The sequence below is a fragment of the Burkholderia sp. MSMB617WGS genome, assembly GCF_001532025.2.
Classification (GTDB): Bacteria; Pseudomonadota; Gammaproteobacteria; order Burkholderiales; family Burkholderiaceae; genus Burkholderia; species Burkholderia savannae.
Genome location: NZ_CP013457.1, coordinates 57,672 through 977,008, shown reverse-complemented (window position 1 = coordinate 977,008; position 919,337 = coordinate 57,672). Strand labels below are relative to the sequence as shown.

Annotated in this window: 813 protein-coding genes, 13 tRNA genes, 6 rRNA genes, 1 other RNA gene, 24 pseudogenes and 4 riboswitches (2 of these 861 cut by a window edge); of the genes and pseudogenes, 324 read left to right on the top strand and 533 right to left on the bottom strand. The window is 65.7% G+C overall.

Annotated features, from left to right (window positions below):
- From tolQ to WT60_RS04855, 7 genes are all read left to right on the top strand, one after another.
- Positions 1–592 carry the 3' portion of a protein TolQ gene (gene tolQ, locus WT60_RS04885; protein ID WP_006025431.1) on the top strand. 86 nt of this gene lie to the left of the window's left edge, so only the last 592 of its 678 coding nucleotides appear in the window; the start codon falls outside the window, past its left edge; the stop codon is at positions 590–592.
- Between the two features lie 10 nt (positions 593–602).
- Entirely contained in the window at positions 603–1,052 is a 450-nt protein-coding gene (gene tolR, locus WT60_RS04880; protein WP_038753384.1) for a protein TolR, read from the top strand.
- Positions 1,049–2,047, top strand: a complete 999-nt coding sequence (gene tolA / locus WT60_RS04875; RefSeq protein WP_038753383.1) for a cell envelope integrity protein TolA — start codon at positions 1,049–1,051, stop codon at positions 2,045–2,047. The genes tolR and tolA overlap by 4 nt, the downstream gene beginning before the upstream one ends.
- A gap of 96 nt (positions 2,048–2,143) precedes the next feature.
- The gene (gene tolB / locus WT60_RS04870; protein WP_038753382.1) at positions 2,144–3,445 is read left to right on the top strand and encodes a Tol-Pal system beta propeller repeat protein TolB; all 1,302 of its coding nucleotides are present in this window, start codon (positions 2,144–2,146) and stop codon (positions 3,443–3,445) included.
- A gap of 17 nt (positions 3,446–3,462) precedes the next feature.
- Positions 3,463–3,975: a peptidoglycan-associated lipoprotein Pal gene (gene pal, locus WT60_RS04865; RefSeq protein ID WP_038753381.1), complete on the top strand. Its 513-nt coding sequence runs from the start codon at positions 3,463–3,465 to the stop codon at positions 3,973–3,975.
- A 19-nt stretch (positions 3,976–3,994) separates the two neighbouring features.
- A complete protein-coding gene (gene ybgF / locus WT60_RS04860; RefSeq protein WP_038753380.1) occupies positions 3,995–4,744 on the top strand; it encodes a tol-pal system protein YbgF in 750 nt (249 codons plus the stop codon).
- A 69-nt stretch (positions 4,745–4,813) separates the two neighbouring features.
- Positions 4,814–4,889: transfer RNA gene (locus WT60_RS04855), tRNA-Lys, on the top strand.
- Positions 4,890–5,598: 709 nt separating this feature from the next.
- Here the strand turns inward: WT60_RS04855 and WT60_RS04850 are convergent.
- From WT60_RS04850 to WT60_RS04830, 5 genes are all read right to left on the bottom strand, one after another.
- Positions 5,599–6,516 (bottom strand): EamA family transporter, encoded by a 918-nt coding sequence (locus WT60_RS04850; RefSeq protein ID WP_038753379.1) that lies wholly within the window; start codon positions 6,514–6,516, stop codon positions 5,599–5,601.
- 100 nt (positions 6,517–6,616) lie between these two features.
- Positions 6,617–7,687: an aminotransferase class V-fold PLP-dependent enzyme gene (locus WT60_RS04845; protein ID WP_236860860.1), complete on the bottom strand. Its 1,071-nt coding sequence runs from the start codon at positions 7,685–7,687 to the stop codon at positions 6,617–6,619.
- Between the two features lie 64 nt (positions 7,688–7,751).
- Entirely contained in the window at positions 7,752–8,717 is a 966-nt protein-coding gene (locus WT60_RS04840; protein WP_060355519.1) for a proline dehydrogenase family protein, read from the bottom strand.
- Positions 8,718–9,710 (bottom strand): guanitoxin biosynthesis L-arginine gamma (S) hydroxylase, encoded by a 993-nt coding sequence (gntB, locus tag WT60_RS04835; RefSeq protein WP_060355518.1) that lies wholly within the window; start codon positions 9,708–9,710, stop codon positions 8,718–8,720. It lies immediately after the preceding gene.
- Between the two features lie 728 nt (positions 9,711–10,438).
- The gene (locus WT60_RS04830; protein WP_059583497.1) at positions 10,439–10,672 is read right to left on the bottom strand and encodes a flagellar transcriptional regulator FlhD; all 234 of its coding nucleotides are present in this window, start codon (positions 10,670–10,672) and stop codon (positions 10,439–10,441) included.
- Between the two features lie 745 nt (positions 10,673–11,417).
- On the opposite strand from WT60_RS04830, the gene galU reads away from it, so the two are divergent.
- Complete coding sequence (gene galU / locus WT60_RS04820; protein WP_059583494.1) at positions 11,418–12,302, top strand: UTP--glucose-1-phosphate uridylyltransferase GalU; 885 nt, start codon at positions 11,418–11,420, stop codon at positions 12,300–12,302.
- A 247-nt stretch (positions 12,303–12,549) separates the two neighbouring features.
- Here galU and WT60_RS04815 read toward each other — a convergent pair whose 3' ends face one another.
- From WT60_RS04815 to WT60_RS04755, 13 genes are all read right to left on the bottom strand, one after another.
- Positions 12,550–13,485 (bottom strand): KpsF/GutQ family sugar-phosphate isomerase, encoded by a 936-nt coding sequence (locus WT60_RS04815; RefSeq protein ID WP_059646184.1) that lies wholly within the window; start codon positions 13,483–13,485, stop codon positions 12,550–12,552.
- 107 nt (positions 13,486–13,592) lie between these two features.
- Complete coding sequence (locus tag WT60_RS04810; RefSeq protein WP_038753372.1) at positions 13,593–14,144, bottom strand: HAD hydrolase family protein; 552 nt, start codon at positions 14,142–14,144, stop codon at positions 13,593–13,595.
- Positions 14,141–14,983: a 3-deoxy-8-phosphooctulonate synthase gene (gene kdsA, locus WT60_RS04805; RefSeq protein WP_059671265.1), complete on the bottom strand. Its 843-nt coding sequence runs from the start codon at positions 14,981–14,983 to the stop codon at positions 14,141–14,143. The genes WT60_RS04810 and kdsA overlap by 4 nt, the downstream gene beginning before the upstream one ends.
- 85 nt (positions 14,984–15,068) lie before the next feature.
- On the bottom strand, positions 15,069–16,154 hold the full coding sequence (locus WT60_RS04800) for a glycosyltransferase (protein WP_161788699.1): 1,086 nt from the start codon (positions 16,152–16,154) through the stop codon (positions 15,069–15,071).
- A 74-nt stretch (positions 16,155–16,228) separates the two neighbouring features.
- Positions 16,229–17,173 (bottom strand): glycosyltransferase, encoded by a 945-nt coding sequence (locus WT60_RS04795; RefSeq protein WP_059646178.1) that lies wholly within the window; start codon positions 17,171–17,173, stop codon positions 16,229–16,231.
- On the bottom strand, positions 17,170–17,700 hold the full coding sequence (locus WT60_RS04790; RefSeq protein WP_038753368.1) for a serine acetyltransferase: 531 nt from the start codon (positions 17,698–17,700) through the stop codon (positions 17,170–17,172). The genes WT60_RS04795 and WT60_RS04790 overlap by 4 nt, the downstream gene beginning before the upstream one ends.
- A gap of 1 nt (position 17,701) precedes the next feature.
- A complete protein-coding gene (locus WT60_RS04785; protein ID WP_060355516.1) occupies positions 17,702–18,898 on the bottom strand; it encodes a capsular biosynthesis protein in 1,197 nt (398 codons plus the stop codon).
- A gap of 32 nt (positions 18,899–18,930) precedes the next feature.
- The gene (locus WT60_RS04780; protein ID WP_038753453.1) at positions 18,931–20,163 is read right to left on the bottom strand and encodes an oligosaccharide flippase family protein; all 1,233 of its coding nucleotides are present in this window, start codon (positions 20,161–20,163) and stop codon (positions 18,931–18,933) included.
- 81 nt (positions 20,164–20,244) lie between these two features.
- Positions 20,245–22,485, bottom strand: coding sequence for a polysaccharide biosynthesis tyrosine autokinase (locus WT60_RS04775; RefSeq protein ID WP_059583486.1), 2,241 nt, complete (start codon positions 22,483–22,485; stop codon positions 20,245–20,247).
- A 45-nt stretch (positions 22,486–22,530) separates the two neighbouring features.
- Positions 22,531–22,965, bottom strand: coding sequence for a low molecular weight protein-tyrosine-phosphatase (locus tag WT60_RS04770; RefSeq protein ID WP_059583484.1), 435 nt, complete (start codon positions 22,963–22,965; stop codon positions 22,531–22,533).
- Entirely contained in the window at positions 22,962–24,155 is a 1,194-nt protein-coding gene (locus WT60_RS04765) for a polysaccharide biosynthesis/export family protein (RefSeq protein ID WP_038753364.1), read from the bottom strand. Before WT60_RS04765 ends, WT60_RS04770 begins: the two co-directional genes overlap by 4 nt.
- Before the next feature lie 64 nt (positions 24,156–24,219).
- Positions 24,220–25,287 (bottom strand): sugar transferase, encoded by a 1,068-nt coding sequence (locus WT60_RS04760; RefSeq protein ID WP_060355515.1) that lies wholly within the window; start codon positions 25,285–25,287, stop codon positions 24,220–24,222.
- A gap of 223 nt (positions 25,288–25,510) precedes the next feature.
- Positions 25,511–26,443 (bottom strand): helix-turn-helix domain-containing protein, encoded by a 933-nt coding sequence (locus tag WT60_RS04755; protein ID WP_059646199.1) that lies wholly within the window; start codon positions 26,441–26,443, stop codon positions 25,511–25,513.
- A gap of 439 nt (positions 26,444–26,882) precedes the next feature.
- On the opposite strand from WT60_RS04755, the gene WT60_RS33405 reads away from it, so the two are divergent.
- The 4 genes from WT60_RS33405 to WT60_RS04740 all read left to right on the top strand — a co-directional run bounded on the left by WT60_RS33405 (position 26,883) and on the right by WT60_RS04740 (position 30,717).
- Positions 26,883–27,125 (top strand): hypothetical protein, encoded by a 243-nt coding sequence (locus WT60_RS33405; RefSeq protein ID WP_145986730.1) that lies wholly within the window; start codon positions 26,883–26,885, stop codon positions 27,123–27,125.
- 230 nt (positions 27,126–27,355) lie between these two features.
- Complete coding sequence (locus WT60_RS04750; RefSeq protein WP_038753448.1) at positions 27,356–27,928, top strand: phosphatase PAP2 family protein; 573 nt, start codon at positions 27,356–27,358, stop codon at positions 27,926–27,928.
- A 358-nt stretch (positions 27,929–28,286) separates the two neighbouring features.
- Entirely contained in the window at positions 28,287–29,501 is a 1,215-nt protein-coding gene (locus WT60_RS04745) for a hypothetical protein (protein WP_059671298.1), read from the top strand.
- A gap of 58 nt (positions 29,502–29,559) precedes the next feature.
- Complete coding sequence (locus tag WT60_RS04740; protein WP_186448580.1) at positions 29,560–30,717, top strand: sialidase family protein; 1,158 nt, start codon at positions 29,560–29,562, stop codon at positions 30,715–30,717.
- A gap of 258 nt (positions 30,718–30,975) precedes the next feature.
- Here WT60_RS04740 and WT60_RS04735 read toward each other — a convergent pair whose 3' ends face one another.
- The 7 genes and pseudogenes from WT60_RS04735 to WT60_RS04705 form a co-directional block, all read right to left on the bottom strand.
- Complete coding sequence (locus WT60_RS04735) at positions 30,976–31,710, bottom strand: GNAT family N-acetyltransferase (RefSeq protein ID WP_060355514.1); 735 nt, start codon at positions 31,708–31,710, stop codon at positions 30,976–30,978.
- Between the two features lie 17 nt (positions 31,711–31,727).
- A complete protein-coding gene (locus WT60_RS04730) occupies positions 31,728–33,047 on the bottom strand; it encodes an aminotransferase class I/II-fold pyridoxal phosphate-dependent enzyme (protein WP_060355513.1) in 1,320 nt (439 codons plus the stop codon).
- 64 nt (positions 33,048–33,111) lie between these two features.
- Positions 33,112–34,029 carry a UDP-3-O-acyl N-acetylglycosamine deacetylase gene (locus WT60_RS04725; RefSeq protein ID WP_060355512.1) on the bottom strand — a complete coding sequence of 306 codons (918 nt, stop codon included), beginning with the start codon at positions 34,027–34,029 and terminating at the stop codon, positions 33,112–33,114.
- Positions 34,026–41,663, bottom strand: coding sequence for a type I polyketide synthase (locus WT60_RS04720; RefSeq protein WP_060355511.1), 7,638 nt, complete (start codon positions 41,661–41,663; stop codon positions 34,026–34,028). Before WT60_RS04720 ends, WT60_RS04725 begins: the two co-directional genes overlap by 4 nt.
- 2 nt (positions 41,664–41,665) lie before the next feature.
- Positions 41,666–43,180 carry an LTA synthase family protein gene (locus WT60_RS04715; RefSeq protein WP_060355510.1) on the bottom strand — a complete coding sequence of 505 codons (1,515 nt, stop codon included), beginning with the start codon at positions 43,178–43,180 and terminating at the stop codon, positions 41,666–41,668.
- 17 nt (positions 43,181–43,197) lie between these two features.
- Positions 43,198–43,989, bottom strand: a complete 792-nt coding sequence (locus WT60_RS04710) for an SDR family NAD(P)-dependent oxidoreductase (protein WP_060355509.1) — start codon at positions 43,987–43,989, stop codon at positions 43,198–43,200.
- Positions 43,982–44,206 (bottom strand): annotated as a pseudogene (locus WT60_RS04705) (capsular biosynthesis protein); the annotation flags it as partial. The gene WT60_RS04710 and the pseudogene WT60_RS04705, both read right to left, overlap by 8 nt.
- Before the next feature lie 85 nt (positions 44,207–44,291).
- Here WT60_RS04705 and WT60_RS04700 point away from each other — a divergent pair.
- Positions 44,292–45,108, top strand: a pseudogene (locus WT60_RS04700) (IS5 family transposase).
- A gap of 6 nt (positions 45,109–45,114) precedes the next feature.
- Here WT60_RS04700 and WT60_RS04695 read toward each other — a convergent pair.
- From WT60_RS04695 to WT60_RS04605, 19 genes and pseudogenes are all read right to left on the bottom strand, one after another.
- A pseudogene (locus WT60_RS04695) lies at positions 45,115–45,492 on the bottom strand (capsular biosynthesis protein); the annotation flags it as partial.
- Positions 45,488–45,697: pseudogene (locus WT60_RS04690) on the bottom strand (LTA synthase family protein); the annotation flags it as partial. The pseudogenes WT60_RS04690 and WT60_RS04695, both read right to left, overlap by 5 nt.
- Position 45,698: 1 nt before the next feature.
- Complete coding sequence (locus WT60_RS04685; RefSeq protein ID WP_060355506.1) at positions 45,699–46,487, bottom strand: SDR family NAD(P)-dependent oxidoreductase; 789 nt, start codon at positions 46,485–46,487, stop codon at positions 45,699–45,701.
- Complete coding sequence (locus WT60_RS04680; protein ID WP_060355505.1) at positions 46,484–47,686, bottom strand: capsular biosynthesis protein; 1,203 nt, start codon at positions 47,684–47,686, stop codon at positions 46,484–46,486. The genes WT60_RS04685 and WT60_RS04680 overlap by 4 nt, the downstream gene beginning before the upstream one ends.
- A gap of 267 nt (positions 47,687–47,953) precedes the next feature.
- Positions 47,954–48,523, bottom strand: coding sequence for a D-glycero-alpha-D-manno-heptose-1,7-bisphosphate 7-phosphatase (gmhB, locus tag WT60_RS04675; RefSeq protein WP_060355504.1), 570 nt, complete (start codon positions 48,521–48,523; stop codon positions 47,954–47,956).
- Positions 48,520–49,212 carry a nucleotidyltransferase family protein gene (locus WT60_RS04670; RefSeq protein WP_060355503.1) on the bottom strand — a complete coding sequence of 231 codons (693 nt, stop codon included), beginning with the start codon at positions 49,210–49,212 and terminating at the stop codon, positions 48,520–48,522. Before WT60_RS04670 ends, gmhB begins: the two co-directional genes overlap by 4 nt.
- A 1-nt stretch (position 49,213) precedes the next feature.
- Positions 49,214–49,807 (bottom strand): D-sedoheptulose 7-phosphate isomerase, encoded by a 594-nt coding sequence (locus tag WT60_RS04665; RefSeq protein WP_082759253.1) that lies wholly within the window; start codon positions 49,805–49,807, stop codon positions 49,214–49,216.
- Positions 49,789–50,829 (bottom strand): dehydrogenase, encoded by a 1,041-nt coding sequence (locus tag WT60_RS04660; RefSeq protein ID WP_060355501.1) that lies wholly within the window; start codon positions 50,827–50,829, stop codon positions 49,789–49,791. Before WT60_RS04660 ends, WT60_RS04665 begins: the two co-directional genes overlap by 19 nt.
- A gap of 15 nt (positions 50,830–50,844) precedes the next feature.
- Positions 50,845–51,858: a GDP-mannose 4,6-dehydratase gene (locus tag WT60_RS04655; RefSeq protein WP_060355500.1), complete on the bottom strand. Its 1,014-nt coding sequence runs from the start codon at positions 51,856–51,858 to the stop codon at positions 50,845–50,847.
- A 9-nt stretch (positions 51,859–51,867) separates the two neighbouring features.
- Positions 51,868–52,710 carry a sugar nucleotide-binding protein gene (locus WT60_RS04650; protein WP_060355499.1) on the bottom strand — a complete coding sequence of 281 codons (843 nt, stop codon included), beginning with the start codon at positions 52,708–52,710 and terminating at the stop codon, positions 51,868–51,870.
- Positions 52,707–53,642 carry a WcbI family polysaccharide biosynthesis putative acetyltransferase gene (locus WT60_RS04645; RefSeq protein ID WP_186448565.1) on the bottom strand — a complete coding sequence of 312 codons (936 nt, stop codon included), beginning with the start codon at positions 53,640–53,642 and terminating at the stop codon, positions 52,707–52,709. Before WT60_RS04645 ends, WT60_RS04650 begins: the two co-directional genes overlap by 4 nt.
- A gap of 17 nt (positions 53,643–53,659) precedes the next feature.
- Complete coding sequence (locus WT60_RS04640; protein ID WP_060355497.1) at positions 53,660–55,456, bottom strand: DUF4214 domain-containing protein; 1,797 nt, start codon at positions 55,454–55,456, stop codon at positions 53,660–53,662.
- Positions 55,453–56,304 carry a hypothetical protein gene (locus WT60_RS04635; RefSeq protein WP_060355558.1) on the bottom strand — a complete coding sequence of 284 codons (852 nt, stop codon included), beginning with the start codon at positions 56,302–56,304 and terminating at the stop codon, positions 55,453–55,455. Before WT60_RS04635 ends, WT60_RS04640 begins: the two co-directional genes overlap by 4 nt.
- Before the next feature lie 99 nt (positions 56,305–56,403).
- Complete coding sequence (locus tag WT60_RS04630; protein WP_060355496.1) at positions 56,404–57,726, bottom strand: sulfotransferase family 2 domain-containing protein; 1,323 nt, start codon at positions 57,724–57,726, stop codon at positions 56,404–56,406.
- A gap of 21 nt (positions 57,727–57,747) precedes the next feature.
- Entirely contained in the window at positions 57,748–59,271 is a 1,524-nt protein-coding gene (locus WT60_RS04625) for a glycosyltransferase family 1 protein (RefSeq protein WP_060355495.1), read from the bottom strand.
- A 32-nt stretch (positions 59,272–59,303) separates the two neighbouring features.
- Positions 59,304–59,960, bottom strand: a complete 657-nt coding sequence (locus WT60_RS04620; RefSeq protein ID WP_082759246.1) for an ABC transporter ATP-binding protein — start codon at positions 59,958–59,960, stop codon at positions 59,304–59,306.
- On the bottom strand, positions 59,957–60,739 hold the full coding sequence (locus WT60_RS04615) for an ABC transporter permease (RefSeq protein ID WP_060355494.1): 783 nt from the start codon (positions 60,737–60,739) through the stop codon (positions 59,957–59,959). Before WT60_RS04615 ends, WT60_RS04620 begins: the two co-directional genes overlap by 4 nt.
- A gap of 6 nt (positions 60,740–60,745) precedes the next feature.
- Positions 60,746–62,293 (bottom strand): capsule biosynthesis protein, encoded by a 1,548-nt coding sequence (locus tag WT60_RS04610; RefSeq protein ID WP_060355493.1) that lies wholly within the window; start codon positions 62,291–62,293, stop codon positions 60,746–60,748.
- A gap of 81 nt (positions 62,294–62,374) precedes the next feature.
- Complete coding sequence (locus WT60_RS04605; RefSeq protein ID WP_060355492.1) at positions 62,375–63,538, bottom strand: polysaccharide biosynthesis/export family protein; 1,164 nt, start codon at positions 63,536–63,538, stop codon at positions 62,375–62,377.
- A 176-nt stretch (positions 63,539–63,714) separates the two neighbouring features.
- Here WT60_RS04605 and WT60_RS04600 point away from each other — a divergent pair, with 176 nt between their 5' ends.
- From WT60_RS04600 to WT60_RS04565, 7 genes and pseudogenes are all read left to right on the top strand, one after another.
- Complete coding sequence (locus tag WT60_RS04600; RefSeq protein WP_060355491.1) at positions 63,715–64,866, top strand: glycosyltransferase family 1 protein; 1,152 nt, start codon at positions 63,715–63,717, stop codon at positions 64,864–64,866.
- The gene (locus WT60_RS04595; RefSeq protein WP_082759244.1) at positions 64,867–66,882 is read left to right on the top strand and encodes a capsular biosynthesis protein; all 2,016 of its coding nucleotides are present in this window, start codon (positions 64,867–64,869) and stop codon (positions 66,880–66,882) included.
- 396 nt (positions 66,883–67,278) lie between these two features.
- Positions 67,279–68,706 carry a mannose-1-phosphate guanylyltransferase/mannose-6-phosphate isomerase gene (locus WT60_RS04590; RefSeq protein WP_060355489.1) on the top strand — a complete coding sequence of 476 codons (1,428 nt, stop codon included), beginning with the start codon at positions 67,279–67,281 and terminating at the stop codon, positions 68,704–68,706.
- 197 nt (positions 68,707–68,903) lie between these two features.
- Complete coding sequence (tnpB, locus tag WT60_RS35645) at positions 68,904–69,680, top strand: IS66 family insertion sequence element accessory protein TnpB (RefSeq protein ID WP_348982042.1); 777 nt, start codon at positions 68,904–68,906, stop codon at positions 69,678–69,680.
- Positions 69,681–69,772: 92 nt separating this feature from the next.
- Positions 69,773–71,271, top strand: a pseudogene (locus tag WT60_RS35535) (IS66 family transposase).
- A 1-nt stretch (position 71,272) separates the two neighbouring features.
- Positions 71,273–71,851 (top strand): plasmid pRiA4b ORF-3 family protein, encoded by a 579-nt coding sequence (locus WT60_RS04570; RefSeq protein WP_060355486.1) that lies wholly within the window; start codon positions 71,273–71,275, stop codon positions 71,849–71,851.
- A 129-nt stretch (positions 71,852–71,980) separates the two neighbouring features.
- Positions 71,981–72,793 carry a mechanosensitive ion channel family protein gene (locus tag WT60_RS04565; RefSeq protein WP_060355485.1) on the top strand — a complete coding sequence of 271 codons (813 nt, stop codon included), beginning with the start codon at positions 71,981–71,983 and terminating at the stop codon, positions 72,791–72,793.
- An 83-nt stretch (positions 72,794–72,876) separates the two neighbouring features.
- Here the strand turns inward: WT60_RS04565 and WT60_RS04560 are convergent, their stop codons facing one another.
- Positions 72,877–73,557 carry a DedA family protein gene (locus WT60_RS04560; RefSeq protein WP_060355484.1) on the bottom strand — a complete coding sequence of 227 codons (681 nt, stop codon included), beginning with the start codon at positions 73,555–73,557 and terminating at the stop codon, positions 72,877–72,879.
- 194 nt (positions 73,558–73,751) lie between these two features.
- On the opposite strand from WT60_RS04560, the gene mutL reads away from it, so the two are divergent.
- Both mutL and miaA read left to right on the top strand, forming a co-directional pair.
- Positions 73,752–75,791 (top strand): DNA mismatch repair endonuclease MutL, encoded by a 2,040-nt coding sequence (mutL, locus tag WT60_RS04555; protein WP_060355483.1) that lies wholly within the window; start codon positions 73,752–73,754, stop codon positions 75,789–75,791.
- Positions 75,788–76,762 carry a tRNA (adenosine(37)-N6)-dimethylallyltransferase MiaA gene (gene miaA, locus WT60_RS04550; RefSeq protein WP_038753339.1) on the top strand — a complete coding sequence of 325 codons (975 nt, stop codon included), beginning with the start codon at positions 75,788–75,790 and terminating at the stop codon, positions 76,760–76,762. Before mutL ends, miaA begins: the two co-directional genes overlap by 4 nt.
- Before the next feature lie 54 nt (positions 76,763–76,816).
- Here miaA and WT60_RS04545 read toward each other — a convergent pair whose 3' ends face one another.
- The 3 genes from WT60_RS04545 to WT60_RS34325 form a co-directional block, all read right to left on the bottom strand.
- Entirely contained in the window at positions 76,817–77,209 is a 393-nt protein-coding gene (locus WT60_RS04545; protein ID WP_038753338.1) for an SgcJ/EcaC family oxidoreductase, read from the bottom strand.
- A 229-nt stretch (positions 77,210–77,438) separates the two neighbouring features.
- Complete coding sequence (purM, locus tag WT60_RS04540) at positions 77,439–78,494, bottom strand: phosphoribosylformylglycinamidine cyclo-ligase (RefSeq protein ID WP_059583448.1); 1,056 nt, start codon at positions 78,492–78,494, stop codon at positions 77,439–77,441.
- Entirely contained in the window at positions 78,469–78,738 is a 270-nt protein-coding gene (locus WT60_RS34325) for a hypothetical protein (protein WP_156437401.1), read from the bottom strand. Before WT60_RS34325 ends, purM begins: the two co-directional genes overlap by 26 nt.
- A gap of 45 nt (positions 78,739–78,783) precedes the next feature.
- On the opposite strand from WT60_RS34325, the gene hda reads away from it, so the two are divergent.
- From hda to panB, 6 genes are all read left to right on the top strand, one after another.
- The gene (gene hda / locus WT60_RS04530; RefSeq protein WP_038753435.1) at positions 78,784–79,509 is read left to right on the top strand and encodes a DnaA regulatory inactivator Hda; all 726 of its coding nucleotides are present in this window, start codon (positions 78,784–78,786) and stop codon (positions 79,507–79,509) included.
- Positions 79,510–79,530: 21 nt separating this feature from the next.
- Positions 79,531–80,217 (top strand): HAD family hydrolase, encoded by a 687-nt coding sequence (locus tag WT60_RS04525; protein WP_059583445.1) that lies wholly within the window; start codon positions 79,531–79,533, stop codon positions 80,215–80,217.
- The gene (gene pcnB / locus WT60_RS04520) at positions 80,214–81,776 is read left to right on the top strand and encodes a polynucleotide adenylyltransferase PcnB (protein ID WP_038753335.1); all 1,563 of its coding nucleotides are present in this window, start codon (positions 80,214–80,216) and stop codon (positions 81,774–81,776) included. The genes WT60_RS04525 and pcnB overlap by 4 nt, the downstream gene beginning before the upstream one ends.
- 35 nt (positions 81,777–81,811) lie before the next feature.
- Entirely contained in the window at positions 81,812–82,339 is a 528-nt protein-coding gene (gene folK, locus WT60_RS04515; RefSeq protein WP_060355482.1) for a 2-amino-4-hydroxy-6-hydroxymethyldihydropteridine diphosphokinase, read from the top strand.
- Positions 82,336–83,019 carry a deoxynucleoside kinase gene (locus WT60_RS04510; RefSeq protein WP_060355481.1) on the top strand — a complete coding sequence of 228 codons (684 nt, stop codon included), beginning with the start codon at positions 82,336–82,338 and terminating at the stop codon, positions 83,017–83,019. Before folK ends, WT60_RS04510 begins: the two co-directional genes overlap by 4 nt.
- A 62-nt stretch (positions 83,020–83,081) precedes the next feature.
- The gene (gene panB, locus WT60_RS04505) at positions 83,082–83,897 is read left to right on the top strand and encodes a 3-methyl-2-oxobutanoate hydroxymethyltransferase (protein WP_059646131.1); all 816 of its coding nucleotides are present in this window, start codon (positions 83,082–83,084) and stop codon (positions 83,895–83,897) included.
- Positions 83,898–84,454: 557 nt separating this feature from the next.
- Here panB and WT60_RS04500 read toward each other — a convergent pair.
- From WT60_RS04500 to grpE, 5 genes and pseudogenes are all read right to left on the bottom strand, one after another.
- Complete coding sequence (locus WT60_RS04500) at positions 84,455–86,491, bottom strand: bifunctional anthranilate synthase component I family protein/class IV aminotransferase (protein WP_060355480.1); 2,037 nt, start codon at positions 86,489–86,491, stop codon at positions 84,455–84,457.
- Between the two features lie 31 nt (positions 86,492–86,522).
- Complete coding sequence (dnaJ, locus tag WT60_RS04495) at positions 86,523–87,653, bottom strand: molecular chaperone DnaJ (protein ID WP_038753330.1); 1,131 nt, start codon at positions 87,651–87,653, stop codon at positions 86,523–86,525.
- A gap of 263 nt (positions 87,654–87,916) precedes the next feature.
- On the bottom strand, positions 87,917–89,866 hold the full coding sequence (gene dnaK, locus WT60_RS04490) for a molecular chaperone DnaK (RefSeq protein WP_038753329.1): 1,950 nt from the start codon (positions 89,864–89,866) through the stop codon (positions 87,917–87,919).
- Positions 89,867–90,008: 142 nt separating this feature from the next.
- A pseudogene (locus WT60_RS04485) lies at positions 90,009–90,442 on the bottom strand (thioredoxin).
- Between the two features lie 9 nt (positions 90,443–90,451).
- Positions 90,452–90,988 carry a nucleotide exchange factor GrpE gene (gene grpE / locus WT60_RS04480; protein ID WP_059583436.1) on the bottom strand — a complete coding sequence of 179 codons (537 nt, stop codon included), beginning with the start codon at positions 90,986–90,988 and terminating at the stop codon, positions 90,452–90,454.
- A gap of 366 nt (positions 90,989–91,354) precedes the next feature.
- On the opposite strand from grpE, the gene WT60_RS34320 reads away from it, so the two are divergent.
- Positions 91,355–91,516 (top strand): hypothetical protein, encoded by a 162-nt coding sequence (locus tag WT60_RS34320; protein ID WP_162836178.1) that lies wholly within the window; start codon positions 91,355–91,357, stop codon positions 91,514–91,516.
- On the opposite strand, the gene WT60_RS04475 is transcribed toward WT60_RS34320, so the two are convergent.
- From WT60_RS04475 to hrcA, 3 genes and pseudogenes are all read right to left on the bottom strand, one after another.
- On the bottom strand, positions 91,488–91,895 hold the full coding sequence (locus WT60_RS04475) for an RNA-binding S4 domain-containing protein (protein WP_038753327.1): 408 nt from the start codon (positions 91,893–91,895) through the stop codon (positions 91,488–91,490). The genes WT60_RS34320 and WT60_RS04475 overlap by 29 nt on opposite strands.
- A gap of 5 nt (positions 91,896–91,900) precedes the next feature.
- Positions 91,901–92,968 carry a ferrochelatase gene (hemH, locus tag WT60_RS04470; RefSeq protein ID WP_059583433.1) on the bottom strand — a complete coding sequence of 356 codons (1,068 nt, stop codon included), beginning with the start codon at positions 92,966–92,968 and terminating at the stop codon, positions 91,901–91,903.
- Between the two features lie 198 nt (positions 92,969–93,166).
- A pseudogene (gene hrcA / locus WT60_RS04465) lies at positions 93,167–94,460 on the bottom strand (heat-inducible transcriptional repressor HrcA).
- On the opposite strand from hrcA, the gene WT60_RS04460 reads away from it, so the two are divergent.
- Together WT60_RS04460 and recN are read left to right on the top strand one after the other, a co-directional pair.
- Positions 94,399–95,304, top strand: a complete 906-nt coding sequence (locus WT60_RS04460; protein WP_059646122.1) for an NAD kinase — start codon at positions 94,399–94,401, stop codon at positions 95,302–95,304. The pseudogene hrcA and the gene WT60_RS04460 overlap by 62 nt on opposite strands.
- 28 nt (positions 95,305–95,332) lie before the next feature.
- The gene (gene recN, locus WT60_RS04455; protein ID WP_060355479.1) at positions 95,333–96,982 is read left to right on the top strand and encodes a DNA repair protein RecN; all 1,650 of its coding nucleotides are present in this window, start codon (positions 95,333–95,335) and stop codon (positions 96,980–96,982) included.
- A gap of 582 nt (positions 96,983–97,564) precedes the next feature.
- Here the strand turns inward: recN and glnE are convergent.
- Entirely contained in the window at positions 97,565–100,345 is a 2,781-nt protein-coding gene (gene glnE / locus WT60_RS04440) for a bifunctional [glutamate--ammonia ligase]-adenylyl-L-tyrosine phosphorylase/[glutamate--ammonia-ligase] adenylyltransferase (RefSeq protein WP_038753322.1), read from the bottom strand.
- A gap of 183 nt (positions 100,346–100,528) precedes the next feature.
- Between glnE and WT60_RS04435 the strand changes: the two genes are divergently transcribed.
- The 4 genes from WT60_RS04435 to aroG all read left to right on the top strand — a co-directional run bounded on the left by WT60_RS04435 (position 100,529) and on the right by aroG (position 108,659).
- Positions 100,529–104,722: a YhdP family protein gene (locus WT60_RS04435; protein WP_060355478.1), complete on the top strand. Its 4,194-nt coding sequence runs from the start codon at positions 100,529–100,531 to the stop codon at positions 104,720–104,722.
- A 45-nt stretch (positions 104,723–104,767) separates the two neighbouring features.
- Positions 104,768–105,595 carry a carbon-nitrogen hydrolase family protein gene (locus WT60_RS04430; RefSeq protein ID WP_059646111.1) on the top strand — a complete coding sequence of 276 codons (828 nt, stop codon included), beginning with the start codon at positions 104,768–104,770 and terminating at the stop codon, positions 105,593–105,595.
- Positions 105,596–105,704: 109 nt separating this feature from the next.
- Positions 105,705–107,174, top strand: coding sequence for a metalloprotease TldD (gene tldD / locus WT60_RS04425; protein WP_038753319.1), 1,470 nt, complete (start codon positions 105,705–105,707; stop codon positions 107,172–107,174).
- Positions 107,175–107,585: 411 nt separating this feature from the next.
- A complete protein-coding gene (gene aroG, locus WT60_RS04415) occupies positions 107,586–108,659 on the top strand; it encodes a 3-deoxy-7-phosphoheptulonate synthase AroG (protein ID WP_059583419.1) in 1,074 nt (357 codons plus the stop codon).
- A gap of 571 nt (positions 108,660–109,230) precedes the next feature.
- Here aroG and hmpA read toward each other — a convergent pair.
- Together hmpA and WT60_RS04400 are read right to left on the bottom strand one after the other, a co-directional pair.
- On the bottom strand, positions 109,231–110,439 hold the full coding sequence (gene hmpA, locus WT60_RS04405) for an NO-inducible flavohemoprotein (RefSeq protein ID WP_038753317.1): 1,209 nt from the start codon (positions 110,437–110,439) through the stop codon (positions 109,231–109,233).
- A 120-nt stretch (positions 110,440–110,559) separates the two neighbouring features.
- On the bottom strand, positions 110,560–111,105 hold the full coding sequence (locus tag WT60_RS04400; protein WP_060355476.1) for a cob(I)yrinic acid a,c-diamide adenosyltransferase: 546 nt from the start codon (positions 111,103–111,105) through the stop codon (positions 110,560–110,562).
- A 156-nt stretch (positions 111,106–111,261) separates the two neighbouring features.
- Here WT60_RS04400 and WT60_RS04395 point away from each other — a divergent pair, with 156 nt between their 5' ends.
- From WT60_RS04395 to WT60_RS34305, 14 genes and pseudogenes are all read left to right on the top strand, one after another.
- Complete coding sequence (locus WT60_RS04395) at positions 111,262–112,668, top strand: FAD-linked oxidase C-terminal domain-containing protein (protein ID WP_038753315.1); 1,407 nt, start codon at positions 111,262–111,264, stop codon at positions 112,666–112,668.
- Between the two features lie 67 nt (positions 112,669–112,735).
- Positions 112,736–114,229, top strand: a complete 1,494-nt coding sequence (locus WT60_RS04390) for an FAD-linked oxidase C-terminal domain-containing protein (protein WP_038753314.1) — start codon at positions 112,736–112,738, stop codon at positions 114,227–114,229.
- 89 nt (positions 114,230–114,318) lie between these two features.
- Positions 114,319–115,407, top strand: coding sequence for a glycolate oxidase subunit GlcE (gene glcE, locus WT60_RS04385; RefSeq protein WP_038753313.1), 1,089 nt, complete (start codon positions 114,319–114,321; stop codon positions 115,405–115,407).
- Positions 115,408–115,413: 6 nt separating this feature from the next.
- Complete coding sequence (gene glcF, locus WT60_RS04380; RefSeq protein WP_038753312.1) at positions 115,414–116,640, top strand: glycolate oxidase subunit GlcF; 1,227 nt, start codon at positions 115,414–115,416, stop codon at positions 116,638–116,640.
- Positions 116,641–116,789: 149 nt separating this feature from the next.
- The gene (locus WT60_RS04375; RefSeq protein ID WP_038753311.1) at positions 116,790–117,488 is read left to right on the top strand and encodes a YggS family pyridoxal phosphate-dependent enzyme; all 699 of its coding nucleotides are present in this window, start codon (positions 116,790–116,792) and stop codon (positions 117,486–117,488) included.
- A 34-nt stretch (positions 117,489–117,522) separates the two neighbouring features.
- Complete coding sequence (proC, locus tag WT60_RS04370) at positions 117,523–118,335, top strand: pyrroline-5-carboxylate reductase (RefSeq protein ID WP_038753310.1); 813 nt, start codon at positions 117,523–117,525, stop codon at positions 118,333–118,335.
- A 978-nt stretch (positions 118,336–119,313) separates the two neighbouring features.
- Positions 119,314–120,138: pseudogene (aepX, locus tag WT60_RS04360) on the top strand (phosphoenolpyruvate mutase); the annotation flags it as partial.
- Between the two features lie 417 nt (positions 120,139–120,555).
- Positions 120,556–121,797: a pyridoxal phosphate-dependent aminotransferase gene (locus WT60_RS04355; RefSeq protein WP_059583411.1), complete on the top strand. Its 1,242-nt coding sequence runs from the start codon at positions 120,556–120,558 to the stop codon at positions 121,795–121,797.
- A 65-nt stretch (positions 121,798–121,862) separates the two neighbouring features.
- On the top strand, positions 121,863–122,699 hold the full coding sequence (locus WT60_RS04350) for a phytanoyl-CoA dioxygenase family protein (RefSeq protein ID WP_059646105.1): 837 nt from the start codon (positions 121,863–121,865) through the stop codon (positions 122,697–122,699).
- Entirely contained in the window at positions 122,696–123,880 is a 1,185-nt protein-coding gene (locus WT60_RS04345; RefSeq protein ID WP_038753305.1) for a 2-aminoethylphosphonate aminotransferase, read from the top strand. Before WT60_RS04350 ends, WT60_RS04345 begins: the two co-directional genes overlap by 4 nt.
- A gap of 71 nt (positions 123,881–123,951) precedes the next feature.
- Positions 123,952–124,683, top strand: a complete 732-nt coding sequence (locus tag WT60_RS04340) for a LuxR family transcriptional regulator (protein ID WP_226377195.1) — start codon at positions 123,952–123,954, stop codon at positions 124,681–124,683.
- Between the two features lie 123 nt (positions 124,684–124,806).
- Positions 124,807–125,634 (top strand): DMT family transporter, encoded by an 828-nt coding sequence (locus WT60_RS04335; RefSeq protein ID WP_038753432.1) that lies wholly within the window; start codon positions 124,807–124,809, stop codon positions 125,632–125,634.
- Positions 125,635–125,645: 11 nt separating this feature from the next.
- The gene (locus tag WT60_RS04330; RefSeq protein WP_231752097.1) at positions 125,646–126,626 is read left to right on the top strand and encodes an NAD(P)-dependent oxidoreductase; all 981 of its coding nucleotides are present in this window, start codon (positions 125,646–125,648) and stop codon (positions 126,624–126,626) included.
- Positions 126,627–126,763: 137 nt separating this feature from the next.
- A complete protein-coding gene (locus WT60_RS34305; RefSeq protein WP_186448564.1) occupies positions 126,764–127,054 on the top strand; it encodes a hypothetical protein in 291 nt (96 codons plus the stop codon).
- A 70-nt stretch (positions 127,055–127,124) separates the two neighbouring features.
- Here the strand turns inward: WT60_RS34305 and ubiA are convergent, their stop codons facing one another.
- The 8 genes from ubiA to recG form a co-directional block, all read right to left on the bottom strand.
- The gene (ubiA, locus tag WT60_RS04320; protein ID WP_038753301.1) at positions 127,125–127,988 is read right to left on the bottom strand and encodes a 4-hydroxybenzoate octaprenyltransferase; all 864 of its coding nucleotides are present in this window, start codon (positions 127,986–127,988) and stop codon (positions 127,125–127,127) included.
- Between the two features lie 329 nt (positions 127,989–128,317).
- A complete protein-coding gene (locus tag WT60_RS04315; RefSeq protein ID WP_059671287.1) occupies positions 128,318–128,779 on the bottom strand; it encodes a helix-turn-helix domain-containing protein in 462 nt (153 codons plus the stop codon).
- A gap of 293 nt (positions 128,780–129,072) precedes the next feature.
- On the bottom strand, positions 129,073–129,561 hold the full coding sequence (dpsA, locus tag WT60_RS04310) for a non-specific DNA-binding protein DpsA (protein ID WP_038753298.1): 489 nt from the start codon (positions 129,559–129,561) through the stop codon (positions 129,073–129,075).
- A 262-nt stretch (positions 129,562–129,823) separates the two neighbouring features.
- Positions 129,824–129,979: a hypothetical protein gene (locus WT60_RS04300; RefSeq protein ID WP_038753294.1), complete on the bottom strand. Its 156-nt coding sequence runs from the start codon at positions 129,977–129,979 to the stop codon at positions 129,824–129,826.
- Positions 129,980–130,083: 104 nt separating this feature from the next.
- Positions 130,084–132,270, bottom strand: a complete 2,187-nt coding sequence (katG, locus tag WT60_RS04295) for a catalase/peroxidase HPI (RefSeq protein WP_060355471.1) — start codon at positions 132,268–132,270, stop codon at positions 130,084–130,086.
- Between the two features lie 157 nt (positions 132,271–132,427).
- Positions 132,428–132,565 (bottom strand): hypothetical protein, encoded by a 138-nt coding sequence (locus tag WT60_RS34300; protein WP_186448563.1) that lies wholly within the window; start codon positions 132,563–132,565, stop codon positions 132,428–132,430.
- 207 nt (positions 132,566–132,772) lie between these two features.
- Positions 132,773–133,732: a hydrogen peroxide-inducible genes activator gene (locus WT60_RS04285; protein ID WP_038753288.1), complete on the bottom strand. Its 960-nt coding sequence runs from the start codon at positions 133,730–133,732 to the stop codon at positions 132,773–132,775.
- Between the two features lie 124 nt (positions 133,733–133,856).
- Positions 133,857–136,580, bottom strand: coding sequence for an ATP-dependent DNA helicase RecG (gene recG / locus WT60_RS04280; RefSeq protein WP_060355470.1), 2,724 nt, complete (start codon positions 136,578–136,580; stop codon positions 133,857–133,859).
- A gap of 148 nt (positions 136,581–136,728) precedes the next feature.
- On the opposite strand from recG, the gene queA reads away from it, so the two are divergent.
- From queA to secF, 5 genes are all read left to right on the top strand, one after another.
- A complete protein-coding gene (gene queA / locus WT60_RS04275; protein WP_038753286.1) occupies positions 136,729–137,814 on the top strand; it encodes a tRNA preQ1(34) S-adenosylmethionine ribosyltransferase-isomerase QueA in 1,086 nt (361 codons plus the stop codon).
- A gap of 279 nt (positions 137,815–138,093) precedes the next feature.
- On the top strand, positions 138,094–139,281 hold the full coding sequence (tgt, locus tag WT60_RS04270) for a tRNA guanosine(34) transglycosylase Tgt (RefSeq protein WP_038753284.1): 1,188 nt from the start codon (positions 138,094–138,096) through the stop codon (positions 139,279–139,281).
- 376 nt (positions 139,282–139,657) lie between these two features.
- A complete protein-coding gene (gene yajC / locus WT60_RS04260; RefSeq protein ID WP_009913541.1) occupies positions 139,658–139,984 on the top strand; it encodes a preprotein translocase subunit YajC in 327 nt (108 codons plus the stop codon).
- Positions 139,985–140,090: 106 nt separating this feature from the next.
- On the top strand, positions 140,091–142,121 hold the full coding sequence (gene secD, locus WT60_RS04255) for a protein translocase subunit SecD (RefSeq protein ID WP_038753282.1): 2,031 nt from the start codon (positions 140,091–140,093) through the stop codon (positions 142,119–142,121).
- A gap of 15 nt (positions 142,122–142,136) precedes the next feature.
- Complete coding sequence (gene secF, locus WT60_RS04250; protein WP_038753280.1) at positions 142,137–143,087, top strand: protein translocase subunit SecF; 951 nt, start codon at positions 142,137–142,139, stop codon at positions 143,085–143,087.
- Between the two features lie 358 nt (positions 143,088–143,445).
- On the opposite strand, the gene WT60_RS04245 is transcribed toward secF, so the two are convergent.
- The 3 genes from WT60_RS04245 to WT60_RS04235 form a co-directional block, all read right to left on the bottom strand.
- Positions 143,446–144,024, bottom strand: a complete 579-nt coding sequence (locus tag WT60_RS04245) for a YceI family protein (RefSeq protein WP_038753426.1) — start codon at positions 144,022–144,024, stop codon at positions 143,446–143,448.
- A gap of 66 nt (positions 144,025–144,090) precedes the next feature.
- Positions 144,091–144,651: a YceI family protein gene (locus WT60_RS04240; protein ID WP_038753278.1), complete on the bottom strand. Its 561-nt coding sequence runs from the start codon at positions 144,649–144,651 to the stop codon at positions 144,091–144,093.
- A gap of 11 nt (positions 144,652–144,662) precedes the next feature.
- A complete protein-coding gene (locus WT60_RS04235; RefSeq protein WP_038753276.1) occupies positions 144,663–145,223 on the bottom strand; it encodes a cytochrome b in 561 nt (186 codons plus the stop codon).
- A gap of 262 nt (positions 145,224–145,485) precedes the next feature.
- Here WT60_RS04235 and WT60_RS04225 point away from each other — a divergent pair, with 262 nt between their 5' ends.
- The 7 genes from WT60_RS04225 to WT60_RS04195 all read left to right on the top strand — a co-directional run bounded on the left by WT60_RS04225 (position 145,486) and on the right by WT60_RS04195 (position 154,420).
- Positions 145,486–146,169 (top strand): paraquat-inducible protein A, encoded by a 684-nt coding sequence (locus tag WT60_RS04225; protein WP_038753272.1) that lies wholly within the window; start codon positions 145,486–145,488, stop codon positions 146,167–146,169.
- Entirely contained in the window at positions 146,166–146,828 is a 663-nt protein-coding gene (locus WT60_RS04220; RefSeq protein ID WP_038753269.1) for a paraquat-inducible protein A, read from the top strand. Before WT60_RS04225 ends, WT60_RS04220 begins: the two co-directional genes overlap by 4 nt.
- Complete coding sequence (locus tag WT60_RS04215; protein WP_038753267.1) at positions 146,821–148,476, top strand: MlaD family protein; 1,656 nt, start codon at positions 146,821–146,823, stop codon at positions 148,474–148,476. Before WT60_RS04220 ends, WT60_RS04215 begins: the two co-directional genes overlap by 8 nt.
- Positions 148,473–149,267 carry a PqiC family protein gene (locus WT60_RS04210; protein WP_059583392.1) on the top strand — a complete coding sequence of 265 codons (795 nt, stop codon included), beginning with the start codon at positions 148,473–148,475 and terminating at the stop codon, positions 149,265–149,267. The genes WT60_RS04215 and WT60_RS04210 overlap by 4 nt, the downstream gene beginning before the upstream one ends.
- A 437-nt stretch (positions 149,268–149,704) precedes the next feature.
- Positions 149,705–149,968 (top strand): hypothetical protein, encoded by a 264-nt coding sequence (locus WT60_RS34295; RefSeq protein ID WP_186448562.1) that lies wholly within the window; start codon positions 149,705–149,707, stop codon positions 149,966–149,968.
- A gap of 677 nt (positions 149,969–150,645) precedes the next feature.
- The gene (locus tag WT60_RS04200; RefSeq protein WP_038744354.1) at positions 150,646–152,757 is read left to right on the top strand and encodes a site-specific recombinase; all 2,112 of its coding nucleotides are present in this window, start codon (positions 150,646–150,648) and stop codon (positions 152,755–152,757) included.
- A 364-nt stretch (positions 152,758–153,121) separates the two neighbouring features.
- A complete protein-coding gene (locus WT60_RS04195) occupies positions 153,122–154,420 on the top strand; it encodes a class I SAM-dependent RNA methyltransferase (protein WP_038744356.1) in 1,299 nt (432 codons plus the stop codon).
- A 492-nt stretch (positions 154,421–154,912) separates the two neighbouring features.
- On the opposite strand, the gene WT60_RS04190 is transcribed toward WT60_RS04195, so the two are convergent.
- Entirely contained in the window at positions 154,913–155,383 is a 471-nt protein-coding gene (locus tag WT60_RS04190; protein WP_038744358.1) for an SRPBCC family protein, read from the bottom strand.
- A gap of 291 nt (positions 155,384–155,674) precedes the next feature.
- Positions 155,675–156,085 (bottom strand): hypothetical protein, encoded by a 411-nt coding sequence (locus tag WT60_RS04185; RefSeq protein ID WP_145986727.1) that lies wholly within the window; start codon positions 156,083–156,085, stop codon positions 155,675–155,677.
- 212 nt (positions 156,086–156,297) lie between these two features.
- On the opposite strand from WT60_RS04185, the gene WT60_RS04180 reads away from it, so the two are divergent.
- Positions 156,298–156,690 (top strand): VOC family protein, encoded by a 393-nt coding sequence (locus WT60_RS04180; RefSeq protein WP_038755488.1) that lies wholly within the window; start codon positions 156,298–156,300, stop codon positions 156,688–156,690.
- On the opposite strand, the gene WT60_RS35550 is transcribed toward WT60_RS04180, so the two are convergent.
- Positions 156,677–157,180 (bottom strand): hypothetical protein, encoded by a 504-nt coding sequence (locus tag WT60_RS35550; protein WP_060356312.1) that lies wholly within the window; start codon positions 157,178–157,180, stop codon positions 156,677–156,679. The two genes, WT60_RS04180 and WT60_RS35550, sit on opposite strands and share 14 nt — an antisense overlap.
- A 93-nt stretch (positions 157,181–157,273) precedes the next feature.
- Here WT60_RS35550 and WT60_RS04170 point away from each other — a divergent pair, with 93 nt between their 5' ends.
- Positions 157,274–157,960 carry a YafY family protein gene (locus WT60_RS04170; RefSeq protein WP_060356313.1) on the top strand — a complete coding sequence of 229 codons (687 nt, stop codon included), beginning with the start codon at positions 157,274–157,276 and terminating at the stop codon, positions 157,958–157,960.
- Positions 157,961–158,305: 345 nt separating this feature from the next.
- On the opposite strand, the gene WT60_RS04165 is transcribed toward WT60_RS04170, so the two are convergent.
- From WT60_RS04165 to WT60_RS04155, 3 genes are read right to left on the bottom strand one after another with little or no spacing between them, the layout of a single operon-like run.
- Entirely contained in the window at positions 158,306–159,760 is a 1,455-nt protein-coding gene (locus WT60_RS04165; protein WP_038755482.1) for an NAD(P)(+) transhydrogenase (Re/Si-specific) subunit beta, read from the bottom strand.
- Entirely contained in the window at positions 159,757–160,086 is a 330-nt protein-coding gene (locus tag WT60_RS04160; RefSeq protein ID WP_038755481.1) for an NAD(P) transhydrogenase subunit alpha, read from the bottom strand. The genes WT60_RS04165 and WT60_RS04160 overlap by 4 nt, the downstream gene beginning before the upstream one ends.
- A 12-nt stretch (positions 160,087–160,098) precedes the next feature.
- Positions 160,099–161,238: a Re/Si-specific NAD(P)(+) transhydrogenase subunit alpha gene (locus WT60_RS04155; protein ID WP_060356314.1), complete on the bottom strand. Its 1,140-nt coding sequence runs from the start codon at positions 161,236–161,238 to the stop codon at positions 160,099–160,101.
- Positions 161,239–161,480: 242 nt separating this feature from the next.
- Here WT60_RS04155 and WT60_RS04150 point away from each other — a divergent pair, with 242 nt between their 5' ends.
- From WT60_RS04150 to WT60_RS04140, 3 genes are all read left to right on the top strand, one after another.
- On the top strand, positions 161,481–161,990 hold the full coding sequence (locus tag WT60_RS04150) for an NUDIX hydrolase (RefSeq protein ID WP_059583377.1): 510 nt from the start codon (positions 161,481–161,483) through the stop codon (positions 161,988–161,990).
- Positions 161,987–163,216, top strand: a complete 1,230-nt coding sequence (gene mnmA, locus WT60_RS04145) for a tRNA 2-thiouridine(34) synthase MnmA (protein WP_060356315.1) — start codon at positions 161,987–161,989, stop codon at positions 163,214–163,216. The genes WT60_RS04150 and mnmA overlap by 4 nt, the downstream gene beginning before the upstream one ends.
- A gap of 121 nt (positions 163,217–163,337) precedes the next feature.
- Entirely contained in the window at positions 163,338–164,978 is a 1,641-nt protein-coding gene (locus WT60_RS04140; RefSeq protein ID WP_038755473.1) for an FMN-binding glutamate synthase family protein, read from the top strand.
- Positions 164,979–165,343: 365 nt separating this feature from the next.
- Here the strand turns inward: WT60_RS04140 and WT60_RS04130 are convergent, their stop codons facing one another.
- Positions 165,344–165,955 carry a glutathione S-transferase N-terminal domain-containing protein gene (locus WT60_RS04130; protein WP_038754142.1) on the bottom strand — a complete coding sequence of 204 codons (612 nt, stop codon included), beginning with the start codon at positions 165,953–165,955 and terminating at the stop codon, positions 165,344–165,346.
- A gap of 410 nt (positions 165,956–166,365) precedes the next feature.
- On the opposite strand from WT60_RS04130, the gene WT60_RS04125 reads away from it, so the two are divergent.
- The 11 genes from WT60_RS04125 (at position 166,366) to WT60_RS04075 (ending at position 178,114) form a co-directional block, all read left to right on the top strand.
- Positions 166,366–167,775, top strand: coding sequence for an aminopeptidase P N-terminal domain-containing protein (locus WT60_RS04125; RefSeq protein WP_060356316.1), 1,410 nt, complete (start codon positions 166,366–166,368; stop codon positions 167,773–167,775).
- A 43-nt stretch (positions 167,776–167,818) separates the two neighbouring features.
- Complete coding sequence (locus WT60_RS04120; protein WP_038754148.1) at positions 167,819–169,012, top strand: UbiH/UbiF/VisC/COQ6 family ubiquinone biosynthesis hydroxylase; 1,194 nt, start codon at positions 167,819–167,821, stop codon at positions 169,010–169,012.
- 141 nt (positions 169,013–169,153) lie between these two features.
- Entirely contained in the window at positions 169,154–169,531 is a 378-nt protein-coding gene (locus WT60_RS33380; RefSeq protein ID WP_145986725.1) for a hypothetical protein, read from the top strand.
- Positions 169,532–169,639: 108 nt separating this feature from the next.
- Positions 169,640–170,704 (top strand): tRNA dihydrouridine synthase DusB, encoded by a 1,065-nt coding sequence (dusB, locus tag WT60_RS04115; protein WP_059646222.1) that lies wholly within the window; start codon positions 169,640–169,642, stop codon positions 170,702–170,704.
- Complete coding sequence (locus WT60_RS04110) at positions 170,701–170,934, top strand: Fis family transcriptional regulator (RefSeq protein ID WP_004194052.1); 234 nt, start codon at positions 170,701–170,703, stop codon at positions 170,932–170,934. The genes dusB and WT60_RS04110 overlap by 4 nt, the downstream gene beginning before the upstream one ends.
- 44 nt (positions 170,935–170,978) lie before the next feature.
- A complete protein-coding gene (purH, locus tag WT60_RS04105; protein WP_038754153.1) occupies positions 170,979–172,544 on the top strand; it encodes a bifunctional phosphoribosylaminoimidazolecarboxamide formyltransferase/IMP cyclohydrolase in 1,566 nt (521 codons plus the stop codon).
- Positions 172,545–173,278: 734 nt separating this feature from the next.
- A complete protein-coding gene (gene ruvC, locus WT60_RS04095) occupies positions 173,279–173,821 on the top strand; it encodes a crossover junction endodeoxyribonuclease RuvC (protein ID WP_038754156.1) in 543 nt (180 codons plus the stop codon).
- Positions 173,822–174,104: 283 nt separating this feature from the next.
- On the top strand, positions 174,105–174,686 hold the full coding sequence (gene ruvA, locus WT60_RS04090; protein ID WP_038754159.1) for a Holliday junction branch migration protein RuvA: 582 nt from the start codon (positions 174,105–174,107) through the stop codon (positions 174,684–174,686).
- Positions 174,687–174,794: 108 nt separating this feature from the next.
- Positions 174,795–175,865 (top strand): Holliday junction branch migration DNA helicase RuvB, encoded by a 1,071-nt coding sequence (ruvB, locus tag WT60_RS04085; protein ID WP_038754162.1) that lies wholly within the window; start codon positions 174,795–174,797, stop codon positions 175,863–175,865.
- Positions 175,866–175,891: 26 nt separating this feature from the next.
- Positions 175,892–176,845, top strand: coding sequence for an oxygenase MpaB family protein (locus WT60_RS04080; protein ID WP_060356317.1), 954 nt, complete (start codon positions 175,892–175,894; stop codon positions 176,843–176,845).
- A 120-nt stretch (positions 176,846–176,965) separates the two neighbouring features.
- On the top strand, positions 176,966–178,114 hold the full coding sequence (locus WT60_RS04075) for a ParB/Srx family N-terminal domain-containing protein (RefSeq protein WP_060356318.1): 1,149 nt from the start codon (positions 176,966–176,968) through the stop codon (positions 178,112–178,114).
- Positions 178,115–178,216: 102 nt separating this feature from the next.
- On the opposite strand, the gene WT60_RS04070 is transcribed toward WT60_RS04075, so the two are convergent.
- The 4 genes from WT60_RS04070 to WT60_RS35640 all read right to left on the bottom strand — a co-directional run bounded on the left by WT60_RS04070 (position 178,217) and on the right by WT60_RS35640 (position 180,877).
- A complete protein-coding gene (locus tag WT60_RS04070; protein WP_038754171.1) occupies positions 178,217–178,879 on the bottom strand; it encodes a histidine phosphatase family protein in 663 nt (220 codons plus the stop codon).
- 34 nt (positions 178,880–178,913) lie between these two features.
- Positions 178,914–179,372: a D-aminoacyl-tRNA deacylase gene (gene dtd, locus WT60_RS04065; RefSeq protein ID WP_059583364.1), complete on the bottom strand. Its 459-nt coding sequence runs from the start codon at positions 179,370–179,372 to the stop codon at positions 178,914–178,916.
- Between the two features lie 79 nt (positions 179,373–179,451).
- Positions 179,452–180,693, bottom strand: a complete 1,242-nt coding sequence (gene tyrS / locus WT60_RS04060) for a tyrosine--tRNA ligase (protein ID WP_038754173.1) — start codon at positions 180,691–180,693, stop codon at positions 179,452–179,454.
- Positions 180,647–180,877 (bottom strand): hypothetical protein, encoded by a 231-nt coding sequence (locus WT60_RS35640; RefSeq protein ID WP_081990061.1) that lies wholly within the window; start codon positions 180,875–180,877, stop codon positions 180,647–180,649. Before WT60_RS35640 ends, tyrS begins: the two co-directional genes overlap by 47 nt.
- Here WT60_RS35640 and WT60_RS04050 point away from each other — a divergent pair.
- Entirely contained in the window at positions 180,848–182,017 is a 1,170-nt protein-coding gene (locus tag WT60_RS04050) for an anhydro-N-acetylmuramic acid kinase (RefSeq protein WP_060356340.1), read from the top strand. The two genes, WT60_RS35640 and WT60_RS04050, sit on opposite strands and share 30 nt — an antisense overlap.
- 103 nt (positions 182,018–182,120) lie before the next feature.
- Here the strand turns inward: WT60_RS04050 and WT60_RS04045 are convergent, their stop codons facing one another.
- Both WT60_RS04045 and WT60_RS04040 read right to left on the bottom strand, forming a co-directional pair.
- Positions 182,121–182,819 carry a glutathione S-transferase N-terminal domain-containing protein gene (locus WT60_RS04045; RefSeq protein WP_038754176.1) on the bottom strand — a complete coding sequence of 233 codons (699 nt, stop codon included), beginning with the start codon at positions 182,817–182,819 and terminating at the stop codon, positions 182,121–182,123.
- 4 nt (positions 182,820–182,823) lie between these two features.
- Positions 182,824–183,528, bottom strand: coding sequence for a glutathione S-transferase N-terminal domain-containing protein (locus WT60_RS04040; protein WP_038754179.1), 705 nt, complete (start codon positions 183,526–183,528; stop codon positions 182,824–182,826).
- Positions 183,529–183,635: 107 nt separating this feature from the next.
- Between WT60_RS04040 and WT60_RS04035 the strand changes: the two genes are divergently transcribed.
- Entirely contained in the window at positions 183,636–184,514 is an 879-nt protein-coding gene (locus WT60_RS04035) for an AraC family transcriptional regulator (protein WP_038754182.1), read from the top strand.
- Between the two features lie 116 nt (positions 184,515–184,630).
- Here the strand turns inward: WT60_RS04035 and erpA are convergent, their stop codons facing one another.
- The 3 genes from erpA to rplM all read right to left on the bottom strand — a co-directional run bounded on the left by erpA (position 184,631) and on the right by rplM (position 186,038).
- Positions 184,631–184,999 (bottom strand): iron-sulfur cluster insertion protein ErpA, encoded by a 369-nt coding sequence (gene erpA / locus WT60_RS04030; protein WP_010106366.1) that lies wholly within the window; start codon positions 184,997–184,999, stop codon positions 184,631–184,633.
- A 206-nt stretch (positions 185,000–185,205) separates the two neighbouring features.
- Positions 185,206–185,598, bottom strand: a complete 393-nt coding sequence (rpsI, locus tag WT60_RS04025) for a 30S ribosomal protein S9 (protein WP_038754186.1) — start codon at positions 185,596–185,598, stop codon at positions 185,206–185,208.
- An 11-nt stretch (positions 185,599–185,609) separates the two neighbouring features.
- Positions 185,610–186,038 carry a 50S ribosomal protein L13 gene (gene rplM / locus WT60_RS04020; RefSeq protein WP_004522094.1) on the bottom strand — a complete coding sequence of 143 codons (429 nt, stop codon included), beginning with the start codon at positions 186,036–186,038 and terminating at the stop codon, positions 185,610–185,612.
- Here rplM and WT60_RS33375 point away from each other — a divergent pair.
- Positions 186,037–186,255, top strand: a complete 219-nt coding sequence (locus WT60_RS33375) for a hypothetical protein (protein ID WP_145986723.1) — start codon at positions 186,037–186,039, stop codon at positions 186,253–186,255. The genes rplM and WT60_RS33375 overlap by 2 nt on opposite strands.
- 452 nt (positions 186,256–186,707) lie before the next feature.
- Positions 186,708–187,130 carry an OsmC family protein gene (locus WT60_RS04015; RefSeq protein ID WP_060356319.1) on the top strand — a complete coding sequence of 141 codons (423 nt, stop codon included), beginning with the start codon at positions 186,708–186,710 and terminating at the stop codon, positions 187,128–187,130.
- A 96-nt stretch (positions 187,131–187,226) separates the two neighbouring features.
- Here the strand turns inward: WT60_RS04015 and rnpB are convergent.
- The 3 genes from rnpB to pyrC form a co-directional block, all read right to left on the bottom strand.
- Positions 187,227–187,638, bottom strand: an RNA gene (gene rnpB / locus WT60_RS04010) — RNase P RNA component class A.
- A gap of 503 nt (positions 187,639–188,141) precedes the next feature.
- Positions 188,142–188,933: a DUF3025 domain-containing protein gene (locus WT60_RS04000; RefSeq protein ID WP_082759445.1), complete on the bottom strand. Its 792-nt coding sequence runs from the start codon at positions 188,931–188,933 to the stop codon at positions 188,142–188,144.
- Between the two features lie 409 nt (positions 188,934–189,342).
- Positions 189,343–190,401, bottom strand: coding sequence for a dihydroorotase (gene pyrC, locus WT60_RS03995; protein WP_059670733.1), 1,059 nt, complete (start codon positions 190,399–190,401; stop codon positions 189,343–189,345).
- A 203-nt stretch (positions 190,402–190,604) separates the two neighbouring features.
- On the opposite strand from pyrC, the gene WT60_RS03985 reads away from it, so the two are divergent.
- Complete coding sequence (locus WT60_RS03985) at positions 190,605–191,528, top strand: class II glutamine amidotransferase (protein ID WP_059583356.1); 924 nt, start codon at positions 190,605–190,607, stop codon at positions 191,526–191,528.
- A gap of 255 nt (positions 191,529–191,783) precedes the next feature.
- On the opposite strand, the gene WT60_RS03980 is transcribed toward WT60_RS03985, so the two are convergent.
- The 6 genes from WT60_RS03980 to WT60_RS03955 form a co-directional block, all read right to left on the bottom strand.
- Positions 191,784–192,509 (bottom strand): amino acid ABC transporter ATP-binding protein, encoded by a 726-nt coding sequence (locus WT60_RS03980; protein WP_038754197.1) that lies wholly within the window; start codon positions 192,507–192,509, stop codon positions 191,784–191,786.
- Complete coding sequence (gltK, locus tag WT60_RS03975; protein WP_038754200.1) at positions 192,506–193,183, bottom strand: glutamate/aspartate ABC transporter permease GltK; 678 nt, start codon at positions 193,181–193,183, stop codon at positions 192,506–192,508. The genes WT60_RS03980 and gltK overlap by 4 nt, the downstream gene beginning before the upstream one ends.
- On the bottom strand, positions 193,183–193,923 hold the full coding sequence (locus WT60_RS03970) for an amino acid ABC transporter permease (protein WP_038754203.1): 741 nt from the start codon (positions 193,921–193,923) through the stop codon (positions 193,183–193,185). The genes gltK and WT60_RS03970 overlap by 1 nt, the downstream gene beginning before the upstream one ends.
- Before the next feature lie 82 nt (positions 193,924–194,005).
- Positions 194,006–194,899 (bottom strand): glutamate/aspartate ABC transporter substrate-binding protein, encoded by an 894-nt coding sequence (locus tag WT60_RS03965; RefSeq protein WP_038754206.1) that lies wholly within the window; start codon positions 194,897–194,899, stop codon positions 194,006–194,008.
- Between the two features lie 218 nt (positions 194,900–195,117).
- The gene (locus WT60_RS03960) at positions 195,118–196,422 is read right to left on the bottom strand and encodes a Glu/Leu/Phe/Val dehydrogenase (RefSeq protein WP_059583354.1); all 1,305 of its coding nucleotides are present in this window, start codon (positions 196,420–196,422) and stop codon (positions 195,118–195,120) included.
- Between the two features lie 289 nt (positions 196,423–196,711).
- Positions 196,712–197,662 (bottom strand): LysR substrate-binding domain-containing protein, encoded by a 951-nt coding sequence (locus WT60_RS03955; protein ID WP_060356320.1) that lies wholly within the window; start codon positions 197,660–197,662, stop codon positions 196,712–196,714.
- Between the two features lie 479 nt (positions 197,663–198,141).
- Here WT60_RS03955 and WT60_RS03950 point away from each other — a divergent pair, with 479 nt between their 5' ends.
- A complete protein-coding gene (locus WT60_RS03950) occupies positions 198,142–199,551 on the top strand; it encodes an MFS transporter (protein ID WP_060356321.1) in 1,410 nt (469 codons plus the stop codon).
- Between the two features lie 106 nt (positions 199,552–199,657).
- Positions 199,658–201,046 carry an adenylosuccinate lyase gene (purB, locus tag WT60_RS03945; RefSeq protein WP_038754525.1) on the top strand — a complete coding sequence of 463 codons (1,389 nt, stop codon included), beginning with the start codon at positions 199,658–199,660 and terminating at the stop codon, positions 201,044–201,046.
- Between the two features lie 105 nt (positions 201,047–201,151).
- Here purB and WT60_RS03940 read toward each other — a convergent pair whose 3' ends face one another.
- The 4 genes from WT60_RS03940 to edd all read right to left on the bottom strand — a co-directional run bounded on the left by WT60_RS03940 (position 201,152) and on the right by edd (position 205,775).
- Positions 201,152–201,682, bottom strand: a complete 531-nt coding sequence (locus WT60_RS03940; RefSeq protein ID WP_060356322.1) for a gluconokinase — start codon at positions 201,680–201,682, stop codon at positions 201,152–201,154.
- A gap of 12 nt (positions 201,683–201,694) precedes the next feature.
- The gene (locus WT60_RS03935; protein WP_059583347.1) at positions 201,695–203,056 is read right to left on the bottom strand and encodes a gluconate:H+ symporter; all 1,362 of its coding nucleotides are present in this window, start codon (positions 203,054–203,056) and stop codon (positions 201,695–201,697) included.
- A 219-nt stretch (positions 203,057–203,275) separates the two neighbouring features.
- A complete protein-coding gene (gene eda, locus WT60_RS03930; RefSeq protein WP_038754224.1) occupies positions 203,276–203,902 on the bottom strand; it encodes a bifunctional 4-hydroxy-2-oxoglutarate aldolase/2-dehydro-3-deoxy-phosphogluconate aldolase in 627 nt (208 codons plus the stop codon).
- A gap of 19 nt (positions 203,903–203,921) precedes the next feature.
- Positions 203,922–205,775, bottom strand: coding sequence for a phosphogluconate dehydratase (edd, locus tag WT60_RS03925; protein WP_038754227.1), 1,854 nt, complete (start codon positions 205,773–205,775; stop codon positions 203,922–203,924).
- Positions 205,776–206,074: 299 nt separating this feature from the next.
- On the opposite strand from edd, the gene WT60_RS03920 reads away from it, so the two are divergent.
- The gene (locus WT60_RS03920) at positions 206,075–207,088 is read left to right on the top strand and encodes a MurR/RpiR family transcriptional regulator (protein ID WP_060356323.1); all 1,014 of its coding nucleotides are present in this window, start codon (positions 206,075–206,077) and stop codon (positions 207,086–207,088) included.
- Between the two features lie 456 nt (positions 207,089–207,544).
- Here WT60_RS03920 and WT60_RS03915 read toward each other — a convergent pair whose 3' ends face one another.
- The 9 genes from WT60_RS03915 to WT60_RS03875 all read right to left on the bottom strand — a co-directional run bounded on the left by WT60_RS03915 (position 207,545) and on the right by WT60_RS03875 (position 216,958).
- Positions 207,545–207,967 (bottom strand): CopD family protein, encoded by a 423-nt coding sequence (locus tag WT60_RS03915; protein ID WP_081990064.1) that lies wholly within the window; start codon positions 207,965–207,967, stop codon positions 207,545–207,547.
- A gap of 17 nt (positions 207,968–207,984) precedes the next feature.
- Positions 207,985–209,256 carry a glutamate-5-semialdehyde dehydrogenase gene (locus WT60_RS03910; protein WP_038754236.1) on the bottom strand — a complete coding sequence of 424 codons (1,272 nt, stop codon included), beginning with the start codon at positions 209,254–209,256 and terminating at the stop codon, positions 207,985–207,987.
- A 152-nt stretch (positions 209,257–209,408) separates the two neighbouring features.
- Positions 209,409–210,497: a DNA polymerase III subunit delta gene (gene holA, locus WT60_RS03905; protein WP_038754239.1), complete on the bottom strand. Its 1,089-nt coding sequence runs from the start codon at positions 210,495–210,497 to the stop codon at positions 209,409–209,411.
- A 45-nt stretch (positions 210,498–210,542) separates the two neighbouring features.
- Positions 210,543–211,094, bottom strand: coding sequence for an LPS assembly lipoprotein LptE (gene lptE, locus WT60_RS03900; protein WP_038754242.1), 552 nt, complete (start codon positions 211,092–211,094; stop codon positions 210,543–210,545).
- Between the two features lie 42 nt (positions 211,095–211,136).
- Positions 211,137–213,731, bottom strand: a complete 2,595-nt coding sequence (gene leuS / locus WT60_RS03895; protein ID WP_060356324.1) for a leucine--tRNA ligase — start codon at positions 213,729–213,731, stop codon at positions 211,137–211,139.
- Positions 213,732–214,019: 288 nt separating this feature from the next.
- On the bottom strand, positions 214,020–214,523 hold the full coding sequence (locus tag WT60_RS03890) for a biopolymer transporter ExbD (protein ID WP_038754248.1): 504 nt from the start codon (positions 214,521–214,523) through the stop codon (positions 214,020–214,022).
- Between the two features lie 37 nt (positions 214,524–214,560).
- Complete coding sequence (locus WT60_RS03885) at positions 214,561–215,268, bottom strand: MotA/TolQ/ExbB proton channel family protein (RefSeq protein ID WP_038754250.1); 708 nt, start codon at positions 215,266–215,268, stop codon at positions 214,561–214,563.
- Between the two features lie 20 nt (positions 215,269–215,288).
- Positions 215,289–216,086, bottom strand: a complete 798-nt coding sequence (dapB, locus tag WT60_RS03880) for a 4-hydroxy-tetrahydrodipicolinate reductase (protein WP_060356325.1) — start codon at positions 216,084–216,086, stop codon at positions 215,289–215,291.
- A gap of 74 nt (positions 216,087–216,160) precedes the next feature.
- Entirely contained in the window at positions 216,161–216,958 is a 798-nt protein-coding gene (locus WT60_RS03875; protein ID WP_038754255.1) for an outer membrane protein assembly factor BamE, read from the bottom strand.
- 153 nt (positions 216,959–217,111) lie between these two features.
- Here WT60_RS03875 and fur point away from each other — a divergent pair, with 153 nt between their 5' ends.
- Complete coding sequence (fur, locus tag WT60_RS03870; protein WP_004194273.1) at positions 217,112–217,540, top strand: ferric iron uptake transcriptional regulator; 429 nt, start codon at positions 217,112–217,114, stop codon at positions 217,538–217,540.
- 116 nt (positions 217,541–217,656) lie between these two features.
- Here fur and WT60_RS03865 read toward each other — a convergent pair whose 3' ends face one another.
- From WT60_RS03865 to WT60_RS03855, 3 genes are all read right to left on the bottom strand, one after another.
- The gene (locus tag WT60_RS03865) at positions 217,657–218,181 is read right to left on the bottom strand and encodes an ureidoglycolate lyase (RefSeq protein WP_038754258.1); all 525 of its coding nucleotides are present in this window, start codon (positions 218,179–218,181) and stop codon (positions 217,657–217,659) included.
- Positions 218,182–218,194: 13 nt separating this feature from the next.
- Positions 218,195–219,205, bottom strand: a complete 1,011-nt coding sequence (alc, locus tag WT60_RS03860) for an allantoicase (RefSeq protein WP_060356326.1) — start codon at positions 219,203–219,205, stop codon at positions 218,195–218,197.
- 109 nt (positions 219,206–219,314) lie between these two features.
- On the bottom strand, positions 219,315–220,637 hold the full coding sequence (locus tag WT60_RS03855; RefSeq protein ID WP_038754263.1) for a C4-dicarboxylate transporter DctA: 1,323 nt from the start codon (positions 220,635–220,637) through the stop codon (positions 219,315–219,317).
- A gap of 243 nt (positions 220,638–220,880) precedes the next feature.
- Between WT60_RS03855 and WT60_RS03850 the strand changes: the two genes are divergently transcribed.
- Complete coding sequence (locus WT60_RS03850) at positions 220,881–221,573, top strand: FCD domain-containing protein (RefSeq protein ID WP_060356342.1); 693 nt, start codon at positions 220,881–220,883, stop codon at positions 221,571–221,573.
- 56 nt (positions 221,574–221,629) lie between these two features.
- On the opposite strand, the gene cynR is transcribed toward WT60_RS03850, so the two are convergent.
- Positions 221,630–222,565, bottom strand: coding sequence for a transcriptional regulator CynR (cynR, locus tag WT60_RS03845; protein WP_060356327.1), 936 nt, complete (start codon positions 222,563–222,565; stop codon positions 221,630–221,632).
- A 116-nt stretch (positions 222,566–222,681) separates the two neighbouring features.
- Here cynR and WT60_RS03840 point away from each other — a divergent pair, with 116 nt between their 5' ends.
- From WT60_RS03840 to WT60_RS03830, 3 genes are all read left to right on the top strand, one after another.
- On the top strand, positions 222,682–223,341 hold the full coding sequence (locus WT60_RS03840) for a carbonic anhydrase (RefSeq protein WP_038754269.1): 660 nt from the start codon (positions 222,682–222,684) through the stop codon (positions 223,339–223,341).
- Positions 223,342–223,474: 133 nt separating this feature from the next.
- Complete coding sequence (cynS, locus tag WT60_RS03835; protein WP_038754272.1) at positions 223,475–223,945, top strand: cyanase; 471 nt, start codon at positions 223,475–223,477, stop codon at positions 223,943–223,945.
- A gap of 117 nt (positions 223,946–224,062) precedes the next feature.
- Positions 224,063–225,262 (top strand): MFS transporter, encoded by a 1,200-nt coding sequence (locus tag WT60_RS03830; RefSeq protein ID WP_060356328.1) that lies wholly within the window; start codon positions 224,063–224,065, stop codon positions 225,260–225,262.
- A 122-nt stretch (positions 225,263–225,384) separates the two neighbouring features.
- On the opposite strand, the gene WT60_RS03825 is transcribed toward WT60_RS03830, so the two are convergent.
- The 3 genes from WT60_RS03825 to tkt all read right to left on the bottom strand — a co-directional run bounded on the left by WT60_RS03825 (position 225,385) and on the right by tkt (position 231,149).
- Entirely contained in the window at positions 225,385–227,541 is a 2,157-nt protein-coding gene (locus WT60_RS03825; protein ID WP_145986721.1) for a hypothetical protein, read from the bottom strand.
- Positions 227,542–227,975: 434 nt separating this feature from the next.
- On the bottom strand, positions 227,976–228,986 hold the full coding sequence (gene gap, locus WT60_RS03820) for a type I glyceraldehyde-3-phosphate dehydrogenase (RefSeq protein ID WP_038754281.1): 1,011 nt from the start codon (positions 228,984–228,986) through the stop codon (positions 227,976–227,978).
- A 90-nt stretch (positions 228,987–229,076) separates the two neighbouring features.
- Positions 229,077–231,149: a transketolase gene (gene tkt / locus WT60_RS03815; RefSeq protein WP_060356330.1), complete on the bottom strand. Its 2,073-nt coding sequence runs from the start codon at positions 231,147–231,149 to the stop codon at positions 229,077–229,079.
- A gap of 219 nt (positions 231,150–231,368) precedes the next feature.
- Here tkt and speE point away from each other — a divergent pair, with 219 nt between their 5' ends.
- From speE to WT60_RS03800, 3 genes are read left to right on the top strand one after another with little or no spacing between them, the layout of a single operon-like run.
- A complete protein-coding gene (speE, locus tag WT60_RS03810) occupies positions 231,369–232,226 on the top strand; it encodes a polyamine aminopropyltransferase (RefSeq protein WP_038754287.1) in 858 nt (285 codons plus the stop codon).
- Positions 232,227–232,267: 41 nt separating this feature from the next.
- A complete protein-coding gene (locus WT60_RS03805) occupies positions 232,268–232,684 on the top strand; it encodes a VOC family protein (RefSeq protein WP_038754290.1) in 417 nt (138 codons plus the stop codon).
- Positions 232,681–233,448, top strand: a complete 768-nt coding sequence (locus WT60_RS03800; protein WP_038754293.1) for a 16S rRNA (uracil(1498)-N(3))-methyltransferase — start codon at positions 232,681–232,683, stop codon at positions 233,446–233,448. Before WT60_RS03805 ends, WT60_RS03800 begins: the two co-directional genes overlap by 4 nt.
- A 321-nt stretch (positions 233,449–233,769) precedes the next feature.
- On the opposite strand, the gene WT60_RS03795 is transcribed toward WT60_RS03800, so the two are convergent.
- The 3 genes from WT60_RS03795 to WT60_RS03785 all read right to left on the bottom strand — a co-directional run bounded on the left by WT60_RS03795 (position 233,770) and on the right by WT60_RS03785 (position 237,413).
- Entirely contained in the window at positions 233,770–234,333 is a 564-nt protein-coding gene (locus tag WT60_RS03795) for a barstar family protein (protein WP_038754531.1), read from the bottom strand.
- A gap of 16 nt (positions 234,334–234,349) precedes the next feature.
- Positions 234,350–234,778 carry a ribonuclease gene (locus tag WT60_RS03790; protein ID WP_038754296.1) on the bottom strand — a complete coding sequence of 143 codons (429 nt, stop codon included), beginning with the start codon at positions 234,776–234,778 and terminating at the stop codon, positions 234,350–234,352.
- A gap of 328 nt (positions 234,779–235,106) precedes the next feature.
- Positions 235,107–237,413, bottom strand: a complete 2,307-nt coding sequence (locus WT60_RS03785) for an NADP-dependent malic enzyme (protein ID WP_059670737.1) — start codon at positions 237,411–237,413, stop codon at positions 235,107–235,109.
- A gap of 201 nt (positions 237,414–237,614) precedes the next feature.
- Here WT60_RS03785 and thiL point away from each other — a divergent pair, with 201 nt between their 5' ends.
- The 3 genes from thiL to WT60_RS03770 are packed head-to-tail and all read left to right on the top strand — an operon-like array spanning position 237,615 to position 239,758.
- Complete coding sequence (gene thiL, locus WT60_RS03780) at positions 237,615–238,616, top strand: thiamine-phosphate kinase (RefSeq protein ID WP_038754534.1); 1,002 nt, start codon at positions 237,615–237,617, stop codon at positions 238,614–238,616.
- Positions 238,606–239,211: a phosphatidylglycerophosphatase A gene (locus WT60_RS03775; RefSeq protein WP_038754301.1), complete on the top strand. Its 606-nt coding sequence runs from the start codon at positions 238,606–238,608 to the stop codon at positions 239,209–239,211. Before thiL ends, WT60_RS03775 begins: the two co-directional genes overlap by 11 nt.
- Positions 239,212–239,257: 46 nt before the next feature.
- On the top strand, positions 239,258–239,758 hold the full coding sequence (locus tag WT60_RS03770; RefSeq protein ID WP_038754303.1) for a CinA family protein: 501 nt from the start codon (positions 239,258–239,260) through the stop codon (positions 239,756–239,758).
- A 190-nt stretch (positions 239,759–239,948) separates the two neighbouring features.
- Here the strand turns inward: WT60_RS03770 and pyrF are convergent, their stop codons facing one another.
- The 17 genes from pyrF to mpl all read right to left on the bottom strand — a co-directional run bounded on the left by pyrF (position 239,949) and on the right by mpl (position 259,302).
- Entirely contained in the window at positions 239,949–240,776 is an 828-nt protein-coding gene (gene pyrF / locus WT60_RS03765; RefSeq protein WP_059583324.1) for an orotidine-5'-phosphate decarboxylase, read from the bottom strand.
- Positions 240,777–241,139: 363 nt separating this feature from the next.
- Positions 241,140–242,213, bottom strand: a complete 1,074-nt coding sequence (locus WT60_RS03760; protein ID WP_038754311.1) for an aldose 1-epimerase — start codon at positions 242,211–242,213, stop codon at positions 241,140–241,142.
- A 46-nt stretch (positions 242,214–242,259) separates the two neighbouring features.
- Positions 242,260–243,075 carry an SDR family NAD(P)-dependent oxidoreductase gene (locus tag WT60_RS03755; RefSeq protein ID WP_059583322.1) on the bottom strand — a complete coding sequence of 272 codons (816 nt, stop codon included), beginning with the start codon at positions 243,073–243,075 and terminating at the stop codon, positions 242,260–242,262.
- Between the two features lie 37 nt (positions 243,076–243,112).
- Positions 243,113–244,117, bottom strand: a complete 1,005-nt coding sequence (gene araH / locus WT60_RS03750; RefSeq protein WP_038754317.1) for an L-arabinose ABC transporter permease AraH — start codon at positions 244,115–244,117, stop codon at positions 243,113–243,115.
- Between the two features lie 158 nt (positions 244,118–244,275).
- Positions 244,276–245,787, bottom strand: coding sequence for an L-arabinose ABC transporter ATP-binding protein AraG (gene araG / locus WT60_RS03745; RefSeq protein ID WP_038754536.1), 1,512 nt, complete (start codon positions 245,785–245,787; stop codon positions 244,276–244,278).
- Between the two features lie 138 nt (positions 245,788–245,925).
- Positions 245,926–246,921 carry an arabinose ABC transporter substrate-binding protein gene (locus tag WT60_RS03740; RefSeq protein WP_060356331.1) on the bottom strand — a complete coding sequence of 332 codons (996 nt, stop codon included), beginning with the start codon at positions 246,919–246,921 and terminating at the stop codon, positions 245,926–245,928.
- 129 nt (positions 246,922–247,050) lie between these two features.
- On the bottom strand, positions 247,051–247,830 hold the full coding sequence (locus WT60_RS03735) for an SDR family oxidoreductase (RefSeq protein ID WP_038754539.1): 780 nt from the start codon (positions 247,828–247,830) through the stop codon (positions 247,051–247,053).
- Positions 247,827–248,516 (bottom strand): 2-dehydro-3-deoxy-6-phosphogalactonate aldolase, encoded by a 690-nt coding sequence (locus tag WT60_RS03730; RefSeq protein WP_186448561.1) that lies wholly within the window; start codon positions 248,514–248,516, stop codon positions 247,827–247,829. Before WT60_RS03730 ends, WT60_RS03735 begins: the two co-directional genes overlap by 4 nt.
- Before the next feature lie 40 nt (positions 248,517–248,556).
- Positions 248,557–249,570 carry a 2-dehydro-3-deoxygalactonokinase gene (locus tag WT60_RS03725; RefSeq protein ID WP_059670741.1) on the bottom strand — a complete coding sequence of 338 codons (1,014 nt, stop codon included), beginning with the start codon at positions 249,568–249,570 and terminating at the stop codon, positions 248,557–248,559.
- A complete protein-coding gene (locus WT60_RS03720) occupies positions 249,567–250,475 on the bottom strand; it encodes an IclR family transcriptional regulator (protein WP_060356332.1) in 909 nt (302 codons plus the stop codon). Before WT60_RS03720 ends, WT60_RS03725 begins: the two co-directional genes overlap by 4 nt.
- Before the next feature lie 275 nt (positions 250,476–250,750).
- Complete coding sequence (locus WT60_RS03715; protein ID WP_059583313.1) at positions 250,751–251,152, bottom strand: EF-hand domain-containing protein; 402 nt, start codon at positions 251,150–251,152, stop codon at positions 250,751–250,753.
- Between the two features lie 91 nt (positions 251,153–251,243).
- Positions 251,244–252,878 (bottom strand): peptidase S10, encoded by a 1,635-nt coding sequence (locus tag WT60_RS03710; protein ID WP_060356333.1) that lies wholly within the window; start codon positions 252,876–252,878, stop codon positions 251,244–251,246.
- Between the two features lie 484 nt (positions 252,879–253,362).
- Positions 253,363–254,133 carry a monofunctional biosynthetic peptidoglycan transglycosylase gene (mtgA, locus tag WT60_RS03700; RefSeq protein ID WP_038754336.1) on the bottom strand — a complete coding sequence of 257 codons (771 nt, stop codon included), beginning with the start codon at positions 254,131–254,133 and terminating at the stop codon, positions 253,363–253,365.
- 19 nt (positions 254,134–254,152) lie between these two features.
- Positions 254,153–255,031 (bottom strand): shikimate dehydrogenase, encoded by an 879-nt coding sequence (gene aroE / locus WT60_RS03695; protein WP_038754339.1) that lies wholly within the window; start codon positions 255,029–255,031, stop codon positions 254,153–254,155.
- A complete protein-coding gene (locus WT60_RS03690) occupies positions 255,028–257,106 on the bottom strand; it encodes an RNB domain-containing ribonuclease (protein ID WP_059583304.1) in 2,079 nt (692 codons plus the stop codon). Before WT60_RS03690 ends, aroE begins: the two co-directional genes overlap by 4 nt.
- A 115-nt stretch (positions 257,107–257,221) precedes the next feature.
- Positions 257,222–257,791: a YqiA/YcfP family alpha/beta fold hydrolase gene (locus WT60_RS03685; protein ID WP_038754343.1), complete on the bottom strand. Its 570-nt coding sequence runs from the start codon at positions 257,789–257,791 to the stop codon at positions 257,222–257,224.
- A complete protein-coding gene (gene mpl, locus WT60_RS03680; RefSeq protein ID WP_186448560.1) occupies positions 257,788–259,302 on the bottom strand; it encodes a UDP-N-acetylmuramate:L-alanyl-gamma-D-glutamyl-meso-diaminopimelate ligase in 1,515 nt (504 codons plus the stop codon). The genes WT60_RS03685 and mpl overlap by 4 nt, the downstream gene beginning before the upstream one ends.
- A gap of 91 nt (positions 259,303–259,393) precedes the next feature.
- Here mpl and WT60_RS03675 point away from each other — a divergent pair, with 91 nt between their 5' ends.
- From WT60_RS03675 to WT60_RS03630, 10 genes are all read left to right on the top strand, one after another.
- Positions 259,394–260,038 carry a hypothetical protein gene (locus WT60_RS03675; protein ID WP_038754349.1) on the top strand — a complete coding sequence of 215 codons (645 nt, stop codon included), beginning with the start codon at positions 259,394–259,396 and terminating at the stop codon, positions 260,036–260,038.
- A gap of 5 nt (positions 260,039–260,043) precedes the next feature.
- Positions 260,044–260,607, top strand: a complete 564-nt coding sequence (locus WT60_RS03670; protein WP_059647176.1) for a TlpA disulfide reductase family protein — start codon at positions 260,044–260,046, stop codon at positions 260,605–260,607.
- Positions 260,608–260,802: 195 nt separating this feature from the next.
- Positions 260,803–261,255: a type II 3-dehydroquinate dehydratase gene (gene aroQ / locus WT60_RS03665; protein ID WP_038754355.1), complete on the top strand. Its 453-nt coding sequence runs from the start codon at positions 260,803–260,805 to the stop codon at positions 261,253–261,255.
- A gap of 66 nt (positions 261,256–261,321) precedes the next feature.
- On the top strand, positions 261,322–261,795 hold the full coding sequence (gene accB / locus WT60_RS03660; protein WP_059583293.1) for an acetyl-CoA carboxylase biotin carboxyl carrier protein: 474 nt from the start codon (positions 261,322–261,324) through the stop codon (positions 261,793–261,795).
- Between the two features lie 85 nt (positions 261,796–261,880).
- Positions 261,881–263,248: an acetyl-CoA carboxylase biotin carboxylase subunit gene (accC, locus tag WT60_RS03655; protein ID WP_038754360.1), complete on the top strand. Its 1,368-nt coding sequence runs from the start codon at positions 261,881–261,883 to the stop codon at positions 263,246–263,248.
- Positions 263,249–263,250: 2 nt separating this feature from the next.
- Positions 263,251–264,153 carry a 50S ribosomal protein L11 methyltransferase gene (gene prmA, locus WT60_RS03650; RefSeq protein WP_060356334.1) on the top strand — a complete coding sequence of 301 codons (903 nt, stop codon included), beginning with the start codon at positions 263,251–263,253 and terminating at the stop codon, positions 264,151–264,153.
- Positions 264,154–264,200: 47 nt separating this feature from the next.
- Positions 264,201–265,580 (top strand): DUF3426 domain-containing protein, encoded by a 1,380-nt coding sequence (locus tag WT60_RS03645; protein WP_060356335.1) that lies wholly within the window; start codon positions 264,201–264,203, stop codon positions 265,578–265,580.
- A gap of 67 nt (positions 265,581–265,647) precedes the next feature.
- Positions 265,648–266,151 (top strand): thiol peroxidase, encoded by a 504-nt coding sequence (gene tpx / locus WT60_RS03640; RefSeq protein WP_038754541.1) that lies wholly within the window; start codon positions 265,648–265,650, stop codon positions 266,149–266,151.
- Between the two features lie 100 nt (positions 266,152–266,251).
- Entirely contained in the window at positions 266,252–267,190 is a 939-nt protein-coding gene (locus WT60_RS03635; protein ID WP_060356336.1) for a carbohydrate kinase family protein, read from the top strand.
- A gap of 23 nt (positions 267,191–267,213) precedes the next feature.
- A complete protein-coding gene (locus WT60_RS03630) occupies positions 267,214–267,687 on the top strand; it encodes a glycine zipper 2TM domain-containing protein (RefSeq protein ID WP_038754372.1) in 474 nt (157 codons plus the stop codon).
- Between the two features lie 245 nt (positions 267,688–267,932).
- Here WT60_RS03630 and WT60_RS03625 read toward each other — a convergent pair whose 3' ends face one another.
- The 4 genes from WT60_RS03625 to WT60_RS03605 form a co-directional block, all read right to left on the bottom strand.
- On the bottom strand, positions 267,933–268,532 hold the full coding sequence (locus tag WT60_RS03625; RefSeq protein ID WP_038754376.1) for a histone H1-like DNA-binding protein: 600 nt from the start codon (positions 268,530–268,532) through the stop codon (positions 267,933–267,935).
- 28 nt (positions 268,533–268,560) lie between these two features.
- Positions 268,561–268,887 (bottom strand): hypothetical protein, encoded by a 327-nt coding sequence (locus tag WT60_RS03620; protein WP_081990071.1) that lies wholly within the window; start codon positions 268,885–268,887, stop codon positions 268,561–268,563.
- 78 nt (positions 268,888–268,965) lie between these two features.
- A complete protein-coding gene (locus WT60_RS03615; RefSeq protein ID WP_038754379.1) occupies positions 268,966–270,180 on the bottom strand; it encodes a ribonucleotide-diphosphate reductase subunit beta in 1,215 nt (404 codons plus the stop codon).
- A 367-nt stretch (positions 270,181–270,547) separates the two neighbouring features.
- A complete protein-coding gene (locus tag WT60_RS03605; protein WP_060356337.1) occupies positions 270,548–273,535 on the bottom strand; it encodes a ribonucleoside-diphosphate reductase subunit alpha in 2,988 nt (995 codons plus the stop codon).
- A gap of 24 nt (positions 273,536–273,559) precedes the next feature.
- On the opposite strand from WT60_RS03605, the pseudogene WT60_RS35635 reads away from it, so the two are divergent.
- Positions 273,560–273,842, top strand: a pseudogene (locus tag WT60_RS35635) (hypothetical protein).
- A 150-nt stretch (positions 273,843–273,992) separates the two neighbouring features.
- Here WT60_RS35635 and ampD read toward each other — a convergent pair.
- Genes ampD through ccsA form a run of 3 tightly spaced genes read right to left on the bottom strand, consistent with a single transcriptional unit; the run spans position 273,993 to position 275,813 of the window.
- Positions 273,993–274,583 carry a 1,6-anhydro-N-acetylmuramyl-L-alanine amidase AmpD gene (gene ampD / locus WT60_RS03595; RefSeq protein ID WP_059670745.1) on the bottom strand — a complete coding sequence of 197 codons (591 nt, stop codon included), beginning with the start codon at positions 274,581–274,583 and terminating at the stop codon, positions 273,993–273,995.
- A complete protein-coding gene (locus tag WT60_RS03590; RefSeq protein WP_038754389.1) occupies positions 274,580–274,900 on the bottom strand; it encodes a PP0621 family protein in 321 nt (106 codons plus the stop codon). Before WT60_RS03590 ends, ampD begins: the two co-directional genes overlap by 4 nt.
- A 13-nt stretch (positions 274,901–274,913) precedes the next feature.
- A complete protein-coding gene (gene ccsA, locus WT60_RS03585; protein ID WP_059583279.1) occupies positions 274,914–275,813 on the bottom strand; it encodes a cytochrome c biogenesis protein CcsA in 900 nt (299 codons plus the stop codon).
- Positions 275,814–275,900: 87 nt separating this feature from the next.
- Here ccsA and ffh point away from each other — a divergent pair, with 87 nt between their 5' ends.
- A complete protein-coding gene (gene ffh / locus WT60_RS03580; RefSeq protein ID WP_059583276.1) occupies positions 275,901–277,268 on the top strand; it encodes a signal recognition particle protein in 1,368 nt (455 codons plus the stop codon).
- Between the two features lie 97 nt (positions 277,269–277,365).
- Positions 277,366–277,917, top strand: a complete 552-nt coding sequence (locus WT60_RS03575) for a hypoxanthine-guanine phosphoribosyltransferase (protein WP_038754398.1) — start codon at positions 277,366–277,368, stop codon at positions 277,915–277,917.
- A gap of 132 nt (positions 277,918–278,049) precedes the next feature.
- Here WT60_RS03575 and WT60_RS03570 read toward each other — a convergent pair whose 3' ends face one another.
- Positions 278,050–278,652 (bottom strand): MarC family protein, encoded by a 603-nt coding sequence (locus tag WT60_RS03570; protein ID WP_038754400.1) that lies wholly within the window; start codon positions 278,650–278,652, stop codon positions 278,050–278,052.
- Between the two features lie 33 nt (positions 278,653–278,685).
- Positions 278,686–280,422, bottom strand: coding sequence for a proline--tRNA ligase (locus tag WT60_RS03565; RefSeq protein WP_038754403.1), 1,737 nt, complete (start codon positions 280,420–280,422; stop codon positions 278,686–278,688).
- Positions 280,423–280,640: 218 nt separating this feature from the next.
- On the opposite strand from WT60_RS03565, the gene WT60_RS03555 reads away from it, so the two are divergent.
- The gene (locus WT60_RS03555; RefSeq protein WP_060356338.1) at positions 280,641–281,291 is read left to right on the top strand and encodes an RNA pyrophosphohydrolase; all 651 of its coding nucleotides are present in this window, start codon (positions 280,641–280,643) and stop codon (positions 281,289–281,291) included.
- Positions 281,292–281,376: 85 nt separating this feature from the next.
- The gene (locus WT60_RS03550; protein WP_059670746.1) at positions 281,377–281,934 is read left to right on the top strand and encodes a CNP1-like family protein; all 558 of its coding nucleotides are present in this window, start codon (positions 281,377–281,379) and stop codon (positions 281,932–281,934) included.
- A gap of 190 nt (positions 281,935–282,124) precedes the next feature.
- On the opposite strand, the gene proB is transcribed toward WT60_RS03550, so the two are convergent.
- From proB to rplU, 4 genes are all read right to left on the bottom strand, one after another.
- Positions 282,125–283,243: a glutamate 5-kinase gene (gene proB, locus WT60_RS03545; RefSeq protein WP_038754411.1), complete on the bottom strand. Its 1,119-nt coding sequence runs from the start codon at positions 283,241–283,243 to the stop codon at positions 282,125–282,127.
- Positions 283,244–283,328: 85 nt separating this feature from the next.
- Entirely contained in the window at positions 283,329–284,447 is a 1,119-nt protein-coding gene (gene cgtA, locus WT60_RS03540) for an Obg family GTPase CgtA (RefSeq protein WP_038754415.1), read from the bottom strand.
- A gap of 184 nt (positions 284,448–284,631) precedes the next feature.
- A complete protein-coding gene (gene rpmA, locus WT60_RS03535) occupies positions 284,632–284,895 on the bottom strand; it encodes a 50S ribosomal protein L27 (protein ID WP_006025185.1) in 264 nt (87 codons plus the stop codon).
- Positions 284,896–284,923: 28 nt separating this feature from the next.
- Entirely contained in the window at positions 284,924–285,235 is a 312-nt protein-coding gene (gene rplU / locus WT60_RS03530) for a 50S ribosomal protein L21 (protein WP_006025184.1), read from the bottom strand.
- A 221-nt stretch (positions 285,236–285,456) separates the two neighbouring features.
- On the opposite strand from rplU, the gene WT60_RS03520 reads away from it, so the two are divergent.
- From WT60_RS03520 to WT60_RS03510, 3 genes are all read left to right on the top strand, one after another.
- Entirely contained in the window at positions 285,457–286,449 is a 993-nt protein-coding gene (locus WT60_RS03520) for a polyprenyl synthetase family protein (RefSeq protein ID WP_038754544.1), read from the top strand.
- Positions 286,450–286,490: 41 nt separating this feature from the next.
- A tRNA-Pro gene (locus WT60_RS03515) sits at positions 286,491–286,567 on the top strand.
- Between the two features lie 164 nt (positions 286,568–286,731).
- Entirely contained in the window at positions 286,732–287,556 is an 825-nt protein-coding gene (locus WT60_RS03510) for a hypothetical protein (RefSeq protein ID WP_060356339.1), read from the top strand.
- 42 nt (positions 287,557–287,598) lie between these two features.
- On the opposite strand, the gene WT60_RS03505 is transcribed toward WT60_RS03510, so the two are convergent.
- The 15 genes from WT60_RS03505 to WT60_RS03440 all read right to left on the bottom strand — a co-directional run bounded on the left by WT60_RS03505 (position 287,599) and on the right by WT60_RS03440 (position 299,675).
- The gene (locus WT60_RS03505; protein ID WP_059584212.1) at positions 287,599–289,152 is read right to left on the bottom strand and encodes an IS66 family transposase; all 1,554 of its coding nucleotides are present in this window, start codon (positions 289,150–289,152) and stop codon (positions 287,599–287,601) included.
- 30 nt (positions 289,153–289,182) lie between these two features.
- Complete coding sequence (gene tnpB, locus WT60_RS03500; protein WP_348982041.1) at positions 289,183–289,491, bottom strand: IS66 family insertion sequence element accessory protein TnpB; 309 nt, start codon at positions 289,489–289,491, stop codon at positions 289,183–289,185.
- A 32-nt stretch (positions 289,492–289,523) separates the two neighbouring features.
- The gene (locus WT60_RS03495; RefSeq protein WP_231752061.1) at positions 289,524–289,952 is read right to left on the bottom strand and encodes a transposase; all 429 of its coding nucleotides are present in this window, start codon (positions 289,950–289,952) and stop codon (positions 289,524–289,526) included.
- Positions 289,953–290,301: 349 nt separating this feature from the next.
- Positions 290,302–290,688 carry a very short patch repair endonuclease gene (locus tag WT60_RS03490; protein ID WP_236860873.1) on the bottom strand — a complete coding sequence of 129 codons (387 nt, stop codon included), beginning with the start codon at positions 290,686–290,688 and terminating at the stop codon, positions 290,302–290,304.
- A gap of 71 nt (positions 290,689–290,759) precedes the next feature.
- Positions 290,760–291,731 carry an McrC family protein gene (locus WT60_RS03485; protein WP_236860872.1) on the bottom strand — a complete coding sequence of 324 codons (972 nt, stop codon included), beginning with the start codon at positions 291,729–291,731 and terminating at the stop codon, positions 290,760–290,762.
- A gap of 269 nt (positions 291,732–292,000) precedes the next feature.
- Entirely contained in the window at positions 292,001–292,846 is an 846-nt protein-coding gene (locus WT60_RS03480) for an AAA family ATPase (RefSeq protein ID WP_082759217.1), read from the bottom strand.
- Positions 292,843–293,676: a hypothetical protein gene (locus WT60_RS33365; RefSeq protein ID WP_145986720.1), complete on the bottom strand. Its 834-nt coding sequence runs from the start codon at positions 293,674–293,676 to the stop codon at positions 292,843–292,845. The genes WT60_RS03480 and WT60_RS33365 overlap by 4 nt, the downstream gene beginning before the upstream one ends.
- Before the next feature lie 9 nt (positions 293,677–293,685).
- On the bottom strand, positions 293,686–294,783 hold the full coding sequence (locus WT60_RS03475) for a DNA cytosine methyltransferase (RefSeq protein ID WP_186448558.1): 1,098 nt from the start codon (positions 294,781–294,783) through the stop codon (positions 293,686–293,688).
- Positions 294,776–296,158, bottom strand: a complete 1,383-nt coding sequence (locus WT60_RS03470; RefSeq protein WP_082759215.1) for a DNA cytosine methyltransferase — start codon at positions 296,156–296,158, stop codon at positions 294,776–294,778. The genes WT60_RS03475 and WT60_RS03470 overlap by 8 nt, the downstream gene beginning before the upstream one ends.
- Before the next feature lie 4 nt (positions 296,159–296,162).
- A complete protein-coding gene (locus WT60_RS03465; RefSeq protein WP_060355433.1) occupies positions 296,163–296,354 on the bottom strand; it encodes a hypothetical protein in 192 nt (63 codons plus the stop codon).
- Positions 296,355–296,694: 340 nt separating this feature from the next.
- Positions 296,695–297,324: a hypothetical protein gene (locus WT60_RS03460; protein WP_145986719.1), complete on the bottom strand. Its 630-nt coding sequence runs from the start codon at positions 297,322–297,324 to the stop codon at positions 296,695–296,697.
- 55 nt (positions 297,325–297,379) lie between these two features.
- Entirely contained in the window at positions 297,380–298,033 is a 654-nt protein-coding gene (locus tag WT60_RS03455; protein ID WP_060355431.1) for a hypothetical protein, read from the bottom strand.
- Between the two features lie 123 nt (positions 298,034–298,156).
- Positions 298,157–298,858, bottom strand: a complete 702-nt coding sequence (locus WT60_RS03450; protein ID WP_060355430.1) for a hypothetical protein — start codon at positions 298,856–298,858, stop codon at positions 298,157–298,159.
- A 26-nt stretch (positions 298,859–298,884) separates the two neighbouring features.
- A complete protein-coding gene (locus tag WT60_RS03445) occupies positions 298,885–299,382 on the bottom strand; it encodes a hypothetical protein (protein WP_060355429.1) in 498 nt (165 codons plus the stop codon).
- Positions 299,382–299,675, bottom strand: coding sequence for a hypothetical protein (locus WT60_RS03440; RefSeq protein ID WP_145986718.1), 294 nt, complete (start codon positions 299,673–299,675; stop codon positions 299,382–299,384). The genes WT60_RS03445 and WT60_RS03440 overlap by 1 nt, the downstream gene beginning before the upstream one ends.
- A 493-nt stretch (positions 299,676–300,168) precedes the next feature.
- Between WT60_RS03440 and dcm the strand changes: the two genes are divergently transcribed.
- Genes dcm through WT60_RS03420 form a run of 4 tightly spaced genes read left to right on the top strand, consistent with a single transcriptional unit; the run spans position 300,169 to position 303,939 of the window.
- Positions 300,169–301,674, top strand: coding sequence for a DNA (cytosine-5-)-methyltransferase (dcm, locus tag WT60_RS03435; RefSeq protein WP_236860854.1), 1,506 nt, complete (start codon positions 300,169–300,171; stop codon positions 301,672–301,674).
- Positions 301,610–302,014, top strand: a complete 405-nt coding sequence (locus WT60_RS03430; RefSeq protein ID WP_059671102.1) for a transposase — start codon at positions 301,610–301,612, stop codon at positions 302,012–302,014. The genes dcm and WT60_RS03430 overlap by 65 nt, the downstream gene beginning before the upstream one ends.
- Positions 302,015–302,046: 32 nt before the next feature.
- Positions 302,047–302,355 carry an IS66 family insertion sequence element accessory protein TnpB gene (gene tnpB, locus WT60_RS03425; protein WP_348982041.1) on the top strand — a complete coding sequence of 103 codons (309 nt, stop codon included), beginning with the start codon at positions 302,047–302,049 and terminating at the stop codon, positions 302,353–302,355.
- A gap of 30 nt (positions 302,356–302,385) precedes the next feature.
- Positions 302,386–303,939 (top strand): IS66 family transposase, encoded by a 1,554-nt coding sequence (locus tag WT60_RS03420; protein ID WP_059584212.1) that lies wholly within the window; start codon positions 302,386–302,388, stop codon positions 303,937–303,939.
- Positions 303,940–304,086: 147 nt separating this feature from the next.
- On the opposite strand, the gene WT60_RS35035 is transcribed toward WT60_RS03420, so the two are convergent.
- From WT60_RS35035 to WT60_RS03405, 3 genes are all read right to left on the bottom strand, one after another.
- Complete coding sequence (locus tag WT60_RS35035) at positions 304,087–304,278, bottom strand: hypothetical protein (protein ID WP_082759449.1); 192 nt, start codon at positions 304,276–304,278, stop codon at positions 304,087–304,089.
- A 469-nt stretch (positions 304,279–304,747) separates the two neighbouring features.
- The gene (locus WT60_RS03410; protein ID WP_060356347.1) at positions 304,748–305,161 is read right to left on the bottom strand and encodes a helix-turn-helix domain-containing protein; all 414 of its coding nucleotides are present in this window, start codon (positions 305,159–305,161) and stop codon (positions 304,748–304,750) included.
- Positions 305,162–305,405: 244 nt separating this feature from the next.
- Positions 305,406–306,223, bottom strand: a protein-coding gene (locus WT60_RS03405) for an IS5 family transposase (RefSeq protein ID WP_100185232.1) whose coding sequence is annotated in 2 segments (ribosomal slippage) — positions 305,406–305,875 and positions 305,875–306,223 — 819 coding nt in all. Because the reading frame shifts where the segments join, the coding sequence is not laid out codon by codon here.
- 426 nt (positions 306,224–306,649) lie between these two features.
- On the opposite strand from WT60_RS03405, the gene WT60_RS03400 reads away from it, so the two are divergent.
- The 7 genes from WT60_RS03400 to WT60_RS03370 all read left to right on the top strand — a co-directional run bounded on the left by WT60_RS03400 (position 306,650) and on the right by WT60_RS03370 (position 313,158).
- Positions 306,650–307,858 (top strand): HlyC/CorC family transporter, encoded by a 1,209-nt coding sequence (locus tag WT60_RS03400; protein WP_231752040.1) that lies wholly within the window; start codon positions 306,650–306,652, stop codon positions 307,856–307,858.
- Between the two features lie 101 nt (positions 307,859–307,959).
- Complete coding sequence (locus WT60_RS03395; RefSeq protein WP_059670747.1) at positions 307,960–309,237, top strand: ATPase, T2SS/T4P/T4SS family; 1,278 nt, start codon at positions 307,960–307,962, stop codon at positions 309,235–309,237.
- Complete coding sequence (locus WT60_RS03390; RefSeq protein WP_038754435.1) at positions 309,234–310,451, top strand: type II secretion system F family protein; 1,218 nt, start codon at positions 309,234–309,236, stop codon at positions 310,449–310,451. Before WT60_RS03395 ends, WT60_RS03390 begins: the two co-directional genes overlap by 4 nt.
- A 44-nt stretch (positions 310,452–310,495) precedes the next feature.
- Positions 310,496–311,407: an A24 family peptidase gene (locus tag WT60_RS03385; protein WP_059670748.1), complete on the top strand. Its 912-nt coding sequence runs from the start codon at positions 310,496–310,498 to the stop codon at positions 311,405–311,407.
- Between the two features lie 3 nt (positions 311,408–311,410).
- Positions 311,411–312,022, top strand: coding sequence for a dephospho-CoA kinase (gene coaE / locus WT60_RS03380; protein WP_060356405.1), 612 nt, complete (start codon positions 311,411–311,413; stop codon positions 312,020–312,022).
- Positions 312,023–312,168: 146 nt separating this feature from the next.
- Positions 312,169–312,924 (top strand): cell division protein ZapD, encoded by a 756-nt coding sequence (gene zapD, locus WT60_RS03375; protein ID WP_038754444.1) that lies wholly within the window; start codon positions 312,169–312,171, stop codon positions 312,922–312,924.
- A gap of 30 nt (positions 312,925–312,954) precedes the next feature.
- Positions 312,955–313,158 (top strand): DNA gyrase inhibitor YacG, encoded by a 204-nt coding sequence (locus tag WT60_RS03370; RefSeq protein ID WP_038754446.1) that lies wholly within the window; start codon positions 312,955–312,957, stop codon positions 313,156–313,158.
- A gap of 117 nt (positions 313,159–313,275) precedes the next feature.
- On the opposite strand, the gene WT60_RS03365 is transcribed toward WT60_RS03370, so the two are convergent.
- From WT60_RS03365 to secA, 4 genes are all read right to left on the bottom strand, one after another.
- Positions 313,276–313,725 carry an NUDIX domain-containing protein gene (locus tag WT60_RS03365; RefSeq protein WP_038754449.1) on the bottom strand — a complete coding sequence of 150 codons (450 nt, stop codon included), beginning with the start codon at positions 313,723–313,725 and terminating at the stop codon, positions 313,276–313,278.
- On the bottom strand, positions 313,722–314,591 hold the full coding sequence (locus WT60_RS03360; RefSeq protein ID WP_059583256.1) for an ATP-binding protein: 870 nt from the start codon (positions 314,589–314,591) through the stop codon (positions 313,722–313,724). The genes WT60_RS03365 and WT60_RS03360 overlap by 4 nt, the downstream gene beginning before the upstream one ends.
- 21 nt (positions 314,592–314,612) lie before the next feature.
- Positions 314,613–315,854 carry a bifunctional glutamate N-acetyltransferase/amino-acid acetyltransferase ArgJ gene (gene argJ / locus WT60_RS03355; protein WP_060356406.1) on the bottom strand — a complete coding sequence of 414 codons (1,242 nt, stop codon included), beginning with the start codon at positions 315,852–315,854 and terminating at the stop codon, positions 314,613–314,615.
- A gap of 156 nt (positions 315,855–316,010) precedes the next feature.
- Entirely contained in the window at positions 316,011–318,794 is a 2,784-nt protein-coding gene (secA, locus tag WT60_RS03350; RefSeq protein WP_038754458.1) for a preprotein translocase subunit SecA, read from the bottom strand.
- 380 nt (positions 318,795–319,174) lie between these two features.
- On the opposite strand from secA, the gene WT60_RS03340 reads away from it, so the two are divergent.
- The gene (locus WT60_RS03340; protein ID WP_059583253.1) at positions 319,175–319,654 is read left to right on the top strand and encodes a DciA family protein; all 480 of its coding nucleotides are present in this window, start codon (positions 319,175–319,177) and stop codon (positions 319,652–319,654) included.
- Between the two features lie 292 nt (positions 319,655–319,946).
- Here the strand turns inward: WT60_RS03340 and lpxC are convergent, their stop codons facing one another.
- The 18 genes from lpxC to coq7 form a co-directional block, all read right to left on the bottom strand.
- Complete coding sequence (gene lpxC / locus WT60_RS03335; protein ID WP_009888790.1) at positions 319,947–320,864, bottom strand: UDP-3-O-acyl-N-acetylglucosamine deacetylase; 918 nt, start codon at positions 320,862–320,864, stop codon at positions 319,947–319,949.
- A 241-nt stretch (positions 320,865–321,105) separates the two neighbouring features.
- Positions 321,106–321,612 (bottom strand): peroxiredoxin, encoded by a 507-nt coding sequence (locus tag WT60_RS03330; RefSeq protein WP_038754464.1) that lies wholly within the window; start codon positions 321,610–321,612, stop codon positions 321,106–321,108.
- A 182-nt stretch (positions 321,613–321,794) separates the two neighbouring features.
- On the bottom strand, positions 321,795–322,991 hold the full coding sequence (gene ftsZ, locus WT60_RS03325; RefSeq protein WP_038754467.1) for a cell division protein FtsZ: 1,197 nt from the start codon (positions 322,989–322,991) through the stop codon (positions 321,795–321,797).
- Positions 322,992–323,099: 108 nt separating this feature from the next.
- Positions 323,100–324,332: a cell division protein FtsA gene (gene ftsA / locus WT60_RS03315; RefSeq protein ID WP_006025154.1), complete on the bottom strand. Its 1,233-nt coding sequence runs from the start codon at positions 324,330–324,332 to the stop codon at positions 323,100–323,102.
- A gap of 26 nt (positions 324,333–324,358) precedes the next feature.
- Positions 324,359–325,111, bottom strand: coding sequence for a cell division protein FtsQ/DivIB (locus WT60_RS03310; protein ID WP_038754469.1), 753 nt, complete (start codon positions 325,109–325,111; stop codon positions 324,359–324,361).
- Positions 325,112–325,131: 20 nt separating this feature from the next.
- Positions 325,132–326,070, bottom strand: coding sequence for a D-alanine--D-alanine ligase (locus WT60_RS03305; RefSeq protein WP_038754472.1), 939 nt, complete (start codon positions 326,068–326,070; stop codon positions 325,132–325,134).
- A 1-nt stretch (position 326,071) separates the two neighbouring features.
- Positions 326,072–327,469 (bottom strand): UDP-N-acetylmuramate--L-alanine ligase, encoded by a 1,398-nt coding sequence (gene murC / locus WT60_RS03300; RefSeq protein WP_038754475.1) that lies wholly within the window; start codon positions 327,467–327,469, stop codon positions 326,072–326,074.
- Complete coding sequence (gene murG / locus WT60_RS03295; protein ID WP_060356407.1) at positions 327,466–328,566, bottom strand: undecaprenyldiphospho-muramoylpentapeptide beta-N-acetylglucosaminyltransferase; 1,101 nt, start codon at positions 328,564–328,566, stop codon at positions 327,466–327,468. The genes murC and murG overlap by 4 nt, the downstream gene beginning before the upstream one ends.
- Positions 328,563–329,855, bottom strand: coding sequence for a putative lipid II flippase FtsW (ftsW, locus tag WT60_RS03290; RefSeq protein ID WP_038754480.1), 1,293 nt, complete (start codon positions 329,853–329,855; stop codon positions 328,563–328,565). The genes murG and ftsW overlap by 4 nt, the downstream gene beginning before the upstream one ends.
- Positions 329,852–331,366: a UDP-N-acetylmuramoyl-L-alanine--D-glutamate ligase gene (murD, locus tag WT60_RS03285; protein WP_038754556.1), complete on the bottom strand. Its 1,515-nt coding sequence runs from the start codon at positions 331,364–331,366 to the stop codon at positions 329,852–329,854. The genes ftsW and murD overlap by 4 nt, the downstream gene beginning before the upstream one ends.
- 25 nt (positions 331,367–331,391) lie before the next feature.
- The gene (mraY, locus tag WT60_RS03280; protein WP_006025147.1) at positions 331,392–332,561 is read right to left on the bottom strand and encodes a phospho-N-acetylmuramoyl-pentapeptide-transferase; all 1,170 of its coding nucleotides are present in this window, start codon (positions 332,559–332,561) and stop codon (positions 331,392–331,394) included.
- Positions 332,562–332,575: 14 nt separating this feature from the next.
- Positions 332,576–333,982, bottom strand: a complete 1,407-nt coding sequence (gene murF / locus WT60_RS03275) for a UDP-N-acetylmuramoyl-tripeptide--D-alanyl-D-alanine ligase (RefSeq protein ID WP_060356408.1) — start codon at positions 333,980–333,982, stop codon at positions 332,576–332,578.
- On the bottom strand, positions 333,979–335,523 hold the full coding sequence (locus tag WT60_RS03270; protein WP_060356409.1) for a UDP-N-acetylmuramoyl-L-alanyl-D-glutamate--2,6-diaminopimelate ligase: 1,545 nt from the start codon (positions 335,521–335,523) through the stop codon (positions 333,979–333,981). The genes murF and WT60_RS03270 overlap by 4 nt, the downstream gene beginning before the upstream one ends.
- Positions 335,520–337,364, bottom strand: a complete 1,845-nt coding sequence (locus WT60_RS03265) for a penicillin-binding protein 2 (RefSeq protein WP_038754490.1) — start codon at positions 337,362–337,364, stop codon at positions 335,520–335,522. Before WT60_RS03265 ends, WT60_RS03270 begins: the two co-directional genes overlap by 4 nt.
- The gene (ftsL, locus tag WT60_RS03260) at positions 337,361–337,690 is read right to left on the bottom strand and encodes a cell division protein FtsL (protein WP_038754492.1); all 330 of its coding nucleotides are present in this window, start codon (positions 337,688–337,690) and stop codon (positions 337,361–337,363) included. Before ftsL ends, WT60_RS03265 begins: the two co-directional genes overlap by 4 nt.
- Positions 337,687–338,628 (bottom strand): 16S rRNA (cytosine(1402)-N(4))-methyltransferase RsmH, encoded by a 942-nt coding sequence (gene rsmH / locus WT60_RS03255; protein ID WP_038754495.1) that lies wholly within the window; start codon positions 338,626–338,628, stop codon positions 337,687–337,689. Before rsmH ends, ftsL begins: the two co-directional genes overlap by 4 nt.
- 23 nt (positions 338,629–338,651) lie before the next feature.
- The gene (gene mraZ / locus WT60_RS03250) at positions 338,652–339,080 is read right to left on the bottom strand and encodes a division/cell wall cluster transcriptional repressor MraZ (protein WP_038754498.1); all 429 of its coding nucleotides are present in this window, start codon (positions 339,078–339,080) and stop codon (positions 338,652–338,654) included.
- 387 nt (positions 339,081–339,467) lie between these two features.
- Positions 339,468–340,094: a 2-polyprenyl-3-methyl-6-methoxy-1,4-benzoquinone monooxygenase gene (coq7, locus tag WT60_RS03245; protein WP_038754501.1), complete on the bottom strand. Its 627-nt coding sequence runs from the start codon at positions 340,092–340,094 to the stop codon at positions 339,468–339,470.
- 281 nt (positions 340,095–340,375) lie between these two features.
- On the opposite strand from coq7, the gene WT60_RS03240 reads away from it, so the two are divergent.
- The gene (locus WT60_RS03240) at positions 340,376–341,536 is read left to right on the top strand and encodes a porin (RefSeq protein WP_059583241.1); all 1,161 of its coding nucleotides are present in this window, start codon (positions 340,376–340,378) and stop codon (positions 341,534–341,536) included.
- A 643-nt stretch (positions 341,537–342,179) separates the two neighbouring features.
- On the opposite strand, the gene WT60_RS03235 is transcribed toward WT60_RS03240, so the two are convergent.
- Together WT60_RS03235 and WT60_RS03230 are read right to left on the bottom strand one after the other, a co-directional pair.
- Entirely contained in the window at positions 342,180–343,853 is a 1,674-nt protein-coding gene (locus WT60_RS03235) for a long-chain fatty acid--CoA ligase (RefSeq protein ID WP_038754507.1), read from the bottom strand.
- 139 nt (positions 343,854–343,992) lie between these two features.
- The gene (locus WT60_RS03230) at positions 343,993–346,068 is read right to left on the bottom strand and encodes a molybdopterin oxidoreductase family protein (RefSeq protein ID WP_060356410.1); all 2,076 of its coding nucleotides are present in this window, start codon (positions 346,066–346,068) and stop codon (positions 343,993–343,995) included.
- Positions 346,069–346,205: 137 nt separating this feature from the next.
- Between WT60_RS03230 and WT60_RS03225 the strand changes: the two are divergent.
- Positions 346,206–347,272, top strand: a pseudogene (locus WT60_RS03225) (IS3 family transposase); the annotation flags it as partial.
- Positions 347,273–347,368: 96 nt separating this feature from the next.
- Here the strand turns inward: WT60_RS03225 and WT60_RS03220 are convergent.
- The 9 genes from WT60_RS03220 to WT60_RS03165 form a co-directional block, all read right to left on the bottom strand.
- Positions 347,369–348,922, bottom strand: coding sequence for an IS66 family transposase (locus WT60_RS03220; RefSeq protein ID WP_059584212.1), 1,554 nt, complete (start codon positions 348,920–348,922; stop codon positions 347,369–347,371).
- A 30-nt stretch (positions 348,923–348,952) separates the two neighbouring features.
- Complete coding sequence (tnpB, locus tag WT60_RS03215) at positions 348,953–349,261, bottom strand: IS66 family insertion sequence element accessory protein TnpB (protein ID WP_348982041.1); 309 nt, start codon at positions 349,259–349,261, stop codon at positions 348,953–348,955.
- A 32-nt stretch (positions 349,262–349,293) separates the two neighbouring features.
- Positions 349,294–349,722 (bottom strand): transposase, encoded by a 429-nt coding sequence (locus WT60_RS03210; protein WP_231752061.1) that lies wholly within the window; start codon positions 349,720–349,722, stop codon positions 349,294–349,296.
- Between the two features lie 286 nt (positions 349,723–350,008).
- A 5S ribosomal RNA gene (gene rrf / locus WT60_RS03205) occupies positions 350,009–350,122 on the bottom strand.
- A gap of 189 nt (positions 350,123–350,311) precedes the next feature.
- Positions 350,312–353,192: ribosomal RNA gene (locus WT60_RS03200) — 23S ribosomal RNA — on the bottom strand.
- 408 nt (positions 353,193–353,600) lie between these two features.
- Positions 353,601–353,676, bottom strand: a tRNA-Ala gene (locus WT60_RS03195).
- Between the two features lie 38 nt (positions 353,677–353,714).
- Positions 353,715–353,791: transfer RNA gene (locus WT60_RS03190), tRNA-Ile, on the bottom strand.
- A 63-nt stretch (positions 353,792–353,854) separates the two neighbouring features.
- Positions 353,855–355,387, bottom strand: a 16S ribosomal RNA gene (locus tag WT60_RS03185).
- The 16S, 23S and 5S rRNA genes sit together here with 2 tRNA genes alongside, the layout of an rRNA operon.
- A gap of 586 nt (positions 355,388–355,973) precedes the next feature.
- Positions 355,974–356,750 (bottom strand): enoyl-CoA hydratase, encoded by a 777-nt coding sequence (locus WT60_RS03165; protein WP_038744525.1) that lies wholly within the window; start codon positions 356,748–356,750, stop codon positions 355,974–355,976.
- Positions 356,751–356,880: 130 nt separating this feature from the next.
- Between WT60_RS03165 and paaN the strand changes: the two genes are divergently transcribed.
- The 5 genes from paaN (at position 356,881) to paaK (ending at position 362,641) form a co-directional block, all read left to right on the top strand.
- Positions 356,881–358,587 carry a phenylacetic acid degradation protein PaaN gene (paaN, locus tag WT60_RS03160; RefSeq protein WP_038744523.1) on the top strand — a complete coding sequence of 569 codons (1,707 nt, stop codon included), beginning with the start codon at positions 356,881–356,883 and terminating at the stop codon, positions 358,585–358,587.
- Positions 358,588–358,675: 88 nt separating this feature from the next.
- Positions 358,676–359,878, top strand: a complete 1,203-nt coding sequence (gene pcaF / locus WT60_RS03155) for a 3-oxoadipyl-CoA thiolase (RefSeq protein ID WP_059579917.1) — start codon at positions 358,676–358,678, stop codon at positions 359,876–359,878.
- 170 nt (positions 359,879–360,048) lie between these two features.
- On the top strand, positions 360,049–360,840 hold the full coding sequence (paaG, locus tag WT60_RS03150) for a 2-(1,2-epoxy-1,2-dihydrophenyl)acetyl-CoA isomerase PaaG (RefSeq protein WP_060355126.1): 792 nt from the start codon (positions 360,049–360,051) through the stop codon (positions 360,838–360,840).
- A gap of 73 nt (positions 360,841–360,913) precedes the next feature.
- A complete protein-coding gene (paaI, locus tag WT60_RS03145; RefSeq protein WP_081989482.1) occupies positions 360,914–361,306 on the top strand; it encodes a hydroxyphenylacetyl-CoA thioesterase PaaI in 393 nt (130 codons plus the stop codon).
- 36 nt (positions 361,307–361,342) lie between these two features.
- Positions 361,343–362,641: a phenylacetate--CoA ligase PaaK gene (gene paaK, locus WT60_RS03140; RefSeq protein ID WP_060355127.1), complete on the top strand. Its 1,299-nt coding sequence runs from the start codon at positions 361,343–361,345 to the stop codon at positions 362,639–362,641.
- Between the two features lie 317 nt (positions 362,642–362,958).
- Here paaK and WT60_RS03135 read toward each other — a convergent pair whose 3' ends face one another.
- Entirely contained in the window at positions 362,959–364,077 is a 1,119-nt protein-coding gene (locus tag WT60_RS03135; RefSeq protein WP_052145048.1) for an MltA domain-containing protein, read from the bottom strand.
- 28 nt (positions 364,078–364,105) lie between these two features.
- On the opposite strand from WT60_RS03135, the gene WT60_RS35030 reads away from it, so the two are divergent.
- Positions 364,106–364,249 (top strand): hypothetical protein, encoded by a 144-nt coding sequence (locus WT60_RS35030; RefSeq protein ID WP_038746530.1) that lies wholly within the window; start codon positions 364,106–364,108, stop codon positions 364,247–364,249.
- A gap of 41 nt (positions 364,250–364,290) precedes the next feature.
- Here WT60_RS35030 and apaG read toward each other — a convergent pair whose 3' ends face one another.
- Positions 364,291–364,665, bottom strand: coding sequence for a Co2+/Mg2+ efflux protein ApaG (gene apaG / locus WT60_RS03125; protein ID WP_038746527.1), 375 nt, complete (start codon positions 364,663–364,665; stop codon positions 364,291–364,293).
- Between apaG and WT60_RS35025 the strand changes: the two genes are divergently transcribed.
- The 9 genes from WT60_RS35025 (at position 364,591) to WT60_RS03075 (ending at position 372,085) form a co-directional block, all read left to right on the top strand.
- Positions 364,591–364,800 carry a hypothetical protein gene (locus WT60_RS35025; protein WP_081989475.1) on the top strand — a complete coding sequence of 70 codons (210 nt, stop codon included), beginning with the start codon at positions 364,591–364,593 and terminating at the stop codon, positions 364,798–364,800. The genes apaG and WT60_RS35025 overlap by 75 nt on opposite strands.
- A gap of 45 nt (positions 364,801–364,845) precedes the next feature.
- On the top strand, positions 364,846–365,532 hold the full coding sequence (gene rpe, locus WT60_RS03115; RefSeq protein ID WP_038746524.1) for a ribulose-phosphate 3-epimerase: 687 nt from the start codon (positions 364,846–364,848) through the stop codon (positions 365,530–365,532).
- Between the two features lie 5 nt (positions 365,533–365,537).
- Positions 365,538–366,254, top strand: coding sequence for a phosphoglycolate phosphatase (locus tag WT60_RS03110; RefSeq protein WP_038746555.1), 717 nt, complete (start codon positions 365,538–365,540; stop codon positions 366,252–366,254).
- Positions 366,255–366,613: 359 nt separating this feature from the next.
- Positions 366,614–368,107 (top strand): anthranilate synthase component I, encoded by a 1,494-nt coding sequence (gene trpE, locus WT60_RS03100; RefSeq protein ID WP_038746522.1) that lies wholly within the window; start codon positions 366,614–366,616, stop codon positions 368,105–368,107.
- A 13-nt stretch (positions 368,108–368,120) separates the two neighbouring features.
- A complete protein-coding gene (locus WT60_RS03095; protein WP_038746520.1) occupies positions 368,121–368,711 on the top strand; it encodes an aminodeoxychorismate/anthranilate synthase component II in 591 nt (196 codons plus the stop codon).
- 17 nt (positions 368,712–368,728) lie between these two features.
- Entirely contained in the window at positions 368,729–369,760 is a 1,032-nt protein-coding gene (gene trpD, locus WT60_RS03090; protein WP_059581548.1) for an anthranilate phosphoribosyltransferase, read from the top strand.
- A gap of 50 nt (positions 369,761–369,810) precedes the next feature.
- Positions 369,811–370,596: an indole-3-glycerol phosphate synthase TrpC gene (gene trpC / locus WT60_RS03085; protein ID WP_038746513.1), complete on the top strand. Its 786-nt coding sequence runs from the start codon at positions 369,811–369,813 to the stop codon at positions 370,594–370,596.
- A gap of 12 nt (positions 370,597–370,608) precedes the next feature.
- The gene (locus tag WT60_RS03080; RefSeq protein ID WP_059642409.1) at positions 370,609–371,250 is read left to right on the top strand and encodes a CYTH domain-containing protein; all 642 of its coding nucleotides are present in this window, start codon (positions 370,609–370,611) and stop codon (positions 371,248–371,250) included.
- Positions 371,251–371,296: 46 nt separating this feature from the next.
- Positions 371,297–372,085, top strand: a complete 789-nt coding sequence (locus WT60_RS03075) for a uracil-DNA glycosylase (RefSeq protein WP_059581554.1) — start codon at positions 371,297–371,299, stop codon at positions 372,083–372,085.
- A 393-nt stretch (positions 372,086–372,478) separates the two neighbouring features.
- Here WT60_RS03075 and WT60_RS03070 read toward each other — a convergent pair whose 3' ends face one another.
- The 4 genes from WT60_RS03070 to WT60_RS03055 form a co-directional block, all read right to left on the bottom strand.
- Positions 372,479–373,075 (bottom strand): NAD(P)H-dependent oxidoreductase, encoded by a 597-nt coding sequence (locus WT60_RS03070; RefSeq protein WP_059581671.1) that lies wholly within the window; start codon positions 373,073–373,075, stop codon positions 372,479–372,481.
- Positions 373,076–373,213: 138 nt separating this feature from the next.
- On the bottom strand, positions 373,214–375,043 hold the full coding sequence (locus WT60_RS03065; RefSeq protein WP_059581558.1) for a PDZ domain-containing protein: 1,830 nt from the start codon (positions 375,041–375,043) through the stop codon (positions 373,214–373,216).
- A gap of 91 nt (positions 375,044–375,134) precedes the next feature.
- The gene (locus tag WT60_RS03060; protein WP_038746504.1) at positions 375,135–375,863 is read right to left on the bottom strand and encodes a DsbC family protein; all 729 of its coding nucleotides are present in this window, start codon (positions 375,861–375,863) and stop codon (positions 375,135–375,137) included.
- Positions 375,864–375,968: 105 nt separating this feature from the next.
- Positions 375,969–377,150, bottom strand: a complete 1,182-nt coding sequence (locus tag WT60_RS03055) for a UbiH/UbiF family hydroxylase (RefSeq protein ID WP_038746501.1) — start codon at positions 377,148–377,150, stop codon at positions 375,969–375,971.
- A gap of 301 nt (positions 377,151–377,451) precedes the next feature.
- Here WT60_RS03055 and WT60_RS35545 point away from each other — a divergent pair, with 301 nt between their 5' ends.
- From WT60_RS35545 to ychF, 3 genes are all read left to right on the top strand, one after another.
- Entirely contained in the window at positions 377,452–377,574 is a 123-nt protein-coding gene (locus WT60_RS35545; protein ID WP_081989481.1) for a hypothetical protein, read from the top strand.
- 474 nt (positions 377,575–378,048) lie between these two features.
- Positions 378,049–378,414, top strand: coding sequence for a hypothetical protein (locus tag WT60_RS03040; RefSeq protein ID WP_038746496.1), 366 nt, complete (start codon positions 378,049–378,051; stop codon positions 378,412–378,414).
- Positions 378,415–378,871: 457 nt separating this feature from the next.
- Positions 378,872–379,966: a redox-regulated ATPase YchF gene (gene ychF / locus WT60_RS03035; RefSeq protein ID WP_038746494.1), complete on the top strand. Its 1,095-nt coding sequence runs from the start codon at positions 378,872–378,874 to the stop codon at positions 379,964–379,966.
- Between the two features lie 152 nt (positions 379,967–380,118).
- On the opposite strand, the gene gabP is transcribed toward ychF, so the two are convergent.
- From gabP to WT60_RS03010, 4 genes and pseudogenes are all read right to left on the bottom strand, one after another.
- Positions 380,119–381,522, bottom strand: coding sequence for a GABA permease (gene gabP / locus WT60_RS03030; RefSeq protein WP_038746491.1), 1,404 nt, complete (start codon positions 381,520–381,522; stop codon positions 380,119–380,121).
- Between the two features lie 538 nt (positions 381,523–382,060).
- A pseudogene (locus WT60_RS34290) lies at positions 382,061–382,351 on the bottom strand (hypothetical protein).
- A 114-nt stretch (positions 382,352–382,465) separates the two neighbouring features.
- Positions 382,466–382,597: pseudogene (locus WT60_RS34285) on the bottom strand (MFS transporter); the annotation flags it as partial.
- A gap of 395 nt (positions 382,598–382,992) precedes the next feature.
- The gene (locus tag WT60_RS03010; protein WP_060355129.1) at positions 382,993–383,988 is read right to left on the bottom strand and encodes a glycerophosphodiester phosphodiesterase family protein; all 996 of its coding nucleotides are present in this window, start codon (positions 383,986–383,988) and stop codon (positions 382,993–382,995) included.
- Positions 383,989–384,122: 134 nt separating this feature from the next.
- Here WT60_RS03010 and WT60_RS03005 point away from each other — a divergent pair, with 134 nt between their 5' ends.
- Together WT60_RS03005 and ettA are read left to right on the top strand one after the other, a co-directional pair.
- Positions 384,123–384,425, top strand: coding sequence for a DUF3761 domain-containing protein (locus WT60_RS03005; RefSeq protein WP_060355130.1), 303 nt, complete (start codon positions 384,123–384,125; stop codon positions 384,423–384,425).
- Positions 384,426–384,959: 534 nt separating this feature from the next.
- On the top strand, positions 384,960–386,627 hold the full coding sequence (ettA, locus tag WT60_RS02995; RefSeq protein WP_038746484.1) for an energy-dependent translational throttle protein EttA: 1,668 nt from the start codon (positions 384,960–384,962) through the stop codon (positions 386,625–386,627).
- Here ettA and WT60_RS02990 read toward each other — a convergent pair.
- The 5 genes from WT60_RS02990 to WT60_RS02970 form a co-directional block, all read right to left on the bottom strand.
- Complete coding sequence (locus WT60_RS02990) at positions 386,617–386,922, bottom strand: hypothetical protein (RefSeq protein WP_145986717.1); 306 nt, start codon at positions 386,920–386,922, stop codon at positions 386,617–386,619. The genes ettA and WT60_RS02990 overlap by 11 nt on opposite strands.
- A 58-nt stretch (positions 386,923–386,980) precedes the next feature.
- Positions 386,981–387,604, bottom strand: a complete 624-nt coding sequence (locus tag WT60_RS02985) for an HAD-IA family hydrolase (RefSeq protein WP_038746478.1) — start codon at positions 387,602–387,604, stop codon at positions 386,981–386,983.
- Positions 387,601–388,152 carry an isochorismatase family protein gene (locus WT60_RS02980; RefSeq protein WP_038746475.1) on the bottom strand — a complete coding sequence of 184 codons (552 nt, stop codon included), beginning with the start codon at positions 388,150–388,152 and terminating at the stop codon, positions 387,601–387,603. The genes WT60_RS02985 and WT60_RS02980 overlap by 4 nt, the downstream gene beginning before the upstream one ends.
- Before the next feature lie 151 nt (positions 388,153–388,303).
- Entirely contained in the window at positions 388,304–390,118 is a 1,815-nt protein-coding gene (locus tag WT60_RS02975; protein WP_038746472.1) for an aminopeptidase P family protein, read from the bottom strand.
- Between the two features lie 18 nt (positions 390,119–390,136).
- Positions 390,137–390,391, bottom strand: coding sequence for a hypothetical protein (locus WT60_RS02970; RefSeq protein WP_038746469.1), 255 nt, complete (start codon positions 390,389–390,391; stop codon positions 390,137–390,139).
- Between the two features lie 550 nt (positions 390,392–390,941).
- Between WT60_RS02970 and hemA the strand changes: the two genes are divergently transcribed.
- From hemA to WT60_RS02930, 6 genes are all read left to right on the top strand, one after another.
- Positions 390,942–392,240 carry a glutamyl-tRNA reductase gene (gene hemA / locus WT60_RS02955; RefSeq protein WP_060355133.1) on the top strand — a complete coding sequence of 433 codons (1,299 nt, stop codon included), beginning with the start codon at positions 390,942–390,944 and terminating at the stop codon, positions 392,238–392,240.
- 66 nt (positions 392,241–392,306) lie between these two features.
- Entirely contained in the window at positions 392,307–393,389 is a 1,083-nt protein-coding gene (prfA, locus tag WT60_RS02950; protein ID WP_038746461.1) for a peptide chain release factor 1, read from the top strand.
- 22 nt (positions 393,390–393,411) lie between these two features.
- Positions 393,412–394,269 carry a peptide chain release factor N(5)-glutamine methyltransferase gene (prmC, locus tag WT60_RS02945; RefSeq protein ID WP_038746459.1) on the top strand — a complete coding sequence of 286 codons (858 nt, stop codon included), beginning with the start codon at positions 393,412–393,414 and terminating at the stop codon, positions 394,267–394,269.
- Positions 394,270–394,348: 79 nt separating this feature from the next.
- Positions 394,349–394,657 (top strand): Grx4 family monothiol glutaredoxin, encoded by a 309-nt coding sequence (grxD, locus tag WT60_RS02940; protein ID WP_004186955.1) that lies wholly within the window; start codon positions 394,349–394,351, stop codon positions 394,655–394,657.
- A gap of 13 nt (positions 394,658–394,670) precedes the next feature.
- Positions 394,671–395,267 carry a UbiX family flavin prenyltransferase gene (locus WT60_RS02935; protein WP_059581588.1) on the top strand — a complete coding sequence of 199 codons (597 nt, stop codon included), beginning with the start codon at positions 394,671–394,673 and terminating at the stop codon, positions 395,265–395,267.
- Between the two features lie 266 nt (positions 395,268–395,533).
- Complete coding sequence (locus tag WT60_RS02930) at positions 395,534–396,322, top strand: class III extradiol ring-cleavage dioxygenase (protein WP_038746453.1); 789 nt, start codon at positions 395,534–395,536, stop codon at positions 396,320–396,322.
- A 165-nt stretch (positions 396,323–396,487) separates the two neighbouring features.
- Here WT60_RS02930 and WT60_RS02925 read toward each other — a convergent pair whose 3' ends face one another.
- Positions 396,488–398,089 (bottom strand): APC family permease, encoded by a 1,602-nt coding sequence (locus WT60_RS02925; protein WP_038746450.1) that lies wholly within the window; start codon positions 398,087–398,089, stop codon positions 396,488–396,490.
- Between the two features lie 431 nt (positions 398,090–398,520).
- On the opposite strand from WT60_RS02925, the gene WT60_RS02920 reads away from it, so the two are divergent.
- Positions 398,521–398,724, top strand: a complete 204-nt coding sequence (locus WT60_RS02920) for a cold-shock protein (RefSeq protein ID WP_038746448.1) — start codon at positions 398,521–398,523, stop codon at positions 398,722–398,724.
- Between the two features lie 214 nt (positions 398,725–398,938).
- On the opposite strand, the gene WT60_RS02915 is transcribed toward WT60_RS02920, so the two are convergent.
- The gene (locus tag WT60_RS02915; RefSeq protein WP_060355134.1) at positions 398,939–400,201 is read right to left on the bottom strand and encodes an Hsp70 family protein; all 1,263 of its coding nucleotides are present in this window, start codon (positions 400,199–400,201) and stop codon (positions 398,939–398,941) included.
- Positions 400,202–400,830: 629 nt separating this feature from the next.
- Positions 400,831–401,436 (bottom strand): nitroreductase family protein, encoded by a 606-nt coding sequence (locus WT60_RS02910; RefSeq protein WP_038746441.1) that lies wholly within the window; start codon positions 401,434–401,436, stop codon positions 400,831–400,833.
- On the opposite strand from WT60_RS02910, the pseudogene WT60_RS35630 reads away from it, so the two are divergent.
- Positions 401,398–401,598 (top strand): annotated as a pseudogene (locus WT60_RS35630) (restriction endonuclease subunit R); the annotation flags it as partial. The gene WT60_RS02910 and the pseudogene WT60_RS35630 sit on opposite strands and share 39 nt — an antisense overlap.
- A 68-nt stretch (positions 401,599–401,666) precedes the next feature.
- On the opposite strand, the gene WT60_RS02900 reads toward WT60_RS35630, so the two are convergent.
- Positions 401,667–402,950, bottom strand: coding sequence for an MFS transporter (locus tag WT60_RS02900; RefSeq protein WP_038746439.1), 1,284 nt, complete (start codon positions 402,948–402,950; stop codon positions 401,667–401,669).
- A gap of 161 nt (positions 402,951–403,111) precedes the next feature.
- Here WT60_RS02900 and WT60_RS02895 point away from each other — a divergent pair, with 161 nt between their 5' ends.
- Both WT60_RS02895 and WT60_RS02890 read left to right on the top strand, forming a co-directional pair.
- Positions 403,112–403,741 (top strand): TetR/AcrR family transcriptional regulator, encoded by a 630-nt coding sequence (locus tag WT60_RS02895; RefSeq protein ID WP_038746436.1) that lies wholly within the window; start codon positions 403,112–403,114, stop codon positions 403,739–403,741.
- A 153-nt stretch (positions 403,742–403,894) separates the two neighbouring features.
- Positions 403,895–404,500 carry a DUF1415 domain-containing protein gene (locus WT60_RS02890; RefSeq protein WP_060355135.1) on the top strand — a complete coding sequence of 202 codons (606 nt, stop codon included), beginning with the start codon at positions 403,895–403,897 and terminating at the stop codon, positions 404,498–404,500.
- Between the two features lie 75 nt (positions 404,501–404,575).
- On the opposite strand, the gene WT60_RS02885 is transcribed toward WT60_RS02890, so the two are convergent.
- From WT60_RS02885 to WT60_RS02865, 4 genes are all read right to left on the bottom strand, one after another.
- Positions 404,576–405,469, bottom strand: coding sequence for an SAM-dependent methyltransferase (locus WT60_RS02885; protein WP_059581597.1), 894 nt, complete (start codon positions 405,467–405,469; stop codon positions 404,576–404,578).
- A gap of 135 nt (positions 405,470–405,604) precedes the next feature.
- Positions 405,605–406,744: a class I SAM-dependent methyltransferase gene (locus WT60_RS02880; RefSeq protein WP_060355144.1), complete on the bottom strand. Its 1,140-nt coding sequence runs from the start codon at positions 406,742–406,744 to the stop codon at positions 405,605–405,607.
- Positions 406,745–406,947: 203 nt separating this feature from the next.
- On the bottom strand, positions 406,948–408,066 hold the full coding sequence (locus WT60_RS02870) for an acyltransferase (RefSeq protein WP_038746426.1): 1,119 nt from the start codon (positions 408,064–408,066) through the stop codon (positions 406,948–406,950).
- A 445-nt stretch (positions 408,067–408,511) separates the two neighbouring features.
- Positions 408,512–409,018, bottom strand: coding sequence for an LEA type 2 family protein (locus WT60_RS02865; RefSeq protein ID WP_038746544.1), 507 nt, complete (start codon positions 409,016–409,018; stop codon positions 408,512–408,514).
- A 606-nt stretch (positions 409,019–409,624) separates the two neighbouring features.
- Here WT60_RS02865 and WT60_RS02850 point away from each other — a divergent pair.
- The 6 genes from WT60_RS02850 to WT60_RS02810 all read left to right on the top strand — a co-directional run bounded on the left by WT60_RS02850 (position 409,625) and on the right by WT60_RS02810 (position 418,978).
- Positions 409,625–411,784: a M1 family metallopeptidase gene (locus WT60_RS02850; RefSeq protein WP_038746424.1), complete on the top strand. Its 2,160-nt coding sequence runs from the start codon at positions 409,625–409,627 to the stop codon at positions 411,782–411,784.
- 1,030 nt (positions 411,785–412,814) lie between these two features.
- The gene (locus tag WT60_RS02840; protein ID WP_038746422.1) at positions 412,815–413,051 is read left to right on the top strand and encodes a hypothetical protein; all 237 of its coding nucleotides are present in this window, start codon (positions 412,815–412,817) and stop codon (positions 413,049–413,051) included.
- Between the two features lie 104 nt (positions 413,052–413,155).
- Positions 413,156–413,386, top strand: coding sequence for a hypothetical protein (locus WT60_RS02835; RefSeq protein WP_059581603.1), 231 nt, complete (start codon positions 413,156–413,158; stop codon positions 413,384–413,386).
- A 626-nt stretch (positions 413,387–414,012) separates the two neighbouring features.
- A complete protein-coding gene (locus WT60_RS02820) occupies positions 414,013–415,281 on the top strand; it encodes an HlyD family efflux transporter periplasmic adaptor subunit (protein WP_038746416.1) in 1,269 nt (422 codons plus the stop codon).
- Between the two features lie 14 nt (positions 415,282–415,295).
- The gene (locus WT60_RS02815; protein WP_059642452.1) at positions 415,296–417,533 is read left to right on the top strand and encodes a peptidase domain-containing ABC transporter; all 2,238 of its coding nucleotides are present in this window, start codon (positions 415,296–415,298) and stop codon (positions 417,531–417,533) included.
- Entirely contained in the window at positions 417,530–418,978 is a 1,449-nt protein-coding gene (locus WT60_RS02810) for a TolC family protein (protein ID WP_060355136.1), read from the top strand. The genes WT60_RS02815 and WT60_RS02810 overlap by 4 nt, the downstream gene beginning before the upstream one ends.
- A gap of 203 nt (positions 418,979–419,181) precedes the next feature.
- Here WT60_RS02810 and WT60_RS02805 read toward each other — a convergent pair whose 3' ends face one another.
- Positions 419,182–420,159: a hypothetical protein gene (locus tag WT60_RS02805; RefSeq protein ID WP_060355137.1), complete on the bottom strand. Its 978-nt coding sequence runs from the start codon at positions 420,157–420,159 to the stop codon at positions 419,182–419,184.
- Between the two features lie 125 nt (positions 420,160–420,284).
- Between WT60_RS02805 and WT60_RS02800 the strand changes: the two genes are divergently transcribed.
- The 4 genes from WT60_RS02800 (at position 420,285) to WT60_RS02785 (ending at position 427,274) form a co-directional block, all read left to right on the top strand.
- Positions 420,285–421,136: a M15 family metallopeptidase gene (locus WT60_RS02800; protein ID WP_059581615.1), complete on the top strand. Its 852-nt coding sequence runs from the start codon at positions 420,285–420,287 to the stop codon at positions 421,134–421,136.
- A gap of 297 nt (positions 421,137–421,433) precedes the next feature.
- Entirely contained in the window at positions 421,434–425,357 is a 3,924-nt protein-coding gene (tssM, locus tag WT60_RS02795; protein WP_060355138.1) for a type VI secretion system membrane subunit TssM, read from the top strand.
- On the top strand, positions 425,354–426,343 hold the full coding sequence (tagF, locus tag WT60_RS02790; protein ID WP_060355139.1) for a type VI secretion system-associated protein TagF: 990 nt from the start codon (positions 425,354–425,356) through the stop codon (positions 426,341–426,343). The genes tssM and tagF overlap by 4 nt, the downstream gene beginning before the upstream one ends.
- A 4-nt stretch (positions 426,344–426,347) precedes the next feature.
- Positions 426,348–427,274, top strand: a complete 927-nt coding sequence (locus tag WT60_RS02785; protein ID WP_038746397.1) for an OmpA family protein — start codon at positions 426,348–426,350, stop codon at positions 427,272–427,274.
- Between the two features lie 171 nt (positions 427,275–427,445).
- On the opposite strand, the gene tssA is transcribed toward WT60_RS02785, so the two are convergent.
- From tssA to WT60_RS02740, 9 genes are all read right to left on the bottom strand, one after another.
- Positions 427,446–428,570, bottom strand: coding sequence for a type VI secretion system protein TssA (gene tssA, locus WT60_RS02780; protein WP_059581624.1), 1,125 nt, complete (start codon positions 428,568–428,570; stop codon positions 427,446–427,448).
- 85 nt (positions 428,571–428,655) lie between these two features.
- Positions 428,656–431,319, bottom strand: coding sequence for a type VI secretion system ATPase TssH (gene tssH, locus WT60_RS02775; RefSeq protein WP_060355140.1), 2,664 nt, complete (start codon positions 431,317–431,319; stop codon positions 428,656–428,658).
- Positions 431,320–431,352: 33 nt separating this feature from the next.
- On the bottom strand, positions 431,353–432,453 hold the full coding sequence (gene tssG, locus WT60_RS02770; protein ID WP_038746387.1) for a type VI secretion system baseplate subunit TssG: 1,101 nt from the start codon (positions 432,451–432,453) through the stop codon (positions 431,353–431,355).
- Positions 432,417–434,255, bottom strand: coding sequence for a type VI secretion system baseplate subunit TssF (gene tssF / locus WT60_RS02765; RefSeq protein WP_060355141.1), 1,839 nt, complete (start codon positions 434,253–434,255; stop codon positions 432,417–432,419). Before tssF ends, tssG begins: the two co-directional genes overlap by 37 nt.
- A 78-nt stretch (positions 434,256–434,333) precedes the next feature.
- Complete coding sequence (gene tssE / locus WT60_RS02760; protein WP_059642470.1) at positions 434,334–434,816, bottom strand: type VI secretion system baseplate subunit TssE; 483 nt, start codon at positions 434,814–434,816, stop codon at positions 434,334–434,336.
- 57 nt (positions 434,817–434,873) lie between these two features.
- Entirely contained in the window at positions 434,874–435,377 is a 504-nt protein-coding gene (locus WT60_RS02755) for a type VI secretion system tube protein Hcp (RefSeq protein ID WP_038746378.1), read from the bottom strand.
- A gap of 72 nt (positions 435,378–435,449) precedes the next feature.
- On the bottom strand, positions 435,450–436,940 hold the full coding sequence (tssC, locus tag WT60_RS02750; protein WP_038746376.1) for a type VI secretion system contractile sheath large subunit: 1,491 nt from the start codon (positions 436,938–436,940) through the stop codon (positions 435,450–435,452).
- Positions 436,941–436,956: 16 nt separating this feature from the next.
- On the bottom strand, positions 436,957–437,475 hold the full coding sequence (gene tssB / locus WT60_RS02745; RefSeq protein WP_038746373.1) for a type VI secretion system contractile sheath small subunit: 519 nt from the start codon (positions 437,473–437,475) through the stop codon (positions 436,957–436,959).
- A gap of 39 nt (positions 437,476–437,514) precedes the next feature.
- Entirely contained in the window at positions 437,515–438,186 is a 672-nt protein-coding gene (locus WT60_RS02740) for a tetratricopeptide repeat protein (RefSeq protein ID WP_052145047.1), read from the bottom strand.
- Between the two features lie 375 nt (positions 438,187–438,561).
- Between WT60_RS02740 and tssJ the strand changes: the two genes are divergently transcribed.
- The 3 genes from tssJ (at position 438,562) to WT60_RS02725 (ending at position 441,413) form a co-directional block, all read left to right on the top strand.
- Positions 438,562–439,176 carry a type VI secretion system lipoprotein TssJ gene (tssJ, locus tag WT60_RS02735; RefSeq protein WP_038746367.1) on the top strand — a complete coding sequence of 205 codons (615 nt, stop codon included), beginning with the start codon at positions 438,562–438,564 and terminating at the stop codon, positions 439,174–439,176.
- Between the two features lie 108 nt (positions 439,177–439,284).
- On the top strand, positions 439,285–440,631 hold the full coding sequence (tssK, locus tag WT60_RS02730; protein WP_038746364.1) for a type VI secretion system baseplate subunit TssK: 1,347 nt from the start codon (positions 439,285–439,287) through the stop codon (positions 440,629–440,631).
- A complete protein-coding gene (locus WT60_RS02725) occupies positions 440,628–441,413 on the top strand; it encodes a DotU family type IV/VI secretion system protein (protein WP_038746362.1) in 786 nt (261 codons plus the stop codon). Before tssK ends, WT60_RS02725 begins: the two co-directional genes overlap by 4 nt.
- 104 nt (positions 441,414–441,517) lie before the next feature.
- On the opposite strand, the gene WT60_RS02720 is transcribed toward WT60_RS02725, so the two are convergent.
- The 4 genes and pseudogenes from WT60_RS02720 to WT60_RS02705 all read right to left on the bottom strand — a co-directional run.
- Positions 441,518–442,003, bottom strand: coding sequence for a hypothetical protein (locus WT60_RS02720; protein ID WP_145986716.1), 486 nt, complete (start codon positions 442,001–442,003; stop codon positions 441,518–441,520).
- Positions 442,000–443,193, bottom strand: a complete 1,194-nt coding sequence (locus tag WT60_RS02715; protein WP_100185226.1) for an ISL3 family transposase — start codon at positions 443,191–443,193, stop codon at positions 442,000–442,002. The genes WT60_RS02720 and WT60_RS02715 overlap by 4 nt, the downstream gene beginning before the upstream one ends.
- 43 nt (positions 443,194–443,236) lie before the next feature.
- Positions 443,237–443,737, bottom strand: a pseudogene (locus WT60_RS02710) (IS3 family transposase); the annotation flags it as partial.
- A gap of 38 nt (positions 443,738–443,775) precedes the next feature.
- Positions 443,776–444,312: pseudogene (locus WT60_RS02705) on the bottom strand (transposase); the annotation flags it as partial.
- A gap of 1,238 nt (positions 444,313–445,550) precedes the next feature.
- On the opposite strand from WT60_RS02705, the gene WT60_RS02700 reads away from it, so the two are divergent.
- The 11 genes and pseudogenes from WT60_RS02700 (at position 445,551) to WT60_RS02655 (ending at position 455,431) form a co-directional block, all read left to right on the top strand.
- Positions 445,551–445,904 carry a hypothetical protein gene (locus WT60_RS02700; RefSeq protein ID WP_060355948.1) on the top strand — a complete coding sequence of 118 codons (354 nt, stop codon included), beginning with the start codon at positions 445,551–445,553 and terminating at the stop codon, positions 445,902–445,904.
- Between the two features lie 119 nt (positions 445,905–446,023).
- Complete coding sequence (locus WT60_RS02695; protein ID WP_082759388.1) at positions 446,024–446,611, top strand: hypothetical protein; 588 nt, start codon at positions 446,024–446,026, stop codon at positions 446,609–446,611.
- A 74-nt stretch (positions 446,612–446,685) separates the two neighbouring features.
- Complete coding sequence (locus WT60_RS02690; RefSeq protein WP_082759387.1) at positions 446,686–446,949, top strand: hypothetical protein; 264 nt, start codon at positions 446,686–446,688, stop codon at positions 446,947–446,949.
- Between the two features lie 67 nt (positions 446,950–447,016).
- Positions 447,017–448,513, top strand: a complete 1,497-nt coding sequence (locus WT60_RS02685) for a hypothetical protein (protein ID WP_082759386.1) — start codon at positions 447,017–447,019, stop codon at positions 448,511–448,513.
- A gap of 162 nt (positions 448,514–448,675) precedes the next feature.
- Positions 448,676–449,248, top strand: coding sequence for a hypothetical protein (locus WT60_RS33360; RefSeq protein WP_145986714.1), 573 nt, complete (start codon positions 448,676–448,678; stop codon positions 449,246–449,248).
- Positions 449,249–449,508: 260 nt separating this feature from the next.
- Positions 449,509–449,844: pseudogene (locus WT60_RS02680) on the top strand (hypothetical protein); the annotation flags it as partial.
- Positions 449,844–450,494, top strand: a complete 651-nt coding sequence (locus WT60_RS35020) for a tyrosine-type recombinase/integrase (protein WP_236860853.1) — start codon at positions 449,844–449,846, stop codon at positions 450,492–450,494. The pseudogene WT60_RS02680 and the gene WT60_RS35020, both read left to right, overlap by 1 nt.
- Before the next feature lie 580 nt (positions 450,495–451,074).
- Positions 451,075–452,787: a TIGR04141 family sporadically distributed protein gene (locus WT60_RS02670; protein WP_186448556.1), complete on the top strand. Its 1,713-nt coding sequence runs from the start codon at positions 451,075–451,077 to the stop codon at positions 452,785–452,787.
- A gap of 127 nt (positions 452,788–452,914) precedes the next feature.
- Positions 452,915–453,433, top strand: coding sequence for a PAAR domain-containing protein (locus tag WT60_RS02665; protein ID WP_060355946.1), 519 nt, complete (start codon positions 452,915–452,917; stop codon positions 453,431–453,433).
- Positions 453,430–454,194 carry a VRR-NUC domain-containing protein gene (locus WT60_RS02660; protein ID WP_082759385.1) on the top strand — a complete coding sequence of 255 codons (765 nt, stop codon included), beginning with the start codon at positions 453,430–453,432 and terminating at the stop codon, positions 454,192–454,194. Before WT60_RS02665 ends, WT60_RS02660 begins: the two co-directional genes overlap by 4 nt.
- A gap of 22 nt (positions 454,195–454,216) precedes the next feature.
- The gene (locus WT60_RS02655) at positions 454,217–455,431 is read left to right on the top strand and encodes a DUF3396 domain-containing protein (RefSeq protein ID WP_060355945.1); all 1,215 of its coding nucleotides are present in this window, start codon (positions 454,217–454,219) and stop codon (positions 455,429–455,431) included.
- A 98-nt stretch (positions 455,432–455,529) separates the two neighbouring features.
- Here the strand turns inward: WT60_RS02655 and WT60_RS02650 are convergent, their stop codons facing one another.
- From WT60_RS02650 to WT60_RS02615, 8 genes are all read right to left on the bottom strand, one after another.
- Positions 455,530–458,175 carry an AAA family ATPase gene (locus WT60_RS02650; protein WP_222430146.1) on the bottom strand — a complete coding sequence of 882 codons (2,646 nt, stop codon included), beginning with the start codon at positions 458,173–458,175 and terminating at the stop codon, positions 455,530–455,532.
- Positions 458,172–459,299 (bottom strand): DNA repair exonuclease, encoded by a 1,128-nt coding sequence (locus tag WT60_RS02645; protein ID WP_060355944.1) that lies wholly within the window; start codon positions 459,297–459,299, stop codon positions 458,172–458,174. The genes WT60_RS02650 and WT60_RS02645 overlap by 4 nt, the downstream gene beginning before the upstream one ends.
- 84 nt (positions 459,300–459,383) lie before the next feature.
- Entirely contained in the window at positions 459,384–462,707 is a 3,324-nt protein-coding gene (locus WT60_RS02640; protein ID WP_060355943.1) for a type I restriction endonuclease subunit R, read from the bottom strand.
- A 56-nt stretch (positions 462,708–462,763) separates the two neighbouring features.
- On the bottom strand, positions 462,764–463,939 hold the full coding sequence (locus tag WT60_RS02635; protein ID WP_082759384.1) for a restriction endonuclease subunit S: 1,176 nt from the start codon (positions 463,937–463,939) through the stop codon (positions 462,764–462,766).
- On the bottom strand, positions 463,936–466,116 hold the full coding sequence (locus tag WT60_RS02630) for an N-6 DNA methylase (protein WP_060355942.1): 2,181 nt from the start codon (positions 466,114–466,116) through the stop codon (positions 463,936–463,938). Before WT60_RS02630 ends, WT60_RS02635 begins: the two co-directional genes overlap by 4 nt.
- Before the next feature lie 45 nt (positions 466,117–466,161).
- Positions 466,162–466,446, bottom strand: a complete 285-nt coding sequence (locus WT60_RS02625) for a ribbon-helix-helix protein, CopG family (protein ID WP_038714378.1) — start codon at positions 466,444–466,446, stop codon at positions 466,162–466,164.
- A 421-nt stretch (positions 466,447–466,867) separates the two neighbouring features.
- Positions 466,868–467,524 carry a hypothetical protein gene (locus WT60_RS02620; protein WP_060355941.1) on the bottom strand — a complete coding sequence of 219 codons (657 nt, stop codon included), beginning with the start codon at positions 467,522–467,524 and terminating at the stop codon, positions 466,868–466,870.
- 71 nt (positions 467,525–467,595) lie between these two features.
- Complete coding sequence (locus WT60_RS02615) at positions 467,596–469,392, bottom strand: hypothetical protein (protein ID WP_060355940.1); 1,797 nt, start codon at positions 469,390–469,392, stop codon at positions 467,596–467,598.
- A 187-nt stretch (positions 469,393–469,579) separates the two neighbouring features.
- Here WT60_RS02615 and WT60_RS02610 point away from each other — a divergent pair, with 187 nt between their 5' ends.
- Positions 469,580–469,909, top strand: coding sequence for a helix-turn-helix transcriptional regulator (locus WT60_RS02610; RefSeq protein WP_172820412.1), 330 nt, complete (start codon positions 469,580–469,582; stop codon positions 469,907–469,909).
- Here WT60_RS02610 and WT60_RS02605 read toward each other — a convergent pair.
- The 10 genes from WT60_RS02605 to WT60_RS02560 form a co-directional block, all read right to left on the bottom strand.
- The gene (locus WT60_RS02605) at positions 469,887–470,525 is read right to left on the bottom strand and encodes a hypothetical protein (protein WP_060355939.1); all 639 of its coding nucleotides are present in this window, start codon (positions 470,523–470,525) and stop codon (positions 469,887–469,889) included. The genes WT60_RS02610 and WT60_RS02605 overlap by 23 nt on opposite strands.
- 1 nt (position 470,526) lies before the next feature.
- Positions 470,527–470,826: a hypothetical protein gene (locus WT60_RS02600; protein WP_060355938.1), complete on the bottom strand. Its 300-nt coding sequence runs from the start codon at positions 470,824–470,826 to the stop codon at positions 470,527–470,529.
- A gap of 109 nt (positions 470,827–470,935) precedes the next feature.
- Entirely contained in the window at positions 470,936–471,745 is an 810-nt protein-coding gene (locus tag WT60_RS02595; RefSeq protein ID WP_060355937.1) for a DUF4942 domain-containing protein, read from the bottom strand.
- A gap of 51 nt (positions 471,746–471,796) precedes the next feature.
- Entirely contained in the window at positions 471,797–472,939 is a 1,143-nt protein-coding gene (locus tag WT60_RS02590; RefSeq protein WP_082759383.1) for a hypothetical protein, read from the bottom strand.
- Between the two features lie 79 nt (positions 472,940–473,018).
- Positions 473,019–473,417 (bottom strand): hypothetical protein, encoded by a 399-nt coding sequence (locus WT60_RS02585; protein WP_060355936.1) that lies wholly within the window; start codon positions 473,415–473,417, stop codon positions 473,019–473,021.
- Positions 473,414–474,340 carry a hypothetical protein gene (locus WT60_RS02580; RefSeq protein ID WP_060355935.1) on the bottom strand — a complete coding sequence of 309 codons (927 nt, stop codon included), beginning with the start codon at positions 474,338–474,340 and terminating at the stop codon, positions 473,414–473,416. The genes WT60_RS02585 and WT60_RS02580 overlap by 4 nt, the downstream gene beginning before the upstream one ends.
- A gap of 50 nt (positions 474,341–474,390) precedes the next feature.
- Positions 474,391–475,386: a lambda-exonuclease family protein gene (locus tag WT60_RS02575; protein WP_060355934.1), complete on the bottom strand. Its 996-nt coding sequence runs from the start codon at positions 475,384–475,386 to the stop codon at positions 474,391–474,393.
- Positions 475,387–475,462: 76 nt separating this feature from the next.
- Positions 475,463–476,434 carry a DUF932 domain-containing protein gene (locus WT60_RS02570; protein WP_060355933.1) on the bottom strand — a complete coding sequence of 324 codons (972 nt, stop codon included), beginning with the start codon at positions 476,432–476,434 and terminating at the stop codon, positions 475,463–475,465.
- A gap of 103 nt (positions 476,435–476,537) precedes the next feature.
- Complete coding sequence (locus WT60_RS02565; protein WP_082759382.1) at positions 476,538–477,023, bottom strand: glycine zipper family protein; 486 nt, start codon at positions 477,021–477,023, stop codon at positions 476,538–476,540.
- Positions 477,024–477,329: 306 nt separating this feature from the next.
- Entirely contained in the window at positions 477,330–478,055 is a 726-nt protein-coding gene (locus WT60_RS02560) for a hypothetical protein (protein WP_222430145.1), read from the bottom strand.
- 142 nt (positions 478,056–478,197) lie between these two features.
- Between WT60_RS02560 and WT60_RS02555 the strand changes: the two genes are divergently transcribed.
- Positions 478,198–479,015 (top strand): IS5 family transposase gene (locus WT60_RS02555; protein WP_100185225.1). Its coding sequence is split into 2 segments (ribosomal slippage): positions 478,198–478,546 and positions 478,546–479,015, totalling 819 coding nucleotides; the frame shifts between segments, so codons are not numbered across the junction.
- Here WT60_RS02555 and WT60_RS02550 read toward each other — a convergent pair.
- The 19 genes from WT60_RS02550 to WT60_RS02455 form a co-directional block, all read right to left on the bottom strand.
- Positions 478,940–480,202 (bottom strand): UvrD-helicase domain-containing protein, encoded by a 1,263-nt coding sequence (locus WT60_RS02550; RefSeq protein WP_236860852.1) that lies wholly within the window; start codon positions 480,200–480,202, stop codon positions 478,940–478,942. The genes WT60_RS02555 and WT60_RS02550 overlap by 76 nt on opposite strands.
- Positions 480,199–482,559 (bottom strand): AAA family ATPase, encoded by a 2,361-nt coding sequence (locus tag WT60_RS02545; protein ID WP_082759457.1) that lies wholly within the window; start codon positions 482,557–482,559, stop codon positions 480,199–480,201. The genes WT60_RS02550 and WT60_RS02545 overlap by 4 nt, the downstream gene beginning before the upstream one ends.
- Before the next feature lie 74 nt (positions 482,560–482,633).
- Positions 482,634–482,981, bottom strand: a complete 348-nt coding sequence (locus WT60_RS02540; RefSeq protein ID WP_060356402.1) for a hypothetical protein — start codon at positions 482,979–482,981, stop codon at positions 482,634–482,636.
- Positions 482,982–483,323: 342 nt separating this feature from the next.
- Positions 483,324–484,538, bottom strand: coding sequence for an inovirus-type Gp2 protein (locus tag WT60_RS02535; RefSeq protein WP_100185224.1), 1,215 nt, complete (start codon positions 484,536–484,538; stop codon positions 483,324–483,326).
- A gap of 874 nt (positions 484,539–485,412) precedes the next feature.
- Complete coding sequence (locus tag WT60_RS02530) at positions 485,413–485,769, bottom strand: hypothetical protein (RefSeq protein ID WP_060356404.1); 357 nt, start codon at positions 485,767–485,769, stop codon at positions 485,413–485,415.
- Positions 485,766–486,986, bottom strand: coding sequence for an ISL3 family transposase (locus WT60_RS02525; RefSeq protein ID WP_059670723.1), 1,221 nt, complete (start codon positions 486,984–486,986; stop codon positions 485,766–485,768). Before WT60_RS02525 ends, WT60_RS02530 begins: the two co-directional genes overlap by 4 nt.
- 36 nt (positions 486,987–487,022) lie before the next feature.
- Positions 487,023–487,940, bottom strand: a complete 918-nt coding sequence (locus WT60_RS02515) for a hypothetical protein (protein WP_145986713.1) — start codon at positions 487,938–487,940, stop codon at positions 487,023–487,025.
- An 11-nt stretch (positions 487,941–487,951) separates the two neighbouring features.
- Positions 487,952–489,016: a hypothetical protein gene (locus WT60_RS02510; protein WP_100185223.1), complete on the bottom strand. Its 1,065-nt coding sequence runs from the start codon at positions 489,014–489,016 to the stop codon at positions 487,952–487,954.
- A 157-nt stretch (positions 489,017–489,173) separates the two neighbouring features.
- A complete protein-coding gene (locus tag WT60_RS02505; protein ID WP_060355888.1) occupies positions 489,174–490,979 on the bottom strand; it encodes a DUF3987 domain-containing protein in 1,806 nt (601 codons plus the stop codon).
- A 10-nt stretch (positions 490,980–490,989) separates the two neighbouring features.
- On the bottom strand, positions 490,990–491,268 hold the full coding sequence (locus tag WT60_RS02500; RefSeq protein ID WP_082759372.1) for an AlpA family phage regulatory protein: 279 nt from the start codon (positions 491,266–491,268) through the stop codon (positions 490,990–490,992).
- A gap of 182 nt (positions 491,269–491,450) precedes the next feature.
- Positions 491,451–492,494: a hypothetical protein gene (locus WT60_RS02495; protein WP_100185222.1), complete on the bottom strand. Its 1,044-nt coding sequence runs from the start codon at positions 492,492–492,494 to the stop codon at positions 491,451–491,453.
- A 94-nt stretch (positions 492,495–492,588) separates the two neighbouring features.
- Positions 492,589–493,800: an integrase arm-type DNA-binding domain-containing protein gene (locus tag WT60_RS02490; RefSeq protein ID WP_060355889.1), complete on the bottom strand. Its 1,212-nt coding sequence runs from the start codon at positions 493,798–493,800 to the stop codon at positions 492,589–492,591.
- Positions 493,801–493,991: 191 nt separating this feature from the next.
- Positions 493,992–494,067 (bottom strand) — tRNA-Thr (locus tag WT60_RS02485).
- Between the two features lie 20 nt (positions 494,068–494,087).
- A complete protein-coding gene (locus WT60_RS02480) occupies positions 494,088–494,621 on the bottom strand; it encodes a ClpXP protease specificity-enhancing factor (protein WP_038754999.1) in 534 nt (177 codons plus the stop codon).
- Between the two features lie 71 nt (positions 494,622–494,692).
- Positions 494,693–495,304, bottom strand: coding sequence for a glutathione S-transferase N-terminal domain-containing protein (locus WT60_RS02475; RefSeq protein ID WP_004185176.1), 612 nt, complete (start codon positions 495,302–495,304; stop codon positions 494,693–494,695).
- Between the two features lie 93 nt (positions 495,305–495,397).
- On the bottom strand, positions 495,398–496,156 hold the full coding sequence (locus WT60_RS02470) for a cytochrome c1 (protein ID WP_038754985.1): 759 nt from the start codon (positions 496,154–496,156) through the stop codon (positions 495,398–495,400).
- Positions 496,157–496,177: 21 nt separating this feature from the next.
- The gene (locus tag WT60_RS02465; protein WP_059577328.1) at positions 496,178–497,560 is read right to left on the bottom strand and encodes a cytochrome bc complex cytochrome b subunit; all 1,383 of its coding nucleotides are present in this window, start codon (positions 497,558–497,560) and stop codon (positions 496,178–496,180) included.
- Positions 497,561–498,181 (bottom strand): ubiquinol-cytochrome c reductase iron-sulfur subunit, encoded by a 621-nt coding sequence (gene petA / locus WT60_RS02460; RefSeq protein ID WP_038754979.1) that lies wholly within the window; start codon positions 498,179–498,181, stop codon positions 497,561–497,563.
- A 220-nt stretch (positions 498,182–498,401) separates the two neighbouring features.
- Complete coding sequence (locus tag WT60_RS02455; RefSeq protein ID WP_038754977.1) at positions 498,402–499,148, bottom strand: Nif3-like dinuclear metal center hexameric protein; 747 nt, start codon at positions 499,146–499,148, stop codon at positions 498,402–498,404.
- 21 nt (positions 499,149–499,169) lie between these two features.
- On the opposite strand from WT60_RS02455, the gene WT60_RS02450 reads away from it, so the two are divergent.
- A complete protein-coding gene (locus tag WT60_RS02450; RefSeq protein WP_038754974.1) occupies positions 499,170–500,378 on the top strand; it encodes a Do family serine endopeptidase in 1,209 nt (402 codons plus the stop codon).
- Positions 500,379–500,735: 357 nt separating this feature from the next.
- On the opposite strand, the gene tatC is transcribed toward WT60_RS02450, so the two are convergent.
- From tatC to WT60_RS02300, 29 genes are all read right to left on the bottom strand, one after another.
- Positions 500,736–501,518 (bottom strand): twin-arginine translocase subunit TatC, encoded by a 783-nt coding sequence (gene tatC, locus WT60_RS02445; RefSeq protein ID WP_038753787.1) that lies wholly within the window; start codon positions 501,516–501,518, stop codon positions 500,736–500,738.
- Positions 501,519–501,556: 38 nt separating this feature from the next.
- The gene (tatB, locus tag WT60_RS02440; RefSeq protein WP_038753784.1) at positions 501,557–502,084 is read right to left on the bottom strand and encodes a Sec-independent protein translocase protein TatB; all 528 of its coding nucleotides are present in this window, start codon (positions 502,082–502,084) and stop codon (positions 501,557–501,559) included.
- 26 nt (positions 502,085–502,110) lie between these two features.
- Positions 502,111–502,344, bottom strand: coding sequence for a Sec-independent protein translocase subunit TatA (gene tatA, locus WT60_RS02435; protein WP_038753781.1), 234 nt, complete (start codon positions 502,342–502,344; stop codon positions 502,111–502,113).
- A gap of 88 nt (positions 502,345–502,432) precedes the next feature.
- Positions 502,433–502,798: a histidine triad nucleotide-binding protein gene (locus tag WT60_RS02430; RefSeq protein WP_038753799.1), complete on the bottom strand. Its 366-nt coding sequence runs from the start codon at positions 502,796–502,798 to the stop codon at positions 502,433–502,435.
- Between the two features lie 28 nt (positions 502,799–502,826).
- Positions 502,827–503,216 carry a DUF4870 domain-containing protein gene (locus tag WT60_RS02425; RefSeq protein WP_060355890.1) on the bottom strand — a complete coding sequence of 130 codons (390 nt, stop codon included), beginning with the start codon at positions 503,214–503,216 and terminating at the stop codon, positions 502,827–502,829.
- 52 nt (positions 503,217–503,268) lie between these two features.
- The gene (locus WT60_RS02420; protein WP_038753776.1) at positions 503,269–503,637 is read right to left on the bottom strand and encodes a phosphoribosyl-ATP diphosphatase; all 369 of its coding nucleotides are present in this window, start codon (positions 503,635–503,637) and stop codon (positions 503,269–503,271) included.
- Complete coding sequence (hisI, locus tag WT60_RS02415; protein WP_038753773.1) at positions 503,634–504,047, bottom strand: phosphoribosyl-AMP cyclohydrolase; 414 nt, start codon at positions 504,045–504,047, stop codon at positions 503,634–503,636. Before hisI ends, WT60_RS02420 begins: the two co-directional genes overlap by 4 nt.
- Complete coding sequence (hisF, locus tag WT60_RS02410; RefSeq protein ID WP_038753770.1) at positions 504,047–504,820, bottom strand: imidazole glycerol phosphate synthase subunit HisF; 774 nt, start codon at positions 504,818–504,820, stop codon at positions 504,047–504,049. Before hisF ends, hisI begins: the two co-directional genes overlap by 1 nt.
- Positions 504,821–504,902: 82 nt before the next feature.
- A complete protein-coding gene (gene hisA / locus WT60_RS02405; RefSeq protein WP_038753768.1) occupies positions 504,903–505,658 on the bottom strand; it encodes a 1-(5-phosphoribosyl)-5-[(5-phosphoribosylamino)methylideneamino]imidazole-4-carboxamide isomerase in 756 nt (251 codons plus the stop codon).
- Positions 505,659–505,825: 167 nt separating this feature from the next.
- On the bottom strand, positions 505,826–506,467 hold the full coding sequence (gene hisH, locus WT60_RS02400; RefSeq protein ID WP_038753764.1) for an imidazole glycerol phosphate synthase subunit HisH: 642 nt from the start codon (positions 506,465–506,467) through the stop codon (positions 505,826–505,828).
- Complete coding sequence (locus WT60_RS02395; protein WP_038753762.1) at positions 506,464–507,084, bottom strand: YchE family NAAT transporter; 621 nt, start codon at positions 507,082–507,084, stop codon at positions 506,464–506,466. The genes hisH and WT60_RS02395 overlap by 4 nt, the downstream gene beginning before the upstream one ends.
- A gap of 55 nt (positions 507,085–507,139) precedes the next feature.
- Positions 507,140–507,727: an imidazoleglycerol-phosphate dehydratase HisB gene (gene hisB, locus WT60_RS02390; protein ID WP_038753759.1), complete on the bottom strand. Its 588-nt coding sequence runs from the start codon at positions 507,725–507,727 to the stop codon at positions 507,140–507,142.
- Between the two features lie 64 nt (positions 507,728–507,791).
- Positions 507,792–508,862 carry a histidinol-phosphate transaminase gene (gene hisC / locus WT60_RS02385; RefSeq protein ID WP_038753757.1) on the bottom strand — a complete coding sequence of 357 codons (1,071 nt, stop codon included), beginning with the start codon at positions 508,860–508,862 and terminating at the stop codon, positions 507,792–507,794.
- Between the two features lie 153 nt (positions 508,863–509,015).
- The gene (hisD, locus tag WT60_RS02380; protein ID WP_060355891.1) at positions 509,016–510,353 is read right to left on the bottom strand and encodes a histidinol dehydrogenase; all 1,338 of its coding nucleotides are present in this window, start codon (positions 510,351–510,353) and stop codon (positions 509,016–509,018) included.
- Between the two features lie 40 nt (positions 510,354–510,393).
- Positions 510,394–511,050 (bottom strand): ATP phosphoribosyltransferase, encoded by a 657-nt coding sequence (hisG, locus tag WT60_RS02375; protein WP_006029350.1) that lies wholly within the window; start codon positions 511,048–511,050, stop codon positions 510,394–510,396.
- Entirely contained in the window at positions 511,047–512,396 is a 1,350-nt protein-coding gene (murA, locus tag WT60_RS02370; RefSeq protein ID WP_038753751.1) for a UDP-N-acetylglucosamine 1-carboxyvinyltransferase, read from the bottom strand. Before murA ends, hisG begins: the two co-directional genes overlap by 4 nt.
- A 13-nt stretch (positions 512,397–512,409) precedes the next feature.
- Positions 512,410–512,649, bottom strand: coding sequence for a BolA family protein (locus WT60_RS02365; RefSeq protein WP_038753747.1), 240 nt, complete (start codon positions 512,647–512,649; stop codon positions 512,410–512,412).
- Positions 512,650–512,743: 94 nt separating this feature from the next.
- Positions 512,744–513,499, bottom strand: coding sequence for an ABC transporter permease (locus tag WT60_RS02360; RefSeq protein WP_038753743.1), 756 nt, complete (start codon positions 513,497–513,499; stop codon positions 512,744–512,746).
- Positions 513,496–514,422 (bottom strand): ABC transporter ATP-binding protein, encoded by a 927-nt coding sequence (locus tag WT60_RS02355; RefSeq protein WP_038753740.1) that lies wholly within the window; start codon positions 514,420–514,422, stop codon positions 513,496–513,498. The genes WT60_RS02360 and WT60_RS02355 overlap by 4 nt, the downstream gene beginning before the upstream one ends.
- A gap of 302 nt (positions 514,423–514,724) precedes the next feature.
- Positions 514,725–514,994 (bottom strand): STAS domain-containing protein, encoded by a 270-nt coding sequence (locus WT60_RS02345; RefSeq protein ID WP_038753737.1) that lies wholly within the window; start codon positions 514,992–514,994, stop codon positions 514,725–514,727.
- Positions 514,991–515,623 (bottom strand): ABC transporter substrate-binding protein, encoded by a 633-nt coding sequence (locus WT60_RS02340; protein WP_038753734.1) that lies wholly within the window; start codon positions 515,621–515,623, stop codon positions 514,991–514,993. The genes WT60_RS02345 and WT60_RS02340 overlap by 4 nt, the downstream gene beginning before the upstream one ends.
- 115 nt (positions 515,624–515,738) lie before the next feature.
- Positions 515,739–516,704, bottom strand: a complete 966-nt coding sequence (locus WT60_RS02335; protein ID WP_038753796.1) for a VacJ family lipoprotein — start codon at positions 516,702–516,704, stop codon at positions 515,739–515,741.
- A 47-nt stretch (positions 516,705–516,751) separates the two neighbouring features.
- Positions 516,752–517,297, bottom strand: a complete 546-nt coding sequence (gene mlaD / locus WT60_RS02330) for an outer membrane lipid asymmetry maintenance protein MlaD (RefSeq protein ID WP_038753731.1) — start codon at positions 517,295–517,297, stop codon at positions 516,752–516,754.
- Between the two features lie 12 nt (positions 517,298–517,309).
- The gene (gene mlaE / locus WT60_RS02325) at positions 517,310–518,077 is read right to left on the bottom strand and encodes a lipid asymmetry maintenance ABC transporter permease subunit MlaE (protein ID WP_038753728.1); all 768 of its coding nucleotides are present in this window, start codon (positions 518,075–518,077) and stop codon (positions 517,310–517,312) included.
- Positions 518,074–518,892, bottom strand: a complete 819-nt coding sequence (locus tag WT60_RS02320; RefSeq protein WP_038753725.1) for an ABC transporter ATP-binding protein — start codon at positions 518,890–518,892, stop codon at positions 518,074–518,076. Before WT60_RS02320 ends, mlaE begins: the two co-directional genes overlap by 4 nt.
- Before the next feature lie 99 nt (positions 518,893–518,991).
- Positions 518,992–520,095, bottom strand: a complete 1,104-nt coding sequence (thiE, locus tag WT60_RS02315; RefSeq protein ID WP_082759374.1) for a thiamine phosphate synthase — start codon at positions 520,093–520,095, stop codon at positions 518,992–518,994.
- Positions 520,092–520,907, bottom strand: a complete 816-nt coding sequence (locus WT60_RS02310; protein ID WP_038753722.1) for a thiazole synthase — start codon at positions 520,905–520,907, stop codon at positions 520,092–520,094. The genes thiE and WT60_RS02310 overlap by 4 nt, the downstream gene beginning before the upstream one ends.
- A 52-nt stretch (positions 520,908–520,959) precedes the next feature.
- On the bottom strand, positions 520,960–521,157 hold the full coding sequence (thiS, locus tag WT60_RS02305) for a sulfur carrier protein ThiS (protein WP_038753720.1): 198 nt from the start codon (positions 521,155–521,157) through the stop codon (positions 520,960–520,962).
- A 41-nt stretch (positions 521,158–521,198) separates the two neighbouring features.
- A complete protein-coding gene (locus WT60_RS02300) occupies positions 521,199–522,335 on the bottom strand; it encodes an FAD-dependent oxidoreductase (RefSeq protein WP_060355892.1) in 1,137 nt (378 codons plus the stop codon).
- Between the two features lie 225 nt (positions 522,336–522,560).
- A riboswitch (TPP riboswitch) is annotated at positions 522,561–522,692 on the bottom strand.
- A 272-nt stretch (positions 522,693–522,964) separates the two neighbouring features.
- On the opposite strand from WT60_RS02300, the gene WT60_RS02295 reads away from it, so the two are divergent.
- A complete protein-coding gene (locus WT60_RS02295) occupies positions 522,965–524,731 on the top strand; it encodes an ABC transporter ATP-binding protein/permease (protein ID WP_038753714.1) in 1,767 nt (588 codons plus the stop codon).
- A 105-nt stretch (positions 524,732–524,836) separates the two neighbouring features.
- Positions 524,837–524,977 (top strand): annotated as a pseudogene (locus WT60_RS35625) (SDR family oxidoreductase); the annotation flags it as partial.
- On the opposite strand, the gene WT60_RS02285 reads toward WT60_RS35625, so the two are convergent.
- From WT60_RS02285 to WT60_RS02255, 6 genes are all read right to left on the bottom strand, one after another.
- Complete coding sequence (locus tag WT60_RS02285) at positions 524,947–525,228, bottom strand: hypothetical protein (protein WP_186448555.1); 282 nt, start codon at positions 525,226–525,228, stop codon at positions 524,947–524,949. The pseudogene WT60_RS35625 and the gene WT60_RS02285 overlap by 31 nt on opposite strands.
- A 56-nt stretch (positions 525,229–525,284) precedes the next feature.
- Positions 525,285–525,845 (bottom strand): RNA 2',3'-cyclic phosphodiesterase, encoded by a 561-nt coding sequence (gene thpR, locus WT60_RS02280; protein ID WP_059646838.1) that lies wholly within the window; start codon positions 525,843–525,845, stop codon positions 525,285–525,287.
- Positions 525,842–527,356, bottom strand: a complete 1,515-nt coding sequence (locus WT60_RS02275; protein WP_060355893.1) for an alanine/glycine:cation symporter family protein — start codon at positions 527,354–527,356, stop codon at positions 525,842–525,844. Before WT60_RS02275 ends, thpR begins: the two co-directional genes overlap by 4 nt.
- Positions 527,357–527,636: 280 nt before the next feature.
- Positions 527,637–529,103, bottom strand: a complete 1,467-nt coding sequence (locus WT60_RS02265; RefSeq protein WP_060355894.1) for a glutamate synthase subunit beta — start codon at positions 529,101–529,103, stop codon at positions 527,637–527,639.
- Between the two features lie 93 nt (positions 529,104–529,196).
- Positions 529,197–533,900, bottom strand: a complete 4,704-nt coding sequence (locus WT60_RS02260; RefSeq protein ID WP_059577358.1) for a glutamate synthase-related protein — start codon at positions 533,898–533,900, stop codon at positions 529,197–529,199.
- Positions 533,901–534,191: 291 nt separating this feature from the next.
- Complete coding sequence (locus WT60_RS02255; protein WP_004196743.1) at positions 534,192–534,905, bottom strand: transposase; 714 nt, start codon at positions 534,903–534,905, stop codon at positions 534,192–534,194.
- A gap of 191 nt (positions 534,906–535,096) precedes the next feature.
- On the opposite strand from WT60_RS02255, the gene WT60_RS02250 reads away from it, so the two are divergent.
- Positions 535,097–535,828 carry an OmpW family outer membrane protein gene (locus WT60_RS02250; protein WP_038749704.1) on the top strand — a complete coding sequence of 244 codons (732 nt, stop codon included), beginning with the start codon at positions 535,097–535,099 and terminating at the stop codon, positions 535,826–535,828.
- Positions 535,829–535,973: 145 nt separating this feature from the next.
- Here the strand turns inward: WT60_RS02250 and ugpQ are convergent, their stop codons facing one another.
- The 12 genes from ugpQ to pilM form a co-directional block, all read right to left on the bottom strand.
- Positions 535,974–536,735 carry a glycerophosphodiester phosphodiesterase gene (gene ugpQ / locus WT60_RS02245; RefSeq protein WP_060355895.1) on the bottom strand — a complete coding sequence of 254 codons (762 nt, stop codon included), beginning with the start codon at positions 536,733–536,735 and terminating at the stop codon, positions 535,974–535,976.
- A gap of 61 nt (positions 536,736–536,796) precedes the next feature.
- The gene (locus tag WT60_RS02240; protein WP_059577364.1) at positions 536,797–537,882 is read right to left on the bottom strand and encodes a sn-glycerol-3-phosphate import ATP-binding protein UgpC; all 1,086 of its coding nucleotides are present in this window, start codon (positions 537,880–537,882) and stop codon (positions 536,797–536,799) included.
- A 25-nt stretch (positions 537,883–537,907) separates the two neighbouring features.
- On the bottom strand, positions 537,908–538,753 hold the full coding sequence (ugpE, locus tag WT60_RS02235) for a sn-glycerol-3-phosphate ABC transporter permease UgpE (RefSeq protein WP_059671511.1): 846 nt from the start codon (positions 538,751–538,753) through the stop codon (positions 537,908–537,910).
- Entirely contained in the window at positions 538,750–539,634 is an 885-nt protein-coding gene (gene ugpA / locus WT60_RS02230) for a sn-glycerol-3-phosphate ABC transporter permease UgpA (RefSeq protein ID WP_038749694.1), read from the bottom strand. The genes ugpE and ugpA overlap by 4 nt, the downstream gene beginning before the upstream one ends.
- 130 nt (positions 539,635–539,764) lie before the next feature.
- Positions 539,765–541,090, bottom strand: coding sequence for a sn-glycerol-3-phosphate ABC transporter substrate-binding protein UgpB (gene ugpB, locus WT60_RS02225; protein ID WP_038749692.1), 1,326 nt, complete (start codon positions 541,088–541,090; stop codon positions 539,765–539,767).
- A gap of 84 nt (positions 541,091–541,174) precedes the next feature.
- A complete protein-coding gene (locus WT60_RS02220; protein WP_059577368.1) occupies positions 541,175–542,404 on the bottom strand; it encodes a deoxyguanosinetriphosphate triphosphohydrolase in 1,230 nt (409 codons plus the stop codon).
- Positions 542,405–542,451: 47 nt separating this feature from the next.
- Entirely contained in the window at positions 542,452–543,531 is a 1,080-nt protein-coding gene (aroB, locus tag WT60_RS02215; RefSeq protein WP_038749685.1) for a 3-dehydroquinate synthase, read from the bottom strand.
- Entirely contained in the window at positions 543,528–544,082 is a 555-nt protein-coding gene (locus WT60_RS02210; RefSeq protein WP_060821402.1) for a shikimate kinase, read from the bottom strand. Before WT60_RS02210 ends, aroB begins: the two co-directional genes overlap by 4 nt.
- 80 nt (positions 544,083–544,162) lie before the next feature.
- Entirely contained in the window at positions 544,163–545,878 is a 1,716-nt protein-coding gene (gene pilQ / locus WT60_RS02205) for a type IV pilus secretin PilQ (protein WP_059577374.1), read from the bottom strand.
- Positions 545,875–546,687: a hypothetical protein gene (locus tag WT60_RS02200; RefSeq protein WP_060355905.1), complete on the bottom strand. Its 813-nt coding sequence runs from the start codon at positions 546,685–546,687 to the stop codon at positions 545,875–545,877. Before WT60_RS02200 ends, pilQ begins: the two co-directional genes overlap by 4 nt.
- Positions 546,688–546,749: 62 nt before the next feature.
- A complete protein-coding gene (locus WT60_RS02195) occupies positions 546,750–547,430 on the bottom strand; it encodes a hypothetical protein (RefSeq protein WP_038749680.1) in 681 nt (226 codons plus the stop codon).
- Positions 547,427–548,374, bottom strand: coding sequence for a pilus assembly protein PilM (gene pilM, locus WT60_RS02190; protein ID WP_060355896.1), 948 nt, complete (start codon positions 548,372–548,374; stop codon positions 547,427–547,429). The genes WT60_RS02195 and pilM overlap by 4 nt, the downstream gene beginning before the upstream one ends.
- 238 nt (positions 548,375–548,612) lie before the next feature.
- Between pilM and WT60_RS02185 the strand changes: the two genes are divergently transcribed.
- A complete protein-coding gene (locus tag WT60_RS02185) occupies positions 548,613–551,006 on the top strand; it encodes a penicillin-binding protein 1A (protein WP_081989679.1) in 2,394 nt (797 codons plus the stop codon).
- A gap of 118 nt (positions 551,007–551,124) precedes the next feature.
- Here WT60_RS02185 and cyaY read toward each other — a convergent pair whose 3' ends face one another.
- Positions 551,125–551,451 carry an iron donor protein CyaY gene (cyaY, locus tag WT60_RS02180; RefSeq protein WP_038749675.1) on the bottom strand — a complete coding sequence of 109 codons (327 nt, stop codon included), beginning with the start codon at positions 551,449–551,451 and terminating at the stop codon, positions 551,125–551,127.
- 36 nt (positions 551,452–551,487) lie between these two features.
- Here cyaY and WT60_RS02175 point away from each other — a divergent pair, with 36 nt between their 5' ends.
- Both WT60_RS02175 and lysA read left to right on the top strand, forming a co-directional pair.
- Positions 551,488–551,769, top strand: a complete 282-nt coding sequence (locus WT60_RS02175) for a lipoprotein (protein WP_038749673.1) — start codon at positions 551,488–551,490, stop codon at positions 551,767–551,769.
- A 10-nt stretch (positions 551,770–551,779) separates the two neighbouring features.
- Positions 551,780–553,051 (top strand): diaminopimelate decarboxylase, encoded by a 1,272-nt coding sequence (gene lysA, locus WT60_RS02170; protein ID WP_060355897.1) that lies wholly within the window; start codon positions 551,780–551,782, stop codon positions 553,049–553,051.
- Between the two features lie 286 nt (positions 553,052–553,337).
- Here the strand turns inward: lysA and msrQ are convergent, their stop codons facing one another.
- The 5 genes from msrQ to WT60_RS02140 all read right to left on the bottom strand — a co-directional run bounded on the left by msrQ (position 553,338) and on the right by WT60_RS02140 (position 559,379).
- The gene (gene msrQ / locus WT60_RS02160) at positions 553,338–554,060 is read right to left on the bottom strand and encodes a protein-methionine-sulfoxide reductase heme-binding subunit MsrQ (RefSeq protein ID WP_038749669.1); all 723 of its coding nucleotides are present in this window, start codon (positions 554,058–554,060) and stop codon (positions 553,338–553,340) included.
- A gap of 9 nt (positions 554,061–554,069) precedes the next feature.
- On the bottom strand, positions 554,070–555,065 hold the full coding sequence (gene msrP / locus WT60_RS02155) for a protein-methionine-sulfoxide reductase catalytic subunit MsrP (RefSeq protein WP_059577376.1): 996 nt from the start codon (positions 555,063–555,065) through the stop codon (positions 554,070–554,072).
- 162 nt (positions 555,066–555,227) lie between these two features.
- On the bottom strand, positions 555,228–556,418 hold the full coding sequence (gene ccsB, locus WT60_RS02150; RefSeq protein WP_059577378.1) for a c-type cytochrome biogenesis protein CcsB: 1,191 nt from the start codon (positions 556,416–556,418) through the stop codon (positions 555,228–555,230).
- A 4-nt stretch (positions 556,419–556,422) separates the two neighbouring features.
- Positions 556,423–558,603, bottom strand: a complete 2,181-nt coding sequence (locus WT60_RS02145) for a cytochrome c biogenesis protein ResB (RefSeq protein ID WP_060355898.1) — start codon at positions 558,601–558,603, stop codon at positions 556,423–556,425.
- A gap of 128 nt (positions 558,604–558,731) precedes the next feature.
- Positions 558,732–559,379 (bottom strand): c-type cytochrome, encoded by a 648-nt coding sequence (locus WT60_RS02140; protein ID WP_060355899.1) that lies wholly within the window; start codon positions 559,377–559,379, stop codon positions 558,732–558,734.
- 215 nt (positions 559,380–559,594) lie between these two features.
- On the opposite strand from WT60_RS02140, the gene yihA reads away from it, so the two are divergent.
- Together yihA and hemB are read left to right on the top strand one after the other, a co-directional pair.
- The gene (gene yihA, locus WT60_RS02130) at positions 559,595–560,254 is read left to right on the top strand and encodes a ribosome biogenesis GTP-binding protein YihA/YsxC (protein ID WP_059577384.1); all 660 of its coding nucleotides are present in this window, start codon (positions 559,595–559,597) and stop codon (positions 560,252–560,254) included.
- Positions 560,255–560,507: 253 nt separating this feature from the next.
- Positions 560,508–561,506, top strand: coding sequence for a porphobilinogen synthase (gene hemB / locus WT60_RS02125; RefSeq protein ID WP_038749653.1), 999 nt, complete (start codon positions 560,508–560,510; stop codon positions 561,504–561,506).
- Positions 561,507–561,668: 162 nt separating this feature from the next.
- On the opposite strand, the gene dsbD is transcribed toward hemB, so the two are convergent.
- The 50 genes from dsbD to WT60_RS01865 all read right to left on the bottom strand — a co-directional run bounded on the left by dsbD (position 561,669) and on the right by WT60_RS01865 (position 600,937).
- Positions 561,669–563,555, bottom strand: coding sequence for a protein-disulfide reductase DsbD (dsbD, locus tag WT60_RS02120; RefSeq protein WP_060355900.1), 1,887 nt, complete (start codon positions 563,553–563,555; stop codon positions 561,669–561,671).
- Positions 563,548–563,874, bottom strand: coding sequence for a divalent-cation tolerance protein CutA (cutA, locus tag WT60_RS02115; protein ID WP_038749647.1), 327 nt, complete (start codon positions 563,872–563,874; stop codon positions 563,548–563,550). The genes dsbD and cutA overlap by 8 nt, the downstream gene beginning before the upstream one ends.
- A 157-nt stretch (positions 563,875–564,031) precedes the next feature.
- Positions 564,032–564,427, bottom strand: a complete 396-nt coding sequence (gene rplQ, locus WT60_RS02110) for a 50S ribosomal protein L17 (protein ID WP_006400638.1) — start codon at positions 564,425–564,427, stop codon at positions 564,032–564,034.
- A gap of 140 nt (positions 564,428–564,567) precedes the next feature.
- Positions 564,568–565,545 carry a DNA-directed RNA polymerase subunit alpha gene (gene rpoA, locus WT60_RS02105; RefSeq protein WP_009888441.1) on the bottom strand — a complete coding sequence of 326 codons (978 nt, stop codon included), beginning with the start codon at positions 565,543–565,545 and terminating at the stop codon, positions 564,568–564,570.
- Between the two features lie 127 nt (positions 565,546–565,672).
- On the bottom strand, positions 565,673–566,296 hold the full coding sequence (gene rpsD / locus WT60_RS02100) for a 30S ribosomal protein S4 (protein ID WP_038749644.1): 624 nt from the start codon (positions 566,294–566,296) through the stop codon (positions 565,673–565,675).
- Positions 566,297–566,448: 152 nt separating this feature from the next.
- Entirely contained in the window at positions 566,449–566,850 is a 402-nt protein-coding gene (gene rpsK, locus WT60_RS02095; RefSeq protein WP_004197937.1) for a 30S ribosomal protein S11, read from the bottom strand.
- A 28-nt stretch (positions 566,851–566,878) separates the two neighbouring features.
- The gene (gene rpsM / locus WT60_RS02090; protein ID WP_038749642.1) at positions 566,879–567,244 is read right to left on the bottom strand and encodes a 30S ribosomal protein S13; all 366 of its coding nucleotides are present in this window, start codon (positions 567,242–567,244) and stop codon (positions 566,879–566,881) included.
- Positions 567,245–567,282: 38 nt separating this feature from the next.
- Positions 567,283–567,399: a 50S ribosomal protein L36 gene (rpmJ, locus tag WT60_RS02085; protein WP_004199844.1), complete on the bottom strand. Its 117-nt coding sequence runs from the start codon at positions 567,397–567,399 to the stop codon at positions 567,283–567,285.
- Positions 567,400–567,419: 20 nt separating this feature from the next.
- Positions 567,420–567,638 (bottom strand): translation initiation factor IF-1, encoded by a 219-nt coding sequence (gene infA / locus WT60_RS02080; RefSeq protein ID WP_004521905.1) that lies wholly within the window; start codon positions 567,636–567,638, stop codon positions 567,420–567,422.
- Positions 567,639–567,647: 9 nt separating this feature from the next.
- On the bottom strand, positions 567,648–568,994 hold the full coding sequence (gene secY / locus WT60_RS02075) for a preprotein translocase subunit SecY (protein WP_009906430.1): 1,347 nt from the start codon (positions 568,992–568,994) through the stop codon (positions 567,648–567,650).
- Positions 568,995–569,038: 44 nt separating this feature from the next.
- Positions 569,039–569,473, bottom strand: a complete 435-nt coding sequence (gene rplO, locus WT60_RS02070; protein WP_038749639.1) for a 50S ribosomal protein L15 — start codon at positions 569,471–569,473, stop codon at positions 569,039–569,041.
- A 28-nt stretch (positions 569,474–569,501) separates the two neighbouring features.
- Entirely contained in the window at positions 569,502–569,684 is a 183-nt protein-coding gene (gene rpmD / locus WT60_RS02065) for a 50S ribosomal protein L30 (protein WP_004202755.1), read from the bottom strand.
- A gap of 15 nt (positions 569,685–569,699) precedes the next feature.
- Positions 569,700–570,218: a 30S ribosomal protein S5 gene (gene rpsE / locus WT60_RS02060; RefSeq protein ID WP_004197945.1), complete on the bottom strand. Its 519-nt coding sequence runs from the start codon at positions 570,216–570,218 to the stop codon at positions 569,700–569,702.
- A gap of 13 nt (positions 570,219–570,231) precedes the next feature.
- Entirely contained in the window at positions 570,232–570,597 is a 366-nt protein-coding gene (gene rplR, locus WT60_RS02055) for a 50S ribosomal protein L18 (protein ID WP_004197946.1), read from the bottom strand.
- 12 nt (positions 570,598–570,609) lie between these two features.
- The gene (rplF, locus tag WT60_RS02050; protein WP_038749636.1) at positions 570,610–571,140 is read right to left on the bottom strand and encodes a 50S ribosomal protein L6; all 531 of its coding nucleotides are present in this window, start codon (positions 571,138–571,140) and stop codon (positions 570,610–570,612) included.
- 20 nt (positions 571,141–571,160) lie between these two features.
- Positions 571,161–571,556, bottom strand: a complete 396-nt coding sequence (gene rpsH / locus WT60_RS02045) for a 30S ribosomal protein S8 (protein WP_038749635.1) — start codon at positions 571,554–571,556, stop codon at positions 571,161–571,163.
- Between the two features lie 14 nt (positions 571,557–571,570).
- Positions 571,571–571,876 carry a 30S ribosomal protein S14 gene (gene rpsN / locus WT60_RS02040; protein ID WP_010106961.1) on the bottom strand — a complete coding sequence of 102 codons (306 nt, stop codon included), beginning with the start codon at positions 571,874–571,876 and terminating at the stop codon, positions 571,571–571,573.
- 7 nt (positions 571,877–571,883) lie between these two features.
- On the bottom strand, positions 571,884–572,423 hold the full coding sequence (rplE, locus tag WT60_RS02035) for a 50S ribosomal protein L5 (protein ID WP_004202757.1): 540 nt from the start codon (positions 572,421–572,423) through the stop codon (positions 571,884–571,886).
- A gap of 17 nt (positions 572,424–572,440) precedes the next feature.
- Positions 572,441–572,749 (bottom strand): 50S ribosomal protein L24, encoded by a 309-nt coding sequence (gene rplX, locus WT60_RS02030; RefSeq protein WP_004197950.1) that lies wholly within the window; start codon positions 572,747–572,749, stop codon positions 572,441–572,443.
- A gap of 9 nt (positions 572,750–572,758) precedes the next feature.
- On the bottom strand, positions 572,759–573,127 hold the full coding sequence (gene rplN / locus WT60_RS02025; protein WP_004197951.1) for a 50S ribosomal protein L14: 369 nt from the start codon (positions 573,125–573,127) through the stop codon (positions 572,759–572,761).
- Positions 573,128–573,433: 306 nt separating this feature from the next.
- Positions 573,434–573,706, bottom strand: coding sequence for a 30S ribosomal protein S17 (gene rpsQ / locus WT60_RS02020; RefSeq protein WP_004201274.1), 273 nt, complete (start codon positions 573,704–573,706; stop codon positions 573,434–573,436).
- Positions 573,703–573,897: a 50S ribosomal protein L29 gene (gene rpmC, locus WT60_RS02015; RefSeq protein WP_004199856.1), complete on the bottom strand. Its 195-nt coding sequence runs from the start codon at positions 573,895–573,897 to the stop codon at positions 573,703–573,705. The genes rpsQ and rpmC overlap by 4 nt, the downstream gene beginning before the upstream one ends.
- Positions 573,898–573,906: 9 nt before the next feature.
- Positions 573,907–574,323, bottom strand: a complete 417-nt coding sequence (gene rplP / locus WT60_RS02010) for a 50S ribosomal protein L16 (RefSeq protein WP_004199857.1) — start codon at positions 574,321–574,323, stop codon at positions 573,907–573,909.
- A gap of 2 nt (positions 574,324–574,325) precedes the next feature.
- Positions 574,326–575,126 (bottom strand): 30S ribosomal protein S3, encoded by an 801-nt coding sequence (gene rpsC / locus WT60_RS02005; RefSeq protein WP_038749633.1) that lies wholly within the window; start codon positions 575,124–575,126, stop codon positions 574,326–574,328.
- An 11-nt stretch (positions 575,127–575,137) separates the two neighbouring features.
- Entirely contained in the window at positions 575,138–575,467 is a 330-nt protein-coding gene (rplV, locus tag WT60_RS02000) for a 50S ribosomal protein L22 (RefSeq protein WP_004199272.1), read from the bottom strand.
- 12 nt (positions 575,468–575,479) lie between these two features.
- Positions 575,480–575,755 (bottom strand): 30S ribosomal protein S19, encoded by a 276-nt coding sequence (gene rpsS, locus WT60_RS01995; protein ID WP_004199273.1) that lies wholly within the window; start codon positions 575,753–575,755, stop codon positions 575,480–575,482.
- A gap of 10 nt (positions 575,756–575,765) precedes the next feature.
- Positions 575,766–576,593 carry a 50S ribosomal protein L2 gene (rplB, locus tag WT60_RS01990; protein WP_060355901.1) on the bottom strand — a complete coding sequence of 276 codons (828 nt, stop codon included), beginning with the start codon at positions 576,591–576,593 and terminating at the stop codon, positions 575,766–575,768.
- Positions 576,594–576,595: 2 nt separating this feature from the next.
- Positions 576,596–576,910, bottom strand: coding sequence for a 50S ribosomal protein L23 (rplW, locus tag WT60_RS01985; RefSeq protein ID WP_060355902.1), 315 nt, complete (start codon positions 576,908–576,910; stop codon positions 576,596–576,598).
- Entirely contained in the window at positions 576,907–577,527 is a 621-nt protein-coding gene (gene rplD / locus WT60_RS01980; protein WP_038749629.1) for a 50S ribosomal protein L4, read from the bottom strand. Before rplD ends, rplW begins: the two co-directional genes overlap by 4 nt.
- Complete coding sequence (gene rplC, locus WT60_RS01975) at positions 577,527–578,186, bottom strand: 50S ribosomal protein L3 (protein ID WP_038749718.1); 660 nt, start codon at positions 578,184–578,186, stop codon at positions 577,527–577,529. Before rplC ends, rplD begins: the two co-directional genes overlap by 1 nt.
- Before the next feature lie 197 nt (positions 578,187–578,383).
- Positions 578,384–578,695, bottom strand: a complete 312-nt coding sequence (rpsJ, locus tag WT60_RS01970) for a 30S ribosomal protein S10 (RefSeq protein ID WP_004199280.1) — start codon at positions 578,693–578,695, stop codon at positions 578,384–578,386.
- A 268-nt stretch (positions 578,696–578,963) separates the two neighbouring features.
- A complete protein-coding gene (gene tuf, locus WT60_RS01965; RefSeq protein WP_059670342.1) occupies positions 578,964–580,154 on the bottom strand; it encodes an elongation factor Tu in 1,191 nt (396 codons plus the stop codon).
- A gap of 41 nt (positions 580,155–580,195) precedes the next feature.
- Complete coding sequence (fusA, locus tag WT60_RS01960) at positions 580,196–582,298, bottom strand: elongation factor G (RefSeq protein WP_038754746.1); 2,103 nt, start codon at positions 582,296–582,298, stop codon at positions 580,196–580,198.
- 123 nt (positions 582,299–582,421) lie between these two features.
- A complete protein-coding gene (rpsG, locus tag WT60_RS01955) occupies positions 582,422–582,892 on the bottom strand; it encodes a 30S ribosomal protein S7 (protein ID WP_004198359.1) in 471 nt (156 codons plus the stop codon).
- Positions 582,893–583,062: 170 nt separating this feature from the next.
- The gene (gene rpsL, locus WT60_RS01950; protein ID WP_004521903.1) at positions 583,063–583,443 is read right to left on the bottom strand and encodes a 30S ribosomal protein S12; all 381 of its coding nucleotides are present in this window, start codon (positions 583,441–583,443) and stop codon (positions 583,063–583,065) included.
- Between the two features lie 219 nt (positions 583,444–583,662).
- Positions 583,663–585,510, bottom strand: a complete 1,848-nt coding sequence (gene recQ / locus WT60_RS01940; RefSeq protein ID WP_060355729.1) for a DNA helicase RecQ — start codon at positions 585,508–585,510, stop codon at positions 583,663–583,665.
- A 133-nt stretch (positions 585,511–585,643) separates the two neighbouring features.
- Complete coding sequence (locus tag WT60_RS01935) at positions 585,644–586,864, bottom strand: ISL3 family transposase (protein ID WP_059670723.1); 1,221 nt, start codon at positions 586,862–586,864, stop codon at positions 585,644–585,646.
- 153 nt (positions 586,865–587,017) lie between these two features.
- Positions 587,018–591,256, bottom strand: coding sequence for a DNA-directed RNA polymerase subunit beta' (rpoC, locus tag WT60_RS01925; RefSeq protein WP_038754740.1), 4,239 nt, complete (start codon positions 591,254–591,256; stop codon positions 587,018–587,020).
- 21 nt (positions 591,257–591,277) lie between these two features.
- A complete protein-coding gene (gene rpoB, locus WT60_RS01920; RefSeq protein ID WP_038754738.1) occupies positions 591,278–595,384 on the bottom strand; it encodes a DNA-directed RNA polymerase subunit beta in 4,107 nt (1,368 codons plus the stop codon).
- 363 nt (positions 595,385–595,747) lie between these two features.
- Positions 595,748–596,122, bottom strand: a complete 375-nt coding sequence (gene rplL / locus WT60_RS01915; RefSeq protein ID WP_038754735.1) for a 50S ribosomal protein L7/L12 — start codon at positions 596,120–596,122, stop codon at positions 595,748–595,750.
- A gap of 72 nt (positions 596,123–596,194) precedes the next feature.
- The gene (gene rplJ, locus WT60_RS01910; protein WP_006400668.1) at positions 596,195–596,692 is read right to left on the bottom strand and encodes a 50S ribosomal protein L10; all 498 of its coding nucleotides are present in this window, start codon (positions 596,690–596,692) and stop codon (positions 596,195–596,197) included.
- A gap of 297 nt (positions 596,693–596,989) precedes the next feature.
- Positions 596,990–597,688, bottom strand: a complete 699-nt coding sequence (gene rplA, locus WT60_RS01905; RefSeq protein WP_038754732.1) for a 50S ribosomal protein L1 — start codon at positions 597,686–597,688, stop codon at positions 596,990–596,992.
- On the bottom strand, positions 597,689–598,120 hold the full coding sequence (rplK, locus tag WT60_RS01900; RefSeq protein ID WP_004198368.1) for a 50S ribosomal protein L11: 432 nt from the start codon (positions 598,118–598,120) through the stop codon (positions 597,689–597,691).
- Positions 598,121–598,265: 145 nt separating this feature from the next.
- Positions 598,266–598,823, bottom strand: coding sequence for a transcription termination/antitermination protein NusG (gene nusG, locus WT60_RS01895; RefSeq protein WP_004525645.1), 558 nt, complete (start codon positions 598,821–598,823; stop codon positions 598,266–598,268).
- A gap of 1 nt (position 598,824) precedes the next feature.
- Entirely contained in the window at positions 598,825–599,205 is a 381-nt protein-coding gene (gene secE / locus WT60_RS01890) for a preprotein translocase subunit SecE (protein WP_038754729.1), read from the bottom strand.
- A gap of 42 nt (positions 599,206–599,247) precedes the next feature.
- Positions 599,248–599,323, bottom strand: a tRNA-Trp gene (locus tag WT60_RS01885).
- A gap of 59 nt (positions 599,324–599,382) precedes the next feature.
- Entirely contained in the window at positions 599,383–600,573 is a 1,191-nt protein-coding gene (gene tuf, locus WT60_RS01880; protein ID WP_059670342.1) for an elongation factor Tu, read from the bottom strand.
- Between the two features lie 62 nt (positions 600,574–600,635).
- Positions 600,636–600,710 (bottom strand) — tRNA-Thr (locus tag WT60_RS01875).
- Between the two features lie 24 nt (positions 600,711–600,734).
- Positions 600,735–600,808: transfer RNA gene (locus WT60_RS01870), tRNA-Gly, on the bottom strand.
- Positions 600,809–600,851: 43 nt separating this feature from the next.
- Positions 600,852–600,937, bottom strand: a tRNA-Tyr gene (locus tag WT60_RS01865).
- A 497-nt stretch (positions 600,938–601,434) separates the two neighbouring features.
- Between WT60_RS01865 and WT60_RS01860 the strand changes: the two genes are divergently transcribed.
- Positions 601,435–602,522, top strand: a protein-coding gene (locus WT60_RS01860; protein ID WP_100185219.1) for an IS3 family transposase whose coding sequence is annotated in 2 segments (ribosomal slippage) — positions 601,435–601,696 and positions 601,696–602,522 — 1,089 coding nt in all. Because the reading frame shifts where the segments join, the coding sequence is not laid out codon by codon here.
- A gap of 527 nt (positions 602,523–603,049) precedes the next feature.
- Here WT60_RS01860 and rrf (WT60_RS01855) read toward each other — a convergent pair.
- From rrf (WT60_RS01855) to WT60_RS34905, 7 genes are all read right to left on the bottom strand, one after another.
- Positions 603,050–603,163: ribosomal RNA gene (gene rrf / locus WT60_RS01855) — 5S ribosomal RNA — on the bottom strand.
- 189 nt (positions 603,164–603,352) lie between these two features.
- Positions 603,353–606,233 (bottom strand): 23S ribosomal RNA (locus WT60_RS01850).
- 408 nt (positions 606,234–606,641) lie between these two features.
- Positions 606,642–606,717, bottom strand: a tRNA-Ala gene (locus WT60_RS01845).
- A gap of 38 nt (positions 606,718–606,755) precedes the next feature.
- Positions 606,756–606,832 (bottom strand) — tRNA-Ile (locus WT60_RS01840).
- Between the two features lie 63 nt (positions 606,833–606,895).
- Positions 606,896–608,428, bottom strand: a 16S ribosomal RNA gene (locus WT60_RS01835).
- Positions 608,429–608,951: 523 nt separating this feature from the next.
- A complete protein-coding gene (locus tag WT60_RS01820; RefSeq protein ID WP_060355923.1) occupies positions 608,952–610,247 on the bottom strand; it encodes an SGNH/GDSL hydrolase family protein in 1,296 nt (431 codons plus the stop codon).
- Positions 610,248–610,462: 215 nt separating this feature from the next.
- The gene (locus WT60_RS34905) at positions 610,463–610,732 is read right to left on the bottom strand and encodes a hypothetical protein (RefSeq protein WP_222430144.1); all 270 of its coding nucleotides are present in this window, start codon (positions 610,730–610,732) and stop codon (positions 610,463–610,465) included.
- A gap of 226 nt (positions 610,733–610,958) precedes the next feature.
- Between WT60_RS34905 and paaA the strand changes: the two genes are divergently transcribed.
- The 8 genes from paaA to WT60_RS01770 all read left to right on the top strand — a co-directional run bounded on the left by paaA (position 610,959) and on the right by WT60_RS01770 (position 617,349).
- Positions 610,959–611,957, top strand: a complete 999-nt coding sequence (gene paaA, locus WT60_RS01805; protein WP_059582620.1) for a 1,2-phenylacetyl-CoA epoxidase subunit PaaA — start codon at positions 610,959–610,961, stop codon at positions 611,955–611,957.
- A 53-nt stretch (positions 611,958–612,010) separates the two neighbouring features.
- Positions 612,011–612,295, top strand: coding sequence for a 1,2-phenylacetyl-CoA epoxidase subunit PaaB (gene paaB / locus WT60_RS01800; RefSeq protein ID WP_060355929.1), 285 nt, complete (start codon positions 612,011–612,013; stop codon positions 612,293–612,295).
- 10 nt (positions 612,296–612,305) lie between these two features.
- Complete coding sequence (gene paaC / locus WT60_RS01795) at positions 612,306–613,109, top strand: 1,2-phenylacetyl-CoA epoxidase subunit PaaC (RefSeq protein ID WP_038746743.1); 804 nt, start codon at positions 612,306–612,308, stop codon at positions 613,107–613,109.
- Between the two features lie 38 nt (positions 613,110–613,147).
- Positions 613,148–613,786: a 1,2-phenylacetyl-CoA epoxidase subunit PaaD gene (paaD, locus tag WT60_RS01790; protein ID WP_060355930.1), complete on the top strand. Its 639-nt coding sequence runs from the start codon at positions 613,148–613,150 to the stop codon at positions 613,784–613,786.
- Between the two features lie 2 nt (positions 613,787–613,788).
- Entirely contained in the window at positions 613,789–614,877 is a 1,089-nt protein-coding gene (paaE, locus tag WT60_RS01785; protein ID WP_060355924.1) for a 1,2-phenylacetyl-CoA epoxidase subunit PaaE, read from the top strand.
- 121 nt (positions 614,878–614,998) lie between these two features.
- Positions 614,999–615,829, top strand: a complete 831-nt coding sequence (locus tag WT60_RS01780) for a DUF1835 domain-containing protein (RefSeq protein WP_038746738.1) — start codon at positions 614,999–615,001, stop codon at positions 615,827–615,829.
- A gap of 28 nt (positions 615,830–615,857) precedes the next feature.
- Positions 615,858–616,457: a TetR/AcrR family transcriptional regulator gene (locus WT60_RS01775; protein ID WP_060355925.1), complete on the top strand. Its 600-nt coding sequence runs from the start codon at positions 615,858–615,860 to the stop codon at positions 616,455–616,457.
- 244 nt (positions 616,458–616,701) lie between these two features.
- Entirely contained in the window at positions 616,702–617,349 is a 648-nt protein-coding gene (locus tag WT60_RS01770; RefSeq protein WP_060355926.1) for a GNAT family N-acetyltransferase, read from the top strand.
- A gap of 117 nt (positions 617,350–617,466) precedes the next feature.
- Here the strand turns inward: WT60_RS01770 and WT60_RS01765 are convergent, their stop codons facing one another.
- Positions 617,467–617,982 carry an Lrp/AsnC family transcriptional regulator gene (locus tag WT60_RS01765; protein WP_038746733.1) on the bottom strand — a complete coding sequence of 172 codons (516 nt, stop codon included), beginning with the start codon at positions 617,980–617,982 and terminating at the stop codon, positions 617,467–617,469.
- 151 nt (positions 617,983–618,133) lie between these two features.
- On the opposite strand from WT60_RS01765, the gene hppD reads away from it, so the two are divergent.
- A complete protein-coding gene (gene hppD, locus WT60_RS01760) occupies positions 618,134–619,231 on the top strand; it encodes a 4-hydroxyphenylpyruvate dioxygenase (protein WP_038746731.1) in 1,098 nt (365 codons plus the stop codon).
- A gap of 184 nt (positions 619,232–619,415) precedes the next feature.
- Here the strand turns inward: hppD and WT60_RS01755 are convergent, their stop codons facing one another.
- A complete protein-coding gene (locus tag WT60_RS01755; protein WP_038746729.1) occupies positions 619,416–619,610 on the bottom strand; it encodes a hypothetical protein in 195 nt (64 codons plus the stop codon).
- 317 nt (positions 619,611–619,927) lie between these two features.
- Here WT60_RS01755 and WT60_RS01750 point away from each other — a divergent pair, with 317 nt between their 5' ends.
- Together WT60_RS01750 and WT60_RS01740 are read left to right on the top strand one after the other, a co-directional pair.
- A complete protein-coding gene (locus tag WT60_RS01750; protein WP_060355927.1) occupies positions 619,928–623,509 on the top strand; it encodes an indolepyruvate ferredoxin oxidoreductase family protein in 3,582 nt (1,193 codons plus the stop codon).
- Between the two features lie 152 nt (positions 623,510–623,661).
- The gene (locus WT60_RS01740) at positions 623,662–624,882 is read left to right on the top strand and encodes an ISL3 family transposase (protein ID WP_100185221.1); all 1,221 of its coding nucleotides are present in this window, start codon (positions 623,662–623,664) and stop codon (positions 624,880–624,882) included.
- 146 nt (positions 624,883–625,028) lie between these two features.
- Here WT60_RS01740 and WT60_RS01735 read toward each other — a convergent pair whose 3' ends face one another.
- Positions 625,029–627,299: an NADP-dependent malic enzyme gene (locus tag WT60_RS01735; protein WP_038746725.1), complete on the bottom strand. Its 2,271-nt coding sequence runs from the start codon at positions 627,297–627,299 to the stop codon at positions 625,029–625,031.
- Between the two features lie 521 nt (positions 627,300–627,820).
- On the opposite strand from WT60_RS01735, the gene WT60_RS01725 reads away from it, so the two are divergent.
- The 7 genes from WT60_RS01725 (at position 627,821) to WT60_RS01695 (ending at position 635,365) form a co-directional block, all read left to right on the top strand.
- Positions 627,821–628,507 carry an orotate phosphoribosyltransferase gene (locus WT60_RS01725; RefSeq protein WP_038746723.1) on the top strand — a complete coding sequence of 229 codons (687 nt, stop codon included), beginning with the start codon at positions 627,821–627,823 and terminating at the stop codon, positions 628,505–628,507.
- 324 nt (positions 628,508–628,831) lie between these two features.
- Positions 628,832–629,428 carry a YbhB/YbcL family Raf kinase inhibitor-like protein gene (locus tag WT60_RS01720; protein ID WP_038746721.1) on the top strand — a complete coding sequence of 199 codons (597 nt, stop codon included), beginning with the start codon at positions 628,832–628,834 and terminating at the stop codon, positions 629,426–629,428.
- A gap of 193 nt (positions 629,429–629,621) precedes the next feature.
- Entirely contained in the window at positions 629,622–630,191 is a 570-nt protein-coding gene (locus tag WT60_RS01715) for a flavodoxin family protein (RefSeq protein ID WP_038746719.1), read from the top strand.
- Between the two features lie 147 nt (positions 630,192–630,338).
- Positions 630,339–631,283, top strand: coding sequence for an N-acetyl-gamma-glutamyl-phosphate reductase (gene argC, locus WT60_RS01710; RefSeq protein WP_038746717.1), 945 nt, complete (start codon positions 630,339–630,341; stop codon positions 631,281–631,283).
- A 475-nt stretch (positions 631,284–631,758) separates the two neighbouring features.
- Positions 631,759–633,132, top strand: a complete 1,374-nt coding sequence (locus tag WT60_RS01705; protein WP_038746716.1) for a DUF2957 domain-containing protein — start codon at positions 631,759–631,761, stop codon at positions 633,130–633,132.
- Positions 633,133–633,258: 126 nt separating this feature from the next.
- Positions 633,259–634,515: a DUF2957 domain-containing protein gene (locus WT60_RS01700; protein ID WP_038746713.1), complete on the top strand. Its 1,257-nt coding sequence runs from the start codon at positions 633,259–633,261 to the stop codon at positions 634,513–634,515.
- Between the two features lie 19 nt (positions 634,516–634,534).
- Positions 634,535–635,365: an OmpW family outer membrane protein gene (locus WT60_RS01695; protein ID WP_038746709.1), complete on the top strand. Its 831-nt coding sequence runs from the start codon at positions 634,535–634,537 to the stop codon at positions 635,363–635,365.
- Between the two features lie 217 nt (positions 635,366–635,582).
- Here WT60_RS01695 and WT60_RS01690 read toward each other — a convergent pair.
- Positions 635,583–636,053, bottom strand: a pseudogene (locus WT60_RS01690) (substrate-binding domain-containing protein); the annotation flags it as partial.
- Between the two features lie 2 nt (positions 636,054–636,055).
- Here WT60_RS01690 and WT60_RS01685 point away from each other — a divergent pair.
- Positions 636,056–636,643 (top strand): annotated as a pseudogene (locus WT60_RS01685) (hypothetical protein); the annotation flags it as partial.
- A gap of 96 nt (positions 636,644–636,739) precedes the next feature.
- Here WT60_RS01685 and WT60_RS01680 read toward each other — a convergent pair.
- Positions 636,740–637,390 carry a LysE family translocator gene (locus WT60_RS01680; protein WP_038746706.1) on the bottom strand — a complete coding sequence of 217 codons (651 nt, stop codon included), beginning with the start codon at positions 637,388–637,390 and terminating at the stop codon, positions 636,740–636,742.
- Positions 637,391–637,518: 128 nt separating this feature from the next.
- Complete coding sequence (locus tag WT60_RS01675) at positions 637,519–638,388, bottom strand: NAD(P)-dependent oxidoreductase (RefSeq protein ID WP_059671098.1); 870 nt, start codon at positions 638,386–638,388, stop codon at positions 637,519–637,521.
- A gap of 173 nt (positions 638,389–638,561) precedes the next feature.
- On the opposite strand from WT60_RS01675, the gene WT60_RS01670 reads away from it, so the two are divergent.
- Positions 638,562–639,317 carry a Mut7-C RNAse domain-containing protein gene (locus WT60_RS01670; protein ID WP_059582631.1) on the top strand — a complete coding sequence of 252 codons (756 nt, stop codon included), beginning with the start codon at positions 638,562–638,564 and terminating at the stop codon, positions 639,315–639,317.
- A gap of 103 nt (positions 639,318–639,420) precedes the next feature.
- Here WT60_RS01670 and WT60_RS34275 read toward each other — a convergent pair whose 3' ends face one another.
- A complete protein-coding gene (locus WT60_RS34275) occupies positions 639,421–639,651 on the bottom strand; it encodes a hypothetical protein (protein ID WP_038746698.1) in 231 nt (76 codons plus the stop codon).
- Between the two features lie 250 nt (positions 639,652–639,901).
- Here WT60_RS34275 and WT60_RS33340 point away from each other — a divergent pair, with 250 nt between their 5' ends.
- The gene (locus WT60_RS33340; protein ID WP_145986711.1) at positions 639,902–640,192 is read left to right on the top strand and encodes a hypothetical protein; all 291 of its coding nucleotides are present in this window, start codon (positions 639,902–639,904) and stop codon (positions 640,190–640,192) included.
- A gap of 472 nt (positions 640,193–640,664) precedes the next feature.
- A complete protein-coding gene (locus WT60_RS01655; protein ID WP_038746692.1) occupies positions 640,665–641,036 on the top strand; it encodes a hypothetical protein in 372 nt (123 codons plus the stop codon).
- Positions 641,037–641,214: 178 nt separating this feature from the next.
- Here the strand turns inward: WT60_RS01655 and WT60_RS01650 are convergent, their stop codons facing one another.
- The 10 genes from WT60_RS01650 to WT60_RS01605 all read right to left on the bottom strand — a co-directional run bounded on the left by WT60_RS01650 (position 641,215) and on the right by WT60_RS01605 (position 655,796).
- On the bottom strand, positions 641,215–642,450 hold the full coding sequence (locus WT60_RS01650; protein ID WP_052145051.1) for an MFS transporter: 1,236 nt from the start codon (positions 642,448–642,450) through the stop codon (positions 641,215–641,217).
- 49 nt (positions 642,451–642,499) lie between these two features.
- Entirely contained in the window at positions 642,500–643,600 is a 1,101-nt protein-coding gene (locus WT60_RS01645) for a 3-deoxy-7-phosphoheptulonate synthase (RefSeq protein ID WP_059645555.1), read from the bottom strand.
- A gap of 64 nt (positions 643,601–643,664) precedes the next feature.
- Positions 643,665–644,456 (bottom strand): 2,3-dihydro-2,3-dihydroxybenzoate dehydrogenase, encoded by a 792-nt coding sequence (locus WT60_RS01640; RefSeq protein WP_038746687.1) that lies wholly within the window; start codon positions 644,454–644,456, stop codon positions 643,665–643,667.
- A gap of 4 nt (positions 644,457–644,460) precedes the next feature.
- Complete coding sequence (locus WT60_RS01635) at positions 644,461–648,420, bottom strand: amino acid adenylation domain-containing protein (RefSeq protein WP_236860851.1); 3,960 nt, start codon at positions 648,418–648,420, stop codon at positions 644,461–644,463.
- A 60-nt stretch (positions 648,421–648,480) separates the two neighbouring features.
- On the bottom strand, positions 648,481–648,801 hold the full coding sequence (locus tag WT60_RS01630) for a DUF2218 domain-containing protein (protein ID WP_052145050.1): 321 nt from the start codon (positions 648,799–648,801) through the stop codon (positions 648,481–648,483).
- 14 nt (positions 648,802–648,815) lie between these two features.
- Positions 648,816–649,691: an isochorismatase family protein gene (locus tag WT60_RS01625; protein WP_038746681.1), complete on the bottom strand. Its 876-nt coding sequence runs from the start codon at positions 649,689–649,691 to the stop codon at positions 648,816–648,818.
- A 48-nt stretch (positions 649,692–649,739) separates the two neighbouring features.
- Positions 649,740–651,374: a (2,3-dihydroxybenzoyl)adenylate synthase gene (locus WT60_RS01620; RefSeq protein WP_059582656.1), complete on the bottom strand. Its 1,635-nt coding sequence runs from the start codon at positions 651,372–651,374 to the stop codon at positions 649,740–649,742.
- Positions 651,371–652,576: an isochorismate synthase gene (locus WT60_RS01615; RefSeq protein WP_060355709.1), complete on the bottom strand. Its 1,206-nt coding sequence runs from the start codon at positions 652,574–652,576 to the stop codon at positions 651,371–651,373. Before WT60_RS01615 ends, WT60_RS01620 begins: the two co-directional genes overlap by 4 nt.
- 61 nt (positions 652,577–652,637) lie before the next feature.
- On the bottom strand, positions 652,638–654,755 hold the full coding sequence (locus WT60_RS01610; protein ID WP_038746675.1) for a TonB-dependent receptor: 2,118 nt from the start codon (positions 654,753–654,755) through the stop codon (positions 652,638–652,640).
- A gap of 177 nt (positions 654,756–654,932) precedes the next feature.
- The gene (locus WT60_RS01605; RefSeq protein ID WP_226383092.1) at positions 654,933–655,796 is read right to left on the bottom strand and encodes an AraC family transcriptional regulator; all 864 of its coding nucleotides are present in this window, start codon (positions 655,794–655,796) and stop codon (positions 654,933–654,935) included.
- Positions 655,797–656,157: 361 nt separating this feature from the next.
- Here WT60_RS01605 and WT60_RS01600 point away from each other — a divergent pair, with 361 nt between their 5' ends.
- Genes WT60_RS01600 through WT60_RS01585 form a run of 4 tightly spaced genes read left to right on the top strand, consistent with a single transcriptional unit; the run spans position 656,158 to position 660,202 of the window.
- Positions 656,158–657,237, top strand: coding sequence for an ABC transporter substrate-binding protein (locus WT60_RS01600; protein WP_236860850.1), 1,080 nt, complete (start codon positions 656,158–656,160; stop codon positions 657,235–657,237).
- 1 nt (position 657,238) lies between these two features.
- Positions 657,239–658,351, top strand: a complete 1,113-nt coding sequence (locus WT60_RS01595) for an alpha/beta hydrolase-fold protein (protein ID WP_060355710.1) — start codon at positions 657,239–657,241, stop codon at positions 658,349–658,351.
- Entirely contained in the window at positions 658,348–659,406 is a 1,059-nt protein-coding gene (locus tag WT60_RS01590) for an iron ABC transporter permease (RefSeq protein ID WP_060355711.1), read from the top strand. Before WT60_RS01595 ends, WT60_RS01590 begins: the two co-directional genes overlap by 4 nt.
- Positions 659,399–660,202: an ABC transporter ATP-binding protein gene (locus WT60_RS01585; RefSeq protein WP_038746664.1), complete on the top strand. Its 804-nt coding sequence runs from the start codon at positions 659,399–659,401 to the stop codon at positions 660,200–660,202. Before WT60_RS01590 ends, WT60_RS01585 begins: the two co-directional genes overlap by 8 nt.
- 889 nt (positions 660,203–661,091) lie before the next feature.
- Here the strand turns inward: WT60_RS01585 and WT60_RS01580 are convergent.
- Positions 661,092–661,409, bottom strand: coding sequence for a hypothetical protein (locus WT60_RS01580; protein ID WP_060355712.1), 318 nt, complete (start codon positions 661,407–661,409; stop codon positions 661,092–661,094).
- Between the two features lie 524 nt (positions 661,410–661,933).
- Between WT60_RS01580 and WT60_RS01575 the strand changes: the two genes are divergently transcribed.
- Complete coding sequence (locus WT60_RS01575) at positions 661,934–663,340, top strand: amino acid permease (protein WP_059645529.1); 1,407 nt, start codon at positions 661,934–661,936, stop codon at positions 663,338–663,340.
- A gap of 176 nt (positions 663,341–663,516) precedes the next feature.
- Here WT60_RS01575 and WT60_RS01570 read toward each other — a convergent pair.
- From WT60_RS01570 to WT60_RS01550, 5 genes are all read right to left on the bottom strand, one after another.
- Positions 663,517–663,592 (bottom strand) — tRNA-Ala (locus tag WT60_RS01570).
- A 60-nt stretch (positions 663,593–663,652) separates the two neighbouring features.
- Positions 663,653–663,985, bottom strand: a complete 333-nt coding sequence (locus tag WT60_RS01565; RefSeq protein WP_081989491.1) for a c-type cytochrome — start codon at positions 663,983–663,985, stop codon at positions 663,653–663,655.
- A 26-nt stretch (positions 663,986–664,011) separates the two neighbouring features.
- Positions 664,012–664,812: a BON domain-containing protein gene (locus tag WT60_RS01560; RefSeq protein ID WP_038746651.1), complete on the bottom strand. Its 801-nt coding sequence runs from the start codon at positions 664,810–664,812 to the stop codon at positions 664,012–664,014.
- An 18-nt stretch (positions 664,813–664,830) separates the two neighbouring features.
- Positions 664,831–665,409 carry an SIS domain-containing protein gene (locus tag WT60_RS01555; RefSeq protein WP_038746648.1) on the bottom strand — a complete coding sequence of 193 codons (579 nt, stop codon included), beginning with the start codon at positions 665,407–665,409 and terminating at the stop codon, positions 664,831–664,833.
- Positions 665,410–665,531: 122 nt separating this feature from the next.
- Positions 665,532–665,966 (bottom strand): YraN family protein, encoded by a 435-nt coding sequence (locus WT60_RS01550; RefSeq protein ID WP_038746644.1) that lies wholly within the window; start codon positions 665,964–665,966, stop codon positions 665,532–665,534.
- Positions 665,967–666,012: 46 nt separating this feature from the next.
- On the opposite strand from WT60_RS01550, the gene rsmI reads away from it, so the two are divergent.
- On the top strand, positions 666,013–666,897 hold the full coding sequence (gene rsmI, locus WT60_RS01545) for a 16S rRNA (cytidine(1402)-2'-O)-methyltransferase (protein WP_059645483.1): 885 nt from the start codon (positions 666,013–666,015) through the stop codon (positions 666,895–666,897).
- Positions 666,898–666,992: 95 nt separating this feature from the next.
- On the opposite strand, the gene WT60_RS01540 is transcribed toward rsmI, so the two are convergent.
- Entirely contained in the window at positions 666,993–667,622 is a 630-nt protein-coding gene (locus WT60_RS01540) for a septal ring lytic transglycosylase RlpA family protein (RefSeq protein WP_059578100.1), read from the bottom strand.
- A 602-nt stretch (positions 667,623–668,224) separates the two neighbouring features.
- On the opposite strand from WT60_RS01540, the gene WT60_RS01530 reads away from it, so the two are divergent.
- From WT60_RS01530 to WT60_RS01520, 3 genes are all read left to right on the top strand, one after another.
- Complete coding sequence (locus WT60_RS01530; protein ID WP_038746634.1) at positions 668,225–668,869, top strand: MBL fold metallo-hydrolase; 645 nt, start codon at positions 668,225–668,227, stop codon at positions 668,867–668,869.
- Entirely contained in the window at positions 668,866–669,522 is a 657-nt protein-coding gene (locus WT60_RS01525; protein ID WP_038746631.1) for an exonuclease, read from the top strand. The genes WT60_RS01530 and WT60_RS01525 overlap by 4 nt, the downstream gene beginning before the upstream one ends.
- A gap of 90 nt (positions 669,523–669,612) precedes the next feature.
- Positions 669,613–670,071 carry an Lrp/AsnC family transcriptional regulator gene (locus WT60_RS01520; protein ID WP_010107036.1) on the top strand — a complete coding sequence of 153 codons (459 nt, stop codon included), beginning with the start codon at positions 669,613–669,615 and terminating at the stop codon, positions 670,069–670,071.
- Positions 670,072–670,230: 159 nt separating this feature from the next.
- On the opposite strand, the gene WT60_RS01515 is transcribed toward WT60_RS01520, so the two are convergent.
- From WT60_RS01515 to WT60_RS01500, 3 genes are all read right to left on the bottom strand, one after another.
- A complete protein-coding gene (locus tag WT60_RS01515; protein WP_060355713.1) occupies positions 670,231–671,421 on the bottom strand; it encodes a cation diffusion facilitator family transporter in 1,191 nt (396 codons plus the stop codon).
- Positions 671,422–671,661: 240 nt separating this feature from the next.
- On the bottom strand, positions 671,662–671,955 hold the full coding sequence (locus tag WT60_RS01510; protein ID WP_038746752.1) for an H-NS histone family protein: 294 nt from the start codon (positions 671,953–671,955) through the stop codon (positions 671,662–671,664).
- A gap of 383 nt (positions 671,956–672,338) precedes the next feature.
- Positions 672,339–673,019: a pyridoxamine 5'-phosphate oxidase family protein gene (locus WT60_RS01500; protein ID WP_060355726.1), complete on the bottom strand. Its 681-nt coding sequence runs from the start codon at positions 673,017–673,019 to the stop codon at positions 672,339–672,341.
- A 299-nt stretch (positions 673,020–673,318) separates the two neighbouring features.
- Here WT60_RS01500 and WT60_RS01490 point away from each other — a divergent pair, with 299 nt between their 5' ends.
- Positions 673,319–674,524, top strand: a complete 1,206-nt coding sequence (locus WT60_RS01490; RefSeq protein ID WP_038746625.1) for an MFS transporter — start codon at positions 673,319–673,321, stop codon at positions 674,522–674,524.
- Positions 674,525–674,657: 133 nt separating this feature from the next.
- On the opposite strand, the gene WT60_RS01485 is transcribed toward WT60_RS01490, so the two are convergent.
- Together WT60_RS01485 and WT60_RS01480 are read right to left on the bottom strand one after the other, a co-directional pair.
- Complete coding sequence (locus tag WT60_RS01485) at positions 674,658–675,800, bottom strand: branched-chain amino acid ABC transporter substrate-binding protein (protein ID WP_038746623.1); 1,143 nt, start codon at positions 675,798–675,800, stop codon at positions 674,658–674,660.
- 442 nt (positions 675,801–676,242) lie between these two features.
- Entirely contained in the window at positions 676,243–677,343 is a 1,101-nt protein-coding gene (locus tag WT60_RS01480) for a nitronate monooxygenase (protein WP_060355714.1), read from the bottom strand.
- Positions 677,344–677,638: 295 nt separating this feature from the next.
- Here WT60_RS01480 and WT60_RS01470 point away from each other — a divergent pair, with 295 nt between their 5' ends.
- Both WT60_RS01470 and WT60_RS01465 read left to right on the top strand, forming a co-directional pair.
- Positions 677,639–678,331: a dienelactone hydrolase family protein gene (locus WT60_RS01470; RefSeq protein ID WP_060355715.1), complete on the top strand. Its 693-nt coding sequence runs from the start codon at positions 677,639–677,641 to the stop codon at positions 678,329–678,331.
- 99 nt (positions 678,332–678,430) lie between these two features.
- Entirely contained in the window at positions 678,431–679,921 is a 1,491-nt protein-coding gene (locus tag WT60_RS01465) for an amidase family protein (RefSeq protein WP_059578083.1), read from the top strand.
- A gap of 159 nt (positions 679,922–680,080) precedes the next feature.
- Here WT60_RS01465 and metF read toward each other — a convergent pair whose 3' ends face one another.
- The 25 genes from metF to flhD all read right to left on the bottom strand — a co-directional run bounded on the left by metF (position 680,081) and on the right by flhD (position 705,582).
- Entirely contained in the window at positions 680,081–680,911 is an 831-nt protein-coding gene (metF, locus tag WT60_RS01460) for a methylenetetrahydrofolate reductase [NAD(P)H] (protein WP_038746611.1), read from the bottom strand.
- A gap of 18 nt (positions 680,912–680,929) precedes the next feature.
- Complete coding sequence (locus tag WT60_RS01455; RefSeq protein ID WP_038746608.1) at positions 680,930–681,283, bottom strand: phage holin family protein; 354 nt, start codon at positions 681,281–681,283, stop codon at positions 680,930–680,932.
- 163 nt (positions 681,284–681,446) lie between these two features.
- A complete protein-coding gene (gene ahcY, locus WT60_RS01450; protein ID WP_038746605.1) occupies positions 681,447–682,868 on the bottom strand; it encodes an adenosylhomocysteinase in 1,422 nt (473 codons plus the stop codon).
- Between the two features lie 34 nt (positions 682,869–682,902).
- Positions 682,903–683,042: riboswitch (S-adenosyl-L-homocysteine riboswitch) on the bottom strand.
- 129 nt (positions 683,043–683,171) lie between these two features.
- Entirely contained in the window at positions 683,172–683,903 is a 732-nt protein-coding gene (locus WT60_RS01445; protein WP_038746602.1) for an RNA polymerase sigma factor FliA, read from the bottom strand.
- A 24-nt stretch (positions 683,904–683,927) separates the two neighbouring features.
- Positions 683,928–684,740 carry a flagellar biosynthesis protein FlhG gene (locus WT60_RS01440; protein ID WP_059645465.1) on the bottom strand — a complete coding sequence of 271 codons (813 nt, stop codon included), beginning with the start codon at positions 684,738–684,740 and terminating at the stop codon, positions 683,928–683,930.
- A complete protein-coding gene (flhF, locus tag WT60_RS01435) occupies positions 684,733–686,433 on the bottom strand; it encodes a flagellar biosynthesis protein FlhF (protein ID WP_060355716.1) in 1,701 nt (566 codons plus the stop codon). The genes WT60_RS01440 and flhF overlap by 8 nt, the downstream gene beginning before the upstream one ends.
- Positions 686,430–688,532, bottom strand: coding sequence for a flagellar biosynthesis protein FlhA (gene flhA / locus WT60_RS01430; protein ID WP_059671063.1), 2,103 nt, complete (start codon positions 688,530–688,532; stop codon positions 686,430–686,432). The genes flhF and flhA overlap by 4 nt, the downstream gene beginning before the upstream one ends.
- Positions 688,529–689,734, bottom strand: a complete 1,206-nt coding sequence (gene flhB / locus WT60_RS01425; protein ID WP_038746749.1) for a flagellar biosynthesis protein FlhB — start codon at positions 689,732–689,734, stop codon at positions 688,529–688,531. The genes flhA and flhB overlap by 4 nt, the downstream gene beginning before the upstream one ends.
- Positions 689,735–690,052: 318 nt before the next feature.
- Positions 690,053–690,298: a hypothetical protein gene (locus WT60_RS35010; RefSeq protein ID WP_060355717.1), complete on the bottom strand. Its 246-nt coding sequence runs from the start codon at positions 690,296–690,298 to the stop codon at positions 690,053–690,055.
- 172 nt (positions 690,299–690,470) lie between these two features.
- A complete protein-coding gene (locus WT60_RS01415) occupies positions 690,471–690,971 on the bottom strand; it encodes a VOC family protein (RefSeq protein ID WP_038746588.1) in 501 nt (166 codons plus the stop codon).
- Between the two features lie 177 nt (positions 690,972–691,148).
- On the bottom strand, positions 691,149–692,465 hold the full coding sequence (locus tag WT60_RS01410) for a DUF3443 domain-containing protein (protein WP_038746585.1): 1,317 nt from the start codon (positions 692,463–692,465) through the stop codon (positions 691,149–691,151).
- Between the two features lie 22 nt (positions 692,466–692,487).
- Positions 692,488–692,994, bottom strand: coding sequence for a DUF2844 domain-containing protein (locus WT60_RS01405; protein WP_060355718.1), 507 nt, complete (start codon positions 692,992–692,994; stop codon positions 692,488–692,490).
- Between the two features lie 201 nt (positions 692,995–693,195).
- Complete coding sequence (cheZ, locus tag WT60_RS01400) at positions 693,196–693,924, bottom strand: protein phosphatase CheZ (protein WP_038746580.1); 729 nt, start codon at positions 693,922–693,924, stop codon at positions 693,196–693,198.
- A gap of 1 nt (position 693,925) precedes the next feature.
- Complete coding sequence (gene cheY, locus WT60_RS01395; RefSeq protein WP_038746577.1) at positions 693,926–694,321, bottom strand: chemotaxis response regulator CheY; 396 nt, start codon at positions 694,319–694,321, stop codon at positions 693,926–693,928.
- A gap of 46 nt (positions 694,322–694,367) precedes the next feature.
- On the bottom strand, positions 694,368–695,462 hold the full coding sequence (locus tag WT60_RS01390) for a chemotaxis response regulator protein-glutamate methylesterase (protein WP_186448554.1): 1,095 nt from the start codon (positions 695,460–695,462) through the stop codon (positions 694,368–694,370).
- Between the two features lie 5 nt (positions 695,463–695,467).
- The gene (gene cheD, locus WT60_RS01385) at positions 695,468–696,172 is read right to left on the bottom strand and encodes a chemoreceptor glutamine deamidase CheD (RefSeq protein WP_038746572.1); all 705 of its coding nucleotides are present in this window, start codon (positions 696,170–696,172) and stop codon (positions 695,468–695,470) included.
- Positions 696,169–697,116 carry a CheR family methyltransferase gene (locus WT60_RS01380; RefSeq protein ID WP_060355719.1) on the bottom strand — a complete coding sequence of 316 codons (948 nt, stop codon included), beginning with the start codon at positions 697,114–697,116 and terminating at the stop codon, positions 696,169–696,171. The genes cheD and WT60_RS01380 overlap by 4 nt, the downstream gene beginning before the upstream one ends.
- Positions 697,117–697,119: 3 nt before the next feature.
- A complete protein-coding gene (locus tag WT60_RS01375) occupies positions 697,120–699,159 on the bottom strand; it encodes a methyl-accepting chemotaxis protein (RefSeq protein ID WP_059578161.1) in 2,040 nt (679 codons plus the stop codon).
- Between the two features lie 40 nt (positions 699,160–699,199).
- Complete coding sequence (cheW, locus tag WT60_RS01370; protein WP_038752319.1) at positions 699,200–699,727, bottom strand: chemotaxis protein CheW; 528 nt, start codon at positions 699,725–699,727, stop codon at positions 699,200–699,202.
- Positions 699,728–699,757: 30 nt separating this feature from the next.
- Entirely contained in the window at positions 699,758–702,085 is a 2,328-nt protein-coding gene (gene cheA, locus WT60_RS01365) for a chemotaxis protein CheA (protein WP_060355720.1), read from the bottom strand.
- A gap of 31 nt (positions 702,086–702,116) precedes the next feature.
- A complete protein-coding gene (locus tag WT60_RS01360) occupies positions 702,117–702,497 on the bottom strand; it encodes a response regulator (protein ID WP_059578062.1) in 381 nt (126 codons plus the stop codon).
- Positions 702,498–702,528: 31 nt separating this feature from the next.
- Positions 702,529–703,536, bottom strand: a complete 1,008-nt coding sequence (motB, locus tag WT60_RS01355; RefSeq protein ID WP_038752311.1) for a flagellar motor protein MotB — start codon at positions 703,534–703,536, stop codon at positions 702,529–702,531.
- A 16-nt stretch (positions 703,537–703,552) separates the two neighbouring features.
- Positions 703,553–704,413 (bottom strand): flagellar motor stator protein MotA, encoded by an 861-nt coding sequence (gene motA, locus WT60_RS01350; RefSeq protein WP_038752308.1) that lies wholly within the window; start codon positions 704,411–704,413, stop codon positions 703,553–703,555.
- Positions 704,414–704,617: 204 nt separating this feature from the next.
- Positions 704,618–705,169 (bottom strand): flagellar transcriptional regulator FlhC, encoded by a 552-nt coding sequence (flhC, locus tag WT60_RS01345; protein WP_038752305.1) that lies wholly within the window; start codon positions 705,167–705,169, stop codon positions 704,618–704,620.
- Positions 705,170–705,261: 92 nt separating this feature from the next.
- Positions 705,262–705,582 carry a flagellar transcriptional regulator FlhD gene (gene flhD, locus WT60_RS35530; RefSeq protein WP_038752303.1) on the bottom strand — a complete coding sequence of 107 codons (321 nt, stop codon included), beginning with the start codon at positions 705,580–705,582 and terminating at the stop codon, positions 705,262–705,264.
- Between the two features lie 591 nt (positions 705,583–706,173).
- On the opposite strand from flhD, the gene WT60_RS01330 reads away from it, so the two are divergent.
- A complete protein-coding gene (locus tag WT60_RS01330; protein ID WP_038752300.1) occupies positions 706,174–707,238 on the top strand; it encodes a glycosyltransferase family 4 protein in 1,065 nt (354 codons plus the stop codon).
- A 103-nt stretch (positions 707,239–707,341) separates the two neighbouring features.
- On the opposite strand, the gene WT60_RS01325 is transcribed toward WT60_RS01330, so the two are convergent.
- Positions 707,342–707,638 (bottom strand): H-NS histone family protein, encoded by a 297-nt coding sequence (locus tag WT60_RS01325; protein WP_038752297.1) that lies wholly within the window; start codon positions 707,636–707,638, stop codon positions 707,342–707,344.
- Between the two features lie 305 nt (positions 707,639–707,943).
- Here WT60_RS01325 and aqpZ point away from each other — a divergent pair, with 305 nt between their 5' ends.
- The gene (gene aqpZ / locus WT60_RS01315) at positions 707,944–708,648 is read left to right on the top strand and encodes an aquaporin Z (RefSeq protein WP_038752294.1); all 705 of its coding nucleotides are present in this window, start codon (positions 707,944–707,946) and stop codon (positions 708,646–708,648) included.
- Positions 708,649–708,859: 211 nt separating this feature from the next.
- On the opposite strand, the gene WT60_RS01310 is transcribed toward aqpZ, so the two are convergent.
- Together WT60_RS01310 and WT60_RS01305 are read right to left on the bottom strand one after the other, a co-directional pair.
- Complete coding sequence (locus tag WT60_RS01310; protein WP_038752291.1) at positions 708,860–709,681, bottom strand: Cof-type HAD-IIB family hydrolase; 822 nt, start codon at positions 709,679–709,681, stop codon at positions 708,860–708,862.
- A 100-nt stretch (positions 709,682–709,781) separates the two neighbouring features.
- A complete protein-coding gene (locus WT60_RS01305) occupies positions 709,782–710,672 on the bottom strand; it encodes a BadF/BadG/BcrA/BcrD ATPase family protein (RefSeq protein WP_059671057.1) in 891 nt (296 codons plus the stop codon).
- A 152-nt stretch (positions 710,673–710,824) separates the two neighbouring features.
- Between WT60_RS01305 and WT60_RS01300 the strand changes: the two genes are divergently transcribed.
- On the top strand, positions 710,825–711,430 hold the full coding sequence (locus tag WT60_RS01300) for a DNA-3-methyladenine glycosylase I (RefSeq protein ID WP_038752286.1): 606 nt from the start codon (positions 710,825–710,827) through the stop codon (positions 711,428–711,430).
- 355 nt (positions 711,431–711,785) lie between these two features.
- Here the strand turns inward: WT60_RS01300 and rpsU are convergent, their stop codons facing one another.
- The gene (gene rpsU / locus WT60_RS01295; protein ID WP_004198205.1) at positions 711,786–711,998 is read right to left on the bottom strand and encodes a 30S ribosomal protein S21; all 213 of its coding nucleotides are present in this window, start codon (positions 711,996–711,998) and stop codon (positions 711,786–711,788) included.
- A 530-nt stretch (positions 711,999–712,528) separates the two neighbouring features.
- On the opposite strand from rpsU, the gene WT60_RS01285 reads away from it, so the two are divergent.
- The 11 genes from WT60_RS01285 (at position 712,529) to WT60_RS01235 (ending at position 725,033) form a co-directional block, all read left to right on the top strand.
- Entirely contained in the window at positions 712,529–713,686 is a 1,158-nt protein-coding gene (locus tag WT60_RS01285; RefSeq protein WP_038752284.1) for a flagellin, read from the top strand.
- Positions 713,687–713,829: 143 nt separating this feature from the next.
- Entirely contained in the window at positions 713,830–715,353 is a 1,524-nt protein-coding gene (fliD, locus tag WT60_RS01280; protein ID WP_060355721.1) for a flagellar filament capping protein FliD, read from the top strand.
- A gap of 28 nt (positions 715,354–715,381) precedes the next feature.
- The gene (gene fliT, locus WT60_RS01275) at positions 715,382–715,684 is read left to right on the top strand and encodes a flagellar protein FliT (protein ID WP_038752278.1); all 303 of its coding nucleotides are present in this window, start codon (positions 715,382–715,384) and stop codon (positions 715,682–715,684) included.
- 224 nt (positions 715,685–715,908) lie between these two features.
- Complete coding sequence (locus WT60_RS01270) at positions 715,909–718,260, top strand: glycosyltransferase family 41 protein (RefSeq protein WP_038752274.1); 2,352 nt, start codon at positions 715,909–715,911, stop codon at positions 718,258–718,260.
- Entirely contained in the window at positions 718,257–719,405 is a 1,149-nt protein-coding gene (gene vioA / locus WT60_RS01265; protein WP_059578045.1) for a dTDP-4-amino-4,6-dideoxy-D-glucose aminotransferase VioA, read from the top strand. Before WT60_RS01270 ends, vioA begins: the two co-directional genes overlap by 4 nt.
- Entirely contained in the window at positions 719,402–720,100 is a 699-nt protein-coding gene (locus WT60_RS01260) for a WbqC family protein (protein WP_038752268.1), read from the top strand. Before vioA ends, WT60_RS01260 begins: the two co-directional genes overlap by 4 nt.
- A complete protein-coding gene (locus tag WT60_RS01255; RefSeq protein WP_186448553.1) occupies positions 720,097–721,113 on the top strand; it encodes a hypothetical protein in 1,017 nt (338 codons plus the stop codon). The genes WT60_RS01260 and WT60_RS01255 overlap by 4 nt, the downstream gene beginning before the upstream one ends.
- Positions 721,110–722,387 (top strand): ATP-grasp domain-containing protein, encoded by a 1,278-nt coding sequence (locus WT60_RS01250; protein WP_060355722.1) that lies wholly within the window; start codon positions 721,110–721,112, stop codon positions 722,385–722,387. Before WT60_RS01255 ends, WT60_RS01250 begins: the two co-directional genes overlap by 4 nt.
- Positions 722,388–722,402: 15 nt before the next feature.
- Positions 722,403–723,155 (top strand): TylF/MycF/NovP-related O-methyltransferase, encoded by a 753-nt coding sequence (locus WT60_RS01245; RefSeq protein ID WP_236860849.1) that lies wholly within the window; start codon positions 722,403–722,405, stop codon positions 723,153–723,155.
- A 175-nt stretch (positions 723,156–723,330) separates the two neighbouring features.
- Entirely contained in the window at positions 723,331–724,023 is a 693-nt protein-coding gene (locus tag WT60_RS01240) for a methyltransferase domain-containing protein (RefSeq protein ID WP_059645613.1), read from the top strand.
- Between the two features lie 386 nt (positions 724,024–724,409).
- Entirely contained in the window at positions 724,410–725,033 is a 624-nt protein-coding gene (locus WT60_RS01235) for a LysE family translocator (RefSeq protein ID WP_060355723.1), read from the top strand.
- Between the two features lie 241 nt (positions 725,034–725,274).
- Here WT60_RS01235 and WT60_RS01230 read toward each other — a convergent pair whose 3' ends face one another.
- Complete coding sequence (locus tag WT60_RS01230; protein ID WP_060355724.1) at positions 725,275–726,936, bottom strand: acid phosphatase; 1,662 nt, start codon at positions 726,934–726,936, stop codon at positions 725,275–725,277.
- 970 nt (positions 726,937–727,906) lie between these two features.
- On the opposite strand from WT60_RS01230, the gene WT60_RS01220 reads away from it, so the two are divergent.
- Positions 727,907–728,728, top strand: coding sequence for an alpha/beta fold hydrolase (locus WT60_RS01220; RefSeq protein WP_038752256.1), 822 nt, complete (start codon positions 727,907–727,909; stop codon positions 728,726–728,728).
- Between the two features lie 72 nt (positions 728,729–728,800).
- On the opposite strand, the gene WT60_RS01215 is transcribed toward WT60_RS01220, so the two are convergent.
- Entirely contained in the window at positions 728,801–730,606 is a 1,806-nt protein-coding gene (locus tag WT60_RS01215; protein ID WP_038752253.1) for a methyl-accepting chemotaxis protein, read from the bottom strand.
- On the opposite strand from WT60_RS01215, the gene WT60_RS34265 reads away from it, so the two are divergent.
- Complete coding sequence (locus WT60_RS34265) at positions 730,605–731,342, top strand: hypothetical protein (protein ID WP_156437528.1); 738 nt, start codon at positions 730,605–730,607, stop codon at positions 731,340–731,342. The genes WT60_RS01215 and WT60_RS34265 overlap by 2 nt on opposite strands.
- A gap of 220 nt (positions 731,343–731,562) precedes the next feature.
- Here WT60_RS34265 and WT60_RS01205 read toward each other — a convergent pair whose 3' ends face one another.
- Positions 731,563–733,227, bottom strand: a complete 1,665-nt coding sequence (locus WT60_RS01205; protein WP_060355728.1) for a BBE domain-containing protein — start codon at positions 733,225–733,227, stop codon at positions 731,563–731,565.
- 184 nt (positions 733,228–733,411) lie between these two features.
- A complete protein-coding gene (locus WT60_RS01195) occupies positions 733,412–734,056 on the bottom strand; it encodes a lytic polysaccharide monooxygenase auxiliary activity family 9 protein (RefSeq protein WP_059645407.1) in 645 nt (214 codons plus the stop codon).
- A gap of 574 nt (positions 734,057–734,630) precedes the next feature.
- Between WT60_RS01195 and WT60_RS01190 the strand changes: the two are divergent.
- From WT60_RS01190 to WT60_RS01175, 4 genes and pseudogenes are all read left to right on the top strand, one after another.
- A pseudogene (locus WT60_RS01190) lies at positions 734,631–734,888 on the top strand (tyrosine-type recombinase/integrase); the annotation flags it as partial.
- A gap of 176 nt (positions 734,889–735,064) precedes the next feature.
- The gene (locus WT60_RS01185; RefSeq protein WP_231752061.1) at positions 735,065–735,493 is read left to right on the top strand and encodes a transposase; all 429 of its coding nucleotides are present in this window, start codon (positions 735,065–735,067) and stop codon (positions 735,491–735,493) included.
- Between the two features lie 32 nt (positions 735,494–735,525).
- Complete coding sequence (gene tnpB / locus WT60_RS01180) at positions 735,526–735,834, top strand: IS66 family insertion sequence element accessory protein TnpB (RefSeq protein WP_348982041.1); 309 nt, start codon at positions 735,526–735,528, stop codon at positions 735,832–735,834.
- Positions 735,835–735,864: 30 nt separating this feature from the next.
- A complete protein-coding gene (locus WT60_RS01175) occupies positions 735,865–737,418 on the top strand; it encodes an IS66 family transposase (protein WP_059584212.1) in 1,554 nt (517 codons plus the stop codon).
- A gap of 123 nt (positions 737,419–737,541) precedes the next feature.
- Here the strand turns inward: WT60_RS01175 and WT60_RS01170 are convergent, their stop codons facing one another.
- The 7 genes from WT60_RS01170 to WT60_RS01140 form a co-directional block, all read right to left on the bottom strand.
- Entirely contained in the window at positions 737,542–739,737 is a 2,196-nt protein-coding gene (locus tag WT60_RS01170) for a hypothetical protein (RefSeq protein WP_060356680.1), read from the bottom strand.
- Between the two features lie 14 nt (positions 739,738–739,751).
- Positions 739,752–743,954: a helicase-related protein gene (locus WT60_RS01165; RefSeq protein ID WP_060356676.1), complete on the bottom strand. Its 4,203-nt coding sequence runs from the start codon at positions 743,952–743,954 to the stop codon at positions 739,752–739,754.
- On the bottom strand, positions 743,938–746,427 hold the full coding sequence (locus WT60_RS01160) for a hypothetical protein (protein WP_186448552.1): 2,490 nt from the start codon (positions 746,425–746,427) through the stop codon (positions 743,938–743,940). The genes WT60_RS01165 and WT60_RS01160 overlap by 17 nt, the downstream gene beginning before the upstream one ends.
- Before the next feature lie 263 nt (positions 746,428–746,690).
- On the bottom strand, positions 746,691–748,481 hold the full coding sequence (locus WT60_RS01155; RefSeq protein WP_236860848.1) for an N-6 DNA methylase: 1,791 nt from the start codon (positions 748,479–748,481) through the stop codon (positions 746,691–746,693).
- Positions 748,482–748,902: 421 nt separating this feature from the next.
- On the bottom strand, positions 748,903–750,606 hold the full coding sequence (locus WT60_RS01150; RefSeq protein ID WP_060356678.1) for a hypothetical protein: 1,704 nt from the start codon (positions 750,604–750,606) through the stop codon (positions 748,903–748,905).
- A 53-nt stretch (positions 750,607–750,659) separates the two neighbouring features.
- Positions 750,660–751,769, bottom strand: coding sequence for a dsDNA nuclease domain-containing protein (locus WT60_RS01145; RefSeq protein WP_060356679.1), 1,110 nt, complete (start codon positions 751,767–751,769; stop codon positions 750,660–750,662).
- 138 nt (positions 751,770–751,907) lie between these two features.
- Positions 751,908–753,113 (bottom strand): IS110 family transposase, encoded by a 1,206-nt coding sequence (locus WT60_RS01140; RefSeq protein WP_038744735.1) that lies wholly within the window; start codon positions 753,111–753,113, stop codon positions 751,908–751,910.
- A 328-nt stretch (positions 753,114–753,441) separates the two neighbouring features.
- Here WT60_RS01140 and WT60_RS01135 point away from each other — a divergent pair, with 328 nt between their 5' ends.
- Both WT60_RS01135 and WT60_RS01130 read left to right on the top strand, forming a co-directional pair.
- Positions 753,442–754,479, top strand: a complete 1,038-nt coding sequence (locus WT60_RS01135; RefSeq protein ID WP_060355878.1) for an RNase LS family HEPN domain-containing protein — start codon at positions 753,442–753,444, stop codon at positions 754,477–754,479.
- A complete protein-coding gene (locus WT60_RS01130; RefSeq protein ID WP_060355877.1) occupies positions 754,476–754,841 on the top strand; it encodes a type II toxin-antitoxin system RnlB family antitoxin in 366 nt (121 codons plus the stop codon). Before WT60_RS01135 ends, WT60_RS01130 begins: the two co-directional genes overlap by 4 nt.
- Positions 754,842–755,053: 212 nt before the next feature.
- On the opposite strand, the gene WT60_RS01125 is transcribed toward WT60_RS01130, so the two are convergent.
- The 3 genes from WT60_RS01125 to WT60_RS01115 are packed head-to-tail and all read right to left on the bottom strand — an operon-like array spanning position 755,054 to position 757,407.
- A complete protein-coding gene (locus WT60_RS01125) occupies positions 755,054–756,607 on the bottom strand; it encodes an IS66 family transposase (protein WP_059584212.1) in 1,554 nt (517 codons plus the stop codon).
- A gap of 30 nt (positions 756,608–756,637) precedes the next feature.
- A complete protein-coding gene (gene tnpB / locus WT60_RS01120) occupies positions 756,638–756,946 on the bottom strand; it encodes an IS66 family insertion sequence element accessory protein TnpB (protein ID WP_348982041.1) in 309 nt (102 codons plus the stop codon).
- A gap of 32 nt (positions 756,947–756,978) precedes the next feature.
- Positions 756,979–757,407, bottom strand: coding sequence for a transposase (locus WT60_RS01115; protein ID WP_231752061.1), 429 nt, complete (start codon positions 757,405–757,407; stop codon positions 756,979–756,981).
- A gap of 143 nt (positions 757,408–757,550) precedes the next feature.
- Here WT60_RS01115 and WT60_RS01110 point away from each other — a divergent pair.
- The 9 genes from WT60_RS01110 (at position 757,551) to WT60_RS34260 (ending at position 764,537) form a co-directional block, all read left to right on the top strand.
- Positions 757,551–758,368 (top strand): IS5 family transposase gene (locus tag WT60_RS01110; RefSeq protein ID WP_100185225.1). Its coding sequence is split into 2 segments (ribosomal slippage): positions 757,551–757,899 and positions 757,899–758,368, totalling 819 coding nucleotides; the frame shifts between segments, so codons are not numbered across the junction.
- Between the two features lie 335 nt (positions 758,369–758,703).
- Positions 758,704–759,246: a PAAR domain-containing protein gene (locus WT60_RS01105; protein WP_082759332.1), complete on the top strand. Its 543-nt coding sequence runs from the start codon at positions 758,704–758,706 to the stop codon at positions 759,244–759,246.
- Positions 759,243–759,956, top strand: a complete 714-nt coding sequence (locus WT60_RS34900) for a VRR-NUC domain-containing protein (protein WP_198170015.1) — start codon at positions 759,243–759,245, stop codon at positions 759,954–759,956. The genes WT60_RS01105 and WT60_RS34900 overlap by 4 nt, the downstream gene beginning before the upstream one ends.
- A gap of 2 nt (positions 759,957–759,958) precedes the next feature.
- Positions 759,959–761,035 (top strand): type VI immunity family protein, encoded by a 1,077-nt coding sequence (locus WT60_RS01095; RefSeq protein WP_060355680.1) that lies wholly within the window; start codon positions 759,959–759,961, stop codon positions 761,033–761,035.
- Positions 761,036–761,346: 311 nt separating this feature from the next.
- Positions 761,347–761,736: a hypothetical protein gene (locus tag WT60_RS35005; RefSeq protein ID WP_226383086.1), complete on the top strand. Its 390-nt coding sequence runs from the start codon at positions 761,347–761,349 to the stop codon at positions 761,734–761,736.
- A 174-nt stretch (positions 761,737–761,910) separates the two neighbouring features.
- On the top strand, positions 761,911–762,324 hold the full coding sequence (locus tag WT60_RS01085; protein WP_082745137.1) for a very short patch repair endonuclease: 414 nt from the start codon (positions 761,911–761,913) through the stop codon (positions 762,322–762,324).
- A gap of 4 nt (positions 762,325–762,328) precedes the next feature.
- A complete protein-coding gene (locus WT60_RS01080) occupies positions 762,329–763,552 on the top strand; it encodes a DNA cytosine methyltransferase (protein ID WP_060355681.1) in 1,224 nt (407 codons plus the stop codon).
- A complete protein-coding gene (locus WT60_RS01075; protein ID WP_082745138.1) occupies positions 763,549–764,211 on the top strand; it encodes an Eco29kI family restriction endonuclease in 663 nt (220 codons plus the stop codon). Before WT60_RS01080 ends, WT60_RS01075 begins: the two co-directional genes overlap by 4 nt.
- Positions 764,212–764,372: 161 nt before the next feature.
- Positions 764,373–764,537, top strand: coding sequence for a hypothetical protein (locus WT60_RS34260; protein WP_157130940.1), 165 nt, complete (start codon positions 764,373–764,375; stop codon positions 764,535–764,537).
- 297 nt (positions 764,538–764,834) lie between these two features.
- Here the strand turns inward: WT60_RS34260 and WT60_RS01070 are convergent, their stop codons facing one another.
- Positions 764,835–765,800, bottom strand: coding sequence for a helix-turn-helix transcriptional regulator (locus WT60_RS01070; protein WP_236860847.1), 966 nt, complete (start codon positions 765,798–765,800; stop codon positions 764,835–764,837).
- Here WT60_RS01070 and WT60_RS01065 point away from each other — a divergent pair.
- Positions 765,800–766,887, top strand: a protein-coding gene (locus tag WT60_RS01065; RefSeq protein WP_100185219.1) for an IS3 family transposase whose coding sequence is annotated in 2 segments (ribosomal slippage) — positions 765,800–766,061 and positions 766,061–766,887 — 1,089 coding nt in all. Because the reading frame shifts where the segments join, the coding sequence is not laid out codon by codon here. The two genes, WT60_RS01070 and WT60_RS01065, sit on opposite strands and share 1 nt — an antisense overlap.
- Before the next feature lie 3 nt (positions 766,888–766,890).
- Here WT60_RS01065 and WT60_RS01060 read toward each other — a convergent pair.
- From WT60_RS01060 to WT60_RS01050, 3 genes are read right to left on the bottom strand one after another with little or no spacing between them, the layout of a single operon-like run.
- Positions 766,891–767,481, bottom strand: a complete 591-nt coding sequence (locus WT60_RS01060; RefSeq protein WP_236860846.1) for a TniQ family protein — start codon at positions 767,479–767,481, stop codon at positions 766,891–766,893.
- Complete coding sequence (locus tag WT60_RS01055; RefSeq protein ID WP_236860845.1) at positions 767,478–768,530, bottom strand: ATP-binding protein; 1,053 nt, start codon at positions 768,528–768,530, stop codon at positions 767,478–767,480. The genes WT60_RS01060 and WT60_RS01055 overlap by 4 nt, the downstream gene beginning before the upstream one ends.
- Positions 768,531–768,548: 18 nt before the next feature.
- Positions 768,549–768,971, bottom strand: a complete 423-nt coding sequence (locus tag WT60_RS01050) for a hypothetical protein (RefSeq protein ID WP_236860844.1) — start codon at positions 768,969–768,971, stop codon at positions 768,549–768,551.
- On the opposite strand from WT60_RS01050, the gene WT60_RS01045 reads away from it, so the two are divergent.
- From WT60_RS01045 to WT60_RS34255, 4 genes are all read left to right on the top strand, one after another.
- A complete protein-coding gene (locus WT60_RS01045) occupies positions 768,964–769,368 on the top strand; it encodes a transposase (protein WP_100185218.1) in 405 nt (134 codons plus the stop codon). The genes WT60_RS01050 and WT60_RS01045 overlap by 8 nt on opposite strands.
- Positions 769,369–769,400: 32 nt before the next feature.
- Positions 769,401–769,709, top strand: a complete 309-nt coding sequence (tnpB, locus tag WT60_RS01040) for an IS66 family insertion sequence element accessory protein TnpB (RefSeq protein ID WP_348982041.1) — start codon at positions 769,401–769,403, stop codon at positions 769,707–769,709.
- 30 nt (positions 769,710–769,739) lie between these two features.
- A complete protein-coding gene (locus WT60_RS01035) occupies positions 769,740–771,293 on the top strand; it encodes an IS66 family transposase (RefSeq protein ID WP_059584212.1) in 1,554 nt (517 codons plus the stop codon).
- A gap of 145 nt (positions 771,294–771,438) precedes the next feature.
- Complete coding sequence (locus WT60_RS34255; RefSeq protein ID WP_157130939.1) at positions 771,439–771,798, top strand: hypothetical protein; 360 nt, start codon at positions 771,439–771,441, stop codon at positions 771,796–771,798.
- Positions 771,799–771,953: 155 nt separating this feature from the next.
- Here the strand turns inward: WT60_RS34255 and WT60_RS01025 are convergent, their stop codons facing one another.
- The 11 genes from WT60_RS01025 to WT60_RS00970 form a co-directional block, all read right to left on the bottom strand.
- Positions 771,954–772,238: a helix-turn-helix transcriptional regulator gene (locus WT60_RS01025; protein ID WP_226383120.1), complete on the bottom strand. Its 285-nt coding sequence runs from the start codon at positions 772,236–772,238 to the stop codon at positions 771,954–771,956.
- A gap of 37 nt (positions 772,239–772,275) precedes the next feature.
- Positions 772,276–772,620 (bottom strand): type II toxin-antitoxin system RelE/ParE family toxin, encoded by a 345-nt coding sequence (locus WT60_RS01020; protein ID WP_059645390.1) that lies wholly within the window; start codon positions 772,618–772,620, stop codon positions 772,276–772,278.
- 40 nt (positions 772,621–772,660) lie between these two features.
- Complete coding sequence (locus WT60_RS01015; protein WP_249026782.1) at positions 772,661–773,485, bottom strand: site-specific integrase; 825 nt, start codon at positions 773,483–773,485, stop codon at positions 772,661–772,663.
- A gap of 129 nt (positions 773,486–773,614) precedes the next feature.
- Entirely contained in the window at positions 773,615–774,394 is a 780-nt protein-coding gene (locus WT60_RS01010; RefSeq protein WP_060356270.1) for a hypothetical protein, read from the bottom strand.
- A gap of 762 nt (positions 774,395–775,156) precedes the next feature.
- Positions 775,157–776,521, bottom strand: a complete 1,365-nt coding sequence (locus WT60_RS01000; RefSeq protein ID WP_060356269.1) for a type II secretory pathway protein — start codon at positions 776,519–776,521, stop codon at positions 775,157–775,159.
- Positions 776,518–777,444: a zonular occludens toxin domain-containing protein gene (locus WT60_RS00995; RefSeq protein WP_060356268.1), complete on the bottom strand. Its 927-nt coding sequence runs from the start codon at positions 777,442–777,444 to the stop codon at positions 776,518–776,520. Before WT60_RS00995 ends, WT60_RS01000 begins: the two co-directional genes overlap by 4 nt.
- Positions 777,441–777,722 carry a DUF2523 domain-containing protein gene (locus WT60_RS00990; RefSeq protein ID WP_059577103.1) on the bottom strand — a complete coding sequence of 94 codons (282 nt, stop codon included), beginning with the start codon at positions 777,720–777,722 and terminating at the stop codon, positions 777,441–777,443. The genes WT60_RS00995 and WT60_RS00990 overlap by 4 nt, the downstream gene beginning before the upstream one ends.
- Complete coding sequence (locus tag WT60_RS00985) at positions 777,719–779,653, bottom strand: virulence factor TspB C-terminal domain-related protein (protein ID WP_060356267.1); 1,935 nt, start codon at positions 779,651–779,653, stop codon at positions 777,719–777,721. The genes WT60_RS00990 and WT60_RS00985 overlap by 4 nt, the downstream gene beginning before the upstream one ends.
- A 79-nt stretch (positions 779,654–779,732) precedes the next feature.
- Complete coding sequence (locus tag WT60_RS00980; protein ID WP_059645378.1) at positions 779,733–780,056, bottom strand: hypothetical protein; 324 nt, start codon at positions 780,054–780,056, stop codon at positions 779,733–779,735.
- 66 nt (positions 780,057–780,122) lie between these two features.
- Entirely contained in the window at positions 780,123–780,332 is a 210-nt protein-coding gene (locus WT60_RS00975) for a major capsid protein (RefSeq protein ID WP_011852350.1), read from the bottom strand.
- A gap of 86 nt (positions 780,333–780,418) precedes the next feature.
- Entirely contained in the window at positions 780,419–780,718 is a 300-nt protein-coding gene (locus tag WT60_RS00970) for a hypothetical protein (RefSeq protein ID WP_010107135.1), read from the bottom strand.
- Positions 780,719–781,328: 610 nt separating this feature from the next.
- Here WT60_RS00970 and WT60_RS00960 point away from each other — a divergent pair.
- Positions 781,329–781,544 (top strand): hypothetical protein, encoded by a 216-nt coding sequence (locus WT60_RS00960; protein WP_060356265.1) that lies wholly within the window; start codon positions 781,329–781,331, stop codon positions 781,542–781,544.
- A gap of 479 nt (positions 781,545–782,023) precedes the next feature.
- Here WT60_RS00960 and WT60_RS00950 read toward each other — a convergent pair.
- Positions 782,024–782,099: transfer RNA gene (locus WT60_RS00950), tRNA-Arg, on the bottom strand.
- Between the two features lie 276 nt (positions 782,100–782,375).
- Here WT60_RS00950 and WT60_RS00945 point away from each other — a divergent pair.
- Positions 782,376–783,266, top strand: coding sequence for a c-type cytochrome (locus WT60_RS00945; RefSeq protein ID WP_038754061.1), 891 nt, complete (start codon positions 782,376–782,378; stop codon positions 783,264–783,266).
- 222 nt (positions 783,267–783,488) lie between these two features.
- On the opposite strand, the gene WT60_RS00940 is transcribed toward WT60_RS00945, so the two are convergent.
- Positions 783,489–785,576, bottom strand: coding sequence for a UvrD-helicase domain-containing protein (locus WT60_RS00940; RefSeq protein WP_038754060.1), 2,088 nt, complete (start codon positions 785,574–785,576; stop codon positions 783,489–783,491).
- Between the two features lie 306 nt (positions 785,577–785,882).
- Here WT60_RS00940 and WT60_RS00935 point away from each other — a divergent pair, with 306 nt between their 5' ends.
- The 6 genes from WT60_RS00935 to gcvP all read left to right on the top strand — a co-directional run bounded on the left by WT60_RS00935 (position 785,883) and on the right by gcvP (position 794,559).
- A complete protein-coding gene (locus WT60_RS00935) occupies positions 785,883–786,590 on the top strand; it encodes an SGNH/GDSL hydrolase family protein (RefSeq protein WP_059578016.1) in 708 nt (235 codons plus the stop codon).
- A 581-nt stretch (positions 786,591–787,171) separates the two neighbouring features.
- Positions 787,172–788,224, top strand: coding sequence for an oxidoreductase (locus WT60_RS00930; RefSeq protein ID WP_059645372.1), 1,053 nt, complete (start codon positions 787,172–787,174; stop codon positions 788,222–788,224).
- Positions 788,225–788,386: 162 nt separating this feature from the next.
- On the top strand, positions 788,387–788,764 hold the full coding sequence (locus WT60_RS00925; protein WP_038754051.1) for a hypothetical protein: 378 nt from the start codon (positions 788,387–788,389) through the stop codon (positions 788,762–788,764).
- A 407-nt stretch (positions 788,765–789,171) separates the two neighbouring features.
- A riboswitch (glycine riboswitch) is annotated at positions 789,172–789,281 on the top strand.
- A 35-nt stretch (positions 789,282–789,316) separates the two neighbouring features.
- Positions 789,317–789,453: riboswitch (glycine riboswitch) on the top strand.
- Between the two features lie 96 nt (positions 789,454–789,549).
- A complete protein-coding gene (gene gcvT / locus WT60_RS00920; protein WP_038752962.1) occupies positions 789,550–790,668 on the top strand; it encodes a glycine cleavage system aminomethyltransferase GcvT in 1,119 nt (372 codons plus the stop codon).
- Between the two features lie 82 nt (positions 790,669–790,750).
- Entirely contained in the window at positions 790,751–791,131 is a 381-nt protein-coding gene (gene gcvH / locus WT60_RS00915) for a glycine cleavage system protein GcvH (protein WP_038752965.1), read from the top strand.
- 500 nt (positions 791,132–791,631) lie between these two features.
- The gene (gene gcvP / locus WT60_RS00905) at positions 791,632–794,559 is read left to right on the top strand and encodes an aminomethyl-transferring glycine dehydrogenase (protein WP_038752967.1); all 2,928 of its coding nucleotides are present in this window, start codon (positions 791,632–791,634) and stop codon (positions 794,557–794,559) included.
- Here gcvP and WT60_RS35620 read toward each other — a convergent pair.
- Positions 794,550–794,675 carry a ubiquinol-cytochrome C reductase gene (locus tag WT60_RS35620; RefSeq protein ID WP_081989990.1) on the bottom strand — a complete coding sequence of 42 codons (126 nt, stop codon included), beginning with the start codon at positions 794,673–794,675 and terminating at the stop codon, positions 794,550–794,552. The genes gcvP and WT60_RS35620 overlap by 10 nt on opposite strands.
- Positions 794,676–794,710: 35 nt before the next feature.
- On the opposite strand from WT60_RS35620, the gene WT60_RS00895 reads away from it, so the two are divergent.
- The 5 genes from WT60_RS00895 to WT60_RS00875 all read left to right on the top strand — a co-directional run bounded on the left by WT60_RS00895 (position 794,711) and on the right by WT60_RS00875 (position 801,296).
- Positions 794,711–795,829 carry an alginate lyase family protein gene (locus WT60_RS00895; protein WP_038752971.1) on the top strand — a complete coding sequence of 373 codons (1,119 nt, stop codon included), beginning with the start codon at positions 794,711–794,713 and terminating at the stop codon, positions 795,827–795,829.
- A 33-nt stretch (positions 795,830–795,862) separates the two neighbouring features.
- Positions 795,863–797,251: an L-serine ammonia-lyase gene (locus WT60_RS00890; RefSeq protein ID WP_038752973.1), complete on the top strand. Its 1,389-nt coding sequence runs from the start codon at positions 795,863–795,865 to the stop codon at positions 797,249–797,251.
- Positions 797,252–797,702: 451 nt separating this feature from the next.
- Complete coding sequence (locus tag WT60_RS00885; protein WP_161788692.1) at positions 797,703–798,401, top strand: endonuclease/exonuclease/phosphatase family protein; 699 nt, start codon at positions 797,703–797,705, stop codon at positions 798,399–798,401.
- Positions 798,402–798,496: 95 nt separating this feature from the next.
- Positions 798,497–800,200 carry a thiamine pyrophosphate-binding protein gene (locus WT60_RS00880; RefSeq protein WP_060356264.1) on the top strand — a complete coding sequence of 568 codons (1,704 nt, stop codon included), beginning with the start codon at positions 798,497–798,499 and terminating at the stop codon, positions 800,198–800,200.
- Positions 800,201–800,231: 31 nt separating this feature from the next.
- A complete protein-coding gene (locus tag WT60_RS00875) occupies positions 800,232–801,296 on the top strand; it encodes a hypothetical protein (RefSeq protein WP_059578146.1) in 1,065 nt (354 codons plus the stop codon).
- Between the two features lie 96 nt (positions 801,297–801,392).
- On the opposite strand, the gene WT60_RS00870 is transcribed toward WT60_RS00875, so the two are convergent.
- On the bottom strand, positions 801,393–802,418 hold the full coding sequence (locus WT60_RS00870; protein ID WP_038752979.1) for a helix-turn-helix domain-containing protein: 1,026 nt from the start codon (positions 802,416–802,418) through the stop codon (positions 801,393–801,395).
- A gap of 306 nt (positions 802,419–802,724) precedes the next feature.
- Between WT60_RS00870 and adh the strand changes: the two genes are divergently transcribed.
- Both adh and WT60_RS35000 read left to right on the top strand, forming a co-directional pair.
- Positions 802,725–804,245: an aldehyde dehydrogenase gene (gene adh, locus WT60_RS00860; protein ID WP_038752981.1), complete on the top strand. Its 1,521-nt coding sequence runs from the start codon at positions 802,725–802,727 to the stop codon at positions 804,243–804,245.
- 43 nt (positions 804,246–804,288) lie between these two features.
- Positions 804,289–804,729 (top strand): annotated as a pseudogene (locus WT60_RS35000) (LysR substrate-binding domain-containing protein); the annotation flags it as partial.
- Positions 804,730–804,736: 7 nt separating this feature from the next.
- Here the strand turns inward: WT60_RS35000 and eutC are convergent.
- From eutC to eat, 3 genes are read right to left on the bottom strand one after another with little or no spacing between them, the layout of a single operon-like run.
- Positions 804,737–805,528: an ethanolamine ammonia-lyase subunit EutC gene (gene eutC / locus WT60_RS00850; protein ID WP_038752982.1), complete on the bottom strand. Its 792-nt coding sequence runs from the start codon at positions 805,526–805,528 to the stop codon at positions 804,737–804,739.
- Positions 805,525–806,922 carry an ethanolamine ammonia-lyase subunit EutB gene (locus tag WT60_RS00845; RefSeq protein WP_038752984.1) on the bottom strand — a complete coding sequence of 466 codons (1,398 nt, stop codon included), beginning with the start codon at positions 806,920–806,922 and terminating at the stop codon, positions 805,525–805,527. The genes eutC and WT60_RS00845 overlap by 4 nt, the downstream gene beginning before the upstream one ends.
- A 57-nt stretch (positions 806,923–806,979) precedes the next feature.
- The gene (gene eat / locus WT60_RS00840; RefSeq protein WP_038752986.1) at positions 806,980–808,389 is read right to left on the bottom strand and encodes an ethanolamine permease; all 1,410 of its coding nucleotides are present in this window, start codon (positions 808,387–808,389) and stop codon (positions 806,980–806,982) included.
- Between the two features lie 538 nt (positions 808,390–808,927).
- Here eat and WT60_RS00830 point away from each other — a divergent pair.
- Positions 808,928–810,049, top strand: coding sequence for an acyltransferase (locus WT60_RS00830; protein ID WP_060356263.1), 1,122 nt, complete (start codon positions 808,928–808,930; stop codon positions 810,047–810,049).
- A 27-nt stretch (positions 810,050–810,076) separates the two neighbouring features.
- On the opposite strand, the pseudogene WT60_RS34995 reads toward WT60_RS00830, so the two are convergent.
- A pseudogene (locus tag WT60_RS34995) lies at positions 810,077–810,295 on the bottom strand (antibiotic biosynthesis monooxygenase); the annotation flags it as partial.
- Between the two features lie 4 nt (positions 810,296–810,299).
- Between WT60_RS34995 and WT60_RS00820 the strand changes: the two are divergent.
- A pseudogene (locus WT60_RS00820) lies at positions 810,300–811,005 on the top strand (aminotransferase class I/II-fold pyridoxal phosphate-dependent enzyme); the annotation flags it as partial.
- Between the two features lie 133 nt (positions 811,006–811,138).
- On the opposite strand, the gene WT60_RS00815 reads toward WT60_RS00820, so the two are convergent.
- The 3 genes from WT60_RS00815 to WT60_RS00800 all read right to left on the bottom strand — a co-directional run bounded on the left by WT60_RS00815 (position 811,139) and on the right by WT60_RS00800 (position 816,323).
- The gene (locus WT60_RS00815; RefSeq protein WP_038752990.1) at positions 811,139–812,602 is read right to left on the bottom strand and encodes a mechanosensitive ion channel; all 1,464 of its coding nucleotides are present in this window, start codon (positions 812,600–812,602) and stop codon (positions 811,139–811,141) included.
- A gap of 877 nt (positions 812,603–813,479) precedes the next feature.
- On the bottom strand, positions 813,480–813,866 hold the full coding sequence (locus WT60_RS00805) for a zinc ribbon domain-containing protein (protein ID WP_038752992.1): 387 nt from the start codon (positions 813,864–813,866) through the stop codon (positions 813,480–813,482).
- Positions 813,867–813,878: 12 nt separating this feature from the next.
- Complete coding sequence (locus WT60_RS00800) at positions 813,879–816,323, bottom strand: heavy metal translocating P-type ATPase (RefSeq protein WP_060356273.1); 2,445 nt, start codon at positions 816,321–816,323, stop codon at positions 813,879–813,881.
- A gap of 436 nt (positions 816,324–816,759) precedes the next feature.
- Between WT60_RS00800 and cadR the strand changes: the two genes are divergently transcribed.
- The gene (gene cadR / locus WT60_RS00785) at positions 816,760–817,191 is read left to right on the top strand and encodes a Cd(II)/Pb(II)-responsive transcriptional regulator (RefSeq protein WP_038752994.1); all 432 of its coding nucleotides are present in this window, start codon (positions 816,760–816,762) and stop codon (positions 817,189–817,191) included.
- A gap of 103 nt (positions 817,192–817,294) precedes the next feature.
- Positions 817,295–817,915, top strand: coding sequence for a PadR family transcriptional regulator (locus tag WT60_RS00780; protein ID WP_059645350.1), 621 nt, complete (start codon positions 817,295–817,297; stop codon positions 817,913–817,915).
- Between the two features lie 433 nt (positions 817,916–818,348).
- Here WT60_RS00780 and WT60_RS00775 read toward each other — a convergent pair whose 3' ends face one another.
- From WT60_RS00775 to WT60_RS00755, 4 genes are all read right to left on the bottom strand, one after another.
- Positions 818,349–819,881 (bottom strand): FAD-binding oxidoreductase, encoded by a 1,533-nt coding sequence (locus WT60_RS00775; protein WP_236860842.1) that lies wholly within the window; start codon positions 819,879–819,881, stop codon positions 818,349–818,351.
- Between the two features lie 259 nt (positions 819,882–820,140).
- Entirely contained in the window at positions 820,141–820,935 is a 795-nt protein-coding gene (locus WT60_RS00765; RefSeq protein WP_038750205.1) for an ABC transporter substrate-binding protein, read from the bottom strand.
- 70 nt (positions 820,936–821,005) lie between these two features.
- Positions 821,006–822,160, bottom strand: a complete 1,155-nt coding sequence (locus tag WT60_RS00760; RefSeq protein ID WP_059577985.1) for a pyridoxal phosphate-dependent aminotransferase — start codon at positions 822,158–822,160, stop codon at positions 821,006–821,008.
- Between the two features lie 658 nt (positions 822,161–822,818).
- Positions 822,819–823,502 carry a TetR/AcrR family transcriptional regulator gene (locus WT60_RS00755; RefSeq protein ID WP_059671110.1) on the bottom strand — a complete coding sequence of 228 codons (684 nt, stop codon included), beginning with the start codon at positions 823,500–823,502 and terminating at the stop codon, positions 822,819–822,821.
- A gap of 46 nt (positions 823,503–823,548) precedes the next feature.
- Here WT60_RS00755 and WT60_RS00750 point away from each other — a divergent pair, with 46 nt between their 5' ends.
- Both WT60_RS00750 and WT60_RS00745 read left to right on the top strand, forming a co-directional pair.
- A complete protein-coding gene (locus WT60_RS00750) occupies positions 823,549–825,189 on the top strand; it encodes an acyl-CoA dehydrogenase family protein (protein ID WP_060356261.1) in 1,641 nt (546 codons plus the stop codon).
- A 201-nt stretch (positions 825,190–825,390) separates the two neighbouring features.
- Positions 825,391–826,920: an AMP-binding protein gene (locus WT60_RS00745; RefSeq protein WP_059577974.1), complete on the top strand. Its 1,530-nt coding sequence runs from the start codon at positions 825,391–825,393 to the stop codon at positions 826,918–826,920.
- Positions 826,921–827,081: 161 nt separating this feature from the next.
- Here WT60_RS00745 and WT60_RS00740 read toward each other — a convergent pair whose 3' ends face one another.
- Positions 827,082–828,221, bottom strand: coding sequence for a branched-chain amino acid ABC transporter substrate-binding protein (locus WT60_RS00740; protein ID WP_038750192.1), 1,140 nt, complete (start codon positions 828,219–828,221; stop codon positions 827,082–827,084).
- A gap of 84 nt (positions 828,222–828,305) precedes the next feature.
- A complete protein-coding gene (putA, locus tag WT60_RS00735; RefSeq protein ID WP_038750190.1) occupies positions 828,306–832,235 on the bottom strand; it encodes a trifunctional transcriptional regulator/proline dehydrogenase/L-glutamate gamma-semialdehyde dehydrogenase in 3,930 nt (1,309 codons plus the stop codon).
- A gap of 283 nt (positions 832,236–832,518) precedes the next feature.
- On the opposite strand from putA, the gene WT60_RS00725 reads away from it, so the two are divergent.
- Complete coding sequence (locus tag WT60_RS00725; RefSeq protein ID WP_060821430.1) at positions 832,519–832,689, top strand: hypothetical protein; 171 nt, start codon at positions 832,519–832,521, stop codon at positions 832,687–832,689.
- 7 nt (positions 832,690–832,696) lie between these two features.
- Here WT60_RS00725 and WT60_RS00720 read toward each other — a convergent pair whose 3' ends face one another.
- Positions 832,697–834,964: a primosomal protein N' gene (locus WT60_RS00720; protein WP_060356260.1), complete on the bottom strand. Its 2,268-nt coding sequence runs from the start codon at positions 834,962–834,964 to the stop codon at positions 832,697–832,699.
- A gap of 440 nt (positions 834,965–835,404) precedes the next feature.
- Positions 835,405–836,499, bottom strand: coding sequence for a uroporphyrinogen decarboxylase (gene hemE / locus WT60_RS00710; RefSeq protein WP_038750181.1), 1,095 nt, complete (start codon positions 836,497–836,499; stop codon positions 835,405–835,407).
- Positions 836,500–836,639: 140 nt separating this feature from the next.
- Here hemE and WT60_RS00705 point away from each other — a divergent pair, with 140 nt between their 5' ends.
- Entirely contained in the window at positions 836,640–837,419 is a 780-nt protein-coding gene (locus WT60_RS00705) for a transporter substrate-binding domain-containing protein (protein WP_059577964.1), read from the top strand.
- A gap of 223 nt (positions 837,420–837,642) precedes the next feature.
- Here the strand turns inward: WT60_RS00705 and WT60_RS00700 are convergent, their stop codons facing one another.
- The 21 genes and pseudogenes from WT60_RS00700 to WT60_RS00600 form a co-directional block, all read right to left on the bottom strand.
- Entirely contained in the window at positions 837,643–838,200 is a 558-nt protein-coding gene (locus tag WT60_RS00700) for a CoA-binding protein (protein ID WP_236860841.1), read from the bottom strand.
- 105 nt (positions 838,201–838,305) lie between these two features.
- Positions 838,306–838,503 (bottom strand): annotated as a pseudogene (locus WT60_RS35615) (hypothetical protein).
- Between the two features lie 41 nt (positions 838,504–838,544).
- Positions 838,545–840,272, bottom strand: a complete 1,728-nt coding sequence (locus tag WT60_RS00690) for an AMP-binding protein (protein WP_059577961.1) — start codon at positions 840,270–840,272, stop codon at positions 838,545–838,547.
- 196 nt (positions 840,273–840,468) lie between these two features.
- The gene (locus WT60_RS00685; protein WP_038750170.1) at positions 840,469–840,894 is read right to left on the bottom strand and encodes a F0F1 ATP synthase subunit epsilon; all 426 of its coding nucleotides are present in this window, start codon (positions 840,892–840,894) and stop codon (positions 840,469–840,471) included.
- Positions 840,895–841,141: 247 nt separating this feature from the next.
- A complete protein-coding gene (gene atpD / locus WT60_RS00680) occupies positions 841,142–842,536 on the bottom strand; it encodes a F0F1 ATP synthase subunit beta (protein WP_038750167.1) in 1,395 nt (464 codons plus the stop codon).
- Positions 842,537–842,615: 79 nt separating this feature from the next.
- Positions 842,616–843,491 carry a F0F1 ATP synthase subunit gamma gene (gene atpG, locus WT60_RS00675; RefSeq protein WP_038750164.1) on the bottom strand — a complete coding sequence of 292 codons (876 nt, stop codon included), beginning with the start codon at positions 843,489–843,491 and terminating at the stop codon, positions 842,616–842,618.
- Between the two features lie 71 nt (positions 843,492–843,562).
- Complete coding sequence (gene atpA / locus WT60_RS00670; protein ID WP_038750161.1) at positions 843,563–845,104, bottom strand: F0F1 ATP synthase subunit alpha; 1,542 nt, start codon at positions 845,102–845,104, stop codon at positions 843,563–843,565.
- 48 nt (positions 845,105–845,152) lie between these two features.
- On the bottom strand, positions 845,153–845,692 hold the full coding sequence (locus tag WT60_RS00665) for a F0F1 ATP synthase subunit delta (RefSeq protein WP_038750159.1): 540 nt from the start codon (positions 845,690–845,692) through the stop codon (positions 845,153–845,155).
- 2 nt (positions 845,693–845,694) lie between these two features.
- The gene (locus tag WT60_RS00660; RefSeq protein ID WP_038750156.1) at positions 845,695–846,165 is read right to left on the bottom strand and encodes a F0F1 ATP synthase subunit B; all 471 of its coding nucleotides are present in this window, start codon (positions 846,163–846,165) and stop codon (positions 845,695–845,697) included.
- Positions 846,166–846,298: 133 nt separating this feature from the next.
- Complete coding sequence (atpE, locus tag WT60_RS00655; protein ID WP_025990054.1) at positions 846,299–846,568, bottom strand: F0F1 ATP synthase subunit C; 270 nt, start codon at positions 846,566–846,568, stop codon at positions 846,299–846,301.
- 75 nt (positions 846,569–846,643) lie between these two features.
- Positions 846,644–847,495, bottom strand: coding sequence for a F0F1 ATP synthase subunit A (atpB, locus tag WT60_RS00650; RefSeq protein WP_038750153.1), 852 nt, complete (start codon positions 847,493–847,495; stop codon positions 846,644–846,646).
- A 114-nt stretch (positions 847,496–847,609) separates the two neighbouring features.
- Entirely contained in the window at positions 847,610–848,137 is a 528-nt protein-coding gene (locus WT60_RS00645) for an ATP synthase subunit I (RefSeq protein WP_060356258.1), read from the bottom strand.
- Positions 848,138–848,405: 268 nt separating this feature from the next.
- Positions 848,406–849,539 (bottom strand): SLC13 family permease, encoded by a 1,134-nt coding sequence (locus WT60_RS00640; protein WP_038750255.1) that lies wholly within the window; start codon positions 849,537–849,539, stop codon positions 848,406–848,408.
- Between the two features lie 7 nt (positions 849,540–849,546).
- Positions 849,547–850,434, bottom strand: coding sequence for a ParB/RepB/Spo0J family partition protein (locus WT60_RS00635; protein WP_060356257.1), 888 nt, complete (start codon positions 850,432–850,434; stop codon positions 849,547–849,549).
- 35 nt (positions 850,435–850,469) lie between these two features.
- Entirely contained in the window at positions 850,470–851,240 is a 771-nt protein-coding gene (locus WT60_RS00630; protein ID WP_004195817.1) for a ParA family protein, read from the bottom strand.
- A 51-nt stretch (positions 851,241–851,291) separates the two neighbouring features.
- Positions 851,292–851,987: a 16S rRNA (guanine(527)-N(7))-methyltransferase RsmG gene (gene rsmG / locus WT60_RS00625; protein ID WP_052145114.1), complete on the bottom strand. Its 696-nt coding sequence runs from the start codon at positions 851,985–851,987 to the stop codon at positions 851,292–851,294.
- Positions 851,984–853,957, bottom strand: a complete 1,974-nt coding sequence (gene mnmG, locus WT60_RS00620; RefSeq protein ID WP_060356256.1) for a tRNA uridine-5-carboxymethylaminomethyl(34) synthesis enzyme MnmG — start codon at positions 853,955–853,957, stop codon at positions 851,984–851,986. The genes rsmG and mnmG overlap by 4 nt, the downstream gene beginning before the upstream one ends.
- Positions 853,958–854,119: 162 nt before the next feature.
- Positions 854,120–854,875: an ABC transporter ATP-binding protein gene (locus tag WT60_RS00615; protein ID WP_059577946.1), complete on the bottom strand. Its 756-nt coding sequence runs from the start codon at positions 854,873–854,875 to the stop codon at positions 854,120–854,122.
- Positions 854,872–856,656 carry a branched-chain amino acid ABC transporter ATP-binding protein/permease gene (locus tag WT60_RS00610; RefSeq protein WP_060356255.1) on the bottom strand — a complete coding sequence of 595 codons (1,785 nt, stop codon included), beginning with the start codon at positions 856,654–856,656 and terminating at the stop codon, positions 854,872–854,874. The genes WT60_RS00615 and WT60_RS00610 overlap by 4 nt, the downstream gene beginning before the upstream one ends.
- A gap of 4 nt (positions 856,657–856,660) precedes the next feature.
- Positions 856,661–857,716 carry a branched-chain amino acid ABC transporter permease gene (locus WT60_RS00605; protein WP_038750138.1) on the bottom strand — a complete coding sequence of 352 codons (1,056 nt, stop codon included), beginning with the start codon at positions 857,714–857,716 and terminating at the stop codon, positions 856,661–856,663.
- A 299-nt stretch (positions 857,717–858,015) separates the two neighbouring features.
- Positions 858,016–859,173: an ABC transporter substrate-binding protein gene (locus tag WT60_RS00600; protein WP_038750135.1), complete on the bottom strand. Its 1,158-nt coding sequence runs from the start codon at positions 859,171–859,173 to the stop codon at positions 858,016–858,018.
- Between the two features lie 629 nt (positions 859,174–859,802).
- Here WT60_RS00600 and WT60_RS33325 point away from each other — a divergent pair.
- Together WT60_RS33325 and WT60_RS33320 are read left to right on the top strand one after the other, a co-directional pair.
- Positions 859,803–860,447, top strand: a complete 645-nt coding sequence (locus WT60_RS33325; protein ID WP_145986708.1) for a hypothetical protein — start codon at positions 859,803–859,805, stop codon at positions 860,445–860,447.
- 79 nt (positions 860,448–860,526) lie between these two features.
- On the top strand, positions 860,527–860,913 hold the full coding sequence (locus tag WT60_RS33320; RefSeq protein ID WP_145986707.1) for a hypothetical protein: 387 nt from the start codon (positions 860,527–860,529) through the stop codon (positions 860,911–860,913).
- Positions 860,914–861,292: 379 nt separating this feature from the next.
- Here the strand turns inward: WT60_RS33320 and WT60_RS00580 are convergent, their stop codons facing one another.
- From WT60_RS00580 to WT60_RS00545, 7 genes are all read right to left on the bottom strand, one after another.
- The gene (locus tag WT60_RS00580) at positions 861,293–862,267 is read right to left on the bottom strand and encodes a branched-chain amino acid ABC transporter permease (RefSeq protein ID WP_059577931.1); all 975 of its coding nucleotides are present in this window, start codon (positions 862,265–862,267) and stop codon (positions 861,293–861,295) included.
- Positions 862,267–863,151, bottom strand: a complete 885-nt coding sequence (locus WT60_RS00575) for a branched-chain amino acid ABC transporter permease (RefSeq protein ID WP_038750132.1) — start codon at positions 863,149–863,151, stop codon at positions 862,267–862,269. The genes WT60_RS00580 and WT60_RS00575 overlap by 1 nt, the downstream gene beginning before the upstream one ends.
- 138 nt (positions 863,152–863,289) lie before the next feature.
- Positions 863,290–864,486 carry an ABC transporter substrate-binding protein gene (locus WT60_RS00570; RefSeq protein ID WP_038750129.1) on the bottom strand — a complete coding sequence of 399 codons (1,197 nt, stop codon included), beginning with the start codon at positions 864,484–864,486 and terminating at the stop codon, positions 863,290–863,292.
- A gap of 69 nt (positions 864,487–864,555) precedes the next feature.
- Positions 864,556–865,311 (bottom strand): ABC transporter ATP-binding protein, encoded by a 756-nt coding sequence (locus WT60_RS00565; RefSeq protein WP_038750127.1) that lies wholly within the window; start codon positions 865,309–865,311, stop codon positions 864,556–864,558.
- On the bottom strand, positions 865,308–866,087 hold the full coding sequence (locus WT60_RS00560) for an ABC transporter ATP-binding protein (RefSeq protein ID WP_038750124.1): 780 nt from the start codon (positions 866,085–866,087) through the stop codon (positions 865,308–865,310). The genes WT60_RS00565 and WT60_RS00560 overlap by 4 nt, the downstream gene beginning before the upstream one ends.
- A 502-nt stretch (positions 866,088–866,589) precedes the next feature.
- A complete protein-coding gene (locus tag WT60_RS00550; protein ID WP_038750121.1) occupies positions 866,590–868,275 on the bottom strand; it encodes a GMC family oxidoreductase N-terminal domain-containing protein in 1,686 nt (561 codons plus the stop codon).
- Between the two features lie 223 nt (positions 868,276–868,498).
- Positions 868,499–870,025, bottom strand: coding sequence for a CoA-acylating methylmalonate-semialdehyde dehydrogenase (locus WT60_RS00545; protein WP_060356272.1), 1,527 nt, complete (start codon positions 870,023–870,025; stop codon positions 868,499–868,501).
- 140 nt (positions 870,026–870,165) lie between these two features.
- On the opposite strand from WT60_RS00545, the gene WT60_RS00540 reads away from it, so the two are divergent.
- Genes WT60_RS00540 through WT60_RS00530 form a run of 3 tightly spaced genes read left to right on the top strand, consistent with a single transcriptional unit; the run spans position 870,166 to position 872,037 of the window.
- The gene (locus tag WT60_RS00540; RefSeq protein WP_038750119.1) at positions 870,166–871,065 is read left to right on the top strand and encodes a LysR family transcriptional regulator; all 900 of its coding nucleotides are present in this window, start codon (positions 870,166–870,168) and stop codon (positions 871,063–871,065) included.
- Between the two features lie 9 nt (positions 871,066–871,074).
- Entirely contained in the window at positions 871,075–871,449 is a 375-nt protein-coding gene (locus WT60_RS00535) for a hypothetical protein (protein ID WP_145986705.1), read from the top strand.
- Between the two features lie 57 nt (positions 871,450–871,506).
- Entirely contained in the window at positions 871,507–872,037 is a 531-nt protein-coding gene (locus WT60_RS00530; RefSeq protein ID WP_038750114.1) for a class IV adenylate cyclase, read from the top strand.
- A 78-nt stretch (positions 872,038–872,115) separates the two neighbouring features.
- Here WT60_RS00530 and WT60_RS00525 read toward each other — a convergent pair whose 3' ends face one another.
- Positions 872,116–872,607, bottom strand: coding sequence for an Lrp/AsnC family transcriptional regulator (locus tag WT60_RS00525; RefSeq protein WP_004195800.1), 492 nt, complete (start codon positions 872,605–872,607; stop codon positions 872,116–872,118).
- 140 nt (positions 872,608–872,747) lie between these two features.
- Here WT60_RS00525 and phhA point away from each other — a divergent pair, with 140 nt between their 5' ends.
- Both phhA and WT60_RS00515 read left to right on the top strand, forming a co-directional pair.
- Positions 872,748–873,641 carry a phenylalanine 4-monooxygenase gene (gene phhA / locus WT60_RS00520; protein ID WP_059645303.1) on the top strand — a complete coding sequence of 298 codons (894 nt, stop codon included), beginning with the start codon at positions 872,748–872,750 and terminating at the stop codon, positions 873,639–873,641.
- 83 nt (positions 873,642–873,724) lie between these two features.
- On the top strand, positions 873,725–874,030 hold the full coding sequence (locus WT60_RS00515) for a 4a-hydroxytetrahydrobiopterin dehydratase (RefSeq protein WP_038750241.1): 306 nt from the start codon (positions 873,725–873,727) through the stop codon (positions 874,028–874,030).
- A gap of 82 nt (positions 874,031–874,112) precedes the next feature.
- Here WT60_RS00515 and WT60_RS00510 read toward each other — a convergent pair whose 3' ends face one another.
- A complete protein-coding gene (locus tag WT60_RS00510; RefSeq protein ID WP_038750108.1) occupies positions 874,113–874,343 on the bottom strand; it encodes a DUF3717 domain-containing protein in 231 nt (76 codons plus the stop codon).
- A gap of 120 nt (positions 874,344–874,463) precedes the next feature.
- Here WT60_RS00510 and WT60_RS00505 point away from each other — a divergent pair, with 120 nt between their 5' ends.
- Together WT60_RS00505 and WT60_RS00500 are read left to right on the top strand one after the other, a co-directional pair.
- Positions 874,464–875,156 (top strand): response regulator transcription factor, encoded by a 693-nt coding sequence (locus WT60_RS00505; protein WP_004195796.1) that lies wholly within the window; start codon positions 874,464–874,466, stop codon positions 875,154–875,156.
- A gap of 116 nt (positions 875,157–875,272) precedes the next feature.
- Complete coding sequence (locus tag WT60_RS00500; protein WP_059577916.1) at positions 875,273–876,739, top strand: sensor histidine kinase; 1,467 nt, start codon at positions 875,273–875,275, stop codon at positions 876,737–876,739.
- A gap of 386 nt (positions 876,740–877,125) precedes the next feature.
- Here WT60_RS00500 and WT60_RS00495 read toward each other — a convergent pair whose 3' ends face one another.
- The 4 genes from WT60_RS00495 to WT60_RS00475 all read right to left on the bottom strand — a co-directional run bounded on the left by WT60_RS00495 (position 877,126) and on the right by WT60_RS00475 (position 880,658).
- Positions 877,126–877,644 (bottom strand): SET domain-containing protein-lysine N-methyltransferase, encoded by a 519-nt coding sequence (locus tag WT60_RS00495; protein ID WP_038750102.1) that lies wholly within the window; start codon positions 877,642–877,644, stop codon positions 877,126–877,128.
- Between the two features lie 327 nt (positions 877,645–877,971).
- Positions 877,972–879,084 carry an NADH:flavin oxidoreductase/NADH oxidase gene (locus tag WT60_RS00485; protein ID WP_059577912.1) on the bottom strand — a complete coding sequence of 371 codons (1,113 nt, stop codon included), beginning with the start codon at positions 879,082–879,084 and terminating at the stop codon, positions 877,972–877,974.
- A gap of 182 nt (positions 879,085–879,266) precedes the next feature.
- Positions 879,267–879,977, bottom strand: a complete 711-nt coding sequence (locus tag WT60_RS00480; RefSeq protein ID WP_038750096.1) for a glutamine amidotransferase — start codon at positions 879,975–879,977, stop codon at positions 879,267–879,269.
- A 39-nt stretch (positions 879,978–880,016) separates the two neighbouring features.
- The gene (locus WT60_RS00475) at positions 880,017–880,658 is read right to left on the bottom strand and encodes a helix-turn-helix domain-containing protein (protein ID WP_060356253.1); all 642 of its coding nucleotides are present in this window, start codon (positions 880,656–880,658) and stop codon (positions 880,017–880,019) included.
- On the opposite strand from WT60_RS00475, the gene WT60_RS00470 reads away from it, so the two are divergent.
- Positions 880,611–880,874, top strand: a complete 264-nt coding sequence (locus WT60_RS00470; RefSeq protein ID WP_081989731.1) for a diguanylate cyclase — start codon at positions 880,611–880,613, stop codon at positions 880,872–880,874. The genes WT60_RS00475 and WT60_RS00470 overlap by 48 nt on opposite strands.
- A gap of 297 nt (positions 880,875–881,171) precedes the next feature.
- Here the strand turns inward: WT60_RS00470 and WT60_RS00465 are convergent, their stop codons facing one another.
- The 3 genes from WT60_RS00465 to mnmC all read right to left on the bottom strand — a co-directional run bounded on the left by WT60_RS00465 (position 881,172) and on the right by mnmC (position 886,242).
- On the bottom strand, positions 881,172–882,287 hold the full coding sequence (locus tag WT60_RS00465; RefSeq protein ID WP_038750091.1) for a YbdK family carboxylate-amine ligase: 1,116 nt from the start codon (positions 882,285–882,287) through the stop codon (positions 881,172–881,174).
- 44 nt (positions 882,288–882,331) lie between these two features.
- Entirely contained in the window at positions 882,332–883,546 is a 1,215-nt protein-coding gene (locus WT60_RS00460; protein ID WP_038750088.1) for a cation:proton antiporter, read from the bottom strand.
- A 731-nt stretch (positions 883,547–884,277) separates the two neighbouring features.
- Positions 884,278–886,242, bottom strand: a complete 1,965-nt coding sequence (gene mnmC, locus WT60_RS00445; RefSeq protein ID WP_038750085.1) for a bifunctional tRNA (5-methylaminomethyl-2-thiouridine)(34)-methyltransferase MnmD/FAD-dependent 5-carboxymethylaminomethyl-2-thiouridine(34) oxidoreductase MnmC — start codon at positions 886,240–886,242, stop codon at positions 884,278–884,280.
- Positions 886,243–886,632: 390 nt separating this feature from the next.
- Here mnmC and WT60_RS00440 point away from each other — a divergent pair, with 390 nt between their 5' ends.
- Positions 886,633–886,911: an HU family DNA-binding protein gene (locus tag WT60_RS00440; RefSeq protein ID WP_010100512.1), complete on the top strand. Its 279-nt coding sequence runs from the start codon at positions 886,633–886,635 to the stop codon at positions 886,909–886,911.
- Between the two features lie 101 nt (positions 886,912–887,012).
- Here the strand turns inward: WT60_RS00440 and WT60_RS00435 are convergent, their stop codons facing one another.
- Together WT60_RS00435 and WT60_RS00430 are read right to left on the bottom strand one after the other, a co-directional pair.
- Entirely contained in the window at positions 887,013–888,332 is a 1,320-nt protein-coding gene (locus WT60_RS00435) for a GTP-binding protein (protein WP_060356252.1), read from the bottom strand.
- A 292-nt stretch (positions 888,333–888,624) separates the two neighbouring features.
- Positions 888,625–889,101: a lytic transglycosylase domain-containing protein gene (locus tag WT60_RS00430; protein ID WP_038750079.1), complete on the bottom strand. Its 477-nt coding sequence runs from the start codon at positions 889,099–889,101 to the stop codon at positions 888,625–888,627.
- Positions 889,102–890,886: 1,785 nt separating this feature from the next.
- On the opposite strand from WT60_RS00430, the gene gspD reads away from it, so the two are divergent.
- The 3 genes from gspD to gspF are packed head-to-tail and all read left to right on the top strand — an operon-like array spanning position 890,887 to position 895,866.
- Positions 890,887–893,154, top strand: a complete 2,268-nt coding sequence (gspD, locus tag WT60_RS00425; RefSeq protein ID WP_038750077.1) for a type II secretion system secretin GspD — start codon at positions 890,887–890,889, stop codon at positions 893,152–893,154.
- Positions 893,151–894,644, top strand: a complete 1,494-nt coding sequence (gene gspE / locus WT60_RS00420) for a type II secretion system ATPase GspE (RefSeq protein WP_052145111.1) — start codon at positions 893,151–893,153, stop codon at positions 894,642–894,644. Before gspD ends, gspE begins: the two co-directional genes overlap by 4 nt.
- A 4-nt stretch (positions 894,645–894,648) precedes the next feature.
- A complete protein-coding gene (gspF, locus tag WT60_RS00415) occupies positions 894,649–895,866 on the top strand; it encodes a type II secretion system inner membrane protein GspF (protein WP_038750074.1) in 1,218 nt (405 codons plus the stop codon).
- Between the two features lie 73 nt (positions 895,867–895,939).
- Here gspF and WT60_RS00410 read toward each other — a convergent pair whose 3' ends face one another.
- On the bottom strand, positions 895,940–896,350 hold the full coding sequence (locus WT60_RS00410) for a general secretion pathway protein GspC (RefSeq protein WP_038750072.1): 411 nt from the start codon (positions 896,348–896,350) through the stop codon (positions 895,940–895,942).
- Between the two features lie 158 nt (positions 896,351–896,508).
- On the opposite strand from WT60_RS00410, the gene gspG reads away from it, so the two are divergent.
- From gspG to WT60_RS00365, 8 genes are all read left to right on the top strand, one after another.
- Complete coding sequence (gene gspG / locus WT60_RS00400; RefSeq protein ID WP_038750069.1) at positions 896,509–896,961, top strand: type II secretion system major pseudopilin GspG; 453 nt, start codon at positions 896,509–896,511, stop codon at positions 896,959–896,961.
- Between the two features lie 42 nt (positions 896,962–897,003).
- Positions 897,004–897,666, top strand: coding sequence for a GspH/FimT family pseudopilin (locus WT60_RS00395; protein ID WP_082759430.1), 663 nt, complete (start codon positions 897,004–897,006; stop codon positions 897,664–897,666).
- A 2-nt stretch (positions 897,667–897,668) separates the two neighbouring features.
- Positions 897,669–898,079 (top strand): type II secretion system minor pseudopilin GspI, encoded by a 411-nt coding sequence (gspI, locus tag WT60_RS00390; protein ID WP_059578128.1) that lies wholly within the window; start codon positions 897,669–897,671, stop codon positions 898,077–898,079.
- Positions 898,057–898,773 carry a prepilin-type N-terminal cleavage/methylation domain-containing protein gene (locus tag WT60_RS00385; protein ID WP_060356251.1) on the top strand — a complete coding sequence of 239 codons (717 nt, stop codon included), beginning with the start codon at positions 898,057–898,059 and terminating at the stop codon, positions 898,771–898,773. Before gspI ends, WT60_RS00385 begins: the two co-directional genes overlap by 23 nt.
- 148 nt (positions 898,774–898,921) lie before the next feature.
- Positions 898,922–900,025, top strand: coding sequence for a type II secretion system minor pseudopilin GspK (gene gspK / locus WT60_RS00380; protein ID WP_082717621.1), 1,104 nt, complete (start codon positions 898,922–898,924; stop codon positions 900,023–900,025).
- Between the two features lie 24 nt (positions 900,026–900,049).
- On the top strand, positions 900,050–901,459 hold the full coding sequence (gene gspL, locus WT60_RS00375; protein ID WP_059577888.1) for a type II secretion system protein GspL: 1,410 nt from the start codon (positions 900,050–900,052) through the stop codon (positions 901,457–901,459).
- Positions 901,456–901,959 carry a type II secretion system protein M gene (locus tag WT60_RS00370; RefSeq protein ID WP_038750234.1) on the top strand — a complete coding sequence of 168 codons (504 nt, stop codon included), beginning with the start codon at positions 901,456–901,458 and terminating at the stop codon, positions 901,957–901,959. Before gspL ends, WT60_RS00370 begins: the two co-directional genes overlap by 4 nt.
- 41 nt (positions 901,960–902,000) lie before the next feature.
- A complete protein-coding gene (locus WT60_RS00365) occupies positions 902,001–902,792 on the top strand; it encodes a type II secretion system protein N (RefSeq protein WP_038750057.1) in 792 nt (263 codons plus the stop codon).
- 225 nt (positions 902,793–903,017) lie between these two features.
- Here WT60_RS00365 and WT60_RS00355 read toward each other — a convergent pair whose 3' ends face one another.
- The 3 genes from WT60_RS00355 to WT60_RS00345 form a co-directional block, all read right to left on the bottom strand.
- Positions 903,018–903,221, bottom strand: coding sequence for a hypothetical protein (locus tag WT60_RS00355; RefSeq protein ID WP_145986704.1), 204 nt, complete (start codon positions 903,219–903,221; stop codon positions 903,018–903,020).
- A 72-nt stretch (positions 903,222–903,293) separates the two neighbouring features.
- Complete coding sequence (locus WT60_RS00350) at positions 903,294–904,955, bottom strand: efflux transporter outer membrane subunit (RefSeq protein ID WP_059671022.1); 1,662 nt, start codon at positions 904,953–904,955, stop codon at positions 903,294–903,296.
- A gap of 206 nt (positions 904,956–905,161) precedes the next feature.
- A complete protein-coding gene (locus WT60_RS00345) occupies positions 905,162–905,443 on the bottom strand; it encodes a hypothetical protein (RefSeq protein ID WP_038750046.1) in 282 nt (93 codons plus the stop codon).
- Between the two features lie 198 nt (positions 905,444–905,641).
- Between WT60_RS00345 and WT60_RS00340 the strand changes: the two genes are divergently transcribed.
- The gene (locus WT60_RS00340) at positions 905,642–906,142 is read left to right on the top strand and encodes a MarR family transcriptional regulator (protein ID WP_060356271.1); all 501 of its coding nucleotides are present in this window, start codon (positions 905,642–905,644) and stop codon (positions 906,140–906,142) included.
- Positions 906,143–906,289: 147 nt separating this feature from the next.
- Positions 906,290–907,852 carry a DHA2 family efflux MFS transporter permease subunit gene (locus WT60_RS00335; protein ID WP_059577876.1) on the top strand — a complete coding sequence of 521 codons (1,563 nt, stop codon included), beginning with the start codon at positions 906,290–906,292 and terminating at the stop codon, positions 907,850–907,852.
- Between the two features lie 205 nt (positions 907,853–908,057).
- Here WT60_RS00335 and WT60_RS00330 read toward each other — a convergent pair whose 3' ends face one another.
- Positions 908,058–908,981 carry a LysR family transcriptional regulator gene (locus WT60_RS00330; RefSeq protein ID WP_038750044.1) on the bottom strand — a complete coding sequence of 308 codons (924 nt, stop codon included), beginning with the start codon at positions 908,979–908,981 and terminating at the stop codon, positions 908,058–908,060.
- Between the two features lie 140 nt (positions 908,982–909,121).
- Between WT60_RS00330 and WT60_RS00325 the strand changes: the two genes are divergently transcribed.
- From WT60_RS00325 to WT60_RS00265, 13 genes are all read left to right on the top strand, one after another.
- Positions 909,122–909,589 (top strand): CidA/LrgA family protein, encoded by a 468-nt coding sequence (locus WT60_RS00325; protein WP_059577873.1) that lies wholly within the window; start codon positions 909,122–909,124, stop codon positions 909,587–909,589.
- A 59-nt stretch (positions 909,590–909,648) separates the two neighbouring features.
- Positions 909,649–910,371: an LrgB family protein gene (locus tag WT60_RS00320; RefSeq protein WP_038750039.1), complete on the top strand. Its 723-nt coding sequence runs from the start codon at positions 909,649–909,651 to the stop codon at positions 910,369–910,371.
- A 726-nt stretch (positions 910,372–911,097) separates the two neighbouring features.
- Positions 911,098–911,598: a flagellar basal body-associated protein FliL gene (gene fliL, locus WT60_RS00315; RefSeq protein ID WP_038750036.1), complete on the top strand. Its 501-nt coding sequence runs from the start codon at positions 911,098–911,100 to the stop codon at positions 911,596–911,598.
- Between the two features lie 22 nt (positions 911,599–911,620).
- Positions 911,621–912,619, top strand: a complete 999-nt coding sequence (gene fliM / locus WT60_RS00310) for a flagellar motor switch protein FliM (protein WP_038750033.1) — start codon at positions 911,621–911,623, stop codon at positions 912,617–912,619.
- Positions 912,612–913,109, top strand: a complete 498-nt coding sequence (fliN, locus tag WT60_RS00305; protein WP_060356250.1) for a flagellar motor switch protein FliN — start codon at positions 912,612–912,614, stop codon at positions 913,107–913,109. Before fliM ends, fliN begins: the two co-directional genes overlap by 8 nt.
- Positions 913,106–913,777, top strand: coding sequence for a flagellar biosynthetic protein FliO (gene fliO, locus WT60_RS00300; RefSeq protein WP_038750028.1), 672 nt, complete (start codon positions 913,106–913,108; stop codon positions 913,775–913,777). Before fliN ends, fliO begins: the two co-directional genes overlap by 4 nt.
- Positions 913,778–913,847: 70 nt before the next feature.
- Positions 913,848–914,609: a flagellar type III secretion system pore protein FliP gene (gene fliP, locus WT60_RS00295; protein WP_038750225.1), complete on the top strand. Its 762-nt coding sequence runs from the start codon at positions 913,848–913,850 to the stop codon at positions 914,607–914,609.
- A gap of 25 nt (positions 914,610–914,634) precedes the next feature.
- The gene (fliQ, locus tag WT60_RS00290; protein WP_009901928.1) at positions 914,635–914,907 is read left to right on the top strand and encodes a flagellar biosynthesis protein FliQ; all 273 of its coding nucleotides are present in this window, start codon (positions 914,635–914,637) and stop codon (positions 914,905–914,907) included.
- Positions 914,908–915,026: 119 nt separating this feature from the next.
- Positions 915,027–915,809: a flagellar biosynthetic protein FliR gene (gene fliR / locus WT60_RS00285; protein ID WP_059645273.1), complete on the top strand. Its 783-nt coding sequence runs from the start codon at positions 915,027–915,029 to the stop codon at positions 915,807–915,809.
- Between the two features lie 425 nt (positions 915,810–916,234).
- Positions 916,235–917,248: an ABC transporter substrate-binding protein gene (locus WT60_RS00280; protein WP_059577869.1), complete on the top strand. Its 1,014-nt coding sequence runs from the start codon at positions 916,235–916,237 to the stop codon at positions 917,246–917,248.
- Between the two features lie 95 nt (positions 917,249–917,343).
- Positions 917,344–918,141, top strand: coding sequence for an ABC transporter ATP-binding protein (locus WT60_RS00275; protein WP_038750019.1), 798 nt, complete (start codon positions 917,344–917,346; stop codon positions 918,139–918,141).
- A 27-nt stretch (positions 918,142–918,168) separates the two neighbouring features.
- Positions 918,169–919,017, top strand: a complete 849-nt coding sequence (locus WT60_RS00270) for an ABC transporter permease (protein ID WP_059577866.1) — start codon at positions 918,169–918,171, stop codon at positions 919,015–919,017.
- 76 nt (positions 919,018–919,093) lie between these two features.
- Positions 919,094–919,337 carry the beginning of a sensor histidine kinase gene (locus tag WT60_RS00265; RefSeq protein WP_038750014.1) on the top strand. The gene runs 1,136 nt beyond the window's last position, so the window shows 244 of its 1,380 coding nt (coding positions 1–244); its start codon is at positions 919,094–919,096; its stop codon lies off the right edge, out of view.

Genomic DNA, 919,337 nt, shown 5'->3' with positions numbered 1-919,337 from the left:
CCTGTCGCTGATGTCGTGGACGTTCATCTTCCGCAAGTGGTTCGCGATCCGCCGCGCCCGCGCGCAAACCGAACGCTTCGAGCGCGATTTCTGGTCGGGCGGCGACCTGCAGGCGCTGTACCAGAGCGCCGCGAACAACCGTCATACGATCGGCGCGCTCGAGCGGATCTTCGAATCTGGGATGCGCGAATTCCTGAAGGCGAAGGAGAAGCGCCTGAACGACCCCGCGCTGCTCCTGGATGGCGCGCGGCGCGCGATGCGCGCATCATTCCAGCGTGAAATGGACGTGCTCGAGTCGAACCTGTCGTTCCTCGCGTCCGTCGGCTCGGTGAGCCCGTACATCGGTCTGTTCGGCACGGTCTGGGGGATCATGAACTCATTCCGCGGCCTCGCGAACGTTCAGCAGGCGACGCTCGCGAACGTCGCGCCGGGCATCGCCGAAGCGCTCGTCGCGACCGCGATCGGCCTGTTCGCCGCGATTCCCGCCGTCGTCGCGTACAACCGCTACGCACACGACATCGACCGCCTCGCGATCCGCTTCGAAACGTTCATCGAAGAATTCTCGAACATCCTGCAGCGCCAGGCGCAATAAGGAGCACGCGATGGCCGGCACCCCCATTCGTTCCAGCATGCGCGGCGGCCGCTCGCGCCGCTCGATGGCCGACATCAACGTCGTGCCCTACATCGACGTGATGCTCGTGCTGCTCGTCATCTTCATGGTGACTGCGCCCCTCGTCGCGCCGTCGATCGTCAATCTGCCGACCGTCGGCAACGCCGCGCCCCAGGAGCAGACGCCGCCCGTCGTCGTCAACATCCGCGCCGACGGCAAGATCAGCGTGCGCTACAAGGGCGAGTCGGGCGCGTCGCAGGAAGACACGGTGACGAAGGCCGAACTCGACAGCTTCATCGCGTCGCGCCAGGCCGACCACCCGGATCAGCCGGTCGTGATCGCGGCCGACAAGACGGTTCAATATGACGCCGTGATGACCGTGATGTCCGATTTGAAGGCGCGCGGCGTGAAGCGCGTCGGTCTCCTCGTCAAGTCGCAATGAAGCCTCGCCAGTCGCGCACCGCCGCCTATCCGCCTCGGCCGCCGCGCGAGCGCGGCACAGGCCGCGCGTTCCTGCTTGCCGCGCTGATGCACGTGCTGCTCGCGCTCTTTCTGTACCACGGCGTCCAATGGCAGAACAGCACGCCGGCGGGCGCGGAAGCGGAGCTGTGGACGTCGGTGCCGGACACGTCGACGCCGCAGCCCGCGCCTATGCCGCCCGCGAAAGTCGCCCCTCCTCCGCCGCCCGTGAAGAACGAGGAGGCGGACATCGCATTGCAGCAGAAACGGCGCGAGCAGCAGGCCGCGGCCGCGCGCGAAGCGCAGCTCGAGGAGCAACGCCGCCAGCAGCAGCTGAAGGCGCAGCAACTCGCCGCGCAGCAGGCTGCCCAGCTCGCCGCACAAAAGGCTGCCGAGCGCGAGAAGCAGACCGAGAAGCTCAGGCAACAGCAGCTCGCCGAGCAGCAGCGCAAACTCGAACAGCAAAAGCTCGAGCAACAGAAGCTCGAACAGCAGAAAAAACAGGAACAACTCGCCGCGCAGAAGAAGGCCGAGGCCGAGAAAGCGGCGAAGGCCGCCGCGGCCGCCAAGGCGAACGCCTCCGCGAAGGCGAAGCTCGACAAGGAGCGCCAGGCCCGCCTCGCGCAATTGCAAGGCATGGCGGGCGGCGGCTCGGGCGGCGGCGAAGGCCTCGCGAAGAGCGGCACGGGCACGGGCTCGGGCGGCAATGCGGCGTCGCCCGGCTATGCGGACAAGGTTCGCCGGCGCGTGAAACCGAACATCGTGTGGGCGGGTGAGCGCGACGGTCTCGTGACCGTCGTCGCGATCCGCTGCACGCCGTCGGGCGACGTGCTCAGCGCGTCGATCCGCCGGTCGAGCGGAAATTCGGGGTGGGATCAGGCGGTGATCAGCGCGATCCAGGCGTCGGTGCCGTTGCCGCCCGATACCAACGGTCGTACCCCGTCCGAGATTACGATTACCTTCAAGGCGGCGGAATGAGCGCGTTTGCGCGTACACTCCCGCCGTCGCGCCGGGAACGAATCGGGTATTTTTGAGTCTCTGCGGTTGCGCAGCGTACATACGGGAACAGGAAGCATGAGTTTGATGACGAAGCTAGGTTTCAGGGCACTCGTGGCCTCGTGTCTGATTGCCGCGGGCAGCACCGCCCACGCGCAGGTGAACGTACTGATCACGGGCGTCGGCTCCACCCAGTTTCCGATCGCCACCGCGAATTTCGTCAATGAAGCGAGCCTGCCGCAGCAGGTCACGTCGATCGTGCGCGCCGACCTCGCGAGAAGCGGCAAGTTCTCCAACGTCGACGCGGGCAGCACGCCCGTGCCGGAGACGGCGTCGGTCGATTTCGGCGCGTGGAAGGCGAAAGGCGCGAATGCGTTCGTCGCGGGCAGCGTGAACCGCGAGCCGAGCGGCCAGTACAAGGTCAACTTCATCCTCTACGACACCGTCAAGCAGCAAAGCCTCGGCGGCCTGTCGCTCACGACGTCGAACGACAACGAGGGGATGCGCAAGACGGGCCACAAGATCGCCGACTACATCTACCAGAAGCTGCTCGGCGTGCGCGGCGTCTTCAACACGCGCCTGTCGTACGTGCAGCGCACGGGCAACGTCTACAAGCTGCTGATCTCCGATTCGGACGGCCAGAACGCGATCCCCGCGCTGACGAGCAAGGAGCCGATCATCTCGCCCGCGTGGTCGCCGAGCGGGACGAAGGTCGCGTACGTGTCGTTCGAGTTGAAGAAGCCGGTCGTGTACATCCATGATCTGCCGACGGGCCGCCGCTACGTGATCTCGAACCAGAAAGGCAACAACAGCGCGCCCGCGTGGTCGCCCGACGGCCAGACGCTCGCCGTTGCGCTGTCGCTCACGGGCAACACGCAGATTTATTCCGTCAGCGCGACGGGCACCGGGCTGCGCCGCCTGACGCGCAGCGGCTCGATCGACACCGAGCCGTTCTACTCCCCCGACGGCAAGTGGATCTATTTCACGAGCGATCGCGGCGGCGCGCCGCAAATCTACCGGATGCCCGCCGAAGGCGAGAGCGCCGGCACCGCTCAGCGCGTGACGTTTACCGGCAGCTACAATACGAGTCCGCGCGTCAGCCCGGACGGCAAGCTGCTCGCGTACATCTCGCGCACCGGCGGGGGCTTCAAGTTGTACGTTCAAGATCTGCAAACGGGTGCGGCGAACGCCGTCACCAACACGACGCGCGACGAATCGCCGAGCTTCGCGGCGAACGGCCAGTACATTCTGTACGCTACGCAATCGGGGGGCCGCAGCGTGCTGGCTGCCGTTCCGTCCGACGGCAGCGCGCCGCCGCAGATCTTGTCCGTTCAGGGCGGCGCGATTCGCGAGCCGTCCTGGGGGCCCTTCATGCAATGACCAACAGGAGAGTAACCATGATGTCGAAGAAACTTCGTCTGGCGTTCGCGGTGCTGATGATCGGCGCGCTCGCCGCATGTAAGTCGGGCGTGAAGCTCGACGAGCACGCGAACCAGGGCGGCGCGGTCAGCACGCAGCCGAACCCCGAAAACGTCGCGCAAGTGACCGTGGACCCGCTGAACGATCCGAACAGCCCGCTCGCGAAGCGCAGCGTCTACTTCGATTTCGACAGCTACTCGGTGCAGGACCAGTACCAGTCGCTGCTGCAGCAACACGCGCAATACCTGAAGAGCCATCCGCAGCGCCACATCCTGATCCAGGGCAACACCGACGAGCGCGGCACGAGCGAGTACAACCTCGCGCTCGGCCAGAAGCGCGCGGAAGCCGTGCGTCGCGCGCTGTCGCTGCTCGGCGTCGCGGATTCGCAGATGGAAGCCGTGAGCCTCGGCAAGGAAAAGCCGGTCGCGCTCGGCCACGACGAAGCGTCGTGGGCGCAGAACCGCCGCGCAGACCTCGTCTATCAACAGTAAGTAACGGAAGAATCGCTGTATGACGCACCGTCCTTCTTGGCTGCGCACGGCCGTCGCGCTGTGCGTGGCAGGTGCGGCCCTCGCGGCCGCGCCGGCGCACGCGGGCCTCTTCGACGACGACGAAGCCCGCCGTGCGGTGCTCGACTTGCGCAGCAAGTCCGACAGCCTGGCGAGCCAGCTCGCCGCCGCTCAACGCACGATCCTCGATCAGACGAACCGCCTCGACCAATTGAACCAGCAGGTCGCGACGCTACGCGGCGAGAACGAGGATCTGACGAACCGTCTGACAACGCTCGAGCGTCAGCAGAAGGATTACTACGCTGATCTCGATACGCGCCTCAAGAAATTCGAGCCGCAGAAGACGACGGTGGACGGCGTCGAGGGCACGGTGCAGCCAGGGGAAACGGACGCGTTCAACGCAGCGTCGCAGCAATTCCGCAACGGCAACTTCAAGGGCGCAGCGGCTTCGTTCCGCGCGTTCATCGCCAAATATCCGCAAAGCCCCTATCAGCCGACCGCGCAGTACTGGCTCGGCAACGCACAGTACGCGCTGCGCGATTACAAGGGATCGACGGCGACGTGGCAAGGCCTCGTGAAGAACTATCCGCAGCATCCCCGCGCGGCGGATGCGCTGATCGCGATCGGCACCAACCAGCTCGAGCAAGGCCAGAAGGCGGCCGCGAAGAAGACGTTCGAGCAGGTCGTGTCGCAGTTCCCCGGCTCGAACGCGGCGGAAACGGCGCAGAGCAAGCTGGATGCGATCAAGTGACGGCGAACGGCGCGGCCAATCGGCGAGTTGACAAGCTCACGAGGCGGCCGCTATAATTTTGCCTCTTTTGGGTCGTTAGCTCAGCTGGTAGAGCAGCGGACTTTTAATCCGTTGGTCACTGGTTCGAATCCAGTACGGCCTACCAAAGACATCAAGGGCTTGGCGTTCGCGCCAGGCCCTTTTCGCATCTGCGGCAAGTCGAATTTCGGCGGCGACGATGAAGTCGACGTACTTGGCTTCGTTCGTTACGCGCTCATCGCACTGCGTCGCGTCGCTCGGCGCGACAATCCCCCACCCGGCCATCCCGCCACCCGAGCGCATCCTCGTGCGCCCGGTTTGCGCTCAGCGCTCGAAGTACGCCCGCGCGCCGCCAGCGCACGTTCCATTCACGTCGACGACAATCGTTCAAGAATTGCCTTTCGGCCTTGCGCCGTCAGGCAGCCTCAACGGATGCGCGCGCCGTCGCCTCGATTCACTTCGGCGGCGGGCATCGGCACGCCGAAGCAACACGCCCCACCGAACGAGAAATGCACAGCTTTCGCACGCCGGAAAGTTACACTCGAACGAAGCCCCCTTCCCGCGCAACCAACCCGCCGTTTCCGCTCACATCGTCTCGGCCGCAAACGTCGCCCAGCGTATGATGCACGCAGCCGCGGCCAGCGCTAATGCAATCAGCCCGCCTTCGATCAAGGCTACGCCGATCCAAACGAATCGATTCACATTCATGAGCCCCCCCATGGCGTGACTGCCGTTCGGTCGTTGCGCGGGCGCCTACGCGGCGGCCCGCCCATCGACGCGACGCGATTCGATTTCAGTCGATCAATGCGAACAATGCGAATTGCGCGCCGACGGATTCACGCGCTTCTCGACGGCTGAACGCCCGCCGCCTTGCCAATGTTGCCGCGCGCATTGACCAATGCGACGCCGATCAACGTGACGCCGCCGCCCAATAGCGTGATCAACAGAGGCTTTTCGCCAAGCCAGATCCAGCTGATCAGAATCGAAAGCGGTGGAGACAGATACAGAAAACTCGTGACTTGCGATGCAGGCGCGCGCCGCAGCGCGAAATTCCACGCGATGTATCCGACGAACGTCGGCGCGATGCCGAGCCACGCCAACGCGGCGAGGCGGGCATGCGACGCGTCGCCGATCGCGGCGGCGAGATGCGGCGCGCCGAACGGCACGGCGGCAACGGTCGCCGCGGCGAACGCAGTCGCCGTCACGCCGAGCGATCCCACGCGAGCGAGAATCGGCTTGAGTCCGACCGTATAGAGCGCGAGGCCCGCAACGCTCACGAGCACCCACAGCGCGGCCGGCTCCATCCTGAAGCCCTGCCCGCTCGTGACGACGACCAACGCTACGCCCACGAGCGCGATCGCGAAGCCCGTCGCCTTGATCAGGCTGATCGACTCGCGCAGCCAGATCGCGGACAGCAGCGCGGTCGCCCCCGGCGACAGCGCGATGAGCATCGCCGCCGTGCCGCTCGGAATGCGCGTCTCCGCGTAGGCAAGACAAAGGTGATAGACCGTCAATCCGAGAATGCCGAGCACAGCGATTTTCGGCAAATCCCGCGCGGCCGGCAACGAGAAGCGCTTGACGGCCCATAACGCCGCAAAACTGATCGAAGCGACCAACAATCGCGAAAATGCGATCTCGCTAGGCGTAAATGCGCCCAGACAGTATGCAATAGCGGCATACGACGAAGACCACGTCAACAATGCAATGCCGATAGCCGAAAAGGCCCGACCGTCCAGGCGTCCGTTTATTTCCATCAGTTCGGTGTCCCCTTGATGCGACGAGTGAAATTCTTTTATATATCGATGCCGTTTCGGTGAATGATGCGCACCCCGATACGCCGAAGCAGCGTGCGCGTCACGCCCAACTGGAAAGCGCCCGCTCGAGATCGTCGATATCCGACATCGCGTTCGTGCAATGCGCGGACAACCGAATGGCCGAATCGAAACCGCGCGCACCCAGATAAAGCGGCGTATGACCGCCCGCGATTTTCCACGCATTGATCCGATGCGATCTTAAATGATTAACGACTTCGATGGGCGTCCGATCTCGATGCACGAAACTCACGATTCCGCTGTGAACCGATCCCGGATGAAGCAACGCCACGTCGTCCCGATCAGCGAGCCGCTCGCAAAGCGCCGCGTAGATCTGCCGCGCCGGGTCGAGATCCCGGCCGCGCGCCTCGTCGACGGCGACCTTCAGGCCCATCAACGCCGCCAAGTGCATTTCGCTCAGCTCGAGCCGACGCGCGCTATCGTCGTGCAACCGATGCCGATCGCACGCCAGCACTTCCGCCGCGTGCAGGTCGATCGGATGTTCGCCCAATCGATCGAGCCAGCGCTGCGACACGATTGCAAAGCCGGTGCCCCGCGGGCCGCGCAGAAACTTGCGGCCCGCGGCCGTCAGCAGGTCGCAGCCGATTCGCTGGAAATCGGTGTCGAGCTGACCAGCGGACTGGCACGCATCGACCGCGTAAAGCGCGTGCGGACTCGCGCCGCGAAGGATGCGCCCGATCCGCTCGACCGGCAGCACGATGCCGCAACCCGACGGAACGTGGACCACGCTCGCGAGGCACAGCGCGCCGTCCGCGTGCGCTTCGATCCATTCCAGGTCGAGATCGCCGTTCTCGAGCAGCGGCACGACCTCCAATTCGAGCGCATGCCGCGCGCACAGCATCTGCAACGCGAGCAGATTGCCCGCGTATTCGTACGGCGTGGTCCACACCTTGCCGCGGCCGCGCCATCCGGCGATGGCATTCACGCACGTCAGCCACGCCCGCGTGCCGCTGTCGAAGAGCGCGACGTTCCTGCTCGACGGCGCGTTCAGCAGCCACGCCAGACCGGTTCGCACCGCATCGAGCGCCTCGGCGTGCATGCGTTCCGCCTCATATGCACCGTGCTCGAATTCAGCGTTCAAATAGGCTGTCATCGCGCGAATCACCGCCGGCGACGCGAGCCCCGCGCCCGCTGTATTGAAGTGAATCGGGCGCATCTCAGTATTCGCCGCCGAACACGATGCGCGACGGATCTTGGATGTCCGCCAGCGCCAGCAGGACGGTTTCCGGCGCTTCGGCAAGGCGATGAAGGAAATGCAGATACCAGTTGTCGCCGAACGTGCCGTAGACGCGGCAATTCACACCGTCGCGGCGAAGATCGCGCAGCCTGCCCGGTTGCACGCCGTGCAGCATCTCGATTTCCGCATCGCCGCCGAGCAGGCCGTCGCGCATCAGACGCTCGATGAGCGCCGGGTCCTGCGTCGCGAAACTGCGGTCGACGCCGGCGTCCGCCATGCGGCGCGCCAATTCGACGTAGCGGTCGTTCAGTGCGGAAGAGCGCGGCAGCGCCCGCTCCGGCGCTTCGTCGTACACGCCCTTGACGAGCCTGATCTTGCGCCCGGCCCGCAGCACCGCGTCGAGGTCGCCGGCCGTGCGGTGCAAATACGCCTGCAGCGTGATGCCGACGTTCGCATGCGACGCGGCGAGCTGATGGAACACCGACAGAATATCGTCGACCATCGGAAAACGCTCCATGCTGAGCGTCACGAACACGCCCCTTTCGCCCGCCGCGCCGGCGATGCGGTCCGTCACCTCGCAGGCGAGATCGCGCGCGATCAGCAAGCCGACGTTGCTCAGATCGAAATTGAGCTCCGTTCGCCGCCCCAGGCCGCCATGCGGCAGCAGATCGATCAACTGCCGATACTGCGCTTCGACGCGCCGGACCTCCTCGCGATCCGTGACGTTTTCGCCGACGCATTCGAGACCGACTTCGTATCCTTTCCCGGCCAGCACGCGCATCCGCTCGACGGCGGTGCCGGCGTCGCCGGCGACGATGTAGCGGCTCGCCGGCACTTGCAGCCATTCGCGCAACGCAGATCCTTCACGAAAACGCTGCGCATACTGCGGATTCGCGGCGAACCCCTTCAATGCGGCTGCGGCGAGCATCGTGATTTCGTCGTTCATTCAGGCACCTTGGCGGGAAGCTACGGGAAAATCGAGGGGAGCGGAAACGCGGATCTCGTCGAGAATCGACCGCATGACGGACATTCGTCCGGACGGCGCGGTGAAAATGCCGCCCGACGTCCGATTGGCCGCCGCATAAGCGCAATCGCCGAGCAGGATCGTATGCGCGCGCCGAAGATTCCAGAACGGAATACCCGCGAGCAAATGATGAACGAGGTGGTAATTGTCGCCGTGCATGCCGATGAAAGCGCGCTCGAGCAGGGCGGGGAAGCGGTTTCGGGTAATCGTCAGCGTGCTTCGAGTCGTGCGAATGACCGGAAAATGCTCGGAAATTTCGGAAAACAAGCCAATGATCTGGAATGTCGTAATGATCGGAACGATCCAGAAAAGAACATAACCGAGCAGGCCCACCGTGACGAAGAATGCCATAAAGATGGCCGCCTGCGTCAACACCAATCCCATCAGTTCTTTTTTTTCACGCGAAATCTCACCGAGCCGGTTCGTCATCAAATATTTCAGATAGCTGCCGACATTGAAAAGCAGGATCGTCTTGACGATGAATCGCATGACGAAATCGAGGCGATCGCGCACGTCGAACAAACCGCTCTCGATGTAGTGGATGTAATCGGGATCACGGTTCGCGTCGCCGAGAAACGTGTGATGGTCGAGCACGTGCGATTTCACGTAAGCCCGATGGCTTTGGAAGATCGGGTAACCGGCAAGCCAGCGCCCGAAAAAATTGTTCAGCGTGCGGTTGCGCGTGAATGTCTTGTGGCAGGACTCGTGCAGCAGGGAGGCAAGCGCCCGCTGCCGCGACCCGATCACGAGCAGCGCAAGCGGATAGCACCACATCGACCAATATGTCGCATAGACCGCCGCCGCGATGCAGAGATAATCGCTCGCCAGCTCCAGCGGGCCGCGCCAGTTATTCAGGGCGAATAACGGCTTCAAGCGTTCGCGAATTTCCTTTGAGAACACATGCTTTTCTATCATGGACGTTCCTATTTTTAAGTGCTTCTTCTAGGCGCTTCCCAATGACACATGCGCACGATCGAAAACCGACTTCCTTCCAAATGTCATTCATAAATCAAACAAACATCAATCTCGAATATTACATATTAAATAGCGCTGATTAAACGACAAATTAGTCGATATCCACGTGAACTTTCGTCTGATGGACGACCGGCTTCGACATTCCGACGAAAATAGCGTCGACACGGTGAATATTCGTAGTCGGAACTGCAATCGAAGTGCGGGTGACGCGCCGCCATGAGAAGACGATTGGGATGCGTGCGCGTGGCCGCCCCCTCTGCCGAAGAGCGGAGTTTGGCCGAAGGCCCGTGGCGGCATGCAGCCGGTCCGCGATGATGGGATTCGCGACGCGGATCGCTCGTCGCCTCAGGTGTGCGCGGCACATCGGGCAACGACGTCGCGAGTTGCCGGGCAGCGTGATCTGCGTCGTTCGAGCGCGTGGTCATGCGCATCGCGAAAGCCGGGGGCGCTTAGCGAAAATATCGAGGTGGCTGCAATGGCTTCGTCCGCAGCCGGCACAAAGTCGCCCAGCGATCGCGACGGTTCGGCGGAGCCCACTGTCAACGCACGCCAAGCGCAATAGACGTCTTGCCATCCGGCACGAGCGCGCCTACGCGGCGGACGAACCGTGAAGACGCTCAACGACGCCCCAGCGCGGGCTCAGCGTGCCCTTTCCGCCGTGAATCGCCTCATGCCCGCCCGGGCATCGCGTCGAGGCGAAATTGACAAACGAGCTCTGCGCCGTAAGCGAGCCGTTCGAGTTGAGCGGGCGTCATCGCGACGAGACGAGTCGCCAGTTCGTTCGAGATGCCAAGCGTCGTCCGAGCGCGGCCGGCGTCCTCGCACAACAAGCGCCGCGCGAGCCTAAGATACCGCTGGTTGAATTCCGCGATCTCGTCGAACGCGTCTCTCTCGTCTTCCATGACCGCCCCGTTTCGATGAAGAACGCGCGCATCCGCGAACGTTCTCGCCGACACGCTTCACCTGCCCGATGCGCGTCCGCAAGCAAAGGCTAATGGATGCGCGCCGCGCCCGTCCGACAAAATCCGGCCGCGTTCCGCCAAATGACGGTCCGCACGCACGTGCGCGACGCAGTCGGCTTGCATCCGAACGCCGCGAGCGCCGCACGAAGACGTCGTCCGCGCGGTTCTCGCCGCGCGTCGACACGCGCATTGCAATCGACTTGCAGTCCCCATCGGCCATTTGCTACGCACAATCGGACAGAACGATAGGCGCGTTCGCCCGTCCGCCTTCATACTCGCCCCCGGTCAGCCGCTCCCCCCGGGCGGCGAGCCTTCCGATCACTCGGAATTGGCCTGCCTGCACGCGCCGTTGCAGGCGGGCATTTTTTCTCCCGCGTCGAATCCGACGCGACGCGACGCGCTCGCGCCCGTGATCGCGCCCGGCATCATCTCGCATCCGCATCGCAAAACTCCGTCGTCATTCGCGGCGCGTCGATTCGCAAGCCGCTGCCGCCGCCACCGTGCTTGATCGAATCGACATCGTCAGAAGTCTGTCCGATTAGACCTATATTTAGCGCAACCAAACAATTCAAACGGCCCTACCATCGCATTACTGCGCCCGCATCGCCGATGTCGTTCGCTTCGAGAACGCATCGCCGGCTCGCGCGCAAACGTTCAACGTCTTCGAAGGAAGGTTCGACGCCCGATGCTGAAAGTCACAAAAGCCGTATTTCCCGTTGCCGGCCTCGGCACCCGCTTTCTGCCCGCGACGAAAGCGAGTCCGAAGGAAATGTTGCCGGTCGTCGACAAACCCCTGATCCAGTATGCGGTCGAGGAAGCGATCGCCGCCGGCATCACCGAAATGATCTTCGTGACGGGGCGCAGCAAGCGCGCGATCGAAGATCACTTCGACAAGTCGTACGAGATCGAGGCGGAGCTCGAAGCGCGCGGCAAGGAGAAACTGCTGTCGCTCGTGCGCGGCATCAAGCCTCGTCACGTCGACTGCTTCTACGTGCGCCAGGCCGAAGCGCTCGGCCTCGGCCATGCGGTGCTGTGCGCGGAGAAGCTCGTCGGCGACAGCCCGTTCGCCGTCGTGCTCGCGGATGACCTGCTCGACGGCCGCCCGCCCGTGCTGCGGCAGATGATCGACGTGTTCAATCACTATCACACGTCGGTCGTCGGCGTGGAAGAGATCGCACCGCACGATTCGAAATCGTACGGCGTGATCGACGGCAAGCGCTGGGAGGACAATCTCTTCAAGCTGGCCGGCATCGTCGAGAAGCCGGAACCCGCGGAGGCGCCATCGAACTTCGGCGTCGTCGGCCGCTACGTGCTGACGCCGCGCATCTTCGACCATCTGCGCGCGCTCGAGCCGGGCGCGGGCGGAGAACTGCAATTGACCGACGCGCTACAGTCGCTGCTGAAGGACGAGCAGGTGCTCGCGCATCGCTACGACGGCACGCGCTTCGATTGCGGCAGCAAGATCGGCTATCTGAAGGCGACGGTCGAGTTTGCGCTGCGCCACCCGGAAGTCGCAATCGGCTTCGAGCAGTATCTGAGCGAGCGCTTTCCGGAGCTCGACGTGGCGTAACGCGTCGCGTACACCATGCGCGAGCGGCACATGCGAGCGTGACGACACGCGGCAGGGGCCGCTCGCGGCCGGCACGGCACGCAATGCGCGCCCGACACGCCGTGACGCTCGACGAGCGATTCACGGCACGATGGACGAGCCGACTTCGCGGCCGACTCCGCCATCGATGCCGACGTCACCGAACATCCGAGGCGCGGCGGGAATTTCGTACGGATCTCGAAATATCCGGCATTCCCTGCAAACGCCTCTACTTCTTGAACACGCCGACGACGCCCTCATCGTCGAATACGAGCAGCGCGTTGATGCGTCGCGCCTCCATCATCAGCAACGCATCCTCGACGCGCGTGCCGAGCGGCACCATTGCCGGATCGATCGACATCAGATCCGACGCGACGCGGCGGAACAACGCGTCGCCATGCGTTTCGATCGCACGCCTCACGTCTCCGTCGGTGATGATTCCAAAGCCCGATTCGCGCCGCACGATCGCGAGCCCAAGCCGGCCTCTCGTCATCGCTTGCAGCACGTCGATCGCCTGTTCGTCTTCGTCGACGAACGGCAGATCGCCGGCCGCCATTTCGTCATCGACCTTCGACAGCAGGCGTCGCCCAAGCGAGCCGCCCGGATGGAAGCGCGCGAAGTTCTCGGGCCGAAAGCCGCGCGCCCTCATCAGCGTGACGGCGAGCGCGTCGCCCATCGCGAGCGCCGCGGTGGTCGACGACGTCGGCGCGAGCTGAAGCGGACACGCCTCCTGCTCGACGCCGACGTCGAGATGGCTGTGCGCCGCTTTCGCGAGCGTCGATCGCGCATTGCCCGTCATCGCGACGAGATAGTTGCGGTTGCTTTTCAAGAACGGAATCAGCTTGATCACTTCGTCGGTCTCGCCCGAATACGAGATCGCGAGAAACGTGTCGGCCGACGTCACCATGCCGAGATCGCCGTGATACGCCTCGCCGGGATGCATGAAGAAGCTCGGCGTGCCGGTGCTCGCGAGCGTCGCCGCGATCTTTCGCCCGATGATCCCGGATTTGCCCATGCCGCAGACGACCACGCGGCCGCTCGAATGCAGGATCGCGTCCACCGCGTCGCCAAACGCTTCGTCGACGCGCTCGGAAAGGCCTGCGAGCGCGCGCGATTCGATGTCGAAGACTTGCCGCGCGGAATCAAGATAGTTGTGATGGTTCATCGAAGAGCCGTGAAAGGCGATGAAAAATGTTGTTGGTTCTCGTCATGCGCGGCTCGCGCGCGAGCCGCGTGCAGTCCGATCGCACGGCAATGTCACGCGTGCCGAGATCATTGGACGACGTGATGCCGCATCCATTGATCGAGCAGCGGGCGATACGCTTCGTCGAGCGACAACCCGGAACGCACCAGCACATGTTCCGCCACTTCGCGCGCGACGCCGTCGCCGCCCGCGCGCGACACGACGTGGTCGACGCGCCGCTTGACGAGCGCGTGCGCGTCGGCGGGTGCGTACGAAACACCCACCGAATCGATCACGGGCAAATCGTTCACGTCGTCGCCGACATACGCGATCGAATCATCGGCGAGCGACCGCTCCGATTTGATGCGCGCGTAGCCGGCGCGCTTGTCGTCGCATCCCGATACGAACACGTCGAAGCCGAGCTGTTGCGCACGCCATGCGAGCGGCGCGCTGTGACGGCCCGACAGGATGCCGCTGCGAATGCCGTGCGCACGCAGAAGCGCGACGGCGATGCCGTCCTTCGCATGAAAGCTCTTCATGAACTCGCCGTCGCCCGTCACGTGCAGCCGGCCATCGGTCAGCACGCCGTCGGCGTCGAACAGCACGAGCCGGATCGCGCCGCGATACGCGGGCGCGCTCATCGGATCTCGAGCGCGGGCATGCGCTTGACGAGATCGTCGATCGCCTTCACTTGCGACAGGAAGCCTTCGAGCAAATGCAACGGCAGCGCGCTCGGCCCGTCGCAGCGCGCGTGATCCGGATCGGGATGCGCTTCGAGAAAGAGCCCGGCGATGCCCACCGCCATGCCCGCGCGCGCGAGATCGACCACTTGCCGCCGCCGCCCGCCCGACGCGTCGCCGAGCGGATCGCGGCATTGAAGGCTGTGCGTGACATCGAAGATCACCGGGCAACCCGTCGTCTCGGCCATCTGCCTGAAGCCGAGCATGTCGACGACGAGATTGTCGTAGCCGAACGAACTGCCGCGCTCGCACAGAATCACCTGATCGTTGCCGGCCTCGCGGCATTTCGAGGCCACGTGCTTCAACTGCGTCGGGCTCATGAACTGCGGCTTCTTCACGTTCACCGGCTTGCCCGTCTTCGCGATCGCGACGACGAGATCAGTCTGGCGCGCGAGGAACGCGGGCACCTGCAGCACGTCCGCGACCTCGGCGACCGGCGCGGCCTGCTCGATCTCATGAATGTCGGTGATCACCGGCATGCCGAAGCGCGCCTTCACCTCCGCGAAGATCTTCAGGCCCTCGTCTAGCCCGACGCCGCGATACGAATGAATCGACGAGCGGTTCGCCTTGTCGAACGACGCCTTGAACACGAACGGAATGCCGAGCTTGCGCGTCACCGCGACGTATTCGCTGCACACGTCGAGCGTGAAATCGAGACTCTCGAGCACGTTGAGCCCGCCGAACAGCACGAAGGGCAGGTCGTTGCCGGCTGTCACGCCGGGGCTGATTGCTACGTTCATAGATCAACTCTCCCAATGGACCGCCCCGTGCCGTGCGCTGCGCTCCGATTCCGCGCGGCGGGCCCGCATGAGGGGCGGCGAATCCTCAAGACGCGCGCACGAGCCGCGACGCGTACACCGGCGCAAGCTGCCGGAAAAAACGTTCTTCGCCGAAGCGCTCGCGCGCTTCCTGCCGCGCGGCCGCCGCGAGGCGCGCGCGCAGCGCCGGATCGCGGTCAATCGATGCGAGCAGTTCGACCGCATCGCCGGCGTCGCGAAATATCGCGCCAGTTTGCAGGTGCCGTATGACGTCGACATTTCCCGCGCATGCGGACGCGACGACAGGCAGGCCGAGCAGCATCGCCTCGATGACCGACACGGGCATGCCTTCCCACGACGACGTCGACAAATATACGTCGACACAGCGCAATCGTGCGACGACTTCCGCGCGACCGAGCCAGCCGGCGACTTCGACGCCTGCGTCGCGCAGTTCCGCCTTGAGTGCCGCGTCGCCGTCGCCGATCCAGGCGAAGCGCAGGCGCGAGCCGCGCAGGCGGCGTGCGATCTCGGCGAACAGCCGCGGATTCTTCTGCGCACGAATGCCGCCGACCGTCACGACCCGCAACGTCGAACCGCACACGCCGGCCGAATCGGCTGCCGCAGGCGACGGCATCGCGCCGACTGCGTTCTCGACCACGACAACCGGCTGCCGCAAATGCGCGCGGACCGCGTCGCGTTCACTGTCGGAGCAAGCGATGTACAGGCATCGCTTCACGCACGCGATTCGCTCGAGCGCGACGAACGCCGATCGCTTGAGCGCGGAAATGTCGCGGCGCATGAACGAGATGCAGTGCGGGCTATAGAAGAACGCCGCATCCGGCAACGCGAACAGCGACGCGATTCTTCCGAGGAATCCCGCAAACGACGAATGCAGGTGCACGACGTCCGGCCTGATGCCGATCAGCGTGCGCCGCAGTTCCAGCAACACCGGCAGCGGCGGCACGCCCTTCATCTGGATGTGGCGCAGCTTGACCGTTGCGTCGAACAGCGTTTGAAGATTCGCGGGCGTATCGGGCCGGATCGAATAGACGACGTGCACGTCGTGCCCCTCGCGCGCGAGGCGATTCGCGATCAGGCACACCATCGACAACGTGCCCGTCGCGCTCGATTCGAGGATCTGCACGATCTTCATCCGCGTGCGGCCGTTGTCCGTTGCGCCCTTCTCCGGCGGCGTCGCAACCCGCCGCGGCCGTGCGGTGTCGATCGTCATCGCACGCTCCGCATCGAAGCGATCGCATCGAGATGCTCGGTGACGCCCGATTGCGAAATCACGGCCGTCCATCCGAGCCACTTCATCCATGCGGGCTCGTTGCGCGGCACGCGCAGTCGCGCGAGCGGCAGCAGCTCGTCGAATATCGATGCGCCGGTGACGTGCGAACGGATGCCGAGCGTCCGCGTCGCATCGACGTTCGACGGCGCGTCGTTGCAGACGATCTTCTTGCCGAGCGCCGCGTATTCGAGCAGCTTCGTCGGCGTCTGGAAACAGTGCGGCCGGTGATACGGGAAATAGCAAACCGCATACTCGGAGCGCTGCACGATCTTGAGCGCATCGCGCTGCGGCACACGTCCGACGAACTGGATGCCGGCGACGTGCCCGAACGTTTCGTGAATCTCCCGCTCCGGCTCGCCGACGAGCACGAGCGTGTCGCGCGCCGTGCGCGGCGCGTCGCGATACGCGGCCAGCACCCTGTGGAAGCCGCGCTCGCGGCTCATCTCGCCGATATAGCAGAACCGGCCCGCCGGGCCCTCGCCCGCCGGTTCGTTCGCGATCCCGAAGATCCAGTCCGGCACGCCCATCGGCAGCAGCAGCGACGGTATTTCGTCGCGAAACGCCATTGCGCCGCGCATCCGCTCGTTCTGAAAGATCCGCAGATCCGGCTTCGCATTCAACGCGCGCTTGAGCGCGTCCTTGACTGCCGCGAGCCGGCCGACCGACAGCGATCGGTAATCGTGAATCACGAATCGAGCGGGCGGCAGCGACCGGTAGAAGCCCATGATGCACCACAGGATGCAGTTGCTTCGGTCGCCGAACCGCGCGTAGGCGCTCGCGTCGCCATCGTGGACGTCGAAGCCGCGCTGGCCGAGAAAATCCCGGTACGCGGCGATTTCCGGGTAGTTCGCTTTCCCCGGATGGAGGATGAATACCTTCATGCTGCGCTCTTCTCCTTCTCGAGCACGCGCGCCGGCACGCCCACCGCGACGCCGCCGTCCGGCACGTCCCGCAGCAGCACGGCGCCTGCGCCGATGCGCGCGCGGTTGCCGATCCGAATCTCGCCGAGCGCGATGCTGTGCGCGCCGAATTCGACGTCGTCGCCGATGAACGGCACGCCGCTGTAGGTGCCGTCCGGCTGCAGTGTGTTGCCGATCGTCACGCCGTGCCGCAGCACGCAACGCTCGCCGATCTCGCAATAGCCGTTGATGACGAGCCCCGTGCCGTGATACAGCGTGAGGCCCTTGCCGATCTTCGTCTTGACCGGAATCTCGATGCCCATGATCCAGTCGCAGACGACGATGTAGAGCGCGATCGCCGGCGCGCCGAGCGCAAGCGTCAGCTTGCTGCGGCACGCGAGATAGTTCGCGATCCGGAAGAACACGACGACGCAGCGCGTCTTGAAGAACGCATTGCGGCGGCAATCCTCGGCGATCGCGACGATCGTCTGTTTCAGCGTCGTGCGCATGTCAGTGCTTCATCGAAAATACGTTCCTCGCCGCGCGCGGCGCGATTTCGCCCGTGCCGAAGTAATCGATGCCGTCGATCAGGAACGAATGGATGTACTTGAGCAGCCGCGCGCGATCGAATTCCTTGTAGAAGCACCGGCCGAGCGACATGACCGGCTTGCCGTACAGGAGTGCCTCGAGCCCGACCGTCGAATTGATCGTGACGACCGAATACGCGTGCCTGATCAGATCGGTCGTCGGCGACGTGACGATGTCGAAGCGATAGACGCGCTGCATCCGCACGACTTCGTCGATCACGGCCGTATCGCACTCCGCCGGATGCAGCTTGACGATCAGGTCCGCGCTTTCGTTCGCCGCGTGCTCGAACGCAAGCTGGATCGCCTTCAGATTGTCGACGTCCGAATGCAGCTTGATCTGCGTATCGCCGGACACCTGCAGCGGCAGGAACACGTAGCGCACCGCCGACAGCTCCTTCGCCGTCAGCGCTTTCGCCTCGGCCGGCGCGAGCGCGCCGTTGGTCGCGCGCACCGTATCGAAGCGCTTGCGCGCCACGCCTTGCGTGGCGGTCTTCAACGCATAGTTGACGGCCGACACCGCCTTGCGCCGCCACGACGTGCGCGCTTGCGGCAGCGGCCTCGCCTTGTATCGCTCGTAGCGCGCGAGCCAGCGGCGATGCTCGTCCTCGGTCGGCATCGGCAAGCCGTCGATGACGGCCGGACTGCGGCTGATCGACGACAGCGCGTTGACGCCGAGCCGATCGACGAACAGCTTGTCCGGCAGGTTCGAGATCTCGACGAACTTCGTCGGAACGCCGTGCGCCGCGCACGCATGCGCGACCGCGCGGCACACGATCTGCTGCCCGTTCCACATCAGGCACTGCGAAATCAGACGGCGACGAAACACGTTGGACATCGCGGCATAGATCGCCGCCGCGTCGGCACGCGCGAGCCCGGGCGTCATTTGCCCGTTCAGCACTTCGATCGACGCGTCGGAACGAATCGCGGCCGCCGCGTCGGACGCCGCCGGCATCGGCGCGCCGCGCCGCAGATAAACCGACCGGATGCCCGCGCTCAGCGCCATCAGGTGCGCGACCGGCTCGCTCGTCGCGAACAGAAAGCCGAACTCCTTTCTGACCGCCTTCACGAGCCGCGCGGCAAAGTAATAACGCTCCATGGAATCGATGACGACGACAATCATGATCTGCGCTCAATGAAGAATTGGAGGAAACGTCATGCGTCGGCACGCCGACGAGACACGCTGCCTTTCATCACGCCAAACGTCAGCGCGATGCCGGCGATCATCAGCACGGCGCCGGAAAAGGAAAACAGGCGCACGCTCGCGAGCACCGACAGATCCGCGAGCTTCGCCGTACACAACGCGCCGGCGAGCACGACGCCGGAGCCGAGCTGAAACAGGAAATCGATGCGCTGCGCGCGCGCCGCGAGAAAGATCTGCGACAGCGGCACGTAGATCATCTGGAATGCGAAGAGCGGGATCATGCATTGGAAGAACGCGATCGCGCCGCTCCAGCGCGCGCCGAAGAAGAGCCCGACGAGCGGGCCGAACAACAGCGCGCCGCCTGCTGCATAGCCCGCCGCGAGCAGCGCGAGCGAGCGCGCATACGCGCCGAATACCTTCGGCACCATCGCTCGTGCGTCATCACGCGCCATCGCGGCCATCGCGTCGCGCCGAAACACGCCGCCGAGGCTCTGCGCAACCAGCGATACCGGAAAGAAACCGAGCCGATACGCGGCCGCGAAATACCCCGCGCTCTGCGCATCGAACCAGTGTGGAATCACGATCGCGAGCGCATAGGTCAACACCGAGCCGCAAAGCGTCGACGGCAGGATGTACTTCGCGAAGCGGCTATGCTCGACGAAGAATGCACGCGTCACTTCGAACGAATAGCCGCGCCGCTTGCCGTGACAGGCAACCGCGAGCAGCATCGACAGTGCGACGAATACCGTGACCGCCGTATATGTGCCGAACGCGTCGACTCTTCCGAGCGTCGGCACGAACGTCGCGGCGAGCATGCAAGCGAGAAACGAACCGTTCACGGCGATGCGGCTCGCGGCGATCCAGCCATAGCGCCTCAGGCTGTTCAGATAGCCGCCCGCGGCCAATTGAATGAATACGGCAAAGCCATACGCGGCGACGGCGACCAGCTCCGCACGGCCCGTCACGAAAATCGCCGCACCGCCGAGCGCGACGATCGCCGTGCCGAGCGCCATCACGTTCACGAGCGCGTTGAACGACTCCGCCGCACTGTCGCTCACGCAAGCGAGCTCGTAGCGGCCCGCGAGCAGCGTGCCGGCGAACGTCGCAAGCGCGAGCAAATAGTTGAAATGGCCGAGCGCCTCCGGGCCCTGGAAGCGCCCGATCAGCGAGATGCAGCCGAAAAGCGCGATCTGCCCGGCGACGACGCCGCACAGCGACACGATCGAATCGCGAGCGCGGATCATCGCCGCGCTCCGGCAGTCGAATGCGCGCACGCCGCGCAGAACCGACGATCACCGTCGCTTCCGCTCGCGTACACATGAACGTCACGCATCGCGCTTCGCTCCGTATTCGTACGCAACGTAGCGATAGCCGCCGTACTTCGATCCGTACCCGTACTGGCCGAGCCGCGGATTGATCCCGTTGAACACGATGCCGCTCAGCCGCACGCCGTTCTGCGCGAGGCGCTTCGCGGATTCGGCAATCTCGCCGAGCTTCGTCGAGCCGGCGAGCGCGACGAGAAACGCAGTGCCCGCCGTCGCGGCGAGGATGCCCGTATCGGCCACCGCGAGCACCGGCGGCGAATCGATCACGATGACGTCGTAGCGCGTCGAGAACGCATCGATCAACTCGGGCACGCGCGGGTTGAGCAACAGTTCCGCCGGGTTCTTCGGCATCGCGCCCGTCGAGATGAAGTCGAGCCCGGCGATCACGTCGCGGTGCAGCACGTCGTCCGGCTGCACCGCGCCCGCGATCAGTTCGGAGAATCCCTTGCCGCGCGCGAGGCCGAGATAGTCGTTCAGATGCCCCTTGCGGATGTCGCCGTCGATCAGCAGCACGCGCTTGCCGGCCATCGTCAGCACCGCGGCGAGATTCGCCGACACGAACGACTTGCCGACGCCCGGCGCGGGGCCCGCGATCACGACGACGTTGTTCTTCGCTTCGAGCATCGCGAACTGCAGCGCCGTGCGCAGACTGCGCAGGCTCTCGACGGCCGGCTCGTCCGGATGCACGACGGACAGCAGCGACATCGCGCGCTCCTTGCGCTTCGCGCGCTCGGTCAGCGCCCGCTGCTGCTCGCTGCGCGGCACGGTCGCATAGACGTTCATGCCCAGACGGCGCTCGATCTCGTTCGGATCGGAAATGCCATGAAACAGCATCGAGCGGCCGACCGCGGTCCCGCAGCCGGCGAGCACGCCGATCAGCAGCGACGCGATCGCGACAAGCGCCTTCTTCGGCTTGACGGGTACTTCCGGCACCGCTGCCGTATCGACGAGCCGCACGTTGCCGACCTTCCCCGCTCGCACGAGCTGCAACTGCTGCATGTTGTTCAGCAACGCCGTGTAGAGATCGGTGTCGACCTTCACGTCGAGCATCAGTCGCACGATCTGCTGCTGCAGATCCGGCAGCCGCTTGATTTGCTGCTCGGCCGCGCCGCGATAGCCGTCGAGCGCGGCGATCTGCCGATCGATCGCGACGACGCTCGGATGCTTCGGCGTGAAGCGCGACAGCAGCTCCTGCCGCTTCTGCTGCAGCTCGAGCAGGCGTGTCTTCGCATCGGCCGATTGCGCGAGCACGAGCTTCGCCTCTTCGGTCAAATCGACGGTTCCGTGCTCGTCTCGCAATTTCGTCAGGCGTGCTTCGGAATCGGTCAGGTGCCGCTTGAGCGTCGGCAGCTGGGCGTTGAGAAACTCGAGCGATTGCGCGGCCTCCGCCGATTTGCGCTGGATGTTCTGCGCGACGTATTGCCGCCCGATTTCGTTGAGCGCGCTGCTGACGAGCTCCGGATCGGTGTCGCGCAGGCTCGCGACGACCACGTCCGATTGCTTGACGCGCTCCTGCACGTCGAGGTTGTCCTGCAGATCCTCGATCGTGCGCAAACGCGAGCGGCGCACGAGCACGAACGTCGCACCCGGCTTCGCGGCGGCCGCATCGACACGCAGCGCGATCGCCCCGCCCTTCGCCGCAAAGCGTTCGAGCCTGCCGACCACGCCTTCGGCGCCGCGTTCGAGATCGCCGCCCGCGAGCCGATAGCGGCGCGCATCGAGCATCGTCAGCTCGAACTTGTCGCCTTCGAGCGAACGCGGCACATCGAACGTCGCGACGTCGATGCGCTCCTGGCCCCACGCATAGCCGCCGAAGCCGGCGAAGCCCGGATTCGACAGCCCCTCATTGCGGCGCGCGAGCCAATTGCCGATCAACGGGAAGCGCTTCGGCTTCGCATCGACGAAGAGCTTCAACTGGTCGACCGCGCGCGACACGACAAGCCGCGACGCGAGAATCTGCGTCTCCGCCGCCGCGGACGATTTCACGTCGAAGAGCGACGAAACATCGCCGAGCAGGCTCTTCGCGGCGGACGTGTCCGGGCTGTCCTCGACCTGAATCAGGATGTCCGCCTGATAGACGGGCTTGCTGAGCACCGCATACGCGACGCCGATCGCAAAGCAGCCGGTCGCGATCGCCGCGATCAGCCAGCGGCTTTCGATCAGGATGTCGAGAATGGCGATGAAGTCGGTTTCGCCGTCGCTCTCGGGAAGCGCTTGTGTGCCGGATTGGTTGGAATTCATGTATCGAGATCTTGGGGATTCGGTTCCGCGCGTGCGCGCGATCGTTCACACGAGCCGCAGCCGCGACAGCCAGCCGTTCACGCCGAGCTCGATGAGCCGCGCGGACCGCTCGAACACGAAGCGCGGTTGGCGATAGGGATCGTGAACGTCGAAGTTCTCATGCTCGCCGATGCGAAACACCTTGCCGCGCGCGAGCGGATACCGGTCCTCGACGTGCCGCCGCTGCGTGCGGTCCATCACGAGAATCAGGTCCGCCGAAGCGCACTGCGCGCGGCCGAGCTGCTGCGCGCGATGCGCGGAGAGATCGATGCCGCGCTCACGCATCACGTCCTGCGCGAACGGCGCGGCGGGCAGCCCGACGAGCGCGTCGAAGCCCGCCGACGTCACCGCGCGCCCCGGCAGCGCGGCCGCGAAGAACGCGGCCGCCATCGGGCTGCGGCAGAGGTTGCCTTCGCAGACGACGAGAATCGATTCGATCATTTGGTCACGACCGCCGCGGTCAGGCCGGCGTTGACGGCCGGCAGCAACAGGCTGAGCACGCGACTGAACCGCACGAGCCCGTTGCCGTCGACATAGACGATGTCCTTCGGCTCGAGCTCGAACTGGTTCGCGAGCACCATCGCGACAGGCGAGCTCGCGTCGAGCCGGTAGATCTGCGGCTTCGCGTCGAGCGAGCCGCGAATCACATACAGCTGCGCCGCATCGGCCGTCGTCGCGTTCAGGCTGCCTGCCTGCGATAGCGCGTCGCTCAGCATCAAGCGGCCGTTGCGCATCGGCAGCGCGGTGACCGGCTTGTTGACCTCGCCCATCACGAACACGCCGCTCTCGTCGCGCGGCGGAATGCGCAGCAGATCGCCGTCCTTGAGGACGACCCGCGAAGGATTGATCCCCTGCCCGGCGCCCGACAGATCGATCCGTTGCTCGACGCCGTTGCGCACGAGCATCACGCGGCTCTGGTCCGCGCTCGTCGAGAAACCGCCCGCGCGGCTCACCGCGTCGTGCAGCGTCATCGGAATGTCGTTGAGCGGCTGCGAGCCGGGCGTATGCACTTCGCCTTCGATATAGACCTGCTTCGCGCGGAACGACGCGATGCGCACCGTCACCTGCGGATCGCGAAACGTCTCCGCGAGCTTGCGCGCGAGCCGCGCCTGCACCTGCTCGGGCTTGAGCCCGGCGACGGCGATGCGTCCGACGAACGGAAACTGCAGCGTGCCGTCTTGATCGACGACGAAGCCTGCCGGCGCATCGGCCGTGCGCGCGGCCGTCTGCTGCTGCGCGCCGAGCGCCGCCGCGAGCTCGGGATGATCCCAGACCGTGATCTGCAGCACGTCGCCGCGCCCTATCGTGTAGCCGGACACCGGCGTCGCGAGATCGGACGCGCCGCGCGCGCCGCGCTGCGCGTCGCGCAGCGTGCGGATCAGATTCAGATCGATGTTCGTGATCGGAACCGGCAGTTGCTCGCCGCGCGGCTCGCGGCCGGCCTCATTCGACGCGCTTGCGTCAGCGCTCGATACCGGCACGTTCGCCGGCTGCTTCATCCGCATGCCCGGCGCGACGCCGCATCCGGCGAGCACCACGCATAGCGGCACCCACATCGTCAACAAACGCACGCGTGCGCCGTACGTGCGTGTCGGCGGCGCGACGCCGCCTGCTTCCCCCAGACTACCCATCTACACCTCGACTCACTTTCTAGTTCCGGCCCTCTCCGGCCGCCGATCGCCGCGAAGCGCGCGCTCAATACGCGCCCGATCCGCGTAGGACCACGTTGACCGTTTTCAACAGGATGTACAGATCGCGTCGAAGCGACCATTCCTTCACATACGACACGTCGAGCGAAACGCGTGTCGCGTAATCGGTATCGTTGCGGCCGCTCACCTGCCACAGTCCGGTCATGCCGGGCTTCGCGGCGAGGTAGTAGCGAACGTCCTCGCCGTAGCGCGCAAGCTCCGCCTCGACGATCGGCCGCGGCCCGACGAGGCTCATCTCGCCCTTCACGACGTTCAGCAGCTGCGGCAGCTCGTCGAGGCTGCTTCGACGCAGGAAGCGGCCGATCGGCGTGATTCGCACGTCGTTCTTCAACTTGAATTCGCGCGCCCATTCCGCGCGCGCGTGCGGATCGCGTTCGAGCAGCGCCTTCAGCACGGCGTCGGCGTTCATCACCATCGAGCGGAATTTCAGGCACCTGAAGCGGCGGCCGTCCCGCCCGATGCGCATGTGCCCGAATACGGCCGGGCCGCCGTCGCGCATGACGAGAAAAGCGATCACGGCGAGCACCGGCGATAACACCGCGATCAAGCACGACGCGGCGGCCACGTCGAACGCGCGCTTGACGATCCGCTTCGCGATGCCCGACGTGCGCATGCGATGCGCGACGTGGCCCACCTGATCGAGCGTCGCGGCCTTCACCTGACGGCTCGCGCGCTCGACAAGGCCGAAGATAGCGAGCGTGACCGCACGAAAAATCAACAGCCCTATGCCGCTCGTGACCGTCCAGTACGCGAACCACTCGCTCGAGAGAATTTGCGCGCGGCGCAGCGCGTACAGCAGCGCGACGGTGCCGCCCTGCACGACGAGCCATGCGAGCGCGGTGCGGCTGATCAGATGCACGGGCGAGCGCCGCCGGGACGACTCGTAGATCCCACATGCGGGAAAAACCGACAGCGACAGCGCAGCGGCGAACGCCACCAGCGATCCGTCGAAGAACTGCGCGTTCGGGCTGCCGGACGCCTCGATCAGGATCGGAAGGAACGCGCCGACCACGATCACCGCGATGTCGACGACTCTGGGAAATATCGCTGGCATATGTGAACCTCGATTGCGTTTCATCAAAAATTTACTTCGCACTTCTATATTTTTACCCGCCATGCTCGGCGTTCCGCTCGCCTTTCATCGATGCATCGACATCCGAATCGACAAACATTCGGCGTTCATCGCCCGACGAAGTCCGAACGACGCCCACGGCCTCGCACGTGAGCGTGGCAAAGCTGAGGTTAGGGGTGAGACGACAGGCGCGGCGCGGCGCTTGTTATGAAATCGATTCGCTCAGCCGCGACTCGAATTCGCCGCATGCGAGATCCGCGCCTGCGCCTCGGCTGCGCTCGACTGCGCGATACTCGGTCGGCGACATCGACAGATGCTGGCGAAACAGTTTCGCGAGACGATCGCCGCTGCCGAGCCCCGTGCGCCGCGCGATCTTGTCGACCGGAAGGTCGGTATGCACGAGCATGTGGCATGCATGCTCGAGCCGAACTTTCTGCACGAACTCCGACGGCGTCACGCCGATCTCCTGCTTGAATCGGCGCAGGAAGTTGCGCTCGCTCATCGCCGCCGCATGCGCCGTGTCGGCGATCGAAATGCGGTTCGCGCTGTTGTCGCGCAGTTGTTGGACCGACGCGCGAATCAACTTGCTCGCACGCGCCTCTCGCGCGGCGAACGCCGACTCGGCGGGCCGGGCGGCGATCGCCGGGCACAAACGCTCGGCAACCTCGTGCGCGACGCCGTCGCCGCAATCGTGTCGAATGACGGCGAGCGCGGCCGAGAATGCAGCACGTTCCGCCGCGGTCGGATGGACTTTCTCGGCGGACGCGGCGCCTGAGAGCATCGTGTCGATCGACAGATCATCCGCGGCCGCATCGCCGCGCTCGAGATTCGCGAGCCCCAACAGGCGACGCGCCCCGTCCGCCGCGCGAACGTGGGCCCGCGCGTTGCGCAACCATTCGGACACCTTCTCATCGTCACGATCGGACGCATCCGGTTCGCCGATTGCGAAAATCGCATGCACGCTGTCGAGCGCGCGCTCGTGCAACGGCTGGGACCAAACGGGAATGCCGGACGACGAATACACCGCACCGCCCTTCGCCGACAGCAGCAACATCTCGTAATCGCTGCCGGATTCCGCGTCTGCATGTCGGAAACGGTTGACGAGATTGAAGATCTCCGCCATGCGTCCCGCGTGCATCAACGAAAAGCCGTCAAACAAGACGACAGCGATTCCTTTCCGGTAGCACACGCCACCGAAAGCTGCACCACGACTCACGTGTGCTCCCATCCGACCAATGTTGAACGCGCATTCCATCCCGCCGGCCCTTTCCACTCATTCAGCAATGTCTATTCTGCGGTGCATCATATTCCTTCAAATGGCTGCAACAATCTTTCTGTCTGATTACGACGCCATGTTGGCGGATTGAATCTGGACATCGATTCCATCATTTATTGATCGATCCAATTCGGATTGGTGCGCACATTGCATCAAAAGACACGCGCGCGCTTGTCGATTTCAGACGATCTTTCGGCAACTGAATCACTGGCCGCGCGCGGAGCATCCGATATGGACGACGGATGAAGACAGACGCGCCCGGCGCCGCCTCGCACTGGCGATCCAGACGGACTGCAAGTGAATGGAGCGGCCGAACGGCAGCACCGGCGCACGCCTGCGCGTTCATTCACCGACGCGCCGCGCTGCCGTTTCTTGTGGAGGAAATATGGCGATCTCGCATGCAAACGAGATGCAATGCGTACGCCGCCTTGGCGCCGACTCTATCGAATTCGTCGCCGAATCGCATGTATTTTTACAATTGGAATTGATCTTTCGTTACCGGCATGCCTTTAGGCTATTGCGTATTTTTACGATATCCATCTAGCGCTTTTCGATAATGTCCGGTCGAAGCCGATTTTGCGTCGCGAACAATGCCTGTGATCACCGCGCATCGGCGATTTCATATATGTGAGGCGTGATGCGCGATACCCGCGCATTAACGCGACTCGCATCGATTGGACAAATCCGACGGCAGCCCGCGCTTGTGGCGCGAGAAACTGCAGTCGCTCGCAGCGCCGCCTTACAATACTGCGTTTTTTTGAGCGAATGCACGCGATGTGGTCTGCCATCAGCGATCTGGGCGACGCCGCCTTGACCCTTCCTCTTTCCGTCGTCTGCTGCGCATGGCTCGTCCGCTCGTCGCCCGAGCGGCGCGACGCGCTGTCGTGGCTCGTGCTGCTCGCGGCCGGCATGCTCGTCGTCGGCTTGACGAAGATCCTCTACGCGGGGTGCGGCGTGCAGATTCGCGCGATCGACTTTCGCGTCGTCAGCGGCCACACGATGCTCGCATCGGCGGTGTGGCCGATGGCGCTCCTGCTCGGCCTGCAATGGCTGCGCTCGGACATGGCATTGACGGCGGGTCTCGTGCTCGCCGCGTTGATCGGCACGGCACGCGTGTTCGACAAAGCACATACGGTGTCCGAAGTAATCGCCGGATGGGCGGTCGGCACGCTCGTCACGCTGTCGTTCGTGCTATGGAAAGGCGCACCCGCTGTGTCGCGACGCCTGTGGCTGTACGCGTCGGTTTCGCTAATGGCAGTGCTCGCCGTCTCCTACGGGAGACACGCGCCGATTCAAGCTGCGATCGAGCAATACTCGCCGTTCCTCTGCCGTCAACTCCCCTGGTGACGGTCGGTTGCGGCCAGGACTAGTCGCCAGCCGCCGAAACCCCGTCCCGATCGGACGCGCGCGCGTGCGAAAGCGCACGCGTCGCTATACTCCCGGGCACCGCGGCGCATCGATGCCCGATGCATGCCGGCGAGCGTTTCGCACGGCAAGCGAAGCGCGCCGTCGAGGCGCGACAGACGGCACCATCGAGCGCGTCGAGGCGCGCGCCGCGCATGCGACGGTCGACATCGGCGCCGTGCGCGTGCATGCCGGCGATCTCGCTTCGGAAGCGTCGCCGCGCGATGCCAGCGCGCTCAACGCGCGACGTTCGAGCAGCACGGCTCGAAAGCGTGCGCCGCTCACGAACCACGGAGTCTTCATGCGACGCGCGAGCGTTCCCACCCTGCTCTTCGCCACCAGCGCCTGCTTCTTTTCGCTGAACGCGTTCAGCGTGCGCGCGAGCTTCGCGGCCTATGCGCTGCTCGCCGTCCTTGCGCTGTTCCGCGCACCGACGCTGTTCGCGCGCCAGCACCGGCTGCCCGCCATCGCCGCGTACTGGATGCTCAGCGTAAGCGCCGCGTTCATCGTGTCCGCGTTCGGCGATTTCTACGCGAACTTCTACGTCAAGTTCGTGCTGATCGAAACCTACATCGCGCTCGCGTTCTGGCTGTTCGCGAGCGGCGTGCTGTCGATGCGCTCGCTCGAGCGGACATGCGAGGCGCTGATCTACGTGCATGCCGCGTTCTTCCTCGTGCAACTCGGCTACTACCTGATCTCCGGCCACTTCATCGACTTCGACAGCTACGTCCGCGAGAGCGATTCCGAAGCGTTATACGCGACGAAGGCGCTGAGCGACAGCCTCATCTCGATCCGCGCGCTCGGCCTCTATTCGGAGCCGTCGTTCTACGCGATGACGGTCGTGCCCGCGGGCGTCGTCCTGCTGCTAGCGAAGCGGCGCATGGCGGCTGCGACGATCGTCGCGTTCGCGACCGCGCTGCTGTCGTTCTCGATCGCGGCGATCATCGTCTGCGCGCTGCTGTTCGGCGTGCACTTCCTCGCCGGACGCTCGTCGATCCGGATCAAGCTCGTGATCGTCGCGGTCGCGCTCGCGATCGCGCCGGCGATGTACGGCGTGTACGACAAGCGCGTGAATCAATCCGCCGACTACGACGCGCTCGGCAGCCGCACGCTCGTGCTGCGCGAGCTGAGCGCGCGAGACGCGCTCGCCGACGCATTCGGCAACGGCCTCTTCTGGGACGAGCGGAACAACGTCGGCAAGACGCACCTGCGCGGCTATCAGGTGCGCGACAGCTCGTTCTACATGTATCTGCTGTTCGCCACCGGCGGCGTCGGCGTCACCGCGTTCTTCGGCGCGCTGTTCATGCTGTTCCGGCGGCGCGGCCGGCGGCGCCTGCTGCTGTATCTGCTGCCGCTCCTTCTGTTCAAGTTCCACGCGCTATACGGCATGCTGTGGCTCACGCTCTTGATGTTCGTCGTCGTCGCCGGACACGCGGGGCATGCCGAGCGCTCGCCCGAGCGTCGCGAACGGCCCGGTACCGGCCGGCTGAGCGCGACCGGCGCGTCGTGCGCCTAGCGTCCGCCGCCGAACGCGTGCCGAAACGCGAAGGAGAATATCGATGTCAATTCATGGGATGCTGGCCTGCCTGTTCTGCGCGTCCGTCGTTGCGTCGTCGGCCCCACAAGTGCCGCCCGCCGCGCCGCCCGGCCGGGTGATCGCGCACAGCGCGGCGGCGACGCACGTGTTCCTCGGCTCGCCGTCGCTCGCGATCCTGCCCGACGGCACCTATGTCGCGTCGCACGACATGTTCGGCCCGTCCGCGCTGCCCGACGAAGTGCACGTGTTCGCGTCGCACGACAGCGGGCAGACCTGGGAAAAGCTGAGCGTCGTGGCCGGCCAATACTGGTCGTCGCTTTTCGTCGTCGGTGGCGCGCTGTACCTGATGGGCACCGATCGCTCGATGGGCACGCCGGTGATTCGCCGCTCGACGGACGGCGGCGCGACGTGGACGACGCCGAACGACGTGCAATCCGGACGCTTCGCGCTCAACGGCCGCTACATCACGGGGGCCGTGCCGGTGCTCGTCGACCGGGGCCGCGTATGGCGCGCGTTCGAAGTCATCGACGGCGGCGACCTGCGTTCGCTCGTGCTATCCGCGCCCGCCGACGGAGATCTGCTCGACACGCGCAACTGGCGCACGCCGAAGCCGCTGCCGTCCGATCATTCGTGGCTCAACAACAACTTTCTGACGTGGGAGGAAGGCAGCGTCGTGTCGACGGGCGAGCGCGATCCGGCGATCGTGTTGCGCGTGAACACGAAGCACGGGCCGGAGAAGGCGGCGCTCGTGCGCGTGCTCGCGGACGGCCGGTCGCTGTCGTTCGATCCGGCGCACGACTTCGTCGATTTTCCGGGCGGCGGCAAGAAATTCACGATCCGATTCGATTCCCGCTCGGGACGCTACTGGTCGCTCGCGAACGCGGTGCCGAACGCCGACGGCAGCGCGAATCTCGAACGCGTGAGAAACACGCTCGCGCTGACGTCGTCGCCCGATCTGCGTCACTGGAGCGTCGAGCGCGTGCTGCTTCAGAGCGTGGATCAGCAGCGGCACGGCTTTCAGTATGCGGATTGGCAATTCGAAGGCGACGACATCGTCGCGGTCGTGCGGATGGCTTTCGACGATAGCGAAGGCGGCGCACGCAATCAGCACGATTCGAACTACGTAACGTTCGTGCGGGTGCGCGATTTCAGGCATGTGGAGGCGGCGAAGCGCATCGAGGCAGATTCGCATTGACGGGCGGCGAGCATCGCACGCGATGCGATTCAACAGCGCGGGATGTACGGCGCGCGGCCGCACGCTGCACGCGCCGACTTCGGCCGATCGCCACCGCGCATTCGATGCCCGCGCATCGATTCGCGGACGGCCCGATCGCGGGCGTGTCGACGTGCGATCGATCGTAACGGCCTTGCACACGATGATCGCCGGACGATCGCACTGGTCCGCGAGAATCGCCGTGCTCGCACGATGCCGGCGGCATCGCTCGCCGCCCGCCTATCGCAACATGCTTTCGAGTTTTCCGCTCGGCCCCGCGAATCCCTGCGACGCGCCGTCAAAGCGCATCCGGACGGAAGCGAGCTCGCGCGGCAGGCGTGCCGAGCGCGGACGCGCTCGCGGCATCTCGACGAAGCCGAGGCGTTCGTACAGTGCGCGGGCGCGCACATTGCTCGTCAACACGTCGAGCACGATCTCCCTGCCGGTTTCCGCGCACAACATCCCGGCCTGCATCGCTTCGTCGAACAGCGCGCTGAACGCACCGCAACCGCGCACGCGCGCGTCGGTCGCGCAATGCGCGATCAGCGTCTGCGTACGCTTCGGCGCAGGCAGCTCACTTTCGAGCACGAGCCCGCGCAGCAGCATCCGGATCGTGCGCGCGAGGCCGAAGAAGCGCAGCAACATCCACGCGACGTGCAGATCGTCCAAGGCTGTCGCGCGTCCGTCGTGCGCGGCGAGCACCGCGTCGATCGCGCCGCTTTCGGCAACCGCGACGCGATGACGCCGCCACGAAAAACGCCCTTGCTTCGACGCGAACGCGAATTCGAGGAATGCGATGCATCGTGCGGGCGGCTCGCCGAGAAAGTAGCCGAATTCCCGCACGCCGGATTCGAACACGAGCGGCGCGCATGCGTGCGCATCGCTCGCGGCGGCCGGGCGAAAGCGCCACGAAGACGAGCGCGATGCGGCCTGGGCCGATGCGCCGTGCTCACCTTCGGCGGGCGAAGTCGCCATCGTCTTCGGCGCCGCCGTCAGCGCGCGAGCCGCACGAGCACCGCGATCGTGCGCTCGATCTGCTCGGGCTCGTGCGTCGAGCAGATGAAAAAGCGCAGGCGCGCGGCCTTCTCTTCGACGGCCGGATAGAAGATCGGCTGCACGTTGATGCCTTCGTCGAAGAGCGCGTTCGCCCATTGCGCGGCCTTCAGCGAGCTGCCGGTGATGACGGGCACGACCGCATAGCCTTCGCTCGTGCCCGTGTTGAGACCGGCGTCGCGCGCCTGCGTGAGGAATTGCAACCCGCGCTCGCGTAACGTCGCGATCCGCTGCGGTTCGGCCTGCAGGCGTTCGAGCGCGGCGAGCGACGCAGCCGCGAGCACGGGCGAGAGCCCGACGCTGTACAGGAAGCCCGGCGCGAGATGGCGCAGGATGTCGATGAGCGGCTGGCAGCCGGCGATGAAGCCGCCGCATCCGGCGAGCACCTTGCTCAGCGTGCCCATCCACAGATCGACGTCGGCGGACGGCACGCCGCAGTGCTCGCGGATGCCCTTGCCTTGCTTGCCGAGCACGCCGAGCGAGTGCGCCTCGTCGACCATCAGGAACGCGCCGTAGCGCTGCTTGATCTCGACGAAGCGCGCGAGGTCCGGCAGATCGCCGTCCATGCTGTAGAGCCCTTCGATCGCGACCAGCACGTGCCGATATTCGCGGCGCACGCGCGCGAGGAGCGCGTCGAGCGCGCGCCAGTCGTTGTGCGGAAAGCTCAGGCGCTTCGCGCCGCTCAGCTGCGCACCCTGCACGATGCTGTTGTGCGCGAGCGCGTCGTGCACGACGAGATCGCCCGGCCCGAACAGCGAGCCGATCACGGTCACGTTCGTCGCATGGCCACTCACGAATGCGACACAGTCGTCGGTTTCGTAGAACGACGCGAGGCCGCGCTCGAGCTCGCGCTGCACGGGCCGCTCGCCCGCGACCATCCGGCTCGCCGACGCGGACGTGCCGTAGCGGTCGATCGCATCCTTCGCGCGCGCCGACACGACGGGGTCGCCCGCAAGGCCGAGGTAGTTGTAGTTCGCATAGTTCAGGTATTCGCGGCCGCCGATGTGCGTCGTCGCGCCGGCGACGCCCTCGTGCACGCGAAAGAACGGCGACTCGACGCGCAGCTTCTCGCCCATCTCGCGGATGATCTTGACCTGCTGGTATTGCGGCATCGCCTCGAACCAGCTGCGCGCCGATGCGGTCTGCGCAGCCGGCGTGCCCGGCACGCCGGGCACCGCGGCGGCATCGGTCGCGCGCTCCAGTTGCCGTTTCAGCGCTTTCGCCGCCAATTGCTGGCGAAGATGCTCTCCCAGTGCCATTGCTTCCTTCGCTGTATATCGAAAACTCGCTATGTTACGCCGTGCATTTTGAAAAAGCGCGGTATCAGGTCTCGGAAAAGTCGGCCCACTGCCACGCACCGGGCTCGGTCAGCAGTGCGTCGACGAGCCGGAAATTCATCTCGTGGCTCGGCCGCAACGCGCTCACGCGCGCCAGCAAGGGTGCGCCGGCCAGTGCGAGATCGCCGACCAGGTCAAGCACGCGGTGCCGGACGAACTCCTCCGGCAGCCGCATCCCGCCCAGCACGCGCTTGCCGACGATGGACGCGGTACACGACGGCCGCGCCCCGCGCAGGATCGGCACCCCGCGCAGATAGCCGGCGATGACCGCGGGGACCGCCCACTTCACGCGACCGTACGAGCGCGACGGCGCGATTTCGGTCGCGAATGCGGCCGGCGTCAGCGCACCGTTCCAGTGCATGTCGCCGAAGCCGCGCAGGTCGTTGCGCACGCTCAGTTCGTAACGCAGCGCCGGTTCGATCCGCATTTCGCGCCGCTGGTCACCCTCGCCGTCCGTGACGACGACAGGTCGCAGCACGCGGATGAAACGTTTCGGCGCATCGAGCGCGACGCGGCCGCACGTGCTGATCGCGTCCACCCAGGGCGTTGCGCTGCCGTCGAGAATCGGCACTTCCTCCGCGTCGAGTTCGACGATCGCGTAATCGATCTCGCACGCGAGCAGCGACGCGAGCAGATGCTCGACGGTGCGAACGCCGACGCCGTCGGCATTGCGCAGCATCGTGCAGAGCGGCTGCGCACAGCGCAGCGCGGGATCGACCGGCAGCGTCGCTAGCGTGCGCCCCTGCTCGACGCGACGGAACGCGATGCCCGTCACGCCGTCTTCCGGACGCGCGGGCAGTATCCGCACGCCGACCCGGCGCCCCGTGTGCAGCCCGTGACCATCAATCGTCAGCGGGCGTGCCAGCGTGCCCTGACTCGTCGCCCAGCCGGTCGGTGCGCTCATCGCGCGACCTCCAGCCTCGGCGACGCCTGGCCCGCAACGGGCACCGGCCGGGTGTCGAGCATCGCGCGCGCTTCGCCGTCGATCGCATGCTTCGCGGCGAGCGCAGCGACTGCCTCGTGCGCGGCATCGATCGCGGAGCCAGCGCCGGCATCCGCCGACGCGCCGATCGAATCGACGATACGCCCGGCCAGCGTCGTCACGGACGCGCCCTCGGCAATCGCCATCACCGACAGCTTGACCTCGAACGCTTCCTCGACCGCGAGGCCGAGCTCCATCCCCATCAGCGAATCCATGCCCATGTCGAGCACCGACTTGTCGAGCGCGATGCGATCGGGCGTCATGTGCAGAATCCGCGCGATCTGCGCCTGCAGCGTCCCGGCAACCAGCGCGATCGCTTCGTCGCGCGGCAGCGCGAGCACCTCTTCGCGCAGCTGCGTGCCGCCGTCGCGCGCATCGCCGCCGTTCGCGTGCGATTGCAGCAGCGAATATCGGCGCGCCTTCGCGGCCGGCATCCCGCGCGCAACGGCGTGCCAGTCGAGCCGGACCACCGCTTCGCCGGCCGCGCCCGCGACCAGCGCGCGCTCGAGCGCGATCATCGCCTCGCCGGACGTGATCGATGCGCCGCCGATCCGCGACTGCAGCGCCTCGCGCGTATCCGCATGGCGCGCGAGGAAGCCAACGTCCTCGAGCGGCCCCCATGCCATGAACGTGCCGGGCAATCCTGCCGCACGGCGATGTTCGACGAGCGCCTCGAGGAAGCTGTTGGCCGCGACATAGTTCGATTGCCCCGGATTGCCGAGATAGGTCGTCGCCGACGAATAGACCACGAACAGGTCGAGCGACAGCGAGCGCGTCGCGCGATGCAGGTTCCACGCGCCTGCCACCTTCGGTGCGAGCACTGCGGCCATGCGCGCGTCGTCGAGATTGCGCACGAGGCCGTCATCGATCGACATCGCGGAATGCAGCACGCCCTTGAGCGGGATGTCGCGCCGGACGATCGCGGCCATCATCGCATCGACCGCCGCCGCGTCGGTCACATCGCACGACACGACGTCAACCGAGACGCCGAGCGTCGCTCGCCAGCGCTCGACTTCGTCGCGCGCCGCGACGGCGAGTTCGCCGGAACGGCTCGCCAGCGTCAAACGGCGTGCGCCGCGCTCGACCATCCAGCGCGCGCTCGCGAAACCGAGCCCGCCCGTGCCGCCGACCACCAGGTACGCGCCATGCGGATCGAGCACGAGCGAATCCTCGCGCGCGGCCCCGCGCGTCGGTGCCGGCGTGCCGGACGGATAGGTCACGAGCACCTTGCCGATCTGGCGCGCCTGCTGCATGCAGCGAAACGCGTCCTCGGCCCGTTCGGCGGGAAACGCGCGATACGGCAGCGGATGCAGCACGCCTGCCGCGAACAGCGCCATCACGTCGCCGAACAGGCGCGCGGTCAGCTCCGGCAGCGCGCCCATCAACTGGTCGGCATCGATGCCGAAATAGCTGATGTTGTTGCGAAACGGCCGCAACCCGATATGACTGTTTTCGTAGAAATCGCGCTTGCCGAGTTCGAGGAAACGACCGAACGGACGCAGCGTATCGATACTGCGCACCATCGCCTCGCCGGCGAGCGAATTCAGCACGATGTCGATGCCCTCACCGCCCGTCATCGCGCGAATCTCGTCCGCGAACGCCAGGCTGCGCGAATCGAGTACGTGGTCGGCACCGAGCAGGCGCACGAACTCGCGCTTCTCGTCGCTACCGGCCGTCGCGAACACTTCCGCGCCGAAGTGGCGCGCGAGTTGAATCGCGGCGATCCCGACGCCGCCCGCGCCGCCATGTACGAGCACGCGCTCGCCGCGGCGCAGCCGCGCGAGTTCGACGAGCGCGTAGTACGCGGTGAAGAACGTGGTCGACACGGTCGCCGCTTCCTCAAACGACAGGCGCTCTGGTTTCAGCGCGATCGCTTGCGCGCGCGTCCTGACACGCGTCGCGAACGAGGCCGGCGCAAACCCGAGAATCGCGTCGCCCGGCGTGAACTCCGTCACGGCGCTGCCCACCCGCACGACGCGGCCGGACAGTTCCATGCCGATCGTCGCGCCCGCAAAGCCGGTCTCGACCGCCTCATCGGACAAAAGCCCCATCGCATACATCACGTCGCGAAAATTCAGGCCCGTTGCAACGGGCTCGATTTCCACCTCGTCCGCACCCAGCACGCTTTCGGCCAACGCGAACCATTCGAGATTGCGCAACGAGCCCGGTGCGTCGAACGCGAGCACGGCCGCGCGCGCGATCGCGCCATCGTTGCGCGCTGCGGCTTGCGCGGCCGTCAGCATGCGCGGCACCAGCCGCCCGTGCGCGCCGAGGACGACTTCTTCCTCGAGCGCGGCGCCGGTCAGCTCGCGAATCAGTGCTTCGGGAATCCGGACCGCCGCGCAATCGACGTCGATCAGGCGGCACGCGAGTTCGGGATGCTCGTTCGCCAGAACGCGGCCAAGGCCCCACAACGTCGCCTGTTCCGGATGCGCATGCGTGGTCCCGGCGAACGGCGCGCCGCCGCGCGTGACGATGGTCAGCCGCGTGGCCGCGTTCGGCTGCGCGCCAAGCGCGCGAACCAATGCCGCCACCGCGATCACGCCATTGCGCTGCGCGGCCATCAGGTCGTCACCCGTCGCCGCTTCGGCGAGTGGCGTTTCCGGCGCACAGAACACGACATGCACCGGCTGCCCGGCCGGCAACGACGCGATCGCATCGGCCGCATGCGTGATATCCACGATATCGGCCGGATGCCCCGCATGCGCCAGCGCATCGGCCAGCCGCGAGCCGAAACTGTCGACGCCGTCCGGTGCGTGCAGCACGAGCCATTGCTCGCTGCGTGCGAGCGTATCGAGATCGCGCGAATCGCCGCCGCTTTGCGCGGCAACGGTGCTTGCAGGGTTGCGCGCGATGACGAACGTCGGCGTGCCGTCCAGATCGAGCGACTGCTCGACGTGCCGCACGACGTCGACGTAGCCCGCGCGCGCGAGCACCGCATCGAGATCCGCCGGCGCCAACGGTGCGGGCGCATCGGTTTCGGTCGACGGCGCCTGCGTACCGAACACGATGTCGGAAAAGCGGCCGCGGCGCGACTCGGCAAGCAGCAGCAATCCACCCGGGGCCAGCCACGACCGCATCGCGTTCAGCGCGTCGGCCACGTCCTGACGGCCGCTCAACGCGCGATTCGCGACGATCAGATCGTAGGACCCGGCTTCGTCGGCCGCCAGCGACAGCCGTTCGCCCGGCTGCAGCGCAATCGTCCTCACCGCCGCTTCCGCATCCGTGTCGAACCCGGCCAGTTGACCGGCTGTCGCGGCGATCGTGTGTTCGCATCGCACGGCCGCGAGATGCATGCCGAGCGTCTGCAGCACATCGCCGTCCGTCGCGCCCAGTTCGAGTACGCGCAGCCGGCGCGCCGGCTGCCATGCGTCGACCGCCTGCTCGACGCTTGCCGTCAGCAGCGCGTGCACGTGTTGCCAGGTCGGTGATGCCGCGAGGAGTTGCTCGACCAGGCTGTGCCCGGTCGGCGACAGCACACGTGCGCCGTCCTCCGCGCCGCTCAGCACGCCGGGCAACGCCGCGCCGCAATGCGCGAGCAGCGTGAGCTCGGCCACGTGCCCCGGCGACTCGACCAGCAGCCCGCGCCACAATTCGTCGAGCGGCGGCAGCGCTGCGCATGCTGCGTCGTCGCGCACAAGATGATCGCCGTCACGATGTGCAAGACCGTCCTCGACAAGCATGTCTGCAAGACGCGCGGCCAGCGCCGCACACCCGAGCGCCGGCCGCCACGTGCCGGCGAATGCGCCGAGCGCGTCAAATGCCTGGAGCACGTAGAGGCTCGCCAGCACGTCGAGCAGCGGCAGGATTTCGGTCAAATGCCGCGTACGACGCCCGTCGTGTCCGGCATCGAGCCGCGCGACGGCTTGCGCGAGCAGCGCGTCGGGCGCCGGCAAACCGGCTGCGTCGACATCGCCCGGCAGCGGCACTTCTTCGAGACGGTAGACGAAGCGCGCGGGCAGGTTCTGCCGGCGGCCGACGAGATCGACGCGCCGGAACCGGCAAGCACCGAGCCGCGCGACGATCGCGCCCTGCGCGTCGAGGAATTCAAAATGCGCGACGATCGAATGCGGGCTGCGCCGGTCGATCCGCACGAGCACGCGTGCGACCGTATCGCCACGCAGATAGTCGACCCGGCCGATCTGCACCGGCACGTAAGCCGGATGCTCGCCGTCGCGCGCGTGCGCGGCAAGCAACGCGAATAGCGGATGGAACCCGCTGTCCATCAGCGCAGGATGCAGCAGATAGGCGGACAGCGCGCGCGCATCACCGCATGCGGCCGGCGCGGCGACGTCGGCGAGCGCCGCGTCGTCGCCTTCGGCGACCCGCACTGTGCGAACCCAGCGGAACGCCGGCCCGTAGCCGAGGCCGATCGCCGCCGTGTTCGCGTACAACGTGTCGCCGTTGGCGGGCGGCAGTGCGAGCAGACGCTCGAGCGTGTCGGACGACACGACGCTCGCGGCGTCGAGCGCGTTGCCGCTCTCCAGCATCCGCCCTGTCACGTTCAGCGTCCATGCGCCGTCGGACATCCGGTCGCGCGTCTCGATCGTGAAGATCGCGGTGCGCGGCTCGATCACGAGCCGGAACAGCTTCGCCTGCTGCGGCTGGAAGACGACCGGCGTGCGAATCTCGACGTTTTCGAGCGCCGCATCCAGCGTATCGAAGAAGGTGCGCGCCGCGGCGAGCGCCATTTCCACGTATCCGGCACCCGGGAATGCCACGCCTCCATCAACGACGTGATCGGCCAACATCGGCAGCTTCGCCGGATCGAGCTGGTTTTCCCACGCGAACGCGTGTTCGTGCAGGCGATAGCCAAGCAGCGGATGCTCGCGGCGGCGGTTGACGAGACCGTAGCCTTCGACGGTCGGCATCAGCCAGAAGCGGTCGCGCTGCCACGGATAGGACGGCAAGGCAGCACGCGACGCGCCCGGCGCAAAGCGGTCGGGATCGACGCTCGCACCATGCGCGATCGCCGCGAGGATCGCTTGCCGCAGCGTCGCCGCGCTGCCGTGATCGCGCTTGAGCGTCGGCAGCGCGATTCCGCTCGCGCCGGCGGCCGCGAACGCCTGCTTCACGTAGGTGCGCAGGATCGAATGCGGCGAGACCTCGACGAATAGCCGCACACCCTGTTCGATCAGGTGCGCGATACCGTCGCCGAAGCGCACGGGCTCACGGATATTGCGCCACCAGTAGCGCGCATCGAGTTCGTTGCCGGCGAGCGCGCCGCCGGTCACGGTCGACACGAACGCGCCGTTGCCCGGTTGCGGCCGCAGGCTGGCCAGTTCGGTCAGCACGACCGGCTCGATGCGATCCATGTGGCTGCTGTGAAACGCATAGTCGAGATCGAGCATCTGGAAGAACTTGCCGCTACCGCGCAGCGCGGCTTCCAGCGCCTGCAAGCCTTGCAGTTCGCCCGCGAGCGTCACCGCGTCGGGGCTGTTGATGCCCGCGATCTCGACGCGTTGCGCCAGCCCATGTCGCGCGATCAGCTCGCGCGCCGCAGGCTCGCCGATGCCGACGGCCGCCATCCTGCCGCTGCCGCGCGTGATCGACTGTGCGCGGCTGCGGATCTTGATCACGCGAACCGCGTCGGCAAGCGAAAGCGCACCAGTCACCCATGCTGCGGCAATCTCGCCGACGCTATGGCCGATTGCTGCGTCGTAGCGCATGCCTCGTGCGTCGATTACGTGCATCAGGCCGACCTGGATCGCGAACAGCAGCGGCTGAGCGTTCTCTGTTGCGGCGAACCATTCAGCGCCTGCGCCATTCAGCCGTTCTGCGCCCGGGCCGCCGCGCATCACATCGACCAGCGACGGGCTGCCGTCGGCACACCACAGTGCATCGACTTCGTCGAGTGCCGCACGGAAGACGGCGTTCTCGGCATACAGTGCGTCGCCCATCCCGACCCACTGGCAACCGTTGCCCGAGAAGACAAGCGCCGTGCGCAGCGCGTCAGCGGGTGCCTGGCCGGTTGCCACGCTGGACGGCAACCCTTCCGGCGACTGATGTGCCAGCGCCGCGAGCGCGGCGCGACCTTCGGCCACGTCGAGCGGTGCGACGATCGCGCGATGCTCGAGCCATTGGCGACGACGCGCCGCTGCCGCGGCAAGCGCCTGCCAGTCGCCGCCGTTCTCGAGCGCTGCCAGATAGCGGTTCGCGAGCGCGGCGAGCGCCTTCGCGCTACGCGCGGTCAGCACGAGCGGAGACAGCACGTGAGCTGCTTCCGCCGCAGTCGTCGACACCTCGTTCGCAACCTCCGCTGACACCGGCGCCTCGGTCAACACGACGTGCGCGTTAGTTCCACCGAAACCGAACGAGTTGACGCCGACGGTCAGGGGCGCGTCGCCGGCTTCGAGCGGCGTATAGCGATCGACGACACGCAGACGCCCGCCGTCGAAATCGATAGCCGGATTGGGAGTGACGAAATGCAGCGAGCGCGGCACCGCGCGATGCTTAAGGCACAGCACGGCTTTCAGCAGGCCGGCCATTCCGGATGCCGTCTCGAGGTGGCCAATGTTGGTCTTCACCGAGCCGATGAGCAACGGACGGTCCGCCGGGCGTGCACCCGACACGACGTCGATCAACGCGCGCGCCTCGATCGGGTCGCCGACTGCTGTGCCCGTGCCATGCGCTTCCAGGTAGGCGAGAGACTGCGGATCGACACCCGCGCGCGCGTAGACGCTGCGCAGCAGCGACGCTTGTGCCGCCGCGCCCGGCACGCTGATGCCGCCTGGCGAGTGGCCGACCGAATTCACGCCGGAGCCTGCGATCACCGCATGGATCGTGTCGCCGTCGGCAATCGCGCGATCGAGCGGCTTGAGCAGCACGAACGCACCGCCTTCCGAGCGAACGTAGCCGTCGCCGGTCGCATCGAACGCGCGGCAGCGGCCGCGCGGCGACAGCATCGACGCCTTGGAGAAGCTGACGAAGCCGAATGGGTGCAGCAGCAAGTTGACGCCGCCAGCGAGTGCCATTTCTGCTTCGCCCGACTGCAGCGCCTGGACGGCCTGATGAAGTGCGACGAGCGACGACGAGCAAGCCGTGTCGACAGACATGCTTGGGCCACGCAGGTCGAACAGGTAGGACACGCGGTTCGACGCGATGCTTAGCGTGTTGCCGGTCGCCGAATACGGATCGATCACGTTCAGATCGTCCATGCTGCGGTTGCCGTAGTCGGTACTCGCGACGCCGACATAGACGCCGCAGTTGCTGCCGCGCATGTCGGCCGGGCGCACGCCCGCATCCTCGAACGATTCCCACGCGAGTTCGAGCAGCAGGCGCTGCTGCGGGTCCATTTGGGTCGCTTCGCGCGGGGAAATGCCGAAGAACGCCGCGTCGAAGCCGGCGACGTTGTCGAGGACGCCGGCCGAGAATGTGTAGCTCTTGCCCGGTTCGCGTTTGGACGGGTGCTGGTAGAAATCGGTGCCGAAGCGCTCAGCGGGGATCTCGGTCACTGCGTCGCGTTCGTCGCGCAGGAGTTGCCAGAAGTCGCCAAGATTGTTTGCGCTCCCGGGAAACCGACAAGCTATCCCAATTATTGCAATCTTACTGTTCATCTTTATGTCGCTTTCTCGGATGCGAACGGCTCTTCCGTACGATTCCCGCTCTCTTGTATCACACGCAGCAGTACCGCCCCCAACCCCTCGGCAGCCAAATGCCGGCGTTTCGCGGCAACCGTGCCGTAATTTCGCCAAATGAAGTAATCGCTGCGTTGCGGAGTCACGCCCATCCTATGGAAAACATGAGGCAGAGCGGGAACGTGATCGCCGTAAAAACAAACGACCGTTTCACGATTGCTGGTGCGCAAATAATCGATCAGGCGCCCGATCATTGCGTCCGCATTTTCGACGTGCCGCAGATATGCAGTCAGATCGCGCCACGATGCATCCTCGCCGAGAGTATGCCGCGAAGACGATTCGCCGGGCAAAACCTGTTCCAGATGCAGCGGGCCGTGGTTCTCCATTGTCATCGCGAATACGAAGCGCGGGCGCTCGCCGCCCTTCGCCGCCTTGAGTTCCGCAATGATCGACTCGGACACTGCGGCGTCCGCCACGTACGGGCCTGCACGGGACGCCGACGCAAAGTGGCGGATATCGAGAAAGCGCGCAAAGCCGAGCAACGGAAATACCCGGTTCCGCCCGAAGAAATCTGCGTAATAGGGATGAATCGCGACTGTATCGTAGCCGCAACGGTCGAACCAGGATGCCAGTGACGCCATCTTGCTTCTTACGAATGCGTAAGGATAAAAGCGTGCATACCCGAGCGAAAAGGACTCCGTGCCCGTCAGCACCGCGAATTCCGTTCGCATGGTGTTGGCCCCCCAGGCCGGCACCGTCATCTCGCCATGCCATACGGCCTCGCGACATGCGTCGTCGAAACGCGCGAAGAGGCTCGGCTCGACCGCTTCACCGAGCCGGCGCGCATCGAAGAACGATTCGCTCTGGATCATGATCACGTCAGGGCGTCGCGTCGGCTCGCCGGTCGTGAACGGCCCCGCCGCCATGACCTCACGGAACCGCCGAAACGTGGCGGGACGCAAACCGTTAAGCAGATAGGCAACGAACACGGCAAAAAAGCCGCATCGATGCTGATCCGCATCGGGATCGAGCGTGAGCGGCACGCGTGCGGCCACGTTCACGGCAAGCATGAACAACAGGACCACCGCGAGCCAGGCCAGCGCGCGGGAACTGGAGAGCACTGGCCGCTCGACGATAAAGCCTGCGACCACAAGCACGATGCCGGCACCGATCGCGACGACCTTGCCGACGCTCAGGAACGGCAAGTAAAGACGAGGATGCGAAAACAACTGGCTAAACAGGCTCAGATCGGTGAAGACGAACGGCTCGCGCAGCGACTCGTACTTCGCATTGCTAACCGCGGCGACGAGACCGACGAGCGCGAGCGACGCGCAGGCCGAAAACAGAGGCCGCGACGTGACGGCGAACACCAAGTCGAGCAGAAAGACTACGGAAAGAATGTGGAGCACTGACGACAGCAGCGGCCTTCGGAGCGGTGCGCGCGGGACAGCGATCGCATCGACCGCGAACGACAATGCGACGGTGGCCGCCAGCATCACGGCAAGACGCGCGCTCAATTGGCCGGGTCCTTTGGCGGCAGATAGGACAAACGGTCAAGGATCGCGTCGGCGAGCGCGGCCGGCAACAGCGACAGCAGCCGCATGCCGAACGCGAGCAATCCGGGAAATGCGATCTCGCTTCGGCCCGCATCGAGCCGTCGGCGGATGTATGCGGCCGAACGCTCGGCACTCCAGAGGAACGGTTTATCGCCGGGGAACACGTCACTCATCGCGGTCTTCACAAAGCCGGGCAGGATGACCGTGACGCCCACGCCGTCGCGCGCCAGCAGCGGGCGTACGGAATCGCCATAGGCCTTGATCGCGGTCTTGCTCGCGCAATACGCCGGCGAGATCGCCATGCCGCGCAATGCAGCGATCGAACTGACCATCGCGATACGGCCGCGTCTGCGCTCGCGCATCCGGTCAATGACGGGCAGGACTGTATTCAGCGTCCCGTAAAGATTGGTGTCGATAACGCGCGCCGTACGCTCGAGCCCCTCCCAGTCGGAAGCCGACGCGATCGTACTGGCGATGCCAGCGTTTGCGATCAGCAGGTCGATCGAATGTCGAGAGTCGAAATCGTCCAGCCAAGCGGCAATGGCCGCCGCGTCTCGCACGTCAATCGCCCCTGTCTCTACCGTAGCACCGCGCGCACGGCAGGCTGCCGCGGTCGCGGCGATCCGCTCGCGATCGCGACCGACAAGACCCAGCATGATGCCCGGTTGTGCATAGGTAAGCGCCACGGCCCGGCCGAGGCCGGCGCTGGCGCCCGTGATGACGATGTGGATAGGCCCGCGGCTACGCATCCGCGCGATCCAAGCGGTCGACAGCGCCCTTCACCGCCATCGCAATGCCTGTGTGCGTATAAAAATCACCGTTGATTTGCGTGTGGTGCATCGCATAGTCGAGAAAGGCGTGGTGAAGAACCATATTGGGAGGCTCGCCGTTGCCCCAGAAGTCGTCCAGCCCTCCCTGCCAAGTCAGGCCGCGCATATTATATATGGCCGTACCGGGCGCAATTAACAAGATCTAACAAAATGAGTGGCGAGGGCGGTTAACCCGGCGCACGCTCTGTAAGCCTCTTCGTTGTTTCGCTGACGAGGGGGGTATGGCAAAACCGTTACTCGATGACGAATTGTGGCCACTCATCCAACCGCTGCTGCCATCACCGAAGCCACGCCACACGCGATACCCGGGGCGCAAGCCGTTCGACGATAGCGCCGTGCTCACCGGCATCCTGTTCATGCTGCAATCCGGCATTCCCTGGGAGATGCTTCCGCAGGAAATGGGATGCGGCTCGGGCATGAGTTGCTGGCGCAGACTGCGCGACTGGCAACAGGCAACAGGCAAGCGCCTGGGACCGGCTGCACGAAGTGCTGCTGGTGAAACTTCGAGCGGCCGATCGCATCGACTGGTCGCGCGTGGTCATCGTTTCATCCTCCGTTTGTACGGGGGGATCAGGTCAAACAGGACCCAATCCCACCGATCGGGCGCGACCCGGTTCAAAGCACCACCTCGTTACCGCAGCGCAGGGCATCCCGCTCGCGCTGATTCTCACGGGCGCCAACCGCAACGACGTCACTCAACTGCTGCCTCTGATCGGGGCCATTCCGCCCATTCGCGGCAAGCGTGGACGGCCGCTATCAAAGCCCGTCGTCGTGCAAGCCTATCGCGGCCACGACCACGACAAATATCGCAAACCTCTGCGCGCTGCCGGTATCGCTACTCAGATCGCTCGCCGTGGAAAGCCTCACGGCAGCGGCCTTGGCAAGACTCGCCGGGTCGTCGAGCGTACCTTCGCATGGATACACAATTTCAGGCGACTGCGCATCCGGTTCAAACGCCTCGCGGCGATCCACGAAGCGTTCGTGAACATCGCCGCCTGTATCACTTGCTGGCGACACCGTCACAAATCATTCTGTTAGAACTTCTAAATGGCGCTCATGGTGCAGTGCGGACAAGCCGACCGTGCTGTTGGCCACCACCACGCCGCGCGCGAATGCAAGCAGTGTCGGCAGATGGCCGGAGTCAATAAAGCGCAAGCACCCGCCAATACCGACTGCGTGCGCGAGCGACATCGCGAAGCGCCTATACTCGATCAATCCTGTGTCGAGCGGATGATTCTTGATCACCAGCGTGGCGCCTTGCGATGCATGCTTCGCGAACGACCAGATCCCCCGGTCGATGGCATCGCGCACGCCGCCGAAGGGCGAATGTACGATGATCCGCACATCGGAATTCAGTTGCAGCGGAAAGAGATAGTACGGCCATCCGCCGTCGAGCAGTTCCCGCGTGACCACCTTGGCCTGACGGTGATACCAGCGCCACCGCGAGAAACGCAGCAAAATGCGGGCGACGGGTAAGAGCAAGGATGACGCAGGCGACGAATAACACGCTTGCGGTGTGCAACGCCAAGGAGGGACGGCGAACGGCTACACGGGGAAGTGCATTCGTATCTGCAGCAAATGACAGGGTAATGGCAAAGACGAACGTGATCGGCATCGATGACGCCACGCTATCGCTCCTCGCGGGGCAAATAGGACAATCGACCGAGGATCGCATCTGCAATCACCGCAGGCAACAGTGGGAGCAGCCGCATGCCCAGCGCGAGCAGGCCGGGGAATGCAATTTCAGCACGCCGGGCGGCAATCCCGCGCTGTATGTACTGCGCAGCCCTGTCGGACGACCACAGGAGAGGCTTGTCTCCCGGGAAAACGTCGCTCATCGCGGTCTTGACAAAGCCAGGCAAAACGACGAACAGACGAATATCGTCGCGTTTCAGCACCGGGCGCACCGAGTCGCCCCATGCCTTCAAGGCAGCCTTGCTCGCGCAATAGGCGGGTGAAATCGCCATGCCTCGCAGCGCCGCGAGCGAACTGATCAGCGCGACCTGGCCGCTACCACGCGTGCGCATCCGATCGATGATCGGCAGTACGGCGTTCATCGCGCCGTAGAAATTCGTATCGACAATTGCTGCGGTGCATTCGCGCGTCTCCCAGCCGCCGCTATGCGTGAGCGTACTGGCCGCGCCGGCATTAGCGATCAACAGGTCGATCGGGTGCGCGTCGTCGAACTGTTCAAGCCACCGCCGCATCCCATCGGCGTCCCGGACATCAATGGTTGCGACGAAAACCGTAGCGCCGCGGGCACGGCAATCGGCTGCGCTCTCCTCAAGGCGCACCGCGTTACGTCCGCCGAGGCTCAGCACCACCCCGGATCGTGCGTAAGCTCGGGCCAGCGCGCGCCCGAGACCGGCGCTAGCCCCCGTGATCGCGATATGCCGCGGCCAGGCACTGTCGCTCACGACAGCGCCTCGAGCCGGCCCACAGCGCCGGCGACGCTCATCTCTATACCCGTACGCGTATAGAAATCGCCGTTGATCTGCGTATGGTGCATCACGTAGTCGAGAAAAGCGTGATAGAGATTCATGTCCGGGCTACCAGCCTCCGTCCAAAAGTCCGCCAGGCTGCCCTGCCAAGTCAGCCCCGGCATCGAATAGATCGCGGTGCCCAACGCAACGAGCGGACGTCGATGGTGGAGGGCGGACAAACCGACCGTGCTGTTTATCACGACCACGCCACAACAATGATCGAGCAATGTCGGCAAGTGGCCTGCATCGATGAAGGCCATCCTCTTCTCGATACCTAACTCAGTGGCAAGTGCCGTTGCAAATTGACGGTAGCCGATCAGACCGGTGTCCAACGGATGATTCTTGATGACAAGCCAACTGTCGTCGGGCGCATTTTCGGCGAATGAGTGTAAAACAATCGCAATCGCGTCGCAAATACCGCCAAAAGGGGAATGATCGACGATCTGGGAGTCGGAATTGAGCTGCAGCGGAAACAGATAGTATCTGCGTTTTCGCTCCAGCAGATCGCGGGCGACGTTCTCGGCCTCCTTATCGCGCACACGTTGTTGAATGGCGCGATACGCTAGGCCCGCGTATTCCTGAAAACCGTTTCTGGGACGGTGAGATTTGTAATGTGGGAAACGATGCGCGTACAGCGCGTTGGCCATGCGGTACCTGATATCGTGACAGACGCGCTCGTAAAGATTGTAGCCGGTAGGTTTCCCAGGTACTACGGGTGGGATATGCTGGCGTGCGTCGAGATAGTAGGCAGGTTCTCGCGGCAACAACGATCGTCCATTGACACCGTGCCCTTCCATCGTGATCCAGTGCGGTCGAACATAACCCTCTTCGAATACGTGAACACGCACACCCGACGCGCGAGCGATCTCATGCATCGGCCGGTGAACCGCGCGACAGTCTCCAAACAGAAGTACATCCGTCACTCCATTAGTCACAATGGCATCGCGATACCACGCAACGAGACCTTCGGGTTCGTCGCGATAGTTCCAAGCGCTTTCCGAACCTTGATACGCTAGATCTCCGCCGCAAAAATTCACACGCCGAACCTGGTGACCTCGCTGGCCGAGACCAGCAGCGAGTCGACCAAAAAAAGGGGAGGCCGTGCCTTGCAGGGCAAGGAAGAAGCGGGACATACAATTCTTATCTAATTGAGTTATGAAGGCCCAACGCGCTCGAACAAGTTGCAACCAAAATAGCAACACTCACCTTACGGCTCGACACCCACGCCCTTTTTCTAACACCCTGACCTACAACAGCACGACGTCAGTGAAGACACATACCCCGCTCGGTTGCGCGAACGCATGTGCATGCGTCACCTGCACGAACAGCACATGGCGTTACTCAATGCAAATTTGGGCGACGCGTACGTGGAACACCTGACATTGACCATGCCAAGCCCCTCAGAACGATCCTGCTTCCGGTCCGGGGCCCGTCAGAAAACGAATGACGTCGCGCGGATTGCGGACGACGGCGTTTGCCGTTGTTGCCACACGCGATGCGTCCTGCTCACATACGAGGAGAGTCGTCCCGACGCCGGCTGTCAACCCGGCCTGAATATCGGACTCCTTATCCCCGACAAGTAACGACGCCCCCAGATCGAGATCGAAATCACGCTGCGCCGCCAGGATCATCCCTGGATTCGGCTTCCTGAACCGGGACTCGACCTTATACCGGCCAATGCCGTGCTCGGGATGCGTCGGACAAAAGTACACGCCGTCGATCGGTGCATCTTCGGTCGCAAAGACCCCTTTCATCCAGTCGGACAAGCGAAAAAAATCATCTTCCGAATAGTAGCCGCGCCCGATCCCCGCTTGGTTTGTCACCACGATGCTCAAGTACCCTAACGCCTTGGCGGCTCTGGCAAGCTCGAAAATTCCGTCCAGAAAGACAAATTTCTCGATCTCAAAAACATAGCCGTCGTCGCGATTGATGACGCCATCGCGATCCAGGAACAACGCGCGATTCTTCACTTGCAGATTCCAGAAAGCTCATCTTGAGCGCGGTAAAAGTCCTCGGGGATCCCGATATCGATAAACTGCCCGCGCGTCACGAAAACATCGAACCTGCGAGACTGGACAGCGGATGACATGAAATCGGCCTCGAACGAAAACTTCTCCGCCGTCTCGCCAGCAAGAATGTCCTTCGGCAGAACATAGCAACCTGCATTAATCAAGCCCGGTCCCGGAGTTCCTTTTTCGGCGAAACCGGTCACCCGACCGTCATCGACGACGAGCCTGCCGTATCGCCCCGTATCCGGCACCTGCCGAGCAACGATCGTCGGGAACCCACCGCTTTGCCAACCGGCCTCCAACTCGTCAACTTCGAGATCCAGGTACGTATCACCGTTGAACACGAACGCGTGGTCGCCCTCGCAGTACGGCAACGTTGCCTTCAGTGCGCCTCCAGTACCCAACGGATTGCTCTCGACCGAATACGCGAGGTCGATTCCGGCAAAGCGGTCGCCGAAATGGCCTACGATTTTCTCAGCCATGAAACCAACGGAGAGGACCACCCGAGAAAACCTTTTCTCGCTCAAACGCGCCAAGAGAATTTCAAGAAATGGCCTGCCGGCAATAGGCGCCATCGGCTTAGGAACGTCGGAAACAACCGTGCGCAAGCGCGTACCCCTCCCCCCAGCCAAGATGATCGCTTCCCTCATTTCACTGCTTCCCGAAAATGGAGTTCTCTACCAGCCCGCAAACGATATGCCCGAGAACCAGGTGCCCCTCCTGGATCTTTGGGGTATCCGGCGACGGGACTTCGAGCAGCAAGTCGCACAGCTCACGCATTTCTCCACCGCGATTGCCGGTGAAGCCAACGCACGTCATCCCTTTTGCCTTTGCTTCCCGAAGAGCCGCCAGTATGTTCGGCGACTTTCCAGACGTCGAATAACCGATCAGGACATCGCCCTTGTTACCGAGTGCCTGGACCTGACGGGAAAACAGCTTCTCATAGCCATAATCGTTACCGATCGCAGTGAGAATGGACGTGTCCGTCGTCAACGCCACTGCTGGAAGCCCGGGGCGATCAAAAGCAAACCGGCTAACAAACTCCCCTGCAATATGCTGGGCATCAGCAGCACTTCCGCCGTTACCGGCGAGCAACACCTTGCCACCTCGAGAGAGGGATGCAATGCAGGTATCGGCAACTTTCTGAACCGTCGCAAGCAACTGGTCGTCTGCAAGCATCGCAGCCATCACCCGCTGGGCCTCGGCAATGCTGTCCGTGATGTACGTCAATTCGCGATTCTCCATGCCTGCGTCCCGTTCTTCGTAAAGTGGCAGTTGCTAACTTGTCCGTCGTATTGGCCAAGCGTCCTGATCAGATCCATGCGCTTTTCAGTTGGTACGAAAAACAGCATGAAACCGCCGCCGCCCGCACCCGAAACCTTTCCCGCCTGAGCACCGGAACGGATTGCCGCGTCGTAAATCTCGTCGATATGTGCGTTGGAAACGGTTCGCGCCGAATTCTTCTTGTTGTCCCAACCTAGGCGCATCGAGGCGACAAAGGCCTTGAAATCGCCCTTCAGCAATGCCTCTTTCATGACCAGCGCCTCGCGCTTGATACCGTGCATCGCCTCGATCGCCGCGGTCTTCTGCGACACCACATTGTCGCTCTGGTCCTGAATGATTTTTGCCGACTCGCGAGACACGCCCGTGTAAAAAAGGACCAGCGAGGCCTCGAGTTCACAAAGAATCCAGTTCTTGATTCGCAACGGATTCACGATCGTACGTTCTTCCTCATAGAACTCCATGAAATTGAAGCCCCCGAACGTCGCCGAATATTGGTCCTGACGTCCTCCAGCCAACCCGCAATCGACGCGTTCGATCCGATAAGCCAGTTGCGCAATGGCGTAGTCATCCAGCGGCAAATTCAGCAACTCGACAAACGCCTTGATCATCACGACGACCAGCGTAGACGACGAACCCAACCCAGAACCTGCGGGAGCATCACAGAACGTACTAAGTTCAAGCGGAATCGGCTTGCCGTGGTTGTAGTTCCGGATCATGTAGGTGTACACCGCCTTATGCAGGTCCAGCGTACCGTTCAGCTCCAGCGGCTCAGAAATGAGCTTGTGTTTTTCTACCCGCTGATCCGTCGAGACGAACCGCACGGCCGGTATCGTGAGCGTCTTGATCACCGCGTATGCGTAGCGATCAATGGTCGCGTTCAGGACATAACCCCCGAAAGTATCGGCGTAGGGAGCTACGTCGGTCCCCCCTCCCGCCAGGCCCAACCGCAGCGGGGCCCGTGCGCGAATGATTGTCGGATTCATCGATCGTCTATGTTTCTATCGGGTCAAGAATTTCTCGCCAGCGGAAATCCTGGCGCGCCAGTAATTCAGCAGATCCTCCATGGTCTTCTCGAACGGAATCTCAGGCTTCCAACCGGTGACGGCCTCGAATTTCTGCGTGTTCGGGACTTGCAAATCTGCATCGATCGGGCGCAGCCGCTCCGGATCCGTTTCGACTCGGATGACGTCCTTGGAAGTCGACATGGAGACCAGCGTATCGAGCATCTGGCCAACCGTGCAGGAATACGTGCCGCCAATGTTGTAATAGGCACCCGGGGTCGGGTTGATCGTCACGAGCATGAAATACGCCCGTACCGCATCTCGTACGTCGGCAAACGTCCGCAGCGAGTCGAGATTGCCCGTCTTCACGACCGGCGGAATCAGCCCACGTTCGATCATGGCGATCTGCTTGGCAAACGTCGATTCGGCAAACACGTCGCCACGACGCGGGCCGGTATGCGTGAACATCCGCGTGGTCATCACGGTCATGTTGTACGCTTCGGCGTAGTACCGACCGATCAGGTCCGTACCCACCTTAGAGATTGCATACGGCGATGCCGGGTGGAACGTGCACTCCTCATCGATCGGCAACTTTTCGCGCGGCACCCGCCCGAACACTTCCGACGACGCGCAAACATGCGTGACGGCATCGATGTTGTTCTTGCGCAGCGCTTCCAGCACGTTGGCCGTCCCCTGAACGTTCGTCTCCAGCGTGTCGAGCGGCGAGTCGAAGCTGGTCTTCGGGTAGCTTTGCGCAGCCAGGTGGAATACGTAATCGGGCGTCGACTGCTTGACCGCTTCGTGGATAGAAAGGTAATCGCGCAAATCGCCGTACACCAGCCGGATCCTGTTCTTTTCGTTGATACGCGGAAGCAGGTGAGAAACGTTGTCGAGAGGGCTACGCCAGCGGCACAGACCGTAGATTTCCCAATCCGTATTCTCCAACAGAAAGTCGGCCAGATGCGACCCCACCATCCCCGTAATGCCCGTAATCAAAACACGCTTTGCCATATCGCACCGCTAATTAGAAAATTCAAGATTAATCGCTTCACCGAGATTGCGAGGGCGCCGCCCCAGCAGTCTCTCGAAACGCGCAGAACTTACATTAATGATACGAGGTCGATTTACGAAGAAATCGTCCTCGGGTTCGCTGAACTCATAATCCAGCCCCGGCACTGCCAGATTTCTGATCTTTTCGACGAAATCCTCACGAGCAACCAGCTCCGGCCCGACGAAATTGATAACTCGCTCGTCGAGCGCATCCCAGCGCTCGATCAGGGAAACGACCCCCTCCACGACGTCGCTCAAGTACACGACGCAGCGTGAAAAAGGCTTGAATATGTCAGCTCGTTTCCCTTCCTTCGCACAGCCGAGCAGGTACTGCGTAAATCGGTCACGAAGTGAGAAAACGTAGGAAAGTCGAATCACCTTAACGGCCGGATTCTCACCAAGCTCCACCTCCACCTGGCGCTTCATCGCACCATAAGCACCGGCCGGCGCCAGTTCCGCCTCCTCATCCAGCGACTGCTCGCTTGCCCCGTAAACCGTATCGCTGGAGAAAAAGATGACGCGCGCGCCTCGAGCCACTACGCCGTGAATCAGCCTCAAGGTTCCCGTCACATTCACCTGGAATGCCGTCTCATAGTCCTTTGCACAAGCGTCCGGAGACGATATAGCCGCAGCGACTGCGACAACATCCCCCGCACTCACTTGTTCGTATGGAAAAGCCTCGGCGCGGGCTAACGAGAAAACAATGTCGGCGCCATCCCGCGTCGAAGTTCCCAGCGTTCTCCAGCGCCGGCTGCATGCATCGCGCAATGCCTTACCGATGTACCCCGTGCTGCCCACCAGGAATACCTTCATGATTCAAAAGCCCTGCGCAACGCCGTCCGGACCCATCGACGATTTGCAGCAACACGATCAAAGAACGCAGAAACGTCGGCCTTAGACGAGCGCCCAAACCACTCGAACTGCTCCAATAGATACGGTTCGTAAGCCTTCTTCTTGTAAAGCACCTGATACTCATTCATTCTGTTCGATTCTGAAAAATCGAAGCAATCTCGATATATCGGATACAAGGACATCTTGGTTACATCCAAAGGATCGATATTCTGATCAAAGTTAATATCCGAATAGGTATAACCGACCGCCAGCATGCATCGCGCTGCAATTTCGCGCATCAATGTCGCGGTCGGATGATTCATCGTGTAAAACAGTCGCTTTTTACGGCAGTTAGCCAGAATGAAATCGGTGATAGAAATATCGAGCTGCTTCCCACCATCGTTTTCACCGACTTCTCGCGACTTCAGCTCGTCGGCGCACCAGCTTTCGATCTCGTCGATATCGATGCGTAGAGACGCGCCAATCTCCTCCAAGTGCCGGAGGTAGGTATCCCTGTCAACATCCATGACGACAGCCCCCGCAATCAAGGCATCAACATAACCTTCCGGATGTGGCGGCAGGCCGTATGGTGAATTAACGGTAGGATGATAGCCTTCCCAATGCATATATTGCACCGACAAGGCGATACTATCCGGCGATATACTATTTCTGAGAAATACCGACGAGAACTTCTCTCCTCGATACCCGTCCGAAACAGGTTGATAAAGAAATAGATCGAGCTTCGGTATCGTTTCCGCAAGATGGTGATCGATTTGCTCTTCGCTGGCGACAAAGCACGGTTCCATCTCCACCAGTTCCCAGTCGCGGGCGAATTCCGGACAACTGTTCAGCATCTTGGCTAACGCCGGTGCCTGACACGAGCCATACACGGAATATTTCTTTCGTTGTGCCATCAACCGATCTCCGTACGTTAAGCGACTTGAGCGTCTGCCCAGCGCGTAAGGCTGACGTAGTCGCTACTTTTCCGAATGTCACCAAAGCGCTCCGCAAACTCAGTAGAACGGAGCATGGCCGAAATCATTTCCTTCCTCGATATCGTTTCCGACGCCAACTTCTCTGCGTAGTCGCGAAGGCCGGCAAGATCCGGTTCGCGACACAGTAGTTTCTTGTAACCGATATAAGCGAAGTGCTCGCTAACCGGACATTTCAACTTTGCCCAGAACGACGTGTCTAGTACCGGGACCGATGCAGTCGAATACAACGACGTCCCGTCCGCCTCCAGTTCGACTTCCTGAACATCGCTCGTCGACAATTCCAGGAGGCTGTCAACCAACGGCCGATATGGCTGGGTCAAAAAGGACAGGTAGTGACGTCGTGCATCCCCGGGGATCAGGGAAAGTGCCTGCGACGACGCGTGGGGAACGAAGCCGTCCAGCACGCCCCAGATGGATTGCGTCTTCGAATAGTTTTCGGGATGCCGCGTATCGATGGTAGCTCCGGAAACGCCCAGAGGTCGCAGTCCGTCGAAATTCCGTCGCTGGAAAGCCTTCAAATACTCGCGGTTCTCAAAGACAAACTCGAACAGTTCACGCGCATAACGCGCACAATCGTATTCCAGTGCTGCCGCGCGGCCTCGCAATCCCACTTCTCGACGCTCGGCAACACCGCTCAGGAGACGCTCGAATACGCGCTGAAGTTCGTTGAAATCGGCCGTACTATGCACTTTATATGCGACGTCTTCACTCAGATCGGCATAACAACCCGTGTCGTAGCAGATCACTGGCTTGCCAGCTGCGAGCTGTTCGATCAGCGACCCCGACTGCCCCTCGGTATTAGGCTGCCGGAGGTTGACGAATACGTCAGCCTCAACCTGAAGCGCATACAGTTCGGTATCGCTGACTGAACCACGAAACTCGACGCAATGACCGAGATCGCCGTCAGCGCACAGGCGCCGCAGATACTGGTTATATTCGGGTGAAGCGCCACCGCAAAGAATGAGCCGGGCTTCCTTCTTGAGCCGCTCTGAATGGCCGAAGACGCGCAGGACCCGGTCGATACACTTGCTCGGCGACATATGGCCGAACGCTGCAAAAACAACTTTTCCACCCGCCTTCCCGCGAACCCTGTAGAAGGTGTCAATCACTTCTTCGGAAGGTACACGTTTGAGATCGTACGGATTCCGTGTCCTGAGAATCGGACCGGCGAAGTGCGGCTTCAACTGGTTCTCAAAGAATTTCGAATGAACCACACACGCCGACGCGAGCCCGGAAAAAACTTCGAACATCGGAAACGCGGCCACCGACGGCGAATCCCACCCGCCGCGCACACCTCCTGCATAACTCAGCGCGCTAGAATGACACGCTCGCACACCATCCTTCCCGTACAGCGCGGCGAGCAACCAATAGTACAGATCGGGCTTTTGCTTACGATTGAACAGATCGTTAACGATCCCGTGCTGCATAACGAAATCGTGTAGCACGACGATACCCGGCAACTTCTTCAAGCACTGGAAGATAGAGTAGTGATTCTCTTCGTTGTTGCCCAGGTTGTAAATTACTACATCGAATTCGCGGGCGACAGGCTCCATGTCCATATCGCTTTCAATGATACGAACGTTGACATCTTCAACCTCGTAAGGCCGATGCATGTCGTGCCATTGATAGAAGACCGTGACGTCGAAATAGTCTTTCAGACATTCGACAACGGCCTTCGACATGAAGCCGGGGCCGCATGCCGCATGAAACGGCGTAAAAAATGCAAGCTTCATTGCAGTGCGTCCATCAAGATTTTTTCCGGGCTGTAACGCCTCATCTGATGAAGGTGCAGGCTTTCGCCGAATGCCCCCGGCGACAGCACGCCACTCGCGAACATCCCGGCAATCCGGCCAACGAGATCGACATCTTCGGTTTCAAACCCGGTCACTTCATTCACGAAGTAGCGCTCGTCGATCGACGACCGGTAGAGTACGACGGGTCGCAACAATGCCGCCGCCAAAGACAGGCGCTGAAAGCTGAGTCGCGCATCAAGCCCGATTCCCGCATACAACAGGCTACGGGACAACGCCGCCTCAAAAGCACCAAACTCCTGGACGATCTTTGGCTTCGATGCAACACGCTCGCTGATTCCAATAATGTGCTCGCGCACCCGCTGGCTGGCGGAAAATACCAGCAAATCCTCGATACCGGACTGGCCCAAGGCATCGAGACCAGCAACCAGATCGTCATCCGCCATGTCGACATTGCCGACTTCCACTACGATCGCGCGACCATATTCGCCGGGCAGTTCGCCAACTTTGCTCGTCAATGGGAACGGCAACACATCTATCCGCGCCAGACGGGTGGCTAGCTCGCTCTTTGCAACGGTGTCGTTCACAAACACCCGCTCACCGCGGAGTGAGCCGATGTTCATCGCGCCGGCAAAAAAATGTTTGAACCGAATAAAGACGCTCGGCGCTTCCTTTTCCGCACCCACGCGCGGTTCGTCAAGCCAGTAAACAATCTTCTCCGAAGCTGACGGTCGATAATGTGCCGTCAGGGAAATGACTGACTCGTTTGATGGAATCGATCGTTCAACAGCATGAGCATTTCTCGCTTCACTGAGCGAGAGAACACGCACCCGGCGCCCGCCAGCGATGATGCGACCGGCCAAATATGAGGCCACCGCGCCGGAACCCTCAACATCCTGGTCTTTCACGATTTTTATCACTTCTTTTACCTAAACGCTGTAAGACTGTAAGCGCAATAGAAGTACCCCAACGTCGCGCGTCCCATCTTCCGCACGCACAAGCGGAGTAGCCAATTTCAACGTGTGCAACATTCTACCGGCAAGCGCGGTGCCGGCGGGAAAGACCAGGCGCAGACGTTGGACCGAGCCCTCGGCGCTGAACGCGTGCTGCATGGCCAGCATCCCGTTTAATGTGAAGTGCTCTGGCGCCAGTGCCACCTGCGACACACTATCGATATAGTCAACTTCGATCACAACATGACTGTCGCGCCCCGCGCGAAGCGGAATCTCCCATACAGCCCGAGGCTCCAGCCCTGTCCAACGTCCAAGAACATCTGCTCCGCATGGCAACCGGGTGGATTCCAGAAAATGCAAACCTCGAGCGCCGACTGCATTCGTCATGTCGAACACGTGGAAATCGCCAGCATTGCCAATATCGCGCGTGTCCTTGTCAGCGAGATACTCAAAAACGCACTCGACAAGCTTTTGGTAACCCGCATCAAAACGGCGATTGAACTCCTTCACCGCGAACTCGTACAACTCGATATCCATCAAGTTGTAATCGCGTAAAACGTCGGCTTCTTCAGGTGTGGTATCGTAACCACTACCAAACGAGGCCTTCTTCGGATTTCGATTAGTTAGCAGTGCCTCGCTTCGCTCCCATGGCCGGATACCGAGGGTATGCGCAAGGAGTACTAAAGAACGGTCAAATTGCTCGGTCAGGCCGAAGAAATGAAAATACTCGACGAGATTGCGCTTGGCCTCCTCGACGAGCGCGGCGTCATAGTATCCACGCTCCCTCTTCCATTCGACGCTCGGCGCGAGGTAGCGAGTCATCATGTTTTGAGCGCTGTCGGAAATCACGAAATTGTCCGAACTCACAAATTCGCAAAGCGACATCTCGGACGTCATCTTCAGCGCTTTGATTACATCCAGGTTAGCCTCATTGCGTCCGATCCAGGCATCTGAATAGCGCGAAGAGTCATGCCAGTTGTGATACTGGGAAATACAACGCTGAACCGGATCACGAAGAAAAGTTAAACGCGTTGCGCCGCCGAAGTGTCGATGCAGCGCGTCAAAGCTGAAATGCCCGACAAATAGTCCGTAGTGACGCGTCTCATCGGCCATCGCTTCATCAAGTTCGTAATCCAACGCGGCATTGCATACTTCGTGATCGTGATATATCGTACGAAGTATCTGATTGAATGACGATCCTGCCGTTTTCGGAATGTGATGAAACACAATCTGACGCGACAGCCGCTCCCCACTGCAGGCCATGCTGCGAAACGAATAATCGACGGTGCGCTCACGCATACGTTATTGCCTTTTCGAATCTCAAGGAGCCGAACCAACGCTTTGTATAAACTCGTCCCACCGAGGCGAAATGGCCTCGGCCGTGTAGCGGGCCGAAATTCGCTTCGCGCACTGACGGTACTCGGCAAATGTGTCGGCAGCATTGCGCAACGAGATCGCCTCACGAATTCCGCCAACAATTGATTCGACAGAATAAGGGTTGAAGTAGATACAGGCGTCCTCATAGACCTCCCGATGCACCGGGATATCGGATGCAGCAACGACACCACCGCTCATCATCGATTCCACGCCGGAATAATCAAAACCTTCCGCGTAACTCGGACAAATCGTTACCGTCGCGTGCTTGTAGAGATCCCGCAAATCCGAGGCCGCTACATTGCTCAGCAGGAACAATTCCCCCTTCTCGACCCACGGCACTATCGCATCAACGAATTCGGCGTAGTCCCAGCCAAGATCCCCGACGAGTACGAGCTTCAACGCCTCATTGTGACGGGATCGAAGTAATTCCCAAGCGGCAACGAGCGACGTATGATTCTTTCGCGGCTCGACTGTTGACACCATGAGCAAGTATTCGAAATCTTGCTGATTGGCATTCAATCGATTTCGCGTAAAAATGTCGACATGACTACTACTGAGCGCCTTGTACTTCTTCGCAAGTGGTCGAAACAACCTGGAAGACACAATATCTTTGACTAACTCCTTGGGGGAATCAACTTCTCTATAGATCGGCGAGACTGTATTATGAATAACAACCGCACGATCCTCGATTTCCGGAAATATTTTCAGCAGGTCATTTCTAGTAGCAGCCGAGACACAAGCAAAGTACGCCCCCGAATGGACGTTGCGCGCAAGCGCGTCATAGTGAGCGCCATGATGGAAAGCTCGATCCTTGATCGTATGCGGAAGAAAAATCGGTATCGCATCATGATATCGCACAATGAGCTTGGTATTGCACGACAAGACACCGGGAAACGGGGTCTGTGAAATAAATATATCGAAATCCCGAGTTTCGATTTTTTTGAATCGTTTAACCGACAACAAACCAGATATCGAAATCTTGAGGCGATGCAATGTCGCCATCGCAAGCGGTAATATGCGATACTGCGCAGTCAGAACGTAGGGACGGTCGTCAACCGGGAGAGTTTTCGCGAAGAAACGTCGCCAAACGAAATCTTCAAATTCCGCCGGAGCGAAAAAACCAAGTTTTTCAGAAAAACCAGCAACAACGGATACTCGCAGCGAAATCCCTCGTATTGCGGCACTAATTGCACGTGAAATTTCCCCAGCGACCCCTCTGCGCCCATCATCGGTAAACGAGACAACAATTTTGGACATCGCGCGAATCTGCGTGGCAGGACGGTCCGACTCTGCGGCATGCACCATCTTCGCCGTAATATCGCGACCGCCCTGCTGGAGCAAACCAGTAACCGCCATCTTCTTAAGGCCCAGCAGCGTACGAAACAACAAGCGCGTTTCCTGCGGAATGCCCGAATACCCGTCTAGCGCCGGCCGAAGCTCAACCAATACACGCACTTTATTTTTCATCGCAACCCTTCTTTGCCGGTAGATTTGCCGCCTTATACGCGTTGCACTTCCCGATAAAAATGATATGCCTCATCCATTTCCGGGAATTCATACAGCTTTCCCTCATGCAAAACTGTTGCCCTCTGACAGTTAGCGCGAATGAATCCCGGATCATGAGAAACAAAAATCATTGCTCTTGAATTGCGCTTCTCAAACAATTCCACATGACATTTTTGGCGAAAACGCTCATCCCCGACAGCCGTGACTTCATCGACGAGAAAACAGTCGAAATCCACCGCCATCGAAATAGCAAAGGCGAGCTTGGCCCGCATCCCCGCCGAATATGTTTTGACCGGTTCATTAAGATACCTGCCAAGTTCGGTGAATTCGCGCACAAACGGGAGCTTATCCTCAACCGGCACATCATAGATTCGGCATATAAAGCGAAGGTTGTCGATACCCGTGAGCGAAGTCTGGAACGCCCCGCCAAATGCCAGAGGCCATGAAACACTCATTCCCCGGTACACACGCCCCGCGGTCGGCCTCTCAGCGCCGCTAATAATACGAATCAGTGTTGACTTCCCGGCGCCATTCCCACCGAGAATACCGATCTTTTCTCCACTCCCTATATCGACGTCGACGCCATCAAGCACCGTACGCAGTCCAGATTTCGTCTGATACGTTTTCTTGACTCGAGTAAGTCGAATCATTCTGGCGTGACCTCACGACCCACGTCGCGAACCAACGCGAGACCAATCAGAGACATGGCTAGGCAAGCGCAAGCCATATACCCGACATCATAATGTGCCGCGACGAGGCTACCGAAATAGCCCTCGCGAAGCATTTCAACTCCGTGCACCATGGGCAACCACAGGACGAGTTTTTGAAATGTTGGCGAAAGCCAATCCACCATGAAGATGGCACCTGATAGCGGAAACATCAGATAGGTAACCGGATGCCAAAGCTTCTCGACAAGTTCCGTCTTCTCGCTTAATGCTCCAATGATAAAACCAAGCGACGCACCAAACCAGATAATCATGACCCAAGCAGACATTACCTCGAGAATATCTTCTGGATAACTAACGAGGCCCAATGCATGAAATGCAATCATCAACACAAAAAAGGATGCGGTATTGCCAACCACCTCCAATAAAATACGAGCAATAAAAATATCAATAACTTTGACATTTCGGTGGTACATCAGCGCCAAATTCGGCGTGACCGCCATACTACATCGTCCGGGCATGTTTCTCCAAAGCAAAACGGTCGAATATCCGGTCAAAGCAAACGCGGAAATAGGGAGATTCGATCCGTGAGTTGCTCCTGTCGCATTCCAAAGAATTGTAATCCCGACCGTGAAGATCATCGGCTCGACAAATAGCCACAAGAATCCTATGTTGTGACGCCCGTACCTAGTCAATACTTCTCGCATCAGCAATGCGAATATCACTCTTCGCTGAACTGCCAACGATCGGCCGAAATTTGTCATGGCGCGTTATTCCTGATGTTCCCGAATACCCGCTACCAGCATGCTCAACACCCCCCAGGCCGCGAGCCCCAAAATGAAGCAGGCAAATATGTTCCGAACACGCTTGGGCTCCATCGCGACGTCCGGTTCGTTCGGTTCCGCGACCCGTTCCAGATAGATTTGCTTTCTTTCCGCATCTGCCCTGGCTTGCTCCAGTGAGGTCAGTGCAGAGGCAAGAAGCTTCTCCCCGAACGATTGCTCCAAAGCCAGTCTCTGGTACTCGACCGAACGGTCCGACAACGAATTTTTCTCTCCTGCCACCCCCCCTTTCTCGCTCGCAATCGACGCTTCCAACGCACCGATAGACGCGGTCAGACTTGGGATCTGCGGATTCTGCGGACTGAGCATTCGCAATTGCGACAGCTGCGCCTGCTTGGCAATGAGCTCGCCCCGCAACTTCGCTACTAGTTCCAGCTGGATATTGGATTGCCGATCCGGATCGAACAGGCTCGCCTTGCTTCGGAATTTCGACAACGCTATCGACGCAGCCTTTACTTTGGCTTCTGCACCCGCCACCTCCGCAAGAGCGTAACGGAGCGAGTCTTGACGCGAGCGATCATTTAGTTCATTGACTCGCTTCTCCGCCATTTCAAGCAGGAATCTGTTGATCAGATATGCGTCCTTCGATGTATAGGCTTGAACGCGTAGCGTAGTTACCGCAGTTGCAGTCCCTGCATCGACGGAAACATGATTCTTGAAGTAGCGGTAGAAATACTCGAAGCCGTCGCGCCTGATCACTCCCGGGAATCGACTGAAGATATCAGCGTAGCGACTGCCAAATGCCTCTCTGAGAGGCATTTTCTGCTCGAGAACGACGAGTGCGTCTCTCGACTTTATGTAGTCCTGAACGACACTGGAGTCGTCGCTGGTCTTTGATAGGGAGACGCCCTGAAGCAATGCCCCCAAACCCGGTTCGCTCGATCGCTTTGGCGTACGCAAGATAAACTGCGATTCCGAGATGTAGACATCCGAAGCAATTAGCCCATAGTAGATAGTAGCAATTGCAGTCGGCAGCACCACCGTCGCCAGAAACAACGGAGTCAGCTTCAGTCGCCCAATTGTCCAAACCCGCCAGAACCAAGACGACTCCTGCGCTGAAGCATCGAAGCTTTCCATCGCGACACGTTTCGGCAGTGCGGATTTGGGATTATCAACCAGCTCCGCCGCGCCCACCGAGTATGGCGACGACGCAGGGAGCAATTCGTCGACGGATATGGACGATGCGCGCGCATCGGTCAGCAAATACCTCAAGACGAGCTGACGATGCTCAAGGTCCGTGCCCTCAAGTTCCGACTGAATGCGCAGGCGCACCTGACCGTCGCCAGCCTCGAGCAGGAAACGCCACGAGTTGAATACGTATCCCAGAGCAGTCGGCGTATCTACCGCTGGCGAACAGTCCGAATAACGCTCCCTGGCACGAGCAAGCGCCGCTTGCGGGTTCGAAACAGCAATGACCGATTCCAGCATCGGCAAATCATTACCAGAAAAGAAGTCAGCAAATGCAACGCCATTCATAGTGTTACTCGATCACCCCCCGAAACAACGAACACATGCCCCTACCGTCGGCAACGGCACCCATCATCTGCAGCGCCGCCATCAGTACCTGACTGTCTGAACGCCGGTAATCACCGGATACGCAACGGAGAACACAACATTCAAGAATTTTTGAAGTTCGGCAATCGGCGCATTCGAGACGTACAACAGATCGTTGTTGTCAACTTTGAAGCTTTGAGCCACGAAAAACGAATTCGGATCGCGAAGGTTCACGCGGTACACAACAGGCACCTTTCCATCTGCAGTCGTACGCACAGGAGCCGTCGGCCATTTCAGCGCCTTGGCATCTTCAAGTCGGAAGATGAATACGCCTTGCGCATCGGCACGTGAATCTTGCAGGCCTCCAGCGCGTGCAAGGGCCTGCGCAAGCGTGATGCCCTTCGCTTCAAAATTGATTTCGTCATTCTTGCCCGTCGCACCGAGTACCGTGAAGCTATACGGCTGAAACAGTACAGTCACCACATCGCCCGCATGCAGCAGAACATTCTGCCGCGGATCACGGATAACCATGTCGAGCGGCAACGAGGCCACAGTCTTGCCGCGCGTTACCTGGATCGTAACTTTGTCAACTGGGTGCTTCGCCCCACCCGCGCTCGCCAATGCATCAAGGAGGCGCTCACCCCGAGCGGTCAGAGCCATACGAGCGCTTTCCGCAACATCACCCACAACCGTTACATATGACGTCTCGTTGCGCGAAAGCTTCACGAGCACTTGCGGATCATGCGCCATACTCTTCAGTCGCGCTGTAATTTCACGCGCCAACTGCGTAGGCGAGCGGCCGGCTGCCTTGACTTGACCTGCAAACGGAATATCGACATTGCCGTCGCCATCGATAGCTTGATCGGGAAGCACCGTCACGCGCGCGTTCGCCGGCGCCGAGCCCCCTTCCGACTGAGCCGCACCAAAAAGCGTGGCCGGCGGCGCCTCCCAAATTGACACTTGAATCGTATCGCCGACGCCCAACTGTTGCCGAAACGACGCGCCGCCGCCCAGCGCCGTCACGAAGTCTGCCGTACTTCGATCAGCAAACAGCTGGCGCGCAACGTCCTCCGTCACATCGACGATCTGAATACCGGATGGGCTCTCCGACGCCCGCGCGATTTGCGCGCCACTGGCCCCCGACGTAGGAATACTTGAACAACCGGCAAGCGTGACCGCGCCCATGGCACACGCGATCAAAAACATTTTGCAGAATGGACGCGACATTGTTTATAGTTGCTGAACCTATGAGCTCGCGCATTGTCGCATACCTTCCGGTAAACTGAGCGCCGGCGATAAAATTTACCCAAGCAAGCTGACACGGCAAAACGCACCTATTGGCCGACGCTCCCGCCCTGAATCAGCACATCCCCAATAACCATCGCACGTTCCGAAGTTCGCGCTTGCCAATCATCTACCTAGACGTCACGCGTCTCGTTACCCGCTTTTACCAGGGTCTACTGCCAACGGGAGTGGACCGTGTCGGGTTGCAGTACATTCGGCACTATGGTAGCCGGGCGCGCGCCGTACTTAGCGAGCATGGTTTTTTCGTCATTCTGTCGGAAAAAGATTCGGTTCTTGTTTTCGAGTGGCTTACGTCATCAGCGGGTAACAAAAATGCGATACGCCGACTCGCAGCACATGCTTGCCTGAAAGCACCCTTCAACACAAGATTTCAAAATGGCATACTGTTGCACACGAGCCACAGTGGAATGGAATTCCCACGCTATTATAAAAAATTAGCAAGTCGCGGTATTAAATCGATATTCCTCGTCCATGATCTAATCCCGCTGACTCATGCCGAATATACTCGACCAGGAGTCGAACACACGCACCGGCGGCGAATTCATACGGCTTTGGAGTACGCCAGCGGCCTCATCGCCAATTCCCGAGCGACGCTGGAGTCGCTCGCCGCAGAGGCAACCAGTGCAGCGCTGCCGCTGCCACCATGCGCAATCGCGCACCTCGCTTCGGGTGTTGAACCACAGCCACCCCACCAGCGCCTACTTGACGCCCCCTACTTCGTGATGCTCGGCACAATCGAGCCGCGCAAAAATCACTGGTTCATCCTGCATGTCTGGCGGCGTCTAATCGAACAGCTTGGGAACGCCGCACCGAAACTGGTCGTGATCGGGCGTCGAGGCTGGGAATGCGAGAATGTCGTCGACATGTTGGAACGCTGCGCAAGCCTGCCGGGCACGGTGATCGAAGAAGCCAATTGCTCCGACGAGCGGCTTCACGCCTGGTTGCAGCATGCGCGCGCACTTCTCTTTCCTTCGTTTGTCGAGGGTTACGGGATGCCACTTGTCGAGGCACTGGGGCTTGGCGTACCCGTACTTGCAAGTAACCTAGACGTGTTCCGCGAAGTCGCAGCAGAAGTCCCCGATTACCTGGATCCGCTCGACGGCCCAGGGTGGGCTGCCAGCATCTGCAACTACGCTCGAGACGATAGCCACGAACGCACTGCGCAACTCGCCCGAATTGAGCACTTCCGCGAACCGACGTGGGTCGACCACTTCGAACGCGTCGATGCCTTTCTCGACACGCTAAGCTAAATGACCCGATCCACTGCATCGCGTCGAAACTGGTCAGACACCTTACTGAGTCCAGTTCGCATCCTATGCAGGCGGCGGCCAAAGCGTTCGTCAGGCACCGATCGCGAGTACATTTGGATAGACCGGAAAATTGGCCGAATGGCATTGAGTATCGCGCACTCATGCGGCGCCCAGACTCATGCAGCATGGTCCGGCCCGATCTGGGCAGAAGTACCGACCGGAACGCCGCTTCTCTCGTGGTTCGTTGCACCGGTCACCAACGCCGGACCGGATGCATTCGTGAAAGCGCTCGATGCGGCACTTGAGCAAGACTGTACTGCAGGTACCGCAGCGGCCGTTGCCAAGTTGATGAGACGCGTCCTCATCAATCACGCAATACGAGGCCGCGACGGTGTGTCGGAATTCCGTGCGCCATCTCGACTGCCCGACGAAATCCGAGTGCTGCTGATCGACGAGCGCAAATATTCGCAAGGGATTGGCGCCATTGCGACGAGCAACAACCGTAGAGCATTCGAGCGGATGATCCGTGCTGCTCGCACTGCCCATCCGGATGCCAAGTTTTGGCTCGCCCGCACCAGAGATAGTGGCTCCGGTACTTGGCTATCGGCGTCCGCGGCCGACATCCTCCCTCCCGACATGCACCATCTGGGTGAGCACGAATCACTATGCGCCGCGCTAGGGCACGTCGACCACGTCTACACGGTAGGCGCCTCCGAGGGAATGCAGGCACTGCTGGCCGGGAGACGAGTTCATGTGTTCGGCGCACCATACTATGCCGGCTGGGGCCTAACCGACGATGCCGTTCAGTTGCCCGGCCGTAATGCGCGACCAACACTCGCGGCGTTGTTCGATGTCGTCTTTCTGCGCTTTGCTCGCTACCTGAATCCCGCCACGCATGCTCTCGGTCGCATCGACGATCTACTCGACGCCATCGAATTGCAAAACACCGTTCGCCGGCGATTCGCCGATCTGCAGCAGGTGGCCGGCGTACGCTTTCAATGGTGGAAGCGTCCATTCGCAACCCCGTACCTCACGGCCGGCGGCGGAACGCTGAGGTGGATTCGCGAGGCAAGTCATCTGCGCGAAGGCGAGCACGCCGCGTTCTGGGGGGCGCGCAGCACGAACGACTTGCCGCCCGGCACAAAGATCATACGCATCGAAGACGGATTCCTGCATTCGACCGGCCTCGGCTCGGATCATGTGGCGCCGTACAGCCAGGTCATCGATCGAAGCGGCCTCTATTTCGATCCTGATCGGCCGAGCGATCTCACCACCATTCTGAACGAAACCGACTTCGGTGATGCCGAACTCGTCCGGGCGAACAGGTTGCGCCGCGAAATCGCCCGCCTAGGTCTGACCAAGTACAACCTCGGTCGCCGCAAGCCAACATGGTCGCCCCCCACGGGCAAGTGCGTAGTACTCGTACCCGGTCAGGTAGCAGACGATGCCTCCATCCGGCTCGGCACGCGCGGCATCACGACCGCGGAAGATCTGCTTTGCGAAGTTCGCGCTAGGCGTCCGGATGCCTTCATCGTCTACAAGCCTCACCCGGATGTCCTGTCTGGCAATCGTCAGGGAACAATCGAGGTAAATGCATGGGCCGACCTGATCGAACAGGATTCCGACCTGATCTCGTTGATAGAAGTGGCCGACGAGATCCACACACTTTCATCACTGTCCGGCTTCGACGCTCTGATCCGCGGAAAGGCCGTGCATACCTATGGCCTCCCCTTCTATGCGGGATGGGGCCTGACACAGGATGCACTCGCTCAACCCTGGCGCAAACGCACACTTTCTCTTGATATGCTGGCAGCCGGCGTGTTGCTGCGCTATCCGATCTACTGGGATTGGTCTCTCCGAATGTTTGCTTCGCCCGAACTCATTGTCCGGCAACTGGCAATTCCTGCAGCGCGACCGCTGACGAGTATCCGCGGCGATCGCCTGCGACCGTTTCGGAAAGCGTCCCGCTGGATTGCAAGCTGCCTACGCCATCTCCTCTGGCAATGCAGAAAATAGCGACACCGACGCAACCGCGTGAGGAAAATCATGGCCATGTAGGATCTGTCTGCCCCCAAACCTGATCGGTACTGGCGTGAACACCGAACGACCACGCGATCGTTTGGCGACATAGTCAAAGAACAAGACGTGGCATCGGTATGAGCAGAACAGGCGTCATGGACGCCTCTCGACACAACGAGCGTCACGTTGTGCGTATCCGCACTGGTGGGCGTAATCTGCCGGTCTATGCGACAATCGCCGCGTCACCGTTCAACTATCCGGCCTATCAAGTACAGACACTGCTGCCCCGCTACTCCCGTGGCCAGTGGCACAATCACAAGATCGACGAGAAGTCGTCGACTTCGCAATGCACGGCAACATGTACGTCAGTAGGGAAATCCAGGACCACATACCATGAACATTCATCCGGTCATCCTGTGCGGTGGCAGCGGCTCGCGTCTTTGGCCTATGTCGCGCGGCGGCTTCCCCAAGCAGTATCTAAAACTGACTGGCGATAGATCCCTGGTCCAGCAAACCGCGCTCCGCCTGCGCGACATTCCAGATACAGCTGCACCTATCGTTATCACTAACAACGAACAGCGTTTCTTGGTCGCAGAACAACTCCGTCAGGTCAATATCACACCGTCATCGATCGTGCTGGAGCCGGTCGGCCGCAATACTGCACCCGCCGTCGCAATCGCCGCGTTGCTTGCCATGCACGACTCACCCGATGCGCTGTTGTTGGTACTGCCATCGGACCACGTTATCCTCAACGAATCGGCATTCATCACAGCAGCCAGCGAGGCAGCAGCAATCGCAGCAGACAAGCATCTCGTCACCTTCGGCATCACACCGACGGAGGCGCATACCGGCTTCGGTTATATCCGGCGCGGCCAGGTCCTTGCCGACGGCAGAAAAGCCTTCAAGGTCGATGCGTTTGTAGAAAAGCCCGACGCGTCGACCGCTGAGCGTTTTGTCAAGGACGGCGGATACTACTGGAATAGCGGCATGTTCATGCTGCAAGCATCCACGTACATGGAAGAACTGCATCGCCATGCACCGGAGATTGCCCGTCAGGTTGAACTCGCCTTCGCTTCAGCCAAGCGCGACAACGATTTTCTTCGTCTCGACGCTGACGCATTCTTCGCGTGCCCTAATGTTTCGATCGATTACGCAGTCATGGAAAGGACCGAACGTGCGGCTGTCATCGCAACGACCGATCTAGGCTGGAGCGACATCGGATCGTGGAGCGCACTTGCGGACATCGCGGACGTCGATACGCTGGGTAATGCCCTCGTCGGCGATATATTCACGGACTCCGTCAAGAATTCATATATCCGCGCGGAACACCGGATGGTTGCCGCCCTCGGCCTCGACAACATCGTTATCGTCGAAACTGCCGACGCCGTGCTGGTCGCGCATCGAGACAAGGCCCAGGACGTCAAGAAGATCGTCGAGTGGCTGAATGCCTCCGGCCGCCGCGAATCGGTCACGCATCGCCGCGTCGTGCGCCCGTGGGGCTCCTACGAAGGCATCGACCAGGGTGATCGCTTCCAGGTCAAGCGCATCATCGTGAACCCCGGCGCGCAGCTGAGTCTGCAAATGCACCACCATCGCGCCGAGCACTGGATCGTCGTCAAGGGTACGGCGATGGTCACGAACGGCGACAAGGAGATCATGCTGACCGAGAACCAGTCGACCTACATTCCGCTCGGTGCGACCCATCGGCTGAGGAACCCCGGCAAGATCCCGCTCGAATTGATCGAGGTCCAGTCAGGCGCCTATCTCGGTGAGGATGACATCGTCCGCTTTGAGGACACCTACGGCCGCGCTGCGTCGTAACCACCGCGAATATCAAAGCGCGCGTCGCGACAGGCGACTATCCAGCGTCCGCTGCCAGACGGGCAGTACGCTAACGCGTACTGCCCGTTTTTCATTGCGCGCTGCACCCCAAAGGTAAGCGTCCTTCGAGCACCGTCTGGCGGGAATGCGTGGAGCGCGCGAAAGTGGTTCTCATCACATGAGTGGTGGAAACCAAATTGGACAGTGAACCGAAACGGACAACCCGGAAGGGATGTCCGAACCATCCGATCGACTTCAAGAGGCGCCTGACAGAACTGGCGTGCGAGCCCGGTGTGTCGGCCTCCAAGCTGGCCTTCGAACACGGCCTCAATGCCAATCTGTCGTTCGGACGGCGACGGCAATATCGGGCTGGGCTATTCGGCATACCGGACGCGACGCCCGCGATGCCCCCGGTTTCGGTCGTCGACGCGGCGCCGATAACGCCACTGGACGAGGCACACCACGGTTCGCCAGCGGCCGCGCCAGCCGAAGCTGCCTTGTTCGACGGTACGATCGAAGTGCATTTCGCCGATGTGGTCGTGCGCATCGCGCCATGCCACCGAACCGGCAACGGTGCGCGCGGTGCTGGCGGCGTTGCGTCAATGATCCCGTCGGGACTGACTTCGGTCGTCGGCCTGCCGGCGGGCACCCGCATCTGGATCGCGGCAGGTGTCACGGACATGCGCTGCGGCTTCAACGGGCTGGCAGCCAAAGTGCGGACGGCGTTAGCCGAGAATCCGTTCAGCGGGCACATATTTGTGTTCCGAGGCCGACGCGGCGATCTCGTGAAGGCGCTGTGGTGGACTGAGGATGGTATGCGCCTGCTCGCCAAGCGTCTTGAGCGGGGACGCTTTATCTGGCCACGAGCGACGGGCGGCACCGTATCGCTCTCGCAGGCACAACTGTCGATGCCGCTCGAAGGCATCGACAGGCGCCGTCCCGAACGGACGTGGCGTCCGGAATCGGGCTCGTAAACGAGTCCGCGCCCACGTAAGCTCTTGGCATGCCCTCGCATGCCGCGTCCACCATCGATACTTTTCAAGCCCTGCTGAACGAATGCGAGGCGATGCCTGTGCGTCTGCAGGAGACGATCTTCACGCAGCAAGCTGCGCTCGACGCCCGCAGCACCGAGATCGATCACCTGAAGCTGGTGGTCCTCAAGCTCAAGCGCCAGCAATTCGGTCGCAAGTCGGAGAAGCTCGACCATGAAATCGCGCAACTCGAATTGCGCCTGGATGAACTACAGGCCGACGAAGGGGCCGCGTCGCCGGATGCACTGACGCAACGGGTAACGAATCGCGCGCCTTCCAAGCGTGTGACACTGCCCGCAGCAATTGCCGCGCGAAGTCCACACGTATCGCCCGGATGGCGCGGCGGCATGTGCTGAGGTGGCGGCCCGGTGAAGCGGCCGGATGAAGACGTCAGCGAACAACTCGAACACGTTCCTGCGTGCCTCAAGGTCATCCTACATGTGCGCCCGGAATACGCGCATGTCTACTGTGACCACATTGCGCACGCGCGACCGATCATCAGGGGCCGGCCGGACCGGGGCTTCTGGCCCACGTGCTGGTCGTGAAATACTGCGATCATCTGCCGCTGTATCGGCAATCGGTGATGTACGCGCGCGAAGGCGTGACGCTCGAGCGCGCGACGCCGGCCGAATGGCTCGGAGCGGCCAGCGCGTTACTCACGCCCCTCGTCGAGGCCATCCGGCGTCACGTCACGGCGGCTTCGAAGCTGCACGCCGACGATACGCCAGTACCGGTCTTGGCACCGGGTCATGGCAAGACCAGGACTGGGCGCTGGCGGGTCTATGTGCGGGACGATCGACCGCCAGCGGGTAAGGCCGTGCCTGCGGTGTGGCTTGCTTACACCGAGAATCGCAAGGGGGAACATCCATAAACGCACGTGGAGCATTACCGAGGTGTCCTGCAGGCCGACGCCTATGGTGGCTACCAGGCGATCTACGACACCGCGCACGTGGTGAAAGCGGCCTGCTGGGCGCATGCCCGGCAGAAGTTCTACGACCCCTGGAGCAGGCGCAACCGTCGGCCGTGACGGCCGAAGCATTGCGCCGCATCGGCGAGCTGTATGCCATCGAGGCGAAGATTCGCGGCAAGCCGCCCGACGAACGACGTCGCGTCCGGCAAGCCGAGTCGCGGCTGCGGCTGGAAGCCCTGCACGAATGGCCGGGTGCGGTCGCACAAACGCTGTCGAGAAAATCGGATACGGCGACGGCGATACGGTATGCACTGAACCGCTGGGATTCACCGGTACGCTACTATGATGACGGCGCCATCGAGATCGATAACTCGACGGCAGAGCGAGCGCTGCATGGCGTTGCGCTCGGGCGCAAGAACTACCCTGTTCGCCGGTGCCGATTCCGGCGGTCGGCGCGCGGCTGCCGTGTACAGTCTGGTTGAAACAGCCAAGCTGAACGGCATCGATCCCGAAGCGTACCTGCGCCGGGTGCTGGATCGCATCGCCGAGCATCCCATCAACCGAGTCGAAGACCTGCTTCCCTGGAACATCGAGATGCAACCCGCCCTGCAAGAGGCCGCGTGAGATGACGGCACGAAAAACGACTTCCCGTTCATCAGCACAACTGCTGCAACTGAAAATCGAGCTGTCGAGAATCAAGCCGTCGATCTGGCGCCGGGTCGTGATACCGGAAACGATCACGCTTGCCAAATTGCATCGCGTGATCCAAGCCGCGATGGGCTGGACCGACTGTCATCTGCATGAGTTCGAGATTGCGGGGGAACGCTACGGCATCCCCGATCGGGAGTTCGGCCTCGGCGAGTCGGTGATCTCCGAAGCCCGTGCGAGGCTGGGCAAATGCCTGGGTGATGTGGCGTCACTGCGTTACCTCTATGACTTCGGCGACGACTGGGAGCATAAGATCAAGGTGGAAAAGGTTCTGCCGACAGACACCTGTCTGTATCCCTTATACCTCGGTGGTGCCAATGCGTGCCCGCCCGAAGATGTCGGCGGCCCTCATGGCTACGATGAGTTCCTCGAGGTGATCGCCGACTCGGCGCACCCCGAGCATGAACACATGCTCGACTGGCATGGCGGGCCATTCGATCCCACCGCAATCGACCACGACCTCATCCAGGCCCGCCTTCAGCGCATCGAGCTCTGAGCGTCAACACGGCCTTCAGTGGACGGTTGCCCCCAAAGCAGGTTGCCCAGCACTCGAAGGTGAGGTTATAAAAACGCCACCAATCCCGGTGCATGCGCCGCACTTTTTACTCTTGCCTTCGGAGAACGCATGATCGACCTGCACACCGCCCAACAATTCCTAATGACCCGCGGCCTGGATTTCGGCCTCAACCTGCTCGCCGCGATCGCGTTATGGTTCGTCGGCCGCTGGGCGATCCATATCGGCACGCGCCTGCTCGGCAAGGTCATACGCCGCAGCGGCAAGGTCGACCCGACACTCGCCGACTACCTGACCTCGGTCGTCAGCGTGCTACTGACGATTCTGCTGATCCTCGCGATCCTGCAGATCTTTGGCGTGCAGACCACGTCGTTCGCGGCGCTGCTCGCCGGCCTCGGCCTCGCGATCGGCACGGCCTGGGGCGGCCTGCTCGCTCATTTCGCCGCCGGCGTGTTCATGCAAGTGCTGCGTCCGTTCAAGATCGGCGACGTGATCAGCGCGGGCGGCGTCACCGGCACGGTGAAGGAGCTCGGCCTGTTCGGCACGACGATCATCACCGCTGACAATATCGTGACGATCGTCGGCAACAACAAGATCTTCTCGGACAACATCGCGAACTATAGCGCGACGGCGCATCGCCGCGTCGACCTGACCGCGAAAATCGCGAACAGCGTCGACGCGGTCGATGCGATCAACCGCCTGAAAGTGTCGATCCAGCAAATCCCGAACGTGCTGACCAATCCGGCGCCGGACGTCGGCGTGCTGCAGTTCACGCCGGAAGGCCCGCTGCTGTTCGTGCGCCCGTCCACGCAGCCGGCGAACTACTGGCAGGTGTACTGCGACACGAACCGCGTGATCCTCGAAACGTTCCGCGACGCGCAATACCCGACGCCCGAAACGCCGATTTCGCGTCGCAACGCATAACCGCGCCGCGCCCCGCGCACGGACGAAAAAAAGCGTGGCAGCCGCCACGCTTTTTTATTGCGCTCTGAACGCCGCACCGCCGATCAGCGCCCGTCCGTCTTCTGTGTGCCGCCCTGACGCCCGCGCACGACCTTCCACAGCGCGCCGATCGCGACGGGAATCACCGCCGCGCCGATCCCGACGAGCACGATCACGTTCAGGTAATGGCGAATGAACGGAATGTTGCCGAAGAAGTAGCCGAGGAACACGAGCAGCAGCACCCAGATCAGCGCGCCGATCACGTTGAACAGCTGAAAGCGCGCGAAGCTCATCGCCGATGCGCCCGCGACGAACGGCGCGAACGTGCGCACGACCGGGATGAAACGCGCGAGCACGAGCGTCTTGCCGCCGTGCCGCTCGTAGAAGTTGTGAGTCTTTTGCAGCGCGGCGCGATCGAGGAAGCGCTCGAGCCCCGGAATGTGCGTGCTGAAGACTCTCGGCCCGATCGCGCGGCCGATCAGATAGTTGACCGTATTACCGCCGACCGCCGCGACGAGCAGCAGCACGATGAGCCCCGCGAGCGTCATTTCGCCCGTCGCCGCGAACGCGCCCGCGATGAAGAGCAGCGAATCGCCCGGCAGGAACGGGAAGACCACGAGCCCGGTTTCGCAGAAAACGATCAGGAACAGCACCAGATAGACCCAGGCGCCATACTGCCGGATGAAATCGCCGAGAAATGCATCGATGTGCAAGACGAGGCTGACGAAATGAAGCAGCGTTTCCAAATGCGTTTCCTTGTGTCGGTGACGAAGTGAGCGCGCGCCGGCCGCAAAAAGGCCAGAAGCAGGGCCGGATGCGAAAAATCCATGCTGTCATGATACCGAAAGTGCCTTAAGCGACCGTGAAATTTGGTCGGCGAGCGACGTCGCGCACCGAGCGCGGCGGGCGACGCCCGGCACAGGCTCGCTATAATTCCGCCATGTCCGAATTCACCGATTCCGCCGTGGGCGCGACGCCCGACGGCGCCTCCCCGTCCGCGCCGCGCCAACTGCGCGCGATCCAGCCGCTGCCCGATCAGCTGATCAGCCAGATCGCGGCGGGCGAAGTGGTCGAGCGGCCCGCGTCCGTCGTCAAGGAGCTCGTCGAAAACGCGCTCGACGCGGGCGCGAGCACGCTGCGCATCATGCTCGACGAAGGCGGCGTCAAGCGCATCTCGATCACCGACGACGGCTGCGGGATTCCCGCCGACGAGCTGCCGCTCGCGCTGATGCGCCACGCGACGAGCAAGATCCGCTCGCTCGCCGAGCTCGAGGCGGTCGCGACGCTCGGGTTCCGCGGCGAGGCGCTCGCGTCGATCGCATCGGTCGCCGAAATGTTCATCACGAGCCGCACCGAGGAGGCCGCGCACGCGACGCGCATCGACGCGCAGACGGGCGTGCTCGCGCCCGCGGCCGGCACGCGCGGCACGACGATCGAAGTGCGCGAGCTGTACTTCAGCACGCCAGCGCGCCGCAAATTCCTGAAGAGCGAGCAGACCGAATTCGGCCATTGCCTCGAGATGATCCGCCGCGCGGCGCTCGCGCGGCCGGACGTCGCGATCTCGGTGCTGCACAACGGCCGCGCGGTCGAGCACTGGAACGCGAGCGAGCCGGCGGCGCGCGTGGCGAAGATTCTCGGCGAAGGCTTCTCGAGCGCGCATCTGCCGCTCGACGAGCGCGCCGGGCCGCTCGCCGTCTACGGCTGCGCGGGGCTGCCCACCGCGAGCCGCGGCCGCGCGGACCAGCAATACTTCTTCGTCAACGGCCGCTTCGTGCGCGACAAGCTGCTCACGCATGCGGCGCGCGCCGCGTACGAGGACGTACTGCACGGCAACCGCTATCCGTCGTACGTGCTGTTCCTCGACCTGCCGCCGGAAGCCGTCGACGTGAACGTCCATCCGTCGAAGATCGAGGTGCGCTTCCGCGATTCGCGCTCGATCCACCAGTTCGTGTTCCATGCGGTGCAGCGCGCGCTCGCGCGGCATGCGGGCGCATCGCCGGAAACGACCGCGGGCGGCCACGCCGCGCATCTTTCGCCGGTCGAGCCGGCGTCGACCGAATCGTTCGCCGCGCCGGGCGCGTCGTTCGTCCGCCCGGGCCTCGCGGCCGGCGCGGACGCCGGCGCCGGCCAGCCGGCGCCCGGCAACACATGGCTGCGGCAATCGCGGATGACGCAAGGCACGCTGCCCGTCGCGCAACCGCTCGCGCTGTACGACGCGCTTTTCGGCCGGAAAGACGCGGGCACGCCGCACGGAACGACGGGCGACGGGCTCGAGGCACGCGACGCGACGGATGCAGCGGATACGCCGAGCGCTCACCGCTTCGCGACCATGCCGGGCGGCGCCGCGTCGCCCGCGTTCTCGGCGGCGGATGCGTCCGCCCTCCCGATGCACGACGAGCAGCCGCTCGGCTTCGCGGTCGGCCAGATCCACGGCATCTACGTGCTCGCGCAGAACGCGCGCGGCCTCGTGATCGTCGACATGCACGCCGCGCACGAGCGGATTCTGTACGAGCAGTTCAAACGCGCGCTCGCCGACCGCACGGTGGCCGTGCAGACGCTGCTGATTCCTGTGTCGATGAGCGCGACGCCCGTCGAGATCGGCACGGCCGAGGAAGAGCGCGAGACGCTCGACGCGCTCGGCTTCGATCTCGCGGTGCTGTCGCCGACGACGCTCGCGATCCGCGCGGTGCCCGCGCTCCTGAAGGATGCCGACCTGCAGGCGCTCGCGCGCGCGGTGCTCGCGGATCTGCACGCATTCGGCGGCTCGCGGGTGCTGACCGAGCGCCAGCACGAACTGCTCGGCACGCTCGCGTGCCATCACGCGGTGCGCGCGAACCGGCGGCTCACGCTCGACGAGATGAACGCGCTGCTGCGCCAGATGGAGGCGACTGAGCGCGCGGACCAATGCAACCACGGCCGGCCGACCTGGTATCAATTGACGCTCGGCGATCTCGACCGGCTCTTCATGCGCGGCCAATGAGCGAACGCACCGCAGCACCCGCGCGGACGGTCGCGTGCCTGCTCGGCCCGACCGCGTCCGGCAAGACGGCCGCCGCGCTCGCGCTCGCCGCGCGCCGGCCGATCGAGATCGTCAGCGTCGATTCGGCGCTCGTCTACCGCGGAATGGACATCGGCACCGCGAAGCCGACGCGCGACGAGCGCGCAGCCGTGCCGCATCATCTGATCGACATCGTCGATCCGGCCGACGCTTACTCGGCCGCCGAATTCCGCGCAGACGCGCTGCGCGTCGTCGCCGAAATCGCCGCGCGCGGCCGCACGCCGCTCCTCGCGGGCGGCACGATGCTCTACTACAAGGCGCTGACGCAGGGCCTGAACGACCTGCCGGCGGCCGACCCGGAGGTGCGCGCGACGCTCGACGCCGAAGCCGCGCGCGACGGATGGCCCGCGCTGCACGCGCGCCTGGCGAGCGTCGATCCGGCGACGGCCGCGCGGCTCGCGCCGAACGATTCGCAGCGCATTCAGCGCGCGCTCGAGGTGTATCGGCTGACGGGGCGGCCGATGTCCGCGCTCCTCGCCGCGCCGCCGCGCGACGACGACGCGGCGGCGGGCCTGCGGTTCGTGCCCGTCGCGCTCGAGCCGTCGGACCGCGCGGTGCTGCACGCGCGCATCGCCGCGCGCTTCGACGCGATGCTGGAGGCGGGCTTCATCGACGAAGTCGAGCGCCTGCGCCGGCGCGAGGATCTGCATCTCGGCCTGCCGTCGATGCGCTGCGTCGGCTACCGGCAGGCGTGGGAGTATCTGGACGGCGTGACCGACTACCGGACGATGCGCGACAAGGGCATCTTCGCGACCCGGCAGCTCTGCAAGCGGCAGTTGACATGGCTGCGCGCGATGCCGGAGCGGGTCGTCGTCGATTGCTGCGCCACGGACGCGACCGCGCGCGCGGTCGACGCGCTCGAGCGGGTGCTCGACGGCCGCGCGCCGGCCTGACGGGCTGCACGCCGCGCGCCGGCCTGACGGGCTGCACGCCGCCCGCCCCGCCCGTCAGGCGGGCGACGCGAGCAGATTCGCGTCGCGCACGAGCCGCCAGCGGCCGTCCGATTTGCGCAGGATCGTCAGCGTATGGCCGCAGCGGCGCATGGTGTCGCCGCCCGGCGGCGTCACGTCGATTTCGAGGAAGTTGCGCAGGTACGCCCAGTCGCCCAGCACGCGCAATTCGTCGATCCGGTAGCGGCCGTCGATCCGCGGCGGCGGGCTCACCGCATTCGCGTCCCGCGACGCGGCGGCGAACGCCGCCTTGTCGAACGGCGGCCGGCCGGGCACCATGAAGATCGCGTCGTCGGCGATCAGATCGAGCACCGTCGTCAGATCGCCGCGCCGGCTCGCGACGAACCAGGTTTCGATCAGTTCGCGAATCGCGTGTTCGTCGTCGGTCATCGTCGTTCCTCCTATCGACCACAGGTGGCGCTTCAGCGCTCATGCCGGGCGGACGTCGACGAAACTCGGCGCATCAGCGCCTAATCCCGTCCCGTGCAAGGCTGCTGGCGCTTCGGCACTTGCTCCGGCCCCATGCGCGGCCGTCATCGGCGCAGCGCGCGGCCCAGAAAAAAAGCCGCCCGGATCGGCTCCGGGCGGCTTTCGATGAACATCCCGACGGCGCGGCGCGTCAGACCACGACCGTCTGCGCCTCGCCCTCGCGGCTCGCGCGCACGGCGCCGATCTTCCACACCTGCTCGCCGGCGTCGGTCAGCTGGCGGAGCGCTTCGTCCGCATCGGCGGCCGATACGATCACGGCCATCCCGATCCCGCAGTTGAACACGCGGTGCATTTCCGCGTCGGCGACGCCGCCGTGCTGCTGCAGCCACTGGAACAGCGGCGGCAGCGGCCACGTACGCTGGTCGAGTTCGGCGGTGAGGCCGTCGCGCAGCACGCGCGGAATGTTCTCGACGAGGCCGCCGCCCGTGATGTGCGCCATGCCCTTCACCGCGATCTTCTCCATCAGCGCGAGGAGCGGCTTCACGTAGATGCGGGTCGGCGCCATCAGCGCGTCGGCGAGCGAGCGGCCGTGGAAATCGGCCGACAGGTCCGGATTCGCGCGTTCGATGATCTTGCGCACGAGCGAGAAGCCGTTCGAATGGATGCCGCTCGACGCGAGGCCCAGCACCGCGTCGCCCTCGGCGATCGTGCTGCCGTCGATGATCTTGCTCTTCTCGACCGCGCCGACCGCGAAGCCCGCCAGATCGTATTCGCCGTCCGGATACATGCCCGGCATCTCCGCCGTCTCGCCGCCGATCAGCGCGCAGCCCGACAGCTCGCAGCCCTGCGCGATGCCCTTGACGACGGTCGCGGCCGTGTCGACGTCGAGCTTGCCGCACGCGAAATAGTCGAGGAAGAACAGCGGCTCGGCGCCCTGCACGAGGATGTCGTTCACGCTCATCGCGACGAGATCCTGGCCGACCGTGTCGTGTTTGTTCAGATGAAACGCGAGCTTGAGCTTCGTGCCGACGCCGTCGGTGCCCGACACGAGCACCGGTTCGCGATACTTCTTCGGCACTTCGAACAGCGCGCCGAACCCGCCGATGCCGCCGAGCACGCCGTCGCGCAGCGTTTTCTTCGCAAAGGGCTTGATCTTGTCGACGAGCGCATCGCCCGCGTCGATGTCGACGCCCGCGTCGCGATAGGACAGACCTTGAGCGTCAGGAGCGGATTTCGGAGGATTCATGGGGGAATGCGAGAAGGTCGGTAAAATGCGATTTTACCCGAAGCCGGCCGGGCGGCCGGAATTCCCCGCATCGATTCATCAGGGAACGCATCGTGCTCCATTCGTCACCGTTTTCGCCGCTCGAGCGGCCGCGCCCTCGCCTGGCGGGCGCCGCCGCACGGCGGGCCACCCGCTCGCGGCGCGCCGCCTGCCGGCCCGCCGCGAGCGGCCGCGGACGCGGACGCTCGCCGACGATGCCGTTCACGCGCCGCCGCCCTTCGGGCACGCAACACCGGACCCGATTCGCACCGTGACTGTATCCCGTCAACTGACGCTCGACCTCGGCACCCCGCCGCCCGCGACGTTCGACAATTTCTACTCGGGCACGAACGCCGAGCTCGTCACGCGCCTGCGCGAGCTCGATCTCGCGCTCGCGGCCGGCCCCGTGGCCGACCGCACGTTCTACGTATGGGGCGAAGCGGGCAGCGGCCGCAGTCACCTGCTGCAGGCGCTCGTGCACGACACGACGTACGGCCACGCGCGCTACGTGAGCCCGCAAAGCGGGCTCGACGCGTTCGTGTTCGATCCGCGCGCGTCGCTCTACGCGGTCGACGACTGCGACGCGCTCAACGATGCGCAGCAGATCGCGCTCTTCAACCTGTTCAACGAAGTGCGCGCGCATCCGATGACGGCGCTCGTCGCGGCCGGCCCCGCCGCGCCGCTCGCGCTCGACGTCCGCGAGGACCTGCGCACCCGCCTCGGCTGGGGGCTCGTGTTCCATCTCGCGCCGCTCACCGACGAAGGCAAGGTGGCCGTGCTCAAGCACGCGGCGAAGGAGCGCGGGATCGCGCTCGCCGACGACGTGCCGTTCTACCTCCTTACCCATTTCCGCCGCGACATGCCGAGCCTGATGGCGCTCCTCGACGCGCTCGACCGCTTCTCGCTCGAGCAAAAGCGCGCGGTGACGCTGCCGCTCCTGCGCGCGATGCTGGCCGCGCCGGAGCGCGACGAGGCCGCCCCGGGCCGGTTCAAGTAGCTTCAAGTAAAATGCGCATCCATGACTAATTTGGCACTTTTCGACTTGGATCACACGTTGATCCCGACCGACAGCGACCACGAGTGGGGCCGCTTCATGGTCCGTCTCGGCATCGTCGACGCGGACAGCTTCTCGCGTCAGAACGACCGCTTCTACGCCGACTACAAGGCCGGCAAGCTCGACATCCACGCGTACCTGAGCGCGATGCTCACGCCGCTCGCGAAGTATTCGCGCGCGCAGCTCGCGCAATGGCACGACCAGTACATGCACGAGGTGATCCGGCCGGCGATGCTGCCCGCCGCGATCGAGCTCGTGCGCCGGCACCAGGACGCGGGCGACCTCTGCTGCATCGTCACCGCGACGAACGAATTCATCACGCGCCCGATCGCGACCGCGTTCGGCGTCGACACGCTGATCGCGTGCGAAGTGGAAACCGTCGACGGCCGTCCCGACTCCGCGTTCACCGGCCGCCCGCGCGGCACGCCGAGCTACCGCGAAGGCAAGATCACGCGCACGCAGGCGTGGCTCGCGTCGCTCGGCAAGCGCTGGGAAGACTTCGATCGCAGCTACTTCTACAGCGATTCGCACAACGACATTCCGCTCCTCGAAAAAGTCACCGACCCGATCGCGACCAATCCCGACGACACGCTGCGCGCATACGCACGCGAACACGGCTGGCGCATCCTCGACCTCTTCCAACCGTCGTGATCAAGAAACTCATCCGCAAGCTGTTCGGGCAGGACGCCCGCGAGGCGCAAGACGCGCCGCAGGCCCCGGCCGCCCCGCGCGAAGCCGCCGTTGGCGGCGCATCGGCCGCGCCCGCCGCCGCGAGCCGCGCGAAATCCGCGCGCAGCGCGCCAAAGAAGGCTCGCAACGGCGAGCCGACCGTCGTGCCCGCGAGCGTTCACGCGATCGATCCCGCGCTCATCTCGAAAAACGCGATCCGCGTGACCGACACGCTGCAGCAAGCGGGCTTTCGCGCGTTCATCGTCGGCGGCGCCGTGCGCGACCTGCTGCTCGGCATCGCGCCGAAGGATTTCGACGTCGCGACCGACGCGACGCCGACCGAGGTCCAGCGCCTGTTCCGCCGCGCGCGGCTGATCGGCCGGCGCTTCCAGATCGTCCACGTGCAGTTCGGGCAGGAGCTGATCGAGGTGTCGACGTTCCGCGCGCTCGTCGACGCGCCGCAGGAGCCCGCCGACCCCGCGCCCGCGAAGCGCCTGAAGCGCGACGAGCTCGACCGCCGCACGCACGCGGTCGACGCGAGCGGCCGCGTGCTGCGCGACAACGTGTGGGGCGAGCAGCACGAGGACGCGGCGCGCCGCGACTTCACGATCAACGCGATGTACTACGATCCCGCGTCGCAGACCGTGCTCGACTATCACGACGGGATGGCCGACATGCGCGCGCGCCTGCTGCGGATGATCGGCGATCCGGCGACGCGCTACCGCGAGGACCCGGTGCGGATGCTGCGCGTCGTGCGCTTCGCGGCGAAGCTCGGCTTCGACATCGAGGAAAAGACGCGCGAGCCGATCAAGGAGCTCGCCGATCTGATCAACAACGTGCCGGCCGCGCGCCTCTTCGACGAGATGCTGAAGCTGCTGCTGTCGGGCCACGCGCTCGCGTGCCTGAAGCAGCTGCGCAAGCAGGGGCTGCACCACGGGCTGCTGCCGCTCCTCGACGTCGTGCTCGAACAGCCGCAGGGCGAGAAGTTCGTCACGCTCGCGCTGAACAACACCGACGCGCGCGTGCGCGCGGGCAAGCCGGTGTCGCCCGGCTTCCTGTTCGCGACGCTCCTCTGGCACGACATGCGCCAGCGCTTCGAGCAGTACGCCGCAAACGGCGAGTATCCGGTTCCCGCGATCAATCGCGCGATGGACGACGTGATCGACATGCAGACCGAGAAGCTCGCGATCCACAAGCGCTATTCGGCCGACATGCGCGAGATCTGGGGGCTGCAGTTGCGCCTCGAGAAGCGCTCCGGCCGCAGCGCGCTGCGGCTGCTCGAACACCAACGATTCAGAGCGGGGTATGATTTCCTCCTGTTACGCTGCGAATCCGGCGAGCTCGATCCCGCCGTCGGACAGTGGTGGACGGATTTCATCGACGGCGACGCCGCGACGCGCGAGGCTCTCCTCACGCAGGGCGGCAGCCGCGACAAGTCGCCTCGCAAGCGGCGCCGCCGCGGCGGACGCAGCCGCCGGACGGACGAAAGCGCCGAGGGCACGGAAGGCGCCGTGCGCGGCGAGTCCGACGCGAACGACTGACGCTTGCGCCGTCGAACGACGTAGGAAGGAAAGCCATGACGGTTGCTTATCTCGGGCTGGGGGCCAATCTCGGCGACGCGCGCCAGGCCTTGAAGGACGCAGTGGTCTGCCTCGCCCAGCAGCACACCATCACGGTGCTCGGCAAGTCGAGCCTGTACCGGACGGCGCCCGTCGACGCGGACGGCGGCGATTACTACAACTGCGTCGTGAAGATCGACACGACGCTCGCCGCGCGTGCGCTCCTCGCGCTTTGCCAGAAGATCGAGCACCACTTCGGCCGCGAGCGTCCGTACCGGAACGCGCCGCGCACGCTCGACATCGACATCCTGCTCTACGGCGAACTGACGATCGCCGAACCCGACCTCGTCGTCCCGCATCCGCGCCTGACCGAACGCGCGTTCGCGCTCGTGCCGCTCGTCGAGATCGAGCCGGCGCTCGCGATTCCCGCGCGCGGCCGCGCCGACGAATTCCTCGCGGACGTCGCGCACCAGCGCATCGAGAAGGTCCAGACCTGCCAGTGCCTGGCCATGCGGGCCGCCGCCGAAAAAAACCGCTGCCGATGAACTCGACACCGCTCACCGTCACTGCCCCCGACTGGCGGCCGCCGTGCCGCTACCTCGCGATCGAAGGGCCGATCGGCGTCGGCAAGACGACGCTCGCGACGCTGCTCGCCGAACGCTGGTCGATGCGCGCGCTCCTCGAACGCCCGCAGGACAACCCGTTTCTCGAACGCTTCTATCGCGACACCGCGCGCTACGCGCTGCCGACGCAGCTCGCGTTCGCGCTGCAGCGCGAGCGCCAGGCGCGCGAGATTGCTGCGGCATACGAAGCGAACACGCCGATCGTTGCGGATTTCATGCCGCAGAAGAACGAAATCTTCGCGCGGCTCACGCTGCCCGACGACGAATGGCAGCTGTACCGGTCGCTCGCCGCGCACCTCGACACGCCGGCGCCCGCCCCCGACCTCGTCGTCTATCTGCAGGCGAGCCCCGAAGTGCTGTTTGCGCGAATCCAGAAGCGCGGCGAGCCGATGGAGCTGCAGATCGGCGATGCCTATCTGCGCTCGCTCTGCGACGCATACAACGAATTCTTCTATCACTACGACCGTACGCCCGTACTGACGGTCGCGGCCGAGCACCTGAATCCGCTCGACTCCCCCGACGACCTTGCGCTGCTCGTCGACCGCATCGCGTCGATGCGCGGCCGCAAGGAATTCTTCGTCAAGGGCGGCAGCGCGCGCTGACGCACGCGCGCGGTCGCCCGTCGCGACGCCGCCCTTTCTTTCACCATCGAATCGGACCTCCCATGACCTACCTCCAGGAATCCAGCCGACCGGCCGTGACGGTACCCAAGCTGCAGGCGATGCGTGAAGCCGGCGAGAAGATCGCGATGCTGACCTGCTACGACGCGAGCTTCGCCGCCCTCCTCGACCGCGCGAACGTCGACGTGCTGCTGATCGGCGATTCGCTCGGCAACGTGCTGCAAGGCCAGACGACGACGCTGCCCGTCACGCTCGACGACATCGCGTATCACACTGCCTGCGTCGCGCGCGCGCAGCCGCGCGCGCTCGTCGTCGCGGACCTGCCGTTCGGCACGTACGGCACGCCCGCCGACGCGTTCGCGAGCGCGGTGAAGCTGATGCGCGCGGGCGCGCAGATGGTCAAGCTCGAAGGCGGCGAATGGCTCGGCGACACGGTGCGCTTCCTCGTCGAGCGGTCGGTGCCCGTGTGCGCGCACGTCGGGCTCACGCCGCAGTCGGTTCACGCGTTCGGCGGCTTCAAGGTGCAGGGCAAGACGGAAGCGGGCGCCGCGCAACTGCTGCGCGACGCGCGCGCGGTCGAGGAAGCGGGCGCGCAACTCGTCGTGCTCGAAGCGGTGCCGACGCTCGTCGCGGCCGAAGTCACGCGCGAGCTGTCGATTCCGACGATCGGCATCGGCGCGGGCGTCGAGTGCTCGGGTCAGGTGCTCGTGCTGCACGACATGCTCGGCATCTTCCCGGGCAAGCGGCCGCGCTTCGTCAAGGATTTCATGCACGGGCAGCCGGGCATCTTCGCGGCGGTGGAGGCTTACGTGCGCGCGGTGAAGGACGGCGGTTTCCCCGGGCCCGAGCATTCGTTCTGACGGCGCGGCCGTCCGAATCGTTTCGCACGGCGGCGCTTCGCTTACGCGGCGCAAGCGAGGTTCGGGCGCCGCACCGTCAAAAAAGTGCGGCATCCGACGCAGGCGGATGCCGCTTTTTTATTGGTCGCGGCGCAATGCGAGAGCGGGCGGGTGCACAAGCCGATGCATTCGTGGCGCGCGCGCCCGAACGGCGCCGCGCCTCGGAGCTCGCGCCGGTGCGAGCCGCCCTGTCGAAACAATGCGGCGCTCCGCGCGGCCCGTCGACCGCCGCCCGACCGCGGCTGATCGGGCGCTCCACGCGTATGCCGCTCCTGATGCGATATCGATGTTGCGCGCACGCCGCCACCGTCGCCGCGCTCGCGCGATCGCCGCATCATGCAACCCGCAGGCCGCAACCGCGAACCGGCAACCGCGGCCTGCGGCGCACGTCGACGCGGCCGCCCTCGCTCGGGAGCATGCCCGTCGCCGCGACAACGCCGCCCGTCCAGACCGTGCCGACTGCAGTCGTCGCGGGCCGGGCCACAAAACGAGCGCGTGTCCGGCCGCCGCCGGCGCGCCTATCGCCCCCGTTCCGCCGCCGTCTCGCCGCCTCGCACGAGCCGCGCAGGCACCGCGCCGCGCAGCGCGTTCGTCAGCATCAGCGCGTCGGCGCGCAGCACGTCGTCGAGCGTGAGCACGCACTCGGACGCCTGCAGCGCCGGATCGTCGAGCAGCACGCCGCGCATCACGCCCGGCAGCACGCCCGACGCCAGCGGCGGCGTGAGCCAGCGCCCGTCCAGCTTCACGAACACGTTCGCCCGCCCGCCTTCCGTCAGCTCGCCGCGCTCGTTGAAGAACAGCATGTCGAACGCGCCGTACGTCTCGGCGTCCTTCCACGCGCGATCGTAATCGGCGCGGCGCGTCGTCTTGTGCGCGAGCAACAGGTCGCCCGAGCGCATCGGCGCGAAGCCGTGCTCGGGGGCGAGCAGCACGTCGACCGCGTCGCCCGCGAGCGGCGCAAGCGGCGCGGCCGCGACATCGAGCGCGCCGTCCTTCGCAAGCGCGACGCGAACGCGGTGCTCGCCATCGGCGAGCTGCGCACAGCGCGCGTCGATGCGCCGCTTCGCCTGCGCTTCGTCGAACACGAAGCCGAGCGCGTCGGCGCTCGAACGCAGCCGCGCGAGATGGCGCTCGAGATGGCGCACGCCGGCCTCGCGCGTCGCGTGCATCGTCTCGAACAGCTGAAGGCCGGGATCGGCATCGGTCAGGAATCGCGCTTTCAATTCGCACTCCGCATATTCGTCGGCGGCGACGCTGTCGAGCACGATGCCCGCGCCGACGCCCATCGTGCCGCACCGCGCGCCGTCGGCCGCCGGCGCGGCGAGCGTCAGCGTGCGGATCGCGACCGACAGGCAGAAGTCGCCGCACGCATGCGTCGCGGCGCACGAGCGGGGTTCGCTCGACGCATGCGCCTCTCGGTTTTTCGCGGCGGTTTCCGCACGCGGTTCGTTATGCGTCGATCCGTGGCCGCCATCCTTCGGCGCGCGCGCCGAAGGAACGTCGGCCGCACCGCCCTTTCCGGCAATTTCGCGCCCGCCGTCGTCCGGCGGCGCATCGAGCCAACCGATCGCGCCCGTATAGAGCCCGCGCGGCGTCGTCTCGATCGCGTCGATCAGTTGCATCGTCTTGTGCTTCGGCGCCCCCGTGATCGAGCCGCACGGGAAAAGCGCGCGCAGCACGTCGGCGAACGTCGCGCCGCCGACGATGCCGGCTTCGACCGTCGACGTCATCTGCCACACCGATGCATACGGCTCGACCGAAAAGAGCGCCGGCACCGTCACCGATCCCGTGCGCGCGATCCGCGCGAGATCGTTGCGCAGCAGATCGACGATCATGACGTTCTCGGCGCGGTTTTTCGCGTCGTTCGCGAGAAACACGGCCGCTGCCGCATCCTCGCGCGGATCGTCCGAGCGCGGCGCGGTGCCCTTCATCGGCCGCGCGCGCAGGAGCGCGCCCGACTTCTCGACGAACAGCTCCGGCGAGCACGACACGACCCACGCACCGCCCGGCAGCGCGACGAGCGCGCCGTAGCGCACCGGCTGGCGCGCGCGCAGGCGGCGATACAGTGCGAGCGGCGCGCCGAACGCCTCGAAGCGCAGCCGGTACGTGTAGTTGATCTGATACGAGTCGCCCGCGCGCAGCGCGTCGTGCACGGCGGCGATCGCCGCGTCGAACGCGTCGCGCGCGACGCTCTTCGTCACGTGCGCGACGCCCGCCGCCGACGGCTCGGCCAAGCCGCCGTCGCGCGAAGCGAGCCACGCGTCGACTTCGTCGCGCGACAGCTTCGCGCATTCGGAAAACAGCAGAAAACGCAGCGCGCCGCCGCCGCGCGTTCCGAGCTGCAGGTCGCGCCCGAATTCGTAATCGCCGAGCACGGCCGCGTGCAGCCCGCGCCGCGCATCGTCGGCGACGGCCGCGCACACCGCGTCGAGCTCGGCCGGATCGGCGCAGACGCGCTCGTGCGAGAACCCCAAATACAAACGACTCGACCGCGCTGCCGCGGTCGAGTCGCAATCGTCGAAGAGCGCGAACACCGCGCCCGCTTCGTCAGTCATCCTGCATCACCTGCGTGCTGCGTGCCGTCCGTCACTCGAAGAAGCTCTTCACCCGGTCGAACCAGCTCTTGCTCTGCGGGCTATGACGCGGGCCGCCTTCCGCGAGCGACTTCTCGAACTGCTTGAGCAAATCGCGCTGCTGCTCGGTGAGCTTCACGGGCGTCTCGACCTGCACGTGCACGTACAGATCGCCCGCGATGCTGGAGCGCAGCCCCTTGATGCCCTTGCCGCGCAGACGGAACGTCTTGCCCGACTGCGTGCCTTCCGGCACCGTAAACGACGCGCGGCCGGCGAGCGTCGGCACTTCGATCTCGCCGCCCAGCGCCGCCGTCGTGAACGGAATCGGCATCTGGCAGTGCAGATCGTCGCCGTCTCGCTCGAACACCGAGTGCGGCTTGATGTGGATCTCGACGTACAGATCGCCGGACGGCCCGCCGTTGATGCCCGGCTCGCCGTTGCCCGCCGAGCGGATACGCATGCCGTCGTCGATGCCCGCCGGAATCTTCACCTCGAGCGTCTTGGTTTCCTTCACCTTGCCCGAGCCGTGGCAATGCACGCATGGCTCCGGGATGTAGGTGCCGGTGCCGTGGCACTTCGGACAGGTCTGCTGGATGCTGAAGAAGCCCTGCGACATCCGCACCGTGCCCTGGCCGTGACAGGTCGGGCAGGTTTCCGGCTTCGTGCCCGGCTTCGCGCCCGAGCCGTGGCAAACGCCGCACGACGCCCAGCTCGGCACGCGGATCTGCGTGTCGTAGCCGTGCGCCGCCTGCTCGAGCGTGATTTCCATGCTGTAGCGCAGGTCCGCGCCGCGATACACCTGCGGGCCGCCGCGCGCGCGGCCGCCGCCCGCCGCCTGGCCGAAGATGTCGCCGAAGATGTCGCCGAACGCATCGGCGAAACCGCCGAAGCCTTGCGCGCCGGCCGCCCCCACGTTCGGGTCGACGCCCGCGTGGCCGTACTGGTCGTACGCCGCCCGCTTCTGGCCGTCCGACAGCATTTCATAGGCTTCCTTCGCTTCCTTGAAATGCTCTTCCGCGTCCTTGCTGTCCGGATTGCGGTCGGGGTGGTACTTCATCGCGAGCTTGCGATATGCCTTCTTGATTTCGTCGTCGCTCGCGTTCTTCGCGACGCCCAGAACCTCGTAGTAATCCCGTTTCGCCATATCGTTTCAATGCCGCCGCGCGAAGCGCGCGCAACGGCTCCTCTCGCTTCCAGTAAAGTCTTGCGACTGGTTGAGCGCCGCGCCGGCCGGCCCGCAGAAGCCGGCCGGCGCGGCGCTCGCCATAAAACAAATGTGCCCGGAGAGCCGCGAGGCCCGCCAGGCGCAAGTATGATCCGCCAATTCGGCAGTGAAGCAACGGACCCGGGAAGGCCGCGCCGGGCGCCTCGCGTGGGCGCCCGGCGCGGCCGAACCTCGACCCGGCTTCAGTCCTTCTTCACTTCCTTGAAGTCGGCGTCGACGACGTCGTCGGCCGCCTGCGCGCCGCCCTGCGCCGCACCTTCGGCTGCCGCGCCGGCAGCGCCCGCCGCGCCGGCCTGCTGCGCCTGCATGTCGGCGTACATCTTCTCGCCGAGCTTCTGCGACGCCGTCGCGACCGCTTCGATCTTCGCATCGATCGCCGCCTTGTCGCTCGACGCGCTCTTCAGCACGTCCTCGAGCTCCTTGAGCGCCGCTTCGATCTTCTCCTTCTCGCCCGCCTCCAGCTTGTCGCCGTACTCGGTGAGCGCCTTCTTCGTGCTGTGCACGAGCGCGTCGCCCTGGTTGCGGGATTCGGCGAGCTCACGCAGCTTGTGGTCTTCCGCCGCGTTCGCTTCCGCGTCCTTCACCATCTTCTCGATCTCGGCTTCGGACAGGCCCGAGTTCGCCTTGATCGTGATCTTGTTCTCCTTGCCGGTCGCCTTGTCCTTCGCACCGACGTGCAGGATGCCGTTCGCGTCGATGTCGAAGGTCACTTCGATCTGCGGCACGCCGCGCGGCGCGGGCGGGATGCCCTCGAGGTTGAACTCGCCGAGCAGCTTGTTGCCCGCCGCCATCTCGCGCTCGCCCTGGAACACCTTGATCGTCACGGCGCCCTGGTTGTCGTCCGCCGTCGAATACACCTGCGCGTGCTTCGTCGGGATCGTCGTGTTCTTGTTGATCATCTTCGTCATCACGCCGCCCAACGTCTCGATGCCGAGCGACAGCGGGGTCACGTCGAGCAGCAGCACGTCCTTGCGGTCACCCGACAGCACCTGGCCCTGGATCGCCGCGCCGACGGCAACGGCTTCGTCCGGGTTCACGTCGCGGCGCGGGTCCTTGCCGAAGAACTCCTTCACCTTCTCCATGACCTTCGGCATGCGGGTCTGGCCGCCGACGAGAATCACGTCGTCGATGTCCGACACCTTGACGCCCGCGTCCTTGATCGCGATCCGGCACGGCTCGATCGTGCGCTCGACCAGTTCCTCGACGAGCGCCTCGAGCTTCGCGCGCGTGACCTTCAGGTTCAGGTGCTTCGGGCCCGACGCGTCGGCCGTGATGTACGGCAGGTTGATTTCGGTCTGCTGGCCCGACGACAGCTCGATCTTCGCCTTTTCGGCGGCTTCCTTCAGGCGCTGCAGCGCGAGCACGTCCTTCGACAGGTCGACGCCCTGCTCCTTCTTGAACTCGCCGATGATGTAGTCGATGATGCGCTGGTCGAAGTCCTCGCCGCCGAGGAACGTGTCGCCGTTGGTCGACAGCACTTCGAACTGCATTTCGCCGTCGACGTCCGCGATCTCGATGATCGACACGTCGAACGTGCCGCCGCCGAGGTCATACACCGCGATCTTGCGGTCGCCCTTCTCGGCCTTGTCGAGGCCGAACGCGAGCGCCGCGGCCGTCGGCTCGTTGATGATCCGCTTGACTTCGAGGCCGGCGATGCGGCCTGCGTCCTTCGTCGCCTGACGCTGGCTGTCGTTGAAGTACGCCGGCACCGTGATCACGGCTTCCGTGACCGGCTCGCCGAGGTAATCCTCAGCGGTTTTCTTCATCTTGCGCAGCACTTCGGCCGATACCTGCGGCGGCGCGAGCTTCTGGTCGTGCGCTTCCACCCACGCGTCGCCGTTGTCCGCCTTGGTGATCTTGTAGGGCATCAGGCCGATGTCCTTCTGCACTTCCTTTTCCTCGAAGCGGCGGCCGATCAGGCGCTTGACCGCGAAGAGCGTGTTTTTCGGGTTCGTCACCGATTGACGCTTGGCGGGCGCGCCGACGAGGACCTCGTTGTCGTCCATGTAGGCGATGATCGACGGCGTCGTGCGCGCGCCTTCCGAGTTCTCGATGACCTTGACCTGATTGCCTTCCATCACGGCGACGCACGAGTTCGTGGTGCCGAGGTCAATACCGATGATCTTTCCCATTTTTCCTAATCTCCAGAAATTCCGTTCGCTGCGGCGCGCCGGGTTGCATCCGCCGCGCCGCGCCAAATTCGACTCTGCACTCGAAATAAGTGCGGCCGCGCCGTTTTCAAGACCCCGAAGACGATGCGGCCATTAAATTTTTTCAATCGGCGGGACGCCCGGCTTCGCCCGCGGCGTCAGCCTTCGCGCGGGCCGCGGCGACGGCCGCCTCGAACTGCGCGAGCCCGTGCCGGCTGGTCGCCCGGCCGAGCTTCCTGACGCGCCGAAAGAACAACCAGGTCGGCACGCCGTGCAGCGCGAAGCGCCGCGCGAGCGCGCGATGTTCGTAGGCGTCGCCATGGAACCATTCGAGGCCGAGCGCACGGATCGCGTCAGGGTTCGCGAGCATCGCCTTCTTCGCGATTTCGCAGTTGAAGCAGTCGGCGCCGCGAGCCAAGCCCCCTTGGGGGCGCCCCAGAAGGACACGGCGGCGAGCGCATCGCCCGCGCTCGCGAGCCCGGCGTCGAAATTCGCGACATCCAGCGCCCGCATGTCGAACGCCGCGAACGCCGCCGCGTCGACGCCCGTGCCCGCCATCGCCGCCGCTTACTTCGACTGCGCGACCGTCACGAGCGCCGGACGCAGCACGCGGTCGGCGATCGTGTACCCCTTTTGCAGCACGGCGACGACCGTGTTCGGCTCCTGGTCGGCCGGCACCATCGAAATCGCCTGGTGCAGATGCGGATCGAACTTCTCGCCGACCGGATTGAGCGCCGCGACGCGGCCCTTCTCGAGCGCGCTCGCCAGTTGGCGCAGCGTCAGCTCGACGCCTTCGCGGACCTTCGCGAGATCGCCGGACGTATCGCCGAGCGCCGCCTCGAGGCTGTCGAGCACGGGCAGCAGGTTTTCGGCGAAGCCCTCGATCGCGAACTTGTGCGCCTTCGCGACGTCATCCTGCGCGCGGCGGCGCACGTTTTCGGTTTCCGCCTTCGCGCGCAGGAAGCTTTCCTGCAACTCGGCGATCTTGGCTTGAGCCTCGGCGAGCGCGGCTTCGGCAGCCGGCGCCGCGTTTTCCGCGGCCTGCGCCTCGCGACCGGTTTCTTCAGTCGTTTGGTCAGTCGGGTTCTCTTGCGTGTTTTCCATATCGCTAGAAAGTCGGTTTAGAGGTTAAAGCCAAAACGGCAACCGGTTCCGCGCTTTTGCGGGCAAACGGCCGGCGCCGCACAATATCGGTGCAAATGGGGCCCGGGGCGGCAAATTCAAGAGGAGTTTCCGCAAGAATCGCGCCCCCGGCGAAGGCATCGCGCCGCATTGCGGTGCGATGCGGCCGCGCGTCGCGAATTCGGGCCGAAACGGCCTGTAACAACCCTTACCGACCGTTCGCTGGATCGCACCAATGCGCTGAACTACACTTCCATCAGGCGTGTCGCGGAGCACGTATACCCTACCCCGACAGTCGCCCGACACCGGACCAGAGGCCCTTTCACCCGTCTTCTCGAGGGGAGTACCGTGAAACTGACCTTCGCTATCTCGGCAGTCGCGCTGGTACTCATCGCCGGCACGACGACCATCTGCCTATCGGGCGCCGTCACCGAACGGACGACCGAATACGGCAGCGCACGCGCGACGTTCGATCAGCTATTCAGTTCTCATTCGAAAATCTGTCGATGACGCGGCGGTCCCGCTTCGTCGGCCGCCCGTGCAACTGCGCCGCCGGCTCGCGGAAATGCCGGCGCCGCTCGAGTTCCGCGAGACGCTTCTCCCGCCCCGCTTCCGTTTCCGCGTAGAGCGTCTGCGCGACGCTCGCGGGTCCGCGCACGTCGCACACGCCGAGCACGTCGACCTCCCAGACGACGCCTTCGATCGTCACGTCGACCCGATCGCCGACGCGCACCTCCTTCGCCGGCTTGACGGCCGCGCCGCCGATCCTCACCCGCCCTTTTTCGACGGCGTCGGCCGCGAGCGAACGGGTCTTGAAAAAGCGCGCGGCCCAGAGCCACTTGTCGATGCGCAGCCGCGCGCCGGGTTCGGTCGATATCTTGAAATTCATGGCGGTCAGCTCACGGCCTCCGGTGCCGGCGCCGCGCGCACCGGCCAGCCTTGCAGGTTTTCGGCGGCGATCTCGCCGAGCGCCGAGATCCATGCGCGCGACGCATTCAGGCACGGAATCCGGTGAAACTCCTTGCCGCCGCCGTGCAGGAACTCGCCGCGCCCCTCGATCCCGATTTCCTCGATCGTCTCGAGGCAGTCGGCGGTGAAGCCCGGGCAGAACACGTCCGTGCGGCGCACGCCCGCCGCGCCCAGCTCCCTGAGCGTCGGCGCGGTATAGGGCTGCAGCCACTCGGCCTTGCCGAAGCGCGACTGGAACGTGACCCGGCACTCGAACGTCGTCAGGCCGAGCGCGGACATCAGCAGCGCGGCCGTCTGCTGGCATTGATCGTGGTACGGATCGCCGAGATCGAGCGTGCGCTTCGGCACGCCGTGAAAGCTCAGCACGAGCTTGTCGCCCGAATCGAACGCGGGCCGGCCGTGCACCGCCCAATAGTGGCGAACCTGCTCGGCAAGCGCGTGAATGTAGGCCGGATGGTCGGCGTAGTGGCGCACGGTGCGAATCTCGGGCTGGTTGCGCATCCGGCCGAGCGCGGCGAACGCCGCGTCAAACGCGGTGGCCGTCGTCGACGCCGAATATTGCGGGTACATCGGCAGCAGCAGCACGCGCTCGGCGCCCGCGCGCTTGAGCTGCGCGAGCACGTCGGCGATGCTCGGCGTGCCGTAGCGCATCGCGTACTCGACGATCACCCGGTAGCCGTTCGCCGCGAAGAGCGGCCGCACGCTCTCGACCTGGCGCTCCGTATGCACGCGCAGCGGCGAGCCTTCGGACAGCCAGACGGCCGCGTACTTCTTCGCGGACGCGCGGCTGCGCAGCGGCAGGATCAGCGTGCGCAGGAGAGCCTGCCAGACGAGCTGCGGGATCTCGACGACCCGCGGATCGGACAGGAATTGCGCGAGATAGCGGCGCACCGCGCGCGGCGTCGGCTCGTCGGGCGTGCCGAGATTGACGAGCAGCACGGCGACGCGGTGGGCGGCCGACGCGTGCGACGGCGGTTCGAGGTCAAAACGCATGGAAAGAGCGTGCCTGGGCACCGAATCGAACGACACTCATTATAGCGGGGCGGCCCGGGGCCACCAGTCGGCCGTCCGGCCAATTGCACGGCGAGCGGCGCGCCGGCACGATGGCGGTGACGGATTCGAGCGAGGGGAAAACGGCGTCGGATGCCGCAAAAGTATGATGAAACGGCGATGAAACGCGGACGGAACCGGTTACTGCTGGCTGAGCGTCATCGACAGGAGGCGCGCGGTGATGTCGACGATCGGAATCACGCGGTTGTAGGCCATCCGCGTCGGGCCGATCACGCCGAGCGTGCCGACGATCTTGCCGTTGACCTCGTACGGCGCCGTCACGACGCTCATCTCGTCGATCGGCACGAGCGTCGATTCGCCGCCGATGAAGATCTGCACGCCCTGCGCGTGGCTCGACACGTCGAGCAGTTGCAGCAGGCTCGTCTTCTGGTCGAATACGTCGAACAGCTTGCGCAGCCGCGCCATGTCGGACGACAGATCCGCCACTTCGAGCAGGTTGCGCTCGCCGGAAATCAGCACGGTTTCCTCGTCGTCGGCCTCCTCGGTGCTCGCCGTGACGGCCGCGTGCATCAGCGCCGTCATGTCGCCGCGCAGCTCGTCGATTTCCTCGCGCAGCCGGCGGCGCACCTCGTCGAACGACAGGCCGGCGAAGTGCGCGTTGATGTAGTTCGACGCCTCGGTGAGCTGCGCGGGCGTGTAGTCGCGCTGCGTCGCGATCATGCGGTTCTGCACGTCGCCTTCGGGCGTCACGATGATGAGGAGTATCCGCTTGTCCGACAGGCGCAGGAATTCGATCTGCTTGAACACGTGGCTGCGGCGCGGCGTCAGCACGACGCCCGCGAACTGCGACAGGTTCGACAACACGCTCGCCGCGGCCGCGACGACCTTCTGCTGCGGCTCGCCCGCCTGCAGCGTGGTCTGCACGAGCCGCGTGACGGCGTCGGCATCGATCGGCGACTCGACGGTCAGCATCGTGTCGACGAACAGGCGATAGCCGCGCGGCGTCGGCACGCGCCCCGCCGACGTGTGAGGGCTCGACACGAGGCCGAGCTCCTCCAGGTCGGACATCACGTTGCGGATCGTCGCCGGGCTCAGCTCGAGCCCGGAATAACGAGACAACGTGCGCGATCCGACCGGCTGACCGTCGGCGATATACCGCTCGATCAGGGTCTTGAGGAGGGTTCGTGCGCGTGGATCTAGCATGACGGAAAATTTTAGCGCAACCGGGCGGCGCCCGCGAGCATCCCGTGCGCGCCGCCCGCTTGCCCCGCTTGCCCCGCTTGCCCCGCTTGCCCCGCTTGCACCCGCTTGCACCGGCTTGCGACCGGCTTGCGACCGCCCTTGGCCCGTTTTGCCGCCCCCCGGGCCGGCGAGCGGTTCTTTTCGTCATCGAGCTATGGTGTAATGCCGGCATGAAAATCGGCCACCAATTCCATACCGTCGCGCTCGTCGGACGCAGCAACACGCCCGGCATCGCCGAGCCGCTCGTGTCGCTGGCCGCGTGCATCGCGAAGCGCGGCTTCGAAGTCGTGTTCGAGGCGGACACGGCGCAGGCGATCGGCAGCGCGGGCTACCCGGCGCTCACGCCCGCCGAGATCGGCGCGCGCGCCGACGTCGCGGTCGTGCTGGGCGGCGACGGCACGATGCTCGGCATCGGCCGCCAGCTCGCGCCGTACAAGACGCCGCTCATCGGCATCAACCACGGCCGGCTCGGCTTCATCACCGACATCCCGGCGTCCGACATGCAGGAAGTCGTGCCGATGATGCTCGCGGGCAGCTACGAGCGCGAGGAACGCACGCTGCTCGAGTCGAGGATCGTGCGCAGCGGTGAGCCGATCTACCACGCGCTCGCGTTCAACGACGTCGTCGTCAACCGCAGCGGCTTCTCCGGCATGGCCGAGCTGCGCGTGTCGGTCGACGGCCGGTTCATGTACAACCAGCGCTCGGACGGCCTCATCGTCGCGACGCCGACGGGCTCGACCGCATACGCGCTGTCGTCGCAGGGGCCGATCCTGCATCCGCAGCTGCAGGGGATCGTACTGGTGCCGATCGCGCCGCACGCGCTGTCGAACCGGCCGATCGTGCTGCCGGACGATTCGAAGATCGCGATCCAGATCATCAGCGGGCGCGACGTGAACGTGAACTTCGACATGCAATCGTTCACCGCACTCGAGCTGAACGACACGATCGAGGTGCGCCGCTCGAAGCACACGGTGCCGTTCCTGCATCCCGTCGGCTACAGCTACTACGCGACGCTGCGCAAGAAGCTGCACTGGAACGAACACCCGTCGAGCGAAGAAGAAGACGACGACGCATAAGTCCTGACGCCATCCTCCGACGACACCCATGCTCCGCCACCTCTCGATCCGCGACTTCGTCATCGTCGCCGCGCTCGATCTCGAATTCGACAGCGGCTTCACAGTTTTCTCAGGCGAAACGGGCGCCGGCAAATCGATCCTGATCGACGCGCTCGCGCTCGCGCTCGGCGAGCGCGCCGACGCGAGCGTCGTGCGCACCGGCAGCAGCCGCGCCGACATCAGCGCCGAATTCACGCCGCACGACCGCGTCGTGCGCTGGCTCGACGAGCACGCGTTCGACGCCGACGACACGGTAATGCTGCGGCGCGTCGTCGACGCGGGCGGCCGCTCGCGCGCGTTCATCAACGGCACGAGCGCGACGCTCGCGCAGCTGCGCGAAGTGGGCGAGATGCTCGTCGACATACACGGCCAGCACGCGCATCAGTTGCTGATGCGCGCCGACGCACAGCGCGAGCTGTTCGACACGCACTCGGGGCTCGTCGCCGACGCAGGTGCGGTCGCGCGCGGCTACCGCGCGTGGCGCGACGCGACGCAGGCGATCGACGCCGCGCAAGCGCACGAGCGCGAGCGCCAGCTCGAGCGCGAAAAGCTCGCGTGGCAGCTCGCCGAGCTCGACAAGCTCGCGCCGCAGCCGGGCGAATGGGCCGAGATCAGCGCCGAACACAAGCGCCTCACGCATTCGGCGAACCTGATCGACGGCGTGCAGGGCGCGCTCGACGCGATCTCCGAATCGGACGACGCGATGCTCACGCAACTGGGCGCGATCGTATCGAAGCTCAGAAGCCTCGCCGAGTACGATCCCGCGCTCAACGACGCGCTCGCGTCGCTCGAGCCGGCCGAGATCCAGTTGCAGGAGGCGTCGTACTCGCTGTCGCACTACGCGCAGCGGCTCGACCTCGATCCGGATCGGCTCGCGCAGGTCGAAACGCGGCTCGACGCGCTGCACTCGACCGCGCGCAAGTTCCGGCTGCCGCCCGAGACGCTGCACGACGAGCACGAAGCGCGCCGCGCGCAGCTCGCCGAGCTCGACGCCGCCGCCGATCTGAGCGCGCTGCAGGCGATCGCCGACAAGGCGAAGGAAGCGTATCTCGCCGACGCGAGGAAGCTGTCGAAGGCGCGCGCGCAGGCCGCGAAGGCGCTCGGCGCGGCGGTGACGACGGGCATGCAGGAGTTGTCGATGGCGGGCGGGAGCTTCGAGGTCGCGCTCGTGCCGCTCGCCGAAGGCGGCGCGCACGGGCTCGAGCAGGTCGAGTTCCGCGTCGCGGGCCACGCGGGCGTGCCGCTGCGGCCGCTCGCGAAGGTCGCGTCGGGCGGCGAGCTCGCGCGGATCAGCTTGGCGCTCGCGGTGATCGCGAGCGCGGCGAGCCCGACGCCGACGCTCATCTTCGACGAAGTCGACACGGGCATCGGCGGCGGCGTCGCCGAGGTGGTCGGGCGGCTGCTGCATCAGCTCGGGCAGATGCGGCAGGTGCTGTGCGTCACGCACCTGCCGCAGGTCGCGGCGCGCGGCGACCAGCATTTCCAGGTCGCGAAGGGACACGACGGCGCAGGCGGCACCGTGTCGACGGTCGTGCCGCTCGACCGTGCGAACCGGATCGAGGAAGTCGCGCGGATGCTCGGCGGCCTCGAGATCACCGCGACGACGCGCAAGCACGCAAAGGAGATGCTGACCGCGTGACGCGGCGGCGTGCATGCCGGCCGCGACGGAACCCGCGCGGCGCGGCTGCGGTCGCGGCTGGCGGTTGGCGGTTGGCGGTTGGCGGTTGGCGGTTGGCGGTTGGCGGTTGGCGGTTGGCGGTTGGCGGTTGGCGGTTGGCGGCTGGCGGTTGGCGGCTGGCGGCTGGCGGCTGGCGGCTGGCGGCTGGCGGCTGGCGGCAAGCAGTCAATCAGTTCGCCATTCTGTCCGGCGAGCGATTCACCTCCGCCATCAGTTGAGATCTTTAACCGGCCTCAGCACACGAAATTCCTGACACGTCCGGCTGTCTCCATCTCCGTTTCCGCAGCTCAGCCACAGAGCTACAGCCGCAGACATCGTCGGCGCCCCAGCGCATCGCTGCGCCCCTCCGGCGCACCCGGACAAATCGCGCGACAATCGGCGCACGGCGGCGCCGGCGAGTTCGCCCGGCGTCGCGAGCGTCGGGCAGCGGCCGCGCGCAAGCGCCTTCTCGTCTTTCTCGTCTTTCTCGTCTTTCTCGTCTTTCTCGTCTTTCTCGTCCTTCTCGTCCCTCCGCCCTTCCCACCACCTGCTACCCGCTCCCCGCTACGCCCCGAACACGCGATTCCACAGCGCGGCCACCGCGTCCCGCTCGGCCGCGACCCGTTCCGGCTCGACGCGCGCCTTCTCCATCCCGTCGAGCCGCAGCCGGTGCTGCAGCCTCCGGTAGATCCGGTAGGCGGCGCCGACCGTCTCCGCTTCCTCCTCGCTCATCAGCCCGAAGCGCGACACCTCGCGCAGCAGCGCGATATTGCCGGTGTTGCGAATCATCTCCGGATGGCGCGCCGCGTGCAGCAGCACCCAGTACTGGACGATGAACTCGATGTCGACCATCCCGCCGCGGTCGTGCTTCAGGTCGAACAGCTCGCTCGTGTTCGGATGCCCGGCGAACACCTTGTCGCGCATCCCGACGATCTCGGTCGCGAGCACCGCCGCGTCGCGCGGCGTCGTCAGCACCTGCACGCGGATCGCCTCGAACGCCGCGCCGATCCGCGCGTCGCCCGCGCTGTAGCGCGCGCGCGTGAGCGCCTGGTGCTCCCACACCCACGCGGTGTTCGCCGCGTCGCCCTCGCGCAACTGGTAGCGGCGGAACGCGTCGAGATCGGTGACGAGCAGCCCCGCCTCGCCGTTCGGCCGCAGCCGCAGGTCGATGTCGAACAGCGTGCCCGCGCCCGTCGCGGTGGTGAGCCACGTGATCAGGCGCCGCGTGAACGTCGTGTAGACGTCCGCCGCGCGCTCGTCCGGATCGTCGTACAGGAAAATCAGGTCGAGATCGGACGCGTAGCCGAGCTCCTTGCCGCCGAGCTTGCCGTACGCGATCACCGCGAAACGCGGCGTGTCGCAGTGCCGCTTCGCGAGCTGCGCCCAGACGACGCCGATCGTCACGTCGAGCATCGCGTCGGCGAGTTCCGACAGGCGGTCGCTCACGTGCTCGACCGACAGCTTGCCCGCCAGATCGAGCAGCAGAATCCGGAACACTTCGGCCTGGTGCGCGTGGCGCAACAGATCCATCTGGTGCTCGGCGCCGTCGGCGGCGGCGAGCCGCTTGCGCAGCGCGTCCTTGAACGCCGGCCAGTCGAACGGGCTCGCAATCGCTTCGTCGTCGAGCAGCTCGTCGAGCAATTGCGGGTGGCGGATCAGGTAGCCGCCGCCCCAGCGCGTCGCGCCGAGCACCGACAGCACCCGCTGCAACGCCGCCGGATATTCGGTCAGGAGCGCGAGATACGCGCCGCGCCGGCCGACGGTCTCGAGCAGGTCGAAGCAGCGCACCACGGTCTCGTCGCGATGCGCGGCGTCGATGCGCGGCGCCGCCTCGAGCGCGCGCTGCGCGACGCGGTCGAAGCGCACACGGCTCGATTCCGGCAGCCCCGTGTAGCGCGACGAGCGCCACACCGCCTGCAGCCGCGCGAGCACCGCCGCCGGATCGGCGAAGCCGAGCTCGGCCAGGCGCGCGGCGAGCGCGTCGTCGGCGCCGTCGTCGGCGAGCGCGCCGCTCCAGATGCAGCCCGCCGCGCCGCCTTCGTCCGCGCCGCGCTTGCCGCCGCCCGCCTTGTCGGCGAACACCTGGTCGAACTGCGCCTCGACGAACGCGCGGTGCCGGTCGAGCTCCGCCGCGAGCGCCGCGTAATCGGCGAACCCGAGCGACGCCGCGAGCGCCGCACGCTCGGCCGGATCGACGGGCATCGCATGCGTCTGCGCGTCGTTCCGGTATTGCAGCCGGTGCTCGAGCGTGCGCAGGAACAGATAGGCGTCGGCGAGGCCCGCGCGCACGTCTTCCGCGATCAGGCCGCTCGCGCTCGCGTGGCGCAGCACGGCGAGCGTCGGGCGCACCCGGAAGCCCGCGTCCTGCCCGCCGCGAATCAGCTGGAACACCTGCGCGCTGAACTCGATCTCGCGAATCCCGCCGCGGCCGAGCTTGATGTCGTCGGCCTTGTCGGGCCGCATCGTCGCGCGCCGCCGCGCCTCCTGCCGGATCTGCTCGTGCAGCGACCGGATCGCGCCGATCACGCCGAAATCGAGATAGCGCCGGTAGACGAACGGCTTGACGATCGCGTCGAGCTGCTGCGCGAGGCGGCGCGCGGCGGCGCTTTCGCGCTCGGTCACGAGCCGGCCCTTGATCCACGCATAGCGCTCCCACTCGCGCCCCTGCACGTAGAAGTACTCCTCGAGCATGCCGAGGCTGCAAACGAGCGGGCCGGAATCGCCGTTCGGGCGCAGCCGCATGTCGACGCGAAACACGTAGCCGTCGGCGGTCGCCTCGGACAGCACGCCGATCAGGCGCCGGCCGAGCCGCGTGAAGAACTCGTGCGCGGAGATCGGCGCGCGGGCGCCGCCCGCCGTCTCGCCGTCGTCCTCGTAGACGAAGATCAAGTCGATGTCCGACGATACGTTCAGCTCGCGGCCGCCGAGCTTGCCCATCCCGACGACGCCGAGCGCGAGCCGCTCGCCCGACGGGCCGCGGGGCTCCCCGTACAGCGCCTCGAGCTCGGCCGACAGCAGCGCGAGCGAGCGCTGGATCGCGGCCTCCGCGAGGTCCGTCATCGCGCCCGTGACTTCGGCGACATCGGCGCGCCCCGACAGGTCGCGCTCGGCGATCGCGCCGAACGCCTCGGCGCGCAGCTGCCGCAGCGCCTTTTTCAACGCGTCCTCGGACGGCGGCTGGCCGCCTTCGGCGAGCAGCGCGTCGAGGCGCGAATCGAGCGCCGCGCGGGCGACGGGCGCGGCCGCCCACGCGGCGATGCGCGCGGCGAGCGCCGGCCGCGCCGCGACCGCGCGGGCGAGATAGTGCGAGTAGGAAAGGGACGGCAGGTCGGAAGCGTCGGTCATCGTCGAACGCGCGTGGCGCGGTGAAAGGCCGCGGGCCGCCGCGCGCCGGCGGCGCACGGAGCCGGCGCGCGCGGCCGGCCGGACAGCCCGCAACGGCGGCGTCGCGAAAGCCGCCTGCGGGAACCCGTGTGATACATTTGAACGTCAGTTCGCAAAACTACCATACCGCCGCCCCTTCGCCGCATGTCCGACCGTCAGGATTCCGCCGCAACGACCGAAGCCGGACCTCCGCAGCACCATCACCCGGTCCTGCGTCGCGTGTTCAAGGGCTTGCTGGCGATCGCGCTCGCCGCCTACTTCGTCGCGGCCGCCGCCTTCCTCGGGCTGCGCTACGTGCTGTTGCCGCGCATCGACGAGTACCGCCCGCGGATCGAAGCCTTCGTGTCGCAAAAGCTGCACGCCGAGCTGCGGATCGGCCGGCTCGCGCCGCACTGGTCGGGAATGCAGCCGGGCGTCGACATCAGCGAGCTGACGATCCGCGGCCGCGACGGCCGCGTCGCGCTGTCGGTGCCGCACGCGACGGCCGCGCTGTCGTGGCGCTCGCTCGCGCGCCTCGCGCCGACGCTGTCGAGCCTCATCGTCGACGACCCCGACCTTCTGACCGAGCGCCGCGCGGACGGCTCGCTCTTCGTCGCGGGCGTCGCGGTGCCGACGACGAAGACGGGCGCGGACGACACGTTCAGCGCGTGGCTGCTGAAACAGGAGGCGATCGTGCTGCGCGGCGGCACGCTGCGCTGGCGCGACGCGCAGCACGACGCGCCCGAGCTCGCGCTGAAAGGCATCCGGATCGCGGTGCTCAACGACGGAATCGTCCACCGGATCGCGCTGCAGGCGCCCGCGAACGGCACGCTGTTCCAGGGCCCGCTCGACTTTCGCGCGCGTTTCGTCCACAAGGCGCTCGCGCCGGTCGGCAAGCCGTCGAACTGGACGGGCGACGCGTACCTGTCGACGGGCCCCGTCGACCTGCCGACGCTCGCGCGCTACGTGAACATTCGCCTCACCGCCTACGCGGGCCGGATCGACAACGCGATCTGGGCGCATTTCGGCGACGGCCATCTGTACCGCGCGGGCGGCGAGCTGCGCGGCTACGACGTCGCGCTGCGCGTGCGCCCGACGCAGCCGCGGCTCGACATCCCCGTCGCGCGCTTCGGCTGGGATCTCGCGATCGAGCCGAAGCGCGACTACACGCTGCACCTGTCGCGGCTGCACGCGGAGCTCGGCCAGCCGCCGCTGCCCGACGGCACGCCGATCTCGCGCGCGCTCGCGCTGCACACGCTGACCGCGCGCTACCGCGTGCCGAGCGTCGACGAGGGCCAGTTGCTGAGCGTGTCCGGCGACCGCGTCGATCTCGGCATCCTCGCCGAATTCATCCGCGGGCTGCCGCTTCCGGCGCGGCTGCGCAACGAGCTCGTTCGCTTCGATCCGCGCGGGCTTGTTGCAAACTACACGATCGAGGTCGAGCGCGCGAAGCCGGCGAGCCCCGCGTTCGTCGACCAGGAGCGCCAGAGCGGCACCACCCCGATCATCCGCTACCGGTTCCAGGGCGATCTGCAGGGAATCAGTTTCGAGGCGCAGGAGCCGCCGCCCGGGCTGTCGCCGCACGGCCACCCGCGCGCGGGGATTCCGGGCGTCGAGAACCTGTGGGGCCACGTCGACGCGGACGAGAAAGGCGGCGCGGCGAGCTTCGACACCGTCGACGCGGCCGTCACGGTGCCCGGCGTGTTCGACGAGCCGCGCCTCGCGTTCGACCGTCTGCGCGGCCGCACGAACTGGACGGTCACGCCGGCGCCGGGCGAGCGGCACGCGCGGGTCGACGTCGCGGTGCCCGAGTTCCACGTCGAGAACGCCGACGCGGCGATCGCGGTCGCGGGCAGCTACGCGAACCCCGGCCACGGCCGCGGCTCGCTCGACCTGAAGGCCGACTTCGAGCGCGCGGCCGTCGCGCGCATCACCCGCTACCTGCCGACGAGCCTGTCCGACCACCTGCGCCTCTACCTCGGCCACGCGCTGCAGGCGGGCCAGGTGAAGAAAGGCGCGACGATCGTCGCGAAGGGCCCGCTCGAGACGTTCCCGTACGAGCACGATCCGAAGGCGGGCGTGTTCCACATCGTCGCGCCGTTTTCGGGCGGCCGGTTCGAGCCGACGCCGCAGCCGCCGCGCACGCTCGCGAACGGCACGCCGAACGTGTGGCCCGCGCTCGACGGCATCGACGGCGTGTTCGAGCTCGCGCAGAACAAGCTGCGCTTCGACATCGACCGCGCGCGCTACAAGGGCGTCGCGCTCACGAAGGTGACGGGGCGCATCGACGACCTCGGCAATCCGACGCATTCGCCGCTCGTGATCGAGGGCCGCGCGCACGGCCCGCTCGCCGATCTGCTCGACTACGCGAACCACAGCGCGGTTGCCGGGATGACGGGCCACGTCGGCAACCTCGTGCGCGCGCAGGGCCCCGCGACGCTCGCGCTCAAGCTGACGATCCCGCAGCATGTTCCGCATCCGCACGTCGGCGTCGACGCCGCGCTCGGCTTCGCCGGCAACACGCTCGAGGCCGACGGCGTGCCGCCCGTCACGCGGCTGCGCGGCAATCTCCGCTTCACCGATCACACGGCGAGCGTCGACCGGTTGACCGCACGCTTTCTCGGCGGCGACGTGCGCGCGAGCGGCGCGCTGTCGGCGAACGGCCGCTATGCGTTCGACGTCGACGGCCGCCTGTCGCTCGACGCCGCGCGCGGGCTGAACCTGCGCGGTGCGGCGGCGGCCGCGCTCGAGCGCGTCGTCGGCGACGCGCCGTACCAGATCGCCGTGCGCGGCGCGAAGGGCGGCCTGCCCGACATCACCGCGAACTCGGATCTGACGGGCGTCGCGCTCGAGTTCCCCGCGCCGTTCGCGAAGCCGGCCGGCACGCCGATGCCGTTCAGCTTCGCGCTCGCGCCCGAGCCGCAGGCGGGCGGCAAGCCGCTCGAGCGCGCGGACCTGAAGCTCGGCCCGCTCGCGGCGACCTACCTGCTCGACATCGAGCGCGGGCAGCCGGTGCGCGCGGTGCGCGGCGCGGTCGGGATGAACCGGATGCCCGACATGCCGCAGGAAGGCGTGAGCGCGGCGATCGACGTGCACGAGCTCGACGCCGACGCGTGGCAAACGTTCGCGCAGGGCTTCGGCAAGTCCGCGCACGCGCGCGAGAAGCCGGCCGCGTCGCCCGTCGATCTCGCGAGCTTCGCGCCGAAGCGCTTCGCGCTGCACTTCGGCACGCTGAAGCTGCTCAAGCGCAACTGGGAGAACGTGATCGTCGGCGCGTCGCACATCGACGATCTGTGGCAGGCGAACATCGCGTCGAACCAGGTGTCGGGCTACCTGTCGTGGGCGCCGGGCGGCGGCCCGACGGGCGCGGGCGTGCTGAGCGCGCGGCTCGCGAAGCTCGTGATCCCGCAGAGCGCCGAGCACGATCTCGTCGGCCGCGCGATCGATCTGCCGACGCCCACCAACCACGCGATGCCGGCGATCGATCTCGTCGTCGATCAGGTCGTCGCGCGCGGCCACGACATCGGCCGGCTCGAAGTCGACGCGCGCAACATCGACGAGAACGGCATCCCCGTCTGGCAGCTCGACAAGCTCGAGCTCGCGAATCCGGCCGCCAAGCTCACCGCGACCGCGAACTGGCGCACGTCGCGGCGCGCGCTCGCGCGCGGCGCCGGCGAGGACGACGCGCCGCGCCGCACGGTATTCGACTTCACGCTCGCGATCGACGACGCGGGCGCCCTGCTCGACCGCGTCGGCCTGCCGCGCACGGTCGCGAACGGGCGCGGCACGCTGTCGGGCAAGGTCGCGTGGCGCGGCGGCCCGACCGCGATCGACTATCCGACGCTGAACGGCCGCCTGTCGCTCGACCTCGCGCACGGCCAGATCCTGAAGGTCGATCCGGGCGCGGCGAAGCTGCTCGGCGTGCTGAGCCTGCAGGGCCTCGCGCGCTTCCTGACGCTCGATTTCCGCGACGTGATCGGCAAGGGCCTGCCGTTCGAGACGATCACCGGCACCGGCCGGATCGACAACGGCATCGCGCATACGCAGGATTTCGAAATGAAGACGTCGCCCGCGAAGGTGACGGTGACGGGCTCCGTCGACCTCGCACACGAAACGCAGGACCTGAACGCGCACGTCGCGCCGAAGGTCAGCGCGAGCGCGGCCGCGATCGGCGCGGCGATCGTCAATCCGTTCCTCGGCCTCGGCGTGCTCGCCGCGAATCTCGCGCTGTCCGAGACGCTCGCGCACGCGTTCGCGGTGGACTACGCGATCACGGGCTCGTGGGCGCATCCGCACATCGAGCGTGTCGGCGGCGATCGGGGTAAGATGGGCTACGCGCCCGCGGCCGCCGACCACTGACGCGGCCGCCGGGCCCGCACCCTTTTTTCGGCAACCGAATCCGTCATGACCGATCGCCACGCCTTAGCCTCGCCGTTTCGGGTCGCCGCGCTGCAAATGGTCAGCACGCCCGATCTCGAGCGCAACCTCGCCGACGCCGGCCGGCTGATCGCCGACGCGGCGGGCTCGGGCGCGCGGCTCGTGCTGCTGCCCGAGTATTTCTGCTTCATGGGCCACCGCGACACCGACAAGCTCGCGCTCGCCGAACCGTATCGGGATGGCCCGATCCAGCGCTTTCTCGCCGATCGCGCGAAAAAGCACGGGGTCTGGGTGATCGGCGGCACGCTGCCGCTTTGCGCGCCCGAGCCGTCGCGCGTGCTGAACACGACGCTCGTGTTCGACCCGTCCGGCCGCGAGGCCGCCCGCTACGACAAGATCCACCTGTTCAACTTCGAGAAGGGCGACGAATCGTTCGACGAGGCGCGCACGATCCGCGCGGGCGACGCGGTGCGCACGTTCGACGCGCCGCTCGGCCGGGTCGGCCTGTCGGTCTGCTACGATCTGCGCTTTCCGGAGCTGTACCGGCAGATGGGCGACTGCGCGATGATCGTCGTGCCGTCGGCGTTCACGTACACGACGGGCCGCGCGCACTGGGAGACGCTGTTGCGGGCCCGCGCGGTCGAGAATCAATGCTATGTGCTCGCCGCCGCGCAAGGCGGCAAGCACGAGAACGGCCGCCGTACGTGGGGCCACAGCATGCTCGTCGATCCGTGGGGCGAAATCGTCGCGGTGCGCGACGAAGGCGCGGGCGTCGTCGCGGGCGAAATCGATCCCGCGCGGATCGCCGACGTGCGGCAGAGCCTGCCCGCGTGGCGGCACCGCGTGCTCGCATGAGCGCCGCGGCGTCGCTCAGCCGCCATTGAAAGACGGCCGCCGCGATCCATCTACCGGAAAGAAAGCGCGTCCGACAACCGTTTCAGAAATTGAGAATCCCCGAATCCGCATGAACATCATCGAACCCGGCATCCGCAATCTCGCGCTCGCGAAGGACATCCTGCTCACGCCGTACGGCCTCGACGAGAGCCTTCTCACGCGCACGCTCGCCGACATCTTCACGCATCGCGTCGACTACGCGGACCTATACTTCCAGGCCACCCGCAGCGAAGCGTGGAGCCTCGAGGAAGGCATCGTCAAATCGGGCAGCTTCAGCATCGACCAGGGCGTCGGCGTGCGCGCGGTCGCGGGCGAGCGCACCGCGTTCGCGTATTCGGACGACCTGTCGCCCGACGCGATCCTCCAGGCGGCCGCCGCGACGAAGGCGATCGCCGCCGCGGGCGGCGGCAAGCAGAAGATCCGCGTCGCATCGTCGCTGAAGGGCGTGTCGGGCCGCGACCTGTACCTGCCCGCCGATCCGCTCGCGTCGCTCGACGCGACCGCGAAGGTGAAGCTCCTCGAGCGCGTCGAGCAAATGGCGCGCGGCCGCGACCCGCGGATCAAGCAGGTGATGGCGGGCCTCGCGGGCGAATACGACGTCGTGCTCGTCGCGCGCAGCGACGGCGCGCTCGCGGCTGACATCCGCCCGCTCGTGCGCGTGTCGGTGACGGTGATCGCCGAGCAGAACGGCCGTCGCGAGATCGGCTCCGGCGGCGGCGGCGGCCGCTTCGACTACGGCTACTTCACCGATGAAGTCCTGTCGCGCTACGTCGACGACGCGGTGCACGCGGCGCTCGTGAACCTCGATGCGCGCCCCGCGCCGGCCGGCGCGATGACGGTCGTGCTCGGGCCGGGCTGGCCGGGCGTGCTGCTGCACGAGGCGATCGGCCACGGCCTCGAGGGCGACTTCAACCGCAAGGGCTCGTCGGCGTTCGCGGGCCGCATCGGCGAGCAGGTCGCCGCGAAGGGCGTGACCGTCGTCGACGACGGCACGCTGCCGAACCGCCGCGGCTCGCTCAACATCGACGACGAAGGCAACCCGACGCAGTGCACGACGCTGATCGAGGACGGCATCCTGAAGGGCTACATCCAGGACACGCTGAACGCGCGCCTGATGAAGATGCCCGTCACCGGCAACGCGCGGCGCGAATCGTACGCGGCGCTGCCGATGCCGCGCATGACGAACACGTACATGCTGAACGGCGACAAGGACCCGCAGGAGATCATCGAATCGGTCAAGCACGGCCTCTACGCGGTGAACTTCGGCGGCGGCCAGGTCGACATCACGAACGGCAAGTTCGTGTTCTCGGCGTCCGAGGCGTACATGATCGAGGACGGCAAGATCACGTATCCGGTGAAGGGCGCGACGCTGATCGGCAGCGGCCCGGAATCGCTCAAGTACGTGAGCATGATCGGCAACGACATGAAGCTCGACACGGGCGTCGGCGTGTGCGGCAAGGAGGGGCAGAGCGTGCCCGTCGGCGTCGGCCAGCCGACGCTGCGGCTCGACAACATGACGGTCGGCGGCACCGCGTCGTAATGCGGCGTTGCCGCATCGCGGCGCAGACAATTCGCGCGAATCGACGACATTGCGCGGATTTCCCGCATTTTTAGAGTCACAGGATTGCCAGCCGCGCCCCGACCGGGTATAAATCTCGTTCTCGTATCGCTTCATTGATGAGCCGCATTTCCGCCATGTCCGCAAAGTTTTACTTTTACTTTTTTTGGCATCTCAGGCCGCTGGCGGATCGAGAGGAGTGATGGCGCGCGAAGCGCAACCGAATTCCCGAAAAACCGCCGGCGAACCCGGCGGTTTTTTTTCGCCCCGCCGGTTCGCGACAGCGGCAGACGAATCGATCCACCGGCTTTCCCGAATCACCCGAATTGTCGAATTGAACAGCTAGCCGCACCCGCGTACGCCGGGCGGCGCCCCGAACCGGAGAACCCAAGCATGCCCCCGCACAATACCGACGACGTCCGCATCCGAGAACTCAAGGAGCTGATTCCGCCCGCGCACCTGATCCGCGAATTCGCGCTGAGCGAAGCGGTGTCGGAGCTCATCTACAACTCGCGCCAGGCGATGCACCGAATCCTGCACGGGATGGACGACCGCCTCATCGTCATCATCGGGCCGTGCTCGATCCACGACACGAAGGCCGCGCTCGAATACGCGGGCCGGCTCGTCAAGGAGCGCGAGCGCTTCAAGAGCGAACTCGAGATCGTGATGCGCGTGTACTTCGAGAAGCCGCGCACGACGGTGGGCTGGAAGGGGCTCATCAACGATCCGCACCTCGACAACAGCTTCAAGATCAACGACGGCCTGCGCACCGCGCGCGAGCTGCTGCTGCAGATCAACGAGATGGGGCTGCCCGCCGGCACCGAATACCTCGACATGATCAGCCCGCAGTACATCGCCGATCTGATCTCGTGGGGCGCGATCGGCGCGCGCACGACCGAATCGCAGGTGCACCGCGAGCTCGCGTCGGGGCTGTCGTGCCCGGTCGGCTTCAAGAACGGCACCGACGGCAACGTGAAGATCGCGGTCGACGCGATCAAGGCCGCATCGCAGCCGCACCATTTCCTGTCGGTGACGAAGGGCGGCCACTCGGCGATCGTGTCGACGGCCGGCAACGAGGATTGCCACGTGATCCTGCGCGGCGGCAAGGCGCCGAACTACGACGCGGACAGCGTGAACGCCGCTTGCACGGACATCGGCAAGGCCGGCCTCGCCGCGCGCTTGATGATCGACGCGAGCCACGCGAACAGCTCGAAGAAGCACGAGAACCAGATTCCGGTCTGCGCGGACATCGGCCGGCAGATCGGCGCGGGCGACGAGCGGATCGTCGGCGTGATGGTCGAGTCGCATCTCGTCGAAGGCCGCCAGGATCTGAAGGAAGGCTCCCCGCTCACGTACGGCCAGAGCATCACCGACGCGTGCATCAACTGGGACGACAGCGTGAAGGTGCTCGAAGGCCTCGCCGAAGCGGTGAAGGCGCGGCGCGTCTCGCGCGGCAGCGGGAACTGAGCGCGGCGGGCGTTGCCGCGCGACGGTTCGTTCGGTTCGTTCGGTTCGTTCGGTTCGTTCGGTTCGTTCGGTTCGTTCGGTTCGTTCGGTTCGTTCGGTTCGTTCGGTTCGTTCGGTTCGTTCGGGCCGCGGTTCGCGGCCCGATGCTCGCGGCCCGCGCTTCGCGCCATATTCTCGGTGCGTCGTCCGCGTGCGCCGTCGCACGCGAGACGTGACCGGTCGCGTAGTGCGCGCATCGCTCGGCGGCCGCCGCGTCAACGCACGCGGCACTCGCCGCCCGGCCCGCTTCAGACGCCGCGCTCCGCCGAACTTCACCGCACTTCACCGCGCGCGTCGGGCATGCGCGACGAAGCGCGGCGAACGCGCGAAAGACTCCATGATCGCCCGACCGCGACGCAGTGAGCCATATCGACGGAAATCGGAAGGACGGCTCGATCAGGCGCATGCCCGCCCCTGATCGACACGATTCCAGTCCGCGTCGAGCAGGCCGTGCCCAAAGAAAAAGCCCGGCTCGAAACGCCGGGCTTTTTCGTTTCGCTTCAGCGAACGTTCGCCGTTCGCGAGCGCTTCGTCATTCGAGCGCGCCCGAGCCGAAGATCTCCGTCTGCACGCGCTCCGGCGCGACGCCAAGCGCGACGAGCGCATCGCGCTGCTGCTTCATGAATGCGATCGGACCGCAGATGTAGTAGTCGGCGTCCGGCACGAGCGCGTGGCGCTCGAGCGCCGCCGGCGTGATCCGCCCTTCGTGGTCGTGATCGACGCCCGGCCGGTCGTTCGGGCCGACTTCCTCGTAGAACACCGCACGCTTCACGTTCGGATGCGCGTCCGCCGCATCGTTCAGCCAGTCGCGGAACGCGTGCGCGTGCGCCGACCGGCAAGCGTGCAGGAAGCGCACTTCGCGCTCGCTGCCCGACGCGACGAGCGCCGACGCCATCGACATCATCGGCGTGATCCCAACCCCGCCCGAAATCAGCACGACGGGCGTCGACGCGTTGCGGTTCAGCGTGAAGTCGCCCATCGGCGCGGTGACCTCGACGATCGAATCGACGCCGACGCCGTCGTGCATCAGCGTCGACACCTTGCCCGCCGGCACTTCCTCGCTGCGCCCCGCTTCGCGCTTGACCGAGATGCGCAGCCACTGGCCGTGCGGCGCGTCGGACAGGCTGTACTGGCGCGGCTGGTCGACGCCCATGTCGCCGACGAAGCGCTTCACCGAAACGTACTGGCCCGGCTCGAACCCTGGCGCCGCGCCGCCGTCGGCGGGCGTCAGGTAGAACGACGTGATCTCGTCGCTCTCGCGCACCTTCTTCGCGACCTTGAACGGGCGAAAGCCGCTCCACGCGGCGTTCTCGTACAGATTCGCCTCCGCGCCGATCAGAATCGCCGCGAGCTGGCCGTACGCGACGCGCCATGCATCGAGCGTGTCCGGATCGACCGCGTCGCCGAGCACCTCGACGATCGACGCAAGCAGGTTCTCGCCGACGATCGGATAGTGCTCCGGCCGGATGTTGAGGCTCGCGTGCTTGTGCGCGATCCGCGACACGGCGCCGCCGAGCGCGCCGAGATTGTCGATGTTCGCCGCGTACGCGTAGACCGCCTTCGCGAGCGTCTCCGGCTGGCTGCCCGTCTTCTGGTGCGTCTGGTTGAAGACGTTCTTCAACTCGGGATGACGCCCGAACATCCGTTGATAGAAGTGCTTCGTGATCGTCGCGCCGTGCTCCGCGAGAACCGGGGCGGTCGCTTTCACTCGGGCCATTTGCTCGGCGGTCATCTGAGTCATGAAAGTATTCCTCTGTTAAACATTCTCACACGATACATCTTTATAGGCGCACGCCCGGCAGGCAAATTGTCGCACCTCGCCACAACGAGCCCGCAATTGCAATGATGCGCATCAACGCGTTCAGCGCGCGCGGTCCCACAACACGTCGGCGCCGCCCGCCGCGCGGTTCAGCACGCGCGCGAGCACGAACAGCAGATCCGACAGCCGGTTCACGTAGCGGCGCGGCGCCGCGTTGAGCGCCTCGTGCGCGCCGAGCGCGACGATCGAGCGCTCCGCGCGGCGGCACACGGTCCGGCACACGTGCGCGAGCGCCGCCGCGCGCGCGCCGCCCGGCAGGATGAATTCCCGGAGCGGCGGCAGTTGCGCGTTGTAGTGCGCGAGCCAGCCGTCGAGGTGCGCGAGATGCGCGTCGGCGATCGCCGCATGCCCCGGAATGCAAAGCTCGCCGCCCAGATCGAACAGATCGTGCTGGATCGTCGAGAGCGCCGCGCGAATGTCGTCCGGCAGCGGCTCGGCGAGCAGCACGCCGATCTGCGAGTTCAGCTCGTCGACGTCGCCGATCGCCGCGATCCGCGCATCGTCCTTGCGCACGCGGCTGCCGTCGCCGAGGCCCGTCGTGCCGTCGTCGCCCGTGCGGGTCGCGATCTTGCTCAAGCGATTGCCCATTCGTGTCTCCCGTCGTCTGCGGCAGCGCGCGCCGCGTCGGTGAAATCCCTATTATCGCAGCCGCGCTCGCGGCGGCGCGCATGCTTTCGAGCGTAGAATGATCCGGCCCGCCTCGCCGCGGCGCCCGCCATAAAGATCCGCCCCCAGGAGACTCGCGTGAACCACCCCGCCCCGCCGCATCGCCCGCTGCCTGCCGCCTTCGTCGACGCGCTCGCCGCCCGGTTCGGCGCACGCATGTCGACTGCGGAAGCCGTGCGCGCCCATCACGGCCGCGACGAGTCGCCGTTCGATCCGCAACTGCCGGACGCCGTCGTGTTCGCGCAAACGGCCGACGACGTGCGCGACGTCGTCGGCCTCTGCGCGCGGCACGCCGTGCCGCTCATTCCGTACGGCGTCGGCTCGTCGCTCGAAGGCCATCTGCTCGCCGTGCGGGGCGGCGTGTCGCTCGATCTGTCGGAGATGAACCGCGTGCTGTCGATCGACGCCGACGACCTCACCGCGACGGTCGAGCCCGGCGTCACGCGCCGCGCGCTCAACGACGCGCTGCGCGACACCGGCCTCTTCTTCCCGATCGACCCGGGCGCGGACGCGAGCATCGGCGGAATGACCGCGACGCGCGCGTCGGGCACGAATGCGGTGCGCTACGGCACGATGCGCGAGAACGTGCTCGGCCTCACGGCCGTGCTCGCGGACGGCCGCGTCGTGAAGACGGGCACGCGCGCGCGCAAGTCGTCGGCGGGCTACGATCTCACGCGGCTTTTCGTCGGCTCGGAAGGCACGCTCGGCGTGATCACCGAGATCACGCTGCGATTGCATCCGCAGCCCGAGGCGGTGTCGGCCGCCGTGTGCGCGTTCGGATCGATGAGCGCCGCCGCGCGCGCGGTGATCGAGACGATCCAGATCGGCGTGCCGATCGCGCGCGTCGAATTCGTCGACGCGCTCGCCGTGCGCGCGATCAATCGCAACGCGCATCTCGGGCTCGTCGAGGCGCCGACGCTCTTCTTCGAATTCCACGGCACCGAATCGGGCGTGCGCGAGCAGGCGCGGCAGGTCGAGGAACTCGCCGCGCAAAACGGCGGCCAGGGCTTCGAATGGGCGACGCGCCCCGAGGATCGCACGCGCCTCTGGTCCGCGCGCCATCACGCGTATTTCTCGATGCTGCAGCTGAAGCCCGGCTGCCGCGCGGTGACGACCGACGTCTGCGTGCCGATCTCGCAGCTCGCCGCGTGCGTCGAGGAAACCGAGGTCGATCTGAACGCGTCGTCGCTGCCGTGCCCGATCGTCGGCCACGTCGGCGACGGCAACTTCCACGTCGCGATCCTCGTCGATCCGGCGAAGCCCGAAGAGCTCGCCGAAGCGGAGGCGCTCAACGACCGGATCGTCGAGCGCGCGCTGCGCATGGGCGGCACCTGCACGGGCGAGCACGGCGTGGGGCTGCACAAGATGCGCTTTCTCGCGGCCGAGCACGGCGAGAACGCGGTCGACGCGATGCGCGCGATCAAGCGCGCGCTCGATCCGGACAATCTGATGAATCCCGGCAAGATCTTCACGATCGACGCATGAAAACGACGACGCCGGCGCCGGGACGACCGAACGACGTCGCGCCGTGCGTCGCGCAACAGGAGGAGACATGAACGCCCCCGCCGAACTGTCGGCCGATCTGCGCGCGCAGCGCCAGCGCGAAATCGTGCAGGCGCTGATGGCCGTGCTGCCGACCCACTGCCTGCTGTATCGCGACGAGGACACGGCCGCGTACGAATGCGACGCGCTCTCCGCGTATCGCAGGCTGCCGCTCGCGGTCGCGCTGCCGGAGACCGAATCGCAGGTGCAGCGGATCGTGCAGATCTGCCGGCGGATGGACGTGCCGATCGTGCCGCGCGGCGCGGGCACGAGCCTGTCGGGCGGCGCGCTGCCGATCGGGCACGGCGTCGTGCTGTCGCTCGCGCGCTTCACGCGGATCGTCGAAGTCGATTCGTACGCGCGCACGGCGACGGTCCAGCCGGGCGTGCGCAATCTCGCGATTTCCGAAGCCGCCGCGCCGTATGGGCTCTACTACGCGCCCGATCCGTCGTCGCAGATCGCCTGCACGATCGGCGGCAACGTGGCCGAGAACTCGGGCGGCGTGCATTGCCTGAAGTACGGGCTCACGTGCCACAACGTGCTGCGCGTGCGCGGCGTGACGAGCGACGGCGAGATCGTCGAATTCGGCTCGCTCGCGCTCGACACGCCGGGCCTCGACCTGCTCGCCGTCACGATCGGCAGCGAAGGCATGTTCATCGTCGTCACCGAAGTGACGGTGCGGCTGATTCCGAAGCCGCAGGCCGCGCAGCTCGTGATGGCGAGCTTCGACGACGTCGTCAAGGGCGGCGAGGCGGTCGCCGCGATCATCGCGTCGGGCATCATCCCGGCCGGCCTCGAGATGATGGACAAGCCGGCGACGCAGGCGGTCGAGACGTTCACGCACGCGGGCTACGACCTCGACGCGGCCGCGATCCTGCTGTGCGAATCGGACGGCACGCCGGAGGAAGTCGCCGAGGAAATCGTGCGGATGACCGCGGTGCTGCGCGAGCACGGCGCGACGCGCATCCAGGTGTCGCGCAGCGAGGCCGAGCGGCTGCGCTTCTGGTCGGGCCGCAAGAACGCGTTCCCGGCCGCGGGCCGCATTTCGCCCGACTATTACTGCATGGACGGCACGGTGCCGCGCCGCGCGATCGGGCCGCTTCTCGCGCGCATCGAGCAGATGGAGACGAAATACGGGCTGCGCTGCATCAACGTGTTTCACGCGGGCGACGGCAACATGCACCCGCTCATCCTGTTCAACGCGAACGATCCCGACGAGCTGCACCGCGCGGAGGAATTCGGCGCGGACATCCTCGAGACGTGCGTCGAATTCGGCGGCACGGTGACGGGCGAGCACGGCGTCGGCGTCGAGAAGCTGAATTCGATGTGCGTGCAATTCTCGCGCGAGGAATGCGACGCGTTCTTCGCCGTCAAGCGCGCGTTCGATCCGCCCGAGCTGCTGAATCCGGACAAGGGAATTCCGACCCGCGCGCGCTGCGCCGAATACGGGCGCATGCACGTGCGCGGCGGGCTGCTGCCGCATCCGGACCTGCCGCGCTTCTGAGGCCGCCGCGCGGCCTAAGGGGTTCGCCCGACTGTACGATCGCGCAGCCCCGGTAAAATCGACCGAAACGAACAACGAAACACAACGCCATGGAAGAGGACGACATCGTCGCGGGGTGGGCCGCGCGCATCCGCGAAGCCGCGGCGAGCGGCCGCGCGCTGCGCATACGCGGCGGCGGCACGAAGGACTGGTACGGCCAGGCGCTCGACGGAGAAATCCTCGACGCGCGCGCGCATCACGGCCTCGTGTCGTACGACCCGGCCGAGCTCGTCGTCACCGCGCGCGCGGGCACGTCGCTCGCCGAGCTCGAAGCGACGCTCGCCGAGCGCGGCCAGATGCTGCCGTTCGAGCCGCCGCACTTCGGGCGCGGCGCGACGATCGGCGGCGCGGTCGCGGCGGGCCTCGCCGGCCCGCGCCGCGCGACGACGGGCGCGCCGCGCGATTTCGTGCTCGGCGTGACGATCCTGAACGGGCGCGGCGACATGCTGCGCTTCGGCGGGCAGGTCGTGAAGAACGTCGCGGGCTACGACGTATCGCGGCTGATGGCGGGCTCGCTCGGCACGCTCGGCCTGATGCTCGATCTGTCGATCAAGGTGCTGCCGATTCCCGCCGCCGAAGTCACGCTGAAGTTCGACATGAGCGCGACCGACGCGGTGCGCAAGCTCAACGAATGGGCGGGCCGCCCGTTCCCGCTGTCGGCGAGCGCGTGGCGCTACGGCACGCTCGTGCTGCGGCTGTCCGGCGCGGAAGCGGCCGTGAAGAGCGCGAAGAACGCGCTCGGCGGCGAGGCCGTCGACGCTGTCGAGGCCGAGCGCTTCTGGGAAGGCGTGCGCGAGCAGAACGATCCGTTCTTCTCGTCGCTCGCGCCGGGGCACGCGCTGTGGCGCCTGTCGCTGCCGTCGATCACCGAGCCGATGCATCTGCCGGGCACGCAGATGATGGAATGGGGCGGCGCGCAGCGCTGGTGGATCACCGATGCCGATGCGCAGACGGTGCGGATGAGCGCGAAGCAGGCAGGCGGCCACGCGACGCTCTTTCGCGCGAGCGAAAGCTACGACAAAAGCGCGGGCGTGTTCACGCCGCTGCCCGCGCCGCTGATGAAAATTCACCGCGGGCTGAAGACTGCGTTCGATCCGGCGCGCATCTTCAACCGCGGCCGGCTCTACCCCGATCTCTAAAGCCCGATGCAGACGAACCTCGCCGATTTCATCCGCCATACGCCCGACGGCGAAGATGCCGACGCGATCCTGCGCAAGTGCGTGCACTGCGGCTTCTGCACCGCGACCTGCCCGACCTATCAGCTGCTCGGCGACGAGCTCGACGGCCCGCGCGGGCGCATCTATCTGATCAAGCAGATGCTCGAAGGCGCGGAAGTCACCCGCAGCACGCAGCAGCATCTGGACCGCTGCCTCACCTGCCGCAGTTGCGAGACGACCTGCCCGTCGGGCGTCGAGTACGGCCGGCTCGTCGACATCGGCCGCAAGGTCGTCGAGGCGAAGGTGCCGCGGCCGCTGTCGCAGCGCATCGTGCGCCGGCTGCTCGCGAGCTTCGTGCCGAACGCCGCCGTGTTCGCGCCCGTCATGCGGCTCGGCCAGCACGTGCGGCCGCTGTTGCCGAAGCGGCTGCGCGACAAGGTGCCGCCGCGCGCGCGCCTGCTCGCGTGGCCGAGCGCGCCGCGCGAGCGCCGCGTGCTGATGCTCGCGGGCTGCGTGCAGCCGTCGATGATGCCCAACATCAACATCGCGACCGCGCGCGTGCTCGACGCGCTCGGCATCGAAACCGTGGTCGCGCCGGAGGCCGGCTGCTGCGGCGCGATCCGGCTGCACCTCGGCTATCACGACGAGGCGCTCGACGACGCGCGCCGCAACATCGACGCGTGGTGGCCGCACGTCGAGCGCGGCGTCGAGGCGATCGTGATGAACGCGTCCGGCTGCGGCGCGACGGTGCTCGAATACGCGCACCTGCTGCGCGGCGATGCGGCGTACGCGGACAAGGCGCGCCGCATCGTCGGGCTGACGAAGGACCTGTCCGAGCTGCTCGGCGGCTTCGAGGCCGAGCTGATCGCGCTCACGCGCCGGCGCGGAATCCACACGGTCGCCTACCATCCGCCGTGCACGCTGCAGCACGGCCAGCAGTTGCGCGGCAAGGTCGAGCGGCTGCTGGAGGCGCTCGGCATCGAGGTGCGCCTGCCCGCCGACAGCCATCTGTGCTGCGGCTCGGCGGGCACCTACTCGCTCACGCAGCCGTCGCTCGCGTACAAGCTGCGCAAGCAGAAGCTCGCGAAGCTGCAGGCGACCGAGCCGCAGATGATCGTGTCGGCGAACATCGGCTGCATCGCGCATCTGCAAAGCGGCACGCAGGTGCCCGTCGTGCACTGGGTGCAGCTCGTCGAGAACCTGCTTTACGGCTGACGCCGCGCGGCGCGCGCACGCCGCTTCGCGCGCGCCGGCTGCGCACCGGTTGTCCGCCGGTTGTCCGCCGGTTGTCCGTATAATTCCCGCATCCTCCGCGCGCAGCGGCACGCCGCCCGACGCGCGCCTCAAGTTTCGTTCGCCCTGCCATGTCCGATCTCGCCGCCCGCCTCGCCTCCGTTCACCGCCGCATCGAAGACGCCGCCCGCGCGGCCGGACGCGAGCCGCGCGCGGTCACGCTGCTCGCGGTGTCGAAGACGTTTCCGGCCGACGCGGTGCGCGCCGCGCACGCGGCCGGCCAGCGCGCGTTCGGCGAGAACTACGTGCAGGAGTCGATCGACAAGATCGATTCGCTCGCCGATCTGCGCGCCGAGCTCGAATGGCATTTCATCGGCCCGCTGCAATCGAACAAGACGCGCCCCGTCGCCGAGCGCTTCGACTGGGTGCACGCGATCGACCGGCTGAAGATCGCGCAGCGCCTGTCCGAGCAGCGGCCCGCGCATCTGCCGCCCCTGAACGTCTGCGTGCAGGTGAACATCAGCGGCGAGGCATCGAAGAGCGGCGTCGCGCCCGCCGACGCCGCCGGGCTCGCACGCGCGATCGCCGCGCTGCCCGCGTTGCGGCTGCGCGGGCTGATGGCGATCCCCGAGCCCGCGCACGACGACGAAGCGAAGCGCGCGCCGCACCGCGCGCTGCGCGCGCTCTTTGACCAGTTGCGCGCCGAGGGCCTCGCGCTCGACACGCTGTCGATGGGCATGTCGGACGATCTCGAAGCCGCGGTCGCCGAAGGCGCGACGATCGTGCGGATCGGCACCGCGATCTTCGGCGCGCGCGATTACGCTCACTGAACCCGTCACTTCTTTCTCAACGGCCTCATTCATCATGAAAATCGCATTCATCGGCGGCGGCAACATGGCCGCCGCGTTGATCGGCGGACTCGTCAAGCGCGGTGTCGCGGCAAGCGGCCTGCTCGCCGTCGACGTCAACGAAGACGCGCGCCAGCGCGCGCAAGCGCAATTCGGCGTGCGCACGGCGGCCGCGATCGACGCCGCGCTCGCCGGCTACGACGCGATCGTGCTCGCGGTGAAACCGCAAGTGCTGAAGGACGTCGCCGCCGCGCTCGCGCCGCATCTGTCGACGCAGCTCGTCGTCAGCATCGCGGCCGGCATTCGCGGCGCGGACTTGTCGCGCTGGCTCGGCGGCTATCCGCGCGTCGTGCGCACGATGCCGAACACGCCGGCGCTCGTCGGTCTCGGCGTGACCGGGTTGTCCGCACTGCCGGACGTCGACGCGGCGGGCCGCGACCTCGCGTCGAAGGTGCTCGGCGCGGTCGGCGAGACCGTCTGGTTCGACGAAGAATCGCAGCTCGACGCCGTGACCGCGATCTCCGGCAGCGGCCCCGCGTACGTGTTCTATTTCATCGAGGCGCTGCAGGAAGCGGCGCGCCAGCTCGGCATGAACGACGCACAGGGCCGCGCGCTCGCGGTCGCGACGTTCGCGGGCGCCGCGCAACTCGCGGCGCAGTCGGGCGAGCCCGCGAGCGTGCTGCGCGAGCGCGTGACGTCGAAGGGCGGCACGACGGCGGCCGCGCTCGCGTCGTTCGACGCGCAGGGCGTGAAGGATGCGATCGTGCGCGGCGTGCTCGCCGCGCAGGCGCGCGCGAAGGAAATGGGCGACGAGCTCGGCGCGGCGTAACCCGTGCTCGCCGAACCGGGGCGCGATCCGCCGCGCCCCGGTTCGGCCGTCGGGCGGCGCCTGCGCCCCATTTCGAAAGGTCGACGCTTGAAGGGTCGGTCTCACTGTTCGAACGTGTGCCCGCCGGCATACTCGCGCGCGACGAGCAGCCGACGCGCGGTTCCTCGTATGCCGCAACCTTCCGCCTTTCGCCCTCGTGCCGGCAGCAACTTGTTCGTTGCGCCGCCGCACATCGGTCACCGCATCGATCGGGCGCTCGGCATCGGCCCGCGATCGATCTCACGGCGCGGGCCGCGCGCCACGTGACGCGCGCGGCCCGCGCAGCCGCACCGCCCGCGGCAGCGGCCGCTCGCGACGCATCGCAGCAACGCACCCGGAATGCCGAACGATCGCGACGCGACCGCACCGAGCTCGCCCTCGCCGCGCGCACGTTCCGGCGATGTCCGCGATGCCATCGCGGGCATCCGATTCCGACGCCCCGCGCACGCTTTCGGTTCACGCTCCAAAGCGCCGCCACCGAGGCAATTGATATTTGCGGCCCAATTAAAATGCATCACACCGTCTATTTTTAATAAATTTTTTTGCTTTATCGACATATTCCGCCACATGAATCGTCGACTCCCGATCGAATGACAATCGATTAAATTTCCGGACGAAAAATAAAAATCGCCAAGATCGGGGTCAAACGCCAAAACCCCGATATTTCACCGATCGAGACATTCGTCGATTTCGTTCAAAACCGGAAATTTCTACTTCGCACCGCCCATCGTGCCTGTACACATTACATTTCCGCGCCTTCCACCTACATCTTCTTGTAGTTTTTAATTGTGACAAAACGATGTCTAATGAAATCCAAAATGGACAATGGCATTCGATAATTTCGAATCGGCTCATTGCATCCGGCCCTCCCCACGGCGTGTCGACCTATTGCTGTTGATCGGCATCCGTTGCTCGGCAAACGCTAGGAAAGGTGAATCCATGACAAAGACAAAAGCACGCGTCCTGAAGGAACTGATTTTCGGAAAAGAGCTGGAGTTCTTCATGGAGGCGCACAACGCGCTGAGCGCGAAAATCGCCGAGGAAGTCGGCTTCAAGGCGATCTGGGGCTCGGGCCTGTCGATCTCCGCATCGCTCGGGCTGACCGACCGCAACGAAGCGTCGTGGACCCAGGTCGTCGACGTCGTCGAATTCATGGCCGACCACACGTCCGTGCCGATCCTGCTCGACGGCGACACCGGCTTCGGCAACTTCAACAACGTGCGACGGCTCGTCAAGAAGCTCTCGCAGCTCGGCATCGCCGGCGTTTGCCTCGAAGACAAGCTCTTCCCGAAGATGAATTCGTTCCTCGGCTCGGGCCAGGACCTCGCGGACATCGCGGAATTCTGCGGCAAGCTGCGCGCGGCGAAGGACAGTCAGACCGATCCGGATTTCTGCGTCGTGGCGCGAATCGAGGCGCTCGTCAGCGGCTGCCCGATGGAAGAGGCGCTGCGGCGCGCCGACGCATATTGCGACGCGGGCGCCGACGCGGTGCTGATCCATTCGAAGAAGGCCGACGGGCAAGAGATTCTCGACTTCTGCACCCAATGGTCGCAGCGCGCCCCGATCGTCATCGTGCCGACGAAGTACTACAAGACGCCGACGTCCGCGTTCCGCGACGCGCGCGTATCGGCCGTGATCTGGGCCAATCACAGCCTGCGCGCGTCCGTGACCAACATGCGACGGGTGACGCGCGCGATCTACGAGAGCCAGACCGTGGCCGGGATCGAGCACGAAATCGCGACGCTGAACGACATCTTCGAGCTCACCGGCGAATTCGAAGTGCAGGCCGCCGAGCACAAGTATCTCGCCGCGTGATTCGCGTGATTCGTGCGATTTCGCCGAAGCGGCAAGCAACGGAGCCCGATGCGGCGTAGCCCAAGCCCGCGCGCGATGCGACATGGCGGGCAATGCGACGCGTTCGCCGCGGCGTCGAGCGCATCGGCGACGCGCGAAGCGATGCGGCCTGGCGGCCCGCTCGCCGCCGAATCGGCCCGGGCGCCCGGGCACCCGTTGCGCCGGGCGGGCGCGCCGGTCTGCCTGGCGGGCATCCATCCGGCGTTGGCGGGGCATACGGCCAGCGCCAGGCAGCCGCGCCGCCGTCCCGCGTTGCGAACCATCGGCCGGCGCCGCGCCTCCCGGCGGCACCGGCCCTCGTCCCATCACCACGAACGTGAGCGCACCATGCAAACCAAGCGAATTTCTTCCGATGTCTTTCCGACGGCGCTGAATCCCGTCCTCGTCGACATGGACGTCTATGCGTCGAAGGCCATTTCGCTGCGCGCGAAGGCCGATCCGCAGATCGCGAACCTGAGCTTCGGCGAGCCCGTGTTCGGTCCGCCCGCGCATCTGCTCGACGACATCGCCCGCGAGGACCTGTCGCTCAACGCGTTCCTCGACGCGTCGAAGCGCTACGAGAATCCGCGCGGCAGCCTCGCGCTGCGCGAGGCGATCGCCGGCTGGTATCGCGACCGCTACGGACTGCTGCTCGATCCGGAGCGCGAGATCATGGCGACGCACGGCGGCGTCGAGGCGATTGCGCTCGCGCTGCTCGTGACGTCGGCGCCCGGCGATCCGGTGATCGTCAGCGATCCCTCGTATCAGCTGTACGCACGCGCCGTCGCGACGCTCGATCGTGTGCCGCGCCGCCTGCGCCGGGAGCCCGCGCAGCACGAATACGCGAACAGCCTCGCGGACGATGCGCTGTTCGCCGGCGCGAAGGCGTTCATCGTGAACTCGCCCGAGAACCCGACGGGCTACGTGGCGAGCGGCGAGGACTGGCGACGCATCGCCGAAGTGGCCGACAAGCACGGCACCTGGGTCATTCACGACGAGGTCTACGACGTGATGCATTTCGAGCGGCCGCACGCGCCGGCGAGCACGTTCGAGCCGCTCGCGCGCAACGCGATCCTCATCAACAGCTTCTCGAAGAAATTCGGCCTGCCCGGGCTGCGGATCGGCTGGATGGTCGCGCCGGCTCACGTCATCGATCAGGCGGCGAAAGCGCACGACTACCTGTACCTCGGCGTCAACATCCAGTACGAGCGCATCGCGACGCGCGTCATCGGCGACCCGAAGCGCGACGGCTGGCTCGCGCAAACTGTCGCCGATCTGCGCGCGCGCAACGTCGCGGCGCTCGAGCGCCTGTCGTCCGACGCCGGCTATCGATGGACGCGCCGCCCGCTCGGCGCGATGTTCTTGTTCCCGGACGTGAGCGGCTACTACGAGCGACTCCCGGCCGCCTTCCGCCGCAGCGGCGTGCCGATCGGCGACGAAGTCGCGCGCTTCCTCCTCGAGGCGCGCAAGGTGGCGGTCGTGCCCGGCTCGGCCTACGGCAAGCTCGGCGACAACCACGTGCGCCTCGTTCTATGCACCCAGCAACAGGCATTCGAGCAGGCGCTCGAACGGATGCGGCACACGGCTTGAAGACGACGCGCGGCTGAGCCGGCCGCCGCTTTTCGATCGAGATCTCGACTCCAAAGGCCACTTCGATGACTACACTGCGCGATTCCTTTCACGAGCGCGGCTACGTCCGCCTGCCGCATCGCGCCACGCGGATCGATCTGTCGCGCGTCGAAGCGGAATACGATCGACTGGCGTCGCAGGCCGCGCGCCGCCTCATCGAGAATCCAGGCGCGCCCGCCGAAGCCGGCGCCGTCATCGCGGTCGCCGAACGCGCCGATCCGCACACGCTGTGCCGCTTCGAATACCTGGCCGGGGCATCCGCCTACGTGAGGCAGTCGCTCGTTCCGCGCCTCGCGCAACTGATCGAACGCGTGCTCGGCGAGCCCGTGTCGCTGTTCAAGGACAAGTGCAACCTGAAACTGCCGGGCGGCGGCGCGTTCACCGCGCATCAGGACATCACCGCCTATCGCCATTTCCCGACCCGCTATCAGGTCACGGCCGCGCTCGCGCTCGATCCCGCGGTCGCGGCGAACGGCGGCCTCGAGATGGCCGACGCGCGCGGCGGCGCACGGGCCGGCGCGCCGTCGGCGCACACGCCGCGCGGCATGCTCGCCGAGCTGCCGAGCTACGACGGCGGAGCGCGCAACGGCGACATCGTCGACGAGCTCGCCGCCCGGATGACGTGGACGCTCGTCGAAGCGCAGCCGGGCGACGTGATCCTGTTCGATTCGTACGTGCCGCACCGCTCCGACGCGAACCGGTCGGATTCGATGCGCCGCATGCTGTTCTTCACGTTCAATCCCGCGAGCGAAGGCGACCTGTACGAGCTGTACTACCGCGAGAAACGCAGCAGCCCGGACAACCCGATCTTCCACGTGGCCACGCCGACGCAACACAGCGCGATCCGGGAGGCGCCGAAATGAACGATGCCGCCGGCGGGCCGCCGCGCGCGCACGCGGCCCGGCACCGCCTCTTCACGCCGGGCCCGCTCACGACGTCGGATGCGGTGCGCGCCGCGGCCGCGATCGATCTCGGCTCGCGCAGCCCGCCCGCGGCGGCGCTCACGGCACGCCTGCGCGCGAAGATCGCGCGCATCGCCGGGTGCGGCGGCGGCTACAGCGCGGTGCCGCTCCAGGGCAGCGGAACGTTCGCCGTCGAAGCGATGCTGTGCAGCCTGCTCGCCGACGACGATCACGTGCTGATCGTCGAGAACGGCGCCTACAGTGAGCGGATGACGCAGATATGCCGGATACACGGCATCCGGCACGACGTGCTCGCGTGCGACCACGCCGCGCGCTTCGATCTGTCGCGCGTCGAGCGCGCGCTCGACGCGAGTCCGCACGTCACGCACGTCGCGGCCGTTCACTTCGAGACGGCGCTCGGCGTGCTCAACGACGTCGCGGGCCTCGTCGCGCTCGCCGCGCGGCATGGCCGCCGCGTGCTGCTCGATGCGATCAGCACGTTCGGCGCCTATCCGCTCGATTTCGCCGGACGCACGCTCGCGGCGCTCGCGCTGTCGTCGAACAAGTGTCTTCACGGGCTGCCCGGCCTCGGCTTCGTGATCGCCGACGAGCCCGCGCTCGCGCGCCGCCCCCGCCCGCGCACGCTGAGTCTCGATCTGCTCGCGCAACATCGCGCGCTCGAATCGAACGCTCAGTGGCGCTTCACGCCGCCCGTCCAGATCATGCTCGCGCTCGATCGGGCGATCGACGAATACGATGCGGCAGGCGGGCAGCCCGCGCGCCTCGCGTCGTATCGGCGGCGCGCGCAGCGGCTCGTCGACGGGCTCGCGCGCGTCGGCGTCGTGCCCGTCATCGACGCCGCGCACCGCGCGCCGATCATCACCACGTTCGCGACGCCGCCGCACGTTCGCGGCCGCATCGCCGCGCTCGAGCAATACCTGTTCGAGCGCGGGCTCGAAATCTATCCGACCAAGCACTCGAATCCGGATTCGTTCCGGGTCGGCGTGATCGGAGAACTCGACGATGCCGACATCGACGAACTCGTTCTGCGCATGTCCGAGTTCATCGCGCCGTTCGCGCCGAGCGCGGCACAGCCACGCCGCGCGCGGCGCGCGGGCGCGCGAACGCCGCCCCCCGCCTGAAATCGGCCGTCCGCCGTCCGCCGTTCGTTATCGGTCATTCGCTATCGGCCATCCGTTTCCGGTGAACCATCATGAGACACGCGATATTGACGCTGGATATTCTCGAACAAACGTCGTCCGCGCGAACGGAGCGCGATATCCACGACATCCTCTCCAGAATCACGGTGAAACTCGGATTCGACTATTTCTTTTACGGCGCGCTTACCGACATCGGAAAAGAGGAAAACCCGGTCAGGACGATTTCGGATTTTCCCGCCGCGTGGCGAGAAAAATACAAATCCGCCGGCTATATCCGGATCGACCCGATCGTGCTGCATTGCGTACGCCGCGTGATTCCGCTGCAGTGGCACGACGGCATCTGCGATTCGCGCGAGCAGCGGGAATTCATGGTCGATGCGCGCCAACACGGGCTCGTCGCGGGCGTGAGCTTTCCGGTTCATTCGGCGCACGGCGACGTGAGCGTATTGAGTCTCGCGTCGCGCGCGGCCGCCCGATCGAAGAGCCTGTCCGCGAAATACGCGCCGACGGTTCTCGCTCAAGGCGCGCTCGCCGCCGCATTCGTGCGCGAAGGCATCGAGCGCGTCTCGAACCGGCCGGACCACGAGCCGAGCGCGCCGCTGACGCATCGCGAGCTCGAATGCCTGAAATGGATCGCCGCCGGAAAATCGAGCTGGGAAATCGCGATGATCCTCGGCATATCGGAAAACGGCGTGCTTTATCACGTGAAAAAATTGATGGCGAAATTCGACGTTCAATCGAGGCATCTCGCCGTGCTGAAAGCGATGGCTTCCGGCATGGTGTAAATGCGGTCCGCCGGTCCGCGAAATTGGCCGAAAGCGCTATATCGACGGGCCGTTTGACTGGCCGGACAATCATCAATTAGAGTGAAGCGATCCCTGTCGTTGTCCCAATTTCGGATCGGCGAAATGATCAGTTATGTCGGTGGCCTGGTGTTGCTCGCAGCATTGCTGCACGCGTCATGGAATGCGATTCTGCACGGCAATCGAGACCGCTTCCTGTCGATGACGTGGATGAGCATCGGCATCGCCGCCGTCGCGATCGCCTTCGTCGCGTTCCTGCCCGCTCCCGCCGCGCCGTCCTGGCCGTACGTCGTCGCTTCGGGCATCGTGCACATCGGCTACAACCTGAGCCTCGTCTACGCGTACCGGCGCGGCGATCTCGGCGAGGCTTATCCGATCGCCCGCGGCTCGTCTCCGCTTCTCGTCACGCTCGGCGCGGCGCTCTTCGCGGGCGAGCGCCTCGGCGCGCTCCACCTGATCGGCATCGCGCTCGTTTCGGCCGGCATCGTCAGTCTCGCGTGGCAGCGCAGCAAGGTGTCGTATGCGAACGCGGCGGCAGCGCTCATGACGGGCGTCACGATCGCGCTGTACACCGTCATCGACGGCATCGGCGTGCGCCTGTCCGGCAATTCGGTCTCGTACGTCGCGTGGACCTTCGTGTTCTACGCACTGATGCCCGCCGTGTTCGTGGCGGCCCGCGGCCCGCGCGCGCTGAGCGCGCCGCGAATCGACATCGGCTCGTCGGTCGTCGGCGGCATCGTGTCGATCGTCGCGTACGGCATCGTCGTCTGGGCGATGCAATTCGGCGCGATGGGCGCCGTATCCGCGATCCGGGAAACGAGCGTCGTGTTCGCCGTGCTGATCGGCCGGATCTTCCTGAACGAGCAGGTCACGGCGAAGCGCTTCGTTTCATGCGTCGTGATCGCGGCCGGTGCGGTCTGCATCGGCGCATGAGGCCCCGAACGATGAAAGCCGCTCCGCCCCCCGGCATCCTCGCCACCGTCTGCACGCCCGACGTCACCCTCGACGCCGTTCGACGCGAGTTTCCGGTCGCGGGCCCGGTCGATCTGTCGGCGCCGCGCGCGGACCTGCGCGGCGCCGAGCAGGCAAACGTGCTGCTGACGGTCGGCCGGATCGGCGCGAGCCGGGACGCGATGGCGCGGCTGCCGAACCTGTCGATGATCTGCTGCTGCGGCTCGGGGTTCGAAGGCGTCGATCTCCCCGCCGCGCGCGATCGCGGGATCGTCGTCGCGCACTGCCCCGACGCGAACGCGTCGGCCGTCGCGGAATTCGCGATCTGCCTGCTGTCGGCGTGCGTGCGGCAGCTTCCGGCGCTGCATCGCTTCGTCGCCGACGGAAACTGGCGCGTCGCGCGCCCGATTCCCTTCCCGCGCGGACGCGGCATTGCCGGCGCGCGCGTGGGAATCGTCGGGCTCGGCGCGATCGGGCGGCGGATCGCGGCGCGGCTCGTCGCGATGGAGGCGCAAGTCGGGTACACCGCACTGCGGGCGAAGCCCGAATCGGGCCTCACGTTCTTTTCCACCGCGCTCGACCTCGCGCATTGGGCCGATCATCTCGTCGTCGCGTGCCGCGCCGACGAGCATAACCGCGGCCTCGTCGGCCGCGACGTCATCGGCGCGATCGGGCCGGCCGGCGCCCTCGTCAACATCGCGCGCGGCTCGCTCGTCGACGAAGCCGCGCTGGCCGGCGCGCTGGCCGAACGGCGACTCGGCTGGGCCGGACTCGACGTGTTCGCCGACGAACCGAACGTCGGCGAAGCGTTGCGCCGCCTGCCGAACGTCATCCTGACGCCGCACGTCGCCGCGGAAACGCTGGAAGCGCAGCAGGCGGTAGCCAGAATGGCGCTCGAGAACGTTCGATCGCATGTGGCCGGAATGCCGGTGCCCTATCCGGTCCGGCCGGGCGCGGAACGTTCGCCGAATTGAAACGGGTGTCGTGCCGCACGCCGACGAATCCGCGCGGAGGATGCGGGGGATGCGGAGGATGCGACGCGGCGCGATGCGATGCGATGCGATGCGATCACCGATCGTCAATGCCGCGCGAACGTCGGCAAGCGCGTCTCATGAAGCACGAAGACATAGACACGAAGTGGGATTCGGGCGTCGCAAAGGGCTTCGACTTCAGCTCCGGTTTCGACATCGACATCGACATCGACTTCGACATCGGCTTCGACTCCGGCTTCGACTCCGGCTCCGGCTCCGGCTCCGGCTTCGACTCCGGCTCCAGCCTGTACCCGCACGCGGCGGCATGGCCGCGTGATCGCGCTCGCGAACGCAACGCGTGCGCCCTTGCGCGCAAGCGCTCACGCAGCTCGCGCGCAAGGGCGGCCTTCGCGCACGGTTTCGGCACATAAAAAGAAAGCGGCCCGACGGCCGCTCTCCCTTCTCCGCCGGACGACGGCCAAGCCGCCGCCGTCGCGACGCCTACAGCGCAGCGAGCGCGTAATGCGCGGCGATCCCCGCGAACAGCACGCCGCCCAGCCAGTTGTTGTGCCGGAACGCCGCGAAGCACGCCATCCGCTCGCGGTCCTTGATCAGCGTGTAGTGATAGATCGAGCAGCCGGCCGCCGCGGCCCAGCCCGCCCAGTACGGCCAGCCGAAGCGCAGCGTCGCGCCGAGCCACGCGTAGATGCCGAGCATCCCCGCGTAGCAGAGCATGATCGCGAGCACGTCATGGCGGCCGAACGTGATCGCCGACGTACGCATGCCGATCTTCAAGTCGTCGTCGCGATCGACCATCGCGTACGCGGTGTCATACGCGACCGACCAGAGCACGTTGGCCGCCAGCATCGCCCATGCGATCGCCGGCACCGTGTCCTGCACGGCCGCGAACGCCATCGGAATCCCGAAGCCGAACGCGATGCCGAGGTACGCCTGCGGAATCGCGAAGAAACGCTTCATGAACGGATAGGTCGCCGCGACGACCACCGCGACGACCGACAACTCCTTCGTCAGCGCATTGAGCGGCAGGATCAGCAGGAACGACACGAGCGCGAGGCCAACCGCGATCGCGACCGCCTCCCATGCGCGGATCTTGCCCGACGTGAGCGGCCGGTCGGCGGTGCGCTTCACGTGGCGATCGAAATCGCGGTCCGCGTAATCGTTGATCGCGCAGCCGGCCGAGCGCATCAGCAGCGTGCCGAGCACGAAGATGAAGACGAGCGACGGCGCCGGGCGGCCGTCGGACGCGATCCACAGCGCGTTGAGCGTCGGCCAGAGCAGCAGCAGGCTGCCGATCGGCTTGTCCATCCGGATCAGCCGCAAATAGAGAGGAAAACGGGCGAGCATCGGGGCAAACGGGCGGCGAGCCCGGGAACGTAACCCCGGCATTGTAGAACCGTGCGGGATTTGCGGCAAAAACGCGGGAGCTGCGCTATTGCCCTTTTTTATCGTTCCTTCCGCTCGTGCTCGCGCTCGCACCTGCGCGCGGCTCGGCGGCTTCGCTCGAGACGGAAAGGCGGCAAACGCGCGGGCGCATCGATGTCGTGCTTCGTCGGCGCGGCAAGCTGCGTGGTGATCGGCGCGACGACCGCGCGCCGAGCGAGCGCGCACGCGCCGAACTCGCTCGCGCGCCGCACGGCGCTGCGCCTCTCCGCGCGACCGCTGGCGTTCGTCGACTAACGCTCGTCGTCCGTGCCGAGCTTGTCGACGAACGCGTCTTCCGGCCGCAGCACGCGCCCGCCGTGCGTGCGCGGCGCCATCGCGGCGACGGGCCGGCCGCTGCGCCGCTCGACGAGACGCGAACGCGGCTCGTCCGCCGCGAACAGCCGCGCCTCGCCCCACTGCCGCAGCGCGACGACGACCGGAAAGAGCGCGCGCCCCTTGTCGGTCAGCACGTACTCGTGGTGCGCGGAGCCGTCGGACGCGGGCGCCGCCGCGAGCACGCCCGAATCGACGAGCGTCTTCAGCCGGTCGGCGAGCATGTTGCGCGCGATGCCGAGACTGCGCTGGAACTCGGTGAAGCGGCGCACCCCGTCGAACGCGTCGCGCACGATGAGGAGCGACCAGCGATCGCCGACCGCGTCCACCGCGCGCGCGACGGGGCAGGCATCGGCGCTCATGTCTCTACGTCGGGCCATGGCTTGCGGGAATCGAAAAAAAATGCGTCGCGACGCGCGGCGGCAAACCGTGCGTGCCGCGGACAATAAGTTGCATTCTAAAACCGTCCGCGCGGCTCGCCAATCGCCGCGCGAGCGCCGGCCCAGACCGGGCCGCGTACGCGCGCGGGCGTCGCGGAATCGCCCGGCGCGCCACATGTGAAAAAGCCTCTCGCGGCCAGGCCGCGGGAGGCTTGCGTCAAATCGACCGACTCAGGAAAAAGACCCGCGCCACGGCGCTCGAAGCGGCGGCGGCACCGCCGCGCGCCGCTCGCTCACGCAAGCAGCGAGCGCAACATCCACGCGGTCTTCTCATGCGTCTGCAGGCGCTGCGTCAGCAGATCGGCGGTCGGCTCGTCGCTGGCCGCGTCGGCGTCCGGGAAGATCGCGCGCGCGGTGCGCACGACGGCCTCGTGCCCTTCGACGAGCTGGCGGATCATGTCCTCGGCGGCCGGCACGCCGTCCGCTTCCGGAATCGACGTCAGTTTCGCGAATTCGCGATACGTGCCCGGCGCGACGACGCCGAGCGTGCGGATGCGCTCCGCGACGAGATCGACGGCAAGCCACAGCTCGTTGTACTGCTCCTCGAACATCAGGTGCAGCGTGTTGAACATCGGGCCCGTCACGTTCCAGTGGAAGTTGTGCGTCTTCAGGTAGAGCGTGTACGTATCGGCGAGCAGGCGGGACAGCCCTTCCGCGATTTTCTTGCGATCCTTGTCGCTGATGCCGATGTTGATCTGGGTTGCGTTGCTTTTCTTGGCCATCCTCGAGACTCCTTGTCCGATGGTTCGAACCGGCGAAAATGCATCGAAAGATCCGCATGCCGAACGCGACGTGCGCGTATGCGACGTGCGCGTATGCGACATGCGCGTATCAGGCATGCGCGTATGCGACGTGCATGTGCGCGACGTGCATGTGCGACGAGCGTGCCGGCGGCATGCTGCACGTGTGCGCGCCGCGCGCGTTCGGGCCGCGCCAGTTTAGCCTAGTTCGCGATCGCGCAATTTGCGCGAAACGGATGCGCGCTCAACCGCCCGCGGCCGCCGCGAGATGACGCGCGGCCTGAGCGATCAGCACGGCCGCGCCGCTGCCCGCGATCGCGAAGCCGACGAGCCGCCGCAGCGCGACGGCGCTCGCGCGCCTCGCCGGCGCCACGTGCCTGTCGAGAATCATTTGCGTCATGATCGTCCCTCCCTGAAACGAAATCGGCGGCCCGCGGAGAAACGGCCGGTCATGCGCCCGGCCGTCTCCCGTTGCGTCGCCGCGTCAGCGGCACATCGCCGCGATCACGCGAGGTCGAAGCGGTCGAGATTCATCACCTTGTTCCAGACCGCCACGAAATCGCGCACGAACTTCTCCTCGGCGTCCGCGCTGCCGTAGACCTCGGCCAGCGCGCGCAGCTGCGAGTTCGAGCCGAACACGAGGTCGACGCGCGTGCCCGTCCACCTGACTTCGCCCGTCGCGCGGTCGCGCCCTTCGAACACGTCGTTCGCGGCCGACGCGGGCTTCCACTCGGTGCCCATGTCGAGCAGGTTCACGAAGAAGTCGTTGGTGAGCGCCTCGGTACGCGCGGTGAACACGCCGTGCTTGCTCCCCCCGACGTTCGCGCCGAGCACGCGCAGCCCGCCCAGCAGCACCGCCATCTGCGGCGCGCTCAGCGTGAGCAGTTGCGCCTTGTCGACGAGCAACACCTCCGCCGGCACCGTGTACTTGCCCTTCAGGTAGTTGCGGAAACCGTCCGCGACCGGCTCGAGCACGGCCATCGCTTCGACGTCGGTCTGCTCCTGCGACGCATCCATGCGGCCCGGCGCGAACGGCGCCGTCACCGCGTGGCCCGCGTTCTTCGCGGCCTGCTCGACGCCCGCGCAGCCGGCGAGCACGATCAGATCGGCGAGCGACACCTTCTTGCCGCCCGGCTGCGCGGCGTTGAACGCCTGCTGGATGCCCTCGAGCGTCGCGAGCACCTTCGCGAGCTGCTCGGGCTGGTTCGCTTCCCAGCCCTTCTGCGGCGCGAGGCGGATGCGCGCGCCGTTCGCGCCGCCGCGCTTGTCCGAGCCGCGGAACGTCGACGCCGACGCCCACGCGGTCGACACGAGCTGCGACACGGACAGCCCCGACGCGAGCACCTTGGCCTTCAGCGCGGCGATGTCGGCATCATCGATCAGCGGGTGGTCGACGGCCGGAATCGGGTCCTGCCACAGCAGTTCCTCGGCCGGCACTTCCGGGCCGAGATAGCGCGCGCGCGGGCCCATGTCGCGGTGCGTGAGCTTGAACCACGCGCGCGCGAACGCGTCGGCGAACTGGTCCGGGTTCTCGTGGAAGCGGCGCGAGATCTTTTCGTACGCGGGATCGAAGCGCAGCGACAGGTCGGTCGTCAGCATCGTCGGCCGGTGCTTCTTCGACGGATCGTACGCATCGGGAATCACCGCGTCGGCGTCTTTCGCGACCCACTGGTGCGCGCCCGCCGGGCTCTTCGTCAGTTCCCATTCATAGCCGAACAGGTTCTCGAAGAAGTTGTTGCTCCACTGCGTCGGCGTGGTCGTCCACGTGACTTCCAGGCCGCTCGTGATCGCGTCGCGGCCCTTACCCGTGCCGTACGCGCTCTTCCAGCCGAGGCCCTGCTCCTCGATGCCCGCGGCTTCCGGCTCGGCGCCGACGTTCGACGCGGGGCCCGCGCCGTGCGTCTTGCCGAACGTGTGGCCGCCCGCGATCAGCGCGACCGTCTCTTCGTCGTTCATCGCCATCCGCGCGAACGTCTCGCGAATGTCGCGCGCGGCGGCGAGCGGGTCGGGGTTGCCGTCCGGGCCTTCCGGGTTCACGTAGATGAGGCCCATCTGCACGGCGGCGAGCGGGTTTTCGAGGTTGCGGTCGCCCGAGTAGCGGCTGTTCGGGCCGCCGCTCAGTTCCAGCCAGATCTTCTCCGAGCCCCAGTAGACGTCCTCGGGCTCCCACGTGTCCGCGCGGCCGCCCGCGAAGCCGAAGGTCTTGAAGCCCATCGATTCGAGCGCGACGTTGCCGGTCAGAATCAGCAGGTCGGCCCACGAGATGCTGCGCCCGTACTTCTGCTTGATCGGCCACAGCAGCCGGCGCGCCTTGTCGAGATTCGCGTTGTCGGGCCAGCTGTTGAGCGGCGCGAAGCGCTGCTGGCCTTCGCCCGCGCCGCCGCGGCCGTCGGCCGTGCGGTAGGTGCCCGCGCTGTGCCACGCCATGCGGATGAACAGGCCGCCGTAGTGGCCGAAATCGGCCGGCCACCAGTCCTGCGACGTGGTCATCAACGCGTGGAGATCGCGCTTCACCGCAGCGAGGTCCAGCTTCTCGAACGCTTGCGCGTAGTCGAAATCCTTGTCCATCGGATCGGACAGCGACGAGTGCTGATGCAGGATGCTCAGGTCGAGCTGATTGGGCCACCAGTCCCGGTTCGACGTCCCGCCGCCTGCGGCGTGATGGAACGGGCACTTCGCTTCATTCGACATGCGATTTCTCCTTGGTTCGTCTACGCCCACCCGTGCGGCCCGGCATCGAAGCCGGACGCCGTTCGTGGAGCGTCATTGCGGGGCAAGAAACAGGTTGATCCATCCTGCGTACGGCGCGGCGAATGGTTCGGACATGCGGGCCGGCGCGCGGCGGCGGTCAGCTGCCGTACGCGCGGTCCGCGAGGTAGGCGAACGCAATCGGACGCAGGCTCCGGATGGCAGCCCTGGCACGATTGACGACCGTCATGCGCGGCGCAATGTTCCGCCGCGGGTGCTGCTTCGCCGAGTGCATCATGACATCCTCCTTTGACGCTTGCGCTGACCGTCCGGCGACGCCGCGCCGATCCATACAAAAAATTTTACATATAGCTATCGCAATTTTGAATTTAATAAATTTTATTTATGCGATAGGCAAAAATAAACGGAGCCGCGAGGCTCCGTTCAGGCGCGGCGACACGGCGCGTGTCGCACACGCCGCGCTCCGCTCGATTCGGCTCGGGGCTCAGTTCACCGTCGCCGGAATGTCGAGCTTCGACACGCCGGGCAGCTCGCACGCGGTGATCGCCTCGCTGATCGCGTCGATCGCCGGCATCCGCGTGAAGCTCTTGCGCCAGACGAGCACGACGCGCCGGTCCGGCACCGGCTCCTCGAACGGCACGTACGACAGCAGATCCGCGTCCGGGCCGTTCGCATGCGGCCCCACTTCGGAGACCGACATCCGCGGCAGCACCGTGATCCCGACGCCGCTCGCGACCATGTGGCGGATCGTCTCGAGCGACGAGCCCTCGAACGTCTTCTGGATGCCGTCCGCGGTCTGCGAGAAATGCATCAGCTCCGGGCACACGCCGAGCACGTGGTCGCGGAAGCAATGGCCGTTGCCGAGCAGCAGCATCGTCTCCTGCTTCAGATCGGCCGCGTCGATCTTGCGGCGCTTCTCCCACGGATGCCCGGCGGGCAGCGCGACGACGAACGGCTCGTCGTACAGCGGCCGCACCATCAGGCCGGTTTCGGGAAACGGCAGCGCCATGATCGCCGCGTCGATCTCGCCCTGCTTCAGCAGCTCGAGCAGCTTCAGCGTGTAGTTCTCCTGCAGCATCAGCGGCATCTGCGGCACGCGGCGGATCATCTGCTTGACGAGCGTGGGCAGCAGATAGGGCCCGATCGTATAGATCACGCCGAGCCGGAACGGCCCGATGAGCGGGTCCTTGCCCTGCTTCGCGATCTCCTTGATCGCGAACGTTTGCTCGAGCACGCGCTGCGCCTGCGTGACGATCTGGTCGCCGATCGGCGTCACGCTCACTTCGCTCGCGCCGCGCTCGAAGATCTGCACGTTCAGCTCGTCTTCCAGCTTCTTGATCGCCACCGAGAGCGTCGGCTGGCTGACGAAACAGGCTTCGGCGGCCCGGCCGAAATGGCGTTCGCGCGCGACCGCGACGATGTACTTCAGTTCGGTAAGCGTCATTGCGGGTTAATCAATCATTTCATGACGATAGATTAAATTTATACACCGGTTGAGCCGATTCGCCAACCTTCGTCGAAAACATGCCGCTCCGCGCCGCGTGGCGGCAGCCGCCCGAGCCGCGCGCTCACGCCTTCAGGTATTGCTCGCGCGCGCCGAGCCAACGCGCCAGATGCTGCTCGACGACGTCCGGATGGCCGGCGATGAGGCGCGCGGCCGCGTCGCGCGCCGGCTCGATCAGCCAGCCGTCGTTTTCCAGATCCGCGAAGCGCAGCATCGCCGCGCCCGACTGGCGCGCGCCGAGGAACTCGCCGGGGCCGCGAATCTCCAGATCGCGGCGCGCGATCTCGAAGCCGTCGGTCGTCTCGCGCATCGTCTTCAGGCGCGCGCGGCCCGCGATCGACAGCGGCCCGCTGTACATCAGCACGCACACCGACGCGGCGGTGCCGCGCCCCACCCGCCCGCGCAGCTGGTGCAGTTGCGCGAGCCCGAAGCGCTCGGCGTGCTCGATCACCATCAGCGACGCATTCGGCACGTCGACGCCGACTTCGATCACCGTCGTCGCGACGAGCAGCTGCACGTCGTTGCGCGAGAACGCGTCCATCACCGCGGCCTTCTCCGCCGGCGCGAGCCGGCCGTGCACGAGCCCCACCTTCAGCTCCGGCAGCGCGGCGGCGAGCGTCTCGAACGTCTCGACGGCCGTCTGCAGCTGCAGCGTCTCGCTCTCCTCGATGAGCGGGCACACCCAGTACACCTGGCGGCCCGCGAGCGCCGCCTCGCGCACGCGGCCGATCACCTCGTCGCGGCGCGCGTCCGCCACGAGCCGGGTCAGGATCGGCGTGCGGCCGGGCGGCAGCTCGTCGATCGTCGACACGTCGAGATCCGCGTAGTACGTCATCGCGAGCGTGCGCGGAATCGGCGTCGCCGACATCATCAGCTGATGCGGCTGGAAGCCCGCCGCGCCGTCGGCCGCGTTCGCCGCCTTCGCGCGCAGCGCGAGCCGCTGCTCGACGCCGAAGCGGTGCTGCTCGTCGACGATCACGAGCCCGAGCCGCGCGAATTCGACCGTGTCCTGAATCATCGCGTGCGTGCCGATCACGAGCTGCGCGGTGCCGAGCGCGGCCGCCTCGAGCGCCGCGCGCTTGTCCTTCGCCTTCAGGCTGCCGGCGAGCCATGCGACCGACACGCCGAGCGGCTCGAGCCAGCCGCGCAGCTTGCGCGCGTGCTGCTCGGCGAGGATTTCGGTCGGCGCCATCAGCGCGGCCTGGTAGCCGGCGTCGATCGCCTGCGCGGCGGCGAGCGCCGCGACGACGGTCTTGCCGCTGCCGACGTCGCCCTGCAGCAGCCGCTGCATCGGGTGCGGCTGCGTGAGGTCGTGCGCGATCTCGGCGACGACGCGCTCCTGCGCGCCCGTCAGCGTGAACGGCAGCGCCGCGTACAGGCGCGCGGACAGCGACGCGCCGTCGCCGCGCGCGCGGCGCGGCATCGCGGGCGCGGCGCGCGTGCGGCGCTCCTCGTGCGCGCGCTTGAGCGATAGCTGCTGCGCGAGCAGCTCGTCGAACTTGATGCGGGTCCACGCCGGGTGCGTGCCGTCGATGAGCGCCGTCTCGTCCGCGCCGACGCCCGGATGATGAAGGATGCGCACCGCGTCGGCGAGCGGCGGAACGTCGAGCGGCTTCAGGTACGCGCGCGCGATCTCGCCCGGCAGCAGCTCGGGCAGCGGCGTGCGCGTCAGCGCGTTGTCGATCGCCTTGCGCAGATACGCCTGCGACACGCCCGCCGTGCTCGGATAGACGGGCGTGAGCGCCTGCGGCAGCGGCGCGTGCTCGTCGACGGGCTTCACCGTCGGATGCACCATCTCCAGGCCGAAGAAGCCGCCGCGGACGTCGCCGCGCACGCGCAGCCGCTGGCCGACCGCCATCTGCTTGACCTGCGAGCCGTAGAAATTCAAGAAACGCAGCACGAGCTCGACGCCCGCGTCGTCGCGCAGCTTCACGAGCAACTGGCGGCGCGGCCGGTACGCGATCTCGTTGTCGAACACCACGCCTTCCGCCTGCGCGATTTCGCCCGGCAGCAGCTCGCCGATCGGCGTGAGCGTCGTCTCGTCCTCGTAGCGCATCGGCAGATGCAGGACGAGATCGATGTCGCGCTTCAAGCCGAGCTTCGCGAGCTTGTCGGCGGTTTTGACGAGCTTCGGCGCGGCCTTCGCGGCGGATGCGTCGGCGGCCGGCTTCGAGGCGGGCTTGGAAGCGGATTTCGAGGCGGATTTTGCGGCGCGCTTCGCGGGTTTCGTCGTTTCGGCCGGCGCGTCGTCGCGGTCGTCGCGGTCGTCGCGGTCGTCGCGGTCGGCCGGCAAGGCTTGGGCGGCCAGGAATGCCGGGGAGGCGGCCGGCACGATGCGGCCGTCGGCCGTGCGGCCTCGCGGCGCGCCCGCGCGCGGCCGCGATCGCGCGCCGGCGTCGGCGCCGAACTCGGCCCAAGCCGCCGCATGCGGCGCCTGCACCGGCGCAGCGGCGTCGGGCCGATTTGGCGCGTCGGCGTTTCGTGCGGCGCCCGATGCGCCCGATGCGCTCGGCACACTCGGCGCACTCGGCGCACTCGGCGCGCCACGATCGCCCGGTCGCCGCTCGTCGCGGCCCCCGCGCGCCTTCCCCGCGCGCTGCGCCGCACGCGGCACGCCGGCGTTCGGCGCGTTCGGCGCGTCTTTCGCGTCTTTCGCGTGGGCCGCATCCGTCGCATCCGTCGCACCCGTCACGCCGGGCGCGCGCGCGGCGGCGCGCGACGCGGCGTCGTCGGCGAATGCATCGGCTTCGGCAGGATCGGTTACGGAACGGCGAACGGGCACTGGCATCGGGTAGAAGGCTAGCAAGTACAATAGCGGCTTTCACGTCGCACGAACGAGCGACGCCGGCCAAGCCGCGCAACCCCGCCATCATAGCGGCTCGTGCGCGCCGCGACGCGCTTCGCCCGTCAGGCCGGCCGCCCCGACCCCGTTTCGCATGCTCACGCTTTCCGATTTCGATTTCGATCTGCCGCCCGAGCTGATCGCACAAACCGCGCTGCCCGAACGCAGCGCGAGCCGCCTGCTCGAGGTGGACAACACGACCGAGCCCCCGCGCCTCGTCGACCGGCGCTTCGCCGAGCTGCCCGCGTGCGTCGCGCCGGGCGACCTGCTCGTGTTCAACGACACGAAGGTGCTGAAGGCGCGCTTCTTCGGCCACAAGGCGAGCGGCGGCAAGATCGAGGTGCTGATCGAGCGCGTCACGGGCGCGCGCACCGCGCTCGCGCAGATCCGCGCGAGCAAGAGCCCCGCGCCCGGCACGACGCTCACGCTGGCCGACGCGTTCGACGTGACGGTGGGCGAGCGCGTCGAGCCGTTCTTCACGCTGCACTTTCCCGACGACTGCCTCGCGCTGATCGAGCGCCACGGCCGGCTACCGCTGCCGCCGTACATCGAGCACGTGCCGGATGCGAACGACGAGGCCCGCTATCAGACGGTATTCGCGGCGAATCCGGGCGCCGTCGCCGCGCCGACGGCCGGCCTGCACTTCGACGACGCGGTGCTCGCCGCGCTCGACGCGCGCGGCGTCGAGCGCGCGACGCTCACGCTGCACGTCGGCGCGGGCACGTTCCAGCCGGTGCGCGTCGAGAACATCGCCGAGCACCGGATGCACAGCGAGTCGTACGAGCTGACCGCCGCGCTCGTCGAGCGGATCGCGGCGACCCGCGCGCGCGGCGGCCGCGTGATCGCGGTCGGCACGACGTCGATGCGCGCGCTCGAGGCGGCCGCGCGTGACGCGGAGAATGCCGGCCGGCCGCTCGCCGCGACGCACGCGGAAACCGACATCTTCATCACGCCGGGCTATCGCTTTCGCGTCGTCGACCGGCTCGTGACGAATTTCCATCTGCCGAAATCGACGCTGCTGATGCTCGTGTCGGCGTTCGCCGGCGTCGAGACGATCCGCGCCGCGTACCGGCACGCGATCGACGCGCGCTACCGTTTCTTCAGCTACGGCGACGCGATGCTGCTCACGCGGCGCGAGACGCCGGAGACGCCCGAGACGCCGCAAACGCCGGGCGCGTAGGCGGGCGGCCCGCGCGCAACGGCGGCGAGCGCACGTGCCGAACGCGCCCGCGGCGCGTCGCAAGCGCCGGCCGCCCGCGCAGCACTCGCCGCCTTCGCCCGCCGCGCGCCCGCTGCAAGCGTCCGCCGCCTTCGCCTGCCGGGCGCACCCGCTTTTTCACCGCCGCCGGAATCCCAGCGGCACTTTCAACATGCGCCGGACTTGTCGATCCGGAGTCAGCGCTTTAGCGCATACTCCGGTCCCATGCAAAGCGCTTCCGGTGGCAAGGAGAATCAAGCGATGACCGAAGGTTCATCCCACGATCACGATACGCACGATCACGTTCGCCCGCACAACGGCCTCAAGTTCGAACTGCTGACGACCGACGGCCGTGCGCGCCGCGGCCGCGTGACGCTCAATCACGGCGTGGTCGAGACGCCGATCTTCATGCCGGTCGGCACGTATGGCACCGTGAAGGCGGTGCAGCCGCGCGAGCTCGACGAGATGCGCGCGCAGATCATCCTCGGCAATACGTTTCACCTGTGGCTGCGCCCCGGCCTCGAGACGATCGCGGCGCACGGCGGGCTGCACCGCTTCATGGGCTGGCACAAGCCGATCCTCACCGATTCGGGCGGCTTCCAGGTGTTCTCGCTCGGCGATCTGCGCAAGATCACCGAGGAAGGCGTCACGTTCGCGTCGCCGATCAACGGCGACCGGTTGTTCCTGTCGCCGGAAGTGTCGATGCAGATCCAGAAGACGCTGAACTCGGACATCGTGATGCAGTTCGACGAATGCACGCCGTACGCGACCAACGGCGTGCCGACGACGCACCGTGAAGCGGCCGATTCGATGCGCATGTCGCTGCGCTGGGCGAAACGCTCGCTCGACGAGTTCGACCGCCTCGGCAATCCGAACGCGCTCTTCGGCATCGTGCAGGGCGGGATGCACGAGGATCTGCGCGACGAATCGCTCGCCGGCCTCGCCGAGCTCGGCTTCCACGGGCTCGCGATCGGCGGGCTGTCGGTAGGCGAGCCGAAGGAGGACATGATGCGCGTGCTCGAGCACGTCGCGCCGCGCCTGCCCGCCGACAAGCCGCACTACCTGATGGGCGTCGGCACGCCGGAGGATCTCGTCGCGGGCGTCGCCGCGGGCGTCGACATGTTCGACTGCGTGATGCCGACCCGCAACGCGCGCAACGGTTGGCTCTTCACGCGCTTCGGCGACGTGAAGATCCGCAACGCCACGCACAAGAATTCGCTCAAGCCGCTCGACGAAACCTGCGGCTGCTACACCTGCCGGAACTTCTCACGCGGCTACCTGCACCACTTGCACCGCGTCGGCGAGATTCTCGGCGCGCAGCTCAACACGATTCACAACCTGCACTACTACCTCGAGCTGATGCGCGAGATCCGCGAGGCGATCGAGACGCACACGTTCGACGCGTTCCAGAAGCGCTTCGCGGAGGATCGCGCGCGCGGCGTCGACTGACGGGGGCGCGGCGGCGCGTCGCGCGCAGAGGCTTCGCGCACGTCGGCCGGCGCGATGCCTCCGGCTTCGCGAAACGTGCGCACGTGCGCGCGCACGTTCCGCGGCGAATCGCCGCCGCGCATCGCGGCCATGCCGCCCGCCCAATGCCCTCGCCCGTTTGCGCCGGCCGCGCCCGCGCTTCGGCGCGCATATCGGGCGACCGCCGCCGACGCGCCGGACCCGCAAAACCTTACAATTATCTTTCGCTACGCGCGCGAACGCCGCCGGATCGAGGTTAACAGCTTGAAACCAAAGCGCATTTGCGCCGCTGTCGCGGTTAGGGCCGGTGGTAGAATAACCGGCTTATTTTTCGATCTTCCCTAACGGAGAGACCAACGTGTCGTTCATTTCCAATGCCTATGCGCAAGGCGCAGCGGGCGGTGCCGAATCGAGCCTGATGAGCTTCCTGCCGCTCATCCTGATGTTCGCGGTGCTCTACTTCATCATGATCCGTCCGCAGATGAAGCGGCAGAAGGAGCATCGCAACATGCTCGCCGCGATGGCGAAGGGCGACGAAGTGGTGACGAGCGGCGGGCTCGTCGGCAAGGTGACGAAGGTGTCGGAAGCCTACATCGGCGTCGAGATCGCCGAGGGCACCGAGATCACCGTGCAGAAGGCCGCCGTCACGACCATCCTGCCGAAGGGCACGATCAAATCGCTGTAAGCCCCGCCCCGCGTCCGGCCGCCCACGGCCCGCGCCGCGAAGCGCGCGGGCGCGAGCGGCGCCGGACGCGACGCCATTCCAGCCAACCATCCCGTTCGGCCCCCTCATGAATCGTTATCCAATCTGGAAATATGTGGTGATGGTCGTGGCGCTCGCCATCGGCTTTCTGTACACATTGCCCAACTTCTTCGGCGAAGCGCCGGCGGTGCAGGTATCGAGCGGCAAGGCCACGGTCAAGCTCGGCGCCGACACGCTCGCGCAAGTCGAGGCAGCGCTCAAGGCCAGCCAGGTCACGGCCGACGACGTCACCTTCGACAACGCGAGCGCCAACGCGACCATCCGCGTGCGCCTGAAGGACACCGACACGCAGCTGCGCGTGAAGGACATGCTGCAAAAGGCGCTGAACGCCGATCCGAACGATCCGCAGTACGTCGTCGCGCTGAATCTGCAGAGCGCGTCGCCGCGCTGGCTGACCGCGCTGCACGCGCTGCCGATGTATCTCGGCCTCGACCTGCGCGGCGGCGTGCACTTCCTGCTGCAAGTCGACATGACGGGCGCGCTGACGAAGAAGCTCGATTCCGACGCGTCCGACGCCCGCACGCAACTGCGCGACAAGGGCATCCGCGACGGCGGCGTGAACCGCGTCGATCAGACGGTCGTCGCGAACTTCGCCGACCAGGACACCGCCGAGCAGGCGCGCAAGCTGCTCGCCTCGTCCGTCTCCGAACTCCAGTGGGCGACGCAGCCGGGCGGCGGCGGCTACCAGGTCGTCGGCACGTTCACGCCGGCCGTCCAGAAGGCCGTCGAGGAAGCGGCGCTCAAGCAGAACCTGACGACGCTGCACAACCGCGTCAACGAACTCGGCGTGTCCGAGCCGATCCTGCAGCAACAGGGCAACGACCGCATCGTCGTCGAGCTGCCGGGCGTGCAGGACACCGCGAAGGCGAAGGACATCATCGGCCGCACGGCGACGCTCGAGGCGCGCCTCGCCGACCCGCTCAACCTGCACCCGAACCCGAACGATCCGGTGCCGCCGGGCGAAGAGCTGTTCACGCAGGGCAACCAGGCGCCGGTGCTGCTGAAGAAGCAGGTGATCTTCACGGGCGACCGCATCATCGACGCGTCGGCGGGCTTCGACGAGCATCAGCGTCCGTCCGTGAACATCCGCCTCGACTCGGCGGGCGGCCGCGCGGTGCGCGCGGTGTCGCGCGAGAACATCGGCAAGCCGATGGCGATGGTGCTGTTCGAGAAGGGCAAGGGCGAAGTGCTGACCGTCGCGACGATCCAATCGGAGCTCGGCGACCGCTTCCAGATCACCGGCCAGCCGACCCCGCAGGCCGCCGCCGATCTCGCGCTCCTGCTGCGCGCGGGCTCGCTCGCCGCGCCGATGGACATCATCGAGGAACGCACGATCGGCCCGAGCCTCGGCGCGGACAACATCAAGATGGGCTTCCACTCGGTTGTCTGGGGCTTCGTCGCGATCGCCGTGTTCATGATCGCGTACTACATGCTGTTCGGCGTCGTGTCGGTGCTCGGCCTGTCGGTGAACCTGCTGCTGCTCGTCGCGGTGCTGTCGCTGATGCAGGCGACGCTCACGCTGCCCGGCATCGCGGCCATCGCGCTCGCGCTCGGCATGGCGATCGACTCGAACGTGCTGATCAACGAGCGCATCCGCGAGGAGCTGCGCGCCGGCGCGTCGCCGCAGATCGCGATCCAGCAGGGTTACTCGCACGCATGGGCGACGATTCTCGACTCGAACGTGACGACGCTGATCGCCGGCCTCGCCCTCCTCGCGTTCGGCTCGGGCCCCGTGCGCGCGTTCGCGATCGTGCACTGCCTCGGCATCCTGACGTCGATGTTCTCCGCGGTGTTCTTCTCGCGCGGCCTCGTGAACCTCTGGTACGGCGGCCGCAAGAAGCTGCAGTCGCTCGCGATCGGCCAGGTGTGGCGCCCCGCCGCCGCCGAAGCCGCGGCCGCGGCCGCGCCGCAGCTCGGCCAGGACGCGCGCGCGAACGCGCCGCAGGGCGCGCGCGTCGCCGCGCCGAAGCAGCCGGCCGGCGCGCCGCGCACCGGCAAGCCGGTCGCGCGCCGCCGCTCGGGACCGGGCGTGCCGCCCAAGCAAGGCTCGTCCAACTAAGCGCCGGAGACGAACATGGAATTTTTCCGCATCCGTAAAGACATTCCGTTCATGCGGCACGCGTTGATCTTCAACGTGATCTCGCTCGTGACGTTCCTCGCCGCCGTGTTCTTCCTGCTCCATCGCGGGCTGCATCTGTCCATCGAGTTCACGGGCGGCACGGTGATCGAGGTCCAGTATCAGCAGACCGCGCAGCTCGAGCCGGTGCGCTCGACGCTCGGCACGCTCGGCTACGCCGACGCGCAGGTGCAGAACTTCGGCACGTCGCGCAACGTGCTGATCCGCCTGCCGCTCAAGCAGGGCCTCACGTCCGCGCAGCAGAGCGACCAGGTGATGGCCGCGCTGAAGGCGCAGGACGCCGACGTGACGCTGCAGCGCGTCGAGTTCGTCGGCCCGCAGGTCGGCCGCGAGCTCGCGACCGACGGCCTGCTCGCGCTCGCGTGCGTCGTGATCGGCATCGTGATTTATCTGTCGTTCCGCTTCGAATGGAAGTACGCGGTCGCCGGCATCATCGCGAACCTGCACGACGTCGTGATCATTCTCGGCTTCTTCGCGTTCTTCCAGTGGGAGTTCTCGCTGTCGGTGCTGGCCGCGGTGCTCGCGGTGCTCGGCTACTCGGTCAACGAGTCGGTCGTCATCTTCGACCGAATCCGCGAGACGTTCCGCCGCGAACGCAAGATGACGGTGCAGGAAGTGATCAACCACGCGATCACGAGCACGATGTCGCGCACGATCATCACGCACACGTCGACCGAAATGATGGTGCTGTCGATGTTCTTCTTCGGCGGCCCGACGCTGCACTACTTCGCGCTCGCGCTGACGGTCGGCATCATGTTCGGCATCTATTCGTCGGTGTTCGTCGCGGGCTCGCTCGCGATGTGGCTCGGCATCAAGCGCGAGGATCTCATCAAGGAGAAGAAGACCGCGCACGATCCGAACGATCCGAACGCGGGCGCGCAGGTGTAAGCGCCCTGTCGCACGAAAAAGCCGGTTCCTCGCGAACCGGTTTTTTTTCGCCTGCGAATCGCTCGCACGCGCGCCCCTCGCCTCCTTGGCTCGCCGCCGCGCACGCACGCGGTCGCACGCGCCGGCGCGCGCGACGCCGGACGCGAACGCCCCGCTACCGGAACCCGAAGCGCCGCCGCAGCGCGACGAGCGCCGCGAGGCTCACGAGCGCGGCGAAGAACGGGCCGCGGCACGAATGCGGACGATTCTAGGCACACGCCGCGCGCGCCAAAAAAGAACCGCCGCGCCCGATGCGGGACGCGGCGGTTCGTCGGAGCGATGGAGCCGCCGCGCATAGCGGGCGGCGCGCCGCTTCGCGTTACTGCTTGACCGCTTCGGCCGTGATGAGGAGCTTCGTCTTCATCTTGAAGCCGTACTGCTTGCCGTAGTCGAGGCCGAAGTCGTCGCGGTTGAATTCGCCGACCGCGTCGACGCCGCACACTTCCTTCTTCAGCATCGGGTGCGGCATGCACTTGAACGAATCGATCTTCAGCGTGAGCGGCTTCGTGACGCCGTGCAGCGTCAGGTTGCCGACGACTTCGGCCGGCTTGTCGCCTTCGAACTTGATCGTGCCCTTGTAGGTCGCTTCCGGGTATTTCGACGCGTCGAAGAAATCGGGCGTCTGCAGGTGCTCGTCGAGCTTCTGGTTGCCGGTCGCGATCGACGCGACCTTCGTCGTCACGTCGACGGTGCCCGTCTTCGCCGCGCGGTCGAGCGTCACGGTGCCGCTCGACTGGTCGAACTTGCCGCGCCACACCGACAGGCCGCCGAAGTGGTCCGCCTCGAAGCTCGGATACGTGTGGCTCGGATCGAACTGGTACGTTGCGGGCGCCGCATGCGCCGAGAACGACAGGGCGGCGGCGAGCGCGCCCGCGGCGATCATCAGTTGCTTGTTCAAATCAATCTCCTTGTGACGGCGCCGCATTCCGAAGCGGCGCAGGGGTGGTGCGAACTGCCGCCCGCGTTACTTCGCGGCGACGATGTGAAACTTGATCTGTACGTCGTCGGCGACGACGGACGTGTCCTTCCATTCGCCCGTGCCGACGTTGAACGTCGAGCGCTTGATCGGCAGCACGCCGTCGAAGACCTGCGACGCGCCGTTCTGCGTGATGGTCACGGGCACCGTCACGGGCACCGTCTTGCCCTTGATCGTCAGCTTGCCCGACACGTTGTACTTGTTGCCGCCCGCAGGCGCGATCGCGCTCGACACGAAGCTCGCCTGCGGGAACGCCTTCGCGTCGAACCAGTCCTTGCCCGCGACCTGATCGTTGTACATCTGGTCGCCGAGATCGTAGCTCGCGACGTCGATCGTCATCTGCGCGCTGCCCTGCGCGGCCTTCGACGGGTCGAACTTGATCTGCGCGGAGAACTTCTTGAACACGCCTTCCGTCGGCACGTTCATCTGCTTCGAGACGGCCGACACCTTGCTCTTCGCGAGATCGACCTGCGCGAACGCGGTGCCCGACACGGCGACCGAGGCGGCGGCGAACGCCGCGAGCATGTAGCGGTAGAACGAGACTTTCATAGCGATCCTTGTTATTTGAGGAACGGAAGCATCCGCGACAGCACGCCGTCGCGGTCGAGCCACTGGTGCTTGACGGCCGCCGCGACGTGCGCGGCGACGAGCGCGAGCAGGCCGTAGTTGAGCGCGACGTGCGCTGTCTTCAGCACCGCCTTCAGCGCGGGATCGGGGTCGATCAGGCGCGGCAGCGGCACGAGCCCGAGATAGACGACCGGAATGTTCGCGGCCGAGCTGTACAGGTAGCCCGTCACCGGAATCGCGAACATCAGCACGTAAAGGAGCGCGTGCACCGCGTGCGCGCCCGCGCGCTGCCATACGGGCATGCCGGCCGGCATCGGCGGCGGCACGTGGGTCGCGCGCCAGAGCACGCGCACGATCGCGAAAGCGAACACCGTGCAGCCGATCCACTTGTGCCACGAATAGTATTTGAGCTTCGTCGGCGTGAAGCCGTGAATGCTCGTCATCACCCAGCCGAGCGCGAAGCCGCACACGATGAGCAGCGCGATCAGCCAGTGGAGGGCGATCGCGGTGCGCGTGTAAGCTGCGGGGGACGTCGAAGACGGAAACGATGCCATGAAATCCTCAGTTCAGCGAAAAGCCGCGCCGGCGCTGCCGCATTCGTCCGACGCATGTCACGGCCGCCATGCTACCGCAACCGCCCGCGAATGGCAGAATCCCGAAATCGCCGCCCCGGCCGGGCGCGCCGGTCGGCCGGCCCGACGGCGCCGGCGGCCGGGCGCCGGTACTTGACACCGCAAAAACCGCCTTTTGATAAGATTGGCGCGGGTTCCGGCCCTGTGAACGCGGCGCCGCGACGCCGCGCAACCGCCCTTCCATATGGATAGAAACGCCCTGATTGCCTGTCACGAATGCGACGCACTGTTGCACAAACCGCCGCTTAGCGGCAAAGACATCGCCCGCTGTCCGCGCTGCGACGCGCTGCTCTACCGGAGCGGCTCGGCGCAGATCGACCGCATCTGCGCGCTCACGGCGGGCGCGCTCATCACCTTCCTGATCGCGCAGGGCTTCCCGATCCTCGAAATGGACGTGAACGGCATGCGCGTGCAGACGACGCTCTTCGGCGCGCTCGAGGCGATGTGGAATCAGGGGATGCCGCTCGTCGCGGTGATGGTGTTCTGCTCGACGCTGCTGTTCCCGCTCGTCGAGCTGTCGGCGCTCCTTTACGTGCTGATCCCGCTGCGCGCGGGCGCGATCCCGCCCGGCTTCAACCGCGTGCTGCGCGCGATCCAGCTCGTGCGGCCGTGGGGGATGATCGAAGTGTTCATGCTCGGCATCCTCGTCACGATCGTCAAGATGGTGAGCCTCGCGCGCGTGATTCCCGAGGCCGCGCTCTTCGCGTTCGCGGCGCTCACGCTGATGCTCGCCGTCGTCGTGATGTTCGATCCGCGCACGCTGTGGGACATCGCCGATTCGCTGTGCGAGCGCGCGCCGCGTGACGCGGCCGACACCGCCGCTGCGTCCGGCGCGGCCAGCCAAGCCGGCAAGGCGCGCGCGCGATGAGCGAGATCGTCACCGCCGCGCGGGCCGGCATGGCGAGCTGCCACGCATGCGGCCACGTGCAGAAGCTCACCCGCCCGTCGCCGGATTCGCTCAGCTCGCACGAAACGCCCGAGCACTGCGCGCGCTGCGGCGCCGCGCTGCACCTGCGCATACCGGACAGCATCGCGCGCACCTGGGCGCTCCTCCTCGCCGCCGCGATCCTCTACATTCCGGCGAACCTGCTGCCGATCATGCGCACGGCGTCGATCGTCGGCTCGCAGGAGGACACGATCATGAGCGGCGTCGTGTATTTCTGGGTGTCCGGCGAATGGCCGCTCGCCGTCGTCGTGTTCGTCGCGAGCATTCTCGTGCCGATGTTGAAGCTCGGCGTGCTCACGATCCTCGTCGTCACCGCGCAGCGCCGCTCCGCGTGGCGGCCGATGCAGCGCACCAAGCTCTACCGGATCGTCGAGCGGATCGGCCGCTGGTCGATGCTCGACATCTTCGTCGTCACGCTCACCGTCGCGCTCGTCCATTTCCGCTCGCTCGCGGTAATCACGGCGGGCCCCGGCGCGCTCGCGTTCGGCTCCGTCGTGATCCTGACGATGCTCGCGTCGATGCAATTCGACCCGCGCCTCATCTGGGACAACGTAGAAAACTCAGGAAATCCTCATGAATAGACCGCAAGGCCCGCAGCACGACCCGAACGCGGCCCCTCCCACCCCGCCCGGCGGCGAGCCGCCCGTCCTCCCCGAGCCCGTGATCACGCGGCGCTCCGGCTGGCTGCCGTCGCTCGTGTGGCTCGTGCCGCTCGTCGCCGCGCTGATCGGCATCGGGCTCGTCGTCAAATCGGTGCTCGAGCGCGGGCCGGAGATCACGCTCAGCTTCAAGAGCGCCGAGGGCCTCGAGCCCGGCAAGACGCAGGTCAAATACAAGGACGTCGAGATCGGCATGGTCAAGACGATCAAGCTGTCGAAGGATCTGTCGCACGTGCTCGTCGAAGTGCAGCTGAAGAAGGAGGCCGAGAACTTCGCGGTGAAGGGCTCGCGCTTCTGGGTCGTGCGGCCGCGGGTCGGCGCGACCGGCGTGTCGGGCCTCGGCACGCTGCTGTCGGGCGCGTACATCGGCGTCGACGCGGGCCGCTCGGACGAGACCGAGGAGTCGTTCACCGGGCTCGAGACGCCGCCCGCCGTCACCGGCGACCAGAAAGGCACGCAGTACGTGCTGCGCGGCGATTCGCTCGGCTCGATCGACATCGGCTCGCCGATCTACTACCGGCGCGTGCAGGTCGGCCAGGTGGTCGGCTTCTCGCTCGACAAGGACGGCACGGGAGTCACGTTCCGCGTGTTCGTCACCGCGCCTTACGATCAGTACGTCGGCCTGAATTCGCGCTGGTGGCAGGCGAGCGGCGTCGACCTGCGGCTCGACTCGAGCGGCTTCAAGCTGAACACGCAGTCGCTCGCGACGGTGATCCTCGGCGGCATCGCGTTCCAGTCGCCGCCGAACCAGTCGGCCGGCTCGCCCGCGCCGAACAACATGACGTTCCGCTTGGGCGCCGACGAGACCGACGCGATGCGCGAGCCGGACGGCGAGCCGGTGCAGGTCGTGATGAACTTCAACCAGTCGCTGCGCGGGCTGTCCGTCGGCGCGCCCGTCGACTTCCGCGGCATCGTGCTCGGCCAGGTGACGAACATCGGCATCGACTACGACCCGAAGACGAAGAACTTCACGATGCCGGTGACGATGAACGTGTTCCCCGACCGGCTCGGCCGGAAGTTCCGCGAGGCGGCGCAGGACAAGGGCGACGCGGCGCGGCGCGAGGTGCTGTCGCGGCTCGTCCAGCACGGGCTGCGCGGCCAGCTGCGCACGGGCAACCTGCTGACGAGCCAGCTCTACGTCGCGCTCGATTTCTTCCCGAAGGCGCAGCCCGTGAAGATCGATCTTGACCGCCTGCCCGTGGAGCTGCCGACCGTGCCGAACACGCTCGACGAGCTGCAGCTGCAAGTCGCCGACATCGCGAAGAAGCTCGACAAGGTGCCGTTCGACCAGATCGGCGCGAACCTGAACAGCGCGCTCGCGAACGCGGACAAGCTGTTCAAGCGGCTCGACACCGAAGTCGCGCCCGAGGCGCGCGACACGCTGTCGGCCGCGAAGCAGACCTTCGCGACCGCGGAAGCGACGCTGCAGCAGGATTCGCCGCTGCAATCGGACGTGCGCGGCGCGCTGAAGGAGCTCACGCGCACGCTGCAGTCGCTCAACGCGCTCGCCGACTACCTCGAACGGCACCCCGAATCGCTGCTGAAAGGCAAACCAGGAGATCAGAAATGACCGCACGCTCGCTCCGACCGGCGCGTTTCGCGCGCGCCGCGGCGGTGGCCGCGGCGGCGGCCACGCTCGCGGCCTGCTCGTCGTCGCCGCCCGCGCGCTTCTACACGCTCGACGCCGCGGCGGCGGCCGGCGCCGCACAAACCGTCAGCGCGAATCCCGCGTTCCTGATCCAGGTGCCGTCCGTCGGCGTGCCGGAACAGGTCGCGAAAAATCAGTTCGTCGTGCAGCGGAACGCCGCGCAAGTCGACGTGCTCGAGCAGGAGCGCTGGGCGTCGCCGCCCGCCGACGAGATCCGCCGCGCGCTGTCGTCGGCGCTCACGCGGCGGCTCGACACGATCGACGTCGCCGACGCCGCATATCCGGCGGGCGTGCCCGTCTATCGGGTGAGCGTGAACGTCCAGCGCTTCGAGTCGTGGCCGGGCCGGCATGCGGCGCTCGCGGCCGTCTGGAGCGTGCGCGCGCTGCCGAGCCTGGCGGTGATGACCTGTCGCACCGACGTCGTCGAGCCGGTGCAGCCGGGCTACGACGCGCTCGTCGCGGGCCACCGGGACGCGGTCGGCGCGCTCGCCGAGCAGATCGCGGCCGGCGTGCGCGCAATGGCGGCGGCGCGCGCGAGCGGCGCGGCGAAGGCCACGGCGAGCGGCGCGACGAGCGGGGCAGCGGCGAAGAAAGCCTCGACGGCGGCGAAGGAAACGGCGGCGGGCGATGCGTCCGTGCTCGCGACGCCGGTCGCGCGCTGTCCGGCAAATCCGGCTGCGGCGGACACGCAGCGCGTCGGCGACGCGCCGTGATGCGCGCGCGGCGCGGCGGGAGGGATCGGCGCGGCGGGGGGAATTTGGCGGTTGGACGGTTGGGCGGTTGGGCGGTTGGGCGGTTGGGCGGTTGGGCGGTTGGGCGGTTGAGCGGTTGGACGGTTGGACGGTTGGGCGGTTGGACGGTTGGGCGGTTGGGCGGTTGGACGGTTGGGCGGTTGGGCGGTTGGACGGTTGGGCGGTTGAGCGGTTGAGCGGTTGAGCGGTTGAGCGGTTGAGCGGTTGAGCGGTTGAGCGGTTGAGCGGTTGAGCGGTTGAGCGGTTGGGCGGTTGGGCGGTGAGTGGTGAGTGGTGAGTGGTGAGTGGTGAGTGGTGAGTGGTGAGTGGTGAGTGGTGAGTGGTGAGCAGCCGACGGTTGAGGCGGTTCGCGGTTCGCGGTTCGCGGTGAGGTAGCCGAGGCAGCGGCGTCGTGCAACTTGATCGCTCCGGAATGGATCGCGGCAGCGGTGAAGCTGGCGGAAGCGGCGGAAGCGGCGGAAGCGGCGGAAGCGGCGGAAGTGGCGGAAGCGGCGGAAGCGGCGGAAGCGGCGGAAGCGGCGGAAGCGGCGGAAGCGGCGGAAGCGGCGGAAGCGGCGGAAGCGGCGGAAGCCGCGGAAGCGGCGGAAGCGGCGGAAGCGGCGGAAGCGGCGGAAGCGGCGGAAGCGGCGGAAGCGGCGGAAGCGGCAAAAATGATCGCATAAGCCGGTTCGCCCGGCCTGCACCGAATCGATCGATTTTGTGCCGCTCCGGTAACGCGTGAGCCCCGCCGCCCGTGAACCGCCGGCTGTCCGGCGCAGTCGCTCCGGTCAGCACCCGGATTCGGCGGTCGCGGCCGATAGCCGCAGATCGCCCGACCAAGCCGCTGCCGTCGCCGAGCCGCCGGCCCGACCGCCACGACGCGCGCCCCGCCCTTGCCGGGCCGAATCCGGCCTCGGGGCCGTGCCCGTCGGCCTATCCGCTGGTCCGACCGCCCGCCCCAACCGGCGTGACGGCCCGACGGCCGGACAACCCGAAATCCCGACAGCCCGAAATCCCAACGGCCCGACGGTCCGACGGTCCGTTTGACATTGTTTATCGATTCGACCGAGGAACCGACGGCGCCGCCGACAGTCGCCTTGCGTTTTTTGCGTCGATTGACGATCCTACGCACCTTCCGGCGAGCCGGGGGCCACGTGCGCCTGCCGCGCCGCCCCGCCGTCGTCCCGGACCGTGCCGGTCCGTCATCGCGCCGCGAGCCGCGGCGCCGCGCATTCGACGTACGCCAGAACGATTGCACGATCGACCGAACCGCCGCGCGCGAGCCGCCCTTGCGCCGCGCCGCCGGTTTGCGCAGCATTCCGACAGAACCCTGCCCTTCGGGGCGCCCGATATTCCGCTTATGTTCGAATCCCTGACGACCCTGATCAAGAAGTGGCGCGCGTCGCGCAGCGCGAGTCATCAGCTCGACGCGCTCCTCGCGACGGCCGACGCCGACGCTCCTTACGCGGAGCGCGCCGAATGGCTGATCGAGCTCGCGCACTGGCTGCGCCGCGACGGCGCGATGCTGGCCGCCGCGCCCGCGCAGGCCGAATCCGGCGAACGCACGTTCGCCGCGCACGCGCGGCTGCGCTACGTGCTCCACGTGCTCGATCGCAACCCCGAGTGGAAGACGAACGTCGCGCGCGTGCTGCGCGGCGTGCTGCGCGAAAGCGACGGCATCTCGCTGCTGTGCGACGCCGGAATGCCCGTGCATTCGGGCTTCTTCGGCGCGCTCGTCGAGCGGATCGACTCGTCGCTGATCCCGCCCGCGCCGAACCGCCGCGAGCTCGCCGCGCTGTTCACGCTGATGTTTCCGTCGACGCCCGACGCGCAATGGATCGACGCGCTGCCCGACGATCTGCTCGCGCGCCTGGCCGATCTGTTCGCGTTCGACGTGACCGACAAGGAGCGCCACCAGCCCGGCTCGCTCTCGCGCGACCTGCTCGCCGCGCTGCACAACCTCACGTGCCAGATCAGCTCGACGGGCCTGTCGCAGACGGTACGCAGCCGCCTGTCGGACGAGGACGCGCGCACGCCGCTCGAAGCGCAGCCGTTCTACCGGCTCACGCGCGCGATGCTCGCCGTCGAGACCGCGCAAGCCGCGCTCGACGACGGCGGCGCTCCGAGCAAGCTGCTGCACGAAGTCAACTATCTGCGCGTGCTGCTCGACGAGTGCCGCGTGTCGATCGACGACGTGTTCTCGCATCTGTACCGCAACGGCGTGTCGGTCGACATCGTGTTCCAGGTCGAGCGCATGCGCATGCGCATCCTGCGCGCGGAGACGCTGCTGAATGCGTGGATGGCGCGCGACGATCTGCGCGGCCTCGCGCGCCTGACGGCCGAGCTCGTCGACGCGAATCAAAACAGCCAGAGCGTGTCGCACCTCGTGCGCAGCAACTTCGCCCTCTTCGCGCGCAAGCTCGTCGAGACCAACGCCGACACCGGCGAGCACTACATCTCGCGCGGCCGCGCCGAGTATCTGAGGATGCTGCGGGCGGCGGCGGGCGGCGGGCTCGTGACGGTCGTGACCGTCTGCATCAAGTTCGGGATCACGGGCGCGCACCTGCAATCGATGCTCGAAGGGCTGCTCGCCGGCATCAACTACGCGGCGAGCTTCATGCTGATGCACTTCCTGCATTTCACGCTCGCGACGAAGCAGCCCGCGATGACCGCGCCGACGCTCGCGCGCGAGCTCGACGGCACCGGCCACGACGAAGGCGTGAAGCAGTTCGTGTCGTCGGTGATCGCGCTGATCCGCACGCAGGCGGCCGCGATCTGCGGCAACGTGCTCGTCGTGCTGCCCGTCTGCTTCGCCGTGCAGATGTTCGCGAGCAGCGTGCTGCACGCGAACGTGATTTCGCCGGAGAAGGCGCACGCGACGCTGAAGTCGTTCTCGCTCATCGGCCCGACGCCGATCTACGCGGCGCTGACGGGCGTGCTGCTGTGGGCGTCGAGCCTGCTTGCCGGCTGGGCCGACAACTGGTTCGTGCTGCATCGCGTCGGCGACGCGCTCGCGTACAACCGCCGCCTGCGGATCACGCTCGGCGTCGCGGGCGCGGCGAAGCTCGCGCATTTCTGCCGCTCGAACGTGGCGGGCGTGGTCGCCAACGTCGGGCTCGGGCTGATGCTCGGCCTCGTGCCGGCGATCGTCAGCGCATTCGCGTTCTCGTTCGAGGTGCGGCACGTGACGCTCTCCGCAGGCTCGATCGGCGTCGCGCTCGGCGTGCTCGGCGAGGAAACGCTGCGCTCGGCCGAGCTGTGGTGGGCGGTTGCGGGCGTCTTCAGCATGGCGATCCTCAACGTCGCGGTGAGCTTCGCGCTCGCGTTCACGATGGCGGTGCGCTCGCGCAGCCTGCGGCCGACGAAGGTGCGCGCGCTCGTCGCCGCGATCGGCCGCGCCGTGCTCGCGCGGCCGGCGAGCCTCGTCTGGCCGCCGCGCGGCGCCGCGGCAAGCGATTCCCGCGCGCACTGATCGGGCGGCCGAGCGGGCCGGCGCGGCGGCACGGCGGCGGCGCCCCGAGCGGGGAAAGCGCGCCGACGGCGCCGCGCGACGCACCGCGGGCACCGGGGCGGCACGCGGCGACCTCGCGCCGCCCCGGCCGCCGCGCGCGAATCGCGACAACGAACAGGGTGCGTGCGTCGAAGTCGAGGAAGTCGAAGAAATCAAGAAAGTCGATCCGCCGCACGGGAACACGGCGACGCGCCGATACCCCGATACGCCAACACGCACGATTTCGCCTACCCTGCGCCGATGCGCGGCGCTCTGCGCAACCGCCCGCGGCGAGCCCGCCCACCCCGCGTACAATGGCGTACTTTTGCACGCACCAGCCCGCCTTATGTCCTCGCCGACCCTATTCGACTTCTTCGCTCCCTGCCCGCGCGGGCTCGAAGCCGCGCTCGCCGCCGAGCTCGCGGAAATCGCCGCGCGCCATGCGATCGCCCCGTACGACGCGGGCGAGCAGGTGCCGGGCGGCGTCCATTTCCGCGGCGGCTGGGCGGCCGGCATGGCGGCCAACCTGCATTCGCGGATCGCGAGCCGCGTGCTGCTGAAGATCGCGCACCGTCCGTACCGCAACGAGCAGGACGTCTACGCGCTCGCGCTCGAGCAGCCTTGGGAGCGTTGGTTCGCGTCGACGCAGACGCTGCGCGTCGACATCACCGCGATCAAGTCGCCGCTGAAGAGCCTCGAATTCGCGACGCTGCGCGTGAAGGACGCGATCTGCGACCGCCTGCGCGAGAAGACGGGCGCGCGCCCGAGCGTCGACACCGCGCAGCCGGACGTTCGCGTATTCGCGTTCCTGACGGCCGGCGACTGCACGCTTTACCTCGATACGTCGGGCGAGCCGCTATTCAAGCGCGGCTGGCGCCTCGACAAGGGCGCGGCGCCGCTGCGCGAGAACCTCGCGGCGGGCATCCTGCGCCTGACCGGCTGGACGCCCGGCACGCCGCTGTACGACCCGATGTGCGGCAGCGGCACGTTCGTCGCGGAAGCCGCGCAGATCGCGCTCGGCGTGGCGCCGGGCATCGAGCGCCGCTTCGGCTTCGAGAAGCTCAAGCAGTACGACATCACCGCGTGGCAGGCGCTGAAGGTCGCGGCGATGGACGCGAAGCGCGCGGCGCGCGGCAAGCGCGATGACCTGCTCGTCTTCGGCAGCGACATCTCCGGCGACATGCTCGAGAAGACGCGCGCGAACCTCGAGCGCGCGGGCGTGCCGTCGCTGTGGCTCAAGCAGCTCGACGCGCGCAACATGGCGCCGCCCGTCGAAACGCCCGGCGTGATCGTCACGAACCCGCCGTACGGCGAACGGATCGAGGTGCGCGGCCGCGGCCCGCGCGGCGACGCGCGCGAGACGGGGAGAAACCGCGGCGGCGACGACGCGTTCCGCCGCACGCACACCGACGCGCCCGACGGCGAATTCTTCCGCGCGGTGGGCGACGCGCTCAAGCAGCGCTTCACCGGCTGGCAGGCGTTCATGCTGAGCTCGGACCGCACGCTGCCGGGCCAGCTGCGGCTGCGCGAATCGGCGAAGACGCCGCTCTTCAACGGCGCGCTCGAGTGCCGGCTGTTCCGCTTCGATCTGATCGCGGGCAGCGTCCGGCAGCGCCCGGCGGCCGCCGACGGCGACGGCGAGTAACGCGCGGCGCGTTCGGCGGCGGCGCATTGCCCGCGCCGCGCAAGCGGCGATCCGGAGCGGCTGACGCGAGCGCCCCGTGGCGCGCCGAATCATTCGGTGCGGATGTTGGACACGGCCGGGCGGGCACAGCCTGTTGAGCTCGGCCGTTGAGCTCGGCCATTGAGCTCGGCCGGTCGGGCGCCGCCGGTCGGGCGCCGCCGGTCAGGCGCCGCCGGTCGGGCACGGCCGGTCAAGCACGGCGGGATAAGCGCGGCCGGTCAGGCACGAAGCGCGAACGGTCCGCATCAAGCTTGCGCCGTGTGGCGAACGCGCCGATTCCGAGCCGCAGGCGCGATCGCCCGCCCGCGCGCCGGCCCCCATCCGGCGCGGCCGGTTGACTGCGGCCGGTTCGACACGACGCGCCGCTGGCCCGCATCGGCAGCCGCGCTCGAATCGCCCCGCCGGCCCCGTGCGTCGTGCGGCGCGCATGTCGATGCGGCGAGCGCGCAGTCGTCATTTCTTTTCAACGTCACCGTGCCAACGGCGCGCCGTCATCGCGAGCGGCCGCCCCGTCTCGAGCAGCGTCTTCAGGCTCGACAGCACGACGGGCCAGCCCATCCTGATTCCGCGGTCCATGTCCGAATCCGGCACGAGATTCTCGTGCTTCACGGTGAGGCGCACCGCGTCGTCCATGAACGGCTCGACGGCGAACGTCACGCGCGTGTCCTCGCTGCCGGTCGGAAATCGCCACGAGATCACGAGCCGGCTCGGCGAATCGTTCTCGATCACGTCGCCGACGAGATCGACCGTGCGCGGATCGTCGTAATCCTGGTGCTCCCAGCGCGAACCGGGCTTCCAGTCCGGCGACGCGTTGCGGTGCCGGCACCAGTACTCCTTCGTCAGCTCCGCGTTGGTGAGCGCATCGAACACGCGCTCGGGCGTCGATGCGATGTATGTCACGTACACATAAGCGGGGTCAGCCATCGTCGTCTCCCTGTCCTCATCGGTGCGGGCCGCGCCGGGCCCGCGTTGCGGATTGGCGAGCGCCTGCGGGCGGCGCCCGAGCTTGCCGATCCGGCGCTCGGCGGTTTCGTCGATCTCGTCGATCTCGTCGATCTCGTCGAGCGCGGCGAGCGCGGCGAGCGGCTCGGAATTCGGGTCATCCAATTTCTGGCGGCCGCGCGCCGCACGCTCGCTGCGGTATTCACACCCTCGAAGCACGTCTCGCACGTGCCGCCCCGTCGATTGCCGACGCCTCGCGGCGCGTCGCCGGTGTTATGGCGAACCTATCGGCGAGTTCTTTGTCCAGCCGCTTTCGGCAAGCTCTTCGGCAAGCTCTTCGGCAAGCTCTTCGGCAAGCTCTTCGGCAAGCTCTTCGGCAAGCTCTTCGGCAAGCTCTTCGGCAAGCTCTTCGGCAAGCTCTTCGGCAAGCTCTTCGGCAAGCTCTTCGGCAAGCTCTTCGGCAAGCTCTTCGGCAAGCTCTTCGGCAAGCTCTTCGGCAAGCTCTTCGGCAAGCTCTTCGGCAAGCTCTTCGGCAAGCTCTTCGGCAAGCTCTTCGGCAAGCTCTTCGACAAGCTCTTCGACGAGCCCCTCTCCCCCCCTCGACAAGCCGTTCGCCGAGCCCTCCGCCGGGTTCGGTTCACGTCGGCCGTCGCGCGCGGCGTATGCGGCGAATCGCGCCGGCAACGGTGCGCGTGGGCCGCGCGCGCATCGAATGCGAGGTCGTCGAACGCCGGGCGGCACGGCTTCATTTTGCGACCTGAAAGTAGCGCGTCAAGCACCGTTACGCTGCTGACAATACGTTGTCAGCAGGCTCCGCGCACACTGCGAAGCCGTCGCGCCGCGACGCGGGTTTCCGGGGCGGACTCCCCCGCACATCAACGTACAAGGAGCTTGCAATGACTACCGCAAACAGCGAACGCGTGATCGCCTGGTTCGACATTCCGTCAGTCGATTTCGACCGCGCGATCCGCTTCTACGAGACCGTGCTGCAAACGGCGTTGCAGCGCGAGGTGATCGGCGGCGTGCCGACCGCGGTCTTCGTGCATCCGGAGGCGGCCACGGGCGGCGCGGTCGTCTACGATCCGCAGCGACTGAAGCCGGGCGCGGACGGCACCGTCGTCTACCTGAACGCGAACGGCCCGGTGACGGCCGCGCTCGAGCGTGCGAAGCGCGCGGGCGGCATTGTGCAGGGCTCGGTGATCGAGCTGCCGAACAACTACGGCTACATCGGCTATCTCGTCGACACCGAAGGCAATCGCGTCGGCCTGCATTCGCTCAAATGCAGCTGAGCGCGTCGCCGGTGAGATGCGTGCTTGCGCCGACGGGCAGAACGTCGGCCGCGCGAGCCGGGACGCGCCGCGCCGGCGCGCATGCGGCAGCGTGCGAGCCGGCGTGGAGAATGGCCTTCGGCATGGTGTCGGTGTCGGTGTCGACGCCGAAGACGGTGGCGGGAACGGCGACGAAGGCGGAAGCGGCAATCGCCAACCGCACGGCGGCGCGTGCGGCTGGGGAAACGGCGGCGGCGGTGTCGGTGTTGGCGGTGTTGGCGGTGTTGGCGGTGTTGGCGGTGTTGGCGGTGTTGGCGGTGTTGGCGGTGTTGGCGGTGTTGGCGACGTTGGCGACGTTGGCGACGTTGGCGGCAGCGGCGTCAGCGGCGTCAGCGTCAGCGCCAGCGCCAGCGTCGACATCAGCATCGACGTCGACATCACCCCCGATGACGGCCGTAGCGCCGCCGACATCGAAGCACGTGCAATCGCCCGCCGCAACGATCGCGCACATCGGATCGCCTACGAAAACCGCGCGCGCCCGCCGTCGCGCGCGGCGCTATCATCGCGGCATTGCCCCCCTCGTTCCCACTCTCGAAGGCTCGCGATGACGCGCCGCGCCGACCGTCTGTTCCAGATCGCCGAATTGCTGCGCGGCCGCCGCCTGACGACCGCGCAGCAACTCGCCGACTGGCTGTCGGTATCGCCGCGCACCGTGTATCGCGACGTGCGCGACCTGCAACTGTCGGGCGTGCCGATCGAAGGCGAAGCCGGGATCGGCTACCGCCTGAACCGCGCGGCGAGCCTGCCGCCCCTCACGTTCACCGCGGAAGAGCTCGCCGCGCTCGCGGCGGGCGCGCGGATGCTCGAGACGTGGGGCGGCGCGCGCTTCGCGGGCGGCGCGCGTTCGGCGCTCGCGAAGATCGCGTCGGCGATGCCCGCCGACAAGCGCGCGACGCTCGACCGGCTCGCGGTGTTCGCGCCGTCGTTTCACATCGACCGCGCGTTCTCGGAGAAAGTGGATGCGCTGCACGAAGCGGTCGACGGCCGCCGCGTCGTGAGCTTCGCGTACTGCGACCGGCTCGGCGCGCGGACGACGCGCCGCGTGTGGCCGCTCGGGCTCGTGTACTGGGGCGGGCGCTGGACGATCGGCGCGTGGTGCGAACTGCGCGAGGACTTCCGCACGTTCGACATCGCGCGCATGAACGAGGTCGCGGTGCACGACCCGTTTCCGGATCAGGAGGGCAAGCGGCTCGCCGACTATCTGCGCAAGGCGAACGCGCCCGTGCGCTGAACGCGGCGCAATCGCGCCGCGCGATCTCGAATGCCCGCAAAACGCGTCGCGGCGAGTCGCGAGTCGCGAATTGTGAGTTGCGAGCCACCACTCGCAATTCACGCGGCGCCCCCGCCCGGCACGAAATTGAAAACGAAGAAAACGGAGGAATCAGAGCACAAGCGGCGGCGACCCAAGCGCGCCGGCCGCACGGCGCGATCCGCGTCGCCGCCGCGCCGCCGCGCCGGCGCCCGCACACAAAAGAAAAGCGCCGGATCGACGCGCCCCTTTCGGAGCGCACGCCGACCGGCGCGATGCTGCCGCGCGGCGCGCGCCCGTCCGCCGGCCGGGCGCACGCGCGCCGCGTCACTCGACCGACTTCACCATGTCCTCGATCACCTTCTTCGCGTCGCCGAAGACCATCATCGTCTTGTCCATGTAGAAGAGCTCGTTGTCGAGGCCCGCGTAGCCCGCCGCCATCGACCGCTTGTTGACGATCACCGTGCGCGCCTTGTACGCCTCGATGATCGGCATCCCCGCGATCGGCGATTTCGGATCGTTCTTCGCCGCCGGATTCACGACGTCGTTCGCGCCGAGCACGAGCACGACGTCCACCTGCCCGAATTCGCCGTTGATGTCCTCCATCTCGTGGACGATCTCGTACGGCACTTCGGCTTCCGCGAGCAGCACGTTCATGTGGCCCGGCATCCGCCCCGCGACCGGATGAATCGCGTAGCGCACGTCGATGCCCTTCTCGACGAGCTTGTCGGTCAGCTCCTTCAGCGCGTGCTGAGCGCGCGCCACCGCCAGGCCATAGCCCGGCACGATCACGACCGATTCGGCGTTGCCGAGCATGAACGACGCGTCCTCCGCCGAGCCCGACTTCACCGGCCGCTGTTCCTTCTCGCCGCCCGCCGACGCCGCGCCCGCATCGCCGCCGAAGCCGCCCAGGATCACGTTGAAGAACGAGCGGTTCATCGCGTGGCACATGATGTACGACAGGATCGCGCCCGACGAGCCGACGAGCGAGCCCGCGATGATCAGCATCGCGTTGTTCAGCGAGAAGCCGATGCCCGCCGCCGCCCACCCCGAGTACGAGTTCAGCATCGACACGACGACCGGCATGTCCGCGCCGCCGATCGGAATGATGATCAGCACGCCGAGCGCGAACGCGATCGCCGTCATGATTCCGAACGGCAGCCACGATTGCGTGAGGAAGAACAGAGCGCCGAAGCCGAGCATCGCGAGCGCGAGCATCAGGTTCACCAGATGCTGGCCCGGATAGACGACGGGCGCGCCCTGGAACAGCCGGAACTTGTACTTGCCCGACAGCTTGCCGAACGCGATCACCGAGCCGGAGAACGTGATCGCGCCGACGAACGTGCCGATGAACAACTCGATCCGGTTGCCGTACGGGATGAAGTTCGGCGAGCTCGCGTCCTGCGGCACGAGCCCGAACGCCTCCGGCTCCGCGACCACCGCGACCGCGATGCACACGGCCGCGAGACCGATCAGCGAGTGCATCGCCGCGACGAGCTCGGGCATCTTCGTCATCTCGACGCGCGCGGCGATCACCGAGCCCACCGCGCCGCCGATCACGAGCGCGCCGAACACGAGCCCGAGCCCGAGCGGCAGGTTCGCGCCGAGCCACGCGGCCTGCTTCGCGATCAGCGCGACGGTGGTCAGGATCGCGATCGCCATCCCGACCATTCCGAATAGATTGCCTCGTCTAGCGCTCTTCGGATTCGACAGCCCCTTGAGCGCCTGGATGAAGCACACCGACGCGACGAGGTACAGCAACGTGACGACGTTCATGCTCATCGCGCGCCCTCCTTCGCCTTGCCGCCCGCCTGCTTCGGCTCCTTCTTCTTGAACATCTCGAGCATGCGCCTCGTCACGAGGAAGCCGCCGAACACGTTGACCGCCGCGAGCGCGACGGCGAGCGTGCCGAACACCTTGCCGACGCCGCCCAGCGTGAGCGCGGCCGCGAGCATCGCGCCGACGATCACGATCGCCGAGATCGCGTTCGTCACCGCCATCAGCGGCGTATGCAGCGCGGGCGTCACGTTCCACACCACGTGGTAGCCGACGTACACCGCCAGCACGAAGATGATCACGTTGATGACCGTGTGATTGATGATCTCCATGGCCTCCTCCCGTTATTTGCGCACGACTTCGCCGTCGCGGCACAAAAGCGTCGCGGCCACGATGTCGTCCGAAAGATCGATGTTGAGCGCGCCTTCCTTCGTGACGATCAGCTTCAGGAAGTCGAACAGGTTGCGCGCGTAGAGCGACGACGCGTCGGCGGGCACCATCGCGGCCAGGTTCGTGTAGCCCGCGATCGTCACCCCTTGGTGCACGATCACCTGATCGGCGACGGTGAGCGGGCAGTTGCCGCTCTTCCTGCCGTCGAATTCGGGGCCGCGGCCCGCCGCGAGATCGACGAGCACCGAGCCCGGCTTCATCGACTGCACGGTCTCGACGGAGATCAGCGTCGGCGCGGCGCGGCCCGGAATCAGCGCGGTGGTGATCACGATGTCGGCCTGCTTCGCGCGATCGTGCACGAGCGCCGCCTGCCGGCCGAGCCACGACGCCGGCATCGGCCGCGCGTAGCCGCCGACGCCTTGCGCGGCATCGCGCTCTTCTTGCGTTTCGTAAGGAACGTCGAGAAATTTCGCGCCGAGCGATTCGATCTGCTCCTTCACCGCCGGGCGCACGTCGGACGCCTCGATCACGGCGCCCAGGCGCTTCGCGGTCGCGATCGCCTGCAGGCCCGCGACGCCCGCGCCGAGCACGAGCACCCGCGCGGCCTTCACGGTGCCCGCGGCCGTCATCAGCATCGGAAAGAAGCGCGGATACAGCGTCGCGGCGACGAGCACCGCCTTGTAGCCGGCGATGTTCGCCTGCGACGACAGCACGTCGAGGCTCTGCGCGCGCGTCGTGCGCGGCGCGGCTTCGAGCGCGAAGCCCGTCACGCCCGCCGCCGCGAGGCGCGCCGCCTGCTCGGCGTTGAACGGCTCGAGCATGCCGACCAGCACCGAGCCTCGCTTCAGATGCCCGTTCTCGGCGTCGGTCGGCGCCTGGACCTTCAGCACGATGTCCGCGGCGAACGCGGCGGCCGCATCGGCGAGCTCCGCGCCGGCCGCCGCATACGCGTCGTCCGGAAAGCTCGCGGCCGTGCCCGCGCCGCGCTCGACCGTGACGCGGTGGCCGGCCGCCGCGTATTTCTTGACCGTCTCCGGCGTCACCGCCACGCGCGCCTCGTTCGCCCGCGTTTCGGCAGGCACTCCGATATGCATCGTCGATCCCTCCTCTTCGTTTGTTCTACTGCGACGGCGAGCCGGAAGACTGACATACCGGCTCGAAGGCAACGGCTGTTTCAGGCGCCACTTTAACCGAAAGCGGTGACGATTCATCAATGCGACCCCTTTCCGGCGGCCGCGCCCGTGCGCATCGGCAACGCCCGCAGTTGCGCCGGGGTCGGAACCGCGCTATACGCGCATTCGGCAGCCGCGCGGCGCAACCGGTAAAATGCGCGGCTATGAAACCCGAAATCTGGACCCCGCACGTGACGGTCGCCGCGATCGTCGAACGCGACGGGCGCTTTCTCGTGATCGAAGAACAAACGTCGTCCGGCCTGCGCATCAACCAGCCGGCGGGCCACCTCGAAGCCGGCGAGACGCTCGTCGAAGCGGTGATCCGCGAGACGCTCGAGGAAACCGCGCATCCGTTCGAGCCGGACGCGCTCGTCGGCGTGTATCTCGCGCACTACGCACGCCCGGCGAGCGCCGGCGCGACCTACCTGCGCTTCACGTTCTGCGGCCGCGCGGGCGTCGAGCACGCCGATCGCGCGCTCGACGCCGGCATCGTCCGCACGCTGTGGATGACGCCCGAGGAACTGCGCGCCTGCGAGGATCGCCACCGCTCGCCCGCGGTGATGCGTTGCGTCGACGACTACCTCGCCGGCCGCCGCGTGCCGCTCGATTTCGTGCATACGCATTCGGTCGCGCCGTATCGCGCGGCCCCGGATCATCAGGCGGTGGGCAAATGACGAAGCGTCGAGTCGTGGTGGGCATGTCGGGCGGCGTCGATTCGTCGGTGACGGCGTGGCTCTTGAAGGAACAGGGCTACGACGTCGTCGGCCTCTTCATGAAGAACTGGGAGGACGACGACGACGGCGAATACTGCTCGACGCGGCAGGATTGGATCGACGTCGTGTCGGTCGCGGACCTGATCGGCATCGACGTCGAGGCCGTCAATTTCGCGGCCGAATACAAGGACCGGGTATTCGCCGAGTTCCTGCGCGAATACTCGGCGGGCCGCACGCCGAACCCGGACGTGCTGTGCAACGCCGAGATCAAGTTCAAGGCGTTCCTCGATCACGCGATGTCGCTCGGCGCGGAAACGATCGCGACCGGCCACTACGCGCGCGTGCGCGAGCGCGACGGCCGCTTCGAGCTGCTGAAGGCGCTCGATCATACGAAAGACCAGTCGTACTTCCTGCATCGCCTCAATCAGGCGCAACTGTCGAAGACGATGTTCCCGCTCGGCGAGATCCCGAAGACGAAGGTCCGCGAGATCGCCGCGCAGATCGGGCTGCCGAACGCGAAGAAGAAGGATTCGACGGGCATCTGCTTCATCGGCGAGCGCCCGTTCCGCGATTTCCTGAACCGCTATCTGCCGACGAAACCCGGCCCGATGAAGACGCCCGACGGCAAGACGGTCGGCGAGCACATCGGCCTCGCGTTCTACACGTTCGGCCAGAGGAAGGGCATCGGGCTCGGCGGCAGCAAGGACGGCAGCGGCGAGCCGTGGTTCGTCGCGGCGAAGGACATTGCGTCGAACACGCTCTACGTCGTGCAGGGCCACGATCATCCGTGGCTGCGCTCGCGTGAGCTCGTCGCGGGCAACGTCAGCTGGGTCGCGGGCGAGCCGCCCGCCGACGGCGCGCGGTGCGGCGCGAAAACCCGTTATCGGCAGGCCGACGCGGCTTGCATGTTCGGCCGAGCCGCGCCGGATCGAGGCGCGTCAAGCCGGGCCGGGCAAGGCCGAGCCGCGCCGGGCGCCGGCGCACCGCCTGCCGGCGCGACCGACGCCGGCGGCGAGCGCTTCTCGCTCACGTTCGACGAGCCGCAATGGGCCGTCACGCCCGGCCAGTCGGCCGTGCTGTACGACGGCGACGTGTGCCTCGGCGGCGGGATCATCGAGTCCGCGGCGACGGAACGCCCCGACGCCGCCCCCAAGGGCCGCGCAAGCGCGCTCGCCGAAGCGCGCTGAACCCCGATCGGTTTAGACTTGCGGCACGCGAGGCACGCCGCGCCGGCCGGGCGCCGTGCGCGCGCGCCGCCGCGCCTGCCGCCGACGCGCGGCGGCATCCGAAAAACGATATGGAGTCCCCATGCTTTCTCGACGCTATCTCGCGATGTGGTGCGCGCTCGCCCTCTTCGCGGCCGTCGCCGTGCTCGCGGCGCGGCACACGATCTCGTGGCTGTGGATCGTGCCCGTCGCCGCGCTCGTCGCGCTCGGCCTGTACGACCTGAAGCAGGACCGCCACGCGATCCTGCGCAACTATCCGCTCTGGGGCCATCTGCGCTTCCTGTTCGAATTCATCCGCCCCGAAATCCGCCAGTACTTCGTCGAGGACGATACCGACGAAAAACCGTTCTCGCGCGCGCAGCGCAGCCTCGTCTACCAGCGCGCGAAGAACGTCGCCGACAACCGGCCCTACGGCACCGAGCTCGACGTGAAGGCGGTCGCGCACGAATGGATCAGCCATTCGCTCGCGCCGACGAAGCTCGACGGCCACGACTTCCGGGTGCGCGTGGGCGCGACGCGCGAGCAGCCGTACGACATCTCGATCTTCAACATCTCGGCGATGAGCTTCGGCGCGCTGTCGGCGAACGCGATCCGCGCGCTCAATCTCGGCGCGAAGCAAGGCGGCTTCGCGCACGACACGGGCGAAGGCTCGCTGTCGAAATATCACCGCGAGCATGGCGGCGACATCATCTGGGAGATCGGCTCCGGCTACTTCGGCTGCCGCCGCGACGACGGCACGTTCGATCCGGACACATTCGAGAAGCAGGCGCGCGCCCCGCAGGTGAAGATGATCGAGGTGAAGCTGTCGCAAGGCGCGAAGCCCGGCCACGGCGGCGTGCTGCCCGCCGCCAAGATCACGCCCGAGATCGCCGAGACGCGCGGCGTGCCGATGGGCAAGGATTGCGTGTCGCCCGCCGCGCACTCGGCGTTCTCGACGCCGCGCGGGCTGCTCGAATTCGTCGACCGGCTGCGCGAGCTGTCCGGCGGCAAGCCGACGGGCTTCAAGCTGTGCGTCGGCCATCCGTGGGAATTCTTCGGGATCGCGAAGGCGATGCTCGAGACGGGCATCGTGCCGGACTTCATCGTCGTCGACGGCGCGGAAGGCGGCACCGGCGCGGCGCCCCTCGAATTCACCGATCACGTCGGCGTGCCGCTGCAGGAAGGGCTTCTCCTCGTGCACAACACGCTCGTCGGGATCGGGCTGCGCGAGCGGGTGAAGCTCGGCGCGAGCGGCAAGATCATCACCGCGTTCGATATCGCGCGCACGCTCGCGATCGGCGCGGACTGGGTGAACTCGGCGCGCGGCTTCATGTTCGCGGTCGGCTGCATCCAGGCGCAGCACTGCCACACCGACCGCTGCCCGACGGGCGTCGCGACGCAGGACCCGGTGCGCCAGCGCGCGCTCGTCGTGCCGGACAAGGCGGAGCGCGTCCACAACTTCCATCGCAACACGCTGCACGCGCTGCAGGAGCTCGTGCAGGCGGCGGGGCTGTCGCACCCGTCCGAGCTGCGCGCGCATCACATCGTGCAGCGCGTCGCGCCGCACGAAGTGCGGCTGATGTCGCAACTGCTCAAGTATCTGGAGCCGGGCGCGCTGCTGAACGGCGGCCATTGCGGCTTCTCGCTGTACGAGACGTGGTGGCCCGTCGCGCGCAGCGATTCGTTCTCGCCCGGCGAGGCCGTATACGCGCGCGTCGACAAGCGCGCGCCGGCGCGCGCGTAGCCGCATCGCGCGAAGCGTCGCGACGGCGCGCGCGGCGAAGCGGTCGTGCGAATCGTCGCGGTGCGGCGGTGCGGCGGTGCGGCGGTGCGGCGGTGCGGCGGTGCGGCGGTGCGGCGGTGCGGCGGTGCGGCGGTGCGGCGGTGCGGCGGTGCGGCGGTGCGGCGGTGCGGGCAAATATGATGCGACGATCCACAGCCGATGCAACCGCCTACAGCCGTTGAACGGCGCGATCGCGAGCCGCGTTCCGAAACGCCGCGCCGTCAGCCGGCTCGCGCGACGCAGCTTCGCCCCGCGAACGCTCGATGCATCAAACGAAAACGCCCCATCCGGGGCGTTTTTTCGTCATCGCCGCGTGCGGCGACGCGTCACTGCGGAACCGTGTCGACGAACGTCTGGCGCTGCGCGAGCTTCGCGAAATGCTTGTCGAGATTCGAATGGCGCTCGCGCCAGTTGATCTCCGGCATCCGGAATTCGAGGTAGCCGAGCGCGCAGCCGAGCGCGATGTCGGCGAGCGTGTAGTGATTGCCGACGCACCACGTCTTGCCGGCGAGGCCCTGCGACATCGCGACGAGGCCGTCGTCGATCTTGCGCTGCTGGCGCGCGATCCACGCGTCGCTGCGCTGATGCGGCTCGCGCTGCACGTGCTCGATGCGGATCGCGACCGCCGCGTCGAGCACGCCGTCGCCGAGCGCCTCCCAGCACCGCACCTCGACGCGCTCGCGTCCGGACGGCGGAATCAGCTTGCCGACGGGCGAAAGCGTGTCGACGTATTCGCAGATCACGCGCGAATCGAACACGGCGGCGCCGTCTTCCATCACGAGGCACGGCACCTTGCCGAGCGGGTTCGACGCATGGATGTCGGTGTCCGGCGCCCAGACGTTTTCGAGCTCCAGCTTGTAGTCGATCTTCTTTTCAGCGAGCACGATTCGCGCCTTGCGGACGAACGGGCTGCTGAGCGAACCGATTAATTTCATCATCTGTCTTCTGTCGGGAATACCGCCCGAGAGTATACGTTGTCGCCGATCATAACCGGCCGTTGCGTCTGCGTTGATAATCGGCCGTCCGGCCTGTGGATGGTTTGCAACAATGACGCCCGCCGCGCGGGCCGGCAAGGCGGCGGCCGGCCTTGCTTCGGCCGCGGCCGCGCGGGCCGGGTCGCGGATTCGCGCCGACGTCCCGCGCCGACACGCCGGCCGCGCGCGACGCTCGACGGGCAGCGCGGCTTCGCGTCGCGCGCGGCGCGCTTTGTGTGTGCTTTCGCGTGCGCTGTTGCGCGCGCGGTTTCATGCGCGCACGGGCGCGGCGGGACGAGCCGCCCCGCGGCGTCCGCACGGCCGCCTCGCCCCCGTCGCGCGCGCGACCCGCGCGACGGCGCTACAATCGCGTGATGAATCAGCCGACCGAACCCGCCATCGCCCTCGACGTCCACCGCCAGCGCCGCGACCGCGTGCTGGCCAAGCTGCGCGCGCAAGGCGGCGGCGTCGCCATCGTGCCGACCGCGCCGGAAGTGCCCCGCAATCGCGACAGCGATTATCCGTACCGGCACGACAGCTACTTCCACTACCTGACGGGCTTCTCCGAGCCCGACGCGCTGCTCGTCCTCGACGCGTCGGCGGCGGGCGACGCGCCCCGCGCGATCCTCTTCTGCCGCGCGAAGAATCCCGAGCGCGAGATCTGGGAAGGGTTCCATTTCGGCCCCGAAGCCGCGCGCGACGCGTTCGGCTTCGACGCCGCGTTCCCGTACGACGCGCTCGACGCCGAGATGCCGCGCCTTCTCGCCGATGCGCACGCGCTCCACTACCGCTTCGGCGCGTCGGCCGAATTCGACGGCCGCCTGAACGGCTGGCTCGACGCGGTGCGCGCGCGCGCCCGCGCTGGCGTCGCCGCGCCCGGCGCCGCATTCGATCTCGAGCCGCTCCTCGACGACATGCGCCTCGTGAAAGATCCGCACGAGCAGGCGATCATGCGCCGCGCGGCCGAGATTTCAGCGCTCGCGCACCGCCGCGCGATGGCCGCGTGCCGTCCCGGGGTGCGCGAATACGAACTCGAGGCCGAGCTGCTCTACACGTTTCGCCGCCACGGCGCGCAATCGCCCGCCTACGGCTCGATCGTCGCGACGGGCGCGAACGCGTGCGTGCTCCACTATCCGGCCGGCAACACGATCGTCAAGGACGGCGACCTGATCCTGATCGACGCCGCCTGCGAGCTCGACGGCTACGCATCCGACATCACCCGCACGTTCCCGGCGAACGGCCGCTTCTCGGCCCCGCAGCGTGCGCTCTACGACATCGTGCTCGCCGCGCAGGAAGCGGCGATCGCGGCGACGCGCGCGGGCACGTCGTTCGACGCGCCGCACGACGCCGCGGTGCGCGTGCTCGCGCAGGGCATGCTCGACACCGGGCTCGTGCCGAAGGCGCGCTTCGCGAGCGTCGACGACGTGATCGCCGAGCGTGCGTACACGCGCTTCTACATGCACCGCACGGGCCATTGGCTCGGGATGGACGTGCACGACTGCGGCGACTACCGCGAGCGCGGCGCGCCGCGCGACGACGACGGCGCGCTGCCGTCGCGCGTGCTGCACGCGGGCATGGCGCTCACGATCGAGCCGGGCCTCTACGTGCGCCCGGCCGACGACGTGCCGCAGGCGTTCTGGGACATCGGCATCCGGATCGAGGACGACGCGTTCGTCACGCCGACGGGGTGCGAGCTGATCACGCGCGACGTGCCGGTGGCCGCCGACGAGATCGAGGCGCTGATGCGCGACGCGCAGACGCAAAGCGCCCGCCCGCAGCCATGACCCGCCCGCGCGCTTTCCTATCGAGACCCACGATTCAAGAACGATGACGACCGCCGCCCCCTCGCCCGCTTTCGACTTCGATATCGCGATCGTCGGCGCCGGGCCGGTCGGGCTTGCGCTCGCCGGCTGGCTCGCGCGGCGCAGCGCGACCCGCGCGCTGTCGGTCGCGCTCGTCGACGCGCGCGATCCCGACGCGAGCGCGAACGATCCGCGCGCGATCGCCGTGTCGCAAGGCAGCCGGATGCTGCTCGATACGCTCGGCTGGCCGGGCGACGCGACGCCGATCGAGCACATCCACGTCTCGCAGCGCGGCCATTTCGGCCGCACGCTGATCGATCGCGACGAGCACGATCTCGCCGCGCTCGGCTACGTCGTGCGCTACGGCTCGATCGTGCAGGCGCTCGCGCGCGCGGTGCGCGGCACGCCCGCGCACTGGTTCACGTCGACATCCGCGCATTCGCCGGCGCAGGACGCCGACGGCGTGACCGTCACGCTCGACACGCCGCAAGGCGCGCGCGCGCTGCGCGCGCGCGTGCTCGTGAACGCGGAAGGCGGCCTCTTCGACGACGGCAAGCGCAAGCTGACCGAGAGCGCGAAAAATCGCGACTATGGACAGACGGCGCTCGTCGGCACCGTCACGGTGTCGGCGCCGCGACCGCGCGTCGCCTGGGAGCGCTTCACCGGCGAAGGCCCGCTCGCGCTGCTGCCGCTCGGCGGCCCGCAACAGGCGGATTACGCGCTCGTCTGGTGCTGCGCGCCCGACGTCGCGCGGCGGCGCAGCGAATTGCCCGACGACGCGTTCCTGCAGGAACTCGGCGCGACGTTCGGCACGCGGATGGGACACTTCACGCGGATCGCCGGACGCGCGGCGTTCCCGCTCGGGCTCGCCGCGGCCGATACGCTCGTCGACGGCCGGGTCGCGATCGTCGGCAACGCCGCGCAGACGCTGCACCCGGTCGCGGGCCAAGGGCTGAACCTCGGGCTGCGCGACGCGCACACGCTCGCCGAGACGTTGTCCGAGCACGGCGCGACGCCGCTCGCGCTCGCGACGTTCAACGCGCGCCGCGCGCTCGACAGACGCTTCACGATCGGCGCGACCGATACGCTCGCCCGCCTGTTCACCATCGAGTCGCGCCCGCTCGCGGTGCTGCGCGGCGCGGCGCTCACCGCGCTCGAATTCGTGCCGCCGCTCAAGACGGCGATCGCGCGGCAGATGATGTTCGGACAGCGGCGCTGACGCGCACGGGCGCGGTCGTCGGCACGCGACCGTCGGTCATCGCCGGCGCGCGGCGATCGGTCGCCGAAGGCTGAATGTCGGCAGCCGGCGGCCCGGCCGATCGAATCGAAATCGAAAAGCAGGCCGCGCGCCGTTGCGGCCATGTTCGCTCGAGTCATCTCGAGCGATGCCCGCGAGCCGCGCGTCGTGCGATCCGGGAAACGGTTTCTTCGCCGAGCGATTCGGTCAAGCCGCGACCGGCGTTTTTCCGACGCAGTCGCGCGACGGGGCCGGCATCGAGCCTCTCATGCCGCACGCACGCTTTCCGCGTCGACGCCCATCCCGGCCGCCTCTCGCCGCGCCGCCGCCTTGCGCATCGAGACGCACGAGAAACGCGAGCGCGCGAGCGCCGTCACCGAAGCCGACGCCAACCGGCTTCGCGAGCTCGCGGCCCATTTCCCGCCGCATCGCAGCTACACCGCTTCGCAGGCGCGCACGATGCGTCATCCCACCTTCACGCAAGATTCATCGACGATTTAACGATTGCCGACAGTTGCCTAATTCGGCGGCACCGGCGGTTACGGTAAAATGCGCGTTTTCCCTTTTCCCGACGCCCCGCCCGCGCCCCGCGCGGGCGCTCCCATTGCGATGCCCGTCCTAGGCTCTCACGTTCTGCGCAACAACCTGTTCGTCGCCCCGATGGCGGGCGTCACGGACCGGCCGTTCCGCCAGCTGTGCAAGCGGCTCGGCGCGGGCTACGCCGTGTCCGAGATGGTCGCGTCGAACGCGCAGCTCTGGAAGAGCGAGAAGACGATGCGCCGCGCGAACCACGCGGGCGAAGTCGAGCCGATCGCGGTGCAGATCGCGGGCGCCGATCCGGCGATGATGGCCGAGGCCGCGCGTCACAACGTCGCGAACGGCGCGCAGATCATCGACATCAACATGGGCTGCCCGGCGAAGAAGGTCTGCAACGTCGCCGCCGGCTCGGCGCTCCTGCAGAACGAGCCGCTCGTGCAGCGGATCGTCGAGGCCGTCGTCGGCGCGGTCGGCGCGGGGCCCGACGCCGTGCCCGTCACGCTGAAGATCCGCACCGGCTGGGACCGCGAGCACAAGAACGCCATCACGATCGCGAAGCTCGCCGAGGCGGCCGGCATCTCGATGCTGACCGTGCACGGCAGAACCCGCGCCGACCTGTACCGCGGCGACGCCGAATACGACACGATCGCGGCCGTGAAGGCCGCCGTGCGCATTCCGGTCGTCGCGAACGGCGACATTACGTCGCCGCAAAAGGCGAAGGCGGTGCTCGACGCGACGGGCGCCGACGCGCTGATGATCGGCCGCGCCGCGCAAGGAAGGCCATGGCTCTTCCGCGAAATCGATCATTTCCTGCAAAGCGGCGAGCTCCTGCCGCCGCCGCGCATCGACGAAATCCGCCAGGTGATGAACGAGCACCTCGAGGATCACTACACGTTTTACGGCGAATTCACGGGAGTCCGTACTGCACGCAAGCACATCGGCTGGTACACTCGCGGCCTTTCCGGCGCCAACGGGTTCCGGCACCGGATGAACACGCTCGAAACCACCCGCGAGCAGCTTGCCGCCGTCAACGAATTCTTCGACGCGCAACAGGCGCTGTCCGACCGCCTCGTCTATGTCGACGACGAAGACGGCGGCCGCGGCGAGCCGGGCGATTCTAACCAGTTAGCAGCATGAGCAAGCACAACATCGAACAATGCGTCCGCGACAGCCTGGATGGCTACTTCCGGGATCTCGACGGCTCCAATCCGCACGACGTCTATGAAATGGTGATGTCGTGCGTCGAAAAGCCTATGCTCGAAGTCGTGCTCGAACAGGCGGGCGGCAACCAGTCGCTCGCCGCGGAGTACCTCGGCATCAATCGCAACACGCTGCGCAAGAAGCTGCAGCAGCACGGCCTGCTGTAGGCGGCCGAACCGTCCCCGTTTTCCTGGCTATTGGTGGTTCCATCATGATCAAGCAAGCGCTCATTTCCGTTTCCGACAAGACCGGCATCGTCGACTTCGCGAAAGCGCTGTCCGAGCTCGGCGTCAAGCTGCTGTCGACGGGCGGCACCGCGAAACTGCTCGCCGAAGCGGGCCTGCCCGTCACCGAAGTGGCCGACTACACCGGCTTCCCGGAAATGCTCGATGGGCGCGTGAAGACGCTGCACCCGAAGGTGCACGGCGGCATCCTCGCCCGCCGCGACCTGCCCGAGCACATGCAGGCGCTGGAACAGCACGGCATCCCGACGATCGACCTGCTCGTCGTGAACCTGTATCCGTTCGTCGCGACGATCGCGAAGGACGACTGCACGCTCGCCGACGCGATCGAGAACATCGACATCGGCGGCCCGACGATGCTGCGCTCCGCGGCGAAGAACCACCGCGACGTGACGGTCGTAGTCGACCCGGCCGACTACGCGGTCGTGCTCGACGAAATGAAGGCGAACGGCAACACGGTCGGCTACCCGACCAACTTCCGCCTCGCGACGAAGGTGTTCGCGCATACCGCGCAATACGACGGCGCGATCACGAACTACCTGACGAGCCTGACCGACGAGCTGAAGCATGCGTCGCGCAACGCGTACCCGGCGACGCTGAACCTCGCGTTCGACAAGGTGCAGGACCTGCGCTACGGCGAGAATCCGCACCAGAGCGCGGCGTTCTACCGCGACGTCGCGACGCCGGCCGGCGCGCTCGCGAACTACCGCCAGCTGCAGGGCAAGGAACTGTCGTACAACAACATCGCCGATTCGGACGCCGCGTGGGAATGCGTGAAGACGTTCAACGCGCCGGCGTGCGTGATCATCAAGCACGCGAACCCGTGCGGCGTCGCGGTCGGCAACGATTCGGCCGACGCGTACGCGAAGGCGTTCCAGACCGATCCGACGTCGGCGTTCGGCGGCATCATCGCGTTCAACCGGGAAGTCGACGAAGCCGCCGCGCAGGCGGTGGCGAAGCAGTTCGTCGAAGTGCTGATCGCGCCGTCGTTCTCGGATGCGGCCAAGCAGGTGTTCGCGGCGAAGCAGAACGTGCGTCTCCTCGAGATCGCGCTGGGCGACGGCCATAACGCGTTCGACCTGAAGCGCGTCGGCGGCGGCCTGCTCGTGCAGTCGCTCGATTCGAAGAACGTGCAGCCGCGCGAGCTGCGCGTCGTCACGAAGCGCCATCCGACGCCGAAGGAAATGGACGACCTCCTCTTCGCATGGCGCGTCGCGAAGTACGTGAAATCGAACGCGATCGTGTTCTGCGGCAACGGGATGACGCTCGGCGTCGGCGCGGGCCAGATGAGCCGCGTCGATTCGGCGCGCATCGCGAGCATCAAGGCGCAGAACGCGGGCCTCTCGCTGGCCGGCTCGGCGGTTGCGTCGGATGCGTTCTTCCCGTTCCGCGACGGCCTCGACGTCGTCGTCGCGGCGGGCGCGACCTGCGTGATCCAGCCGGGCGGCTCGGTGCGCGACGACGAGGTGATCGCCGCCGCCGACGAGCACAACATCGCGATGGTGGTGACGGGCGTGCGCCACTTCCGCCACTGATTCGTACGACGCAGCGTTTCCGGCGAAACCCGGCGGTGGATCACCGCCGGGTTTTTTATCGGTCGCGCGGAACCGATGCGTGGCGAGTGACGGGTCGGGACGGCGGCTCTTTGGCATGGCGGTCGTTGGCGGCGGCGGCTCGCTGTGGCCGTACGCGGCGGGCATCGTTGGCGGCGGCGGCTCGCTGCAGTCAGCGTAGGGCGGCAGCGGCTCGCTGCAGTCGTACGCTGCGGCCGTCGTTGGGTGGCAACGGCTCGCTGCGCGGCCGTTCCTTGCGGCGGTTTCCGTTGCAATGGCGCAGTGGTTCGTCGCGGCGCTTCTTCGAAGCGGCAAGCTCGGCGGCCCGGCCATTTGAAGCGATCGCTCGCGCGAAGCCGAATTCCGTCGGAAGCAACGCCGTGTTCGGCGCTCGGTATCTCGGTATCTCGGTATCTCGGCATCTCGGCATCTCGGCATCTCGGCATCTCGGCATCTCGACATCTCGACATCTCGACAGAGCGACAGCGCGACATCTCGGCATCGATTCAACCGACGGCTTCGCGCCGCTCGCACCCCGTTCCGGCGCTTGCCTCCCGACCGCACGCAACGAGCGTCCGGCGCCGGCCGCCGCGATCGCGCAGCGCTCGCATGATCCACGTTCGCCGCCCCGCTCGCGCGGCGTTGCGCCGTCCGCTTTCGCCGGGCTCCGGCGTCATTCGTGTAGTATCGGTCGCACATAGCTTTTCCGTTTCTCCATGCGAATCCTCGGCATCGACCCCGGCTTGCGCGTCACCGGCTTCGGCGTGATCGACGTCAGCGGCCATCGGCTCGCGTACGTCGCGAGCGGCGTGATCAAGACGCCCACCGCCGACCTGCCCACGCGGCTCGGCACGATCTACGACGGCGTCTCGACGCTGATCCGCGAGCACACGCCCGATCAGGCGTCGATCGAAAAAGTGTTCGTCAACGTCAATCCGCAATCGACGCTGCTCCTCGGCCAGGCGCGCGGCGCCGCCATTTGCGGGCTCGTGTCGGGCGGCCTGCCCGTCGCCGAGTACACCGCGCTGCAGCTCAAGCAGGCGGTGGTCGGCTACGGACGCGCGACGAAGGAGCAGATGCAGGAAATGGTCGCGCGCCTGCTGAGCCTGTCCGGACTGCCCGGCACCGACGCGGCCGACGCGCTCGGGATGGCGATCTGTCACGCGCACGGCGGCAACACGCTCAACACGCTCGGCGGCATCGCGCCCGCGCTCGCGAAGAAGGGGCTGCGCGTTCGGCGCGGGCGGCTCATCGGATAAGGCGGCCGGCTCGACGTGTGCCGCCCGCGCGGGTGGAAACCGTGTTTGCCCGGATCGATCCCGATCAACGAGACGGCTTTCGCGACGGCGCCCCAATGAAGAATCCCTGCCCGGCATCGTCCGCCAAGCCGGGATCGGGCTGACCATCCCATGGCGCCCGGCGACGCCAAGCGGATGCCGCCCGCTCCACCGCCCGCATCGGGCTTCGCGCGCGTTCGCGCCGCTGCCGCTCGCGCCCCGCGGTGCGCTACACTCGCGCTTTCCGTTCCGTCCCGCACTCGCCATGATCGGTCGCATCGCCGGCACCCTGCTTGAAAAGAACCCTCCGCACATCCTCGTCGACTGCAACGGCGTCGGCTATGAAGTCGACGTGCCGATGAGCACGTTCTACAACCTGCCGCACACGGGCGAGAAGGTCGTGCTGCTGACCCAGTTGATCGTCCGCGAGGACGCGCACCTGCTGTACGGCTTCCTCACGCCGCAGGAGCGCTCGACGTTCCGGGAACTGCTCAAGATCACGGGCGTCGGCGCGCGGATGGCGCTCGCCGTGCTGTCCGGGATGAGCGTCGCGGAGCTGTCGCAAGCGGTCACGCTGCAGGACGCCGCGCGCCTGACGCGCGTGCCGGGCATCGGCAAGAAGACAGCCGAGCGCCTGCTCCTCGAGCTCAAGGGCAAGCTCGGCGCAGATCTCGGCCCGCTCGCCGGCGCGGCCTCGCCTTCCGACCACGCGACCGACATCCTCAACGCACTTCTCGCGCTCGGCTATTCGGAAAAGGAAGCGCTCGCCGCGATCAAGAACGTGCCGGCCGGCACCGGCGTGTCCGAAGGCATCAAGCTGTCGCTCAAGGCGCTGTCGAAGGCGTAGCGGCTCGAACGGCGCGTCGTCGAAGACAGCTTCGCATGCCGTGCGCCGCCAGGCGACTCGGCCGTTCGGCCAGGTTGGCCGGAGCACGCCGCGCGGTACAATGGCCCCATGATCGAAACCGACAAACTCGCCGCCGAGCGGATCATTGCCGCCACGCCCGCGTCTTCGCACGAAGAGGCGTTCGAACGCGCGCTGCGCCCGCGCCAGCTCGACGAATACGTCGGCCAGGAAAAGGTGCGCGGCCAGCTCGAAATCTTCATCGAGGCCGCGAAGCGTCGCGCCGAAGCGCTCGACCACGTGCTGCTGTTCGGACCGCCCGGCCTCGGCAAGACGACGCTCGCGCACATCATTGCGCGCGAAATGGGCGTGAATCTGCGCCAGACGTCCGGCCCCGTGCTCGAGCGGGCGGGCGACCTCGCCGCGCTCCTCACGAACCTCGAAGCGAACGACGTTCTCTTCATCGACGAGATCCATCGCCTGTCGCCCGTCGTCGAGGAAATCCTGTATCCGGCGCTCGAGGATTACCAGATCGACATCATGATCGGCGAAGGGCCCGCCGCGCGCAGCGTGAAGCTCGACCTGCAGCCGTTCACGCTCGTCGGCGCGACCACCCGCGCCGGGATGCTGACGAACCCGCTGCGCGACCGTTTCGGCATCGTCGCGCGGCTCGAATTCTATGACGCCGAGCAACTGTCGCGGATCGTGCGGCGCTCGGCGTCGCTGCTGAACGCGCAGATCGATCCGAACGGCGCGCTCGAGATCGCGAAGCGCTCGCGCGGCACGCCGCGGATCGCAAACCGGCTGCTGCGCCGCGTGCGCGACTACGCGGAAGTGAAGGCGGACGGCAACATCACCGCGTCCGTCGCGGACGCCGCGCTCGCGATGCTCGACGTCGATCCGGTCGGCTTCGACCTGATGGACCGCAAGTTGCTCGAAGCGATCCTGCACAAGTTCGACGGCGGACCGGTCGGCGTCGACAACCTCGCCGCCGCGATCGGCGAGGAGCGCGACACGATCGAGGACGTGCTCGAGCCGTACCTGATCCAGCAGGGCTTCCTGCAGCGCACGCCGCGCGGCCGCGTCGCGACGCTCCTTACCTACCGGCACTTCGGGCTCGCCGCGCCGGACGCCGCGAGCCCCGTGCGCAACCTCTGGGGCACGCCGGACGCCGAGGGCTGACGCCCCCCGTCCCGACGAGTCGACCGATGTCCGCCCCGCTTCGCGACCGCCCCGCCCGCTCCCCGATCGGACATCCGCTCGTCGAGCGCGTGCGCGCCCGCGTCGCGGGCGGCGTCACGCATCTGACGTCCGGCAGCGGCCCGTCGCTCGACTACTCGTCGCCGCCGGGCGACCCGGGCCTCTTCGGCCCCGACGCGGTGTGCTGGAAGGTGCATGCCGATTTCACGTCGATGATGACGGGCGGAATCTCCGCGCTGCTGCTGCAGGCGCTGCACCCGCTCGCGCTCGCGGGCGTGTGGGACCATTCGACGTTCCGCACCGACATCCTCGGCCGCCTGCGCCGCACCGCGACGTTCATCTCCGGCACGACGTACGGCAGCCGCGCCGATGCGCTGAAGCTGATCGAACGCGTGAAGGCGATACACGAGACCGTCGTCGGCACGGGGCTCGATGGCCGCCCGTATCGCGCGAGCGATCCCGCACTGCTCACGTGGGTGCACGTCGCCGAGGTGTCGAGCTTTCTCGCCGCGCACCTGCGCTACGTGAATCCGCTGTTGCCGGGCGCCGATCAGGACCGCTACTACGCGGAAACCGCGCGCATCGCCGAGCTGCTGGGCGCGACGAACGTCCCGAAAACGCGCGCCGACGTCGCCGCGTACTTCGCCGCGACGCGCCCCGAGCTCGAAGCGAGCGAGCGCACGCACGAGGTGGTACGGACCCTGATGAACGTGCCGGTGCCGAGGCCGGCGATGCGCCCCGCCGCCGCGCTCCTTTTCAACGCCGGCGTCGATCTGTTGCCGACGTGGGCGCAACAGATGCTCGGCCTGTCGTCGCTCGCGCCGGTGCGCCGCGCGCTCGTTCGGCCCGGCGTGCGGATCGTCGCGCCGGTGATCCGCTGGGCGCTCGTCAACGGCGTATCGAAGCGCGCACGCCGGCGGGTGTCCGCCCGGCCGGAGCAGCCGGGCCCCAACGGCACGTAGCCCAACCCGTCGCGTTCATTTCAAATACCTGTCACATCCATTCGCGATGCTGACGGGGCCGCACGCGCATCAATCGCGCGTCGCCATCCCCGCCAAACCCACCATCGACACCAGCCAACGATGCCGCGTCCGCTCTTCCGTCTCGTCGCCGCCACCGCCTTTCCGCTCGTCGCCGCGCTCGCCGCCTGCGGCGGCGACGGCACGGCGCCCGCCCCACCGATTGCCGCCGTCGATGCGGGCGCCGCCGGCTCCACGCGCGGCCACGCGACGCAGCCTGGGCCGAGCGCGGGCAGCCCGTCGCCGAAGGCGCCCGCCTCCGCGCCGGGCAAATGGAAAGGCGCGCGCACGGGCGACATGCTCGACGTCGCGCTCGGCGAACTGCATCCGACGCAAGGCGCGCTCGGCTACGACCAGATCTATTACAAGCTCGGCCGCTACGAACGGCAGCCCGACAAGAAGTTCGACGACTTCTGCGCGGACGAAGGGCTCGGCGGCCTCGCGTCGAACGGCTACGCGACGCAGTCGACGTTGCGCGACGCCGCGAGCTACGCTTGCGCGACGAGCGCCGACGCGCGCGAGCGCGCCGTGCTCAATCCCGTCGTCATCGGGCCGAACGGCGACATGCTGTACGTGACCGACGGCCACCACGGCCTGTCGACCTATTACGAGACGCCCGACGGCGGCGCGTCGCTGCACGTGCACGTCGTCGTCAAGGACAACCTGAGCGACTACTCGGGCGCGGCGTTCTGGCAGCAGATGCAAAGCCGCGGCTACACGCGCCTGAAGGACGGAGACGGCCGGCCGATCGCGGCGGACCAGCTGCCCGCCGGCCTCGGCCTGAAGCTCGGCATGCAGGACGACCGCTACCGGTCGCTCGTCTATTTCACGCGCGACATCGGCTATGCGAAGCCCGCGCAGGCGACCGACTATCTCGAGTTTTACTGGGCCGACTGGCTGCGCCGGCAGCCGGAAGCGTTCTCACTCGCGGGCTACGACCTCGCGCGCGCGGGCGCGACCGATCCCGACCCGGCGACGGCGGACACGGGCTACCTGAATGCGGTGTGGAATGCGTCGGCGCGGATGGTCGCGTCGATCGATCCGGTGATCGACGGCAAGACGGGCGCGGACCTCGGCCGCGCCGATCAGATCAACGGCGGAAAGAAATACGGCAAGGGGGAATTCGACAAGCTGCGCCAGCCGATCACGGCCGACAAACCCGGCAAGATCGCGTACGCGCTCGATTACAAGTCGCGCCGCGGGCTGCGCTGAAGCGCGGCGGCGGCTAAGGCCATGCGCCGCGACGATCCGGAGCGCCTCGCGGCCGCGCCCACGTTCAGGCTCGCGCGCGCGAAGCTCGCGACCGCTCGCCCGTCACAGCACCTTTCGATAGCCGTCGTCGTCGCTCGCGTCGCTCAGGTGATCGACGTCGGCCCAGCGCACGATACGCGCGCGGCCATCGTCATAATCGACGACGTTCACGCTCGTGTTCAACAGCGCGTGCTTGCGCGGCGCGTCGAGCGGCAGATCGTTCGCGAAACGGTATACGCAGTCGAGCACGCCGCCATGCGCGACGCACGCGATGCGCCCGCCCGGATGCGCGGCGACGATCCGCTCGACCTCGTGCAGCACGCGATGATAGAACGCGCGGTGCGATTCGCCGCCTTCCGGCTCGAAGCCGGGATCGCGTGTCTGCCACTGCGCGAACGCGTCGGGAAAACGCGCCTCGATCTCGACGCTGTCGTGCCCCTGGAACACGCCGTACGCGCGCTCGCGCAGCCCTTCGCGCAGCGCGAGCGGCAGGCCGAGCGCATCGGCGGCCGGCTGCGCGGTCTGCCGCGCGCGCGACAGGTCGCTCGAATAGACGGCATCGATGCGCGCGCCGGCGCGTGCGTCGCGCGCGAGCCGGTCGGCCAGCTGCCGCGCCTGCGCGAGCCCCGTGTCGGCAAGCGGAATGTCGATGTGGCCTTGAATCCGCTTGATGCGGTTCCAGGCCGTCTCGCCATGGCGGATGAAGAGAATCTGCGTCGTGGCCATCGGTGCGGTCTCGAATCGAAGCGTCAAGGGCGTGTCACGGGCGCGTCTGCAACCAGAACGTCACGGGACCGTCGTTGACGAGCGACACCTGCATGTCGGCGCCGAACTCGCCCGTCGCGACGATCGGATGGCGCTCGCGCGCCGCGCGCACGAAGTAGTCGAACAGGCGCTCGCCCTCGTCGGGCGGCGCGGCGGGCGTGAAGCTCGGGCGCAGGCCGCTGTTCGTGTCGGCCGCGAGCGTGAACTGCGACACGAGCAGCAGGCCGCCCGCGCGCCCCGCGCCGTCGATGTTCGACACGGGCAGGTTCATCTTGCCCGCCGCATCGCTGAACACGCGGTAGCCGAGCACCTTCGCGAGCAGCCTGTTCGCGACCGCCTCGGTGTCGCCGCGCTCCGCGCAGACGAGCGCGAGAAGACCGGCGCCGATCTCGCCCGTCACGCGGCCGCCGACGCGCACGTCGGCGCGCTTCACGCGCTGGATCAACGCGATCATGCGCGCGCCTGCGTCACGCGCGCGGCGCGAACGATGCACGCGGCGCGCGGCGCGCGCCGCCGAGCGGCGAACCGCGCGCTCATGCGGTGAGCGTCACGCGCGCGAAGCGGCGCTTGCCGACTTGCACGACGAATTCGCCCGCGTCGAGCTTCAGCGCCTTGTCGGACACCGTCGCGCCGTCGATCTTCACGCCGCCCTGCTCGATGTTGCGCAGCGCCTCGCTCGTCGACGGCACGAGCCCCGCCAGCTTCAGCAACTGGCCGATCGCGAGCGGCGCGCCCGCGAGCGTCACCGTGGGAATATCGTCCGGCACGCCGCCCTTCGCGCGGTGGTTGAAGTCCTCGAGCGCGCGCTCGGCGTCCGCGCGCGAATGGAAGCGCTCGACGATCTCCTGCGCGAGCATCACCTTGAAGTCGCGCGGATTGCGGCCGCCCTCGGCCTCGCGGCGGAACTGCGCGATCTCGTCGAGGCCGCGGAACGACAGCAGCTCGAAGTAGCGCCACATCAGCACGTCCGAGATGCTCATCAGCTTGCCGAACATGTCGCTCGGCTTCTCGCTGATGCCGACGTAGTTGCCCTTCGACTTCGACATCTTCTCGACGCCGTCGAGGCCTTCGAGAAGCGGCATCGTCAGGATGCACTGCTGCTCCTGCCCGTACTGCTTCTGCAACTCGCGGCCCACGAGCAGGTTGAACTTCTGGTCGGTGCCGCCGAGCTCGAGATCGGCGTTCAGCGCGACCGAGTCGTAGCCTTGCATCAGCGGATACAGGAATTCGTGGATCGAGATCGGAATGCCGCCCTGGAAGCGCTTCGTGAAATCCTCGCGCTCGAGCATCCGCGCAACCGTGTAGCGCGACGCGAGCTTGATCATCCCGTCCGCGCCGAGCGGCATCGACCATTCGCTGTTGTAGCGGATCTCGGTCTTCTCGCGGTCGAGCACGAGCGCGGCCTGCTCGAAGTAGGTCTTCGCGTTTGCTTCGATCTGCTCGCGCGTAAGCGGCGGGCGCGTCGCGTTGCGGCCCGACGGATCGCCGATCAGCGACGTGAAGTCGCCGATCAGGAAAATCACCGTATGGCCGAGATCCTGCAGCTGGCGCATCTTGTTCAGCACGACCGTGTGGCCGATGTGGATGTCGGGCGCGGTCGGATCGAGGCCCAGCTTGATGCGCAGCGGCTTGCCCGTCGCCGCGCTTTTCGCGAGCTTCTGCGCGAACTCTTCCTCGATCAGCAGCTCGTCGACGCCGCGCTTCGTGACGGCGAGCGCGTGGCGAACCTCATCGGTGATCGGGAAGGCGGGCTTGGAAGTGGGATCGGTGCTCATCGGTGCAAGAGGAAGAAATGTCGCAAAAAGAGCGATTTTCCCATAAGTTGCGCGCGGACCGCTTAACGGCGCGCTCGCATGCGCGGATAATCGGCGACGATGGCGCGCGGCGAGCCTTCCGCGCGCCCCCCATCTCGATTCCGGAGCGATGAACGTGGCGTCCAACCGCATGCAACCCGGCCATCCCGCGGATGGCGTGTATTTCGGCCTGATGTCGGGGACGAGCATGGACGGCGTCGACGGCGTCGCCGTCCGCTTCGAGGCGGGCAAGCCGCCCGCCGTGCTGTCCGAGGCGTTCGTCGGCTTCGCCGACACGCTGCGCGACGCGCTCTTCGCGCTGCAGCAGCCGGGCGGCGACGAGATCGAGCGCGAGGCGCTCGCCGCGAACGCGCTCGCCGCGCGCTACGCGGTGTGCTGCCACGAGCTGCTGCGCGCGGCGGGCCTCGCGCCCGAGAACGTGCGCGCGCTCGGCGTGCACGGCCAGACGGTGCGCCACCGGCCCGAGCGCGGCTACACGCGGCAGATCAACAATGCCGCGCTGCTCGCGGAGCTCACGCGCATCGACGTGATCGCGGACTTCCGCAGCCGCGACGTCGCCGCGGGCGGCCAGGGCGCGCCGCTCGTGCCGGCGTTCCACGCGACGGTGTTCGGCTCGCCGGACGAGACGCGCGTCGTCTGCAACCTGGGCGGCATCAGCAACATCACGATCCTGCCCGCCGCGCACGACGCGCGTGACGCGCGCAACGATCCGGTGCGCGGCCTCGACTGCGGCCCGGCGAACGCGCTGATCGACGCATGGGCCGAACGCCACCTGAAACAGCCGTTCGACGACGGCGGTCGTTTCGCGGCGCGCGGCACGGTGCACGAGGCGCTCCTCGCCGCGCTCCTCGACGAGCCGTATTTCCGGCAGGGCGCGCCGAAAAGCACGGGGCGCGATCTCTTCAACGCCGATTGGCTCGACGCGAAGCTCGCCGGCTTTCCGGGCCTCGCGCCCGAAGACGTGCAGGCGACGCTCACGATGCTGACGGCGGCCACCGTCGCCGACGAAATCGCACGGCATGCGAGCGACTGCCGGGCCGTCTACGTATGCGGCGGCGGCGCGCGCAACCCGGTGTTGCTCGACACGATCGCGGCCGCGCTCGCGGCGCGCGGGCTCGACGTGCCGGTCGACACGACGACCGCGCTCGGCGTGCCGCCGCAGCAGGTCGAATCGCTCGCGTTCGCGTGGCTTGCGTACCGCTTCAACGCGCGCGCGCCGGGCAACGTGTCGGCCGTCACGGGCGCGGCGGGCGAACGCGTGCTGGGCGCGCTGTACCCGCGCTGAGCGGGCCGGCTTCGCCAAAGCCGCCCCGCACCGCACCGCTTCCGCCGAGCGACCGCGCGCACGCCGCGGCCGCGGCGCCGGCCCGCGCCGGCTGCCGCGCGCGTCAGCGAACCGAGCTCGCGTCCTGCCCGAACAACACGCTGCGCGAGTTCTGATCGACGGTCGGCGCAACGTTGATCTCCTTCGCCCGCTCGTACGCGCGCACGGTGGCGGGCCGTTCGGCGACCCGCGCGAACCACGCGGCGAGGAACGGGAAATCCGCGAGGCGCTGCCGCTGCCGCTCGTGCGGCACGATCCACGGGTAGCACGCCATGTCGGCGATCGAATATTCGCCCGCGATGTAGTCGCGCCCGTCCGACAGATGCTTGTTCAGCACGCCGTACAGCCGCGACGTTTCCTTCACATAGCGGTCGATCGCATACGGCAGCGGCTCGGGCGCGTACTGCACGAAGTGATGGTTCTGCCCCGCCATCGGGCCGAGCCCGCCCATTTGCCAGAACAGCCACTGCAGCGTTTCGTTGCGCCCGCGCAGGTCGGCCGGAATGAAGCGTCCGATCTTGTCCGCGAGATACAGCAGGATCGCGCCGGACTCGAAGATCGACAGCGGCGCGCCGCCGTCGGCGGGCGCGTGATCGACGAGGGCCGGAATCCGGTTGTTGGGCGCGATGCGCAGGAAATCCGGCTCGAACTGCTCGCCGCGGCCGATGTTGACCGGCACGATCCGGTACGGCAAGCCGGCCTCCTCGACGAACATCGTGATCTTGTGGCCGTTCGGCGTGGTCCAGTAGTAGAGATCGAGCATCGCGTCAGGCCTCCGCGCCGGTTGCGGACGCAAGCCGCGCGTTCTGCGGAAACAGCACGCGGCGCGCGTCGTCGTCGAAATCGGTCTTGAACGCGTGGCGCGCCTTCAGCGCCTCCGCGCGTTGCGCGGCGGGACGCGCGTTGATCTCGTCGAACAGGCGCTTCACGTTCGGCAACTGCTCCCATGCGCCGTCGCCGAGCACGAACGGGATCGCACGCGCCCAGCCCCACACCGCCATGTCGGCGATCGTGTAGCCGTCGCCGACCATGTAGCGGCGGGTGGCAAGGCGTTCGTCGACGATGCGCCAGTGGCGCCACGCCTCGAAGTCGTAGCGGTTCGCCGCATACGCTTTCGGCTCCGGCGCGAAGTGCCTGAAATGCACCGCCTGGCCGCAGTACGGGCCGATCCCCGTCGCGACGAACATCAGCCACGACAGCAGCTCGCCGCGCGCGGCGGGCGTGTCGTCCGGCAGGAACTGGCCGGTCTTCTCCGCGAGATACAGCAGGATCGCGTTGCTGTCGAACACGGTCACATCGCCGTCGACTAGCGCGGGCGTCTTCGCGTTCGGATTGATCGCCTTGAACGCGTCACCGTGCTGCTCGCCTTTGCGCGTATCGACGGGCACGAGTTCATAAGGCACGCCGGCCTCCTCGAGGAACAACGCGACCTTGGCCGGGTTCGGCGACGGGTGATAGAAGAATCGGATCATCGAATGAGTCCTCCTGGTCATGCGGGACAGTGAGCTGAGTTGCCAATGTATCGCATGCACTGAGACAATATGCGCCGACAAGTCCCAATTGCTTGACCAATCGTCCCATGAACGATCGCCTGAAAGGTCTTCTCGCCCGCTTCGAGCTGCACGCCCGCGTGTTCCACTTCGGCACGCTGCCCGGCACGTCGACATTCGATATCTGCGAGGACGGCTTCCACATGCACCTGCTGCGCTCGGGCGCCGTCTGCGTGACAGGCGGTGCGCTCGGCCTGCACGCGGTGCCCGAGCCGAGCGCGCTGTTCATCCGGCGGCCCGGCAGGTACCGGATCGAAGCGCGCGGCGGCATGCCCGCCGAGGTCTTGTCCGCTGCGATCGAATTCGGGCTCGGCGACGAAAATCCGCTGCTGCGCGGCCTGCCCGATCTGCTCGCGATCCCGCTTGCGTCGATGTCGTCGCTCGACGCCGTCCAGCATGCGCTGTTCGCCGAGGCAAGGGCGCCCGCGTGCGGTCACGATACGGTGATCAACCGGCTGACCGAAGTGCTCGTCGTGCAATTGCTGCGCTTCGTGATGCGCAACCGGCTGGTGGCGAGCGGCTCGCTCGCCGGGCTGTCCGACGCCCGGCTTGCCAAGGCGCTGAACGCGCTGCATGCGGACCCGGCGTTGCCGTGGACGCTCGAACGGATGGCCGCCGCGGCCGGCATGTCGCGCTCGCGCTTCGCCGCGCATTTCGCGGACACGGTCGGCGTGCCGCCCGGCGAATATCTACTCCAGTGGCGAGTGGGGCTCGCGAAGACGCTGCTGCGGCGCGGCTACGCGGTCAAGGAAATCGCGCCGGAAGTCGGCTACGGCAGCGCGAGCGCGCTCACGCGCGCATTCGCGCAATGCACGGGACACGCGCCGACCGATTGGCTCGCGCATGCGAGCGACGCAGTGCGCACGGCCGACGCAGCAGCGCCGGAAATCGGCGCGCGCGCGGCGTGAGCCGATGTAGCAGGCGCGTGCGCGATGATGCGCTCCCGCTTCGCCGCTCCGGTCGGCGACGGCGGGCCAAAAAAAACGGGGCATTCAGCCCCGTTTTTCGTCGGATGCGGATGCGCTCAGACCGAGAACGACGAGCCGCAACCGCAGGTCGTGGTCGCGTTCGGGTTCTTGATGACGAATTGCGCGCCGTTCAGATCGTCCTTGTAGTCGATCTCGGCGCCGACGAGATACTGATAGCTCATTGCGTCGACAAGCAGCACGACCCCGTTCTTGTTGAGCACGGTGTCGTCCTCGTTGACGTCCTCGTCGAACGTGAAGCCGTACTGGAAGCCGGAGCAGCCGCCGCCTTGCACGAACACGCGCAGCTTGAGCTCGGGGTTGCCCTCTTCGTCGATCAGTTGCTTGACCTTATCGGCCGCCGCGTCGGTGAAGACGAACGGAGCCGGCATCTCGGTAGTTGCCGCGGATTCGGTAACAGCGTTCATGCGAACTCTCCAAAAAACCATTGCCTGCTATTGTAGGACTGATCCGCAGATCGTGCTGGCGCAGGCGAAATCAAGTGGCGCGCCGGCGTTTTTCGCGCATTCGTTGCGCCGACGCAAGCCGGCCGCACATAAAAAAACCGCCAGTGCGAAAACTGGCGGTTTTTCTTGCAGCGATGCCGCCCGAAGGCGGCGTGCGGCACGAGCGATTAACGCTTCGAGAACTGCTTGGCGCGGCGTGCCTTGTGCAGACCGACCTTCTTACGCTCGACTTCACGGGCGTCGCGCGTGACGAAGCCCGCGCTCGACAGCGCCGGCTTCAGCGTCGCGTCGTAGTCGATCAGCGCGCGGGTGATGCCGTGGCGCACTGCGCCTGCCTGACCCGTTTCGCCGCCGCCCGTCACGTTCACCTTGATGTCGAACGTCTGGCCGTGGTTCGTGAGTTCCAGCGGCTGACGCACGATCATCAGCGACGTTTCGCGCGAGAAGTAGTCGGAGATGGGCTTGCCGTTGACGACGATGTCGCCCTTGCCAGCCTTGATGAAGACACGAGCGACTGCGCTCTTGCGGCGGCCCGTACCGTAGTTCCAGTTACCGATCATGTGGGCTCCCCTTAGATCTCGAGCGCTTTCGGCTGTTGAGCCGAATGCGGATGCGTGGCTTCAGCGTAGACCTTCAGCTTCTTGATCATCGCGTAGCCGAGCGGGCCCTTCGGCAGCATGCCCTTGACCGCCTTCTCGAGCGCGCGGCCCGGGAAGCGTTCCTGCATCTTGCCGAACGTCGTTTCATAGATGCCGCCCGGGTAGCCCGAGTGACGGTAGTACTTCTTGTCCAGCGTCTTGTTGCCCGTGACCTTCAACTTGCTCGCGTTGATGACGATGATGAAATCACCGGTGTCGACGTGCGGGGTGAACTCAGGCTTGTGCTTGCCGCGAAGACGGCGTGCCACTTCGCTGGCGACACGGCCGAGAACCTTATCCGTCGCGTCAATCACGTACCATTCGCGCGTCACCTCATGGGCTTTTGCGGAAAACGTCTTCATGATCGATCCAAAATTGATTGCTGATGCCCAAGCGTTCTTTCCTGCTTGTCTGCTCTTGGCAGGCGCTTCGTGGCGCGATGCAGGCTCTCCCTGTTCTTTTTCCGTGGGCAATGAATGCGGAAAAGCCCTGAATTATAAAGGAAATCGATTCAGGAGGTCAAAGAAATCCGACTTCCTCCGGCTTGCGCCGACGACGAAGCACGCTTCGCAGGCGTGAAATCCCCGCCGAAGGGCCAGCGAAGCTTGCATCGGACGAAAAAAAGCCCGAACCGCTGGTTCGGGCTTAATCCACCAAAGGAGGAGGGTGGAGGAGACATGCTGAGGTTGTCGCAGCGCGACAACCAATGCTTCGCATTATACGAACCGGAAGCCGTCAGCACAAGAAAAACCGCATAGAGAAATTAAATCCCATAATACGGAAACGACCCGTCTTCGGGCACTGAAAATTTTCCCTTTTAAATCAACTTCATATGCGAATTCATGTGAACAAATGCCCTTTACGGCTAGAGTAAAACCCCTAATGATCGGAGGGCGTTCGGTGCGGCCCCGAGCGGGCGCGAAGCGCCGTCGGGCGCCGCCTCCGCCCGTCTTGCGGCGCATCAGCCGACCGTTGCCGGCAGGGCTACAATGCCGAATTACAACCGAATCAAGCAACGCTGGAGCTCGCGCATGGAATGCAAAGTTAGCTGGATGGGGCAGGATGGCATGGCGTTCGCCGCCCAAACGGGCAGCGGCCACCTCGTCACGATGGACGGCGCGCCCGAAGGCGGCGGGCACAATCTCGCGCCGCGCCCGATGGAGATGGTGCTCGTCGGCACGGGCGGCTGCACGGCCTATGACGTCGTGCTGATCCTCAAGAAGAGCCGCCAGGAAGTCACGGGCTGCTCGGTGACGCTGCAGGCGGAGCGCGCGAGCGAGGACCCGAAGGTGTTCACGAAGATCCGCTTCCACTTCACGGTGACGGGCCGCAACCTGAATCCCGCGACCGTCGAGCGTGCGATCAACCTGTCGCACGACAAGTACTGCTCCGCATCGATCATGATCGCAAAGACGGCCGAACTGTCGCATTCGTTCGAGATCGTCGCCGCGTAACGCGCTTCGCCCGTGGCGCGAGCGCGTGGCCGCGCGGCTCGCGAAAAGGAAAAAGGCCGGCGCCGCATGATGCGGCGCCGGCCTTTCGTCATCGTGCGGCAAAGCGGGCCGATAAGCCGGATTCTGTGCAGGCCGCGCATCCGAAGACGCGCGGCCCGTGGCAGCCATTCCTCTAGGCGCGCCATTGCTGACGCGCTCAAGCTTCCTACCCGCAGACGAGACGGGGGCACCGTCCTGCATCCGAAGATGCGCGCCTGCCTACTTGGAATTGCTCCGGGTGGAGGTTACCGTGCCGGTCTGCGTCGCCGCAGCCGCGGTGCGCTCTTACCGCACCGTTTCACCCTTGCCTGATCCCGGCTTGCGCCGGGCCATCGGCGGTTTGCTTTCTGTTGCCCTGTTCCGCGTGTCGCCACGGATGGCCGTTAGCCATCACCCTGCCCTGTCGGAGTCCGGACTTTCCTCGCCCTTCGCGGCGAACCGCGAAAGCCGCGACTGCCTGGCCTGCTTTGCGAGCGGGATTCTAGCACCGCGGCGCGGCGCTCGCTTGGGGCGGGTTGAGTCGATGCATCGCCGATTCGGTGGTCGATCGCGCGTTGCGTGCGGATTCGCGCTAGGTTGGGACTCGTGCGCCGTTGCTTGGCGCTTGGTGCTTGGCGCTTGATTAGCGCCGGCCGACATCCGGCTCGAGCGCCCGTTCGTGCCCCTCCTGAGCTCCAGGTCCGGCTTTAGTCGGATTCTGATTTCAGCTGCGGCGCTCGCGACGAAGTTCAGGGTTGGGCGCTGTCGCTGAATGCGCGGGCACTTGGCACTTGGCACTTGGCACTTGGCACTTGGCACTTGGCACTTGGCACTTGGCACCTGGCACCTGGCACCTGGCACCTGGCACCTGGCACCTGGCAACTGGCAACTGGCAACTGGCGGCTGGCGGCTGGCGGTTGGCGGTTGGCGGTTGGCAAATGATCGGCCCCCTCCGACACCACGACCGTTCAGCGCCTCCTCGCCCCCGCGGCCTCAGCCCGCGCGTGCGCGCCGGCCGCTGCGAAACACTCGCGGATCGTCGTAGAACGACGGCGTCTCGTTCGCCGCCCACCAGCCGGGCACGCCGAGCACCGGCAGAGGCGCGAACCCGCGGCTCGTCGGCTCGGTCGCGGCAAGCGCCGCCGCGACATGCTCGTCGATCCACGCGCGGCGCTTTTCGTCCGCCCATTCGAAATACGCGGCCGGCACGTCGACGATCCACGCGTGCGCGGTGCAGCCCTTGTACGGCTCGACGAGCTTTTCGAGCAGCGCATGACCGACGATCCGCGCCTCGCAGCGCGCGCCCCACGCGGCGCGCGACGCGCACATCAAGGTCGGCCAGTCGAAACCGCGCAGCGCGGCCGCAAGCGCCGAATCCGAGGTCGCAAAGAGCGCCGCGTTCTCATCGAACAGCGTGAGCGCGTCGCGCACGGCGCCGCGCACGGGGCCGACGCCCGTTGCGTCGATCGCGCCGGCCTGGCGCGCGTTGAGCGCCGCCTTGATGCGCGGATACGCGAACCAGACGAGCGCATTGAAGAAATCGTGCAGGTTGTGGCGGGTCGGGACGGCGCCCGTTAAGGCGATGTGGGTCTCGTACGCGGTTCCCGCCGGCAGCGCCGCCTGCTCGATGAAACGAAGCGGCAGGCCGCGGCCCGTCGCGCGTCGTTCGGCTCGGGCATCGTCGTTCAGCATGCTCAGCCACGCGCGCTCGCCCTGCCGCGCCGCCTGCGCCCATCGCCTGCCGCGTGCGGCGAACGGCGCGAGCCACGGCTCGGACCAATCGATTCGGTCGAAGCAGAACCCGTCGTCGGCAGAATGCGGCCCACGTCGATCGTTCGCCGCACAGGACGCACGAGACGCACGCGATTCGCGTGGATTGCCCGCGACCGCAGGGTGATCCTGGTGATCCCGGTGATCCCGGTGATCCTGGCGATCCGCGTGATCAGAGTGATCCGGGCGCGCCGGCTCACCTGCGTTGCGCGAATCGGCCGGGCCGCGCGTCGCGTCCGCCCGGTCGGCGAGACCCGTCGCTCCCGTGCGCCGCGGATCGGCCGAGCCATGCGCGCCTTCTGGCCGCTGCGCGCCGTTCATGCCGTCCTGAGCGTCGTGATCGCCCATGCCGTGCGGCCCGTTCATCGCATCGAAACCGATGCCGTCACGCGCGCCGGCCGCGCCGGCCGCCGCGCTCCGGGCTTCAGACGAGCCGCCAGCCGATCGGCTCCCCACCGCGCAGCGGCACGACGGGGCTCCCGCCCGCGTCGATCTCCAGCGGCAGTTCCCACGTCTCGCGGTGCAGCGTCACCGTGTCGGCGCTGCGCGGCAGGCCGTAGAAATCCGCGCCGAAGAAGCTCGCGAAACCTTCGAGCTTGTCGAGCGCGCCCGCCTGATCGAACGCCTCCGCGTACAGCTCGAGCGCGTGCAGCGCCGTGTAGCAGCCCGCGCAACCGCACGCGGCCTCCTTCGCGCCCTTCGCGTGCGGCGCGCTGTCGGTGCCGAGGAAGAAGCGCGGGTTGCCCGACGTCGCCGCCGCGACGAGCGCGACCCGGTGCGTCTCGCGCTTCAGCACCGGCAGGCAGTAGTAATGCGGGCGGATGCCGCCCACGAACATCGCGTTGCGGTTGTACAGAAGATGGTGCGCGGTGATCGTCGCGCCGATCTGGCCGGGTGCCGCGTCGGCATCGCGCACGTAATCGGCCGCGTCCTTCGTCGTGATGTGCTCGAACACCACCTTGAGCCCCGGCAGCGCGCGGCGCAGCGGCTCCATCACGCGCTCGATGAACGCCTTCTCGCGATCGAACAGGTCGATCGACGGCTCCGTCACCTCGCCGTGCACGAGGAGCGGCATCCCGACTTCCTGCATCGTCTCGAGCGTCTTCGCGCATTTGCCGAGCAGATCCGTCACGCCTGCGTCGGAGTTCGTCGTCGCGCCCGCCGGATACAGCTTCACGCCGTGCACGAAGCCGCTTTCGCGCGCGCGGCGGATTTCGTCCGCAGGCGTGTTGTCGGTCAGGTACAGCGTCATCAGCGGCTCGAACGTCATGCCGGCCGGCAGTGCGGCCAGGATGCGCTCGCGGTACGCCTGCGCCTGCGCGGTCGTCGTGACGGGCGGCTTCAGGTTCGGCATGATGATCGCGCGGCCGAACTGGCGGGCGGTGTGCGGCAGAACGGCCGCGAGCATCGCGCCGTCGCGCACGTGCAGGTGCCAATCGTCGGGGCGTGCGAGGGTCAGCGAGGCGGGGGCAGAAGCATTCATGGTGTCGTGGGAATGGCGCGCGGCGACGGGCGAAGCGCTGCGCGCCGGCCGCGCGCGACGCCGACTGACGGCAAACCGCAACACGGAACCGCTCGGGCGCGGTTTTCGCCTTTTGCCGCTTGGGGCTCGGTGATATGCTTGAAGCCGACATTGTACCGGTTCTGTCCGGTGTACTCCCCGCCAGCCTCAGCCGCACCCGCGATATGTGCCAACTCTTCGGAATGAACTGCGCCGAACCGACGGACGTGACGTTCTCGTTTACCGGCTTCGCAGCCCGCGGCGGGCTCACCGATCACCATGCAGACGGCTGGGGCATCGCGTTCTTCGAGGACAAGGCCTGCCGCCTCTTCATCGACCAGCAATCGTCCGCGACGTCGCCCATCGCCGAGATGGTCAAGCGCTATCCGATCAAGTCGAAGAACACGATCGCGCACATTCGCAAGGCGACGCAGGGGCACATCCTGCTCGAGAACTGCCATCCGTTCATGCGCGAGCTGTGGGGCCGCCACTGGATCTTCGCGCACAACGGCGATCTGCACGACTATTCGCCCGACCTCGAAGGCGGCGTCTTTCAGCCGGTCGGCACGACCGACAGCGAGAAAGCGTTCTGCAAGCTGATGCAGGGCCTGCGCGATGCGTTCCCGGGCGCGCAGCCGCCGCTGCCCGAACTGTTCGAGCAGGTGGGCGAGCTCACGCGCGACATCACGCGGCACGGCGTCTTCAACTTCCTGATGTCGAACGGGCAGGCGCTGTTCGCGCACTGCTCGACGCGGCTGCACTACCTCGTGCGGCGCTGGCCGTTCTCGACCGCGCACCTGATCGACGAGGACATCTCGATCGATTTCGCGAAATACACGACGCCGGAGGATCGCGTCGCGGTGATCGCGACGCAGCCGCTTACCGACGACGAAGTGTGGACCGCGCTCGATCCGGGCGAGCTCGTGATGTTCCAGTGCGGCGACGTCGCGGCGACGATGCGCATTCCGGTGCCGCAAGCCGTGCTCGAGAAGCTCACGAATCCGGAACTCGATGCGTCCGCGTCGGCGCCGCGCCGGGCGGCCGCGCTCGCGTCGGCCGACGTGGCCGGCGTGGCCGGCGATCTCGGCGACGATCCGGTCGATTTCTGATTTTTCCCGGTTGCGCGCCGCTCGACCGGATGCTTCGATGCAGGCGCGTCGCGCCGCTGAAGCGTCCGAACCGCGGCGCGCGGCGCCGCCCGGCGACACGCACGCCGGCACCGCTTCCACCGAACTCCGCTCAAGACCGATCCCGGCCTTCGGCCCGACGCGAGCGGCCGACAAAAAAGGCCGACCGACGTTCGCCGGACGGCCTTCTGCGCATCGAAAGCGACGCCGCGCGCTCGCGCGGCGCAGCCCTCGCGATCAATGCAGGATCTTCGCGAGAAAATCCTTCGCGCGATCCGATTTCGGATTCGCGAAGAAATCCTCCTTGCGGTCGTCCTCGACGATCAAGCCCTTGTCCATGAAGATCACGCGATGGGCGACCTTCTTCGCGAAGCCCATCTCGTGCGTGACGACCATCATCGTCATCCCTTCCTTCGCGAGCTCGACCATCACGTCGAGCACCTCGTTGATCATCTCGGGATCGAGCGCGGAGGTCGGCTCGTCGAACAGCATCGCGATCGGGTCCATCGACAGCGCGCGCGCGATCGCGACGCGCTGCTGCTGGCCGCCCGACAGTTGCCCCGGATACTTGTGCGCGTGCGCCTTGAGGCCCACGCGATCGAGCAGCTTGAGCCCCTTCTCGGCCGCTTCGTCCTTGCCGCGGCCGAGCACCTTGATCTGCGCGAGCGTCAGGTTCTCGGTGATCGACAGGTGCGGAAACAGCTCGAAGTGCTGAAACACCATCCCGACCTTCGAGCGCAGCTTCGACAAGTTGGTCTTCTTGTCGCCGACCGACTGGCCGTTGACCAGGATCTCGCCCTGCTGGAACGGCTCGAGACCGTTCACGGTCTTGATGAGCGTCGACTTGCCGGAGCCCGACGGCCCGCACACGACCACCACCTCGCCTTTCTTCACTTCCGTCGTGCAATCCGTCAGCACCTGAAACTGGCCGTACCACTTCGACACGTTCTTAATGGAAATCATCTTGTGACCTTTTTCTGGAGACCTTTGACCAACGCGGATGCAACCGAGCACACGACGAAATAGCACGCGCCCGCGAACAGGATCATCTCGACGCTCGTGCCGTCGCGATCGCCGATGTTCGCGGCCGTGCGGAAGAAATCGGCAAGGCTGATCACGTAGACGAGCGACGTGTCCTGGAACAGCACGATTGCCTGCGTGAGCAGAAGCGGCACCATCGCGCGAAACGCCTGCGGCAAGATCACGAGGCGCATCGCGTGCGCGTAGTTCATGCCGAGCGCGAACGCGGCGTTCACCTGCCCGCGCGGCACCGCCTGGATGCCCGCCCGGATGATCTCCGAATAATACGCGGCTTCGAACAGCGAGAACGCGACCATCGCCGACGCGAGCCGGATGTCGATCGTCGGCGACAGGCCGAGCACGCCCTGCAGCACCTGCGGCACGATCAGGAAGAACCACAGCAGCACCATCACGAGCGGAATCGAGCGGAACACGGTGACGTAGCCCTGCGCGAACCACGCGAGCGGCTTCACGCCGGACAGGCGCATCAGCGCGAGCAGCGTGCCCCAGACGATCCCGACCACGATCGCGAGCAGCGTGATCTCGAACGTGACGATCGCGCCCGTCCAGAGCGCCGGCAGCGCGCCGGGAATACTACTCCAGTCGAACTGATGCATCACTTGCCTCCGATGTAGCCGGGCAGCCGGGACTTGCTCTCGACCCAGCGCATGAACGCCATCACGATCAGGTTGATGATCACGTAGGCGAGCGTCACCGCGATGAACGATTCGTAGGTCTGCGCCGTGTAATCGACGAGCTGGCGCGCCTGCGCGGACAGATCGAGCAGGCCGATCGTCGACGCGACGGCCGAGTTCTTGAAGATGTTCAGGAATTCGGACGTGAGCGGCGGCACGATGATTCGGTACGCGACGGGCAGGAGCACGTAGCGGTACGTCTGCCATTGCGTGAAGCCCATCGCGAGGCCGGCCGCGCGCTGGCCCTTCGGCAGCGCGTTGATGCCGGAGCGCACCTGCTCGCAGACGCGCGCGCCCGTGAAGAGGCCGAGGCAGACGATCGACGCGGTGAAGAATTGCGTGCCGGGCGGCAGCTGCTTGATCCAGGTGCCGATCGACGCGGGCAGCAATTCGGGCACGACGAGGTACCAGACGAAGAACTGCACGATGAGCGGAATGTTGCGGAAGATCGATACGTAGACCGTGCCGATCGCCGACAGCCACTTGTTCGGCGCGGTGCGAAGCACACCGAACAGCGACCCGACGACGAGCGCGATCACCCACGCGACGAGCGACACCTTGACCGTCACCCAGAATCCCGACATCAGCCAGCCGAGATAGGTCGTCGGTTCTCCCGTCGAAACGGGGCTCAGGAAGATGCCCCAGTTCCAGTGGTAGGACATAGCCAGACTCCAACAAAAAGAAACGGAAGAAGCCGTGCCTCTTCCGTTTCGTCAGCGCTTGTTAGCTCGAACGCCCGCCCGCTCAGTCGAGCGCCTTGTCGTTCGGATTCGCGTAGAGCTTCTTCATCTCGTCGGAGATCGGGAAGTTCAGATTCAAGCCCTTCGGCGGAATCGGATTCTCGAACCACTTCGAGTAGATCTTCGCGGCCTCGCCCGACTTCTCGACCTGCGCGATCGCGTCGTCGACCACCTTCTTGAACGCCGGATCGTCCTTGCGCATCATGCAGCCGTACGCTTCCTGCGACTGCGGCTTGCCGACGATCACCCACTCGCCCGGCTGCTTCGCCTTCGCGCGCTCGCCGGCGAGCAGCGCGTCGTCCATCATGAACGCGACCGCGCGGCCCGTCTCGAGCGTCTGGAACGACTCGCCGTGATCCTTCGCGCTGATGATGCTCATCCCCATCTGGCTCTTGTTGTTCATCTCGCGCAGCAGACGCTCGGACGTCGTGCCCGCCGTCGTCACGACGGTCTTGCCCTTCAGGTCGGCGAAGTCCTTCACGCCCGAATCCTTCTTCGTCATGAGGCGCGTGCCGATCACGAAGATCGTGTCCGAGAACGCCGCCTGTTTCTGGCGATCGAGATTGTTCGTGGTCGAGCCGCACTCGATGTCCACCGTGCCGTTCTGCACGAGCGGGATGCGGTTCTGCGACGTCACCGGAATGTTCTTCACCTGCAGGTTCGGCAGATTCAGCTTCTTCTTGACCGCGTCGACCACCTTCATCTGGAAGTCCCGCGAATACCCCACCACTTGTTGATTCTGGTCGTAGTACGAGAACGGAATCGACGATTCGCGGTGCCCCAGCGCAATCACGCCCGTATCCTTGATTTTTTTCAGCGTGCCCGTTTCCTGGGCGATGGCGCCGCCGGCAAAAGTGCTCAGCGCCGCAACCATCAGCATTGCTTTCGGGAATTTCATCGTTGTCATCTCCTTGGCGAAAACCCGCGCCAGTTTATCAAAGTAATTTTTATGAAAGTAATGGTTGTTAACCACACTTTTGACCGGGCGGCGTGCGCGTTCCGGAGCGCGTCCGGCGTGCGCATGCGCGCGCGGGCGGCACCGAAACCGGTGCCGCCCGCGAATGCATCACGGCGCAGTTCATCGAACCTCGCCGCAGATCGATCGAAACCCGTCGATCAGGGGTACAGGCCGCGCATTTCGCGCGCCATCAGGATACGCTTGCACGCGACGATGAACGCCGCCGTGCGCACCGACACCTTGTGCTCTTCCGCGACCCCCCACACGCCGGCGAACGCTTCGCGCATCACGCGCTCCAGGCGGTGGTTGATCTCGTCTTCCGTCCAGAAGAAGCTCGAGAAGTCCTGCACCCACTCGAAGTACGACACGGTCACGCCGCCCGCGTTCGCGATCACGTCGGGGATCACGAGCACGCCGTTCGCGCTCAGGATGTCGTCCGCGGCCGTCGTCGTCGGGCCGTTCGCGCCTTCGACGACGATCTTCGTGCGGATCTTCGACGCATTCTTCTCGGTGATCTGGTTTTCCAGCGCGGCCGGGATCAGGATCTCGGTTTCGACGGTCCAGAACTCGTCGTTCGGCATCGGCTCGGCGCCTTCGAAGCCGGCGACGCCGCCCGTGCGGCCGACGTGGTCGAGCAGCTTGACGGTGTCGACGCCCGCCGGCTGGTAGATCGTGCCCGTGTGATCCTGCACCACGATCACCTTCGCGCCCGCTTCCTGGAACAGCTTCGCGGCGATCCCGCCGACGTTGCCGAAGCCCTGAACCGCGATGCGCGCGCCCTTGATCTCGAGCCCCCGCTTCTTCGCGGCCTCGCAGCCGACGACGAACACGCCGCGGCCCGTCGCTTCCTTGCGGCCGAGCGAGCCGCCGAGCGAGATCGGCTTGCCGGTCACGACGCCCGTCGCCGTCTGGCCCTGGTTCATCGAGTACGTGTCCATCATCCACGCCATGATCTGCTCGTTCGTGTTGACGTCCGGAGCGGGAATGTCGGTATTCGGGCCGATGATGATGCCGATTTCGCTGGTGTAGCGGCGCGTCACGCGCTCGAGCTCGCCGCGCGAGAGCTTGCGCGGGTCCACGCGGATGCCGCCCTTCGCGCCGCCGTACGGCACGTTCACGGCCGCGTTCTTCACCGACATCCACGCGGACAGCGCCATCACTTCCGACAGCGTCACGTCCTGGTGGTAGCGCACGCCGCCCTTGCCCGGGCCGCGCGACACGTTGTGCTGCACGCGATAGCCCTCGAAGTGCGCGACGGTGCCGTTGTCGAGCTCGATCGGCACGTCGACGATCAGGATGCGCTTCGGGCGCTTCAGCGTCTCGATCCAGCGCGACAGCGAGCCGAGGTACGGCGCGACGCGGTCGACTTGCTGCAGATAGTTGCCCCAGGGGCCGAGATCGTCCGCGTGCAGGTACGACGGAATGGACTGCGTGACGGACGGGGACTGCGGTTGCGAAGACATGGAATCTCCAACGGTCGAAGAATGCGCACATTGTCGAAAAACCGAATTTCGAAATCCAATGCCGTTTGCTTATTCGATTATGCGTTTCGTGCATGATCGGGCTTTTGCGCGAAAAACCGCGCGTTCGCCGTTCGAACGGCTGCAATCCCGATGCGATTCGCCGCGGCAGCTTTCGTGCGCGGCCGGCGCGCGCTCGCATGGGCGGGCGCGGCGCTCCCGCCGCGCGGGCGGTGCGGCAACGGCGTGCGATTGCCGCGTCGCGCCGGAGATGCCGCGCCCGGCCGCCGCGTCAGGCCGCCGCGCCGAGCTCCTCGCGCACCACGTCCCAGAGCGCGCGCACGAGTTTCTGCCGCGGCTCGTCGCCCTGCACCGCGAGCTTGTCCCGATAAAGGCGGATCTCCATCGTCAGCGTGAACGGCTCCGCGCCGCCCTTCGCCGCGCGGCCGAGCTTCACGAGGCGGCCGCTCGCGACCGCGTCCTCGACCGCGCTGTGCGGCAGGAACGCGACGCCGTGCCCGGCGAGCGCCATCGCCTTGAGGGCCTCGGCCATGTCGGTCTCGTAGACCTTGTCGAGAAAGAGCGGCGAGCGCGCGTTCGCGATGATCACCTCGGTCATCCGGCCGAGGTACGCGTTCGGCGTGTACGACAGGTACGGCACGGGCGCATCGGCCATGCCGGGCAGCGCGTAGCGCGCGCGCCCGCCGCGGCCGGGCGCCGAGAACGGGCTGATCGGCTCGACGCCGAGCGTCAGCATGTCGTAGCGGGCCGGATCGAGCGCGACGGGGTGGCTCGGGTGGTGGTAGCCCATCACGAGATCGCAGCCGCCCTCGACGAGCGACAGCACCGCGTCGTGCACGTTCAGCGCGCGCAGCCGTGTGTGGACCGGCCCCATCTTCGCCTCGATGCGCTGCAGCCAGCGCGGAAAGTACGTGAGCGACAGCGTGTGCGGCACCGCGAACTCGATCGTCGGCACGGGCGCGCCGACGTGGCCGCGCAGCAGCGTACGCGCCTCGTGCGCCTGCGACAGCATCGCGAGCGCCTGTTCATAGAACACCTGGCCCGCCTGCGTGAGGCGGGTCGGATAGACCGAACGATCGATCAGTTCGGTGGCGAGCCACGCCTCGAGCGCCTGGATTCGGCGCGAAAACGCGGGTTGCGACACGTGCCGCAGCTCGGCCGAGCGGCTGAAGCTGCGCGTTTCCGCGAGCGACACGAAGTCTTCGAGCCATTTGAGTTCCATGCGTGCCTTTGCTGCGCAAAGCGAATGCGAGGGAAGAAGCACGCATTTTAGCGGCCGGAGGCGTCGGCCGCGCCGGCGCACCGGCCGACGGCGCTCGCGGATGCATGTCCGCATCGGCTTTCGCTGCGGCAAGCAGCCCGGCGCCTGCCCGGGCGCGTCTCCACGTGCTTGATTCTTCACACTTTCCGCGCCGCACCAACGCCGCGCGCACGCACAGGCGCGGTGCCGCGCGCCGCGGCGCGCGCCTGCCGCCGGTGCGCGCGGGCGTCGCGCCGTCGCGCGTCGGCACCCGAGCGCCGGCAACGCCGTTTTTCCCGCCGGCCTTGTGCGGCGTTCGTTCGCGCCGTTTGGAACAAAACATGCACTTCATTGGCATGAAGCTTGCGGAACTGCGCGTCGGCCTGTCCCGCGCACCGCGCAGCGGCCCGTCGCCCCTTTTCCACCATCCGCCGTCGTCCGGCATACGCGAGGCTTTACCGATGGATACTCTGCGCACCTCCCTCCGAAGCGGCAACTGGCGCTCGCTTCTGGCGTGCTTCCTCTACTTCGATACGGGCTTCACCGTCTGGGTGCTGTACGGCCCGCTCGCGCCCTTCATCAGCAAGGACATCGCGATGACGGCCGCGCAGCAGGGCTTTCTCGTCGCTGTGCCGGTACTCGCGGCGGCCATCCTGCGCGTGACGCTCGGCAACCTCTACCAGTCCGCCAACGGCCGGCGCATCGCGCTGATCGGCGTGCTGCTGTCCGCGCTGCCCGCCGTCGTGCTGCCGTTCGTGCCCGGCACGCCGTCGTACACGCTGCTCCTCGTGCTCGGCGTGTTCCTCGGGATCGGCGGCGCGAGCTTCGCGGTCGCGCTGCCGATGGCGGGCAGCAGCTATCCGCCGAAAGTGCAGGGCCTCGTGCTCGGCCTCGCCGCCGCGGGCAACATCGGCGCGGTGCTCGACGGCTTCATGTTCCCGCACATCGCCGCCGCGCTCGGCTGGAAGTTCTCGACGGCGGCCGCGCTGCCGCTCCTCGCGATCGCCGGCTTCGCGCTCTTCGCGTGGGCCGACGACCGCGGCGAGAAATCGGGCAGCGCGAAGCGCGCGTTCGGCGCGTTCGTGTTCACGCTCGTCGGCCTCGTCGCGCTCGTGCTCGCCGTGCACGCGGGCGTGTTCGGTGCGGGCAAGACGGGCGTGCTGCTGCTCCCCGTGATGGGCGCGCTCCTCGCGATCGCCGTGCTGCCCGGCCGCTATCGCTCGGTGCTCGCCGAGCGCGACACGTGGGTGATCATGCTGATCTACAGCATCACGTTCGGCGGCTTCGTCGGGATGTCGTCGTACGTGACGCTGCTCCTCACGACGCTCTACCAGATGCCGAAGATCGAAGCGGGCCTCTTCATGTCGCTGCTCGCGTTCCTCGGCGCGATCGTGCGCCCGTTCGGCGGCCACCTCGCCGACCGCATCACCGGCGTGCGCGCGCTGATGGTCATCCTCGCCGTGATCGCCGCCGCCGACTTCGCGTTCGCGGCCGTGATGCCGCCGCTCGCGGGCGGGATCGCGCTTCTCGTGTGCCTGTACGTCGCGTTCGGCCTCGGCAACGGCTCGACGTTCCAGCTCGTCCCGCACCGCTGGAAGGGCAAGACGGGCCTGTTGTCCGGCATCGTCGGCGCGGCGGGCGGCATCGGCGGCTTCTATCTGCCCGTCGTGATGGGCATCGCGAAGGAAAGCACGGGCAGCTACCAGCTCGGCTTCGCGACGTTCGGCGCGCTCTCGACCTGCGCGTTCGTCGCGCTCGCGATGCTGCGCGCGCAGTGGCTGCGCTGGGCCGCGCCGGAGCTCGCCGCGGCCGAGCCGGCGGCGGCCTCCGGCGCGATGCCGATCGGCGGCGCCGCCCGCGTCGGCGACTGAGCATTTTCGACGACGGCGCGCGGCGGCCGGGCGGCCGCGCGCCGATGGTAAAATTCGCGGTTCTCCCCCTTCACGTTTGAACCGCGGCCGCAAGCCTCGCCCGATCATGTCCGACACCCGTCCCGATACCCTTTTCGCCCTCACCGCGCTCTCGCCCATCGACGGCCGCTACGCCAGCAAGACCGAAGCGCTGCGCGACTGGCTCTCCGAGGCCGCTTTCATGCGCCACCGCGTCACCGTCGAGGTGCACTGGCTGATCGCGCTGTCGCGCGCCGGCTTCGCCGAAGTGCCGCGCTTCTCGGAGGCGGCCGAGCAGTTCCTGCTGCAGCTCGTCGAGCGCTTTACCGCGCACGACGCCGCGCGCATCAAGGAAATCGAGCGCGTGACGAACCACGACGTGAAAGCCGTCGAGTACTGGCTGAAGGAATCGGTCAAAGGCCAGGCCGAGCTCGAGCGCGCGAGCGAGTTCATCCACTTCGCGTGCACGTCGGAGGACATCAACAACACGTCGCACGGGATGATGCTCGCCGGCGCGCGCCGGCACGTGATCGTGCCCGCGCTGCGCACGGTCCACGGCCGCCTCGTCGCGCTCGCGCACGCGCACGCCGAGCAGCCGATGCTGTCGCGCACGCACGGCCAGCCGGCCAGCCCGACGACGCTCGGCAAGGAGCTCGCGAACGTCGCCGCGCGTCTTGCGCGCGCGATCGAGCGCATCGAGAAGGTCGAGATCCTCGGCAAGATGAACGGCGCGGTCGGCAACTTCAACGCGCATCTTTCCGCGTATCCGGAGTTCGACTGGGAAGCGTTCTCGCGCGACGTGATCGAGAACCGCCTGAAGCTCACGTTCAATCCGTACACCATCCAGATCGAGCCGCACGACTACATGGCCGAGCTGTTCGACGCGGTCTCGCGCGCGAACACCATCCTGCTCGACCTCGACCGCGACGTGTGGGGCTACATCTCGGTCGGCTACTTCAAGCAGAAGACGAAGGCCGGTGAAATCGGCTCGTCGACGATGCCGCACAAGGTCAACCCGATCGACTTCGAGAACTCGGAAGGCAACCTCGGCCTCGCGAACGCGACGCTGCGCCACCTCGCCGACAAGCTGCCGGTGTCGCGCTGGCAGCGCGACCTGACCGATTCGACGGTGCTGCGCAACATGGGCGTCGCGCTCGGCTATTCGCTGCTCGCGTATGATTCGCTGATCCGCGGCCTCGACAAGCTCGAAGTGAACCCGCAGCGCCTGAACGAAGACCTCGACAACTGCTGGGAAGTGCTCGCCGAGCCGGTGCAGACGGTGATGCGCCGCTACGGCATCGAGAATCCGTACGAGCAGCTGAAGGAGCTCACGCGCGGCAAGGGCATCACGCGCGACGCGCTGCAGCAGTTCGTCGGCACGCTCGCGATTCCCGAGGACGCGAAGGCGCGCCTGCTCGCGATGACGCCCGCGTCGTACATCGGCAAGGCGGTCGAGCTGGCGCAGCGCATCGCGTAACGCGCGTCGTCGACGCAATGCAAAAGGCGCCCCGCGGGGCGCCTTTTCTTTTCGCCGCCGAGCCTCGGCGACGCACGGCGGCGGCCGCGACGCGGCCGCGCGCGGTCATTGCTGCTGTTGCTGCTGTTGCTGCTGTTGCTGCCGCGCGCCGCCGAGTTGGCTCATCACGCGATCGACGATTTCGTCGGGCGTCAATTCGATGCTGACTTCGATCGCTTCGTCCGGGCCCGGCTCCTCGAGCGTCTCGAGCTGGCTTCGCAGCAGCGACGGATCGAAGAAGTGCCCGGTGCGCGTCTTCAGGCGCTCGCGCAGCATGTCGAACGAGCCCTTCAGATAGACGAAGCGCACGTCGCGATCGTTGCCGCGCAGGATATCGCGGTACGCGCGCTTGAGCGACGAGCACGTGAACACGGCCGTCTCGCCCGCGCGCTGCTTCGCCTCGATGGCGTCGCGGATCGACTGGAGCCACGGCCAGCGATCCTCGTCGGTGAGCGGAATCCCGCGGTGCATCTTGTCCTTGTTGGCGGCGCTGTGAAACGCGTCGCCGTCGGTATAGCTGCACGACAGGCGTTCGGCGAGCATCTCGCCGATCCGCGACTTGCCCGCGCCCGACACGCCCATTGCGATCAGAATCATGACTACCCCTTGTTACAGAACCGCGCTCAGCAACAGCGTGAACGTGAGACCGAGCAGCGAGATGATCGTTTCGAGCAGCGTCCAGGTCTTGAACGTCTGGCCCACGGTCATCCCGAAATATTCCTTGATCAGCCAGAAGCCGCCGTCGTTCACGTGCGAGAAGATCAGCGATCCCGACCCCGTCGCGAGCACGAGCAGCTCCGGCTTGACCACGACGCCCGACGCCGACGCGATCGGCGCGACGATGCCGCAGGCCGTCGTCATCGCGACGGTGGCCGAGCCCGTCGCGAGACGGATCAGCGCCGCGACGAACCAGCCGAGCAACAGCGGCGAGAGGCTTGCGTGCGTCGCGGTCGCGACGATCTGCTGCGAGATGCCGCTGTCGCGCAGGATACCGCCAAAGCCGCCGCCCGCGCCGACGATCAGCGTGATGCCCGCGATCGGCGCGAGGCATTCGCCGCAGAACTTCTGGATCTGGTCACGCTTGAAGCCCTGCAGCTTGCCGAACGTGTAAAAGCTCACGAGCACGGCGATCAGGAGCGCGACGTCCGAGTTGCCGGCGAAGCGCAGCAGATTGTTCGGCAGCGACTTCGGCGCGAAGACGAGATCGGCCCAGCTGCCGACGAGCATCAGCACGACAGGCAGCAGGATCGTGAACAGCGTGATGCCGAAACCCGGCAGCTCGCGCTGCTGGCCCGCCGCGTGCGTCTCGACGAATTGCGCGGCGAGCGGATTGTTTTCCGGCAGCTTCACGAACTTCGAGATCGTGAGCGCGAACAGCGGGCCGGCGACGATCGCGGTCGGCACGCCGACGATGAGGCCGTAGGCGATCGTCTTGCCGATGTCGGCGCCGTACTGCTGAACGGCCAGGAGCGCCGCCGGGTGCGGCGGAATCAGGCCGTGCACGACCGACAGGCCCGCGACCATCGGCAGGCCGACGACGAGCAGCGACTTGCCGGTGCGCTTCGCGACGTTGAACGCGATCGGGATCAGCAGCACGAAGCCGACTTCGAAGAACACCGGCAAGCCGACGATGATCGCGACGAACATCATCGCCCAGTGAATGTTCTTCTCGCCGAACCAGTCGATCAGCGTGGTCGCGATCCGCTCGGCGCCGCCCGATTCGGCCATCATCTTGCCGAGCATCGTGCCGAGACCGACGACGATCGCGATGTGGCCGAGCGTGCCGCCCGTGCCCGCCTCGAACGATTTCACGATCTTGTCCATCGGCATGCCGACCACGAGGCCGAGACCGAGCGACACGATGATGAGCACGAGGAACGGATACACCTTGTAGCGCGCGATCATCAGGATCAGCACCGCAATCGCGATCACGGTGTAAATCAGCAGCATGCTGCCTTGGACAGCCCCCATGTAGCACTCCTCCTTGGGATGTATCGGGCCGGGCGCGGCGAGCCGCGCCCGACTATGCAGGTCTCCGAAACGAGGCGGCTGACCGCCCGTCGGGACGCTGAATTTTACTTTTGTTTAACGGGCCGCGATAGAACCGGTTCCATAGGCAAAAACCCTCGCAAAAACAACCAGATCGATTGTTTCGTCCGAAGGTTTCCGCTGGCATGCGCTCGGCGGCGTTCAGCGCGCGAGGCGGCTCGCCGCCTGCGCGAGGCGCGTGACCTCGGCCCAATCCTGCGCGGCGAGCGCCGCCTTCGGCGTGAGCCACGAGCCGCCGACGCACACGACGTTCGGCAGCTTCAGGAAGTTCGGCGCGGTCTCGGCGGTGATGCCGCCCGTCGGGCAGAACTTGAGCGCCGGGAACGGGCCGTGGAACGCCTGCAGCATCGGCACGCCGCCCGCCTGCTGCGCCGGGAAGAACTTCACGATCTCGTAGCCGAGCTCGAGCGCGACGATGATGTCGGTCGGCGTCATCACGCCGGGCAGAAGCGGCAGGCCGGCGTCGACGGCCGCCTGGTGCATCTCCTTCGTGAGGCCGGGCGATACGCCGAACTTCGCGCCCGCCTGCTTCGCGAGCGCGCACTGCTCGGGCTTCGTGATCGTGCCGACGCCGACGACGATGTCGTCGGCGAGCTCGCTCGCGCGCTTGATCGCTTCAAGCCCGGCCGCGGTGCGCAGCGTGATCTCGAGCACCTTCACGCCGCCCGCGTGCAACGCGCGCGACACTTGCTCGCCCTGTTCCACCGAATCGAATGCAAGCACCGGAATCACCGGGCCCAGCTTCACGATCTCGCCAATCGTCTTCATCAATGCAGCTCCTTTTCGCTTATGCGGTGACGTGGGCCGCTTCGCCCACCAACGCGCCGAACACCGACGCGCCCTGCTCCGCCGGCGCGGCCGCCGCGCGGAACACGCCGAACAACTCACGGCCGAAGCCGACTTCGTTTTCCGCCTGATGCGCGGGCCGCGCGACCGCGCGCGCCGCCCATTGCGCATCGTCGATCTCGACGTCGAGCACGCCGGCTTGCGCGTCGATCACGATCGTATCGCCCGTTTGCACCTTGCCGAGCGGGCCGCTCAAGAGCGCCTCGGGCGACACGTGGATCACGGCCGGCACCTTGCCCGACGCGCCGGACATCCGGCCGTCCGTCACGAGCGCGACGCGGTAGCCCTCGTCCTGCAGCACGCCGAGCAGCGGCGTAAGGCGATGCAGCTCCGGCATCCCGTTCGCGCGCGCGCCCTGGAACCGCACGACCGCGACGAAATCGCGCTTCAACTCGCCCGCGTCGAACGCGGCCTGCACCGCTTCCTGCGAATCGAACACGATCGCGCTCGCCTTCACCTTGCGGTGCTCGGGCGCGACCGCCGAAATCTTGATCACGCCGCGCCCGAGCCTGCCCTGCATCAGGCGCAGCCCGCCGTCCGGCTGGAACGGCGCGGCGATCGGCCGCAGCACCTTGTCGTCGCCGCTCGCGTCGACGCCCGGCACCCACGTCAGCTTGCCGTCGATCAGGCGCGGCTCGTTCGTGTAGTGCGCAAGGCCCTTGCCCGCGACGGTCGTCACGTCGTCGTGCAGCAAGCCGCCTTCGAGCAGGTTGCGCACGAGGAACGCGATGCCGCCCGCCGCGTGGAAGTGATTCACGTCTGCCTTGCCGTTCGGGTAGATCTTCGCGAGAAGCGGCACCGCGGCCGACAGCGCGTCGAAGTCGTCCCAGTCGATCAGGATGCCCGCCGCGCGCGCGATCGCCACGAGGTGCAGCGTGTGGTTCGTCGAGCCGCCCGTCGCGAGCAGCGCGACGATGCCGTTGACGATCGCCTTCTCGTCGATCACGTGGCCGATCGGCGTGTAGTTGCCGCGCTCGGCCGTGAGCTCGAGCACGCGGCGCGCGGCCTCGGCCGTCAGCGCGTCGCGCAGCGGCGTGTGCGGATGGACGAACGCCGCGCTCGGCAGATGCAGCCCCATCACTTCCATCAGCATCTGGTTGCTGTTCGCGGTGCCGTAGAACGTGCAGGTGCCGTGGCCGTGGTACGCGGCCGATTCGGCCTCGAGCAGCGCGTCGCGGCCCACCTGGCCCGTCGCGAACTGCTGGCGGATCTTCGCCTTGTCGTCGTTCGACAAGCCGCTCGTCATCGGGCCGGCCGGCACGAAGATCGTCGGCAGATGGCCGAACTGCAGCGCGCCGATCAAGAGGCCCGGCACGATCTTGTCGCAGATGCCGAGGCAAAGGGCCGCATCGAACATGTTGTGCGTGAGCGCGACGGCCGTGCTCATCGCGATCGCTTCGCGCGAGAACAGCGACAGCTCCATCCCCGGATTGCCCTGCGTCACGCCGTCGCACATCGCCGGCACGCCGCCCGCGAACTGCGCGACGCCGCCGCGCTCGCGCGCGGCCGCCTTGATGATGTCGGGAAAGCTCTTGTACGGCGCATGCGCGGACAGCATCTCGTTGTACGCCGACACGATGCCGATGTTCGGCTCGCGGATCGCCTTGATCGCGAACTTGTCGCTGCCTTCGAGGCCCGCGAAGCCGTGCGCGAGATTCGCGCACGACAGCGCGCCGCGCGCCGGGAAGCGGCCCTGCGCGGCGTCGATGCGGGCGAGATAGGCTTGGCGGGTCGGTCGGCTGCGCGCGATCACGCGCTCGGTGACGGACGCAAGAGTGGGGTGCAGCGTGGCCATGCTGGGCGCTCCTCACATGAGCCGGGCGAGGCCGGCAAGCTGGAATCGTGGGGACGTCCGACGAGTCGAACGAACGGCGCGAGTTTAGTAGAAAAACTACAAGCTCGCAATCTCGCAGCGCAGCAAAGCCGGCGATAACGCTACGCCATGGCTGATGAATACAGCATATACACCTAGCGTTAACCCTGATTCGCAATGACCTTCATCAGGATAATCGCTAGAAAATTCTTGTAGATTTTCTACAAAACTACCGCGATACTCACATCCATCCCCCAACCTCTCCTGCGTCAATTCGCATCATGCTTCCCCGTATCGAGAAGATCCGCGCCCAGCTTCGCCCGTCCGAGCGCAAGCTCGCCGACTTCGTGCTCGCCGCGCCGCGCGAGGTGCTCGATCTGTCGATGATCGAGCTCGCCGCCCGCGCGGGCGCGAGCCAGCCGACGATCGCACGCTTCTGCCAGGCGCTCGGCTGCAGCGGCTTTCGCGAGTTCAAGATCCGGCTCGCGCAGAGCGTCGCGCCGGGCGTCGCGTCGGTGTATCGCGACGTCGAACCCGACGAGCGCGCACCCGGCATCATCGGCAAGGTGTTCGACCGCACGATCGGCGCGCTGATCGAGGTGCGCAACAGCCTGTCGGCGACGAGCGTCGCCGACGCGATCGAGCTGCTGACGCGCGCGTCGCGCATCGAGTTCTACGGCGCGGGCGGCTCGGGCATCGCGGCGCAGGACATCCAGCACAAGTTCTTCCGGCTCGGCGTGCCGAGCGTCGCGTACTCGGACCCGCATACGTTCTCGATGTCGGCGGCGCTCCTCGGCGCGAACGACGTCGTCGTCGCGATCTCGAACACCGGGCGCACGCGCGACATCGTCGACGCCGCGCGCGCGGCGCGCGCGTGCGGCGCGAAGGTGATCTCGATCACGCACAGCCACTCGCCGCTCGCGCAGTTGTCGACGGTGAGCCTCGCGTCGAACGTCGCCGAGGAAACCGATGTGTTCTCGCCGATGACGTCGCGGATGTCGCATCTCGCGATCGGCGACATCCTCGCGGTCGGCGTCGCGCTGCGGCGCGGGCCCGAACTCGTCGACCGGCTCGGCCGCGCGAAGGAAGCGATCACGCGGCGGCGGATCGGCGTCGACGCGAAGGGGGCGAAGGAGGCGGCGAAGGAGGCGACGAAGGACGGGGCGAGAGACACGTCGGGCGGCGTATCGGGCGGCACGTTGGGAAACATGCCGGGAGACGCATCGCAAGAGGAATCGAAGGATGCGTCGCGCGAAGCACGCATCGCGCGCGACGTCGAGGACGTGAAGGATTAGGGCCTGCTCACGCCAATCACGGGCTGGCGAACGCCCCTTGCCGGCCGTCCCGCAAGGGGACAAGCGACACGCGACACCGCGCTGCGGCCGGCAAGGCACGTTCCTCTGATATCACGAATCTCTTGCGGGGCCGGCCGCCAGCCCGTGATCGGCGTGAACGGAACGCCGGGCGGCCGCGCGCGAAAGTTCGCCACGCTCGCGCCCCGATTCTGACGCCGAACTTCGAGTCTCGGGCGTCGCGCTGCGAGCCGGGGCTTCGGTTTCGAGCGCGAGCGCGGACATACGAACAGAAGGCATTGAGCGCCCGCTTCGCACGACGAACACCACGACTTCCGCGCCCGTCCCCATCGCACGCCGCCATACAAAAAACCCCGGCCGCCAGGGCCGGGGCTTTCTCGCCGGCGTCTGCGCCGGCATCGACGCGGCGACGGCGGCCACGCCGAGCGCCGCCTGCGCTCAAAACGGCTTGATCACCGCGAGCGCGACGGCCGCGAGCATCCCGAGCACCGGCAGCTCGTTGAACACGCGATACCACTTGTCCGAGCGGCGATTCTCGCCGCGCTCGAACGCCTTAAGCAGATGCCCGCAATACGCGTGATAGATGACGAGCAGCAACACGACCGCGAGCTTCGCGTGCACCCAGCCCTGCCCCTGCCCGATGCCGATCACGAGCCACAGCCACAGGCCGCACGCGAGCGCCGGCGCCGCGATGATCGTCATGAAACGGAACAGCTTGCGCGCCATCGCGAGCAGCCGCCGGACGGCGGCGGGATCGGTCTCCATCGCGAGGTTCACGTAAATGCGCGGCAGATAGAAAAGCCCCGCGAACCACGACGCGATCAGCACGATATGGAAGGTCTTCACCCAGAGCATGGTCATTGATCAGTCGCCTTTCGTCACTGACGCCCTTCGCCGTGCCCGAGCACCACGTACTTCAGCGACGTGAGCCCTTCGAGCCCGACCGGGCCGCGTGCGTGCAGCTTGTCGTTCGAGATGCCGATCTCCGCGCCGAGGCCGAACTCGAAGCCGTCGGCGAAGCGCGTCGACGCGTTCACCATCACGCTCGCCGAATCGACTTCGCGCAGGAAGCGCATCGCGCGGTCGTGGTCTTCGGTGACGATCGCGTCGGTGTGATGCGAGCCGTACTCGTTGATGTGCCCGATCGCGGCGTCCATCCCGTCGACGATCTTGACCGCGAGCACGGGCGCGAGATATTCGGTGCGCCAGTCTTCGTCGGTCGCGTCGACGAGCGGGCCCACGCCCGCCGCCTCGAGCACCGCGCGCGTGTCCGCGTCGACGCGCAGCTCGACGCCCTTCTCGCGATACAGGCGGCCGAGCGGCGGCAGCACCGCCGGCGCGATTCCGCGCGCGACGAGCAGCGTCTCCATCGTGTTGCAGGTGCCGTAGCGGTGCGTCTTCGCGTTGTCGCAGACGGTGAGCGCCTTCGTCAGGTTCGCGCGATCGTCGACGTACACGTGGCAGATGCCGTCGAGGTGTTTGATCATCGGCACGCGCGCCTCGTTGATCAGCCGCTCGATCAGGCTCTTACCGCCGCGCGGCACGATCACGTCCACGTATTCGGTCATCGTGATCAGCTTGCCGACCGCCGCGCGATCGGCGGTCTCGACGACCTGCACCGCATCCTGCGGCAGCCCCGCCGCCTCGAGCCCTTCGCCGATCAGCTTCGCGAGCGCGGTGTTCGACTCGAGCGCTTCGGAGCCGCCGCGCAGGATCGTCGCGTTGCCGGACTTCAGGCACAGCGCGGCCGCGTCGACCGTCACGTTCGGCCGCGATTCGTAGATGATCCCGATCACGCCGAGCGGCACGCGCATCTGGCCGACCTGGATGCCGCTCGGGCGGTACTTGAGGTTGCCGATCTCGCCGATCGGGTCCGGCAGCGCCGCGACCTGGCGCAGCCCCTCGATCATCGTCTTCAGCGCCTTGTCGGACAGCGTCAGGCGATCGATGAACGCCGCGTCGTGACCCTTGTCCCTCGCGCGCGCGACGTCGCGCGCGTTGGCCGCCTTCAGTGCGTCGGCGTCGCGCTCGATCGCTCGCGCGACCGCCTCGAGCGCGGCGTTCTTCGCGGCGGTGGACGCGCGCGCGACGTCGCGCGCAGCACGCCGCGCGCGGCGGCCGACATCCGTCATGTACTGATCGATATCCATCGTGAGACTCGCAATGCAAGCCGCGTCGAGCGGCGAAAAAACGATTGTCGGAAAGCGGATGCGCGGGGCGCTGCCGCGGCGGTCACGCGGCGGCGAACCGCCCCATGCCGAGCCGCCCCACGCCGATTGTAAGCGCCGGCGCGAAAGCGCGCTCAGGCTGGCCGGCGTGGCGCGTCGCCGCCTGGCCCGGACGCGCGCGCGACCGTCATCGCGAGCTGGAACAGGCCGTCCCATGGGTCGGGCGGCGGCTCGCCGCGCGCCGGGCCGCGCGACACGGCGGCGAGCCCCTTGACCTGCCGGTCAAGCCGCGCGGCGAACGCGAGCGCGTGCTCGAGCCCGGCTTCGGACACGCGCGCGAGCGCGGGCCCGACGAGCCGCTCGCGCGGCCCCCACACGCGGTTCTCGCGCACGAGCACGGCGAGCGGCTTGCCGGCCGCGACGCCGCGCTTGATCCGAAGCAGCGTGCGCAACTCCTCGACGACCGCCCACAGCACGAGCACGAGCGCCTCGCCCTCGCCCTTCAGGCCGTCGATCATCCGCGCAAGCCGCGCGGCGTCGCCCGCGAGCATCGCTTCGTTGAGCTTGAACACATCGTAGCGCGCGACGTTCAGCACCGCGTCGTGGATCTGCTCGAACGTCAGCGCGCCGGCCGGATACAGCAGGCCGAGCTTCTGGATCTCCTGATGCGCGGCGAGCAGATTGCCCTCGACGCGCTCGGCGACGAACGCGAGCGCGCGCCGCCCGTCCTCGCCCGGCGCGACGCGCTGGCCCTGCAGCGCGAGCCGCTGGCCGATCCAGTTCGGCAATTGCGCGCGCTCGACCGGATCGATCTTCAGCGCGACGCCCGCGTTCACGAGCGCCGTGAACCACGCGGACTTCTGCGTCGCGGCGTCGAGCCGCGGCAGCGTGACGAGCATCAGCACGTCAGGGTTGCCCGCGCCGGCGAGCGTCTTCAGCGCGTCGGCGCCGTCCTTGCCGGGCTTGCCAGACGGAATCCGCAGCTCGACGAGCTGCCGCTCGCCGAACAGCGACATCGCCTGGCTCGCGCCGATCAGCGTGCTCCAGTCGAAGCCGCGCTCGACGGTATGCACCGAGCGCTCGGTGAAGCCCCCGGCGCGCGCGGCCGCGCGGATCTTGTCGCATGCTTCCTGCGCGAGCAGCGGCTCGTCGCCGTAGACGACGTACAGCCCGGCGAGCGCCTTCGCGAGATGCGGCTCCAGTGCGTCAAGTCGCAGTTGCATCGGTTCCTGCGTCGATCGTTGAACGGGAAATGGAAAACGCGGCGATCACAGCGGCGGCGGCGGCAGCGGCGCGCGCGGCGTGACGCCCGGCACGCCCTGGCCCGGCTCCGGATGCAGCGTGCGCACGATCGCGAGCCGGCGCATCAGCTGATCGATCGCGTCGTTCTGCATGTCCGCGAACAGGATCTCGGACTCCTGCGCCTTCGCGTTCGTGTACTGCGCGCTATACGTCATCGCGCGATTGAGCGCGATCACGCTCGGCGGAATCAGCGCGGCGCCGTCCTTGGCCAAAAGCGTGTAGTTCAGCGAATAGTTGAGCTGGTACTCCTGGACCGTGCCGTACTTGTCGAGCGTCAGCGTGCCCTGACCGCGCGATTCGGACAGGCTCAGCACCGCGTCCGCCTCGCCCGGCGTCTTGACGATCTTCGTGTCGCTGCCCGCCTCGACGAGGCGCGTGAGCCGCGCCGCCGCCGCGGGCGGCGCGCCGGCGATGTACAGATGCTTGAACGCGTAGTCCTGCTGCCCGCGCAGCTTGAAACCACACGCGGACAGCAGCACCGCGCTGCCCACGAACATCAAAAACGATCTGCGGATCACCTTCGCTCCTTGGCTGTTGCGTGCCTGCGCCGCCGTGCGCCGTCAAACGACGACATTCACGAGACGACCCGGCACGACAATGATCTTCTTCGCCTGCTTGCCTTCGGCGAATTTCGCGAACATCTCGTCGGCGAGCGCCGCCGCTTCGATCGCCTCGCGGCTCGCGTCCTTCGCGACCTTCAGCGCGCCGCGCACCTTGCCGTTCACCTGCAGCACGAGCTCGATCTCGGCCTGCTCGAGCGCGGCCTCGTCGACCTTCGGCCACGGCGCGTCGAGCAGCGGCGCGAACTCGTCCGTGTAGCCGAGCGCCTTCCACAGCTCGAACGTGACGTGCGGCACGACCGGGTACAGCACGCGCAGCAGCACGCCGTAGGTTTCGCGCAGCACGGCGGGCGTCGCGCCCTTCGCGCCTTCGAGCGCGTTCAGCATCTTCATCGCGGCCGATACGACCGTGTTGTACTGCAGGCGCTGATAGTCGAAATCGGCCTGCTTCAGCACGCCGTGGATTTCGCGGCGCAGGGTCTTGTCGGCTTCGCCGAGTTGCGCGGCGTCGAACGTCGCGCGCGCGGCGAGCGCGTCGCGGTTCGCATGGCCGAACGCCCACACGCGGCGCAGGAAGCGGCTCGCGCCCTCGACGCCCGCGCCCGACCACTCGAGCTGCTGCTCGGGCGGCGCCGCGAACATCGTGAAGAGGCGCGCGGTGTCGGCGCCGTAATGGTCGATCAGCATCTGCGGATCGACGCCGTTGTTCTTCGACTTCGACATCTTCTCGATGCCGCCCAGCTCGACCGGCTCGCCGTCCGACTTCAGCACCGCGCCGACGGGGCGGCCCTTGTCGTCGAACGACACGGTGACGTCGGCCGGGTTGTACCACGTCTTCTTGCCCGATGCGTCCTCGCGATAGAACGTCTCGTTGAGCACCATCCCCTGCGTGAGCAGGTTCTTCGCCGGCTCGCCGAATTTCACGAGGCCGAGATCGCGCATCACCTTCGCCCAGAAGCGCGAGTACAGCAGGTGCAGGATCGCGTGCTCGATGCCGCCGATGTACTGATCCATCGGCATCCAGTAGTCGGTGCGCGCGTCGACCATCGTCTCGGCGTCCGGCGCCGCGTAGCGCGAGAAGTACCACGCGGAATCGACGAAAGTGTCCATCGTGTCCGTTTCGCGCTTCGCGGCCGCGCCGCACTTCGGGCACGTGCAGTTCAGGAACGCCTCGGACTTCGCGAGCGGGTTGCCCGTGCCGTCCGGCACGAGATTTTCCGGCAGCACGACGGGCAGATCCTGCTCCGGCACCGGCACGTCGCCGCACGACGGGCAGTGGATGATCGGAATCGGCGTGCCCCAGTAGCGCTGGCGCGAAATGCCCCAGTCGCGCAGGCGATACGTGACCTGCTTGTCGCCGAAGCCGCCCGCCTTCAGGTCGGCCGCGACCGCGTCGACGGCCGCGCCGTAAGCGAGGCCGTCGTACTTGCCGCTATCGATGCAAACCGCGGCTTCCTTGTCGCCATACCACTCCTGCCACGCGTCGAGCGAGTATGTTTGCCCCGCGACCGCAATCACCTGCTTGATCGGCAGGCCGTATTTCTTCGCGAACGCGAAATCGCGCTCGTCGTGGGCCGGCACGCCCATCACCGCGCCTTCGCCGTAGCTCATCAGCACGTAGTTGCCGATCCACACCTCGACGGGCTCGCCCGACAGCGGATGCGACACCGAAAAGCCCGTCGCGACGCCCTTCTTCTCCATCGTCGCGATGTCGGCCTCGGCGACGCCGCCGCGCTTGCATTCGTCGATGAACGCCTGCAGCTCGGGCTTGTCCTGCGCAAGATGCGCGGCGAGCGGATGCTCGGCCGCGATCGCGCAGAACGTGACGCCCATGATCGTGTCGGCGCGCGTCGTGAACACGCGCAGCAGCTTCTTCTCGCCGTCGAGCTCGTACGGGAAGCCGAAGTTCACGCCGAAGCTCTTGCCGATCCAGTTCTGCTGCATGATCTTCACGCGCTCGGGCCAGCCGAGGCCGTCGAGATCGTGCAGCAGTTCATCGGCGTACTGCGTGATCCGCATGTAGTACATCGGGATCTCGCGCTTCTCGACGAGCGCGCCCGAGCGCCAGCCGCGCCCGTCGATCACCTGCTCGTTCGCGAGCACGGTCTGGTCGACCGGGTCCCAGTTCACGGTGCCCGTTTTCTTGTACGCGACGCCCTTCTCGAGCATCTTCAGGAACAGCCACTGATTCCACTTGTAGTAGTCGGGCTTGCAGGTCGTGACCTCGCGCGACCAGTCGATCGCGAGGCCCATCGACTGCATCTGCTTCTTCATGTAAGCGATGTTGTCGTACGTCCACTGCGCGGGCGGCACGCCGTTGGCCATCGCGGCGTTCTCGGCCGGCATCCCGAACGCGTCCCAGCCCATCGGCATCAGCGTGTTGTAGCCGTTCATCCGCAGATAGCGGTACATCACGTCGTTGATCGTGTAGTTACGCACGTGACCCATGTGCAGCTTGCCGGACGGGTAAGGCAACATCGACACGCAGTAGAACTTCTTGCGGTCCGTGTCTTCCTTCGAGCGGTAGACATCGGCTGCGCGCCAGTCGCTCTGGGCGGCGGCTTCGACGTCGGCGGGTACGTATCTTTCGTGCATGGTGTGGTTCGGGCTGGGCTTTGAGCGGCGCGCGACGCATTGAGCCGAGCGCACGCGCGCTCGAGTGGATCGAAAGTCGCGCTTCCCCGGCGGCCGGGGGCGGCGCGGGGAAAACGTCGATTATACCGTCCGCGCCGGCCGGCAAGGCCGTTGGCGCGGCCGCGGGCGGCGATCAGCGTGGCGCGGACGTCGCGGGTGGTGCGGGTGGTGCGGGTGGTGCGGGTGGTGCGGGTGACACGGGTGGCGCGAGCGGTGCGACCGGCACGGGCGGACAGCGTGGGCGGACGGCTACGGCCGCGGCGGCGGCAGCGACGGCGCAAGCCGCGCGTCGCGCTGCGGCGACGGCCGCGCCGGCGGATTCCCGCGCGCATCGGGCTTCCCGGACGCGTCGGTGACGAAGCCGATCCGCGCGACGCCCGCCTGCTGCGCGGCGCCCATCACCCGCGCGATCGTGTCGTAGTGGGTGTCGCGCGCGGCCCGCAGGTGCAGTTCCGGGTCCTTGCCGCCTGCCGCCGCGTCGCGCAGCCGCGCGGCGAGCGCGTCGAACGCCACGGGCGCGTCGTTCCAGTACAGCTTGCCCGCCGCGTCGATCGACACCGTGATCGTCTCGGGCGTCTCGCGCGCGGGCGCCGCCGCGACTTTCGGCAAATCGAGCCGGATCGCATGCGTGAGGAGCGGCGCGGTGATGATGAAGATGACGAGCAGCACGAGCATCACGTCGATGAGCGGCGTCATGTTGATGTCCGCCATCGGCTGCGACGTGTGCTGATGATCGAGTCCGCCGAACGCCATGCCGCCCTCCTCGCTGGATTGCCGGACCGACGCGCCGCTACGCGGCGGTGGCCGGATCGGCCGCCGGGGCCGCGGCCGTCTCGCCGCAGACGAACACGTGCAGATCGCGCGCGAAGCCGTCGAGCTCCTCGACGAGCTGGCGCACGAGCCGCCCGAGAATGTTGTACGCGAGCACCGCCGGAATCGCGACGACGAGGCCGAACGCCGTCATGATGAGCGCCTCGCCGACCGGGCCGGCGACGTTCTCGATCTGCGCCTGCCCGCTCGCCGCGATGCTGCCGAGCGCGTGATAGATCCCCCAGACGGTGCCGAGCAGGCCGACGAACGGCGCGGTGCTGCCGATCGACGCGAGCAGCACCTGGCCGAACTCGAGCCGCCGCTGCGACTTGCGCAGCGCATGGCGCAGCGCGCGCAGCACGCGCTCGCCGCGCTCGACGCGCGCCGACAGCGCGCGCGGCTCGACGCGCGACGCGGCGTCGGCGTCGCGCGCGGCCTCGGCGAGCGGCGCGAACACGCGCTCCTTGTCGGTCGCGCGCAGCGCGGCAATGCCGTCGTCGAGCGTCGCGGCCCGCCAGAACGCCGCGAGCGCGGCCGGGCCCTGGCGCTTCGCGCGCACGAGCACCCACGCCTTCACGATCAGGAAGCACCAGCTCGCGATCGACATCGCGAGCAGCACGTACGCAACCGCGTGCGTGACGGTGTCGCCGCTCTCGAGGTAATGGAGGATGCCGGTCGGGGTCGCCATCGATGCCCGCGGGGCGGTGCTCAGCGCAGGCCGAGCACGTCCTGCATGTCGAAGAAGCCGGTCTTGTGGCCGGCGAGGAAGCGCGCCGCGCGCAGCGAGCCCTGCGCGTACGACACGCGGCTCGCCGACTTGTGCGTGATCTCGATGCGCTCGCCGATGCCGGCGAAGAGCACCGTGTGATCGCCGACGATGTCGCCGCCGCGGATCGCCGAGAAGCCGATCGTCGACGGATCGCGCTCGCCCGTCACGCCGTGGCGGCCGTAGACCGCGCAATCGTCGAGCGAGCGGCCGAGCGCGGCCGCGATCGTCTCGCCCATCATCAGCGCGGTGCCGGACGGCGCGTCGACCTTGTGCCGGTGGTGCGCCTCGATGATCTCGATGTCGTAGCCCTGCGCGAACTGCTTCGCCGCGAATTCGAGCAGCTTCATCGTGACGTTCACGCCGACGCTCATGTTCGCCGAGAACACGAGCGCGATCTTCTCGCCCGCCGCGCGCAGCTGCGCCTTCTGCGGCTCGCTGAAGCCCGTCGTGCCGATCACGAGCTTCACGTCGTGGCGCTGCGCCGCGTCCAGGTGGACAAGCGTGCCTTCGGGGCGGGTGAAGTCGATCAGGTAGTCGGCCTCGGCGCACACGCGCTCGATATCGTCGGTGAGCGCGACTCCGGTCTCCTTGCCGAGGAACGCGCCCGCGTCCTGGCCGAGCTGCGGCGAGCCCGCGCGGTCGAGCGCACCGACGAGCGTCGCGTCGGGTGCGTCGAGCACCGCTTCGATCAGCATCCGGCCCATCCGGCCGGACACACCAGCAATCGCAATCTTCATGGACGACATGCGCTACCTGCTACGAATGAAAGACGGGCGGCGCGCGCCGCCCCGGGTTTGGTTCGGACGCCGGATCAACCGCCCGTTCCCTGCGCGCCGGATGCGGGCGCGGGCGCCGTGAGCGGCTGGTTCGGCAGGCTGTCGGCGCCCTGCGGGCCGACCGGCTGGTTCGCGCCGCCCCCCGCGGGCGGCGGAGGCGGGCGATGGAACTGGAACTGCGGCTGGATCGCGGGCGCGGCGCCGGGCGGCAGGCCGCCGGGGGTCGGCGCGTTCGGCGCCGCCTGCGCGGACGGCGAGAAGCGCGCCGCCGCGCTGCTCTGGCCCGACACCTGCGCGGTCGCGCGGTTCGCCGCGCGCGCCGCCTGCGCGTTCGCGTCGTTCTGGTCCGCCGCCTGCGCGGCTTCGGGCGCCGCCGCGGCGGCGACTTCCGACGCGGCGGCGGCGCGCGCGGCCGCGGCCGCCTTGCTCGCCTTCTTGCCGCGGCGGTCGCCGTCGATGTCGGCGAGCAGATCAAGCTCGGACGGCAGGTTGTCGGCGCCCGTCCAGCTCGCCACGCGGTCGCCCGAGAAGTTCACCACGAGATCGCGCTGCTGAACGACCGACGTCGAGCCGCGCTTGAAGTAGAAAATGTAGTCCCAGCGATCCGCATGGAACATGTCGGTCAGAAGCGGCGTGCCGAGAAGCGCGCGCACCTGGTCCCGCGACATGCCGACCTGCAGCTGCGAGGCCTTTTCCTGCGACACGAAGTTGCCCTGGACGACGGTGATCCGATACGGCGTGATGCTCTGAGCGATCCGCTGAGTCACGCTGTCGTACGACGAACAGGCGGCCAGTCCGGCCACGGCGACAGCTGCGATGACGGTGCTCCGCATGCGGCTCCTCTGAAGTTGCAAAAGAGATCTTGGAATCATTTCCCTCACCGTGCTGGCCCTTGTCCGAGGCCGCGCGAGAATGTCACAGATGACTGAAAAGGCGAAAAGCCGGTACTATTGAAGCCCTGCATTGTACTCTAGGGACGCCTAGCCATGACCAATCCGACCGATCTCAAAAACATCGGGCTCAAGGCCACCCTACCGCGCCTCAAGATTCTCGAAATTTTCCAGCAAAGCCCGGTTCGCCACCTGACGGCTGAAGACGTCTATCGCAACCTGCTGCACGAGGAGCTCGACATCGGCCTCGCGACGGTCTACCGCGTGCTCACCCAGTTCGAGCAGGCGGGCCTTCTGTCGCGCAGCAACTTCGAATCCGGCAAGGCCGTGTTCGAGCTGAACGAAGGCTCGCACCACGACCACCTCGTGTGCCTCGATTGCGGCCGCGTCGAAGAGTTCTTCGACGCCGAGATCGAAACCCGCCAGCAGTCGATCGCGAAGGAACGCGGCTTCAAGCTGCAGGAGCATTCGCTCGCGATGTACGGCACGTGCACGACGGAAAACTGCCCGTATCGCAAGCACTGAGACAAGCACCGAGCGCCCCCCGAACGCTCGCGTCGCGGCATCCTCGCCGCGCATGCTGAAAGGCCCGGCCGGCGCAAGCCTGACCGGGCCTTTTTGCGTCCGGCGCGACGTGCGCGTCAGGCGGCGCTCGCGTGCGCGCCGTCCGTGACGAGCCGCCAGCGCGCGTCGAGCGTGATCTCGTCGCAGTTCGGCTGCGCGCCGCCCCGGTCGACCACGACGAAATCGCTGACCGCGTCGAGCGCGAGGAGCGGATGGTGCCAGACGCCCCTCGCGTAATTGACGCCCTGCCAGCCTTGCGCGAGGAATGCGCGCATCCGGGTCGGATCGAATTCGCCCGCCGGCGCGACGACGATCGCGTAGCGCGCGACCGCCGCGAGCGGCACGAACGCCTGGCTGCCGAGCGGATGGCGCTCCATCATGTCGATCTCGACCGGCCACCCGCGCGGCTGCGCGCGAAACAGGCTCACGAGCGGCCGGCCGCCCGCCTCCGCGACGTCGATCGACGCGAGATCGTGAAAGCGCTCGGTCGTCCCGCCGTTGATCAGGAAGCGGCGCGCGCCCGCCAGCTCGATCACGTCGCCGAACGGCGCGAACGCTTCGCGCGTCAGGCGCTCGAGGCGCAGGGTATTGAGCGTCTCCATGCGCGTCCTCCCGTTATGCGAGCTCGCCCCAGAGGCGCAGCCGCGACACGCCGCCGTCCGGATGGATGTTCAGGCGCACGTGCGTGACGGGGCCGAGCGCGGCGAGCTCCGCCTCGAACGTATGCACGCTGTCCATCCTGAGCGGCTGCTCGCCGAGCAGCGTCGGCCAGAACATCGCCTGCGTGACGAGCGACGCATCGGTGCCGCCCGCGACGTGCGCCGCCTGCAGCGAGCAGCGATCCGGGTAATTGCCCTTGAAGTGCGCGGTATCGACTTCGACCCTGCGAATCACGCCCGGCCGCGCGAGCGCGACGATCGCCCAGTCGTTGCCGGGCTCGCGGCGGCGGCGGGTCTCCCAGCCGTCGCCCATGTTCGCGCCGCGCCCGGGCATCAGCATCCGCGACGCCGGCCCGAAGTGCTCGTTGTTCGCGGCGACGAGATACGCGCCGTTCTCGATCGCGGCGAGATCGACGAGCTCGCCGCGCGCCGCGCGGCTCCAGTCGCGCTGCGGCTGGCCGTACACGCGCAGCCGCGCGAGCCCGCCGTCCGGATACAGGTTCACGCGCAGGTGCGTCCAGGCCCGCGGATCGCTCACCTCGACGTAGTGATGCTGGTTGCCCGCGAGCGTCGTCGCGGGCACGAGCGCCTGCCAGTCGGCGTCGTCGGGCGGCGTTTGCGCGTCCGACGCGCACGCGTCGATCGACGCCGCGGGCGGGAAGTTGCCGGTGAAGTGGCTCGTGTCGAGATCGACGCCGTACACGACGCCCGGCCGCGCGAGGCGCACCACGCAGAAATCGTGGCCCGTCGTGCGCTTGCGGCGCGTCTCCCAGCCGTCCATCCACTTGCCGTGGTCGTCGTACTTGCCGGGAATGAACACGGCGGGCTCCGGATCGAGCATCCGCTCCTTCGGCGCGAAGAATTCGTCGCTCGCGAAGAGCGCCTTCGCGCCGAGGCGCGGATCGGCGAGATTCATGTAGCGGCGCGTGAACGCGGGCGCGTTCGGATCGAGAATCGGGGCGGCCATGTCGTCTCCTATTGTTGGGTGTGCATCCGAAAAACCGAAAACCGGAAGCTGAAAAACGAAGCGCCGGCGCGAACCGCCGCGCCGGCGCGCGATGTCGGGCGGCGCGGCGTCAGAGCGCGTGCGCGCCGCCGTCCGCGATCGCGCCGTTCGGGCTTTCGTCGCCTGCCGGCACGTAGCGCAGTTCCTCGTTCAGCACACGCTTCGCACGGGCGCGGTCGATGTCGTTCTCCCACACGGCGACGACGATCGTCGCGACGCAGTTGCCGAGCAGATTCGTGAGCGCGCGGGCGATGCCGACGAACCAGTCGACGGGCAGGATCAGCACGAGGCCGAGCACCGGCAGCGCGGGGATCGCGGACAGCGTCGCGGCGAGGATCACGATCGCCGAGCCCGGAATGCCGTGCGCGCCCTTCGACGTGACGAGCGACACGAGCAGCACGACGATCAGGTCGTGCGCCGACAGCGGCGTGTTGGTCGCCTGCGCGATGAAGAGCACGGCGAGCGTCAGGTAGATCGAGAAGCCGTCGAGGTTGAACGAGTAGCCGGTCGGGATCACGAGGCCGACCGTCGAATCCTTCACGCCGAGCCATTCGAGCTTGCGCATCACCTGCGGCAGCACGGCGTCCGACGACGCGGTGCCGAGCACGATCAGCAGTTCCTCGCGCAGGTAGCGGATCAGCTTGAACACCGAGAAGCCCGCGAGCTTCATCACCGCGCCGAGCACGATCACGACGAACGCGGCGCAGCTCACGTAGAACACGATCACGAGAAGGCCGAGCTGCTTGAGCGACGCGACGCCGTACTTGCCGGTCGTGAACGCGATCGCGCCGAGCACGCCGAGCGGCGCGAGCTTGATGATGAAGCCCATCACGCGGAAGAACACCTGCGCGAATTCGTCGATCAGCGAGTTCACGCGCTTCGCCTTCTCGCCGAGCAGCGACAGCGCGGAGCCGAACAGCACCGAGAACACGAGGATCTGCAGGATGTCGCCCTTCGCGAACGCGTCGAACGCGGTTTCGGGGATGATCTTCAGCAGATAGCCCGCCGTGTCCTTCAGGCTCTGCGCGTTCTTCGCGTAATCGGCGAGCGACGCGGCGTCGAGCGCGTGCAGATCGACGTTCATCCCGACGCCCGGCTTCGTCAGATACGCGAGCACGAGGCCGATGCCGAGCGCGAGCGTCGTCATCGCCTCGAAGTAGACGACTGCCTTCAGGCCGACGCGGCCGACCTTCTTCAGATCGCCCGCGTTCGCCATGCCGCTCACGACGACGCAGAACACGATCGGCCCGATCACCATCTTGATCAGCTTGAGGAACCCGTCACCCAACGGTCGCAGCGACTGCGCGAAGTGCGGGAAAAAGGCGCCGAGCGCCACGCCGATCACAAGCGCGATGACCACCCGACCAAACAGCGAATTGAGAAACTTCGACACGGCGTTCTCCCGTCACAACGGTTGCGGATTCGTCTGTTCATACTGGTCCGACCAGTACTGTTATGGACGATAGTAGGAAGCCGATATAGTCGAGTCAAGGACGCCAAAAATAGGGATTACCCGCGCATTTCGGCGGTCGTTTCGATGCTGCGGCGCACGCGGATCATCGCTTTCCCGGAGCCGGAGCGCGCGCCGCCGGCGGCGGTTTACAATGCCGGTCAGACCGCGCAATCGATCCACTGCATGAAGAACGTTCCGCACACCGTCACCGACGCCGCCATCGCCACGATCCGCAGCCGGATCGAGAGCGGCTTCTATCCCGTCGGCAGCCTGTTGCCCGCGCAACGTCAATTGTCCGAAGAACTGGAGATCAGCCGCGCGTCGCTGCGCGAGGCGCTGTCGACGCTCGAGGCGCTCGGGATGCTGCGCATCCGCCCCGGCAAGGGCGTGTACGTCGAGAGCGCGCAGGCGAGCGCCGCGCACGCGTGGCGCTTCGCCGAGCAATCGTCGCTGCCCGACACCTATCAGATGCGCTACGCGCTCGAAGGCTTCGCCGCGCGAATGGCCGCACTCGCCGTCAGCGAGCAGGATCTCGCGTGGTTCGAGGAGAACGTCGCCGCGCTGCAGGAGGCGCTCGCGAACGACGAGCTCGACGGCGCGTCGCAGCTCGATTTCGATTTCCACATGCGGATCGTCAGCCTCGCCGGCAACGCGGCGATCGAATCGATCCTGCGCGGCAGCGCGGACATCATGAAGGAAAGCCAGCGGATGCCGTTCTACCGGCGCGAGCTCGTGCTGTCGACGTATCACGAGCATCGCGCGATTCTCGATGCGCTGATCACGAAGGACCCGGCCGCCGCAGGCGCGGCGATCGAAGCGCACATCTCCAACGCCGCGCAGCGCGCGGGCGTGTTCTTTCCGACACCGAAGGGCTGACGCGGCGCGTTCGCGCGCGGCACGCCGTCGCGCATGCGGCATCGCGCGCGGCGCGGCTACTCGCCTCCGGGCGACGCGCCGCCGCGCGCCTGCGAGCCGCCGCTGCTTCGGATTTCGTGTCGCCTCGCCAGCGCATAGTCGATGAACGCGCGCATCGCCGCGCTTCGATAGCCGCCCTTGCGCGTGAGCAGCGCCGCCGTGCGCCGCGGCAGCGGCGGGTCGAGCCGGATCGCGCGCAGGTCGTCGCGGCGCTCGGCGATCGCCGACGGCAGCACCGTCGCGATCCGGCCGCCGCGCACCATCTCGAGCATCGCGCTGATCGAATTCACTTCGATCGCCACGCGCGGCGTCACGCCGTTGCGATGGAAGTACTGATCGACCTTGCTGCGCGTCGCGAACGCACGGCTCAGCAGGATCAGCGGTTCGTCGCCGGCCTCGGCGGGCGATAGCGGCTTGCGGCGGCGCGCATGGCGATGATCGCGCCCGACGACGAGCGCGAGCGTCTCCACCCACAACGGCGTCGCGTCGATCTCGGGCGACTGCGTCGGATCGAACGCGATCCCCACGTCGAGCTCGTCATCGGCGAGGAGCGGCTCGATCTGCTCCTGCGGCATCTCCCGGATCGTCAGCTTCAGGCCCGGATAGCGCGCGTTGAAGCCGTCGATCAGCCAGCCGATCAGATACGCGGAGAAGGTCGGCGTCATCGCGAGCCGCAGCGAGCCGCTCTGAAGATTCTCGACGTCATGCACCGCGCGCCGTCCAGCCTCGAGCTGCTGCAGCGCGGCCCGCGCGTGCCGCGCATACGCGGCGCCGAACTCGGTCAGCCGCACCGCGCGAGCCGAGCGGTCGAACAGTTGCACGCCGAGCGCGTCCTCGAGCTGCCGGATCTGCTGCGACAGCGTCGGCTGCGAGACGTGCAGCGACTCGGCCGCGCGCGTGAAATTTCCCTGCTCGGCGACGGCGAGAAAATAACGGATGTGTCGGAGCAGCATCGCGCCTCGAGTATTGGTTTTACCTATACGAATGATAATAAACCGGTCTTGGACGCTATGAATCGTTTGCCTCATTCTTCGGTCGTCGGCTCTCGCCATCGACCACGGAGCACACGATGCAGGACATCATCGAAGGATTTCTGAAGTTCCAGCGCGACGCGCTCCCGCAGCGCACGGAACTGTTCAAGCGCCTCGCCGCGAGCCAGCGGCCGCGCGCGCTCTTCATCTCGTGCTCGGACAGCCGCCTCGTGCCCGAGCTCGTCACGCAGCGCGAGCCGGGCGATTTGTTCGTGATCCGCAACGCGGGCAACATCGTGCCGTCGTTCGGCCCCGAGCCGGGCGGCGTATCGGCGTCCGTCGAATACGCGGTCGCGGTGCTCGAAGTGGCCGACGTCGTCGTGTGCGGCCACTCGGACTGCGGCGCGATGACCGCGATCGCATCGTGCGCATGCCTCGACCATCTGCCCGCCGTGCGCGGCTGGCTGCGCTACGCGGACGCCGCCAAATGCGTGAACGAAGCGCGCGAGCACGCGGGCGAGCGGGAGCGCGTCGATTCGATGGTGCGGGAAAACGTCGTCGCGCAGCTCGCCAATCTCAACACGCATCCATGCGTGCGGCTCGCGCTCGAGCAAGGACGCCTCGCGCTGCACGGCTGGGTGTACGACATCGAGACCGGCTCGATCGACGCGCTCGACGGCGCGACGGGCCGCTTCGTCGCGCTCGCCGACCATCCGCACGTGCGCGCGACGCCGCCGCGACTCGATCGCGCGGCCTGACGCACGGCACATGACGCACGCCGCGCAACGCGCCCGCGAAGCGCCGGGCGCCACATGCAGCTCGCGGCGCGACGCATCACGCGCCGACAGCAATCTCCGTTTCGTTGCCGAACCCTCACCGCAAGGAGCCCGCATGACCCAATCGCAACACAACCAGACCGCGCGCCAGGCGCTCGCCGATCGCATCGTCGACGCGAAGACGCGCAAGAACCTCACGTTCGAGCAGCTCAACGAGGGCACCGGCCTGAGCGTCGCGTTCACGACGGCCGCGCTGCTCGGCCAGCATCCGCTGCCCGCCGACGCCGCGCGCACCGTCGCCGCGAAGCTCGACCTCGACGACGACGCGGTGCGCCTCTTGCAGACGATTCCCGTGCGCGGCAGCATCCCGGGCGGCATTCCGACCGATCCGACGATCTACCGTTTCTACGAAATCGTGCAGGTCTACGGCTCGACGCTGAAGGCGCTGATCCACGAGCAATTCGGCGACGGCATCGTCAGCGCGATCAACTTCAAGCTCGACGTCAAGAAGGTCGACGATCCGGAAGGCGGCTCGCGCGCCGTCATCACGCTCGACGGCAAGTACCTGCCGACGAAGCCGTTCTGATCGCCCATCCGACGCGCGGCGCGCGCGGCGGGCCGATTTCTCGCGGCCCGCCGCGCGCGCCGTTCGCGTGATGCCCGTCCGGCTTTTCGGACTCCGTTCTTCTTCGCTACGCGCCTCATGAATTCCGTCACCGTTCCCCCGCCCGCGCTGACGCGCGGGATGACGCTGCTGTTCGCGTGTGCCTGCGGCATCGTCATCGGCAACCTCTACTATTCGCAGCCGCTTCTCGCGGCGATCGCATCGAGCTTCGGGCGCAAGCCGGCCGAGCTCGGCTATCTCGTCACGCTGACGCAGCTCGGTTACGCGGCGAGCCTGCTCGTCATCGTGCCGCTCGGCGACGTCGTCAATCGCCACGCGCTGATCGTGCGGCTGCTGGGCGCGAACGTCGTCGCGCTCGTCGCGGTCGCATCGAGCACGAGCTACGGCTTTTTCATCGCGGCGAACGTGTGCGTCGGCTTCGTCACGTGCTCGACGCAGTTGCTCGTGCCGTTCGCCGCGTCGCTCGCCGACGACGCATCGCGCGGCCGCGCGGTCGGCACCGTGATGAGCGGCCTCTTGCTCGGCATCCTGCTCGCGCGCGTCGTATCCGGCGCGATCGCCGACTGGCTCGGCTGGCGCGCCGTCTATGCGATCGCGGCGGCGCTCGTGCTCGCGCTCGCCGGCGTGCTCTCGACGAAACTGCCGAAGGATCGCCGCACCGCGCGCCTCGATTACCGAAAGCTGATGGGCTCGCTCGCGACGCTCGTGCGCAGCGAGCCGACGCTCGCGCTGCGCTCCGTCTACGGCGCGCTCGTGTTCGCGTGCTTCAGCCTGCTGTGGACGGGCCTCACGTTCCTCTTGAGCGCACCGCCCTATCGCTTCAGCGAAGGCGCGATCGGTCTGTTCGGCGTCGTCGGCGCGATGGGCGCGCTCGCGGCGGGCGCGGCGGGCCGGCTTGTCGACCGCGGCCACGCCCATGCGGCGACGGGCCTCTTCGCAGCCGCCGTGCTCGTATCGTTCGCGTTCATCGCGGCGGGCGCGCAGTCGCTCGTCGCGCTAGTGGCGGGCATTCTGCTGCTCGACGTCGGCGTGCAAGGGCTGCACATCTCGAACCAGAGCGTCATCTATGCGCTCGCCACCGACGCACGCAGCCGCGTCACGACCGTCTATCTGACGAGCTACTTCATCGGCGGCGCGCTTGGCTCGGCCGTCGCGAGCGCCGCATACCGCTTCGACGGCTGGCGCGGCGTGTGCGCCGCGGGCGGCGCGCTGTCGAGCACGCTCGTCGCGCTGTGGTGCGTGACGCACGGCGTGCGCGCACGCCGCGCCGCACGCTGAAGCACGCCTCGGATACCGAAAACCACCACGCGAGCGCCGCGCGCGGACGACGCACGGAATCCGGGACGCAAAGGACACACACCGATTCCGCACGTTCACCGCGCGATTGCGGCGCCGATCAATCATAGTTCGTCTTCATGCTTGAAGCCGAACTTCCGCTTGACCTGGGCCGACACTTCCGTGACCGCATCCGTGCTGATCAACCGGATGCCGCGCTCGAGGTTGTACTCGATGAAACGCTGCAACGTGCGCTGCCCCCCGCCGCGAACCGCGGCGTTCGAGTATGGCGTACGCAGGCTGTCGGGATTGGACACGCTGTAAGGAATCGACGCTTCGCGAACGTCCGTGTTGACGTTACCCATCAAGATCGAAACGGGCCGGTTCTGGTAGCGCGCGATGACGATCACGGTACCGGGATTGCGCTCGTCGAGCTCGTCGCTCATCGACGAGGCGATCGTCCGTCCGGACCTGAGCAGTGCGCCAGCGCCGATCGGCGTATTCGAAATGGCGATAGGGCCGCTCGAATCGCTGGAGTCGCTGTCGGAAGACGAGTTGGAATCGGAATCCGACGGATACCACTGCGACAGCGTGCTTTGCACTTCGGCGATCTGCGACGGGCTCGGATTCGGCAGCACGTCGACCGCAAAGGACGCGTTGCCCTGCACCCATTGGTTGCCGGCCCGGATTCGCGGCCTGACCTCCGGATGAAGTTGCCGGAAGCGTTCGAGCGTCAGATCGGCGAGATTCAGCTCGAACTGGCCGACCGCCCTCGTCGCTTGTCCCGAGGTGGACGGCTCCGGGACGGGCGGCAACGTGTCGTTGGCCGAATTGGCGTCGACTGTGCCGACCTCGGTGCTGGCGAAGCTGATGGTCGAAGCGTTCAGCCTGGACGCATCGTGAAATGCGCGACTGATGCGCGCCATATTCTCTCTCGTCCGGGCCTGCACGGCGTTGACCGCGCTGACGAGTTGCTGCTCGGCAAGCGAATTCGCACCGGCGAGGCCGCTCGATCCGGTGTTCACGACATTCTGGATGATGCGATCGAAGTGCGCACGATCGAAATCGTAGTGGTTCAGAATCAGGTACGGCGTAATGACGTCCATCACCATGAACACGCAGTCGGACGTTTCCGGCCCGCGCGGCTTGCGGGACGAGAACGCGAACTGCAGCGGCGCCTTGCACGCGATGCTCGCCGCATAGCCGGCGTAAGGATTCTTGCTGCCGACCGAGGTCAGGCTGTGAAGCCGCCATTCCAGGCCTGCCGCGACGGGCGCAGGGCTCGCCGCGACCTTCTTGAGCGGCCGATCGCCGTCAAAATGAGAAAGCGCGCTCTTGATGAGGTCGCACGGCCGGTTCAACACGTAATTGGCGATCGCGAGGATCGGCAGCACGCATTCCAGTTGATAGGCATGGACGGAGCGTCGCGCGCGCAGGTCTTCGTTTGCCCGGGTGGCGAAGGACACGCGTTCGATCGTCAGTGGGCCACCAAATTGCGGACGATTGGTGACGCGAACCTGGTCGGACGCGTCGCTTGCCGCCGGGTCGTCTTCCGCCCGCGAAGGCAGCCTGTAGATCGGGCTGCCGTCGACGAAGTTGTGGTTACGATCGGTCTCCACCACCTGCAGCGCAGCGCCGTGGCCCGGCGTCAATTCGAACGCGACGGACACGAACGCCGTCTTGTCGCTCAACCGGTTAGAGTACAACACGGTCATTTTCTTGGGTGTGGTGCGGCTTTGCTGAACGATGGTCGCCGTGCCGTCCACGAACGACGCAATCAGGTGTTCGTTCAATTCGGTCGAATACACCCGATTCCTGCTGCCTTCGAAAGTCAGATGGAAACTCCGGATTTCGTCCGGCTTTTGCGCGCGTCCGTATATCTTGTCGATATTGAAATACTTGAATTCGTTTACCCGGCGATCGGCCAGCTCGCCGCTCGCGGCCTGTGCCAGACTTACGCTCGGGAAATAGCACAGCCAGGAGACGAGCATGCAAGCGAGAATCGGGCGTCCGATTCGCCGGAGCAGCGCCGTTCCGTTAGCGGGCCGACTCCGTGCGACCGGGTCCGCCGCGATGTCAGCGCATCCGGCTGCCGGAGCGATCCACCAGCCTGCGCCGTTCATACTGCGTGCGCCGCCCGCCGACGCCCGAGCGTTTGCGCCGCGGCCGGTCGCTTGGCGTTTCTCGGACCGAATCAATTTGTCCAGTACCGCGGGAAAACCGGTAATCCGGCGCATTCGGAACTGCCGGACGACACGTCCGTTGAAAGGACTTTGGGTCATACGGGTTACCTCCTTCGTTGGTCGGTTCAACCTTCGGACACGTCATGTCCGTACATAGGCACCCGATCCTAGCAAAGGCCGATTAACTCGCCTTTTGAAATAAAACTCGATTTTCGTATTTTTATTAATATATTAACCATCAACCCGGAAGGGGGATGTGTCGAAAATATTTTGACGGAGCGGATTGCGAAATGCGGCGGGTGCGAGCCCGGCAAGACAGACGCCGACGGCAGCACCGCCATTGCCGCCGCGCGGGATACGAGAACCGGCCACCCCATGCCTCTTCATCATCGAGGCGTGCATTGCCGTCGCGCCCGATGCGGCGCCGTCCGATAAAAAAGCCGCGCCGATGAATCATCATCGGCGCGGCCCGATCCTGCCTGGCGCTGCCGTGCCCAGCCCCGGCACATAGCAACGCGCGTCGGCTCGACCTGTTACTTCGCGTTCGCGAGCGCGATCGCCGTATCCAGCATGCGGTTCGAGAAGCCCCACTCGTTGTCGTACCAGCTCGACACCTTCACGAGACGGCCCGACACCTTCGTCAGCGTCGCGTCGAACGTCGACGAAGCCGGGTTGTGGTTGAAGTCGATCGACACGAGCGGCGCGTCGTTGTAGCCGAGGATGCCCGCGAGCGCGCCTTGCGACGCTTCCTTCATGATCGCGTTGACTTCCTCGACCGTCGTATCGCGCTTCGCGATGAACGACAGGTCGACGACCGACACATTGATGGTCGGCACGCGAATCGCGTAGCCGTCGAGCTTGCCGTTCAGCTCCGGCAGCACGAGGCCGACGGCCGCCGCCGCGCCCGTCTTCGTCGGGATCTGGCTGTGCGTGGCCGAGCGCGCGCGGCGCAGGTCTTCGTGATAGACGTCCGTCAGCACCTGGTCGTTCGTGTACGCGTGGATCGTCGTCATCAGGCCGGTTTCGAGGCCGATCTTGTCGTTCAGCGGCTTGACGAGCGGCGCGAGGCAGTTCGTCGTGCACGATGCGTTCGAGATCACCGTGTGCTCGGCCTTCAGCACATTGTGGTTCACGCCGTAGACGATCGTCGCGTCGACGTCCTTGCCGCCCGGCGCCGAGATGATCACCTTCTTCGCGCCGCCCTTCAGGTGCGCGCTCGCCTTTTCCTTCGTCGTGAAGAAGCCCGTGCATTCCAGCACGACGTCGACGCCCAGCTCGCCCCACGGCAGTTCGGCCGGATTGCGGTTCGCGAGCACGCGGATCTTGTCGCCGTTCACGACGAGGTAGTCGCCGTCCACCGACACTTCGCCCGGGAACTTGCCGTGCGCGGTGTCGTACTGCGTCAGGTGCGCGTTGGTCTTCGCGTCGCCCAGATCGTTGATCGCAACGATCTCGAGATCGTGCTTCTTGCCGTTTTCGTAGAAAGCGCGCAGCGTGTTGCGGCCGATGCGGCCGTAACCGTTGATTGCAACGCGAATCGTCATGATGTATCTCCTGATGGCTGAAAAAATACTTCGTGCAGCTTCACGCGCGCCCGGCCGGCGCGGGGCACGGCCGCCCGGGCGTCGATTGGGTTACGCGAGCACCGCCTTCGACGTTTCGACCACGTGCTCGACGGTGAAGCCGAAATGCTTGAACAACACGCCAGCCGGAGCCGACTCGCCGAACGTGTCGATGCCGACCACGCCGCCTTCGAGGCCCACGTACTTGCGCCAGAATCCGGTGACGCCCGCTTCGATCGCGACGCGGCGCACGCCGTGCGGCAGCACGCGCTCGCGGTATTCGGCGTCCTGCCGGTCGAACACCGTCGTCGACGGCATCGACACGACGCGCGCGGCGATCCCTTGCCGCGCGAGCGGCTCGACCGCCTTCATCGCGAGCTCGACTTCCGAGCCCGTCGCGATCAGGATGATCTTGCGCGCGACGATCTCTTCGTCCCAGTCGCGCAGCACATAGCCGCCCTTCTCGACGTTCGCGATCTGCGCGTCGGTGCGCGCGTTGAACGCGAGGTTCTGGCGGCTGAAGATCAGGCACGACGGATGCTGATGCGAGACCGCGTGGGTCCACGCGACGGCCGTCTCGACCGTGTCGGCCGGACGCCAGACGTCGAGGTTCGGGATGAGCCGCAGGCTCGCGACGTGCTCGATCGACTGGTGCGTCGGGCCGTCCTCGCCGAGGCCGATCGAATCGTGCGTGAACACATAGATCGACGGCACCTTCATCAGCGCGGCGACGCGCAGCGCGTTGCGGCTGTAATCGGAGAACGTCAGGAACGTGCCGCCGAACGGCTTGTAGCCGCCGTGCAGCACGAGGCCGTTGATCGCGGCGCTCATGCCGAACTCGCGCACGCCATAGTTGATGTGGTTGCCCCACTGGACGCCCGGGCCGTCCGCATTCGCGCGCACCGCCTTCGACGCTTTCCAGTTCGTGAGGTTCGAGCCCGTCAGGTCGGCCGAACCGCCGAGCAGCTCGGGCAGCATCGCCGCCAGCCCCTCGATCGTCTGCTGCGACGCCTTGCGGGTCGCGACCGTCTCGCCGCGCTCGTTCGCGCCCGCGACGATCGCCGCGGCCTTCGCGGCCCAGTCGGCCGGCAGCTTGCCCGTCATCCGGCGCTCGAACTCGGCCGCCTCGGTCGGATACTTCGCGCGATATTGCGCGAACGCCGCGTTCCAGTCGTCTTCGCTGCGCTTGCCCGCTTCCTTCGCGTCCCATGCCGCGTAGACTTCCTGCGGGATCACGAACGGCTCCCACTTCCAGCCGAGCGCCTCGCGCGTCTTCGCGATTTCTTCCGCGCCGAGCGGCGCGCCGTGCACGTCGTGGCCGCCCGCCTTCGTCGCCGCGCCGTTGCCGATGCGCGTCTTGCAGCAGATGAGGGTCGGCTTGTCCGATTGCTTCGCCTTCGCGATCGCCGCGTCGATCGCATCGACGTCATGGCCGTGCACGTTCGGAATCACGTTCCAGCCATACGCCTCGAAGCGCTTCGGCGTGTCGTCGTTGAACCAGTTGACGACGTCGCCGTCGATCGAGATGCCGTTGTCGTCGTAGAGCGCGATCAGCTTGTTCAGCTTCAGCGTGCCCGCGAGCGAGCACGCCTCGTGCGAGATGCCTTCCATCAGGCAGCCGTCGCCGAGGAACACGTACGTGTGGTGATCGACGATCTTCGCGCCGTCGCGGTTGAACTCGGCGGCCATCAGCGCTTCGCCGAGCGCCATGCCGACCGCGTTCGCGAGACCCTGCCCGAGCGGGCCCGTCGTCGTCTCGACGCCCGGCGTGATCCCGTATTCCGGGTGGCCCGGCGTCTTCGAGTGCAGTTGGCGGAAGTTCTTCAGCTCGTCGATCGGCAGCGCGTAGCCCGTCAGATGCAGCAGCGCGTACAGCAGCATCGAGCCGTGGCCGTTCGACAGCACGAAGCGGTCGCGGTCGGCCCAGTGCGGGTTCGTCGGGTTGTGTTTCAGGTGGCGCGACCACAGCGCGACGCCGATCTCGGCCATGCCCATCGGCATGCCGGGGTGGCCGGAGTTCGCTTGCTGAACGGCGTCCATTGCGAGCGCACGAATCGCGTTGGCCATCAAAGTGGTGGGGGCGGGAGACGAAGTCGTCATGTCGAGTCCGGAGAACGAGTCGAGAAAACGGGGCGCGGGCGGCATCCGAAAGCTCGCGGACCAAACCGTTCCCGGCGCGCGGTGCGGCGCCGGCAGGACGCGAAGCGGACGAGCAAACGGACGAGGCTGCAAAGCTCGTCATTTTAGCAGATGCCCTCCGCGCGGGCCTTGTCGGAAACCGCCCGGCCGCGCGGTTTCTCGCGCGTCTTCCCACCCTCTATAATTCTCACCATCGGAACCGCCCCGCCAGCCGCGCCCGCCGCCTTGAGCTCCACCCTCCTCTTCCATCCGACCCCCGACGTCGCCTACGGCTTTCCGAACGCCCGGCGGCTCGCGCGCGTCGCGTCCGATCATCAGGCGATCGAGGTCTGGGAAACGGCGCTGCTCGGGCGCCTCTTCACGCTCGACGGCCGACCGATGACGTCGGTCGGCGACGAATTCGTGTACCACGAGTGCATGACGCATCCGGCCGCGCTCGCGCATCCGGCGCCGAGAAAAGCGCTCGTGCTGGGCGGCGGCGACGGCGGCGCCGCGCGCCAGTTGCTCAAGCATCCGTGCATTGAGCGGATCGTCGTCGCGGAGCTCGATCCGGCCGTAGTCGAGATGGCGCGCCGCTTTCTCGGCGACGTCCACCAGGGCGCGCTCGACGATCCGCGCGTCGAGCTCGTGATCGGCGACGCCGCACGCTTCGTCGATCACGCGTGCGAGCACTTCGACCTCGCCGTGTTCGACCTGACGCCGCCCGACTCGCCCGCCGCAAGCCTCTACACGCCCGAGTTCTACGCTCGCCTGAAGCGCATCCTGACGCCGCAAGGCGCGGTCTCGCTGCACCTCGGCTCGCCGCTCTTTCACGAGGCGCGCATCGTCTCGCTGCTCGCCGGGCTGCATGCGTGCTTCGCCGTGGTCGCGCCGCTTTGCGCGCACGTGCCGCTGTACGGCTCGCCGTGGCTGATGGCGATCGCGAGCGACGCGCTCGACGCGGCGTCGCTGTTCTCGCACGACGTCGACGAGCGGCTCGCCGTGCGGCGCATCGGCGGATTGCGCTTCTACGACGCGAAGCTGCATCCCGCGCTCTTCACGCTGCCGCGCACGCTGCGCGATACTCTCGGCATGCATCGCTAAGTTCGGCGAAGCATTCGCCTTTTCCCCGCAGGAGAATCCGCATGACCGACCCACGGCCGGCCGACGTGCCCTGGTTGACCCCTTACCTGACGGTGCGCAGCGCGCACGTGTCGATTCAGTTCTTTGGCGACGCATTCGGCTTCGAAAAGCGCGAGTTGATCGACGAAGACGGCGCGATCATGCACGTCGAGATGTCGTACCGCGGCCAGCTGATCGTGATGTTCGCGCCCGAGGGCGCGTTCGGCTCGACGGCCCGCACGCCGAGGAGCGCGGGCGCGATCGCGCCGCAGTCGTTCTATCTGTACGTCGACGACGTCGACGCGACCTATCGTCGCGCGCTCGACGCCGGCGCGAAATCGCTGAGCGCGCCGCAAGACCAGTTCTGGGGCGATCGCTTCGCGCAGATCGAGGATCTCGATGGTTATCGCTGGGCGCTCGCGCGGCGGATCGCGGCATGAGCGGCGGCGCCACGACCGCGGCGGTGCCGCGCTTCTTCGTCGACGCGGCGTTGCGGGCCGACGCCATGCTCCCGTTGCCGGCCGACGTCGCGCGGCACGCGCAGGTGCTGCGGCTGCAGCCGGGCGACGCGCTCGCGCTGTTCGACGGCACGGGCGGCCAGTACCACGCGCGCCTCGTCGAGATCGACAAGCGCGGCGCGCTCGCCCGGATCGACGCGTTCGAGCCGGCGGAAGCGGAGCCGCCGTACCACGTCACGCTCGCGCAGGGCATCGCCGGCGGCGACAAGATGGATTGGGTGATCGAAAAGGCGGTCGAGCTCGGCGTTTCGGCGGTCGCGCCGCTGTCGACCGCGCGCGGCGTGGTGAGGCTGTCGGGCGAGCGCGCGGACAAGCGCGTCTCCCACTGGCGCGGCGTCGTGCGCGCGTCGTGCGAACAATGCGGCCGCAATCGCGTGCCGGACGTCACGCCGGTGCGCGGCTTCGACGCATGGCTCGACGCGCTGCCGCCCGCGCCGGCCGACGGCGAGTTGCGTTTGCTGCTGTCGCCGCGCGCGAGCATGGCGTTCGCGTCGTTGCCCGAGGTGCCGCCCGCCGGCGGCGTCACGTTGCTGATCGGCCCGGAAGGCGGGCTGTCGCCCGACGAGGAACTGGCCGCGCGCGCACGCGGCTTCGCCGCGCTGTCGCTCGGCCCGCGCGTGCTGCGCACCGAGACGGCAGGCGCGGCGGTGCTCGCCGCGCTCGCGGCGCGCTGGGGCGGATGGTGACGCGCGGCCACCTGCCGACACGCGTCGGTCGACCGCGGGCGAAGGCGGGGCGACGGCCGCGATGACGGGGCCGAACGGCGCGTCGACCACCGGTCACCACAACCCACAGGGCGATCGGTCGCCCACCCCTATCGGTCCGTGCCGCGGATTTCCACCTTGCCCGTCACGCGCCGGCGCAGCGGCGCCTCGTCGATCATGAGAAATGATGCGCAATGAAAGGCCGCCGTCAGGCGAACGCGCGCCCGCTGCCCGCCTGCCGAGGCCGCAAACGCAAAAAGCCCGCGCGAAGGCGGGCTTTCCGGCGGGCCGTGCGGTCCGGAATTACGCGAAGGAGTAGAAGACGCGGAACGCGACCTTGCGCTCGGCCCAGAATTCCGCCGCTTCGCGGAACACGTCGAGCAGCGTCTCGCGCCCTTCCTTGTCGAACTTGTGCGCGATCGGCAGCGCCTCGAGCACGATCACGAAGCCGGGCTGCGCGCCCGCCTTGTGGACGAGGTCCGTCAGGCAGTCGTACAGCGCGTCGTAGTTTTTGCCGAAGTGCTTCGGAAACAGGAACGACGTCGCGATCGTCTCCAGCACTTCCTGCTTCGATTGGGCATTCCCGCAGTACGCATACAGGAAATGCTGGCCGAGCTGATTCGCTTCGTCGGCAAGATCCTGCACGCGGAATGCACGGATCGACTGCACGAGATTCGGTCGCACGGTCGCAAAAAGGCTCATAGGCTCCTCGATGGATGAAAGCCCGGGGCTGGCCGCGCCGTCAGGCGCGCCGCCGGCGTGCGCCGCCATGCGCATCTGCATGACGCGCTGGAACAGGTTGCCGTCGCCGGCCGCGAACAGATCCGCCGCAGCCGACATGTCGCGCGCGTAAATGTTGTCGCTCATGCCGCTCATCCCGAAGTCAATCAACGATACGTTTGAAACTGTTGTAGTGGTCGTCGGTGTAATAACAATTGTCGACGCGCCTCAAGGCACCGCCGCAAACGATGCGCCGCGCGCCGCGATTGCGGGCCCGCGGGGTCGGCACGGTGTACTCGTGGTAATAACCGCGCCGCATCTTCGGCAATATCCGTTCGAAATTGCCGAATACCGCGCCGTCTTTCTCGTACGGATAGGGGCCGCCTGCGGCGATCAGGCTCAGCGTGGTCACGGCTTCGCGCGGCAATCGGGATGCGGGGACCGTGTCGGTCTGCGCCGCCCCATTTACAGCGGCGGCTTCCCGTGCGTATGCGGCGGAAACCAGACTGCCCGGCGAAACGCCGATATTGCCCATCGCGACGATCGCGAAGACGGACGCGAGCGCGCCGTTGCGGAGCCACTTGCGTGCCATAAACGAGGGTTCCCGCTGTTAAATCAATAAGTTGACGACCAAGAAAGGCGTAAGCGTAGCGCTAATGCACGCGGGAATCAATGCTCGTTAGGGAAATGAAAGGACAGAATAGTCCTCGTCGGCACTATTTCTATCTTTTATAGGATAGAAATAGCTCCAATGAGGTAAAATTGCCTCGACGGCGTCAGCTGCGGCGGGTTTCTGCCTCCTCGCCGCCTCTTGCGGCCCAAGGGTGGCGTCGTCGGCTTCGGGAAGGCGCTTATCTCCGCCATGCCCGACGGCGCGCCCGCAATGGGCGCGCCGCTTTTTTATCGGCCGCTAACTTCGTTCAACGCACCGCGTTCACGTCGGCAACCAGCAGCGCCGTCATGTTGACGATCCGGCGCACGGTCGCCGATTCGGTCAGCACGTGCACAGGCTGTGCGGCGCCGAGCAGGATCGGCCCGATCGCGATGTTGTTGCCCGCGGCCGTCTTCAGCAGGTTGTATGCGATGTTCGCCGCGTCGATGTTCGGCAGCACGAGCAGGTTCGCCTCGCCCTCGAGGGTCGATTCCGGCAGGATTTCCTTGCGCAGCGCCGCGTCGAGCGCGACGTCGCCGTGCATCTCGCCGTCGACGTGCAGCTGCGGCGCGCGTTCGTGCAGGATCGCGAGCGTATCGCGCATCTTCTGCGCGGAAGGCGCGTTGCTCGTGCCGAAGTTCGAGTGCGACAGCAGCGCGACCTTCGGCTCGATGCCGAAGCGGCGCACTTCCTCGGCCGCCATGATCGTGATCTCGGCGAGCTGCGCCGGGGTCGGATCGACGTTCACGTGCGTATCGACGAGGAAAATCTGGCGGCCCGGCAGCACGAGCGCGTTCATCGCGCCGTACACGCTGCAGCCTTGGCGCTTGCCGATCACCTGGTCGATGAAGTGCAGATGGCGGTGCGTCGTGCTGATCGTGCCGCAGATCATCCCGTCCGCCTCACCCTTCTTGACGAGCATCGAGCCGATCAGCGTCGTGCGGCGGCGCATCTCCACCCGCGCGAGCTGCTCGCTGATCCCCTTGCGGGCCATCATCTTGAAGTAGGTCTGCCAGAAATCGCGGTAGCGCTCGTCGTGTTCGGTGTTGACGATCGTGAAATCGACGCCCGGCGTGAGGCGCAGCCCGTAGCGCTGTATCCGGTGCTCGATCACGCCCGGCCGGCCGATCAGGATCGGTTTCGCGAGCTTCTCGTCGACGACGATCTGCACGGCGCGCAGCACGCGCTCTTCCTCGCCTTCCGCGAACACGACCCGCTTCTTCTCGGCGGGCGCGCCGCGCGCGATCTGGAACACCGGCTTCATCGTCGTGCCGCTGTGGTAGACGAACTGCTGCAGGTGAACCTTGTATGCGTCCATGTCCTCGATCGGGCGCGTCGCGACGCCGCCGTCCATCGCCGCCTGCGCGACGGCGGGCGCGATCTTCACGATGAGGCGCGGATCGAACGGCTTCGGAATCAGATATTCGGGGCCGAACGACAGATCCTGGATGCCGTACGCGGTCGCGACGATGTCGCTTTGCTCCTGCTGCGCGAGCTCGGCGATCGCGTTGACGGCGGCGACCTCCATCTCGCGGGTGATCGTCGTCGCGCCGACGTCGAGCGCGCCGCGGAAGATGAACGGGAAGCAAAGGACGTTGTTGACCTGGTTCGGGTAGTCGGTGCGGCCCGTCGCGAGCACGGCGTCCGGGCGCGCTTCGAGCGCGACTTCCGGCAGGATTTCCGGCGTCGGATTCGCGAGCGCGAGAATCAGCGGGCGTTCGCCCATCGTCTTCACCATGTCGGCCTTCAGCACGCCGGCCGCCGACAGGCCGAGGAAGATGTCCGCGCCGCCGATCACCTCCGACAGCGTGCGCGCGTCGGTTTCGCGCGCGAAACGCTCCTTGTCCGGGTCCATCAGCTCGGTGCGGCCCTTGTAGACGACGCCCGCCAGATCCGTGACCGTGATGTGCTCGAGCGGCAGGCCGAGATCGACGAGCAGGTCGAGGCACGCGAGCGCCGCGGCGCCCGCGCCCGACGCGACGAGCTTCACTTCCTTGATGCTCTTGCCGACGACCTTCAGCCCGTTCGTGACCGCCGCCGCGACGACGATCGCGGTGCCGTGCTGGTCGTCGTGGAACACCGGAATCTTCATCCGCTTGCGGCATTCGCGCTCGACGATGAAGCAGTCCGGCGCCTTGATGTCCTCGAGATTGATCCCGCCGAACGTCGGCTCGAGCGCGGCGATCACGTCGACGAGCTTGTGCGGATCGGACTCGTTGAGCTCGATGTCGAACACGTCGATCCCGGCGAACTTCTTGAACAGGACCGCCTTGCCCTCCATCACCGGCTTCGACGCGAGCGGGCCGATGTTGCCGAGCCCGAGCACCGCCGTGCCGTTCGTCACGACGCCGACCAAGTTGCTGCGCGCGGTGAAGCGCGCGGCGTTCAGCGGGTTCTCGACGATCTCCTCGCACGCGAACGCGACGCCCGGCGAATACGCAAGCGCGAGATCGCGCTGGTTGATCATCTGTTTGGTCGGCGCGATCGCGACTTTGCCCGGTGTCGGGAATTCGTGGTAATCGAGAGCGGCTTCGCGGAGTTTTTCTTTGGACGAGGAGGAGGACGAGGTGGGCATGTGTCTCTACGGGGGGCTGCGGATTAGAATACCTGTTCGACGCATTGTAGCGCCAATCCCACACGTTAAATCGTCGTATTAGGGTTTGACAGCCGCGACCGAAACGCCATGAATCGGCCGCGCGCGGGCCGCCGCAGCGCCTGGCGCCCGCCCGAAGCGCCTTACAATGAGCGTCATCTCATTGCTCGGACATTCTCGCCCGTGGCCCAGACTCCCCTTTCGGAATTCTCGTTGATCGACCGCTTCTTCGCGCGCCGCGCGAAGGGCCCGCACGCGCGCGCCGCGCTCGGCATCGGCGACGATTGCGCGCTGCTTGCGCCACAACCGGGCAAGATGCTCGCGATTTCGACGGACATGCTGGTCGAGGGCCGGCACTTCCTCGCCGACGTCGATCCGCGCGCGCTGGGCCACAAGACGCTCGCCGTCAATTTGTCGGACCTCGCCGCGATGGGCGCCGCGCCGCGCGCGTTCACGCTCGCGTGCGCGCTGCCGCGCGCCGACGCCGACTGGCTCGACGCGTTCTCCGACGGCCTCTTCGCGCTCGCGGACCGCCATGGCTGCGAGCTGATCGGCGGCGACACGACGAGCGGCCCGCTCAATCTGTGCGTCACCGTGTTCGGCGACGTCGCCCCCGACGCGGCGCTGCGCCGCGACGCCGCGCGCGACGGCGACGACGTGTGGGTGTCCGGCACGCTCGGCGACGCGCGCGCCGGACTCGGCGTGATCCGCGGCGAATGGCGCGCGGGTGAGCACGAAGCGGCCGCGTTGCGCGCGGCGCTCGAGCGGCCGGAGCCGCGCGTCGCGCTCGGCATCGCGCTCGCGGGCATCGCGCACGCGGCGCTCGACGTGTCCGACGGCCTCGCGGGCGATCTTCCTCACATCCTCGCGCGCTCGAGCGTGCGCGCCGACGTGAACGTCGACGCGGTGCCGCGCTCGGCCGCGCTCGCGACGCTGCCCGCCGACGTGCAGCGCCGCTGCATGCTCGAGGGCGGCGACGACTACGAGCTGTGCTTCACGGCCGCGCCGTCCGCGCGCACCGCGATCGAGGCGGCCGGCGCGCGCGCGGGCGTGGCCGTCACGCGGATCGGTACAATACGCGGCTTGTCCGCGCCGACGGACGCGTGCGCCGTCACGTGGCGCGACGCGTCGGGCGCGCCGCTTTCGCTCACGCTGCACGGTTTCGATCATTTCCATGCCAACTGACCCGACGTCCCGTCCGGGCGACTCCGCCGGCCAGCCCGGCCCGGCGCCCTCAGCAGCCCCGTCTGCCGTGCCCTCGGCCGCGCCGCAGCAAGATTCGCAGGCGACCGCGCGCCGCCGCGCGACCGTGCGCTTCATGTTCTCGCACCCGGTGCATGTCGTCTCGCTCGGCTTCGGCAGCGGCCTCGCGCCGTTCATGCCCGGCACGTTCGGCACGCTGTTCGGCTGGCTCACGTTCGTCGCGCTGAACCGTTATCTCACGGTGCCCGAATGGTGGGCGCTCATCGTCGTCGGCTTCGTCGCCGGCATCTGGATGACGGGCTTCACCGCGAAGAAGATGGGCATCGCCGACCCGGGCCCCGCTGTCTGGGACGAGATCGTCGCGATCTGGCTCGTGATGCTGCTCGTCACGCCGGCGACGTTCGTCGAGCAATTGTGGGCGTTCGTCGTGTTCCGCTTCTTCGACATGGTGAAGCCGCCGCCCGTCCGCTACTTCGACCGGAATTTGAAAGGCGGCTTCGGCATCATGTTCGACGACCTGATCGCCGCGTTGATGACGCTCTTCGTGATCGCGCTGTGGCGCTCGTTCGTCCAGTGACGCGGCCCGATTCCCGCTCGTCCCCGTTCGCACCGGATCTTCCCGCATGCCAACCGATTCCGTCGTTCACCAGCTCGCGATCCGCGCCGGCAACAAGCTGCGCGACGAGCACCTGACGCTCGCCACCGCCGAGTCCTGCACGGGCGGCATGATCGCGACCGCGATCACCGACATCTCCGGCAGCAGCGGCTGGTTCGATCGCGGCTTCGTCACCTATTCGAATGCCGCGAAGATCGAGATGATCGGCGTGCCCGCCGATCTGATCGACAAGCACGGCGCGGTCAGCGAGCCCGTCGCGCACGCGATGGCCGAAGGCGCGCTGCGCAACAGCCGCGCGCAGGTCGCGCTCGCCGTCACCGGCATCGCCGGGCCGGGCGGCGGCTCCGAGCACAAACCCGTCGGCACCGTGTCGTTCGGCTGGAGCAACCGGCTGCACACGTCGGTCGAGACGCTGGTGTTCAAGGGCGACCGCGAGCAGATCCGCGTGCAGGCGGCCGCGCACGCGCTGCGCGGCCTCATCAAGCTGCTCGAGGAAGAGGAGCGCTGAAGCGCGCGACGGGCGGCTCGCGGCTCGCATCGACGTCATCGAATCGGACACGCTACGGCGCGCGAAATGCGCGCGACGCGGCGGCGTCGAATGAAGCGCTCGAATGAACGGCGCAAATGAACTGCGCGAATGAGCGGCGGCGAACGACGCCCGGCACCGCGCCGGGCATCGTCGGGGGCGGCGGCGATGTTCAGCGATGCGCGTTGATCGCGTCGCGGGTCTGCTCGGCGACGCGCGCGGCCGCGTCGGCGAAGTCGTCGTCGCGGCTCGCGTACAGAATCGCGCGCGACGAGTTGATCATCATGCCCGCTCCGTCGGCCGTGCGGCCCGCGGCGACGGTCGCGGCGACGTCCCCGCCCTGCGCGCCGATGCCGGGAATCAGAAGCGGCATGTCGCCGACGATCCCGCGCACGATCTCGATCTCCTTCGGAAACGTCGCGCCGACGACGAGCGCGAGCTGGCCCGTCTTCGCGTTCCACTTGTTCGCCGCAAGGTCGGCGACGACCTGATAGAGCGGCCGGCCGCCCGTCTGGAGGAACTGCAGGTCCGAGCCGCCCGGATTCGACGTGCGGCACAGCACGATCACGCCCTTGTCCTCGTACGCGAGATACGGCTCGATCGAATCGAAGCCCATGTACGGATTGACCGTGACCGCGTCCGCGCGATAGCGCTCGAACGCTTCGCGCGCGTACTGCTCGGCGGTGCTGCCGATGTCGCCGCGCTTCGCGTCGAGAATCACGGGCAGGCCGGGATGCTGCAAATGGATGTGCGCAATCAGCCGCTCGAGCTGATCCTCCGCGCGATGCGCGGAAAAGTATGCGATCTGCGGCTTGAACGCGCTCGCGTACGGCGCGGTCGCGTCGACGATCTCGCGGCAGAAATCGAAGATCGCATCGGGCTGATTCTCGAGGTGCGCGGGAAACTTCGTCGGCTCGGGATCGAGGCCGACGCACAGCAGCGAATTCGTGCGCCGCCAGGCGGCGCGCAGCGATTCGATGAAGGTAGGCGTGGAAGACATGGCGCTCACTCGCGGCTAAGCGGTTGGGAAGGCGCGTATTTTACCTGTGTCGCGCCGGGCGATCGCGCGGGCGGCGTCGTGGCGGGGCGGCGGCGGCGCGCAGGAACGCGGATGCGAATGCGCCGCGCGGCGCCTGCCTGGCGCGGATTCGTACGATCAAGCCGCGGCCGAATGCGCAGCGGCAGCTGGAATCGCGCCGGGCGCCGCGCGCCGAGCGCCGAGCGGTCGTGCCGGCTCCGAGCGCGGCGCGCGAACGCCGGCGCGAACCGCGAACCGATCGCGCGCACGCTTTTCGAGCCGCGCCGCGCCCACCGCGCTCCCCGCACGCGCGCGAACGGTCGCGCGCGCCGAGATCGGCCTTCGCTATCCGATCGAACCGCGCTTCGACTCGCGCGCGACGGGCGCCGCCCGCGCGTCGGTGCGCGCGACCGTGAAGCGGAAACGCCGCGTCAAACGCTCGCCCGGCGCGAGCAGCGTCATGCCGTGCGCGTCGGCGCCGCCCGGCAGGTTCACCGCGTCGATCGGATGATCGACCGGCTCGAAGCAGAAAAACGGTTCGCCGGGCGGCGTGTACAGCACGTAGCAATCGGCGTCGGCCGTGACCGTCAGCGCGAGCCGGCGCTGCGGCCACGCGATCGTCGCGCCGCCGCCCCAGCCGGTGAACGCATGATTGACGAGCGTGTCCGGCAACGGATACGCGATGCCGAAGCGCCACGCGGCCGGCGCGCCGACATGGCGCGACGGCAGCCAGTCGGGCGTCGACAGCCATAGCCCGCTCGCCGCGGCCGCGAGTTCGGTCGACGCGTCGCGCACGATGAACGGATGCACGCCGAGCCCGAACGGCAAGCGCATCGCGCCCGCGTTCTCGATCGCGAGCGCGATCGAGAGCGTCGCGCCGTCGAGCGCGTAGACGAGCGTCGCGCGATACGCATACGGCGCGCTTTGGCTGCGATCGAGTGACAGGCACACCTGCGTGTCGCTCGCATCGTCGAGCCGCCAGTGCGCGAGCCAGCCGTCGCCGTGAATCGGCAGCGGCTCCGTCGCACGGTTACGCGGCACGCGCACGAGCCGCCCGTCGCACTCGAAGCGCCCGCCGCCGATCCGGTTCGAATACGGCAGCAGCGGATAGCACGCGAGCTCGTTCGGGTCGGTGCGCGCGCCGGGCGCGTCGCAGCGGCGGAAGATCGGCGTGAGCGCCCCGTCGCCGCGCCAGTCGAAGCGCGTGACGCCGCCGCCCAGATGCGGCGCGACATCGAGCCGCAGCACGTCGTTCGCGAGCGTCGCGATCGCCGTCTCCGTGACGCCCGCGCCGCGCGCGATCTGCGACGTCTGCGGCCCCGGGCTCACCAGGTGCGCGGCGGCCGCGCGCCGCGCCGTGCGCGTCTGCAAGGTCTGCACCGCCTCGGCTGCCGAGGATCGGCGGTGGGTCGCCGTCATGTTTCGGTCCTCCTGCTTGCGTCGAGCTTCGTTATCCGAACGAATGCTATGCCCAGCCGCCGTCGACGACGACATCCTGCGCGGTGATCATCCGGCTGTCGTCCGCGGCGAGAAAAAGCGCCATCCGCGCGAGATCGCCGGGCAGCAGCTCGGCGTCGATGCACTGCCCCGCCTTGATCGCCTCACGGCCCGCGTCATCGAGCCACAAGCGGCGCTGCTTGTCGGTCATCACCCAGCCGGGCACGAGCGAATTCACGCGGATGCCGAACGGCCCGAGCTCGCGCGCGAGCGCGCGCGTGAGCCCCTGCACGGCGGCCTTCGCGGTCGCGTAGACCGGATAGCCCGCGTTCTTGAGCATCCAGCTGATCGAGCCGAGATTGACGATCGAGCCGCCGCCGAGCTCTTTCATGTCGTCGATCACCGCCTGCGCGGCGAAGAACTGATGGCGCAGGTTCACCGCGATGCTCGCGTCGAACGACGCGGGCGTCACGTCGACGATCGCATGGCGCGCGTCGTTCGCCGCGTTGTTGACGAGCACCGCGATCGGGCCGATGCGCGCGCGGATCGTGTCGATCGCGCCGCGCAGCGCCGCGATCTCGGTGAGATCGCACGCGATGAACACGGGCGCGTGCGCCGCGTCGGACAGCCGCGCGGCGAGCGCCTCGCCGGCTTCGGCGTCGAGATCGACGAACGCGACGCGCGCGCGCTGCCGCGCGAAATGCTCGACGAACGACGCGCCGATGCCCGTCGCGCCGCCCGTGACGAGCACGGTGCGGCCGGCGAGGCTCGGGTAGCGCGCGTAACGCTCGTCTTGCGCATCCTGCGCGCCGTTCGATTCGAAATGCGAAGAAATGTCGGTCATCAGACGTTCCCGAAAGGTCTCGAAAAAAGCGGCGCGCTCAATCGCGCGCGCCGCGATTCTTCAACTGGTCGAGCAGCACGGCGGCGAGCAGGATCGCGCCGCGCACGAGGTATTGATAGAACGCATCGATGTTGAGCAGGTTCATCACGTTCTCGACGGTGCCCATGATCAGCACGCCGATCACGACGCCCGAGATCGACGCGCGCCCGCCCGCGAGCGACACGCCCCCCAGCACGCACGCGGAGATCACGTTCAGCTCGAAGCCTTGCGCGGCGTTCGGCTGGCCCGACGTGATCCGCGACGCGAGGATCACGCCCGCGAGCGCGGTCACCGCGCCCTGGATCAGGAAGATGTAGACGCGCGTGCGCTCGACGTTGATCCCCGCGAGCCGCGACGCCTCCGGATTGCCGCCGATCGCGAGCGTGTTGCGGCCGTACACGGTCTGGTTGAGCAGCACGCCGAACACGACGAAACACACGAGCGTCACCCAGATCGGCAGCGACACGCCGAGGAACGACAACCCGCCCAGCGCGATGAACGTCTCCGACGACACGCCCACCGCCTGCCCCTTCGACACGATGAAGCCGAGCCCGCGCACGATCTCCATCGTCGCAAGCGTCGTGATCAGCGCGTTGATCCGCAGATACGCGATCACCGCGCCGTTGACGAAGCCGATGACCGCGCCCGCCGCGACCGCCGCGCCGATCGCGACGAACGTGTTGTCGGTCGCGTTCAGCACCATCGCGCACAGCACGCCGGCGAACGCGACCGTCGAGCCGATCGACAGGTCGAAATCGCGCGACGCAAGGCAGAACATCATCGTGCACGCGACCATGCCGATCTGCGAGATCGACAGCGCGAGCCCGAGCATGTTGTCGATCGAGAAGAAATGATCGACGGTCAGCGACATCGCGACGAACATCGCCGCGAAGATCGCGACGAGGCTGTAATCGGCGACGTGCTGCCGCCAGCGTTGCCGGTCGTCGGCCGGCGCAACCGCCGCGTGCGCGGCGGCCTGGGGAAGATTCTCTCTCGCTTGCATGTCGTCTGCTCCTCTGCGGGGCGGCGCGGCCGCCCTCGTCTCCAATTCCTGAATCAGTCGTCGCGCGTATCGCGGGACCGTTGCGCTCCGATCGCGCGCGCGTCATGCTTCGCGCTTCGTGCGTCACTCGTCATGCGTCGTATATCGCGCGCCGTGCGTCATGCGGCGCGCGCGGTCGCGCCCTGAGGCAGCGCGAGATTCAGTACCGCCTCTTCGTTCGCCTCGTCGCGCGCGAGCTCGCCCGCGATCCGCCCCTCGCGCATCACGACGATGCGATCCGACACGCCGAGCACCTCCGGCAGCTCCGACGACACCATCACGATCGCGCAGCCGCGCTTCGCGAGCTCGTAGATCACGCCGTAGATCTCGTGCTTCGCGCCCACGTCGATGCCGCGCGTCGGCTCGTCGAGAATCACGACCTTCAGATCCGGCTCCGCGAGCCAGCGCGCGAGAATCGCCTTCTGCTGATTGCCGCCCGACAGGAAGCGGATCTTCTGCCGACGGTTAGGCGTCTTGATCTTCAAGAGCTTGATGAAGCGCTCGGCTGTCTGCGCCTCGCGCTTGCGATCGAGGAAGAGCCCCGCGCGCAGCGTATGACGGCGGCAGCTGATGTTGATGTTCTCCGCAACCGACGCATGCGCGACGATCCCCTCCTCCTTGCGATCCTCGGGGCACAGCACGATCCCGTGGCGGATCGCGTCGCCCGTCGAGCGGATGTCGAGCGGCTCGCCGTCGAGCGTGAGCGCGCCGCCCGTCCGGCGGTCCGCGCCGTAGATCACGCGCATCAGCTCGCTGCGCCCCGCGCCGACGAGCCCGAAGAAGCCGACGATCTCGCCCGCGCGTACGTCGAAGCTCGCGCCCGCTCGCAGCGCGTCGCCCTCGAGCGCGCGCGCCGACAAGCGCACGCCGCCGAGCGCGCGCGGCTCGTAGTGATAGATGTCGCTGATCTCGCGGCCGACCATCTGGCGCACGAGCGACTCGCGCGGCACGTCGGCGAGCGACGCGTGCGACGCGACCTGGCGGCCGTCGCGAAAGATCGTGCATGCGTCGCAGAGCCGATAGATCTCGTCCATCCGGTGCGAGATGTAGATGAGCGCGCGGCCGTCGCGCCGCAAATCGTCGACGAGCGCGAAGAGCACCTCGGTTTCGCGGTGCGACAGCGAGCTCGTCGGCTCGTCGAGCGCGATCACGCGCGCGTTGCGCATGAGCGCCTTGCAGATCTCGACCATCTGCCGCTGCGCGATCGACAGCCGGCACAGCTTCGCCTGCGGATCGAGATCGACGCCCATCGCGGCTAGCCGCTCGCGCACGAAGCGCTGCGCGTCGCGCTTCCTGACCCAGCCGAGCACGTTCGGCAGCCGGCCGAGCAGCAGGTTCTCGGCGACCGTCAGATCAGGCACGTATTGCAGTTCCTGATGGATCACCGCGACGCCCGCCGCGATCGACGCAGCGGCGCTCGGAAAGCGCATCGCCCGCCCGTCGACGAGCACGCCGCCCGAATCGGGCTGATATTCGCCGCCGAGAATCTTGAGCAGCGTCGACTTGCCCGCGCCGTTCTCGCCCATCAGGCCGTGCACCTGCCCCGCGTGCACGTCGAACGAGATGCCGTCGAGCGCGCGCACGCCGGGAAAGACCTTGCCGATATTGTCAAAACGCAGTGCCGCAGCCACGTCGCCTCCGTCTACCGCCATCCGTATTGCCATTGCGTCGCCTCGCCCCATCGGGCGCATCGCGCACATCGTTCGCCACGCTCGCCGCGAGCGCCGCGCAACGCGCGACGCCCGCTTCGCGCGCACGGCGCATGCTGCTCACTTCGCCGCGAGCCCCATCGTCTCGCGCACGTGGCCGACGTTCTCGCGCGTCGCGAGCATGCCCGTCGTCAGCGTGAGCGGCGGCGGCGCCTTGCCCTGCGTGATCCACGCGTACATCAGCTCCGACGTCTCCTCGCCGTGGCGTTTCGGGCTGATGATCATGGTGCCGAAAAAGCCCGTCGGCTGCGGCTTCTTGAATTCGCTGAGCGCCGAATCGGAGCCGCCGATGCCGATGCCGATCATGTCGGCCGCCTTGAAGCCGCGCCCTTCTGCCGCGCGCACCGCGCCGAGCACCGCTTCGTCGTTGAGGCCGTACGCGACCCAGTGCTTGAACTGCGGATTCTTCGTGAGCGCGATGTTCGCCGCGTTGAACGCGTTCTCGGTGTCGGTCTTCGCCTGCGGCGCGGCGATCACGTTCGCCTTCGGAAAGCCCGCCGCGACGAGCGCATCGGTCGCGCCCGTCGTGCGGTCGTGCGCGGTCGGCAACTGTTCGTACGTGATGTCGATCGCGCCGACTTCGTTGATGTTCCAGCCGCGCTTCTTGATCTCGGCCGCGATCCCGCCGCCGACCTGCTTGCCGATGTCGTACGCGGAAATGCCCATGTGCGGGACCGATTCGATCGGCTTGCCCGCGCCGTCGACGAGGCGATCGTCGACGGTCATCATCTTCAGGCCGTGCGACTTCGCCTTCGCGACGATGCCCGGCCCGAGCTTCACGTCGGGCGTGCAGATGACGAAGCCCTGCGCCTTCTGCGCGGCGAGGTTGTCGATCGCGCTCATCACCTTCTCGCCGGACGGCGCGCCGATCTTCACGAGCGTGAAGCCCCGGCTCTTCGCGGCGATCTCGGCGAATTTCCATTCGTCCTGGAACCACGGCTCCTCGGGCTGCTTGACGAGGAAGCCGATCTTCACGGGCTCGGCCGCGTGCGCGGGCAGGCCCGCCGCCGCGACCGTCGCGGCGGCCGCCAGTGTGATGAACGTTCTGCGCTTCATGTTGCTTGTCTCCTTGTTGTCTCCGTCACCGGATACGTCGGCCGCTTCGTCGTCTCGACGCGGCGCGTGCGACCGTCGCGCGCCGCCTTCGCGCGTATGCGTCCACGAGTGGACGACCGCGCGAATGAATCAATCGTGATACAGCACCGAACGCCCGCCGTCGATCGTGATGCAGCTCGCGTTGATGAACGGCGCTTCGTCCGACGCGAGAAACACCGCGGTCATCGCCACTTCGTCCGCGCGCCCGATCCGCTTCATCGGCTGCAGCGCGAGCGTCTCGCGCCGCGCGGCCTCGGGGTCGGGCTGCGCGCTCCACCAGTCGCGCGTCGCCTGCGTCTCGATGTAGCCGGGCGCGATCGCATTCACGCGCACGTTGCGCGGCGCGTATTCGATGCCGAGCGCGCGCGTGAGACCCAGCACGCCGTGCTTGGCGACCGGATACGGAAAGCAGCCCGGAATGATCTTGAACGCATGCGTCGACGCGATGTTCACGATGCTGCCGCGCCCGCGCTCGACCATGCCGGGCAGCGCCGCGCGACAGCCGTTCCAGACGCCGTCGAGATCGACCGCGAAACAGCGCCGCCAGTCTTCGTCGGTGAGCGAGAGCGGATCGCGGAACACGTTGATGCCCGCGTTGTTGACGAGCACGTCGAGCGGGCCGAACGCGCGCTCCGTTTGCGCGAGCGCCGCCGCGACCGACTCGGCCTGCGCGACGTCCGTCGGCACGGCGAGCACGCGCGCATCGGCCACATCGCGCGCGATCGCGTCGACGGTCTCTTCGGCGAGCGCCGCGTCGAGCTCCGCGAGCGCGACGGCCGCGCCTTCCTGCACGAACGCGCGCGCGATCGCCGCGCCGATGCCGCGCCCCGCGCCCGTCACGAACGCGATCTTGCCCGCGAGCCGGTTCACCGCGCCGCTCCGTTGCGGGCGATCTGCCATCCCTTGACGAACGCCTGCGCGCGCGAGGCTGTGACGTCGGGCGTCTGTCCGGGCGCGTACAGCGCGGAGCCGAGGCCGAAGCCGTTCGCGCCCGCCGCGAGATACGGCCCCATGTTCTCGGGCGTGATCCCGCCGACCGGCACGAGCGGCACGCGCGCATCGATCACCGCGCGCCACGCCTTCACGGCGACCTGGCCGAGCTGCTCGGCCGGAAACATCTTCAGCACGTCCGCGCCGTTCGCGAGCGCGGCGAACGCCTCGGTCGGCGTCGCGACGCCGGGCGCGCAGCCGATGCCGAGCGTCTTCGCGCGGCGCACGACGTCGCCGTCCGCATGCGGCATCACGATCAGCTCGCCACCGGCGCGCACGACATCGTCGACGTATTCGGCGCGCAACACCGTGCCCGCGCCGACGATCGCGTCGGCGGGCAACGCGGCGCGCAACGCGGCGATGCCGTCGAACGGATCGGGCGAATTGAGCGGCACCTCGACGATGCGAAAGCCCGCTTCGTACAACGCGGCGCCGTGCGCCGCCGCGTCCGCGGGCGTGATCCCGCGCAGGATCGCGATCAGCGGACACGCGTCGAACGCGCGCATCAGGGCGCGATGCGGCGCATACGGCGCGGGAAAACGGAGTGCTTCGGCATCCATCGACATCTCATCTCCTCCAGCAGCTTCGCGTCGAAACGTGCTGCGTCTATTGCGACGTGCAGACGGCGTCGCCCGCCGCGCCGACGAGCCCGGCCAGCGTCGCGATGCGCCACAGGCCGCGCTCGGACGCACGCTCGACGATGCGCGCCTCGCCGCAGTCGAATTCGGCCAGCGCGCGGCGATAGCGATCGCACAATGCGCCGTCGCCGACGAGGCGCGGCGCGAGCGCGGCAAGCGATGCGCCGTGGCCGTCGAGCAGCGCGTCGAGCGCGTTCAGCTCGTGACCGATCAGCAGTCCGGACAAATAATCGCCCTGCGCTTGCGGCGCGAGCTGCCCGGTCAGGCCGAGCGTGCGCGTGCTGAACAAGGTCGCGAGCAATCCCTCGCCGCGCTTGCGGCGCGCGATCCGCACGCCATGCGCGAACGCGGGCCAATCGGGCGCGTCGCTCGGCTGCATCGTGCGGCCGAGAATCGTGTGCCCGCGCAGCGCGGCGTACAGCTCGCCCGTCATGTACGTGCGAAACCACTCGATGCGGCCGTCGCGCACCCACGCCCATTTCGCGTGCGTGCCGGGCAGCGCGATCAGCACGCCCGCTCGCTCGTGCGCGAGCGACGGCTCGGCCGCGAGCGCGCCGACGATCTGCGTCTCCTCGCCGCGCATCACGTCCGGCAACTCGTCCGGCTCGAGCGCGCCCGGCACGATCGCGAGCGACGAGCCGCGCGCGGTGCGAAGCCGCACGAGATTCGATGCGAACACGTCGGCGTCGGCCGGCATCGTCACGTACGGCGCTTCGCGCCAGCCCTGCGCGCTGCCGACCATGCCGGCCGCGAGCGCGGGCACGTGCGGCGCGCGATCGAGCCATGCGCCGCACGCGCGCTCGAACGCCGCGTCGAATGCCTGCGACGACGATGCGCCCTGCGCATCGGGCAAGCTCATCACGCCGGCGGCAAGCGCGCGCGTGTCGAGCACCGAGCCGTCGGCGGCGAACAGGTACGCGCGCAGCGACGTCGTGCCCCAGTCGAGCCCGATCAGCGCGGGCGCCGCCGCGTGCGCCGTCATCGCTTGATCCTGCGCGTCGCCTGCGGCGCGCTCCAGCCGAGATCGGCCGAAATCGCACGCGCGCCGCGCTGCACGAGCGGCACGAGCTCGTTCATGCGGTCGAGCGACATGTACGGAATCGTGCTCGCCACCGACAGCGCGGCGACGATCGCGCCCGACGCGTCTCGCACCGGCGCGGCGACACAGCGAATCGACGTTTCGTTCTCCTCGAGATCGAACGTGTAGCCGCCCGCCGCGTAGTGCGCCATCCGCTGCAGGAACGTGCCGACGTCGGGGCGGCGATCCGGCTTGAAGTTCACGCCCGCGAGCGCGCGCTTGGACGCCTCGAACAGCGAGCGCCACATGTCGGGATCGAGGTCGAGCATCATCGCCTTGCCGATTCCCGTCGACGCGAGCGGCATCCGGTGGCCGATCCGCGAGCGCATCTCGAGGCCGCGCGTGCCGGGAATCTTGTCGATGTAAAGCACGTCGTCGCCGTCGCGCACGCCGAGGTGAATCGTGTCGAGCGTCGCTTGCGCGAGCGCCTCGAGATGCGGCCGCGCAACCGCCGTGAGCGGCATCTGCTCGAGCGCGATCGTGCCGAGCTCGATCAGCTTCGGACCGAGCAGATAGCCGCCTTGCACCTGGCGCAGATAGCGCGCCTGCACGAGGCTGCTGACGAGGCGGTGCGTCGTGCTGCGCGTCGTGCCGAGCGCGGCGCCGATCGCGCGCATGTCGCGCGCGCCGCCCGCGACCGCCTCGAGAATCGCGAGCCCGCGCAGCAGCGTCTGCGTGCCCGCCTGCTGCGCGGCGAGATCGAGCGGCGTGCTCGTCGCGCCGATGCTGTCGGCGAGCGCCGCGTCGGACATGTCGGTATGGACGGCTGTCGCGCCGTTCAAAGCAAGCGTCATGGGCGTCTTGTTCATGGTGCGATGAACTCCGGCAATTCAGACGCGCGAGCCGCGATTTCGCGGCGGCCGCACATCTGCCGAAGCATTTCGATGTGCTTCGGATTGTAGGGGGACCTGCAGCAAGCTCCAATATCTGAATGAAGCTCTCATATATTGGGAATCCAGATCATACCCGCGAGACGGCCGCGCGCATGAACGCGCATGAAAAAAACGGGCTGAGCCGAATGCCCGGCTGAGCCCGTTCGATGCGCACCCCGCGCTCCTCGTGGGGTAGACGATGCGCGGCGCGCTTACTGCTGCGTCGCGCTCTGCGATTGGATGTAGCGCTGCACGTCGGAGAACGACACGCGCCCCGTGTGGTTCGCGTCGATCTGCTTGAAGTTCTTCGCGACGTAGCCGAGGCCCGCCGCCTTCGCCTGCGCTTCGGTCAGGCCCGTATTGTCGGCGTCGGCCGCTGCGAACTGGCGCTGCAGCTTGCGCACGACCTGCGCGTGCAGCGCGGCGCCCGACGTCTGTGTGCCGGCCGTCGGCTTGCGCGCGGCGGGCGGTACGTACGGATCGCCGAGTTGCGCCTGCGCGCGGCGATCGGGTTGCGCGCCGCTCGCCGCCTGCTGCGCGAGCGCCGCTTGCATGAAGAGCGCGAGGCCTGCGGCGGCGAGCGCCGACCAGGCAAATGCCGAATGGATTTTCATGTCAGCTCCGATGAGAAATGGGGTCGTCATGGTTCGTCGCGCGCCGCGCATCATGCGCGCGGCGCGACCAACGGTTCAGCATCGTTCGACGTCACCGCGCGACGGGCGTCGCGGCATAGAACGTCGCCAGATCGGCTTTCTCCTGCGGCCGCGACGTATCGTCCAGATAGACCATGTGTCCGCCCTGGTAATCCTTGATCGTCAGGTTGGGCTGCGCGCCGAGACGGGCGAGATCGAGCTCCGTCTGATAGAACGGCGTCGCGATGTCGTGATAACCGTTCAGCGATAGCATCTTCAGCGCAGGATTGAGCGTGAGCGCCGTGGCCAGATCCGGGATCGTGTCGGGCAGATCGAGACCGTCGTGGCTCCAATCCCACGAATTGATCGCGTTGCTCTCCACAGCATAGGCCGACTTCGCCGAGTACTTCAGCACGTTCGGCAAATAGGTGCCGATCGTGTCGGTGAACGGCTTCGTGATGAAGCTGCTCGACGGATCGCCGTCCGCGGCGAGCGGGCTGTTCGTCGGCACGTTCACGCGCGCGTCGTAGCGGCCGATCAGCGTGCCCGGGATCAGCGCGAGCTGATAGCTGTTGTCGTACGTGGTCGGCAGCAGGTTGAAGTTCGCGCGCCAGAGCGACGCGGCGGCGCCCGTCGAATTCGACATCGTCGTCACGAGGCTCTGCGACGGCTGCGTGTTGCTCGCGAGATACGCATCCACGGCCGGCGAATAGGTGCCCGCCGTCAGCAGGCGCATCTGGTCCGCGTATTGCGGCAGATTCGACGGGTTCGGATTGTCGAGCCGGTAGTACGCGCCGACCGTGCCGTAGCTCGGCACGAAGCCCGCGCAGCTCACCGCGCTCGATCCGTTGTTCGAATTGCCGACGGAGTTGCTCGCCATGTCGCAATTGCTGTTGTAGTTGAGAATCGACGACTGCAGCACGATCCCGTCGAGCTTCACGCCCGCCGTCTCGAGCAGGTTCGCGAGCACGTCGGTGCGCGGCGTGCCGTACGATTCGCCGAACAGGTACTTCGGCGAATCGTTGCGCTGATTCACCTGCAGATAGCGGGTCACGAAATCGCGAAATGCTCCGCCGTCCTGATCGACGCCCCAGAACGTCTGGTTCGTGTTCGGCGCGATCGCTTCCGAGAAGCCGGTGCCGATCGCGTCGACGAACACGAGATCGGTCGTGTCGAGGAGCGTTTCCTGGTTGTCGACGAACGGGAACGGCGTCGGGCTGTTCGCGTTCGGATCGCCGGTCACGAGGCGCTTCGGACCGAACGAGCCGAGGTGCAGCCAGACCGTCGACGAACCCGGGCCGCCGTTGTAGAAGAACGTGACGGGACGCTTGCCGAGCGGCTGGTTGTCCGCCGTGTACGCGACGTAGAAGAACGATGCTTCGGCGGCGCCCGTCTGCGGGTTGCGGGCGCTCAGGTGGCCGGCAGTCGCCGTGTAGTTGATCGTCTTGCCGTTCACCGTGATCTGGTGATGCGTGATCGCGGCGTTCTCGGTCACGGCGGAAGGCGACAGCGATGCGCTCCCGCTCGACGAATAGCGGTTGGGATCTTGGTAGGGCTTGTCCGCGCCGGAGGAAGAGCCGGTATTGCTCGAACTGTCGGCATTCGCGGCGACGCTCGCAGCGGGGCCTCCGTCATCCCCGTTGCACGCTGCGAGGAGCAGCGAAGAGAATACCGCGGCTAATAACAGCTTCGTTTTACGTGCTGGCATAGTCGTCTTCCTTCTCTCGTGTTGTTTTCCAGAGCGGCCGGATAGGCGCCCCCACCTTGCTCGATCGGCCTGATAAGCCAAGGCGTCGGCCAATATACGCGACAAGCTTCGATTTGAAAAATAGCGAAACATTTGAAAGAAATCAGGCTTACTTTATTCTTTCGAATTCGAATTTCGATTTGAACGGAATCGATATGAAATCGGGCTTTCGAGCCGTGTTTTGTCAATCCGATCGCCACAAAAGCGCCGATCGAACGGATTTTTTATTGCTCGATTCGCACTGCGGAGCAGAACTAATCTGGTGACCGAAATAAATTGAGGAATTACCCGAATTCCGGATGTATCGATTTTGAAAGATTTGTAGAAGCCTGAATAGCGGAATGGTGTGCCGCAGGATGCGCGCGCGCCGGCCGCATGAAGAAACGCCGCCCGATCGACGCGCACGCGCGGAAGAAAACGGAAAACGCGGGCGGCCCGGCCGCCCTTACTGCGACGCCGGCAATTCCGCCGCGCCCATCCGTCGCGCGATCACGCCCGCGCGCTGCGCAAGATAAGGCGAGCCGCGGTGCGCATCGAAATACCTAGGATTCGGCAGCATCACCGCGAGCCGCGCCGACTGCCATGCGGAGAGCCGGCTCGCGGAAATCCGGTAGTAGTACTGCGCGGCGGCTTCCGCGCCATACACGCCGCGGCCGAATTCGACGGAGTTCAGATAGATCTCGAAAATGCGCTCCTTGTCGAGCAGCGTTTCGAGCATCCACGCGATGACGAGCTCCTGCCCCTTGCGGATATAGCTCCGCTCGCCGGACAGGAACAGGTTGCGCGCGAGCTGCTGCGTGATAGTCGAGCCGCCCGACACGATCCTGCCGTGCGCGCGGTTCTTCTCCCACGCCTGCAGGATCGCATCCACTTCGTAGCCCGAATTGTTTGCGAAATCGGCGTCTTCGGATGCGATCACCGCGCGCTTCAGGTTTCGCGAGATCTTGTCGTACGGCACCCATCGATGCCGGATCGCTGCGGCGGGCCGCTCGGCCGACAAGCGCCACGCGTCCGCGCGCATGAACGCGCTCGAGCCCGGATCGATCACCGTCCAGAGCGCGATCTGCGCGAAGTAGTAGAGCTGCGTCGCGAGCCACGCGCCGGCGAACACGCCGCCTGCGTATGCGAGCCAGCGCGCGAGGCCGCGCCGGCGCGCGCCGGTCGCGCCGCGTGCCGGCGCGAGGCCCCGGCCGGGCGTAACGGGACTGTTCCGCACCCCGCCGCGCCTCTCGCGCTCAGTGCGCCGCCGACGCCGCGAGCGCGGCCCGCAGTGCGGCGAGCACGGGCGCGCTGTCGGGCCGCACGCCGCGCCAGATATAGAACGACTCCGCCGCCTGCTCGACCAGCATCCCGAGCCCGTCCGCCACGCGCGCGCCGAGCGCCGCCGCGTGCTCCATGAAGACGGTCGGCCGCGCGCCGTACATCATGTCGTACGCGAGCGTCGACGGGCCGAACGCCGCCGCGTCGCACGCGGGCAGCGCCGCATCGAGGCTGCCCGCCGTCGCGTTGACGATCACGTCGTACGGCTCGCGCGCGACCCGCTCGGGCCCGCCGCCCGCGAGCACGCAACCCGCGTCGTGCGCCGCCTGCGTGAACTGGCCGACGAGCTCTTCTGCCTTGCTCGCGGTCCGGTTGACGATCGTGAGCGACGCGGGCGCGCGCTCGAGCATCGGCAGCACGACGCCGCGCGCCGCGCCGCCCGAGCCGAGCAGCAGGATGCGCGCGCCCGTCAGGCTCACGCCGAGATTCGTCTCGATGTCGCGTACGAGGCCGACGCCGTCGGTGTTGTCGCCGAAGATGCCGTCTGCGTCGAAGCGCAGCGTGTTCACGGCACCCGCCGCCGCCGCGCGCGGCGACAGCGTGTCGGCAAGCGCATAGGCCTCGAGCTTGAACGGCACGGTGACGTTCACGCCGCGGCCGCCCTGCGCGATGAACTCGCGCACCGCGGCCGCGAAGCCGTCGAGCGGCGCGAGCAGATGCGCGTATTCGATCGCCTCGCCCGTCTGATCGGCGAAGCGCTCATGGATGAACGGCGACTTGCTGTGCGCGATCGGATTGCCGATCACCGCATAGCGATCGCGCGTGCGCGCGGCGGAATCGACGGTCGCGCTCATTTCGGCTGCTCCTCGCCGCTCGCGGACGCTTCGCCGTCGCCGTGCGCCGCGCCGCCCGCCTCGGCAAGCGCTTCCGCCTCGCTTTCGGCCGATTCGTCGGCCGCGTCGAGCAGCACGTCGTCGGCCGCTTCGGCGTCCTCTTCATCGTCGGCCGGCTCGCCGCCCGACACCGTCGGCGCGTCGAGCACGCCGAGGAGCCGCACCGACGCCTCGATCGTCAGCTCGTCGACCGACATCACGTCGAGCAGCACGCGCGTGCCGCGCGCATGCACGCCGAGCGCGGGCACGTGCAGCAGCAGCGGTACTTCGTCGAGACGCACGAGATCGCCCTTCACGACGGTCGCGTTCACCTGCTTGCGGCCTTCCTGCTTGATCCAGCGCAGGCACCAGAAATATTCCATCCGCCGCTGGTGATCGGCGTAGGCGGCATACGTGTCGTCGAAGCCCTGCACGACCGCGTACAGATCCGCGTCCTTCTGCTTGAAAGGCGCGGCGAGCTTCGCGGTCACGCCGTGCTGCACGCAGGCGAGCAGTTGCCATTGATTGACGAGGTCGACGTAACGACGCAGCGGCGACGTGCTCCACGCGTACTGCGGCACGCCGAGCCCTTCGTGCGGCGCGGCGCTCGTCTGCATCCGCGTGCGCTTCGGCCCGCTCGGCATGCCGAACGCGCGCTGCGTGCGATAGATGCCGGGCACGCTGTGATCGTGCAGGAACGCGCCCCACGTCGAATTCGCGAGGATCGCGAGCTCGGACACGATCAGATCGAGCGGCGAGCCGCGCCGGCGCGGCGTGATCGACACGCGCTCGTCTTCGACGTAGAAGTTGTAATCGGTGTTGCGCTGCACTTCACGCCTCAGGCCATAGCCCGCGCGCGCGACCTGGCGCCGCTCGAAGAGCGCCTGCGCGAGCGGCCAGAGCACTGCGATGTCGTCCTTGTGCGGATAGTCGCCCGCGCCCGCCGCGAGCGCCTCCTCGGTGACGAGCTCGTCGAGCGTGTTGTGCCGCAGGTTGCTCTTCACGTACACGTATTCGGCGCGCGTTTCGTTCGCGACGATTTCCTGCGTGTCGCGCTTCACGATGATGTACAGCGACAGCGCCGGGCGATAGTCGCCTTCCTTCAGCGTGAACACGTCGACGACGTCGTCCGGCAGCATCGTGATCTTGTCGCCCGGCATGTAGACGGTCGACAGCCGCGCGCGCGCGATCGCATCGACCGCGTCGCCGCGCGCGACGCCGAGCGCGGGCGCCGCGATGTGCACGCCGATCCGCACGCGGCCGTCGGTCAGATGCTCGACGGAGAACGCGTCGTCGATTTCGGTCGTCGTGATGTCGTCGATCGAGAACGCGTTCACGTCCGCGCGCGGCAGGTCGTCGGGCAGCTTGCCCACCGCGACGGTCGGAAAGCCCGTGCCGTGCGGGAAGTATTCGGCGAGAAAGCGCGCCTCGTGCAATGCGCGCGCGGACGCAACGCCGCCGCAGTCGAGCATCAGGCGCGCGGGCGACACGCCGCGAGCGAGCGCCGCCGCGTCGAGCGCCTTGTATTCGATCGAGTTCTTGTCCGGCTTCGTCAGGAGGTTGAGCGCCTTGCCGGCGAACGCGTCGGGCAGCTTGCCCGCCTTCAGCTCCTCTTCGTAGCCGGCCTGCACGAGCGCCTGCTGGCGCTTGCGCTCCAGCGCGGCGAGCGCCATCTTCAACTGCTCTTCGGGCGCGCGCTGGTACTGTCCGCGCCCCTTGCGGCGGAAATAGACGGGCGAGCCGTGCAGGCGCAGCACGAGCGCCGCGCGCTCGACGGGGCCATAGCTCGCGCCGAAATATTCGTCGGCGAGCGTCGCATACGCGAATTCCTCGGCGGGCGCGCACTCCCACAGAAAGTCCAGATCGATCTGTTGCGCGGCTTCATCCGCCTGTTGCATCAGCTCGCCCGCGGCAGGTTTCTCGAATTCGATCAGCACATCCTTCGCGCGCACCTTTGCGCGCCGGCCGCCCGGCAATTCGACCTGAAACGCGTCGCCCTGGCGCGACAGCACGCTGCCCGCCTTGAAACTGCCCGATTCCTCGAAGAAAACGTTCACTCAGTACTCTCGTCTTTCGTTCAGACTTCCGCGCGCCGCGCTTCGCTTCGGAAGCCGTCGACGCCGCGTGTGGTGTATAAGGTGCCGCGCGCCGGACTTCGCGTCCGGCGACGGTCTATCCGGCGTCACAAAATGCAAGAACGTCGTCGATATAGTCGGCAAATTCGCTGATTCCGTGATCGCTGCCGTCGATGACGCGTGTTCGCGCGCCCGGGTAGTGCGCAAGCATCTCGCGGTAGTCGAGCACTTCGTCGCCCGTCGCCGCGAGCAGATAGTAGCGCTCGGGCCGCGTGATCGCCGCGACGCGCAGCGCGTTCAGCTCGTCCAGATGATGCGGCTCGACGACAATCGTGCCGCCGCCGTGCCAGAGCGGCTGCTCGCCGAGATGGCGACGCAGGTCGCGCTGCGGCTGCGTCGCCGGATTCAGCAGCACCGCGCGCCAGCCGTGCTTTTCCGCGAGCCACGTCGCGTAATAGCCGCCGAGCGAGCTGCCGATCACGGTAACGTCGCGCACGGGCACGCCCGCGACTTCGGCCTCCACCGCCGCGATCGCGTCGAGCGGCGCGACCGACAGCGTCGGGCAGCGCCATTCGTCCGCGCGCCCGAGCTCGGACAGCCGGCCCGCGAGCGCGCGCGCCTTGAACGACTGCGGCGACGAGCGGAAGCCGTGCAGATACAGAATCACGCGCCGCTCCGTGGCGTCGCCGCGCCGCCGTGCGCCGACAGCGCGTCGAGCAGCTTCTGGTGCACGCCGCCGAAGCCGCCGTTGCTCATCACGAGCACATGGTCGCCCGGCCGCGCGGCCGCCGTCACCGCCTTCACGAGCGCGTGCAGATCGTCGAATGCTCGCGCCTTGTCGCCGAGCGGCGCAAGCGCGTCGGGCAGGCTCCAGCCGAGCGCGTCGCGGCCGGTCGGCGCGCCGTAGCCGAACACGAGATCGGCGTCGGCGAGGCTCGCCGGCAGTTGCGCCTTCATCACGCCGAGCTTCATCGTGTTCGAGCGCGGCTCCAGCACCGCGAGGATTCGGGAATTTTGGCAGCCGATACGCGCACGAAGACCGGCGATCGTCGTTTCGATCGCCGTCGGATGGTGTGCGAAATCGTCGTAGACAGTCACGCCGTCGACGCTGCCGCGCACTTCCATCCGGCGCTTCACGTTGCGAAACGCCGCGAGTGCGGCGGCCGCCTGCGCGGGCGGCACGCCGACGTGGCGCGCCGCGGCGATCGCGGCGAGTGCATTCATCCGGTTGTGCTCGCCCTGCACTTGCCAGTCGACCGCACCGATTCGCTCGCTGCGCCAATAGACGGCGAAGCGCTCGTCGATCGGCACGCCGTCCTCGGCGGGCAGCGCCTGCCAGCCGCCGTCGACGCCGAAACGCTCGACGTCGCTCCAGCAGCCGCGCGACAGCACGCGCTCGAGCGCATCTTCGCAGCCGTTCGTCACAAGCCGGCCGACCCCCGGCACCGTACGCACGAGATGATGGAATTGCGTTTCGATCGCGGCGAGATCCGGAAAGATGTCGGCATGATCGAATTCGAGGTTGTTCAGGATCGCGGTCCGCGGCCGGTAGTGTACGAACTTCGAGCGCTTGTCGAAAAACGCCGTGTCGTACTCGTCCGCCTCGATCACGAAGAAGCTCGAATCGGTATGCCGCGCGGACACGCCGAAGTTCAGCGGCACGCCGCCGATCAGGAAGCCGGGATTCAAGCCGGCGTCTTCGAGAATCCACGCAAGCATCGAGCTCGTCGTCGTCTTGCCGTGCGTGCCGGCGACAGCGAGCACCCACTTGCCGGCGAGCACATGCTCGCCGAGCCATTGAGGACCGGACACGTACGGCAGCCCCCGGTCGAGGATCGCCTCCATCAAAGGGTTGCCGCGCGACACGACATTGCCGATCACGAACAGATCGGGCTTCAGGTCGACCTGTTCGGCGCCGTAACCCTCGATCAGCTGAATGCCCTGCGCCTCGAGCTGCGTGCTCATCGGCGGATAGACGCCCGCGTCGCAACCCGTCACGGTGTGGCCCGCCGCGCGGGCGAGCACGGCGAGACCGCCCATGAAGGTGCCGCAGATGCCGAGAATGTGGATATGCATAGAGCTTCGCGCCGCATGGGCGTAGTCGAATCGGGAGCCGGCCGCGCTTCGCGCCGGCAGCCGGAAAAACCTGCGCGTCGTGGCGCTCGCGCCGCCGCGCAAAGGGGGCTATTGTAACTGACGGCTCCGACGCGAACGACGCTTGACGCAACCGCCAGGTCGCTCGGCACCGATCTAGTATGATTGCCGGATCATGTCTCGCAAAACCCTACTCGATCCGCGGCGCGTGCGCGACGAAATCGCGCTCGCCGCGGCACGCCTGATCGCCGAAGACGGGCTCGACTACGCCGGCGCGAAGCGCAAGGCCGCGCGCCAGGTGCTTGGCGAAAGCCGAATTGCCGGCGAATGGCTGCCGGATAACGACCAAATCGAAGAAGAACTGCACGAATACCTCGCGCTCTTCCAGGGCGACACGCAGCCCGCCGAACTGCGGCGGCTGCGCGTCGTCGCGCTCGCGTGGATGGAACGGCTCGCGCCGTTCAATCCGTACGTCGCGGGCGCGGTGCTGAACGGCACGGCGAACGCGCACTCCGACATCCATCTGCAGACGTTCAGCGACAACCAGAAGGACGTCGCGATCTATCTGCTGAACCAGAACATCCAGTACGACGTATCCGAAACCCGCCACTTCGCGGGGCGCGGCGACGTCGAGACGCTCAGCTTCCTGTGGCGCGAGGCGCGCGGCGCGGAGCCGGTCGGCATCCACGTCGCACTGTATACGAGCGACGACTTGCGCGGCGCCGTGAAGGCCGACGCCCGCGGCCGTCTGTCGCGAGCCGACGCGCAGGCGCTGCGCGCGCTCGTCGACGCGTCGCCCTCCTCATCAACCGAATCTTGAACCGAATGAACAGCAAAGGGATTTTCGCAGGCGTCGTGGTTGCTGCCGTCGCGATCGCGGGCGGCCTCGTCGCCGGCCACTGGGTGCGTGGCAGCGCGGCCGACGGGGGCACGCAAGCCGGTGCGCCGGCGGGCGCCCCCGCCGCGAGCAACGCGGTCGACGCGCTGTGGGCCGCGTCGTATCCGGACGTCGACGGCAAGCCGCAAGGGCTCGCCGCCTTCAAGGGCCAGAAGGTGGTCGTCAACTTCTGGGCATCGTGGTGCGGCCCGTGCGTCGAGGAGATGCCCGAACTCGTGAAGCTGTCGCAGGAATACGAGAAGAAAGGCGTACGTTTCGTCGGGATCGGCGTCGATTCCGAGCAGAACGTGAAGAACTTCCTGAAGAAGGTGCCGGTCGACTATCCGATCTTCGTCAGCGGCTATGCCGGCGCCGATCTGGCCCGCAATTTCGGCAACACGGCGGGTGCACTGCCCTTCACCGTCGTCATCGACGAAACGGGCAAGGTTCGCGAGACAAAATTGGGGCAAATCCACCCGGACGAGCTGAAACGCACGCTCGATACGCTCTGATCCAGCCCGGCATACTACCGGCGCGTTGCCGATACTTGGAATGTCGATGGCGACAATTTACGCGGAGTTGACCGATTCTGGGCGCGCGAGCGCGCCGTTTCGCGACCGTCGAGGCCCTCGTCCATTCGGCAAAACTAGACAAATTTCTCTAATTGGCGATAAAGTTCGCGCAATTCCGCAGAAAAAGAAGCGACCATGACACGATTGCTGGTGCTGCACGGCCCTAACCTGAACCTTCTCGGCACCCGGGAGCCGGAGGTGTACGGCCGCGTGACGCTCGAGCAGATCGATCGGGCGCTTGCCGCGCGGGCGCAGGAGGCGGGCGTCGAGCTCGAGTCGTTTCAGAGCAACCACGAGGGCGCGATCGTCGACCGCGTCCAGGCTGCGAGAGGCGACGGCACCGAGTTCATCCTGATCAATCCGGCCGCGTATACGCATACGAGCGTGGCGATCCGGGATGCGCTCGCGGGCGTCGGCATTCCGTTCGTCGAGATTCATCTGTCGAACGTGCACCGGCGCGAGCCGTTCAGGCATCACTCCTATTTCTCCGATCAGGCCGAAGGCGTCATCTGCGGCCTCGGCTGGAAGGGTTATCTGTACGCGCTCGAATACGCGCTCGACAAGCTGCAAAGCGCGTCGCGCGGCTGATTTTCACGAACTCGATTCAGCGCCGGTCCCGAACCGGCGTTTCACGTATTGAAAGGGGAACTCCCGATGGACCTTCGCAAGCTGAAAACTCTGATCGACCTCGTCTCCGAATCCGGCATCTCCGAGCTGGAAGTCACCGAAGGCGAAGGCAAGGTGCGCATCGTCAAGAACGCGCCGCCGGTCTATGTGCAGCCGTCGGCCGGCTTCGCGCCGCAGGTGAGCGCCCCCGCCCCCGTCATGACGGCGCCGATCGAAGGCGCGGGCGCCTCGGCTCCCGCCGCCGCGCCCGCCGCCGCTGCGCCGCAGGGCCACATCGTGACGTCGCCGATGGTCGGCACGTTCTACCGCGCGCCGTCGCCGGGCGCCGATCCGTTCGCCCAGGTCGGCGACACCGTGAAGGAAGGCCAGACGCTTTGCATCATCGAAGCGATGAAGCTCCTGAACGAAATCGAATCCGACAAAGCCGGCGTCATCAAGGAAATCCTCGCCGAAAACGGCCAAGCCGTCGAATACGGCCAGCCGCTTTTCGTGATCGGCTAAGACCCGCCGCGCGGCGCGCCCGCAAGCGACGCCGCTCCTCTCAAGGCGCGCGCTCGCTCGCCCATCGAAGAGACGAATACTCGCTATGTTTGAAAAAATCCTCATTGCCAACCGCGGGGAAATCGCGCTGCGCATTCAGCGCGCGTGCCGCGAGCTCGGCGTCAAGACGGTGGTCGTCTACTCCGAGGCCGACAAGGAAGCCAAGTACGTGAAGCTAGCCGACGAAGCGGTCTGCATCGGCCCCGCTCCGTCGAATCTGAGCTACCTGAACATGCCGGCCCTCATCAGCGCGGCCGAAGTCACCGACGCCGAGGCGATCCACCCGGGCTACGGCTTCCTGTCGGAGAACGCCGATTTCGCCGAGCGCGTCGAGCAATCGGGCTTCACGTTCATCGGCCCGCGCCCGGACACGATCCGCATGATGGGCGACAAAGTCACCGCGAAGCAGACGATGATCCGCACCGGCGTACCGTGCGTGCCGGGCTCGGACGGCGCGTTGCCGGACGATCCGAAGGAGATCGTGAAAATTGCGCGCGCGGTCGGCTATCCGGTGATCATCAAGGCGGCGGGCGGCGGCGGCGGACGCGGGATGCGCGTCGTTCACACCGAAGCGGCGCTCGTGAACGCGGTCAACATGACGCGCGAGGAAGCGGGCCGTGCATTCGGCAATCCGCAGGTCTACATGGAGAAGTTCCTCGAAAATCCGCGCCACATCGAGATTCAGGTGCTCTCCGATTCGCACAAGAACGCGGTCTGGCTCGGCGAGCGCGACTGCTCGATGCAGCGCCGCCACCAGAAGGTGATCGAGGAAGCGCCGGCGCCCGGCATCGCGCGCCGCCTGATCGACCGAATCGGCGACCGCTGCGCGGACGCGTGCAAGAAGATGGGCTACCTCGGCGCGGGCACGTTCGAGTTCCTGTACGAGAACAACGAGTTCTACTTCATCGAGATGAACACGCGCGTGCAGGTCGAGCATCCGGTGACGGAGCTGATCACGGGCGTCGACATCGTCCAGGAGCAGATCAAGATCGCCGCGGGCGAGAAGCTGTCGTTCCGCCAGCGCGACATTCAATTCCGCGGCCACGCGATCGAATGCCGGATCAACGCCGAAGATCCGTTCAAGTTCACGCCGTCGCCGGGCCGGATCACGTCGTGGCACACACCGGGCGGCCCCGGCATCCGCGTCGATTCGCACGCGTACAATGGGTATTTCGTGCCGCCCAACTACGATTCGATGATCGGCAAGCTGATCGCCTACGGCGCGACGCGCGAGCAGGCGATCAGCCGGATGCGCATCGCGCTGTCGGAAATGGTGGTCGAAGGCATCCTGACCAACATCCCGCTGCATCGCGAGCTGATGCTCGACTCGAAGTTCGTCGAAGGCGGCCCGAGCATCCATTATCTCGAGAACCGGCTCGCGCAGAAGCTGCAGGCCGCGCCGGAAGAAGCGTAATCATGAGCTATCGGGAACTCGTCGCCGAGCTGCCCCGCGAGCACGCGGAAGCGCTGTCCGACGCGCTCGTCGAGCTGGGCGCGCTGTCGGTGTCCGTCGAGGACGCCGATGCCGACACGCCGGACGAGCAGCCGCTCTTCGGCGAACCGGGTCTGACGCCCGAGCGCACCGCGTGGCAGCACTCGCGCGTGATCGCGCTCGTCGACGCGACGCAGGACCCCGCGGTGCTGCTCGCCGCCGCCGCGAACGAGGCCGGCCTCGACGAGACGCCGCGCTTCGCGCTGCGCGAAGTCGAGGAGCAGGACTGGGTGCGGCTCACGCAATCGCAATTCGACCCGATCCACATCGGCGAGAAGATCTGGGTCGTGCCGTCGTGGCACGACGCGCCGGAGCCCGACGCGCTCGTGCTCGAGCTCGATCCGGGCCTCGCGTTCGGCACGGGCAGCCATCCGACGACGCGCCTTTGCATGGAATGGCTCGAGCAGACCGTAAAGCCCGGGCAGACGGTGCTCGATTACGGCTGCGGCTCCGGCATTCTCGCGATCCTCGCGAAGAAGTGCGGCGCGGGCAGCGTGACCGGCATCGACATCGATCCGCAGGCGGTCGAAGCGGCGCGCCAGAACAGCGAGCGCAATCGCGCGGACGTCACGTACGGCCTGCCCGGCGACTGCCCGGACGGCGAATTCGACATCGTCGTCGCGAACATCCTGTCGAATCCGCTGAAGCTGATGGCGTCGATGCTCGCATCGAAAGTGAAGCCGGGCGGGCGCATCGCGCTGTCGGGCGTGCTCGCGAGGCAGGCGGACGAAGTCGCGAGCGTCTACGCCCGCTATATCGACATCGCCGTCTGGCGCGAACACGAAGGCTGGGTATGCCTCGCCGGAAAGCGGCGCGAAAGCCATTAGAATAAGCGCTGTCCTTCACTCAGGCCCCGCTGGCTGCCCGGCTGACCATGCTCCTCGCAACGCGCTGCCCTCATTGTGAAACCGTCTTCCGACTGCAGCGGGAACAGCTCGCGCTGCACGACGGTCTCGTGCGCTGCGGCCACTGCCAGCAGGTGTTCGACGCGGCGCGCTCGCTCGTGCCTGCCGAGCACGAGGCGGCCGCTGCGCAAACGGCGCCGTACGCGCAACAGCAGCCGGCGCCGCAGCGCCTGTTCGATGCAACGTCGCCTGATCGACGTCCGCTCGAAGCCGGTCATCGCGATTTCGCGCCGGGCGCATGGGACATGTGGGCGCCGTGGCTCGACGGCGTCGTCGATCCGAAGCTGCAGGTGACGAGCGCGAGCGTCGCCGCCCCGCCGAACGGCGCGGCCGCGATGCAAGGCGCGGCGGAACAAACGCGCGAGCCCGAAGCCGACGTGCCGACGCACGAAGCGCCTGGCGCGCCCGAAGCCCCCGAAGCCCCCGAATTCTCCGAAACCGAAGCGCAAGCCGCGCAAACGCCGTCGCCCGCCGAACGCGCGGCGCACGTGCCGCCCGCGGCCGCTCCTGGCGCGCATGCAACCCGAACGCCCGACGTCGACTTGCCCGCCGTCGGCACGCGCGAATTTCCGCCGCCGCCGCACCCGGCGCCCGATCTCGATCACCGCGTGACCGCCGAGCGCGAGCCGGAAGCCGCGCACGCCTTCGGCCCGCGGCACGACGATGCGGCCGAACCCGTGCTCGCGTCGCCCTCGGCCGCAGCCGCGGCGCTCGCCGATACCGCGCACGATCGCGAGCCGCGCTTCGGCGCGGCGGCATCGCCCCGAACGCAGGCCGAGCCGTTCGCGGCAACGCCCGAAGCCGACGAGCGCGAGCATTTCGCGATGACCCGCGAAGCCCGCGCGAATGCCGCGCGCGGCGGCTTCGCGCGCGCGCTCGGCATGAGCGTCGCACTGGCGCTCGCCGCGCTGCTCGCCGCGCTGCTCGCCGCGCAGCTCGCATGGTGGCAACGCGAGACGATCACGATCTATTGGCCGTCGACCGAGCCGCTCTTCAAGCAGGCATGCACCGCGCTCGGCTGCACGGTCGCGCCGCCGCGCGCGATCGACGGTCTGCGGCTCGACGCGTCCGACCTGCGCCAGCTCGACGGCCCGCGCCTCCTCGAGCTGAAGGTGCCGCTCACGAATCGCTACCGCGTCGCGCTCGCCTATCCGTCGATCGAGCTCACGCTGCTCGACGAAGCGAACAACATCACCGCGCGCCGCGTGCTCGCGCCGCGCGACTACGCGCGCCCCGGCACGCGCATCGAAGCGGGCATGCCCGCCGGCGCGACGCAGACGATGATCGTCCGCATCGAGACGAACGGCGTCGCCGCGTCGAACTTCCGCGTCCAGATCTTCTATCCGTAACGCGCCGCGAAGCGGCGCGTGGCCTCAACCCGTGCGCCGCATCGGCGCACACATTTGGAGCACGAACATGAGCAAAGTCACGCTGGGTGGCAACCCGATCGAAATCGCCGGCACGTTCCCGGCAGTCGGCTCGCAGGCCCCCGACTTCAAGCTGGTCGGCAAGGATCTCGCGGACGTGTCGCTGGCGAGCTTCGCCGGCAAGCGCAAGGTGCTGAACATCGTCCCGAGCCTCGACACGCCGACCTGCGCGACGTCGACTCGCAAGTTCAACGAAGCGGCGAGCAAGCTCGACAACACCGTCGTCATCGTCGTGTCGGCGGATCTGCCGTTCGCGGCAACCCGCTTCTGCACGACGGAAGGCCTCGCGAACGTGATCACCGCGTCGACGTTCCGCGGCGGCCGCGCATTCGCCGACGCGTACGGCGTGAACGTGACGAGCGGTCCGCTCGACGGCCTGACCGCGCGCGCGGTCGTCGTGATCGACGAGAACGACAAGGTGACGCACACCGAGCTCGTCGGCGAAATCAAGAACGAGCCGAACTACGACGCCGCCCTCGCCGCACTGAAGTAAGCCGCACCGAACGGCCGCGACGCGCCCCGCCCGCCAGCCGCGCGACGGGCGAAACGCGCGGCGCGGCCGCCCTTCCACCTTCTCTACAGGAACGCACACCTTGGCTACGCTGATCTGCGGTTCGATCGCCTACGACAACATCATGACCTTCGAAGGGCGCTTTCGCGAGCACATCCTGCCCGACCAGGTGCACCTCATCAATCTGAGTTTCCTCGTGCCGACGATGCGCCGCGAGTTCGGCGGCTGCGCGGGCAACATCGCCTATGCGCTGAATCTGCTCGGCGGCGACGCGCGGATGATGGGCACGCTCGGCGCGATCGACGCGCAGCCGTACCTCGACCGCCTCGACGCGCTCGGCCTCGCGCGCGACTACGTGCGCGTGCTGCCCGACACGTACTCGGCGCAGGCGATGATCACCACCGACCTCGACAACAACCAGATCGCCGCCTTCCACCCGGGTGCGATGATGCAGTCGCACGTGAACCACGCGGGCGAAGCGAAGGGCATCAAGCTCGCGATCGTCGCGCCGGACGGCTTCCAGGGGATGGTCCAGCACACCGAGGAGCTCGCGCAGGCGGGCGTGCCGTTCATTTTCGATCCGGGTCAGGGTTTGCCCCTCTTCGACGGCGCTACCTTGCGCCGCAGCATTGAACTTGCGACTTACATTGCTGTCAACGATTACGAAGCCAAGCTGGTGTGCGACAAGACGGGTTGGTCCGAAGACGAAATCGCCAGCCGGGTTCAGGCGCTCATCATCACGCGCGGCGAGCACGGCGCGACGATCCGCCATCGCGACGGCGAAGAGCAGATCCCGGCCGTGAAGGCCGATCGGATCGTCGATCCGACCGGCTGCGGCGACGCGTTCCGCGGCGGCTTGCTGCATGGAATCGAGCACGGCTTCGACTGGGCGACGACGGGGCGCCTCGCGAGCCTGATGGGCTCGCTGAAGATCGCGCACCAGGGTCCGCAAACGTACACGCTGACTCGCGCGGAAATCGATGCGCGTTTCGAGACCGCGTTCGGCTACAGTCCGAAGTGAATCTTGTTTGGAGAAGATGAAACATGTTGACCAGGAAAACCCTCACGCTCGCCGCGATGCTGACCGCGACGGTGACGCTCGCAGGCTGCTTCACGCCGCCGGGTTCGGCCGACGTTTATAGCGTCGGCCAGGCGCAGCGCGAGCAGACCGTGCGGATGGGCACGGTCGAAACCGTCCGCGCAGTGCGGATTCAGGGCGACGGCGGCGGCGGCGCGCTCGGCACGCTCGGCGGCGGCGCGCTCGGCGCGGTCGCCGGCAGCGCGATCGGCGGCGGTCGCGGCTCGGTGCTGACCGCGATCGCGGGCGGCATCGCCGGCGCGGTCGCGGGCAACGCGGTCGGCCAGGGCCTCAGCTCGGCGAACGGCGTCGAAATCACCGTGCGCCTCGACAACGGCGACCTGCGCTCGATCACGCAGGCGGCGACGCCCGAAGCGTTCCGCGCGGGCGAGCGCGTGCGACTGCTGTCGAGCGGCGGCGTGACCCGCGTCACGCACTGATCGGCGCGCCGGCGAGCACGCCCGGCGCCCCGAAGCACGATGCGGCGCGAGCCGCACAGCCAAAAGACGCATGTGCCTCTGCGCGCGTGCGTTTTTTTATGCGCCTGCGGATAACCCGCCACGCACCGCTGCCGGCCTCGACATGAAAAAATCCCGCCACCGGCGAGCCGATGACGGGATCTCGATCGAGTAGGACTACTCGATTCAGGACACAGCGAATGTGTCCGTCTGGGCGCAGCGAGTCTTTACGGACGGCTGCCGGTCGGGAACGGCCATGCCGCTGCCGGGTTGAGCGCGGTCTTCACGCCCGATGCCGGAGCAACCGATGCCGTCGACGCCGTCGTCGCCGGCGCAGCCTTCTTCACGACCGCCTTCTTCGGCGCAGCCGCCTTCTTTGCGGGCGCAGCCTTCTTCGCAGGCGCGGCCTTCTTCGCAGCAGCCTTCTTCGCAGGCGCGGCCTTCTTCGCGGCAGCCTTCTTCGCCGGCGCCTTCTTCGCGGCAACCTTCTTCGCCGCGACCTTCTTCACTGCGACTTTCTTCGCAGCGGCCTTCTTCGCCGGCGCCTTCTTCGCGGCGACCTTCTTCGCAGCAACCTTCTTCGCCGCGACCTTCTTCACTGCGACTTTCTTCGCAGCAGCCTTCTTCGCCGGCGCCTTCTTCGCGGCAACCTTCTTCGCTGCGACCTTCTTCGCCGGTGCCGCCTTCTTGGCAGCGACCTTCTTCACCGCGACCTTCTTCGCAGCAACCTTCTTCACCGCTGCCTTCTTGGCCGGTGCGGCCTTCTTGGCAGCAACCTTCTTCGCGGCGGCCTTCTTGGCAGCCGGCTTCTTCTTGGCAAGTGCCATCATTTTCTCCTTCAGGTTCAGATGAGAGTCAGTTCAAACTACACCCTTCGTCAAAACCCGCTTCCCGCGGACGTCTATCAGAACGTGCGCTGCGAAGCGGGCTATTCATCGGCGTACGCGGATGACGCTTGCTTACGCTAATGAATACGGTATGGCGCACCGTGCCGCTCGGCACCGCGCGCCAAATCAAGTCGGCGACCGGCGCGCCCTGCGCCGCCGCCCCTAATCGCTTGATCGAGCCGGCGGCCGCTCGGCCGCCCGCTTTTTCCGGAGGGAAGTTTGCCCATCCCACTGAAGGGTTCGCAAAGTGCCTGTCGTGTACTTGGGCCCTTGAGGCGCCGGACATGCTTTGCATCAGGCGTTCTTGCTCCTAAACCTTGTGCCGGGCACGGCGCCCGGCATCCACATCGTTACTCGTCGACTGCGCGCCGGGTCACTCCCACGACAGCGCGCCGCCCGTCTGATACTCGATCACCCGCGTCTCGAAGAAGTTGCGTTCCTTCTTCAAGTCGATCATCTCGCTCATCCACGGAAACGGGTTTTCCTCGTTCGGGAACAGCGGATCGAGGCCGATCTGCTGGCAGCGGCGATTGCAGATGAAGCGCAGGTAGCTCTTGAACATCGACGCGTTCAGGCCCAGCACGCCGCGCGGCATCGTGTCTTCCGCGTAGCGATACTCGAGATCGACGGCGTGCTTGAACAGCTCGCGGATCTCGGCGCGGAATTCGGCCGTCCACAGGTGCGGGTTCTCGAGCTTGATCTGGTTGATCAAGTCGATCCCGAAGTTGCAGTGCATCGACTCGTCGCGGAGGATGTACTGATATTGCTCCGCCGCGCCCGTCATCTTGTTCTGACGGCCGAGCGCGAGAATTTGCGTGAAGCCGACGTAGAAGAACAGGCCTTCCATGACGCACGCGAACACGATCAGCGACTTCAGCAGCTTCTGATCGGCTTCCAGCGTGCCCGTCTTGAAAGCCGGGTCGGTCAGCGTATGGATGAACGGAATCAGGAACTCGTCCTTCGCGCGGATCGACTCGACCTCGTGGTACGCGTTGAAGATCTCGCCTTCGTCGAGGCCGAGCGATTCGACAATATATTGGTACGCGTGCGTGTGGATCGCCTCTTCGAACGCCTGTCGCAGCAGGAACTGCCGGCACTCCGGCGCCGTGATGTGGCGGTACGTGCCGAGCACGATGTTGTTCGCCGCGAGCGAATCGGCCGTCACGAAGAAGCCGAGGTTGCGCTTGACGATCCGGCGCTCGTCTTCCGTCAGGCCGTTCGGGTCCTTCCACAGCGCGATGTCGCGGGACATGTTGATTTCCTGCGGCATCCAGTGATTCGCGCAGCCGGCCAAGTACTTCTCCCACGCCCACTTGTACTTGAACGGCACGAGCTGATTGACGTCGGTCTGGCCGTTGATGATGCGCTTGTCGGCGACGTTGACGCGCGCTTCCGAAGCGACGGCTGCCGGCGCATGCGGCGCTACCGCGAAATCGCCCGCGAAGATGTCGCGCGCCGACGAAGCTTGATGAGCGGCAGGCACCGCAGCCTGCAATCCGACGGCCATTCCTGCGGGGTCGCGCATCGCGTTTTGCTGCGCTCCGCTCGCGGGAGTTACGGCAGTCTTCTCGTCATCCCAGTTGAGCATAAATTCTCACCATCAATTTAGATCGGTTTGTACCATCTTTTCCTGAGCGATAAAAGGGTTCGCTCACGAAAAATCCTTTTTTCGATTCGCGTTGCGACCTCGATACAACACTTTGAGCAACGCATCGTCATTCATGCGGAGCGCGATGTGTGCCGCGCGTGATTCGCGAGGTGCGCTCGACGCATCGAACGCGGATCGAAACGCGACGTCGTCGGGGATGTTTCGATCACTCTTCCTGCTCGCTGCAACGCGTTCGCTGCGTTACAGATTCCTTATCATTTTTTTTAGTAGAGAGCGGCGCGCACTTCAACCTTTATCGGTCTTCGCCACGCGCCGCTCGCGCTCTTTGCGCGCTACGCGCGCCGCATCACTGGCACGCTTCGCACTCTTCGAAGCCCGGATCGCCCGGGCGCATCGTGCACACCGGACCGTCCGCTTCGATCGGCGCCGCGCTCAGCGCACCCGACTGCGCATCGCCGCCCGCCGCGCCGAAACCGCCCGCCGCGCCTTGCGCGCCGCCCGCGGCACCGCCGCTCGAGCCGCCCGAAGTCGGCACCGCGTTCAGCGCGCCGTGCGCGACCGTCGACTTCTCGACGTGCGTCGCCGCCATCGTGCGCAGGTAGTACGTCGTCTTCAGGCCACGCAGCCACGCGAGCTTGTAGACCTCGTCGAGCTTCTTGCCCGACGCGCCGCCCATGTAGATGTTCAGCGACTGCGCCTGGTCGATCCACTTCTGACGGCGCGACGCCGCCTCGACGAGCCACTTCGGATCGACTTCGAACGCGGTCGCGTAGATCGCGCGCAGGTCGGCGGGGATACGGTCGATGCGCGACAGCATGCCGTCGAAGTACTTCAGGTCGGCGACCATCACCTCGTCCCACAGGGCGCGCTCCTTCAGGTCGCGCACCAGGTACTCGTTGACCACCGTGAATTCGCCCGACAGGTTCGACTTCACGTACAGGTTCTGGAAGGTCGGCTCGATGCACGCCGACACGCCGATGATGTTCGAGATCGTCGCCGTCGGCGCGATCGCGACGCAGTTCGAGTTGCGCATGCCGAACGAGTCGATCCGCGCGCGCAGCGCCGGCCAGTCGAGCGTTGCGCTCGTGTCGACCTCGACGTAGCCGCCGCGGGCTTCCGTCAGCAGCTTCAGCGTGTCCTGCGGGAGGATGCCGCGATCCCACAGCGAGCCGCGGTAGCTCGAGTAGCGGCCGCGCTCTTCGGCGAGCTCGGTCGACGCCCAGTACGCGTGGTAGCAGACCGCCTCCATCGAGCGATCGGCGAACTCGACCGCCTCCTCCGACGCGTACGGCGTGCGCAGCAGGTGCAGGCAGTCCTGGAAGCCCATGATGCCGAGGCCGACCGGACGGTGCTTCAGGTTCGAGTTGCGCGCCTTCGCGACCGCGTAATAGTTGATGTCGATGACGTTGTCGAGCATCCGCATCGCGACGCCGACCGTGCGCTTGAGCTTTTCCTGGTCCAGCGCGTAGCTGCCGTCGGCCTGCTTCGCGAGGTGCGCGACGAGGTTCACCGAGCCGAGGTTGCAGACGGCGATCTCGGTGTCGCTCGTGTTCAGCGTGATTTCCGTGCACAGGTTCGACGAGTGGACGACGCCGACGTGCTGTTGCGGCGAACGCACGTTGCACGGGTCCTTGAACGTGATCCACGGGTGGCCGGTCTCGAACAGCATCCCGAGCATCTTGCGCCAGAGCTGCTGCGCCGGAATCCTCTTGAACAGCTTGATCTCGCCGCGCGCGACCTTCTCTTCGTAGCCGACGTACGCCGCCTCGAACTCGGCGCCGAACTTGTCGTGCAGGTCCGGGCAGGTCGACGGCGAGAACAGCGTCCAGTCGCCGCCTTCCATCACGCGCTTCATGAACAGGTCGGGAATCCAGTTCGCCGTGTTCATGTCGTGCGTGCGGCGGCGGTCGTCGCCCGTGTTCTTGCGCAGCTCGAGGAATTCCTCGATGTCGAGGTGCCACGACTCCAGGTACGCGCACACCGCGCCCTTGCGCTTGCCGCCCTGGTTCACCGCGACCGCCGTGTCGTTGACGACCTTCAGGAACGGCACCACGCCTTGCGACTTGCCGTTCGTGCCCTTGATATGCGAGCCGAGCGCACGCACGCGGGTCCAGTCGTTGCCGAGGCCGCCCGCGAATTTCGACAGCAGCGCGTTGTCCTTCAGCGCTTCATAGATGCCGTCGAGATCGTCCGCGACCGTCGTCAGGTAGCACGACGACAGCTGCGAGCGGCGCGTGCCCGAGTTGAAGAGCGTCGGCGTCGAGCTCATGAAGTCGAAGCTCGACAGCACGTTGTAAAACTCGATCGCGCGCGCTTCGCGGTCGATCTCGTTCAGCGCGAGGCCCATCGCGACGCGCATGAAGAACGCCTGCGGCATCTCGATGCGGGTGCCGTCGACGTGCAGGAAGTAGCGGTCGTACAGCGTCTGCAGGCCGAGGTAGCCGAACTGCAGGTCGCGGCTCGCGTCGAGCGCGTCGCCGAGGCGCTTCAGGTCGAACTGCAGCAGTTTGTCGTCGAGCAGCTCGGCTTCGACGCCGCGCTTCAGGAACTGCGGGAAATACTCGGCGTAGCGCGTCGACATTTCCGCCTGCGTCACTTCCTCGCCGAGGATCTCGCGGCGGATCGTGTGCAGCAGGATGCGCGCCGTGACCTGGCTGTACGCCGGGTCCTTCTCGATCATCGTGCGCGCGGCCAGGATCGCCGAGTCGTAGACCTGGGTCATCGGCACGCCGTCGTACAGGTTCTTGACCGTTTCCGAGACGATCGGCTCCGGGCTCACCGCGTCGCCCAGGCCTTCGCACGCCGACACGATCAGCGCGCGCAGCGCGTTCAGGTCGAGCGCACGCGTGACGCCGTTGTCCGTCACGTTGATGCCGCCGCCCGTCGACGATTCGACGGCCGCCGCCTCGCCCGCGTGAACGCGCTCGAGGTGGCGCTTCTCGCGATACAGCACGTACGCGCGCGCGACGTTGTGCTCGCCGCCGCGCATCAGCGCGAGCTCGACCTGATCCTGAATGTCTTCAATATGGAACGTGCCGCCGTTCGGGCGGCTGCGCACGAGCGCGCGCACGACGGACTGCGTCAGTTGCTCGACGAGCTCGCGCACGCGTGCCGACGCGGCGCCCTGGCCGCCGTTGACGGCCAGGAACGCCTTCGTCACCGCGATCGCGATCTTCGACGGTTCGAACGACACCACGCTGCCGTTGCGGCGGATCACCTTGTAGTCGGCGTACGTCGTCTGCGACGCAATTGCCGGCGCGCCTTGCGCGCCCCCGGCGAGAGAGCGGCTCGCCGCGCTCTCGAATTGGGACGTCGCGTTGTCGGTGGTTTGCATGGGCAAAACTCCTGGTGTTGGGTGATGCGGCAGGAACCGCGGATTAAAACGAACGGTGCGCCACAAGGTGCGCGAGCGGTAAGACGCGGAAGAAGCGGCTGCCTTGCCGGTTGGGTCCGAACGACGCGCTTGATTCGACACTGGTCTTCTTCATGCGCATCGCGCCCCCGGCTGCACTTTTCCACGTGGGTCGCAGCGCGCCGGACCGCTGGCCGGATGCGCCGCATTGAGAATGTCGCGTTCCGGCGGCAACGCCGGGACTGCGGTCGGGAACGGAAAATGCCCCCGATCGACACACTATATGTAGTGCCGAACTGCTCGATTGGCCCAAAGTATAGTGGAGCCTCGCGCGAGCGCCAAAGGAAAAATTTGCTCGCGGTCTATTGACAAGCGCGATACGCCGACGCGACAAGGCGCGGCCACTGAAACGATGCGGCGCGTGTCAAAAAGACCCCGCTCAGTGCTTCCGATAGGGAAAGTATCGCGGCGGGAAACCGGCATCGTCTGCAAGACGTTGCCAATCGAAGTGCGGACCGGGATCGGTCTTGCGTCCGGGCGCGACATGCTCGTGGCCCGCGAACGCATCGATCGGGTAATGCGCGGCGAGCGCGCGCGCGAGCGCGGCGAGCGTCGCGTATTGCGGCGCATCGAACGCGACGTCGTCCGCGCCTTCGAGCTCGATGCCAATTGAAAAATCGTTACAGCGCTCGCGGCCGAAGAAGCTCGACGCGCCCGCGTGCCAAGCGCGCGCGTCGCACGACACGAACTGGATCAGCGCGCCGTCGCGCCGGATCAGGAAATGCGCGGAGACCCGCACGCCGCGCAGGTGCGCGGCGTAGTACGGATGCGCGTCGCAGTCGAGACGATTCTGGAACAGCTCGACGATCGCGTCGCCGCCGAACTCGCCGGGAGGCAGACTGATGTTGTGGATCACCACGAGCGAAGGCACGGCGCCGTCGGGCCGCGCCTCGAAATTCGGCGACGGCTCGCGCCGCACGCCGTCGACCCAGCCGTCGGCGTCGACGGTGAAGCGCCGCACGTCGCTCATGGTTCGCTGCGGCCGCCCGAATGCGCGGCGTGGCGCGCCGCGTGCTCCGGACTGCAGAAATACTCGCCGCCTGCGGCGACTGCATCGCTCTTCGGCGCATGCACGCCGCACTCCGCGCAGCGGACCATCGGCTCCGGCAGCGCGGCGTCGCGCGCGCGGCCCGCATGAGCCGCGCCGCCCGGGCCTGACGCGGAATCCGCGGTGTGGCCCGCGCCGCCCGCGAACGGGCCGTCGCCGCGTGCCTGCGCCCGGCGAATCTTTCTCGCGAGCCACGAGCTCGCGAAGAACAGCACGATGAGAAGAAGGATTTGTCGCATCGAGATCAGGTGATCAAACCACGGAACGGTGCAGCAGCACCTCGAGAACGAAGCGGCTGCCGACGTAGGCGAGCAGCAGCGCGACGAACGACGCGAGCACCCAGCGTGCCACGCCGCGGCCTCGCCAGCCGGACGTCTTGTGCGCGACGAGGAGCCCGCCGAACATCAGCCAGGACAGGATCGCGAACACGGTCTTGTGATCGAGCTTGAGCGCGCGCGCGTCAATCTGCTCGCTGAACAGGATGCCCGTCGCGAGCGTCAGCGTGAGCAGGACGAAGCCCGCGCCGATGAGGCGAAACAGCAGCTTCTCGAGCGTCAGGAGCGGCGGCAGCGTGTCGAGCCAGCCGGCGACCCAGCCCGCCGACTCGCGAAACCCGTCGCGCCGCAGCGCGTGCAGACGCCGCTCGACCATCAGCATCAGCACCGCGTGGAGCGCCGCGATCGCGAAGAGCCCATACGCGATGTTCGCGATCAGGAAGTGCACCTTGAAGAGCGGCGCGGCCGCATACGGCAGCACGCGCACGCCGCCGAACGCGAGCGGCAGGAGCGACGCGACGCACGCGAGCGGCAGCACGAGAAGCCGCATGCCGTCGAGCGGAAAGAAGAAGCTCTCGACCCAGTAGATGCCGGCGCCGAGCCAGAACATCGCCGACAGCGCGAACGCGAAGCCGAACACCATCGCGTCGTGCGGGAAGATCGTCATGTGCAGCAGCACCCCGTGCGCGAGCAGCGCGGCGCCGAGAAGCGCGCGCCCGAGCCCGCCCATCCCGGGCGGCGCGGGTTCGCGCACGTGCGGAACGGACGGCACGCTCGCGACGAACGGCCCCGCCTCGCCCATGCGGCGCGTGCGCCAGCCGGCGACGGCGAGGCCGCCATACAGGAGCGCGGTGAGGGCATACAGTACAATATCCATGTTCGAAGTTTACACTAGGCCCCCTACCCGCGACGGCCGGCTTTTTGTCCCACTCGCGCCTGCGGGCTTCACTGTCCATCGCTCCCCATGCTCGACAATCTCACCCAACGGATGGCGCGCGTCGTCAAGACGCTGCGCGGCGAGGCCCGGCTCACCGAGGCGAACACCCAGGAGATGCTCCGCGAGGTGCGGCTTGCGCTCCTCGAAGCCGACGTCGCGCTGCCCGTCGTCCGCGACTTCATCGCGAAGGTCAAGGAAAAAGCGCTCGGCGAGGAGGTGATCAGCAGCCTGTCGCCCGGTCAGGCGCTCGTCGGCGTGGTCCAGAAGGAACTGACCGCCGTGATCGGCGGCGACTACGAAGGCAAGGCGGCCGAGCTGAACCTCGCCGTCACGCCGCCCGCGATCATCCTGATGGCGGGCCTGCAGGGCGCCGGCAAGACGACGACCGTCGGCAAGCTCGCGAAGCTCCTGCGCGAGAAGTACAAGAAGAAGGTGCTCACGGTCTCGTGCGACGTCTATCGCCCGGCCGCCATCGCGCAGCTGAAAACGGTGAGCGAGCAGGTCGGCGCCGACTTCTTCCCGTCGACGCCCGACCAGAAGCCCGTCGACATCGCAAACGCAGCCGTCGACTGGGCAAAGCGCCACTATCACGACGTGCTGCTCGTCGACACCGCGGGCCGCCTCGGCATCGACGAAGCGATGATGCAGGAGATCGCCGCGCTGCACGCGGCGCTCAAGCCAGTCGAGACGCTCTTCGTCGTCGACGCGATGCTCGGCCAGGACGCCGTCAACACCGCGAAGGCGTTCAACGACGCGCTGCCGCTCACGGGCGTCGTGCTGACGAAGCTCGACGGCGACTCGCGCGGCGGCGCCGCGCTGTCGGTGCGCCACGTGACGGGCAAGCCGATCAAGTTCGTCGGCGTCGCCGAAAAGCTCGACGGCCTCGAAGTGTTCCACCCCGACCGGATGGCGAACCGAATCCTCGGGATGGGCGACATCCTCGCGCTCGTCGAGGAAGCGCAGCGCGGCGTCGACATCCAGGCTGCGGAGAAGCTCGCCAACAAGGTGAAGAAAGGCGGCGACTTCGACCTGAACGACTTCCGCGCGCAAATCTCGCAAATGAAGAACATGGGCGGGCTGTCGTCGCTGATGGACAAGCTGCCCGCGCAGTTCCAGCAGGCCGCGGCCGGCGCCGACATGGGCCAGGCCGAAAAGCAGATCCGCCGGATGGAAGGCATCATCAGTTCGATGACGCCCGCCGAGCGCGCGAAGCCCGAGATCATCAAGGCGACGCGCAAGCGCCGGATCGCCGCGGGCGCGGGCGTGCCGGTGCAGGAAGTCAACCGGATGCTCAATCAGTACGACCAGATGCGCACGATGATGAAGAAGTTGAAGGGCGGCAACCTGCAGAAGATGATGCGCGGCATAAAGGGCATGATGCCCGGCCTGCGCTGATTCGCCGCGGCGCCGCGCGCGGGTATATGCTGTAGCACGTGGCGCCGCATTGTTTCATTCTTATTGGTACCCCAGACGAGACCGCTCGCCAGACCTCATGAATCGAGAAGAAGCCCTCCACATTTTCCAACACTCCGAAGAGATCGTCTCCGCCGACGAAGTCAACGCGTCGATCGGCAGGATGGCCGCGGAGATCCGCGGCCAGATCGGCGAGGAGTTTCCGCTCGTGCTGTCGGTGATGGGCGGTGCGGCGGTGTTCACCGGCATGCTGCTGCCGCACCTCGATTTCCCGCTCGAGTTCGACTACATCCACCTGACCCGCTACCGCAACACGACGAAGGGCAGCCCCGAGATGCATTGGCGCGTCGCGCCGCGCGAATCGGTGAAGGACCGCATCGTGCTCGTGCTCGACGACATCCTCGACGAAGGCGAAACGATGGCCGCGATCCGCGACCGCATCCTCGAGATGGGCGCGACGCGCTTCCTCTCCGCGGTGCTGTGCGAGAAGACGCTCACGAAGGCGAAGCCGCTGCATCCGGACTACTGCGGGTTCGCGGTGCCGGACCGCTACGTGTTCGGCTGCGGGATGGACGCGAAGGGCTACTGGCGCAACCTGCCGACGATCCGCGCGCTGACGGCGGACGTCTGACGCCCGCGCGGCGGCGTCGAGCGCCGCCCCGTCGGAAACAAAAAAGCGGCTCGCGCATCGTGCGTGAGCCGCTTTTCTTTATTAGGCGATCGATGGCGGCGCAAAGCGTCGGCCGATCGTCACGCCGGTTCGTCACAACTGGTGAACGAAGGTGCGGATGCCCGCCATCATCATCTCGACCGAAATCGCGACCAGCACGAGCCCCATCAGCCGCTCAAACGCAACCACCGTGCGCTCGCCGAGCCACTGCTGAATCCGCTCGGCGAGCACGAGCGTAACCGCGCAGACGAGCATCGTCACTGTCAGCGCGCCCGCCCATTCGAGCATCTTGCCCGGCGCCTGCGACGTGAGCAGCATCACCGTCGCGAGTGCCGACGGCCCGGCGAGCGCCGGAATCGCGAGCGGCACGATGAACGGCTCGCCGCCCGTGCGCGGATCGTTGCCGAGCGCGCCGTCCGGATGCGGGAAGATCATCCTGAGCGCGATCAGGAACAGCACGATCCCGCCGCCGATCCGCAGCGACAGGTCGGTCAGGCTCATCATCCGCAGGAAGCGGTCGCCGACGACCATGAAGAACAGCAGGATCACGAACGCGATCGCCACTTCGCGCAGGATGACCTTCACGCGCCGCTCGCGCGGCACGTCCCGCAGCGCGGCGATGACGAGCGGGATGTTGCCGAGCGGATCGGTGATGAGGACGAGAAGCACCGTCGCCGACAGGAAATTCGACTCCAACGCGCCTCCCTCTTCTCTTCGCTTCGTCGACGATCAGCGGCCGAGCGCCGCGCGGACCTTCTCGACGACCGTCGCCGCGGCCGAATCGGCGGGCAGCAGCGTCGCTTCGGCGTCGCGGCGGCCCTGGTACTCGATCTTGCCGTCCTTCAGGCCGCGCTCGCCGATCACGAGGCGGTGCGGCACGCCGATCAGCTCCCAGTCGGCGAACATCACGCCCGGGCGCTCGCCGCGATCGTCGAGGATCACGTCGACGCCCGCCGCGGCCAGATCCGCGTAGAGCTTGTCGGCCGCTTCGCGCACCGCGTCGCTGCGGTCATAGCCCATCGGGCAGAGCACGATCTCGAACGGCGCGATCGCCTCCGGCCAGATGATCCCCTTGTCGTCGAAATTCTGCTCGATCGCCGCGCCGAGAATCCGCGTGACGCCGATCCCGTAGCAGCCCATCACCATCGGCTGCGCCTTGCCCGATTCGTCGATGAACGTCGCGCCCATCGCATCCGAATACTTCGTGCCGAGCTGGAACACGTGGCCGACTTCGATGCCGCGGCAGATGTCGAGCGCGCCCTTGCCGTCCGGCGACGGATCGCCCGCCTTCACGTTGCGGATGTCGGCGATCACGGGCTCCGGCAGGTCGCGGCCCCAGTTCACGCCGGCGATGTGGTAATCGACCTCGTTCGCGCCGACGACGAAGTCGCTCATGTTCGCGACCGTGCGATCGGCGACCACGCGCACCGGCTTCTTCGTGCCGATCGGGCCGAGATAGCCGGGCGGCGTGCCGAACCACTCGACGATCTCCGCCTCGGTCGCGAAGCGATGGCCGGCCAAGCCCGGCAGCTTCGCCGCCTTGATCTCGTTCAGATCGTGGTCGCCGCGCAGCATCAGCAACCAGATCGTCGGCTCGGCGCCGTCGTTGTCGGTCGCGAGCACGATCGACTTGATCGTGCGCTCGAGCGGAATGCCCATCAGCTCGGCGACCGCCTCGCACTTCGCCTTGCCGGGCGTCGCGACCTTCTGCATCGCCTCGGCGGGCGCCGCACGGCTAGCGAGCAGCGGCAGCGCCTCGGCCGCCTCGACGTTCGCCGCGAAGTCGGACGTCGGGCAGTAGGCGATCGCGTCCTCGCCGGTATCGGCGATCACGTGGAATTCGTGCGAGCCGCTGCCGCCGATCGAGCCGTTGTCGGCTGCGACCGGGCGGAACTCGAGGCCGATCCGCGTGAAGATCCGCACGTACGCGTCGTACATCTTCTTGTACGATTCCTTGAGGCCTTCGTGGTCCTTGTCGAACGAATACGCATCCTTCATGATGAATTCGCGCCCGCGCATCACGCCGAAGCGCGGACGGATCTCGTCGCGGAACTTCGCCTGGATCTGGTAGAAGTTCACCGGCATCTGCCGGTAGCTCTTGATCTGGTTGCGCGCGATGTCGGTGATCACCTCTTCGTGCGTCGGCCCGATCACGAATTCGTTCTGCTTGCGATCCTTGAAGCGCAGCAGCTCCGGGCCATACTGCTCCCAGCGCCCCGACTCCTGCCACAGCTCGGCCGGCTGCACGGCGGGCATCAGCAGTTCGATCGCGCCCGCACGGTTCATCTCCTCGCGCACGATCGCCTCGACCTTGCGAATCGAGCGCAGGCCGACCGGCAGATAGTTGTAGATGCCGCCGGCGACGCGGCGGATCATGCCTGCGCGCACCATCAGCTTGTGACTGACGATCTCGGCGTCGGCGGGTGCTTCCTTCAGGGTGCCGATAAAGAAACGGGAGGCTTTCATGCGAACGGTTCCATTAGCAGCGGCCAACGCGGGCCGCCCGAAAAAAGTCTAAGGGTGAATAAACGACTGCGCCTGACAGTGTGCGGCGCAGCTGACATAGCAGACAAATCGGGGACAGTGTAGTTGACGCGCCCCGCCCGGATTCGCTCCGTTCCGGTGCGCAACGCCCGTTATCTGTTTATAATCAAAGCAATTTTAAAGGATTCGAAGGTGGTTGTATGCTGGATCGTGAAGGCTTTCGCCCGAACGTCGGCATCATCCTCTTGAACGCGCGCAACGAAGTGTTTTGGGGCAAGCGGCTCCGCGAGCATTCCTGGCAGTTTCCGCAAGGGGGCATCAAGTACGGCGAGACCCCGATGCAGGCGATGTACCGGGAACTGCACGAGGAAACCGGGCTGCTGCCGGAACACGTCAAGATCATCGGCCGCACTCGCGACTGGTTGCGTTATGAGGTGCCAGACAAGTTCATCAAGCGCGAAGTGCGCGGTCATTATCGCGGCCAGAAGCAGATCTGGTTCCTGCTGCGAATGATCGGGCGCGATTGCGACATCTGCCTGCGCGCGACGGATCATCCGGAGTTCGATGCGTGGCGCTGGAACGAATACTGGGTGCCACTCGACGCGGTGATCGAGTTCAAGCGGGATGTATATCAGTTGGCGTTGACCGAACTGTCGCGTTTCCTGCGCCGCCCGGCGCAGCGCCCCGACAAGTCGCGCGGTCCGCGCGCGACGCGCTATCCGCGCGTCGCGAACGGGCACGCGGCCGCGGAAACACCGGCAGCGATCGACGCGTCGGCAGTCTGTTCGGAAATCGAGCCGGGCGCGAGCACGCTCGACGAAAATCCTCCCCGCCTGATCTTGCGCGACTGACGCGCGGGCTCGTCCGGCGGGAATGAAAAACGCATGACCGGGCGCGGCATTGAAGGATGCCGCGCTTTTTTACGAGGTATGCATATTGAAAGCGATTGCTCTTGCCGCCGCGTCGATTGCCGCGGCCGCCGCGCTGGCCGGCTGCGCTCATTCGAACACCCCGTCCAACAAGGACGACAGCGCGTTCACCTACTTGCTCGACCGTCAGCCGCAATGGGCTGAAAACAAGGTCGAGAAGCTGCCGCCGCTGCCGCAGACGAGCGATTTGCTGCCGTTCAACGTGTCGCAGAACACGCCGCTCAAGTTCCTCGTCGATTCGAAGTCGCTCGACGTCGGCACCGACGGCGTCGTCCGCTATGTCGTCGTCGTGACAAGCCCTGCCGGCGCGCGCAACGTCAACTACGAAGGCATTCGCTGCGATACGTATGAATGGCGCCAGTATGCGGGCCTGAACGCGGACCACGACGGCTGGGACCGCACGGTCGAAACCGATTGGCAGCGCATCGAGAACGGCGAGCTGAATGCGTACCATGCGGCGCTTTATCAGGACTTCTTCTGCGCGAACAAGATGCCGGCGGGCAAGCGCCAATCGATCGTCGAGAACATTCGCTACAACCGGACGACGCTCAATCAGATCCGTTGATCCTGTGATCCGCTAATTGGGTGCTGCCGGACACGCGACCGCCTGCTGGCGCCCCGGCAGGCGGGACGCGCGAATGCGCCGAAGATCGGCCGCGAAGCAGCGCCGCGACAGCGCGACAAACGCAAAAAAAGCCCGCACGTGCGGGCTTTTTTCGTTTTGTTCGTTCGGCTTCGCTCGACGCGCGGCGTCGTCAGACGACGACGAGGTTGTCCCGATGAATCAGCTCGGGCTCGAGCATGTAGCCGAGCACCGCTTCGATCTCGCCGCTCGGCTTGCGCTGGATCAGCTTCGTCTCGGCGCTGCTGTAATTCGTGATCCCGCGCGCAACTTCGCGCCCCGCATCGTCGACGCACGCGATCACTTCGCCGCGCGCGAACACGCCCTGCACCGCGACGACGCCGATCGGCAGCAGGCTCTTGCCGCCCGCCGTCAGCTTGTCGACGGCGCCCGCATCGATGACGACGTGGCCGCGCATCTGCAGGTGATCGGCCATCCATTGCTTGCGCGCCGCCATCCGCGCGGTGCGTGCGATCAGTTGCGTGCCGATCGCTTCGCCCGACGCGAGCCGCACGAGCACATCGCGCTCGCGGCCGCTCGCGATCACCGTGTTCGCTCCGCTATGCGCGGCGCGCTTCGCCGCGAGGATTTTCGTCAGCATGCCGCCACGGCCGATGCTCGAGCCCGCGCCGCCCGCCATCGCCTCCAGCTCGTGCGCGCCGGCGCTCGCCTCGGCGACGAGCGTCGCGCTCGGGTCCTTGCGCGGATCGGCGGTGAAGAGGCCCTGCTGGTCGGTCAGGATGATGAGCGCGTCGCCTTCGATCAGGTTCGCAACGAGCGCACCGAGCGTGTCGTTGTCCCCGAACTTGATCTCGTCGGTGACGACGGTGTCGTTCTCGTTGATGATCGGCACGACGCCGAGCCGCAGCAGCGTGAGGAGCGTCGAACGCGCGTTCAGATAGCGCTCGCGATCGGCAAGATCCGCGTGCGTGAGGAGAATCTGCGCGGTACGGATACCGTGCTCGGCAAAGCGGCTCTCGTACACCTGCGCGAGCCCCATCTGCCCGACGGCCGCGGCCGCCTGCAGTTCGTCGATTTCACGCGGCCGCTTGTTCCAGCCGAGGCGCTGCATCCCTTCCGCGATCGCACCTGAGCTCACGAGCACCACCTCCTTGCCCGCGCCGCGCAACGCGGCGATCTGGGCGGCCCATCGGCCGATGGCGTCATGGTCGAGCCCGCGACCGTCGTTGGTGACGAGGCTCGAGCCGACCTTCACTACCAGGCGCTTCGAATCGGCGATGATCGAACGCATCGTGCGCTGTCTCCTGTGAATGATGCGCGATTGAATCTCTCACGCACCGAGCGAACCGCTCGGCGCGTTGCGGCGGCGAATATGCTTAGGGCGCGTCGGCTTCACGCTCGCGCGGCTCGCCCGCCGCGGGCGGTACGTCGCGAAAGCGCACGTCCGACGCCAGATCCTCGGCGAGCTCGGCGCGATGCGCATCCGAATGTTCGGCAAGATAGTCATAGATCGCGTAGACGAGGGCTTCGCAGCCTTGGCCGGTCAGCGCGGAGATCTCGAATACGGGGCCCGTCCAGCCGAAGCGCTCGACGAAATCGGCGACGCGCGCGCCGCGCTCGTCCTCCTGCACCATGTCGAGCTTGTTCAGGACGAGCCAGCGCGGTTTCTCGTACAGCGATTCGTCGTACTTGCGCAACTCGCCGACGATCGCCTTCGCCTCCGCAACGGGATCGACGTTTTCGTCGAACGGCGCGAGATCGACGAGATGCAACAGGAGACCCGTGCGCTGCAGATGCCGCAGGAACTGGTGACCGAGGCCCGCGCCCTCCGCCGCGCCTTCGATCAGGCCCGGAATGTCGGCAATCACGAAGCTCTTGCCCGGCCCGACGCGCACGACGCCGAGATTCGGCGCGAGCGTCGTGAACGGATAGTCGGCGATCTTCGGCTTTGCGTTCGACACCGACGAAATGAACGTCGACTTGCCGGCGTTGGGCATCCCGAGGAGGCCCACGTCCGCAAGCACCTTCAGCTCGAGCTTCAGCATGCGCCGCTCGCCCGGCTTGCCGTCCGTCTTCTGGCGCGGCGCGCGGTTCGTGCTCGACTTGAAATGCAGATTGCCGAGGCCGCCCGCGCCGCCCTTCGCAACGAGCACCTTCTGATCGTGCTCGGTCAGATCGGCGATCAGCTCGCCCGTATCCATGTCGTTGATCACGGTGCCGACGGGCATGCGCAGCGTGATGTCGTCGCCGCCCTTGCCGTAGCAATCCGAGCCGCGACCGTTCTCGCCGTTGCGCGCCAGGTGCTTCTTCGCGTACCGATAGTCGATCAGCGTATTGATGTTGCGATCCGCGATCACGTAGACACTGCCGCCGCGGCCGCCGTCGCCGCCGTCCGGCCCGCCGAACGGGACGAATTTCTCGCGGCGCATCGACGCGCTGCCATCGCCCCCGTCTCCGGCGATGACTTCGATTCGCGCTTCGTCAATGAACTTCATCCGTCACTCCGTTCAGTATGTGCTGCCATTCCCGCTATTGTGCCGCGCGGCGCAGCGCTTGACCAATCGGCCGAACGGCCGACGCGCGCGCCGGGTGCCCGCGCGCAAGACGCGCGCAAAATAAAAAAGGCCCCGCTGCTACCGCGGGGCCTTTTCTTGGCTACGAAGCCCGTCGCGCCTGAACTCAGGCAGCGGCCGGAACGACGACGACCGTATGCTTCTTGTCGGCGCCCTTCGTCGTGAACTTCACGTGGCCGTCGACCAGCGCGAAGAGCGTGTGGTCCTTGCCCATGCCGACGTTTTCGCCTGCGTGCATGCGCGTGCCGCGTTGACGCACGATGATGCCGCCCGCGTTGATCGCCTGGCCGCCATACACCTTGACGCCGAGACGCTTCGACTCGGAGTCGCGGCCGTTCCGGGACGAGCCGCCTGCTTTTTTGTGTGCCATCTGATTGCTCCTTTACCGAGGGAGGCGCTTACGCGTTGATCGCGTCGATGCGCAGCTCGGTGTAGTTCTGGCGGTGGCCGCCGTGCTTTTGGTAGTGCTTCCGGCGACGCATCTTGAAGATGGTGACCTTGGCATGACGACCGTGAGATACGACGGTAGCCTTGACGGAAGCCCCACTGACCAGCGGCGTACCGAACTTAATCGATTCGCCTTCGCCCACTGCGAGAACCTGGTCGAGCGTGATTTCTGCGTCAATGTCTGCCGGTATCTGTTCTACTTTCAGTTTTTCGCCAACGGCAACCTTGTACTGCTTGCCGCCGGTTTTTATGACCGCGTACATTGAGAACCTCACTCTGGATCCATTTTTCCGCACACCGTGCGCGGAAAACGCGTGATTATACATAGAGTTAGCGCTTCGGTCAAAGCCCATCCACGTCTTGCGCGCCTGATCGTGGCGCGGACATCGGCCGGACGGCCGAAAAACGCGCGATGAAGTCGCACGACGGCTCGGCTCAACGGCGATTCGCCTTATAATCCGCGGCACTACCCATTTCCATGATCATGTCGTCGACTGCCACCCCCTCCCTCAGCGCCGCCCACCTGCTCGCCCCGATCGCAAGCGATATGGAGCAGGTGAATCGCGTCATCCGGCAAAGCCTCGCGTCCGACGTGCTGCTGATCAACCAGATCGCCGAGTACATCATCGGCGCGGGCGGCAAGCGGCTGCGGCCGGCGCTTCTTCTTCTCGTCGCCGGCGCGCTCGGCGAAAACACGAGCCAGAAGCACGTGCTCGCGGCCGTCGTCGAATTCATCCACACGGCGACGCTGCTGCACGACGACGTCGTCGACGAATCCGAGCTGCGGCGCGGCCGCAAGACCGCGAACGCACTGTTTGGCAATGCGGCGAGCGTGCTCGTGGGCGACTACCTGTACTCGCGCTCGTTCGAGATGATGGTGGGCGTGGGCAAGATGCGCGTGATGGAGATCCTGTCGGAGGCGACGACGATCATCTCCGAAGGCGAAGTGCTGCAACTGCTGAACATGCACGACGCCGACGTCGACGAAACCCGCTACATGCAGGTGATCCGCTACAAGACGGCGAAGCTGTTCGAGGCCGCCGCGCGGCTCGGCGCGGTGCTCGCGGGAGCCGACGCGCCGACGGAAGCCGCCGCCGCCGAATACGGCCGCCGCATCGGCACCGCGTTCCAGATCATGGACGACTGGCTCGACTACGCGGGCACTGCCGAGTCGATGGGCAAGAACGCCGGCGACGACCTGCGCGAAGGCAAGCCGACGCTGCCGCTCATCTATCTGATCGAGCGCGGCACGCCCGAGCAGTCGGCGCTCGCGCGCGAGGCGATCGAGCAGGGCGGCACCGACCGCTTCGACACGATCTTCGACGCAATCACGCGGTCGGGCGCGCTCGACCATACGCTCGAATGCGCTCGCCAGGAGGCCCACGCAGCAGCCGCAGCGATTTCTTCATTTCCCTCTTCCATTTTCAAAGAGAGCCTGCTAGAATTATGTTCTTACTCGACGTCACGTCAGTCTTGATCTAGACCGAAGCGACGAAGCAGTACGAATCGAGTCCAAATCGGGGTGTAGCTTAGCCTGGTAGAGCGCTACGTTCGGGACGTAGAGGCCGGAGGTTCGAATCCTCTCACCCCGACCAGATTTTCCTTGAGAAATCAAGGCGGAAGCCGTCCACTCACCTGGACGGCTTTTTTGTTTTCCGGCCGTTCTGCGCCACTTCTGCGCCACCGCCTCCCGGCACACCGGGCAGACGATGGCTAAAACCGGTCGCAACACGTGGTTTCTTTTCACCGAGGACACCACATGGCCAGCATCGACAACCGTTCCAAATTCATCGTGCGCGTGCAGAACCGCGACGACCTCGAACGCAGCTTTCCCTACAGCCAGACCAAAAAAGTCGCGCAGTACGTCGACGAGCTCAAGCAGCAAGGTTTCAAGCCCCGCGTCGAGCGGCTCAACGACGCCTACGCGGTCTGCATCCGCCAGAAAGGCTACCCGGAGCTGAACCGCACGGTCGGCTCGCTCGAGGAAGCCGAGGCCCTCATCCGGCAGATTGAGGCGGAACGCGCGCGCGGCCTGTTCATCGACTATTCGAAAGCGCACAAGGAAACCTTCGCCGACTGCATCGTGCGCTACATCCGCGAAGAATGCGTGCGGCACAAGGGCTTCGAGATGGAGACCTACAAGCTCAATGGCATGCTCGAGGATGGCGGCTGCGCCCGCGTGGACCTCGCGCCGGTCCTCGACGCCAACCTCGCCGTCTATCCGCACCTCGAGAACATCAAGCTGCGCACGCCCACCGGCATTAAGGTCCGCAAGGGCTCGAGTGCGCTCGCGTGGCTGAACCTGCCGTTCGCGCAGGTGAAGACGACCGACATCGAAGCCTTCATCCGCGAGCGCCTGGAAGAGGTCCAACCGGCCACCGTCGACCGCGAGCTCGACCTCCTCTCGGCGATCTGCCGTGTGGCCATCCGCACCTGGGACCTGCACGTCGCGAAGAACCCGATGGACGGTGTACGCCGTCCCAAATATTTCAACGAGCGCGACCGGCGCCTGAAGGCCGGCGAAGAGGCGCGCCTGCTGGATAAGCGCCTCGCGAAGGCCGTCCGCAATCCGGCGCGCACGTGAGGCATGATTGGTTATCGAGCGCTCGTGTTGGCCCGCTGGCAATCAGCCCGTGGAGGCAGGTGGGCAAGACTTCCCTGGCAGCTTTTTTGCCACGTTCCAGGGTAGTAATTCGTCGATGCGGTTAATGGGGTGATCAGCGATATGGGTCAGCACGTATTCGAGGTAAGCGCGCGGGTTGATCCCGTTCAGCTTGCACGTGCCGATCAGGCTGTACATCGCCGCGGCCCGTTTCCCCCCACTGTCGGAGCCGGCGAACAAGAAGTTCTTTCGACCCAGACTCACACAGCGCAACGCGTTTTCGGCCAGGGCGTTGCTGATCTCGGCACGGCCCTCTTCGCAGTACAGCACGAGGGCATCCCACTGATTAAGCGAGTAATGGATCGCTTTGGCCAATTCGGATTTCTTCGACAGCGTCGCGAGTTTGTCCGTCATCCACGTCTTGATGGCCGCGAGCAGCGGGATGCTTTTCTCCTGGCGCACGCGCAGCCGCTGCGCGGCGGGTTTGCCGCGGATGTCGGCCTCGATCGCGTAAAGTGCACCGATCAGCTCGAGCACCTCCCGGGTCGCCTCGGCAGGCGTTCGGGCATGCACGTCGTATATGTACCGTCTCGCGTGGTCCCAGCATGCCGCCTCGCGAATCTTGCCGCTCTCGTACAGTTCGTTGAAGCCGCTGTAGGCGTCGGCTTGCAAGATACCCTTGAATCCGTCCAGGTGGGTCTGGGGATGAATGCCTTTGCGGTCCGGCGAGTAAGCAAACCACACTGCGGCCGGTTCGGTCGAGCCCGAACGAGTGTCATCGCGCACATACACCCACAGGCGCCCCGTCTTCGTCTTCTTCTTGCCCGGCTCGAGTACCGGGATAGGCGTGTCATCCGCGTGCAGCTTCGACGGCGCCACCGTGTAGCGGCGCAGTGCCTCGGTCAGCGCATCGCAAAGGGCCTCGCACTGGCCGACCCAGCGGCCCATGCTGGCCGGGTCGAGCTTCACGCCGTCGCGCGCGGCTATCTGCGACTGGCGGTACAACGGGGCGTGGTCGGCGTACTTCGAGACGAGGATGTCGGCCAGCAGGCTCGGATGGGCGATGCTGCGCGTAATCGGCAGGCCGGGCATCGCCGGCTGCGAGAAGTGGTGGCCGCACGGGCAAACCGTCTTGCGCCGGATCGTACGAATCACCTTGAACACCGCCGCGACGCGGGCGAGCTGCTCGGACACGTCTTCTCCGAGCGGCTGCATTGCGCTGCCGCACTTCGGACACGTTGCGTCAGCCTCCAGTACACGTTCTTCGCGTGGCAGATGCGGCGGCAGCGCTTCTTTCGGCGATGCGTCGCTCACAGGCGTGCTTGCGCTTGATTGGCGGGCGCGCCGCACATCGGCGACGCCACGCTCGCCCGTCAGGTCCTCGAGCGCTGTTTCTAGCCGTGCAACCTCGCGGTCCAACTGCTCGGACTTGCGTCCGAATTGCATGCGCCTAAGCTTGTCGAGCTGAGCCTTGAGTTGCTCGATCTCCAGATCGCGCTCGGCAAGCTGAGCACGAGCCTCGAGCAGCAATGCTCGCAGCGTTTCAACATCGTCAGGAAGTTCGGCGCCGTTCGACATGCGGCGCAGTTTACGAGCCTTCTGCTCGGTTTACAACATCGACAGTGCAGCGGTGCGACGCGGTTGCCGCCAATCGATGCCTTCGAGCAACATGGACAATTGCGCTGCCGTCAGATGAACCTTGCCGCCATCGGCCTGCGGCCAGACGAAACGACCACGCTCAAGCCGTTTCGCAAGAAGCCAGAGCCCGTCCTCGGTTGCCCACATGAGCTTCACGAGATCGCCGCGCCGGCCCCGGAAGATGAACACGTTGCCGCTGAGCGCATTGTCCTCGAGCGCCGTGTGCACCTTCGCCGCCAGCCCTTGGAATCCGCAGCGCATGTCGGTGACGCCGGCCACCAGCCAGACTCGGGTACCCGTGGGAAGAGAGATCACGATTGCATGCTCCCCAGTACAACACGTAGCGTGTCGGCGTCCACAATGCCGTCCACCTTGACGACCACCTCACCGAATCGAATCTCGATTGTCCCGGCTCGAGTAGTGCGGTTGCCCACTGCCCGAGCTTCCGAGGGCATGGTCACGCGCTGCGCCGGCGTTTCATCGACCACCGCCACCGGAATCAGCGACGTCGTTTGGGCCAGCAATTGCTCGCGATAGCGACGCCGCCACGTGAACAGCATGTTTGCATTGATGCCATTCTCGCGCGCCAGCTTTGCGACCGAAGCACCCGGCTCGCATGCCGCGGCCGCAAGACGGCGTCGAAACTCGCGATCATAGTTTGGGCGCCCCTTGCGGCTCCCGGGCTTGGCTTCCGGCTCTGTCACGGTGATGTCCATCAAATCGAAAATGATGGGCACCACTTTGATGTCGCTTCTCGCCCTCGTCTACGACGGTCGCCGTGAGGCGCTTACGGGGAAGGAGATAAGGTACTTCGTCATCGTTCGGTCCTCCGGGTGTGAGTTCGCTCGCCAGTCGGGCTATCTCGCGCCGGAATGCGAGCGGATGATTCGGTACGCCTTTACGGCCAGTTCTCGTCGGTGCTTTTGTTGTCAAAGTAGTCCCCCTACTCGATGTGGCGGGGGCTACTCTGGCAACTTTTGATTGGAGTGTCTAGACGGTACGCCGTACTCGCTTACCAATGCGCGAGGCAAGCGGCACCGGGGTATTGAGCCAAGTTTCGAATATTTCTGTTCGTCGCGACTAGACCGCTCACACCCTGCGGACTTCCTCTCTACGTTCCAACAGCGACTTGACTCGGACCACGACCTCGGCCAGGTCTGATTTCACTTGATGCTCCCATATCCTCACGACTGTCCAACCCGCCGCGCTCAATGCAGCGTCCACTCGCCTGTCTCTCTCAACGTTTTTTGTTACTTTCTGAGCCCAAAATTCAGCGTTATGAACTGGCGGGCAGAAATGTTGCGGGCAACGGTGCCAGAAGCATCCGTCTACGAAGATGGCTACTCGCTGCGAAACAAAGCACAGATCGGGTGTGCCAGGAAGTTTCAGAGTTAGTCGATATCGCAACCCTTGATGCCACAGAGCCCGGCGTAGAGCTAGTTCGGGAGCGGTGTCGCGGCTTCTGACCCTCGCCATCTGCTGAGACTTCGTCAACTTTCTCTTTCTCGTCTTTCGCGGCCTCATCTCAGCGTTCCCTCTGAAGTGCACTACAACGCCGGTGCCCGGGTAGCGAGCGAATAACCCAGATGCTCTGTTAGCGTCGCCAAATCTTCCTTGAGAGATCCCGTGCGAACGGCAAATAGAAACGTAGTGATTCCGCTCCTTGGAGCACCAAGACATTTCATAAAATAAGAGTCGCCCGGGAACACGAGAAACGCCCTGGATGCCCCAAATGCCTCGGCATGAGCCAGTAGTTGGTATATGTCGGCCGCTGCGGCCGACCCGCCAAATTGCTTGTACTTCACATCTCCCACAGCCGACCCGCCGCTCTCACCGGAAATGACAATGTCCGGATTTGCGCGGTATTCCTCGCGCTCAACGCTAAAGATCGGGCGCGGTGACGCGCTGCCACGAAATACCGAAGCGTCGGAGCATAGCTCACCTAATACTGTACGTACCGTAGACTCAAACAGCCTCTCCAGATTTAGAAACCAAGTCAAAGGAAAGCCGGTGGGGCCCCTCGCTGCGGAACCGAAGCTTTCGTGTGAAAGGATGACACTCGCAAGCGACAACATATCCCTCACCAATTCGTCGCGCTCGAACTCGGCGAGCCGAAACGCCTCCTTCGCAAAGTACGATCGCTCCCGGAATAGAACCTCGTGGTCCCGACAGTCCGAGAAAAGCATAGATAGGCTTCGCGACTTTGCGAGAATTTCGTCGGGCAGTCGTACGAGTTGAGATAGAAGTTCCACCTCGGACAGCGCGGCCAGTATTACCCTATTGACCGGCGTGCGATATGTCGAGACGTTTTTTTCAAACGCTAAGAGATGCCCAAGCCCTCGAGAGCGAAGGCGTATCGTCTTCGTTATATTTAATTTACCGCCCGCCAACGGCCCTACGGACCTCTTAATCACGTAATCGAAGCGTCTACCCGAAGAGGCGTAAGTACCGACAGCATCAAGCAGTTGGCTGACAAGCAGGACGACCAGATCGCTCAATCCGGCTCGCGCTGCGTGCACTCTTGCAAGCTTGAAAGCACTGTGTGACGCAAAGCCTAGCAACGCATCAAGGGCTCCCTCAACTTTTTCGCAGAAGTCGAGAAGTATGTTGCCGCAAATCGCGTGCCCCACGTAACACGTGCCCTTGAGTCGCACTTTCCCGAGCGGCCGGTGTACAACCTCTACCACGCCCTCGCTATGAAGACGTTGGAAATCTCGCGACGCCTGTAGGACCGACCATACGTCTTGGCCGATGTCGGTGTGCCCGCGCTCCGGGACAGAGATACGCGTCAGGTCACGCTGTTTATCTGGTAGGCCGGATCGCGCCACGGGTAGTTCTCTTCGATGACGTCAGTAAACGGGTGCGGCTCAATGAGCGGGCGTCGCAGCAGATGTTCAATGCGTTCGACCCACAGACGATTCAAATCAGGCTGCTCCTCGGCAACCCCAGCAAATATTCCATGCCCGAATGGCATCATGTGCTCGTAGTGGTCCGGGTATTTTGCCTTGCACGCGTCAAATAATCCCTTTAACTTGGCAACCACCGGCGCAGGCAGGGCTGTCGCTCCCAGCATCTCGCCGAGCTGCCCGACGTCCGGCGGACAACGAATGATGCGCAATCGACGGATTAGCGCCGTGTCAAGCTCAATGGCGGACCTGTCAGTCGGATTGTATGTTGCCAGTAGCGTTATATTCGGAGCTACTCGAACCGGCTTCCGTGAATAGATCGTCAAAAACGGACGCTCTCTGTGTTCAACATAAGTCATGAGTTCACCGAGTACCGCCGGCAGATTTGCGCGCGTCAGCTCCTCAATGAGCAGGACGTAACGATGCTCCGGATCCTCAAGTGCCCTTTGGTTCCATTCAAGAAATATCCCTTGTACTGCTGCGACTGCGGATGACTCGTCTATCCGTAACCCCTCGATGAACTCCTCATATGAGAACGATTGATGGAACTGTATCTCCCGTACTAGCAACGGCTCACCCGTAAACCGCTGCGCAGCTATTGACGCCACGAACGACTTGCCTGTACCCGGAACGCCCGCCAATGCCACAATTGATGATGCTCCATGGCGAGAGCACGCGGCCACGACTTCCGCTATCTTGTTTTCGGTCGCGGTTCCATACGTCGTCATCGGAGATCCTCTGGTAAGCAAGCGGAGCGCGATACATATTCGATGTAGCTCTCCACAGAAGTGAAATCTCGGTGTTTGTGCCTAATTTGTGCGGCTTCTCGCACGATACTCAATGTCGACGGCGGAAGCCGATAATAAGTCCCGTCAGCACCTCCACGTTTATCTGGGAAGAGTGTCCACCCAAACGAGGCGAGAGAAATCCAAGGAATGATTCGGTCGTTTTTCTTTTCGCCAGTTATGATTTCGTCCCCGAGCTCTGAGAGTTGGCCAGATTGCCGCGCGCGACGAATGCTCGATATCGCTGCAAGCAGATCTTCTTCATTCTTAACTTTGAATAACGCACGGTTCAATTCGTCGGAACTGATTTTTCCGTCGAGGGCGAGCATAGCCCTCCAAATGAATTGAAAAGGAAAAACTAGCATTTCTTCGCTGTATTTGCGACCTGCTCCGGACGGATTTCGCAATTGACACGCCGACAGTGCATATGCCGCATGTCGCGCAAGGATCACAGCGTTCTTGTCATTAATGATCGAAGCCCACCGCAATGTCGCTCGCCCAAGTTCCGTGATTTTCAGTCTGCCGTCGCCCTGCTCATACAGCAGACCAGCTGTCTGGTAGACCTGTCTGGGGTCTCTGTATCGCTTTGGATCGGGCCGCCCGGTGCCACCGCCGCCACGTGCTTGAGCTCTTGCCTCGTCATACGGAAGGCGCTCCAAAACTTGCTCTTGGGTCAGACCGTCGGACTCGAGGAACGGCACGAGTGTCGGAGATTGAGCGCCGACTAGACGGAAAGTCTGATGAAGCGAGCCGGTCCATATCGTTTCGGGCATCGAACACCCTTAGGCGAACAGAGCAAGCTGGTCACTGGCCGTATCCGCAGGTGAACAGCCAATAACGTATTGCGCTGCTGCCCGGGCCAGTATTTCAGCGACAGCGGGGGGAACAGCATTTCCAATCAGTGCTGCGATTTCCTCCTGCGTGCCCATAAACTTGAACGTGTCCGGAAAGCTTTGTAGGCGCGCTCCTTCGCGCAAAGTGATGTTTCGCGCCTCAACCGGATGCCCAAACTTGCCCCGTGTGAAACTGTCAAACCGGGCCGTAATCGTCGCCGACGGGCGATCGGGCGCCAGTCTTCCGTAAACGTAGCGATGACCAATCTTGTCAGCACCAATTTTGTGGCAGTCGACCTTAAGCTCGTCCGGCAGGTCTTGCATCCCGCCACCAGGCGGGATCAATTCGATGCGTCTCTGATTTAGAGCAGACAGGCGCGTACGGCGGTGTAGCGTGTCTCCCGGTTGAGGCGTGAGATCCAAGGGAGGCGACGGCAGGCCGTCGAACGCATCTGCTACCGTTCGATGGGCGTTCGGACCGATCAGGGGGGAAGGGAACGAAAAAGGCGGCTCCCCTTGCTTCCAACCGACAAACACAACTCGTTTCCGGATCTGTGGGACGCCGTAATCGGCGGCGTTGATTAATGCGCTCGACACCCGGTAGCCCGCGTTCTCGAGGCTAGCGGTGAGCCTTGATACGAGTTCCTTGCCTCTCTTGCCGAGCAAACCGGGGACGTTTTCCATCAGGAACAATCTTGGTTCGAGCTCCAACACGAGTCGGCCAAATTCTAAGACTAGGTGATTCCGAACGTCGTGGTCGGAACCGATCCGTTGTACGGAGAAGCCTTGGCAAGGAGGGCCGCCAACCAAAACATCGACGGAACCGGCACAGGCCCCGAGTCGGTCAAGCAGTGTTCTTCCTGTGATCTTTGACAGGTCACATTGAATCACGGGGTGATCGAAATTGGCTGCATAGGTGTTGACAGCAACATCCCAGCTATCAAACGCACCGAGCACATTGAAGCCGGCCGATACCAGCCCTTGCGAAAATCCACCTGCTCCCGAGAAAAGGTCAATAGCAGTTGGCTTTCTGTTCGAATCAGGCATAAATGGCATTGATCGGCTTTCCCCTGCTCTTGCTCTTGAGGGACGGAATCATGCGCGAGAAGGAGGCTCCTATAGGCGCTACGATCCCTTTGTCGAAATCCGCCGGCGGCAGTGGTTGTGCGAGCAGTTCGCCTACAACATGTAGCGCCAGGAACGCTGAGAACGCGGGAGGTACGGCGTTTCCTATCTGTCGGAATCGCTCGTCGAGTCCTCCCACGATTTCATACCCACGTGGAAAACCCTGAAGCAAAGCCGCTTCTCTTACGGTAAGGCCTCGGTCCTGCTCCGGATGTACAAACCGTCCGCTGGCCGGGTTCCGAGCATATGCGGTAATCGTAATGGCTGGCTTGTCCCACGCGAGGCGGCCGTACACATCTTCATAAGCAGCTTTCCCCGTTCTTTCTTTTGCGCGTTGGAGACATGCTGGTCCAACATGATCCGGTCGATTTCCCCCGTCTTTTGGTACCGCCCGTATCGTCTCGATGGTGGACTCCTTGTGGCCGGCGCTGAAGTGCATCGGGTCCACCGGATGCTTTTGCCCGGCGCTGACGACAGGCAGAGCGCTAATGGTGTCACGTACCGTCCGGAACTGATCGGCAGATAAGAAGCCTTTGGGAGGAGCGAACGGGCGCTTCATGGCGAGCATAAGGGCTCTAAAGCGCTCCTGAGGCACACCAAATTCGGCCATGTTATGGACGTTCACGTGGACGTAGTACCCAGCCTTTTCGAGTATTTGCCGGGCTTTCGCTACGTACGGCCAATATCGGTCCGTCAGCAATTCCGGCACGTTTTCGACCACGATTGCGTCCGGCCCCACCTTTGACGCGATGCGTGCGAAATCAACGAACAGCGAATTTCTAATGTCGCTTTCACCATGTTCGTTTCTGTGCGAAGAAAAACCTTGGCAGGGAGCGCACCCAATTAGCACACTCATCTGCGCCGTATCAAATCCGGTATCACTGAGGAGCCTGTTCAGCTTCTTCGGTGAACGCGCGAGGGCCGCGACGTCTTCGCACAGCGGGGTCACTCCATGATTGAGCTCATAGCTACGATTTGCGACGCTGTCGATGTCGACCGCGCCGCGAATATCAAAAATGGGGCCCAACGAGTTAGCCGCCCGAAATCCCGTCGACATGCCGCCGCAGCCGCTAAACATGTCGAGCAGTTTAATAGGACCACCGGATTCCGGGCGGGCTTTTTGCCAGCAGTCGCTTATTCCCGTTGCTATTGCTTTCCCTGCCACGCGAGCTTGCGCGCGGATGTCGTCAGGCAGGCCACCATGGAGCCCACGAGGAGCTAGGAGACTTGAGACTTCATGAGCCAAGGTGTGTTGCTTCAACTTCTTCTTCCGCGTCGGTACGACCAATTGTTCCATCTGCCTACTCCTCTCTTGGTGGGGAAAGCAAAGGCAGTTGCTGTTGGGGATGAAATGCCTCCCGATCTAGGTGTTCGCGGATCAGGCGGGCAGCAAGAGTGCTCTTCTTGAAGCCGCGCTCTTCGCAGTAACTGTCGAACCGCAGGAATTCCTGTTCGTCAAGGAGCACCGTAACTTTTTTAAGCTTGGAGTCCATGAAGGGTCCCCGGCTCGGAATATGGCCAACGAATGATACCGCCCATGTTAAGCAGCCGTCCAGAAAAGTGCGCAATTGTACGCAGTATTACGCACCGACTCAACGCCGTACGGGTCAGTTTTGAAATTTCGTGCGAGCGGTTGATAGCCCGTTCTGTTCCGCTAGGGTGCCGGTCTGATGCACCGTCTGGCACCGATGCATCAGACCGGATTCGGTGCGGAGCCAACTGGCAGGATGTGGTGGCCGCTGATCAACCGGAAAGGCGGGGCCAACTCCCGCCCCACCCTGCCGATCACCTGCACGGCGCCTATCGGACGCCCGGTGCCGGCGCGAATTCCCGCTACGCTGGCTTGCCGCCGTAGCCGATAGGCTGCGCCGCAGCAACTTCGGCGACCCTCGGTGTGGCAACGATGCAGAAGGACTGGTAAGCCAGGTTCCGGTGTTCCGGTCGCAGCTTGCGCGCCATCCGCCGCTCGAGGCGCCGCCTGTTCAGCGCATGCCATGCGGCGTGAAGGAAGAACGCGGTCAGCTCGTGGCCGCACAGGTCACGCAGTTCCCGGAACATCCGGCCCGGACGAACCTTGTCGGCAAAACGGCACGCCAGTGACACCGTTTGCTCCTCGCCGTCCCGGCTGACCAGCACCTGGCAGCCCCGCTGTTCGTCCCACGCATCCATGGCCCGCCAGGTCACCGGGTCCGACGCATCGAAGAGCAAGTGAAATGCGGCCTTCGTCGCCAGCACGGCGGTCATGACGATGACGGGTGCCGGACGCTGCTCCAGTGCCATACAATCGATTTCGTCGAAATGAAGCTGCACCGGGTCGGTGTCCGCCGGCAACGACATCTCGCAGGGCAGGCAGGCATGAAGCGCCGGACCGGATGCGAGGTCAGCATGAAGTCCGCTTTCGTACGGATTGAGCAGCCGGCTCAGGGAAACGGGCTGGCCAGAGTTGGGATTCCAGATCTGCATGGTGTTGTCCTCTCGGTTTGAAGGTCAGGCGCCCCGGCCGGGGCGCGGTCGTCGTTCAGGCGGGATGCCGTTTTGCACGGCCGCGACGGGGACGACCCGGTTGGTTTTTCGGAGACGATGCGGATGCGCGCTCGATTGCCCGGACCATCCGCAGCACGAACTTGATGAGGCGCTCGCCGGTATCCTCCAGGCAGCCTTGCCAGTAGGTTTCGCCCCGCTGCCCACAATCGTCATGCAGCCACTGCCAGATGCCGGCCTCGCATTCGGACCTGGCTTGAACAGGCACGTCGAGCAGGCGCTCCGCGCAGCGCTCAAGGAACTGCAGCATGAAAACGAGGCGCTCAATCTGCCAGACAAATTCCATGCATCCGACTGGGGCTGTGCGTCTCAGGGATGCCCAGAAGTCCGGCGAATAGCAGGTAACCGCCTCCAATACCGTCGTCACCTCCAGCGCCCGCCAGAATCCGCGACGCGGCTCGTAGGCATCATTCAGCACCCGGCAGACTGTCGTCTCGTTTAGTTCGTCCGGACTGGTCCCGTCTGCGTGGAAGCCGTTCAGCAGCTTCAGGCAGACAGCCTGCTGCGACGGTTCGACCGACGGCAGGTCGAACAGCGGGCCTCGGTGCTGGCGGCGCGATATCCCACTTGCCCCTGCTTTGGCGCGTGCGAGTGCGGGGTCGTTCTGCGGGTGTTGTTTCTTCAGTTCCATCTCATGTCCTCTTCGTGTCGGGCGTGCGGGAAGTCGATCCGGGTCGGTTGCCTTCCTGCACGCATTTACGTAGCACTACGAATCAAGTTATTGATCGGTCTGGTGACTCCTCCGCCGTACCGGTCAGTGCATCGTGGCGGGGTCGGGCGCTCCCGTGGTCCCGGGCAGGACAAGCATCGGCTGGCCGGTCAGCGGCTCGGGTAGGACGTACCGCTTCAACCGCTCCGTCAGCAGGACGTTCACCCTGACGTCGGACAGCTGGATGCCCGGGAGGTCGGTCGTCGCCTGCTCCGCGAGCAGACCGCTGGCCGCCAGCAAGGTGGCAAATGACAGGAAGGCGACCGAATGGTCCTTGCCACATTCCACCCGCATGTCGTCGGTCCGGCTTTTGCTCTTCCCCGGTATCCAGTCAATCTCGTGAACGGAGTACATCGCCAGCCCGTTCTCGACCATCATGACGGACGCCTGCCGGTTGGCTCGCCAGGTGTCGATGGTGGACCACACCTCCGGGTCACCAGCATCGGCGAGCGAGTAGAACTGCATGGACCCAATCTGGCACCGGATGCTGACAACCGAAAAGCCCGGCCCGGCAATACCGCCGAATCCGAAACTCGCTCGGCCATCCATTGCGGCCATTGCGGCCTGGAGACGCGTCAGGTTGCAGTTTGCGGCGAGCACCGGGCCACGCGGGCGGCCCGAGCGTGGCGTTCCGACATAATCGACACACTCGTCTGCAGGCAACAGCAGGCCAAACTGGCAGCCCAATAACGGCTCGCCGCCGATGGCCGGGGAAAGGAGGTTCGTCGCATTCATTTTCGTGTTCATTGGTTCCATTCCTGTATGTGCGTCAATTAGTGAGCCAGTACGCCGTTCACCGCTCCCGCCGCAGGATCGGTGAACGGTTGTGCCGCCGTGACGGTCGGTTCGGGCCCTGTCCCGGCCTCCTCGAGCCAGTACATGAGCGCGAGAATCGCGCGTGTCGCCTTGCAGTCGGAGTCGAGGTACTCCTCGTAGTCGCGCTCGCCCCTGGCCGCGAAATCCGCCATCAGCCAGTCGTAGACCTGCCCCGTTTCCGCAGGACGTTCGTTTGCCGGCAACGCAAGGAGCCGCATGGCGCAGCGCTCGTCGAACTGGCGCACGTACAGGTGGTTTTCGACCACCGCCCTGAAGCTTCCCCAGTGTTCCAGCGTCACGTCCGGGTTGAGGCTCGGCAGGTGAAACTGGAACGCACGGATGATGGTGTCCGTCTCCAGTGCCTGCCAGAAGTTGGGGCGAAGCTCGTAGATGTCCTCGAGCACGCCGCCGGCGCGGGCGACGGCCTGGCCCGGCGTGGTCGGCGGGTTATGCATCAGGCGGCCAGGCGCCGGAGATGGTTGACAGGACCACCGAGTTTCTCCAGCAGCGGAATTACGAACGTGTGCGTGTCCTCACGACTCAGCGCCACCGGCACGGCGCCCTGGCGGTTCCAGGTATCAATCGCCCGCCACACCTCAGGCTCTGACGGGTCCGCCAGCCAGTTCAGCAGCGCATCCTCAATGCAGAGCGCAAACAGAAGCATCGGCATCTGCGGACCGCCAATGACGAACGCGTCGAACACCGCGCGACGTGCATTCGCATACCGGCTCGGGTCGAATTCGACCATCTGTTCAAGGACGGGTCCCTTGAGTCGCGGGCTAGCCCCACTGTATTCGCTTGCGGAGGCGATAAGACCCAATCGTATAGAAGAGCCTTGGGCCGGTTGATAAACATTTGCGCATTTTTCCATATTTAAAAATCTCATTTTTTCATTAACCCCGCACTGGGAACAGAAAGAAGATTAACGGCCAATTTCGCATAAATCAACGTATAAATTGAATATCAAAATCTCTATTTTTATACATTTATCCATTTATCCAAATTCAAAAAATATTTACACAGGCAACCATGTGCCAGCCCCCTCCCGTTGGTCCTGCGCCACCCTAGCGAATACCTCACAGACAGCTGATCGGGGCCTCTAGAAGTATCGCATCTCCACGAAATCAATCTTGCGCATGGCTAGGGCATCTTTAATCCAAATAATTAAATCTCGCAAAAATCTTGGAAAAGGATAAAACGCGTTTCTCCACTTGTTTCCTGAAACCACCAATGGAAACAAAATGGAGCAACAAAACAGCACTCTCAACGTCATCGAACTTTTTGCAGGCGTAGGCGGATTCCGTCTCGGCCTCGAATCCGTCCACGGGCAGCCTTTTCGCGTCACCCTTAGCAACCAGTTCGAACCGACAAAGAGGATTCAGCACGCCAGCCTCGTCTACCAAGCGCACTGGGCCGACGGCGTACATCTGAACCAGGACATCAACGAGGTACTGGCCTCGCCGGCCGGTCAACAGGCGATACGCGACGCCGCACCCGATGTGGTCGTGGGTGGGTTTCCGTGCCAGGACTACTCTGTCGCCAAACCGATATCCCAGTCAAAAGGCATCGAGGGCAAGAAAGGAGTTCTGTGGTGGTCGATCGCGGAACTATTGAAGCAGCGCATTGCGGACCGAGCTCCGGTCAAATACCTTATCCTTGAAAACGTCGACCGCCTGCTGTCGTCGCCAGCGTTCGCTAAAGGCAGGGATTTCGCTATCGTGCTGGCCACGTTAAATCGATTGGGATACGCGGTTGAGTGGCGCGTGATCAACGCCGCCGACTACGGGTTTCCTCAGAAGCGTAAGCGCGTGTTCATCGTCGCGTATCACAACACAACAGGTCTTTATACAAGCAGCGTCGCAACTCAGTTCATGGCCCCTGCTGGGTGGGTGTCAACGGGGGTACTGGGCCGGGCCCTTCCCACCGTCCCTCGCGACCCGGCGCAGGCAGGACGAGAGTGCTTCAAGGTATCGGCGGACCCGTTCATGGCACAGTCCACGTTCCAGCCGCTGCCGAACGGCAAATCACCATTTGCAAATGCGGGCTTCATGTTCGACGGATACGTATATAGCGCTTCCGTGGATGCCGCAATATTCAGCGACTACACACGGTTCACCGGCACCCCAGATGCTCTGACGCTGGGAGATGTGGTCAATCTGACGACCGATGTGCATGACAACTTCTATATCGGCTGCGATGCCGAACGAGCCTGGCGAATGGCCAAGGGGGCAAAGTGCCTTCCCCGTCAGAAAGATGGATTCAAATACAACTACACCGAAGGGGCGATGGCATTTCCTGACCCGCTCGATAAACCGGCGCGCACCATCATTACCTCGGAGGGCGGGGCATCTGCGTCTCGCACCCGACATGCTGTGCGCACTGCTAATGGACGACTACGCCGACTGGTTCCCGAAGAACTCGAGGTGCTCAATGGGTTTCCGCGTGGATTCACCCAACACGCGCAGGTTTCGGACTCAATGCGGGCGTTTCTGATGGGCAACGCGCTGGTCACCGGCCTCGTTACGCGCATTGCGACCGCGCTACACGACGCTCACCGGCGGGAGATTGAGTCACTTGCGGAGTGCATGGCTTTCGAAGACTTTCATGGTAAGCGCCTCACGGCGACCGTCGTAGACGAGGGCGAGAAGCGACATCAAAGTGGTGCCCATCATTTTCGATTTGATGGACATCACCGTGACAGAGCCGGAAGCCAAGCCCGGGAGCCGCAAGGGGCGCCCAAACTATGATCGCGAGTTTCGACGCCGTCTTGCGGCCGCGGCATGCGAGCCGGGTGCTTCGGTCGCAAAGCTGGCGCGCGAGAATGGCATCAATGCAAACATGCTGTTCACGTGGCGGCGTCGCTATCGCGAGCAATTGCTGGCCCAAACGACGTCGCTGATTCCGGTGGCGGTGGTCGATGAAACGCCGGCGCAGCGCGTGACCATGCCCTCGGAAGCTCGGGCAGTGGGCAACCGCACTACTCGAGCCGGGACAATCGAGATTCGATTCGGTGAGGTGGTCGTCAAGGTGGACGGCATTGTGGACGCCGACACGCTACGTGTTGTACTGGGGAGCATGCAATCGTGATCTCTCTTCCCACGGGTACCCGAGTCTGGCTGGTGGCCGGCGTCACCGACATGCGCTGCGGATTCCAAGGGCTGGCGGCGAAGGTGCACACGGCGCTCGAGGACAATGCGCTCAGCGGCAACGTGTTCATCTTCCGGGGCCGGCGCGGCGATCTCGTGAAGCTCATGTGGGCAACCGAGGACGGGCTCTGGCTTCTTGCGAAACGGCTTGAGCGTGGTCGTTTCGTCTGGCCGCAGGCCGATGGCGGCAAGGTTCATCTGACGGCAGCGCAATTGTCCATGTTGCTCGAAGGCATCGATTGGCGGCAACCGCGTCGCACCGCTGCACTGTCGATGTTGTAAACCGAGCAGAAGGCTCGTAAACTGCGCCGCATGTCGAACGGCGCCGAACTTCCTGACGATGTTGAAACGCTGCGAGCATTGCTGCTCGAGGCTCGTGCTCAGCTTGCCGAGCGCGATCTGGAGATCGAGCAACTCAAGGCTCAGCTCGACAAGCTTAGGCGCATGCAATTCGGACGCAAGTCCGAGCAGTTGGACCGCGAGGTTGCACGGCTAGAAACAGCGCTCGAGGACCTGACGGGCGAGCGTGGCGTCGCCGATGTGCGGCGCGCCCGCCAATCAAGCGCAAGCACGCCTGTGAGCGACGCATCGCCGAAAGAAGCGCTGCCGCCGCATCTGCCACGCGAAGAACGTGTACTGGAGGCTGACGCAACGTGTCCGAAGTGCGGCAGCGCAATGCAGCCGCTCGGAGAAGACGTGTCCGAGCAGCTCGCCCGCGTCGCGGCGGTGTTCAAGGTGATTCGTACGATCCGGCGCAAGACGGTTTGCCCGTGCGGCCACCACTTCTCGCAGCCGGCGATGCCCGGCCTGCCGATTACGCGCAGCATCGCCCATCCGAGCCTGCTGGCCGACATCCTCGTCTCGAAGTACGCCGACCACGCCCCGTTGTACCGCCAGTCGCAGATAGCCGCGCGCGACGGCGTGAAGCTCGACCCGGCCAGCATGGGCCGCTGGGTCGGCCAGTGCGAGGCCCTTTGCGATGCGCTGACCGAGGCACTGCGCCGCTACACGGTGGCGCCGTCGAAGCTGCACGCGGATGACACGCCTATCCCGGTACTCGAGCCGGGCAAGAAGAAGACGAAGACGGGGCGCCTGTGGGTGTATGTGCGCGATGACACTCGTTCGGGCTCGACCGAACCGGCCGCAGTGTGGTTTGCTTACTCGCCGGACCGCAAAGGCATTCATCCCCAGACCCACCTGGACGGATTCAAGGGTATCTTGCAAGCCGACGCCTACAGCGGCTTCAACGAACTGTACGAGAGCGGCAAGATTCGCGAGGCGGCATGCTGGGACCACGCGAGACGGTACATATACGACGTGCATGCCCGAACGCCTGCCGAGGCGACCCGGGAGGTGCTCGAGCTGATCGGTGCACTTTACGCGATCGAGGCCGACATCCGCGGCAAACCCGCCGCGCAGCGGCTGCGCGTGCGCCAGGAGAAAAGCATCCCGCTGCTCGCGGCCATCAAGACGTGGATGACGGACAAACTCGCGACGCTGTCGAAGAAATCCGAATTGGCCAAAGCGATCCATTACTCGCTTAATCAGTGGGATGCCCTCGTGCTGTACTGCGAAGAGGGCCGTGCCGAGATCAGCAACGCCCTGGCCGAAAACGCGTTGCGCTGTGTGAGTCTGGGTCGAAAGAACTTCTTGTTCGCCGGCTCCGACAGTGGGGGGAAACGGGCCGCGGCGATGTACAGCCTGATCGGCACGTGCAAGCTGAACGGGATCAACCCGCGCGCTTACCTCGAATACGTGCTGACCCATATCGCTGATCACCCCATTAACCGCATCGACGAATTACTACCCTGGAACGTGGCAAAAAAGCTGCCAGGGAAGTCTTGCCCACCTGCCTCCACGGGCTGATTGCCAGCGGGCCAACATGAGCGCTCGATAACCAATCATGCCTCACGTGCGCGCCGGATTGCGGACGGCCTTCGCGAGGCGCTTACCTTTCATGCGTTCATGGATGAATACATCTGAGAGCCCGGAATACAGTAGCCGGCATGGCCGTTACAGGATACGAAGATGCCGGATACGCCCGATGTTCGGCGACCGCTCGCAGATCAGGTTTGCGATGTACTCCGGCAGCAGGGCACGCGGGACCGACGCAGGCACATCAACCACGGTCTGCGATGGAACGTGAACAATGTATTCGTCAGGTGCGGATTTGAGACTGTGTTCGTAACTGACGCGGTATTCCACGGATCACCTTGTCTGCGGGTATGAAACGGATAGGCTGCGATTTTACCCTTCGGGGCACCGATGCTACGCTGCCCGCTTTTGCCGCATGGCACCCAGCCCAGCCTCTTGGGGACCGGATCGACAAGTGCGTCGGGGACGGCTTGCCGGCAGGTCGCCAATACCTTCCACCGACAATGGCAGCTATCCGGTACCCGCCATTTCCCGAACGGGCGGAACCCGGCGCCACCCGGCTAGCCACTTGCACCGCGCCATCGGCCGCACGCATTGGCTTGCATTGGCCGTAGCCCGGATAACACCACAAAGCCGCAGCAGCTATCGATTGGCGGACAATTGCCAGCGGACCATCCTGTAAACGACGGCCCGGATCGGATGGGCGGGCGCGAACCGGCCCGTTCCGCACCTTGAAGGTGAGGCAACGTTAGGGCCCATTCGTCCGCATTCGTCAAACGCTGATAAGCCGACCACCGCTTCATTCGCCACAGGCGTCACCCGAGAGTTGGGCCAGCAGCGCCGCGTCCCGCGCTCGCACTGCTGTCGCGGGAGATGACCGATTGACGGACATTTTTTTGTCCTTGCCCTGCCGTACGAGGGGGCGCATTTTTGCGGTAGGGTGCAAGGTTTCCGACACAGCGAGCCCGTCCGCAGACTGGGAAACTGATATGGGGCCAGACTGTCCGCATTCGGTCATGCTGCCTTCGGGTTCCCTAAGCGCCTGATCCAACCAGGCGAAGAACACGTCCGGGTGCCAGTAGGCCCGCCGGCCAAGGTGGATCGGGGCGGGCATGCGGCCATCGCGCACATAGTAGTCAATCGTGCGGACGGAAACCGCGAGAATCTGCGCAGCTTGCTCCTTCGTGATGGGGGAGAACGGGGTCGTCGACATGGTGGCTCGTGAGAAACGTAATCCACCGTATGGCCACCGGTTTTATCCGTCACGACGCGACCGGCAAACCAAACCGATTCCCCGAGTCACATACCTGTTGCCACCATTTTTTTGTCGACACCTCTTTGCGCCGGACGCCCCGATTTCTGCGCCATTTCTGCGCCACTTGAGCTCCGATTGACGCTGCGCAGCGTTGCGCGCAGTTGCGCGAAAGATGCGCTAACCCATTGATTTAGAGACGGTTTCATAAAGGCTGCTGGGCGCGCCGGAGGGTATTCCAGCAGATCAGGCAGCAACCGAGTTTGAGGAACGCGCCGTGAATGTCAGCACGGCGCTCGAAACGAATACGGAGGCGACGGAAGTGATGCAGCCAGGCATGCGTGCGCTCGACGACCCAGCGATATTTGCCAAGGCCGCTGCCATGTTCGGTACGGCGCTTGGCGATCACGGGCTCGATACCGCGATCGCGCAACGCGCGTCGATGTCGCTCGGAGTCGTAACCGCGATCGGCGTAGACCACACGCGGTCTCTGCAATGGGTGGCCACGCAATCCACGAATCGGCGGAATCGCGTCGATCAGCGGCAGCAACTGCGTGACGTCGTTGACGTTCGCGCCGGTCAGGATCGCGGCGAGCGGGGTGCCGTTGGCGTCGGTGACGATGTGGTGCTTGGAACCGGGTCGCGCACGATCGGTAGGGTTTGGCCCAGTTTTTGGCCCGCCCCAACGGCACGGATCGAGGATGAATCGATCGCAGCTCGAGAGAAGTCGATCTGGTCTGCTGCTCGCAGCTTCGCAAGAAGCAGCTCGTGCAAGCGATCCCATACGCCGGCGGCCTGCCAGTCGCGTAACCGTCGCCAACATGTCACGCCCGAGCCGCAACCCATCTCGGCAGGCAGGTCGCGCCAGCACAGTCCGGTCTTGAGGACAAACAGGATGCCAGTCAACGCAGCGCGATTCGAAACCGGCAGGCGCCCTGGGTTCTTCTCGCGCCGCGGCTTGGGTCGCGGCAGCAGCGGTTCGATCAGTGTCCACAATTCGTCGTCGATGATCGGCTTGGCCATCTCCTCGGTCTCGGTTGTTCCGATGCCTGAGGTTAACAGCTCGCCGCGAAAGTTAACAGCCCCAGGGGCCCTTTTTGAAACCGTCTCTTAAAAACATTCGCGCTGTAAGCTCTTTCGACCACGTGTACCGGTGGACGGCGTTCGGGACGTAGAGGCCGGAGGTTCGAATCCTCTCACCCCGACCAGATTTGCAAAAAACCGCGCACACGATGCGCGGTTTTTTTTTGCGCGACGGCGAGCGTCGCGCTGCGGCACCTACGGCGCGGCGCCGTACACGATCCGATCGCGCCCCTCTGCTATAGTCTTTTCCATTCCTGTCATTCACCGACTCTCCGACGCGTGGACCAAATTCCCTTATGGGCGCAAATCAGCGCCGTCTTCCTGCTTCTTCTCTGCTCCAGCTTCTTCTCCATTTCTGAAACCGCGATGATGGCGCTCAATCGCCATCGGCTCAAACATCTCGCGAGCCGCGGCGCGCTCGGCGCGAAAACGACGCAGGGGCTCCTCGCGCGAACCGATCAGTTGCTGAGCGTGATCCTGATCGGCAACAACCTGTTCAACACGATCATCCCGGTGCTGACGACGTCGATCGCGCTGCACACGTTCGGCCACAACAACTTCGTGCTGTCGATTGCGACCGGCATCGTCGCGTTCCTCATCATCGTGTTCGCGGAGATCACGCCGAAGATCGTCGGCGCAACGTTCCCCGAACGGATCGCGCTGCCGGCGAGCGTCGTGATCGCGCCGCTGATGCGCGTGATGATGCCTGTCGTGTGGTTCGTCAACACGCTGTCGGGATCGATCCTCGCCACGCTGCGGATCAACACGAAAGCGGGCCGCGACCAGCGGCTGTCGACCGAGGAGCTGCGCTCGCTCGTGCTCGAGTCGGGCAGCTTCATGCCGACCAAGCACCGCAGCATCCTGCTCAACCTGTTCGATCTCGAGAACATCACTGTCGACGACGTGATGATTCCGCGCCGCCAGATCGAGGCGCTCAACATCCTCGCGCCGCTCGACGACGTGCTGCATCAGCTCGAAACCTGCTATCACAACCGGCTCGTCGTCTACGAAGGCGACATCGACCGCGTGCTCGGCGTGCTGCACGTGCGCAAGACGCTCGCCGCGTTCCACAATCAGGATTTCGATCGCGAAACGCTGCGCGGGCTGCTCGCGGAACCGTACTACGTGCCGTCGGGCACGCCCGTGTTCCAGCAGTTGCAATTCTTCCAGGAGAGCCGGCAGCGTACGGCGCTCGTCGTCAACGAATACGGCGAGCTGCAGGGGCTCGTCACGCCGGAGGACATCATCGAGGAGCTGATCGGCGAATTCACGACGACGATGCCGCGAAGCGAAAACTCGAAGAGCGGCTGGGACGCGAACGGCGAATGCATCGTCGCGGGCAGCATGCCGCTGCGCGAGCTGAACCGCTGGCTGCATCTGAGCCTGCCGACCACGGGCCCCAAGACGCTCAATGGCCTGATCCTCGAAATGCTCGAGGAAATTCCCGAAGGCGACGTGTGTCTGAAGATCGACGACGTGATGATCGAAGTGCTGCGCACCGACGACCAGGGCGTGCGCACGGTCAAGCTGTTCAAGCCGCGCACGCAGCGCGGCGGGCGCGCGTCGAACGCCTGACGGCGCGCCGCGGTTGGCCGATCGGCCGACTGGCGGCCGCCCTGCCCGACGCGCGATGATCGCTCCATCGTGTCGAGCAGGCGGCCGCGAGGCCGAATCCGATGTCCGCAACGCCCCCCAACCCTTCCTTTTCTTCCGCGTGGCCCGCGGCGGCGCTCCCACCCGCGGCGTCCGCCCCGCCTCGGGCTCGCACCGCCGAGCTCGCCGACGACGCGCCCGCGGTAGGTGTCGTCGCCGACATGCTGCGCGCGGCGCACGAACGCGATGCGTCCGACATTCACGTCGAGCCGGGCGAATCCGGCTGGCGCGTGCGCCTGCGCATCGACGGCGTGCTGCACGAGTTCGCGCGCCCGCCCGCCCATCTGCGCGACGCATGCGTGACGCGCATCAAGGTGCTCGCGCGAATGGACATCGCCGAGCGCCGCGTGCCGCAGGACGGCCGCCTGCGGCTCACGCTCGCGCCGGGGCGAGCGGGCGACTACCGGGTCAGCTCGCTGCCGACGCTGCATGGCGAAAAGCTCGTGCTGCGGCGCCTCGAAACGCTGCCCGACAATCTGTCGCTCGCCAAGCTCGGCTTCGACGCCGCTCAGGCACGCAGCGTCGAGGCGGCGATCGGCGCGCCGCACGGCCTCGTCCTCGTCACGGGACCGACGGGCAGCGGCAAGACGCTGTCGCTCTACTGCTTCCTGCAAATGCTGAACGACGTGTCGCGCAACGTCTGCACGGTCGAAGATCCGGCCGAAATCGAGCTCGACGGAATCAATCAGGTCGGCGTGCGCGAGAAAGCGGGCTTGACCTTCGCGGTCGCGCTGCGTGCGTTCCTGCGCCAGGACCCGGACGTCATCATGGTTGGCGAGATACGCGATGCGGAAACCGCCGACGTCGCGCTGAAAGCCGCGCAGACGGGGCATCTCGTGTTGTCCACGCTGCATACGAACGACGCGCCCGCGGCGGTGGCCCGACTGCTCGACATCGGCGTCGCGCCGTACAACCTCGCCGCCGCGCTGCGGCTCGTGACCGCGCAGCGGCTTGTGCGGCGACTCTGTCCTGCGTGCCGTACGCCGTCCGGCGCGCCGCTCGACGCTCTGCGTGCGGCGGGCCTCGACGCCGCTACGCTCCACGCCGGCTGGCGTCCCTATGAGGCGGCGGGCTGCGCCGCGTGCCATGGCATCGGTTATCGGGGGCGCATCGGCGTTCATCAAGTCATGCCGCTGTCCGACGCGCAACGCGACCTGATCGTCGCGCGCGCGAGCAGCGCCGAGCTCGCGCGGCAAGCGCGCACCGAAGGCATGACGAGTCTGCGCGACGCGGCGCTCGCCCGCGTGCGCGACGGCACGTCGAGCCTGGACGAGGCGCTCGGCACGACGGAGGCGGCATGAGCACGCGCAATCCGCCCCCACCGATCGAGGCGCGATATCGCTGGGCGGGCGTGACGACCGACGGCGCGCGGCGGCGCGGCACACTGATCGCCGTCAGTCCGTTCGCTGCCCGTGCGGCGCTCAAAGGCACGGGCGTCACGGTGCTGCATCTCGAAGCGCGCGGCACGGCGCCGCAGCCCGCCGTGCGGGCGAGCGAAGTCACGCGTTTCGCGCGGCAGCTCGCCGACCTCCTGCGCGCGGGGCTCGCACTCGCGCCGTCGCTCGACTTGCTCGCGCAAGCGATGCAGCGAAGCGAAATGCCACGCATCGCGGCTGGCCTTGCGCGCGAGATCGTTGCGGGACGACAGTTCTCCGCCGCGCTGCGCCGCTACCCGCGCCAGTTCGATCCCCTCTTCTGCCAACTGGTCGCGGTCGGCGAGACGGCGGGGGCGCTCGCGGCCGTCCTTGCACGACTCGCCGACGATCGCGAGCGCGCGGCCGCGCAATATGCGCGAGTCCGGGGCGCGCTCGCTTATCCCGTCGCCGTGCTGCTGTTCGCGCTTGCGATCACCGCAGCGCTGCTGATCTGGGTCGTGCCGACGTTCGAGCAGATCTTCTCGGGCTTCGGCGCCGCACTGCCGGCGCCGACCCGCTTCATTCTGGCGCTGTCGGCTGGCGTGACACGCTGGAGCGCGCCCGTCGCCGCGTTCGCACTGCTCGCCGGCCTCGCCTTGCGCCACGCAGCTCGCCGTTCCGCGGCCGCGCGCCTTGCACTCGCGCAGGCGCTGCTGCGCGCGCCGTTCGCCGGACCGCTCATGCGCACGCTCGCCGCAGCCCGGTGGAGCCGCGCGCTCGGCACGCTGCTCGCCGCCGGCACGCCCCTCACCGACGCTTTCGCCGCGTTGTCGAACGCAACCGGCAATGCACGCTTCGATCTCGCGACAGCCGGCATCGCCGCGCGCTTGCAGCACGGCGAACGGCTCGCCCGCGCAATGCGCGCCGAAAGGTGCTTCCCGGACGACATCGTCCAGCCGATCGCCGTCGCCGAGGAATCGGGCACGCTGGATACGATGCTCATCGACGTCGCGGCGCTCTGCGATCGCCGCATCGACGAACAGATCGGCGTGCTTGCGAACATGTGCGAACCCGTCGTGATCGTCGTGCTCGGCGCGCTGATCGGCGCACTCGTGGTCGCGATGTACTTGCCGATCGTCCAGCTCGGCAACGTGGTGTAGCATCGCAGCCGAATCCGACTCCATTTGCAATGCCAACCGCCCCGATGACGCCCAATCCGTTCCTTCCCGATCCGGCCGCGCACGCGGCCGCCGGGCCGCTCGCCGCGTTCGCGGCGCTCCCCACGGGCATGCAGCTTGCGTTCGCGATCGTGCTCGGCCTCGTCGTCGGCAGCTTCATCAACGTCGTCGTTCATCGGCTGCCGATCATGATGAAGCGCGCGTGGCTCGCGGAGATCGCCGAAGCGACGGGCGAGCCGCACGCCGACGACGGCCTGCCGGCGCGCTACAACCTCTGGGCGCCGCGCAGCGCATGCCCGCACTGCGGCCACGTGCTGCGCGCATGGGAAAACGTGCCGGTCCTGAGCTACATCGCATTGCGCGGCCGCTGCGGCCGCTGCCATGCGCCGATCGGCGCGCGCTATCCGCTCGTCGAGCTCGCGAGCGGCGCGCTCGCCGCCGGTTCGCTCTTGCTCTTCGGCCCGAGCGTCGCTGCGCTCGCCGCGTTCGGCCTGTGCGCGGCGCTTCTCGCAATGAGCGCGATCGACATGCAGACCGGCTTTCTGCCCGATTCGCTGACGCTGCCGCTGCTGTGGGCCGGGCTTTGCGTCAATCTGTGGGAGACGTTCGCGAGCCTGCGCACCGCGGTGATCGGCGCGATCGCCGGCTATCTGTTTCTCTGGTGCATCCTGTGGCTCTTCAAGTTGCTGCGCGGCATCGAAGGGATCGGTTACGGCGACCTGAAACTCCTCGCCGCGCTCGGCGCATGGCTCGGCTGGGAAGCGCTGCCCCAAATCGTGCTGATCGCCGCGGTCGCGGGCGCCGCCGTCGGCCTCGTCGCGACCTGGCGCGGCCGCATGCGCTTCGAGGAACCGCTGCCGTTCGGTCCATTCCTAGCGGCGGGCGGTGCGGCGACCCTCTTTTTCGGCACGCCGTTCTATCTGCTGCTCGGAGGCTGACCTATGTTCTCGGTGGGATTGACGGGCGGAATCGGCAGCGGGAAGACAACCGTCGCGAATCTGTTCGGCGAGCTCGGCGCATCGATCGTCGACACCGATCTGATCGCGCACCGCATCACCGCGCCGCGCGGCCTCGCGATGCCGCTCATCGCCCGCGAGTTCGGCGCCGCGTTCGTCGCGGCCGACGGCTCGCTCGATCGCACGAAGATGCGCGAGCTGATCTTCAGCGACGAATCCGCGCGCAAGCGGCTCGAGGCGATCACTCATCCGCTGATCCGCGAAGAAACCGAGCGCGAAGCGAGCGCCGCGCAAGGCGCGTACGTCGTTTTCGTCGTGCCGCTGCTCGTCGAATCGGGCGCGTGGAAGGCACGCGTCGACCGCGTGCTCGTCGTCGATTGCAACGTCGAGACGCAAATCGCGCGCGTGATCCGCCGCAACGGCTTCAGCCGCGAGCAGGTGGAGGCGATCGTCGCGCGCCAGGCGCCGCGCGACGCACGTCTCGCCGCCGCCGACGACGTGATCGTCAACGACGGCGCGTCGCACGACGAGCTCGCAGCCGAGGTCGCCGCACTGCACCAACGCTATCTCGCACACGCGGCCGGCGCGCAGAAGTGACGAACTTGCGGTGCATATGTTGCGTCCGCTGCATGAAATCGCCGCGTGCGCCATACGCCCCGAAAAATGGCGCGATTGCGAGGGTAGACAGTGGGCATTAGAATGTCCCTGCAATTTTGGTCACCCACCGCGAGAGGCGAGCGCGCTTGATTCTTTACGAGTATCCGTTCAACGAGCGAATCCGCACGCTGTTGCGTCTCGAAGATTTGTTCGAACGCTTCACGTTCTTCGTGGCTCAAGAGGACGCGAGAGAGCATCATGTCGCGCTGACGACGCTGTTCGAAATCTCCGAAGTCGCGGGCCGCGCAGATCTGAAATCGGATCTGATGAAGGAGCTCGAACGCCAGCGGCAGACGCTCGCGCCGTTTCGCGGCAATCCAGGCATCGAGCAGAACGCGCTGGAAGCCGTGCTCGGCGAAATCGAGCAGACGCTTGCGAACCTCGCGCAGATGCAGGGCAAGACCGGCCAGCATCTGATCGACAACGAATGGCTCGCCAGCATCCGCAGCCGCGCGGTCATCCCCGGCGGCACCTGCAAGTTCGATCTCCCTTCGTACTACGCGTGGCAGCAGTGGCCCGCCGAGCAGCGCCGCCAGGACATCGCCAAGTGGGCGATGCCGCTCCTGCCGCTGCGCGACGCCGCGATGATCGTGCTGCGCCTCGCGCGCGAATCCGGGCAGGCGTCGAAGGTGATGGCGATGCAGGGCAGCTATCAGCAGATGCTGTCCGGACGCACCTACCAGCTGATGCAGGTGCGCGTCTCTCCCGAGCTGCGCGTGATTCCCGAGGCGAGCGCGAACAAATACATGCTATGGGTGCGCTTCACCGCGCAGGACGGCGATGTCCGGCCGCGCGCGGTCGACATCGACGTGCCGTTCCAGCTCACGCTCTGCAACCTGTAACTGCGGCCTCGCGCCGCATCGATCATCCGTATGGCTACCGTCGTGAAATGCCCGTCCTGCGGCAAGGAAGTGCGCTGGACGCCCGAAAACCGCTTTCGCCCGTTCTGTTCCGCCCGCTGCAAGCAGCTCGATCTCGGCGCCTGGGCAGCCGAGAAGTATCGAATCGGCGGAACCGATGACGAAGCGCCGTCCGACGACGACGCGGGCCATCGGGAAGACGGCGGCCGCAACTGACCGTCCGCCGCGCCAAGCGGCCCCGACGCGGCTCGTGCCGCGAATCGCCGCCCTGAAAAAGTCCGGCCGACTAAATAGGGTAATAGGAAAGCTGCGGAACCGAGGTTCCGCGCACGTTTATTGCGGCGTCTCGCCGTGCTCGCGCGCGAGCAGTTCGAGCACGGGCAGCGCGGCGGGCAACAGCGGCTCGACGTCGACGGGCAGATGCTGCCAGACGAACGCCTGCCCTTCGCGGCTGTGCGGCTCGCCCGTCCACCCCGTGACCTTGCAGAAGTGCAGGCGAACGTACGCGTGCGGATAGTCGTGCTCGAGCGTATGCCAGCGATGACACTCGGTCACGGCGATGCCGAGCTCCTCGTGCAGCTCGCGCGCAAGCGCCTCTTCGACACTCTCGCCAGCCTCGAGCTTGCCGCCCGGAAACTCCCAATAGCCCTCGTAAGGCTTGCCGGGCAGCCGCTGCGCGAGCAGGTAGCGGCCGTCAGGCTGCACCAGCACGCCGACCGCGACTTCGGTCACCTTGCGGCCGACGCCCGCAGGCGCCGCGTCGTTCGTCACTTCGCTACTCATACTTTCTCCTTGCGGCCCGCGCGATCGCGCGCGAACTGCCATGCGACCCGGCCGGAGCGCGAGCCGCGCTCGAGCGCCCAGACGAGCGCGTCGCCGCGCGCCGCCTCAATCTCGGCGTCGTCGCAGCCGAAATGCTTGAGCCAATGGCCGACGATCGTCAGATAGTCGTCCTGCTTGAACGGATAGAAACTGACCCAAAGGCCGAAACGCTCCGACAGCGAGATCTTCTCCTCGACGACCTCGCCCGGATGGATCTCGCCGTCCGGCAGATGCTTGTACGTCTCGTTGTCGCTCATGTACTCGGGCAGCAGATGGCGGCGGTTCGACGTCGCGTAGATCAGCACGTTGTCGGACTGCGCGGCGACCGATCCGTCGAGCGCGACCTTGAGCGCCTTGTAACCCGATTCGCCCTCCTCGAACGACAGATCGTCGCAGAACACGATGAAGCGCTCGGGACGCGCGGCGATCAGCTCGACGATGTCGCCCAGATCGTGCAGATCTTCCTTGTCGACTTCGATGAGCCGCAGCCCGTCCGCCGCGTACGCGTTCAGGCACGCCTTGATCAGCGACGACTTGCCGGTGCCGCGCGCGCCCGTCAGCAGCACGTTATTCGCGGGCTTTCCGATCACGAACTGGCGCGTGTTCTGCTCGATCAGCGCCTTTTGGCGCTCGATGTTCTGCAGATCGTCGAGCGAGATCGTCGAACGCGCGACGACGGGCTGCAGATAGCCGCGCCCCTGGCGCTTGCGCCAACGGAAAGCGAGCGCTGCCGTCCAGTCGACGGCGGCAGCCGCCGGCGGAAGAATCGCTTCGAGGCGCTCAAGCAACGCCTCGGCGCGGTTGAGAAACTGCTCGAGTGGGTCCATGATGTCGCGCCCCCGTGTGGCTTACGAACGATAGTCGGCGTTGATGCTCACGTATTCGTGCGACAAATCGCAAGTCCAGATCGTCGCCTGCGCGTCGCCGCGGCCGAGCAGCACGCGGATCGCGATCTCGCTCTGCTTCATCACGCGCTGGCCGTCCTCTTCCAGATACGCGGAATTGCGGCCGCCCGCCTTCGCGACGAGCACGTCGTCGAGATAGAGATCGATCTTGCCGACGTCGAGATCCGCGACGCCCGCGTAGCCGATCGCCGCGAGAATCCGGCCGAGGTTCGGGTCCGACGCGTAGAACGCCGTCTTCACGAGCGGCGAGTGGCCGATCGCGTACGCGATCTGGCGGCACTCGGCCACGCTCTTGCCGCCCTCGACCGTCACCGTCATGAACTTCGTCGCGCCTTCGCCGTCACGCACGATGAGCTGCGCGAGCGTCTGCGCAACGGCGGTCACCGCGTCGCGCAGCGCCGCGTACGCGGGCGAATCGGTCGACGCGATCTCGGGCAGGCCCGCCTTGCCCGACGCGATCAGGATGAACGAGTCATTCGTCGACGTGTCGCCGTCGATCGTGATGCAGTTGAACGAGCAATCGGCCACTTCCTTCACGAGCGCGTCGAGCACCGGCTGCGCGACCTTCGCGTCGAACGCGAGGAAGCCGAGCATCGTCGCCATGTTCGGCTTGATCATCCCTGCGCCCTTGCTGATGCCCGTCAGCGTGATCGTGTGGCCGTCGATCGTCACCTGGCGCGACGCCGCCTTTGGCAGCGTGTCGGTCGTCATGATCGCCTGCGCGGCGTCGTACCAGTTCGCCGCCGCGCGGCTCGCGAGCGCGGCGGGCAAGCCGGCCTTCAGGCGCTCGATCGGCAGCGGCTCGAGGATCACGCCCGTCGAGAACGGCAGCACCTGCTCGGGCGCGATGCCCGCGAGGCGCGCGAGCTCCGTGCAGGTCTCGCGGGCATGCGCGAGGCCCGGCTCGCCCGTGCCCGCGTTCGCGTTGCCCGTGTTGACGACGAGCGCGCGAATGCCCGCGCCGCCCGCGCGCACCTTCGCCAGATGCTCGCGGCAGACCGTCACGGGCGCCGCGCAGAAGCGGTTCTCGGTGAACACGCCCGACACGGCCGCGCCTTCGTCGACGGAAACGACGAGCACGTCCTTGCGGTTCGGCTTGCGAATGTTCGCCTCCGCCCAGCCGAGCGTCACGCCGGAGACGGGATGCAATTGCGCGGGATCGATCGAGGGAAAATTGACAGCCATCTGAAGCACCTGCCCCGAAGGAAAATGCCGGCATTCGAGCCGGCATCGATTGGATTGAAGAACCGGCGGCCGCTCACGCGCCGCCGCGCATCACACCTCGAAAAACCTTGCGCACAGACGACGCGGCGCGCTCATCGCGCGCCGCCTTCGATCACGTCAGTTCAGCTTGCCGTGACAGTGCTTGTACTTCTTGCCGCTGCCGCAGGGGCACGGATCGTTGCGGCCGACCCGCGGCACTTCGCCCGCCGGGCCGCTATGGCTCATCGCGTGGCCGACCATTTCGGCCGTCGCATCCGCGACCGCCGCGCCGCCCGCCGCAGCCGCGGCGAAATCGGCGTGCTGGAATTCGACGTTCTCGAGATGGCCGCCCTGCTCCTCGATCTGCTCGGCCGCTTCCTCGAGCTGCTCGGGCGACTGGATCTGCACGTTCATCACGATCCGCGTGACTTCCTGCTTCACGGCGTCGAGCATCGCCGCGAACAGCTCGAACGCCTCGCGCTTGTACTCCTGCTTCGGGTTCTTCTGCGCGTAGCCGCGCAGGTGGATGCCCTGGCGCAGGTGGTCAAGCGCCGCAAGGTGCTCGCGCCAGAGGCGGTCGAGCGTCTGCAGCATGATCGAGCGCTCGAACGCGCTGAACGACTCGCGGCCGACGAGCGCGACCTTCGCTTCGTAGTGTTCGTCGGCGGCCGTCGTGACCGCGTCGACGATCTCGTCCGCGTTGATCGACGACGACTCGTTCACCATTTCCTGGATCGCGAGATCGAGCTGCCAGTCGTTGCGCAGCGCCTCTTCGAGCTCGGGGAGTTGCCACTGCTCTTCGATGCTGCCCGCCGGCACGAACGGGCGGACCACTTCCGACATCACGCCGTGCCGCATCGCGCCGATCGTCTCGGCGATGTCGTGCGCCTCGAGCAATTCGTTGCGCTGCTGATAGATCACCTTGCGCTGATCGTTCGACACGTCGTCGTATTCGAGCAGCTGCTTGCGGATATCGAAGTTGCGCGCCTCGACCTTGCGCTGCGCCGATTCGATCGAACGCGTGACGATGCCCGCTTCGATCGCCTCGCCTTCCGGCATCTTCAGGCGATCCATGATCGCGCGCACGCGGTCGCCCGCGAAGATGCGCAGGAGCGGATCTTCAAGCGACAGGTAGAAGCGCGACGAGCCCGGATCGCCCTGGCGGCCCGCGCGGCCGCGCAGCTGGTTGTCGATCCGGCGCGATTCGTGCCGCTCGGTGCCGATGATGTGCAGGCCGCCCGCCGCCTTCACCTGCTCGTGCAGCGTTTCCCACTCGTCGTGCAGCTTCTGAATCCGGCGCGTCTTGTCGTCGGCCGGAATCGATTCGTCGGCCTCGATGAACGCTGCCTGCTTCTCGGCATTGCCGCCTAGCACGATGTCGGTGCCGCGGCCCGCCATGTTGGTCGCGATCGTGATGCGCTGCGGACGCCCGGCCTCGGCGACGATCGCCGCTTCGCGCGCGTGCTGCTTCGCGTTGAGCACCTCGTGCGGCAGGCCCGCCTGCTTGAGCAGATGCGACAGCAGCTCCGAGTTTTCGATCGACGTCGTGCCGACGAGCACCGGCTGGCCGCGCTCATGGCATTCGCGGATGTCGCGGATCACCGCGTCGTAGCGCTCCTTCGCGGTCTTGTAGATCTGATCCTGCTTGTCGATCCGCTTCGGCGGCCGGTTGGTCGGGATCACGACGGTCTCGAGGCCGTAGATCTCGTTGAACTCGTACGCTTCGGTGTCCGCCGTGCCCGTCATGCCGGCGAGCTTCGCGTACATCCGGAAATAGTTCTGGAACGTGATCGACGCGAGCGTCTGGTTCTCGCTCTGGATCTTCACGTGCTCCTTCGCCTCCACCGCCTGATGCAGGCCGTCGGACCAACGGCGGCCCGGCATCAGGCGGCCCGTGAATTCGTCGACGATGATCACTTCGCCGTTCTGCACGACGTAGTGCTGGTCGCGATGGAACAGCGTATGCGCGCGCAGCGCCGCGTACACGTGGTGCATCAGCGTGATGTTCTGCGGCGCATAGAGGCTCTCGCCGTCGCCGATCAAGCCCCATTCGGCGAGCATCCGCTCGGCCTTCTCGTGTCCCGACTCGGTCAGGAACACCTGGCGGCCCTTCTCGTCGAGCGTGTAGTCGCCCGGCTTCTCGACGCCCGTGCCGTCCGCCTTCTCCTCGCCGATCTGACGCTCGAGGAGCGGCGGCATCGCGTTCATCCGCACGTACAGCTCGGTGTGATCCTCCGCCTGGCCCGAGATGATGAGCGGCGTACGCGCCTCGTCGATCAGGATCGAGTCCACTTCGTCGACGACCGCGAAGTTCAGCGGCCGCTGCACGCGCGCGTCGGTCTCGTAGACCATGTTGTCGCGCAGGTAGTCGAAGCCGAATTCGTTGTTCGTGCCGTACGTGATGTCGGCCGCGTACGCCGCCTGCTTCTGGTCGTGCTCCATCCCCGACAGGTTGATGCCGACGGACAGCCCGAGGAAGTTGTAGAGCCGGCCCATCCACTCCGCGTCGCGCTGCGCGAGATAGTCGTTGACCGTCACGACGTGCACGCCGCGGCCCGCGAGCGCGTTCAGATACGCGGCGAGCGTCGCGACGAGCGTCTTGCCTTCGCCCGTGCGCATTTCGGCGATCTTGCCGTAGTGCAGCACCATCCCGCCGATCAGCTGCACGTCGAAGTGGCGCATCTTCAGCACGCGGCGGCTCGCTTCGCGGCACACGGCGAACGCGTCGGGCAGGAGTTTGTCGAGCGACTCGCCGGCCGAGATGCGCTGACGAAACTCCCCTGTCTTGCCGCGCAACTGGTCGTCCGTCAGCTTTTCGATCTGCGTTTCGAGCGCATTGATCGCCGCGACGGTCTTTTGGTATTGCTTGACGAGCCGCTGGTTGCGGCTGCCAAAAATTTTCTGAAGAAAACCGGTTGTCATCGGATCGGGTGTGCGTCGGTGCAACGGCCCCGGAGCGGTGAACGCCCTCCCCGGCGCGCCGAGCCTCGGCGGCTTAGCGTAGAAGTGAATTCAAACGTCGAATTTTAGCACGCGCTCCAGGGCGCGCCGGTGTCGGCGGCGGCGGCCGCCATGGGGCGCGCCTCGGCCGGGCGGGAACGCGAAAAGCGACCGCCATCCGCCATCCGCCATCCGCCATCCGGCGATCGGCGGTCGGCGGTCGGCGGTCGGCGGTCGGCGGTCGGCGGTCGGCAAACACGATACCCGCGGCCGCCGAACGACATCGCGGTACAATCGGCGCATCGCTCCACCATCCGGTCGCCCGTCATGCGCCCAGCCACGCGGCGCAGCCGACTGCCCTCATGAACCGACCGCCGAAGCAATTATTTCGTCCGAACGACTGGTCGCGGCCGCAAGCGGCCGCCGACGTCCTCAAGCGCACCGACGCGTTCGCCGCGTTGCGCGCGGGCGTCGAGCAGGTCGCGGCGCTGAAGCGGGATCTGGCCGCGTTGCTTCCCGATTATCTGGCGAACCACGTCGAGCCCGGCTTCATCAAGGACGGCGCGCTCACGCTGTTCGCCGCGCACAACGCGCTCGCCGCTCGGCTGCGGCAGGTCGAACCGCGGCTTCTGTCGGAGCTACAGGCGCGCGGATGGGCAGTGGCCGCCCTGAAGGTGCGCGTGCGCCCGCAGCCCGCGCCGGAGCCGCCGCGCGTCAAGCAGGCTCGGATGTCGGCGGCCGGCACCGACGCGCTGCGCCAACTCGCCGACACGCTCGAGCCGTCGCCGCTGCAAAGCGCGCTCGCGCGCATGGCCGCACGCCACGCGAAAGCGCCGCGCTGACCGATTCGCGGCGCACGGCCCCCATCCCACGCCCGGCATAAAAACCCCGGAGCCGATTGCCGGCCGCACCGCCGCCGTCCGCGAGCCCCGATGCGCGGCCCATTGACGCATCGCGCGGCGCCTCGCCCATCTCGCGGCAACCCCGCAGCCGCGATCGAGCCGCCCCGAGACGCGCAACGAACATCCACACGGCCACAAGCGAAACGCCACGAGACACTCGACACCATGAAAAAAGCGGCCCGCAGGCCGCTTTTTTGCAGTCGCGCGTCCGGGACGCGCTCGCATCGATGCATCACGCGAACGCTGTCTGGGCGTCGAAGCCGAAGCCCGTCGGCGCCGCCTTCGGATCGTCGAACGTGACGATCTCGTAAGCGTCCTCGTGCGCGAGCAGCTCGCGCAGCAGCGCGTTGTTCAGCCCATGGCCCGACTTGTACGCGGTGTACGACGCGAGGAGCGGATGGCCGACCACATACAAATCGCCGATCGCGTCGAGCATCTTGTGCTTCACGAATTCGTCGTCGTAGCGCAGCCCGTCGTTGTTCAGAATCCGGTACTCGTCGAGCACGATCGCGTTGTCCATGCTGCCGCCGCGCGCGAGCCCGAGCTCGCGCATCATCTCGACTTCGTGCGCGAAGCCGAACGTGCGCGCGCGCGCGATCTCGCGCACGTACGACGTGTTCGCGAAATCGACCTCGAGCTCCTGGCCCGTCTTGTCGACGGCCGGATGACGGAAGTCGATCGTGAACTTGAGCTTGAAGCCGAAGTACGGATCGAGGCGCGCGAACTTGTCGCCGTCGCGGATCTCGACGGGCTTCGTCACCTTGATGAACTTCTTCGCCGCGTTCTGCTCTTCGATGCCGGCCGACTGGATCAGGAACACGAACGAAGCCGCGCTGCCGTCCATGATCGGAATTTCCTCGGCCGTCACGTCGACGTAGAGGTTGTCGATGCCGAGGCCCGCGCACGCCGACATCAGGTGCTCGACCGTCGACACGCGCGCGCCGTCCTTCTGCAGCACGGACGCAAGCCGCGTATCGCCGATCGACAGCGCCGAAGCCGGAATGTCGACGGGCGTCGGCAGATCGACGCGCGAGAACACGATGCCCGTATCGGGCGCCGCGGGGCGAAGCGTCAGTTCGACCTTGCGGCCCGAGTGCAGGCCGATGCCGACGGTCTTGACGATCGATTTGATGGTGCGCTGCTTCAACATGGTCAAAGTCTTCTTGATTGAAGATATCAATCAGGAGTTTTATTCGATAGGCGAGATTATAACGTAAATCCCCATTTCGCGTCGTGATGATCGACGTTTCAAAGTGTTTCGACGCATTACCCTGCGCAAATGCGAGACGGGCCGACGCCCGGAACGGAGGCGTTCCCGGTCGTCGGCCCGTGTTACAACCGCGTGTCGGGCGCGTCGCGGCGTTGCCGAAAGACAACGCCGCACGCGCCTTTCAACGCGTCAAACTCGCCAGCACGCTGGCCGCATCGCTCACTTCGAACTTGCCCGGCGCTTCGACGAAGAGCGTCTTGACCACGCCGTCGTCGACCACCATCGCATAGCGCCGGGAACGAATTCCCATGCCACGCGCGGACAAGTCCTGCGTCAGTCCCAGTGCATGAGTGAAAGCCGCGCTGCCGTCCGCCATCATGCGCACCTTGCCCGCGGTGTGCAGATCGCGTCCCCAAGCGCCCATCACGAATGCGTCGTTGACGGCAACGCACCAGATCTCATCGACGCCCGCCGAGCGCAACGGCTCGGCATGCGCGACGTAGCCCGGCACATGCTGCGCCGAGCAGGTCGGCGTGAACGCGCCCGGCAATCCGAAGATCACCACGCGCTTGCCCGCCGCCTGCTCGCGCACGCCAAAGGCATTCGGCCCCAGCGTGCAGCCCGCGCGCGCGTCGTCGAGATACTCGAAGAGTTGCGTGTCGGGCAGCGTGTCGCCCACTTGAATCATGCCTGGTCCTTCATAGCGATACGATCGTTCGCAACAGACGACACGGCCCAGCCCGGCCTCGCACAAGCGAAGCGGGCGACTTTCCCGGCCCGGCGTCGCGAGCGACGCGGCCTGTCGTCAGCCGTTTCATCCGTCACGTCGGCTCGTGCCGCGCCAAACCGCGCGGCGCGAAGCCTCGCGCGTCAGTCGGCCTGCTTGCGCAGGAATGCCGGAATGTCGTACGTGTCGACACCCTTCTCCTGCAGCGCCTGCACGTGCGACGCAGCCGTCTCGCGCGAATTGCGCCACACGGCCGGCGTGTCGAACGCGCCGTAGTCGCTCGTGCTCACGTGATGCGAAGCCGCGTAGCCGTGCGACGCCGCGTTGACCGGCTGGTTGTCCGTACCCGTGCGCAAAAGCGTCATCGGTGCGGACTGCTGCTTCTTCGCCGCGCGGCCGAGGCCCGTCGCGACGACCGTCACGCGCAGCGCGTCGCCCATCGCGTCGTCGTACACCGCGCCGAAGATCACGGTCGCGTCGTCGGCCGCGTAGCTCTTGATCGTGTTCATCACTTCGCGCGTTTCCGACAGACGCAGCGAGCGGCTCGACGTGATGTTGACGAGCACGCCGCGCGCGCCCGACAGATCGACGCCTTCGAGCAGCGGGCTCGCGACCGCCTGCTCGGCCGCAAGACGCGCGCGATCGACGCCGGCGACCGTCGCCGTGCCCATCATCGCCTTGCCCTGCTCGCCCATCACCGTCTTCACGTCTTCGAAGTCGACGTTCACGAGGCCGTCGACGTTGATGATCTCGGCAATGCCCGCGACCGCGTTGTTGAGCACGTCGTCAGCACACTGGAAGCACTTGTCCATCTCGGCGTCGTCGCCCATCACCTCGAACAGCTTGTCGTTCAGAACGACGATCAGCGAGTCGACGTGATCCTCCAGTTGCTGCGAACCTGCTTCCGCGACGCGCATCCGCTTGCCGCCTTCGAATTCGAACGGCTTGCTGACGACGCCGACGGTCAGAATGCCCATCTCCTTCGCGATCTGCGCGACGACGGGCGCCGCGCCCGTGCCGGTGCCGCCGCCCATGCCGGCCGTGATGAACACCATGTGCGCGCCGCGCAGCGCGTCGGCGATCCGCTCGCGCGCTTCCTCGGCCGCCGCACGGCCCATCTCCGGCTTCGCGCCGGCGCCGAGGCCGGTGTTGCCGAGCTGGATCACGGACGGTGCACGCGAGCGCGACAGCGCCTGCGCGTCGGTGTTCATCACGACGAAATCGACGCCCTGAACACCCTTGTTGATCATGTGCTGCACCGCGTTGCCACCTGCGCCGCCGACGCCGATCACCTTGATGATCGTGCCGTTGGTTTCGGTTTCCAGCATTTCGAATTCCATTATTGCCTCCGTCAAGAAAAGAACCGCTACTCGGCCGTTATTCGGCGGAAGATCGGGCAACCCTCCGTCGCGCGCCGGCCGCCGGCACCGGCGCGAATGTCGAAATCGTCAGAAGTTGCTGAGGAACCACTCCTTCATCCGCGAGAAGATCTGCCCCGCGGAACCGGATTGCACGGCGACCTTGCGCCCGCGCATCCGTTGAGCGCTGCCCTCGACGAGAAGACCCATCGCCGTCGAATAGCGCGGATTGCGCACGACGTCCGAGAGCCCGCCCGCGTATTCCGGCGCGCCGATGCGCACCGGCTTCAGAAAAATGTCTTCGCCCAGCTCGACCATGCCGGGCATCATCGCAGCCCCGCCCGTGAGCACGACACCGGAACTGAGTAACTCTTCGTAACCGGACTCGCGCACGACCTGCTGCACGAGCGAGAACAGCTCTTCGACGCGCGGCTCGACGACGGCCGCGAGCGCCTGTCGCGACAGCGTGCGCGGGCCGCGTTCGCCCAGGCCCGGCACCTCCACCATCTCGTCCGGATCGGCGAGCGCCTGCTTCGCGATCCCGTAGCCGACCTTGATGTCTTCCGCATCGGGCGTCGGCGTGCGCAGCGCCATCGCGATGTCGCTCGTGATCTGGTCGCCCGCGATCGGAATCACCGCCGTGTGGCGAATCGCGCCTTCCGCGAAGATCGCGATGTCGGTCGTGCCGCCGCCGATGTCGACGAGCACGACGCCGAGATCCTTCTCGTCTTCCGTCAGCACCGCGAGCGACGACGCGAGCGGCTGCAGAATCAGGTCGTTCACTTCCAGCCCGCAGCGGCGCACGCACTTCACGATGTTCTGCGCGGCGCTCACCGCGCCCGTCACGATGTGCACCTTCACCTCGAGGCGGATGCCGCTCATGCCGATCGGCTCGCGCACGTCCTCCTGGCCGTCGATGATGAATTCCTGCGTGAGGATGTGCAGCACCTGCTGGTCGGTCGGGATGTTGATCGCCTTCGCGGTTTCGATCACGCGCGCGACGTCGGTCTGCGTGACTTCCTTTTCCTTGATCGCGACCATCCCGCTCGAGTTGAAGCTGCGGATGTGGCTGCCGGCGATGCCCGTGAAGACGTTGGTGATCTTGCAGTCGGCCATCAGCTCGGCTTCCTCGAGCGCGCGCTGAATCGATTGGACGGTGGCCTCGATGTTCACCACCACGCCTTTCTTCAGCCCCTTCGACTCGCTCTGGCCGAGGCCGATGACCTCATAGTGGCCCTCGCCCTTCAGCTCCGCGACGACGGCCACCACCTTCGACGTGCCGATGTCGAGGGCAACCAGCAGATCCTTGTAGTCTTTGCTCATAGAGTGCTCTTGCGTGTGATGTCGTGTTACTTCTTGCCCTTGTCGGTGTCGGTCAGGAACCGCATGCCCGCCGCGCGGATCGCGAATCCGTTCGGATAGCGCAGATCCGCGTACTCGATGTCGCTGCCCCAGCGCTGCGTGACGGACGGCCACGCGGCGACGAGGCGCTGAACGCGGTCGGGCAGCGAATCGCCGTTGCGCTCCCGGCCGAGCTCGACCTGCATGCCGTTCGACAGCTTCACCGTCCATGCGTAGCGCGGCGACAGCGTCACTTCCTCCGGCGTCGCGCGGATCGGCGCAAACCATTTCGCGAAATCGCGATAGCGCGCGACGACTTCCTTCGCGCTGCCTTCGGGGCCGTCGAACGACGGCAGTTCCTCGTCGAGCTCGCCCTGATTCGCGGTGAAGAGCTCGCCGTCGACGCTCACGAGCTGGTCGTTGCCCCAGGTCCCGAGCGGCTTGTATTCCTCGAGCGTCACGGCGAGCGCGTTCGGCCACACCCGGCGCACGCTCGCGTGGCGCACCCACGGCATCTGCTCGAACGCGACCCGCGCGGTATCGAGATCGACGGTGAAGAAGTTGCCCTTCAGCCGCCCGACGACGCCCGCGCGCACGATCGGCGCGTTGATGTGCTCGGTGTCGCCGTCGATCCGGATTTCGCGCAGTGCGAATGCCGGGCGCTGGATCAGCCAGTAGCAGCCGGCCGCCGCCAACACGAGCAGCAGCAGCGCGTACAACGCGCTGGCGGCAAGGTTGAGTTGGCGAACGTTATTCCACATGGTTCAAGTCCGGTCCTGCATCAATCGAGCGTGAGCGAAAGCACCTTCACCACCAGCTCCGAGTAGCTGATGCCGACCGCGCGCGCCGCCTTCGGCGGCAGCGAGTGATCGGTCATCCCCGGCGCGGTGTTCACTTCCAGGAAATACGGGTTGCCCGCGGCGTCGAGCATGAAGTCCGCGCGGCCCCAGTCCGTGCAGCCGAGCACGTCGAACGCGCGGCGCGCGAGGCGCTTGAACTGCGCTTCCTGCGCGGCGTCGAGGCCGCACGGAATCAGGTATTGCGTGTCGTTCGCGATGTACTTCGCGTGATAGTCGTAGAACTCGCCCGCGGGCACGATCTTGATGAGCGGCAGATCGAGATCCGCGGCGATGCACGCGGTGTACTCGCCGCCGCCTTCGATGCTCTTCTCGACGATCACGATCTTGTCGTGCTTCGCCGCTTCTTCCAGTGCGGCGGGCAACGCATCGGCGCTTTTCACCTTTTCGACCGCGACGCTCGATCCCTCGCTCGCCGGCTTCACGAAGAGCGGCACGCCGAGCTTCGCGACGATGTCCTGCGCGCGCGCCGCATAATCGTCGCCGCGCAGCACCGTCTCGAACGGCGGCGTCGGGATGCCCGTCTGCTGCCAGACGAGCTTCGTGCGGAACTTGTCGAGCCCGAGCGCCGAGCCGAGCACGCCGCTGCCCGTGTAGCGGATGCCGTAGAAATCGAGCGCGCCCTGGATCTGGCCGTTCTCGCCGTAGCCGCCGTGCAGCGCGTTGAACGCGCGCTCGAAGCCTTCGTCCTTGAGCGCCGCGAGCGGCCGCTCCGCCGGATCGAACGGATGCGCGTCGATGCCCGCGTCGCGCAAGCCCTGCAGCACCAGCCGGCCGGAGTTCAGCGACACCTCGCGCTCGGCGGATTCCCCGCCGAGCAGCACCGCCACCTTGCCGAAACGTTTCGGATCGATCCCGCTCATGTCATCCCTTCTGTTGCGTGTCTTGCGCGAGCTTGCCCGGCACCCCGCCGATCGAGCCCGCACCCATCGTGATCACCACGTCGCCCGCGAGCGCGACCTTCGCGAGCGCGTCCGGCACCTCGTCGACCGTCGCGACGAACACCGGATCGACCTTGCCCGCCGCGCGCAGCGCGCGCGACAGCGCCTCGCCGTTCGCGGTCGCGATCGGCGCCTCGCCCGCCGCGTACACCTCGGTCAGCACGAGCGCGTCGACGGTCGACAGCACGTTGACGAAATCGTCGAAGCAGTCGCGCGTGCGCGTATAGCGATGCGGCTGGAACGCGAGCACGAGCCGGCGGCCCGGGAACGCGCCGCGCGCGGCCGCGATCGTCGCCGCCATCTCGACCGGATGGTGGCCGTAGTCGTCGATCAGCGTGTACGCGCCGCCGCCCGCGACCGCGATCTCGCCGTAGCGCTGGAAGCGCCGGCCGACGCCGTTGAATTCCTCGAGCGCCTGCTGGATCGCCGCATCGGCCACGTCGAGATCGGTCGCGATCGCGATCGCGGCGAGCGCGTTCTGCACGTTGTGCAGGCCGGGCATGTTCAGCACGACGGGCAGCGGCTCGCGCCCTTCGCGCAGCACCGTGAAGTGCATCCGGCCGTCGCGCGCCTCGACGTTCTCCGCGCGCACCTGCGCATCCGCCGCGAAGCCGTAGCGCACGACGGGCTTCGAGATCAGCGGCACGATCTGCCGCACGTTCGCGTCGTCGATGCACACGACCGCGCTGCCGTAGAACGGCAGCCGCTGCGTGAATTCGATGAACGCCTGCTTGAGCCGCGCGAAGTCGTGGCCGTAGGTATCCATGTGATCGGCGTCGATGTTCGTGATGACCTCGATCACCGGATACAGGTTCAGGAACGACGCGTCCGATTCGTCGGCTTCCGCGACGATGAAGTCGCCCGTGCCGAGCCGCGCGTTCGCGCCGGCGCTCGTGAGGCGCCCGCCGATCACGAACGTCGGATCGAGCCCGCCTGCCGCGAGCACGCTCGCGACGAGGCTCGTCGTCGTGGTCTTGCCGTGCGTGCCGGCGATCGCGATCCCCTGCTTCAGGCGCATCAGCTCCGCGAGCATCACCGCGCGCGGCACGATCGGCACACGCAAATGGCGAGCGGCGAGCACTTCGGGGTTGTCCGAGCGCACCGCGGTCGACACGACCACCGCGTTCGCGCCTTCGATGTTCGCCGCATCGTGGCCGATCGACACGCGCGCGCCGAGCGCCTCGAGGCGTTCGGTCACCGCGTTGCGCGCGAGATCGGAGCCGCTCACCTGATAGCCCAGGTTCACGAGCACTTCGGCGATGCCGCTCATGCCCGCGCCGCCGATCCCGACGAAATGAATGTGTTTGACGATGTGTTTCATTGCTTTCCTTCCAGGTTCGCGCCCGCCACCGCCGCGCACACGCGCGCGACTTCGTCGGTGGCGTCCGGCTTCGCGAGCGAGCGCGAACGTTCGGCCATCGCCGCGAGCGATTCCCGCGACTGGCCGCGCAACCAGTCGGCGAGCAGCTCGGCCGACAGGTCGCGTTGTTGCACGAGCACCGCCGCGCCTTGCTCGGCAAGGAACTCGGCGTTGGTCGTCTGATGATCGTCGACCGCGTGCGGGAACGGCACGAACAGCGCCGCCACCCCGACCGCCGCGATCTCCGCGACCGTCATCGCGCCCGAGCGGCAGATCACGAGATCCGCATTCGCGTAGGCGGACGCCATGTCGTCGATGAACGGCACGAGCGCGACGTCGCTGCCGCACGCGAGGCCCGCGGTTTCGTAGTTCTCCTTCAGCGTATCGATGTGCTTCGCGCCCGCCTGATGCACGACTTGCGGCCGCTCGTTCGGCGCGAGGAGCGCGAGCGCGCGCGGCACGACTTCGTTCAGCGCGGCCGCGCCCAGGCTGCCGCCGACGACGAGCAGCTTCAGTTTCCCGTCGCGCGCCGCGTAGCGCGCCTGGGGCGGTTCCGTGCGCGCAAGTTCCGCGCGAATCGGGTTGCCCGTCCATTCGGCGCCCGGCAGCGCGCCCGGAAACGCGACAAGCACGCGCTTCGCGAGCTTCGCGAGCACCTTGTTCGTCAGGCCCGCGATCGAATTCTGTTCGTGCAGCACGAGCGGACGGCCCGTCAGCACGGTCATCAGCCCCGCCGGGAACGTGATGTAGCCGCCCATGCCGAGCACGACGTCGGGCTTCACGCGGCGCAGCGCCTGCAGGCTCTGCGCGCACGCGCGCAGCAGATTGAGCGGCAGCGCGAGCTTCGTCTTCAGGCCCTTGCCGCGCAGCCCGCCGAAGCGCACATACTCCATCGGGATGCCGTGCTTCGGCACGAGCGTCGCTTCCATGCCGGCCGGATTGCCGAGCCACACGACGCGCCAGCCCTGCGCCTCCATCCGATGCGCGACCGCGAGCCCCGGGAACACGTGGCCCCCGGTGCCGCCGGCCATCACCATCAGCGTGCGCCGAGAGGTCATACCTTGCCTCCGCGCATCAGCACCCGATTTTCATAATCGACGCGCAGCAACACCGCGAGCGCGACGCAGTTGAGCAGAATGCCCGAGCCGCCGTAGCTCACGAGCGGCAGCGTGAGCCCCTTGGTCGGCAAAAGGCCGAGATTCACGCCCATGTTGATGAACGCCTGCGCGCCGAACCAGATGCCGACGCCCTTCGCCATCAACCCTGCGAACGTGCGATCGAGCGCGAGCGCCTGGCGGCCGATCTCGAATGCGCGGCGCACGATCCAGTAGAACAGCAGGATCACGACGAGCACGCCGACGAAGCCGAGCTCCTCGCCGATCACCGCCAGAATGAAGTCGGTGTGCGCTTCCGGCAGGTAGTTGAGCTTTTCGACGCTGCCGCCCAGGCCGACGCCGAACCATTCGCCGCGCCCGAACGCGATCAGCGAATGCGTGAGCTGATACGCCTTGCCTTGCGCGTAGCGCTCGTCCCACGGATCGAGGTACGCGAAAATCCGCTCGCGCCGCCACGGCGACAGCCACACGAGCATCGTGAAGGTGCCGACCGCCGTCGCGACAAGGCCGCCGAACAGCTTGCCGTTCACGCCGCCGAGGAACAGCACGCCCATCGCGATCGCGGCGATCACCATGAACGCGCCCATGTCCGGCTCGAGCAGCAGCAGCGCGCCGACGAGGCCGACCGCGCACGCCATCGGCAGGAAGCCCTTCGCGAAGCTCTGCATGTACTCCTGCTTGCGCACCGTGTAGTTCGCCGCGTAGATCGTCACCGCGAGCTTCATGATTTCCGACGGCTGCATGTTCGTGATGCCGAGCGGAATCCAGCGGCGCGCGCCGTTCACGCCCTTGCCGACGTGCGGAATCAGCACGATCACGAGGCCGACGAGCGCGATCAGGAAGAGATGCGGCGCGTACTTGTCCCATGTCGACACCGGCACGCGGAACGCGATCACCGCCGCGACGAACGCGACGACGAGCGACACGCAGTGGCGCAGCAGGAACGCGTAATCGTGATACGACGCGTATTTCGGCGAATCCGGCATCGCGATCGACGCCGAATACACCATCACGACGCCAAGGCCGAGGAGCGCGATCGACACCCATAGCAACGAGTAATCGAAATCGAGCATCCGCGAGCGGGTCGGGCGCGCGCCGTTGACGACGCTCGCGAGCCCGCCCGCCGCCGCGCGCGCGCCCGAGGCCGCCCGCGCGGCGGTGCGCGGCGCGCCGCCGCCGCCCGCGTCGCGCGTGCCGTTGAAGCGGGAAACGAGGCGATCGGACCAGCTCATAGCGTCGTTCCTTTTTCCAAGGCGATGTCTTCCACCGCGCCGTGGAACACCTCGGCCCGATGCGCGTAATTCCGGAACATGTCGAGGCTCGCGCACGCGGGCGACAGCAGCACCGCGTCGCCCGGCTGCGCGAGCGCGCTCGCCGCGCGCACCGCGGCGTCGAGCGTCGCGTGATCGGCAAGCGGCACGCCTGTATCGGCGAGTGCCGCGCGAAGCGCGGGCGCGTCGCGACCGATCAGCATCACCGCCCGGCACCACCGCTCGACGGGCGCCGCGAGCGGCTCGAAATCCTGGCCCTTGCCGTCGCCGCCCGCGATCAGCACCGCGCGCTGCGCGAGGCCGTCGAGCGCCGCGACCGTCGCGCCGACGTTCGTGCCCTTGCTGTCGTCGACGTAATCGACGCCGTCGAGCGTCGCGATCACTTCGACGCGGTGCGGCTCGCCGCGGTATTCGCGCAGGCCGTGCAAAAGCGGCGCGGCCGGCAGGTCGATCGCGCGCGCAAGCGCGTATGCGGCGAGCGCGTTCGCCGCGTTGTGCAGCCCGCGGATGCGCAACGCGTCGGCGGGCATCAGGCGCTTCAGCGCGATGTCGGGCGGGTTCGCCGCTTCCTGCTTGCGGCGGCGCGACGGCGCGGCGGGCGCATCGGCCGCGTCGCGATCGACCGCCTCGACGAGCCAGGCGATCCCGTTCTCGCGCAGCAGCCCGTAATCGCCGTCGGCGGCCGGCTCGTTCAGGCCGAACGTGATCGCGCGCGGCGCGTCGGCCGCCGCCGCGAGCGGCGCGAACTTCATCACTTCGGCGTCGTCGCGGTTGAGCACGCGCGCCGTGCGCGGCCCGAAGATCCGCCCTTTCGCGGCCGCGTACGCGGCGAAGCCGCCGTGCCAGTCGAGGTGGTCCTGCGTGATGTTGAGGATCGTCGCGGCGTCGGGCGCGAACGTGTGCGCGGTTTCGAGCTGGAAGCTCGACAGCTCGAGCACCCACACGTCCGGCAGCGCGGCCGCGTCGATCGCCTCGGTCAGCTTGTCGAGCATCGCCGGGCTGATGTTGCCCGCAACCGCGACCTTCTTGCCCGCGCGCTCGCACAACAGGCCCGCGAGGCTCGTCGTCGTGGTCTTGCCGTTCGTGCCGGTGATCGCGATCACCTTCGGCGCGTAACCGTTCGCGCCGAGCGTGCCGAGCGCCTGCGCGAAGAATTCGAGCTCGCCCCACACGGGAATGCCCCGCTCGCGCGCGGCGGCGAGAAGCGGCGCGAGATCGCCGGCGAGCGGCGACAGCCCGGGGCTCAGCGCGACGAGCTCGATCCCGCCGTCGATGAGCGCCGGCGAAAACGCGCCGCCGACAAATTCGGCGTCGATCCCGGCGGCCGTCAACGCGGCAAGGTTGGGCGGCGCCTCGCGCGTATCGGCGACGCGCAGCCGGCACCCATGCCTCGCGCACCACCGCGCGATCGCGAGGCCCGATTCGCCGAGCCCCAGCACGAGCACCATCGGCCGCCGCCGATCTCCGAACATCTCGCCAAACATCCTTACCTTCCCTTTACCGCAGCTTGAGGGTGGACAAACCGAACAGGCACAACATCAACGTGATGATCCAGAAGCGCACCACCACTTGCGTTTCCTTCCAGCCCGACAACTCGAAATGGTGATGCAGCGGCGCCATCTTGAAGATGCGCCGCCCCTCGCCGTAACGCTTTTTCGTGTACTTGAACCACGTGACCTGCAGCATCACGGACAGCGTCTCCGCGACGAAGATGCCGCCCATGATGAACAGCACGATTTCCTGCCGGACGATCACGGCGACCGTGCCGAGCGCGCCGCCCAACGCGAGCGCGCCGACGTCGCCCATGAACACCTGCGCCGGGTGCGTGTTGTACCAAAGGAACGCGAGCCCGGCGCCGCCCATCGCCGAGCAGAAGATCAGCAGCTCGCCCGCGCCCGGAATATGCGGAAACAGCAGATATTTCGAATAGACGGCGCTGCCCATCACGTACGCGAACACGCCGAGCGACGCGCCGACGAGCACCACCGGCATGATCACGAGGCCGTCGAGCCCGTCGGTCAGGTTCACCGCGTTGCTCGCGCCGACGATCACGAAATAGGTGAGCGCGATGAAGCCCCAGACGCCGAGCGGATAGCTGATCGACTTCAGGAACGGCAACATCAGGTCGGCGCGCGCGGGCAGCCCCATCGACAAGCCGCTCCGCACCCACGCCATGAACAGGTCGAACACGCGCACATTGCTCGCCTCGGACACGCTGAACGCGAGATAGACGGCCGCGAACAGGCCGATCACCGATTGCCAGAAATACTTTTCGCGCGACGACATGCCGCGCGGGTCCTTGTAGACGACCTTGCGATAATCGTCGACCCAGCCGATCACGCCGAAGCCGAACGTGACGAGCATCACGATCCAGATGAAGCGGTTCGTCAGATCGCCCCAGAGCAACGTCGCGACCGCGATGCCGATCAGGATCAGCACGCCGCCCATCGTCGGCGTGCCGGATTTCACGAGGTGCGTCTGCGGGCCGTCCTTGCGCACCGCCTGGCCGACCTTCATCTGCGTGAGCTTGCGAATCACCCACGGGCCGCAGACGAGACCGATCACGAGCGCCGTGATGGTGGCCATCACCGCCCGGAACGTCAGATACGTGAACAAGCGCAAAAAGCTTGCGTCACCTTGCAGCCATTGCGCCAACGCCAGCAGCATGCTTACTTCCTTCCTCAGTGTGCGCCGGGCGCTGCGCCCGGCGCGGTTTCGTTCGCGAGCGCGCCGACGACGCGCTCCATCTTCATGAACCGCGAGCCCTTCACGAGGAGCGTCGCGTGCGCGCCGAAGCTCGCGGCGAGCAGCGCGGCGGTCAGCGCCGCCGCGTCGTCGAAGTGGCGCGCGGCCCCGCCGTACGCCTCGCACGCGGGCAGCGTGGCCGCGCCGAGCGCGAAAAGCGCGTCGATCCCGCGCTCGCGCGCATAGCCGCCGATCTCGCGATGAAACGCCGGCCCATCGTCGCCGACTTCGCCCATCTCGCCGATCACGAGCACGCGCGGCGCCGATTGCGCGGCGAGCACGTCGATCGCGGCGCGCATCGAATCGGGGTTCGCGTTGTAGGTGTCGTCGATCACCGTCGCGCCCGCGAGCGAGCCGATGGTCGCGCGCGTCACCTGCAGCCGCCCCTTCACTGGCACGAACGCCTCGAGCCCCGCTTTGATCGCCGCGAGCGGCACGCCGGCCGCGAGCGCCGCCGCCGTCGCGGCGAGCGCGTTGCGCGCGTTGTGCTCGCCGAGCGCGTTGAGCTGCACGTCGACGCGGCCGCCGGGCGTCGCGATCGCGAGCCGGCTGCCGTCGAGCGCGCCCGTCACCGCGGCGGGCGCGTCGCGCCCGGCGCCGTGCAGCGCGAAGTCGACGATCCGGTTGCCGGTCGCCGCGACGCGCCAGATGCCCGCGTACGCGTCGTCGGCCGGAAACACCGCGACGCCGTCCGGGCCGAGTGCGTGGATGACGGCCGCGTGCTCGAGCGCGACCGCCTCGACCGTCGCCATGAATTCCTGATGCTCGCGCTGCGCGTTGTTCACGAGCGCGACCGTCGGCGCGGCAATGCGCGCGAGCGTCTCCGTCTCGCCCGGATGATTCATCCCGAGCTCGACGACCGCGAGCCGGTGCGCGGCGGTGAGGCGCAGCAGCGTGAGCGGCAGGCCGACGTCGTTGTTGAAGTTGCCCGAGGTCGCAAGGCGCGCGTCATCGCCGACCGCCGCCGCGAAGATCGACGCGATCATCTCCTTCACGGTCGTCTTGCCGTTGCTGCCCGTGACCGCGACGAGCGGCATCGAAAAGCGCATCCGCCAGCCGTGCGCGAGCGCGCCGAGCGCGGCGCGCGTATCGGCAACCTTCAGCGCGGGCAGGTTCCATTCGGCCGGGCTGCGCGATACGATCGCGGCGCTCGCGCCGCGCGCGGCCACGTCGCCGACGAAATCGTGCGCGTCGAAGCGCTCGCCCTTCAGCGCGACGAACAGATCGCCCGGCCCCGCCGTGCGGCTGTCCGTCGACACCCGCTCGAACGACGCGCGCTCGTCGCCGAGCACCGTCGCGCCGGGAATCATCGCCGCGGCTTCGCGCAAGGTCAGCATCGTCATTCGCCGCCTCCGCGAGTCTGCGTCGTGCGCGCGGCGAGCGCGAGGCGCGCATGATCCTGATCGGAGAACGTGCGCTTCTTGCCCATGATTTCCTGCGTCGCCTCGTGCCCCTTGCCGGCCAGCAGCACGACGTCCTCGCGCGCGGCGCCGCGCACCGCCTGCAGGATCGCGCTCGCGCGGTCCTCGATGCGGCGCGCCTTCGCGGCGTCCTGCATGCCGGCGGCGATCTGGTCGATGATCGTCTGCGGATTCTCGCTGCGCGGGTTGTCGCTCGTCACGACGACCTTGTCCGCGAGCCGCTCGGCGATCGCGCCCATCAGCGGGCGCTTGGTCGCGTCGCGGTCGCCGCCGCAGCCGAACATGCAGACGAGCTCGCCGCCGCGCGCTTGCGCGATCGGGCGCAGCGCGTCGAGCGTCTTCTCGAGCGCGTCCGGCGTGTGCGCGTAGTCGACGACGACGAGCGGCTCGTCGTTCTGAAGCCGCCCGCCGAGCCGCTGCATCCGCCCGTTGACCGATTCGAGCTTCTGGATTTCCGCGAGCGCCGCGTCGAGCGGCACGTCGGCCACGAGCAGCGTGCCGAGCACCGCGAGCAGATTGCTCACGTTGAACGCGCCGAGCGTGCCGACCTCGACGTCCGCTTCGCCCCACGACGAGCTCAGATGAAATGCGGTGCCCGTCGCGGTCGCGCGCACGTTCGTCGCGACGAGCTCGCGATCGGCGTCCGCCGCTCGCGGCCGCGCGCCGATCCCGTACGCGATCGTCCGCACGCGGCCGGCGAGATTCGCGAGCAGGCGGCGGCCGGCCGGATCGTCGCGATTGACGATCGCGACGCGCAGCCCGCGCCACGCGAAGAGCTTCGTCTTCGCCGCCTCGTAAGCCTCGAACGTGCGGTGGTAATCGAGGTGATCCTGCGTCAGGTTCGTGAACACCGCGACGTCGAACGCGGTGCCGTTCACGCGCCCCTGGTGCAGCGCGTGCGACGACACTTCCATCGCAATGGCCTGCGCGCCCGCGCCGCGCAGCTGCGCGAGGCTGCGCTGCAGTTGCGGCGCGTCCGGCGTCGTGAAGCCCGTGTGCACGAGCTGTCCGGGCATCCCGCTGCCGAGCGTGCCGATCACCGCGCACGGCTCGCGCAACGCGGTGAGCGCGGTCGCGATCCATTGCGTGCACGACGTCTTGCCGTTCGTGCCCGTCACGCCGACCGTGAACAGCGCATCGCTCGGATCGCCGTACCAGCCGCTCGCGATGTCGCCCGCGAGCTCGTCGAGCGCGGGCACGGCGAGCGACGTCGCGGGGTCGAGACCTTCGGCCGAGAACCCTTCCGGCTGATACAGCACGGCCGCCGCGCCGCGCGCGAGCGCGTCGGCAATGAACGGACGATTGTCCGCGCCGTCGACCGCATAGGCGACGAATATGTCGCCTGCTTGCAGGCTGCGCGTGTCGGCATGCAATTGCGCGCCGGACGCGACATGCGCGCGCAGCCACGCGAGCGCGGCTGCGATCTGTTGGTGCGCCGGATGAGAACTGCGCGCGGCGCTCATCGAACTACTCCAGGACGGTTGTGTGTCGTGCTCGACACGATCATGTGCTTCGCCGGCGCGTTCGCGGCCAGCTTCTGCGGGGCGGCTGAGTTCGCCATATCGTCCGACACGACAAGCTGCTTGACCGGCATGTTGGGCGGCACGTTCAGCGCGCGCAGCGTGTCGCCGACGATCGCGGAGAACACGGGGCCTGACACCTGGCCGCCGAAGTGGCCGCCCATCGTAGGCTCGTCGACCGACACCGCGACGACGATACGCGGATTCGGCATCGGCGCCATCCCGACGAACGACGCACGATACTTCTTGTGATCATAGCCGCGGCCAACCTGCTTGTAAGCGGTGCCGCTCTTGCCGCCGACGCGGTAGCCCGGCACCGCCGCGTTCGGCGACGTGCCCTGCGGCGACACGACGGATTCGAGCATCGTGCGCACTTCGCGCGCGGTCGTCGGCGAGAAGATGCGCGGCCCGGTCGCCGGCTGCGCGTCGCTCGTCTTGAAGATCGTAACGGGCATCAGCTCGCCGTCGTGCGCGATCGCGGTGTACGCGCGCGCGAGCTGGAACAGCGACACCGACAGGCCGTAGCCGTACGACATCGTCGCCTGCTCGATCCGCCGCCAGTTCTTCCACGGACGCAGCCGGCCCGCCGCCGCGCCGGGGAACCCGACCTTCGGCGCCTGCCCGAGCCCGATGCCCGCATACATATTCCACATTTCCTCGGGCTTCATCGTCATCGCGATCTTCGTCGCGCCGATGTTGCTCGATTTCTGGATCACGCCGCCCACCGTCAGCGTGCCGAAGCCCGAATCGTCGGTGATCGGCGCGCCGTCGAGCACGAAGTGGCCGTTGCCCGTGTCGACGAGCGTGTTCGGCGTCACGCGATGCAGATCGAGCGCGAGCGACACCGTGAACGGCTTCATGATCGAGCCCGGCTCGAACACGTCGGTCAGCACGCGGTTGCGCAACTGCTCGCCCGTCAGGTGCGAGCGATCGTTCGGGTTGTACGTCGGATAATTGACGAGCGACAGCACCTCGCCCGTCTGCACGTCGATCACCATCGCCGCGCCCGCCTTCGCGTGAAACTTCTCGACGGCCGCCTTCAGATTCGTATACGTGATGTACTGGATCTTGCTGTCGATCGACAGATCGACGTCGTCGCCGTTGTGCGGCGGCACCTGCGCGTCGACGTCCTCGACGATGTGCCCGACGCGGTCCTTGATCACGTGGCGGCTGCCCGGCGTGCCGACGAGCATCTTCTGGTCGGCGAGCTCGACGCCCTCCTGCCCTTCGTCCTCGACGTTCGTGAAGCCGATCAGGTGCGCGGTGATCTCGCCTTCCGGATAGAAGCGCTTGTACTCGGCACGCTGATAGATGCCGGGAATGTCGAGCTTCGCGACCTGGTCGGCGACGTCGAGCGGCACCTGGCGCTTCACGTAGACGAAAGTCTTGTCCTCCGACAGCTTCGTCTTCAGCTCCTTCGCCGTCATCCCGAGCAGCTTGCCGAGCGCGTCGAGCTTGTCCGCGCCGAGATCGTCGGGCACGTCGGCGGGAATCGCCCAGATCGCGCGCACGGGCAGGCTCGTCGCCAGCACGAGGCCGTTGCGATCGAGGATCTTGCCGCGCGTCGCCGGCAATTCGAGCGTGCGCTGATAGCGGCTTTCGCCCTGTTTCTGATAGAACGCGTTGCCGGGCCCCTGAATCCAGAACGCGCGGATCGCGAGCGCGACGAACGCCATGAACAGCATGAACACGACGAGCTTCGAGCGCCACATCGGCAGATGGACCGACAGCACCGGGCTCGATGCGAACTTCACGCCTTGCGTGCGCTTCGACGCGGGCTTCATCGCGCGCCCCCCTGCGACGCGGCGGACGCCGGCAGCGGCGCGTCGACGGCCTTCGCCGCGCCGGGCGCGAGCGTCAGGTACTGCGTGCGCCCCGTCGTGATCGACTGCATCTTCAGCGAGCTCGTCGCGAGCTGCTCGATGCGCGACGTCTTCGACAGCGCGCTCTGCTGATACTGAAGCTGCGCGTAGTCCTGCTGAAGCTGATGCTCCTGCGATTGCGCGCGCTGCAATTGAATGAAGATCTGCCGCTGCTGGTTGGTCGAATTGACGACCGACAGCGCGCATCCCATCACGATGATCAGCAGGAAGATGTTGAGGCGGCTCATGGCGCGACGCGCTCCGCGATGCGCATCACCGCCGAACGGGCACGCGGATTGGCCACGACTTCCGCGTCGCTCGGAAACTTCCGGCCGAGCAGCTTGAGCGGCGGGCTGGGCAGATCGACGGCGCGGATCGGCAGGCGGCGGTCGACCGCAGGCGCGCTGGCGTGCGTCTGCATGAATCGCTTGACGATCCGGTCCTCGAGCGAATGAAAGCTGATGACCACCAGCCGCCCCCCTTGCTCCAACAACGACAGTGCTGCCTCTAGAACGACTTGCAGGTCCGCAAGCTCTTGATTGACGTGAATCCGTATAGCTTGAAAGGTGCGGGTTGCCGGGTCCTTGCCCTTCTCACGGGTCTTGACGACGTGACCCACGATTTCGGCAAGCTCGCCCGTGCTGTCGAGAGGCCCGAGACGGCCGGACTCTGCCCGGCGAGCAACAATCGCCTTTGCAATCTGAAAAGCAAACCGTTCTTCCCCATAATCTCGTATCACCTCCGTCAATTCCTGCACCGACGCCCGCGCGAGCCACTCGGCCGCCGACTCGCCGCGCGTCGGGTCCATCCGCATGTCGAGCGGGCCGTTCGCGCGGAAACTGAAACCCCGCTGCGGATCATCCACCTGCGGCGACGACACGCCCAGGTCCAGCAACACGCCCGACACCCGCCCCACTCCGCGCGCGTCGAGCGCACCCTTCAGCGCCGCGAAGCTGTCGTGGACGATCTCGAAGCGCGCGTCCTCGATGCCCTTCGCCGTCTCGATCGCGCGCGGGTCCTTGTCGAACGCAATCAGCCGCCCCGCTTCGCCCAAGCGCGCGAGCACCGCGCGGCTATGGCCGCCGCGTCCGAACGTGCCGTCGACGTACACGCCGTCGGGCCGCGTCACGAGCGCATCGACCGCTTCGTCCAACAGCACCGTGCGATGCTGCAATTCGTTTCCCATCGCGGGCGTCTCCGTCACCGCAATCAGAACGTGAAATTCTTCAGCGCTTCGGGCATGCCCTGCGCCATCGCCGCCTGCTCCTTCGCGATGTAGGTCTGCGCGTCCCACAGCTCGAAGTGACTTCCCATTCCCAGCAACATGACTTCCTTTTCCAGCCCGGCCGCCATCCGCAGCTCGGGAGACACCAGAATCCGGCCCGCGCTGTCGAGATCGACGTCCATCGCGTTGCCGAGAAAAATACGGCGCCACCAATGCGCATCCATCGGCAGCGCGGCGATCTTCGCGCGGAACACTTCCCATTCGGGGCGCGGAAACAGCAACAGGCAGCCGTCCGGGTGCTTGGTCACAGTCACCCGTCCTTCTGCCTGTCCTTGCAGCGCTTCGCGATAGCGAGACGGCACCGACATCCGCCCTTTCGCATCGAGCGTCAGCGCCGACGCCCCTTGGAACACTTTTCCGCTCTCCCGATCAGGGCACCGAAGTACCCGCCCAATGCTGAGAATCTAGCCGGAAAAGCCCGGCAAATCACACAAAAATACACTTTCTCACACTGTCTCCCACTTTAGAGGAAGGCCTATGGGCGGTCAAGGGAGGCTCCCGTTTTTTTGACGAATTTTGTTAGTCAGAACAAGGACTTACGCTCGCCTCCTCAAGCTGACCCTCAAACCAAAAAACGTTATAAATGAATGGGCTAGTGCATCTTGTGAAAGTGGTACATGAGAAGCACGCCCCAGGTGGGCGCGACAGCAGGTATTTCGGCGGGGGAAAAGGCGCGGGAAAAGAGGCGGGTTTCCGTCGTCGGCCGGGACGCCGCGCATGCGGCCGTCCCGACGTATGTCTCACAGATAGTATGCAGTGCTTGTCATGACTTTCGACGCGGCGCGCATCAGCATCCGCGCCGGCATCGGCAGCTCGATGCCGCCCGCGTCGGTCGCCGTCTTGCCGTGCTTGACCTCGTCGGCGCGCATCTGCTCGACGATCGCGCGCGATTCGACATCGGCCGCCGGCAGCGCCGACAGATGGCTGTCCAGATGGCTCTCGACCTGCCGCTCCGTCTCGGCCATGAAGCCGAGGCTCACCTTGTCGCCGAGACGCCCGGCGACGACGCCGATCGCGAGCGCGCCCGCATACCACAGCGGATTCAGCAGGCTCGGCCGCGAATCGAGCTGCTTCAGGCGGTGCGCGGTCCACGCGAGGTGATCCTCCTCCTCGCGCCCCGCATGCTCGAACATCTCCTTTAACTCGGACGACGACGTCGTGAGCTTCTGCGCCTGATAGAGCGCCTGCGCGCAGACCTCGCCGACGTGATTCACCCGCATCAGCCCCGCCGCGTGCTTGCGCTCGGCGGCAGTGAGCTCGGCGGGCGCCGCGGCATCAGGCGCGGGCACCGGCCGGCTCATCCGGCTCACGCCCGTGATCGAGCGCAGGCCCCGGTCAAATTCACTGATCAGTTCGTCAAACACCATCGCGTTTCTCCGTGCGGGCATATTGCACGCAGTAAGGAATTCGTAACAATTTTATTGCGGCTACCTAGCACGGTAGCGCCGGAAAATAGCGGTTAACCCGTGATTTTAACCATTGTTGCGTAAAGGAAACATGGGAGACGCGTGTACCGCTCTTTCGCTTTGTCCCAAAAAGTCCTTTTGCTACATTACGAGCGGCTTCATTCGAAGTTCGCGCGGGTATCGCCATCAAAAACAAACATCGGCCCCGCCACAATAAATTTGTCATCCTTGGAGATCTTTTAATGAAAAAGTCGCTTCTCGCGCTCGTCGCGCTGAGCGCGTTCGCTGGCGCCGCTCATGCGCAAAGCAGCGTGACGCTGTACGGCATCATCGACGAAGGCTTCAACATCAACACCAACGCTGGTGGCAAGCACCTGTACAACCTGTCGAGCGGCGTCATGCAGGGTAGCCGCTGGGGCCTGCGCGGCACGGAAGACCTCGGCGGCGGCCTGAAGGCTGTGTTCGTCCTCGAAAACGGCTTCGACGTGAACTCCGGCAAGTTCGGTCAGGGCGGCCTCGAATTCGGCCGTCAGGCTTACGTCGGCCTGTCGAGCGGCTTCGGCACCGTCACGCTCGGCCGCCAGTACGACTCCGTCGTCGACTTCGTCGGTCCGCTGGAAGCGGGCGATCAGTGGGGCGGCTACATCGCCGCTCACCCGGGCGACCTCGACAACTTCAACAACGCGTACCGCGTGAACAACGCAGTCAAGTTCACGAGCGCGAACTACGGCGGCTTCACGTTCGGCGGCCTGTACAGCTTCGGCGGCGTCGCCGGCGACTTCAGCCGCAACCAGACCTGGTCGCTCGGCGCAGGCTACACGAACGGCCCGCTCGTGCTGGGCGTCGGCTACTTGAACGCGCGCACGCCGGCGACGGCTGGCGGCCTGTTCGGCAACAACACGACGACGAGCACGCCGGCTGCCGTGACGACCCCGGTCTACGCAGGCTACGCATCGGCTCACACGTACCAGGTGATCGGTGCGGGCGGCGCCTACTCGTTCGGCGCGGCGACGGTCGGCGTCACGTACTCGAACATCAAGTTCATGAATTTCGCGAGCACGGCATTCCCGAGCCAGACCGCGACGTTCAACAACGCGGAAGTCAACTTCAAGTATCAGTTGACCCCGGCGCTCCTCGCCGGCGCGGCGTATGACTACACGCAAGGCAGCAAGATCGCCGGCGCGTCGGCAGCCAAGTATCACCAGGGCTCGGTCGGCGTCGACTACTTCCTGTCGAAGCGCACCGACGTCTACGCAATCGGCGTGTATCAGCACGCTTCGGGCAACGTGATCGAAGCCGACGGCAACACGGTCGGCCCGGCAACCGCCGCGATCAACGGCCTGACGCCGTCGTCGAACCGCAACCAGTTCGCGGCGCGCGTGGGCATCCGCCACAAGTTCTAATAAGCGGGTAACACTCGGTAGTAACTTAAAAGGCGCCTTCGGGCGCCTTTTTTATTGATGCGGGTTCGGCCTGCGACAGGTTGGCGCCTTTTTGCTGGGTCGAAGAGATGTCGGGCGGCGCAAGAAGGTAAGCGCACGCACCGCAACGATAGCCTGGCTTCCGAGTTGCCGGCCGCGAAACGTGCGGAAGCGGCGAACCGGCGTGCAAGGAGGGGCAGCAACGCTACGGCCTCCGGGGGCGGTGCCGGAACGGCTGCGCGAGCACGGTTGCGGGATTGCGTTCATTCATCCGGCCTTGCACGATCGCGTTCCGCCATGCGTCAGCGAGAATCGAAGCCGTTCGCGCCGGAATGTCGCATCAAGGAAACCGTTCGCATTTGCGCGGGCATGAACCGCCACACGTCGACATTCAATGCAAAACGCCCGATGCGGCGCACCGGGCGTTATGGCGATCAACTTCTGCCGACCTGTTCCGGAACTCGACGTTGATGCGACCGTGAGAAACAGCGCAGCGGTTCGAAAGCAAGCGTCCCGGGAAGCGAACGCCTCGATTCGGAAACGAGCGGACGGCAGCCGCCGCAGGCCCGCCGCGTCAAGCCGGGCGACGCCGCCGCCCATTCTGAGCGCGGCGGGGCGATGCCCGTTACGCCTTGCCGTCGCGCAACTCGCGCCGCAGGATCTTGCCGACGTTGGTCTTCGGCAGATCGGCGCGGAATTCGACGTACTTCGGCCGCTTGTAGCCAGTGAGCCGATCCTTGCAGTAGGCGATCAGATCCTTGTCGGTGAGCGCCGGGTCCTTCTTGACGACGAACAGCTTCACCGCCTCGCCCGAGTGCTCGTCGGGCACGCCGACGGCCGCGACTTCGAACACGCCCGGGTGCGACGCGACCACGTCCTCGACCTCGTTCGGATAGACGTTGAAGCCCGACACGAGAATCATGTCCTTCTTGCGGTCGACGATCTTCACGTAGCCGCGTTCGTCCATCACGCCGACGTCGCCCGTCTTGAAGAAGCCGTCCGGCATCATGACCTTCGCGGTTTCGTCCGGGCGATTCCAGTAGCCCGCCATCACCTGCGGACCGCGAATGCAGATCTCGCCCGGCTGGCCCAGCGGCACGTCGTCACCCGCGTCGTCGCGGATTGCGATCTCGGTCGACGGTAGCGGCAAGCCGATCGTGCCGCTATATTCGGTGGCCGTGACCGGGTTGCAGGTCGCGACAGGCGAGGTTTCGGACAAGCCGTAGCCTTCGACGATCGGCGTCTTCGTCTTGTCGTACCAGCGCTTCGCGACGCTTTCCTGAATCGCCATCCCGCCGCCGTTGGCGACCGCGAGCTTCGAGAAATCGAGCTGCTCGAAATCCGGATGGTTCAGCAGCGCGTTGTACAGCGTGTTGACGGCCGGAATCGTGATGATCTGGTAGCCCTTCAACTCCTTGATCATGCCGGCGATGTCGCGCGGATTCGGGATCAAAATCCCCGTGCCGCCCGTGCGCAGCGTCAGCAGCCCGCAGACAGTCAGCGCGAACACGTGATAGAGCGGCAGCGCGATCACGGTGATGAACTGCTTCACTTCCGGGCGCTTCGCATGCGCCGGCTCATGCCATGCCTGCGCCTGCAGCACGTTCGACACGATGTTGCGATGAAGCAGCGTCGCGCCCTTCGCGACGCCCGTCGTGCCGCCCGTGTACTGGAGGAACGCGACGTCGTCGGGCGCAGGCTTCGCCTGCTTGAAGGACTGCCGGCCGCCCGCGGCGAGCGCCGCATTGAATCGCGTGTACGACGGCAGGCTCCATGCCGGCACCATCTTCTTCACGCGGCGCACGACGTAATTGACGAGGACGCCCTTCACGCCGAGCAGATCGCCCATCGCGGCGACAACGACGTGCTTGACCGACGTCTTCGCGATCACCGCCTGCAGCGTCGTCGCGAAGTTCTCGAGGATCACGATCGCCTCGGCGCCGCTGTCCTTCAATTGGTGCTCGAGTTCGCGCGGCGTATAGAGCGGATTGACGTTGACGACCGTATAGCCCGCGCGCAGCACCGCGGCGATCGCCACCGGGTACTGCAGCACGTTCGGCATCATGATCGCGACCCGCGCGCCGCGCGACAGGCCGCGCGACTGAAGCCACGCGCCGAGCTTGCGCGACAGCACGTCCAGCTCGCCGTACGTGATCGCCTTGCCCATGCAGATGAACGCCTTCTGGTCCCGATAAAGACTAAAGCTCTCGTCGAGCAGATCGGGGACGGACGAATACGGGGACGCGTCAATTTCGGCCGGGACACCGAGCGGATACGATTTCAGCCAAATTTTGTCCATGCGGCGCGTCTCCTCACTGATTTTCGAATGGTCGTGCTAAAAATTGGCATCGTAACGGGTCGGCCCGGTCCAGACAACCGGGTTAGACACTCCTTTCCAACTTGCGTAAAGATGCCGGAACGTTCGCTGCCGAATCGCGTCATCCGCGCTCGACCTCGACCAGACAGTCGTAGAACGTCGCGCCGCGGCCCAGATCGGTCAGCGCCTGGCTCGTCACCTGATTTGCGTTGCGGCCGTCCGGCGCAAGCTTCTTCCACCAGATCGACAGGCCGACGACGAGCCCTTCCCGCGCCCGGTCGGTCACGCGAGCCTTCGCGCGCAGCGAACCGCGATCGTTGAAGATACGCACCGGGTCGCCGTCGGCAATGCCGCGATGCTCGGCGTCGGCCGGATGGATGTCGAGGTGCGGCTCGCCCTCCGTCGCGCGCAGGCTCGCGACGTTGACGAACGTGCTGTTCAGGAAGTGGCGGGCGGGCGGCGAGATCATCGCGAGCGGATAGCGGGCAGCCAGTTCGGGCGCGCCGTCCGCGGATTCGTAAGGCGGCAGGTAGTCCGGCAATGGATCAAGGCCCATTTCTGCGAGGCGCTCGCTGTAGAACTCGCACTTCCCGGACGGCGTCCGAAAGCCGCCGTTTGCGAATGGCGCTTCGGCGAGCTTCAGCTTGAGCCAACCTGCCTGCTTGAGCGTGTCCCAATCGCTCTGCAGCGACGAATCGTTCCAGCGCAGCGACAGGCGAGCGAGCGTTTCGTCGTCGTCGTGGAGCGCCGGCTCGTCGAGCCCCATGCTGCGCGCGATGCCGCGAAATATCTCCGTGTTCGGGCGCGCCTCGCCGACCGGCGGGATCGACGGCAAGTTCGCCATCACATAGGTGTGACCATATGATTTGTGAACGTCGAGATGCTCGAGCTGCGTCGTCGCCGGCAACAGAAGATCTGCGTAGTCGGCGGTATCTGTCTTGAAATGCTCGAGAACGACGGTGAACAGGTCCTCTCGTGCAAAGCCGGCGGCGACCTTCTCCGAGTCGGGAGCAACGGCGACCGGATTCGAGTTGTAGACGATGATCGCCTCCACCTTCGGCCCGAAATCCTGATCGCCGGGATGCAGCAACGCGTCGCCAATTGCATTCATATTGATCGAACGCGGCAGCTTGTTCGGCCAATCCGGCAGCAAGTCAGGGCGCGCCAGAGCAGCGGAGTCGACTGGCGCCCATTCGGACGAGGACAGGAGCAGCCCGCCTGCGCGATCACGCCACGCCCCCGTGAGCGCGGGCAAACAGGCGATGGCGCGGACCGCGTTGCCGCCGCCGCGCACGCGCTGCATGCCGTAATTGAGACGAATCGAGGCCTTGCGCGTGCGTCCGTAAAGGCGCGCCAGCTCGACGATTTCCTCGACCGTCACGCCGCAGATCCCGGCTACGCGCTCGGGCGAATAATTCAGCGCGTGCACTTTCAGCGCATCGAAACCGAGCGTGTAATCGCGGATGTAGTCCTGATCGATGAGGCCTTCGTCGATCAACACGTGCATGATGCCAAGCGCAAGCGCACCATCCGTCCCCGGCTTCAACGCGATGTGTTGATGACATTTTTCCGCCGTCAACGAGCGGTACGGATCGATGGCGATCAGGCGCGCACCACGACGCTTGGCTTCTTGCGCGCGCGTCCAGAAATGCAGATTGGAGGCGATCGGATTTGCCCCCCAGATCAAGATGAGGTCGCTCTCCTCGTAGAATTCGAAATGCATCCCGACGCTCGCGCCGTACGTGTAGCGCAGCCCCGCGGCGCCGGCCGCCGAGCAGATCGTTCTTTCGAGGCGCGACGCACCGAGTTTGTTGAAGAAACGTTGAGCAATGCTTTCGCCCTGGATAAGCCCCATCGTTCCCGCATAGCTGTAGGGAACAATGGCTTCGGGGGCCCGGCGGGCGATTTCCGATAGCCTCTGCGCCACCAGGTTGTTCGCTTCGTCCCAACTGATCGGCTCGAATCGCCCCGCCCCTTTCCGGCCGATTCGCTTGAGGGGCACCGTGAGCCGCTCGGGGTGATGAACGCGATCTGCATATCGGCTCACCTTGGTGCAGAGAACGCCTTGAGTTGGCGGATGATCGGGGTCGCCGGCGACCTTGACGGCTCTACCGTTCTCGACCGTGACGCGGATTGCGCACGTGTCGGGACAATCGTGCGGACAGACTGCTCGAGCGAATTGTGGGGGGATATTCATGCTCTGTTGCGCAAAATTTTTATTGGTTCGGAGATTTTACGCGCGGACGTCGCAAAAGTTTTTCGAGTCGAGATGTAGTGGTCTAATAAATCCGGACACTGATTTAGGCGAGAATGGTCGCCATGAAGAGGTGTCTAATGAGCAAGCAACGACGTACGTTTTCCCCGGAGTTCAAACAGCAAGCCGCCTGTCTGGTGCTCGACCAGGGTTATAGCCATATGGAAGCAAGCCGCTCGGTCGGCGTCGGCGAGACGGTGCTGCGCCGCTGGGTGCAGCAACTTCAGATGGAACGCCAGGGCGTCACGCCGCAGGGCAAGGCAATCACGCCGGATCAACAGCGTATTCAGGAACTCGAGGCGCGTATCGAACGCCTCGAGCGTGAGAAGGCCATTTTAAAAAAGGCTACCGCGCTCTTGATGTCGGAAGGCATCGAACGTACGAAGTAATTGATCAGATTGGCGCAAGCGAATCGGTCGAGCTGATCTGCGCGGTATTCGACGTGTCGCGGTCCTGCCTGTATGCACACCGAGGGCGAGCCCGACGCGTTGATGCCGAGCGCATGGCACTGCGTAGCCGGGTACACGAGCTGTTCATCGAGAGTCGAAGCTCTGCTGGCAGTCGCAGCATCATGGGCATGATGCGCGAGGAAGGTACGGCGATTGGCCGCTTCAAGGTCAGCCGCTTGATGGAAGAACTCAGGTTGATCTGCAAGCAGCCGGGCCGCCATGCCTACAAGCAGGCCACGGTCGAGCGGATCGATATCCCGAACCATCTCAATCGCGAATTCGAGGTTGGTACGCCGAATCAGGTGTGGTGTGGTGACATCACGTATGTCTGGGCGCAGGGACGTTGGCATTATCTGGCCGTAGTACTCGACCTGTTCACGCGCCGGGTTGTTGGCTGGGCGTTCTCGACACGCCCTGATGCCGATCTGGTCGTGCAGGCGTTGGAGATGGCCTATGAGCAACGTGGCCGACCGCAAGGCTTGCTGTTTCACTCGGATCAAGGCGGCCAATATGCAAGCCGGAAATTCCGTCAGCGCCTCTGGCGCTATCGGATACAGCAGAGCATGAGCCGTCGAGGAAATTGTTGGGATAACTCCCCGATGGAGAGGCTGTTCCGCAGCTTCAAGACCGAATGGCTACCGTCAGTGGGCTACATGTCGGCGCAGGAGGCACACCGGGACATCAACCACTACCTGATGCACCGGTACAGTAAGCGCCTCGCGAAGGCCGTCCGCAATCCGGCGCGCACGTGAGGCATGATTGGTTATCGAGCGCTCATGTTGGCCCGCTGGCAATCAGCCCGTGGAGGCAGGTGGGCAAGACTTCCCTGGCAGCTTTTTTGCCACGTTCCAGGGTAGTAATTCGTCGATGCGGTTAATGGGGTGATCAGCGATATGGGTCAGCACGTATTCGAGGTAAGCGCGCGGGTTGATCCCGTTCAGCTTGCACGTGCCGATCAGGCTGTACATCGCCGCGGCCCGTTTCCCCCCACTGTCGGAGCCGGCGAACAAGAAGTTCTTTCGACCCAGACTCACACAGCGCAACGCGTTTTCGGCCAGGGCGTTGCTGATCTCGGCACGGCCCTCTTCGCAGTACAGCACGAGGGCATCCCACTGATTAAGCGAGTAATGGATCGCTTTGGCCAATTCGGATTTCTTCGACAGCGTCGCGAGTTTGTCCGTCATCCACGTCTTGATGGCCGCGAGCAGCGGGATGCTTTTCTCCTGGCGCACGCGCAGCCGCTGCGCGGCGGGTTTGCCGCGGATGTCGGCCTCGATCGCGTAAAGTGCACCGATCAGCTCGAGCACCTCCCGGGTCGCCTCGGCAGGCGTTCGGGCATGCACGTCGTATATGTACCGTCTCGCGTGGTCCCAGCATGCCGCCTCGCGAATCTTGCCGCTCTCGTACAGTTCGTTGAAGCCGCTGTAGGCGTCGGCTTGCAAGATACCCTTGAATCCGTCCAGGTGGGTCTGGGGATGAATGCCTTTGCGGTCCGGCGAGTAAGCAAACCACACTGCGGCCGGTTCGGTCGAGCCCGAACGAGTGTCATCGCGCACATACACCCACAGGCGCCCCGTCTTCGTCTTCTTCTTGCCCGGCTCGAGTACCGGGATAGGCGTGTCATCCGCGTGCAGCTTCGACGGCGCCACCGTGTAGCGGCGCAGTGCCTCGGTCAGCGCATCGCAAAGGGCCTCGCACTGGCCGACCCAGCGGCCCATGCTGGCCGGGTCGAGCTTCACGCCGTCGCGCGCGGCTATCTGCGACTGGCGGTACAACGGGGCGTGGTCGGCGTACTTCGAGACGAGGATGTCGGCCAGCAGGCTCGGATGGGCGATGCTGCGCGTAATCGGCAGGCCGGGCATCGCCGGCTGCGAGAAGTGGTGGCCGCACGGGCAAACCGTCTTGCGCCGGATCGTACGAATCACCTTGAACACCGCCGCGACGCGGGCGAGCTGCTCGGACACGTCTTCTCCGAGCGGCTGCATTGCGCTGCCGCACTTCGGACACGTTGCGTCAGCCTCCAGTACACGTTCTTCGCGTGGCAGATGCGGCGGCAGCGCTTCTTTCGGCGATGCGTCGCTCACAGGCGTGCTTGCGCTTGATTGGCGGGCGCGCCGCACATCGGCGACGCCACGCTCGCCCGTCAGGTCCTCGAGCGCTGTTTCTAGCCGTGCAACCTCGCGGTCCAACTGCTCGGACTTGCGTCCGAATTGCATGCGCCTAAGCTTGTCGAGCTGAGCCTTGAGTTGCTCGATCTCCAGATCGCGCTCGGCAAGCTGAGCACGAGCCTCGAGCAGCAATGCTCGCAGCGTTTCAACATCGTCAGGAAGTTCGGCGCCGTTCGACATGCGGCGCAGTTTACGAGCCTTCTGCTCGGTTTACAACATCGACAGTGCAGCGGTGCGACGCGGTTGCCGCCAATCGATGCCTTCGAGCAACATGGACAATTGCGCTGCCGTCAGATGAACCTTGCCGCCATCGGCCTGCGGCCAGACGAAACGACCACGCTCAAGCCGTTTCGCAAGAAGCCAGAGCCCGTCCTCGGTTGCCCACATGAGCTTCACGAGATCGCCGCGCCGGCCCCGGAAGATGAACACGTTGCCGCTGAGCGCATTGTCCTCGAGCGCCGTGTGCACCTTCGCCGCCAGCCCTTGGAATCCGCAGCGCATGTCGGTGACGCCGGCCACCAGCCAGACTCGGGTACCCGTGGGAAGAGAGATCACGATTGCATGCTCCCCAGTACAACACGTAGCGTGTCGGCGTCCACAATGCCGTCCACCTTGACGACCACCTCACCGAATCGAATCTCGATTGTCCCGGCTCGAGTAGTGCGGTTGCCCACTGCCCGAGCTTCCGAGGGCATGGTCACGCGCTGCGCCGGCGTTTCATCGACCACCGCCACCGGAATCAGCGACGTCGTTTGGGCCAGCAATTGCTCGCGATAGCGACGCCGCCACGTGAACAGCATGTTTGCATTGATGCCATTCTCGCGCGCCAGCTTTGCGACCGAAGCACCCGGCTCGCATGCCGCGGCCGCAAGACGGCGTCGAAACTCGCGATCATAGTTTGGGCGCCCCTTGCGGCTCCCGGGCTTGGCTTCCGGCTCTGTCACGGTGATGTCCATCAAATCGAAAATGATGGGCACCACTTTGATGTCGCTTCTCGCCCTCGTCTACGACGGTCGCCGTGAGGCGCTTACCCGGTACAACTGGATACGGCCGCATCAGTTCAATGACGGACTGGCGCCGGCGGTTGCGGAAGAAAAACTTAACGCAGTGTCCGGGATTAGTTGACCACTACACACCCGCACTCGAGCGAGAAGGGAGTCGAGGCGGGAGCTGGAGCGCGAGGCTCCTGCCGAGGGCGTTCAGGGGATTGGCGAAGGCGTAAAAAGCAAAACCCCCGCCGGTGAGGGCGGGGGTTTTCAGAGGGGAGCCTGACGATTACCTACTTTCACACGGGCAATCCGCACTATCATCGGCGTGGAGTCGTTTCACGGTCCTGTTCGGGATGGGAAGGGGTGGGACCGACTCGCTATGGTCATCAGGCAAAGAGGGTTGTTCTGCTGGCGCGGCCAACAGAACCAATCTGGGAAGAAGCAGTAATCTTGGGTGGGTTGTGAGGTTGTATCTCACACATACGCGGTACTTCAACCGCAGTACGTCGAGCGCCTTGCACTCGACACTCGATATCCGTGAGCGCTGACGCGCCAACGACTACCGAGACAGACTTGTTATAGGATCAAGCCTTACGGGCAATTAGTATCAGTTAGCTGAACGCATTACTGCGCTTACACACCTGACCTATCAACGTCCTGGTCTCGAACGACCCTTCAAGGGGATCAAGTCCCCAGGGATATCTCATCTTAAGGCGAGTTTCCCGCTTAGATGCTTTCAGCGGTTATCTCTTCCGAACATAGCTACCCGGCGATGCGACTGGCGTCACAACCGGTACACCAGAGGTTCGTCCACTCCGGTCCTCTCGTACTAGGAGCAGCCCCCTTCAAATATCCAACGCCCACGGCAGATAGGGACCAAACTGTCTCACGACGTTTTAAACCCAGCTCACGTACCTCTTTAAATGGCGAACAGCCATACCCTTGGGACCGGCTACAGCCCCAGGATGAGATGAGCCGACATCGAGGTGCCAAACACCGCCGTCGATATGAACTCTTGGGCGGTATCAGCCTGTTATCCCCAGAGTACCTTTTATCCGTTGAGCGATGGCCCTTCCATACAGAACCACCGGATCACTATGACCTGCTTTCGCACCTGCTCGACTTGTCGGTCTCGCAGTTAAGCACGCTTATGCCATTGCACTATCAGCACGATTTCCGACCGTACCTAGCGTACCTTCGTACTCCTCCGTTACGCTTTGGGAGGAGACCGCCCCAGTCAAACTGCCTACCATGCACTGTCCCCGACCCGGATCACGGGCCAAGGTTAGAACCTCAAACAAACCAGGGTGGTATTTCAAGGACGGCTCCACCGAAACTAGCGTTCCGGTTTCATAGCCTCCCACCTATCCTACACAGATCGGTTCAAAGTCCAATGCAAAGCTACAGTAAAGGTTCATGGGGTCTTTCCGTCTAGCCGCGGGTAGATTGCATCATCACAAACACTTCAACTTCGCTGAGTCTCGGGAGGAGACAGTGTGGCCATCGTTACGCCATTCGTGCAGGTCGGAACTTACCCGACAAGGAATTTCGCTACCTTAGGACCGTTATAGTTACGGCCGCCGTTTACCGGGACTTCAATCAAGAGCTTGCACCCCATCATTTAATCTTCCGGCACCGGGCAGGCGTCACACCCTATACGTCCACTTTCGTGTTTGCAGAGTGCTGTGTTTTTATTAAACAGTCGCAGCCACCAGTTTATTGCAACCCCTTCACCCTTTGCGCGCAGGCGCATCAAGCTACCAGGGCGTACCTTATCCCGAAGTTACGGTACCAATTTGCCGAGTTCCTTCTCCCGAGTTCTCTCAAGCGCCTTAGAATACTCATCTCGCCCACCTGTGTCGGTTTGCGGTACGGTCATTGTTAAACTGAAGCTTAGAGGCTTTTCTTGGAACCACTTCCAATTGCTTCGCTCCCTAAGGAGCTCGCGCCACACCCTTGAATTCCGCGCCCGGATTTGCCTAAGCGCCTTCTCCAATGCAGCGACCGGGACTTCCAACACCCGGACAACCTTCCGCGATCCGTCCCCCCATCGCATTTAACAATGGTGCAGGAATATTGACCTGCTTCCCATCAGCTACGCATTTCTGCCTCGCCTTAGGGGCCGACTCACCCTACGCCGATGAACGTTGCGTAGGAAACCTTGGGCTTACGGCGAGGGGGCCTTTCACCCCCTTTATCGCTACTCATGTCAGCATTCGCACTTCCGATACCTCCAGCACGCTTTTCAACGCACCTTCGCAGGCTTACGGAACGCTCTCCTACCATGCGTGCAAAGCACGCATCCGCAGCTTCGGTATATGGCTTAGCCCCGTTACATCTTCCGCGCAGGACGACTCGATCAGTGAGCTATTACGCTTTCTTTAAAGGGTGGCTGCTTCTAAGCCAACCTCCTGACTGTTTTAGCCTTCCCACTTCGTTTCCCACTTAGCCATATTTGGGGACCTTAGCTGGCGGTCTGGGTTGTTTCCCTCTTGACACCGGACGTTAGCACCCGATGTCTGTCTCCCGTGATTGCACTCTTCGGTATTCGGAGTTTGCTATGGCGGGGTAATCTGCAATAGACCCCCCAACCATGACAGTGCTCTACCCCCGAAGGTGAGACACGAGGCACTACCTAAATAGTTTTCGGAGAGAACCAGCTATTTCCAAGTTTGTTTAGCCTTTCACCCCTATCCACAGCTCATCCCCTAACTTTTCAACGTTAGTGGGTTCGGACCTCCAGTACGTGTTACCGCACCTTCATCCTGGCCATGGATAGATCACTTGGTTTCGGGTCTACGCCCAGCAACTGAACGCCCTATTCGGACTCGCTTTCGCTACGCCTGCCCTATTCGGTTAAGCTTGCTACTGAACGTAAGTCGCTGACCCATTATACAAAAGGTACGCCGTCACCCCTTACGAGGCTCCGACTGTTTGTATGCATGCGGTTTCAGGATCTATTTCACTCCCCTCCCGGGGTTCTTTTCGCCTTTCCCTCACGGTACTGGTTCACTATCGGTCGATCACGAGTATTTAGCCTTGGAGGATGGTCCCCCCATCTTCAGACAGGATTTCACGTGTCCCGCCCTACTTGTCGTACACCTAGTTCTTCCATACTGTTTTCGTCTACAGGGCTATCACCTGCTATGGCCGCACTTTCCAGAGCGTTCGACTAACAATACAGATAAAGAGTACAGGCTCTTCCCATTTCGCTCGCCACTACTTTGGGAATCTCGGTTGATTTCTTTTCCTGCGGTTACTTAGATGTTTCAGTTCACCGCGTTCGCCTCACATGACCTATGTATTCAGCCATGGATACTCCAAAAGGAGTGGGTTTCCCCATTCGGACATCTACGGATCAAAGCTCGTTTGCCAGCTCCCCGTAGCTTTTCGCAGGCTACCGCGTCCTTCATCGCCTGTGATCGCCAAGGCATCCACCACATGCACTTGTTCGCTTGACCCTATAACGAGTCTGTCTCATCTTTCGACGCAACAGTCGCTACAGGTTGAGTTCTCGCGTTGTGCCGTATTCCAAAATTGATGTCGGTCCGGCTTTAGCGCTTTAGCGCTTACGCCGACCCCACTCCCGAAGGGAGTAGACCCGAATCATCTTGAGATACATCGATACAATCACAACCCGGATAGTTTCCACGTCCATCTCATTAGACGCTTCCGCTATCCAAATTACTTACTTCTTCCAGATTGTTAAAGAACGACAGCCGATACGTACTACGTATCACTCTGACTGGCTCAATCGCCAATGGGGAATACTCGATTCGTTCTCTCGAACCCAATCAAATATTCTCCATTGGGACTCCCTTCGGGAGTGAAATGCTCGTAAGCGCTGAAGCACTAACGAGCACCGCAATTGGTGGAGGCAGACGGGATCGAACCGACGACCCCCTGCTTGCAAAGCAGGTGCTCTCCCAGCTGAGCTATGCCCCCTACAGAGACTTCACCCAGGTTTCCTGCGCCAGACAACTTGGTGGGTCTGGTTGGATTCGAACCAACGACCCCCGCCTTATCAAGACGGTGCTCTAACCGACTGAGCTACAGACCCCTGAGTCTGTCTTGATTACAGCCGATAAGCGTGAGCGCTCAACTTCGCGGAAATAAGCTCGAGAAAGGAGGTGATCCAGCCGCACCTTCCGATACGGCTACCTTGTTACGACTTCACCCCAGTCATGAATCCTACCGTGGTGACCGTCCTCCTTGCGGTTAGACTAGCCACTTCTGGTAAAACCCACTCCCATGGTGTGACGGGCGGTGTGTACAAGACCCGGGAACGTATTCACCGCGGCATGCTGATCCGCGATTACTAGCGATTCCAGCTTCATGCACTCGAGTTGCAGAGTGCAATCCGGACTACGATCGGTTTTCTGGGATTGGCTCCCCCTCGCGGGTTGGCGACCCTCTGTTCCGACCATTGTATGACGTGTGAAGCCCTACCCATAAGGGCCATGAGGACTTGACGTCATCCCCACCTTCCTCCGGTTTGTCACCGGCAGTCTCCTTAGAGTGCTCTTGCGTAGCAACTAAGGACAAGGGTTGCGCTCGTTGCGGGACTTAACCCAACATCTCACGACACGAGCTGACGACAGCCATGCAGCACCTGTGCGCCGGTTCTCTTTCGAGCACTCCCGCCTCTCAGCAGGATTCCGACCATGTCAAGGGTAGGTAAGGTTTTTCGCGTTGCATCGAATTAATCCACATCATCCACCGCTTGTGCGGGTCCCCGTCAATTCCTTTGAGTTTTAATCTTGCGACCGTACTCCCCAGGCGGTCAACTTCACGCGTTAGCTACGTTACTAAGGAAATGAATCCCCAACAACTAGTTGACATCGTTTAGGGCGTGGACTACCAGGGTATCTAATCCTGTTTGCTCCCCACGCTTTCGTGCATGAGCGTCAGTATTGGCCCAGGGGGCTGCCTTCGCCATCGGTATTCCTCCACATCTCTACGCATTTCACTGCTACACGTGGAATTCTACCCCCCTCTGCCATACTCTAGCCTGCCAGTCACCAATGCAGTTCCCAGGTTGAGCCCGGGGATTTCACATCGGTCTTAGCAAACCGCCTGCGCACGCTTTACGCCCAGTAATTCCGATTAACGCTCGCACCCTACGTATTACCGCGGCTGCTGGCACGTAGTTAGCCGGTGCTTATTCTTCCGGTACCGTCATCCCCCTAGGGTATTAGCCCAAAGGTTTTCTTTCCGGACAAAAGTGCTTTACAACCCGAAGGCCTTCTTCACACACGCGGCATTGCTGGATCAGGCTTTCGCCCATTGTCCAAAATTCCCCACTGCTGCCTCCCGTAGGAGTCTGGGCCGTGTCTCAGTCCCAGTGTGGCTGGTCGTCCTCTCAGACCAGCTACTGATCGTCGCCTTGGTAGGCCTTTACCCCACCAACTAGCTAATCAGCCATCGGCCAACCCTATAGCGCGAGGCCCGAAGGTCCCCCGCTTTCATCCGTAGATCGTATGCGGTATTAATCCGGCTTTCGCCGGGCTATCCCCCACTACAGGACATGTTCCGATGTTTTACTCACCCGTTCGCCACTCGCCACCAGGTGCAAGCACCCGTGCTGCCGTTCGACTTGCATGTGTAAGGCATGCCGCCAGCGTTCAATCTGAGCCAGGATCAAACTCTTCAGTTCAATTCCTGTTACTGTTTTCGGTTGTTTCCAACCGGTCGCTCACTCAAAGCTGACAGGTATATGAATTGCTCCATAAACCTGACTTACTTTAGTGTGAGACTCTTGATACTTTTGCTTGCGATCCAAGGATCGCCCGCTTCCATCAAGCGCCCACACTTATCGGCTGTTCATTGTTAAAGAGCACATCTGCGAGAAGACTTCACTACTTTCTGCCGCCTTCTCAGCAGCGCTGCGTTGTCTGCAGCAGAGAAACGAGATTATGATCACTTATTCGCAGCGCGTCAACAACTTTTTTACTACCGCGTCGCGCTCCGCCCTGATCACCTTTCCGTGCCGCCGGCCGGCTACCGCTTCGACCTTACCACCTCGGCATCGGAACTTCCCGCTTCCCCTCTCGCGCCGCGTTCGGCTTGGCGCGAAAGAGGCGTGATTGTAGGCACAACCCCTCCCACGCGCAAGCCCCTTTCGACAGTTTTTTTGCGCCGACGCTTCGGGATCGCGAAGCGGCCGGAAAGCCGAGTCCGCCTCACTCATACGAAGCGCACCTCGTAACAACCAACAAAGGCGCGCGACGCGCCTCGCAAGCTCAGCGGTGCTTGAAGGTCGGCTTGCGCTTTTCGACGAACGCCGCCATTCCTTCCTTCTGATCTTCGGTCGCGAACGCCGCATGGAACAAGCGGCGTTCGAAGTGCACCCCCTCCGCGAGCGTCGTCTCGTATGCGCGATTCACCGCCTCCTTCACCATCATCACGACAGGCAGCGAGAATTCGGCGATCGTCGTCGCCGCGGCGATCGCCTCGTCGAGCAATTTGTCCGCCGGCAGTATCCGCGACACCAGGCCGGCGCGCTCCGCTTCCTCCGCATCCATGAAGCGAGCGGTCAGGCACATGTCCATCGCCTTCGCTTTCGACACCGCGCGCGGCAGGCGCTGCGTTCCGCCCGCACCCGGCAGCACGCCGAGCTTGACCTCCGGCTGGCCGAACTTCGCCGTGTCCGCCGCGAAGATGATGTCGCACATCATCGCGAGCTCGCAGCCGCCGCCCAGCGCGAACCCCGCCACCGCCGCGATGACCGGCTTGCGAATCTGACGCACCGCCTCCCAGTTGCGCGTGATGTAGTCGCCCTTGAAGACGTCCATGTACGAATAGGTCGCCATCATCCCGATGTCGGCGCCCGCCGCGAACGCTTTCTCGCTGCCCGTCAGCACGATCGCGCCGATGCCTTCGTCCGCGTCGAACGCCTTGAGCGCCGCGCCCAGCTCGTCCATCAGCGCGTCGTTCAGCGCGTTCAGCGCCTTCGGACGATTCAGCGTAATCAACCCCACCCGGCCGCGCGTCTCCACCAGGATATTTTCGTAAGCCATCTGCTTCTCCTCGATCAATGAAACATGAAATGCCGCACACGCACGAATGATTTGATGCTAACATTTTCCGACCAACCGGTCGGTTTATTAATAACCTCCACCTTCCTCAACCTTCATCAAGCCTGCCGCCATGACCCATCCTCTGTTCACGAAGCATGAAGACACGCTGAAGCACGCGCTCTCCACGATCGAAACGCGCGGCTACTGGAGCCCGTTCGCCGAGATGCCGAGCCCCAAAGTGTACGGGGAAAGCGCCAACGCAGACGGCGAAGCAGCATTCAAAGCCCAACTCGACAAGCCGTTCGAACTCGACCAGCCCGCCTCGGGCGAAACGGTCGGCGCCGAAGAGTCGCCGTACGGTTTCGCGCTCGGCATCCGTTACCCGAAATCGTCGCCCGACGAGCTGATCGCCGCCGCCGCGCAAGCGCAGCGCGCATGGCGCGAGGCCGGGCCTTCCGCCTGGGCAGGCGTGTGCGTCGAGATTCTCGCCCGGCTGAATCGCGCGAGCTTCGAAATTGCTTACAGCGTCATGCACACCACGGGACAGGCTTTCATGATGGCGTTCCAGGCGGGCGGGCCGCATGCGCAGGACCGCGCGCTCGAAGCCGTCGCCTATGCATGGCAGGAGCTGCAGCGCATCCCAGCCGACGCGCATTGGGAAAAACCGCAAGGCAAGAACCCGCCGCTCGCGATGCACAAGCGCTACACGATCGTGCCGCGCGGCACGGGCCTCGTCCTCGGCTGCTGCACATTCCCGACGTGGAACGGCTATCCGGGCCTGTTCGCCGATCTTGCAACCGGCAACACGGTCATCGTCAAGCCGCATCCCGGCGCAATTCTGCCGCTCGCGATCACCGTGCGCATCGCGCGCGACGTGCTGCGCGAAGCCGGCTTCGATCCGAACGTCGTCACGCTGCTTGCGACCGAATCGAACGACGGCGCGCTCGTCCAAGAGCTCGCGCTCCGCCCGGAAATCAAGCTGATCGACTTCACCGGCAGTTCGCAAAACGGCAACTGGCTCGAACGCAACGCGCACCAGGCGCAGGTGTATACGGAGAAAGCAGGCGTCAACCAGATCGTGATCGATTCCGTCGACGACCTGAAAGCCGCCGTCAAGAACATCGCGTTCTCGCTCGCGCTCTACTCCGGCCAGATGTGCACCGCGCCGCAAAACATCTATGTTCCGCGTGACGGCATCCGCACCGCGGAAGGACATGTCAGCTTCGACGACGTCGCGCAAGCGATCGCGGGCGCCGTGCAGAAGCTGACAGGCGACCCGGCACGCTCGGTCGAGCTCATCGGCGCACTTCAGAACGAAGGCGTCGCGGCCCGCATCGACGACGCGCGCAAGCTCGGCCGCGTGCTCGCCGACAGCCAGGCGCTCGAACATCCCGCTTTCAAGGGCGCGCGCGTACGCACGCCGCTCGTGCTGCAGCTCGACATCACCGATCGCGCGAAGTACACGCGGGAATGGTTCGGTCCGATCTCGTTCGTCATCGCAACCGATTCGACCGCGCAATCGCTCGATCTCGCCGGTTCGATCGCGGCCGAGCACGGTGCGCTCACGCTCTCCGTCTACAGTACGGACGACGCCGTCGTCGAGGCCGCGCACGAAGCGGCCGTGCGCGGCGGCGTCGCGCTGTCGATCAATCTGACGGGCGGCGTGTTCGTCAATCAATCGGCGGCGTTCTCCGACTTTCACGGCACGGGCGCCAATCCGGCCGCGAATGCATCGCTCGCCGACGCCGCGTTCGTCGCGAATCGCTTCCGCGTCGTGCAGAGTCGCCACCATGTTGCGCCGAAGGCCGCATCCGCTGAAGCCGGCCAAACGGCATAACCCGTTCGGCCGGGCTGCCGACCTCGCCATCGTTCACTACCATGTATGAACCTGCCCGCTCGCGGGTTCTCCTTCGCCGGAATTCGACATGACCGAAGCATTCCTGTGTGACGCAATCCGCACGCCGATCGGCCGCTACGGCGGGGCCCTCGCGCCGGTGCGGGCCGACGACCTCGGCGCCGTGCCGCTCAAGGCGCTCGTCGAGCGCAACCGCGACGTCGACTGGGCCGCCGTCGACGACGTCATCTACGGCTGCGCGAACCAGGCCGGCGAAGACAACCGCAACGTCGCGCGCATGTCGCTGCTGCTCGCCGGCCTGCCCCAGGCCGTGCCCGGCTCGACCATCAACCGCCTCTGCGGCTCCGGGATGGACGCGATCGGCGTCGCCGCTCGCGCCATCAAGGCCGGCGAGGCCGGCCTCATGATCGCGGGCGGCGTCGAGAGCATGAGCCGCGCGCCGTTCGTGACCGGCAAGGCGACGAGCGCGTTCTCGCGCCAGGCCGAGATCTTCGATACGACGATCGGCTGGCGCTTCGTCAATCCGCTGATGAAACAGCAGTACGGCGTCGATTCGATGCCGGAGACGGCCGAGAACGTCGCGACCGATTACCGCGTGAGCCGCGCCGACCAGGACGCGTTCGCGCTGCGCAGCCAGCAGAAAGCGGCGCGCGCGCAAGCCGACGGCACGCTCGCGCAGGAGATCGTGCCGGTGACGATTGCGCAGAGGAAAGGCGAGCCGGCCGTCGTGTCGCGCGACGAGCATCCGCGCGACACGTCGCTCGACGCGCTCGCGAAGCTCAAGGGCGTCGTGCGGCCGGACGGCACGGTGACGGCGGGCAACGCGTCGGGCGTGAACGACGGCGCGTGCGCGCTGCTCGTCGCGAGCGAGGCGGCCGCGCGGCGTCACGGGCTCGTGCCGCGCGCGCGCGTGCTGGGGATCGCGACGGCGGGCGTCGAGCCGCGGGTGATGGGCATCGGCCCGGCGCCGGCCACGCACAAGCTGCTCGCGCGGCTCGGGATGACGATCGACCAGTTCGACGTGATCGAGCTGAACGAGGCGTTCGCCTCGCAGGGGCTCGCGGTGCTGCGCCTGCTCGGCGTCGCGGACGACGATGCGCGGGTGAATCCGAACGGCGGCGCGATCGCGCTCGGGCACCCGCTCGGCGCGTCCGGCGCGCGGCTCGTGACGACCGCGACGTACCAGCTGCATCGCACGAACGGCCGCTACGCGCTCTGCACGATGTGCATCGGCGTCGGTCAGGGGATCGCCATCGCGATCGAGCGCGTGTAGGGCCGACAAACCGACGAAGTGCTCATCCGGTTCATTTCGAAGGCAGACGGCTCACAGGCTCGCAGGAGACGCAAGCCGAGCCACGGCGACCAGCCGGTTCGAGCGCGCCCCGCGACATCCGCTCAGACTTCTGAAGTTTGAACCGAATCGAAAACATAAGGAGACAGCCGATGTCCTACCAAGCGATTCGCATCAAAATCGATCAGGCGACACACGTTGCGACGATCACGCTCGATCGCCCCGACAAGCTCAACAGCTTCACGCGCGACATGCATCGCGAGCTGCAATCGGCGCTCGGCGACGTGCAGGCCGCGAACGCGCGCGCACTGATTCTCACGGGCGCGGGGCGCGGCTTCTGCGCGGGCCAGGATCTCGCCGACCTCGATTTCACGCCGGGTGCGACGACCGACCTCGGCACGATGATCGAAGAGCACTTCAATCCGCTCGTTCGCCGCCTGCAAGCGCTGCCGCTGCCCGTCATCGCCGCCGTGAACGGCACCGCGGCGGGCGCGGGCGCCAATCTCGCGTTCGCATGCGACATCGTCATCGCGGCGAAATCGAGCAGCTTCATCCAGTCGTTCGTGAAAATCGGCCTGGTTCCCGATTCGGGCGGCACGTGGCTCCTGCCACAACGCGTCGGCTTCGCCCGCGCGCTGGGCCTCGCGCTGACGGGCGACAAGCTCGGCGCCGAGCAGGCCGAGCGCTGGGGGCTCGTGTGGCGCGTCGTCGACGACGCCGAGCTGCCAGGCACCGCCACCCAGCTCGCCCGACAACTCGCACAACAGCCGACGCGCGCGATCGCCGCGATCAAGCAGGCGATGCGCGCGGGCATCACCAACACGCTCGACCAGCAGCTCGATCTCGAACGCGATCTTCAGCGCGAGCTCGGGCAATCGTACGACTACGCGGAAGGCGTGCGCGCGTTCATCGAAAAGCGCGCGCCTCGCTTCGAGGGGCGCTGAGATGGCTGCGCACACCCCATCGGCCGCCGCCGAACGCTCCGCCGAAGCGCTCGCCCGCGCGACCGCGGAAGCGATGTATACAGCAGACGCGTGCAGCCGCGAGCTCGGCATGGAGCTGCTCGAAGTGCGGCCGGGCTATGCTCGCTTGCGCATGCCGGTGCGCCCCGATTTTCTGAACGGTCACCAGATCTGCCACGGCGGGCTCATCTTCGCGCTCGCGGATTCGGCGTTCGCGTTCGCGTGCAACTCGTACAACATCAATACGGTCGCGGCCGGCTGCTCGATCGAATTCCTCCGGCCGGTCGCATGCGGCGACGTGCTCACCGCCGAGGCGACGGAGCAGACACTGAACGGCCGGCACGGCATCTACGATATCCGCGTGACGAACCGGGCGGGAGAGCCCGTCGCGATGTTCCGCGGCAAATCGACTCAAATCAAAGGGACGGTGATCCCTGCAGACCATTAGCGTCCACGCAGCCCACATAAATATATTGGAGACATCATGGCAACCTCGCTTCCGCTCGAGCCGATCGAACGAGCGAGCCGCGACGAACTGCTCGCGCTTCAGCTCGAACGCTTGAAATGGTCGCTCGCGCATGCGTATGAGCATTCGCCGGTCTACCGGCGCAAGTTCGACGAGGCGGGCGTTTATCCGAACGATCTGAAAACGCTCGCGGATCTGAGCCGTTTTCCGTTCACGACGAAAAACGACCTCCGCGACAACTACCCGTTCGGCATGTTCGCCGTGCCGCAACAACGCATCTCGCGCATTCACGCTTCGTCGGGCACGACGGGCAAGCCGACCGTGGTCGGCTACACGGCGCACGACATCGATACGTGGGCCAATCTCGTCGCCCGCTCGATTCGCGCGGCGGGCGCACGGCCGGGCGACAAGGTTCACGTGAGCTACGGCTACGGCCTTTTCACGGGCGGGCTCGGCGCACATTACGGCGCGGAGCGGGCCGGACTCACAGTGATTCCGTTCGGCGGCGGGCAGACGGAAAAGCAGGTGCAGTTGATCCAGGACTTTCGGCCCGACATCATCATGGTGACGCCGAGCTACATGTTGTCGATCGCCGACGAGATGGAGCGCCAGCACCTCGATCCGGCTCGGTGCTCGCTGCGAATCGGCATCTTCGGCGCGGAGCCGTGGACCAACGACATGCGCGCCGCGATCGAGAAGCGCATGGGCATCGACGCAGTCGACATCTATGGGCTCTCCGAAGTGATCGGCCCGGGCGTCGCGTCGGAATGCGTCGAAACGAAGGACGGTCCGACGATCTGGGAAGACCACTTCTACCCCGAAATCATCGACCCCGACACGGGCGAAGTGCTGCCGGACGGCGAGTTCGGCGAGCTCGTGTTCACGTCGCTCACGAAGGAGGCGATGCCGATCGTCCGGTACCGGACCCGTGACCTCACGCGCCTGCTGCCCGGCACCGCGCGCACGATGCGCCGGATGGAAAAGATCACCGGCCGCTCTGACGACATGATGATCGTGCGCGGCGTAAACGTGTTTCCGACTCAGCTCGAGGAACAGCTGTTGAAGCAGCGCGCGCTCGCGCCGCACTATCAAGTGATCTTGACGAAGGACGGGCCGCTCGACGTGCTCACGCTCAACGTCGAGCCCTGCCCCGAGACCGCGCCGGACGCGGCCATGATCGACGCCGCGCGCAAGGCGCTCGCGCACGACATCAAATCGTTGATCGGCGTGACGGCGATCGTCAACGTGCTGCCCGTCAACGGCATCGAGCGCTCTGTCGGCAAGGCGCGGCGGGTGGTCGACAAGCGGCGGCCGTGACGATCGTGTGCGACGGCGGGGCGGGCCTCCAAGCGTGGCGCTGCCGTCCGTCGCGCGCCGTTCGCGCGGCTTGCACCCGCATCGCCGGACGCACAAAGCAATGCATGCCGCGCCGCCCGGCGAGCGGGCAAACGCAGTGCGCAATTTGGGGGCCTACCTGCGCAATCCGGCGCCTACCGAACGCAATGCCCGAACGCAATGCCCGAACGCAACGTTTGCGCGACGCGATCATGAGATCGCACGCCCACGCGGCCAGCGGCCGCGCGAGACGAATCGACGCTCACCGCCCGCACGCTCGCGCCCGGATCAAGTTCGGATCATGAATTCGGAAAGAGCAACCACATCCGTCCGGTCTGCTTCATCCGGCCGGCCTGATCGCCCGCATCGTCGCCGAGCCCCCAGAAGTAGTCGGCGCGCACGCCGCCCTTGATCGCCGTCCCGACGTCCTGCGCGAACACGAGGCGATTGAGCGGCGCATTCGTCATCGGACGCGTCGTTTGCAGGAACACCGGCGTGCCGAGCGGAATCGACGACGGATCGACCGCGATCGAGCGCTCCGGCGTGAGCGGCACGCCAAGCGCGCCGACCGGGCCGTCCGCGCCGCCGTGCGGCACGTCTTCCTGCGACGGCATCTCGCGGAAGAACACGAAGCGCGGATTCGTGTCGAGCAGCGCGTCGACCCGCGACGGATTCGCGCGCGCCCACGCCTTGATCCCCTGCATCGTCGCCTGCCCTGCGCCGAGCTCGCCGCGGTCGAGCAGCCACTTGCCGATCGAACGGTACGGCTGGTTGTTGGTGCCGCCGTAGCCGACCCGCATCACCGAGCCGTCGTCGAGAACGATCCGGCCCGAACCCTGCACCTGCAGGAAGAACGCCTCGATCGGATCGTCGACCCACACGAGCTCGTTGCCGCTGAGCGCGCCCGAGCGCACGAGTGGCGCCCGCGCCGGCATCGACGCGCCCGCGCGATAGCCCGCGGGCCAGCGGTAGAGCGCGTACTGATACGGGCCGCGCCGCACCCGCGAGCCGTGCAGCAGCGGCTCGTAGTAGCCGGTCACGAGGCCGTCGAGCGTGCCGTCGTTGTTCGCGAACTGGAACGGCGTGAAATACGTCTCGAAGAAGCTGCGGGCGCTGCCCACGTCGAGATCGTCGATCCGCGCGGCCGCCGCGCACGCGCGCTGCCAGTTCGCCTGCCGCGCGAGGCGCGCGCAGTTCTCGCGCAGCGCGATCGTCGCGCCGATCAGGCTGTCGTCCTGCCAGCCCGGCACCTGCTGCCACGCGACGGGCGTGAGCCGCGCAGCCGCGATCTGCCCTGGTACGATCGCGGCACCCGCGGGCCGCGAGGCCTGCCGCAGCGGCGTGCCGCCGCACGCGGCGAGGAGCGCCGCGGCCGCGACGGCCGCCGCCCACCCGGCAAGCCGCCGGCTAAAACCCATACAATGTCCGTTGATGATGGAAACCGCCATGTCCGATCTGCTCGACCAATACCCGATGCTCATCTTCGCGCTGGAATCTTTGCTGGCGCTCGCCCTGCTCGTCTTCATCGTCGTCTGGACGGCTTCGGGCAAGAAGAAGCAGCCCGGCCGGCACGACAAGCCCCAGCGCTGAAAACGCCTTTGAATTCCCCGCGACCCCGCGATGCCGCACGCTCAATGCAGCGTGCGCGGCATGTGCAGCGCGAATTCGTCGACGGGCGCCTCGAAGCGCTCGCCGTCCTCCGCGACGCAGAAATACGCGCCGCGCATCGTGCCCACCGGCGTCGCGATCACGGCCCAACTCGTGTACTCGAACTGCTCGCCCGGCTGCAGCAGCGGCTGGTGGCCGACGACGCCGAGCCCCTTGACCTCCTGAACCTGGTTCTCGCTGTCCGTGATGATCCAGTGCCGCGCGATCAGCTGCGCCGCGACCTGGCCCGTGTTTCGGATCGTCAGCGTGTACGCGAATGCGTATTGACGGTTCTCGGGGTCGGATTGTTCCGGCAGGTAGCTGGTCTTCACCGACACGCTGAATCGATACTGGCTCATGATGGTCCCGTCGAGGTCGCCCGCCGCAGCCGACGCCGAGGCGCCCGCCCCGTGCGGCCGACGCGCCGCTTTGGTTCGGCATTCTGCTTGATGAGGCCGCGGCCCGCAACCGGGCGGCGCGCGCCGCGGCGGTAGAATGACGTTTTTCGTATCGCAACGCTCCCCACGCGCTTTCCGCTCATGACGCAATTCCGCATCGCCCCCAGCATTCTGTCGGCCGACTTCGCGCGGCTCGGCGAAGAAGTCCGCAACGTGGTCGCCGCCGGCGCCGACTGGATCCACTTCGACGTCATGGACAACCACTACGTGCCGAACCTCACGATCGGCCCGCTCGTCTGCGAGGCGATCCGTCCGCACGTGCAGGTGCCGATCGACGTGCACCTGATGGTGCGCCCGGTCGACCGGATCGTGCCGGATTTCGCGAAGGCGGGCGCGAACCTGATCAGCTTTCATCCGGAAGCGTCGGATCACGTCGACCGCACGCTCAGCCTGATCCGCGATCACGGCTGCAAGGCGGGCCTCGTGTTCAATCCGGCGACGCCGCTCAACTATCTCGACCACGTGATGGACCGCGTCGACCTCGTGCTCATCATGTCGGTGAACCCGGGCTTCGGCGGCCAGTCGTTCATTCCCGAGGCGCTCAACAAGCTGCGCGACGCCCGCGCGCGAATCGACGCGTACACCGCGCGGACGGGCCGCGAGATCCATCTGGAAGTCGACGGCGGCGTGAAGGCCGACAACATCGCCGAAATCGCCGCGGCGGGTGCCGACACGTTCGTCGCGGGCTCGGCGATCTTCGGCAAGCCCGACTATCGTCAGGTGATCGGCGAAATGCGCGACGCGCTCGCGACCGTCAAGCGCGCGTGAGCACGATGACGACGACGCCCCTTTTCGGCGCGCCGCGCATCGACGCGGCGCTCATCGACCTCGACGGCACGATGGTCGATACCGCAGACGATTTCACGGCCGGCCTGAACGCGATGCTCGCGCAGCTCGACGCGCAAGAAACGACGCGCGAGGAGGTGATGCGCTACGTCGGCAAAGGCTCGGAGAACCTGATCCAGCGCGTGCTGACGCCGCGTTTTTCGGAAGACGAGGCGAAAGCGCGCTTCGACGAGGCGCTCGCGCTCTACCAGGCCGAATACGCGAAAATCAACGGCCGCCACACGCGGCTCTACCCGGACGTCGAGGCAGGCTTGCACGCGATGCGCGACGCGGGCGTCAAGCTCGCATGCGTGACGAACAAGCCGCACCGGTTCGCGGTCGAGCTGCTCGCTCAGTACGGCCTGCGCGACTACTTCGGCGCGGTGTTCGGCGGCGACAGCGCGCCGCGCAAGAAGCCCGACCCGGCGCCGATGCTCGCCGCGTGCGTCGCGCTCGGCGTCGCGCCGCGCGCGACGGTCGCGATCGGCGATTCGGAGAACGACGCGCTCGCGGGCCGCGCGGCCGGCATGGCGACGCTCACCGTGCCGTACGGCTACAACCATGGCAACGCTATACAAACGATCGAATCGGATGGTATAGTCGATTCGCTTTTCGCCGCCGCGCAGGTCGTCATCGCGCACAATTCGGCAAAATCAGCCGTCTGACTTTTTCTTCCATCCGCATGTTTCTGAACAGAAAACGGAGTCTGAGCAGCATCGACCGGGGAGCCTGGCCCTGGCGTCGCTGGTCGCGCCAACCTCGATGAGGTACGCTGAAGCTCGCCTTCAGCCCCGTTTTTTGTTTCGCTGCGCGTCCGCGCCCCGATCGTCGTCCAACTTGCCGGTGTTGCCGCCGTCGAACGCTTTGCGTTCGGGCTGACGCCGGCACGCGGCGCACGATCGCCAGGCACAGCATCCGCCGGTTCGTCCGACCCGCCCCGCGAGGGGCGGCGCCCCGGGCGCGAGCGCAGCGCCACGCGATTCCCGGCGCGCCGCGCCGATCGTCCCGACGACAGGACCGGAACATGACTGAACTCGAATTCCAATCGCTCGCCAACGAGGGCTACAACCGCATTCCGCTCATCGCCGAAGCGCTGGCCGACCTCGAGACGCCGCTTTCGCTGTATCTGAAGCTCGCGCAGCCCGAACGCGGCGGCGCCAACTCTTTCCTGCTCGAATCGGTCGTGGGCGGCGAGCGCTTCGGGCGCTACTCGTTCATCGGCCTGCCCGCGCATACGCTCGTGCGCACGAAGAACGGTGTGTCGGAAGTCGTGACGGACGGGCAAGTCGCCGAAACGCATGAAGGCGATCCGTTCGCGTTCATCGCGACATTCCAGAGCCGCTTCAAGGTCGCGCAGCGCCCCGGCCTGCCGCGCTTCTGCGGCGGCCTCGCCGGCTATTTCGGCTACGACGCGGTGCGCTACATCGAGAAGAAGCTCGCGCACACCGCGCCTCGCGACGATCTCGGCCTGCCCGACATCCAACTGCTGCTGACCGAGGAAGTCGCCGTCATCGACAATCTCGCCGGCAAGCTCTACCTGATCGTCTATGCCGATCCGACGAAGCCCGAGGCGTACACGAAGGCGAAGCAGCGGCTGCGCGAGCTCAAGCACCGGCTGCGCGCGAGCGTCGTGCCGCCCGTCACGTCGGCAAGCGTGCGCACCGAGATCTATCGCGAGTTCAAGAAGGAAGACTATCTGGCCGCCGTGCGCCAGGCGAAGGAATACATCGCGGCGGGCGAGCTGATGCAGATTCAGGTCGGCCAGCGCCTGACGAAGCCGTATCGCGACAATCCGCTGTCGCTGTACCGCGCGCTGCGCTCGCTGAACCCGTCGCCCTATATGTATTACTACAACTTCGGCGAATTCCACGTCGTCGGCGCGTCGCCCGAGATCCTCGTGCGCCAGGAAAAGCGCGGCGACGACCAGATCGTCACGATTCGCCCGCTCGCCGGCACGCGCCCGCGCGGCAACACGCCCGAGCGCGACGCGGCGCTTGCGACCGAGCTGCTCGGCGATCCGAAGGAAATCGCCGAGCACGTGATGCTGATCGACCTCGCGCGCAACGATGTCGGCCGCATCGCCCAGATCGGCTCGGTCCGTGTGACCGACAAGATGGTGATCGAGAAGTACTCGCACGTGCAGCACATCGTGAGTTCGGTCGAAGGCAAGCTGAAGCCCGGCATGACGAACTACGACGTGCTGCGCGCGACGTTCCCGGCGGGCACGCTGTCCGGCGCGCCGAAGGTGCGCGCGATGGAGCTGATCGACGAGCTCGAGCCGGTCAAGCGCGGGCTCTACGGCGGCGCGGTCGGCTATCTGTCGTTCTCGGGCGAGATGGATCTCGCGATCGCGATCCGCACGGGCCTCATCCACAACGGCAATCTGTACGTGCAGGCGGCGGCGGGTGTCGTCGCCGACTCGGTGCCCGAATCCGAATGGCAGGAGACCGAGAACAAGGCGCGCGCGGTGCTGCGCGCGGCCGAACAGGTGCAAGACGGCCTCGATTCCGACTTCTGACCGGAGACTGACCATGCTGCTCATGATCGACAACTACGATTCGTTCACCTACAACCTGGTTCAGTACTTCGGCGAGCTCGGCGAAGACGTGCGCACCTATCGCAACGACGAAATCACGCTCGACGAGATCACGCGCCTGAACCCCGCTTCGATCTGCCTGTCGCCCGGCCCGAGCAACCCGCAGCACGCGGGCATCACGCTCGACGTGCTGCGCGAATTCGCCGGCAAGAAGCCGATCCTCGGCGTGTGTCTCGGCCATCAGGCGATCGGCGAGGCGTTCGGCGGCCGCGTCGTGCGCGCGAAGACGATCATGCACGGCAAGGTGAGCCGGATCGAGACCGACGGCCGCGGCGTGTTCGCCGACTTGCCGAAGCACTTCGACGTGACCCGCTATCATTCGCTTGCGATCGAGCGCGAATCGCTGCCCGATTGCCTGGAGATCTCGGCGTGGACCGACGACGGCGAGATCATGGGCGTGCGCCACAAGACGCTGCCCATCGAAGGCGTCCAGTTCCACCCGGAATCGATCCTGTCGGAGCACGGCCACGCGCTCCTCGAGAATTTCCTGAAAGAGGCGCGGCAAGCGGCCGCTCATTCAGCCTGACGACGGCGGACCGAATCATGACGATCACTCCCCAGGAAGCGCTGCAGCGCACGATCGAGCATCGCGAGATCTTCCACGACGAAATGCTGCACCTGATGCGGCTCATCATGCGCGGCGACATGTCGCCCGTGATGTCGGCCGCGATCATCACCGGCCTGCGCGTGAAGAAGGAGACGATCGGCGAGATCGCCGCCGCCGCGGCCGTGATGCGCGAGTTCGCGCGCCACGTCGAGGTCGCGGACAACGCGAATTTCGTCGACATCGTCGGCACGGGCGGCGACGGCTCACACACGTTCAACATCTCGACCGCGACGATGTTCGTCGCGGCGGCGGCGGGCGCGAAGGTCGCCAAGCACGGCAACCGCGGCGTGTCGAGCAAGTCCGGCAGCGCCGACGTGCTCGAGGCGCTCGGCGTGAACATCGATCTGCAGCCCGACGAGGTGGCCGCGTCGATCGCCGAAACCGGCATGGGCTTCATGTTCGCGCCGAACCATCATCCGGCGATGCGCAACATCGCGCCCGTGCGCCGCGAGCTCGGCGTGCGGACGATCTTCAACATCCTCGGGCCGCTCACGAATCCGGCCGGCGCGCCTAACCAGCTGATGGGCGTGTTCCATCCGGATCTCGTCGGCATCCAGGTGCGCGTGATGCAGCGCCTCGGCGCGCAGCACGTGCTCGTCGTCTACGGCAAGGACGGGATGGACGAAGTGTCGCTCGGCGCGGCGACGCTCGTCGGCGAGCTGCGCGACGGCGAAGTGCGCGAGTACGAGATCCACCCGGAGGACTTCGGGATGCAGATGGTGTCGAACCGCACGCTGAAGGTCGAGAACGCCGAAGAGTCCCGCGCGATGCTGCTCGAGGCGCTCGGCAACAAGCCGGGCGTCGCGCGCGAGATCGTCACGCTGAACGCGGGCACCGCGCTCTATTCGGCGAACGTCTCGGGCTCGATCGCCGACGGCATCCAGCTCGCGCGCGAAGCGATCGCGAGCGGCCGCGCGCGCGAGAAGGTCGACGCGCTCGTGCGCTTCACGCAGCAGTTCAAGCGCTGATCCGGCGCCTGGCGCCTCAACCGAATCCGTATCAAGCACGCAGGACACCCATGAGCGACATCCTCGACAAAATCATCGCGGTCAAGCGCGAAGAGATCGCCGCCGCGCTCAAGAGCGCGCCGCTCGAAGAACTGAAGCTGCAGGCGTCGGCGCGCGATTCGCGCGACTTCGTCGGCGCGTTGCGCGACAAGCACGCGGCGGGGCGCGCGGCCGTCATCGCCGAAGTGAAGAAGGCGAGCCCGTCGAAAGGCGTGCTGCGCGAGCACTTCGTGCCGGCCGACATCGCGCGCGCGTACGCCGCGCACGGCGCCGCTTGCCTGTCGGTGCTCACCGACGAGCAGTTCTTCCAGGGCAGCGCGCGCTATCTCGAAGAGGCGCGCGCCGCGTGCAGCCTGCCCGTGCTGCGCAAGGACTTCATCGTCGATGCGTATCAGGTGCTCGAAGCGCGCGCGATGGGCGCGGACGCGATCCTGCTGATCGCCGCCGCGCTCGACACGCCGCTGATGCAGGATCTCGAGGCGTACGCGCATTCGCTCGGCCTCGCCGTGCTCGTCGAAGTGCACAACCGCGACGAGCTGAACGAAGCGCTCACGCTGAAGACGCCGCTCATCGGCATCAACAACCGCAACCTGCGCACGTTCGAGACGACGATCGATACGACGCTCGGCATGCTCGACGCGATTCCCGGCGACCGGATCGTCGTCACCGAATCGGGCATCCTGTCGCGCGCGGACGTCGAGCGGATGGAGGCGGCGGGCGTGCACACGTTCCTCGTCGGCGAGGCGTTCATGCGCGCCGAGAATCCGGGCGCGGAGCTCGCGCGCATGTTTTTCTGAGCGCGGCGCACGATGGCGATCGAACAGGAGATCAAGCTCGCGCTGCCCGCCGCGCAGGTGGACGCGGCGCGGCGCTTCCTCGACGCGCGCGCCGGCGCGCCGGGCCGCGAGATCACGCTCGTGAACGTCTACTTCGACACGCCGGCGCTCGCGCTCGCGCGTGCGAAGAGCGCGCTGCGGCTGCGGCTCGCGCCGCAAGGCTGGCTGCAGACCTTCAAGACGGTCGGCGCGGCCGTCGGCGGGCTGCATCGCCGCCATGAGTGGGAGATGCCCGTCGCGGGCGAGGCGCTCGAGATCGACGCGCTCTGCGCCGCGTGCGACGTCGCGAGCGCGGCCGACGCGCTGCGCGCCGCCGCGCCGCATTTGATCGCGCTCTTTCGTACCGATTTCTCGCGCACGCTGTGGCACATCGAGCACGCGGGCGCGACGATCGAGGCCGCGCTCGATCGCGGCGAGATCGTCGCGCAAGTGAACGGCGACGTGCGGCGCGAGCCGATTTGCGAGATCGAGCTCGAGCTCGTCGAAGGCGACGCGGCCGCGCTGACGTCGCTCGCCGAAGCGGTCGCCGCCGCGGTGTCCGACGTCGCGCCGGACAACCTGAGCAAGGCGCAGCGCGGCTACCGGCTGCGCGGCGGCGATCTGCGCGCCGACTGACCGCCCTGCTCCCCGCATGACCAAAAAGACCTCGCCCCCCCGCCCGATGCGACAATCCTCACTATTCGACGAACCCGCCGTACCTGCTCCGCCCCCGGCGAACGACGGCGCCTGCGCGTCGCCCCTCGAATCGCAATTCGACGCGCTGCCGCCCGACTGGCGCGCGATTCTCGAGCCGTTCATCGCGAGCGACGCGTACGCGCCGCTCTGCGGCTTCGTCGACGGCGAGCGCGCGGCGGGCAAAGCCGTCTATCCGGCCGACGTGTTCCGCGCGCTGCGGCTCACGCACCCGGACGACGTGAAGGTCGTGATCCTCGGCCAGGACCCGTATCACGGCGAGGATCGCGGGATTGCGCAGGCGCATGGGCTCGCGTTCTCGGTGCCGCCCGGCGTGCGGCCGCCGCCGTCGCTGCGCAACATCTTCAAGGAAATCTCGGCCGACTTCGGCTACGACACGCCCCGCCACGGCTGCCTCGACTCGTGGGCGCGCCAGGGCGTGCTGCTGCTGAACACGGTGCTGACGGTCGAGCGCTCGTCGGCCGCGAGCCATGCGAAGCGCGGCTGGGAAAAGTGCACCGACACGCTGATCCACGAGCTCGCAACGCGGCATCGCCACTTGGTGTTCATGCTGTGGGGCGCGCACGCGCAGGCGAAGCGCGCGCTCTTCGACGCGCGCGAGCATTGCGTGCTCGAGGCGCCGCATCCGTCGCCGCTGTCCGCGCATCGCGGCTTCCTCGGCTGCCGCCATTTCGCGCTCGCGAACGATTACCTGACGCGGCACGGACGCGAGCCGATCGACTGGCGGCTGCCGGACGAGGCCGAGACGCTCGCTTGAGCATCGAAGCTCGCGTTGCGCATTCCGCTTCGTCCGGAGCGCCGGCGAAGGAAAGGCCCGACGCGCGCCAGCCCGTGCGCGGCGTCGGCCGGATTCGATGCAGGCGCGACGGCGACGTGCCGACGCGCTGATGATCCGACGCGCCGCGCTTCACCATTCACCGCGATACCGGATTCGATGCCGCCCGCCCCTCCCGCCGCCGGCCCTTCGTCAACCGTCGCGCCGCCGCTCGACGGCTTGCACGCAAGCCGCCATACGCGACGATTCGTTCACGCCGCGCGCGAACATACGCCGCGCCGCGATGCGCCCGCTATCCGGCCTTCGTCGGCACGAGCAAAAACGCCGCGAACCTTCCGGTCCGCGGCGTTTTTTTCGGCGATCGAGCGAGGACGCTCAAACCGCGGCGATCACCTCGCGCGCGCTCGCGAGCGCCGCAGTCGCCGCATCCGGCCCGAGCGCGAGACCTTCCGCGTAGACGAACGTCACGTCGGACATGCCGATGAAGCCGAGGAACGTCTTCAGGAACGGCGTCTGGCTGTCGGTCGGCATGCCGACGTGCTTGCCGCCGCGCGCCGACACCACATACACCTTCTTGCCCTTGATCAGCCCTTCCGGACCTTGCGCCGTGTAGCGGAACGTCACGCCCGCGCGGGCGATCCAGTCGAAATACGTCTTCAGCTGCGACGACACGCCGAAGTTGTACATCGGCGCGCCGATCACGATCACGTCGGCCGAATTCAGTTCGTCGATCAGCGTGTCGCTCTTCGCGACGATCGCGTTCTGCTCGGCGGTGCGCTGATCGGCCGGCGTGAAGAACGCGCCGAGGACTGCGTCGTCGAGGTGCGGCAGCGCGTCGGCAAGCAGGTTGCGGACCTTGACGGTCGCGCCGGGGTTGCTGCGTTGCAGCTTGGCCGTCAGTTCGTCGGCGAGCAAAGTCGACTGGGCGCCTTGCGAGCGGGCGGCGGAATTGATCTGAAGAATGGTCGTCATGTCGGGCTCCGTGGGTTTGGTTTGCGCCAAGTGCAGCGCGAGTGACGCCATTGTGCGGATTGCCGCCGCCGCGAAAAAGCGGCGGCCGGGTGACGGATTGTTGCAATAGCGAAACAATCCGCGCCCGGTTCAGTGCGCCTATCGCCGGTCGCGCGCCGCCGGCAGCCCGAGCCATGCGTCGCGATGCGCGCGCGTCGCGGCGGGCTTCGGCTGGGCGGTCAGCTTGTAGCGCGCGATTTCGGGGCCGTCGAGCTTGAGCTGTGCGGCGCGCAGCTCGTCGCGCCGGAACGCGTGGATCTCGACCTTGTCGCCGGGCCGGTAGCGCGCAAGCAGCGCGTCGAGGTTCGAGCCCGTCACGCGCAGCCCGTCGACCGCGACCAGCGCGTCGCCCGCCGACAGCCCCGCGCGATGCGCGGCGCCGCCTTCGTACACGGCCGCGAGCGTGCATTCCGCGCCGCCTCGCGTGCGCGCGCCGAGCGTCGGCAACGGGCGCGCATCGGCCGAGCCGTTCGCGCCCGTGTCGGGCGCGAGCGTCACGCCGAACGGCTCCAGCAGCTCGGCGAGCGGCAGGTCGCGCGTGCCGGACACCGCATCGTCGAACAAGCGGCCGAGATCGACGCCCGTCGCTTCGGCGATCAGCGCCTTCACGTCGTCCTCGCCGACGCCGTGCGGCCTGCCGTGGTAGAAGTCGCGCCCAAAGCGCTGCCAGAGCAGCCGCATCACGTCGTCGAGCGACTTGCGATGGCGAGTCTGCGCGCGAATCGCGAGATCGAACGCGAGCGCGACGAGCGAGCCCTTCGTGTAGTAGCTGACGATCGCGTTCGTCGCGTTCTCGTCCTGCCGGTAATACTTGATCCACGCATCGAACGAGCTTTCGGCGACGCTCTGCTTGAGCCGGCCGGCGCCGCGCTGCACGCCCGCGATCGTGCGGCCGACGAGCGCGAAGTAGTCGCTCTGCGAAATGAGGCCGCTGCGCACGAGCATCAGGTCGTCGTAGTACGACGTGAAGCCTTCGAAGAGCCACAGCAGCGACGTGTAGCTCTCGCCGGACAGATCGTACGGCGCGAACGCGGCCGGCTTGATCCGCTTCACGTTCCACGTATGAAAGTACTCGTGGCTGCACAGGCCGAGATACGTTCGATAGCCTTCCGTTTTCTCCGGACGCCCCTTCACCGGCAAATCGGCGCGACTGCAGATGAGCGCCGTCGACGCGCGATGCTCGAGCCCGCCGTATCCGTCGCTCACCGCCTGCGTCATGAATACGTAGCGGGACATCGGCGCGCGCTTCGTCTTCGGCTCGAAGAGCGCGATCTGCGCTTCGCACACGCGTTTCAGGTCGGCCGCGAGCCGTTCGAGATCGAGGCCCGTCACGCGGCCCGCGATCGCGACGTCGTGCGGCACGCCGTGCGCCTCGAACGTCGCGAGCGCGAATTCGCCGAGCGTGACGGGATGATCGATCAGCTCGTCGTAGTTCTCCGCGCGGTACGCGCCGAAGCCGTAGCGCTTCGTGCCGTGCGCCTGCGGCAGCGCGGTCGCGACGCGCCAGCGCCGGTACGCGTCGCCCGCCGGGCGCTCGATCGTCACCTCGCACGGCGCGTCTTCATGGCCGAGCGGCGCGAGGAACACGCTCGTGCCGTTGAAGAAGCCGCCCGTATCGTCGAGATGCGCGGCGCGCACCGACAGATCCCACGCGTAGACGTCGTAGCGCAGCGTGATCGATCCGGACGTCGGCGCGGCCTGCCAGGTCTGCTTGTCGAGCTTGCCGATCCGCAGCTTGCGGCCCGCTTCGTTGAACGCGCGCAGCGTCACGATGTTGCGCGCGAACTCGCGCACCATGTAGCTGCCCGGAATCCAAACGGGCAGCGAGAAGCGCTGCCCGGCCGGATCGGGATCGGCGAGCGTGAGCGTCACTTCGAACAGGTGGGCGGCGGGGTCTTTCGGAACGATCGTGTAGCGAATCGGCTTCATCGTCGGAATCGGTCGGGGCAAGCGGGAACGGATACGAAAAGAGGCGCCGGCCGAGCGCCGACGCCTCCTTCGCGATGCGAGAAATGCCGCGTCACTTGACGCCGGCGAGCGCCTGATTCAGTTCGTCTGCGGACACGGCGCCCGGCAGGCGGCTGCCGTCGGCGAGGAACACGGTCGGCGTGCCCGTCACGTTCATCCCGCGGCCGAGCGCGAGATTCTTGTCGAGCGCGGTCGTGTCGCAGCCCGCCGCCACCGCGGGCGTGCGATGCTCGAGCATCCATGCCTGCCACGTCTTCACACGGTCGCTCGCGCACCAGATCGACTTCGACTTCACAGTCGAATCGGGCGACAACACCGGGTACAGGAACGTGTAGACGGTCACGTTGTCGACCGACTGCAGCGTCGTCTCGAGCTTCTTGCAGTACGGGCAGTTCGGATCGGAGAACACCGCGATCTTGCGCGCGCCGTTGCCCTTCACGACCTTGATCGCATTCGAAAGCGGCAGGCTCGCGAAATCGATCTTGTTGATTTCGGCGAGGCGCTCGGCCGTCAGGTTCTTGTGCGTCTTCGTGTTGACGAGCTCGCCGAGCAGCACGTAGTCGCCCGATGCGTCGCTGTAGACGATCTGCGAACCGAGATTGACTTCGTACAAGCCCGCGATCGGCGATTTCGTCACGCTCTTGATCGGGGCGTCGGCGCCGAGGCGCGACTGCAGCGCTGCCTTCAGCTTGTCGGTGGATTGATCGGCCTGCGCGGTGCAGCCGAGCGTCGCCGTCGCGGCGGCCAGCGCGAGCGCGGCGATACGAATTGTCTTTTTCATGCAAATCATCCTTCAAAGCGTGCGTGCACCGTCACAGTGTACGACCGTGGTCAAGCAGAGTCGGACCGCCGCGCCGCGCGAAGGTTCGCCGGACGCGCCGGTCCGTCAGCCGAGCGCCGACGCGACCAGCCAGCGCTTGACGAGCGGCTGCGCGCCGACGAGCGCCATCCCCGTGTTGCGCACGATGCGCGCAACCGCGCCCGGCAGCGAGAAGAGCCGCTGCAGGCCGTCGGTCGCGATCATCAGCGCGCGAATGTCCTCGCGCCGCGCACGCTCGTAGCGGCGCAGCAGCACGGTGTCGCCGAGATCGCGGAACGCTTCGCGATTCGCGAGCGTGTCCGCGAGCGCGGCGACGTCGCGCAGCCCGAGGTTCATCCCCTGGCCCGCGAGCGGGTGAATCAGGTGCGCGGCGTCGCCGACGAGCGCGACGCGCGGCGCGATCAGCCGGTCCACCGTCTGCAGCGCGAGGGGGAAGCCCTTCGCGGGCGTCACGCACTCGAGCGCGCCGAGGCGGCTCATCGTCACGCGCTCGACCTCGGCCGCGAGCTTCGCGGGATCGAGCGCGAGCAGCTCGTCGGCGTGCGCCGTGTTCGCGGACCAGACGAGCGACACGTGGCCGTCCGGCAGCGGCAGCAACGCAATGATCTCGCCGTCGCGGAACCATTGGTATGCGGTCTCGCGATGCGGGTGCGCGGCCTTGAAGTTCGCGACGACGCCCGTCTGCCGATAGTCGCGCCGCTCGACCTTCGAGCCGATCTGCGAGCGCACCCACGAATGCGCGCCGTCCGCGCCGACGACGAGATCGCACTCGATCACGTCGCCGTTCGCGAGCGCGAGCGTGGCGGCGTCCGGCTTCACGTCGAAGCCCTGCGCGCGCGCGTCGAACCACGTGAGGTTCGGCTGGAAGCGCAGCGCGGCGTCGAGCGCGCATTCGATCAGCGACGATTCGCCGATCCACGCGAGTTGCGACACCGCCGCCTGGAACGCGGAGAAATGCAGCTCGGCGTGCGCGTCACCGTACACGCGCATGTCGTAGACGGGCGCGAGCCGGCCGTGGTCGAGCGCCTGCCACACGCGCAGCCGCTCGAGAAGCGCCTGCGAGCTCGCCGACAGCGCGTAGATGCGCGAGTCGAACGCGAGATCGGCGGGACGCGGAGCGGCCGGCTGCGCGAGCAGCGCGGTCTTGTGGCCCGCCTGCGTCAGCGCGAGCGCGGCCGTCTTGCCGACGAGGCCGCCGCCGACGACGGCGACGTCGAAGGTCTGATGGTAGGCAGTCATGGCGGGCATTATAGCCGGGAGGGCCAGGCCGTTTCGCTCGGGGAATTTGCGGTGAATCAGGGCACGCGACACGGCGACGCACGCGCCGGACCGGTTCCGCGGCGATCGTTCGCCGCGGGTTTTCACGTAAGGACGAACGCCGCGCGCCGCGGCTAGCGCGCCGCACGTGCGCGGCGATGTAACCGGCGCGCGCTCGCCGCCGCACGCTATCGGGAGCGCGCATTACGCGTCACACGTTTCCTTACAAACGCACACCGCTTGTCATGCGGGCCGCCGCTACAGTGAGCCGACGCAACAACAGGAGATGTCGATGAAACGGATCGCGGCTCTCGCCGCCCTCGCCGTCGTGCTGGGCAGCGTGCTCGGAGGATGCATCGTGGTGCCGGAAGGCGGCGGCTACTATCATCATCGCGATTACTACTACCGGTATTGATGCGCCGTTCGGCGTCGGCTGTGATTCGGCTGTGATTCGGCTGCGATTCGGCGGCGCGCCGCTCGCGACGCGCGTCGCCGGTCGCATCGCGCATGAGCGGCGACGCGAACGCCCGCGCGTGCCGGCGCATTCGGCGCGCGGCCGAGAACCGGCGCGCCGCCGCGCCGAGTCCGACGCGATCTCGCCGGGCCGATGCCCGAGCACCGACGCGCACGCACGCGCCCGCCGCCGGAAACGGCCGCACGAGCGAGCGCCCTCTCCCCCTCCGATCCGCCACCGCACCGGTCCCGCATGCGACGCGTCGCGCGCCGCCGCACCCGCCCTGCGCAAGCCGCCGCGCTCGAACGCCATGTGTGTTCCACCCCACCGAACGCTTGTCTGATTCCGCCCATCGCGTGCTATCGTTTCAGTGACGACGCGATCACCCCGAAAGCGCCGGAAAAACAGGTCTCAACCATCTTCGTGAGCCCGGCCATGAGCGACCTGCGCCACCATCTCAATCAACAGGACCGAGTGGAGCTGCTCTGCTGGCTCGTCGTCGGAAATCTCGGCGCCTTCTACCTGAACGAGAGCTGGCCAGGCGCAGCCTTTCAGGTCCAGTCCGCGCACAAATGGCTCGACCGCCACGCGCGCGAGGCCGATTGGCTGACGCTCGCGAAGCTCTCGCTCATCGCGCTCGACATCGCGAAGAGGCATGCGGACTTCGTCAACGCGTCGTGGGCGCGCGATGCGGTGGAAGAAATCATCGACACCGACGATCTGAACTACGGCGCGCGCCTCGCGCAGCTGGTGCTGGACGACTGCCGCGCGGCGCTAGCCGACCGGCGAATCGCCGACTGACTCGCCGGGCACGCACCGCGAAGGGCCGCAAAGGCTCGCTCGTAACGCGGCATGCATCGGCCGGCCGACGCGCGGCCGGCGGCGCACCAACGCCAATGCCGACACCGACGCGTGGCGCCGCCGCCCGTCGGATAGCGCCGCCGGCCCTCCCTCGAAGCGCATCTTTGCGGTTGCCTCCCACGTTGCCCCGCGTGATGCGCGTTCCTCCGTGCGCCAAAGTCGCCGCGCCGCCGGCCGCCGGCCTCGCATCGGCCGGCCGACGCGCGCCGCCGCTCGAGCCGCCGGTTGCCTTGATGCGCGGTCGAACGAGTTACAATTGCCGCTTTTGGTGGCAACGCAGGTCTTGCCCGCGCCCGGGCGTCCGGCCGGGCGCTCATGCCCGGCCCCGGTGCGGCCCGCAAAGCGCGCGGACGAGCGCCCCGCATCACGCACAACCCATTGAATCCCGAAGGAACCCATGAGCCTCAAATGCGGCATCGTCGGCTTGCCCAACGTCGGCAAGTCCACCCTGTTCAACGCGCTGACGAAGGCCGGCATCGCCGCCGAGAACTACCCGTTCTGCACGATCGAGCCGAACGTCGGCGTCGTCGAAGTGCCTGACGCGCGCCTGAAGGCGCTCGCCGACATCATCAAGCCCGAGCGCGTCGTCCCGGCCGTCGTCGAGTTCGTCGACATCGCGGGCCTCGTCGCCGGCGCGAGCAAGGGCGAGGGCCTCGGCAACCAGTTCCTCGCGAACATCCGCGAAACCGACGCGATCACGCACGTCGTGCGCTGCTTCGAGGACGAGAACGTCATTCACGTCGCCGGCAAGGTGAGCCCGCTCGACGACATCGAGGTAATCAACACCGAGCTCGCGCTCGCCGACCTCGGCACCGTCGAGAAGGCGCTCGCCCGCTATTCGAAGGCGGCGAAGTCCGGCAACGACAAGGAAGCGGCGAAGCTGGTCGCGGTGCTCGAGAAGGCGCGCGCGCATCTCGACCAGGGCAAGGCGGTGCGCGGCCTCGATCTGTCCGACGACGAGAAGGCGCTCCTCAAGCCGTTCTGCCTGATCACCGCGAAGCCGGCGATGTACGTGGCGAACGTGAAGGAAGACGGTTTCGAGAACAATCCGCACCTCGACGCGGTGCGCCGGTACGCGGACGGCGAGAAGTCGCCGGTCGTCGCCGTGTGCGCGGCGATCGAGGCGGAGATCGCCGATCTCGACGACGCCGACAAGGAAGCGTTCCTCGCCGACATGGGCATGGACGAGCCGGGCCTCGACCGCGTGATCCGCGCGGGCTTCAAGCTGCTCGGCCTGCAAACGTACTTCACCGCGGGCGTAAAGGAAGTGCGCGCGTGGACGATCCACATCGGCGATACCGCGCCGCAGGCGGCGGGCGTGATCCACACGGATTTCGAGCGCGGCTTCATTCGTGCGCAGACGATCGCCTATGACGACTTCATCGCGTACAAGGGCGAGCAAGGCGCGAAGGAAGCGGGCAAGATGCGCGCGGAAGGCAAGGAATACGTCGTACACGACGGCGACGTGATGAACTTCCTGTTCAACGTCTAGCCACATCGCCGGCCCGGCGGCCGCAGGCGGCGCGTGACATCGCCCGCCGCCTGCGTTTCGCATTCGCGCGCATCGCGCGACTCAGATCGTCGAGCCGAGTGCGGCCGGCACGCAGGCAGTGGCGGCGCGCCGCCGCCGGGCCAGACGTCGCTTCACCGCAAATTCGCCGACACTCGCGACGCCGCGGGCGCCGGCTCGCCGCCGCCGCGCGCACGCCGGTTCATCCACGACGCCGCGACGACGGCGAGCGCGAGCACCGCGGTCGAGCCGACTTCCATCCGGTGATCGTCGCGCAGCAGCATCACGACGAGCACACCGCAGATGAACAGGATCACCGCCCACGTGAGCCACGGGAAGCACCACATCCGCAGCGGCAGGCGCTCGCCCGTCGCGTCGAGCGTCGAGCGCATCCGCAATTGCGAAATCGCGATCACGAGATAGACGAGCAACGCGATCGCGCCCGACGTCGCGAGCAGGAAACCGAACACCTGCTCGGGCATCACGTAGTTCGCGATCACGGTCAGGAAGCCGAACGCGGTCGACGCTAGCACGGCCGCGCGCGGCGTGCCGCTCGCGTCGGTGCGGCGCAAAAGCGCGGGCGCGTCGCCGCGCGTCGACAGCGAGAAGATCATCCGCGACGCCGTATAGAGCGCCGAATTCAGGCAGCTCGCGACCGATACCAGCACGATCACGTCGATGATCGCCTTCGCATGCGGCACGCCGATCAGCTCCATCGCGCGCTGATACGAGCCGTGCGCGGGCAACAGCGCGTCGTTCCACGGCACGAGCGCCGCGACGACGAAGATCGAGCCGAGATAGAAAAGCGAGATGCGCCAGATCACCGAATTCGTCGCACGGACGATCTGGCGCTCCGGATGCTCGGATTCGGCCGCGGCAATCGTGACGATCTCGGTGCCGAGGAACGAGAACATCGTCGTCAGCATCGCGGCGAGCACCGCGCCGACACCGTTCGGCATGAAGCCGCCCGCGTTCACGAGCCGCGCCACGCCCGACACGTTCGAGCCCGGCAGCACGCCGACGATCGCCGCGCCGCCGATCACGAGGAACACGACGATCGCGACCACCTTGATGAGCGCGAACCAGAATTCGAATTCGCCGTAGTTCTTGACCGAGAAAAGATTCGTCACGGTGAGCAACGACGTAATGCCGAGCGCGAAGATCCATGTCGCGACGCCGGGAAACCACGCGTTGAGGATTGTCGCCGCGGCCGTCGCCTCGATCGGGATCACGAGCACCCAGAACCACCAGTACAGCCAGCCGATCGTGAAGCCGGCCCAGTGGCCGATCGCGCGATCGGCGTAGGTCGAGAACGAGCCGCTGTCCGGCTGCGCGACCGCCATCTCGCCGAGCATGCGCATCACGAGCACGACGAGCAGCCCGGCGATCGCATAGGCGATCAGCGCGGCCGGGCCGGCCTCCGCGATCGCATGCCCCGAACCGACGAACAACCCGGCGCCGATCACGCCCGCGATCGACAGCATCGTGACGTGCCGCGGCTTCAGGCCGGTTCCGAGGCCTGTCTGTCTTCCTTCCATGTCTCCCTCCAAAAAAACGGTTCCGGTATGGCCGGGCATCGCGTGAAGGCGGCGCGGGGGCTTTGTTGTTATCGAACCGTGCGCGGCGCGGCGGGCGTCGCGCGTCGATCGGACGTCATGCCTGCGGCCACTCGGACAGGTTCGCCACGCAGAGCTGCGAGGCCGCGTTTGCAGTGCGCCGCGCATGCGGCGGCGCATTGCGGCGCGCCTGTCGTCGGCATCGTGATCGGCCGCCTTCGAAGCGAAGCAGTGTAAGCATCAAACGGTTTGCGACTAAGAACCAATTAACGAATTTCGATAGAACCACTTGCCGCATCGACATGCGCGCGAACGTCGAGCGGCCCGTTCGACGCGGCCGCGCGGCCCGAAAAGCCGTGCGCAAAACGCGCCGGACGCCCGCGCGCGATGTTTCGTGAAACACACGTCACAGCAGCGGAAAACGCGCGTCATCGACAATCCGATCATGCGGACCCGTGCGCCCTGTCGTCTCGCCCTGTCGTCTCGCCCTGTCCCCGCACCCTCTCGTCACGCCCTCTCGTCACACCACCATCCCGTCGCGCCATTTCACCGGCACGAGCGCACGCCACTCGCGCAGCAGCAGCGCCTTCACGGTGTCGAGGTGCGCGGCCGACCGGCGTACCCACACGATCGGCCATCCGACGTATTGATCGGTCACGTGGAACTCGTCCGACGCCGACTCGATCACCCATGTGCGCTCGTCGGGGCTGACGCCCTTGACGACGCGCGCCACCGCCACCACCACCGCCACCGCCACCGCCACCGCCATCGCCACCGCCACCGCCATCGCGTCATCGCGTCATCGCGTCATCGCGTCATCGCACGCACCATCACACCATCACGCAAGCAGCCTGCCGCGCGCCTTGAGCGCCGGCGTGCCGTACGGCGTGTCGTCCTTGACGCCGCGCCACGCAAGCGCGATCTCCGTACTGCCGACGCCGATCGCGCCGAGCAACATCACCGCCGCCGCGGGCTTCACACCGTGGTCGAGCACATGGGGCGCGAGGTGAACGCACGCCGCGAACACGCCGAACGAGCACGCGACGCAAAGCGCATACCATCGAACGCCCGCGACGGAGACGGACCGAAGACGAATCGCGCGGCCGCCCGGCGCGCAGCCCGTCGCCAGCCACATCGCAACGACGAGCCGCCGAAGACGAGGAACCAGCCATAAGCCGCAACGAACCGCATCATGTCGGCCGATTCTGTCGAAAAACATCGGTCCGAGCGTGACCGGGCCGTCGTGCGGATCATGCGCTTCCCGGACCGTTTCGCGAGCCGCGAGCGCGCGTCGTTCGAGAAAATCGGGAAAGCAACGCCGCGCCACGGCCATCGAATCGCCCAACGAAATCGCCCATTTGCCGACATTGCGATACGGCCCGCTCCCGACCGAGCGATCCGGCGTGCCCCCGCCGCGGCCAGCCGCGCGCCGCTGGCCGCCGGGCGACTCGCCTATCGCGATGCCGCCCGCTCACACTGCAAAGGCCGCGCCTTCAGGGCCGACTTGATCTCGGCCATCTTGCGCGGCGAATCCGCGAGCACCGCATCGATCCCGAGGCACGCCGCTGCACGATAGTCGTCGGCGTCGTTCACAGCGATCGCGAGAATGCGCGCGTTCGCACGCCGCCTGAAGCACGCGACGGTCGCGGGCGTCCATAGCGTCGCCGTCACGTCCGATACGCCTTCGCCCAACGTGAAGCGCTCGGTCACCGTCAATTTCCGGTGCATCTCGAAACCGGTCCACACGGGCGCGCCGGGCGCGCCGGGCGCACTGGGCGCTTGCGGCGCGCCTTCGCACGCGCCGCCGAGCAGCACGCTCACGAGCCGCGCTCGCGTCGCATCGCGCGACTCGAAGAGCCGCGCCTGCGAATACGACACGAACGCCGCCTGGTAAGCCGCGTCGGTCGAATAGATCGTCACGCGCGGCCATGCGGCCTCGCTCGTCAGCACGTCCGCGACCGCCTTCGCCTGCGGCCCGGCGGGCAACGCCTTCATGTCGAGCACGACGGGCAGCGCGGGCGCAATCGCGCGCAGCGCGTCGCGCAGCGTCGGAATGCCGGCCGGACGGGCGCGATACGGATAGCGCCCGCTCGCGTCGCGGAAATTCCAGCCGGCGTTCATCCGGGCGAGCTGCGCGGCGGTGTACCGGGCGACCGGGCCGCTCGACTGCGTGAGCGCCGACAGATCGGCGGGCCGGTACAGCACCGGGATGCCGTCGCGGCTCAGTTGAACGGTCAGCCAGATCGCGTCCGCGCGATTCGCCGCGGCCTCGCGAATCGCCTCGAGCGTGTTCTCCGGCGCGTCGCCCGTGCCGCCGCGGTGCGCGACGACGAGCGGCAGCGCCGCGGGCGCTTCGCCGATCGGCCCGCCGCCCGCGCACGCGGCGAGCCCGATGGTGACGCCCGCGAGCGCCGCCCGCCATCCCATCCAGCTGATCAATCGACTCATCGGCTTGCTTCCCCCATCAAAATGCCTCCCCCTCTTGATCTGACGATGCGCGGCGGATTTTCTTCAGCGCTTCGCCGCGGTTAAGATGCCGTCGGGCCATCGGCCACCATCGACAACGACAATCGAGAGAGACCATGTTCAATCCGCTGCCGCACGCGGCGCGGCGCATCGCTGTCGCGCTGACGATCGCGGCGCTTGCGCTCGCCCCCGCCTTCGCTTATTCGCCGAGCGCACCCGCCGTCGGCGGCGAAGCCGACCTCGACCGCCACGACACGTACCGAAACCGCGACGGAGAAACCGTGCACGCGCCCGCGCATTCGAAATCGGGCCGCGCCCCCGAAGGTGCGACGGCCCGTTGTCGCGACGGCGCATACAGCTTCAGCCGGCATCGACGCGGCACGTGCTCGGGGCACGGCGGCGTCGCCGCCTGGCTCTAGGCGGCGGCGCGACGTCGCAAACCGGTCGAGGCGCTGTCCGAGCATCGCGGAATCGGTATCGTGCTCCGCGATGCACGCTCGACGCGCCGCATCCGCGACGGGCGACATCATGGCAGCGCCCGGCAGCCGCAACGCATCTTCTCGACACCGGTGCCGACACGGGCACTGCCTTTGCCTTTGCCTTTGACTTCGACTCCGACTTCGACTCCAACTCCAACGCCGACTTCGACGCCGATTCAGCCGCCCGCCACGCATCGCGCCGCCGCTCGCGCATCACGCCGGCGTCGCCGCAAGGCGTCGCGCGTGCGCGCCGCCGCCGCGCTCCCCGCGCCCGATTGAAGCGGCCCCAAAGCGCGCCCGGCGCGCGAGCGCACCGCGTCGAAGTACAATGGCGGTTCGCGCCGCGCAGCCGCGGCGGCACCGCCGGCACGCGCCGCGGCCGCTTCCACGAACCGAACCGAATCGCACACGCCGCCGCCTGCCGCCAGCCGGCGCGCGGCCGCGTGAACTACTTCCACTCTTTCAATCACGCAGATGGCCCAATACGTTTTCACGATGAACCGGGTCGGCAAGATCGTGCCGCCCAAGCGCCAGATTCTGAAGGACATCTCGCTGTCGTTCTTCCCCGGCGCGAAGATCGGCGTGCTCGGCCTGAACGGCTCGGGCAAGTCGACGCTGATCAAGATCATGGCGGGCGTCGACAAGGACATCGAAGGCGAAGCCACGCCGATGCCGAACCTGAACATCGGCTACCTGCCGCAGGAGCCGCAGCTCGATCCGACCAAGACCGTGCGCGAAGCGGTCGAGGAAGGCCTGGGCGACCTGTTCCAGGCGCACAAGAAGCTCGACGAGATCTACGCGGCCTATGCCGAGCCGGACGCCGACTTCGACGCGCTCGCCGCCGAGCAGGCGAAATACGAGGCGATCCTCGCCGCGAGCGACGGCGGCAGCCCCGAGCAGCAGCTCGAAGTCGCGGCCGACGCGCTGCGCCTACCGCCGTGGGACGCGAAGATCGAGCACCTGTCGGGCGGCGAGAAGCGCCGCGTCGCGCTCTGCAAGCTGCTGCTCGAAAAACCCGACATGCTGCTGCTCGACGAGCCGACCAACCACCTCGACGCCGAATCGGTCGACTGGCTCGAGCAGTTCCTCACGCGCTTCCCGGGCACCGTCGTCGCGGTCACGCACGATCGCTACTTCCTCGACAACGCGGCCGAATGGATTCTCGAGCTCGACCGCGGCCACGGCATTCCGTGGAAGGGCAACTACAGCAGCTGGCTCGACCAGAAGGAAGACCGCCTGAAGCAGGAAGAGGCGTCGGAATCGGCGCGCCAGAAGGCGATCAAGAAGGAACTGGAGTGGGTGCGCCAGAACCCGAAGGGCCGCCAGGCGAAGTCGAAGGCGCGCATCGCGCGCTTCGAGGAGCTGAACAGCCAGGAATACCAGAAGCGCAACGAGACGCAGGAAATCTTTATTCCGGTCGGCGACCGCCTCGGCAACGAAGTGATCGAGTTCAAGAACGTCAGCAAGGCGTACGGCGATCGCCTGCTGATCGACAACCTGAGCTTCAAGATCCCGGCCGGCGCGATCGTCGGCATCATCGGGCCGAACGGCGCCGGCAAGTCGACGCTGTTCCGGATGCTGACGGGCAAGGAGCAGCCGGATTCGGGCGAAGTCGTGATGGGGCCGACCGTGAAGCTCGCGTACGTCGACCAGAGCCGCGACGCGCTCGACGGCTCGAAGACGGTGTTCGAGGAAATCTCGGGCGGCGCCGACGTGCTGACGGTGGGCAAGTACGAAACGCCGTCGCGCGCGTACATCGGCCGCTTCAACTTCAAGGGCGGCGACCAGCAGAAGATCGTCGGCAACCTGTCGGGCGGCGAGCGCGGCCGCCTGCACCTCGCGAAGACGCTGATCTCGGGCGGCAACATGCTGCTGCTCGACGAGCCGTCGAACGACCTCGACGTCGAAACGCTGCGCGCGCTCGAAGACGCGCTGCTCGAATTCGCGGGCTCGGTGATGGTGATCTCGCACGACCGCTGGTTCCTCGACCGGATCGCGACGCACATCCTCGCGTTCGAAGGCGATTCGCAGGTCACGTTCTTCGACGGCAACTACCAGGAGTACGAGGCCGACAAGCGCGCGCGTCTCGGCGAAGAAGCGGCGAAGCCGAAGCGCCTGCGCTACAGGCCGATCAGCCGGTAACGAACGGCGCGCGAACGCGTTCGCCGCCCGCGGGGATCGACGCCGCGCGGGCGGCGAACGCTCCCGCGGCCGGCGAGCGGCGAACGCCGCGGCAACGGCCGGCGTGCAATGCGCAACGGAACGACGCCACGACGCGCCCGCCGTATCGCGCGCAACGCGACACATCGCCGAACAAAAAAACGGGCGACGTGAATTGCAACCCGAAGGTTCGATCAGCGATCGACCTTTTTGAGGTGCAATTCACGTCGCCCGTTTTTTCATGCGCATCGCCGACGCGCCCGCCGACGGCGCCCACGCGCAACAGCCCGCCGCGGCAGCGGCCCGAACCGCCACGCCGCCACGCCGTCGCTTCGTCAGCCGAGCACGCCCAGCTCGCGCAGCCGCGCCTCCGTCGTCCCGGCGCTCGTATGGTGAATCCCGTGCCAGCCGAGCGCGGTCGCGGCCGCCGCGTTCTTCGCGTTGTCGTCGATGAAGACGAGCTCGTGCGGCGCGACGCCCGGCAGATGCGGCTCGATCCGCGCGCGCATCTCGCGGTAGATCGCCGGATCGGGCTTCACGAGCTTCACGCGCCCAGACACGACGATGTCCGTGAAGCGCCGCAGCACCGGAAAGTTCTCCCACGCGTACGGAAACGTCTGCGCGGACCAGTTCGTGAGGCCGAAAAGCGGCATGCCGCGCGCATCGAGCCTGTCGACGAGCGCGGCGCCGCCCGCGAGCACGCCGCCGATCATCTCGTGCCAGCGCGCGTAGAACGCGCGGATCAGCGCCTCGTGCTCGGGAAACTGCGCGACGCGCTCCGCGGTCGCCTCTTCGAGCGTCTGGCCGCCGTCCTGCTTGATGACCCAGTCCATCCCGCATACGTGCGTGAGAAACCAGCGCCGCTCGGCTTCGTCGGGAATCAACTGCTTATACAGATACTCGGGGCTCCAGTCGATCAGCACGCCGCCGAAATCGAACACGACTGCCTTGATGGTCATGCGAACTCCGTGACGAGCACATCGTCGAGCGGCCGCGGCGCGACGCCGTTGCCCGAGAACGTGCAGTTGCGCCAGATGAAATTGTGATGCGCGATGACCTGCGCCGCGCTCAGGTGCGCCCGATCGTTCGTCGTGTGCAGATCGGAGACGACCGTCGTCCGGTAGCCGAGGAGCGCCGCGCGGCGCGCCGCCGAATCGACGCAGAATTCCGATGCGTAACCGCAGATCACGACCGCGTCGATCCCGTGCGCGTCGAGCTGCGCGGCGAGCGGCGTGTCGTGGAACGCATCGCTTTCGCGCTTGCGGACCCGCCAGTCGGCATCCGCGCACACGAGCTCCGCGTGCAGCCGCCAGCCGGGCGTGTCGGGCACGATGTCGTCGGCCGCGTCGCCGTCGTGCTGCACGAAGCACACGGGCGCGCCCGCCGCGCGCGCCGCCGCCGTCAGCCGGTTGATGCCCGCGACGACCTCGTCCAGCCGATGCGCGGGATTCGCCCGCTGCAGCAGCCCGCGCTGCATGTCGACCACGATCACCGCTACGTTCGCCATCCGTCGCCCTCCGTCGTTGTCGTTCGATCGTGCCGGCCGCCGGTTGCGGGGCGCTCGTTGCCGGTTGCCGGCCGCCGGTTGCGGATCGCTCATCGCCGGCTTTCAACTGCCAGCCGCCGGCCCCATCGGCCGGCATCAAGCGCCGCGCGCGTCAGATCGGCTGCGTGCGCGCGTCGAGCCACGCCTTCGCGTCGCCCGACACGTGCTTGCCGACCCGCTCGCGCACCGCCGCATGGTACGCATTCAGCCACGCGTGCTCGTGGTCGTCGAGGAGCGCGGGCAGCACGCAGCGCGTGTCGATCGGGCAGAGCGTCAGCGTCTCGAATTCAAGGAAGTCGCCGAATTCGGTCTGCCCCGCCGTGCGGTTCACGACGAGGTTCTCGATCCGCACGCCCCACTTCTGCGGCCGGTACACGCCCGGCTCGATCGACGTGATCATCCCCTCTTCCATCGCCGTGTACGGCTCCGCGGGCGCGTAGTGCGAAATCACCTGCGGCCCCTCGTGCACGTTCAGGAAATAGCCGACGCCGTGCCCCGTGCCGTGCCCGTAGTCGAGCCCGGCCGCCCACATCGGCGCGCGCGCGATCGCGTCGAGCATCGGCGAGCGAATGCCGCGCGGAAAGCGCGCGCGCGACAGCGCCATCATCGCCTTCAGCACGATCGTGAAATCGCGCCGGTGCGCGTCGCCGATCGCGCCGACGGGCACGACCCGCGTGATGTCGGTCGTCCCGCTCAGATACTGGCCGCCCGAATCGATCAGCAGCAGGCCGTCGCCTTCGATCGTCGCGTGCGCGGCACGCGTCGCGCGGTAGTGCGGCATCGCGCCGTTCGCGTTGAAGCCCGCGATCGTCGCGAAGCTCGGCGACACGTAGCCCGGCCGGCGCTCGCGCGCGGCGGTGAGCTGTTCGTCGATCGTCAGCTCGGTGATCGTCTCGCGGCCGAGCGCGCCTTCGAACCACGCGAAGAACTCGGCGAGCGCCGCGCCGTCGAGCTCCATCGTCGCGCGCACGTGCTCGATCTCGGCGGGCGTCTTGCGCGACTTCGCGAACGTCGACGGATTCACCGCCTCGATCACGCGCACCTGCTGCGGCACCGCCTGCAGCAGCCCGTACGTGACGCGGCGCGGATCGATCAGAAGCCCCGCGCCCTCCGGCAGCGCGGCGAGCGCCGCGGCCGCCGCGTCGTACGGCTGCACGTCCACGCCGTCCCGCGCGAGCGACGTCGCGAGTTCGGCCGACACCTTGCCGTCGGCGACGAAGAGCGTCGCGCGCTCGAGGCCGACGAGCGCGTGCGCGACGAACACCGGGTTGTAGTTCACGTCTGCGCCGCGCAGATTGAAGAGCCACGCGAGATCGTCGAGCGTCGAGACGAAGTGCCACTGCGCGCCCTGCTCCTGCATCGCGCGGCGCACCTGCGCGAGCTTGCCCGCGCGCGCCGTGTCGGCCTGCGGCGCCGCGTGCTCGAACACCGCGTCGGCGGGCAGCGACGGGCGCTGCGGCCAGATCGCGTCGAGCAAATCGAGATCGGTGCGCAGCACGATGCCGCGCGGCGTGAGCGCCGAGGTCAACGCGCGCGCCGCCGCGACGCCGAGCACCGCGCCGTCGACGCCGACCGTCGTGCCCTCGGGCACGTGCTCGGCGAGCCACTCGACGTGCGGCTGCGTCTGCTGGCCGCCCATCATCTTCATCAGCTCGACGCCCGTGCCGGCGAGCTGCGCTTCGGCCTGCACCCAGTAGCGGCTGTCGAGCCAGAGGCCGGCGAAATCGGCGGTCACGACAAGCGTGCCCACCGAGCCGGTGAAGCCCGACAGCCATTGCCGCGCCTGCCAGCGCTCGGGCAAATACTCGGACAAATGGGGGTCGGCGGACGGCACCACGTAGGCGGCCAGATCCTCGCGCGCCATCGCGCCGCGCAGCAGGGCAAGACGCGCCGGCACGGGCGACGGGTCGGGGAGTCGGGCATTCATGATTTCACCTGCAAACGTTCAGCGGCGGGCCAGAAGGCCCACCGTCACGGCAACGGCGAGAAGCGCGGCGGCCGTACAAACCGGCCATTCGAGCGTCTCGCCGTCGTAAAAGAGTCCTGTCACATTGCCGGCCATCTTCGCGGCCGCGGCGCCCAGCAGGCCCGCCGCGACGGCGAGCCACAGCGACGCGCGACTCAGGCGGCGCAGCGGGTTGAGCGCCCAGCCGAGCAAGCCGACGGCAAAGCCAAGCACGACGATTCCAAACCAGTTCATTCAACGCCTCTTCTGCTGTCGGACTCGCCCCATCGGCACGAGCGGCGCGGCAAACGCCATGCTTCGCGCCATCGACGGCCGGCGGCGCGGCGGCGCACGAAACGACCGCCGCCCACCCGCCGTGCAGGCCGCCCGCACGACGCGACGACGGAACAACGTCCGATGCGATCCGGCCTGATCGCGGCACCGCTCGTTGCGGCGGCGCCGACGCGCCGAGCCGCTCGTTCGATCCCGCGCCGCGCGCCGCCGCAGCGGCGCCCCCGTTTCGCAGACCATCATTTTCGCACCGTTTCGGGGTCGCTTTTCAAAAAGGCGCGGCATGACGTCGCGCCCGGCAGACGATTCGCCGCCGCGACCGCGGTTTCGCCCGCCTGCGGCGGGCAGGCGCGGCCCCGGCCGAGCGCGGCGGGCGCGGTTCGCCGTGCCCGCCGCGCGGACGCGAAGACGGCGCGCGGGCCGCGCGGCCCGCGGAAATGGGTCGCCGCGCATGCGGGCCATGGGTTTGCCGTCGAAACGCTATAATATGGGACTAAACGATAGCCTCTTGGACATGCAGCTCCTCACGATCGGAATCAACCACCACACTGCGCCTGTCGCCCTGCGCGAACGCGTGGTGTTTCCGCTCGAACAGATCAAACCTGCACTCGCGACGTTCAAGAGCGTCCTCCTCGGCCACCCGGCGCCGAATTCGCCCGAAGCGGCGATCCTGTCGACCTGCAACCGCACCGAGCTGTACTGCGCGACCGACGATCGCGCGGCGCGCGACGCCGCGATCCGCTGGATGTCCGACTATCACCGGATTCCCGCCGACGAGCTCGCGCCGCACGTGTACGCGCTGCCGCAGTCCGAGGCGGTGCGCCACGCGTTCCGCGTCGCGTCGGGGCTCGATTCGATGGTGCTCGGCGAAACCCAGATCCTCGGCCAGATGAAGAACGCGGTGCGCACCGCGTCCGAGGCGGGCTCGCTCGGCACCTACCTGAACCAGCTGTTCCAGCGCACGTTCGCGGTCGCGAAGGAAGTGCGCGGGACGACCGAGATCGGCGCGCAGTCGGTGTCGATGGCGGCCGCGGCCGTGCGGCTCGCGCAGCGGATCTTCGAGCAAGTGGCGCAGCAGCGCGTGCTGTTCATCGGCGCGGGCGAGATGATCGAGCTCTGCGCGACGCACTTCGCCGCGCAAGGCCCGCGCGAGCTCGTCGTCGCGAACCGCACCGCCGAGCGCGGCGCGAAGCTCGCCGAGCGCTTCGGCGGCCGCGCGATGCCGCTCGCCGACCTGCCCGCGCGGATGCACGAGTTCGACATCATCGTGTCGTGCACCGCGTCGACGCTGCCGATCATCGGCCTCGGCGCCGTCGAGCGCGCGGTGAAGGCGCGCCGCCACCGGCCGATCTTCATGGTCGACCTCGCGGTGCCGCGCGACATCGAGCCCGAAGTCGGCGAGCTGAAGGACGTGTTCCTCTACACGGTCGACGATCTCGGCGCGATCGTTCGCGAAGGCAACGCGTCGCGGCAAGCGGCCGTCGCGCAGGCCGAGGCGATCATCGAGACGCGCGTGCAGAATTTCATGCAGTGGCTCGACGCGCGCAGCATCGTGCCCGTGATCCGCCACATGCACACGCAGGCCGACGCGCTGCGCCGCGCGGAAGTCGAGCGTGCGCAGAAGATGCTCGCGCGCGGCGACGATCCGGCCGCCGTGCTCGACGCGCTGTCGCAGGCGCTCACCAACAAGCTGATCCACGGCCCGACAAGCGCGCTGAACCGCGCGAACGGCGCCGATCGCGATTCGCTGATCGAGCTGATGCGCGGCTTCTACCAGCACGCGCCCCGCTCGTCGGACTCGTCGGGCCGTTAGCGGCGCCTGCCAGTCCGTCCCCTCCTTCCCCTTTCGAACTCTTCCCCGGGAGCGTCGCTCCGCACCATGAAGACGAGCATGCAAAGCAAGCTCGACCAGCTCACAACCCGGCTGGCCGAACTGAACGACCTGTTGAGCCGCGAGAACGTCACCGCGGACCTCGACCAGTACCGCAAGCTGACGCGCGAGCACGCGGAAATCGGCCCCGTCGTCGAGCATTACGCGCAGTGGCGTCAGGCGCGCGCCGACGAGCTCGCCGCGCAGGAGCTGCTCGGCGACGCGTCGATGCGCGACTTCGCCGAGGACGAGCTGCGCGGCGCGCGCGAGCGGATGGGCCGCCTCGCGAGCGAACTGCAGACGATGCTGCTGCCGAAGGACCCGAACGACGAGCGCAACATCTTCGTCGAAATCCGCGCGGGCACGGGCGGCGACGAATCGGCGCTGTTCGCGGGCGATCTGCTGCGGATGTACCTGCGCTACGCGGAGCGGCAGCGCTGGCAGGTCGAGATGATGTCGGAGAGCGCGTCGGATCTTGGCGGCTACAAGGAAGTGATCGTGCGGATCGCGGGCTACGGCGCGTACTCGCGCCTGAAGTTCGAATCGGGCGGCCACCGCGTGCAGCGCGTGCCGGCGACCGAGACGCAGGGCCGCATCCACACGTCCGCGTGCACGGTCGCGGTGATGCCGGAAGCCGACGAGATCGGCGAAGTCGAGATCAATCCCGCCGACCTGCGGATCGACACCTTCCGCGCGTCGGGCGCGGGCGGCCAGCACATCAACAAGACCGATTCGGCGGTGCGCGTCACGCACATCCCGACGGGGATCGTCGTCGAATGCCAGGACGACCGCTCGCAGCACAAGAACAAGGACCGCGCGCTGAAGGTGCTCGCCGCGCGAATCAAGGACAAGCAGTATCACGAGCAGCACGCGAAGGAAGCGGCCACGCGCAAGAGCCTGATCGGCTCGGGCGACCGCTCCGAGCGAATCCGCACGTACAACTTCCCGCAGGGCCGGATGACCGATCACCGGATCAACCTGACGCTGTACAAGCTCGAGCAGATCATGGACGGCGATCTCGACGAGCTGATCGCCGCGCTCGTCAGCGAGCATCAGGCCGAGCTGCTCGCGTCGCTCGGCGACGCCGAATGACGCGGCCCGCCAAGCGCGCACGATGACCACGACGAAGCCCACGCCCGCCACCGCCGCCGAGCTGCTGCGCACGTCGCCGCTCGACGCGGTCGACGCGCGAGCCCTGCTCGCGCACGCGCTCGGCTGGACCCGCACGCAGCTGATCACGCGCGCCGACGAGCCGCTCGACGCAGCCGCGCTCGAGCGCTACCTCGCGCTGCAAGCGCGCCGCGCGGCGGGCGAGCCGGTCGCGCAGCTCACCGGCGCGCGCGAGTTCTTCGGCCTCGAATTCGACGTGACGCCGGACGTGCTGATCCCGCGCCCGGAAACGGAGCTGCTCGTCGAGACCGCGCTCGACGCGATCGACGGCGTGCCGTCGCCGCGCGTGCTCGATCTCGGCACGGGCAGCGGCGCGATCGCGGTGTCGATCGCATCCGAGCGGCCCGACGCGCGCGTATGGGCGCTCGACCGCTCGGCCGCGGCGCTCGACGTCGCGCGCCGCAACGCGCGCAAGCTGCTCGATCCGGCGCGGCCGGGCGGCCCGCTGCAGTTTCTCGAAAGCGACTGGTACGCGGCGCTCGATCCCGGCCTGCGCTTTCACGTCGTGGTCAGCAACCCGCCGTACATCGCGCGGCACGATCCGCACCTCGCCGAGGGCGATCTGCGCTTCGAGCCGCGCGGCGCGCTCACCGACGACGACGACGGGCTCGCCGCGATCCGCGCGATCGTTGCGGGTGCGCATGCGTTCGTCGCGCCGGGCGGCGCGCTGTGGATCGAACACGGTTACGATCAGGCGGCCGCGGTGCGCGCGCTCCTCGGCGCGGCGGGCTTCGCCGACGTCGAATCGCTCGCGGATCTCGCGTCGATCGAGCGCGCCACGGGCGGCCGCCTGCCCGGCTGACGCCGCGGGCGGCGCCCGCCGCTCCAGATGAAATCCAGTATCATTTCTCTTCTCACGCCCCGCTACAGCAAGGTCACTCATGGACACCCAACAACGCATCAAGCAAATCGTCGACGAAAACCCGGTCGTGCTCTTCATGAAAGGCACCGCGCAGTTCCCGATGTGCGGCTTTTCGGGCCGCGCCGTCCAGGTGCTGAAGGCGTGCGGCGTCGACCAGTTCAAGACGGTCAACGTCCTCGAAGACGAAGAGATCCGCCAGGGCATCAAGGAATTCTCGAACTGGCCGACGATCCCGCAGCTCTACGTGAAGGGCGAATTCGTCGGCGGCTCGGACATCATGATGGAGATGTACCAGTCGGGCGAGCTGCAGCAGCTCTTCACCGCCTGACCCATCCCCTTCGATGGAGCCTCGTCCGGCGCCGCCGCGACGCCTGATCATCGCGATCACGGGCGCCACCGGCGCGATCTACGGCGTGCGCATGCTCGACATGCTGCGCGCGTCGGGCGGCGTCGAGACGCACCTGCTGATCTCGAGCGCCGGCTGGCTCAACATCCAGCACGAGCTGCAACTGCCGAAGGACGACGTCCTGGCGCGCGCCGACGTCGTCCATTCGGTGCGCGACGTCGGCGCGAGCATCGCGTCCGGCTCGTTCGCGACCGACGGCATGGTCGTCGCGCCGTGCTCGATGAGAACGCTCGCGAGCATCGCGCAGGGCCTGTCCGACAATCTCATCACCCGCGCCGCCGACGTCACGCTCAAGGAGCGCCGCCGCCTCGTGCTGCTCGTGCGCGAGACGCCGTTCAACCTCGCGCATCTGCGCAACATGACGGCCGTCACCGAAATGGGCGGCGTGATCTTTCCGCCGCTGCCCGCGTTCTATGCGATGCCGAAGACGATCGGCGACATGGTCGACCATACGGTCGCGCGCGTGCTCGACATGTTCGCGCTCGGCGCGCCGCGCACGGCGCCGTGGCAGGGGTTGCGCGAGCCCGGTTGACGTCGGGCGCGGAGGCCGGCCCGGCGACGCTTTTCCGCGTCGGCGCATCAAGCGGGCGCGCGCCGCGCCTGTTGCGCCCGTCGCGCTCATTGGCGCGCAATCCCGCGTCGCGGCGTCGCGACCACTCGCCGCCACTGGCCACCGCGTTATCGCCTTCCGCGATTAACAACACTCAATACACAATCAAATCCGTTTTTCATATTTATCAATGAACGGTGCGAGCCTATAGTCGTAGGCAATATCACTTCGCAGAAGTCCCGATCGCCATGAACCGCCTTCCGTCCCTCTACCTGTCGCACGGCGCCCCGACGCTGCCGATCGATCCGACGCTGCCGTCGGGCGCATTCACCACGCTCGGCGGCGAGCTGCCGCGCCCGCGCGCGGTGCTGATGTTGTCCGCGCACTGGCTCACGCAGCAGCCCGTCGTCAGCACGGCCGAGCGGCCCGACACGATCCACGATTTCTACGGCTTTCCGCGCGCACTCTACGAGATCCGCTATCCGGCGCCCGGCGCGCCCGACGTCGCCGCCCGCGCAGCCTCGCTGCTCGGCGACGCGGGCATCGAGACCGCGGCCACGCCGCACGGCCTCGACCACGGCGCGTGGGTGCCGATGCTGCTGATGTTCCCGGACGCCGACGTGCCGGTCGCGCAGTTGTCGATCCAGCCGCGCGCCGACGCGGCGCACCACTTTCGCGTCGGTCGCGCGCTGCGGTCGCTGCGCGACGAAGGCGTGATGGTGATCGGCTCGGGCCAGATCACGCACAACCTGCGGGCGGCGGATTTCTCGGCCGCGCCCGAGGACGCGGACCCGCGCGTCGCCGAATTCACCGGCTGGTTCGAGGAGAAGCTCGCCGCGCGCGACGTCGACGCGCTGCTCGACTACCGCCGCCAGGCGCCGCACGCGGCGCTGATGCATCCGACCGACGAGCACCTGCTGCCCGTGTTCGCGGCGCTCGGCGCGGCGGACGACGATTACCGATTGCGCATCCAGTCGCTCGGCACGTACCAGCGCATGCTCGCGATGACGAATTACGTGTTCGACTCGGCGGCCTGACGGGCGCGGCGCCGGATTCCGGCGTTCCGGAAAGCTCGGGCTTGCGGGCTGCGGCGCTCCGAGAATCGCCCGTAAACGACGAAGCCCGCCCGGGGCACCCCAGGCGGGCTTCGCGCAAGCGATCCGGCATCCGCCGCCGCCGATCGCGGGCGGCGGACGGTGCGATTACGCGCCGACTCCTTCGAGGATCTCGTCGCGCGATTCGCGCTCGTCGAGATATTCGGTGCGATAGCCGGTGTTCACGCCCCAGTAGTAGAACACGAGCGAGATCGCCGCGACGACCAGCATGTCCCAGCCGTACGGCAGCACATTGCGGCCGCCGAACTCCTTGCTGCCGATGAGCGAGAGCACGGCCATCGTCGGCAGGTACGCGACGAGCCACCACGCGGCCTTCAGGTCGCGGCCCCAGCCGCTCCAGCCGGACTTGCCCTGGAAATAGAAGTAGACGGGCAGCGCGACGACCATCAGCAGGATGATCTCGCCCGTCAGCGGCCACTTCGCCCAGTACAGGATCAGCGACGCGCACACGAACGCGAACGGCGCGATCAGCTTCATGCCGGGAATCGACAGCGGACGCTCGAGGTCCGTCGCCGCGCGGCGCAGCGCCATCAGGCTGATCGGGCCCGTCAGGTACGAGATCACGGTCGCGACCGAGATCACCGCCGCGAGCGAGCTCCAGCCGCGGAAGAAGAACAGGAAGATGAACGACACGAACAGGTTGAACCACATCGCGGGGCGCGGCACGCCGTAGAGCGGATGCACGCTGCCGAAGATCTTCGGCATCGTGTTGTTGCGCTCCATCGCGTAGATCATGCGGGTCGTCGTCGCCATGTAGGTCGTGCCGGTGCCGCTCGGGCTCACGAACGCGTCGACGTACAGCAGGATCGCGAGCCAGTTCAGGTTCAGCGCGATCGCGAGCTCCGCGAACGGCGAAGCGAAGTTGAAGTGCGCCCAGCCCTTCGCGACGTCGGCCGGATTCACCGCGCCGATGTATGCGACTTGCAGCAGCACGTAGATCACGAGCGCGATCAGGATCGACGAGATCACCGCGAACGGCACGCTGCGCGACGGATTGCGCGCTTCGCCGGCGAGATTCACGGGGCTTTGGAAGCCGTTGAACGCGAACACGATGCCGCTCGTCGCGACCGCGGTCAGCACGGCCGACCAGCCGTACGGCGCGAAGCTCGACGAGCCGCCCGACGTGCCGAGGTTCTCGCCGTGGAAGCTCGACAGCATCAGGCCGAGGATCGTGACGCCGGGAATCAGGAACTTGAAGATCGTGATCGCGGTGTTCGCGCGCGCGAAGAGCTTCACGCCCCAGTAGTTGAGCAGGAAGTAGACGACCACGAGGACGGCGGACAACAGCAGCCCCGGTGTCGTGAGTTCGCCGTTGACGAACAGCGCGTGCGCCCACGCATACGGCCAGGTGCTCATGTACTGGATCGACGCCTCGGCCTCGATCGGAATCACCGAGACGATCGCGATCCAGTTCGCCCACGCGCTGATGAAGCCGACGAGCGAGCCGTGCGAGTAGCGCGCATAGCGAACCATGCCGCCCGATTCGGGGAACATCGCGCCGAGTTCGGCGTAGGTGAGCGCAATGGCGAGAATCACGACCGCGCCGATGATCCACGCGCAGATGGCGGCCGGCCCGGCGATCTTGGCGGCTTTCCACGCGCCGAACAGCCAGCCCGATCCGATGATCGATCCCAGCCCGGTCAGCATCAAGGCGAACGGGCCGATGTTCCGTTGAATAGAACTCTTCACAACCTCTCCTATGTCTCAACAAGCAAGGTCGGCGCCGCCAGGGATCGAGCCGGACGGCACCGCGCATGCATTCTTGGGGGACAGGTTGCCCGATCGGGAGCAACCCATCCGCGCGCGGCGCGTAGTTTAACGGTTGCACCGGTCGATGGACGCAAAAAATCGATCGCGCCTACAAAAAATTCATGACAATGGCAAGCTTTGTAAGCTCTAATGTCTCGTTTACTAGGCAATAACCCTGAGACATGATGGAAGAGGATTGACCGCCGAATCGAATAGTCGTATAAACGATGGGGCAGGATTTCAAGCGGCGAGTGAATAGGTTCTTTCGTAGTTCGCCCATCAACGGTACTCCGGTTGGTCCCATTACCCCTTCCTTGATTTTCATGCGCTCCCCGGGCTTTGGCCCTGTTTTACATTTTTAGGAACAAGTTATGGCAACCGGTACCGTCAAGTGGTTCAACGACGCTAAGGGTTTTGGTTTCATCACGCCGGAAGGCGGTGGCGAGGATCTCTTCGCGCATTTCTCGGAAATCCGCACCGAAGGCTTCAAGACGCTGCAAGAAAACCAGAAGGTCGAATTCGAAGTGAAGACCGGCCCGAAGGGTCTGCAAGCAGCGAACATCAAGCCGCTGTAAGCGCAGCACGAGATTTCGCAGCACAGTAAAAAGCCCCGCTCAGGCGGGGCTTTTTATTTGTCCGGCTCGCCGGCGTGTCCGGCGCGCCTGCGGGCAGCGCGACACGCGCGCCCGCGCGGTGTTCGGGGCGTTCGGGCGTTTTTGGTCGCTCGAACGCCCGCCGCGCGGTCAGCGCTCGAGACGCCCGACGTCGAACGCGCGCCGGCGAGCCGCGTCAGCCGCCATACACGCGCTGCGCGTGGATGCCGAGCCCCGTCGCGACGCTCGCGAGGCGGTCGCCGTACACGGGCTGCGCGTCCGGGAAGGCCGCCGCGAGCGCGCCGGACAGGAACGCGAGCCCTGTCGAGCCGCCCGTGAAGTACAGCGCGCCGACGTCGTGCGGCGATATCCCCGCGAGCCGCACCGTCTCGCGCGCGGCGTCGACGATTCGCGTAGTCTCGTCGCGGCTCGCGTCGATCAGTTGGCCCGCGTCGAACGCGATCAGCAGATCCTCTTCGACGTCGTTCAGATCGATCATCGTCTCGCCGCCCGCCGACACGCCGATCTTCGCCTCCTCCGCGCGCGCGGCGAGCGCGTGGCCGAGCCGCTGTTCGACGACGCGCAGCAGGCGCTCGAAATGGCGCGCATCCGCATACAAATGCTTCATCAGCTTGAGCTCGCCCACCCGCTTCGGCGTGTAGACGGTGTTGATCAGGTGCCAGGTCGCGAGATCGAAATAGATCCGGTTCGGCAGTTCGCGGCCTTCCGGATCGAGCGCGCGGTAGCCGAACGCGGACAGCACCGCCGTCAGCTCGACGCGCCGATCGTAATCGGTGCCCGCGACGTGCACGCCATGATGCGCGAGCACGTCGTCCTTGCGCTCGAGCCGGCGCATCCGCTCGGGGCCGACGCGCACGAGCGAGAAATCCGACGTGCCGCCGCCGATATCCGCGACGAGCACGAGCCGCTCGGCGTCCTGCCGCGATTCGTAGTCGAACGCGGCGGCGATCGGCTCGTACTGGAACTGCACGTCGGCGAGCCCCACCGCGTGCGCGGCCGCCTCGAGCTGCTGCTGCGCGAGGCGGTCGGCGCGCGGATCGTCGTCGACGAAAAACACCGGACGGCCGAGCACCGCGCGGCCGATCGCGCCGCCCGCGCACGCCTCGGCCTTGTGCTTCAGATGCATCAGGAAGAGCGCGATGACGTCGGTGTACGCGATCGCGGAGCCGTCGCCGAGATCGGTCGTCGTTTCCGCGAGCGGCGAGCCGAGGATGCTCTTCATCGAGCGCATCAGGCGGCCGTCGAAGCCGTCGATGTACGACGCGAGCGCCGAGCGGCCGTATTCCCGGCTGCCTTCGTCGGTGTTGAAGAAGATGGCGGTGGGCAGCGTCAGATGCTCGCCCTCGACGGGGGCGAGCCGCATCCCGGCCGCGCCGCCGTCGCGCGGCAAAGCGACCGCGGAATTGGACGTGCCGAAGTCGATCGCGCAGTAAGTCATGGGGCGGGCCGCCGGATGGCGGTGCGAAAACGGAAGGACCGGCTTTTTATCACGAAACCGCCGCGCGTCACAACCGGGGCGCGGCCGGATGCAGGGGGCATGCGGCGGGACGATGCGCCCGACGCCGGCGGGCAGGCGCGGACGCGCGCGGCGGCGAGAGAGGGAAGCCCGTGTTCCGGCGTTCGTGCGCGCGGCTCGCCGGAATCGAAGGCGGCTTCCCGCTCAGACCCGGACGCAAAGCGAAACGCGCGCTCGGCCGCAGCCGGATCGAGACTCGGAATCGGACAAATGCGGCGCGTGGCGCCGCCGCCGGCCCCGAATCGCCCCACTGGGATTGCCCCGACATCGGCGCAGCGGCCTCCGCGGGGCGATCGCGGCGCGAAACCGTGGCGCGCAACAAGTTGCCGCGCCGCTCGACGGCCGCTTCACCGCATCGGCCGCCCCGAAGCCGCCAGCCACATCGGCGCCGGCTTCCGCCGTCACGGGCCGCGGCGCGGCACGCCCGCCGCGAATACGCCCGCCGCCGGTCATGACCGCCGCCGAACGCGGCCGCCCCGCATCGGCAACGCACGACGCGCACAGCCGGGCCGCTGCGCACGCCGCACGCGCCCGATACGCGTTCCGCTACGTCACGCCGCCGACGAGAACGGCTTTTGCCACGCGTGCTCGTAGATGACTTCGCCGATCGGATGACGCGTGCGCGGCGCGCGCTCGCGCTCGCGCAGCACCGGATCGAGCTTGTCGGCATCGCCGTAGTGACCGATCGAGATGATCGCGAGCGGCTCGACGTCGGCGGGAATCGCGAACGCGTCGCGGAACGCCTTCGCGTCGAAGCCGCTCATCTGGTGCGCGGCGAGGCCGAGCGCATGCGCCTGCAGCACGAGCGACATCGCGGCGGCGCCCGCGTCGTAGAGCGCCGTCGGGCTCGGCTCGCCCTTCGACGTCAGCGTGTGCGCGGTCACCGCGATCAGCACCGGCGCGGGCGCGTTCCAGCCCTGGTTGAACGGCACGAGCGTCGCGAATGCTCGCTTGAACGCGACCTCGTCCTTGCTGCGGTCGAACACGATGAAGCGCCACGGCTGCGCGTTGTACGCGGACGGCGCCCAGCGCGCGGCCTCGAGCACCGCATGCACATGCTCGGCGCTGACGGGTTCGCTCGAATAGGCGCGCGGGCTCCAGCGGCCGGCGATCAGATCGTGGATCGAAACGGAAGTGGGAGCGGGTTTGACGGACATGCGTTTCCTCACCAATTTGAAAAAAGGGCTCGGTCGCCCGGAAAAAGAAACGCCAGCATAACCGCTTGTCGATGAACTTGCCGGGTCGCGCGCGCAAATGCAAATCGACGCTTGCGCAAAGGGGCGCCGGGCGCGGCCGCTCGGCCGCCGAAACGGCGTCGGACCGTCGACAAACCGGGCACGCCGGGCACGCCGAAGAACATGTCGGGCATCCGCCGCCGCCCGGCCGTTCACGCCGCGCTCGCCGACACCCGCGCCGTCCCGCGATTGATCCGCAGCACGATCAGCGAGCCGACGATGCACAGCCCGCCCGAAATCATCGACGCAACCGTGTACGTGCCGAGGCTCGCGCGCAGCATGCCCGCGCCGAGCGCCGCGAACGCCGCGCCGAGCTGGTGGCCCGCCACGATCCAGCCGAACACGACGGGCGCCGCGTCCTTGCCGTACACGTCGGTCGCGAGGCGCACCGTGGGCGGCACGGTCGCGATCCAGTCGAGCCCGTAGAACACCGCGAAGAGCGGCAGCCCGAAAAAGTCGATGCCGAACGCGTGCGGCAGATAGATCAGCGACAGCCCGCGCAGGCCGTAGTACCAGAACAGCAGCATGCGGCTGTCATAGCGGTCGGACAGCCAGCCGGACATCGTCGTGCCGATCAGGTCGAACACGCCCATCGCCGCGAGCAGCGACGCGCCCTGCACCTCCGTCATCCCGTAGTCGCTGCACATCGCGATCAGGTGCGTGCCGACGTAGCCGTTCGTGCTCGCGCCGCAGATGAAGAAGCTGAAGAACAGCAGCCAGAAGTCGCGCGTCTTCGACGCCGTCGCGAGCGTGCCGAACGCGACCGCGATCGGGTTGCGCTTCGCGCCGTCGTCCGCGCGCGGCGCGCCGGCCGGCTCGCCGTACGGGCGCAGCCCGACGTCGGACGGCCGCTCGGGCAACAGCAGCGCGACGAGCGGCACCGCGATGGCCACCGCAATCGCGACCGTCAGCACGACGGGCCGCCAGCCGTGACGCTGCGCGATCGCCGCGAGCATCGGCAGGAACACGAGCTGCCCCGTCGCGGAACTCGCGGTCAACAGCCCCATCACGAGGCCGCGCCGCGCGACGAACCAGCGCGTGACGAACGTCGCCGACAGCGTGAGCGCCGCGACGCCCGTCGCGCCGCCGACCAGCACGCCCCAGATCAGTACCATCTGCCACGTCGCCGTCATCGTCGACGACAGCGCGACGCCCGCGCCCATCACGGCGAGCGCGGCGAGGATCGTCGGACGCACGCCGAAGCGCTGCATCGCGGCCGCCGCGAACGGCCCGATGAGCCCGTAGAGCGCGATGTTCACGGAGATCGCGAGCGAGATCGCCGCGCGGCTCCAGCCGAATTCGTGCTCGAGCGGCACCATCAGCACGCTCGGCGTCGCGCGCGTGCCCGCCGCCGCAAGCAGGACGAGGAACACCACCGCCGCCGCAAGCCAGCCGTAATGGAAACGCCCGCCTATCCGCTTTGCCGCCCAGTTCATTCGAATCGCTCCTGACGCGGCACGCCGCCGATCGCATCGGCATGCCGGAGGTTGAGGGGAAATCGCGCCGATCTCTGTTACCGGTCGGTCACAAGTCGTTGCGATCCTAGTGACCGATCGGTAACATGTCAAGCATTCAATTTTCGTAGTCGGGATCGAGCATGACCACCATCGTCGCCAAGGCCGCCAAGCCGGCCGCCCGTCGCACACGCAGCACGCAGATGGCGGGTTCGGAAGCGCAGCAGCACCTGCTGCGCGCAGCGCAAGAGCTGTTCTATCAGGAAGGGATTCGCGCGGTGGGCGTCGAGGCGGTCGTCGAGCGCGCGGGCGTCAACAAGATGAGCCTCTACCGGCAGTTCGCGTCGAAGGACGAGCTCGTGCTCGCGTACCTCGACCGGATGGACACATGCTTCTTCGAGCGCTTCGACGCAAGCGCCGCGAAGCATCCGGGCGATCCGAAGGCGCAGCTCGTCCAGTATTTCGACGACCTCGCGCAGCGCGCGTCGCAGCCCGGCTATCGCGGCTGCCCGTTCCTCAACGTCGCGACCGAGTTTTCGAATCTCGAGCACCCGGCGCGGCTCGCGGTCGCCGACAACAAGGGCCGGCTGATGGCGCGGCTCGTCGCGCTTTCTGAAGCCGCGGGCGCGCGCGAGCCGCAGGCGCTCGCCGACGCGCTCGCGCTGCTGATCGAAGGCATTTACGCGGCGAGCCAGACGTACCGGCCGGGCGCATCGCCGATCGGCGGCGCGCCGCGCGCCGCGCGGCAGTTGATCGACGCGGCGTGCGCATGATGCGGCGGCGCGCGCGGCAGGCGCACGCGCGACGCGCGACGATCTTCGCGCAATCGCCGCTTCGCAGCCGATCGATGCGGCCGGCGGCGCCGACGCATCGCGCCCCGCCCGCGCCCGCTACAATCGCGGCTTGACCGCCACGCCGTTTCCGCCATGATCGAAGTCTCTCCGCCCGACGCCGACATCCTCGCCGCCACGCGCCACTGGCTCACGCGCGCGGTGATCGGGCTCAATCTGTGCCCGTTCGCGAAGGGCGTGCACGTGAAGCGGCAGATTCGCTATGCGATCAGCCGCGCGGCGTCGCTGGAAGCGGCGCTGACCGATCTCGAAAGCGAGCTGCGGCGCCTCGAGGCCGCCGATCCGGACGAAATCGACACGACGCTCGTGATCTTCCCGAACACGTTCGACGACTTTCTCGACTACAACGACGCGCTCTGGTTCGCCGATCGCCTGCTTCAGCAACTGCGGCTCGAAGGCACGCTGCAGATCGCGAGCTTCCACCCGCGCTATCAGTTCGACGGCGCCGGGCCCGACGACATCGAGAACTACACGAATCGCGCGCCGTATCCGATCCTGCACCTGCTGCGCGAGGCGAGCATCGAGCGCGCCGCCGACGCGTTCCCGGACGCGGCCGACATCTACGAGCGCAATCAGGCGATGATGCGCCGCCTCGGCCATGCGGGCTGGCGCGACTGGATGGCCCAGCGCGACGCAGACGAAGGGAACGAAGAGAACGAAGGGAACAAAGAAGCGAAGTAGCGCGATGCGGCGCGAAACGCCGGCGCACCGTGCGCTCGCCCCGCACGCCGCGAGCGCCGCGTCACGCGGCGAAGATCACGCGCGCGGCTCGGATTCGGCGGCGTCCGGCTTCGCGCTCGCGCCGGCGGCCGCCTGCGCGGCGGGCGCGAAGAAGCGCTCGCGCAGCTCCGCGAGCCCGAACATGTCGAGGATCTCGCCGAGCCGCTCGCTCGGCTTGCGTTGCGGCAGGTTCTTGTATTGCGCGATGATGAGCTCGTTCTTCATCGAATGCTCCCAGCCGACGAGCTCGGTCACGCTCACCTGATAGCCGTGCGCCTCGAGTTGCAGGCAGCGCAGCACGTTGGTGATCTGGCTGCCGAACTCGCGCGTGTGCAGCGGATGCCGCCACACTTCCGTCAGCGCATTCGCGAGCGATTTCCCCTTGCTCTTGCGCAGCACGCCCGCGACTTCCGCCTGGCAGCACGGCACGAGCACGATGTGCCGCGCGCGCTTGGCGAGCGCGAAGCGGATCGCGTCGTCGGTCGCGGTGTCGCATGCGTGCAGCGCGGTGACGATGTCGACCGTTTCCGGCAGTTGCGGCGACGTGATCGAATCGGCAACCGACAGATTCAGGAACGACATCCCGCCGAAGCCGAGCCGCGCGGCGAGCTCGGTCGAGCGCGCGACGAGCGCCTCGCGCGTTTCGATGCCGTAGACGTGCGAGCCGGCGAGCGGACGCTCCTTGAAGAACAGGTCGTACAGGATGAAGCCGAGATACGACTTGCCCGCGCCGTGATCGGCGAGCGTCACGCCGCCCTTTTCCCGCGCCACGTCCGAGAGAAGCGGCTCGATGAACTGGAACAGGTGATAAACCTGCTTCAGCTTGCGGCGGCTGTCCTGATTCATCTTGCCGTCGCGCGTCAGGATGTGCAGTTCCTTCAGCAGTTCGATCGACTGGTTCGGGCGGATTTCGTAAGTCTTGGTCGACATCGGGAGACAGGCCGGCTGCCGTTCAGGACCGAAGTCAGGCGGCGGCAGACGGCATCAAAGCGTGCGTGGAAGTGTCACAGTTTACCGAAAACCGGCCGCCTCGCTCCTCGTACCGAGCCGCGCGCGCCGGCCGGCTCAGCCGCGTGCGGCGAGACGCCAGAGCGACGTCGTCTCGGCCGCACGCGCACGATGCAGCGGATCGGCGGGGTCCGACGCCTTCGGATGCACCGGCTTGATGTCGTCGCGGCCGACGACGCTCAGGCCCGCCGCGTCGATCCAGCCGAGCAGTTCGTCGCGCGTGCGCAGGCCGAGATGCTCGGCGAAATCCGACAGGATCAGCCAGCCTTCGCCGCCCGGCGAAAGATGCGCGGCGAGCCCCGCGAGAAAGCCTTTCAGCATCCGGCTGTCCGGATCGTAGACCGCGTATTCGAGCGGCGAGCTCGGCCGCGCGGGCAGCCACGGCGGATTGCAGACGACGAGCGGCGCGCGCCCGTCGGGAAACAGATCGGCTTCGACGATCTCGATGCGCGACGCGTAGCCGAGCCGCGCGACGTTCTCCGCCGCGCAGGCGCGCGCGCGCGCGTCCTGATCGGTCGCGACCACGCGCTCGACGCCGCGCGACGCGAGCACCGCGGCGAGCACGCCAGTGCCGACGCCGATGTCGAACGCGAGCGACGTCGACGGCAGCGGCGCACGCGCGACGAGATCCACGTATTCGCCCCGCACGGGCGAAAACACGCCGTAGTGCGGATGAATCCGCTCGCCGCCGAGCGCGGCGAGCGGCACGCCCTTCTTGCGCCATTCGTGCGCGCCGACGATGCCGAGCAGCTCGCGCAGCGACGCGATCGAGCGCTCGCCGCCCGCCGCGCCATAGGCTTCTTCGCATGCGGCCCGCAGATCCGGCGCACGTCGCAGCGCGATCGAATAGTCGGCTTCGAGCAGGATCAGCAGCATCCCGAGCGTGCGCGCGCGCTGCGCCTGCGCCATCCGGTGGAGATTGAACGCATCGACGGGCGTCGCCGCGGGCTTCGCCTTCTTCGGCTTGCGATCGATGCGGCGCGCGAGCGCCTGCAGCAACTGGCGCGCGTTCTGGAAGTCGCCCTGCCAAATGAGCGCCGTGCCTTCGCACGCGAGGCGGTAGGCGACATCGGCCGTCATGCGATCGTCGGCCGCGACCGCGCGGCGCGGCGGCGGCGAACCGGCTTCGGAGCGCCAGCGAACGGCGTGCTCGACGCCGTCGGCGTCGGTCCATTGGAATTCGGGAAAAGCGGTCACGAGGAATCGGAAATCGTTGAGTCGATGGGCGGCGCGACGCGCCGCGGACGACACAGTACCGCGCTTTGCGCCGGCCGGCAAAATGCATCGGGCGCGCGGCGGCGGATCGCGACGCCGTTGTGCGTCGACAATCGGCGCGGCGATCGACGAAGGCGAGCAACGCGCGTCGCTCGCAGCGCCCCTTTTCCTCAGACTTTCGCCGCTCAGACCTTCGCCGTCATGGCTTCGGCGCGGCGCTTCGGCGTCAACGCATGCGCGAAGCGCACGAACGGCGCCTCGCAGAATCGATAGCTCGCCCACGACAGCGCGATCGCCGGCAGAATCGGCAAGGCCATGTACACGCCGAGCGGCTGGTCCGTGATTCCGTATCGTTCGCACACCCACAGCAACAGATACAGCGGAATGCCGTGCAGCAGATAGATGGAGTAGCTGATCTCGCCGAGCCACGCGAAGAACCGCAGGCGAATCTTCAATACCGTTGCGAGCGCAACGAAAATCGCGATGCCGAGCACGTAGCCGAACGATGCGGACATGTGCACGAAATCGCGGTGTCGCCAGTTCGCCGCCGCCATCAGCAGCGAGATCGCGACGATGAGCAGGCCGAGCGCGATCGTCGCCGCGCGATACGAGACCGGCAAGCGGCCGCGCATCAGGTCGAACGTCTTCGACGGCGTCTCGTACGCTTGCCGGAAGCACGCGCCCCAGAACATGATCGCGAGGTGAAAGAGCATCCCCTTGTACTGGCCGAGCGCGCTTGCCGGAACGATCCGCAGCGCCGACGTGACGACGAAGAGCACGCACAGCCCCGCGCACACCGCGCAAAGGTCGCGCATGCGATGCAGTGCGCCGATGCTGAACAGCAGCACGCACAGTACGTAGAAATACAGCTCGGTTTCGAGCGTCCAGTAATGCCCCATCACCGGATCGCTGCCGAACGCCGTCGGAATCATCGTCACGTTCGCGAGCAGGCCGGACGCCTCCATTCGCAGCCCGAACAATAGCCAGTACACGAGATAGCCGAGCGGCAGCGACAGCCAGAACGCCGGATAGAGCCGGAAAAAGCGACGCACGACGAAGCGGCGCGTGCCCTCCGCAGGCGCGCCTCGCAGGCTCGTCGGAATCAGCATCCCGCTGATGCAGAAGAAGATGACGACGCCGATGCGCCCGAAGTTCACCGAACGCTGCACCGCGTCGAGCACGTGCTGCGAGCCTGCGAGCTTGTCGAAGAGCTCCGCGTAGTGCGTCCACATGACGAACAGCACGGCGACGGCGCGCATCGCATCGACATGCGCGAAGCGGCTCGGGCTGGTGGAATCGGACATGGCAGGATAGATCGTACGGCTGGCGCTGCGCGCAAAACGGCGACGCGCGCGAACCCGACGCACACAAGCGCGCCGAGCGGCATCGCCGCCTCGTCACGCTAACGTAGCGCGCCGCGCGCGCACTTTCCGTGCGGCACCGCACGCAACGAGCCGGTCGATGCAATCGATCAGCGGGCCCATGACGCGTCGCGTTCGAAGACGCATGCGCGCGGCACGTCGCGTCACGTGATACGGGCACGCGATACGACTGGCTGCGTAAGATGCGTCTCGCGGCGCGCTGCGCGCCGCACGTCGGCCGATCGGGACAACGCTGCCGAAACAGCGCGCGCACTACTCGCGCGCTTGCATTGCGGCGGCCTCGAACGGCGGACGAACTCTCACGCGCACGGCAATCGATGCGTGCCCGCGCTCAATCGCCCGCGACTCTCGCACTTCGCATCCAATTTCAATAGCCGCGCCCGTAACCGCCCGACGATGCGGGCAAGGCGAGCGTGCCCGAATCGGTGAAACGCACGCTGCCGAACATTCCACCGGCGAGCTTGCCGCGCAGCACGTAGGGCAGCTTGCCCGATTCCGTCACGTCAGCGAGCCCGAACGCCTGCCGCGCGGCCGCAAACGCGGACACCGTGACGGGCACGCTCAGCACCTGTTCGCCGAAACGCGGCACCGTCCCGCGCACGTCGCTCACGCCGCTCGCGAACGGCCTGCCGTTCAGCTCGAGATCGAGCGCGACGCCGTCGTAGTCGATCGGCGCATCGTTCGGATTCTGGAGCCGCAGCTTCACGTCGAAGCGCATTTCGAGCCCCTGCCCGACGAGCGGCTCGATACCGACGACGCTCACGCGCACCGGATCACGCGCGGTCAACGCCGCGCAGCCGCCGAGCGCGAGCAGCACGACGAATGCGGCGAACAATCGCCCAACGAACGAGTGGGAACGGTGCAAGGCATGCATCGACGGCAACTCCTCGGGGCAAGACACGGGAGCGGCCATTGTAACCAGCGGCGGCTCGACGACCGCCGAACCGCCCGCGCCGCCCCCGATGCGCAACGCTCATCTTTCGTAGTCCTTCGATCGACTTTCCGCGCCTTCCGGCCGCGCACTACGAATACTCAATTAGCTTTATTTGAGGATTAAACATTCCAAAAACGGAATTAGAAGAAGGAATCGAAAAACCACTTCCCATCAAATTTTTTTTGATTCCTTTACGTTAATCCATCAAGTATATTGAGCAATCTTTCGAATCGCCTGACATTCCTTAAAGCCGCATGACGAAGCTGACGTTCCGCCTGGAGGCGGAAAAGCCCGCCTCGCCCGGCCGAGCGGGGTCGTACGGGCGACGAAAGCCGCCGGCAAGCGTTTCCCGCCGCACCGGCCATTCTTCACAAACCAGAATCCGAAGGGGGCACCCAACCATGATTACTTTCACGTAAGCACGCAGCAATCTTTCCGAATATAACCGGGGTAATTCATTTCGCTGTCGATTGACGGCGAAGGCGAACTATTGCCCGTCGAATTCATGCAGGACCGAATGATTATCTTTTCAATTCGAGGTTCAGTATGTGGATAAACAATCGTAGATTGCGATATCTGTCCCTGCTCGGTGCGCTCGCGCTGGCCGCCTGCGGCGGCGACGACGGCGGCACCGGCTCGGCCGTGTCGCTCGGCGCCGCGCACAGCCCGTCGAACGGCGCCAACAGCGCGAACGGCAACGCGACGGCGCCCGCCGCCGCGGTCGACAAGAGCACGAAGCCCGTCGAAATGCCCGACACCGTCGTGCCCGTCAACTACAAGCTATGGTTCCGCCCGAACGCGGACCTGAACCAGTTCAACGGCCGCGCGGACGTCGAGATCAAGGTGCTCAAGCCCGTCAACGCGATCGTCGTCGCGGGCCACCGGATCCAGTTCGCGAACGGCAGGATCACGCTGCAGCCCGGCAACGTGCAACTGATCGCGACGCCGCAGGACAAGGGCGACTTCTATCAGCTGCGCCCCGCGAGCGGCCAGATCGCCCCGGGCAACTATTCGCTGCATATGGAGTGGCAAGGGATCATCAACTTCAAGTCGTACGACGACCCCGTCAACCACACGGGCGGCAGCTGCGGCAATGATCCGTATCCGGGCTGCTCGGCGGCGGAAGGGATCTTCCGCGTCGATCTGAAGAGCACCGACGGCACGACGAGCGGCGCGATCCTCACGCAAGGCGAAACGAACCTGTCGCGCCAATGGTTCCCGGGCTGGGACGAGCCCGCGTTCCGTCCGACCTATGAAGTGACGGCCGAGGTGCCGCAGGCCTGGCGCGTCGTGTCGAACGCGGCCGAATTGCCGGCGGTGAACGTCGGCGGCGGCTACAAGCTGGTGTCGTTCGAGAAGACGCCGCCGATGCCGTCATATCTGGTGTTCTTCGGCGGCGGCCTGTTCGACGTGCTCGAAGACGACTTCTCGAGCCCGCTGCCTGACGGCCGCGGCCTGCATCTGCGCATCTTCACGCCGCCCGGCATGCGCGAATGGGCGCGCCCCGCGATGCAACGCACGAAGCAGGCGCTCGATTACTACTATCGTTACACCGGCATCCCGCTGCCGCTCAAGAAGTTCGACACGGTCGCGGCGAACGACGCCTTCAAGGACCAGAAGGGCCTGAATTTCGGCGGCATGGAGAACTGGGGCTCGATTCTCGAGTTCGCCGACGACATCCTGCCCGAACCGGGCAAGCCGATGTCGCGCTACGGCAACCAGGTGCTCACGCACGAAGTCGCTCACCAATGGTTCGGCGATCTCGTGACGACCGACTGGTGGGACGACGTTTGGCTGAACGAATCGTTCGCGCGCTTCTTCGAAACGAAGACGACGATCCAGTTCTTCCCGGACGAGTTCAACTGGCTCGACCACATCCGCTCCAAGTATCGCGTGATCAACAAGGACATCAGCCAGGACGCGTTCCCGATTCAGCCGAATTTCAACGGCTGGGCGTCGAACGATTTCGTCGTGAGCGCGAGTTCGTTCGTCTATAACAAGGGCGGCATGGTGCTAAAGATGCTCGAGGGCTATCTCGGCGAAGAGACGCTGCGCAAGGGCCTTCAGCAATACCTGAACGACTACGCGTTCGGCAACGGCACGCCGAAGCGTCTGTGGGACACGCTCTCCGCGGCGAGCGGGCAGCAGGTCGGGCCGATCGGCGACAGCTTCGTGCGTCAGACCGGCGTGCCGCTCCTGACGCTCGATACGCAGTGCGATCTGACGAAGAACCAGAACGTCGTGACGCTCAAGCAGTCGCCGTTCCCGAACAAGAACAAGTATCCGGGCGCGCAATGGACGATTCCCGTGACGCTCGGTTACGGCAACGGCCTCGTCAATCGCAAGACGCTCGCGCTGAAGGATACGCAAACGCAGATCCGCCTCGACGGCTGCTCGGCCGTCGTCGCGAATCCGAGCGGGTTCGACTACTACGTGACGGACTACAGCGACGCCGCATGGAGCGCACTCCTCACGCAAATCAACGCGTCGACGGACCCGGTGCTGCTCCTGAACCTGAAGAGCGAGGCCGCGCTGCTCGTCGCGTCGAATCTCGCGCCGCCGTCGCGCGAGACGAGCATCTCGTCGATCAACTCGCCGGCCGCGATGAAGCTGCGTCAAGTGCCGTCGATCTTCGAGACGCCGAAGGAACGTCCGCAGTTGCGTTACCAGGGCGAGTTCACGCCGCGGCAACAACGGACGCAATAAGCCGAACGCGAACGTCGCCGCCTGCATCGCCCGTCGCCGCGCAGCACGCGGCGACGGCAACCGCGAAGCGGCGGCGCACGACGCAATGTGCGCCATGCGGGCCTCCGATCGGAGGCCCGTTTTTTATCTTCGCCATTTCGTCAAAATCGACGCTCGAGCGGCATGCCGAAACAAAACCGATGCGCGCGTCGCGCGAATACGAATCGACTCGGCGCTCGCCTATTTTCGGAATACGATCTTATTTTAAAATATTTAACAATTATTCTTGCGACGGGTGAATCGAATCTCCTCGCCACCCTATCGGCCACTCGCTCGAATAACCCCTCTACGCACGCGTCACGGCCCTGACACGCGGCGATGCCGAGCGACGCCGCTCCGCACGGATCGCACGCTCGACGCTCCGATGCCGGTCTCGCAACTTCATCCGCGCGTAATCTCGAATCGTTCGATCGTTAGAACTCGTTCATCGTGTTTTTTGACCTGCTTTAAACAACGATTAAACCGCCGAGCGCACCGCGTTGATGAGTACGCTAGCGAACTTAACAGATCAAACCGAACTTTGATAATTGCCCCACGACCACGCGAGCATCGAAACATGCCGCCGTGTCGTAGCGAATCCGCTGAACCTGCGCAACCGCATTCGTTCGATCCCGCACGACGGCCGCGTCGCAACCGGTCGATACGCGTTGCCTCCGGCTCGGCGCCGTTCGTCGACGATCGACCTGCAATGCTCGACGACGAACGAACGTTGCTATTCATCCAAGAGCATGTTCGGGGGCCGACTGATGACGAAGGCATGGGAAGACAGCGTGGGTCAGGCGTTAGGCGCATCGCGACCTGCGTCGACGATGCGCCGGATACGAAGATGAGTCGACCATCGGGCGTCGCGAGCGGATCGGTGCACGATGCATCGATCCGCTCGCCGCGACGAGCGATGGTCGAAGACCGGATTGATTTGCAGCGCTTCACGAACGGCGTCGCAGATCTGCCCCGCCAGATGGGCCATCTGGCAATTACTTGGAGAAAAGCAATGCAAGAACTCAACCAACAAGAGATCGATCTCGTCGGCGGCGCAACGGTGGGCGGCGGCCTGATCGGCGGCCTCACGGGCCTGATCGGCGCTTACGGCGGCGCGCTGTACGACCTCGGCGCAAACCTGACGAACGATCTCGTTGGCTTCGCGACGGGCGTGGTCCAGATCGGCGAAACGCTCGTCGGCGGCACGCTCGCCAACATCGCGAGCATCATCACCGGCCCGTCCGCGTAATAGCGGCGCACCGATGATCAATTGAGCGCCGACGGACACTTCTCTCCTTCTCTCGGCCGCTCGATGGATTTTCCAGCCACCTGCACATCATTCGGAGATTCACAATGCAAGAACTCAATCACCAAGAAATCGCCATGGTCGGCGGCGCATCGCTGCTGACCAACCTGGTCAGCGCCATCGGCAACGAAGTGCTGCTGCTCGGTCAGTCGGCCTACAACTTCGGTGGGAACCTGACGGACAGCGCAGGCGCGATCCTGACGCACACGGTCGACGGCATCGCCGGCGCGCTGACCAGCACGGTCGGCATCATCCAAGGCGTGCTGACGGGCAGCTGATCGCGTCTCGACGCGACGACTATCGAAGCGACGACGACGAACGATTCACAGTCGTCGACCACTTGATTAGTCATGCTTAGTGCGTGCCCGGTCCCGTCACCGGGCACGCAGTCCGAACGCCCTCACATCGCGCCCGGCGCGATACGTCACGCGCAACGCACACGCGATCCGCAGCCAACGGCAATCGCACCCGCCCCTCCCATCGCCCATCCGCTCGAATCATCGCGCACGTTGGGGGAAAGACTTCAAAGATGGTCAAAACGTAGGCCAACGCGCTTTCCTGTTCGGCCCCGCTCCGATAACTTCTGATGCGACGCCACCGAATTTCGAATCGCCCGCATCCGAGGCCAGGGCCGCGCGCTTCAGCGAGCGACCGCTGCGGACGATTCGCCGATGTCACGCCGAGCACCGCATCGCTTTGCGGCTTCGTTCGCCGCGAGATCGTGACGACATCCATGACGAGCTAGACATGCACGACCCGACTCGAGCACGACTCGAAGCCACCACGCGCGGCAACCGCCCACTCGACGCGAAACGCACGCCCATTTGCCGCGGCGCTCGAGCGGCATGACGCCGCCGCGACGCAACTTCGAGCCGACCTACACGCTACTTTCGGCAGTCCTTTCATGACGCCCAATACTCCACTCTTTCGTACCGCCGCACAGGAAGCGCAGCGCACGCAGACACTCGGCGAGATCGTGCTGATTCGCCCCGTGACGTTCGCCGTGCTCGCGACCGCCGCCGCGAGCATGGCGCTCGGCGTGATCCTTCTCTTCACGTTCGGCACCTATACGCGCCGCACGACGGTTGACGGCGTGCTCACGCCGGATACGGGCCTCGTCAAAGTCTATGCGCAGCAGACAGGCGTCGTGTTGAAGAAGAACGTCGTCGAGGGGCAGCACGTCACGCGCGGACAGGTGCTCTACACGGTGTCCACCGATCTGCAAAGCGCGGCCGCCGGGCAGACTCAGGCGGCGCTCATCGAACAGGCGCAGCAACGCAAGACATCGCTGCAGCAGGAGCTCGACAAGACCAGGAGGCTGCAGCAGGACGAGCGCGACACGCTGCAATCGAAGATCGCGAGCCTGCGCGCGGAACTCTCGGGCATCGACGATCAGATTGCCGCGCAACGCACGCGCGCGTCGATCGCGGCGGATGCGGCGTCGCGCTACGCCGGCCTGCTGGCGCAGGACTATATCTCGAAGGATCAGGCGCAGCAGCGCCAGGCGGATCTGCTCGATCAGCGTTCGAAGCTGAACAGCCTGATGCGCGATCGCGCGAGCACCGCGCAGACGCTGAAGGAAGCGCTCAACGATATGTCGGGGCTGTCGCTCAAGCAGCAGAACCAGTTGTCGCAAATCGATCGCAGCGTGATCGACGTCGATCGCACGCTGATCGAAAGCGAAGCGAAGCGCGAGTTCGTCGTCACCGCACCGGAAACGGGCACCGCGACCGCGGTGATCGCCGAGCCGGGCCAGACGGCCGACACGTCGCACCCGCTCGCGAGCATCGTGCCGACGAACGCGCACTGGCAGGCGTATCTGTTCGTGCCGAGCGCCGCGGTCGGCTTCATTCATGTCGGCGATCGCGTGCTCGTTCGCTATCAAGCGTACCCGTATCAGAAGTTCGGCCAGTACGAAGCGAGCGTCGTGTCGATCGCGCGCACGGCGCTGTCGGCGGCCGAGCTCGCGACGAGCGGCGGCCCCACCGCGCAAACGGCGAGCGGCACGTACTACCGGATCACGGTCGCGCTGAAGTCGCAAAGCGTGACGGCCTACGGTAAAGCGCAGCCGCTGCAAGCCGGCATGGCGCTGCAAGCCGACGTCCTGCAAGAGCGCCGCCGTCTGTACGAGTGGGTGCTCGAGCCTCTTTACAGCCTGACCGGCAAACTCTGACGCGATCCCAGCCTATGTCACTCCTCGATCGTCTCTCGTTCGGCGTCGGCAGCAAACTGCCGATGCTCCTGCAGACCGAAGCCGCCGAATGCGGCCTCGCGTGCCTCGCGATGGTTGCCGGCTTTCACGGCCATCACGTCGACCTCGCGACGATGCGCAGCCGCTTCCCCGTGTCGCTCAAAGGCGCGGGCCTCGGCCGCGTGATCGACATCGCGCAGCGCCTCGATCTCGGCACGCGCGCGCTGAAGCTCGAACTCGATCAGCTCGGCCAACTGCGCGTGCCCTGCGTGCTGCACTGGAATTTCAACCACTTCGTGGTGCTGAAGGAAGTCAGCGGCAAGCACGTGATCATCCACGATCCGGCGCAGGGCGTGCGCAAGCTGTCGCTCGACGAAGTCTCGCGTTCGTTCACGGGCGTCGCGCTCGAGCTGTGGCCGACGGGCAGCTTCAAGCCGCGCGAGGCGTCGCCCGCCGTGAAGCTGCGCCAACTGCTCGGCCCCGTGTCCGGGCTGTCGCGCTCGCTCGGTCAGATCATCGTGCTCGCGATCGCGCTCGAAGTGTTCACGCTCGTGTCGCCGTTTTTCCTGCAATGGGTGATCGACGAGGTGATCGTCAGCGCCGATCGCGACCTGCTGACCGTGCTCGCGCTCGGCTTCGGCCTGTTGCTGCTGATGCAGCAGGCGACGAGCGCGATCCGCGCGTGGGCGCTGATGTATCTCGGCACGACGCTCAACGTGCAATGGCGCGCCAACGTGTTCACGCACCTGCTGAGCCTGCCCGTTCAGTATTTCGAGCGCCGCCATCTCGGCGACGTCGTCTCGCGCTTCGGCTCGATCGACACGATCCAGCAGACGATGACGACGTCGTTCCTGTCCGCGGTGATCGACGGGCTGATGACGATCGTCACGCTCGCGATGATGTTCGTCTACAGCCGCACACTCGCATTCGTCGCGCTCGGCGCGATGGCGCTGTATGCGCTCTTGCGCTGGCTCTGGTATCGGCCGCTGCGCCGCGCGACGGAGGACCAGATCATTCACACCGCGAAGCAGCAGAGCCACTTTCTCGAAACGGTGCGCGGCGTGAAGACGATCAAGCTGTTCAACCGCCAGACCGAGCGCCGTTCGAGCTGGCTCACGCTGCTCGTCGAGCAGATCAACGCGGGCCTTCACGTGCAGAAACTGCAACTGCTGTATCAGCAGTTGAACGGCCTGCTGTTCGGCATCGAAGGGCTCGTCATCATCTGGCTCGGCGCGCGCCTCGTGATGGACGGCGAATTCACGGTCGGCGTGCTGATGGCGTTCAACGCATACAAAGGGCAGTTCGACAGCCGCGTCGGCAGCCTGATCGACAAGTTCTTCGAAGTGAAGATGCTGCAGCTTCAGGGCGAGCGGCTCTCCGATATCGTATTCGCGAAAAGCGAATCCGATGCGGGCGAGCGGCACGTGCCGGGCGAAGCGGAGAATCTCAGCGCCAGCATCGAAGCCGACAGCCTCATGTTCCGCTACGCCGAAGGCGAGCCGACCGTGCTCGACGGCGTGTCGCTGAAGATCGAGCCGGGGGAATCGGTCGCGCTGATCGGCGCGTCGGGCTGCGGCAAGACGACGCTCGTCAACGTGCTGCTCGGCATCCTCGAGCCGACGGGCGGCAAGATCAAGATCGGCGGCGTCGACGTCGAGCGCCTCGGCCTCGACCGGCTGCGCTCGCTCGTCGGCACCGTGCTGCAGGACGACGTGCTGTTCGCCGGCTCGATCGCCGACAACATCAGCTTCTTCGATCCGGATGCCGATCCGAAGTGGGTCGCCGAATGCGCGCAGCTCGCCGCCGTGCATGCGGACATCGTCGCGATGCCGATGGGCTACAACACGCTCGTCGGCGACATGGGCACGGTGCTGTCGGGCGGGCAGAAGCAGCGCGTGCTGCTCGCGCGCGCGCTCTACAAGCGCCCGAAGATTCTCGTGCTCGACGAGGCGACGAGCCATCTCGATCTGCAGCGCGAACGGCAGGTGAACGCCGCGGTCAGCGCGCTGAAGATGACGCGCGTGATCGTCGCGCACCGTCCGGAGACGATCGCGTCCGCGTCGCGCGTGATCATGCTCGACGCGGGCAAGGTCGCGCTCGACAAGCCGACGGCCGCGCTCGCCGCGGCGCCGAAGCCGGCGGCCGCTCCGGGCACGGCACCCGCTGCGGCGACGGCATCGGCTCCGGCCGCGGCGCCCGCGCCGGCAGCAACGCAACCCGTCACGGGACGATGATCGCGATGAAATCCGCACGCACCCTCGTCACGGCCGGCGTATTCGCGCTCTTCGCGTCGCACGCGGCGCACGCGCAGTGGCTCGATATCTATGGAACCCGAAAGAACGTGTCGGCGTCGCCCGCCGCGCCGATGCTGAAGAACGCCACGTGCCAGCCCGAGCTGGCGAACCGTGCGATCGAACTCGAAGACGCGATGCTCCAGGCGATCTGCGCGAATCCGCAGGCACGCCAGGCATGGGCGAACGCGCGCGCGCAGGCCGCGCAGGTCGGCGTTAGGGAAGCCGCGTATTTGCCGGCACTGAACGCAACGGCCGGCGTTCAGCGCAACTGGCAATCGACGACTTATGAAGCGAATTTCGGCTCCATCACCGCGAGCGATACGCAAAGGCAAACCCAAACGAGCCGCTACGGCGCGCTGAACCTGAGCTGGGTGCTGTTCGATTTCGGCAAGCGCAGCGCGGCGCTGCGGCAAGCACGCGAGCTGCTCGCCGCCGCCAATGCAACGCAGGACGACACGCTGCAGACGATCCTCTTCAACGCCGCGCAAGCGTATTACACCCTGCGCGACGCGCAGGCGTCGGTCGATGCGGCGCGCACGATCGAACGCGCGGCGCAGGACAGTCTCACCGAATCCAAAGCGAAGCACGACGCCGGCGCGGGCACGCTGAGCGACCAGTTGCAGGCGCAGACGAGCTACCGCCGCGCGGTGCTCGATCGCGTGAGCGCCGAAGGCGACGTGCAGAACGCAACAGGCACGCTCGCCGTTGCAATGGGGCTCGACGCGAACACGCCGCTGCAAATCGCGCCCGCCGAGGCGGCCGTCAATCGCAACGAATTCGCGGAAGGCGTCGCGCAGTTGATCGACGAAGCGAAGCGGCAGCACCCGAAGCTGGTCGCCGCGCGCGCGAAGCTCGACGCGGCGCGCGCGAACGTCGACGCGGCGCGCGCGCAGGGCCGCCCGACCATCTCGTTGACCGGCAGCCTCAGTCGCAACAGTCCTTCATATCAGCAGCAGTTCGGTATCCAGACCACCGGAAGTCACGGCAGCATGATCGGCGTACAGGTGACGATCCCGCTCTTCGAGGGTTTCGCGTCCGGCTACCGCGTCGAGGCAGCCCAGGCACAGGCCGACGCGCAGGAAGCCGACGTGCAGAACACTGAGCTGAACGTATCGCTCGACGTGTGGAAGAGCTATCAGAGCCTGCAGACCGACACCGCGAATCTCGATAACTCGAAGGACCTGCTCGGCGACGCGCAGCACTCGCTCGACATCGCGCGAGGCCGCTACAAGGCGGGCGTCGGCACGTTCACGGAGCTGCTCAATGCGCAGACAGCGCTCGCCGACGCGCAGAAGCAGCGCGTGCAGGCGCTATCGAAATGGCGCACCGCGCGGCTCAAGCTCGCGGCGAGCCTCGGCAGCATCGGCTTGTGGTCCGCGCATTGAACGAACGCGGCCGCGATGCCGCCGCATGCATGATCGGGATGGCGAAACGATTGCCGAACGAATCGCCTAGCGCGACGACGCGCGCCGCGATTCGGCATCGATCTTGAAAAACGAAAGATTGAAAAACCACCGCAGGGCTCCGGGCTGACGCGCGGCACATTCACATGCGTGTCGCCGCGAGCACGCCGGACGTCACGCGCGCATCACGGTTGACGGTTCTGCGTCGCGGAGGTCGGGCACGCCGGGTCCTTGCCCCAGTGGTTCTCGCACACGCGCCAGCGGCAGAGCTGATCCTCGAAGAAACCGCGCTCGCCACACGCTTTCACGCGCGCGGCGAGCGACGCATCGGCCGATGCGGACGTCGCCGCCGCTACCTTTTTCGTCGCCGCATTCGCGCTCGATTTCGCCGCGTCGGCGGCCGGCTTCGCCGAATCGGCCGGCTTCGTTCGCGCGACGAGCGCGGCGAGCAGATCGGCATCCGGATCGTCCTTCCCGTTCTTCCCGCTTTTCTTCGCGACGGCCTCGCGTCGCGGCTTCTTCGCCTGCGCGGCTTCGACGGCCTGCGCTTTCTCGCGACGCTTGCGCGCCGCGGCCTCCGCCTTCGCGTGCGCCGCATCTTGCTTCGCAGTGCTGCTCTTCAGCGTGCTCTTCTCGGCGCTCTTCGCCGGCTTCGCCGCCGCAATCGCGGCAGCGGCCGTGGCCGCTCCTGCGGCGGCCTCGGTCGCCGACACGTCGGATGCGCCGTTCGCGAGCGCGCGCGACAAACGGCTCTCGCCCGCCGCCGACGCGGCCGGCTTCACGTCGTTCTCGACGCTGTCGTCGTTGACGATCGTCGCGGGCTGCGGCGCCGATGCCTGCGCGATCTGCGTCACGCTCGCGGTCGCAGCATGGCTCGCTGGCGCGGCCGCCGCCACGGGCGCCGACGCGGCGGCCGCGACTTCGCCTTGTTCAGTGGAAGACTGCTGCAATCGCCATGCACCCCACCCGGCTACGGCGACGACTGCGAGCGCGACGAGCGCGATCGGGCCTTTGCGCGAACGCGATGCGTTTTCGGGCTGGGGGGAGACGCGACCTTCAAGATTCGCGAGAATACGCGAGTTGTTCGCACCGCTTTCTTTGCCGGCATCGGAGGAAAGCAGGCTAGGCGGGGCTTTCGAATTCGAATCGTCCGGCGCGCTCATTCAGTGTCTCGTTGAATCCTGGTTTAATTCGCCGCAATAATATTGTCCCGGCCTTCGCGGAAGCAGGCCTGATTCTAAGATCAAGCATTGCAAATTACAATCGATTCCATATTCCGGGGTTTTCTTTGATTGCCGTCGTTCTAGTCGCATATTTCGCCGTCGCCGTCCTCGCCGCTGCGCTGCTGTTATTACCGGCAGTGCGCGCAACGGTATTCGATTCGGTCGCCCAATTCCACGGCCGAATCAGCCGGCGCGCATCCGATCGCGCCGCCCGTGCGCGCGCGCGTCTCGAGCAATCGGCAAAAATGTCGCGCTCGACTTTAAGCGGCATGCAAAATTTACTAGTGCGGCGGCGCTTGCTGATTGCGACCACGACAGGTATTCTTGCGACGCCTCCATTGATTGCTATCGCGTTACGCGGTCGGCAACTATTCCAATACGACGACACTTTACGCGCGCCGGACGAGAAAATTGCCGCGCTTTTAAAAGGCGAGCAGCTCGTTCCGCCGTTGCCGCTGCCGCCCGAAGTCTTCGCCACTCGCGAGGTCGAGCAGGTCCGGCCCGCGCTGAAGGACGCAAGCCGCGATTGGAATTTGCTCGATACCGATTTCAGAACGCGCCTGTTGCTCGCCTACAAGATCATGCACGAGCGATACGGCTATGAAATGGCGCTGCTCGAAGGCTATCGCAGCCCCGAGCGGCAAAACCGATTGGCGCAAATGGGCGGCAACGTCACCAATGCGGCGGCGTTCCAGAGTTATCACCAATACGGTCTGGCGGCCGACAACGCGTTCCTGCGCGACGGCAAGCTCGTCATCTCGGAAAAAGATCCGTGGGCCATGCGAGGCTATCAGTTGTACGGACAAGTCGCCGAAGAGGTTGGCTTGACCTGGGGTGGCCGATGGAAAATGATGGACCTCGGACACGTCGAATACCATAAGCCCGGCTTCAAGCTCGGGCGCTCGTCCGCTCGATAAAGGACGAGCAGGAAATAATGAGGGCGGCATGGGGCAACCGAACATCGCGACAGGAACACAATCCTGCATTCATTCGATCGGCGCGCGCCGGCCGACGATCGCACCGCGCACGAACGCGCCGTCGCCGGCCTCGCTGCGGCGGCCTTTCCTCTCCCCACATGCATTCGCGACAACGTGACGTCACTCGAAGCCGTCACGCTTGTCGCCGCGGCATGCGCCCACCGCGCGCGCACGCGGACCGCGTCGTCGCCTAATTCGCCTTATTGAATCTGAATCGCACCGGAACCTGAACGTCCTATGCAACGCTTCCTCAACGTGTTGACTCACCCTCGCACGCTCACGATCGTCGGCTTCGCCGCGCTCGCGGCGGTTCTGTTCATCGCGGCCGATGCGCTACAGATCGGCTTCGTGTGGGCGGCCGCCGCGTTCGCCGCCGCGCTCGCGCTGTGGCTCGCGACGAAGCTCTGGCGCCGCTCGCGCGTGCGCCGCGCGAACCGCCAGCTCGGCGACATCCTCGAGCAGCAGGCCGAAACGGGCAAGGTGTCCGCCGCCGCGGCCGAGCCCTCGAAGCCGGCCGATCTCGACGTGCTGCGCCTGCGCCTCTCCGACACGGTGAAGACGATCAAGACGTCGAAGATCGGCCAGGTGTCGGGCGGCTCGGCGCTGTACGAGCTGCCGTGGTACATCGTGATCGGCAATCCGGCCGCCGGCAAGAGCAGCGCCGTCATCAATTCGGGGCTGCAGTTTCCGTTCGCGGACAAGAACAGCGCGGTGATCCACGGGATCGGCGGCACGCGCAACTGCGACTGGTTCTTCACGACGGAAGGCATTCTGCTCGACACAGCGGGCCGCTATTCGGTGCACGAGGAAGACCGCAGCGAATGGCTCGGTTTCCTCGATCTGCTGAAGCGCCATCGTCCGAAGGCGCCGATCAACGGGATCATCGTGACGGCGAGCATCGCCGAGCTGACCGGCAACCGTCCCGAGTTCGCGATCAACCTCGCGAAGAACCTGCGCCAGCGCGTGCAGGAGCTCACCGAGAAGCTCGAAGTGTTCGCGCCCGTCTACGTGATGTTCACGAAGGCCGATCTGATCACGGGCTTCACCGAATTCTTCAGCAGCAGCGACCGCCAGGAATACGACCGCGTGTGGGGCGCGACCCTGCCGTACGAGCCCGACGAGAAGCGCGACGTGGTCGCGCTGTTCGACGAGCGTTTCGAAGAACTGTACGAAGGGCTCAAGGAGATCAGCGTCGCGCAACTGTCGCTCAGCCGCGGCAACAAGCTTTCGCCCGGCCAACTGAGCTTCCCGCTCGAATTCTCGACGATCAAGCCCGCGCTGCGCTCGTTCCTCGCGACGCTGTTCGAGGACAATCCGTTCCAGTACAAGCCGATCTTCCGCGGCTTCTACTTCACGAGCGCGTTGCAGGAAGGCGAAACGAACAGCGCCGCCGCGCAGCGGATCGCGAATCGCTTCGGCCTCGATGCGCAAAGCCTGCCGAAGCCGCACAGCGCGTTCTCGAAGAACGGCTTCTTCCTGCGCGATCTGTTCTCGAAGGTGATCTTCGCGGACCGCCAGACGGTACGCCAATTCGCGAGCCCGACGAAGACGCGCATGCGCTACGCGACGTTCTTCGGCTTCGTCGCGGCGCTCGCGCTCGCGCTCGGCGGCTGGACGTGGTCGACGATCGGCAACCAGCAGCTCGTGTCGAACGTGCAGGCCGATCTCGACAACGTGACCCGCTTGCAGCAGAACCGCAACGATCTGCAATCGCGCCTTCAGGCGATGGACATTCTCGAAGACCGGATCGAGCAGCTCGAGCAGTTCCGCCGCGACAAGCCATTGTCCGTATCGCTCGGCCTGTATCAGGGCGACCGGCTCGAGCAACACCTGCTGACCGAGTACTACAACGGCGTGCGGCAAATCCTGCTGAACCCGGTGTCGGACAACCTCGCATCGTTCCTGAAGGACGTGAATACGCATCCGGACCAGCTCGCGCCGATGACGCGCGCGCCGGAATCCGGCGCCGTTCAGGCGGGAGCGGGGGCGGCACCGGCGGGCCCGATGGCGGTGTCGGCGAACGCCGCCGCGCCGGGCGCGGCGCCCTCCTCCGCCGTCGCGCAGAATCGGCAGCAAGGCGGGCTCTACAACGACGCGTCGCCGACCAACGTCGAGGACGCATACAACGCGCTGAAGACCTACCTGATGCTGTCCGACAAGCGGCACGTCGAGCAGGCGCACCTGACCGACCAGGTCGCGCGCTTCTGGCGCGGCTGGCTCGAGACGAATCGCGGCAACATGCCGCGCGACGAGATGATCAAGAGCGCGGAGCGGATGATCACGTTCTACCTGTCGCGCGTGTCCGACAACGACTGGCCGATGATCGAGGCGAACCTCGCGCTCGTCGACCAGACCCGCGAGAACCTGCGCCGCGTCGTGCGCGGCATGCCGGCCCGCCAGCGCGTGTATGAAGAGATCAAGGCGCGCGCGTCGACCCGCTTCGCGCCGATGACGATCGCGCGCATCGTCGGCGAAGGCAACACGGGCCTCGTCGCGGGCAGCTACGCGATTCCCGGCACGTTCACGCGCGAGGCGTGGTTCCAGTACGTGCAACCCGCGATCCGCGACGCCGCGACGAAGGAACTGCAAGCGAAGGACTGGGTGCTGAACACCGCGACGGCCGACGACCTCACGCTCGAGGGCAGCCCCGAGCAGATTCAGAAGACGCTCGTGGCGATGTACAAGACCGAGTACGCGCAGCACTGGCAGAAGTTCATGCAGGGCATCGCGGTGCAGGGCTTCGGCAACTTCACGCAGGCGGTGGACGCGATGAACAAGCTCGGCGACCCGCAGGATTCGCCGATCCGCAAGGTGCTCGAGACCGCGTACGACCAGACGTCGTGGGACAACCCGTCGCTCGCGAACGCGACGATCAAGAAGGCGCAGACGGGCATCGTGAACTGGGTCAAGCAGTGGTTCACGCGTCAACCGGGCGGGCAGATCGCGGCGAACGTCGACATCAACGGCAATCCCGCCGACGCGCCGATGGGCCCGATCGGCCAGGAGTTCGTCGGGCTCGGCCGGATCGTCGCCACGCACGACGGCACGTCGATGCTCAAGGGCTACATGGATACGCTGTCGAAGGTCCGCACGCGCTTCAACGTGATCAAGAACCAGGGCGACCCCGGCCCCGGCGCGCGCCAGCTGATGCAGCAGACGCTCGACGGCAACGGCTCGGAGCTCGCCGATTCGCTGAAGTTCGTCGACGAGCAGATGCTGACGGGCCTGACCGATTCGCAACGCAAGTCGCTGCGCCCGCTGCTCGTGCGCCCGCTGATGCAGGCGTTCGCGGTCGTGATCCAGCCGGCGAGCGTCGAGGTGAACAAGGTGTGGAACGCGCAGGTCTACCAGCCGTTCCAGGGCTCGCTCGCGAGCAAGTATCCGTTCGCCGCCGGCGCCAAGGTCGAGGCGGGCGCGAGCGAAATCGCGCAGGTGTTCGGCCCCGACGGCTCGATCGCGAAGTTCGTCGGCACGACGCTCGGACCGCTCGCGGTGCGCCGCGGCGACACGCTGTCCGCGCGCACCTGGGGCGACATGGGCCTCGCGCTCACGCCGGACTTCACGAACGGCTTCGCGCGCTGGGTCGCACCGCTCGCGGGCGGCGCGGCAACAAGCGCCGCCGCGTCGTCCGAGCCGCAGACCGTGTTCCAGGTGTTGCCGCAGCCGAGCAGCGGCACGACCGAGTACACGATCGCGATCGACGGCCAGCAGCTGCGCTACCGCAACACGCCGCCGCAATGGACGAACTTCGTGTGGCCGAACCCGCAGGGCTCGCCCGGCGCGACGCTGTCCGCGACGACGTTCGACGGCCGCACGGTGCAGCTCGTCAACGAGCCGGGCCGCTACGGCCTCGAGAAGCTGATCAACTCGGCGCAGCGCAAGCGCCGCCCGGACGGCACGTTCGATCTGACGTGGACGCAAGGCAACGTCAGCGTGTCGGTGACGATGCGCATCATCAGCACGTCGCAGCCGACGGGCGGCGGCGGCGACCAGCCGCAGCAGCAGAGCCTGCGCGGCCTGCGCCTGCCGTCGTCGGTCGCCGACGCGAGCGCGGGCGGCGCGCCCAACGCGGCCGCGCAGCCGGGCCCGGGCGTCGTGGCCGCGCCGCCGCAGGCCGCCGTCGCGGCGGCTTCCGCATCGAACGCACAGGGGGCGCAATGACGCAAACGGTCCAGGCTCAGATCGCGTACTTCGGCAAGATCCCGTCGCGCGGCGACTTCGTCAAGAGCGCGCACAATCCGCAGCTTCTGCAGACGCTCGACCACTGGATCGCGCGCGCGATGGAACTCCTCGCCGACGACCCGCGCTGGAAGATCGTCTACGAAAGCGCGAAGCCGATGCACTTCGCGTTCCTCGGCTCGAAGAGCCGGCTCGCGATCGCGGGCCACATGATCGCGAGTCACGACGCGTCGAACCGGCGCTTCCCGTTCCTCGCGGCAACGGCGCTCGAAGTCGAGCGGCCGCTCACGTTCCTCGCGCGCAGCCCGCTCGCGTTCGCGCGGCTCTGGTCGCGCGCCGCCGCGCAGATGCAGTCGCTCCTCGGCCCGCAGGAGCCGCCCGGTGCGCTGCAGGCGCTCGGCGACACGCAGGTTCCGATCGACACGGGCGGCCCCGGCAGCGCGCACGACGGCACGTTCAACGATTTCGTCGAGCACCAGACCCTGTACGGCCTCGAGCAGATGCTGCTCGCGAGCGGCCACCCGGTGAAGCTGCGCGGCGCGATGCTCGCGCTCGGCTCGCTGCTGCGCCCGGTGATGCAAAGCGGCACGTCGCACATCGAGCGCGGGCTCACGCTGCCGCTGCCGACCGATCCGTTCTACCGGAGCCTCGTCGCCGCGTTCTGGCTCGAGCTCGTCGCGCCGTTCGTGTCGCGCGCCGACTTCGAGCTCGCGATCTTCATCGGCACGATCGCCGAGCGCGAACGGCTCATCATCGGCTTCAACGGCGCATCCGCGAAAACCCTGCACAGCGTGGTCGATCCGCAGACTTACGCCGAACACAACATCGACATCGACGATCCGGAATGGATCGACGCACATGCGCAAAACGACCATGGGATCAGCAAGCTCGTCAGTTATCTCGAACAATCGCAACTGTCGCTGCGCGTGTGCATCGACACGTTCCATCAAGCGTTCATCGGAGCGTGACGCAATGACGAAGCCGCTCGCCTCCTCCCGCTTCAGGCTCGCGCTCGCCGCGCTCATGCTCGGCGGCGCGCTCAACGGCGCGGCGCTCGCCGACAACGTCGGCCCCGCGACCGTCACGCCGATCGACGCGGGCGGCGTGCCCGTACGATCGACGCCGCTCGCCGCACCCGCCATCGCCGCGGCAAGCGGCGCGGGCGGCGGCGCGACCGTGTCGTCGCCGCCGCCCGCGAACGCGGCGCCAGGTCAGGTCGTCGCGGGCGGCAAGGTCGCCGACGAAGCGACGAAGGCCGCCGTGCTGCAGCGCCTGCGCGACGCCTACGGCGCCGCGAACGTCGTCGACCAGATCGAAGTCGGCGACGTCGCAACGCCGCCGAACTGGTCCGCGAACGTGCAGAAGCTGATCGGCCCGCAACTGAAACAGATCAGCAAAGGACAGCTGAAGATCGACGGCACGCAGATCGACGTGAAGGGCGAAGTCCACAACGAGGCGCAGCGTCAGCAGCTCGCGAGCGACATGGCGAACGCGCTGAACCCCACCTACACGATCAAGAACGGGCTGCGCGTGAGCGCATCCGAGCAGGGCCTGCTCGACCAGACGCTCGCGAACCGCACGATCGAGTTCGAGACCGGCAGCGCGACGCTCACGCCGCAGGGCCGTGCGATCCTCGATCAGATGGCGAGCGCGCTCGCGAAGATGACGAACCGCACGGTCGAGATCATCGGCCACACCGACAACTCGGGCAACCGCGCGTCGAACATCGCGCTCAGCCAGGCGCGCGCGGACGCGGTGAAGGGCTACCTGGTGACGAAGGGCATCGCGTCGCAGCAACTGACGACGACGGGCGTCGGCCCCGATCAGCCGATCGCGTCGAACGACACGAGCGACGGCCGCGCGCGCAACCGCCGGATCGAATTCCGCGCGGGGCAGTAAGCGGCGCGGGCGCGAACGGCGGCGGGCGAAGCGCTCGCCATGTGATCCATGTGATGGTACGGGCGTTACGGCGGCACGCGGCACGGCACAATGAAAAAGCGACGGACGGCCCCTTCGAGCCTCCCGTCGCTTTTTCTTTTGCGGGCCGGCTTTTCGCGCGCCGGCCCGCGCTCACGCGTTGTCGTCCGGCTTCAGCCCGAGCAGCTCGCGAATGTGCGCGAGCGAGCCGTCGTCCTTGACGACCGACGCGAGCCACTGATGCAGCGGCATGTCCGCCCACTCGGCGGCCTTGTCGGCGAGATACGCAACCGGGCTGTGCGGCTCCGTCCCACGGAAATACTTCGCGACCGCGCGCAGTTGCTCGACCGCCTGCGCGCGATTCTGAATGCCGGCGATCACGATCGGCGCGGGCGCTGACGGCGCATGTCTCTGCACGTGCTCCTCCTGGGAAAGCGGCGTCCTGAAGCTCGGCTCCGCGCGCTCGGGCGGCGCGCCCGGCGCATTCTGCGCGCCGGCCTGCGGCTGCGCGTCGGCCGAGTAGCCCTGCTCTTTCGCGAAGCGCTCGGCGAGCCGGTAGACCGTTTCGTACGCGTCGCGCGCCTGCCTGAAGCTCGGCGCCGCCTCGCCCGCGCGCTGGTCGAGCTCCTGCTCGAGCGCGTCGAGCGCCGTCCGGAACGCGTTCAGCTCGCCGAGCAGGCGCGCATAGAACGCGACGGACGTCATCCGCTTGGACGCCTCGATCTGCTCGACCGACGGCTTGCCGCGCGCGATCTCGTCCGCCTGCTCGGGGTCGCGCCGGATCGCCTGCACGACGTGCTGCGCGACGTCCCAGTCGAGCTCGCTGAACGCGTTCGACGCGCCGTCGGTGAGCGGCACCGCGCGCAGCAGATCGGCGGTGCGCCCGGCGAGCCACGCGACGTTGCCGAGCCGGTATTCGGCGTCGTCGCCGTCCGGCAGCGGATGCACGTGATCCCAGAATTGCCGGCAAAGGCTCGCCAGCAGCTCGTAGCCCTGCGTGAGCCCGCCGATGCCGTCCTCGAGCGCGAGCGCCTCGGTCAGCCACACCGCGAGCCGCAGGTCCTTGGTGCGTTCGCGCAACAGCGCGCTCGATTGCTCGACGACGAAGCCCCAGTCCGCTTCCTTGATGTCGGTGATCCACTCGCCCTGGTCGAGCGACGGATCGTCGAACTTGCGCGCGTGCTGGATCGCGTCGAATTCGGCGGAGAACAGGAGATCGTCGCCGCACGGCGACGCTTCGCTGATCGGCGTCAGCAGCTCGGTGAGGTTGATCGGCATGGTCGAATGCTATGTCAGTGCGTTGCGGCGTCCATCGTTGCTTGAAGACACGCGCGGCGCGTGACGCGCGCGCCGCGCGGCGGCCTTACTCGACCGCGTACTCGAATTCGCCCGTCTCGGCCGCGCGCGCGGCGATGCGCGCGATCGCTTCGCCGTCGGCGATCCGCGACAGCACGTGCTCGGCGATCTCCGGCAGCAGCGTGCCGTTCAGAATGTGATCGACATTGCGCGCGCCCGAATCGACTTCGGTGCAGCGCGCGAGCACGGCGTCGACGAGCGACTCGTCCCACTCGAACGCGGCCTTGTGGTTCGCCTCGATCCGGCGGCGGATGCGTTCGAGCTTCAGCTCGATGATCTCGGCGAGCACGTCGTCGGAAATCGGATAGTACGGAATCACCTTCATCCGGCCAAGGAACGCGGGCTTGAACGTCTTGTAGAGCTGCGGGCGCAGCGTCTCGGCGAGCGCCTCGGCGTCGGGCAACTCCTCCGGCGTCTTGTTCAGGCACGCCTGCATCACCGCCGACGAGCCGACGTTCGACGTCAGGATGATCAGCGTGTTGCGGAAGTCGATCTCGCGCCCTTCGGCGTCGTCCATCGCGCCCTTGTCGAACACCTGGAAGAACATTTCGAGCACGTCCGGATGCGCCTTCTCGACTTCGTCGAGCAGCACGACCGAATACGGATTGCGGCGCACCGCTTCCGTCAGCACGCCGCCCTCGCCATAGCCGACGTAACCGGGCGGCGAGCCCTTCAGGCCCGACACGCTGTGCGCCTCCTGATACTCGCTCATGTTGATCGTGATCATCTTGCGCTCGCCGCCGTACAGCACGTCGGCGAGCGCGAGCGCGGTCTCGGTCTTGCCGACGCCCGACGGCCCGACGAACAGGAACACGCCGCGCGGCTTGTTCGGGTCCTCGAGGTTCGCGGTCGCGGTGCGCACGCGCTGCGCGATCGCGTCGAGCGCGTGGTCCTGGCCGATCACGCGCGCGCCGATCAGATCGCGCAGATTGAGCACGGTCTCGATTTCGTCCTTCACCATCCGGCCGAGCGGAACGCCCGTCCAAGACGCGACGATTTCCGCGACGACATGCCCATCGACCTGCAGCGGCACCATCGGCTGGTTGCCCTGCAGCGCGCGCAACGCATCGACGCGCCCGGCGAGCTTTGCGCGCGTCGCGTCGGCGTCCGCCGGCTTACCGCCAGCGGACGGCTCGCGCGCGGCGTCGAGCTCGGCGCGCAATGCGCCGATTTCGGCGACGAGCACGCGCTCCTCTTCGTAGCGCGCCTCGTCATCGGCGAGCGCCGTCGAATCGGCGTCGCGCTCGTCGCGCAGCGCGGCGAGGCGCTCGTCGTGCGCGGCGCCGCTCGCGGCTTCGCGCTCGAGCGCCGCGATCTCCGCATCGATCCGCTCGATGCGCTTCTTCGTGTCGTCGATCGCGGCGGGCGTCGCGCTGTGCGCGAGCGCGACCTTCGCGCATGCGGTGTCGAGCACGCTGATCGCCTTGTCCGGCAACTGGCGGCCGCTGATGTAGCGATGCGACAACCGCACCGCCTCGGTGATCGCGTCGTCGAGAATGCGCACGTTGAAGTGCTTCTCCATCAGCCCCGCCATCCCGCGCAGCATCGCGGCGGCGAGCGGCTCGCTCGGCTCCTCGATCTTCACGACCTGGAATCGCCGCGCGAGCGCCGCATCCTTTTCGAAGTACTTCTTGTATTCGCTCCATGTCGTCGCCGCGATCGTGCGCAGCTCGCCGCGCGCAAGCGCCGGCTTCAGGAGATTCGCCGCGTCGTTCTGGCCTGCCTGCCCGCCCGCGCCGATGATCGTGTGCGCTTCGTCGATGAAGAGGATGATCGGGTGCGCGCTCTTCTTCACCTCGTCGATCACGCTCTTCAGGCGATTCTCGAACTCGCCCTTCACGCTCGCGCCTGCCTGCAGCAGGCCCATGTCGAGCACGTGCAGCGCGACGCCGGAGAGCGGCGGCGGCACGTCGTCGGCCGCGATGCGCAGCGCGAGCCCTTCGACCACGGCCGTCTTGCCGACACCCGCCTCGCCCGTCATGATCGGATTGTTCTGCCGGCGGCGCATCAGGATGTCGATCGCCTGGCGGATTTCCGCATCGCGGCCGATCACGGGGTCGATCTTGCCTTCGCGCGCGCGCTGCGTGAGGTTCGTCGTGTACGTGTCGAGCGCCGGCGTCTTCGACGGGCCGCGCGGCGCGTTCGCCGCCGCGCCGTCGGGCACCGCGACGTCGGCCTCCGCGTGCCGCGGCTCGGCTTCGGGCGAGCCCGCCGTGATCTCGTCGAACTTGTGCTTCAGGTCGTCGACGCGCACGCGCGCGAACTGGGACGACATCCGCTGCGCGAACTGCGCGAGATCGGGCCCCGTCAGCAGCGCGAGCAGCAGGTGGGCCGAACGAATCCGGCCGATCTGCGAATCGAGCGACGCGATCAGCCACGCCTGCTCGAACAGCTCCGTCAGATGCACCGAGAACACCGGCGTACGCGTGTTGCCTGTCTTCAGTCCGTCGAGCTCGCGCTCGAGATCCGCGCGCAGCGCGTGCGGATCGACGCCGCTCGCGCGCAGCACGAGCGGCACGTCGCCGGTCGATTCGTCGAGCAGCGCGAGAAACAGGTGTTCGAGATCCACTTCATAGTGACCGCGCGCGAAACAGTGGCTGGCGGCGCGCTCGGCGGCCTTCCGGCACACCGGATTCAGTTTCGCGATCAGGGTCTTCAGGGGCGTGCTCATCGGTTACGGTCCACTCAGGTTCGATCGTTGTTATCAATGAATAACGTGCAGCTCGTAGCGCGCGTCGGCGCGATCGCGCTCGGCTTCTCGCGTGCAGAGGAACGCGTCCCAGCCGAGCCGCGCGCCCGCGCCGAGGATGCTCGCGCCGACTTCCGTGCGGCGCAGCACGAGCGACACCTCGTATTCGAGCGTCACGCCGGCGAGCAGCGTCAGCATCCGCTCGAGCGCGACCGCGCGCTCCTCGCCGGGCAGGAACGCTTCGTAGTCGCGTTTCGACAGCGGGCCGACGACGAGCCGCGCGCGCATGTCGCGCTGCCACACGCGTTCGCCGACGAGCGCCGTCGCGCCGAGCGTCACGTTCACGTCGCCGAGCACGCTCAACTGATCGGGCGGCACGTCGTACCACTTGCCGACGAACTGCTCGATGCGGATCGGCACGCGGAAATACTCGGACAGCGTGCGCTGCAGATACGCGGCCGACACGGGCCGATGCCGCGCGGCGAGCGCATAGCCCGCGATCGCCTCGTCGAGCAGCGCGCCGCGGCCTTCCTGCACGGTCGAGCGCGCATCGTCGTTCGCGACGCCCGCGAGCGCGAGCAGCAGCGGCAAATAGCGCTCGTCGCGGTCGAGCTCGTAATGCAGCGGCAGCCGGTATTTCTTCCAGGCCGCATAGAACAACGCGGTCGCGCGGTTCGAGAAGACGTCGAAGAACGCACGCGCCGCGTGATCGCGCTTCAACTGCTCGCGCGCGATGATCTGCTCGGTGTAATGCAGCGGCAGCGCGCCCTGGCCGCCCAGCAGCCCGAAGAACGCCGGCGTGAGCTCGACGCGCGACAGCGCGCCCGCCGCGAGCGCCGCGTTGCGCTGCGCATCGTCCTTCAGCGCGTCGCCCGCTTCGTCGTACGACTGCGCGCGCTCGATCTCGCTTGGCGGAAAACCGAGCGACAGCGTGTTTCGAAAACCGATCCGGCGCGCGACGATCTCGCCCGGCCGGCTCGCCGCATGGCGCTGCGGATCGCGCTTCGCGAACCAGGTCTCGAGCAGCCGCACCGCCTGAAAAAACTCGAAGCGATGCGGCTCGTCGAGCAGCCGCTCGACTACGCCAGGATCGATTCGCCGCTGCGCGGTTCGCATCGCATGATCTCCTCGCCGGTGCGCTTCGACACGACGATCAGTTGAACAAAGCTGTTGAGGTGCACGTACAGCCCGAAGAATGCATCGATCATCCGCACGAATGTCGCGAGGCTCGAGCCGACGAAATGCTCGTCGTCGATCGTGAGCCGAATCTCGACGCCGCGCACGAACGTCGCGAACGGCTTGCCGGGCAGCCACTGCACGGCGCTTTTCTGCTCGATGCCGACGATCCCGTCGATGTGGCGCGTCGACACCGCGGATCGCCTCAGATCGTACAGCACGAGCACTTCCTTCAACGCGGCGAGCCCTTCGTCGGCGAGCGACACGTGATTGAGCGCCAGATGCGACACGAGACGCCAGTGCGCGGCGCGGCCGCGCTCGAAGCGCGCGCTCGGCGTGGGCCGTCGCAGCAGCGCGATCGGGCCCGGCTGCTCGCCGCCGTCGATGAAGAGATCGCCGCCGTCGAGCCCCGTCGCGAGCGAGGCCGGCAAGTCGCGGTTCGTGCAGGTGAGCTCGAGGCTCAGCGTGTCGGTCTGCGGCGCGCCGGGCTCGAAATCGATGTCGACGACCGAAATCTCGGTCTCATAGCCGGGGCTCTTGCGCGCGACGCCGTCGTTGCGGCGCGCGAACCAGTAGTGGCCGGCCTGCGCGGCCTCGCCGTGATGCAGCGAATAGAACGGCCGGAATTCGACAACCGTTTCGCGATCCGCGCGCTGCCGCACGAGATGCACGGAATCGATCGAATACACCTCATACGCGAACGCGCGGCGCGCATCGCCGATCACCGGATACGACACCGCCTGATGGCTGATCCGGATCGGCTCTCCGTGCTGCCGGAACAGGTTGACGACCGGCGTGCAAAACAGCCGCAAGTGGCTCGCGGTCAGCAGATCGAGCAGCCGCGCGACATGCGAATCGCTGCGCACGTCGCGCAGCACGACATGCAGCGTCAGTTGCCGGCAACCGCCCGCGCGGCGCGTCAGCGCGCCCAGGTCGAAGTCGACGAAATTGAATTTGTCCGGGAATGCGAAGTATTCGGTCAGCAGACGATACGCCGGATGCGAACGTGCCGGATAGTCGATCAGCGCGTCGGCCTCGTCGAAACCCGCGTGCTCGTACGGCGCCTTGTCGAGCGCAATCCAGCGGCCGCTGCGCTCGGGCTCGACGTAGAACGCGAGCGCGTGCGCGAACAGGCAATCGGCAAGCGCGGCGACGAACGACTGCTCGCCGTGCAGATGCGCGCGCACCGTGCCGAGCTTCAGCGCGGCGAGATCGAGCTGCGGCGACGTCGATTCGAACGCAATCGAGATCACGCCCGTCGCGTTGCCGGGCAGCCGCGTCGTGACGGGCGCCGCGGCGATCGATCCGTAGCGCGCGTCGGCGAGCCTGATCGGCGCAAGCGTTACGTCGTACGCGGTGCGAAAGCGGCATTGCACGCCGCGAATCGCGCGGCTCCTCAGCTCGGTGCCGCGCTCGACGACATGCGGCCCGGCCAGTTCGGCGAACGACTGCGGCGCGCCGAACTGCGCGATCGAGCACGACGGGAACGGCCGCAGATAATGCGGATAGAGGACTTCGACGAGCGCTTCGGTGAATTCGGGATACTCATCGTCGAGCTTCTTGTTGATCCGCGCGCCGAGGAGCGCGAACGATTCGATCATCCGCTCGACGTGCGGGTCCTCGCAATGCTCGCCTGTCTGCGACAGGTGCGCGGCGATCTTCGGGTACCGGTTCGCGAATTCGAGCGAATAGCGCCGCAGAAACGACAGTTCGCGCTCGTAATACGGCAACAACTCTTCCATCGACGATCCCCGAAACCTGACGCCCTCTTGCCGGGCGTCTCACTGCCGCGCGGCGCCCGGCGGCTCACGCGACACGGCTCAAACCTTGGCGGCGCGCGAACGCGTCACCGAATATTGCAACGTCGACGGCTGCAGCATCGCATCGAAGGTCACCGGCTCCTCGGCGGGATGCACGACGAGCAGCGCCTGGATCGCGAAGTAGAGCGCGTTCGTCGACTGCTCGTTCAGCTCGAACGTCACCGACACCTGCTGCAGCCTCGGCTCGTGCCGCGTGATCGCCTGCTGAATCGACTTGCAGATGAACGTGCGGTCGTAGTGGCTCGCGAGGCTCAGGCCGGCGAAATCGTTCAGCCCGTAGGTCAACACCGAACGCTGGCATTCCGGCAGCGCGGCGAGGTCTTCTTCGGTCAGCGCGATGCGCGTGTTGAGGATCGCCTCGACGTCGCGCGCGACCGTGTTCTTCAGTTCTTCCAGCGACAATTGCCGCATTGCGGCGGGTGCCGGCACATGCGGTTCGTCGTCGAACAGCTTGTCGAGGAAGCTCGGTTCGAAGCGTTTCATCGGGCTCCACGCAAAACGGGAACGGGGCACGCGCCGTGCCCCGTTCCCGCATCGAACTTAGACCGCGTAGGTCTTGTCGTTCTTCGTGAGGCTCCAGGCGCCCTGCGTGTTGCCGCCCTGGTTGCCGCCGATCTTCTGCTGGGTCTGCTTCCACTGCACCGCCGCATACTTCAGCGAGAAGGTCTCGATCGGCAGGCCCTCGTTATGCACGCTCGGCGCGATGCTCGAGATGATCACGTACTTCAGCTTGATCTCGAGATACTTCACGCGCTCGCCCTCGCCGTCCGCGCGCAGAAAATCGATCGTCACTTCGTCGAACGTCGTGCCGCCCGACGCGTGCTGATACAGCAGCGGGCTCGACGAATCGATTTCCTTCGTGAACACCATGTCGCCGTGCTCGCAGCGCGTCGACGTGTGGCCGCCCGCGGTCGAAGCGGTTGCCGAACGCGGCTGAACGATCGAGTGATCCCAGGATTTCAGTTCGATCCAGCCGGCGTGGTCCTTGTCCGCGGACTCGCCCTTGATGGCCGGATTACCGAACTTCAGATGCATGTGTAACATGGTCTTTCGACTCCCCAAAGAGGTGGTTTTAACGTCCTACCCAGGCGGCCCGCCCGGGCGATCTCAGCTCGCTTATGAATTTGCCGGTTTGGGCAAGTCAGCGACAAGGCGCAGAGAAATCGACAATTCGTCGAGCTGGAAGTGCGGACGCAGAAACGCGACCGAACGATACGCACCCGGCTTGCCCGGAATCTCTGACACTTGTACGGAGGCTTCGCGCAGCGGGAACTGCGCCTTCTGTTCCTGGGTCGCGTCGTCGTCGAGCAACACGTACTGCGAGATCCAGCGATTGAGGAACGTCTCGACGTTCTGCGCGGACGCGAAGCTGCCGATCTTGTCGCGCATCATCGCCTTCAGATAATGCGCGATGCGCGATACCGAGAAGATGTACTGCAGCTGAGCGGACAGGACGGCGTTCGCATTGGCGCTGTCGGTGCTGTATTTCTTTGGTTTCTGCACCGACTGCGCGGCGAAGAACGCGGCGTAATCGGAATTCTTGCAATGCACGAGCGGGATGAAGCCGAGGTCGCTCAGCTCCTTCTCGCGGCGGTCGGTGATCGCGATTTCGGTCGGGCACTTGAGCGCGATTTCGCCGTCGTCCGTCTTGAACGTATGCGTCGGCAGATCCTCGACCAGGCCGCCGCCCTCGACGCCGCGAATCGCCGCGCACCAGCCGAAGTCGTCGAACGCGGCCGTCAGGCGCGCCGCGAACGCCCAGGAGGCGTTGCACCACAGGTACTTGTCGTGATCGGTGCCGTCGACGTCCTCGACGAAGTTGAAGCTCTCCGCGATCGCGCCGTCCTTCGGATTGAACGGCAGGCGGCCGAGGAAACGCGGCAGCGTGAGGCCGACGTAGCGCGAATCCTCGGAATCGCGGAACGACTTCCACTTCGCGTACTCGACGGTGTCGAACACCTTGCCGAGATCGCGCGGCTTGCCGAGATCCGCGAACGACTCGAGGCCAAGCAGCTCGGGCGCCGCCGACGCGACGAACGGCGCGTGCGCGGCCGCCGCGACGTGCGACATCTGCTCGATGAAATACTGGTCTTCCGGCTGGCGCGAGATCTCGTAGTCGCCCACCAGCACGCCGAACGGCGAGCCGCCGAACGTGCCGAACTCTTCTTCGTACACCTTCTTGAAGAGCGCGCTCTGATCGAACTCGGTCGCGTTCTTGAAGTCGCGCACGAGATCGCGCTTCGGCGCGTGCAGTGCCTTGATCTTGATCGTCGAGCCGGTGTTGCTTTCCTTCACCAGATAATCGAGCCCGCGCCACGTGCTCTCGAGACGCTGGAACTCGGCCGCATGCATCACGGCCGAGAGCTGCGACGAGATCAGGCGGTCGAGCTCCGCGACGCGCGCGTCGATCGTCGCCGACAGGTTGTCCGATACGACCACCGTGCCGTCGAGCACCTGATTGACGAGCTCGCCGATCAGGTCCTTCGCGCGCGCATGCTCGGATTCGGATTTCGCAACCTTGCTCTTCTCGACGATCTCGTCGAGCAGCGTGGATTCCGTGCCGGCTTGAGCGCCGGTCGATTGGGCCGCAGCCGTTTGCTGGTTCATATCGCCACCCCGTTACTCATTCGCCCTGCTTATCGCCGCCGTCCGCGCTCTTCTTCAGCGCTTCGAGCTGCTGCGTGTTCGACAGCACCTCGCTCAGCAGATCTTCGAGCTTGTCGTTGCCGGCGAGCTTGTTGCGCAAGTCGGCGAGCTTCGAGCGCGCCTCGAGCAGGCGGCGCAGCGGCTCGACCTGCCCGACGACCTCGTCCGGATTGAAATCGTTGATCGATCGAAACTTCAGATCGACCGCGAACTTGCCGCCCGCGTCGCTCAGGCGGTTCTCCACCTGGAACGTCGCGCGCGGCTCGATCGCCTTCATCACGTCGTCGAAGTTGTCGCGGTCGATGTTGACGAACTTGCGATCGCGCAGCTTCGGCTGCTCGACTTCCGACTGCCCGGCCAGATCGCCGACGACCCCGACGACGAACGGCAGTTCCTTGATCTCGATCGCGTCGCCCCGTTCGACTTCGTACGTCAGTTGGACGCGGGGCGGCCGCACTTTCTGCAAGCGCTTTTGAATGCTTTCTTTCTTCGCCATCGACGGCTCCCGTTTGGTGTGTGGATCGAGCGCGGCGGCTTAACGCAGCGCGCTGAACGGATCGCCGCCCGCCGCCTTGGCGGGCGCCGACGTGGTGGCAGGAGGCGCGACGGGCGCGGCGGGGGCGGCGGGCGCCGTGGGCGCTGCCGCCGTCGCGTTCTCGACCGGCGCGGCCTCGTGCACGGGCTTCGCGCGGCGCACGATACGGCGCTTTTTCACGACGGGCTTCGTCAGCTGCTGCTCGGGCGGGAACAGCGCGGCCTCGCCGAGCGTATCGCGCAACTGCTTCGCGAGCGCTTGCGCGTCCGACTTCGCGTCGCCCGCGAGCGACGAATCCTGACGCAGCTCGCCGAGCGATTCGGTCGCGATGCGCAGGCCCGCAACGGCGAGCACGCTCTTCGCCTGACGGTCGGTCTTGTCGCGCTGCAACGCTTCCTGTGCGGCGACGATCGCCTGACCGTAGTGACCCTGCTGGAACTGGATCTGCGCGATCCGCGACCACGGCTCTTCGCGCGTCGGATCGGATTTCGCGAGTTGCTGGTAGAGACCGATCGCGCGGTCCTGATCGCCTGCCTTCGCCACCGCGTCGGCATCCGCCAACGACTTGTTGAACGCTTCGGCCGTCGGCGGCGTCGGCTGCGACGCGCAACCGGCGATGATGCCGCAGGCCAACACTACCCCAGAAAATTTTGCGAAGAGACGGTCTTTCATCGTTTATATCCCCGGCGCGGGAGTTTTAAATCGTTGAGAATTCGTGATTTTGCTTTGCTACAAGCGCGCGGGTATAGTACCGATCAATTTTTCATAATTCAATGTTCGCGTGAAGGGCGGCCGTTTTAAAAGCCGCGCAGCGCGCCGCCCGACACGGCCGCGCACGCTCGGGGAATCGCACGTGTACCGCTTCCAATGCAATTATTGCCGCAAAGCAATTCTATTTTGCCCATTCAGTGGAAAATTTTTCCGAATGTCGCGGCATTGATCGCGATCCGTCGGGCATTTGAAGAGGCAGAATTTTTGTGCCGCCAAATCGGCAAAGCAACTGATAGTTTTGACAGGGAACGAAGGGCGCCGCGCCCGGAAAAATCGATGAATCCGCTTGTGACTCGTTACGCGCTGCCGCTCGCCGCCTGCATCCTGCTCGGCGGCTGCGCGGCCGCCGTGCCGCTCCTCGGCTCGGCGGGCAGCGCCGCGCTGCAGATGGTGGGCGTCGGCAAGCCCGACGTGCCCGATTCGCAGAAGCCGCCGCGCAATCTCGGCCTGACGCTCTACGCGGCGCCGAACCTCAACGCCGCGAACGACAGCCGCCCGCTCGCGCTCGTCGTGCGCCTCTACGCGCTGAAAGATCCGACGTCGTTCCAGCAGGCGCCGTTCGACAGCTTCACCGATCCGGCGAAGGAAAAGACCGCGCTCGGCGCCGATCTGCTGAGCGTGCGCGAAATCACGCTGATTCCCGGACAGCGCTATAACGCGACCGAAAAGGTGTCGCGCGAAGCGCAGGCGTTCGGCGTCGTCGCACTCTTTCGCGACCCGGCGCTGCAGCGCTGGAAGCTGACTTTCGATCCTGCGAAATCCGAGAAATCCGGCATAATCATCGGCCTGCACAATTGCGCGATGACCGTGACGGGCGGCACCGTCATTCCTTCGCAGCAAGGCATGCCGACCGAGCGGCTCGACTTGCTCTCGTCGGTGAACTGCGGATGAAATTCGAGATGACATTTAAAAGTCATTTGACAAAGATTAACGATTCGCTCGCCGAATGCGGCGCGAATTAACCGACCAACGGCCCAATCACATTTAAGCGGATTTGACATGAGTTATTCGGCCAAGGTGCTCTGGGGGGAAGGCCTCTTTCTGAGGCCGCAGCACTTTCAGCGGCAGGACGCGTATCACGAGGCGCGCCTCTTCGAATCGATTCAGGCGATCCAGCCGTACAACTGGGGCGTGCGTTCGGTGCGATTCGATCGCGACGCGCTCGGCAGCAACGTGCTGCGCGCAAGCGAACTGTCGCTCGTGTTCCCGGACGGCGCGCTCTACTCGGCGCCGCAAGCCGACGAGCTGCCGCCGCCCATCGCGCTCGACACGCTACCCGAGGGCATCAACGAATTCACGTTCTACCTGGCGCTGCACCCGCTGCGCGAGACGGGCTCGAACTACGCGGAGAGCCGCGACGCGGGCTTCGTGTCGCGCTTCGTCAGCGATCGCGCGAGCGTCGCAGACCACTTCACCGATGCAGCCGAAGCCGACATCACGTTCCTGAAGACCAACGTCAAGCTGATTGCGCACAGCGAGCCGCGCGATCAGTTGCTGTCGATTCCGCTCGTGCGCGTGCGCCGCACCGCGACGTCCGGCTTCGAGATCGACGACAGCTTCGTGCCGCCGTGCCTCGCGATCGAGGCGTCGCCGATCCTGCATCAGCGCCTGCGCCAACTGATCGACGCGCTGCAGGCGAAGGTGAACGCGCTGTACGGCTTTCATCGCGAGCCGACGAAGAACATCATCGAATTCCGCTCGGGCGACATCGCCTCGTTCTGGCTGCTGCACACGGCGAGCGCCGCGTTCGCCGCGCTCGCGCACCTGCATCAGCATTCGGCGCTGCATCCGGAGCGGCTGTTCCAGGAGCTGTTGCGCCTCGCCGGCCAACTGATGACGTTTTCGAAGGGCTACGTGCTCGCCGATCTGCCCGCCTATCGGCACGACGATCCGGGCCCCGGCTTCGCGCGCCTCGACACGATCCTGCGCGACCTGCTCGAAACCGTGATCTCGACGCGCTACTTCGCGATCACGCTCGAGGAAGTGCGGCCGTCGTTCCACGTCGGGCGGCTCGATTCCGGCAAGATCGACGACAAGACCGCGTTCTATCTCGCGGTGTCGGCCGACATGCCGTCGGTCGAGCTCGTCGAGGCCGTGCCCGCGCGCTTCAAGGTGGGCGCGCCGGACGACGTCGACAAGCTCGTGCTGTCCGCGATGCCGGGCGTGCGCCTTTCGTACACGCCGCAGGTGCCGCCCGCGATTCCCGTGCGCCCGGGCGCATGCTATTTCGCACTCGATGCGCGCAGCCCGCTCTATGAGCGGATGCTGCAGGCCCAGTCGGCGATGATCTACGCGCCGTCCGGAATCAACGATCTCAAATTTGAACTGATCGCCGTCACGTCATGAGCTACGCGCCCTCCCTCTTCGGCGGCAACACGCCGCCTCCCGCGCCGCAAACGGTGTCGTCGACCGACGCCGGCTTCCAGGCGCGCTCGCTCCTCGATCTGCTGTACGACGGCTTCTTCATGCTGTTCTTGCTGAAGAACGGCCGCGAGCCCGGCAACGCGTCGGAGTTCGGCACGCGCATCCAGGAATTCCTCGGCGATTTCGAGCGCGGCGCGAAGAAGCTCAACATCGCCGCCGACGACGTGTATGCGGCGAAGTTCGCGTTTTGCGCGGCGATCGACGAATCGGTGTTGTCGTCGCAGTTCAAGATCCGCGCGGACTGGGAACGCCGGCCGCTTCAGCTCGTGCTGTTCGGCGAGCAGCTCGCGGGAGAGAAGTTCTATCAGTACCTCGAAGAATGTCGTGCGCAGGGCGCGGCGCGGCTGCAATCGCTCGAGGTGTTCCACATGTGCCTGCTGCTCGGGTTTCAGGGCAAGTACCTGCTCGAAGGACCGGAGAAGCTCGCGTATCTGACCGCGCGGCTCGGCGACGAAATCGCGAACATGAAGGGCAAGCGCGCGCCGTTCGCGCCGCATTGGCCGCTGCCGGACCAGATCTCGCATCGGCTCAAGCGCGAGGTGCCGCTGTGGGCGATCGGAGCGGTGTTCACGCTCGTCGGATTGCTCGCGTTCGTCGGGCTCAATACGTACCTGAAGGGCAGCACGGTGCGAGCGCTCGCGCCTTATTCGCAGGTCATCAAGGTCGGGCCGGAGTCCGCTAATTTGACGATTTCGTTGCCTTGATCGTGGGGAGCCCGGGGGATGCCGGGCTTTTCATTTCGAACGGATCACCGCGGTACTTGGCCTATTAACGAATCGCGTCGAGCTACTTCCATTTCCTAATGAAACTAGCGCGCAATCAAATGCTCCGGCCGTGATCGAATCGTCTCCTGCTTGAATTTTGCGCGAAGCAACGTGAGGATGGGCCGCTCTATCAAATGCCATGAGGCCATTGCCAGTAGTAACGTGACCGGAACCGAGATCAAGAGACTGATTAGATTGTCGAGATACGGATGGCGCGACGCGATGACTTGCTGTACAGGGAATGCCCAGAGATAGATTCCGTACGAGTAGTCATTGCGCGGCGCGAAGCGCCACAGCGTCTTTGTGACGCTGGTCAGTAGCAGGACGTAGACGAAGGCAATGTAGAACAGTGGCTGGGCAATCGCCGATGAATGCGTTAGCAAATAGGTGATGACCAAGGCAATAGCAATTAGCCAGTTCAGCCTAATATGCTCGCGAAATCTGTAAAGCAGCATGCCTAAGATAAAAAAAGGCGGCGCATAGAACGAATAGCCCGTCGGCTTATTGGACAACGTATAAAAAAGGTTCATCGCGGAATTCCGGGGAACGCGGCGCGGATCTTGAGGAAGAAGTACTCCTCGTCACGGTACCCGTAGGCCCTGCGCTTGATGACCTTGATCGTATTGTTGATGCCTTCAACGATGCTGGTATTGAGCGGATGGCGGCAGCGGGCCACGATTCCGTGCCAGTAACCCTGCAAGCGCTCGGCGAACTTTTGCAAGGCGGCGATCCCGCTTTGCTGAGCCTGTTCGATCCATTGCTCCCAGGCCTTTTCCGCCCAGGCCGGCTTGCGGTAGAACCAGAGCCGTTTGAGTTCGTCGCGCAGCACATAGACGCATAACAGCGACTGATTGGCGGCCAGCAGCTCCTTCAAGTGCACGGCCTGTTCGGGTTTCAGGTTATGACGGTTGCGCAGCAGCAGCCAGCGGCTGGACTTCAGAACCTTCCGCGCCGGCTTGTCATGCCGGAGTTGATTGGCCTGATCCACCCGTACCCGATCGATCACCTCGCGCCCGTACTTGGCCACGACGTGGTACAGGTCGAAGACGATTTCCGCCTGCGGGCACTGTTCCTTGATCTCCAGTTCATAGGCCGTGGTCATGTCGATGGCGACCGCTTCGATGCGCTCGGCCACGCCTTCAGGGAGTTGTTCGAAGAAGGCTCGCGCCGTTTCGCGTGAACGTCCGGGCCCGACCCAGAGCACCTGCCGGCCGATCGGATCAACCACCACCGTGGCGTAGCGATGGCCCTTATGAAGCGCGAACTCGTCCATCGCCAGATAGCGGATCGCCGACCAGTCCGGCTCGGCCACACGCGCTCGCAAGCGCATCTTGTCGATCGATTTGACCGTGTGCCAGCCCAAATCGTAAAAGGCCGCTACCGCCTGCACGCTGGCGGCCTGCAGCAGCTTCTCGCAGGCTTTGGCGAACCGCTCCGTCACTCGCTGGTAGCGGCCCAGCCACGCCAGCTTCTCCAGTCGCGGGCCGCCGCAGTGTTCGCACCAGACCCGGCGACGGGGAACGTGCAGCACCACCCGGTATTCGAACAGCGGCAAATCGCGCACTCGACGAACCGTCGTCTCGTGGATCTGCTGGCAGCGTGCACCGCATTGCTCGCAGTACATGACCTTGCTGACCGGCTTCAGATACAGCGATAGCGTGCGCTCTTCTCCTTGTGGCCATTCCACACGTTCCAGCCGATAACCTGTCCAGCAGCCCAGTGCCTGAAGTGAACCGCACCGGGAATCGTGGAGGCTGGTTGGGTTAAGTTAATGCGGACACGTCAGCGGCATTTCTGAGTTGTCTGTAGTAGTTTGCCTCAGCTTCAGCGGGCGGGATATAGCCGAGCGGTTCCATCAGCCGATGATGGTTGTACCAGGCGACCCATTCCAGCGTTGCCAGTTCGACGGATTCCCTCGTTTTCCAAGGGGCGCGCCGATGAATCAGTTCCGTCTTGTACAGGCCGTTGATCGTTTCGGCCAGCGCATTGTCGTAGCTGTCGCCCCGGCTGCCGACTGAGGGCTCGATGCCGGCCTCAGCCAGCCGTTCGCTGTAGCGAATGCTGACGTATTGAGACCCCCTGTCGGAATGATGAATCAAAGTCCCGTCCTCGCCCGGTTGGCGGGCGTACAGCGCTTGTTCAAGTGCATCCAGAACAAAGTCCGTGGTCATCGACGAGCTGACCCGCCAGCCAACAATACGGCGGGCGAACACGTCGATCACGAATGCCACGTACAGCCAGCCTTGCCATGTCGAGACATACGTAGTCGGCCCTGAACAATTCACTTTGAACGACGACGGCGTTACGCGCCGCCCGTCATCATCAGGTTCCCGCCAATGACGCGCGCCAGAATCAGAGCGCAAAGAAGCCGCAGCTTCCTGAGGATCATCCGCAGGTTATGGCCGGCGCCGCACAGCACCGCATGAATCGCGTCGCCCAGCGCCCCTTTGAGCCAGTTCCGATCGAGCTTGCCGTCGGCCTTCATGTGGCCGATGGCCGGCTCAATGGCGCTACGGCGCCGGATCATGGCGCGCAGGCCGCGTGTAATGCCGCGCCGCAAACCCGGGTGATAGACCTGCACGCCATCGACGGCGACGCCCTTGTAGCCGCGATCGACCACGGCAATTTCCGGTTGAACGTCGCTCAGGATCGCTGCCTGTTCCAAGGCTTCGGCCAGCGTGTGTCCGTCGTACGGATTGCCCGGCATCGAGCGCGCCCCTACCACCAGACCTTCTTTGTGCGTCGTCGTGATCGACACCTTCACGCCGAATTCGTACGGCTTGCGTGCCTTGCCTTTCGAGATGCATTCCACCTCCGGCGCGTGCAACGCGTACAGCTTGAGACATCCGAGCCGGAAACATCGGCTCACAATCATCCTCATGACCTTGCGTCGCACTTACACCAAGAATCTGAGCGCTCGCCCGTCACTTTCTCGAGACTGATGACATCCAGCGAAAAGCGAAAAAGATGCCATGTGATGTGCCGTCGCGCGTTAGCCAAGCCGCTCGATCTTCGAGCACAGTCTCGCAACCCGATTGTTCCGATCGAAATTCACGCCTATTCACAGCCGCATCCATCAGCTCGCCCAACGGGGGGGGAAACACGTAAACCGCCATCACTCCCCTGTAGGAGAAAAAATTGGAAACTGTTTACATGTTTCAAAAGCTGGCGCCACGGGATATCCCACAAAACACGACGGAGGTAACGCGTCCCCCTTCAGAAGCGCGCATTTTTTTAACCTTTAAGAGCTAAAGCCAGGTCGATTATTTCGCGCCAGATTGGCAATCCATAGTAAGTTATGATGTATCTAACCATTACATGCATCAAAATTGAGACAGCACACAATTGAGAAACCGCAGCTTGCTAGAAACGGCATCGGCTCAGGTTCCGCTTGTCTTTTCTCATATCAACTGAAGGCAATTTTCTTAACCTAGCCTACTTGCAATGTTTCATTTTTGAGACTGGGCATCAAGGAAATCGCGCTCTCCCCGTTTCGGGTAGCTCCTATCCTCTCGCGCCTCGTTCAATTTGATATTTGGCACGTCCCTTGCTGATCGCTTGGCGAGTCGAAATCCCAGCCAACTATAACGGACGACCCAATTCATAAAGAGTAGCCCTGGGGGAGAGATTGCCATGGAGATCGCAATAAAATGTGCGAAGAATATTTTCCTTCAATGGGAGTTTCATTCCATAATGATTTTTTACATCAACTCGCCCCCCTAAAATTTAGTTCACCATCGTCTAAAAATACTACCCAGCCGGACCATTTAGAATTCGCAGCCGCCCGCAGTCGCACCTGTTCCAACCGATATTATCGGCCACCTTACAGACTCGTTCGAACATATAGAATCGGACAACCATTTGGCATGCGATTGCGCCTGACATTGACGAATTAACGTTTGGTTTAAGATCAGATATCTACCCACCATTTCTATAGATCAATTTCATAAAATCACATAATCAAATTGATTAAGAAATTTAATTAGTTTCGATATTAATAATCATAATTTGAAAGTGGAAGGACGATGGCGTGCGGCCTTCCATTTTTATCCACGTTCACGCCATAGGAGTTATGCCATGAAGAAGCTTCTGATCGCAGCAGCAGTACTCGCGGTGTCGGGTGCGGCATTCGCGAGCGGTACCGGCACGTCTTCGTCGAGCGACGCCACCAGCGGTGGCGTAACGTCGGCGGCGGTGTATGGCAAAGGCACCTTCACCGCGACCGACGAAGGTGCCGCCCTCGGCGCAGCTGGCGCTGTCGCCGGCTCGAGCAAGAACGTGACCGGCAGCGGCACGATCTCCTTTGCCGGCCATACGAACACCTCCTCGGTGAGCGGCAAGGGCGACGGCAACGCGCAAGCGCAGGGCATGAGCGGTGCCGACGCAAGCGCGCAGGCATGGTCGACCCTCGGCATGAGCCGTCACTACTAAGGCGCGTTTCGGGAACTCGACATCAGGTAGCGAAGTGGAGGCTGAATCCTGACTAGGCCATCAGGGAGAACGGGTTCAGTCTCCCTTCTTACCAATCGTCCTTCAAATAAGGGATCGTCATGAAAGCGAATGTCATTTTGGCGACGGCTGTCGCAGTGCTTTCGACCGCTTCGACGGCGGGGCCGACCACCTCGAGCCAAACGCAATCCGTCACGGGCGGCGTGTCCGGATCGGTACTGATCGGCTCGGGAAGCTATACCAGCAACTCGACGTCCGTTGCAGGATCGGCGGCAAACAGTACAGCAACGCCTGCAGGCTCGACTGCTACGGCCTCCGCAATGCACAACTCGACTTCGACCGCCAGTGGTTCTGGAAAAGACGGGGGCGCATTCGCGGCCGGCGGTGGGATCGGTGTCGCCGGTGCCAGCGGAGCAACCGAGGACACGAATGCAAACGCCGATGCGCTATCCGGCGGCGTCACTGCAACGATCGTCCTCGGCGCGAGGAAGTACACGGCCACCACCGCGAACGACAAGGGCAATGCGAATGCGGGTGCAATCGCACTGACGGGGAAGAACAGCTCCGCCACGATCGCCGGCGCAGGCCACACCAATACCTCCAGCGCCAACAGCACGGGTTACGCCGGCTTGCCGTCTGCATCCGGCGGAAGCCAAGGTAACGCCAGCGCCATATCGAGCAGTAAGTGACGCTTCCGTTGGGGACCAGCGTCTCACGAGCGCTGGTCTCTCGATTGGTTCTGTTGTCATCCTAAGGAGTTGGCATGAAGCAGACATTGATTGCCGTCGCGCTAGCGCTTGCCGCGACATCGGCTTATTGCGTCGACCGCAATATGGGTGGCGATGCGCAATCGTCTTTGCAAACGCCAAACGACCAAACTCAAACGACCATCTCGCGGGAACAGCCAACGCCATCGCAAAACAAACCTGCCGAGCAAGCAGGTGTTCATCGGGATTCAGGTTACTGGGTCGATTCGTGGAGCGAATTGGGCAACGGCTGGAAACAGTTCGGGGAAGCAAAGAAGTAGGTAGAGCAGGAACCGGGAAGTGATTCGGTTGTTAGGGTCGGGAGGTTAACCTAATCCGGAGTATCGTATGAACAGCGAAAAGATCAAGGTGGCGTGTGCGGCAGTATTTGCGATGGCCACGATCAGCGGGCACGCCCAGACGACGTCAAACTCGAATTCGAGTGCGCAGTCCGCGTCCAATTCCGTGTCGATTGGTCAGGGGGGCGGCTCAAGCCTCAACAACATCAACACGACAACGTCGTCGCGCGGCGGCAACGCGCAGGGAGGAGACGCTACGAGCAACAGTTCGTCGCAGGTGCGCGGCAGCGGGAATTCAAACGTTCAAGTCAGTGTGTCGTTGCCGTCAAACGGCACCAGTTCATCGCCAGCGGCGTCCCTCGCGGCCCAGGATGTGGGTACCCCAGGCTCGAGCCCGTACAACACGCAGACCACCGACAATGTGAACTATTCCGGCACGCAGACCATCAAGACGAACCCGACCATTCAGGCGCCGGGTTTAACCACGACGCTGTCGGACACGTGCATGGGGTCCCTCAGCATCGGATTGTCGCTTCCCGGGTTCGGCGCAACAGGTGGGACAACGCTGGTCGATCAGGCTTGCGTTCGTCGCCTCGACGCCCGCGAGTTTCGGGCCATGGGGCTGACGGATGTCGCGCTCGCCCTGCTATGCCAGAGCGATGCCAATCGGCGCGCTGTCGAGGCGACCGGTCATCTTTGCCCGGGCACCACGGCACCGCTCGCGCGCTCCAACGGAGCAGCCAACGTCGAAGCCATTGTAGTGGACGACGAAAAATACCGCGATCCGTTGGTGCGCCAGCGTCTAGGCTTACCACCACTCGATGTCGCGGGACACAACGCGACCGCCGCCATCACGGCCGCGCGCGTCAGCACATCGCGCGAAGCCGTTGGCGCCTCTGCGCATGTTGCGTTGCCAGTCGATTCCGCCGCGCAGATGGTCCCCGTTCTGGAGCCATCCGCAGCGCCGATCGTTTCCGCCGTGCCAGCGATGGTACCGGCACCTGCGGGGCTACCCGCATCGTTACCGACGATCACGACTGCGCCTGTCGATCCGAGCGCCTCCCTAGCCGAGCCAACGCAAGCGCCGGTTCTCCATCACACGGCCGCCGTTGAAGCAGACGCGCTCGCGACACCGCCTGTCTCGAACGCATCGGCGGCAAAGCCAGGAGATGTCGTGAAGCCGCAAGTAATGAGCACCCCGGTGCCAAATAGCACCCCGTTGCTGTCGGTCGAGCCAACTGCGGCTCAGACCCCGGTCCCTGCTCCCCTCGCCGTACCCGTGACGACCGCCGTCCAGAAAAACGAGGCATCCGACGCATCGAAACCAGGCCTCGTCGCGGAGCCCATCCCCGCGAGCGACTCTTCGTCGAACGTCGCCGCAGCGACCGATAGCGATGTGAAAGCGGCACGGCTGCCATCTGAGCCTCAGGCAGCACCCACCACCACTCCCGTGCCGAGCAGCGTGAACGAACCTACAACGGAACAAAACGCCGCACCAGCCACCGACGCATCCCCGAAAGCCGCGTCGACAAGTTCCACATCCTAAAATGTGGAATAAGCCCCGAGCCATATTCGGCGTCTTTCGCCGAAGGGGCAACCGGGTGCGCACGAAGGGGAATAGTACTTCCCATATTCCCCTCGCTTTGAGGGTGCCGGCTCCCCCTAGGCCTGCACCCCTTTTTGCCGATCAAGTCGCATGGAGACAACCATGAGGAGCGCATTGCTGATATTGGCAATCTGTAGCGGACAGGCGATCGCTCAGGTCAACTCGTCAAACCAGGTATTGTCCGTCGAACAAAGTGCGGCGAGTGCTTTCAGCATTCAGCAGACGTTCGCTATGCCGCCGCGCGCTGAAAATGCGGGATGTGTTCCGATGGTTATGATGGGCGATCCGCGCGTTATCTACATCGATCCACGGGAAGGTCACGCACCCGCGTGGCAATCTGAGCACTTCGATTCCATGCCGGCCTTCGAAGCCCGTTCATGGAGCGCACCCGATTCCGTGCGATCGGCCCAGCATCGCACCGCCAAGATGCAGGCCAAACCCTGGCCCGACGCCGACATGACGACAAAGCGCATTGCGGAGTCTTCACACGTATCGGCGTCCGAAACCGTCCGCCAATGGAATGCAAGCGCACCCGCAACGACCGAGCGCTCGACGCGCCGCGAGGTGACCGTGAACGGCAAGACGTATCGTGAATTCAATACGGATGCCTACATGAGAAACGGACAGCCTTCAGAACCATTGACGTTTGGCGTGCAAGTCATATTTTGCCGATAACAGCGAGTCGACGATTCAATATCGGACAGATCCCGAAGATACTAGCCAAGAGGAATCGGCGCGGTTGCTCGCGCCCGCAAGAACTCGCCTGATGGATCAGCCACTCTCCCAAAGTTCCGAAACCTGACCTGGCTGTTCCAGCGTCTCCCACTGGCGAAAACCGTCGACGATTAGTAAGCGCTCGACATGTACCGTCTGTTCGTGAGAGCGCGGCATAGGCAATCTATGAGTAACGCACCCATGTCCGAATTCGAGCGGGCATTCGCCGCGTGATGCTCGACGACCAGCTCCACAACGTCGACCAGTGGGGCAAGTTCGGCCCCATCTGGACGCCTGCGCCGTTCAAGCGCATGGTGAACATCCTCGAGCGCGGCGCCGACCTCGGCGCGCACCAGGTTGCAAATTTCGTCGGGCTCGCGTGGCGCGACGGCCGCCTGATCGTCAACGAGGGGCCGGACTGCTACTTCACCGAAGCCGACAAGCAGTGCCCGTATCACAACCTGACGTTCCCGAGCGGCCCGGCCAGCGACGCGCGTCGCGTCATTACGGCCTACCAGACGACGTTCAAGCAGAACGCCGCGACAATACCGCTCGTGTGTACGACCTGTTCCTGTCACGGCTCGCGGCCGTCATCGGTGATCGCGAGCTCGACACGCTCACGCCCGCTGACGTAGCGTCCATCTGGCGGGCCACGGCCGAGAAGCGTGGCGTCGTGACGGCGAACCGCACGAAGGCCGTGCTATCGCTCGTCCTGAACTGCGGCCGGCTGTGGGACATGATGACGATCGCGAACCCTTGCGCGGGCGTGCGCGGCAAGAAAGAGACTGGCCGACAGGACATCCTCATCGATGACGAGCTGTATGCGTCCGTCTACGCTGTCGCCGATGAGCCCCTCCGCAATGCGATGGATTTGGCTGACCTGTGCGCGCAACGCCCTGCGGACATCCTCGGCGTGCAACGATCGAACATCGTGAAGGGCAACCTCATCTTCCGCACGCGCAAGACCAGAGCTTTCGTCACCATTCAGATTACGGGCGAGCTGGCAAAACTGATCGAGCGTTTGCTCGCTTGGCGCGGCACAAAGGTTGATGTCTCCCCGCATCTGCTGCGTGACGAGGAAGGCTATCCTCTCACGAAGGGCCAGCTACGATCGCGGTTCGACAAAGCGCGCGAAAAGGCTGGCATCGAGAAGGCGAAATTCCAGTTCCGCGACTTGCGCGCGCGGCGTGACGCACAAAACGATTGACGAAGGATTGGAGGCTGGACAGCGCTTGGCGGGGCATAGCGGCCCCGGCATGACGGCGCGCTACGTGCGGGGCACACGCCCTGTTAAACCGTCGCGCTGATGAGTTTTGGAAACGTGAGGGGCGTTTTGGAAACGCCAAGGGGTTACGCGAACCTCACGTAACCCCTTGATTTTATTGGTGCGGCTGCAGGAATTGAATTCTTCCAGCACAACCTCGCCACACAATGCTTCCGGTAATTCGCCGATTTCTACGTGCCCCCAAATGTGCCCCCAATTCTTGGGAACACTTTGGTTCGGTTGCCCGTCTGACTTCAACGCTCTCTAACGGAAACGTGCGTAGCTGACGTCAACATCTGGCGACTGGACATCATTCTAGCGTACCGGACGGCGCTGGACGGACGAACTCGCATAGGTCTGCAACCCGCAGCGTAACGGCATGGCGGCGGCATATCGCGGAACGTATTGGCGCACAATGCGCGCAACTTGTTGACGATTCCCCCTCATTCGGAGCACTGTTTCGAAACTCCGTATCGCGCCCACTCGGCGTGATGCTGAGAAAAAGAAAATGCTTGCGGGGGCGATGATGAGAGAGCATCAAGCTAGGCGGGAACACCTTACGATATATCTCGTCAAGGATGCGAAGCTGACAGATGAGCAGATCGTCAAAACCGATCGAGCGAAGTCGCCGTACGATCTGAAAATCAGCGAAGGAGTTGCTCGCCTTTACGCCAAGAAAAGTTCGCGCCCGAAATTGCCCGATTGGGCTCCATTTCTCGTTCTCAACCAAGACGTGCCGCCCGACCTTTTCGAAGGTACCCGGTCCGAGGGGGCTGTCCTGCTAGTCCAGCATGCCGGCGCGCTTTTCGCGCTGTCGTTCGGGATGGGACACCACCTCATAAATCTGGATCTGGTCGAGCGCGACTTCGGCTTGCGCGTAACGCTCAATTCGATCGATCCACTAAAGCTGCGCAGCCTCGACAAAGCGAGCCACGAAGTCAATCCGCTGCATATACGGAGCCAGAGCGCGCGAGACGCCGACATATTCGATTTGAACATCGATCCAGAGCTCGACATGGTCCACGCAGTCACCGGAACATCAGAGGTCGCACTCTTTGGCGAACACATCAGCGGCCGCGACGCGTTGACAATCAACCCACCAGCGACTCTCGACGACCTCCCGAAGATTCTGGCCGAGGCGCTCGCCCGCCGGAACAAGCCTCTGCCCGAGCGATTCGCCTGGATTGACAATGTCCATCGAGTCCGCGATTCGACGATGATCGAATGTCTTGACGACGCGCTCACCGACGCCTTGCGATCAGATCCCCGGCCTGAAAACCTTTGGCTAGGAGAGCCGGAGATCGTGGACTGGGAAACGCAGACTGGCTACTCGTTCGACCAGCGATCGAGGACAGCGCGCCACCGTACACTGCAAATCGACCAGTTACTCGAGTACATCGCCGGGCATGGAGAAAAGCCGAGCGCGGCGCTCCTGCGGTCCATCTCGGTGCACGTAAACGATGCGAATTACCAGTCGATCAAGAGCTGGACCGCCTACCGGTGCCTATATGCGGAGCTTCCGATGGGTAAGGAGACGTTCATTCTACGCAATGGCCTATGGTTCGAAGTCAGCAGGAAGTTCGTCGACGAAATCGACACCTACTTCAAGCGGCTCGACGCCGAGCTAGCGAAGATGCCTGTTTACCAACATGCCAACGAGGGCTTATACAACGAGAGCGTCGCAAAAGAGAATGCTGGATATGACCTGCTGGACAAAAAAAACATCTCGTTCGGCAACGCCTACGACAAGATCGAATTTTGCGATCTTGTGCGCGATGGTCGCGACCTGATCCACGTGAAGTTGTACCGAAGCTCAGCGACGCTCAGCCACCTCTTCGCCCAGGGGAGCGTTTCGGCGGAGACGTTCATGCGCCATGAAGAGTTTCGGGTCAAGCTAAATGAAAAGCTCCCCACCAGTATCAGGCTCGGCGACCCTCTCACGCGCCCGAAGGCCGAGAACTATCGGATCGTCTATGCTATCGCGACTACAAAGGAGCTTCCGAAGGACCTGCCGTTCTTTTCAAAAATTACCCTCAAGAACGCAATCATCGGGTTGAACGGGCTCGGCTTTCAAGTCGTGCTTACGCGCATCGACATCCATCCTGACTTCCTGAAAACCGCAAACTACAAGCCTGCCCGCAATTCGACGGGATCAGCGAGGTCGGCAGCAATGCGGGGCCACACAGCACAGCGGCGCGACATTCAAACTCCACCCTCACCTCCACCTGCCACATAAATTTCGGTTCCTCGCGGATTTGCGGGGCCATGACTGCCGCACCCCACACAGGCCGTTCGGGGTCGCTCGGCCCCGGGAAAACCCACTGTGCTACATTCCTCCGACAAAAACAGAGAGGGCATGCAATATGGGTTTTGCGTTCATTCGCGAGGGCGACACGACCTCGCACGGCGGTCGCGTGCTTGCGTGCTCGCCGGAGAACAAGTCGGACGGCGTCCCCCTCGCGCTCTTGGGTGACAAGGTGTCGTGTCCCAAGTGTGGCGGGGTCTATCCGATCGTCGGGGTCAAGAATCTCGGCGTGACGTTCGACGGCCGGCCCGTCGCCTCGGAAGGCGATACGACCGCGTGCGGGGCAACGCTTATCGCCTCGCAAAACAATACAACGGCCGAACCAACTAGCGGTGGTTCGATAGGCGGCGGGAAAAGCGTCCTATCCGAGACGAACCCGCAAACACCTTATCGCGGGCGCTTTCAGGTGCTCGATGACATCACGCGCAAGCCCGTCGCGGGACACCCGTACACGGTCAGGTCGTCGAACGGTCGCGTGATCCAAGGCAAAACGGACGGGAACGGGTTCACAGATTGGCTTGAGGGGCATGACGCTTCGTCGCTAATGTTCAGCCATCCCGGGAGCGAGGGAGCATGAGCGACTACGGTCCGGGCTCCATGACCGGTGGGGTCTCGCCCGAAGGTCAAACGACCCCCGTAGGCATCAGCGGTCGTTTGTCGAAAAAAGATCGCATGGTTCTTTGCCAAGTGCTTTGCAAGTGCAAAAAGATCGGCGTTGCGACTCGTAACGGCCGAATCCAGCGCCAACGATGCGTTCAGCAGCGGTTGGACTTCGCGAACGAGATTTCGCAGATGGAAACCGGCGCGCCGACCGAGTACAAACCTGAACAGACCTACAACATGAAAGCGGTACCTCCGGAGCCGGTGACGGACCCGGATGACCCGCTACGCCCGCATTCTGACATCCGCCAGTGGATCAACGACTACTGGCCCGGCGGCCGCAAGAAGTACAAAGCGGGCCAAGGCAATCTTCGCCGGCCGGATGTTGTGGTCGTCAACGACCCCACGCAGCCGCCTGTCCAGGCAAACATTAAAATGGTGGTTGAATACAAGTTCCCACCGGACGATTTCTCTCGCGATCAGCGACAGGACTACATCGAAATAGCGGGCTCACAATCGAAGTTCGTGAGACTTGGTCCTGCGGAGTGCGGATGCGGTGACGACGACCAGAACGGTCAAGAATCAACCCAGCGTCAGTCGAAGTCATCGACGTCCGACCTGGACGACCTTGCCGGCCAAAGCGGCGGAAACGGCGGAAACGGCGGCACCTCCCTCCCAGGTGGCGGCGGTCTTCCGCTGCCGCCCCCGGGAAGGCTCCCTCCTGGCATATTGCCTTGACGGCGTGATGGAACGATGAGACATGAATGAAGAGCAGATGAAAGCCTGGGTCGCCGATCCGAATCGCGCAGACACACTGCCGTTCGGCTTCTACGAGCCGGCCTATCGCAAGGGAATAACCGGCGCGGCGCTAGTGGTGCGCGGCGTTGTCTACTTTCGCAACGGTCACACGCCTGCCGTGCGCGCTACACTCGTGAAGTGCTTCGAGCAGTACAACGCGACGATCACCGAATACACCCAAGCGCTGGCCCGAGCGCTCCAGGAAAAGCCGCAGAAGGATGGCCCGCTGCGCTGGTTCTACTCGGAAGGCGAGCAACCGATGCCGATCGAGAAGGCTCCAGGACTGGACACCCTGGCGACGACAGTGCCTGCAGACGAGGCGTTGGTCGTGCAAATGACGAGCGCCGACCACAAGCTTGCGACGGGTTTCTACGATTTCGGCGTGTTCACGGTAGCCGATTGGAAAGCTACTCTCTCCGGCAATCTGGACGTGCTTGACTTTACCTTCCCCCGTGCTTTCCTCGAACACCGGCCGGGGGTATTCCAGGGGTTGTTTGCTGCGTTCTGCGAAGCCCTCCCGACGATTTACGGGCACGCCGGCTTTGCGGTGAACCTGCCGCCGATGGAGCAAGAAGCAAACGAGGCGACGGAGTATTTCTTCGCTCGTCGGTACGGCCCCGGAATCGACGTTGGCGATCCGATGGGTTATAGCACGGTGAGATTGGCCGGCAAGATCAAAACCGTGGATTGGATTGTTGCCCTGAATGCGGACCTCGTGCGCGCGGCCGGAGGACCGACCTCCTGGACGTTGCCTCCCGACTGGTTCGTTCGTCAACCGTTGGGCACTGATGGTTTGATCATCCAAGCAGGTGCCGCGCCCCAATCCGGCATTTCGGACGGACCCGGCAAGTCGCCGCTGCCGCCGCCCGCGTACGTCCTGCTCAACGCAGCGCTGCGCCCGATCATCGCCAAGGACATGGACATTCTCCAGCGCGGGACGCTCGACAGTACCGCTCCGCTACTGAACACCACGGTGGCGACCGAAGCCTGGCTGAAGCGCTTCGACGTGCCAGAGGAGACGCTGAATGTCTATTGGCAAGAACTGCACAAGTGCGCAAAGGTGACGGACAGTAAAGCGGTCGTCGCCAAGCACTTGCATCGCCTTCGAACGGCAATGGGCCTTCCGCCAGCCATATCGACGAGCGGCATGGGTTACGAGAACGTGCCTAACCCTTAACGCACCGCATCGCTGACAACCGGAGCCGGGGCCGCTTAGCCCCGGCGAGCGGTCGGTTTTTGATTTCGTCCCTTTTTCCCGTCCTGACAACGCACGAATTAACCGCCTAGCAGTTCTTCAACCGCCCGGGCTGCAACACCCAAATCACGCCACTTCTCCGGGTGACAGGAGAACAGCAAGATCTGGTGTCGAGTGGCAGCGTCGAACAGGACGCGTTTCATCTGTCCGAGGCGTCCGTCGTCGCTATGCACCAGCGCATCATCAAGCATTATCAGCGTTGGGCGACCGGCCTCCTTCAAAAGGTCAGCGTAGGCAAGCCGACTGATCACGCCCATCTGCTCGCGTGCGCCGAAGCTCATGTCATGGAAGTCGCCCACCTCAGCCCCTGGTCGGTTCAACAGACGCGGCACAAAATCCTCACCAAGCTCGAGCGTTGCTTGAGGGAACAGTAACTGTACGTAGTGGTTCAGATGCCGTTGCAGCGGCGCATGCAAGCGCTGGGTCACTGCGGCTCGCTTGCGCCGGAGTAGCTCGAGCAAATAATCGAGGGCATTTGCGCGACGCTGCATTTCCGCGACGCGCCTACGCGTCTGTTCGAGATTGCGCGCGACGTCGGCGCGTTTCTCCTCAAGGCCTTGCGCACCGAGTGCTTGCAGTTCAGCCTCCAGCCGCTCGATGCGTACTCGGCGATCGTCGTAGGCTCGAGCAAGCGCCTCGGCACTTGCGCGCCAGCGCCTGATATCCTGTACTAGCACGTCGGGACGCGCAGCGCTGATCTTGGCTTCCAGCGTCTCGATCTCATCGGCATAGCGTGCGCTTTCGGCTTTGGCCTCAATGAGATCCGCCTGCGCTTTTCGCAGCCTCTCTGCGCGATCCGGTGCATCGAGTTTCGCTTGAGCGGCCTGGACTTCTCGCTGCGCTGCCTCGAATGCACTCCGCGCGTTCGCTGCAGCGATATGCGCTTGATTCAGTTCTTCGCTACGCCGTTCGAGGTCGCGTCGGGCATTTTCTTCGGCGACGTCCGCTTGATCCACGGACGGCAAACGATCCGCATCGTCCGGTCGTGCCGGCAATTGAGCCAGGCGCTTCTCGCACTCTTCCAGCCGCGCGCTGAGTGTTGCTAGCTCACTGCGGAGGGCGTCGATGCCGGCCGGCGCGAGGATTTTGAGTGTCGCCTCGCGCATCTTGGCCTCGGCTTCGTGTGCGCGATGCATCTCGCGGCGCGTCTCTGCCTCTTCGAGCGAAGATAACCCCAGGCGTTCGAGCAGCGCGGCCTGACGCTCGGCTACAGAGCGAAGCTCGCGTGCGACCTCGGCAAGATCCGAGCCGCCAGGGACAATTTCGAGACTCCCGATGCCGGGCAGAACGAGACTTGTCGGCTCCGTGATTAATGCTTCACCATCACCAGTCCATACGGCGCTCCCGATACGCAATTCGCGCCCAGGCTCAAGGCCGTATCGCAGCCGGGTCGCCGCAGTCGCCTGCCGGATTTCCAGCTCGCGGAGTTGCACCGCCTGTTTGTGCAGCGTTTTCAGGTCGTCATCGCGTAGTTCGGTCGCCGCAGCGGCCCGACGTGCGGCCAGCAAGGCCTCCTGCTCGATGTCGGCCTCGGCCAGCTTCGTCTCCGCAGTCACAATTTGCGCGCGAAGTTCATCGGCGCGAGCCACTTGGCTACGCCGATTTTCCTCTTGGCGAGCGAGACCCAACACCTTCCGCGCGACGTCAAAACTCGACTGCGCCTGCTCGTTGCGGGCTTTAGACGATGCATGCGTCGCTTCCGCTGCCGTCACTCTCGCTTGCGCCTCGTCGCGGTCCGCCTCGCGCGCGGTCAAATCGCGCTCCTGCTGATCGAACGTCTCGAGATTCGCGATCAGCAGCACTTGCCGTTGGGCGGTTTGCTCGACTTTCTCTCGAACCGCCAGCAGCGATTTTTCGACGGTGCCCACTTCATCTAGTTTGGCCTGTGCCGCGCATTCGTCCGCGCGCAATGCCTGCCATGGCTGCTCGGCACTTTCCTTCGCGTGCTCCTGCCGCAACGTCGCCAGTTGATCGACCTTGCTCCGGTAGGTTGCTACCTGGCCCTCTAAGGTTTCCAACTCCGCCGCCAAGCTCGACTCTTTTTTCCGCGCCTCGGCGTAATCACCGCGGGGCTGGCCAGTGGCCGGAGTAAGCAGTTCGTTTCGCGCGCTCTCCACACGATCCAGCACCGCGTCGCCCGAGCTACTTGCAACCTCACCCAGCGAGGCTCCGAGAGCACGCTGCAAATGTTCGGCTGCATGCGCGACTGGTGCATCGATCTCTTGGGCCGCGCCCTGCTCGATCCAAAGAAGCCCAGGGATGCCCCAATGTTCCGGGCCGCTCGAGCCGCGGCCTGCAAACCCGAAACCCAGAAGGTCGGAAAGGTGGTCTTCTGCTTGTGCGCCCTCTAGACGCTGTCCATCGATTTCCAGCTCGCAGCGCTTGCGCTGCAGGAAGCTCTTGCGCAAACGTGCGGGACGACCGCCCACGGCGAACTCGATCTCGATCGACGGCGACGCCGCACCATCGCCCCACGGGCGCAGGTGCTCGACACTGCTTGAGCGATGCCGCTCAAAAAACGCCGCGCGAATCGCCGCTGCAATGGTGCTCTTACCTGCCTCGTTCGGGCCGACGAAAAGGTTGATACCATCGGCAAGGTCTGCAATCTCCGCAGGCTGGCGAAACTTGCGCAATTGTTCAATACGCAGGCGCGAGAGCTTCATCATTGGTCCCCATTCGCGCTCGGCGCGCGTGTCTCGTCGAGGATGCCGGCGAGCAAGGCCAACGCGTCGCGCGCGACCTCGGCGTTGTCCCCATCCTCTTGTGCACGGAGATCCGCGATGACTTCGCCGAGATAGCCGTCGGCACGAAGGGCACGTAGATCGTCGTCGGTCGGCAGTAAATGCAGCTCAGATAAGTCGACGACTAAACTGCGAGTCCGCGCCTGAGTGTGGCCAATTGCGCGACTCACCGCGAGGTGGCTTTCCAGATCGACGTGCCCGCGCACCTTGAGCTGCACGACGTCGTCAGTGTCAAACGCTTCGAGTTCATGTACGAACGAGGAGACGTCGCTGGCAACCTGCAATTCGCGCTCGATGTCCCGCCAACGATATCGGCCAGTCGGGATCTGCGTAACGGTTGGCGCCGTACCGGGTGCGGCGATGTCAACCACCAGAACTTGACCCGACTCGTTGTTGCGGAAGCGATCAGTTTCTGGCGTGCCACTGTACCAAGTCCTAGCATCGATCTGTTTGGTGCCATGCCAGTCGCCGAGAGCCAGATAGTCGAGCTGCGCTACACCAGCGCGATCCGCTGCGATCGGGTTGGTCGCGTCGATGTCCTCTGCGAGAATGCCCTGCACACTGCCGTGGGCCAACCCTATGCGCGGCACGCCTTCGGACGTCGCCACAGAATCGAACCAGCGTGTAACGTCCTCGTATGTGTGGCGTTGTGTCAGCGGGGCCGGCAGAATCACAACGCTCGGATCATTCAGGATCAGGGGTTCGGGACGCAAGCAGACGTGAACGTTTTCCGGGATTGCCCTGAGCCGCGCCGCACGCGTCCAAACCGACTCGACGAGACCTGCATCGTGGTTGCCCGGGATCATGACCCATGGCCCCGCGAAACCCGCCATGACCTGAAACAGGCGCAGCACCGTGCGATCGGATACGCCCTGTGCGTCGAACACGTCGCCAGCCACGAGAACCAGATCGACGCCCTGGGAACAGGCAAGTTCCGCGATGCGCGAGACCACGTCAAATCGCGCCTCGGCCAACAAGGCCGCCTCTTCAGGATCGAATTGGCCGTAGCGCTTACCGATTTGCCAGTCGGCGGTGTGGAGCAGCTTCAACGCGTTTCTCCCTTTTCGGTGACCTTGCTAGTTTCATTCAGAGCGAGGACCTGCCACGCTCGTAGGGGACCCAGCCTTTCGCCATCAATGCAGCACCCTCGATACATCGCCTGCCGTAGCAAACAGGTGCGAAAACACTGCCTGCGACTTGCTTACGATGTCGGTCGGGGTATAGCCCAGGCCAGTCAGCTCGCTGGCCCACAGGTGGTTTTCGATCTCCAGTTTCAACTGGGCTTGCTTCGCCGCCAAGTCGCGCAGGTGGTCCATCAACAGGTGTCCCTTCTCCAGCTTGGCCAGCAACTCGGTTGCCACCTTCTTGATCGCCTCGCGTTCCTTCGGCGTCAGGGTGTCCTTCTGCAACAGATCGAACACGGCCAACTGCTGCTCGTTGTCCAACCCTTCACGCTGGAACCGCACAGCTTCTTCATCGAGGGTATCGTAGATGGCAAACAGATCGTCCATCACCTTCTGGATTTCGACCGCATCCTTGTCCCTGTTGTATCCGGCAATGATTTCCTGATAGCGCTCGTACAGCTTGATCCGCGTCGGATTCTGCTCGACCATATCTTTCAGCCGCGCTTCGATCTTCTCCATCAGGTTCATGGCGACGATGTTTTTCTGCTTGATCTGATGGAACTCGGCGCGCAGGCGATTGAAGTCAATCTTGGAAAGCTCGTATTCCTTCGTGGTCCTAGTCGGTGAGGGCTCGGTCGTTACAGCCGTATCCACCACGTCGTATAAGTCCTGCAACAGCGCCGTCACGTCCGGTGTGGCGCGGGCCGCTTGTAATTTGTTGTAGATGGCGTTGAGTGCAGCTTCCTGATCGTCGTAATTGTGGAGGCCGGGATTCGGGAACAGGCTACGATACTTGGCCTGAATATCCTGCACATGTACGCCGAAGGTCTTTCGGCGCTCGTCCGTCGATGCGAGCATATCGACGGCTTCCAGGATCTTTGCGCCCTTATCCATGCCTTTGGCCTCAATCACCTCGTCCAGATCAAAGCCCAGATCGGACAGGAACTCGGTCGCAAGACGCAGGCTCAATGCGTACTCGGCCAAGGCTTCGGCTTCGTCCTGCAAATACGCCTGCTCACTGTCACGGCCGCCGCCCCCTTCTCCACGGTCGCCTTGGGCGAACGTTGCCAGCGCCTTGCGCAGGCTTTTGATCATGCCGTTGTAGTCGATGATCAAACCGTTGGCCTTCCCACCGCCGACACGATTCACACGGGCAATGGCCTGCATCAGCGTGTGGCCCTGCATCGGTTTATCCAGATACAACGTGGCGAGGGATTTCACGTCGAAGCCGGTCAGCCACATGGCACAGACAATCGCTACGCGAAACGGATTTTCAGCCTTCTTGAACTCACGTTCCAGATCGCGATTGACGATCTTGGCACGATGCGGTGCAATATCCAGCGGCTCGCCACGATGGTTTCGCCACTTCTTGAACTCCTCAATCTCGCCTTGTTCCGGCGACACCACCACGCAGAATTCGCACTCACGCATCCACGTCAGGCGCTCACGCTTTTGCACCAGCAGCGCCGGAAACGGCTTGCCTTTCTGCAAAAACAAGGTTTCGTCGGCCACGATATCTGCTTCCAGCTTGTCGGCCTTGGCACGCCACTTGTCCGCGATCAGGTCGTGCATCTTCACGCAGGTGATCTTGTCGATGCAGACCAGCAACGCCTTGCTGTTGCCGTCTTTCACTGCATTGCGGCGCTCGGAATAGTGCTCGACGAAATCCTGCGCGACCTGATCCAGCCGGGTGGGCGCGGTGAAGATGACGTACTCGCCCGCGAGCTTCTGGTAGAGCTTGTCTTCCTTCTCATCAGTCCACGGGTCTTCCGCCGTGGCGTTCTGCCTGGCTTCGTCGATATAGTCGGCGATGCGCTCGCTCACTTTCGGGTCAATGATTCGCAGCTTCTCGCCCCGATTAATGTATTTCAGTGGCAAAGTCGCACCATCAGCCACGGCACGCTGAAAATCGTAGATCGAGACATAGTCCCCAAACACTTCGCGAGTGAGCTGCTTCTCCGCTGCCGCGATCAACGGCGTGCCGGTGAATCCAAGGAATTTGGCTCGTCGCAGACCCTTACGCATGTTAAGGGCCAACCGTCCGTACTGGGATCGGTGCGCCTCGTCGCTGATGACGATGATGTCATCGCGCTCCGAATAGGCTTCCTCCACCCGTTCATTGAACTTCTGGATCAGGCTGAATACATACCCGCGATTGCCGTCGCGCAGCATCGCGCGCAACGCGTCACCATTCTTCGCCTGATCGGTCTTGGCGTTCGCCCGTCCGCAGTTCGTATATGTACTGGCGATCTGGTCGTCCAGCTCGGTACGGTCCGTGACGATCACGAAGGTGTAGGCCGACGACAGCCTACGATGGATCTTCTCGGTCAGGAACACCATCGAATACGACTTGCCAGACCCCTGCGTGTGCCAGAACACCCCCAGTTGCCCAGCGGCCAGTTCGGCCCGTACCCTTTCATCGTCGGCGTTCAGGCGCGCGATGACACGGTTCACGCCCAGGAATTGATGGTTGCGCGCGACGACCTTGCTGGTCGCACCCTCGCTGGTGTCGAACAGGATGAAATTCTCCACGAGGTCGAGCAGCCGTTCCTTGTGCATCATGCCGTGCATCAAGCGCGGCAACTGCATCTCGGTTTTCTTTGGTTCGGGATCGTCTTCGTCAAGACGCTTCCATTGATAGAAGTGCTCGCTCATGGACGTGATACTCCCGTATCTGGCTTCCTCGCCATTGGAAATCACCACAAGCTGATTCCAGTGAAACAGGCTCTCGATGGTACCGTCCACGGCAGCTTTCTTGTCGGTGGCATCCCAGCCGCGATAGTCACGATAGTTTTTCTTGTAGGCGTCCGTGGCAGCCACATCCAGTCGCTTTAGTTCCATGAACACCAGCGGCAGGCCGTTAACGTAGCCAATGACATCCGGACGACGGGTATAGATCGGACCACGAATCCACAACTCTCGGATGACCTTGAAGTCGTTGTTATCGGCGCGGCCTTCGGTAAAGTCGATCAAAGACAGACGGCTATATACCATACGGCCGGTCTTGTCCTTGTAGTGGACCAAGACGCCGTTGCGCAACAGATCGTATTTTTCCCGATTGATGGCGACTAGCGTCTTGCTGTGATCGTGCGCCAGAACCTGTTCCAGCGCCTGTGTATAAGCGGTGTCCGGCAGACCCGGGTTAATGCGCTTGAGCGCGGCAAGCACGTCACGGGTTAGCACCACTTCGGAACGCAAGGCGCGCCCCAGCAGAGCTGCATCGCCTTCAGCTTCGTCGTAGGCGTTGATCGAAGTCCATCCAAGCTCCTCGTTGAGGATGCGAGCGGTGTCCTCCTGGATCATCTTGTCTTCGCTGTACTCCGACTTCGCCATCTCAAAATTTCCCCGTTTTTGGTTCCTCGCGGCTCTCCGCCGCAGGTCGATCGAACTTATGCCGCTTCCTGTTCCGGCATCGGGATGCTGGATACGTCGAGTTGGCCTGACATCAGTTTAGGAAGCAGCGCATCGCGGATTTTTGTCAGCACCACGTTTTGCCCTTTCAGCGTGTGGGATTGCTCGAACAATGGCCCGACTAGCTTGTCGAAAGCCGATGCAACACTTGTACTTGGCGCAAGCATAAGAAGCGAATGTGCATAGGTTCGATTTAGGCCAGGTACTGCAGAGTCACTGCTGATGAAGTTCAACTGGTGCAGCGCCAGGTACAAGTACAACGATGCAGCTTGGGGTTCGATGAAGAAAACGGTATCGATGGGAAAGCTTGGCACGTGGGAATAGAACAGGCTACCCACGTTGCCCTTGCGACCAATCACGATTGCACCCGACTCGATAAGTGCCTGATCGTGATAGCCCACGATGCCGCTCGATCCGTACACCGGGACATTCCCAATTTTGCGATCGGTTGCCTTTAGGGCCTTTCCGTAGTTCAGCGATGCAATATCGCCGAGCGGCTTGCGCCCCCACCCCTCCGGCACGCCATCGACCACCTTTACAGCCTCATGACCGCGAAAACGCAGATGCACGAACCACTCGCGGTACAAACGGTGAGCAGCCTCTTCCAACAAGGCAATGCGATGTTGATTGACGGCGATGAGGTCGTCGTAAACCGCAATCATCGCAACAACAGCGTCTTGGACCTCCCTGCTGGGATTAACGACCTCAAGATTTGATAAGGTCTTCTGGCTTACGTTTGCAATGTTCGCTCCAACGCCACCAGCCGTCAGGCGCTTCTTCGTAGCGGGATCACGCAACTGATAAGCAAAAAACGCCGGATTACTTGCCCTCTCATTCAAGAAACGCCCGCGGATACAGAATCCCGAATACCCAACTGCTTGCTCACCAATTCCCTGCATCAGCATTACTCGGCCGACCAGGTCGCGATTGCCATTTGACCTGACAAAAAGCAAGTCTCCGTCGGCGAGATAGTCGTCTGCCTTGGCCACACCCTCTGGATTGATCTCACTCAGAGAGGCGAGATCGGGGTGCAGGCGATCGCCGAAATCTCCGACGCTTATTACCTTCAGCCCGATTCCAAAGTTGTCGCGCGAGTAGTTCAACCCATTTCGGAATTCGACAATATCTCCGAAGCGCACAGTCGGCCAGCTCACGCTAACAGTTCCTCGAAATTGCGGCCGATGCTCGCGGCCAGTTCCACTGCCTTCTCGTTCAACTCGGCCAGCTCGTCATGGATGGCCCGCATCTTCTCGGCGAAATCTTCCTCATCGTCCTCCGATAAAGCAGCCACCCCCACATACCGCCCGGGCGTGAGCGAGTAATCGTTCGCAACAATCTCTGCCCGAGTCACCGCCTTGCACAGCCCCGGTACTGCAGCGAACAGGCCAGCAGGGAACCGTGACAGTAGCCAATGCCCCTGCGCGATAAAATAGCTGGACTGCTTCACAGCTTGCAGCATGCGGTCACGAATGGTGGGTTCCTCCTCCTTCTTCGCGTCAGCAGTGAGCAGTGCGCGGCGGGCTTCACGGACCGCCTTCGCATCAAACGCATCGCTCGACCGCGCGCGCAGACTTTTCTCTGCTGTATCCAGCAACTTCAACCAGAGCTTATGGCGAGCTTCCAGCAGCTTGCCCGTTGCCCTGATCTGCGGAGCCAGTTCTTCGAGCGTGGCCTGCACAGATTTTAAGTTGTCGAGCATGGAAGTGCTCGCGCCAGAAATGGCCCGACACGCATCGGCGGCGGATTTCAGCAGTGCGGCGATTGCTTCTGCCGCCGAGGAATCGGTCTGCGCCGCGGTAACATCAGCCTGATACGCTTTCAATACGTCCGGAGTGAGTACCGCATCCCCGTCCACGCCATCGTTCAATTCATCAAGCGTCGCGCCGTTCGCAAACGTGCCGAGCTTCTGTGCGAGCGCTTCGACTGCGGCGGTATCGGCGGTTATGCGTTTCGGCAATTCAGCCAGCCAGTCAGCAGCCTGTTGCTGGTACTGGGCGACCAGTGCAGTGAATTTCTCGCCCTGCCCACGGTACAACCAGACAATCGCATTCAGATTGGCAAGCTGCTCCTCGGTAAACACGTGCGAGCGCGCCGATACAACGTGATACACGCTGCGGGCATCAAGCATCAGCACGGTGTCCTGCCTCGACTGTGGCTTGCCCTTGTCGAAGAACCAGAGTGTGCATGGCAGGCTACGAGTGTAGAAGAACTTATTGCCGATAGCCACCATCACGTCGACATGGCCGGTCTTGACCAGTTGCTCGCGGATGTCTCGATCTTTGTTGCCTGCGTCGCTGGCGCTGGATGCCATGACGAACCCGGCCCGGCCCGTAGGGTTCAGGTACGAATAGAAATACTGAATCCACAGACTGTTCGCGTTGCTGATTGCACCGGTCTTGGCATTCAGCCCCGGCAGACCAAAGGGCAGGCGTCCGTTGGGCTCAGCCTGGCCCGCGATCTTCTTGGTCTCTACTCCATCCACATTGAAGGGCGGATTGGCCATGACGTAGTCGCACTCGCCCACCAGATGTTCGATCTGGTCATAGAAGGTGTTGCCTTGCCGGATGTTACTGGCGTCCAGACCATGCACAGCAAGGTTCATGCGGGCCAGCTTGGTGTTGGTGTCACTCTTCTCCTGACCGTGGAACACCACGCCGCTATCCAGCGGATTCTGGTGGCGGACATCCTCGATGAAGTGGCCGGACTGAACGAACATGCCTGCCGAGCCGCATGCTGGATCGAGCACCAGACCGTGATCCGGCTCGATGATATTGACAATCATGCGCACCAGCGAGGGCGGAGTGAAGAATTCGCCACCTTCCTGCGCGCCAGTCATCGCAAATTTGTTCAGGAAGTATTCGTAGATGCGGCCAAAAACGTCACCAGTTGCATTCCTGATAGCCTGATCGTTAAAAATCTTGATCAGGCCGGCAAGCAGGTCAGGCTCGAATGCGGTGTAGCCACGCGGCAGCGCACCAGCCAGCACGGCATGCTCAGCCTCGATCTTGTCCATTGCCGCATCAATTACTGCGCCCACGTTCTCACCTTTCGGCAGCGCGGCGATGTGCTCGAAGCGCGACTCTTCCGGCAGATAGATGGCGGCCTTGCCTTGGAAGCCGAGCTTGATCAGTTCTTCACGGCGGCTGGCAGGGGCCTGGGGGGTGATACTGGCCGTGATTTCGGGGAGATAGGCCTCGAAACGGTTGCTGGCATGGCGCAGGAAGATCAGACCCAACACCGGCATCGAGTATTCGCTGGCCGTGAGCTTGGAATTGGCGCGAAGCTGGTCTGCCGCTTCCCACAGTTTTCTTTCTAGTTGCTGGATGTTCATTCGCTGGATGTCTTGTTATCAAACGTACCGCATGCACCGGGGTGACTAACTGGACCGCGCAGCCAATAGCTGCCTGCCGCGCGCAATGATGCTTTCCGGGTCGAACTTCTTCACGCGGCCGGCAGCGACGTCGGCCAGTCCTTGGTCGATCTCAGCCTTGAGTTCGGCCAGCTCCGTGAGCATCAGTTGACGCCGGGTATTCCACTCGCGCAGTGCTTCGCGGATCACTTCGCTGGTCGATGCGTATGAGCCGTCCTCGACGGCCTGCCGAATACTCATAGCCATCTCGGGCGGCATCGTAATCGTCAGGCGTTCCAAAGCAGCGGACATGGCTAGCTCCCGATTAAATCGTTGAATCACACTTTATCATACTGACAAAAATCGCTGGGGAAGCAGATGTAAGTGATGGCACGATACCGTTCGGCGTTCATAACGCGAAGACAGTCTCGAAGAAGGCGAAGCGTCCTGCGCGGCTGAATGGTGCTGATGAGGCGACGGCCGCAGACGCGTAACGCGGGCTTGAAGCGGGTTCCGAAAAAAAGGCGCCGACCGGCGGCCCGGTCGGCAAAAGAAGTTCCGGCGAATCCGAAGGCTATGCCGGAACCGGTGCTGCACTGTACATCGAGCCTTTGCCAGCACGATCCGACAAAAAAAGAAGTGCGGCGCGGTAGAGACGCACCGTACGGTGCGTCTCACCATGTCGGCGTATTCCGGCGACGCGGGTACCGCATGGACTTCATGGGAGCGCGAATCAGCGATCCGCTTGCCAACCGTTGTCCGTTTTTGTCATTGCGATTTTGCCGTTGAAGGTTTCTTCGATTCCGTCCGCGTACTGCTCGACCTGCTCGTTGCCGTTGAAGAAATTGTCGAGCAGTGACGCGTTGACGTTGGGGCAGCTTTGCCGCATGGCGCGCTCCATAGCCGCCTTGGCTGTTCGCGGTGCATTGTTCACGAGCTGGTCGCCGCTGAGAAGCAGTGGCATGACCTTCTGGTAGTCGGCCCAACCTTCCTGATGAGCGACTTCATACGCGGCGGCATCCTGCCCGGGATTCGCCTGCATCCAAGCTTGTTGATCAGCTTTCCAGGTGTTCTCGACTTCATGCGCATGCGCGAGTTGCTTCTTCAGGTTGTCGACCTCCTGTGCGTACTTCTCACTGGCATATGCCTTGATTTCGGGCGTTGGCTTCATCGAGACTGAGTATTTAACGTCAACGAGATAGTGGTCGTCGCCCTGGGGCGTACCGTTGACCTTCTCGAAGTGGTCGATCGAAAGGTATTCGCAGCCCCCCAAGGACGCCTGGACGGCAGCCTTGGCTTCGCTCTCGGATGGGCCGCTCGAACAGGCGGAAAGCGCCGCAGCAGTCACGATTGCGAGGGTAGTCGCTGAAAGTCGGATGAGCAGTTTCATGATGTCTGGTAAGGAGGAAATCGCTCCCGGGGGAAGGGCGCCGGGAGCGAAATAGGAAGGACGCGCGTCCTTTAAGGGTTTTGTTGGATGCCGAGGCTCGCAGCCGCGGCGCGCATCGACGTTGCGATGGTGTCGGTCATCGCTGCCGGGAACTGAGCAACCGTCTGCGGCTGGTTGGCCGGCAGCATGAAGCCACCCATCAGCTTGCCGTTCATCAAACTGACGACGAGCGAACCGCCAGCGTTGATCACATTCTTGATGTCGTCATCGATCGGCACGGTCGGCGCACCAACGGACTTCGGCAGGCTGATGGTGATGACGTTGGCATTGCGCGAGTAGACCGACCAGCTGCCCGTGACCGGGAACGAGAGCGGTTCATTGTTGTAGTTGCATCCCGACTTGCCGCTTTCGACCACTTGCGCGACACCGCCCGCCTGAATGCCGAGGAGCAGGCACCCACCGGCGATGTCCGTCTGCGTTCCAACGGCCTGTTGCACCGTCGTGTAGGTCGTGTTCGGGTCGCCGAGGGTGTACAGGACCGAGCCATTGACGATCGTCGACGAGTTCACGTCCGCGCCGTTGATCCAAGGCATGCCTAGCCCTTGATTGACAAGCAACAGCCGATCGTTCGTATAGGCCGTTGTGGCAAGGTAGGCGGTCGTCCCGGAGGGAAAGGTGCCCGTCATGGCTCCGCGCACGGGATTGCGGTAGTCGATCTGCAGTGCGCTCGAGAGCGGCTGGCCGCTGACATCGATCGTCCGATAGGCGACCGTGACCGCGTCTCCCGTGTTCGGATCGGTGCCGACCAGCTTCGAACCGACCGTGGACAGGCTGTACGACGGATGCAGTTGCGCGGCCGTCAGCCAGCTCGTCCAACTGCCATCGGGCTTCATCAGGTAGGCGCCGACGCCAGCGTCATTGGATATCCAGGAACCACTGAACCCCGCGTCATAGCTGCCGACCGGCGAAGCCGCCGACCAGGCGCCGTTGCTCTGAACCTCTTGCGTAACCGAAAGTGTCGAACCGGAAAGCGTGAAGTTCTCGCGAACCGGCGAGAGCGCCGCCGAAATGCTGCTTCCAACGATGAACTGCGAAAGGTCGCCGTCGACCGTATAAAGCGGACTAGTGAGCGCCGTCGTCGCGTCGACCGGCGAGCTGTACGCCGGGTTGGCGAGCTGCGCATCGACGTCCGATTGCTGCACGCCGTTGACGGAGCCCTTCGCTCCGTATGCATTCATCGTCGCCTGCACCTGCGACCACGAGATCGGCCCCTGACCGGCGAGCGCCGTCATGTGGCTGACCATGCTGGCGGCGACTGCCGCTGTGCCGGTATCACCATTGGCGACATAATCGACGTTCGGATCGACGCTGCTGCCAGCGAGGTTCTGCACGGCTGTGGTCGCATCCGCCTGCGACTTCCCCGCCTTCATCTGTGAGACGACCATCGTCGTGAGCGGCGTGATGTTCTGCGTGGTGCCGGAGACGACCGCCGACATCGTGAAGGTGCTCGTGAACTTGTTGCCACCGTCCGTCGTGTTCGAGGTGACGAGTACGTCGAGCTGCTTGCCAGTCATGTCGCCCGACACCTTGAGCGTGTAATTGCCGTTTGCATCGGTGGTAGTCGAAGGCTGGCTTGTGTCGCACGCACCTTGGCCGTTGTCGAGGCAGACAGTCGCACCCGAGAGGTACCCGTCAATCGCCTTGCCCGACAACTGGGAAGTCGACGCGGTCGTCGACCCTGATGAGGCGCCTCCACCGCCTCCACCGCCACCCCCGCCACCCCCGCCACACGCAGCGAGCAGGGTAAGCGAGCCGAGAGACACGCAGAGCGGGATTCGAATTCCCCGGGTAGGACGTTTGTTGTTCATTCTTCGTGGTTCCTTTCAAATTGTGATTGTCGTGTTTACTCGACAAAGTCGAGCGCGAGCCGGCCTGGGCTGCGCGCCCTCGAACCGCTATATCGGCTCGAACTGGAAAAAATGAAGAGTAAACACTGCGTTAATTGACGAGTTTACAACGTCGAGAATCAGTCTACGGGCGGGCATCCTGCACGCCATGACTGCCAAGCGCTCAACCCCGTCCCCCGCCCCGCCGGCCCCGATCTCGATTGCTCTCGGCAAGCGGATCAAGCAATGCCGACATGAAGCGGAGAAATCGCAGGAGACGCTCGCCTTCGAGGCGCACGTCGATCGCACCTATATTTCGGCGATTGAGCGCGGCATCGCCAATCCGTCCGTCGAGACGCTGGCGAACATCTGCTACGCGTTGAACGTAACGCTCGCGGAGCTCTTCGCCCCGCTGGACGGCGTGTCGCTCAAGCCCACGGGCGAACGGCGCGCGAACGCGGCGACGCCCCCGGAAATCAAGCGTCAACGGTTGCGCTAACCCGAGGCCGCATCGACACCGCGCCGCCGAAGGTAACGGCCAGTTGGGAACAGGAGGAGCGGTAGCGCACTGACCCCGGTCCGTAAACGTCGAGCCGGGCGTTGTGCCCAGCCATGCCGGGTTCGTGGCCCGCCGGATCGGCAAGCAACAGTGCATGCGGCGTGAAAGTGCGCCGCTCCTGTCGCCCTTCGATGCCGACTGCCAGGGCTGTATGCCACCGGACCGGCCGTCGCTGCCGCCAACCGACAATGACCGGTCGCCCGAGCGAGAGTTCGCCTGCAACGAAGTGCAGCACGTCGGACGCCGATCCCGATCGGATGAGCGGCTGCACGCCCAGGTTCAGCTCGGCGACAAAGCTCGCGAGCTCCGAAAGCGTCAGGCCGTGCAGGTAGTGAGGCCAGGCGTGATCCCATACCGTGCGCTCGTTACCGCTCGCGTGATACGGAAGCCCGACCGGATCGGCGAGCTTGTCGAGCAGGGCAAGCCCCATCGCGACACAATGCAGGGTGCTGCCGCCGTCCCAATGTCCCTGCCGGCTGAACAGCGGCGTCCCGAACCTGGCGATCGCCAACTGCTGGCCAAGCTTGATGCCGGGATGAAATTTCTGGATCAGCATGTCAATAATCGCCCGGTAGCAGGAACGTCGTGGCGGAGCGGTCCCACTCCGTCATCACCCAAACGGTTTGCCCGCCAGGCAGGACGTAACTGGACAGAATCCGTTGCTCGGTCTCAACCGCGATCTCGTTCTGCTGGCGATCGGATTCGGCCAGGTCGCCGAAATCGCCGCGAACATGACGACACAACAAATCGACGATCGAGATTTTCGCGTTGGCGAGGACTGCTACAGCGGCAGGCGTGGCGAGGATTCGGCCGAGCCTGAAGCGCGGGCCGGCGTGACGAGACGAAAGCGGGCTCACGATGAAGGTCTCCAGGAAAATGGGCGAGCACGAGCCTCCGGCAGAACCGGATGCGAGGTCGCGAGAACAGGGGAAATGCCAGACGCGGGACGCGTTGGATGAGAGGGGACTACCGTGCTTCCGAGGCGAGCGCGTTCGGGTAGTGCTTGGCTACAATTAGGTTCATCTTGTCGACTAGATCGAGCCGCTTGAAGGTCACGTGGCCGTTGCCATTCTTGAACCAGCGCAGATGGAAGTAGGCATGCTCCGCTTCGGTGCGTCGTGCCTGCCGCGCGTCCGAGACGAGGACATAGGCGCCGTGCCGGTGGTCCGGCTCAGGCTTGCCCTCCAGTATGCAGAACACGCGGATCAGATCGTCCAGTTCGTCGGTGACCCGGTGATTCGGGGAGCCGGAACTGAGCAGATACGTCACGATGATTCGCTTGCCAAATTTGAATGGTTGATTGCTCCGGTAGTCCCACGACAGGCGGCGGAAGCACTGCAGCACTCCGCGTTCGAACATGTCGCCCCGCGTACCATAGAGCTGCGTGAACGTGGCTTCGATGTTGGCAGCGGTCAGTTCGGGTACGTCGCCGTCGGCGAGTTGCCGGTCCCACTGCTCACGGGCGCTGGCATCCATGAAGGTGCGCAGGCCCGACTCGGACAGCAGGTAGTTCCAGCCGCGCACATCGATTACGCGCGTGATGGCGCCTTCCGCCTCGTCGCGTTTCGCGTATTCCCCGGTAACGGTCGGCCTGCCGCGACAGGCGTAGCTGTCGTCGAGCACAAGCCGCGGAAATCCGAGATGTGCTGCCCTTGCGAGCTGTTCTGCTTCATGGAGCAGATCGAGCGCGCGACGGACGCGTTCGACGACGGCGACGCGCTGGTTGGCGAGATTGGCGATGCTGAGACTCTTGACGAGATCGGTGGTCGTGTCCATACCGCTCCGTGGTTGTGGAGAAAAGAAAAAGCCGGGCGCGAGGCCCGGCGTCTATGCCGTTGTGGTGTGTTCGATGAGCTGGCGGCGTAGCGCTGCCGCCCGCGCCTGAGAGCAGCCGAGATACGTCCTGATTCCGGCAACAGTCGGGCGTACCTGGCCGACCGCGATGGCCTGGGCAATCTGCGCGACCTCGCCACCGGGCAGAGTGATGTCCGGTAACGGCGTAATGGGATCGTCACGGGGCGCACGATTGTTCTCCATGACGGCGCAACTCCCCGACTGCGCTTCGCTACCAACGGTCCCGTCGGCGTGACTTGCGGCGACCGCCTTGACTGCGGGGCGAGTCACGGTAGTCGCGATCGGCGTGACTACGGGCAGAGTCACATGAGTTGCGTCGTCGCTGGGTTTCTGGGGTGGAGTGACAGCCGTCGACGTTGTGTCAGTCATAACCGCGGCGGCTACCGGTAACGAAGACAGCCGAAGCGCGACGGTCCAAAGCAAACAGGCGGAGCATTCCAGTACGGCTGCGAATACCAGTCCCGACAGCAGGTCGACACGCGACGCCGATATGCCGAGTAGCGCCGCGAGTTGCGACGTGACCGGATCGGCGAGTAACGCGCCGCGCTGCACCGTGACGCGATCGTCCGTTGCCTGCTGATGACGGATATCATCGGCTTCGGCGTTCAGCGCATCGAGTCTTGCGGCGAGCGTCACGCGGCGCGCATCGCGTCCGGCGCAGTCACGGAAACAACGCCGTGCGTCGAGCCACGCGAGTTGTCGGACGACGGTTGCACGATCGGACATCACGACCGTCAGACTGCGGGCCGGGGTGGGAAGCGTGACTGCGACGACTGACGCCCGTCGCTCCCCCGCGTGCTGCTGGGCGAAGAGGAAGAATGTGAGGTGCCCGTAGCCCGCGGTCATCATGCATGCAACCCACAGCATGCTCCCCACGCCGCGTACGACGAAGGACGACTCGCGGATCAGCGCTGGTAACAGGTGCGCGCTGACGACGAGCACGATGCCGATCGCGACCCAGACGACTCGCTCGGGTAGTGTGCCGCCGCGCTGCCAGCCTGCCAAAATCGACAGGCTGAGTGCGGTGGCAGTCGCGACCGTCGCGAGCCAGAAGACGCCGCCGCCCGGTGGCCGCAGCAGGCGGAAGCGGGTTTCGGTAGTGATGGTGTTTTCCATAGGCAAAAGTCTCCGGGACGCGTTGGGGCGAGCGTCCGGTGGGTGTCGGTAAGGGGGCGGAAAGAGAGGGAAGCGTTTGCTACGTTCGGACGCCGTGCATGAAGACCGACCAGTCGCCGAAATACCGGCCGTCGAAGACGAGCAGATCGTCCGCAACGCTCAGGACGGCCTCGGCGCAGGGAACGAGGTCGCCGGTTGCAACATCGGCGACGAGCCACGTTCCGGGGAAATATCGCGGCGTGACGTGGCGCTCGACGAAGCGCAGTTTGATCTCAGCAGCGTACGTCGTGTGGACGAATTCGAGCGGGCCGATGACTGGTCCATCGAATCCCCAATCGTCCAGGATCTCGTCGATCGCGTCGCGCCCATGAAACAGACCCAGGTACAGGCCGGGCGCGAGGTCGGTCTGGGCATCGTTGTAGCGAGGGAGCAGCCGTCCGTCCCGGCAGACGAACGGCTCGCACGTGTCGGCGTTCATGCCGCCCTCCCGCCGAGCAACGCCGCTTTCCGATCCAGCTTGTCGCGCAGCGAGGGGCGTGCTGTTTCTGCGGTTTCCGTCTCCGTAGGAGAGCGGCCGTCTGGTTCCCCCGAGGTCGGCTCAGGAAAGAACTCCTCAGCCACAGCAGCTCGCTCGTCCGGACTGTCCTCAAAAGCCCCGTTGGCGAACCCTGCACGCGCCGCGGCATCGAGCGCAGTCTGATCGAAGCCTGCGGCCATGCGTCGCTCGTTCAGTGCTTTCGCTTCCTCCAGGGCTTGTTCGAGCGTGCTGCCGGAACGCATGCCGATGTCAACGTAGTAGATCGCCGAGCGGTAGCTCTGCGTCGTCGACTTGCCGCGCAGCTTCAGTTCGAGCGGCAGGCAGGCGAGCAGGTTGCCGGACACGGCGGCGAAGTAATGCAGACGTGCAGCCAGCGTGCGGATGCTGTTATAGGACGTGGTCCTGAAGATGAACGAGTCCATGTCCTCGCTATCTCCGACCAGCACGTTGAGCCGGCCGTACGGCTTGCAGCCACCTTGTTGTCCGAACGCGCAGCCGTCGGGCGATGAGCAGGGGAGGCTCTCAATCCCATTGCCGTCCGCCGCGACGCGCCGGCACGTTTCACCGTTGCCGACGCACACGGGCCGTCCGGTGTCACGATCGAACAGCGTGTATTCGGCACGCAGGTTGAGGTTCGGGTCGTTGAAGAGCATGTGGATCGGAATCGCACGGAGCCTACCGGACGTGGCTTTGCGCAGCGTTTCGTTGAGCGGGTGGAGCATCCACTCGCCACGTTGCTGCACTTGCGTCGTCAGCGTGAAAGCGTCGTCTTTCTCAGGCAGACGCTTTCCATTGCGCTCGACGACGCGCCCGATGGAAATCCGCCCGACGACGGGCGGAGTGATACTGAGGCCTTTCAACATAGTGGTCCTCTGAATGGGAGGTGAAAAGGAAGGGTGGGCAGAGAACGGAATCAGGAAGATACGAGGAAGCGGCGCGAACCGGGTTTGGGCACCGCGTACCGCGCCTCGTACTCCGGGTGGTCCGCGATGAGCCGCTTCACATCGACGGTGGACGAATCTTTGCTGCGCTTGAATGACACTTCACCGGTTTCGAACACCGCGCGCGTGGCGTCGCCCATTGCCTGCTGGATCGTCTGCTTGAGCTGTGCTTCGACGGTTTGCCGCGCCTCGATCTCGGCCCGCACGGCGACCAGATCGGCAAACGTTGACGACAGCCGCACGTCCCCGGTGAAATCGACATGCCCCCCATGACCCGGATACAGATGGCGCAGCGCTCGATCCGCCGACTCGGAGCCATCCGCGGGCGGCGGCGTGTCGGTCTTCACGAACCGCCAAAATCGTTCTTCGAGCTCGACCAATCGAGCGATCAACCCCTCGTCTCGCTCAATTCGAAACACTTCCAGCGCTTGTCCGCAGAGCAGCACGGCGACGTGTGCCGCCGTCTTGCCAGTGACCGCCAACTGGTGCTGTACTTGCAACTCGACGTATTCGGGCACGCCGTTGCGCCAGAACCGCGCGCCGAATTCGCCCGCCGTCTTGCACTCGAGAATCTGCACGTCTCGCGCCCCGACGATTTCCCGATCGAGGTTCGCGAGCATGAACGGCACGCTCGGATGCCTGAGCACCGCGTTCACACGCCGGACGCGGTTACCTGTCTGCTTGGTGTAGACGGCCGCGACGATCGGCTCCAACAGCGTTCCCCAGTATGTCGGTGACGTCGTGTCTTCAGGATCGGGGCGGGGTAGGCCGTCTGCCCGCCCGGTCTTGTCGAGCCAAAGCTCGAGCGGACTCATGTACGGATTGAGCCCCACAGCCGCGGCGGCGTCCGATCCGCCGATGCCGGTACGACGTACGGCGAGCCAATCGTCGCGGCTCAGGTCGTGCGTCTTGACGAGTTTTAGCGCCGGCCGTCGCGCGCGCGGCCGGTCGGGTTGGACTGCACTCATAGCGACTCCAAAACAAGGCAGCCCGGTAGGCGAACCTGACCGGGCCGAGGGTGAGGGGAAACAGGGGTGGCGCGGCCTAAACGACAAGCTTGAGCGCTTCATCCCACGCTTTCTGCTTGATCGCAGCGCCTTGTCCGAACCACGCGGCATCGCGCCGGTGATCGTCGCTACGTGCACGGCGGTGGTGATCGACGTATTCAGTCACGGCATTCAGTAGCCCCCACGCGGTGCTGTTTGCCGACGCGAGGTCGGCTCCTTTGCCGCGACCACCGTAGAGCTGGCCGATGGCCTTAATGGCCCGCTCGTTTACGGCCAAAGCGTCGCGCTCCGCGACATTCGACGTCGGGTACGTCAGCACGCGGCGCAGGAACGCTTCAGCCGCCGTATCCGAGACCTTGCGCTCCGCGAGCGCTTTCGTACGAGCCATGAAAGCGTCCCACGACGAAATGGCGATGCCGAGCTGGCGCTTGACGGCCTGGGCGTCGAACTGCGAACGGTGCGGCACCTTGATCGCGCCTACGTTGTCGCCCGCCAACGCGATCTGCAAGGTGTTGTTGCACACGACACGGACCGACGTGAACTGCGCTGTAGTGGCGAGGGTTCCGTCGCAGGCGGTCGCCAACAGTAGATAGCCGTTGATCTGGTCCTCGCCCTTGAGCGTGGCGCTCTGGCCGGTGCGCGCGAGCGCCCAAAGCTTTCTACCCTCCTTGAGCACGCCTGCGGTTTCAAGCTGGAAGCCGCCAATCTCCGTGAGATCGCGGTAGAACTCCAAGATCTCTGCGGGCTGTACGACTTGATACCGGGCAGACACGACGGAGAGCGCGGCCTTGGTGTCCGAGCGAAACAAGACTTTTTGCTCGGGGAACGCATGGATCGAACCAAGGTTGTTATTGCCGGCGGCGATGAATCGAACTTCTGCTTCTTCGATGCTCCAGTCCATGCCCGCGGCGCGAGCCCAGACTTCGAGCGGCTGTTTCGGGTTGATGGGATTGCCGAGGCCGTGCCACGGTTGTTCTCCTACGTATGCCATGGTCTGTACGAGGTGCACTTTTGAAACTCCTTGTGAGAAAGAAGGCATAAAACCCGGCAAAAGCCGGGCTCGACAAAAGAAGGTGAAAAGGAAAAGAAAGGGAGCGAAGAAGCCGTGTCGATCAGCTCAGACGGACGGTGAAGGTGCGTCCGCAGGCGAGGCACCGCCAGTTATTGAGGACCTTGTGATCGAGCGCTTCTCCGAACGCTGCGCCGGTAGCACAACCGGCGGCGCCGGTTATGAGTCCGGCGAGAACTGCGCCGGCTACGCCGCCGCATACTGCACCGAGGGGACCGCCGAGCGCGCCAACGACGACGCCGGTTTCCGCGCCTGACAGCACGGCAGCGGCGCCGCTCATAGCGCCGGCCGCGGCACCGACGGCGCTCCAGATGCGCCGTGCGACGTGGCGTTGCTCGATGCGGAACGACTCGCAGTAGGGGCACGGCCAAATCAGATCGCTTTTACCGGGGCGGTAGCGCGGCGATTCCCTTTCGTTTGGCTCTGGCGGCTGATGCCCGTTGCGAAGGCGATTCAGCGCCGATTGCCAAGCCGGGTCGTCATCGTCGCCCTCGTCGTCATATGGAAAGAACGGAGGGCGGTCACGCATGGACTGTGGCCCCGCATGCATTGGCACGGGCGTCGCGCCGAACCTTGCCGACATGCCGGCAGTGGCACGCAGCCACTAACGCACCGCCGAGGAATGCGAGTGCGAAGGCAATGAGAAAATCGAGAGGGGAAATGGGAAGCATCACTGACCTCCTGAGGCAGGTCGTCCGTGCGAGATTGCCTGGACGGAGCGGCCATTGCTGGCCAGGCTCAGGGGAGTGATATAAGTTTGAAGAAATCTATAATCGATGGCGTGCGCTGACATCGACGCGATGCGCTCCGCGATCAAAATACTCCGGAACAGTGGCTATTCCAAAGCGGACACCTCGTTAGCAGCAAACCATCCTGACCGTTTGATTGCATCAAGCGCCGCAGTCGGGTTCTTTGCCCACAGAACCAGTGCGAGGCTTTCCTCTGCTCGGCTACAGGTAACGTAGAGAAGGCGCAGGGTCCGGTCGATGATGGTCTCGTTTCCCTCGTCGACATTCTCGCGGTCATTCGAACTCAACTCCTCGGCACCGAAAAGCTTATCGTAAGAGAACAGCGAGCCACCAGCTTCCTCATCGTCCATCACGACCATCACGTGCTTGAACTCGGAGCCCTTGACGACTTGATGAGTCGCGAGTTCCGCGTCTCCGCTAAGATAGGCGCGATACCGAGCAATCTGTTGCCAAGGCGTGCCGAAGAGAGCGCACCATCCGCGCCTGCGCCGATCTTCCTTTGCCTCCTTGCTTTTGGGTTTGGGTTCTGGTGGTGGAGGCGAGGTATCGCCGTATGCCTGGACTAGACGGGGGTCCGCATCGAATATTCCTCCTTCCAGGACCGGCCCCAATACATCTCGGACCGTCGCTTCCGGCGTGGAGATGACGCCCGCGAACTTCACGGCTGCCGCATGGAGCTTATCCAAGGCAGCTTGACGTTCAGCGCTGGCCTCCGGCAGCTTTGCAAGGGTTCCGTGCCGGCGCAGCACGTCAACAGCAGCGAACTCGTTCAGCGAACCGTCTGCTTGCAGACACTCGGCGAGTTCGAGCATTGGGCCAAGCAGCGGCCGAACCATCGCGGGACCAGTCCGCTCACCGTTGCTCTTAGAGACGGTTTCAAAAAGGGCCCCTGGGGCTGTTAACTTTCGCGGCGAGCTGTTAACCTCAGGCATCGGAACAACCGAGACCGAGGAGATGGCCAAGCCGATCATCGACGACGAATTGTGGACACTGATCGAACCGCTGCTGCCGCGACCCAAGCCGCGGCGCGAGAAGAACCCAGGGCGCCTGCCGGTTTCGAATCGCGCTGCGTTGACTGGCATCCTGTTTGTCCTCAAGACCGGACTGCGCTGGCGCGACCTGCCTGCCGAGATGGGTTGCGGCTCGGGCGTGACATGTTGGCGACGGTTACGCGACTGGCAGGCCGCCGGCGTATGGGATCGCTTGCACGAGCTGCTTCTTGCGAAGCTGCGAGCAGCAGACCAGATCGACTTCTCTCGAGCTGCGATCGATTCATCCTCGATCCGTGCCGTTGGGGCGGGCCAAAAACTGGGCCAAACCCTACCGATCGTGCGCGACCCGGTTCCAAGCACCACATCGTCACCGACGCCAACGGCACCCCGCTCGCCGCGATCCTGACCGGCGCGAACGTCAACGACGTCACGCAGTTGCTGCCGCTGATCGACGCGATTCCGCCGATTCGTGGATTGCGTGGCCACCCATTGCAGAGACCGCGTGTGGTCTACGCCGATCGCGGTTACGACTCCGAGCGACATCGACGCGCGTTGCGCGATCGCGGTATCGAGCCCGTGATCGCCAAGCGCCGTACCGAACATGGCAGCGGCCTTGGCAAATATCGCTGGGTCGTCGAGCGCACGCATGCCTGGCTGCATCACTTCCGTCGCCTCCGTATTCGTTTCGAGCGCCGTGCTGACATTCACGGCGCGTTCCTCAAACTCGGTTGCTGCCTGATCTGCTGGAATACCCTCCGGCGCGCCCAGCAGCCTTTATGAAACCGTCTCTTAGGCATCGCGGCGTCCTTGTCCAGCAGGTCCATCGCGCTATACGCATCGAAAAAGTCACCGCGCTTGGCGGCCAGCTTGTGCTCAAGCGCTAGCGTCTTGTAGCCACGCGTACCATCTTGCCAGGTAGCGCAGCCAGTCTCCGCAGCCATGGCGAGGGCGCAATCCGACTCCCTCCTAATCTTCTCGGCCGTGCTTGTCTTGGTATCGCCAACGAAAAGGCGCACGGTTCCGCCGTTTTTTTCCGTCCGGGAATGCTGAGGCACGCCAGTCTTGGGCTGAGTACGGCCTTCAATATCCGCGTCCCAGATTTTGTTAATGAGCTCGACGATGCGTTGCTGACTGCGATGGTTCATCTGCAGCGCGGGGCGTGCCCAGCCCTCCGGTACGTGCGAGGGCAGATCGTCGTGCCCATCGGGATAAATCCGCTGCCGATGGTCGCCCAGGAGTCCGAGCGCAATGTGTCCGGGACGGCTCATCGAGAGCTCGAACAACGCGTCAAGCACACTTTTCATCGTGTCCTGCGATTCATCGATGAGGATGAGAGGGTGTCGGTCCTCAAGGATACGCTGCAACGTTGGTCGCTCGCGAATGAGCCAAGCTGTCACATGTAGAACGTCAGTGTGCGAGAGCGCGCCTTGCCCGTAGGTGTTGCGGTCCGGATGATAGATGAATGCATCGATTTCCCGGATTTCTTCAGCCTTCGCTTCGATCTCTGCGTACTTCTCCCGGTCCCTATCAGATTCCCCCTTGACCTTACTCAATGCCTTGGCCTTCGCAGTCGCAAGGCTTTCGGCATTGCGAGCAAGCAGGGCGTCTCGGATATCTTCGTCGAAACCCTTGATGAGTTCCCAGCAGAAGGCGTGAATGGTCGACACCGCAGTCAGGTAATTCTCGCCGAGTCGGCCGTTGACGACAGCGGTGGCGTTGTTGGTATACGTGATGACGCGCACCGATTGCCCACGAGACCGAAGCCGCGCTGCGTACCGGTCACCCGCGTCATGCTTCACTACTCCTGTAATTCGGCGCAAAACCTCAACCAACGTTCGGGTCTTCCCCGACCCGGCGCCAGCGAACAAGAAAAAGCTGCGAGCTGGGGTCGCCGTAACGTAACCGCAGATTTCCTCAACTATGTGAGCGTCGCGGTCGTTTCCGAGGGATTCAGGTGCGGCGCTCACGCAGTCTCTCCGGCTGTGGCTTCAAGTTGACCACTCAGCCAGGCGAGTGCGTCGGCGATGTATGTAGGACATGCCAAGGCTTGCCCAGCGTTCAACCGTTCAAACAGTGTTGCCGCGAAATCGCCCTTGCTGAAGTTCCCATGCAGCATCGCGTGGAGTTCCTTAAGAAGCTCGGTATGGTCAGAGTGGTCGAGTACGAGACCTATCACCTTTCCGAGAGTGCCTCGGTGATCCTTCTTCTTGCCGGACACCGAATCCTTCTCTTCGTCCAACGCTTTAAACCAATCGATGTTCGTCAGGACGAGTGCATCCTCGAACGAGCTTGGCCATTGATCGCTTGCGGCCGCGACGGGAAGCTGCCATGCGAAGCGGACTTTTACGCCCGAGTCGGAGACCCACTCCAAGTGTGCGGACGTCGGCTTCGCATAAGCGTGGAAATCCGCTAGCTTCGGGTGCCACGACGTCAGTGTGTCATTCCCACACTCGAGGTCTGCTTGGCCTGCGATATGTACCGCCGCTCGCACAACACGCCCGCCTTTGCTCGTGGTCGGTACCACAGGGTCCAAGTCGGTGATAACAGCCGTTGGAATCCCCAGCCGCTCTACCAGCGGCCTGAGGCGGTGCGCGTGACTGCCCCCGATATCAAGGAACGACACGTACTTTTTGGCAAGCTTGGAAAAGTCGCGCTCGATGAAAAGCGGCACCAGCATGCGCTCCGCAGTTCCCTCCACAAAAATGGCTGCGTCCGCGAAGAGGAGGTCTGTGTGTTGGACCTGAAAGTAGCGCTCGGCGAACGTCCTGGTTTGAATGTCATCGCCAAAGGCGTCGCCGAGATTGACGACCTCGCTACTGGGCCTAACGCCCGCACCGGTACTTGCTATCCGTTTTACATATCGCAGACGCGTGAAACTGTCCCCGTGGGCTAGATGGCTTGAGTGCGTACTGATGAGCAATTGGCTGCGAAGATTGCTATGCACGAGCTCTTTTGGGCGGATGAGTTCGTGAGCATTCGACGAAAAGTTGCGTTGAACCTGAACGTGCAAATGGGCTTCAGGTTCCTCTACCATTACAAGGTGAACCGCCGCTGGAGAGCCCTGCGGGGGATTGAGGCGCGCGGCTCGGAATGACACGAGCATGAAGCTCAGCGACTGCAAATTCTGATAGCCAAGCCCAATAGAATGCTCCGGCAACGACTCGTCGACCGCAGTCTCGTCCAGGCGATACTGGACCGCGGTGCTGTGTGCGAGAAGGTCGGCAGTCTGAATGCGGGTACGGAAGTGAAGCTGTTGCGGATCATGCAGTCCCGGATACCCTAGAACCTCCACGTCCTCCATCGCCGGTTGGAGCGCCTTGTAAATCGAATCGTCAAGTTCCGCTTGAGCCCTTGCAATAGCTGCAACCAGATCCTCGCGATTGCCATGGCCGGATGGAGCGACGTTCAGGTGTTGCCGGGCAAATTTCAGAAGCTGGCTTGAGAACAGCCCGGGACGCGTGCTCGCCGACTCGGATCTCGTCTCGTCGTCTTCCCCACCAAGCCCCCGTTGAGCCGGCACAAAGTCCACACGGACGAGCTTGCGCAGGAGTTGCAGTTCAACCGGCTGCGAATCAGGTGGCAGTTCTTGTAGTTCATTGCACTGCTCCGTTGCCAAGGGCCCCTTCGCAGGGTCGAGGCGGTAAACAGCAATGCGGCGCAGGTCCGCGGAGTACCTCAACCAGTAATCAAGCAGATCCATAGGCCACGCGTGGCCATCCTTCGGAAGCGTCCGGACGGGAGAACGCGCTTCTCGGTAGCGCCAAGCCAGCTTTCGCAACTCATCTGAGTCTGCTACAGGTTCGAGTCGTACCCGCACGCCAACTGCACCGCCACGCCATTTCAGCGATGTAATAAAGGGAGCAACATAGTTGTACGCGCCTTCCTTAGCGTCGAACCAAAGATCAATGAACGGCATGCAACCTAGAAGCTGCAGATACTGCTGCTCCCATTTTTCCGCATCCTTTGATTCGGTCGTGGGGTCCTCGTCCAGCGCCTCCCAGAGTTCGCTCAGTTGCCGCAATTTCGCCCACTGCGAGAGGCTAATGTCGAAAGCGCGAAAGCCTGGCGAGTCGCTGAGGAAGTTGCGAAGAACCGTGAGAAGAGAGGTCTTGCCGCTGTTGTTGGCGCCCACCAAGATAGTGGTGGCATCATCGAGCTCAAGGCGGGTCTTTGCCAAGCGTCGGAAGTTGCAGACTTCGACGCAAGCAAGTCGGATCGGGGAATCGCCCGGAAGCGCGACTGTTTCGGCGGGTGGCATTGCCGATGCACTTGGGGCGGAACTCGACGCCGGGTCCGTAGTGGAGGAAACCTCGGGAATGTCCATGGCACCTTCTCGTGCAGCCGCCCGCTCGTCGGGGGCGATGGTTGTAGTGGTTGAGGGATTCGGCGCGGCAACGCTCAGCCGGCTATGCCTCGCGTGATGCCCAACATCGTGGAAAACGACGACGCGGCCTTTGTCCGTTGCCCCTGTCCGCCGCGCACCACACCCTTGATTGTCCAGTCCGCTACCGCCGTGCCAATCTTGTTCCGCAGATTCGGGTTCTTCGCAGCGGCGAACTGAATCATCAATTCCTCGACTTCAGCAATCACCTTCCTCGGAACCTTGTTTGCGTTCCCGGGTAATGCGACAAAAAACATCACTGGGCTGCCCTTGTCGCCATTGCTCAGCGCCTGTGCGTAGTGATGTAGCTTGTGCGGCGTGAAGCATTCGCTCTTGAACCCACGGGTAGCTTTGCCAACGTACACCGGGCGGTATCCACGCCCGGCTCGGGTTGCGAACACGTACACTCCCTGCTTGGTGTGAAATGGCGCTGTCTCCGCCTTTTGCCAGAACTGCCTCGCTTGCGGCGTATCGATGCACTTGATCTTAGCCGGACTTAGGGTAAAAGGTATGTCAAACGGCCCGCTTACAATTAGATTCGCACTCATCGCCGTATTGGAGCTGTGGTCTCGCCGCCATTATTGTCGCTAGATAATACAGCACAGGCCACCCCCGCTATTCGAAACACTCTATCTCGGATGCTCCGATTGAAAGGCCCTCAAGGGCCTACGCTTCTCCCCATCTTCATCGCGAGACGCGCCGCCGACCTACATCGGCTCGTGCGAAATGCTCGTTCGATCCAGCGCCCATCGCGTGCTAGTCAGCCCCATCGTCAGCGTGCGCGACTTTGGCGTCGGCTTGATCCGCACCATCTGCCCGTCATCCTTCGCGAAGTACCAGAGCACGTACGCTTTCAGCTTCTCGAACTGTTGAGCGTTACCGCCCAGAACCGGATCGAGCGACCAAAGGCCCTTACGCCTCAATTGCGCCTCGTAATCCGGGTCATGGCAGTCGAAAACAATGCCGAGTCCGCCCGTGACGCGCTTCCAACGCTCCTGCGCGAGTAACCTCATCCGCTCAAGGCTCTTCACCCGCTTCGCGTTGAACAGGAAGATGACGTGGATGTGATACGCGCCGTGCGTCTCTCCCTGCTCGACCTTCGCGATGTAGCCCACCATGTGCTCGAATAGTTCTCGATCCGCCCCACGACGGTTCTTGAAGAACAATTCTCGAAACTGCATGGCCGCTGCCGGATCGATACGGGCTCTCGTCTCCCATCCAGCACCCGACAACCGCTCCTTCGACGACACTTGGCTCCACTGCCCCGACGCGGCCACCTGCCAGTTCGTCCGAGGCAACGCATCGCTATCAACGGCGACTGTCTTCACAAAACCCATATCAGCACGTTGTCCCACGATGTCCGGATTGGCAGCAAATACTTCATCCAGGTACTCGCTGATCGACTCTTCCTGCTCTCCTAGACCACGTCTCCAATCCGAAAGCTTCTTCGCGACGCCTGTCGCTCGCGCCTGTTCACGCATGTAAGCAACGAAGGCGTTGAATCGTTCAGCCAGAATCGATCCATCAGGGAAGCGCTGATTCGGGTCGTGGAAGGATGCTTCTGCTTTGCCATTCCAAAGCGGTGTCGTTCGGTAGCAGTCGAAGAACAACTTCAGATCAGCGCTGTAGTAGTAACCCGGCCAATACAGGTCCATGAAGGCATGACACCACCGCAGATGACGAGTCAGCGTGGGTCTTCTCGCTACTGCGTATTTTATTCCACGGTTGTATCGGATCTCAAACGGATCATGGTCAGTGGTCAGTACACTTTCCATGAATTCGACCAACTCGTTGTACCGTTCCTGGTATTCACCAACCTCCCACCCTCGCATGTTGCTTTCCCTCTCCAGAGAGGAAGCATCAACCTGCTCTTCAAGCAAAAGACCGCTAATTCCTTCGACCATCCCGAACTTCTCGACCATGACATTCTCCGTTGTTGTCGGTTCAAGTCATTCGGGTGGTAGGTATTAATTTACCTACCGGATGATCTCTTCGTATGGTCATCCCCTATCTATGATTATTACAAATAGAGCATCGATTGAAAGACAATCGTATATTAGGAGCAAGGTAGACAAGCGTCAGCGGTCGCCAAGGCTACACGGGGAAATGAGCGCAACATTTCCGCTATAACGGGGAAATCGAGCAGACAGATCTTTACGGAGTTATCCCACCAAGATCGGCATCTACGGACACATCTGACCTCAGTCAAACTACACCGAAGTGACAACCGACTGCCTTTGATCGAGTGCCGCGCCGGCTCGGCGTACGTGCCCCGACCTCGAGGAAAACAAGGGCGTCGCCGCTTCCCCTCTTCTTCACCACGCACAGCTCAGTCGATCCCTCCAACCTTGATACCGTGAACCGAAGCCTTCGGCATGCCCGGGTCCCGTGCGGTCGCACACGCGGGCAGCTTACGCATAGATGCTACCGATCAGCCAAACACGCACGAATGCGGCCCCGCGTGCGAGCGTACAAAGGGCGAAAAACACGCCCTACGAAATGTGCGATCTCCTTGCGGGACAAGGGTCTTCAGGAAACGCCGGTTCGTCTTGAAATTACCCCGAACGGACCGGAAAATCGAGCTGATTTGCGCGGTGTGACGGATGCACATCAGCACGTATTGTTCGCGATGCAGGCAAACGGAGAACGTGGCGCGGGGAATATTTACGCGGTGCGCATATGTACTGAGCGCGGACGATCGAGCATCCGAACGAAGGCCACAAACGAAAAGCGGGACACGACGCCTGAGCATCGTGTCCCGCCTGAGCCCGTCGACTTCAAGGCCGATATCGAGCGCTACGATTTCGAATCGTCAACCTCGGCCGTGTCAACCATGACTGCGCCCTTGTCCTCGGGCATAAGCCAATCCCACGTCCGCGTCCTCGGTTTTCGCCTGATGCACAGGAATTGGTCTTTGTGCGCGAGGTAGCGAATGACGGAGTCGACGAAGATCCCAAGTTTCTTAGGGTTCTCGTTCAGGTCAATCATGCCCGTGCCGGCCTTGAAATCGCCAACTTCGTTGAGCAAATTCGTGCGTCCCGCCTTCTTGGGCACGATCGATTTCCACAGATCGGAAATGAGTTCCTCGTATTCCCACGTCCCGTGCACGCGCTCGCCATCGAACATAAACACCCAGCGGAAAAAATGGTTCATCGCGGAATTCCGGGGAACGCGGCGCGGATCTTGAGGAAGAAGTACTCCTCGTCACGGTACCCGTAGGCCCTGCGCTTGATGACCTTGATCGTATTGTTGATGCCTTCAACGATGCTGGTATTGAGCGGATGGCGGCAGCGGGCCACGATTCCGTGCCAGTAACCCTGCAAGCGCTCGGCGAACTTTTGCAAGGCGGCGATCCCGCTTTGCTGAGCCTGTTCGATCCATTGCCCCCAGGCCTTTTCCGCCCAGGCTGGCTTGCGGTAGAACCAGAGCCGTTTGAGTTCGTCGCGCAGCACATAGACGCATAACAGCGACTGATTGGCGGCCAGCAGCTCCTTCAGATGCACGGCCTGTTCTGGCTTCAGGTTATGACGGTTGCGCAGTAGCAGCCAGCGACTGGACTTCAGCACCTTCCGCGCCGGCTTGTCATGCCGGAGTTGATTGGCCTGATCCACCCGTACCCGATCGATCACCTCGCGCCCGTACTTGGCCACGACGTGGTACAGGTCGAAGACGATTTCCGCCTGCGGGCACTGTTCCTTGATCTCCAGTTCATAGGCCGTGGTCATGTCGATGGCGACCGCTTCGATGCGCTCGGCCACGCCTTCGGGGAGCTGTTCGAAGAAGGCTCGCGCCGTTTCGCGTGAACGTCCGGGCCCGACCCAGAGCACCTGCCGGCCGATCGGATCAACCACCACCGTGGCGTAGCGATGGCCCTTATGGAGCGCGAACTCGTCCATCGCCAGATAGCGGATCGCCGACCAGTCCGGCTCGGCCACACGCGCTCGCAAGCGCATCTTGTCGATCGATTTGACCGTGTGCCAGCCCAAATCGTAAAAGGCCGCTACCGCCTGCACGCTGGCGGCCTGCAGCAGCTTCTCGCAGGCTTTGGCGAACCGCTCCGTCACTCGCTGGTAGCGGCCCAGCCACGCCAGCTTCTCCAGTCGCGGGCCGCCGCAGTGTTCGCACCAGACCCGGCGACGGGGAACGTGCAGCACCACCCGGTATTCGAACAGCGGCAAATCGCGCACTCGACGAACCGTCGTCTCGTGGATCTGCTGGCAGCGTGCACCGCATTGCTCGCAGTACATGACCTTGCTGACCGGCTTCAGATACAGCGATAGCGTGCGCTCTTCTCCTTGTGGCCATTCCACACGTTCCAGCCGATAACCTGTCCAGCAGCCCAGTGCCTGAAGTGCCTTTCGATCGAGCAATTGCTTCCTCCGACATCCTTAAAATCAGGTGTCAGATTATGCAATCGCTCGAAAACCCTCCACGGTTTCCTGCGATGAACCGAAAAAATGCCCCTTGGCCTCGCTCCAATCGAACTTCCAAATCGCGCCAATCAAATTCTTCTTGATTGCCGCTCTCCCTCGGAGGCGATTCACGAACGTGGCGTGATGATCTCTCGCCAAATCAGCTGTCACGTCATTCGCCCATTCAGCGCGATAGCACACGTCCATGCCGACGACGAAGATACGGCGGCGCTTCGTAAAGCAGCGTTTCACAACCGCCATCATGCCGTCGAACGCCCGTTTCGACCGGAAGGCGTTCGCGATGTCCAGCTTATCGAGCCCGCGCGCATCGGCCTCGGCCCGGATCATCGTGATCAGCTTGTTGTACGACTCCCACAGGAACTGCGTGCCGTCGGGCGTCCGGCTGGCGGGATGCGCAGCGAAATACTGCGCCCCGTAATGGCCGATGGGATGTCGCGCGCACACATCGAAGAAGAGCTGGGCCTTCGGGCGGACCCGGTAGCGACCGAGAGTATCCTCATGATCCTCGTCGGTTACCTGGCCCATCAAGAAGTTTTCATCGTGGTAGAAGCGTCCAACGCCGTATTCGGTGAGCTCGGCGATGCGGCCGAAGGCGTCGAGCTTGCTCGCAAAGCCTGGCTCGTCGATCAGCAGAATCTCCGTCACGATCTTTTCGATCTCGGTCAGACGGAACACGCGTTTCGACTTGAGCAACAGATCTTCCTCTGCATCGCCCGCAACAAGGTGATCGTCACGAACGATGCGCTGCAGATAGGTACGCACACCGCTGCAAACCATGAACGCCTTGCGTGGAAGGCGGAACTTGGTATTCGCGTGCCGCACATACGTCGCGTTCGGAGCGATGTTCGGGGACGACAGCGCCAGGGGCGACGTCTCGAACCTGTAGTTCATGTCGGCTCCCATCACTTGCTGTTAGCGCTGAGCCGGGCCATGTAAAGACGGCCCATGCGGATCACGGCAGACCGGCTGGACTCCCAAACGCGCGCAACCGCACCCAGGACTATGGCCAGATCCTCATCGACGGGTACCACATGCCGAGGCTTCGCCGCCGTGTTAGCGTCGGCCTGCGCTTCGTCCAACTTGTGTGCCTCGGCCGCAACGGCAGGCGCGACCGTCTCGGGCTGATCACCGCATGTCTCAGCCGCGCCGAGAACCACACGCCTCTCGCCCGCGAACACCATCGCCCAGAATAGCCCGGGCAACAGTTCGAGCATCACCGCCGGAAGATACGTCCTGAGCATTCCGACGCTCGCCGGCCTCCAACCGAACAGGATCGCAAGCTGCGACGCGATCGGATCAGCACGACGCGACTCGCGCAGCGCCCGCGCCTCGTCCACCAGCTTTGCCGCACGATCTTCCTGGGCCTCGCGGCGCGTAGCTTCATCGGCCTCAATCTTGAGTGCCGCGAGCTGGGCCGCCAGCGCATGTTCACGGGCATCGCGCCACCGACATTCACTGCCGAGACAGCGTGCGACCTTCGCACGTCCAAGTTTTGCAACCACGGTAGCTTCGTCCTGTGCAATGACCGTCAGACTGCGTCCCGGCGAAACGTCGATGCGCTCCGGTGTACCCGGCACGTTGACCGCCATCGCGCGAGCATCACTGGCGTCTTGCCGCGCCAACGCAAAAAACGTCGATTGCCCGAGCAGCGCGTACGACACGCATCCGGTCCACGCCGCAAGGATCACGACCCGGAGCATTCCGTCGAAACGACCAGCGAGCGCCGGCAACACGCTCGAGCTCGAGACGATCAGGAAGCCCATCGCAGCGATCACAAGCCGATCGCGCAGGCTGCCGCCGCTTTCCCAACCCGCGCATGCCGCGGTGAACTCGCCCAGGAGTGTCAAACCGATCGCGAGTGCCAACACGAGGTAGCGCTGCACGGGCGACGGGTTGGTGGCAGCCGTGCCCCTGGCAGAGATGAAGTCCGGCATGCAGGCCGGAGAATTGAAGAACTGAAAATTCATTTTTCGATCCTTTCGTGCGCAAACTGCACGACTACGGAAGATTCACGGCGCACCACGCCGGACGCATGCCAAAGATCGGCATGCGCGGCAGGTGTGCGAACCAAGAGGAGAACCGGGGCATATTGCCCACGGGCGACCCCGTGGGCGTTCCGGTAATTCAGACGGGACGGTTCATCGGGCTGAAGCGGTGCGGGTCGAGATCGAGCACCGTATCAAGGCCATCCTGACGAACCTTGATCCAGTCCCACGCCACCAGCACATTCAGGGCGCCGTTGACGCGTGCTCGGGTCAGGCCGAAATTCTTCGCCCTGGAATGCAGCGTGCTGAGCTTGATTTCGAAGGGCTTGGGCTTGGGTTTGTCCTTGTCCAGATCCAGGTCCTTGCTCTTCTCCATCTGCTGGTCAACATGGCCGCACAGCGCGTAGACCAATGCTTTGGCATCAATCTCTTCAGCGGGCACCTCGCGCGCCATCGCCACAGTGCGCCCCATCTCGTCGATTAGGAACCTGCCGACCGTGATCGCATCCTGCATGGTGCGGACCGACAGCGACCACACCTCACCGCGCCACAGGTGCAGCAGGCCTGCAATCACGTAGAACGTCTGACGCACTCGCATCATCAGGAACACATCCACCACCAGAAGCTGACGCCGGGCGATGCGCTGGTTGCGCCATTCGGCGCACTCGGCCTCGACGATTGCGGCAGCCTCCGGCGACACCCTGATCGGCGGCGGCACGAAATCGCCGGCCAACAGTTCGCGCACCGATGCGGCACCGATCGCCCGAACCTGCGCGTCGAACGCCGCCAGGCAGTCCGGGTTGGACGGCTTCTGCTGCACGCCGCGATCATGCTGCGGCAGATCGCCCAGGATCAGGAAATTGCCCAGCGCCGCCGCACCGTCAGCGCCCGCTGCGGCCACGTCGCGTACAAACACTTCGGGCGTCGTCGCGGCGAAGATGCCTAGCTGCACCCGGCCGGGCGCATGCGGGGACAGCAACCGGCCGCTGCCTGCCGCGGTTATCGCCTCCCCATGCCTGATTAGCGCCTTGATCACCGACGCACCGGAGTAAAGCGCGCTGGCGACCGGCCACTGCGTCGTGATCGCCTTATGCACTGCGGACACGGCGACGTTCAGGAAAGCGAGCTTCGGCTTGGCAGGTTGCGCCGCGCGAGCGTCCTCTTCCAGAAGTGCCTGGCTTTCAGCGCTCAGGTGCGCCACTTCGTCGTCGGCTCCCTGAAGCAGCACGATCTGGCTTTCGACTGCCGCGACCTTGAGCGACCAGACACGGTAATCGGCCTCGAAGCTCGACGGCGGCGTCGCCAGCAGCGCGTTCAGCGCTTTGCACAAGGCCTTTGCCGTTTCGGGATCATCTTCCAGCTCGGCCTGCGCGACTGAGATTTGCAGCGACTCCTTGCGCTGGTTCCACGCGATCAATTCGGTCTGGTGATCCGGGTAGTCGTCCGCTTTCGGCTCGCGGGCTTCGAGTTCGCGGCGTTGCGCGAGCAGCGCGTGCAGACGAACCATCTTGCGCGCCGCGACCTTGATGGCGGCGTCGATCTGCCTGCGCTGCTCGAGACGCAACTGAACTGCCGCGTTAACCATCGCCTGCTTTTCGATTGCGACAGCAGCGGTTTCGAGCTCGATCGCCGTCAGATCCGCAGCCAGGGCCTGCGTCAAGATCGGCCCGGTGGCGGTCGGCCCGATCAGCAGGCAGTTCAGCGTAAGCGGAATGCGGTTACCGCCCTCGTCTTCGATATGGCGCGCGCCCTGGCTCGCGACGCCAAGCTTGAAGAACATCAGCGCAATGGCCTGAGCCACGGTCAGCTGGTACTTGTTGCACTGCGCGAGCACAACGTCGCTCAGCTCCGGGCCGAGATCGTTGAGCACCGTCGTGTCGCTCAACCAGGCCTGAGCCAACATGACGGGCTGGGCGGACATGTCCGAGTTAGGGAAATGCAGCATGACCGCCCCCTTAATTGCACGCGCGCGATGCGATCCAGGCATCGACGGCCACCGAATCGAAGCCCGTCGTACGCTCGGTCAGCTTGATTTTCTTGGGGAAGCTCGGGTCGGTTGCGATGAGCATATACACGGTCGAGCGCGAGAGGCCGATGCGCTCGACCAGTTCCTTCACACGGATGATCCGACGCACCGTGTCCGGCGAGCGAGTCGAATCGACCGTTTCGGCACACGTACTGCGATACGCCGAAAGCGGCTGCGGCAAACTGCCGATCTGGGTCTTGAACTGCATGAAAAATCTCCGTCGAGAGGTGGCGAACGACGCACTGGTCGTCACCCACCGAATTACGGCTTGCGCCGCGGTGACGGAGATTTCACGGCCGGAACACCTGTTCCGGTCAACGGTCTGCAGCAGAGCCTTGTCCGGCAACGTCTGCCGGAGTCCAAAGCGGAACAGCAACGTCCGAAGCGGAACTACTTCTTCTTGGCCGGAACAGGAAATGGACTCGCAGGCTGCCCCCTTTCCTTGTGGTATTGACGAATTTTCCTGCGAACGAGACCGTCGCTTACTCCGAAGTGATCAGCCGTACGCTTGGTGCGTGCCTTGCCCACAAGTTGCTCGCGGTATTCATACACATCCGTAGGATCAAGGCCCTCCTCCCTCGCCTTATCCTTGGAGGATCGGCTATCTTGCGACGGCACCTTTTCAGGAATGGCGCTCGGCACATCTGATTGGGGGCTAGCAAGAACTGCTGTCTGCGTTGAAGCACCTTCGTCTGGTCGGCGCGGAAGCGGCACCATGTCGTGCCACTGCTTTAGATAGTCGAGCACCATCTGACGCGGGATGAAGGTCCCCGCAACCAGCAACTTTGCCCGACTATGGTCGGAGTTGAACGCCGCGAAACGCTGCCCGATGAAATCGTCGCGCAGTTCCTGCTGGCATTTCAGCGACAAATCTTCAAGCCGCCCCCGCTCCGCGTCAGGATCGAATACAGAGAGTAATTCCGGCTCCCAGCCGGCTCGATCTGGATGAGCACGATAGGCATCCAAAAATGCCTCACGAGCTTCGAGGGTCACGGGAGCCTGCAATTGCGGCAGATCAGGCAACAGCCGGACAAGAAGTGCTCGGTCTTCGTCCGTCAGCTTGTAGGGTAACGACATCGCCCCTTGGTCAACCCCAGCCTTCGCGAACAAATCAACGGCATTGGACAGCTCATCGATAATCAGTAACCCCGATGGTCTACCAGATTGAATCAGGCGAGGATCAACGCCCGTTTGGCCTACTGGCATATACCTTTGCCGGAACTGAACCGAGACGGAGTCTGCTTCGCTATCGACCGTGATCGATCCTGTCTGCCCAACCACCGCCTTCGGCGTTAATTGGATTTTCATGACTTTGCCGACAACACAAGCGATCCCGGTCCGCCCTTGTTTCGTCAATCTCGCCAACGCGATCGCACGTGCCAAGCGGATGCATTCGATGAGCTCGCCATCAGGCAAGTCCACTTGCAAAGTCATATTGCCCTCATTTTGATCAGCCACGTTAAGCGCGGCACCGGTACGTTACTCTTCGTTCATCTATTCGCAGGGATTCGGTGGTAAGCCACCGGCACTATGCAGCGCCCATCTGGACGATTTCTGCCCCTGCCTTGAGTTTGTCCAGATAGTCCGCCCACTTCTGCATCATCGCCCTCCGCTCCTTGATGAACTTCGTGCGGTTATATGCCTTGCCGAGTGTGTCGGGCACCGCATGAGCAAGCTGGTGCTCGATCACTTCGGGCTTTTGCTCCAGTTCCTCGTGAAGAATCGTGCGTGCCATCGCCCGGAAGCCGTGGCCGGTGATTTCGGTCCGCGTGTCGTAGCCCAGACGACGCAGAGCCGCATTGACTGCGGCATCGCTCATCGGGCGCTGAGCCGAACGCGCTCCCGGAAAGACGTAACGACCGTTGCCGGTCAGCGCCTGAAGCTCTCGCAGAATGTGAACGGCTTGCGTTGCGAGCGGAACCAGATGCTCGGTCTTCGTCTTGGTGACAAGGTATCGCCACTCGCCCTTATCAAGATCGAATTGAGCCCACTCGGCCTTGCGCAGTTCGCCGGGTCGAGTAAACAACATGGGCGCAAGCTTGAGCGCGCACAGGACAGGAAACGTACCGGAAAACCCGTCGAATGCCCGAAGCATGGCGCCGACCTTCGCGGGCTCGGTAATCGAAGCGAAGTGTGTCGTCTGCGCTGGCGGGATGGCATTGACCAAATCACGAGCCGGGTCAAACTTACAATAGCCTTCCTTGATTCCATAGCGGAATGCGCGACTGATCTCACCACGGACCTTGTGAGCCGTGAAACGAGCACCACGGCTGTCGATCCGCTTGAGGACCGTCAGAACTTCAGGGGCATCGATTTCCGCTACCGGTCGCTTGCCGATCCAAGGAAAAACATCCTTCTCGAAGCGAGCCTTGGTCTTCGCCATCGACCCAGCCGTAACATACGGCTTGAGTTCATCCATCCAGCCAAGCGCAACTGCCTCGAAGGAATTGGTCGCTGCCAGACGTACCGCCCGCTTATCGGCTTTCTTCGCTTCGCCTGGGTCAATGTCGGCCGCTAGCTTCTTCCGCGCGTCATCGCGCTTCTCGCGCGCAGCGGCCAACGAAACATCCGGATAGACGCCCAGTGCGAGCCGCTTCTCCTTGCCGGCGAAGCGATACTTGAGCCGCCAGTATTTCCCGCCCGAGGGCGCGACCTCCAGGTACATGCCGCCACCATCAGCAAGGCGGTACGGCTTTTCACGAGGCGTCGCTTTACGGACGGCGATGTCGGTCAATGGCATGGGGCACCTTACAACCCGAGGGGGCATTTTTCTCGGGGGCACTTGCCAGAAGCCCAGATTCCCCCGGAGGTGCCCCCACATGCCCCCGGATTCAGACGGGCATCGCTGGACAACGCTGGAATAAAAAAACCCGTGAAGCCTTATGCTATCACGGGTTTCTGGATTTCCGAGGATTCCCTCGGATGGGTGTTTGGTGCCGGCTGCAGGACTCGAACCCGCCACCTGATGATTACAAATCAACTGCTCTACCTGATGAGCTAAGCCGGCGTGGAATCAAAAATTCTACCTCATTTCACGATCTTGAGGCGAGGCCGGTTGCCTTTCGCGCCATCGTCATCGCCATCACCGTCGCCGTCCGACTTCGGCGCGTCGTCCGCGCGATCGCCGGGTTCCGGCACCGCCTCGTCCTCGCCCCGCGCACCGATGCCCGCAACCTGCCCGCCGGCATCGCCGCCGTCTTCCGCCGCGGCAAGCGCCTCGCCGCCGTCAGCATCGCCGGAGTCCGCCGCGGCGTCGACCTGAAACGCCATCCCCTGCCCATTCTCGCGCGCGTAGATCGCAAGCACGTTCGCGATTTGCACCTCGATCTTGTGCGCCTTGCCCGAGAACCGCGCGGTGAACTCGATCCATTCGTTGCCCATCTGCAGCTGGCTCGTCGCCTCGAAGCTGATGTTCAACACGATCTCGCCGTCGCGCACGAACTGGCGCGGCACGCGGGTCGACTTGTCGACCCGCACCGCGATGTGGGGTGTATATCCGTTGTCGGTGCACCACTCGTAGAGCGCGCGCAGCAAATACGGCTTCGTGGAAATCTCTTGCATCGCCATCCTCGAACGGAAACGGACACGGCGGCGCCTCGCCGCCGCATCTGCTCCCCAGTCACATACCGCTCTTAACGACGCATGACCTTTTCGGACGGCGTCAGCGCTTCGATATAGGCAGGACGGCTGAAGATCCGCTCTGCATACTTCATCAGCGGCGCGGCGTTCTTCGACAGCTCGATCCCGTAATGGTCGAGGCGCCACAAGAGCGGCGCGATCGCGACGTCGAGCATCGAGAATTCTTCGCCGAGCATGTACTTGTTTTTCAGAAAGATCGGCGCGAGCTGCGTCAGGCGATCGCGAATCGCGAGACGCGCCTTCTCGTGGCTCTTTTCCGCCGCCTTGCCCTTCTCGTTCTCGAGCGTGCTCACGTGCACGAACAGTTCCTTCTCGAAGTTGAGCAGGAACAGGCGCGCGCGCGCGCGCTGCACCGGATCGGCCGGCATCAGTTGCGGATGCGGGAAACGCTCGTCGATGTACTCGTTGATGATGTTCGATTCGTACAGGATCAGATCGCGTTCGACGAGAATCGGCACCTGTCCGTACGGGTTCATCACCGCGATGTCTTCTGGCTTGTTGAACAGGTCGACGTCGCGGATCTCGAAATCCATGCCCTTTTCGAACAGCACCAGCCGGCAACGCTGGGAAAACGGACAAGTCGTGCCGGAATACAGAACCATCATGTTTGCGTTTCCTCAAAAAGCTGAGGGCCAGCGCGCGGAAAAGCCGCTTGGCGGGCTTTTCCGCGCGCTGGCCCCACGCCAGTCACGGCGTGATTACTTGATATCTTTCCAGTAGGCGGCATTGAGCCGCCATGCGAAGAAAGTCAGGACACCGAGGAACAGCAGCACCCACACGCCAAGGCGTTTGCGGGTCTGCTGCGCCGGCTCGGACATCCAGCTCAGGTACGCGACCAGATCGCCGACGGCGGCATCGTAATCCACCGGCGAAAGCGTTCCGGGCGTCACCTGCTGGAACCCGGCGAGCTTGCGCACTTTCTCGCCCGTTTCCTCGTCCTTCTTTTCCTCGAATTTCGCAATGCGCTCCCCTTGAAGCTGCCACAGCACGTGAGGCATGCCGACGTTCGGGAACACGACGTTGTTCCAGCCCGTCGGCCGCGTATCGTCGCGGTAGAAAGTGCGCAGATACGTGTAGAGCCAATCACGGCTGCGGGCGCGCGCCTCGACGGACAGATCCGGCGGCGCAACGCCGAGCCAGTTCTTCGCGTCTTCCGGCCGCATCGCGACGGACATCGTGCTGCCGACCTTATCGGTCGCGAACAGGAGATTCTTCTCGATCTCCTTCTGCGAGATGCCGAGATCCGTCAGCCGGTTGTAGCGCATCAGGTTCGCACTATGGCAATTCAGGCAATAGTTTACAAACAATTGCGCGCCATGCTGCAAAGAGACGAGATTCTCCGTGTTATCGGGCGCCCGGTCGAGCGGAAATTCGCCCTCCTCGGCCCGCGCGGATGCGCTCGTCAGCAGACATGCCGACACAATAAACATTGCGAGCGCCGAAAGCAATTTCTTCATACGAATACCTCCTCGCTCACGTCAATGGGGTTTGAACCGCACGCGTTCGGGCGGCTGCTTGAATGTGCCGAGCCGCGACCAGAACGGCATGCCGAGGAAGAACGCGAAGTACACGAGCGCGCACACCTGCGCGATCAGCGTCGCGGCAGGCGACGGCGGCCGCGTGCCGAGGAACGCGAGCGTCATGAACACGGCGACGAAGATCCCGAAGAACACCTTGTGGAAGAACGGCCGGTAGCGGATCGATTTGACCGGGCTGCGGTCGAGCCACGGCAGGAAGAACAGCGTGACGACGGCCGCGCCCATCACGACGACGCCCCAGAACTTCGATTCGGTGAGGTACATGAAGACGACGAGCGCCGCGGCGAGCGCGGGCAGCGCGATCTTCCACTTGCCGCGCGCGCGCACGAGCGCGAGAAGGCCGAGCGCCGCGATCACGATCATCAGCACGATCTTGAACGGGTCGGTCGTCGCGCGCAGCATCGCGTAGAACGCGGTGAAGTACCAGACGGGCGCGATTTCCGGCGGCGTCTGCAGCGGGTTCGCCGGAATGAAGTTGTTCGCCTCGAGGAAGTAGCCGCCCATCTCCGGCATGAAGAACACGATCACCGCGAACACCATCAGGAACACGCAAACGCCGAAGAAGTCGTGCACCGAGTAGTACGGGTGGAACGGAATGCCGTCGAGCGGCACGCCCTTGTCGTCCTTCTTCTCCTTGATCTCGATGCCGTCCGGGTTATTCGACCCCACTTCGTGCAGCGCGATCAGGTGCGCGACGACAAGCAGCAGCAGCACGAGCGGAATCGCGATCACGTGGAACGCGAAGAAGCGGTTCAGCGTGACGTCGGACACGACGTAATCGCCGCGAATCCAGAGCGACAGGTCCGGGCCGATGAACGGGATCGCCGAGAACAGGTTCACGATCACCTGCGCGCCCCAGAACGACATCTGCCCCCACGGCAGCAGGTAGCCGAAGAACGCCTCGGCCATCAGGCACAGGAAGATCGCGCAGCCGAAGATCCACACGAGCTCGCGCGGCTTGCGGTACGAGCCGTACAGCAGGCCGCGGAACATGTGCAGGTAGACGACGACGAAGAACATCGACGCGCCCGTCGAGTGCATGTAGCGAATGAGCCAGCCCCACGGCACTTCGCGCATGATGTACTCGACCGACGCGAACGCGAGCGTCGAGTCGGGCTTGTAGTTCATCGTCAGGAAGATGCCGGTGACGATCTGGTTCACGAGCACGAGGAGCGCGAGCGAACCGAAGAAATACCAGACGTTGAAGTTCTTCGGCGCGTAGTACTCGGAAAGATGTTGCTTCCAGGTGGAAGTGAGGGGAAAGCGCCGGTCGACCCAGCCGAGCAGGCCTGTTGTGGAGATCTCTTTATTGTCGGTCGCCATTTACGCTTCTCCTTTCTCGTCCTTGCCGATCACGAGCGTCGTGGCCGACGTGAACATGTAAGGCGGGACGTCCAGATTCTGCGGCGCCGGCTTGTTCTTGAAGACCCTGCCGGCGAGGTCGTAGGTCGAGCCGTGGCACGGACAGAGAAAGCCGCCCGGCCAATCGTCGGGCAGGTTCGGCTGCGGCCCCGGCGTGAAACGCTGGCTCGGCGTGCAGCCGAGATGCGTGCACACCGCCATGACGACGAGAATGTTCTTGCGGTCGGTCCTCGACCGGTACTCGTTCGCGCAATACGACGGCAACGGCATCGAGTACGGGGATTTCGACTGCGGATCGGCGACTTCCTTGTCGGCCTTCACGACATCGGCGAGCATGTCGTCGGTGCGGTTCAGCACCCAGACCGGCTTGCCGCGCCAGGGAACCGTGAGCATTTCGCCCGGCTTGAGCGCGCCGATATCGACTTCGACGGGCGCGCCGGCCGCCTTAGCCTTGGTGGACGGCGCCAACGACGCCGCGAAAGGTACCACGGTTGCGACGCCACCGACGCCGCCCGCAACCGATGTCGCAATCAGCCAAGTCCGGCGGCCGCTGTCGACGTGTTCCTCTTCTTTGTCTCGCATCACACGCCCCAATTCTGAGTTGGATTTCCGTCACGACATTTCACACCGCCGCTAGTTTGCTCGAATGGAGTCGGCATTTACAAGACCCGGACGTTAAATACCTCCTGAAGCTATTATTAATCAAGGGTTTCCCCGAGCTATCGAAATTCCAGGTCCGATAATCGACGAAATCCGCACCGCAAGGCATTTCCGTTTGGATGCGGTGCGGCAATTCGCGCAGTTAAACCGGGTTATGAATATCGATAAAAATATGCTCGAGATCAAATCGCTCCGATAAATGCTGGCCGAGCGCCTGGATGCCGAATCGCTCGGTCGCATGGTGCCCCGCCGCAACGAATGCGACGCCGCTCTCGGCCGCCGCGTGCGTCACGTACTCGGATACTTCGCCCGTCAGGAACACGTCGGCGCCCGCGTCGATCGCCGCGTCGAAGAAGCTTTGCGCGCCGCCCGTGCACCACGCGACGCGGCGCAGTTGCTGGTCCTGGTCGCCCAGCACGAGCGGCGTGCGGCCGAGCGTGTTCTCGACCTTCGCGGCGAAATGTTCGAGCGAGACGGACATCGGCAACGTCGCGAGCCAGCCGAGATCCTGATCGCCGAAGCGGGCGTCGGCGATCAGGCCAAGACGCTCGCCGAGCTGCGCGTTGTTGCCGAGTTCGGGGTGCGCGTCGAGCGGCAGGTGGAACGCGAACAGGTTCAGGTCGTTCGCGAGCAGGCGCTTCAGGCGCTGATACTTGCGACCGGTGATCTGCGGCGCCTCGTTGCGCCAGAAGTAGCCGTGATGGACGAGCACCGCGTCCGCGCCCCATTCGAGGGCGCGATCGAGAAACGCGAGCGACGCCGTCACGCCGGTGGCGATTTTTTCGATCTTGCGACGGCCTTCCACCTGGAGGCCGTTCGGGCTGTAGTCCTTGAACCGCTCAATTTCGAGGGTATTGTTCAAGTACAATTCGAGTTCGATCCGATCCATATAAACCTCTAGTATCTTCAAATGCTTAGACGCTTCTGGCTGTTCTTCGCCCAAGCGGTGACGGTGCTGCTGGCACTGATGTTCATCGTGGCGACGCTCAAGCCGCAATGGCTGCAACGGCAGGGACAACTCGGCAAACAGCTCGCGGCGCCGATCGTCGCGCTGCGGGAAGTCGCACCCGGCGTCGGAGGCGCCCCGGCTCAATCCTCGTATGCGGACGCCGCGCAGAAGGCGATGCCCGCGGTCGTCAACGTATTCTCCAGCAAGGACGGTTCGCTGCCGCCCGATCCGCGCGCGAAGGACCCGCTCTTTCGCTATTTCTTCGGCGATCGCAACGCGCGCCGGCAGCAGGAGGAGCCCGCTGCCAATCTGGGGTCGGGCGTCATCGTAAGCTCGGAGGGTTACATTCTAACGAACCAGCACGTCGTCGACGGCGCGGACCAGATCGAAGTCGCGCTCGCCGACGGCCGCACGGCCACCGCGAAGGTGATCGGCAGCGATCCGGAAACCGATCTCGCGGTGCTCAAGATCAACATGACGAACCTGCCGACGATCACGCTCGGCCGCTCGGACCAGGCGCGCGTCGGCGACGTCGTGCTCGCGATCGGCAACCCGTTCGGCGTGGGCCAGACGGTGACGATGGGGATCATCAGCGCGCTCGGGCGCAACCACCTCGGCATCAACACGTTCGAGAATTTCATCCAGACCGACGCGCCGATCAATCCGGGCAACTCGGGCGGTGCGCTCGTCGACGTGAACGGCAACCTGCTCGGCATCAACACGGCGATCTACTCGCGCTCGGGCGGCTCGCTCGGCATCGGCTTCGCGATTCCCGTGTCGACCGCGCGCAACGTGCTCGAGAGCATCATCACGACGGGCGCCGTCACGCGCGGCTGGATCGGCGTCGAGCCGCAGGACGTGACGCCCGAGATCGCCGAATCGTTCAGCCTCGCGCAAAAATCGGGCGCGATCGTGGCGGGCGTGCTGCAAGGCGGCCCGGCCGACAAGGCGGGGATCAAGCCGGGCGATATCCTCGTGTCGATCGACGGCGAGGAAATCACCGATACGACGAAGCTGCTAAACGTGGTCGCGCAGATCAAGCCGGGCACGCCGGCGAAGGTGCATGTCGTGCGCAAGGGCAAGGAACTCGACGTGACGGTCGTGATCGGCAAGCGGCCGCCGCCGCCGAAACAGGCGCTCGACGACCAGAACAGCGACGAGGAACAGTGAGCGCCGGCGCGGCGCGCGCTTCGGAGCGGCCCTGGCCCCCCCGGCGCGGCCGAGCGACGATGCCGGCGCGGGCCGGGTGGCGTCGACGGTGGCATCCGCCTACGGTAGCGCGGCGGCAAACAAAAAGGCAACCCGATGGGTTGCCTTTTTCGTTCCGATGCGCCGATCCCGCCGACTGCCGCGACCGGCGGAACGGGGCGGACCTTGAAACGGTGCCTGTGCGGCCCCCGACGCCGCCGATCGCGCCCCGCAAGATTCTTCAGCGTACCGGATTCGCGCCGAAGCACGCCTGGGCAGCGCCTCCTCCCCCGGGCGAAACCGGCGCCCCCCCCTCTCGATCACCCCGAGTCGGCCCGTTCAGCTCGCCGCGGCCTTGCCCTTGTCCTCTTCCTTCGGCGGCGGCTTGACGAAGAGCCGCGCCGCGATGATCCCCGCCTCGTACAGCAGCACGAGCGGCAGCGCGAGCATCAGCTGCGAGAACACGTCGGGCGGCGTCACGACGGCCGCGACGACGAACGCGCCGACGATCACGTACGGCCGGATCTCCTTGAGCTTCTGCACGGTCAGCACGCCCATCCGCACGAGCAAGACGACGACGATCGGCACCTCGAACGTCACCCCGAACGCGATGAACATCCCGAGCACGAAACTCAGATAATTGTCGATGTCGGTCGACATCTCGGCGCCGAGCGGCGCGTTGTAGTGCGCCATCACGCGGAAGATCGTCGGAAACACGAGGAAGTACGCGAACGCCATGCCGCACAGAAACAGGAAGTAGCTGCTGCCGACGAGCGGCAAGACGAGCTTCTTCTCGTGCTGGTAGAGCCCGGGAGCCACGAAGGCCCAGATCTGGTACAGCACGAACGGCAGCGCGATCACGAGCGCGACGAGCATCGTCACCTTCATCGGCACGAAGAACGAGCCGGTGACGTCGGTCACGATCATCTTGCCGCCCTTCGGCAGGTTCTCCATCAGCGGCCGCGCAAGCAGCCGGAAGATATCGGGCGCCCAGTAGACGAGCCCGAGGAACACGACGATCACGGCCGCGCCCGCCTTGATGATGCGGTCGCGCAGCTCGACGAGATGAGAGATGAAGGTTTCTTCCGGACCTTCGTCCGGATTGTGCTGGGGGTCGCTCACGCCGGCCCTCGGTTGAAGTGTCTAGCGCCGATCATCGATCAGAAGAAACGCGCCGGACGGCGCAGGCTCGCCGGCTGGTGTCGCGCGACGCGCGCGGCGCCCGACTGCACCTGCGTACGGCGCATCGTCGCGCGCTTGTACCAGACGGGCGTCACCGTCTTCTTCACGCGCCAGTTGCGGCGCTTCGCCGACGCGGCGGCGAAGGTGCGCCACGACGGCTCGTCGAACGACGCGGGCGCGCCGCCCGATGCGTCCGCGGCCGCCGAATCGCCCGACGACCCGGCCGAATTCCACGCGGCGTTCAGATCGCGCTCGTGCTCGCGCAGGTTGTCGTGGATCGTGTTCTCGACGTTGCGCGCCGCCTGCTCGAAATCGGTCTTCATCGTGCGCAGCGCATCGAGCTCGATCTCGCGCGAGACTTCCGCCTTCACGTCGTTGATGTAGCGCTGCGCGCGCCCGAACAGCGCGCCCGCCGTCCGCGCGACGCGCGGCAGCCGCTCGGGGCCGAGCACGACGAGCGCGACGACGCCGATGAGCGCCATCTTCGAAAGACCGAGATCGAGCATCGCGACGCCCCGTCAGTGTCCGCGCGTCACGCCTTGTTCGAATCCGACGAACGCGCCGCGTCCTTCGCGTCGACGTTCACCGAGCCCGAGCGCGGCAGTTGCTGCGCGTCAGCGGGGGTTTCGCTCTCCTTCATGCCATCCTTGAAACCCTTGACCGCACTGCCGAGATCGTTGCCGATATTGCGCAGCTTCTTCGTGCCGAACACCAGCGCGACGATCAGCAACACGATCAGCCAGTGCCAAATACTCAATCCGCCCATGATGAAACTCTCCTAAACCTCGCCGGTTTCGCGGCGCAAATCACCGGCCCCGTGCCGGCTTCGTTCGGATGGCGGGCCGCCCGCCATCTCATCCCATCCGGCGCCACGGACGCGGCCCGGCCAGAATATGCGCGTGCAGGTGATAGACCTCCTGCCCGCCGCCCGGCCCGGTGTTGATTACCGTCCGGAACCCGGTTTCGCCGCCCGTGTACGCGCAACCCAACTGCTCGGCGAGCCGCGCGACGAGAACCATCATTCTACCAAGCAGCGGCGCGTCGTCCGCGGTGACGGAAGACAGCGTCGGCACGTGCTTGCGCGGTATCACGAGCACGTGCGTGTCGGCCGCGGGCCGGATGTCCCGGAAGGCGACGAACTCGTCGTCCTCGTGCACCTTCGTGCTCGGAATCTCGCCTGCCGCGATCTTGCAGAACAGGCAATTCGGGTCGTGACTCATCGTGTTCCTCAACGCGTCCCGCAACGCGTCAGAACCACGCCTGTGGATCGAGCGTCTTGTTGTCGTTCAAGTACAGCCAGCCTTTGATGATACGGTACAGCGTCCAGATCCACACCGCGCCCAGCACGATGAAGCCGATCCCGACGAACAGCAGCGCGAAACCGATCAGATACGCGATCAGCGCGCGCCAGAACGTACGGATCTGCCATTCGAAATGGGCCTGGTATGCGGTGCCCAGCGCATCGTCGCGTTTCACGTAGTTGATGATGATCGCGACGATGCCCGTGATGCCGCCCGTCAACCAGTGAATCGCGTACAGCAGATAGAGGATGTGCGTCAGCGTGCGCAACGATTGCTGGCGTTCGCCCTCGGTCGCACTCTGGAACGACGGCGGATATTGGTTCGGCGACTCTGGCATGATGCTATTCCCCTTTGATGACAAATCTCACGCGGCGTGTGGCCGCATCGGCTCACCCGCCATTTTCTTCGCGCTCGCGACGCTTGCGCAGCGCCTTTTCCTCGATGCCCGACATCCCTTCGCGGCGCTCGAGCTCGGCGATCACGTCGGCGGGGCTCAGGTCGAAGTGAGACAGCGCGACGAGGCAGTGAAACCACAGGTCCGCGATCTCGCCGACGAGCGCGGAAGGCGCGCCGCCCTGGCGGACGTCCTTCGCGGCGAGCACGACCTCGGTCGCTTCCTCGCCGATCTTCTTCAGGACCGCGTCGTCGCCCTTGTGAAAGAGGCGCGACACGTACGATTGCTCGGGATCGCCGCCCTTGCGGCTGTCGATCACGGCGGCCAAGCGCAGCAGCGTGTCTTCGATCGTCGATTGCGTCATTTGTAGATATGTTCGGGATCTTTGAGCACCGGATCGACCGCGACCCATTCGCCGCCGTCGACGGTGCCCTCGAATTTCTGGAAAAAGCACGAGCGCCGGCCCGTGTGGCACGCGATGCCCGCGACCTGCTCGACCTTCAGCAGCACGACGTCCTCGTCGCAATCGAGCCGCACTTCGTGCACGTGCTGCACGTGGCCCGACTCCTCGCCCTTGAACCACAGGCGCTGCCGCGAGCGCGAGTAGTACACCGCTCGCTTCAGTTCGATCGTCTTCGCCAACGCGTCGCGGTTCATCCACGCGAACATCAGCACGTCGTTCGTCGCCGCGTCCTGCGCGATCACCGGCACGAGGCCGTTCGCGTCCCAGCGGACCTTGTCGAGCCAGTCGCCCGGCTTCACTGCTTCGTTCATCACAACCTCACCGCAATGCCACGCTCGGCCATGTAGCGCTTCGCCTCGCCGACCGTGTGCTCGCCGTAGTGGAAAATGCTCGCGGCCAGCACGGCGTCCGCGTGGCCTTCGACGATGCCCGCCGCGAGGTGCTCGAGCGAGCCGACGCCGCCCGACGCGATCACGGGCACGGGCACCGCGTCCGACACCGCGCGCGTGAGCGCGAGATCGAAGCCCGCCTTCGTGCCGTCGCGGTCCATGCTCGTGAGCAGGATCTCGCCCGCGCCGAGCTCGGCCATCTTGCGCGCCCACTCGACCGCGTCGAGGCCCGTGCCCTTGCGGCCGCCGTGCGTGAAGACCTCCCAGCGCGGCGGCTCGCCCTCGGCCGACACGCGCTTCGCGTCGATCGCGACGACGATGCACTGCGAGCCGTACTTGTCGGCCGCGTCGCGCACGAGCTGCGGGTTCGCGACCGCCGACGAGTTCATGCTGACCTTGTCCGCGCCGGCGTTCAGCAGGCGCCGTACGTCCTCGACCGCGCGCACGCCGCCGCCCACCGTGAGCGGAATGAACACCTGCGACGCGACCGCCTCGATGATCGGCAGGATCAGGTCGCGCCCGTCCGACGTCGCGGTGATGTCGAGGAACGTGAGTTCGTCGGCGCCCTGCTCGTCGTAGCGCCGCGCGATCTCGACGGGGTCTCCCGCGTCGCGCAGCTCGACGAAATTGACGCCCTTGACGACGCGCCCGGCGGTCACGTCGAGACAGGGGATGATGCGTTTAGCTAGAGCCATGATGTTACGCGGCATGCCGCGGGTAATGCCGTCCGCGCGCGGCGGACGGCTGGGCGAAAAGGCGTGGCGCCGAGGCGGCGCGTCAGGCGTCGTCGAGCTCGCCGTTCAGTTCGTCCGCGCGCTTTTGCGCGGCGGCGAAATCGAGGTCGCCCGAGTAGATCGCGCGGCCGCAGATCACGCCTTCGATGCCTTCGACTTCCACTTCGCAGAGCTTCTCGATGTCGCCGATGTTCGACAGGCCGCCGCTCGCGATCACCGGAATGCCGACCGCCTGCGCGAGCTTCACCGTCGCCTCGATGTTGATGCCTTGCAGCATCCCGTCGCGGCCGATGTCCGTGTAGACGATCGACTCGACGCCGTAATCCTCGAACTTGCGCGCGAGATCGATCACTTCATGGCCCGTGAGCTTGCTCCAGCCGTCGGTGGCGACCTTGCCGTCCTTCGCGTCGAGGCCGACGATGATGTTGCCCGCGAACGCGCTGCACGCGTCCTGCAGGAAGCCCGGGTCCTTCACCGCCGCCGTGCCGATGATCACGTACGACAGCCCGGCGTCCAGGTACTTCTCGATCGTCTCGAGGCTGCGGATGCCGCCGCCCAGTTGCACGGGGACTTCGTCGCCCACTTCGCCGAGGATCGCCTCGATCGCCTCGAGATTTTTCGGCTTGCCGGCGAACGCGCCGTTCAGGTCGACGAGATGCAGACGCCGCGCGCCGAGATCGACCCATTTACGGGCCATCGCCGCAGGATCCTCGGAAAAAATCGTCGCTTGGTCCATATCGCCTTGTTTGAGGCGCACACACTGACCGTCTTTAAGATCGATGGCCGGAATCAGCAGCATAGCAATCGGGTGTTGTCAGGGAAAAATGAAGAGATCACAAAAGACGTGCGCCGCCCATCCGGCGCGACGCCGTCTCGCTAGTTTAGTACAACTCTTTCTGCGTATCCGCTCGCGAAGCCCGTGCGGCGGGCGTTTTGCACCCGCCGGGTGTGGCTCTCGCGCCACGTTCAGGGGTTCCAGTGGACAAAATTCCGGTATAGCCGCAGCCCCACTTCGGCGCTCTTCTCCGGGTGAAATTGGGTCGCGAAGAGATTGTCACACGCGACCGCGGACGTAAAGACCTCGCCGTACGGGGTCTCGCCCGCGACGTGCGCCGGGTTGTCCGGCACCACGTAGTAGCTGTGCACGAAATAGAAGTACGCGTCGTCCGGCACGCCTTCCCATAACGGGTGCGGCTGTGTCTGATGCACCCGGTTCCAGCCCATCTGCGGCACCTTGAAGCGGGAGCCGTCGTCCTGCAGCCGGCCTTCGAGCTCGAAGCGCAGCACCTTGCCCGGCAACAGGCCGAGGCCCTCCGTGTCGCCTTCGGCGCTCCAGTCGAACAGCATCTGCTCGCCCACGCACACGCCGAGCAGCGGCTTCGCGCGCGACGCCTCGATCACCGCATCCTGCAGGCCGGACTCGCCGAGGCACCGCATGCAGTCGGGCATCGCGCCCTGGCCCGGCAGCACGACGCGGTCCGCCGCGCGGATCGCCTCGGGCCGGTCGACGATCTTCACGTCGGCGGCGGGTTCCGCCTTCATGAGCGCCTGCGCGACCGAGCGCAGGTTGCCCATTCCATAATCCACAATCGCAATCGAAGTTTTCATGTCAGTGCAGGCAACAATGCCTTCAGTCCGTCGACGATGAATTCCACCGCCAGCGCCGACAGCATCAATCCCATCAGACGCGTGACGATGTTGATGCCGGTGCGGCCGATCCAGTGCGCGATCGGCTCGGCGAGCCGCATCGCGAAAAAACAGATGAGCGCGAGCGCCGCGCCGATCGCGACGAGCCCGAGCCGGTCGTACCAGTGCCGGGCGTTCGCCGCGTAGACGATCACCGTGCTGATCGAGCCCGGCCCCGTCAGCAGCGGAATCGCAAGCGGCACGACGGCGATGCTGTTCTTCGACTCCGCCTCGTCGCGCTCCTCGGGCGTCGACCGGGTGTTGCCGATCTGCGCGTTCAGCATCGAAATCGCCATCAGCAGCATGATGATCCCGCCGCCGGCCTCGAGCGAGCCCACCGAGATCCCGAAGAAATCGATGATCTGCTGGCCGAGCAGCGTCGTCACCGCGATCACGCAGAACACGGAGACCGTCGCGACGCGGATCGTGTGCCGCCGCTCGGCTTCCGTCTGCTGCGCCGTCAGGCTCAGGAAAAACGGCACCGCGCCGAGCGGATTGATCAGCGCGAGCAGGGAGATGAACGATTTGAGCAGATCCATCGCAAGCCGGCGCAGCCGCCGCGGCCAGTGGGGTCGTGTTCGCTCCGGCCGGGAATCAGAGGCTGCCCTTCGTCGACGGGATCTGCCCCGCCGCACGCTCGTCGAGCTCCACCGCCATCCTGAGCGCGCGGCCGAACGCCTTGAACACCGTCTCGAGCTGATGGTGCGCATTGACGCCGCGCAGGTTGTCGACATGCAGCGTCACGCCCGCATGATTGACGAAGCCGCGAAAGAATTCGATCGACAGGTCGACGTCGAACGTGCCGATCCGCGCGCGCGTGAACGGCACGTGGAATTCGAGGCCCGGACGCCCGGAGAAGTCGATCACGACGCGCGACAGCGCCTCGTCGAGCGGCACGTACGAATGGCCGTAGCGGCGAATGCCCTTCTTGTCGCCGATCGCCTTCGCGACCGCCTGGCCGAGCGTGATGCCGACGTCCTCGACCGTATGGTGGTCGTCGATGTGCGTATCGCCATGCGCTTCGATGTCGAGATCGACGAGACCATGGCGCGCGATCTGATCGAGCATATGGTCGAGGAACGGGACGCCCGTCGCGAGCTTCTGCTTGCCGGTGCCGTCGAGGTCGAGCTTCACACGGATCTGCGTTTCGCTGGTATTGCGAACGACTTCCGCCACGCGCATGGTGATTCCTTGAATTGACTGGTGTAAATGGGGGACGGGAAAGGCGGCGCCCCGGGGTGGCCCGTCAGGGCAGCGCCAACTTCAATGCGGCCAGCAGGCGCGCGTTTTCTTCGGGAGACCCAACCGTTACGCGCACGCAATTGGCGAGCAATGGGTGCATTTTACTCACGTTTTTGATCAGCACCCGCTCGGTCAAAAGTACGTCGAACACGGCGGCCGCGTCCGGCACCCGCACGAGCAGGAAATTGCCCGCGCTCGGGAACACCGTCGCGCCCGGCAGCGCGCCGATCGCGTGCGCGAGCGCCGCGCGCGCGTCGCGCAGTTGCGCGGCCTGCGCGTCGAGCACGTCGAGGCGCTCGAGCAGGAATTCGGCCGCCGCCTGCGTCAGCACGTTCACGTTGTACGGCGGGCGCACCTTGTCGAACTGCGCGAGCCACGCGGGCAACCCGACCAGATAGCCGAGGCGAATGCCCGCGAGGCCGAGCTTCGACATCGTGCGCATCACGACGACGTTGTCGAACGCCGCCGCGCGCGGCAGCCAGCTGCGCTGCGCGAACGGCTGGTAAGCCTCGTCGATCACGACGAGGCTCGCGCTCGCCGCCGCGATGATCCGCTCGATGTCCTCGTCCGGATACAGCGTGCCCGTCGGGTTGTTCGGATAGGCGAGATAGACGAGCGCCGGCCGGTGCTCGGCGATCGCCGCGAGCATCGCGTCGACGTCGAGCGTCAGATCCGCCGCGAGCGGCACGCCGACGAACTCGAGCTGCGCGAACTTCGCCGACAGCTCGTACATCACGAAGCCCGGCAGCGGCGCGAGCACTTTCGCGCCCGGCTTCGCGCACGCCATCGCGAGCATGCTGATGATCTCGTCGGAACCGTTGCCGAGCAGCACGTCGCACGCGGCGGGCACGCCCATCGCCGCGCGCAGCTTGTCGATCAGCGCGGCGGGACGCGGCGCCGGATAGCGGTTCAGCGCGACGTGCGCGAGCCGCTCGCCGAGCTCCGCCGCAAGCGGCGCGGGCAGCGAATACGGGTTCTCCATCGCGTCGAGCTTCACGAAGCCCGTGGCGTCCGGCACCGGGTAGCTCGTCATCGCGAGCACGTCGCGGCGGATGATGTCTTCTGGCGTAGTCATGTCGGCAGCGGCGCGCAGGCGCCGGCGTGGCCCCGGCCGAAGCGCCCTCGCGCGACGCCTGCGCCGCGCGGCGGGCCGCCTCGCCGGGCGGTCTCGGGTTGTCGTCGTTGTTGGCTGGTCTCGTATCGCGCTTCCGGTGCGCCCGGCTTACCTTTAGCCTTTCTGGCGGTCGCCCGCCCCTTTCATCCGGTACTCGGCGCTCTTCGCGTGCGCCTGCAATCCTTCGCCGTACGCGAGCTCCGATGCGATCTCGCCGAGCGTGTGCGCGCCTTCGGCGCTCACTTCGATCACGCTCGAGCGCTTGAAGAAATCGTAGACGCCGAGCGGCGACGAGAAACGCGCGGTGCGCGACGTCGGCAGCACGTGGTTCGGGCCCGCGCAGTAGTCGCCGAGGCTTTCGCTCGTGTAGCGGCCGAGGAAGATCGCGCCCGCATGGCGGATCTGCTTGCCCCATTGCTGCGGCTCGAGCGCGGAGATTTCGAGGTGCTCGGGCGCGATGTCGTTGGCGATCTTGCACGCCTCGGCCATGTCGCGCACCTTGACAAGCGCGCCGCGGCCCTCGAGCGACGCGCGGATCACGTCCCGGCGCGGCATCGTCGGCAACAGCTCGTCGATCGCCTTCTCGACGCGCTCGATGAACCCGTCGTCCGGGCACAGCAGGATCGATTGCGCGAGCTCGTCGTGCTCGGCCTGCGAGAAGAGGTCCATCGCGACCCACGACGGATCGGTCGTGCCGTCGCACAGCACGAGGATCTCGGACGGCCCGGCGATCATGTCGATGCCGACCGTGCCGAACACGCGGCGCTTCGCCGACGCGACGTACGCGTTGCCGGGGCCGCAGATCTTGTCGACGGCGGGCACCGTTGCCGTGCCGTACGCGAGCGCGGCCACCGCCTGCGCGCCGCCGATCGTGAACACGCGGTCGACGCCGCCCAACAGCGCCGCGGCGAGCACGAGGTCGTTCTTCACGCCGTCCGGCGTCGGCACGACCATCACGATCTCGCCGACGCCCGCGACGCGCGCGGGAATCGCGTTCATCAGCACCGACGACGGGTACGCGGCCTTGCCGCCCGGCACGTACAGGCCGGCGCGGTCGAGCGGCGTCACCTTCTGGCCGAGCACGGTGCCGTCGGCTTCCGTGTATTGCCAGCTATGGCTGCCGCATTCGATCTTCTGCTTCTCGTGGTAGCCGCGCACGCGCGCGGCCGCCGCCTCGAGCGCCGCGCGGCGCTTCGGCTCGAGGCTCTCGAGCGCCGCCTCGAGCGCGTCCTGCGGCAACTCGAGCGCCGCGACGCTCCGGGCGTTCAGCCGGTCGAAGCGGTTCGTGTAGTCGAGCACCGCGGCGTCGCCGCGCGCCTTCACGTCCGCGAGGATCTGCGCGACCGAGCGCTCGATCGCTTCGTCTTCGCTCGCCTCGAACGCGAGCACCGCGCGCAATTCGGCCGCGAAGCCTTCGCTTGCCGAATCGAGTTTGCGAATCTTGATAGCCATGCTGTCATCCGTTCCGGTAATGCGCCGAAAGCCGCGAGGGTCAGGCTCCGCTCCGCTGCGACGCGCGTTCGAACGCGTCGAGGAACGGCTTCAGCGCGGCGCGCTTCAGTTTGAGCGCGGCCTGGTTCACGACGAGGCGCGACGAGATCGGCATGATCTCCTCGACCTCGACCAGATTGTTCGCCTTCAGCGTGCCGCCCGAGCTGACGAGATCGACGATCGCGTCGGCGAGGCCCACGAGCGGCGCGAGCTCCATCGAGCCGTACAGCTTGATCAGGTCGACGTGCACGCCCTTCGCGGCGAAGTGCTCGCGGGCGGTCTCGACATACTTCGTCGCGACGCGCAGCCGCGCACCCTGGCGCACCGCGTTCGCGTAATCGAAGCCCGCCGGCACGGCCACCGACATCCGGCAGCGCGCGATGTTCAGATCGATCGGCTGATACAGCCCGCCGCCGCCGTGCTCCAGCAGCACGTCCTTGCCGGCGACGCCGAAATCGGCCGCGCCGTACTCGACGTAGGTCGGCACGTCGGTCGCCCGCACGACGATCACGCGCAGGTTCGGATCGGTGGTCGGCAGGATCAGCTTGCGCGAGGTTTCCGGGTCCTCGGCGACCGTCACGCCCGCCGCCGCAAGAAGCGGCACGGTTTCCTCGAAGATACGCCCTTTCGACAGCGCCAGCGTCAGCGGTGCAGTCATGCTTCGCTCCCTGAAATGCGGCGCACGCTCGCGCCGACGGCCGTCAGCTTCGTCTCCATCCGGTCGTAGCCGCGGTCCAAATGATAGATGCGGTCGACGAGCGTCTCGCCTTGCGCGCAGAGGCCGGCGATCACGAGGCTCGCCGACGCGCGCAGGTCGGTCGCCATCACGCTCGCGCCCGAGAGCCTCGGCACGCCCGTGACGAGCGCCGTGTTGCCGTCGACCGCGATGCTCGCGCCGAGGCGGTTCAGCTCCTGCACGTGCATGAAGCGGTTCTCGAAGATCGTCTCGATCACTTGCGCGGAGCCGTCCGCGACCGCGTTCAGCGCCATGAACTGCGCCTGCATGTCGGTCGGGAACGCCGGATACTCGGACGTGCGGATCGCGACCGCGCTCGGCCGGCGATCCATCTTCACGCGCAGCGTGTCGGCGCCCTCTTCGATCGTCGCGCCCGCTTCGCGCAGCTTGTCGATCACCGCGTCGAGGATGTGCGCACGCATGCCGGTGAGCGTCACGTCGCCGCCCGCCGCCGCGACCGCGCAAAGGAACGTGCCCGCCTCGATCCGGTCCGGGATCACCGCATGCGTCGCGCCGTGCAGGCGCTCGACGCCCTGGATCACGAGCCGGTCGGTGCCGATCCCGTCGATCTTCGCGCCCATTTCGACGAGCAGATGCGCGAGGTCCGTCACTTCCGGCTCGCGCGCGGCGTTCTCGATCACCGTCTCGCCGTCGGCGAGCGTCGCCGCCATCAGCAGGTTCTCGGTGCCCGTGACGGTGATCATGTCGGTGACGATCCGCGCGCCCTTCAGGCGCTTCGCGCGCGCCTCGACGTAGCCGTGCTCGATGCGGATCTCGGCGCCCATCGCCTGCAGGCCCTTGATGTGCTGGTCGACTGGGCGCGCGCCGATCGCGCAGCCGCCCGGCAGCGACACCTTCGCGTAGCCGAAGCGCGCGAGCAGCGGGCCGAGCACGAGGATCGACGCACGCATCGTCTTCACGAGCTCGTAAGGCGCGACCGGGTTGTCGACGCGCGACGCATCGAGCAACACCCGCGCGCCGTCCGTCTCCTCGCGCATGCCCATCTGGCCGAGCAGCGCGAGCGTCGTGCGCACGTCCTTCAGGTTCGGCACGTTCTCGAGGCGCACGGGCTCGGCGCTCAGCAGGCCCGCGCAGAGGATCGGCAGCGCGGCGTTCTTCGCGCCCGACACGGCGATCTCGCCGGCAAGGCGCCGGCCGCCCTCGATCACGAGCTTGTCCGTTCCGTGCGCATGCGCTTGCCGATTGCCGGCCGGGGTTTCCGTGGCGACGCGCTCGACGGCGTCGCGTTCGTTGACGGTGACTTGCACTGACTGTTTCCGTTTATGCATTCTGCCATTCGGCGGGCGTCAGCGTCTTCATGCTGAGCGCGTGGATTTCCTGCTTCATGCGATCGCCAAGCGCCGCGTAGACGAGCTGATGCCGCTGAATCGGCCGCTTGCCCTCGAAGGCGGGCGACACGATCGTCGCGAAGAAATGCTGGCCGTCGCCTTCGACTTCCAGATGCGTGCAGGCAAGGCCCGCCGCGATGTATTGCTTGACCAGTTCGGGAGTCGGCAACATGAAATGCTCCTGTCAGTACGCGCTGGGCCGCCCGGCGCGATTCGGCGCGCGCGGCGGGGCGGCGGCGAACGCGGCGCGCGGCCGTCGATTCATATCAATGACGCAGTTTGTAGCCGGTGGCGAGCAGCCGCATCGCGATCAGCGCGAGCAGCGCGAAGAAGCCGGCGACGATCGCGAGGCTCGCGAGCGGATTCACGTCGGCGACGCCGAAGAACCCGTAGCGGAAGCCGTCGATCATGTAGAAGAACGGATTGAGCCGCGACACCTCGCGCCACACGGGCGGCAGCGAGTGCGTCGAATAGAACACGCCCGACAGGAACGTGAGCGGCATGATGAGGAAGTTCTGGAACGCGGCGAGCTGGTCGAACTTCTCGGCCCAGATGCCGGCGATCAGCCCGAGCGTGCCGAGAATCGCCGAGCCGAACAGCGCGAACGCGACGATGTAGAACGGCGCGGCGAAGCTCATCGGAATGAACCAGACCGTGACGACGAACACGCCCGCGCCGACCGCGAGCCCGCGCACGACGGACGCGAGCACGTACGCGCCGAAGATGTCCGCGTACGACAGCGGCGGCAGCAGCATGAACACGAGGTTGCCCGTGATCTTCGACTGGATCAGCGACGACGAGCTGTTCGCGAACGCATTCTGCAGCACGCTCATCATCACGAGGCCGGGCACGAGGAAGCTCACGTACTCGACGCCCGGATACACCTCGACGCGCCCCGTCAACGCATGGCCGAAGATCGTCAGATAGAGCAGCGCAGTGACGACGGGCGCGAGCACCGTCTGGAACGACACCTTCCAGAACCGCAGAATTTCCTTGTAGAACAGCGTGCGAAACCCGCTCATGCCAACCCCTCGATCACATCGGCGCCGTTCATCACCTGCACGAACACATCCTCCAGATCGGCCTTGCGGATTTCGATCTCGTCGAAGCCGCAGCCGGCCGCGCGGCAGAGCGACAAGATCCGCTCGACCTCGTCGTAATCGGCGATCCGCAGCAGATGCTCGGGCGCCGTGGCGGGCGCGGCCTCCGCCTCGAGCGCGCGCAGCTCGGCGGGCAGCACGCCGTGCGACAGCCGCAGGAACAGCTGCAGCCCCGAGAAGCGCTGCAGCAGCGCGCGTGTGCGGTCGAGCGCGACGACTTCGCCGCGCCTGAGCATCGCGATGCGGTCGCAGAGCGACTCCGCTTCCTCGAGATAGTGGGTGGTCAGCACGATCGTGTGGCCTTCGCGATTGAGCCGCGAGATGAACTTCCACAGCGTCTGGCGCAGCTCGACGTCGACGCCCGCGGTCGGCTCGTCGAGCACGATCACGGGCGGCCGGTGCACGAGCGCCTGCGCGACGAGCACGCGCCGCTTCATCCCGCCCGACAGCGCGCGCATGTTCGCGTCGGCCTTTTCGGTGAGGTCGAGGTTCGCCATCACTTCGTCGATCCAGTCGTCGTTGCGGTGCAGGCCGAAGTAGCCGGACTGGATGCGCAGCGTCTCGCGCACCGTGAAGAACGGATCGAACACGAGCTCTTGCGGCACGACGCCGAGCGCGCGCCGCGCCGCCCGGAAATCCTTGACGACGTCGTGGCCGCGCACGGTGACGGTGCCTTCGTCGGCGCGCGCGAGGCCGGCGAGAATGCTGATGAGTGTGGTCTTGCCTGCGCCGTTCGGGCCGAGCAAACCGAAAAACTCGCCTTCCTCGACCGACAGGCTGACGCCCTTGAGCGCCTGAAGCGACTTGTAGCGCTTCTTGACGTGACGGATTTCTATGGCTGACATGACTGAGCGCGGCACGACGGCCGCGACGCCTTCTTTATGCTCGATGCGAAAGGGGGAATTGGGGACCGTTCGGCAGCCCCGCAAAACGGTTGATTATAGGGCAAACCGGCGAAGCCGATCGTCGTGGGAACCCGTAGCCGGAGCCCGGGCGCATGATGCGCGTCGCAAACGCGTCGCGCGCTCGCTTCGGCGCATTCGCCGCGCCCGGCCCGGGCGGGCGGCGGGCCCTGCCTCATCGATCAGCGGAACGAAGACGGGCTCGCGAACGGCGCAACGGCCGCCGGCGAACCCGGACGCGGGCGTCAATGTCGCCCGGAGAGAAGCGTGTCGATGCCGTACGCCTGCGCGAGACTCGCGAGCTTCGGCGGCAGATTGAGGATGTCGAGCGTCACGCCGCGCGCACGCGCGGCGCGCTGCCAGGCGAGCAGCACCGAGAGCGCCGACGAATCGAATTGCGCGAGCGCCCCGCAGTCGACGGCCGTCGCGCCCGCGTCGATGCGCGCGAGCCCTTGCGCGAGCGCGGCCTTCGCGCTCGCGTGGGTCAACGTCGCGCCGGAGTCGAAGCGGCTCACGATGCCTGCTTGCCCGAGGCAAGCTGCTGGTTGCGCTCGGTCAGGAACTGGATCAGGCCGTCGACGCCGCTTTGCTGGATCTTCTCGTTGAACTGCTGCTGGTAGGTCTGGATCAGCCAGGCGCCCAGCACGTTCAGGTCATAGACGCGCCAGCCCTGCGCCGTCTTGTACAGCCGATAGTCGATCTGCACCGGTTGGCCGTTGTTCATCGCGACCGTGCGCACGACTACATCCGTCGCGTCCGAATCCGCGCGGAACGGCGGGTACTGGATCTGCTGGTCCGGCTTCAGCTGCGCGAGCGCGCCCGAATAAGTGCGGATCAGCAGCTGCTTGAACTGCTCGATCACCTGCTGCTGCTGGGCGGGCGTCGCGGTGCGCCAGTTGCGGCCCATCGCGAGCTGCGTCGTGCGGCGGAAATCGGTGTACGGCAGGATGTCCTTGTTGACGATCGTGATGATGCGGGCGGTATCGCCCTGCCTGATCGTCTGCGCGCGCACTTCGTCGAGCACCTGCTGCGTCGCGGACTTGATCAGCGCCTGCGGATTCGACTGGTCGACTTCCGCGTGCGCGGCGGCCGCGCCAAACGAAAACAGCGCGGCAAAGACGGGGATCAGAAACAGTTTCTTCATAGGTATGCCCTGCTTATGTGGGTCAATGCCAAACTTTGAACCGTCGGCGGCGGCGCAAGTTCGCGCCGGCCGCCGTCAGAATCGTTTCCGGCTGTAACGAATGTAAGTGCCGGGGTCAATGCAGCCGGATGCTCGGGAAACGGATGCCGCCCGGCGACGGCGGCACGACCTGTTGAGCAGGCACGTTGGTCGCGCTGCTCGGGTTCGGCGCCGCGGCCGATGCGGGCGCGGCCACGGCCGGCGCCGCGCCCGACGCCGCCGAAGGCACGGACGCGGCCGCCGGCGCCGACGCGGCAGCCGCGCCGCTCGCCGGCGCCGCGGCGCCCTCTTCCGGCATTTCGTAATTCGGCGGCGGCGCTTCGTTGCCGTAATCCGGCAGGTTCGACTGCGCGCTCGCGCCGCCGCCGATCAGCGCCTGGCGGCGCTGCAGGTACGCGTTGCGCACGAACGAATATTTGTCGATCGCGGCCGCCTCGAGCACGTCGCCCGCGCCGAGCAGGTTCGCGCGCGTGTTGACGAGGTTCAGGCCGAACAGCCCCCAGCTCACGCTGTCGGGCCGCACGTAGGTGAGCGGATTGCCCGCGTAATCGACGGCAAGGCCGGCCGTGTCGCGAATCGTGCTCGGGCCGAGCAACGGCAGCACGAGGTATGGACCGCTCGGCACGCCGTAGTGGCCGAGCGTCACGCCGAAGTCGCTCGTATGCTTCGGCAGCTTCGCGAGCGTCGCGACGTCGAACAGGCCGCCGACGCCGAACACGGTGTTGATCACGACCCGCATGATGTCGCCGACGCCGTCGGCGATCTTCAGCTGCACGATGTTGTTCGCGGCGACGTACACGTCGCCGATGTTCGAGAAGAAGTTCGTCACGCTGTCGCGCACCGGCTGCGGCACCGCCCACTGGTAGCCGCGCGCGACCGGCTTGAGCGCGTACTGGTCGACCTTGTCGTTGAACGTATACATCGTCCGGTTGAAGCCTTCGAACGGATCGCCCTTCGTCGGCGTCTGGACCGTCGCGCAACCGCTCAATGCCGCGGCGGCCGTGATCGCCAGCACCGCGTGTCTGATGCGGATCGTCTGCATGATGTTCTTCCCCTCGGTTCTTCTCTCGGATTCCGCTTGCGCGACGCTCACTGCGCGGCCGCGCCCGATGCCGCCGGCGCGGGCGCGGGCACAGGCGCGCCCGGCGCCGCGGCGGCCGGCTTCGCGCCGCCCGCGTCCGCGGCCTTGCTGTACAGGAACTGCCCGATCAGGTTCTCGAGCACGATCGCCGACTGCGTCATCGTAATCGTGTCGCCCGCCTTCAGCATTTCCGTGTCGCCGCCCGGATCGAGGCCGATGTACTGCTCGCCGAGCAGGCCCGACGTGAGGATCTTCGCCGACGAATCCTTCGGAAACGGGTATTGCTTGTCGAGATCGACCGTGACGAGCGCCTGGTAGGTGTTCGAGTCGAAGCCGATCGCCTTCACGCGGCCGACCACGACGCCCGCGCTCTTCACGGCCGCGCGCGGCTTCAGGCCGCCGATGTTGTCGAACTTCATCTTCACCGCGTAGGTCGGCTGAAACGACAGCGAGCTCATGTTGCCGACCTTCAGCGCGAGGAACAGCAGCGCGAGAAAGCCCAACACCACGAAGAGGCCGACCCAGAAGTCGAGAGCAGTCTTTTTCATCGTCATCCCAGAAAAGGCTTAGCTGAACATCAACGCGGTCAGCAGGAAATCGAGGCCGAGTACGGCGAGCGACGCGTACACGACAGTCTTGGTCGTCGCGTGCGACACGCCCTCGGGCGTCGGCTTCGCTTCGTAACCCTGAAACAGCGCGATAAACGTGACGGCGAAGCCGAACACGACGCTCTTGATCACGCCGTTGCCGACGTCGGCCCACACTTCGACGCCGCCTTGCATCTGCGACCAGAACGCGCCGGGATCGACGCCGATCAACAGCACGCCGACGACGTAGCCGCCGAGCACGCCGACCGCGCTGAAGATCGCGGCGAGGAGCGGCATCGCGATGACGCCCGCCCACATCCGCGGCGCGATCACGTTCTTTAGCGGATCGACCGCCATCATCTCGAGCGCGGTCAGTTGCTCGCCCGCCTTCATGAGGCCGATCTCGGCCGTGAGCGACGTGCCCGCGCGCCCCGCGAACAGGAGCGCCGACACGACGGGGCCGAGCTCGCGCACGAGCGACAGCGCGACGAGCAAGCCGAGCGCCTGCTCGGAGCCGTAGCGGTTCAGCGTGTAGTAGCCCTGCAGGCCGAGCACGAAACCGACGAACAGCCCCGACACGGCGATGATCACGAACGAGTAATTGCCGAGGAAATGGATCTGCTTCGTGACGAGCCGCGGCCGCCTCAGGAGCGAGAAGAACTCGAGCACGACGCGCACGAACATCCGGGTCGCGTAGCCCGTGCGCTCGAGTCCGCCGAGCACGAAACGTCCGATCGCGCTGATCATCTGCGCCCTCCGCCAAGGCCGAAATCCGCCGCGAGCGGCTGGCTCATGTAGTGAAATTTGAACGGGCCGTCCGGCGCGCCGTCGATGAACTGGCGCACGCTCGGATCGGTCGACGCGCGCAGCGCGTCGGGCGTGCCCTCGGCGAGAACGCCGCCGTTCGCGAGGAAGTAGACGTAGTCGGCGATCGCGAACGATTCCGGCACGTCGTGCGTGACGAGGATCGACGTCGCGCCGAGCGCGTGGTTCAGCGTGCGGATCAGGTTCGCCGTGATGCCGAGCGAAATCGGGTCGAGGCCCGCGAACGGCTCGTCGTACATGATGAGCTGCGGATCGAGCGCGATCGCGCGCGCGAGCGCGATGCGCCGCGCCATCCCGCCCGACACCTCGGACGGCATCAGGTTGCGCGCGCCGCGCAGGCCGACCGCGTTGAGCTTCATCAGCACGAGATCGCGGATCAGCTCTTCCGGCAGATCCGTGTGCTCGCGCAGCGCGAACGCGACGTTGTCGAACACCGACATGTCGGTGAAGAGCGCACCGAACTGGAACAGCATGCCCATCTTGCGGCGCAGCGCGTAGAGACCCTCACGCGTCTGCGCGCCGACATCGGCGCCGTCGAACAACACCTGGCCGCGACGTGCGCGCACGAGCCCGCCGATCAGGCGCAGCACGGTGGTCTTGCCGCAGCCCGAACCGCCCATCACCGCGACCACCTGGCCGCGCGCGAAACGCATGTTCAAGTTCGACAGGACGAGACGCTCGCCGTAGCCGAAAGCGACGTCGCGAAGCTCTAGCAGGGACTCGGAGGAGGAGCTCACGGAGCTGACAATCCTTATACGCAGAACGCCGAATTATAGGGCCTGCCTCGGAATGATGTCGTGAAGGCTTCTCAAGCGTTCCAGTCAGAGATTGTCAAATTATCGTCCGAATTTTTGCTGCATCGCAACAATCGCCGCCCGGTAGTCGGCCGCGCCCGTGATCGCGCTGACGACGGCCGCGCTGCCGACGCCCGCCGCCAGCACCGCGCCGAGGGTGTCGACGGCGATTCCGCCGATCGCGACGAGCGGCGCCTGCGGCCCGGCGAAGCGCGCATAGCGCGCGAGCCGCGCGAGCCCCTGCGGCGGCGCGGCGACCGCCTTCGTCGCGGTCGCGAATATCGGGCCGAGCGCGAGGTAGCTCGGCTTCAACTGCAGCGCGACCAGCATTTCGTAGTACCCATGGCTCGACAGGCCGAGGCGCACGCCCGCTCGCGCGATCGCCGCCAGATCGGCGGTCTCGAGATCCTCCTGGCCGAGGTGCACGCCGTACGCGCCCGCGTCGAGCGCGAGCCGCCAGTGATCGTTGATGAACACGCGCGCGTCCGGATGGCGGCGGCCCGCGGCCACGGCCCGCTCGACCTCCGCGCGCAGCGCATCGGGCGACGCGTCCTTCACGCGCAGTTGCACGGTCTTCACGCCGCAGTCGAGCACGCGCTCGATCCACTCTGCGCTCGGCAGCACCGGATACAGGCCGAGCCGCTGCGGACACGGCGGGAACGCGGGCTTCGGCGCGGCGGGCACGCCGAGCGCGCGGGGAAAGCGCGCGGCATCGACGGGCCACGGATCGTCGCCGCGCGCATCGTCGCCGTCGCGCCACGCGAGCGCGAGCACGAGCGCGTCGGACGCCGGAAAACCGCAATCGAGAAACGCGGCGAGCGCCGCGATCCAGTCGTCGGCGAGCGGCCCGCGCGCGGCGAGCGCATGGCGCGCCGCACCCGTGTGGAGCGTCGCCGATACGTCATCGATCACGATCGCCTGCGCGCCCGCCGCCGTCAGCCGCGCGATGTGCGCGGCGTGCGCATCGGCGTCGCCCGCGATCGCGACCCACAGGTCGCCCGCGCGCGGATGCTCGGGCGGCGCGAGGCAAATGCGCGTGCGCATGTCGGGCGACGGCCATACGCCGAGCGTCGCGCGAATCCGCTCGGCGGTCTCGGTGAGCTCGTCGGCGGGCGGCCAGAATGCGTTGGGGAGCGCCGGGCTCATGCGTGGCTCCCGTCCTGGTGCCAGAACGGCATCCCGACGACGGGCGTGCTCGCGTGCGCGGTCTCGCGCGCCTCCATCGCCCCCGCGAGATACGCGGCGCGCCCGGCCTCGACGCCCTGCGCGAACGCGCGCGCCATGATCTCCGGATGCGTCGCCTGCGACACGGCCGTGTTGAGCAGCACGCCGTCGAAGCCCCACTCCATCACCTGGCACGCGTGCGACGGCACGCCGAGCCCCGCGTCGACGATGAGCGGCACATCCGGCAGCCGCTCGCGCAGCACGCGCAGCCCGTACGGATTCACGACGCCCTTGCCGGTGCCGATCGGCGCGCCCCACGGCATCAGCACCTCGCAGCCGGCATCGAGCAGGCGCCGGCCGATCACGAGATCCTCGGTGCAGTACGGCAGCACCTTGAAGCCTTCCTTGACCAGCAGCGTCGCCGCTTCGATGAGGCCGACGGGGTCCGGCTGCAGCGTGTAGTCGTCGCCGATCAGCTCGAGCTTGATCCAGTCGGTCTCGAACACCTCGCGCGCCATCTGCGCGGTCGTCACTGCCTCGGCCACCGTCTGGCAGCCCGCGGTGTTCGGCAACAGCGGCACGTCGTGGCGCTTGAGCAGATCGAAGAAGCCGGCCTCGGCCGCGCCGGCGTTCATCTGGCGCCGCAGCGCGACCGTCACCATGCCCGGCCGCGCGGCCGCGATCGAATCGGACAGCGACTGCAGCGACGGATAGCGCGACGTGCCGAGCAGCACGCGGCTCGCGAAGGTTTTGCCGTGCAGCGTGAGCGTGTCGGCGGAGGAAAGAGGCGTCATCGGAAGATCCTGTGGGAACGGGGTGCGGAGGCGATGCCGGCGCGCCGGCGCATCAGCCGCCCGCGACCGGATGCACGACGTCGAGCTTGTCGCCCGCGGCGAGCGCGCGTGCCGCGTGCTGCGTGCGCGCGACGAACGCGCCGTTGACCGCGACCGCGAACGGCGGCTGCGCGCCGTACGCCGCGAGCGCGTCGGCGACCGTCGCGCCGTCGGGCAGCGAGAGCGTCTGTTGATTGATCTGGATGTCCATGATGGCTGTCGATGTCGGTTGATCGGTTCGTCGGGCCGCGCTCAGGCAGGCGCGTGGTGCGCGGCGCCGTGCTGCAGCAGCGCCGGCCAGCGCGCGTCGCACCGCCACGCGGCGAACGTGTCGGCGTCCCTCACCGTGCGTTCGACGAGCGCCTGCGCGAAGCGCGCCGCCGTATCGGCGACTTCCGGCGCGATCATGAAGCCGTGCCGATACAGGCCGTTGACCGCGAGCGTCGCGCCGCCGTCCCAGACGAGCGCCGGGCGATGGTCCGGCAGCGTCGGCCGGCATTGCGAATTCAGTTCGAGAATGCGCGCCTCGCCGAACGCCGGGTGCACCGAGAACGCGGCGCTCAGCAGCTCGAGCGCGGAGCGCACGCTGACGGGCGACATGTCCTCGCCTTCGATCTCGGTCGCGCCGATCACGTAAAGATCGCTCTCCTTCGGCGCGACATAGAGCGGATAGCGCGGGTGCAGCAGCCGCACGGGACGCGTGAGGCCGATGCCCGGCGCATGCACGCGCGCGACCTCTCCGCGGATGCCGCGCAGCGTCGGCATCTGCGCCTTCGCGCCGAGCCCGCGGCAGTCGATCGTGATGCGCGCGGCGGGCGCCGCCTGCGGCTCGATCGCCGTATTCCAGTGCGCATCGACGCCGCGCTCGGCAAGGCCCGCGGCGAGCGCGCGCAGCACCTGTCGATTGTCGAGCTGGCCCTCGCGCGGCAGCAGCAGGCCGTGCGCGAAGCGCCCGGCGAGCGCCGGCTCGGCCGCGTCGACCTGCGCGCCCGCGAGCGCGACGAGGCCGCCGTCGAGCAACTCGGCGCTCGCGTTCGCGCGCACGCGACGCTCGAAGAGCGGCGCTTCCGCGCGGTCCGCGTGATGCCAGACGACGAGCGTGCCGTTGCGCTGGAAGAACACGGGTTCGGGCAGCTCCGCGAGCCAGCGCGGCCAAAGATCGAACGACGCGACGCCGAGATCGGTGACGAAGCGCTCGGCGCTCGCCGCTTCGGCGAGCGGCGCGAGCATCGCCGCCGCGACCCACGCGGCGGAGCCCGAGCCTGCCGCGTCGCCGCGCTCGTACAGCGCGACGCGGTGCCCCGCGCCCGCGAGACGCCATGCGATCAGGCGGCCGACGAGGCCGCCGCCCAGCACCGCGAAATCGGGCTCAGACGCACGCAGGTTCATCGCATCCGCCCGTCGTGTTCGTCACATGAAAGCGGCTCGAAGCGGGAGCCGGGAAATCCGCCGCGGCCGACGGCTCGCAGCGAAGCAAAAGAACTGAAGATTGCACGGTCATCGATACCTTCCGTCACGCGCGAAGATGCGCACCCAAAAGGACGAAACCGGCGACTGAGGCCGGCCGGGACTCGCGATGCGCGCGGCTCGCCGAAGCGACGGCGCGGGCATGGCCCGGCGGGATCGGAAACTTCCCGCGCCGGTATTACCCGGATCGGGTGCGAAGGGTCTCTCTCAGCCTCGCCGCGCATCCGGCCACGCCGATTCGGCAGGGCCGAGGCACGCGAAGCACCCCTGTTTCGTCGGCGGTCATTAGACCATAAAAGCGGAAACGGCCGCAAACCTCGCGCTGCGGCAAATTCGCCTGCCGCGCGGCGGCGCTGGCACAATGCCCGCTGGGCACGGCGCGCGAGCGAGCATCGCCGCGGCGCCGAGCCAGTGCCGTTCCCGGCATTAAGCGCCGTTTAAGGCGCGCTCGCCAGAATCCGCGGCACGCACGCCGCGCGCGGCGCCGAACGGACGCGCCGGGCGCGGCCCGGTTGTCCGCCCGGCGTCGCCGGCCTCACATCAGGAAGCTCATGACTCAATCGATGCAAGTCCTCGCCCCCGTCCCGGACGGCCCGACGCAATCCCCGCCTCCCGTATCCACGTGGAGCCTCATCAAGCCCTATTGGGTTTCCGAGGAGTGGAAAGTCGCGTGGGGCCTGCTCGTCACGATCGTCGCGATCAACCTGACGCTCGTGTGGATCAACGTGCGGATCAACTCGTGGAGCGCATCGTTCTACAACGCGCTGCAATCGAAGGACGTGCGCGACTTCCCGAGCCTGCTGATCACGTTCGCCGTGCTCGCGTTCGCGTTCATCATCCTCGCGGTGTACGGCCTCTATCTGCGCCAGATGCTCGGCTTCCGCTGGCGCCAGTGGCTGACGACGCGCTTCCTGCACGAATGGCTCGGCGAGCGCAACTTCTACCGGATCGAGCGCGACCGGCTCGCCGACAACCCCGATCAGCGGATCGCGGACGACCTGCAATCGCTCGCGTCGACGACGCTGTCGCTGTCGCTCGATCTGCTGTCGACGGTCGTCACGCTGGTCTCGTTCGCGACGATCCTCTGGTCGATCGCCGGCGCGGCGACGATCTCGCTCGGCGGCCACGCGATCACGATTCCCGGCTACATGGTGTGGGTCGCGATGATCTACGCGATCGCGGGCTCCTACGTGATGCACCGCTTCGGCCATCCGCTCGTGTCGATCAACTACCAGCAGCAGCGCGTCGAGGCGGACTTCCGCTTCAGCCTGATCCGCATCCGCGAGAACGCCGAGCAGATCGCGTTCTACAACGGCGAGCCCGTCGAAACCGCGCACGAGCAGAACCTGTTTCAGCGAATCCGCGAAAACTGGTGGCGCGTGATGCGCTACACGAAGCGCCTCACGTTCGTGCTGAACTTCTATGCGCAGCTCGCGAGCCTCTTTCCGATCGCGGTCGCCGCGCCCCGCTACTTCGCGGGCGCGTTCACGTTCGGCGTGCTGATCCAGATCAGCCGCGCGTTCAGCACCGTCAGCGACTCGTTCTCGTGGTTCATCAACAGTTACGGCACGCTCGCCGAGTGGCGCGCGACCGTCAACCGTCTGCGCGAATTCAAGCGCGTGATGGGCGCGTCGCATCTGAAGGAAGCGATGTCGCCCGCGACCGAGCGCGGCGGCATCAACCTGCACTACGTCGACGCGCCGCAGATCACGACGTCGGGCCTGAAGCTCGCGCTGCCGAACGGCGCCGCGCTCACGTCGATCGGCGACGTCGCGATCGAGCCCGGCTCGCGCTGGCTCGTGCGCGGGCCGTCCGGCTCCGGCAAGAGCACGCTGATGCGCGCGCTCGCGGGGCTCTGGCCGTTCGGCGACGGCGCGATCGACGCGCCCGTCGACGCGCGGATGATGTTCGTTCCGCAGCAGAGCTATTTGCCGATCGGCACGCTGAAGGCGGCGCTCGCGTATCCGTCGGCCGTCGACACGTTCAGCGACGACGCGTGCCGCGACGCGCTGCGCGCGTGCGGCCTCGGCGACTACGTCGAGCGGCTCGCCGAGACGGGCCACTGGACGCGCATCCTGTCGCCCGGCGAGCAGCAACGCCTCGCGGGCGCGCGCGTGCTGCTGCACAAGCCCGATTACCTGTTCCTCGACGAGGCGACGAGCGCGCTCGACGCCGACAACGAAGCGCGCCTCTACCGGCTCTTCGACGAGCGGCTGCCGAAGGCGGCGATCGTCAGCATCGCGCACCGCGAATCGGTTGCGTCGTTCCACGAGCAGACGCTCGACGTGCGCCGCGACGAAGCGAGAGTCGCCGCGTGAGCGGCGCGCGCGAGCGCGTCGTGCTGATCACGGGCGCGGGCTCGGGGATCGGCGCGGCGCTCGCAGCCAGGCTCGCCGCGCCCGGCGTCGCGATGATGCTGCACGCGCGCGGCGCAGGCGACGCCGCTTGGCCGCATCGCCGAGCCGGACGACGTCGCGGCGCTGATCGCGTTTCCGCTCTCCGATGAAGCGCGCCACATCACCGGGCAGGTGATTCACATCGACGGCGGGTTGACGCTCGGCTGAACGTGCCGGCGGATTAACGAAACGGTTCGAACGGCCGCGTTGGCGTTGGCGTTGGCGTTGGCGTTGGCGTTGGCGTTGGCGTTGGCGTTGGCGTTGGCGTTGGCGTTGGCGTTGGCGTTGGCGTTGGCGTTGGCGTTGGCGTTGCCAAGCGCCCAACGCCAACGCATTCGGCTAGGACCTGTTCCCCGGCCGAGTCGAAGCATGACGTCGAACGATGCAAGGACGATGGCCGAGCCGCCGTCGGACAGCATGCTAAGCCCGCGCAGCTACGCAAGCCCGCCTGCGTAGCTGCGTAGACGCGCCGCCGTCACTCCGGCAGCGCCGCCGCCGCGAGCACCCGATGCTCGGCGCCCGCGCGCGTGAGGACGCTCTCGTAGAGCGTGAGCGTTTCGAACCGCAACGCGAGCGGCATGCGGCTCGCACCATCGTTCGCGCCGTCGGGCGCCACGCGATGCGCGTCGCGCGGGAATCGCGCGATCGTCACGTGCGGCTTGAACGCGCGGCTGTCGGGCGGCAAGCCGAGCTCGGCGAGCGCGCCGGCCACGCGCTCGCCGAGCGCGAGCAACCGGGGCTGCGGCGCGAGCTCCGCGACGACGAGCCGCGCATGCGCGGTGCTCGGCCAGCAGACGACGCGCTCGACGCCGACGGGCGGCACCGCGTCGACGGCCGCGAGCCCGGCGAGGCGCGCGCCGAGCCGCTCGCTCTTCGTCCGCTCGATCGCGCCGAGGAACGCGATCGTCACGTGCAGCTGATCGCGCGGCGTGCGCCGCGCGCCGGCGGCGACAGGGAACGCCGCGAGCGCGTCGCGCGACGCCGGATCGAGCGTCAGCGCGACGAAGCAGCGCAGCCGGTCGCCCGCCATCTTCACCGTGCGGAGCCGAACGGCTCCGCAGCCCCCGTTGCCCCGGCCGCGCCCGCGCCGCGTCCCGCCGCGAGCTTGTCGCCCTGCGGCAGCGGCCCGTGCTCGCCCCACACGTCGTCCGGGAGCACCTTCGCGAGCTCGGGAATCGTCCTGCGCGTGAACACCGGATCGGTCACGCCCGCCGCGCGCTGGCGCTGGTAATCGCGCCACGCGGCGAGCGCGTACTTGCCGAGCATGAGGATCGCGAGCAGGTTGATGAGCGCCATCAGGCCCATGCTGGTATCGGCCATCGCCCACACGAGCGGCAGTTGGCCGACGCTGCCGAACATCACCATCCCGAGCACCGCGAGGCGGAACACCAGCAGCGCGCCGCGCCGGCTCGTGACGAATTCGACGTTGCCTTCCGCATACGCGTAGTTGCCGATCACCGAAGAAAACGCGAGGAAGAAGATCGCCACCGCCATGTAGATGCCTCCCCAATCGCCGACGTGGCTCGAGATCGCGCGCTGCGTGAGCGCCGCGCCTTCCATCGACGTGCCCGCCTCGTACTGCCCCGACAACAGGATCACGAACGCGGTCGCGCTGCAGATCACGATCGTGTCGACGAACACGCCGAGCATCTGAATCAGGCCCTGCGTGACCGGATGCCGCGTGCTCGCGGTCGCGGCCGCGTTCGGCGCGCTGCCCATCCCGGCCTCGTTCGAGAAGAGGCCCCGCTTCACGCCGATCGACACCGCCTGGCTCACCGCGTAGCCGGCGAAGCCGCCCGCCGCCTGCTCGAAGCCGAACGCGCTCTTCACGATGAGCACGATCATGTCCGGCACGAGCGCGACGTGCGTCGCGACCGCATAGACGGCAAGCGCGAGATAGCCGATCGCCATCACGGGCACGATCACCTGCGCGACATGCGCGATCCGGCGAATGCCGCCGAAGATGATCGGCGCCGTCAGCACGACGAGCCCGAGCCCGACCGCGGCGCGGCTCACGCCGAACGACGTGTTGAACGCCTCGGCGATCGCATTCGCCTGCACCGCGTTGAACACGAAGCCGAACGCGAGGATCAGCGACAGCGAGAACAGCACGCCGAAGCCGCGCGAGCGCAGCCCGATCTGGATGTAGTACGCGGGGCCGCCGCGATACGTGCCGTCATGATGCGACACCTTGAAGATTTGCGCGAGCGTCGCCTCGACGAACGCCGACGACATCCCGACGAGCGCCGTCACCCACATCCAGAAGATCGCGCCCGGGCCGCCTACCGTCATCGCGACCGCGACGCCCGCGATGTTGCCCGTGCCGACGCGGCTCGCGAGCCCGGTCGCGAACGCCTGGAACGACGAGATGCTGCCCGGCTCGCCCTTGCTGCCGACGAGGCGCATGCTGAGAAACAGCGCGCGCAGTTGGATCATCCTGAAGCGCAGCGTGAACCACACGCCCGCGCCCAGCAGCAGCGCAATCAGCACGTAGTTCCAGAGAATGCCGTTGATGCCGTCGATCAACGCATGCACGAAGCCTTCCATCCATCATCTCCTGATTTGGGGTCGGATTTTGTCTTGATTCCGGTCTTAGCCGGCCGAGGGCCGACATGATATGACAGGTTTCGCCGACTCTTACAAAATGAAATTTTTGTAGAGGAAGATGAAAGGCCGCGCGCCGGGTGCGGCGCGCGCCGCCGGCTCCGCCGCCGCGAGCCGCGCGATGCCTGCAAAGCGCGCACGGCGAAGCGATCGCGCAAAAAAAACGGGCGTCCATGCGGACGCCCGGTTCGTCGAAGCGGCGCTGCGGCGAACGCCGGCGCGTTCAGCGCGGCAGTTCCGAGCTGCCCATCAGGTACGCGTCGACCGAGCGCGCGCACTGGCGGCCTTCGCGGATCGCCCAGACGACGAGCGACTGGCCGCGGCGCATGTCGCCCGCGGCGAACACCTTGTCGACCGACGTGTAGTACGCGCGGTCGCCTTCGGTGCCCGCGCGCGCGTTGCCGCGTGCGTCCTTCGCAACGCCGAACGCCTCGAGCACGGGCGCAACCGGCTGCGTGAAGCCCATCGCGAGCAGCACGAGATCGGCCTTGATCTCGAACTCGGAATTCGGCACCTCCTGCATCTTGCCGTCGACCCACGCGACGCGCACCGCGATCAGCTTCTCGACCTTGCCGTTCCTGCCTTCGAAGCGCTTCGTCGCGACCGCCCAGTCGCGCTCGCAGCCTTCCTCGTGCGACGACGACGTGCGCAGCTTGATCGGCCAGTACGGCCACACGAGCGGCTTGTCCTCCGCTTCGGGCGGCTGCGGCAGCAACTCGAACTGCGTGACCTGCTTCGCGCCGTGGCGGTTGGACGTGCCGACGCAGTCCGAGCCCGTGTCGCCGCCGCCGATCACGACGACATGCTTGCCCTTCGCGAGCAGTTGATCGGCCACCTTGTCGCCCGCGTTCACGCGGTTCTGCTGCGGCAGGAACTCCATCGCGTAATGAATGCCGGCGAGCTCGCGGCCCGGCACCGGCAGATCGCGCGGCGTCTCCGAGCCGCCCGCGATCACGACCGCGTCGAATTCGTCCTTCAGCGTCTGCGGCGAAATCGTCTCCTTCGCCATGTTGCCGATCGACTCGGGCAGCGGATCGCGGCCGATGAACACGCTCGTGCGGAACGTCACGCCTTCCGCTTCCATCTGGCGCATCCGGCGGTCGATCAGCCACTTCTCGAGCTTGAAGTCGGGAATCCCGTAGCGCAACAGGCCGCCGATCCGGTCGTTCTTCTCGAACACCGTCACGTCGTGGCCCGCGCGCGCGAGCTGCTGCGCGGCGGCGAGGCCCGCGGGGCCGGAGCCGACGACCGCGACCTTCTTGCCCGTCTTGTGCGCGGCCGGCTGCGGCTCGACCCAGCCTTGCGCCCACGCCTTGTCGATGATCGCGTGCTCGATCGACTTGATGCCGACGGCGTCGTCGTTGATCCCGAGCGTGCACGCCGCTTCGCACGGCGCCGGGCAGATGCGGCCCGTGAACTCGGGGAAGTTGTTGGTCGAGTGCAGCACGTCGATCGCCTGCCGCCAGTCCTGGCGGTACACGAGATCGTTGAAGTCCGGAATGACGTTGTTGACGGGGCAGCCGTTGTTGCAAAACGGGATGCCGCAGTCCATGCAGCGCGCGCCCTGGATCTTCGCGTCCTCGTCGGTCAGCGCCGAGACGAATTCCTTGTAGTGCTTCACGCGCGTGAGCGGCGCTTCGTACGCCTCGTGACGGCGCTCGTACTCCAGAAAACCGGTGATCTTGCCCATGAGGTTCTCTTCTGAATCTGTTGAATCGAGTAAGGGGGACCCGCGCCCGCCCATCGGACGGGCGCGTTCGCTATGTCGTCGAGCTGCTTTGCGTCAGGCGGCGAGCACCTCGCCCGCTTTCTTTTTCGCGCCGATTTCGCCGAGCGCGCGCTTGTATTCGTGCGGGAACACCTTCACGAACTGGCGGCGCGCCGCATCCCAGTTTTCGAGCAGCGACTTCGCGCGCGGCGAGCCGGTGAACTGGAAGTGGCGCTCGACGAGCCCCTTGAGCAGCGCTTCGTCCGTCGCGCCCGCATGCCAGAGCGCGGGATCGATCGTGCGCTCCTGCTCGGCCTGCTGCAGCACCGGATCGAGCGCGACCATCGACTTGTTGCACTTCGCGGCGAACGTGCCGTCCGGGTCGTACACGTACGCGACGCCGCCCGACATGCCGGCCGCGAAGTTGCGGCCCGTCTCGCCGAGCACGACGACCGTGCCGCCCGTCATGTATTCGCAGCCGTGGTCGCCCGTGCCCTCGACGACGGCCGTCGCCCCCGAGTTGCGCACGCAGAAGCGCTCGCCCGCGACGCCGCGGAAGAACGCCTCGCCCTCGAGCGCGCCGTACATCACCGTGTTGCCGCAGATGATGTTTTCCTCGGACTTGCCGCGGAAGTCGTTGGTCGGACGGATGATGATCCGGCCGCCCGACAGCCCCTTGCCGACGTAGTCGTTGCCGTCGCCGACGAGGTCGAGCGTCACGCCCTTCGCGAGGAACGCGCCGAAGCTCTGGCCCGCCGTGCCCTTCAGCTGGATGTGGACCGCGTCGTCGGCGAGGCCGTCGTGGCCGTGCTTCTTCGCGATCGCGCCGGACAGCATCGCGCCGACCGTGCGGTTCACGTTGCGCACCGGCTGGATGAACGACACGTGCTCGCCCTTGTCGATCGCGGCCTTCGCCTTCTCGATCAGCGTGTGATCGAGCGCGCGCTCGAGGCCGTGGTCCTGCGATTCGAGGTGGCGGCGCGCGATGCCTTCGCAGCCTTCCGGCTGGTAGAACACGCGCGAGAAGTCGAGGCCCTTCGCCTTCCAGTGCTCGACGCCGCGGCGCATGTCGAGCAGATCGGCGCGGCCGACGAGATCGTCGAACTTCGCGATGCCGAGCTGCGCCATGATCTCGCGCGCTTCCTCGGCGACGAAGAAGAAGTAGTTGACGACGTGCTCGGGCTGGCCCGAGAACTTCGCGCGCAGCACCGGGTCTTGCGTCGCGACGCCGACCGGGCACGTGTTCAGATGGCACTTGCGCATCATGATGCAGCCTTCGACGACGAGCGGCGCCGTCGCGAAGCCGAATTCGTCCGCGCCGAGCAACGCGCCGATCACGATGTCGCGGCCCGTCTTCATCTGGCCGTCGGCCTGCACGCGGATGCGCCCGCGCAGGCGGTTCAGCACGAGCGTCTGCTGCGTCTCGGCGAGGCCGAGCTCCCACGGCGTGCCCGCGTGCTTGACCGACGACAGCGGCGAAGCGCCCGTGCCGCCGTCGTGGCCCGCGATCACGACGTGATCGGCCTTCGCCTTCGCGACGCCCGCCGCGACCGTGCCGACGCCCACTTCCGACACGAGCTTCACCGAGATGCTCGCGACCGGATTGACGTTCTTCAGGTCGTGGATCAGTTGCGCGAGATCCTCGATCGAATAGATGTCGTGGTGCGGCGGCGGCGAGATGAGGCCGACGCCCGGCACCGAATAGCGCAGCTTGCCGATGTATTCGGACACCTTGTGGCCCGGCAGCTGGCCGCCCTCGCCCGGCTTCGCGCCCTGCGCCATCTTGATCTGGATCTGGTCCGCCGACGCGAGATACTCGGCGGTCACGCCGAAGCGGCCCGACGCGACCTGCTTGATCTTCGAGCGCAGCGAATCGCCTTCCTTCAGCGGAATGTCGCGGACGATTTCGTCGCCGATCACCGATTTCAGCGTGTCGCCGACCTTGATCGGAATGCCGCGCAGCTCGTTGCGATAGCGGTTCTCGTCCTCGCCGCCTTCGCCGGTGTTCGACTTGCCGCCGATCCGGTTCATCGCGATCGCGAGCGTCGTGTGCGCTTCCGTGCTGATCGAGCCGAGCGACATCGCGCCCGTCGCGAAGCGCTTGACGATCTCCTTGGCCGGCTCGACCTCGTCGATCGGAATCGCCTTCATCGGATCGACCTTGAACTCGAACAGGCCGCGCAGCGTCATGTGGCGCTTCGTCTGATCGTTGATCAGGTGTGCGTATTCCTTGTACGTCTGGTACGAGTTGCCGCGCGTCGCGTGCTGCAGCTTCGCGATCGAATCGGGCGTCCACATGTGATCCTCGCCGCGCACGCGGAACGCATATTCGCCGCCCGCGTCGAGCATGTCGGCGAGAACCGGGTTGTCGCCGAACGCGTCGCGGTGCAGGCGGATCGCTTCGTCGGCCACGTCGAAAAGGCCGATGCCGCCCACCTTCGACGCCGTGCCCCTGAAGTACTTGTCGACGAGCTCGGTCGACAGGCCGAGCGCCTCGAAGATCTGCGCGCCGGTGTACGACATGTACGTGGAGATGCCCATCTTCGACATCACCTTCTGCAGGCCCTTGCCGACCGCCTTCGTGAAGTTGTAGACCGCCTTCTCCGGCGACAGGTCGCCCGGCAGGCCTTGCGCCATCTTCGCGAGCGTTTCCATCGCGAGGTACGGATGCACGGCCTCCGCGCCGTATCCGGCGAGCAGCGCGAAGTGGTGCGTCTCGCGCGCGGAACCCGTCTCGACGACGAGGCCCGTGCTCGTGCGCAGGCCCTGCTGCACGAGGTGCGTGTGGATCGCCGACGTCGCGAGAAGCGCCGGAATCGCGACGTTCTCCGCATCCGTCTTGCGATCGGACACGATCAGGATGTTGTAGCCCGACTTCACCGCGTCGACGGCTTCCGCGCACAGCGACGCGAGGCGCGCCTCGATGCCTTCCTTGCCCCACGCGACCGGATAGCAGATGTTCAGCTCGTACGCGCTGAACTTGCCGCCCGTGTAACGATCGATCAAGCGGATCTTCGCGATGTCCTTGAAGTCGAGCACGGGCTGCGACACTTCGAGGCGCATCGGCGGGTTGATGTTGTTCGTGTCGAGCAGGTTCGGCTTCGGGCCGATGAACGACACGAGCGACATCACCATGTTCTCGCGGATCGGATCGATCGGCGGGTTCGTGACCTGCGCGAACAGCTGCTTGAAGTAGTGGTAGAGCGTCTTGTTCTTGTTCGACATGACGGCCAACGGCGAATCGTTGCCCATCGAGCCGACCGCTTCCTCGCCCTGCTGCGCCATCGGCGCCATCAGGAACTTCAGGTCCTCCTGCGTGTAGCCGAACGCCTGCTGGCGGTCGAGCAGCACGGCCGACGAGCGGCGCGCGGCGGCCACGTCCTCGTCCTGCGGCTCGATCTCGTCGAGCTTGATGCGCACCGCGTCGATCCAGCTCTTGTACGGCTTCGCGTTCGCGAGGTTGTCCTTCAGTTCCTTGTCGTCGATGATCCGGCCGTGCTCCATGTCGATCAGGAACATCTTGCCCGGCTGCAGCCGCCACTTCTTGACGATCCTCGATTCGGGGATCGGCAGCACGCCCGCTTCCGACGCCATGATCACGAGATCGTCGTCGGTGATGATGTAGCGCGCCGGGCGCAGGCCGTTGCGGTCGAGCGTCGCGCCGATCTGGCGGCCGTCGGTGAACGCGATCGCGGCGGGGCCGTCCCACGGCTCCATCATCGCGGCGTGGTATTCGTAGAACGCGCGGCGGTTGTCGTCCATCAGCGTGTGCTGCTCCCACGCCTCCGGAATCATCATCATCACCGCGTGCACGAGCGGATAGCCCGCCATCACGAGCAGCTCGAGGCAGTTGTCGAACGAGGCCGTATCGGACTGGCCGGGATAGATGAGCGGCCAGAGCTTCGGCAGATCGTCGCCGAGCACGTGCGACGCGATCGCGCCGGTGCGCGCGTTCAGCCAGTTGACGTTGCCCTTCACCGTGTTGATCTCGCCGTTGTGCGCGATCATCCGGTACGGGTGCGCGAGCTCCCACGCCGGGAAGGTGTTCGTCGAGAAGCGCTGGTGCACGAGCGCGAGCGCCGACACGACGCGCTCGTCCTGCAGATCGCGATAGTAGACACCGACCTGGCCCGCGAGCAGCAGCCCCTTGTAGACGACCGTGCGCGCCGACATCGACGGCACGAAGTATTCCTTGCCGTGCTTCAGCTTGAGCGCCTGAATCCGGTGGCTTGCGGTCTTGCGGATCACGTAGAGCTTGCGCTCGAGCGCGTCCGTCACCATCACGTCCTTGCCGCGGCCGATGAAGATCTGGCGGATCACGGGCTCGCTCGCCTTCACCGCGGGCGAGATCGGCATCGCATGGTCGACCGGCACGTCGCGCCAGCCGAGCACGACCTGGCCTTCCGCCTTCACGGTGCGCTCGAGCTCCTGCTCGCACGCGATCCGCGACGCGCTCTCCTTCGGCAGGAAGATCATCCCAACCCCATATTCGCCGGCGGGCGGCAGCGTCACGTCCTGCTTCGCCATTTCCTCGCGGTAGAACGCGTCCGGGATCTGGATCAGGATGCCCGCGCCGTCGCCCATCAGCGGATCGGCGCCGACCGCGCCGCGGTGATCGAGATTCTCGAGGATCTTCAGACCCTGCTCGATGATTTCGTGGCTTTTCTTGCCCTTGATGTGAGCGACGAAGCCGACGCCGCAGGCGTCGTGCTCGTTTTGCGGGTCGTACAGACCTTGCGCGGCGGGAAGCGCGCTCTTCGACTGCTGATGGTCGATCATGGGGACACCGTCGGAAAGGGGCCTCGCGGCCGTTGAACCATGTACTTGTTGCCCGTCGTCCCCCTTCGTGTGGATCGCGACGCGGCCGGCCGGTGCAGGAATGGGTGGGGCTGCGATTGCCGGAATTCGGAATATACGCGACGAATCAAAGGAATAGCAACTAAATCCCGATGTTCGATCCCCAATTACAAACTTGGTGCACGATCACATCATTTTATTGGGGCTGCATCAAAATGGGGCAAAAATGAGCGGCATCCACGGATGCCGCCTCGCGCCGCGCCGCCCGCGCGCTCACTGCTGGATGGGCGGCGTGTTCTCGCGCACCTTGCGGGGCCGTCCGCGCGGCAGCGGCGACACGCGCCGGTTCGCGGTGCGCGCCGCCCATTCGCGGTAGGTTTCGCCGCCGAGCACCCAGCCCTTCAACGTCGCCTGCTGGAGCTGATCGGCCTGACGCTCGTCGAGCGGCTGCTCGCACAGCTCCTTGTACGCGCGCTGTCGCTCGAACGGCGTGTTGCCGAGCGCCCAGTAGAGTGGGTGGTCGGTGATCAGGCTGTCGACGGTAAGGCCGACGTGATGCCGATAGCTCGACCAGCGGTACGCGTCCGCGCTCGTCACGAGCTGCGCGCGCACCGGGCTCATCTCGACGACGCGGCTCGCGAGCAGGAAGTAGCGCTCGCCCTCGATGACGGTCGCGCGATAGCGCCCTTCCCACAACGTGCCGCGCCGCGAATAGCGCCGGTTGAAATGCGCGACGTAGCGACGGCCGACGGCCTGCATCGCCTTCGGCAGGCTCGCCTCGTCGCTCGGCGTCACGAGGAGCTGGACCTGGCGCGGCAGCAGCACGTATGCGTGCACCGCCAGATGATGATCGCGCGCCGCCGCCTTCAGGCAATCGATGAATAATTCGTAATCCTGGTCGTCGACGAACGCCGGTTGCTGATCAAGGCCGCGTAGAATCACGTGCTGCGGCTGATCAGGTACGTAAAGTCGTGCTAGCCGTGCCATGCTGAATGTCCATTTGATCGCGTTAGGAAATACCCGAAGGCTCGTATAAGTGCGTCCGCGCCAAAGCCCGCCGCGGTGCGGGAATACGTACGGTCGTGCGAATTCTAGGGAAAACGCTCTAGCTTACAACTCTGTCCTGTTTGAAACACCGTCGTCATAATGAGCACGCCTTTTATCGGAGGAGACAAAGGATGAAACAAAAAATGGCCATTACGGGGGCCGTCGCGCTCGCTTTCGCGGCAGCCGCGAGCACGGCGCACGCGCAATCCGCAGGCAGCTTCTACGTCACGACCGGCTGGTTCCATCTCGCGCCTCAAGACAGCAGCGATCCGCTCAAGGTCATGAACGTCGGCGGCACGCCGGTCAATCACGAGGTGCCCAACACGGGCGCGGGCATCGACAATGCGGACACCATCGGCTTCGCCGCCGGCTACTTCGTGACGGATCACATCGCCACTGAATTGGTCGCCGGGATCCCGCCAAGGTTCAATCTGAACGGCAAAGGCTCGCTCGAACAGTTCGGCGTGCTCGGCCATGCTTACCAATGGAGCCCGGCGCTCCTCCTCAAGTACTACTTCAACGACGCGAAGGCGAAGTTCCGGCCTTACGTCGGCATCGGCGCGTCGTACATCTGGTTCACCGGCGCGAAGATCACCAACAGCGCATTCGAGCGCGGCGCGCTCGGCGGCCCGACCAGCGTGCAGACCAGCAATCAGTGGGCGCCCGTTTTCAATGCAGGCTTCACTTACAACTTCACCGATCACTGGTTCGGCGGGCTGTCGGTGTCGTACATCCCCGTCAGCCTGACGGCCACGCTGACGACGCAGCGCCCGACGCCGATCGGCACGCTCACGCAGACCTCGCAAGCGAAGATCACGCTGAATCCGATCGTGACCTACCTGAACATCGGCTACCGTTTCTAAGCGTAGTCGAATATTTGGGGAATGGTTAATTCCGCTGCAATTTGTAGCGGAATTTTCTTGAGGTTACGAGGCGGCCATCACCTCTTGCTCCGGCGGGGCCCCGCCGGAGCGGTTTCGTTCGCGCGTTGCGCGCAAACCGTCGGTTTCATCCTTCCCAGCCGGCGAGGCCCGGGCCAATCAGGTCGATCCGGTCCGTGCAGACGAGATCCACGCCCCAATCCGCAAGTTCGCGCGCCCGCACGGGATCGTTCACCGTGTACGCGAGAATGCGCAACCCCGCCGCTTTCACGTCGCGCACGAGCGCCTCGTTGAATTGCGCGTGATGCGCGTGCAGCGAGACGCAGCCGAGCCGATGCGTCTGCTCCAGCCAATCGGCCGGGATCTCCTCGTACAGCATCCCGCGCGGCAGCTCCGGCGCGGCCGCGCGCGCCGCGCCGAGCGCCTGCGCCGAAAACGACGACAGCAGCGGCGGCACGGCGGCGTCGCGCCACAGCGCGGCCGCCTCCGCCGCGACGACGCGGCCCGTCTCTTCGTCGCGCGCCGGGCACGGCTTGATCTCGACGTTCGCCATGAGGCCGAGCGCGGCGCACCGTGCTGCCGCCTGCGCGAGCGTCGGCATCCGCTCGCCGGAAAAACGCGCGTCGAACCACGCGCCCGCGTCGAGCGCCTCGAGCGCCGCGTAGCGCAGCTCGCACGCGGCCCCGGCGCCGTTCGACGTGCGCTCGACCGTGTCGTCGTGCAGCAGGAACGCGACGCCGTCCGCCGACAACTTCGCGTCGAATTCGACCATCGAGTGTCCGTAGCGCGCGCCCGTGTCGAGCGCGGCGAGCGTGTTCTCGGGAGCCAGCGCGCCGCCGCCGCGGTGCGCGACCACGCGCGGATAAGGCCAGGCTTGCAGGATCGTCATCGCAGTCTCGTCGGAAGCGGTGGACCAGTGGACCAGTGGATTGTGAACTCGGCCGATCGAATCAGCCGGCGCGCTTGCCCGTCGCCGGATCGAAGAAATGCAGATGCTGCGCAGGCAACGCGACGGGCAGCGTCTCGCCGCGCGCCGGACGCAGCGCGTGCGGCAGCCGCACCGCGACGTCGCGCGCGCCCCAGCGGCCGTGCGCGAGATTGTCCGCGCCGAGCAGCTCGCACGAATCGACCGCGAGCGTCGCGGGCGCGGCGCCCGGCTGCGGCGTCATGTGCTCGGGCCGCACGCCGAGTATCCATTCGCGCCCCGGCGCGACCTCGCCGCCCACGCCCGCGGCGCCCGCTACCGGCAGCCGGGGGCCGCCGTCCGCAACCTCGAACGTCGCGCCGTCTTCCGACAGCCGCCCGTGCAGCAGGTTCATCGCGGGCGAGCCGATGAAGCTCGCGACGAACGTCGTCGCCGGCTTCTCGTACACGTCGACGGGCGCGCCGATCTGCTCCGCGTAGCCGCGATTCATCACGATCACGCGCTGCGCGAGCGTCATCGCCTCGATCTGGTCGTGCGTCACGTAGACGCTCGTCGTCGCGAGCCGCGCGTGCAGCCGCTGGATCTCGAGGCGCATCTGCACGCGCAGCTTCGCGTCGAGGTTCGACAGCGGCTCGTCGAACAGGAACACCGCCGGCTCGCGAACGATCGCCCGCCCCATCGCGACCCGCTGCCGCTGCCCGCCCGACAGCTCGCGCGGCCGCCGCGCAAGCAGCGGCCCGAGCTCGAGGATCTGCGCGGCCGCCTGCACGCGCGCGTCGATCAGCGCGCGCTCGACGCCGCGAATCTTGAGCCCGTAGCCCATGTTCTGCGCGACCGTCATGTGCGGATACAGCGCGTAGTTCTGAAACACCATCGCGATATCGCGATCCTTCGGCTCGAGCGCGTTGACGACGCGCCCGCCGATCGCGATCTCGCCCTCCGTCACCGTCTCGAGGCCGGCGATCATCCGCAACAGCGTCGATTTCCCGCAACCCGACGGCCCGACGAGCACGACGAACTCGCCGTCGGCGATGTCGACGTCGATCCCGTGCAGCACGTATTGCGCGCCGTCGTAACTTTTCCTGACGCCCTTCAAGCTCAGCGCGGCCATGCTCCGACATCCTCCAGATTGCGTTTCATTTTTCCGAATCGACGAGACCGCGCACGAACCAGCGCTGCATCGCGAGCACGACGACGAGGGGCGGCAGCATCGCGACGAGCGTCGCCGCCATCACGAGATGCCATTCGGTCGCGGCGTCGCCGCTCGCGATCATCGACTTGATGCCGACGACGGCCGTCGTGAGCGACGCGTCGGTCGTGATCAGGATCGGCCACAGATACTGGTTCCAGCCGTAGATGAAGGTGATCACGAACAGCGCGGCGATGCTCGTCTTCGACAGCGGCAGCACGACGTCCCAGAAGAAGCGCAGCGGCCCCGCGCCGTCGATGCGCGCGGCATCGACGAGCTCGTCGGGCAGCGTCATGAAGAACTGCCGGAACAGGAAGGTCGCCGTCGCCGACGCGATGAGGGGCAACGTGAGGCCCGCGTAGCTGTTCGTCAAATGCAGCGTCGACACCACCTGCACGGTCGGGAAGATCCGCACCTCGACGGGCAGCATCAGCGTGACGAAGATCAGCCAGAACGCGGCGTTGCGCAGCGGAAAGCGGAAATAGACGATCGCGTACGCGGACAGGATCGACACCGCGATCTTGCCCGCCGCGATCACGAGCGCCATCACGATGCTGTTGACGAGCAGCGTGCCGAACGGCGTCGTCATGCCGCCGCTGCCGCGCTGCCAGATCGCGGTGACGTTCTCGACAAGATGCGTGCTCGGCACGAGCGAGAGCGGCACCGTGAACACCTCGCGCGCGTTCATCGTCGCCGCGCAAAAGCCGACGTATACCGGAAACACGATCACGACGATTCCGGCGATCAGCACCGCATGGCAGAACAGGTCGAAGCCCTTGCGATTTTCGATCATGCGTATTGCACCCTGCGTTCGACGAAGCGGAACTGGACCACCGTCAGCGCGACGACGATCGCCATCAGCACCACCGATTGCGCGCCCGAGCTACCGATGTCGAGCCCCTGGAAGCCTTCCGCGTAGATCTTGTAGATCAGCGTCTTCGTGCTCTGGCCCGGGCCGCCCGCGGTCGCGGCGTCGATCACCGGGAACGTGTCGAAGAACGCATAGACGAGATTGACGACGAGCAGGAAGAAACTCGTCGGCGACAGCAGCGGCAGCGCGATGTGGAAGAAGCGCCGCACGGGGCCCGCGCCGTCGATCGCGGCCGCCTCGATCAGCGAGCGCGGAATCGCCTGCAGCCCCGCATAGAAGAACAGGAAGTTGTAGCTGACCTGCTTCCACACCGACGCGATCACGACGAGCAGCATCGCCTCGCCGCCGTTCAGCGCGTGATTCCAGACGATGCCGGCGCGCGCGAGCACATACGTGATCACGCCGATGCTCGGGTTGAACAGGAACGCCCACAGCACGGCGGCGATCGTCGGCGCGACCGCGTACGGCCAGATGAGGAGCGTGCGGTACGCGCGAGCGCCGCGGATCACGCGATCGGCGCACGCGGCGAGCAAGAGCGACACGACGAGCCCGCAGACGGTCACGCTCGCGCTGAACACGAGCGTCGTCTTGAACGATTCGACATAGAGCGGATCGGCGAACAGGTGTGCGAAATTGGCGAAGCCGACGAACTCGCTCGACGTGCCGAACGCGTCCTGCATCTGAGTCGACTGCCAGAGCGCGACGCCCGCCGGCCAGAGGAAAAAGATCGCGGTAATCGCGAGCTGCGGCGCGACGAGCAGGTACGGCAGCGCGCTCGCGCCGAAACGGGAATGGGGTGTCATCAGCAGGATTCCGAACGGACGGAAGTCAGACGAATGCCGCCGGGCGCGGCCGCCGGCGCAACCCGTTCGCTCGCGAAACCGCACGCGCGAAAGGGCCGCGCCGGCGACGACGCACGCCGGCGGCGCAGGCTCAACCGCCCGACTTCTCGAAGCGGCGCAGCAACTCGTCGCCGCGCGCGGCGGCCGAATCGAGCGCCGCCTTCGGCGTCTTCTTCTGCGCCCACACCTGTTCGAGCTCCTCGTCCACGATCGTGCGGATCTGCGGCATGTTGCCGAGCCGCAACCCCTTCGTGTACGGCAGCGGCGGCTTGTTCATCATCTGCTTGATGGCCGTGTCCGCGCCCGGATGCTTCGCGTAGAAGCCCTGCTCGCGCGCGAGATCGTACGCGGCCGTGGTCACGGGCAGATAGCCCGTGTCCTCGTGCCACTTCGCGGCGACGGCGGGCGAGCTCAGATACGCGAGGAACTTCGCGACGCCCTTGTACGTGCCCGGGTCCTTGCCCGCGAGCACCCACAGGCTCGCGCCGCCGATGATCGCGTTCTGCGGCGCGCCCTTCACGTTCGCGTCGTACGGCATCATCCCGGTGCCGAAGTCGAACTTCGCGTACTTGTGGACTGTCGCCAGCGCGCCGGACGAGGTCGTCATGATCGCGCAGTCGCCGCTGTAGAACTTCGCGGTCGCCTCGTCCTTGCGGCCGACGTACGTGAACGTGCCGTCCTTCGCCATGTCCTGCAGGAACTGGATGTGCGCGATCTGCTGCGGCTTGTTGAAATCGAGCGTCGCGTCGGCGCCGTCGAAGCCGTTGTTGCGCGTCGCGAACGGCAGGCCGTGCCACGCGCTGTAATTCTCGAGCTGAATCCAGCCTTGCCAGCCCGTCGTGTAGCCGCACGCGTAGCCCGCCTTCTTCAGCTTTTCCGCGTCGGCCTTCACGTCGGCCCACGTCTTCGGCGGCTGGTTCGGATCGAGGCCCGCCTTCTTGAATGCGTCCTTGTTGTAGTACAGCACGGGCGTCGAGCTGTTGAACGGCATCGACACGAGGCGCCCCGTCTTCGCGTCGCTGTAGTAGCTCGCGATCGTCGGCACGAACGCCTTCTCGTCGAGCGGCACGCCCGCCTGACGGAACACGTCGGACACGGGCAGCACCGCCTTCTTCGCCTGCATCATCGTCGCCGTGCCCACTTCGTACACCTGCAGGATCGCCGGCGCGTTGCCGCTGCGGTACGCGGCGATGCCAGCCGCGAGCGCCTGGTCGTAGGTTCCCTTGAAGACCGGCACGATCTTGTAATCGCTTTGCGACGCGTTGAACTGCGAGGCGATCTCGTTCACGCGCTCGCCGAGCGCCGCCTCCATCGCATGCCAGAACTGGATTTCGGTGGCGGCGCACGCCGCCTGCTGCGCGCCGAACCAAAGCACGCCCCCGCACGCGAGCGAACGAACCAGCGTCTTGTATTTCATGGACCTCTCTCCTTTTCTCCTCAGTCCGGACAACGCGCGCCGCACCACCGCTGCGCCCGCGCCGGACCCGGCAAGCCGGACAGTCTAGTTTTCGTCTATGACAAACAAGCGTTGATACTCTTTCAGGGCGAAACGATCGGTCATGCCGGCGATGTAATGCGCGACGAGGCGCGGTTGCTGCGCGGCGTCGGCCGCTTGGTAATCGGGCGGCAGCAGGCGCGGGTCGCTCGTGAACGCGTTGAAGAGGCCGGTGACGACCCGCTGCGCCTTGCTCGCCATCCGCATCACGCGATAGTGGCGGTACAGGTTCTTGAACAGGAAGCGCTTGAGCGCCGCCGCCTGCGCGGCGATCCGCTCGCCGTGCGCGACGAGGGGCGGCGCCGCGCGCACGTCGTCGAGCGACGACGGCGCGTGCCGCACGAGATTGCGCGTGGTCGCGTCGATCAGATCGACGATCAGCGTGTTGATGATCCGGCGCACCGTCTCGTGCACGAGACGGCGGCCTTCGAGATGCGGATACTCGGCGAGCGCGGCTTCGTAATGGCCCTGCCACAGCTCGACTTCGGCGAGCTGCTCGATCGTGATGAGGCCCGAGCGCAGGCCGTCGTCGACGTCGTGATTGTTGTAAGCGATTTCGTCCGCGATGTTCGCGAGTTGCGCCTCGAGCGACGGCTGCCGGCCCTGCAGAAATCGCTCGCCGAGTTCGCCGAGCCTGCGCGCGTTCTCGCGCGAGCAATGCTTGAGAATCCCTTCGCGCGTCTCGAAGCACAGATTCAGGCCGTTGAACGCGCCGTAATGCTCTTCGAGCTCGTCGACGACGGCAAGGCTCTGCAAGTTGTGCTCGAAGCCGCCGTAGTCGCGCATGCACGCGTTGAGCGCGTCCTGCCCCGCATGGCCGAACGGCGTGTGGCCGAGATCGTGCGCGAGCGAGATCGCTTCGACGAGGTCTTCATTCAGGCGCAGGTTGCGCGCGACGGAACGAGCGATCTGCGCGACTTCGAGACTATGCGTGAGACGCGTGCGGAACAAGTCGCCTTCGTGGTTCACGAACACTTGCGTCTTGTATTCGAGGCGCCTGAACGCGGTGGAGTGCACGATGCGGTCGCGATCGCGCTGGAACTCGGTGCGCGCGGCGGGCGGCGGTTCGGGATGGCGCCGGCCGCGCGACTGCGACGCGTGCGCCGCATACGGCGCGAGATGCGCTTCGAGCGCGGCGGTGGTCGGCGCGGCGACGGGAATCGCCTGCTCGCCGCCCGCTTGCGAGGGCGGCGCGTCGCGGGTGTCGCGCGGAATGCCGCCGGGTATTTCGCTCACCGTGTCGTGTCCTCCACGTCAAATGCGCCGGATCGGCCCGCTTCGCGTTACTGGGTAGCGGCCGCCAGTGTCGCGAATACGGCGTCGTCCGACGCCTGGGTAATGATCGTCTCGCCAAAGCGCGAGAGCAGGATGAACTTGATCGCGCCCGCCTCCGCCTTCTTGTCGACGCGCATCAGCTCGACGTAGCGCGCGTCGCCGAGATCGGGCGCGCGCGTGGGCAGGTGCGCGGCCTCGACGACCTTGCGCAGCCGCGCGCGCGACGCTTCGTCGAGATGGCCGGTGCGCACCGACAGATCGGCCGCCATCACCATCCCGCAGCCGACCGCCTCGCCGTGCAGCCACTCGCCGTAGCCGAGCCCCGCCTCGATCGCGTGCCCGAACGTGTGGCCGAAATTGAGGATCGCGCGCAAGCCGCCCTCGCGCTCGTCCGCGGCGACGACGCTCGCCTTGATCTCGCACGAGCGCTTGACCGCGTGCGCGAGCGCATCCGGATCGCGCCGATTGAGCGCATCGACGTTCGCTTCGATCCAATCGAAGAATTCCGCGTCGGCGATCGCGCCTGTCTTGATGATCTCGGCCACGCCCGCCGCGAGCTCGCGATCGGGCAGCGTCGACAGCGCGCCGATGTCGGCGATCACCGCCTGCGGCTGATAGAACGCGCCGATCATGTTCTTGCCGAGCGGGTGATTGATGCCCGTCTTGCCGCCGACCGACGAATCGACCTGCGACAGGAGCGTCGTCGGCACCTGGATGAACGGCACGCCACGCATGTAACACGCGGCCGCGAAGCCCGTCATGTCGCCGATCACGCCGCCGCCCAACGCGATCAGCGTCGTCTTGCGGTCCGCGTGCTGCTCGAGCAGGCCGTCGAAGATCAGATTGAGGGTTTCCCAGTTCTTGTACGCCTCGCCGTCGGGCAGCACGACGGTCGACACGCGCTTGCCGAGCGGCGCGAGCGCCGCGCGCAACTTGTCGCCATAGAGCGGATCGACGGTCGCGTTCGTGACGATCGTGACCGACGCGCCGGCGATATGCGGCGCGAAGAGTTCGGTGCGGCCGATCAGATCGGCGCCGATGTGAATCGGATAGGCGCGCTCGCCCAGGTCGACGTTGACGGTAATCATGCTTGTATTGGCTTGGCGACGATGCCCGCCATCTCGAGCTGCATCAGCACCATGTTGACGAGCCCGTTGACGGATGGACGGCCGGTTTCGATGACGAAGTGCGCGCATTCGCGATAGAGCGGATCGCGCGCCTCGTACAGCGCTTCGAGCTTGGCTTTCGGATCGTCGGTTTGCAACAGCGGGCGGTTCTTGTCCTTGCGCGTGCGCAGCCAGAGGTCGTGCGGATTCGCGCGCAGATAGACGACGAGGCCGCGCTCGCGAAGCAGCTTGCGGTTCTCGGCACGCAGGATCGCGCCGCCGCCCGTCGCAAGCACGATGTTCTCGCGCTGCGTGAGCTCGGCGATCATCTGCGCCTCGCGCTCGCGAAAGCCCGTCTCGCCTTCGAGCTCGAAGATGACCGGTATGCGCGCACCCGTGCGCGCCTCGATCTCGTGATCCGAATCAAAGAATGGCCTGTCGAGCCGGCGCGCGACCGCCCGGCCCACGGTGGTTTTACCCGCCCCCATGAGCCCGACGAAAATTACGTTCACGTGTGGGTCCCGCGCTTGCAACGGCGTCCTCTGCTTCAATGAGTGTGTCGCGCAGCTTACTGGCAAAGCGCCTGCCTTGTCGAGCCTGGCTCCCATGGGGTTCAGGGCCCGATCACGACGGTCGGCGTAATGTAGACGACGAGTTCGCTGCGCTGCGCGCGCTGTGCTCGGTGCCTGAAAAGCGCGCCCAACACCGGTATTTTGCCCAAGAGCGGCACCCGAGTCACATCGTCGCGGTCGTCGCTCTCGAAAATCCCCCCGATCGACACGGTTCCGCCGTTTTCGACCTCGACGCGCGTCTGCACGTGCTTCGTATGAATCGCGGGGCCGGATGCGGTCTCCTCGCCGATGCTGTCCTTCGCCACGTCAAGATCGAGAATCACACGCCCGTCGGGCGTGATCTGCGGCTCGACTTCGAGCTTGAGCGTCGCACGCCGGAACTGAACGCCCGACACGCCGTTGCCGACCTTCGCCTGGTACGGCAGCTCGGCGCCCTGCTCGACGACGGCCTTGGTCCGGTCCGCCGTCACGACGCGCGGGCTCGACACGATCTGTCCCCGCCCCTGCGACTCGAGCGCGCTCAGCTCGACATCGAGCAGGCGGCTCGCGCGCGCGGCGAACAGCGTGAGGCCGGCAGTGGCGGCGTCGAATCCGCCGATCGGCCTTGCCGTGAGGTCGGCCAACGTGCCGCCTCGGCCGGCGACGACACCCGTCGCGCGGTCGCCCGCGTCGGGCGCACGCAGCGCGAGGCGCGCGCCGAGATTGCGCGAGAACCCGCGGTCGCCCTCGACGATCCGCGCTTCGATCAACACCTGTCGCGACGGCGTATCGAGCTGGCCGATCAGATCGGCGATTTGCGCGAGACGCCCGGACATATCGGTGACGAACAGCAGATTCGTCCGAGGATCGGCCAGCACCGAGCCGCGCTTCGACAAAATCCGCTGCCCGGCCGAGCCGGCAAGCAGGCGCTGCACATCGGCCGCTCGCGCATAACGGAGCACGAAGCTGCGGCTCGAAAGCGGCTCCAGCTCCGCGGCGCGCGCGTGCGCATCGAAACGCAGGCGCTCACGCTCGGCGAGCTCCGCGACAGGCGCAATCCATATCACGCTGCCGCGCCGCGCCATCGCGAGACCGTGCGCATCCAGGAGCGCGTCGAACGCGCTGCGCCAGCGCACATCGTTCAAACGCAACGACACTGTTCCGCGCACGCGCTCGCTGACGACTATATTGAGGCCCGTGAATCGCGCGAACGCGTCGAAGACCGCGGCGAGGCTCGCCTGTTGCAGATTGAGGGAAATCGGGCGATCGTCGTCTGATTCGGCAGCGACATCGTGAGGAACCGTCGCGGCATCGGCGCTCGGCGGCGGCGGCGGCGGCGACGGCGAACGGCGCTCGTCGCTCATTCGCTGCTCGGGCGAGAGCGGGATGGGCGGCCCTTCCAGCGCGGCGTCCGCCGCTCGTGCAGAACCCGGCGCCCGTCCGCTTGCCGATGCGACGCCGGCCGCGGCCGAATCAGCCGGCGCCTCCGCTCCGGCTGCGGACGTGCCGGCCCGCGGCGCATCGTCGGCGAATTCGCCCGTTGGCTCGCCCTCGCCGCCCATGTCCGGCAGCGATGCCGCCGCGGACGTGCTCGCGAAGTCGTTTCGCCATGTCGACACGGCAACCTCCGGCAACGGCGCACGGCCGGCAGCACCACCCGGCATGCTCGCCGACCACCCGACAGGCCCGCCTGCGGGCAGAGGCGGCAACGACGCGGCGGCCGCATCCGCCGCTCCGATCGCACACCCCACCAAAAGTAGAGCGAATCCGCGCATCATCCCGTCGCTCCGCCTACCGTCATCTCGCGACGCCCGCCGCCGTGCGTCGCAAGCGTGACGCCGTCGGCGCGAAGCCGGGCGAGACGCCCGCCGCCGATCAACTGCCCTGGCGCGACGGACCACGCGGCATCGCCGCGCTCGAATAGCGCAAGCCCGCTGCGCCGATCGCGCATCACGCCGACGAGCCGCGCGGCGTCGGCTGCGTCTTCGGCCGCCAGCATCGGCATCGCGGCAAAAGGATCAGCGAGCGGCGCCTCGCGCGCATCGGCAGGCCGCTCGTCGCCACCGCCCGGCAATGCCGGCCACACGTCGAGCGTTGCGTCCAGCATCGTGGCGCCGCCGTCGCACTTGACGCTCGACGCGACCGGCACCGCGAGCGCGGGCAGCGCAGCGAGCCCCGACAGAAAGCGGCACAGCGCGCCGAAGTCGCCTTCCGCGCTGATCGCAAATGCGTAGACGCCGCTGTCGTCACGCCCCTCGCCCTCGCCCGCGCGCGCGCCTTCGAGCCGTTCGAGCTTGCGCACCCGCAGCCCGCTCGCGTCCGCATGGCCGGCGAGCCGCAACGCGAAATCCGCAGGCGTCTGCCGTTCGCCCGGCAGGCGGCCGGCGCGCGCCGGCGACGCAGGTCGCGCGGACGGCTCGGCCAGGAGCCGCCGCGCGCGGGCTTCACGCGACGCGACCGCTTCAAGCGCCGTCCGGCTTCGTTCCACGCCGCCCCAGTCCGCGTCTCGGCCGACGTAAACACCCCACGCCAACACGCCGCAGGCGAGCGCCGCGCCCGCCGAAGCGCGCCACGCGAAACCCGACAGCACGTGCGAATCGGCCAATCGCCGCCAGGCGAGCCACGCCGCCGATCGTTCAGCCGACATGCTCACGCGCCCTCCCGTGCCGCCGCCCGTAGACGTGCCGCAACGCTCGCGACACGGCCATGCGTCACGCCGGGCCAGCGAATTCGCACCGAGAAAGAGAGCGACCGGCCACCGTCCGCATCGCGCCCCCACGCAGTTCTCACTGCCTGCAGCCCCGCGACCTCCATCGTCCAGCCGCGCCGTGCTGCGTCGAGCTCCGTCAGCCATCGTTCGGCCGATGCGGGATCGAGCGCGCTCGCTTCGAGCAACGCACCGCGCCCGTCGCAGCGGATCGAGCGCAGCCGCACGCCGTCGTAACGCAGTTGCCGAAGCGCATCGAACAGCTCGACCGTGCGCGCGCGCGGCCCGGCCCGCTCGGCAGCCAGCGCCGCGCGTTCGCGCTCGGCGTCGCGCAAGCGCGCCGCCTGCTCCGCTTCTTTCAGTTGCGGCGCCCAAGCGGCGAGCCGACGCTCCATCAGCGCACGCTGCGCATCGAAACGCGCGCGCTCGAACGTGCGGCCGACGCGCCAAAGCGCGGCGCCCGCGAGCCCCGCGCATGCCGCAGCCGTCAATTCGCCGAGCACGCGCCGCCGCGCCCGGCGGACATCGCGCGCCCGGTACGGCAGCAGATTGAAGCCGCCCAGCCACGCGCGCCGCATCCTCGGATCACGCGGCACCGCGCCGCTCGCGGTGCTCGGCGTCATTCGAACACCCCGCGCAACGCAAGCCCGAACGCCACGGCGAAACCCGGCGAGCGTGCAAACCCGTCGTCGACCGCGCCGAGCGGCCAGCAGGCCGCGCATTCGAACGGCAACACGATGCAGCCGAGCAGATCGCCGACGTCGGCAAGCGAGATCCGCGCGCCGCCGAGCCATTCCGGATCGCCGGCGACGAATGCGCAGCGCGGAGCACCGGCCCGGGCAAGCTCGCGCAGCGCATCCGCGAGATCCGCGTGCTCGGGCGCGGGATAGCGAATCTGCGCGGTGACCGCGCCAGCCGACACGAGCCAGCCATGCACACCGCTCTCACCGATCCAGACACCGAGATACGGCTCGCCTTCGTCGATCTCGCGCGCGGCAACATGGCGCATCGCCCGCAATGCGGCGAGCGGCTCGCCGTCGATCGCGACGAGTTCGATGCCGGCCGACGCGGCCGCCTCGATCCGCACGTCGAGATGCACGTGCGCCGCGGTCGCGAACGCCACCTCGCGCGTCGCGGCGGCGTCGTTGACGCACCAGTCGACCGCGAGCGCGTCGCGCGCGAGCCCGGTGAGCCGCTCGGCCGCCGCACGCACGGCAGGCTCGACGGCCGCCCCGGCTTCTTCGCGCGGCCACGCGAGCGTCGCGGTCGAGAATGCGCCGTCCGGCAGCGCCATCACGCCCGCGATCGTTCGCTGCGCGACGCCCGCCCGCCGCACCTGCGGCGCCCGGTCGAACGCCGCGGTCATCGCGGCGGCGACGGCCGTCCAATCGGCGTCGGCCGACTCGTCGAACACGCCGGCCGGCAACGGCTCCGCGTCGAGCGCCTCGAGCCGCACCGTGCCGCCGCGAGCGCGCCGGCTCAACACCGCGATCCGCACCGCGCGCCGGTTCACGTCGATCCCCGCCGCGAAGCGCCGGCCGATCGACCACCACGAACGTTGTTGCATCCCAGTCCTCCATGAGCGCGCCTCCCGTCGAGGCACGTTACGGAGCCATTTTGCGAAGCCGGCCGGCGCGCCGGGAGTCTGCCGAACGGCCAACGCGTGCGCCGTCGGGCCGCAAGCGCGCTACGATGAATCGTCGGCACGCCGCCCGGCCGCGGCGCGCCGGTTCCCATCCGGAACCCTTCCGGAGTCCGGTAAAACCGGGCGGCTATAATCGCGGGACTGTTTTTCTGGTATGCCTATGCAATCTACGAATCCTACGTCCCCGCCTCCCCCGCCCGAACCGCGCCGCCGCCCACTGTGGCTGACGCTCGTGCTCGGCGTCGCAGGCGTGTGCGTGGCGCTCGCAGTCTGCGCCGGGCTCGTGCTCGGCTACGCGCTCGTCGTCGCGTCGCCGAACATGCCGTCGCTCGACGCGCTGACCGACTACCGCCCGAAGGTGCCGCTGCGCATCTACACGGCCGATCACGTGCTCATCGGAGAATTCGGCGAGGAGCGCCGCGACATCGTCCGCCTGCAGGACGTGCCCGATTCGCTCAAGAAAGCGGTGCTCGCGATCGAGGACGCACGCTTCTACGAACACGGCGGCGTAGACCTGACAGGCATCATCCGCGCCGGCATCGTCGCACTGACGAACGGCCACGCGACCCAGGGCGCAAGCACGATCACGATGCAGGTCGCGCGCAATTTCTTCCTGTCGAGCGAGAAGACGTACACGCGCAAGATCTACGAGATGCTGCTCGCCTACCGGATCGAGCGCGCGCTCACGAAAGATCAGATTCTCGAGGTCTACATGAATCAGATCTATCTGGGGCAGCGCGCATACGGCTTCGCGGCCGCCGCGCACGCGTACTTCAACAAGGACCTGAAGGACGTGACGCTCGCCGAGGCCGCGATGCTCGCGGGCCTGCCGAAGGCGCCGTCCGCGTACAACCCGGTTGCGAATCCGAAGCGCGCGAAGGTCCGGCAGCAATACATCCTGCAACGGATGCTCGAGCTGAACTTCATCACGCGCGAGCAGTACGACGAGGCGATCGCCGAGCCGCTCGTCATCAAGAGCGCGAGCCGCGAATACAGCGTGCACGCGGAATACGTCGCGGAAATGGTGCGGCAGATGATGTACGCGCAGTACAAGGACGAGGCATACACGCGCGGGCTGAACGTCGTCACGACGATCGATTCCGCAGACCAGACCCTCGCGTACCGCGCGCTGCGCAAGGGCCTGATGACGTACGACCGTCGTCACGGTTATCGCGGGCCGGAGGGCTTCATCGAGCTGCCCGCGAACGCGGACGACCGCGAGCAGGCGATCGACGACGCGCTCGTCGACCATCCGGACAACGGCGAGCTGATCGCGGCCGTCGTCACCGAAGCGAGCCCTCGACAGATTCGCGTCGTGTTCTCGAACGGCAGCGACGCGACGGTGAGCGGCGACGACCTCCGCTTCGCCGCGAGCTCGCTGTCCGCGAACGCGCAGCCGAACAAGCGAATCCGCCCCGGCGCGATCGTGCGCGTGTTCAAGAACGACGACGGCTCGTGGGCGATCGGCCAGTTGCCGCAGGTCGAAGGCGCGTTCATTTCGATCGTCCCGCAGGACGGCGCGATCCGCTCGCTGATCGGCGGCTTCGACTTCAACAAGAACAAGTTCAACCACGTGACGCAGGCCTGGCGGCAGCCGGGCTCGTCGTTCAAGCCGTTCATCTATTCGGCGTCGCTCGACAAGGGGCTCGGCCCCGCAACGATCATCAACGACGGCCCGCTCTACTTCAGTGCCGCCGAAACGGGCGGCCAGCCGTGGGAACCGAAAAACTACGGCGGCGGCTTCGACGGCCCGATGTCGATGCGCGTCGCGCTGCAGCGCTCGCGCAACCTGGTGTCGATCCGCATCCTGAACCACATCGGCCCCAAGTACGCGCAGCAATACATCACGCACTTCGGCTTCGACGCGGATCGCCACCCGGCCTATCTGCCGATGGCGCTCGGCGCGGGCCTCGTCACGCCGTTGCAGATGGCGGGCGCGTTCTCGGTGTTCGCGAACGGCGGCTTCCGGATCAATCCGTATCTGATCGCCGAAGTGACCGATCCGAGCGGCAACATGGTCGCGCGCGCGCAGCCGCTCGTCGCCGAGCAGAATGCGCCGCGCGCGATCGACCCGCGCAACGCGTACGTGATGAACAGCCTGTTGCAGAGCGTCGCGCAGCGCGGCACGGGCGCGCGCTCGAACGTGCTGAAGCGCACCGATCTCGCGGGCAAGACAGGCACGACGAACGATTCGCGCGACGCGTGGTTCGGCGGCTATCAGCACACGCTCGCGGCGATCGCGTGGATGGGCTACGACAGCCCGCGCAGCCTCGGCGATCGCGAAACCGGCGGCGGCCTCGCGCTGCCCGTGTGGATCGACTACATGGGCCCCGCGCTGAAGAACGTGCCGGAATACAAGATGCCGATGCCCGACGGCGTCGCGACGCTCGGCGGCGAGCTGTATTTCAGTCAGTTCACGCCGGGCCACGGCTTCGTCTCGACGGTCGGCGTGAACATGCCGGCCGCGCCGCCCGATTCCGCCAGCGTCGTGCCCGGGCACGTCGACGAGCAGGAGAAGCAGGACATCATGAACCTGTTCCGCGGCGGCAACTGAGCGCCGTTCGCCCCAAAGGAAAAAGCGGCCTTCGGGCCGCTTTTTTCTTGCCAAATGGGCTCGGCTCGGCCGCGCTCGCGCTCGATGCGCCGCCTTCGCCCTCCCGCCGACGCGCGCGTCACGCGCTGAACGTGACCGGCATCCCGGCCTGCTGGGTCGCGTAGCCCGTCAGCGCCGCGAATAACTCCTGGCCGCTGCGCGTATCGCGCCACGCGCCGTCGACAAACCGGTAATGGAAACCGCCCGCCTTCGCGGCGATCCAGACTTCCTGCATCGGCGGCTGCAGGTTCACGATGATCTTCGAGCCGTTCTCGAACGTGAGCGTGAGCACGCTGCCGTTGCGCTCGAGATCGATGTCGGCGTCGCCTTCGTTGGCTTCGTCGACCGACCGCTCGACGGCCGCCAGCACGGCCTCGGCCAGGGTCAGGTAATCGGTATCGGACATGCTAAACTCTATCGATTCAATTGTTTAGGGACGGTCATGCGTATCGTTTTCCAGATGAGCGCGATTGTAGCGGCTTTGGCGCTCGCGGGCTGCGGCCAGCGCGGCCCGCTCTACATGCCGGTCGTGCCGCCGCTGCCGCCCAAGCCGACTGAACAGACGCAGCCGCCGTCGGACGTGACGCCCGATGCGGAAACGGCTTCGGCGCGCGAGAACGGCGCATCCGGCGCCGCCGATGCGCCGCTCACGCTGTCGCCCGGCCTGTCGACGCAGCGCGCACCGAAGGCGGCCCCCGCGCCGAGCGCTTCTTCCGTCCAATGATCGATCCTAAATGACTCAAGCTGCATTTGACTATGTCGACGGCGCGCTCCACGCCGAGCGCGTCCGCGCCGCCGACCTCGCCGAGCGTTTCGGCACCCCGCTCTTCGTCTATTCGCGCGCCGCGCTGACGGCCGCCTACGAGGCTTACGCGAAAGCCTGCGCGGGCCGCCGCGCGTCGATTCACGTCGCCGTGAAGGCGAACAGCAATCTCGGCGTGCTGAACGTGTTCGCGCGGCTCGGCGCGGGCTTCGACATCGTGTCGGGCGGCGAACTCGCCCGCGTGCTCGCCGCAGGCGGCCGCGCGCAGGATGTCGTGTTCTCGGGCGTCGGCAAGAGCGCGGACGAGATGCGCGCTGCGCTCGAAGCGGGCGTCAAGTGCTTCAACGTCGAATCGATTCCGGAGCTCGACCGGCTGAACGCGGCCGCGGCGTCGCTCGGCAAGCGCGCGCCCGTGTCGCTGCGCGTGAATCCGGACGTCGATCCGAAGACGCATCCGTACATCTCGACAGGGCTCAAGGCGAACAAGTTCGGCATCGCGTTCGACGACGCGCGCGCGACGTACCGCGCGGCGGCCGCGCTGCCGAACCTCGACGTCGTCGGCATCGATTGCCACATCGGCTCGCAGATCACCGAACTGAGCCCGTACCTCGACGCGATCGACAAGCTGCTCGACCTCGTGGAGCAGATCGAGGCGGACGGCGTGAAGATCCGTCACGTCGACGTCGGCGGCGGGCTCGGCATCACGTACGACGCCGAAACGCCGCCCGACATCGGCGCTTACGTGCGCGCGGTGCTCGAGCGCATCGACGCGCGCGGCCACGGCCATCGCGAAATCTGGTTCGAGCCGGGCCGCTCGCTGACCGGCAACGCCGGCATTCTGCTCACGCGTGTCGAATTCCTGAAGCAAGGCGAAGAGAAGAACTTCGCGATCGTCGACGCGGCGATGAACGATCTCGCGCGTCCGGCGATGTACGAGGCGTTTCACGCGATCGAGCCGGTGAAGCCGCGCACGGACGTAGCGGCGGCGGTGTACGACATCGTCGGCCCCGTCTGCGAAAGCGGCGACTGGCTCGGGCGCGAGCGCTCGCTCGCGATCGCGCCGGGCGATCTGCTCGCGATCCGCTCGGCGGGCGCGTACGGCTTCACGATGAGCTCGAACTACAACACGCGGCCGCGCGCGGCCGAAGTGATCGTCGACGGCGTGAACGCCTATCTGGTGCGTCCGCGCGAAACGATCGAAAGCCTGTTCGAGCGCGAGGCGGTCTTGCCCGACGGCCAGTAATCGAGAACCGGCTCGCTCGCGCGGCGCTTCGACACTTCGGCACTTCGGCACTTCGGCACTTCGGCACTTCGGCACTTCGGCACTTCGGCACTTCGGCACTTCGGCACTTCGGCACTTCGGCCAATCGTAGCTTCGGCGCTTCGCTGAATCGCCAAGCCCGCGGCCTGTCGGGCCCGATCGGAAAAGGCGATGTCCAACCGGACATCGCCTTTCTTTTTGCGCGCCGCGCGATCCCGCCCACGGCGCTCGCGCGAATCGCGAATCGCGCGCGCCGAGCAAGTCTCGCTTACGACACGCGCCCGCCCACCCGGGCCCCACGCCACCGCTGCCGCGCCCACACGGCCACGCGCCAGCCGAGCAGCACGAGCACGATCGCACCGTACAGCTTCGGCAGCACGAGATCGTGCTTGCCCGCCTTCATCCACCAGAAATGCAGGATGCCGAACGCGGCGATCGCGTAAATCGCCTTGTGCAGCGTCTGCCAGTGCCGGCCGAGCCGCCTCGCGATCGCGCGCGGAGATGTCGCGGCAAGCGGAATCAGCAGCATGAACGCGGCGAAGCCGACCGTGACGAACGGGCGCTTGACGACGTCCTTCGCGATGTCCATCACGTCGAACCACTTGTCGAACCAAACGTAGGTCGTAAAGTGCAGCACTGCGTAGAAGAACGCGTAAAGCCCGAGCATGCGCCGCAGCCGCAGCAGCGCGTTGACGCCCGTCAGACGCCGCAGCGGCGTGACGGCGAGCGTGATGCACAGGAACACGAGCGTCCAGAGCCCCGTCGAGCGCGTGATGAATTCGATCGGATTCGCGCCGAGCCGGTCGGTCATCCCGAAGAACACGATGCGCGCGAGCGGGTACAGCGATGCGACGAATACGGCGATCTTCACGGGCGCAAGCCAGCGCGGCGCGCCGCCCGCGCGGCCGGCGTCACGGCGCGGCGCGCGCCCCGGCGCGCCGGCGTTCGCGGTCGTCCCGGCGAATGTCGTGGGTTGCATGTCGTTCTCCATTCGCCGTACTCAGAAATATTTCTTCAGATCCATGCCGCGATACATCGACGCGACCCAATCGCCGTAGCCGTTGAACATCAGCGTCTTGCGCTTCGGCGTGAAGAAGCCGTCCTCGCCGATGCGCCGCTCGCTCGCCTGGCTCCAGCGCGGGTGGTCGACATTCGGATTGACGTTCGAATAGAAGCCGTATTCGTTCGGCGCGTACGTGTTCCAGCTCGTCGGCGGCTGCCGGTCGACGAAACGGATCTTCACGATCGACTTCGCGCTCTTGAAGCCGTATTTCCACGGCACGATCACCCGCACGGGCGCGCCGTTCTGATTCGGCAGCACCTGGCCGTAGACGCCCATCGTGAGCAGCGTCAGCGGGTTCATCGCCTCGTCCATCCGCAGTCCTTCCGAATACGGCCAGTCGAGGATCGGCGCGGACAGCCCCGGCATCTGCGACGGGTCCGCGAGCGTGACGAACTGCACGTATTTCGCGTTGCCGGTCGGCTCGACGCGCTTGATGAGCTCGGCGAGCGGAAAGCCGATCCACGGAATCACCATCGACCAGCCTTCGACGCAGCGCAGCCGGTACACGCGCTCTTCGAGCGGCGCGAGCTTCAGCAGCTCGTCGATGTCGTACACCTTCGGATTCCTGATCTCGCCCTCGACCGACACGCGCCACGGACGCGGCCGCAGCGTGCCGGCGTAGCGCGACGGATCGCCCTTGTCGGTACCGAATTCGTAGAAGTTGTTGTAGGTCGTGATGTCCTTGAACGACGTCACCTTCTCCGGGACGACGAACTTCGGATTGGTCGGCGCGGCGAGCTTGCGCGCCTTCGGCTCCGGGGACGTGTACGCGGCGAGCGCGAGCCGGTGCGCGCCGACCAGCCCGCCCGCCGCGGCGGCGCCCGCCGCCTGCAGGATGCGCCGGCGGTTCTCGAACACCGCTTGCGGCGTGATTTCGCTGCGCGGGATGTCGTCGCCCGCAAGCATGGCGCGCAGCGTCTTCTTGATCAACATGTCGATGCTCCGTTCTGCCAGTCGGAGCGCGCGCCCCGACAAACCTTGGACCCAGTTCCGCACCGACCGTTTCGACAGCTTAGCGCTAAACGGACGGTACAAGAAAAAACCGCCGAGCACGCAGTGCGTCGGCGGTTATTAGTCGTTCGAGCGGCGCGGATCTTACAGCTTGCCGTAACTGTGCAGGCCGGACAGGAACATGTTGACGCCGAGGAACGCGAACGTCGTGACGAGCAGGCCCGTCAGCGCCCACCACGCGGCGACCGTGCCGCGCAGCCCTTTCATCAGACGCATGTGCAGCCACGCTGCGTAATTCAGCCACACGATGAGCGCCCAGGTTTCCTTCGGGTCCCAGCTCCAGTAGCCGCCCCAAGCCTCGGCCGCCCACAGCGCGCCGAGAATCGTCGCGATCGTGAAGAACGCGAAGCCCACCGCGATCGACTTGTACATCACGTCGTCGAGCACCTCGAGCGCCGGCAGCCGATCGGCGAGCACGCCGCGCTCCTTCACCAGATACGCGACCGCGACCATCGCGGACAGCGCGAAGCTGCCGTAGCCGATGAAGTTCGCGGGCACGTGAATCTTCATCCACCAGCTCTGCAGCGCGGGAACGAGCGGCTGAATCTGCTGCGCGTCGCGCGCGATCGAGTACCACATCAGGAAGCCGACGGCCGCGCTGATCACGAGCAGCACGAACGCGCCCAACGCGCGCGTGCCGTAGTGCCCTTCGTAGTACAGATAGAGGAGCGCGGTGATGAGGCTGAACAGCACGAAGACTTCGTACAGGTTCGACACCGGAATGTGGCCGACGTCCGAGCCGATCAGATACGACTCGTACCAGCGCACCATCAAGCCCGTGAAGCCCATCAGCACGGCGACCCACGTGAGCTTCTGGCCGATCGCGCCGCCCGATTCGGAGCGCGACAGCATGCCGATCCAGTAGAAGAGGGTCGCGAGCACGAAGAGCGCGCTCATCCAGAGGATCGCCGACTGGCTCGACAGGAAGTACTTGAGCAGGAATGCCGAATCGGCGCGCGCGAGATCGCCGTGATAGATCTGCAACGACAGCAGCGACAGCGCGGCGATCGCGGCCATCAGAAGCCGCGCGGGCTTCCAGCGCCAGCCGAGCGCGACGAGCGCGGGCACGGTGCCGATCAGCACGGCCTTGTCGTAGTAATCCATGTGCGCGTGGTACTGCGCGAGCGCGAAGCCCGCGCCCGCCACGAGCGCCAGTGCGAACAGCCAGTCGACGAGCGACAGGCGGCGCAGGAACGGCCGATCGTCGAAGAGCGCCCGCCCGGCCGCGTCGGAAGCGCGCGGCGCGCGGGATGGCGAAACTTGGGTCAGATCCATGATGTTACCGAGTCGAGTCCTTGGAACCGGCGCTGTCGGGCGCGCGGGAGGCAGGCGGCGCGCCGAGTGCGGCGCCGGCCGCGTCGCGCGTCTGCACGAATTCCTTTTCGAAGTCGAATGTCTTGCGCGCGGAGGACATCGCCATCAGCACGCTGACGCCCGCGCCCGTATCCTTGAGCCAGAACCAGAGGCGTCGCTCGCGCACGTAGAACATCGCGAAGATGCCGGCGACGAGCAGCAGGCTGCCAAGATACACCAGATTCTTGCCCGGCGCGCGCGTCAGCTGGAACACCGACGCCTGCACCTGCTTGAACGAATCGAGCTGCAGATAGACGGGCGCGCCGTACAGGAAACTGTCCGACAGCGCGTTGATCGCGTTCTGCACGAAGCGCACCGTGTCCTGCGTCTGCTGAACGGGCGGCTCGCTCGCGCGCTCGCGCGCGATTTGCCACACTTCCCACATCGAGCCCTCGAGCATCCGCAACAGCAGCGCGGCGGCCTTCTCCTTCTCGTCTTTCGGCACCGAACGGTCGATGAAGGTCGCGACCGCCTGGAAGCCGCCCACCGGATTGCCGTCGGCGCCGCGGCCGATGCCGCCGTCCGCGCCGGCGAAAAGGGTCAGGACGCGCTGCGCGCTGTCTTCGAGCCGGTCGCGCAACGCGGCATCGCCGGCGCTCAGCGAATGCTGCGCGAAGCGCCGCGCCGCCTCGGTGCGCGCCGCCGGGTCCTCGAGCGTCGCGCGCAGCCGCATCCATTCGCCGACGGTGTCGCGGCTGTCGGCCGGAATCCGCAGATAGCGGAACGGATCGTTCGGGCTCGCGCGCACGCCGGCGAGGAACACGCGATCGCCGCCCATGTCGACGGGCAGCATGTAATTGTTGAACTCGCGCGCCTGGCCGTCCTTGCCGCGCACCTTGTACTGGACCGACGGCCCGATGTTGTGCAGTTCGAGCGGCTTCGACGTCTTCGCGCCGGAGCCGAGCCGCTCGTCGAAGATCTCCTTGATCGAGCGGTTCGCCGCGACGCCGCGCGCGTCGGTCTTGCCGTTCGCGTCGGTAACGTTCTCGACGTTGATCGCGCGGAAATCGGAGAACTCGACGGTCTCGCCGTCGGCGCCCGCCATCGGCAGCGGCGCCGAATTGCCGATCGTGCCCTTGAACGGGAACGTCGCGGCGCTCGAGCCGGCCATCGGATACGCGGTCATTTCCATCAGCGAGCCGCCGTCCTGGAAGCTCGACTGATAGATCGACACGCCCTTGTACGTGAACGGCTTGTTGACCTCGACGCGCACGGGAATCCGCTTGCCGGTCTCGCGATCGACGACGACGATGTCGCTCGCGAAGAGCTTCGGCATGCCGGTCGAGTAGTAGTCGACGATGAATTTCTCGAGCTGGATCGAGAACGGCAGATCCTGGATCAGCGAGCCGGTCGGCTGATTGAGGATCGCGGTCGACACGTACTGGCCCTCCGGCACCCATGCGTAGCCGCGGAACGTCGGGTTAGACGCGGACAGCCGGTGCTCGGGCCCGATCTCGCTGATCGTCGCGCTCGAGTTGACGGGGCTCTTGCCGAACATCCACATCTGGAATTTGATCGGCAGGTTGCTGTCGAGCAGGCCGCCGACACAGATCACGACGATCGCGAGGTGCGCGGCGATGTAGCCGAACTTCGTCAGCGCGCCGCGCTTCGCGGCGACGAGCGTCGCGCCGTCCGACTCGCGCACGACGTGCCTGTAGCCCGCCTTCGCGACGAACGCTGCGACGGTCTGCGTCGCGCGCGCGCGATCCCCCGAAACCGCGAATTCGGCCTTGTGGTGGAACGCGCGCAGGCTGCCTTCGCGGACCTTGTCCTTCCAGCTCTTCACGTCGGCGAGCATCTTCGGCGCGTTGCGGATCACGCACAGCGAGATCGACGCGACGAGGAAGATCAGGATCAGCATGAACCACCACGCGCTGTAGACCGTGTAGAGGCTGAGCGCGCGGAAGATGTCCGCCCAGAACGGGCCGAACTGGTTGACGTAGTTAGGGTACGGATCGTCCTGCGTGAGGACCGTGCCGATGATGCTCGCGATCGACAGGACGACGAGCAGCGCGATCGCAAAACGCATCGAGCTCAGCAGCTCGACCGCGCGCTTGACTGCGGACTGTCCCGCTCTCGACTGCAACCCCGACGTGGTAACGCTCATTCAAACTCCAACTCACAGCAAAAAAGGGCAAGGCGGCCGTGCTTCGACGGCGCCCCACCCTTTTCTTGTTCTAGCGGCCGCCGCGCACGCGGACGGCTCGTTCATTCGGCTCGCGAACCGAAATCGGCTCAGTGCAGGCCGGCGATGTAATCGGCGACGGCCTTGACCTCGCCGTCCGTCAGCCGCAGCGCGATCTGATGCATCGCCTCGTTGCTGCGCGTGCCCTGCTGGAACGCGGTCAGCTGCGCGACCGTGTAGTCGGCCCACTGCCCCGACAACCGGGGATACTGAATCGGAATCCCTTGTCCCGTCGGCCCATGGCAGCTCGCGCAGGCGGGCACGCCCTTCTCGGTGATGCCGCCGCGATAGATTTTCTGCCCGGCGGGCACGGTGGCCGCGTCGCGCGCGGCGCCGAGCTTGGCCGACTGCGCCCCGTAATAGGCGGCGACATTGCGCGCGTCTTGATCGTTCAGCGCGCTCGCGAATCCGACCATCACGGCGTTGACGCGCACCGGCCCCTTCGCGCCCGGCTGCGTCTTGAAATCGTGCAACTGCTTGACGAGGTAATCGGGATGCTGGCCGGCGAGCTTCGGGAACGAACCCGTCGCGCTGTTGCCGTCGGCACCGTGGCACGCCGCGCACACCTGCGTCGCGATCGCCTTGCCCCGGTCGAGATCCGGCTTCGCCGCATCCGCCGCCTTTGCCTCCGCCATGAAACCAACGAGCCCTGCTACTGCGAACTGAAGCACCACCGAAGACTTGCTCAGTCGATTCATTCGCACACCTTGTTTCGTCTTGTGGGAGTAGTGAGGTTCTGCAAAAAACGACGGCGCCCAGTCTACCGTAGAAGCGCGCTCATCAGCTTCCGCCGGCTGCGGCAAATGCGCCGTATTGTACAATACCCCGATGAAAGCCCCGATGCCCATCAGGGCTACTTCGGGGCTCCCCGCCTTCCACCGCGCGGCCCACGCCGCCCGTCGCCTCCTGTCCCATGGCCTTCTTGCTCCATCAAGCCCGCTTCTTCACGACCGTCAATCATCTGCGCGACCTGCCGCCGACCGCGCAGCCCGAAATCGCGTTCGCAGGCCGCTCGAATGCCGGCAAATCGACGGCGATCAACGTGCTTTGCAATCAGAAGCGGCTCGCTTTCGCGTCGAAGACGCCCGGGCGCACGCAGCACATCAACTATTTCTCGGTCGGCCCGGCCGCGGAGCCCGTCGCGCACCTCGTCGATCTGCCGGGCTACGGCTACGCGGAAGTGCCGGGCGCGGCGAAGGCGCACTGGGAGCAATTGCTGTCGACGTACCTGCAATCGCGCCCGCAGTTGCGCGGGATGATCCTGATGATGGACTCGCGCCGGCCGCTCACCGAACTCGATCGCCGGATGATCGAATGGTTCGCGCCGACCGGCAAGCCGATTCACACGCTTCTGACGAAGTGCGACAAATTGACGCGGCAGGAGAGCATCAACGCGCTGCGTGCGACGCAAAAGGGGCTCGACGCGTATCGGGACGCGGGTTACGCAGGCAAGCTGACGGTGCAGCTTTTCTCGGCGCTCAAGCGCACGGGGCTCGACGACGCGCACGCGCTGATCGAGAGCTGGGTGCGGCCCGCGGCCGCCGACGAAGATCGCGCGGCTGTAGCAGAATGACGATCGCGCGACGTGCTGCGTGACGCACGTCCCACCTGACGGATGTCTCGATTCGTGCGGCCCATAAAAAAACCCGCCGTTTGACGGCGGGTTAAACAGCCTAATCGAAAAACGACAGGCACCCGCTCAGGGAGGAGAAGCGGGGAGCATTGCGCAGTGCGCGTTGCTCGATCGCTATCATATACCATTGTCTCAAAAGTTTACCGAAGGGAACTGTAAGGTTCCGTCGGGCACAGATCCCAGCCATTCCGCCATGAGCATCCATCCCCTGCACCGCCCTCGCCGCATGCGCCGCGACGATTTCTCGCGCCGCCTGATGCGCGAGAACATCCTCACCACGAACGATCTGATCTACCCCGTGTTCGTCGTCGAAGGCACGAACGTGCGCCAGCCGGTGCCGTCGATGCCGGGCGTCGAGCGCGTGTCGGTGGATCTGCTGATGGGCGTCGCCGAGCAATGCGTCGAACTCGGCGTGCCGGTCCTGTCGCTCTTCCCGGCGATCGAGCCGTCGTTGAAGACGCCCGACGGCCGCGAGGCAACCAATCCCGAAGGGCTGATCCCGCGCGCGGTGCGCGAGCTGAAGCGCCGCTTCCCCGAGCTCGGCGTGCTGACCGACGTCGCGCTCGATCCGTATACGAGCCACGGCCAGGACGGCGTGCTCGACGAATCCGGTTACGTGCTCAACGACGAAACGCTCGAGATCCTCGTCGAGCAGGCGCGCGCGCAGGCGGAAGCGGGTGTCGACATCGTCGCGCCGTCGGACATGATGGACGGCCGCATCGGCGCCGTGCGCGAGATGCTCGAGAGCGACGGCCACATCTACACGCGAATCATGGCGTACTCGGCAAAGTATGCGTCCGCGTTCTACGGCCCGTTCCGCGACGCCGTCGGCTCCGCGTCGAATCTCGGCAAGAGCAACAAGATGACCTACCAGATGGACCCCGCCAACAGCGACGAAGCGTTGCGCGAAGTGCGCCTCGACATCGACGAAGGCGCGGACATGGTAATGGTGAAGCCCGGCATGCCGTATCTCGACATCGTGCGCCGCGTGAAGGACGAATTCCGCTTTCCGACCTACGTCTATCAGGTGAGCGGCGAGTACGCGATGCTGAAGGCCGCCGCGCAGAACGGCTGGCTCGATCACGACAAGGTCGTGCTCGAATCGCTGCTTGCGTTCAAGCGAGCGGGCGCGGACGGCATCCTCACGTACTTCGCGCTCGACGCGGCGCGGCTGCTGCGCGCGCAGAAGTAAGCGTCAGACGCGGGCGTTTGCGCAAGCGAAGCGGAACGCGCGAATAGCGAAATCGAAAATGGCGAGGCTCGATGCCTCGCCATTTTTATTTGCGCCAGATCGACTTCGGCGGCGATGGCGGCGCGCGCCGCGCATTCGCTCGCCGGGCCCGCTTCGATTCCGTCACGACGCCGACAACGCAGCCGGCAGCGACATCCGATCGAGACTGCGCAGGAACCGATCGGCGGATTGATAGCCGACGACGCGACCGCGCTCCTGCCCGTTCCGCTCGAACACGATGATGCCCGGCGGTCCGAACAGGCCGAAGCGCTTCAAGAGCGCCTGATCGTCCGGCGTGTTCGCCGTCACGTCCGCGCGCACGAGACGCATTTGTGCGAGCCGCGCGCCGACGCGCGCGTCGCTGAACGTCAGATGCTCCATCTCCTTGCAGCTCACGCACCAGTCCGCATAAAAGTCGAGCATTACCGGCTGCGTCGACGTCTTCACGATCTCGTCGAGCTCGGCGAGCGAGCGCACCGGCGCGAACGCCGGCCCTTCATGCGCAACCGAGCCGGCACTCGCGGCGGCCGCGCCGACCGGCGCCGCGCGCGCCGCGAGCACCGCGAGCGGGCGCAGCGGATCGGTCGAGCCCGCCGCGAGTCCGACGAGGAGCGTCGCGGCCCAGATCGCGAGCGCCGCACCGAGCCCGCGCCCAAGGCGACGCCAGATCGACGACGAGCCCGAATGCGGCGTGAAGAGCCCGAGCGCGGCGGCGGCGATCAGCAGCCACAACGCGCCCAGACCGAGCTGCGACGCGGCGTTCAGCGCCGGCCAGACGATCCACAGCGCAGCGGCGAGCAGCACGACGCCGAAGAACACCTTCACGCCGTCCATCCACGCGCCGGCGCGCGGCAACAGTGTGCCCGCGCCGATCCCGATGACGAGGAGCGGAACGCCGAGGCCGACGCCCATCGAGAAGAGCGCGGCGCCGCCGAGGAACGCGCTGCCGGTGTGCGCGATGAACGCGAGCACGGCGAAAAGCGGCGCGGTCATGCACGCGCCGACGACGAGCGCCGACAGCGCGCCCATCGTCGCGACGGCCGCGAAGCGTCCGCCCTTGCGCGGCCCGGTCGTCTGCGCGGCGCCGCTCTGCCAGCGCTGCGGCAACGTGATGTCGATTCCGCCGATCAGCAGCAGCGCGAACACCGTGAGGAGCAGCGCGAACGCGCCGAGCACCCACGGATTCTGCAGCCACGCGCCGAGGCTCTGCCCGACGAGCGCCGCCGCGACGCCGAGCGCCGTATAGACGAGCGCCATGCCGATCACATAGGTGAGCGATAGCGCAAACGCGCGCGTGCGCGTCGCATGCGCGCCTTCGCCGACGATGATCGCCGACAAGATCGGGATCATCGGATACGAGCACGGCAACAGGCTCAGCACCATGCCGGCCACGAAATAGAGCGCGACGATCGTCAGGAATCCGTGGCCTTCGAGCAACGAACGTGCGTAGTCGGCACTCGTCACGCGCTCGTACCAGCTGCCGCTGTCGGCGGCGGCCGGATCGGCTCCGGCCGCCGCCGCGACGGGGCGCGCGCCGGCTGCGCCGAGCGCCGCGCCGTCGATCCGCGCGACGTGCTCGGCGGGCGGATAGCAGATCCCCTCGTCCGCACAGCCCTGCGACGTCACCGCCAGCTCGAACGGCCCCGCCGCCTGCTTGACGGGCAGATGGATCGTCAGGTCGCCGCGGTAGGTCTCGACGTTCTTCTGGAACGTCGGATCGAACTTCACGTGCCCGGCGGGCAGTTGCGGCTCGCCGAGCGTCGCCGAGCCGCTTTTCACGGCGAACGCGAAGCGCTCGCGATACATGTAATAGCCGTCGGCAATCTTGAAATGAATGTCGACCTGCCCCGGCGCCTCGCTCGCGCTGAATTTGAACGCGACGGAAGGGTCGAGGAAGTCGTCAGCGGCGCGCGCCGCGAACGACGCGCCGAGCAGCGCACCGAGCAGCGCGACGACGGCGAGCAGGAAGCAAAGGCGGGACTGCGCGTAAAGCGGAATACGGTTAAACATGAAATAGACGCTGAGTTTCGGTAGCCACCCACTGGCCGTAGGCGGCGGACGCCGTCGCCTGCCACGAGACGATTTCCGGGACGTCGTACGGGTGGTGCGACTGGATATAGCGTTCGAGCTCGAGCGCCCGCACGGCGCTCGTCTTGAACAGCAACTGGATCTCGTCGGCCGTCTCGACCTTGCCCTGCCAATGGTAGCTCGAACGGATCGCGCCGAGCTCGGATACGCACGCGGCGAGCCGGGCCGACAGCGCGCCGTCGGCGAGCGCGCGGGCGACGGCGGCGTCGGGCACGGTCGTCAACATCATCACGATCACCATTCGCGCCTCCGTGTGCTCGTTGAAACGTCATATCGTATCGCACGTCGGGTGAGCGCGTGGGCCGCGCGTGCGCGTCAATCCGACGCACGAAATCGGTCAACGAAAACAAAAAGGGCCAAGCATTGCTTGGCCCTTCGTGCTACGTGCGGGAAAACGCTTATTCGGCTTCCTGGACGTTTTCGGTCTCGTCGACTTCCGGACGGTCGAGCAGCTCGACGAGCGCCATCGGCGCGTTGTCGCCGACGCGGAAACCGAACTTCAGGATGCGCAGATAGCCGCCCGGACGGTTCGCGAAGCGCGGGCCGAGCACGTCGAACAGCTTCGCGACGGAATCGCGATCGCGCAGGCGGTTGAACGCCAGCCGGCGGTTCGCGAGCGACGGCTTCTTGCCGAGCGTGATGAGGGGCTCGACCACCTTACGAAGTTCCTTCGCCTTCGGCAGCGTCGTCTTGATGACTTCGTGCTCGATCAGCGAGTTGGACATGTTGCGGAGCATAGCCAGACGGTGGCTGCTCGTGCGGTTCAGTTTCCGCAGACCATGACGGTGACGCATTTCAGTTTCCTTGATTCAAAGTTTTGATCCAGCTCTTCTATCGCGCGAGAAAATCAGGCGCACGGGCCGGTATGAAAAAAAGCAAGATGCGGATTTTAAAAGAAAATCCGCATCTTGACCAGTTACCGCGGCAACCGGGATTACTTGTCGAGGCCGGCCGGCGGCCAGTTCTCGAGCTTCATGCCCAGCGTGAGACCGCGCGAAGCGAGCACTTCCTTGATCTCGTTGAGCGACTTGCGGCCGAGGTTCGGCGTCTTCAGCAGCTCGTTTTCCGTGCGCTGGATCAGGTCGCCGATGTAGTAGATGTTCTCGGCCTTCAGGCAGTTCGCCGAACGGACGGTCAGCTCGAGGTCATCGACCGGGCGCAGCAGGATCGGGTCGATCTGCGGCGCGCGCGACGGCGCTTCCGCGGCCGTTTCCGTGCCTTCCAGCGCCGCGAACACGGACAGCTGGTCGACGAGGATGCGTGCCGATTGGCGGATCGCTTCTTCCGGCGTGATGACGCCGCTCGTTTCGATGTTCATCACGAGCTTGTCGAGGTCGGTACGCTGCTCGACGCGCGCGCTCTCGACCGCATAGCTCACGCGGCGAACCGGCGAGAACGACGCGTCCAGGACGATGCGGCCGATGATCTTCGCCGTCTCGTCGCCGTAACGGCGCACGTTGCCCGGCACGTAGCCGCGGCCCTTCTCGACCTTGATCTGCACGTCGAGCTTGCCGCCCTTCGACAGATGCGCGATCACGTGATTCGGGTTGATGACTTCGCAGTCGTGAGCCAGTTCGATATCGCCGGCCGTCACGACGCCTTCGCCTTCCTTGCGCAGCGTCACCGTGACTTCGTCGCGGTTATGCAGCTTGAACACCACGCCCTTCAGGTTCAGCAGCAGGTTGACGACGTCCTCTTGCACACCATCAAGCGTCGAATACTCGTGCACGACGCCGGCGATCGTCACTTCGGTCGGCGCGTAACCGACCATCGACGACAACAGCACGCGGCGAAGCGCATTGCCCAAGGTGTGGCCGTAACCGCGTTCGAACGGTTCCATCACCACCTTCGCGTGGTTCTCGCCCAGCGATTCCACGGCGATGATCTTGGGTTTCAACAAACTGGTTTGCATAGGTTTTCCTTTTCAATACCCTCGGCTCGTTACACCGATAAGGCTGACCGGTAACAACCTGAAAATGAACAGCCGAGGCCCTGCCTTGCGCGACGCAATGAACAGGATTCCTCGGCCATCAATCGGATTAACGCGAATACAATTCGACGATCAGGCTTTCGTTGATGTCGCCCGCGATGTCGGCGCGCTCCGGCATTTGCTTGAACGTGCCTTCGAACTTCTTCGCATCGACCGCAACCCAGCTCGGCATGCCGCCTTGCTCGGCCAGCGACAGCGCTTCGACGATACGCGCCTGCTTCTTTGCCTTTTCACGGATCGAGATCACGTCGCCCGACTTCACTTGCAGCGACGGGATGTTCGCGACGATGCCGTTGACGGTGATCGCCTTGTGGCTCACGAGCTGACGCGCTTCAGCGCGGGTCGAGCCGAAGCCCATGCGGTACACGACGTTGTCGAGACGCGACTCGAGCAGTTGCAGCAGGTTTTCACCCGTGTTGCCCTTGCGGCGGTCGGCTTCTGCGAAGTAGCGGCGGAACTGACGCTCCAGCACGCCGTAAATGCGCTTGACCTTCTGCTTTTCGCGGAGCTGCGTGCCGTAGTCCGACGTGCGCGCACCCGAGGTGCGGCCGTGCTGACCGGGCTTGCTGTCGAGCTTGCACTTGTCGGCGAGCGAGCGGCGCGCGCTCTTCAGGAACAGATCGGTGCCTTCACGGCGAGACAGCTTGGCTTTAGGGCCGATATAACGTGCCACTTTGCATTCCTCTATCTATCTATGACGCGAACCGGAATCCGCGCTAGTTCGCGCCCTTTGGGGCGAACGGTGGGCTTAATCAATCAAATGCGCAATCAAAAAAGCGCAGCCCGTCGACGCAAAGCGGCGACAGGCAAGGCGCCAACGCATCGTTAGATGCGGCGACGCTTCGGCGGACGGCAGCCGTTGTGCGGAATCGGCGTCACGTCCGAAATCGCGGTGATCTTGATGCCGAGACCGTGCAGTGCGCGCACTGCCGACTCGCGGCCCGGGCCGGGGCCCTTGATCCGCACTTCCAGATTCTTCACGCCATATTCCATCGCCACGCGGCCGGCCGACTCGGCAGCCACCTGTGCGGCGAACGGCGTCGATTTGCGCGAGCCCTTGAAGCCCTGGCCGCCCGACGTCGCCCACGCCAGCGCATTGCCCTGGCGATCGGTGATCGTGATGATCGTGTTGTTGAACGACGCGTGAACGTGAACCACGCCTTCAGCGACGTTCTTCTTGACTTTCTTGCGAACGCGTTGCGCCGCGGTGTTCGAAGCCTTAGCCATTACGTTTTCCTGTAACTGTCAGTTCCGCTTACTTCTTCAGCGCTTGCGCTGCACGACGCGGACCCTTGCGAGTACGGGCGTTCGTACGCGTACGCTGGCCGCGCATGGGCAAGCCCTTGCGATGGCGCACGCCGCGGTAGCAGCCGAGGTCCATCAGGCGCTTGATGTTCATCGTCACTTCACGGCGCAGATCGCCTTCGACGACAAACTTGCCCACTTCTTCACGCAGCTTTTCGAGGTCTGCGTCGGTCAGGTCCTTGACCTTCTTCGAGAAAGCCACACCAGAAGCCACGCAGATGCTGCGCGAGCGCGTGCGGCCGATACCAAAAATCGCCGTCAGACCGATTTCGGTATGCTGGTGGTTCGGGATGTTAACCCCTGCGATACGAGCCATTGTTTTTCCTCAAACAAAAAGCGCAAACAAACGCGCAGTCAGCCTTGACGCTGCTTGTGACGCGGATCCGAGCTGCAGATCACGCGAACCACGCCCTTGCGCTTGATGATCTTGCAATTGCGGCAAATGCGCTTAACCGATGCCATCACTTTCATGATATTACCCTTTTTCTAAATCACTTCGCCCGGAACACGATCCGCGCACGAGACAGATCGTAAGGCGTCAATTCAACCGTCACCTTGTCGCCGGGAAGGATACGGATGTAGTGCATCCGCATCTTTCCGGAGATATGTCCCAATACGACATGGCCGTTTTCCAGCTTCACCCGGAAGGTCGCATTCGGAAGGTTTTCGATCACCTCACCCTGCATCTGGATTACATCGTCTTTGGCCATAAGTCCTTTTTAACGCATTGGGATGTTGCCGCCCTTGAAATTGGCTTTCTTGAGCAGCGACTCATACTGTTGCGACATAACGTACGACTGCACCTGCGCCATGAAGTCCATCGTGACGACGACAATGATCAGCAGCGACGTTCCACCAAAATAAAACGGCACGTTCCAGCGCAACACCAGGAACTCCGGCAGCAGACACACGAAGACGATGTAGATCGCACCGGCCAGCGTGAGACGCGTGAGAATCCGGTCGATGTATCGCGCGGTCTGGTCGCCCGGACGGATGCCCGGCACGAACGCGCCACTCTTCTTCAGGTTGTCCGCGGTTTCCCTGCTGTTGAACACCAGCGCGGTGTAGAAGAAGCAGAAAAACACGATTGCCAGCGTGTAAAGCAGCACATAGACCGGCTGGCCCGGCTTCAGCGCTTCCGCGACGTTGTGCAGCGTGTCGGACAGCCAGCCCTTGCGCTCGCCCGAGCTGAACCAGCTCAGGATCGTCGCCGGGAACAGGATGATCGACGATGCGAAGATCGGCGGAATCACGCCCGACATGTTCAGCTTCAGCGGCAGGTGCGACGACTGCCCGCCGTAAATCTTGTTGCCGACCTGGCGCTTCGCGTAGTTCACGAGGATCTTGCGCTGACCGCGTTCGATGAACACGACCAGGTAAGTCACCGCGGCGATCAGAACGACGATGATGATCGCCGAAATGATGCTCATCGAACCCGTGCGCACCAGCTCGAACAACCCACCGACGGCATTCGGGAACCCTGCTGCGATCCCGCCGAAGATGATGATCGAGATGCCGTTGCCGAGACCACGCTCGGTGATCTGCTCGCCGAGCCACATCAGGAACATCGTTCCCGTCACCAGCGTGACGACCGTCGTCAGACGGAACACCGCGCCCGGATCGGTCACGAGCCCCGGCTGATTCTCCAGCGCGGCCGCGATGCCGAAAGCCTGGAACGTCGCGAGCACCACGGTGAAGTACCGCGTGTACTGCGTGATCTTCCGCTGTCCGGCCTGCCCTTCCTTCTTCAGCGCCTCGAGCTGCGGCGACACGATCGCCATCAGCTGCATGATGATCGACGCCGAGATATACGGCATGATCCCCAGCGCGAAGATCGTAAAGCGAGACAGCGCGCCACCCGAGAACATGTTGAACATGCCCAGGATGCCGCCCGCCTGGCTCTGGAACAGCTTCGCCAGCTGATCCGGGTCGATGCCCGGCACCGGGATGTGCGCGCCGATGCGATAGACGATCAGCGCCAGCAGCAAGAACATTGCACGCCGACGCAGATCGCCGAACTTCGCCGTGCTTCGACCGGGTTTTGCGAGACTCGGGCTGTTAGCCAAGTATCTTCTCCGATGCAAATGCTAGTGACGGCACGCGTTGCGTGTCACTCGGCAAACGAACCGCCGGCCGCCTCGATCGCGGCGCGCGCACCCTTCGTCGCACCGAGACCCTTGACGACGATCTTGCGCTTCAGCTCGCCCGTCGCGATGATCTTCGCGCTCTTGGTCAGCTCGCCGACGAGGCCGGCTTGCTTCAGAGCGAGCAGATCGACTTCGTCGACCGGCAGCTTTTCGAGGTCGGAGAGGCGCACTTCACCGACGAATTCCTTCGTCAGGGACGTGAAGCCGCGCTTCGGCAGACGACGCTGCAGCGGCATCTGACCGCCTTCGAAGCCGACCTTGTGAAAGCCGCCCGAACGCGATTTCTGACCCTTGTGACCACGGCCGGCCGTCTTACCGAGGCCGGAACCGATGCCGCGGCCAACGCGACGCTTCGCATGCTTAGCGCCTGCCGCCGGCTTCAGGTTATTCAATTCCATATCAACTCCTTGATCCGTAGTCGGCCGCTTAACCGATGACCTTCACAAGGTACGAGACCTTGTTGATCATCCCGCGCACCGCCGGCGTATCCTGCAGTTCGCTGACCGAGTTGAGACGGCGCAGACCCAGACCGCGCACGGTGGCGCGGTGCGATTCGCGGGTCCCAATCAGGCTCTTCACGAGCTGAACCTTGACAGTTTTTTCAGACATGGTGACCACCTGGGCTTAGCCCAAAATTTCTTCGACGGACTTGCCGCGCTTCGCCGCGATGTCGGCCGGGGTCGACTGCTTGCGCAGGCCGTCCAGCGTCGCACGAACGAGGTTGTACGGGTTCGTCGAGCCGTGGCTCTTCGCGACGACGTTCTGCACGCCCATCACGTCGAACACCGCGCGCATCGGGCCGCCGGCGATCACGCCGGTACCGTCCTTCGCCGGAGCGAGGAGAACCGTCGACGCACCGTGCTTGCCGTGCACTTCGTGCTGCAGCGTGCCGTTCTTCAGCGGCACCTTGAACATGTTGCGGCGGGCCTGCTCCATCGCCTTCTGGACGGCAACCGGCACTTCCTTCGCCTTGCCCTTGCCCATGCCGACGCGGCCATCGCCATCGCCAACCACGGTCAGTGCGGCGAAGCCGAGAATACGGCCACCCTTCACGACCTTGGTCACGCGATTGACCGAGATCATCTTTTCGCGAAGGCCGTCGTCGCGCTCGTCAGCCTGAACTTTCGCTTGCATCTTTGCCATGACGATTCCTTCCTTAGAACTTGAGCCCAGCTTCGCGAGCTGCCTCGGCCAGCGCCTTCACGCGGCCGTGGTAGCGGAAGCCCGAGCGGTCGAAGGCGACGGATTCGATGCCGGCGGCCTTGGCCTTTTCGGCGATACGCTTGCCGATCAGCGTGGCAGCGGCGACGTTGCCGCCCTTGCCCGACTTGTCGGCGAGCTGAGCGCGCACTTCGGCTTCGAGCGTCGACGCGCTGGCCAGCACCTTGGTGCCGCAGGGCGAGAACACCTGAGCGTAGATGTGCGTGTTCGTGCGATGCACGGCGAGACGCGCGACCTGCAACTCAGCGATCTTGATACGCGTCTGGCGAGCGCGGCGCAGGCGAGATTGAGTCTTATCCATGATTGCGCACCCTTACTTCTTCTTCGTTTCTTTGAGGATCACAACCTCGTCGGCATAGCGCACGCCCTTGCCCTTGTACGGCTCGGGCGGACGGTAGCCGCGCACTTCGGCAGCGACTTGGCCGACTTTCTGCTTGTCGATCCCCTTGATCACGATTTCGGTTTGCGTCGGGGTTTCAGCCTTGACGCCTTCCGGCATCTGGTGCACCACCGGGTGCGAGAAACCCAGCGACAGGTTCAGCTTGTCGCCTTGCGCCTGCGCACGATAACCGACGCCAACCAGCGTCAGCTTGCGCTCGAAACCCTTGGTCACGCCGTGCACGGCATTCGCGATGATCGCGCGCATCGTGCCCGACAGTGCATTTGCTTCGCGGCTGTCGTCGACCGGCGACAGGTTCAGCGTGCCGTCGTTGTTCGCCACGTTCACGAGCGGATTGACCGCTTGCGTGATGGTGCCCAGCGGACCCTTGACGATGATCGCACCGTCGGCCAGCTTGACTTCCGCGCCTTGCAGCGCGATCGGGCTCTTACCTACTCGAGACATGTTCCTCTCTCCTTTCGGCTTTAAGCGACGTAGCAGATGACTTCGCCGCCGACGCCGGTAGCGCGCGCCTTGCGGTCGGTCATCACGCCCTTCGGCGTCGACACGATTGCCACACCGAGGCCATTCATGACCTGCGGAATCTCGTTACGGCCGCGGTACACGCGCAGACCCGGCTTCGACACGCGCTCGAGGCGCTCGATGACCGGACGGCCCGCGTAGTACTTCAGCGCGATGTTCAGCTCGGCCTTCGCGCCTTCCGCCTTCACGGCGAAATCGTCGATATAACCTTCGTCCTTCAGGACCTGCGCGATCGCAACCTTGACCTTCGACGAGGGCATCGACACCGAAACCTTCTCGACCATCTGCGCGTTGCGGATGCGAGTCAGCATATCGGCGATAGGATCACTCATGCTCATTTATGTTTCTCCTATTACCAGCTCGCCTTGGTCAGGCCAGGAATCTCGCCACGGAATGCGATTTCACGAATCTTGTTGCGCGCGAGGCCGAACTTGCGGAACGTGCCGCGCGGACGGCCCGTGATCGCGCAGCGGTTACGCTTGCGGGTCGGGTTCGCGTTGCGGGGCAGTTGCTGCAGTTCCAGGCGAGCGGCGTAGCGCTCTTCTTCGGACTTGCTCGCGTCGTCGATGATCGCCTTCAGTTCAGCACGCTTCGGAGCGTACTTTTGCGCAAGGCGAGCGCGCTTCTTTTCACGTTCGATCAGTGCCAGTTTAGCCACGGTAACCTCAGTTTCTGAACGGGAACTTGAAGCTGGCGAGCAGAGCCTTCGCTTCGTCGTCGGTCTTCGCGGTCGTCGTGATGCTGATGTTCAGCCCACGCAGCGCGTCGATCTTGTCGTAATCGATTTCGGGGAAAATGATCTGCTCTTTCACACCGATGTTGTAGTTGCCGCGACCATCGAATGCACGGCCCGACACGCCGCGGAAATCGCGCACGCGGGGCAGGGCAACCGTCACGAAACGATCGAGGAATTCGTACATCGCGCGGCCGCGCAGCGTGACCATCGCGCCGATCGGGTAGCCTTGACGAATCTTGAAGCCCGCGATTGCCTTGCGAGCCTTCGTCACGACAGGCTTCTGACCCGCGATCTTCGTCAGATCGCCGACGGCGTTCTCGATGATCTTCTTGTCGGCGACCGCTTCGCCAAGACCCATGTTCAGCGTGATCTTGGTGATGCGCGGCACTTCCATGACCGACTTGTAGCCGAACTTCTCGATCAGGCCGGGAACAACCTTCTCTTTGTAAAACTCTTGAAAACGTGCCATTTCTCTACTCCGCAGCGTCAGGCGCTCAGCACGGCACCGGTCGTCTTCAGGAAGCGAACCTTCTTGCCATCCTCGACCTTGATGCCAACACGCGAAGCCTTGCCGTTCGCGTCGACCAGTGCGACGTTCGAAATATGCAGCGGCATCGTCTTCGCTTCCACGCCGCCCGTCGTACCCTTCATCGGGTTCGGCTTCACATGCTTCTTGACGAGGTTGATACCCTCGACCGTCACATGCTCGGCGCCCACGGCCAGCACGACACCGCGCTTGCCTTTGTCCTTGCCGGTGATGACGATCACTTCGTCACCCTTGCGAATCTTGTTCATCGCGACTCCTTACAGCACTTCCGGCGCCAGCGACACGATCTTCATGAATCGTTCGCTACGCAGCTCACGCGTGACCGGCCCGAAGATACGGGTGCCGATCGGCTCGAGCTTGTTATTCAAAAGCACAGCGGCGTTGCCGTCGAACTTGATCAGCGAGCCGTCTTGACGGCGAACGCCCTTAGCGGTGCGGACCACCACGGCGTTGTAGATTTCGCCTTTCTTCACGCGCCCGCGCGGCGTTGCCTCTTTGACGCTCACCTTGATGATGTCGCCAATGCTGGCATAACGACGCTTCGAGCCGCCGAGCACCTTGATGCACATGACTTCACGCGCACCCGTGTTGTCGGCCACTTCAAGCCGAGATTCGGTCTGGATCATGGTTTGTCTTTCCCAACTTAATCCGGATACGCCACCATGGCGCATACGGTCAGTCTTGGTCCCGTCAGCCGAGGCTGCTTGGGTTGGAACAGCAGCGACGGCAAACGAAACCCGCCATCGCAATCGGTGAATCCTTCGGAGCAGGCCTGACGCCAGTCCGCTTCCCCCACCAGTCACTTCGCCCGCGACGGGGCTCCCATAAAGAGGGAAGACCGGGATTATAACAAATAATCCCGGCCACGCAAGCAAAAACTTTGCGATTTCAAGCACTTCTACTGCTGAAGCACTTTTTACTGCCTTTCCCGCTTAGATCACGCGGGCCGCCTCGACGAGACGCGAAACCGCCCAGGCCTTCGTCTTCGAAACAGGACGGGTTTCCTGGATTTCGACGAGATCGCCTTCGTTGTAGGTGTTCGCTTCATCGTGCGCGTGGTACTTCTTCGAGCGCACGACATACTTGCCGTAGATCGGGTGCTTGACGCGGTGCTCGACCAGCACGGTGACGGTCTTGTCCATCTTGTTGCTGACGACCTTACCGACGAGCGTCCGCTTCAGCGAGGTTTTCACGCTATCGTTCATTTCTGGTTCGCCTTCTGAGTCAGGACGGTCCGCACACGTGCGATGTCGCGACGAACCTTCTTCAGCTGGCTCGTGTTCGTGAGCTGCTGGGTCGCGAGTTGCATGCGCAGGCCGAATTGCGCCTTCAACAGGTCCGACAGCTCCTTGTTGAGCGCGGCCTGATCTTTCTGGAGAAGTTCGGAAGCCTTCATGTTTTCTCCTTAGGCGCCGAGCTGACGCACGATGAACGTCGTCTTCAGCGGCAGCTTCGCTGCGGCCAGACGGAACGCTTCACGCGCCAGTTCTTCGGATACGCCATCCATTTCATACAGCATCTTGCCCGGCTGAATCTCGGCGACGTAGTACTCAGGGTTACCCTTACCGTTACCCATCCGCACTTCGGCCGGCTTCTGCGAAATCGGCTTGTCCGGGAAGATGCGAATCCAGATGCGGCCGCCGCGCTTGATGTGACGCGTCATTGCACGACGCGCCGCCTCGATCTGACGCGCGGTCAGACGGCCGCGACCGACAGCCTTCAGGCCGAACTCACCGAACGACACGGCGTTGCCGCGCGTGGCGATACCGGTGTTACGGCCCTTCTGCTCTTTGCGATACTTCCTGCGTTTCGGTTGCAGCATCGTTATTCTCCAGTCTTGCCGTCTTCCGGCTTGCCGGCGCCACGGCGCGGTGCGCCACGGCGAGCACCCGGAGCGCCGCCTTCACCGTCACGGCGCGGACGACGGTCGCCCGGACGCGCGTTGCGACGCGGACGCTTGTCTTCGGTCACTTCTTCGACCACCGGCGCGTCGTTGCGGCCGAGCGTGTCGCCCTTGTAGACCCACACCTTGACGCCGATGACACCGTACGTCGTCTTTGCTTCCGACGTTGCGTAGTCGATGTCGGCGCGCAGCGTGTGCAGGGGCACGCGGCCTTCGCGGTACCACTCGGTACGCGCGATTTCGATGCCGTTCAGACGACCGGCGCTCATGATCTTGATGCCTTGGGCACCCAGACGCATCGCGTTCTGCATCGCGCGCTTCATCGCGCGGCGGAACATGATCCGGCGCTCGAGCTGCTGCGTGATCGAATCGGCGATCAGTTGCGCATCGGTTTCCGGCTTGCGGATCTCTTCGATGTTGACGTGAACCGGCACGCCCATGCGGCGTTGCAGTTCCGTCTTCAGCAGTTCGATATCCTCGCCCTTCTTGCCGATGACGACGCCCGGACGCGAGCTGAAAATCGTGATGCGCGCGTTCTTCGCCGGACGCTCGATGATGACCCGACCGACCGAAGCATTCTTCAGCTTCTTCTTCAGGTACTCACGAACACCGATGTCTTCCTGCAGCATCGCCGCGAAATTGTTGTTGTTCGCGTACCAGCGCGAAGCCCAATTGCGGCTGACAGCCAGGCGGAAGCCAGTCGGATGAATTTTCTGTCCCATCGTATGGCTCCTTAATTCCCGACCGTCACAGTGATGTGACAGGATTGCTTCTCAATGCGGTTGCCGCGGCCCTTTGCGCGCGCGGTGAAACGCTTGAGCGACGCAGCCTTGTCGACGTAAATGCTCTTGATCTTGAGCTCGTCGATGTCGGCGCCTTCGTTGTGCTCCGCATTCGCGATCGCCGACAGCACGACCTTCTTCACGATGCCAGCCGCCTTCTTCGGCGAGAACGTCAGAACGTTCAGCGCCTTGTCGACCGGCAAACCGCGGATCTGGTCAGCCACAAGGCGCGTCTTCTGCGCCGAGATGCGGGCACCGCGATGAATTGCTTTCACTTCCATCTTGATAGCCCCTTATTTCTTGGCCTTCTTGTCGGCCGCGTGACCCTTGAACGTACGGGTCAGTGCGAACTCGCCAAGCTTGTGGCCGACCATGTTTTCCGAGATGTACACCGGAACGTGTTGACGGCCGTTGTGGACGGCGATCGTCAGACCGATGAAGTCCGGAAGGATCGTCGAGCGACGCGACCAGGTCTTGATCGGCTTCTTGTCGCGCGAAGCTGCAGCCGCCTCAACTTTCTTCAGCAAATGGGCGTCGCAGAACGGACCTTTTTTAACAGAACGTGCCATTGCCTACTCCTTAACGCTTGTGACGGCGCTGGACGATCATCGTCGTCGTGCGCTTGTTGCGACGCGTACGGAAGCCCTTCGTCGGCGTGCCCCACGGGCTCACCGGGTCGCGGCCCGCAGCGGTACGGCCCTCACCACCACCATGCGGGTGGTCGATCGGGTTCATTGCGACGCCACGCACCGTCGGACGGATACCGCGCCAACGGTTCGCACCGGCCTTGCCGATCTGGCGCAGGCTGTGCTCTTCGTTGCCGACTTCACCGATCGTCGCGCGGCACTCGATGTGCACGCGGCGGATTTCGCCCGAACGCAGACGAACCTGCGCGTACACGCCTTCGCGTGCGAGCAGCATCGCCGACGTACCGGCCGAACGCGCCATCTGCGCGCCCTTGCCCGGCAGCATTTCGATGCAGTGAATCGTCGTACCGACCGGAATGTTGCGGATCGGCAGCGTGTTGCCCACGCGAATCGGCGCTTCCGAGCCCGACATCAGTTGCTGGCCCACCGTCACGCCCTTCGGCGCGATGATGTAGCGGCGCTCGCCGTCTGCGTACAGCACGAGCGCGATGTTCGCGCTGCGGTTCGGGTCGTACTCGAAACGCTCGACCTTCGCCGGAATGCCGTCCTTCGTGCGACGGAAATCGATCATGCGGTAGTGCTGCTTGTGACCACCGCCCTGGTGACGCGTCGTGATGCGGCCATTGTTGTTGCGGCCAGCCTTGGAGCTCTGCGTGCCGAGCAGCGCCGCGTGCGGCTTGCCCTTGTGCAGTTCCTTGTTGACCACCTTGACCATCGCGCGGCGACCCGGCGACGTCGGCTTGACTTTGACGATTGCCATGATTACTTGGCCTCCGCTTCAAAGTTGATTTCCTGGCCGGGCTTCAGGCACACGTATGCCTTCTTCACGTCCTTGCGGCGGCCCATCGAACGGCCGAAGCGCTTTTGCTTGCCCTTCTGAACCAGCATGTTGACGGAATCAACTTCAACCTTGAACAGCAGCTCGACAGCCGCCTTCACTTCCTGCTTCGTGGCATCCGGCGCGACTTCGAACACGACTTGCTCGTTCTTGTCGGCAACCAGCGTCGCCTTTTCGGAAATCACCGGTGCGAGCAGGACCTGCATCAAACGATGATCGTTCTTGCGAATCTCGCTCATGACAGCAACTCCTCGATCTGGGCGACCGCAGCCTTCGTGACCAGCACTTTCTTGAAGTAGATCAGCGACAGCGGGTCAGCGTAGCGCGGCTCGACAATCGCCACGTGGGGCAGATTGCGCGACGCGAGGTACAGGTTTTCGTCGACCGTGTCGGTGATGACCAGCACGGAATCGAGACCCATGGCCTTGAACTTGTCGGCCAGCAGCTTGGTCTTCGGCGCTTCGAGGACGATATCCTCGACGACCGACAGACGGCCTTCGCGGGCCAGCTGCGAGAAGATCGAGCAGAGGCCTGCGCGATGCATCTTCTTGTTGACCTTGTGCGAGAAGTTTTCGTCGGGCGAGTTCGGGAAGATCCGACCGCCGCCACGCCACAGCGGGCTCGACGACATACCGGCACGAGCGCGGCCCGTGCCCTTCTGGCGCCACGGCTTCTTGGTCGTGTGCTTGACTTGCTCGCGATCCTTCTGAGCGCGGTTGCCCTGGCGAGCGTTCGCCTGGTATGCAACGACGACCTGGTGGATCAGCGCTTCGTTGTAGTCACGGCCGAACACGACGTCCGACGCATTGACCGCCGCACCTTCCTGACCATTCGCATTCAGGAGCTTGAGTTCCATTATTTCGCCCCCTTCACAGCACGCGTCTTCACGGCCGGCGTCACGAAAACCTTGCCGCCCTTCGCACCCGGAATCGCGCCCTTGACGAGCAGCAGCTTGCGCTCTGCGTCGATACGAGCGATTTCGAGGTTCTGCACCGTCACCGTCACGTCACCCATGTGACCCGTCATGCGCTTGCCCGGGAACACACGGCCCGGATCTTGCGCCATACCGATCGAGCCCGGCACGTTGTGCGAGCGCGAGTTACCGTGCGATGCACGGCCGGAACCGAAGTTGTAGCGCTTGATCGTGCCCGCGTAGCCCTTACCGATCGACACGCCCTGCACGTCGACCTTCTGGCCCACTTCGAACAGATCCGGACCGATCACGGCGCCGTTCGACAACTCGGCGGCCTTGTCGGCTTCGATGCGGAATTCCTTGAGGATTTCACCGGCTTGGACACCGGCTTTGGCGAGATGACCTGCCAGCGGCTTCGTCACGCGCGATGCGCGGCGGGAGCCGAATGCAACCTGCACGGCCGTGTAGCCGTCGGTTTCAACAGTCTTGATCTGCGTCACGCGGTTGTCCGACACGTCGAGCACGGTGACGGGAATCGAATCCCCTTCCGCCGTGAAGATACGGGTCATGCCAACCTTGCGACCTACGAGTCCAAGGCTCATCGTTTTCTCCATTCCCGACTGCGATTGGTCGGGGCTAATTTACAAAACGCCGCAACCCGAAGAGGCTCAGGTCACCGGCTTTTTACGCAAATACGCGAAAAGCCCAACATTATAGCGAGGCTCATCGTTTTTCGCAAGCAATCAAAGACTTAGCGCCATCCGGCGAGCCGCGTGGCGCCGAAAGCCTTCGATCAGCCTTACTGCAGCTTGATTTCCACGTCGACGCCAGCCGGCAGGTCGAGCTTCATCAGCGCGTCGACCGTCTTGTCGGTCGGATCGACGATGTCCATCAGGCGCTGGTGGGTGCGGATTTCGAGCTGATCGCGCGACGTCTTGTTGACGTGCGGCGAACGCAGGATGTCAAAACGCTGGATGCGCGTCGGCAGCGGCACCGGGCCACGGACGATTGCGCCAGTCCGCTTCGCCGTATCGACGATCTCGGCCGCCGATTGATCGATCAGACGATAATCGAAAGCCTTCAGGCGAATGCGGATTTTCTGTTGCTGCATGACGATTCCTTGAAAAGAGCGAGGCGATATTGCATCGCCAGACACCAAAAGAACGCGAAACCCGGAGCCTGCGGGGAGCGAAGCGCCACGTTCCGAACGGTACTTCCACTGCTAAGCCCGCGATTCTACACGAATTTGCGCAGCGATGGGGCGGGTTTGTCGACGACGCAACGGGGCTCCCCAAAAAGACAAACCGGGCGCCAGCACAAACTGGACGCCCGGTTTCGGACGGTACAACTACGTACCGCGGAATCGCGGATCGCCGATATTACTCGATGATCTTGGCGACGACGCCGGCGCCGACGGTGCGGCCGCCTTCGCGGATCGCGAAGCGCAGACCTTCTTCCATCGCGATCGGCGCGATCAGCTTCACCGTGATCGACACGTTGTCGCCCGGCATCACCATTTCCTTGTCCTTCGGCAGCTCGATCGAGCCCGTCACGTCCGTCGTACGGAAGTAGAACTGCGGACGGTAGTTGTTGAAGAACGGCGTGTGACGGCCGCCTTCGTCCTTGCTCAGCACGTACACTTCAGCCGTGAAGTGCGTGTGCGGCGTGATCGAACCCGGCTTCGCCAGAACCTGGCCGCGCTCCACGTCTTCACGCTTCGTGCCGCGCAGCAGGATACCGACGTTGTCGCCTGCCTGACCTTGGTCCAGCAGCTTGCGGAACATTTCAACGCCCGTGCAGGTCGTCTTCACCGTCGGCTTGATACCGACGATTTCGATTTCCTCGCCGACCTTGACCACGCCACGCTCGACACGACCCGTCACCACCGTACCGCGGCCCGAGATCGAGAACACGTCTTCCACCGGCATCAGGAACGCACCATCCACCGCGCGCTCCGGCGTCGGGATGTACGTGTCCAGCGCGTCCGCCAGGTTCATGATCGCCACTTCGCCCAGCTCGCCCTTGTCGCCTTCCAGCGCCAGCTTCGCCGAACCCTTGATGATCGGCGTGTCGTCGCCCGGGAAGTCGTACTTCGACAGCAGTTCGCGCACTTCCATCTCGACCAGCTCGAGCAGCTCGGCGTCGTCCACCATGTCGCACTTGTTCAGGAACACGATGATGTACGGCACGCCGACCTGACGCGCCAGCAGGATGTGCTCACGCGTTTGCGGCATCGGGCCGTCTGCTGCCGAGCACACCAGGATCGCGCCGTCCATCTGCGCCGCGCCCGTGATCATGTTCTTCACGTAGTCGGCGTGGCCCGGGCAGTCGACGTGTGCGTAGTGGCGGTTCGCCGTTTCGTACTCGATGTGCGCCGTGTTGATCGTGATGCCGCGCGCCTTTTCTTCCGGCGCCGCGTCGATTTCGTCGTACTTCTTCGCTTCGCCGCCGAACTTCGCCGACAGAACCGTCGCGATCGCCGCCGTCAGCGTCGTCTTGCCGTGGTCAACGTGACCAATCGTACCAACGTTCACGTGCGGCTTGGTCCGCTCAAACTTCTCTTTTGCCATGATTCTCTTCTTTCAAAAAATAATCAGTTGGTAGATGCAGCTTATTTCGACTTCGCGCTGATGATCGCGTCGGCGACGTTCTTCGGAGCTTCGGCGTAGTGCTTGAACTCCATCGTGTACGTCGCGCGGCCTTGCGTCAGCGAGCGCAGCGACGTCGAGTAGCCGAACATTTCCGACAGCGGCACTTCGGCGCGAACGATCTTGCCGCCGCCGATCATGTCTTCCATGCCCTGGACGATACCGCGACGGCCCGACAGGTCGCCCATCACGTTGCCCATGTAGTCTTCCGGCGTCTCGACTTCGACGGCCATCATCGGCTCGAGCACGACCGGGTTCGCGCGGCGCATTGCTTCCTTGAACGCCATCGAACCGGCCATGCGGAACGCGTTTTCGTTCGAGTCGACGTCGTGGTACGAACCGAACGTCAGGCGAACCTTCACGTCGACGACCGGGAAGCCCGCCAGCACGCCCGACTTCAGCGTGTCCTGGATACCCTTGTCGACCGCCGGGATGTACTCGCGCGGAATCACGCCGCCCTTGATCTCGTCGAAGAACTCGTAGCCCTTGCCCTGCTCGTTCGGCTCGAGCGTGATGACCGCGTGACCGTATTGGCCGCGACCGCCCGACTGCTTGACGAACTTGCCGTCGACGTCCTTCGCCGTCGAGCGGATCGTTTCGCGGTACGCAACCTGCGGCTTGCCGACGGTCGCTTCCACGCCGAATTCACGCTTCATCCGGTCGACCAGAATTTCGAGGTGGAGCTCGCCCATGCCCGAAATGATGGTCTGGCCCGATTCTTCGTCGGTCTGCACGCGGAACGACGGATCTTCCTGCGCCAGACGGTTCAGCGCGAGACCCATCTTTTCCTGGTCAGCCTTCGTCTTCGGCTCGACGGCCTGCGAGATCACCGGCTCCGGGAACACCATGCGCTCGAGCACGATCGGGTGCTGCGGATCGCACAGCGTGTCGCCCGTGGTCGCTTCCTTCAGGCCGACCGCAGCGGCGATGTCGCCTGCGCGGACTTCCTTGATTTCTTCGCGCTGGTTCGCGTGCATCTGCAGAATACGGCCGAGGCGTTCCTTCTTGCCCTTGGTCGAGTTCAGCAGCGTGTCGCCCGAATTGACGACGCCCGAGTACACGCGGAAGAAGATCAGCTGGCCGACGAACGGGTCGGTCATGATCTTGAACGCGAGCGACGAGAACTTCTCTTCGTCGGACGCCTTGCGCTCGGCTGCTTCGCCGCTCTCCAGCTCGCCCTTGACCGGCGGGATGTCGACCGGCGACGGCAGGAAGTCGATCACGGCGTCGAGCATGCGCTGCACGCCCTTGTTCTTGAACGCGGTACCGCACAGCATCGGCTGGATTTCGCACGCGATCGTACGGTCGCGCAGCGCCTTGACGATGTCGGCTTCCGGCAGATCGCCTTCTTCCAGGTACTTGTTCATCAGGTCTTCGCTGGCTTCAGCAGCCACTTCGACCATCTTTTCGCGCCATTCCTTGCAGGTCTCTGCGAGCTCGGCCGGGATGTCGACGTAGTCGAACTTCGTGCCTTGCGACGCTTCGTCCCAAATGATCGCCTTCATCTTCAGCAGGTCGACCACGCCCTTGAAGTTCTCTTCCGAGCCGATCGGCACCACGACCGGAACCGGGTTCGCCTTCAGGCGCAGCTTGAGCTGGTCGTAGACCTTGAAGAAGTTCGCGCCGGTACGGTCCATCTTGTTGACGAACGCGAGACGCGGCACCTTGTACTTGTTCGCCTGGCGCCACACCGTTTCCGACTGCGGCTGCACGCCGCCCACCGCGCAGTACACCATGCACGCGCCGTCGAGCACGCGCATCGAGCGCTCCACTTCAATCGTGAAGTCGACGTGCCCCGGGGTGTCGATGATGTTGATGCGGTGTTCCGGATAGTTGCCGCCCATGCCCTTCCAGAACGCCGTGGTAGCAGCGGACGTGATCGTGATGCCACGCTCCTGTTCCTGCTCCATCCAGTCCATCGTGGCTGCGCCGTCGTGAACTTCACCGATCTTGTGGTTCACGCCGGTGTAAAACAGAATGCGCTCGGTCGTCGTCGTCTTGCCGGCGTCGATGTGAGCGCTAATACCGATGTTGCGGTAGCGCTCGATAGGAGTCTTACGAGCCACTTTGATCCTCTATTGGGTTGGCGCGATGCGACCCTTGTCGCAGCGCGCCTCAACACAAACGGGCGAGGCGCTCGAAAAAGCGCACCCGCCCGGAATTTTTCCGCTAAAAGCCCAGTCCGGCGCTTAGAAACGGAAGTGCGAGAACGCACGGTTGGCTTCCGCCATCCGGTGAACTTCGTCGCGCTTCTTCATCGCGCCGCCGCGGCCTTCAGCCGCTTCGGAGAGTTCACCTGCAAGGCGCAGAGCCATCGACTTCTCGCTACGCTTCTTCGCAGCCTCGCGCAACCAGCGCATCGCCAATGCCATACGACGCGACGGGCGCACTTCGACCGGAACCTGATAGTTCGCACCACCAACGCGACGGCTCTTCACTTCGACCACCGGCTTCACGTTGTTGAGCGCAACCGTGAACACTTCCAGCGGGTCCTTGCCACCCTTGGTCTGGATTTGCTCGAAAGCGCCATAAACGATGCGCTCAGCCACCGACTTCTTGCCGGACAGCATCAGCATGTTCATGAACTTGGCTACATCTACGTTGCCGTACTTCGGATCCGGCAACACTTCCCGCTTGGGGACTTCGCGACGACGCGGCATGTTTCTTCCTTTACCTGTTCAGTTGGAGCTCGAAAGCCCCGCGGCCACCAACTAACCCGATCACATCTGCTCGACTAACCAGCTTGGCCGGGTGACCACTTACTCGACAGCACCGGCAATCCGGCACCACCGCCTTAACCGCCCGGAGGCGATCTCCATTCAGACGCAGCTTACTTCGCAGCCTTCGCACGCTTCGCGCCGTACTTCGAGCGAGCCTGCTTACGGTCCTTGACGCCCTGCGTATCCAGCGAGCCGCGAACCATGTGGTAACGCACACCCGGCAAGTCCTTCACACGGCCGCCGCGGATCAGCACAACCGAGTGCTCCTGCAGGTTGTGGCCTTCACCGCCGATGTACGAAATCACTTCGAAGCCGTTCGTCAGACGAACCTTGGCGACCTTACGGAGTGCCGAGTTCGGCTTCTTCGGCGTCGTCGTGTACACACGGGTGCACACGCCGCGACGCTGGGGGCAGTCCTGCAGGGCCGGGCTCTTGCTCTTCGTCGTTTCCGACGCGCGGCCTTTGCGAACCAGTTGATTGATGGTTGGCATTGTTTATTCCTGAAATTGACCAAAATCGGCACGTCGGCCTCGGGCAAAGCGAAATCCGACGCGCGTGACGCTCCGGAACGCGTGCGCGGCCCCCAGGCTTGCGCCCAGGAATCAACCCACCAAGAACCGGAACCCGGCATGATATTCCGAAAATCCCAAGCGAGTCAACAGCTTGCGTGATTTTTGGTGCCAGAATGCGAAGGCGAGCGCCCCGCGTCATCAGGCCGCTTCGACGACCTCGAGGAGCTCGTCGCCGAAGCGGTCGAGCTTGCGCGCGCCGATGCCCGGAATATGGCGCAGATCGTCGATCGATTCCGGCGCGTTGCGCGCGATCTCCGCGAGCGTCGCGTCGTGAAAGATCACGTACGCCGGCACGCCGTCGCTCTTTGCGGTTTCGGCGCGCCACGTGCGCAGCCGCTCCCAGCACGCGCGCTCGCGCGCGTTCATGCCCGCCGTCGGATCGACGCGCGCGCCGCTGCGGCCCGACGACTGTCGGGTGCGCGCGGGCTTCACGTAGCGGCGCAGCGTGACCGTCTCCTCGCCCTTGAGCACCGGCTTGCTCGCCTCGGTCATCACGAGCGCGCCGAAGCCGCCGTGATCGACGGCCAAATAGCCGAACGCGACCAGTTGCCGGAAGATCGCGCGCCATTCGGCCTCGGACAGCTCGGCGCCGATGCCGAACGTGCTGAGACCCTCGTGGCCGCGCTGCAACACCTTTTCGGTGCGCGCGCCGCGCAGCACTTCGATCAGGTGGCTCGCGCCGAAATTGAAGCCGCTCGCGCGCTGCGCGCGAAACACGCACGACAGCGCCATCTGCGCCTCGCGCGTCGCGTCCCATGTCGCCGGCGGCTCGAGGCAGGTGTCGCAATTGCCGCACGGCCCGCTCGTCTCGCCGAAATACGCGAGGAGCCGCACGCGGCGGCACGACGCCGTCTCGCACAGCCCGAGCAGCGCGTCGAGCTTCGACGTCTGGACGCGCTTGTGCGTATCGTCCGCGTCCGATTCGTCGATCATCTTGCGCTGCTGGACGACATCGCCGAGCCCGTACGCCATCCATGCGTTCGCCGGCATGCCGTCGCGGCCGGCGCGCCCCGTCTCCTGGTAGTAGCCCTCGACGCTCTTCGGCAAATCCAGGTGCGCGACGAAGCGCACGTCCGGCTTGTCGATGCCCATCCCGAACGCGATCGTCGCGCACATCACGACCCCTTCCTCGCGCTGGAACATCTCCTGGTGCTTCTGCCGGATTCCGAACTCCATTCCCGCGTGATACGGCAGCGCGCGTACCCCCTGCGCCTTCAGCCACTCGGCCGTCTCCTCGACCTTGCGACGCGACAGGCAGTAGACGACCCCCGCGTCGGTCGTGCCGTCCGCGTTCGTGTGCTCCGCGCGGATGAAGTCGAGCAGTTGCGAGCGCGCGTTGTCCTTTTCGACGATCCGGTAACGGATGTTCGGCCGATCGAAGCTCGACACGAAGATCCGGGCGTCGTCGAGGGCGAGGCGCTGGACGATCTCGTCGCGCGTGATCGCGTCGGCGGTCGCCGTGAGCGCGATCCGCGGCACGTCCGGGAAGCGTTCGTGCAGCACCGACAACTGGATGTATTCGGGCCGGAAATCGTGCCCCCACTGTGATACGCAATGCGCCTCGTCGATCGCGAAAAGGCCGATGCGCGCGCGCTCGAGCAGATCGAGGAAGCGCGGCGTCATCAGACGCTCGGGCGCGACGTAGAGCAGATCGATGTCGCCGTCGCGCAGCGCGCGCTCGGTCGCGGCCGCTTCGGCGCCGGAGAGCGTCGAATTCAGATACGCGGCGCGCACGCCGACTTCGGACAGCGCGGCGACCTGATCCTGCATTAGCGCGATCAGCGGCGACACGACGATGCCCGCGCCGCGGCCCGACTCGCTGCGCACGAGCGCCGGAATCTGATAGCAGAGCGACTTGCCGCCGCCCGTCGGCATCAGCACGAGACAGTCGCCGCCCGCCGCAACGTGCTCGACGATCTCGCCCTGTTGACCGCGGAAGGCGGGGTAGCCAAAGACTTCGTTGAGAATTTCGAGCGCGCGGGACATGGATCGGATGATGGACAGCGAAAAGAGCCGGTGGGTGGGATTTTACCAACGTCCCCGCGGCGAAAGGAGGACGGCGGTCACACGTTGTCCGTTCGGCCGACTCGCCGCCGCACGGTTCGCGCATAAAAAAGGTTCATCGCGGAATTCCGGGGAACGCGGCGCGGATCTTGAGGAAGAAGTACTCCTCGTCACGGTACCCGTAGGCCCTGCGCTTGATGACCTTGATCGTATTGTTGATGCCTTCAACGATGCTGGTATTGAGCGGATGGCGGCAGCGGGCCACGATTCCGTGCCAGTAACCCTGCAAGCGCTCGGCGAACTTTTGCAAGGCGGCGATCCCGCTTTGCTGAGCCTGTTCGATCCATTGCCCCCAGGCCTTTTCCGCCCAGGCTGGCTTGCGGTAGAACCAGAGCCGTTTGAGTTCGTCGCGCAGCACATAGACGCATAACAGCGACTGATTGGCGGCCAGCAGCTCCTTCAGATGCACGGCCTGTTCTGGCTTCAGGTTATGACGGTTGCGCAGTAGCAGCCAGCGACTGGACTTCAGCACCTTCCGCGCCGGCTTGTCATGCCGGAGTTGATTGGCCTGATCCACCCGTACCCGATCGATCACCTCGCGCCCGTACTTGGCCACGACGTGGTACAGGTCGAAGACGATTTCCGCCTGCGGGCACTGTTCCTTGATCTCCAGTTCATAGGCCGTGGTCATGTCGATGGCGACCGCTTCGATGCGCTCGGCCACGCCTTCGGGGAGCTGTTCGAAGAAGGCTCGCGCCGTTTCGCGTGAACGTCCGGGCCCGACCCAGAGCACCTGCCGGCCGATCGGATCAACCACCACCGTGGCGTAGCGATGGCCCTTATGGAGCGCGAACTCGTCCATCGCCAGATAGCGGATCGCCGACCAGTCCGGCTCGGCCACACGCGCTCGCAAGCGCATCTTGTCGATCGATTTGACCGTGTGCCAGCCCAAATCGTAAAAGGCCGCTACCGCCTGCACGCTGGCGGCCTGCAGCAGCTTCTCGCAGGCTTTGGCGAACCGCTCCGTCACTCGCTGGTAGCGGCCCAGCCACGCCAGCTTCTCCAGTCGCGGGCCGCCGCAGTGTTCGCACCAGACCCGGCGACGGGGAACGTGCAGCACCACCCGGTATTCGAACAGCGGCAAATCGCGCACTCGACGAACCGTCGTCTCGTGGATCTGCTGGCAGCGTGCACCGCATTGCTCGCAGTACATGACCTTGCTGACCGGCTTCAGATACAGCGATAGCGTGCGCTCTTCTCCTTGTGGCCATTCCACACGTTCCAGCCGATAACCTGTCCAGCAGCCCAGTGCCTGAAGTGCCTTTCGATCGAGCAATTGCTTCCTCCGACATCCTTAAAATCAGGTGTCAGATTATGCAATCGCTCGAAAACCCTCCACGGTTTCCTGCGATGAACCATAAAAAAAGCCGCCCGGTCGAAACCGGGCGGCTTCATCAGCAGGCTGGCAAAGCGGCTCGCGCCGCCTCGCTCACTCCGCCGGGTGTTGCGGCTCTTCGGCGGGCGCCGCCGGCGTGCCGAACTCGAACGCTTCTTCCGCTGCGATCTGGTCGAAACGCTCGCGATCCGACAGCTCCTTCGCCTTGCGCGCCTTGTGGAACGCGAGGCCGGTACCGGCCGGAATCAGACGGCCGACGATCACGTTTTCCTTCAGGCCGCGCAGATCGTCGCGCTTGCCCATGATCGCCGCTTCGGTCAGCACGCGGGTCGTTTCCTGGAACGATGCCGCGGAGATGAACGAGTCGGTCGACAGCGACGCCTTCGTGATACCCAACAGGATGTTGTCGTACGTTGCCGGGCGCTTGTCCTCGGCGATCATGCGATCGTTCTCGTCCAGCATGTCCGAACGCTCGACCTGCTCGCCGGGGATGAAGCGCGTGTCGCCGTTGTCCACGATCTGCACACGGCGCAGCATCTGACGCACGATCACTTCGATGTGCTTGTCGTTGATCTTCACACCCTGCAGACGGTACACGTCCTGCACTTCGTCGACGATGTAGCGCGACAGCGCCTCGATACCCTGCAGGCGCAGGATGTCGTGCGGATCGGCCGGGCCGTCCACGATCATTTCGCCCTTGTTGACGACCTGACCGTCGTGGACGAGCACCTGCTTTTCCTTCGCGATCAGGAACTCGTGCTGGCTGCCCTCGAGGTCCGTGATGACGAGACGCTGCTTGCCCTTCGTGTCCTTGCCGAACGACACCGTGCCGGTGACTTCCGCGAGGATGCCCGCATCCTTCGGCGAACGCGCTTCGAACAGCTCGGCGACTCGCGGCAGACCACCGGTAATGTCACGGGTCTTCTGCGATTCGGTCGGGATACGTGCGAGCACTTCACCGACCTGCACCTGCTGACCGTCCTTCACGGTGATCAGCGCGCCGACCTGGAAGCCGATCTGCACCGAGTGCTCCGTGCCCGGGATCTTCACTTCGTCGCCGTTCGCGTCGAGCAGCTTCACCTGCGGACGCACGCTCTTCGCAGCCTGCGAGCCGCGGCGCTTCACGTCGATCACGACGAGGGTCGACAGGCCGGTCACGTCGTCGATCTGCTTCGCGACCGTCACGCCTTCCTCGACGTTTTCGAACTTCACCGTACCGCCGTACTCGGTGATGATCGGGCGCGTCAACGGGTCCCACGTCGCGAGTTGCGTGCCCGCCTTGATCGCCGCGCCGTCGAGCTGCAACAGCGTCGCGCCGTACGGGATCTTGTGACGCTCGCGCTCGCGGCCGATGTCGTCGGTGATCAGCGCCTCGCCCGAACGCGAGATGACGATCTGCTCGCCCTTCGCGTTCGTCACGTAGCGCATCGACGCCGTGAAGCGCACCGTGCCGTTGCTCTTCGCTTCCACCGACGAGGCCACTGCCGCACGCGATGCCGCACCACCGATGTGGAACGTACGCATCGTCAGCTGCGTGCCCGGTTCGCCGATCGACTGCGCGGCGATCACGCCGACCGCTTCGCCGACGTTCACGAGCGAGCCGCGGCCGAGATCGCGGCCGTAGCACGACGCGCACAGGCCGTAGCGCGTTTCGCAGGTCAGCGCCGTGCGCACGCGCACTTCGTCGATGCCGAGACGCTCGATGTCTTCCACCGCCGTTTCGTCGAGCAGCGTGCCCGCTTCGTACAGCGTTTCCTGCGTTTCCGGATTGACGACGTCCGACGCGGCGACGCGGCCGAGGATACGGTCGCGCAGCGCTTCGACGACTTCACCGCCTTCGACGAGCGCCTTCATCGCGACGCCGTTGCTCGTGCCGCAATCGTCCTCGACCACGACGAGATCCTGCGTCACGTCGACGAGACGACGCGTCAGATAACCCGAGTTCGCGGTCTTCAGTGCCGTATCAGCCAGACCCTTACGTGCACCGTGGGTCGAGATGAAGTACTGCAACACGTTCAGGCCTTCGCGGAAGTTCGCGGTAATCGGCGTCTCGATAATCGAGCCGTCCGGCTTCGCCATCAGGCCGCGCATACCGGCCAGCTGACGAATCTGCACCGCCGAACCCCGGGCGCCCGAGTCGGCCATCATGTAGATCGAGTTGAACGACTCCTGGCGCGTCGCGTTGCCGTCGCGGTCCGTCACCGGCTCCGTCGACAGCTGCTCCATCATCGCCTTGCCGACCGCTTCCGACGTCGCCGACCAGATGTCGACCACGTTGTTGTAGCGTTCCTGCGCGGTGACGAGACCCGACATGTACTGGCGGTCGTACTCCTTCACCTTCTTCGCGGCGTCGCCGACGATCGTTTCCTTCTGCGGCGGCACGAGCATGTCGTCCACGCAGATCGAAATGCCGGCGCGCGTCGCGAGACGGAAACCCGACTGCATCAGCTGATCGGCGAACACCACCGTCGCGCGCAGGCCGCACTTGCGGAACGCCGTGTTGATCAGGCGCGAGATTTCCTTTTTCTTCAGCGGCTTGTTCAGCACCGAGAACGGCAGGCCGGCCGGCAGAATTTCCGACAGGATCGCGCGGCCGACGGTCGTCGCGTACAGCGAGATCTTCGGCACGAACTGCGGCGCGCCTTCGGAGGTGTCCTCGTTGCGGACCATTTCGGTGATCCGCACGTTGACGCGCGACGCGAGCTCGACTTCCTTGTTCTCGTACGCGCGGATCACTTCCGACACGCCGGTAAACGACAGGCCTTCACCCTTCGCGTTGATCGCTTCGCGGGTCGCGTAGTACAGACCCAGCACGATATCCTGCGACGGCACGATCGACGGATCGCCGTTGGCCGGGAACAGCACGTTGTTCGACGCGAGCATCAGCGTGCGCGCTTCCATCTGCGCTTCGAGCGACAGCGGCACGTGAACGGCCATCTGGTCACCGTCGAAGTCGGCGTTGAACGCCGCGCAGACGAGCGGGTGCAGCTGGATCGCCTTGCCTTCGATCAGCACCGGCTCGAACGCCTGGATACCGAGACGGTGCAGCGTCGGCGCACGGTTCAGCATCACCGGGTGCTCGCGGATCACCTCTTCGAGGATGTCCCACACCACCGGCGTCTGGTTCTCGACTTCCTTCTTCGCAGCCTTGATGGTCGTAGCTACCCCCATCACTTCCAGCTTGTTGAAGATGAACGGCTTGAACAGCTCGAGCGCCATCAGCTTCGGCAGGCCGCACTGGTGCAGCTTCAGCGTCGGGCCGACCACGATGACCGAACGGCCCGAGTAGTCGACGCGCTTGCCCAGCAGGTTCTGACGGAAACGACCGCCCTTGCCCTTGATCATGTCGGCGAGCGACTTCAGCGGACGCTTGTTCGCGCCCGTCATCGCCTTGCCGCGGCGGCCGTTGTCGAGCAGCGAGTCGACGGCTTCCTGCAGCATCCGCTTTTCGTTGCGAACGATGATTTCCGGGGCCTTCAGCTCGAGCAGACGCTTCAACCGGTTGTTACGGTTGATCACGCGGCGGTACAGGTCGTTCAGGTCCGACGTCGCGAAACGGCCGCCGTCCAGCGGCACGAGCGGACGCAGTTCCGGCGGCAGCACCGGCAGCACTTCGAGGATCATCCACTCGGGCTTGATGCCCGAGCGCTGGAATGCCTCGAGGACCTTCAGGCGCTTCGCGTACTTCTTGATCTTCGCTTCCGAGCCGGTGTTCTTCAGCTCGGTGCGCAGCGTCTCGACCTGCTCGTCGATGTTGATCGCGCGCAGCAGTTCACGCACGCCTTCCGCGCCCATCTCGGCACGGAATTCGTCGCCGTATTCCTCGACCTTGTTGTAGTAATCCTCTTCGGTCATGATCTGCCGCGCCTTCAGCGGCGTCATGCCCGGTTCGATCACCACGTACGCTTCGAAGTACAGCACGCGCTCGATGTCGCGCAGCGTCATGTCGAGCACCATGCCCAGACGCGACGGCAGCGACTTCAGGAACCAGATGTGCGCGACCGGCGAGGCCAGCTCGATGTGGCCCATCCGCTCGCGGCGCACCTTCGCCAGCGTCACTTCGACGCCGCACTTCTCGCAGATCACGCCGCGGTGCTTCAGGCGCTTGTACTTGCCGCACAGGCACTCGTAGTCCTTGATCGGCCCGAAGATCTTCGCGCAGAAGAGACCATCGCGTTCCGGCTTGAACGTACGGTAGTTGATGGTCTCCGGCTTCTTCACTTCGCCGAACGACCACGAACGGATCTTGTCCGGCGAGGCCAGACCGATCTTGATCGCGTCAAAAACTTCTTCTTGTTGGACTTGCTTGAATAGATCGAGCAGAGCTTTCATTGCTTTCTCTCCGTAGTCCGATTAATTGCGGTCGAGATCGATATCGATACCGAGCGAGCGGATTTCCTTCACCAGCACATTGAAGGATTCCGGCATGCCGGCGTCGATCACGTGGTCGCCCTTGACCAGGTTTTCATAAACCTTGGTCCGGCCGGTCACGTCGTCCGACTTCACCGTCAGCATTTCCTGCAGCACGTAGGACGCGCCATACGCTTCGAGCGCCCACACTTCCATTTCACCGAAACGCTGGCCACCGAACTGCGCCTTACCGCCGAGCGGCTGCTGCGTAACGAGCGAGTACGGGCCCGTCGAACGCGCGTGCATCTTGTCGTCGACCAAGTGGTGCAGCTTCAGGTAGTGCATGTAGCCCACCGTCACGCGGCGCTCGAACGGCTCGCCCGTGCGGCCGTCGTACAGGCGCACCTGGTTCTTCGACGGGTTCATGTCGAGCTGCTCGGCGATGTTGTCCGGGAACGCGAGATCGAGCATCTTCGACATCTCTTCCTCGGTCGCACCGTCGAACACCGGCGTCGCGAACGGCACGCCTTCGCGCAGGTTCTTCGCGAGCTCGAGGATTTCGTCGTCGCTGAAGCTGTCCAGCTCTTCCGCGCGGCCCGACTCGTTGTAGATCTTCGTCAGGAACACGCGCAGTTCCTCGATCTTCGTCTGGCGCGCGAGCATTTCGCCGATACGCCAGCCGAGGCCCTTCGCGGCCCAGCCGAGATGCACTTCCAGAACCTGACCCACGTTCATCCGCGACGGCACGCCGAGCGGGTTCAGCACGACGTCCGCCGGACGGCCGTCGGCCATGTACGGCATGTCTTCGACCGGAACGATCTTCGACACGACACCCTTGTTACCGTGACGGCCTGCCATCTTGTCGCCAGGCTGCAGACGGCGCTTGACCGCGAGGTACACCTTGACCATCTTCAGCACGCCCGGCGGCAGTTCGTCGCCTTGCGTGAGCTTCTTGCGCTTCTCTTCGAACGCGAGGTCGAACTGGTGACGCTTCTCTTCGATCGAGTTCTTGATCGCTTCGAGCTGGGCCGCCGCTTCGTCGTCCGCGAGGCGGATGTCGAACCAGTGATAGTGGTCGAGGTCTTCCAGGTAAGCCTGGTCGATCTTCGTGCCCTTCGCGAGCTTCTTCGGACCGCCGTTCGCGACCTTGCCCACGAGCATGCGCGCGAGACGCTGGAACGCATCGCCTTCCACGATGCGCAGCTGGTCGTTCAGGTCGAGACGGTAGCGCTTCAGTTCGTCGTCGATGATCTGTTGCGCACGCTTGTCGCGCTGGATGCCTTCACGCGTGAACACCTGGACGTCGATCACGGTGCCGCTCATGCCCGACGGCACGCGCAGCGACGTGTCCTTCACGTCCGACGCCTTCTCGCCGAAGATCGCGCGCAGCAGCTTCTCTTCCGGCGTCAGCTGGGTCTCGCCCTTCGGCGTGACCTTGCCGACCAGCACGTCGCCCGCTTCGACTTCCGCACCGATGTACACGATGCCCGATTCGTCGAGACGGCCGAGCTGGACTTCCGCCAGGTTCGAGATGTCGCGCGTGATTTCTTCCGGCCCGAGCTTCGTGTCGCGTGCAACGACGCTCAGCTCTTCGATGTGGATCGACGTGTAGCGATCGTCGGCCACGACCCGCTCCGAGATCAGGATCGAATCCTCGAAGTTGTAGCCGTTCCACGGCATGAACGCGATCAGCATGTTCTGGCCGAGCGCGAGCTCGCCCAGGTCGGTCGACGCGCCGTCGGCCAGCACGTCGCCGCGCGCAACCTTGTCGCCCATCTTCACGATCGGACGCTGATTGATGTTCGTGTTCTGGTTCGAACGCGTGTACTTCATCAGGTTGTAGATGTCGACGCCGACTTCACCCGCGACCGCTTCGTCGTCGTTCACGCGAATCACGATACGGCCCGCGTCGACATAGTCGACGACGCCGCCGCGCAACGCCTGCACCGTCGTGCCCGAGTCGACCGCCACGGTGCGCTCGATGCCGGTACCGACGACGGGCTTCTCCGGACGCAGACACGGCACGGCCTGGCGCTGCATGTTCGAGCCCATCAGCGCGCGGTTCGCATCGTCGTGCTCGAGGAACGGAATCAGCGACGCTGCAACCGACACGATCTGCGACGGCGCCACGTCCATGTATTGGATGCGGTCCGGCGTGACCATCATCGTTTCGCCGGCTTCACGCGACGACACCAGTTCGTCGACGAGCGAGCCGTCGTCGCTGATCGCCGCGTTCGCCTGCGCGATCATGTAACGGCCTTCCTCGATCGCCGACAGATAATCGATCTGGTCGGTCACCTTGCTGTCGACGACCTTGCGGTACGGCGTCTCGAGGAAGCCGTACTCGTTCAGGTGCGCGTACAGCGCGAGCGAGTTGATGAGACCGATGTTCGGACCTTCCGGCGTTTCGATCGGGCACACGCGGCCGTAGTGGGTCGGGTGCACGTCGCGCACTTCGAAGCCCGCGCGCTCGCGCGTCAGGCCGCCCGGGCCCAGTGCGGAAACACGGCGCTTGTGCGTGATTTCCGACAGCGGGTTGGTCTGGTCCATGAACTGCGACAGCTGCGACGAACCGAAGAACTCGCGGATCGCCGACGAAATCGGCTTCGAGTTGATCAGGTCGTGCGGCATCAGGTTTTCGCTCTCGGCCTGGCCGAGGCGTTCCTTCACCGCGCGCTCGACGCGCACGAGGCCCGCGCGGAACTGGTTTTCCGCCAGTTCGCCGACGCAGCGCACGCGCCGGTTGCCGAGGTGGTCGATATCGTCCACTTCGCCCTTGCCGTTGCGCAGCTCGACGAGGATCTTGATCGTCGCGAGGATGTCGTCGTCCTGCAGCGTCATCGGGCCGATGATCTCGTCACGGCCGACGCGGCGGTTGAACTTCATGCGGCCGACCTTCGACAGGTCGTACGCGTCTTCGCTGTAGAACAGGCGGTTGAACAGCGCCTCGACGGCTTCTTCCGTGGGCGGCTCGCCCGGGCGCATCATCCGGTAAATCGCGATGCGCGCGGCCGTCTTGTCGACGGTTTCGTCGACACGCAGCGTCGACGAGATGTACGGGCCCTGGTCCAGATCGTTCGTGTAGAGCGTCTGGATTTCCTTGATCTTCGCTTCGCGCAGCTTCTCGAGCACACCTTCCGTGATCTCGTCGTTCGCGTTCGCGATCACTTCGCCCGTGTCGCCGTCGACAACGTTCTTCGCCAGCACGCGGCCGAGCAGATAGTCTTCGGGCACCGAGATGTACTTGGTCTTCGCGGCTTCGAGATCGCGAATGTGCTTCGCGTTGATCCGCTTGTCCTTCTGGACGATGACCTTGCCTTCGCGATCAGTGATGTCGAAGCGCGCGACTTCGCCGCGCAGGCGCTCGGGCACGAACTCCATCTGCGCGCCTTCGTCCATCAGCGTGAAGTTGTCGAAGACGAAGAAGTTCGCGAGGATCTGTTCCGGCGTGAGGCCGATCGCCTTCAACAGAATCGTGACCGGCATCTTGCGACGACGGTCGACGCGGAAGAACAGCACGTCCTTCGGATCGAATTCGAAGTCGAGCCAAGAGCCGCGGTACGGAATGATCCGCGCGGAGAACAGCAGCTTGCCCGAGCTATGCGTCTTGCCCTTATCGTGTTCGAAGAACACGCCGGGCGACCGGTGCAGCTGCGACACGATCACGCGCTCGGTGCCGTTGATGACGAACGAACCGGTCGGCGTCATGAGCGGAATTTCGCCCATGTACACTTCCTGTTCCTTCACTTCCTTGACGACGGGCTTGCTCGGCGACTCCTTGTCGAGGAGCACGAGGCGCACCTTCGCGCGCAGCGCCGAGCAATAGGTCAGGCCGCGCTGCTGGCATTCCTTGATGTTGAACGCCGGCGACGACAACGCATAGCTCACGAACTCGAGACGAGCAAAGCCGTTATGCGAGACGATGGGAAACACCGACGTGAAGGCGGCCTGCAACCCTTCGGACTTGCGTTGCGCGGTGAGCACATCGGCTTGCAGAAATGTGCTGAATGATTCAAGCTGGGTGGCCAGCAGAAAAGGCACTTGGTGAACGATGGAACGCTTCGCGAAACTCTTGCGAATGCGCTTCTTCTCGGTGAAGGAATATTGCATACGATCTCCGAATCACGACGGGCGCTATCGAGGCGGGATACCTTGACGTGTCAAACCCGAGTGTTCACCGACTGAGACCCGATGGCCGTCCGACGGCACGAGCCGAGAAGCTTGGTGGTTGGCCGCTACCAACCGCTGGCTGACGGCAGCGGATGCCTGTGTTGCCCGCTGCCCGACCAAACTTGCCTTCTGCAGTCGCTTCAGAAGACAAAGAGAATCGCCGATCGATCGTGGATAGGCGTTTTTCTTTGGCTTCTAAGGGGGCTCGTCCAACCTCTTCAAAGAGTGTCAAAACACTGCCCCCACAAAGCACAAAAAGGCCGGCGGTGAAAAACCGCCAGCCTTCGCACAGCGCGTCGAAACTTACTTGATTTCGACCTTCGCGCCAGCTTCTTCCAACTTCTTCTTCGCATCGTCGGCAGCGGCCTTGTCCACGCCTTCCTTGACGGGCTTCGGCGCGCCGTCGACGAGGTCCTTCGCTTCCTTCAGGCCCAGGCCCGTGAGTTCGCGAACGGCCTTGATGACGGAAACCTTGTTGGCGCCGGTTTCAGCCAGAACGACCGTGAATTCGGTCTTTTCTTCAGCAGCAGCAGCCGCGCCGCCGGCAGCCGGGCCAGCAACGGCGACAGCAGCAGCCGACACGCCAAACTTCTCTTCGAACGCCTTGACCAGCTCGTTCAGTTCCAGAACGGTCATCCCTTCGACTGCGGCCAGGATGTCTTCTTTTGCGATTGCCATTTGAAATACTCCTAAATTGAATTCGGATACAGCCAGCGATCAGTGACGCTGATGTGCGTTCGCGCGTAGCAATTACGCAGCTTCGGCTTGCTTCTTCTCGGCGAGCGCGGCCAGAGCGCGCGCAAAGCCGGAAACAGGCGCTTGCATGACGAACAGCAGCTTCGAGAGCAGTTCTTCGCGGCTCGGGATGCTGGCGAGCGCTTGCACGCCTGCCTTGTCCATCACCTTGCCATCGAACGAACCGGCCTTGATGACCAACTTGTCATTGCTCTTGCTGAAGTCGTTGACGACCTTAGCAGCGGCAATTGCATCTTCCGAGATGCCGTAGATCAGGGGACCAGTCATCTGCTCTGCCAGCGGAGCAAACGGCGTACCTTCGACGGCGCGGCGCGCCAGCGTGTTCTTCAGAACGCGCAGGTAAACCTTTTGCTCGCGCGCTTTCGCGCGCAGCGTGGTCAGATCGCCAACCGCAATTCCACGATACTCAGCGAGCACAACGGTCTGGGCCTTCGCAACTTGCGCGGCAACCTCAGCGACGACGGCTTGCTTGTCTTCTCTATTAAGCGGCACGGTTAGCCTCCAGAAACGATACGCTTCGCATGACGCGTCGCGCACCTCGTTCAACAACGGCGTCCGACTCGTTAGGAGTATTTCCGCTGAAGATCGCCGATCTCTCGTCGATCTCTCGCTTCACCACTGCAAAACTCTTTCGGGTTCGCCATCTGCGTTGGCTTGAATTAAGGGAGCGCCCGACTGCTGCATTCCCACCAACGGTCTTTGATAACCGGTCGCTCGATGGTGCTCCTTCGAACGACCGCCCAAAGCCCTTTTGAGCCGCCTCTCCCGGACGCGGCTCGAATACTTCGCTTACTGCGCGGCCAGCGAGCCTTGGTCGACGCGAACGCCGACACCCATCGTGCTCGACAGCGCGATCTTGCGCAGGTACACGCCCTTGCTCGTCGCCGGCTTCGCCTTCTGCAGCGCTTCGATCAGCGCCGACAGGTTCGTGCGCAGCGCGGTCGACTCGAACGATGCACGGCCGATCGTCGCATGGATGATACCGGCCTTGTCGACGCGGAACTGCACCTGACCCGCCTTCGCGTTCTTCACTGCGGTCGCGACATCCGGCGTGACCGTGCCGACCTTCGGGTTCGGCATCAGGCCGCGCGGGCCGAGGATCTGGCCCAGCGTACCGACGATACGCATCGTGTCCGGCGAAGCGATCACGATGTCGAAGTCCATTTGACCGGCCTTGATCTGCTCAGCCAGATCTTCCATGCCGACCACTTCGGCGCCGGCGGCGCGCGCTTGCTCTGCCTTCTCGCCTTGCGCGAACACGGCAACGCGAACCGACTTGCCGGTACCGGCCGGCAGCACGACCGAACCGCGAACGACCTGGTCCGACTTCTTCGCGTCGATGCCGAGTTGAACCGCGACGTCGATCGATTCGTTGAACTTCGCGCTCGCGCATTCCTTCACGAGAGCGAGGGCCTCGTCGATCGCGTACAGCTTCTGACGATCGACCTTAGCGGCAAATGCCTGACGGCGCTTCGAGATCTTGGCCATTTACACGCCCTCCACAGTGATGCCCATCGAGCGTGCGCTACCAGCGATGGTGCGAACGGCCGCGTCGAGATCAGCTGCCGTAAGATCCGGCATCTTGGTCTTCGCGATTTCTTCCGCTTGTGCGCGGGTGATCTTGCCGACCTTGTCGGTGTGGGGCTTGCTCGAGCCCTTGTCGACCTTCGCCGCCTTCTTGATCAGAACCGTCGCGGGCGGGGTCTTCATCACGAACGTGAAGCTCTTGTCCGCGTATGCCGTGATGACGACCGGCACCGGCAGGCCCGGCTCCATGCCTTGAGTCTGCGCGTTGAACGCCTTGCAGAACTCCATGATGTTCAGGCCGCGCTGGCCCAGCGCCGGACCGACCGGCGGCGACGGGTTGGCTTTACCTGCAGGGATCTGCAGCTTGATAAAGCCGACAATCTTCTTTGCCATTTGGAAACCTCGTTGGAACGCATGCAAGCGTTCGGTGAGTGATAACGCGGGTTCGTCGTGCGACTACTTGCGCTCCTCAACGGCCATTAACGCGGGCCGTAAGCGCGAAGGTGGGCAGCTCCCGGAGCTGCCCACCTGAACTTGCTCAAACCTTTTCGACCTGCCCGAATTCCAGCTCGACCGGCGTTGCTCGGCCAAAGATGGTGACGGACACCCGAACTCGCGATTTTTCGTAGTTCACTTCTTCGACCGTGCCGTTGAAGTCCGTGAACGGGCCTTCCTTCACGCGCACCATCTCGCCGACTTCGAACAGGGTCTTCGGGCGCGGCTTTTCCACGCCTTCCTGCATTTGCGACATGATTTTTTCGACTTCCCGCGGGGAAATCGGGCTCGGGCGATTGCGCGCCCCGCCGACGAAACCGGTGACCTTCGCGGTGTTTTTCACGAGGTGCCACGTTTCGTCCGTCATTTCCATTTCGACCAGCACGTAGCCGGGGAAGAAACGACGCTCGGTCACCGCCTTGTGACCACCCTTGACTTCAACCACTTCCTCGGTCGGAACCAGGATCTGGCCGAACTTGTCCTGCATGCCGGCACGCTCGATGCGCTCCTGAAGCGCGCGTTGCACGCTCTTCTCCATGCCGGAGTAGGCGTGCACGACGTACCAACGTTTTCCGCTCGGGGATGCCGGAGTATCGCTCATATCATTTCCAACCCAGAATCGCCGAGAAAATCACCCATTCGATGGACTTATCGCTTAGCCAAAGAAAGAGCGCCATGACCAGCACAAAACCGAAGACGACGAGCGTGGTTTGCGTGGCTTCTTTGCGCGTGGGCCAAACGACTTTACGCACTTCGCGATACGAATCCTTCGCAAAAGCGATGAAGCTCTTACCAGGAAGCGATATCAGCGCGACGCCCACACCGGCGACCACCCCCACTGCCAAAGCAGCGCCGCGGACATACCACTCCTTGCCGCCAAGCAAGAAGAAGCCCGCAAATCCGGCCAAGACCAACAATACACCCAGGGCCAGCATCAGCTTATCGCCGGAGGTATTAACAGTTTCGACGGAAGGATTCGCCATAACACTCTAAAACAAACGCCACGCAAAGAAACGTGGCTTATGTGGCAGGGGCAGAGGGAATCGAACCCCCAACCTTCGGTTTTGGAGACCGACGCTCTGCCAGTTGAGCTATACCCCTAGACCATGTTGGGACCGGCTGGCGCCGCCCCCCAAACTGTCGATCAGCGAGTAACTGGCTTACTCGATGATCTTGGCGACGACGCCGGCGCCGACGGTGCGGCCGCCTTCGCGGATCGCGAAGCGCAGACCTTCTTCCATCGCGATCGGCGCGATCAGCTTCACCGTGATCGACACGTTGTCGCCCGGCATCACCATTTCCTTGTCCTTCGGCAGCTCGATCGAGCCCGTCACGTCCGTCGTACGGAAGTAGAACTGCGGACGGTAGTTGTTGAAGAACGGCGTGTGACGGCCGCCTTCGTCCTTGCTCAGCACGTACACTTCAGCCGTGAAGTGCGTGTGCGGCGTGATCGAACCCGGCTTCGCCAGAACCTGGCCGCGCTCCACGTCTTCACGCTTCGTGCCGCGCAGCAGGATACCGACGTTGTCGCCTGCCTGACCTTGGTCCAGCAGCTTGCGGAACATTTCCACGCCCGTGCAGGTCGTCTTCACCGTCGGCTTGATACCGACGATTTCGATTTCCTCGCCGACCTTGACCACGCCACGCTCGACACGACCCGTCACCACCGTACCGCGGCCCGAGATCGAGAACACGTCTTCCACCGGCATCAGGAACGCACCATCCACCGCGCGCTCCGGCGTCGGGATGTACGTGTCCAGCGCGTCCGCCAGGTTCATGATCGCCACTTCGCCCAGCTCGCCCTTGTCGCCTTCCAGCGCCAGCTTCGCCGAACCCTTGATGATCGGCGTGTCGTCGCCCGGGAAGTCGTACTTCGACAGCAGTTCGCGCACTTCCATCTCGACCAGCTCGAGCAGCTCGGCGTCGTCCACCATGTCGCACTTGTTCAGGAACACGATGATGTACGGCACGCCGACCTGACGCGCCAGCAGGATGTGCTCACGCGTTTGCGGCATCGGGCCGTCTGCTGCCGAGCACACCAGGATCGCGCCGTCCATCTGCGCCGCGCCCGTGATCATGTTCTTCACGTAGTCGGCGTGGCCCGGGCAGTCGACGTGTGCGTAGTGGCGGTTCGCCGTTTCGTACTCGATGTGCGCCGTGTTGATCGTGATGCCGCGCGCCTTTTCTTCCGGCGCCGCGTCGATTTCGTCGTACTTCTTCGCTTCGCCGCCGAACTTCGCCGACAGAACCGTCGCGATCGCCGCCGTCAGCGTCGTCTTGCCGTGGTCAACGTGACCAATCGTACCAACGTTCACGTGCGGCTTGGTCCGCTCAAACTTTTCCTTGGCCATTTTCAACTCCCGAAAGGAATTTCACATGTTGCGCCGCGCGCAAACAGACACCGACTACCTGCTGGTGCCCATGGGCAGGATCGAACTGCCGACCTCTCCCTTACCAAGGGAGTGCTCTACCACTGAGCCACATGGGCGCTTTACGTTTCAACTGCCTGAACTGGAGCGGGTGAAGGGAATCGAACCCTCGTCGTAAGCTTGGAAGGCTTCTGCTCTACCATTGAGCTACACCCGCAAGGGCCAGCAACGATTCCCTATACCGCTCTGTGCTTATGTCTTGGTGGAGGAGGTTGGATTCGAACCAACGTAGGCGTAAGCCAACAGATTTACAGTCTGCCCCCTTTAGCCACTCGGGCACCCCTCCGTAGAGAACTGACGATTATGGGGGTACATCGAATTCGTGTCAAGCGCTTCGTTGAGATTATTTGCATCTTCTTCGAGCGCGCCGATGTCGTTCGACCTGCGCCGCCGTTTTTCAGTTGTCATTGCATCGGCAACAGGACCGAGCTTGCGTACTACTGAATCCAACGGGACGTCTGGTACCGCCTGTCGCCGCCCCCGTCTGCCCGGCAAAAAACGCGCCGGAAAACGGAAGACCTGAATCATACGGCGTTGGAAGAACGCCGCCAAGTGCCAAACGGCGATTGGGCTCGAAAAGAAATCGTCACGGATGTAAAAGTAGAATCAATAATCTGGCCCCAATATGAATCTCCGCTTGCAGGGTTAGGCGTGCGCAAGCGTCGACACAAGCGCATTGCCGCTGTCGAGCGCATGTCACTGCTGTTGCCAACTGGCCCGGTAATCCTCCCGTCCAGTAGGTGGGATCAGAAGTAGAATTTCCAGCAAAGGGAGTTCTACGCAATGAAGAAGTCGAAGTTCACGGATAGCCAGATCATGGATGCGCTCAAGCGCGCGGAGGCTGGCGTGGCGGTGCCGGAGATTTGCCGGGAGCTGGGTGTCAGCACGGCGACGTTCTACAACTGGCGCAGCAAGTACGGCGGGATGGACGTGTCGCTGATGGCCCGGATGAAGGAGCTGGAAGCGGAAAACGCGCGACTGCGCAAGATGTACGTGGAAGAGAAGATCAAGGCGGAGATCGTCGCAGAGGCGCTGGCAAAAAAAGACTGAGGCCATCTACCCGCCGCGAGATGGCCAGAGAAGCAGTAGCGAGCCGGGGCGTGTCGATCCGGCTCGCATGCGAGGCATTTGGCGTAAGCCGGACGTGCTACCGCTACGAGCGGCAGCGCAATGCAGGGAACGAGCAGATTGCCGACTGGCTGCTACGGCTGACCGACAATCATCGCAACTGGGGCTTTGGGCTGTGTTTCCTGTACCTGCGCAACGTGAAGGGCTTCGGCTGGAACCATAAGCGCGTGTACCGGATTTACCGAGAACTGGAGCTGAACCTGCGCATCAAGCCTCGTAAGCGGCTTGTACGGCAGGCGCCGGAGCCGCTGATCGTGCCGGCGTCGGTGAATGCGGTGTGGTCGATGGACTTCATGCACGACCAGTTGAAGGACGGCCGCAGTATCCGACTGTTCAACGTGATCGACGACTTCAACCGCGAAGCATTGGGCATCGAGATCGACTTCTCGTTGCCCTCGGCGCGCGTCATCCGGGCTCTGGAGCAGATCATCGGCTGGCGAGGAAAACCGATGGCGATACGGTGCGATAACGGTCCCGAGTACTTAAGCGAGGCAATCACGCAATGGGCAGCCAGGCATGGCATCGCGTTGAACTACATTCAGCCGGGCAAGCCGCAGCAAAACGCCTATGTGGAGCGATTCAACCGGACGGTGCGCTATGAGTGGCTGTCGCAGTACTACTGGGACAACCTTGCGCACGTGCAGAGCTTCGCGACCGAATGGATGTGGCAATACAATCACGAGCGCCCTAACATGGGCCTTGGCGGCATGACGCCGAAACAGCGGCTCATGGCCGCGGCATAGTCTCTACTTCTGACTCGCGTTAAAAGCGGGGGGATTACCGCCCGAGCCAGAGCTGGCGGATGGACTTTGTCGCTGACGGGTGAGCTCATGAGCAGCGCGTGCACTGCCTGAATGTGGTCGACGACTACACGCGCAAATGCCGGGTTATCGAGGTCAACACCCCGTTGTCCTGACTTCGCGCGGTACAGGTTTGCAGCGCTTGGACAAGATGCGTGGGTTGCCTACCTCGATCACCGTTGATAGCGGCTCGGAGTTCGCGGCGAAGCACTGGATGCTTGAGCCTATGATGTCCGCATACGCAGCACCAGCTTTAACCTCGGACTCACGCACCGGATCGGACTAGACGCGGGGGTCGGTCGAATCCCAAGAGCGCGTGCGGAGCGTCCGAGAGGCCCGCCCGCACTCGAGCGAGAAGGGAGTCGAGGCGGGAGCTGGAGCGCGAGGCTCCTGCCGAGGGCGTTCAGGGGATTGGCGGAGGCGTAAAAAGCAAAACCCCCGCCGGTGAGGGCGGGGGTTTTCAGAGGGGAGCCTGACGATTACCTACTTTCACACGGGCAATCCGCACTATCATCGGCGTGGAGTCGTTTCACGGTCCTGTTCGGGATGGGAAGGGGTGGGACCGACTCGCTATGGTCATCAGGCAAAGAGGGTTGTTCTGCTGGCGCGGCCAACAGAACCAATCTGGGAAGAAGCAGTAATCTTGGGTGGGTTGTGAGGTTGTATCTCACACATACGCGGTACTTCAACCGCAGTACGTCGAGCGCCTTGCACTCGACACTCGATATCCGTGAGCGCTGACGCGCCAACGACTACCGAGACAGACTTGTTATAGGATCAAGCCTTACGGGCAATTAGTATCAGTTAGCTGAACGCATTACTGCGCTTACACACCTGACCTATCAACGTCCTGGTCTCGAACGACCCTTCAAGGGGATCAAGTCCCCAGGGATATCTCATCTTAAGGCGAGTTTCCCGCTTAGATGCTTTCAGCGGTTATCTCTTCCGAACATAGCTACCCGGCGATGCGACTGGCGTCACAACCGGTACACCAGAGGTTCGTCCACTCCGGTCCTCTCGTACTAGGAGCAGCCCCCTTCAAATATCCAACGCCCACGGCAGATAGGGACCAAACTGTCTCACGACGTTTTAAACCCAGCTCACGTACCTCTTTAAATGGCGAACAGCCATACCCTTGGGACCGGCTACAGCCCCAGGATGAGATGAGCCGACATCGAGGTGCCAAACACCGCCGTCGATATGAACTCTTGGGCGGTATCAGCCTGTTATCCCCAGAGTACCTTTTATCCGTTGAGCGATGGCCCTTCCATACAGAACCACCGGATCACTATGACCTGCTTTCGCACCTGCTCGACTTGTCGGTCTCGCAGTTAAGCACGCTTATGCCATTGCACTATCAGCACGATTTCCGACCGTACCTAGCGTACCTTCGTACTCCTCCGTTACGCTTTGGGAGGAGACCGCCCCAGTCAAACTGCCTACCATGCACTGTCCCCGACCCGGATCACGGGCCAAGGTTAGAACCTCAAACAAACCAGGGTGGTATTTCAAGGACGGCTCCACCGAAACTAGCGTTCCGGTTTCATAGCCTCCCACCTATCCTACACAGATCGGTTCAAAGTCCAATGCAAAGCTACAGTAAAGGTTCATGGGGTCTTTCCGTCTAGCCGCGGGTAGATTGCATCATCACAAACACTTCAACTTCGCTGAGTCTCGGGAGGAGACAGTGTGGCCATCGTTACGCCATTCGTGCAGGTCGGAACTTACCCGACAAGGAATTTCGCTACCTTAGGACCGTTATAGTTACGGCCGCCGTTTACCGGGACTTCAATCAAGAGCTTGCACCCCATCATTTAATCTTCCGGCACCGGGCAGGCGTCACACCCTATACGTCCACTTTCGTGTTTGCAGAGTGCTGTGTTTTTATTAAACAGTCGCAGCCACCAGTTTATTGCAACCCCTTCACCCTTTGCGCGCAGGCGCATCAAGCTACCAGGGCGTACCTTATCCCGAAGTTACGGTACCAATTTGCCGAGTTCCTTCTCCCGAGTTCTCTCAAGCGCCTTAGAATACTCATCTCGCCCACCTGTGTCGGTTTGCGGTACGGTCATTGTTAAACTGAAGCTTAGAGGCTTTTCTTGGAACCACTTCCAATTGCTTCGCTCCCTAAGGAGCTCGCGCCACACCCTTGAATTCCGCGCCCGGATTTGCCTAAGCGCCTTCTCCAATGCAGCGACCGGGACTTCCAACACCCGGACAACCTTCCGCGATCCGTCCCCCCATCGCATTTAACAATGGTGCAGGAATATTGACCTGCTTCCCATCAGCTACGCATTTCTGCCTCGCCTTAGGGGCCGACTCACCCTACGCCGATGAACGTTGCGTAGGAAACCTTGGGCTTACGGCGAGGGGGCCTTTCACCCCCTTTATCGCTACTCATGTCAGCATTCGCACTTCCGATACCTCCAGCACGCTTTTCAACGCACCTTCGCAGGCTTACGGAACGCTCTCCTACCATGCGTGCAAAGCACGCATCCGCAGCTTCGGTATATGGCTTAGCCCCGTTACATCTTCCGCGCAGGACGACTCGATCAGTGAGCTATTACGCTTTCTTTAAAGGGTGGCTGCTTCTAAGCCAACCTCCTGACTGTTTTAGCCTTCCCACTTCGTTTCCCACTTAGCCATATTTGGGGACCTTAGCTGGCGGTCTGGGTTGTTTCCCTCTTGACACCGGACGTTAGCACCCGATGTCTGTCTCCCGTGATTGCACTCTTCGGTATTCGGAGTTTGCTATGGCGGGGTAATCTGCAATAGACCCCCCAACCATGACAGTGCTCTACCCCCGAAGGTGAGACACGAGGCACTACCTAAATAGTTTTCGGAGAGAACCAGCTATTTCCAAGTTTGTTTAGCCTTTCACCCCTATCCACAGCTCATCCCCTAACTTTTCAACGTTAGTGGGTTCGGACCTCCAGTACGTGTTACCGCACCTTCATCCTGGCCATGGATAGATCACTTGGTTTCGGGTCTACGCCCAGCAACTGAACGCCCTATTCGGACTCGCTTTCGCTACGCCTGCCCTATTCGGTTAAGCTTGCTACTGAACGTAAGTCGCTGACCCATTATACAAAAGGTACGCCGTCACCCCTTACGAGGCTCCGACTGTTTGTATGCATGCGGTTTCAGGATCTATTTCACTCCCCTCCCGGGGTTCTTTTCGCCTTTCCCTCACGGTACTGGTTCACTATCGGTCGATCACGAGTATTTAGCCTTGGAGGATGGTCCCCCCATCTTCAGACAGGATTTCACGTGTCCCGCCCTACTTGTCGTACACCTAGTTCTTCCATACTGTTTTCGTCTACAGGGCTATCACCTGCTATGGCCGCACTTTCCAGAGCGTTCGACTAACAATACAGATAAAGAGTACAGGCTCTTCCCATTTCGCTCGCCACTACTTTGGGAATCTCGGTTGATTTCTTTTCCTGCGGTTACTTAGATGTTTCAGTTCACCGCGTTCGCCTCACATGACCTATGTATTCAGCCATGGATACTCCAAAAGGAGTGGGTTTCCCCATTCGGACATCTACGGATCAAAGCTCGTTTGCCAGCTCCCCGTAGCTTTTCGCAGGCTACCGCGTCCTTCATCGCCTGTGATCGCCAAGGCATCCACCACATGCACTTGTTCGCTTGACCCTATAACGAGTCTGTCTCATCTTTCGACGCAACAGTCGCTACAGGTTGAGTTCTCGCGTTGTGCCGTATTCCAAAATTGATGTCGGTCCGGCGTTAGCGCTTTAGCGCTTACGCCGACCCCACTCCCGAAGGGAGTAGACCCGAATCATCTTGAGATACATCGATACAATCACAACCCGGATAGTTTCCACGTCCATCTCATTAGACGCTTCCGCTATCCAAATTACTTACTTCTTCCAGATTGTTAAAGAACGACAGCCGATACGTACTACGTATCACTCTGACTGGCTCAATCGCCAATGGGGAATACTCGATTCGTTCTCTCGAACCCAATCAAATATTCTCCATTGGGACTCCCTTCGGGAGTGAGATGCCCGTAAGCGCTGAAGCACTAACGAGCACCGCAATTGGTGGAGGCAGACGGGATCGAACCGACGACCCCCTGCTTGCAAAGCAGGTGCTCTCCCAGCTGAGCTATGCCCCCTACAGAGACTTCACCCAGGTTTCCTGCGCCAGACAACTTGGTGGGTCTGGTTGGATTCGAACCAACGACCCCCGCCTTATCAAGACGGTGCTCTAACCGACTGAGCTACAGACCCCTGAGTCTGTCTTGATTACAGCCGATAAGCGTGAGCGCTCAACTTCGCGGAAATAAGCTCGAGAAAGGAGGTGATCCAGCCGCACCTTCCGATACGGCTACCTTGTTACGACTTCACCCCAGTCATGAATCCTACCGTGGTGACCGTCCTCCTTGCGGTTAGACTAGCCACTTCTGGTAAAACCCACTCCCATGGTGTGACGGGCGGTGTGTACAAGACCCGGGAACGTATTCACCGCGGCATGCTGATCCGCGATTACTAGCGATTCCAGCTTCATGCACTCGAGTTGCAGAGTGCAATCCGGACTACGATCGGTTTTCTGGGATTGGCTCCCCCTCGCGGGTTGGCGACCCTCTGTTCCGACCATTGTATGACGTGTGAAGCCCTACCCATAAGGGCCATGAGGACTTGACGTCATCCCCACCTTCCTCCGGTTTGTCACCGGCAGTCTCCTTAGAGTGCTCTTGCGTAGCAACTAAGGACAAGGGTTGCGCTCGTTGCGGGACTTAACCCAACATCTCACGACACGAGCTGACGACAGCCATGCAGCACCTGTGCGCCGGTTCTCTTTCGAGCACTCCCGCCTCTCAGCAGGATTCCGACCATGTCAAGGGTAGGTAAGGTTTTTCGCGTTGCATCGAATTAATCCACATCATCCACCGCTTGTGCGGGTCCCCGTCAATTCCTTTGAGTTTTAATCTTGCGACCGTACTCCCCAGGCGGTCAACTTCACGCGTTAGCTACGTTACTAAGGAAATGAATCCCCAACAACTAGTTGACATCGTTTAGGGCGTGGACTACCAGGGTATCTAATCCTGTTTGCTCCCCACGCTTTCGTGCATGAGCGTCAGTATTGGCCCAGGGGGCTGCCTTCGCCATCGGTATTCCTCCACATCTCTACGCATTTCACTGCTACACGTGGAATTCTACCCCCCTCTGCCATACTCTAGCCTGCCAGTCACCAATGCAGTTCCCAGGTTGAGCCCGGGGATTTCACATCGGTCTTAGCAAACCGCCTGCGCACGCTTTACGCCCAGTAATTCCGATTAACGCTCGCACCCTACGTATTACCGCGGCTGCTGGCACGTAGTTAGCCGGTGCTTATTCTTCCGGTACCGTCATCCCCCTAGGGTATTAGCCCAAAGGTTTTCTTTCCGGACAAAAGTGCTTTACAACCCGAAGGCCTTCTTCACACACGCGGCATTGCTGGATCAGGCTTTCGCCCATTGTCCAAAATTCCCCACTGCTGCCTCCCGTAGGAGTCTGGGCCGTGTCTCAGTCCCAGTGTGGCTGGTCGTCCTCTCAGACCAGCTACTGATCGTCGCCTTGGTAGGCCTTTACCCCACCAACTAGCTAATCAGCCATCGGCCAACCCTATAGCGCGAGGCCCGAAGGTCCCCCGCTTTCATCCGTAGATCGTATGCGGTATTAATCCGGCTTTCGCCGGGCTATCCCCCACTACAGGACATGTTCCGATGTTTTACTCACCCGTTCGCCACTCGCCACCAGGTGCAAGCACCCGTGCTGCCGTTCGACTTGCATGTGTAAGGCATGCCGCCAGCGTTCAATCTGAGCCAGGATCAAACTCTTCAGTTCAATTCCTGTTACTGTTTTCGGTTGTTTCCAACCGGTCGCTCACTCAAAGCTGACAGGTATATGAATTGCTCCATAAACCTGACTTACTTTAGTGTGAGACTCTTGATACTTTTGCTTGCGATCCAAGGATCGCCCGCTTCCATCAAGCGCCCACACTTATCGGCTGTTCATTGTTAAAGAGCACATCTGCGAGAAGACTTCACTACTTTCTGCCGCCTTCTCAGCAGCGCTGCGTTGTCTGCAGCAGAGAAACGAGATTATGATCACTTATTCGCAGCGCGTCAACAACTTTTTTACTACCGCGTCGCGCTCCGCCCTGATCACCTTTCCGTGCCGCCGGCCGGCTACCGCTTCGACCTTACCACCTCGGCATCGGAACTTCCCGCTTCCCCTCTCGCGCCGCGTTCGGCTTGGCGCGAAAGAGGCGTGATTGTAGGCAGCACTCGGCTTTCACGCAAGCCCTTTTTAAGGGTTTCATCAAAATTCTTGTGTCGCCGCGGCTTACCGTGTCGGCGCAGCACGCTCAACGGCGCCGAGCCGCCGCCGCCAGCCGCTCCAGCGGCACCGCGTCGGCCATCGCCGCGTACCCCGCATCGCTCGGATGAATGTCGTCGCCGCTGTTGTAGCGGCGCTGGAGTGCCGACGGCTTCGCGGGGTCGCGCAACGCGACGTCGAAATCCACGACACCGTCAAATGCGCCCGACGTCCGAATCCACTCGTTGACTTCACGGCGGATCGCTTCGCGCGCCGGCGGCAGCGACGCGGGCGTCAGCGTTGCGCCGAACACCGCGACGCCGCGCGCGTGCGCGGCGGCAATCACCCGGCGGTAGCCTGCGATCAGCGACTGCGCGTCGACCTGCGTGTGCGGCGCATCGCAATCGAGCCCCGACCGCGCCGGCATCGCCGCAAAATTGATGTCGTTGATGCCGATCAGCAGCACTGCGGCCTTCACGCTGGCGCGCGCCAGCGCGTCGCGCTCGAAGCGGCGCTCGAGCGCGACGCCGTAGCAGCGGGAGTCGCTCAGCAGCCGGTTTCCGCTGATGCCGAGATTCACCACGCCGATGTCGTGCTCGCCCGAGCGCTCGAGCCGCGCCGCGAACGCGTCCGGCCAGCGCCGATTGCGGTTCAGGCTCGAGCGCATGCCGTCCGTGATCGAATCGCCGATCGCCACGATCGTCGCGGCGCCCGGCCGCGACGCCTCGACCGCAAGCTCGGCCACCCACGCGGATTGCGTGAAGCGCGTCAGGTAGGCGTCGGGCGCGGCGTCGCTCGCGTGATTGCCCGGCGTCGACACGTAATTGACCTGATTCGAGACGCGGTGCCAAACCGCCATCGTCTGGCGACTGCCCATATACAGGCTGAGTGCGTATGGCGCGCCCGCCGTCACGTCGAATGCGGCCGGATCGCTTTCCCGCTCCTCGCCGGGCGGCACTTCGATCGCGCGCCGACCGCCGAACGTCATCGTCGTCGAACTGCCGGCCGCGATCGCCGCGCCGCCCGACGAGCGAGCGATGCTCGCCTCGCCGATCACGAGCGGCGTCTTGCCGTATGCGTTGCTCACACGAATGCGGACCGCGCGCCCCGCGAGCGTCGGATAAACGATCTGGCGGACCGTGCGCCCCGCGACGTCCGGCGCGCGATACAACGGCGGCGGCGCCGCGAGATCCGGGATCGGCTGCAGCGCCGTCGCCCAGGACGCGACCCAGCGCGCCGGCTGCGCGGGCGTGTCGGCTTGCGCGGCGCTTGCCGTCTGCGATGCAGCGAGCGCGAGACAGCACGAAAAGCACGAAAGAGCGGAAAGCCAGCGGCGAGACGTCATTCGATACTCCTCACGGCAAAGCTTCGGATTTTGCCTGAACTCGGGTTGCGCGCTCCGTTGGTTGCGGGGAAATCGGCTGCGGCGGCGCTTGTCAGTTGCGGCACTGCGTTTCGCGGGCTTCGTTTCCGGTTGCCGGTCGCCGGTCGCCGGTCGCCGGTCGCCGGTCGCCGGTCGCCGGTCGCCGGTCGCCGGTCTGCAGTCTATCGATCCACCGTTCAGTTTAGTAGAGCCCGACCCCGGACTTCGGCGACTTCGGCGACTTCGGCGACTTCGGCGACTTCGGCGACTTCGGCGACTTCGGCGACTTCGGCGACTTCGGCGACTTCGGCGACTTCGGCGACTTCGGCGACTTCGGCGACTTCGGCGACTTCGGCGACTTCGGCGACTTCGGCCACTTCGGCCACTTCGGCCACTTCGGCCACTTCGGCCACTTCGGCCACTTCGGCCACTTCGGCCACTTCGGCCACTTCGGCCACTTCGGCCACTTCGGCAGACCAATGAGCCCGCACGATGGTTGACCGGCCTCGCTGGAATGAAAATCCGCCACCCGCGCCGCGGCCCGATGCAGTTCACACGCGAAGCAGCGGCCCGCCCACGGCAAATCGCCGTCGCCCGGTCCGCGAATCTCGGCGATCCGCTAAAATGATCTATTAACCGACCGGTCGGTTGATTTATACTGCGTGAACATTCCACCTGGACGAGAACATCGCCATGTACACGCAATCCCTCGACATCCCCGGCAACGTCGCGCCGCTCGATGCCGCCGCCGATTCGCCCGAACAGGCCAGATTCGATGCCGTCGTCGCCGCCGACGGCAAGATCGAACCGCAGGACTGGATGCCCGACGCGTACCGCAAGACCCTCGTGCGGCAGATTTCGCAGCACGCGCACTCGGAGGTCGTCGGCATGCTGCCGGAAGGCAACTGGATCACGCGCGCGCCGAGCCTCAAGCGCAAGGCGATCCTGCTCGCGAAGGTCCAGGACGAAGCCGGTCACGGCCTCTATCTATATAGCGCCGCGGAAACGCTCGGCGTGTCGCGCGACGCGCTGATCGACGCGCTGCACGCAGGCAAGGCCAAGTATTCGAGCATCTTCAATTACCCGACCCTCACGTGGGCGGACGTCGGCGTGATCGGCTGGCTCGTCGACGGCGCCGCGATCATGAACCAGATTCCGCTCTGCCGCTGCACGTACGGCCCGTACGCGCGCGCGATGATCCGCGTCTGCAAGGAGGAATCGTTCCATCAGCGGCAAGGCTTCGACGCGCTGCTCGCGATGATGAAGGGCACCGATGCGCAGCGCGCGATGGTGCAGGACGCGGTGAACCGCTGGTGGGCGCCCGTGCTGATGATGTTCGGTCCGCCCGATGCCGATTCCGTCCACAGCAACCAGTCGGCCAAATGGGGAATCAAGCGCATCTCGAATGACGATCTGCGGCAGAAGTTCGTCGACGCGACGGTCGAGCAGGCGAAAGTGCTCGGCGTCACGCTGCCCGACCCCGACCTCAAGTGGAACGACGCGCGCGGCCATTTCGACTACGGCGCGCTCGACTGGGACGAATTCCGGCGCGTCGTCAACGGCGACGGCCCGTGCAACAAGGAGCGCCTCGCGACCCGCGTGAAGGCGCACGAGAACGGCGCGTGGGTCCGCGAGGCCGCGCTCGCGCACGAGGAAAAGCGCCGCCGCCGCGCGCAACAGCAAGCGGCATGACGCGCGCGAAGCGCGGCGCCGCCATCCGTATTCAGGAGATTCAGGAGAAAGCGATGAACCAAGAATGGCCAATCTGGGAAGTCTTCGTGCGCAGCAAGCAAGGGCTCGACCACAAGCACTGCGGAAGCCTGCACGCGGCCGACGCGTCGATGGCGCTGCACATGGCGCGCGACGTCTACACGCGCCGCCAGGAAGGCGTGAGCATCTGGGTCGTGCCGTCGGCGGCGATCACCGCGTCCGATCCGAACGAGAAGGCCGAGATGTTCGAGCCGGCGGGCGACAAGATCTATCGCCATCCGACCTTCTACGCGCTGCCCGACGAAGTCAACCACATGTGAGCGGCAGGCCATGACGACGACCCCACAACATCTCGCCTACGTGCTGCGCCTCGCCGACAACGCGCTGATCCTCGGTCAGCGCAACGCCGAATGGTGCGGGCACGGCCCGGTCCTCGAGGAAGACATCGCGCTCACGAACATGAGCCTCGACCTGATCGGCCAGGCGCGCCTGCTGTATACGCACGCGGCCGAGCTCGAACGGCAGCTCAGCGGCGCCGCGCGGACCGAGGACGACTATGCGTACTCGCGCACCGAGCGCGAATTCGCGAACTACACGTTCGTCGAGCTGCCGCACTACGGCCCGCTCAGCGGCACCGCGCACGCGGAGCTCGACTATGCGGTGACCGTCGCGCGCAACTTCCTCTACGCGGCGCTGATGCTGCACGTGTGGACTGCGCTCGAGACGTCGAGCGACGCTCAGCTCGCGGCGATCGCGGCGAAATCGGTGAAGGAGACGCGCTACCACGAGCACCACGCGCGCGAATGGCTGATCCGCTTCGGCGACGGCACCGACGAATCGCATCGCCGCGCGCAGGCCGCGCTCGACTATCTGATGCCGTATACGCGCGAATTCTTCGCGGCGGACGCGATCGACGACGCGGCGGCCGCGGCCGGCATCGGGCCCGCCATCGCGTCGATCGAGCCGGCGTGGCGCGCGGACGTCGACGCGACCCTCGCCGAGGCGACGCTCGCGCCGCCCGCGGCCGGCCAGTACGTGTCGACCGGCAAGCGCGGCGAGCACTCGGAGCACATGGGCTATCTGCTCGCCGAGTTGCAGAGCGTCGCGCGCCAGCATCCGGGCGCGACCTGGTGAAGCCGCGCGCGACGAACGACGAACGACGGAGCCAGACGATGTCCGCCCTCCCCGCATCCGCCCTCGCCTCGACGGCCGCCGCCGTCGACCGCCCGCGCGACGGCCGCGCCGCCCGCGGCGACGATCCGCTCGTCGCCCGCGCATGGGACGCGCTCGAAGCCGTGCCCGATCCGGAAATCCCGGTCGTGTCGATCCGCGAGCTCGGCATCCTGCGCGACGTGCGCCGCGCCGCCGACGGCGTCGTCGAAGTCGTGATCACGCCGACCTACTCCGGCTGCCCGGCGATGCAGCAGATCGCCGAGGACATCGACGCCGCGCTGCGGCAAGCCGGCGTCGCGCCGCACCGGATCGCGACCGTGCTCGCGCCCGCGTGGACGACCGACTGGATCACCGCCGACGCCCGCGAAAAACTCCGCGCGTACGGCATCGCGCCGCCCGCCGGCCAGTGCGGCGGCGATGGCGGCGGCGGCGGCGACGGCGGCGACGGCGATGCGCGCGGCGGCCCTGCCCACCGCCGCGTCGTCCACTTCATGCCGAAGCCGCTCGCCGCGCCCGTCTGCCCGCGCTGCGGCTCAGCGCACACCGAGCGGCTCGCGCAGTTCGCGTCGACCGCGTGCAAGGCGCTCTACCGCTGCGTCGACTGCCGCGAACCCTTCGACTACTTCAAACCTTATTGAATATGGCGACTCCGCAATTCCATCCGCTGCGCATCCGCGACGTGCGGCCCGAGACCGCCGACGCCGTCACGGTGTCGTTCGAGGTGCCGCCCGAGCTGCGCGACGCGTACCGCTTCACGCAAGGCCAGTTCGTCACGCTGAAGGCGCATATCGACGGCGAGGAGACCCGCCGCTCGTACTCGATCTGCGTCGGCACGACCGACTACGACCGCGACGGCGAGTTGCGCATCGGCATCAAGCGCGTGCGCGGCGGCCGCTTCTCGAACTTCGCGTTCGATACGCTCGAGCCCGGCCACACGATCGACGTGATGACGCCGGACGGCCGCTTCTTCACGCACCTGAACGCCGAGCACGGCAAGCAGTACGTCGCGTTCGCGGGCGGCTCGGGGATCACGCCCGTGCTCGCGATCATCAAGACGACGCTCGAGCTCGAGCCGCGGAGCGCGTTCACGCTGATCTACGGCAACCGCAGCGTCGATTCGATCATGTTCGCCGAGGAGCTCGAGGATCTGAAGAACCGCTTCATGCAGCGATTCGCGCTGTATCACGTGCTGTCGGACGACGTGCAGGACGTCGAGCTCTTCAACGGCGTGCTCGATCAGGCGAAGTGCGCGGCGTTCATCGATTCGCTCGTGCCGGCCGAGACGATCGACGAAGCGTTCATCTGCGGCCCCGCGCCGATGATGGACGCCGCCGAGGCCGCGCTCGCCGCGGCCGGCGTGCCGCACGAGCGGGTGCACATCGAGCGCTTCGGCACGCCGCTGCCGCAGGCGGGCGTGCCCGCCGTCGAGATTACCGACGACACGCCCGCCGCCGATCTCGAAATCGTGCTCGACGGCAAGAAACGCAAGCTGCGCCTGCCGTACGAAGGCGTGAGCCTCCTCGACGTCGGGCTGCGCGCGGGCCTCGCGCTGCCGTACGCGTGCAAGGGCGGCGTGTGCTGCACGTGCCGCGCGAAGGTGCTCGAAGGCGAGGTGCGGATGGAAAAGAACTACACGCTCGAGCCGCGGGAAATCGCCGACGGCTTCGTGCTCACCTGCCAGTGCCATCCCGTCAGCGGCAAGGTGGTCGTCAGTTACGACGAACGGTAAGCGGCGTCTTGCCGCGCGGTTACGCGCCGCCCCCCATCTCGCTTACACTAGGGGCCGCCTGCGGGCCGGACGCGCGAAGCGCCGGCACCCGGGCGGCTTTTCTCATGTTGACGACAGGCCAATGAGCACCATCCACGTGACCATGGGCGGCTCCGCCGCCGCTTCCCTGCGCATCGCGCTCGCCGACGCGGGCCGCGACGAAAGCGTCGTCGAGCTGTTCGACGATCTGTCCGTCGGCCCGCTGCGCGGCGCCGACGATACGCCGGACGTGCGCGCCGCGTTCTGGGAACGCGCGATCGGCGACGTGCAGCAGGACTGGGCGGCGGGGCTCGGCGACGATTTCGCGAAGCTCGAGGCGCTCGCGGCCGGCACGGGCCAGATCGTCGTGTGGCACGCGCACAGCGTGGCCGATCAGCTGATGCTGCGGCGCGTCGCCTACCATCTGCGCAACGCGCCGCAGCGCCTGAACGAGGTGCGGCTGTCGAGCACGGACATCGACGATCCGCAGTCGTGGGTGCGGCTGCGCGCCGACCAGGCGACGGCCGCCGGCATCTTCTCGCCCGCGCAGCTCGCCGCGAAGCTGCCGGAGGCGGCGCCGATCTCGGTGCTGCGGATCAGCCGGCTCGCGCTCGAATGGCAGGAAGCGAAACAGACGAACGCCGAGCTGCGCTACTGGATCTGCAACACGTTCAAGAGCGGCCATTACGCCGACATCGACGCGCTCGTGCTCGAACACGCGCCCGACGAATGGGGGCCCGCCGCGCGCACGGTCGGCGCGGTGATGGCGTTCGCCGACCGCGGCCACCTGTTCGTCGGCGACGTGATCGCGTTCTGGCGCTGCCGCGAGCTCGCGGCGGCCGGCCGCGTCGAACTGCAGGGCGACGCGCGCTCGATCGAAGACCTGAAAACGGCGACGCTGCGCGTCACGCCCGCCGTCGCCGTTCCCCGCTAACCCGAACCCGCATCACGCGTCGAATCACATGGCCCGCACCCGAGCCCCCGATCACGAATCCCAGCGCGAGCAGATCCTCGATCTCGCCGCCGCCAAGTTCGCGCAGACGAGCTACCCGAGCACGTCGATGACCGATCTCGCGAACGCGAGCGGCACGTCGAAGGCGCGCCTCTATCACTATTACGAAGGCAAGGAAGCGATCCTGTTCGATCTGCTCGACCGCTACACGAAGCGGCTGATGCTGATCATCGCCGAGGTCGAAGGCGCGAGCCAGCGGCGCGGGCTCACCGAGCGCGAGGCGTTCGCCGAACTCGTGCGCGCGTTCCTCGCCGAATACGAGACGTCGCACAGCCGCCATGTCGCGCTGCTGAACGACGTGAAGTATCTCGAGGAAGCGCAACGCCGGATCATTCTCGACCGCCAGCGCGACATCGTCGCCGCGTTCGCGCGCCAGCTCGCGCGCGCGTATCCGGAGCGGATCTCGAAGGACAACCAGACGCCCGTGACGATGATGGTGTTCGGGATGATCAACTGGACGTTCACGTGGCTGAAGCCGGGCGGGCGCCTCGGCTATCGCGATTTCGCCGAGCAGGTGATCGGCATGATCGAGCACGGCCTCGGCGGCTGAATCGTCTGATTTATTGCGGAGCAGCAAGCGTTGCGTGAGCGTAACAGTGCGACGCTTTGCCCACACCTCCGTCAAAAATCCTTAAAATATCAATAAAAACAAAAGCTTATATTTACCAATCGGTGAATTTAGAGGCCAAGCTCGACACGAACATCCGGGTTTTCCCCAATCTCTGCACGGCCATTCAGCTAAAATTGCGCTGCGTTGCACAAATAGCTGTACGGTCTTTTTTGAGGAACCCACGATGAACAAGCCAGACCTTCGCCCTGCCGATGCGGTCGGCATCGCCGGTCCCGCGCCAGTTCTCGTTCGGGAACTGGCTTCCGGCGACCGTCAACAACTGCTCACCCATTTTCTCGCGCTCGACGACGACGATCGCCTGTTGCGCTTCGGCCAAGCGGTGCCCGATCACGTGATCGAGAACTACGTCCGCACGATCGACTTCGGCCGCGACACCGTGTTCGGCGTGTTCGATCACGAACTCGCGCTGATCGGCGTCGGCCACCTCGCGTACCTGCCCGCCGAAGGCGACAAGCGCACCGCCGAGTTCGGTGTGTCGGTGCTCGAAAGCGCACGCGGCCAAGGCGTCGGCACGAAGCTCTTCGAGCGCGCCGCGATCCGCAGCCGCAACACGCACGTCACGACGCTGTACATGCACTGCCTGTCGCGCAACGCGACGATGATGCATATCGCGAAGAAATCGGGGATGCGCATCGAGTACGCATACGGCGAAGCCGATGCGTACCTGTCGCTGCCGCCCGCCGACCACTCGACGATCATCGCCGAGATGATGCAGGAGCAGGCGGCCGTGTTCGACTACGCGCTCAAGCGCCAGGCGCGCCGCGCGACGCAGATCTTCGAATCGCTGCTGCCCGCGGGCCTCACCGCGTAACGCGCGGCGCATCGCATCCGCCGATGCGCGAACAAAAACGGGCGGCCCGTCATGGGCCGCCCGTTTTTTTGCGCCGCTCAGCCGATATCGGCCGTTCGGCCGACCGCGCTCCGGCATTCAGCGAATCGGCAACGCGGTGGTCTCCTTGAAGCGCTCGAGCGAGAAACTCGTCTTCACGTCGATCACCGACGGATGGTGCAGCAGTTGCTCCTGCATGAAACGCGAGAAATGCGCCATGTCCTCGACCTGCACGCGCAACAGATAGTCCATATCGCCCGTCATCGCGTGACACGCGACGACCTCCGGCCACGCCTGCACGGCCGCGCGAAACAGCTCGGCGTGCGTCGCGCCCGCGCGCGCGGGCGTTTCGTCGCCGCGCGCCGGCACGGCGCCGCCGCGCTTTTCCAGCCGCACGCTCACGTACGCGAGCAGGTCGAGCCCGAGCTTCTGCGGGTCGAGCAGCGCGACGTAGCCGGTGATCACGCCCAGCTCCTCGAGCCGGCGAATCCGACGCAGGCAAGGGCTCGGCGACAGATTCACCCGCTCGGCGATGTCCTGATTCGACAAACGCCCGTTCTCCTGAAGAATCGCAAGAATGCGCCGATCGATCGCATCCAATTCTACGTGCGCCATTTCCTGCCTCCCTGCCTGTTCGTGCGGACGAGAAATTGCGCAAGCGTAGCGTTACGCGACTAAGTTCGCAAGTTTCCACCCGGCCCGGCCCGCTACACTTTGCCGCAGACATTCACCAAGACGCGTGCCCCGTCGAGGGCTAGGAGACGCCATGCAAATCCCCACCTGGGACAACCCCGTCGGCACCGACGGCTTCGAATTCATCGAATACACCGCGCCCGATCCGAAAGCGCTCGGCCAGCTGTTCGAGCGCATGGGCTTCACCGCCGTCGCCCGGCACCGCCACAAGAACGTGACGCTGTACCGCCAGGGCGACATCAACTTCATCATCAACGCCGAAGCCGATTCGTTCGCGCAGCGCTTCGCCCGGCTGCACGGGCCGTCGATCTGCGCGATCGCGTTCCGCGTGCAGGACGCCGCGAAGGCGTACAAGCACGCGCTCGAGCTGGGCGCATGGGGCTTCGACAACAAGACGGGCCCGATGGAGCTGAACATCCCGGCGATCAAGGGCATCGGCGATTCGCTGATCTATTTCGTCGACCGCTGGAAGGGCAAGAACGGCGCGCAGCCGGGCGCGATCGGCGACATCAGCATCTACGACGTCGACTTCGAGCCGATTCCGGGCGCCGATCCGAACCCGGCCGGCCACGGCCTCACCTACATCGACCACCTGACGCACAACGTCCACCGCGGCCGCATGCAGGAATGGGCGGAGTTCTACGAGCGCCTGTTCAACTTCCGCGAGGTGCGCTATTTCGACATCGAAGGCAAGGTGACGGGCGTGAAATCGAAGGCGATGACGTCGCCGTGCGGCAAGATCCGGATTCCGATCAACGAGGAAGGCTCGGACACGGCCGGCCAGATCCAGGAATACCTCGACGCATATCACGGCGAAGGCATCCAGCACATCGCGCTCGGCGCGGCCGACATCTACAAGGCGGTCGACGGCCTGCGCGCGAAGGGCGTGACGCTGCTCGACACGATCGACACGTACTACGAGCTCGTCGATCGCCGCGTGCCGAACCACGGCGAGCCGCTCGACGAGCTCAGGAAGCGCAAGATCCTGATCGACGGCGCGCACGACGATCTGCTGCTGCAGATCTTCACCGAGAACCAGATCGGGCCGATCTTCTTCGAGATCATCCAGCGCAAGGGCAATCAGGGCTTCGGCGAGGGCAACTTCAAGGCGCTGTTCGAATCGATCGAGCTCGACCAGATCCGCCGCGGCGTCGTGCAGGACAAGGCGTAAGCGAGGCGGCGCCGCGCGCGGCCTGTTCGCGACGGGGCGTCAAGACATAGAGGCCTCGAAACATCGAGGCGTCAAATCGGAAGGTCTAAATGGAAAGGGCGGGAATCCCGGGATTCCCGCCCTTTTGCATGGCCGATCATCGCGCGACGAGGCCGGCAATCGCCCGCCGCCGCGCCGCCGCGGCCTACTTCTGCGCCGCGCCGCGTTCGTTCGTCACGGCGCTCGCGAGCGCCGGCGCCGGCGCACCGGCTGCCGCGAGCTGCAGCATCTGGGTGCTCGCCGTCGCCAGCACGCTTGCGCCTTCCGAGCGCGCGGTGCCGCTCATCGCGAAAAACGCCGCCGACACCATCAGGAAATTCTGGATATTTCGAGTCTTCATTGCACCTCCATTGCAACCGTCCGTGTGCGTTCGCGGCGCCGACGCGAGCCCTCGCCGCCGTCACAACCGGACAGGGCCCTAGAGACTAACGGCAATCGCCGCGCGAGGCCCGCCGTTTTACATGCTTTTACAGCCTGTAACGCATTGATTCCTCTCGATTTCGGGTCACTCGGCACTCATTATTGAAACAATGCGGCGGGTTTTTCCCAGTGCTACCATCGAACGAAACCCGCCAATATTCGGGCCGACCAACGCGTCCACAAGACGCCGACGCGCCGATAGTTTTGGCGATCCCGAACCGGGTGAGGAGACACTGCATGAATGCCCCGCTAGACGCAGGCCAGCGCGCATCGCTCGAAGCCGCGCTGCAATCCGTCACGCTAGACGACAAATACACGCTCGAACGCGGCCGCGCGTACATGAGCGGCATCCAGGCGCTCGTGCGCCTGCCGATGCTCCAGCAGGAGCGCGATCGCGCCGCGGGCCTGAACACCGCCGGCTTCATTTCCGGCTACCGCGGCTCGCCGCTCGGCGGGCTCGATTTGTCGTTGTGGAAGGCGAAGCAGCACCTCGCCGCGCACCGGATCGTGTTCCAGCCCGGCCTCAACGAAGACCTCGCGGCGACGGCCGTCTGGGGATCGCAGCAAGTCAACCTGTATCCGGGCGCGAAGCACGACGGCGTGTTCGCGATGTGGTACGGCAAGGGCCCGGGCGTCGACCGCACGGGCGACGTGTTCAAGCACGCGAACTCGGCCGGCTCCGCACCGCACGGCGGCGTGCTCGTGCTCGCGGGCGACGATCACGCGGCGAAGTCGTCGACGCTCGCCCATCAATCCGAGCACATCTTCAAGGCGTGCGGGCTGCCCGTGCTGTTCCCGTCGAACGTGCAGGAATATCTGGACTTCGGGTTGCACGGCTGGGCGATGAGCCGCTATTCGGGCCTTTGGGTCGCGCTCAAGTGCGTGACGGACGTCGTCGAATCGTCGGCCTCCGTCGACATCGACCCGCATCGCACCGAGATCGTGCTGCCCACCGACTTCGCGATGCCCGACGGCGGCCTGAACATCCGCTGGCCCGATCCGCCTCTCGTGCAGGAAGCGCGCCTCCTCGACTACAAGTGGTACGCGGCGCTCGCGTACGTGCGCGCGAACAAGCTCGACCGCATCGAGATCGATTCGCCGAACGCGCGCTTCGGCATCATCACGGGCGGCAAGGCGTATCTCGACGTGCGTCAGGCGCTCGTCGACCTCGGCCTCGACGACGAAACCTGCGCGCGGATCGGCATTCGCCTCTACAAGGTCGGCTGCGTATGGCCGCTCGAAGCGCAAGGCGCGCAGGCATTCGCGCGCGGGCTCGACGAAATTCTCGTCGTCGAGGAAAAGCGCCAGATTCTCGAATACGCGATCAAGGAAGAACTGTACAACTGGCCGGACGGCCAACGTCCGCGCGTGTTCGGCAAGTTCGACGAAAAGGACGGCGCGGGCGGCGAATGGTCGGTGCCGATGGGCAACTGGCTGCTGCCCGCGCATTACGAGCTGTCGCCCGCGATCATCGCGAAGGCGATCGCGACGCGCCTAGAAAAGTTCGAGCTGCCGCCCGACGTGCGCGCACGCGTCGCCGCGCGGATCGCGGTGATTCACGCGAAGGAAACCGCGCTCGCGAAGCCGCACGTGAGCGCCGAGCGCAAGCCGTGGTTCTGCTCCGGGTGCCCGCACAACACGTCGACGAACGTGCCGGAAGGCTCTCGCGCGATCGCGGGCATCGGCTGCCATTACATGACCGTGTGGATGGACCGCAACACGAGCACGTTCAGCCAGATGGGCGGCGAAGGCGTGCCGTGGATCGGCCAGGCGCCGTTTACCGACGAAAAGCACGTGTTCGCGAATCTGGGCGACGGCACCTACTTCCACTCCGGCCTCCTCGCGATTCGCGCGGCGATCGCGTCGAAGGCGAACATCACGTACAAGATTCTCTATAACGACGCGGTCGCGATGACGGGCGGCCAGCCCGTCGACGGCGTGCTGACGGTGCCGCAGATCACGCACCAGCTTGCGTCCGAAGGCGCGAGGAAGATCGTGATCGTCACCGACGAGCCGCAGAAATACGACGGCCACGCGTCGCTGCTCGCGCCGGGCGTGACGATCCACCATCGCGACCAGCTCGACGACGTCCAGCGCACGCTGCGCGAGATCGAAGGCACGACGATCCTGATCTACGACCAGACCTGCGCGACCGAGAAGCGCCGGCGCCGCAAGCGCGGCGCGTACCCGGACCCGGCCAAGCGCGTCGTGATCAACGAGGCGGTCTGCGAAGGCTGCGGCGACTGCTCGGTGCAGTCGAACTGCCTGTCGGTCGAGCCGCTCGACACCGAATTCGGCACGAAGCGGCAGATCAACCAGTCGACCTGCAACAAGGACTTCTCGTGCGTGAAGGGCTTCTGCCCGAGCTTCGTGACCGTCGAGGGCGGCAAGCTGCGCAAGCCGAAGGCCGTGTCGGTGGACGCGAGCGCGCTGCCGCCGATCCCCGAGCCCGCGCTGCCTGCGATCGATCGCGCGTACGGCGTGCTCGTCACGGGCGTCGGCGGCACGGGCGTCGTGACGATCGGCGCGCTGCTCGGAATGGCCGCGCACCTCGAAAGCAAGGGCGTGACGGTGCTCGACGTGACGGGCCTCGCGCAAAAGGGCGGCGCTGTGATGAGCCACGTCCAGATCTCGCACGCGCCCGCCGACATCCACGCCACCCGCATCGCGATGGGCGAGGCCGATCTCGTGATCGGCTGCGACGCGATCGTCACGGCCGGCGACGAATGCACGTCGCGAATGCGCCATGGCGCGACGCGCGTCGTCGTCAACAGCGCGAAGACGCCGACCGCCGAGTTCATCAAGAATCCGTTGTGGTCGTTCCCGGGCGCGAGCGCCGAGCTCGACATTCGCGCGGCGGCGGGCGACGCGGTCGACCTCGTCGACGCGAACCACTTCGCGGTCGCGCTGCTCGGCGACGCGATCTACACGAACCCGTTCGTGCTCGGCTACGCGTGGCAGCGCGGCTGGCTGCCGCTCACGCATGCGTCGCTCGTGCGCGCGATCGAGCTGAACGGCGTGCAGATCGAGCAGAACCGCGCGGCGTTCGAATGGGGCCGCCGCGCCGCGTTCGATCCGGCGAGCGTGCGCGCGGCGGCGGCGGGCGGCGCGCAGGCCGGCGCGACGGTGATCGCGCTGCACACGAAAAAGGCGATCGACGCGCTGATCGCGACGCGCGCCGAGCATCTGCGCGCGTATCAGAACGCCGCGTACGCGGCGCGCTTCTCTGCCGTCGTCGACAAGGTGCGCGAAGCCGAGCGGGCGCTCGGCGGCGAGGCCGCGCAGGAGCCGCTCACCGAGGCCGTCGCGCGCAATCTGTACAAGCTGATGGCGTACAAGGACGAGTACGAAGTCGCGCGGCTGCACGCCGATCCGGCGTTCGTCGCGAAGCTCGCCGAGCAGTTCGAAGGCGACTGGAAGCTCAGGTTCCACCTCGCGCCGCCGCTGTTCGCGAAGAAGGATGCGCACGGCCGTCTCGTGAAGCAGCAATACGGCCCGTGGTTGATGCAGGCGTTCCGCGTGCTCGCGAAGCTGAAGTTTCTGCGCGGAACGGCGCTCGACGTGTTCGGCCGCACCGACGAACGGCGCACCGAGCGCGCGCTGATCGGCGAATACGAGGCGCTCGTGAGCGAGCTGATCGACGGCCGGCTCACGCGCGACACGCTGCCGCTCGCGATCGAGCTCGCGAGCCTGCCCGACGGCATTCGTGGATATGGGCACGTGAAGGAGAACAACGTGCACGCGGTGCGCGCGAAGTGGACGCGGCTGCTCGCGCGGTGGCGCTCGCCGGAGGGCGGGCAGACGCGCAACGTCGCGTGACGACGGATCGCGCGCGCGACGCGGTTGCGCCGGCATCGCAATGACGTCCCGCGCGCCGACGCAAAGAAAAAGGTTCATCGCAGGAAACCGTGGAGGGTTTTCGAGCGATTGCATAATCTGACACCTGATTTTAAGGATGTCGGAGGAAGCAATTGCTCGATCGAAAGGCACTTCAGGCACTGGGCTGCTGGACAGGTTATCGGCTGGAACGTGTGGAATGGCCACAAGGAGAAGAGCGCACGCTATCGCTGTATCTGAAGCCGGTCAGCAAGGTCATGTACTGCGAGCAATGCGGTGCACGCTGCCAGCAGATCCACGAGACGACGGTTCGTCGAGTGCGCGATTTGCCGCTGTTCGAATACCGGGTGGTGCTGCACGTTCCCCGTCGCCGGGTCTGGTGCGAACACTGCGGCGGCCCGCGACTGGAGAAGCTGGCGTGGCTGGGCCGCTACCAGCGAGTGACGGAGCGGTTCGCCAAAGCCTGCGAGAAGCTGCTGCAGGCCGCCAGCGTGCAGGCGGTAGCGGCCTTTTACGATTTGGGTTGGCACACGGTCAAATCGATCGACAAGATGTGCTTGCGAGCGCGTGTGGCCGAGCCGGACTGGTCGGCGATCCGCTATCTGGCGATGGACGAGTTCGCGCTTCATAAGGGCCATCGCTACGCCACGGTGGTGGTTGATCCGATCGGCCGGCAGGTGCTCTGGGTCGGGCCCGGACGTTCACGCGAAACGGCGCGAGCCTTCTTCGAACAACTCCCTGAAGGCGTGGCCGAGCGCATCGAAGCGGTCGCCATCGACATGACCACGGCCTATGAACTGGAGATCAAGGAACAGTGCCCGCAGGCGGAAATCGTCTTCGACCTGTACCACGTCGTGGCCAAGTACGGGCGCGAGGTGATCGACCGAGTGCGAGTGGATCAGGCCAATCAACTCCGGCATGACAAGCCGGCGCGGAAGGTCCTGAAGTCCAGCCGCTGGCTGCTGCTGCGCAACCGTCATAACCTGAAGCCAGAACAGGCCGTGCATCTGAAGGAGCTGCTGGCCGCCAATCAGTCGCTGTTATGCGTCTATGTGCTGCGCGACGAACTCAAACGGCTCTGGTTCTACCGCAAGCCAGCCTGGGCGGAAAAGGCCTGGGGGCAATGGATCGAACAGGCTCAGCAAAGCGGGATCGCCGCCTTGCAAAAGTTCGCCGAGCGCTTGCAGAGTTACTGGCACGGAATCGTGGCCCGCTGCCGCCATCCGCTCAATACCAGCATCGTTGAAGGCATCAACAATACGATCAAGGTCATCAAGCGCAGGGCCTACGGGTACCGTGACGAGGAGTACTTCTTCCTCAAGATCCGCGCCGCGTTCCCCGGAATTCCGCGATGAACCAAGAAAAAGGCGGCCGCCCGACTGAACCGACCTCAAAGCTGGATGCACAACTTCCGAGGTGCGGTGCGGCCGGGCGGCCGCCTTCCTGTTCGTCTCGGCGCGCCGCAGGCCGTCACGGCTCGCGGCGCTCGCCTCCGCGCGCGTTACTTCACCTGCACGTTCGCCGCCGCGACGGCCGTCATGTTGATGATCCGGCGCACCGTCGCAGCCGGCGTCAGGATGTGCACGGGCTTCGCCGCGCCGAGCAGGAACGGGCCGACCGTCACGCCTTCGCCGCCCACCATCTTCAGCAGGTTGTACGCGATGTTCGCCGCCTCGACGTTCGGCATGATCAGGAGGTTCGCCTCGCCCGTGAGCGTCGTGCCGGGGAACGCGGCCTTGCGAACCACTTCGGACAGCGCCGCGTCGCCGTGCATTTCGCCGTCGACCTCAAGGTTCGGCGCGCGCTCGACAATCAGCTTGCGCGCGTCCGCCATTCGGCGCGACGACGCCGACGGCGCGCTGCCGAAGTTCGAGTTCGACAGCAGCGCCGCCTTCGGCGTGATGCCGAAACGCTCGATCTCGGCCGCCGCCTGGATCGTCATGTCGGCGAGCTGCTCGGCGCTCGGCTGCTCGTTCACGTAGGTATCGCACATGAACAGGTTGCGGCCCGGCAGCATCAGCAGGTTCATCGCCGCGAAGTGCTCGGCGCCCTTCGCGCGGCCGAGCACCTGCTCGATGAACTTCAGGTGGCTGTGGTACGTGTCGATCATCCCGCAGATCATGCCGTCCGCGTCGCCGAGGTGCACGAGGATCGCGCCGATCAGCGTGTTGAACTTGCGCAGCGCGGCCTTCGCGACTTCCGGCGTCACGCCGTCGCGCGCGCCCATCTCGTGGTACGCCTGCCAGCATTGCTGGTAGCGCGGATCGTCTTCCGGATTGACGATCTCGAAATCGGCTCCGCCCACGAGCTTCGAGCCGATCTTCTTCAGACGCATCTCGACGACGGACGGACGGCCGACGATGATCGGCTTCGCGATCTTCTCTTGCAGCACGAACTGCGCGGCGCGCAGCACGCGCTCGTCCTCGCCCTCGGCGAACACGATGCGCGCGGTCTTCGTCTTCGCGGTGGCGAACACGGGGCGCATCACCATGCCGGTGCGGTAGACGGTCGCGCCGAGTTGCTCGCGGTACGCGTCCATGTCGGCGATCGGGCGGGTGGCCACGCCCGAATCCATCGCGGCCTGCGCGACGGCGGGCGCGATCTTGATGATGAGGCGCGGATCGAACGGCTTCGGAATCAGGTATTCCGGGCCGAATTCGAGCGAATGGCCTTCATACGCCTTCGCGACTTCCTCGCTCTGATCGGTTTCCTGCGCGAGCTCGGCGATCGCGCGCACGCACGCGAGCTTCATCTCCTCGGTGATCGTCGTCGCGCCGACGTCGAGCGCGCCGCGGAAGATGAACGGGAAGCACAGGACGTTGTTGACCTGGTTCGGATAATCGGAGCGGCCCGTCGCGACGATCGCGTCCGGGCGCACCGCCTTCGCGTCTTCCGGGCGGATTTCCGGCTCCGGGTTCGCGAGCGCGAGGATGAGCGGCTTGTCCGCCATCGTCTTCACCATGTCCTGCTTCAGCACGCCCGCGCTCGAGCAGCCGAGGAACACGTCCGCATCGCGAATCGCGTCGGCGAGCGTGCGCGCGTCGGTCGTCACCGCGTAGCGTTGCTTCGACGGATCGAGATTGCCGCGGCCTTCGTAGATCACGCCTTTCGAGTCGCAAACGAGCACGTTCGACTTGGACAGGCCGAGCTTCACGAGCAGGTCGAGACACGCGATCGCCGCCGCGCCCGCGCCCGAGCACACGAGCTTCACGCTCGACAGATCCTTGCCGACCACCTTCAGGCCGTTCAGGATCGCCGCCGACGCGATGATCGCGGTGCCGTGCTGATCGTCGTGGAAGACGGGAATCTTCATCCGCTCGCGCAGCTTCTGCTCGATGTAGAAGCACTCGGGCGCCTTGATGTCTTCGAGATTGATGCCGCCGAGCGTCGGCTCGAGCATCGCGATCGCATCGACGAGCTTGTCCGGATCGGACTCGGAGAGTTCGATGTCGAACACGTCGATGCCCGCGAATTTCTTGAACAGGCACCCCTTGCCCTCCATCACCGGCTTCGCGGCGAGCGGGCCGATGTTGCCGAGGCCGAGCACCGCGGTGCCGTTCGTCACGACGCCGACGAGGTTGCCGCGCGACGTGTACTTCTGCGCGTCGAGCGGGTCCGCGTGGATCGCCTCGCACGCGGCCGCGACGCCGGGCGAATATGCGAGCGACAGATCGAGCTGGTTCGACAGCGGCTTCGTGGGCGTGACCGAAATCTTGCCGGGTTTCGGATTCTGGTGATAAGCGAGAGCGCTTTGCTTCAGTTGTTCGTCCATGGTTGACCTGCGAGAGACATGCGAAATTTTGAAGACTCAGTACCGAGCACCGGGAGCCGCGGATGCGGAAATCGAGGGGATGGTCGACTGCGGCGTCCGTCGCGCGCCGGATCGGCGCGGCTTCGAACCTTGGCGGGTGGCAAGCGGGGAGTACAAAGCACCGAGCAAATACCTAGAGGGTCGCTTAGTGTACACCTCGCGCACGCGCGCCAGTTGCTGCGCCGCGCAAGGCCATCGTTTCGGCGTACTTCCTTTCAATGCCGCAAGGCGGCGGAGCATCCGCGCGCCGCAACGCCCGCCCCGCGCCCGGGACCGCCGTCCGGGCGCGGATAATCCGCCGCCGCCGGGCGTCTCGAAAAGGGCGCAAATCGGGTAAAATAGCCGGCTACGCGCGCAGCGAAGCGGCTCGACGCCGGCGGCCATCGCCCACGTCGGCCCGCAGCCCGGCCCTCACGGCAGGAATCACGCGAGCTGCGCCACCGGGCCCGCGCCCGCCCCTCGCTCATCACCAAGGAACGCCCATGACAGGCTTCGATCGTCAGACGATCTCCGACACGACCGCCAAAATGCTGCTCGAAGTGCAAGCGGTGCACTTCAACGCCGACAAGCCCTTCATCTTCACGTCCGGATGGGCGAGCCCGGTCTACATCGACTGCCGCAAGCTGATCTCGTTTCCGCGCGTGCGCCGCGGCCTGATGGAGATGGCCGAGGCGACGATCCTGCGCGACGTCGGCTTCGAGCAGATCGACGCGGTGGCGGGCGGCGAAACCGCCGGCATCCCGTTCGCCGCGTGGATCGCCGACCGGATGATGCTGCCGATGCAGTACGTGCGTAAAAAGCCGAAGGGTTTCGGCCGCAACGCGCAGATCGAGGGCTATCTGGAGGAAGGCTCGCGCGTGCTGCTCGTCGAGGACCTGACGACCGACAGCCGCAGCAAGATCAACTTCATCAACGCGCTGCGCACGGCGGGCGCGACGGTGAACCACTGCTTCGTGCTGTTCCACTACAACATCTTCAAGGAAAGCGTGTCGGTGCTGAAGGACATCGACGTCGACCTGCACGCGCTCGCGACCTGGTGGGACGTGCTGCGCGTCGCGAAGGCGTCGGGCTACTTCGAGACGAAGACGCTCGACGAAGTCGAGAAATTCCTGCACTCGCCGGCCGAATGGTCGGCCGCGCACGGCGGCGCGACGGGCGCGCAGGAGTAACGCGAGCCCGCATCGCCGGCGGCGGCCCGTCCGCCCGCGCCCGCGAAGATGCCGAAAAACGCCGGCCGTCGACGACGGCCGGCGTTTTTTATGCGCGCGCTCGCCGGTGGCGACGGCCGCCCTTCCTGCGCCGTCTCTTCGCGTTTCCCGCCGCCTGCGCCCGCCTGCACCCGCCGCGCCGGCCCGCTCACGCGAAGTTGACGCGACGACGTCCGCCATGCGTCCCCTAATGCTAGACTTGCCCTCATATTCGGGTTCGAGCATCACATCTCGACAACGATCAGCGCCGGGCCGCCCCGGCACCAGTGACGGGAGAAGGGCCATATGCGCGTGGGTCGCCGAGTCGTTCCGCCAGGTTCGCCCCGTCGTCTGCTCGCGCTCGCCTTCGCCTGCGCTTCCTTCTTCGGCATCCTCGGCGGCCCGCGTGCGCGCGCCGAAGACGCGTTCGTGCTCACGAGCGACGACCTGCGCCCCGGCGGCCGCGTCGGCGCGTCGCACGTCTTCAATCAGGGCGACTGCAAGGGCGGCAACCGCTCGCCGCAGCTCGCGTGGCGCAATCCGCCGCCCGGCACGAAGGGCTTCGCCGTCACGATGTTCGATCCCGACGCGCCCGGCCGCGGCTGGTGGCACTGGGCGGTCGCCGGCATCCCGGCGAGCGTCTCGAGCCTGCCCGCCGACGCGAGCGCGTCCGGCTTCCTGCGCAAGCTCGGCGCGACCGAGGCGCGCAACGATTTCGGCATCGACGGCTACGGCGGCCCATGTCCGCCGCCCGGCAAGCCGCACCGCTACGTGATCACCGTCCACGCGCTGAAGGCCACCGACCTGCGCGTCGCGACGGGCCGCCCCGCTCAGATGTTCGACCACGAGATCGGCACCGAGTCGATCGGCTCCGCGCAGCTCGTCGTCACATACGGCCGCTAGTCTGCGGCGAAGCGCGGCGCGATTCGCGCCGTTCGCGAAATTCAGTCGTGCGCGACAGCGATCGTGCGAGATGCTTCGCACCGCTAGACTTTTTGCGCCGGCCGTCCGCGCGCGTCGCCGAGGTCGGCCATCGTCCGCCGCGCGGCCCGTCACGGGGCGCGCGGCTTCGTCGTCTCATCATGGAGAAACGGGAATGTCGAACATCGTCATCGTCTATCACAGCGGCTACGGCCACACCAAGAAGCTCGCCGAATCGGTGCTCGCGGGCGCGCAGGACGCGGGCGCGAACGCGCGGCTCGTCGCCGTCGGCGATCTCGACGACGCCGGCTGGGCCGCGCTCGACGCGGCCGACGCGATCGTCTTCGGCGCGCCGACCTACATGGGCGGCCCGTCGGCCGACTTCAAGAAATTCGCCGACGCGACGTCGAAAGCATGGTTCGGCCAGAAATGGAAGGACAAGATCGCGGCGGGCTTCACGAACTCCGCGTCGATGAACGGCGACAAGTTCTCGACGATTCAATACTTCGTCACGCTCGCGATGCAGCATGGGATGGTGTGGGTCGGCACGGGCCTGCTGCCCGCGAACACGAAGGCGTCGACGCGCAACGACATCAACTACGCGGGCGGCTTCACCGGCCTGCTCGCGCAATCGCCGTCCGACGCGTCGCCGGACGAGGCGCCCGCGAGCGGCGATCTCGACACCGCGAAGGCGTTCGGCGCGCGCGTCGCGGCGGCAACCGCCCGCTGGCTCGCCGGCAAGTGACGCGCGGCGATCCGCCAAGGGGCCGGATCGCAAGCGCGGCCCGGCCGGCTTTTTTCGGCCGGCCGGTTACGATGCCGCGCATCACGCCTTAAAATGGCGGTTTTCACGGCGGCAGCGCGCCGCCCGCCCCGATCCAGCGAGAGCGAGATGAGCACGAAAGTTTTTGTCGACGGCCAGGAAGGCACGACCGGCCTGAAGATCTTCGAATATCTGTCCGCGCGCGACGACATCGAAATCCTGCGCATCGACGAAGCGTTGCGCAAGGACGTCGACGAGCGCCGCCGCCTCATCAACGCATCGGACGTCACGTTCCTGTGCCTGCCCGACGTCGCGTCGCGCGAGTCGGCGGCGCTCGTCGAAAATCCGAACACGACGCTGATCGACGCGAGCACCGCGTTCCGCACGAGCGCCGACTGGGCGTACGGCCTGCCCGAGCTGAACCGCGCGCAGCGCGAGCGCATCCGCACCGCGAAGCGCATCGCGGTGCCGGGCTGCCACGCGTCGGCGTTCGTGCTCGCGATGCGCCCGCTCGTCGATGCGGGCGTCGTCGCGCCGGGCTTCGCCGCGCACAGCTACTCGATCACGGGCTACAGCGGCGGCGGCAAGAAGATGATCGCCGATTACGAAGCGGGCGGCGCGAAGCTCGCGGCCCCGCGTGCATACGCGCTCGGCCTCGCGCACAAGCACCTGCCGGAGATGGCCGCGCACACGGGCCTCGCGAGCGCGCCGATCTTCACGCCGATCGTCGGGCCGTTCTACAAGGGGCTCGCCGTCACCACGTACTTCACGCCGAGCCAGCTCGCCAAGCGCGTGACGCCGCAGGACGTGCAGCGCGTGCTCGCCGAGCATTACGCGGGCGAGGCGTTCGTGCGCGTCGCGCCGTACGACGCGGCCGAAAATCTCGACGACGGCTTCTTCGACGTGCAGGCGAACAACGGCACGAACCGCGTCGACCTCTTCGTGTTCGGCACGGCGGAGCGCTTCGTCACGCTCGCACGGCTCGACAACCTCGGCAAGGGCGCGTCGGGCGCCGCGATCCAGTGCATGAACCTCAACGTCGGCGCAGCCGAGGACACGGGACTCGAGCGCTGAACGGCGCAAAGCTTGCAACACGAGAAAAGCCGGCCCGAGTGGCCGGCTTTTTCATTGCATCGAATGGAAACCGAAAGTTCTTTAAATAATGTCGCGGCGCTCACAGATATTTACAAACTTTCATTCCCACTCGAAAATAAATCTCGAAAATTTCAAAACGTCATGATTATCCCGGATAGGGATTCACCCGATGCGCGTGCTTTAAACGGTTGATCCAACGCCGTATCCCGCGAACAAAACCCTGTAAAAACAAGGGACACCGCATCCGCCGCAACCAATTTCAAACGCTAATCTCGTTTTAATTCCCCCTCCCCAGCCCGTTGTTTCGGCATCCCGAATACGGTGAATTGTTTAAATCGTGTTGGTTAGACGGTTCCGTCGATTGACAGCTGAAAACGACACGGCCAAATTAGCCCACACAATTAAACACATTGGAGACAGAGGCATGTCGGACGCCTTTTCGAAAGGGGTGGCAATGGCCATAGCCGTCGCCCCTTTGTTTGCCGCTTGTAGTGGAGGGGGCGGCGGCACCCCTGCCCCCATCGCCGTTCCGCAATGCTCGGGCGCAAGCTGCGGCGCCCAAGGCGCGCCCGGTTCGGCGGCCGGCAACACGTCGCTCTGCCCCGCCACCGCGGACATCGCCGGCAGCACGTATCTCGGCGGCGCTGGCAGCGGCGAGATCGTGAGCCTGAACATCAACGCGACCACGATGACGTACACGCTCAAGTGGCTCGAATCCCCGATTCCGCTCGCGACCGGCACCGTCACGCCCACTCGCGCCGGCACGACGATCACGGGCAGCGTCGCGCATCCGCCCGCGGGCACGCTGCCCACCGCCGAGCAGACGCGCTGCGCGTTCGTGCTGCTGCCGGGCAGCGGCACCTCCCCCGCGACGAACTCGACCTACTCCACCGCAGCCGACTTCAACCAGGCGAACCCGCCGATGATCCTCGTCGGCTTCGGCGTCGCGGGCGGCGGCATCCCGGGCGCGACGGTCCAGTACAGCGGCCTCACGATCATCCCGGGCGTGCTGCAGAACATCGGCCAGGTGCCGCAGCGTCACTTCGATTTCTATCCGTTCCTCGCCTTCTCGAACACGACGACCGACGTGACGAAGCTCGCGGGCACGTACAACGCGCTGCTATACCACTCGGTGCCGTCGAGCAACTACGCGACGAAGGGCGTCAACGCGAACGAGACATTCGATTCGAACGGTGCGTGCACGTCGACGAGCGCGTCGGGCTGCATGACGACGGGCAACCCGTGGGCGTCGAGCGGCAGCGGCTACTTCAACAGCACGCAGGCGCCGCAGATCCTGCCGCAGACGCAGCTGCCGCTCATCGGCGCGACGGGCAAGTCGGCGGTCGCGCACATGGTGCTCGGCCAGCTGAACGGCGCGACCGTGCCCGTCGTCGTGCGCACGGGCAACGTGAACCTCGGCACGCCGCCGCTGCACACCGACGCGCAAGTCGACGACGAATCGGGCATCGCGGTGCTCGGGCCGGCGACGGCGCTCGCGCTCGGCAGCGTCGACGGCGGCTACGCGGGCGCGGACTCGAACTTCAAGTACACGGCGACGGTGGTCAAGGGGACGACGGGCACGTTCGTCAATCCGAGCACGCAGCAGGCGGAAACCGGCTTCAACCTCGACTACGGCCAGTCGACGCCGGGCCTGCTCGGCGCGACGACGACCGACACGTCGGCGTCGGGCTTCGTGATCGCGAACGGCGGGCTGTTCGCGACGCTGATCCAGGGCACCGTCAACGGCGGGATCACGCAGAGCTCGGCGATCGCCGGCCAGACGCCGTCCGCGCCTTACTTCGGCGTCGGCGCGCAAGTCAGCAAGTAACGAGACCCGCACGCGCGGCCCGGCGACACGCATCGCGCCGGGCCGCGCCGCGGCGGGCGATATCGAGAGCGGCCGCAAGGGAGCCGGCCGCCGGATAAAGACAATTCTGGAGTTTGGAGGAGCAACATGAAGCAGCGGAATCTGATCCTGGCGATGGCATGCGCCGCGCCCTTCATCTCGGCGTGCAGCGGCGGTGGCGGCGGCAGCGATTCGCAGCCGCTCGTCGAAACCGCGCTGTGCCCGTCGACGGTCGACTACGGCACGGTCTACACGGGCGGCGGCGGCGACGGCGAACTCGTCAAACTGCAGATCGACACGACGAAGATGACCTGGCAGATCACCTTCGTCGCGTCGCCGATTCCGCAAACGACGGGCACCGCGGCGCCGTCGCGCGCGGGCACGACCCAAAGCGGCACGCTCACGCAGGAAACCTTGCTGCCGACGCAAAAGCTCAACAACTGCTCGTTCCGTCTGAACGGCGCGAGCCTCGATCCGAACCGGCCGGCGCGCATCTTCCTCGGCATGGGCATCGTCGGCGGCACGATTCCCGGCGCGGAGCTTCAGTACGGCGGCCTGCTCGGCCAGGGCGCGATTCCGGACACCAAGTTCCCGTACTATCCGTTCATCGCGTTCTCGTCGCTCGAAACGAACATCGCCAACATCGCCGGCACGTACAGCGAGCTCGGCTACGGCCAGGTGGCCTCGCAAAGCTTCGCGCCCGCGACGATCGACGCGAAGGTGACGATCAACCCCGACGGCACCTGGACCCGCTGCGATTCGACGGGCATCTATGCGGGCACCTGCCGCCAGCCCGGCACGAACCTCGCGCAATCGTCGAACGGCACCGGCGCGTTCGAAACGGACCACTTCCAGAGCCAGTTGAAGCCGACGCTCGCGACGGTGCCGCAAGCGAAGGGCTTCCTCATCGTCGGCAAGGTGAACAAGCAGCTCGTGCCGGTGTTGATCCGCACGGGCGTCGCGAACCCGAACCCGACGCCCGATGCGAACGGCGTGCCGGGCCTCACCGCCGACGACGAATCGAGCATCTCGCTCCTCGCGCCGCAGACGGCGATCAACGTCGGGTTCGTCAACGGCGAATACATCGGCGTCGACAGCCAGTTCGACTACCGCTCGACGGTGCTCGTCGACAAGCAGGCGACGATTCTCGATCCGTTCAATGCGTCGCAGGCGTCGCTCGCCACCGCGCTCAATCTCGACTACACGCAGACGGTGCCGGGCACGATCACGTCGTCGCACGTAGGCGCGAGCAGCTCGGCGCCGACCGGCAAGTTCATCTTCACGGGCGCGGGCGGGGCATTCGGCTTCCTCGACATGTCCAACTCGTCGTCGCCGTACTTCACGGTCGGCGCGTTCGTGCAATAAGCGGCGCTCGGGAGGCCTTATGAAAAAAGCACTGTGCGCGGCGCTCGGCGCCGCCGCGCTGACGCCGCTCGCCGCTCACGCGCAAAGCGCGGGCAGCAATGTCGTCACGCTCGGCTGGTTCCATGTGATGCCGCAGCAAAGCACGACCCCGCTCACGACGAGCGTCGCGCCGACGCCGATCAACACGCCGCTCGGGCTGACGGGGTCGTTCACGTCGCCGGGCACCGGCACGCGCACGAGCGGCGCGGACACGGTCGGCCTGACGACGAGCCACTTCCTCACGGACAACATCGCGGTCACGACGGTGGCGGGCGTGCCGCCCGTCTTCAAGATCACGGGGCAAGGCACGATCCGCCCGCCCGGCCCGGCGGGCGCGCTCGCGTCGCAGAACCTCGGCGATCCGCAGATCAACCCGATCGTCAAGAGCGTGCGCCAGTGGAGCCCGGCCGTACTGTTCCAGTACTACTTCCTGCAGGCGACGTCGAAGGTGCGGCCCTTCGTCGGCATCGGCGTGTCGTACAACTGGTTCAGCGACCTTCAGTTGAACCGCAACTTCGTGAAGTCGACGCAGGACAATCTCGGCGCGGTGCTCGCCGCGGGCGCAGGCAAGCCGGGGCCGACGCAGGTGTCGGCGAAGGCGTCGTCGTCATGGCAGCCGGTGTTCAACGCGGGCATCACGTACAACTTCACCGACCACTGGGGCCTGCTCGCGTCGGTCACGTACATTCCGCTGAAGACGACGTCGACCGTGACGATCAAGGCCGCCGACGGCACGGTGCTGGCGGAATCGAAAAACGAGCTGAAGGCGGACCCGATCGTCAGCTTCGTCGCCGTGACCTACAAGTTCTGAGTCGGGGGGGCCGCCCGCGCGGACGCGGCCTCGGGTTCGCGCGGGCAACACGCAAACAACACGCGGGTAAAAAGCGGGCAAAAAAAGCCCGCCTGAAGAGGCGGGCTGAATCCATATCAGAGGAGACATGGAGGAGACGGTTCGAACTATACCCGTTTGTTTGACGCAATGCAACATTTCCATCCAGAAAATACGGATTTTCCCTTGAATGCCGGTTCTAATTTGCCGGCATTGTCGCTTCGCCGCCCCATCGCCTGCTTCTTTCCTCCTCCAGCACCGCGCCGAGCTGCTCGCGCAGCAGCTCGACCGGCCGCATCAGCCGCCCCGGCAGCACGCCGCGCACGAGCCACACGTTGATTCCCGGCTCGACGTCCTCCGTTTCGACGACCCGCAGCGCGCCGCGATGCGGGCTGCGCGCGAGCGCCGCCGCCGACGCGATGCCGAGCCGCGCGCCGCGCGCGACGAGCGACAGTTACAGGTCCGAGCCGAGCGCCTCGACCGCGACGTCGAACGGCAGCCCCGCCGCGCTGAACGCGCGGCTCAGCGCCGAGCGCATTCCGCAGCCGTCCTGGCTCGGCACCCATGGGTAGCGCGCGAGCGCGTCGAGCGGCAGCGGCCCCGGCGGTAGCGCGAAATCGCGCGCGACGACAAGCGCCGTCGGCTGCACGCCGAGCAGCGTCGACACGAGCCGATCTCGGGCTGCACGGCATCGCGATGTTCGCGTTCGCGTTCGCGGGCGCGACGGGCGCGATCGTCACGCCGTTCGCGGGCCTAGCCGGCGACCGCGGCTGGGCGCGCGGCGCATTGCGCGGCGCGCATGCGGCAATGCTCGCCGCGGGGATGGTGCTCGGCATGGCGGGCGCGGGCTGGGGCGGCTTCGACGCGGCCGCGCATCCGACGCTTGCGCTCGCGCTGCTCGTCGCCGGCGCGGCGGCGCTCGATGCAGGCGTCGTCGCCGACCAAACGCTCGGCCGCCGCGCGGTCAACCTGCTGAATCCCGCCACGCACGGGCGGCTCAACGGCCTGTTCGTGGGCTTGTTCTTCGACTTGTTCTTCGGTTTGTTCTTCGTCGGCGGATCGCTCGGCGCGCTGCTTGCGGGCGCGGCATGGGCGTGGGCCGGCTGGGGCGCGGTGGGCGCGGTGGGCGCGGTGGGCGCGGTGGGCGCGGTGGGCGCGGTGCGCGCGGTGTGCGCGGTGGGCCTCGCGTTCGCGGGCGCCGCGTTCGCGTTCGCGCTCGCGCTCGACCGGATCGGCGCGCGCGGGCAGGCGGTGCGCTGAAACGACAACGCCCCGCGTCGTCGCCGATGCGGAGCGTCTCGTTCTTTCATGCGGCGCGTGAGCGGCGCGCCGTGTTTCGCCGGTGTATGCGCCCGCTCAGTGCCGCACGAGCGCCATCATCGCGCCGAAGCCGACGAACAGGCCGCCCGTCAGCCGGTTGAACGCCTTTGCGACGTTCGCGCTGCGCAGCGTCACGCCGATCCGCGTGCCGAACGACGCATAGACGAGATACCAGCTCACCTCGATCACCGCGAACGTCGCGACGAGGATGCCGAACTGCGGCAGCGTCGGTGCGGACGCGTCGATGAACTGAGGCAGCAGCGCGGCGGCGAACAGGATCGCCTTCGGATTGCTGCCCGCGACGAGAAAGCCGTTGCGAAACAGCGCCCAGCGCGACGCGGGGGCGGCCGTGCGGCCCGAGGGCGGCGCGGCGTCGGCGACATCCGCCGCCGATTCCGCGTCGACGCGCGCGCGCCACGCCTTCACGCCCAGATAGATCAGATACGCGGCGCCCGCGAAGCGCAGCGCATCGAACATCGCGGGCCAAGCCTCGAGGAACACACCGAGCCCCGCGGCGGACACCGACAGCATCGCGACGAGCGCCGTCATGCAGCCCGCCATCGTCGCCGTCGAACGCCGCAGCCCGTGACGCGCGCCGTGCGTCATCACGAGCAGCATGTTCGGACCGGGAATCGCCGACACGACGAACACCGTCGCGACGAACAGCCACCACGTATGCAGATTCATTGCCGCCCCACTTTCGAAACTGAAATGGAAACGTTGATTATGCCGGGGATCGTGCGAAGTTGCCTGCCGCCGGGCGATCGTCCGATGGCAGGCGGCAGCGCGCGGTGCGCCCGGCGCTCGCGGGCGCGTCACTGCCCCGCCCGGCGCGCCGCGACCTGCCCGAGCACCGCGAAATCCTTGTCGCCGTCGCCGTGCGCGATCGCTTCGATCAGGCTGTCGCGCACCACGCTCGCGATGGGCAGCGGCACCGACTGCGCATCGCCCGCCTCGAGCGCGAGCCGCACGTCCTTCAGGCCGAGCCGCGCCTTGAAGAGCGCCGGCTCGTAGCGCGCCTCGGCGATCATCGCGCCGTAGCCCTGATAGACCGGGCCGGGGAACACGCTGTTGGTGATCACGTCGAGATAGTCGTTCATCGCGACGCCGTGCGCGGCGAGCAGCGCCGCCGCCTCGCCCATCGTCTCGATCGCCGACGCAAGCGCGAAGTTCGCCGCGATCTTCACCACGTTCGCGTGTTGCGGTAGCGAGCCGAGCCGCCAGGTCTTCTGCCCGATCGCGTCGAACGCGGGCTGCATCCGGTCGATCGCCTCCGCGGGCCCGGCCGCGATGATCGTGAGCCGCGCGGCGGCGGCAACGTGCGGGCGCCCCATCACGGGCGCCGCGACGTAGTGAATCCCGCGCTCCGCGTGCGCGTGCGCGAGCTGCTCGGCGAGCGCGACCGAGATCGTCGCCATGTTCACGTGAATGAGGCCGCGCGGCGCATGCTCGAGGAGCGCCGCGTCGAACACGCCGCGCGCGGCCGCGTCGTCGGCGAGCATCGAGAACACCGCGTCGCCCGCGAACGCCTCGGCGAGCGTCGCGACGTGCTGCGCGCCCAGCGCGACGAGCGACGCGACGCGTTCGGCCGAGCGGTTCCACACCCGCACGCGATGCCCCGCCTTCAGCAGATTGCCCGCAATGGCGCTGCCCATCTCGCCCACGCCGATAAAGCCGATGTCCATGTCGCGCTCCTTGTATTCGTCATATCCGTCGAAACCACGAGTAAAGCACAGGCGCGCGACATTTGCCGTCTCGCGTCTCGCGTCTCGCGTCTCGCGTCTCGCGGCACGCGGCACGCGGCACGCGGCACGCGGCGCGATGTGCGGGAAGCGCGCGGCGGTGCGATACTGGCCCGATGGTCACCGTGACTTTCCGCTTCTACGAGGAGCTGAACGATTTCCTCGCGCGGCCGCTGCGCCGCCGCGAATTCGAGCACGCCTGCATGCGCGGCGCGAGCGTCAAGCATGTGATCGAGGCGCTCGGCGTCCCGCACACCGAAGTCGAGCTGATTCTCGTGAACGGCGAATCGTCGCTGTTCAGCCGCATGCTCGAGCACGGCGACCGCGTCGCCGTCTACCCGACCTTCGAGACGATCGACATCCGCCCGCTCCTGCGCGTGCGCGCCGCGCCGCTGCGCATCACGCGCTTCATCGCGGACGCGCATCTCGGCGGGCTCGCGCAATTGCTGCGGCTCGCGGGCTTCGACACGCTGTACGACAACCACTACCCGGACGAACTGATCGAGGCGATCGCCGCGCGCGACGCGCGGATCGTGCTCACGCGCGATCGCGAGCTGCTCAAGCGCCGCACGATCACGCACGGCTGCTACGTGCGCGCGCTCAAGCCGCAGGCGCAATTGCGCGAACTGTTCGACCGGCTCGATCTCGCGGGCAGCGCGCAGCCGTTCCGGCTGTGCCTGTCGTGCAACGCGCCGCTGCGGCGCATCGCGCCCGCCGAAGCCGAAGGCCGCGCGCCGCAAGGCGTGCTTCAGCGCCACACGCGCTTCGTCACCTGCGACGTCTGCCGCCGCGTGTTCTGGGAAGGCTCGCACTGGCAACGCATGCGCACGCTGATCGATCACGTGTCGCAGCCGAAGCCGCCGCACGCCTGATGCGCGCATGAAGCGCGCACGAAAAACAAACCCCGCGTTCGCGAGAACGCGGGGTTCGTCGTGACACGCCGACGGCGGCGCATGCGCCGCCCCGGGCAAGCGCTTACTGCTGCGCGCCCTTGTCGTTCGTGCCGGCTGCCGACGCGGCGTCCGCCTTCGCCTTGGCCTTCGCCGAGCCGTGCTTCTTCAGCTCGTGCTTCGGCTTGCTCTTGTCGTGCTTGACGGCGGAAGCCGCCGCCGGCGCCGAAGCTGCCGGTGCCGACGCTTGTGCGAACACGGAAGCCGAAGCGAATGCGATAGCGGCGGTTGCCACCGAAGCGATGATCTTCTTCATTGTTTTTCCTTGAATATCCAAACGGAAATATCCGGTTAATCACGATGCGTTGGAGCGCATCCGGCGCCGGTATCAGTCGAGATTCACGACGCACACCTTACGAAACGCAAGGTTTCCGTCGGCGTGAACGCTCGTGCGCCGGTTGTATAACGCAGCGAATGCACGCCGCGTTGACACGCCGCGCATGTTTTCGCGCCGATTCGAATCCGGCCCGAAGGATCGAATAGATAGCACGATCGTCGAGAAATGCGTGGATCTCGATCAAATGCGGCGCGCCGGGATTTCTCGCGACATGCGAATCTCGCGATTCAATCGGTTCGATCAAGTTCCGGACGAATTCGACTCGATTCGACGAGTGGAGGCATTGCGTTGCATCGCGGCGCATTCGGCAGGCGAGCGAGCCGCATCGCGGACGGCGCGCGCATGGCATTGCGTCGAATGGCGGGCGGCGGGCGAGCGCAGTGCGGTACGTGCGATGCAATGCGGCAGAGCGCCGCGCAATCGACGAACATCGCGACGCGGCGCGATCGCTCGAAAATGATTCGCGTCGACAGGCAAATGCGCGGCGATCGCGTGACGTGAATCGCTGCGCGCTTTGCGATTCGTTCGGCGCGCGCATCGGACACGCACGCGCGCTCGGACAAACGAATCGGTCGTCACCGAATATCGCGCAGCGCCATCCCGCGCTCGCGCATCGGCGCGCTCGAAATCGGCCCGAACGCGCGCGCCGGCGGGCCGCCGCGCAACGCGGCTGCGTTCGCTCGACGTTCGATTCGCATTCGATGCATGCGGCCACGAGCACGCCGCCGCGAACGCTCGAACCGGCACGAGACGTTCGACCGAAAACAATTTTTAACACAATCGATGCGCCTGCCTTGTTAGGCTCGCCACACGATCGGATTTTCCTCAATCTCTTCGGCGCGCCGCCGCTCGCGCGATGTCGCGCATCGGACCGACGCGAAACGCATAGAATCCGGACGCGTTCTTGCCGAATGACTCACCTTGGATCGCCCATGAAATCGACTCAGATTCTCGCCAGTTGCGCGCTCGTCGGCGCCGTGGCGGCGCTCGCCGGTTGCGCCGGCTCGCCCGCGAACGGCCCGCAAGCCGAATCGCCGAGCGGCCGGATCATCTACGTCGCGTCACCGCGCAGCCCGCGCGACGTCGAGCGCTGCCTGACGAGCCGCGTGCCGCAGGCGCGCGTCGCGCAGCAGAACCCGACCACCGTTCTGATCGGTCCGTACTCGGCCGATGCCGATTGGACCGTCACGCTCTCGCCGACCGCGTCGGCCGGCACGAACATCGGCGTCTATCGCCCGCGCAGCGGCGACGGCGATCCGGAAGAGTCCGAATTGCGCTTCCATATCGCGCGCTGCGCGGTCTGACGCGCGGCGCGCAACGCGTCTTTCGCGTCTTTCGCGTCTTTCGCGTCTTTCGCGTCTTGCGCGTCTTGCGCGTCTTGCGCGTCTTGCGCGTCTTGCGCGTCTTGCGCGTAAGCGCATCATGAATCATCGATCGCGCGCCGCCGCAGCCTCGCACCGCGCGATCCACGTCCTCACCGCTTCATCGCTTCGCAGCCGCGCGCCGCCACGTCGCGCAGAACACGAGCAGCAGCAGCACGCCGATCAGCGCGAACGGCGCCTGCGGGCGCCAGTCGTACAGCGCCGTGCCGACGAGCGGCGCGACGATCATGCTGAGCCCCTGCGCGGCCGACATCGTGCCCGCGCACGCGCCCTGTTCGCGCGCGTCGACGGCCGCGCTCGCGAGCGCGGAGACCGCCGGAAACGACGCCCCCATCCCGAACGCCGCAACGAGATACCCCGCGCAGACGACCATCGGCTGCGCAGGCTCGACGAGCAGCACCGACGCGAATCCCGCCGCGCTCGCGAGCGCGCCCCAGCGCAGCCATTGCAGCGGCGCGACGCGCGGCAGCCGTGCGACCGCCGATTGCATCGCGATCAGGCCGAGCCCCGCGCAGCCGAGCGCATAGCCGACGACGACGGCCGCGCGCTGCGCATCGACGCGCAACTGATCGATCACGTAAAACCCGAGCGCGCTGTTCGCGATCGCGATGACGCTGTACAGCGCCATCGCGCTGAGCCACGGCATCCGGATTCGCGCGTCGGTCATCCTGAGCCGCGGCGGCGCACCGCGCACCTCGCGCGGACGTGCGTCGTCGAGGCGGCCCAGCCCCGGCAAGCCCATGAGCGGCAACAGCGCGAACACGGCGAGCATCGCGGCAAGATCGAAACGTCCGATCCAGCCGGCGAGCGGCGGCGCGATCACCATGCCGATCGCGCCCGCCGCGCCGAAGCGCGCCATCGTCGCGGCGCGCCGCTGCGGCGCGGTGCGGTCCGCGATCCACGCGGTCGCCGCGACGGGCAGCCCCGCGAAGCACCCGCCCATCGCCGCGCGCGCGACGAAGAGCGCGGCCAGGTTCAGCGCGAGCGCCGGCACCGCGTGCGCGCCGTCGCGCAACGCCCACCACACGTAGCACGCGAGCAGCAGATAAAACGCGACGAAGCCCGTGATCGCCGCGCGCATCACCGGCACGCGGCCGCGAACGTCGGCGGCGCGCCCCCAGCGGCGCGCGGTCGCGATCCAGACGACACCGACGACGGCGATCGCCGCGCCGATGTGCGACGCCTGCAGATGCAGCATCCGCGCGAGCGGCGCCGCGATCGCGACGAACGCGTAGTTGCCCGCCATCATCGTGAAGTTCGCGACAAGGAGCGGCATCAGCGGCAAGCCGGCGCGATCGGCGGCGGCGGCCGGAGTTTCAGCGGAAGTCGTGGACATGTGGCTCCTGTTGGTTCGATGAATGAATGCGCAACGCGCGCCGAATGCGTCAGCGGCGCGCGACGTGAGCGGCAAGACGCGCGCGCGCGGCGAGGAGCGCCGCTTCCGTCGCGTTCCAGCCGAGGCAGGGATCGGTGATCGAGCAGCCGTAGCGCAGCGCGTCGACGCCGTTGTCGAGCGACTGCCGGCCTTCCTCGAGAAAGCTCTCGAGCATCACGCCGCGAATCGAGCGGTTGCCCGCGCAGATCTGCTCGACGACGTCGTCGAGCACCGCAACCTGCCGCGCATGCCGCTTGTCGCAGTTCGCATGCGAGCAATCGACGACGACGTTCGTCGGCAGCCGGCTCGCGCGCAACGCACGCTCGGCCGCCGCGACGCTCGCGGCGTCGTAGTTCGGCCCGTCGCGGCCGCCGCGCAGCACGAGGTGCGCATACGGATTGCCGTCGGTGTGCAGCACGACGGGATAACCTTCGTCGTGCATGCCGATGAACGCATGCGGCCGCATGCTGCTTTGCATCGCGTGAATCGCGATCTCGACGCCGCCGTCCGTGCCGTTCTTGAATCCGACCGGCATCAGCAGCCCCGACGCCATCTCGCGGTGCACCTGCGATTCGGTCGTGCGCGCGCCGATCGCGGCCCAGCTCACGAGGTCGCCGAGGTAGTGCGGCGTGACGAGATCGAGCGCCTCGATCGCGGCCGGCAGCCCGAGCGCGTTCACCTCGCACAGCAGCCGGCGCGCGGTCGCGAGCCCTTCGTCGATGCGGTGGCTGCCGTCGAGGCGCGGATCGTTGATGAGCCCTTTCCAGCCGACCGTCGTGCGCGGCTTCTCGAAGTACACGCGCATGACGACGCAAAACACGTCGCGCACCGCGTCCGCGAGACGCGCGAGACGCAGCGCGTAATCGAGCGCCGCCTGCGGATCGTGGATCGAGCACGGCCCGACGATCGCGAGCCAGCGCGGATCGCGCTGCTCGAGAATCGCCTGCACTTGCCGCCGGCCCGCGTCGACGGTCGTCTGGATCGTCGGCGAAAGCGGATAGCGGCGGCGCAGCGCGGCGGGCGTCGGCAGCCGCATGCCGACCCGCTGCCGCGCGACGCCCGCGAGCGATCCGGCCACGCCGCCGTTCGGGTACAGGGTGATGTTTTTCATAAGCGGATAGCCAGAGAAGTGAAGGAGCCGTCGCGCGCGTGTTCGCCGCGCGGCGCCTCGCGCATCACGCGCCGAGCGTCGCGCCGCCGTCGACGCACAGGCTGTGCAGCGTCACGTGGCGCGACGCGTTCGACAGCAGGAACAGCACGGCCGACGCGACATCGTCCGGATCGGCGATCCGGCGCAGCGGAATGCCCGTGCGATACGCGGGCAGCGAGCCGTCGATCACCGCGTCGACGCTGCGCTCGTCGGTCCAGAGCTGACGCTGCATCTGCGTATCGGTCGAGCCGGGCGCGACGACGTTGCAGCGAATTCCGTGTTCGGCAAGCTCGAGCCCGAGGCATTTCGTGAACTGATGCGCGGCCGCCTTCGACGCCGCATAGGCCGCCATCCGCATGCGCGGCACGAGCGCCGCGTTCGAGCCGACCGTGACGATGCTGCCCGCGCGGCGCGGGATCATCCGCTGCGCGACCGCGCGCGACAGATGGAACACGCCGTGCGTGTTGACGGCGAAGCTGTGCGCCCAGTCGTCGTCGCCGAGCGTGCGGAAATCGGCAAGACGCAGGATGCCCGCGACGTTCGCGAGCATGCCGATGGGGCCGAGCGTCGCGTCGATGCGATCGACGGCCGCGCGCACCGCGTCGGCATTCGCAACGTCGACGTCGAACGGATGAATGCGCGCGCCGGCCGATTCCGCGTCGGACGCGAGTTGCGCGAGCGCGTCCGCGCGCACGTCGAGCGCCGCGACGACGATGCCGCGCGCGGCGAGCGCGCGGGCGACCGCCGCGCCGATTCCTTGCGCGGCGCCGCTCACGACGGCGACGCCCCCGGGAAATTCGGTGAAGGTGCTGCTCATCGGATCAAGCTCCTGAAAAATCGTCGAATTTGTGCGCGTTCGCGTGAAGGCGCTCGGCAAGCGCCGCGCCGATCTCGGCCATCGGCGCGGGATCGGACATCCCGTCGTGCGAGCACGCGAGCACGCGGCATGCGAGCGCGCCCGGCCGCAGATGCGCGCTCCACGCGGCGGGAGTCGGCACGTGCGCCGGATTGCGCGCGGCGCGAAACAGCAGCACGTCGCCGTCGTAGCGCGGCGTCTCGCTTGCGCGGAAGAGCCGCATCTGCCGCAACACCTGATCTGCATGCGCGTCGAGCTCAGGCGCGCCGAGCGCGGCGAACGCGCTGTTCGCGCGCAGGAGCCGCTGGCGCAGCACGTCGTGCGCGACGCCTTCGGTGTCGAAATCGCCGTTCACCGTGAGCAGGATCTGCAGTGCGTCGCGCAGCGTCGGCATCGGATGCGCGGCCCACGCGGACGCGGGATAGCTGTCCATCAGCGCGAGCAGGCCGACCGCGTGCCCGGTGCCGCGCAGCTTCGCGGCCACGCCGTGCGCGAGCGCGCCGCCCAGCGACCAGCCGAGCAGGTGGTACGGCCCGTCGGGTTGCAGCGCGCGCACGCGGGCCGCGTAGCGCTCGATCAGCGCATCGAAGTCCTGCGCGCCGCGCGTCTCGTCGACCGACAATTGCAGGCCGTGCACGGTCACGTCCGGCAGATGGCGCGCGACGCGCAGATAACCCCATGCGAGGCCGTCGGCCGGATGCAAGCAGATCAGCGCCGGCGCGTCGGCCCGCCCTGCCTGGATCGCAAGCGAAGGCGCGAACGCATCATGAGCGGTTTGCGGGCGGTGGTAGGCGAGCGGCGCCGTCAGCGCCTGCGCGAGCGAACGCACGGTCGCGTGGCGGAACAGCATCGACACCGGCACGTCGCGGCGCAGCTCGATCGCGAGCTGCGCGGCCGCCTGGATCGCCTGCAGCGACTTGCCGCCCAGATCGAAGAAGTTCGACGCGCCCGTGAGCGACACGTCGCCGAGCACTTGCCGCCAGACCTGCATCACCTGCCGCTCCAGCTCGCTCGCGCCGGCATCGCCGCCGGCGGCATCCGCGCGGCGCTGCGCCGCACGCGCCAGCAGCGCCTTGCGATCGGTCTTGCCGTTCGGATTGCGCGGCAGCGCGTCGAGCACATGCCACCCATCGGGAATCGCCGGCGCGGGCAGCGATTGCGCGAGCAGCGCGCGCAATGCGTCCACGTCGCGTTCGCCGACGACGAACGCCGTCAGCGTGCAGACGCCCGCGCCGCGCGCGACAGGCACGACAGCCGCCTCGCGCACGTTCGGCATCCGAAGCAACAGGTTTTCGATTTCGAGCGGCTCGATGCGCAAGCCGCTGATCTTCACTTGATGATCGACGCGGCCTGCGAAGCGCAACTGAGCGTCGCGCCATTGCGCGAGATCGCCCGTTCGATATGCTCGCTCGCCCGTATCCGGCAGCGCGACGAAACGCGCGGCGGTCAGCTCGGAATCGTTCAGATAGCCGAGCGCGAGCGCATCGCCGACGAGCACCAGCTCGCCGACGCGCCCCACCGCGACCGGATACAGCCGCGCGTCGACGATGCGCGCGTCGACGCCCGGACGCGGCAGGCCGATCGGCACGGCCTCGCCCGCGCGCCAGACCGCTCCCGGGCCGCCGACGCGCGCGGCCGTCGCGATGATCGTCGCCTCGGTCGGCCCGTACGTATTCAGCAGGATTTGCCGCGGCAGCAGCTCGCGCCAGCGCGCGATCCGCTCGGGCAGCGCGGCCTCGCCGCCGACGATCGTCAGCCGCACGCCGCCCAGCCGGCGCGCGGATTCGGCGTCGAGCGCGTGCGCGAGCACGTGCCAGTACGCGGTCGGCAAATCGAGCACGGTCACGCCGAGACGCTCGACCGCGGCGGCGAACGTCGCGACCGAATCAAGCATCGCGTCGTCGCGCAACACGAGCGTCGCGCCGCGACAGAGCGTGACGAAGATTTCTTCGAGGCTCGCGTCGAAATGCAGCGGCGCGAACTGCAGCACGCGATCGGCCGGGCCGACGCCGTACAGCGCGCGCGTGCTCGCGACGAACTGCGCGAGCGCGCGGCGGCCGACCAGCACGCCGTTCGGCTTGCCGGTCGAGCCGGACGTATAGAGCAGATAGGCCGGATGCCGCGGATCGGGTTCGACGCCCGATGCCGCGGCCGAATGCGCGATGCGCGCGGCGTCGGCGTCGGCGTCCGACGCCGCGGATGCTTCGCATGCGCCGGCTGCATCGGCTGCATCGATCTCGTCGAGATCGACCGCCGTCGCCGCACCTGCGTCTTGCCGCCATCGCGCATGCGTCAGCACGAGATCGGGCGCGGCGTCCGCGAGCACGCTCGCCGTGCGTCGCGCGGGGCCGTCGGGATCGATCGGAACGAACGCACCGCCGGTCTGCAACACCGCGAGCATCGACGCGATCGCATCCGGCGAGCGCGGCGCGAGTATCGCGATCCGGCTGCGCGCGTTCGCGCCGTGCCGCACGAGCGCGGCGGCGATCGCATCGACGCGCGCGAGCAGCATCCGGTAATCGATTCGCGCGTCGCCCGCTTCGATCGCAAGCTGGCTCGGCGCGCGCTCGGCCGCTCGCCGCACGAGCGCGAGCACGTCGGCGACGGGCTCGGCGAGCGGCTCGCCGCGACAGATCGACGGCGGCGGCAAATCGTGCAGCAGCGGCATGAGCGGCGCATCGGGCTCGTGCGCGGCGAACGCGAAGAGCCAGGCGGAGAGGCTGTCGGCGAGCGCCGACATGCGCGCGTCGTCATACGCGTTCGGATTCGCTTCGAGCGTGACGCGCCATGCGCCGTCGCGCACGACGAGCGTCACGTTCAGATCCTTGACGGGACCGCCGCTGACCGCCTGCGTATCGCTCTTCAATCCGGCGAACGCGATCCGCCGCTCGAACGGCATCAGATTCACCGCCTGATTGAACAGGAACGTGTTGTGCTCGAGCAGCCCGAGATCGCCGCGAATCCAGCCATAGCGGTAGTACAGGTGCGGCCGGATCGCGCGCAGACGGCGAACGGCGTCGGCCGCGAGCGTGCGCGGCGTCGCATCCGCGCGCACGTGCACGCCGAACGGCACGATGTTCATCGCCATGCACGGCACGTTGAGCGCGGGCGTGCCGAGCCGGTTCATCACCGGCAGGCCGAAGGTCAAATCGCGCTGCCCGCTCTGCTTGCCGAGCCACACGCCGATCGCGGCCAGCATCCACGCGGTCCATTCGGCGCCCGCACGCTCGGCGGCCGCGCAAAGCGCGCGGACCTGCTCCGGCGCAAGCGTCAGCACGCGGCGCAGCGCCGTAGCGCCGACATCCCGCTTCGGCGCGATCTCGGCGGGCGCGGGCACATTGCGCAGATGTTCGATCCAGAATGTCTGGTCGCGCTCGAAGCCGCCTGTCTCTCGATACGCCGCTTCGGCCGCGACGACGCGCTCGACGTTCCAATCGGGCAGCGCGGGCGGCGGCGCTCCCGCGACGCGCGCGTTGTAGCGCGCCGCGACCGCCTGCTCGATCAGGCTGAAGCCGAACCCGTCGATCGCGATGTGATGGATCTGCAGATACCACCAATGGCGCTGCGGCGACAGCCGAAGCAGCGCGGTGCGATACAGCGCGTCCGACGTCACGTCGCAGCACACGGACAGCGACGCCTGCATCCACGCGCGCGCGGCCGCCTCGGGGTCGTCGTGCGCGGCGAAATCGACGACGCGCAGTTGCGCGCGCTCGGGGCGACGGTGCTGCCACAGCGCGTCGTCGGCCCACTCGAAGCGCATGTGCAGCGTATCCGCGCGATCGAGCACGGCTTCGACGCTGGCGGCGAGCGCGTCGACGTCGAGCGCGCCGACGAGCTCGATCGTCTCGGCCGTCAGATAGCCGGGGTCTTCCGGGTCGACCTGCTGCGCGACCCAAATGCCGTATTGCGCGGACGTCGCGCGCATCCGTTGACTCGTTTGCTGCATGGAGCGTTGTGCGGAAAGAGAAAAGGAACGCGGCGCGCGTCAGGCGCGCCGCCAGTCGACGGCCAGTTGCTTGTTGCGCGCCATCAACGCGAGATGCTCGTCCATCACGTACTGGATCTGTTCGAGCTTCTCGATCGAATCGGCCTCGCAGCGGATGCTGAGCACGTCGTCCGTGCGCAGCACGTGGCACTTGCCGTACGGAAAATCGATCGCCGCGCGATGTTCGTCGAACGCGACCGGAATCTTGATCGCGTAGTGCTTGCACATCTTGAACAGCACGCGATCGGCCTGCGGCACCGAGACTTCGGCGGTGCTGACGAGCAGCGCGTCCGACGGCGCGTTCGTATCGGGTTGTCGCATCGTCGTTCTCCTCGTCATGCGGCCACTCGGTCCGCGCGTTGCAGCAGTTGCGACCATGCGGCGAGCGTCGGCGCTTCGGCGAGCTGCACGAACGATACGTCGCGCCCCGCCTGACGCCACGTCTCGACGAGCGTCATGATCCGCACCGAGTCGAGCCCGTGGTCGAGCAGATTGTCGTGCGGCTGAAGGTCCGCCGCGGCGATCCGCAGCATCCGCGCAACCTGCGTCGAGACGGCCTCGATCGAATCCGGCTCGGCCTCGGCTCGCCGGTCGTCGGCGATCTCACGCGCGAGCGCGACCTTGCCGCAGCGCCGCGCGACGTAATCGAGCGCCATTCGATGCTCGCGCGCGGAGAAATCGGCGAGCGCATCGGCGACGAAGAACGGTTCGATATCCTTCATGAATGCTTCGCACGCCGTCATCAGGCAGCCGATGTGCGCATAGACGCCGCAGATCACGAGCTGGTCGCGCCGCGCGCCGCGCAGCATCGATTCGAAATCCGAACGTTGAAAGGCGCTATAGCGCCACTTGTCGAGCACGATGTCGCCCGGCGCGGGCGCGAGCGCCGCGCAGATCGACGCGCGCTCGGGCTGCGCGGTGAGCCCCGGCCCCCACATGTCGGTCAGCAGCCCGCGTTCGGCGGCCGCCTGTCGCGGCAGCTGCGCGGTGTAGTACACCGGCATGCCGTTCGCGCGCGCGAAACCGATCAGGCGGCGCACGTTTGCGATCGCATCGGGAATCGGCGCCGCGTCGCGATCGTAGAAGTCGAGAAAGTAGTCCTGCATGTCGTGCACGAGGAGCGCCGCGCGCGCGGCGTCGAAACGCCATGCGGCGCGACTCTCGGGAATGTCCGCCGGCATCGGATAGGAAGGGATTTTCGGAATGGCCATGTCGCTGGTGAAGTTGTTTGGGAACGTCGAGGAATTCGGCGCGCGCAGTCAGCCGACGGCCGCTTCGGCCGCGGCCAGCCGGTTCGCGATGTCGCTGCGCAGCGCTTTCTTGTCGGTCTTGCCGACAGGCGTCTTCGGAAACGCGTCGACGAATTCGATCCGGTCGGGAACCTTGTAGGCGGCGATGCCTTGCTCGCGAAGGAAGCGCAGCAGATCCGCCGCGCGCGGCGCGGGCTCGCCGCCGATCACGTACGCGCAGCTCCTTTCGCCGAGGTACGGATCGGGCATCGCGACGAGCGCCGCGTCGACGACGCCCGGATGCGCGAGCAGCAGATGCTCGACCTCCTCGGCCGCGATCTTCTCGCCGCCTCGGTTGATCTGATCCTTCGCGCGCCCTTCGACGACGAGATGCCCCGCAGCCGTCATCCGCACGCGGTCGCCCGTCCGGTAGAAGCCGTCCGGCGTGAACGCGCGCGCGTTGTGCGCATCGGCGTTGTAGTAGCCGCGAATCGTGTACGGCCCGCGCGTCAGCAGATGGCCCACTTCGCCCGGCGCGACGGGACGATCGTCGTCGTCGACGATGCGGATCTCGTCGTCCGGCGAAATCGGCCGGCCCTGCGTCTGCACGACGACGTCGAGCGGATCGTCGAGACGCGTGTAGTTGACGAGACCTTCAGCCATCCCGAACACCTGTTGCAGCTTCGCGCCGAGTTCCGGCTCGATGCGCCGCGCGAGCGTCACGTCGAATCGCGCGCCGCCGACCTGCACGACGCGCAGGCTCCCGAGCGCCGCGCGTCGCGCCGCCGACGCGGCGAGCCACACGGGAACGAGCGACGGCACGAGCGCGGCGATCGTCGCGCGCTCGCGCTCGATCAGCGCAAACGCGATGTCGGGGCTGCCGCCGTCGCACAACACGACGGTGCCGCCCGCGTACAGCACGCCGAACGTGCCGGGCGAGCTCAGCGCGTAGTTGTGCGCGACGGGAAGCGCGCAGAGATAGACTCCGGTTTCGTCGAGCCCGCAAATGCGCGCGCTCTCGCGGATGCTGTACAGGTAATCGTCGTGCGTGCGCGGAATCAGCTTCGGCGTGCCGGTGCTGCCGCCCGACAGCTGTAAAAACGCGACATCGTGCGCGGCGGGGCCTTCGGGCAGCGCGATCGTTTCGTCGTCGCGCAGATCCGCGAGCGCGACGTGCTCGCCCGCGTCGCCGACGATCAATACGTGCTCGAGCGTCGGCGCTTCCGCCCGCACGGTTTTCGCGAGCGCGCAGTAGTCGAACCCGCCGCGCCGATCCGCCGCGACATACGCGACCGCTTCCGCGTGCCGGCAGAAGTGTCCGATCTCCTGCTTGCGATGCGCGGGCAACGCGAAGACGGGCAGCGCGCCGATCCTGAACAGCGCGAAGACGACCGCGAAGAATTCGACGCAATTCGGCAGTTGCACGACGACGCGGTCGCGCGGACGAATGCCGAGCGCGACGAGCCCACGCGCGACGCGCGTCGCTTCGCTGGCGAGCCGGCCGTACGACCAGCGCGTCTCGCCTTCGACGAGCGCGATGCGCTCGCCGTGCCGTTGCGCAAGCGCGTCGAGCAGTTGTCCGAACGATTGCCCCTGCCAATAGCCCTTGCGCCGGTATTCGGCCGCGACGTCGTCGGGCCACGGCGTCCAATGCGCGAGCGTCATGCGGCGGCCCTCGCGATCGCGTCGGTCGCCGCCGAGCGATCGACGCCCATCGCATCGAGCATCGTGCGGAACTTCGCGGCCGTTTCAGCGAGTTCCGCTTCGGGCACCGAATCGCCGACGATGCCCGCGCCCGCGAAAAGCCGCAGCGTCGCGCCGTGCGCTTGCGCACAGCGGATCGTGACGATCCACTCGCCGTCGCCGCGCGCATCGACCCAGCCGAGCGTGCCCGCATAGAAGCCGCGATCGAACGGCTCGGCGCGCAGGATCGCCTCGCGCGCTTCGCTGCGCGGATAGCCGCAGACGGCGGGCGTCGGATGCAGCGCGAGGGCGAGCGTCAGCGCGTCGGCGCTCGTCTCGCCGGCGACTTCGGTCGACAGATGCCACATCGTCTGCGTATGGACGAGCGACGGCCGCGCGGGCACGGCGAGTTTCTTGCAGAACGGCGCGAGGCTTTCCTTCACCGCATCGACGACGACGCGATGTTCGTCGAGATCCTTCGCCGATTCGAGCAGTGCGTCCGCTCGCCTGCGGTCTTCGACGGGATCGCTGCTGCGCGGCGCGGACCCGGCGAGCGGATTCGCACGCAGCACGCCCTGAAAGCGGCTGACGAGCAGCTCGGGGCTCGCGCCGAGCAGCGTGCGCCCATCGCCGACGTCGACCGAGAACGTATAGCCATGCGGATTGCGCGCGGCGAGCCGTTCGATCAGCGCGCGCACGTCGACCGGTCGCGCGCCCGTCAGCTCGAGCGTACGCGCGAGCACGACCTTGTCGAGATGCCCGGCGCGGATGCTCGCGACTGCTTGCGCGACGGCCGCCGCATATTCGGCGCCCGGCGGCACCGCGCGCGCGTCGTAGTCGTAGGCGTCGTGGCCGCCACGATGCGTGGCGAGCGGCGGCGCTACGTCGGCGAGCGGGCCGCCGCGCCGCATCGCGCGCACGACGCTGAGCGCGGTGGGCCGCTCGACATCGAACGGCACCGCACCGACAACCGCCGCATCGCCGTGCCCTTGCTCGCGGGCGCGCGCGAGCGCACGCTGCACGCGCGCGCCGAGCGGCTCGTCGCCATGCGGCACGCGTTCGACGACGTCTCGCGCGAGCAGCGTATGGCTTGGCGTCGCGAAGAGAAACGGCGCGTCGGGCTCGTACGCGTCGAGCACATTTTGGATAACTGATAAAAATTCCGGCTTGGGAATCGCGTTCACGTTGTGACCTCCGAATTCGAATCGTCTGGATCGACGCGCCGCGTCGCGCGGCGCGTGCGCGTTACATCTCCGCGGTCAGGCTCACCGCGACGCGGCGGCCCTGGTCGACGAGCCAGTTGCCGCTCAGGCCGGTCGCCCGCGTGCGGTCGTCGATCGGCACCATCCGGTTCGTCAGGTTCAGCACCGCGAAATTGACCGAGAAATGCTTGTCGATCCGGTAGCGGCCGCCGATGTCGAAGGTCGTCGTCGACGGCCGTTCGCGCACGCCTTGCGCGCCGTTGCGGAACGCAGCCCAGTATTCGGTGCCGGTGTAGTTGACGTTCGCGTAGAGATCGAGACGCGGCGTCGGCGTCCAGTCGACCTGCACGTTGAATTTGTGCTTCGGCGTCTTGTCGAGCGGGAAGCCGTCGAGCGAACTGCCGTCGAACGCTTTCTCGCCGCTGCCCTCGCGGCGAGATTGCGTGAACGTGTACGCGCCCGAAATCTTCACTTGCTTGGCCACGCGCGCGCCCGCGCCGATTTCGAGCCCGTACAGCTTCACGCGGTCGACGTTGTCGTACACGTAGATGTTGCGGCCGGGCGAACGCGGGTCGGCCACGCCGGAGTCGTAGCTCGCGACCTTGTTCTTGAACAGGTTGTTGAACAACGTGAGGCTCACATGGCTCTCGCCGCGGTCATAGCGAATGCCGAGCTCTTCGCTGAGGCTCGTCTCGGGCTTGAGGCTCGGATTGCCGCAGAGCGTGCCGGGCACCGCGCCCGCCGCCCCGCCCGACGTCATGCAGTAGCCCGCCGTGCTCTGACGCAGCGACGGCGGCTTGAAGCCGGCGGACACGCCGCCTCGCAGCGTGAGCGTCGGGCTCAGCTTATAGACGCCGTACGCGCGCGGGCTCACGTGGCTGCCGTAGCGCTCGTCGTGATCGAGCCGCACGCCCGTCGTCAGCGTGAAACGGCTGTTGAAGAAGTAATCGTTCTCGGCGAAGAGCGCCCACGAATTGCGCTGGATGCTGTCCGAGTTGACGGCGTAGCCCTTGGGCACCGCATCCTGCCGCCCCGCGCCGGACAGCCGCGACCAGATGTGCTGCGCGCCCGCCGTCAGGATGTTGCGCTCACCCCACCACGGCACCTCGACCTTGCCTTCGAGCACGGTGTCGGTGATCGCGGGTTTCACGGGCGACGGCGCGACGGCCGTCCACTGTTCCTGCGTGCCGCGCTCGCCATACAGCGACAGCGTCGAGTTGCCGAAGCCCCAGCGGCCGTTGTGCGTAATGCCCCAGTAGTCGCGCACGTGCCGCGTCTCGACGATCGTCGTCCCGGCCGTGCCCGGCTTCGCAGGCGCGAGGCTCTTGCCCGGCGTGCTCAGGTAGCTGAACTGATCGTGGCCCGCGTTCAGCGTGATGTCCTGGTTGCTCGCGGGCTTCGCGGTCAGCTTCACGTCGAAGCTCGCGGCGCGCTGCCCGTTCGCGCCGCTCGTTGCGCTTTTCGGATAGTAGATGTCGTCCTCGCTCCGATGCAGCCCTCGCCCCGACACCTGCAAGCCGAGCACGTCGCTCTTCAGCGGGCCGCCGATCCAGAAATCGACGCTTTGCGTGTCGCCCTGATTCGACTCGAGCTGGAACACGCCGCTCGCGGTGACGGTGCCGCCCCAGCGCTTCGGCACCTTGCGCGTGATCACGTTGATCACGCCGCCCATCGCGTCGGCGCCGTACAGCGACGACATCGGCCCGCGCACGACCTCGATCCGCTCGATCGCGGAAAGCGGCGGCAGCAGATTGCTCTGCACGCCGCCCGTACCCCGGTTCATCGTCTCGCGCGTGTTCTGGCGGCGGCCGTCGACGAGGATCAGCGTGTATTCGCCGGGCATGCCGCGAATCGAGATGTCCTGATCGTTCGGCGACGCGCCGACGACGCTCACGCCTTCCACTTTGCCGACGATGTCGGCGAACGACGTGTACGGCTTCGCCTCGATGTCTTCGCGGGTGATGACGGAGATGCTGGCGGGCGCCTCTTTGATCGCCTGCTCGCGCTGGCTGGCGGTGACGACGATCGCCTTCAGCGCGGCCGCATCCTCGGCGGGCGCGGGCTCGGCGGCCGGCTGCGCCCATCCGGCGGACGTCCCCATCAAATACAAGGCGGCGGCGACCGCCGGCTTCAACGCAAGGCCTGGAACATGACTCGACATAACGGCTTTCTTGATCGACAAATGGAATTGATTCTCATTTCCATTATCAATGACGAAAGGCGTTGATAGATTTGTGAAAGGTACGAAGTTGTTTGCGTGACGCGAGTGCATGCGTCACCGCACTTCGTACCTCGCACGCCGCACTCCGCGTGCCGGCCGCGGGGCGCGGCGCGACGCTCAGTGCTGACCGCTGCGGCGCGCGAGCTTCGGCGTCAAGCCGAAGCGGCGCTTGTATGCGGTCGCGAAGTTCGCCGCGCTCGTGTAACCGGCGAGCGCGGCCGCCTGCTTGACGCTGATCGCGTCGCGCTCGAGCGCGAGCCGCGCACGCTGCAAGCAGCTTTCGCGCAGGAAATCGAAGATCGTGGTGCCGTAGACGCTGCGGAACTGGCGCTGCATCGCGTTCGCGTTCATGCCCATCTGGCGGGCGATGTCGTCGAGCGAAAGCTGTTGCGCCGCCTCGCTGCCGAGGAACGCGCGCAATTCGGCCATCCGGCGATAGCCGCGCGAACCGAGATTCGCGGCCTCCTGCGCCGCGCCCGCCGCCATCGCAGGCTGCTCGGTCTGCAGCGGCGCGAGCGCCTCGGCGAGCAGGTCGAGCACGCGGCTTTCGAGATAGATCGCCTGCAGCATCGGCTGATACGCGGGCGGCCGCACGATCTGCTCGGCGAGCGCGATCGCGCGCGGCGTCGGCTGCCAGAAGCGCACCGACAGATGCGCGGACAGCAGCGAATCCAGCCGCTCGGGCATCGCCGCGCGACTCGCCGCCTGCAGATGACGCAGCCATTCGCCCGAGATGCCGAGGCTCAAGCGGCGTGCGTAGCCGCCCTTGCTGACGCGCCGGCTGAACGTGTCCGGCTCGACCGCATTGACGAGGAACGCCTGCATCTCGCCGGCCGGCTTGCGGCCGCCGCTCGGCGGCGCCGGGCGCACGTGCGGCCGGGCAGCGGTCGTCAGCACGATGCGGCGATCGCCGTACGACACGTCGAGCTCGCCTTCGAGCAGCAGCACGAGATGCAGCCCCGCCGTGCATTGGCCGGACATGACCGCGTCGAATTCGTCGATTGCGTCGTCCGCATGAACGCGCAGGCCCGGCCGCACTTCGCGGACCTTGGCGATGTGCGCCGCATGGTCCCGGCGACCGGAAGGAAACAGGTTTTCTACGCGCGCATCCAATTTCTTCAGCCCCGCCCGCACTTCGCGCGCCCTCGACGCCGCGGCCCGGCGACGCACGTCGCCGCTCACGCAAACCAATCCGTTGCTCGGCCAAACATCGGGCGCGGCTACGGGGGCGCAATCTCGGTTAGAATCAAATGAGAATAATTATCATTTATATCGTATCGGGAATAGCGTGAGAAACACAAGCAGATTTTGGTCACTGCTTTGCGCATGGTTGACCGTTTCGTTGATTCATTCCGCGCACGCGCAGCAGACCGTCACCGATCTTGCGGGCCGCACCGTCCGCCTGCCGGCGAACGTCGAGCGCGTGCTGCTCGGCGAAGGACGCCTGCTGCCCGCGGTCGCGATCGCCGAGCAAGGCGATCCGAGCCGCCGGCTCGTCGGCATGATGGGCGACTTCGAGCAGCTCGATCCGGCGAGCTACGCGCAGTGGCGCGGCAAATTTCCGCATCTGGACGACGTGCCGCGCATCGGCCGGTCGCAGGCAGGCAGCTTCAGCGACGAGCGCGCGCTCGCGCTGCGCCCGCAAGTCGCGATCTTCGGACTGGGCGGCGGCCACGGCCCCGGCGAGCGCGATCGCGAAACGCTCGCGCGGCTCGAAGCGGCCGGCGTCGCGATCGTGTTCGTCGATTTCCGTCACGATCCGCTCGGCAACACGCCGCGCAGCATCGCGGTGCTCGGCCAGGTGTTCGGCTCGCCCGAGCGCGCGGCCGCGTTCAACGCCGAGTGGCAGCGGCAGCTCGACGTCGTCCGGCAGCGGCTGAAGGCCGCGCGGCCCGCCGCGCCGACCGTGTTTCTCGAAAGCCGCGTCGGGCTCGCGACCGACTGCTGCGACACGATGACAGGCATGATGGGCCGCCTGCTCGACGCGGCGGGCGGCGCCAACGTCGCGAAGGGCATCGTCCCGGGCGAGCATGGGATGCTCAATCCCGAATACCTGCTGAGCCGCCAGCCGTCCGTCTACATCGGCACGGCGATCGGCTCGGCGCAAACGCTGCAAAGCGCGCCGCAACGGATCGCGCTCGGCGCGGGCGTGCCGGCCGACGTTGCGCGGCGCTCGCTCGAGCGAGCGCTGCGGCGCCCCCAGTTCGCGCCGCTGCGTGCGGTCCGGCAAGGCCGCGCGCACGCGATCTGGCATCACTTCTACAACTCGCCGTTCAACGTCGTCGCGGTGCAGGCGATGGCCAAATGGCTGCATCCCGAACTGTTCGCCGATCTCGATCCGCGGCGCACGCTCGAGCAACTGTATGCGCGCTTTCAGCCGGTCGCGTTGAACGGCGAGTACTGGATCAGCGAGGCGCGCTGACATGCCCGGACCCGCTTTCGCGGCGCGCCGCTCGCTGCTGGCCGCCGGGCTCGGCACAGCGCTGTCTTCGCTGTCCCCGCTGCCTTGTTGCGCGGCGCCGGCGAACGCGGCTCGCGGCGGCACCCGCGGCACCGTTGCGTTGCCCGGCCTCGCCGACGCGCCCGCGGTCGAGACGCCGCGAAGCCGCCGGATCGACGTATCGATCGCGGGTCAACGGCGGCGCATTTTCGTCGCGCTGCCGCCGCCGCCCGCGCCGCCCGGTGGCCATCCCGTGCTGTACGCGCTCGACGGCAACGCGGCATTCCATCTGTTCGCGCAGCTCGCGCGCAATCACGCAGCGCGGCCCGGCGTCGATCCGGCGGACGTGCCGGCGATCGTCGCGCTCGGCTATGCAACCGACGCGTCGTACGACATGCAGGCGCGCGCCGCCGATTACACGCTCGCGCCGCTCGCGGGCGAAGCGGCGGCGCCGGCGCCGATCCCGTGCAGCGCGCACGACGCGCACGCGTCGGAAGGCAACGCGGACGATCGAGCGAATGACGCGGATGCGCTTCCATCGGCGGGCGCGATCCGCACCGGCGCCGACCGCTTCCTCGATTTCGTCGAGCACGACCTGCAGCCGTGGCTCGCAGGGCAATTCGCCGTCGACGCGCGCCGCCAAACGCTGTTCGGCCATTCGTACGGCGGGCTGCTCACGCTGTACGCGATGCTCACGCGCACGCACTTGTTCCGGCGCTACGTCGCGGCAAGCCCGTCGATCTGGTGGGGCGATCGCGCGCTCGTGCCGTTTCGCGACCGCTTCGTCGAACGCACGGCGGCGCTCGATACGCCCGTCGACCTGCTCGTCACCGTGGGCAGCCTCGAGGAAGGCGCGCCGAATCCCGATCCCGAACGCGCGCGCCGTCAGCAGGCGCGCAAGCAGGTCAGCTCCGCGCGCGAGTTCGTGCACGGCGTGCAGCCGGTGCGCGGCTTGCACGCCGAATGCCGCGTGATCGCCGGCGAGGATCACGGCAGCGTCGTGCTGCCGAGCGCGGCGCTCGCGGTGCGCATCGCGTCGGCGCCCGAAACGTCGACCGCGCCCGCCACGGCAGCCTCCGACGGCTCGCGCGGATGAGCACGCTGCCCGCCTCCCGGCTCTCGCTCAGGACGCGCTACCGCGCGATCGCCGCGCGCCGCCTCGTCGCGCTCATGCTGCTCGCAGGCCTGCTCGCGACGCTCGTCGTGATCGACGTCGCCACCGGCCCGTCGACGTTCGCGCCCGCCGACATCGTCGCCGGCCTTCTGTCGCCCGACAGCCTGCCGCTCGAGCAGCGCGTGATCCTCTGGAACGTACGCCTGCCGTACGCGTTGATGGCGATCCTCGTCGGCGCCGCGCTCGGCCTCGCCGGCGCGGAAATGCAGACCGTGCTCAACAATCCGCTCGCCAGCCCGTTCACGCTCGGCCTGTCGGCCGCCGCGAGCGTGGGCGCGTCGGTCGTCGTGCTCGCCGGCTGGCAGCTCGTCGTGTGGAACGAGAACCTCGCGCTGTCGCTCGGGGCGTTCGCGAGCGCGACGGCCGCGACGCTGCTCATCGTCTGGCTCGCGTGGCGACACGGCGCGACGACCGAAACGGTCGTGCTGTTCGGCATCGGCCTGATGTTCAGCTTCGAGGCGCTGCTGTGGCTGCTGCAATTCATCGCCGACAGCAACGCGCTCGAGCAGATCGTGTTCTGGAGCATGGGCAGCCTCGCGCGCGCGAGCTGGAGCAAGATCGCGCTCCTCGCGGGCGTGCTCGCCGCGTGCGCGCTGTGGGCGAGCACGCACGTGTGGTCGATGACCGCGCTGCGCTCGGGCGAAGAGCAGGCGCGCAGCATGGGCATCGCCGTCGAGCGGCTGCGGCTCGTCACGCTCGTGCGCATCAGCCTGCTGTCGGCCACCGCGCTGTCGTTCGTCGGCACGATCGGCTTCGTCGGGCTCGTCGGGCCGCACATCGCGCGGCTGCTCGTCGGCGACGATCACCGCTATTACCTGCCGGGCGGCATGCTCGCCGGCGCGATCATGCTCTCGGGCGCGTCGATCCTCAGCAAGACGCTCGTCAGCGGCCTCGTGCTGCCGATCGGCATCATCACCGCGCTCGTCGGCGTGCCGCTTTTCATGACGCTGATCAGTCGGCGCAGACGCGATGGCTGAGCTGCGCATCGACAACCTGAGCGTCGCGTACGGCCGCCGCGAGATCCTCGATTCGCTCGCGCTGCGGCCGATCGAGCCGGGCTGCATGGTGGCCGTGCTCGGGCCGAACGGCGTCGGGAAATCGACGCTGCTGCGCGCGATCGCGCGGCTCGTGCGGGCGCGCGGCGCGGTGTCGCTCGGCCGCGTCGATCTGCTGCGCGGCTCGCGCCGAGAGCACATGCGGCGCGTCGGCTATCTGCCGCAGACGCTGCCGCAAGCGTCGACGCTCCTCGTCTACGAGGCGGTGAGCGGCGCGCTGCGCGCGACGTGCGGCGGGCTGTCGAGCGCCGAGCACGATGCGCGGCTGCACGCGGTGTTCGAGCAACTGCGGCTGCATCCGCTTGCGATGAAGCCGCTCGACAGCCTGTCGGGCGGCCAGCGCCAGATGGTCGGCCTCGCGCAGGTGCTGGTGCGGCACACGCCGCTTCTGCTGCTCGACGAGCCGACGAGCGCGCTCGATCTGCGCTGGCAATTGCTCGCGCTCGAAGCGATGCGCGACGCGGCTGGCCGCCGGGCGGCGATCGTCGTCGTCGCGATGCACGACCTGAATCTCGCGTCGCGCTTCTGCGATCGTATGGTGCTGCTCGGGCCCGACGGCGTGCTGGCGGACGGCTTGCCGTCCGACGTGCTGGAGCCGGCGAGCCTGCGGCGCGCGTATGGAGTCGATGCGCGAGTCGAACGCATGGCCGACGGCGAACACATCGTGCTCGTCGAGCGGGCCGTTCCGGATGCCGGCGCCCGGATGGCGCACCGATAAGCGCAATTTCCGTTCACGACGCGATGTCGATCGCCATGCGCCCGGCGTACGTGCTCGCGCATGCCGGGTCCGCTCGCGTCGAATTCTCCCTCTTCCGAATTTGCGCCGGTCCGCGCGTAAGTCGCGGCGGCGGACCGGGGCAGCGCAAGCCATCGCACAAAACCACCGCTCCGGCTCGTGGTTTTCCCAAACCCAGCCGCAAAGCGGGGCGAACTCGCCTGAATTCCGCGCGCCGCGCCACGACGCGTCGATTCACTTCCCTTGATTCGCGGATTCGCTTGGGCACAGTCTTTTGCATGCCTTCCTTCATGCGCTTGTTCAACGTGGCTTGTGGACTGCTTTCGAGATCGACACGGGCTTCGCTGTGCATTGCGTCTTCAATTCTTTTAATTTATGTATGTATACGTAGTAAGAGTTAACAAAGGCGACTCATTCCTGTGGAAAACCGGGGTTTTCCCTGATACATCAGAGCGACATCGATTCCATAACCATATCGACTGAGCGTGAATATCCGCCACGAGCGAAGGATAACTTCGACGCGCTTTTAAGCACGGCTCGCCTTATCAAGATATGGTCCACAGGCAGGGTGACGAGTTATCCCGAGGATTTCCAGAGCTTGGGGTGGATAACTCTTTCGGCGCAGGCCCGCCGCTTCCCCGTGTTGCAAGTTCGATTCAATCGAATCGTCTTCTGTCAAACATACGGCATGCCTTTGCGGACGAACGACGTTTGCAGGTAGCGAAAACGGGGAAATCGCGACACTGGGCGGGTTTTAAATGCTCTGCTTGTTAGTTGCGAATGTTAGCCGACATTCGTTTCTCGACTGGCCAGAACAAACGACATCCAACCCGGCCCGCTCCGTCGAACGCGCGTGAAACGCGCGGCCGGCTCAGCGCTCCCAACGCTTGCCGAACGACACGGTCGCTTCGCACATGCCGCCGATCAACACGCCGACGATCCCGATGAACGTAATCGTGGCTCCGAGCGACGCAAGCGCGGATGCGTCGCTCGCACGAATCGTGACGCCGATCGTCACGAGCATTCCGAAAAGCATCGCGCACGCACAAACAATCGAATAGAAGCGCATCAGTTTCGGATAACGCGAGCGGCGCGACCCGAACGCGCGAAAAAGCGCATAGCCCAGACAGAACAGGTAGATGGCCGCGGGCACTCCTGTAGACGCAACCCAACCGCTGTCGATCGGCATGATCGGACTCCGTGAATGTCGTCGTTCGAACGGGACACGCGACCGGGGCGCATCGTGCACGGCGATGCGCGGTCACGCGGCCATAGTTTCTTTTTCTAAAATTAAGACAAATACAGGAACATCCACTCGCGAACAGCCACTAGCATAGCGCCAAATACCAGACTCCGACCGAGGAGCATCTGTTCATGCATGCTGGAGACACCGCTCGATGCATCCGACGATTTGCCGCGCGAACCGAGACGCGCGCATCACGCCCACCCTCGCGCCCGAGCGCCGATCGCGCCCGCCGGCATCGCGCTGCGATGCGCCCCGCGTCGTCCGTTCCCTCTTCCATTTGAGTCACGCCGGCTCACGCAAGCGAGACGCGGGCACCGCGCGCGCCTGAAGCGGCGCACGCACGCCTTCGCTCAGCCGATCCACATCTGTTCGCCGTCGTCGCGACGATGCGAGACGCGTGCGCGCGCCGCACGATGCCGACGCGCGCGTGATCGATTTCATCACAACCCCCCAAAGGAGACATCACGATGCAGAAACGAAGTCACGAAGCCGACCTACACCGAGGGCTCGGGCAACGGCAGATGCGCCTGATCGCGCTCGGCGCGGCGATCGGCGTCGGCCTTTTCCTCGGTTCGGCCAACGCGATCAAGATGGCGGGCCCCGGCATCATCCTGTCGTACATCATCGGCGGCGCCGTGATCTTCGTGATCATGCGCGCGCTCGGCGAGATGGCCGTGCACGAACCGGTCGCCGGCTCGTTCAGCCGCTACGCGCGCAACTACCTCGGGCCGCTCGCCGGCTACCTGACGGGCTGGAACTACTGGTTCCTCTGGCTCGTCACCTGCATCGCCGAAATCACGGCGGTCGGCATCTACATGGGCATCTGGTTTCCGGACGTGCCGCGCTGGATCTGGGCGCTCGCGGCGCTGGCCGCGATGGGCTCCGTGAATCTGCTCACCGTGAAGGCGTACGGCGAGTTCGAATTCTGGTTCGCGCTGATCAAGGTGGTGACGATCGTCCTGATGATCGCGGCGGGCATCGCGATGATCGCATTCGGCATCGGCAATCACGGCGTGCCGATGGGCGTCTCGAACCTCTGGGCGCACGGCGGCTTCTTCCCGAACGGCGCGCAAGGCGTGCTGATGTCGATGCAGATGGTGATGTTCGCGTACCTCGGCGTCGAGATGATCGGGCTGACGGCGGGCGAAGCGGAGAATCCGCAGAAGACGATTCCGGGCGCGATCAATTCGGTGTTCTGGCGCATCCTGCTGTTCTACGGCGGCGCGCTCTTCGTGATTCTGTCGATCTACCCGTGGAACGAGATCGGCACGCAAGGCAGCCCGTTCGTGATGACGTTCGAGCGGCTCGGCATCAGGACGGCCGCGGGCATCATCAACTTCGTCGTGCTGACGGCGGCGCTTTCGTCGTGCAACGGCGGCATCTTCAGCACCGGGCGCATGCTGTACAACCTCGCGCAGCAAGGCCACGCGCCGCGCGCGTTCGGCGAGACGACGGCAAGCGGCGTACCGCGCAGGGCGATTCTCGTTTCGATGGCGGCGCTGCTCGTGGGCGTGCTGCTCAACTACCTGGTGCCGGAGAAGGTGTTCGTGTGGGTGACGTCGATTTCGACGTTCGGGGCGATCTGGACGTGGGGCGTCATTCTCGTCACGCAGATGAAGTTTCGCGCAACCCTCGCGCCGGCGGAGGAGCGTGCGCTGCGGTTCCGGATGCCGTTCTGGCCGTATGGGTCTTGGGTAGCGCTGGCGTTTCTCGTGCTCGTCGTCGGGTTGATGGCCTATTTTCCGGATACGCGGATTGCGCTTTATGTCGGGCCGGCCTGGCTCGTGTTGCTGGTCGTGCTGTATTACGTGCTGAAACTCGAGCCGGAGGGCGGGAAGTCGGCTGCGCTGGAGCGGAGGTATGGGCAGGGGTAATTGACTCGCGGTGAGCGGCGCGCGACGGATTGACGGCATCCGGATGCGCGAGCCGATGTGCGATTCGGCTCGCCGCTGCTCACCTCGAGGAATTCCCGATCTGATGATCCCGATCGAATCAATAGATCGAGCAAATAAAAAGGGCCTAGCCTTACGGCTAAGCCCTTGAATCCGTTTGGTGGAGCGGAGGAGGATCGAACTCCCGACCTTCGCATTGCGAACGCGACGCTCTCCCAGCTGAGCTACCGCCCCTCACCAACAGCCGACGATCATACATCACGCCATCTGAGCTTGGCAACAGGTTTGCACCGATTATTTCGACGGCGCACCGGCCAGCACCCATTGGACAACCGAGCGTACGTCGGCGTCGCTCATCCGCGGGTGCGCGGGCATCGGGATCGCGCCCCAGACGCCGGAGCCGCCGTCCTTCACCTTCTTCGCGAGCTTCGGCTCCGCCTGCTTGTCGTTCTTGTACCGCTCGGCGATCTGCTGGAACGACGGCCCGACGAGCTTGCGATCCACCGCGTGGCACCCCATGCACGCATTGCTGCGCGCAACCTTCAGGCCGTCGCCGACATCCGCATGCGCCGGCAAGCTCGCCATCGCGCAACCGAACGCCGCGACGACTGCTGCCGCGCCGCCCATCACCCGTTTCGCATACTTCGCAACCATTAAGGCGTCCCCGCCTTCGGATTGCCCGGATGCACGTTCGTCGAATTGGAGACCGGCGCGGGCGCTTGCAGCGGCGTCGCGGTGACGCTCGAATCCGGCACCGCGCCGACCGTCGCGCCTTCGGCCGCCGTCGCGGGCGCGGCGGCGGCCGACGCGCCGCTCGCGGGCGTCGCCGCCGTCAGCGCCTCCGCTTCCTGCGGCTTGATGTACTGGAACACCTTGACGACCTTCTCGACGCCCGGCACGCGGCTCGCGACGTCCGCGCCGCGATTGCCTTCGTCGCTCGTCACGAGGCCCATCAAATACACGTTGCCGCGCTCGCACACGACCTTGTAGTTGTTCGCGGAGATGCCCTTCTCGGCGATCATCGCGGTCTTCACGCGGCCTTCGAGGTACGAGTCGTTCGCCCGGTCCGACAGCGAGCTCGCCGGCCCGACCGCGAGCTCGTTGACGATCGCGTTCACGTTGTTGATCCCGCGGACGATCTCTTCGGCGCGCTGCTTCGCGGCGTCGCTCGGCACTTCGCCCGTCAGCAGCACGCGGCGGTTGAACACCGTCACGTTCGTGTGCGAGCCGTCCGGCAGCCCGTTGTTCATCTGCGTCAGCGCCTTCACCTGGATCTCGCGATCCTCGGTCTGCGCGCCGAGCGTGCGGCGATCGGTCGCGACGAGCGCGCCGCCGCCCGCCGCCGCGCCCGCGACCGCGAGCACGCAGCCCTGCAGCGTCGCGGCGAGGCCGGCCGACAGGCCGATCACGAGCGTGGTTCTGACTAGCGTCTGTCTGACGCGGCTGTTACTCATCGACGGCTCTCCTTCGAATCAATCCTCGCCCAGCAGCATCGCGTCGATGCCGTCGCACAGGCAGTGGATGGTCAGCAGATGGACTTCCTGAATGCGCACCGCCCGCTCGGACGGCACGCAGATCTGAATATCGGTGTCGGCGAGCGACGCGCCGAGGCGCCCGCCGCCGTGGCCCGTCAGCGCGACGACGATCATCTCGCGCTCGCGCGCCTCCTCGACCGCCGCCCGCACGCGCGGCGATTCGCCAAGCGGATCGAGCACGAGCAGCACGTCGCCCGTCTGGCCGAGCGCGCGCACTTGTTGCGCGAAGATCTGATCGGCATCGGCCGTGGAGCCCGGGCGGCCCGCCTCGTTGTGGAGCGCGAGTCCCGGCAGGCCGGGCCGTTCGCGCTCGAATCCGCCGATCAGCGCGGCGGCGAGCCGCTCGGCCGCGGCGGCCGACGGGCCGTCGCCGCACGCGACGATCTTGTTGCCGTTCGCGAGCGCCATGAACATCGCGTCGACGGCCGCCGCGATCGGCAGCGACAGCGCATCGAGCGCTTCGTGAGCGAGCGCCGCGCTGTCGCGGATATGTTGCTGAATACGTTCGACTGACATCGATTCCTAATCGGGTACTGCGCGCGTGGTCTGCGTCGCGCGGCATCGTGAGTGCGGCGAGTTTACCGCACTCCGCACTCGCCGCCCGAGCGTCGCCGCATCTCTTTACATCTCGACACAAGCTAGCCCGCGTCGTCGACGCGAAATGCGTCGCGCAGCCACACGAGCCGGCCGCGTTCGAATGCGACGACATCGAAGCGGCACGCGCTCGCGCCGCCCGTGCGCGCCCAGAACACGTGCGCCGCGTGCAGGAGCCGCATTCGCTTGCGCGCGCCGACGCTCTCCGCGGCGCCGCCGTAGCGTGCGCTCGTGCGCGCGCGCACTTCGACGAACACGAGCGTGCCGTCGCGCTCGCGCATCACGAGGTCGATCTCGCCGCCGCGCACGGTCACGTTGCGCGCGACGAGCGCGAGCCCCGCGCGCTCGAGGAAGCGCAGCGCACGCGTCTCGAACGCGGCGCCGACGACGCGCTTGGACCCGGCCGCCGCGGAAAAGTTGTCGCGCTGCACGGCTTCGGCGCCGCGCGTTTGCTGCCCCGCCGCGCGCGCATGGCACAATGCGGGGCTTCCTTCGTTTGCGCCGCGTGCGGGCGCCTTTCGTGTCATGACTTCCCTCCTCGATCTCGCGCGGGCGCAGCAATATCCGACGGGCGCCCTCTACGTCGTCGCGACGCCGATCGGCAACGCCGCCGACATCACGCTGCGCGCGCTGCACGTGCTGGCGCTCGCCGATCGCATCGCCGCCGAGGACACCCGCAACACGGGCCAGTTGCTCGCCCGCTACGGGATCTCGAAGCCGCTCGTCGCGGTGCACGAGCACAACGAGCGCGCGGCCGCGGCGAAGCTGGTCGACCATCTGCGCGCGGGCGAGCGGATCGCTTACGTGTCGGACGCCGGCACGCCTGGCATCTCCGATCCGGGCGCGAAGCTCGTCGACGCGGTGCGCGCCGCGGGCCTCGGCGTGATCCCGCTGCCGGGCGCGAGCGCGGCCACCTCGGCCGTGAGCGTCGCGGGCGACTGGGCGGGCGCGTTCACGTTCGCGGGTTTCCTGCCGCCGAAGCCGAAGCAGCGCGAAGCGGCGCTCCAGGCGCTGAAGGCTCATCCGTATGCGCTCGTGTTCTACGAGGCGCCGCACCGGATCGTCGAGACTGTCGAAGCGCTCGCGGCGGCGCTGGGCGGCGAGCGGCGCCTGTTGATCGCGCGCGAGCTCACCAAGCTACACGAGGAGTTGTTCGAGGGCACGCTGGCCGAAGGGCCGACGTGGCTGCGCGCCGACGCAAACCGGCAGCGCGGCGAATTCGTGCTCGTCGTCGAAGGCGCGCCGCGGGACGATCGCGCCGCCGACGAAACCGCGCACGATGCGCTGCTCAGATTGCTGCTCGACGAAGTGCCGGTGAAGAGCGCGGCGAAGCTCGCCGCGGCATTGACGGGCGCGTCGCGCAACGCGTTGTACGCGCGTGCGCTCACGCTGAAGAACGAAGAAGAGTAAGGATTCGCTGCAAAAGCAAAAGGGCCGCGCGAAGCGGCCCTTTTCACGTGCGTTCGATAGTCGGCCGTCCGGCCGATGCGGTGCGTTCGTCGCGGTTACTTCGCCGCGTTCGACGCGAGCATCTCGTCGCGAGCGACGCGCGCTTCTTCCGGCGACAGGCCCTGGATCTTCACGCGCGCGGTGCCCGCATGGACGAGGCCGATCACCTTCGCCGCCGCGTACGACAGATCGAGAATCCGGCCGCGCGAGAACGGGCCGCGATCGTTGATCTTCACGACGACCGACTTGCCGTTCGTCTGGTTCGTCACGCGCACGTACGACGCGAGCGGCAGCGTCCGATGCGCGGCCGTGAGTTCGTTCATGTTGAAGCGTTCGCCGTTCGCGGTGCGGCGGCCATGAAAGCCCTTGCCGTACCACGATGCCCGGCCGGTCTGGCGGAAATCCGAGACGTCGGCGGCGTCGATCGGCTTCGCGTCGGCGAGCGATTGGCGCGACGCATCTTGCGAGCCGGCGGCGGGCATCGAGGCGAGCGCCGTGTCGAAGTTCAGCGGTGCGCCCGCCGTATCCTTATTGTTGGCCGCGCCCGCTGCGGCCGTGCGCAGTGCGTCCTTCGACGCGGCGCTTTTCGCCTGTTCGGCGGACGGTGCGTTCGGCGGCACCGCGCAGCCTGTCAGCGCGAAAAATACAACTAGAGTCCCGAGCTGCCTCGGTAATCGAAATCTCATCGACGTGTCGCCTGCTTGTACGGGCCGCGCTGCTACGAATGCGACCCGGACGGACATGCATGCCCCGATCGCGCTCGCGCGCGGGCGGCTCAGCATTTGGCGCGGCTCACGTTCTGCCGCAACCGGTCCTGATTAGCTTTCACGTCTGGCGCAACCTGTCCCCGGCAGCCTGACCAGACCCCACATGCCGCCAATCGAACATGGCTTCCACGTTCGTGCGCGTCGTAGACTCAAACGCGCAGGAACGGCGGCATAGGCCTCATCCGGCGTCGCGGCAGCTGGGCCGCAGCGGACGCGTTGCGCCCGGCCGGACAAGACGTGAGCACCGACGAATCGGTACTAGATGCACCACCGGACCCCCGGCGGGCATTTGCATTGACGGCGTCACGGAAACCGAAAAACGGGTTCCGAACACCCACTGACGGCGTGGTCTTCCACGCACACTGGACCGCATTATACATAAACGAAAACAGCCGCCTCAAAAACAGGGGGGTTGAGCGATTGATTCTCTCTATGATCGAAACAATCGGCATAAAGGTGCCGCGCGCGGCGAGCAATCCACCCGGCCAGTACAATCTGGGCTTTTAGCCGCCGCTCGCCCCATGAAAGTCACGCTCATTCCGGTCACGCCGTTCCAGCAGAACTGCTCGCTGCTCGTCTGCGAGAAAACGGGACGCGCCGCCGTCGTCGATCCCGGCGGCGATCTCGAACTGATCGAGCAGGAAGCCGCTCGGCAGAACGCGCAGATCGAGAAGGTGCTGCTCACGCACGGCCACGTCGACCATTGCGCGGGCGCGAAGCGGCTCGCCGCGCATTACGGCGTGCCGATCGAGGGGCCGCAGGAGGAGGAGCGCTTCTGGATCGAGAAGCTGCCGATGCAAAGCGAGCGCTTCGGCTTTCCGGCCGCCGAGGCGTTCGAGCCCGACCGCTGGCTCGACGACGGCGACACCGTCACGTTCGGCGACGAAACGCTCGAGGTCTATCACTGCCCGGGCCACACGCCCGGCCATGTCGTGTTCTTCAGCCGCGCGCATCGGCTTGCGATCGTCGGCGACGTGCTGTTCGCCGGCTCGATCGGCCGCACCGATTTCCCGCGCGGCAATCACGCCGACCTGATCCGCTCGATCCGCGAAAAGCTCTGGCCGCTCGGCGACGACGTGACGTTCGTGCCCGGCCACGGCCCGGCGTCGACGTTCGGCGACGAGCGCCGCACGAATCCGTTCGTTGCAGACGGGGTGGCGGGATGAGCGCCGCGCCGACGGTTCCGAGCCGCGAGATCTACGTCAGCACCGACGTCGAGGCGGACGGCCCGATCCCGGGCCCGCATTCGATGCTGAGCTTCGCGTCCGCCGCGTTCACCGAGGACAAGCAGCTGATCGCGACGTTCTCCGCGAATCTCGAGTTGCTGCCGGGCGCGGCGCCGCATCCGGTGCAGGATGCGTGGTGGAAGACGCAGCCCGAAGCATGGGCCGCGTGCCGGCGCGACCTGCAGGCGCCCGAGACGGCGCTCGTCGCGTACGTCGAATGGGTCGAGGCTCTGCCCGGCAAGCCGGTGTTCGTCGCGATGCCCGCGGGCTTCGATTTCACGTTCATGTTCTGGTACATGATGCGCTTCGCCGGCCGCTGCCCGTTCTCGTGGTCGGCGCTCGACATCAAGACGCTCGCGTTCGCGATGACGGGCCTGCCGTACCGCAAGGCGATCAAGCCGCGCTTCCCGAAGCATTGGTTCGACGATCATCCGCACACGCACGTCGCGCTCGACGACGCGATCGAGCAAGGCGCGCTCTTTTGCAACATGCTCGCCGACCTGCGCGCGATGCAGGCGGCGAAGGCGTCGGCGCCGCCCACCGAAGAAGCTGACGAATCAGCACAAAATGCCGCCGACGGCCCGAGAAATTAGCGAATCTCGCTCGTTCCAAGCCCTTCGGATTGCCTTTCCTTTCACCCGCCTCTACCATTGCCAAATGTTGTAGCCGCTTTGGAGGCGCAGGTGACCCTCGATACCTTTTCGCAAAAAATCCTTCGCCTGTTGCAGCTCGACGCGCGCCGCTCCGTGCAGGAGATCTCCGATCAGGTCGGCCTCTCCAGCACGCCGTGCTGGCGCCGCATCAAGGACATGGAGCAGTCCGGCGTGATCCAGCGGTACACGGCCCTCCTCGATCGCGAGAAGCTCGGGCTCCATATCTGCGCGCTCGCGCACGTCCACCTGACCCGCCACAACGAAGGCGGCGTCGAACAGTTCGAGCGGGAAATCGCGACCTGCCCCGAAGTGACCGAGTGCTACAGCACGACGGGCGAAGCCGATTACATCCTCAAGATCGTCGCCCCCGACATCAAGGCTTACGACGTCTTCCTGCACGAGCGGATCTTCAAGATTCCCGCCGTGTCGCAAGTGCGCACGAGCGTCGTGCTGCGCGAGATCAAGTTCGATACGCAACTGCCGCTCTGACGCGTTGGGGCGCGCCGTCGCGCGTGCGTTCTCACGCGACGCTCATGCGCTTGCCGTTTGATGTTTGTGTTTGCCGTTTGCGTTTGCGCCGAGCAGCGCGCGCCGACGTGTCGGCGCGCCCCGGTGAGCCCTTTTTGCCCGCTTGCCGCCCCGGCCGGCTCAGTGCGGCCGGCCGGCGGCCGCCGCGTCGCTCGACGCGAGCGCGCGCGAAATGCCGAGGCGCCGCGCGCCGAACCGGCGCTTCAATGCTTCGATGTCCAAACGAGCAACCGGATCGCCGCCGCCCGCGCGTTCCAAGCTTGCATCCGGCGCGAGCGTGATGTCGATTTCGAGGCCCGTGCTGAGGTAGTGCAGGTTGATCGCGCCTGCCCGCAGCCCCGCCTTGTCGAGCGCCGTCTCGATCTGCCCCTCGATCTGTTCGCGCGGCGGCAAATCGAGCACCGCGCGGCGCGCGACGTCGTGCTCCGGATCGACGTGGATCAGCGCGTCGAGCACGCGCCGGTCGGTCAGCACGCATGCGCGCGCCGCCTCCGCGATGTAGTGCCCCTCCGAGACCGACATCATCGGATCGACGAGGATGTGAGCGTCGACGAGCGCCGAATCGCCCATCTTGCGGGTGCGCAGATCGTGCACGTCGCGCACGCCGGGCGTCGACACGATGAGCGCGCGGATCTCGGCCGACGCGTTCTCGTCGAGCGCGCGGTCCGACAGATCCTGCAGCGCATCCCAGCCGAACGTCCAACCCATCCGCGCGACCATGAAGCCGACGATCGCCGCCGCGATCGGGTCGAGAAGGCGCACGCCAGCGAGGCTGCCGACGATGCCGATCGCGACGACGAGCGACGACGCGGCGTCCGAGCGCGCGTGCCACGCGTTCGCGACGAGCATCGCGGAGCGCACGCGCTGCGCCTCGCGCAGCATGTAGCGGAACAGCCCCTCCTTCGACAGCAGCACGACGACCGCGACCGCGAGCGCACTCGCATGGACGGGCGGGATATCCTCGAGATGCACGAGCCGGTCGCCCGCGCGCCACAGCATCCCGACGCCGACCGCAATCAGGATCGCGCCGAGAAAGAATGAAGCAACCGTTTCATAACGGCTATGGCCGTAATTGTGATCGGCATCCGGTTTTGCGCCGCTATGCCGGTTCGCGAGCAGTACCACAAAATCGGAAACCAAATCCGACAAAGAGTGGACGCCGTCCGCAATCAAAGCCTGGGAATGCGCAATTACGCCGACGGCCACTTGCAGTGTCGCCAGAATCACATTGAGCACGATGCTGACGAACGTGCTCTTGCGAGCGACGGCCTGCTTTTCCGAGGCCAGGTCGTCGTTTGAAAAAGTAGACATGTAATATCGAATGCGGCGAAAGACACCGCAATTCTATCAAGCGGAACTTGAAAGCGCTCGGCACGAAGGCAAAAAATCAAGCAAAATCAACCGCTTATGAAAACGCAACGCATTTTCATTTACCGCTAAACATGACATTTCTATGACAAATGCCGGCCACGGCGGCCGATACCAAAAACACAAAAGGCCGCGCTCCCCTCGAGGGGGCGTGGCCTTTTGTGTTTGGCAGGCAGGTTGCGCTCAGATGGCGAATTGCTCGCGATTCTTGCCGGCAATCCAGCGAGGAGGCTTCCCACGGCCCGACCAGGTCGCGCCGGATTCCGGATCGCGGTATTTCGCCGCGACACCGGCGCGGGGCCGCCCCGCCTTTCCAGCTTTGCCGCGACCGAGACCGAGTTCTACGAGCGAGAAACCGTAATCGGCGATCTTTTGCTTGACGTCGCTCAATACCTCCGCGTATTCGCGCGACTTGGCCTCTTCGATCTGCTTCTCCAGCTTCTCTCGCTGAGCGAGAAGGTCCTTGTAAGAAGACATAAATTCCCTTTTATCTGACCAAATGGCACCGATCTTCGGTCGGCTTGCCATCTAAACTAACGATGCCTCGGATAATTGGATCGAAGGTTAGCACAAAAAAGAATTCGGTGAATACCGCATCGCCGAAAATTAATGTTGTATTTTGTGATTTGATTGTTCAAATTGACCAGCATCCGCTTCATTTGCAATTATCGCCAGTCTTACAACTGGATTGGCTGAATTCAGTACATATTTTAAGCTCGCAAATTGCGCAATTGCCCTGGGCGATCGAATTAGAAGTTTTCATGAAACGAAAGGTTCCGCAGATTGAAAGCGCGGCCGCCGCCTTATCTCGTTTAATACGCTCACAATGTGCGGAATCGCTCATAATCGGAGCCGCCGCTTTACTCGAGCGAAACGGCGGCAGCCTCTCGCAGCGCCGCCGACAGCGCTTCGGCGTCCATTTTCGGCGCGCCGAACGGCGTGCGCCGCCTCGAGCCGTTCAAACGCCAGTCCGCGCCGTAGCGGTCGATGCCGAGCAATTCGAGGCCCGCGCGCCGCTCTCGCGACGCATCGTATTCGTCCCATAGCGCGCGCTCTTCGTCATAACCGACGGGCGCGAGCCCGTCCAGCTCGGTCGCGTCGAGCCAGCCCATCCGCCCGAATCCGCCTATATAGCGCAGCCGATCGCATGCGAGCGCCCAGAACGTGAAGTCGCCGAGCGCGAGATAGCGCTCGCCGTCCGGGTGATAGCGCAGATAGCGCGCGGCGACATGCGGATCGGCGTCGACCGGCTCGAAACGGCCGACGAGCGTCGCGCGCTCCGCCTCGAGCACGCCGTCCGATGCGCCCGCCGCGTCGCCCAGGCCGTCGACGACGAGAAATCCGGCGCGCGGATCGGCCACGAGATTGCGCGTGTGCTCGGCGAGCCCGCTCACGAGCACGACCGGCCGGTGCCGCGCGTCGACCGCGTACGGCACCACGGTCGGATACGGATAGCCTTCGGGCGCGCGCGAATGCGTCGCGAGCGTGCCGAGCGCGTTGCGGTGAAGCAGATGAAGCGGTAAGTCGGCGGAAATGTTCACGTGCGTGGTCCCTGCTTGCAAGAATGGCGCGTTCGGACCGGCGTCGCCGCCGTGCGGGCCGGAAACGCCGCGGGCGGCGGCGATCGCCGCGGGCCCGAACGGCGCGCGCCGCCAAGCCGGCGAGCGCACGCCAAGCATGCGCTCGCCGGCGCGTCGCGCGCAACCCGGCAGGCGCAAGCAGGATGCTCTGCACTCCGCTAGAATCGCCGCTGCTTTTGGATTCGCCGCCGTTTTCGTTAAGCGCCGCGTAAGCTTCGCGCGCCGCGCTCGCCCGATTTTCCCCGTCCGCCAAGCTTTTCGTGTCCGACCAGTCGCCCCATCTCGCTTCGCCCGCCTCCTTTCATCGCCTGCTTCCGTCATCCGCCCGCCAGCGCGCGCGGGCGGCGACGATGGCGCTCTTCTTCGTCGCCGGCATGATGTATGCGTCGTGGGGCGTGCACGTGCCGACGGTGCGCGACGCGTTCGCGCTGTCGCCCGCGAGGCTGTCGTTCGCACTCCTCGCGGTCGCGATCGGATCGATCGTCGCGATGACGACCAATGCGCGCTGGATCGCGCGCGTCGGATCGCGCACCGCGTGCCTGACGGGCGGCCTCGCGATGTCCGCGTGCAGCGCCTTGATCCTCGTCGTGCCGACTTATCCGCTGCTGCTCGCGGTGCTCGCGCTGTTCGGCTTCTCGATGGCGACGCTCGACATCGCGATGAACGCCGAGGCGAGCGCCGTCGAATCCGCGTTCGAGCGGCCGATCATGTCGATGCTGCACGGCATGTTCAGCGTCGGCGGGATGGTGGGCGCCGCAGCGGGCGGCGCGCTGCTGTCGGGCGGCATGGCGAGCGCCACGCACCTCGCGCTCGCCGCGCTCGCGAGCGCGCTCGTGCTCGTCGTCGCCTGCCCGGCCGTGCTGCCGCACGTGCCGCACGCCGCCGCGCACGGCGGCCCGCGCGCGAACCGCTGGCGCTCGTCCGCGCTGTGGGCGCTCGGCGCGATCGCGCTCGTCGCGCTGATCGCCGAAGGCGCGATGTACGACTGGGCGACTGTTTACATGCGCGACGTCGTCCGCGCGACGCCGGCATTCTCGAGCGCCGCCTATGCGGCGTTTTCAGGCGGCATGGCCGCCGCGCGCTTCGCGGGCGACGCGGTCCGCGCGCGCTTCGGCGCGCCGCAGCTCGTCTGCGCGAGCGCAACGCTCGCGTGCGTCGGCATGATCGGCGCGCTCGCGCTGCCGTATCCCGTCGTCGCGCTGGCGGGTTTCACGCTGATGGGCCTCGGCCTTGCCAACATGATGCCCGTGCTGTTCGCCGCCGCCATGCGAGTCGAAGGCATGCACGCGGCCGAAGGGCTCGCGCACGTCGCCGGGCTCGCCTACTTCGGACTGCTGTTCGGCCCGGTCGTGATCGGCGCGGTCGCACAGGCGGCCAACCTTTCGGCCGGGCTGTCGATCGTCGCGCTGTGCGCGGCGCTCGTCGCGATCGTCGCGCCGAAGGTGCTGGCCCGGTTGAAGGTCTGATCCGGCGCAGGCCTGCCCGCGCCCGGCGTTCGGCGGCCCGAGCCGCTCGCCCGCCTTCTTCGCGTCGAAAAAAACAAGGCGCGCACGCCTTCCGGCATGCGCGCCTCGCCCCCTCCGTCGGCCGCGCCAACGATTACATCTTGACTTCGTCCAGGAACGTCTTCTTGCCGTTCTTGTAGTCGTACAGCGAAATCACGCCGTGCTGCAGGTCGCCCTTCGAATCGAAGGTCGTCGTGCCGATCACGCCCGTGTAGTTCGTCTTCGGCATCACGGCGAGAATCTTCGCCGGATCGGTCGAGTTCGCGCGCTTCATCGCGTCGACGATGATGTACACCGCGTCATACGTGAACGGCGCATAGATCTGGATCGGCTGGCCGAAGCGCTTCTCGTACTTCGCCTTGAACGCCCCACCGCCCGGCATCTTCTCGAGCGACGCACCCGCTTCCGAGCACACGACGTTGTCGGTCGCATCGCCCGCCAGGTCGGACAGCTTTTCCGTGCAGACGCCGTCGCCCGCGAGGATCTTCGAGCGCAGGCCGAGCTGCTTCGCCTGCTTCGCGAACGGGCCGCCCGTCGCGTCCATGCCGCCGTACATCACGGCGTCCGGATTCTCACCCTTGATCTTCGTCAGGATCGCGCGGAAATCGACCGCCTTGTCGTTCGTCGCGTCGTGCGACAGCACCTTCAGGCCGAGCGCCTTCGCCTTCTTCTCGAATTCGTTCGCGAGACCCTGGCCGTACGCCGTCGAATCGTCGACCACCGCGACGCTCTTGATGCCCTTCGAGTGCGCATAGTTCGCGAGCGCCGGGCCTTGCTGCGCGTCGGTCGCGACGACGCGGTACGTCGTCTTGAAGCCTTGCTGCGTGTAAGCCGGATTCGTCGCCGACGGCGAGATCTGCACGATGCCCGCGTCGCTGTAGATCTTCGACGCCGGGATCGACGTGCCCGAATTCAGGTGGCCGACGACTGCGGCGACCTTGTCGTCGACGAGCTTCTGCGCGACTTGCGTCGCCTGGCGCGGGTCGGCCGCGTCGTCCTGTGCGTCGAGCTGGAGCGTGATCTTCTGGCCGCCGATCGTGAGACCCTTCGCATTGATCTCTTCAACCGCGAGGCGCGCGCCATTTTCGTTGTCCTTACCGAGGTGGGCGATCCCGCCCGTCAGCGGTGCAACATGGCCGATCTTGATGACCTGGTCGGCGGCAGCGTTCGTGGCGGCTGCAGCCATCAGCATAGCCGCCGCGCTGATCGGCAGCAGCTTTTGCATCTTGATATTCATGGAAGTCTCCAGTTTCAATCCGAAAAAACACCTTCACCGACGCCCCGCACCGATCCTCGTGTTCGACAAAAAATCACTGGACGATTCGCCGGCTGCATTGGTTTATTCACCTGCACCAATCAAGCGCGCGATGCACCGCATGCGGGGCGGCCTTCACGTGCTTGCGCGCAAGTGTAGGTGATCAAATTAATTAGTGGGATGTTTTTAGAGAACTGGGATGACTACCGATGTCGCAGTTGCGGCAAACCTGGCCTGACCAGCCGCAAACCCCCGAAACATAAGGGTTTCCGCCAATTCAGATGAAGAAATGAAAGACTCGATTAATGATTGGGAAAGCGATTTCAATCATGTTTTCAATCAATGTCTTCCAATTGAAATAATTCGGTGAACAGAGCGTATCGACAATGCGGCCGGCGTGCGTTTTGTCGCGCCGGCCAATTCGTCAGGCAACCGAAATACTGTGGCGAGAAAGCGTCGCTCGCCATTCGGAATCGAGCGCGTCGATCAACTGCGCGACCGTTTGCGCCGCATCGCGATGCTTGCCGAGCGGCGCGCCCTGGCCGGACCACAGCGACAGATAATCGGCATCGCCCGCGCGCGCGGCGGCTTGCCGCAGTTCCTGCGTCAGCGCGTTCTGCACCGGATACGGCGCGACCGAATCGAGTCGCTCGGTCAGCCGCGCCATCAGTGCGTTGCGGATGCCGCGCGCATGGCGGCCCGTGATCGCGCGCGTGACGGACGTCGACGTGTCGTCGCTCGCGATGAGGCGCGCCTTCCAGCACGCCGGGATCGCGCTTTCCGCGCAGGTGAGAAACGCGGTGCCGAGCTGCGCGGCCTGCGCGCCGAGCGCGAGCGCCGCGGCGATCCCGCGCCCGTCCATGATGCCGCCCGCCGCGAGCACCGGCAGGCCTGTCGCGTCGACGAGCTGCGGCACGAGCGCCATCGTGCCGACGAGCGCGTCTTCGGCCGGGCCGATGAACGTGCCGCGATGCCCGCCCGCCTCCGCCCCCTGCGCGCTGATCGCGTCGGCGCCCGCCGCCTGCCACGCGAGGCCTTCGGCGACATGCGTCGCGGTGCCGATCACGTACGTGCCCGCGGCCTGCAACCGCGCGACGTCTTCCTTGTCGAGCACGCCGAACGTGAAGCTCGCGACCGGCACGCGCGCGTCGACGAGCGCATCGAGCTGCGCCCGGAAATCAGGCGCGTAGCGCGCGGGCGGTGCGCCGGGCGGCAGCCCGAAGCGCGCGCGCAGCGGATCGATCGCATCGAGCGCGCGACGCACGGCCGCGTCGTCGGGATGCGCGTCAGGCAGCGCGAACAGGTTCACGGCGAACGGGCGGCTCGTCGCCGCGCGCACCGCGGCGATCTCGGCGGCGAGCCTGTCGGGCGCGAACGACGCGCCGCCCAGGCTGCCGAGCGCGCCGGCGTTGCACGCGGCCGCGACGAACGCGGGCGTCGTCGCGCCGACCATCGGCGCCTGCACGAGCGGCAGGCGCAAGTCGAAACGGGCGGCGAACGGAGTCGGGGCGATGCGGGAAATCATGGCGAATCCTCGAATGGATGCAGGGATGCGGTCATGCGAAAGACCGGCGGAATCGAACGATCGACGCACCGACTGTACCCGCGCGCACGGCCCCTGAAAAATGAATAATCCAGATCGATCCGATCGCGCGGCGAGAAGGCTCCGCGGGCCCGATCGACGCGACGGACGCGCCGGCCGCGCGCATCGCCCGGACGTTTCGCGGCACTGCAGCGACGCGGGTTTGGTGGCACACTGGGCGCCGCTTCCACATTCACCGTCAGGACCTTCACGGGTCTTGCTTTGCCAGGAGATCAGCATGGCTTCGCAATGGATCGACATCCCCGCAGGCAACGACACGTTCGGCGGCTACCTCGCGCTGCCCAAGCGCGGCAAGGGCCCGGCCGTCGTCATCATTCAGGAGATCTTCGGCGTCAACGGCCATATCCGCTCGGTCGCCGATCAGTACGCGGCCGACGGCTACGTCGCGCTCGCGCCCGACGTGTTCTGGCGCACGCAACCGCGCGTCGAGCTCGGCTACGAGGGCGCGGACCGCGACAAGGGCATCGAGCTGCTGCAGAAGACCGATGTCGCGCAGGCGGTCGCCGATATCGGCGCGGCCGCGGCCGCGCTGCGCGCGCGGCCCGAGGTCGCGGGCAAACTCGCCGCGATCGGCTACTGTTTCGGCGGCCGCCTCGCGTATCTCGCCGCGGCGCAGCAGCAGGTCGACGTCGCGGTCGCGTATTACGGCGGCGGCATCCAGAATCACGTCGACGTCGCGGCGAAGGTCGCGCAGCCGATCCTCTTTCATTACGCGGGCCACGACCAGTCGATTCCGCCCGACGCGGTCGACAAGGTGAAGGCAGCGTTCGCCGGCCGCCCGAACGCGGAATTCCACCTGTATCCGGACGCGCAGCACGGCTTCAACTGTTCGGACCGCGCGTCGTACGATCAGCGCGCGGCGGCGCTCGCGCACGGGCGCACGCTGACTTTCCTCGCCGAACACCTGTAAGCTGCATGCAATCGCCGCGCCCGCGCCTTCCGCGCGGGCGCGCGCCGCCGTGCCACCGCTTTCGAATTCCGAATCGTTCGCCGCTCGTCACCACGGGGGATGACTGTGCAGTCCGACTACCTGTCTCACGACGCAATCGGGCTCGCGCGGCTCGTCGCGCAGCGCGAGGTCAGCGCCCGCGAGCTGCTCGATGCCGCGATCGGCCGCGCGCAAGCGCTCAATCCGGCGCTCAACGCGATCGTGCTGAACGACTACGCGGCCGCGCGCGAGCGTGCCGCGAGCGGCGCGCTCGACGGGCCGCTCGCCGGCGTGCCGTATCTCGTCAAGGATCTCGGCTCCGCGGTGGGCGGGCTGCCGCTGTCGCTCGGCAGCCGCCACTATCGCCATTACGTGCCGGCCGACGATTCGCCGCTCATCGCGCGGACGAAAGCGGCCGGGCTCAACATCTTCGGCAAGACCAACACGTCCGAGCTCGGGCAGATGCCGTACACCGAGTCCGCGCTGTTCGGCGTATGCCGCAACCCGTGGAACCTCGATCACACGCCGGGCGGCTCGAGCGGCGGCGCGGCGGCGGCCGTCGCAGCAGGCATCGTGCCGCTCGCGCACGCGTCCGACGGCGGCGGCTCGATCCGGATTCCCGCGTCGTGCTGCGGCCTGTTCGGCTTCAAGCCGTCGCGCGATCCGGCGCTCTCGCCGTGGCCGGTGCCGGGCGAGATCGTCGTCGAGCACGCGGTCTCGCGCAGCGTGCGCGACAGCGCGCTCCTCCTCGACATCACCACCGGGCGCGCCGCGCCCGGCCGCTTCGACGGCGCCGGCGCGCCCGGCACGTATCTCGGCGCGCTCGACGCGCCGCCGCCTTCGCTGAAGATCGGCTATGTGACGGACCCGATGCTCGCGCCGGCGCTGTCCGCCGACGTGCGCGACGCGCTCGACGGCGCCGCATCGCTCGCCGCGTCGCTCGGGCACAACGTCGAGCCGACCTCGCTGAATCTCGACTTCGCGCAGATCAGCGAAGTATTCCTGACGATCTGGGCCGCGATTGCCGCCGAGCTCGTGCTCGGCGCGCAGAACATCACGGGACGCAAGCCCGAGCGCGCCGAATTCGAGCCGGCGACATGGGCGATGGCGCAGGTCGGCCGTCGGCTCGCGCGCGAGCGGCTGCCGCACGCGCTCGAGCTGCAGCGGCAGATCACCGCGCGCGTCGCGGGCCTCGTGTCGCGCTACGACGTGATCCTGTGCGCGACGCTCGCCGCGCCGCCGATCAAGATCGGCGAAATGCAGCCGACGCCGTTCGAGACGCGGCAGATGGAGCTGCTCGGCGTACTGCCGATGAAACCGCTGCTCAAGCGCATGCTCGCGGAGGTGTCGGAGAAGGCGTTCTCGTGGGCGGGCTGCACGGAGCTTTTCAATCTGACCGGCCAGCCGGCGATGTCGGTGCCGCTGCACTGGACGCCGCGCGGGTTGCCGGTCGGCGTTCAGTTCGTCGCGCGGCACGGCGACGACGCGCGCCTCTTCACGCTCGCGCGCCAGCTCGAGCTCGCGCGCCCGTGGTTCGACAAGCGGCCGCCGCTCGTGCGCGCGCACGGGTGAGCCGCGCGGCCGGCGCAACGGCGGCTGCGCGCCACATGCCGTGCGCCGCGCCAGCCGCTTCCGCCTGGCCGCTCACGCGGTTTCGCGCAAAAAAAGAGGCGAAACCCGAAGGTTTCGCCTCGTCGTACTGGCCGATGCGCGGCTCGCGCGCCGGCCGGCTCAGAGCCCCAACCGCTCGCAGACGATCTTCGTCGCCGCCGCGCCGTTCAGCGTGTAGAAGTGCAGGCCGGGCACGCCCGCGTCGATGAGCCGCCGGCAAAGCCCCGTGACGACGTCCGCGCCGAACGCGCGAATCGAATCCTTGTCGTCGCCGAAGCTCTCGAGCCGGCGCGCGATCCAGCGCGGCACTTCCGCGCCGCACATCTCGGAAAAGCGCATCAGCTGCGAGAAGTTCGTGATCGGCATGATGCCGGGCACGATCGGCACGTCGACGCCGAGCTTCGCCGCGTCTTCGACGAAACGGAAATACGCGTCGGCATTGTAGAAGTACTGCGTGATCGCGGCGTTCGCGCCCGCCTTCACCTTGCGCGCGAAATTCTCGAGATCGGCCTTCGGCGAACGGGCTTGCGGGTGGTACTCCGGATACGCGGCGACTTCGATGTGAAACCAGTCGCCGTGCTCGGCGCGGATGAAGCTGACGAGTTCCGACGCATAGCGCAGCTCGCCCACCTCGCCCATGCCGGACGGCAGATCGCCGCGCAGCGCGACGATGTGGCGGATGCCGTGCGAGCGGTACTGATCGAGAATCGCGCGCAGGCTGTCCTTCGACGAGCCGATGCACGACAGGTGCGGCGCGGCTTCGAGCCCCGCCTTCTGCATGTCGAGCACGGTGTCGAGCGTGCCTTGCTGCGTCGAGCCGCCCGCGCCGAACGTGACGGACACGAATTTCGGCTTCAGCGGCGCGAGTTGCGCGCGCGTCGCGCGCAGCTTGTCGACGCCTTCCGCCGTCTTCGGCGGAAAGAATTCAAAGGAAAGTTCGATCGGGTTCATGATTCAGGTGTCACCCCGTCAGCCGATGTTGCGCTGACCGAAGATCAGGGCGGACAGCAGCCACGACACGATGCTGTACAGGATCGAACCGAAGAACGCAGACCAGAATCCCGACACTTCGAAGCCCTTCAGCAGCGACGCCGCGAACCAGAAGCACAGTGCGTTCACGACGAGGATGAACAGGCCGAGCGTGACGATCGTCACGGGCAGCGTGAGCAGGATCAGGATCGGCCGGAGCACCGCGTTGATGAGGCCCAGCACGACCGCGACGATGAGCGCCGTGCCGAAGCTCTTGATGTGGATCGACGGTACGAGGTACGTGATGATCAAGAGCGCGAGCGCGTTGATGATCCAGGTCAGGATGACGGTCATGTGTTGCTCCTTCTGCGTTGACGATCCGGCCGTGCGCGGCCGCCCCGGAAGATGAGAACGTGCGGCGCGCCGGGCGGCGGATTGTTCCCGCCGGCGCGCCGCGCGCGGCGGACGTCAGGCGGGCGGCCGCCCGGCGCCCGCGCGCCGGGTACGGATCAAGATATCAGTAACGATAGTGATCCGGCTTGAACGGGCCCGCCTTCGGCACGCCGATGTAGGCCGCCTGATCGTCGGACAGCTCGGAGAGCTGCGCGCCGATGCGCGCGAGGTGCAGGCGCGCGACCTTCTCGTCGAGGTGCTTGGGCAGCACGTACACCTTGTTGCCGTACTCGCCGCCGCGCGTGAACAGTTCGATCTGCGCGAGCGTCTGGTTCGTGAACGAGTTCGACATCACGAACGACGGGTGGCCGGTCGCGCAGCCGAGGTTCACGAGGCGGCCTTCGGCCAGCAGGATCACGCGCTTGCCGTCCGGGAAGATGATGTGGTCGACCTGCGGCTTGATGTTTTCCCACTGGTACTGGCGGGTCGACGCGACGTCGATTTCCGAGTCGAAGTGGCCGATGTTGCAGACGATCGCGTTGTGGCGCATCGCCTTCATGTGATCGTGGCCGATCACGTGGTAGTTGCCGGTCGCCGTCACGAAGATGTCGGCCTTGTCGGCCGCGTATTCCATCGTCACGACGCGGTAGCCTTCCATCGCCGCCTGCAGCGCGCAGATCGGATCGATTTCGGTGACCCACACGGTCGCGCCGAGGCCGCGCAGCGATTGCGCGCAGCCCTTGCCCACGTCGCCGTAGCCCGCGACGAGCGCGATCTTGCCCGCGATCATCACGTCGGTCGCGCGCTTGATGCCGTCGACGAGCGACTCGCGGCAGCCGTACAGGTTGTCGAACTTCGACTTCGTCACCGAATCGTTCACGTTGAACGCCGGGAACGGCAGGCGGCCGTCCTTTTCCATCTGGTACAGGCGGTGCACGCCCGTCGTGGTTTCTTCGGTCACGCCCTTGATGTGCGCGAGGCGCTTCGAGTACCAGCTGCCGTCGATTTCGAGGTGGCGCGCGATCGACTTGAAGAGCGCGACTTCTTCCTCGTTGGTCGGCTTGGCGATCACCGAGCGATCCTTCTCGGCCTTCGAGCCGAGGATGAGGAGCAGCGTGGCGTCGCCGCCGTCGTCGAGGATCATGTTCGCGAACTCGCCGTTCGGCCATTCGAAGATGCGGTGCGAGAACTCCCAGTATTCGTCGAGCGATTCGCCCTTGAACGCGAAGACGGGCGTGCCGGCCTCGACGATCGCGGCGGCCGCGTGATCCTGCGTCGAGAAGATGTTGCACGACGCCCAGCGCACGTCCGCGCCGAGCGCCTTCAGCGTCTCGATCAGCACGCCCGTCTGGATCGTCATGTGCAGCGAACCGGCGATGCGCGCGCCCGCGAGCGGCTGCTGCGCCTTGTATTCGTCGCGGATCTGCACGAGGCCGGGCATTTCGGTCTCGGCGATGTTCAGCTCCTTGCGGCCCCAGCCGGCAAGCGCGATATCGGCGACGACGTAATCTTGTGCGGAATTGGAATCGATGACAGCGGCGTTCATCACGCCCTCCTTTCTAAAAAAGTTCTAGAAAATTGTGACGTGAGCGCCGTTCAAGTAAGCGGGCGTCATCGGCGGGAACGATCGCCGCTACGCGACGATGCTGCGCCGACACACCGCTCGGTTGACCCTTTCCGAGCCTGGCGGGCGGGGCCCGTCGCAACGCTCCTCGGAAACGAGGTGGGATTGTAGCAAATCGAGACGAAATTTTCCTATCGTGCAAGCGAAGCGCTCGCGCGGCATTTTGCCGGCCTCGCCGACGCGCGCGCGCTTCCCGTGCATTGCGCCCGTCGCCGCCCGGCCGGCTCAGCTCTCCGTGCCGACCCACGCCAGCTCGCGCAGCTTCGCGCGCAGCCGCGCGACCGCCTGGCTGTGCAGCTGGCACACGCGCGATTCGCTCACCTCGAGCACCGCGCCGATCTCGCGCAGGTTCAGCCCGCGCTCGTAGTACAGCGACATCAGCAGCTTTTCGCGCTCCGGCAGGTGCTCGATCGCGTCGACGAGCGCGCTGCGCAGATGCTCGTCGAGCAGCGCGGACAGCGGATCGGCGTGGTCGGCGCGGTAGCGGTCGAGGAACGGCTCGTCGTCGGCCGAGCGGTCGAAATCCTCGTAGTAGACGAGCTGGCTGCCGTGCAGATCCTGCAGCATCGACTGAAATTCGCCGAGCGGCATCTGCAGGTGCTCGGCGATCTCCGTCTCGTTCGCCGCGCGGCCGAGCCGCTGCTCGACCTGGTGCACCGCGTGCTCGACCTCGCGCGACGTCTTGCGCAGGCTGCGCGGCAGCCAGTCGTTGCTGCGCAGCTCGTCGAGCATCGCGCCGCGAATCCGCTGCGTCGCGTAAGTCTCGAACTGCGCGCCCTGGTCTTCCTTGTAGCGGCTCGCCGCGTCGAGCAGGCCGATCATGCCGGCCTGGATCAGGTCGTCGAGATCCACGCTCGCCGGCATCTTCGCGACGAGCTGCAGGCCGAGACGACGCACGAGCGGCGCATATTGCGTCAGCACTTCGTCCTGGGAAATCTTGCCTTGAGCGTTGTACATCGTGCCCTCTCTTCGTCGTGGCGTTCAGGCGGCATGAGCCGCGCCTCGTTCAAACGCCGAACTTCCCGTCCGGACCCGGCCGACGCCAGAACCGGGGCGCATCGGCCAATACAGCAGATCGGCGGCGATCTGCCGGTAATCGCGCGCCGCCGCCGCCGACGCAAACGCGTCCACCACCGTGTGCGCGAGCCCGCGCGCGCGCTCGATCAGCGGATCGGCCGCGACGCACCCCGCGTTCGACAGCGACACCCGCAGATAGCGGCTCGCGACGCCCGCGAGGTTCTCGTACGCGGCCTTCGCGTCGGCCGCGCTCTGCACGTGATTCGTCAGCACGCGGAACTGCGCGAGCGCGTGCGCGTAGTGCAGCCGCTTCATGCACGCGTACGCCTCGGTGATCGCCGACGCGGACACGCGCGTGACGACGAGCACGTCGTGCGCGTCGCGCGCGAGCCCGGAGAGCGCGCCGTTCGCGTCGAGCTGCGCGTCGATCAGCACGATGTCCGCCGCGCCGTCGCCGAGCGCCTCGATCTGCGCGTCGCTGTAGCCGCCGCGCGCGAGCCGCGACGCCCCGCATATCGAGAATCCGAGCTCGTGACGCACCGGCTCGCCGTCGCGCAGCCATGAGCCGCACAGCGTCGCCGAGATCGAGCGGACGTTCGCGCGCTCGTCGACGACGAGCACGTCCTTGCCGAGCGCGGCGAGCGCCGCGGCGAGGTTCGCGACCGTCGACGTGCAGCCGACGCCCGAGGGTCCGCCCGTCACCGCGACGACGCGCGACGCGCGTCCGGCGAGCAGGCGCCGCAATCCTTCGGCCTGGTCGGTGATGCGCTTATCCAAAGCGGACCTCGTGCAGTTCGTTGCCGGCGCGCGTGCTCAACGCGGACAGCATCGCCGGCAGATCGTCGTCGTGCGGCACGAACGGGGAATCCTCGCGCGGCGCGCAGAACGCGCTCTTCAGCAGGAATTTCTTCGTCGCGACGTACAGGTTCTCGGGCACCTTCTGGCCGGTCGACACGTAGTGCACCGGCAGCTTGTAGCGGATCACCGTGTCGAGCGCGCCGCCGAGGTTGCTCGCCTCGTCGAGCTTCGTCAGGATGCAGCCCGCGAGATCGGGGTGGCCCGCCGCGCTGCGGTACGCCTGCACGACTTCGTTCAGCGTGTCGCCGTGGCTCGTCGCGTTCAGCAGCAGCAGGCGCTGCACCGGCGTGTCCGCGCCGTGCAGCATCGCGATCTGGTCGGACACCGTGCGGTCGCGCTGGCTCATGCCGATCGTGTCGATCAGCACCATGTGCTTGTTGCGCAGCTCGGCAAGCGCGAGCTGCAGATCGCCGCCGTCCTTCACCGCGTGCACCGGCACGCCGAGGATCTTGCCGAAGATGCGCAGCTGCTCGTGGCCGCCGATCCGGTAACTGTCCGTCGTGAGCAGCGCGACCTTGCTCGCGCCGAAGCGCATCACGCAGCGCGCGGCGAGCTTCGCGGTCGTCGTCGTCTTGCCGACGCCCGTCGGGCCCATCAGCGCGAACACGCCGCCGCGCTCCATCAGCGCGTCTTCGCTGTCGAGCACGGGCAGGTTCGCCGCGAGCACCGAATGCGCCCACTCGGCCGCCGCGTCGAGCGTGTCGTAGCCGGCGCCCTCCGGCAGGTTGTCGACGACCATCCGCACGAGCTGCGCGGAAAAGCCCGCCGCGAACAGGTATTTCGTCAGCGCGCCGTGCACTGGATTGCGGCGCTGGCGCTCGTTCCACATCAGGCCCGCGAACTGCTCTTCCATCAGCTCGCGCAGCGAGCCGAGCTCCTGCATCACCGTGTCGTTGACGATGCGCTCGATGCGCGCCTTCACCGCGTCCGCGACGACGGCCGCGGTGTCTTCCGGCAAGCGCGGCGCCGGCTTCGCCGCCGCCGCATCATCGGCCGGCAGCCGGCGCGAGACGTTGCGCACGATGTCGCGCGCCCATTCGGGCGGCTCGTCCGCGGCGGCGCGCTCGCGCGGCGCCTGCGCGGCCGCCGCGGCGGCGCGCGGCCGCGCAACGAGCTCTTCGTGCTGCTTCGTCAGCCGCTTCGCGTGCTCGACGAGCCACGGCGCGGGCTCGGACGGCGCGGCGGGCGGCTGGGCGGCCGGCGGTGGCGCGACGGCGGGCCGAGCGTCGTCGCCGGAAGCGTCGACGCTCGCGCCGAACACCGACGAAAACACGTCGGGAAGACCGCCCGATGCGTAGGGGTTCGCGGCCGAGCGCGCGGCCGACGCGGTGGTCGGCACGACCACCGATGCGGCGGGCGACGCGAACGTCGACAACGAAGACGCGGGCTGACGCGGCGCTTGCGCCTGCGGCTGGGCCGCGCCGTGCGCGGCGTCCGCCGCCGCGCGGCGCGTCGAGATTTCGGCGAGCTCGGCGGCGGGCAGCGCGACGATCTCGACGCGGCCGTCGTCGAGCGTCCGGTTGGACAGTACCGCCGCGTCGGCGCCCATCGCCTCGCGCACGAGGCGCAGGGCGTCGCGGCTCGTCGGGCCAACGAATTTGCGAATGTTCAAGCGGTACCCCCGATGACGTTAACGACCTTGATCGTGCGCGTGTCCGGCACTTCGGCGTAGGACAGCACTTTCAATTGCGGCAGGCTGCGCCGCAGGAAGCGCGCGAGCATCGCGCGCAGCGCGTGCTGGACGAGCAGCACGGGCGGCAGCCCCATGTTCTGTTGGCGCAGCATCGCGTCTTGCGTGCCGATCAGCAGCGCGTGCGCGAGGCCCGGCTCGAGGCCCGGATTCGCATTCGTGGCGAGCGCCTGCGACAGCACGCGCTCGAGATTCGCGTCGAGCCCCATCACCTGCATCTCGCCCGCGCCCGGATACCACTGCTGGGTGATCGCGCGGCCGAGCGCGAGGCGCACGGCGGCCGTGAGCTCGTACGGATCGGTGATGCGGCCCGCCTGCTCGGACACGGCCTCGACGATCGTGCGCATGTCGCGAATCGGCACGCCTTCGTCGAGCAGGTTCTGCAGCACCTTTTGCAGCGTCGTGAGCGAGATCGTCTTCGGCACGAGGTCCTCGACGAGCGACGGCGCGTCCTTGCCGGTCCGCTCGATGAGCGCCTGCACTTCCTGCCTGCCGAGCAGTTCGGCCGCATGCTGGACGACGAGATGATTGAGGTGCGTCGCCACGACGGTGCTCGCGTCGACGACCGTGTAGCCGTACACCTGCGCCTGCTCGCGCAGCGCCGTGTCGATCCATACGGCGGGCAGCCCGAACGCGGGGTCCTGCGTCGGCGCGCCCGGCAGCGCGGCCGTCACCTGGCCCGGATTGATCGCGAGCCACTGGCCCGGATACGCCTCGCCCGTGCCGACCTCGACGCCCTTCAGCGCGATCCGGTAGGCGTTCGGGCGCAGCTCGAGGTTGTCGCGGATATGAATGACGGGCGGCAGGAAGCCGATTTCCTGCGCGAACTTCTTGCGGATGCTCTTGATCCGCTTGAGCAGCTCGCCGTCGGCGTTCTTGTCGACGAGCGGGATCAGCCGATAGCCGACTTCGAGGCCGAGCGGATCGATGAGCGTGACGTCTTCCCATGTCGCTTCGTGGCTGTCGGCGGGCAGCGCAGCAGGCGGCGCGATCTCGGCGGCCATGCCCGCCGCCTTCTTCGCGGCCTCGCGCTTGGCCATCGTCCGCGACAGCCAGATCGCGCCTGCGCCGAGCAGCAGAAACGCGAAGTGCGGCATGTTCGGGATGAGACCCATCAGCACGATGATCGAGCCCGTGATCATCAGCACGCGCGGGTTCGTGAAGAGCTGCGTCGTGATTTGCGTGCCGATGTCCTCGTCGGTCGCGACGCGCGACACGATCACGCCCGCCGCGGTCGAGATCACGAGCGACGGGATCTGCGCGACGAGGCCGTCGCCGATCGTGAGCAGCGTGTAGTTGGTGCCGGCCGCCGCGAACGTCATGTCGTGCTGCACCATCCCGACGATGAGGCCGCCGATCACGTTGATCGCCATGATGATGAGGCCCGCGATCGCGTCGCCGCGCACGAACTTCGACGCGCCGTCCATCGACCCGTAGAACTCCGCCTCCTGCGCGACCGCCTGGCGGCGCTTCTTCGCCTGCTCTTCGTTGATGAGGCCGGCGTTCAGGTCGGCGTCGATCGCCATCTGCTTGCCGGGCATCGCGTCGAGCGTGAAGCGCGCGGACACTTCGGCGATCCGCCCCGCGCCCTTCGTGATCACCATGAAATTGATGATCATCAGGATCACGAACACGACGATGCCGACCGCGAAATTGCCGCCGACGAGGAAGTGGCCGAACGCCTCGATCACCTGGCCGGCCGCGTCCGGGCCCGTGTGGCCCTCGAGCAGCACGACGCGCGTCGACGCGACGTTCAGCGACAGCCGCAGCAGCGTCGAGAACAGGAGCACGCTCGGGAACGCCGCGAAGTCGAGCGGCTTCATCGTGTACATGCTGACGAGCAGCACCATCACCGACAGCGCGATGTTGAACGTGAAGAACAGATCGAGCAGCAGCGGCGGCAGCGGCAGGATCATCATCCCGAGAATCATGCAGATGAGGATCGGGCCCGCGAGCGCGCGCAGGTTCGAGCCCGCGAAGAGCTGCGAGCGCTTGCCGAGAAGGGCGGCCGGCATGTTCATGCGGCGCCTCCGGCGGCGTGACGGCCAAGCACGTCGTGCGCCTCTTCCTGCTCGTCTTCCGGCGCGACTTGCGCGCCCTTGTCGAGTTCGGCGGGCACGTCGAGATCGACGGGCGTTTCGGGCGCGGGCCCGCCTTCGGCGTGAAAGCGCTTCAGCTGATAAACCCACGCGAGCACTTCGGCGACGGCCGAGTACAGCGTGCCGGGAATCTCACGCTCGAGATCGACGTTGTGATAGAGCGCGCGCGCGAGCGGCGGCGCTTCGAGCAGCGGCACATGGTGTTCGGCGGCGAGCTCGCGAATCCGCGCGGCGACGAGGTTCACGCCCTTCGCGACGACCTTCGGCGCGCGCATCTCGCCGTCCGTGTACTTGAGCGCGACCGCGAAGTGCGTCGGGTTCGTGACGACGACGTCGGCCGTCGGCACGCTCGCCATCATCCGGCGGCGCGCCATCGCGCGCTGCTGCTGGCGAATCCTGCCCTTCACGTGCGGATCGCCTTCGTTTTCGCGGTGTTCGCGCTTCACTTCTTCCTTCGTCATGCGCAGCTTCTTGTTGTACTGCCAGAGTTGGTACGGCACGTCGAGGCTCGCGACGACCAGCATCCCCGCGACCGTCATTGCGCAGCACACGGCGACGAGATGCAGCGCATCGGCGAGCGCCGCGTCGAGCGGCTGCGTCGCGAGGCCGAGCAGCTCGTCCTTGCTGCGCCAGATCGCGATGCCGCCGATCCCGCCGACGACGAGCGTCTTCGCGATCGACATCCCGAGCTGGATCGGGCCTTGAATCGAGAAAATGCGGCCGAGACCCGTGATCGGATTCAGGCGCTCGAACTTCAGCTCGAACGTCTTCGTCGACACGAGCCAGCCGCCGAGCGCCATCGGCGCGGCGAGCGCCGCGACGCCCGTCAGCGCGAGCACGGGCAACAGCGCGTAGAGCCCCTCGAGGCTCAGGCCGCCCGCATGCGACAGCATCCGGTTCGTGTCGAACGCGGTCGCGCGATCGAACGAGAACGCCGTGCGCAGCATCGTGCGCAGGTGCTCGCCGATCGGGCCCGACAGCAGCCACGCGCCGTAGAAACCCGCCGACAGCAGCGCGAACGAAGCCAGCTCGCGCGAGCGCGCGACCTGCCCCTCCTCGCGCGCCTTCTCGCGGCGCTTGGGAGTGGCGGCTTCTGTCCGGTCGAGATCGCTGTCCTCTGCCACGCGGGCCTCCATGTGGGCGCGGCGGGATGCCGCTTTCCAGTGACACCGATTATTCCCGCGGCGGTCAACGGGCGATCGGTCGAGGAAAGCGGGGAAACCGGGGTATTTCTCGGAATCGGTTGCACGGGGCGGACGAAGCGGCGATCGCCGGTTTTTGGGGTGGGATCGCGGGCGAATCACGAATGCGGCGCTTGATCGGCGCGCGCGGCGAACGTGTGCTCGCGCCGAACGTGCAATCGCGGCCGACGCGCGGGCGCGCGCCGCCCGGCTGCCGCGGCCGTCGTCGCTGGAGGCGGCGTTGCGCCGTCCGCGCCGTGGTCAGTGCAACGCGCGCGACGCGAGCACGCCGGCGGCGAACACGCCCGGCGGCATCGACATCACGACGCCGAAGCCCGGGTATGTCGTCTGGCCGGCGAGGTGCGGCCCGTCGATCGGCGTCGCGTGCGCAAACACGTGCGGAAACCGCCGATCGGGCCGCGCGTCGGGCGACAGCCCGCAAGGCGCGCCTTCGTACAGGCCGACGCGCTCCGCGTGATCCTTCGGGTTCGTCGCGCGCGGCGTCACGGCGTCACGGCGTCACGGCGTCACGGCGTCACGGCGTCACGGCGTCGAGTCGGCGCCGGCCCGCGAGCGCGTCCGCCCAAGGCGGCGCGGCGGCCGACTTCGCGGCATCGGCCTCTGCGACGAGCTGCGTACGCGCGTCCGCGGCGCGAACGGCATCCGGCCGATCGGCCGCTCAGCCGGCCGCCGCACGCTGCAGCGCCGCAAGGTCGATCTTCTTCATCTGCATCAGCGCCTGCATCGTGCGCGACGCCTTCGCCGGATCGTCGCCCGTCAGCAGCGCCTGCAACTGCACGGGCACGATCTGCCACGACAGCCCGAAGCGGTCCTTGAGCCAGCCGCACTGCTGCGCGCTCGCGTCGCCGCCTTCGGACAGCCGGTGCCAGTAATGGTCGATCTCGTCCTGCGTCGTGCAGTTCACGACGAACGACACGGCCGGGTTGAACCGGAACACGGGCCCGCCGTTCAGCGCGACGAAGCGCTGGCCGTCGAGCTCGAACGCGACCGTCATCACCGCGCCCTCGCCTTGCCCGGACGCGTTCGCGCCCTCCTTGTCGTAGCGGGCGACATGCGTGATCTTCGCGTCGTCGAACACCGATACGTAGAACGTGGCCGCTTCCTCCGCGTTGCCGTCGAACCACAGGAAGGGGGTGATGCGCTGCATGCGTGCCGTCATGACGTGTCTCCTCGTCTGTCTTCCTCGGCGGAACAACGTAACGATGATAGGCGCTCGCGGCTCGGGCGGCGGCGCGGCTTCCGTAGCCGGAAAGCAAAAAGGGCGCGATTTCTCGCGCCCTTTTGGGGTGGGTTCGCGGCGCGGGCGTCCGGAAAAACCGCCCGCGCGCCAGTCGCGTCAGAACGCGACGTAAGGGGCCGGACCGCCGCTGCCGCGCAGGTCCATCCCGAAGTACAGCGTCTTGCCGAAGAAATGCGGCAGGCCGAAGTCGAGCACCCGCGTGTCGCCGAACGGGCCGCCCAGGTTCGGCACGGCCGAGCGGTACGTGGAGAACAGCGAGTTCGCATTGTCGATCGAAATCGACGGCGACGCCTGCGCGCCGTTCAGACCGACGACAGTGGGCGTCGTGGTTTGCGTGCCCGTCGTCGGGCAGTAGAACGACGAATTGTTGCTGCACACGGGCAATCGGACCGCCGTGCTGCCGCCCGTATCGAAGAAGTACGCGTTCGATCCGGTATCGAAGAACACGGTGCTGACCGCGCGGCCGAGCAGCGTGCCCGTCAGGTCGCCCGCGGTGGTCGACGTGAGCACCGTCGCGCTCGACGGCAGCGCGTTGTTCGCCTGCGTGTTGATGCCGAACGTCAGCGTGCCGGTCGCGTTGCCGCCCGACGGCGGATTCATCGCGACGATCACGCCGTTGTTGTCGGTCGCAAAGCGCGGCACCGGGTTCGCTACCTGCTGCGCGAGCGGCACCGTCGTCACCTGGCAGCTCGTGTTGCCGTTCGGGCACGCGTAGTAGTTGCTGTAGAGCGTCGACGTCGCGCAGTTCGTGCCGCAGTCGTACGGCGCGGGCCCGATTCCGAGGATGCCGTTCGCGCCCAGGTCGGCCGCGGTGTTCGACGACGAATTGCCGTTCGAGCACGACGTCGGCACGCCGGACGAGCCGAGATCGCCGATGACCTGGACCGGCAGCGAGCTCGCCTGCTCGCCGGCGATCTTCACGTCGGCGGTGCGCACCGTGCCCCATGTGTAGCTCGTCACGAACTTGCCGCACTCGACGAGCGCGCCGCTGCTCACGGTCGAAATGGGCAGGCTGCCGAGCACGTTCGACGCGGCGGTGTTGACGATCCGCAGCCCGTACGACGCGGTGTCGACGAGCACGTTGTTGATCGTCTGGCACGTCGAGGTGCCGGGCGCGCAGATCGTCACGTCGACGGTCGGCATGTTGACGACGGTCGCGACGCCCGTGCTGACGGTGATCGCGGCCTGGTTCGACGCGAGCGGCGTGCTGCCCGAGCTGCCCGAGCCGCCTGAACCGCCCGAACCGCCGTTCGAACCGCCGCCCGCGGACGTGTTGCCGCCGCCCGAGCCCGTGTTCACGGACGCATTCGAGCCGCCGTCGCCCCCGCCGCCGCACGCGGCGACGAGCGCGACCGTGGCCGCGGCGAGGCTCAGCGCGCCGAGCCAGCGAGTCAGAGTGTGTTGGAAGCGCAAGATCTGTCCCCTCCCGGCGCGATCACTGGATGTCGTTGGTGGAGAAGCCGGCCGGCAGCGCCTGCGGCAGCCACGCCTGACCGGAATACGAGCCCATGTGGCCGCCCGTGTGGACGACGAGCCCGCTCGTGTCGATCGCGGCCGGCGCGCGCGGCCCGCGCGCGGCATGGGACGCCTTCACGCCCGCTTCGTATTGCGGGAAATAGCCGCCGAGCAGATCGGAGAGGTTCGGCGCGACGGGGCCTTGCCACGACAGCGCGAACACGGCGCCCGACGTCGAAATGTATTCGCGCACGACGGTGCCCGAGCCGAGCGTCGTTTCGCGCACGGTGTAGCCGACGGCGGCCGCCGTCGCGCCGCCCGCCGCGCGGATGCTGCGCTGCATCGACCGCACCGTCGCTGCGGTATCCGCCGCGGGCGGCGTCATCGGCGCGCCGCCGAGGCCCGCGTGGACGGGCGCGGCGGCAAGCCACGCGCACATGAAGCCGGCCGCCGTCGCGGCGATCCGGCGAAATCGACTCGATCTCACTCCATTCCTCCTCGAATTCAGGCTCTGCATGCCGGGCGGCGTGGCGTGCTGCGCGCCGCACGCCGCTCATTATCGACAATCGAAAGCGAAAAGAAAGCCCTCGAGAGCCTGCAGACCAGGAGCGTAGTATGCCTGCCGCCTATGTCAAAAACCTATCGGCATTAGTCTCGATAATATTCAATCATTGCAAAACATTTCGGTTCAAAATCCGAGACTTGCCAACAAATCGTCGACTTGCGCCTGATCCTGAACAACGTCGGCCTTTCCTTCCGGATTGATTTGCGGCCCATTCAGCAGCGATTCCGGCGTCATCGCGCCGCTCGCCTGCTCGGCGGCGAGCGCGGCGGCCGTCGCGGCGAACTGCTCGCGCCGCTCGGGCGCGATGTTCTCGACCAGCACGTTCAGCAACTGCTGCTCGATCAGATAGACCATGTCCATGATCTTCTTGATCACCTGGCCCGTCAGATCCTGGAAGTCCTGCGCGAGCATGATCTCGAGCAGCTGCGCGTTGGTCGCGCCCGTGGCGTCCGGCAGCGCGCGCAGGAACGCGCGCGTGTCGTCCATCAGGCCGCGCACTTCCACGCGCTCGATCGGCGACTCGTACCACTTCGCCCAGCGCGCGTCGAGCGCCGCGGCGTCTTGCTGCAAGCGCTCCTGCACGGGCTTGGCGATTTCGATCGCGGTCAGCACGCGCTCGGCCGCCTGCTCGGTCATCGCGACGACGTAACGGAGCCGGTCGCGTGCATCCGGCACGACTTCCGCCGCCTTCTCGACGTGCTTGTCGAGACCCAGCTCGCGCATCGAATCGCGCAGCGTGCGCGTCAGCTGGCCGATGCGCGCAAGAATACGGTCGCTCGCCAGGTCGGCGGCGTCGGCAAGGCGTTCGTCGGCACTCGCGCCGGCAAGCGCCGCATGGATCGGCTCGTTCACGTCAGCTCCCCGCTTTCGCCATCTTTTCCAGAATCTTGTTGAGCTTCTCGTCGAGGGTCGCCGCGGTGAACGGCTTCACGACGTAGCCGCTCGCGCCCGCCTGCGCGGCCGCGATGATGTTCTCCTTCTTCGACTCGGCCGTGACCATCAGCACGGGCAGATGCGTGAGCGCCGCGTCCGCGCGGATCTCCTTCAACATCGCGAGCCCGTCGAGGTTCGGCATGTTCCAGTCGGAGATCACGAAGTCGTAGCCGCCGCCGCGCAGCCGCGCCAGGCCGGCCAGGCCGTCCTCCGCTTCGTCGACGTTCGAATAGCCCAGCTCCTTCAACAAGTTGCGGACGATCCGACGCATCGTCGGAAAATCGTCCACCACCAGAATCTTCATGCTCTTGTCCATCGTCTGTTCCTTTCCAGATTCGTGTGCTGTAACGGTGGCGCCTAGGTTACACGCGCTGCACGCGGTCGCCCATCGACGCGAGGCGCGCCATGATACGGCGACTCATGTCGGAAAGGGGCGCGACGTCGTCGACGCCGCCCATCGCAATCGCCTCGCGGGGCATCCCGAACACGACGCAGCTCGCCTCGTCCTGCGCGAACGTATATGCGCCCGCCTTTTTCATTTCAAGCAGCCCGGCCGCGCCGTCGCGGCCCATTCCGGTCAGGATCACGCCGAGCGCGTTCTTGCCCGCGTGCTGCGCGGCCGAGCGGAACAGCACGTCGACCGACGGGCGGTGGCGGTTCACGGGCGGCTCGTCCGACAGGTGCGCGATGTAGTTCGCGCCGCTTCGCGCGAGCAGCAGGTGCGCGTGGCCGGGCGCGATGTACGCGTGGCCCGGCAGCACGCGCTCGCCGTGTTCCGCCTCCTTCACCGAGATCCGGCACAGGCCGTTCAGGCGCTGCGCGAACGAGCGCGTGAAGCCGGGCGGCATGTGCTGCGCGATCAGCACGGCGGGCGCATCGGGCGGCAGCGGCGTCAGCACTTCGCGGATCGCCTCGGTGCCGCCCGTGGACGCGCCGACGATGATCAGCTTCTCGGTGCTGACGAGCGGATTGTTGATGAGCGGCGCGGCGGCGCCGACGGGGCCGTGCGCGGCCGCCGCCGCGGCCGCGTGCGGCTGCGGATTCTGCCGCACGCGCGCGCGCGACGCCGCGCGCACCTTGTCGGCGAGTTTTTCCGCGTATTCGAGCATCCCGTCGCGAATCCCGACGCGCGGCTTCGTGACGAAGTCGACCGCGCCGAGCTCGAGCGCGCGCAGCGTGATTTCCGAGCCGCGCTCGGTCAGCGACGACACCATCACGACCGGCATCGGCCGCAGGCGCATCAGCTTCTCGAGGAAGTCGAGGCCGTCCATTCGCGGCATTTCGACGTCGAGCGTCAGCACGTCCGGGTTGTGCTGCTTGATCAGCTCGCGCGCGACGAGCGGATCGGGCGCCGTCGCGCACACCTCCATGTCGGGCTGGCTATTGATGATTTCGGTCATCAGGCTGCGGATCAGCGCCGAATCGTCGACGCACAGCACTTTGATTTTCTTCTGCACAGCGTTCAAGCCTCCTGCTTTCTTGTGGCGGGCGACGCGGCCCGCGTACCGAACAATTCGATGCGAGGCTTCGCATCCGCCTTGGGCGCGGGCGTGCCGAACAGCTCGACGTGCGCACGCGCGCGGGCGGCGCGCTCGCCGCGCGAACCGGTCGCCTCGCGCGCGAGCGCGGCTTCCCGCTCGGCGACGTCGGGTGCCTGCACGCGCAGCTTCTTGACCATCGCCTGCCCCGTGTGCGGCATGAACGCGACCTTGCGCGGATGCACGCCCTGCAAGTCCTCGGCCGTGATGCGGATGCGCTCGAGCGCGAGATAGCGGCGCACGAAATCGGCGTTGCGATCGCCGATGTTGATCGTCGTCATTCCCGCGAGCACGGCCGCGCCGCCGAACACCTTCGCCTCGAAGCGCTCGCGGCGGCCGCCCGCCTTGATGAGCTCGTTGATCAGCACTTCCATCGCGTAGGCGCCGTAGCGCATCGATTCGGACGCGGCGGCGGACGGGTCCGCGCCGTCGTCCGGCAGCATGAAGTGGTTCATCCCGCCGATCCGCCCGATCGGATCGTGCAGGCACGCGGCGACGCACGAGCCGAGCACGGTGACGAGCACCATGTCCTCGCGCGTCGTGTAGAACTCGTTCGGCAGCAGCTTCACGCCGCGGCGGTGAAAGTGCGCGTCGAAATAATGATTGGTCGCGATCGGCAGCCCGCTCATCGGAGTTCCTCCTCGGCCGCCGCCGCGGCGATGCGCGAACGCACGCGCGGCGCGGCGCCATGCCCGTCGCGCGTCAGTTCGTAGACGGTCTGCCCGCGCAGATGGAATGCCTGCGTCACGTACGTGAAGTTCTCCGAATGGCCGGCGAACAGCAGGCCGCCCGGCTTCATCAGCGGCTCGAAGCGCGAGAGCACCTGCGCCTGAGTCGGCTTGTCGAAGTAGATCATCACGTTGCGGCAGAAGATCGCGTCGAACGGCTTCGTGAAACCGTAGTCGGCGTCGGTCAGGTTGAGCTGCGCGAAGCGGATCATCGCGCGCAGCTCGGGGCGCACCTTCACGCGGCCCGCCTGCGCGCCCGTGCCCTTCAGGAAAAAGCGCTTGAGCCGCTCGGGCGACAGGTGCTTGACCTGCTCGAACGCGTAGACGCCCGCTTCGGCCTTCGCGAGCACCTGCGTGTCGAGATCGGTGGCGAGCACGCTCGCCGAGCGCGCGGCCGATTCGCCGAGCGCCTCGACGAGCGTCATCGCGATCGAATACGGCTCTTCGCCCGTCGACGCCGCCGAGCACCATACCGACACCGGCTGCTCGCGGCGCTTGACGAACTCGGCGAGGATCGGAAAGTGGTGCGATTCGCGGAAGAACGCGGTCAGGTTCGTCGTCAGCGAATTCGTGAACGCTTCCCATTCGGCCGGATCGTTTTCGCGCTCGAGCAGCTCGAGGTAGTCGCAGAAGCGGTTGAGCCCGCGCGCGCGCAGGCGCCGCGCGAGGCGACTGTACGCCATGTCGCGCTTGTGCTCGGACAGCGAGATGCCCGCCCGCCGGTGGATCAGCGCGCGAATCTTCGCGAAATCGGCGGACGTGAATTCGAAGTCCCGCGCAGCGTCGCCCAACCGTTCTTGCGGTTCGAGTGCGTCGGAACGAGAGGCGGCGCGTGCGGGCATCATGGCTTAAAAGGTTTCCCAGTCGTCGTCGGAGGACGCCGAGGCAACCGCGGGCTTCGGCTCGCCCGACAGCGCCGGGCGCTTGAGCGCGAGGGAGGACGCGGAAGCGGCGGCGGCTTGCGTGGCACCGGCCGCGCCCGTCGTCGGGCGCGGGGCGGCGCCCGGCTTCGCGAGCTTCGGTGCATAGGCGGAAGACGCCGGCGATGCGGCCGACTTCGGCGCGGCGGCAGACGTCTTCGCGGCTTGCGGCGCGGCTTGCGACCCGGCGGCGGGCGCGCCGTGCGCCGTGCGCCCGCCGTGTGCGGCGGCCTGCGCGGCGGCGGCCGAAGCCGACGACGATCCGGCCGCGCCGGTTGTCCTGACCGCGCTCGCGGCGGGCGCGCGCGACGCGGATGCGGCGGCCCGCGGCGCGCCCGGCGCGGTCGCGCCGGAAATCACGCCCGCATGTGCGCTCGAAGCCGACGCAGCCGGCGTCGCGGCGGACGCAATCCCGCCCTCGACGCGCCACGCTGACACGATCTGCGTCATCTGCCGCGTCTGATCCTCGAGCGACGCGGCGGCGGCGGCGGCTTCTTCGACGAGCGCCGCGTTCTGCTGCGTGACGGCGTCCATCTGGCTCACCGCGCGATTCACCTGGACGATGCCCGTCGACTGCTCTTCGGACGCCGCGCTGATCTCGCCCATGATGTCGGTCACGCGGCGCACCGCCTGGACGATCTCGGCCATCGTCGCGCCCGCGCGCTCGACGAGCGCCGAGCCGCTTTGCACCTTGTGCGCGGAGTCGCCGATCAGCTGCTTGATTTCCTTGGCGGCCGTCGCGCTCCGCTGCGCGAGCGAGCGCACCTCGCCCGCGACCACCGCGAAGCCGCGCCCCTGCTCGCCCGCGCGCGCCGCCTCGACGGCCGCGTTCAGCGCGAGGATGTTGGTCTGGAACGCGATCCCCTCGATCGTGCCGATGATGTCAGCCACCTTCGTCGAGCTCGTCGCGATGTCCTGCATCGTCGTGACGACCTGGCCGACGACCTCGCCGCCCTGCGTCGCGATGTCGGACGCGTTGACCGCGAGCTGGCTCGCCTGCCGCGCGTTCTCCGCGTTCTGGCGCACGGTGCCCGTCAGCTGCTCCATGCTCGACGCGGTTTCCTGCAGCGACGCCGCCTGCGATTCGGTGCGCGCCGACAGATCGGCGTTGCCGCTCGAGATTTCGCGCGCGCCGGCGTCGACCGCCGCCGTGCCGCGGTGCACGGCCTTCACCATCTCGGCGACGGCCGCCTGCATCCGGCCGATGCCCTGGAACAGCCGGCCGATTTCGTTCTTGCCGGCAACCTGCGGCACCTGCGCGAGGTCGCCCTCGGCGATGCGCTCGAACTGCGCGATCGCGACGTTGAGCGGCTGCACGATGAGCCCGCGCAGCGCGAAGCGGATGCCGATCACCATCAGGAACGCGGCGACGATGCCCGCCGCGATCAGCGCGATCATCAGCGAAATGCGCGCCTGTGTCGTGTCGAAGCGCGATTCCGCGCGCTTCGAATACGCGGCGACCACGGCGGACGCCGCGCTGTCGTACGCAACGAACATCGGGCTGATCTTCGTGTCGGCGATCGCGTGGTATGCGGCGAGATCGCCCGCGCGCGCGGCGGCGAACTCCGGCTCGACGCCTTCCTTCGCGAGCGTCGCGTAGCGCGCGGCGAGCTCGTCCGTCAGCGCCTGGTCGATGCCTTCCTTCGACGCCGCGAGATACGCCTGCCAGTTCTGCGTCGACTTCGCGTACAGCTCCTGCGCGCGTGACAGCACCTTCTGCGCCTCGTCGGCGTTGCCGGCCTCGGACAGCGTCTTGAAACGGTCGAGCGCGACGCGCGAGCGCAGCAGGTACGACGACGCGTCGTCGAGCGTGTGGATCGTCGGCAGGTCGCCGTGCGAGATCGCGTCGAGCGAGCGGCTCGCGTGATTGAGCGCGTACAGCCCGAGCCCGCCGACCAGCGCGGCGACGAGCACCAGCATTAATCCGACGGCCGTCAGCGTCGTGCGGATCGACCAGTTGTGCAGCATCGTCAGCTCCCCGTAGTTCCGTTGCATCCTTCGCGCCCGCTTACGCGCCGAGTGTCTCGATCAGCGCCATCTCCTTGCTCGTCATCAGCTTCTCGATGTCCATCAGGATCAGCATCCGCCCGTCGACCGTGCCGAGGCCCGTCAGATACTCGGTCGTCAGCACGCCGCCGAACTCCGGCGCCGGCATGATCTGCTCGTTCGACAGCGTGAGCACGTCGGACACGCCGTCGACGACCATCCCGACGACGCGATGCGCGACGTTCAGGATGATCACCACCGTCTGATGGTCGTAGTCGACGCGGCCGAGATGGAACTTGATGCGCATGTCGACGATGGGCACGATGATCCCGCGCAAGTTGATCACGCCCTTGATGAACTCGGGCGCGTTCGCGATCCGCGTGACGCTGTCGTAGCCGCGGATTTCCTGCACTTTGAGGATATCGATGCCGTATTCCTCGTCGCCGAGCGTGAAGACGAGGAATTCCTGGCCCGCCGCGTCGCCCTGCTCGGCGTCGCGGCGGTTGGCCGCGTTCGCCGCGGCCGGATGGTTCGTTTGGACTTCGGACACGTTAGCCCCCAGGTCGATGGATGACGTAAGTTAGGACACCGCGAGCGCGGCGCTCGTGTGCGCGCCGTGCGTCGTGCGGGTATCGCGATTGAGCGCCGCGACGTCGACGATCAGCGCGACGCTGCCGTCGCCGAGAATCGTCGCCGCCGAAATGCCGTACACCTTGCGGTAGTTCGTCTCGAGGTTCTTGACGACCACCTGCTGCTGGCCGACGAGCTCGTCGATCAGCATCGCGAAGCGGCGGCCCTCCGTCTGCATGATCGTGACGATGCCCTGCGTCGGATCGGTGCGCGCGCCGTCGACCAGGAACACCTCGTGCAGCGCAACGAGCGGCAGGTATTCGCCGCGCACGCGCACGACGCGCTCGCCGTTGCCGATCGTGTAGATGTCTTCGGCCGAAGGCTGCAGCGACTCCATCACGAAGTTCAGCGGCAGGATGAAAATCTCGCTGCCGACCTTCACCGACATCCCGTCGAGGATCGCGAGCGTGAGCGGCAGCACGATCCGCGTCGTCGTGCCGCGGCCGGCCTGCGACGTGATCTCGACGTGCCCGCCCATCGACTGGATGTTGCGCTTGACGACGTCCATCCCGACGCCGCGGCCGGACACGTCGGTCACGACTTCGGCCGTCGAGAAGCCCGGCGCGAAGATGAGGTTCCACACTTCGTCGTCGCTGATGTTCTCGGAGATCTGCATCCCCTGCTTCGCGGCCTTCGCGAGGATTCTGTCGCGGTTCAGGCCCGCGCCGTCGTCGCTGACCTCGATCACGATGTTGCCGCCGTGATGCGCGGCCGACAGCACGAGCTGGCCGACCGCGTCCTTGCCCGCCGCGCGGCGCGCCTCGACGGTCTCGATGCCGTGATCGAGGCTGTTGCGCACGAGGTGGGTGAGCGGATCGATGATCCGCTCGATGAGGCTCTTGTCGAGCTCGGTCGCCTGGCCGAACGTGACGAGCTCGACCTGCTTGCCGAGCTTGCCCGCGAGGTCGCGCACGAGCCGCGGGAAGCGGCTGAACACGTAGTCCATCGGCATCATCCGGATCGACATCACCGCTTCCTGCAGGTCGCGCGCGTTGCGCTCGAGCTGCGCCATGCCGTTGTACAGGCGGTCGTGCAGCGCCGGATCGAATGCGCTCGTCGTCTCGGCGAGCATCGCCTGCGTGATCACGAGTTCGCCGACGAGATTGATCAGCTGGTCGACCTTCTCGACGCCGACGCGAATCGAGCTGCCCTCCGCGCTCGCGGCGGCGGCCGGACGCGGCTTGCGGTCGTCGTGATGCGGCGCGGCCGCTTGCGCGGCGGCTTGTGCGACCGATGCCGATGCCGGAGCCTGAGCCTGAGCCGATGCCGCGGCCGGCGCGGCGGCGGGCGCCGCGGGCGCGCTCGGCGCAGCGGGTTGCGCGGCCGGCTTCGCTTCGGCGGCGGTCGCCACCGGTTCCGCCGCCGATGCGGCCGCCGCAGGCTCCCGCTCGGCGTCGTCCGGCTGCTCGGCGGCCTGCGGCGCGGCGGCCACGTCCGGTTGCGCGACGCCCGCGCTCGGCGCGGTGCCGCGGCCGATCGCGATCTGGCTTTCGTCGATCACGAAGCAGCACACGGCGATGATGTCGTCCGACGACACGTCGGTCTCGAGCCACAGCGTGAGCGCGTCGCCCGTCTTCGCGCGGCCGACGATCTGGCCGAGATTGCCGAGTTCCTCGGTCAGCAGTTCCTGGTCCTTGTCGCCGACGCCCGACAGCGTGATCTTCAGATGCGGGCCGTCGCCGCCGCTTGCGGCGCCGGGCGCGCCGGGCGCCGGATGCGCGGCCTCGACCGCCTGCTCGACGACATGCTCGGGCGCGCCGAAGAGGCCCGCCGTCGGCGCGGCCGCAGCGGCAGGCGCCGCCGCGACGGACGCGGCCGGCTGAGCGGCCGCCGGTGCCGATGCTGCCGATGCTGCCGGTGCTGCCGCGGGCGCGGCGGCGGCGGCGCTCGCCGACGCCTTCAGCCGCTCGAGCTTCGCGCAGATCGCGGCGGCCGCGGCCGCGTCCGGCTCGGCGCTCGCGCGGTAGTCGGCGAGCTGGTCGGACAGCACGTCCTTCGTCTCGAGGAACGCGTCGACCATTTCCTTCGTCAGCGTGAGCTCATGGTTGCGCGCGCGATCGAGCAGCGATTCGAGGATGTGCGTCGTTTCCGTGAGCGCGGTGAAGCCGAACGTCGCCGCGCCGCCCTTGATCGAATGCGCGGCGCGAAAGATCGCGGCCAGATCCTCGGGATCGGGCGAGGCGACGTCCAGGTTCAGCAGCAGTTGCTCCATCTGCGCGAGCAACTCGTCGGCTTCGTCGAAGAACGTCTGATAGAACTGTGTGATGTCGAGAGTCATGCCGGTTCACCGCATAAAAACGTCATGTTCGTCACGAAAGGCTCGACGACGCCGACAGCGCCGCGACCAGCTCGAGCAGCGCTTCCGGGTCGAGCGGCTTTTCGATCCAGCCGGTCGCGCCCGCCGTGCGCGCCGCGTCCTTGAACGCGTCGCCGTTCTCGGTCGTGAGGACGAGAATCGGCGTCGCCTCGTATGCCGATTGCGCGCGCAGCGCCGCGATCACGTCGAGGCCGTTCTTCTTCGGCATGTAGTGGTCGGTCAGTACCAAGTCGAACGGCGTGGCCAGCGCGACGTCGAGCCCGACTTCGCCGTCCGAGGCGACGGTCACGTCGTAGCCCGCTTCGCCGAGCGTCGCGCTGAGCAGCGTGCGCATCGTGGCGGAATCGTCGATGGCGAGAATGGTTCGGATCATGTCTTGTCTCGAATGCGTGTTCTCGAAAATGTCAGGGTTTCGGCGCGGCCGGCACGCCCGGCGCGGCGGCCGCGCCGGGCGGCGTGATCTGCTGCGCGAGGCGTGTCGAGCCGGCCGCGTCGGACGACAGCGTCGTCGTCGTCGCGTCGTCGCGCATCAGCGCGAGCTCGGATCTGCGGTTCAGCACGATGATGCTGATCCGGCGGTTCTCCGGATCGAGCGGGTCCGCCTTGTTCAGGTTCTGCGTCGACGCGAGGCCGAGCACGCGCAGCACCTTCGCCTCGTCCATGCCGCCCGCGATCAGCTCGCGGCGCGACGCGTTCGCGCGGTCGGCGGACAACTCCCAGTTGCTGTAGCCGCCCTCGCCGCCCGCATACGGCACGGCGTCGGTGTGGCCCTGGACGATGATGCGGTTCGGCACGTCGTTGAGCGTCTTGCCGATCTCGCGCAGGATGTCGCGCATGTACGGCTCGACGGCGTCGCTCGACATCGCGAACATCGGCCGCTTCTGCGTATCGACGATCTCGATGCGCAGCCCCATCAGCGTCGAATCGATGCGGATCTGCTGCTTGAACTGGCGCAGCGTCGGGTTCGCCTCGATCGCCGCCATCAGCTTCACCTGCAGGTCGTGCAGCCGCATCTGCTCGCGGCGCTCGAGCGAGCCCTGCGCCTGCGCGAGCGCTTCGTCGTCGTTCTTCTTCACGATGCGCTCGGCGAGACTGGTCGAGCCGTCGGTGCGGCGCGTCGTGCCGGCGTCGATGCTCGAGAGGTCGCGGCCGCCGCCCTTGATGATGCTCGAATCGTCCGCGTTGCGATCGCCGCTGCCGAAGAGCGCGGCCTTGAGCGGCGTGTTGAAATATTCGGCGATGCCCTTCAACTGCACGGGCGTCACCGCCGACAGCAGCCACATCAACAGGAAGAACGCCATCATCGCGGTCATGAAATCCGCGTACGCGAGCTTCCATGCACCGCCGTGGTGCCCCTTCTTCTGATGGTTCACCCGCTTGACGATGATTGCCTGATCCTTGCCTTTGCTCATGTCGGGCCTCTCGCGCTCACTTCGCCTTCACGCGGCGCACGTGCTCTTCGAGCTCGGCGAACGACGGACGCTCGGTCGAGAACAGCACCTTGCGGCCGAACTCGACGGCGATCGCGGGCGCGTAGCCGTTCAGGCTCGCGAGGATCGTCACCTTGATGCACTGGAACATCTTGGTCGACTCGGCGACGCGCTGCTCGGCGAGGCTCGCGAGCGGCCCGATCAGCCCGTACGACAGCAGGATGCCGAGGAACGTGCCGACGAGCGCCTGCGCGATCATCGCGCCCAGCACCGCGGGCGGCTTGTCGGCGGACGCCATCGTGTGAACGACGCCCATCACCGCGGCGACGATCCCGAACGCGGGCATCGCGTCGCCGACGCGCATCAGCGCGTGCGCGGGGCCTTCGCCTTCCGCGTGGTGCGTCTCGATCTCCTCGTCCATCAGGCTTTCGATCTCGAACGCGTTCATGTTGCCGCCCACCATCAGGCGCAGGTAATCGGTCAGGAATTCGACGATGTGATGGTCGGCAAGAATCTTCGGGTACTGGGTGAAGATCGGGCTCTTCTCGGGTTCGTCGATGTCGGCCTCGAGCGTGAGCGTGCCTTCCTTGCGGGCCTTCGCGAGCAACACGTACAGGAGCGCCATCAGCTCCATATAGATGTCCTTGTTGTACTTCGAGCCCTTGAACAGCGCGGGCAACACGCGCAGCGTCGCCTTGATCGTCTTGATGCCGTTGCCGAGAATGAACGCGCCGACGCCCGCGCCGGTGATCATCAAGATCTCGACCGGCTGAACGAGCGCGCCCAAGTGTCCGCCCGCCAGCGCGTAGCCGCCGAACACGGACAACAACGTCACGAGAGTTCCCACGAAAATCAGCACTGCCTGTCCCTCACGAATGAACGGCCGGGAGGCCGCCGTTAAGTGGTTTACGGCAGTCGGTACGAAAACTTTGAGAACCGCCCGGCGGAGGCCCGCCGGTGTATACCAGCAGAGGGGAGGAAGCCGTGCGCCGCGCGGCGCGCGAACGGCGTGGCCCGGCGGGCGGAGCGAACGCTCGTTCGCCCGCGGCCGCGCGCGGGAAGCTTACGCGGCGATGGCGGCCTGGTCGGCCTGCGCGGCGGCCTTGCGGGTCTTGCCCGCGCGCGACGGCGGCTGGCAGAGACCGCACACGTAGCCGTGGTGCGGATCGTGCGCGTGTGCGACAAAGTGCCCGCCGCAGCGGGTGCACGGCGTCGTCTGCAGCATCCCGGAATCGAAGAAGCGCACGAGCGTCCATGCGCGCGTGAGGCTCATCACCGCCTCGTCGTCCGACAGCCCGACGTGCTCGAGGTACAGCCGGTATGCCTTCACGATCGCCTGGATCGAATCGCAGCCGCCGTGCTCGCGCATGAAACGGTAGATGTTGTAGAACAGCGAGGAATGAATGTTCGGCTGCCACGTCATGAACCAGTCGGTCGAGAACGGCAGCATCCCCTTCGGCGGCGACATGCCCTTCAGCTCCTTGTAGAGCTTGATCAGCCGATCGCGCGACAGGTTCGTCTCGGCTTCGAGCAACTGCAGCCGCGCGCCCAGCTCGATCAGTTCGATCGCCAGGGTGATCTCCTTGACCTCGACCACTACGCTCTTGGACGCCATCGCCGCTCTCCGCTATTTATCCAAACAAAACAATCAGACTTCCGATTTCGATTCGCGCACCAATACGCGCCGGCGAGACGCGCGGCTTCCGTTCAACGGAAGCTTTCGACCGGCTGCCCGGCCATCAGGATCGCCGAATGCGCATGCGCGACGGCGGAGCTGCGGCCCTTGTCGGCGAGCGATGAGAGCATGGAATGATCGTCGAAACGGAAACGGCAGAGCATCTGGTTCGAGGCGGCGAGCTTGACCGTCTGGGCAAGCGTCAGGTTCACGAGCACATCGGCGAGTTCTTCCGAAATCCCCATGCGGAACATGCCCATGGCCTTGTCCTCGCGCAGCAGTCGTTGCGCGAGCAGCAGGTAAGACAGGTTGACTTCGTTGATCTCGGCGAGCATTTCGCTGGTTGCGCTCATGATTCGATTCCCCCGTAAGAAATCTTTGGCCAATCGGTAATGCCAGTGAAAACGTTTGCTCGATCTACCCACTGAGTTGCGGGCAATCGGCTTGTTTATATTCTTACGGGCATTTTGGCCAATCGGCGGGGGGGCCGCTATCAGTGAAGGGGAATGCGCTTTGCCGGAATTATCTGTAAACCGTGTAGGAATTTTTCTGACAAAGACCGGAAACGGCCCGCAGACGCCCGTCTGGCCGAAAGCCCCGCCAATCAAGGCAGGGAAAACACCATCTTCAGGTACGGCGGGGCACGCCGGCGGAATCCGCGCCATTGCGGCGGGCAACTATTGCATTCCGCTTCTGCCACATCCTAGTCATTCAAACAGGCGTTTTCTAGGGTTTTTGCGTATTTCATCCTGTAACAAGGGTTAAGCGTTTGAAAAATCGCTCGATACCGCTCGCGCGATCCCGATAATGAATCCGAAAGCCCGGTCCGGCGACGTTCGCCGCGCACCGCCCGCTTGCCCCCCGGCAGGCGCTCACCGCTTACCGGAGCGAAGCTCGCAACGCTCCTCGGCGAGTTCCGCCCTCTTCGCAACGGAGAAACGCTCATGCGCATTGCCCAGATCGCCCCGCTCTACGAAGCCGTTCCGCCCAAACTCTACGGGGGCACCGAGCGGGTCGTGTCCTATCTGACCGAGGCGCTCGTCGAAATGGGGCACGACGTCACGCTGTTCGCGAGCGGCGATTCGGTCACGTCGGCGCGCCTTGAGGCCGCCTGGCCGCGCGCGCTGCGGCTCGATCCGTCGATTCGCGACGCGATGGCGCCCCATATGCGCCTCCTCGAGCAGGTCGCGCGGGTCGCCCACACGTTCGACGTCCTGCACTTGCATCTCGACTACCTGCCGTTCCCGCTGCTGTCGCGCCTCGATGCGCCGTTCGTCACGACGCTGCACGGCCGGCTCGACCTGCCTGAGCTGCAGCCCGTCTTCGACGCGTTCCCGAATGTACCCGTCGTGTCGATCTCGAATTCGCAGCGCACGCCGCTGCCGCAGGCCGGCTGGGCGGGCACCGTCTACCACGGGCTGCCCGACACGCTACTCACGCCGCAAGCCGGCCGCAAGCCCGAATATCTCGCGTTCCTCGGGCGCATCTGCCCGGAAAAGCGCGTCGACACCGCCATCCGGATCGCGGCGCAAAGCGGCCTGCCGCTCAAGATTGCGGCGAAAGTCGACAAGGTCGACGAAGATTATTTCAAAGCCGAGATCGAGCCGCTTCTCGGTTCCGCGCACGTGGAGTTCATCGGCGAGATCAACGAGGCGCAAAAGCCCGCGTTCCTGTCGGGCGCGAAGGCGCTGCTTTTCCCGATCGACTGGCCGGAGCCGTTCGGCCTCGTGATGATCGAGGCGATGGCGTGCGGCACGCCGGTCGTCGCGTTCAACCGCGGCTCCGTGCCCGAGGTGATCGACGACGGCGTCACGGGCTTCATCGTCGAGGACGTGCAGGGCGCCGTCGGCGCGCTGCACCGGATCGACGAATTGTCGCGCGATGCAATCCGCGCGCAATTCGAGCAACGTTTCAGCTCGCACGCAATGGCGCGCCGCTATATCGACATCTATGAAACGCTGCGCGAAGCAGCCAAGCAGCCGCAATGGCGACGCGTGGCGACGGGTTAACCCTTTGACCGGCGCGATTGCAGAAATCACGCGCCCATTACGCCGCGCATAGAAGAAAGCCGCATCGGGAAATGCGGCTTTCTTTTTGCCAAGCGTCCGATAATCAGCCGATCAAAAAGCGCTCGCGGTTTTTGCCGACGATCCAATGCGGGGGCTTCCCGCGGCCGCTCCAGGTACTGCCGGATTTCGGATCGCGGTATTTGGCCGGCAGCGGTCCCCTCTTCGGCGGACGACCGCGCCGCGCGCGCTCCGCGAATCCCAGATCCTGCGCCGTGAGGCCATACTCGACGATCTTGCCTTGCAGCTCGGCGATCACGGCCGCGACCTCCTGACGACGTACCTCTTCCGCCTGAGCCTGCAGCTCGACGATCTGCGCCTTGATTTTCGCGTATTGAGACATTTCGACTCCCTATATCATGATCCGCCTGGCATTTCCCAGCCTAGACACAAAGGATCTATTGCGCAATCGGAATTGCTACGAAATCCAACAAAAACATTTCGTCTGATAAATTTTAAAATTCAATTGCCATACTCGTGCAATACGGCGTTATTCTAATAAAAACGCCGATCGGCCAATCCCAATTTGACAATCGTTGACTCTTCGGAAACCGTAAGATTTCCTATAATCCAGGCGGCATTCGTGGATGCGTCCCCGCTTTTTGTGGCGCAATCCGTTTTCGATTTTCACCACCAGGAACCACTCCAATGAAATTACCTCAGCGTCTCGCAGCAGAAGTGTTCGGCACGTTCTGGCTCGTTCTGGGCGGCTGTGGCAGCGCCGTTCTGGCGGCCGCGTATCCGGGCCTCGGCATTGGCTTTACCGGCGTCGCATTCGCGTTTGGCCTGACCGTTCTGACGATGGCGTTCGCGATCGGCCACGTCTCGGGGTGTCACCTGAATCCGGCCGTGAGCGTCGGCTTGACCGTGGCGGGCCGCTTCCCGGCCCGCGATCTCGTGCCGTACATCGTCGCGCAGGTCGTCGGCGCCACGCTCGGCGCGTTCGTGCTGTATCTGATCGCGACCGGCAAGCCGGGCTTCGACGTCGTCAGCAGCGGCTTCGCGACGAACGGCTATGACGCCCGCTCGCCCGGCCATTACTCGCTTGCGGCCGCGTTCATTTGCGAAGTCGTACTGACGGCCTTCTTCCTGTTCGTGATCCTCGGCTCGACCGACAAGCGCGCGCCGGCCGGCTTCGCGCCGATCGCGATCGGCCTGTGCCTCACGCTGATCCACCTGATCTCGATCCCGGTGACGAACACGTCGGTAAACCCGGCGCGCTCGACGGGCCCGGCGCTGTTCGTCGGCGGCGAGGCGATCGGCCAGCTGTGGCTGTTCTGGGTCGCGCCCATCATCGGCGCGGCGATCGCGGGCGTGGTATACCCGCTCGTCGCGGGCCGCGACGAAAGCTGACGCCGGTGCGGGCGGCATCGGGCCGCCCGCCCGTCGCCTCACAAGGCGACACGACAGAGGAAGATCGACATCGCCCTTCGCCGGCCAATGGCGGCGGGGCAGAACGGGAACGGGCGCTGCGGCGCCCGTTTTTCATTGCCGAAGCTCGTCGCGCGCTGGCTCGAGCGGCTCTGTCGGCGCGATCGAGGCGGACGAAGCGGTCGATGCGCAGTCAGTGAGTGGTCGGGTTCTCGAGCGCGAACAGCGTGCGCAGATGGCGCGCAACGCCCGCGTCGAAGTTGTTGCCGATCCGCGGCACCCTCGGCAGACGCGTGACGAGATCGGGATTCGCGTTGTTCATCATGAACGGATGCCCGGCCGTCTCGAGCAGATCGATGTCGTTCATGTTGTCGCCGAACGCGACGCAATGCGCGGGATCGACGCCGAGCCGCTCGAGCACGACCCGCAACGCTCGTCCCTTCGAGACGTTCGCGGTCATCACCTCGAGGCAGTCGGGCAGCGAATAGGTGACGTAGAGCGCGCCGCCGAACCGGCGCGCGAGGTTGTCCGACACGACGGCCAGATCCTCCGGCTCGCCGATGTACAGCACCTTTGCGATGTCCGTGCCGTCGTGCGACAGCATGTCGACGACGTCGTAGCGAAATCCGGAATCCTGATGGAATGCGAGCAGATGCGGCGCATCGCGGTCGATCAGCCAGCCGTCATTGGTGAACAGATTGACGATCACGCGGCCGTGCGTGCCGACGAGCTCGGGCCTCACCAGTTGCCGCACCGTGTCGGCGGGCACGTCCTGCGCGTGAATCCGCGAATCGTCCGGCGCATGCACGCGCGCGCCGTTCGACGTGATCAGGTAAGGCCGGATGCCGAGCACGTCGCGAATGCCGGCGACGTCCGCGTAGTGGCGCCCCGTTGCGATCACGAAGGGCACGCCGTCGCCCGCGAGCCGCCGCACGGTGTCGATCGTGTAGGAATCGAGCTGGTGGTCGCTGTTGAGCAGGGTTCCGTCGAGATCGGTGGCGATGACTTTATACATGGCGGACGTCGGAGGATGCGGGGGCGCGGAAGTAAGCGGACATTCTATCGTCGGTCGGGAGACGCCGCTTGCGGATGTCCGTTTGCGCCGCCCACCGGGTTCATTGCGATGCGACGAGCCCGAGCCTCGCCGCTTCCCGCGCGGCGAGCCGCAACGCGCCGTGCGCGGAATCGGCCTGCGGTACCACCAGCCGCGCGCGGTGAGGCTCGGGCACCGCGCTCGCAAGCGCGCCCGCAAGCCCGCCGCACAACGCGACGGGCAGCGCCGCCGCGGGATCGAGCGCGTCGATCATCTTGGCGATCTCGACGCCCGCCTGCTCGATCCAGCGCGCGGCGGCCGGATGATCACGATGCGCGAACACGATCGGCGCGAGGCGCGCATACGCGGTTTGATTCGCCGCGCATGACCAGACGACGAGAGCGTCGCGATCGGACGCGCCCGTATGCGCGACAAGCGCCTGGGCGAACGCGTCGAGCGGAACACGGCCGTCGAGCGCCTGCTGCGCGTGCGACAGCGCTCGCAAGCCGAGCCAGGCGCCGCTCGCCTCGTCGCCGGACGGAAAACCGTATCCGCCCGCGATCCGGCAGACGCCCGATTCGTCGAGTGCGGCGGCGATACTGCCCGTGCCGAGCGCGACCACGACGCCCGGCGCGCCGCCGTGGGCGCCGACGACGGTCGTATAGGCATCGCTTTCTACCGCGAGCGCGGCAAGCGGCGCGCTCGCCCGGAACGCATCCAGCCACTCGCGATGGTTCACGCCGGCGAGCCCGCAGCCGAGCACGCAGCACCGCCAGTCGAACGCGACGCCAGCGCGCGCGCAGGCGTCCGCGCAGGCGGCCTCGATCGCGCGCCACGCGGCTTCGATGCCGAGCGCAAGCCCGGACGGCCCGCCGCCGCCTTGCGCGAGCTCGCGCCCCTGCGCATCGGCCAGCACCGCGCGGGTGCCCGTGCCGCCGCCGTCGATACCGATCAGAAAAATGTCATTGCCCATCGCTTGCTTCAATCCGAAAGATTCGTCGAAGTAACATCGTTGCCAGAGCTTAACCGCAACGGCCCGCCGCGCCCATCGGCCGAACGGCCAGGCTTGCGCCCGCTCGCCGATCCGCTATGCTGGCGCGACCACATCGACGGAACACGCAACAGATGCCGAAGCAGGAACGCTGCAGCTGGGTAAAAACCGAAGCGGACGCTCACTATCACGATACCGAATGGGGCGTGCCGTCGCACGACGACCGCCATTTATTCGAAATGCTCGTGCTCGAGGGCGCGCAAGCGGGCCTGTCCTGGTCGACGATCTTGAACAAGCGCGCCGGTTATCGCACGGCGTTTGCCGATTTCGACGTCGACAAAGTCGCCCGATTCACGCCGAAGCGGATCGACGAACTGGTGCTCGACGCGCGCATCGTGCGCAATCGCGCAAAGATCGAGGCGGCCGTCACGAACGCGCGCGCGGTCCAGCAGATTCGCGCGGAACACGGCTCGCTCGCCGCATTCCTGTGGTCGTTCGTCGATCATGCGCCGCTGCAGAACGCATGGCCGTCGTACCGCGACGCTCCGGCGTCGACCGAGCGCTCGGACGCGCTCAGCAAAGCGCTCAAGCGCTACGGCTGCAAGTTCGTCGGCTCGACGATCTGCTATGCGCTGATGCAGGCGACGGGCATGGTCAACGACCACGAAAAGAATTGCCCGTGCCACGCGCGCTGCGCGGCGCTCGGCAAGAAGATCGCGAAGAAGAAAACGGCGGCATGACGCTCATGCGGCCGGCGGCGCATGCCGGCGTCGATTGCGCCTGAATCCGCTGCGACTGCCGCTCGCAGCGGCATGAGCGGCGCGGCCCCAACCCCGGATCGTCGAGCCACGCGTGCTGGCGGAGCCCCGCCTGGCGCGGAAGACGGGAGCATGGCCGACGCCATTGCGCAGGAACGCCGGCGCGATGCGGCGGCAAGATGTGCGGCGCACCCTCGGCAGCGGACCGCGAACGCGATCCGCCGCGCACCCGTGCGCCATGCCCGCGCGAGCCGCGCTGCATACCGGACAGCCCAAACAAAACGGCGGTGCGGCTTCTCGCGAAGCCGCACCGCCGTCGAGGCGAAGCGAGCGAAGCTTAGTGGAGCTTCTTCGGCAGCATTTGGCTGCGCAGGCGCTTATGCAGGCGCTTCACCGCGGCCGCCTTCTTGCGCTTGCGCACGGCGGTCGGCTTTTCGTATGCCTGGCGCTCGCGCAGCTCGGCGATCAGGCCGTTCTTCTCGATGGCGCGGCGGAAGCGGCGAATCGCCACTTCGAACGGCTCGTTTTCTTTCAAAAGAATCGTCGTCATGTCGTTCCTAATTTGCTTGATACGGTCAAAAACGTAGCGGCCAAGCGCCACGCACCGGCCTTCCGGGCGTTTCCACGAACGGGCGAAACGAGCGGGTAGCGGCCTCGGAGGCCGGAAAAGAGAGGCGGAATGCACCGCGAAACGCTCGGCAACCAACACCAGGCGCCGCGTTTGACTGTCAGCAGACATGCCCTACGTGTACACGTAAACGGCGAAGGCGTGACAGAAATCTCAATTCAGCCCGCCATCATAACAGGTAAACATCGGCGCAGCCAGCGGTTTACCACTTTTCCGCGCGGCGCCGCCGCGCGGCCCGCCAATCGGCGCCGTGCCACGCACGCGATTGCTGCAACTGCAACGTTTGCTCACCGAACGATCCCGGCAAAAAAATCGGGCCGAATCTTGTCGCGTCCCTCAAGTTTTTTTCGCGTGCGCCGAAATCCAGCACAAGGCGGCCGGCAAAGAACGAGTGCTTCCGCCCACGCCAATAGTGGCATTGATGGGCTTTTAGGCTCAATTAGGAGATTTTCATGCTCGGAATCAACAGCAACATCAACTCGTTGGTCGCTCAGCAGAACCTCAACGGCTCGCAAAGCGCCCTGTCCCAAGCGATCACCCGCCTGTCGTCGGGCAAGCGCATCAACAGCGCGGCTGACGACGCGGCCGGCCTCGCGATCTCCGCGCGGATGCAAACGCAGATCAACGGCCTGAATCAAGGCGTGTCGAACGCGAACGACGGCGTGTCGATGGTCCAAACCGCATCGAGCGCCCTGTCGTCGCTGACGTCGGGCCTGCAGCGCATCCGCCAACTCGCCGTGCAGGCGTCGACGGGCACGCTGTCGTCGACCGACCAGGCCGCGCTGCAAAAGGAAGTTTCGCAGCAGATCGCTGAAGTCAACCGGATTGCTTCGCAAACGAACTACAACGGCAAGAACATTCTCGACGGCTCGGCGGGCATCCTGTCGTTCCAAGTCGGCGCGAACGTCGGCCAGACGATCAGCCTCGACCTGAGCCAAAGCATGTCGGCTGCGCAGATCGGCGGCGGCCTCGTGCAGAAGGGCCAGACGATCGGCACGTTCACGAACATGAACCTCGACTCGACGGGCACGTACACGTCGACGGCCGCGAACGTCGCGATCACGTCGGTCAACGTGCTGTCCGACGGCAACGGCGGCTTCACGTTCACCGACCAAAACGGCACGGCGCTCAGCGCGACCGCCGTCGGCAACATCTTCACGGCGGGCACGGCCGCGGGCACGGGCACGGCGATCACGAACTTGACGCTCGCCGCCGGCGCGACGAGCGGCATGACGACCGCGCAGTCGACGGCCGCAACCAGCATGCTCGCGCAGATCAACGCCGTCAACAAGCCGCCGACGGTGTCGAACCTCGACATCAGCTCGGTGACGGGTGCGAACCAAGCGATGGTGTCGATCGACAACGCGCTGCAGACGGTGAACAACCTGCAGGCAACGCTCGGCGCGGCGCAAAACCGCTTCTCGTCGATCGCGTCCACGCAGCAAGCCGGCGCAACCAACCTGTCGCAAGCGCAATCGCAGATCCAAAGCGCGGACTTCGCGCAGGAAACGGCGAACCTGTCGCGCGCGCAAGTGCTCCAGCAAGCCGGCATCTCGGTGCTCGCGCAAGCGAACTCGATGCCGCAGCAAGTGCTGAAGCTCCTGCAGTAAAGTGTACCGAACGACGGGCCGCGCAGTCAGGCGGCCCGTTTTGTGCGGCGGAGCAATCCCTCGTGGCCGCCGCACGTTTTTTTCCCGCTTCCCGAATTTCCCGATGACGGTTCGCCGATCCCGGCGACGCCCGGAGTGTCACGATGTCCACGCCCATCTCGCCGAGCACGACCCAGCAGCAAACCAATGCGGCGCTGCAGCAGGCAGCGCAGTCGATCATCAGCGGCTCGACCGGCAACTCGTCGATGGACGTGAGCTCGCTCGTAACGGCACTCGTCAACAGCAAGACGGCGGGCCAGACCGCGCTCCTGTCGACCTCGGTCGCGAACGACCAGGCACAGCTCACCGCGCTCGGCACGCTGAAATCGGCGCTCACCGCGCTGCAAACGGGCCTCGGCTCACTCGCGAACGGCACCGTCACGCAAGCCTTCACGGCAACCGCGAGCGGCAGCGGCCTCACCGCGACGACGGGCTCGGGCGCCGTCGCCGGCAGCTATTCGATCGCCGTCAACCAGATCGCGACGACGCAAACGCTTTCATCGGGCGCGTTCGGCGCGACCCAGCAGCTCGGCGCCGGCACGTTGACGCTGTCGGTCGGCGGCAATTCGTCGGCAATCACGATCGATTCGTCGAACAACACGCTCGCCGGCATCGCCGCCGCGATCAACGGCGCAACCAATAATCCCGGCGTGACGGCGACGATCGTCACCGGCACGGACGGCGCGCACCTCGTATTGCGCTCGTCGACGACGGGCGCCGCGAACACGATCAACGTCGCCGTCAGCAACCTGTCGGGCGACAACGGCTTGTCGAGCCTCGCCGTCACGTCGACCGCGAGCACGACGGGCGGCCAATCGACGATCACGTCGGGCGGCAGCATCGCGTGGTCGCAGACGACGGCTGCGCAAAATGCGCAATTCACCGTCGGCGGCATCGCCGCGACGAGCGCGACCAATGCGGTGACGAGCGCGATCGCGGGCGTCACGCTGAACCTGTCGCAAAGCGCGGTGGGCACGACGCAAACGCTGACGGTCGCGGCCGACACGTCCTCGCAATCGACCGCGATCACGAACTTCGTCAATCTGTACAACACGCTCGTCACGACGATGTCGTCGTTGTCGTCGCTGTCGGGCGCGGGCACGTCGTCGCAGACGGCCGGCCCGCTCCTCGGCGACTCGACGCTCAACTCGATCCGCAACACGCTCGCCGGCATCGTCGCAGGCGGCGTGACGAGCAACGGCTCGACCGTCTCGCTCGCATCGCTCGGCATCTCGCTCTCGGGCACCGGCTCTTCAAGCCAGACGGAGGGCACGCTCGTCGTCGACCAGGCGAAACTCACGGCGGCGTTGACGAACAACCCGTCGAGCGTCGCGACGCTGTTCAACGCGACGAACGGAGTCGGCGCGCAGCTGAACAACACGATCAACGGCTACGTGCAGGCAAACGGCATCTTCGATATCCGCACGAACGCGCTGAACAAGGACCTGAGCAGCATCGCACAGCAGCAGGCGCAGCTCGCGACGTATTCGTCGCAGCTCACCACGCAGTACAACGCGCAGTTCACCGCGCTCGACACGCTGATGGCGACGATGAACACGAATTCGAATTACCTGACCCAGTTGTTCGGCGGCACCAACAGCGCGGGCTCGCTCGCGTCCAACAAGTAACGCCGCCCCGCCCACGGAGCAACCCGAGATGGATCAAAAATCGCTGATGGAGAAAGTGCTGGCGATGTCGCGTGCGATCGAGCACGCGGCGCAGATGGCCGACTGGATCGAAGTCCAGCGGCTCGTCGATGCGCGCTCGCCGCACCTGATGTCGATCGCGCCCGAACAGACGCCCGAAACGCTCGCGCTCATACGCAACGTGCAGGCGATCGACGCCGCCGTCTGCGCCGCCGCTCGCGATGCGCAGGCCGGGCTTCAGGTCGAGTATCGAGCGGCAATGAATCGACTGAACGCCGCGAACGCTTATCAGGCGGCCGCCGCTCAGTTCTGAGCCGGCGGCGCGGCTTCCATCCCCCCACACAACAACAAATCACGCGCTTCGGCGCGTGCTCGTTCACCTCGACGCCCGCTTCGTGCGGGCCTTTTTTTGCCCGCCTCGGGCGCAGGTCGCCGACCCGATTCGTCAAATTGGCGGGGATTTGGGGTTTAGCTCGGCGCTTCGGCCGGCAGGGAGCGATCGGATAATCCGTTCAACTCGCTCACTTCGTCGAGATCATGTCCGCCATTTTCGAATCGTCCGCCCCGCTCCCCCCCGAGCAGCAAATGAATGCCGACATCGCGCTCGTGCTGCAAAGCGCGCTCGAGCACCATCACAAGGGCGAGCTCGAAGACGCGCGGGCGCTCTACGAGGCGATCCTCGGCGCGCAGCCCGAGCACGCGGACACCCGCTACAACCTCGCGGTGCTGCTCGTGCAGACGGGCTCGCCCGTCGACGCGCTGCAGCATTTCGAGATGGTGCTCGGCACGCATCCGCGTCACGGCAATTATTGGGTCGGCTATGTGAACGCGCTGATCGAGGCCGGTCAGATCGCGGCCGCGTGGACGGCGCTCAACCTCGCGCAGCAACTCGGCGTCAAGGGGCCAGCCGTCGACACGATCGTGTTGCGGCTCGCGCATTCGGAGGAAGGTCGGCCTGCCGCCGTCGGGATCGTGCCTGCCGCGACCGCGGCACAGGCCGTGCCCGTCGCCGCGGAAACGTCGGAAACGCCCGAGCCGCACGCCGGCTCCGCGCGCCGCCCCGGCCGCCAGGAGATGAGCCGCGCCGAAACGCTCTATGACCACGGCCGCGACGCCGAAGCGGCAAAGGCCGCACGCACGCTTACGCGGCGCTATCCGTCGCACGGCCCCGCCTGGCGCGTGCTGGGCCTCGCGCTGCATCGCAGCGGCCGATACGTGGAGGCGTTGGAACCCCTTTTCCGCACCACCGAGCTCCTACCCGACGATTCGAACTGCCGAGTGCTGTACGCCGACACGTTGCGTCTTGCGAACCGTCTGCCGGAAGCGGAGTCCCAATGCCGCGAGGCGATCGCGCGCAACGCCGGTTACGCGGAGGCGCATCGGGTGCTCGGCGTCGTGCTCGCCGCGATCGGCCGTCAGAACGAAGCGATCGAGGCGGGCAAGCGCGCCATCGAGATCGCGCCTGATTCCGCGACGGCATACGGCTCGCTCGCGGTCACGTTGTTCGAAGGCGGGCTGCTCAACGAAGCGGAGCAATACTTCCGGCGCGCGTTCGAGCTCGATCCAAGGGATACGCTTGCGCACAGCAATCTGCTCTTCAACCTTACGCACCGCATCGACATCGACATCGATGCGCACATCGCCGCGCACCGCGACTACGCGGCGCACCACGAAGCCCCGCTGAAGGCTGCGTGGCCGCGCCATGCCAACCGTCGCGATCCGCAGCGACGGCTGCGAATCGGCTTCGTGTCGGGCGACCTGTTCGATCACGCGGTCGCGTCGTATCTGTTGCCGCTCGTCGAGCATCTGGTGAAGGACCCGGCGCTGTCGCTGACGTTCTATCACAACTACGTCCGCGACGATCGCGTCACCGCGCGCCTGCGCGCATGCTCGCACGCGTGGCATACGGTCGCGGGCCTCACCGACGCGCAATTCGTCAACCGCATTCGCGCCGACGGCATCGATATCCTCGTCGACCTGTCGGGCCATTCCGGACGCAACCGCCTGTCCGTGTTCGCGCGCAAACCGGCACCCGTGCAGGTCAGCTGGATCGGCTACCCCGCGACGACGGGGCTCGACGCGATCGACTACTACTTCACCGACTCGTACGCAGTGCCGTTCGGCCCGATGGAGGCGCAGTACACGGAGAAGATCGTCCATCTGTCGTCGGGCGCCACGTTCTCGCCCGCGACGAACGCGCCGCCCGTCAACATGCTGCCCGCGCTGCACAACGGCCGCGTGACGTTCGGCAGCTTCAACCGCCTGAACAAGCTGCGCGCCGACGTGATCGCCGTGTGGGCCCGCGTCATGCGCGCGGTGCCGGATTCGCGCATCGTCGTCGGCTCGATGCCGGGCGACGAAGATCGGCTCGAGATCGGCAAGACGCTGACCAGTTGGTTCGCGCGCGAAGGTATCGCACGCGACCGGCTGGTGTTTCAACCGCGCACGACGACGACCGTCTATCTGCAGCAACATCATCACGTCGACTTCTGCCTCGACACGTTCCCGTACACCGGCTCGACGACCGTGCTCAACGCGCTGTGGATGGGCGTGCCGACGCTGACGATGCGCGGCAAGACGCCGTCGAGCCGCGCCGGCCTCACGTGGATGTCGCATGTCGGGCTCGAATCATTCGTCGCCGACGATGTCGACGACTTCGTCGCGAAAGGCATCGCGCTCGCATCGGATGTCCCGACGCTCGCACGCATCCGCGGCGAGCTGCGCGAGCGCTGCGCGCGCTCGGCCGCATTCCAGCCGCAGCGCGTCGCGCAGGACGTGTCCGACGCATTGCGCATCATGTGGCGCCGCTGGTGCGACGGCCAGCCGCCCGCCCCGTTCGCGGTACCGCCGCGCGACGCAACGACAACCGTCGCAGGAGACCGCCCATGAGCGCACTGCCGCTGCGCGCCGTCGAGCCGTGGACCGACGAGCGCATTTACGTCACCCAACCGCATCTCGCGCCACTCGCCGAGTTTCTGCCTTATCTCGAGGCGATCTGGGAAAGCAAGGTGCTGACGAACGGCGGGCCGTTCCATCAGCAGCTCGAGAAGGCGCTGTGCGATTACCTCGGCGTGCACCATCTCGCGCTCTTCACGAACGGCACGCTCGCGCTCGTCACCGCGCTGCAAGCGCTGCGGATCACGGGCGAAGTGATCACGACGCCGTATTCGTTCGTCGCGACCGCGCACTCGCTGCTGTGGAACGGGATCAAGCCGGTATTCGTCGACATCGATCCTCACACGCTGAACCTCGATCCCGCGAAGATCGAGGCGGCGATCACGCCGCAGACGACAGCGATCATGCCGGTGCACTGCTACGGCCGGCCGTGCGATGTCGCCGCGATTCAAAAGATCGCCGACAACTACAACCTGAAGGTGATCTACGACGCGGCGCATGCGTTCGGCGTGAAGACGCCCGGCGGTAGCGTGCTCGAACACGGCGACATGTCGATCCTGAGCTTTCACGCGACGAAGGTGTTCAACACGTTCGAAGGCGGTGCGATCGTCTGCCCGGACGCGAAGACGAAGCAGCACATCGATCATCTGAAGAACTTCGGCTTCGTCGACGAAGTGACGGTCGTGGCGGCGGGCATCAACGGCAAGATGAGCGAGATCAACGCGGCATTCGGTCTCCTGCAGCTCAAGTACATCGACGACGCGCTCGCACGCCGTGCGCACATCGAGGCCGCGTATCGCGAAGCGCTCGCCGACGTACGTGGAATCCGCTGCCTGCCGCCCGTCGACGCGCCGGTGGCGAACCACTCGTACTTCCCGATCCTCGTCGACGACGATTATCCGATCAGCCGCGACGCGCTGTATCAGCGACTGCGCGATCACGAGATCTACGCACGCCGCTACTTCTATCCGCTGATCTCCGACTTCCCGATGTACCGAGGGCTGCCGTCCGCACAACGCCCCAATCTACCCGTCGCCGCAGACGCCGCGGCGCGTGTGCTGTGCCTGCCCATCTTTCCGGCGCTGTCCGACGGCAATCTTGCCCGCATCGTGAATCTCGTCGCGCACCCGCAGCCATGAAGCTTGCGATCATGCAGCCGTATCTGTTTCCGTACGTCGGTTACTTTCAGCTAGCCGCGTCGGTCGATGCGTTCGTGTTCTACGACGACGTCAATTACATCAAGAACGGCTGGATCAATCGGAACCGGATGCTGCTCGACGGCAGGCCGCACTACTTCACCGTGCCGCTCGCGGGTGCGAGCCCATCGCAAAAGATCGCCGACGTCCGAATCCAGCCGCCCGAGCGGTGGCGGCGGAAAGTGCTCGAGGCGCTGCGGCACGGTTACGGGAAGGCGCCTCACTACGCGCGCGTGAGCGAGCTCGTCGGGGACGTGCTCTGTTGCGCAACGGCACACATGTCGACACTCGCCACGCGAAGCGTGATCGAGGTCTGCAATTACCTGGGAATCGACGCACGCTTCGTCATGTCGTCGGCCGGCTACGGCAACGATGCGCTGAAAGGCGCGCAGCGCGTGCTCGACATCTGCGTGCGCGAACGCGCGGCGCGCTACGTCAATCTGCCGGGCGGCCGCACGCTATACGACGACGCGGCATTCGCCGCACGCGGCATCGCGCTCGAATTCATCGAACCGAACCTCGAACCGTACCGGCAGTTCGGCGCCGAGTTCGTGCCTGGCCTGTCGATCATCGACGTCCTCATGTTCAATGACGCCACCGAAGCGCGCGCGATGCTCATGCAAGAGGCGCGCTCATGACGACGGATGCGATCGGCGGCTATCTGCAACTCGAGTTGCCGCGCGCACCGGGCGAGCATCATGGTGACGCGCTGCGGTTTCAGTCCGCGCGCGCCGCATTCCTCGCCCTCATTTCCGCGTGCCGCCCCGACGCCGTATGGCTGCCGCACTACATCTGCGACGGCATGCTCGAGCCGCTGGAGACAGCAGGCATTCCCGTGAAGCGCTACGCACTGGACGAACGCCTGCGCGCCGCCGATACCGCGCTCGGGCCACGCGAGTGGCTCGTGTACGTCAATTATTTCGGCGTCTGCCGGCATCAGGTCGACGACGTATTGCGACGCTTTCCGCGTGAGCGCGTCGTCATCGACAACGCGCAAGCGTTCTTCGAGCCGCCGTCGGATTGCGCCGCCACGCTGTATTCTCCGCGCAAGTTCGTCGGCGTGCCGGACGGCGGCTATCTCGTGTCGCGACATGCGATCCCCGCGCCCGCCGAAATCGACCGTGACTCCCCGCGGCGCTTCATGCATTTACTCAAGCGAACCGATACGGGCGCGGAGTCCGGTTATTCGGATTATGCGCGTGCGGAGGCGAGTCTATCGCGGCAACCGCCGCGCCGCATGTCGACACTAACGCAGCGCCTGTTGGCGAGCGTCGACTATGCGCAGATCCGCGTAAGGCGGCTTGAAAATTTCGCGCGCCTGCACGAGCGGATCGGTGCGCTCAATCACTTTCCATTCGCGCAGGAAGGCATCGGCGTGCCGCTCTGCTATCCGTTCCTCGGTGCGCCGGACGGCGCGCGTGCGCGGCTCGCGGCCGAGCGCGTCTACACACCCGGCTATTGGCCCGAAGTCGCCGCACGCAAAATCGTCCCGGCGTTGGAAGCCGGGCTCGCGCGCGAAGCGCTTTTCCTGCCTTGCGATCAGCGGATGTCGGAAGGCGATGTCGCGCGCGTCGCCGACCTCGTCGCAGCGGTGTGCGGGCGCGAGCGAGCTTCTCCGGTCGATACATCGCGAAGGAGTTTGCCGAAATGAGCGACAAGATCCGAGTGCTGGTCTTTCCGTGCGGGTCGGAAAACGCCGCCGAGATCCATCAGGCGCTGCGCTACTCGGTGCACGTCGAATTGCATGGTGCGTCGAGCGTCGATGACCATGGCCGTTTCCGCTTTGCCAGATACGCCGGTGACTTGCCGAAGATCAGCGATCCTTGCTTCGACGAGGCGTTCGCCCGCTTGCTCGCCGAACGACGCATCGATCTCGTGTTTGCAACGCACGACACCGTGCACGAATACCTGTCCGCGCGCGCGGCGCAGATGGGTATGACGCTCGTCAACGGCGACCCCGAAAGCGCGGCAATTGCACGCCGCAAGAGCTCGACCTACTATTTGTTCGCCAACGAACCGTGGGTGCCGCGCACGTACGCATCGGCAGGCGACGTACACGCGTGGCCCGTCATCGTGAAGCCGGACCTCGGACAAGGCGGCCAAGGCGTGACGCTCGCGCACGACATGCTTCAGTTGAACCATGCGCTTGCTGCCGTCGAAGCGCCGCTCATCGTCGAATATCTCCCCGGCGAAGAGCTGACGATCGATTGCTTTACCGATCGCAAGCGGCGCCTGCTGCATGCGCAGCCCCGAAGCCGCGAACGTGTGAAGGCGGGCATCGCCATGCGTTCGCACCTCATTGACTCGACACCGGAAATCGATGCGATAGCGCATTCGATCAATAATCGGATGCGGCTTCGCGGCCCGTGGTTCTTCCAACTGAAGGCCGATCGCGACGGCCGCTGGAAACTGCTCGAGGTCGCGTGCCGTGTCGGCGGCACCATGGTCGCGCAGCGCGCGCGCGGCGTGAATCTGCCGTTGATGGCGGTGCAGGATTTCCTCGGCCGCGATCTCGTCACGTTGCCGAATGCCCAGATCCGCCTGATTGATCGAAACATCGCAACGCGCGCTTCGTTCGCTTGCGAATACGACGCGGTCTGCATCGATCTAGACGACACGCTGATCATCGACGGTTACGCGGTGCCGCAGACGATCGCGTTCCTGTATCAGTCGATCGCGGCCGGCAAACGAATCGTGCTCCTCACGCGACACCGGTTCGACGTCGCGAAGACGCTCGAGGCCGCGCGGATCGATGCACGCCTGTTCGACGACATTGTCGTGCTCGACGCGCACGAGTCGAAAGCCGACCACGTGCCGCCGCGCTCCATCTTCATCGACAACCATTTCCCCGAGCGTCTCGACGTTGCGCGCAAGTGCAACGTGCCGGTGCTCGATGTCGATACGGTCGAATTCTTTCTGCGCTAAGGCGCTGCCATTGCCATGATCAACAAGACCTCGCCGAACTTCCTGAACGTACTTCGCGCGGAGCGAAGAGATCTGCTCGAGCGAATGCGTCAGACGCGCTTCGAAACGTTGAAAGACGGCTACAGTCACGCACAGATCATCCCGTTCGCGACATATGCGCCGTGGCTCGACGACGCCGGTTTCACCGACGTTTACGCACTCGCGAAATCGTCGACTCTCGTCGACGTATACCGCTGCTACGAGCTGTATCGACTCGCGCAGCAGTGCGCGCGGCTCGCAGGCGAGGCGATCGAAATCGGCGTATGGCGAGGTGGAACGGCGGCCGTGATTGCGCGTGCGCTACCCGAAAAGACGCTGCATCTTTTCGACACGTTCAGTGGCGTGGCGAAATGCGACGCCGAATACGACACGCTTTATTCCGGAGGCGAGCATTCGGACGCCGACGAGCATTCGGTAGTTCGCCTGCTCGAGACGATCGGCGCCAACTGCCGCATTCATCGTGGAATCTTTCCCGACGACACGCTTGCCGCAATGCCGGATCGCGTGTGTTTCGCGCACATCGATGTCGATTCATACCGGTCGGTTCTCGACTCGTTCAATGCACTCTGGCCTCGCGTCGAATCACGCGGCGTCGTCGTGTTCGACGACTACGGTACGTTCGGTTGCGAAGGCGCCACGCTCGCCGTCAACGAGATCGTCGCAAGTCATCGAGACGGGCTTTTCGTCCACAACCTGAACGGACACGCATTGTTCATCAAGCAGCCGTAAGTTGATGCGCCGCCTGGACGCGACGCGACATCGGAATGTCGAACGGTGACGACGAGATTGCCGCGATTCGCACGATGCGGCGGCTCGCCGTGCGCTCATGGCAACTCGTTGGACGCTCACTGCCGGACACCGTGCCGTGCATCGCTGCGAGACAAGAGGATTGGGAAAGGTCGACATGAAAAAACCTGCGCATTATCAAACGCTCGAGTACGAGCGCATCATGGTGTTGATGCGCGCTTTCCAACATGCAAGCAGCCGGCCGCTGCGCGTGCTCGACTATGGTTGCGGACTCGGTAAATTTCTCGACGGCTTCGCGGCGCTGGGGCTCGACGTGACGGGTGTCGACACGAATCCCGATTACGTCGCGCGAGCGCGCGCGAAGGGCTACGCCGCATACGAACCCGATGCTTTCCTCGCCTCGCAGCAACAACCGTTCGACGTCATTTTCCTGAGCCATGTGATCGAGCACGTGTCGCCGGACGGCCTCGTCACGCTTGTGCCGCGGCTCTGCGCATTCATGCACGACGCGAGCCGCATGATCCTCGTCAGCCCGACGCCCGGCGAGCGCTTCTATCACGACTTCTCGCACGTTCGCCCCTATCTGCCGCAGAGCATCCGGCACGCGTTCGGCACGACCGGCATGCCGATATCGTTCGGCGAAGCGGGGCTGCTCGAGATGGTCGACGTCTATTTTTTCAAAGATCCGTATCGGACGCGCCTGTGGCGGTCGTTTTATACCGGGCACCCGCTCAAGCGGGCCCTGACGCGGGGATACAACCGGCTGCTCGACATCGCGTGGCGCGCATCCGGAGGCCGTGTCGGCGTGATTGCATCGTGGCTCGGCGTGTATGTGCTGCGCAGCCGCTGACGCGCGCTCCCACGGTAACGACACGCCTTTGGCTTCAACGACGCAGCGATCGGGACCGCGATGAACCGCTTGGTGGCGGGCGGTGTCGGCATCGACCACCGGATCACACGGGGGCACGAGCCGGGCGCGGCGAGCCGCTCAGCAGCGCCAGCGCCCATCCCGCCGTTGCGAAGCTCCGGCCCCAAGCGGGCTTGCGCGCACGACCATGAATTGCACGCGTCGGCGCGGTTCGCTCGGCGTGCGCCGTCTCATGCCCGACACTTGCGGGCCGAGTCGCGCCGGACACACTTCGCGGGCGCGCACCTTGACAATCCGCCCGCCCCCATGGATCACTGAGGCCTTTCGACTCGAATCGCGCAATCGCGCAATCGCGAACGGAGATCACCATGTCCTTCGAAACCTGGCTCGCATTCGCCGGCGCCAGCATCGTGCTTCTGATGATCCCCGGCCCCACGATCCTGCTCGTGATCGGCGATTCGCTCGCGAATCGCATTCGTTCGTCGTGGAGCACCGTCGCAGGCGTCGCGGCCGGCGACACCACCGCGATGACGATCTCCCTCGCGGGCGCGGGCGCGCTGCTCGCGATGTCGGCGGCCGCGTTCACCGCGCTCAAGCTCGTCGGCGGCGGCTATCTGATCTATCTCGGCATTCGCTCGATCCTGCATGCACGCCGCGTCGGCGCGATGGAAGTGAGCGTCGAGCGACGCTCGGCGAAGCGGCGCTTCCTGTCCGCGTGGGCCGTCACCGCGCTGAATCCGAAGAGCATCGTGTTCTTCGTCGCGTTCGTTCCGCAGTTCATTTCGCCACACGAAACGTTCGCTCGGCAGTGCGCGATCCTGCTGCCGACCTTCGTCTGTCTCGCTACGCTCAATGCCGCCTGCTATGCGCGCATCGCGCGCTTCGCCGCTGCGCGGCTGACGGGGGCCGCCGCGCAGCGGCGCTTCGGCTACGGCGGCGGCGCCGCGCTGATCGGTGCGGGCGCGCTGACGCTCGGGATGTCGCAGAGCTAACCGCGCGTGTGCGCCCGCGCCTCGCCCAGGTAGGGCGAGCGCCGCGCATTCGAAGCGAGCAGGCAGCCTTGCCTCGAAGGCACGCGCGCCGCCGAAGCCTGCCGCGCGAACGCCGCGACGGTCTCGCTCGCCCGCGCCGCCGGCCACACGTTCAATGCCGGCTCAAGGGCTCGCCCGATCCCGGCTCAAGGGCGCGCCCGATCGCCGAGCCTGCCGCTCGCGACGGCATGGCGGCCGATCGTCAGCCGAGATCGAGCGTCGCGGTGAGGTCGCCCGGCGGCTGCGCGCCGCGCGCCGCGAACGCGCGCTCGCGCGCGAGCACGCCGTCGAGCGGCGCAAGCCCGTGCACGCGCGAGATGAAGCGCAGGATCGAGTTCGTGTCGTACAGCGTGTGATCGACGTAGCCCTTCTTCGCGAACGGCGAGATCACCATCGCCGGAATCCGCGAGCCCGGCCCCCAGCGGTCGCCCTTCGGCGGCGACACCGGGTCCCACCATCCGCCGTTCTCGTCGACCGTCAGGATCACGACCGTGTGCGCCCATTGCGGGCCGCGCATGATGCGCTCGATCACCGCCGCGATGTGCCGATCGCCCGATTCGACGTCCGCATAGCCCGCGTGCATGTTCAGGTTGCCTTGCGGCTTGTAGAACGTGACGGCCGGCAAGCGGCCGGCGTCGATGTCGGCGATCAGATGGTTCGTCGACGGATCGTCGCCGAGGCCCGCGTCGCGCAAATGGCGGCGCCGCGCGTCGGTGCCCGGCGCGTAGTTCGCGAAGTAGTTGAACGGCTGGTGGTGGTACTGGAAGTCCGGCACCGAGCCCGTGTCGCGATGCTCGAGCGCGAATTGCCACGCGCCGCCGTACCATGCCCAGTCGATGCCCTTCTCCGACAGGCGATCGCCGATCGTCGCGTAATGCTGCGGCGGCAGCACGCGCGGGTTCGACGGGTCCGCATACGCCTGGTTGCCGTCGACGGGCGGCCGCACGCTGCTCGGTTGATACGGCGGCGCCATCGTGTTGACCGCGTAGCCGTCGGGCGTGAAGAGGCCGTCGTTCTCGAATTTCGGCGGGCCGTCGAGCGCCGACGCGGGTGAATCCGCCGCGAGCTTCAGGCGCGCGCCCGTCGGATCGTCGCCTTCGACGACGGACACCAAGTGCTTCGCCGGGCTCTTGTTCACGTCCGGATAGAGCGGCGCTTGCGCTGAGATCAGGAAAACGTGATTGAGCCACGAGCCGCCGAACGCGGCCATGAAGAAGTTGTCGCAGAGCGTGTATTGGCGCGCGAGATTCCAAAGCCGCAAGGTTTCGGCCGAATTGCGGTAATGCCCCATCACGAGGCCGCCCGAATCGGCCCATGCAGCGAACTGATCGTTGCGGCCGCCGTTGATCTGCATCTGGTTCTGATAGAAGCGATGCCACAAGTCGCGCGTGATGACGCCGTTCGGCAGCGGCTTGCCCTGCGCGTCGGGAATCACGAACGGCGCGTTCGGCAGGCCCGTGATGTCGCGCTCGCCGATCATGTAGCGCTTGCCGTCGAAGACCTGCGCCTGCGGCACGAGGCCGCCCCAGATCTTGGGCAGCGCCGGCAGCGGCGTCTTGCCGTCGCGATCGAGCTGCGCGTAGCGTTCGGGCGACACCGCGCCGAGCGGCTGCCGAACGCCGGGAAAATCGCCGAACAGGTTCGCGAAGCTGCGATTCTCGGCGTAGATCACGACGACGTTGCGCACCTCGTTGCGCAACGCGGCGTCGAGCCGCAAATCGGCGGCCGAGCGCGGCGCGCTCGACACGGTCGATTCGCAGCCGCCAAGCGCGACGCTCGCGCCGAGCGCGGCGATGCCGCCGAGCACGCGGCGGCGATCGGGGTCCTCGGGAAGGTCGGTCGACGGGGAATGCTTGTCAGTCACTTCTGCTCCTCGGTCTTCTGGTTGGTCGTACGGTCCGTCGCGCGCGTCGGCGCGTCGGCGCGTCGGGCGGGCAGCGTCGAATTGCCGCTGCCGCGGCTGGACGCGTTTCGTGCGTGCGCGGCCGCGCGCCGCCGCGGCCTGAGCGACACGCGGCCGCCGGCACGGCCGGCAACCTGCATTCAGGCCGGCAAAGCACGTGCAATCAGGGCGAAACGCCCCGTCGCGCGCACTGTCACGAAAACGTCACGATCGCGACTATAGCGCGACGACCTCGCCGAACCCTGCTTGATCGATGCATGTACGAGACGAAACATGAAACATTCGCACGCAAGGCCGCCATGCGGAGCCGCTGACTAGCGAGCGGCGGCGGCCTTGCCACGATGCATGCCGCCGCCGTAACACGCGAACGCCGCAGCACGCCGCCCTCATGCGACGCGAAGCCATGGGCGGGAAACGAATGCAGCGGCGGCGATAATGAAAACGCGCCATGCGCGGCGCCCGCCGTCGAGAGACGGCGGGCCCGCAGCCGGCGAGGAAGCCGAGGGCGCAACGCCGCGACACGCACACGCAGCCCATCCGCGCGATGCCGCCGGCCACGCATGACGCGCGACGCACCGACGCTTTCGCCAACGACGCCCATGCCGCAACGCGCGCCGCATCCCGCGTATTCGGCTGCCCTTGCTCGAGCATTCGCGGAAATTCGTCAGTCGGCGTCGATTTCGACGCAGCGCCGGATTCGAAACGCGTGCCGGACGCGCCCATTCGAAATCGAGCGCTTCATTCAGCCCGAAAGCGTTTGGTCAGATTGCGTTCGCCACGCAGCCGAGATAAGGTGACGCGGCAATTCAAGCACCCCGCATTCGAAAACGGCGGACGGAGATCGTCGCCACCGTCGCTTCGACACATGCCACGCCCCCGCGCTTTCGCTCGACTTCCTTCAACCGATTCACTGACAACCGAACCTATCGACATGCCTTTCGTCACCATCGATGGCCAGCCTCTGCACTATCAGATCAGGGGTTCCGGCGCGCCCGTCCTGTTCGGACACAGCTACCTGTGGGATTCGTCGATGTGGGAGCCGCAGCTCGAAGCGCTCTCGAAGTCCCACCAGGTCATCGCGCCGGACCTGTGGGGGCACGGCCGGTCCGGCCCGCTGCCCGCCGGCACGAACGACCTCGGCGATCTTGCAACGCACATGTGCACGCTCCTCGATCACCTCGGCATCAAGACCTGCTCGATCGTGGGGCTGTCGGTGGGCGGCATGTGGGCGGTGCCGCTCGCGCATCGCGCGCCGCAGCGCGTCGATCGGCTCGTGCTGATGGACACCTACGTCGGCGTGGAGCCGGACGCGACGCGCAACAAGTATTTCCAGATGCTCGCGGCCATCGACGCGCAAGGCACGATTCCCGAGCCGCTGCTCGACGCGATCGTGCCGATCTTCTTCCGTCCCGGCATCGATCTCGCGAGCGAACTGCCCGCGGGCTTCCGGCGCGCGCTTCAGGCGTTCACGACGGAGCGGCTGCGCGACTCGGTGATTCCGCTCGGCAAGATCACGTTCGGCCGCGAGGACGCGCGCGAGAAGCTCGCCGCGCTGCCGGCGGACCGCACGCTCGTGATGTGCGGCGCGAACGACGTCGCGCGGCCGCCCGCGGAAGCCGACGAAATCGCGACGCTCATCGGCTGCGAAAAAGTGTTCGTGCCGAATGCCGGGCACATCTCGAATCTCGAGAATCCGGCATTCGTGACGCGAACGCTGCTCGACTGGCTCGGCCGCGACGGCGGCCGAACGTGACGGGCGGCATTCTCCGACGGCCGCGCGCACCCGTGCGCAAAGGAGGCGGCAACGCGTCCCGCGCAACGACGATCATGCGACCTTGAACCGCCCGACCGCCTCGGCGAGCTCGACCGCCTGCGTCTGCAGCGCCGACGCCGCCGCGGCCGACTGCTCGACGAGCGCCGCGTTCTGCTGAACCATCTCGTCGAGCTGCGCGACCGCGCGATTCACCTCCTGGATGCCGCGCGTCTGCTCGTCGGCGGCGTTCGAAATCTCGCGCATGATCGTCGTCACGTTCGAGACCGTGCCGACGATGTCGTTCATCGTCTGCCCCGCCTGCTGAACGAGCGTCGCGCCCGTCGACACGCTCGACACGCTCGAATCGATCAGCGCCTTGATCTCCTTCGCCGCCTGCGCGCTACGCTGCGCGAGCGAACGCACCTCGCCCGCGACCACCGCGAAGCCGCGCCCTTCCTCGCCCGCACGCGCCGCCTCGACGGCCGCGTTCAGCGCAAGGATGTTGGTCTGGAACGCGATGCCGTCGATCACGCCGATGATGTCGCTGATCTTGCCGGACGCGCCCTCGATCTCCTGCATCGTCGACACGACGTCGGACACGACCGAGCCGCCGCGCGACGCGACGCTCGCCGCGTTCGTCGCGATGTCGTTGGCCTGGCGCGCGGCGCCCGCCGATTGCGTGACCGTCGACGTGATCTCCTCGATCGACGCGGCCGTCTGTTCGAGGCTCGCCGCGGCCGATTCCGTGCGGCGCGACAGATCATGGTTGCCCGATGCGATTTCGCCCGCCGCGTGCCGCACCGATTCGCTCGCGTCGCGGATCACGCGCATCACGTCCTGCAGCTTGCCGACGAACGCGTTGAACGAGCGGGCGATCTGCGCGACTTCGTCACGCCCGGCGTCGGGCAGGCGCTGCGTCAGGTCGCCCGTGCCGGAGCCGATCGACTCCATCGCGTCGCGAATGCGCGCGAGCCCCTTGAACGCGACGCCCGTGATGGCGCCCACGATCAGCGCCGCGACGACGACGAGCGCGACGAGCGTGCCGATCGACACGAGCAGCAGCGAATGCATGCCGGCCATCGCATCGGACTTGTCGAGCGCGACGACGGTCAGCCAGTCGGTGCCCGGCACGGCGCGCGCGCGCATCAGCTTCGCGGCGCCGGCGACGTGCGCCTCGATCGGCGCGGCGTTGTCGTCGGCCGACGACGCGGCGAGCGCGTCGACGCTCAAGTCGTCCGTCAGATCGGTGACGGGCTTGAGCGTGAGCTTCGGATCGGAATGCGCGACGATGTGGCCGCCGCGGTCCACGAGCATGCCGAAGCTCTCGGGCGTCGGATGGATCGCCTTGACGTTCGCGATCACGCTGTCCATCGCGACGTCGCCGGACACGACGCCCTTCAGCGCGCCGTCGCGCACGATCGGCGCGGCGAACGCAACGACGAGCTTGCCCGTCCCGACGTCGACATAAGGCGGCGTGACGACAGGCTTGCCCGCCTGCACGGCCTGCTTGTACCACGGGCGGCCGGTCGGATCGTAGTCGGCCGGAATGCCGGATGCGTCCGAGAATTTCGCGGTTTTGTCCGCGTAGCCGACGTAGACGTTGGTGAATCCGCCCGCCGCGGCGATCTGCTTGAGCGCCGGGATCGGATCGGGCGCGAGCGCGGCGTCTTCGACCGATACGATCATCTGCGTCTTCGACGCGACCCAATCGGCGATGCCGGCCTCGTGGCCGGTCAGCACCGCGCTGAGGTTCTGGCTGATGGACTCGCGGTTGTAGCGATTGGCGACGAAATAATTGAGCGCCGTATTGATGACGAGCGCGCCGATGACGATGGCAAGGCACGCGACGAGAATGCGGGACCGGATCGAGGAGAGCATGAGGAGCGACGTGGGATGTGCGAACTCATGGGTTAACGGCCAAGAAAACGCTCGACTTAACCCGAATGGTGTGAAGAGTCAGGGTTTTCTCCCTAGGGTTTATACGGAATGCGCGGGCATTTTTTATCTGCGTCAACGCCATGTTTCGATCAACAAAAAAGTGATCGAATCAGCCGACGAACATGGCGATGCCGCGCGAATCGACGACCTGCGGGAAATGGATCTTCGTCCGCGCGACGCGCCGTTCCGGTTCGATCGCTTTCGAAGCGAAGGAAACGCTGAATCGCGGCCGCGCGTACTCGCGCGGCCGCGCACGATCGCAGCGCACGCGCGCCGCCCGCACCATTGCCCGACCATTCATGCCGCGGCCGCCCTCCCGCGAATGTCAGCGTTTTTGCTGTTCGTCTTCCGCGTGCAAGAGCTGTTTCTTGAATTTGCCGACCGTCGCATGATCGTGGCCGTAGCTCACGACGCGATAGACGGCGCGCGCGACGTTGCCGCCGCCCACGTTGCAGATGATCGTTCCGTTTGCGCTCTTCAACCCCGGCGCATGTTGACCGATCCAATCGTGATTCTCGATGGTCGTTTCGATTCGGCAGTCGTCCGGAATGTTTATTCCGATCTTCGACAAAAAGTCGCGCGGATGGGACAGATATTCGAGATATTCGTCAGGCGTGCATTCCCAAAAATGAACATGGAACGGTTCGTCGCGAATGATTTCGGAGCGTGCGGATAAATCCACGATTTTTGTCGGCATCTTGATCTCCCGATGCGGCGTCGATGCGCCGGCTTTACAGTGACAAACGAATTCGCACACGAAGCGCGAAGGCGGCCCCGGGCGAATTCGTCCCCTATGCTTTCGTGTTCGAGAATCTCATTCGACTGCACATCTCGCGATCGGTCGGCAGCGCGCTGCCGGACACGATCGCAATCCGCCTGCCTCGGCCATCGCGCGCTCAGCCCGGCGGCGGCGCCAGCGGAATCGACATCTCATGCCTGAACATATTCGACGGATCGACCGCGCGCTTCGTCGCGATTAGCGATGCGGCCTTGTCGCCGTAGTACAGCTCGAGCCACCTCGGATCGATCTGCGCCGGATCGCTGTCGAGATATTTCATGTCGATGTCCGGATAATTGATGTAGCAGCCTTCGTAGCGCCCGCCCGCGTCGCGGTACGGCTTGCCGCCCTGATCCGCATGCACCGCGGCGAACAGATCGTGCAGCCATTCGACGTGGAACGCGTCGTCGGCGGGATTCGTCCAGTAAGTTTGGTACTGCGACTTCAACAGCGATCGCCGCTGGCACACCGACGTCGGATTCGCGCTTTCGTCGTTCGCGTTGACGCAGCCGCCGTACGAATCGATCTGCACGAGCGTCTGGTTCAGGCGCGGCTCGTCCGCGGTATTCAGATATCGCCAAAACGCATCGATCTCGGTGTCGCCGAAATTGCCGATCTGATACGCCGACTTGTACTTCCCGCGCCGGTTCGCCCCCGATCCGTTGATCGTCTGCGTCAGGTACAGCCAATCCATCTTCAACGCGTTTTGAACCGCGTGCGTCAGACGCAGCCCGGCGAGCGGATGCCCGAGCGACGGCAGATTCGGCGCGACGAAGCGATCCCAGATGACCGGCATCCGGCCGGCGGCCGCATTCATCGTGTCGACGAAATCGACGAAGGGCGCATCGGCCGGGCCGCCGACCGTTCCGTTCTTTCCCGTGTACTGGATCGCGAGCACGATCGGCCCGGTCGAGCGATGCTGCAGCTTCAGGAGCGTGAACAGCCCGCCGTTCGCGAGCGCCGGATCGCCGGCGTTCCAGTTGGCGTCGTTGCGGCTGAACCAGTCCCAGTAGGTCTGAATGAAACGGCCGAAGCTCGCTTGCGTGAAATGCGACCAGTCATACGCGAGCGACAGCCAATAGGCGGTGCGCGGCGCGTCGGGCAGCGCCCGGAAGTAGTAATTCAGGATGATGCCGAAATTGCCGCCGCCGCCGCCGCGGCACGCGATGAACAGCGCACGGTCCGCCGGATCGGCGCTGCCGAGATGCACGTGCTTCGCGTCGAGCGCGCCGCCGCCGGATGCGGGCGTCAGGATGTCGACGCCCGCCAGCCAGTCGACTGTCAGCCCGTGCATCCGCGAAAGCAGGCCGTATCCGCCGCCGACGATGTGACCGCCCGCGCCCACCGAATAGCACGAGCCGCCGGGCAGCGTCTTGCCGGCGGACTTGTACAGGCCGACATAGCCGTTCCAATTCTGACTGCCCGCGGCCACACGAACCGAGTAGCGCGCCGAGCCGGCGACATCGAACGGCGACGCAATCTGCCCCTGCGGATCGAAATCGAAGCCCGACATCAAGCCGATATCGACGATGGCGAGCTGCCGACCGTTGTCGCTCGGCAGCCGGTTCGCGACGAAGCCTTCGTAACAGTGCCCGCCGCTGCGCACCGTGATCCGGCAACCTCTCGCGAGCGCGTCGCGCGACGCCGCGATCACGTCATCCGGCGTGCGACAGACGTAGATCGCCGCCGCGCCGGCTTCCGCCGTCGGCGGCCAGCGCAGGTTGAATCCCTTTTGGAGAGTCGCATGACGAGGATCTGCGCCGTCGACGAGCACATAGGACATCTGAACCTCCGGCGAGCGTGTCGGATGCTTCGAAACCGAATGGACGGCCATCGAGCGATCCACGCGCGATCGCCGATGCAAGCGCGTGCAAGATGGCCATCGGATGGTCTCGAATCCGATGGCCGCGATGCTTGATGCGAGCAGTCGATCGCAGCTGCGCATCAGTTCGGACGGGCGAGCGGATTCACGCGAAATTCAAGTCGATCACCTGATAGAAAGCGTTCGCGGTATCGGCAACGTCCCAGGCCGCGAGCAGCACGTGATAGCCCGTGCGAGTCGGCAGATTGAGTTCGTGAACCGTGTCGCCGCTGGGAATCAGTTCCCGGTCCGCGTCCGGCCCCCAGTACGGCTGATACGTGTTCAGATAGATCTTGAGCGGCTCGGACTCGAATTGCGCGCGCGTGAGCCGCGCACTGGCGTCCCATCCCGGCCTGGTGATCCAGTACGTCCAGCGCCGCGTCTTGTGCGGCATCGAATACGACCACGTGATTTGCAACGACTGGCCCGACCGCACTGCGTGCTTGTGCCAGTGCGCGACGGAATCGGGCTCGTCGAGTTGCGCGCGGGCATCCGCCGTGCGCCCGCCGCTTGCGATTTCGCCGTCGCGCGGCGGCACGCCGTTGGCGACGTCGTCCGGCGCGTCCGGATCTCTCAGACCGCCCTGGGTCGCAGGAAAGAACTTGCCGCCTTCCAGTTCGTTGACTTGCCCGAAATCGAGTTTTCCTGCTTCGTAAAGAAACACGGCGCGCGATTCGGGCGTGATGACGCGACCGTGCCTCGGTGCAATTGACGAAGACTTCGTTGCGCTTCTCGAACCGATAGTGCTCATTTCGCCTCCTTTGCTGCAAACATGCCGGACATCGGCAAGACCAACGTTGGAAGCTATTCGCGATGCCAATGGAATTTATGCTAGGACCTTAATTCGGCGAACGCCAATATATTTTCCTTAAAGCGATTCGATTTGTATTTTTCATTAAATCGATTAAACGACGATCGGTTTTTTATTTGATCGATAATTGATTTTTCGATTGTTGATCGGGCGGATGGAGAGGCATGGTGATTACATGAATTTCATGGAAATTGAAGAATCAGAAATGTTCCACTGGGTTCCGCGCTCCGCGGCCGCGCGAGGATTGTCGCGAACCGGGGAAAGGGGTCGTGAGAATGGGTCATTGTCTGCATGGACAACGACGGGCCGTTCGCGGAACGGCCCCACGCGCCGGCCGTCGATCAGGGCCGGGTCACGTAGACGCTCTACGATCGGCTCACGGGCACTAGCATCAGCGCGCTCCTCGTCGGTCAGACTGGCTGACTCGCCGAAACGGCGGAACCCCGTGCACATCGAACGCGCGTTCGTTTACCGCGGTTCAGTGATCGGTTAGCCGGGTACAACGTCATCGCGGAAGGCACTGAAGCGGGCGGGGGTTGGCGATTTCCACTGGCACGACCTGCGGCACACCTGGGCGAGCTGGCACGTGCAGCGCGGCACGCCGTTGCAGGTGCTCAGGGAACTCGGCGGCTGGGGAACGTCGGAGATGGTGCAGCGCTACGCGCACCTGTCGGCCGATCGTCTCGCGCGTTGGGTGGCACCGCATACCTCGGTCGCGGAAGTGATCCAGTTGCCGCCGGCGGTGCAGGAAAACATGCGAAGGGCCGGATAACAGGTGTACTTTAGCTACACTCGGTAAAAACGACGGTGGGGGTGTGGAGTTAATCAATTGCTGTCGCTCGCGACCACCAATTCTTGTCACGGACCAGGCAAAAAAGCGCCGTTCTCCGCGCCAGGGTAAGCGCCTCACGGCGACCGTCGTAGACGAGGGCGAGAAGCGACATCAAAGTGGTGCCCATCATTTTCGATTTGATGGACATCACCGTGACAGAGCCGGAAGCCAAGCCCGGGAGCCGCAAGGGGCGCCCAAACTATGATCGCGAGTTTCGACGCCGTCTTGCGGCCGCGGCATGCGAGCCGGGTGCTTCGGTCGCAAAGCTGGCGCGCGAGAATGGCATCAATGCAAACATGCTGTTCACGTGGCGGCGTCGCTATCGCGAGCAATTGCTGGCCCAAACGACGTCGCTGATTCCGGTGGCGGTGGTCGATGAAACGCCGGCGCAGCGCGTGACCATGCCCTCGGAAGCTCGGGCAGTGGGCAACCGCACTACTCGAGCCGGGACAATCGAGATTCGATTCGGTGAGGTGGTCGTCAAGGTGGACGGCATTGTGGACGCCGACACGCTACGTGTTGTACTGGGGAGCATGCAATCGTGATCTCTCTTCCCACGGGTACCCGAGTCTGGCTGGTGGCCGGCGTCACCGACATGCGCTGCGGATTCCAAGGGCTGGCGGCGAAGGTGCACACGGCGCTCGAGGACAATGCGCTCAGCGGCAACGTGTTCATCTTCCGGGGCCGGCGCGGCGATCTCGTGAAGCTCATGTGGGCAACCGAGGACGGGCTCTGGCTTCTTGCGAAACGGCTTGAGCGTGGTCGTTTCGTCTGGCCGCAGGCCGATGGCGGCAAGGTTCATCTGACGGCAGCGCAATTGTCCATGTTGCTCGAAGGCATCGATTGGCGGCAACCGCGTCGCACCGCTGCACTGTCGATGTTGTAAACCGAGCAGAAGGCTCGTAAACTGCGCCGCATGTCGAACGGCGCCGAACTTCCTGACGATGTTGAAACGCTGCGAGCATTGCTGCTCGAGGCTCGTGCTCAGCTTGCCGAGCGCGATCTGGAGATCGAGCAACTCAAGGCTCAGCTCGACAAGCTTAGGCGCATGCAATTCGGACGCAAGTCCGAGCAGTTGGACCGCGAGGTTGCACGGCTAGAAACAGCGCTCGAGGACCTGACGGGCGAGCGTGGCGTCGCCGATGTGCGGCGCGCCCGCCAATCAAGCGCAAGCACGCCTGTGAGCGACGCATCGCCGAAAGAAGCGCTGCCGCCGCATCTGCCACGCGAAGAACGTGTACTGGAGGCTGACGCAACGTGTCCGAAGTGCGGCAGCGCAATGCAGCCGCTCGGAGAAGACGTGTCCGAGCAGCTCGCCCGCGTCGCGGCGGTGTTCAAGGTGATTCGTACGATCCGGCGCAAGACGGTTTGCCCGTGCGGCCACCACTTCTCGCAGCCGGCGATGCCCGGCCTGCCGATTACGCGCAGCATCGCCCATCCGAGCCTGCTGGCCGACATCCTCGTCTCGAAGTACGCCGACCACGCCCCGTTGTACCGCCAGTCGCAGATAGCCGCGCGCGACGGCGTGAAGCTCGACCCGGCCAGCATGGGCCGCTGGGTCGGCCAGTGCGAGGCCCTTTGCGATGCGCTGACCGAGGCACTGCGCCGCTACACGGTGGCGCCGTCGAAGCTGCACGCGGATGACACGCCTATCCCGGTACTCGAGCCGGGCAAGAAGAAGACGAAGACGGGGCGCCTGTGGGTGTATGTGCGCGATGACACTCGTTCGGGCTCGACCGAACCGGCCGCAGTGTGGTTTGCTTACTCGCCGGACCGCAAAGGCATTCATCCCCAGACCCACCTGGACGGATTCAAGGGTATCTTGCAAGCCGACGCCTACAGCGGCTTCAACGAACTGTACGAGAGCGGCAAGATTCGCGAGGCGGCATGCTGGGACCACGCGAGACGGTACATATACGACGTGCATGCCCGAACGCCTGCCGAGGCGACCCGGGAGGTGCTCGAGCTGATCGGTGCACTTTACGCGATCGAGGCCGACATCCGCGGCAAACCCGCCGCGCAGCGGCTGCGCGTGCGCCAGGAGAAAAGCATCCCGCTGCTCGCGGCCATCAAGACGTGGATGACGGACAAACTCGCGACGCTGTCGAAGAAATCCGAATTGGCCAAAGCGATCCATTACTCGCTTAATCAGTGGGATGCCCTCGTGCTGTACTGCGAAGAGGGCCGTGCCGAGATCAGCAACGCCCTGGCCGAAAACGCGTTGCGCTGTGTGAGTCTGGGTCGAAAGAACTTCTTGTTCGCCGGCTCCGACAGTGGGGGGAAACGGGCCGCGGCGATGTACAGCCTGATCGGCACGTGCAAGCTGAACGGGATCAACCCGCGCGCTTACCTCGAATACGTGCTGACCCATATCGCTGATCACCCCATTAACCGCATCGACGAATTACTACCCTGGAACGTGGCAAAAAAGCTGCCAGGGAAGTCTTGCCCACCTGCCTCCACGGGCTGATTGCCAGCGGGCCAACATGAGCGCTCGATAACCAATCATGCCTCACGTGCGCGCCGGATTGCGGACGGCCTTCGCGAGGCGCTTACGGTTTAACTGCAGGCAGCCGGACAGATGAAGCAGAGTCTAGGCTTGGACCATATCGAAATATCCACGAATTGGCTGCCCACGCTTGTCGAGGCGAGGCCTACCTCCAATAGACCGCAGCGCAGACCGCGACAGCAGTTTATTGCCTGCAATACAGGACGTCTCTGGCATCATCACGCAGTCAGGACAGGCGCCGCCGCGTTCCGTGCAAAGGGAACCTGTGCCGCACTGAGTTGCCTTCGAAGCCAATAATGCGGTCAACATCGAGATACCGGAGTTGCGCCAGAGTGCGGACAGGTTGCCCAAGTCCATCGTCGTACCATTGCGGTATACCACGAAGGCGAGGTCCGCCGGGAAGATGTACTCGCCGAGCGAGCCCAAGTCGAGGCCCGAATATTCCGATATGTGTTTCATCAGTAGATGCGAGTAGCTGTGGAGCAGCGTGTACAGGTAGAAGTAAACTGGCGGTGATGTCGTCTCAGGCAGGTCGTCCAGGAAAGGATTCATCGGCTGCGCTGCCGCCAGCAGGCCGGCGCCAATTTTCTCGCCTGCGTTTAGCGTGAACATGTCCTGGCACTTGAGGCTATGCAACCATTCAAGAACGAGTTCTTCCTTGAGCCGAACGTAGAGGGCTTCGTTCCCCTGCTGCACGACGTACACGGGATACCGCATAGTGTCGTTCTGCTTGATGGGCGGAAACAAGTTTAGGCGGACAGGCATGTCCGTGCCACGTTTATCCCGAAGGATGGGCGTTGACTCCATTCGAGAGTAGCCGAAACTGAAGCGGCAGAGGTCAAATTCGCGGATGAGGCCCATGTCCTCCAGGCCCAGCTTGTCCAGCAGCGCTCGCGTTGCCGCCTGCACCTGTTCCGTCTTGTCCTTATCTTCCGGCGCTAGGTCCTCGTCAAGCCTGGTGAACGATACGTACGGCTTTTTCCCGTTTGTCCTCGTCTCGACGTCAAGGCGCACGCTCTTCAATGTGGCGTGCTCGATAGCCAAGCGGAACGGGTCGAATTTCGACGCAAACATTGACTGCCTGTTCTGAATGTTCGACAAGACCGAAATCGGAAGGTCCGACTTGGGCAGCAGAATCTGGCGCCGCCGAAGGTCATCTAGGACCCGTTGCTTGTGGCTATGCGCAAGGTCGATAGAGCCCTTGAGCGTTACGCGCATGGGCTCTGGAAGTCCCTCTAGGGTACGAATTTGCTCTACGGCCGATAGGTAGTCTGCGAGGTCCTTGGCGCACTCAGACTTGCCCTCACAGGCCCTCTGGACGTCCTCGTCGGTGATGGGCTGAACCGCGAAGCCGTACTGCTTGGCGACAAAGTCCTTGAGTTCTGCCTCATGTCCAGGTCGCAAGCGCGTCAGCAACTGCTGGCTGCTGTCCTTGAAATCGATGAAGAGGTCTGACTTGACGTAATAGGCGCTCGACGCCCGATAAGGGGCAGCCTGCATGCGAACCTCGGTTAAGCGGTCGGGGCCCATCGCAGGTCCGAGAATGCGCAGGGTGTCACGGTCGTTCTGTAGCCATTTCGTCGACAACGGCTTGTCGCAGGCGGCACATTCGAAAAACCAGTCGCCGATGCCGGCGGAGCGCCGGTTCAACTTGAACTGGAAGCTTCCGCAAACGCAGCTGTCGTGGCGTTTGATGACTTTGGCATCACGGTCGCTCCAGTGCCATTGCCCTGGAAAGGCAGCCTCCCAGTGACCAGACCAATGCACAAAGATGACGTCCAGCTGCTCCCAGTCGCACTGGCCCTTCGTCTTCGGGTTGGGGCAATGGTTAGGAGTCAGCCTTTCCAGATTTCTGTCCAGTTCCGCGAGCGTGTCGTACCCTTGGAACATCCCACAGGTCCGGCAGACGAAGGTCAGAGGCGCCGGCGTGTACTCCATGTGGGACGGACGGCAGAGATAGAAGCGGTCCTGACCCGGCAGCTGGAATTCTGTCCTTGTCGTGTCCAGCATAGCCTGGTCAACGCACTGGGCCGGCATGATGCGAGGTTTCGTCGGGTCACCGTCACGTGCGGCTGAGGCGGCGCAGAACCAAGCGCGTCCAAGCTCGTTCATCCGCTCGAATACCAAGTCCATAGTCGACTCGGACAGCTGAATTGGCTCGCCTGCCGACGAACGAGCGATGCATGCCCCCATCCCTCCTTCGAAAGTGAAGAAGCTTTCTGGCGCATAGGCCGTCGCAAGCTGGTTGCGAGAGCGGTTCATTGTCTTGGCTTTGGCCATCTCGTTTGCCTCCCTCAACTGCGTGCTTCCGTAGCACTGTCTGTCGAATCGATGTCTGCTCCGGAACCCCGTCGGATGAAGGTCATCGCCCGCGCCGTCATACCCTCCTTCACGGGTTTGAAGGAGGCATCGATGCCCGACTCGCGAATCAGCCCAGGCTGGTCCACGTCGCGTAGCGACGTCATCGGTCTGAGCAGGCTATTGCGCATGGCGAAGAACTTGCCCAAAGGGGTGGTGTTGACCAACCGGTCGACACCAAGGTCCTGCTGGTAGTGCGTGAGCTGCCGTTTAAGTAGCGAGCGATAGTAGTTCTTGCCTTCCGGCGACGGTGAGAAGGTCAATCCAAGCGCCCTCTCCATGAAGGCTTCGGTGGCCTTCATGTTGGCCGGAATGTCCAGGTAGTCCCGCACATCGGGCGCCATAGCGAACGTTGGGCTGCTGCGTTTCGTGTCGTCGGCCGCGGCGCAAAGACGCTCGATGGCGTTCATCCCACAGACGTACTCTTGGAAAAAGCTGGGCATTACCCGCACAAGTGCTTTCTCCGCCCATCGGTCGACTGCGGCCGGCAGAATCATCCGCTCGAGGAACCGGTGGAAGATGTCGTGAATCTCCAGCACGAACCGGTCTCGATAGCGTTGCGGTACCGGCACCAGCAGCGAGAAGCCTACATGCGTTCGGCCTACCCGCGACGATGCCTGGATGTACTCGGCAATGTCTGACGGGATACCCGCGAAGAACATCGCGTTGAACTCTTCGACGTCGACGCCGTGAGAGATAGCGGAGGTGGCGATGACCGACCGGAGGGTACTGTTGAGCTCTGGGAATGGCTCGTTGACACCAACGCGAGTCTCGGCTCTTCGGACGATGTCTTGAATATCCGCGGCAGAAACGGCGCCAGATATGAGCTCGGAGTTCAATACGTGGTCGGCGTGTCCGTCAGCCTGGTGGAGCTTCTCGAACTGCACCTTCTCGGTGTCGATGACTTGGTCGCCGCCCTTTTTGTTAGTGACGTAGGTCAGCGCGATGCGGTGCAGGTCCACCAGCGTCAGCAGTGTAGCGGCATCGGCGCCTTCTAGGAGCCGGACGAACTGAGCATGGAGAGGACCAGGCGAAACCCACCGACTCAACTCGGCGCGTGCGCTTTCCTCCTTGGCTGTGTCTTCGCTGCGCAGGCCCTCATACAGGCCGGTGAGCATGAGATGGTAGTGGCCAAGTACCGAAGCCATTGCTACGGTGTGGCGGTGTCCGTTGGTCAGGATGGAGGCATAGACGCGTGTCCAGTGGCTACGTAGCTCCACATCGTCCACGGGAACGGACGCTCGCTCGGTATCGTTCGACGTGGCGTCTGGTTGGAGGGGCGTTGAGTAGAACGAGTCGTAGAGAGTCGGCCCGGGGTAAGGGAACTGCACCGTGGAATCGCGCTGGTAGAGGTTGCGCATCTGCCGTTGCGGTTCGCTGACGGTGGCCGATGCGGCGATAACCTTGATTTTTCTCCGGACCGTGGAGTCGGGCTCATATGTCAAGTGACCCTTCAGCAACGGCGCGAGTTGGTCAAACCCGGCTTCAAGCGCAGACTCGAAAAGTCCAGAGAAAGTGCCGAGGGACTCGTCTAGGAGGTGCGCCTCGTCCTGAATGAGCAAGGCAGGGAACGGGTCGAAAAATCTCTTCTCGCCTGACGCGAAGGATGGGAACAGTGCGCGCGTGTCCGTGCCCGGGCGCCCATCCCAGTCCTTAACTTTCATCGGTACGTATAAGCGTTCGCTGCCCGTCTCGACTAGGGGCGCAAAACCGAACATGCCAAAGAACTTGCGGATGGTTCCCTGCGACTGACCGATGGCGGCCAGCTTGTCGACCGTACCCAGTAGAACGGACGGCGCCAGGTCGTAGATGTCCTCGTCTACGATATAGAAAGGCAGCGGGGTCGGTTTGGCGAAGCGCGCGTTCCAAGAGCACGTCTCCTTCGACGCCGCGCAGTAATGACCCATTGCATTGGCGCCTGCGCCGGAATGGCGACGGAGAGCCAGGAGGCTTCCGTCTTTGTTTCCGCAGAACGGGCACGACGCTAGCTTCAGCCAGCGCTCCCTGGCGCTCTTGTAGGGCTGGACATCCTTGTGCTTCGGCTCGACATCGGGGGGAACCTCGCTATCGTAGGGTACGTCGTCGTATCCCTCCTCGGAATGCCAGTTGGGCGTATTGCTGCCACCCACCCAGAATCCCAGCGAGAACGGGTCGCCGGGATGACCGCGCGAATGCCGAACCTCTTCGGCCGCGCCCATGGTGGCGAAAGTCCGGCGTGCCTGCTGCAGCGTGAGCAAACGCAGTGGGTAGCGCATCAATGCTGAAACGCCCTTGTGTTTTCCGCGTAGGCGGTCGAGAAAGAGCACGAACGCTAGCAGGCCAAGGAAGGCCTCGGACTTGCCACCGCCGGTCGCGAAGTACAGCAATGTGACGGCATTGGCGTGTTGGGCAACATCGGGCGTGTAGAAACTGTGGAACTCGGGAATGCGGGTCGCGAAAGCCGGGATGGACGTCAGGATGAAAGCGAGCTGGAACAGGCGCCATTCGTAATAGCCCTTCGATTTGGCCATCTTGGCCATCGCAGTGTTCATCGACACCCACGCTTCGAACGGAATACCCATTGGCGACTTCTGGACTCCGGGCCCGCTCCAGTGTGCGCGGGACTTCTCAAGAATTTCTAGGCCGCATCGGATGGCACTCAACTCGCGACGCCACGCCGCTAGGTCAAGGTGCAGCTTCTCGCGCTCCGCAGCAAGCTGCTCGGCGGCATTCGCCCCCTTGAGTCCTTGTTCCACTGGATAATTCTCAACCTTGGTCAGCCATACTTCGTAGGCGCTAATGAGGGGCTTCAGACCAATCAGGCAGTCAGGTTGAGCCAGTTTCCCGATGTTGAGCTCGACGGCCGCGTCAGTTGGGATGATTCGCGGCAGAACGTAGCGTGGTGTCCAGGTTGTTGTGAGTCGGTGCAGCACGCCGTCGGTGGTGAAGGTGATGCCGCCATTGAAGCCCAACGCTGGATACTTGAGGTACTGGTTATATCGATACGACGGCTTGACGCGGTCCAGGTGGAGGAACAGGTGGTCTGCCGCGCGCACCGTCACAGCCACCGAAATCTGAAAAAGTGAGGGCTCTAGCTCCTTGAAATTGGTCTTTGTGAGTGGCGCAGTCCAGTTCTCCAAGGCAACATGGACGGTCATTCGGGTCGCGTCAACCGGGTCGGGCACTGCCTGAACGACCCAGCGCAGGTCGATTTTCGGTATGACGACAGCAAGACTCGAAGCCCGAACCGCCTCCAAGTAGCGTTTCCAGTCGCGCACGTCGGAGGGGCGGACGCGGGCTCGGCGGTAGCCCCAAAACCTCCCGCCCGTCTCGGGGTTAGTACTGGCGGCCCAATCCGCTAGCTGCGTGGCGATGGCCTCGTTGAGGGCATTCGTTGCCTTCTGGGCATCAACAGCAGCAGTTGCCGGCGTGAATTCGAACGAGGGCAGAACAAGCTCAAGCCGGAGCCATTTCGGTGGAGGAAGAGTATCTTCTACCAAACCATCGGGCGTGACGAGGCCGACAGTAACTTCTTGAGCAGGGCGTGATTCGCCCTCCTCGCCGTTCTCGCCAGTCTCATCTTCGGCGCCCTCGGCCTCGGATTCTTCGCCTGTCGGCGCACGGTCCAACCTGTTGTCGAAGGGCAAGCCCATCGACGCATACACGCACTTGCGCGCCTCGTAGCTCTGCACCGCCCAGTCCGGATTTGTCTTGCCGCCAGGTAGCCTGGCGATGAGCTTGGTCAGCGCCTCCTTGACCTTGCCGCGAATTTCGGCGCGTGCCTCTCTGGTCAGCGGGAACGTGGCTTCCAGCCGGCCCCCGGGCTTCACCTCGTCCTCGGTCGGCAGGATGCGGACGTAAACGGCGCCAGTCAGCGATACGCCCAGAGTTGTGCCCATCGCAGACGAGAGAATCTGGAAGTCCATGCCGTGCGCGCTGATACGAATGGGGTCCGCCTCCTCGTCACCCCCCCGCTCCTCGGCAGGCATCGGCACGATGAATTCCGATATCAGCGCCGCGCTGGGCTTAGTGCCGTAAATGACCTTGTAGAATTCACCTCGACCGGCAAGCCGCGCCGACAGTCCATTGAGCAAGCTGTCGACAACGGCCTCCTTGTAGGCGGGGTGAATGTCGCGTGGATTCTCACTGAGGATAGGCATTTGTCTCCCCTTTCTTGCTTGTGGTCACACGTGCCGGAGGCGGCACAACGCGTTCGACGCGATAGACACAGCGTAGCGCTTCCTGCTGGAGGGCCCGGATGACGGCTTCGGGAACCTTGCGGTAGACTGCCGCGCTCTCAGGCTGGAACAGTATTTCAGCGTACCGGGCGGCCAGCTCTCGCCCGAGATATTGGTTCAAACGTCGCGCATTCCGCACAAAGCCCCAGTGTTGTTCCGCGACTTCGTCGTTGATTCCCAAGGCCTTACAGAAGACCTTGAAGTACTTAGCATCTTGGGACGCGTGAGCCCGCGTGTCTTCCTTCGCCTGCGGGGCCAACCAGTAGTACACACGACTCGGTCGGCATTCCGCGGCCTTGTGGTCAAGCTCGACCATCTTGGCGTGAATCTCACGTGCCAGTGCCGACCGATTTGTCGACTTGAACAGCAAAGCGCAGCGCCGTTGTACATCCTCGTGGTAAAGCTTGAGCAGCATCCGCACTGGGTCCACCACCGAGCTTGCATCACCGTTTAGCTGGAGCGACGACTCCAGCTTTGCACGCAGCTCGTCGCTCAAGTCGAAGATGAAGTCGCCGGGTTCAATTTGGCCTGCGGCCATGCGCCGGAATAGTGGGTCTTCGTCAGGCGCGTAACGGTAGACCCATCCAGAGGCATACGCCAAGCCACCGCCTTCGAGCTCGAACTTGAAATATGTCTGTTCACTACTTGGAGTGTTGTGCCCGTTCTCGTCAAACTTGAACGCCAGAGATATCTCACGGAGCTTGCCAATGACGAGAGGGTTCGGAACCTCGGCCAGGCGCCGCTCGAGTTCCAAGGCCAGGAGACCGATACGCCCTCGATAAGCCTTGAACGCCTCTATCTCCTTCATACTGGTCAGCGTCTTTAGGGTCGATTCGGCTTGTCGATAGGCGACTAGTACCACAGTGCCGTGCGGCACTTCCGGGTGTGTCACCAGGACGCGAAACACATCGGGGTTGATGCCAACGAACGCGAAGTGCTTGCCTTTCCGGTCACCGGTGAGTGTTTTGCCGACCGCGGAGAGCGTGTGCCATTCAATGTGCGCTTCGGCAGTGGACCAGTCGTTGCCTAGCTTCCGCTCGAGAAAGCGATGCGCGAGCAACACATACTTGCTGCTTGGCAACACTAACGAGATGCCCTGCCGGTCGATAACCGCGTGTTTCCGGACTTCAGCCAGCATGCGAGACGCCATGGGCGTGGCATCGTTCCAGTCATCGATGAGCTTCTCCGCGCGCGCAATCGCCCGTTCGACGGAGTCGCGCATCTGGTTCAATGCGCCGGAGGCAAGCGCTGCTGCGAGCGCGAGCTTCACGGGCGTCCAAGCGTTCTGCCGGCTACTGTAGTCGCTTTCACCGGCCTCTGCCGACACTGCGGTGAGGTCGGTGTATCCCGCAGGCATGTTCGACAACCGCAAGATATAGATGCACGCTTGTAACAGCGCCTGATGGGCGGGGCTTTCCTCGTTGTTCGCCGATGCTGCCAAACGTTGAAACGTCAGCGCAAGCTGGGACGCATCTCGGTCGACGATACTGACGCTAAAGTTTGAATTGTTCCGCTGCGCCGGATGCCAGTCGGGAGCGACCGGATGCGCCGAGAGCAGCGCTTCCTCAGCTTCCGCCGCCCACACTTTCGTGGAGAAAGTGACCTTGGATTCACAGAGTTGCGCGCGCAGGACGAAGAAGGTCTTTGGGTCATCTGTCACGATGACGGCCCCTTTATCGGAGAAACCACTCTCGCGCGCAAACGATAAGAAATCTGGAATTCGTTTGACCGCGGCATAATTCGTGCGCGTCGCGGCATCTGTCGCATCCAGCAGCAAGACCTCCGGACGCCCCTCGCCCTTCAATGCCGTGGCGGTCAATGCTGTCCGCCACGCACCCTTCTTCGCCGTGTGGTGCACAACCATGAGGGCACCAGGTGCCTTGTCAGGAGTATCCCACTCCAAGCTGACCTTCTCGCGCAAATCACGCCGAAGCGCGCGGTGCTCGACCTTCGCGAGGCTACGTTCGAGCGGATTAGAGACGGTCGTGGTCCAAGTACGCTTGGTTGGGTCAAAAATGAACGTCGGAATGAGTTCTGCGAGTGAGGGGTCAGGAGAGTCGGGATTGTGCTGACTGAGGTCGTTTAGAGCCCATAGCGCGGCCAGGAACGCTGGCGATACTGTGCAGGACTTCACCTCGAATGAGCCATTGTCCTGTACCCACAGGCTGCGATAGAAAGCGCTCAGTAACTCGCGGTTGGCGACGACGCTATGGAGCGGCGCGCGACAGGCATGGGTACCGGGATAGAGCAAGGTCCGCATGCCACGCAGGTCCTTGGCGAAGACCCGTTCGATGTTTGCTAGGCCATGCAACAGGGGTAGGGACGTCAGCTTGGCAGGCCAGACCAAGCAAAGTGTTACGCCACCTTGGTCAGCAGCAGCGAGCAGCGTGCTCACGAGCTCCTTCGCCCAAGGCTGCGGTGCGATGGGTTCGTTGGCTGCCCGTGAAAGGTAAGTCAGAGGGGCGGCTCCGGCGCGAATCTTTGCCCAGGGCCGTTCTGGGCGCGTCGGTGCCAGTTGTGCAGGGCGGGCAGATGGGGCTGCCTTGGGTTTGGGCGGTTGCTGCTTCCTTCCAACCGGTTGGGCAGCGAACTTGCGTGCGAGTTCAGCAAGCCTTTCTCGAGCTTTCGCCTGGTCGGCCTGGCGTTCTGCCAGTGATTTTAATCGAGGCATTGCGACATCCGAACTATTTGTTGTTCTGTCGAGTCATTTCTTGAAACGAGTCCGAATGCTATGTTCACCGCCTCGTCCATCGACCTACGATTAACCGCGGCCTCTATGAGCGCCTGTGGGTCAGGCAGTACGAGCTGCTTGAGTTCAAACGCCGAAACGTTTGTGGCACCGGAGATGCATCTGAAGTAGCGGTCTACCGCACGCGCGCTTAGCAGCTTCGCGAGCTTCGTGGGAGGCAGCACCGGCTTCTCGTTCGCTGCCTCTATGATGACAATGTGGTTTTCACCAATGAACCCACCATAAGTATCGAAGACACCCGGCGATACCGCCGCCGCCACCAGCCGGCGAGGTTGGTCGTTAGATGTCACACGTTGCATGACCACGCAGGGCGAGGTAACAACCGACGTATGTTTCTTATTGCCCAAGTCCACGAAGCGATGCTCGCCGTCGTACGTAGGCTTATCCTCCAGCCGAACAATTCCACCAGAAACAATGTCTCGTGACCACATCAAGGGCATAGCGGTGTGCGCCTTTTCCCGACGGGCATCATTAAGTGACTCGAACTTAGGACGTTTGTCGCGGTTCCATACGTACGCGCCAATACGCACGCGGTAGCCATAGTCCGACAGGCGGAACCGAGATAGAGCAGCTCTCTTGAGAAGGACCACGTCCTCGACTGAGCGAGGAACGGGCCACACGGCACCTGCGTTGGGAAGGACGCATTCGCCTACATTCGTGTACTGGCCGGTAGATGAGACTACCGACACGTTTGCTTTCACATAGGTGCGGTCTTCTTCGACACGCCGACGCAACACGGTCAACGCGGTCTCTTGCTCGACGTCGATGAAGACACCCTGTCTGTCACTGACCATCCCAATATGTTTTACATCTGTATTGCGGAGAAGAAACTTGCGCAGGCGACCGAAGTACTGCCCTGACAGAAAGCTGGTCGGCGTAACTAGCGCGACATAGCCGCCGATACGCAGCAAGCGCACGCAGAGCGTTATAAAAAGGGCGTAAAGGTTCGGTTGCGCCTCGACCACGTCTACGTACGCAGAAAGCAACGGCGCCAATTCTTTGGCCGTCATCTTGCGGTATGGTGGATTGCAGACGATAACGTCGACAGTCCCGAGAATGGGGGTTAACTGCGTCAGCGAATTCCCCGAATGGACCCTGAATGAAGGAACGTAGCCGGTCTCTCGAATTTCCTCGTAAAGGGCCATGCATAGAAAGTGCTTGGACAATGCGCACAACGTCTCGTCCAAGTCGACGCCGTAGAGATGCTTCTCAATGTGCTTAAGCAACTTGAGGGGCGTGTATCCCCGGCTACGCAGCGCCGTTCGGATGCGCTGCGCAACCGGGGCGAGGAAAGCCGCACCTCCGCACGCCGGGTCCATGAAGGATTGACTCCCGAAGTCGACGCCCTGAGCCATCAGGTCATCCAATAGTCCGTCGGTAATCGATGCCGGCGTGAAGTACATCGCAAGCTGCTTCCGGAGGCCTTCGTCGGCCAGCATCGCGTAGGAGGAGCTGAGCCAATATGTTGCGTCCAGGAAGCTCATCTGATTGAGAGCCGCGACGAATACGTCCAGCTCTGCGTCAGCAGCAAGGGCCTTCGAATAAGGAAGAGATGGCTTGGGGAGCCTAGGAAACGCGGTTTTGCACCACATGCGCAGTACTGTGCCGACAAGCGTTGGCACATCGCTTTCGCGACGCCTAGCCGCCAAGCCGAGGCCTCTGATGCGCCGTTTGATGGACAGCTTCGACAAGGTTGCCATCAAGCCGTCTCCGGAAGTGGGCCTCCGGCGCTCGCTTCGTTGTCTACCGACGCTTCGCTCATTTCAACAATCCCCCGATGCATCCTCATTTAGATGCCCCGTCCACTTCTGCGGGGACCCTAAAGGCAATAACAGCAGTCGAACATATCGACAATGCTGCGCCTCTCGTGCAACTCTTTCCTTTCCGCTCGCACCAGCGTCGACCTAGAAGCGGGGAGCTGATTGTTGTCGGAAAGGATTTTACAGGAAAGGGGTTACTGGTCGCGAGGTGCTAATTAAATAGAAAGACCGCAGACTACTGTATCGGCTTGATGCCCGCAGCCGTCGCACAATTCACACGCCCCACTCTTGCATCTCGAAGGCAGTTCGGCTGTCTGCGCAAACCGAACTGTGACCGCTCGCCACCATCAGGTGTGCGTTGCTACTCACCGAAAACGCGCAGGAAGCCGGCTTGGAGTCGTTCGTACGACTCGGCGGAAAGCAATCGATTCTCGTCCAGTTGAATGACGGTCGAGTCTTTCTCTAGCGTTTGCATTGCCGCATGGCGTGTCGCACATACGAACAGCTGAGTGTCCTTCGTCGCACGGCGCTTGAGTTCTTCCGAAACGAGGCCATAATTCAGCGCGCCTTGGTCTTGCTGATTTGGCGTGTCGAGAATCAACGGTGCGAGTACCTCAGTCTTGAAGTGACGAATGAGACGATGCATTGTCAAGTGATAGGCCAATTGCATCCGAGAGCTGTCTGCTCCGCCACCTGAGACGGCCAGTTCTCTGTATCCAGTTGGCAGGGCCGTGCGTACATCGAAGGCCGGTGAGAGCCGAAGGGTGTCGCAAAGGCCGGCCAGCTCGCTCTGGTAGTAGGCGTTGATGCTCTCTTCTTTCCCGTCCTCAATGAGCTCACTCTGTGCTGCTCGCTGCTCAGCGAGAGTTTTCCTGTTGGCACGCAATCGTAATCTCGCGGTGGTGGTCACCTCCTCCGCGCGTCGTCGTACTGAATCGGTCCCCATGGTCTCGAGGATGCTCTTGACGGTCACGTCTTTGTCGAGACGCTTGAAGCGTCGGTTGAGCTTGGCTAGTTCTTCGCGGACGGCGTCGAGCCGCCTGAGTGTCGTTTCGATTGTCGCCTCGATTTTCGACTGCGTAGCCGTGAGCAACGCAACCTGCTGTTCGGCCTGTGCGCGGTCTTGCAAGAGCGACGCGCGCTCTAGAAGGGTGTTGTCATGCAATGTACCGCATAGAGGGCAGACGAGAACATCATCGCGCAGTTGGGTAGATGCGAAATCGTAGTCTTTCTCGATGTCATCCACGGCCGCTTGTGCAATTCCCCGCTGGACCTTGGTAATTTCGAGTTCTTCGTGCTTGGCACGTAGAACGGACAATGCACGCTGTTCACGCCGCTTAACGGCGACCATTGAATTCTGGATGTCTGCAATGGCCGAATCGAGTTCGGCGTCGGTCGTCGGAAGTTCTTCTGGAGGAGCGAGCAGCGTCAAGACCTCAACCGCGCGGCCATACTTTTCAATGAGCCCCTCGTCGGCGTCAATATGCTGAAGGCCCTTCGCTATCTCGGCACCTACCTCGAAATAGGATGCCGGATGATAGCCCACGTGGAAGTTGATAACGGGGCGTCGCCAGTCCTCATATTTGTGGATGACGAAACTTCCCCACGGCTCAGTCCATCCGCGTCGCTGGTCGACGTAGAAAGCGGAGAAATAGCAGGCAGGCGGCGGCACTTCATGAATCCACTTTTCTTTGCGGCGTGGTAACACCGCACCGAATTGGACGATGCTGGCGAATGCCTGCTCATAAGCATCGCTCGTACTGTGGTAGACCGTCCACGGCGCCTCGCCAACCTTGAGACGAATTTGGTTGCGATGACGTGCAGCAAGGTATGTGCGACCGTCAACCTCGAACTCCAGAATCGTTCTGGCATCGAAGGGGGTCCAGAGAGTGTCAAAATCAAAATCGCAGCCTAGAGTCCACAGCGGCAATCGCACCAGCGTAGACTTGCCGATGGAATTGTCATCACCTGTTATCAGATTTAAGCCGGGTTCGAATCGGAATCGTCCTGCGAGTTTTTGGGAAGTCGATTGAACGAACAGTTGCTTGAATATCAATGCGCTCATAGGCTTTGGTACGTAGCTTTCTGACGAGCAGTTTATAGTTCGGAAGGGCCATTTCAGGCTCGCAGGTATTCAATGATGTATGCGGCGACCAACGAGGTTTCGTCGACAAGGTGTTCACGCACGACATCCGGGGATGCCGCTACAAGGCTCGTCAACAGGTCAGTGGTCAGCCTTAGCGGGAAGTCGGCCTGCAAATGTTTTGACACCGCAGCTCGTACCTGCAGATGTGCGAGAGACCCGCCGTCAAGAGTATTCAGGACGTAAGTCCGAGCGGACTGCCGGAGTTTTCGCCGTTCTCTCGGTTCGTATTGGAGCTGAGCGGTTGCGTACTCAAAGTCCGAGAGGAGGTCGTCGACCGTGGCGGACGACGCAAATTGTTCGAACAGTGCGTCCACTCGTTGGCCAGTGAGGCCCTTGTTGCGGACAAGGCTTTCCCAGTCGGAATAGTCCCAGGTATGGACACCCTTCCGGCGGAGTTCGTCTTGCAGAACATGGTAAATGGCCTGGCAGTCTCCGCCTCCATTCGGGACCCGTTCACTGATAAGGTCGGCTATCAGCCCGATGACGGCTCTGCGATGTTGCAGCTCGGGAAGCTGTGGCTTATGGAAATGGAGCTTTTCCAGCTCGCAGTCAGTCCCGAGTTCTGCCGCGAGAGCTGCGCTTATCTCGTTCGCTGTCTCCTGGTGCAGCGCATCCCATGGGATTTCTTCGAGTTGAAAGCCTTTTTCTGCCAACTCAAGCTTGAAACCACCCGTTGCCACAAGCCGAACCTTGTCCACCCGGGCGGCAATTTTCTTGTCGCCCACGCTTGTGAACATTTTCCCAAGCACTGATGGCTTCTGCTTTATTCGTTTGACGAGCGATTTCTTGTTGAAGTTCGCGCTCGCACCGGCCTTAACTTGGCAGAACACGAATCTGGCATCGGCGGCGTCCAGAGAAGAGCTGAAGACGACGTCTTCGTGAAACTCGACGAATACGATGCTCACCTGATTGAGCTTGTGCTGCTCCAGGAACTCATAAAGCGCCCAGTCGTACTGGAAGTTGAAGCGGTCGAAGGTAGCAGCGCCGGCTTTCTCCCGCTGAGACACGTAGAGCGGGTTGCTCGCGGGCGTACCACTCGATGCCGCTGCCGTCCTGGTCAGGCGCGGTTTGGGGTCTCTCACGATAGTGTTCGGGCTCGATATTTGAACTGATTATAGCGACTGCGCACATGAGGCGAACTGTCTTCGTGCAACCGTACAGAAGCTCGTTGGTCCACCAGGACGTAACTGGGCTGCCGGGGGGTGCCCCTATGTTGTTCGTCAAGCGTTAGGGGCCGACTTGGGTTGGTAAATGGTTCCGTCGCGCAGCATGGCGAACAGGACGTCGCAGCGTCGCCGAGCCAGTGCGATGAGCGCTTGGTTGTGGCGCTTGCCTTGCTGGATCTTGCGCGAGTAATAGGCCCGTGAGACTGGGTCTCGTAAGGCCGCGAAGGCGGAGAGGAACAAGGCGCGCTTGAGCACCTTGTTGCCCCGTCTAGACGGGTGCTCGCCACGGATCGACGAGCCTGAGCGCCGGGTGACCGGCGCGAGGCCAGCGTAGGCCGCCAGATGAGCAGCCGAAGCGAAGGCTTTATGGGCGACTTCGGTCAGGAGTCTGGCGGCGGTCCTGACGCCGACTCCCGGCATGCTGGTCAGGACCGGCCAAAGAGGGTGAGCGAGCACCAGTCGCTCCACTTCGGCGGCGATCTCGTCGCGCTGCTTGCGCAAGGCGGCGAGTTGCTGGGCCAAGCGGGGCATGACGATGGTGGCAGCCTGCGTGCCGGGCACGATCACGGCTTGTTCGCTCAGAGCCTGAACGATCTCAGTCGCCAAGCTTTTACCCATACGGGGCGCGAGCTTGGTCAGACGGTTGGCGAGCGTCTTCTCGCTGGTGGCGGCAAGCGCGGCGGGCGACGGGTAGCGCTCAAGGAGATCGAGCACCGCTGGATGGTCGAGGCGCGGTCCGAGAACGCGCTCGAGCGCCGGATGGATCTGGGTGAGCAGGCCGCGAATGCGGTTGCTGGTTTGAGTGACCTGGGCGGCAAGATCATCGTCGAAGCCGCACAACATGGTGAGCTCGGCGAGCTGCTCGTCGGCCAATCGAAGCGAGCGCAGCGTATGCGGCATCGAGCGGGCGGATTCGGCAATGATCGCGGCATCGCGGGCGTCGGTCTTGGCTTCACCTGCATGCAGATCGGCGATGCGGCGCATGGCCAGTCCCGGCAGATAGGCGACGAGTATGCCTTCAGCGCGGGCGACGGCCACTGGAAGCGCTCCGATGGTGGAAGGCTGATCGACGACGAACAGGAGTCGACCGTGAGTCTTGAGTTCGGCGATGAGGGCGCGCAGCTTGGCCTCGTCGTTGGGTAGCGCCTTGTTGTACAGACGCTTGCCGTGCCGATCGAGTGCGACGGCGTGATGCTGACCTTTACCGACGTCGACGCCAATGAAGACATCGATGGCGTCATGTTGTTGGGTGTCTTGCATTGCAGTTTATGCAGAGTGAACGGGTTGGCCTGCAACAACGGTGGCAAGTCTCGGCATCCACGTTACGGACGGCGTCGGGATATCCCGGCCAAACCCCTATCAGCGATCACCAGCCACCCACCAGGCCCGGTGACAACACCCCCCGGATCATGACTGCGACTGGGGGCGGGAATCATACCGGGCCTGGCTGGCCAAAACCCCGATTATCGGGGCGTGAAGATAGTAACGGGGCTAGGTAACAATGCGACGTGCCCGTGGGCGGCGGACAGCAGTAAAATGCGGGGCCTGCGGGGGTTTCGCCGCGATTCCGCGCCAATATAGTTAAAAAATGACAAGAGAATTTAAGAGCTTGCGTCTCAACCGCGACAAGATTGTCCCGTGCCTCGAGACGTCTGGAGCGACCGAACTGAATGTACAGCGCGAAGCTAACGGCAACATGGCGCTGACGGGCTTGTGGGCGGGCACCAAATTTCGAGTAAATGTGTATCTGAAAGGCGATGGGACGACGACGCTGGGTCATGCGAGCGGTTGGGACCGTCCGGCCTTTGAGTCCGTCGCGTCGATTCTGGAAGCGGGATGCGCCTATGCGGCTCAACAGAAGTTTGAAGTTTCGGTGAAACTGTCGCGAGCCCAAGTTGACGAGTTGTCCGCGTTTTTTGTAGCCGAAGGCCAGGCGGAACGGATTGCGGACGAGGCGATAGCGCATGGCCAACGAATCCGCTGGCGCGGGAAGGATGGGGACACCCTTGCTATAACTGTCTTCAACACTGGTACAGTGCAATTCCAAGGCCGGAATCTGCACCTCGCTTCGCTCGTCTGGGACTACCTGACGAACGTGCTTTCGTTGGACACCGTACTGGAAAAGCAGATTGCTACCTATAAGGTTCCGGTATCGATTGACGAAATCAAGGATGAGCTGGCTGCGAAGTTGCCTGTGGCATTCCCGAGGCTGCATGAGGAGATTCGCAAGCAACTGAGCTGCGCATTGACGTGGTCTAAAGTAGACGTGGAGCTAGAGGACTACAGCAATGTTGCCTTCCCCGCCTTACGCGGACTTGAGGGGTTCTTGTATCAGGAAATTGCTCAATCTGGCCTTCATCCCGCAGAAAAAGGTAATTTTGGCGAATATTTTGACGTAAACGGCCAACTTTATTCCGTGCGGGAGCCATTTGCAGAGCAGCTTGGTGGCGAAAAGGGCGTGCTTCTTGCGCGAGCTTATGGGCTATACCATAAGCAGCGTCACGGTTTTGCTCACATGAGCGTTCTTCTGGTCGGCACCCGGACGCTCGCCTCGATGGCCGAGGCGACGGAGGTAATTAAGCAAGTGTTGAATGAGATAGAAAATTTCTATCAAAAGATTAGATGAAACAACCGTTCCTCGTAAGGTCGAAAGGTCCGAAAGGCCTCTCGGCGGTCGTGTTCTCCGTAGGGTTTCAGAACCCTATGGGGACGCTTACGCGCGTCGAAAGTGACTTGCGACGTAAGAGGGTACGTGGAACGGTGCTGTTTGATTTGCTGCTGGCTAACGGCACACGGTACAACCGCTTCTTCGTTGGCGAATTCGATGGGGACCATTTCGTGTCGAACGATTTCCGGAGCGCCGATGCTAGGCGTGCCGAGTTCGCCGACTTCTGCGCCTCTGTCTATCAGGAAGCAGTCGAGGACATCGATACGTCACTGCTCACACCCGCGATGCGATTCGCCCTGAGACGCGGCACTCCGCTCTGAACATCTGCGGTCCTTCGCGCCCCCTATCCGCTAAGCTCTAAAGTTAAGCGGGGTCACAACGACCGGCGATTAAGCTCTTGCTTACTTTCGCGACACTAACAGCAGTGGGGGGCGGGCGCCTGGCGCGTAAGCGCCTCGCGAAGGCCGTCCGCAATCCGGCGCGCACGTGAGGCATGATTGGTTATCGAGCGCTCATGTTGGCCCGCTGGCAATCAGCCCGTGGAGGCAGGTGGGCAAGACTTCCCTGGCAGCTTTTTTGCCACGTTCCAGGGTAGTAATTCGTCGATGCGGTTAATGGGGTGATCAGCGATATGGGTCAGCACGTATTCGAGGTAAGCGCGCGGGTTGATCCCGTTCAGCTTGCACGTGCCGATCAGGCTGTACATCGCCGCGGCCCGTTTCCCCCCACTGTCGGAGCCGGCGAACAAGAAGTTCTTTCGACCCAGACTCACACAGCGCAACGCGTTTTCGGCCAGGGCGTTGCTGATCTCGGCACGGCCCTCTTCGCAGTACAGCACGAGGGCATCCCACTGATTAAGCGAGTAATGGATCGCTTTGGCCAATTCGGATTTCTTCGACAGCGTCGCGAGTTTGTCCGTCATCCACGTCTTGATGGCCGCGAGCAGCGGGATGCTTTTCTCCTGGCGCACGCGCAGCCGCTGCGCGGCGGGTTTGCCGCGGATGTCGGCCTCGATCGCGTAAAGTGCACCGATCAGCTCGAGCACCTCCCGGGTCGCCTCGGCAGGCGTTCGGGCATGCACGTCGTATATGTACCGTCTCGCGTGGTCCCAGCATGCCGCCTCGCGAATCTTGCCGCTCTCGTACAGTTCGTTGAAGCCGCTGTAGGCGTCGGCTTGCAAGATACCCTTGAATCCGTCCAGGTGGGTCTGGGGATGAATGCCTTTGCGGTCCGGCGAGTAAGCAAACCACACTGCGGCCGGTTCGGTCGAGCCCGAACGAGTGTCATCGCGCACATACACCCACAGGCGCCCCGTCTTCGTCTTCTTCTTGCCCGGCTCGAGTACCGGGATAGGCGTGTCATCCGCGTGCAGCTTCGACGGCGCCACCGTGTAGCGGCGCAGTGCCTCGGTCAGCGCATCGCAAAGGGCCTCGCACTGGCCGACCCAGCGGCCCATGCTGGCCGGGTCGAGCTTCACGCCGTCGCGCGCGGCTATCTGCGACTGGCGGTACAACGGGGCGTGGTCGGCGTACTTCGAGACGAGGATGTCGGCCAGCAGGCTCGGATGGGCGATGCTGCGCGTAATCGGCAGGCCGGGCATCGCCGGCTGCGAGAAGTGGTGGCCGCACGGGCAAACCGTCTTGCGCCGGATCGTACGAATCACCTTGAACACCGCCGCGACGCGGGCGAGCTGCTCGGACACGTCTTCTCCGAGCGGCTGCATTGCGCTGCCGCACTTCGGACACGTTGCGTCAGCCTCCAGTACACGTTCTTCGCGTGGCAGATGCGGCGGCAGCGCTTCTTTCGGCGATGCGTCGCTCACAGGCGTGCTTGCGCTTGATTGGCGGGCGCGCCGCACATCGGCGACGCCACGCTCGCCCGTCAGGTCCTCGAGCGCTGTTTCTAGCCGTGCAACCTCGCGGTCCAACTGCTCGGACTTGCGTCCGAATTGCATGCGCCTAAGCTTGTCGAGCTGAGCCTTGAGTTGCTCGATCTCCAGATCGCGCTCGGCAAGCTGAGCACGAGCCTCGAGCAGCAATGCTCGCAGCGTTTCAACATCGTCAGGAAGTTCGGCGCCGTTCGACATGCGGCGCAGTTTACGAGCCTTCTGCTCGGTTTACAACATCGACAGTGCAGCGGTGCGACGCGGTTGCCGCCAATCGATGCCTTCGAGCAACATGGACAATTGCGCTGCCGTCAGATGAACCTTGCCGCCATCGGCCTGCGGCCAGACGAAACGACCACGCTCAAGCCGTTTCGCAAGAAGCCAGAGCCCGTCCTCGGTTGCCCACATGAGCTTCACGAGATCGCCGCGCCGGCCCCGGAAGATGAACACGTTGCCGCTGAGCGCATTGTCCTCGAGCGCCGTGTGCACCTTCGCCGCCAGCCCTTGGAATCCGCAGCGCATGTCGGTGACGCCGGCCACCAGCCAGACTCGGGTACCCGTGGGAAGAGAGATCACGATTGCATGCTCCCCAGTACAACACGTAGCGTGTCGGCGTCCACAATGCCGTCCACCTTGACGACCACCTCACCGAATCGAATCTCGATTGTCCCGGCTCGAGTAGTGCGGTTGCCCACTGCCCGAGCTTCCGAGGGCATGGTCACGCGCTGCGCCGGCGTTTCATCGACCACCGCCACCGGAATCAGCGACGTCGTTTGGGCCAGCAATTGCTCGCGATAGCGACGCCGCCACGTGAACAGCATGTTTGCATTGATGCCATTCTCGCGCGCCAGCTTTGCGACCGAAGCACCCGGCTCGCATGCCGCGGCCGCAAGACGGCGTCGAAACTCGCGATCATAGTTTGGGCGCCCCTTGCGGCTCCCGGGCTTGGCTTCCGGCTCTGTCACGGTGATGTCCATCAAATCGAAAATGATGGGCACCACTTTGATGTCGCTTCTCGCCCTCGTCTACGACGGTCGCCGTGAGGCGCTTACTCTTAGAGACGGTTTCAAAAAGGGCCCCTGGGGCTGTTAACTTTCGCGGCGAGCTGTTAACCTCAGGCATCGGAACAACCGAGACCGAGGAGATGGCCAAGCCGATCATCGACGACGAATTGTGGACACTGATCGAACCGCTGCTGCCGCGACCCAAGCCGCGGCGCGAGAAGAACCCAGGGCGCCTGCCGGTTTCGAATCGCGCTGCGTTGACTGGCATCCTGTTTGTCCTCAAGACCGGACTGCGCTGGCGCGACCTGCCTGCCGAGATGGGTTGCGGCTCGGGCGTGACATGTTGGCGACGGTTACGCGACTGGCAGGCCGCCGGCGTATGGGATCGCTTGCACGAGCTGCTTCTTGCGAAGCTGCGAGCAGCAGACCAGATCGACTTCTCTCGAGCTGCGATCGATTCATCCTCGATCCGTGCCGTTGGGGCGGGCCAAAAACTGGGCCAAACCCTACCGATCGTGCGCGACCCGGTTCCAAGCACCACATCGTCACCGACGCCAACGGCACCCCGCTCGCCGCGATCCTGACCGGCGCGAACGTCAACGACGTCACGCAGTTGCTGCCGCTGATCGACGCGATTCCGCCGATTCGTGGATTGCGTGGCCACCCATTGCAGAGACCGCGTGTGGTCTACGCCGATCGCGGTTACGACTCCGAGCGACATCGACGCGCGTTGCGCGATCGCGGTATCGAGCCCGTGATCGCCAAGCGCCGTACCGAACATGGCAGCGGCCTTGGCAAATATCGCTGGGTCGTCGAGCGCACGCATGCCTGGCTGCATCACTTCCGTCGCCTCCGTATTCGTTTCGAGCGCCGTGCTGACATTCACGGCGCGTTCCTCAAACTCGGTTGCTGCCTGATCTGCTGGAATACCCTCCGGCGCGCCCAGCAGCCTTTATGAAACCGTCTCTTAATGTGACGATGAGTAGTGCGCTCTGAATGCCGCTTCATAGGATGTGGTGCCTGGGGACGCGTGAGTCGGCGAGCTCGGCTTCGACTGAGCTAATGCGCTGAGTACGGGAGGGAAGGGAGGCGGGCAACTGTGACGCGAGAGCAAGAGTCTTTTCGCGCAGATAGCGCGCTACTGTAGCGACCATCTGCTCTCCGAAGGTGACGCCTCTCGTTGCGCTTCATATTTGCGCGAAAATGCATGAAAACCTGTCAAAACTGGCAGGATGGTTTCACTTTTCTTCTTCGTGCTACATTCCCCGCGAGATTTTCTCGTTGGGATTCAAGATGGGGTTTGCGTTCATCCGAGAGAGCGATACGACGACGCACGGAGGGCGAGTGCTCGCTTGCACGTCGACATTTATTGCTCACGGAAAAGCAATCGCCTTGCTTGGCGACATGGTGTTATGTCCGCGTTGCGATGGGATTTTCCCGATCGTGCGTGTGAAACAGCGGAACATGGCCCTTGGGGAACGTCCGGTGGCGACGGAAGGTGATAAAACCGCATGCGGCGCTACTCTGATCGCGTCCCAAGGTACCGCCACCGTTATGCCGACAGCGGGCGCGTTCTCAGGCGCTAGTGCACCCTCCGTTGGCGGTGGTGTTATACCGCTGCCTGTTGGTTCGATCCGAGGCGGTTTACAGCGTGGGCGGTTTCAAGCGATCGACGACGACACCGGTCGTCCCATTCCGAATCATCTGTACACCGTAACCGGGAGTGGCGGACAGATCATATCCGGTCGAACCGATGAGAACGGGTACACCGATTGGGTGGAAAGCGACGGATCGGCGACGTTGACGTTCGACTCCAATAGGTCCAAGACGGCATGACGGACTACGCGAAGGGAACGGGTTCCGGATCGACTGGTTCAGGCGAAGGTCGAACGAACATCGTGAGATTGCGCCGCAACGGACTCGATTCCGAAGATCGGCAAGCACTCTGCGCGGTCATTTGCCGATGCAATTCAATGCCAAGCGTTGGCGCCAGTGGTCAACAGTTGAAGCAGCAGTGCGTTAGCGGTCGGCTTAAGGCGGCGGACGCGATCAGCGATCACCGGAGCCCGTACAAGGCCGAGGTGAACTACGACATGTCGCGCGATCCGCCTGCCCCGATCATGGATTCCGGGGTCGTCACGAAGACGCACGACTACCTGCCGGGGTGGATTCAAAAGTACTGGCCGGGCGGCTTGGGCGGCTACACCCCAAGGGTAGGTAACATACGCCGCCCGGACGTCGTCATCGTCGACGATCCATTGTTGCCGCCCACGCAAGACAATCTCAAGTCGGTTGTGGAGATAAAATTCCCCGGCGATACGCTGACACGAACCCAGCGTGACGCATACGTGCAGATTGCTGGCGATTCCGCGAAGGTGTCGGTGATTGGCCCTGACGAGTGTGATTGCGACCGAGGCAAGACGGAGCAGCCGTCAGAACGGTCCGCAGTCTCGACATCTGGCGAGTCTTCCTTTGGGGCGGGCCTCGACGCGTATTTGCACAGCCCTCCGCCGCCTCCGATGCCTCCTCCTGTATTTGTACCTTGACGATGAACGACGACGAGATTCAAGCGTGGGTTGCTGACCCCAAGCGCGCCGGTACGTTGCCCTTTGCGGCATTCGAGCCGCGCTATCCCCATAAGGGCGTTGGCGCCGCGCTGGCGGTGCGCGGAGTACTGTATTTCAAGGGGGGGTACTCGGGAGCAGTTCGTCGCGAAATTGCGGCGTGTTTCGACCAGTACAATGAGGTGGCGAGCGGCGCTCTGCGCTGGTTTTTTCCGGAGGGGAGACGTGCGGTATCGATCGCCAATGCTCCTTCGTTAGCGGCGCTGGGCGCGAGCCTGAGCGAAGATCAGCCGTTCACGTTTGCGTTCACCAGTGGAGACAGCACGCGCGAAGCAAGCATGTACGGATTCGACGTGTTCTGTCTCGAGAAGTGGCAAGCGGTGCTGGGGACGCGAGGGCTCGACGTGCTGTCTTTCTCATTGCCCGTACCTGTCGTCAAGGCTGATCCTGATCTCTTGCCGAGGCTGTTTGCAGAATTCTCCCGGTGCCTCAACGCGATTCACGGACATGCCGGCTACGCGGTGAATTTGCCGCCTACGGCGCGCGAAGAGAACGAGAGCAGCGAGTATTTCATGTCGAATCGACTCGGTCCGGGCCTCGACGTGGGCGACCCTTTTTCAACCGAGGTCCGAAGCCTGATGGACAACATCAAGACTGTTGACTGGCTGACGCTGATCAGTGCTTCGATGGTCAACCGCGTTGGCGGCGTGAGCGCCCTGAAATCCGAGTTGCCGATGGATTGGTATCGGCTGACGCAGTGCTCGGAGGGCTTGCTCATCCGAGCCGGCGTTTTGCCTGCCGCAGGCGTGAATGCGGGGAGTGGCGACAAGCCAATTGGTCCGCCACCCGCGTATGTCGTATTGAATGCGGCGCTTCGCCACCTTATCCCCGATACCGTCTCCATTCTTCAACGTGGAACCGTGAACGGCGACGCTCCGGTTTTCAACTCGAAGACGAGCAGCAACGCGTGGCTTCGGCGCCTCGATGTTTCCAGCGACGAACTGTTGGCCGCGAAAGCGGCGGTCCTCGATACGCCGAGACTCTCTGATTCTTCGTCGTAACCCGTGCGAGCCCTGCGTGGCATGCATTTACTTGATCCGCTGTGGGTTCGCGATTATCATTTCACCGTGTCTAAAACAGCAGACACCCGGATTGGCGTCCGGAAATGCACAAGGCGGGCGACCGCCGAAAGGCGGTATTTTTTCGCCTGCACGTCATGTGCCGCTTATGGTCGGGCCTTGACGGGGGAGCCCTCGGGCTCGCCGGTTCCTTGTGCTCCGGTACGCCAACCTTGTCTTGTGCCCGGCCACCCCATTTGGCGTTGGGGCCCGGGTCACCCTACCCGCACAAGGAGCCCGCAACATGCAAGAAGTTGTCGCTCGTCCTGAGCTTTCGCAATCCCCTCTTGAGATTATTCGCGCGGCGATACGTGCCGCCGCAGTTGCGCCATCGGATCGAGCAGCCCTCGATGCGTGTGGTGACGCGCTGCGCCTTTTGGCAGCCATTGCCACAAGGGGCGGGAGGACTGATGCATAAGTCCTTCTCTAGCCCGCTCGATGCTGCAATGATCAACGTGGAGCGTCTGAGCGCGCTGGCTGGCCTGCTTGCGGTTGAAGGAGTTGCTTCCGAGTTTGCCAACTTATCGCCACTCGCGCAGGTGGCGCTTTTCGGCACATTCGAGTCCGGTTTGAGCGAGGTTCGTACCGCGCTGCTGCAGGTGGTGGGCTACGGGGGGGGCACGGGCACGCCGTTACAAACTTGACTTGTGGATGCGTGCGCTTACCCGATGTTTGGTATGGCCGCACGCATTCAGACCGTCGTAAGTGTTGTCTATCGTGTCGCGGGTGCTTACTGAACTAAGCCGTGCGATTGTTTGGCTCGCTCAGGCATGCTCCGTGGCGTTACAATCGGTCCGGCATGAGCGCGGAGGGTCACCTTGGATAGTCTCACTCCTGCGGAGCGTAGCGAGCGCATGTCGCGCATCAAGGGCAAGGACACCAAGCCGGAGCTGATTGTCCGGAGCCTGATTCATCGCATGGGTTATCGTTACCGGCTGCATCGAAAGGGGTTGCCGGGACGGCCAGATCTAGTGTTCGCCAAGCGACGCAAGGCGATATTCATTCACGGGTGCTTTTGGCATCGACACGAAGGGTGCCACTTGGCGCGCCTGCCGAAATCGCGGCTAGATTTCTGGCTACCGAAGCTTGAGGCGAACGCGGCAAGGGATAAGGAAGTTGAGCAACGGCTCGCCGAGCTCGGCTGGAAAGTTTTGACGATATGGGAATGCGAAGTAAAGGAAGAGGAAGCCCTGACCTCCCGCATCAGGGCCTTCTTGGACGACACGGAGTGAAACGATGAAGGCAGTAGAGCTATATGCGGGCGCGGGTGGCCTAGCGATGGGGGTCAGCCTCGCCGGTTTCCAGTCTCTGGCGGTGGTTGAATGGGACCGGTGGGCCTGCGACACGATTCGTGAAAACCAACGGCGCGGTTTTCCCTTGGTGGCGAATTGGCCGCTCTACGAGGGGGATGTTCGCAAGTTTGATTGGTCCCGCCTCGAAGGGGAGGAGGTTGATCTATTGGCGGGTGGCCCGCCGTGCCAGCCATTCTCGATGGGCGGCAAGCATCAGGCTCACGACGATACGCGGGACATGTTTCCGGCGACGGTCGATATTGTTCGGAAGCTGCGCCCGAAGGCCTTCATCGTGGAAAACGTCAAGGGGCTAACGCGCTCGACGTTCGCCAATTACTATCAATACATCTTGTTGCAACTGGAGTTTCCGGAGGTTCCGGCGCGCCGCAACGAGGAGTGGTTTGACCATCTCTTGCGTTTGCAGGCCGAGCGCACTAGCGGCCGCCAAAAAGGTGGGAAGTTGACCTACAACGTGGTCCCCACGCTGGTGAATGCAGCGGACTATGGTGTTCCGCAAAAGCGAGAACGTGTATTCATAGTAGGCTTTCGGACTGACCTTGATGTTGATTGGAGCTTTCCCCGCCCTACGCACAGCTACGACAGTCTGCTGCGTGATCAGTGGGTCACGGGTGAGTATTGGGAGCGCCATCAAGTGTCGCGTCGTGCAAGACCGACAATGCCTGCGTTGTTGGCGAACCGTGTTCGACGCATCGCGAATTCGCTTCCGCTTGCGGATGAATTGCCCTGGCGAACCGTGCGCGACGCGCTGGCCGGCTTACCAAGCCCGCTTGCGCGGACGGCTAGCCAGTACGCGGATCACCGTTTCCAGCCGGGAGCGCGAGTTTATCCTGGCCACACCGGCAGCCCGCTCGACTTGCCTGGAAAAACCCTCAAGGCTGGAGATCATGGGGTGCCGGGTGGCGAGAACATGCTTGTCAACACGGATGGTTCGGTTCGCTATTTTTCGATTCGCGAGTCGGCACGCATGCAAACCTTCCCGGACGGCTTCAAGTTCCATGGTTCGTGGACGGAAACGATGCGCCAGCTAGGTAATGCTGTCCCGGTTGCGCTTGGGCATGTTGTGGCGCGCAGCGTCGCGGAGCGATTGGCTACCGTTCAGCTTGAACAATTGGCGCGGCAACGCGTGGTTGCGCGAGGGGCGGCATGACGGATTCGACTGGAAACATCATCCCCTTCAACCCGCTTGATAAGAAGAATCTTGGTGCGAGTGTTGCTGAGGCGATGCTCGAGCAAAAGCCGCAACCTCTTGGTGAGTTGAAGCAATTCTTTGGTGTTGGCATTTATGCCATTTACTACGTTGGCGACTTCGAGGCTTACGCACCCCTAGCCAAACGAAATCGAAATGAGGCATTCCAGGCGCCGATATACGTAGGAAAGGCAGTGCCGAGAGGGGCTCGCAAGGGCGGTGGTGTTGGAGAAGTCCGGAGCAAAGCCCTATACGATCGCCTTCGAGAGCATGCGGAAAGTGTGCAGCTCGCCACCAATCTGGACATCAAGGATTTCCTTTGCCGTTTCTTGGTGGTCGATGACATTTGGATTCCGTTGGGCGAGTCACTGCTAATCGCGAAGTTTGCTCCGCTGTGGAACGCTTCGATTGATGGCTTTGGCAATCACGATCCGGGTAGCGGTCGATACAATGGGATGCGGCCTCGATGGGATGTTTTGCATCCGGGGCGTGCTTGGGCTGAAAAATGCAGAGCACGAGAAGAGACGCGAGAGCAGGTTATTCGCGACGTTCATAATTACTTCGCCACGTTCTCATTCCCCGCATCGCATCATCTTTTGGGGCCTGATCAACAGCCCTAAACAGTAAAATCAAGGAACGCGCTCGGGCGCGTTCCTTCCGAGAGCCGCTACGGTTGGGGAGTGCGATCCATGAATGCCCCAAAGGTGTAGGGTGGCGATGTGACGAGTTACGCGCGGCGGCAGCCAGTTGAAAGTGCGCCGGCGCCGACGAGGTCCTGCGGATGACTTATGCTGGGGGAGCAGGCATCTGTGATCATCTGTTCCGCGAACTGGTGAAGGAATCGTTGGCTGACCCGCGCCCGAATGTTCCACACGCGCGGGTGCAGGATGAGATGGCTGAGAAAAAGGCTGCGTTGCGCAAGCAATTGGCATCTACGCTGAAGTAGGCTTGAAGAACTCGCTACATACGTCTTTATATCTCGGCGATCTTCAGATTTGGCCGACGAAGCGACATGCTGATATAGGTCGAAACGCGCCGCGAGAATAGATGTATCAGGTGAAGTGTCGTTCTTTTGAGCCAATGAACCGCAATTGCGCGTGTTGCCTGCTCTCCGAAGGCAGGGGTTGCTGGTTCGATCCCAGCCGGGCGCGCCAAGCCAGATAAGCCTCTCCGCGATTTTCCCCCTGTGGAGTTAATCAATTAATGTCGTTTTCGACACGAATTGGTTGTTTTTCCATAGATATCAGTCCATAGCTGGACGGTTTTCCTGTCGTCGTCTCCGACGGCCTCCGCTCTTACGGCCACCCGCCCCGCTGCGCGCATCGACGCCTGCAAGGCAACGCACTCGCTCGAGGAAGATGCCGGCTTGCTTGTACCGAAAGCTCAAACCGGTCCTTTCGAAAACGTCCTGCTGTACTCGACGTCTTACGGGCTTTTCTCGTTTCGCGACAATAGCGTCGAACGATTTCCGAAACTCATGGAACTTTAAATCTTCCAATTCCCTTGCGGTGCGGCGCACACGCTCCTGCCCGGCATCCACGAGTTGCTGGTTCAGCGTGGGCGAGAGCGAACGCAGAAATTTGGTCGAGACGTCCAATAGGTCTGCGGCCTCGCGCGCGGAAGACGCTCGCCCTGATTCGACTATCTGCTCAAACTCCTGCCGAAGTTCATTCCGCGGCCGGCGAGCCCCTTTCCGTTTGCGGACGCAAAGCTGAGTCGGCCGAGCCGGAGCCGGGCGTTTGAACAGCATCACCTTGTTCCCGAGAATCACGTCCGAGATAGCGGCGCCACAACAGAACGCAATGAGCGCCAGACGCGGGAGGCTCGGGCGCGTTTTTCCCGATGTCCACTCGTGAAGCGCTCCTTTGCTTACGCCGAGATGCTGGGCGAAATGGGAGAGGTTGCCAGCGAAGAGCACCTCGGTTGCATAACGGAGGAAGTTCGTCGGCGCACCGACGTCGTGAAATTCATGTGGGTGATGATGCAGGTCGTCGACTAAATCGGCGACGAGCCGTGCGAACTGGACGTCCTCCTCATTCGCTGGCTTTCCAACGTCGCTCGCGAGACTGCGTCCGTTGACTCTTGAGATTCCGGGCAGCCAGAAACTGCTCGCATTGGCGCGCTTTCCTTGTCTGTGGAGCCAGGGTAATCCTCCCGTCCAGTAGGTGGGATCAGAAGTAGAATTTCCAGCAAAGGGAGTTCTACGCAATGAAGAAGTCGAAGTTCACGGATAGCCAGATCATGGATGCGCTCAAGCGCGCGGAGGCTGGCGTGGCGGTGCCGGAGATTTGCCGGGAGCTGGGTGTCAGCACGGCGACGTTCTACAACTGGCGCAGCAAGTACGGCGGGATGGACGTGTCGCTGATGGCCCGGATGAAGGAGCTGGAAGCGGAAAACGCGCGACTGCGCAAGATGTACGTGGAAGAGAAGATCAAGGCGGAGATCGTCGCAGAGGCGCTGGCAAAAAAAGACTGAGGCCATCTACCCGCCGCGAGATGGCCAGAGAAGCAGTAGCGAGCCGGGGCGTGTCGATCCGGCTCGCATGCGAGGCATTTGGCGTAAGCCGGACGTGCTACCGCTACGAGCGGCAGCGCAATGCAGGGAACGAGCAGATTGCCGACTGGCTGCTACGGCTGACCGACAATCATCGCAACTGGGGCTTTGGGCTGTGTTTCCTGTACCTGCGCAACGTGAAGGGCTTCGGCTGGAACCATAAGCGCGTGTACCGGATTTACCGAGAACTGGAGCTGAACCTGCGCATCAAGCCTCGTAAGCGGCTTGTACGGCAGGCGCCGGAGCCGCTGATCGTGCCGGCGTCGGTGAATGCGGTGTGGTCGATGGACTTCATGCACGACCAGTTGAAGGACGGCCGCAGTATCCGACTGTTCAACGTGATCGACGACTTCAACCGCGAAGCATTGGGCATCGAGATCGACTTCTCGTTGCCCTCGGCGCGCGTCATCCGGGCTCTGGAGCAGATCATCGGCTGGCGAGGAAAACCGATGGCGATACGGTGCGATAACGGTCCCGAGTACTTAAGCGAGGCAATCACGCAATGGGCAGCCAGGCATGGCATCGCGTTGAACTACATTCAGCCGGGCAAGCCGCAGCAAAATGCCTATGTGGAGCGATTCAACCGGACGGTGCGCTATGAGTGGCTGTCGCAGTACTACTGGGACAACCTTGCGCACGTGCAGAGCTTCGCGACCGAATGGATGTGGCAATACAATCACGAGCGCCCTAACATGGGCCTTGGCGGCATGACGCCGAAACAGCGGCTCATGGCCGCGGCATAGTCTCTACTTCTGACTCGCGTTAAAAGCGGGGGGATTACCCCAGAAGGGGTTGTCGTTGTTGCGATTCGATTTATCAACTGCTTGAAGCTGGACACAGTGCAGCGGGCAAGCGGCGACGCAATCAACCGCCCATAGCAGACGGTTATATTTTGGCCGCTCTGAACTTTCATCGTGTGCGTAGCAAATCGGACAGAACCGTTCGATTGGCGACAACAGCTTGGTCGGTGGGACAACCGCCTTCAAAGGAACGAGGGTGTGGAGTTGGAGGTCGTTGCGGCCCGTCGCATGATTGAGCGCTTTGGCCCAACTGTCGGCCAACTCTGTCACTCCAGAAGTCGCCAGCCCGTAGCAGTAGCATGCCATCTTCGCGCGCCATCCTGTCGACCCTGACCCAATTAACGGCACGACCGAGCGAAAGGCTAACGTCCACGGAAGCATGCAATGGTCCTCGCTCAGACGTCGGAAGTAGCTGGCGAGGTCTTCCAGGTCGTCACCGCTTTGACCCTCAGGGTTCAGCGAAAACAATGCCGACCGTGGCGGCGCATCTTCCGGCCAGCCGCCGGGTCTGCATGCAGGACTCGTCAACGCTGTCATCCGTGCATCCTCCCGTTGATTTTGCGTCGCGTCTGCTCCTCGAGCAGCAATACGTTCCGAATATCCTGCTCGGTGGCGTAGTCGTGTTCACGTTCCATCTGGAGGAACGGTTGGACATCCGCCTCGCCCACCATCGTGTCTCGAGCAATCTTCCGCTGAGCTTCTTTCGACGGCATGCTTTTCAGGAGGCACGCGTCGCTCCATACTTTCCTTTTACTTTCGCAGCATCGGCCCGCAGCGCCCGTTAGCACATCAACTGTGGCTCCTGGCAATCCGAATGTGCCGGCGAATAGGTACTCGAGCCGGTTCTCGATGTCGATATCGAACCCATACGGAAGGTGGGCAAGCAGTGACTTCACGAAGGTGCAGTATTCGGTGAAATCTTCGTCAGTCTGGAGGTATCTGGGATAGTGAACAACGCCGATGCGCCGCGCTAACTGCGCGGACGCGAGCACGAGCTGTTCGCATCCGTATGCCCCGAGTAGAAGCAGGTTGAACCCAGACCGATTCGACAATGACTTCAGCAAATTTCCGTACTGCAGTGGGTCAGTCAGAGAGTTGGTGAAATGCACCGCCTCGTCGAGTATCAGGTGCTTTACCTCGCGGCGCCTGAGCGCCCGTTCAAACATCATCCGGCTATTTCGAACGGGGTCGGCGGGCTCGCTGACATTCTCGAGCAACACGGGTCCATCCAAAGAGCTGGGCGCCATCAGGTCTGCACAGAGGCGGTTGTAGAGAAGGTTGAAATTGAATTCGCCTCTGTCAGCGGCGTCGACCTCGCTCATCACGGCCGGAATGACGTGGCGCTTCTCCTGAAGCTGTATCGGATACCTGGACAAGAGGCTTTGCAACTGCTTGCGACCAAAGGTCGTCTTCCCCACTCCAGGCGGACCCACGACCAGCGTGATGGAAAGACCGGCACCTGCAGTCATGCGGCTGCGCACTTCATGCATCACCCCATCGAGATTTCGGTGCGGAACGCAGGTTGCCTTCATGTATGCGGCCTTGTCCTCGGGCGAGCCGGTGATGGCCTGTTCGCGCGTAATCATGGTCGACCTCCAGTTCAATCAGATAGGGTTCCTTACGGGTAGATGGGAGTAGTCGATTTTGAAGCGACCGAAAGTGCGAGGTGGGTTCGGACGTGGCACGTCGTTAGCCCGGCGCCGATAATTCGTCACTAGCGCTTCGTCAACACGCTCTTCATCGTGCGGTGCCGACGCGCTGTTTTCCGTCGAGGCGTCGACGTGGGCAGTGCCTGAAACTTCAGCAACTTCCTCTGCGCTTTCGATTTCTGTCAGGTGGGGCTTGCCATAGATGAGCCGCGTAGCGCCAGTCACATCAGCAGCCACAGGGACGTTGTGCTCGGCAAGCACATCACGCAGAACACTCTCAAAGCTACCCTCGGGCGTAAGCGCCTCACGGCGACCGTCGTAGACGAGGGCGAGAAGCGACATCAAAGTGGTGCCCATCATTTTCGATTTGATGGACATCACCGTGACAGAGCCGGAAGCCAAGCCCGGGAGCCGCAAGGGGCGCCCAAACTATGATCGCGAGTTTCGACGCCGTCTTGCGGCCGCGGCATGCGAGCCGGGTGCTTCGGTCGCAAAGCTGGCGTGCGAGAATGGCATCAATGCAAACATGCTGTTCACGTGGCGGCGTCGCTATCGCGAGCAATTGCTGGCCCAAACGACGTCGCTGATTCCGGTGGCGGTGGTCGATGAAACGCCGGCGCAGCGCGTGACCATGCCCTCGGAAGCTCGGGCAGTGGGCAACCGCACTACTCGAGCCGGGACAATCGAGATTCGATTCGGTGAGGTGGTCGTCAAGGTGGACGGCATTGTGGACGCCGACACGCTACGTGTTGTACTGGGGAGCATGCAATCGTGATCTCTCTTCCCACGGGTACCCGAGTCTGGCTGGTGGCCGGCGTCACCGACATGCGCTGCGGATTCCAAGGGCTGGCGGCGAAGGTGCACACGGCGCTCGAGGACAATGCGCTCAGCGGCAACGTGTTCATCTTCCGGGGCCGGCGCGGCGATCTCGTGAAGCTCATGTGGGCAACCGAGGACGGGCTCTGGCTTCTTGCGAAACGGCTTGAGCGTGGTCGTTTCGTCTGGCCGCAGGCCGATGGCGGCAAGGTTCATCTGACGGCAGCGCAATTGTCCATGTTGCTCGAAGGCATCGATTGGCGGCAACCGCGTCGCACCGCTGCACTGTCGATGTTGTAAACCGAGCAGAAGGCTCGTAAACTGCGCCGCATGTCGAACGGCGCCGAACTTCCTGACGATGTTGAAACGCTGCGAGCATTGCTGCTCGAGGCTCGTGCTCAGCTTGCCGAGCGCGATCTGGAGATCGAGCAACTCAAGGCTCAGCTCGACAAGCTTAGGCGCATGCAATTCGGACGCAAGTCCGAGCAGTTGGACCGCGAGGTTGCACGGCTAGAAACAGCGCTCGAGGACCTGACGGGCGAGCGTGGCGTCGCCGATGTGCGGCGCGCCCGCCAATCAAGCGCAAGCACGCCTGTGAGCGACGCATCGCCGAAAGAAGCGCTGCCGCCGCATCTGCCACGCGAAGAACGTGTACTGGAGGCTGACGCAACGTGTCCGAAGTGCGGCAGCGCAATGCAGCCGCTCGGAGAAGACGTGTCCGAGCAGCTCGCCCGCGTCGCGGCGGTGTTCAAGGTGATTCGTACGATCCGGCGCAAGACGGTTTGCCCGTGCGGCCACCACTTCTCGCAGCCGGCGATGCCCGGCCTGCCGATTACGCGCAGCATCGCCCATCCGAGCCTGCTGGCCGACATCCTCGTCTCGAAGTACGCCGACCACGCCCCGTTGTACCGCCAGTCGCAGATAGCCGCGCGCGACGGCGTGAAGCTCGACCCGGCCAGCATGGGCCGCTGGGTCGGCCAGTGCGAGGCCCTTTGCGATGCGCTGACCGAGGCACTGCGCCGCTACACGGTGGCGCCGTCGAAGCTGCACGCGGATGACACGCCTATCCCGGTACTCGAGCCGGGCAAGAAGAAGACGAAGACGGGGCGCCTGTGGGTGTATGTGCGCGATGACACTCGTTCGGGCTCGACCGAACCGGCCGCAGTGTGGTTTGCTTACTCGCCGGACCGCAAAGGCATTCATCCCCAGACCCACCTGGACGGATTCAAGGGTATCTTGCAAGCCGACGCCTACAGCGGCTTCAACGAACTGTACGAGAGCGGCAAGATTCGCGAGGCGGCATGCTGGGACCACGCGAGACGGTACATATACGACGTGCATGCCCGAACGCCTGCCGAGGCGACCCGGGAGGTGCTCGAGCTGATCGGTGCACTTTACGCGATCGAGGCCGACATCCGCGGCAAACCCGCCGCGCAGCGGCTGCGCGTGCGCCAGGAGAAAAGCATCCCGCTGCTCGCGGCCATCAAGACGTGGATGACGGACAAACTCGCGACGCTGTCGAAGAAATCCGAATTGGCCAAAGCGATCCATTACTCGCTTAATCAGTGGGATGCCCTCGTGCTGTACTGCGAAGAGGGCCGTGCCGAGATCAGCAACGCCCTGGCCGAAAACGCGTTGCGCTGTGTGAGTCTGGGTCGAAAGAACTTCTTGTTCGCCGGCTCCGACAGTGGGGGGAAACGGGCCGCGGCGATGTACAGCCTGATCGGCACGTGCAAGCTGAACGGGATCAACCCGCGCGCTTACCTCGAATACGTGCTGACCCATATCGCTGATCACCCCATTAACCGCATCGACGAATTACTACCCTGGAACGTGGCAAAAAAGCTGCCAGGGAAGTCTTGCCCACCTGCCTCCACGGGCTGATTGCCAGCGGGCCAACATGAGCGCTCGATAACCAATCATGCCTCACGTGCGCGCCGGATTGCGGACGGCCTTCGCGAGGCGCTTACCATTAAGACGACGAACACCTCAGTCATCTATAATTTCCCGGCGAGATTTCAAAAAGCCCATGAGCTCCGCAAATCGCAAAAATTTATATGCGACTTACGTTCATGGGCAGAATAGCCAGCTTTTTGATTATGACTATATGATCAAAATTTCATCATATATTCATAGCAGTTCACGGACGTTTGCGTTTCTGGGCGTATCGCTTTCCGACGTAAGTATTTATGTAACTGTTAAGCCCGACACCCGCAATGGCGTGCCGCTTCATTTGCTCAACGTCGCGCTGACCGGGTGTACTGTAATTGTACAGATAGAGAATGCTGCCTTTGAATTCGACCTCGATCGAATCAGTGGAAATTTCGTACGCAATCACCCCCGACTTCCCACTCAGATTTTTGTATGGCTCCATACCACCCCCGAGTAGCCATTACGCATTTAATGAATGTAATTAAAATCTTCGCCTGGCAAGCAAGTCGAATTGTTTCACAGCGCCCCAACCAAGGAACTAGTTGATTCCCTTAAGGGCAAACCATACATGAATCCACGACAACGCCAAATTGCCGCAGCTAATCATGCAACTTACAAATTCTCGGCAAACGAGATCACCAATCGCTTACCACAAGCTGCCGCATACTTTCGCAACGTCGCGAACGACGGCGAGTGCCTTTCGCTCGACAGTGACGCTTCCAATCGCGAAACTGCAGAAGCTGTCGTTCCCATGCGCTCGGCCACCTGAGCCTGCGTCAAGCCGGCGTCTTGCCGAGCCGTCAAGATGGCTCGAAGCGCGCTGTATTCATCTTCTAGCGCATCGTATTGTGCTTTGACACCAGGCTTTGCCAGTAGACGCTCAGTGTCATCCGTCATATGCGGAACAGGACTAAATCCTTCAGCGCGCACGCGCTTAGCAACCGCCTTCACCATTTCGTACCTCGCTCAAACGCGCTCGGGCGGTGCGCAGTTCTTTCTGCGGCGCCTCCTGCGCCTTCTTCACAAACGAATGCAGCACCACGACGTGCCGCCCAAAGTGCGTGCAATAAAGCACGCGCCCGATGCCCTCTCGCCCCTTCGGGCGCAACTCGAACAATCCGCCCCCCATTGCTCGCGAGTGCGGCATACGCAAATCCGCGCCGAACTCCTGCATCAAGTCCAGGAGCCGCAGATAGTCCGCCAGAATCCCGGCCGGCAGCGCGAAGACGTCGCGTTTAACGCGCTCGTTGTAATAGACGACTGTCCAATTTTGTTTCATGTTAGCAAATTTGCTATGTTGCTGCAATTCAACCAGCCGGTTAGAGCGGCAAGAGTTTCTGCACGGCCTCGCGACCGTGATCAGGGGACAGATGCGCATAGCGCTCAGTGACCGTGATGGACGAATGTCCCAACAGGTCCTTGACGACGTACAGCGACACACCTTCCATGACGAGCCACGAAGCAAATGTGTGGCGCAGATCGTGGATGCGGAAATTTTCGATTCCGGCGCGAGCACATGCCGCGACGAACCCTTTTTGCAGGTTGCCGACTCGCCTCCCCGAGCTGGAGGCAAACACCCACTCAGACCCGGCGCAATGTCGCGCTACCCAATCACGCTGATCCCTCAGCGCCGACAACGCGCCACTGTTGAGCGGCACTAACCGACGCTTACCGTTCTTCGTGTGCTCGCACTCGAGTCGAAAATGTGAGCGCTCAAAATCGACCCGGTGCCACTCGAGCGCGAGCAGTTCGTTTTTCCGACACCCGGTGCTCAGCGCGAGCCGCACGAAGTTTCGAAGATGTGGCTGCCGTGCCGCCGTCCCGGCCGCGAGAATCAGCGCCGATGCCTCGCTCCGAGATATCCAACGAACGCGCGACTCACCACCATCAAGGCCGAGACTTTGCACCGGGTTCGCCAGTTCTGGATAGTCGTGCTCGGTCCGCACAAAGTTGATAGCCGCGGACAACAGCCTGAGCTCGCGCTTCACCGTCGACTCACAGACACCATCCACGAGCCGAGCGGACACGTATCGCCGAACATCGCCCCGCTTCAATTCCCGCAAATCGCGGCCGCTGAAATGCGGTTGTAGTCGCTGCAAGGAGTACTGATCCCGCTCCTTGCTACGGTGCTTCTTCTCCAACATGTAGATTCCGATTACTTCCTCAAAGACCATTCCAAACGCCTCTGCGTCATTGATCCAGCGAATATCGGTTGAACTGTTCAGCTCTTTAGTACGATGTCCGAATCAGCCTAGGTTTGATGTCTTTCGCGCCTAGCTTTCGCGCGTCGATAACCAGAACACCCCGAGTTCCTGCCGCCAGTACGCTTGACAGCGATCCAACGTCGCGCCGGCGCGCAACGCGGCTTCGAACGCAGTTTTCAGCGCTTCCGCGGGGTCGTTCGAGAGAATGTGACCAATCGGCATGACTTCCGGCACGACAATGCCGCGGCTCGTCCAGTAGCGCTTTTCGTTGAGCGCGTGCTCGGCGAAATCCTTCGTGATGTACTTCGCGAGATACGACGCGAGCTTGTGCCGCAAGCCCTTTTCCTTGAACGGGTTGCGCACGTTGATCTGCCCGTTTCCGATGCCGACGATGCTTTGCCAGATCGAGCGCAGAACGCGATAGTTCTGCCGGCCCTTCACCGCGACATGCAGATGCCATGCGCCGCGCTTCTGCCGCTCCGCGACGGCGACATACTGGAAGCTTCCCAACGCGCCGAGACGCCGCCGCAGCTTGTCGAAATCGCGCTTGAGCCGCGCTTTGTCGAGCATGTTCTCCCGATACGTCAACGTGATCATTCGATCCGCTCCAATCGCCTTGCAGCGCAACCGCACCTGTTGCTTCGCACGCTTCGCCGCGTCCATCAGGTTCGCTTCGCTGTTCTCCGACTCGCCACGCTTCGCCTTTGGGATAGCCCACAACGACTGTGCCCCCACGTACCGATCGAAACGTGTCGCCGTCACCTCGACCTGTCCGTCGCCAAAGTTCCGACCACGGACAACCCACTCCCTACGAAACGGCGAGTAGTCGCCTATACTTGTGTCGTGCATTGCAACTCGTCCTTGTAGTGCACTGCTTCACAAAGCCCCGGTCGTTCCCGCGATCGGGGCTTTCCTTTTTCTGCACCGTCTTTCTGTCCTGGCTCGGTGCGCTCGTCAGCGTGTCGTATCCGTTAAGTGTCCCTGATACAAGTTTAGGGGCCGCGCTGCGCGCGGCCCGCCCGGCGCGCTCTGCTGCGCTGGGCGAGCCGCTCGCAGCGAACCCCCACCCCCTCGCTTCCGAGCCGCCCTCGCCTCCGCTCCACGCGCCGGCAACACATGCGCCACGGCGAGCCTGCAAAGAGATGGGCGAGCCCGCCGCGCTGCCTCCGCTCACCGTCCGCGCGAACACCCGCTACTCGGTCCGGCGCGCCGCGCTGAGCCGCGCGACAACGGCACGAACTCCGCATTACCGCCGTCGCACTACGCCGCTCCGATCGCGGCCGGACACTCCTAACGCTGGACGCCGGCCGTCGTACCGCACTGACTTACAATCTCGCTCACCAAAACAACCGAGGGACCAAACAATGACCGTCTGCGATCGCGACTGGTATCGCGAGGAATACAAGAAGAAAGAGCACCTGTTGGAGCAGGGCTATGCACCACGCGGCACATTCGTCGCAGCCGCTGCGCCAGTCCCGCCCCGCCCAAATGCGCCCGCTCCCATACACATACCTTCGTGGGTCAAAATCGCGGGGATAGCGCTGGGGTCCGGGGTAATCTCGTACCTCGTCGTATCAGTCATCCTCGACTACCTCTGAGCACCGCACCCGATCAAATCCGCTGCACCTGAAGCACCAACAGAACCTCCGTGCGCTGCTTCGAGCTGGATCGACCATCGAGAAAGCTCGGCAGCCACGCATAACCGCTGCGCGCCGTCGCGTTGCGATCCTGAATCAAGCCGCCCAACACGACGACCTCACCGTCCTTCAATCGCGTCACCGTCTGTAGCTGCCGCGTGTTCTTCGTCGGCGACGTATCGACGCCGGTTTTCGTCGCGACGAAATCGGAAATCTCCTCACGCACCTTGAGCTCGATCACCTCGCGCATCACGGTCGGCTCGACGTCGAAAATCAAACCCGCATCCTGATAGGTGATCGACTGAACCGGCGTGCCGGTCGAGCCTTGGTAGCTCACGCTCGATTGCGTCGGCACCTGCTGCCCGACGTTCAGGCGCACGCGTTCGCCCGATACGATCCGCACGTGCGGCGCGCTGACGACCTTGAATCGCGAATCGGCATTCAGTGCCGATATCGCCGCGTCGACGCCCGGCCCCGTGAAGCGAACCGCGCTCGTATCCGACGACGTGTCGCCACTCGAAACGCGAAGCTGACCGCTCAGCATGCGAACCGCGATGCTCCACGCCGTGTTGGTCGAATCGGTGTTCGCCACTTCGTACACCCAACCGCGAACGACCACCTCGCTCGGCACCGTGTCGAGTTCCGGCACGACCTTGCGCAACAGCGCGACTTCATCATGCGAGCCCACGATCACGAGATCGTCGCCGCGCGCCTGCACGCTCGTTTCAACGGGCATCGCGGGCACGTCGCCGGCCGGCGTTGCGGATTCGCCGGGCACCTGTACCGCGCCGACAGGTTGCGGCGGCATGCTGACGGGCGACATCAAAGGCATCGCGCGCGCGCCAATCATCGGCTCGATGAGCGAGCGCAGATAGTCGACGCGGCGATAGAGCGGCTTGTAGACGAACACGTCTTGATCGGCTTTTTCGCGCGCGGCGCCGGGCTTCTTCATCACGTAGTCGACGCCGTTCTTCGTCACGACCTGAAAGCCGAGCGATTCGAGGAAGTCGCCCATGACCGTGCGCACGTCGCGATTCCGATCGTCCAGGCGGAACGACACGAGCCGCCCGTCGCTCAGCACATCCGGGCCGAGCACGTAAGGCGTATGCATCGCCTCCTGATAGATCAGGTCGACAATCTGCGCCACCGTCACGAACCGCAGATCGAACGACGTGCCGGCGACGTGCTTCAACGGCGTCAACGTCGGTGCGGCGACTGGCGCCGGCGCGGCGGCCGACAAGCTCGCGTCAACCGGGAGCGTCGGCAACGGCGGCACCGCGCCAACGGCCGCCACCGAATACGCGATCAACGCCCCAATCAGCACTCCGTATCGCTTCATTGCATCCCCCCGCCTTGTTCTGTTTTTCCGGCTTGCGCGCCGGACCATGCACCAACGGTCTTTCCGTCAACCTCACCCGTCAGCAGCATCCCTTCGCCGCTGAATCCCGCCAGCGACACCGGGCGCAATCGGCCGTCCGCCGCGACGAGCACCACGTAACCGGCACCTTCCGTCACGTAGCGCCCGGCAATGCGCCAGTCAGACGACAGGGGCACGGCCGGCGCGCGCTCGACCTTCGCGGATTGCGACGACGGTGCAGGCGCACCGGCTGTTTCGTGTGCCGACTCCGACATACCCGGCGTCACCCCGAAGCCGTCGCGCGCGCTGTAGAAGAACTTCACCGAGCAGTAGAGCAACACGCCCAACGCGATCGGCACGACGAACAACGCCTTGGGAACGACCGCCTGCTTCTTCGTGTGGACTTCGGCGCTCGTGTAGAGCCTGAACACCTCACGCGGATACGGCCATTGCCGTTTCACCGCATCTTTCAGACTGCTCGGGTTGTGACAGTGGTCCCACTCGTAGAGCATCGCGCGCTTGAGCCCGAACAGGTTTCGCACGTGGATATGCCGCCCGACCAGATCGCGCACCGTCTTGCTGATCCGCTGCGGATGCTGCGTGATGAGGATGAAGTCGACGCCCTTGTGGCGATGCACGTGCAGTTGCTCCACGTCCGGCGTCGGCTTTTGGCTGACCGTCGTCGGCGGGTAGATGCGTTGCGCCTCATCGATCACGATCAAGTCGTGCGCTTCGGCCTTTTCGTGCCACTGGCGCAACCAAGGCTCGTCAATCTCGACGTGCTCGATTGCCAGATCGCGAATGCCGTCGACCAGCACGCGACGCCCCTTCGCAATCTTCGTCAGCAACCAGACCGCGTGCAGCGTCTTGCCGCTCCCCGGAACCCCTGTGATCAACGTGATCATTTGCCGAACACCATTTTCGTTGTAGACGTGAGCATGTAGAACGACACGCGCGCCGAAAGCCCGCCGAGCACGTACGCGATGCCGTCGCCCACGCCACCAAGCGCGAGCACGTTCGCGATATCGGAGCTCAAGCCGCCGACGCTCGCCGACATCCATTGCACAACCTGAGCGAACACCAGATCGATTCCCGTGACCGTCACGAAGCCGATGCCGAGCGCGACCAGTACACGCGTGACGATCGGCCCGACCAGCGACACCAGTAGGCTTGCCCAGCTCATGCCGCCAACCCCGTCACGAAGATGACGCCGGCGAGCAGCGCGCCCAGCAGCAGCACCAACGGGCGCAGCTTCAAGGCGAACTCGCACAGCGGCTCATAGCTGAACGACAACTCGCTGCCGAACACGACGACCCGCTTCGGTTCCGGGCAGACGCCCTTGGTCAATCCGATCGAGAGGGGCGACAGCGAAATGCGCTTCGTATTGCTGTTCACGGCCACATCCGACGCGCTGCCGAGCGGCGCGCATGCCGACGCATCGGGATGCATCGCGCAAATGTCGTCGCGCGACGGCCGGCCGTTTCCCGGATTGGTGCCCGGCGCCGGCGTCGGCACGGGAACGGGTTGCGGCAGCGGCTGCGGGATCGGTTGCGGTATGGGTTCGGGAACCGGACTCGGCACCGGCTCCGGGATCGGCATGGGCACCGGGCCGGGCACGGGTTCGGGCACTGGAATCGGCGCCGGCTGCGGAACCGGACTCGGCACGGGCTCGGGCACCGGACGCGGCACAGGCACCGGCTCCGGCAGCGGAACCGGCACGGGCTGCGGCACCGGTTGAGGAATCGGGCGCGGCACCGGTACGGGCTGCGGTTGAGGCAGCGGTTCAGGCACCGGGCGCGGCTGCGGATTCGTCCCCGGCACCGGCGCGGGAGCGGGGCGCGGCTGGGGTTCCGCTTCGGATGCCGGGCGCGGTTCCGGAATCGGCACGGGCACCGGCACCGGCTTCGGCACGGGAATCGGGATCGGCCGCGGCGGCACGAACGGCGTTATCAGAACGTCTTTGCCCTTCGGCGCGGCGGACGAGAACAGATCGGCGACGGTCGGCACCTGCCCCGGATTCTCTTTCGCCCACTCGGCAATATCGCGCTCGCTGATCGGCTGATACGGCAGGCCCTCGTAGCCGGGCTGCGATGCCGCGTTCTTCCACGTCTCGTTGACGAGGTTCGTAATCGTCGAGGTAGGCAATCGCGTCGCCGCGACCTTCGACGGCATGCGCGGCCACAGCTTCGACAGATCGTCGGCCACGAGCGGCACGACTTCCGGCTTGTATTGAAACAGCGAATCCTTCCCGCTTTGCACGACGCTGCGATAGGTGACGCGCCCGTTTCTGCCTTTGATCGCGACCGTTCGCGACTCCGTGTAATGCAACGCGATCGGGTTCCCCGGCACGTTCTGCATCGGCGCGAAATACAGCACGTGCGAGTGGACGTTTGTGTCGTTTTCCTCAACACAACCTGAATTCAGGCCGCAGTGCCCAAGGTATTGATACAGATACCACGCGAATTGCTGAGCCTGTTCGAGCGTGCTCGGCAGGATATCGAACGGTCCGCGCGTCGCGTAGAAATTCGACGTGCCGAATCCCGGCGAAAACGGATAACCGTTACAGAACGTGTTGTTTGCCGCACACGTCCCGTTCCGATAGATCGGAATGCCGGCCCGCGCAGCCCACACTTCCGGCAGCAACATCTTTTGGCGCGTCGGATCGATAGCGATCGCGGGCGGCTGAATCGGTGCATAGTTGTCCCCGACACTGGCGGGCAACGCGTTCACGCCAAGCGCGACTTGATCTTCGTTCCATAAGAAGCTCGCATCGCCTAACTGAAGAGCCGAGCCCAGCGCAAGAATGCCCATGCCCGCCAGAATCGTCAGCCAAACCGGCGCTCCCGCGAAGGCGAGCGCAGCAGCGGCCCCGGTCCCGACGACATTGAGCGTGGTCGACGCCTGCCCCATGCCCGCCAGCGTCGCCGCAATGCGCGGATCGGATGCGGCGATACCGCGTGCGATCGCGAGACGCGTCAAGATTGCCGCCTGAGCGCGATTGATCACGAAGGTTTCAATCGGCGCGAGCGCTGCCTGTGCATGCGCCTGCTGATTGCACAACATCGCGAACGCCGCGAACAGCGCCAACCAGACGCCGCGAATTCTCTTGCGCATGCTCACCCCATCAAGATCAGCGCGGCACCGCCGATCGTGCCGACCGTCACGCAAAACTCGACGCAGAACCAAAGCATGACTAACTCTCCGAAGCAGATTCGAGAAAGCGACGCATCGCTCGCAGCCCGTACGCGATCGCAAACACAAGCAGCATCGCCGCCCCCACTTTCAGGCCCGCAGCCGCCCCGCCATGCATCGGTGCATCACCCGCCGCACCGCCGTTCACGAGCGTCAGATGCACGACCTGTTGCACGCCCATCGAGCCATCGGACAACGCGCAGGGCGTTTGCCCCGTGCCCGCCGGCGCACTGGCCGCATTGCCGCACACCATCACGTCGATGCCTTGCGCCGCGCGCGCGCCGAATGCAATGCCGAACAACGAAGCAACCACCCACCTTTTCATTGGCTTTCACCCAAGAAAAAGCCCCCGGTACGCGCGCACATACCAGGGGCTCAGGAGTTCACGCGATCAGCGACCGAGGAAGCTCTTCACCGCGCGATAGCCGAACATCGCCGCCGACACCGCGAGCACCGCACCGCCGACGAGTGCGATGTTCGGGCCGATACCGGTAATCGAGCTCACGACCGGGCCAACGTCCATCGCCACGACCGGCACGTCCGCCGCGAATGCACCCATGCTTGCCGTAGCGAGCGCCGCAACTGCAACCAGCTTCTTCATTTGATTTTTTCCTCTCAGGTTCAGGCCCGGTAGTGAGAGAACCGCTCGTGCGGGCCAGCTTCGAGCGATCCGGTTTCCTTGACGGATTACGACGATGCAGCCGCAGCCTTAGCGGTCGGTCGACCAAACGGCACCAGCGACACGATGCGGGGTTCGAGCTTGCCTTCCATCGACTGTTGAAGCGCGAACTCCGCGAGATAGTCGCCGGTCGGGGAATCCTTCAGCGCGGCCGGCAAATTGATCGTGCCGACAAGGATTTGCTTACCCTCGCTGCTCTCTTGCTCCAGCACGCATTGCGCCGTGTGAATCTCCCACGGCTGGCCGGTGCGCTTCGAAATGCCGCCGCGCTGGATCACTTGCAGAATGGTCAACTTTTGCTTGCTCATGAAAACTCCTTGTTAGGACTGCTATACGTAATGACTAGAGCCGCTCCGGCTCCGGCTACATGCGCGACGTACGCGCGAATCGAAAAAGGTGGACGCTAGGTCAGCCGTCCACAAAGCGCCGCGCTATCCGAGGGTGAGAAGTGCGCGACGCAGGGGGTAATGAAACCTCCGAACCTACCGACATAAACCCGATACAACCGCACCTATAATTTGCGCCGCCATTGCGTCGACCGACGACGCAGCCTTCGCATCAAATCGTTCAACAGGCCATTCAACTGACATCCCAGGACGGTGGATACGGAGACAAGAAGCACGAACAAGAAAACAAACCGACTAGCATCAGCTTCGCTCACTTAGCACACTCCCAAACATGAACCCCATCGACTTCTCCCCGATTGTGAAACCAGTAGTCACTGGGGCAATCATCACCATCGCGTGGATCATTGGCATTACTGCGTGGCGCCTGAGTTTTCGCGTAGTCTCCTCGGTCATTTGCACCGCGGCCGCCGTAGCAACAGCAATCTTCATGCACGTCATCTAGTTGCGGACTCAGTGCGACCTTCGATGCGCCAAAACACACGCGCGAAACATCAATGAAAACTGCGGCCAAATGACCGAGCAACTCGCTTACGACCTGCTCAACAACCTCACACGGATTTGGGGCGCGCTGACGATCGAGGCCCGACTCCTGATCGCCATTGCACTGGTCGCCGTCTTCGTCGCCTTTCGATCGGATCGCCGGCGCGTGCAGCTACGGCCGCAAAAAGAACTCGATCCGATCAAGCGAGCGATCTACAACCCCAAGCAGTTCCGCCGCCCCCGCTGACCCATAAATAGGGGCCAGATTTTTCCTTTCTCCATAGCCTGCTAGACTTCGCTCAATACCCAAATCGGTAAATTACCGTTTTGGTAATCATAGTTACCATTCTGGGAAGTTGCAAGAGGTTCGTATGAATATTTCTAGCCTCATCGAACTCGCGAAGGATGCGGCGGGCTCATATGGCGAGCTCGCGGAGCGGATCGGCCGCCCGGCGAGCCGGATAAGCGATTGGAAGGCCGGGAGACGCAAACCCGACGCGGCCGACATCATGCTGCTTGCCGAAGTGGCAGGCCGGCCTGTGTTCGAAACGCTCGCGGAAATCGAAATGGAGCTGGACACCGAGCGCAGCTCAGTATGGCAACGTGCTTTGGGGAATCTGCGAGCAGCGGGTGTAGCGGCGACTGTGGTGCTTGGCGCTACCGCTGTGGTGAGCTTGACCTCGAAACCGGCTGATGCGGCTGAGAAAGCCCAAGAAAACAAAGACTTGGCGCGCCCGGCTGGGATCGAACCAGCAACCCCTGCCTTCGGAGGGCAGTACTCTATCCATTGAGCTACGGGCGCTTACGGATGCGATGCGACCCTAGATAGTCGCAGCGCGTAGCAAGACGGCAAGAATACCTTGTTTCCGCCGGACCGTCCACCGCCGCTCCGCATCCGTCCGCCCCTCCTCCTGCATCGCCTCATCACGCACGCCGCCCCCTCCGATGTGCGGGTAAACACGCGCCGGGCGATCGCTCGCCGCCATGTAAACGTTCCGTCTATAATCGTCCGAGCTTCACCCCACAGCCATTCATTGCCGTACCGCTCACAATTCCTATTCACGGAGACGAGGCAAGCATGAGCGAAGCACCCCACGGAGCCCCCATCAAAACCCCCGGGCAACTCATCGCAGTTGTCATCGCCTCATTCGTGATCCCGATCGCGATCATCGTGCTGTTCGCCACCTACGCCAATCACGCGTTCCGCACGGGCGCCGGCACCGACGGCCTCTCCGACGAAGCCGTCGCAAAGCGCATCGCCCCCCTCGCGCAAGTCGAAATCAAGGACGCCAACGCGCCGCGCGTCTACAAGACGGGCGAGGAAGTCTACAAGGCCGTCTGCGTGACCTGCCACAGCACCGGCGCGGCCGGCGCGCCGAAGTTCGGCGACGCCGCCGCCTGGGCGCCGCGCATCGCGGCCGGCTACGACGAAGTCCTGCACATCGCGCTGACCGGCAAAGGCGCCATGCCGCCGCGCGGCGGCACGAACCCCGACGACTATAGCGACTATGAAATCGCGCGCGCAGTCGTCTACATGGCCAATCAGGGCGGTGCGAAGTTCGCCGAGCCCGCGCAACCCGCCGCGAATGCGGCCCCCGCTTCAGGCGCGGCCGCGGGCGCGTCGGACGCGACGGCCGCCAACGCGCAAGCCGCCGCGGCAATGGCTGCGATCGCCGCGCTGCCGAAACCGGGCGAGGCGCCCGCCGCAGGCGCGAACGCAGAAAGCTCGGCGTCGGCAGGCAAGGCGCTGTACGAATCGACATGCCAAGCGTGCCACGCAACGGGCGTGCTGAACGCGCCGAAGTTCGGCAACAAGGCCGACTGGGCGCCGCGCCTGAAGGATTCGATGGATACGGTCTACAACTACGCGCTGCACGGCAAGGGCGCGATGCCGCCGAAGGGCGGCGCGAACGCGTCGGACGCCGACGTGAAAGCGGCCGTCGACTACATGGTCAACGCCGCCAAGTAACGGTCGCCGATGCAACGAAAAACCCCCGCGCTGCGCAAGCATCGCGGGGGTTTCTGTTTTGTCGCGGGCGGCCGAGCGCCGGCCGGATCGCCCGGCGATCCGGCCATCGGTCAGGACTCGTCCGGCCGATCACCGCGCGGCCTCGATCGCCACGCGGTGATCGGCCGCTCGGCCGCTCGGCCAAACGGCAAACGCACGCCGTGCGCCGCGTGCCCGCCCGCATCACTTCTGCAGCAAAGCCTTCAAGCTCGCGAGCCGATCCTTCGGCGTCATCGGCGCCTCCTCCGGCGCGGGCGGCGGCGCTTCGTCGAGCCCCATCTCGGCGATGAAGCGCGACTGCTCGCAGACGATCGTCTCCCGCGCGCGCTTGCGCTTCTTGCACCAGTTCAGATGCAGGCTGCGCTGCGCGCGCGTGATGGCGACGTACATCAGCCGGCGCTCCTCCTCGATCCGCTCGTCGTCGATCGGGCCGTCGTCGCTGCCGCCGCTGTGCGGCATGATCCCTTCCTCGACGCCGACGAGGAACACGTGCGGATACTCGAGCCCCTTCGACGCGTGCACGGTCGACAGCCGCACCGCATCCGGGTCCTCTTCCTTACCCTCGAGCATCGACATCAGCGCGACCGTCTGAATCAGGCCGAGCAGGTTCTTGCCTGTGTCGGCAAGGCCGTCCGCGTTGTGAAAGCCTTCCGTCTCGCCGTCAACCGCTTCTTCCGGCTCCGGCTTCGTCCCCTTGCGCTTCAGCCATTCGAGGAATTCGAGCACGTTCTGCCACTTCGTCTGCGCCTGCCGTTCGTCATAGGCGTCGTACAGGTACGCTTCGTAGTGGATCGCTTCCATCATGTCGTCGAGGACGACGGTCGCCGGCTCCTTGTCCGCGCGGTCGGTCAGGCGCTGGATGAAATCGCAGAAGATCCTCAGCGGCTCGACCTGCCGCGCGGACAGCCGCGCCTCGATCCCGCCCATGTAGACCGCCTCGAACAGCGACACCTTCGCCTGCCCCGCGAACGCGCCGAGCGCCTCGAGCGTCGTGTTGCCGATTCCGCGGCGCGGCGTCGTGACCGCGCGGATGAACGCGGGATCGTCGTCGGCGTTCGCGATGAGGCGCAGGTACGCGCACAAGTCCTTGATCTCGGCCTTGTCGAAGAACGACTGGCCGCCCGACAGCACGTACGGAATCCGCTCGCGCCGCAGCACCTGCTCGAAGATGCGCGCCTGGAAGTTGCCGCGATACAGGATCGCGTAATCGCGAAACTGCGTGCGCCGCTCGAACTTGTGCGCGGACAGCCGAAACACGACCGATTCGGCCTCGTGCTCTTCGTCGTTGCACGGCGTGACGGTGATCGAATCGCCCATCCCGTGCTCGGACCACAGCTTCTTCTCGAACAGCTTCGGGTTGTTCGCGATCACGTTGTTCGCGGCGGTGAGGATGCGCACCGTCGACCGGTAGTTCTGCTCGAGCTTGACCAGGTGCAGCTTCGGGAAGTCCTTGCCGAGCTGCGCGAGATTCTCGAGCGTCGCGCCGCGCCAGCCATAGATCGCCTGGTCGTCGTCGCCGACCGCCGTGAACGCGGCGCGCGGGCCCGCGAGCAGCTTCAGCAACTCGTACTGGCACGCGTTCGTGTCCTGATACTCGTCGATCAGCAGATAGCGCAGCCTGTTCTGCCAGCGCTCGCGCACCGGCTCGTTGTTCGCGAACAGTTCGGTCGGCAGGCGGATCAGGTCATCGAAGTCCACCGCCTGGTACGCGTGCAGCGTCGCGACATAGTTCCGGTAGACGAGCGCCGCCTGATGCTCGTCCTCGTTCGCCGCGATCGTCATCGCCTCCTCGGGCGTGACGAGGCCGTTCTTCCACAGCGAGATGATCGTCTGGATCTTGCGGATCAGGCCCTTGTCCGTCGTGCCGATCTGCTCCTGGATCATCCCGAAGCAATCGTCCGAATCCATGATCGAGAACTGCGGCTTCAGGCCGACGTGCTCGGCCTCCTTCCGCAGGATCTGCACGCCGAGCGAGTGGAACGTGCAGACGGTGAGCTGATTGACGGGCACCTTGCGGCCTTCCTTGCCGGGCGTCGTGAGCGTCTTGCCCTCGAGGAGCTTGCCGACGCGCTCGCGCATTTCGGCGGCCGCCTTGTTCGTGAACGTGACGGCGGCGATATGGCGCGGCTCGAAGCCTTTTGCTTCGATCAGGTGCGCGATCTTCTGCGTGATGACGCGGGTCTTGCCGCTGCCCGCGCCGGCGAGCACGAGGCAGGGACCGTCGAGATAGCGCACCGCTTCGCTTTGAGCGGGGTTCAGGCCTGCGGACATGATTGCGGATGGTGTTGCGGTTGACGGCGGCGAAGCCGGAAGGCGCCGCGAGCGAAGCGCGGCCGGCGCGCGGACTGCAACGCCGGCCCCCGGTAAATGGCTCGCGGGACGCGCATGTTAACACGGCGGCGGCCGGCGATTCTTTCGCGAATGTGAAACGGGCGCTGCGTCGGACATTCGGACGATGCCCATGCGGCGCTCGCGCGGCCGCGGCGGCGCCGGCGGATGGCGGATGGCGGCCGATGCGCGCCGCTCGCTATCATGGCGGCACGCCACGACCTCGACGCCATACATCACGGAAACCGCATGGGATACCACTTCGCCACCGCCGCGCTCGGCCCGCTGCTGCTCGCTCAGGGCCGCCATGTCAGGCGCGTGACGCCGCGCCTCGCCGAGGCCGACGGGCCGCGCAGCGGCGTCGACGGCGCCGGGCCGCCGCTGCGCCTCCTCGTGCTCGGCGACTCGGCCGCCGCGGGCGTCGGCGTCCCGACGCAGTCCGACGCGCTCACCGGCCAACTCGTGCGCGCGCTCGCGCCGTTGCATCGCGTCGAATGGAGGTTGCTCGCGCGCACCGGCGCGACGACGCGGGATCTGCTCGACTGGCTCGATGCCGAGCCCGACGCGCGCTTCGACGCGGCCGTCACGTCGCTCGGCGTCAACGACGTAACGGACGGCGTGTCGCCCGCGCGCTGGCGCGACGCGCAGGCGGCGCTCGTCGATCGGCTGACGACGCGCTTCGGCGCGGCGCACGTGATTCTGTCCGCGGTGCCGCCGATGCATCATTTTCCGGCGCTGCCGCAACCGCTCAGATGGTATCTCGGGCTGCGCGCGCGGCGGCTCAATACGGCGCTGTCGCGCTGGGCCGCCGGCCAGCCCGCGTGCGAGTTCCTGCGGGTCGACATGCCGCTCACGCGCGACGCGATGGCGTCGGACGGCTTTCATCCGGGCGCGCGGGCCTGCGCGGTGTGGGCCGAGCAGGCCGCTGCGGCAATCAGGCGGCGGATCGGAGGTTAAAACGAACGCCCGACGACGGTCGATGCGTCATCGCCGCGAACGCGGGCTCTCACTTGGCTCGCGCACCGGCATTCTCCGGCCGGCGGCCTTTTCGATTAGCCCATCGGCCGCTCGCAAAGGCTTCGGGCGCGGAATGCCGACGGGGACGCGAGCAGGTGTACGGGCAGCTCGGCGTCGTTCGGCGGAGCGGCGGCGCTCCCGGCTGCCGGACGGAACAAGCCGGCCGGACGGCGAAGCTCCCGAGCGCCGCTCCTCCGGGAATCGATTCGCCGACCGAGCGGACCGGCGTTGCCCGGTCGGACCGCCGCTCTCGCCAGACGCCGGACGGACACCGGACGGGCGCCGAGAGATACATCGAAAGCAATCGAATCCGCGCCGTTTCGGCCGCGTGCCTTGCGCCCCTCGGCCGTGCCGGCCGCGTCGCGCGCCGTTCCTGTCGTTCGGCGTTCGCACGCCTCGTCCATTCGGCCAACGTCGCCGCCGAACCGTTCCGCCCCCTTTCGTCATGCCACAATAGCCGTCCGTCGCCGTGCGGCGTCCGAGCCGCCGCGCCTCAGTTTCGCAAGCAGACAGGATCGTTCATGTCGTCAACGCTCAAGATTGGTTTGATGGGTTTCGGTTTTGCAGGCGCGACGTTCCACGCGCCCGTCATCGCGCACAGCAGCCGCACGCAAATGGCCGCGATCGCCACCGGGCAGCCGGAGCGCGCGCACGCCGCGCATCCGGACGCGGCCGTCGTGCCGGATCTCGATGCGCTCGTCGCGCTCGACGAAGTCGAGTGCATCGTGATCGCAACGCCCAACGACACGCATTTCGAACTGGCGAAGCGTGCACTCGAAGCGGGCAAGCACGTGGTCGTCGACAAGCCCGTCACGCTGACGGCCGCCGAAGCGCTCGCGCTCGCGCGTCTCGCGGCCGCGCGCGGCCGCGTGTTCGCGCCGTTCCACAACCGCCGCTGGGACGGCGATTTCCTGACCGTGCGTCAGCTCGTCGAAAGCGGCGAGCTCGGCCGCATTACCTATTTCGAATCGCACTTCGACCGCTTCCGTCCGCACGTGCGCACGCGCTGGCGCGAGGAAGCGGCGCGCGGCGGCGGGCTGCTGTTCGATCTCGGGCCGCATCTGATCGATCAGGCGCTCGCGCTCTTCGGCGCGCCGGACACCGTGAGCGCTGCGGTCAAGACGCGCCGCGACGGCGGCGGCGCGCCCGACTTCGTCCATCTGCAGCTCGGCTATCCGGACAAGGACGTCGTGCTTCACGCGAGCGCGCTCGCGGCGATCGAGCCCGCGCGCTTCACCGTGCTCGGCACGCAGGCCGGCTACCAGAAGCACGGGCTCGATACACAGGAAGATCAGTTGAAGGCGGGCCTCACGCCCGGCGACGTCGAATTCGGCGGAGGCAACCCGCCCGGCGTGCTGCACGGACTCGACGGCGAGCTCGAGGTCGAACGCCCGGTGCCGACGCTCGACGGCCAGTACGCGGAGTTCTATCGCGCGCTCGCCGCGTCGATCCACGGCGGCGTGCCGTTCCCCGTCACGCCGCAGGACGCCGTCGACGTGATGACGATCATCGAGCTCGCCGCGCGCAGCGAGCGCGAAGGCCGCCGGCTGCCGTTCGTGCGCGAACCGATCTGAGCGGCGCGCGCGATGCCGCCCGCGCATCGGACGCCCGCGGCTTGCGTCATCCTTGAGCGCCAACAAAGCGTTACAAACAATTCGGGAGCGAACGTCATCTCGACGAAGGTCTGAGCCGTTCGTCTAATTGCCTGTCCCGGCATCGTCAATCAGGAGAATGGAATGCATCGGTTGATCCGCGCGGCGGCATGCTGCGCCCTCGTCTCGACACTTGCGGCATGTGTGGTCGCGCCGCAGCGCCCCGCACCGGCGCCCGCGCCTGCTCCAGCTCCGGCGCCCCGCCCCAATCCGCAGGTGGTCGGCTACGAGCGGATGCAGCAGATCCAGGGCCGCATCGACAACCTGAGCCACCGAATCGACGCGCGCGTGAACGCCGGCTACTATCCGCCGCCGCAAGGCGCCGCGCTGCATCGCCGGCTCGACGTGATCCGTCAGGAGTCGAACGACATGGCGGCCCAGCATGGCGGCGGCCTGTCCGGCGACGAGCAGCGCGTGCTCAATCAGGAGCTCGACACCGCCGCTCGCGCGATCGGCGAGTAAGCGCACCTTCGGCGGCGGCCGTGCGCGCCGCCGCCGTTCGATCGCGCGACGGGCGGCGCTTCGACGCGCGGTTTCGGCGCCCCTCGTCCAAGCCGCGCTTTCGAGGCGCGGCTTCACGCTTCCGACCCCGGTCCGCTGACCGCTGACCGCTGACCGCTGACCGCTGACCGCTGACCGCTGACCGCTGACCGCTGACCGCTGACCGCTGACCGCTGACCGCTGACCGCTGACCGCTGACCGCTGACCGCTCACCGCTGACCGCTCACCGCTCACCGCTCACCCAACACGCCGCCGTTTCGGGGCCGGCAATCCACGCCGCCACCGCCGCCGGCATGCCGCCTTCGCTTGTCTTCAAACGACAGTTATTTGCCCAAATTGACAACCCATTCGCGCTCGCGTACATTCGCCCGCACGCGTCGGGAGAGCGCGCGGCCGCCGTTCGTTGATTGAAAGGCAAGCCGCGCCGCCGAAGGGGCACACCCGCAAACTCTCAGGCAAAAGGACCGGCCGCGTCGAAAAATCCGTCTGGCGACGACATGCGCCGGACATCGTTTTTCGCACTCTGGAGAGCGGCAGTAGCCGCGTGCGCGCAACGCGCCGCACGAGCAGGCTGCCCACCGAAGGGGCGCGCGCGAAGCGGATCGAGTCCGTCGCGCAATCTCTCAGGTATCGAGGACAGAGGGGCATGCACGCATCGCAGGCGGCTTCACGCGCCAGCGGTTCGCCAAGTTGCCGTTTTGTTTTCGCGCCCGGGCCGCCGCCCGGCCGCCTTGCCTGGGACCCCGATGACCGTTCTCAAAATCACCCCGCTGCACGCCGCGCATCGCGCCCTCAACGCCCGCATGGTCGACTTCGGCGGCTGGGACATGCCCGTCAACTACGGCTCGCAGATCGAGGAGCATCAGGCCGTGCGCACCGACGCCGGGATGTTCGACGTGTCGCACATGTGCGTGGTCGATTTCACGGGCCCGCGCGTGCGCGCGTTCTTCGAGCACGCGCTCGCGAACAACGTCGCGAAGCTGCAAACGCCCGGCAAGGCGCTCTACTCGTGCCTGCTGAACCCCCAAGGCGGCGTCATCGACGATCTGATCGTCTACTACTTCACCGAGGATTTCTTCCGCGTCGTCGTCAACGCCGGCACCGCCGACAAGGACGTCGCGTGGTTCAACCAGCTCAACGAGCAAGGCGGCTTCGGCCTCGCGATCGCGCCGCGCCGCGACTTCGCGATCGTCGCCGCGCAGGGCCCGAACGCGCGTGCGAAGGTGTGGGACACGATCCCCGCCGCGCGCGCGGCGACGAGCGAGCTCAAGCCCTTCAACGCCGCGCAGGTCGCGGGCACGCCGTTCGGCGACCTCACCGTCGCGCGCACCGGCTACACGGGCGAGGACGGCTTCGAGATCATCGTCCCGGCGCCCCATGTCGAAGCGCTGTGGAACGCGCTCGCCGAGCGCGGCGTGCGCCCGTGCGGGCTCGGCGCGCGCGACACGCTGCGCCTCGAGGCCGGCATGAACCTGTACGGCCAGGACATGGACGAGACGGTGTCGCCGCTCGACGCCGGCCTCGCGTGGACGGTCGATCTCGCCGCGCCGCGCGCGTTCGTCGGCCGCGACGCGCTCGAAGCGAACGGCTCGCGCGCCGCGTTCGTCGGCCTCATCCTGCAAAAGGAGAACGGCCGCGCGGGCGGCGTGCTGCGCGCGCATCAGAAAGTCGTGACCCCGCACGGCGAAGGCGAGATCACGAGCGGCACGTTCTCGCCGACGATGCAGGAATCGATCGCGCTCGCACGCGTGCCGAAGGGCGTCGCGGCCGGCGACACGGTCCACGTGCAGATCCGCGACAAGAATCTCCCCGCGCGCGTGGTAAAACTGCCGTTCGTGCGCAACGGCAAGGTGCTCGCGGTCTGACGCGAAGCAACCGGCGCGCCCGCGCGCGCGAACCGCGCCTCACATTCAAACGCTTGCAAGCAATCAATCTCAGGAGCATCCGATGAGCAACATTCCGGCCGATCTGAAGTACACGGAAGAACACGAGTGGGTCCGCACCGAAGCGGACGGCACGCTGACGGTCGGCATCACCGACCACGCGCAGGAAACGCTCGGCGACATCGTCTTCCTCGAGCTGCCCGAAGTCGGCAAGACCGTGAAGGCGGGCGACGCCATCGGCGTCGTCGAATCGGTGAAGGCGGCGTCCGACATCTACACGCCGGTGTCGGGCGAGGTGGTCGAAGTGAACACGGCAATCGTCGACACGCCCGACGAGGTCAACGGCGACGCGTACGCGAGCTGGCTCTTCAAGATCAAGCTCGAAGCGGGCGCGTCGACCGACAAGCTGATCGACGCCGCTGCCTACGAGAAGCTGGTCGGCTAACGCGCCCACTCACGAACCGCGCGGCGCGGCGGGCGGCAGCACGGGCCGCGCCACGCATGGGACCAGGGTGAGCGTTAAGGCGCTGACTCTGGTCGATGGCAAAGCATGGGGCCGGGGGGGGCGCTGATGCGCTGACTCCGGTCGATCGCACAGCGTGGGACCTGAGTAAGCGTTAAAGCGCCAACTTCGGTCAACCGCGAAGCATGGGACCCGAGCAAGCGCTGAAACGCCAACTCGGGTCGATCGCAAAGCATGGGACCCGAGCAAGCGCTGAAACGCTAACTCGGGTCGACCGCGAAGCATGGGACCCGAGCAAGCGCTGAAACGCCAACTCGGGTCGACCGCAAAGCATGGGACCCGAGTAAGCGCTGAAACGCTAACTCGAGTCGACCGCAAAGCATGGGACCCGAGCAAGCGCTAAAGCGCTAACTCCGGTCGACCGCAAAGCATGGGACCCGAGCAAGCGCTGAAGCGCTAACTCTGGTCGACACAGGAACGCCATGAAGCTCGAACACCCGGATCACCTGATGAACCGCACGCCCCTCTCGCTCGCCGCGCTCGAAACGCACGACGCGTTCGCCGAACGCCACATCGGCCCCGACGACGCCAGCCAGCGCGCGATGCTCGACACGCTCGGCTTCGCAACGCGCGCAGCGCTGATCGACGCCGTGATTCCCGCGCCGATCCGCCGCCGCGACGCGCTGCCGCTCGGCCCGTTCGCGCAGCCGCTGAGCGAGGCGGAAGCGCTCGCCGCACTGCGCGAACTCGCGGACAAGAACCAGGTGTTCCGCTCGTACATCGGCCAAGGCTATTACGACTCGCACACACCCGCCGTCATCCTGCGCAACGTGCTCGAAAACCCGGCGTGGTACACCGCGTACACGCCGTACCAGCCCGAAATCTCACAGGGCCGCCTCGAGGCGCTCCTGAACTTCCAGCAGATGGTCGCCGACCTGACGGGCCTCGCGATCTCGAACGCGTCGCTGCTCGACGAGGCGACGGCCGCCGCCGAGGCGATGACGCTGCTGCAGCGCGTCGGCAAGCCGAAGTCGAACGTGTTCTATGTCGCCGACGACGTGCTGCCGCAAACGCTCGAAGTGATCAGGACGCGCGCGAAGCCGGTCGGCATCGACGTGAAGACGGGCCCGGCCGCCGACGCCGCCGGCGCGAACGCGTTCGGCGTGCTGCTCCAGTATCCGGGCGCGAACGGCGACGTGCGCGACTACCGCGCGCTCGCCGCCGCGATCCATGCGGCGGGCGGCCACGTCGTCGTCGCGGCCGACATCCTCTCGCTCACCGTGCTCACGCCGCCCGGCGAATGGGGCGCGGACGTCGCGGTGGGCAACACGCAGCGCTTCGGCGTGCCGATGGGCTTCGGCGGCCCGCACGCCGCGTACATGGCGGTGCGCGACGAATTCAAGCGGCAGATGCCGGGGCGCCTCGTCGGCGTGACCGTCGACGCGCAGGGCAAGCCCGCGCTGCGCCTCGCGCTGCAAACCCGCGAACAGCACATCCGCCGCGAGAAGGCGACGTCGAACGTCTGCACCGCGCAGGCGCTCCTCGCGATCATGGCGAGCATGTACGCGGTCTATCACGGCCCGCGCGGCCTGAAGACGATCGCGCTGCGCGTGAACCGCATCGCCGCGCTCCTCGCCGCGGGCGTCAAGCAGATCGGCTACGCGAGCGTCAACGACACGTTCTTCGACACGCTGACGATCGACGCGGGCGCGCGCGCCGCGCAGATCCACGAGCTCGCGAAAGCGAAGCGCATCAACCTGCGCCGCGCGAGCGACACGCAAGTCGGCGTATCGGTCGACGAAACGACGACGCGCGCCGATCTCGCCGATCTGCTCGCGATCTTCGCGCAGGCGGCGGGCGCGACGGCGCCCGACGTCGACTCGCTCGACGCCGCGCTGCCCGCCGTGCCCGCGCTGCCGGCCGGCCTCGAGCGCACGAGCGCGTATCTGACGCACCACGTGTTCAACCGCCATCATTCGGAAACGGAAATGCTGCGCTACCTGCGCAGCCTGTCGGACAAGGATCTCGCGCTCGACCGCTCGATGATCCCGCTCGGCTCGTGCACGATGAAGCTGAACGCGACGTCGGAAATGCTGCCCGTCACGTGGCCCGAATTCGGCCGGATTCACCCGTTCGCGCCGGCCGAGCAGACCGTCGGCTACCGCGAGATGATCGACCAGCTCGAACAGATGCTCGTCGCGGCGACGGGCTACGCGGCCGTGTCGCTGCAGCCGAACGCGGGCTCGCAGGGCGAGTACGCGGGCCTCTTGATCATCCACGCGTATCACGAATCGCGCGGCGAGAGCCATCGCGACATCTGCCTGATTCCGGCGTCCGCGCACGGCACGAACCCGGCGTCCGCGCACATGGCCGGCATGAAGGTGGTGGTGGTCGCGTGCGACGCGCAGGGCAACGTCGACATCGAGGATCTCAAGGCGAAGGCCGAGCAGCACTCGAAGGACCTCGCGGCGATCATGATCACGTATCCGTCGACGCACGGCGTGTTCGAGCAGAACGTGCGCGAGATCTGCGAGATCGTGCACGCGCACGGCGGCCAGGTGTACGTCGACGGCGCGAACATGAACGCGATGGTCGGCCTGACCGCGCCGGGCCAGTTCGGCGGCGACGTGTCGCACCTGAACCTGCACAAGACCTTCTGCATCCCGCACGGCGGCGGCGGCCCCGGCGTCGGCCCGGTCGCGGTCGGCGCGCACCTCGCGAAGTTCCTGCCGAACCAGCGCTCGACCGGCTACGCGCGCGGCGAGGAAGGCATCGGCGCGGTGTCGGCCGCGCCGTACGGCTCAGCGTCGATCCTGCCGATCTCGTGGATGTACATCGCGATGATGGGCGCGAAGAACCTGACCGCCGCCACCGAAACCGCGATCCTCAACGCGAACTACATCGCGAAGCGCCTCGCGCCGCACTACCCGGTGCTGTATTCGGGCCCGGGCGGGCTGGTTGCGCACGAATGCATTCTCGACCTGCGTCCGATCAAGGATTCGAGCGGCATCACCGTCGACGACGTCGCGAAGCGCCTGATGGACTACGGCTTCCACGCGCCGACGATGAGCTTCCCGGTGCCGGGCACGCTGATGGTCGAGCCGACCGAATCGGAATCGCAGGAGGAGCTCGACCGCTTCATCGCCGCGATGGTCGCGATCCGCGACGAAATCCGCGCGGTCGAGGAAGGCCGCGCCGACCGCGAGGACAACCCGCTGCGTCACGCACCGCACACGGCGGCCGTCGTCACCGCGAACGAATGGCCGCACGCGTACTCGCGCGAGCAGGCCGCGTACCCGGTCGCGTCGCTCGGCACGAACAAGTACTGGCCGCCCGTCGGCCGCGCGGACAACGCATATGGCGACCGCAATCTGTTCTGTTCCTGCGTTCCGGTATCGGATTACGCATGATGCGCCGGCGCGGCCCGCTCGCCGCGCCGCGCTCCTTTCAACGGCGACGCGCCGTCCGCAATCCGTCGTTGCGGACGGCGCGCGCGTTCGCATTCGCCCGCAAGTCCGGCTAACATCTCACACCGCGATCCAGCCAACAAAGGAGTTCTGCATGGTGCGTCAGACGTTTCCGGGCCGCGCGCAGGCGATGCGGCGGCGCTTGAGCGCGCTCGCGCCGGCGCTTCTCGCCACCGCCGCGCTGACGGCGGCCGGCCCCGCGCGAGCGGCGATGAATTTCTGCGCCGCACCGGCGCTGCAGAGCAGCGAAGCGACGCACGCCGAACCGGGCGTGCAGGCGCTCATCAAGAGCGTCGACGCGCATCTGAACGACGAGCCGAAGGCGCTGCCGCGCGTGCACACCGAAGGCACGCTGCCGCACGAAGGCATCTACGACCAGAGCGCCGAGGCGCTCAACGACATGGAGCTGATGCGCAACGCGGCGCTCGCGTGGCGCGTGACGAACCAGAGCCGCTATCTGGCGCTCGTCGACCGCTTTCTGTCGGCGTGGGTGAACACTTACCGCCCGAGCTTCAATCCGATCGACGAGACGCGCTTCGAGAGCCTGATCCTCGCGTACGACATGACCGCGAGCGTGCTGCCCGTGAAAACGCGCAACGCGACGGCCGCGTTCATCGCGTCGCTCGGCAACGGCTACGTGCAGCAGATCGACGCGCAGAAGCGCCCGCTCAAGGGCACGTGGCGCAACAACTGGCAAAGCCACCGGATCAAGCTGATCGCGCTCGCCGCGTTCACGCTCGGCGACCGTAGGATGATGAACGCCGCGCAGCGCCTGTTCGTCGAGCATCTCGCCGACAACATCGAGCCGGACGGCACGACGTACGATTTTCTCGAGCGCGACGCGCTGCATTACGCGGTCTACGATCTGCAGCCGCTCGTGACGGCGGCGCTCGCGGCGCGGCGCTTCAACCGCAACTGGCTGCGCGAGCGCGCGCCGAACGGCGCGACGCTCGCCGCCGCGCTCGACTGGCTCGCGCCGTACGCGCGCGGCGAGAAGACGCACGAAGAATTCGTCCACTCGCCGGTGCCGTTCGACGCGAAGCGCCGCGAGGCAGGCCTGCCCGGCTATTCGGGCATGTGGGAGCCGAAGAACGCAACCGAGCTGTTCCACCTCGCCGCGCGCCTCGACGGCCGCTACGCGGGCATCGCCCAGCAACTCTCGCCGATGCCGCCGGCGTGGCTGGCCGCGTGCCTGCCGCTGCCGGCGCGGTGATCCCCCAATACATCCAGCAATTCAGGAAACGAAATGGCAGTCAGCGTGTTCGATCTTTTCAAAATCGGTATCGGCCCGTCGAGCTCGCATACGGTCGGTCCGATGCGGGCCGCGCTGATGTTCGCGCAAGGGCTCGAGCGCGACGCGCTGCTCGCCGCGACCGCGAGCGTGAAAGTCGAGCTGTACGGCTCGCTCGGCGCGACGGGCAAGGGCCACGGCACCGATCGCGGCGTGATGCTCGGCCTGATGGGCGATGCGCCCGACACCGTCGATCCGTCGACGATCGCCGCACGGCTCGACGCCGTGCGCGATTCGAAGTCGCTCGCGCTGCTCGGCGCGCATCCGGTGCCGTTCGTGCCGAAGGAGCACATCGCGTTCTACCGGCAGGCGCTGCCCGAGCATCCGAACGCGATGAAGCTGCGCGCGATCGACGCGACGGGCGCGGTGCTGCGCGAGACGACGTATCTGTCCGTGGGCGGCGGCTTCGTCGTCACCGCGGGCGCGCCGAACACGAAGGTGCTCGCCGCCGTCGAGCAGATGGCGCATCCGTTTCGCACGAGCGCCGAGCTGCTCGCGCTCACCGATTCGACCGGCAAGTCGATCGCGCAGTTGATGTGGGAGAACGAGCGCGCGTGGCACACCGAGGAGGAGACGCGCGCGGGCCTGCTGAAGATCTGGGACGTGATGCAATCTTGCGTCGCGCGCGGCTGCGGCATCGACAACCCGGACGCCGACGGCAACCTGCCCGGCCCGTTCCAGGTCAAGCGCCGCGCGCCGCAGCTCCATCGCGCGCTGACGGACAATCCGGAACGCGCGTTGCAGGACCCGCTGTCGATGATCGACTGGATCAACCTGTACGCGATCGCGGTCAACGAAGAGAACGCGGCGGGCGGGCGCGTCGTCACCGCGCCCACCAACGGCGCGGCGGGCATCATCCCGGCCGTCCTCCATTACTACACGCGCTTCACGCCGGGCGCGAACGAGCAAGGCGTGATCGACTTCCTGATGACGGCGGCGGCGATCGGCATCCTGTACAAGCTCAACGCGTCGATCTCGGGCGCCGAAGTCGGCTGCCAGGGCGAAGTCGGCGTCGCGTGCTCGATGGCGGCGGGCGCGCTCGCGGCCGTGCTGGGCGGCACGCCGCAACAGGTCGAGAACGCGGCCGAAATCGGCATGGAGCACAACCTCGGCCTCACCTGCGATCCGGTCGGCGGGATGGTGCAGATTCCGTGCATCGAGCGCAACGCGATGGCGTCGGTGAAGGCCGTCAACGCCGCGCGCATGGCGCTGCGCGGCGACGGCACGCACTACGTGTCGCTCGACTCCGTGATCAAGACGATGCGCGAGACGGGCGCGGACATGAAGACGAAGTACAAGGAAACGTCGCGCGGCGGGCTGGCGGTGAATATCGTCGAGTGCTGATGCGGGGGCGGCCGAACGCCGCCTCCCGGTTTTCTTCGCGCCGCGCTCGCGGCCATGCGGCCACGCAACTCGCGCGGCGCATTGCCGGCTCACGTGCGGCGAAGCGGCGCGCGCTTACGGCATTTTTACGCGTCCACAACCGGTACTCGGCGTATCTCGCTCTTGCCGCAAGCAGCGCTCGGATCTCTCCCCTCCCTCAAGCAACACCCTAACGACAAAAAAACCGCCTGCCGCCCGTGGCACCAGCTCGCGAGCGCGCAATGCCGACCAGGGCGCGACCAGCGGCAGCGCGTCGACGCCGCCGCGCGCCTACCATTCCTGTCAGTATCCCGCCCGCCCGCCAATCGATATCTTGATCGGCGGGACTACCGTCCGAGCGGCCGCGTCGCCCGCCGTTCGCCGCCGCGGCCGTGCTCGTCTCCGGCTCCCCATGTCGCTCAAAGGAGAAAAAATGATCATCGCTACGTGGAACATGCTGGGCGCAACCAATGCCGTCTATTTGAACCAGGTACTGCAACAAACCCGCGCAAACGTGCTGTGCCTGCAGGAATGCGGGACGAACTTCGCGACGTTGCTGGAGGAAAGGGCGCCGATCATCGGCAACGACGGCGCGATCATCGGCTACACGGGTAACTTCAGAGCCGGCGCGGGCTTCATGGAATGCGTGTACTGGGAAGCGCCCCAAGACCGGCTCGGCCTCGCCGTGCTCAGCAACATCGCCCCGAGCGCGCGCCATATCCTGATGCCCGCCGCCGCGGGCTTCAATCCGAACAGCCCGCGCGCGATGCCGTGGTGCACGGTCACCGATCCCCAAACGCGTAACGCCATCACGATTTATTCGATTCACAGCCCGCCGGTATCCCGCAACGTCACGCTGGCCAATGTCTGCACGTGGAACAATGCGCAGATCGGACAGATCAGTCAGCGCGGCGGAACCTGGGCATGCGTCGGTGACTTCAATGCGCCGCCCAATGCGGCGGGATTCGTTCCACCGCCGCAAGGCGCCGTCGTGAGCAGCAACCGCGCGACGCAACAAGGCGGCGGCATTCTCGACTATGCGATCACCAACGCGCCTGGATTCACCTTTTTTCAGGCCGGAACTCAATTGGTCGGCGCATCGGATCACTACCCGCAGTCGTTCCGCTGGTAATCGCCACCGGGCGCGCCATCGGTAATGGCGCGCCTTCCGCCACCTTCCCTTCCGGCGTAAGCTGTACGTCCCGCCACGAAGGGAGCTCGTCTTATATGCCGATTTCCCCGGACCTCGGGCAGCGCGCCGCCACCGGCGCACGCCTGCTCGTCGACGCCCTGCTCGCGAATCACGTCGAGCGCGTGTTCTGCGTTCCCGGCGAGAGCTTTCTCGCCGTCCTCGATTCCCTCGCCGACGAAACCGAACGCATCCAGACCGTCGTCTGCCGCCACGAGGCCGCCGCCGCGAACATGGCGGAGGCGCTCGGCAAGCTGACCGGCCGGCCCGGCGTCGCGTTCGTCACGCGCGGCCCCGGCGCGACGCACGCGTCGATCGGCGTGCACACCGCATTCCAGGATTCGACGCCGATGATCCTCTTCATCGGCCAGTGCGCGCGTGAGCATCTCGATCGCGAGGCGTTCCAGGAAATCGACTATCGGCGGATGTTCGGCCAGCTCGCGAAATGGGTCGCGCAGATCGACGATCCGCGCCGCATCCCCGAATACCTGAGCCACGCGTTTCACGTCGCGATGTCGGGCCGGCCAGGCCCGGTCGTGCTCGCGCTGCCTGAGGACGTGCTGTCCGAGCCGTGCGCCACGCAACCCGTCGCGCCCGCGGCGAAGCGCATCGCCGCCGCGCCGTCCGTCGCGCAGATGGCCGAGCTGCGCGAGCGGCTCGCACGCGCCGAGCGGCCGCTCGTGATCGCGGGCGGCAGCGGCTGGACGCCCGACGCATGCGCGGATCTGCGCACGTTCGTCGAGCGCTGGCGGTTGCCGATCGCGTGCGCGTTCCGCTACCAGGACACGTTCGACAACGAGCATCCGCAGTACGCGGGCGACGTCGGCCTCGGCGTGAATCCCGCACTCGCGCGCCGCATCCAGGAAGCGGACCTGCTGTTCGCGCTCGGCCCGCGCCTCGGCGAGGCGACGACGGGCGGCTACACGCTGATCGACATTCCGAAACCGAAGCAAGTGCTCATTCACGTGCATCAGGGCGCGGACGAGCTCGGGCGCGTCTACGCGGCCGATCTGCCGATCGCGTCGGGGATGCCCGAGATCGCCTCGCAGCTCGCCTCGCTCGAGCCGCCGGCCTCGCCCGCGTGGGCGCAGAGCGCGGCCGACGCGCATCGCGCGTATCTCGACTGGCGCGCGCCGAAGCCGATGCCGGGCGACGTGCAGCTCGGCGACGTGATGCTGCAATTGCGCGAGCGGCTGCCGCACGACGCGATCGTCACGAACGGCGCGGGCAATTACGCGGCCTGGCTGCATCGCCATTTCGCGTACCGGCACTTCCGTTCGCAACTCGCGCCGACAAGCGGCGCGATGGGCTACGGCGTGCCGGCCGCGCTCGCGGCGAAGTCGCTGTATCCGCAGCGCACGGTCGTCGCGCTCGCGGGCGACGGCTGCTTCATGATGGCCGGCAACGAGCTCGCGACCGCGATGCAGTATGGTCTCGCGATCATCGTGCTTGTCGTGAACAACGGCCATTTCGGCACGATCCGCATGCATCAGGAGCGCAACTATCCGGCGCGCGTGCACGGCACGGGGCTGACGAATCCGGATTTCGCCGCGTACGCGCGCGCGTTCGGCGCGCATGGCGAGACGGTCGAGCGCACCGCCGATTTCCTGCCTGCGCTCGATCGCGCGCTCGCGGGCGGCCTGCCCGCGCTGATCGAGATCCGCGTGCCAAAGGATGCATGCACGCCCGCCGCGACGCTCGAGCAGGTGCGCGAGCAAGGCCTGCGCGCGCGCCGCGCGTGACGGCGCATCCGGCAGGCCCGCGCTCGCGACGATGACGACGCACGCAGCCCCCGCGCTGCCGCCCGCCGACGCGCTCACCTACCCCGGCACGCTGCTGTCGCCGGACGGCCGGCTCGTCGCGCCCTACGATCTCGAATGCACGGGCGCCGACGCGCGCGGCTACGCCGGCGCGGCGAGCCGCATCGGGCTGTTGCATGCGGCAAGCCGTCCGTTCGCGCTCGATTACGCGACGTTGTCGACCGTTCACGTGATCAATGGGATGGGCGTCGCGCTCGGCGACTCGGTGATCGGCCTGACCGCGCTCGCGGCGATCCGGGCGCGCCATCCGCACGTGCGCTTCGTGCTGTACCGGCCCGCGCATGCGCCCGCGTACGTCGACGCGCTGTATCGGCTCGCGGCCGACGCGATCGCGCCGATCCGCACGCTGCCCTGGCCCGCGGCCGCGCTGCCGGAAAGCGACACGCGGATCGATCTCGGCAATCACCTGTACTGGCCCGCGTTCGCGACGCGGCCGATGATCGACTTCTTCCTCGCGTCGCTCGGCGTGCCGCCCGAATCGATCGCCGCCGATGCGAAGCGCAATCATTGGCTCGCCCGGCTGACGCTTCCGGAGCCGCCGCCCGAATGGCGCGGCCGGCGCTACGCGCTCTTCTGCCCGCAGGCCAGCACGCCGCTGCGCAGCATTCCGCCCGCGCGGCGCGCGGCGCTCGTCGACCGGCTTGCGCGGATCTACCGGCTGCCCGTGCTCGGCTTCGAGCCGATCGATCATCCGGACTACGTCGATGTGAGCGTCCACTCCGGCGATACCGCGCACTTCATCGGCTGGGTCGCGCAGGCGAGCGTCGTAATGTGCGCAGACACGTCGGCCGTGCATATCGCGGCCGGCTTCGATGTGCCGACGCTCGCGTGCTTTTCGAGCATCGCGCCCGAGCTGCGGGTGCGCGATTATCCTTTTTGCACGGCGATCGGGCTTGATGTGCCCGAGATGTTGCGCAATCGCCACAAAAGCGATGCCGTCGACGATATCGCGCTTGTCGACGCCGCGTATCGGCGCATCGATTGGGATGCGCTCGCGTGGCCGCCGGCGCGGGAGTGAGCGCGGCGGAAAGCCGATCGCCATTGCACGCCGCATCGCACATCGCATCGCACGCCGCATCGCGCCGAAGCCGCGGCGGCCGCGTCTTGCGCCGCGTCAGCAGGCCAGCGCGCCGCGCAGCGTTTCCGACGGCCGCGCGCCGAACATCCGCCGATAGTCGGTCGCGAACTGGCTCAGATGCCAGAACCCCCACGCGGCCGCGACGTCCTGCACCGAATCCGCCGCGCGCCCGCGCAGGTCGCGCCGCACGCCGTTCAGCCGCAGCGCGCGCAAATAGGTGGCGGGGGCCATGCCGAGCACGTCCTGGAAGCAGTACTGCAACGTGCGCCGGCTCACGTGCAGCTGCTCGCACAGCTCCGGCACGCCGACGGGCCGCGAGCGGTGCGCGAGCACGTAATCGCGCGCGGCCGCGACGATCTTGCGCCGCCGCGACGAATGCTCGACGGTCGCGTCGGCGGCGGGCGACGCGCACAGGTCGAACAGCGCCGCGAGCACTTCCGCCTGCAGATCGTTGCGCGCGCAGTCGGACAACGGCGCACCCGCCGCGCTCATCGCGTCCGCGTCGTCGAGCCGCTGCGCGAGCAGCGCGCAAAGCCGCGTGAGGCGCGCCTCGCCGACCTTCACGACGGGCATGAGCGGCAGCCGCTCGTCGAGCCCGCAGCGCTCGACTTCCTCCGCATAGCGGCGCAGCACCGCGCCGCGCACGACGACGCCGAAGATCGAGAATTGCGCGGGCGTCAGCAGCTCGAACTCGACGTTGCCGGGGCGAAACGCAAGCGCATCGGCGGCGATCGGCCGCGCGTCGATGCGCGCCGCGCCGTCGCGCGCGACCGGGATGCCGAACCAGTACGCGTCGCCGCGCACCTCGCACGCCTGCCGCAGCGTGTGGCTCGTCGTCTCGCGGAACACCTTCATCGTGTCGAGCGGCAGCTCGGTCAGCGTGCCGACGAAGCGGCCCGCCGCGAGCTGGTCGTAGGCCTGGCGCCAGCCGATCAGGTTGCGCGCCTGCTCGTCGGCGTCGTGCGCGACGCTGACGAGCGCGCGCCCGGCCGTGCCGTCGCCGTCCGCGCTGCGTCCCGTGTCCTCCGCCGTCGTCTCGGCGCCGGTGTGCTCGTGATCCATCGCGCCCCCTTTTTGCGTCGCTGAAGCTGAAACGATCCGTCCGATTACGCAATTCCCATGCCGAAGCGTAGCGTCGCCAAAATCGCCGGTCTCGTCTTCACGCTGTGCCGCAACTGAACAATCGGCGCGCGGCGGCTGTTCAACGGCGGCGCAGCCGTGCGCGCTGTGTCGCGCCGCCCACGCGCCGGGCCCCGCGCCGGCGCGCCGATGCACCGTCTCATGGCCCGCTGGCACGGTTTTGGCGTAAGGAGGCGCGTCGCGCACGTCGCGCGGCGCATCACCGATACCGACATGCGAGGAGCAACGATGAATCACGCGGACATGCAACACCTGAACATCGAATTTCCGTACCGCAAGCAATACGGGAATTTCATCGGCGGCGAATGGGTCGCCCCGGTCGGCGGCGAGTATTTCGACAACGTCTCGCCCGTCACCGGCCAGCCGTTCACCGCGATCCCTCGCTCGCGCGAAGCCGACATCGAGCGCGCACTCGACGCCGCGCACGCGGCGAAGGCGGGCTGGGCCGCGACGGGCGCGGCCGAGCGCGCGAACGTGCTGCTCAAGATCGCCGACCGGATGGAGGCGAACCTCACGCGTCTCGCGGTGGCCGAGACGATCGACAACGGCAAGCCGCTGCGCGAGACCACCGCGGCCGACGTGCCGCTCGCAATCGACCACTTCCGCTACTTCGCGGGCTGCATCCGTGCGCAGGAAGGCTCGATCGCCGACATCGGCGGCGACATGGTCGCCTATCACTTCCACGAGCCGCTCGGCGTCGTCGGCCAGATCATCCCGTGGAACTTTCCGCTGCTGATGGCCGCGTGGAAGCTCGCGCCCGCGCTCGCGGCCGGCAACTGCGTCGTGCTGAAGCCGGCCGAGCAGACGCCCGCGTCGATCCTCGTGTTCGCCGAGCTGGTTCAGGATCTGCTGCCGCCCGGCGTGCTCAACATCGTCAACGGCTTCGGGCTCGAGGCGGGCAAGCCGCTCGCGTCGAGCAAGCGAATCTCGAAGATCGCGTTCACGGGCGAGACGTCGACAGGCCGCCTCATCATGCAGTACGCGAGCGAGAACCTGATCCCCGTCACGCTCGAGCTCGGCGGCAAGAGCCCGAACATCTTCTTCGCCGACGTGATGGACCGCGACGACGGCTACTTCGACAAGGCGCTCGAAGGCTTCGCGATGTTCGCGCTGAATCAGGGCGAGGTGTGCACGTGCCCGTCGCGCGCGCTCGTCGAGGAGAGCATTTACGAGCGCTTCATGGAGCGCGCGTTGAAGCGCGTCGAATCGATCAAGCAGGGCCATCCGCTCGACTCGCAGACGATGATCGGCGCGCAGGCGTCGGCCGAGCAGCTCGAGAAGATCCTGTCGTACATCGACATCGGCCGCAACGAAGGCGCGCAGTGCCTGACGGGCGGCGAGCGCAACGTGCTCGGCGGCGAGCTCGCCGAAGGCTATTACGTGAAGCCGACCGTGTTCCGCGGCCACAACAAGATGCGCATCTTCCAGGAAGAGATCTTCGGGCCGGTGCTCGCGGTGACGACGTTCAAGACCGAGGACGAAGCGCTCGAGATCGCGAACGACACGCTCTACGGCCTGGGCGCCGGCGTCTGGACGCGCGACGGCAACCGCGCGTACCGCGTCGGCCGCGGCATCCAGGCGGGCCGCGTGTGGACGAACTGCTATCACGCGTATCCGGCGCACGCGGCGTTCGGCGGCTACAAGCAATCGGGCATCGGCCGCGAGACGCACAAGATGATGCTCGATCACTATCAGCAGACGAAGAACCTGCTCGTCAGCTACAGCGAAAAGCCGCTCGGGTTCTTCTAATCCCGCCCGCGGGCAGCGGCGCGCGCCGGTTGCGCGTGATCGCTATCGGTTTCTGCTGCCCGCGTTGCCGGAATTCAAGCGCCGCTATCCGGAAATCGAGCTGGATCTCGACTTCCGGGCTTCAACGATTGGCTCGTCGACATCGCCGAAGGCGGCTTCGACGCGGTGATCCGAAGCGGCGCGCTCCGCGATTCGGGCCCGATGTCGCGCCGCCTCGGGCCGTTGCGCTTTCTGCTGCGCGCATCGCCCGCGTACGTCGCGCAAGCCGGCGCGCCGCGCACGCTGCGCGACCCGACGCGCACGGATGCGTGCGCTACGCTTTCCGACGACGGGCAAGCTGCAACCGTGGGCGCTGCTGCCGGACGGCGGCGAACCACCGAACCTGCGCGCCGCGATGACGTGCAACGACATGGAAGCGCTGCGCGCCGCGGTGACGGCGGGTTTCGGGATCGGCTACAGGCCGGGCTTCCTCGCGCGCGCCGCCGGCGCGCCTACTCCGCCGCCAGACGCTCCGCTTCCGCCCGCGCCGCCGGCAGCAACGCATCGCTGTCGTCCTTGAGCCCGACGCCCGTCAGCCCGAGCCGCCGTGCGTGCGTCAGCAGATAGTGCAGCTTGTGCGCGGCCGCGTCGTGCGGCAGCCCCTCGGCGCGCACGTTCGAGATGCAGTTGCGCTGCGCGTCGTGGCAGCCGACCTTCGGCGCGTACGTCAGATACACGCCGAGGCTGTCCGGCGAGCTCAGGCCCGGCCGCTCGCCGATCAGCATCGCGACGAGGCGCGCGCCGAGCAGCTCGCCGATCTCGTCGCCGAGCGCGACGCGCGCCTGCCGCGCGACGACGACCGGCCCGATCCGCCAGCCGTCGAGCTTCGGCCGCACCGCGCTCAGGAGCGGCAGCGCCTGCTTCGCGGCCGCGAACGCCGACAGCCCGTCGCCGATCACGAACACGACGTCGGGCGCGTCGCCGAGCGACGCGCGGTGCGCGGCGAGCAGCGCGCGGCTGTCGTCCGACAGCTTGCGGCCGAGATCCGGCCGGCGCAGGTAATGCTGCCGATCCGGCGCGGCGCTCTGCACGCCGAGCGTCGGCAGGCCGGCCGCTTCGATATCGCGCCGCAGCGCGTCGGCGTCGAGCGGCTGGTGAACGGCGTCGCGCGCCTGCGCATGCGACAGGTTGAACGCGAGCAGCGGCGCGGTCGGCAGGCTGTTGCCCGCGCGGCCGAGCGCGATCCGCGCGTTCGTGAACGACTTCAGTTGCCCCCACGGGTTCTTTTCGACCGCGTCGCTCATGCGGAAAGCCCCATCCAGTCGTTCGCGCCGGCGAGCAGCGGCACGCGCGTCGACGCCGCGCGCAGCGCGCCGTGCGCGTCCGCGATCTCCATCGTCTCCAGCCATTCCTCGAACTCGGGCGCGCGGCGCAGGCCGAGCACCTCGCGCACGTACAGCTGATCGTGAAACGACGTGCTCTGATAGTTGAGCATCACGTCGTCCGCGCCGGGAATGCCCATGATGAAGTTGATGCCCGCCGCGCCGAGCAACGTCAGCAGGTTGTCCATGTCGTCCTGATCGGCTTCCGCGTGGTTCGTATAGCAGATGTCGCAGCCCATCGGCACGCCGAGCAGCTTGCCGCAGAAGTGATCCTCGAGCCCTGCGCGAATGATCTGCTTGCCGTCGTACAGGTATTCGGGCCCGATGAAGCCGACCACCGTGTTGACGAGAAACGGCTCGAACGCGCGCGCGACCGCATACGCGCGCACCTCGCAGGTCTGCTGATCCACGCCGTGATGCGCGTTCGCCGACAGCGCGCTGCCCTGGCCCGTCTCGAAGTACATCAGGTTGTCGCCGACCGTGCCGCGCTTCAACGCAAGCGCCGCTTCGCGCGCCTCGCCGAGCAGCGCAAGCGAAATGCCGAAGCTCGCGTTCGCCTTCTCGGTGCCCGCGATCGACTGGAACACGAGATCGACGGGCGCGCCCTTTTCGATCGCCGCGATCGTGTTCGTCACGTGCGTGAGCACGCACGACTGCGTCGGCACGCGGTAGCGCTCGCGAAACGCGTCGATCATCGCGAGCAGCTTCGTGATCGCGGCGAGGCTGTCGGTCGCCGGATTGATGCCGATCATCGCGTCGCCGCAGCCGTACATCAGGCCGTCGAGCATCGACGCGGCGATCCCCTTCACGTCGTCGGTCGGATGGTTCGGCTGCAGCCGCACCGACATCCGCCCCGGCAGCCCGACGGTGTTCCGAAAGCGCGTGACGACGCGGCGCTTCCTCGCCGCCGCGATCAGATCCTGGTTGCGCATCAGCTTCGACACGGCCGCGACCATCTCCGGCGTGAGGCCGGGCGCGATGCGTTCGAGCGCGGCCGCGTCCGCCGCGCTCGACAGCAGCCAGTTGCGGAAATCGCCGACCGTCAGGTGCGAAATCTCGGCGAACGCGTCGCGCGAATGCGTGTCGACGACGAGGCGCGTCACCTCGTCGTCCTCGTAAGGGATCACGGCCTCGTTCAGGAACGCGGCGAGCGGCACGCTCGCGAGCGCCATCTTCGCGGCGACGCGCTCCTCCTCGGTCGCGGCCGCGACGCCCGCGAGCTGGTCGCCGGAACGCAAAGGGCTCGCCTTCGCGAGCAGCGTTTTCAGGTCCGCGAAGCGGTAGGTGCGCGAACCGATCGTCTCCGTATATCGCATCTGGACTCCTTGTCGTAACGGCCGCGCGCCGCCCCCCGGCGCGCGGCGCGCGCGTGGCTACTCCTCGAGCAGCGCGTCGGCGGGCGCGGCCGCGCGCTGCGCGCGCGTCGCGAGGAAGTAGCCGTACCCGAGCGCGACGAACGCGACGAAGATCGACGCGACGAGCGCGTTGAAGTACACCATCGTGCCGAGGCACACGAGCGCCGCGACGAGCGCGAACGCCGGAAAAAACGGATACAGCGGCGCGCGGAACGGGCGCTCCATCTTCGGCTGCACGCGGCGCAGCTTGAACAGCGCGGCCATGCTGACGATGTACATCACGATAGCGCCGAACACGGACATCGTCACGATATTCGCGGTGAGCGTCTGGCCGCCGAACTGAATCAGCTCGTCGCTGTAGATCGCGACGATGCCGACCACGCCGCCCGCGAGGATCGCGCGGTAAGGCGTCTTGAAGCGCGGATGCACCTTCGCGAGCCATTCGGGCAGGTAGCCTTCGCGGGCGAGCGCGAAGATCTGGCGCGAATAGCCGAGGATGATTCCGTGAAACGACGCGACGAGGCCGAACAGGCCGAGCCACACGAGCATGTGCATCCAGCCGCTGTTCGCGCCGACGATGTACTTCATCGCCTGCGGCAGCGGATCGTTGATGTTCGCGAGCTTGGTCCAGTCGCCCGCGCCGCCCGCGAACACCATCACGCCGATCGCCAGCAGCACGAGCGTCAGGATGCCGGCCACGTACGCGATCGGAATCGAGCGCTTCGGGTTCTTCGCCTCCTCGGCCGCCATCGCGACGCCCTCGATCGCGAGGAAGAACCAGATCGCGAACGGAATCGCCGCGAACATTCCGTGGAACGCCCCCACGCTGAAGTGATCCGCGCCCGCCCAGCCGCCCTTCACGAAATTGCTCCACGCGAAGCCCGGCGACACGACGCCCATGAACACGAGCAGCTCGAAGATCGCGAGCAGCGTGACGACGAGCTCGAACGTCGCGGCGATCTGCACGCCGACGATGTTGAGCGCCATGAACACGAGGTACGCGCCCATCGCCGCGTGCTTCGGCTCGAGGCCGGGAAACTGCACGTGCAGGTACGCGCCGATCGCGAGCGCGATCGCGGGCGGCGCGAACACGAACTCGACGAGCGTCGCGACGCCCGCGAGATAGCCGCCAGCCGGACCGAACGCTCGCCGCGCGTACGCGAACGGGCCGCCCGCGTGCGGAATCGACGTGGTGAGCTCGGTGAAGCTGAAGATGAACGTGGTGTACATCGCGGCGACGAACAGCGCGGTGACGACGAATCCGAGCGTACCCGCGCTCGCCCAGCCGTAGCTCCAGCCGAAGTACTCGCCGGAAATCACGAGGCCGACCGCGATTCCCCACAGCTGCCACGTGCCGAGCGTCGGTTGAAGCGCCGGGCGCGCTGCGCCGCCGCCCGCGACGGGGCGGCCATTCGATTCTGTCTGCATGAATCTCTCCTCGAAGGCGGCGGAGCCCGGCGCCGAGATAGGCCCGCCCCGCAACTGAGAATCGATGCTAGTGAGTCATTATTCGACGTGTTATCGAAAATCGGCAAACGTCCGCGCTTTCATTTCGCATACGGAAATGTTTCCGGCTGCCGGCCCGAGCTCGCGCGCGGCGCGGCGGCGTGCGGATCGCATCGCCGAGCGGCGCGCGCATCGGTCGGCGCGTTGCGGCGCCGCGGCGAGCCGCGCATGCGATGCGTGCGAATCGTGCGAATCGTGCGAATCGCGCGGCGCATTCGGCGGGCGCGCGACGCACGAAACGGCGTCGCGTCGCGCGGCGCGCATGGGCGTGCGCCATCCGCAAGTCGCGTGCGCCGCTCGCCCGTGCGCGCCGCACGACGCGACAGCGAACTTGTGTCGCCCGGCACACAGTTCTCCGCCGCGCCAGCCCCTACATTGGGCGCACGCAGTGAGCGTCCCGCGTGTCCCCTTCGGGCGGCGCGCGGCCCTCCCACGTTCGACCATTCCAATCATTCAGACCATGCGGGATTCCTATCTCGATACCGCTCGGGGCGCGGGCATCATCCTCGTCGTGTACGGCCACGTGCTGCGCGGCCTGTTCGCCGCAGGCCTCGTGCCGGCCGGCTGGCCGAGCACCCTGCTCGCCGCGACCGACTACGTGATCTACACGTTCCACATGCCGCTCTTCTTTCTGCTGTCGGGGCTGCACGTGCCGAACTCGCTGCAGCGCGCGAGCGATGGCTTCGTGCTCGCGAAGCTGCGCACGATCGTCTATCCGTACTTCGTCTGGTCGCTGCTGCAAGGCGCTGTGCAGATCGCGCTGTCGTCGCGCGGCATGAATCACGCGTTCACGCCGAACGACCTGCTCGCGATCGGCTGGCGGCCGTTCGGCCAGTTCTGGTTCCTCTACGCGCTCTTCGTCTGCATGCTGGTTGCGTGGGGATGGTCGAAGGTCGCGCCGGTCGTGCGCGTACGCGGCGGCGAGCGCGCCGAGCGGTCGCGCGCGCCGCTCGCCGCGCTCGCCGCGCTCGCGATCGGCGGGCTCGCCGTCGTCGCGTTCGCCGCCGGCTCGTCGACGCGATGGGGCATCGTGTCGATGACGCTCACGTACTTCCCGTTCTTCGCGCTCGGCATGCTGATCGGCGACAAGCTGCCCGCGCTCGTCGAACGCGCATCGAACGGGCTCGCGCTCGCGGCCATCGCCGTCACGTTCGCGGCGGCGGCCGCGTTCGCGCACCGCTTCGGCGAGCCGGACAGCATCTGGGCCGTGCCCGCCGCGCTCGCGGGCAGCGCGCTCGTGCTGCTGCTCGCCTATCGCGCGACGCCGCGCGGCGCGGCGATGTCGCATCGGCTCGCGCATCGCCCGTCGTGGCTCGAAAATGTCGGCTTCGCATCGATGCCGATCTATCTCGCGCATATCCTCGCGACGGCCGCGACGCGCATCGCGCTTGTCAGGCTGGGCGTCGTCGACGTCGATGCGCAGCTCGCGCTCGGCACGCTCGCGGGCATCGCCGGCCCGATGCTGTTCTACGCGCTCGTGCTGCGCGCGGGAATGGCCCGGCTCGTCGGCTTCCCGCCGCTGCCGGCCGGCTATGCGGCGCGGCCGGAGAAGAGCCGCATCGGCAGCGCGGACGCGGCTTGATCGCCGGCACGATCGCGAGCGACGCCAACCGATTCGGCTTCGCCGCGAATCCGGCTCGAGATGCGCAAACGAGCCGCCGCCGTACGCGTGCTCGACCTTCGGCACGACGACGTGATAGCCGTCATGCCACTTGCGAAACCGGCGTTTCGCGTCGAGATGCTCGTGATGCGTCGCGAACGCGCGCAGCGTCGCTTCGTCCCGCCGGTGGCAGCTCGCGTTGAACAACGAGCCGTCGGCCGAGCGGAACCTCGATCTCGACCGTGTCGACGCGCTCTGCAGAAAGCACCCGGTGCGCGCGGTCTACGCGGTGCCGACACGGCGCAACCCGCTCGGCTCCGTGATGTCCGCGTCGAGCCGCGCGCGTCTTGCCGAGCTCGCCGAACGTCACGATCTGCCGGCGATCGAGGACGGCGCCTATGCGTTTCTCGCCGAGCCCGCGCGTAAACCGGTGTTCGCCCATGCGCCCGATCGCACGGTCTACGTGTCGGGGCTGCCGAAGAGCGTCGCGTCGGGCCTGAGATTCGGCTTCGTCGCCGCACCGGAGCGCCTCGTGCCGGCGCTCGGGCGCACGATTCGCGTGTCGACGTGGAATACGCCGTCGCTGACGGTTGCGCTGGCATGTGCCAGTGGATCGAAGGCGGAATCGTCGACTCGCTCGAGGATCGCAAGCGCAAGGATTCGATGCGCGGCGCCGGCAGACGCTCGCGCGCCGAATGCGAGACGGCGACGCCGTCTCGCATTCGGCTTCGTACTATCTGCGGCCCGCGATGCCCGAAGCGTTGCGCGCGGACCAGGTCGCGGCGGCGCTCGAGCGCGACGGCGTGCCCGTGACGACGGCCGAGCCGTTCTCGAGTGCGCCGAGCGCGCCGCACGCGCGGCGGATCGCGCTCGGCTCGGTTGCGCCGGAATCGCTCGAAGGCGCGTTACGCAAGGTCCGGCGCGCCGTGCTGGGTTGACGCGCGCCGCAACGCCTCATGCGCGAGCGGCGAGCGCGGGACGCTCGCGGCCCGATCCCGTCGACGCCGCGAAAGCGACAAAGACAGCGCGCGGGCGATCGTCGCGCGATTCGCCCGCGCGCCGCCCGCGGCATCACTCCTGCTTGCCGCGCTGATTGAACCAGCGATCGAGCAGCTTGCCCGCCGCTTCGCGGCCGCCGAGGCCGAACGACAGCGCAACCGCAACCGCGATCGCGCCGAGCACGAGGCCGAACGCGAGCTGCACGATCTCGTTTGCGATGCCCATCGCGCGCAGCCCCATTGCGAACACGAGGCCGAGGATCGCGAACTGCGCGATGCGCGACAGAAGCCGGCTGTGCTCGTTGTCGGCCTGCTCGATCACGCGGCGCGCGAGGCCCGCGAGCCAGAAGCCGATCACGAGGATCACGCCGCCCGTCAGCACGTGCCCGCCGAATTCGATGAAGAGCGTGACGACGTCGCGCACCTGCGTGAAGCCGAGCCGGTTCGCGGCTTCCACCGCCGCGAACAGCATCGCGAAGAAGACGATCAGCCGGCCGGCGAGCACCGACGGCTGCAGCATCCCGGAGAACACGCGCCCGACGCCGAGAATCGCGGGCAGGCCGTCGACGCCCGCGGCGACGAGCAGCTTCTGCACCAGCGCGCCGACGAAGCGCGCGACGTAAAACGTGACGAGCAGGATCACGATGGCCGCGACGATGTCGGGCACCGCGTTGAGGAACTGGCCGAGCAGGTCGGTCGCGGGCCGCGAGATCGCCTCGATCTTCAGCGCGTCGAGCGCGGAGATCAGCGTCGGCACGAACACGAAGATGAACACGACCGTGCCGATGAGGCTCGAGATCTTCACGGGCGTCGGGCTGTCGACGCTTTGCGTGAGCCTGTCGGCGCCCGCCGCGACGAGCAGGTTCGTGACGAGCCCGCGCAGGATGCGCGCGACGAGCCAGCCGACGAAGCCGATCACGGCCGCGGCGAACACGTTCGGCACGATCGCGAGGATCTTGTCGATCATCCCTTGCACGGGCGACAGGAGGCCGTTGAGATCGAACGCGGCGAGGATCGCCGGAATGAACATCAGGATCACGAGCCAGAACAGCACGTCGCCGAGATACGAGCTCATCGGCCGCATCCCGGCCGTCTCCGACAGCTTGCTGTCGATCTTGCTCGCCTTCAGCGTCTTGTCGGCCAAGCTGCGCAAGAGCGACGCGATCAGCCACGCGACGAGCGTGAGCGCCCCGCCGCCGAGCAGGTTCGGCAGATAGTTGATGATCTTCGTGACGAGAAGCGAGAACGGATTCGAGATCGCGTAGAGATTCAGCACGTTGAAGATGCCGACCGCGGTCACGAGCAGGATGAGCCAGAACAGGCCGCCCGCGATGATGCTCTCCACCTGCGCGCCCTGGCCCGTGCTTTCGGCGATGCGCGCATCGACTTTCAGCGCGCTCAGCAGGCGGCGCACGCCCGCGCGGACGATCACGGCGATCAGCCAGCCGATGATCAGGATGCCGAGCGCGCCCGCGATCTTGGGCAGATAAACGCCGAGCGTGCTCTGCATCGACGTCAGGAAACTGGATGAATCCATATGTGCTCTCCCGAAAAGCGTGATGTTGCGTTGGACCTCGACGAACAACCTGCGGACTCCGAAGAAAAAACGGGCTCCGCAGCCGGCGACCTTACACGGGGAACGATGACGGCTTCAATCGTGCTTCACTGTACTCGAACTTTAATCTAAGGGAACGATCCTGCTGATAAAAATCGCATGTCGAGATGGCGTGGCGATGCATGGCGTGCGCTCGCGCAATGAAGCGGGCGCGATAGCCGCGTGGTCGGCACGATCCGTTGGCGGAATGAAGGCCGCGCGCGGCGCGCATTCTCGCCGGCATGTTGCAAGCATGAAACGGACCGGGCGATTGCTGGAAGAATGTGAACCGATGCGCGTGCGCCGCGATTTGCCGCCGCGCCGCGTCGACGCGAAAGGCCTCTGTTCGTTAGGCGCGCCAGGCGCGGGAATTGCAGGGCGATTCGACGCGTCGGGTAGCGGTTGCGGTCCTGCGCGCATCGCGCGGACACGCCAACGACATTTGCGCGGCATCGGCGCGCCGTCGTGTGAATGAAGGGTTCGCGTCGTTCGTCTGCGCGCCGGGGCGCGAGCGTATCGGCAGGTATGCGCGCCGTGACTGCGATTGCGATTGCATCTGCATCTGCATCTGCGTCTGCATCTACGTCTGCGTCTGCGTCTGCGTCTGCGTCTGCGTCTGCGGTTGCGGTTGCCATCGCGAATATGACAACGCCGCGCCGAATGCCGCGATGCCTCTGCTCCCGGCGCGCGCCTCGACTCGATTGCGTCGATTCGCACGCGAAGCGCGAAAGCCGCCGCGCACGCGGCTTCCGGTTTGCTTGGCCGCGCTTCGGAGCGTGCCGGCCAGTCAGCGGGCGGCCGGCCCGACGCCGGCCGCCGATCACGCTCGCGCCTGCGAGACGGCGGCCCCGCATTGCGGGCAGAAGCGCGCGGACGCATCGAGCAACGCGCGGCAAGCGCCGCACGCGGCCGGCGCTTGCGATGCGCCGCACTGCGCGCAGAACTTCGCATCCGCGCCGTTGATCGCGCCGCACTTCGCGCACGCGGCGCTCTGCACGGGCAAGCCGGCTTCGCGGCGAGACGAAACGCCATCGCGCCCCCAGCCGTCTTGGCGCCGCGCATCCTGCCGGCCCCAACCGTGGCCGCCGTGACTTCCGTGGCCGCTGCCATGGCCACGCCCGTCACCGCCCATCCCGCCGCCGTGATGGTCGCGACTGCCGCCATTTCCGTGATGCCCTGCGCCGACGATCCGCTTGAGCCAATCCATTGCCGCCTCCGTTCATTGACCGCGGCGCAGCAGCCGCAAGCCGTTGCCGACGACGATGAGGCTCGCGCCCGCGTCGGCGAACACCGCCATCCACATCGTGCCCATTCCCGCGATCGTCAGCCCGACGAACACCGCCTTCACGACGAGCGCGAACGCGATGTTCTGCACGAGCACGCGATGCGTCGCGCGCGACAGCCGCACGAACGCCGGGATCTTGCGCAGGTCGTCGTCCATCAGCGCGACGTCGGCCGTCTCGATCGCGGTGTCGGTGCCCATCGCGCCCATCGCGAAGCCGATGTCGGCGCGCGCGAGCGCCGGCGCGTCGTTGATCCCGTCGCCGACCATCCCGACCGCATGGCCGCCCGCCGCGAGCTCGTCGACGACGGCGAGCTTGTCCTGCGGCAGCTGGTTGCCGCGCGCGTCGTCGATGCCGACCTGCTGCGCGATCGCTTCCGCCGTGTGCGGGTTGTCGCCCGTCAGCATCGCGGTCTTGATGCCGAGCGCGTGCAAGTCGGCGATTGCGGCGCGGCTCGTGTCCTTCACCGTGTCGGCCACCGCGAAGAGGCCGAGCACGCGCGTGCCGTCGATCAGCATCACGACCGTCTTGCCCTGCCGCTCGAGCTCGTCGAGGCGCGCCTCGAGCGCGGGCGTGCAGCACTCGAGCTCTTCGACGAGGCGGTGATTGCCGAGCCAGTACGGCGCGCCGTCGATGTTGCCGCGCACGCCGCGGCCGGGAATCGCCTCGAAGCCGGCGACGTCGAGGAACGACGCGCCGTTTGCGCGACCGGCATCGCTCGCGCCGGCATCGGCCGCGCCCGCCGCCGCGACCGCCTGCGAAACCGGGTGGTCCGAACGCGCGGCGAGGCTCGCGGCGAGCCGCCGCACGTGCGCGACGTCGACGTCGGCCGCGCGCATCTCGAAATCGGTCTGCACCGGCTTGCCGCGCGTGATCGTGCCCGTCTTGTCGAGCGCGAGCCACGCGAGCCGGCGCCCCTGCTCGAGATATACGCCGCCCTTCACGAGGATGCCGCGCCGCGCGGCCGCGGCGAGCCCCGAGACGATCGTCACGGGCGTCGAGATCACGAGCGCGCACGGGCACGCGATCACGAGCAGCACGAGCGCGCGATAAATCCAGTCGCGCCACGCGCCGTCGAACACGAGCGGTGGCGCGATCGCGACGACGAGCGCGATCGCGAACACGATCGGCGTGTAGATGCGCGCAAAGGTGTCGACGAAGCGCTGCGTCGGCGCCTTCGCGCCCTGCGCCTCCTCGACCGCATGGATGATCCGCGCGAGCGTCGTGTTGCTCGCGACCGCCGTCACGCGATACTCGAACGAGCCGGCCTCGTTGATCGTGCCCGCGTACACCGGATCGCCCGCGCCTTTCTCGACGGGCAGGCTTTCGCCCGTGATCGGCGCCTGGTTGACGGTCGAGCGGCCGGCGACGATTTCGCCGTCGAGGCCGATCCGCTCGCCGGGCTTCACGCGCACGACCGCGCCGAGCGCGACCTGCGCGGCCTCGACGGCCGCCCACGTGCCGTCGGGCTGCTTCACGGTCGCGGTGTCGGGCGCGAGCCGCATCAGGCTCTGGATCGCGTTGCGCGCGCGATCGAGCGAGCGCGCCTCGATCAGCTCGGCGACGGTGAAGAGCACCATCACCATCGCGGCCTCGGGCCATTGGCCGATCGCCATCGCGCCCGTCACCGCGATGCTCATCAGCGCGTTGATGTTCAGGTTGCCGTTCGTGAGCGCGATCCAGCCCTTGCGATACGTGCCGAGGCCGCAGGCCGCGACCGCCGCGAGCGCGAGCGCGGCGGCAAGCCACACGGGCAACTGCAGCCACGTGGCCGCCTCCGACGCGGCCGCCGCGACGCCCGCGACCGCGAGCGGCCACCACGGCCGCGGCGCTTCGGCCGGCGCGGCCGACGACGAACGGCCGGCTGCGCCGTTATCCGCCTGCTCGGGCGTCATGCCGAGCGAGCGGATCGCGCGGGCGATGCCGGCTTCCGCGCCCGGCGCGTGCTCGACCGTCAGCATCCGCTGCATCAGATTGAATTCGAGCGCCGCGACTTCGGCCATTCCGCCGAGCTTCTTGCGGATCAGCGTCTCCTCGGTCGGGCAGTCCATCTGCATGATCCGGAACGCCGAACGCACGCGGCCGTCGGCGGCCGTTTGCGCGCCGGGCAGCGGCGCGAATGCGACCGGGGCGGGCGCGCAGCAGGCGGCGCCGGCGCCGGCGTGGTCGTGGTCGTGGTCGTGGGCGTGGTCGTGGGCGTGGGCGTGGGCGTGGGCATGATCGCCGCCGGCGTGCGGGCCGTGATCATGGCCGCGCCCGCACGAATCATGAGCGCGCGATCCGGATTCCCGGCTTGCATCCAAGTCGATGCCGCCGCGCCGATGATCGTGAGAACAACAACCGTCCGCATGCGGCCGAGCCTGGCCGTCGCCACGAAGCAGCGCTTCGCTGGTCGCTTGGGCCTGCGCCTCGCGCCGATCGGCGCGGTGATCGTGCTCGCGGGAATCGGCGTCGGCATGCGCATGGCCGTCGGCGTGATCGTGCGCGCAACCCGCATGCCGCGCATCGGCTTGGCGGCCTGAATCGGTTGCGCTCGTCAGCTCGCGTTCGTGCGCATGCCCGCTCCGGCCTTCCACGCGCGCCGCGTCGTTCCGGGCTTCGCTCCGCGCGCCGCATTCATGCGCATCCGAGTGCGCTTCGGCGCGCGACGGCTCGCGCACGTCGTGCGGATGCGCGCGAACGTGTTCGGATTCGAGCGTACGCGGCCGGTCTTCGGCCCGAGTGGCCTCGGTCATGGCAACCTCCTCAGTAACTGACGGTGTACAGTTAACACCCTGAAGTCACTACAAGGTCAACCCTTTTTGTAAGGAGATTCGAATGAAGATCGGCGAACTGGCGAAAGCGGCGCGATGCACGCCCGAGACGATTCGTTTCTATGAAAAAGAGGGGCTGATGCCCGACGCGGAACGGACCGACTCCAACTACCGCAGCTACACCGACGCGCACGTCGAGCGGCTGCGCTTCATTCGCAACTGCCGCGCGCTCGACATGACGCACGACGAGATCCGCGCGCTGCTGCGCTTCACCGACGATCCGGCGGACCGCTGCGATTCGGTCAACGCGCTGCTCGACGAACACATCGGCCACGTCAACACGCGCCTCGCCGAGCTCCAGCACCTGCGCGCGCAGCTGATCGAATTGCGCGAGCGGTGCCAGGGCGAGCACGCGGTCGAGGACTGCGGGATCGTGCATGGGCTCGCGACGATGGAAACGCCGGACATGCCGGGCAAGCGCTCGCACGTCGGCTGACGCGCTGCGCCCGCCGCCGCTCCTTTGGCCGTGGGCATTACGCAGCTTGCGTTAATTTATATCTAGTTCTAATATTACTAGAAATTAATTAACTATTCACGGTATGGCTCGATACTCACCGCTGGCGCTCGTCGTACTCGCGATGCTCACCGAAGCGCCGATGCACGCGTACCGAATCCAGCAGCTCGTGAAGCTGCGCGGCAAGGACGAGGTGGTCAACGTCAAGCAGCGCAATAGCCTTTATCAGACGATCGAGCGCCTGCAACGCGACGCGCTGATCGCCGTGCGCGAAACCGAGCGCGACGGCGCGTTCCCGGAGCGCACCGTCTACGAAATCACCAGCGCCGGCCGCGACACCGCGCGCATGTGGCTGCGCGAGCAGCTCGCTCAGCCGGCGCGCGAATATCCGTCGTTTCCGGCTGCGCTGTCGGTGCTGCCGCTGCTGTCCGCCGACGATGCGCGCCGCCACTTCGAAGCGCGCGCCGCCGCGCTCGAGGCCGAACTGGCTCGTCTCGACGAAGCGCACGACGCCGCGCTCGCGATGCAGATCCCACGGCTGTTCCTGCTCGACGGCGAACTCATGCGGGTGACGCTGGAAGCCGAGCTCGAATGGGTGCGCCGCGTCGTCGAGCATCTGAAGGTCGGCGCGCTCACGTGGAGCGAAGCGTGGCTGCGCGAGGTCGCCGCCCGGTTTGCGCAGGCGGATGCGTCGGATTCGGAATGAGCGGGCCGGGCGCCGACGGGGAACCGGGTGAGAGGCGCGCCATTCGCTGCAGGCGATGCCGCCATGGCGGCTGTTGGGCGTTGGGCCCGCCATGTTCGGCTGGTGACGTTCCGGTTGTGACGCTCGGCCTGTCACGCGCAGCTCGCTGCGTTCGATCTGCGTGACTTGGCGTTTTGGCGTTTTGGCGTTTTGGCGGTTGGCGTGCGGCGTGCGGCGTGCGGCGTGCGGCGTGCGGCGTGCGGCGTGCGGCGTGCGGCGTGCGGCGTGCGGCGTGCGGCGTGCGGCGTGCGGCAGCGATGATACGAAAGATCGCTGCGCCCGCAACGACGATCACGATCGCGAAGGCGCCCACCATCGGCTGCAACGCGGGCCAGCGCCGCGCCCTCAGGCGGAAGACGCTCGCACACACGGGGCAACGCCTGCCCCGATCGCGCTACAACACCTTCCCGGGATTCAGAATCCCGAGCGGATCGAGCGCGGCCTTCATCGCCCGCATCACGCCGATCTCGGCCGCACTGCGCGAATACGCGAGAAACGGCCGCTTGTGCACACCGATCCCGTGCTCGGCCGATATCGATCCGCCCATTTCACGCACGACCCCGTAGACGGCGCGCTCGACGCTATCCGCGCCATGCGCGGGCAGATCGGCGAGCGACACGCCGACGTGCACGTTGCCGTCGCCGACATGCCCGAAGCACAGACACACCGCATGCGGCCAACGCGCGCGCAGCGCGGCGTTGCAACGTTCGGCGAACGCGCCGAGTTCCGCGACCGGCAGGCTCACGTCGAAATTGAGCAGATGCGGCAGCGCATCGATCGCGAGCCCTTCGCGCAGCGTCCACATATCGCGCGCCTGCCGCTCCGACGCGGCGAGCGCCGCATCGGTCACGAGGCCGGCGTCGAAGCATGCGCCGAGGCATTGCTCGAGCGCGTCGCGCGCGTCGGCATGCGCGCCGCTCGCCGCGCATTCGATCAGGATGACGAAATCGCCGTCCGCGCCGAACGGCGCGGTCAAGCCCAGCGTGTTCTCGGCAACGTAGCGATAGAACGCCGGCCACATCGCCTCGAAGCTGACGACGCCCGGCAGCGCCGCGCGCACGTCGCGCCAGAGCCGCACGAGCGTGCCGTAATCGGGCACTCGACACAGCGCCGTCGCGTGCCGCGCGAGCGGCGGATGCAGCCTCAGCACCGCGCGCGTGACGATGCCGAGCGTGCCTTCGCTTCCGATGAAGAGCTGCTTCACGTCGTAGCCGGCATTGTTCTTCAGCACCTTGTTCAGCGACGTGACGATCGTCCCATCCGCCAGCACGGCTTCGATGCCGAGCGTCTGCTCGCGCATCATTCCGAAGCGGATCGCGCGCGTGCCACCCGCGTTGGTCGCGAGCATGCCGCCGATCTGGCACGAGCCGCGTGCGCCGAGATCGACGCCGAACGCGAAACCCGCCGCGTCCGCCGCTTCCTGAACCGCTTGCAGCGTCGTGCCCGCGCGCACGGTCATCGTGCCGGCCGCCGCGTCGATCTCCTCGATTCCGGCGAAGCGCTCCATCGAGAGCACGACTTCGCCGCCGAGCGCGACACCGCCGCCCGCGAGCCCCGTCAAGCCGCCCTGCGGCACGACCGGCTGCCGCAGCCGCGTGCAAAGCGCGAGCGCGCGCGACACGTCGTCGACGCAGGCCGGCCGCACGAGCGCGAGCGGGCGGACGCCGGGCGCTTCGTTATACGCGGTGAAATAGCGCGGCTCGATCGCGGCCGAGCGCGTGACGAGCGCGGCGCCGAGTTCGTCGACGAGCGCTGATTCGATCGCGTGCGCGCGAGCGGCAGCTTCGGTGGTTTCGGTGGTTTCGGTGGTTTCGGTGGTTTCGGTGGTTTCGGTGGTTTCGGTGGTTTCGGTGGTTTCGGTGGTTTCGGTGGTTTCGGTGGTTTCGGTGGCTTCGGTGGCTTCGGTGGCTTCAGCGGCTTCGGCCATCTCCGCGGCAGCGGCAATCGCAACGCTTGCCGCTGCGCGCAGCGCCCCGCCGCTCACGCCGGCGCCCGCGCTTGCGCCGGATGCCGCGCCGATTCGACATGCATCGGATAACGAAACGGCTGTAGCTGTAATCGATGCATCCGGCGCGACGCCGGCAGCAACGCCATCGCCATTGCCATCGCCCGCCGCATCGGCACCGATCGCATCCGCGCCGGCCGACGAATCGCGCGTCGCCCGCTCGCTCATCGCGCCGCCTCCGTCACTTCGTCGAGATGTCGATGTCGCCGAAATACTTCCGGCCGAGCGCCTTCACGGTGCCGTCCGCTTTCAGCTTGTCGATCGCGGCGTTCAGGCGCGTCTTCAGCGCATCGTCGCCCTTGCGCAGCCCGAATGCGATGCCGCCGCCGAGAATCTTGTCGTCGCGCACCGGCTGCCCGACGAACGCGAAACCCTTCGCATCCGGCCGCGACAGGAACCCGCGCTGCCCCGCCGGCGCAAGCACGAGCGTGCCGTCGAGGCGGCCCGCGGTGAGATCCGCGTACGCCTGGTTCTGGTCCTGATACGCGACGATCCGCACGCCCGAGCCCGCCCAGTGCGCGTTCGCGTACGCCTCCTGGATCGAGCCCTGCAACACGCCGATCCGCTTGCCCTTCAACGATTCCGGCGCCGGCGCGAGGCCGCTGTCCGCACGCGCGATCAGCTGCGTCGGCACGCGGTAGATCACCGTCGTGAAGTCGATCGCCTGACGGCGCTGGTCGGTCGCGTTCATCGCCGAGTTGATCGCGTCGAACTTGCGCCCCTGCAGCGCGGGAATCAGCCCGTCGAACGACGTCTCGACCCACTTGCACGCGAGCTTCGCCTCCTTGCAGACGGCGTTGCCGACGTCGATGTCGAAGCCCTGCAGCTCGCCGTTCGCCGCCTTCGATTCGAACGGCGGGTATTGCGCTTCGAGACCGAAGCGCAGCGTTTGCGAAGCCTCGGCGCGCGCCGCGCCGCAGCCCGCGACGACGCCCAACGCGCATGCGAGCGCCAGCCAGATTTGCAGTCGTTTCATCGATGATTCTCCTTGAGGTCGGGATCTTGTCCGGGCGGGGTCTCGCCCGGTCGCGCGCGCGCCGCGCGCGTCAGAGGCTGCGCAGACGGCGCGCGCCTTCGATCAGCGTCGCGTCGTCCTTCGAAAAACTGAGGCGGATGCAGCCGGTGTTCGCGCCGTCCGCGTAGAACGCGGACAGCGGGATCGTCGCGACGCGCGCGTCGCGAATCGCGCGCAGCACGAAATCGGCGTCGGACTCGCCGGAAAAATGCCGAAAGCGCGCGAGCATGAAGAACGAGCCCTCGCTCGGCAGCAGCTCGAAACGCGAGCCGGCAAGCTCGCGCACGAGCAGGTCGCGCTTGCGCTCGTAGAACGCGCCGAGTTCGAGATAGCTCGACGGCTCGGCGAGCGCGTCGGCGAACGCGTGCTGCATCGGCGTGTCGGCCGCGAACGTCATGAACTGGTGCACCTTGCGCAGCTCGCGCGTGAGCTCGACGGGCGCGAGGCAATAGCCGACGCGCCAGCCCGTCACGTGATACGACTTGCCGAACGACGACACGATCACGCTGCGCTCGGCGAGCGCGCGATGACGCGCCATGCTGTGATGGCGCGCGCCGTCGAACACGACGTGTTCGTACACCTCGTCGGACAGGATCACGATGTCAGTGCCCGCGGTGAGCTGCGCGAGGCGCGCGATGTCGGCGTCGCCGAAGATCGTCGCGGTCGGGTTGTGCGGCGTGTTGACGATCAGCATCCGTGTGCGCGGCGTGATGTTGGCGGCCACTTCGTCCCAGTTCACGCGAAAGCGCTCGGGCGAGAGACTGATCGCGACGGGCGTTGCGCCCTGCAGGCGCACGATCGGCGCGTAGCTGTCGAACGACGGCTCGAAGTAGATCACTTCGTCGCCCGGATGCACGAGCGCGCTGATCGTCGCGTAGAGCCCCTCGCTCGCGCTCGCGACGACGGTAATTTCGGATTCCGGATCGTAGCGCGCGCCGTACAGGCGCTCCGTCTTGACCGCGAGCGCCTCGCGCAGCGCGGCGACGCCCGCCATCGGCGCGTACTGGTTGTGTCCGTCGCGCATCGCGCGCGCGACGCGCTCGACGAGCGCCGGATCGGGCGCGAAATTCGGCGCGCCCTGCGACAGATTCAGCGCCTGGTGCTCGGCGGCGAGCTGGCCGATGACCGTGAAGATCGTCGTGCCGACGTCGTGCAGCTTCGAACGGGGCGCGGCGGCGCTCTGCATGGCTCCTCCTCGTTTCGTGGACAGGCGCGCCGGCCGTTGCCGATGCGCGGGGTAACGGTGCCGATTTGGCCCGAGCCAATATCCGGCGACAATCGAAAGTTCGTCATGGAAGGCATGACGAAAACTCATGCATTGGATTGATGGCGGAGGCTGGACGCGAGGAACGGCTTGATTGCTCCGTGCGGCCGGAGTGCCGCCGAGGGCCTTCGGGCGGAAGATGCGGGCGGTTGGCGAGCAGCAGTCTCGGTAATAGGGTCGAAACTTTCGATGGATCGATGGATCGATGGATCGATGGATCGATGGATCGGCGGATCGGCGGATCGGCGGGTCAGCAGGTCAGCAGGTCAGCAGGTCAGCAGGTCAGCAGGTCAGCAGGTCAGCAGGTCAGCAGGTCAGCAGGTCAGCAGGTCGGCAGGTCGGCGGATTGTCCATTCAGCCGCTCGGCCATCCAGCAGCCCGACGGTTCAATGGCCCGGAAGTTGAACGACAGACAGCGCAACAAAACAACCGGGAAATTCGCAGATCGAGGCAAACATTCACCCAGCGAGAGACTTCGCAAAACCCGCCGAAATCGCCCAATCGCCCGCCGCCGCGCACCACGCCCGATGCCGCTCGTCGGAGCGGCATCGGCAACACATCCCGCTCATCCGGCAGCCGCCTACCCCGCCGCCTCGTCATCGGCCTCGGCCGCGAGATACGCGTCCACCGCCCGATGCAGCTCGCCGCGCAACTGCGCGACGTCGACATCCGCCCCTTGCGTGAGCAGCGACTGCGACACCCACCCGTAGCACAGCGCATGCACGACGCGCGCCGCCACGCCGAGCCGCGCTTCAGCCGGCGCATCGCTCGCGCCGGCGAGCGCATCGCGCCACAGCGCGACGTAGTCGTCGTAATGCCGGCGATACGCGTCGATCGGCGAGACCTTGCGCTCGAGCGTGAACATCGCGGCCCACACCCGCGCGTCCTGCTCGAGCGCATCGATCTGCGCGTCGACGAGCGCGGCCGCGATCGCCCGGCGGCGCGCGCCGCGCCGCGTATCGACGACGCCCCGCATCCGCGTCGCGATCGTCTTCACGTAATGATGGATCGTGAGCGCGGCGAGACTCTCCTTGTCGCCGAAATACTCGTAGAACGTGCCGACGCTCACGCCTGCAACCGCGGCGATCTCGCGGATCGTCGCCTTCGCGTAGCCGCGCTCGAGCAAAACCTGAACAAACGCCTGCTGCAGCGCCTCCGAGCTCGCGTGCGCGCGACGCTGCCGCGGACGGCGGCGCAAGGCCGGCTGCGGCTGAGCGATCGACCGCTCGTCGGGCGCGGAAACCTGAACATGTCGCGAAGTCATCTTTGCTAACCTGATCGAGCCGAACAACAACACGGAGACGCCCATCATGGCCTGGTCGACCCACGAGGTGAGCAACCAGTTCGACGAATTGACCGACTATAACCTCTTCGCGACCGACGCCGCGCTGGGTGAAATGCTCGAACGCGCGGGCGCGTCGTGGGCCGCGCCGCGGCTCGGCGCATACGGCGCGCGGCTCGGCGCGCGCGACACCGCGCAACAGGCCGAGGACGCGAACCGCCACGCTCCGGAGCTGAACGCGTTCGATCGCCGCGGCCGCCGGATCGACCGCGTCGATTTCCACCCGAGCTGGCACGCGCTCCTCGGCCTCTATCGCGAGCAGGGCCTGATCTCGCTTGCGTTGCGCGAATCGCGCGCGGGCCGCTGGGCGGCGAACGCGGCGGGCTTCTATCTGCACGGCCAGATCGAGGCGGGCACGCTGTGTCCGGCGACGATGACGCAGGCGAGCATCCCGGTCCTCCGGAAAGAGCCCGCGCTGTGGGCGCAATTGAAAGACAAGCTCTACAGCGACGTCCACGACCCCCGCGACGTGCCGATCGACGCGAAGCAGTCGATCTTGATCGGCATGGGGATGACCGAAAAGCAGGGCGGCTCGGATGTGCGCGCGAACACGACGATCGCGGTGCCCGTCGGCGCGGGCGGCCGCGGCGGCGACTATCTGCTGCGCGGCCACAAATGGTTCTTCTCCGCGCCGATGTGCGATGCGCACCTTGTCGTCGCGCGCACCAAATCGGGCGGCCCGTCGTGCTTCTACGTGCCGCGCTGGCGGCCGGACGGCACGAAGAACGCGGTGCTGATCCAGCGCCTGAAGAACAAGGTCGGCAACCGCAGCAACTCGAGCAGCGAGATCGAGCTCGGCGACGCGTGGGGCGTGATGCTCGGCGAGGAAGGCCGCGGCATTCCGACGATCATCGAAATGGCGACCTACACGCGCCTGAACTGCGTGCTCGGCAGCGCGGCGATCCTGCGCCAGGGGCTCGTGCAGGCGATCGCGTACACGCGGCGGCGTCACGCGTTCGGCCGCGCGCTCGCCGAGCAGCCGCTGATGCGCGCGGTGCTCGCCGATCTCGCGCTCGAAAGCGAAGCGGCGCTCGCGCTCGCGATGCGGCTCGCGCAGGCGTTCGAGCGCGACGAGCACGCGTGGACGCGCATCGTCACGCCGGCCGCGAAATTCTGGGTCTGCAAGCGTGCGGTCGAGGCCGCGGGCGAAGTGATGGAAGTATTCGGCGGCAACGGCTATGTCGACGACGGCCCGATCGCGCGGCTGTTCCGCGAGGCGCCCGTCAATTCGATCTGGGAAGGCTCGGGCAACGTGATGTGCCTCGACGTGATGCGCGCGATCGCGCGCGAGCCCGACGCGGCGCACGTGCTCGTCGACGAGCTGCACGCGCTCGGCGGCCGCGATGCGCGGATTCGCGCGGAGCTCGACGCGCTGCGCGCGCTGCTCGGCACGCCGCCCGACGCGCTCGAAGCGCTCGGCCGCGTGCTCGCGCAACGCATCGCGCTCGTCGCGCAGGCGTGTCTCCTGCTCGACGCGGCGCCCGCCTTCGTCAGCGACGGCTTCATCGCGACTCGCTTCGGCGAGCCGGCCTGGGGCCGCGTGACCGGCGCGCTCGATTCGCGCCGCGTGGACGTCGCCGCGCTGCTGCAACGCGCATACGCCGCGTGAGTGTGTGAGTGTGTGAGTGTGTGAGCCTGTGAGCGTGCGACCGTGCGACCGTGCGCGGCGCGCGCTACGCCGCGCCGGCATTAGGCCCAGCCGGCTCCGCCGGCACGGCGCGACATGCGGCGCCTCGCCCGAAGCCGACCGCCGCATGTCGCGCCGCATCCGCCCGAACGATCGCCCGCAGAACGAACGGAGCCCGAAGCGATGAACCTGATTGCCGCACTCGATCGCGCCGCGCGCGCGACGCCCGACAAACCGTTCCTGCGCTACGACGGCGCGACGATCACGTACCGGCACATGCAGCGGCGCTCGCGGCGCGCGGCCGAGGTGCTCGCCGCGCTCGGCATCGCGCCGGGCGAGCGCGTCGCCGCGATGTGCTTCAACACGCCCGCGTTCTTCGATCTGCTCTTCGGCGCGTGGCGCATCGGTGCGGCCGTCGTGCCGATCAACCACAAGCTGCAGGCGCCGGAAGTCGACTACATCCTCGGTCACAGCGCGAGCCGCGCGGTGCTGTTCGACGCCGCGCTCGCGCCCGTGCTCGCGAAGGTCGAGCACGGCGCGCAACGTCTCGCGACCGAGGGCGAGGCGAACGGCGCCGCGCCGTTCGACCGCCTCGTCGCGGATGCGGCCGGCATCGCGTCCGGCACGCCCGACGACACCGCGCTCGCCGAGATCCTCTACACGTCCGGCACGACGGGACGCCCGAAGGGCTGCATGCACAGCCACCGGACGGTCGCGCTCGCCGCCGCGACGAGCGCGCTCGCGCTGTCGATGACCGAGCGCGAGCGCACGCTGACGGCGATGCCGATCTGGCACGCGTCGCCGCTCAACAACTGGTTCGGCGGCACGCTCTACGTGGGCGGCACCGTCGTGCTGATGCGCGACTATCATCCGCTGCGCTTTCTTCAGACGGTCGAAGCCGAGCAGGCGACGCTGTACTTCGGCGCGCCCGTGTCGTACACGCTGCCGCTCGATACGATCGCCGATTTCGCGTCGTTCGACCTGACGAGCATGCGCGCCTGGCTGTACGGCGGCGGGCCGATCGGCGCGGAGCTCGCGCGCCGATTGATGCATGCGTACCGCAGCGAGGCGTTCTATCAGGTGTACGGAATGACCGAGACGGGGCCCGCCGGCACCGTGCTGTACCCGTTCGAGCAGACCATGAAGGCCGGTTCGATCGGCCGTCGGGGCACGCCGGGCGTTGACGTGCGGGTCGTGACCGCGTCGGGCGGCGACGCGCGGCCAGGCGAGATCGGCGAAATCCTGCTGCGCGCGGACAGCATGATGCTCGGCTATCTCGACGCCCCCGACGCGACGCGCGCCGCGTTCGCGGACGACGGCTGGTATCGCAGCGGCGACGTCGCGCGCATCGACGACGACGGCTATCTGTTCGTCGTCGACCGGATCAAGGACATGATCGTGACGGGCGGCGAGAACGTCTATTCGAAGGAAGTCGAGGACGTGCTGACCGCGCATCCGGCCGTCGCGGAGGCGGCCGTGATCGGTCGCGCGCATCCGGAATGGGGCGAAACCGTGGTCGCGCACGTCGTGCTGCGCGCGGCCGGCGGCACGAGCGGCGCCGAAGGCGCGGTCGATGCCGACGCGCTGCGCGCGTTCTGCGAAACACGCCTCGCCGCCTACAAGATCCCGCGCGAATACGTGTTCGCCGAGCGCCTGCCGCGCACGCCGACGGGCAAGCTGCAGAAGTACCTGCTGCGCGCACGCGGCGCGTGACGCGACTGCGGCGCACCGTCTGCGCCGTCTTCTTCGCCGCCCGTGCGTCCGGAAAAAACGAAGCCCCGAGTCCGCTTGCGCAGCCTCGGGGCCCGTCGTGATCCACATCGATGCGCGCCGCGAACGCCGCTAGGCGACGCCCGCGTCACGCCGCACGGCGCTTACTTGCCGCCGATGCTCTTGAGCGGCTTCCACTCGCCCTTCTCGACCTTGTACATCGTGATGCCGCCGTTGCGCAGGTCGCCCTTCGTGTCGTACGCGATGTGCGTCGACGTGACGCCCGCCATGTCGGTCTTCGCGAGCAGCGGCAGGTACTTCGCCGGATCGGTCGAATTTGCCTTCTTCATCGCGTTGAACATCGCCATCGCGCCGTCGTAAGCGTACGGCGAGTACGTCTGCACGTCTTCGCCGAAGCGCTTCTTGTACTTGTCCGCGTACGACTTGCCGCCGGGCATTTCGTCGAGCGGCAGGCCGGCGAGCGAAGCGATCGAGCCTTCGGCCGCGTCGCCCGCGATTTTCAGGAACGTCGGCGTGTGCACCATTTCGCCGCCCATCAGCGGCGCCGCGACGCCGAGCGACTTCATCTGCTTGGCCATCGGCGCGGCCTGCGAATCCGCGCCGCCGTAGTAGACGAGATCCGGCTTCGACGCCTTCAGCTTCGTCAGGATCGCCTTGAAGTCGACAGCCTTGTCGTTCGTGAATTCGCGATCGACGATCGTCGCGCCCGCCGCCTTCGCCGCCTTCTCGAACTGGTCGGCGAGACCCTGGCCGTACGCGGTGCGATCGTCGACGATCGCGATCTTCTTCATGCCGAGATCCTTCACCGCGAACGCGCCCGCGACCGAGCCCTGCTGCGTGTCGGACGTCATCATCCGGAAGGTCGTCTTGTAGCCCTGCGTCGTGTACTCGGGCGCGGTTGCCATCGCGATCTGCGGGATGCCCGCGTTCGCGTAGATGCGCGAGGCCGGGATCGTCGTGCCCGAGTTGAAGTGGCCAAGCATGCCCTTGATGCCGTCGTCGACGAGCTTCTGCGCAACCGTCGTGCCGGTGCGCGGGTCGGCCTGGTCGTCCTGCATGTCGAGCACGAACTTCACCGGCTTGCCGCCGATCGTGGGCTTCGTCGCATTGAAGTCCTCGATCGCGAGCACGATGCCGTTCTGCATATCCTTGCCGTAGTGCGCCTGCGCGCCCGTCATCGGCGCCGCGAAGCCGATCTTGACGTCATCCGCGTGCGCCGTCCCCGCGAGCGACATGACCGCGACGAACGTCGCGCCTGCCAGCTTTTTCATCGTGTGTTGCATATCTTCTCCTAGTACCAGGGTAAATGGAGCGACTTCGGGTTCGCCTTGCCGCTTCCGTTTCATGAGGCGAAGGGCAAGGATTGCTCAGCCAATCGTCATCAAATTCGCATTGCCGCCTGCCGCCGCGGTGTTCACGCTCACCGAGCGTTCGGTGAGAAGCCGCTCGAGCGCGTAATCTTCGTCGTCGCCGTTCTCGAACGCGCCCGCCGCCACGCCTTGCACCGATACGATCGGCCCGGGGCGCTGCGCAACCTCCTTCACGAGCGCGAGCAGCTCGTCGCTGTCGCCTTCGAACAGCGCCGCGTCGAACGCCGCGTCCGCCTGCTTCCTCACGCCCGCATGCGCCTTCAGCGACGCCGGCAGCGCCGCGGCGAGCGCCTCGCCCGCCGCGCCCGCGAACAACGCGCGGTTGCCGGTCGCGAGCACCGCCGCGAACTGCGCGCGCGCGCCGCTCGGCGTCGCCGCGATGCACAGCACGGTGCCGCGCGCGCCGAGTGTATACGTATTGCGTTCGCCTGTCGGCCCCGCGAGCACCGCGGTCGCACCGGCCAGCACGTGCGCCAGATAGCCGTCGCAGCGCGCGGCGAGCGCCGGCTCGCGCTGCTCGAGCAGCCAGTCGCGCAGCGCGGTCAGCGCGGCGGACGGATTATCGCGCGTCTCGCCGTCCTGCGGCGCATCGGCGACGAGCGACGCCTCGAGCGACCTCGGCAGCCCCGCCGGGCGCGTCGCGAGGAGGCGCTGCAGATACAGCGCGCCGCCCGCCTTCGGCCCCGTGCCCGACAGCCCTTCGCCGCCGAACGGCTGCACGCCGACCACCGCGCCGATCACGTTGCGGTTCACGTAGATGTTGCCGACGTGCGCGCGCGAGATCACGTGCGCGATCGTCTCGTCGATCCGCGTGTGGATGCCGAGCGTGAGGCCGTAGCCCGTCGCGCGGATCTGCTCGAGCAGCTTGTCGAGGCCGCTGCGGCGATAGCGGACGACGTGCAGCACCGGGCCGAACACTTCGCGCTTCAGCTCGTCGACGTTGCTGATCTCGATGATCGTCGGCGGCACGAACGTGCCTTGCGCGCAGGCTTCCGGCATCGCGAGCTGCGTGACCGCGTGGCCCTTGTCCTTCATCGCCGCGACGTGCGCGTCGATCGTGCGCTTCGCGTCGGCGTCGATCACCGGGCCGACGTCCGCCGACAGGCGATCCGGGTTGCCGAGCGCGAGCTCCTGCATCGCGCCCTTGAGCATCGTCAGCGTGCGATCCGCGACGTCGTCCTGCAGACACAGAACGCGCAGCGCCGAACAGCGTTGGCCGGCCGAGTCGAACGACGACTGCATCACGTCGGCGACGACCTGCTCCGCGAGCGCCGACGAATCGACGATCATCGCGTTCTGGCCGCCCGTCTCGGCGATCAGCGGAATCGGCTTGCCGTCCGGATCGAGGCGCGACGACAGCGTCTTGTTGATGAGGCGCGCGACTTCGGTCGAGCCGGTGAACATCACCGCGCGCGTGCGCGGATCGGCGACGAGCGCCGCGCCCACCGTCTCGCCGTTGCCGGGCAGGAGCTGCACCGCGCCCGCCGGCACGCCGGCGTCGCGCAGCAGGCGCACCGCCTGCGCGGCGATCAGCGGCGTCTGCTCGGCGGGCTTCGCGAGCACCGTGTTGCCGGCCGCCAGGGCGGCGGCCACCTGGCCCATGAAGATCGCGAGCGGGAAGTTCCACGGGCTGATGCAGACGACGGGGCCGAGCGGACGGTGCGTATCGTTCGAGAACTCGTCGCGGATCTGCGCCGAGTAGTAGCGCAGGAAATCGACCGCCTCGCGGATTTCGGCGATCGCGTTCGGCAGCGACTTGCCCGCCTCGCGCACGATCAGGCCCATCAGCGTGTGCATCTGCGCTTCGAGCAGGTCGGCCGCGCGCGCGAGGCAGTCGGCGCGCGCGTCCACGGGCGTCGCCTGCCAGATCGGCGCGGCCGCGACCGCGTGCGCGAGCGCCGCGCTCACCTGCTCGGGCGTCGCCTCGCTGACCGTGCCCACGACGTCGCGCAGATCGGCCGGATTGCGCACGTCGCGCGGCGCGGCGTGCGCGAGCGCTTCGTCGGCGAGCATCGGCGCGGCGCGCCACGGATGATGCGCGCTCGCGAGCAGCGCCGACGACAGCGACGCGAGCCGATGCTCGTTCGACAGATCGAGGCCCATCGAATTGAGGCGCGCGGCGCCGTACAGCTCGCGCGGCAGCGGGATCTTCGCGTGCGGCGCGCCGAGCGGCACGACTTTCCCGGCTTCCTCGACCGGATCGGCGACGAGCTCCTTCACCGACACCGTCTTGTCGGCGATGCGGTTCACGAACGACGTGTTCGCGCCGTTCTCGAGCAGGCGGCGCACGAGGTAGGCGAGCAGCGTCTCGTGCGTGCCGACGGGCGCGTACACGCGGCACGGGCGGTTCAGCTTGTCGCGGCCGGTGACTTCCTCGTAAAGCGGCTCGCCCATCCCGTGCAGACACTGGAATTCGTACTGGCCGGGGTAGTAGTTCTGGCCCGCGAGGTGATAGATCGCGGCGAGCGTGTACGCGTTGTGCGTCGCGAACTGCGGATAGACGGCGTCGGGCGCCGCAAGCAGCTTCTTCGCGCACGCGAGGTACGACACGTCGGTGTAGATCTTGCGCGTGTAGACCGGATAGCCTTCGAGGCCGTCCACTTGCGCGCGCTTGATCTCGGAATCCCAGTACGCGCCCTTCACGAGGCGGATCATCAGGCGATGGCGGCTGCGGCGCGCGAGGTCGACGAGATAATCGATCACGAACGGGCAGCGCTTCTGGTACGCCTGAACGACGAAGCCGATGCCGTTCCAGCCGGCGAGCTCCGAATCGAAGCACAGCGCCTCGAGCAGATCGAGCGACAGCTCGAGCCGGTCCGCCTCCTCGGCGTCGATGTTCAGGCCGATGTCGTAGCGGCGCGCGAGCAGCGCGAGCGAGCGCACGCGCGGCAGCAGCTCGCTCATCGTGCGCTCCTGCTGCGAGCGCGAGTAGCGCGCATGCAGCGCCGACAGCTTGATCGAGATGCCCGGGCCCTCGTAGATGCCGCGGCCGCCGGCCGCCTTGCCGATCGCGTGGATCGCCTGTTCGTACGACGCGTAGTAGCGCAGCGCGTCCTCTTCGGTGGTCGCCGCCTCGCCGAGCATGTCGTACGAGTAGCGGAAGCCGCGCGCCTCGAACTTGCGGCTGTTCGCGAGCGCTTCGGAAATCGTCTCGCCCGTGACGAACTGCTCGCCCATCAGGCGCATCGCCATGTCGACGCCCTTCCTGATCAGCGGCTCGCCGCCCTTGCCGATCAGGCGCGTGAGCGCCGATGAGAGGCCGGCTTCGCTGTTCGTCGTGACGAGCTTGCCCGTGATCATCAGGCCCCAGGTGGCCGCGTTGACGAACAGGGACGGCGCGTGGCCGACATGCGAGCGCCAGTCGCCCTTGCTGATCTTGTCGCGGATCAGGGCGTCGCGCGTCGCGCGGTCGGGGATGCGCAGCAGCGCCTCGGCGAGGCACATCAGCGCGACGCCTTCCTGGCTCGACAGCGAGAATTCGTGGATCAGCCCTTCGACGCCGCCGCCCGAGCTCTTCTCGCGCAGCGCCTCGACGAGGCCCGCGGCCATCGACTGGACATCCGACGCGAGGCTCGCCGGCAGCCGCGCCTCGCCGATCAGGAACGGCACGCATTCGGGCTCCGGACGCCGGTACGCGGCCGTGATCGCCGCGCGCAGCACCGACTGCGGCTGCACGTTCTGCGCGAATTCGAGGAACGGATGCGGCGCGCCGTCATCGTCGCCGTCGGCGTGGCCGTCGGACAGATCGGCCGCGCCCGTGTGACCGGAGAGCTCCGGCGGCAGCTGCCCGTGCTCGATCCGCTCGAGATAAGCGAAGATCGCCTGCTTGATCAGCCAGTGAGGAGTGCGCTCGAGGCGCGATGCCGCGTCCTTCAGACGCGAGCGGAGCAGATCGTCGACTTTGACGCCCAGTGTGGTGCTTGCCATGATTTTCTTCTAGCGCCGACCCGATGCCGGCCAAGGACTTTAAAAGATCGCAAAATCCTAAGACACCCAATAAAAAGGTGCAACCATATCGCACACCTGGTTGCACCCGAACAAATTCCTTTGTTATCAATGAATTAGCTGAAAATCCGCGGCGCGCGCACCACTTTGATCGATCGGTATTTTCCCTGATCCTGTCAGTTTTACTGGCTCGCTTTCCGTGGCAATCTGGCGTGATATCGGATTCGCGCGCACCCGCTGCCCGCGGACGCGAAGGAGAAAGTGGATGGACGGATGGGTAGTGATCGGCATCGTGCTCGCCGCGTGGATCGCGGGCGCGATCGTCTTCGTGCACCGCGCGTCGGCGGTGTTCTTTCAGGCGCTAGGCTGCACGCACGGCACGAGGAAAAGCAAGCGCGACGCGCCGCTCGCCGGGCTGCGCCAAGCGCACGAATGACGCGCCGTCAGATGTCGAGCGGATCGACTTCGACGCTCCAGCGCAGCACGCCTTTCAGCTCGCGCAGCAACGGCTGCCAAGCGCGCAGCGTGTGCTGAAGCACCGCGCGCGACGCGCTCTCGATCAGCAGTTGCGCGCGATGGACGTTCGCCACCTTGACGATCGTCATCGGCACGGCGTCGTAGACGGTCACGCGGTCCGCGCCCGGCAGCGTCGAAAACGCGTCGGCCGCCTGCTGTAAAAACGCCAGCGCCGCATCGAGCGTGCGCCCCTCGGCGCGCAGCAGCGCCTGATAGACGAACGGCGGCAGATGCGCGTCGCGCCGCTCGCCGAGCGTCGAGCTCGCAAACCCGACGTAATCTTGCCGCGCGAGCGCGTGATAAAGCGCGTGACGCGGGTAGCGCGTCTGGATCAGCACCTCGCCCGCCAGCCCCGCGCGCCCCGCGCGGCCGCTCACCTGCATGAGTTGCGCGAACAGCCGCTCGCTCGCGCGGAAATCGTGCGAGAAAAGCGCGGTGTCGGCGTTCAGCACGCCGACGAGCGACACCCGCTGGAAATCGTGCCCCTTCGCGATCATTTGCGTGCCGACGAGGATGTCGACTTCGCCCGCATGCACGTCGGAGAAGAGCGCCTGCGCGCTGCCCTTGCGGCGCGTGCTGTCGGCGTCGATGCGCAAAATTCGCGCGCCCGGCACCGCTAGCGCGAGCGTCTCCTCGACGCGCTGCGTGCCGCGGCCGAGCGGCGCGATGTCGACGTTGCCGCATTCCGGGCACGACCGCGGAATCCGCGCCTCCCAGCCGCAGTGGTGGCAGCGCACCGCGTGCTCGGGCTTGTGCATCACGACGTACGCGCTGCAACGCGGGCAGCCGGCCACCCAGCCGCACGCGTCGCACGCGAGCGCGGGCGCATAGCCGCGCCGGTTCAGGAACACGAGGCTCTGCTCGCCGCGCTCGAGCCGCGCCTTCAGCGCGGCGACGAGCGGCCCGGACAGCCCGCCCATCGACGCGCGGCCGCGCCGCCGCTCCTCTTCGAGATCGACGAGCCGCACCGTGGGCAGCGCCGCGTCGGCGACCGCGCGCTTCGTCAGCGTGAGCCGCTTGTAGCGGCCCTGCTCGGCCTGCCACCAGGTTTCGAGCGACGGCGTCGCCGAGCCGAGCACGACCGGAATCGCGAGCTGCTTCGCGCGCCAGACGGCCAGATCGCGCGCCGAATAGCGCAACCCTTCCTGCTGCTTGTAAGCGGGCTCGTGCTCTTCGTCGACGACGATCATCGCGAGCGCCGGCAGCGACGCGAGCACCGCGAGCCGCGTGCCGAGCACGATCCGCGCGCGGCCGGTATGCGCTGCGAGCCAATGGCGCGCGCGCTCGCCCTCGGCGAGGCCGCTGTGCAGCGTGACGATCGCGTCGGCGGGCAGCGTCGCCGCGAAGCGCGCGCGAAACGCCGCCTCGAACTGCGGCGTCAGGTTGATCTCGGGCACGAGGACGAGCGCCTGCGCATCGGGCCGCCGGTCGAGCAGCGCGGCGAGCGCGCGCAGATACACCTCGGTCTTGCCGCTGCCCGTCACGCCGTGCAGCAGGAACGGCGCGAAGCCGTCCGCCGACGCGATCGCGTCGAGCGCTTCGGCCTGCTGGTCGGTCAGTTGCGGCGGCGTCGCGACCGCGCGCCGCTCGGCTGGGATCGCCGGGTTATCCACACGCTGCGCGCCAGCGTCCGTGATCGCAATTTCGTCGCACGCGGCCCATCCTTGCGCCTGCCAGTCGTCCAGCACCGCAGCAGCCTTCGGATGCAGCGCGCGAACCTCGGCGAGCGACAGCGCGGGCGCATCGGCGAGCGCCTGCGCGAGCCGGCGCAGCGCGGCGCCGCGCGCGGGCAGCGCGTCCGGCAGCGCCGCGCGCCCGGCGTCGAGCAACCGGTAGCGCAATTCGGGCGCGAGCAGGCGCCCCCAGCGCGGCACGTCCCGCAGCGCCTGCGGCAGCGCGGGCAGCGCGACCTCGCCCAGTCCGCGCTGGTAATAGTCGGCCGCGAACGCGGCGAGATCGAGCCATTGCCGCGACAGCGGCGGCAACTCAGCGCACACGGCGTCGACGGCCTTCAGCTTGCCGGCCGGCACGTCCGTGTGAGCGGTCACTTCGCAGACGAGCCCGACCGCGCTGCGGCGGCCGAACGGCACTTGCACGAGCATCCCCGGCACGGCAGGGGCGTCGGCGCGATAGCGGTAGTCGAACAGCGTCGGCAGCGGATGGTCGAGCGCGACGCGCACGAACGCGTCAGCCATCGGTGCGGCACCGCTGAATGCCGCCATGCGCGGCAGGCCAGGCATCCGCGACGCCCGCGAAGTTAAAGTGAAACATCACTTTCGGCGCTAAGTTTTGGATTCTCATTAAGAATCGCGGCGCGTCCGCCGATCCTGTGGATAACTTTGTTGAGAACTCGCCCTCGAGGGCCGCGAAAAGCCGCTGCGCACGGCGATCCACTGCTTTTTCGCGATACGGCGGGCCGGCCGGGAAGCCTTATCCCGCAAGGCTGCTATCCAATTTCCGGCGTCATAGCGCGGCCCGTTCGTCGATATAGCCCTCTACCGCGCTGCAACGAGGGAAATGTGCATAAGTCAAGTCTTGACAAGCATGAGAACGCCATCGGACGGGCGCTTGCGCCCTGTTTAGCCGCGTTTGCGCAAACTCGCCCCACCGCGCCGCAGCATCGGGCCGCTTGCGATCACGATTCTGATCCGCTACGGATCGCGCGGCTATGGCGATGCACTTCGTCGACGAGTTCCGCGACATGCTCGGGCGGCGTGAACTGCGAGATGCCGTGACCGAGGTTGAACACATGGCCCGGGTGATTGCCGTAGCTGTCGAGCACCGCGCGCGCTTCGGCGCGGATCGTCTCGGGCGGAGCGAAGAGGATCGTCGGATCGAGGTTGCCTTGCAGGGCGACGCGCCCCGCGACGCGCTCGCGCGCGCGGCCGAGGTTGACCGTCCAGTCGAGCCCGACCGCGTCGACGCCCGTCGCCGCGATGTCCTCGAGCCAGAGCCCGCCGCCCTTCGTGAACGCGATCGCCGGCACGCGCGCGCCGTCGTGCTCGCGTTTGAGCTGCGAGACGACGCGCCGGACGTAGTCGAGCGAGAAGCGCTGGTACGCGCCGTCGGCGAGCGCGCCGCCCCATGTGTCGAAGATCATCACGGCCTGCGCGCCCGCTTCGATCTGCGCGTTCAGATACGCGGCCACCGCCTGCGCGTTGACGTCGAGAATCCGGTGCATCAGGTCGGGGCGCGCGTACGCCATCGACTTCACCGTGCGGAAATCGTCCGAGCCGCCGCCTTCGACCATGTAGCACGCGAGCGTCCACGGGCTGCCGGAGAAGCCGATCAGCGGCACGCGCTGGCGGCCCTCGCCGTCCGTGAGCGCGCGGCGGATCTCGCGCACCGCGTCGGTCACGTAGCCGAGCGTCGCGCCGATGTCCGGCACCGCGAGCCTCGCCACGTCGGCCTCGGTGCGCACCGGACGCGCGAACTTCGGCCCTTCGCCCGCGGCGAAATCGAGGCCGAGCCCCATCGCATCGGGGATCGTCAGGATGTCGGAGAACAGGATCGCGGCGTCGAGCGGGAAGCGCTCGAGCGGCTGCAGCGTGACTTCGGTCGCGTAATCGGGCTGCTTCGCGAGCCCGAGGAAGCTGCCCGCGCGGGCGCGCGTCGCGTTGTATTCGGGCAGATAGCGGCCCGCCTGGCGCATCAGCCAGATCGGCGTGTAGTCGGTCGGCTCGCGCAGGAGCGCGCGCAGGAAGGTGTCGTTGATGAGAGTCTGGGCCACGATGAATGCGACGAAGCGGGAACGCAAAGCGGCATTTTACCGGACGCGGCGCTTCGCTCGGCGTTCGCGGCCATATGACGCTCGCCGCCGCTCCGTTATGATCCGGCGTTCCAACCAGCCGTCCGTATCGAGGAGACACGATGAACAAGACGTTGCTCGCGCTCGCCTGCTGGGCGGGCTTCGCCCATGCGCAAACGGCGCCGCAGCCCGCCGCCCCCGCGTCGCGGCTCGACGACGTGCTCGCGCGCGGCACACTGCGCATCTGCACGACGGGCGACTACAAGCCCTATACGTACCGGCGCGAGGACGGCGCATTCGAAGGGATCGACATCGACATGGCGGCATCGCTCGCGAAGTCGCTCGGCGTGAAGACGGAATTCGTGAAGACCGCCTGGCCGACGCTCACGAACGATTTCGTCGCGAAGTGCGACATCGCGGTGGGCGGCATCTCGACGACGCTCGAGCGTCAGAAGCGCGCGTTCTTCACGCAGCCGTACGTGACCGACGGCAAGACGCCGATCGTGCGCTGCGCGGATGCCGCGCGCTACCAGACGATCGAGCAGATCGACGAGCCGCGGACGCGCGTGATCGTGAACCCGGGCGGCACGAACGAGCGTTTTGCGAAGCAGCATTTCACGCGCGCGAAGATCACCGTCTTCCCGGACAACGTGACGATCTTCAAGCAGATCCTCGCGGGCAACGCCGACGTGATGGTCACGGACGCGTCCGAGACGCTGCTGCAGCAAAAACTGAATCCGGGCCTTTGCTCGGTGCATCCGGACAAGCCGTTCCAGTTCGGCGAGAAGGCGTACATGGTGCCGCGCGGCGACGTCGTGTTCCAGCAGTACGTCGATCAGTGGCTGCACCTCGCGCGCGAGACGGGCGAGCTTCAGGCGATTTCGGACAAGTGGCTCAAGTAGCCGCCGTAGTCGCGAAGTCGCGACGGATGCGCGACGAGAGAAGCGCGTGCGGCGGCGGCATTGCGCTGCAGCACGCGAGGTTGCATGCGAACGCGCCTAGCTTGCACGGATGAGCCGAAGCCGCGATGACGCGCCGCGGCCGCGCGCATGCGGCTCGCGGCTCGCGGCTCGCGGCTCGCGGCTCGCGGCTCGCGGCTCGCGCCCCGAATCGCGCGGCGCGCGGCTATGCGAAGAGCCGCCGATGCTCGATCTTCACGCAGCGATCAGCAACGAAGTCGAGCCCCGCCGCCCGCGCTTTCCCTGCATCCGCGCCGTGCACGACGCCGAGTTGCAGCCAGACCGAACGCGCGGCGATCTCGATCGCCGCATCGGCGACGGGCGGCACGTCCGCGGACTTGCGGAACACGCCGACCATGCCGATCTCGACGCCTTGCGCCGCGCGCGCCGCGCGCGCGTCGGCGAGCGACACATGGACGGGCTCGCCGCGCACCGTCGTTGCAGCGAGGAGCGAATTGAGGGGCACGATCCGATTGCCGTTTTGCTGCATGTACGCAGCGGCTTCATAACTGGGCCGATATCGCTTATCCGAAAGGCCGACTACCGCGATCACGCAATCGCGTTTCAAAATCTTTCTCAGTACTTCGTCAGTCGATATCGCCGTCATTTCAATGCATGTTTGATCGTGCCCGAAAATCGGAGCAATCAAGCCTAGCCCATCGTAAAAGGGGCCTGGCCGGCCCGGAAAATGCCATATTTTGAGACGGTAAAAATGACTTTCCACTCCCTTTCAAAACAGTAAAAAATCCCGCAAAGCCTTATCTGACGGGGGTTACAACCTGAAACACTTTGTTACCGCGATACTTGGTCAATTCGCCCAAAATGCCTCTCACGGTTTCAACACGGATGCGGTCTCTCGTGTGCGGCGTGTGAGCGGACACAAGCACGAATAAACGAGCCCGTCGGTCTCGTACCGAATCCCTTCTCAGGGGCATCCTTGTTGGAGTCGTTGTCGGCCCACGCCGATGCACTCCATCTTTGGTCTCCTCGCGCTAACCCCGTAGCGTGTGGTTTTTAGCGGGCTCATCAGCCCGCTTTTTTTCGTCCATCGAAAACGTGCGCGGCGCATCACGCCGTCTTCTGCACGGTCAATCCCAGTTCGTCGATCATCCGTTCGCGCATCACGAATTTCTGAACCTTGCCGGTCACGGTCATCGGCAGTTCGTCGACGAAGCGCACGAAGCGCGGCACCCTGTAATGCGCGATCTGATCGCGGCAGAACTCGCGCAGCTCGTCCTCCGTCATCGTCTCGCCCGCGCGCAGCACGATCCACGCGCACACTTCCTCGCCATATTTCGCATCGGGAACGCCGAACACCTGCACGCTCTGAATCTTCGGATGCCGAAACAGAAACTCCTCGATCTCGCGCGGATAGATGTTCTCGCCGCCGCGAATCAACATGTCCTTCAGGCGCCCGACGATGTTGCAGAAGCCCTCTTCGTCGAGCGTCGCGAGGTCGCCCGTGCGCATCCAGCCGTCGACGACGGCCTCGCGCGTTCGCGCTTCGTCGTCCCAGTAGCCGAGCATCACCGAATAGCCGCGCGTGCACAGCTCGCCCGTCTCGCCGACGGGCACGATCGCGCCCGTCGCGTCGACGATCTTCGCCTCCAGATGCGGCTGAATGCGCCCGACCGTCGTCGTGCGCTTTTCGAGCGAGTCGGTGGTCGAGCTCTGGAACGACACGGGGCTCGTCTCCGTCATCCCGTAAGCGATCGTCACCTCGGACATGTGCATCTTCGCAACGACGCGCTTCATCGTCTCGATCGGGCACGGCGAGCCCGCCATGATGCCCGTGCGCAGCGCGCTCAGATCGAAGCGATCGAAGTCGGGATGATCGAGCTCGGCGATGAACATCGTCGGCACGCCCTGCAGCGCGGTGCAGCGCTCGCCGGACACCGCGGCGAGCGTCGCGCCCGGCTCGAACGCCTCGCCGGGAAACACCATCTTCGCGCCCACCGACACGCATGCGAGCACCGAGAGCACCATCCCGAAGCAGTGATAGAGCGGCACCGGAATGCACATCGCGTCGGCCTCGGTAAGCCGCATCACGCTCGCGATCGAGCGCGCGTTGTTGACGACGTTGCGATGCGTGAGCGTCGCGCCCTTCGGGCTGCCCGTCGTGCCGCTCGTGAACTGGATGTTGATCGGATCGCGGCAATCGAGCGTCGCGCCGATCGCATCGAGCCTCGCGTGATCGAGCGCGGCCCGGCCGCGCGCGAGCACGTCGACGAAGCTCAGCATGCCCGCCGGCGCGGCGTCGCTCAGCGTGACGACCGTGCGCAGGCTCGGCACGCGCGCCGCGTGCAGCGCGCCGCTCGCGTGCGTCGCGAGCTCCGGCGCGATCTCGGCGATCATCTCGGTGTAGGCGGACGTCTTGAAGCGCTCCGCCGCGATCAACAGCTTGCAGCCGACCTTGTTCAGCGCGTATTCGAGCTCGGCGAGCCGATAGGCGGGATTGACGTTGACGAGCACCGCGCCGACGCGCGCGGTCGCGAATTGCGTGAGCAGCCATTCGGCGCGGTTCGGCGACCAGATGCCGACGCGCTCGCCCCGTTCGATGCCGAGCTCGATCAGCGCGGCCGCGAGCACGTCGACTTCGTGCGCGAACTCGCGCCACGTCCAGCGCACGCCCTGCTCGCGGAACACGACCGCGGGCCGTTCGGGAAAGCGCGCGACCGTGTCGCGCAGAAACCGCCCGATCGTTGCGTCGCTCAACGGAACCTCCGTCGAGCCGCGCACGTACGAAAGCCCGCCCTGCGGCGCAATCAGCGCGCCGACGCCTGAATCTGCTGCCATGAGAGTGCCTCCGCCATTGAAACGTTCCAGGAACGTTTCGTCGTTTTGGATGTACTTCTGTAAATTATTCTGCCATCCGCTTACGACACTCTGACATCAAGTGTTACCCGCAACGCGCGGTGCGCCGGAAAACGAAAAAGCAGCCCGAAGGCTGCCTTTTCGATGCAAACGCGAACCGAATGCGCGAACGCTTCTTTCAGTGCTTGCCGCGGATCTTCGCGAGACGCTGGATCGCTTCGAGCTGCGCCATCGCGGTCGCAAGTTCCGACTGCGCCTTCGCGAGATCGATGTCCGACTTCGCGTTCTGCAGCGTTTCCTCCGCGCGCTTTCTCGCGTCCTCGGCCTTCGCCGCGTCGAGATCCTTGCCGCGAATCGCGGTGTCGGCGAGCACCGTCACGGCGCCCGGCTGCACTTCGAGAATGCCGCCCGCGACAAACACGAACTCCTCGTCGCCGCTCTCGGCCTCGATGCGCACCGCACCCGGACGAATCCGCGTGATGAGCGGCGTGTGGCCCGGCAAAATGCCCAGCTCGCCCGCTTCGCCCGGCAGCGCGACGAACTTCGCCTGGCCCGAGAAGATCTGCTCTTCCGCGCTGACGACGTCTACTTTGATGGTTGCCATATCGACTCCTGTCGACGGGGGTTAGCGCTTTAGCGCTTACTCCCGTCCCATGCCGCGGTTGGCAAGAGTGAGCGCTTCAGCGCTTACTCTTGCCCCGCGACGGTCGATCGGAGTGAGCGCTTCAGCGCTTGCTCCGATCCCATGCAAGGGGCACGGTTGAGCGTATTACATGGGCGCCCGCCCGCGATACGCCACCGAACGGATAGCGTTCGCGCACGCGAGGCGCCCGCTGCGTTACACCCGACCTTTACTGGATCTTCTTGGCCTTCTCGAAGGCTTCGTCGATCGTGCCGACCATGTAGAACGCCTGTTCCGGCAGGTGGTCGCACTCGCCGTCGACGATCATCTTGAAACCGCGGATCGTTTCCTTCAGCGGCACGTACTTGCCAGGCGAGCCCGTGAACACTTCCGCGACGTGGAACGGCTGCGACAGGAAACGCTGGATCTTACGCGCGCGCGCGACCGACAGCTTGTCTTCCGGCGACAGTTCGTCCATGCCCAGAATCGCGATGATGTCGCGCAGTTCCTTGTAGCGCTGCAGCGTCTGCTGAACGCGGCGCGTGATCGTGTAGTGCTCTTCGCCGATCACGTTCGGGTCGATCTGGCGCGACGTCGAATCGAGCGGGTCGACCGCCGGGTAGATACCCAGCGAGGCGATGTCACGCGACAGAACGACGGTTGCGTCCAAGTGGCCGAAGGTGGTGGCCGGCGACGGGTCGGTCAAGTCATCCGCAGGGACGTACACGGCCTGAACCGACGTGATCGAGCCCTTCTTGGTCGACGTGATGCGCTCTTGCAGCTTGCCCATTTCTTCAGCCAGCGTCGGCTGATAGCCCACCGCCGACGGCATACGGCCGAGCAGTGCCGACACTTCGGTGCCGGCCAGCGTGAAACGGTAGATGTTGTCGACGAAGAACAGCACGTCGAGGCCTTCGTCACGGAAGTGCTCGGCCATCGTCAGGCCGGTCAGCGCGACGCGCAGACGGTTGCCCGGCGGCTCGTTCATCTGGCCGTACACCAGCGCGACCTTGTCGAGAACGTTCGAGTCCTTCATTTCGTGGTAGAAGTCGTTCCCTTCACGGGTACGCTCGCCCACGCCCGCGAACACGGAGTAGCCGCCGTGCTCCTTCGCGATGTTGTTGATGAGCTCCATCATGTTGACGGTCTTGCCCACGCCCGCACCGCCGAACAGACCGACCTTGCCGCCCTTGGCGAACGGGCAGATCAGGTCGATGACCTTGATGCCCGTTTCGAGCAACTCGGTCGACGGCGACAGTTCGTCGAACGCCGGCGCCTTCTGGTGGATCGAGCGCTTGTGTTCGCTCACGATCGGGCCGGCCTCGTCGATCGGACGGCCGAGCACGTCCATGATCCGGCCGAGGGTCGGCTTGCCGACCGGCACCGAGATCGGCTGGTTCGTGTTCTTCACGACCAGGCCGCGGCGCAGGCCGTCGGATGCGCCCAGACAGATGGTGCGGACCACGCCGTCGCCCAGTTGCTGCTGGACTTCGAGCGTCAGTTCCGAGCCGTCTAGAATGAGCGCGTCGTAGATCTTCGGCATGCTCTCGCGCGGGAATTCCACGTCGATAACGGCGCCGATGCACTGTACGATCTTGCCTTCTACCAAAGCAGCAGTACTCATCGCTTTTCCTTTAAATACCTGATTCTTTACTCGCGCAAAGGCGCAGTTTCGAGCCGCAGCAGGCGTCGCGCGTTCCGCGTTACACCGCGGCGGCGCCGCCGACGATCTCCGACAGTTCCTTCGTGATCGCTGCCTGACGGCTCTTGTTGTACGACAGTTGGAGCTCGCTGATCACCGTCTTCGCATTATCCGAAGCGGCCTTCATCGCGACCATCCGCGCCGATTGCTCCGACGCCATGTTTTCCGCGACGGCCTGGTACACCAGCGCTTCGACGTAACGCACGAGCAACTCGTCGACCACCGCCTGCGCATCCGGTTCGTAGATGTAATCCCACGACGAGGCGGGCATGCCGTCGCTGCTGTCGAAATGTTCGGTCGACAGCGGCAGCAATTGCTCGATCACCGCTTCCTGCTTCATCGTGTTGATGAAGCGCGTGTACGCGAGATAAACGGCCGACAGCTTGCCTTCCGAATAGAGATCGAGCTGCACCTTCACCGCGCCGATCAGCTTGTCGAGGTGCGGCGTATCGCCGAGATGCACGACTTGCGATATCACCTTGGCGCCGAAACGGTTCAGAAAGCCGAGGCCCTTGCTGCCGATCGCGGTGGCTTCGAGCTTCTGGCCCTTGTCGTCGAGCTCCTTGAACTTCTGAATCGACGCACGCAGCACGTTCGTGTTCAGACCGCCGCACAGACCCTTGTCGGTCGTGACGAGGATGATGCCCGCGGTCTTCGCGCCGTCGTTCGCCACCATGAACGGGTGGCGGTACTCCGGGGTCGAACGGCTCATGTGCGCGGCGATGGCGCGGACCTTGTCGGCATACGGGCGAGCAGCACGCATGCGTTCCTGAGCGCGGCGCATCTTCGATGCCGCCACCATCTCCATCGCCTTCGTGATCTTGCGCGTGTTCTGCACGCTCTTGATCTTGCCGCGAATTTCCTTCATTCCAGCCATTGCTTGCTCCTTGACCGAAGCGGGGCGAGCGCTTTACGCAACCCGCACCACTTCAAGGCGTCCCTCGCGGATCAATAGGCACCCGACTTCTTGAAGTCCTTCAGAGCGGCGTGCAGCGCGCTCTCGTCGTCCTTCGACAAGTCTTTCGTGTCTTCGATACGCTTGATGAGGTCAGCGTGGCTCGTCTTCAGATATTCGCGCAGGCCTTTTTCGAACGGCAGGACGTCCTTGACGTCCAGATCGTCGAGGTAGCCGTTGTTCGCCGCGAACAGCGACACGGCCAGCTCCCACACCTGCAGCGGCTGGTACTGCGGCTGCTTCAGCAGTTCCGTCACGCGGCGGCCGCGCTCGAGCTGCTTGCGGGTCGCTTCGTCGAGATCCGACGCGAACTGCGCGAACGCGGCCAGTTCACGGTACTGCGCGAGGTCGGTACGGATACCGCCGGAGAGCTTCTTCACGACCTTCGTCTGAGCGGCGCCACCGACGCGCGACACCGACACGCCCGCGTTGATCGCCGGACGGATGCCCGCGTTGAACAGGTCGGTTTCGAGGAAGATCTGGCCGTCGGTGATCGAAATCACGTTCGTCGGAACGAATGCGGTCACGTCGCCCGCTTGCGTCTCGATGACGGGGAGTGCCGTCAGCGAACCGCTCTTGCCCTTCACTTCGCCGTTCGTGAACTTCTCGACGTACTCTTCCGACACGCGAGCCGCGCGCTCGAGCAGACGCGAGTGCAGATAGAACACGTCGCCCGGGTACGCTTCACGGCCCGGCGGGCGGCGCAGCAGCAGCGAGATCTGACGATACGCCCAAGCCTGCTTGGTCAAGTCGTCGTAAATGATGAGGGCGTCCTGGCCGCGATCGCGGAAGTATTCGCCCATCGTGCAGCCGGCGTACGGCGCGAGGTATTGCATCGCGGCCGATTCCGAAGCCGAAGCGGCGACGACGATCGTGTATTCGAGCGCGCCGGTTTCTTCGAGCTTGCGCACCACGTTCATGATCGACGAAGCCTTCTGGCCGATCGCGACGTAGATACAGATGAGATCCTTGCCCTTCTGGTTGATGATCGTGTCGATCGCCACCGCGGTCTTGCCGCACTGACGGTCGCCGATGATCAGCTCGCGCTGGCCGCGGCCGATCGGCACCATCGAGTCGATCGACTTCAGGCCCGTCTGCACCGGCTGCGACACCGACTTACGCCAGATCACGCCCGGGGCGATCTTCTCGATCGCGTCGGTCAGCTTCGCGTTGACCGGGCCCTTGCCGTCGATCGGGTTGCCGAGCGCGTCGACCACGCGGCCGACGAGCTCCGGACCAACCGGGACTTCCAGAATGCGGCCCGTCGTCTTGACGATGTCGCCTTCGGAAATGTGTTCGTATTCGCCGAGAATCACCGCGCCGACCGAGTCGCGCTCGAGGTTCAGCGCGAGGCCGAACGTGTTGCCCGGGAATTCGAGCATTTCGCCCTGCATCACGTCGGACAAACCGTGGATGCGCACGATACCGTCGGTCACGGAAATCACGGTGCCCTGGTTGCGAACGTCTGCGCTCGCTTCAAGGCCCTGGATCCGGCTCTTGATCAGCTCGCTGATCTCAGAGGGATTGAGTTGCATTATTCGCTCCTGATATTCAATTCTGTTGCGTGCCGGCTGCGTAGGCGCTCAGGCGGTCAAAGCCACCTGCATGCCGGCGAGCCGCGCGCGGACCGAGGTATCGAGCACTTCGTCGCCAACCGTCACGCGCACGCCGCCGATCAGCGACGAATCGATTTCGACCGTCGGCTTCAGCTTGCGCTTGAACCTGCGCTCGAGGTTTTCGACGAGTTCGGTGAGCTGCGCGCCTTCCAGCGGGAACGCGCTGACGATCAGCGCATCCGCCGCGCCTTCGCGCGCATTCTTCAGCTCGTCGAACTGCGCGGAGATTTCCGGCAACAGCGCGATACGATGATTTTCGACCAGCATCCCCACGAAGTTCTTCGCTTCCGCAGTGGTCGCGAGCGGCGCCTTCACCGCGGCGAGCAGCAGCTCGCTGACTTGCGCGCGGCTCACCTTCGGACTCGACGCGACGGACAGCACTTCGGGCAGGTGCGCAACCTGAGCCAGCTCTTGCACGAGCGTGGACCAGGCGGCGATGTCACCACCCTCGGCCACGCGGAACAGCGCTTCTGCGTAAGGGCGGGCGATGGTTGCAAGTTCGGCCATGATCAGAGCTCGGCTTTCAGTTGATTCAGCAGTTCGGCGTGGGCCGCATGATCGACTTCGCGCTTCAGGATCTGCTCGGCGCCCTTCACGGCCAGCGAGGCGACTTCGCCGCGCAGCGTTTCACGGGCCTTCACGATTTGCTGATCGGCATCCGCCTTCGCCTGAGCGATGATGCGGGCCGCTTCGGCCTGGGCGTTCGCCTTGATTTCTTCGGCGACAGCCTGCGCGCGCTTTTCGGCTTCGGCGATGCGCTGCTGGCCGTCGTTACGGGCCTGCGCGAGTTCCTGGTCGACGCGCTTGTGCGCCGCTGCGAGTTCCGCCTGCCCCTTTTCCGCAGCCGAGAGGCCATCGGCAATTTTCTTCGAGCGCTCGTCGAGGGCGTTGATCAACGGCGGCCACACGAACTTCATCGTGAACCACGCGAGGACCAGGAACACGACCATTTGCGCAAACAGGGTTGCGTTGAGATTCACGGTGTTTCCTTAATCTGCTATTCCGGAAAAATGAAACGACGAGGAGCGCACCGAAAAAAGCTTTCGAGTCGCGCTCACTTTCCGTTCCGCCCTGCGCCGGCAAGCCTGGCGCATTGGTATTTCCGAGGAACCCTTAGCCCGCGAGCTTCGACAGGAGCGGGTTCGCGAATGCAAACAGCATGGCCACACCCACGCCAATCAGGAACGCCGCATCGATCAGACCAGCCAGCAGGAACATCTTCGTTTGCAGCGGGTTGATCAGTTCCGGCTGACGTGCGCAAGCTTCGATGTACTTGCCGCCCATCAGGCCGATACCGATACAGGCGCCGATTGCACCCAGGCCGATGATGATACCGATACCGATAGCGGTCAGACCTTGGATGTTGGCGATGAAAGCTTGCATGATCACTCCTTTGAGAAAAGACTTGGAACTGGAATTAAAAAACTGAAAACAAACCTGCTTGATTGTCCGGCACGCTTAGTGCGACTCGTGCGCCTGACCGAGATACACCAGCGTCAGCATCATGAAAATGAACGCTTGCAGCAGAACAATCAGAATGTGGAAGATCGCCCAGATACTGCCTGCGAGGACATGACCGATGAAGCCGAGTATCGTTGCGTCCGCACCGAAGCCCCACATGCTGCCGAGGAGGGCGATCAGCAGGAACAGCAACTCACCCGCGTACATGTTGCCGAACAGCCGCATGCCGAGCGACACGGTCTTCGCGACATATTCGACGATGTTCAACGCAAGGTTCGGAATCCACAGCAGCGGATGCGCACCGAACGGGGCCGACAGGAGCTCGTGCGCGAAACCGCCCGGGCCCTTGATCTTGAGGCTGTAGTAGATCATCAGCACGAACACGCCGAGCGCGATGCCGAGCGTGCCGTTCAGGTCGGCCGTCGGCACGATGCGATGATGCGAAATGACTTGCGACAGGCCCAGCAAGCCGATCACGCGGCCCGGCAGGTCGACGGGGAGGAAGTCGAGCGAGTTCATCAGCGCGACCCAGACGAACACGGTCAGCGCGAGCGGCGCGATAAAGGTACGATTGCCGTGAACGACCGCCTTCGACTGGTCTTCGACCATTTCGACGATCATTTCGATCAGGCACTGGAAGCGCCCCGGCACGCCCGGCGTCGCCTTGCGCGCGGCCAGGCGCAGGATGAGGATGGTGACGAGGCCGCAGACGATCGACCAGAACAGCGTGTCGAGATTCCAGACGTGGATATCGAAGATCGACGTCTGATGCGCGGTGGAAAGGTTTTGCAGGTGGTGCGCAATGTACTCGGACGGGTCCAGAGCACGCGTTCCTTCGCTAGCTGCCATAATCGTTGATGTCACCCAAATTGTCGAAAATCGGTTATCCGCTTCGCCGCAATAGCGCATTGCGGGAACGGGCCCACGCGAGAACTGTCGAATCCACGCGCGGCACTTGATGCCTTATCGCCAGGCGAGCGCAATCCAGTACGTCTTCAGCACCAGCAGATACGTGACGAGCAGCGGCACCCAATGCGCGTCGGGGTACCCCCAGGCGACAGCAACGAACATCGCAATCGTCGCGCCCATCTTGAGTACTTCGCCGATCACCCAACCCATCACGGTATCTGCGCCTTTTTGCTTCAGACGCGCCGCGAACAACGCACTCGGCACCCAGCCGATCGCTCCGCCCAGAAATGCCGATTGCGCAGCGGCGCCCGGCGACTTCGAAAACAGCCACCACGCCAGCGTTGCAACCAGGGACAAGACCATTTGCGCGATCACCACCCGGTAAGGCGTGACGCGCGATGGCCGGCTCACTTCGGGACCGAACAGCGCTTGCGCCTCGGCCCGCGTGAGCGGAACGACATCATTTTCTTGCTGCTCGGCATCCCAGTCGTCCGCGGCGGATTCGCGCCGCTCGACGGCCCTCGAAACGGTGCGTTGCGCTCGCCGATCTTCGTGCCATTTACCCGGCGCTCGATCCGCCATCGCAGTTGTCCGCTCAATCCCTGTTCGGCCCTAAAGCTTTCCGAAAGCTTTCAGGGGTGCCTAACTAACAAATCCGGGCGATTGTAAGCGATAGTTGCAGGTGATTCAAGGCTTTAGACGCGACAAAAATCCGTATGAAACGGCGCTTCATGATGCGAAAAGTTCGTGAATTTTTGGCGTGCGGCGGCAGTTGGAAGGCGTGTGTTTTTCATTGGTCGCGCGCCGCGCGACGCCCCCTCCCCCGCCCCTTTCCGGGGCGTGCGGCTGCTCAAAAATGATGCAGCATCAGCACGCCGAGCATGGCGCTCGCAATGCCGAACGGGATGCTCACGAGATGGAACGGCAGCCACATCCCGCGCGCGCGCGATAGCCGGATCGCGATCAGATTGGCGAGCGAGCCGATCGCGATGCCGAAGCCGCCGACACTCACGCCAAACGCGAGCGCGCGCCAGTCGCGCGTGAACTCGGACAGCAGGATCGCAGCCGGCACGTTGCTGATGCCTTGCGAGAGCAACGCGCCCGCCGCGTATGCGCGCAGCGGCGTGTCGAGACCGATGCCGGCGATCGTCCGATGGACCGCCGGCAGCGAGGCCGCACTACGCAACACGACGAACATCAGCACGAAGATCAGCAGCAACAGCCAGTCGATCTTCAGCACGGCATCGCGCCGCACGACCAGAAAAATCGCGGCGACCGCGCAAAGGCCGACAGGCGCACGGTGCGCGTCGGCAAGCAGCACGAAGCCCGCGAACATCGCAACGGCCGCGAACGCGTGAGTGCGATCGACCGGCCGTTCGGCGCGGTCCTTCGACAAATCGAGCGGACGGCCGTCGAACGCGCATGCTGTCATCGCGAGCAGCAGCGCCATCAACACGAGCGCGAGCGGCCCAAGCGCGATCACGAAGCGGCCGAACGAGACGCCGCTCAACTGCCATAGAAAGAGGTTTTGCGGATTGCCGAGCGGCGTCGCGATCGCGCCTGCGTTCACGGCAAGCGCGATGTAGATCACGAGGCGCTTGAACGGCAGCGGCGTCAGCTCGCGCAGCGACAATACGAGCGGAATCACGACGAACAGCGCGACGTCGTTCGTGAGCCACACCGACAACGCCGCGGCGAACACGACGAGCAGCGCGGCAAGCGCGCGCTCCGAGCGCACGCGATGAACGATCCGATGCGCGAGCCACATCAGGAAGCCCGACAGCTCGAGCGCCTTCGTCAGCATCAACAGGCCGGCGAGCGTCGCAACCGTCTGCCAGTCGACGAGCTGCACGAGCGCGCTCGCCGATTGCGGACGAACGAACTGCAGTGAGATCAGCGCCGCGACGAGGATCGACAGAACCGGCTCGTGCCGAACGAACGCGACGATGCGCGCCAGCGCGCGGCGGCCGATCGAATTCGACACGTCGGCGTTACGCGGTGACGTTGCCGCGCAATCGCGCAAGAATGCCTTCGAGCGCGTCGAGATCGCCGAAGTCGATCGTCAGCTGGCCCCGTCCGCGGCGACCGACCTTGATCTTCACGTTCGATGCGAGCAAATCCGACAGCTCTTCTTCGAGGCGCCGCGTGTCGCGACCGCCGTCGTCCTTCGCGCGCGCCTTCACCGCCGGCTCGGCCTTCGTCGTGTGCGTGACGAGCTTCTCGGTTTCCCGCACCGACATCCGCTTGTTGACGACCTGATGCGCGAGCGTGATCTGCGTCGCGGCATCGACGGCGAGCAGCGCGCGGGCGTGCCCCATGTCCAGATCGCCCGCAAGCAGCATCGTCTGCACGGGCGTCGCGAGATTGAGAAGACGCAGCAGGTTCGACACCGCGCTGCGCGAGCGGCCAACCGATTCCGCCGCCTGCTCGTGCGTGAATCCGAATTCGTCGAGCAGACGCTGGATGCCGTGCGCCTCTTCGAGCGGATTCAGATCCTCGCGCTGGATGTTCTCGATCAGCGCCATCGCGGCAGCGGCCTGGTCGGACACGTCCTTCACGAGCACCGGCACTTCCTCGAGGCCGGCGAGGCGCGCCGCGCGGAAACGCCGCTCGCCCGCGATGATCTCGTATTTGTCTGATGAAATGGGGCGAACGAGAATCGGCTGCATCACGCCCTGCGCGCGGATGCTTGCCGCGAGTTCTTGCAGGCTGCCCTCGTCCATTCGGGTACGCGGCTGGTATTTGCCCGCCTGCAGCTTGCCGAGCGCGAGCACGTTCGGCGCACCTTCGATCTTCACCGCTTCGGTGATGTCGGCGCTGCCGCCGAGCAGCGCTTCGAGGCCGCGCCCCAAACCTTTCTTCTTCGCTACCGCATTCATGTTCTGTTCCCTCGATTCTCGTCTGGAAGGCTGGCTCACAGCGCACGCACCCGCTCGATCATTTCCGCACCGAACTGGATATAGGCTTGCGCGCCACGCGAGCCGCGGTCGAACACCACACCGGGAAGTCCGTAGCTGGGCGCCTCCGCGAGGCGCACATTGCGAGGAATCACCGCGTCGAAAACCTTGTCGCCAAAATGCGCCTTCAGTTGATCGGACACCTGCTGCTGCAGCGTGATCCGTGGATCGAACATCACGCGCAGCAGGCCGATCACCTTAAGGTCGCGATTCAGGTTTGCATGCACTTGCTTGATCGTGTTGACGAGGTCGGACAAGCCCTCCAGCGCGAAGTATTCGCACTGCATCGGGATCACGACGCCGTGCGCCGCGCACAGCCCGTTTAGCGTCAGCAGAGACAGCGCAGGCGGACAATCGATCAGCACGAAATCGTAGTCGTCGGCGACCTTCGCGAGCGCGGCCTTCAACTGGCGCTCGCGATTTTCCACGCTCACCAGCTCGATTTCCGCGCCGGCGAGCTCGCGATTCGCCGGCAGCACGTCGTACTTCACCGCTTCGGGACGCACGCGCGCGTCCGCAACCGTAACACCGTCAACCAGCACTTCATAGACCGTCGACTCGCATTCCGCTTTGTCGATACCGCTGCCCATCGTGGCATTCCCCTGCGGGTCCAGATCGATCAGCAGCACGCGTTGCCCCTGCGCTGCGAGGCTCGCGGCGAGATTGACCGTCGTCGTCGTCTTGCCGACGCCGCCCTTCTGGTTCGCCACGCAGAAGATCTTTGCCATCGTTGGTATGTTCCTTCTCTTCAAATGGTCCGAGCGCCTGCGGCGCACCGATTAAATTGCTTCGTCGAGCTCGACTTCGATCAAATGCCGCTCCGCGTCGAGCGACGGGACCGTTAGACGGATCATCTGTTTGACACGCGCACCGGCCGGTAGCCGGCCGATTTCTTCATCGGGACGCACGCCCTTCATCGCCCAAATCGAACCGCCCGGCGCGACGAGATGCCGGGAAAGTGTAACGAAGTCCGCCAGATCCGCGAATGCCCGCGATACGATCACATCGAATTTCCCTGGGACTTCGGCGCCGGAACGCAGCGTTTCGACACGTCCCGTCACGACGGACAGATTGCCGAGCTTCAGTTCAGCCCTCGCCTGCGTCTGGAATGCGGATTTCTTATGGACGATGTCGTTCAACGTCACCTGCCATCCGGGCAGCGCGATAGCGAGCACGATGCCCGGCAGACCGCCGCCGGAGCCGACGTCCAGCGCGGTCGCCACCGCGCCGCGCGCACCGAGATGCGGGACGATCGACAGCGAATCGAGGATGTGTTGAATCAGCATCTGCCGCGGATCGCGGATCGCGGTGAGGTTGTAGACCGCGTTCCATTTCGCGAGCAGCGCGACGTAATCGAGCAGCGCATCGCGCTGCGCATCGCTCAATATGACGCCCAGCGCTCGCGCACCATCCGACAGTAACGTTCCCAGCGTTTCCCGGCTGGCATTCGGGGCTTGACGACGTTGTGCCGTCATTGTTGCGTCGCGGCGTTGTTGGTTTCTGCGTCGGCGTTCGGCGCGCCGTCCGCGCCCTTTCGCCGGCCTAGCCCACGCTTCTTCAAATGCACCATCAGCAGCGAGATTGCAGCGGGCGTCACGCCCGAGATCCGCGACGCCTGCCCGATCGTTTCCGGACGGAACTGGTTCAGCTTCTGGCCCACTTCGAACGACAAGCCACGCACTTCGCTGTAGTCGATCCCGTCAGGCAATCGCGTGTTCTCATTCGCCTCATTCCGTTCGATTTCACCGGCCTGGCGCTCGATGTAGCCCTGATACTTGATGCCAATCTCGATCTGCTCCCTGATCTGGGCAAGCAGAATTTCGTCATCGGCCAGCGGCTCGGTCGGGCCGCATTCGCCGCCGCGAAGCCCACACACGCCTTCATAGCTGACGCCGGGACGGCGCAACAGCTCCGCCAGGCTGTATTCGTGATCGATCGGCTTACCGAGCAGCGCAGTCGCCTCTTCGGCCGGTAGCGTCTTCGGCGTCACCCACGTCGTGCGTAGCCGTTCTGTTTCACGTGAAACAGCGTCGCGCTTGCGGTTGAATGCGTCCCACCGGACGTCATCGACAACACCCAGCGCGCGTCCGGTTTCGGTCAGCCGCATGTCCGCGTTGTCTTCGCGGAGACTCAACCGGTATTCGGCACGGCTCGTAAACATCCGATATGGTTCGGAAACTCCCCGCGTGACCAAATCGTCGACGAGCACGCCGAGATAGGCCTGGTCGCGACGCGGACACCACGCCTCTTTTTCCTGTGCAAAGCGGCCCGCATTGATGCCGGCAAGCAGCCCCTGCGCCGCCGCCTCTTCGTAGCCGGTCGTGCCGTTGATTTGACCCGCAAAGAATAGGCCGTTGATCGCCTTGGTTTCCAGCGACGACTTCAGGGCGCGCGGATCAAAATAATCGTACTCGATCGCATAACCCGGGCGCAGGATATGCGCCTGCTCGAGACCGCGCATCGAATGCACGAGCGCAAGCTGCACATCGAACGGAAGGCTGGTCGAAATGCCGTTCGGGTAGAACTCGTTGGTCGTCAGCCCTTCCGGTTCGAGGAAGATCTGGTGCGAATCCTTCGATGCAAAGCGATGGATCTTATCTTCGATCGACGGGCAATAGCGGGGCCCAACGCCCTCGATAACGCCTGTATACATTGGCGAACGGTCGAGACCGCTGCGAATGATGTCGTGCGTGCGCTCGTTCGTGTGCGTCACCCAGCACGGCAGCTGTTGTGGGTGCTGCTCGGCTCGCCCGAGGAACGAGAACACCGGAATCGGATCGAGGTCGCCAGGCTGTTCTTCGAGTTTCGAGAAATCGATCGTCCGGCCGTCGATACGCGGCGGCGTTCCGGTCTTCAGCCGCCCTTGAGGCAGCTTCAGCTCCTTCAACCGTGCCGACAGCGACACGGCAGCCGGATCGCCAGCGCGACCGCCCGTATAGTTGTTGAGCCCGACGTGAATCTTGCCGTCCAGGAACGTTCCGGCCGTCAGCACCACTGCGCGCGCCCGGAATCGAACGCCAACCTGCGTGACCGCACCGACCACACGGTCCCCTTCCACCATCAGGTCGTCGACGGCCTGCTGGAACAGCCAAAGATTCGGCTGATTCTCCAGACGACACCGAATCGCCTGCTTGTACAGCACGCGATCGGCCTGCGCGCGCGTCGCGCGGACCGCCGGCCCCTTCGATGAATTCAGGATACGGAACTGGATACCGCCTTCATCTGTGGCGCCCGCCATCGCACCGCCAAGCGCGTCGACTTCCTTGACCAGATGGCCTTTGCCAATCCCGCCAATCGACGGGTTGCAGCTCATCTGCCCAAGCGTTTCGATGTTGTGCGTTAGCAGGAGTGTCTTGGCGCCCATTCGAGCGGAAGCCAATGCGGCCTCCGTGCCGGCGTGACCGCCGCCGACGACAATGACGTCAAATTCAGTGGGATAAAGCATTGCGGACTTCGTGCAGGACGGCGCACGAACCTATCAGAGAAATGTATGGGCCGAATTATAGCGGGTTCGCTTTTGGCCCGAATCTCGTTCGAACGGCCGACCAACAAAAAACGGCGTGTTTCACGTGAAACACGCCGCCGATCGAAGCGCGCGAAGCGGCCCTTACACAGCCTTCTTCGCAAGCCCGAGGTAGGTTTCGATCACCCTGGGATTCCGGGCAAGCTCGCCTGCCGGGCCTTCCAGCGCGATCTCACCGGTTTCGAGCACATAGCCGTAGTCGGAGATCTGCAAGGCCGCGCGCGCATTCTGCTCGATCAGCAGCGTCGCTACGCCGGTTCCACGCAGCGCGCTGATGATATGAAAAATCTCCTTCACGATCAGCGGTGCGAGCCCGAGGCTCGGCTCGTCGAGCATCAGCAGATCCGGCTTACCCATCAGCGCGCGTCCAACCGCGAGCATTTGCCGCTCACCGCCCGACAGCGTTCCCGCCGTCTGCTTGCGCCGCTCCTTCAGCCTCGGAAACAACGTGAAAACCGGCTCGAGCTGGTCGAGAAAGTGTGCGTCACCGGCCATCTTCAGCCGGTATGCGCCGAGCACGAGGTTGTCCTCGACCGACATCGTGCCGAACAGCTCTCGCTTTTCCGGCACGAGGCACATCCCGCGCGCGACGCGCTGCTCGACCGGCAACGCATTCACGTCGTCGCCGCGGTACCGGATCGCGCCGGCCGAGTGGCCGGTCGTCGGCAACGCGCCCATCACCGCGTTAAGCAGCGTTGACTTGCCCGCCCCGTTCGGGCCGATCACAGCGACGATCTGCCCCGCTTCGACGTTTAGCACCGCGCGATGCAATGCTTCGACCTTGCCGTAGCGCACCGACAGATCGCGCACTTGTAGAATCGGCGTTATTTGGCCCATCATTCGACTCCGCCGAGATAAGCTTCCAGCACCGCGGGGTCCTGCTGTACGTCTTGCGGCAGCCCCTCGGCAATTCGGACACCGAATTCCATTACGACCAGCCGATCGGTCAGGTTCATCACGAAATCCATATCGTGTTCGACAAGCAGCACGCTCATCCCTTCCGCCCTCAACTTACGCAATAGTTCAGCCAGCCGCTGCTTTTCCTGGTAGCGCAGGCCGGCTGCGGGCTCGTCGAGCAGCAAGAGCGTCGGATCGCTGCACAACGCGCGGGCAACCTCGAGAATTCGCTGCTGGCCGAGCGCGAGGCTGCCCGCTTCGTCGTACATGTGCGCTTCGAGGCCGACGCGCCGGATCTGGTTCGCGGCCTCGGCCATCAGCCGCGCCTCCTCTTGCGCATTCAGTCTGACGATACTGCGCCAGATGCCGGTCGAGCCACGCAGATGCGCGCCGATCGCAACGTTCTCCAGTGCGGTCATTCCAGGCAGCAATTTCACGTGCTGGAATGTGCGACCGATGCCCCGCTTCACGATTTCACGTGAAACAAGTTGGTCGATACGCTCGCCGCGGAACGTGATCTCGCCGCTTGTCGGCCGCAGCACGCCCGTCACGAGATTGAACGTCGTCGACTTGCCCGCCCCATTCGGGCCGATCAGGCCGACGATCTGCCCCGCCAGCACGTCGAAACTCACGTCGTTCACCGCGACGAGCCCACCGAACTGCTTACGCACGTTGTCGACGGCGAGCAGCGTCTCGCCGGCCCGCGGCCGCGCGCGCTGCGGCAGCGGCTCCGCATGGCCCGGAGCCCGGGCAGCCGGCTCGCGCGGAAAGAGCTTCGCGACGAAAGGCCAAACGCCCTGCCGTGCGTACTGCAGCAGCAGGACCATCAACACGCCGAACACGATGATCTCGAAGTTGCCTTCCGCGCCGAGCAGCTTAGGCAGCAGCGTCTGCAGATAGTCCTGCAGCACGGTGACGATCGCGGCGCCGAGCGCCGCGCCCCACACGTGCGCGACGCCGCCGACCACCGCCATGAACAGGAACTCGATCCCATGATTCAGCCCGAACGGCGTCGGGTTCACTGCACGCTGCAGATGCGCATACAGAAAACCCGAAATCGACGCGAGCACCGCCGCATAAACGAAGATCGCCACGCGCATCCATCCGGTGTTCACGCCCATCGCCTCGGCCATCACGCCCCCGCCCCTCAACGCACGGATCGCACGCCCCGGCCGGCTATTAAGCAGGTTCTGAACAGTGACGATCGCCGCGAGCACGGCGATCCAGATCAGGTAATAGAGGCTGCGGCCGGTATCGAGCGCCTGCCCGAACACGGCAAGCGCCGGAATGCCGTTGATCCCATCGTATTTGCCGAGCCAATCGAGATTACCGAACAGGAAGAACAGCGCGAGCCCCCAAGCGATCGTTCCCAGCGGCAGAAAATGGCCTGAGAGGCGCATCGTGACGGCGCCCAGCACGAGCGCGACGAGCGCCGTCAGCGCAATGCCCGCGATCAACCCGAGCCACGGCGACGCGCCGTAAGCCGTCGTCAGATACGCAGTCGCGTACGCGCCGATGCCGACGAACGCCGCCTGGCCGAAGCTCGTCATCCCGCCGATGCCGGTCAGCAGCACGAGCCCGATCGCGACGATCGCATAGAGCCCGATGTAGTTCAGCAGCGTGATCCAATACTCGGGCACGCGCGCCGCGCCGGGCAGCACCGGCAGCACGAACAGCACGAGGAGAAACAGCCAGAACGCCTTGTTGCGCAAGATCGCCTTCATCGCGTCACGCCTCCTCGTCTTCGGTTTGCGGCGCCGCAAGGCTGCGCCATAACAGCACCGGCACGATCAACGTGAAAACGATCACTTCCTTGTAGGCGCTCGCCCAAAACGACGAATACGATTCGAGCACGCCGACGAACAACGCCCCCGCTGCCGCGAGCGGATAGCTGACGAGCCCGCCGACGATCGCGCCGACGAAGCCCTTCAGGCCGATCAGGAAGCCGGAATCGTAGTAGACCGTCGTCAGCGGCCCGACGAGCACGCCGGACAACGCACCGAGCCCTGCCGCCAGCGTGAACGCGAGCCGCCCGGCCTCGGTCGTGCCGATGCCGACGAGCTGCGCGCCGAGACGGTTCACCGACGTCGCACGCAGCGCCTTGCCGGGCAGCGTGCGCTCGAAATACAGATAAAGCGCGACGATCAGCACGAGCGCGGCACCGGCCACCCAAGCGCTCTGCATCGAAATCGACAGGCTGCCGACGGCGAGCGACGCATCGGAGAACGCGGTCGTGCGCGAGCCTTCCGCGCCGAACATCACGAGCCCGAGCCCGACCAGCGCGAAATGCACGGCGACCGACACGATCAGCAGCAGCAGGGTCGTGCTTTCGGCGATCGGCTGATACGCGAGCCGATAGATGAACGGCCCGAGCGGCACGACGATCGCGAGCGTGAGCGCGATCTGCGCGATCATCGGCAGCGGCTGCGCGGCGGCGCTTCTCGTCACCGCGTAGATCGCGAGCGGCAGCAGCACATAGCGGCTCGCGAGTGTCGCCAGCGTACGCGCGAGCTGATGACGGCGCGCCCGATACCGAATCAGCCCGCCTACTTCGAGCATGAAGCACGCGATGCCGGCGCAGAACAGCAGCCAGCAGGTTGCCGGAAACTTCTGCGCCTGCAGCGCGGCAAGCGTCAGCGCGCCGTACGTGACGAATTCGCCCTGGGGAATGAAGATCACGCGCGTGACGGAAAAGACGAGCACGAGCGCGAGCGACAGCAGCGCGTAGATTGCCCCTGTCGTGATGCCGTCCTGCGCAAGAATCGCCGCGATAGAGAAATCCATGTGGTTTCTTCGGTTGAGAATGCGTCGACGGAAAAAACGGAAGTACGGCCGGCGCGACGGCCGCTGTCGCGAAGCGGCGCGCTGTGACGGCGCCGGACGTCACCCATCATCCGGCAAAAGGACGAGACGCGCCGCTCGCCGATATGGGTGCGACGTGAAAACCGTGCCACGCCGCGTGATGCATCGCATGCGGAAGGCGAAGCCCTTCGCTCTCGACGCGTGCCGTCCCGCGCCGCGCTGCGCGGTGCGTGCGCAACGCAACGCAACGCGAGACGAGGCGCACGCGCATCAGCCGCCGTTCAATCGGCCTGCAGCTTCCACTTGTCGCCGACGATCTGCACGATCACGCGGGCACGCGCGTCGAAGCCGTTGTGATCCGCGGGCGTCGTATTGATCACGCCATGCGATACCGGCAGATCCTTGACGTTCTCGAGCGCGCCGCGCAGCGCCTCGCGGAACGCCGGCGTGCCGGGCTGCGCCTTCTTCAGCGCGTCGGGAATCGCGCGCTGAAGCATCAGGCCGGCGTCCCACACGTGGCCGCCGAACGTCGATACCGCGCCCGCGCCGTACGCCTTCTCATACGCGGCCTTGTACGCGAGCGCCGGCTGCTTCGCCGGGTTCGAATCGGGCAACTGGCCGGCGACGAGCACGGGCCCCGCCGGCAGCAACTCGCCGTCGCAATCCTTGCCACACACGCGCAGGAAATCGTTGTTCGCGACGCCGTGCGTCTGATAGACCTTGCCCGTGTAGCCGCGCTCCTTCAGCGTCTTCGCGGGCAACGCGGCGGGCGTGCCGGCGCCCGCGATCAGCACCGCGTCCGGACGCGCGCCGAGCGTCTTCAGCACCTGCCCCGTCACCGACGCGTCGGTGCGGTTATAGCGCTCGTTCGCGACGATCTTCAGCCCGTTCGCCGCCGCGGCCGCGCTGAACACGTCGTACCAGCCGGCGCCGTATGCGTCCGCAAAGCCGATGAAGCCGACCGTCTTCACGCCGTGCTTCGCCATGTAGCCGGCGAGCGCGTCGGCCATCAGGCGATCGTTCTGCGGCGTCTTGAACACCCACGCGCGCTTCGCGTCCATCGGCGCAATGATGTGCGCGCTCGCCGCGAGCGAAATCGTCGGCGTCTTGCCTTGCGCGACGACATCGATCATCGCGAGCGCATTCGGCGTGATCGACGAGCCGACGATCGCGTCAACGTGATCCTCGTCGATCAGCTTGCGCGCGTTTTGCACCGCGCGGCTCGTGTCCGACGCGTCGTCGAGCACGATGTACTCGACGCGCTTGCCGCCGATTTCCGTCGGCAACAGCGCGACCGTGTTCTTCTCGGGAATGCCGAGCGACGCGGCGGCGCCCGTCGCCGACACCGTGACGCCGATCTTCACCTGTGCCGATGCAAGCCCGGCGGTCAACAAGCAGCCGGCCGCAAGCGCGGCCTCGATCCATCGGTTCATTTTCATTGTGTGTCTCCAAACGCTGCGCGAAATGCGATCGATCGCGCCATTGCGACGCGACAAGCCGATCGAACCTGCACGCCACCGCGGCCGGTTTCACGTGCAACCGCGAATCGGCGCGGGGCGCGTTTTGTTTTGTTGCGCTCCCCAGTGCGTGCGCATCGCACGCCCCTTCTGCTGCTGTCTTGCAGTCCGCTATTGCTGCAATCCTCCGACCGATGCCGTACGCCGAGCGGCCGCGAGAAACACAGGCGGTCGCATTCGCCCGCCGTCGACGCCGTCGGCCGCGCGATGCAGCGCGCTCGGCTCCGCGCGGGCACGCGCTGGCGGTCGACGATTTCGGCGGTCACGCTCGCGCGTCAGCCGAAACCGGTCTCATCGGTGGCGCTCGCCTCGAACACGCGACTCGCCGACGGCGACGTTCTTCCCTTCGCGCTCCCGCACGCTGCGTGCCGCATGTGGCGAGACGCCGACGTACCAGGCGAGCCGTGTGCCCGCGCAATCGCAATCGCGCGCGGCACGCGCAACGCCGCGTCGCGCGCGTCACCGCTGAACGTCGACGCAGTGCCGGCACGGCACGCGTTTGCCGCGCGCTTGCATGCGAGCGCGGACAGCGCGGTTGAATTCGAATCGGGATGTTGATCGGCGAAGAAAAGCCGGCCAACGTGCAGATGCGTGCGTTCGCAGTCGCTGCCGCACGCGCGCCGGAGATCGTCGTTTGCGACGCCGTACGCCGGATGAATTGCGCCCCTGTGGGCGCGCGCATTCCGCGTGTCCGGCGGCAGCGCTGTCGGCATGTCCGCGCCCGCGATCAGCGCCGCGCCGAACGGCTTCGACATCGCTTTCGGCCCGCGCCCCGCCCCCGCCCTCGGCGCATCGTCGCGCGCGAAGCGCTCGATCGCGGCGAACGCGCGCTGTTTCACGGCCGCGGCACGGCCGGACTCGTCGAGCGGCCCCTCGCTCCTCGATGCATCACCACGACCAACAAGCGCGCCGAACGCAACCATCGTCGCGCCGCGCTTCGTCACGTGCTCCGCGATGGAGCTCGCGATCGGGGTGTCGTCTCGCAGCTCGCGTTGCGGCGTGTTGAAGATTTCGCCGCGCGTCGCACCGAGCGGCTCGACGATCGACGCGACGGCCGTTGGCGAAATCATGAACGCCGGCGAATTCGCGGCGATCTCGGTCGTCACGCGCGCGTTCGCCACGCGAAGCGAACCAATCCGCGCATCGCCGTTGCCCCCGCTCGCGAGCTTGCGCACATTCGTCTCCGCCTTCGCTAAATAGGAAGCGGCGGCCGCGGGCGAAATCATCGGCGCTGCCAACCGCGCGGCGACGTCGGTCAACTGGAGTGAATTCGTCATGCCGCCTTCGCCGATCGGCGAATCGCCCTCGCCCTCGCTCGCGAGCTTGCGCGCATTCGTCACCGCCTTCGCCGAATCGGGCGCGGCGACGACGCCGCCGCTCGCCCCCCGCCCGCCGATCCCCTTCGGCGGCAGCACGATCACGTTCTTTCCGGAAATGCCGAACAACGCGGCAGGGCCAATAGCGGAGACGGCGGGGCCGACCGCGGCGTTTGCGAACGCGGCGCGCGAGACGGCCGCCCATGCGGCTGCCGCGCCGAATCCCCAGAACCGCCACGCCCGTTTCATCGAGTTCGTCTCCGTGTCTTGCGCTCGGCCAGCCCCGACCGACGGGTCGGGGAACGGCGAGTGTAGCGGACGCTTAGAGCGCGCGACAACCGGGTGAAGCCCGCAGCGGCAAGGGCCGCGCGGCCGTGTGCGAACGGCAATCGAAGGCGGCTGGATCGGCGGAATTCGGCGAAGATCGCGCGCGGCGCAATGGCCGGCGCACAAATAAAAAGCGCTGTTGGAACGAATCCAACAGCGCTTTGGATCGGGCACTCAGTGCCTCGAATGTCTCCTCGTTCTCCACCTGCAAATTCGTTTCGCGGTGCATCAGAACTGAGACCAAGGTTAATGCAAGCTTGCCGGATGCGACAACCTAGCATTTACCCCTATGGTGCATCGCCGCACGAAATTGGGGCATGCCGGCAGCCCGGCCGGATCGGCGTTTGCCGTGCCTATTGCATCGCATTCCCAACGATCGTTGCGCACCGCACGATCGCTCAGGACGTCCGCAGCGGCCGCACGCGCGCGATCACCTCGCCGACGATTCCACGCCGGAATGCAAGCACGCACGCGATGAAGATGAGGCCCGTGACGATCGTCGCGGACTCGCCGAGCGAGCGGAACCAGTCGATGCCCGTCGCCGACGCGAGCCAGGTGCCGATGTCGCCCAGCCGATCCTCGAGCGCGACGATCAGCGCCGCGCCGACGAGCGGGCCGAACAGCGTGCCCATGCCGCCCACGAGCGTCATCAGCACGACGAGGCCCGACATCGTCCAGTACGCGTCGCTCAGCGTCTCGAAGCCGAGCACGACGACCTTCAGCGCGCCCGCGAGCCCCGCGAGCGCGGCCGACAGGATGAACGCGAGCAGCTTGAAGCGATCGGTATCGTAGCCGAGCGACGTCGCGCGAGGCTCGTTCTCCTTGATCGCCACGAGCACTTGCCCGAACGGCGAATGCACGATGCGCACGATGAAGAAGCACGCGCACGCGATGACGGCAAGCACGACGTAGTAGAGCGCGAGATCCGACGACAGATCGACGAGCCCGAACAGCTTGCCGCGCGGCACGCCCTGCAGCCCGTCCTCGCCGTGCGTGAACGGCGCCTGCAGATAGATGAAGTACACCATCTGCGCGAACGCGAGCGTGATCATCGCGAAATAGATGCCCTGCCGCCGGATCGCGAACAGGCCGACGACGAGGCCGAGCAGCGTCGCCGCCGCGGTGCCGGCGAGCACGCCGAGCTCGGGCGTCATGCCGAGCGACTGCATCGCGTAGCCCGTCACGTAGCCCGCGGTCGCGAGGAACATCGCATGGCCGAACGACAGCAGGCCCGTGAAGCCGATCAGCAGATTGAACGCGGCCGCGAAGAGCGCGAAGCACAGCACCTTCATCACGAACACCGGATACGCGCCGGCGAACGGCGCGACGAGAAGGCCGGCGAGCAGCAGCCCGTAGAGCGCTTTTCTCTGCATCATCTTTCCTTACCGAATAAACCTGCCGGACGGATCAGCAGCACGATCGCCATGATCACGAAGACGACCGTCGCCGACGCTTCCGGATAGAACACGCGCGTCAGGCCCTCGATCACGCCGAGCATCAGGCCCGTCACGATCGAGCCGAGAATCGAGCCCATCCCGCCGATCACGACGACCGCGAACACGGTGATGATCATCGGCTGCCCCATCAGCGGCGACACCTGGATCACGGGCGCCGCGAGCACGCCCGCGAACGCGGCGAGCGCGACGCCGAAGCCGTACGTCAGCGTGACCATCATCGGCACGTTCACGCCGAACGCCTCGACGAGCTTCGGATTCTCGGTGCCCGCGCGCAGATACGCGCCGAGCCGCGTCTTCTCGATCACGAACCACGTCGCGAGACACACCGCGAGCGACGCGACGACAACCCACGCGCGATAGTTCGGCAGGAACATGAAGCCGAGATTCGTCGCGCCGGAGAGCAGCTCGGGCACGTCGTACGGCTGCCCGGACGAGCCATAGATCGCGCGGAACACGCCTTCGACGACGAGCGTGAGCCCGAACGTCAGCAGCAGGCCGTACAGGTGATCGAGCTTGTAGAGCCAGCGCAGCATCGAGCGTTCGATCAGGATGCCGAACAGGCCGACGACGACGGGCGCGAGCACGAGCATCGCCCAGTACGGCAGGCCGAGATACGTGAGCCCCATCCACGCGAGCATCGCGCCCAGCATGAAAAGCGCGCCGTGCGCGAAGTTGATCACGTTGAGCAGCCCGAAGATCACCGCGAGCCCGAGGCTCAGGATCGCGTAGAACGAGCCGTTGACGAGTCCGAGCAACAACTGGCTCAGCATCGCCGACATCGGAATGCCGAAGATGTCCATCGAATCTGCCGTCAGTCAATCTGTCAGGTTGAAATAGTTGCGCATGCAACCAAATGCGCGCAACGGTCGCGTCAGGGCCGCCGTCGCGCGCACGTTCGCCGCGCGCCGAAACGCGCGCGGCGCGTGCAATGCGTCACGTCACTTCCACAACGTGCAGCGCGTCTCCTGCTTCGTCGTGAACGCCTGCTCGCCGGGGATCGTCGCGACGACCTTGTAGTAGTCCCACGGCTCCTTCGATTCTGACGGCTTCTTCACTTCCATCAGATACATGTCGTGAATCATGCTGCCGTCCGTGCGGATGTAGCCCTTCGCGTAGAAGTCGTCGATCTTCATCTTTTTGAGCTGGGCCATCACCTTGTCGGAATCGGTCGAGCCCACCGCCTGCACCGCCTTCAGATAGGTCGTCACCGACGAATAGTCGGCCGCCTGCAGGCTCGACGGCATCTTCTTCATCTTCCCGAAGTAGCGCTGCGCCCACTGTCGCGATGCCGAATCGCGATTCCAGTACCAGCTGTCCGTCAGCACGAGGCCCTGCGTCGTCTCGAGGCCGAGCGAGTGGACGTCGTCGATGAACATCAGCAGCGCGGCAAGCTTCATCGTCTTCGTGATGCCGAATTCCTTCGCCGCCTTGATCGCGTTCACCGTGTCGCCGCCCGCGTTCGCGAGGCCGAGGATCTGCGCTTTCGACGACTGCGCCTGCAACAGGAACGACGAGAAGTCCGACGCCGACAGCGGATGCCGCACTTCGCCGAGCACCTTGCCGCCGTTCGCCTTCACGACGTCCGCGGTGTTCTTCTCGAGCGCCTTGCCGAACGCGTAATCGGCGGTCAGGAAGAACCACGTCTTGCCGCCCTGCTTCACCACGGCCGAGCCCGTGCCCTTCGCGAGCGCCATCGTGTCGTACGCGTAGTGGACCGTGTACGGCGTGCACTGCTCGTTCGTGAGCGTGTCCGCGCCCGCGCCGATGTTGATGTAGACCTTCTTCTTCTCGGCCGCGACCTGGTTCATCGACAGCGCGGTCGCCGAGTTCGTGCCGCCGACGAGCAGATCGAGCCCGCCGCGGTCCATCCATTCGCGCGCCTTCGACGCGGCGATGTCCGCCTTGTTCTGGTGATCCGCGTACACCACTTCGATCGGCTTGCCGTTCACCTTGCCGCCGAAATCGGCCACCGCCATCTTGATCGCCTCGAGGCCGCCCTGCCCGTCGATGTCGGCGTAAAGGCCGGACATGTCGGTGATGAAGCCGATCTTCACGGTGTCCGCGGCTTGCGCGGCGCCCACCGACCACGCGGCGGCGGCGGCGAGACATGCGTGCGCGAGGGTCTTCATTTTCATTGACGTCTCCTGGTGTAGTGCGTTGTGGTTGTCAGGTTATGTACATCGGGGGACCGGCAAAGCGGCGCGCTAGACGCCCAGCAGATCGTGCAGCACGGGCATCTTCCCTTCGAGCTCGGTCGCGCCGAAATGCTCGACGATGCGGCCGTGCTCCATCACGTAGAACCGATCGGCGAGCGGCGCCGCGAAACGGAAGTTCTGCTCGACCATCACGATCGTGTAGCCGCGCGCCTTCAGCGTGACGATCATCTTCGCGAGCGTCTGCACGATCACGGGCGCGAGGCCCTCGGAGATCTCGTCGAGCAGCAGCAGATTCGCGCCCGTGCGCAAGATCCGCGCGACGGCGAGCATCTGCTGCTCGCCGCCCGACAGCCGCGTGCCCTGGCTGCTGCGTCGCGACGCGAGGTTCGGGAACATCTCGTAGATGTCTTCGAGCGACATCGCGCTCTTGCGATCGCCGAGCACGGGCGGCAACAGCAGGTTCTCCTCGCACGACAGGCTCGAGAAGATCCCGCGCTCCTCCGGGCAATAGCCGATGCCGTAATGCGCGATACGGTGCGTCGGCAAATCGATCGTCTCGTGGCCGGCGACCTTGATCGAGCCGCTTCGCCGGCCCGTGAGCCCCATGATCGCGCGCAGCGTCGTCGTGCGTCCCGCGCCGTTGCGGCCGAGCAGCGTGACCACTTCGCCGCGGTGCACGGTCAGATCGACGCCGTGCAGGATGTGCGATTCGCCGTACCACGCTTCGAGCCCCGCGATCGCGAGCGCGGGCGTACCGCTTTCGACGTTGTTCAACTCGCGCTCTTCCCGTTCGCTGTGGTTCATGCGTGCGCCCCCGCGAGGGCCGCGTCCGCGCTGCCCATGTACGCCTCGACGACGAGCGGATTCTTCGACACCTCCGCGTACGTGCCTTCCGCGAGCACTTCGCCGCGCTGCAGGACGGTGATCGTGTCGGAGATGCCCGCGATCACGTTCATGTTGTGCTCGACCATCAGGATCGTGCGGCCGCTCGCAACCTTCTTGATGAGCGCCGTCACGCGATCGACGTCCTCGTGGCCCATTCCCTGCGTCGGCTCGTCGAGCAGCATCAGCTCGGGCTCCATCGCGAGCGTCGTCGCGATTTCGAGCGCGCGCTTGCGGCCGTAGGCGAGCTCGACCGTCGGCACGTGCGCGAAATCGGTGAGGCCGACCTGCGTGAGCAGATCCATCGCGCGATCGTCGAGGCGCTTGAGCGAGCGCTCGCTGCGCCAGAAATGGAACGCGGTGCCGAGCGAGCGCTGCAGGCCGATGCGCACGTTCTGCAGCGCGGTCAGATGCGGAAACACCGCGGAGATCTGGAACGAACGGATCACGCCGCGCCGCGCGATCTGCGCGGGGCGCTCGTCGGTAATGTCGATGCCGTTGTAGACGATCTGACCCGACGTCGGCTTCAGGAATTTTGTCAGGAGATTGAAGCAAGTGGTCTTGCCCGCGCCGTTCGGCCCGATCAGCGCGTGGATCGAGCCGCGCCGCACGCGCAGGTTCACGCCGTTCACCGCGGTGAAGCCCTTGAATTCCTTCGTGAGTCCGCGTGTTTCGAGAATCGTGTCGCCGAGAATCATGTTCCCTTCCTACGAAGTGAGGCGAAGCGCTGGGAGATCTCGCACAAGCGGCCACGATGCGTTCAGCGGATGTGAGGCTGCCCCCGAGCTTTGTGTGATTGCGTCGAGGCTGGTCTCCCCGCGCAAGTCGCAGATTCCGACCGCGTGTCATTGTCGCGCCGTTGGTGCAGTGCATTCATCGGGATTTGCACTTATAGGGCACGACAGACGCAAGCATTTTTTACTCGTTTTTTTTGATTTCCAGATCAATACGCTCGCGTATTGCCGCGCAGCCGATCGGTTAGCGCGAAATCGTTTCAGATCTCGCGCAAACCCTGATGCCGCATGCATTTTTTCCGCGCGCGGCGAAAATATTCTCGACAAGAAAACGTGTTCCGGTACGAATCGAAAACCACTGCCGCGATCGAGTGCGCGCGCGATAGCCGGCTGCGCTTTTGGGTTAACCCTCGGCTGTTTTTTTATTGCGATTGTTTGCCGGATCTTTCAACGGATCGTGTCGGTTTTACGACGGCAGCGCGGCATCCGCGTGCGCGGCCGCGCCGCGCTCCGCCGCGCCGCGACGATCCGCGCGGATCATGTCGCTCGCGCGCTCGGCGATCATCAACGTCGGCGAGTTCGTATTGCCCGACGTGATCGTCGGCATCACCGACGCATCGACGACCCGCAGCCCCGTCACGCCAAGCACGCGCAGGCGGCTGTCGACGACCGCGTGCGGATCGTCCGCGCGCCCCATCCGGCACGTGCCGACCGGATGGAAGATCGTCGTGCCGACCGCGCCCGCCGCGGCGATCAATTCTTCCTCGCTCAGATACTGGGAGCCCGGCAGGATTTCCTCGGGTGCATAGCGCGCAAGCGCGGGCGCGGCGGCGATCCGGCGCGTGAGGCGCAGCGCGTTCGCCGCGACGTGACGATCGTAATCGGTCGACAGATAGTTCGGCGCGATCGACGGCGCGTGCGCCGGGTCGGGCGACGTTGCATGAATGCTGCCGCGCGACGTCGGCCGCAGATGGCAGACCGAAGCAGTGAACGCGTTGAAGCGATGCAGCGGCTCGCCGAAACGCTCGAGCGACAGCGGCTGCACGTGGTATTCGAGATCGGGCCGCGCGAGCGACGGATCGTTCGGGTCCGATTTCGCGAACGCGCCCAACTGCGACGGCGCCATCGACATCGGCCCGCGCTGCATCAGCGCATATTGCAGGCCGATCCACAGCTTGCCCCACCAGTGCGCGGACAGCGTGTTGAGCGTGCGCACGCCGCGCACGCGAAACGCCATGCGCAACTGCAAGTGATCCTGAAGGTTTTCGCCGACGCCGCGCAGATCCGCGACCACGCCGACGCCAAGCGCCTGCAGTCGGTTGCCGTCGCCGATGCCGGACAGCTCGAGCAACGGCGGCGAATTCACGGCGCCCGACGCGAGCAGCACTTCGCCGCGCGCGCGCGCGACGAAGGGCGCGCCGCCGCCGCGATACTCGACGCCCGCGCAGCGCTTGCCGTCGAACACGAGCCGCTCGGCCTGCGCGCCGGTGATCACGGTGAGGTTCGGCCGCGAGAGCGCGGGACGCAGGAACGCCTTCGACGCGTTCCAGCGAATGCCGCGCTTCTGATTGACTTCGAAATAACCGACGCCCGTGTTGTCGCCGCGATTGAAATCGTCGGTCGACGGAATGCCCGTCTGCTGCGCGGCCTGCGCGAACGCTTCCAGGATCTCCCAGCGCAGCCGCTGCTTCTCGACGCGCCACATGCCGCCCGCGCCGTGCGCGTCGCTCGCGCCCGCGTGATGATCCTCGCTGCGCTTGAAGACCGGCAGCACGCTGTCCCATGACCAGCCCGCGTCGCCCGTCGCCCGCGCCCATTCGTCGTAGTCGTCGCGCTGGCCGCGCATGTAGATCATCCCGTTGATCGACGACGAGCCGCCCAGCACGCGCCCGCGTGGGTACGACAGCGCGCGGCCGTTCAGGCCCGCTTCGGGCTCGGTCTTGTAGAGCCAGTCGGTGCGCGGATTGCCGATGCAATACAGATAGCCGACCGGAATGTGGACCCAGTGATAGTCGTCCTTGCCGCCGGCTTCGAGCAGCAGCACGGTCACGTCGGGGTCCTCGGTGAGCCGGTTCGCGAGCACGCAGCCCGCCGTGCCGGCGCCGACGATCACATAATCGAATTCGCCTTCGAGCGTACGTTCGGTAGCCACCTTCTCCGTCTCCTCAATATGGGTGCGGCGGTCCTTGCGCGGGCCGCCGTCGTGCGCGCCGCGGCGCAGGCCGCGCGTCGCGCCCGCTGTCGTGTCGTGTCGTGTCGTGCCGTGCCTGCCGTGCCGTGCCGTGCCGTGCCGTGCCGTGCCGTTAAAGCATAGACCGCGCGCGGGCCCTTTGCGGTGCGCGCGCGGCAGCGTCAGTGCATCGGTTGCGCTCGCGTCACTTCGCGACGGGCATCGTGAACTCCGCGCCCTTCGCGATGCTGTCCGGCCAGCGCTGCATCACGCTCTTGTAGCGCGTGTAGAAACGCACGCCCTCCTCGCCGTACGCGTGGTGATCGCCGAACAGCGAGCGCTTCCAGCCGCCGAACGAATGCCACGCCATCGGCACCGGAATCGGCACGTTGATGCCGACCATCCCGACCTGGATCTGCCGCGCGAACGCGCGCGCGATGCCGCCGTCGGACGTGAAGCACGACACGCCGTTCGCGAACTCGTGCGCGTTGATGAGCGCGACCGCGCTTGCGAAGTCCGGCACGCGCACGACGGCCAGCACCGGCCCGAAGATTTCCTCGCGGTAAATCGACATGTCGGTCGCGACGTCATCGAACAGCGTGCCGCCGAGAAAAAAGCCGCTCTCGCACCCTTCGACGACGTGATCGCGCCCGTCGACGACGAGCTTCGCGCCCGCCGCGACGCCCGCGTCGATATACGCGGACACCTTCGCGCGATGCGCGGCCGTCACGAGCGGCCCCATTTCGACGTCGGATTCCATCCCGTCGCCGATCTTCAGCGTCTTCGCGCGTGCGGCGAGCCGCTCGACGAGCGCGTCGGCGACGCCGCCCACCGCCACCGCCACCGAGATCGCCATGCAGCGCTCGCCCGCCGATCCGTAAGCGGCGCCGATGAGCGCATCGACCGCCTGATCGAGGTTCGCGTCCGGCATCACGACGAGATGGTTCTTCGCGCCGCCGAGCGCCTGCACGCGCTTGCCGCGCCGCGCGGCTTCCGTGTGAATGTATTCGGCGATCGGCGTCGAGCCGACGAACGACAAGGCGGCAATGTCCGGATGTGCGATCAGCGCGTCGACGGCGGTCTTGTCGCCGTGCACGACGTTGAACACGCCGTCGGGCAGCCCCGCTTCCTTCAGCAGCTCGGCGAGCCGGATCGACGCCGACGGATCGCGCTCGGACGGCTTCAGCACGAACGTATTGCCGCACGCGATCGCGACCGGGAACATCCAGCACGGCACCATCATCGGGAAGTTGAACGGCGTGACCCCGGCGACGACGCCGAGCGGCTGCCGCAGGTTCCAGTTGTCGATGCCGCCGCCGATCTGATCGGTGAAATCGGTTTTCAGCAGGCTCGGAATCCCGCACGCGAACTCGACGATCTCGATGCCGCGCATCACTTCGCCCTTCGCGTCCGAGAACACCTTGCCGTGCTCGCGGGTGATCAGCTCGGCGAGCTCGTCGTGATGGCGGTCGAGCAGTTCCTTGAACTTGAACATCACGCGGGCGCGCTTGAGCGGCGGCGTCTCGCTCCACGCGGGGAACGCCGCGGCCGCGGCCGAGACGGCCGAACCGACTTCCGCGACGGTGGCGAGCGGCACGCGCGCCGCCACGTTGCCGAACGCCGGGTTGAATACGTCGCCGTAGCGGTCGCTCGCGCCTTCGACCGCGCGACCGCCGATGAAATGGGTCAATGCGCGCACGCGCGAATCGTTCGAATGGGTGCTGCCGTTCATGTCGTCCTCCGTGTTTGCCGTCGCCGCGCTCGGCTGCGCACGCGAGCCGCGTGCGTCGGGAAAGAAGCGTACCCGCGAGCCCCGTTCGCGATCCAATGAGTTATGCTCAATTGCGTTATAAGCAGCGCTAATATTGCTCGATGGACCTGACTCTGCTCCGCGCGTTCGTCGCGGTCGCGCGCGAGGGCAATCTCACGCGCGCGGCAACGCAACTGCATCTGACGCAGCCCGCCGTCAGCCTGCAGATCAAGAATCTGCAGGATCTGCTCGGCGTCGGCCTGTTCGTGCGCACGTCGCGCGGGCTCGTGCTCACGCGCGACGGCCAGGCGCTGCTGCCGCACGCGGAGCGCGCGCTCGACGCGGCGGCCGACGTGAAGCGCGCGGCCGCCGCGCTGCGGCACGAAGTGCGCGGGCGGCTGCGGATCGGCACGATCCTCGACCCCGAATTCCTGCGGCTCGGCGGCTTCCTGAAGCGGCTCGTCGAAACCTATCCGCAGATCGAGACGGCGCTGCGGCACGGGATGTCCGGCTGGGTGCTCGATCAGGTCCGCTCGCGCGAGCTCGACGTCGGCTACTACATCGGCCGGCCGGAAGAAGACGATCCGCGCGACGCCGGGCGCTTCCACACGGTGACGCTCACGCAGTTCCGCTATCGGGTGCTCGCGCCCGCCGGCTGGAAGGAACGCGTGCAGCGCGCGCGCACGTGGCGCGAGCTCGCCGCGCTGCCGTGGATCTGGACGCCCGCCGCGTCCGCGCACCAGCGGCTCCTGTCGCGCCGCTTCGCCGACGCGCTCGTGCAGCCCGTCAAGGTCGCCGAAGTCGATCAGGAGACGTCGATGCTCGATCTCGTCAAGTCGGGCGTCGGCCTGACGCTCGCGCGCGACTCGGTCGCGCTGCGGGAAGCGCACGCGCACGCGCTCACGATCGTCGAGCATGTCGCCGTGCCCGCCGAGCTCACGTTCGTCACGCTCGCCGAGCGGCGCGACGAGCGCGCGATCGCCGCCGCGCTGCGCCTCATCGACGAGCAATGGGCGATATGAGCGCCGCTGATGATCGAAGCGGCGGCGAAGACCTGGACAGGTGGAACGCCACGGTCGCGACCTGAATTGAATCAGGGCACGCCTCGCGCAATCGCTTCGGCGTCGAACCGCGTGATTGCGGCGCAATGTCGCGCCGCGACCGTCGCGCTCGATCCCACTCATCGCGCCGGGCCGCACCAAGTCGCGCCGCGCCCAATCGTGCCGTGCCGCACCGCGAATCGCGCCGTGCCGCGCGGCGTCGCCGCAAACGGCGCCGCCCTTGCGCATGACGTACCCGGCCACGGCGCGCCGCTCACCGGGCTCGGCCGCGCGCCGCGCGGCCGTTTCCGCCGAATGCGGCAGGCCCCGTTGCACGTCGCGTCAAAAGCGCTCGCGCCCCGATAGAATGGGGCTTCTGGATGGTTCGTCCGGACCCGCAAACGCTCTTCACAGGAGACCCGCATGGCCCGCAACATCGAGATCAAAGCCCGCGCGCGCGAATTCGAACGACTGCGCGAACGGGCCGCCGAGCTGGCGCCCGACGCGCCCCTCTTCTACCGCCAGCAGGATTTCTTCTACGACGTGCCGCGCGGCCGGTTAAAGCTGCGCCGCTTCGAGGACGGCACGCCCGCCGAGCTGATCTTCTATCAGCGCGACGACCAGGACGGCCCGAAGGCGTCGTACTACACGCGCAGCCCGGTGACGAACCCGGACGCAATGCACGCGCTGCTCGCGACCGCGCTGACGACTCGCGGCATCGTGACAAAGGAGCGGCACGTCTACCTGGCGGGCCGCACGCGAATTCACCTCGACCGCGTTGACGGCCTGGGCGACTTCGTCGAGCTCGAAGTGGTGCTTGCGCCGGACGACGACGAGGAAGGCGGCCACGCGGAAGCGCACGCGGTGTTCGAAAAGCTTGGCGTGTCGAGCGACGATCTCGTCGCGGTTGCGTACGTCGATCTGCTGAACGCGCAGGCCGAACCGGCCGCGTAACGCACGCCGGCGAGGCGGACGTGCGGGCAAAGCGCGCCCGCCCGCCGGCCGCCTGTCGTCAGCCGCGCCGCGCCCGCGTCACGCGGCGGGCGCGCCGGACGCGAGATGGCCGAGCGGCAGCGGCCCGTTGCGCTTGAACGTCGTGAGCACGATGTTCGAGCGTACGCTGTCCACGCCCGGCACCCGCATCAGCTTCTTCATCACGAACGACGACAGCGCGTTCAAATCCGGCGCGACGATCCTGAGCAGATAATCGGCGTCGCCGACCACCGCATGACATTCGAGCACTTCGGGCAGCACGTCGATCTGCTGCTGGAACTGCTCGATGATCGAATCGCCGTGATGCTTGAGCTTCAGGCTCGTGAACGCGGTGACGCCGAGCCCGAGCCGCTCGGGCCGCAGCACGACGCGGTAGCCGTCGATCACGCCCGCCGCCTCGAGCCGCTGCAGCCGCCTGCCGATCTGCGACGGCGACAGCGGCACTTCCTCGCCGAGCTGCTGATGCGTCGCGCGGCCGAAGCGCTGCAACACGTCGAGCAGCGCCAAATCGAAGTGATCGAGTTCCAGCATGAAAATTCTCCGCGTGATTTTGCGTATCAATGCGAGATTATCGCATTTAAAGCCGAATAGCCGCTGACTTTGCGCCCAATCCGCGCAAGTCCCGCCCTACACTTGCAGGCATCCCAACCGATGCGAAGCAAGCGTTCACCATGTCCACCGTCGTCACCGCGAAACTGAAGGAACAGTTCGACGCGGGCCTCGAAACCCGCGCCGATTTCACCATCGACCAGCCGCTCGCCCGCTACGGCAAAGCCGACCACGCGGTGTGGCGCCAGCTCCATGCGCGCCAGGCGTCGCTGCTGCGCGGCCGCGCGTGCGACGCGTTCGTCGACGGGCTCGCGCGCATCGGCCTGCCGGCCGATCGCGTGCCGTCGTTCGCCGACGTAAACCGCCGGCTCGAGCCCGCGACCGGCTGGCGCATCGTCGCCGTGCCGGGCCTCGTGCCGGACGCCGTATTCTTCGAGCACCTCGCGAACCGGCGGTTTCCGGTCACCTGGTGGATGCGCCGCCCGGACCAGCTCGATTACCTGCAGGAGCCGGACTGCTTCCACGACCTGTTCGGCCACGTGCCGCTTCTCATCGATCCGGTGTTCGCCGACTACATGCACGCGTACGGCCGCGCGGCGCTCGGCGTCGCCGACGATCCGCGCGCGCTCGCGCTCCTTGCGCGCCTCTATTGGTACACGGTCGAATTCGGCCTGATCCGCGATGCGCGCGGCGAAAACGGGCTGCGAATCTACGGCGCGGGCATCGTGTCGAGCAAGGGCGAGACGCTCTACAGCCTGGAGAGCGCGGCGCCGAACCGGATCGGCTTCGATCTCGAACGCGTGATGCGGACCCGCTATCGAATCGACACGTTCCAGAAGACCTACTTCGTGATCGACGATTTCGCGCAGCTCTTCGCGCTCGCCCACGTCGACGCGCGCATGCTCGCCGCCCGCCTCGCCGACGCGCCCGAGCACGCGGCGGGCGCGGTGCTTGACGGCGATCATGTGCTCACGCGCGGCACGGGCGAAGGCTGGGCAACCGATGAAGACGCCTGACGAACAATTATGAAAGAATGGCCGATACGGCGCGCCGCCGCGCGAACTGGCTCGGCCGCGCCGCCATCGGACGAGGTATGAAAATGATTCACAAGCTCACATCGGAAGAACGCAAGACGCAACTCGAAAGCCTGCCTCACTGGACGGCCGTCCCGGGCCGCGACGCGATCCAGCGCAGTTTTCGCTTCGCCGATTTCAACGAGGCGTTCGGGTTCATGGCGCGCGTGGCGATCAAGGCGCAGGAAATGAATCACCATCCCGAGTGGTTCAACGTCTACAACCGCGTCGACGTCACGCTGTCGACGCACGACGCAGACGGCCTCACCGAACGCGACATCAAGCTCGCGCATTTCATCGAGGAAGTGGGCAAGCACGCAAAGGCTGCGTAATTACCCTGATGGAGATTCGAAAACGGATCGTCAACGTATCGCTTTCAGTAAGCGTTTTCTATGCTGAATGAAGCGAAAGCCTTCAGCCTTCCAAGCCGTTGTTAAGTCGAACGTAAGAGTCCCATGCGTTGCGTGCTTTAGGGTCTAATCCTTCCAGTTGCAGCGCACTTTGGCGCTGTACAATCAGCAACGCATACGGTTTGGAAAGCGCGCTAGCCTCTTCGCAGAGTTCGAGTTCGTCGCCGCTCGACGGCGAGCGGGCCCGCCAGAAATTGATCGCGGCTTCGAGTTCGTGGATCGAAATATCGGACATGATCGAAATGTTCGTTGCTGGCTGTCCTGCTCGTTGCCGGGCATGCGACGTTTTCGTGGAAATGGCGTCGTGCTGTCCCGCGTGCCTGAACCGCCAACCCATTGTACTTGAGCGAATCTCATGCGACTCCTTCTGATCGAAGACGACCGCCCCATCGCACGCGGCATTCAAAGCAGCCTCGAACAAGCGGGCTTCACCGTCGACATGGTTCACGACGGCATCTTTGCCGAGCAGGCGCTCGCGCAAAATCGCCACGAGCTGGTGATCCTCGACCTCGGCCTGCCCGGCATCGACGGCATGACGCTGCTGTCGCGCTTCCGCCAGACCAACCGCCACACGCCCGTCATCGTGCTGACCGCGCGCGACGAGCTGAACGATCGCGTGCAAGGCCTCAACTCGGGCGCCGACGACTACATGCTCAAGCCGTTCGAGCCCGCGGAGCTCGAAGCGCGGATTCGCGCGGTGATGCGCCGCAGCGGCCCGCACAGCGACATGCCGCGCCCGGAAGTGTCGCTCGGCGGCGTGCGCCTGTCGGGCGTCGATCGCCGCATCTTCAACGACGACAAGCCGCTCGAGCTGTCGCCGCGCGAATTCGCGGTGCTCGAAATGCTGCTGCTGCGTCACGGGCGCGTCGTCAGCAAGGCGCAGCTGCAGGATCACCTGACGCACTTCGGCGGCGATCTCGGCGACACCGCGATCGAAGTCTACGTGCACCGGGTGCGCAAAAAGCTCGAGCAGTGCCGTGTCGAGATCGTCACGGTGCGCGGCTTCGGCTATCTGCTGCAGGAGATCCGCCAGACGGCGAGCGTCTGACGGCCTGACGCCGCGCGTGCGGCACGCCGCGGCCGCGCGTGCCGCACGCCCTACCCGCGCCGCTTCGCGAAGCGGCGCTTATCTTTTTCTTTCGCGCGATGTCCCTTGATCCGGCTGTGACCAGCCTGCGCCGCACGCTGTTGCGCCGCCTCGCCGCGCCGCTGTCGATGCTCGCGCTGATGAGCGGCCTCATTGCGTACTGGCTCGCGTGGCAATACACACAGCATGTCGTCGATCGATCGCTCGCCGATCTCGCATCGGCCATCTCGAAACAGATCCAGATCGCCGGCCCCGATGCGCCGTTCACGGTGCCGCCCCTCGCGCAGGCGATGTTCTCCGATCCGACCGAGCAGCTGATCTACCGGATCAGCGACGGCGAGCACGAGCTTGCCGGCGATCCGAAGCTGCCGCTGCAAGGCACGAGCGTGCGCCGGATGCACGTTGCGTACGTGTTCGAGGCCGAATACGAAAACCAGGCGGTGCGCGTGGCGCAAGTGCGCGTCGAGCAGACGGAAAGCGGCAATCCGATGATCGTCGAGGTTGCGCAGCCGGTGCGCTACCGCTACCGGATCGCGGCCGAATTCCTGGTTGCGATCATGATGCCGCTGCTGCTGCTGCTGCTCGCCGGCTGGGGAATCGTGTGGCGCGTCGTCAATCAGCAGCTCGGCCCGCTCACGCATCTCGCCGATTCGCTGAACCGGCAGACCCACACGTCGCTTGAGCCCGTCGACGAAACCGAGGTGCCGCTCGAAATCCGGCCGCTCACGAGCGCGATGAACGCGCTGCTCGGCCGCCTGAAAACCGCGCTCGACGCGCAGCGCAAGTTCATCGCCGACGCCGCGCACCAGTTGCGCACGCCGCTCACCGCGATCAAGCTGCATGCGGAACAAGCGGCCATCGCGCGCGATCCGCAGCAGGCGCTGACCGCGGTGCGCGAGTTGCGCTCGGCGGCAGACCGTGCGGTGCGGCTGTCGAATCAATTGCTGTCGCTCGCGCGCGCGGAGCCCGGCGAACAAGCGGCCCGCTTCGTCGACGTCGATCTCGCCGGCCTCGCGTTCGAAACCGGTGCCGAATGGGTGCCGCGCGCGCTCGCCGCACACGTCGATCTCGGCTTTCAGCGTGGCGACGGCCGCGCCGACGACGAGCCGCTCATCGTGCGCGGCAATCCGGTGCTGCTGCGCGAGGTGATCGCGAACCTGCTCGACAACGCGCTGAAGTACGTGCCGCTCGCGCGGCCGCAAGGCGCGCGGATCACGGTCGACGTGTCGCGAATCGCGCTCGGCGACGGCATGCCCGCGGCCGAGATCGTCGTCGAGGATAACGGCTCCGGCGTGCCGGCGGGACAGCAGGCAGACCTCTTCAAGCGCTTTTTCCGCGGCGACGCGCAAAGCGGCAGCGGCGTCGAGACGGGCGCGGGCCTCGGCCTTGCGATCGTCCACGACATCATCGCGATGCACGGCGGCACGGTGTCGTACTCGGACGCGCCCGAAGGCGGCTCGCGCTTCGTCGTGCAGGTGCCGCTCGCGGACAAACCGTCTGCGCCCGCGCCTCGTCCGTCGGAATCGCCGACCGCTTCGGTCTGACGAAGCTGCTGCTCGTGCGGCCGCGTGCCGCGCGCGAGCGGTTCGACGTGCGGATGCGATGCGCATGATCGAGCGATGCGGCTCGCCGCATGCGCGTCACGTCGTCCCTCGGAAGAATCCGAATGCCCGATTCACGGCCGCGTATGCGGCAATCGAAACGCGCGCCGAAGGAACATTCGCGCGCGACACCGCTGGACGACGCGTTCTCGAACGCACTCGACGACTCGGCCCAACGACGCGCGTCGCCGCCGCCAAACCTCCGCAGCCGCGCGCGAGCCAATTAGTTGGGATCGAAAAATATCGGGACGGCCCGTCTCGATTCGGCCGTCCTATCGAACGAAATCGCGGCGTGCGCCCGCCGTTCGCATCGCATCACCGCGGCGGCGTCACTTCTTCTTTTTCTTATCCTTGTCCTTGCCGCCTTTCTTTGCCTTCTTCTTTTTCTTGCCTTCGTCTTCTTCCGGCGTCGCCAGCAGCGTGCCCCGGCACGACGCCGCGCCGCAACGGCACGCGTATTCGCGCTTGAGCTTCTTCGTCAGGCGCGCATCGATCACGAGGCCGTAGTCGTAGAACAATTCTTCCTGCTCGTCGATGTCGCGCAGCGCATGGATGAACACGCGCCCGCCCACTTCCTCGGCTTCGCAGTTCGGCGCGCACGAATGATTGATCCAGCGCGCGCTGTTGCCGTTGATCTTGCCGTCGATCACGCCGCCCTCTTCGAGCGCGAAGTAGAACGTGTGATTCGGATCGTTCGGGTCGTGCGGATGGCGGCGCAGCGCCTCTTTCCACGAGATCCGCTCGCCCTTGTATTCGACTACGCGCTCTCCCGCCTTGATCGGCGCCGCGGCGAATACGCCCTTGCCGTGAACGCCCGAGCGGCGTACCACGATCCTGCGTGAACTCATCGAACGAATCCTTTGAAGACGACTTGAAACTGAAACGATCGCGCCGCGCATCGCATGTCGCTCGCGCCGCTTCGTCGGCCGCGACGCATGCGGCATTGCATGCCGTGCGTCGGCCGAGTGCGAATCACCCGAATCCTACACGTTCGGGATTGCTTCGTTCAACATCGAACAGCCGCTCGACGCTCGAAACCGCGCGAAATCAGCGGAAATCACGGTGCGCCGCGAATCGGCGAGTGAACCGGCGGGCGCGCTGCCCGCCCATCACTCTCCGATCACTCCCCGATCACTCGCCCACGCCTCGCGCGAATCCGAGTGCGCGCACCAAGCTCAACGCTGGCCGAACGACGCGTCGCCGAACAGCGCCTTGTGCTCGCGCGGCTGCGAACGCCAGTACTGCGGCGGCGCACTGACCGTCGCGCCGAGCTTCGCGGCCGCGTGCCACGGCCAGCGCGGATCATAGAGCATCGCGCGCGCCATCGCGACGAAGTCCGCATCGCCCGCTTCGATTAGGCGATTCGCGTGCTCGGGATCGGAGATGAGGCCGACGGCGACCGTCGGCATGCCGGCCGCGCGCTTGACCGCCTGAGCAAACGGCACCTGATAGCCGGGCGACAGCGGAATCTTCTGCAGCGGCGACACGCCGCCCGACGACACGTCGATCCAGTCGCAGCCGCGCCGCTTCAGCTCGTGCGCGAACGCGATCGTCTCGTCGAGCTCCCAGCCGCCCGGCACCCAGTCGGTCGCGGACACCCGCACGCCAACCGGACGATCGTCCGGAAACGCGGCGCGTACCGCGTCGAACACTTCGAGCGGAAAGCGCATCCGGTTCTCGAGCGAGCCGCCGTACGCATCGGTGCGGCGATTCGCGAGCGGCGACAAAAATTGATGCAGCAGGTAGCCATGCGCCGCGTGCACTTCGAGCGCATCGATGCCGAGACGCGCCGCACGCTTCGCCGATTCGACGAACGCTCGGCGCACGCGTTCGAGCCCGGCCGCATCGAGCGCGAGCGGCGGCGGCTCGTCGTCCCGATGCGGAATCGCGGACGGCGCATGCGGCTGCCAGCCGCCCCGGTCGACGGGAATCAACTGCCCGCCGTTCCACGGCACGTCGCTCGACGCCTTGCGCCCCGCGTGCGAGATCTGCATCGCGACTCGAATCGGCGAATACTTGCGGACCGCCGCGAGCACGGGTTCGAGCGCGGCTTCGGTCGCGTCGCTCCACAAACCGAGATCCGCGGGCGATATGCGGCCATCGGGCTCGACCGCCGTTGCTTCGATGCAGAGGAGCCCCGCCCCGGAGAGCGCGAGATGACCGAGATGGATCATGTGCCATGCGCGCGCCTCGCCGTTTTCGGCGGAGTACTGGCACATCGGCGAAATCACGATGCGATTGGGAAGGGTCACGCCGCGCAGCGTGAACGGAGAAAACAACGCGCTCATGGCAGCCGCTCTCACGTGGGAAGTCGAGCGACCGAGGTTAGCACGCGGCGCGCACGCTTGCCGCGAGCGCCATGACGCGCGGAATGGAACTGGACGGAAACGGTACCGCGATCGGCAGCGCGCCTCGCACCTGCCGCATTCGCTCGGATACGCGCGGCCGAAAACGGCCAAGCGCGGCGGCCCTACAGCCCGACGGAATCGAGCCACTCGCCGAACATCGCACGCGCGGCGCGTTCGAGCGTCGGGCCGAGCTGCGCAGTCTGCTCGCGCAATCGTTTCGCGTCGGTCCCGGGCGTTGCCGCGATCTCGCCCGCATGACCGATCAGCCAGGGCTCGAAGCGGTCCGCGCGGATCTCCGGATGGCATTGAAGCGCGAGTACGTGCGTGCCCCACGAGAAAGCCTGGTTGCGGCACGTCGGCGTCGATGCGAGATGGATCGCGCCCGCCGGCAGGTCGAACGTGTCGCCGTGCCAATGCATCATCGACGTGATCGCGCCGTCGACATGGCGCAGCGGTGACGCGCGCCCCGCGTCCGTCAGCGTGAGCGGCATCCAGCCGAGTTCCTTCGTCGCGGCCGGATACACGCGTGCGCCGAGCGCACGCGCGATCAGCTGCGAACCGAGACAGACACCGAGCGTCGGCAAGCCGGCCTCGATTCGCTTGCCGACGAGCGCCGTGAGCGGCGCCGTCGTCGGATACAGCTCGTCGTCGTACGCGCTGATCGGCCCGCCCAGCATGACGAGCAGCGACGGCTCCAGCGGGTCGAGCGCCTCGACGCGAGAACCGCCGACGTCGACGTACCGCACACGCCGGCCGCGCTCGCCGAGCACCTGCTCGAAACTCCCGAGGTCCTCGAAATGCACGTGGCGAATCGCAACGGCTTCAGCGTTCATCAGCGCCTCCGGCGAGAACAGGCGGCCGCCCGACGCGCATCACGCCTGCGCGAAGAGCTTCCAGGTCTTCTTCTGCGTCAGAGCGTCCGCTTCCTCGTGCACCGCGCAGTCGAGACGCAGGTCGCTGTCCGTCATCGTCAGATCGAGCAGCGAACAACGGTACGTCGGCTTACGCGCCGCTTTGCCCGGCTGGAAGTGCTTGCACGTCACGCACATCCGGTGCGGCGGAATGTCGCCGTTGACCTGCAGTTCGCGCAGCGTTTTCAACAGCGCGCGATACAGCACGCCCTGCTCGTCGCTGCCGAGCGTGCCGACCGCCTTCGACAGAAAGTCGGGCCACTGCAGCGCCTTCTTCGCCGCCGCGCGGCCACGCGCGCTCAAGCGCACCGCGAGCGCGCGGCCGTCGTCCAGCGCGCGACGCTTCTCGACTAGCCCCTTGTACTCGAGCGTGCTCACCGCATCGCTCGTCGTCGCGGCGGTCAATTGCGTTTCGCGCGCAATCTCGCCCAGACGCATCGGCCCCTTGCGTTGGAGCAGCAGCACGAGGATTTCACCTTGCGTCGGCGTCAACCCCGCGCCTTCCGCCCAATCCCATGCCTGGCTCCGCATAGCCGTGCTCAACCGCAACAGGCTGTGGGTCACTCGCCCCGAAGCCTGGTTCCCGTAAACACCTTCGCTCATAGTCTTTTCGCTGTTGCCGGCCGTCTTATGAAGGCGGCCGTTTGTGGGGAGATCAGGTCTCGATCTCTGTCTCAAAAGGGCGCGCCCGGCCGAGCGCACCCGACATGTTCGCCGCGAGGCACACGCCGCGAACCTGCACGCGGTTTCAGCACCCCCGTCGGCGCCGACCACCGCGAAGCCGACATTCTAAGCGAGAGCGGAAAATCGCACAGCTAAGTTATCCCATCAAATCTGTGGATAACGCCTGAATAAGCACAGGAATGAACTGTGTGTCGTTTCTTGACAACTCGGAGCACAGGCTCGCCGAAAAAAATTCCGTCCCCGCGCATCCGCCGGAATTCTTACTCGATCCGCAGCGTTGTCAATGCCACAGGCCTTTGACTTTGCGGCGAAATATCAAGTTATCCACAGAATCGGCCGGCGCTTGTTAACTACTACTACGTTTACATACGTATACGTCGAGGTAAACCTAAACCTGTGCTCGCCGGCTGCGAAGATTTGAAAAACTATTTTTCATTCCCGCCACCGCAGACATTGCTGGCGAACCGTTTCGTTCAGTGATTTTTCCTGCTTGAAAATCGTCCGCAGCCACGACGCGTCGTTCACGCGCGCCTTCGCGAGCGCGCCGATCTCGTCGAGCGCCGCGCGCGAGCCGAGCGCCGCCGCGTGCGGCGCGATGCGCTCGAGCGTGTCGAGGATGTCCTCGGCGATCGTCCGGCGCTCACCCGTCTGCGGATTCACGCAGGTGCCCTCGAGTCCGAAGCGGCACGCCTCGAAGCGGTTGAACGTGTAGACGAGATAGTCGTCCTCCGACAGCTTGAGCGGCCGATCGATCAGCAGATAGCGTGCGAGCGTCTGGATGTAGCACGCGATCGCGGCCGCGCGGTCGACGGACAGCGGCGTGTCCATCACGCGCACCTCGATCGTTCCGTAGCCGGGCTTCGGGCGGATGTCCCAGTAGAAATCCTTCATGCTGTTGACGACGCCCGTGTTCACCATCTTCGTGAAGTACTCCTCGAAGCCTTGCCAGGTGAGCACGAACGGCGCGCGGCCCGACAGCGGGAACGCGAACACGGAATTCAGGCGTGCAGAATGAAATCCGGTGTCGACGTTCTGCACGTACGGCGACGACGCCGAAAGCGCGATGAAGTGCGGAATGAAGCGCGACATCGAATGCAGCAGGAACAGCGCGCTGTCGGCGTCCGGACAGCCGATGTGCACGTGCTGGCCGAACACCGTGAACTGCTTCGCAAGATAGCCGTACAGTTCGGAGATGTACTGGAAGCGCGGCGCATCGAAGATCTGCCGCTCGCTCCATTGCTGGAACGCGTGCGTGCCGCCGCCGCAGAGACCGACGTTCAACTGGTCGGCCGCGCTGACGAGCGTGTCGCGGATCGCGTGCAGTTCGCCCAATGCCTGATCGTGCGTTCGGCATATGCCCGTCGACAGCTCGATCATGCTTTCGGTGATCTCCGGCGTGATGTTGCCGGGAAATTTCGCATCCTTGATGAGCCGCATCAGGTCGGACGACGCTTTAGTCAGATCGTAGTTGTGCGTATTGACGATCTGGATTTCGAGCTCGATGCCGAACGTGAACGGTTCGGAATTGACAAAGGTTTCGAGTGCCATGGCGTGGTTCCGGATAACGGGACGGGAAGCGTCGAACGCGCGGATCAGGTGGCGTCACGCCGTTCGCCGACGGCCGACAGGCTGCGATAGACGACAAGCGGCCCGATCAGTTGCAGCACGACGATCGAGCACATGATGACCGCGCGCAGGCGCGGATCGAAATTCGGGTAAAGCTGGTAGGTATCGTCGACGAGCAGATACGCGAGCGCCGACATCGGCACGAGCGAGAAGCCGAGCGCAACGCCCTGCTTGACGCCGAGGCCGCTCGGCTTCGCGAACGCGAGCACGCCGACGAGCTTCGCGACGAAGCGCGTCGCAATCAGCGCGCCCGCGACGAGTCCGCCCGCGACGATGTCCTGCCATGCGAACGACGTGAGCGTCAGCACGAACAGGATCACGGTGAGCAGCCACCCGGCCGTGCCGAAGTGCTCCGGCCAGAGCTGCGGGCGCGCCTCGAGGTTCTTCACGATGATGCCGGCGAGCAAGAGCGTGAGCATCGTCGACAATTTGAGCACCTGCGCAACCGCGATCGCCAGCACGACGAGACCGAACAGCGCGACGAACGAATGCTCGTCGCGCATCGTCGCGGCGACGTGCCTGAACAGATAATTGCATGCACGAGCGAACAGATACGCGACGATGAACGAGCCGGCGAGCAGATAGATCGGCTGCAGGATCGTCGCGAACACGTTGCCGTACGCTTCCTGATGCAGCCAGCTCGTGACGAGCTTCGTCAGCACGACTGCGTAGACGCTGTTGAGCGCGGAGAGCGTGATGAGCCGCTGCGACACCTGCCCTTCCGCGCGCAATTCGGTCTTCAGCTGGATCACCATCGCGGGCGACGTCGAGATCGCGATCGCCGCGAGCACGAGCGCGATCATCCCCGGCACCTTGAGAAGCAGCAGCACCGCGAGCACGAGTACGAACGTGAGCGTCGCCTCGGCGAGACTCGACGCGATGAGCCACGGATTGCGGCGAATCCAGCGCAAGTCGAGCCGGCTGCCGAGTTCGAACAGCAGCAGCCCGAGCGCGACGTTGACGAGGAGCCGCGACGTGTCGTCGGTGCTCGCATCGATCACGCCGAAGCCGAACGAGCCTGCGATGAGGCCGATCACCGCGTAGCCGGTGATGCGCGGCAGGCGCCATGCGCGATAGCAGAGCTCGCCGCAGAGGCCTGCTGCGAAGAGCGCGAAGCCGGCCCAGAAGATCGCATCCGGGGCGAGCGGCCAGTTGGGTAGAAACGAGAACGCTGACTTCATCGTGGTGACTTCTCCTTTGGAAGGCAACCTCCGGCGACGCGGATCGAGCGAGTCGAGCGAATGATGCGCGCTGGATGAGTGGTTGCCCCGTCGTTCGTTGTTCTGTACGACCGCTAGGACATGGGGTAAGCCCGCGTCGCTGAAAAGGGTGCGACGGTCAGTCGGGCCTGCAGCCGATCTGGGTCGGCCTGGCGTGTGCGAATGGGCAGCGCGATCTCAAATCCTCAGATCCGAATTCGAGCCGACCGTTCCGTTGATGCAAGCATGGCGCCGTGCCATGACGTGCGTGAAGGAGACCGATTGTGCCACAGCTATTACGGTCCGAACCGAAATCGGGCAAACGGTTGGCCGACCGCAGGAGGCTAGCGTCTTTATCCTGAGGTAAACCTGTATACATACATAGTAAGAGTTAACAAAGCGCCCGTTTTTCTGTGGACAACCAGCGTTTACGTCGACAGATCAGGAACTTGCGGTGCGCATAACCGAATGCACAGCCTGTTTGTCCGCACAGAGTTTCGATGATCAACTTTTTCGGGTCTGTGCGGTGGCGCGTAGTTACCCCGTTTACGTCCACATCGGTTGCACAGTGAACGAGCGGGGAATTCGCTTGGTTATCCACAGGGTTGCGTGGATAACCGGCTCGCGTTTCTGTGGCGAGGTCGAGAAATTTCTTCGGCCGCACGTCGCGCAAAAGCGCTCGGTTGTCCAGATAGTGAGCCGGTTTCGATGAGTCAGTCGGCGCGCCCGTGACGCAATGCGCGCACGAGGAAGCGAGCCGGGTCGATCGCTTCGGCGAGCTCGCGTTCGAGCGGCCACGGCTCTCCTTCGATCTGCGCGGCGATCAGCTCGGCGCCGAGCGAGGCCCAGACGAGCCCGCGCGAGCCATAGCCAAATGCGCCGTACAGGCCAGCCGCGCGCGGCACGTCGCGCAGCCTCGCGCCGGTGAGCGCAGCCGCATTGCGCGCGGCCGCCGTTTCGTCGGGCAGCTCGCCGACGAGCGGCAGCCGGTCGCTCGCGACGCAGCGAAAGCCGACGCGCCCCGCAAGCGTGCGCGCGTCGAGCGTCGTCGCGGAAAAAGCGGGCAGCAGCCGCTCGAGCCGTTCGAGGTTTTCGCGATGGCCCGCTTCGCGCAGCGCCGTGTCGGCATCGTCCGGCTCGTACGTCGCGCCCGTCAGCGTGACGCCGTCGGCGAGCGGCACGACGTAGCCGTCGCCGATCACGGGCAGCGGCACGGCGGGCGCGCTGCCCGGCGGCAGCAGCGTCAACTGGCCGCGCACGCGCTGCGTCGGTGCGTGCCGAAGGCCCGCGACGCGCGCGGCGTCGGCCGCGTTCGCGACGACGACGACGCTCGCCTGTGCAAGCGTCGCGCCCGATGCGTCGAGCGCGCGCCAGCGGCCGTCGCCGCCGCGCTCGAGCCGCGCGACTTCGACGCCGGCGATGCGCACGAGCCGTTCGCCGGCCGCCGCGCACTGCGCGGCCGCGAGCGCGGCGGGGCTGATCGAGCCGCCTTGCGGAAACCACCAGCCACCGTGCGCGACCTCGGTTTGCAGCAGCGCTCGCGTTTGGTCGCGCGACAGCGCCGCCGCGAGCTCCGCCGGCACGCCGAGCGCATCGATGGTGTCGCGCATCCGCTCGAATTCGTCGTCCGACGTCGCGAGCTGCACGAGGCCCCGCGTGCTGCGCGCGAACGCGTGTCCGGCGCGCTCGAGCGCGCGCCAGCGTCCGAGCGCATGCAGAAAACCGGCGCGCGACAGTCGGGACGCGAGGTTGTCGTCGCGCGCGATCATCGGATGGAACACGCCGGCGGGATTGCCGGACGCCTCGCTCGCAATCCGTTCGCGCCGCTCGACGAGCGTCACGTGCCAGCCGCGCGCCGCAAGCCGTTCGACGACCGCGCATCCCGCGAGCCCCGCGCCGATCACGAGCGCATCGCGCGTGCCGACGTCGAGCGCGCGCGGCGGCTCATGGCGCCGCACGCGCCAGCGCGGCGCGAATTCGCCGACGAGCATCGCGCGCTTGCCCGCGAAGCCTTCAACTTTCCGACACGCGAACCCCGCTTCGTCTAGCGCGCGCTTGACTGCGCCCGAGCTCGTGTACGTCGCGAACGTCGCATGGTCGTCGGCGAGTTTCGCGAGCGATTTGAAGATCGCGGGCGACCATAGATCCGCGTTCTTCGTCGGCGCGAAGCCGTCGAGATAGAACGCGTTTGCGCGCAGCACGAGATTCGGCAGCACGTCGAGCGCGTCGCCGAACGCGAGCGTGAGCGTTACGCGGGCGCCGTCGAATTCGAGGCGATGCACGCCTGGCGTCAGCGCGGGCCACGCGTTCGCGAGTTCGTCGACGAGCGGCTCAATGGTTGTATATGCAACGATATGCGCGGCGGCGCGACGCAGATCGTCGCGCGCGAACGGGTGCTTTTCGACCGACACGAAGTGAAGCCGCTCGCAGCGAGACGGGTCCGCGCGCCACGCGGCCCACGTCGCGAGAAAGTTGCAGCCGGTGCCGAATCCTGTCTCGAAAATCGTGAAAGTTTGCTCGTGCTGCCAGCGCTTCGGCAGGTCGTTGCCGCGGATGAACACATGGTCGGCCTGAGCAAGCGCGCCGGCCGCGCTATGGTAGATGTCGCCGTAGAGCGGCGAGACGACGGTGCCGTCTTCGCGGAAGACGAGCGTCGCCGGAACGATTCGATCGGGCATGCGAAACAAAAAAGAAGGCGGCGAAATTGCGGCGAACCGCCGCGTGAGCCCCGTCCCGCCTGGCGTTGGCAAAATCCAACGAAACCACGCGCGGGCTTCGGCCGGGCAGCGGCGAAGCCGGTTGGCGCGACTCGAAACCCGCGCGGAACGCGTCTAACTCGACAAAATTCGCTCGAAAATCTTTGAAACCCTTGTCGTTATTGGGTTTGCGCTGCGCTATCATAGCAAGCGCCGTATCGCGGAGCTGCCAGGAGGCAAACCCGGCGGTGCGTTGCGCGGCGCAATACTTTGCGCTGTGCCGTTGCCACACACTATAGACGGCACGGTTCGCGCACGTATAATCGGCGCGTTCGCGCTGTTCGTGTCAACCTAACCTGGAAAGGAACCTTAATGAACAAACAGGAACTGATCGACGCCGTCGCCGCCCAGACGGGCGCCAGCAAGGCTCAAACCGGCGAAACGCTGGACACGCTCCTCGAAGTGATCAAGAAGTCTGTGTCGAAAGGCGACTCAGTTCAACTGATCGGCTTCGGCAGCTTCGGCTCGGGCAAGCGCGCAGCGCGCACCGGCCGCAATCCCAAGACGGGCGAGACCATCAAGATCCCGGCAGCCAAGACGGTTAAGTTCACGGCGGGCAAGGCGTTCAAGGACGCAGTGAACAAGCGCTGAAACGAGCTTTCGCGAACGAAAAACCCGCTGGTTCCAGCGGGTTTTTTCTTTTGTGCGCGGCTTTTTTGCCGCGCCGCATTGTCTTTTTCAATCTTTGACGATCAGTGGCGGTGGACGATTTCGGCGTCGTCGCCGTGATCGTGATCGTGGTCATGGGCGTGGTCATGATCGTCGACGTCCCACGCCGGGAACGGGTCCGCGTAGCTTGCCCACGCATCCTTGCCTTGCGCGCATTCGGCGTCGGTGAGCAGGCACGCATCGAACTTCGCGCGCCACGCGGGCGCATCCAGCCCGACGCCGATCATCACGAGTTCCTGTCGGCGATCGCCGATCGACGTATCGGCGAGGTCGCCGTGCCAGTCGGCAACGATCTCGTCGTACAGTTCGTCGCCCTGTTCCGGCCATTCGGCGCGGTCCTGCGCCGCCCACCAGTGCCCGGCCGGACCGTGCCGGCACACCCCGCCCGCCTGCGACAGCGAGCCGGCGATGTCGTTGCGCGTCGCGAGCCAGAAGAAGCCCTTGCTGCGCAGCACGCCCTTCCACTCTTCGTGCAGCAGCGTCCACAGCCGCTCCGGATGGAACGGCCGGCGCGCGCGATAGACGAAGTGGCCGATGCCGTATTCGTCGGCTTCGCCATGCACGTGCCCATTGCCTTGGCCGTGCTCGTCTTCGTCGTCGTCATGCCGATGCTCGAGCGACGCGAGCCAGCCGGGCGCGCTCGCGGCTGCGTCGAAATCGAAGAGTTTCGTGTCGATCACGTCGACGAGCGGCACGTCGCCGAAGCGGCTCACGATCTGCCGCGCGCGCGGATTCAGGTTCGCGAGGATGCGCTGCAGGCGCGCGAGCGCGTCGGCGTCAACGAGATCCGCCTTGTTGATGACGAGCACGTCGCAAAATTCGATCTGCTCGATCAGCAGCTCGACGAGCGTGCGGTCGTCCTCGTCGGTCGCGGCGAGGCCGCGTTCCGCGAGCGCGTCGTCGCGGGCGTAGTCGCGCAGGAAGTTGAACGCGTCGACGACGGTGACCATCGTGTCGAGGCGCGCGACGTCCTCGAGCGTCGAGCCGTCGTCGTCGACGAACGTGAAGGTCTCGGCGATCGGCATCGGCTCGGCGATGCCGGTCGATTCGATCAGGATCGCATCGAAGCGGTTTTCGGCCGCGAGGCGGCGGATCTCGACGAGCAAATCGTCGCGCAGCGTGCAGCAGATGCAGCCGTTCGACATTTCGACGAGGCGTTCCTCGACGTGCGACAGTTCGGCCGCGTCGCGCACGAGCGTCGCATCGACGTTGACGGCGGCGAGATCGTTGACGATCACGGCGACCTTCAGGCCGGCGCGATTCGCGAGGATGTGATTGAGCAGCGTGGTCTTGCCGGCGCCGAGGAAGCCGGACAGCACGGTGACGGGCAACGGCTGATTCATTGCGGTGCGCACCAACGAAAGAAGCGGGAGCGGCCGCCGCGCCCCGAAAAACGGGGCGGCACCGGCGGGCGACCGGCGCCGACGGGCGGCGGGAAAGCCGCATTGTGCATCAAATATAGATAGCCGGCCGCGCGCGGCGGCAAGGCGGCGGCGATTTCATGATGCGTGAAGCGCGAGCGAAACGGGCGGAAATTCTTGCATGCGATGCGATCGCGAGGCGGCTGGCGCGGCGTTGGGCTTGCTCGGGCGCGGCTTGGCTGCGGATTGCCGGGCCGTTCGTTCGGCCGCGTGCTCAGCGCTGCGCGTTCTGCGTATCCCGCGCGCTAGGCGCGGGCATCAGCTTCCATCGAACCAGAATGTCGGCGATTTGCCTCGCGTACTTGTCGCGCAGCGAAGGCGATTCCGAATGGTAGGCGCCCACCGCTTGCCAGGTGTTGCCGTACTTGTCCATCTTGCGGCGCAGATGCCATGCGGCGATATAGACGTTCTTGCAAGGCTCCATCAGCGTGCCCTTCGTGATTCCGTAGCGGGACAGCGTCGGCAGATGGATCGAGTTGATCTGCATGAGGCCGTAATCGATTGAGCCGTTCGTGTTCTTGTTGAGCGCGTCCGGGCGGTTATGCGATTCCTGCCACGCGATCGCGCGCAGGATCAGCGGATTCACCTTCTGATACTTCGCGGCTTCGTCGTAACAGTCGGCGCGTGCGGGTGCGCTGGCGAACCATGCGCCGGCGGCAAACATCGCGACAAGAACGAACCGATTGATCATTGAAGGAGAAGAAATAGCTTAGTTGAGCTTGCTGATTTTGCCGCAAACCTACCCACACGTTTCTGACAGGGCAATCCTAGCATACCCGCGGATCGTTGCAGTGCCATGTCGATCGTTCGGATAACCGCCCTCTTCTTCGCCTTTCCGGCTGCGAGTCGAGTTGAAAAACTTCCGTCGCCTTTCCGGTACATGCTCTTAAATCTCGCTTGATGTGAAAATGGGATATCAATATCACATTATTAGTGGCTTGAAGAAAGCTATCGGATATTAATTGACGCGTGCTTGCCAAGCCAAGCCTTCTTGAGTTTAGTGGCTTGCTGAAATTGGTAGGGAATTCGCAAAAAGTCTATCTTTGAAAAGATGATCGAGGCTGAAGGAGGCTGAGATTTTTAAGTTGGAGAATTCTAATTGTCTCTCTATTTTGATCGAAATTATGCCGATAAATTGAGGTCAAGTAATAATGGCGCTTCGATCTCGAACGCCCAAGAAAGTCGGCTTTTTACAGCGCCAGTCAAGGCTGCCGCCTCAATTGTTCACGAGTGAAATGCGGTGATGAAACCGAAGTGGCATGGATAGATGGCGGAGGAAAAACGCGATCATGTTTGTTTATGCTGAAGGCGGAATTTTAATTAAATGGAGAAGGGTTGAATTCATGGGGCGAAGCAAGGATATTTTGAACGAAAGCTCTGCGAAGATTGTCTCTGAGATTTCTAGGGTTATCGTGGTAGATAGGGTGGGTGGAAATATCGATGTATTCACTAATAACCGGGAAGCAAGATGCGGAGGATATATGGTGTCAAATTCCAATTTCCGAGATGGGTGCGGCCAAATGGCATGGAAACGAATATCCTCGTTATTCAGCCCGAAGTAGACGGGACATCGGATTTCGAGTGCGCAGGCGTGGCCAAGGCAACGATCGTCCGAGAGTAAAGGCGAATCTGCGGAGGTATGTGCCGCATCGCTTGCGATATGGCGTATATCTCAAGTAGGTAAATCAACGGTAGACGGATTCAAAAGAGGGATTCGAGTGGCGCTGGAGCCGCAACCCTCTGGGCATAATGGCCCTGCGTTTTGCGGTAAAAGGACCAACGATACCGTAGCCTGGCGAGCTGTAACAAAATGGAGCGGGCGGATGTCGTAACGCGTCTTCTGCTTCGGCGTGTCGCGGCTCAAGCGAGATTTTTTGCAGGCGGCGTAGTTTGTGGTCTTACTCGGTCGTGCCGGACCCGCCATGTACGGTTAGTAGCACACGCAATGACAACGTCCGGGCGTCGCACGTGACGCAACCTTATGCGCGTCACGTACGAAAATAGTGTCGGCTCTTACTGGTCACGCGCCGACGCCATGTGCGATAGTGTTGCAACGAACGGACAAGTGGCTTGCAGTCGATGATTGTTTCATCTCTTTGCTCGCCGATCCGGGAAGTTGCATGGGAGTGAAGATTGGGCTGGGGAAAACCCGCACGCGCTTTTCCGTCGGAGGCGCTTGCGCCGACCGTATCATACCGACAGCCACGCTGCCACCGCTATGTATGTTCTTGCATGCCGTTCGGCCGGGCCGGCTGCTCGGCAGGGCATTGATTAAATCCGTTTTCGCTTCCAATCGAACCAGTGAGGGAAGGCTTACATGTCGCATACGTCGAACTGAAATCCGTGTTGGAAATGAGTCGGTCCTGGGCTCTATGTGATATTTCGGACATGAAAAGCTGTTAATGTCCAAGCTTTCGCCATTGAATTTCAGCAATACCATCGGACACGGCCGCCGCCGGCATCGATCCATTACTCCATGACAAGAACTCGCTTTGCTTTGCGGCGCGTCGCAACGGCGCTCGTCGTCGCCGGAATTGTCGTCGCGCAGGCCGCTCACGCTCAGGTCACGCTCAATTTCGTCAATGCGGACATCGACCAGGTCGCGAAGGCGATCGGCGCCGCGACGGGCAAGACGATCATCGTCGACCCGCGCGTCAAGGGGCAGCTGAACCTGGTCGCCGAACGCTCCGTGCCGGAAGATCAGGCGCTGAAGACGCTGCAGTCCGCGCTTCGGATGCAAGGTTTCGCGCTCGTCCAGGATCACGGCGTCCTGAAAGTCGTGCCGGAAGCCGACGCGAAACTGCAGGGCGTGCCGACTTACATCGGCAACACGCCGCAGGCGCGCGGCGACCAGGTCGTCACGCAGGTGTTCGAGCTGCATAATGAATCGGCCAACAACCTGCTTCCGGTGCTGCGCCCGCTGATCTCGCCGAACAACACGATCACCGCGTATCCGGCCAACAACACGATCGTCGTCACCGATTACGCGGACAACGTGCGCCGGATCGCGCGGATCATCGCGGGCGTCGACAGCGCGGCGGGCTCGCAGGTCGCCGTCGTGCCGCTCAGGAACGCGAACGCGATCGACATCGCCGCGCAGCTGACGAAGCTGCTCGATCCGGGCGCGATCGGCAACACCGACGCGACGCTCAAGGTCACCGTGCAGGCCGATCCGCGGACCAACGCGCTGCTTTTGCGCGCGTCGAACGCGCAGCGCCTCGCCGCGGCGAAGAAAATCGCGCAGCAGCTCGACGCGCCGAGCGGCGTGCCGGGCAACATGCACGTCGTGCCGCTGCGCAACGCCGATGCGGTGAAGCTCGCGAAGACGTTGCGCGGAATGCTCGGCAAGGGCGGCGGCGAAAGCGGCTCGTCGGCGAGCTCGAACGATGCGAATGCGTTCAATCAGGGCGGCTCGCAGAGCGGCTCGAGCTTCTCGACGGGCACCTCGGGCACGCCGCCGCTGCCGTCGGGATTGTCGTCGTCGGGCTCGTCGGGCGGCACCGGCGGCACGATGGGCGGCGGCGGTCTAGGCACGGGCGGCCTCCTCGGCGGCGACAAGGACAAGAGCGACGAGAACCAGCCGGGCGGCATGATCCAGGCCGACGCGGCGACGAACTCGCTCATCATCACCGCGTCGGACCCGGTGTACCGGAATCTGCGGGCGGTCATCGATCAACTCGATGCGCGCCGCGCTCAGGTCTACATCGAGGCGCTGATCGTCGAACTGAACTCGAATACGGCCGGCAACCTCGGGATTCAGTGGCAGGTCGCGAACAATGCCCTCTATGCGGGCACCAATCTGGCGAGCACGGCGGGCAGTGTGGCCGCCAACAGCATCACCAATCTGACGGCCAACGCGACGAACCCGCTTAACGTGCTGAATGCGCTCACGCCGGGACTCAACATCGGCTGGCTGCACGACATGTTCGGCGTCAAGGGGCTCGGCGGGCTGCTACAGTACTTCGCGGGCGTGAGCGATGCGAACGTGCTGTCGACACCTAACCTGGTCACGCTCGACAACGAGGAAGCGAAGATCGTTGTGGGCCAGAACGTGCCGATCGCGACGGGCTCGTACTCGAATTTGACGAGCGGGACGTCGAACTCCGCGTTCAACACGTATGACCGTCGCGACGTCGGCCTCACGCTGCATGTGAAGCCGCAGATCACCGATGGCGGGATTCTCAAGCTGCAGCTCTATACCGAGGATTCGTCGGTCGTCAGCGGCACGACGAACACGACGACGAACCCGGCCGGCCCGACGTTCAACAAGCGCTCGCTTCAGTCGACGGTGCTTGCCGACAACGGCGAGATCATCGTGCTGGGCGGCTTGATGCAGGACAACTACCAGGTGTCGAACCAGAAGGTGCCGCTGCTGGGCGACATCCCGTGGATTGGCCAACTGTTCCGTTCCGAGACGAAGCAACGCCAGAAAACGAACCTGATGGTGTTCCTGCGCCCCGTGATCATTTCCGACCGCGAGACTGCGCAGGCGGTGACGTCCAATCGCTACGACTACATCCAGGGCGTGACGGGGGCGTACAAGTCGGACAACAACATCATGCGCGACAAGGACGACCCGATCGTTCCGCCGATGCCGCTCGGCCCGAGCCAAGGCGGCTCGCCCTCGATGAACCTGTTCGACATCGACAAGATGCGGCGTCAGCAAGCCGCCCCGCCCGCGCCCGCCAGCGCGCCGGCGGCGGCGAGCGACATGGGCGCCGCGTCGCCGGGAGCCCGTCCGTGACGCAGGCGCTCGCGCAAGGTATCCAGGACCAGCCGACGGGCAACGCGCCGTCGCCGCTCGCCGCGCGGCTCTTGCCGTACGGCTTCGCGAAGGCCGGCCAGATCCTGATCGCGCACCAGCACGCGGACACGCTCGAAGTGTGGATCAGCGAGCGCACGAGCCCGGCCGCGCTCGCCGAGGTGGCGCGCAACTTCGGCGCGATCTCCTTGCGGCGCGTGCCGGCCGACGAGCTCGCGCAGGCGATCAACCAGGCGTACGCGCGCCAGGACGGCAGCGCCGCGCAGATCGTCGGCGAGGTCGAGGGCGAAGTCGACCTGTCACGGCTGATGCAGGACATCCCCGAGGTGGAGGATCTGCTCGAGTCCGAAGACGACGCGCCGATCATACGGATGATCAACGCGCTCCTCACGCAAGCGGCGCGCGAGCAGGCGTCGGATATCCACATCGAGCCGTTCGAGAACGCGTCGGTCGTGCGCTTTCGAGTCGACGGCACGCTGCGCGACGTCGTGCGCCCGAAGAAGGCGCTGCACGGCGCGCTCATTTCGCGGATCAAGATCATGGCGCAGCTCGACATCGCCGAGAAGCGCCTGCCGCAGGACGGCCGCATCACGCTGCGCGTCGGCGGCCGGCCCGTCGACGTGCGGGTGTCGACGCTGCCGACCGGGCACGGCGAGCGCGCGGTGCTGCGTCTGCTCGAAAAGGACGCGCAGCGCCTGAATCTCGAAGCGCTCGGGATGGGCCGCGACACGCTCGGCCAGTTCGACAAGCTGATCTCGCGCCCGCACGGCATCGTGCTCGTCACAGGCCCGACCGGCTCGGGCAAGACGACGACGCTGTACGCGTCGATGTCGCGCCTCGAGACCGCGACGACCAACATCATGACGGTCGAAGATCCGATCGAATACGATCTCGCCGGCATCGGCCAGACGCAGGTGAACGAGCGCATCGGGATGACGTTCGCGCGCGCGCTGCGCTCGATCCTGCGTCAGGACCCGGACATCATCATGATCGGCGAAATCCGCGACCTCGAAACCGCGCAGATCGCCGTGCAGGCGTCGCTGACGGGCCACCTGGTGCTCGCGACGCTGCACACGAACGACGCGGCGTCGGCCGTCACGCGTCTCACCGACATGGGCGTCGAGCCGTACCTGCTCGCGTCGTCGCTGCTCGGCGTGCTCGCGCAGCGGCTCGTGCGCCAGCTCTGCCCGGTGTGCAAGGAGGAGCGGCACGAGGACGGCCGCACGATCTGGCATCCGGTCGGCTGCGACAAGTGCGGGCATTCGGGCTACACGGGGCGTCGCGGCGTCTACGAGCTGCTCGTCGTCGACGACGCGATCCGCTCGCTGATCCATCGCAACGCCGCGGACGCCGAGATTCTCGCGACCGGCCGCGCGAACGGAATGCGCACGTTGCGCGACGACGCCGAGCGCTGGCTCGCGGCGGGCGCGACGTCGCTCGAGGAAGTGCTGCGCGTGACGGGAGGCGCATAGCGTCATGCCGGCCTTCCGCTTCGAAGCAATCGACACGTCGGGGCGCGCGCAGAAAGGCGTCATCGAAGCCGACAGCGCGCGCAACGCGCGCGGCCAGCTCCGCACGCAGGGGCTCACGCCGCTCGTCGTCGAGCCGGCCGCGAGCGCGACGCGCGGCGCGCGCAGCCAGCGCCTCGCGCTCGGCCGCAAGCTGTCGCAGCGCGAGCAGGCGATCCTCACGCGCCAGCTCGCGAGCCTGCTCATCGCCGGGCTGCCGCTCGACGAAGCGCTCGCCGTGCTGACCGAGCAGGCGGAGCGCGACTACATCCGCGAGCTGATGGCGGCGATTCGCGCCGAGGTGCTCGGCGGCCATTCGCTCGCGAACGCGCTCGCGCAGCATCCGCGCGACTTTCCCGAGATCTACCGCGCGCTCGTCGCGGCGGGCGAGCACACCGGCAAGCTCGGGATCGTGCTGTCGCGGCTCGCCGATTACATCGAAGAGCGCAATGCGCTCAAGCAGAAGATCCTGCTCGCGTTCACGTATCCGGCGATCGTCACGGTAATCGCGTTCGGCATCGTCACGTTCCTGCTGAGTTATGTGGTGCCGCAGGTCGTCAACGTGTTCGCGAGCACGAAACAACAACTGCCGCTGTTGACGATCGTGATGATGGCGCTGTCCGATTTCGTCCGGCACTGGTGGTGGGCGATCCTGATCGGGATCGCGGCCGTCGTCTATCTGGTGAAGGCGACGCTGTCGCGCGACGGCCCGCGCCTCGCGTTCGACCGCTGGCTGCTGACCGCCCCGCTCGCCGGCAAGCTCGTGCGCGGCTACAACACCGTGCGCTTCGCGAGCACGCTCGGCATCCTGACCGCGGCGGGCGTGCCGATCCTGCGCGCGCTGCAGGCGGCGGGCGAGACGCTGTCGAACCGCGCGATGCGCGGCAACATCGAGGACGCGATCGTGCGCGTGCGCGAGGGCTCCGCGCTGTCGCGCGCGCTCAACAACGTGAAGACGTTTCCGCCCGTGCTCGTGCACCTGATTCGTTCGGGCGAGGCCACCGGCGACGTGACGACGATGCTCGACCGCGCGGCCGAAGGCGAATCGCGCGAGCTCGAGCGGCGCACGATGTTCCTGACGAGCCTGCTGGAGCCGCTGCTGATTCTCGCGATGGGCGGCATCGTGCTCGTGATCGTGCTCGCGGTGATGCTGCCCATCATCGAGCTCAACAACATGGTGCAGTGACGGACGACGGGCGCGGCCCGCCGTGGCGGCGAGCCGGCGGAAACGAAGCGGCGCGCCCGGCGGCGCCGCGCTTTCAGCGGACGTAGATCGCGGGAGACGGCGTGTTGGCGGGCAGGAAGATCTCGGAGCGCGCGCCGTTGCGCTCGACGACGATCGAGCGGTCGCGCACCTCGGCGAGCTTCGCGCCTTGCGCGATCTCGCTGCCGAGCGACACCGCGTGCGGCGCGTCGCCGCCGATGCCGACGATGGCCGCCGCGCCGCGCTGCAGCGCAAGGATGCCGAACAGGTGGATGTCCTGCACCGGATTGCGGGTTAGCTGCCCGCCGAAGAGCGCTGCGGCGTCTTCCGTGCGCACCGGCGTGCGGGCGGCGGCGGCGGGTAGCGGAGCCTGATGCGCGGACAGCGTGACGACCCAATAGGTGGCCGTCGCGCAGAGCACCGCGAAGAGGGCGAGGGATAGGAGCCGGATCGATAGCGCGTTCATGCGCGTTATTGTACGGAGGAATATGAAATTTGCGTTGAGTGGAAGCCCGGAGCAAGTCGCGCCTTACAATGCGGCTTCACGCAGCGCACGCCGCGCGGCTTGCTGCCGCGCGCGTCACTCACTCACCGCTCATTTTTTTGAAGAAGAGGTAGTCACTCATGCAAACGTGGATCACTCGCCGCTCTCAGGCAGCACGCCGCCAACGCGGCTTCACGCTGATCGAGATCATGGTCGTGGTGGCGATTCTCGGCATTCTCGCGGCGCTCATCGTGCCGAAGATCATGAGCCGTCCCGATGAAGCGCGCCGGATCGCGGCGAAGCAGGACATCGGCACGATCATGCAGGCGCTGAAGCTGTACCGCCTCGACAACGGCCGCTATCCGACCCAGGATCAGGGCCTGAACGCGCTGATCCAGAAGCCGTCCACCGATCCGATTCCGAACAACTGGAAGGACGGCGGCTATCTCGAGCGCATGCCGAACGACCCGTGGGGCAACCCGTACAAGTATCTGAACCCCGGCGTGCACGGCGAAATCGACGTGTTCAGCTACGGCGCCGACGGCAAGGAAGGCGGCGAAGGCAACGATTCCGACATCGGCTCGTGGCAATAAGCCGCTAACGCCACGCTTACGCGCGACGCGCGCACTTTTTCGATGTACGCACGACTCGGTTCGTCTTTCGCTTTCGGCACGCGGCGTCGTGCGGGGGCTTCCCGCCGTTGCGCAGCAGGGGCCGCATTCGGGCCGTCCGTAGAGGATGGCCTCGGTCGTTCGGCGGGAGCCGCTTGCGGGCGGCCCGCGGCGCGTTCCCGCGGTCGCGCCGAGGGAACGCGCTTCGGCCGCCCCGACGAGGCTTCCTTCGCGCGCCGCGCGCGCGGCTTCACGCTGCTCGAAATGCTCGTGGTGCTCGTGATCGCGGGCATTCTGGTGTCGGTCGCGTCGCTGACGCTCAGGCGCAATCCGCGCACCGACCTGCGCGAGGAAGCGCAGCGCGTCGCGCTATTGTTCGAGACGGCGGGCGACGAGGCGCAGGTGCGCGCGCGTCCGATCGCGTGGCGCGCGACCGATCACGGCTTTCGCTTCGACGTCCGTACGGGCGACGGCTGGCGTCCGCTGCGCGACGACGTGCTGCGCGCGCGCGACTGGGACGGCGGCGTGACGGGCGCCGCAATCGACTATCCCGGCTCGGACACGCATATCGACGCCGTCGTGTTCGGCACCGAAAGCATCGACGTGCCGGTGCGCGTCACGCTTTATTCGGCGGTCGGCAGCGCGACGATCGTCGGCACCGGCAACGGCCGCTACGAGGTGCGTTGACGATGCACGCCCATGCCCTTCCCCGCCGGCGTTTCCGCTCGCGCTCGCGCGGCTTCACGATGATCGAGGTGCTCGTCGCGCTCGCGATCATCGCGGTCGCGCTCGCGGCGTCGATCCGCGCGGTCGGCTCGATGGCGACGGGCGCATCCGATCTCCACGCGCGGCTGCTCGCCGGCTGGAGCGCGGACAACGCGCTCGCGCAACTGCGCCTCGCGCACGCGTGGCCCGAGATCGGCACGCAGACGTTCGACTGCTCGCAGGGCAACGTCGCGCTCACCTGCACGCAGCGCGTGAGCTCGACGCCGAACCCCGTGTTCCGGCGCGTTGCGATCTCGGTGTCGATGAACGGCCGCGCCGGCGTGCTCGCCCAGATGGTTACGGTGGTCGCGAATGAAACCAGCCGCTCGCTCTGAACGCCGCGCGCGCCGGCCGAAGCACGCCCGGCAGGCGGGCCGCGTGTCCCGACGCGGCGCGCGCGGCTTCACGCTGATCGAGATGATGATCGCGATCACGATCCTCGCGGTGATCGCGATCCTGTCGTGGCGCGGGCTCGACCAGATCATCCGCGGCCGCGAGAAGGTGGCGGCCGCGGTGGAGGACGAGCGCGTGTTCGCGCAGATGTTCGACCAGATGCGCATCGACGCGCGGCGCGCCGCGACCGACGACGAAGCGGGCGAGCCCGCGGTGCGCGTCGCGGGCGACACGCTGCAGATCGTGCGCGAATTCGATGCGCCGGGAGCGGCACCGCGCCTGCAGGTCGTGCGCTACCGGATCTCGAACGGCCGCGTCGTGCGCTACGCGTCGCCGCCGATCGGCGACGTCAATGCGCTGCGCGACGCGATTCGCGGCGGCGATACCGAAGGCTGGGGCGCGGTGCCGCTGATGCGCGGCGTCGGCATGATCAACGCGCGCGTCTACGTGCCGAAGGTCGGCTGGACGACCAGCATGCCCGACGCCGACAACGCGCTCGAGCAGAACAACAACGCGCTCAAGGTGCCGATGCTCGGCAACGCGCCGCCGCCGCGCGCGGTGACGGGGCTCGAGATCAGCATCGGCGCGACTTCGCTGCGCGTGCCGGTCACGCGCATCTTCCTGGTCGGGGAGTGACATGCGCGCATCCGCCCTCCTCGTTCGTCTCGCTTCGCTTCGCCGCTCGCGCGCGCGGCCCGATTCGCGCGCATCGAGCGCGTCAAGCCCGGCGCATCCGGCATCGGCGCGTTTGCCGAGCGTGCCGCACGGCGGCGCCGGCGCGCGCATGTGCGGGCCCCGGCGTTCGCTGCGCGCGGGCCCGAACCGCGAGCGCGGCGTCGCGATCATCAACGCGCTCCTCGTCGTCGCGCTGTCGGCGATCCTCGTATCCGGGATGTTGTGGCGCCAGCAGGTGCAGGTGCGCCGGATCGAGAACCAGCGGCTGCTCGCGCAGGCGCAGTGGGTCGCGCGCGGCGCGCTCGACTGGACGCGGATGGTGCTGCGCTCCGAAGGCGATACGGCGCCCGGCATCACCTATCTCGGCGGGATCTGGGCGGTGCCGATCGCGAAAACGAAGCTGTCGGAATTCCTCGGCCGGGTGGGCGTGACCGACGCGGCCGACGGCTCGGACACCTATCTGTCGGGCTCGATCGAGGACGCGCAGGCGAAGTTCAACCTGCGCAATCTCGTGTCGTCGCCCGCGCCCGGCGCGCTGCAATTGAACGCGGCGCAGGTGCAGACGTTCCAGCGCCTGCTCGCGACGCTCGGGCTCGACCAGCAGCTCGCGAAGATCGTCGCGCGGCACGTGCGCGCGGGGCTCAAGCAATCGGCGACGCGCTTCCAGGTGGCCCAGCTGCCGGGCGCCGCGAGCGGCGTGCCCGTGCCGCTGCCGGACGGCGGCACCGAAGGCGGCGGCAACTTCACCGACGAGCCGGGCATCGCGGGCGGCGAAGGCCGCGGGCCCGCGCCGCTCATGATGACGAGCGTCGATTCGCTGCTCGACGTCGAAGGCTTCACGCCGGAAATGGTCGAGCGGTTGCGCCCGTTCGTCACCGTGCTGCCGACGGTCACGCCCGTCAACCTGAACACCGCGCCCGCCGAAGTGATCGCGGCGCTCGTGCCGGGGATGTCCGTGTCGTCCGCGCAGGCGCTCGTGTCGCGCCGCGAGACCGTGTTTTTCCGCAACGTCGGCGACGTGACGCTCGCGTTGCGCGGCTCCGGCGCGCCGAACGTGAGCCTCGATTCGAGCCAGATCGACGTCACGTCCAGCTATTTCATCGTGCATGGCCGGATCGAGCACGACCGGGCAGTCGTCGATCGCACGTCGCTCGTGTATCGTGATCCGACCACGCACTCGACGCGGATCGTACGCATTCGCGATCAGCTATAACAACGCCATTCGGGAGAGGAGCTCTTGAGCACGTTGATTGTCCTATTGCCGCCGCGCGAGCCGGCCGTGCCGTTGCAGGAATGGCAATGGCCCGAGCTGCCGTTCGCGCTCGTCGACAAGAGCGGCCACACGCAGCGTGCGGGCCGCGCGACGCTCGCGCTGCTGCCGCAGGCGGCGACGACGGTGCTCGTCGTCGCCGCGCGCGACCTGCTGATGCTCGAGCAGGCGGTGCCGCCCCTGAAGGGGCCGAGGCTCAAGCAGGCGCTGCCGAATATCATCGAGGATCAGCTGATCCAGGACCCGCAGGGCTGCCACATCGCGGTCGACCCGGCGGCGCTCGACGGCGGGCGCCGTGTGCTCGCGGTGATCGATCGCGCGTGGTTCAAGTTCATCGCCGAAGCGTTCACCGCGGCGGGGCACCGCCATCTGCGCGCGGTGCCCGTCACGCGCTGCCTGCCGCTGCCGACGCGGCACGAAGCGGCCGAGGTCGACGCCGAAGCCGAGGTCGCGCACGAGCTGCAAGCGGGGCGCGAGGCGGGGCATCAAGCGTCCGCCGGCGCGCCGGCGGACGCCGCGAAGCCCGCCGAGCCGATCGTCGCGGTTGCGCTCGGCCTCGCCGTGACGGCGAGCGCGCCGTCGCTCGCCGAGGAATCGGCGGCGTTGCTGCCGGAGACGGCCGCCGCGCCGCGCGTCGAGCTCGCGCTCGCACGCGGCGCGCTTGGCGAGGGCTTCGCCGCGCCGGTGTCGACCGCGGCGCTGACGCTCGAGGCGCTCGCGAACGGCACGCCGCTCGAGCTCTACGAGCTCGGCGAGCCGGGCGCTGAGCCGCAGCTCGCGTCGGTGCGGCCGCTCGACGACAAGCGCCTGCTGCCGGGCGCCGCGATCTGGCCGTTCGACGCGCTCGTGCGCCGCGCGCTCGACGCCCGCTTCGACCTTTGCCAGTTCGAATTCGAATTCGCGCCATGGCGTTTCGACCGCGCGACGTTCATGCGCGTGCGCGTGCCGCTCGCGCTCGCGGCGGCGACGCTCGTCGCCGCGGTGATCGGCGCGAATGCGCACTGGTGGAAGCTCGCGCGCGAACGTGACGCGCTGTCCGCGCAGATCACCGAGACGCTGCTGTCGGCGTTCCCGAAGACGACGACGGTGCTCGATCCCGCCGCGCAGATGGCGCGCCAGCTCGACCGGCTGCGGATCGCGGCGGGCGAACTGTCGCCGAACGATTTCCTGTCGCTCGCGAGCGGCCTCGCACGCTCGCTCGGGCCGCTGCCGCCGAACGGCATCGCGTCGCTCGACTATCACGATCGCCGGCTCGACGTCGGCTTCAAGCCCGGGACCAAGGTCGACCCCGACTTCGCGCAGCGCCTCGCGCGTAACGGCCTCGCGGGCGAGATCGACAGCAGCACGGGCAAGTGGACCATTCGGAGCCGGTCATGAAAGAGGAGTTGAACGAAGCGCTGACCCAGTTCTGGGAGGCCCGCACCGTGCGCGAGAAGCTGCTGCTCGGCTGGGGCGGCGCGGTGCTCGCGATCGCGATCGCGTATTCGGTGCTGTGGTCGCCCGCGCAGGAAGGCCGGGCGCAGATCCAGCGCCAGTTGCCGACGATGCGCCACGAGCTCGCGGAGATGACCGCGCAGGCGAACGAGGCGCGCTCGCTCGCGGCCGCCGCGCAGGGCGTCGCGCCCACTGGCGTCGCGCTCAAGGACGCGCTCGCCGCGTCGCTGTCCGACCACGGGCTTGCCGCCGCGCCGCCGCAGGTGGTCGGCGGCGGCGTGCAGATCCAGTTGAAGAACGCGTCGTTCCCCGCGTGGACGCAGTGGCTCGACGACGTGCGCCGCCAGTTCAAGGCGCAGGTCGTCGAAGCGCACGTGAGCGCGCTGAAGGAGGACGGCCAAGTTGACCTGACGGCCGTGCTGCAGCCGGCGTCGGTCAAGTGAGCGACATCGATGTTCGATTTAGCGGACCACGGGGAATCCGGATGCCGATGACCTGGCCGATGCGCATCCGGCGCTTCGTGCCGTGGGGCGCCGTCGGCGGCGCGGCGATTTTCGTCACGCTCGTCGCGCTGCTGCCCGCGTCGTGGGTCACGCCGAAATTCGCGCGCGCGACAGGCGGCCACGTCAATCTCGTCGATCCGGAGGGCTCGCTCTGGCGCGGCTCGGCGACGCTCCTGCTCGCGCCCGGCGCGGACCGCAGCGCGTCGACGCTGTTGCCCGGCCGCGTGGAATGGCGCACGCAGTTCTGGCCGCTCTTCACCGGGCGCGTGCGGATGCGGCTGCGCCAGACCGACGCGATGCCCGACGGCGTCACGCTCGACGCGACGCTGCGCGGCGCGATGCTGTCGGCGGGTTCGATGGCGGTGCCGGCGTCGCTGCTCGCGGGCCTCGGCGCGCCGTTCAACACGCTCGACCTGCAGGGCGACATGCGGATCGACTGGACCGACTGGCGGCTCTTCGGCAAGGATGCGTTCGGCCAGTTGACCGTGACGATCGCGGACATGAGCTCGCGCGTGTCGCGCGTGAAGCCGCTCGGCTCGTACCGGGCGGTGCTCGAGGCGCGCGGCGTGAACTCGACGCTCGATCTGTCGACGTCGAAGGGGCCGCTGATGCTGTCGGGGCAAGGGAATTTCGGCGCGACGGGCACGTCGTTTCGCGGCACCGCGAGCGCCGCGCCGGAGCAGCGCGACAACCTTGCGGGGCTTCTGAACCTGCTCGGCCATCCGATCGGCGGCGGTGCGGTGTCGTTGATCTACGGCGACGCGGCGCGCTGACGCAAAGCGCGCCGCGTGTTCGGCCGCGCGGCGTTGCGCCGGGGCGCGCTTGGGGACGCCGCAAGCACCGGCGAGGCGGCGACGCGAACGGCGGCGTTGGCCGAGATCGGGCCGTGGGCCGTTCGCGCGGCGGCCCGGCATGTGCGGTTTCGAAGCTTCGCGGCTTCGTCGCGAGGCGAACGCGGCCGTGAAGAGACGGCCGTCGATCGTCTGATCTGAACCGGCTCATTCCGGTTTCGTGCCGTTTTTGCCACCGGCAATCGACACGACCGGACCGTGGCGCTGCCCGCCGGCATCGCCGGGCGGCATCCTTATCTTCATCGGCGTCATGCCATCGAGCTTGCAGCGGACGTTCGACGGCTCGCAGAGGCGATCGTTGCGCCGCCGATAGCCGTTTTCCGCCCGCTGCTCCGCCCGGTCTTCCACCACACGGGGCACGGAGCACCGGGCACGATCATGCCGGCGAGCGGACGATGCGCCCGCCCGCAGCCGCCATCCGGATTATTGCTGCGCAGCCGTCGTCGTCGCCCGGACGACGGGCGCGTCGGCGGCGTCCGTCGCAACCGCTGCCGTCGACCGGGCCGTCGCCGCGGGCGCTGCAGCCGCCTGAGTCACCTGAGTCACCTGAGCGGTCTGAGCCGCCGGCGCCGCCGCTGCGGCCGGCGCGGAAGCCGGCACCGGCGCGGGCGCCTGCACGCCGCCCGTCTCGCGCGCGATCTGCGCGACGTCCCAGCCTCCGCCCAGCGCCTTCACGAGCCCGACCGACGACACCATCCGCTGCCCGGAAATCGTCGAGAGCTTCTGCTGCGCGCTGAACGCGGTCGTCTGCGCGGTCAGCACGTTCAGGTAGGCGACCGTGCCCGCCTTGTACTGATTGAGCGTGATGTCGAGCGCGTGCTGCGCGGACTCGACCGCCTGCCGCTGCACGACGATTTCCTGCTCGAGTATCCGCTGCGACGCGAGGTTGTCCTCGACGTCCTGGAACGCGGACAGCACCGCGGCCCGGTACGAGGCGACGTCCTGATCGTAGGTCGCGCGCGCGGCTTCGGTCTGCGCGGCGCGCAGGCCCGCGTCGAACAGCGTCGCGGCGAGCTGCGGGCCGACCGACCAGAAGCGCGCCGGCAGCGTGAAGAGCTGCGACCACACCGAGCTCTGGAAGCCGCCCGACGCCGACAGCGTGAGCGTCGGGAAGAACGCGGCGATCGCGACGCCGATCTGCTCGTTCGCGGCGGCCGCGCGCCGCTCGGCGGCGGCGACGTCAGGCCGCCGCTCGAGGATCGCCGACGGCACGTCGATCGGCATCGAGGGCGGCTCGGCCGTGAGCGGCATCGGCGGCAGCGAGAACGTCGACGCCGGCTCGCCGACGAGCGTCGCGATCGCGTGCTCGTACTGCGCGCGCGCGATCCCGTTATCGATCGCGGAAGCCTGCGCCGATTGCAGCTGCGTTTGCGCCTGGATCACGTCCGAGCGCGCGGCGACGCCCTGCGCGTACTGGTTTTGCGTGAGTTGCAGCGATTTCTGGTACGACGCGACGGTGTCGTCGAGCAGCTTTTGCGTCGCGTCGGCGGCGCGCAGCTGGAAGTAGGTCTGCGCGAGCGTCGCCTGCGCGGACAGCCGCGCGTTCGCGAGATCGGCCGCCGCCGCCGCCTCGCCGGCCTTCTGCGCGCCCACCGTGCGGCTTACCTTGCCCCACAGGTCCGGCTCCCATGACGCGTCGAGGCCGACGTTGTACGTGTTGCCGATCGTGCGCGCCGTGCTGCGCGATGCCGTGCTGCCCGAGGACAACGCGCTCGACGCGCGCGATTCGCTCGCGGTGAGGCCGAGCGTCGGGAAGTACGACGCGCGCGCCTCGGCGACGAGCGCGCGCGCCTGCCGGTACGCGGCCGCGTATTGCGCGACGGTCTGGTTCGACGCATTGAGCTTGTCGATCAGCGCGTTGAGCTGCGGATCGTCGTAGATCGCCCACCATGGGCCGCGGTCCGCGCGGTCGGCCGGCTGCGCGGCCTTCCAGCCGGGTGGCGCTTCCTTGTACGCGGCGGGAATCGCCGCGTCGGGACGGTGATAGTCGGGCCCGACCGCGCAGCCGGCGAGCAGCGCGGCGGCCGCAACGGCGACGGCGGCGCTCAGCGCGCGTGGCGCGCGCGGGTGTGGGACTTGCGACATGTTCTGGATTCCTGTCGAGGCGGCCGCCGGTGGACCGGGCGAGCGGGCGATGCGGCCGAAACGCCGACGGCGTGGCCGAAATGGTAACTGACGGATGCGGGAATGCGCAGACGTTAGGTTAAAGCGCGGACGGGGCCGGATGTGTTACCGGCGCGGGGCGGCTGTTTACCGCGCGTTACGCACCGATGCGGCGCGGCGGCCGCGTTTCACGGGCAGCGGACGGGATCGCCATGCGGGGCGGCGAGGCATAGCTGCGGCGCCGAAGTTTCCTGAGCCGACGCGGCCCGGCCGCCGCCGGCGCGCGCCGCGCGTTGCCGCCGCTGATCGAGCCACGCGAACCCGAGCGCCGCGAGCGAGCCGCCCGGTACGATCAGCAGCACGGCGTACAGCGCGATCTTCCAGCCGCGATGCGGGCCGGAAAGCGTGTGGCGGGCGGTGTCGGACAGGTTGCGGCGCAGCGCGCCGGCGGCGGTTTTCAGCAACGGCATGGGGAAATCCTCGGGACGCACGCCGAACGGATGCGGCTGCGTGGGCAAAGCGGTCAGAACATTGTCTCTGGCGGCGCATTAAGCGCGTAACTCATTGACTGAAATAATATTGACTATGCAATAAATATTCAAGATACTGGCGGCGTTTTTCCTGGAATGCACTGTTGCGGCTCGTGCAACCGACCGGACAGCCCGACGATGAGCAGCCTTTACGACCCCGAGCACATCGAGCTCGAATCGAGCCTCGGCTACTACCTGACGAAGGCGCGGCAGGCGCTCGTCGAGCGGCTGGACCGCGCGCTCGGCCCGCTCGACCTGACCGCGCAGCAGATCGGCGTGATCCTGCTGCTCGCGCGCGGCTTCGCGCGCACGCCGTTCGAGCTGTCGCGCAAGATGTCGTACGACAGCGGCTCGATGACGCGAATGCTCGACCGGCTCGAGAAGAAGGGCTTCGTCGTGCGCGCGCGCAGCGAATCGGACCGCCGGGTGATCGAGCTCGCGCTGACCGAGCGCGGCGCGCACGCGGCGAAGGCGCTGCCCGGCCTGATCGCGACCGAGCTGAACGCGCAGCTCGAGGGTTTTTCGGCCGACGAGCTCGCGCTCCTGACCGACCTGCTGCGGCGCTTCATCGCGAATTCGCCGGGCGCGGCCGATACCGCGTGCGCGGCGATCGTCGAATCGCTGCCGAACGACGGCTGACCGGGAACGACCTTGGATGAGCACCGGATTGCGGCCCGTCCGCCGCACATTTATCTGTCTGGGCAGAAGCTGACAAGTCACTTACTGTCAGTCGATGTCGACGAACAAAAGGATGTCGGGGCAACGGTCGCCCCGTAGGAGACATGCATGGCTGTGACGGCCCCCGCTTCCGCTTCCCCTTCCGCCGAACCGGCGCCGTTGTCGGGGGGCGTGCTCGCGCTGCTGACGGTCGGGCTCGCGCTCGGCACGTTCATGGAGGTGCTCGACACATCGATCGCGAACGTCGCGGTGCCGACGATTTCCGGCAGCCTCGGCGTCGCGACGAGCGAAGGCACCTGGGTGATCTCGTCGTATTCGGTCGCGTCCGCGATCGCGGTGCCGCTGACCGGCTGGCTCGCGCGGCGGGTGGGCGAGGTGCGGCTCTTCACGCTGTCGGTGCTCGCGTTCACGATCGCGTCCGCGCTTTGCGGCCTCGCCGAGAATTTCGAATCGCTGATCGCGTTCCGGCTGTTGCAGGGCCTCGTGTCCGGCCCGATGGTGCCGCTGTCGCAGACGATCCTGATGCGCAGCTATCCGCCCGCGAAGCGCGGGCTCGCGCTCGGCCTATGGGCGATGACGGTGATCGTCGCGCCGATCTTCGGCCCGGTGATGGGCGGCTGGATCACCGACAACTACACGTGGCCGTGGATCTTCTACATCAACCTGCCGATCGGCGTGTTCTCCGCCGTGTGCGCATTCTTCCTGCTGCGCGGCCGCGAGACGAAGACGACGAAGCAGCGGATCGACGCGATCGGGCTCGCGCTCCTCGTGATCGGCGTGTCGTGCCTGCAGATGATGCTCGACCTCGGCAAGGACCGCGACTGGTTCAATTCGACGTTCATCACCGCGCTCGCGCTGATCGCCGTCGTGTCGCTCGCGTTCATGCTCGTCTGGGAATCGACGGAGAAGGAGCCCGTCGTCGATCTGTCGCTCTTCAAGGACCGCAACTTCGCGCTCGGCGCGATGATCATCTCGTTCGGCTTCATGGCGTTCTTCGGCTCGGTCGTGATCTTTCCGCTGTGGCTGCAGACCGTGATGGGCTACACGGCGGGCCTGGCCGGCCTCGCGACCGCGCCCGTCGGCTTCCTCGCGCTCGTGTTGTCGCCGTTGATCGGCCGCAACATGCACCGGCTCGATCTGCGGATGGTCGCGAGCTTCGCGTTCGTCGTGTTCGCCGTCGTGTCGATCTGGAATTCGACGTTTACGCTCGACGTGCCGTTCAATCACGTGATCCTGCCGCGGCTCGTGCAGGGGATCGGCGTCGCGTGCTTCTTCGTGCCGATGACGACGATCACGCTCTCCAGCGTCTCCGACGAGCGGCTCGCGAGCGCGTCGGGGCTGTCGAACTTCCTGCGCACGCTGTCGGGCGCGATCGGCACCGCGGTCAGCTCGACGTTCTGGGAAAACGACGCGATCTATCACCACGCGCGCCTCGCGGAATCGGTGAACGTCTACGCGCAGAACACGCTCGATTACCAGGGCGCGCTCGCGCAGCTCGGCATCACGGGCGACGTATCGGCCGCGCAGATCAACCAGATCGTCACGCAGCAGGGCTTCATGATGGCGACCAACGACTTCTTCCACATTTCGGCGCTCGCGTTCGTCGCGCTCGCGGCGCTCGTGTGGGTGACGAAGCCGAAGAAGGGGGCCGGGCCCGCGATGGGGCATTGAGCGGCGGCGGCCGGCGCGTCATGCGCAGCGCATCGCGGGCGGTTCGTGTGCGACGGCGCGAGCCCATGCGCCGCTGCGCGCCGGAGGCGGCGGCTTGACGACCGGGGCCGCGCGATGCGATAGGCTCGATGGTCCGGATGGTGAATAGTCCGGGCAGGCCGGATCGCCGCCGCGAGCGAGCGCCCCGTTCGCCGGGGCGCCGCGCTTAACGCGCGCGCAGGCTGCCGAACGCGAGGTCGTCGCCCGCGGCCACGGGGCCCGTCTCGCGCGCGACGTCGAGCCACGCGCGCGCCGCGTGCGACAGATAACCCTTCTTGAGCCAGCCGATCGCGACCGCCCACGTGATCTCCGGCTCGACGATCGGCCGGCACGTGAACTGCGCGGTGTCGAGCCGCCGGCAATAAGGCTGCGGCAGCAGCGCGATGCCGACGCCCGCGTGCACGAGCGCCGCCATGAAATCCCAGTGGCCGCTGCGGCTCACGATCTGCGGCGCGAAGCCGACTTTCCGGCACGCGTCGAGCACCGCGTCGTGCAACGCGAGGCTTTCCGCGTAGAACACGAACGGCTCGTCGGCGAGGTCGGCGAGCGGCACGGTTTCGGCGGCGTCCCAGCGCGAGCCGTGCGGCGCGACTAGCCACAGCGGCGCGCGCATCATCGGCAGCACGTCGAATACGGCCGGATCGACAGGCTCGAGCACCCCGCCCAGCTCCAGCTCGCCCGCGACGAGCGCCTCTTCGATCATCCGCGCGCCCTGCTCGAACAGTTTCAGCTCGATTTTCGGGTAGCGCTGCTTGAACGCGGCGATCGCCTGCGTGAACAGAGAGCCGCCGAGCGGCGGAATGCCGATCGTCAGCTCGCCGCGCCCGAGCGTGCCGAGATCGTTCAGCTCGGCCTGCAGCTGCGCCTGCGCGGCGAGCACGTCCTGGCCGCGCTGGTAGACGATCCGGCCGGCGTCCGTCAGCACCATCTGGCGGCCGTCGCGCAGCAGGAGCGGCGAGCCGATTTCGTCTTCGAGGGACTTCACCATCTTGCTGATCGTCGGTTGCGTGACGTGCATCTGCTCGGCCGCGGCGGTGAAGCTCTGCTGCCTGACGACCTCGACGAAATAACGCAACGCGCGCAGCTCCATCGGCGCCTCCTGTTCAGTGAGCGAATCGGTGAAGATTCCTAAACGGAATGATTTTTATAGAACCAAGTCATTTTATTTATGAACGCGTGAATCCTATACTGCCTCCATTCTGTAAAGCAAGGCATTTCGCGAGGCATCTCATGACCCGAATCTCGACGGCGGCGACGGCCGCAACCCGGCCGGCCGTGCCGCCCGCGCGCGGCGGCCGCGCGGCGCGCATCGTGCTGCAGACGGCCGCGCTCGGCGCGCTGTGGGCGGCGGTCGACTGGGCGGTGTGCGCGCTCGGCGTGCCGGTGCCGTCCGGCGTGGTCGGCCTCGCGGTGCTGCTCGCGCTGCTGCTGTCCGGCCGAGTCGCGCCCGGCTGGGTGAAGGACGGCGCGAACTGGCTGCTGTCCGACATGCTGCTCTTCTTCATTCCGGCGACCGTCGCGGCGGTTCAGTACGGCGGGCTCTTCAGGGCGGACGGCTGGCGGCTCGCGCTCGTCGTCGTCGCGGGCACCGCCTTCGTGATGTTCTCGGTCGCGATCGCCGTCGACTTCGCTGCGGGTTTCGAGCGACGCATCGCGGTGATGCGCGTGCGCGCCGGCCGCCGCCGCGCACGGGCCTGACGCCGCCGCTCGGCCGTTTCACGCCCTCCTCTTCTGGCACCGGTTCCATCGACAGCATCATGACGACGCCCGACCCCTCGTTCCTCGCCGCGCCCGCGAGCACCGCGATTTCCGCCGGCTGCTTCGCGCTGACGATCGCGCTCTATTTCGCGTCGAAGCGGCTCTACGCGCACCGCAAGACGCTGTTTTTCTCGCCGCTCGTGCTCGTGCCGGCCGTGCTCGTCGCGTTCGTCGCGCTGACGGGCATTCCGTACGCGGTCTATTTTCACGACACGCGCTGGCTGATGTGGCTGCTCGGCCCGGCGACGATCGCGTTCGCCGTGCCGATTTACGAATACCGCGCGCTGATGAAGCGCCACTGGTTCTCGCTGTCGGTGGGCGTCGTCGTGGGGATCGCGGTCGCGATCTGCGGATCGCTGCTGCTGTCGAAGCTGCTGCACCTGTCGCCCGAGCTGCAGCGCAGCCTCGTCACGCGCTCGGTATCGACGCCGTTCGCGCTCGCCGTGTCCGACAAGATCCACGCGCCGCGCGACCTGACCGCGCTTTTCGTGATCGCGACCGGGATCTGCGGGATGCTCGTCGGCGAGTTCGTGCTCGCGCTCGTCCCGCTGCGCTCGCGGCTCGCGCGCGGCGCGCTGTTCGGCGCGGCCGCGCATGCGGTGGGCACCGCGAAGGCGCGCGAGATCGGCAGTGAGGAAGGCGTCGTGTCGAGCCTCACGATGATGATCGCGGGCGTCGCGATGGTACTGATCGCGCCGCTGCTGACGCTGCTGCCGATCTGACGCGCCGGGCCGGTGCGGTGGTGCGGCGCGCGATCGGCGGTTCGGCGATTCAGCGCCGCTGATCGGCGATCGGCGATCGGCGATTGGCGATCGGCAAATGGCGGTTGGCGAAAGCGGATCGCTGCCCGACGGACGTCGGGCCGGCTCGTTCTCCTCGTCGGTGCCGCGCTTCGGATACCGCTTTCCTGCACTTTTCCGCGCTGGCGTCTGCCGGAGACCCGCGACGCGCCCGGCCGCGGCCTGCTCGAGCCCTTTCCCCGCGCATCGGCGAGTTCTTTCGCACGGCTCGCCGGCGCGGGCTTGCGTTCGTCCGTGTCATTTACGCGGTTGCCTCGGCCGGCCAAGTCCGTTTCGCCGGAATTTTTCGCCCGCATCGGCTGCTTTTCCTTCCTTTTCGCCCCGCCCGCCCGCTCGTTCGGCCCAATCGGGGCTCTCGCGCATCCGCGCCGCAGCTTTGGCCGGCCGGGCTGGTTCGGCCTGTGCGCCCCGGCCGCATCGGCTCGTTTTTTCTTTTTCTCGCCCGCGCAGCCCGGTCCGGCAGCGGCTTTCGTCGTCCACGCCACCCCCGCCCGCCGCGCCCTTTCGGCCCGATCGCGCCCCGCCGCGCCGGGCCGGCCGACGAACAAACGCCTGAGATAGCCGCAATTCCCCCCTCTATTCCGCCCATCGCGCGCGAGCCGGATGCCGAACAATGCAGGCTACTTAGAGTCTTCTCGCAAGCACGCCATGGCTACCACGACCGCAAACCCGACCGTCGACAAACCGGCCTCGTCCGGCAAGCTCAAGCGTCTCGTCCTTTTCCTGCTGCTCGGGCTCGTCGCCGCCGCCGCCGCCGCGGGCGGCACGTACTTCGTGCTGCTGAAGGAAGGCGTGCGCGGCTCGGCGCCGAGCGCGCCCCCGCCGCTCGCCGTGCCCGTGTTCTTCGCGCTCGATCCGCTCACCGTGAACCTGCAGTCGGACGACGGCATCCAGCACTACCTGCGCGTCGGCCTGTCGCTGAAGCTGACCGACTCGAAGGCGCAGGAATACCTGACCCAGCACATGCCGGAGCTGCGCAGCCGCATCCTGCTCGCGCTGTCGAACAAGCATCCCGAGCAGCTCGCGACGCTCGAAGGCAAGCGCGCGCTCGCCGACGAACTGAAGACGCTGATCGAGCAGCCGACTCAGCCGGGCAACCGCAGCGCGCGCATCGACGACGTGCTGTTCACCGAGTTCGTCGTCCAATAACGCCGCCGGCGAAGGAGCGCGCATGGGCCACGAAGAATTCATGTCCCAAGAGGAGGTCGATGCACTCCTCAAGGGCGTCACGGGTGAAGACGACTCGGCCGACGAACCGACCGAAGCGTCCGGCATTCGCCCGTACAACATCGCGACGCAGGAGCGGATCGTCCGCGGCCGGATGCCCGGCCTCGAGATCATCAATGACCGCTTCGCGCGCCTGTTGCGCATCGGCATCTTCAACTTCATGCGGCGCACGGCGGAGATCTCCGTGAGCCAGGTGAAGGTGCAGAAGTACAGCGAGTTCACCCGCAACCTGCCGATTCCGACCAATCTGAACCTCGTGCACGTGAAGCCGCTGCGCGGCACGTCGCTGTTCGTGTTCGATCCGAACCTCGTGTTCTTCGTCGTCGACAACCTGTTCGGCGGCGACGGGCGCTTTCACACGCGCGTCGAGGGCCGCGACTTCACGGCGACCGAGCAGCGGATCATCGGCAAGCTGCTCAATCTCGTGTTCGAGCACTATGCGACCTCGTGGAAGAGCGTGCGGCCGCTGCAGTTCGAGTTCGTGCGCTCGGAGATGCACACGCAGTTCGCGAATGTCGCGACACCGAACGAGATCGTGATCGTCACGCAATTCTCGATCGAGTTCGGGCCGACGGGCGGCACGCTGCACATCTGCATGCCTTACTCGATGATCGAGCCGATTCGCGACGTGCTTTCCTCGCCGATCCAGGGCGAGGCGCTCGAGGTCGACCGCCGCTGGGTGCGCGTGCTGTCGCAGCAGGTGCAGTCGGCGGAAGTGGAGCTGGTCGCGGATCTCGCCGAGGTCCCGACGACGTTCGAGAAGATTCTCAACCTGCGCGCGGGCGACGTGCTGCCGCTCGACATCGCGGACACGATCACCGCGAAGGTCGACGGCGTGCCGGTGATCGAGTGCGGGTACGGCATTTTCAATGGCCAGTACGCGTTGCGCGTGCAGAAGATGATCAGCGCAAGCGACACGATGAAGGAAGGTGGATATGACTGAGTTGAATTCGACCCCCGAGGCCGAAGGCATCGACGAACAGGCGTTCGCGGATGCCGCGATGAGCGTGGCCGTGTCCGGCAAGCCGGCCGCCGGCGCGCAGCGGGAAGAGGCCGCGCTGGACGACTGGGCGGCCGCGCTCGCGGAGCAGAACCAGCAGCCGATCGAGGCGGGCGCGACGGGGGCCGGCGTGTTCCGGCCGCTGTCGAAGGCCGCGGCGAGCTCGACGCACAACGACATCGACCTGATTCTCGACATCCCGGTCAAGATGACGGTCGAGCTCGGGCGCACGAAGATCGCGATCCGCAACCTGCTGCAGCTCGCGCAGGGCTCGGTCGTCGAGCTCGACGGGCTCGCCGGCGAGCCGATGGACGTGCTCGTCAACGGCTGCCTGATCGCGCAGGGCGAAGTGGTCGTCGTCAACGACAAGTTCGGCATCCGGCTCACCGACATCATCACGCCGTCCGAGCGCATCCGGAAGCTGAACCGATGAAATCGCGCATCGCGCCGCTCGTTTCGCCGCGCCGGCCGGCCGTGCGCGCCGCGCGAGCGTTCGCGGCGGCGCCGCGCGGCGTGCGGCGCGCGCTCGCCGGTTTCGCCGCGTTTTCGATCGGCGCGGCGGCGCTGCCCGCATCGGCCGCCGACATGAACGCGGTGAATCACGCGGCTTCGCTCGCGTCGGGCGTCGTCGTCGGCTCGGCCGCGCCGTCGCTCGGCGTCGGCGCGGTGCTGCAGACGTTCGTCGGGCTCGCGGTGGTGATCGGCCTCGTGTTCGGCTGCGCGTGGCTCGCGCGGCGCTTCGGCTTCCAGCCGTCGCGCCGCGGCGGCGCGCTCAAGGTGGTCGCGAGCGTTGCCGTCGGCGGCAAGGAAAGCGCGACCGTCGTCGAGATCGGCGACACCTGGCTCGTGCTCGGCGTCGCGCCCGGCAACGTGCGCCTGCTGCATGCGCTGCCCGCCGGCTCGGCGGGCGTGGTCGGCGCGCCCGTCGGCATGCCCGCGGGCGACGGCCTGCCCCGTGCGCCCGGCGCGCCGGACGGCGCGGCCCGCTCCGTCGCGCTCGGCCAGTATCCCGAGGGCGCTTCCTTCGGCGCGCGCTTTCGCGACGCGATGCTCGGCGAAGCCGCGAAGCGCTTCAAGCGCGACGGCGGCAAGGATCGCTGAGATGCCGCGCCTTCGCTTCGTCGCGCCGCCCGCGCAATCCGCCGCGCGCGCCCATTCCGACAGTCATTCGATGAAGACCACGTGCCCGCGCGGCGCCGTGCGCTGGCTGCCCGCGCTCGCCATCGGCCTCGCGCCCGCGCTCGCGTGCGCGCAGGCGGCTGGCCTGCCGGCGTTCAACTCGGCCCCGGGCCCGAACGGCGGCACGACCTACTCGCTGAGCGTGCAGACGATGCTGCTGCTCACGATGCTGTCGTTCCTGCCGGCGATGCTGCTGATGATGACGAGCTTCACGCGGATCATCATCGTGCTGTCGCTGCTGCGGCAGGCAATCGGCACCGCGTCGACGCCGCCGAACCAGGTGCTCGTCGGCCTCGCGCTGTTCCTCACGCTGTTCGTGATGTCGCCCGTGCTCGACCGCGCTTACGCCGACGCGTACAAGCCGTTCTCCGAAGGCACGCTGCAAATGGACCAGGCGGTGCAGCGCGGCACCGCGCCCTTCAAGGCGTTCATGCTGAAGCAGACGCGCGAGACCGATCTCGCGCTGTTCGCGAAGATCTCGAAGGCCGCGCCGATGCGGGGGCCGGAGGACGTGCCGCTGTCGCTCCTCGTGCCCGCGTTCGTCACGAGCGAGCTGAAGACGGGCTTCCAGATCGGCTTCACGATCTTCATCCCGTTCCTCATCATCGACATGGTCGTCGCGAGCGTGCTGATGTCGATGGGGATGATGATGGTGTCGCCCGCGACGGTGTCGCTGCCGTTCAAGCTGATGCTGTTCGTGCTCGTCGACGGCTGGCAGCTGCTGATCGGATCGCTCGCGCAGAGCTTCACCTAGGCTCGGTCGACCGAGGAGAATCGAGATGACCCCCGAAAACGTGATGACGCTCGCGCATCAGGCGATGTACATCGGCCTGCTGCTCGCCGCGCCTCTTCTGCTCGTCGCGCTCGCGGTCGGCCTCGTCGTCAGCCTGTTCCAGGCCGCGACGCAGATCAACGAGGCGACGCTGTCGTTCATTCCGAAGCTGCTCGCGGTCGCGGCGACGATGGTGATCGCCGGGCCGTGGATGCTGTCGACGATGCTCGATTACCTGCGCGAGATCCTGCTGCGCGTCGCGACGCTCGGCGCGGGCTGACGCCGCCCGCCCGAGCGTGTTGTCCGGTTCGGTTCGTTCGCCGCGTCCGATTCTTCTGATTCGACCGATCCGTCCGATTCATCGGTTTTTTTCCGCTCGCCCCTTTTTACCGTCGACCGATGTTCTCCGTCACCTACGCGCAACTAAACGGCTGGCTCACGGCCTTCCTGTGGCCGTTCGTGCGGATGCTCGCGCTCGTCGCGACCGCGCCCGTGACGGGCCACCGCGCGACGCCGGTGCGCGTGAAGATCGGGCTCGCGGGCTTCATGGCGCTCGTCATCGCGCCGACGCTGCCGCCGATGCCTGTCGCCACCGTGTTTTCCGCGCAGGGCGTGTGGATCATCGTCAATCAGTTCCTGATCGGCGCGGCGCTCGGCTTCACGATGCAGATCGTGTTCGCCGCGATCGAGGCGGCGGGCGACATCATCGGCCTGTCGATGGGGCTCGGGTTCGCGACGTTCTTCGATCCGCACTCGAGCGGCGCGACGCCCGTGATGGGGCGCTTCCTGAATGCGGTCGCGGTGCTCGCGTTTCTCGCGTTCGACGGGCATCTGCAGGTGTTCGCCGCGCTCGTCGATTCGTTCCGGCTCGTGCCGATCTCGGCCGACTTGCTGCGCGCGGCCGGCTGGCAGACGCTCGTCGCGTTCGGCGCGGCGATCTTCGAAATGGGGCTTTTGCTCGCGCTGCCCGTGGTCGCGGCGCTCCTGATCGCGAACCTCGCGCTCGGCATCCTGAACCGTGCGGCGCCGCAGATCGGGATCTTCCAGGTCGGCTTTCCGGTGACGATGCTCGTCGGCCTGCTGCTCGTGCAGCTGATGGCGCCGAACCTGATTCCGTTCGTCGGGCGCTTGTTCGACACGGGCGTCGACCTCGTCGGGCGCGTCGCGGCGGGGCTGCATTGAGCGGTGCGCGGATGGCGCCCGCGTGCGGGCCGGCGGCGCGCCGGTGAAGGCGTCGCCGCGGACGAACGCGAAGGCGCTCGATGCGGCCGGATCGACCGCAGGCGGTTGTCGAGCGGCGATTGCCGGCCGCCGGCGGCCGGCTGCCGTTTCGATGCCGGCTTCGCTTCTTTCCTTGTTTTCGCGTGAGCCTTGGGCGACCGCGATCGCGCCTGAGCGTTCGACCACCCGTGCGCCATTTCCCGCCTGGGGCCTGTTCCCGCTATTAGCGTGAACAGGCCAGGCCCTAGCCGCGAGGCGGCGGCGTTGCTGGAAAACCCCTAAAAGAAAGCGACGCCCGCGAAAGGTTGCGGAAGGTTTCATCTCCCTATACTCGTCCCGACGATGCAGCAAGCATCGCTTCATACAGACAACATTGGAGACTCCCGATGCGCACCACTCTTCGCGCGCTCAGCGTGGCCGCGATCGCGGCCGGCCTGTCCTTCGGCTTCGCTTCGCAATCCGCCTTCGCCGACGACGGCGGCAAGATCACGATCATGGTGGGCGGCATCACGAAGCTCATCTACCTGCCCGCGCGCCTCACGCAGGAGCTCGGCTACTTCAAGGCCGAGGGGCTCGACGTCGATCTGCAGTCGCAGCCGGCCGGCGTCGACGCCGAGAACGAGCTGCTCGCGGGCGCGGTGCAGGGCGTGGTCGGCTTCTACGATCACACGATCGACCTGCAGAGCAAGGGCAAGGACGTGAAGGCGATCGCCGTGCTCGGCCAGGTGCCGGGCGAGGTCGAGATGGTGTCGACGAAGGCGGCGGGCACGATCAAATCGATGGCCGACGTGAAGGGCAAGACGCTCGGCGTGACGGGCCTCGGCTCGTCGACGAGCTTCCTCACGCAGTACCTCGCGCAGCAGCACGGCGTCGCCGCGAACCAGTACACGATGTTGCCCGTCGGCGCCGACGCGAGCTTCATCGCGGCCGTCAAGCAAGGCCGCATCGACGCGGGGATGACGACCGAGCCGACCGTGTCGGTGCTCGAGAAGAACGGCGACGCGAAGGTGCTCGTCGATTTGCGCACGCTCGACGGCACGCGCGCCGCGCTCGGCGGCACGTACCCGGCGGCGAGCCTGTACGTGCAGTCCGCCTGGGCCGACACGCACAAGGAGCAGGCGACGAAGCTCGCGCACGCGTTCGCGCGCACGATGCAGTTCATCCACACGCACAGCGCGGAAGAGATCGCCGCGAAGATGCCCGCCGACTACCAGAAGGACAAGGCGCTCTACGTGAGCGCGCTGAAGGCGTCGCTGCCGATGTATACGCCCGACGGCAAGATGCCCGGCGACGGCCCGGCGACGGTGCTGAAGGTGCTGTCCGCGTTCAATCCGTCGGTGAAGGGCAAGCACATCGATCTGTCGAAGACATATACGAACGATTTCGTGAACGCGAAGTAAGCGCCGCGAACGACGCGCGGCCAGTTTTGAACCAGGCTCACGAGGGCCGCCGGCGCCGCAGGGACGGCGCCGGTTCCGATGCAGGACTTCTAGCGATGAATCAACATGTTTCGGCCAATGCACCCGCGATCGAGTTTCGCAACGTGTCGTGCCGCTTCATCTCGCCGGACGGCCGTGCGACCGTCGCGCTGCACGACTTCACGATGTCGGTCGCGCGCGGCGAGTTCGTCGCGATCGTCGGCCCGACGGGCTGCGGCAAATCGACGACGCTCAACCTGATCACGGGGTTGCTCAAGCCCGTGTCGGGCGAGGTGCACGTGATGGGCAAGCCCGTCGACGGCATCGATCCGCGAATCGGCTTCGTGTTCCAGGCCGACGCGGTGTTCCCGTGGCGCACGGTGATCGACAACGTCGCGGCCGGCCCGCTCTTTCGCGGCCGCTCGAAGGAGTCCGCGTATGCGCAGGCGGAGGAATGGATTCGCCGCGTCGGGCTCGCGAAATTCACGAAGCATTACCCGCACCAGCTGTCGGGCGGCATGAGAAAGCGCGTCGCGCTCGCGCAGACGTTCATCAACCAGCCCGAAATCCTGCTGATGGACGAGCCGTTCTCCGCGCTCGACATGCAGACGCGCACGCTGATGCAGGACGAGCTGCTGCAGCTCTGGTCGGCGAACAAGGGATCGGTCGTGTTCGTCACGCACGATCTCGAAGAGGCGATCGCGCTCGCGGACCGCGTGTTCGTGCTGACCTCGCGCCCGGCCACGCTCAAGCGCGTGTACGAGATCGACCTGCCGCGCCCGCGCGTCACGTCGGAAGTGCGCTACGAGCAGCGCTTCATCGAAATCTCGAAGGACATTTGGCACGACCTGCGCGAAGAAGTGCAGATCGGATAAACAGGAAAGGACTGGAGCATGACTGACATGACGCTTCCGACGCCGCTTGGCACCACCACCTCGCTCGAAGACGAAGAGCGCGCCGCGCAGAACCGATTGCGGCGGCGCCGGCAACTGATCGTCGGGCTGCGCATCGCGGTGCTCGTCGCCGTGCTGGGCGGCTGGGAGATCGCCGCGCGGCTCAAGTGGATCGACCCGTTCTTCTTCTCGATGCCGTCGCTGATCGTCGCGCAGATCCAGGACTGGTTCGTCAACGGCACCTCGCAGGGCCCGCTGTTGCTGCAGGTGTGGGTGACGCTCGAGGAGACGATCGCCGGGTTCCTGATCGGCTCGGTCGCGGGCATCTTCTGCGGAATCGTGCTCGGCCGCAACAAGCTGCTCGCCGACGTGTTCGGGCTCTACATTCAGATCGCGAACTCGATTCCGCGCGTCGTGCTCGGCTCGATATTCGTGATCGCGCTCGGCCTCGGGATGGCGTCGAAGATCGCGCTCGCCGTCGTGATGGTGTTCTTCGTCGTGTTCGGCAATGCGTTTCAGGGCGTGCGCGAGGCCGACCGCTACCTGATCGCGAATGCGCAGATCCTCGGCGCGTCGCGCCGGCAGATCACGACGTCCGTCGTGATTCCGTCCGCGCTCAGCTGGATTCTCGCGAGCCTGCACGTGAGCTTCGGCTTCGCGCTCGTCGGCGCGGTAGTCGGGGAATTTCTGGGTTCCAAGCAAGGCATCGGCCTGTTAATCTCGACCGCACAGGGCGCGTTCAACGCGAGCGGCGTGTTCGCCGCGATGATCGTGCTCGCCGTCGTGGCGCTCGCTGCCGACTTCCTGCTGACCCGGCTCGAGAAGCGGCTCCTGAAGTGGCGGCCCGCCGCGTTCTGAAGACGATGCATCAACGAAACGGCGCATCTTCGGTGCGCCGTTTCGTTTTGGGGCTGGAGTGTGGGGGGATAACGGCATGTCGCACAGCCTGCGCGGCCGGTTGCTTTGGTGGCTGCTGCTGCCGCTTGCCGTGTTCGTCGCGATCGCGGGCGCGATGTCGTACGACACCGCGCGCAAGACGGCCGATCTCGTGCAGGACGGCGCGCTCGTCGCATCCGCGCGCGCGATCGCCGAGGACGTCGACTGGGAAAACGGCGCGCTCGTCGCGAACGTGCCGCCCGCCGCGCTCGAGCTGTTCGAGTCGCCCGCACAGGATCAGG

Coding starts and splice junctions, on each gene's coding strand:
- WT60_RS01270 (WP_038752274.1), top strand. CDS start 715,909: ATGTCCGCCATTTTCGAATCGTCCGCCCCGCTCCCCCCCGAGCAGCAA.
- WT60_RS00460 (WP_038750088.1), bottom strand. CDS start 883,546: ATGAAGTCAGCGTTCTCGTTTCTACCCAACTGGCCGCTCGCCCCGGAT.
- WT60_RS02895 (WP_038746436.1), top strand. CDS start 403,112: ATGACCACCATCGTCGCCAAGGCCGCCAAGCCGGCCGCCCGTCGCACA.
- gcvT (WP_038752962.1), top strand. CDS start 789,550: ATGACCGTTCTCAAAATCACCCCGCTGCACGCCGCGCATCGCGCCCTC.
- WT60_RS04040 (WP_038754179.1), bottom strand. CDS start 183,528: ATGATCCGATTCTTCTATCACCCGTCGCCGAACCCGGCCAAGGTCGCG.
- fliL (WP_038750036.1), top strand. CDS start 911,098: ATGGCTACCACGACCGCAAACCCGACCGTCGACAAACCGGCCTCGTCC.
- rsmH (WP_038754495.1), bottom strand. CDS start 338,628: ATGGGAAACGAATTGCAGCATCGCACGGTGCTGTTGGACGAAGCGGTC.
- grpE (WP_059583436.1), bottom strand. CDS start 90,988: ATGGAAAACACGCAAGAGAACCCGACTGACCAAACGACTGAAGAAACC.
- lysA (WP_060355897.1), top strand. CDS start 551,780: ATGACTCAAGCTGCATTTGACTATGTCGACGGCGCGCTCCACGCCGAG.
- WT60_RS00745 (WP_059577974.1), top strand. CDS start 825,391: ATGAACCTGATTGCCGCACTCGATCGCGCCGCGCGCGCGACGCCCGAC.
- rpsS (WP_004199273.1), bottom strand. CDS start 575,755: ATGGCACGTTCTGTTAAAAAAGGTCCGTTCTGCGACGCCCATTTGCTG.
- WT60_RS01590 (WP_060355711.1), top strand. CDS start 658,348: ATGAGCACGCTGCCCGCCTCCCGGCTCTCGCTCAGGACGCGCTACCGC.
- prfA (WP_038746461.1), top strand. CDS start 392,307: ATGAAGACGAGCATGCAAAGCAAGCTCGACCAGCTCACAACCCGGCTG.
- pal (WP_038753381.1), top strand. CDS start 3,463: ATGATGTCGAAGAAACTTCGTCTGGCGTTCGCGGTGCTGATGATCGGC.
- cgtA (WP_038754415.1), bottom strand. CDS start 284,447: ATGAAGTTCATTGACGAAGCGCGAATCGAAGTCATCGCCGGAGACGGG.
- WT60_RS33360 (WP_145986714.1), top strand. CDS start 448,676: ATGAGGAGCGCATTGCTGATATTGGCAATCTGTAGCGGACAGGCGATC.
- WT60_RS03340 (WP_059583253.1), top strand. CDS start 319,175: ATGAACCGACCGCCGAAGCAATTATTTCGTCCGAACGACTGGTCGCGG.
- mraY (WP_006025147.1), bottom strand. CDS start 332,561: ATGCTGCTGGCGTTGGCGCAATGGCTGCAAGGTGACGCAAGCTTTTTG.
- WT60_RS02545 (WP_082759457.1), bottom strand. CDS start 482,559: ATGGACATTCCCGAGGTTTCCTCCACTACGGACCCGGCGTCGAGTTCC.
- WT60_RS02430 (WP_038753799.1), bottom strand. CDS start 502,798: ATGAGTCACGACCCGAATTGCCTGTTCTGCAAGATCGCGGCAGGCGAG.
- WT60_RS03790 (WP_038754296.1), bottom strand. CDS start 234,778: ATGGCACGCAAGTGGCTCCGCAACGGCGCGCTCGCGTCCGTCTTCGCG.
- gcvH (WP_038752965.1), top strand. CDS start 790,751: ATGAGCAACATTCCGGCCGATCTGAAGTACACGGAAGAACACGAGTGG.
- WT60_RS03520 (WP_038754544.1), top strand. CDS start 285,457: ATGTCGTCGACTGCCACCCCCTCCCTCAGCGCCGCCCACCTGCTCGCC.
- WT60_RS01380 (WP_060355719.1), bottom strand. CDS start 697,116: ATGATGCCCGCACGCGCCGCCTCTCGTTCCGACGCACTCGAACCGCAA.
- WT60_RS02480 (WP_038754999.1), bottom strand. CDS start 494,621: ATGCAAGAGATTTCCACGAAGCCGTATTTGCTGCGCGCGCTCTACGAG.
- rpsU (WP_004198205.1), bottom strand. CDS start 711,998: ATGACGACGATTCTTTTGAAAGAAAACGAGCCGTTCGAAGTGGCGATT.
- WT60_RS00645 (WP_060356258.1), bottom strand. CDS start 848,137: ATGGCGGATCGAGCGCCGGGTAAATGGCACGAAGATCGGCGAGCGCAA.
- WT60_RS03950 (WP_060356321.1), top strand. CDS start 198,142: ATGGATACTCTGCGCACCTCCCTCCGAAGCGGCAACTGGCGCTCGCTT.
- WT60_RS04200 (WP_038744354.1), top strand. CDS start 150,646: ATGTTCGAATCCCTGACGACCCTGATCAAGAAGTGGCGCGCGTCGCGC.
- WT60_RS01330 (WP_038752300.1), top strand. CDS start 706,174: ATGCGCATTGCCCAGATCGCCCCGCTCTACGAAGCCGTTCCGCCCAAA.
- atpG (WP_038750164.1), bottom strand. CDS start 843,491: ATGGCTGGAATGAAGGAAATTCGCGGCAAGATCAAGAGCGTGCAGAAC.
- WT60_RS00535 (WP_145986705.1), top strand. CDS start 871,075: ATGATCGAAGCGGCGGCGAAGACCTGGACAGGTGGAACGCCACGGTCG.
- rplW (WP_060355902.1), bottom strand. CDS start 576,910: ATGAGCGAGATTCGCAAGAACGATCATCGTTTGATGCAGGTCCTGCTC.
- WT60_RS00275 (WP_038750019.1), top strand. CDS start 917,344: ATGAATCAACATGTTTCGGCCAATGCACCCGCGATCGAGTTTCGCAAC.
- WT60_RS03455 (WP_060355431.1), bottom strand. CDS start 298,033: ATGGAACTGAAGAAACAACACCCGCAGAACGACCCCGCACTCGCACGC.
- tyrS (WP_038754173.1), bottom strand. CDS start 180,693: ATGAGCACCGATCCCACTTCCAAGCCCGCCTTCCCGATCACCGATGAG.
- WT60_RS01605 (WP_226383092.1), bottom strand. CDS start 655,796: ATGTCCGGCCAATGCACGGCGGGGCTGCATCTCGTGCTGCTGCTCGAA.
- WT60_RS00685 (WP_038750170.1), bottom strand. CDS start 840,894: ATGGCAACCATCAAAGTAGACGTCGTCAGCGCGGAAGAGCAGATCTTC.
- WT60_RS02785 (WP_038746397.1), top strand. CDS start 426,348: ATGACGAAGCCGCTCGCCTCCTCCCGCTTCAGGCTCGCGCTCGCCGCG.
- rpsC (WP_038749633.1), bottom strand. CDS start 575,126: ATGGGACAGAAAATTCATCCGACTGGCTTCCGCCTGGCTGTCAGCCGC.
- aqpZ (WP_038752294.1), top strand. CDS start 707,944: ATGAAATTACCTCAGCGTCTCGCAGCAGAAGTGTTCGGCACGTTCTGG.
- WT60_RS04070 (WP_038754171.1), bottom strand. CDS start 178,879: ATGGCCACGACGCAGATTCTCTTCATCCGCCATGGCGAGACGGCCTGG.
- aroQ (WP_038754355.1), top strand. CDS start 260,803: ATGACACGATTGCTGGTGCTGCACGGCCCTAACCTGAACCTTCTCGGC.
- WT60_RS33405 (WP_145986730.1), top strand. CDS start 26,883: ATGGAGCGGCCGAACGGCAGCACCGGCGCACGCCTGCGCGTTCATTCA.
- WT60_RS02670 (WP_186448556.1), top strand. CDS start 451,075: ATGATGAGAGAGCATCAAGCTAGGCGGGAACACCTTACGATATATCTC.
- yihA (WP_059577384.1), top strand. CDS start 559,595: ATGGCCTTCTTGCTCCATCAAGCCCGCTTCTTCACGACCGTCAATCAT.
- WT60_RS00505 (WP_004195796.1), top strand. CDS start 874,464: ATGCGACTCCTTCTGATCGAAGACGACCGCCCCATCGCACGCGGCATT.
- WT60_RS01175 (WP_059584212.1), top strand. CDS start 735,865: ATGTCGAACGGCGCCGAACTTCCTGACGATGTTGAAACGCTGCGAGCA.
- WT60_RS03565 (WP_038754403.1), bottom strand. CDS start 280,422: ATGAAAGCCTCCCGTTTCTTTATCGGCACCCTGAAGGAAGCACCCGCC.
- WT60_RS01480 (WP_060355714.1), bottom strand. CDS start 677,343: ATGATTTCCCGCATCGCCCCGACTCCGTTCGCCGCCCGTTTCGACTTG.
- WT60_RS01415 (WP_038746588.1), bottom strand. CDS start 690,971: ATGACGGCACGCATGCAGCGCATCACCCCCTTCCTGTGGTTCGACGGC.
- WT60_RS33320 (WP_145986707.1), top strand. CDS start 860,527: ATGCCGCCTTCGCCGATCGGCGAATCGCCCTCGCCCTCGCTCGCGAGC.
- WT60_RS00890 (WP_038752973.1), top strand. CDS start 795,863: ATGGCAGTCAGCGTGTTCGATCTTTTCAAAATCGGTATCGGCCCGTCG.
- WT60_RS04375 (WP_038753311.1), top strand. CDS start 116,790: ATGTCCGATCTCGCCGCCCGCCTCGCCTCCGTTCACCGCCGCATCGAA.
- WT60_RS00720 (WP_060356260.1), bottom strand. CDS start 834,964: ATGGCTGACGCGTTCGTGCGCGTCGCGCTCGACCATCCGCTGCCGACG.
- tkt (WP_060356330.1), bottom strand. CDS start 231,149: ATGCCGCCCGCGCCCCGTTTTCTCGACTCGTTCTCCGGACTCGACATG.
- WT60_RS03480 (WP_082759217.1), bottom strand. CDS start 292,846: ATGACGACGTATGGAACCGCGACCGAAAACAAGATAGCGGAAGTCGTG.
- hemA (WP_060355133.1), top strand. CDS start 390,942: ATGCAGCTCCTCACGATCGGAATCAACCACCACACTGCGCCTGTCGCC.
- mutL (WP_060355483.1), top strand. CDS start 73,752: ATGTCCGAATTCACCGATTCCGCCGTGGGCGCGACGCCCGACGGCGCC.
- WT60_RS04225 (WP_038753272.1), top strand. CDS start 145,486: ATGGATAGAAACGCCCTGATTGCCTGTCACGAATGCGACGCACTGTTG.
- WT60_RS02595 (WP_060355937.1), bottom strand. CDS start 471,745: ATGGACACGACCACCGATCTCGTCAAGAGTCTCAGCATCGCCAATCTC.
- WT60_RS03240 (WP_059583241.1), top strand. CDS start 340,376: ATGAAAAAGTCGCTTCTCGCGCTCGTCGCGCTGAGCGCGTTCGCTGGC.
- pilM (WP_060355896.1), bottom strand. CDS start 548,374: ATGCAACAACGTTCGTGGTGGTCGATCGGCCGGCGCTTCGCGGCGGGG.
- flhA (WP_059671063.1), bottom strand. CDS start 688,532: ATGAACATGCCGGCCGCCCTTCTCGGCAAGCGCTCGCAGCTCTTCGCG.
- WT60_RS00370 (WP_038750234.1), top strand. CDS start 901,456: ATGAAAGAGGAGTTGAACGAAGCGCTGACCCAGTTCTGGGAGGCCCGC.
- WT60_RS34255 (WP_157130939.1), top strand. CDS start 771,439: ATGAGCTCCGCAAATCGCAAAAATTTATATGCGACTTACGTTCATGGG.
- WT60_RS00940 (WP_038754060.1), bottom strand. CDS start 785,576: ATGTCCGCAGGCCTGAACCCCGCTCAAAGCGAAGCGGTGCGCTATCTC.
- WT60_RS03370 (WP_038754446.1), top strand. CDS start 312,955: ATGGCTACCGTCGTGAAATGCCCGTCCTGCGGCAAGGAAGTGCGCTGG.
- WT60_RS02720 (WP_145986716.1), bottom strand. CDS start 442,003: ATGAACCTTTTTTATACGTTGTCCAATAAGCCGACGGGCTATTCGTTC.
- WT60_RS02610 (WP_172820412.1), top strand. CDS start 469,580: ATGACTGCCAAGCGCTCAACCCCGTCCCCCGCCCCGCCGGCCCCGATC.
- WT60_RS00750 (WP_060356261.1), top strand. CDS start 823,549: ATGGCCTGGTCGACCCACGAGGTGAGCAACCAGTTCGACGAATTGACC.
- WT60_RS02475 (WP_004185176.1), bottom strand. CDS start 495,304: ATGATGGTTCTGTATTCCGGCACGACTTGTCCGTTTTCCCAGCGTTGC.
- rpoA (WP_009888441.1), bottom strand. CDS start 565,545: ATGCAAACCAGTTTGTTGAAACCCAAGATCATCGCCGTGGAATCGCTG.
- WT60_RS03760 (WP_038754311.1), bottom strand. CDS start 242,213: ATGACGGCGACCCACCGCCGATCCTCGGCAGCCGAGGCGGTGCAGACC.
- hisA (WP_038753768.1), bottom strand. CDS start 505,658: ATGCTGCTGATTCCGGCCATCGATCTTAAAGACGGTCAGTGTGTGCGC.
- WT60_RS00740 (WP_038750192.1), bottom strand. CDS start 828,221: ATGCAACACACGATGAAAAAGCTGGCAGGCGCGACGTTCGTCGCGGTC.
- WT60_RS33365 (WP_145986720.1), bottom strand. CDS start 293,676: ATGCCCGAAACGATATGGACCGGCTCGCTTCATCAGACTTTCCGTCTA.
- WT60_RS02580 (WP_060355935.1), bottom strand. CDS start 474,340: ATGTTGAAAGGCCTCAGTATCACTCCGCCCGTCGTCGGGCGGATTTCC.
- WT60_RS03575 (WP_038754398.1), top strand. CDS start 277,366: ATGAATCGAGAAGAAGCCCTCCACATTTTCCAACACTCCGAAGAGATC.
- galU (WP_059583494.1), top strand. CDS start 11,418: ATGCTGAAAGTCACAAAAGCCGTATTTCCCGTTGCCGGCCTCGGCACC.
- gap (WP_038754281.1), bottom strand. CDS start 228,986: ATGACGATTCGCGTTGCAATCAACGGTTACGGCCGCATCGGCCGCAAC.
- WT60_RS03645 (WP_060356335.1), top strand. CDS start 264,201: ATGCTCCTCGCAACGCGCTGCCCTCATTGTGAAACCGTCTTCCGACTG.
- WT60_RS04850 (WP_038753379.1), bottom strand. CDS start 6,516: ATGGAAATAAACGGACGCCTGGACGGTCGGGCCTTTTCGGCTATCGGC.
- WT60_RS04670 (WP_060355503.1), bottom strand. CDS start 49,212: ATGAGGGAAGCGATCATCTTGGCTGGGGGGAGGGGTACGCGCTTGCGC.
- gabP (WP_038746491.1), bottom strand. CDS start 381,522: ATGGAAGGAAGACAGACAGGCCTCGGAACCGGCCTGAAGCCGCGGCAC.
- mnmA (WP_060356315.1), top strand. CDS start 161,987: ATGACGAAGCGTCGAGTCGTGGTGGGCATGTCGGGCGGCGTCGATTCG.
- WT60_RS02275 (WP_060355893.1), bottom strand. CDS start 527,356: ATGGAAGGCTTCGTGCATGCGTTGATCGACGGCATCAACGGCATTCTC.
- erpA (WP_010106366.1), bottom strand. CDS start 184,999: ATGAACGCTGTTACCGAATCCGCGGCAACTACCGAGATGCCGGCTCCG.
- tatA (WP_038753781.1), bottom strand. CDS start 502,344: ATGGGCGGATTGAGTATTTGGCACTGGCTGATCGTGTTGCTGATCGTC.
- WT60_RS04840 (WP_060355519.1), bottom strand. CDS start 8,717: ATGAACGACGAAATCACGATGCTCGCCGCAGCCGCATTGAAGGGGTTC.
- WT60_RS00270 (WP_059577866.1), top strand. CDS start 918,169: ATGACGCTTCCGACGCCGCTTGGCACCACCACCTCGCTCGAAGACGAA.
- WT60_RS03980 (WP_038754197.1), bottom strand. CDS start 192,509: ATGATTTCCATTAAGAACGTGTCGAAGTGGTACGGCCAGTTTCAGGTG.
- WT60_RS01595 (WP_060355710.1), top strand. CDS start 657,239: ATGCCCGGACCCGCTTTCGCGGCGCGCCGCTCGCTGCTGGCCGCCGGG.
- WT60_RS03605 (WP_060356337.1), bottom strand. CDS start 273,535: ATGCAAACCACCGACAACGCGACGTCCCAATTCGAGAGCGCGGCGAGC.
- WT60_RS04645 (WP_186448565.1), bottom strand. CDS start 53,642: ATGGCACAACGAAAGAAATATTCCGTGTATGGCTCGTGTCAGGCACCG.
- WT60_RS03625 (WP_038754376.1), bottom strand. CDS start 268,532: ATGGCACTTGCCAAGAAGAAGCCGGCTGCCAAGAAGGCCGCCGCGAAG.
- WT60_RS01565 (WP_081989491.1), bottom strand. CDS start 663,985: ATGGGCGGCGCGGCAGCAGTCGTCGCGGCGTTCGGTTGCGCGATGGCG.
- WT60_RS04590 (WP_060355489.1), top strand. CDS start 67,279: ATGAACATTCATCCGGTCATCCTGTGCGGTGGCAGCGGCTCGCGTCTT.
- ugpA (WP_038749694.1), bottom strand. CDS start 539,634: ATGACACCCCATTCCCGTTTCGGCGCGAGCGCGCTGCCGTACCTGCTC.
- dusB (WP_059646222.1), top strand. CDS start 169,640: ATGCCCGTCCTAGGCTCTCACGTTCTGCGCAACAACCTGTTCGTCGCC.
- WT60_RS03005 (WP_060355130.1), top strand. CDS start 384,123: ATGTTCAATCCGCTGCCGCACGCGGCGCGGCGCATCGCTGTCGCGCTG.
- WT60_RS00475 (WP_060356253.1), bottom strand. CDS start 880,658: ATGAGCGAAGGTGTTTACGGGAACCAGGCTTCGGGGCGAGTGACCCAC.
- flhC (WP_038752305.1), bottom strand. CDS start 705,169: ATGGCGTCCAAGAGCGTAGTGGTCGAGGTCAAGGAGATCACCCTGGCG.
- mlaD (WP_038753731.1), bottom strand. CDS start 517,297: ATGACGATGAAAAAGACTGCTCTCGACTTCTGGGTCGGCCTCTTCGTG.
- WT60_RS01560 (WP_038746651.1), bottom strand. CDS start 664,812: ATGAGTAACAGCCGCGTCAGACAGACGCTAGTCAGAACCACGCTCGTG.
- WT60_RS01465 (WP_059578083.1), top strand. CDS start 678,431: ATGACTGTGCAGTCCGACTACCTGTCTCACGACGCAATCGGGCTCGCG.
- WT60_RS03955 (WP_060356320.1), bottom strand. CDS start 197,662: ATGGAACTCAAATGGCTCGAAGACTTCGTGTCGCTCGCGGAAACGCGC.
- WT60_RS01625 (WP_038746681.1), bottom strand. CDS start 649,691: ATGGCCATTCCGAAAATCCCTTCCTATCCGATGCCGGCGGACATTCCC.
- WT60_RS02510 (WP_100185223.1), bottom strand. CDS start 489,016: ATGAATTTTCAGTTCTTCAATTCTCCGGCCTGCATGCCGGACTTCATC.
- mnmC (WP_038750085.1), bottom strand. CDS start 886,242: ATGCCCGATCGAATCGTTCCGGCGACGCTCGTCTTCCGCGAAGACGGC.
- WT60_RS34900 (WP_198170015.1), top strand. CDS start 759,243: ATGACGGACTACGCGAAGGGAACGGGTTCCGGATCGACTGGTTCAGGC.
- WT60_RS33325 (WP_145986708.1), top strand. CDS start 859,803: ATGTTGATCGGCGAAGAAAAGCCGGCCAACGTGCAGATGCGTGCGTTC.
- tssA (WP_059581624.1), bottom strand. CDS start 428,570: ATGCCGATCAACCTCACCGAGCTGCTGACGCCGATCAGCGAAGCGTCG.
- WT60_RS04300 (WP_038753294.1), bottom strand. CDS start 129,979: ATGACGCAAATGATTCTCGACAGGCACGTGGCGCCGGCGAGGCGCGCG.
- murG (WP_060356407.1), bottom strand. CDS start 328,566: ATGACCTCTCGGCGCACGCTGATGGTGATGGCCGGCGGCACCGGGGGC.
- WT60_RS02640 (WP_060355943.1), bottom strand. CDS start 462,707: ATGGCGAAGTCGGAGTACAGCGAAGACAAGATGATCCAGGAGGACACC.
- WT60_RS01470 (WP_060355715.1), top strand. CDS start 677,639: ATGGCTTCGCAATGGATCGACATCCCCGCAGGCAACGACACGTTCGGC.
- tuf (WP_059670342.1), bottom strand. CDS start 580,154: ATGGCAAAAGAGAAGTTTGAGCGGACCAAGCCGCACGTGAACGTTGGT.
- dtd (WP_059583364.1), bottom strand. CDS start 179,372: ATGATCGCGTTGATCCAGCGCGTGAAGCGCGCCGACGTGCGCGTCGGC.
- WT60_RS03875 (WP_038754255.1), bottom strand. CDS start 216,958: ATGCGGAGCACCGTCATCGCAGCTGTCGCCGTGGCCGGACTGGCCGCC.
- petA (WP_038754979.1), bottom strand. CDS start 498,181: ATGCGAGACAAAGAAGAGGAACACGTCGACAGCGGCCGCCGGACTTGG.
- WT60_RS04770 (WP_059583484.1), bottom strand. CDS start 22,965: ATGATCGAATCGATTCTCGTCGTCTGCGAAGGCAACCTCTGCCGCAGC.
- WT60_RS03785 (WP_059670737.1), bottom strand. CDS start 237,413: ATGCCCACCTCGTCCTCCTCCTCGTCCAAAGAAAAACTCCGCGAAGCC.
- WT60_RS02935 (WP_059581588.1), top strand. CDS start 394,671: ATGGAGCCTCGTCCGGCGCCGCCGCGACGCCTGATCATCGCGATCACG.
- hisB (WP_038753759.1), bottom strand. CDS start 507,727: ATGCGCGTGGCGGAAGTCGTTCGCAATACCAGCGAAACGCAGATCCGT.
- WT60_RS01010 (WP_060356270.1), bottom strand. CDS start 774,394: ATGCACGACACAAGTATAGGCGACTACTCGCCGTTTCGTAGGGAGTGG.
- dsbD (WP_060355900.1), bottom strand. CDS start 563,555: ATGTTTAACCGTATTCCGCTTTACGCGCAGTCCCGCCTTTGCTTCCTG.
- WT60_RS01055 (WP_236860845.1), bottom strand. CDS start 768,530: ATGATTACGCGCGAACAGGCCATCACCGGCTCGCCCGAGGACAAGGCC.
- WT60_RS03920 (WP_060356323.1), top strand. CDS start 206,075: ATGCTTCCCCGTATCGAGAAGATCCGCGCCCAGCTTCGCCCGTCCGAG.
- WT60_RS01620 (WP_059582656.1), bottom strand. CDS start 651,374: ATGACGCTCGCGCATTGGACGCCGTGGCCCGACGACGTCGCGGCCGAA.
- WT60_RS00350 (WP_059671022.1), bottom strand. CDS start 904,955: ATGTCGCAAGTCCCACACCCGCGCGCGCCACGCGCGCTGAGCGCCGCC.
- WT60_RS01375 (WP_059578161.1), bottom strand. CDS start 699,159: ATGCTGCACAACTGGTCGATCCGCACGACGCTGACGGCCGTCGGATTA.
- WT60_RS35640 (WP_081990061.1), bottom strand. CDS start 180,877: ATGGCCGGGTTGCATGCGGTTGGACGCCACGTTCATCGCTCCGGAATC.
- rplO (WP_038749639.1), bottom strand. CDS start 569,473: ATGGAATTGAATAACCTGAAGCCGGCGGCAGGCGCTAAGCATGCGAAG.
- WT60_RS02930 (WP_038746453.1), top strand. CDS start 395,534: ATGAACCGCCTTCCGTCCCTCTACCTGTCGCACGGCGCCCCGACGCTG.
- WT60_RS04460 (WP_059646122.1), top strand. CDS start 94,399: ATGAAAATCGGCCACCAATTCCATACCGTCGCGCTCGTCGGACGCAGC.
- WT60_RS04800 (WP_161788699.1), bottom strand. CDS start 16,154: ATGAAGATCGTGCAGATCCTCGAATCGAGCGCGACGGGCACGTTGTCG.
- WT60_RS04745 (WP_059671298.1), top strand. CDS start 28,287: ATGCGACGCGCGAGCGTTCCCACCCTGCTCTTCGCCACCAGCGCCTGC.
- WT60_RS01165 (WP_060356676.1), bottom strand. CDS start 743,954: ATGCCTATCCTCAGTGAGAATCCACGCGACATTCACCCCGCCTACAAG.
- rplN (WP_004197951.1), bottom strand. CDS start 573,127: ATGATCCAGACCGAATCTCGGCTTGAAGTGGCCGACAACACGGGTGCG.
- cheY (WP_038746577.1), bottom strand. CDS start 694,321: ATGGACAAGAGCATGAAGATTCTGGTGGTGGACGATTTTCCGACGATG.
- WT60_RS03630 (WP_038754372.1), top strand. CDS start 267,214: ATGTTGACCAGGAAAACCCTCACGCTCGCCGCGATGCTGACCGCGACG.
- WT60_RS04120 (WP_038754148.1), top strand. CDS start 167,819: ATGACGACCGCCGCCCCCTCGCCCGCTTTCGACTTCGATATCGCGATC.
- WT60_RS02665 (WP_060355946.1), top strand. CDS start 452,915: ATGGGTTTTGCGTTCATTCGCGAGGGCGACACGACCTCGCACGGCGGT.
- WT60_RS02455 (WP_038754977.1), bottom strand. CDS start 499,148: ATGGATCGGATCGAACTCGAATTGTACTTGAACAATACCCTCGAAATT.
- WT60_RS03040 (WP_038746496.1), top strand. CDS start 378,049: ATGAGCGACCTGCGCCACCATCTCAATCAACAGGACCGAGTGGAGCTG.
- proB (WP_038754411.1), bottom strand. CDS start 283,243: ATGCGTTCGATCATCGCCGATTCGAAGCGCCTGGTAGTGAAGGTCGGC.
- kdsA (WP_059671265.1), bottom strand. CDS start 14,983: ATGAACGTAGCAATCAGCCCCGGCGTGACAGCCGGCAACGACCTGCCC.
- trpC (WP_038746513.1), top strand. CDS start 369,811: ATGAGCGACATCCTCGACAAAATCATCGCGGTCAAGCGCGAAGAGATC.
- ruvC (WP_038754156.1), top strand. CDS start 173,279: ATGCGAATCCTCGGCATCGACCCCGGCTTGCGCGTCACCGGCTTCGGC.
- WT60_RS00565 (WP_038750127.1), bottom strand. CDS start 865,311: ATGAACCACAGCGAACGGGAAGAGCGCGAGTTGAACAACGTCGAAAGC.
- gspK (WP_082717621.1), top strand. CDS start 898,922: ATGTGCGGGCCCCGGCGTTCGCTGCGCGCGGGCCCGAACCGCGAGCGC.
- WT60_RS03490 (WP_236860873.1), bottom strand. CDS start 290,688: ATGGCGAGGGTCAGAAGCCGCGACACCGCTCCCGAACTAGCTCTACGC.
- WT60_RS01050 (WP_236860844.1), bottom strand. CDS start 768,971: ATGTCCATCAAATCGAAAATGATGGGCACCACTTTGATGTCGCTTCTC.
- rplP (WP_004199857.1), bottom strand. CDS start 574,323: ATGCTGCAACCGAAACGCAGGAAGTATCGCAAAGAGCAGAAGGGCCGT.
- cadR (WP_038752994.1), top strand. CDS start 816,760: ATGAAGATCGGCGAACTGGCGAAAGCGGCGCGATGCACGCCCGAGACG.
- WT60_RS00540 (WP_038750119.1), top strand. CDS start 870,166: ATGGACCTGACTCTGCTCCGCGCGTTCGTCGCGGTCGCGCGCGAGGGC.
- WT60_RS00440 (WP_010100512.1), top strand. CDS start 886,633: ATGAACAAACAGGAACTGATCGACGCCGTCGCCGCCCAGACGGGCGCC.
- WT60_RS00815 (WP_038752990.1), bottom strand. CDS start 812,602: ATGGATTCATCCAGTTTCCTGACGTCGATGCAGAGCACGCTCGGCGTT.
- WT60_RS02850 (WP_038746424.1), top strand. CDS start 409,625: ATGTGGATAAACAATCGTAGATTGCGATATCTGTCCCTGCTCGGTGCG.
- tolA (WP_038753383.1), top strand. CDS start 1,049: ATGAAGCCTCGCCAGTCGCGCACCGCCGCCTATCCGCCTCGGCCGCCG.
- WT60_RS00395 (WP_082759430.1), top strand. CDS start 897,004: ATGTACGCACGACTCGGTTCGTCTTTCGCTTTCGGCACGCGGCGTCGT.
- fliD (WP_060355721.1), top strand. CDS start 713,830: ATGTCCACGCCCATCTCGCCGAGCACGACCCAGCAGCAAACCAATGCG.
- WT60_RS04475 (WP_038753327.1), bottom strand. CDS start 91,895: ATGAATTTCAAGATATCGACCGAACCCGGCGCGCGGCTGCGCATCGAC.
- WT60_RS02980 (WP_038746475.1), bottom strand. CDS start 388,152: ATGGCGAACGTAGCGGTGATCGTGGTCGACATGCAGCGCGGGCTGCTG.
- WT60_RS01455 (WP_038746608.1), bottom strand. CDS start 681,283: ATGACCGTCATCCTGACCTGGATCATCAACGCGCTCGCGCTCTTGATC.
- WT60_RS03935 (WP_059583347.1), bottom strand. CDS start 203,056: ATGGGGGCTGTCCAAGGCAGCATGCTGCTGATTTACACCGTGATCGCG.
- WT60_RS04795 (WP_059646178.1), bottom strand. CDS start 17,173: ATGAAGGTATTCATCCTCCATCCGGGGAAAGCGAACTACCCGGAAATC.
- WT60_RS03675 (WP_038754349.1), top strand. CDS start 259,394: ATGTCTCGCAAAACCCTACTCGATCCGCGGCGCGTGCGCGACGAAATC.
- aroG (WP_059583419.1), top strand. CDS start 107,586: ATGCCCCCGCACAATACCGACGACGTCCGCATCCGAGAACTCAAGGAG.
- WT60_RS04760 (WP_060355515.1), bottom strand. CDS start 25,287: ATGCCAGCGATATTTCCCAGAGTCGTCGACATCGCGGTGATCGTGGTC.
- WT60_RS02620 (WP_060355941.1), bottom strand. CDS start 467,524: ATGAAACTGCTCATCCGACTTTCAGCGACTACCCTCGCAATCGTGACT.
- WT60_RS01530 (WP_038746634.1), top strand. CDS start 668,225: ATGAAAGTCACGCTCATTCCGGTCACGCCGTTCCAGCAGAACTGCTCG.
- WT60_RS01695 (WP_038746709.1), top strand. CDS start 634,535: ATGAAAAAAGCACTGTGCGCGGCGCTCGGCGCCGCCGCGCTGACGCCG.
- WT60_RS00635 (WP_060356257.1), bottom strand. CDS start 850,434: ATGAATGCGGTAGCGAAGAAGAAAGGTTTGGGGCGCGGCCTCGAAGCG.
- paaE (WP_060355924.1), top strand. CDS start 613,789: ATGGCGACTCCGCAATTCCATCCGCTGCGCATCCGCGACGTGCGGCCC.
- WT60_RS00945 (WP_038754061.1), top strand. CDS start 782,376: ATGAGCGAAGCACCCCACGGAGCCCCCATCAAAACCCCCGGGCAACTC.
- ugpE (WP_059671511.1), bottom strand. CDS start 538,753: ATGATCGAAAATCGCAAGGGCTTCGACCTGTTCTGCCATGCGGTGCTG.
- WT60_RS04570 (WP_060355486.1), top strand. CDS start 71,273: ATGACGGCACGAAAAACGACTTCCCGTTCATCAGCACAACTGCTGCAA.
- cheD (WP_038746572.1), bottom strand. CDS start 696,172: ATGAGCGGGCTGCCGATCGCGACCAATCATTATTTCGACGCGCACTTT.
- WT60_RS01045 (WP_100185218.1), top strand. CDS start 768,964: ATGGACATCACCGTGACAGAGCCGGAAGCCAAGCCCGGGAGCCGCAAG.
- ybgF (WP_038753380.1), top strand. CDS start 3,995: ATGACGCACCGTCCTTCTTGGCTGCGCACGGCCGTCGCGCTGTGCGTG.
- mnmG (WP_060356256.1), bottom strand. CDS start 853,957: ATGCTTTATCCCACTGAATTTGACGTCATTGTCGTCGGCGGCGGTCAC.
- WT60_RS02910 (WP_038746441.1), bottom strand. CDS start 401,436: ATGTCCGTCAAACCCGCTCCCACTTCCGTTTCGATCCACGATCTGATC.
- WT60_RS02900 (WP_038746439.1), bottom strand. CDS start 402,950: ATGAACTGGGCGGCAAAGCGGATAGGCGGGCGTTTCCATTACGGCTGG.
- WT60_RS03110 (WP_038746555.1), top strand. CDS start 365,538: ATGACGACGACGCCCCTTTTCGGCGCGCCGCGCATCGACGCGGCGCTC.
- cutA (WP_038749647.1), bottom strand. CDS start 563,874: ATGGTGATCGTGATGATGTTGACGACCGTGCCCGACGCCGCCGTCGCC.
- WT60_RS35030 (WP_038746530.1), top strand. CDS start 364,106: ATGTCCGATCTGCTCGACCAATACCCGATGCTCATCTTCGCGCTGGAA.
- msrP (WP_059577376.1), bottom strand. CDS start 555,065: ATGTTGATCAAGAAGACGCTGCGCGCCATGCTTGCGGGCGACGACATC.
- WT60_RS04525 (WP_059583445.1), top strand. CDS start 79,531: ATGACTAATTTGGCACTTTTCGACTTGGATCACACGTTGATCCCGACC.
- WT60_RS00970 (WP_010107135.1), bottom strand. CDS start 780,718: ATGAGCAAGCAAAAGTTGACCATTCTGCAAGTGATCCAGCGCGGCGGC.
- WT60_RS01770 (WP_060355926.1), top strand. CDS start 616,702: ATGAACAAGCCAGACCTTCGCCCTGCCGATGCGGTCGGCATCGCCGGT.
- pyrF (WP_059583324.1), bottom strand. CDS start 240,776: ATGTCTTCCACGCCTACCTTCATCGAATCGCTGCGCGCCGCCTGGCGG.
- hisC (WP_038753757.1), bottom strand. CDS start 508,862: ATGACTACGCCAGAAGACATCATCCGCCGCGACGTGCTCGCGATGACG.
- WT60_RS04730 (WP_060355513.1), bottom strand. CDS start 33,047: ATGGCACTGGGAGAGCATCTTCGCCAGCAATTGGCGGCGAAAGCGCTG.
- WT60_RS00875 (WP_059578146.1), top strand. CDS start 800,232: ATGACGACGCACGCAGCCCCCGCGCTGCCGCCCGCCGACGCGCTCACC.
- WT60_RS03385 (WP_059670748.1), top strand. CDS start 310,496: ATGACGCCCAATCCGTTCCTTCCCGATCCGGCCGCGCACGCGGCCGCC.
- WT60_RS00925 (WP_038754051.1), top strand. CDS start 788,387: ATGCATCGGTTGATCCGCGCGGCGGCATGCTGCGCCCTCGTCTCGACA.
- WT60_RS03795 (WP_038754531.1), bottom strand. CDS start 234,333: ATGAGCGACAACATTTACGCGCGCGACATGTCGGCTGCGGCGGATCTG.
- atpE (WP_025990054.1), bottom strand. CDS start 846,568: ATGCAAGCTTTCATCGCCAACATCCAAGGTCTGACCGCTATCGGTATC.
- WT60_RS03065 (WP_059581558.1), bottom strand. CDS start 375,043: ATGAAGCCGATTCGCTACACGATCGTTCCGAAAGACCCCGCCGCCCAC.
- WT60_RS04035 (WP_038754182.1), top strand. CDS start 183,636: ATGAACGATCGCCTGAAAGGTCTTCTCGCCCGCTTCGAGCTGCACGCC.
- ffh (WP_059583276.1), top strand. CDS start 275,901: ATGCTCGACAATCTCACCCAACGGATGGCGCGCGTCGTCAAGACGCTG.
- WT60_RS01510 (WP_038746752.1), bottom strand. CDS start 671,955: ATGTCTTCTTACAAGGACCTTCTCGCTCAGCGAGAGAAGCTGGAGAAG.
- WT60_RS02340 (WP_038753734.1), bottom strand. CDS start 515,623: ATGAAGAAACTGTTTCTGATCCCCGTCTTTGCCGCGCTGTTTTCGTTT.
- WT60_RS01765 (WP_038746733.1), bottom strand. CDS start 617,982: ATGGCGCACGTAGAATTGGATGCGATCGATCGGCGCATTCTTGCGATT.
- WT60_RS02335 (WP_038753796.1), bottom strand. CDS start 516,704: ATGCAGACGATCCGCATCAGACACGCGGTGCTGGCGATCACGGCCGCC.
- WT60_RS01260 (WP_038752268.1), top strand. CDS start 719,402: ATGAAGCTTGCGATCATGCAGCCGTATCTGTTTCCGTACGTCGGTTAC.
- WT60_RS02810 (WP_060355136.1), top strand. CDS start 417,530: ATGATCGCGATGAAATCCGCACGCACCCTCGTCACGGCCGGCGTATTC.
- WT60_RS04785 (WP_060355516.1), bottom strand. CDS start 18,898: ATGATTGTCGTCGTCATCGATTCCATGGAGCGTTATTACTTTGCCGCG.
- WT60_RS04610 (WP_060355493.1), bottom strand. CDS start 62,293: ATGAATGGCGTTGCATTTGCTGACTTCTTTTCTGGTAATGATTTGCCG.
- hisI (WP_038753773.1), bottom strand. CDS start 504,047: ATGAACGAAGCAGTGAAGCCGGGCGACTGGCTCGACAAGGTCCGCTGG.
- tatB (WP_038753784.1), bottom strand. CDS start 502,084: ATGCTCGATCTCGGTCTTTCGAAGATGGCGCTCATCGGCGTCGTCGCG.
- rpsJ (WP_004199280.1), bottom strand. CDS start 578,695: ATGCAGCAACAGAAAATCCGCATTCGCCTGAAGGCTTTCGATTATCGT.
- WT60_RS02605 (WP_060355939.1), bottom strand. CDS start 470,525: ATGCTGATCCAGAAATTTCATCCCGGCATCAAGCTTGGCCAGCAGTTG.
- rplD (WP_038749629.1), bottom strand. CDS start 577,527: ATGGAACTCAAGCTCCTGAATGCGAATGGTCAGGAAGGTGCGGCGGTC.
- ccsB (WP_059577378.1), bottom strand. CDS start 556,418: ATGGATCTGACCCAAGTTTCGCCATCCCGCGCGCCGCGCGCTTCCGAC.
- WT60_RS04665 (WP_082759253.1), bottom strand. CDS start 49,807: ATGGAGAATCGCGAATTGACGTACATCACGGACAGCATTGCCGAGGCC.
- rplL (WP_038754735.1), bottom strand. CDS start 596,122: ATGGCAATCGCAAAAGAAGACATCCTGGCCGCAGTCGAAGGGATGACC.
- WT60_RS35550 (WP_060356312.1), bottom strand. CDS start 157,180: ATGTGCGCGATCGTTGCGGCGGGCGATTGCACGTGCTTCGATGTCGGC.
- WT60_RS03095 (WP_038746520.1), top strand. CDS start 368,121: ATGCTGCTCATGATCGACAACTACGATTCGTTCACCTACAACCTGGTT.
- WT60_RS03055 (WP_038746501.1), bottom strand. CDS start 377,150: ATGCCCGCCATGACTGCCTACCATCAGACCTTCGACGTCGCCGTCGTC.
- WT60_RS04830 (WP_059583497.1), bottom strand. CDS start 10,672: ATGGAAGACGAGAGAGACGCGTTCGACGAGATCGCGGAATTCAACCAG.
- WT60_RS01485 (WP_038746623.1), bottom strand. CDS start 675,800: ATGAATATCAAGATGCAAAAGCTGCTGCCGATCAGCGCGGCGGCTATG.
- WT60_RS02425 (WP_060355890.1), bottom strand. CDS start 503,216: ATGCCAGAGTCGCCGAACCAATATCCGCCGTCGTTCCAGAGTGCGACC.
- WT60_RS01135 (WP_060355878.1), top strand. CDS start 753,442: ATGACAAGAGAATTTAAGAGCTTGCGTCTCAACCGCGACAAGATTGTC.
- WT60_RS01035 (WP_059584212.1), top strand. CDS start 769,740: ATGTCGAACGGCGCCGAACTTCCTGACGATGTTGAAACGCTGCGAGCA.
- WT60_RS02240 (WP_059577364.1), bottom strand. CDS start 537,882: ATGGCCGCGCTGAGCTTGAAGGGCGTCAGGAAAAGTTACGACGGCGCG.
- fur (WP_004194273.1), top strand. CDS start 217,112: ATGACCAATCCGACCGATCTCAAAAACATCGGGCTCAAGGCCACCCTA.
- apaG (WP_038746527.1), bottom strand. CDS start 364,665: ATGAGCCAGTATCGATTCAGCGTGTCGGTGAAGACCAGCTACCTGCCG.
- WT60_RS01080 (WP_060355681.1), top strand. CDS start 762,329: ATGAAGGCAGTAGAGCTATATGCGGGCGCGGGTGGCCTAGCGATGGGG.
- WT60_RS01205 (WP_060355728.1), bottom strand. CDS start 733,227: ATGTCCTATGTGCTCGTCGACGGCGCAGATCCTCGTCATGCGACTCTC.
- WT60_RS00980 (WP_059645378.1), bottom strand. CDS start 780,056: ATGAAAAGGTGGGTGGTTGCTTCGTTGTTCGGCATTGCATTCGGCGCG.
- WT60_RS03910 (WP_038754236.1), bottom strand. CDS start 209,256: ATGGATATCGATCAGTACATGACGGATGTCGGCCGCCGCGCGCGGCGT.
- paaD (WP_060355930.1), top strand. CDS start 613,148: ATGTCCGCCCTCCCCGCATCCGCCCTCGCCTCGACGGCCGCCGCCGTC.
- gntB (WP_060355518.1), bottom strand. CDS start 9,710: ATGATAGAAAAGCATGTGTTCTCAAAGGAAATTCGCGAACGCTTGAAG.
- vioA (WP_059578045.1), top strand. CDS start 718,257: ATGAGCGCACTGCCGCTGCGCGCCGTCGAGCCGTGGACCGACGAGCGC.
- pcaF (WP_059579917.1), top strand. CDS start 358,676: ATGACCGAAGCATTCCTGTGTGACGCAATCCGCACGCCGATCGGCCGC.
- WT60_RS04215 (WP_038753267.1), top strand. CDS start 146,821: ATGAATAGACCGCAAGGCCCGCAGCACGACCCGAACGCGGCCCCTCCC.
- murC (WP_038754475.1), bottom strand. CDS start 327,469: ATGAAACACATCGTCAAACACATTCATTTCGTCGGGATCGGCGGCGCG.
- WT60_RS02650 (WP_222430146.1), bottom strand. CDS start 458,175: ATGATGAAGCTCTCGCGCCTGCGTATTGAACAATTGCGCAAGTTTCGC.
- WT60_RS04725 (WP_060355512.1), bottom strand. CDS start 34,029: ATGAGCGCACCGACCGGCTGGGCGACGAGTCAGGGCACGCTGGCACGC.
- tssE (WP_059642470.1), bottom strand. CDS start 434,816: ATGAAACGCTTCGAACCGAGCTTCCTCGACAAGCTGTTCGACGACGAA.
- motB (WP_038752311.1), bottom strand. CDS start 703,536: ATGAGCAAAGGCAAGGATCAGGCAATCATCGTCAAGCGGGTGAACCAT.
- WT60_RS03510 (WP_060356339.1), top strand. CDS start 286,732: ATGGCCAGCATCGACAACCGTTCCAAATTCATCGTGCGCGTGCAGAAC.
- WT60_RS00885 (WP_161788692.1), top strand. CDS start 797,703: ATGATCATCGCTACGTGGAACATGCTGGGCGCAACCAATGCCGTCTAT.
- argC (WP_038746717.1), top strand. CDS start 630,339: ATGAGCACGAAAGTTTTTGTCGACGGCCAGGAAGGCACGACCGGCCTG.
- WT60_RS03305 (WP_038754472.1), bottom strand. CDS start 326,070: ATGAGCGGGATCGATCCGAAACGTTTCGGCAAGGTGGCGGTGCTGCTC.
- WT60_RS01015 (WP_249026782.1), bottom strand. CDS start 773,485: ATGTTGGAGAAGAAGCACCGTAGCAAGGAGCGGGATCAGTACTCCTTG.
- WT60_RS03825 (WP_145986721.1), bottom strand. CDS start 227,541: ATGACCCAAAGTCCTTTCAACGGACGTGTCGTCCGGCAGTTCCGAATG.
- WT60_RS04355 (WP_059583411.1), top strand. CDS start 120,556: ATGCAAACCAAGCGAATTTCTTCCGATGTCTTTCCGACGGCGCTGAAT.
- WT60_RS03850 (WP_060356342.1), top strand. CDS start 220,881: ATGAAGAACGTTCCGCACACCGTCACCGACGCCGCCATCGCCACGATC.
- rpmD (WP_004202755.1), bottom strand. CDS start 569,684: ATGTCTGAAAAAACTGTCAAGGTTCAGCTCGTGAAGAGCCTGATTGGG.
- WT60_RS03060 (WP_038746504.1), bottom strand. CDS start 375,863: ATGAAAAAGACAATTCGTATCGCCGCGCTCGCGCTGGCCGCCGCGACG.
- WT60_RS02985 (WP_038746478.1), bottom strand. CDS start 387,604: ATGACCATCAAGGCAGTCGTGTTCGATTTCGGCGGCGTGCTGATCGAC.
- WT60_RS04170 (WP_060356313.1), top strand. CDS start 157,274: ATGACGCGCCGCGCCGACCGTCTGTTCCAGATCGCCGAATTGCTGCGC.
- WT60_RS00780 (WP_059645350.1), top strand. CDS start 817,295: ATGGCTCGATACTCACCGCTGGCGCTCGTCGTACTCGCGATGCTCACC.
- WT60_RS03220 (WP_059584212.1), bottom strand. CDS start 348,922: ATGTCGAACGGCGCCGAACTTCCTGACGATGTTGAAACGCTGCGAGCA.
- WT60_RS02195 (WP_038749680.1), bottom strand. CDS start 547,430: ATGACGCCGAGCACCGCGAGCGGCGCGGTGCCGCGTGATCCGAGGATG.
- ettA (WP_038746484.1), top strand. CDS start 384,960: ATGGCCCAATACGTTTTCACGATGAACCGGGTCGGCAAGATCGTGCCG.
- trpD (WP_059581548.1), top strand. CDS start 368,729: ATGACGATCACTCCCCAGGAAGCGCTGCAGCGCACGATCGAGCATCGC.
- aroE (WP_038754339.1), bottom strand. CDS start 255,031: ATGAGCGCGACCGTCGATTCCGCCGCGCGCACGCGCGATCGCTATGCG.
- WT60_RS02260 (WP_059577358.1), bottom strand. CDS start 533,900: ATGATCGACCATCAGCAGTCGAAGAGCGCGCTTCCCGCCGCGCAAGGT.
- WT60_RS00975 (WP_011852350.1), bottom strand. CDS start 780,332: ATGAAGAAGCTGGTTGCAGTTGCGGCGCTCGCTACGGCAAGCATGGGT.
- purB (WP_038754525.1), top strand. CDS start 199,658: ATGTCCGACACCCGTCCCGATACCCTTTTCGCCCTCACCGCGCTCTCG.
- WT60_RS01735 (WP_038746725.1), bottom strand. CDS start 627,299: ATGGACGAACAACTGAAGCAAAGCGCTCTCGCTTATCACCAGAATCCG.
- WT60_RS04765 (WP_038753364.1), bottom strand. CDS start 24,155: ATGGGTAGTCTGGGGGAAGCAGGCGGCGTCGCGCCGCCGACACGCACG.
- WT60_RS04240 (WP_038753278.1), bottom strand. CDS start 144,651: ATGAAAGTCTCGTTCTACCGCTACATGCTCGCGGCGTTCGCCGCCGCC.
- WT60_RS04075 (WP_060356318.1), top strand. CDS start 176,966: ATGCCGCGTCCGCTCTTCCGTCTCGTCGCCGCCACCGCCTTTCCGCTC.
- rplQ (WP_006400638.1), bottom strand. CDS start 564,427: ATGCGTCACCGTCATGGTCTGCGGAAACTGAACCGCACGAGCAGCCAC.
- WT60_RS01640 (WP_038746687.1), bottom strand. CDS start 644,456: ATGAGCAGCACCTTCACCGAATTTCCCGGGGGCGTCGCCGTCGTGAGC.
- WT60_RS33380 (WP_145986725.1), top strand. CDS start 169,154: ATGTTCGCTCGAGTCATCTCGAGCGATGCCCGCGAGCCGCGCGTCGTG.
- WT60_RS01305 (WP_059671057.1), bottom strand. CDS start 710,672: ATGGGCAATGACATTTTTCTGATCGGTATCGACGGCGGCGGCACGGGC.
- WT60_RS01720 (WP_038746721.1), top strand. CDS start 628,832: ATGCGCGTGGGTCGCCGAGTCGTTCCGCCAGGTTCGCCCCGTCGTCTG.
- WT60_RS02700 (WP_060355948.1), top strand. CDS start 445,551: ATGAAGAAGCTTCTGATCGCAGCAGCAGTACTCGCGGTGTCGGGTGCG.
- hemH (WP_059583433.1), bottom strand. CDS start 92,968: ATGCGTTTTGACCTCGAACCGCCGTCGCACGCGTCGGCCGCCCACCGC.
- WT60_RS03720 (WP_060356332.1), bottom strand. CDS start 250,475: ATGAACAAGACGCCCATGACGCTTGCTTTGAACGGCGCGACAGCCGTC.
- WT60_RS03840 (WP_038754269.1), top strand. CDS start 222,682: ATGCAGGACATCATCGAAGGATTTCTGAAGTTCCAGCGCGACGCGCTC.
- rplC (WP_038749718.1), bottom strand. CDS start 578,186: ATGAGCCTTGGACTCGTAGGTCGCAAGGTTGGCATGACCCGTATCTTC.
- katG (WP_060355471.1), bottom strand. CDS start 132,270: ATGTCGAATGAAGCGAAGTGCCCGTTCCATCACGCCGCAGGCGGCGGG.
- WT60_RS02840 (WP_038746422.1), top strand. CDS start 412,815: ATGCAAGAACTCAACCAACAAGAGATCGATCTCGTCGGCGGCGCAACG.
- WT60_RS34305 (WP_186448564.1), top strand. CDS start 126,764: ATGAAGCACGAAGACATAGACACGAAGTGGGATTCGGGCGTCGCAAAG.
- rpsG (WP_004198359.1), bottom strand. CDS start 582,892: ATGCCGCGTCGTCGCGAAGTCCCCAAGCGGGAAGTGTTGCCGGATCCG.
- WT60_RS04210 (WP_059583392.1), top strand. CDS start 148,473: ATGACCGCACGCTCGCTCCGACCGGCGCGTTTCGCGCGCGCCGCGGCG.
- WT60_RS01220 (WP_038752256.1), top strand. CDS start 727,907: ATGCCTTTCGTCACCATCGATGGCCAGCCTCTGCACTATCAGATCAGG.
- WT60_RS02470 (WP_038754985.1), bottom strand. CDS start 496,156: ATGAAGAAATTGCTTTCGGCGCTCGCAATGTTTATTGTGTCGGCATGT.
- rplM (WP_004522094.1), bottom strand. CDS start 186,038: ATGAAGACGTTTTCCGCAAAAGCCCATGAGGTGACGCGCGAATGGTAC.
- gspI (WP_059578128.1), top strand. CDS start 897,669: ATGCACGCCCATGCCCTTCCCCGCCGGCGTTTCCGCTCGCGCTCGCGC.
- WT60_RS04015 (WP_060356319.1), top strand. CDS start 186,708: ATGGAATGCAAAGTTAGCTGGATGGGGCAGGATGGCATGGCGTTCGCC.
- WT60_RS03985 (WP_059583356.1), top strand. CDS start 190,605: ATGTGCCAACTCTTCGGAATGAACTGCGCCGAACCGACGGACGTGACG.
- WT60_RS02975 (WP_038746472.1), bottom strand. CDS start 390,118: ATGAATGCCCGACTCCCCGACCCGTCGCCCGTGCCGGCGCGTCTTGCC.
- WT60_RS01610 (WP_038746675.1), bottom strand. CDS start 654,755: ATGTCGAGTCATGTTCCAGGCCTTGCGTTGAAGCCGGCGGTCGCCGCC.
- WT60_RS03740 (WP_060356331.1), bottom strand. CDS start 246,921: ATGAAGCGCAGAACGTTCATCACACTGGCGGCCGCCGCGACGGTCGCG.
- WT60_RS00805 (WP_038752992.1), bottom strand. CDS start 813,866: ATGGATTGGCTCAAGCGGATCGTCGGCGCAGGGCATCACGGAAATGGC.
- purH (WP_038754153.1), top strand. CDS start 170,979: ATGATCAAGCAAGCGCTCATTTCCGTTTCCGACAAGACCGGCATCGTC.
- hisD (WP_060355891.1), bottom strand. CDS start 510,353: ATGGCTATCAAGATTCGCAAACTCGATTCGGCAAGCGAAGGCTTCGCG.
- WT60_RS03725 (WP_059670741.1), bottom strand. CDS start 249,570: ATGACGGCGCACGCGGCGGCGCCCGCGCTGATCGGGCTCGACTGGGGC.
- rplU (WP_006025184.1), bottom strand. CDS start 285,235: ATGTACGCGGTCATAAAAACCGGCGGCAAGCAGTACAAGGTTGCCGTT.
- tssF (WP_060355141.1), bottom strand. CDS start 434,255: ATGGAAGAGTTGTTGCCGTATTACGAGCGCGAACTGTCGTTTCTGCGG.
- WT60_RS00760 (WP_059577985.1), bottom strand. CDS start 822,160: ATGCAGAGCGCCGCCGCGCCCCGTTCGAAGCTGCACGACGTCGGCACG.
- WT60_RS04780 (WP_038753453.1), bottom strand. CDS start 20,163: ATGATCCGCGCTCGCGATTCGATCGTGTCGCTGTGCGGCGTCGTCGCC.
- WT60_RS01700 (WP_038746713.1), top strand. CDS start 633,259: ATGAAGCAGCGGAATCTGATCCTGGCGATGGCATGCGCCGCGCCCTTC.
- paaB (WP_060355929.1), top strand. CDS start 612,011: ATGAACCAAGAATGGCCAATCTGGGAAGTCTTCGTGCGCAGCAAGCAA.
- panB (WP_059646131.1), top strand. CDS start 83,082: ATGACCTACCTCCAGGAATCCAGCCGACCGGCCGTGACGGTACCCAAG.
- murD (WP_038754556.1), bottom strand. CDS start 331,366: ATGTTCGGAGATCGGCGGCGGCCGATGGTGCTCGTGCTGGGGCTCGGC.
- WT60_RS04350 (WP_059646105.1), top strand. CDS start 121,863: ATGACTACACTGCGCGATTCCTTTCACGAGCGCGGCTACGTCCGCCTG.
- WT60_RS03450 (WP_060355430.1), bottom strand. CDS start 298,858: ATGAACACGAAAATGAATGCGACGAACCTCCTTTCCCCGGCCATCGGC.
- WT60_RS00630 (WP_004195817.1), bottom strand. CDS start 851,240: ATGGCAAAGATCTTCTGCGTGGCGAACCAGAAGGGCGGCGTCGGCAAG.
- WT60_RS00895 (WP_038752971.1), top strand. CDS start 794,711: ATGGTGCGTCAGACGTTTCCGGGCCGCGCGCAGGCGATGCGGCGGCGC.
- paaK (WP_060355127.1), top strand. CDS start 361,343: ATGGCAACCTCGCTTCCGCTCGAGCCGATCGAACGAGCGAGCCGCGAC.
- WT60_RS04620 (WP_082759246.1), bottom strand. CDS start 59,960: ATGATTCGACTTACTCGAGTCAAGAAAACGTATCAGACGAAATCTGGA.
- fliR (WP_059645273.1), top strand. CDS start 915,027: ATGTTCTCCGTCACCTACGCGCAACTAAACGGCTGGCTCACGGCCTTC.
- queA (WP_038753286.1), top strand. CDS start 136,729: ATGCTCACGCTTTCCGATTTCGATTTCGATCTGCCGCCCGAGCTGATC.
- WT60_RS02495 (WP_100185222.1), bottom strand. CDS start 492,494: ATGACTTTGCAAGTGGACTTGCCTGATGGCGAGCTCATCGAATGCATC.
- WT60_RS02970 (WP_038746469.1), bottom strand. CDS start 390,391: ATGAACTGGTTTGGAATCGTCGTGCTTGGCTTTGCCGTCGGCTTGCTC.
- WT60_RS00430 (WP_038750079.1), bottom strand. CDS start 889,101: ATGATCAATCGGTTCGTTCTTGTCGCGATGTTTGCCGCCGGCGCATGG.
- WT60_RS35620 (WP_081989990.1), bottom strand. CDS start 794,675: ATGTTAGCCGGACTTGCGGGCGAATGCGAACGCGCGCGCCGTCCGCAA.
- WT60_RS02835 (WP_059581603.1), top strand. CDS start 413,156: ATGCAAGAACTCAATCACCAAGAAATCGCCATGGTCGGCGGCGCATCG.
- grxD (WP_004186955.1), top strand. CDS start 394,349: ATGGACACCCAACAACGCATCAAGCAAATCGTCGACGAAAACCCGGTC.
- WT60_RS00995 (WP_060356268.1), bottom strand. CDS start 777,444: ATGATCACGTTGATCACAGGGGTTCCGGGGAGCGGCAAGACGCTGCAC.
- WT60_RS00725 (WP_060821430.1), top strand. CDS start 832,519: ATGGACGGATGGGTAGTGATCGGCATCGTGCTCGCCGCGTGGATCGCG.
- WT60_RS04330 (WP_231752097.1), top strand. CDS start 125,646: ATGAAAGCCGCTCCGCCCCCCGGCATCCTCGCCACCGTCTGCACGCCC.
- eutC (WP_038752982.1), bottom strand. CDS start 805,528: ATGAGCGACGCGGTCGAAAAGAACCCGTGGGGGCAACTGAAGTCGTTC.
- WT60_RS04630 (WP_060355496.1), bottom strand. CDS start 57,726: ATGCGTGAGCGCACCGTCGATTATTCGTTTCGCAGCATGGCCTGCAGT.
- WT60_RS01585 (WP_038746664.1), top strand. CDS start 659,399: ATGGCTGAGCTGCGCATCGACAACCTGAGCGTCGCGTACGGCCGCCGC.
- WT60_RS03230 (WP_060356410.1), bottom strand. CDS start 346,068: ATGAATATCCCCCCACAATTCGCTCGAGCAGTCTGTCCGCACGATTGT.
- WT60_RS03080 (WP_059642409.1), top strand. CDS start 370,609: ATGGCGATCGAACAGGAGATCAAGCTCGCGCTGCCCGCCGCGCAGGTG.
- WT60_RS01540 (WP_059578100.1), bottom strand. CDS start 667,622: ATGAGATTTCGATTACCGAGGCAGCTCGGGACTCTAGTTGTATTTTTC.
- WT60_RS34260 (WP_157130940.1), top strand. CDS start 764,373: ATGACTTATGCTGGGGGAGCAGGCATCTGTGATCATCTGTTCCGCGAA.
- ugpB (WP_038749692.1), bottom strand. CDS start 541,090: ATGAAATACAAGACGCTGGTTCGTTCGCTCGCGTGCGGGGGCGTGCTT.
- thiS (WP_038753720.1), bottom strand. CDS start 521,157: ATGGACATCCAGATCAATCAACAGACGCTCTCGCTGCCCGACGGCGCG.
- WT60_RS00870 (WP_038752979.1), bottom strand. CDS start 802,418: ATGGATCACGAGCACACCGGCGCCGAGACGACGGCGGAGGACACGGGA.
- glcF (WP_038753312.1), top strand. CDS start 115,414: ATGCAGACGAACCTCGCCGATTTCATCCGCCATACGCCCGACGGCGAA.
- WT60_RS04435 (WP_060355478.1), top strand. CDS start 100,529: ATGTCCGACCGTCAGGATTCCGCCGCAACGACCGAAGCCGGACCTCCG.
- WT60_RS04775 (WP_059583486.1), bottom strand. CDS start 22,485: ATGAATTCCAACCAATCCGGCACACAAGCGCTTCCCGAGAGCGACGGC.
- argJ (WP_060356406.1), bottom strand. CDS start 315,854: ATGGCTGTCAATTTTCCCTCGATCGATCCCGCGCAATTGCATCCCGTC.
- miaA (WP_038753339.1), top strand. CDS start 75,788: ATGAGCGAACGCACCGCAGCACCCGCGCGGACGGTCGCGTGCCTGCTC.
- hisF (WP_038753770.1), bottom strand. CDS start 504,820: ATGGCTCTAGCTAAACGCATCATCCCCTGTCTCGACGTGACCGCCGGG.
- WT60_RS03620 (WP_081990071.1), bottom strand. CDS start 268,887: ATGCAAAGCATGTCCGGCGCCTCAAGGGCCCAAGTACACGACAGGCAC.
- WT60_RS04140 (WP_038755473.1), top strand. CDS start 163,338: ATGCTTTCTCGACGCTATCTCGCGATGTGGTGCGCGCTCGCCCTCTTC.
- WT60_RS02565 (WP_082759382.1), bottom strand. CDS start 477,023: ATGCGTGACCGCCCTCCGTTCTTTCCATATGACGACGAGGGCGACGAT.
- WT60_RS04195 (WP_038744356.1), top strand. CDS start 153,122: ATGTCCTCGCCGACCCTATTCGACTTCTTCGCTCCCTGCCCGCGCGGG.
- WT60_RS02920 (WP_038746448.1), top strand. CDS start 398,521: ATGGCAACCGGTACCGTCAAGTGGTTCAACGACGCTAAGGGTTTTGGT.
- dcm (WP_236860854.1), top strand. CDS start 300,169: ATGGAGCAACAAAACAGCACTCTCAACGTCATCGAACTTTTTGCAGGC.
- WT60_RS03010 (WP_060355129.1), bottom strand. CDS start 383,988: ATGAGTCGATTGATCAGCTGGATGGGATGGCGGGCGGCGCTCGCGGGC.
- WT60_RS01245 (WP_236860849.1), top strand. CDS start 722,403: ATGATCAACAAGACCTCGCCGAACTTCCTGAACGTACTTCGCGCGGAG.
- WT60_RS02915 (WP_060355134.1), bottom strand. CDS start 400,201: ATGACTTACTGCGCGATCGACTTCGGCACGTCCAATTCCGCGGTCGCT.
- atpA (WP_038750161.1), bottom strand. CDS start 845,104: ATGCAACTCAATCCCTCTGAGATCAGCGAGCTGATCAAGAGCCGGATC.
- murF (WP_060356408.1), bottom strand. CDS start 333,982: ATGACGATGCTGACCTTGCGCGAAGCCGCGGCGATGATTCCCGGCGCG.
- tgt (WP_038753284.1), top strand. CDS start 138,094: ATGACCGAAGGTTCATCCCACGATCACGATACGCACGATCACGTTCGC.
- WT60_RS01300 (WP_038752286.1), top strand. CDS start 710,825: ATGCCGAAGCAGGAACGCTGCAGCTGGGTAAAAACCGAAGCGGACGCT.
- gltK (WP_038754200.1), bottom strand. CDS start 193,183: ATGCATCAGTTCGACTGGAGTAGTATTCCCGGCGCGCTGCCGGCGCTC.
- WT60_RS00495 (WP_038750102.1), bottom strand. CDS start 877,644: ATGAGTTCACGCAGGATCGTGGTACGCCGCTCGGGCGTTCACGGCAAG.
- WT60_RS04430 (WP_059646111.1), top strand. CDS start 104,768: ATGACCGATCGCCACGCCTTAGCCTCGCCGTTTCGGGTCGCCGCGCTG.
- WT60_RS02685 (WP_082759386.1), top strand. CDS start 447,017: ATGAACAGCGAAAAGATCAAGGTGGCGTGTGCGGCAGTATTTGCGATG.
- WT60_RS04680 (WP_060355505.1), bottom strand. CDS start 47,686: ATGTCCCGCTTCTTCCTTGCCCTGCAAGGCACGGCCTCCCCTTTTTTT.
- WT60_RS00345 (WP_038750046.1), bottom strand. CDS start 905,443: ATGCCGTTGCTGAAAACCGCCGCCGGCGCGCTGCGCCGCAACCTGTCC.
- WT60_RS00320 (WP_038750039.1), top strand. CDS start 909,649: ATGACGACGCCCGACCCCTCGTTCCTCGCCGCGCCCGCGAGCACCGCG.
- glcE (WP_038753313.1), top strand. CDS start 114,319: ATGGAAGAGGACGACATCGTCGCGGGGTGGGCCGCGCGCATCCGCGAA.
- tssM (WP_060355138.1), top strand. CDS start 421,434: ATGCAACGCTTCCTCAACGTGTTGACTCACCCTCGCACGCTCACGATC.
- WT60_RS34265 (WP_156437528.1), top strand. CDS start 730,605: ATGAGGAGCGACGTGGGATGTGCGAACTCATGGGTTAACGGCCAAGAA.
- WT60_RS02890 (WP_060355135.1), top strand. CDS start 403,895: ATGATCGAAGTCTCTCCGCCCGACGCCGACATCCTCGCCGCCACGCGC.
- leuS (WP_060356324.1), bottom strand. CDS start 213,731: ATGCACGAAAGATACGTACCCGCCGACGTCGAAGCCGCCGCCCAGAGC.
- ruvB (WP_038754162.1), top strand. CDS start 174,795: ATGATCGAAACCGACAAACTCGCCGCCGAGCGGATCATTGCCGCCACG.
- WT60_RS01775 (WP_060355925.1), top strand. CDS start 615,858: ATGGCCCGCACCCGAGCCCCCGATCACGAATCCCAGCGCGAGCAGATC.
- WT60_RS04755 (WP_059646199.1), bottom strand. CDS start 26,443: ATGCACGCGGGACGCATGGCGGAGATCTTCAATCTCGTCAACCGTTTC.
- WT60_RS02490 (WP_060355889.1), bottom strand. CDS start 493,800: ATGCCATTGACCGACATCGCCGTCCGTAAAGCGACGCCTCGTGAAAAG.
- WT60_RS02865 (WP_038746544.1), bottom strand. CDS start 409,018: ATGCATGCCTTGCACCGTTCCCACTCGTTCGTTGGGCGATTGTTCGCC.
- WT60_RS01705 (WP_038746716.1), top strand. CDS start 631,759: ATGGCCATAGCCGTCGCCCCTTTGTTTGCCGCTTGTAGTGGAGGGGGC.
- WT60_RS03400 (WP_231752040.1), top strand. CDS start 306,650: ATGATGGCGCTCAATCGCCATCGGCTCAAACATCTCGCGAGCCGCGGC.
- WT60_RS04345 (WP_038753305.1), top strand. CDS start 122,696: ATGAACGATGCCGCCGGCGGGCCGCCGCGCGCGCACGCGGCCCGGCAC.
- WT60_RS02590 (WP_082759383.1), bottom strand. CDS start 472,939: ATGGAAAACACCATCACTACCGAAACCCGCTTCCGCCTGCTGCGGCCA.
- pyrC (WP_059670733.1), bottom strand. CDS start 190,401: ATGAATGCTTCTGCCCCCGCCTCGCTGACCCTCGCACGCCCCGACGAT.
- rpsQ (WP_004201274.1), bottom strand. CDS start 573,706: ATGAACGATAGCGTGAAAACCTCGCTGAAGCGGACGCTCGTCGGTAAG.
- dpsA (WP_038753298.1), bottom strand. CDS start 129,561: ATGGCCAAGAAAAGCAACGCAACCCAGATCAACATCGGCATCAGCGAC.
- cheA (WP_060355720.1), bottom strand. CDS start 702,085: ATGACTCTCGACATCACACAGTTCTATCAGACGTTCTTCGACGAAGCC.
- WT60_RS03830 (WP_060356328.1), top strand. CDS start 224,063: ATGAATTCCGTCACCGTTCCCCCGCCCGCGCTGACGCGCGGGATGACG.
- WT60_RS33375 (WP_145986723.1), top strand. CDS start 186,037: ATGATCGATCCAAAATTGATTGCTGATGCCCAAGCGTTCTTTCCTGCT.
- WT60_RS01195 (WP_059645407.1), bottom strand. CDS start 734,056: ATGAGCACTATCGGTTCGAGAAGCGCAACGAAGTCTTCGTCAATTGCA.
- WT60_RS02300 (WP_060355892.1), bottom strand. CDS start 522,335: ATGAACCTGCGTGCGTCTGAGCCCGATTTCGCGGTGCTGGGCGGCGGC.
- WT60_RS04150 (WP_059583377.1), top strand. CDS start 161,481: ATGAAACCCGAAATCTGGACCCCGCACGTGACGGTCGCCGCGATCGTC.
- tssJ (WP_038746367.1), top strand. CDS start 438,562: ATGAATCCGCTTGTGACTCGTTACGCGCTGCCGCTCGCCGCCTGCATC.
- WT60_RS01105 (WP_082759332.1), top strand. CDS start 758,704: ATGGGGTTTGCGTTCATCCGAGAGAGCGATACGACGACGCACGGAGGG.
- WT60_RS04335 (WP_038753432.1), top strand. CDS start 124,807: ATGATCAGTTATGTCGGTGGCCTGGTGTTGCTCGCAGCATTGCTGCAC.
- WT60_RS34300 (WP_186448563.1), bottom strand. CDS start 132,565: ATGATGCACTCGGCGAAGCAGCACCCGCGGCGGAACATTGCGCCGCGC.
- recN (WP_060355479.1), top strand. CDS start 95,333: ATGCTCCGCCACCTCTCGATCCGCGACTTCGTCATCGTCGCCGCGCTC.
- WT60_RS02530 (WP_060356404.1), bottom strand. CDS start 485,769: ATGAACCATTTTTTCCGCTGGGTGTTTATGTTCGATGGCGAGCGCGTG.
- rplE (WP_004202757.1), bottom strand. CDS start 572,423: ATGGCACGTTTTCAAGAGTTTTACAAAGAGAAGGTTGTTCCCGGCCTG.
- tssG (WP_038746387.1), bottom strand. CDS start 432,453: ATGCGAACCGCGCAGCGGCGAATCGATCCTGGCGTAGTCGAGCGGCTG.
- WT60_RS04080 (WP_060356317.1), top strand. CDS start 175,892: ATGTCCGCCCCGCTTCGCGACCGCCCCGCCCGCTCCCCGATCGGACAT.
- WT60_RS01820 (WP_060355923.1), bottom strand. CDS start 610,247: ATGACGTCTCGCCGCTGGCTTTCCGCTCTTTCGTGCTTTTCGTGCTGT.
- WT60_RS02365 (WP_038753747.1), bottom strand. CDS start 512,649: ATGTTGCCGACTCCCGAACTGGTCAAGCAATACATCGCGGCGGGCCTT.
- WT60_RS04125 (WP_060356316.1), top strand. CDS start 166,366: ATGAATCAGCCGACCGAACCCGCCATCGCCCTCGACGTCCACCGCCAG.
- WT60_RS01580 (WP_060355712.1), bottom strand. CDS start 661,409: ATGCCGATCGACAGCGGTTGGGTTGCGTCTACAGGAGTGCCCGCGGCC.
- WT60_RS00515 (WP_038750241.1), top strand. CDS start 873,725: ATGATTCACAAGCTCACATCGGAAGAACGCAAGACGCAACTCGAAAGC.
- WT60_RS01255 (WP_186448553.1), top strand. CDS start 720,097: ATGACGACGGATGCGATCGGCGGCTATCTGCAACTCGAGTTGCCGCGC.
- WT60_RS04605 (WP_060355492.1), bottom strand. CDS start 63,538: ATGTCGCGTCCATTCTGCAAAATGTTTTTGATCGCGTGTGCCATGGGC.
- WT60_RS02815 (WP_059642452.1), top strand. CDS start 415,296: ATGTCACTCCTCGATCGTCTCTCGTTCGGCGTCGGCAGCAAACTGCCG.
- tldD (WP_038753319.1), top strand. CDS start 105,705: ATGAACATCATCGAACCCGGCATCCGCAATCTCGCGCTCGCGAAGGAC.
- WT60_RS03075 (WP_059581554.1), top strand. CDS start 371,297: ATGCGACAATCCTCACTATTCGACGAACCCGCCGTACCTGCTCCGCCC.
- WT60_RS01000 (WP_060356269.1), bottom strand. CDS start 776,521: ATGAAGCGATACGGAGTGCTGATTGGGGCGTTGATCGCGTATTCGGTG.
- WT60_RS04190 (WP_038744358.1), bottom strand. CDS start 155,383: ATGGCTGACCCCGCTTATGTGTACGTGACATACATCGCATCGACGCCC.
- purM (WP_059583448.1), bottom strand. CDS start 78,494: ATGAATCCTCCGAAATCCGCTCCTGACGCTCAAGGTCTGTCCTATCGC.
- accC (WP_038754360.1), top strand. CDS start 261,881: ATGTTTGAAAAAATCCTCATTGCCAACCGCGGGGAAATCGCGCTGCGC.
- WT60_RS01630 (WP_052145050.1), bottom strand. CDS start 648,801: ATGCGACAACCCGATACGAACGCGCCGTCGGACGCGCTGCTCGTCAGC.
- WT60_RS04130 (WP_038754142.1), bottom strand. CDS start 165,955: ATGATGAAATTAATCGGTTCGCTCAGCAGCCCGTTCGTCCGCAAGGCG.
- WT60_RS03590 (WP_038754389.1), bottom strand. CDS start 274,900: ATGCGACAAATCCTTCTTCTCATCGTGCTGTTCTTCGCGAGCTCGTGG.
- rpoB (WP_038754738.1), bottom strand. CDS start 595,384: ATGCAATATTCCTTCACCGAGAAGAAGCGCATTCGCAAGAGTTTCGCG.
- WT60_RS00615 (WP_059577946.1), bottom strand. CDS start 854,875: ATGATGGGCCAAATAACGCCGATTCTACAAGTGCGCGATCTGTCGGTG.
- WT60_RS03410 (WP_060356347.1), bottom strand. CDS start 305,161: ATGTCGACGACCCCGTTCTCCCCCATCACGAAGGAGCAAGCTGCGCAG.
- coq7 (WP_038754501.1), bottom strand. CDS start 340,094: ATGGTGTTTGACGAACTGATCAGTGAATTTGACCGGGGCCTGCGCTCG.
- WT60_RS01325 (WP_038752297.1), bottom strand. CDS start 707,638: ATGTCTCAATACGCGAAAATCAAGGCGCAGATCGTCGAGCTGCAGGCT.
- WT60_RS35545 (WP_081989481.1), top strand. CDS start 377,452: ATGAAACGGATCGCGGCTCTCGCCGCCCTCGCCGTCGTGCTGGGCAGC.
- WT60_RS02450 (WP_038754974.1), top strand. CDS start 499,170: ATGCTTAGACGCTTCTGGCTGTTCTTCGCCCAAGCGGTGACGGTGCTG.
- WT60_RS02535 (WP_100185224.1), bottom strand. CDS start 484,538: ATGGTCGAGAAGTTCGGGATGGTCGAAGGAATTAGCGGTCTTTTGCTT.
- WT60_RS04625 (WP_060355495.1), bottom strand. CDS start 59,271: ATGAAAAATAAAGTGCGTGTATTGGTTGAGCTTCGGCCGGCGCTAGAC.
- WT60_RS03270 (WP_060356409.1), bottom strand. CDS start 335,523: ATGAGCGCCGCGCGCAGTTCTCATCCGGCGCACCAACAGATCGCAGCC.
- WT60_RS00985 (WP_060356267.1), bottom strand. CDS start 779,653: ATGCGCAAGAGAATTCGCGGCGTCTGGTTGGCGCTGTTCGCGGCGTTC.
- WT60_RS02575 (WP_060355934.1), bottom strand. CDS start 475,386: ATGAGTGCAGTCCAACCCGACCGGCCGCGCGCGCGACGGCCGGCGCTA.
- WT60_RS02870 (WP_038746426.1), bottom strand. CDS start 408,066: ATGTCCGATTCCACCAGCCCGAGCCGCTTCGCGCATGTCGATGCGATG.
- ftsA (WP_006025154.1), bottom strand. CDS start 324,332: ATGAGCAAAGACTACAAGGATCTGCTGGTTGCCCTCGACATCGGCACG.
- WT60_RS00410 (WP_038750072.1), bottom strand. CDS start 896,350: ATGAACGCGCTATCGATCCGGCTCCTATCCCTCGCCCTCTTCGCGGTG.
- WT60_RS04735 (WP_060355514.1), bottom strand. CDS start 31,710: ATGGCGACTTCGCCCGCCGAAGGTGAGCACGGCGCATCGGCCCAGGCC.
- WT60_RS02505 (WP_060355888.1), bottom strand. CDS start 490,979: ATGCTGCATTTCCCTAACTCGGACATGTCCGCCCAGCCCGTCATGTTG.
- WT60_RS03135 (WP_052145048.1), bottom strand. CDS start 364,077: ATGGGTTTTAGCCGGCGGCTTGCCGGGTGGGCGGCGGCCGTCGCGGCC.
- WT60_RS03805 (WP_038754290.1), top strand. CDS start 232,268: ATGACCGACCCACGGCCGGCCGACGTGCCCTGGTTGACCCCTTACCTG.
- WT60_RS00465 (WP_038750091.1), bottom strand. CDS start 882,287: ATGGCACTCGAAACCTTTGTCAATTCCGAACCGTTCACGTTCGGCATC.
- recG (WP_060355470.1), bottom strand. CDS start 136,580: ATGCCAGTGCCCGTTCGCCGTTCCGTAACCGATCCTGCCGAAGCCGAT.
- WT60_RS04710 (WP_060355509.1), bottom strand. CDS start 43,989: ATGCGTAGCCGCGGGCCTATCCACATCGTCATCACGGGCGCCAGCGCC.
- WT60_RS00705 (WP_059577964.1), top strand. CDS start 836,640: ATGAACAAGACGTTGCTCGCGCTCGCCTGCTGGGCGGGCTTCGCCCAT.
- WT60_RS01170 (WP_060356680.1), bottom strand. CDS start 739,737: ATGGCCAAAGCCAAGACAATGAACCGCTCTCGCAACCAGCTTGCGACG.
- WT60_RS04815 (WP_059646184.1), bottom strand. CDS start 13,485: ATGAACCATCACAACTATCTTGATTCCGCGCGGCAAGTCTTCGACATC.
- secA (WP_038754458.1), bottom strand. CDS start 318,794: ATGACAACCGGTTTTCTTCAGAAAATTTTTGGCAGCCGCAACCAGCGG.
- WT60_RS02265 (WP_060355894.1), bottom strand. CDS start 529,103: ATGGGCAAGATCACCGGTTTTCTGGAGTACGAGCGCCGTCACGAGGCG.
- ftsW (WP_038754480.1), bottom strand. CDS start 329,855: ATGAGCTGGTCCGATCGCCTCGTTTCCCGCTTCAACGGCACGCGCGAC.
- WT60_RS02585 (WP_060355936.1), bottom strand. CDS start 473,417: ATGAACGCCGACACGTGCGAGCCGTTCGTCTGCCGGGACGGACGGCTG.
- secF (WP_038753280.1), top strand. CDS start 142,137: ATGGAATTTTTCCGCATCCGTAAAGACATTCCGTTCATGCGGCACGCG.
- tpx (WP_038754541.1), top strand. CDS start 265,648: ATGAGCAAAGTCACGCTGGGTGGCAACCCGATCGAAATCGCCGGCACG.
- paaA (WP_059582620.1), top strand. CDS start 610,959: ATGTACACGCAATCCCTCGACATCCCCGGCAACGTCGCGCCGCTCGAT.
- WT60_RS01715 (WP_038746719.1), top strand. CDS start 629,622: ATGTCGAACATCGTCATCGTCTATCACAGCGGCTACGGCCACACCAAG.
- WT60_RS00545 (WP_060356272.1), bottom strand. CDS start 870,025: ATGAACGGCAGCACCCATTCGAACGATTCGCGCGTGCGCGCATTGACC.
- WT60_RS01515 (WP_060355713.1), bottom strand. CDS start 671,421: ATGTCTACTTTTTCAAACGACGACCTGGCCTCGGAAAAGCAGGCCGTC.
- WT60_RS02725 (WP_038746362.1), top strand. CDS start 440,628: ATGAGCTACGCGCCCTCCCTCTTCGGCGGCAACACGCCGCCTCCCGCG.
- WT60_RS00960 (WP_060356265.1), top strand. CDS start 781,329: ATGACCGAGCAACTCGCTTACGACCTGCTCAACAACCTCACACGGATT.
- WT60_RS01725 (WP_038746723.1), top strand. CDS start 627,821: ATGACAGGCTTCGATCGTCAGACGATCTCCGACACGACCGCCAAAATG.
- WT60_RS04045 (WP_038754176.1), bottom strand. CDS start 182,819: ATGCTCGATCTCTACTACTGGACCACGCCGAACGGCCACAAGATCACG.
- WT60_RS02805 (WP_060355137.1), bottom strand. CDS start 420,159: ATGAGCGCGCCGGACGATTCGAATTCGAAAGCCCCGCCTAGCCTGCTT.
- WT60_RS03670 (WP_059647176.1), top strand. CDS start 260,044: ATGAACAGCAAAGGGATTTTCGCAGGCGTCGTGGTTGCTGCCGTCGCG.
- ychF (WP_038746494.1), top strand. CDS start 378,872: ATGAGCCTCAAATGCGGCATCGTCGGCTTGCCCAACGTCGGCAAGTCC.
- WT60_RS04390 (WP_038753314.1), top strand. CDS start 112,736: ATGAACGCCCCCGCCGAACTGTCGGCCGATCTGCGCGCGCAGCGCCAG.
- hemB (WP_038749653.1), top strand. CDS start 560,508: ATGAGCATCCATCCCCTGCACCGCCCTCGCCGCATGCGCCGCGACGAT.
- WT60_RS01130 (WP_060355877.1), top strand. CDS start 754,476: ATGAAACAACCGTTCCTCGTAAGGTCGAAAGGTCCGAAAGGCCTCTCG.
- WT60_RS01060 (WP_236860846.1), bottom strand. CDS start 767,481: ATGACAGCGTTGACGAGTCCTGCATGCAGACCCGGCGGCTGGCCGGAA.
- WT60_RS02420 (WP_038753776.1), bottom strand. CDS start 503,637: ATGACGCAATCGACGATCGAAGACACGCTGCTGCGCTTGGCCGCCGTG.
- gspD (WP_038750077.1), top strand. CDS start 890,887: ATGACAAGAACTCGCTTTGCTTTGCGGCGCGTCGCAACGGCGCTCGTC.
- WT60_RS00935 (WP_059578016.1), top strand. CDS start 785,883: ATGGGATACCACTTCGCCACCGCCGCGCTCGGCCCGCTGCTGCTCGCT.
- WT60_RS01780 (WP_038746738.1), top strand. CDS start 614,999: ATGAGCACCATCCACGTGACCATGGGCGGCTCCGCCGCCGCTTCCCTG.
- rpsI (WP_038754186.1), bottom strand. CDS start 185,598: ATGATCGGTAACTGGAACTACGGTACGGGCCGCCGCAAGAGCGCAGTC.
- WT60_RS00830 (WP_060356263.1), top strand. CDS start 808,928: ATGCGGGATTCCTATCTCGATACCGCTCGGGGCGCGGGCATCATCCTC.
- rpsK (WP_004197937.1), bottom strand. CDS start 566,850: ATGGCTAAGGCTTCGAACACCGCGGCGCAACGCGTTCGCAAGAAAGTC.
- WT60_RS00335 (WP_059577876.1), top strand. CDS start 906,290: ATGGCTGTGACGGCCCCCGCTTCCGCTTCCCCTTCCGCCGAACCGGCG.
- WT60_RS01360 (WP_059578062.1), bottom strand. CDS start 702,497: ATGATCCGAACCATTCTCGCCATCGACGATTCCGCCACGATGCGCACG.
- holA (WP_038754239.1), bottom strand. CDS start 210,497: ATGCAACTGCGACTTGACGCACTGGAGCCGCATCTCGCGAAGGCGCTC.
- fliN (WP_060356250.1), top strand. CDS start 912,612: ATGACTGAGTTGAATTCGACCCCCGAGGCCGAAGGCATCGACGAACAG.
- rplA (WP_038754732.1), bottom strand. CDS start 597,688: ATGGCCAAGATCTCGAAGCGCCGTCAGGCATTTGCCGCTAAGGTCGAT.
- rplK (WP_004198368.1), bottom strand. CDS start 598,120: ATGGCAAAGAAGATTGTCGGCTTTATCAAGCTGCAGATCCCTGCAGGT.
- WT60_RS02360 (WP_038753743.1), bottom strand. CDS start 513,499: ATGAGCGGGTTTCGCACGCTGTTCTACAAGGAAATTCTGCGGTTCTGG.
- dapB (WP_060356325.1), bottom strand. CDS start 216,086: ATGAAGATTGCGATTGCTGGTGTGTCCGGCCGGATGGGCCGGATGCTG.
- fliM (WP_038750033.1), top strand. CDS start 911,621: ATGGGCCACGAAGAATTCATGTCCCAAGAGGAGGTCGATGCACTCCTC.
- WT60_RS03965 (WP_038754206.1), bottom strand. CDS start 194,899: ATGAAATTCCCGAAAGCAATGCTGATGGTTGCGGCGCTGAGCACTTTT.
- WT60_RS04155 (WP_060356314.1), bottom strand. CDS start 161,238: ATGCATATCGGAGTGCCTGCCGAAACGCGGGCGAACGAGGCGCGCGTG.
- WT60_RS03365 (WP_038754449.1), bottom strand. CDS start 313,725: ATGAGTAGCGAAGTGACGAACGACGCGGCGCCTGCGGGCGTCGGCCGC.
- tolB (WP_038753382.1), top strand. CDS start 2,144: ATGAGTTTGATGACGAAGCTAGGTTTCAGGGCACTCGTGGCCTCGTGT.
- WT60_RS03475 (WP_186448558.1), bottom strand. CDS start 294,783: ATGCCTGATTCGAACAGAAAGCCAACTGCTATTGACCTTTTCTCGGGA.
- msrQ (WP_038749669.1), bottom strand. CDS start 554,060: ATGGAGAACGACATGCAACCCACGACATTCGCCGGGACGACCGCGAAC.
- hisG (WP_006029350.1), bottom strand. CDS start 511,050: ATGACTGCACCGCTGACGCTGGCGCTGTCGAAAGGGCGTATCTTCGAG.
- WT60_RS01635 (WP_236860851.1), bottom strand. CDS start 648,420: ATGCGCGCGACGTCCGCGCAATACGGCATTTGGGTCGCGCAGCAGGTC.
- WT60_RS03440 (WP_145986718.1), bottom strand. CDS start 299,675: ATGGTCGAATTCGACCCGAGCCGGTATGCGAATGCACGTCGCGCGGTG.
- WT60_RS00330 (WP_038750044.1), bottom strand. CDS start 908,981: ATGGAGCTGCGCGCGTTGCGTTATTTCGTCGAGGTCGTCAGGCAGCAG.
- fliQ (WP_009901928.1), top strand. CDS start 914,635: ATGACCCCCGAAAACGTGATGACGCTCGCGCATCAGGCGATGTACATC.
- WT60_RS01285 (WP_038752284.1), top strand. CDS start 712,529: ATGCTCGGAATCAACAGCAACATCAACTCGTTGGTCGCTCAGCAGAAC.
- WT60_RS01250 (WP_060355722.1), top strand. CDS start 721,110: ATGAGCGACAAGATCCGAGTGCTGGTCTTTCCGTGCGGGTCGGAAAAC.
- WT60_RS02145 (WP_060355898.1), bottom strand. CDS start 558,603: ATGAGCGTTACCACGTCGGGGTTGCAGTCGAGAGCGGGACAGTCCGCA.
- WT60_RS00340 (WP_060356271.1), top strand. CDS start 905,642: ATGAGCAGCCTTTACGACCCCGAGCACATCGAGCTCGAATCGAGCCTC.
- glnE (WP_038753322.1), bottom strand. CDS start 100,345: ATGACCGACGCTTCCGACCTGCCGTCCCTTTCCTACTCGCACTATCTC.
- WT60_RS01310 (WP_038752291.1), bottom strand. CDS start 709,681: ATGTATAAAGTCATCGCCACCGATCTCGACGGAACCCTGCTCAACAGC.
- WT60_RS00560 (WP_038750124.1), bottom strand. CDS start 866,087: ATGATTCTCGGCGACACGATTCTCGAAACACGCGGACTCACGAAGGAA.
- paaG (WP_060355126.1), top strand. CDS start 360,049: ATGTCCTACCAAGCGATTCGCATCAAAATCGATCAGGCGACACACGTT.
- WT60_RS00365 (WP_038750057.1), top strand. CDS start 902,001: ATGCCGATGACCTGGCCGATGCGCATCCGGCGCTTCGTGCCGTGGGGC.
- WT60_RS04500 (WP_060355480.1), bottom strand. CDS start 86,491: ATGACTGACGAAGCGGGCGCGGTGTTCGCGCTCTTCGACGATTGCGAC.
- WT60_RS03465 (WP_060355433.1), bottom strand. CDS start 296,354: ATGGACTCCAAGCTTAAAAAAGTTACGGTGCTCCTTGACGAACAGGAA.
- WT60_RS01750 (WP_060355927.1), top strand. CDS start 619,928: ATGAATGCCCCGCTAGACGCAGGCCAGCGCGCATCGCTCGAAGCCGCG.
- tssC (WP_038746376.1), bottom strand. CDS start 436,940: ATGAACCAGCAAACGGCTGCGGCCCAATCGACCGGCGCTCAAGCCGGC.
- WT60_RS00580 (WP_059577931.1), bottom strand. CDS start 862,267: ATGCAGAGAAAAGCGCTCTACGGGCTGCTGCTCGCCGGCCTTCTCGTC.
- ftsZ (WP_038754467.1), bottom strand. CDS start 322,991: ATGGAATTCGAAATGCTGGAAACCGAAACCAACGGCACGATCATCAAG.
- WT60_RS03310 (WP_038754469.1), bottom strand. CDS start 325,111: ATGTGGAATAACGTTCGCCAACTCAACCTTGCCGCCAGCGCGTTGTAC.
- WT60_RS00485 (WP_059577912.1), bottom strand. CDS start 879,084: ATGAGCGCGTTGTTTTCTCCGTTCACGCTGCGCGGCGTGACCCTTCCC.
- WT60_RS03265 (WP_038754490.1), bottom strand. CDS start 337,364: ATGAAGCCCGCGTCGAAGCGCACGCAAGGCGTGAAGTTCGCATCGAGC.
- ahcY (WP_038746605.1), bottom strand. CDS start 682,868: ATGAACGCCGCTGTCATCGATTCCAATTCCGCACAAGATTACGTCGTC.
- WT60_RS02250 (WP_038749704.1), top strand. CDS start 535,097: ATGAAACAAAAAATGGCCATTACGGGGGCCGTCGCGCTCGCTTTCGCG.
- WT60_RS01020 (WP_059645390.1), bottom strand. CDS start 772,620: ATGAAACAAAATTGGACAGTCGTCTATTACAACGAGCGCGTTAAACGC.
- WT60_RS04220 (WP_038753269.1), top strand. CDS start 146,166: ATGAGCGAGATCGTCACCGCCGCGCGGGCCGGCATGGCGAGCTGCCAC.
- WT60_RS03360 (WP_059583256.1), bottom strand. CDS start 314,591: ATGGACCCACTCGAGCAGTTTCTCAACCGCGCCGAGGCGTTGCTTGAG.
- WT60_RS00605 (WP_038750138.1), bottom strand. CDS start 857,716: ATGGATTTCTCTATCGCGGCGATTCTTGCGCAGGACGGCATCACGACA.
- WT60_RS04160 (WP_038755481.1), bottom strand. CDS start 160,086: ATGGAGATCATCAATCACACGGTCATCAACGTGATCATCTTCGTGCTG.
- WT60_RS03755 (WP_059583322.1), bottom strand. CDS start 243,075: ATGACCGACATTTCTTCGCATTTCGAATCGAACGGCGCGCAGGATGCG.
- WT60_RS03615 (WP_038754379.1), bottom strand. CDS start 270,180: ATGCTCAACTGGGATGACGAGAAGACTGCCGTAACTCCCGCGAGCGGA.
- WT60_RS04285 (WP_038753288.1), bottom strand. CDS start 133,732: ATGACGCTTACCGAACTGAAGTACATCGTCGCGGTCGCGCGCGAACGC.
- flhD (WP_038752303.1), bottom strand. CDS start 705,582: ATGAGCGCAACCAGCGAAATGCTCGCCGAGATCAACGAAGTCAACCTG.
- WT60_RS00575 (WP_038750132.1), bottom strand. CDS start 863,151: ATGGACATCTTCGGCATTCCGATGTCGGCGATGCTGAGCCAGTTGTTG.
- rpoC (WP_038754740.1), bottom strand. CDS start 591,256: ATGAAAGCTCTGCTCGATCTATTCAAGCAAGTCCAACAAGAAGAAGTT.
- hmpA (WP_038753317.1), bottom strand. CDS start 110,439: ATGACTCAGATGACCGCCGAGCAAATGGCCCGAGTGAAAGCGACCGCC.
- WT60_RS02655 (WP_060355945.1), top strand. CDS start 454,217: ATGAATGAAGAGCAGATGAAAGCCTGGGTCGCCGATCCGAATCGCGCA.
- WT60_RS04750 (WP_038753448.1), top strand. CDS start 27,356: ATGTGGTCTGCCATCAGCGATCTGGGCGACGCCGCCTTGACCCTTCCT.
- cynS (WP_038754272.1), top strand. CDS start 223,475: ATGACCCAATCGCAACACAACCAGACCGCGCGCCAGGCGCTCGCCGAT.
- WT60_RS02615 (WP_060355940.1), bottom strand. CDS start 469,392: ATGAACAACAAACGTCCTACCCGGGGAATTCGAATCCCGCTCTGCGTG.
- WT60_RS04315 (WP_059671287.1), bottom strand. CDS start 128,779: ATGGCCCGACGTAGAGACATGAGCGCCGATGCCTGCCCCGTCGCGCGC.
- WT60_RS03390 (WP_038754435.1), top strand. CDS start 309,234: ATGAGCACGCGCAATCCGCCCCCACCGATCGAGGCGCGATATCGCTGG.
- WT60_RS00690 (WP_059577961.1), bottom strand. CDS start 840,272: ATGGCAGCAGATTCAGGCGTCGGCGCGCTGATTGCGCCGCAGGGCGGG.
- WT60_RS01445 (WP_038746602.1), bottom strand. CDS start 683,903: ATGTACAACGCTCAAGGCAAGATTTCCCAGGACGAAGTGCTGACGCAA.
- WT60_RS02660 (WP_082759385.1), top strand. CDS start 453,430: ATGAGCGACTACGGTCCGGGCTCCATGACCGGTGGGGTCTCGCCCGAA.
- alc (WP_060356326.1), bottom strand. CDS start 219,205: ATGGCCGCCCCGATTCTCGATCCGAACGCGCCCGCGTTCACGCGCCGC.
- WT60_RS03165 (WP_038744525.1), bottom strand. CDS start 356,750: ATGGCTTACGAAAATATCCTGGTGGAGACGCGCGGCCGGGTGGGGTTG.
- tssB (WP_038746373.1), bottom strand. CDS start 437,475: ATGGCGAAGAAAGAAAGCATTCAAAAGCGCTTGCAGAAAGTGCGGCCG.
- WT60_RS04640 (WP_060355497.1), bottom strand. CDS start 55,456: ATGAAGCTTGCATTTTTTACGCCGTTTCATGCGGCATGCGGCCCCGGC.
- WT60_RS00610 (WP_060356255.1), bottom strand. CDS start 856,656: ATGAAGGCGATCTTGCGCAACAAGGCGTTCTGGCTGTTTCTCCTCGTG.
- WT60_RS04545 (WP_038753338.1), bottom strand. CDS start 77,209: ATGACCGACGACGAACACGCGATTCGCGAACTGATCGAAACCTGGTTC.
- WT60_RS03420 (WP_059584212.1), top strand. CDS start 302,386: ATGTCGAACGGCGCCGAACTTCCTGACGATGTTGAAACGCTGCGAGCA.
- WT60_RS02310 (WP_038753722.1), bottom strand. CDS start 520,907: ATGACGCCTCTTTCCTCCGCCGACACGCTCACGCTGCACGGCAAAACC.
- WT60_RS04740 (WP_186448580.1), top strand. CDS start 29,560: ATGCTGGCCTGCCTGTTCTGCGCGTCCGTCGTTGCGTCGTCGGCCCCA.
- WT60_RS03890 (WP_038754248.1), bottom strand. CDS start 214,523: ATGGCGTTCGGCGGACTCGATCATCAGCACACGTCGCAGCCGATGGCG.
- WT60_RS04235 (WP_038753276.1), bottom strand. CDS start 145,223: ATGGCATCGTTTCCGTCTTCGACGTCCCCCGCAGCTTACACGCGCACC.
- WT60_RS01575 (WP_059645529.1), top strand. CDS start 661,934: ATGCAGAAACGAAGTCACGAAGCCGACCTACACCGAGGGCTCGGGCAA.
- WT60_RS03775 (WP_038754301.1), top strand. CDS start 238,606: ATGCCAACTGACCCGACGTCCCGTCCGGGCGACTCCGCCGGCCAGCCC.
- WT60_RS00765 (WP_038750205.1), bottom strand. CDS start 820,935: ATGAAACGACTGCAAATCTGGCTGGCGCTCGCATGCGCGTTGGGCGTC.
- WT60_RS00570 (WP_038750129.1), bottom strand. CDS start 864,486: ATGAAAATGAAGACCCTCGCGCACGCATGTCTCGCCGCCGCCGCCGCG.
- WT60_RS04615 (WP_060355494.1), bottom strand. CDS start 60,739: ATGACAAATTTCGGCCGATCGTTGGCAGTTCAGCGAAGAGTGATATTC.
- WT60_RS01215 (WP_038752253.1), bottom strand. CDS start 730,606: ATGCTCTCCTCGATCCGGTCCCGCATTCTCGTCGCGTGCCTTGCCATC.
- WT60_RS04400 (WP_060355476.1), bottom strand. CDS start 111,105: ATGGGCAATCGCTTGAGCAAGATCGCGACCCGCACGGGCGACGACGGC.
- WT60_RS03430 (WP_059671102.1), top strand. CDS start 301,610: ATGGACATCACCGTGACAGAGCCGGAAGCCAAGCCCGGGAGCCGCAAG.
- WT60_RS04660 (WP_060355501.1), bottom strand. CDS start 50,829: ATGAATCCGACAATCATTCGCGCACGGGCCCCGCTGCGGTTGGGCCTG.
- fliO (WP_038750028.1), top strand. CDS start 913,106: ATGAAATCGCGCATCGCGCCGCTCGTTTCGCCGCGCCGGCCGGCCGTG.
- WT60_RS03710 (WP_060356333.1), bottom strand. CDS start 252,878: ATGCCAGCACGTAAAACGAAGCTGTTATTAGCCGCGGTATTCTCTTCG.
- atpB (WP_038750153.1), bottom strand. CDS start 847,495: ATGGCAGCTAGCGAAGGAACGCGTGCTCTGGACCCGTCCGAGTACATT.
- coaE (WP_060356405.1), top strand. CDS start 311,411: ATGTTCTCGGTGGGATTGACGGGCGGAATCGGCAGCGGGAAGACAACC.
- thiE (WP_082759374.1), bottom strand. CDS start 520,095: ATGAGCCCGGCGCTCCCCAACGCATTCTGGCCGCCCGCCGACGAGCTC.
- WT60_RS02395 (WP_038753762.1), bottom strand. CDS start 507,084: ATGGATCTGCTCAAATCGTTCATCTCCCTGCTCGCGCTGATCAATCCG.
- WT60_RS01155 (WP_236860848.1), bottom strand. CDS start 748,481: ATGGCAACCTTGTCGAAGCTGTCCATCAAACGGCGCATCAGAGGCCTC.
- ruvA (WP_038754159.1), top strand. CDS start 174,105: ATGATCGGTCGCATCGCCGGCACCCTGCTTGAAAAGAACCCTCCGCAC.
- WT60_RS02500 (WP_082759372.1), bottom strand. CDS start 491,268: ATGCAGTTCAAGACCCAGATCGGCAGTTTGCCGCAGCCGCTTTCGGCG.
- WT60_RS03865 (WP_038754258.1), bottom strand. CDS start 218,181: ATGGAGACGCTCAATACCCTGCGCCTCGAGCGCCTGACGCGCGAAGCG.
- WT60_RS04845 (WP_236860860.1), bottom strand. CDS start 7,687: ATGACAGCCTATTTGAACGCTGAATTCGAGCACGGTGCATATGAGGCG.
- WT60_RS02560 (WP_222430145.1), bottom strand. CDS start 478,055: ATGCTCGAACTCGCCGAGTGTCTGCAAGCAGACGGTTCGCTGAACGAG.
- WT60_RS01645 (WP_059645555.1), bottom strand. CDS start 643,600: ATGAAAAACATCACCCTGTACCCGAACGGCGGCGTGGCCGGATCGCTC.
- rpmC (WP_004199856.1), bottom strand. CDS start 573,897: ATGAAGGCTTCCGAACTTCTCCAGAAAGATCAGGCCGCGCTCAACAAG.
- WT60_RS03555 (WP_060356338.1), top strand. CDS start 280,641: ATGCTGGATCGTGAAGGCTTTCGCCCGAACGTCGGCATCATCCTCTTG.
- secE (WP_038754729.1), bottom strand. CDS start 599,205: ATGGCGAATCCTTCCGTCGAAACTGTTAATACCTCCGGCGATAAGCTG.
- WT60_RS02140 (WP_060355899.1), bottom strand. CDS start 559,379: ATGAATCGACTGAGCAAGTCTTCGGTGGTGCTTCAGTTCGCAGTAGCA.
- rpsL (WP_004521903.1), bottom strand. CDS start 583,443: ATGCCAACCATCAATCAACTGGTTCGCAAAGGCCGCGCGTCGGAAACG.
- aroB (WP_038749685.1), bottom strand. CDS start 543,531: ATGATTACCGTCAACGTCGACCTGGGCGAGCGCGCCTATCCGATTCAC.
- dnaK (WP_038753329.1), bottom strand. CDS start 89,866: ATGGGAAAGATCATCGGTATTGACCTCGGCACCACGAACTCGTGCGTC.
- WT60_RS04340 (WP_226377195.1), top strand. CDS start 123,952: ATGAGACACGCGATATTGACGCTGGATATTCTCGAACAAACGTCGTCC.
- WT60_RS03470 (WP_082759215.1), bottom strand. CDS start 296,158: ATGGAACAATTGGTCGTACCGACGCGGAAGAAGAAGTTGAAGCAACAC.
- WT60_RS02625 (WP_038714378.1), bottom strand. CDS start 466,446: ATGTCCGCTGCTTTGGAACGCCTGACGATTACGATGCCGCCCGAGATG.
- WT60_RS01240 (WP_059645613.1), top strand. CDS start 723,331: ATGAAAAAACCTGCGCATTATCAAACGCTCGAGTACGAGCGCATCATG.
- WT60_RS00845 (WP_038752984.1), bottom strand. CDS start 806,922: ATGCGATATACGGAGACGATCGGTTCGCGCACCTACCGCTTCGCGGAC.
- accB (WP_059583293.1), top strand. CDS start 261,322: ATGGACCTTCGCAAGCTGAAAACTCTGATCGACCTCGTCTCCGAATCC.
- WT60_RS00530 (WP_038750114.1), top strand. CDS start 871,507: ATGGCCCGCAACATCGAGATCAAAGCCCGCGCGCGCGAATTCGAACGA.
- WT60_RS01150 (WP_060356678.1), bottom strand. CDS start 750,606: ATGAGCGCATTGATATTCAAGCAACTGTTCGTTCAATCGACTTCCCAA.
- WT60_RS04650 (WP_060355499.1), bottom strand. CDS start 52,710: ATGAAGGTATTCCTGGTGGGCAGCACGGGGTACATCGGTAAGGCATTG.
- cynR (WP_060356327.1), bottom strand. CDS start 222,565: ATGCTGCTCCGACACATCCGTTATTTTCTCGCCGTCGCCGAGCAGGGA.
- WT60_RS01675 (WP_059671098.1), bottom strand. CDS start 638,388: ATGGACATCGGCTTTATCGGCGTGGGCGAGATGGGCAGCGCCATTGCG.
- WT60_RS00510 (WP_038750108.1), bottom strand. CDS start 874,343: ATGTCCGATATTTCGATCCACGAACTCGAAGCCGCGATCAATTTCTGG.
- WT60_RS02690 (WP_082759387.1), top strand. CDS start 446,686: ATGAAGCAGACATTGATTGCCGTCGCGCTAGCGCTTGCCGCGACATCG.
- WT60_RS04655 (WP_060355500.1), bottom strand. CDS start 51,858: ATGGCAAAGCGTGTTTTGATTACGGGCATTACGGGGATGGTGGGGTCG.
- WT60_RS00325 (WP_059577873.1), top strand. CDS start 909,122: ATGACCCGAATCTCGACGGCGGCGACGGCCGCAACCCGGCCGGCCGTG.
- metF (WP_038746611.1), bottom strand. CDS start 680,911: ATGAACCCGATCGAACTTTCCTTTGAATTCTTTCCGCCGAAGACGGCG.
- WT60_RS02465 (WP_059577328.1), bottom strand. CDS start 497,560: ATGGCGACCGACAATAAAGAGATCTCCACAACAGGCCTGCTCGGCTGG.
- WT60_RS01555 (WP_038746648.1), bottom strand. CDS start 665,409: ATGTCAGTCGAACGTATTCAGCAACATATCCGCGACAGCGCGGCGCTC.
- dnaJ (WP_038753330.1), bottom strand. CDS start 87,653: ATGGCGAAACGGGATTACTACGAGGTTCTGGGCGTCGCGAAGAACGCG.
- rsmI (WP_059645483.1), top strand. CDS start 666,013: ATGACTTCCCTCCTCGATCTCGCGCGGGCGCAGCAATATCCGACGGGC.
- eda (WP_038754224.1), bottom strand. CDS start 203,902: ATGAAGACGATTGGCGAGATCGTGAAGCTGGGCCCGGTGATTCCGGTG.
- WT60_RS04790 (WP_038753368.1), bottom strand. CDS start 17,700: ATGCGCACGACGCTGAAACAGACGATCGTCGCGATCGCCGAGGATTGC.
- hppD (WP_038746731.1), top strand. CDS start 618,134: ATGCAAATCCCCACCTGGGACAACCCCGTCGGCACCGACGGCTTCGAA.
- pilQ (WP_059577374.1), bottom strand. CDS start 545,878: ATGATGCGCGGATTCGCTCTACTTTTGGTGGGGTGTGCGATCGGAGCG.
- tagF (WP_060355139.1), top strand. CDS start 425,354: ATGACGCAAACGGTCCAGGCTCAGATCGCGTACTTCGGCAAGATCCCG.
- WT60_RS03395 (WP_059670747.1), top strand. CDS start 307,960: ATGTCCGCAACGCCCCCCAACCCTTCCTTTTCTTCCGCGTGGCCCGCG.
- WT60_RS03960 (WP_059583354.1), bottom strand. CDS start 196,422: ATGTCTTCGCAACCGCAGTCCCCGTCCGTCACGCAGTCCATTCCGTCG.
- tssH (WP_060355140.1), bottom strand. CDS start 431,319: ATGAGCACGCCCCTGAAGACCCTGATCGCGAAACTGAATCCGGTGTGC.
- paaN (WP_038744523.1), top strand. CDS start 356,881: ATGACCCATCCTCTGTTCACGAAGCATGAAGACACGCTGAAGCACGCG.
- rplV (WP_004199272.1), bottom strand. CDS start 575,467: ATGGAAGTGAAAGCAATTCATCGCGGTGCCCGCATCTCGGCGCAGAAG.
- trpE (WP_038746522.1), top strand. CDS start 366,614: ATGACTGAACTCGAATTCCAATCGCTCGCCAACGAGGGCTACAACCGC.
- rplX (WP_004197950.1), bottom strand. CDS start 572,749: ATGAACAAGATTCGCAAGGGTGACGAAGTGATCGTCATCACCGGCAAG.
- WT60_RS01125 (WP_059584212.1), bottom strand. CDS start 756,607: ATGTCGAACGGCGCCGAACTTCCTGACGATGTTGAAACGCTGCGAGCA.
- WT60_RS03460 (WP_145986719.1), bottom strand. CDS start 297,324: ATGCAGATCTGGAATCCCAACTCTGGCCAGCCCGTTTCCCTGAGCCGG.
- adh (WP_038752981.1), top strand. CDS start 802,725: ATGAATCACGCGGACATGCAACACCTGAACATCGAATTTCCGTACCGC.
- WT60_RS02295 (WP_038753714.1), top strand. CDS start 522,965: ATGACTCAATCGATGCAAGTCCTCGCCCCCGTCCCGGACGGCCCGACG.
- WT60_RS01075 (WP_082745138.1), top strand. CDS start 763,549: ATGACGGATTCGACTGGAAACATCATCCCCTTCAACCCGCTTGATAAG.
- WT60_RS03800 (WP_038754293.1), top strand. CDS start 232,681: ATGAGCGGCGGCGCCACGACCGCGGCGGTGCCGCGCTTCTTCGTCGAC.
- WT60_RS03770 (WP_038754303.1), top strand. CDS start 239,258: ATGCCAACCGATTCCGTCGTTCACCAGCTCGCGATCCGCGCCGGCAAC.
- WT60_RS04720 (WP_060355511.1), bottom strand. CDS start 41,663: ATGAACAGTAAGATTGCAATAATTGGGATAGCTTGTCGGTTTCCCGGG.
- WT60_RS01755 (WP_038746729.1), bottom strand. CDS start 619,610: ATGAAGACTCGAAATATCCAGAATTTCCTGATGGTGTCGGCGGCGTTT.
- WT60_RS02285 (WP_186448555.1), bottom strand. CDS start 525,228: ATGCTGTCCGACGGCGGCTCGGCCATCGTCCTTGCATCGTTCGACGTC.
- WT60_RS00930 (WP_059645372.1), top strand. CDS start 787,172: ATGTCGTCAACGCTCAAGATTGGTTTGATGGGTTTCGGTTTTGCAGGC.
- WT60_RS04595 (WP_082759244.1), top strand. CDS start 64,867: ATGACCCGATCCACTGCATCGCGTCGAAACTGGTCAGACACCTTACTG.
- WT60_RS00775 (WP_236860842.1), bottom strand. CDS start 819,881: ATGGCCGAAGCCGCTGAAGCCACCGAAGCCACCGAAGCCACCGAAACC.
- phhA (WP_059645303.1), top strand. CDS start 872,748: ATGTCCACCGTCGTCACCGCGAAACTGAAGGAACAGTTCGACGCGGGC.
- cyaY (WP_038749675.1), bottom strand. CDS start 551,451: ATGTCCGATACCGATTACCTGACCCTGGCCGAGGCCGTGCTGGCGGCC.
- eat (WP_038752986.1), bottom strand. CDS start 808,389: ATGCAGACAGAATCGAATGGCCGCCCCGTCGCGGGCGGCGGCGCAGCG.
- fliT (WP_038752278.1), top strand. CDS start 715,382: ATGGATCAAAAATCGCTGATGGAGAAAGTGCTGGCGATGTCGCGTGCG.
- gspG (WP_038750069.1), top strand. CDS start 896,509: ATGCAAACGTGGATCACTCGCCGCTCTCAGGCAGCACGCCGCCAACGC.
- rpsM (WP_038749642.1), bottom strand. CDS start 567,244: ATGGCTCGTATCGCAGGGGTTAACATCCCGAACCACCAGCATACCGAA.
- WT60_RS04810 (WP_038753372.1), bottom strand. CDS start 14,144: ATGAGCGCGCCCGCGTATCGCGGCGCGATCCGGCTCGTGCTGTTCGAC.
- edd (WP_038754227.1), bottom strand. CDS start 205,775: ATGGCCACGCTGCACCCCACTCTTGCGTCCGTCACCGAGCGCGTGATC.
- araH (WP_038754317.1), bottom strand. CDS start 244,117: ATGCAAGCGAGAGAGAATCTTCCCCAGGCCGCCGCGCACGCGGCGGTT.
- WT60_RS03715 (WP_059583313.1), bottom strand. CDS start 251,152: ATGAAAATCCATTCGGCATTTGCCTGGTCGGCGCTCGCCGCCGCAGGC.
- WT60_RS03915 (WP_081990064.1), bottom strand. CDS start 207,967: ATGACCATGCTCTGGGTGAAGACCTTCCATATCGTGCTGATCGCGTCG.
- fliP (WP_038750225.1), top strand. CDS start 913,848: ATGAAGACCACGTGCCCGCGCGGCGCCGTGCGCTGGCTGCCCGCGCTC.
- WT60_RS02820 (WP_038746416.1), top strand. CDS start 414,013: ATGACGCCCAATACTCCACTCTTTCGTACCGCCGCACAGGAAGCGCAG.
- rpmA (WP_006025185.1), bottom strand. CDS start 284,895: ATGGCACACAAAAAAGCAGGCGGCTCGTCCCGGAACGGCCGCGACTCC.
- gspF (WP_038750074.1), top strand. CDS start 894,649: ATGCCGGCCTTCCGCTTCGAAGCAATCGACACGTCGGGGCGCGCGCAG.
- rplB (WP_060355901.1), bottom strand. CDS start 576,593: ATGGCAATCGTCAAAGTCAAGCCGACGTCGCCGGGTCGCCGCGCGATG.
- putA (WP_038750190.1), bottom strand. CDS start 832,235: ATGGCAAGCACCACACTGGGCGTCAAAGTCGACGATCTGCTCCGCTCG.
- WT60_RS00755 (WP_059671110.1), bottom strand. CDS start 823,502: ATGACTTCGCGACATGTTCAGGTTTCCGCGCCCGACGAGCGGTCGATC.
- infA (WP_004521905.1), bottom strand. CDS start 567,638: ATGGCCAAAGACGATGTAATCCAGATGCAGGGTGAGGTGATCGAAAAC.
- lpxC (WP_009888790.1), bottom strand. CDS start 320,864: ATGTTGAAGCAGCGCACCATCAAATCGATCGTCAAGACCGTCGGCATC.
- proC (WP_038753310.1), top strand. CDS start 117,523: ATGAAAATCGCATTCATCGGCGGCGGCAACATGGCCGCCGCGTTGATC.
- WT60_RS04715 (WP_060355510.1), bottom strand. CDS start 43,180: ATGCTGGCGGCCACCGTCGCATTGTCGTTCGCGGTCGATGCGATCGCT.
- WT60_RS02255 (WP_004196743.1), bottom strand. CDS start 534,905: ATGGCACGGCTAGCACGACTTTACGTACCTGATCAGCCGCAGCACGTG.
- WT60_RS00480 (WP_038750096.1), bottom strand. CDS start 879,977: ATGAACGCTGAAGCCGTTGCGATTCGCCACGTGCATTTCGAGGACCTC.
- prmA (WP_060356334.1), top strand. CDS start 263,251: ATGAGCTATCGGGAACTCGTCGCCGAGCTGCCCCGCGAGCACGCGGAA.
- rsmG (WP_052145114.1), bottom strand. CDS start 851,987: ATGACGGCACAACGTCGTCAAGCCCCGAATGCCAGCCGGGAAACGCTG.
- rplF (WP_038749636.1), bottom strand. CDS start 571,140: ATGTCTCGAGTAGGTAAGAGCCCGATCGCGCTGCAAGGCGCGGAAGTC.
- WT60_RS03970 (WP_038754203.1), bottom strand. CDS start 193,923: ATGTCCTACCACTGGAACTGGGGCATCTTCCTGAGCCCCGTTTCGACG.
- WT60_RS04165 (WP_038755482.1), bottom strand. CDS start 159,760: ATGAGCATGAACGTCGTCACGTTGCTGTACCTCGTCGCGTCGGTGTGC.
- WT60_RS02755 (WP_038746378.1), bottom strand. CDS start 435,377: ATGTTACACATGCATCTGAAGTTCGGTAATCCGGCCATCAAGGGCGAG.
- rpmJ (WP_004199844.1), bottom strand. CDS start 567,399: ATGAAAGTGATGGCATCGGTTAAGCGCATTTGCCGCAATTGCAAGATC.
- WT60_RS02515 (WP_145986713.1), bottom strand. CDS start 487,940: ATGAACTACAGGTTCGAGACGTCGCCCCTGGCGCTGTCGTCCCCGAAC.
- folK (WP_060355482.1), top strand. CDS start 81,812: ATGACGGTTGCTTATCTCGGGCTGGGGGCCAATCTCGGCGACGCGCGC.
- WT60_RS03330 (WP_038754464.1), bottom strand. CDS start 321,612: ATGATTCAAGTGGGCGACACGCTGCCCGACACGCAACTCTTCGAGTAT.
- WT60_RS02885 (WP_059581597.1), bottom strand. CDS start 405,469: ATGTCGACCAAGACTTACGAAATCCGCCCGAACCAGTCGATCGAACTG.
- WT60_RS01025 (WP_226383120.1), bottom strand. CDS start 772,238: ATGACGGATGACACTGAGCGTCTACTGGCAAAGCCTGGTGTCAAAGCA.
- ugpQ (WP_060355895.1), bottom strand. CDS start 536,735: ATGACGATCCTGCAAGCCTGGCCTTATCCGCGCGTGGTCGCGCACCGC.
- paaI (WP_081989482.1), top strand. CDS start 360,914: ATGTATACAGCAGACGCGTGCAGCCGCGAGCTCGGCATGGAGCTGCTC.
- WT60_RS04565 (WP_060355485.1), top strand. CDS start 71,981: ATGATCGACCTGCACACCGCCCAACAATTCCTAATGACCCGCGGCCTG.
- WT60_RS00280 (WP_059577869.1), top strand. CDS start 916,235: ATGCGCACCACTCTTCGCGCGCTCAGCGTGGCCGCGATCGCGGCCGGC.
- WT60_RS03885 (WP_038754250.1), bottom strand. CDS start 215,268: ATGGCGACCCCGACCGGCATCCTCCATTACCTCGAGAGCGGCGACACC.
- rpe (WP_038746524.1), top strand. CDS start 364,846: ATGACGCAATTCCGCATCGCCCCCAGCATTCTGTCGGCCGACTTCGCG.
- WT60_RS02740 (WP_052145047.1), bottom strand. CDS start 438,186: ATGAAAGACCGTCTCTTCGCAAAATTTTCTGGGGTAGTGTTGGCCTGC.
- gcvP (WP_038752967.1), top strand. CDS start 791,632: ATGAAGCTCGAACACCCGGATCACCTGATGAACCGCACGCCCCTCTCG.
- secD (WP_038753282.1), top strand. CDS start 140,091: ATGAATCGTTATCCAATCTGGAAATATGTGGTGATGGTCGTGGCGCTC.
- tuf (WP_059670342.1), bottom strand. CDS start 600,573: ATGGCCAAGGAAAAGTTTGAGCGGACCAAGCCGCACGTGAACGTTGGT.
- ftsL (WP_038754492.1), bottom strand. CDS start 337,690: ATGAGCCGCCTCAACATCTTCCTGCTGATCATCGTGATGGGATGCGCG.
- nusG (WP_004525645.1), bottom strand. CDS start 598,823: ATGAGCGATACTCCGGCATCCCCGAGCGGAAAACGTTGGTACGTCGTG.
- WT60_RS34275 (WP_038746698.1), bottom strand. CDS start 639,651: ATGAAGAAGATCATCGCTTCGGTGGCAACCGCCGCTATCGCATTCGCT.
- WT60_RS02175 (WP_038749673.1), top strand. CDS start 551,488: ATGCGTATCGTTTTCCAGATGAGCGCGATTGTAGCGGCTTTGGCGCTC.
- WT60_RS01095 (WP_060355680.1), top strand. CDS start 759,959: ATGAACGACGACGAGATTCAAGCGTGGGTTGCTGACCCCAAGCGCGCC.
- WT60_RS00880 (WP_060356264.1), top strand. CDS start 798,497: ATGCCGATTTCCCCGGACCTCGGGCAGCGCGCCGCCACCGGCGCACGC.
- WT60_RS03445 (WP_060355429.1), bottom strand. CDS start 299,382: ATGCATAACCCGCCGACCACGCCGGGCCAGGCCGTCGCCCGCGCCGGC.
- ubiA (WP_038753301.1), bottom strand. CDS start 127,988: ATGCTCGCCCGTTTTCCTCTCTATTTGCGGCTGATCCGGATGGACAAG.
- WT60_RS00665 (WP_038750159.1), bottom strand. CDS start 845,692: ATGGCCGAACTTGCAACCATCGCCCGCCCTTACGCAGAAGCGCTGTTC.
- WT60_RS04110 (WP_004194052.1), top strand. CDS start 170,701: ATGAGCAAGCACAACATCGAACAATGCGTCCGCGACAGCCTGGATGGC.
- ccsA (WP_059583279.1), bottom strand. CDS start 275,813: ATGGATATTGTACTGTATGCCCTCACCGCGCTCCTGTATGGCGGCCTC.
- WT60_RS01650 (WP_052145051.1), bottom strand. CDS start 642,450: ATGTCCACGACTTCCGCTGAAACTCCGGCCGCCGCCGCCGATCGCGCC.
- WT60_RS04180 (WP_038755488.1), top strand. CDS start 156,298: ATGACTACCGCAAACAGCGAACGCGTGATCGCCTGGTTCGACATTCCG.
- WT60_RS03070 (WP_059581671.1), bottom strand. CDS start 373,075: ATGACGACCATTCTTCAGATCAATTCCGCCGCCCGCTCGCAAGGCGCC.
- prmC (WP_038746459.1), top strand. CDS start 393,412: ATGACCACGACGAAGCCCACGCCCGCCACCGCCGCCGAGCTGCTGCGC.
- WT60_RS02185 (WP_081989679.1), top strand. CDS start 548,613: ATGCAATCTACGAATCCTACGTCCCCGCCTCCCCCGCCCGAACCGCGC.
- WT60_RS02630 (WP_060355942.1), bottom strand. CDS start 466,116: ATGAACATCCAGCAACTAGAAAGAAAACTGTGGGAAGCGGCAGACCAG.
- WT60_RS01140 (WP_038744735.1), bottom strand. CDS start 753,113: ATGCAAGACACCCAACAACATGACGCCATCGATGTCTTCATTGGCGTC.
- atpD (WP_038750167.1), bottom strand. CDS start 842,536: ATGAGTACTGCTGCTTTGGTAGAAGGCAAGATCGTACAGTGCATCGGC.
- paaC (WP_038746743.1), top strand. CDS start 612,306: ATGACGACGACCCCACAACATCTCGCCTACGTGCTGCGCCTCGCCGAC.
- rplR (WP_004197946.1), bottom strand. CDS start 570,597: ATGGATAAGACTCAATCTCGCCTGCGCCGCGCTCGCCAGACGCGTATC.
- ampD (WP_059670745.1), bottom strand. CDS start 274,583: ATGAGCGACGTGCGGCGCTTCACCGTCGACGCCGACGGCTGGGTCGAC.
- WT60_RS00600 (WP_038750135.1), bottom strand. CDS start 859,173: ATGAAAATGAACCGATGGATCGAGGCCGCGCTTGCGGCCGGCTGCTTG.
- WT60_RS01680 (WP_038746706.1), bottom strand. CDS start 637,390: ATGAATCTGCATACGTGGTGGCTGTTCGTCGCGACGGTGTTCGTCGTG.
- WT60_RS03940 (WP_060356322.1), bottom strand. CDS start 201,682: ATGATTCTGATCGCAATGGGCGTGTCGGGCGCGGGCAAGTCGCGGATC.
- WT60_RS04510 (WP_060355481.1), top strand. CDS start 82,336: ATGAACTCGACACCGCTCACCGTCACTGCCCCCGACTGGCGGCCGCCG.
- tssK (WP_038746364.1), top strand. CDS start 439,285: ATGAGTTATTCGGCCAAGGTGCTCTGGGGGGAAGGCCTCTTTCTGAGG.
- WT60_RS00525 (WP_004195800.1), bottom strand. CDS start 872,607: ATGCTGGAACTCGATCACTTCGATTTGGCGCTGCTCGACGTGTTGCAG.
- WT60_RS01235 (WP_060355723.1), top strand. CDS start 724,410: ATGTCCTTCGAAACCTGGCTCGCATTCGCCGGCGCCAGCATCGTGCTT.
- WT60_RS01670 (WP_059582631.1), top strand. CDS start 638,562: ATGGTCACCGTGACTTTCCGCTTCTACGAGGAGCTGAACGATTTCCTC.
- WT60_RS03235 (WP_038754507.1), bottom strand. CDS start 343,853: ATGGACAAAATTTGGCTGAAATCGTATCCGCTCGGTGTCCCGGCCGAA.
- WT60_RS00385 (WP_060356251.1), top strand. CDS start 898,057: ATGAAACCAGCCGCTCGCTCTGAACGCCGCGCGCGCCGGCCGAAGCAC.
- WT60_RS03730 (WP_186448561.1), bottom strand. CDS start 248,516: ATGTCGATGGATGCCGAAGCACTCCGTTTTCCCGCGCCGTATGCGCCG.
- recQ (WP_060355729.1), bottom strand. CDS start 585,510: ATGTCCCGCGCGCTCGAAATTCTCAACGAAGTCTTTGGCTACCCCGCC.
- WT60_RS00435 (WP_060356252.1), bottom strand. CDS start 888,332: ATGAATCAGCCGTTGCCCGTCACCGTGCTGTCCGGCTTCCTCGGCGCC.
- hisH (WP_038753764.1), bottom strand. CDS start 506,467: ATGAAAACTTCGATTGCGATTGTGGATTATGGAATGGGCAACCTGCGC.
- WT60_RS01655 (WP_038746692.1), top strand. CDS start 640,665: ATGAAATCGACTCAGATTCTCGCCAGTTGCGCGCTCGTCGGCGCCGTG.
- WT60_RS02355 (WP_038753740.1), bottom strand. CDS start 514,422: ATGTCAGCCATAGAAATCCGTCACGTCAAGAAGCGCTACAAGTCGCTT.
- rpsH (WP_038749635.1), bottom strand. CDS start 571,556: ATGAGCATGAGTGATCCTATCGCCGATATGCTGACTCGCATCCGCAAC.
- WT60_RS01525 (WP_038746631.1), top strand. CDS start 668,866: ATGAGCGCCGCGCCGACGGTTCCGAGCCGCGAGATCTACGTCAGCACC.
- mlaE (WP_038753728.1), bottom strand. CDS start 518,077: ATGATCAGCGCGATCGGACGTTTCGTGCTCGGCGGACTCGAGCGCACG.
- WT60_RS03505 (WP_059584212.1), bottom strand. CDS start 289,152: ATGTCGAACGGCGCCGAACTTCCTGACGATGTTGAAACGCTGCGAGCA.
- rpsE (WP_004197945.1), bottom strand. CDS start 570,218: ATGGCAAAGATGCAAGCGAAAGTTCAGGCTGACGAGCGCGACGACGGC.
- tolR (WP_038753384.1), top strand. CDS start 603: ATGGCCGGCACCCCCATTCGTTCCAGCATGCGCGGCGGCCGCTCGCGC.
- WT60_RS02695 (WP_082759388.1), top strand. CDS start 446,024: ATGAAAGCGAATGTCATTTTGGCGACGGCTGTCGCAGTGCTTTCGACC.
- WT60_RS00990 (WP_059577103.1), bottom strand. CDS start 777,722: ATGAGCTGGGCAAGCCTACTGGTGTCGCTGGTCGGGCCGATCGTCACG.